Consider the following 908,151-nt stretch of genomic DNA (forward strand, 5'->3'; position numbering starts at 1 on the left):
GATCGGCGTCTCCGACCGCCGAATGAGATAGGCCTCGTTGGCGCGGGTCCTCCCGGAACCGAATGCCGTGGGCCAGCATGCGCGCGTGCTGCTGCTCGAAATCATCGGTCTCGAGAGAGAACGCGACGTCGCCAGCGGCTTGGCGGCCAGCTCGCAGGGGTTCCCGCACCATGCCGTCATCGCACGATCAGGAGTTGCCGGGTCTCTGATCGGCAGTGCCGGTCCACTCGAACGATGCCGAATGCTGAGAGCCCCGTAGCTGATGCTGCGGGGCTCTCGTGCGCGCGGGGGGGCGGATTCCGTCGACGCTAGACCAGGCTCTTGGTGTGCTCGACGGTCTACGTGTTTCCAGGCTCGGTCAGGTCACCCGTGGCCATGCAGAGCTGCATCGCCGGAAGCACGACGTCGACGATCAGGTCAGCGATCTCGACCGCGAGCTCTCGGCGCCCCCTCCCGCTCGCATCGAGCGACCACCAACGGTCCTGGCCGTCGATGAGTTGCCCTGCTCGCACCTCCCAGAACTCTCCTATGCGCCCGTATCCGACGTTCGGCGACGGCTTCGCCGGATAGTTTCGCTCCGCGCGCACCTGGTTCCAGAAGGCTTTCGGGATCACCTGCGCGTTGATCGTCAACCTCGACCGACTGCTCGTACTCGCAGTCGACGTCTGAATACCGACCTGAGCGAACCAGTCGGCATCGGGGAACACGAACGTCCGCTCCGTACCTCGAAATCCCGCCGCCCGCAGAATCGGCGCGACATCTTCTCGCAGCATCGAACGCAGCTGCTCTTGCGCAGTAACCATCGCTGAGGTCACGACTCAAATCAGACGAGGCTCTTGGTGTGCCAGACGGTCTTGACCTCGGTGAAGGCGCCGATGCGCTCCGGAGACGCGGTGACCGCGCCGGGAGTCAGCACGCGCTTGAGCGTCTCGGCGGCGGCGATCTGCATGTCGATCCACTCGAGATCGCCGGCACCGGCCAGATCGAGCGCATTGACGTCCTGGTGCGAGGCGAGCCAGGGCGCCATCTCGGCGGGAGACCCGGTGAGCACGTTGACGACGCCCCCGGGCACATCGCTCGTGGCGAGCACCTCAGCGAGGCTGATGGCCGACAGCGGGAACCGCTCGCTCGCGATCACGACGACCGTGTTGCCTGCGACGAGCGCAGGAGCCACGACCGAGACAAGACCGAGCAGCGCGGAGTCCTGCGGTGCGACGATCGCGACCACGCCGGTCGGCTCCGGCACCGAGATGTTGAAGTACGGACCCGAGACCGGGTTCGCGTTGCCCGCGACCTGCGCGTACTTGTCGCACCAGCCGGCGTACCAGACCCAGAGGTCGATCGCCTCGTCGACCTGCGCGGCGGCGGCGGACGTGGAGACGCCCTCCTGCGCGGCGATCTCGTCGATGAACTGCGCGCGGCGACCCTCGAGGACCTCGGCGACCCGGTACAGCACCTGCCCGCGGTTGTATGCGGTGGCGCCGGACCACCCCTTCACGGCGGCACGTGCGGCCACGACGGCATCCCGTGCGTCCTTGCGCGAGCCCTGGGCGGCGTTCGCGAGGAATGCCCCCTTCGCCGACAGCACCTCGTAGGTGCGGCCGGACTCGCTGCGCGGGAAGGCGCCGCCGATCGCCAGCTTGTAAGTCTTCGGAACGGTCAATCGCTTGCTCATGCGGAGGCCCCCTTCAGGTATGCGGTGAGACCCTGACGTCCGCCTTCACGGCCGTATCCGGACTCCTTGTAGCCGCCGAACGGACTCGACGGGTCGAATCGGTTGAACGTGTTCGCCCAGATGACACCGGCACGCAGACGGTCGGCGACCGCGAGGATGCGCGAGCCCTTGTCCGACCAGATGCCGGCGGAGAGGCCGTACGGCGTGTTGTTCGCCTTGGCGATCGCCTCGGCCGGCGTACGGAACGTCAGCACCGACAGGACGGGCCCGAAGACCTCGTCGCGGGCGATGCGATGCGACGCCTCGACACCGGTGAAGATCGTCGGAGCGAACCAGAACCCCTTGTCGGGGATCGCGCAGTCCGCGGTCCAGCGCTCTGCGCCCTCGGCCTCGCCGATGTCGCTCAGCTCACGGATGCGGGCGAGCTGTGCCGCCGAGTTGATCGCGCCGATGTCGGTGTTCTTGTCGAGCGGGTCGCCGAGGCGCAGCGTCGACAGGCGGCTCTTCAGGCGATCGATGACCTCGTCATGGATCGACTCCTGCACGAGCAGTCGGCTTCCGGCGCAGCACACATGCCCCTGATTGAAGAAGATGCCGTTCACGATGCCCTCGACGGCCTGGTCGATCGGCGCGTCATCGAACACGATGTTGGCGGCCTTGCCGCCGAGCTCGAGCGTGACCTTCTTGTCGGTTCCCGCGACGGCCCGTGCGATGTCGCGGCCGACACCGGTCGAACCCGTGAAGGCGACCTTGTCGACGTCGGGGTGACGCACGAGCGTGGCCCCCGTGGAACCGGCACCCGTGATGATGTTGACGACACCGGCCGGCAGATCCGCCTGCTGCAGGATCTCTGCGAAGATCAGCGCCGTCAGCGGCGTGGTCTCCGCAGGCTTGAGCACCACGGTGTTGCCTGCCGCCAGAGCAGGAGCGAGCTTCCACGCGAGCATCAGCAGCGGGAAGTTCCAGGGGATGATCTGCCCGGCCACGCCGAGCGCACGCGGGTTGGCGCCGAGTCCGGCGTAGTCGAGCTTGTCAGCCCACCCCGCGTAGTAGAAGAACCAGGAGGCGACGAGAGGCACGTCGACATCCCGGCTCTCCTTGATCGGCTTCCCGTTGTCGAGGCTCTCGGCGACCGCGAGCTCGCGAGCCCGCTCCTGCACGAGACGTGCGATGCGGAAGAGGTACTTGCCGCGATCGCGGCCGCTCATCTTCGACCAGGTCTTCTCGTAGGCGCGACGCGCGGCGGCGACCGCCCGGTCGACGTCCGCGTCGCTCGCCGAGGCGATCTCGGCGATGTGGCTCTCGTCAGCCGGCGAGATCGTCGCGAAGCTCGAGCCCGATCCGTCGACGAACTCGCCGTCGATGAACAGTCCGTAGCTGTCCTTGAGGTTGAGTACTGCCTTCGACTCCGGTGCCGGAGCGTATTCCAGGAATGACATATGCGGGCTCCTAGTCGATCGTGACGTAGTCGGGGCCGGAGTAGTGGCCGGTGGTGAGCTTCTGGCGCTGCAGCAGCACGTCGTTCAGCAGGCTCGAGGCGCCGAAGCGGAACAGGTGCGGCTGGAGCCATTCCTCCCCCACGGTCTCGGCGACCGTCACGAGGTACTTCACCGCATCCTTCGACGCGCGGATCCCGCCGGCGGGCTTGACGCCGATGCGCTCTCCCGTACCCCGGTGCCAGTCGCGCACCGTTTCGAGCATGAGCAGCGTCGTCGGCAGCGTCGCCGCCGGCTGCACCTTCCCGGTGGAGGTCTTGATGAAGTCGCCCCCGGCGAGGATGCCGAGCCACGATGCGCGCTTGATGTTGTCGTAGGTGTTGAGCTCGCCGGTCTCGAGGATCACCTTGAGCGAGGCGTATGAACCGTCGGCACGACGGCATGCCTCTTTCACCTGGGCGATCTGGTCGTACACGAGTCCGTATCGGCCCGAGAGGAACGCTCCTCGGTCGATGACCATGTCGATCTCGTCGGCGCCGGCCGCGACCGCTTCGGCGGTGTCGGCCAGCTTGATGGCCAGCGAAGAACGTCCGCTGGGGAACGCGGTGGCGACCGCGGCGACCGAGATGAGTCCGTCGTCCGGATCGCCGTGCAGAGCTCCGAGCGCCTCGACGGCGTCGCCGACCATGTCGCCGTACACGCAGACGGCGGCGACCCGGGGGGTCGTCGGGTCGGCGGCATCCGGATTCTTCGCCTTGGCGACCAGCGAGCGCACCTTGCCCGGCGTGTCGGAGCCTTCGAGGGTGGTGAGGTCGATCAGCTTGATGATCGTGTCGAGTGCCCAGGCCTTCGACGTGGTCTTGATCGAACGCGTGCCGAGTGCGGCCGCGCGCTGCTCCAGGCCGACGGCGTCGACCCCCGGGAGTCCGTGCAGGAACCGGCGGAGCGTGGCGTCATCCGGCTCACCGCCGAGAACGTCCACCGCCGATCTGCGGCTGAGTTCTTGGGTCGTCATCGTTCCTCCAACAATGCTCGTGCTGTGGTCTCATCTGTCACCAGAACGCTGCACAGGCCGCTGGTCACGACTGTGCGCGCGATGTCATGCTTGGCGTCACCGGCGGTGACGAAGATCGAGCGCTTCGCGGCGCGCAGGCGCCCGAGGTCGACTCCGACCGTCCGGGCGTCGAGCTGCGGGTCGACGATGTTGCCGTCGGCGTCGATGTACCGTCCGAGGACGTCGCCCACGGCACCACGGCGCGCGAGCTCTTCGACATCGGATGCCGAGAGGTAGCCGTTCTCGACATGCGCGGAGGTCGCATCGCAGGGCCCCGCGGTGAACAGGAACGCCTGCGCTTCGGCCGCTTCGACGAGGACGGCCGCGACGGTGCGGTCGGCTTCGATCGCCTGCTTGGTCTCGACGCGTTCGAGGATCGCCGGGCTCGGCAGGAGGGACACGTGTCCGGATGCACGCTGGGCGATGGTGACGGCGAGGCCCGCGGCTCCGCCCGAACGGCGGTTGAGGCTCACTCCCCCGTTGAGCTGCACGACGGTGACGCCGGTCGCCCATCCTTCGGGCAGCGACTCTGCGACGGCGCGCAGCGTACGCCCCCAGCTGACGCCGAGCGTGCGGGGCACCGGCCGCATCGCAGTGAGGTAGTCGGCCGCGGCCTGGGCGACCCGCTCGAGGGTCCCGTCATCGCCGTCCGGGGAGGGAACGACGACGGCAGCCGTGAGGCCATGGCGTTCGACGAGCTGGCGCTCGAGTCCGAGTCGGCGCGCACGCGGGTGCACGATCTCGATGCGGACGATGCCACGCTCTCTGGCCTGTGTGAGAAGGCGCCCCACCTTCCAGCGGGACAGCTTGAGGAGGGCGCCGATCTCGTCCTGCGTCTTGTCCTCGTCGTAGTACAGCTCGGCGACGCGGACCATGATCAGTTCTTCTTCCATGGCATCCTCCTTCCGTCTCCAGCATACGTCCGTGGCACCGTTCGCGCACCTTGATGCTCATATGAGCATTGACGCTTCCAGTGGTCGCACATTCGCCGGAGACGACGAAAGGACGCCGACCCTGAAGGGCCGACGTCCTCTCACCATGGAGATGCGATCACATGCGCTTGCGCGAGGTGAGCACCTGGTCGACGATGCCGTAGTCCAGCGCCTCAGCGGCGGACAGGATCTTGTCACGGTCGATGTCGCGGTTGACCTGCTCGACCGACTTGCCCGTGTGACGAGCCATGGTCTCCTCGAGCCAGGTGCGCATGCGCAGGATCTCGGCCGCCTGGATCTCGATGTCGGATGCCTGGCCGTGCCCCGCCTCGCCCATCGCCGGCTGGTGCATGAGCACACGGGCGTTGGGCAGAGCCAGGCGCTTGCCGGGGTGACCGCCTGCGAGCAGCACCGATGCGGCCGAAGCCGCCTGGCCGAGCACCACGGTCTGGATCTGCGGCGCGACGTACTGCATCGTGTCGTAGATCGCCGTCATCGCGGTGAACGAACCACCGGGCGAGTTGATGTACATGGTGATGTCACGCTCGGAGTCCTGGCTCTCGAGAACGAGCAGCTGCGCCATCACGTCGTCGGCCGACGCATCGTCGACCTGGACGCCGAGGAAGATCACTCGATCTTCGAACAGCTTGTTGTAGGGGTCCTGGCGCTTGAAGCCGTATGCCGTGCGCTCCTCGAACTGAGGAAGCACGTAGCGGCTGGAGGGCAGATCGCCGGCAGAGCGGAAGGTGGGTGCGTACATGAGAGTCCTTTCGCTTTCCGTTACTTGATGTCCTGGTCGGTTCCGCCGCCACCGATGACGTCGGTGGCCGAGTCGCGGATGTGATCGACGAAGCCGTACTCGAGCGCCTCGTCGGCGGTGAACCAGCGGTCGCGGTCACCGTCTTCGTTGATCTGCTCGACCGACTTGCCGGTCTGCGCCGCGGTGATCTCGGCGAGGCGGTTCTTCATCGAGGTGATCAGCTGCGCCTGCGTCTGGATGTCGCTCGACGTTCCGCCGAAGCCACCGTGCGGCTGGTGCAGCAGCACGCGGGCGTTGGGCGTGATGTAGCGCTTGCCCTTCGTGCCCGCGGTCAGCAGCAGCTGACCCATCGATGCGGCCATGCCGATGCCCACGGTGACGATGTCGTTCGGGACGAACTGCATCGTGTCGTAGATCGCCATGCCCGCGGTGATCGATCCACCGGGCGAGTTGATGTAGAGGTAGATGTCCTTCTCGGAGTCCTCTGCGGCGAGAAGGAGGATCTTCGCGCAGATCTCGTTCGCATTGTCGTCGCGCACCTCCGATCCCAGCCAGATGATGCGGTCTTTCAACAGTCGGTCGAAGACGCTCGTAGCGAGGAGGGGTTCTGCAGCCATGTCAGCTCCTGATTCCGTGTTTCAGTGATTCGAATCTACCGGCGACAACGCAGCGCTCAGGCCGTGTTCGCCGTCGGCATATCAGGCGTCGAGTTCCGCGATCTCGTGTGCGTACGCGGTCATCGAGCGGTGGTACCGCGGCAGGTGCGGCACGAGTGCGAGGAGAGCGACCGACAGGCCCCGCGCCGGGCGTCCGGAACTCGCCAGGATCAGCGCGTGGACCGTCGCCACGGCATCCCGGTAGGGGCCGTCCGCCGAGAGCTCCTCCTCCGCACGGATGACGGCGAGGGCATCGTCGTACTCGCCCAGATTGCGCAGTGAACTCGCCAGCTGGATCACGCACTGCGGGCGGTGCTCGTCGTCGAGACCCAGTGCGAGCGCACGCCGGTAGAGTTCGACTGCCTCGGCGGGGCGGCCGGCCGAATCACGTGCCCCGGCGCGCTCGAACTCCGCGCGGGCGTCATCGACGCCGCGCTCGGCGGCCAGCGCGTCGATCCGGGCGATCGTCTGGTCTCCGACCTCTTCGCCGGACGCGTCGTCCCACACCTCGTCGATGCGTTCGTCCCAGGTCTTCATGGTCTCCTCGTTCATCTGCTCTCCCCGCTGACGCGAAAGGGGCGGATGCCGCAGCATCCGCCCCTCATGAGATCGTGTCCGATCACTCCGCCTTGTCGGCAGCCTTCTTGGCCGGAGCCTTCTTGGCTGCGGGCTTCTTCGCGGCGGGCTTCTCAGCGGCCTCCGCGTCGTCGGCCTTCTTCGCGGGCGCCTTCTTCGCAGCGGGCTTCTTCGCGGCCGGCTTCTCAGCGGCGTCGGCGTCGTCGGCCTTCTTCGCGGCAGCCTTCTTCGCGGGAGCCTTCTTGGCCGGCTTCTCGTCGGCAGCCGTCTCGGACTCGGCCTCGTCGTCGGTCACGACGAAGTCGGACAGATCGACGGGCTTGCCGTTCGTGTCGACGACCTTGACCTTGCCCAGGGCGATCGCGAGGGCCTTGTTGCGGGCGACCTCTCCGACGAGCGCCGGAAGCTGGTTCGACGACTGCAGAGCCTCGACGAACTCCTGGGGAGCCATGCCGTACTGCGAGGCGGACTGGATGAGGTACTGCGAGAGCTCCTCCTGCGAGACCTGCACGTCAGCCTGCTCGGCGATCGTGTCGAGCAGAACCTGCGTGCGGAACTGCTTCTCGCTGGCCTCGGTGACCTCGGCGCGGTGCACGTCGTCCTCGAGGCGGTTCTCACCCTCGAGGTGGTTGTGCACCTCGTCCTCGATGAGCTTCGGCGGCACGGGGATCTCGATCTGCTCGAGCAGCGTCTCGACGAGCTTGTCGCGAGCCGCGGAACCCTGAGTGAATACGCCCTGCTGCGAGACGCGCTCGGCGAGGCTCGCGCGGAGCTCGGCGATCGTGTCGAACTCGCTCGCGATCTGCGCGAAGTCGTCATCGGCCTCGGGGAGCTCGCGCTCCTTGACCGCCTTGACGGTGACGGAGACCTCAGCCTCGGAGCCGGCGTGGTCGCCGCCCACGAGCGCAGAGCGGAACGTGGTGTCCTCACCGGCGGTGAGGGATTCGATCGCGTCGTCGATGCCCTCGAGCAGCTCACCCGAGCCGACCTCGTAGGAGACGCCCTCGGCGCGGTCGATCTCCGCACCGTCGATCGTGGCGACCAGGTCGAGCTCGACGAAGTCGCCCTTCGCGGCGGGACGGTCGACGGGAACGAGCGTTCCGAAGCGCGCGCGCAGGTTCTCGAGCTCTGCGTCGAGCGCGGCGTCATCGGCCTCGACAGCGTCGACCGTCAGGGTGATGCCGTCGAATGCCGGGACCTCGATCTCGGGACGCACGTCCACCTCGATGTCGACCAAGAGGTCGCCCGAGAAGTCCTTCTCGTTCGGCCACTGGGTGATGTCGGCGGCCGGACGTCCGACGACGCGGAGCTTGTGCTCGACGGTCGCGTCGCGGAAGAACTTGTCGAGGCCCTCGTTGACCGCGTGCTCGATGACCGCGCCACGACCGATGCGCTGATCGATGATCGGAGCGGGGACCTTGCCCTTGCGGAAGCCGGGGATCTGGACGTCCTGAGCGATGTGCTCGTAGGCGTGCGCGATGCTGGGCTTGAGGTCGTCAGGGGTGACCGTGATGCTGAGCTTGACCCGGGTCGGGGTCAGCTTCTCGACGGTGCTGTTCGCCATTCTGGTGTGCTCTCCTTGTGATTTCCGCGCTGAATCGCGGCTGTCAGGCCGTTGAAGCCATGTCGGGGCGACAGGAGTTGAACCTGCGACCTCCCGCTCCCAAAGCGGGCGCTCTACCAAACTGAGCTACGCCCCGGGGAATCCGCATGCAGATTCAGCCCCACCGAGTCTAACGGACACGAGCACCTCCGTCAGTCCGCTATGATCGATGAGTCGGCACAGTCCTCCCGGATGCAGCTGACAACGGGGCTGTAGCTTAGTGGTAAAGCCTCTGTCTTCCAAACAGATGATGCGAGTTCGATTCTCGTCAGCCCCTCCACTCGAGAAAGGCCCCCGCGATGCGGGGGCCTTTCTCGTCCCCGGGGGTTCTCGCACCGGACGGCTCACTGATTAGAGTCATCATGAGCCGGTTCCCCACGGAGGTCCCCCCGCATGACTGCATCCGTCGACGTGGCCACCTCCCCCGCCGGAGGCCACGCACTCCCCCCGCACTTCGCCAGCACCGACGACGCAGCGCCGAAGCGCCGAGGACGGCGCATCGGGTTCATGCTGGGCGCTGCGGGAGTCCTGGTCGCGGCGGCCGTCGGCGTGCTCCAGGTCACCGCCAGCCTCGGATACGACGGGGCACGCGCCGAGTTCGACGCAGCGGCGGCCTCGGCTCGCGACAGCGCGACGACGGTCCAGCAGGAGCTCGACACGCTCACATCCGTCACCGATGTCGCTGATCTGCTGAAGACGGCCGATACCGGCGTGCTCACCGTGCCCTCCGCGAGGGACGCGCTCACGACGGCGTCGACGGATGCCGATGAAGCCGCCGGCCCGGCGAAGGAACTGCTCACCGAACCCCTGCCTTCGGCGGATTCCAAGCCGTCGGCGTTCTGGGAGCTCTTCGCAGCATCCGATCAGCTCGCCGTCGACGCCGGCGACCTGGACGACCTGGCTGCCGACCTCGACGCGGCGACACCTGCGATGACCGCCGCCAGTGCCGAAGTGACCGAGGCCGGCGTGGCCCTCCTGCGCTCGGCGGCCGACGCAGCCCCGGCTTTCGAGTCGGCACACCTCTCGGCCAAGAACGACGCCGTCATCGCCCTGCGCGATGCGGCGTCGCGAGTACCCGACACCATGCTCCTCGATGTGACGACGGTCGAATCACTGGTGTCCATGCAGGACGCCGCAGGACAGGTCGTGGCGACCGAACAGGCCGAACTCGCCGAGAAGGCGGGACCGCTGCAGGGCGATCGCCTCGAGATCGAGGCGTTCGCCCGGTCGCTCGCACCCGGGGTGCTGCTCGAGTTCGACTGGAACCAGATCGTCAACAACGCCGGTTCCAACGGCAGCATGGGAGGCCTCACGACCTGGTGGTGGGACGATCCCGACCGCGCCGTCATCGAGCTGTCGAACTCGGTCGCCGAGCAGTGGCCGGCGGACCGGAGCAAGGCTCTCATCGCCCACGAGGTCGGCCACGCGATCAGCGTGAAGTGCGAGGACATGTACGACTCGTCGACGCAGGACAGCATCGAGAAGTGGGCCACGGCCTGGGCGATCAGCATGGGCTTCACCGACGATGCCAACGGCGTCTGGGCGTACGGCTACCCGCCTCAGTCCTACATCGACGCCGCGTACGGGTGCCGGTGAGCACGTCCGCCTGGTACGAGAGAAGCCGCCGCGATCGGATCGCGGCGGCTTCTGTCAGGAGATCAGATCGAGGTCACTGACCCCGACGCTCACGCAGCTGGGTGAGCGCATCTTCGAGAAGCTGGACGGCTTCTGCGTCGGTGCGACGCTCCTTCACATACGCGAGATGCGTCTTGTAGGGCTCCGGCTTCGCGAGGGCAGGCGGGTTGGCCTTGTCGCGACCCGCCGGAAGACCGGACTGCGGGTGGTCGATCGTCTCGGGGATCTCCTCTTCAGGGAGCCCCGCGGCGAAGTAGCGGACCGTCTCGTTGCCGAGACCGTCCCAGTACGAGACCGCGATGCGGTCGGCGTGGTAGCCGTGGTCCTGCTCGCCCATGGGGCCGGAACCCACTCGGGTCCCTCGGATCGCGTTGCCGCCGGTAGCCATCAGATCACCTCGAACTTCGTGATGAGACCGAGCGCCACGATCGACACGAACCACGCCAGAGCGAGGATGACCGTGAAGCGATTGAGATTGCGCTCAGCGAGACCCGACGAGCCGACAGCTGACGTCATGCCTCCACCGAACATGTCGGAGAGGCCGCCACCGCGACCCTTGTGGAGGAGGATGAGGAGAGTCAGCAGGACGCTGGTTATGCCCAGCACCACCTGCAGGACGAACTCGAGAATTTCCACGAGGAAGAGCCTTTCGCTGGGGCAGGATTGCCCCGGTAACGGTCAAGTATACGGTGCGGCGGGGCCGGAGCCCCGCCACACTCACACGCCGACGTGCTTCTCGAAGCGGATGATCGCCGCGAACTCGTCGACCACGAGGCTCGCGCCTCCGACGAGTGCGCCATCGACATCAGGCTCGCGCATGAAGCTGGCGATGTTGGCCGCCTTGACCGATCCGCCGTACAGGATCCGGGTGCGCGCCGCAGCGTCGTCACCGAGAACCTTGGCGATCACCGTGCGCAGCGCAGCGCAGACATCCTGCGCCTGCTGCGGCGTCGCCGCCTGTCCGGAGCCGATGGCCCAGACCGGCTCGTACGCCACGACGATGTCCGCATCCTTCGACAGACCCTGGAGAGCGGCCTCGAGCTGCCCCGCGGGCACTGCGCTGGCCCCGAACTTCTCGAGGTCCTCAGCCGTCTCCCCGACGCAGATGACGGGCGACAGACCGTGCTTCAGCGCGGCCTTCGTCTTGGCCGCGACGACGTCATCGGACTCCGCGTGGTATTCACGGCGCTCCGAGTGACCGATGATCACGTACTTCGCATCGAGCTTCGCCAGGAAGGCTCCCGAGATCTCCCCGGTGTAGGCGCCGGAGTCGTGAGCCGAGAGGTCCTGCGCGCCGAGGGCGAACGGGATCTTGTCGGCGTCGATGAGCGTCTGCACGCTGCGGATGTCGGTGAAGGGCGGGAAGACCGCAACCTCGACCGAGCCGTCCTCGTGCTTGGCGTCCTTGAGCGTCCAGTGCAGCTTCTGCACGAAGGCGACCGCCTGCAGGTGGTCGAGATTCATCTTCCAGTTTCCCGCGATCAGCGGGGTACGGGTGTTCACACCCATCCGAGCACCTCCAGGCCGGGTAGTTTCTTGCCCTCGAGGAACTCGAGGCTTGCGCCGCCGCCGGTCGAGATGTGACCGAACTGGTCGTCGGTGAAGCCGAGCTGACGCACGGCCGCGGCCGAGTCTCCGCCGCCTACGACGCTGAGGCCGTCGACCTCGGTGAGCGCATGCGCAACGGCCTTGGTGCCGCCGGCGAAGGCCGGGAACTCGAACACGCCCATCGGGCCGTTCCAGAACACCGTCTTCGACCCACGGATGACCTCCGCGAACCGCGCAGCCGTCTCCGGGCCGATGTCCAGGCCGATGCCGGAGGAGCCGAACGCGGTGCTCTCGATGGCGTCGGCGGCGGTGACCTCGTGCTCCGCATCAGCGGAGAACGAGGATGCGACGACGACATCGGTCGGGAGCACCAGCTCCACACCGCGCTTCTCAGCCTCGGCGATGTAGCCGCGGACCGTCTCGAGCTGGTCCTCTTCGAGGAGGCTGGACGCCACCGCGTGGCCCTGCGCCTTCAGGAAGGTGAACAGCATGCCGCCGCCCACGAGGATGCGATCCACGCGCGGCAGCAGGTGCGAGATGACTCCGAGCTTGTCGCTGACCTTCGACCCGCCGAGGACGACCGCGTACGGGCGCTCGGGGTTCTCGGTGAGACGGTCGAGCACGTCCAGCTCGGCTGCGATGAGCAGACCGGCGGCCGACGGCAGCAGCTCGGCGAGGTCGTAGACGCTCGCCTGCTTGCGGTGCACGACACCGAAGCCGTCGGAGACGAGGACGTCTCCGAGCTCTGCCAGCTGAGCCGCGAAGGCGCCGCGCTCGGCGTCGTCCTTCGAGGTCTCCCCCGGGTTGAACCGCAGGTTTTCGATGACGACGATGCCGCCGTCCTCGAGCGAGGCCACGGCCTCCTGCGCCGACTCGCCGACGGTGTCGCGAGCGAACGCCACCGGCTTGCCGAGCAGCTCGGACAGCCGCTGGGCGACCGGCGCGAGACTGTACTGCGGGTCGGGCGCACCGTCGGGGCGGCCGAGGTGCGAGCACACGATGACGCGGGCGCCCGCGTTGATAAGTGCGTTGAGGGTAGGCAACGAGGCGCGGACACGGCCATCGTCCGTGATGATCCCATCCCGCAGGGGGACGTTGAGATCACAACGGACGATGACGCGCTTGCCCTCGAGCGAACCCAGTGAATCCAGGGTGCGCAGAGTCATGGGAGATGTCTCAGAGACGCTCTGCCACGTACTCGGTCAGGTCGACGAGACGGTTGGAGTAACCCCACTCGTTGTCGTACCAGCTGGAGACCTTGACCAGGTTGCCGCTGACGTTGGTCAGCGTGGCGTCGAAGATCGACGAGTGCGGGTTGTGCACGATGTCGCTCGACACGATCTGGTCTTCGTTGTACTGCAGGAAACCGGCGAGGCGTCCGTCGGCAGCAGCCTTCTTGTACGCCTCGTTGACCTCTTCGACCGTGAGGTTCTCGCGGTCGGTGATCAGCGTGAGGTCGACGATCGAGCCGGTGGGAACCGGAACGCGGTACGACGAGCCGCTCAGCTTGCCCTGGAGCTCGGGCAGAACCTCGCCGATCGCCTTCGCGGCACCGGTCGACGCCGGGGTGATGTTGATCGCTGCGGCGCGTGCGCGACGCAGGTCGCTGTGCGGACCGTCCTGCAGGTTCTGGTCTGCCGTGTAGGCGTGAGCCGTCATCATGAAGCCACGGTCGATGCCGAAGGCGTCGTTGAAGACCTGGGCCAGCGGGGCGAGGCAGTTGGTCGTGCAGGAGGCGTTGGAGATGATGTGATCCGTCTCCGGGTTGTACGTGTCCTCGTTCACGCCCATGACGAACGTGCCGTCGACGCCGGTGCCGGGAGCCGAGATGAGGACCTTCTTGGCCCCTGCCTCGATGTGCTTCTTGGCCAGCTCGGCCTTGGTGAAGAAGCCGGTCGACTCGATGACGATGTCGACGCCCAGCTCGCCCCACGGGAGGCCGGCGGGGTCGCGCTCGGCGAACGCCTTGATGGCCTTGCCGTTGACCGTGATGCTCTCGTCGTCGTAGCTGATGTCAGCATCGAGGACGCCGCCCACGGAGTCGTACTTCAGAAGGTGGGCAAGGGTCTTGTTGTCGGTGAGGTCGTTGACAGCGACGATCTCGATGTCCGCTCCCTGCGCGAGAGCCGCGCGGAAGTAGTTGCGTCCGATACGGCCGAAGCCGTTGATACCGATCTTGACAGACACTCAGGTCTCCCTGTTTCTCGTGCGCTGTGCGCAGCAATCGTGCGTGCGCGGTGCGCGGGGGTTTTTGGCTGAGATGGCGTCCCGACGAGACTTGGCCCGTCGGGACGCGACCCGATTACGACAGTACCAGCAGGCCGTTCGTCTTCTCGCGGGCGACCTCGAAGCGCTGGGCGACGTTCTCCCAGTTGGCGATGTTCCACGCGGCCTTCACGTAGTCGGCCTTGACGTTGAGGTAGTCGAGGTAGAAGGCGTGCTCCCACATGTCGAGCTGGAACAGCGGCACGGTGCCCTGTGCCGTGTTCGACTGCTGGTCGAACAGCTGCTGGATGATCAGGCGCTGGCCGATCGAGTCCCAGCTGAGGACGGACCATCCGGAGCCCTGGATTCCGAGGGCGTTCGCGGTGAAGTGCGCCTGGAACTTCTCGAAGGAACCGAAGAACTCGTCGATGGCTGCCTTGAGCTCGCCCTCGGGCTGTCCGCCGCCGGTCGGCGAGAGGTTGGTCCAGAAGATGGAGTGGTTGACGTGACCGCCGAGGTTGAACGCGAGGTCCTTCTCGAGCTTGTTCACGTTCGCCAGGTTGCCGCTGTCGCGCGCCTCGGCGAGCTGCTCGAGGGCGGTGTTGGCGCCGGCGACGTAGGTCGCGTGGTGCTTGTCATGGTGCAGCTCCATGATCTTGCCGCTGATGTGCGGCTCGAGGGCTGCGAAGTCGTAGGGAAGGTCGGGGAGCGTGTAGGTCGCCATGTCGCTTTCATCCAATCCGCGCCGCGCCGCGGCGCTTGCCGATCCTCTGCGCCGCCGATGTGCGACGTAGAGCGGACGTAACTCATCCTAGTGACGACAACGCGTCGCCGACCCTGATCCTTCCCCCATATGACGAAGCGAGGCGACCCCTTGACAGGGATCGCCTCGCTGATGTCGTTCGCTGTGGTCAGACGTCGAGACCCGCGGGCACGGCTGCTTCCGTTCCCGGGATGCCCTCCTGCTGGGCACGCTTGTCCGCCATCGCCAGAAGACGGCGGATGCGGCCGGCGACGGCGTCCTTGGTCATGGGCGGATCAGCGTGGTGACCCAGCTCGTCGAGGCTCGCGTCGCGGTGCGCGAGACGCAGCTCGCCCGCGACCTTGAGGTGGTCGGGCACCTCGTCGGCGAGGATCTCCAGGGCCCGCTCGACGCGCGCGCAGGCGGCGACGGCGGCCTGCGCGGAGCGACGGAGGTTGGCATCGTCGAAGTTGACGAGACGGTTGACGCCCGCACGCACCTCGCGACGCTGGCGCATCTCCTCCCAGGCGACCGCGGTCTTCTGAGCACCCATCTCGCTGAGGATGGTGCGGATCGCCTCGCCCTCACGCACGACGACGCGCGGCATGCCTCTCACCTCGCGCGCCTTGGCGGCGACACCCAGGCGATGCGCCGCGCCCACGAGTGCCATGGCGGCCTCGGATGACGGGCATGCGACCTCGAGCATGGCCGATCGGCCGGGTTCGCTCAGCGTTCCCGCGGCGAGGAACGCACCCCGCCAGAGACCGGCCACTTCAGCGCGAGAGCCAGTGGTGAGACGGTTGGGGAGTCCGCGGACCGGACGCCGACGCTGGTCGAGCAGACCGGTCTGGCGTGCGAGGGTCTCCCCCGAGGCGATGACCCGGACAGCCCATCGCGCGCCGTCATTCGCCGTGCTCGACTGCACCTGTGCGATCTCCGGTCGGACTCCGTAGATCTCGGCAAGGTCGCGCGCGACACGCTGCGCGAGGATCTCGGCATCCACCTCCGCCTCGACGGCGACCCGCCCGGCGATGGAGTGCAGTCCGCCGGCGAACCGGAGGATCGAGGTGACCTCCGCGACACGCACCGTCGGGGGTGCATTACGGATGCTGACCAGCTCAGCCTTGACGTCGGTCGTTAGTGCCACGACACTCCTCTACGCTCACGCGCCGGATCGCGGCGCAAACCTCCAGCCTACTCTGACGGAGGCTCTTGCTATTCCCTGCCGAGGTCCCGGTGACGCACGTTGACGGCCACTCCCGGCACGGAGGCGAGCCGACGGGCCAGCTCCTCCGCCATGGCCACGGAGCGGTGCTTTCCGCCGGTGCAGCCGATCGCGACGGTCGAATGGCTCTTGTTCTCGCGCTGATACCCCTCGAGCACCGGAGTGAGTGCCGCCGAATACGAATCGAGGAACTCGGCGGCGCCCTCGCGTGACAGCACGTAGTCCCTGACGGACTCGTCCTGACCGGTCAGGCCCCGCAGCTCTTCGTTCCAGAACGGGTTCGGGAGGAAGCGCATATCCGCGACCAGGTCGACGTCGGTCGGGAGACCGTACTTGAAACCGAAGCTCATGAGCGTCACACGATGCCTCGCTGCGCCCGCTTCCGAGAAGAGGTCGGAGACCTGGGTGGCGAGCTGATGGATGTTGAGTGCGGAGGTGTCGACCACGAGATCGGCCGATTCGCGGATCGGCGCCAGTCGCTGGCGCTCGACGCGGATGCCGTCGAGCAGAGTGCCGTCCCCCTGCAGCGGGTGGGGTCGGCGAACCGCCTCGAACCGACGCACGAGCACATCGTCCGACGCGTCCAGGAACAGCACGCGGACGGAACCACGCGATCTCAGCGCCCTCGCGACGCCCGGGAAGTCGTCGAAGAGGTTGCGCCCGCGAACGTCGACCACCGCTGCGACCTTCGGCAGAGCGTCACCGCCCATGTCCGTGAGGTCGAGCAGCGGTCGGAGGATCTGCGGCGGCAGGTTGTCGACCACGTACCAGCCGAGGTCCTCGAGTGCGTTGGCTACCGTCGTGCGCCCTGCGCCCGACATGCCCGTGACGATGAGGAACTCGCCTTTGTCCCCGTCAGTCATGGTTACTCCTTCTCCCCCGCTGGCTCCAGCCTAGCGAGTGGAGAGATGCGTATGGATGTTCTGTGCGAGGACAGGACCGATCCCCTGCACCTCCTGGATCGCCTCCAGAGGCGCGGAGCGCAGCGCGGTGACGGAGCCGAAGTGCTTCAGGAGGACCTTGATCCTCGAGGAGCCGAGGCCTGGCACCTCGGCCAGGATCGACGTGATGTCATTCTTGCGTCGTTTGCGCTGGTGCGTGATCGCGAACCGGTGGGCCTCGTCTCTCAGCCGCTGCAGCAGGTAGAGCGACTCGCTGGTGCGCGGCAGGATCACCGGGAAGTCCTCCCCCGGGAGCCAGATCTCCTCGAGCCGTTTGGCGATGCCGCACACGGCGATCTCGGTGTGCCCGGCGTCTCGCAGTGCACGTGCCGCCGCTTCGACCTGGGGCTGTCCACCGTCGACCAGCAGCAGCTGAGGCGGATAGGCGAAGCGCGGTTTGCGCTTGACCTCCACGACGACGTCCTCGGACTCGTCTCCCGCCTCCACGGGGACCGCTGCGGATGCGGGCTCATCGATCTCTTCCGGACGATCGAGATAGGCGAGTCGACGACGCAGCACCTGGTACATCGAGTCCGTATCGTCGGTGGTCTCGGCGATGTTGAACGACCGGTACTGGTCTTTGCGGGGAAGCCCGTCTTCGAAGACCACCATCGAGGCGACGACGTTCGTGCCACCGAGGTGCGAGATGTCGAAGCACTCGATGCGAAGCGGCGCCTCCGACATCCCCAACGCCTCCTGCAGATCGGTCAGAGCCTGGGTTCGTGCGACGTAGTCGCTCGTACGACGGGTCTTGTACCTGATCAGGGCCTGCTGCGCGTTGAGGGTCGCCGTGCGCATGAGATCAGCGCGTTGCCCCCGTTGGGCGATGGCGATCTCGACCTTCTTGCCTCGCCGCTCGCGCAGCCAGACCTCAAGCTCGGCCGCGTCGTCGGGAAGGGTCGGCACGATGATCCGCCGGGGCACATCCTGCGCATCGCCGTACGCGCGCTGCAGCACCTGGTCGACGAGATCGGCTGTCGAGATGTCGATCTCCTTCTCGATCGTCATCGCGCGAACACCGCGGACGCGCCCGCCGCGGATCACGAAGTGCTGCACGGCGGCAGCCAGCTCGTCTTCCGCGATGCCGAAGAGGTCGGCATCCTCGTCGGTCGCGAGCACGAGCGCGCTCTTGCCGAGCACGGCCTCGATCGCGGTGAGCTTGTCACGGTATCTGGCGGCGGCCTCGTAATCCATCGCGGCCGACGCCGCCAGCATCCGCTTGGTCAGCTCTCGGGTGAAGCGCTCATCGCCGCCCGCCATGAAGGCGACGAAGTCGTCGACCATGGCACGGTGCTCCTCGATCGTCACCGTCATCGAGCACGGCCCGCCGCACTTGCCGATCTGCCCGGGAAAGCACGGCCGGCCGGTCTGCATCGCGCGTTTGTAGCTGGAGTCGCTGCAGGTGCGGATCGGGAATGCCTTGACCATCAGGTCGATCGTCTCGTGCACCGCCCAGACCTTGGGATAAGGACCGAAGTATCGGGCACCGGGAATCTTGCGGTTCCTGGTCACGATCACGCGCGGCGCCTCATCACCCAGGGTCACGGCCATGAACGGGTAGGACTTGTCGTCCTTGTAGCGGACGTTGAAGGGCGGATCGAACTCCTTGATCCACATGTACTCCAGCTGAAGCGAGTCCACGTCCGTCGAGACGACGGTCCACTCGACGGACGACGCCGTGGTGACCATCCGCCGCGTGCGTTCGTGGAGCGTGCGCAGCGGAGCGAAGTAGTTCGACAGTCGCTGGCGCAGGTTCTTGGCCTTGCCGACGTACAGCACGCGTCCATCAGCATCGCGGAAGCGGTACACGCCGGGGTTGGTGGGGATCTCACCAGCCCGCGGCTTGTACGGCAGGACGTCGGCCATCAGCTGGCCTTCCGCGCAGAGCGCCCCTCACCCAGGATCTCGGCGAGGAACTGACCCGTGTGGCTGTCCTCGACTCGCGCGATCTGCTCGGGAGTGCCGGTCGCCAGGATCTCGCCGCCGCCCGAGCCGCCCTCGGGCCCGAGGTCGATCACCCAGTCCGCGGACTTGATCACATCGAGGTTGTGCTCGATGACGATCACCGTGTTGCCCTTGTCGACGAGTCCGTTCAGTACCTCGAGGAGCTTGCGCACGTCCTCGAAGTGCAGACCGGTGGTCGGCTCGTCGAGGACGTAGATGCTGCGACCGTTGCTGCGCCGCTGGAGCTCGGTGGCCAACTTGACGCGCTGAGCCTCGCCGCCGGAGAGAGTCGTCGCCGACTGACCGAGGCGCACATACCCGAGCCCGACGTCGACGAGGGTCTTCATGTAGCGGTGGATCGCCTGAATGGGCTCGAAGAACTCGGCCGCTTCCGCGATCGGCATCTCGAGGACCTCGGCGATGTTCTTGCCCTTGTAGTGCACCGACAGCGTGTCGCGGTTGTAGCGCTTGCCGTGGCAGACCTCGCAGTCGACGTACACGTCGGGCAGGAAGTTCATCTCGATCTTGATCGTGCCGTCGCCCGAGCACGCCTCGCAGCGACCGCCCTTGACGTTGAAGCTGAATCGCCCTGGCTGATAGCCACGGACCTTCGCCTCGGGGGTCTCGCTGAACAGCGAGCGGATGCGGTCGAACACGCCGGTGTAGGTGGCCGGGTTGGACCGCGGCGTGCGGCCGATCGGTGCCTGATCGACGTGCACGACCTTGTCGAGGTTGTCGAGCCCTGACACACGCGTGTGCTTTCCGGGAACCGTGCGGGCGCCGTTGAGCCGCGAGGCCAGCACCTGGTACAGGATGTCGTTGACGAGCGACGACTTGCCCGAACCCGACACGCCGGTCACCGCCGTGAGAACGCCCAGCGGGAAGTTCACGCTGACGTTCTTGAGGTTGTTCTCGCGGGCGCCGACCACGCTCAGCATGCGTTTCTTGTCGAGCTTGCGACGCTTCGCCGGAGTGGGGATCTCGCGCGCACCCGAGAGGTATTCGCCCGTCATCGAGTTCGGCTCGTTCAACAGAGCCGAATACGGACCGGAATGCACGACCTCTCCACCGTTCACGCCGGCACCCGGTCCGATGTCCACGACCCAGTCAGCGGCTTCGATCGTCTCTTCGTCGTGCTCGACGACGATGAGCGTGTTCCCGAGGTCGCGAAGTTTCAGAAGGGTGTCGATCAGACGACGGTTGTCACGCTGGTGCAGACCGATCGACGGCTCGTCGAGGACGTAGAGGACGCCGGTGAGCCCGGAGCCGATCTGCGTCGCCAGCCGGATGCGCTGCGCTTCTCCACCGGAGAGCGACCCGGCGGACCGGCTGAGGTTGAGGTAGGAGAGCCCGACCTGCAGGAGGAAGTCGAGTCGCAGGCGGATCTCACGCAGCACCTGAGCCGCGATCTTCGCCTCACGATCGGTGAGGGTGAGGGTCTCCATGAACGACCGCGCGTCGGCAAGGCTCAGGTGCGACACCTCGGCGATCGAATGCCCGTGCACCTGCACCGCGAGCACCTCGGGCTTGAGTCGGTTGCCGTCGCACACCGGGCAGGGGACCTCGCGGAGGTACTCGCCCCAGCGCGAGCGCTGCGTGTCGGACTCGGCCTGGGCGTACTGCCGCTCGATGTACGGCACGACGCCTTCGAACCCCGATGCATAGCGCATCTCGCGCCCATAGCGGTTCTTGAACTTGACGGTGACCTTGTAGTTGTCGCCGCGCAGGATCGCGTCCTGAACGTCGACGCGCAGATCCTGCCACGGGGTGTCGAGAGAGAAGTTGAGGTCGTCGGCCAATCCCTCGAGCAGCCGCTCGTAGTACTGGAAGAGTCCCTTGCCCTGAGTGGTCCACGGGATGATCGCGCCCTCGCGGATGGAGAGCTCCTCGTCGCCGAGCATCAGGTCGATGTCGACGGACATGCGGGTGCCGAGACCCGAGCAGGCCGGACAGGCACCGAAGGGCGCGTTGAACGAGAACGTGCGTGGTTCGATCTCGGTGAGGGTGAGCGCGTGGCCGTTCGGGCAGGCGAGCTTCTCGGAGAAGGACTGCCACGCGTCGTCGCCCTCTGCGTCGACGTAGTTGATCTGCACCACGCCGCCGGCGAGCCCGAGCGCGGTCTCGACCGAGTCCGTGACTCGACCGAGGATGTCGTCTGCCGCGACGAGGCGGTCGACGACGACGGCGATGTCATGCTTGTAGCTCTTCTTGAGCGTGGGCGGCTCGGCGAGCTGGATGAGGTCGCCGTCGACGATCGCGCGCGAGTAGCCCTTGGCCCCCAGCTCGCGGAACAGGTCGACGAACTCGCCCTTCTTCTGCGAGACGATGGGCGCGACGATCTGGTAGCGGGTGCGCTCGGGCAGCTCCATGAGCTGGTCGGCGATCTGCTGGACGGTCTGACGTTGGATGCGCGCACCGCACTCGGGGCAGTGCGGAATCCCGATCCGCGCCCACAGCAGACGCATGTAGTCGTAGATCTCGGTGATGGTTCCGACCGTGGACCGCGGGTTGCGGTTGGTCGACTTCTGGTCGATCGACACCGCAGGGCTGAGGCCCTCGATGAAGTCGACGTCCGGTCGGTCGACCTGACCGAGGAACTGACGCGCGTAGGCGCTCAGCGACTCGACGTAGCGACGCTGTCCTTCAGCGAAGATCGTGTCGAAGGCCAGACTGGACTTTCCCGATCCGGACAGGCCGGTGAACACGACGAGGGAGTCGCGTGGGATGTCGATGTCGACGTTCTTGAGATTGTGTACGCGGGCACCGCGGACACTGAGTTTTCCTGGGGTTGCAACCGGGACGATAGGCACTGATCAAGTCTACGAGTGGCCACCGACATTGGCTCCGTGAGGGCTCACAGGGAAGCGATCAGTGCTCTCGAGTACCGCGGTTCGCCCGCGTGAGCAGGGTCGCGACGAGTGCGACCACGGCTCCGGCCCCGGCGACAGCGGCCCAGGGCACTGTCGACAGCGACGCGGGGGTGTCGATGCGCATGACCACCATGACGGCCACGGTGATCGGCTGGGCGATCGCCTGCACGACGATCAGCCTCACCAGGCTCGGACGGAGGGCGGTCACGATCACGCGGGAGCCGGCCGGGATCACGAGGGAGAGCGACATGAGGACATGGATCACCTGCACCGCGAGCACAGCGATCATCGCGCGCCCGACGTCGGGCTCCGAGATCAGCATCCCGATCACGAGGCATCCGATCGACCCCCAGGCCGCGAAAGTCTGCGGAAGAGCGGCGGCGATGATCGCCAGGACGACTGCCGCCACCTGCCATCCGAGCAACGGGCACAGCATGGCAGCACCCGCGGCGACGGCGACGACGAGCGCGCCCCTCACGACGAGTCCCGGGACGGAAGGACCCGTCCGTAGCGTGTCGTTCGCTCTCATCGCCTGGCCCTCGCGATCGCACGCATCGCCGAGGACGGGTCCGAGGCCCACGAGACCACGTCGACTCCGGCGCCGTGGAGATCCGCGAACACGTTCCCCCTCTCTGCGAGCACGGTGCGCAAGCCGATCAGCTGCGCACGGGTGAGCCGAGCACGGTCGAGCGGAGGGAGGACATCGACGGCGACGACTCTGTGGCCGCTGGCCCTCCACATCAGCGCGGTCCGAGCGGCGGCGCCCTCGAAGAAGGTCGACAGCACGAAGACCACCGAGCCGTGCGGCACGGGAGGAGTGCGACGGAAAGTCGCGTCGTCTCTCGCCTGGCCCGTCGCGGCGATGGCCGCCACGACCCGTGCCAGGTGCCTCGAGCCGCCGCCGCTCCTCAACGACCGGCCGCCGTGCACGAGCACGTGAAGTGCGACGCGGTCGCCCTCGCCTATGGCCGAGTCGGCGATGGCTCGCGCAGCCTCCCTCGCGAGGTCGAGGGAGGTCACGCCGCTGCGTTCGCGGTCGCCGCTCCCCCACGAGGCGACGACCTCACCCAGATCCTCAGACGTGTCCATGGCGACCACGACCGACGAGTCGCTGAGCGTATTGGTCCGACGGACCAGCAGATCGCCTGGCCGGCGGGACATCCGCGCCGTCGCCCGCCAGTCCACGCGGCGGAGTTCGTCGCCGGGCGCGAAGGGGTGGATGTCCCGGAAGTCGCCGCCCTGACCCGCCCGGCGCCCCTCGTGCGCGCCGTGCGACCCCGTCAGTCGTCGCGGCAGCGGGAGCGCGTCGAGTGATCGGCGGGGCGGGGCCACCTGACGCCTGATGGCGGCGAGGTCCGACGTCGACGAGAGCGCCGCTCCCTCGAAGGAGAACCCCCTCGCTGCCGCCTGGACCGGGATCGTCGGACCGGAGTGCAGGACCTTGCTCCGCGCAGTGAATGTGAAGCCACCGCCGGGCACGATCACGCGTCTGCTGCGACGCTCCGACTGCACGACCACCACCTCGACGGCATCCGCATCGCTGTCCACCGCGATCGATGTGAGCAGCTCGCCATCGCGCCCGGGCACCGGGTCGATCGCGATCTTCGCCACCGCGCCGGATGTGCCCCGCGCGATCGCGAGACCGCTCCAGATGGCCAGAGGAAGCCCCATCGCCACCACGTCGGGTCTTCCCGCGAGAAGGCCGACCGCGGCGAGCAGGACAGCGCCTCCGATCGCCACGGACAACACAGGACCGCGACGCCCCGCGTCGGGCCCGTCCGTCATCCGAGCACTCCGACGGTCGGCGGAACAGCCACCTGTCCGACGACCGAGCGCACCACATCGGATGCCGACGCGCCCTGGGCCCACGCCTGAGGTGTGAGCGTGAGACGATGCGCCAGCACGGGCACGGCGATCCGCTTGATGTCGTCCGGACGGACGAAGTCGCGGCCATCCAGAGCCGCGAGCGCTCGTCCCAGCAGCAGCAGCCCCAGAGAACCGCGCGGCGACGCACCGACCTCGACGTTGGCCGCGGTCCGGGTGGCGCGTGCGATCTCGACGCAGTAGCGCGAGATGTCCGGGTCGACGTGGATGGCCTCGACGGCCTCCTGCAGGGAGATGAGCTGAGCGGCGTCGATGACCGGAGCGATGTGAGCAGCCTCCTGGCGCCTGCTCACGCGGTTCTCCAGGATGCGGGCCTCGCTCTCCGCCGCCGGATAGCCGACGGACAGCCGCACCATGAACCTGTCGAGCTGTGCCTCGGGCAGCGCGTACGTGCCCTCGTACTCGATCGGATTCGACGTCGCGATCACATGGAACGGCGCGGGCAGCGCGAAGCTGTTGCCCTCGACGGTCACCTGGCGCTCCGCCATCGCCTCGAGCATCGCGGACTGCGTCTTCGGCGTGGTTCTGTTGATCTCGTCGGCGAGCAGCAGTCCGGTGAAGATCGGCCCCGGCCGGAAGACGAAGTCCCCCGAGTCCGGTGCGTAGACGTACGACCCCGTGACATCGCCGGGCAGCATGTCCGGAGTGCACTGCAAGCGCCGGAACGACAGCCCCAGCGCCGAGGCGAGGCTGCGCGCGGCGAGCGTCTTCCCCAGGCCCGGCACATCCTCGAACAGCACGTGACCGCCGGCGAGGATCGAGGCCAGAGCGATCTCGACCGGGTCGTCCATGCCCACGACGACTGTTCGCACGGCAGCCAGGATCCGGGCTCCGGTGGCGGCGATCTCTGCGGGGCTCGTCATGGCATCTCCTTCATCGACGCGGCGGCGAGGGCCGCCCGTGGTCGGGGGTCGGTACGTGCAACCGGGGTGACGGTTCGTCCGGCGAGGTGGGATCCAGTCGATCGATCGCGTCCAGCGCCCTCTCGACGTCGACGATCGTCGTCTCCGGTCCCGTCAGGCGCTCCCAGACTCCCGGGTCGATCAGCCGCGGGAGTCGGTCGCGGTGGGCAGGGTCATCCGGATCCACTCCGTGGCGCATCAGCCGCTGACGCAGGATCACCCCGACACGGCGCGTGATCTGCGCTCCCGCGATGCCGGTGTGTGTGTTCAGTGCCCACGCCATGCGAGAGATCTCGGTAGGTCGTCGATCCGGCTCCACGTCTATGCGCGGCGCGTCGAACCCCGGCTCGAGCGGCATCGCGAGCTGCGCGAGCAGACCGACCGCACCGATCAGGAGACCCCATGCGATCACGAACGGCCAGGTGAAGCCGAAGCCGAGGAGCGCCAGAGCGACGAGGACCGCCGCCCCCGCTGCGACCAGCGTTCTGCGGACAGTCACCGCCACACCTCCTCGATGCGTCGCAGGGCCTCTCTCGCCGAGGCCCGGTCGCCCTCGTCGGCCGACCCGGCTCCGAATCGGACGCTCTCGTAGAGACGCAGCAGCGACGCGGCGTCCCCGGCCACCCCGGGCCGCAGAGTGATGATCCGCACCACGAACTCGCCGGGAGTCTCGGTCGCCGCTCGCTTCACCCCTGCGTCTGCGGCACTCTCTTCGAGGCCGATCCACGCGGCGACGATGGCATCAGACGCTCGGGCGCGCTCGTCTATCTGCATGAGCGCCCCGGCGATCCCGCGCTGCATCACAGCGACGGCGATCTCGGGTTCCGGCGCCGAGGTGAGGTGATCGACCTCGGATGCGACCGCCGCCGCGTCACGACGGCCCAGCGGGCGATCCCGCCACGCTCGCAGCAGGGCTCTCGCGGCGATCACGAGGAGCGCGATGAGCCCCGCAGCGACCAGCGCCATGAGGATCACGGCGAGCGTCTGAACGACCGCGGCGGCGGTGGAGTCGATCTCCATCGGCTCGGGAACCCCGGTAGCACCCGGATCACTGGACGGCAGCGGCTCCGCTGTCCCCCGAGGAATCGGCGCGGCGGGGCGGAACGTCGGCGCGCCCTGGATCGCCGCAGCGATCATGGCCACGACGAAGAGTCCCACGACGAGAGTCGAGAGGACCATGCGATCGACGCTCCGGCGCGCAAGACGCGTCTGGGGTTCGCTCGGCATGCCCACACCCTACGGTGCGGTCACTCCATGGCGGGGCGGCGACCCGCGAATGCCGACAACCCGTCGCGCAGTGTGGCTACCTGCTCGAGATCCATCCCCACGGCGGCCATCACCTGTCGAGGAACGTCGAGAGCGCGATCTCGCAGAGCTCGACCCGTGTCCGTGAGGGTGATGTCGAGACGGCGCTCGTCCTCGACGCTGCGTTGTCTGGCGACCAGCCCGTCGGCTTCCAGACGCTTCACCAGGGGAGACGCCGTCGCCGGCTCGAGAGCGAGGTCAGCCGCAAGATCGTTCAAGGGACGCGGAGCACGCTCCCAGAGCGCCAGCATCACGAGATACTGCGGATGCGTGAGCCCGAGCGGATCGAGGATCGGCCGGTAGATCGCCACGACGTTGCGCGCTGCGGTCACCAGGGCGAAGCAGAGCTGATTGTCGAGTTTGAGCAGGTCGTCCGATGCGGTCACGGCTTCGAATATACATTGACCCTAATAGTTAGTACACTAAGCAACATGGCCAGTTCTGACGATCGACCTCCGCTCCGCACTCGGATTCGCGAGGCCGGAGGACTGTACGCGTGGATCAACTCGAATCTGATCCGCTTCGCGGGCCCCGCCTCCGTCGGCCCTTACGAAAAGACCCCCCCGCCGAGCCCGTCCGAGCGGGCGGAGCGCGCCTGCCCGTTGTGCGGTGCGCCGATGAGCGAGCACGAGATCGACCGTTCAGGTCCGAAGACCCTCGTTCACTGCCCCTGACAGGGGATCTCACCCGTCGGCTGAGACTCGTTCTCGCGCGTCAGCTGAGACTCTCGCTCTCAGTCGTCGCGCTGCGCGTCTTGGCGTGCGACGTCGAGCCACGAGGCGAGATCATCGTCGTCGACGAGCACGCTCGGCGACACATCGAGCCAGCTGGTGCCCATCGTCCGCGCGCCCATGACCGCGACCGCCACCCCGGGGCGGGTGATCAGCGAGTCACCGTGCTCGCCATCGACCCGGACGAGCAGAACCCCGCCCGCGCGCGCTCCGACGAGGATGTGCCCATCGAGGAGGAAGGCGCGCGTGCCGAACATGCGCTTCTCCTCGACGTCCTCATCGAGTGTGAGGAGCGCTCGCACTCGATCGGCGAGCTCCTCGCCCGCTGCATCCATCCTGGTGCCTCCGAGCTTCTCAGGCGTGGCCGGCCTTCTCCATCGCGCGCAGTTCCTTCTTCATGTCCTGCACCTCGTCGCGCAACCGCCCGGCGAGCTCGAACTTGAGCTCGGCGGCAGCCGCGAGCATCTGATCCGAGAGGTCCTGGATCACCGCTTCGAGCTGCTGAGCTCCTTCTGCGGCGATGCCGGTGCGCCGCAGGTTCGGCGTCGGCGACTTGCCCTTGCCGGTCGCTCTCCCGCGCCCGGACATCATCTCAGCGGTGTCGGCGCCCTCACGCGCGAGCACCTCGGTGATGTCGGCGATCCGTTTACGCAGCGGCTGAGGGTCGATACCTTTCTCGAGGTTGTACGCGACCTGCTTCTCGCGGCGGCGATCGGTCTCTTCGATCGCCTTCGCCATCGAGTCGGTGATCTTGTCGGCGTACATGTGCACTTCGCCGGAGACGTTTCGCGCCGCGCGACCGATCGTCTGGATGAGCGAGGTGCCTGACCGGAGGAAGCCTTCCTTGTCGGCGTCGAGGATCGCGACGAGGGACACCTCAGGCAGGTCGAGCCCCTCTCGGAGCAGGTTGATTCCCACGAGGACGTCGTACACCCCGGCACGCAGTTCACTGAGCAGCTCGACCCGTCGCAGAGTGTCCACGTCCGAGTGCAGGTATCGCACGCGTACGCCGTGCTCGCCGAGGAAGTCCGTGAGCTCCTCGGACATCTTCTTCGTGAGTGTCGTGACGAGCACACGCTCGTCGCGTTCGACCCGAAGCCGGATCTCCTCGAGGAGGTCGTCGATCTGCCCCTTCGACGGCTTCACGATGATGTGCGGGTCGACGAGTCCGGTCGGGCGGATGATCTGCTCGACCACGCCGTCGGCGATCCCCATCTCGTACTTGCCCGGTGTCGCAGAGAGATAGACGGTCTGTCCGATTCGGTTCTTGAACTCGTCCCAGCGCAGCGGCCGGTTGTCCATCGCGCTCGGAAGCCGGAAGCCGTGCTCGACGAGCGTGCGCTTGCGGGAGGCGTCGCCCTCGTACATCGCACCGATCTGCGGCACCGTCACGTGCGACTCGTCGATCACGAGCATGAAGTCGTCAGGGAAGAAGTCGAGCAGCGTGTGCGGCGGCTCGCCGGGCTGGCGCCCGTCCATGTGCCGGGAGTAGTTCTCGATGCCCGAGCAGAACCCGAGCTGCTGCAGCATCTCGAGGTCGAACGTGGTGCGCATCCTCAGGCGCTGGGCCTCGAGGAGCTTTCCCTGACGCTCGAACTCCTTGAGCCGCTCTTCGAGCTCGTGCTCGATCGTGCCGATGGAGCGCTGGATCACGTCGGTGCCGGCGACGTAGTGCGAGGCGGGGAAGATCGGCACGGAGTCGAGCTTCTCGATCACCTCTCCGGTGAGCGGATGCAGCGAATAGAGCGCTTCGATCTCATCGCCGAACAGCTCGATGCGGATCGCGTGCTCCTCGTATACGGGGATGATCTCGATGGTGTCTCCCCGCACGCGGAAGTTGCCTCGGGAGAAGTCGACGTCATTTCGGTTGTACTGCATCGAGATGAACTGTCGGATCAGCGCGTCCCGGTCGTAGCGCTCCCCCACCTGGAGCGCGACCATCGCCCGGAGGTACTCCTCCGGCGCACCGAGACCGTAGATGCAGGAGACCGTCGAGACCACGATCACATCCCGACGGCTCAGCAGCGAGTTGGTCGTCGAGTGGCGGAGACGCTCGACCTCGGAGTTGATCGACGAGTCCTTCTCGATGAAGGTGTCCGTCTGCGGGACGTACGCCTCCGGCTGGTAGTAGTCGTAGTAGGAGACGAAGTACTCGACGGCGTTGTTCGGCATCAGCTCGCGGAACTCGTTGGCGAGCTGCGCGGCGAGAGTCTTGTTGTGCGCGAGGACGAGCGTCGGACGCTGCACCTGCTCGACCAGCCAGGCGGTCGTCGCGGACTTTCCGGTACCCGTGGCACCGAGCAGGACGATGTCTGTCTCGCCGGCATTGATGCGCGACGCGAGCTCGGCGATGGCCTTCGGCTGGTCGCCGGCGGGCGCGTATTCGCTGATGACCTCGAAAGGACGGACGCTGCGCGTGGTTTGCATACCTCCAGCGTATGCCGGGCCACCGACATCGGGGCCACGAGAGCCCCCAGCGGAATCCCTGCCCGTCAGTCAGTCGACCGCGTCCACACGTAGGGAGTGGTGGTCGTGACCGTGACGAGCCCGGCCCGCTCGAGGATCGGCCGCGAGAACTCCGTGGAATCCGAGTGCAGATACACCTTGCCGAGGGCGAGGGCGGATCGCGCCCGCTGGGCCGTCAGAGCCCGATAGACGCCGCGGCCCAGCCACTCGGGCAGCGTCGCACCTCCCCACAGACCGGCGAATCGCGTGCCCGTGACCGGTTCGAGCCGTCCAGCGCTGATCACCTCGTCTCCGGCGACGGCGGTCCACAGCTCCACCGTGTCGTCCTCGCGGATGCGCTGCAGCGTCGTCTCCACCCGCACCCGCCACCGGGGATCGCCGAACACCCTGCCCTGCATCTCCTCCATCGCGAACACCTCGGTCTCCGTTCGCGCGCGCCGAAGCTCGACTCCGGCGGGGAGCGACACCGGCTGGGCGAGCAGCTCCGCCTCGCCGATCATCACCGACTCCGTCTCCTCCGGCACGAAGCCTCGGCTTTCGAGAGTCCCGCCGAGCCCCGGTGCCCGGTCATGCCCGCGCGTCTTCCACTCGATCGAGTCGATCTCGCTCCGCCTCCCGAAGTGCGCGAGCGCGGCATCGACGAGCGCCTCGATGCCGCTCTGATCGACCCCGCCGAGATCGGCGTAGGACACGAACCCGCGCCCGCCCGGAAAGACGGCGAGACGCAGCGGTCCGTGAATCGCCACATCGAGGGCATGCACCACTTCCGCATCCGTGCGCAGCTCGTGGTCGTACGCTGCAAGATGCCTCATGCGCATGGTGCTGGTCCTTCGGGTCGGTCGCGCCGACGAGCGGCTGCGCGGCGGTGCCGCCTCGCGATCATATGCGTCCAGTCGGCGACGACCGGAGCGCGCGCGCCGCGAGTGCCGCCGACACCGCGCACATCGTAATGATCGCGCCCACGAACCACGCCCAGTCCGCCCTGCCGAACACGATGCCCAGCGCCCATCCGAACAGGCTCGAGCCCGCGTAGTAGCCGAAGTAGTAGAGCGACGATGCCTGCGCACGACTGTCCGGCGTGGCAGCGGCCGGAGCCCACCCCGACGCAACCGCATGTGCGCCGAAGAAGCCGCCCGTGAAGAGCAGCAGCCCGAGGACCACCGGCAGCGCGGCCTGGCTGAGCATGGCGAACGCTCCGATCCCCATCACCGCGATCGAGCACAGCAGCACCGGGTACCGACCGAAGCGAGATGCGAGAGCACCGGCGGTCGGTGACGAGACGGTGCCCGCGAGGTAGGCGAGGAAGAGCAGGGTCACCAGCCAGCTCGGAAGAGAGAACGGCGCGTCGATGAGGTGGAATCCGAGGTAGTTGTACACCGCGACGAACGCTCCCATGAGAAGGAAGCCCTGCGCGTAGAGGGCGAGTTGCGGTGCGGAGCGCATCGGCGACACGAGACGCGCGAGCATCCCGCTTGTCGCACCCTCGCGAAGCCGACCGGGCACGAACCCCCGAGCCTTCGGCGTCAGCCAGAGGAAGAGAGCGGCCGCCATCGCGCAGACACCGGCCACGACCCAGATTCCCGCACGCCACCCCCACTGCTCTCCCGCCAATCCGGACACGACGCGACCGAGCAGACCACCCACGGTCGTCCCGGCGATGTAGCTCCCCGCGGCCGCCGCGGCATGACGCGCACTCACCTCCTCGCTGAGGTACGCGAGCGCTACGGCCGGCACGGCGCCCAGTGCGATGCCCTCGAGCAGGCGCAGCGCCAGCAGCATCTCCATGCCGGTGCTGAGCGGAGCGACCAGACCCAGAACGGTAGCGGCGAGGATGCCGGTCCCCATCGCCGGCACTCGGCCGATGCGATCCGCGACCATCGACCACGGGATCACCGCCGCCGCGAGACCGAGCGTCGCGGCCGATACAGCGAGTGCCGCGGTGGCAGGCGTGATCCCGAGATCGGACGAGAGCTGCGGCAGAACGGCCTGCGGCGAATAGAGCTGGGCGAATGTCGCGATGCCGGCGAAGAAGAGCCCGACGATGAGACGCCGATAGGCAGGGGATCCGGGTGAGTGACCGGTGAAGGTCACGACGAGCGGATCCGCTTCCACAAGGCATCGGTCTGCAGCATCGTCTGCTCCAGGGATCCGGATGTGTCGACGACCTCATCGGCGATCGCCAGCCGACGCTCGTCCGAGACCTGCGCATCGATCCGCTCCTGCGCAGCCTGTTCCGCCATGCCGCGCAACTCCACGAGCCTCCGTCTGCGCTCCTGGGCAGGCGCATGGGCGACGACGATCAGGTCCCAGGGGTCATCGACGCGCGCCTCGACCAGAAGGGGCACGTCGTACACGACCACACCGCCCGGTTCGGCGGCCGCTGCCGCCTCGAATCGTCGCTGCGACTCGGCACGGACGGCTGGATGCACGATCGCGTTCAGTCGTGCCAGCTGCTCCGGATCGGCGAAGACCTTGGCCCCCAGGGCGGCGCGGTCGAGTGCGCCGTCCGCCGAGATGACGTCGGCGCCGAAGGCATCCTCGATCCGAGCCAGAACCTCGGAGCCGGGCGACTGCACGTCGCGGACGATCTGATCGGCGTCGACGACCACCGCGCCGAGCTCTGCGAGTCGTCGTGCGATGGTCGACTTGCCCGAGGCGATGCCGCCGGTGAGCGCGATGAGAGGCATCTCGCCAGTCTAAACGGGGCTGAGATCGTGGATCAGCGGGCCAGCAGCTGCCGTCGCGAGCTGATGACGCCGGTGTCGAAACCGGCCAGGTGGAGGCCTCCGTGGAACCGGGCGTGCTCGATCTTGATGCAGCGATCCATCACCACGGAGAGCCCTGCGCCCTCGGCGATCGCCGCGGCATCCTCGTTCCACGATCCCAGCTGCAGCCACAGGGTCTGCGCCCCGGCTTCGATCGCCTCCTGGGCGACGCCGGGCAGGTCGTCATGGCGGCGGAAGACGTCGACGACGTCCGGGACCACCGGCAGGTCGGACAGCGAGGCGTAGACCGGCTGACCGAGGATCTCCGATTCCCGCGGGTTGACGAGATAGACGTCGTATGCGGTGCTGGAGAGCAGGTACGTCGCGACGAAATACGAGGCGCGCGCGGGATTGTTCGACGCGCCGACGATGGCGACCGACTTCGCGCGTCGCAGTATGCCGAAGCGCTGCTGCTGGCTGGGGCCCTCCCAGGTCCGATCCGGGTGCGCCGGCGCGGATGCGGGCAGGGCGCAGGCCACAGAATCCTGGGCGGTCGGCAGCGCGCAGGCGTCGGCGCCGGTGGTCTCGATTCCGCTCATCGAGTGGCTCCTGTCGCTGTCGTGAGGGCCTGGTCAAGATCCCAGATGATGTCTTCTGCGTCCTCGAGGCCCACCGAGATGCGGATGAGGTCCGGTCGCACGCCCGCCGCGACGAGCTGCGATTCCGTGAGCTGACGGTGGGTCGTCGATGCCGGGTGGATGACGAGCGTGCGCGCGTCCCCGATGTTCGCGAGGTGCGATGCCAGCTGAAGATTCTCGATGAGCGTCTCGCCCGCCGAGCGACCGTCGTCGGCCTTGACCCCGAACGCGAACACCGAACCAGGACCGAACGGCAGATACTTCGCTGCGCGCTCGTGGTGCGGGTGATGCTCGAGACCCGCCCACGTCACATACTCCACCCGGGGGTCGGAGTCGAGCCATTCGGCCACGATCCGCGCGTTCGCAAGGTGCGCATCGATCCGCTGCGGCAGCGTCTCGACTCCCTGGAGGAGGTTGAACGCCGACTGCGCGCTCAGCGCCGGACCGATGTCACGTAGCTGCTCGGTGCGGAGCTTGGTGAGGAAGCCGTATTCGCCGAAGTTGTCCCACCACTTGATGCCGCCGTACGACTCGACCGGCTCTGTCATCTGCGGGAAGCGGCCGTTGCCCCAGTCGAAGGTGCCCTTCTCGATGACGACGCCGCCGAGCGTCGTCCCGTGTCCGCCCAGGAACTTGGTGACCGAATGGATGACGATGTCCGCGCCGTGCTCCAGAGGGCGCGCGAGGTACGGGGTGGCGAGCGTGGCATCCACGACCAGCGGCACACCTGCGGCATGAGCGACCTCGGCCAGGCCCTCGATGTCGGCGATCTCACCCGAGGGATTGCCGATCATCTCCACGTAGACGACCTTGGTCTCCGGACGGATGGCGGCGGCGTAGTCGGCGGGATCGGTCGACGCGACGAACGTCGTCTCCACGCCGAAACGACGCAGGGTCACGTCGAGCTGGGTCACCGTGCCCCCGTACAGCTGCGCCGCGGCGACCACATGGTCGCCCGCTCCGACGAGCGCCGCGAACGTGATGAACTCCGCGCTCATCCCCGAGGCGGTCGCGACCGCGCCGATGCCGCCCTCGAGCGAGGCCAGACGTTCCTCGAGCGCGGCGACGGTGGGGTTGCCGATGCGCGAGTAGATGTTCCCGTACTTCTGGAGGGCGAAGAGGTTGCCGGCGTCCGCCGCGTCGTCGAACACGAACGACGTCGTCTGGTAGATCGGCACGGCCCTGGCGCCGGTCGCTGCGTCGGGAGTCCCGCCGGCATGCAGCGCCCTCGTGCGAAACCCGAAGCGATGTTCTTCCGTCATGATGTCCTCAGTTCAGCGTTCTCGAGCACGGCGGCGATCTCGAAGACGGCCCACGGATTCTGCAGCGATGTCGTGTCTCCCAGCGGAGCTGGGGCTCGTCCCGAGCGACGATCCTGCTCGGCCTCCCACAGCTGGGCGAGAAGTCGGCGCATGATCTTTCCCGAGCGGGTCTTCGGCAGGTCGGCGACCACGACGATGTGCTTCGGCTTGGCGACAGGACCGATGGCAGCCGCCACCTGCGACCGCAGCGCGGCGACCGACACCTCGGATCGTCCGGAGGGAGTCACGAAGGCGACCACCGCCTGGCCTGTGATGGGGTCTGCGACGCCGGCCGTTCCCGCTTCGCCCACCGTCTCGTGCGCCACCAGCGCCGACTCGATCTCGATCGTGGACAGCCGGTGGCCCGACACGTTCACCACGTCATCGAGCCGCCCCAGGATCCAGATGTAGCCGTCGGCGTCTCTCGTCGCACCGTCGCCCGCCACGTAGTAGCCGCCGTGTTCGCCGTGCCCGGCGTAGGCGGACCAATACGCATCGCGGTAGCGCTGAGGGTCGCCCCACACCGTCCTCGCCATACCCGGCCACGGGCGGCGCACCACGAGCGTGCCCGACCGGCCGGGAGCGACCTCGTGGCCGTCCGCGTCGACGACCGTCGCATCGATGCCGGGCAGCGGCACGGACGCGGACCCCGGCTTGAGGGTCGTGACTCCGGGCAGCGGCGCGATCATCGCCGCCCCGGTCTCGGATTGCCACCAGGTGTCGATGACCGGCAGCTCATCGCGTCCGAAGTTCCGGCGGAACCAGATCCAGGCCTCCGGATTGATCGCCTCGCCGACGGTCCCGAGCAGACGGAGGGTCGAGAGATCGTGACCCGACGGGAGTTCGGGCCCGAACCAGGTCATGAAGGTGCGGATCAGCGTCGGCGCCGTGTAGTACACCGTCACGCCGTACCGCTCGATGATCTCGAGATGACGTTCGCGATCGGGGGTGTCCGGCGTTCCCTCGTAGATCACCTGGGTCAGCCCGTTGGAGAGAGGCCCGTAGATCTCGTAGGTGTGAGCGGTCACCCACGCGAGATCCGCCGTGCACCAGTGCACGTCGTCGGGCTTCGCGTCGAAGTGCGCCCAGTGTGCCCAGCTCGCATGCGTCAGGTAGCCACCGGAGGTGTGCACGAGGCCCTTGGGCTTTCCGGTGGTCCCCGATGTGTAGATGATGAACAGCGGATGCTCGGAGTCGAACGCCTGCGCGATGTGGTCGGACGAGGCTGTGCCGACCGTGTCGTGCCACCAGACGTCTCTGCCGTCGGTCCACGGCACGTCCTGGCCGGTGCGCCGCAGGACCAGCACATGCTCGAGGTCCGGCAGATCCGCTGCGGCGATGTCGGCCGTCGACTTCACCTCGGTCGCGGTGCCGCGGCGGAACTGCCCGTCGCTCGTGACGAGCAGCTTGGCGCCGGTGTCGATCAGACGGAAGCGCACCGCTTCGGCCGAGAAGCCGCCGAACACCAGTGAGTGCACGGCGCCGATCCGTGCGCATGCGAGCGTGATCACGACCGTCTCGATCAGCACGGGCAGGTAGACGACCACCCGGTCGCCCGGTTCGATGCCGAGCGCGGTCAGCGCGTTCGCCGCCTGCGAGACGCGACGCTGGAGGTCCGCGTACGTGACCGAAGCCCTGTCCCCCGGCTCTCCTTCGAAGTGGAGGGCGATCTTGTCCCCGCGCCCGGCGTCGACATGACGCTCGACGCAGTTGTACGCCACGTTGAGGCGCCCGCCCACGAACCAGCGCGCCGCCGGGACGGCATCGCCCGCAGGCGGATCCCACTCGTGGGCCGTGTGCCAGTGCTCTGCCCAGTCGAGTCGGGACGCGGCCTGCTCCCAGAAGGCCGTGGGATCCGCGGCGGCCCTCGCATACGCCTCATCGGCGACGTTCGCCTGAGCGGCGAACGCAGCAGGGGCCGGGTACGCACGGGTCTCGTGCAGGCGCGCCTCGGTCATCGTCACATCCACCGACGGAGCAGGTACTTCTCGACCACCACGAGGATCGCGTTGGTGATCGTGCCGAGCAGCGCCAGCAGGACGATCGAGAGGATGATCCGATCGACGCGGCCGCTGTTCTGCGAGTCGGTCAGCAGGAAGCCGAGTCCCATCGACGACGCGATCAGCTCGGCGGCGACGAGGAACAGCCACGCCTGCGCGAGCGCCAGCCGGAGCCCCGCGGCGACCGACGGCACGACGGCCGGCAGCTGCACCGTGCGGAAGAGGGACCATCCGCGAAGACTGAACGAGCGTCCCGCCTCTACCAGCTGCGGGTCGACGTGGCGGAGTGCGGACGCGACAGTCGTGTAGACCGGGAAGAACGCGCCGATGGCGATCAGCGTCACCTTGGACTCCTCGCCGATCTGCATCCACAGGATCAGCAGCGGCACCCAGGCGAGCGACGGCACCGCTCGGATCGCGGAGAGCGTCGGACTGAGCAGCACGTCGCCGACCCGTGACAGACCGACGATGCCGGCCACCGCGAGTCCGATGACAGAACCGACCGCGAACCCGAGCAGGACCCGTTGCACCGAGATGGCGACGTGCGTCCACAGCGTGCCGCGCTCGGCCAGCTCGACCCCCGCGGTGAAGACGGATGCCGGCGAAGGGAGCAGGTAGGGCGCGACGAGCCCGGTGGTCGTGACCAGCTGCCAGGCACCGACGATGATGAGCGGAAGCAGCAGTCCGCCGACGAGACGCACCGCGGGTCGATCCCAGGCATGACGGGCACCGGCCTCGTCACGACGCCGGACTCCGCGCGCCGCGTCGATCGCGTCCTGCGCATCCGCGGGCACCACCACGCGCTGGTCGGGAGTGATCACTCGCCGCCGACCGCCTTCTCGGCGAAGGTGGCGTTGATGAGGGAGTCGAGAGCCTTCTCGACCGAAGCCTCGCCACCCTGGACATCTCCGGATTCGACCAGCACCGGCGCGATCTTCTCGAGCACGGCGATCTGCGCCTCACCGGGGATGCCGCTGACGTCGAGGTTCGACCGCTCCTCGATGACGGTCGTCGCGACCGCGGGGTCGATCCCTGCGACCTCGGCGAGCAGCGCCGCGGTCTCGTCGGGGTTCTCGAGGGCCCACTCGCGCGCCTGCTCGTATGCGTCGACGACCGCCTGCGCGAGGTCCGCGTGGTTCTCGATGAAGTCCTCGGTGGCGTTGAGGAAGCCGTAGGTGTTGAAGTCCACGTTGCGGTAGATGAGCTCATCGCCCGATTCCACCTCGGCCGCGGCCATGATGGGATCGAGGCCCGCCCAGGCGTCTACCGAGCCGCTGTCGAGAGCGGCACGGCCGTCGGCGTGCTGGAGGTTCTGGACCTCGACGTCGTCGACCGAGAGGCCTGCTTCCTCAAGAGACTGGAGCAGGAAGAAATAGGGGTCCGTTCCCTTCGTCGCCGCGACCGACTTGCCCGCGAGGTCCTCGACCGAGGTGATGTCGCTGTCGGGGCCGACGACGATCGCCGACCATTCGGGCTGCGAGAAGATGTCGATGACCTGGATCGGTGAGCCGTTCGATCGGGCGAACAGTGCCGCCGAGCCGGCCGTGGAGCCGACGTCGATCGAGCCGGAGCGCAGCAGCTCGTTCGCCTTGTTGGATCCCGCGGACTGCACCCACTCGACCTCGACGTCGTCGCCGAGGATCTCCTCGAGGATCCCCTGGTCGCGGATCACGAGGCTGAGCGGGTTGTAGGTCGCGAAGTCGATGGACAGAGTGTCCGCCGACCACTCCCCCGAGGCTGCCGCGTCGTCGGACGACGAGTCCGAGGCGGTGGCGTTCTCACCGGCGACGCAGCCGGTGGCGACGAGCATCATCGTCCCTGCGATCGTGATCGCGGGGATGATTCGTCGGGTGATGGTGCTCATCGGGTCTCCTCGGTGGCGGTGCGGTGGTGGGTGTCCACGCCGAGTCCTTCGAGGAGCTCTGCGCGGAGGTCGGCGAGACCGCGATCGGCGCGGTCCCGGGGTCGGATGCCGGGGACGGTGATCGCGCGCACGATGGACGGCGCTTCCGTGTCGGCGTCGCCGAGCGTGCGCAGCAGCAGCACACGATCGGCGAGATAGAGGGCTTCTTCGACATCGTGCGTGACGAGGAGCACGGTGGTCGGCTCAGCCGCATGGATCTTGAGGAGCAGATCGTGCATCCGCAGGCGGGTGAGCGCATCGAGCGCACCGAACGGCTCGTCGAGCAGCAGCACGCCGGGATTGCGAGCGAGGGCGCGTGCGAGCGAGGCGCGCTGGGCCATGCCACCCGACACTTCGCGTGGCCGCTGATCAGCGGCCTTCTCGAGGCCGACGAGCTCGATGAGCTCCCGCACACGTTCCCGGCCTTCGCGGCGCGCGGTGCCACGGGGCAGACCGAGTTCGATGTTCTGGGCGATGGTCCGCCATGGCAGCAGGCGGGGCTCCTGGAACGCGACGGCGGTGCGCTCGTCGACGTCGGCCACGCGCGTGTCCTGGATGCGGATGCTGCCGCCGGTCGGCGCATCCAGTCCCCCGACGAGCCGCAGCAACGTCGACTTGCCGCACCCGGAGGGACCGACGATGGCGACGATCTCACCGGCGGCGACGTCGACGTCGACCGCGCGGAGGACGTCGCGCCGGCCGCGGGAGAGTGTGAAGCTGCGCTCCACCCCCTGCAGGCGCACCGGCTGTGCGGTGCCGGCGATCGCCGACGCGCCGGCCGTCGAGGGCGCCGAGAGCAGAGAGGTCATGTCCCCATGCTGTCCAACCCGCCGGAATGTGACGAATGCGAGCGTAATGATCGGTCATGGAGATCCGAGGACGCGTCGAGACGCAGAACGGGCCGCCATCCCGAAGGATGACGGCCCGTTCAGAGCGTGATGCTTAAGCGTTGCCGCCCGAGAGCTTCTCGCGGAGAGCCGCGAGAGCCTCGTCATCCGCGAGCGTGCCCGCGCCTGCGGCCTCGCTCGAGAAGACCTGACCACCGAAGTCGTCGCCAGCGGCCGCCTCGGCCTCGGCTGCCTTGGCAACCTGAGCCTTGTGCGCCTCCCAGCGAGCCTGGGCTGCAGCGTACTCCTGCTCCCATGCCTCGCGCTGGGTGTCGAAGCCTTCCTTCCACGCACCGGTCTCGGGGTCGAAGCCCTCCGGGTACTTGTACTCGCCGGCCTCGTCGTACTCGGCGAGCATTCCGTAGAGCGCCGGGTCGAACTCGGTGCCGTTGACGTCGACTGCCTCGTTCGCCTGCTTCAGCGAGAGCGAGATGCGACGACGCTCGAGGTCGATGTCGATGACCTTGACGAAGACCTCTTCGCCGACCGACACGACCTGCTCGGCCAGCTCGACGTGCTTGCTGGAGAGCTCGGAGATGTGGACGAGGCCCTCGATGCCGTCTGCGACGCGAACGAACGCACCGAACGGAACGAGCTTGGTGACCTTACCCGGCGTGACCTGTCCGATCGCGTGGGTACGGGCGAAGACCTGCCACGGGTCCTCCTGCGTAGCCTTCAGCGACAGGGAGACGCGCTCGCGGTCGAGGTCGACCTCGAGGATCTCGACGGTGACCTCCTGGCCAACCTCGACGACCTCGGAGGCGTGCTCGATGTGCTTCCAGGACAGCTCGGAGACGTGCACGAGGCCGTCCACGCCGCCCAGGTCGACGAATGCACCGAAGTTGACGATCGACGACACGACACCCTTGCGGACCTGACCCTTGTGCAGGTTGTTCAGGAACGTGGTGCGCGACTCCGACTGCGTCTGCTCGAGCAGCGCACGGCGGCTGAGCACGACGTTGTTGCGGTTCTTGTCGAGCTCGAGGATCTTGGCCTCGATCTCCTGGCCGAGGTACGGCGTGAGGTCGCGGACGCGGCGCAGCTCGATGAGCGAGGCCGGCAGGAAGCCGCGGAGGCCGATGTCGACGATGAGTCCACCCTTGACGACCTCGATGACCGTACCGGTGACGACGCCGTCGTTCTCCTTGATCTTCTCGACGTCTCCCCAGGCACGCTCGTACTGAGCACGCTTCTTGGAGAGGATCAGACGGCCTTCCTTGTCCTCCTTCTGGAGAACCAGGGCCTCGACCTCGTCGCCGACCTTGACGACCTCGTTCGGGTCGACGTCGTGCTTGATCGAGAGCTCGCGCGAGGGGATGACGCCCTCGGTCTTGTATCCGACATCGAGGAGGACCTCATCGCGGTCGATCTTGACGATCGTGCCTTCGATGATGTCGCCGTCGTTGAAGAACTTCAGGGTCTTCTCGACCGCGGCCAGGAAGTCCTCAGCAGATCCGATGTCGTTGATGGCGACCTGCTTGGTGGCCGGGGCGGTCGTTGCGGTAGTCATGTAGTGGGTTGTCCTTGTGAATGGAGACTCGGGCTGAGGGCTCCGGCCGCGCACGGCCGATCATGAGCTCTGCAGCGATTGATTGGTTTCTGCCTCCCGGGCATGCATAGGCACGCCACGAGTGACAGTCAAGGTTATCAGATCCCGAGACGATATGACGGACTCGATACCATCCGCGTTCGGCGCGCTGACAGACTGTCTGCATGCCCCGCGCCGACAAGCTCCTCCTGCTCGACACCGCAAGCCTCTACTTCCGTGCGTTCTACGGGGTGCCCGACAAAGTCACGGCGCCGGACGGCTCCCCGATCAACGCCGCACGAGGACTCCTCGACATCATCGCGAAGCTGGTGACGCTGTACGAGCCGACCCATGTGGTCGCGTGTTGGGACGACGACTGGCGACCCCAGTGGCGAGTCGACCTGATCCCCAGCTACAAGGCGCACCGTGTCGTCGAGGTCGTGCCCGCGGGGCCCGACGTCGAGGAGGTCCCCGACCCCCTCGAGGCGCAGATCCCCCTCATCCGCGAGACTCTCGCCCTGCTCGGCATCCCGATCATCGGCGTCGCGGAGCACGAAGCGGACGACGTGATCGGCACGCTGGCGACGCACGCCACCATGCCGGTCGACATCGTCACGGGCGATAGAGACCTGTTCCAGCTCGTCGACGACGCGAGGAACGTGCGCGTCATCTATACCGCACGAGGCATGAGCAATCTCGAGATCGTCACGGATGCCGTGGTCGTCGCGAAGTACGGCGTGCTGCCGAGCCAGTACGCCGACTTCGCGACGATGCGCGGCGACGCATCGGACGGACTTCCCGGCGTGGCCGGCGTCGGCGAGAAGACCGCGGCCACGCTCCTGCAGGCCCATGGCGATCTCGCCGGCATCCGCGCGGCTGCCGAGGCGGGTGAGGGGATGAGCGCCGGGGTCCGGGCGAAGGTGCTCGCCGCCGCGACGTACCTCGAGGTCGCCCCCACCGTCGTCGCCGTCGCGACCGACCTCCCGATCACCTCGCCGAGCGACCCGCTGCGTCCGCTCGACCCGTGCGAGGCTGATGCTGCGACCGCACTGGCTGAACGGTGGAACCTGGGCGGCTCGATGACCAGGGCCGTCGCCGCGATCGCGACGATCGACGCCTGACTCAGCTCGCCCAGGCCAGCAGTCGGTCGAGACCCCAGGTCGTGATGATGCGGGAGGCAGGCACCCCCGCCTTCTCGGCACGCTCGGCACCGTGATCGAGGAGCGAGAGCTGACCCGGTGCGTGCGCATCCGAGTCGATCGAGAAGAGGCAGCCGGCCTCGAGGGCGATCGCGATCAGGTCGTCGGGCGGGTCCTGACGCTCCGGCCGGGAGTTGATCTCGACCGCGACGCCGTTCTCGGCGCATGCGGAGAAGACTGCACGGGCATCGAACTGCGATTCCGGACGAGTGCCTCGGTCCCCCTGCACCAGCCGTCCGGTGCAATGCCCGAGCACGTTCACGCGCGGGTGGCTCACGGCGGCGATCATCCGTGCGGTCATGGGCCGGGCGTCCATCCGCAGCTTCGAATGGACGGATGCGACCACGATGTCGAGCTCCCCGAGGAGGGCGTCCTCCTGATCCAGCGCGCCGTCTTCGAGGATGTCGACCTCGATCCCCGCCAGCAGCGTGAACCCGTCACCCGATTCCGCCCTCACGAGCGGCATCTGCTCGCGCAGCCGCTCCGCGGAGAGTCCGCGGGCGACCCGCAGACGCGGGGAATGATCTGTGATCGCCTGATACTCGTGACCGAGAGCCCGCGCCGCTGACGCCATCACGCCGATAGGCGTGGTTCCGTCCGACCAGTCGGTGTGCGCGTGCAGGTCCCCTCGGAGCTTCGCTCTCAGGGCCGACACGCGCTCGGGCTCCACGTCGCCTCGGAGCTCCACGAGATAGTCGGGAACCTCTCCGCTCTGCGCCTGTCGGATGACTCCGAAGGTCGATTCGCCGATCCCTTTCGCCGCGCGCAGCCTCGTCGGATCCGAGCGCACGTCCTCCGGCAGGTGCTGCAGGGTCGCAGCTGCCTGACGGAAGGCCTTCGCCCGGTACCGCGACGCGCGTTCCCGCTCCAGCAGCGAGGCGATCTCGAGCAGGGCGGCGATCGGGTCCATCACATCTCCTATGCGGATGCCAGCTCGCGGCTGACGCCGATCCATTCGTCGAGCTTCGCTATGGCGCGACCGTCGTCGACCGCCGCGGCTGCCCGCTCGTAGCCCTCGCGGAGACGCTCGAGGATCGGTCGCTGCACCTGAGTCGCGTCCTGGGACAGCTCGAAGGCGACGATCCCGGCCGCCGCGTTGAGGAGCACGATGTCTCGCACCGCGCCCGTCTCCCCCTCGAGCGTCCGGCGCAGCACCGCCGCGTTGTGGTCGGGCGTTCCGCCGATCAGATCCGCGAGGTCCGCGATCGGGATCCCGAGATCTCGAGGATCGAGATCGTGCTCGTGGATGTCACCGCGCGTGACCTCCCAGATGCGGCTGTGCCCCGTGGTCGTCAGCTCGTCGAGGCCGTCGTCTCCGCGGAACACCAGGGCCGTGGCGCCCCGCGTCCGGAACACTCCCGTGATGAGGGGGACGCGCTCGAGCTGCGCCACCCCGACGGCGTTCGCCTCGGCCCGAGCCGGGTTGCAGAGGGGGCCGAGCATGTTGAAGACGGTGGGGACGCCGAGTTCGGCACGGACGGCGCCCGCGTGCTTGAACCCGGGGTGGAAGGCGCCCGCCCAGGCGAACGTGATGCCCGTGCGGTCGAGGATCGACGACACCGCCGCGGGATCGAGGGTGAGCTCCAGCCCGAGCGCGCTCAGCACGTCGGATGAGCCGGAGGCGGAGCTGGCTGCGCGGTTGCCGTGCTTGACCACCGGGATGCCGGTCGCCCCGATGATGACCGCCGCGGTGGTCGACACGTTGACCGTGCCGACACGGTCACCGCCGGTGCCGACGATGTCGAGGACGTCGGGCGACACGGGCAGCGGGACCGCCGCCTCGAGGATCGCATCACGGAATCCGACGATCTCATCGATCGTCTCTCCCTTGGCGCGGAGGGCGACGAGGAAACCGGCGAGCTGCGCCTGTGTGACGTCGCCGCGCATGATCTGACGCATCGCCCACGTCGATTCCCAGACGCTGAGGTCGCGACGCTCCAGAAGAGTGGTGAGCACGTCGGACCAGGTCAGGGAATCAGCCATGTGTGCGATCCTATCGGCGCAGGGAAAACGTGCAGACTCTTGCAGAACGGGCGCCGGGCGTCGATCATCCCTCGTTTCCCGCGTATTCACCGAGGATTCGCAGCGTTTTCTTAGGGTCCCCTAAGTCGTTCGCGGGCGAAACGAGGGCCTCCGGTGCGAGAATCACGCCCGGAGATCGGCCATAATGGAATGGTGACGACCTCAGCGACGTATGCCCCGGCGGCAAGAACGATCAAGCGCCCCAACCCGGTAGCTGTCGGCACCATTGTGTGGCTCGGCAGCGAGGTGATGTTCTTCGCGGGACTCTTCGCGATCTACTTCACGCTCCGCAGCACCTCCCCCGAGCTCTGGGCCGACCGCACCGAACTGCTGAACGTCCCGTTCGCGTTCGTGAACACGGCGATCCTCGTGCTCTCCTCGTTCACGTGCCAGATGGGCGTGTTCGCGGCCGAGGACCTGCAGCCGTACCGCATCGCCAAGGGACGGAAGAACGGCGCCGGCCGCCGTCGCCTGTTCGGCTGGGGCATGGTCGAGTGGTTCTTCCTCACCTTCGCCCTCGGCGCGATCTTCGTCTCCGGGCAGGTCTGGGAGTACGCGCAGCTCGTCGCAGAAGGCATGCCGATCAGCGCTGACTCCTACGCATCCGCGTTCTACCTGACGACCGGCTTCCACGCCCTGCACGTCACCGGCGGTCTGATCGCCTTCCTCCTCGTCATCGGCCGTGCGTACGCCGTCAAGAATTTCCGGCACAAGGAGGCGACCTCCTCGATCGTGGTGTCCTACTACTGGCACTTCGTCGACGTCGTCTGGATCGTGCTGTTCGTCGTCATTTACTTCCTGAAATAAGAGCGGAGCTGATCCCCGAGATGGCACGAGAGAAGAAGCGCCGTTCGAATGGCCGTCGCAGTCCCCTGGCTGCGGCAGCCCTCATCGGAGCAGGCCTCATGATCACCGGCGCCGTGTACGCCGGAACGTCCGCAGCCTTCGCTGCGACCGACACCCAGACCACCGCGGCGAGCACGCTCACCGTCGAGGACGGCGAGAAGCTGTTCACGGCCAACTGCGCCACCTGCCACGGTCTCGATCTGCAGGGCACGGCGAACGGACCGAGCCTCTACGGCGTCGGCGAGCTCGCGGTCGAGTTCCAGATGTCGACCGGCCGCATGCCGCTGCAGATGCAGGGGCCCCAGGCGCCGCAGAAGGAGCCGCAGTTCACCGAGGAGCAGATCCTCGCGATCTCCTCCTTCGTGCAGGAGTCGGCTCCCGGCCCCACCTTCCCCGAGGACCACATCCTCGACGGCGAAGGCGACGTCGCCAACGGCGCGGAGCTGTTCCGCGTCAACTGCGCGATGTGCCACAACGTGGCGGCCGCCGGAGGAGCACTCACCGAGGGCAAGTACGCCCCCGCACTGACCGAGACCAGCGCGCTGCACATGTACGCGGCCATGGTCACCGGCCCCCAGAACATGCCCGTCTTCGGCGACATGAACCTGTCGGACGAAGACAAGCGCGACATCATCTCGGCTCTGCTCTACCAGCAGCAGTCCGTGCAGATCGGCGGTTTCTCGCTCGGTTCGCTCGGTCCCGTCTCCGAGGGCCTGTTCGTCTGGATCTTCGGCATCGGCGCGCTCGTCGCCATCACCGTGTGGATCACGGCGAAGTCCAACTGACGCTTATTCATCGAAGAGGAACGTACGAGGAGCACCATGGCACACGACGACGACTCGCAGGCTCTTGACAGGGCCTACCAGCCCTCTCCGGGGCTGGGTGTCGCAGTCAGCGATCCCGTGCAGAACCCGGGGCTGCCGCCGCACCGCGCGCGGATGACCGACAAGGACCCGCGCGCTGAGAAGGCTGCAGAGCGCACGGTCTACACGCTGTTCTATCTCTCGCTGGCAGGAAGCATCTGGGCGGTCGCCGCCTACATGCTCTTCCCCATCGAGAGCGGCGCGCTCATCGACATCCGTCAGAACAACCTCTTCATCGGTCTGGGCATCGCACTCGCGCTGCTCTCGATCGGCATCGGCGCGATCCACTGGTCCAAGGCGCTGATGAGCGACAAGGAGCACATCGAGCACCGTCACCCCACCCGGGGCAAGGACTCGACGCGAGAGGCCGTCGTCGAGGCGTTCGCCACGGCCAACGAGGAGTCCGGTTTCGGACGACGGACGATGATCCGCAACTCGCTGTTCGCGGCGATCGTGGCCTCGATCATCCCCGGTGTCACGCTCTTCCGCGGTCTCGCTCCGCACAGCACACCCGACGACCCCACCGCGGGCGATCCGGTCACGCTGCTGAAGCACACCATGTGGGAGAAGGGCCAGCGTCTCGTGCGCGACCCCGACGGCACCCCGATCCGCGCAGCGGATGTGACCCTCGGATCCGCATTCCACGTGATCCCCGAGGATCTCGCAGAGCTCAGCCACCACGACGGCTACCTCGAGGAGAAGGCCAAGGCCATCGTGCTGATGATGCGCCTGCGCCCCGAGCAGCTCATCGAGGCCGAAGACCGCAAGGACTGGTCGTACGACGGCATCGTCGCGTACTCGAAGGTCTGCACGCACGTCGGATGCCCGGTGGCACTCTACGAGCAGCAGACGCACCACCTCCTCTGCCCCTGCCACCAGTCGCAGTTCGACGTCACGGATCACGCCAAGGTCATCTTCGGACCTGCCGCGCGTCCGCTGCCGCAGCTGCCCATCACCGTCGACGACGAGGGCTACCTCGTCGCACGCAGTGACTTCACCGAGCCCGTCGGCCCGAGCTTCTGGGAGCGCCATTGAGCACCGCAACGCTGTCCAAAGAGGACAAGGACAACAAGGCGCCTCTCGGCGGCCGATTCGTCGGCGCCGCGTCGAACTACATCGATGAGCGCACCAGCATCTCCGGCTTCGTCAAGGAGCTCGGCCGCAAGATCTTCCCCGACCACTGGTCGTTCATGCTCGGCGAGATCGCGCTGTGGAGCTTCGTGGTCGTGTTCCTGTCCGGAACCTTCCTGACGTTCTTCTTCCAGGCCTCCATGGTCGAGACGCACTACACGGGCGCCTATGCTCCGATGCGCGGCATCGAGATGTCGGCGGCACTCGAGTCGTCGCTGCACATCTCGTTCGACCTCCGCGGTGGTCTCCTGGTTCGCCAGATCCACCACTGGGCCGCACTCGTCTTCGTCGCGGGAATCGGCGTGCACATGCTGCGCGTGTTCTTCACCGGCGCGTTCCGCAAGCCCCGCGAGCTCAACTGGGTGATCGGCTTCGTGCTGTTCGTCCTGGCGATGGCCGAGGGCTTCACCGGATACTCGCTTCCCGACGACCTGCTCTCGGGCAACGGCCTCCGCATCATCGACGGCATGATCAAGGGCATCCCGCTGATCGGCACCTGGACCTCGTTCCTCCTCTTCGGCGGCGAGTTCCCGGGTACGGACATCGTCGGACGCCTGTACACGCTGCACATCCTGCTGCTGCCGTTGCTGGTGATCGGTCTCATCGCCGTGCACCTCATGCTGATGATCGTCAACAAGCACACGCAGTTCGCCGGCCCCGGCCGTACGAACGACAACGTCGTCGGCTACCCGATGATGCCGGTGTACATGTCGAAGATGGGCGGCTACCTGTTCATCGTCTTCGGCACGATCGTGCTGATCGCGACGTTCTTCCAGATCAACCCGATCTGGAACTACGGCCCGTACGACCCCTCCCCCGTCTCCGCCGGTACTCAGCCTGACTGGTACATCGGATTCGCGGACGGCGCCCTGCGCCTCGCTCCGTCCAACCTCGACGTGGTCTTCCTCGATCGCACCTGGTCGTTCGGAATCCTGCTGCCGCTGGTCGTCCTCGGGCTCTTCATCGTGCTCGTCGCGATCTACCCCTTCATCGAGGCGTGGATCACGGGAGACAAGCGCGAGCACCACATCGCTCAGCGTCCGCGCAACGCGGCGACCCGCACCGCGATCGGCGTCGCCGGCGTGATCTTCTACGCCGTCCTGTGGGCTGCAGCGTCCTCCGACCTCATCGCGACGCACTTCATGCTGACCATGGAGGGCGTGATCCACGCGCTCCAGGCGCTGCTGTTCGTCGGACCGGTCCTCGGCTACTTCATCGCCAAGCGGATCGCCCTCGCGCTGCAGAAGAAGGACCGCGAGATCGTGCTGCACGGTTTCGAGTCCGGACGCATCGTCCGCCTTCCCGGCGGCGAGTTCATCGAGGTGCACCAGCCGGTCGACACGTACGACCGCTGGAAGCTCATCGATGTGGACAACTACGAGCCTCTGGTCGTGCGTCCGAACGCGAAGGGACGAATCTCGTGGACGGAGAACCTCCGTTCTTCCATCTCACGGTGGTTCTTCGAGGACCGGCTCGCGCCGCTCACGCAGGCGGAGATCGAAGCTGCGGACGCTCACCAGCACCACGTCACGGCTCAGAACGATGAGACCGAGGCGGCGGAGATCCAGGGCGCCCATGAGCGCGCCGGCGTCCCCGACGCTCCGATCACCGTCAGCGAGACGCACGTCGACGAGACGGCGAACACTCCCAGCACGGTCATCGCGACCGAGCCGGTGAAGAAGCCTCGCAAGAAGAAGTCCGAGGACGACGAGTAACATCGCCGCTCCCCCGCAAGAAGGCCCTGTCCGTTCCGGACAGGGCCTTCTTCATGTCCGGGAGGCTCTCAAGTGAACGTGGAAGGATCGTGCCATGAGCTCCGCAGTCCAACTCATCCGATCCGCCGATCTCGCTGCCGCCCCCTATGCCTACGCCGCCACTGCTCCGGCGGGCTCCCGACTCATCTTCCTCGCGGGCGCCTGCCCGCTCGAGGACGACGGAACCACCACGGCCCCCGGCGACTACGCCGCGCAAGCGTCACGTTGCCTGGAGACCCTCGATCTCGCGCTGCGCGCCAGTGGCGCCACGATCGCCGACGTCATCAGCACGCGGGTCCTCGTGGCGTCGTCGTCTCAGGCTGATCTGGTCACGGCATGGAACGTCGTTCACGAGGCCTTCGCGGAGCACGACGTACCGAGCACCCTCATGGGCGTCACCGTGCTGGGGTACGACGACCAGCTGGTGGAGATCGAAGCGGTCGCTGCGATCGCGGAGACGAACCGATGAGCTCTGCGATCAGGCCCGCCACGTCCGAGGATGCGGAGCTCCTGACCGCCATCGAGGCCCAGGCTGACGCTCTCCTGATCGACAGTCTGGGGGCGCCAGTATGGCCTCCCGCTGCGAACGGTGCCGAACGCCTCGCCGAGCCGGGATTCGTTCTCGTTCTGGAAGAGTCAGAGGGCTCCTCCCCTGTGGGTTTCGTCCATGTCCTGGACTCCGACGGTCATGCGCACCTCGAACAGCTGTCTGTCCTCCCCACCGTGGGACGACAGGGATTCGGACGCCGCCTTGTGAGCGCTGCACTCGATGAGGCGCGGGATCGCGGCTACACGCGCATGACCTTGCGGACCTATGCCGAGATCCCGTGGAACGCGCCCTTCTACGCGTCGTGCGGGTTCCTCGAGAGCATCCCCGAGACGCCGTTCCAGCGCGGCCTGGTGGAGACCGAGGCCGCCCTCGGCCTCGACCGATACGGACGCCGCGTCCAGATGACAGCGGAGCTCTGAGCCTGCACTCCACATTGGCGGAATCCAGTGCGCCGCCGTCCGGATGATGACGGCGGGACCTCGCGCCGTTGCCTAGGCTGAGCGCATGATCGATCGCGCTGACTACTACGCCGCCAAGCTCGCCTACGAGACCGATGCGAGCGATGTGTATGCCGCTCTTCGCTCCGAAGACGACATCGTCATCATCGATGTCCGCTCAGAGGAAGCGTGGGCGCAGGGACGCGTCGCTGGAGCGACACAGATGCACTACAGCGAGATCGCGAGCCGCGCTCCTGCCGAGATCCCCCTCGACGCCGCCGTCGTCGTCTACTGCTGGAGCCCGGGGTGCAACGCCGGCGCGAAGGGCGCTCTGGAGTTCGCGAAGCTCGGCTACGCCGTTCGCGAGATGATCGGCGGGTTCGAGTATTGGGTCAGGGAGGGCTATCCCGTGGAGGACGCCGACGGCGTCCACCGTCGGCCTGTCGACCCGCTGACGGGCATCGCCCGTGTCCGCAGCCGCGCGTAGCGACAGGACATGCAGAAAGCCCCTGGGATGGAGATCCCAGGGGCTTTCTGCATGCAGATCAGCGGGCGAAGTTCCCGCGGTAGTACTCGTAGACCCAGCCGACGATCGCGACGACGAAGATCGCCAGGCCGATCGGAAGCAGGAAGTGTCCGACGGCCAGTCCCACGACGAAGACGGCAGCGGAACCCGCGAGGACGATCGGCCACCAGGACCAGGGGCTGAACTCGCCGAGCTCGGGGTCTCCGTCGTCGATGTCGCTCGTGAGGATGTCCTCAGGCAATTCGCCGTTCTGAGCCTTGTGCGTGCGGTCGAGGTAGAACGCGATCATCGCGCCCATGAACGCGGCGAAGAACAGCGCCACGGTGCCGACCCATTCGATCCGCGCGGCGAAGTTGTCCGACGGCGTGGCGAGGATGTGCCAGCCGGTGTAGACGACGCCGACCAGGGCGAAGAAGGCGGTCAGGACCCACCAGAGGATGACATTGTCGCGCATGGCTCAGTGGCCCTCTCGCTCGCCGGGCGCAGCGGGCGTGAACTCCGCAGCCTCGGGATGGTTCAGGTCGAACGCGGGACGCTCACTGCGGATACGCGGGATCGACGTGAAGTTGTGACGCGGCGGCGGGCAGGACGTCGCCCACTCGAGCGAAGCGCCGTAGCCCCACGGGTCGTTCACCGTGACCTTCGGAGCCTTGCGAGCCGTGATCCACACGTTCAGGAAGAAGGGCAGCATCGAGGCACCGAGGATGATCGCGCCGATCGTCGAGACCTGGTTGCCCCACGTCCATCCGTCTTCCGGCGAGTAGTCGGCGTAGCGACGCACCATGCCGTCGACGCCCAGCCAGTGCTGGATGAGGAACGTCATGTGGAAGCCGATGAACAGCATCCAGAAGTGCACGTAGCCCAGGCGCTCGTTGAGCATGCGTCCGGTCCACTTCGGCCACCAGAAGTAGAACCCGGCGAACATCGCGAACACGACGGTGCCGAAGACGACGTAGTGGAAGTGCGCGACCACGAAGTACGAGTCGGACAGGTGGAAGTCCAGCGGCGGAGCCGCGAGGATGACACCGGTCAGGCCACCGAAGACGAACGACACCAGGAAGCCGAGTGCGAACACCATCGGGGTCTCGAAGGTCACCGATCCACGCCACAGCGTGCCGATCCAGTTGAAGATCTTCACACCCGTCGGCACTGCGATGAGCATCGTCATGAGGGCGAAGAACGGCAGCAGCACAGAGCCGGTCACGTACATGTGGTGAGCCCACACGGCGACGGACAGTGCGGCGATCGCGATCGTCGCGTACACGAGCGTCTTGTATCCGAAGATCGGCTTGCGGCTGAAGACCGGGAAGATCTCGGAGACGATGCCGAAGAACGGCAGAGCGATGATGTAGACCTCAGGGTGACCGAAGAACCAGAACAGGTGCTGCCAGAGCAGGACACCGCCGTTGGCCGGGTCGTAGATGTGAGCGCCGAGCACGCGGTCCGCACCTGCGGCGAAGATCGCGGCGGCGAGCACCGGGAAGGCCATCAGGATGAGGAGGCTCGTGATGAGCGTGTTCCACGAGAAGATCGGCATGCGCCACATCGTCATACCCGGTGCGCGCATCGTGATCACCGTGGTGATGAAGTTCACGGCGCCGAGGATGGTTCCGAAGCCCGAGATGCCGAGACCCAGCATCCAGAGGTTTCCACCGGCACCCGGAGAGAAGGACGCACTGGCGAGCGGCTGATAGGCGAACCATCCGAACGAGGCCGCACCCTGGGGGGTGAGGAAGCCGGCGACGGCGATCGTCGAGCCGAAGAGGAACAGCCAGAACGCGAACGCGTTCAGACGCGGGAAGGCGACGTCCGGGGCGCCGAGCTGCAGCGGCAGGATCGCGTTGGCGAATCCGGCGAACAGCGGTGTCGCGAACATCAGCAGCATGATCGTGCCGTGCATCGTGAAGAGCTGGTTGTACTGCTCCTTGGTCGGGATGATCTGCATTCCCGGAGCGAAGAGCTCTGCACGGATGACGAGTGCCATCACGCCGCCGAGGAGGAAGAACAGCACCGAGGCGATGAGGTACATGTACCCGATCGTCTTGTGGTCGGTGGAGGTGATCCACTTGACGACGATGTTGCCCTTCTGCTCGACACGCGACGAGCTCATGAGAGCAGCCTGACGTGCGGGCAGGGTGGTGGGTCGAGAGCGAGGGGCCTCGTCGGTGCGGGGGGCTTCAGTGGTCGACATGGCTTACTCCTCTCCTTCCTCGGAGGTCGGGGCGGTGGTCCCCGGGTAGTTCGACAGACGGTCGTACGCGTCCGTGATGTCTCCCGTGTTGCCTTCCTCCTCGAGAGTCTGGAGGTAGGCGTCGTACTCGTCCTGCTCGACGACCTTGACGTTGAAGAGCATCATCGAGTGGTACTCGCCGCAGAGCTCGGCGCACTTGCCGGCGTACTCGCCGACTCGGGTCGGGATGAAGGACCAGGAGTTGTCCTTCCCGATGTACATGTCCTTCTTGTACAGGAAGTCGATGATCCAGAACGAGTGGATGACATCGCGGGACTGCAGGTTGATCGTGACCTTCTGGTCGACCGGCAGCACCAGCGTCGGGAGCTGCGCCTGATCGATGGTGCCGTCCGCGTCCGGCTGGGCCTGGATTCCCATCGTCCAGACGGCGTCGGAGTTGTCCTCTTCTTCACCGTCGTACTGGAAGTCCCACGCCCACTGCTTGGCGATGGCCGTGATCTCGACGTCGGGTTCGTCCCACTTCGTCTCGATCGCCGACTGGTCACGCGCGGTGAAGAAGAACATGCCCAGCACGAGGATCAGCGGCACGACCGTGTAGAAGATCTCGATCGGCATGTTGTACCGCATCTGCACGGGCAGTCCGGTCTGACCCTTCCGGCGACGGTAGGCGATCGCGGCCCAGGCCATCAGGCCCCAGGTGATCACGCCGACGGCGAGGAGGACGATCCAGGAGTTGACCCAGAGCGACGAGACGCGCTCGGTCTGGTTGGTGGCCGCAGGCTCACCCTCCACGAAGCCCGGGAGGTAACCGTTCAGCTCAGTGGCAGTACATCCCGCCAGGGCCACGGCTGCCGCTACTCCCAGGGGGAGAGCGGCCCAACGAAGGCGGCGTTTCGAGGGCACGATGCACCTTTCAGATTGCGGACAGGGCACACCCAAGTCTAGGGCAACCTCACACCTGATTCATGCCAACCACGCAGGTTGGCGGAGGGGTTCGGATCAGTGGAAGCTGTCTCCGCAGGCGCAGCTGCCTGCGGCGTTGGGGTTGTCGATCGTGAAGCCCTGCTCCGAGATCGTGTCCTTGAAGTCGATGGAGGCGCCGTCGAGGTACGGGACGCTCATGTTGTCGATGATGACCTCGACGCCGTCGAAGTCGACGGTCTCGTCGCCCTCGAGGAATCGCTCGTCGAAGTACAGCTGGTAGATCAGGCCGGAGCATCCGCCGGGCTGAACGGCTACGCGCAGACGCAGGTCATCGCGGCCCTCCTGCTCGAGAAGGTTCTTGACCTTTGTGGCCGCGGCATCGGTCAGCTTCACGCCGTGCGCCTGGGTGGTCTCTGCCGAAGTCAGTGTGGTGTCGCTCATGTCGCTCCTTGTGACGGGCCGCGCTCGCACGGCTGGTATCTCGATTTTACCCTCAGGCTCGCGGATGCGGCTCAGATGATGATGTCGTTCATGCGCGAGAGCAGCAGAGCCTCGGTCGCGACCGCATGGCGGAACGTGTCGAGGTGCAGCGATTCATTCGGGCTGTGGGCACGCGAGTGCGGGTCCTCGACGCCGGTCACGAGAATCTGCGCATCGGGGAACTCCCGCACCAGATCTGCGATGAACGGGATCGAACCGCCGACGCCGAGGTCGACCGGCGGCACACCGTACCCGTCGCGCATCGCATCGCGGGTGAGGGCGACCGCCCAGCCGCTGGTGTCGACGAGGAAGCCGTTTCCCAGGTCGACGTCGGTGAAGGTCAGCTCCGCACCGAACGGCGCGTTCGCGCGCAGATGCGCCTCGAGGGCGGCATACGCCTCCTCCCCCGTCTGACCTGGCGCGACGCGCGCGCTCACGACCACCGTCACCTCGGGAAGGAGGGTGTTCGACGCCGCGGCGACGCTCGTCGCATCGATCCCGATGACCGTGACCGCCGGCTTGTTCCAGATCCGGCTGAGAATGCTGCCGCCGCCGACCGGAGACGTGCCAGGAAGAAGACCCGCTTCATCGCGGAGCGTGTCCTCGGTGTACTCCGGCGTCGGCGCGTCGCGCTCGGTCATCCCCTCGACGGCGACGGAGCCGTCCTCGTTCCAGAGCGTGGCGAGCATCCTCACCGTGGCCATCATGGCGTCCGGAACCGCTCCGCCGAACATGCCCGAGTGGGACGCGTGGTCGAGGGTGCGCACGCGCACGGTGAAGCGCGCATTGCCACGGAGCGAGACGGTGAGGCCGGGGGTGACCGAATCCCAGTTGCCCGAGTCGGCGACCACGATCGCATCCGCCCGGAGCGCTTCCTTGTTGTCCGCGAGGAATTGAGCGAAGGAGCGCGATCCGTACTCCTCCTCCCCCTCGATGAACATCGCGATCCCGAGCTCGAGATCGTCGCCCACGACCTCGGCCACAGCGCGGATCGCGGCGATGTGCGCCATGATGCCCGCTTTGTCATCGGCGGCTCCGCGCCCGTACAGGCGTCCGTCGCGCACCGTTGGTTCGAACGGCGGCGTCTCCCACAGCGCGTCGTCTCCCGGAGGCTGCACGTCGTGGTGCGCGTAGAGCAGGATCGTCGGCTTGCCGTTGCGCGCAGCACGCGTCGCGAGCACGGCAGGCTGCCCGTGCTCGTCGGTGCCGGGGATCGCGGCGCGCAGCACCCGCACGTCGTCGAAGACCCCCGTCGCCGTCGCGAGCGCGGCGACCGCCTCCGAGCTGCGTTCGAGTTGCGTCTGGTCGAACGCGGGCCAGGCCATGCCGGGGATGCGGACGAGTGCGCCCAGGTCGCTCAGCGCGGCCGGGAACCCTGTGGCTGCGGCCTCGAGGACGGCCGGCTCGCGTTCGCTGGACAGATTCTGGTCACCGGGCTGGGCAGGAGATGTCATGCGAGTAATCTTAAGGTGATCCGCCTTCACTGAACCGAGGAACCTCGTGGCCACTACCCCTGTCCCCCCTTCGACGAACGACGACGCCGCCGAGACGACCGCGTCGGGCAAGGGACGCGCGACGCCGACCCGGGCCGAGCAGGAAGCGGCCCGCCGCCGTCCTCTGGTCGCGAACACCAAGGAGGCCAAGGCCGCAGCGCGCGCCGAGCTCAGCGAGCGACGCAACCGCGCGCAGGCCGGTCTGGCGGCCGGCGAGGAGAAGTACCTCCCGGCTCGCGACAAGGGCCCGCAGCGCCGCTGGGTCCGCGACTACGTGGACGCCGGATGGCACCCCGCCGAGTTCGTGATGGGCGTCATGGTGCTCGTCATCCTCATCTCGCTCCTTCCGGCCAACCTCGCCATCGGCGGCTTCGCGATCGCCGGCTGGGCGTACCTGGTCATGATGGCGTACCTGATCCTCGCGATCGGCGGCATGATCCTGCTGGGGATGCGCGTCAAGCGCAAGGTCGCCGCGAAGTTCGGCAAGGACCGCATGGAGCGCGGTCTCGGCTGGTACGCCGCGATGCGGTCGCTGCAGATGCGGTTCATGCGTCTGCCCAAGCCGCAGGTCAAGCGCGGCGACCGCCCCGCCTGATCCCCTGAATCATCGAGAGAGGCGCCTCGTGCTCTAGGAGCACGAGGCGCCTCTCTTGTTCGTACGCGCAGCTTCTCAGCGTGCGACGAGGCCCCGGTTGATCTCGCGTCCCCAGAACGGACCGCGGTACAGGAACGCCGTGTAGCCCTGCACGAGCGTCGCGCCCGCTTCGAGTCGCTCCTGAACGTCCGTGGGCGTCTCCACTCCCCCGACGGCGATGACGCAGAACTCTGCGGGCACGGTCGAGCGAACCAGACGCAGCACCTGAAGCGAGCGCTCCTTGAGGGGCGCGCCGGAGAGGCCGCCCGCTCCGATGGCCGCGACCGTCGCCGCGTCCGTCGTGAGTCCATCCCTGCTGATCGTGGTGTTGTGCGCGATGATGCCGGCGAGGCCCTCGTCGACGGCGAGCTTCGCGATCGCGGCGATCTCGTCGTCAGCCAGATCGGGGGCGATCTTGACGAGCAGCGGAGTCTTTCCGGATGCCGCGCGCACCGCCCTGAGCAGCGGAGCCAGCGTCTCCACCGCCTGCAGTCCCCGAAGACCCGGGGTGTTCGGGGACGAGACGTTGACGGCCAGGTAGTCGGCCAGCGGGGCCAGCCGCGTCGCCGAAGCGACGTAGTCGGCGGTGGCGTCCTCGACGTCGACGACACGGCTCTTGCCGATGTTGACTCCGATGACCGTGTCAGGGGCGCCGCGACGCAACCGCGCGAGGCGCCGGGCCGCAGCATCCGCGCCCTCGTTGTTGAATCCCATGCGGTTGATGACCGCACGATCGGCGATCAGCCGGAACAGTCGGGGCTTCGGGTTGCCCTCCTGCGGGATCGCGGTGACGGTTCCGACCTCGACGTGGCCGAAGCCGAGCGCTGCAAGACCGCGGACACCGATCGCGTTCTTGTCGAACCCGGCGGCGATGCCGAAGGGCGAGGAGAAGCTCAGTCCGAGTGCGTCCACCCGCAGCGACGGGTCCGGCTTCGTCAGTGCCCGCGTCGCCCAGGAGAGCGGAGGCACTCCGAGCACGCGGATCACCGCCATACCGGCGTGGTGGGCGAACTCGGGGTCGAAGCGCGACAGGACAGCGCGAAAGAGCAGCGGATACATCACTGCCAGATTACCGGTCGGCAGGCTCCGGCTTGACGTGGTCGGCGCGCAGATCCGTGATCGCGCTCTCGAAATCCTCGAGCGAATCGAAAGCCTGATACACGCTCGCGAACCGCAGGTATGCGACCTCATCGAGGTCGCGGAGGGGTCCGAGGATGGCCAAGCCGATCTCGTTCGTATCGAGCTGCGAGACACCTGTCTGCCGCACGGCCTCCTCGACACGCTGAGCGAGGACCGCCAGATCGGCCTCGGTCACGGGGCGCCCCTGACACGCCTTGCGCACGCCGGAGATCACCTTCTCGCGACTGAACGGCTCCATGACGCCCGAACGCTTGATGACGTTGAGGCTGGCCGTCTCGGTGGTCGTGAAACGCCCGCCGCACTCAGGGCACTGACGACGGCGCCTGATCGAGAGACCGTCGTCGCTGGTGCGGGAATCGATGACGCGAGAGTCCGAGTGACGGCAGAAGGGGCAGTGCATCTGACCGATCCTACGCGGTGAAACGCGCCTCGATCGCCTCGCCGTGCGCGGGGAGCACTTCGGTCTCGGCGAGGGCGACGACCCCCTCACGGACCTCGGCCAGGGCGGCCCGATCGTAGGAGATCACCTGCTGCGGACGAAGGAACGTGTAGGCGCCGAGTCCCGGCGCATAGCGCGCCTGTCCCCCGGTCGGCAGAACGTGGTTGCTGCCCGCCATGTAGTCGCCCAGACTCACCGGCGTGTGGTCGCCGACGAACACCGCACCTGCGCTCGTGAAGCTGTCGGCGGCGTCCTCGGCATCCTCGAGGTGAAGTTCGAGGTGCTCGGGAGCGTAGGCATTGCTGAACGCCGTGGCCATGGCACGGTCGTCGACGAGCACGATCGCGGACTGCGGTCCGTCGAGAGCTGCGGCCACCCGGGTCGTGTGACGGGTCGCGCCGGCCTGCTGCGCCACCTCTTCGGCGACACGATAGGCGAGCTGAGGCGAGTCGGTGACGAGGACGGCCGAAGCCTGCTCGTCGTGCTCGGCCTGACTGACGAGGTCGGCGGCGATGAGACGCGGGTCCGCGGCGGCATCTGCGACGACGAGGATCTCGGTGGCCCCCGCCTCGGAGTCCGTGCCGACGACCCCGGCCACCGCCCGCTTGGCGGAGGCGACGTAGTTGTTGCCGGGCCCTGACAGCACGTCGACCGGGTCGAGTCCGATGCCGGCGACGCCGTGCGCGAAGGAACCGATGGCGCCGGCGCCGCCGATGGCGTACACCTCCGTGATGCCGAGGAGGCCTGCCGCGGCGAGGATCGTGGGGTGGACGCGACCTCCCTGGTCCGCCTGGGGCGGTGAAGCGAGCGCGATCTGCTCGACGCCCGCGACCTGGGCGGGGACGACGTTCATGATGACGCTGGACGGATACACCGCCTTGCCGCCGGGGATGTACACGCCCGCGCGGTGCACAGGCTGCCAGCGTTGGGTGATCGTCGCGCCGGCGCCGATCCGGGTGATCCGACGTTCGGGAACCTGGGCTTCGGAGGCGATGCGCACCCGGCGAATCGCCTCGTCGAGGGCATCGCGGACAGCAGGCGCGAGGGTCTCGAGAGCATCGGCGATGTGCTGCGCGGGCACGCGGATCTCATGACCCGTGACACGATCGAAGCGTTCAGCCTGCTCGCGCAGCGCCTCTTCGCCGCGCTCGCGCACGTCCTCGACGATGCGCGTGGCGGTGTCGAGAGCCTCGGCCCGTGCCTGGGTGGCTCGCGGCACGGCCGCGAGCATGTCAGCCGGCGAGAGCGTGCGCCCTCGCAGATCGATCGTGCGCAAGATCAGCCCTTCGTGATGTCTGAGATGTCGTGCAGGTAGCCGATGCGACCGTCGTCGTGTCGGATGACATAGGCGCCACCGCGGTCCTCGATGACGAGCGCCCACGCATTCGGTCCGATTCGGAAGATGACCTCGCCGCGTTCGTCATGCACGTCCCGCTCGGTCGGCGCGAGGATCCAGAAGGGCTGCGGGGTCGAGTAGGCGTCCTGAGGGCTCGTCGCGGCGAAGTCCGAGTCGTGTTCGACGGCGGGGAACGCGGTCGTCTCGGGCGACGAGACATCGCGCGCGGTCGCACCGAGAAGCGACTCGATGCTTCCGGTGTCGGACACGATCTCGGGTTCCTGGCCGCGCGACCGGCGCGAGTACGCCGGGGTGTACTCCTCATCGGATGTCGTCTCCTCGGTCCCGGTCCCCCCGCCCGACGCGTGGGAGGACAGCGGCACCTGCTCGGCGACATCGAGACGGGCGACCTCATCGGTCGCCTGCTCACGGGACAGTTCGACGTCGATCCCCTCCGCCGAGGGTGTCGTGTAGGCGGTCGGGGCAGCGTCCGTCGCGTAGGCCGTCGGTGCGGCGTCCGTCCCGTAGGCCGTCGGCGCGGCGTCCGTCCCGTAGGCGTCCGTCACGTAGGCCGTCGGTGCAGCGTCCGTCGCGTAGGCCGTCGGCGCGGCATCCGTCGCGGCGGTGTGGGCCTCAGGAGCGACATCGCTCGACGAGGCGGGCGATGCGTACGACGCAGGTCGCAGGTCCGTGTCGGCCGAAGTATCGGCCTCGACGGCGACGGGAGCGTCGGCGCCCGGGGCGGCAGGCTCGGGGCGAGGACGCGCGATGACCGGTCGGACCGGATTGGCGTTGCGGTGCGCGAGTGTGACGAGTCGGCCCTGGAAGTCTTCCTTGAGGCCGGGCACCAGCGGAGCGAAGACCGTGAGGACGACGAGCGCGAGCGCTGCGAGCAGCTGAACGACGCCGTTCCAGGGCAGCCCGAAGACACCGAACTCGATCGCGAACGCGACGGCGTTCCAGAGTGCGCCTAGCCAGAAGACCGCTGAGACGGAGAACGCCACGGAAGCGAACTGGTCGATCCCCAGCGAGCCGACCCGGCGGATGCCGTCGGGTGAGAAACGGCGGAGGACCAGCAGGAACACGGCGACCGTCGGCACGCCGATCGGGAGGACCCACTGGATTCCGGCACCCCAGATGGACGAGTCTCCGACGTACGGGAAGAACGACGCGATGAAGGCGATCAGCCACACGCCGACGATGAGCAGCTCCCGCAAGGTGAATCCGAGGATGCCGTACTCCGGCGTCACCTCATCGTCATAGAGCACGCCGTCGTCATCGGAGAAGTCCTCGTCGAGAGGTGACTCGTCTGACGCCGACGACCGGTCTGCAGCTGAGTCGTCACTGTTCAGGAAGGGTGATTCCGTGCTCATGGGGAGGGTCCTTTCGCCACGGTGCAGAGCCTTAGTCGTCGTGCACCCGAACGCGTCCCGATACTACCCGGTGCGTCCGTGAGGACCCATCGAGCGGCAGCGTCCGCTGGTGCTCAGCCCAGGCAGGTCGGCCCGAGCAGCGATTTGAGATCTCCGAACAGATCGGCCGAGACCTTGACCGGCATCGGCACGTCGAAGACCTTCGCCGTGCCGCCGCGGTGCACCCGCAGCACGACCTCGGTGTCCCCGTTGTGACGGCGCAGCACGTCGGCGAGCTCGTGCATCACCCGCTCCGTCGCCCTCTGCTCGGCGAGCACGAGCGAGAGCGGACCCGCGGCGTCGAAGGAACCGACATCCGGCGCGAACGCCGACTGCGCATGCAGGTTGAGTCCGTCATCACGCTTCGACACCCGGCCGCGCACGGCGAGGATCGAGTCCTGCTGCAGGATGTGCTGGAACTCGGTGTACGTCTTGCCCATGAACATGACCGTCACCTCGCCGTTGAAGTCCTCGACGGTGATCATTCCGTACGGATTGCCACTGGCCTTCGCGACGCGATGCTGCACGCTCGTGACGAGACCGGCGACGGTGACCTGCTCACCGTCCTGCATGTCCTCCGAGTTGATGAGGTTGTGGATCGAGATCGACGCGTGCTTCGCCAGAGGCACCTCGAGCCCGGCCAGGGGGTGGTCCGACACGTAGAGCCCGAGCATCTCGCGCTCGAAAGCGAGCTTGTCCTTCTTGATCCATTCGGGGCGGGCGGGCACCTTGGCAGGCGGCGCCTCTTCCATTCCGTCGTACAGACTGTCGAAGTCGAAGCCGATCGCACCCTGTGCTTCGTTCCGCTTGCGATCCACAGCCGCCTCGACGGCATCCTCGTGGACTTCGAGCAGCGCACGGCGCGAGTCGCCCATCGAGTCGAACGCGCCGGCCTTGATCAGAGACTCGACCGTGCGCTTGTTCGAGACGTGCAGCGGGACCTTCTCGAGGAAGTGATGGAACGAGGAGAATCGCTCATCCTTGCGGGCCGCGATGATGCCCTCGACCACGTTGCTGCCGACGTTGCGGACGGCACCGAGCCCGAATCGGATGTCGTCGCCGACAGCGGCGAAGTACTTGATCGACTCTGAGACATCGGGCGGCAGCACCTTGATGCCCATTCGACGGCACTCGTTGAGATAGAGCGCCATCTTGTCTTTCGAGTCGCCGACGCTGGTGAGCAGCGCGGCCATGTACTCGGCGGGATAGTGCGCCTTGAGGTAGGCGGTCCAGTACGAGACGACCCCGTATGCCGCCGAGTGCGCTTTGTTGAAGGCGTAGTCCGAGAACGGGAGGAGGATCTCCCAGATCGCGTTGACGGCACCGTCGGAGTACCCGTTCGCGTGCATGCCGGCTTGGAAGCCCTCGAACTGCTTGTCGAGCTCGGACTTCTTCTTCTTGCCCATCGCTCGGCGCAGGATGTCGGCCTGGCCGAGCGAGAACCCGGCCACGCGCTGGGCGATGGCCATCACCTGCTCCTGGTAGATGATCAGGCCGTAGGACTCGTCGAGGATGTCGGCGAGCGATTCGGTGAACTCCGGGTGGATCGGTGTGATCGGCTGCTGGCCGTTCTTGCGCAGCGCATAGTTCGTGTGCGAGTTCGCACCCATCGGACCCGGGCGGTACAGCGCGATGAGCGCGGAGATGTCGCCGAAGTTGTCCGGACGCATCAGGCGCATCAGCGATCGCATCGGCCCGCCGTCGAGCTGGAAGACGCCGAGCGATTCGCCGCGACCGAGCAGCTCGTAGGCGCCGCGGTCATCCAGGGCGAGGTGTTCGAGGTCGAGCTCCTCCCCGCGGTTGGTGCGGATGTTGTCGAGAGCGTCCGAGATGATCGTGAGGTTGCGGAGCCCCAGGAAGTCCATCTTGATCAGCCCGAGCGACTCGCAGGACGGGTAGTCGAACTGGGTGACGATCTGGCCGTCCTGCTCGCGGCGCATGATCGGGATGATGTCGAGCAGGGGCTCGGACGACATGATCACACCGGCGGCGTGCACGCCCCACTGGCGCTTCAGACCTTCGAGACCGAGGGCGCGGTCGAAGACCGTCTTCGCCTCGGGATCGGTCTCGATGAGCGCACGGAACTCGCTCGCCTCCTTGTAGCGGGGGTGCGCCGAGTCGAACATGCCGTCGAGAGGCATGTCCTTGCCCATGACGGGCGGCGGCATCGCCTTCGTCAGCCGCTCGCCCATGCTGAACGGGAATCCCAGCACACGCCCCGCATCCTTCAGAGCCTGCTTCGACTTGATCGTGCCGTAGGTGACGATCTGAGCGACGCGCTCGGAGCCGTACTTCCTCGTCACGTAGTCGATGACCTCGCCGCGGCGACGGTCATCGAAGTCGACGTCGAAGTCGGGCATCGAGACGCGGTCGGGGTTGAGGAAGCGCTCGAAGATGAGACCGTGCTCGAGCGGGTCGAGGTCGGTGATCTTCATGGCGTAGGCGACCATCGACCCGGCGCCCGAGCCACGGCCCGGACCGACGCGGATTCCGTTGTCCTTCGCCCAGTTGATGAAGTCGGCGACGACGAGGAAGTAGCCGGGGAACCCCATCTGCAGGATGATGCCGGTCTCGTACTCGGCCTGCTTGCGCACCTTGTCGGGGATGCCGCTCGGGTATCGGTAGTGGAGGCCCGCTTCGACCTCCTTGATGAGCCAGCTGTCCTCCGTCTCGCCTTCCGGCACGGGGAAGCGCGGCATGTAGTTGGCCGCGGTGTTGAATTCGACTTCGCACCGCTCGGCGATGAGCAGCGTGTTGTCGCAGGCCTCGGGGTGGTCGCGGAACAGCTGACGCATCTCTGCGGCGGTCTTGATGTAGTACCCGTCGCCGTCGAACTTGAACCGGTTGGGATCGTCGAGCGTCGAACCGGACTGCACGCACAGCAGCGCCTCATGGGCATCGGCCTCATGCTGGTGCGTGTAGTGCGAGTCGTTGGTGCCGACGAGCGGGATGTTCAGATCCTTGGCGAGCCGGATCAGATCGGTCATCACCCTGCGCTCGATGGAGAGACCGTGATCCATGATCTCGGCGAAGTAGTTCTCCTTGCCGAACAGGTCCTGGAACTCGGCGGCCGCCGCACGTGCGGCGTCGTACTGGCCGAGGCGCAGTCGCGTCTGGATCTCACCCGAGGGGCATCCTGTGGTGGCGATCAGGCCCTTGCCGTATGTCTGCAGGAGCTCCCGGTCCATGCGGGGCTTGAAGTAGTAGCCCTCCATGCTCGACAGCGAGCTGAGACGGAACAGGTTGTGCATCCCCTGCGTGCTCTCGCTCCACATCGTCATGTGGGTGTAGGCACCGGAGCCGGAGACATCGTCGCTCTTCTGATCCGGGGAGCCCCATTGCACACGCGTCTTGTCGCTGCGATGCGTGCCGGGAGTCACATAGGCCTCGAGACCGATGATCGGCTTGACGCCCGCGGCGTTCGCCGCCTTGTAGAACTCGAACGCCGCGAAGGTGTTGCCGTGATCGGTCACGGCGATGGCCGGCATGTCGTAATCTGCCGCCGCCTGCGTCATCGCCGCGATCTTCGCCGCCCCGTCGAGCATCGAGTACTCGCTGTGCACGTGCAGGTGGACGAAGGAGTCGGATGCCATGCCTTCGAGTCTACTTTCGGCATCCGACATCGAGCGTCGCCGCACCTGCCGCTCCGGGGTCCCGCATCGCTTCAGGGGAGCGAGTCCACGATGCTCACGGTGAAGACGTGCCTCTCGTCTGCCAGGGAGGCGGGGATCAGCGAAGAGGCGACGTCGAGCACCGCGGTCGTCTCCGTGACGAGCCCCGTGGTCGTGTCGATCGTGATCGAGCGCCGCTGAACCGCTGGCTGACCCGACAGGGCCTCTGTCGACGCCGAGAACCGCAGCGTCGCCGAGGTCGCATCGGCGGACACGATCTCAGACCCGGAAAGCATGCTGAGGGCGTCGTACATCGTCGCCCGCTCAGCCCCCGACCCCATGTTGTACGACAGAAGCTCGATGAGGACCCACCCGACCTTGTAGTCCTGATCGCCCGCGACGATCCCCTGATTCTCTCGGATCCACGCGATGAGCGCAGCCGGGTCCGTGGGCATCGCCGAGAAGAACGCCACGAGCCCGTACCCGTCCGGGGTGGCCCAGGGTGCTGACGGCCCGTTCGAGAAGTACGGATCGCCGCCCGAGGCCATCGCCTCCTTGTGCGCCTGGGCGAGCGCCGCGGCGTCCGGCCCGAAGGTATCGCTCACTGTCCAGGGCTGATCGGTGGCGAAGAACCACTGCTGCGTCGGGTCGGCCGGCGCATAGGAGTTCCAGGAGGAGCTTCCGCGCCAGGCGTTCTGAGCGTTCGACCGATCCGCCTGATACTGCCCGCCGTTCGGATCGGGCTGGTGATAGACGATCTGCTCCGACTGCGTGTGCACGCGCAGGTACTGTCCCGGTGCCAACGTCAGGCCGGTGAACGACCGAGCCGCAGTCGCGGCGGCGCCGAAGGCCCCCGCAGCCGTCATCGGCTCCTGTGTCGGCGCGGGCGTCGGCGACGGCTTCAGCGTCTGTCCTGGCTCCCGCGTCGGAACGGCCTCGATCACGGGCTGCGGCTGTTCGGTGAGTCCCGTGATCACCAGCACGCCCGCCGTGGCCGCCAGTGCGGCGCCCACGAGCACGCCGGCCACGAGCCGCTTCGGTGCGGCAGGGCGAGCGGACACCGAGGTCTTCCCCGCGGCGATCTCGCTCATCAGTCGAGCGCGGGCCGAGTCGAGATGCGAGTCCGCACCATCGACATCCGGCTTGGTCTTCTGAACCTTCTCAAACACGTCCACGGACTTCTCCTTCCTGCTGCATCTCGAACGAACGGGCCTTTCGCGCCGGATCGAGTCGCGTGCGAACGCGATTCAACCGGGAGCGCACGGTGCCCACAGGCACACCGAGAGTCTCCGCGATGTCTTCGTAGCTCAGCCCCTGCCAGGCGTAGAGCAGAAGCGTCTCCCGATCCTTGGGGGACAACGCCGCGATCTTCTGCCGCAGGGCACGCACTTCGCGCTCGGCGTCCACGCGCCGCATCGCGTCATCGAGTCCACCGAGCGACGTATGGTCCTCCCCGACGACCGCGGCGAACGAGCGCCAATGCCGTGCCTCGACGGCTCTGTGCCGACGGATGAGCCGCGAGGCGATTCCGAGCAGCCAGGGAGAGGCTGAGTGCTTGCTCAGGTCGAAGTCCCCTCGACGGCGGAAGGCGACGAGAAAGGTCTCGCTGAGCACGTCCTCGGCGGCATGGGCACCCACCCGATATGTCGCGAACGCGTTCACCGCACGTGCATGTCGGTCGAACAGCTCGGCGAACGCCTCAGGCCGACTCAGCGACCGCCGGATGATCTCACTGTCTGTGCTCACACTATGTATTGCCTCTGACGTGCAGTCGGGTTCACGCTTTCTTCGATCCGTTGCGCGGATCTCGCAGATCGAGTCGCATGAGCACCCGCGGGAAGCCGTCGAGCGTCGAGCCGGTGTCGGCCGCCTTCGCGAATCCGGCACTCTCGAAGAGCCCCATCGTGCCGACGTAGGCCATCGTGAGATTCACCGTCTCGCCACGGTTGTCGACCGGATACCCCTCGATCGCGGGCGCGCCGCTCTTCTTCGCATGAGCCACCGCTCCGTCGATCAGAGCGTGCGAGATGCCCTGTTTCCGATGGCCTGGGCGGACGCGGATGCACCAGAGCGACCACACATCGAGATCGTCGACATGCGGGATCAGTCTGTTGCGCGCGAAGCTCGTCTCCCTGCGCGGATGCACCGCCGCCCAGCCCACGGGTTCGTCGTCGAGGTACGCGATCACGCCTGGAGGCGGATCCTGGTGGCAGAGTTCACGCACGCGCTCCGCTCGCTTCTCGCCTCGCAGCGCCCTGTTCTCGGCGCTGCCGATGCGGTAGCTCAGGCAGAAGCACACGTTCGACGTCGGCTTCTTGGGGCCGACGAGAGCGGCCACGTCGTCGAAGTCGGTAGCGGGTAGCACCTCGATGCTCATGGGCTCAGTCTGACCCACACCGCCGACATCGACGGCGTCGATTCACTCGCCGCGCAGGATCTCCAGGGCACGTTCGAAATCCGCGGGGTACGCCGACTCGAACTGCACCCACTCCCCCGTCGCCGGGTGGGTGAAGGCGAGCTTGTGCGCGTGCAGCCACTGTCGGGTGAGTCCGAGCCGTGCCGACAGCGTCGGATCTGCTCCGTAGAGCGGGTCGCCCGCGCACGGGTGCCTCAGGGCCGCCATGTGCACGCGGATCTGGTGCGTGCGTCCGGTCTCGAGATGGATCTCGAGCAGCGAGGCTCCCGGGAAGGCCTCGAGGGTCTCATAGTGCGTCACCGACGGTTTGCCGTCGGGAACGACGGCGAACTTCCAGGAGTGATTCGGATGCCGGCCGATCGGAGCATCGATCGTCCCCGTCAGCGGGTCGGGGTGCCCCTGGACGACGGCGTGATAGATCTTCTCCACCGTGCGCTCCTTGAACGCGTGCTTCAGCGACGAGTACGCCGTCTCGCTCTTGGCGACGACCATGAGCCCGCTGGTGCCGACATCCAGACGATGCACGATCCCCTGCCGCTCCGGAGCGCCACTCGTGGCGACCCGGAACCCCGCCGCTGCGAGAGCGCCGACGACGGTCGGCCCCTCCCATCCGAGCGAGGGATGAGCGGCGACGCCCGTGGGCTTGTCGACCACGACGATGTCGTCATCGTCGTAGACGATTCCGAGTTCCGGAACCGCGATCGGGATGATCCGCGGCTCCTCCTTCGGCTGCCACTCCACCTCGAGCCACCCTCCGCCGCGCAGGCGATCGGACTTGTCGAGCGTCACCCCGTCGACGCGCACGCCGCCCGCCGAGGCGACCTCGGCGGCGAAGGTGCGCGAGAAGCCCAGCATCTTCGCGAGTGCCGCGTCCACGCGCGTCCCGTCCAGCCCGTCAGGAACGGGGAGGGTGCGGAATTCCATGCTCAGCGTCCGTCCGCGGCGGCGGCATCCGGAGAGGCGGTACCCGGGCGAGAGGTCTCGCCTCCGGTCTCCTCGGCCAACGCGGCAGCCTCGGCTTCGTCATCGGTCTCCACAGGAGCGTGGTCACGCTCGCGGGTGCCGTCGAAGCGGAGTCCCAGCACGACGAGCAGCGCGACCGAGATCATCCCGGTGACGATGAAGATGTCGGCGACATTGAAGATCGCCGGCATCATCCACGGCATCGAGATCATGTCGACCACGTGCCCCATGGGGAAACCAGGATCGCGGAAGAGACGATCGGTGAGGTTTCCGAGCACTCCACCGAGCAGGCAGCCCAGGACGACGGCCCAGAGGCGTGACTGAAGACCCAGGGCCTTCCACACGATCACACCGGCCACCACCGCCAGAGCGATGGTGAAGATCCATGTCACATCGGATCCGAGCGAGAACGCTGCGCCGGGGTTGCGCACGTAGTACAGCTGAAGGAACTCACCGAGCACCGGCACCGGCTGCTGGAGCGGCAGGTTCTCGGTCGTGAGGTACTTCACAAACTGATCGGCGGCCAGCACGATCGCTGCGAGAACCGCAACTATCGCGCCGGCCGCCGACCGACGAAGGGGACGGCGTCCTGGCAAAAGGACGACCTACAGTCCGATCGCGGAAACCGGAGTCGAGTCCGTCGACGCCGACTTCTCGTCGAGATCGCGGAGCTGACCCTCGATGTAGCCGCGCAGCTGCGAGCGGTAATCGCGCTCGAAGTTGCGGAGCTCGGTGATCCGGGCCTCGAGGGCGTTGCGCTCGCGCTCGAGACGAGCCGACTCTTCGCGCTGCTTGGCCTCGGCCTCCGTGCGGATGCGGTTGACCTCGCCTTCGGCCTCGGCGATGAGCTGGGCGCGCTTGGCCTCACCCTCGGCGACGTGCTCGTCGTGAAGGCGCTGAGCGAGCTCGATGATGCCGGCGGTCGCAGTCGCCGAACCCGACGGAGCGGGCTCCGCGGGAGCGGCAGCAGCAGGCGCAGGAGCCTCGTCGACCACGGCGGCGGGTGCCTCTGCAGCGGCTGCGGGAGCGGCCGGGGCATCGCCGGACTCGTACGCGGCCAGCTTGGCCTTGAGTTCGACGTTCTCTTCGAGGGCCTTGCGCCACTCGATGACGATCTCGTCGAGGAAGTCGTCGACCTCGTCCGGGTCGAAGCCGTCCTTGAAGCGGACGTGCTGGAACTGCTTGGTGACGACGTCATCCGGGGTAAGTGCCATGGTGGCTCCTTCGATGAGTTCGGTTGCCAGTTTGGAATGGCGTGGTCGAGATTCGGCGCGAACCCGGGGCGCGCACCTGGGAGCCAAGCATAGTCCCCGAGCCTGTCAGTCGCGATCCCGCGACACTCCAGAGCGCCGAAGTCCCAGGGGTCTCAGATGAAGCTTCGGACGACGCTCATCAGGATCAGCACGATCAGGATGGTGATCGAGAAGCCGAAATCCAGGGAGAGCGAGCCGATTCGCAGAGGAGGGATGATCCGCCGGAAGAACCGGACGGGCGGATCGGTCACCGTGTAGACGAGCTCAGCCGCGACGAGTCCGGCGCCCTTCGGTCGCCACTCCCGATTGAACATCGGGATGTAGCTGAGAATGAGTCGGGCGAAGAGCACCAGCAGGTACAGCAGCAGAGCCAGATGTACGATGCTGGCGACGATGGAGACGACGAACCCCACGGTCTACGACTGGTCGAAGCCCGCGGACTCGGCGTCCGCGTGCGCGATTCCCCCGTGACCCGACACCGCGATGTTCTCCGGCGACAGGAGGAAGACCTTCGACGTGACCCGCTCGATGCGGCCGTACAGGCCGAGCGAGAGTCCGGAGGCGAAATCGATCAGACGGCGGGCGTCTGCGTCGCTCATCTGCGAGAGATTGATGATGACCGGCACACCTTCGCGGAAGCTCTCCGCGATGAGCTGAGCATCGCGATACTGCTTCGGGTGCACGGTGAGGATCTCGTTCACTGCCCCTCCTGCGGGCTGGCGCACGGCGACGGGGCGCCGTAGCGGGGTCACGGGCGCGGGAGCGGGCTCCTCGCGTTCGCGCTCGCGGTGCGAGCGGGCCGGGGTCGGCTCCTCCTCGTAGACCTCTTCCTCGTCAGCGAGGCCGAGATACACCATGGTCTTCTTCAGCGGGTTACCCATCGTGTCCTCCGGTTCGAACGTGTCGGGTTGGTCTGTTCACAGGTTAACCCCGGTCGGGGCGGGGTCCCGTGATTGCGGAGCCGATCCGCAGGTGTGTCGCGCCGGCCTCGATGGCCTCGACGAAATCGCCCGTCATCCCTGCGGACATCCAGGTCGCCGACGGCTCGACGGCGCGCACGCTCTCTGCGATCGAGTGCAGGCGCGCGAACGCGGAAGCGGGTTCCTCATCGAGCGGCGCGACCGCCATCACACCGCGAAGCCGCAGCGAGGGCAGCGTCATGATGTGCTCGGCGAGAGAGGCCGCCTCGGCGGGCGCGACGCCGCCGCGTCCGTGATCATCGGTGAGATTGACCTGCACGAGCACGTCGAGAAGGTCATCCCCGTCGGCCGCCCGATGCAGTGCGTCGGCCAGCCGGTCGCGGTCTACCGAGTGCACGGCATCCGCGCTGCGGCGGATCGCACCGGCCTTGTTGGTCTGCGCCTGCCCGATGAAGTGCCACCGGAGGTCGAGGTCCGTCAGCTCGGCGGTCTTCGACGAGAGCTCCTGCTGGCGGTTCTCCCCCACGTCGCGCACACCCAGCGCGTGCAGCTCGCGAACGAGCGACGACGGGTGGAACTTGGTCACGACGATGCGGGAGATCTCCGCCGGGTCCCTGCCGGCCAGGCGCGCGGCGTCGGCGATCCGATGATCGATCGCCGACAGCCGCGCTGCCAGACCGGACCCGGCCTGGCCCTGCGCCTGCGTCACTTCAGGAATTCGGGGATGTCGATGTCGTCGTCCGCGAAAGCAGGCTCGATGCTCGTCGCCGGGACGCGCTGCTGCGGCTTCTCGGGCGCGGGCGCCTCGGCAGCGGGCTTGCTCTCCTCGTCGTTCGAGAGCGCCACCTCGGGCAGCGTGCTGGCCGCGGCGGGCCGCGAGACGACCATGGGGTCGAGGCGCAGCGAAGGCTCACCGCTGTCGAAGCCGGCCGCGATCACGGTGACACGCACCTCGTCGCCGAGCGTGTCGTCGATGACCGTACCGAAGATGATGTTGGCCTCGGGGTGCGCGGCTTCCTTCACGAGATCCGCAGCGTCGTGGATCTCGAAGATGCCGAGGTTCGAACCACCCTGGATCGAGAGCAGGACTCCGTGAGCACCCTCGATGCTGGCCTCGAGGAGCGGCGACTCGACCGCGAGTTCGGCGGCCTTGATGGCACGGTCGGCACCGCGTGCCGATCCGATTCCCATCAGTGCCGAACCGGCGCCCTGCATGACCGACTTGACGTCGGCGAAGTCGAGGTTGATGAGACCGGGAGTCGTGATGAGGTCGGTGATGCCCTGGACACCGGCGAGGAGCACCTGGTCCGCGGTCGCGAAGGCCTCGATCATCGAGATGCCGCGATCGCTGATCTCGAGCAGACGGTCGTTCGGCACCACGATGAGGGTGTCGACTTCTTCCTTCAGCTTCACCACACCGGCTTCAGCCTGGCTCTGACGACGACGGCCTTCGAACGAGAAGGGCTTCGTCACGACGCCGATGGTCAGTGCACCGATCGACTTCGCGATGCGCGCGACGACGGGGGCTCCACCCGTTCCCGTTCCACCGCCCTCGCCTGCGGTCACGAAGACCATGTCGGCTCCGGTGAGCGCCTGCTCGATCTCCTCGGCGTGATCCTCGGCGGCGCGACGGCCGACCTCGGGGTCGGCGCCGGCGCCGAGTCCGCGAGTGAGCTCGCGACCGACATCGAGCTTGACGTCGGCGTCGCTCATGAGCAGCGCCTGCGCGTCGGTGTTCACTGCGATGAACTCGACTCCGCGGAGCCCGAGATCGATCATGCGGTTGACGGCGTTGACGCCGCCACCGCCGACGCCGACGACCTTGATCACGGCGAGGTAGTTCTGGTTCTGGCTCATGGCCGGCCTCCGAATAGTCGAGCCTGTCTGGGGTGAGATTCCGCGGGCCGAACCTTAAACCTCAACTAGAGGTGTAAAGTATTTCCCGGTATTGGTTTCTCTTGTTCGAAGGTAAGCGTCACGTCCCCGCGCACACGCAGCGACACGGGCGTGTCGCCCGTTTGCCGTCGAAACCTCAGCCCACGACCACCGCATGCGGCGATGTGACATCGATCGTCGACGCCTCAGGATTGCTGAGCAGCGTCTTCGTGAGCACTTCGCTCTTCATCGGGGAGTCATCCGCGCTGCCCCAGACGACCGTCAGCCCGCTGCTGAGCGTCAACGTCACGTCATCAGCTGTCGTGGCCCGCACTCCGGTGAGCAGCGCTCGCAGATCAGCGGGCACCGAGCGCACCACGAGACCCGCACTCTCGAAGGCGACCGAGTCGGTGCCGCCGTCGATGTCGAGCACCGGCTGTCCCGCCGGCTGATCGGAGGTCGTCGCCAGCGCGACGCCCGCGGCGTCGACGAGCGTATAGCCCGCATCCGAGCGGATCACGCCGACCGGCGTGCGCTCGACGATCCGCACCGTGAGATCGTGCGGCGGCTTCGCCTCGAGCGCATAGGTCTCGATCAGCGGGAATCCCAGCAGCGCGGCCTTGACCTCGCTCGAGTCGACCAGCGCCAAGGGGGTGCCCACCTGCTCGCCGAGGGCGGCCTCCACCGCCGCGGCATCCAGCGTCGTCGCGCCCACGACCGTGATCTTCTCCACGGCGAACAGCGGGCTGTACGCCGCGGCGGTGGTGCCACCGATCAGCAGGACGACAGCACCGACCGCGCTCAGCCAGATGATGCGACGCCGTCGGGAGCGCTGCGTGAACCGTCGGATCTCGGCCCGCAGCGCCTTGCGTCTCGCTCGCGCCGCCCGCCAGACGTCCCGCGTCGATGTCGGCCGCACCCCGGCATCCCCGTCGACGTCCGCACGGACGTCGGAGTCGAGGCCGACCGCCGCGGCCTGCGGACCTGTGCGTTCGTCCTGCTCGACGTCCCGCGCGCGCCCTCGCGTCGCCGGACCCTCCCGTCGCCTGGGCGTGTCCTCCGCGGTGCCCGCGGGAGGCGTGGGAAGCGGAGGCGGACGACGCATGCGTCAGACCTCGGTGGTCCGCAGAGACTCGAGCACCTGCGGGATGATCTGGTAGACGTTGCCGCAGCCGAGCGTGACGACGAAATCGCCGTCGCGAGCGACGGACGCCGTGTAATCGGCTGCCTGCTGCCAGTCGGCGACGAAGTGGACGTGCGACGGGTCGTGGAACGCCCCGCTCACGAGCTCTCCCGTGACGCCCGGGACCGGATCCTCGCGAGCACCGTAGACGTCGAGCACGACCGTGTGGTCTGCATACGTCTCCAGCACGTCCGCGAACTCGCGGAACATGTGCTGCGTTCGCGAGTAGGTGTGGGGCTGCTGGATCGCGATGATCCTGCCCGTGCCGGCGATCGATCGCATCGCCTCGAGAGCCGCCCGCACCTCGGTCGGGTGGTGGGAGTAGTCGTCGTAGACGGTGACGCCGCGCTCGACGCCGTGCTGCTCGAGGCGGCGGACCGTGCCGGCGAAGCCCTCGACGGCCTTGGCGGACTCGGTCAGGCCGAAGCCCACCGAGAGGAGGACCGCGATGGCGCCTGCCGCGTTGATGGCGTTGTGCACGCCGGGCACGGCGAGCTGGAGGCGCACGCTCTCGGCTCCGGAGCTGACGGTGGCCGAGACGGGCCCGGCCGCCACGATGTCGGTCACCCTGACATCGGCATCCTCCGCCTGCCCGAACGTCACGACGTTCGGGTGCGAGAGCCCCGCTCCCACTCGCAGGGCGCCGGCGTCGTCGCTGGAGATCACGACCGCCTCCGTGGCCGCGTCGGCGAACCGCACGAACGCGTCGTGGAACGCGTCGTCGGACCCGTAGTGGTCGAGGTGATCGGGGTCGACATTGGTGATCAGCGCGACAGCCGTGTCGTAGAGCAGGAACGTGCCGTCGGACTCATCCGCCTCGATCACGAAGAGCTCACCCGATCCGGTGGCGCTCGAGACGCCGAGCTGCTCGATCACGCCGCCGTTGACGAAGTTCGGGTCGGCTCCGAGCTGCTGCAGCGCGGTCACGATCATGCCCGTCGACGTCGTCTTGCCGTGCGCGCCGGCCACGGAGACCAGTCGACGCGATCCGATCAGCCAGTGCAAGGCCTGCGAGCGGTGGATCACGTGCAGCCCGCGCTGCTTCGCCGTGACGAACTCGGGGTTCTCCGGCCAGATCGCTCCGGTGTGGACGACCGTGTCGGCATCGCCGAGATGCGCCGCGTCGTGCCCGACGTGCACATCCGCTCCGGCGGCCGCGAGTGCGCGCAGGTTGTCGCTGTCGGCTCGATCGCTTCCCGAGACGCGGATCCCCGCGTCGAGGAACATCTTGGCGAGGCCGCTCATGCCGGATCCGCCGATGCCGATGAAGTGCGCGGAGGAGATCGACTCGGGGATCGGGAGGGAGAGGTCAGGTCTGATCATGTCGGTTTCAGTCTACTTTTCGGTGAGGACGATTCGGCGGCGAGGAGCCGTGTCGACGGTGAGATCAGGAGGACCGGAGGGCGCGATCCACGAGTGCGACGACGTTCTCCGTGCCGGTGCGGGTGCCCACCTGCTCGGCGGCGGACTGCATGGCCGTGAGCTGCTGCGGATCGTTCATGACGGGGATCACGAGGCGGCGCACCGCGTCGCCGTCGAAGGTGGCGTCGTCGAGAAGACGAGCGGCCCCGGCTGCCACGGCGGACGCCGCGTTCAGTCGCTGCTCCCCGTTGCCGACGGAGTACGGCACGTACAGCGCGGGGATCCCCAGGGCGCTGATCTCGCTCACGGTGGCTGCGCCGGAACGGGACACGATGAGGTCGGCGAGCGCGAAGCCGAGGTCCATCCGGTCGACGTATCGGCGCATGGTGTATCCCGGCACCTCGGGGTCGGCCAGATCACTGCGTTCGCCCGTGACGTGCAGCAGCTGCCAGTCGGCGGCCAGGATGTCGCCCCAGGAGTCTGCGATGGCCTCGTTCAGCCTCTGGGCCCCCAGCGACCCGCCGAAGACGAGAAGGACCGGGCGCGCCGGGTCGAGCCCGAAGTGCGCGGCGGCCTCATCGCGAGAGGCCGCGCGGTCGAGCTCGATGACCTCTCGACGCAGCGGCATGCCGACCACCTCGCCGCCGCGCAGGGGGGTTCCGGCGAATGCGACTCCCGTGGCCGCGGCGCGTCGAGCACCCAGCACGTTCGCGAGGCCCGGCTTCGCGTTGGCCTCGTGCACGACGAACGGCACGCGCTCACGGCCTGCTGCCACGTAGGCCGGGGCGGAGGCATAGCCGCCGAAGCCCACGACGACGTCGACGCGGTGAGCGCGGATGTGATCGCGCACCTGGGCGACGGCGCGGCGGAACCTGGCGGGGAACAACGCGGCCTGCTTGTCGGGCCGACGCGGGAACGGCACCTTGTCGACGATGAGGAGCTCATACCCTCGAGCCGGCACGAGTCGGGACTCGAGCCCCTCGGCCGTTCCGAGCACCAGGATCGAGGCATCGGCGTCCCTGGCGCGCAGCGCATCGGCGACGGCGAGCAGGGGGTTGACGTGACCGGCGGTTCCACCGCCGGCGAGAAGGTACGTGGTCACCGTGTGACCTTACCCCGCCCTGCTGAAGGGGTCCGTGCCGCCGAACGACCCTCGGCGACGGGGATCGTGCGCGCGAACGACAGCAGCACTCCGCACGCGATGAGGACGGCGAGGAGAGCCGTTCCTCCCTGCGACATGAACGGCAGCGGCACTCCCATGACGGGGAACAGTCCGATCACGACGCCGATGTTGAACACGGCCTGACCGGTGATCCAGACGGTGATCCCGCCGGCTGCGACCCGGATGAACGGATCGGCGGTCTTGCGGATGATGTGGAAGGCACCGATGGTGAACAGCGTGAAGAGGGCCAGCACGACGATGCAGCCGATCAGGCCGAGCTCTTCGCCGACGATGGCGAAGATGAAGTCGTTGCCGGCGGCGGGCAGCCAGCCGTACTTCTCCTGCGAGTTGCCCAGCCCCACGCCGAAGATTCCTCCCGACGCCATTCCCCAGATCCCGTGGATCGACTGGTAGCAGTCGCCGGTGTACGCCGACATGTCGGAGCACGTCGCCGTGATGCGACGCATGCGGTCAGGGCTCGTGACGGCCAGCGCGATTACGGCGACGACGCCGAGCAGCACCGGCAGGATGAACAGCCGGAGCTTCACCCCCGAGAAGAAGAGGCAGCCGAGCAGGATGATGACCAGCACCATCGCGGTGCCGAGGTCCTTGCCGGCGATCACCGTTCCGATCGCCAGGGCTCCCACGGGCACCACGGGGATGAAGACCTGATGCCAGGTGCCGAGCATGGTCTGCTTGCGCATCAGGACGTAGCCGATCCACAGCGCGAGGGCGAGCTTGAGGAACTCCGACGGCTGCAGGGTGAACCCGGCGATCATGATCCAGTTGCGGTTTCCGCCGTCCTCGATGCCGAGCGGGGTGAAGACCAGCAGCTGGAGCGCGATGGAACCGAACAGTGCCGGCCACGCCATGCGCTTGAGGAGCGTGATCGGGAGTCGGGAGATCAGGAACATCAGCGGCACGCCGAGCACGGCGAAGATGCCCTGCCGAAGCGCGCCGTCCATCGGATTCTCACCCTTCGAGACCGCGGTCGCGCTCGTCGCCGAGAGCACCATCACGAGGCCGAAGATCGTCAGCATCAGCGCCGCCGATGCGATCATCAGGAACTCGGTCGACACGGGGGTGAAACGACGCCCGAGCGACACTCTCGCCGCGAGACCGCGGGAGCCGGTGCTGCCGGGATCAGAGCGCGGGGGGCGTTCGACCTGCGTCATCGGTGCTCCCCCGGTCTATCCAGTCCCGCACCGCTTCGGCGAAGCGGTGTCCTCGATCCGCGTAACTGGAGAACTGATCGAAGGACGCGGCGGCGGGGGCCAGCAGGACTGTTCCCTCGCCATCGACGATTCCCGCGGCGATCTCCACGACGCGATTCATGACCTGACCAGTCTCGCCAGCATCCACCTCGAACACCGGAACCCCCGGCGCGTGTCGCTCGAATGCGGCGACGACGGCTGAGCGCTGGACTCCGATGACGACCGCCGCCCGGGCGGTGGTCCCGGCCGTGGCGACCAGCTCGCCGATGTCGACGCCCTTCAGGTCGCCGCCGACCACCCAGACCGCACCGGGGTATGCGCGGAGCGATGACGCGGCAGCGTGCGGGTTGGTGGCCTTGGAGTCGTCGACCCAGGTGATGCCGCGATGGCGGGCGATGACCTGGATCCGATGCTCGTCGAGACGGAACGACTGCAGAGCCGAGTGGATGGCGCGCGGCTCGACGCCCAGAGAGCGAGCGAGCGCACTCGCCGCCAGGATGTTCTGCACGATGTGCGGGGCGGCCAGGCCGGCTTCTCGCAGGTCGGCGACGGTCGTGAGCTCGAGTGCGCTGCTGGCCCGGTCGTCCAAGAACGCACGATCGACGAGCAGCCCCTCCACCACGCCGACATCGCTGGGGCCGGGGATGCCGAGATCGAATCCGATCGCGCGGGCACCCTCGACCACCTCGGCGTCCTCGACCATGAGCCTGGTCGCCTCGTCGGCCTTGTTATAGACGCAGGCGACTCTCGTGTTGCGGTACACCAGGGCCTTCGCATCGCGGTACGCCTGCGCACTGCCGTGCCACACCAGGTGGTCGTCCGCGAGGTTCAGGCACACCGAGGCGTGCGGATACAGCTCGCCTTCGGTCTCGGAGAGTCCGAGGTACCAGAGCTGGTGGCTGGAGAGCTCGACGACGAGCACGTCGAAACCGGCGGGGTCGCGGACCGCGTCGAGAACGGGCACGCCGATGTTGCCGCACGGCGCCGCACGCAGACCTCCCTCGACGAGGAGCGACGCGGTCAGCTGCGTCGTCGTCGTCTTGCCGTTGGTGCCCGTGATGAGCACCCAGTCAGCCGGGGAGCCGTCGGCGCGGGTCACCTTGTCGCGCAGACGCCAGGCGAGTTCGACATCGCCCCAGAGCGCGATGCCGGCATCTTGCGCCCAGCGGATCACGGTGTGCGAGGGAGGGAATCCCGGCGAGGCGATGATGACCTCCGGCGCGAACGCGGTCAGAGCTTCAGGGACCCGGTCCAGCGTTCCCAGCTCCAGACGAGCACCGATCACGGGCAGGAGCTTGGCATACTCCTCCTCCGCCGACTCGGTCAGCACCAGGACGTCCGCACCGAGTTCGGTGAGCGTGTCCGCCACCGAGAAGCCGGTCATGGACAGCCCGAGAACGGCGACGCGCAGGCCCGACCAGTCGGCGTTCCAGCTCGTCAGAGTCGCGAGCCTCTCGTCAGTCGACACGAGTCAGCCACTCCACGTAGAAGAGTCCGACTGCTGAGATCGCGAGCAGGCCCGCGATGATCCACATGCGGACCACGATCGTGACCTCGGACCATCCGCGCATCTCGAGATGATGGTGGAACGGACTCATCAGGAAGAGTCGCTTTCCGCGCGTGATCTTGAAGTAGGCGCGCTGCAGGATCACCGATCCGGAGGCGAGGACGAAGACGCCGGCGATCACGAACAGCAGCAGCTCGGTGCGGGTGAGGATCGCCATCGCGGTGATGACGCCTCCGATCGCCATCGAGCCGACATCGCCCATGAAGACCTTCGCCTTGGGAGCGTTCCACCACAGGAAGCCGATCAGGCTCGAGGCGAAGGAGGCCGCGATGATCGCCAGGCTGAACGGGTCGCGGACCTCGTAGCATCCGCCGAGCGCGGCGGTCTCGACACCCTCGCCCACGCACGACTGCTTGAACTGCCAGAACGCGATCAGGCTGTACGCCCCCACGACGATGACCCCGGCGCCAGCTGCGAGACCGTCGAGCCCGTCGGTGAGGTTGACGCTGTTCGAGGTCGCGACGCCGATGATCGAGATCCACAGCAGATAGAGCGCCCAGCCGAGGATCGCGGTGAACGCGAACAGGTTCAACCACGGGATGTCGCGGAAGAGCGAGATCGAGCCGGATGCCGGAGTCTGATCGAAGGCGTTCGGGAAGTTCAGCGCGACGATGCCGAACGGGATCATCACGACGAGCTGCCCGATGATCTTGCGCCACCCCGAGAGCCCGAGGCTGCGCTGACTGCGCACCTTCATGTAGTCGTCGATGAAGCCCACTGCGCCGAAACCGACCATGAGCCAGATCACGAGAAGCGCGGACAGCGCGGGAGTCCCGCCTCCGACGTACGTGGCCGTGAAGTAGCCGACCATCGTGCCGACGATGAAGATGACGCCGCCCATGGTCGGCGTGCCGCGTTTGGCTTCGTGGTTCGGGTTCTCGATGGCCTCCGGGGTGCGGATGACCTGGCCCCAGCCCCACTTCCGGAAGAGCCGGAGGAAGACGGGAGTAAGAAAAAGAGTGAAGGCGAGCGATATGGCCGCCGCCATGATGAGAGATCTCACGAGAACAATTCTCCCAGACGATCGCCGAGGTGCCGGAGCCCTACGGAATTGGAGGACTTCACGAGCACCCGGTCGCCGTCGCGGAGTTCGGAGCGCAGGTACTCGAACGCGGCATCCTGGTCAGCGAAGAACACGGCCTCGCTGTCCCAGGATCCTTCGCCGATCGCGGAGATGAAGAGGCGGCGGGCCTCGGGGCCGACGACGACGATGCGCTGGATGTTCAGACGCACGGCGAGCAGACCGATCCGGTCGTGCTCCTCGCCCGCGGTCTCGCCGAGCTCGCTCATGGCGCCGAGCACGGCGACCGTCCGCTCGTCGGGACCGGTGATCTGCGCGAGAGTCCGCAGCGCTGCGGCCATCGAGTCCGGGCTGGCGTTGTAGGCGTCGTTGATGATGCGCACGCGGTCGCTGCCCATGGGCTGCATACGCCAGCGCTCCGCGATCTCGACCGTCTCGAGACGGTCGATCGCGTCGGCCGTCGACACCCCGAGAACGCCGGCGGCGGCGATGGCCGCCAGGGCGTTGCCGACGTGGTGGGCGCCGAGCACCTGCAGGCGGAGCGGAAGACGCTCCCCCGCCGCGTGGATGACACACGAGGTGCCGGATGCCGTGACCTCGAGGTCGTGCGCCTGGACATCGGCCGCGTCGCTCTGACCGAAGCCGACGACCCGCATCCCGCGGGACGTCGCGAGCGCGCCCATCGCCGCGACGCGTGAGTCGTCGACGTTGAGCACCGCCGTTCCCGTGGGCCTCGCGGCGGCGACGAGCTCGGACTTGGCCTTGGCCGTCGCCTCGATACCGCCGAAGCCGCCCGCGTGCGCCATGCCGACCATCAGCACCACAGCGACGTCCGGCTCGACGAGTCCGGCGAGGCGGGCGATGCTGCCGGGCCCGTCGGCTCCGAACTCGCTGACGAGGAACCGCGTGCCGTGCGTGATGCGCAGCATGGTGACGGGCGCGCCCACCTCGTTGTTGTACGAGTTGATGGGGGCGATCGTCTCGCCTTCGTCGGAGAGGATGCGGGCGAGGAAGTTCTTCGTCGTCGTCTTGCCGTTCGACCCCGTGATCCCGACGATCTTGAGGTCTCCGGCTGCGCGAACGCGGGCGACGACCTCGCGGGCGAGATCGGCGAGGGCGACGATGACGTCAGGGACGACGATCTGGGTGATCTCCTCGTCGACCGGGTGCTCGACGATCGCGAGCGCTGCCCCCGCAGCGAGCGCAGCGCCGACGAACCGGTGTCCGTCCGTCTCCGCGCCCGGCTTCGCGACGAACACGGAGCCGGGGGCCATGGTGCGCGAGTCCGTGTCCACGACACCGTCGATGACGGTGTCGGCGGTGGCAGAACCGGCGAGGCGGAGATCACCCCCGAGGACGGCGGCGATCTCAGCAAGCGACAGGGCGATCATGACGTCTCCAGGCGCGGCGGGGCGCCGTCTATTCGAACTTCGGAAGCAGTGCGTCCATCGGGCTGGAGGACGGCATCACGCGGTAGGTCTTCATGGTCTGGGTCATCGCCTTCTGGAAGGCAGAAGCGGTAGCAGCAGACGATGTAACTCTAGTCGGCTCGTCGAGAGTCACCACCACGACGTACTGCGGATCGTCGACCGGCGCGAAGCCCACCATGCTCGTGTAGTAGACGCCCGACTTGTAGCCGCCCTTGCCGTCCGGGATCTGCGCGGTACCCGTCTTGCTGGTCACCCGGTAGCCGGGAACCTGGATGCGGTCGGCGTTGCCGCCCTGGACGGCCACGTTCTCGAGCATCCGCGTGAGGTCGGCCGCGGTCTGGGGCTTGATGATCTGCTCGGGCTCGGGAGCACCCGGCGTGACCACCGTGCCGTCAGCGGCCGTGCAGGACTCGATCAGCGAGAGACCGATCTTCTCGCCGCCGTTGGCGATCGCCTGGTAGGCGCCGGCGAGCTGCGGCGCCGTGACCGTGAAGTACTGACCGAACGTGGTGGTGTAGAGCGACTGGTTGTCCCACTCGCTCGTGGGGTGGATCTCCCCCGAGGTCTCACTGGGGAAGCCGATCGTCGTCTCGCCGACGCCGAAGCGCTCGAGGTAGTCGTGACGGACATCCGGGCTCACCATCGTGCCGAACTTCGACAGCGCGACGTTCGATGAATCGATGAGCGCGCCGGCGAGGGTGTACTGGAAGGTCGGGTGCACGAACGCGTCGTTGATCACGGCGCCGTTGTCGAACTTCTCGTGCGAGGAGGCCGACACCGTGGGACTCGTCATCGTCACACCGCCGTTCTCCATCACCGCAGCGGCCGTCACGGCCTTGAACGTCGATCCCGGCTCGAACGGGTAGGTGAAGAGCTTGCTCACCCACGTCTCGGGCGCTGAGGCGTCGAGATCGTTCGGGTCCATGGTGGGCCATTCGGCCGCGGCGCGGATCTTTCCGGTGCCCACCTCGACGACGGTGACGGTGCCGCCCTTGGCGCCCTGGGCCTGCGCCTCTTCGGCGATCATCTGCTGCATGTACCACTGCAGGTCGCTGTTGATCGTGAGCTGCACGGTGCCGCCGTCGACCGCGTCCACCCTGCTCTCACTGCCGGGGATGACAACGGAGTTCTTGCCGGTGCGGTACGACTCCTCGCCGTCCGTGGGGGCGAGGCACTTCTCGTCCATCTTCTCGATGCCGGCCTGCGCAGTGCCGGTCCCGTCGAGGTATCCGAGCAGGTTTCCCGCCACGGCGCCGTTCGGGTAGACCCTGACCTCGCGCGGCTTCATCACGAGATACGAGCCGACCTTGAGGTCGCGCAGCTCGATGTACTTCTCGGTGCTGAGGCCCTTGACCAGCGGCAGGTACTGCGAATCGGGGTTCTCGGCGAGGGCAGCGGCGACATCGGCACGCAGCTCGTCCCCATCCAGCCCCATGATCTCGGCGATGCGCGTCGACGCCTCAGCCCAGGGCAGTGGCGGCGGGTTCTTCTCGTCCTCCTCCAGGAGGCGGATGACCTGGGGGCTGAGCTGCGCGTCGTAGACCATGACGCTCTCGGCCAGCACGGATCCGTTGCTGTCGACCACCGAGCCGCGTTCACCGGGAATCGCGGTGCGGTGCGCGATGAACTCGAGCGACTGTGCGACGTGCTCGTCGGCCTTCACCACCTGGATGTCGACGAGCCGCACGACGAAGGCGGCCAGGATCGCCAGGATCACCGCGAGAGCGACGACCGTGCGTCGCCGGGGTGTCCGGGTGGCTCGTGTCGTCATGGACTCTCTCCGTCAGGTCTCGATGGTGGGTGTGGTCGTCTAGCGAGTGCTGGGGCTCGGGAGTCCGTCGGTGATCGCCGGCGGAAGCTCCTGCGCAGACTGCCCGGCCGCTCCGTCGGGCGCGGGGTCGTCTGCCGTGGAGGCGTTCACCGGCACGTCGTTCAGCAGGGAGTTGCTCACCGCGCCGGCGCCGTTCGGATCGATGGTCGACGAGCCGGTCGCGCCGGTTCCCTGGCCGAAGACGGCTCCATCGCTCAGGCGGAGGTAGGACGGGGCCCCTGCCACGACCATGCCCAGGGATGCGGCACTGGCGGCGAGCGACTGGGGTGAGCTCATCCCGGTGAGATCCTCCTGCAGGGCGTTCGTCCGCAGATCCAGTTCGTGCTGCTGCGACGTGAGCCCTGCCAGCACGAAGGAGTCCTGGGTGATCGCCAGCGAGAGGCCGATCTGCACGCCTCCGATGGCCATGGCTCCTGCGAGCGCCACCAGCGCGTAGGCGAGCTTCGGCTTGCGGCGGACGGGGGTTCCCGTCACCGGCTCGAGACGCCGACGAGGTGCGCGTTCGGGTGCCTCGGGGAGCGCCCTCGGTCTCGGCGCTGCGACGTTCAGACTCATGAGCTCTCACGCACTTTCTCTGCGGCACGCAGTCGGACGGGGATGGCGCGGGGGTTGCGAGCGCGTTCGGCGTCGTCGGCGAGCTCCGCACCCTTGGTGATGATGCGGAAACGCGGCGCGTGCTCCGGCAGCTCGACGGGGAGTCCCCGCGGTGCGGTGGAGGCCGCACCGGCGGCGAAGGCCTGCTTCACGAGTCGGTCCTCGAGAGACTGGTACGACATCACCACGATGCGTCCGCCGACCGCGAGCGCATCCATGGCTGCGGGAATCGCATCCGCGAGTACGTTGAGCTCGGTGTTCACTTCGATCCGCAGAGCCTGGAAGACGCGCTTGGCCGGGTGCCCGGCCCGCTGAGCAGCTGCGGGCGTCGCCGCCTGGAGGATCTCGACGAGTTCGCCGGAGCGCGTGATCGGCTTCTTCTCGCGTGCGGCGATGATGAAGCGCGCATAGCGTCCCGCGAGCTTCTCCTCGCCATAGCGCTCGAAGATGCGACGCAGGTTGCCTTCGGTGTAGGTCGCGATCACCTCGGCGGCCGTCACGCCCTTCGTCTGATCCATCCGCATGTCCAGCGGCGCATCCTTCGAGTAGGCGAAGCCGCGTTCGGCTTCATCGAGCTGCAGGGACGAGACGCCCAGGTCGAAGAGGATGCCCGATGCGCCCTGAGCGTGCAGTCCGATCTCGTCATAGACCGTGTGCACCAGCGTCACCCGGTCACGGAAACGAGCGAGACGCTCCCCCGCGATGCGCAGAGCGTCGGTGTCCCGATCGAGGCCGACGAGGCGGATGTTCGGGAACCGCTCGAGCAGCGCTTCGGAGTGACCGCCCATGCCGAGGGTGGCATCGACGAGCACCGCTCCGTCCGCCTGCAGCGCAGGGGCGAGAAGCTCGACGCAGCGTTCGAGGAGTACGGGGGTGTGGATGTCGCGGAGGTTCATGATCTTTCTCGGGTGATCTCTGTATCTCGGTGACCAGGGCCCTGATCCCCCTCCGCTTCACGACCCGGCACCGGGGAAGTGTGTCGGGGCAGGAGCGGCGGGGCATCACAGCCGTGGTCAGAAGAGGCCCGGAATCACCTCCTGCTCGAGATCTGCGTAGGTCTCCTCGCCTGCTGCGAGGTAGGTGTTCCAGCTCTCCGCATCCCAGATCTCGGCGTGGGCGCCGACTCCGGTGACGATGAGCTCCTTCTGCAGCCCCGCGTATTGACGGAGGTGCACGGGGATGGTGATGCGGTTCTGACTGTCGGGCATCTCCGCACTCGCACCGGAGAGGAACAGGCGCATGAAGTCACGCGCCTGCTTGTTCGCGAGCGGCGCCTGGCGGATCCGCTCGTGCATCGTCTCGAACTCGGCCGTGCTGAAGACGTAGAGGCAGCGTTCCTGCCCTCGGGTGACGACGATGCCGCCACCGAGGTCTTCGCGGAACTTCGCAGGAAGGATGACCCGTCCTTTGTCGTCCAACTTCGGAGAATGCGTTCCCAGCAACATCAGCCATCACCCCCTCTCCGTCCGGCCAACTCGAGGTGCGCCCCACTTTACTCCACTTTCCTCCACAAACCTACGGTCAATCCCTGTCCAGACCGCTCCTGTGAGTGCGCGTACGACAAAGAGCCGCGGATTTCCGCGGCTCAAGGGCGGTGGAGGACGGTGGAGCGTGAGTGGAGGACGGAGCCCGGCATCACGACGCAGCCCCGGGCCGGCATACGGGTCCGAACGCACGAAGGCCCGGATGCTCAGAGCATCCGGGCCTTCGTGAAGGTGTGTGGGTCAGTTGCCGTCTTGGCGGCGGTCCCATCGATCGTTCATGCGATCCATGAAGGACGCTGAGCTCTGCTGCTTCGCCGCGCGTTCGCGGGGTGCAGCGGAGAGGGGCTTGCGGACGGGGGTCACAGCGATCATGACGCCGCCGAGCATGGCGGCGAATCCGATCACTCCGACCACGACTCCCCAGACGTCCCCGAGGACGACTCCGACGATCAACCCACCCACACCGGCGAGGAGCAGAAGGGCTCCGTACACGAGGTTGCGGTAGCTGAGAGCGCGGTCACCAGACGGCGCAGTGACGACATCGGCGTCGTTGTGGAGGAGATGGCGTTCCATCTCGTCGAGCAGACGCTGCTCCTGTTCGGAGAGTGGCATTTCGTCCCCCTCGGGTATTCGTCCGTCCATTCTACGCGCGGTATGCCGCTGCGGGCTAGCTTCAAGGGCCTCCGTTGGCTTTACGTATGCTGGGAGTCGTGCCGTCCCCCTCATTTGTCTCCGACGCCGTCGCCGCACGCCTGCGCCTCTTCCTCGACCGGATGCGAGGCGAGTCGGCCGAATACGGCCCGGATGCCGAAGGCCTGATCGACTCGGCAGCCGACACCCTGGTGGGTGGCAAGCGCCTGCGGGCCCGTTTCTGCCACGCGGGATGGCAGTCGGTCGCACGTTTCCGCGACCGCGACGCCGAAGAATCGACGGGCCTCTGGGATGTCTGTGCGGCTCTGGAGATCTTCCAGTCGGCCGCACTGGTGCACGACGACCTGATCGACAACTCCGACACGAGGCGGGGACGTCCGGCGGCCCACCGCGCGCTCGAAGGCGCGCACGTCGCAGCCGGATGGCGAGGCGACCCCGCCGCCTTCGGCCGCTCGTCGGCGATCCTGCTCGGTGACCTGCTGGTGGCCTGGAGCGACGACCTCCTCGAGGAGGCGATCGAGCCGCTCCCCCATGCCTCGGCGGTCCGCCGCGAATACGGACGGATGCGCCGGGACGTCACCGTGGGCCAATTCCTCGACATCGCGGAGGAGTCCGCCTGGAGCGTCCACGCCACGGACTCGCACGTCGAGCGTGCGCTTCGCGTCGTCTCCCTCAAATCCGCGAGGTACAGCATCGAGCAGCCCCTCGTGCTCGGTGCAGCGATCGCGGATGCCGACGAGGACCAGCTTCTGGCGCTTCGCGAGTTCGGCCATCCGGTCGGGATGGCCTTCCAACTGCGCGACGACCTGCTCGGCGTCTACGGCGACGCCGCCGTGACCGGCAAACCTGCCGGTGACGACCTGCGCGAGGGCAAGCGCACCGTGCTGGTCGCTCTGACGAGGCAGACTCTCGACGCGTCCGCTCGCACCCTGTTCGATGAGATGCTCGGCGATCCCGACCTCACCAGCGAGCAGGTCGCATTCCTTCAGGCGACGATCACGGCCTCCGGCGCCCTGGAGCGCGTGGAGCGGATGATCGACGACTATGCGCGGGAAGCCGATCGCGCTCTCTCCGGAGCGCGGCTCGACACCACCGCTGTCGGAGACCTGCGCGATCTCGCACGCGCTGCGACGGTGCGCTCGGCCTGAGCGCGAACCGCTTCAGAGAGCTCGGTTCAGGCGAGGGTGCGGGCGACCCTGCGGACAGCACTCTTGTGTCCGGCCAGAAGCGCGTCGATCGGCGAGCGACCCAGTTCCTCCTCGGGAGCGAGGAGCCAGTCGATGACCTCGTCGTCGGAGAAGCCCGCATCCTGCAGCACGATGATCGTGCCTCGCAGCGAGGGCAGCGGGTGGTTGTCGACGATGAACACCGACGGAACCGCGAACACGCCGGAGCGGCGCGAGCCGACGAGGTAGTGCTCGTCGATGAGCCTGCGCACACGACCGAGGGCCTCGTCGAGGACCTCCACGAGGTCGGGCATCGTGAGCCACTCGGTGGCGGTGACGCCGGCGGCGCTCACGGCGTTCGCGGACGCAGCCTCGGGCTGCGAGGTTTCAGACGGGTTGCTTTCAGACGGCACAGACACGTTGCAACTATCTCACCTCTGAGCGCCGATCGCACTTTCCGCATCGGGGCTTCGGTTCACATCGGCACCATCCGCACCATCCGTCACTCCTGTTGACATCCGTTTACATCCGTGTCAGCGTGGGCGGACGCCGAACAAGGGGGATCCCCGTGAGAACGCCTGCCGTCGCGCGACGAACGCGCACTCTTCAGCTCGGGGTGCCCGCCGCCCTCTTGGGCACGCTGTCTGCGGGGATCGCTGCCACCCCCGCATCCGCCGACGCGGTCTCGTCCCCGATCGAACGACTGCAGGCGACGCCGACGCGGATCGCGCCGACGGAGGCGCCTCCTGCCGTGTACACGGTGCGGCCGGGCGACACGATCTCGTCGATCGCGAACCGGTTCGGTCTGCGCACCGTCGAGGTCCTGGCTTGGAACGGACTCAGTTGGCGTTCGGTGATCTACCCGGGGCAGACGCTGTCGTTGGCAGGAGCGAGTGCCCCCTCGCCGGCCCCGGCCCCGGTCCAGGCGGCTCCGACGGCGAAGCACACCGTCGTCGCCGGCGAGACCGTGTTCGGCATCGCGCAGAAGCACGGGACGAGCGTCGACGCTGTTCTCGCCGCGAACGGCCTTGACCGGTCGTCCGTGATCTACCCCGGCCAGCAGCTCGCGCTCAGCGGCGAGTCAGCTCCGTCGGCCGCACCACCGGCATCCCCCGCGCAGACAGCCGCCCCCGCTCCGACCGCGACCGGTGGCCAGGCGCACGCTGTGGCCGCAGGAGACACCCTGTTCGCCATCGCGAAGAAGTACGGCACGACCGTCGCGCAGCTCCTCGCGCTGAACGGCCTGGGTTCCGGAGCCATCATCTACCCCGGCCAGTCGCTGACCGTCGCGGCGGCGCCAGCGCCGGCTCCGGCTCCGACGCCCGCCCCGGCGGCGGCCACGCCCCCTCCCCAGCTGTTCGCGAACCTCGACGCCGAACAGGCCGCGAACGCCTCGCTCATCATCCGCGTCGGACGCGAGCTCGGCGCGCCCGACCGCGCCATCGCGATCGCTCTCGCCACCGCCATGGTCGAATCCAGCATGCGCAATCTGTCATGGGGTGACCGCGACTCCCTCGGCCTCTTCCAGCAGCGCCCCAGCATGGGCTGGGGTTCGCCCGAGCAGGCGGTCGACGCCGACCGGAGCACCCGTGTCTTCTTCGGCGGCTCGTCGGATCCGAACGGGCAGGCCTCGCGGGGGCTCTTCGACATCTCAGGCTGGGAGAGCATGTCATTCACGGATGCCGCGCAGGCCGTCCAGATCTCCGCGTATCCCGATCGCTACGGCCAGTGGGAGACCCAGGCCCACCAGTGGCTCGGTGTCCACGGGTGACGCGCTTCCGGGCAAACCCGCAGGTGCAAGGGGCGAGCCGCTCCCGGGGCTTTCAGGCAGTTCTCCATAGAATCTTGACGTGACGACCAATCAGCAGGCCGACCCCCTCATCGGGCGGCTTGTCGACGGTCGGTACCGCGTGCGCGCCCGAATCGCCCGTGGAGGCATGGCGACCGTCTATGTCGCCACCGATCTCCGCCTCGAGCGGCGCATCGCTCTGAAGGTCATGCACGCGCACCTGAGCGACGACTCCGCCTTCCAGAGCCGGTTCATCCAAGAGGCACGTGCTGCCGCGCGGCTGGCCGATCCCCACGTCGTCAACGTGTTCGACCAGGGCCAGGACGGCGAACTCGCATACCTGGTGATGGAGTACCTTCCCGGCATCACGCTGCGCGAACTGCTGCGCGAGCAGAAGCGGCTCACGATCCCGCAGACGATCACCATCATGGATGCCGTCCTCGCCGGCCTCTCCGCAGCGCACCGCGCCGGGATCGTGCACCGTGACGTGAAGCCCGAGAACGTGCTGCTGGCCGAAGACGGACGCATCAAGATCGGCGACTTCGGTCTCGCCCGTGCGACCACCGCGAACACGGCCACCGGACAGCAGCTGCTCGGAACCATCGCCTATCTCGCACCCGAGCTCGTCACTCGCGGCACTGCCGACGCCAGAAGCGACATCTACGCGCTGGGCATCATGCTGTACGAGATGCTCGTCGGCGAACAGCCGTACAAGGGCGAGCAGCCCATGCAGATCGCCTTCCAGCACGCCACCGAGTCCGTGCCGCGCCCGAGCGTGCGCAATCCCGGCGTGCCGGAGGAGCTCGACGAACTCGTGCTCTGGGCCACGGAGAAATCGCCGGATGAGCGTCCCGACGATGCGCAGCAGATGCTGGAGCGACTGCGCGAGATCGAGCGCGGGCTCGGGATCGCACCCGCCGTCGCCGCTGCGACGACATCGCAGCGCTCGCAGGCCGACTCCGCGGACCTCACCAAGGTCATGCCGAGCACGATGGTCATCGCCGACCCGACCGCCCCGGTCACGGCCGCCGTCGACAACGCGACGCTCCTGCGTCGCCGCTCATCACGACGTCGCGCGCGCGGAGCGTTCCTTCTGACGCTGGTGCTGCTTCTCGCGACCGTCGCCGGTGGTGTCGGCTGGTGGTTCGGGTCCGGTCCTGGTTCACTCGTCGCCGTCCCGGGGGTGGCCGGTCTGTCGTACGACGACGCCGCATCGGCGTTGACCGCAGAGGGCTTCGTGCCGGTGCGCGGCGAGGAGAGCTCCATCGACATCGCCGCCGGTGAGACGATCCGTACGGACCCCGGCGAGGGCGAACGCCTCGACAAGGGCACCGAGATCACCGTCTTCGTGTCCTCGGGTCCGGCATCGCACACGGTGGAGACCCTCAACGGCAAGACCGAGCAGGAAGCTCGCGACTACCTCGCGGACATCAGGATCAACGTCACAGAGACCTCCCTGCAGCTCTTCTCCGACGCCGAGGCCGGGCGCGTGATCAACGCCTTCGTGACGCCTCGCGACGGCGGCGAGGTCTATGCGTGCGCCGAGGGCTGCGAGCTGCGCGAGGACGACACGGTCGAGCTGTACGTCTCCGCCGGCGCGTTCCCCGATGTCGCGGGAATGAGCGTCGATCAGGCGACGAATACGCTGCGCGACAAGGGCGTCGAGGTCAACCCGGACTCGCAGTTCGTCTTCAGCGACTCGGTCGCGAAGGATGTCGTCATCGGCGTCACCGACCGCGCCGAAGAGGGCAATCGGCGCCCCGGCGATACTGTTCAGCTGATCGTCTCGAAAGGACCCGAACTGTTCCCCGTGCCCGAGGTCGAGGGGATGAGCCGCGACGAGGCCGCCCAGGTGATCCGGGACGCCGGTTTCGAACCGACCTGGAACGGCATCTGGAACGCGTTCCCCAACGACTTCACCGAGGTCAGCGGGTCCGATCCGGGTGCCGGCGCGCAGCGCCCGAAGGGCACCGAGATCACTCTCCAGATCCGCAGCAGCGCGTTCTAGGAGGCGGGCGGTCCCCGCGCTTATCGCCCGCGGCCGCACGCCGTCGGCCGCCTGTCGCAGCCGCCACACAGAAAGGGTCCTCTCCGACTACGGAGAGGACCCTTCTGTCTGATGGATCGTGGTCAGCGCTTCTCGAGCTCTTCGGCCACGAGGAAGGCGAGCTCGAGCGACTGCATGTGGTTGAGACGCGGGTCGCACAGGCTCTCGTAGCGGGTCGCGAGGGCGGCCTCGTCGATGTGCTCGGATCCGCCCAGGCACTCGGTGACGTCGTCACCGGTGAGCTCGACGTGGATGCCGCCGGGGAACGTGCCCACGGCCCGGTGCGCCTCGAAGAAGCCGCGGACCTCGTCGACGACATCATCGAAGCGACGCGTCTTGTACCCCGTGGGCGTCGTGATGCCGTTGCCGTGCATGGGGTCGGTGACCCACAGCGGCTGCGCGCCCGAGTCGCGGACGGCCTCGAGCAGCGGCGGCAGCGCGTCGCGGATCTTGCCAGCGCCCATGCGCGTGATGAACGTCAGACGGCCCGGCTCGCGGTCAGGGTCGAGCTTGTCGATCAGCGCGAGCGCCGTCTCGGGTGACGTGGTCGGACCGAGCTTCACGCCGATGGGGTTGCGGATCTTCGAGAAGTAGTCGACGTGCGCACCGTCGAGCTCGCGCGTGCGCTCCCCGATCCACAGGAAGTGCGCCGAGGTGTTGAACGGCGTGTCCGTACGGGAGTCGATGCGGGTCATCGGGCGCTCGTAGTCCATCAGCAGGCCCTCGTGCCCGGTGAAGAACTCGACGCGGGTGAGCTCGTCGAAGTCGGCGCCGGCCGCCTCCATGAACTTGATGGCCCGGTCGATCTCGGCCGCCATGCGCTCGTAGCGCTGGTTCGCCGGGTTCTGCGCGAAGCCCTTGTTCCACGAGTGCACCTCGCGCAGATCGGCGAAGCCACCCTGCGTGAACGCGCGGATGAGGTTCAGCGTCGACGCGGCCGTGTGGTATCCCTGCAGCAGGCGGCCGGGATCGGCACGGCGGGACGCCTCGGTGAAGTCGTAGCCGTTCACGATGTCGCCGCGGTAGGCGGGAAGCGTGACATCGCCACGGGTCTCGGTGTCGCTCGACCGCGGCTTGGCGAACTGGCCGGCCATGCGACCCATCTTCACCACGGGCATCGATGCGCCGTACGTCAGCACCACGGCCATCTGCAGGACCGTCTTGATCCTGTTGCGGATCTGGTCGGCGGTGGCACCCGCGAAGGTCTCTGCGCAGTCGCCGCCCTGCAGCAGGAACGCCTTGCCGGACGCTGCTCGCGCAAGACGATCGCGGAGGTTGTCGACCTCGCCGGCGAACACCAGGGGCGGGAGCGTCGAGATCTGCGTGGAGACCTCGGAGACACGCTCTGCGTCGAGCCACTGAGGCTGCTGTTTGATCGGGAGCGAGCGCCACGCATCAAGCGCGTCGATGTGGTGCTGGAGCATGTGTCCAGCCTAGTGCTCGTGACGAAGCCGGGATGCCTCAGGAGCGCTGTGTGACGCGCGCCGGGAGCCGGTCCTTCACGGTCGATGCGTACACGTCGTCGTACTGCTGTTCACCCAGTCGCTGGAGGGCGACCATGATCTCGTCAGTGACCGAGCGGAGGATGTAGCGATCGTTCTCCATGCCCGCGTAGCGGGAGAAGTCCAGGGGCTCGCCGATGACGATCCCGACCCGCACCACGCGCGGCAGGCGCTGCCCGATGGGCATCGCGGTGTCGGTGTCGACCATGATCACCGGGATCACCGGGACCTTCGCCTCCATCGCCATCCGGGCGATCCCGGTGCGGCCACGGTAGAGCCGGCCGTCGGGGCTCCGCGTGCCCTCCGGATAGATGCCGAGCAGGTCGCCGCGTCCGAGTACCTGCAGGCCGGTGTTGAGAGAGGCTTCGGACGCCTTGCCGCCGGAGCGGTCGATCGGGATCTGCCCCGTCGCCTTCATGAAGAACTTGGTGGCCCAGCCCTTGATCCCGCGCCCGGTGAAGTAGTCACTCTTGGCGAGGAACGACATCGGTCGGTCGATCATCAGCGGCAGGAAGATGGAATCGGCGAAGGAGAGGTGGTTGCTGGCGAGGATCGCCGCGCCGTTCGCCGGGATGTTCGCGCGCCCGACCACCCATGGTCGGAATATCGCTTTGACCACGGGACCGATCGCCACGTACTTCATCAGCCAGTAGAACATCGAGGTGAAGTCTAGCGTCGTGCTCGGCATCCGCCACAGCCGCGGTCTCGCGAGACCCGATCGGCGACTGAGTGTCACCTGATATGCGACCGAGTGTCATGCTCTAGACTCGTGTGCAACCCAGTGCCCGACCGGTACCGAAGGAGCTGCCGTGGTCCAGTTTGAAGTCCCCGCCGTCGTCCCCGCCGACCCAGACGCGAACATCGCCGACCTGCTGGCGAAGCGCGTCCAAGCGACTCCCGATCGCCCCCTCTTCGCAGTGCCCGATGGCGACGGATGGCGCGACATCACCGCAGCCGACTTCGAGACTGCGGTCATCGCGCTGGCCAAGGGCTTCGTCGCCGCGGGCATCCAGCCGGGTGAGAAGGTGGGCTTCCTCGCACGCACGACCTACGAGTGGACTCTCGTCGACTTCGCGCTGTTCTACGCCGGCGCCGTGATGGTCCCGATCTACGAGACCAGCTCTCCGTCGCAGATCCAGTGGATCCTCGAGGATTCCGGTGCCATCGCCCTCGTGGTCGAGTCACCGGAGCACTTCGCTCGGCTCGATGAGGTGCGCGGCGACCTCCCGCTGCTCCGCGAGGTGTGGCAGCTGCACCTCGGAGCGATCGATTCGCTGACCGCCCAGGGCGCATCCGTCACCGATGCCGAGATCGAGCGTCTCCGCAACATCGCCGTCGGTTCTGACATCGCCACCCTCATCTACACCTCGGGGTCGACCGGCCGCCCCAAGGGCTGCGTCCTCACACACAGCAACTTCGTCGAGCTGTGCCGCAATTCCGCGACGGCACTCGACGCAGTGGTTCAGACACCGGGTTCCTCCACGCTGCTCTTCATCACGACAGCGCACGTGTTCGCGCGCTTCATCTCGATCCTCAACATCCACGCCGGCGTGCGCACCGGACACCAGCCCGACACTCGACAGCTGCTGCCGGCGCTCGGGTCGTTCAAGCCGACCTACCTTCTCGCCGTGCCGCGCGTCTTCGAGAAGGTCTACAACTCCGCCGAGCAGAAGGCCGAGGCCGGTGGGAAGGGGAAGATCTTCCGCGCCGCCGCGGACGTCGCCATCCAGCACTCGAAGCTCGTCGAGGAGGGCAAGAGCATCCCGATCGGGACGAAGCTCAAGTTCGCACTCTTCAACAAGCTCGTCTACAGCAAGCTGCGTGAAGCCATGGGCGGCAGAGTCGTCTACGCGGTGTCGGGCTCCGCTCCCCTCGGTTCGCGTCTGGGCCACTTCTTCCACAGCCTCGGCGTCGTGATCCTCGAGGGATACGGTCTCACCGAGACGACTGCTCCGGCGACCGTGAACCTGGCCGACAAGTCGAAGATCGGCACCGTCGGCCCCGCGCTCCCCGGTGTGGGTGTGCGACTCGCGGACGACGGTGAGATCCAGGTCCGCGGCATCAACGTCTTCAAGGAGTACTGGAACAACCCCGAGGCGACCGCAGAGGCGTTCAGCGACGGCGGCTGGTTCCACACGGGCGACATCGGCAGCTTCGACTCCGAGGGCTTCCTGACCATCACCGGTCGCAAGAAGGAGATCATCGTCACGGCCGGCGGAAAGAACGTCGCGCCGGCCGCGCTGGAAGACCCGATCCGCGCGAATCCGATCATCGGACAGGTCGTCGTCGTCGGCGACCAGCGTCCGTTCATCTCCGCGCTCATCACGCTGGATCCTGAGATGCTCCCGACTTGGCTCGGCAACGCCGGCCTCCCGAAGGAGATGTCGCTCGCCGAGGCCGCCACGAACGATGCCGTCCGTGCCGAGATCCAGAAGGCGGTCGATGCCGCCAACGCGCGCGTGTCGCGCGCGGAGTCCATCCGCAAGTTCACCGTTCTCGACAGCGAATGGACCGAGGCCTCCGGTCACCTCACTCCGAAGCTGTCGATCAAGCGCAACGTGATCATGAGCGACTTCGCCGACGAGATCGCTGCCATCTACGACGAACCCGTCTCGACGACCAACGTCGCGATCGGCGGCTGAGGCTCGCGAGACAGCAGAAAGGCCCCGCTCCGGCGGGGCCTTTCTCAGTGTCCGGGGATCAGAACCAGGCGCTCTCTCTGACCTCGCGCATCGCACGCTTGCGGGTCTCGGCATCCAGCCTCGTGAGGTAGAGCTTCCCATCGAGGTGATCGGTCTCGTGCTGGAGCGCCTGCGCCAGCAGACCGCTTCCTTCGAGCACCACCGGCTCGCCGTCGAGGTCGATGCCCTCGACGCGGGCCCACGGGTGTCGCAGGGCGTCGTGCCACAGGCCGGGAACCGACAGGCAGCCCTCCCCCGTGGGCACCGGCTCACCCCGGACCTCGGTCAGGACGGGATTGAGCACGTAACCGATGTCACCGTCGATGTTGTAACTGAAGGCGCGGAGCGCGACGCCGATCTGCGGAGCCGCGACACCGGCACGGCCAGGCAGCTCGACGGTGTCGATCAGATCGGCGACGAGCGCGCGCACCCCCTCGTCGATACGGTCGATCGGTGCGCAGACGGTGCGAAGCACGGGGTCTCCGAAGACCCGGATCTCACGGACCGCCATCAGGCGCCCTTCGCCCGCAGACCTTCGACGAGCAGCGCAGCCAGCTCCCGTGCCGCCACCCGTGTCTCAGGCTGGAGATTGGCGAAGACGATGGTCCCGCCCCCGGCGATCTGCGAGTCGTACGGCATCCGCACCACATGCTTCGCCCTCGTGCCGAAATGCGCTTCGAGCTCGTTGAGGCGCACCAGCGGGGCGCCGGGCGTCGACTGGTTCAGCACCACGACCGCCTCGCGGGCCTGCTCGGCGTACCCGTTGCTCTCGAGCCACGTCAGGGTCTCCGACGCCAGCCGCGCCTCGTCGACGCTCAGCCCCGACACGATCACGATCTGATCGGCCAGATCGAGCGTGGCCGACATGACCGAGTGCACGATGCCGGTTCCGGTGTCCGTGAGCACGAGCGAGTAGTAGTGCGCGGCGACGCCTGCCACGTCGCGATAGTCGCTGTCGCTGAACGCCTCGGCGATCCGAGGATCCGAGTCGGACGCGAGCACGTCGAGGCGGGTGGCATCTCGCGCGACGATCGCAGAGATGTCGTGATACCCCCTGACCTCGTCATGGATGCGGACGAGGTCGCGCACCGACTTGTTGTGGTGCGGCCGCACCACGCGCTCGGCGAGGGTGCCGCGGTCGGGGTTGGCGTCGACCGCGATGACGCGATCGTCCCTGGCGTCGGCGAGGGCCATGCCCAGCAGAGCGGTGATCGTCGTCTTGCCGACTCCGCCCTTCCGCGACAGCACGGGGACGAACCGGGCTCCCCCGACGATCGGAGCGGCGATCCGCGCGCTCAGAGCCTTCCGCTCGCGGGCGCGGCGTCCGTCACCGATGTTGATCCGACGCCCCGAGATGGCGTAGAGGAAGTGACTCCACGCCCCTTCGGGTTCGGGCTTGGTGAGACGGTGCGGATCGAGCAGTCGGTCGGCGGTGAGGAGGTCGGCGCTCTCGCGAGAGGAGTCGCCGAGGTCGTCCAGACGCTTCGACGAGAGCTGCACGTCGGCCCGGGTCGATCGAGTCGCGGGTGCCACGGCGTTCCTGGGCTTCTGTGCGTCCATTGCCGAAGTCTCCTTCTTGGCGAGAGATGATGCCGCCGACGCTCTCCTCGAGGTCGGCGCGGCGTCGAAGTCCGCCTTCGCCTTGGCGATGAACGCTGCGGCGGCAGCGGCCTCCTCCGCGGCGACGGCATCAGCAGGCACTGCAGCCGGCTTCGCGGACGGAATGGCGCCGGCATCCGTGGCTGATGCAGTCACCGGAGTGCGCTCACGTGTGCGCGGGGGCTCGGGCTGAGCGTCCTGTTCCGTTTCCGACTGCGATTCGGTCGCGGGAGCGACCGCGGGCTCGGGCTCGGGCTCGGGCTCGGGCTCGATTTCACGCTCGACCTCAGACTCAGACTCGACCTCAGATTCAGGCTCGGACTCGACCTCAGGCTCAGGCTCGGGCTCGGGCTCGACCTCAGGCTCAGGCTCGGGCTCGACCTCAGGCTCAACTTCGAGCTCAGGCTCAGGCTCAGGCTCAGGCTCAAGCTCGACTGCGGACTCAGGCTCGACCTCAGACTCAGGCTCTACCGCAGGCTCAGGCTCCGCCTGGGGCTCTGCTTCCGCCTCGACTTCGGGTCGCTGGATCTCTTTCTTCGCGGGCTCCGGCGGCAGCTCGATGATCATCGGCGCCGCACCGAGCGGTGCCGGTGCGATCTCCGCCGCAGCCTTCGCCGCGGCGACGGGCTCGTCGACGATCAGATCCGCGACGACCTCGCCCTCGATGACGCCGTCGTCTTCCAGGTCGTCGTCATCGTCCGTCGGCAACACCACGCTCACCTGCGCGGTGCCGAGGATCCCGATCGCCGAGGTGTCCAACGACGTCGCGTCGTCGAGGACCCCTCTGGACTCATCGTCCGGGTTGTCTGCCACGTTCTTCGGGGTCACTGTGTCACTCCAAGCTTGTGCGGGCCTCGGGTGCGTTGCGTCGAACGCGGCCTCGCCCGCACAAGATTAGTGCGCCGGGCGGATCACGACCAAAAGATCGCCGGCCTCGACCTGTTGCGTCGCACCGATCGCGAGGCGCTCGACCACACCGTCGACGGGGGCCGTGATGGCGGCCTCCATCTTCATCGCCTCGATGGATGCGACCGGTTCACCGGCGCGCACCGAGTCACCGACTTCCGATTTGAGCGTCACGACGCCCGAGAACGGTGCGGCCACCTGACCGGGCACCGAGGTGTCGGCCTTCTCGATCTCGTGCACGTCCACTGCCACCGATCTGTCGCGCACGAACACCGGTCGCAGCTGACCGTTGAGCGTCGTCATGACGGTGCGCATGCCCTTGTCGTCCGCATCGCCGATGGCTTCGAGCCCCACGTACAGCTGGACGCCGCGATCGATCTCGACGACGTGCTCCTGCCCCTGGACGAGACCGTAGAGGTAGTCGGCCGTGTCGAGCACCGAGAGATCGCCGAACACGTCGCGTCGCTCGGTGAACTCGCGCATCGGCGCGGGGAACAGCAGCGTGTTCAGTCTCGCCCGACGGGTCGCACCGTCACCTGCGAGGGCCGCCTCATCGTCGGCCGAGATCTCCGTCATGCCTGTGCGCACCGACCGTCCCGCCAGAACCTTGGTGCGGAAGGGCTCGGGCCATCCGCCCGGGAGGTCGCCGAGTTCACCCGCCATGAACCCGACGACGGAGTCGGGCACGTCGTACTTCTCGGGGTTCGCCTCGAAATCGGCGGGGTCCGCCTTCACCGCTGCCAGGTGCAGCGCGAGATCGCCGACCACCTTCGACGAGGGGGTCACCTTGGGAACCCGGCCGAGGATCCGATCGGCGGCGGCGTACATGTCCTCGATCAGCTCGAAGTCCTCTGCGAGGCCGAGCGCCTTCGCCTGCTGACGCAGGTTCGACAGCTGACCGCCCGGGATCTCGTGGTGGTAGACCCGGCCTGTGGGGCCCGGAAGTCCGGATTCGAACGGCGCGTACATCCGGCGGACCGCCTCCCAGTACGGCTCGAGGTTCGAGACGCTGTCGAGAGAGATGCCGCTGTCCCGATCCGTGTGCGCGAGCGCGGCGACGAGAGAAGAGAGCGAGGGCTGGCTGGTCGTGCCGGAAAGCGGAGCGGATGCCGCGTCGACCGCATCCACACCCGCCGCGCTGGCGGCGAGCAGGGTGGCGAGCTGTCCGCCGGGGGTGTCGTGCGTGTGCAGATGCACGGGCAGATCGAAGCGCTCGCGCAGCGCGGTGACGAGTTTCGCCGCCGCCGCAGGACGCAGAAGGCCCGCCATGTCCTTGATCGCCAGGATGTGCGCGCCGGCCCCGACGATCTGCTCGGCGAGATTCAGGTAGTAGTCGAGGGTGTACAGGTCCTCGGCCGGGTTCAGCAGGTCGCCGGTGTAGCAGAGCGCCACCTCGGCTATGGCCGTACCCGTGTTCCGCACCGCGTCGATCGCTGGGCGCATCTGCTCGATGTCGTTGAGGGCATCGAAGATCCGGAAGATGTCGACGCCGCTCGCCGCCGCCTCCTTCACGAACGCTTCGGTGACCGCCGTCGGGTAGGGCGTGTAGCCCACGGTGTTGCGTCCCCGGAGAAGCATCTGGATCGCGACGTTCGGAAGGGCGGCCCGCAGCTTGTCGAGACGCTCCCAGGGGTCTTCGCCCAGGAAGCGCAGAGCGACGTCGTAGGTGGCACCTCCCCAGGCCTCGACCGAGAACAGCTCCGGCGTCAGCCTGGCGATGTGCGGTGCGACCGCGACGAGATCCCTCGTGCGCACCCGGGTGGCCAGGAGCGACTGGTGCGCATCACGGAAGGTCGTGTCCGTGATGGCGAGGGCACTCTGCGCGCGGAGGCTCTTCGCGAAGCCCTCCGGTCCCAACTCGAGCAGGCGCTGCCGTGAACCGGATGCCGGGGTGGCGGACAGGTCTACGGCCGGAAGCTTGGCCCGCGGATCCAACGAGCCGGGGTGGATGCCGTGGGGCTTGTTGACCGTCACGTCCACCAGCCAGTTCAGGATCCGGGTACCGCGATCCTTCGACTCGCGTCCGCGCAGCAGGTCGGGACGCTCGTCGATGAAGGACGTGCTCACGTCGCCGGCGATGAACGCGTCATCCTCGAGCAGCGCCTGCAGGAACGGGATGTTCGTCGAGACGCCGCGGATGCGGAACTCCGCCAGCGCGCGCCGCGCGCGCGCCACCGCAGCAGGGTAGTCGCGACCACGGCAGGTCAGCTTCGCGAGCATCGAGTCGAAGTGCGGGCTGATCTGCGCGCCCTGATGGACGGTGCCGCCGTCGAGCCGGATCCCTGCGCCACCCGGTGAGCGGTATGTGGTGATCTTGCCGGTGTCCGGACGGAACCCCTGAGTGGGATCCTCCGTCGTGATGCGGCACTGCAGCGCAGCTCCCCGCACATGGAGATCCTTCTGCTCGAGGCCGAGCTCCGCGAGCGTCTGTCCGGCCGCGATGCGCATCTGGCTCTGCACGAGATCGACGTCGGTCACCTCCTCGGTGACCGTGTGCTCGACCTGGATGCGCGGATTCATCTCGATGAAGACAACCTCGCCGGTGCGCTCCCCCGCCGTCTCGAGCAGGAACTCGACCGTTCCCGCGTTCTCGTATCCGATGGAACGGGCGAACGCGACGGCGTAGCCGTGCAGCGCGGTGCGGATGCCGTCGTCGAGGTTCGGCGCCGGGGCGATCTCCACCACCTTCTGGTGACGGCGCTGCACGGAGCAGTCCCGCTCGAAGAGGTGCACGGTCTCGCCCGTCTTGTCGGCGAGGATCTGCACTTCGATGTGCCGAGGACGAAGGACCGCCTGCTCGAGGAACATCCTCGGATCGCCGAACGCGCTGGCGGCCTCGCGCATGGCCTCTGCGAGTGCCGGAGCGAGCTCACCAGCGGACTCGACGCGTCGCATGCCGCGTCCGCCACCGCCGGCGACGGCCTTCGCGAACAGCGGGAAGCCGATCTCGGCGGCCTGGGCGACGAGTGCATCGATGTCATCGGACGCCTCCGTCGAACGGAGCACCGGAACGCCGGCCTCGATGGCATGACGCTTGGCCTCGACCTTGTTGCCAGCCATCTCGAGGACCTTCGCAGGGGGCCCGATGAAGACGATGCCGTTGGCGGCGGCCTTCTCGGCCAGCTCCGGGTTCTCCGAGAGGAAGCCGTATCCGGGGTAGATCGCATCTGCTCCGGCATCCTTCGCGACGCGGATGATCTCATCGACGTCGAGATAGGCGCGCACCGGATGACCGCGTTCGCCGATCTCGTAGGCCTCGTCGGCCTTGAGCCGATGGACCGAACCACGGTCCTCGTGCGGGAACACCGCCACAGTCCTGGCCCCGACTTCGAAAGCCGCACGGAAGGCACGGATCGCGATCTCGCCGCGGTTCGCCACAAGGATCTTCTGGAACATGCACACCTCTGGGAGCTCGATACGCATCGGGATACGGCGCGCATGGGGCGGGGCTGAGTGTGCACCCAGCCTAGGGGAAGGTAACGTGGTGTTCGTGCACGTACTCAGCGTCAGCTCTCTCAAGGGAGGCGTCGGCAAGACGACCGTGACACTCGGCCTGGCCTCAGCAGCCTTCGCCCGTGGTGTCCGAACGCTCGTCGTCGACCTCGACCCACAGTCCGATGTGTCCACCGGGATGGACATCCAGGTGGCAGGTCGGCTCAACATCGCCGATGTCCTGGCGAACCCGAAGGAGAAGGTCGTCCGTCAGGCGATCACCTCGAGCGGCTGGGCAAAGGTGCACCCCGGGACCATCGACGTGCTGATCGGCAGTCCGTCCGCGATCAACTTCGACGGCCCGCACCCGAGCGTGCGCGACGTCTGGAAGCTCGAAGAGGCGCTCGCTGCCGTCGAGGCCGATTACGACCTCGTCCTCATCGACTGCGCCCCGTCGCTGAACGCCCTCACCCGCACCGCGTGGGCAGCGAGCGACCGGGTGATGGTCGTCACAGAGCCCGGGCTCTTCTCCGTGGCTGCGGCCGACCGCGCGCTGCGCGCGATCGAAGAGATCCGTCGCGGCCTCTCCCCCCGACTCCAGCCTCTCGGCATCGTCGTGAACCGGGTGCGCCCCCAGTCGATCGAGCACCAGTTCCGCATCAAGGAGCTGCGCGACATGTTCGGTCCGCTCGTGCTCTCCCCCCAGCTTCCCGAGCGCACCTCGTTGCAGCAGGCTCAGGGCGCAGCCAAGCCGCTCCACATCTGGCCGGGCGACTCGGCCCAGGAGCTCGCTTCCGACTTCGATCAGCTGCTCGACCGGATCATCCGCACCGGCCGGATCCAGGTCGCCGACTCGGGCGTGCAGGCCTGACTCACCCCGGACAGCAGAACGGCCATCCTCTCGCGAGGGTGGCCGTTTCTTCGTGTCGCGCGACTCTGCTCGCGGGACTTCGGTGGCGAATGCTCAGGCGGAACGCTTCGAGCGCCGTGCCGACAGCTCGTCGACCGGGTCGGGCACTGTCGCATCGAACTCGACGAGCGTCGACTCGACCTCGCGGAGGACCTTGCCTACAGCGATGCCGAACACTCCCTGACCGCGACTGACCAGGTCGATGACCTCGTCGTTCGAGGTGCACAGGTAGACGGAGGCTCCGTCGCTCATCAGCGTCGTTCCTGCGAGATCGCGGATGCCGGCGCGGCGGAGTTCATCGACCGCCGTGCGGATCTGCTGCAGCGAGATGCCGGTGTCGAGAAGGCTCTTCACGAGCTTGAGCACGAGGATGTCGCGGAAGCCGTAGAGACGCTGCGACCCGGAACCGCTGGCGCCGCGCACCGTGGGCTCCACCAGCTCGGTGCGAGCCCAGTAGTCCAGCTGCCGGTAGGTGATGCCGGCCGCCCGCGCCGCTACCGCACCGCGGTAGCCGACCTCGTCGTCCATCGCCGGCAGACCGTCGGTGAAGAGGAGTTCCGGCACGAACCGCGGGTCGCCTGCACGCTCATCCGCATTCATTTGAAATCCTCCCTGGAGCTGTTACCTCCACGCTAGAGCAGGCCTCCGGCACCGGCAATGACATCCGTGGGACACCGAAGGTGTGTCGCAATCAGTTCGTTACGAAAGCAACCTGGTGAGCGCGTCCTTGACGAAGAGCGAGCGCACCTCGTCGATCTTCGAGGCGAGGCTCGGCGCCATCTCGCTCGCCTTCGCCCTCGACGCGGCGTCCGTACGACGCAGCAGAGAGGACATCGCAGACTCGATCAGTGCGACCTCTCGCTCGGCACCCTGCCTCAGCGAGCGCAGGTGGCGGGGCTCGATACCGTGGCGATCGAGGGCGACCAGGCCGCGAAGCAGCGTGACGGTCGACTCGGGATAGCTCTCCTGCGCGACGATCACGCCGGTGCTGATCGCGTCGTTGAGAAGCTGGGGACCCGCGCCTGCTGCCGACAGCAGCTCTCCTCGGCGGTAGCGCCGGGGAGTGGGCGCGATCGAGGGCGGCGGAGCCAGGGTCGCGGATTCACCGTTCGCCTCTGCCTCGTCGAGCTGCTCGCGGATGATGCTGAGCGGCAGGTAGTGGTCGCGCTGCAGCGTGAGACCGAGACGCAGTCGCTCGATGTCGGCCTGCGAGAACTTGCGGTAGCCGGACTCCGTGCGCGACGGGCTGACGATCCCCTGCACCTCGAGGAAACGGAGCTTGCTGGAGGTGAGCTCGGGAAACTCGGGCGTGAGCCGGGCCAGCACCTGCCCGATGCTCAGAAGGCCCGCGGACGCTGAGCGTTCGCGGGCGGGGGAAGCCGCCATCAGTCGATCGCCGCGACGCGATCGACGGGAGAGGCGAAGAAGTTCAACCGGAACTTGCCGACGCGAAGCTCGGTGCCGTCGACCAGCGGACTGCGGTCGACGCGCTCACCGTTCACATACGTGCCGTTGAGCGAACGCTGGTCGATGATCTCGAACGTCGATCCGTTGCGAGTCACTTCCGCATGGCGGCGCGAGACGGTCACGTCATCGAAGAAGATGTCGGCTTCGGGGTGGCGGCCCACGGTCGTCACATCGGTGTCGAGAAGGTAGCGGGCCCCCGCGAGAGCTCCGGAGCGCACGAGAAGCAGTGCGGAACCGGAGGGAAGGGCCGCGATGGCGCCCTGCTCCACGTCGGTGAGCTCCACGCCGAAAGGCACGAAGGAGAGGTCCGAGTCATGCCCGAACGTCTGCGTCACGTCGTGCCTCTGCTCGCCGGGACGGTGGATCGCGGCGTCTCCGCCCGATCGATTCTGGCTGTCTGTCACTATGCCCTCCTAGTCCTCCAGACTAACTGATCGGACGGCGCTCGCGGGAGCTCGCGTCACTATCAGGCACCGCATACCGACACTTCATAGGCTGAGCACGTGAAAACCACAGCCCGTCGCCTCCCCGCAGCTCCGATCGCCCTTGCGGCCGCCCTCCTGACCGCATTCCTCGTGCTGTTCGCACCTCTCTCCGCCTCGGCCCACGACAGCCTGCTCGCCTCCTCCCCCGAGGCCGACAGCACGGTCGACACGCTTCCCACCGAATTGACGCTCACCTTCAGCGCGAAGCTCATCGACGAGACCGGCGCGACCGAGGTCGTCGTGACGGATCCGTCCGGCAACTCGGTCACCGACGGAACCGCCACGGTCGAGGGGGCGATCGTCACTCAGCCGCTCGCCGCCGAGGCCCCAGCCGGCGGCTATCACGTGATCTGGAAGGTCGTGTCGAGCGACGGCCATCCGACCTCGGGAGAGTTCGACTTCACGGTCACGAACAGCACGGAGGTCGCACCCACCTCAGAGCCCGGCTCCGAGCCCACTGCCAGCGCCACCGCAGCACCCGAGCCGGCTGCGACCGCGGGGCCCGGGACGGACGCCACCCCGGCCCCCGAGAGCGACGACTCAGCGGCGCCGACGACGATGATCTGGGTGCTCTCGATCGTCGGCGTCCTCGTGATCGTCGGCATCGTCGTCTGGCTCGTCGTCCACGGTCGTCGCGACCCGGCATCCGCCGATTCCGACCTCTCCTCGGAGCGATAGGCTTAAGGCATGCCACATTACGATGTCGTCATCCTCGGTGCAGGTCCTGGCGGATACGTCGCTGCGGTTCGCAGCGCGCAGCTCGGTCTGTCCACCGCCATCATCGAAGAGAAGTACTGGGGCGGTGTGTGCCTCAACGTGGGCTGCATCCCCTCCAAGGCTCTTCTGAAGAACGCGGAGCTCGCGCACACGCTCAACCACAAGGCCGACTTCTTCGGCATCTCGGGTGAGTTCACGATCGACTACGGCAAGGCGTTCGACCGCAGCCGCGTCGTCGCCGACGGTCGCGTCAAGGGCATCCACTTCCTGATGAAGAAGAACAAGGTGACCGAGTACGACGGTCGCGGCACCTTCACGGGCCCGAAGGCGATCTCGGTCGCGAAGTCCGACGGCTCGACCGAAGAGGTCACCTTCGACAACGCGATCATCGCCACGGGCTCGAAGGTCCGACTTCTTCCGGGCGTCCAGCTCAGCGACAACGTCGTGACGTACGAAGAGCAGATCCTCTCGCGCGAGCTGCCGAAGTCCATCGTCATCGTGGGCGCCGGCGCCATCGGCATGGAGTTCGCGTATGTGATGACGAACTATGGCGTCAAGGTCACCATCATCGAGTTCCTCGACCGTGCCCTCCCCAACGAGGATGCCGACGTGTCGAAGGAGATCGCCAAGCAGTACAAGAACTACGGCGTCGACATCCTGACCTCCACCAAGGTCGAGTCCGTCGTGGACAACGGCTCGTCCGTCACCGTCTCCTACACCGGCAAGGACGGTCAGCAGAGTTCGATCGAGGCCGACAAGGTGCTCATGTCGGTCGGCTTCGCCCCCAACATCGAAGGCTTCGGTCTCGAGGCCACCGGCGTGAAGCTCACCGAGCGCGGCGCGATCGACATCGACGACCACATGCGCACGAACGTCGAGGGCATCTACGCGATCGGCGACGTCACCGCCAAGCTGCAGCTCGCCCATGTGGCCGAGGCGCAGGGGGTCGTGGCCGCAGAGACCATCGGCGGCGCGGAGACGCAGACGCTGGGCGACTACCGCATGATGCCGCGCGCGACGTTCTGCTCGCCGCAGGTCGCCTCGTTCGGCCTCACCGAGCAGCAGGCGAAGGACGAGGGACGCGAGATCAAGGTCGCGACGTTCCCGTTCATGGCCAACGGCAAGGCGCACGGACTCGGCGAGCCCGTCGGATTCGTCAAGCTGATCGCCGACGCCGAGCACCTCGAGCTCATCGGCGCCCACATGATCGGCCCCGACGTGTCGGAACTCCTGCCCGAGCTGACGCTGGCCCAGAAGTGGGACCTCACGGCCCTCGAGCTGGCTCGCAACGTGCACACGCACCCGACGCTCTCGGAGGCGCTGCAGGAGGGCTTCCACGGCCTCGCAGGTCACATGATCAACTTCTGATCACCGCGATCGACTCGAAGGCCCGGCACGCTCACGCGTGGCCGGGCCTTCGTGCGTCATGAGACCGCGTCGGCTCGCCTGCGCAGCTCCAGCCGCGAGGGGAGTCCGAAGTGCACGGTCCATCCGGACGGCACGAGCGCGGCGAGTTCTCCCCTCGTGTACGAGCGACGGATGCTGATGAGGCCGTCCTCTCGGATGAACGAGCCCCGGAACAGCGTGCCCGCGAGGATCCGCGTCGCGACGTCGTACAGCACGTAGGCGAGTCGAGTGCGGGCGATGTCGCGGTGCACCACGACACCGCCGCTGCCGACGAGCGCCTCGGAGTCCCGCAGCAGGCCGTCGAGCTCCGCCCCGGTGAGGTGGTGCAGCACGTGATTCGAGAAGACCACGTCGAACTGCTCGCCCTCCGCCACGAGGTCTGACGAGAAGGCGCAGCGATATGCGATGCCGGCTCCTCCATCGTGCTCCGCCGCCCAGCGGATCGCCCGCTCGTCGGCGTCCAGCGCCGTGATCTCCACCTCGAGACCCGCTCGCCGCGCTCGCGCCGCGATCATCCGGCATACGTCTCCGCCACCCGCGCCGATGTCGAGGATGCGGATCGGGCCACGGCGGGCGCGCGGCAGGATGTCCTGGCGATAGAGCAGTCGGGGTCGGGAGACGAGCGCGTTCACGAGACGGAAGCGCCGGTAGGTGCGCTCCAGCATCCCGATGTCCGCATGCGGGTCGTCCATGAGCTCGCGCGCCTCGGTGGCGCGTGTCGAGAGGTCGTGTCTCACGAGATGCCGGTGGTGACCGTCATCAGTGCGCTCTCGGCGGTCAGCCCAGGGCCGAAGGCCATCGCGGCGACGCGCGACCCGTCCCCCGCGCCGGCGTCGAGGATCCGCTTGATGACGAAGAGCACAGTGGCGCTCGACATGTTGCCGTTCTCGCGCAGCGTCTCCCGGGCCGGGAAGAGCTGATCGTCGCTGAGATTCAGTCGCTCCTGCACGCGGTCGAGGATGCTGCGTCCACCGGGGTGGATGGCCCAGTGCTCCACCCGCTCCCCCACACGCCCCTCGTCGAACGCGGCTGCGAGCTCGCCCTCGCGCGCGTACAGCGGACGGATCGCACCGATGATGGTCTCCCCGATGATCTGCGGCACCTTCGTCGACAGGATCATCTCGAAGCCGTGGTCGCCGATGGTCCAGGCCATGTCCTTCTCGCCCTCCGCGGCTATCGCCGTGTGGAAGCCGTCGAGACGCACCGCAGGAACAGGAGTGGCGAGGTCGCGTGCGGTGACGATGCCGGCGGCCGCCCCGTCGGCGAAGAGCGAGTTGGCGACGATGAGATCCGGGTCCTCCGACGAGCGAAGGTGCACGGTGCACAGCTCGACGCTGACCACGAGCACCACGGCCGTGGGGTCGGCTGCGCAGAACTGGCTCGCCGCACGGAGCGCCGGCAGCGAGGCGTAGCAGCCCATGAATCCGAGGTGATAACGCTGCACGCTGTCGGACAGCCCCAGCCCGCGCACGATCTCGTACTCGGGGCCCGGCGCGTGGAAGCCCGTGCAGGATGCGGTGATGACGTGCGTGACGTCTGCGGCGACGATGTCGGGGTCTGCGTCCAAGGCGCTGCGCGCCACCTCCACGAAGAGACGCGACGCCTCGCGCGTATAGAGGTCGTTGCGGGCTGCGGTGCCCGGCGACTGCAGGCGGCCCGTCTCACGGTCGAAGAACATCTTGTCGTCCGTGCCGGCCGCGGGCGAGAGCTCTCGGATGACGGTGTGGCGGGTGTCGATGCCCGAGCCGTTGAACGACGCCCCGATGATCCGCTGGGCGAGGCGTCCGACATCGGGCTGCGAGGCGAAGATGTCGCGCACCTCGTGCTGCTCGATGACGGTGTCGGGAACGATCGTCCGCAATGAGCGGAGCACGGCAGCGCGGGTCATGTCTGTCACTCAAGCATGACCGCGCGCCAGCACGGAAGGGGCTTGCATCGGGCGTCAGAAACCCAGAGCACGCGCGAGCTTCGAGCCGGATGACGCGTCGCGACCCCCGGCATCGGAGACGACCCGCTCCACGGCGTCGAAGAGGGCTGCTCGCCCCGCCGCATCGACAGGCGCGGCGGGGCCGAGCTCGAACTCCCACTCCCGCCATTCCCGCTGCACGTCGTGTCGGAGATCGGTCGCGCGAACGCGGTCATCGACGAACTCGGCGACGACTCCGGCCGTCCCGGTGAGCAGGTACGCCGTGCGGGTGTTCTCGATCCGCGCGAGGGGTGTGAGCGGCGCCGTCGCCCATCGCGAGATGGTCTCGGTCACGGCATCCGGGATGCTGTCGTCTTCGCCCAGGGGCCAGCCGATCTCGAGGCGACCGTCACCTTCTCGCGGTCCCTTGATGTGCCATCCGGCATCGGGGCCGCCGGTGCGGCGACGAAGGGCTATCCCTGCACGGGAGAGCCGAGCATCGACGGTGTCGAAGTAGCGAGCGTCGAGCTCGCGCACCTCTCCGGACGACACGGCATCCACTCCGGGGATCCCCACCCACACCGGAAGGGGCGTGGAGTCATCGACGTCGTACTTGCGCTCGACCTCGACGACCCTGGAGGGCTCGGAGCCAGACGGCGACTCGCTGGGGTGCTCAGTCATCCGACGGGCTGATGTCCTCGAGGGATTCGTCGTACCAGTAGTCGATCTCGGTGGGACCGTCGGTGTCGCCGGTGTTCTGCGCGTCACCGCGCCGGTTGTACACCACCTGGGTCTCGCTGTAGGGGACGATCAGCTTGTCGTCCGCGTCGCCGAGAGGAATGATCTGCCCGTCGAGCGGGCCGCCGTGAAGTCGTGCGAGTGCCATGTCCTCACCCTATCGCCGACGGCACCCTGCACGGCGCCTCACTCCATCAGGATGCCGAGGAGCGCGCCGATGATCATCCACGGTCCGAAGGCGATCCGCGTGGAGCCGTCCGCCCTGCGGAGCATCATCAGCGAGAGGGAGAACACGGCGCCGAGCACGAAGGCGGATGCTGCTCCCACGGCGAGCGCCTGCCAGCTGTGCCATCCGAGGACCAGACCGATGACGGCGGCGAGCTTGACATCGCCTCCGCCCATGCCGTCCCGGCTGAGCAGACGGAGCGCCGCGTAGAAGCCGCCGAGGATCAGCAACCCGGATACGGCCCTGACCAATGAGGCGCTCTGGCCGACCGTGATGGCGTCGACGACTCCGAGCACGATGAGCGCCGCGAGGGTGGGGAGCACGATCCGGTTCGGCAGCCGATGCGTGCGGATGTCGACGGCGACGAGTCGGCAGGCGATCGCGAACAGGGCCAGATGAACGGTCACGACGGCCACAGTACGGAGATCCATGCCCGCAGGTTAGGAGAACTCGGACGGCGGCGATGACCGCGTGTGGATAACGTCACGCCGCGATGTCGGAGGTTCGAACTATCGTCATCTACTCCAGTTGCTTTATTAGTACATATCTTCGAGGATGGATTCATGGGGATCGGGCTCGATGCGGTGACCGCGCTCTCTCCGGCTGGCGACTCCCGCGCCGGAGAGGTTCTTCGGCTGCGCCGGGAGATCAGCCGCATGCAGCGCAGACGCAGCGAGCACCCGCTTCTCCCTCTCGATCCGGCCTTCTCCTCGCTGCTCCCCGAAGAGGGGCTGCAGACGGGGGCGACGTACACCGTCTCTCCCTCCCCCAGTCTCGTCCTCGCACTGCTCGCCGCGGCCTCGGGCAAGGGCCACTGGTGCGCGGTCGTGGGCATGCCCACACTGGGTGTCGAAGCCGCAGCGGCGTTCGGAATCGCGCTTCCTCGCCTGATCCTCGTCCCCGAACCAGGAGACCGCTGGCTCGCCGTGGCCTCTGCGCTCGCCGAGGTGGTTCCGCTGATCGCCGTGCAGCCCGGAGGCAGGGCCCGCGATGCGGATGTGTCCCGACTGAGCGCACGACTGCGAGACCGCGGGAGCACCCTGCTCGTCACCGAGTCCGCGGAGTCCGGCGCCTGGCCGCAGAGCGAGGGGTCCATCCGGCTGCACGACCAGCACTGGCTCGGCATCGGCGAGGGGTGGGGGCTCATCGAAGGCTCCACGGCGACGGTGTCGGCGCGGACGAGGCACAGTCCGCTGACGTCGAGCGTGCGCGTGCGTCTTCCCGGCTCCCACGGCGCAGTGGAAGAGCTGCCGGCGGAGCACGTCGCCACCGAGACCATGGCCGAGATCACAGGGCTGACCGGCCTGCGCGGCGGCGAGGCCGCTCCGCTCGAGTACCCGCGTCTGGCGGTGGCCGGATGACCGCCGCTCCACTTCGCGTCCTCGTCCTGTGGCTTCCCGATTGGCCGCTGAGAGCAGCTCTCGGCGGGCCACCGCCTCATCCGCCGACCGCTCTGGTGCATGCGAACACCGTCGTGGCGTGCACCGCATCGGCGAGGGAGCACGGCGTGCGCGCCGGCCAACGTCGCCGCGTCGCTCAGGGCCATATCTCTTCACTGCGCGTGATGCCCCACGACCCCGCCCGCGATGAGAGAGCGTTCCTCCCCGTGCTGCAACTCATCGAGAAGCACGCGCCCGGTGCGGCACTGCTGCGTCCAGGGCTGGCGGCGGTGCGGGCACGGGGCATCGCGCGCTATTACGACGGCGAGGCCGAGGCGGGGCGTGCCCTGATCGACATCCTCACCGACGCCGGGTTCCCCGAGGTGCGCGTGGGCATCGCCGACGGCCCCTTCACCGCCGAGCTCGCCGCGCGAGGGAGCGCACCGTGCACCGTCGTACCTGCAGGCCTCGCGAAGGACTTCCTCGCCCCACTCCCGGTGAACGTTCTGAGAGACGAGCAGCTCACCGGTCTGCTCGTCCGGCTCGGTGTGCGCACGCTCGGCGACTTCGCGGCCCTCGACGAGATCGAGGTGCGCGATCGCTTCGGCGAGCGCGGCGCGCGTCTGCACGCCCTCGCCGCCGGCGCCGATTCCCGCGCGGTGGTGGCACGACCTCCTGACCCCGAGCTCGTTCGCTCCATCGAGTTCGACTCGCCACTCGCCGGAGCCGATCAGGTGGCCTTCGCCGTGCGGCAGACGGCCGATGCGGTCATGCTCGCCCTCGGTGAGGCCTCGGTGGTGTGCACCGAGGTCCGCATCGACCTCACCGACGACGACGGCAAGGTGTTCTCGCGCCCCTGGCTGCATCCCACCTGCTTCGATGCCGCTGATCTCGTCGACCGGGTGCGCTGGCAGCTCGAAGCACTGGGAGCCGAATCCGCGAAGGAGCCGGTCGATGAGGCTCGTGCCTTCGGCGGAATCTCTCTGGTGCGGATCGTCCCCGTGGCGGTCGACGATGCCGCCCATCACCAGCCCGGCCTTTTCGGGTCCGGCACTGATGAACGCCTGCATCACGCCATCTCGCGCGTGCAGACGATGCTCGGCCACGAGGGCGTCGTCACCGCTGCCCTCTCCGGCGGGCGCTGGCTCGCCGATCGTCAGGTGCTCACTCCGTGGGGCGAACGCTCCGTCGCCCCCAGAGACCCAGCGCAGCCCTGGCCGGGGAGCCTTCCCGACCCTCTCCCCGCCGAGGTGTTCCGCCCTCCTCGCCCCATCGGAGTGCTCTCCCCTGACGGCGAGACAGTCCTCGTCGACGAACGGGGTGCGCTCTCGGCGGCGCCCGCTCGCATCGACGGCGACGACGTTCAGGCGTGGGCCGGTCCGTGGCCGATCCATGAACGCCGATGGGAGGACTCCGGCGGCAAGAGAGGGCACCGCCTGCAGATCGTCGACGATCATGATCGAGCCTGGCTCGTCTTCTGCACCGGAGGCCGGTGGTGGGCTGAGGGGAGGTACCGCTGATGGGCTGGCACAACCCTCCCCTGTCCTGGAACGAGCTGGAGCGCACTCTCAGCGGCGAGGAATCGCCATACCCGACGGGAGGCATCCCGCCCGGCAGCCGACCCGACCCCGGCCCCGTCAGCACCAAGCGCACACGGAACCCACCGACGTCCGTCAGCAGGCCAGAGGACGCCGTCCCGTACGCCGAGCTGCATGCGCATTCGTCCTATTCCTTCCTCGACGGCGCCTCCTCACCGGAGGATCTGCTCGCCGAGGCCGAGCGTCTCGGACTCACTGCACTGGCGCTCACCGACCACGACGGCTTCTACGGTGCTGCCCGCTTCGCCGAGGTCGCAGAGCTGATGGATGTGAGCGTCCAGACCGTGTTCGGCGCAGAGCTCTCGCTCGGCCTCGACGCACCGCAGCGGGGCGCCCCCGATCCCGTCGGCGACCATCTGCTGGTGCTCGCCGACGGGCTGGAGGGCTACCACCGTCTCTCCGGCGCGATGACGGCCGCCCACCTGCGCGGTGGCGAGAAGGGCCGCCCCGTCTACGACCTCGAGGAGCTGGCAGCCGCCTCAGACGGGCACTGGACGATCCTCACCGGATGCCGGAAGGGCGGGGTCCGCCGTGGCCTAGAGGCGGGAGATGCTCAGACGCCGCTGCGCCGACTGGTGGATCTGTTCGGCCAGGATCACGTCGCCGTCGAGCTCTTTGACCACGGCGACCCGCTGGACACACGACGCAACGACGCTCTCGCCGATCTCGCCAGACGGATGCGACTGCCGGTGGTGGCGACGAACAACGTGCACTATGCAGCGCCCGAGCGTGCATCACTGGCCGAAGCGGTCGCCGCCGTGCGCGCCGTGCGCAGCATGGACGAGCTCGACGGGTGGCTTCCGACTCACGGAGGAGCGCATCTGCGCAGCGGCGCGGAGATGGCAGCGCGCTTCCGGCGCCACCCCGGTGCGATCTCCTACGGCCTCGAACTCGCCGCAGCGTCGGCCTTCTCCCTCCGCCGTGCACGACCTGCCCTCCCGAAGCAGGAGGTCCCTGACGGACACACGCCGATGAGCTGGCTGCGCCACCTGGTGTGGGAGGCCGTGCCGACGAAGTATCCGCGCCTGGATGCCGACGGCCGTCGCAGGATCGGACGCGAGCTCGATGTGATCGAGGAGAAGGACTTCCCCGGCTACTTCCTCATCGTGCACGGCATCGTCGCCGAGGCGCGCCGTCGCGGCATCCTGTGCCAGGGGCGCGGCTCGGCCGCGGCGAGCGCCGTCTGCTATCTGCTCGGCATCACCGCCGTCGACCCGATCCTCTACCGTCTGCCCTTCGAGCGCTTCCTCGCGACGACCCGACAGGAAGAACCGGACATCGATGTCGATTTCGACTCGGATCGCCGCGAGGAGATCATCCAGTGGGTGTACCGCGAGTACGGACGCGAACGTGCGGCACAGGTGGCGAACGTCATCCAGTACCGTCCGAAGAACGCGGTGCGCGACATGGCGAGAGCTCTCGGCTACTCCCCGGGACAGCAGGATGCCTGGTCCCGGCAGGTCGATGGGTGGAGCGCCGGGCTCGAGGTGGCCGACGAGCACGACATCCCGGCGAACGTGCTCGACTACGCGGGCGAACTGCTGAAGGCTCCCCGGCATCTCGGCATCCACTCCGGCGGCATGGTGCTCACCGCGCGCCCTGTCGGCGAGGTCGTTCCCGTCGAGCATGCACGCATGGAGAACCGCACGGTGATCCAGTGGGACAAAGACGACGCGGCCTGGATGGGGCTGGTGAAGTTCGATCTCCTCGGGCTCGGGATGCTGGCTGCGCTCCAGCACTGCTTCGACCTGATCCACGACGCCACGGGTGAGCGGTGGACGCTCGAGACCCTTCCGAAAGAAGAGCCGGCCGTCTACGACATGCTCTGCCGCGCCGACTCGATCGGGGTGTTCCAGGTCGAATCCCGTGCGCAGATCGGCCTTCTCCCCCGCCTGCAGCCTCGGGCCTTCTACGACCTCGCCATCCAGATCGCGCTGATCCGCCCCGGACCCATCCAGGGCGGGGCCGTGCATCCCTTCGTCCGCCGCAAGATGGCGAAGGATGCGCTCGACGAGGAGAATCTCGCCAGAGCCGCCCGTGGCGAAGAGCCCGTGGTGCTCGAGATCCCGTATCCGCACGATGACCTCAAGCCGATCCTCGAGCGGACACTGGGCATCCCGATCTTCCAGGAGCAGCTGATCCAGATGGCGACGGCCATCGGCGACTGCACCGCCGACGAGGCCGATCTGCTCAGACGCGCGATGGGGTCCAAGCGCGGGCTCGAGAAGATCGACAAGGTGCGAGACAAGCTCTACGCGGGGATGACCAGACGCGGACTCTCCGCCGAGCAGTCGGATCGCATCTACGCGCAGATCCAGGCCTTCGCGAACTTCGGATTCGCAGAGTCCCACTCGTTGTCCTTCGCGCTCCTGGTCTATGCGAGCTCCTGGCTCAAGCTGCACTATCCCGCGGCGTTCCTCGCGGGGCTCCTCCGGTCGCAGCCGATGGGCTTCTACTCCGCGTCGACACTCACCGCGGATGCACGACGACACGGGGTCGAGGTGCGTCGACCCGATCTGCACGCCTCGGGGGCCACCGAGACTCTCGAACCCCTCGAGGGCTCACCGCTGCGGATGCCGACGGGGCGGGACACCTGCAGCGACCCTCTGCAGCCCCGGGTGCCGCGCTTCGATCGCTCCTCACCGGACGAGTCGGCGGCACACCGTCGAGATGGCGCCTATGCGGTGCGCATGGGTCTCAGCGGTGTGCGCGGCATCGGCACTCAACTGGCGGAGAAGATCGTCGCCGAGCGCGAGGCGGCCGGACCTTTCCGCGATCTGAACGATCTGGTGAGGCGCACGGATGCCACCGCTGCGCAGCTGGAGTCCCTGGCGACCGCCGGCGCGTTCGAGTGCCTCGGCCTCCAGCGCAGAGAGGCGATCTGGCTGTCCGGGGCAGCCGCTGAAGACCGATCCCGGTTCCTTCCCGGCACGACGATCGCCGTGCAACCGCCGCTGTTCAGCGATCAGTCCAGCTATGAGCGGCTCTCCGCAGATCTCTGGGCGACCGGCGTCTCGACCGACGACCATCCGATGGCGCATTTCCGCGGGCTCCTGCGCGAACGGGGCGTGCTCACCTCAGCAGATCTGCAGAGCCACGAGACGGGGCGACGCATCGAGGTCGCCGGTCTTGTGACCCACCGTCAACGTCCGGCGACCGCAGCCGGTGTCACCTTCCTCAACCTCGAGGATGAGACCGGTCTCGTCAACGTCATCTGCTCGACTGGGGTGTGGGGTCGTTACCACCGGGTGGCGCGCGATTCTCCTGCGCTGATCATCCGCGGCATCCTCGAGCGTTCAGCGGAGGGCGTCGTGAACGTCCTCGCCGACGCGTTCGAAGATCTCCGAACGGGGGTGACGCATCGTTCGAGGGACTTCCGGTGAGCGGCTCACCAGAAGCGTTCGGGCTCGGGCTCGGGGACGCGGTCTCCGCCGCCCCAGCGATCGGCTTCAGCCTTCGCGGCGTCGACCGCCGCATCCGCCCCGTTCAGAGCAGCCCTGGCGCTCGTCGCCCCTGATCCGTCTCTGTCGGCGTCGACGGTGAGAGTCGTCTGCGAGGAGTGGCCGCCGATGGTCACGGTGCAGTCGACGACACGGCCGAGCCACCGGAGGAACTCACCCCGCGGCTCTTCGACGCGGCGATACCAGATGCCCGTGTCGAGGTCTCTGACCGACAGGATCAGCGACTCTCCGGTCAGCTCGTCGATGCGCTCCGTCACCTCGACGCGGTGCCCGTGGGCGATGGCGAGGTGCGCGTTCAGCACGAGCTTTCTGTCCATGAACCCACTCTATGAGTGCACGTTCTCGCGGCAAGCCCCAGTCTTGGAAGAAACATTCGTAGATTTCTTTGTCCCCCAAATGGCGGACAGAGCTATTAAGCGATATTCTGCAAGGAGTAGCGGGGGCTACCGGCTGAACATCTGGGGATATCAGTCGAGAGAGCAGCGAAAATCTTCGCCGCCTCCCCTACCGTCCGGGAAGGACGGTGAGCCCTCTCGAGTGATCCAAATGGGGTTGGACGACTCGAGAGGGCAACCAGTCCTCGCACCACGCGCGATCCTCGTCTTCACGTACAGCCGAGCGAGAGAGCACGCCGCTACCAACGTGGCCCACGGGCGTCAACCCCGCTCCCCATCTGCGGCATCGCACCTATCGTCGCCTCACGCCGCCCGAATCACGGCGGCAGCGGAGGAGGATCAGTCGATGACCGCCGCACGCGCTGCGCAGGTGAGGATAGGCGTGTCGGGCTGGCGGTACGCCAGCTGGCGGGGTGACTTCTATCCCCGGGGTCTGCCTCAACGCCGGGAGCTCGAGCACATCGGACAGCACTTCCCCACCGTCGAGCTCAACGGATCGTTCTACTCGCTGCAACGCCCGGATAGCTACCGTCGCTGGCGCAGCGAGGTGCCTGACGACTTCAGCTTCGCCATCAAGGGATCCCGCTATGTGACGCACATGCTGCGGCTCCGCGACACGGAACAGGCACTCGCCAACTTCTTCGCCTCCGGCATCCTCGCCCTCGGAACCCAACTCGGACCGATCCTCTGGCAGCTGCCGGAGCGTGAGAAGTTCGACGCCGAAGTCCTGGAACGATTCCTCGATTCACTCCCCCGCACGACGGGCGATGCTCAGAAGCTGGCGATGACGCACGACTCGCGTCTCGACGGACGAGCCTGGACGGAGCTGGAGAGCGACCAGCCGATCCGTTACGCGATCGAGCCGAGGTCGCAGACATTCGACGATCCTGAGGCACTGCGCATCCTCAGTCACCACGGCGCTTCGCTCGTCATCGCCGACACCGCCGGCAGATGGCCGCGTTTCGACGCCCTGACGAGCGAGGTCGTCTATGTCCGGCTTCATGGCGCACAGATGCTCTATCACAGCGCCTACACCGCCGCCGAGCTCGACGAATGGGCCGACCTGCTCTGCGCCTGGTCGGACGGCACGGGCGCCGGCGACGGCCGACCGCGCGACGTGTACGTCTACTTCGACAACGACGCGCGCGGGCACGCACCGCACGATGCGGCAGCGCTCCAGGCGCTCGTCGCCGCACGCACCGGATCCTGAGCAGTCACCGCCGCTCCACCGGCTCCCGGGTCATCGGGTGAGGCGAGCACGGAGCGAATCGACCAGCAACCCGACGCCGAGTTCGAAGGTCCGATCCGCGCGGGCTGTCCCGCGCTCCGCGCCCTCCATCACGCGCCCGAGCGTCCGCGTCCCCTCCCCGGGCTCCCAGACCTCGTCCGGCGATGCCAGATCGAGGCCGAACCCGATCGCGAATGCGTCAATGATCGCGATCACCGTGAGCACCTCGTCCTCGGGGAAACCGCCGTCGACGAGAGCGGTCGCCAGGTCGTCGTAGGCGGCGATGACCGCCGGATGAGTGATCGTCTTACCGATCAGCAGCGGTACGAGCTGCGGGTGATCGGCATACATCTGGCGCTGCTGTCTGAGCAGATCGACCAGGAAGTCGTCCCACTGCTTCTCCTCGGGCCTCACCCGGTAGTCCTCGACCAGACGGCCGCGCATCAGCTCGATGATGCCGTCCATGCCGTCGACGTGGTTGTACAGCGAAGAGGGCCGGACACCGAGCCTGCGCGCGATCGCGTTCACCCCGAACGGCTCTCCGGCCCTCGACAGCGCGAGGCCTGCCGCGCCGATGATGTCGGGGGACAGCAGGGGGCTCGACGGCCTGGGCATCGCATCCTCGCTCTCTGTGACGGGCGACGAAGGAATCTCTTCCCTCCGGCATCCCTCCTGTGCATAATAGTGAACACCATTCGTTGACGAACACCATTCGTTTATGAGATCCGCGCCCCACCCGATGCGCGTCGTCATCACCTCGCGCACACCGCCGTGCCCTCTCAGTGGGAGAACCATGACCGCCATCGACCTCAGCACCCGGGTTCCGCTCCGGTTGCCCACCGCCACCGCCACGTTCGCGATCGGAATCGCCGGCTACCTGGGCGTGAACCTGTCGCCCTACATGATCACCGCCGCTCAGACGGGTCTCGGCATGGACGTGCTCGCGGCCAGCTGGCTCGTCACAGCGACTCTTCTGCTCACGGCTGTCACCGGGCTGGCCATCGCCCCCCTCTGCGCCGGCAGTCATCGGCGGGCCGTAGCCAGAACCGGACTCGCCATCGCCGCGGTCGGCTTCGCCACCGCCGCTGCGGTCCCCGCTCTCATCCTTCCGGGGCTGCTCGTCGGCGGTGCGGGAGCCGGTGGGGCCGTCGCCGCCTCGGGCGCCGCTCTCGCCGCGTTCCGCAACCCCGACAGGGTCGCCGGATTCAACGGTCTCGCGAATCGCGGCGTGATCACGATCGTGCTGGCCGTGATCCCCCTCATCGGGCTCGCCCCGATCGATGTCTTCGGGGCGCTGGCGCTCTTCAGCATCGTGGGCCTGCTCGTCTCGGCCTGGTTGCCCGCGGCGCCTGTGCTCGACCCGCAGGCCGGCGCCGCCGTCGCCGAGGCGATGCCGATCGATGTGCCGCCGACCGGCACGGTGCGGCTCTCCCCCGCGCGCTCGCGGACCGTCACCATCGCCGGTTTCGGTCTTCTCGTCGTGTTCGCGCTGTGGGCGGCGAGCGAGGACTCGCTCTGGGCCATGGCAGGCGTCATGGGTGCTGAGCAGACCGGGCTGACCCCCGAAGGCCTGGGCCTCGCGCTCAGCGGCGCGACGGCGGGCGGCTTGATCGGATCGGTGCTGCTCATGGTCGTCGGATCTCGGCTCGGAAGAGCACTGCCGCTCGCGGTGCTGCTGGTGGCCGGAGGCGTCCTGAAGATCGTCGAGGGGTTCACCTCAGATCCGACCGCGTTCATCATCGTGTTCATCGCGTGGAACACCGTCTACGCGATCGCCTTCATGTACTTCGTCTCGACCTCAGCCGCCCTCGATGCCGACGGCCGCTGGTCGGGCCCCCTCCTGGCCGTCTACCTCGTCGGCTCGGCACTCACACCGGTGATCGGTGCGGCATTGGTCGGCGTGCTCGGCTTCGAGGGATTCGCCGTCGCACTGGGTATCGCCAGCTTCGTTCTCGCCGTGCCCGCAAGCGCGATCGCCCTGCTCTCGACACGCCTCGAGCGTGCCGCCGCCCATGAGGAGACGCTCCGATGACCCGCACCCTGTATCGCAACGCCCGGTTCTTCACAGCCGACGACACCGCCTGGGCCGACGCGGTCGTCGTCGACGGCGCGGAGTTCGTCTTCGTGGGGACCGACTCCGACGCCCCTTCCTCGGACTCGGTGGTCGATCTCGAGGGACGGGTCGTCCTTCCCGGCTTCATCGACGCGCACACGCACCTGCTCATGATGGGCGAGGCGCTCGGTCAGATCGGTCTCACCGATGCCGGGTCGCTCGACGAGATCCAGCGCAGAGTGACAGCGGCACGCGAGACCTCTGCCGGCGTCGTCCGCGGACGCGGATGGCTCTTCGATGCGATCCCCGGCGGCGCGCCGACGGCGGCGATGATCGACGCCGTCGTCGCTGACGTCCCCGTCTACCTCGATGCGAACGACTACCACTCGTGCTGGGTGAACTCCGCGGCGCTCGGCGAGCTCGGCATCACCCGCGACACCCCTGACCCGATCGGCGGTCGGATCGAGAGGGATGCCGACGGCGAGCCGACCGGGATGCTCTACGAGACGGCCGCGCAGCAGTTCGCGTGGGCGCACCGCGATGCCACCACCACCGACGAGCAGCGGGATGCGGCGGTGCAGCGCGTCGTCGAGGCGTACCTCGCGGCCGGTGTGACCGGCGCCGTCGACATGGCGTTCGACGCGCTCGCGCTCGAAGCGCTCGAGCGCGCGGAGCGACGTGGCGCGCTGCCGTTGCGGATCGCCGCGCACTGGTTCGTCGCCAACACGGGTGACGATGCCCAGAACCTGGCTCAGGTCGCCGAGGCGGCTGAGCGTGCCGTCGCCGACTCCGGCACCGTTCGCGTGATCGGGATCAAGCTCGTGCTCGACGGCACGATCGACGCGTGCACGGCGGCGATGCGCGCACCGTATGCGGATGGCTCCCACGCCGCGCCGATCTGGCCCGCTGATCGGCTGCTCCCTGTGGTAGCGGCCGCGGATGCCGCCGGACTGCAGGTCGCGCTGCATGCCATCGGCGACGAGGCGAGCACCCTCGCGCTGGATGCCATCGAGCACGCCATCACCGTCAATGGCGATCGCCCCCGTCGCCACCGGATCGAGCATCTCGAGTACGCGGCACCCGGCACGGCCGAGCGCATGGCACGGCTCGGCGTGACGGCCTCCATGCAGCCGGTTCACGCCGACCCCGCCATCTTCGCCAACTGGGCAGCACAGCTGGGCGACGATCGTGCGGATCGGGCCTTCGCGTGGCCCGAGTATGAGGATGCCGGTGCACTGCTCGCCTTCTCGACCGACGCCCCCACCGCACCGCACGCGGCGCTCGCGAACATGTACGTCGCCACAACGCGGGCGTCCGCTCTCGACCCGGATGTGCCGGCGGTGCATCCGCAGTTCGCTCTTCCCCTCGAACGCGCGGTCGTGCATGCGACTCGTGACGCTGCGGTCTCGATCGGCGATGGCGACTGGCGGGGCCGGATCGCGGTGGGCCAGGTCGCAGACTTCGCTGTGCTCGACGTCGATTCGTTCTCGGAGGGCAACGCGTCGCTGCTCACAGCGCGAGTCCTGCGCACCGTGATCGCCGGGAAGACCGCGCACGAAGCCTGAGGCGCGCTGTCCGCCGCATCCCTCACGGCTCACTTGAGCGATATACCGGTGAGTTCTTATAATTCTGGTGAACTCTGGCGGGCAGAGGGCGCCCGTCGACCAGGCGGTGGTGTCTTCCCGCCCGGGCGCGGAGCGCTCCCTCTGTCAGCCGATGGTGACAACGACTGATTGGAGTGTTGAGATGTCCGCGATGCCCGATCCGAGGTTCGAGCTCCGAAGGGTCACGGAGACCGAGTGGCTGATCGTCGACCACAGGTACGAGCCGCACGATGCGCGCCAGACTGTCGCCTGCATCTATCAGGTCGACGCCGTCGAGGTCGATGTGCTCTGGCTGCGCAACCTTCCCCTGGCGAGCTCGTACATGTCGGCGGAAGAGGTGCTCAGCGACCTGCAGCGGTTCCACAACCCGCCGAGCCGATCGACGTCGCCGGTCACGATCCCGCACCTTCCTCCGCTCGCGACGACGGTCAGTTGATGCGCTGCGCGGAGCGGTACGTCGAATCCCAAGGACCGCGCCATAGGCTGGCCTGATGCTCATCGCTCTGATTCGTCCCATCGAGACCAGCACTGCAGACGTCATCGGCACGACGCTGGCCGAGGTGCTCGTCGAGCTCGAACAGCACCGCAAGCCGGGCTTCTATCTGACGTCGGCGCCCGTGCGGATGCTGAAGGGCGAAGCGAAGATGGAGGCGACGGGCACGTTCACCCGTGTCGACGGCGTGCGCGAGATCGAGGCCGACGACATGGCGTCGCTCGAGGCGAAGGTGCCCGAGGGGTGGCGCATGCTGACGGTGCGCACGGCCTAGGTGCAGCGACCCGCCGACGACGAAGACCCCCACAGGACTCAGCGCCGGTGGGGGTCTTCTCTGTGTGGACGTCGTCGGGGTCAGCCGCCGGACGGGTTCTCGAGGGGCGCACCGTCTTCGTCGGTGGTCTCGTCCTCGATGATCTCGTCGGTGCTCTTCGACGACGACTCCTCGGGCGCACCGCCCGAGGCGGTGTCCGCCTCTTCGTCGCCACCGGGAGTTCCGTGCGTGTTCTGCAGATCGCTCATTGCATCTCCTCTGTCGGTTGAGGCGACGGTATGCGGTCGACCACGCACACGAGGAGGGGGTTGACGTGAGGAGGAATCGGACGGAAGGACGACGGATCGCACAGCGGAGGGACTCTCTCTCCGGATCACGAGTGATCATGTGAAGGAAGAGTCCCTCGACCGGAGCGACCCCGCCGGGGTCCCCAGACCGTGGTCGGGGCAGGCTCTCGAGCGAAGGATACGCCCGATAAGAGCCACGTCATATGGCGTGGTGGACGACGGCGTGCGGGCGTACGCTGTTCTGCACGAAACGCGACTGGGCCTCGGCATCTCGATGCCGCCGCACATGAACGGAGATCCGCCGACCGCCGTTCACAGGATCGGACTGAGGCGCATCCGCAACCACTAGATACAGCGCTGCATTGGGGTTACGTTGGCCGTGGCCACACAGACGCGGCCCCGAGCCGGTGGAGTTCCCCAGCGAAGCCGGCTAGGTGTCCCGATAGGTACCCCAGAACCGGTCGGGGCACCGTACTGCCCGCCCAGATGCCTGTGGCCGCCTCCTCGTGCGTGGAGTCTTGACGCCGCCGGATTCCGGTCCACGACGAGCGAGCCCCACAATCGGCAGCGCGAATGAGTGCAGACAAAATCGACCGGGTCCGCCATCGCCGGGAACTCGGCATCAGCATCGAGCGTCTCCTGTTCATGGCGGACGACGCCGATTCTTCCGGTCACCGCCAGTTCTACGGAATTGGCGGCAGGCCCGGAATCATCAGTTGACGGAGAGACCGCCTCCCCCGCATCGACATTCGTCACTTCTGGTCACCTGCCCATGCCCCGACTGACAGCCTCTTGCGCAGTCGCGACTCGTTCGGGCGTCATGGGCGACTCATACGGGACAACTTCCTCCAGCCGCGACGCGAGGTCCGTCAGCGCCTGCTTGACTGCCTTGTGCTCTGACGGAACTTCGTCGAAGTCGACCGTCTCCAGCCAGTCCATCAGCACGATCGCGTCCTCAGTCCAGAGTGCGATCTCCACGGTTGGGTATGTCCTCATGCGGGGAGGCTATCGCGCCAGCGCGGCGCGCGTTCGTCTCGCGCTCGTACTTGATCGCGCGACGCATGATCGGCACGAAGGCGAAGGCACACATCGCCCAGAAGCCGAGCCCCCCGACGAACGGCATTGGCTCACCGATAACGATGCCCACCACGACGGCGATCCCGCCGAATACTGCGGACATGACGACATTCACGATCGAGCCGACCTTGCCATACGGACTCATGGGCCCGTGAGGGTCAGCGATGTTCATGTGCTCAGTATGCAGGAATCGCGATGAACGCCGTGCTGTACCTCCGTGTCAGCACCGCCACTCACTCCATGGACGGCTTCGGTCTCGATGTTCAACCGAGGGCCTGCCGGGCCTAAGCCAAGGCGCAGACCCGGCAGGCCGTCGCCACCCTCCGTGATGAGGGCGTGTCTGGCACACTCGACGCCGCCCAGCGTGACGGCCTTACGCCTGCTGCCCTCGGACTGTCCCGGACATGCAGAAGGCCCGGAGACTCTTGCGAGTTTCCGGGCCTTTCTCGGTCGGGCTGACAGGATTTGAACCTGCGACCCCTTGACCCCCAGTCAAGTGCGCTACCAAGCTGCGCCACAGCCCGTTGTTCTGCACTCTCGCGCAGGCAACTCCCCTATCTTAGCCCCACTCGACGGAACTCCGCGAACCGGGTGAGCGCCGGGCGTTGCGAGGTGTCGGAGCCCCGGCGTACGGTCGCATCCATGGTGACGATCACGACCGAGGTGGCGACCAGCGCCCGATGGGATGACGTTCAGCATGCACTGACGGGCGGCGGCGACGGTGCCAGCTGCCAGTGCATCTGGCCGATGCTGAGCAACAAGGAGTGGAATGAGACCACCACGCCGCAACGCATAGAGATGTTGCACGATGAGATCCAGGCGGGCCCTCCACCTGGTCTGATCGCATACATCGACGGCGAGGCCGCGGGGTGGATCAGGATCGGTCCGCGAACCCTGCAGCAGCGGGTGCCGCGCACGCGCATGATCGCGGCGGCATCAACCGAACCCTTCGATGACGAGTCCGTATGGGCCGTGACATGTTTCGTGGTCCGTCGCGAACACCGCGGCTTGGGCATCACCCTCGAGCTGCTGCGCGCCGCCGTCGATCTCGCTCGACGCTCCGGCGCCGGACTGGTCGAGGGGTACCCCGTCGACACCCGTGGCGAGAAGAAGCGCACCAACGATCTGTTCCACGGCACGCTCGCCACGTTCCTGGCGGCGGGATTCGAAGAACGCGCGGAGATGAAGCCCGGCCGAACCCTGGTCGCACTGGATCTGTCGTCATGAACGAAGAGACGGACCTACCGGCGTCCATGGGCAAGGTCGCACGACGAGGGCTCGCGCTCCACGGGTTCACACGTCTCGACCAGTTCGACGACGCGTCCGAGGCGGCGCTGCTCGCCATCCACGGAGTCGGGCCGAAGGCCATTCGCATCCTGCGCGAGCACCTCGAGTCCCGCGGCTCGACTCTCGGGCCGTGAGCGAGCGCTAGCGTGGTGACATGAGCGACGAGAACCCGACCATCGAAGATCCCGAACTGGGCACCCTCACGCGCGCCACGACCGAGCTGTCCGACGGAACGGTACTGACCCATGACTGGTATGCAGGCGGCACGGTCGTCGCCGCCGCCCCTCTCGATCTCATGATCGAGGGCACCGATGCCGGTGAGGCTGCCGCACTGCTCCCCCATGTGCATCAGACCATAGCCGCCCTCGGCGTCCTACGACGACTGGCGACGGATGCGGTCGTCGCCGCCTTCAGCAATGCGGCCCCGGAGCAGCACGAGCTCGACGACGCGGCGACCGACCTCACCCTCGAGACGCTCGAAGCCTCGTCCGATGGCACGGTCGTGCTCCATTTCATCGACACCTGCGGCCAGCACTTCCCCGAGGGCTACTGGCCCGCCGTGCACCTCGGTGCCGACGGTCAGATCACCCAGGTGACGGTCGAATCCTGAGCGAGGCTGAGCGCGTTCGATCCCGCCCTACGATGGTGAGATGCAGCGACGCCGTCGGTCCGACCCGCTTCTCTGGGCCTTTCTGCCCTATGCGGCGGCATCGGCGGCTCACGTGGCGCTGCTGAGCGTCGGCAGCCCCGCAGCCGGGCCGACGAAGCTCCTGCTCATGCCCTTGCTCGCCGTGCCCGTGTTCGTGTCAGTGGGTCGCGCCGCGGAACGCTCGGCGCTGGCGTTGACCATCGCGGCACTCCTGTTCTCGTGGCTCGGCGACAGCGCAGGGGTGTTCTTCCCGGCGGCGCCAGAAGTGCCTCTGATGCTCCTGTTCTTCGGCATCGCGCATCTGGCATACATCGCGCTCTTCATGCGCCATCTCGCCGCGCGGCGGATGCCGTGGTGGGCGCTCGTCTACGCCGCGTGGTGGGTGGTGATGCTGGTGTTCATCGGTCCGCACGCCGGCGGGCTGCTGATCGCGGTGGCTGTCTACGGTCTCGTCCTCGCGAGCACAGCGGCCGCCGCCACTCGATGCTCTGCGCTCGTGTCGATCGGCGGCGCCTTCTTCCTCGCCAGCGACACTCTCTTGGCTCTTCGGCTCTTCCTGCCCGGTTCCCTGCCGGACTGGAGCAGCCCCGCCATCATGGCCACCTACACGCTCGGGCAGGGTCTGATCATCGCCGGCACCCTGATCGCACTGAGAAAGCGAGACATCTGATGGCGGATGCAGCACGGGTCGACAGCTGGCTCTGGGCGATCCGCGTCTACAAGACGCGCTCGGCCGCCACCACTGCATGCCGTGCGGGGCATGTGCGCATGAACGGCGACAAAGTGAAGGCTGCTCAGCACATCCGCGTCGGCGACGAACTGCGCATCCGGATCGCCGGATTCGATCGGATTCTCATCGTGCGTCAGCTGCTCGTCAAGCGCGTCGGTGCCCCTCTCGCTGCGCTGGCGTATGAGGATCGCACACCGGAGCGCGAACCGCAGGCGGCTCTCGGACTGCGTGATCGGGGGGCGGGGCGACCCACGAAACGCGAGCGTCGCGACATCGACAAGCTGCGCGGGCGAGGATACGAGGATGACGGCATATTCCAGGGTTGAGCCTGGATGCGGTCGAACATAGGTTCTAATGTGGACCTATGACCCGGCGTACCGACTTCGACCTCGATCTCGAGGAGCGCTGCCGCCTGCTCGACGAATGGGTCGCCACGCGCCGCCAGATCGCTGCGCTCGAGGCCGAGTCCTACGCGCTGCTGGTCGAGCGGATCGGCATGCACGACAGCGACGTCTCGGAGAGCCCGCACCATCGCGAGGCGATCTACCGCTCGATGGTCGCAGAGTACTCCGCGGCCGGTCACATCCCGAAAGGTTCGGTCGAGTACGCCTTCACCGATGCACGCACTCTGACGCGCACGCTCCCGGCCGTGCAGGCCGCCTTCTCTGTCGGGTCGATCGGCGAGCGTCATGTCCGTGAGATCGTGCGAGCGAGCGAGATCGTCGACGACGCCATCCGCGATGGGCGGGTGGACGCCGAGACGATGAGCGTCTACGAGGCTGCCGTTCTGGTGGTCGCTGAGAACGACACGGCACCGAGAACGAAGACCCATGCACGTCAGGTGGCGGCAGCTCTCGTCGGCGAGACCGTCGTCGAGCAGCATCGCCGAGCGGCCGCGGAACGGTGTGTCACCGTCAAGTCCGTCGGCGACGGGCTTGCTGCCCTCACGGCGATCCTGCCCGAGTGGGTCGCGGTGGCGATCTCCGATCGACTCACGCAGATGGCCCGGCACATCACTCGCACCCGCAACGAGCAGGAGCCTATCCTCGAGCCGCTGGACGAACCGGAGGGCTCGCTCTACCTCGACGACCTCTCGCCCGATGATCCCCGATACGAGTCCTACTTCGACACAGCGGTGATCGCTGCCGACGGCACGTTCGTCACCGACCCGCTTGCCGGACTGATCGACCCGATGGCCGACCCCTCGAGCCCTGACATCGAGCACCTCTCCGGCGACGCTCGCACATTCGACCAGATGCGCGCCGATGTGCTGGCTGATCTGCTCCTCACTGCCGATCCGAGCGAAGCGACAGGCACAGGGCTGGAGAACATCTCCGCCCGCATCCAGGTCACCGTCGCTGCAAGCACTCTCGCCGGGGAGGACGATCGTCCCGCTGAACTCGACGGACACGGGCCGCTCGATCCCGACGTCGCGCGGGGACTCGCAGGACATCGCACCGGGTGGGCGCGTCTGTTCCTCGACGCGCAGGGACTGGTCACGGAGACCGACTCCTACTCCCCGACAGAGCAGATGCGGCGGTTCCTCAGAGCGCGCGATCAGCACTGCAGGTTTCCCGGATGCAGGATGCCGGTGCATCGTTGCGAGATCGACCACAACCACGACCACGCCCGTGGTGGACGCACGCGCGTCGACAATCTCAGCCACTTCTGCACGACGCACCACTCGCTCAAGCATCCGGACATCCATGAGCGGCATCGGTGGACGGCGCGCCAGACCTCTGACGGGTCGCTCACGTGGACGAGTCCGCTCGGCCGCGAGTATGTCGACCCACCGCGACGAAGAGTGATGTTCGTCTGAGCGCAGCACACGTCACGCTGAGTGCGGCACCCTCACGCTGAGCGCAGCATCCTCACGCTGAGCGCAGCACGCGTCACGCTGAGCGCAACACCCCTCAGGCTGAGCGCAGCCACCGTCGGACGAGGGGGCGCACAGCCAAGACGAAGCGGAGCGCGCGCTGAGACGAAAGCGGAGCACGCACTGAGACGAAAGCGGCCCCGACTATTGCGGGAGCACGCTCAACAGCCAGCCCGCCGAGCGCACTTGCGCCGCGCCCGCTACGTCGACGCGGTTCTGCAGCTCGCGGTCGCTCGAGATGACCACGACATGCTGCCCGGCACGCGTTCGACGTTCCACCTCGGCCACAATCGCTTCGTCTCCGGCCCCCTCGGCGCGGACGATCGAGACGCCACCTGCGGGAAGCAGCTCGGGCACCTCCGCATCGGCGTCCGACGACGGAGTCACGATCCCGCGCGCCTGTCCCTCGACGACGAGAGCGATCTCCGGGAACCAGGTCGCTCCCCCGACCCCGAGGTCGGCCGCGGGCACAGCGAGTCCGTCGAGGCGCGAGGCAAGACGAGCCGTCGCACCGGCACGATCTCTCCACCATCCGTTCGGCACAGAGCCGACCACGTTGGCGGCGTCGACGACGAGCGACAGGCGCACATCGAGCAGGGTGCGCAGAGCAGGCCAGGCGCTACCGAAACCGGGGTGCAACGGCCGTGCGTCCACCTCATCGACGGGCACCCACTCGAGAGCCACGCTCTCGGGGTCACTGATCACGGGGTCGAACGGACGCACCACATCGGCGATGACGGTCGTGTACGACCACACGTCCAGATCGAGCACGCTGGTGAACCGGGGTCGCACGGCCGCATCCGGAACCCCGGCCTCTTCCTGCGCCTCGCGCACTGCGCCCACGATCGCGCTCTCGCCCTCGTGCATGGCGCCGCCAGGCAACCCCCATGTCCCACCGAAGTGCGACCAGGACACCCGGTGCTGAAGAAGGATCCCGCGTTCCGGATCGACGGCGAGCAGTCCAGCCGCGCCGAAGCGCCCCCAGTACTTCTCCCCCGAGGGGGCGATCACCCAGGCGTCGCCCGGGTTTCGCGGCCCATCTGGGCGGCGGGGTTCACCTGCGGCGGGAGGTACGACAGTCACCCCTTCAGCCTGTCACAGCATCCGGCTGTCGGCATCCGCCGGGGTCATACGCGGGAACAGCTGTGCCCGCGCGGATTCGCGCGGGCACAGCTGTCGAATCGGGTGCGATCAGCGCTGGCGCTTCTCGCGGACCCTCATGTTGATGACGATCGGAGTTCCGTCGAATTCGTAGAGCTCGCGCAGACGACGCTGAATGAAGCGGCGGTAGCCCGGGTCGAGGAATCCCGTCGTGAACAGCACGAACGTCGGCGGACGCGTCGATGCCTGCGTGCCGAACAGGATGCGCGGCTGCTTTCCGCCACGCAGCGGGTGCGGGTGCTCGGCGACGAGCTCTGCGAGGAAGGCGTTGAACTTGCCCGTCGGGATGCGACGGTCCCAGTTCTCCAGCGCCGTCTCGAGCGCCGGCACGAGCTTGTCGAGGTGACGACCGGTCTTGGCCGAGATGTTCACGCGGGGTGCCCAGGCGACGTGCGCCAGGTCCTGCTCGATCTCACGCTCGAGGTACCGACGTCGATCGGCGTTCTCGAGGTCGTCGTCGTTCAGACGATCCCACTTGTTGAATGCCAGCACGAGAGAGCGGCCCGACTCGAGCACGAGATCGATGATGCGGACGTCCTGCTCGCTGATCGTCTCGGACACATCGAGGACGACGACCGCGACCTCCGCCTTCTCGAGAGCAGCGGACGTGCGCAGCGACGCGTAGAAGTCAGCACCCTGCGCCATGTGCACCCGGCGGCGGATGCCGGCGGTGTCGACGAGGCGCCAGAGCTTGCCACCGAGCTCGACGATCTCATCGACCGGGTCACGGGTGGTTCCCGCGAGGTCGTTCACGACCACGCGCTCTTCGCCGGCCGCCTTGTTGAGCAGCGAGGACTTGCCGACGTTCGGTCGACCGAGGATCGCGACGCGCCGCGGCCCGCCGATCTCGGCCTTCGCGACCGCGGAGACATCCGGCAGCTTCTTCAGCAGCTGGTCGAGCAGATCGGCGACGCCACGACCGTGGATCGCCGACACCGGGTAGGGCTCGCCGAGGCCGAGGTTCCAGAGAGCCGCAGCCTCAGGTTCCTGACGAGCGTCGTCGATCTTGTTGGCGACGAGGAAGACCGGCTTGCCGCTCTTGCGCAGCAGCTTCACGACGTGCTCATCGGTCGACGTGGCGCCGACCATGGCGTCGACGACGAACAGCACGATGTCGGCGAGGTCGATCGCGACCTCCGCCTGCGCGGCGACCGAGCGGTCGATGCCGCGGGCGTCGGGCTCCCAGCCGCCCGTGTCGACGAGCGAGAAGCGACGGTCGGCCCACTCGGCCTTGTACGTCACGCGGTCGCGGGTCACGCCGGGGGTGTCCTCGACGACCGCCTCACGACGACCGAGGATGCGGTTAACGAGAGCCGACTTGCCGACGTTCGGTCGACCGACGATCGCGACGACCGGCAGGGCCGGGAAGAACTGGATCCCGTCCTCGCCCATCGTGATGCCGGCGAGAAGGGCGGCATCTTCATCGTCCAGGTCGTAGTCGGCGAGGCCGGCGCGCAGGGTCTCGGCGCGCGCCTCCGCGAGCTGCTCGTCGAGCGACTCCATCTTCTCGGCGAGCTGGTCGGGGCCGCCTTCGTATTCGTCGTCAGCCATGGTGTACTCCTCGGATTCGTTCGATCACCGCGAGGACGGCGTCGATGGTCTGTGTGAAATCGAGCTCCGTCGAATCGACGACCTCGACGCCGTCTGCGGCGTTCAGGAAGTCGACGACGGCGCTGTCTGATGCGTCGCGCTTGTGCAGTGCGGCCGCGACGGCCTCGGCGTTCTCGCCGGCGAGCTCGCCGGCACGTCGTGCGGCGCGCACCTCGGGCGCAGCCGTGAGGAGGATGCGCACCGGGGCGTCGGGAGCCACCACGGTGGTGATGTCCCGCCCCTCGACGACGACCGCCGGGTACGGCGCCTCGGCGACGAGGGTGCGGAAGAGACGATTGACCCGGTCCCGCACCTCGGGCACACGGGCGACGCCGCTCACCGCGCTCGAGACCGATGGTTCGCGGATCGCGTCCGTGACGTCGACCTCTCCGACGAGCACGGTGCGATCGTCGGGGTCGAGGCCGAGGCGCACAGGGAAGTGGGAGACGGCGTCGAGCACCGCCGCGGCATCCGCCGTGTCGGCGCCTCGATCCAGCACATGCCAGGCGAGAGCGCGGTACGCGGAGCCGGTGTCGAGGTAGCCGAAGCCCAGAGCCCGAGCGACCGCCTTGGACACGCTGGACTTGCCGGAGCCGGCGGGCCCGTCGATCGCGATGAAATCAGTCATTGGTGGTACCTGCAATCCGCCAGCCGCGTTCCTGAAGTCCGGTGATCGCCCCGTGCAGCGCAGCAGGGTCGACGCTGATCTCGGCCAGGCCGAACTGCGCGCCCGGCGAGTGCTCGAGACGGAGGTCCTCGACGTTGACGCCGAGCTCTCCGAGTTCGCCGAACAGTCGACCGAGCTGGCCGGCGGTGTCGTCGACCATCACGACCAGGGACTCGAATCGCTGGTTCTGCCCGTGCTTTCCGGGAAGACGTTCGACGCCGTCGTTGCCCTGCCGGATCGTCTCGGCGACCACACGCCGAGCACCGGGGGCCTCGGGCGCTCGCAGAGCGTCCGACACTTCGCGGAGATCGGATGCCAGAGCGTCGAGGATCTCGACCACGGGCCCGGCGTTCGCTCCGAGGATCTGCACCCAGAGTTCGGGTGCGGATGCCGCGATACGCGTCGTGTCGCGGACGCCCTGGCCGGAGAGGCGCAGCGCACCCTCGTCGGCGGTGGCGAGACGGCCGGCGAGCAGGCTCGCGACGACCTGAGGAACGTGGGAGGTGAGAGCGACCGAGCGGTCGTGCTCCTCGGGAGTCATCTCGAGCGGCATCGCTCCGACATCGAGGGCGAGCGCTTCGACGAGCGCGAGATCGGTGGCGGTCGTGTCGGCATCCCGGCACACCACCCAGGGGCGGCCCACGAAGAGGTCGGCGCGCGCAGAGATCGCTCCGCCGCGCTCGCGTCCGGCGAGGGGGTGCGAGCCGATGTAGCGGGTGAGGTCGACGCCACGGTGCTGCAGGCTGTGCAGGGGCTCGAGCTTGACGCTCGCCACGTCGGTGACGACAGCATGAGGGAAACGACTCAGCTCCGACTCGATGACATCCGCGGTGACGTCCGGCGGCACGGCGACCACGACCAGCACCGGCGAATCGTCCTCGGCGGCCGAGCGGCCCGCCCCGTAGTCGATCGCGAGACGCAGCTGGGCGGGCGAGGTGTCGGCGAGCACCACGTCGACACCCTTCGCACGAAGGGCATGTCCGATGCTCGCGCCGAGCAGCCCGGCGCCGACGACGCGAACGGTTCCCGAGAGTCTGGCCGCGATTCGTGGCGCGACAGAACTCCGAGCCCCCGTGGGCGCACTCGTCGTATCGGTCACTCGTTCTCCTGTTGCTCGCCTGGCGCCTCGGCGACACCGGAATCACGGCGCGACAGAGTCAAGAGTGCGCCGAGTTCGATTTTAGTCAGTTCGCGCGTCTTCCCAACCGGGAGGGTTCCCAGGTGCAGCGGGCCGAACTGGCGGCGCACGAGTTCGGTCACCGGGTGGCCGACCGCTGCCAGCATCCGTCGGACGATGCGATTGCGCCCGGAGTGCAGTGTCAGCTCGACGAGACTCGACCCGCGAGAGGTGTCGAGCAGCCTCGCCTTGTCTGCCGCGATCGGACCGTCGTCGAGCTCGATGCCCCGGGTGAGCTTCGAGATCGTCTGCGCGGTCACTTCGCCTTCGACCTTGGCGATGTAGACCTTGGTCACGCCGAACGACGGGTGAGCGAGCACGTGAGCGAGGTCTCCGTCGTTGGTCAGCACGAGCAGCCCGCTGGTCTCCGCGTCGAGCCGCCCGACGTTGTAGAGCCGCTCCTCGTAGTCCTCGGTGAACCTGCGCAGATCGGGGCGATCGTTCTCGTCCCGCATGCTGCTGACGACCCCGGTGGGCTTGTTCAGCATCACATAGCGCTTCGACACGTCGAGCTGAACAGCGGTGCCGTCCACATCGATGAGATCGGTCTCCGGGTCGACGCGACGGCCGAGCTCGGTGACGGTCACGCCGTTGACACGGATGCGCCCTTCGACGATGTACTGCTCGATCACGCGTCGCGAGGCCACGCCTGCCGCCGACAGCACCTTCTGCAGGCGGATGCCCTCTGGTGTCTCGAAGCCGCTCATCGGATGGTCCCTTCGTTGAAACTGATTCTGCGCGTCGTGCCGTCGCGGCCGGTCGATGCCGTCAGGACGACCGAGATCATCGGATGGTCCCTTCGTCGAAGCCGTCCGCGCCGTCGTCGAGCAGAGGAGAGATGGGGGGCAGCTCGTCGAGCGAGTTGATGCCCAGGTGCTGCAGCAGCGCGTCGGTCGTGCCGTAGTTGATGGCGCCGGTCTCGGAGTCCGCGAACAGCTCGGTGATGAGACCTCGCGCGAGGAGCGTCCGCACGACGGAGTCGACGTTCACCGCGCGGATAGATGCCACCTGGCTGCGCGTGACGGGCTGCTTGTAGGCGATCACCGCGAGCGTCTCGAGCGCCGCCTGCGAGAGTCGCGCCGGCGCTTGTCCCCCGACGAACTCCGCGACGACGTCGTCGTGATCCTCCCGGACGTACAGGCGCCACCCCCCGCCGACCTCACGCAGCTCGAAACCCCGTCGCGGTCCGTGACCCTTGCCGTCGTAATCGTCGACCAGCGTCTCGATCGTCTGTCGGACGGCCGCGACCGGTGATCCGACGGCAGCGGCGAGAGCGACGAGTCCGATCGGCTCGTCGATGATCAGCAGGATCGCCTCGATACGCTCGGAGAGAGGCGTGTCACGCACGGCCGGCTCGGTCACTGCGTCAACGGTGTCATCGGTCATAGTCGGCTCCCAGGGATGCCAGTGTCTCGTCCGACCAGGAGTCGGCAGCCCAGCGCAGCGTGAGCTCGCCGAGCGGTTCCAGTTGTTCGAAGGAGAGTGCGGCGTGCCGGTAGAGCTCCAGCACGGAGATGAACCGCGCGACCACGATCCCGGGCTCGCTCACACCCGCGACCAGCTCGCGGAAGCTCACGGACTCCGCCGCGCGCAGCAGAGTGACCACGATCGCGGCCTGTTCGCGGATGCTGACGAGCGGAGCGTGCAGGTGATCGAGGCCGACATGCGGGATCTCCTTCGGCGCGAACGCGAGAAGCGCGAGCGCGGCGAAGTCATCCGCGCTGAGCGACCACACGAGCTCGGGGGTCTTTCGCCTGTGCTTCTCATCCAGCCGGACAGCACGCACGTGCCGACGGTCCTCGCGCTGCAGGCATCGGGCGAACCACGCCGAGACCTCTTTGAAGGCGCGGTACTGCAGGAGTCGCGCGAAGAGGAGGTCACGTGCTTCGAGGAGAGCGACGGCTTCGGCATCCACCAGCTCGCCCTGAGGCAGCAGTCCCGCCACCTTCATGTCGAGCAGCGTCGCTGCGACCACCAGGAACTCGGACGCCTGATCGAGCTCCTCGTCGTCGTCGAGCTCCTTGAGGTAAGCGATGAACTCGTTGGTGACGGCGCTCAGCGACACCTCGGTGATGTCCATCTCGTGCTTCGAGATGAGGTTCAGCAGAAGGTCGAACGGGCCGTCGAAGTTCGACAGGGAGACGCGGAACCCGGGATCCGCCGGCGGTGCGGTGTCAGCGATGTCTGAGCCGATGTCCGCGACGGACTGAACGGGCGAGACGGACTGAACGGGCGAGACGGACTGAGGCGAGACGGACTGAGCCGGGGTGTCTGGCGGCTCGAGCTCAGGCGACAGCGCCACGGGCGACCAGCTCCCGCGCCAGTCGCAGGTACGCCTGCGCGGCAGCGTGCTCCGGAGCGAACTCGGTGATCGGCACACCGGACACCGATGCATCGGGGAACTTGACGGTTCGACCGATCACGGTCTCCAGGACGTCGTCCCCGAACGCCTCGACCACACGCTCGAGAACCTCACGCGAGTGCAGGGTGCGCGGGTCGTACATGGTGGCGAGGAGGCCGTCCATGGTGATCGACGGGTTCAGCCGGTCGCGCACCTTGTCGATCGTCTCGATCAGCAGCGCCACACCGCGAAGCGCGAAGAACTCGCACTCGAGCGGGATGATGACGCCGTGAGCGGCGGTCAGCGCGTTGACCGTCAGCAGACCGAGCGAGGGCTGGCAGTCGATGAGGATGACGTCGTACTCCCCCGCGACCTGGCGGAGGACACGGGCGAGGATCGTCTCGCGGGCGACCTCGTTCACGAGGTGCACCTCAGCGGCCGACAGGTCGATGTTCGCCGGCATGACGTCGAGGCCTTCGACACCCGAGTGCACGATCGCATCATGTGCGTCGCGCTTGGTGTCGAGCAGCAGATCGTAGATCGTCGGCACATCGTGCGTCTGAATCCCGAGACCAGCCGACAGTGCGCCCTGCGGGTCGAAGTCGACCGCGAGGACCTTCCGGCCATATTCGGCGAGAGCCGCAGCGAGGTTGATCGAGGTCGTCGTCTTGCCGACGCCGCCCTTCTGATTGCAGAGGGCGATGATGCGGGCGGGACCATGCGAGGCGAGAGGAGCAGGGGTCGCGAAGCCGTGATAGGGACGCCCGGTGGGTCCCATGGGGGTGTCGTCGGTCTTCGACGTCTTCGCCCTGGACTTCGCCGCGTTCTCAGCCACCGATTCTCCTGCTCGTTTCGTGCTTGATCGAGTCTACCGATCGCCCGGAGGGTTCCACGCCTCGGCCGCGGCGATCCCGCGTTTTGGCCGCAGCTCGGCTCACCGGGCGCGAGGGTGCGACGTCGCGTAGATGTCGCGCAGCGTGTCGACAGACACGTGCGTGTAGATCTGGGTCGTCGCGACCGAGGCGTGTCCGAGCAGCTCCTGCACGACGCGCACGTCTGCGCCGCCCTGCAGCAGGTGCGTGGCGAACGAGTGCCGCAGCGTGTGCGGTGAGACCTCGGCGGTGATGTGCGCGTTCTCCGCGGCCGCGCGGATGACCAGCCAGGCGCTCTGGCGTGACAGGGGCGCACCGCGCGCGCCGAGGAACAGCCGCGCCGACGCCCGACCCTTCACTGCGAGCCCGGGACGGACCCGGGTGAGGTACGCGTCCACCGCTGCGCGGGCGAACGAGCCGATCGGCACGATACGTTCCTTCGACCCCTTGCCACGGAGGCGCAGGACATCGCCATGAGCGAGGTCGTCGACGTCGAGCCCGACGGCCTCCGACACACGAGCGCCGGTCGCGTAGAGCAGCTCGAGCAGGGCCCGGTCACGGATGCCCAGCGGATCCTCCGCGCTGGGGGCGCCGAGGAGGCTCTCGACCTGGTCGATCGTCAGCGCCTTCGGCAGACGCCGCGGGGCCTTGGGCGGACGGAGACGCCCGCTCGGGTCATCCGGTTCGATCCCTTCACGCGCCAGGAACCGGTGCCATCCGCGCACCGACGACTGCAGGCGGGCGAGGCTCGTCGCCGCAGGAGCCGGATCGGCCCCGGAGCGATCGGCGATGAAGCGTCCGACGACCGCCGGGCTGATCTCAGCGGTGTCCGTCACCCCCTCGGACACGAGCCACTCCAGATACATGTCCAGGTCGCGTCGATACGCGGAGATAGTGTGCTCGCTGAGACCGCGCTCGATCGTGACGTGGCGCAGATACGTGTCCAACGCTCGGTCGAGCTGCATGCTCAGCTCCGGTCGCGCAGCCTCTGCGCGGCCGCGAGGACGCCGATGCTGAGGATGCCGTTGCGCATCCGCCCATCGAGCACCGCGGCGACCGCGGCATCGAGCGGCACCCACTCCACACGGATGTCAGCCTCTTCGTCCACGCGCGCGTGCGCTTCGTTCGCCGTCGACACACCACTCGCGAGGAAGACGTGGATGACCTCGTCGTTGCCACCCGGGGTCGTCCACGACGATACGAGCGGCTCCCAGTGCGCGGCGACGAGATCGGCCTCCTCCGCCAGCTCGCGCTGAGCTGCCGCGAGGGGCTCCTCCCCCGGCATGTCGAGCAGACCTGCCGGCAGCTCCCAGTCGCGGTGACGGATCGGGTGCCGGTACTGCTGGATCAGCAGTACGCGACCCTGGTCATCGAGCGCGAGGATCGCTACGGCGCCGGTGTGCGCGACATACTGACGGCGGATCTCCCCGTCGCCGTAACGCACACGGTCGTCGCGCACATTCCATACGGCACCCTCGTAGACGAGGTCGCTCTGCAGAACCTCCGGCTGGAAGGGCTCGTCTCTCAGCTCATCGAACTCAGACATGGGCTTCGCCACGCTCAGGCGACTGCTTCGCCGAACTCGGCATCGGCCTCGACGTCGAAGAGCTCGCTCGAGCGGTGACGCTCGATCGCAGCCCCGACCAGGCCACGGAACAGCGGGTGCGGGTCGGTCGGGCGCGAGCGGAGCTCCGGGTGCGCCTGGGTGGCGATGTAGTACGGGTGGACGTCCCGCGGGAGCTCGACGTACTCGACCAGGTCGAGCTCGGGGTTGAGACCCGAGAAGACCAGACCGGCCTCGGAGAGACGCGCACGGTAGGCGTTGTTGACCTCGTAGCGGTGGCGGTGACGCTCCGACGCCTCGGGGCCGCCGTACAGCTCGCTCGCCAGGGAGCCCTCCGCCAGCGCCGCCTTGTAGAGGCCGAGCCGCATCGTGCCACCCAGGTCTCCACCGTCGAGGATCTCGATCTGCTCCGCCATCGTGGCGATGACCGGCTCGGTCGTCTCGGGGTCGAACTCGCTCGACGACGCGCCCTCGATGCCGGCGACATCACGGGCGTATTCGATGACCATGCACTGGAGGCCGAGGCACAGGCCGAGGGTCGGAATTCCCTGCTCGCGCGCGAACTTCAGCGCACCGAGCTTGCCCTCGATCCCACGGATGCCGAAGCCACCGGGAACGCAGATGCCGTCGAGTGCGGCGAGCTGCTCGCGCGCGCCCTCGGGGGTCTCGCAGCGGTCCGACGGGATCCAGCGGATGTTGACCTTGGTCTCCTGTGCGAAACCGCCGGCCTTCAGCGCTTCGGTCACCGAGAGGTAGGCGTCCGGCAGGTCGATGTACTTGCCGACCAGGCCGATGGTGACCTCGTGCTTCGGGTTGTGCACGGCGTGGAGGACCTTGCTCCAGCGCGACCAGTCCACCTCGTCGGCAGCCTTCTGGTCGAGTCCGAGGCGGCGCACGATGTACGAGTCGAGCCCCTGGTCGTTGAGCGTCGAAGGGATGTCGTAGATGCTCGGCAGATCGACCGTGTTGATGACGCCCTCGGCGTCGACGTCGCACATGAGTGCGATCTTGTTGCGGTTGCTCTCGCTCACAGGCCGGTCGCTGCGGAGCACGAGGGCATCGGGCTGGATGCCGACCTGACGGAGGGCCGCCACCGAGTGCTGGGTCGGCTTCGTCTTCTGCTCACCGGATGCGCCCATGAACGGAACCAGCGAGACGTGCACGAAGAACACGCTGTCGCGTCCGAGCTCGTGACGCAGCTGACGAGCGGCCTCGAGGAACGGCTGCGACTCGATGTCGCCGACCGTTCCGCCGACCTCGGTGATGATCACGTCGGGGCGAGGATCCTCGGTCGCCTGCAGACGCATGCGGCGCTTGATCTCATCGGTGATGTGCGGGATGACCTGCACGGTGTCGCCGAGGTACTCGCCGCGACGCTCGCGGGCGATGACCTGCGAGTAGATCTGACCGGTCGTGACGTTCGCCGCCTGCGACAGGTTGATGTCGAGGAAGCGCTCGTAGTGGCCGATGTCGAGGTCGGTCTCGGCACCGTCATCCGTGACGAAGACCTCACCGTGCTGGAACGGGTTCATCGTGCCCGGATCGACGTTGAGATACGGGTCGAGCTTCTGCATCACGACGCGGAGTCCGCGTGCGGTGAGGAGGTTGCCGAGGCTTGCGGCAGTGAGCCCCTTACCCAAAGACGAAACGACACCACCCGTCACAAAGATGTGCTTGGTCGTGTCGTTCTTGGGCCCCGCAGAAGAAGAGTTCATCACGGGCTTCGATCCTATCAGGAGGTGAGGGCGCCGAGGCTGAGAAGTTCTCGGGCGTGGGTGATCGCGGCATCCGAATCGGTCAATCCGGACAGCAGTCGGGCCATCTCGGCCTCGCGCTCCTGGCCTTCGAGACGGCGGACACTCGATGCGGTGACTGCTCCGTCGTGGGATTTCACGACGGAGAGGTGGTTGTTGGCGAACGCGGCGACCTGAGCCAGATGAGTCACGGCGATCACCTGCGACTTCTCTGCGAGTCGGGCGAGTCGTCGGCCGACCTCGATCGCCGCCGCACCGCCGATCCCGGCATCGACCTCGTCGAAGACGAAGGTCGGCACGGGGTCGGTGCCGGCGATCACGACCTCGATGGCGAGCATCACGCGCGACAGCTCACCGCCGGATGCCCCCTTCGAGACGGAGCGGGGTTCGGCACCGGGGTGGGGCGCGAGCAGGATGGCGACGTCGTCGCGGCCGTGAGCGCTCTCCGCCCCGGGCGTGACCGCGACCTCGAGAGTCGCGTCCGGCATGGCGAGCTCGTGCAGCTCATCGCTCACGGCGACGCCCAGGCGTGCTGCGGCTGCGGTGCGCTCCGCGGTCAGTGCCTCGGCCCGGGAATCCAGTTCTGCACGAGCGGCGTCCCGTTCGGCCTCGAGGCGTGCGAGCCGCTCGCCGTCGTCTTCGAGTTCGGCGAGCCGGGTCGATCCGGTCTGCCACAGCTCGAGAGTCTCGTCCAGCGAACCGTGCGCACGGATGAGCGTGCTCAGTGCCGCGCGCCGCTCTTCGACCGCCGCGAGCTCGTGCGGTCCCGATTCGTCGAGATCGGCGAGGTAGGCGGAGAGCTGTCCGGCGATGTCGGCGATCCGGTAGCCGATGTCGGCGAGGCCTGCGGATATCTCGGTGAGCGCGGCGTCGGAGACCCGTTCGAGCGCGCGACGCGCCTCGGCGATCAACGCGGATGCGTCGGGCTCGCCCTCTTCGTTCGAGAGCGCGCCGTGGGCCAGCGAGGCCGCGAGGCGCAGCTCCTCGGCGTTCGCCAGGCGCTCGGCCCGTGCCGACAGCTCGACGTCCTCGCCCGGTTCGGGGGCGGCAGCCTCGATGAGAGCAAGTGCCTCCCGAAGCCGGGAGGCCTCGTCGGCTCGACGATCACGGTTCTCGGTGATGTCCGCGATTTCGGAATCCAGCTCGCGCCACCGGGTGAACGACGATGCGTAGGCGTCGAGCGCCCGGGCGATCGGCGCTCCTCCGAAGCGATCGAGCGCATCGCGCTGCGCAGCGGCAGAGCGCAGCCTGAGCTGCTCGGACTGACCGTGCACGACGACCAGCTCCTCGGCCAGGGCCGACAGCACACCCGCCGGCGCCGCGCGTCCTCCGACGCTCGCACGGCTGCGTCCCTCGGCGCTCAGCGTGCGTGAGACGTACAGCTCTGCGGCACCGGAACCGGCGGGTTCCAGCTCGCCGCCGGCGTCTGCCACGATGTCCGCGACGTCGCCGGTCTCGGGGACGATCCACACACCCGCGACCGAGGCCTGGGTGGCACCGGCACGCACCGCTCCGGAATCGGCGCGCTGACCGAGCAGCAGCCCGAGGCCGGTCACGACCATCGTCTTGCCGGCACCGGTCTCACCTGTGATCGCGGTGAATCCGGGCCCGAGAGGCAGCACGGCGTCGGCGATCACGCCGAGTCCCTGCATCCGCATCTCCTCGATCATGAGGCTGCCCCCTGCCCGCGCCATCCCGCGACCGGCAACTGGAACTTGCGCACCAGACGATCGGTGAACGCGGTCGGGTGCAGACGCGCGAGGCGCACGGGGCGCGATGATCGCCGCACGACGACTCGGGCCCCCGGCGGCAGGTCGTGGGACCGTCGCCCGTCGCACCAGAGGATGCCGGCGCCGGACGTGCCTTCGAGCATCTCGATGGCCACGGCGGCATCGGGGCTGACCACCAGCGGCTTGGCGAAGAGCGCGTGCGCCGAGAGCGGCACCACCGCGATGGCTTCGACGCTCGGCCAGATGACCGGACCGCCCGCGGAGAAGTTGTAGGCCGTGGACCCGGTCGGAGTGGACACGACCATTCCGTCGCATCCGAAGCTCGAGAGGGGGCGTCCGTCGATCTCGAGCACGACCTCGATCATGCGCTCCCGACTCGCCTTCTCGACCGTCGCCTCGTTGAGGGCGAACGTCTCGTAGACCACCTCGCCGTCGACGTCCTTGACCCGGACCGACAGCGCGAGACGCTCTTCGACCTCGTAGTCGCGGTCGATGACGCGGCGCATGGCGGCATCCATGTCGTCACGATCGATCTCCGCGAGGAATCCGACGTGGCCCATGTTGATCCCGAGCACGGGCGCCGCGCAGCCGCGCACCAGCTCGGCGGCTCGCAGGATCGTGCCGTCGCCGCCCAGGACGATCGCGAGCTCGAGCTGCTCCTGCTGCACCGTCTCGCCGAGCACGTCGACATCCGCGAAGCGGGCATCGACGGCACGCAGGTCGAGGCTGTCGTCGGCGGCGAGCACGGGGCGCGCCCCCGCGCCACGCAGCGCATCGACCACGCGGAGGGCCGCTTCGACCGTGTCTTCCCTGCCGGCATGGGCGACGACCAGGATGTTGCGCTCGTTCATCGTCTCCCTGTCAGTTCGTTGATGCGGTCCGACCATTCTGACGGATCACTGCCGCGGCCCGGTGCGAGGTGCAGAAGGTATTCCGTGTTCCCGTGGGTCCCGAGAATCGGGGAGGACAGGATGCCGAGCATGCCGAGCCCCGCATCCCAAGCGCTCCACGCCGTCCGCGCGACGGCGTCGGCGCGCGTGGCGGGATCTGTCACCAGTCCCCCGCGCACGGCCGTTCGACCGACCTCGAACTGGGGTTTGACCAGCAGCACGATGTCGGATCCCGCCGCTGCCACGCTCGCGACGGCCGGCAGGACATGCTCGAGCGAGATGAACGAGAGGTCGCCCACGATGAGGTCGGGGGCTGCGTCCTCCCCGGTCACGTCCCTCAGGTTCTCTGGGGTCATGTATCGGACGTTGTACCCCTCGACGCGCACCACACCGGGATCGGATGCCACGGCAGCGGCCATCTGATCGTGTCCGACGTCGACGGCCAGCACACGGCGCGCTCCGCGCTCACGCAGCACCTGGGTGAAGCCACCGGTGGAGGCGCCCATGTCGAGCGCCAGGCGCCCTTCGGCAGAGATGCCGAAGCCGGCGAGCGCGGCGACCAGCTTGTGCGCGCCGCGACCGACATAGTGGTCGGCGCCCGCGACGGAGATCTCGGCCTCATCGCTGACAGGCGTCGACGCCTTCACGACCGGTCGGCCGTCGACGCTCACCAGACCGTCGGCGATCAGGGTTGCGGCGTGGGTGCGTGAGCGGGCGAGTCCTCGCGCGGCGAGGGCAGCGTCGAGTCGCGTCATCGGGCGCCTGGCGCATCGCGCTGATCGAGTCTCGCGCCGCTGTCGAGGCGGCGGGACAGCTCGTCATGCAGCCCGGAGTACGCGTCTGCTCTGGCAGCGAGAGGCTGCCCCTCGATCAGGCGCAGGCGACTCCACAGACCATCGGTCGGTGCGTTCGTCGTCTCTTCGCTCACGCTTCTACTGTACGCGGCAGGGCCGACACGTCGGCGGAGCCACGGCGAGGGCCCGGCTGCCCGTCAGGGCCGGTGGAAGGGGTCGTCGTAGAGGCGCTCAGGGACGCGAAGCACGAACACCGGTGTCCCGGAAGCCCAGATCGCGGCTGCCCCGGCGCGCAGCAGATCGATCTGCGCCTCGCCCTCGGCGATGATCTCGACATCCGCACCGCTGACGCGGACAGACGCGCCGTTGACCGAATAGACGCCGTCCTTGGACGTGAGCTCCGGGTACGGCTGGTGCAGTTCCCGCAGATCGCTCAGGATGTACGTCGGACGGGATCCTTCCGGTGCCGCGAGCACATGCTTCGGCCGGTCGATGCCCGTGAGCACCAGCGCGGAGTCGATACCCGCCCTCACCGCCCCGAGAATGTCGGTGTCGAGACGGTCGCCGATGAACAGCGGCTTCGTCGCGCCGAAGCGCGACGTGGCCTCCTCGAAGATCGGAGTCTCCGGTTTGCCTGCCACTGTCGCGAGCCGACCGATCGCCGTGTGCACGGCGGACACGAGCGTCCCGTTGCCCGGGGCGACGCCGCGTTCGCGCGGGATCGTCCAGTCGGTGTTGGTGGCGATCCACGGGATGCCGCCCTCATCTTCGGGGAGCTTCAGGGCGAATGCCGCTTCTGCGAGGTCCGTCCAGGCGACCTCAGGGGCGAAGCCCTGCACGACCGCATCCGGAGCATCCTCAGCACTGCGAGTCACCGTGTAACCGGCCTTCTCGGCCTCGTCCACGAGCCCGGCTCCCCCGACGATCAGCAACGTCGCCGGAGGGGGCACGATCCCGGCGAGCAGCCGCATGGCGGCCTGCGGGCTGGTGATGACATCAGCCGGGGCGACGTCGAGACCCAGGCTGCTGAGGTGCTCGGCGACCGACGCGTCGGTGCGCGACGCGTTGTTCGTGATGTAACCGAGTCTCGCGGTCTCACCGGCCGCGTTGAGGCTCTCCACCGCGTAGGGCAGCGCGCCAGGGCCCGCATAGACGACGCCATCCAGGTCAGCGAGCACGGCGTCGACGCCGTCGAGCGGCGTGCGCAGTGCGGGCTTCTTGGAGAACAGCCCCACTACGCCTCCTCAGAGGGCTCGGATGCTGTGCGCTTCGCGTCGGTGTCGGCGAGGTCGCCGTCCTCGTCCTCGTCCTCGCCGAGAAGCTCACGCACCTCGTCGTCGATCGACGGTTCCGACTCGATATCGGACTCGGTGTCCGCCTCTTCAGCACCTGCAGCCGCGATGGTCTCGTCGGACTCGGCGGGCTCCAGGTCGGACTCAGAATCGTCAGAGCCAGAATCGTCGGACTCCGAGTCGTCGGACTCAGAATCGTCGGACTCAGAATCGGACCGGCCGTCTTCAGCATGGTCGTCATCGAAGTCACCTTCGATGAGACCGTCTTCGATGATGATCTCCTCATCACCGGCTTCGTCGACGCCCAGCGCTTCCGCAGCGACCTCGGCGCGATGCGCCCAGAACTCTGCCTCGTCGGTGCGCCCCAGGTCCTCGAGCACGGCGGCGCGCGCAGCGAAGAGTGCGGGGCTCCACTCGAATGCGCGGTCGGGGTCGAGCTCAGGGATCTCGAGTTCGCCGAGCGCGAGTTCGAGGTCGCCCTGATCCAGACGTGCACCCGACATGGCGATCGCCAGCGAGACACGGACGGGCGTGGTCAGAGCGGTCCGGTCGACAGCGCGACCGGTCTCGAGCGCACGGTCGGGGCGGCCGATGCCCCGCTCGCTGTCGACCATCAGGGCGATCTGATCGTCCTTGCCGGAGATGCGGCGGTACGTGCGCAGCTCACGCAGCGCAAGAGCGAAGTCCTCGGTCGCATAGGCGGTGATCCCGAGGGTCTCGCGGACGATCGCGATGCGGCCGGCACGGCGGGATGCTGCGAGAGCGTGCTCATGAGCGAGAGCGGGATCCTCGTCGATGAGACGCGACGCCATCGCGAGGTGACGAGCGACGAGGTCGGCGTTCTCCTTGCTAAGGGTCTTCAGCTCATTGCGCGCCGACGTGTGTAGGTCACGGGCCGTGACGTCATCGGGGATGTGCGGGTCGTTGAAGCGAGGACGATCGCCCGATGCCTGCACCGGACGCTCACGGTCCACTCCCCCACGCTGCGGGTACGAGCGCGACGAGTCGCGGTCCTGCCGCGGCGCGCGGTCATCGCGGTTGTAGCCACCCGTGCGGGGCCCGCCATCGCGGTTGTCGCGGTTGTAGCCGCCGGTACGGGGGGCGCCACCGTCACGGTTGTCGCGGTTGTAGCCACCGGTACGGGGAGCGCCACCGTCACGGTTGTCGCGGTTGTAGCCACCGGTACGGGGAGCGCCACCGTCACGGTTGTCGCGGTTGTAGCCACCGGTACGAGGTGCGCCACCGTCACGGTTGTCGCGGTTGTAGCCACCGGTACGAGGTGCGCCACCATCACGGTTGTCGCGGTTGTAGCCACCGGTACGGGGAGCACCACCGTCACGGCTGTCACGGTTGTACCCACCAGTGCGAGGAGCACCACCGTCACGGCTGTCACGGTTGTACCCACCAGTGCGAGGAGCACCACCGTCACGGCTGTCACGGTTGTACCCACCAGTGCGAGGAGCACCACCATCGCGATTGTCGCGGTTGTACCCACCAGAACGCGGAGCACCACCATCACGGCTGTCACGGTTGTACCCACCCGAACGGGGAGCCCCACCGTCGCGGTTGTAACCGCCAGTGCGCGGGGCACCACCATCGCGGTTGTAACCGCCAGTGCGCGGGGCACCACCATCGCGGTTGAAACCGCCAGTGCGCGGGGCACCACCATCGCGGTTATAGCCGCCCGAACGGGGAGCGCCACCATCACGGTTATCGCGGTTGTACCCACCAGAACGGGGGGCACCACCATCGCGGTTATAGCCGCCCGAACGGGGAGCGCCACCATCACGGTTGTCGCGGTTGTAGCCGCCCGAACGAGAAGCGCCACCATCACGGTTATCGCGGTTGTACCCACCAGAACGGGGGGCACCACCATCGCGGCTGTAGCCGCCCGAACGGGGAGCGCCACCATCGCGGTTGTCGCGGTTGTACCCACCAGAACGGGGGGCTCCTCCGTCACGACTGTAACCGCCCTCGCGGCGGGGTGCGTCGTCGCGACGCGGACCGCTGCTGCGATTCTGTTCCGAGCGTCCTCCGGAAGGTCGGTTACTGCGCGATCCCTGGTCGTCGTTGCGACGCGGACGGCGCTCTTCCTCTTCCGGCATGATGCTCCCTGTTCTAGATGTTGTTAACGCAAAATGGCCACCCAACGATGGGTGGCCATTTGCTTAAAAGAAGTCCGGCGGTGTCCTACTCTCCCACAGGGTCCCCCCTGCAGTACCATCGGCGCTGTGAGGCTTAGCTTCCGGGTTCGGAATGTAAACCGGGCGTTTCCCTCACGCTATGGCCGCCGAAACACTATTGATGTTTCAATCAAACCTATAGACAAATCATTGTTGTCTGTAGGGTTCTCGACCGTACATCGAGAACCACTCAGTGGACGCGTAGCACCAACAAACGGTGTGTTATCAAGTCATCGGCTTATTAGTACCAGTCAGCTGCATGCATTACTGCACTTCCACATCTGGCCTATCAACCCAGTAGTCTGGCTGGGAGCCTCTCACCCGAAGGTATGGAAATCTCATCTTGAGGCCGGCTTCCCGCTTAGATGCTTTCAGCGGTTATCCATCCCGAACGTAGCTAATCAGCGGTGCTCCTGGCGGAACAACTGACACACCAGAGGTTCGTCCAACCCGGTCCTCTCGTACTAGGGTCAGATCCTCTCAAATTTCCTACGCGCGCAGCGGATAGGGACCGAACTGTCTCACGACGTTCTAAACCCAGCTCGCGTACCGCTTTAATGGGCGAACAGCCCAACCCTTGGGACCTACTCCAGCCCCAGGATGCGACGAGCCGACATCGAGGTGCCAAACCATGCCGTCGATATGGACTCTTGGGCAAGATCAGCCTGTTATCCCCGAGGTACCTTTTATCCGTTGAGCGACAGCGCTTCCACAAGCCACTGCCGGATCACTAGTCCCGACTTTCGTCCCTGCTCGACCTGTCAGTCTCACAGTCAAGCTCCCTTGTGCACTTACACTCGACACCTGATTGCCAACCAGGTTGAGGGAACCTTTGGGCGCCTCCGTTACTTTTTGGGAGGCAACCGCCCCAGTTAAACTACCCACCAGGCACTGTCCCTGAACCGGATTACGGTTCGAAGTTAGATATCCAGAGTGACCAGAGTGGTATTTCAACAATGACTCCACATGAACTGGCGTCCATGCTTCACAGTCTCCCACCTATCCTACACAAGCCACACCGAACACCAATACCAAGCTGTAGTAAAGGTCACGGGGTCTTTCCGTCCTGCTGCGCGTAACGAGCATCTTTACTCGTAATGCAATTTCGCCGAGTTCGCGGTTGAGACAGTTGGGAAGTCGTTACGCCATTCGTGCAGGTCGGAACTTACCCGACAAGGAATTTCGCTACCTTAGGATGGTTATAGTTACCACCGCCGTTTACTGGGGCTTAAATTCTCAGCTTCGCCTTGCGGCTAACCGGTCCTCTTAACCTTCCAGCACCGGGCAGGCGTCAGTCCGTATACATCGTCTTGCGACTTGGCACGGACCTGTGTTTTTAGTAAACAGTCGCTACCCACTAGTCTCTGCGGCCTCCAAACGCTTTCGGAGCAAGTCCTAATACGTCGAAGGCCCCCCTTCTCCCGAAGTTACGGGGGCATTTTGCCGAGTTCCTTAACCACGATTCTCTCGATCTCCTTGGTATTCTCTACCTGACCACCTGAGTCGGTTTGGGGTACGGGCGGCTAGAACCTCGCGTCGATGCTTTTCTTGGCAGCATAGGATCATCCACTTTTTATCCGCATCGTGTCTCAGCCTATGTGAGAGACGGATTTGCCTATCTCTCGGCCTACGCACTTGCACCAGGACAACCATCGCCTGGCTTGGACTACCTTCCTGCGTCACACCTGTTAATACGCTAACCGCACCAGAATGGGGTCGTGCGCTAGGCCCAACGCGTCACCCCGAAGGGATCAGTCACTGGGATTCAGACACTTAGCACTACTGGATTAGCTTGGGCGGTTCTTCGCCGGTACGGGAATATCAACCCGTTGTCCATCGACTACGCCTGTCGGCCTCGCCTTAGGTCCCGACTTACCCAGGGAAGATTAGCTTGACCCTGGAACCCTTGGTCTTTCGGAGGACGTGTTTCTCACACGTCTTTCGCTACTCATGCCTGCATTCTCACTCGTGTAGCCTCCACGGCTGGTTTACACCGCCGCTTCGCTGGCCACACGACGCTCTCCTACCCATCAACACGGCTGGACCACGAAGGCCTACCAATAATGTCAATGCCACAACTTCGGTGGCGTGCTTGAGCCCCGTTACATTGTCGGCGCGGAATCACTTGACCAGTGAGCTATTACGCACTCTTTCAAGGGTGGCTGCTTCTAAGCCAACCTCCTGGTTGTCAAGGCAACTCCACATCCTTTCCCACTTAGCACGCGCTTTGGGACCTTAGTTGGTGGTCTGGGTTGTTTCCCTCTCGACTATGAAGCTTATCCCCCACAGTCTCACTGCTGCGCTCTCACTTACCGGCATTCGGAGTTTGGCTGACGTCAGTAACCTTGTAGGGCCCATCGGCCATCCAGTAGCTCTACCTCCGGCAAGAAACACGCAACGCTGCACCTAAATGCATTTCGGAGAGAACCAGCTATCACGAAGTTTGATTGGCCTTTCACCCCTATCCACAGCTCATCCCCTCAGTTTTCAACCTAAGTGGGTTCGGTCCTCCACGACGTCTTACCGTCGCTTCAACCTGGCCATGGATAGATCACTTCGCTTCGGGTCTAGGACATGCGACTGAATCGCCCTATTCAGACTCGCTTTCGCTACGGCTACCCCTCAACGGGTTAACCTCGCCACATATCGCTAACTCGCAGGCTCATTCTTCAAAAGGCACGCTGTCACAGCTACTAAGGCTGCTCCAACGGTTTGTAAGCAAACGGTTTCAGGTACTATTTCACTCCCCTCCCGGGGTACTTTTCACCTTTCCCTCACGGTACTTGTCCGCTATCGGTCATCTGGGAGTATTTAGGCTTATCAGGTGGTCCTGACAGATTCACACGGGATTTCACGGGCCCCGTGCTACTTGGGATACTCTTCGCGCCACGGTTGGCATTTCGACTACGGGGTTGGCACCCTCTATGACCGGCCTTTCAAGACCGTTCGTCTATACCATCGTGTAACGCCGCCATCTCGGCAGAGATGACTGAAAAGTCCCACAACCCCCAACGTGCAACGCCTGCCGGCTATCACACACGCTAGGTTTAGCCTGTTCCGGTTTCGCTCGCCACTACTAACGGAATCGCGGTTGCTTTCTCTTCCTGTGGGTACTGAGATGTTTCACTTCCCCACGTTCCCTCTACCCGCCCTATATATTCAGGCGGGAGTCACTAGGTCGGCACGCCGCCCAGCGGGGTTTCCCCATTCGGACACCCTCGGATCAAAACTTGCTTATCAGTTCCCCGAGGCTTATCGCAGATTGCTACGTCCTTCTTCGGCTCCAGATGCCAAGGCATCCACCGTTTGCTCTTAAAGACTTGAAATCACATGAGTTTGAATCAGAATCGACACCAGACCCGAAGGTCTGGCATGAAATTGACTAATGATCTTTAAGATCATCTTGTGCAACCGACCGAAGCCGGCTGCAAGATGCTCGCGTCCACTGTGTAGTTCTCAAAGTACGGGCGGTACCCCTTCTCGCCACCCCCACAGGGGAAACAACAAGAGGCCCAGAGGTACAGAAACGATCCGAAGATCGCATCCGGTCCCTCAGGACCCAACAGCGTGCAGACACCTCGCTCACGAAGCCCCACTTTCCAACCAACCCGAAGGTCAGCGTACTCACGAGACTCAGCTGCGCTGATGTCATGTCAAATGTTCCACCCATGAGCTCCCAGCGAAGAACGAACGTCTTCGATCTGGGTTCTGGACTCCGAAGAGTCAGATGCTCCTTAGAAAGGAGGTGATCCAGCCGCACCTTCCGGTACGGCTACCTTGTTACGACTTAGTCCTAATTACCGATCCCACCTTCGACGGCTCCCTCCACAAGGGTTAGGCCACCGGCTTCAGGTGTTACCGACTTTCATGACTTGACGGGCGGTGTGTACAAGACCCGGGAACGTATTCACCGCAGCGTTGCTGATCTGCGATTACTAGCGACTCCGACTTCATGAGGTCGAGTTGCAGACCTCAATCCGAACTGGGACCGGCTTTTTGGGATTCGCTCCACCTCGCGGTATTGCAGCCCTTTGTACCGGCCATTGTAGCATGCGTGAAGCCCAAGACATAAGGGGCATGATGATTTGACGTCATCCCCACCTTCCTCCGAGTTGACCCCGGCAGTATCCCATGAGTTCCCACCATTACGTGCTGGCAACATAGAACGAGGGTTGCGCTCGTTGCGGGACTTAACCCAACATCTCACGACACGAGCTGACGACAACCATGCACCACCTGTTTACGAGTGTCCAAAGAGTTGACCATTTCTGGCCCGTTCTCGTATATGTCAAGCCTTGGTAAGGTTCTTCGCGTTGCATCGAATTAATCCGCATGCTCCGCCGCTTGTGCGGGTCCCCGTCAATTCCTTTGAGTTTTAGCCTTGCGGCCGTACTCCCCAGGCGGGGAACTTAATGCGTTAGCTGCGTCACGGAATCCGTGGAATGGACCCCACAACTAGTTCCCAACGTTTACGGGGTGGACTACCAGGGTATCTAAGCCTGTTTGCTCCCCACCCTTTCGCTCCTCAGCGTCAGTTACGGCCCAGAGATCTGCCTTCGCCATCGGTGTTCCTCCTGATATCTGCGCATTCCACCGCTACACCAGGAATTCCAATCTCCCCTACCGCACTCTAGTCTGCCCGTACCCACTGCAGGCCGGAGGTTGAGCCTCCGGATTTCACAGCAGACGCGACAAACCGCCTACGAGCTCTTTACGCCCAATAATTCCGGATAACGCTTGCGCCCTACGTATTACCGCGGCTGCTGGCACGTAGTTAGCCGGCGCTTTTTCTGCAGGTACCGTCACTTTCGCTTCTTCCCTGCTAAAAGAGGTTTACAACCCGAAGGCCGTCATCCCTCACGCGGCGTTGCTGCATCAGGCTTGCGCCCATTGTGCAATATTCCCCACTGCTGCCTCCCGTAGGAGTCTGGGCCGTGTCTCAGTCCCAGTGTGGCCGGTCACCCTCTCAGGCCGGCTACCCGTCGACGCCTTGGTGAGCCATTACCTCACCAACAAGCTGATAGGCCGCGAGCCCATCCCCAACCAATAAATCTTTCCAGTAACTGACCATGCGGTCGCTACTCGTATCCAGTATTAGACGCCGTTTCCAGCGCTTATCCCAGAGTCAGGGGCAGGTTGCTCACGTGTTACTCACCCGTTCGCCACTGATCCCACAGAGCAAGCTCCGTGTTCACCGTTCGACTTGCATGTGTTAAGCACGCCGCCAGCGTTCATCCTGAGCCAGGATCAAACTCTCCGTAAAAAAGAAATGCATACGACACCGGGAAAACGGTGACGCAGCGAGTTTGATGCTGACCAAAGAGACAAATCATTGCTGACTTTATCCGTTGCCAACCCCACAAGGAGGTTGGTCTTTGATCCAAAGGAATCTCATCCAGCCGAAGCTGAATCGAGGTTATTTGGCATTTGACAAGTGCACGCTGTTGAGTTCTCAAGGATCGGATGCTCCCACGACCCAGTCATCACAACCAGGCCCGAAGGGCAACTTCTCTATCTTAGCCATCCCGTCCCGCTTGTCAAATCAGCGCGCCGCGCGGATCTTGGATCCGCTGCGCAGCTCTTGACAGCCGCAGATGGGGTGGATCTCCCATCCTAGACGCAGGCGTCTGTTCTCACAAGTGAGTGGATCGGGAGGTGGTTCTCCGCTTGAGGGGGGTGAAGCTCTCGGCTCCTCCGCTTCCCTGTGGGGCGAACAAGTAATAAGTTACGTGGGTTCTGGGGTTCTGGCAAATCGGGCCACCACCCCCGGGCGTGTCGCCGCACCAGGTGGCAACACTTTTCCCAGTCCAGCGCCGGTATTCCGCCGAGATCGCCGCCACGAGTACGATCGCAGCGTGACCCAGCTGCCGAATCGAGCCCCCTCCGCTGCTCTGTTGGACCGCGTGTGGTCCGCCCTCGGGCTCGCGCCGGTGGAGGTCGATTCCGGCGCCCCCTTCGTTCACGCCGTGCCTCTCGAGTCGCGCCTCGCGACGGCGGATCTGGCCTGGGCGAGCGTTCGGGCCGTGTGTCTGGCGGCCGGCGTCGACTCCCTCCCCGACCCCGATCGCATCGCCGTCGCGTACCGGAGCGATCGGGTGCTCACCGTCGACGGACGCGCCCCCGATGTCTGGTCCCCGTACTCGGGATTCTTCCGGGCGTCCGACGGGTGGATCCGCACCCATGGCAACTACCCCCACCACGCGATTCGCCTTCTGACCGGTCTCGGGCTCGGAATCGACGCAGCGGGCGAAGACGTCCGAGCGGCCATCCTGACTCAGTCGGCCGCCGACGCTGTCGATCGGATCGTCGATGCGGGCGGACTCGCCGTGCCCGTGCTGCCGGAGAACCCCATCCACGACGCTCAGCTGCGGTCCGCTCCCCTGCTCCAGGTCGATCGGATGCCCTCCCCGAGCGGCGAGGAGCCGCGCCGGCGAGACGGCGACGATCGTCGTGCACCACTCACCGGCACCCGCGTGCTCGATCTCACCCGGGTGATCGCCGGTCCCGTCTGCACCCGCACGCTCGCACTGCTGGGAGCAGACGTGCTGCGCGTCGATCCCCCGCAGCTGCCCGAGCCCGAGTGGCAGCACTTCGACACCGGTCACGGGAAGCGATCGACGCTGCTCGACGCCGGAACCGAGCGTTTCGACCAGCTGCTCGCCGAGGCTGACGTCGTCGTCCTCGGGTACCGACCGGCAGCCCTCGCGCGACTCGGCCTCTCCGCATCCGCCCTGATCGAGCGGCACCCGAGTCTGGTGATCGCCGAGCTCAGTGCGTGGGGCGACGACCACCCCTCTCGCGCAGGGTTCGACAGTCTGGTGCAAGCGGAGTCCGGGATCGCCATGATCGAGACGCCGGACGGCGACCGCCCGGGGGTCCTCCCCGCGCAGGCCCTCGATCACAGTGCCGGGTACCTGCTCGCAGCCTCGATCATCTCGCTGCTCGAGCGGCGCCGTCGAGAAGGTGGTGGCTGGGTGGTGCGCACTTCGCTGCGTCGAGTGGCCGCCGAGCTTCTCGGAATGCCACGGTCCTCGGGATCGCGATCGGTATCGGGGTCGGAGCGGGAAAGGGTACTGGACCTCACCGCCCACACCGCGACGTTCGACGTCGCAGGGCAGACGATCACCACGGCGCGATCGGCGCTTCCCGGCCTCGAGCTCGCCGCCCCCCATCGCTGGGGATCCGATCAGCCGCGCTGGTGAATGCGTCGGAACACCGGCAGCGACAGACAGAGCACGAGAGTGAGCACGCCCCACAGAGCGCACGCCGGCGGCAGCATCCGGTAGGCCAGATGCTGGTAGGTGAACTCCTCGGTGAACGGCCCGTAGCCGGCGTAGCCGAGGGCCCACGCCGTGATCAGCACCACGGGAAGTGACAGCCACCAGGCGATTCGGACGCCCGAAGGCAGCACGCGGTCGACTCGTTCGAGGGGAACAGCGCGGTTCACCCGGAGAATCCCCCAGATCCCGATGACGAGCAGGCCGATCACGCTCGAGCCGTACTGCAGCCACTTGTATCCGGTGAACGGCCCCCACACATCGTCGAGCGCGGGAAGCACATCGACGCCCCAACGCCCCTCGTGCGTGAAGAGATCCCAGACGATGTGCGACAGCACTCCCAGCACCAGCGATGCCGCGAGCATCGCCGGGTACAGCCGATCTCGAGCACCGACGCCGACGGCGGCTCGGGCCGCTTCGACGCCGGACTGCGACCAGTCGGCAGGGACCCGGCGAGCCAGCCAGAGCGGAGAGAGCTCACCGACGGCCGGACGCAGCACGACGCGCCACAGCAGGAACAGCACGAAAGCGACCAGCGCGGTCCACACGACGTTGCCGAATGAGTGGGTGAACGAGTACGGGAGGCCGACCCCGCGGATGAACAGCGGAAGGTCGGGCGTCATGGCGCCGATCGCGATCGCGGCGGGCACGAGCGGCGTGCGGATGAACGGGAGGGCGACCACTGCATGACTCGGCGTGAACGGCATCGGCAGGCTCCTGTCGAGTGTGAACGGTGGAAGCGTGACGGCGGCCGTCCGAGGACTCTCAGACGACCGCCGTCAGGCGATCAGGGTCGGATGTTCACGCGAGGAAGACACCTGCGAGGGTCTTCTTGCCGCGGCGGAGCACGGACACCCCACCGGGCAGAGATCCCTTGACGGTGGCTGCATCGTCTTCCACACGCGATCCGTCGAGCGACACTCCACCCTGGCTGATCGCGCGTCGCGCTTCGGACGAGCTGGAGACCAATCCCGTGGCGACGAGCGCATCGACCACCGATGACCCGGAATCGACCGTCGCGTTCGGCAGCTCTTCGAGCGCCGTGCGCAAGGTCGACGCGTCGAGGGCAGTCAGGTCGCCCTGTCCGAACAGGGCCTCGGATGCCGCGATCACCGCAGCGGCCGCATCGATGCCGTGCACGGTGGCGACGACCTCGAGCGCGAGACGCTTCTGTGCGGCGCGACGGAAGGGCTCGGACTCGACCAGCGCCTCGTACTCCTCGATCTCGGCGCGGGTGAGGAAGGTGAAGACCTTCAGCCTGCCGATCACGTCGGCATCCGCGGTGCTCAGCCAGAACTGGTACATCCGGTACGGACTGCACATCTCGGGGTCGAGCCAGATGGCGTTCCCCTCGCTCTTGCCGAACTTGGTCCCGTCGCTGTTCGTGATCAGCGGTGTGCCGATCGCGTGCGCCGACGCACCCTCGGCACGACGGATGAGGTCGGTGCCGCTGGTCAGGTTCCCCCATTGGTCGGAGCCGCCGGTCTGCAGGACGCAGTCGTACTGACGGTAGAGCTCGAGGAAGTCCATCCCCTGCAGGATCTGGTAGCTGAACTCCGTGTAGCTGATGCCCTCGTCGGAGTTCAGTCGCGCGGCGACCGCATCCTTCTTGAGCATGGTCCCGACGCGGTAGTGCTTGCCGATCTCCCGCAGGAAGTCGATCGCCGACAGCGGCGCCGTCCAATCGAGATTGTTGACGATGCGGGCGGCGTTCTCGCCCTCGAAGCTCAGGTAGCGCTCGACCTGCGTCCGCAGGCGTCCCACCCACTCCTCGACGGTCTCGCGAGTGTTGAGCGTGCGCTCGGCCGTGGGGCGCGGGTCGCCGATCAGACCGGTGGAGCCGCCGACGAGACCGAGCGGCTTGTGGCCGGCGAGCTGGATGCGACGCAACGTCAGCAGCTGCACCAGGTTGCCCAGATGCAGGCTGGGAGCAGTCGGATCGAAGCCGCAGTAATACGTGATCGGGTCCCCGGCGAGAAGGGCGCGCAGCGCCTCCTGGTCAGTGGACACGTGGACGAGGCCGCGCCACAGCAGTTCGTCCCACACGTTCTCGAACGTGGGGTCGATCGCCGGCGGGGCGGTCGTCAGAGCGGTATTCGACACGCGCCCCAGGCTATCAGCGGTGAGGGTCGGTGAATCGCCGGGCCGCCGTGGATCAGGTGTGCGCCGCCCACCACACGAGGAACGCCGCGCCCAACCCGATGACCCAGCTGACGAGACTGCCGACGAGGAAGTACTCGGCCCTGGCACCTGTCTCACCGTCGCGGGAGATCTCAGGGAAGCGCACGATCCCCTTCGCCGCCAGCATCGCGGCGAGGATCGGATACGCCGCAGCCAGGGTGAGCAGCATCACCAGGATGCGCTCGAGCGGGCCGATCAGTCGACCGCCCTTGAATCCCGCGCGCGGGTCGCGCAGAGCCGTGGCTTCATCCGGTCGGCCCGGCTTGTCCGCCATCGTGGCGTCGGTCGACTCCCTGCCGCCGATCGCGTCGCCGGGCGTGGTGGCCTCGGGCGCCGCAGGTTCCGCGTCGACCTCGTCGCGCATCGCCGATCGACGCAGTTCAGCCGGTCGCCAGGTGTGCTCACCGTCGAGCGCTGCGCGCACCACGAGGTTCGCCGACTCGAGGAGGAAGACCCCGGTGCCGAGCGTCAGGATCGCAAGATCGAACGGGACGTCGCCGAACGGTGAACGGAGGTTCCACACGGTGCCGATCAGGCCGGGATCAGTGCGCGCCCCCAGCCATACGACCGATCCGATACTCAGGAGACCGAGCAGCACCGCGGGCCAGAACCCGAGCGGTGCGCGGCGCTCCGACGGCATGCACCAGACCCAGAGCGCTCCGACCACGAGCCCTGCGAGCATGGGCAGCAGCGCGTCGCTCACGCTGCCGAGCAGCAGGAACATCACGGCCACCGTCAGGTACCCGGCCCATCGATGCGGAGCGAACTGGCGGACGAGATCGGCGGATCCGACCGCGAGCAGGATGAATCCGGCGACGATCATGCGCTCGCTCCCCTCAGCGCGACCGCACCTTCGATGAGTGCGGCGCTGCCAGCGTTGCGCAACGACTTCGAGACGCTGGGCTGCGAGATGCCCTCTTCGGCGGCGAGGTCGTGCTGCGATCTGCCGACCATCCGTCCGTAGGTGAGGCGGCGCTCGCGCTCGTTCATGGCGCCGACCAGCTCGTCGCGGACGAGGAGGTAGGCGTTCGATGCTGCGATCACGCTCTCCATGACCTCATCCTGCCCCGGGGCTCCGACAATCCAGATCCGGGTGCGCGGCACGGTGCGTGCCTCTCTCGCGTGGACGGTCTCGATCGCCGCGCGCGCCGCATACCACCCCGGCCCGTCGGCGAGCTCGCCGTGGACGGAGTCGACGGTGCGCACCTCGCCGATCCCGATGCCGAAACGGAAGGCGATGCCGTCGGGAAGAGCGAGCTGGATCATGAGAAGCGACACCAGAGCGTCTTCGAGCCGAAGATAGACACCCTGCTGCTCATCCCCCACCGTGGGGGTGAGCGGGTGATGTGCCAGAGGCAGGTCGGCCTCCACCCGAGCGATCGTGTCATCGAGCACGCGCTGCGCCGCGGTGCGATCGTCGAGCTTGCGCGATCCCACGATGTCGGCGAGTACGGCGATGACCATGTGATAACCGTATCACGAATAACTGTTGCTTATGCCCTATTAGGTTATATGCTCGGAACATGCCTGAATCAGACATCATCCGGTGGGACGAAGGTTCCTGGACCCACCCGCCCGCCGCACTCACCACGATCTCCGCCGACGGGGTCGAGCACCTGGACGTGACCGCCGCGGAAGGCAGCGACGCCTGGCGACACACGGCGTACGGATTCGTCCACGACACCGAGCACGCGCTGCTGGCTCCCCTGGCCGTGGGCGAGGCGATGGACGTCTCATTCCGCGCGCCATGGGACGGCCAGTTCGACCAGGCAGGAGTCTTCGTGCGCATCGACGACGAGCACTGGATCAAAGCGGGCATCGAGTACGCCGACGAGCACCTCGGACTCGGCGCCGTCGTCACCGACATCCGCTCCGACTGGTCCGTCGGATACGTCGACGACTGGCACGGCCGAGAGATCACCGTCCGCGTGAGCCGGTGGCCGGACGCGGTGATCGTGCGTGCACGCGCGGACGACGAGGACTGGCGACTGGTTCGCGTCGCTCCGTTCACCGGCGACGCCGCTGCATCCGCCGGCCCGTTCCTCGCCGGTCCGACGCACGCGGGACTCGTCGTGCGCTTCACCCGGTGGACGAGGTCGACCGCCGACGTCGCGCTGCACTGAGGAGCCCCGCCGGTCGCCGCACATCGCGTCGACCGGCGGTGCACAACCGACTACAGGCCCAAGGCGTGCGCCGCGGCCTGCGCTCTGGCGACGAGCTCGGCACGCTGCTCGGCGACTCGGACGGGAGCCGTTCCCCCGGCTCCGGTGCGCGATGCCACGGAACCCTCGATCGTGAGAACCTCACGTACCTCGGGGACCAGATGCGGAGAGACCGAGAGCAGCAGCTCGTCGGAAGCGTCCTCGAGACCGATCCCCTGTTCTTCGCAGGCCCGCACGAGCGCGCCGGAGATCTCGTGCGCGTCGCGGAACGGCACCCGGCGCTTCACGAGCCACTCGGCGACATCGGTCGCGAGCGAGAATCCCTGGGGGGCGAGGGCCGCCATCCGCTCGGTGTCGAAGCGCAGCGTCGCGATCATGCCGGCGAACGCGGGAAGCACGACCTCGAGGGTCTGGACCGAATCGAAGACCGGCTCCTTGTCCTCCTGCAGGTCGCGGTTATAGGCCAACGGGAGGCCCTTGAGCGTCGCCATGAGCCCCGACAGATTGCCGATCAGGCGCCCCGACTTTCCGCGAGCGAGCTCCGCGATGTCGGGGTTCTTCTTCTGCGGCATGATGCTCGACCCCGTCGAGTATCCGTCGTGCAGCGTGACGAAGCCGAACTCACGTGTGTTCCAGAGGATGATCTCCTCGCTCAGACGCGAGATGTCGACACCCGTCATCGCCGCGATGAAGGCGAACTCGGCGACGACGTCGCGTGCTGCGGTGCCGTCGAGCGAGTTCTCCGCCGGTCGATCGAGTCCGAGTTCCGATGCGACCAGCGCAGGATCGAGTCCGAGGGTCGAGCCCGCGAGCGCTCCCCCGCCATACGGCGAGACGCCTGCGCGACGACGCCAGTCGACGAGACGCTCGAGCTCGCGCACGAGCGGCCAGCCATGGGCCTGGAGGTGGTGCGCGAGGAGCACCGGCTGCGCGTGCTGCAGATGCGTGCGGCCGGGGAGGATCGCGTCGGGGTGGGCCTCGGCCTGCGCGACGAGCGCGTCGATGACACGGAGGATGTCGCGCGCGATCACTCGAGCGTGATCGATCAGGTACATGCGCACGAGAGTGGCGATCTGATCGTTGCGGCTGCGTCCGGCGCGTAGGCGTCCGCCCAGTTCGGGACCGAGCTCGGCGATCAGCGCCTGCTCGAGCGCACCGTGCACGTCCTCATCGGAGGGGACGGGCTGCAGCGTGCCGTCGGCGACCTTGCGCGCCACGGCATCGAGCCCCTCATGCATCCTGGCCGCCTCAGCAGGTTCGAGGTAGCCGGCAGCCGCGAGCGCCGTCGCGTGCGCATGCGAGCCCGCGATGTCGTACGGAGCGAGGATCCAGTCGAAATGCGTCGATCTGCTGAGCTCGACGAGCTCGGGCGACGGCCCGCTCGCGAAGCGGGCGCCCCACAGTGCGCCTTCGTTCGTGCCTTCGTTCTTCGAGTCGATCATCACGCGTCCTTCTTGCCGAGCAGCCAGACGAGCAGGGCCTTCTGCGCGTGGAGACGGTTCTCGGCCTCATCCCAGACGACGCTCTGCGGTCCGTCGATGACCTCGGAGTCCACCTCGTAGCCGCGGTCGGCGGGAAGGCAGTGGATGAAGATGGCCTCGGAATCGGCGATCTCCATCGTCTCGGGGGTCACCTTGTAGCCGCCGAGATCGCGGATGCGCGCGAGCTTCTCCTCCTCCTTGCCCATCGACACCCAGGTGTCGGTGACCACGACGTCGGCGCCGGCCGCAGCCTCGACCGCATCCGTGAACAGCGTGATCGAGCCGCCGGTCTCCGCAGCCCGGCGGTCCGCCGCCTCGACGACGTCGGCGCGCGGGGCGTACTCCGCAGGTGACGCGATGCGCACATGCATGCCGGCAGTGACACCGGCCAGTGCGTAGGAATGCGCCATGTTGCTCTGCCCGTCGCCGAAGAACGTCAGGGTCAGCCCCTTGAGCTCACCCTTGTGCTCTCGGATCGTGAGCAGGTCGGCGAGCAGCTGGCACGGGTGGAAGTCGTCCGAGAGGGCGTTGACGACTGGCACCGTGGTGCCGGCGGCCATCTCCTCGAGCCCCGCCTGCGCATAGGTGCGCCAGACGATCGCCGCGACCTGGCGCTCGAGAACCCGCGCGGTGTCGGACGGCGTCTCCTTGCCGCCGAGCTGGCTGCTCGCGGTCGAGATGATCAGCGGCGTGCCGCCGAGGTCGGCGATGCCCACCGCGAAGGAGACGCGGGTGCGGGTGGACGACTTGTCGAAGATCACCGCGACCGTCTGGGGACCGGCGAGAGCCTTGTTCGCCCAGCGGTCCTTCTTCAGCTCGATGGCGAGATCGAGGATCTCCGCCTGCTCGGCGGGGGTCAGATCGTCGTCACGCAGCAGGTGGCGGGTCATGCGAGGGCCTTTCCGGATTCGGCGAGGGATGTCTGTACGTCAGCGAGCGAATCGGCGAAGAGCTTGCGGAACTCGGCGAGTTCAGCGTCTCCGATCGTGAGAGCCGGGGCGATGCGCACCGTCTCGGGGTTGGCCGCGTTCACGATGAGGCCGCGCTCCTGAGCGGCGGCGACCACGTCGTTCGCGACGGGGGCGCCGAGTGCCACTCCGATGAGGAGCCCTCGGCCACGCACTCCCGTGACGAGGGGCGAATCGATGTCCGCGATGATCTGTCGGATCTCCTCGCCGCGACGCGCAGCGTTCTCGACGAGTCCGGCGTTCTCGATCTCGGTGAGCACGGCGTCGGCCACGGCGGTGGCCAGCGGGTTGCCGCCGAACGTCGATCCGTGCGAACCCGGCGTGAAGAGCGAGCTCGCCGCACCGTAGGTGACGAGAGCGCCGATCGGGAAGCCTCCCCCGATGCCCTTCGCGAGCGTGATCGCGTCGGGAGTGATGCCCTCGTGGCTGAAGCCGAACCAGGCCCCCGTGCGTCCGGCACCCGTCTGGATCTCATCGACGATGAGCAGCGCCCCGTGCTTCAGCGTGAGCGAACGGGCGGCCTGCAGATAGCCGTCCGGAAGCTCGACCACGCCGGCCTCGCCCTGGATCGGCTCCACGATGACGGCGGCGACCCGGTCGTCGATCGCGGCTTCCAGAGCCTCGACGGTCGCCGGAATGTGCTCCACTCCTCCGGGCATCGGCTCGAACGGCGCGCGCATCGCGGCCTTGGCCGTCAGCGCGAGTGACCCCATGGTGCGCCCGTGGAATCCGTTCTCGAGCGCGAGGATGCGCGGCTTGTCGGTTCCCCCGTGGAGTCGGGCGAGCTTGAATGCCGCTTCGTTCGCCTCGGCGCCGGAGTTCGAGAAGAACACGCGGCCGTCGATCCCGGCGCCCGCAAGGCGCTTCAGCCGTGCGGCGAGCGCGAGCTGCCAGGGCGTCGCGAAGTAGTTCGACACGTGCGCGAGAGTCGCGGCCTGTCTCGACACGGCCTCGACGAACACCGGATGCGCGTGACCGAGCGAGGTCACCGCGATGCCGGCGAGGAAATCGAGGTGGCGCTTGCCCTCGGAGTCCCAGAGGTAGGACCCCTCGCCTCGTGTGAGCATCGCCAGGCGCGGGCCCGCGTTGAGGACCAGATCGCTCGCTGCGTCATCCTGCCAGTTGCTCATGCGTTCATCCCTGCGCTTCCCAAGACCACTTCAGTTCCGATCCCCTTGCTGGTGAAGAGTTCGACGAGCACCGAGTGCGGCACGCGTCCGTCGATGATCGCGGCGGCATCAACGCCGCCTTCGATCGCATCCAGGCAGGCCTTCATCTTCGGGATCATGCCGGATTCGAGTGTCGGCAGCATCTCGATGAGAGCCTCCGAGGTGAGGTGCGACACGAGCGAGTCGCGGTTGGGCCAGTCGGCATAGAGCCCCGGCACGTCGGTGAGGATGACGAGCTTGCGAGCGTTGAGCGCCACGGCGAGGGCTGCCGCCGCGGCATCCGCGTTCACGTTGAGCGACTGGCCGGGGTGATCGAGGTCGGGCGCGATGCTCGAGACGACAGGCACGCGTCCCGCCGCGAGGTGATCGAGCACGGGCGTCGGGTCGACCTCCACGACGTCGCCGACGCGTCCGAGGTCGATCTCCTCGCCGTCGATCACGACACCGCGACGACGACCGCCGAACAGGCCGGCGTCCTCCCCGCTCAGCCCGGTGGCGATCGGACCGTGCGAGTTGATCTTCGAGACGAGCTGCGGGTTCACCTGGCCGGTGAGGACCATGCGCACGACGCTGATCGCCTCGGTGTTGGTGACCCGGTAGCCGCCCTTGAACTCGCTCGGGATCTCGAGTCGCTGGAGCATGTCGGAGATCTGCGGTCCGCCGCCGTGCACGACGACCGGCAGCACGCCGACGTAGCGCAGGTACGCGATGTCCTGTGCGAACGCCTCCTGCAGCTCGTCGGAGACCATCGCATTGCCGCCGTACTTGACGACGACGATCTGGTCGCGGAACTTCTTCAGCCACGGGAGCGACTCGATGAGCGTCGCGGCCTTCACGGCGGCGACGTCCGGGGTGGTGTCCTGAATGTCGGTCATGAGGCGTAGGCGCTGTTCTCGTGTACGTAATCGTGGGTGAGGTCGTTCGTGAGGATCGTCGCGGTGGCATCGCCGACCTTGAGATCGATCACGAGATGCGTGGCACGTGGAGTGAGGTCTACCTCCTCGCGCGGACGGTCGGGGCCGCCCTCGCTGCACACCCGGACGCCGTTCATCCAGACGTCGACGTCGTACGGGTCGAACTGGGCGTTCGTGGTGCCGATCGCTGCGAGCACCCGCCCCCAGTTGGGGTCGTTGCCGAAGATGGCGGCCTTGAAGAGATTGTTGCGCGCGACGGAGCGGCCGACCTCGACCGCCTCCGCCTCGGTCGCGGCGTGCTGCACCTCGATGGTGATGTCGTGGCTGGCCCCCTCGGCATCGCCCTGCAGCTTGACCGCGAGCTCCTGGCACAGCTCTGCCAGCGCGGCGGAGAAGTCCTTGAGGTCGGGCACCACCTCGGAAGCGCCGTTCGCGAGCAGTGTGACCTGATCGTTGGTCGACATGCATCCGTCCGAATCGAGGCGGTCGAACGTCGTGCCGGTGGCGAATCGCAGCGCCGCATCCGCCTCGAGAGGCTCGAGCACGGCATCCGTCGTGATGACGACGAGCATCGTGGCGAGCCCGGGAGCGAGCATGCCCGCTCCCTTGGCCATGCCGCCGATGGTCCAGCCGTCTCGGCTGACCACGGCGGTCTTCGACACGCTGTCGGTGGTCATGATGGCCTCGGCCGCGACATCGCCGCCGTCTGTCGACAGCTCGGCGATCGCCTGTTCGGTGCCCGAGAGGACCTTCGCGCGGAAGATTTCGTCTCCGACTCCGATGAGGCCGGTCGAGCACACGAGCACGTCGCCGGCGCCGACGCCGAGCAGCTCGGCCGCCTTCTCTGCGGTCTGGTGCGTCGTTTGGAAGCCGAAGCTGCCGGTGAAGCAGTTCGCGCCTCCGGAGTTCAGCACGACGGCCTCGACCACGCGATCGGCGACGGCCTGCTGCGACCAGATGATGGGGTTCGCCTTGGCGCGGTTGCTGGTGAACACGGCCGCACCGACCTTGCGCGGGCCGCGATTGACCACGACGGCGACATCGGGCTTTCCGGTCGATTTGAGACCTGCGGCGACTCCGGCCGCTTCGAATCCTGCGGGGGCGGTGACGCTCACGGCGCGACTCCGTTCACTGAGAGGGCGCGGGACTCGGGCAGCCCCAGCGCGAGGTTCATGGATTGGACGGCAGCGCCGGCGGTGCCCTTGACGAGGTTGTCGACCGCGGTGACCACCGTCACGCGGTTCGCCGCGCGATCGATCGCGAGACCGATCAGGGCGGTGTTCGCACCGAGGACATCGGCCGTGCGCGGGAACTGACCGGCGGGCAGCAACTGCACGAAGGTCTCGTCGCCGTAGGCGTCCTCCCAGGCGGCGCGGATCTCCGCATCGCTGACATCGCCGACGATCGTCGCGGTCGAGGTGGCGAGGATGCCCCGCGACATCGGAACCAGCACAGGCGTGAACGAGATGCGGATGCCGTCGGCTGGGGAGCCGGATGCCGCGGCGAGCGCCTGGCGGATCTCCGGGATGTGCCGGTGCGTGCCCCCGACCGCGTAGGGATTGGCTGTGCCGAGGATCTCGCCGGCGAGCAGGTTGGTCTTGAGGCTCTTCCCCGCTCCGGACGGGCCGACGGCGAGCACCGAGACGATGTCCCCCGCGTCGATCACCCCTGCGGCGACCCCGGGGGCCAGGCTCAGGCTCACGGTCGAGGCGTTGCAGCCGGGAGCGGCGATGCGCTTCGCCTCGCGCAGCGTCTCGCGCTGCTTGACACCGCCGACGAGCAGCTCGGGAACGCCGTAGGCCCACGGTTCGTGGAAGTCGCCGCCGTAGAACGCGTCCCAGGAATCCTGCGACGTCAGTCGGTGGTCCGCTCCCGCGTCGATCACGAGCGGGGTGTCGCCGAGCGCGTCGGTGTACTGCCCGGACTGCCCGTGCGGCAGAGCGAGGAAGACGATGTCGTGCCCGGCGAGCGTCTCGGGCGTGGTGTCCTGCAGGGCGAGGTGTGCGAGCGACCGCAGGTGCGGCTGATGCTGCACGAGCGGTTGACCGGCGTTCGAGTGCGCTGTCACCGTGCGGATCTCGATGTCGGGATGAGACGCGAGGAGGCGCAGGATCTCGCCGCCCGCGTAGCCGGATGCGCCGGAGACGGCGACGGAGTACGTCATTCTTCTACCTTAACGGTCGGACCCCTCGGCGAACGCGGGGTGCAGTGTCGGGAACCGGGGCGGCGACACCGGCACTCGACCGCCGTGCGTACGCAGGCAGAAGCGCAGGGTCGCCTAGAGTCGGCGGCCGCTGCTGCGTCGGCGCACGGCGATGACGCTCGGAACGAGCGTCAGAGGAGCGGTGGCGGCCGAAGGCATGCCGCGACGATAGCGCGCTCGTCGCGGCATGCGCAAATCCGGTCCGTCATCCGCCGGACGCGTGGAGTGCCGGCGCCGCGAAGAAGGCGAGTTCGTGCGCGCTGGAGACCTCGAAAGCGCGGAGCATCCGTCGCCGCCCCGCGGCATCCGACTCCGTCGCCGCATGCATCACATGGTCGATCGCCTGCTCCGTCGCCTTCTCGAACGCGGGATCGGCATACGTCGCGAGCCACGTCGCGTAGGGATGCTGCGGGTCTCGGGCGTACGCGTCGAACTCCCCCGCGTGCAGGCGGGTTCCGAGATCGGTGTACAGCCAGAAGCACGGCAGCACGGCCGCGATGAGCTCGGCGTAGTCGCCGCCGAAGGCCACGGAGCGCAGGTGGTCGAGGTACGCGACGGTCGCAGGCGCCGGATCGACGGCGAAGGTCGCCGCTTCCACTCCCGCGCCCGGGGCCAGCCACGATGCATGGAGCTCGAGCTCTCCGGTGATCGCCCCCTGGGCCGACTGAGCCCAGAACGCCTGCTCGTGCGGTGTGGGCGCGATCCGCGCGGCCGCTGCGAGCACTCGGGCGTACTCCCGGAGATAGAGGGCGTCCTGTCGGAGGTAGAAGAGGAACCGTTCGCGGTCGAGAGTCCCGTCGGCCAGAGCGCGGATGAAGGACAGCTCGTCGATGTCGGCCCGCACGTGCGCGATCCGGTCCCACCACCGATCGCGGAGGTCGGCACGCTCGGGTGCGGCCTCGAGTCCCCCTCGTCGCCAGAGGCCGCCGAAGTGGTTCACCGGTCCGTGACCGCTCCCGATGTCGAGCGCATCGCTCTGCCTCAGGGATTCCCGCAGCCAGGTCCTCGCCGATTTCACCGCGTCGACAGGGGACTCCCCTCCGGCGAGGCGGGTGGCGAGGGCCGACGACAGGGAGCATCCGGTGCCGTGCGTGTTGTGTGTCATGATGCGCGACCCGGGATAGCCGTGTCTGACGCCTCCGGCGACATCGATCAACGCGTCCGGAACGTCGTCGCCGTCGCGGTGCCCTCCCTTGACGAGCACCGCCCCGCCGATGCGGGCGGAGAGCTCGGCCCCGGCCTCGAGCGCGTCGTCCCACCCCGTGATCGGACGATCGGAGAGCGCGGCGAGCTCGGCGAGGTTGGGCGTCACGACATGAGCGCGCTCGAGGAGCCCGCGGAGTGCGCGCTCGGCATCCTCATCGAGCAGGCGATCACCGCTGGTCGCGACCATGACCGGGTCGAGCACGACGATCGGCGGACGGACGGCGTCGAGCCAGGCGGCGACGGTGGCGATCACCTCCGTGTTCGCCAGCATCCCGATCTTCACCGCGTCGATGACGATGTCGTCCGAGATGGCATCGAGCTGCTGCCGGAGGAACTCGGCAGGAGGCACGTGCACCGCTCGGACTCCCCTGGTGTTCTGCGCCGTGAGCGCCGTGACAGCCGCCATGCCATAGCCCCCGTTCGCGGCGATCGACTTGAGATCGGCCTGGATCCCCGCCCCGCCCGACGGGTCGCTCCCCGCGATGCTGAGCACGCGAGGTGTGCCCGAAGCCCTCCATCGGCTGAGGAATGCCCGGGCCGTCCTCGTCGGATCGACGGCGGCGCAGATGGCGGAGACGACGGCGAGCCCCGCCGCACCCGCATCCCGAAGGCGCTCGATGTCGTCGATTCCCACGCCGCCGATGGCGACGCATGGCAGTGCGGTCCTCGCGGCGAGCGCACCGAAGCCGTGGATTCCCAGGGCCGGCGGGTGATCCGGCTTGGTGGCGGTGGGACGGATCACGCCGACGCCGAGATAGTCGACCGTTCCTGCCGGCAGGGCGGCCACGGCGTCGAGATGCTCCGGCGTGTTCGCCGTCAACCCGATGATCGCCTCGGGTCCCAGCCGCTCGCGTGCCCGCAGCACCGATACGTCGCCCTGGCCGAGGTGCACGCCGTCGACCCGCGCTCCCCTGGCGCGAGCGATCAGCGCCGCCTCGACGCGGTCGTTCACCACGAGCAGTGCACGGCCGTCGATCACCCGAGAGAGCTCGATCAACTGATCGGCGGTCTCGGCATCCGTCGCGCCCTTGTCGCGCAGCTGGACGATGCGCACGCCCCCGTCGACGGCGAGTCGCACCGTCTCCGCGACGCCCCGCGCGCCGCAGAGGGTGGGATCCGTGACGAGATAGAGGGAGAGGTCCGCGATCACAGCGCGTGCTCCTGCACACGCGCGGCGAGGGCGAGGTCCTCCGGCTGCACGGCGGCGAGCGCGTCGAGCAGTGCGACGGCGAAGCTGCCGGGGCCCGGGGCCCGCGCCGCGGCGCGCTCGGCGGCGATCGTGTACACGAGGCTCGCCGCCGAGACGGCGGTGAGCGGATCCGCAGCGGTCGAGCGCGCCGCACCGAGGAACGCCGCCATGACGGCACCCAGCGCGCATCCGCCGCCGGTGACACGGGTGAGCAGTTCATGACCGTTCGCGATGCGGAGCAATCGTGCTCCATCCGTCACCAGGTCGACCGGTCCCGACACCGCGACCACCGCGCCGTGCCGCGAAGCGAGTGCGAGTGCCGCTTCGGCCGCGGCATCGGTCGTGTCCGTCGCATCGACGCCGCGCCCCCCGGCGCTGAGCCCCGCGAGGGCGAGGATCTCCGAGGCGTTCCCCCTGATCGCCGTGGGGCGTGCGTCGGCCAGCTCGTGCGCGAGTGCCGTGCGCACCGGCAGCGCGCCGATCGCGACGGGATCCAGCACCCACGGAGTACCTGCGGCGAGGGCTCCTGCCGCGGCTTCACGGCTCGCCGCACGCTGCTCCGGAGTCGGCGTACCGAGGTTGATCAGCACCCCGGAGGCCACCCCGGCGAACATCCCCGCCTCACCGACGATGTCGACCATCGCCGGCGCCGCGCCGAGGGCGAGCAGCACGTTCGCGGTGAAGCCCGTGACGACGCTGTTGGTGATGCAATGGGTCAAGGGTGGGCTGTCGCGCAGCCCTGTCAGGAGCTCAGCCGCCGAGGTGGCCAAGGTCGATTCGGAATCAGGACGCAGACGATCGCTCAACGCGACATCCCTTCGCTAGTACGAACTAGATCAGGTTCGACGGGTCTGTTCTCAGCCGCGGATGCGGCACCCCGTGTCACTGATCGCAGTCTAGCGAGGCCCCGATCAGTCGATCAGCTGCAACAGCGCGAGTTCGTCGGCGCGAGTGAGCCCTGCCCGCCGGTCCCGATCGACGCCGCGCGCCTGCTCGTCATCGACCACGGCGGCGATCGTCTCGTCGAGCGGACGAAGCCGACCTCCTGCCGCGCGGTAGCGGGCGTTCGACCTGGTCATGAATCCGGTCATCTCGCTCGGCAGCCACAGCGGCAGCGACCGCTCCCCCGCCCAATACGCCACACCGTGCTCGACGAGCCAGGCGTCAGATGCCGCGACCGTGTCTCCCCGGTGCCCCGCACGTCTGCGCACGGCGTCGAGGACCTCGCTCAGCCGATGCCGATCGCCGATCGTGTTGATCACGCCGGTGGCCCCCGTGGTGGCGACGAACTCGGACAGGTCGTCGACGTCGATCACCTGCACGTCGCGCTCCTCGACAGGCGGAAGCAGCACCGGGCCGTCCTCGGCACGCAGAAAAGCGGCAGCCCAATACCCGAAACGATCACTCGGGTCGTCCGCCCCGACGATCAATCCCGGGCGCACGATCAGGGTGCGGTCGCCGAGTGCACGGACAGCGTCCTCGGCGGCCACCTTCTGCCGGCCGTACTCGTCGTCTCCCCTCTCAGCCGGCGGATGCAGCGTCGCCGACTCGTCTGCACCGACCGTCTCCTCGTCGGAGTATGCCGACATCGACGAGACGTACGTCCAGCGGCCCGCTCGCTCACCGAGTGCCGCGACCGCAGCGGAGACGTGGGCCGCGTTCGACGAGACGTCGATCACGTGATCCCACTCCCGACCGGACACCGCATCGTAGGCGTCCCTGGCGTCACGATCGGCCAGCACCAGGCTCGCGCCCTCCGGAGACGGTCGTCCTCCGCGCGCCAGGCACATCACCGTCGCCCCGCTCAGGAGCAGCCGTCTGGCGATGCGGCCGGACAGCCAGCCGGTGCCGCCGAGGATCAGAACATCCGTCATGACCCCATGCCACCATCTTCGCCGCGCGAGGGGAAGGGTCTTCCGCTCAGGGCGGATGCCGGTCAGCTCGTGCGAAGATCCGACAGGCCGGACAGTTCCGGGACCGTCCACGAGGGATCCGGGCGCCAGTCGCGCCATTCGGCGTCGAACGGCCAGTCACCGTGATGGAAGGACTCGATCGCCGCGTCCGCGTGTCGTTCGATCTGCGCGGCCTGCTCAGAGGTGAGACGTCCCTGCTCGACGGCCGCGATCACCTCGTCCTCGTCCTTGAGGTGCACCTGACCGTCCGCCTGGATCTCCACGTCGAGGATGTGATCCGACGAATACGTGTCGCGGTCGGTGCGCAGATGCGCGTTCTCGAGATTCACGTACCACCCGGCGAACTCCCACTCGGGACCGCTCACATCGCTCCAGAACAGCCACACCGACCACGCCACACCGGCCGGAGCGATGCGGAGGATGCCGTTGCCCCACCACTCCTCCACGATCCGGGTACGCGGATCGAGCCACCGACGCTCGAGCGGAACGGTCCGGATGCGCTCGCCCGCCGGAGTGCCCTGCCCCTCCTGAAGCGTGCCCGGAGCGAGCCATGCCACCAGACCGCGTTCATCGTCGCGGACCACCCGCATGGGCGTGATGGTCGACGCATCGCCGGGCTGCCAGCCGGGCTTGCGGTAGTGCCAGGAGATCTGGTCGCCGGGTTCGAGGAACGGCGCTTCACCCATCGGTCGGACACCATCAGGAACCGCCGCGGGAGTGCTGTGGGGCAGGATGCTCATCCCGACACGGTACCTCGCAGGTCCACCGCGCTCAGGTCGGCTCGGCGGCGTCGGCAGCATCTTGAGAGCACACGCGCACGCGGACCGCACCGTTCGAGTGCGGTCCGCGTGCGGGTCGGTTCAGGCGGAGCTTCAGTCGCGCAGGGTCGCGTCGAAGCGCTCAGCTGCGACAGAGACACCCGCGAGCTTCGCCTCTGTCGCCTCGGCTGCGGTGAGCGTGCGGTCGTCCGCGCGGAAGCGCAGCGCGAAGGTGAGACTCTTCTGACCATCCGCGACGCCGTCCCCCCGGTAGTCGTCGACGAGGCGGATCGACTCGAGAAGCGCACCGGCGCCCTCGGTGAGCGCAGCGCGTACGTCGCCCGCCGGCACATCAGCGCCGACCACCAGCGACACGTCCTGTGTCGCAGCGGGGAAGGTCGACAACGAGGCGGCGACCGCACGGTTCCCGCCGAGCGCGATGACCTCGTCGAGGTCGAGCTCGAGCACGATGGCACGACCGGGAAGGTCTGCTCCGGCGGCGACCTCGGGGTGGAGCTCGCCGACGTATCCGATCTCGACGTCGCCGACGGAGAGCACGCCGGTGCGTCCGGGGTGCAGCGCCGCGCGCTGCCCCTGCACCACATCGAGGTCGACTCCGGCTGCAGCCGCGATGACTCTGGCGGCGTCGAGCGCCTCGGAGAGCCCGTAGGGCTCCACGGCGCGTCCCGGCTGCTTGGTCACGACGTTGCCCGTGAACAGCGCCGCGACATGGCGGTGCTGCGGTGGGATCGACGCGTTCAGTTCGGCGAGCGTGTCGTCCGACGGACGCTCGCCGAGCGGCGGCACCTCGTCCGTGCCGTACTCGACACCCGGCTCGGGCAGGAACACGACTCCGGTCTCGAACAGCGCGAGGTCCGTGAGGCCGCGCGAGATGTTGCGGTGCGCGGTCTGCAGAAGCCCGGGGATCAGCGATCGACGCAGGAACGGAGCGGAGCCGTCGAGCGGGTTCGCGAGCCGGATGCTGGGCAGATGCTCTCCCGACGCCGAGCCGTGCAGGTCGTTCTCCGCCTCCGTCGTGAAGGGGAATGAGGGCGTCTCGACGAGACCGGCAGCCGCCAGCGCGTCGGCGACGCGGCGACGACCCTGCTGGTGTGCGGTGAGCCCGCGGCCGGACGGCGGCGTCGGCAGCACCGACGGGATGCGGTCGAGACCGTGGATGCGAGCGACCTCTTCGGCGAGAGACCACTTGTCGGTGAGGTCGGGACGCCAGGTCGGCGGGATCACGGTCCACCCGGCATCCGACCCGGAGACCTCTGCGCCGATGGTCGTGAGCGCGCCGGCGATCTCGTCGTCGGAGTAGTCGACGCCGATGAGCCCCTGCACGAATCCGCGCGGGAGGTCGATGTCCGCGACGAAGACCTCGGCGAACAGAGCGCCACCCTCGTCGGTGAGCGCGCCGCCGGCGAATTCGACCATCAGGTCGGCTGCACGGCGGGCGGCCACGAACGGCACGAGCGGGTCGACACCGCGCTCGAACCGCTTGGATGCCTCGCTGGGCAGCTTGTGACGGCGTGCGGTGCGGGCGATCGTCACGGGGTCGAAGGTCGCGGCCTCGATGAGCACGTTGTGCGTCGTGTCGCTCATCTCGGTCGTGCCGCCGCCCATGACTCCGGCGAGACCGATGGGACCCGATTCGTCGGTGATCAGGAGGTCCTCGACGTGGAGCTTCCGTTCCTGGCCGTCGAGGGTCGTCATCGTCTCACCGGCCGTCGCACGACGCACGGTGATGCCACCGGAGAGCCTGTCGAGGTCGTACCCGTGCAGCGGCTGCCCCAATTCGAGCATCACGTAGTTGGTGATGTCGATCAGGATGCCGAGCGAGCGCATGCCGGCGAGCGACAGCCGCGCGATCATCCACGGCGGGGTCGGCCGCGCGGGGTCGACGTCTCGGACGACGCGCGTGACGAACTCGCTGGCGCCGACGCGGCCGCGTACGGGGGCTGCATCGTCGACGATCGCCGTGTGACCGGCGCCCGGCTGGAGCTCGGTGAAGTCGCGCTCGGCCGGGTCGCGGAACGGTGCTCCGGTCGCGTGGGAGTACTCACGGGCGACACCGCGCAGCGAGAACGCGTACCCGCGGTCGGGCGTGACGTTGATCTCGACCGCGACATCGTCGAGTCCGAGCAGGCTGATGGCGTCTGTGCCGACGGGTGCATCGATACCGAGGTCCGCGAGGACGAGGATGCCGTTGTGTTCGTCGCCGAGCCCCAGCTCACGCGCAGAGGCGATCATGCCGTCGGACACGTGCCCGTAGGTCTTGCGGGCGGCGATCGGGAACGGCCCCGGCAGCACTGCACCGGGAAGCGTCACGACGACCTTGTCACCCGCGACGAAGTTGTGCGCGCCACAGACGATTCCGCGGATTCCGCCGTTCGCCTCACCGACATCGACCTGGCACCAGTTGATCGTCTTGCCGTTGGACTGCGGCTCGGCCTCGAGCGAGACGACCTGTCCGACGACGACGGGACCCGAGATCTCGAAGCGGTGGACGTCCTCCTCCTCGAATCCGACGGTCACGAGCGCTGCGAGGACGTCTTCCGGTGTCGTATCCGCTGCCAGATCGACGTACTCACGCAGCCACGAAAGCGGGACGCGCATCACACCACCATCCCGTACTGCTCGCTGAAACGGACATCGCCCTCTGCCATGTCCCGCATGTCCTGCACATCGCTGCGGAACATGAGTCCCCGCTCGACGCCCATTCCGAACGCGAAGCCGCTGTAGACGTCGGGATCGATCCCCGCCGCGCGGAGCACGTTCGGGTTGATCATGCCGCAGCCGCCCCACTCGATCCAACGGGCGCCGCCCTTGAAGGTGGGGTGCCAGAGGTCGAGCTCGGCCGACGGCTCGGTGAAGGGGAAGAAGTTCGTGCGGAAGCGCGTCTTGGCCTCGGGGCCGAAGAGCTGACGCGCGACGTGGTCGAGCGTTCCCTTGAGATGCGCCATCGAGATGCCCTTGTCGACGACGAGTCCTTCGAACTGGGTGAAGACGGGGAGGTGCGTCGCGTCGAACTCGTCGGTGCGGTACACACGGCCGGGGCAGAGCACGTAGATCGGCACCTCGCGATCGAGCATCGAGCGCACCTGCACGGGGCTCGTGTGCGTGCGCATGACGAGATGGCGCGACGGCGGGTCGACGTAGAAGGTGTCCTGTTCCTGACGGGCGGGGTGGTCGACGTCGAAGTTCAGAGCGTCGAAGTTGAACCACTCGTGCTCGAGCTCGGGTCCTTCCGCGATCTCCCAGCCCATGCCCACGAAGATGTCCGAGATCTGCTCACTCAGCAGGGTCAGCGGGTGCCGGGCGCCGACGCGCGTGCGCGAGGGGATCGCCGTGATGTCCAGCCGCTCGGCCTCGAGGCGCTCAGCGACCTCCGCGGCGGCGAGCTCCTCCTCCTTGGCGGCGAGCGCCTTGGAGACCTGACCGCGGCCCTGTCCGACGAGCTTGCCGAAGGCGGCCTTGTTCTCGGGGGCGACCTGACGCATCGAGGCGTTCAGGACGGCGAGCGGCGATCCGTCGGCGACGTGCGCGGCGCGAGCGGCTTTCAGTTCGGTCGTATCGGCGGCTGCGGCGATCGCTTCGAGCGCGGCCGCCACGGCGGCTTCGACCGCTTCCGGGGTGATTTCGGGAGACTCAGACACGAGACAGGAGTCTACCGGCGCGAGGCGGTCGCCCCGCGCCGGTGGACATCACTTCGGATCGGAGCTGTCCAGCCCGCCTACACCACCGGTGCCGCCGAAGCCGCTGCCCCCGCGCTGCAGCGTGATGAGCTCGGTGTCGGTGCCGTCGCCGTGCTGGCGGGGATCCTCTGCCGCGTGGATCGCCTTCACCTTCGGCGAGCGACGGGTCTGGATCTCGACCCACTTCGCGATGCCCGACAGGATGAGGCACATGACGATGTAGATGCCGCCGATGACGAAGGCCGACTGCAGGATCGGGCGACCCTGCTGCGACGTCAGCTGCTTCGCGTAGTACAGCAGCTCGGGGTAGGTGATGATGAAGCCCAGAGCGGTGTCCTTCATCGTGACGACCAGCTGCGCGACGATCACCGGGAGCATCGCCCGGATCGCCTGCGGCAGGAGGATGAGACGCATCACGCCGCTCTTGCGGAGTCCGATCGCGTAGCCCGCCTCTTTCTGCCCCCGAGGCAGGGACTCGATGCCGGCCCTCAGAACCTCGGCGAGCACGGAGCCGTTGTAGGCCATCAGTGCGATCACGACGGCCCAGTAGGGATCCATCTTGATTCCGACCACGGGGAGCCCGTAGTAGAGCAGCATCATGAACACCAGCACCGGAACGGCACGGAAGAGCTCGGTGACGGCTGTCACGGGGATCCGCACCCACGCGTGCTCGGAGAGCCGCCCGATGGCCAGCACGAAGCCGAGGACGACGCTGAGGACGGCGGCGAGCGCGAAGGCTGCGAGCGTGTTGCCCAGGGCCTTGAAGATACCCATCCACACGTTGGAGAACGTGAACACGTACCACTTCTCCGCCGAGAACTGGCCTGTCTCCACCATGCGGAGCACGATGAAGCCGATGGCGGCCAGGACGAGGACGACGGTGGCGACCGCGATGATCCGGTTGCGGGCGATCGCCCGGGGTCCGGGGACGTCGTACAGTACAGAGCTCATCGCGCGATCCTCCAACGGTTCTCGAGATATCGCTGCAGCCAGCTCAACAGCAGCACCAGGGCGACGAACACGACGGCGACCCAGAGGAGGACCTCCATCGGGTTGCCCGGACGGTCGGCCGAATCGTTGATGGTCGACCGGAGAGCCGCGAGCTCGGCGACCGAGAACCCGGCTGCGACGGTCGTGTTCTTCAGGAGCGCGATGAAGACGCTCATCATCGGCGGGACGACCGAGCGGAACGCCTGCGGCAGGATCACGAGACCCATCACCTGTCCGAAGGGAAGTCCGATGGCCCGCGCGGCCTCGGCCTGACCGACGGGCACCGTGTTGATACCCGCCCTCAGGACCTCGGCCACATAGGTCGCCGTGTAGATGCCGATGGCGAGGATGCCGAGCACGAGGTTCGACAGTTCGGGCAACCCGAGTTGCGGGTACCCGAAGATGAAGAAGAAGAACACGAGGGTGAGCGGGGTGTTGCGCACGGTGTTCACGTACACCGTGCCGACGCCGCGGGCGATGGGCACCGGGGAGACACGCATGGCCCCGACGATCAGACCCAGGATCAGTGCGATGATCCCGCCCGCGAAGAACACGATCAGCGTGTTACTGATCGCCTGTCCCCACAGGTCGAGGTTGCCGAAGATGACGTCCACGCCACCCTCCCTTCTTCAGAGTGAATGGGCGGCCCCCCTGAGGGGGCCGCCCATGTCGATCAGTAAGCGTCGACCTCGGGCTGTTCGACCTCGATGCCGCTGGAACCGAGGTTCGCGTCGAAGATCGCCTGCCAGATGTCGCCACCGTCGGTGAAGAGCTCGTTGATGTGCGTGCGCAGCGCGTCGTCGCCCTTCGTGAGGCCGACACCGTAGCGCTCCTCGGTGAAGAGGCCGCCGGTCACCTTGACGTCATCCGGGTACTGGGCCGCGTAGCCGATCAGGATCGCCTGGTCGGTGGTCACGGCGTCGACCTTGCCGTCGATGAGGTCCTGGACGCAGGCGGAGTACAGGTCGTACTCCTGCGTCTTGATCTCGGGGAAGTTCGCCTTGATGTTCTGGATCGGCGTCGAGCCGGTCGCCGAGCAGACGGTCTTGCCGTTGAAGTCCTCGAGAGCCTCGGCGTCGTCCGCGTCGGCGGCGACCAGGAGTCCCTGACCGGTGATGAAGTAGGGACCCGCGAAGTCGATGAGCTCCTTGCGCTTGTCGTTGATCGAGTAGGTGCCGACGTAGTAGTCGATGTCACCGTTGGTGATCGCCTGCTCGCGGTTCGCCGAAGCGATCGGCTTGAACTCGATCTTGTCCTCGTCGTAGCCCAGGGATGCGGCGATCCACCGTGCGATGTCGACGTCGAAGCCGGTGCGCTCTCCGGTCGTGACATCGAGGTAGCCGAGCCCGGGCTGGTCCTCCTTGACGCCGACGATCACCTTGTCGCGCTCCTGGATGGCGTCGAACGTCGGGCTGCCCTCGAGCTGGACGTCGTCAGCGACCTCGAACCAGGTGGAGTCCTCGCTCTCTTCGCCGCCGGTTCCGGCGCCGGGGCTGGACGGGCTGCCGCTGTTGCAGGCCGTCAGCGCGAACAGTGCAACCGTCGCGATCCCGATTCCTGCCAGTGTCCGTGTGCGTCGCATGTGCGTCTCCTTCGTGTGCTGTGTGTGCAAAGGTCTGTGAGGCTCGTCAGTGCGTGAGGAGCTTGGAGAGGAAGTCCTTGGCGCGGTCGCTCTTCGGGTTCGTGAAGAACTCCTCAGGCGTCGCCTCCTCGACGATCTTGCCGTCGGCCATGAACACGACCCGGTTGGCGGCCTTGCGAGCGAAGCCCATCTCGTGGGTCACGACGATCATCGTCATGCCGTCACGGGCGAGCTCCACCATGACGTCGAGGACCTCGTTGATCATCTCGGGGTCGAGCGCGCTGGTCGGCTCGTCGAAGAGCATGACCTTGGGCTGCATGGCGAGAGCGCGGGCGATCGCGACGCGCTGCTGCTGTCCGCCGGAGAGCTGTGCGGGAAGCTTCGAGGCCTGCTGGGCGACGCCGACGCGCTCGAGAAGCATCATCGCCTCCTTGTCGGCATCGGCCTTCTTCATGCCGCGGACCTTGATCGGGCCGAGCGTCACGTTCTCGAGGATCGTGAGGTGCGCGAAGAGGTTGAACGACTGGAACACCATGCCGACGTCTGCGCGCAGATGCGCGAGGCCCTTTCCCTCAGCGGGGAGCGCCTTGCCGTCGATGCTGATCGTGCCGCTCGTGATCGTCTCGAGGCGGTTGATCGTGCGACACAGTGTCGACTTGCCCGAGCCTGAGGGACCGATCACCACGACGACCTCGCCGGCGTTCACCGTGAGGTCGATATCCGTGAGCGCCTGGAAGTCGCCGTAGTGCTTCTGGACGTTGTCGACAACGACGAGGGGCTTACCTGTGGTCATCATTTCTCCAAACTAGCCAGGTCGCTCACGTGGCTCCACAGTGATGCGTCGACATTTACACGTTCGTAACCACGCGATGGGGCCGATCCCGCCCGATAACCGGAGTGCCCCACGGTCCGCCCCCGCGGACCGTGGGGGCGTCCCTGCTGCTCCGTTCCTCCCCCGAGTAGAACGTGGCAGCAAGCCTCCGACCGGATCCGATCGCAGGACGACTCCGGAGAATGGCCGAGTCCGCGCCTCAATGAGGGGCGTGGGCTCTGTGGCATCTGAATTCTCCGTTGAATCGAGCGCGATCGACCCCCACATTGGCAGAGTGACATGCCGGTATGAGACTTCTTGAGGATTTCTTGAGGCCTCAGTCCCGCTGGTCCCGGTAGTACTCGACGGCCCCCGGATGCAGGTCGACCGGCCCCGTGAAGATCGCCTGCCTGCGGTCGAGCAGGGACGCGACCGGAACCCGCTGCGCGATATCGGTGCGGACCGTGAAGAGGCTCGTGAGGACGTCCCGTACGACGCCGTCCGGAGTGTCGGACGAGGTGACCAGATAGTTCGGCACCGCCATCGTGGGCGCGGACTCGTCGAGTCCATAGAGCCCGACGGGGAAGTCGGACGGCCGATACGCCTCGGAGTATCGAGCGTTGATCGCGGTGACCCATGTCTGCTCGATCGGCACCAGCCGCACGGGCGTCGTCGTCGCGAGCTCCGCGATGCCCGGTGTCGGGATGCCGCCGACCCAGAAGAATCCGTCGATCTCGGATCTCTCGAGCGCGCTGATCGACTCACCGAGATCGAGCCGGGGATCCGTGATCGTCGCGATGTCGACGTCGGCGGCGTCGAGTGCTCGCGCCGCGATCACATTGACGCCGGAATTCTCGGCCCCGAGCGACACCGTCCTGCCCGCAAGGTCGCCGAGGGCGGCGATGTCCGAATCCGCGCGTACGACCACGTGGAGGTACTCGTCGTACAGGCGAGCGACAGCCTGCACCGGCATGGGCTCGTCGAACGCTCCCACTCCGGCGACGGCGTCGGCAGCGGCATCCCCTTGCGCGAAGCCGAGGAGGGCCTCCCCCGAGCTCACCCGCAGGAGGTTGTCGACGGACCCGGCGGTCTCGGCTGCCGACACGCGGATGCCCAAGGACTCCGACAGCTCCCGAGCGAGTTCGTCGCCGTAGGCGTAATAGACCCCGTTGGATCCCCCGCCGGCGATCTCGTAGGCAGAGTCGTTCCACTCCGTCGATCGAGCGCTGCACGCGCTGCTCGTGGCGGCGAGCAGCAGCACGAGTGCCGTCGCCACCCCTCTGCGCCACCATGCGCGGCGGCTAGCCCGCGCGCTCATCCCTCAGCTCCGTCCGGCAGCATCAGCGACACCAGCAGCCCGCCGTCGTCCGGCGTATCGACCCGCAGCTCGCCGCCGATCGATTCCAAGAGGTCGGTCGCTATCGCGAGGCCGAGCCCTGACCCCGGAACTCCGCCGCTGTCGTCGCTGCGCCAGAATCGGTCGGCGGCGTTCGCGGCCTGCTCTCGCGTCAGCCCGGGGCCGTGGTCGCGGACTGTCAGCACGCAGAGTCCACCGCTGCGGTGCGCGTCGACCTCGACGGCCGACTCGGCGGGCGAGAACTTCACCGCATTGTCGATGACGGCGTCGAGCGCGCTCTCGACGATCGTGCGGTCGGTGATGCTCATCACCGGGCCCACTCCTGTCGAGAGCATCCGGACGCGTCGCTGTGACGCGACCTCGCTCCAGGCGTCTGCGCGGCGGGTGGCGAGCGTCGTCAGATCGACGGCTGAGATCGTCGTGTCGGCGCGTCCGCCGCGCGCGAGTCCGAGGAGCGTCTCGAGGATGCGAGCCATCCGGCGCCCTTCCTCCCTCGTCTCCTCGACGTCGTCCTTCCAGTCGGCTCCGAGACCGGTCGAGAGGTGCTCGACACGCAGCAGCAGCGCGTTGAGGGGATTGCGGAGCTCGTGCGAGGCGTTCAGGGCGAACTCCTGCTGACGCGTCATGACGCGCTCGATCTCATCCGCCATGCCGTTGAACACGCGCGTCATCCGGCGTAGCTCAGGAGGCCCCGTGTCCTCCGCGACCCTCGCATCCATCTCGCCGCGTTCGATCGCGATCATCGCCTCATCGAGACGTCGGACCGGAGAGAGCACCCACCGCGCGAGTTGGAAGACGAGGAGCACGCCGAGTCCGATCGAGACGATCGACACGACCGTCAGCACGAGAATCTGCTGCAGGATCTGGGTCCGTGGCGCCTCGACGTCCGCGGAGAGCATCACGGCGCCGATCACGTCTCCGTCGTCGAAGACCGGCTCGACGAGCGAGGACTCTGCCGCGATCCAGGGGAACACCGGCTCGGGCGCCTCGGCGCGGCGCCCCGAGAGCGCGAGGCCGACCCGTGCGGCATCGTCCTCTGACAGGACTTCGCCGCCGCCGTCGCGCGCTGACCACACCCCACCGGAAAGATCGAAGACGATCACATCGATCCCGTACACCTCGTGGAAGCGGGCGACCTCCGCATCGATCACCGTCGCGCTGCCCGACCGCAGCGCCTGCCGCGCGCTGGTCACGAAATACCCGAGGTCACCGAGCTGCTCGGTGTAGAAGGCCTGCTGGATGCTGCGGGTCGCGCTCCACGCCGTGGCGCCGCCCAACGACAGCAGGATGGCGACGAGCGGCACCAGGAAGACGACGACGAGACGTCTGCGCATCGAACGCTACCCGGCCAACCGATAGCCGACACCGCGCACGGTCTCGATCAGATGCCGCTGACCCGCCTTCTTGCGGATCGCGCCGACGTGCACCTCGAGCGAGTGCCCGAAGCCCCGCCAGTCGGTGTTCCAGACCTCGCGGATGAGTCTCTCCTTCGGCACGGCGACGCCGGGGTACCGGGCGAGCACCGCCACGATGTCGAATTCCTTGCGAGTGAGTTCGATGGGAGCGCGTGCGATGATCACCTGCCTGGCGACGAGGTCGATCTCGATCTCGCCATCCTGCAGCCGTACGCGCGCCTCGGATTCCGGCCGCACGGGTCGAGAGCGTCGTGTGACCGCCTCGATCCGGGCGAGGAGCTCGTGGACGTCGTAGGGCTTGACGACGAAATCGTCAGCGCCGGCACGCAACCCTCTGATGCGCTCCGTGACCTGGTTGCGTGCGGTGACGATCACGATCGGCACCTCGGAGCGTGCGCGGATCCGACGGCAGAGATCGATGCCGTCGACATCGGGCAGACCGAGGTCGAGGAGCACCACCTCGGTGTCCGCACCCAGCTGCTGCAGCGCGGAGGCTCCGTCTGCGGCTCGCACGGTGGCGTACCCGGATCGCGCGAGGAAGGCCTCGAGTGCAGCGGCGACACGCTCGTCGTCCTCCACGATCAGAATCTGCATCGACCCTGGGTCCCCTTCTCCGCTCGAGCAGGGACAAACCTACCAGCAGGACGGGCGGCCGCTCGTCCGCCGGAGATCAGGCCGAGGATGCCGCCCGCTGCGCGAACGCGCTCTCGTACAGGCAGACGCTCGCTGCCGTGGCGAGGTTCAAGGATTCGGCGCGGCCGAAGATCGGCAGCTTCAGCACCTGGTCGGCCTGCGCGAGCGCCTCGTCCTCGAGACCGCGCGCCTCATTGCCGAACAGCCACGCCGTGGGCTCGGCGAGCACTCCGTCCGCCCGCGCATGAAGAAGATCCTCGCCCTTGACGTCCGCGGCCAGAATCCGGAGTCCGGCGGCGTGAGCCTTCTCGACCACATCCGAGAGCTCTGCGCCCACGGACACGGGCAGATGGAACAGCGAACCTGTCGTGGCGCGCACGACCTTCGGGTTGTAGGGGTCGACCGTGCGGCCCGTCAGCACGACGGCGTCGGCTCCCGCCGCATCGGCGGCCCTGATGATCGTGCCGAGGTTTCCCGGGTCCCTGATCTCCTCGCAGATCGCCACCAGACGGGGGGATGCCGCGAAGATGTCCCGCACCGACGTGGGCGCCTGCCGGACGACGGCCACCAGCCCCTGCGGAGTGACCGTGTCGGCCATCGCGTTCAGCACGTACTCCGTGACGTACTCCACCTCGATGCCGGCGTCCGATGCCTTCGCGCGGATGTCCGGATGCTTCTCCCAGCCGGTCGGGGTCGCGAACAGCTCCACGATCGCCTCAGGACTGTAGGTCAGCGCCTCGCGAACCGCCTGGGGACCTTCGAGGAGGTAGAGCCCTGTCTCTGCGCGCGCGCTGCGCTTGGTCAGCTTGGCGACGGCACGGACTCGGGGCGAACGGGGGTTCTCCAGCACGTTCACAGTCTAGAGAACGGCAGGACCGTTCCTGCGCAAACGCCGGGCGAACGACAGAGGACGCCCTCCCGAAGGAGAGCGTCCTCTGTGGTGAAGAGCTGCTTATGCAGCCGACTTCGGAGCGTTGACGTCGGAAGGCAGAGCCTTCTTCGCCGTCTCGACCAGCGTCGTGAAGGTCGCTGCGTCGTTGACCGCGAGGTCGGCGAGCATGCGACGGTCGACGGTGACACCCGCGAGACCGAGGCCCTGGATGAAGCGGTTGTACGTGATGCCGTTCTGGCGTGCAGCGGCGTTGATGCGCTGGATCCAGAGACGACGGAAGTCGCCCTTGCGCTTGCGACGGTCACGGTACGAGTAGACCAGCGAGTGGATGACCTGCTCTTTGGCCTTGCGGTAGAGGCGCGAACGCTGACCGCGGTAGCCGGAGGCGCGCTCGAGGATGACCCGACGCTTCTTGTGGGCGTTTACCGCCCGCTTGACTCTTGCCATTTTCCTGTGTTCCTATCGTGCGTTCGGGCGCGTCAGCGACCGAGAAGCTTCTTCGCGACCTTGGTGTCAGCCTTCGACAGCACCTGGTCCTGGTTGAGGCGGCGGGTGCGACGGCTCGACTTGTGCTCGAGGTTGTGGCGCATTCCGGCCTGCTGCTTCTTCAGCTTGCCGCTGCCGGTGATCTTGAAGCGCTTCTTAGCACCCGAGTGGGTCTTCTGCTTCGGCATCTTCTCTTCCTTCGTATGGCGCCTTCTCAGGCGACGGTGTCAACCCGCGGTGCGGGAGTCTGGGGGCGGGAGTTACTCCGCTGCGGCCTCGGCCGGCTCGTCGGCGTCGGTCTTGGCTTCGCGGGCGGCCTGCTTGTTCGCTGCGCGCTGGGCGTCGCGAACCGCATTCTGCTCCTGCTTCGCCTCGGACTTGCTCTTGAGCGGAGCCACGATCATGACCATGTTGCGGCCGTCGATGGTCGGGTTCGACTCGACGGTTCCGAGTTCGGCGACATCCTCGGCGAACTTGCGGAGGAGACGGACGCCCTGCTCGGGACGCGACTGTTCGCGACCACGGAACAGGATCATGGCCTTCACCTTGTCGCCGGCCTTGAGGAAGCCCTCGGCGCGCTTGAGCTTCGTCGTGTAGTCGTGCGCCTCGATCTTCAGGCGGAAGCGGACCTCTTTGAGGATGGTGTTCGCCTGGTTGCGGCGAGCTTCCTTCTCCTTCTGGGCGGCTTCGTACTTGAACTTGCCGTAGTCCATGATCTTGACCACGGGCGGCTTCGAGTTGGGCGCGACCTCGACGAGGTCGAGATCTGCTTCCTGCGCAAGGCGCAGCGCCGCCTCGATGCGGACGACGCCGATCTGCTCACCCGCGGGACCGACGAGGCGGACCTCGGGGACGCGGATGCGCTCATTGGTGCGGGGATCGCTGATGCGTAGCTCCTTAGACGATGGGATTCGGCCACCAGGATGCTGTCAGCACCCCGGGCGAAATCAGAATCGTCCCACCCACCGGCATTCAGACGCCGGCTCCGCACCCTGCCTGCCGGACCCCGTCTGACGACGCGATCCGGTGGAGTGCAAGACCCGGTAGCCTGGAACGGCAAGCGCGGGTGGGAAGTGAATCCTCTTTCGTACCGGAGCATGACGCTCCGGAGCCCGACAAAGTCTAACAGAAGGCAAGGCGAAGTGACGAACCAGGCATCGGATGAGGCTGCACGCGAGCGCGAAGAGCGCTGGGCACGGCAGGAGGAGGCGGCGTCCTCCGCCACGCGGGACATCGCCGATGTGCCGGCGGTCGAGGTCATCACGACCGCAGCCGTCCACCTCATGAGTGCCGCGGCGGTCAAGCTCGGCCTCGCCGACGACCCGCACGCGGCGGAGCAGCTCGACCTCGATGAGGCGCGCAAGCTCATCAACGCCCTCGCCGGGCTGATCACCGCCGGCGCACCGGAGATCAGCGACATGCACGCGCGGTCCCTCCGAGACGGGCTGCGCTCGCTGCAGCTCGCGTTCCGCGAGGCGTCGACCATTCCCGACCCGATCGGCAAGGGTCCGGGCGAGAAGTGGACAGGCCCGGTCAACTAGGGACTGCCGGCCGCTGCGGCTGACCGGTCGGTGGCAGCACCGAGCCGGTCAGGCCGAGCGACGCAGCTTCACGGTGAGAGAGTCGGCGAGCACCGCGATACGATCATCCGCCGCCCACCGCTGCGCCAGGCGCGCGAGCACGGCGTCGAGCACCTCGCGCTCGAGCCCGTCGACCAGCTCGAGGATGACGATCAGTTCTGGTCCGCGCAGACGGGCGTCCGGGTCTCCGGCCGCGACGGCGACGTCGATCACGGCGAGTTCATGCGCGACACTCTCCTGCAGAGCAGTGAAGACCTCGGGCGAGAGGAAGCTCGGCTCCCACCGATGACCCTGCGCGACCGCCCACACCGCGGGACGACGGAGGACGAACTCGGTGTCCGACGTCGGGTCGAGAACGATCAGATCCGTCTCCTCCGCCGACGCTGCGAGAGCGGCGCGCACGGCTTCCACCGGGATCGGACGGGCCGTCGCGTCCCAGCGCTGCATCGCCTCGACCGACGAGAACACCGGCTGCACGCGACGACCGTCGGGAGCCGCGACCGTCACGATCGAGAGCTCCTGAGTCTTGTCGACAGCGAGACCGCTCGGCGCCACGCCCTCCTCGCCCTTCTCGGCGATGAGCGGGATCAGGACCCGCGCCGAACGGAACGCGTCGACGACCTCGGTCTGAGCACCGTCGCCCGCCCGAAAACGCAGCAGCGCGTCGAGCAGAACCGGGTCGGCCGATCCGTCGTCGGCGGCATGAGGGTTCGACTGGAAGCTGCGGCCTTCCCAGGGCACACCGGCCGAGTCGCCCCGATCGCTGGACGGGTGCTCGTGCGACCCATGACGGTCGTGGGGACCGTGGTCCCCGGCGTCGTCAGTCCCCTGCGACATCCAGCGCCTCGGCCAGCGTGAACGCGCCGGCGTAGAGTGCCTTGCCGACGATGGCGCCTTCGACGCCCAGCGGCACCAGTTCGCGGAGCGCCACGATGTCATCGAGGTTCGAGATGCCTCCGGATGCCACGACGGGCTTCGGGGTGCGGGCTGTGACCTCGCGCAACAGCTCGAGGTTCGGCCCCTTGAGGGTCCCGTCCTTGGTGACGTCGGTCACGACGTAACGGCTGCAACCGGCATCCTCGAGGCGCTCGAGCACCTCCCAGAGGTCGCCGCCCTCCTTCGTCCACCCGCGAGCGGCCAGCGTCGTACCGCGGACGTCGAGCCCGACAGCGATCGCTTCGCCGTAACGGCTGATCACGTCGGCGGCCCACTCGGGGTTCTCCAGCGCGGCCGTGCCGAGGTTGATGCGGGTCGCACCGCTCTCGAGAGCCGCCTCGAGCGTCGCGTCGTCACGGATGCCGCCGGACAGCTCGACGTTGACGTTCTTGAACTGCTTGATGACCTTGCGGAGGATCGGTGCGTTGCTGCCGCGTCCGAAAGCGGCATCGAGGTCGACGAGATGGATCCACTTCGCCCCCTGTGCGACCCACTCCCCCGCGGCGTCGAGCGGGTCGCCGTAGCTGGTCTCGGTGCCGGCCTCACCCTGAGTGAGGCGGACGGCCTTGCCCCCGGCGACATCGACGGCGGGAAGAAGGGTGAGAGCGGGAGACTGCGCGAAGTCGTTCATGACGTCCTCAGGTGAGATGGAGAGACCGATTCGTCGGCACGAGAATCGACACTAGCCCGCGTATCGGCCCGCTCCAAAACGATGACAGCAGAGAACCTCCCGTGCCACGCGGTAGCCTCGATGACGCCCCTGTTTCGGTGTGTGAGGAGATGTTCCATGGTGCGCGATGCGGAAGCGCGAGGAGGCGGACCCCTGCGACGCGGGAATGCGCTGCCTCCCGAGACTCCGGATGAGCGCGCTCAGATGCCGGCTGGACCCGACGCGGAGCCCACAGCCCCGCACCCCCGACCGGCACCCCAGCCCGCCCCCGCGCCGGGGACACGAGCCGCAGCGGCATGGGCAGCAGCCTCCGCCGCAACTCCTCCTTCCGATGATGCGCGACCGGCCACGCCCGCTGTACCGATCTCCGCACCGCCTTCGGTCCCCGCTGCGCCACCCGCCGCCCCTGCAGTACCGCCCGCGCCCTCAGCCGCATCGCCCGCAGCCCCTGCGGCACCGACGACGCCGGCACCTTCCGGTGCGCCCGCTGCGACCGGATCGCTTTCGACCGCGTGGTCGGAACAGCAGAGCTCTTCGACTCAGGACAGCACCGCGCGGCCCGCCGTTCCGGCGGCCACGGCACCGCGCCCCCAGTCTTCCGACGTACCCCCCGCTCCGCCGCTGCCCGTGCCCGCCTCGGCCCCGTCCGCGCCCAACGCCGCCGCTGCAGAGTCGGCGTCCTCGGCATCCTCGCGTCGTCAGCAGCGCGAGCAGGGAGTGGGGCGTCGCTCGTTCCTTCAGGAGGAGCGCCGTGAGGAGCCAGCGCGTCAGGGCGGACGCGGGCTGCTCAACCGCGTCGGGTTCACCCTCGGCCCGAGCGCTCGCGAACGCGCCGTCCGCGACGACGAGCACGCGGTGAGCCGCCATTGGCCGGGCCCCCGCACCGTCGCTGTCGTCAACGGGAAGGGCGGGGCGGGAAAGACACCGGCCACCGTGCTGCTGTCGGCGGTCTTCGCGCAGTACGGCGGCGCCGGGGTTCTCGCGTGGGACAACAACCAGACCCGCGGCACCCTCGGCTGGCGCACCGAGACGGGGGCGCACGATCGCACACTGCTCGAACTGCTTCCGCAGACCCAGCGCCTGCTCGGAGCCCAGGGACAGTCAGCCGACCTCGCGCACTTCGTGCATCACCAGCCGCAGGAGAAGTACGACGTCCTGCGGTCGAAGCCCGTCCGACTGGCCCACGAGAATCGGCTCCGGCCGAGTGACGTCGACTCCATCCACGCGATCGCGGCCAAGTTCTACCGTCTGATCATCATCGACTCCGGCAACGACGAGTCCGATCCGATGTGGCTGCGGATGATCGACCTCGCCGACCAGATCGTCGTGGCGACGACGACACGTGACGACCATGCCGAGGCCGGGGCGCTGCTGCTCGAGGCACTCGAAGACCGCGACGAGCGATCCGCACGGTTGGCTCGCGAGTCAGTGGTCGTCGTCAGCCAGGCGGACCCGAAGGCATCCCCCGCCGAAGTCGCAGACGTCATCGCCGGATATCAGCCGCTCGCGCGCGAAGTCGTCGGCATCCCCTTCGATCGGGAGATGGTCGACGGCCACCTCCGTCTTCGCGCACTCGCGGCGCCGACGCAGCGGTCGTGGCTCTCTGCCGCGGCCGCCGTCGCCCGAGGCTTCTGAGCCGTTCGGCAGTGGACCCGGCGGATCGGTCGTCCGAGGTTCGGATCGACGGCGGCTCAGCGGGCTGCCGACGCGTCAGGACCGAAGGCTGTCGACCCAGTTGCGGAGCAGCTGGATTCCGGCCTCGCCGGACTTCTCAGGATGGAACTGCGTCGCGGAGAGCGGCCCGTTCTCGACCGCAGCGAGGAACGGATCGCCGTACGTCGACCACGTGAGCACCGGCTGAGGGAACGGCGGGATGACATCGAGCTCCCACGACTGCGCGGCGTAGGAATGCACGAAGTAGAAGCGTTCGTTCTCGATGCCCTTGAACAGCACCGATTCGGCGCCCGGCTCGACCGTGTTCCACCCCATGTGCGGCAGCACCGGCGCGTTGAGCTCCGTGACCGCTCCCGGCCATTCGCCGAGACCCTCGGAATCGTGCCCGCGCTCGACACCGTGCGCGAACAGAACCTGCATGCCGACGCAGATGCCGAGCACCGGGCGCCCGCCTGCGAGCCGGCGATCGATGATCTCGTCGCCGCCGTGCGCGTAGAGCGCATCGCGCACGGCCTGGAACGCGCCGACCCCCGGCACCACGAGACCGTCTGCCTCGAGCGCTTCCGTGCGGTCGCGCGTCAGCACCGCATCAGCACCGGCGGCGATGAGCGCCTTGACAGCCGAGTGGATGTTGCCGGATTCGTAATCGAAGACGGCGACCCGGGGAGCCCTGCTCACAGTGCGCCCTTCGTCGACGGGATGCCGTCGACCAGAGGGTCGAGGGCCTTGGCCTGGCGGAACGCCCGAGCGAATGCCTTGTACTCGGCTTCGGCGATGTGGTGGGGGTCGCGGCCCCCGAGAACGCGCACGTGCACCGTGAGTCCCGCGTTGAAGGTGATGGCCTCGAACGTGTGGCGCACGAGCGAACCGGTGAAGTGGCCGCCGATGAGGTGGTGCTCGAAACCGGCAGGCTCCCCCGTGTGAACGAGATAGGGACGCCCCGAGATGTCCACGACAGCCTGAGCGAGCGCCTCGTCGAGCGGCACGAGAGCGTCGCCGTATCGCGAGATGCCTGACTTGTCGCCCAGCGCCTCACGGATGGCCTGACCGAGAACGATCGAGATGTCCTCCACGGTGTGGTGTGCGTCGATCTGCGTGTCCCCCGAGGCGCGCACCGTGAGGTCCGTGAGCGAGTGCTTCGCGAAAGCCGTCAGCATGTGATCGAAGAACGGCACCGACGTGTCGATACGGCTCGCACCGGTGCCGTCGAGGTTCAGCTCGAGCTCGACGGTGGACTCCGACGTGCTGCGCACACGCGTGGCGGTGCGCGGGGTCTGGGCGGGGCTGCTCATGAAGCCGATCCTATCGAGGCGAGGGCATCGAGGAATGCCGTGGTCTCCGCCTCGGTGCCCGCGGTGACGCGGAGGTGCCCGGGGATCCCGACGTCGCGGATGAGAACACCCTGCTCGTAGAGCTGCTGCCAGACCTTCTGGGGCTCTGCGACGCCCCCGAACAGGACGAAGTTCGACCAGGACTCATGCGGGGTGTACCCCAGCGCCTCGAGTGTCGCGGAGATGCGATCCCGCTGCTCGACGATCTCCTCGACCATGCCGAGCATCACGTCGGAGTTGCGCAGAGCGGCGACGGCTGCGGCCTGCGTGAGAGCGCTGAGGTGGTACGGCAGGCGCACGAGCCGCAGAGCGTCGATGAAGGCAGGATCCGCGGCGAGGTACCCCACGCGGGCACCCGCGAAGGCGAAGGCCTTGCTCATCGTGCGGGAGACGGCGAGCCGCGGTCGTCCCTCGAGAAGGGTCAGAGCCGATGCCGCGTCGTGCGGCGCGAACTCCTGGTACGCCTCGTCGACGACGACGATTCCGTTCGACGCCTCGTACACGGCTTCGACGACGTCGAGGCCCAGCGGCGTGCCTGTCGGATTGTTCGGAGAGCACAGCAGGATGACGTCAGGATCGACATCTCGCACCTGCGATGCCGCCTCTTCGGGGGTGATCGTGTAGTCGGGCTGCCTGGTGCCGGCGACCCAGCGCGCTCCGGTGCCCTTCGAGATCAGCGGATACATCGAGTAGGTCGGGGCGAAGCTGAACGCCGTGCGGCCCGGCCCGCCGAACGCCTGCAGAATGTGCTGAAGGACCTCGTTCGACCCGTTGCCCGCCCAGATCTGAGCCGGTTCGAGACCATGACCGAGGTACTCCGCGAACCCTTCCCGGAGCGTGGTGAACTCGCGATCCGGGTAGCGGTTGACATCGCGGAGCGCGACCGCGATGTCGTCCAGGATGTCACTGGCGACCGCGTCGGGAACTGGATGCGTGTTCTCGTTGACGTTGAGTGCGATCGGAAGAGGCGCTTGCGGCGCTCCATAGGGCGTGAGCCCTCGGAGGTCGTCGCGAAGAGGGAGGTCGGCGAGTGATGCAGTCACCCTTCCCATGGTAGGCCGCCTTCGCTACACAGACGCTCGTGGTGACGGAGTGTGAACGCGCTTCCGCGCCGCACCGCTCGATCGAACGGCCCTCACGGGTTCATTCCGAATACTGCGCCGGAATCGCCAGCTCCTGGCCGATCTGCAGCTCGCCGCCGCGCAGCAGGTTCAGACGCGTGATGTCGCCGATCACGTCGCGCGGATCCGCGCCGGGGGCCACGCTCTCAGCGATCGACCACAGCGTGTCGCCGGGCATCACCGTCACCGTCGCGAACGATGCCGTGGCAGTCTGCTCGCCTGAGGCCATCGCACTGCCGCCGCTGAGTGCGGCGAATGCGATCCCGGCTGCGAGCGGCACGGCCGCGACAGCGAGAACGACACGTCGACCGCGCGCCGTCAGCTTGAGCCGCGTCGCCGGACGAGCCGGAAGGACTGCTGCACTGCTGAAGGTGATGGTGCTCATGTCGTGCTCCTCTGCATCTACCGCGTGGGCGGTGAAGTTGGCGTAGCGTTCGCATTCGCGCCTCGGCCGGGAGCCGTGAATGCGAAGCTACGTTCCGAAGTTATCTTCGAATTCGAACATCTGTCAAGCGTTCTTCGAAACAGAAGTCCGGGAATCGGCCGACACGCTCGAACAGATCTTCCACTTCGGCGCGATTCTCGGATACGGTTTCGATGTCAACACCCCACCACGGGCCTCCGACATTCGAACTGAGACGCCGGAATCGCACACCTGAGGAGCACCATGAGCGACATCTCCGCCCCCGACGCCGACGTCCCGCGCACCCGTCGCCGCAAGAGCCTGAGTCCCAAGCAGATGGCGATCCTCGAGGTCATCCAGACGTCGATCAGCCGTCACGGGTACCCGCCGAGCATGAGAGAGATCGGCGACGCCGTGGGCCTCAAGTCGCTGTCCAGCGTGACCCATCAGCTCGGCCAGCTCGAGCTGAGCGGATATCTGCGACGCGACCCCGGCAAGACCCGTGCCATGGAAGTGCTCATCGACCTCCCCGGCACCAGCGGAGAGAATCCCGCCGATGTGGCGACCCCCGTGGGCGATGCGGCGCTCGTGCCGCTCGTCGGCCGCATCGCCGCAGGTGTCCCGATCACTGCCGACCAGCAGGTCGAGGAGATCTTCCCGCTCCCCCGGCAGCTCGTCGGCAAGGGCGACCTGTTCATGCTCAAGGTGTCCGGCGAATCGATGATCGATGCGGCGATCTGCGACGGCGACTGGGTCGTGGTGCGGTCGCAGAGCAGCGCCGAGAACGGCGAGATCGTCGCCGCCATGCTCGACGGCGAGGCGACGGTGAAGGTTCTCCGTCGACGCGACGGCCACACCTGGCTGCTGCCTCGCAACTCCGCATTCGAGCCGATCCTCGGCGACGAGTCCGTCATCCTCGGCAAGATCGTCGCCGTGCTCCGCGCGGTCTGACTCCCCCCCCCGCCCTGCGGTGACGGCGGGCGTCGACGCACCATAGGCTCGAACCATGTCGTCGCCGTTCGGTACCTGGACCTCTCCGTTCACCCCCGACCGGATCGCCGCGTCGTCTCCGCGGATCGATGGCAGCGCCTTCGTGGCCGACGAGATCTGGTGGGGTGAGTCGATCCCTGCCGAAGGCGGTCGCCTGACCGTGCGAAGTTCGACGGGTGCCGAGATCCTTCCCGCGCCATGGAGTGCTCGGTCTCGCGTCCACGAGTACGGCGGCGGGGCGTGGACCGCGGATGCCGACGGCACGCTGTACTTCGTCGATGCCGAGGATCAGCGCGTGCACCGCATGCCCCGCGGCGGTGTCCCCGTTCCTCTGACACCCCCGGGCCCGGCGCACGGCGGTCTGCGTCTGCAGAGCGGCCGCCTGTTCGCCGTGCGGGAGGATCTGTCCGTCTCCCCTCACCGACGCGCCATCATCGAGATCCCGACCGACGGGTCGGCATCCGACCGGCCTGCGCTGTTGAAGACCCTCGTTGAAGGCGAGTCGTTCTACGCTCATCCGGCACTGTCTCCCGACGGTTCTCGTGCAGCGTGGGTCGAGTGGTCCGGCGATCGGATGCCGTGGCAGCGAGCGTCGTTGGTGATCTCGGACGGCACCGCGCGCACAGAGCTGTCCACTCGCGCCGCGCTGCAGCCCGAGTGGACGGCTGACGACGAGATCGTGTACTCCGACGATCCCTCGGGCCGCTGGGCTCTGCACCGACAGCGTGTCAGCGGAGCCCAGGCGGTCGGCACGGCGGAGCAGATCATCGACGACGACGCCGACACGGGATACGGCCTCTGGGTGCTCGGCAATCGCTGGTACCGCCCGCTCGCCGACGGTCGCGTCGTGGCTGTGCGCACGAACGGTCGCGACCGGGTCGTCGTCATCGACCCCGACGGCAGCGCCCACCGCATTCCCCTCCCCGCAGACGGCCACGTGAGTGTCGACGATGTCGCGGGCTCCCGCGTGCTGCTCTCCGGAAACAGCTCGACGACAGAACCCGGGGTCTGGTGCGTCGACGTCGACACGGGTCGCGTCGAGGCCGTCGCGGGAGCTGCGCCGACCGATCCTGCGTGGATGCCGCCCGCATCCGAGGTCCTGGTCGACGGCTCGCACGGGCCCGTCCATGCCTTCGCGTACCCGCCGACGAATCCCTCGGCCCACGCTCCGGCCGCGGATGACGAGCTCCCGCCCTACATCGTGCTCGTCCACGGCGGCCCGACCGCGCATGTGACCGGCGCGGCGTCCGCCGCCGTCGCGTTCTGGACGAGCCGCGGCATCGGCGTGCTCGACGTCAACTACGGCGGATCGACGGGCTACGGCCGTGCGTACCGCGAACGGCTGGACGGCGGATGGGGCGTGGTCGACGTCGACGACGTGATCGCAGCGGCCCGCGGCCTCGCCGATGCCGGGCTCGCGGATCCCGCCCGCATCGCGATCAGAGGCGGCTCGGCGGGCGGTTGGACAGTGCTCTCGTCGCTGGTGCGGGGAGGGACGTTCGCCGCGGGGATCAGCCGATACGGAGTGGTCGACCTGCAGATGCTGAGCGCGCACTCCCACGACTTCGAGGCGCACTACATCGAGGGGCTGGTGGGTCCGCTGCCCGAGGCGGAGGCACTCTACGTCGCGCGTTCGCCCCTGACACACGCCGACCGGATCGACGTGCCGGTGCTGCTGATGCAGGGTGCGGACGACCGTGTCGTGCCACCGGCACAGTCCGAGGCGATCCGCGATGCGCTGGCGACGAGTGGTGTGGAGCACGAGTACGTGCTGTACCCGGGTCAGGGCCATGGCTTCCGGTCGAGCGAGACGATCATCGACGCCCTCGAGAGGGAGCTCGCTTTCCTCGGACGCGTGTTCGGATTCACGCCCGCGCGCTGATCACTCCCCCACGCGGTTGCGCAGGCGCATCGCGCGCTCGGCTTCGCGGGTGTCCTGACGCTCGCGGAGGGTCTGGCGCTTGTCGAACTCGCGCTTTCCCTTGGCGAGAGCGATCTCGACCTTGGCGCGACCGTCGGAGAAGTACAGCTTCAGCGGGATCAGCGTGTAGCCGCCGGCGGAGACCGCGTGCTGCAGCTTCGCGATCTCCTCACGGTGCAGCAGCAGCTTGCGGACGCGCTTCGCCGAATGGTTGGTCCAGTGGCCCTGCGAGTACTCCGGGATGTGCACCGAGTCGAGAAAGACCTCGTTCCCCTTGACGAACGCATATCCGTCGCTCAGGTTCGCGCGCCCCTGGCGCAGTGACTTCACCTCGGTGCCGGTGAGCACCATCCCCGCCTCGTACGACTTCTCGATGTTGTAGTCGTGACGTGCGCGACGATTGGTCGCGACGACCTTCTCCCCGCGTTCCCTGGGCATGATTCTCTCCTGATCCGCGTCGCGCAATGGTTCCGGTGCCCGTCACGGGCGCACGACAGCCTGTCAGTCTATACCGGCGCGCGGGTCAGGTGCGAAGCCAGCGACGGATCGCGAAACCTGCCGACAGCGCGGCGAGCACGACGCCGATGCCGATCAGCACCGGGACGACGACGGCAGCGTCCTGCATCGACACCCAGGTCGTGATGAACGGCACGCGTCCTCGGAGGTAGCCGTCGACGCCGAAGTGGACGCCGGCGACGACGGCCGCGCTTGCGAGGGCCGAGCCGAGGAAGGCAGCGAAGACGCCCTCCAGGACGAACGGCGTCTGGATGAAGCGGTTGGACGCCCCCACCAGGCGCATGATCCCGATCTCCTTGCGTCTGGCGTACGCGGAGAGCCTGATGGTCGTGCCGATCAAGAGGATGGCGGCGATCAGCATGAGCGCTGCGATACCGACCGCGATGTAGGTCGCGACCGTCAAGGCGGAGAACAGGGGTTCGAGGTACTGGAGCTGATCCTGGACCTGCTCCACCCCCGCGACACCGTTGAACGCCTCGGAGATGACCTGCGACTGGCCGGGATCCTTCATGGTGACGAAGAAGACCTCGAACGCCTGCTCGGGCGAGATCACGCTCGCCTGGTCCTCGCCGAGCTGATCGACGAGCTTGGCGTAGGTGTCTTCCTTGGAATCGAAGCTGACCTCGCTGATGAGAGGAGCGAGCGCCTCGCCGTCGAGCTGTGCTCGCACGGCGTCGACCTGCTCCTCCGAGGCGCCGCCGTCGACGCAGGTGTCCTGCTCCGAGATGTCGGAGCACATGTAGACGGCGACCTGCGCCCGCTCGGTCCAATAGCCGCGCATCGTGCCGATCTGCGCCTGCATCAGGATCGCGGCGCCGACGAAGGTCAGCGAGACGAATGTCACGAGCACGACGGAGATGACCATCGAGATGTTGCGACGAAGCCCTCCGAGGGCCTCCGCGAGGATGAGTCCGATTCTCACGACGTCGGCCCCACTTCTTCCGTGCCGTCGTCGGACAGACCGAGTCGATCGGCCACCCCGAGCTCGGCGACGTCGACCTGCGGCAGCACGATGGGATGCGTCCGCGCCGCGAGGGCGACCGCCGGCTGCTCGTCTATCACCGGCGGCTCGATCGGCGCCGCCTGAGCCTCGGGAGTCTCGGATGCGGTCGGGACGGCGTCTGCGGACGCCGATTCCGCCTTGCGCTGCGCGCTGAGCTCCTCAGCGAGCGCGGCGCGGACCAGCGAGAGGTCGGCGGTCTGGCGCTGCACCTCCTGCACAGCAGTGAGTGCAGCGGCCGCGGCGGCACCGCGCACCTCCTCGGGAACCAGACGCGGGATGTTCGACGTGTCTCCGTAGCCGCCATGCACCTCGTCTCGCACCATCTCGCCATCGCGAAGTTCGATGACCCGACGCTGCATCTGGTCGACGAAGCCCGCCTCGTGTGTCGCCATCAGCACGGTGGTGCCTCCGGCATTGATCCTGGCGAGGAGCTGCATGATGTCGACCGACGTCGCCGGGTCGAGGTTTCCGGTCGGCTCGTCCGCGAGCAGGACCTGGGGGCGATTCACGAGCGCCCGTGCGATCGCGACGCGCTGCTGCTCGCCGCCGGAGAGCTCGTGCGGCATCCGCTTCTGCTTCCCGTCGAGTCCGACCAGCGCGAGCGCCTCGGGCACGGCCTGCTGGATGAAGCCGCGCGACGAGCCCGTCACCTGCAGAGTGAAGGCGACGTTCTGGTAGACGGTCTTCGACGGCAGCAGTCGGAAGTCCTGGAACACGGATCCGATGTGGCGGCGGAAGTACGGCACCTTCCGGTTCGCAAGCGAACGCAGATCGCGGCCGAGCACGGCGACTCGACCCGTCGTCGGCACGTCCTCGCGGAGGATGAGTCGCAGACAGGACGACTTGCCCGACCCCGACGCGCCGACGAGGAAGACGAACTCCCCGCGCTGCACTTCGAAGTCGACATCGGACAGAGCGGGCCGCGAGGTCCCGCGATAGCGTTTCGTGACGTTCTCGAACCGAATCATGGCGGTTCGAGCCTAAGCGCGCACCCTCGTCTGCCTGCGAGCGACACCCCGCTCGACCCCCCTGCGTGTCGCACTCCACTGCTATACATGGAGGTGCCGATCCGTGCCGTCAGCATGGACGATACTCCGAGGGGGAACTATGACGACGCCTGCAGGCTGGTATGACGACGGATCCGGGCGTCAGCGGTGGTGGGACGGCACCCAGTGGACCGAGCACTTCGCCCCCATCGTGGAATCCGCCCCGTCTGCAGCAGGCGAGTCGGCCGGCGGTCTGACCGGCGAAGCGACCACGGACCGGGGTTCCGAGTCGGCTGACGTATCGGGCCACTCCTCGTCCGACGCGATTCCCGATTCGGCAGCAGCCGCGGAGACGGCCGCTGCGATCGAGTCGGTCGCCGCGGTCGAGAGCCAGTCGTGGAACACGCCCGCACCCTCCGACTCCCGCGCCGACGCGGAGACTCCGGCCGAGCCGTCCGCCCACCAGGACGCGGGCGCCGCGCCCTCATACGGCGCGCCCGTGACCGATGCCCTTGTCGACGAGGCCGGCACCACGCATGAGCAGGGTTCCACCTCTCCGGAGTCCCCGACGCCGACCGACGACATCGTGCCCCCGTATGCGAACACCGCGGGTCCCTCCGAAGGTGGTGCACCCTCCTACCCGGGCACCGCAGCCCCCTCGTATCCCCAGGAGTACCCGGTCGCGCCCGCATACCCGGGTTCGGCGGCACCCTCACCCTCGTACCCCGGCGCCGCCGCGTACGCTCCCGCCGGACAGCAGTATGGTGCGCCCGCCGGATACCCGCCCGCATACGGCGCCACGACCCCGGTGGCTCCGGCCCGCCCGTCGGTCCTCGGGCTCGTCGGGCTCGGACTCGCGGCGCTCGGAACGATCCTGTCGTGCATCCCGGTGATCTTCTGGCTCGGATGGCTACTGCTCGGCGTGGGCTTCATCGTCTCGCTCATCTCGCTCTTCCTCAAGGGCAGGAAGTGGCCCGGCATCTCCGGACTCATCCTCTCGATCATCGGCGCGATCATCGCGGTCGTCATGTTCTTCGTCATCGTCTTCGCGACGGTGTCCGAGGCCGTGCGCGATCTGCCGTCCGCGCCGCCGTCGAGCGATTCCGACACCGGAATCGACGACGGCACGACCGACGACGGCACGGGGTCCGCGCAGGTCGAAGAGGGCACGATCGGCGACACCGTCGCACTCACCTTCCTGGGCGGGAGCGGCGAGATCACTGTCACCGAGGCGCGCTGGGCGACCAGCGACGGCTCGAGCGTCCCCTCGACCAACGGCGGTTACGTGACCCTCGAGACGACGTGGACCGGTGTCGAGGGCACGACGGCCGCGAACCCGCTGTTCACCTCTCTGGAGACGGCAGAGGGAGTCGAGGGTCAGGTCGACTTCTTCGTGACGGGCGCACCGAACGAGCTCCTCGACCCGGGGCAGACGGTCAGCGGCCCGATCACCTTCGACATCGCCCAGAGCGAGTCCTACGTCTTCGTCGTCACTGACGAGGCCGGACGCGACATCGCGCGCATCGACGTCGCTCCGTCGGCCGGCTGAGACCCGAGCGGAACGGCGATCATGACGGTCCCGGCAGGGTGGTACGACGACGGAGCGGGCCGACAGCGCTGGTGGGACGGCGCAGTCTGGACTGAGCACACCGTGACCACCGAGACGTCGTCCGTGGCGAACACGCCACAGGGGCACGGCCAGCATGCCACGGAGGAGCCCACGGTCGCCGCATCGGCGGACCCGATCTTCGAACCGCCCTATGCCTGGCAGTCGTCGAATCCCTCCCCCGGGGCCTCCGCAGAAGTGCCGCAGTACGGGCGCGCGTCGATGCCCGCGACCTCGGCAGGCGTCGTCGCCTCCCACGATGCGACGGCAGGGTTCGGGTCGTACGGCCCTGTGCCCCCGAAGGCGAACACGAAGGTCTCTGTGCTCGGCATCATCGGTCTCGGCATGGCCGCGCTCGGCGTGGTCCTCTCGTGCATCCCGCCGATCTCGATGGCTGGTGGGGTTCTGCTCGGGATCGGATTCGTGCTCTCGCTGATCTCCCTGTTCCTCCGGGGTGCGAAGTGGCCGGGAGCGGTGGGCATCGCGGTGGCCGTGCTGGGTGGTGTCGTCGCGATCGCCATGATGCTGCTGACCCTGGGCGCCTCGGGGCTGTCGTCGATCGTGCCGACGTCCACCTCGACCCCTCAGGCGACCCAGAGCACAGAACCCGACGACACCGCCGAAGGCTCTCCCGGCAGCGCGGGAACCGAGACCGTGACGGTCAACGAACTCGAGGTCGGTCACTGCATTCCGCTCATCGAATGGGAGGAAGAGGTGTACGAGCTTCCGATCGTTCCGTGTGACGCGCCGCACACCGACGAGGTCTATTTCATCTTCGATGTGCCAGAGGGCGAATTCCCCGGGGACGACGAACTGCAGACCATCGCCGCCGAGAAGTGCGACGTCGCTTTCGAGGAGTTCGTCGGCATCCCCTATGCCGATTCGGAGCTCGACAACTATTGGTTCGTACCGACTGAGTCGTCATGGAAGCGGATGAACGACCGCGCAGTCCAGTGCATCGTGATCAGCTACGACGAGATCACGGGCACCCTCGAAGGCGCCGACCGCTGAGACGAGCGTCGCTCAGTCCTCGTCTTTGCGCTTGCGCCAGCGGATGCCGGCCGAGATGAACCCGTCGAGATCGCCGTCGAACACGGCAGCCGGGTTGCCCGACTCGTGTCCGGTGCGGAGGTCCTTCACGAGCTGCTGACCGTAGAGGAAGTACGAGCGCATCTGGTCGCCCCAGCTCGCCGTGATGTTTCCGGCGAGCTCCTTCTTCTTCGCGGCTTCCTCCTCCTTCTGCAGCAGTAGGAGTCGGGTCTGAAGCACGCGCATCGCGGCAGCACGGTTCTGGATCTGCGACTTCTCGTTCTGCATCGAGACGACGATGCCGGTCGGGAGGTGAGTCAGGCGCACGGCGGAGTCGGTGGTGTTGACGGACTGCCCGCCGGGACCCGACGAGCGGAAGACGTCGACTCGGATGTCGTTCTCGGGGATGTCGACCTCGGTCGCCTCCTCCATGAGAGGGATGACCTCGACAGCGGCGAAGGACGTCTGCCGCTTGTCCGCCGAGCCGAACGGGCTGATGCGGGCGAGGCGATGCGTCCCTGCCTCGACCGACACCGTTCCGAACGCGTAGGGAGCGTCGATCTCGAACGTCGCCGACTTGATGCCGGCACCCTCGGCGTACGAGGTGTCGAGAACCTTGACGGGATACTTGTGGCGCTCGGCCCAACGCAGGTACATGCGCATGAGCATCTCGGCGAAGTCGGTGGCGTCGTCGCCGCCTGCACCCGAGCGGATGGTGATGATGGCGGAGCGCTCGTCGTACTCGCCGTCCATCAGCGTCTGCACCTCGAGCTGATTGATGATCTCGGTGAGCGCGTTGAGCTCGGCGCGCGCTTCGACGGCGGAGTCCTCATCGCCCATCTCGTTCGCCAGGTCGACGAGAACCTCGAGATCGTCGAGTCGACGACCGATGCCCTCGACTCTGGCGAGCGCCGACTGGCGGTGGCTCAGAGCACTGGTCACCTTCTGGGCGCGTTCGGGGTCGTCCCAGAGGTCCGGCACGCCGGCTTCCTCGCTGAGGCGCGCGATGTCGGAGCGGAGGGTCTCGACATCGATGACCTCGCGGATGTCACCGTAGGTGAGTCGGAGGGCCTGGATGTCGGCGGAGAGATCGAGTTCGAGCATGTCGCGTCCAGCCTAACGTGCCGCCCCTGCGGGCGGGGACGGCGTTCGAACGGGAGTAGCGTGAATCGGGTGAGCAGCGCATCCACGGTCCTCAGGCGATTCGGACCGATGGTGTACCTCCCGACCGTGCTGTTCTCGCTCGGTGAAGGCGCGGTGATCCCTCTGATCCCGGTGATCGCTGCGCGGATGGGCGCCGACGTCGCCTTCGCCGCCCTGGTGGCATCCGCCCTCGTCGTGGGTCAGCTGTGCGGCAACCTTCCTGCGGGCTGGGCCGTCGCGCGCATCGGCGAGCGCTTCACGATGGTGATCGCGGGTGCGATAGCGATCCTCGCCGGCGTCGGAATGGTGTTCGCCCCCTCGCTGGGCGTGCTGGCCGCCTCCGTGTTCCTCCTGGGGTTCTGCGCGGCCGCCTTCGGCCTGGCGCGTCATGCGTTCATGACGACGAGGGTTCCCCTCGCGTTCCGTGCTCGCGCGCTCTCGCTGCTCGGTGGCAGCTTCCGCCTCGGAATCTTCATCGGGCCGTTCGTCGCCGCTGGGCTCCTGCAGCTGTTCGGTTCGGAATCAGCCGCGATCTGGTTCTTCCTGGGCTGTCTCGTCGTGATGGTGCTGCTCGTGCTGCTGGGCCCCGATCCCGAGAAGACGATCGCCCCGACGACCCCTGTGCGCACCGCCGCACTCGCGGATGATTCCGGCGAACCGGTCACGGGCTCGATTCCGACGACCGCGCGCGCGGGCATCTTCCGCACGATGTGGCAACAGCGCAGCGTGCTCGGACGACTGGGACTCGCCGCCGCGTCGCTGTCCGCGGTGCGATCGGCACGTCAGGTCGTGCTTCCCCTGTGGGGACTCTCACTCGGACTCGACGCCTCGACCATCGCCCTCGTCGTCGGAATCTCGGGAGCGATCGACTTCGCCCTGTTCTACGCCAGCGGCCAGGTGATGGACAGGTTCGGGCGTCTGTGGGCGGCTATGCCGGCGATGGTGCTGATGGGCGCGGGGTTCCTCGCCCTCTCCTTCACGCACGACCTGGAAGCCGCGGTCCTGTGGTTCGGCATGTTCGCCGCCGTGCTCGGGGTGGGCAACGGGCTCTCGAGCGGCATTCTGCTCACACTCGGCGCCGATGTCGCGCCGAAGGAGGAGCCCGCCGCGTTCCTCGGCTCGTGGCGCACGCTGACGGATGCCGGCGGAGCGGCCGCTCCGCTGCTGGTGTCGGCGATCGTCGCGATCGCGTCACTGCCGATCGCCGCAGCGGCGATGGGTGCGATCGGCCTGATCGGCGCGGGTGGATTCATCCGCTGGATCCCGCGTTTCGTTCCGCGCAGCACACAGGAGGAGTCATGACCGCTGCCCTCCGCGCAGACGTGCGCCGGCTGGTCGTCGCGGCTCCGTCGTCGACGGATCACGATCGCGATGTCGCGGCCGACTTCGCGACGTTCTTCGCCGACGATCATGGGCCGGTCTCCCGCGACGACGGTCCCGATCACGCGACCGCTTCGGCGCTCGTGTTCGACCGCTCACTCACTCGCACGCTGCTCGTCTTCCACGCCAAGGGGCAGTTCTGGGTGCAGCCAGGCGGACATCTCGAACCCGACGACACCTCTGTGGCGGATGCCGCTCTGCGCGAGCTGCGGGAGGAGACCGGTGTGGACGTCTCCGCCAGCGCGGAACCGCTCGTGTACGACCTCGATCATCACGCGCTGTCCTCGGCGTTCGGTCGGTGCGCATCCCATCTCGACATCGGGATCGGCGTCGTCATCAGCGACGATGCCGACCTGATCGTGAGCGACGAGTCGGAGGACGTGCGCTGGTGGGCGATCGACGCGCTGCCGTCGCAGGTGCCGCAGGGCTTCGCCGGGCGGGTGCGACGACTGCGCGATCGTCTGGTGAGCTGACGTCGCATCCGGCGGAGGTCGCCCTCGTGCAGGTCGACCCGAGCGAACGATCACCCCAGAGCGGTGCGACTCGTCCCCGTCGCCTCGAGGCGCACCCCGTCGGTCACGAACAGTGACACGAGCGGCGGATGCCACAGGGTCGAGACGGTCACGCGTGCTGAGTGCCCGTCGGGGCTCGACGCTGAATCGAGTCCCACGGGTGACGGCAGCGCGGCGAGCAGTGCGTCGACCTGCTCTCTGACCCCCTGATCGGTGAGGTTCGCCCGTGCCGTCGTTCCGTCCACAGCCAGGGTGAAGCCGTCCGCTCCGGCGAGCGCTGCGGCGTCAGCGATCGCGTCCAGCCGCTTCTGCGAGATGTGCACGCGTCTTCCGACGCCTTCAGCGTGTCTCCCGCACCCGCACCTGCTCTGCGCTCTCGATAGCAAGGATCGCGCATCCGTTCTAACCTCGATTCTGGGACGCTTCGCCATCGGAGACCGCGAACTACATCGACCGGAGCCGCCGGATGCACGTCTTCGGGCGTCGGTGACGCCAGAAATCCGCTCGGAACCGGGAGTCACCGAGGACAGGTGCCTAGCCGAGAGGTATCGCCGCGCAGTCGCCCCTGACGTCTGCAAGACTCGACACGTGGATACGAATCTTTCCTGGCATGAGCCACAGATTGTCACGCGCGGCGGAAGACGCCAACGCGACTTCGATGCTGAGATGGATGAGTTCTACACCGAACAAATGTGGACATCGAACACCAGTTTCGGTGACGTTCCTCACCAGTGGCGTGCCTACTCTGCCGGTGGCGAAGAGGTGGCGCGAGTCCTGCTCAGCCTCCGATACGACAGTCATCTGCGCGGCGCTCTTCCCGCCGTGATGATCTGGAACTTCGAGGTTCGTGAAGACCTCCGCAGGCGAGGGCTCTACCTCGGTTCGATGATCGTGTCCGACCTCCTCAGCGACCATGCCGACCGCGAGGTGTATGCAGGTCCCGCCTCAGGGTCGGAAGGGTTCTGGAAACGAACCCGACTACAACGATGCGAGTGCGCCAGGTGCGCCGGCACAGACCATTTCGTGTATCGCCCGTAGCCGGATTGTCAGCCGCGACACGAAAATCCCGTGCAAGAGCATCTGGCCTTTTCTTCTGGCCGATCGGGGCGGGTTGGTCGGGTGTCAGGTCTCGTCGGCGCCGCTTCTTGTGATCACGTCGACCTGCTCCGGGTTGAGGTAGCGGAAGCTCTGCGGCGGTTCGACGCCCAGGAGCGCGCGCAACACCTCGAGGGGCACGGGACGAACCCAGGGCCGAGGATCCTCTACCTCGAGAAGGGTGGAGGCGTCCGCGCCCTCGAGGTATTGTCCGAGCGCCTCTTCAGCGATATCGATGGCCTCGGAGTGCAGCGCCCAAACCCGATCGGGAGCCATCCTGCTGGTGTGCTTCAAACGGACAGTGCCGACGATCGCACGCTCGGGAGAGCTGGAGTACAGGACGACCGTCGTTCCTGGCGGGACGGTCGGGAACCGTCGCCGCACCTCGACCGTTTTGCGACCCTCGAGGATAGCTCGTGCGTAGCGGGGCTTGATGGATATGAACAGGGCCCTCGTCATCTGTTCTCCCACCCGGGCTGTGTGCGAAGGACATCGTCGAACAGACTCGGCGATCCTGCCCGGGTTGTCATGAGCGAAGTTGTGATCCCGTGCTCACGGAGCAGGGCGTGGAAGGCTCTTTTCCCCAGAGGCATATCCAGCATGTGTGTGTCCTCGAACCGCAGCACCAGTACCTTTCCGTCATCCGCGTGCCCTTCGATATCCCCGCCACGCAGAACGCCCAACGTTCGATACTGCTCGACAGCTTCCTGGGCGTCTATGACTTGCGCGTCGATTACACGCGAGTGGGCGACGACCGCCCTGACGGCGCTGCTCTCGCGGGCTTTGGGGTCTTTGGTGACGTACCAAAGCACCCGCGTGGGGATCTCCCAGTGTTTCATCTTCGGTTTGGCGAAGTACACGAACTCGCGGGCAAAGCCAAGCGCGGGTTGGTCCCGCGTCTGGATCAAAGTGTCGTTGAATCCGAGTAGATCGCGGGCATATCGCGGCTGTATCGGGACGATGCGTACGGGAACGTTCTTGTCGAGGAGCACTTGCGGCCAGTTCTTGCGTTCGTAGTCCGCGACGTCATTAGACAACAGTATCGAGGATGTCTCGGCCGGGTCCGGGTGGTGCGCCAATCGCACTGTGAGCGGTGCTCCTTCGAAACCGTCAGCGCCGAGCGCGGCCCGGAGAACAGGGTCGAGGGCGTCGTCTGCGACCTGCACTTCACTCGCTCCCCGCTCGAGCGCAAGGGAGCGGATGTACCGGGTCAGTTGAAACGCGATGGTGCCGCCGAGCGAGCCACGAGCGACACGACCGACGCAAATCTGCATGGTGTCGCCGCGGAGTTCCGTCGCAAGTAGCGCCCACCGTCGCCCCTGCTCGTCAGTCAGCAGTTCGAGCCTGACTGTTGCGGGGTGGGCGAGGGCAGCGTGCAGCAACTTTCGGAAGTTCCTGCCTTTCTCCCCGTTCGGCACGTCAGTAAACGCATCTTCGAGGTCGGGAGATGCCGTAGTCACCTGCGTCCAGCGCAGTCCTACCGATTCGAGTTGCCCCGAGCGGAATTCTGTAGGTGCAGAGGGTGGAATGAACGTTCTGAGCAGGTCCACCGGCCGGAGGACCGTGACGGCGTACGCGTCCTGCGACCACTCTGCGGTAGCCGCCAGGAAACTCTCGTCGCGGGTCACGAAATAGTCGGCGCCGGCGAGGATCGCGTCCGCGAGGTGTTTGGCGTCATTGACTAGGCTGCGGTCTCGTGAGGTTGCGCTGGGCGGCATCCTCGCGATGATCGCCTCGGCGAGAGTTCTCATGTCGGCGTGTCGGCGCAGCGCGACCAGCGCGCCGAGGCTGTGTTGCACTCTTTGCCTCTCCGAGGCCGGCAGATGATTGATCTCGATCGACACTTCCGGCGATACAGCAAGCTCGACGACGTCTACGAGCCAGTCCGCGGTGAGCCCTTTCGATTCCTCACGATCTGGGCGGTTCATGTGCGTCGACGCGAACAGGTCAATGACCACGTTGGAGTCCAGCACGGCAATAGGGCGGGACGATTCGTAGAGAGCGTTCTCCATCAGATCGAATTGTCCGATCCTGCGGGTCCAGATCGTCAGCGTCGATCCCTTCGCGGCTCTCCCGGGTCGCTCCCCAGTGGGTGACATGTCCAGCGATCGCCAGAAGCCGTCCATGTCATAGTCGGTGCGGCAGTGTGCAGTAACGATCGAGCGCTGCGGGTGAGCGTCGATGGCCGCATCAACCATCGCTTTCGCGAGCCCGGACCCCCGGGCGGCCAGGGCTACGCATACGTGGACCAGCTTGACGGTCTGTTGGCGGGGCGTGCTGTACAGCACGTATCCCTGGACTGTGCCCTCGATCGCGCCGAGAATGAGACGGCCGTGGGTACCTGCCTCTTGGAAAGCAGCGAACGGGAGATGTCCGAGCGTTGCACGGTTGTCGCGATGCAGATCCAGCACGCGCTCGTACTCAACCGCCGCTCGGGGGCCCCCAGGGCTCCAACGATAGATCTCGACGTCCGCCATAGCGCCAAGCGTAGGGGGCGCCGACACGCGTCCCGTCGAGCGCCACGAGCTTCCCTCCCTGCCGCTTGTGATGGAGGCGGCGGCGAATCGTGTCCGCACCCCTTACGCCACCGGCGCAGACCGCTTCTGATGCGGTTCCACGCTCTTTTGGGATCCCCTAGTTGTAACCGAGAGCGATGTGCGTCTCGGTTGCTTTGTTTGACGGTTCCGCCGTGAGCATTCCCACCCAGTTAGGGCCGCCGGCGCTGCAAGGAATCGCAGACGGTGCGCGAAGAGCATGTCAGCCACGTAGGCAGTACACAGTTGCAACACCACAAACCTTATGCAGATTTGCATAATCGGGGTTACTGTGGGGTGTGAGGAGGTGACGTGATGGCATGGACGCGAGTAAGTGTCGACACCGAGCGCGAGCTTGAGGAGCTAGCGCGGTTGAGTCATCGCAGCGAGGTCATGGAGCGGCAGATCGCATTGCGCGCCCTGTGGATGAACAAGTATCTCAAGATCAATCAGCACGATCTGGCAGTGAAGCTCGGCTGGAGTCAGCCCTCGGTCTCCCGAATGCTTCGTGACATCGCGAAGACCGATGAAGCGGCAAAGATCCTGCAAAGCGAAACGGCTCCGGTCGCGACCGCGATGGAACTGATCCGTCGCGCCGGCCGCGGCGAGATCGATCACGACGACCTTGTGCGTCGCCTCAAGGAGTGGGAATTCGACGCGCCGTCTGTCACGCACAGCCTCCTTGATGAGTGGGAACTGGACGAGAACAGCACGAGCACTCTCCTCACCGCGTATCTGGACCATCTCATCACGGAGGACGAGTACGAAGAACTCGCGGCTGCCGCGAAGGCCGCCTGAGGCGTGAATGCTGCCGAGAAAGCGCGGCATGTCGCTGCCCTGCGTGATCTGACCGTCGAAGGCGGCCCGATAGACACGACGGGCCCCACCGCAACGGAGAACAACCCGCAGTACTTCATCCGCACAGGCTTGCCGACCGGGAAACGGGCACGCCTCCACGATGAGATCATCGAGGAGTTCTTCGCTGAAAAGCCCTACGTGACCTGCGACCGGCAGGCGATCATCATGGCCGGCCCGCCCGGCGCCGGGAAGAGTTCCGTGTTGCGCGAACGCATCCCGGCGTCCGAGGCGCCACACTGGCGAGTCATCGACGCGGACGATTTCAAGAAACGACTGCTGAAGAAGATGGCAGCAAACGGACAGTACGAAGATCTGATCCCCACCGTTGTCCAGGAACGTATCTCCGCCGGTGAACCGTTCTTCCCAGGAGAGTTCGCGGCGCTTGTCCACGAAGAATCGACCATACTCGCCGCCCAAGCGGCCCGCCGGGCGCTCCGGCTCGGGGAGCGGGTTGTTCTCGACGGCGTAAACGGAACCACGAGCAGGCTTCGGCGACGGGTCATCGAGCTTAGCCGAAACGCGTACGTCACGGCCGACATCATCGTTGTGGATGGTCCCCGAGATGTCACCCGGGCCCGCGTCGAACACCGACACCTAACCCACTACAACGCAGCATTGGGTGGCGACGCGGAGGCCGCTTACGATGCACGCTTCGTGCCCGGGTACGTCACCGACGCGCTGTACGCGACTGACGCCACGCATTCGTCCTGTACGACCGCCGCCGCCGAGACCGTGAACGCAGGAACGATCGACGGCATCACCTTCACCGCCTACTTCTACGAGGTCGACGACGCTGCCGGGAGCCCCCAACTCCGGAAAAATGTCGGTCACGGGTGGGGTCACATCGTCACCATCAATTTCGCTGCCACACCGACACCCTGACTACGGACGCAACACGCTCGGAACGCAGAGGCGGGTGAGCTCCGGGCCTCAACAACAATCGGTTCGTCCGCGGAACGGGGCACCAATCGTGTCGAACTGGGTGGACTCGAACGCCGGCGCGACAGACCGGGCACATGCGCGGCCAGAGTATTGGGACTTATAGGGCCGTATAGCGATTCGCTATACGGCCCTATAAGTCCCTATGTTTCGGGTTTCCGAGGGCTCGGGCCTGGACACCGGAGTTGTGCCCGGGATCCGATTCCGTAGATGTTGCGGCGCTGGGAGCTGCGATCGCGACGTCGGTGGGGTGTGGTTTCGTGGAGGTATGCGTGATTCTGACGAGACTCTCCCCGACGATGGCGCGGTGCCGATCGATACATCCATTGAGTCGGAGACCGGGGACGCCGGAGATCTCGTCGGCCCTGAGGGCAACATCGGACTCAGGGCGGTGCTCGAGGAGGCTGAGTCGACGAGGAAGGTCTTCTCGCCCGAGTTTGTGAAGATGGTCGGGGAACTGTTTCCCGAGAAAGGCGCGCAGTTCGGTGTCCCGGCGGGGATGATGTCGATGATCGGCGAGGTGGTCTCCACGAAGGACTGGGGGCTCGGCGTGTCGGCGGAGGCGATGTCGATGTTCCGCGATGTTGCGAAGATGCCGGACTGGTTGGGTGAGAGCCTCCGGGCAGGGGCATCGATCTCGGATGCACTGTCGGATGCAACGACGTTCGCGGAGATGTTGGCGGGCCCGCCCACTTGGATGGCTCCCGCGTTCCGGGTCACGGACCATATCGACGGCTTCCTGGCCGATTCGGCGTGGAGCTCCGCGTCGATACGCGCGGTGTGGAACGAGAGCCTCGCCGCGCACGCGTCCACGAATAGCGCAGTGGGCTTTTCCTCGAGCGTGCTGCGACCGTTCTTGGAGGACTTTTCTGCCCCGGCCTGGCTCGGCCCAGTGATAGATGCGGCCGCATGGAAGCCCGCGTTCGACATTGCCACCTTGGGCCCGGGTGGAGGCCTCCCGCCGGGGATCCTGGAGCTGTTCAACCAGTTGCCGTTCCCCGATCTGGGCTTGTTCACGTTGCGGCTTCCGCCGAACTGGCGCCACGTGGACGCGACGCCGGAGGAGATCGAAGAGAAGGTCAAGGGGATCCTCGAGGACGCGATCCCGCTGGGATGGGTGCCATCGGCACGGGTAATCGAGCTGCTGCTCGCGGCACCTGATCGGTCCGCGCGTCGCCGGGTGATCATCAACAACTATCGCGGGATTTTGACCGACTGCGAAGACATCCTGAGCGGCCTGTCAGCGCCGGGAGCGCTCGGGTACGCAGACTCGATCCGCCGGGCCGTCCGCGCCATGCGCGGCGGGCATGCCGATGCCGCGCAGGCCCTCGCCTCGAACGTCCTCGAGACGATCGTCAGTCACTACACCGCGAAGGCGGCGACACTTGCAATGCCCCCGAGCGTGCTCACCAACGCCAGTTCTTACAAGCGTCAGCGGAAGCTCGGGTGGAGGATCTTTCTGTCCCTTTACCCGCTGACCGCGATCATGGGCGGCACGCACACCCCGTTCACCCCGACGATGGACTACCGGCGTAACGCGACCGTCCACGCCGTCACCCGCCAGCAGTACACCCGAACGAACGCGGTCCTTGCGGTCATGAATGCCACCGCGGTCCTTGCCTGTTACGTCCGCGACACGGAAGCGTTCGACTAATCACGATCAGCCGGGCAGTGCGTTCTCTCACGCGGCGGTGCCGACGCGTCCACCGACGCAGACACGAGAGGCCGTCAGTCGCGTGGATGCGGTGCGAGGGAGGTTCAGGTCTTGTCTCGACGACGGTGCGGGAGTACCATCCCAGCTATGTGAGCCCGGCGCACCGGGCCCCGACCCCGCCAGGAGGCGGCTATGCGTATTCTCCCTTGGGTTCAGCCCACCCCGGAGCAGTTGACAATTCTGCTCGAGAACCGGCCTGGGGTGTTTGTGGTGAATGGGGCCGCAGGTAGCGGCAAGACGACCACGGCGCTTCTGCGGCTCACAGCCTTGTGTGGGAGGTGGCTGAGTCGCAAACGGCGGCACGACCTTGTCGATCCTGTGAGGGTTTTGGTGCTGACGTTCAACACCACCCTCGAGGGTTACATTCGTGAGCTCGCGAAGGCACAGGTCGCGGGGAACGCGTCCCTCGCGACAGCTGTCCGCGATGGCGATCTGATCCTCGATGTGAAGACCTTCGCCAAGTGGTCGCTGGATCTCTTGCCGCCCGGCTCATCACCCGACGCCGACGACGCGAAGACGCTCCTGTGGCGGTTCGCTGATGTGTTCGGCCTGTCGTCGCGCTTCGTTCGTGACGAAGCCGAATACGTTCTCGGTCGATTCCCTATCGACGATCTGGAGGACTACATCTCCTGCACGCGCGATGGGCGCGGCGCAGCCCCTCGGATGGATGCGGCAACCCGCCGGCGTCTGCTGGACGAAGTGATCTATCCCTATCTCGCGGAGAAGGAGGTCGCGGGTGTGCGGGACTGGCACGATGTGACCGCGGAGGCCGCGAGGGTCGATACCGGGCTGTGGGACATCGTGATCGTCGACGAGGCACAGGATTTCGCGGCGAACCAGATCCGCACCCTCGTCAAGCACGTGGCCGAAGACCACAGTGTCACGTTCGTGATGGACACTGCGCAGCGTATTTACCCGCGTTCGTTCACCTGGAGGGAAGCAGGAGTCACGGTGGCGGCTTCACGGAGGCTGGAGCGGAACTACCGCAATACCGCGCAGATCGCGGCGTTCGCGCGTTCTCTCTTGGATGGGATGTCGGTCGGGGACGATGGCACGCTTCCCGACTTCACTCACGCAGCAGCGACCGGGCCGAAGCCGCGGCTTCTCGTCGGCCGGTTCAGCGACCAACTGGGTTGGGCCCTCGAGAACGTGGTCGGTGCGGCGAACCTTCGGGAAGAGTCTGTCGCGTTCCTTCACCCCCTCGGGGGCGGTTGGTTCAGCTTCGTGAAGACGGGGCTTGCGACGGCGGGGGTGCCGTTCATTCAACTCACTCGCGCGAGCACCTGGCCTGCCGGTGAGGAGACTGTGGCCTTGTCGACGATCCATTCCGCGAAGGGGCTTGAGTTCGACCACGTCATCATCCTGGGGCTGAATCAGCAGGTCACCCCGCACGGCGATGAGGAAGGCGACGCCCAACTGGAGTACCTCCGGCGACTTCTGGCGATGGGGATCGGCCGAGCCCGGCGGACCGTGACGCTCGGTGTGAAGAGCGGCGAGGAGTCGAACCTGATTTCTTTGCTTGACCCGGCGACCTTCAAGCGGGTGGAGTTGTGATGACGATCGAAGACTTCGTCGCGGAGCGTGAGATCACCGAGGTGCTTCACTTCACGACCAACCATGGACTGATCGGTACGGTCGCTGCGCGGGCGCTCCTGAGCCGCGACGAACTGAACACGGAGGATCTTCTCAGTAGCGTCAAACTTCTCAATTGCGATACCCGCAAAGACCCGGAGTGGACGGGCCACGTGAGCCTGTCTATCTCGGCAGTCAACAACGACTTTTTCGGCTTCTCGAAGGGATGGCATCCACCCCGGGACGGGCTGTATTGGGTGGTGCTGTCGTTCGATCCTCGGCTGCTGTCCGATGCGGGAGTGGTGTTCACGACAACGAACAACACATACGAGGCAACCGTGAAACGGGGAGAGGGTCCTGAGGGACTCGCATCCCTTTACGCTCCCGCCGTCCCGTACGGGTATTACGGCAGCGTCGCTCGACGATACCCGTCCACACCGAAGAACCAGCCAACGCACGTGCAGGCCGAAGTCTTGTACCCGGGGCGCGTTGATCTCACCGCCCTACAGGCAATCTACGTTCCGGTCGACGATCATATCGACGACGTTCGGGGTGTGCTGATGTCGTTGAACTGGGCGCCGGATGTCCCCGTCGAGGTGCGCCCGGAGGTGTTCCGGTGAGCCTTCGACGCGATCGCACCCGGTCGTCAATGCTGTGGGCAGCGTGGGCCGACGCCCTCGGATTCATATCCGAACTGACATCGCCCGAGAATTTTCGGCGGCGCACCGGCGGCCGCGATCTGACCTTCCCGATGGCGTGGAGTCGTATCATAGGCGGCCGAATGGGTGTACGCGTCAACCTTCCCGAAGGGTGCTACTCCGACGACACGCAGTTGCGTCTTTCAACGTCGAGGGCGATCAGCAACCATGGGTTCGATGTGGAGGCATTCGCACGCGTTGAACTCCCGGTCTGGTCAAGCTATGCCCTCGGCGGTGGCCGCGCGAGCAAGGCCGCCGCGACCGCGATGGCGAAACAGCAGGCGAACTGGGCCGCAAACTTCTTCGACGGGTGGGAACGCGCCGGAGGCAACGGTGCAGCGATGCGCATCCAACCTCACGTGTACGCCGCCGCGAACCTACGCTCCGACGCATACCTGGACGATGTCATCCGCAACACGATTGTCACGCACGGGCACCCCCGCGCGATCGTTGGCGCCGTTTTTCATGCAGTGTCCCTTGGGTTCGCTCTCGACCACGGCGTAGTACCGGATCCGTCGGTATTCTCTGAACTCCTAGAAACGACCAGCCGCTCCTTCGTCGCCTTCGACCGTCAACCGGAGCTGTCGGCGTACTGGAGGCCGCAGTGGGAAAGAAAAACACAGTCGTCCCTCGAGCACGCCTGGGACGCGACTGTCGCCGAGCTCGCTGACATCCTCCGCACAGCGATGCCCGTCTGGGAAGCGCTCCACGATGCGGACGGGAACCGCGACCTCGCGATCATCCGCTACGAGGAGCTCGTGCAGCTATTGAGCCTCGACGACGAGAAAGTGCGCGGCAGCGGAACTCTGACCGCAGCGGCCGCGGTCCTCCTGGCCGCCGCTTTTCCGCAGCACCCCGCCCAGTCCGCGCAGATCGCCGCAGCGAGACTCAACACAGATACGGACACAATCGGGACGATGGCTGCCGCTATCGTCGGTGCCGCTGCACCGAAGAAGCTGCTCAGTCCCGTCCTCGACGCGGACTATTTGATCGTGGAAGCGGACCGGCTCTACGACATCTCCCGCGACCGTCGCGTCGACGCATTCCCCTACCCCGACCTTCTTCACTGGCAGCCTCCGAAGACTGCCGTGGACGCGGTCGGGCTCGCCGACGGGCACGTCGTCCTCGCCGGGCTCAGCGCACTAAGAATGACCGGCACGCCCATTCGCAGCAAGGACAGTGTCTGGGTGTGGGCCCAGACCGACTTCGGCCAGTCGGTCCTTGTGAAGAGTCGAGCCGAGCTGCGCGACGTGCCCCTGGGTAACCACCCCGCGCGGGACGGTGCCTCGCAGTCGGAGTCTGCGTCAGATCTCGCTGTACTTCCTGGGTTGACGCTGGCCCGCGAAGAGCCTTCCCGCCCGAGCGAGGCGACGTTCGTGCCCGAGTTGTTGTTCAGCGAGGTCCTCGATGTGTCACGGTCGACGGTCGCGGACTTGATCGAGGAGATGCGCGAGAAGCGTTACAGCGATGCGTCCATCGGGCGCGCGCTGATGTCAGTGTTGCATCACGGGACCGCTGAAGATCTCGACCAGTTCCTCTCGCACCTCGCGTTGCGTTGAACGTCGACCGTGGCCTCGGGCGCACCGCGAGTCAGGCGCTTTTTTCAGCGGAATGAGTCGCGCACAGCGTCCATGTCCATAGCTGGATCGTGTACTGCCGCGCGGGCGCCCCGCACAACTCGCACGTTACGATGCTCTTCCACTCCGCAGCAAGGATCGCCGCGTTGAATTCTTCGCTGTACTCCTCTGGGTTCGTGGACGAGGCTGCAAAGAAACTCAATGCTCCGAACTTCGATTTCACCTGGTGCACCACGTAGTCGGGTGCGAGGGCCGCAAGGTGGTGTTCGAGACTTTCGAGGAGCGGATACCAGCCGGGACTCACCTCGACCGTCGCGGGCCAAGGATCCGTGATGCGGGCCACGATTCGTTGCACACCTGCCGGGTACTCCTCCGTCATGCTCACTCCGTCCGGGCTAGTTGACGCTGCCGGGAATGCGCTCGGAATTCTCGCCCTACGCGCAGGCTCGGCGTGACTCCCCGGTCGAAGCTGATCATCCCGCGCCGTCGCCACTCGATCGCCGCAAGCCCTCGAAAAGCAGCGACAATCCGGCGCCTCTGCACGAACTCGAGGTCGTCTGGTAGTCGGCCGGGGATCCCGTTGGTGTCTGGCATCAGATGCATGAACAGCTCCGCAAACGTGGGGCCAGAACCTGTACGACGCCGGGTCTGCGCGATGAAGATGGCGGAGGCAAGTGCCCACTGTTCTGCGGTTTCGTCGCCGCTGAGTTCTTCGAACGTGTAGATCCATTCGACGGGCGGTGGTACCTCGATGTCTTTCCACCAAAGCGGATACGACGCCTGCATTCTTGATGGCCGTCACCTTCGCGGTCGCATGCACGGGCCGCCCCGCGGCGCGACCGCCTGACATCGGGATGGGCAGCACACGTGCAGGGAAGAGCGGAGCAGTCCGACAAGGAAAATGATTGTTTCGTATGGCCTCCCGAATTATGCCATACCGATTAGGCTATACGAGATGCGTTCCGTCACGAACCTGGATGAGTGCCCCGATGGACGGAACGTATCGGCGCAGAGTGGAGCGCTTACTCACAGCGTCTCGCGACCTCTCTGCGCTTGGCACGGGCGCAGGCAGGCCTGAGTCAAGAAGACGTTGCCTACCGCGCTGGCCTGACTCGTTACACCTATCAGAAGTATGAAAAGGGCGAGTCGCGGCCCGGTGCGCCAGCGAACCCGACTCTGCGAACGCTGCTCGCCCTCTCCCAGGTCCTCGGAATGCCGGTTGCCGATCTGATTCCCGCCGACCCACCAGACCTTCGCATCCGTTGAGTAGCTCGGTGGATCTGCGACGTCGGTGACGAGTGGTGGCGCGCGTCGGGCTGGTCAGTTTCGTCCACGCGGGAATCCGCGGCGTTTCCTGAGGACGGAGTCGGGCGCGAGCCAGTCGAAGAAGATCTCGCTGTAAAAGGGCACGGGTTCACGTACGTTGTTCAGTCGGCCGATCGTGCGGGCGAGGAAGCGGAGCGGCCGCACCGCGAGAAGTACGCCTTGGACGCCGACCCATTCGTCCTCATGGGCCTGAATGGTGGCACTTTCGAGACTGTTGATGCGGTCGCCGCTCATTGCGGCGAAGTTCACCTGGATCGCGAGCCTGGCGTCGAGTCTGCTGGCCACTTCCCGTTGCTCTTCCTCGACGCGGCGAATCTTCCGCGGTGACGGGGCATGGCGTTTCACGAGCGCGACCCATCGAGACAGAGGATCGTCGATGACAGAAGCGTCGCCCTGTGAGAGCCGGTTGAGATTGAAGTAACGGTCGGTCAACGCGAAACGGGTGAGGAAGGTAATGACCGACTCGGAACCTTCATCGCGAGAAGGCGACGAGTCGCCGGCAACGTTCCAGGATTCTGACACCTTTTCCACGTGCCTTACCAGTTCGGTGAGGTCGTGACCGAAAGCTTTGAGTTGCTTCGGGCCTGGGAACGAACCGGTGTTTGCGTAGTGGTCCGTGACGAGAATGAGTTTCGCCGTGCGTTCGATGCCGTTCGCAAGGCCAAAGAAGCCCTCGAATGCGCGCCCCTGATTCTCGAACGACAGTCGCCGAATCGACGTCATTCCGCCCTCGAGAAGCGATTGCGCCAGGTATGCCTCTTGCATGAGCGCCCGGGAGATCGCGGTCTGCTGGCGGCGCGCAGGGGGGAAGGGGTTGCGATCAGTCACGAGCTCAAACTATCGGCAGGCGTCAGCGTTCGCTCCGATCCCGGGGGTCCGGCCGTGCTGCGTGGAGGCAGAGGCATGTGGAGTTTCCAACGAACGCCCAGGGCCATCCCACTCTCGTGAACGGGTCGAGCTTCATCGCCGACCTAGCGGTGTCTGCCGGCGGCGCACGGTCCACGACGCTGCGCTCACGATCGCGCTCCCTCGCGCGGATCGAGGATGCCTGCCGCCCAACTGGGACATTGAGAGGTGGCAGAGACGCCCACCCGCTGAATAGTGCACTTCACAACACGCGACTCCGCCAGTATCCGCGATCGCGACATGCAGTCTCGACCCGTCGGGAAGAGACGCATCCACGAACGGCTGACTGATGTCGACACGGCGCCCTGTCGACTGCAGCATCCGCTCGATGAGATCGCGCAACGACGATTCCGTGAGACGCATCTCGATCCGCTCGGCGACCCCTCCGCGTGCGACGTGGATGCTCTCGGGGCCGTTGAGCCAGATCTCCTCGATCTCAGGGTCGTCGAGGAGCGACTGCAACGGACCGAAGCCGCTGACCGCCGCGAGCACGTCACTCACGCATGCAGCTTCGTCGTCGATCACCGCCGCGCCTCGCGCCAGCGCCAGATCGTTGAACTTGCGCACCTCGGCGAGCGACCGAGCGCGCTGCCGAGGAATCGAACGTCGGATCCGTTCCTTCGGCGCGGAGCCGCTGACGAACGCGCTCGGCGACGAGGACGGAGGGCTGGATCACCCGAGCATCCTCGCAAGGATCGGGTGACACGCGCCGGAGTTATCCACAGCGGCGGCGGTGCTCCTGCGGGCGGATCCCCAGCAACGCACGATCCCCCGATCAGTAGACTTATCCCAGCGCGCGGGAGTGGTGAAATTGGCAGACACGCAGGATTTAGGTTCCTGTGCCCTAGGGCGTGTGGGTTCAAGTCCCACCTTCCGCACCGATCTGTCGCACCCCCTGCGATCGACGACTTGACCGCCGCACAGCGCACGACGACGGGAAATCCATGCATCACGCCGCTCTCATCCCCTGGCTCGACCCCGCCACGATCATCGGCTCGGCCGGCCCCTGGGCGCTTCTCGTGGTGTGCTTCATCGTCTTCGCGGAGACGGGCCTTCTGGTCGGGTTCCTGCTTCCTGGCGACACGCTGCTCGTGATCTCAGGACTCCTGTCGCACCCGATCGCGGGCTCGGAGCACGGGGTGTTCGGCATCAACGTGTGGATCGTCGCGCTGCTCATCGGGCTCTCGGCGTTCGTCGGCGGTGAGGTCGGCTACCTCATCGGCCACAAGGGCGGACCCGCAGTCTTCGAACGCAAGGAATCGGGCCTGTTCAGCAAGAAGAACGTCGAGCGGACGAACGCCTTCTTCGAGCGTTTCGGCGGCATCACCGTCATCCTCGCCCGCTTCGTGCCGATCGTGCGCACCTTCGCCCCGGTCGCCGCCGGCGTGGGTCATATGCCGTGGCGCCGCTACACGCTGTACAACCTCATCGGTGCGATCCTCTGGGGCTTCGGTCTGACGATGTTCGGGTACGCCATCGGCTTCATCCCGCCGGTCGCGCACTTCGTCGAGAGCTACATCGACCTGATCCTGCTCGCTGCCGTCGGCGGCACGGCACTCATCACGCTCTGGCACTACCTGTCCGAGCGTCACAAGGCGAAGAAGGAAGCCGCGGCCGGCGAGGGTGAGACAGACGCCACCGAGGCCGAAGGACTCGCCCTCGACCCCGAGGTCTTCGACCGTGCTCCGGACTTCGACGGAGACGGCAAGCACTGATCTCGGTGCAGAAGAAGGCGGGCTGTCTCAGCCCGCCTTCTTCTTGCTCGGGCTCTTCTTCGTGCTCGCCTTGTCGCCGGTCGACTCCGACCGAGCGGCCTTGGTGCGAGCCACACTGGCGCGCAGCGCCTCCATCAGGTCGATGACCTCACCACTCTTGGCATCGCCCTCGGCCTCGCCGAAGGTGTCCGCGACATCGAACGTGTCGCCCGCCTCGATCTTCGCATCGATCAGAGTGCGCAACTCCTTCTGGTACTCGTCGACGAACGACTCAGGATCGAAGTCAGCCGAATAGCTGTCTACGAGGGATGCCGAGAGCTCGAGCTCCTTCTTCGAAATCCTCACATCCTCGTCGAGCACCGGGAACGCCGCCTCACGCACCTCGTCGGCCCACAGCAGCGTCTGCAGCACGAGCACCTTGCCACGCACGCGGAGTGCGGCCAGTCGGGTCTTCTGTCGCAGCGTGAAGCGCACGATCGCCGTGCGGTCGGTCTGTTCGAGCGTCTTGCGCAGCAGCACGTACGCCTTCGGTGACTTGGAGTCCGGTTCGAGGTAGTACGGCTTGTCGAGGGTCAGCAAATCGACCTGGTCGGAGGGCACGAACTCGACGACGTCGATCTCGCGGCTCTTCTCCGCCGGCAGCGCCGCCAGATCGTCCTTCGTGAGCACGACCGTCTGCCCTTCCTCGACGTAGGCGCGATCGATGTCGGCGTAGGCGACGGTCTCGCCGCACACCTCACAGGTGCGCTGGTACCGGATCCGGCCGCCGTCCTTCTCGTGCACCTGGTGCAGCGGCACATCATGGTCCTCGGTGGCGGAATACACCTTGACGGGCACGTTCACGAGGCCGAAGGTGAGCGCACCTTTCCAGATCGTTCTCATGACCCCAGTGAACACCAGCCGCGCGGCTCACGGCCAGTACCTTGACTACGCTGGCGTCATGGTCGCAGAGGCGCAGAACGTGCAGATCGATGGCCGCCGGCTGCGCATCACCAACCTCGACAAGGTCGTCTACCCCGAGACCGGCACCACGAAGGGCGAGATCATCGCCTACTACACGGCGATCGCGCCGCACCTCCTCCCTCTGCTCGCGGGCCGCCCCGTGACCCGCAAGCGCTGGGTGGAAGGGGTGGGGACCGCGGATGCTCCCGCCGACGCGTTCTTCACGAAGCAGCTCGAGCCGGGAGCTCCGGAATGGATCCCCCGACAGCCGATCCGGCACTCGGACGGCCCCAAGGAGTATCCCCTCGTCCAGGACGTTCCCACGCTGGTCTGGCTCGCGCAGGTCGCCGCGATCGAGCTGCACGTGCCGCAGTGGCGCTTCGCCTCCGACGGCATGCCGGGAAAGCCGGATCGGCTCGTCCTGGATCTCGACCCGGGCCCGGGGGTCGGGCTCGCCCAGTGCGCCGAGGTCGCACGGATCGCACGCAGCCTGCTCAGCGACATCGGACTCGATCCGGTGCCCGTGACCAGCGGAAGCAAAGGGATCCACCTCTACGCCGCCCTCCCCGGGCAGCAGACGAGCGCAGAGATATCCGCGGTCGTGAAGGAGATCGCCCGTCTGATCGAGACCGAGCATCCGGATCTCGCCACGAGCACGATGGCCAAGGCCGCGCGCGGCGGCAAGGTCTTTCTCGACTGGAGCCAGAACAACGGCAAGAAGACGACGATCTCGCCGTACTCGATGCGTGGTCGCGCGCACCCCTGGGTGGCGGCTCCGCGCACCTGGGACGAACTCGACGACCCCGACCTCGCGCAGCTCGACTTCGCGACGGTGCTCGAGCGTGCGGGTTCCGGGCAGGACCCCATCGCTCCGCTTCTCGCCGCCCAGGAGGGCCCCCCGGACACCACCTCTGCGCCGGGCCCCCGCGTCGACGCACACGGCGCGAACTCGCATGCGAGCCGCCACCGCCCGCGGACGACCGGTGCGGCACCACTGGCCTCGTCGTCTCCCCCCTCCGTCTCCCCCATGCTGGCCGAGAACGGCACGCCGGCGATCGCCCGCACTCTGAGCTCTCCGTCGTGGGTGGAGGTGAAGTGGGACGGCATCAGGGCCATCGGAACCTGGGCGGACGGACGGATGCTGCTGCATGCCCGCAGCGGCACCGACATCACGGCCCGCTACCCCGAGCTGACTGCCGACGGCGCGCCGTTCCTGCCCGTGTCCGATGCGATCATCGATGGCGAGATCGTCGCCTTCGATGCGCAGGGCAGGCCGAGCTTCTCGATGCTGCAGAACCGCATGCACCTGACCCGGCCCCGCGAGATCGAACGCGAGGTCGTGCGCACGCCCATCGTCTACATGGCTTTCGATCTGCTCCGACTGAACGGTCACGACCTCAGCACCATGGCGCTGTCGGAGCGACGGACCCTCCTCGAGGAGGTCGTCGCCGACCTCGATGCGCCGGTGCAGGTCCCGCCCGTGTTCGACGATCTCGACGCCGCTCTCGCGGCGAGCGACGAGTTCGGCCTCGAGGGCGTCGTCGTCAAGGATCCGTCCTCGCGGTACCGTCCGGGCCAGCGCTCACCGGCCTGGCTGAAGATCAAGCACACCCGCATGCAGGAGGTCGTGATCGTCGGTATCCGCCCCGGCAAGGGCGACCGGGAGGGCACGTTCGGCTCCCTGCTGCTCGCGGTCCCCGAGTCCGGACGGCTGCGCTATGTCGGTCGCGTCGGCACGGGATTCACCGACCGGATGCTGCGCGACCTGCTGAGCCGGCTCGCTCCCCTGCGCACCGACTCCGCGCCCCTCGAGGACGTGCCCGCGCTCGATGCGTCGGATGCGCTCTGGGTCCGACCTGAGCTCGTCGGCGAGGTCGAGTTCGCGAACTGGACCCCGGACGGCGTTCTGCGTCACTCCCGTTGGCGGGGACTCCGGCCGGATAAGACTCCCGACGAGGTGATCGTCGAGTCCTGACCGTCAGGCGTGGTGCGGTTGGCAGTCGGACTGCTCCGCGGGCTCGATCTGGAAGGTCGAGTGAGCGACGTCGAAGTGGTGCGACAGACACGACTGGAGGTCGCTCAGCAGCTTCGCCGAACGTCCATCGGCGAGGAGAGCCGGGTCGACGCTGACGTGCGCACTGAACACCGGAGCACCGCGAGTGAGCTGCCAGACGTGCACGTCATGCACGCCGACGACTCCGTCGTAGTCGAGGAGGTGCTGTCGGATCTCGCTGACCGCAGTGCCCTGGGGCGCTGATTCGGAGAGCACCGAGAACACCTCGCGGAGCAGCGCGATGGCTCGCGGGATGATGAGCACGGCGATCATGATCGACGCGAGCGCGTCGGCGGGCATCCATCCGGTCGTGACGATCACGATCGCTGCGATGATCACCATCGCCGACCCGATCAGGTCGCCCATCACCTCGAGGTAGGCGCCGCGGACGTTCATGCTGGTGCGCTGCGCGCGGCTCAGCAGCCACATCGAGATGGCGTTCGCGACAAGACCCACGACGGCGACGATGAGCATCAGCCCGCCGACCACCTCGGTCTCCCCCGGGTTGATCAGACGACCGATGGCCTCCACCCCCACCCACCCGGCGAGGAGGATCAGGATGATCGCGTTGATGAGCGCCCCGAACACCTCGGCGCGCTGGTATCCGAACGTGCGGCGGTCGTCGGCAGGTCGGGCGGCGACGGCCGCCGCGATGAGCGCGATCACCAGAGCCGAGGCGTCTGTGAACATGTGAGCCGCATCCGCCAGCAGCGCGAGAGAACCGGTCAGCAGTGCACCCACGATCTGCACCACCATGATCGTCGCGGTCAGTGTCAGCGAGATCGCCAGAAGACGGCGATGGTTCGCGGAGCGGATGCCGCCCGCGGCGGGCGCATGATCGTGCATGTCTCCAGGCTAGACCGGCTCGCACACCCGCCGGCGGGTCTCAGCCCAGTCGGGAATGGTGATGATTCTCAGTAACCGCGGGGCCGTCAGCGCTGGCGAGAGTACTCGAGCACGACGCACCCGTTGTCGAACGAGCGCACCTCGTCGAGACGGAACTGGGTCGGGGCGAAGGGGTGGCTCGCCATCGGGATGCCGGACCCCGCGATCGTCGGGTACTTCTTGACGATGAGGCGATCGATCTCGTCGAGGAGCACCCCGGCGAGTCCGGCCCCACCCGCGAGGTAGATGCCGAGGCCGGGTTCCGCCTTGAGCGCGCGGACCCGCGCGACAGGATCCGTGCGCACGATCTCGACGTTGGCTTCGCCCGGATCGTTCAGCGAGCGACTGAACACGACGGTCCGCAACTGCGAGTACGGGTCTGTGATGCCGACCTGCAGTGCGGGTTCGTAGGTGCGACGCCCCATCACGACGGTGTCGAAGCGGGTGACCGCTGCGCTCGCGCCGCCCCGCGCCGCGCGCACATGCGCAGGCTGGATGTCGGGGAGTTCCGTGCCGAGAGCGTCGGCGAACGCAGCGGTCACGGGGAAGAAATCGACCTCGTCGTCCGGGCCGGCGATGAATCCGTCGAGCGTGACGCCGACGTAGTAGGTGAGTTCTCGCATGTCGTCAGAGTAACCACTACGCATGAAGTACGTCAACCGTAGTGAATGCCGCCGACTCAGAGAGCGGCGAGCAACGGCAGCAGTTCCGCGAACGCGCGCGCACGGTGCGACTGCGCCTGCTTCTCGCCGGCAGTGAGATCGCCGACCGTGCGCTCCGCCCCCTCGGGCTGTCCGTCCGGGACGAAGATGGGGTCGTAACCGAATCCGCCGCCTCCGGATGCTTCGCGCGCGAGACGTCCCGGCCAGTTCCCGACGACCACGTGCTCGGCTCCGTCCGGAGTCACGAGCGCGATCGTCGAGTTGAAGTGAGCAGCGCGGTGAGGATCCGCGATGTCGCGCAGCTGGTCGAGCAGCAGCTCGAGGTTCGCCGCGGCATCCTTCTTCTGCCCCGCCCAATAGGCCGAGAAGACACCGGGCGACCCGCCCAGCACGTCGACGCAGATGCCGGAGTCGTCGGCGAGCGCCGCGAGTCCCGTGTGCGCCGACGCGGCGCGAGCCTTGATCAGCGCGTTCTCCGCGAACGTGACGCCGTCCTCGACGGGCTCCGGTCCGTCATACGCGATGATCTCGAGATCAGGGCGAGCGGATGCCACGATCTGTTGGAACTCCGCGACCTTGTGCGGATTGTGCGTGGCGAGGACGACCTTCATCAGCCCGCGAGCGCCTTCAGCTGGTGATCCTTCAGGTCGGCGCAGCCCGCGACGCCCAGGTCGAGCAGGGCGTCGAGCTCGCGCTTGTCGAACGGCGCTCCTTCAGCCGTGCCCTGCACCTCGACGAAGAGCCCGCGGCCCGTGACCACGATGTTCATGTCGGTCTCGGCGCGGACGTCCTCGACATATGCCAGATCCAGCATGGGCTCGCCGTCGATGATCCCGACCGAGATCGCAGCCACGGAGTCGAGCAACGGCGTCGCGTTCTTGCCGATGAACTTCTTCTCGCGCCCCCACTCGATCGCATCTGCGAGGGCGACGTACGCGCCGGTGATCGCGGCGGTGCGGGTGCCTCCGTCGGCCTGCAGCACGTCGCAGTCGATCACGATCGTGTTCTCACCCAGCGCCTTGGTGTCGACCACTGCGCGCAGCGCACGGCCGATCAGTCGCGAGATCTCGTGCGTGCGCCCGCCGATGCGCCCCTTGACGCTCTCCCGGTCGTTGCGGCTGTTGGTCGCACGCGGAAGCATCGAGTACTCCGCCGTCACCCACCCCTTGCCCTTGCCGGTCAGCCAGCGAGGAACGCCATTCGTGAACGATGCCGTGCACAGCACCTTGGTTCCGCCGAAGCTGATCAGAGCCGAGCCCTCGGCATGGCTGCTCCACCCGCGCTCGATCGTGATCTCGCGGAGCTGGTCGGTGGAACGGCCGTCGGCGCGGACGATGCTGGTCATGGGATTCCTTCGGTGGAGGCGGATGAAGCGGATGCTGCGGTCGGGCTACTGTCCGGGGACAGGCTCCGGAAGCGTGATGACACCGGTCTGCACGAGCTGCACGTCGCGCACCTCCCGGCCCATCAGGCGGTTGGCGAGGGCGGTGAACTCGGTCGTCGAGTCCCCCGTCGCCTCGTAGACGTACGTGGCCGTGGCGTCGGGAGACGCGAGAAGATCGCCTCGCACGAGCTGGCGATAGACATCCCCGGCGGTCTCGTCATCACTCGAGACGAGGGTCACCCCCTCCCCCATCACGTAGCTGATCGCGCCACGCAGGAAGGGGTAATGGGTGCAGCCGAGAACGAGTGTGTCGACATCCGCCTCGCGGAGCGGCGCGAGGTACTCCTCGGCGGTGGCGAGCACTTCAGGCGTGCCGGTGATGCCCCCCTCGACGAACTCGACGAAGCGCGGGCACGCCGCAGTGAAGACCTCGAGCCGTTCGTTCACCTCGAGCATGTCCTGGTAGGCGCGGGAGCCGATCGTCCCCACGGTGCCGATGACCCCGACGCGGCCGTTGCGAGTCGTCGACACGGCTCGTCGCACTGCCGGGCCGATCACCTCGACGACCGGAATGTCGTAGCGCTCTCTGGCGTCGCGCAGCATGGCCGCCGATGCCGTGTTGCAGGCGATCACGAGCATCTTGACGCCCTGGTCGACCAGGGAATCGAGCACTTCGAGGCTGTAGCGCCGCACGTCCGCGATCGGCTTGGGGCCATAGGGCGAGTGAGCCGTGTCGCCGATGTAGACGAACGATTCCCGGGGCAGCTGGGCTCGGATGGCCCGGGCCACCGTGAGTCCGCCGACACCGGAGTCGAAGATTCCGATCGGGGCGTCGTTCATGACTACCCAGCCTACCCGCGTGCGGCGCGCGTCACGCTCAGCGACCCGGACGGCTCCCCTCACTAAGCTGAGCGGATGACGACGTCCACGGCGCTTCTGACCGATCGTTACGAACTGACCATGCTCGCCGCCGCACTGCGCGACGGCACCGCATCACGGCCGAGCGTGTTCGAACTGTTCTCACGCAGGTTGTCGGGAGGACGACGTTTCGGAGTCGTCGCCGGTACCGGTCGGCTCCTCACGCTGCTGCGACAGTTCCGCTTCGAGGATGACGAACTGCGATTCCTGCGTGACAACCAGGTGGTGGATGCCGAGTCCCTGACCTACCTCGAGAACTACCGCTTCACCGGCTCCATCCGTGGCTACCGCGAGGGCGAGCTGTACTTCCCCGGCTCCCCCATCCTCACGGTCGAGGGCAGCTTCGCCGACGCTGTCGTGCTCGAGACCCTGGCTCTCAGCGTGCTCAACCACGACTCCGCCGTCGCCACCGCCGCCTCCCGCATGAGCATCGCGGCGGGCGAGCGTCCGCTGGCCGAGATGGGCTCTCGGCGTGCCGCAGAGCAGTCCGCCGTCGCAGCCGCGCGAGCGGCCTACATCGCCGGTTTCCGGGCCACGAGCAACCTCGAGGCCGGACGACGCTGGGGTATCCCCACCATGGGCACGGCCGCGCACTCCTGGACCCTGCTGCACGAGACCGAAGAGGAGGCGTTCCGCTCGCAGATCGACTCCCTGGGAACCGACACCACCCTGCTCGTCGACACCTACGACATCCGCGCCGGGGTCGAGACGGCCATCCGCGTCGCAGGTACGGGACTCGGAGGCGTGCGGATCGACTCGGGCGACCTGCCGATCGTCGCCGCCGAGGTGCGGGCCCAGCTCGACGAGCTCGGTGCGACCGGGACACGCATCACGGTCACGAGCGATCTCGACGAGTATGCGATCGCCGCGCTGGCCGCGTCGCCCGTCGACGCTTACGGCGTGGGCACGTCGGTGGTCACGGGATCCGGATACCCCACTGCGAGCATGGTCTACAAGCTCGTGGCGCGGCAGGACTCGGACGGCGCATGGATCGGCGTCGCGAAGGCGTCGACCGACAAGGCATCTCACGGCGGGCGCAAAGCAGCGTTCCGCACCCTCGTCGACGGGGTGGCGGAGGCAGAGACCGTCGTCGTCTCCGACGGATTCGAGGAACTCGACACCCCGGCCGAGCATTCGGACGGGCGGGCGCTGCAGACGACCTTCGTCGAGAACGGCGAGATCGACGACTCGTTCGAAGGACCCGAGGGAACGGCCTCCGCCCGAGCGCACCATCTGCGGGTGCGGGAGGAGCTTCCGGTCAGAGCGCTCGCCCTGAGCAAGTCCGACCCGGCGATCCCCACCCGCTACGTCGACGCGAGCTGACGCGGCCGAGGCGGTTCAGTTCAGCCGACCATCGATTCGTAGATCTCCTTGCACGTGGGGCAGATCGGGAACTTCTCCGGATCACGGCCCGGCGTCCACTTCTTGCCGCACAGCGCACGCACCGGCTTACCGGTGATCGCCGATTCGAGGATCTTGTCCTTCTTGACGTAATGGGAGAAGCGCTCGTGGTCGCCCGGCTCGACATTCTCCTCGCGGAGGAGTTCTTCCAGTTCGCGATCAAGCGTTGCCACGCCGCCCTGATCGGGGCTGTCCAGCGGAGTACTCATGCCGAGAGTCTAGCCTCGGACGCACCCGGTTGGGCGGTCGTCACGCGGTCTCGACGAACTCCATCAGTCGCTCGCCCTCATGCTCGAAGATCCGCCCGCCGACGCCGACACCGATCGCGAAGAGCGCCACCCCTGTCGCGAGTCCGGCCCAGAACGTCGCGGGGGCGAACTGCGATCCCTCGAGCATCGTGAGCACGAGCAGCCAGATGGTCGGCACGCTCACGAGGATCGCTCCGAGGAACGCCGCAGCAGGACCGTACGCGCCACGCGACGTCGGCCGCTGAGGCTGCTGGAACGGGCTGTCTCCGGGACGCGACACGGCGTACGGCGCGATGACAGAGACGATGCTCGAGAAGCCGAGCGCCGACAGCAGCAGGCTGGCCCCGAGGCCGGTGAGGGGCAGAAGGAGACGCCAGTCATCGATCCAGAGCATCGTGAGAGGCACAGCGATCGCGAGCACGGGAACGGCCACGAGCATCACCGGGACGAGTCGGCCCAGACGATCGGGGATGCCGCGCACGCCGCTCGCCACGTGCGTCCACAGTGCGGTGGAGTCGTAGGCGACATCGTTGTGCGGCAGCCAGCCGAAGAACAGGGCCATCACCGGAACGGGCACGAGAGCGGCGATCTCGAGCGGCACGCCCGCGACGAGGAGTGGCAGGACGGACAGCACGCCGGCGATCGGGACCACGATGAGATTCATGATGTAGCGGCGGTCACGCAGCCAGTAGACGAGGCTGCGAGACGCGATCGCACCGAAGGCGTTCGACGGAAGCAGGCCGAACCAGCCGAGACCGGAGCGCTCGCGAGAGGCCACAGGACGCTCGGTCGTGGTGAGCAGTCTGCGAACCAGCCACGACCACACCGCCCAGAGCACCACCGCGGTGAGGAGGGCCACGATCCCGCTGATCCAGTTGCCGGCATCGCCATCCGTCGCGAACGAGAACAGGAACCTCGACGATGCGGCGAAAGGGGTGAACCCGATCGTCGCCGTCAGTGCCCCCACTGCGGCGGGGACCTGCCCGTCCCACTTGAGCGAGGCGAGGAACACGGCCACGGGGAATGCGATCACGATCACGGCCAGCGCGAAGAGGGCGGTGAGCTCGCGCGATCGACGCTCCGGCAGCAGCAGCGCGTTCACCGCCATGCCGATACGCGCCGCAAGCACCGTCGAGAACAGGCAGACGACGCTCATCAGCACCGCGATGAACCACGGCGCTCCGAGCCTGATCGCCACGATGCACACGCTGATGTTCACAGCGATGAGAGCCAGGCTGGGAACGCTGACCAGTGAGGCGAGCGCGAGGATCCATGGCATCTGCCGCTCGTCGACCCCGAACACGGCGAATCTGCGGGGATCCAGCTGATCCACGGCACCCACGAGGATGGGACCCACCAGGAATCCCAGGAGCAGTGCCGCGCTGCCGAGGACGATGACCGTGCGCGCGACAGCGACGGGTGCGTCGTCGAGGCTGAGGATCGCCGCGCAGACCACACCCGTGAGAATCGCCACGACGGCGAGCATGATGAGCGTCCGTACCCGACGTTCGCCGCGGAGCGATCCGATCAGGAGCGCGGCTCTCAGTCGGAGAACGTGTGCAGCCACTCGAGCCCCTCCACCTCGCCGATGCCACCGGACAGCTCGACGAACCGCGCTTCGAGCGTCTGGCCTGCGCGGACCTCGTCGATGGTGCCCTCGGCGAGCACTTCTCCCCCGACGATGATCGCGACGCGCGAGCAGACCCGCTCGACGAGATCCATCCCGTGGCTCGAGAGCACCACCGTTCCGCCGTGCGCGACATAGGCGCGCAGAATGTCGAGGATGACCGCGGAGGACACCGGATCGACGGCCTCGAACGGCTCATCGAGCACCAGGACCCTCGGCGAGTGGATCATGGCTCCCGCGAGCATGATCTTCTTGGTCATACCGGCCGAATAGTCGGAGACGACGCGATTGAGCGCCTCTCCGAGATCGAATGCGCGCGCGAGATCGGCGACGCGCTTCTCGATGACCGCCGAGGCGAGCCCCCGCAGGAGCCCGTAGTAGTAGAGCAGCTGCCGCCCGGTGAGTCGATCGAACGTGCGGAGCCGGTCGGGCAGCACACCCATCATGCGTTTCGCGGCAAGAGGCTTCGCCGACTGATCGATGCCGCAGATCACGATGTCGCCTGCATCGGCGCGCAGCAGCCCGGCGACGATCGACAGGGTCGTCGTCTTGCCGGCGCCGTTGGGACCGACGATGCCGTAGAACGAACCTGCAGGCACCGTCAGGTCGATGCCGTTGACCGCGGTGTGATCCCCGAAGTTCTTGACGAGGCCCCGAATGCGGATGGCCTCCGCACCGGAGGCCGCCTCGACTCCGGTGACAGCCTCCTCGGTCGCGTCCGCATCGGACACCGGCTCGGAGATCTCGGATGTCGTGCTCTCGTCGGCGGATGCCGTTTCTGCAGACGCGGTGGCGTCGGCGACGTCCGCCGTCGCGTCGTCGACCGGCGTGGCGTCGTCGACCGGCGTGGCGTCGTCGACCGGCGTGGCGTCGTCGACCGGCGTGGCGTCGACAACCGGTGCGACGTCGTTCATAGGAGTCTCCTCCGCCGGAGCAGGCAGATCTGTCTTCGCCCCCTCGGCTGCAGCCTCAGGCTCGTCTCCCTGAACGTGGGCAGGAGCCGGCATCTCGATCTCGATCGCCGCTTCGCTCTCGACCTGAGCGTCCGCCTCTGCCTCGGCCTCGGCCTTGGCCTTGGCCGCAGCAGCCTTCGCGGCAGCTGTCTTCGCCGCAGCGGCCTTCGCGGCCGCGGCCTTGGCCGCCGTGGTCTTCGCCGCGGAAGTGCGTGCTGCGGACTTCGCCGACGCGCTCTTCTCCACCGCAGCCTTGGCGGCGACCGTCTTCGCCGCGGCCGCCCTGGCTGCCGGAGTGGATCCCTGCGCGGCTGAGGTCTTCGCAGCAGCGGTCTTGGCCGCAGCCGTCTTCGCGGCGGTGGTCCTCGCAGCGGTGGTCTTGGCAGCAGCGGATCGCGCCGATGACGTCTTCGCCGCAGCCGCGCGAGTGGTCGTGTCGCGGGTCGCGTTCTTGGCGGCAGTCGTGCGAGCGGCGGTGGTCTTTTTCGATGCCGCCGATCGCGGAGCGCCGCTCTCGGTGGTCCGGTCGATCTTCAGCGCCGGTTCTGCGACCACCTCGACGGTGACCGCGGCCTTGTCCGCCGCAGCTTTGGAGGGAACGCGGGCTCCACTCGTCTTCTTGGCAGGCGTCGTGCGAGCGGAAGTCTTCTTCGGGGCGGCGGGCGTGGCGTCGACCGCCTGAGCAGCGGGATCGTCGGGGGAAGAAGCAGTCACCGTCCTACGGTATCAACGGGGGCAGGATTTCTTCGGGTCACCGCAACATTTCGCCGACCTGGTGAACCCGTTGGACATTTCACTCAGGATCTGGACGAATCTGAGTGTTGGGTGTGTACTGGATCACGAATTGGCCACAGCGATGTCAACCCCCGCGGGTTCTCAGGCGGGATCGCTAGCATGGCTCTCGGCACGACGAAGTGTCCGGTCGGTGAACCGACCATGAACACATACTTCATTTAGGAGCACTCGTGACTCTTCAGACCGTCATCCTCGCAGCAGGCATGGGCTCACGCCTCGGCCGCGCGCTGCCGAAGCCGCTCACGGAGTTGAGCGACGGCCGCACGATCATGCGCCAGCAGCACGACAACATCCGCGCCGCCTTCGGATCGGACGCCCGCATCACCGCCGTCGTCGGGTACCGCGCAGAGACCATCATCGAGGCGTTCCCGAACGTCAATTACGTGCACAACGAGCGCTACGACGAGACCAACACGTCGAAGAGCCTGTTGCGCGCTCTCGGCGCCACCGGCAAGTCGGGCGTGCTCTGGATGAACGGCGACGTGGTGTTCGACCCGATGATCCTGGGCCGCGCTGCGGCGTACATCGAGCGCGACCAGTCCTTCGTCACGGTGAACACCTCCAAAGTCAGCGACGAGGAGGTGAAGTACACGGTCACGGCCGAGGGCTTCATCAACGAGCTGTCGAAGACCGTCAAGGGCGGTCTCGGTGAGGCTGTGGGCATCAACTACATCTCCTCCGCAGACAAGAAGGCGTTCATGCGCCAGTTGCAGCGCGTCGAAGACCAGGACTACTTCGAGCGCGGCCTCGAGCTCGCGATCGCCGAAGACGGCCTGCTCCTCGAGCCGATGGACGTCTCCGATCTCTACGCGGTCGAGGTCGACTTCGCCGAGGACCTCGAGCGGGCGAACCTGTTCGTCTGATCGCCTTCCACGAAAGCCCGGCCCCGTCAAGGGAGCCGGGCTTTCGGCTTTTTCGCGGCCTGGCTTCCTAGGATCGATCCATGGCCCCCAAGGTGCACAAGATCCACTCCCTCCCCGACGACGCCGCGTGGGACAGGGGGGTGCCGCCCGTCGGCTCGGCCGAGCATCCGCTGATGGTTCGCGGGCTGGACCGCGTTCTCGCAATCCAGCGCCCGCTCGTGCTGGCGCACATCCGCAGCATCCGCCTGCGCAACCCGCACGCTTCGCCCGAGCAGATCATCCGCATCCTCGAGCGGCGCTATCTCGCGGCGGTGACCACGGGCGGCGCGGCGGTCGGAGCGACCGCCGTCGTGCCGGGGATCGGCACCGGCATCACGCTCGCCCTCTCCGGAGTCGAGACGGTGGGCTTCGTCGAATCGACGGCGCTCTTCGCGCAGTCCGTCGCAGAGGTCCATGGCATCGCGGTGTCGAACCCCGACCGGGCCCGCGCGCTGGTGATGACCCTCATGCTCGGCAAGGAGGGCGTGGCCCTCGTCGGACAGCTGGCAGGCGAGGCCACCGGCCGCGGCGGCTCGAGGTCGTCGTACTGGGGCGAGATGGTGACGAAGTCGTTGCCGCGCGCTGCCGTCGGCCCCCTCGTGGATCGACTGAAGAGCATGTTCGTGAAGCAGTTCGCGGCGAAGGGCGGTGCCTCGTTCATCGGGAAGGCACTGCCGTTCGGCGTCGGCGCGGCCGTCGGAGGCGCGGGCAACCACATTCTCGGACGCCGCGTGCTGACGACGTCGCACCACGCATTCGGAGCGGCACCTCTGGACATGCCGCTCGAGCTGGAGCCCGTCGCCGGCGCAGAGAAGATGGAGCTGCGAATGCTGCACGGTGCCCAGTTCGTCGGGGGCGCCGTGGCCGGAGCGGCCGGATCGGCGGTCCGCGGCGTCGGCTGGGCGGGACGCAAGATCGCGTCGGTCGGACGTGGCCGCAACAAGGACGTCGGCGAGATCGAGCAGGCCGGCACCCACGACCTGCCGGGCACGCTCGGTGCCGAACACCGCGAGTGACGGCCGCCCTCGGGACACGCGGGGTTCACGAGAGCCGCCAAAGGATCTGACGACCCGTTGTAGCGAGCATCCAACGGACGGGGCCACCGCGACGATAGGGTGGAATCCGTGACGGACAAGCCCGAACTCTCGACCACCGCCGGCAGAATCGCAGACCTCCGCGCTCGCTACAACGAAGCCGTTGTCGACGCCGAGAAGGTCGCGCAGGAGAAGCAGCACGCCAAGGGCAAGATGACCGCCCGCGAGCGCATCGAACTGCTCGTCGACCCCGGAAGCTTCGTCGAGTTCGACGAGTACGTGCGCCATCGCACCACCGCGTTCGGCATGGATCGCAACCGGCCCTTCGGCGATTCCGTCGTGACGGGTGTGGGCACGATCCACGGCCGCACGGTCGCGGTGTACTCGCAGGACTTCACCACGTTCGGCGGATCTCTCGGCGAGGTCTCCGGCGACAAGATCATCAAGATCATGGAGTTCGCGCTGTCGGGCGGTATGCCGATCATCGGCATCCTCGACTCCGGCGGAGCCCGGATCCAGGAGGGCGTGCTCGCCCTCAGCAAGTACGGCGAGATCTTCCGCCTGAACACTCGGTCGTCGGGGGTCATCCCGCAGATCTCGATCATCATGGGTCCCGCCGCCGGTGGAGCCGTCTACGGCCCCGCTCTGACGGACTTCGTGATCATGGTCGACAAGACCAGCCAGATGTTCGTGACCGGTCCGGACGTCATCAAGACGGTCACCGGCGAGGACGTCGGCATGGAGGAGCTCGGAGGAGCCCTCACGCACAACACTCGCTCGGGTGTCGCGCACTACCTCGCCGAGGACGAGGACGACGCGATCGACTACGCCCGCACGCTCCTCGGCTTCCTCCCCGACAACAACATGGCGGAGATCCCCGCGTACGAGAGCGGCTTCGAGTGGGAGACCACGGATGCCGATCGCTCTCTGAACACGATCATCCCCGACTCCCCCAATCAGCCGTACGACATCCACACGGTCATCGAGCACGTCGTCGACGCGGGAGACTTCATCGAGGTCCAGCCGCTTTTCGCGCCGAACATCGTGATCGGCTTCGGCCGGGTCGAAGGGCGCTCGGTCGGGATCATCGCCAATCAGCCGTCCCAGATGGCCGGAACGCTCAACATCGAGGCGGGCGAGAAGGCCAGCCGATTCGTGCGGTTCTGCGACGCGTTCTCGATCCCGATCGTCACGCTCGTCGACGTGCCCGGGTACCTCCCCGGTACCGATCAGGAGTGGACCGGCGTGATCCGCCGCGGCGCCAAGCTCATCTACGCCTACGCGGAAGCGACCGTGCCGCTGGTCACGGTCATCCTGCGCAAGGCCTACGGCGGCGCCTACATCGTGATGGGATCGAAGCAGCTGGGCGCCGATGTCAACCTCGCCTGGCCGACGGCGGAGATCGCCGTGATGGGCGGCCAGGGTGCGGTCAACATCCTCTACCGCGGCGAGATCAAGCGTGCCGAAGAGGCCGGCGAGGACGTCGCCGCCGTGCGCACGCGGCTCGCGAACGAATACACCTACAGCGTGACCTCGCCGTTCCTCGCCGCCGAACGCGGCGAGATCGACGGCATCATCGAACCGGCGAACACCCGAGTCTCGATCGCCAAGGCGCTCCGAGCCCTCCGCGGGAAGCGCGCCGAGCTGCCCCCCAAGAAGCACGGGAACATCCCGCTGTGACCGAGCCCGCGACGTCGGACGAGCGCCAGCTCCCGACGATGGAGATCACCCGGGGCGTTGCGACCGAGGAGGAGCTCGCCGCTCTCATCGCCGTGGTGAGCGACGCCTACTCGCAGGAGGCGGCGGATGCCGTGGCCGAGGAGCCTCGCGTATCGGCGTGGGCCCGCACCCAGCGACCGCTGCGACGCGCACTGCGACGAGACATCCCGTGGGGCCGCTTCGCACGCTGACGCCCTCGCATCGGAGAGTCTGCGAGACCCGGAGCCCCCCAGCTACCGGGCCACGCAGACGACCCTCCGATTGATGCGGGGCCGTCGCCCCTGGCACCTGTAAACCCCAGACGGCGCATCTCTTCGATAATACATCGACTGGAGTAATCACTGAGTGCGCTCCAACCGATATACCGGTATGCGAATTGATGGCTCCGTTCAATCCTCGAGGTAGAGGTCGGATGCTCGAGGCGTGAGCACCGCGTCGAGCACGACGCAGGCGGCCCCCACGGCACCGACATCCTCTCCCACCACCGCGCTGTCGACGCGCAAGGCCCGAACCGACCTCGTCGCACTGCGACGGTTCAGCTGCTCTGGGATCTCGCGCAGATAGACCTCGGACAGAGGGGCGCAGAACGGCCCGCCGAGCACCACACGATCGACATCGAGGATGTTCGTGAGCACCGAGATCAGCACTGCCAGATGTTCGGCAGAGCGACGCAGAACGCCCAGCGCGCGGATCTCGCCCGCGGAAGCGAGCTCGCACAGACGGGCGAACCGCTCCTCCACTCCGCGCGCACCTCCGTCGTCCGGCTCATCGCGGAACACCCCGGCCGCCTCCGCCTGCTCGACGATCGCCTGCGGGGTGCATACCACTTCGACGCATCCTCGCGAGCCGCACGCGCAGGGCGGCCCGTCTGGGTCGACCATGATGTGGCCGATCTCGCCGAAGTTGTGGGTGCTGCCTGTGACCACAACCCCCTCACGCGCTGCGGCGGCCCCGAGCCCCGTGCCGAGGTAGACGAACAGGAACGAGTCCTCGGCTGTCGCGGAGCCGGTCCACAGCTCCCCCACTGCGGCGGCAGTGGTGTCCTTCTCCAGCGTGACTTCGAAGCCCGTCGCTTCTGCGAGAACGGAACGCAGCGGCACCCGATGCCATCCGTCGAGCTTCGGGGGGTCCACCACCGTGCCCTTCGCCGCGTCGAGCGGCCCGGGGGCAGCGACGCCGACCCCGGCGACGAGTGCGCGATCGATGCCGGCCTCGTCGACGAGGCCATCGATCGTCTGCGCCATCGTCTCGACGATGCGGTGCGGGTCCCGGTCGTGCGTGCGCACGACTCGTCGTGCGATCACCGCACCGGACATGTTCAGCAGCACGAAGGTGATCACCGACGGGTCGAGATGCACCCCCACCGAGAAACGACTCTCCGCGACCAGGCGCAGCGTGACTCGCGGCTTGCCGGGCCCGTTGATGGTCCGCCCTGCTTCGGTGATCAGCCCCTCGTCGAGAAGGCGACGGGTGATGTTCGTGATCGTCTGCGCCGAGAGGCCGGTCGCATCGACGAGCTCGATCCGGCTGAGTCCCTCTCCGGACCGGCGGATGGCCTCGAGGATCACGGACTGGTTGAAGTCACCCATGCGGGGGAGATTGGTTCCGCGACGCATTCCCATGCCTCATCATCTCGCACCGGCGTCGATTCCGTGTCCCCCAAAATACCTACAGACAACGACTTGACTAACCATGAGACTGAGTAAGACGCTTCGCGTTCGGCTGGTCTCTCTGTCCCAGGGTAGATAGACGCAGACCGGCCACCAGCGGACGGTTTTCGGGTAACTGGTCCGCATGGCGAGGGGCTGGCGGATTCGCCGCCCCTCGCCCACTCTGTCTGACCTCGACTCTGACCCCCTCCCCCGGCCAGAGCCGAGGACAGGGGCCTCACTGGCGTGGAGCGTCTCTCGGGATCTCGTGCCACACGTCGACGGCATCGTCGTCGCTCTGCCCGCCGGCGCCGGCCCGGCCGACCACCGTCACGGCCGTGTGAGCATCCCTGGCCGCTCGGATGATCCACCGCTCCGCATCCGCATCGCGCAGCACCCGGGCGAGCTCGTCGCGGATCATCGCGCGTCGTCCCTCATCGACGTCGTCCAAGCCGCCCTCGTCGAAGACGGTGACGACGGCACCGCGGCGACGCGCGTCCTCGATCGCATCCCGCACCGCATCGTTGAGCAGATCGGCTCCCCGGAGCTCGTCGCGCAGGCGACCTTCCGCCAGACGCGCCTGCAGTCGCTCCTCCTCGCTCAGCGCGCCACGCGATGCGACGGTGCGACTGAGCACCGGCCCCGCGACCGCCAGCGCGAACTGCGTGCGCAGACGACGTTCCTTCTGGCGCACCTGCTGGGTCGCGTGCCAGGCGGACACCGCCTGCTGGATGCCGGCGAGGCGCTCGGTGTCGCGGACGGCTCTGTCCCAGAAGATCACCAGGAGGTGAGCGATCGCGACCCACACGAGCGAGCCCACCAGGCCGAGGGACAGCGCCACGAAGACACCCAGATACACCGACGATGTGGCGACGAGGACGAGCACCACCAGCCAGCCGATCACGAAGCGGCGCCGGACGATGCACACCACGCCCATCAGACCGAGCGCACCGATGTACCAGGTGGCGAACGGCGCCGTGCGTGTCAGCGGATCGAGTGACAGCGTCACGAGAATCGGAATGAGGACGCTCGAGACCAGCGTCAGCAGCGCCGCCCAGAGCGGCATCCGCACCGAGATCGCCGAGTCCCAGAGGATCGCGACGTTGACGACGACGAGGTACAGCGCAATCGCCGCGACCATCAGCAGCGGCGCGGAGGGCTGCTCGATCCACCACACCCCTCTCGCGGCGAAGTACATCGCGAAGCCCACCGCGAGTGACGTCGCGACACTGCGCACCGTGCGATTCATGGCCGCTCCCAGCCCAGCGTCACGGTGGTGCCGCACTCTCTCGAATCGATCTCGGCGGTGCCCGCCACCCCGGCCATCCGTGCGAAGATCGACGCTCTGATCCCGAGGCGGTCGGCGCCGATCGCCCCGATATCGAATCCTGGGCCGGTGTCCGTGATCGTCACCGTGATCCCCTCGTCACCGCGGCCCTCGACGAGGATGTGCAGCCCGCGCCCACCCGCATGGGTGACCGCGTTGCCGAGCGCCTGTCTGGCGGCGAGCACAAGTGCTCTCGCGGCGCGCCCGGGGATCAGGCCGATCCCTCCCCGTTCCTCGACGATCGCATCCGCCCCGAGCTCGGACAGGGCACGACGGAGCTCGACGACGATCTGAGCGGCGCCCACCGGTTCGTCGCTGCCCTCCTGGGCCACCGCGGCCTCGGTGTTCGCCAGGCGGGTGAGAGCCTCCCGGGCCATCCCCACGGCGAGGTCCTGTGCCCGATCGCCTTCGGCCCGTTCCGCGGCGATCAGCGCTGCGAGGACGCTGTCGTGCATGAGCGCCGACATCGCCGCACGCTCCTCCTCGGCTGCGGCGGCTGCCGCTGCGCCCGCGTACGACGCGACGGCTCGGGCCCGGGCCTCATCGACACCCGCGGCGACCGAGCGGAACATCCATCCCAACGCGATGATGACGCATCCGAGGATCAGGGTGAACGACACGTCGAACGCCGTCGTCACCCAGAAGTCTCGCGAGAAATCGCCTTCGACGAGGCGGACATAGCCGTAGACGAACGGCAGGCACACCGCCCAGACGAACTGCAGCCACAGAGGGAAGGCGAGCATCGCAGCCACGACGCCCACGTTGACGAGGAAGAAGATCCACGGCTGGTCGGCGGCTCTGCCCACAGGGTCGACCAGACTCGGCCAGGCGGCGAGCGCGAGTGTGTACACGATGGCGAACGCGCCGGACGCGGTCCTGACGCCACGTCCGATGACGCACGCGACGAGCATGACGATCAGCGGCACGAAGACCACGAGCAGCATCGTGATGCGCGCGGCATCCGATCCCGTCGTCGTGACCCCCGCGATCAGTGCCTGTGCGCCGAGAACACCCGATCCGATCGCGACGACCGTGGCGAGGATGCGCTCCATGCGTTTGCCGGTGAAGCGCTCGAACTCGGTCTCCACGCTGCCGGGCGAAGGGATCTTGCTCCATGCCTCCCGGATGCTGAGCGGGTCAGCGGCCACTCGGCGCCCCGTCTGCGGCGACGATCCCATCCTCCATCGCTCGCCGCAGAAGGTCGACCTTCGTCGGGGCCGGTCGCCCGACCTCCACGTACTTGACCCGGATCCGGGTGATGTTCTCCTTGGCGGTCGAGTACGCGACGCCGAGGCGCTCGGCCACGGCCTTCAGCGGCAGGCCGGTCGCATACAGCCGGAGCACCTCCCGCTCGCGTGTCGACAGCTGGGCGTCCGCGAAGTCGCGATCCCCGTCGACAGCGCTCGCCCACTCGACGTTGTTGAGGGCTTCGCCCTGCGCGACAGTGCGGATGGCGTCGAGCACGTCGTCCAGCGCAGAGGATTTGCTCACGACGCCGGCGGCACCGGCAGCGAGGGCCTCGCGCACGGCCGCCGGTCGATCGGCGACGCTGTGGATCACGACGCTCGCGCCGTCGGCGACGAGCGACCGGACGTTCTCGGTCACCGTGGTGCCGTCTCCGAGGGTGAGGTCGAGCACCACCACGTCGGCAGGCTGCGACGACGTCGTCGACCTCCACTCGAGGTAGGACACGACGGTGCTGCCGGAGAAGACGACGGTCTGCTCTCCGTCACGAGCGCACGCCGCCTCGAGACCGAGGCGGACGGATTCGTGATCGTCGATGAGTGCGACCCTGCTCATCCGCCCAGCCTACTGAGTACTCAGCCCCCGCAGATCACGATCACCGGGTGAGCAGCGCGACGACCTCGAAGTGATGCGAGTGCGGGAACAGGTCGAAACCGCGCAGCGTCCCCACGTTCCACCCGTGTTCGCGGAAGGTTCCGAGGTCCCGCGCCAACGCCACAGGGTCGCACGCGACGTAGGCGATCGCCTCGGGGGCGAGAGAGTTCAGTGCATCGACCACCGCGCGTCCGGCACCGGCACGCGGCGGATCGAGTACGACCGCTCCTGCTCGCGTGTCGGAGGGGAGACCGGCGAGATAGCGGTCGACCCGTGCTGTGACGGCGTTCACGGCGAGGGGCGCGAGGTTCTGCTGCGCGTGAGTCGTCGCCCGCCTGCTGGACTCGACGGTGACGATGTCGGTGCCACCGAGGTCTGCGAGCGATGCGGCGAAGAGCCCGACTCCTCCGTAGAGGTCGAAGTGCGTCGCCTCCGGATCGACGTGCCCGTCGAGGATGCCGTAGACGGCGCCGTCGAGCACCGAGGCGGCTCGCGGGTGCACCTGCCAGAATCCACCGGCGTCGACCTGGAACCGGCGATCGCCCACCTGCTCGTAGACGACTTCGGGCGCCGGGCGGCGGTGCTGCCCCCTGGCCGGTCGCTCGTCGAGGCGATCTCGTCGGATGACCCGCACCTGGCCGTCGCCCGGTTCGACCAGGTCGACGCTGCCCGCCTCGCCGCCCGCGAGACGGAGGGCCGCCTGTGCGACCGCCGGACGCGCGAGCGGGTGGGAGCTGACCGGGATCACCCGGTGACTGCGAGCGGCGTAGGGACCGACGCGCCCCTGGTCGTCGACGTGCAGGGTCACCCGGGAGCGCCAGCCGGTTCCGTCGGTCGAGTCCACGGCCTCGATCTCGGGAGCCTCGAGACCGGGTCCGGCGAAACGATCGAGCGCCTCGGTGAGCACCTGACGCTTGAGCACGCGCTGATGCGCGAGATCGATGTGCCCCAGGTCGGCGCCCCCCGGCCGGTCCTCGGGCGCGCGGGAGACGTCGGCCTCCGCCCAGATGTGGGGGCGACGATGCGGCGAGGCGTCCAGGACCTCGACAGTCTCGGCACGCCAGAAGCTCTTGGACTCACCCGTGGAGTCCTCGGTGAGCCGCGCGCGGACCCGCTCACCGGGGATGGCGTCGGAGACGAAGACGACCCGGCCTTCGTATCGGGCGATGAACGTGCCGCCGTGCGCGATGCCGGTGATGTCCAGATCGAGCAGGACTGGGGAGGAAGTCATCCTTCGAGGATACGGTGGTGAACATGCGCGTCTGCCTGGCCTCCACCTCTCCCGCCCGCCTCATGCTGCTGCGTCAGGCGGGTATCGAGCCTCTGACCCAGTCGCCGGGAGTGGATGAGGATGCGGTCGCCGCCGCTGCCGCGGCCGAACGGGGCGCGGAGCTGACTCCGGCGGACCTCGTGCTCCTGCTCGCTCGGGCGAAGGCGGCGGACGTCGCGCAGCGCCTCTCTGCGGACGGCGAGTTCGACGGCATCGTGATCGGCGGAGACTCGATGTTCGAACTAGGCGGGCGCGTGTACGGCAAGCCCTACACGCCCGAGGAGGCGACCAGACGCTGGCAGGAGATGCGCGGGGCCACCGGCATCCTGCACTCGGGGCACTCGGTCTTCCGTGTCTCGCCGGGCACCGACCCGGTCGAGGCCACCGCCACGGCCGAGGCTTCGGTGACCTTCGCCGATGACGTCACGGATGCCGAGATCGCCGCCTACGTCGCCTCGGGTGAGCCCCTGCTCGTCGCCGGTGCGTTCACGGTCGACAGTCTGGGCGGCGCCTTCATCACCCGCGTCGACGGCGACCCGTCGACGGTGGTCGGGATGTCGCTGTCGACCGTGCGCCGCCTCGCCGCCGATCTCGGCGTCACGTGGACCGACCTCTGGTCGTAGAGTCTCGTCGACGTTTCTGCCTCTTTCTTGTGGAGAGTCGTCAAAGCGAACGGGAGCCTTCTCGCTAGGCTGGCAAGCATGCCTGATATCGCCAAGGTGCTCATCGCCAACCGCGGCGAGATCGCCGTCCGCATCATCCGTGCCGCTCGCGACTCGGGGATCGCCTCCGTCGCCGTGTACGCCGACCAGGACCGCGACGCTCTGCACACCCGCCTCGCCGACGAGGCCTATGCCCTCGGCGGCGCCACGAGCGCCGAGACCTACCTGCAGATCGAGAAGATCCTCTCGGTCGCCCGCCGCGCCGGCGCCGACGCCGTGCACCCCGGATACGGCTTCCTCGCCGAGAACGCCGAATTCGCCCGCGCCGTCATCGGTGCGGGGATGACCTGGATCGGGCCTTCCCCCGACGCCATCGAGGCGCTCGGCGACAAGGTCACCGCCCGCCACGTCGCCGAGAAGGTCGGCGCGCCGCTCGCTCCCGGAACGCCGGGACCCGTCTCCGGGGCCGACGAGGTCGTCGCCTTCGCGAAGGAGTTCGGTCTGCCGATCGCGATCAAAGCCGCGTACGGCGGCGGCGGTCGCGGCCTGAAGGTCGCCCGCGAGCTCGACGAGGTCGCGGAGCTCTTCGAATCCGCCACCCGCGAGGCGGTCACCGCCTTCGGCCGCGGCGAGTGCTTCGTCGAGAAGTACCTCGACAAGCCGCGGCACGTCGAGACCCAGTGCCTGGCGGATGCCGAGGGCAACGTCGTCGTCATCTCGACGCGCGACTGCTCGCTGCAGCGCCGCCACCAGAAGCTCGTCGAGGAGGCACCCGCGCCGTTCCTCACGGACGAGCAGAACGACCTGCTCTATTCCGCGTCGAAGGCCATCCTCAAGGAGGTCGGCTACGTCGGCGCAGGCACCTGCGAGTTCCTGATCGGCGCCGACGGCACCGTCTCGTTCCTCGAGGTCAACACCCGTCTGCAGGTCGAGCACCCCGTCTCCGAGGAGGTCACCGGCATCGACCTGGTGCGCGAGCAGTTCCGCATCGCCGCCGGCGGCACGATCGACTACGACGACCCGAAGCCGACCGGACACTCGATCGAGTTCCGCATCAACGGCGAGGACCCCGGTCGAGGGTTCCTCCCGCAGCCGGGTCCGATCCACGTCTTCAAGACCTTCGGCGGACCCGGCATCCGCCTCGACTCCGGCGTCACCGCGGGCGACTCGGTCTCGGGCGCCTTCGACTCGCTTCTCGCGAAGATCATCGTCACCGGCAAGGACCGCGCCGAGGCCCTGGAGCGCTCGCGCCGCGCCCTCGAGGAGTTCGAGGTCGCAGGTCTGCCCACCGTGCTCCCGTTCCACCGCAAGGTCGTGAACGACCCCGCGTTCACCGCGGAGAACGGCGAGTTCGGCATCTTCACCCGCTGGATCGAGACCGAGTTCGAGAACGACATCCCCGCCTGGGACGGCGAGCTCGAGTCGCCCTCCGCCGGCGAGAACCGGCACACCGTCGTGGTCGAGGTCGGCGGCAAGCGCCTCGAGGTCAGCCTTCCCGATCGCGTCGCGGTGGCGGCCGGCACGGCAGGACGACCGGCCGCGGTTCCGCCGTCCCGCCGCAGCCACGCGACCTCGGTCAGCGCCGGCGCATCGGGAGACGCCGTCAAGTCGCCGATGCAGGCCACCGTCGTCAAGGTCGCCGTCGAAGAGGGGCAGCAGGTCGTCAAGGGCGATCTGGTCGTCGTCCTCGAGGCGATGAAGATGGAGCAGCCGCTGCAGGCTCACAAGGACGGCACGATCGGCAACATCGGCGCCGTCGCCGGTGCGACGGTCTCGGCCGGACACCAGCTGCTCACGATCAGCTGACCGCCCTCGCACACGAGAAAGGCGCCCCGCTGCTGCGGGGCGCCTTTCTCGTCTGATCCGCGGCGGATCTAGGAGATGTTCGCGTTGACGAGGTGCATCGCCCTGCTCGCGTCGGTGATGCTGCTCGACAGCGACGGGTATGCCGCGAAGACGCGAGAGACCTGGTCGACCGTCAGACGACGCTCCACGGCGACCGCGATCGGGTAGATCAGCTCGGAGGCCTTGGGCGCGACGATCACGCCGCCGATCACGGTGCCGGATCCCTTGCGTGCGATCAGCTTCACGAAACCGTCCTTGATGCCCATCATCTTGGCCCGAGGGTTCGCGGCGAGGGGCAGCTTGTAGACGAGGCCGTCCGCGACGCCGTCTTCGACGTCCTTCTCGGAATAGCCGACCGTGGCGATCTCGGGCGCCGTGAAGATGTTGGAGGTGATCTTGATCAGCTCCAGAGGGATCACGATGTCGCCCAGCGCGTGGAACACGGCCGTGCGGCCCTGCATCGACGCGACGGAGGCGAGCGGGAAGAAGTTCGTGCAGTCGCCGACGGCGTAGACGTTGGGCACAGAGGTGCGCGCGACGCGGTTCACCCGCACGTGCCCGGTCTCGTCGAGCTCGACTCCCGCGTCTTCGAGACCGATGCCAGCGGTGTTCGGGATCGAGCCGACCGCCATGAGGCAGTGGCTCCCCTCGACCGTGCGGCCGTCGGAGAGCGTCGCGCGCACGCCGTCCTCGGTGACCTCGACCTTCTCGGCGCGGGCCTTGGAGAGCACCGTCATCCCGCCGCGCTTGAAGACCTTCTCGAGCACGTGCGCGGCATCCTGGTCCTCACCCGGCAGCACCTGCTCGCGGCTGGAGATCAGCGTGACCTTGGCGCCGAGGTTCATGTAGGCGGACGCGAACTCGGCGCCCGTCACACCGGAGCCGACCACGATCAGGTGCTCGGGAAGCGCCTTCATGTCGTAGAGCTGCGTCCACGTGAGGATCCGCTTGCCGTCGGGCTTGGCCGAATCCAGCTCGCGCGGCGACGCGCCCACCGCCACGATGATCGTGTCGGCCTCGACGCGGTCGAAGTCGGTGCCCTTCTGCCCGGTCGAGACCACGATCGCCGTCGGTCCCTCCAGACGGCCGTGGCCGGACAGGATGCGCACGCCGGCCTCGAGCAGCGTCGTGCGCATGTCCTCGGACTGCTGGCCCGCGAGCGCGATCAGACGTTTGTTCACCGCGGCGAGGTTGATGGCGATCTCGGGCTTGAGCGGCTTGCCGTGCTCGCCCTTGGCGTAGAACTGCACTCCGAGGTCGGAGGCCTCCGAGATCGCGACCGCGGCATCCGCCGTGGCGATCAGGCTCTTCGAGGGGACGACATCGGTGAGCACTGCCGCTCCGCCCACGCCCACACGCTCGACCAGGGTCACCTCGGCTCCGAGCTGAGCGGCCGCGAGGGCCGCCTCATAACCGCCGGGACCGCCGCCGAGGACGGCGACGCGCTGTGTGCGCTCAAAAGGGGTGGAAGACATGATCTCCATTCTTCCGCAATCCTGGCCCCGGAGCCTGCACCTTCCTAGAGTGGATCCATGTCTGAAACACACAGCAACCCCCTCGACGACCCGAATGCGAACCCGTTCGAGGTCGCAGCCGACGCAGCCGCCGACATCGCGCGCCTGACCGGAGTCGAGAAGCACGACATCGCCCTGACCCTCGGCAGCGGCTGGGGCAAGGCCGCCGACATCATCGGCGAGACCACGGCGACCATCCCCGCCACCGAGGTCACCGGCTTCTCGAAGCCCGCTCTCGAGGGCCACGTGGGCACCCTGCGCAGCATCCGCACTCCCGATGGCAAGAACGTCCTCGTCATCGGTGCCCGCACCCACTACTACGAGGGCCACGGCGTGCGCCGTGTCGTGCACTCGGTGCGCACCGCCGCGGCCACGGGCGCCAAGATCATGGTGCTGACGAACGGCGCCGGCGGAGTGCGCGAGACGTGGACTCCCGGCCAGCCCGTGCTGATCAGCGACCACATCAATCTCACGGCCGACTCCCCTCTCGAGGGCGCGACCTTCATCGACCTCACCGACCTCTATTCGACGCGTCTGCGCGACATCGCCCGGAGCGTCGACCCCACGCTCGACGAGGGCGTGTACACGCAGTTCCGCGGCCCGCACTACGAGACGCCGGCCGAGGTGCAGATGGCCAAGCACATCGGCGGACACATCGTGGGAATGTCGACAGCGCTCGAGGCGATCGCCGCTCGCGAGGCCGGCATGGAGATCCTCGGGTTCTCGCTCATCACCAACCTCGCCGCCGGCATCCAGAAGACGCCGCTCAGCCACGCTGAGGTCATCGAGGCCGGTCGAGAGGCCGAACCGGTCATCTCGGCGCTGCTGGCCCGAGTGGTCGAGGCGCTGTGAACGACGAGCGTCTCGCGCAGGCGCGCGCGTGGATGAGACAGGACCCCGATCACGAGACCCGCGACGAGCTGGCCGTGGTCATCACGCGGGCAGCCGATGGCGACGAGTCGGCCGCCGCCGAACTCGATGATCGTTTCAGCACCCGACTCGCGTTCGGCACCGCCGGTCTCCGCGGAGCCCTGGGGGCCGGCAGCAACCGCATGAACCGCGTGCTCGTCGCGCAGGCGGCCGCCGGGTTCGCCTCATACCTGCGCGAGAAGTCGCACGGCCGCACGCCGACCGTGGTGATCGGCTATGACGGACGCCGCAACTCCCGCGTGTTCGCGACCGACTCCGCCGAGCTGTTCGCCGGAGCAGGGCTGCGCGCGATCCTGCTGCCGAGACTGCTGCCCACGCCCGTGCTCGCGTTCGCGGTGCGTCACCTGGGCGCGGATGCCGGTGTCATGGTGACCGCGTCGCACAACCCGCCGAACGACAACGGATACAAGGTCTATCTGGGCGGCGCCGATCAGGGCTCGCAGATCGTCGCACCCGCCGATGCCGAGATCGCCGCGCACATCCAGCGGGTCGCCGATGCGGACGACGTCACGTCGTTGCCTCGCTCCACCGACTATGAGACGGCCGGCGAAGCCGTGGTCGACGCGTACGTCGCCGCGACAGCGGCGGTCGCTCCCGCACCAGCCGGCGCGTCCGATCTGCGCTGGGTCTACACCGCCATGCACGGGGTCGGCTGGGAGACGCTGTCGAAGATCGTCGCGGCCGCCGGATACCCTCAGCCGATGGTCGTCGGAGAGCAGCTCGAACCCGACGCGACGTTCCGCACCGTCTCGTTCCCCAACCCGGAGGAGCCGGGGGCGATGGACCTGTCCTTCGCCCGGGCTCGCCGCGTGCAGGCGGACTTCATCATCGCCAATGATCCGGATGCCGACCGACTCGCCGTGGCGATCCCGGACGCGTCGTCGGAGGGCGGATGGCGGCGACTCACCGGCAACGAGGTCGGGCTCCTCCTGGGCGCTCGCGCCGCCAGGGCCGCCGAGGGCACGCCGGGTGCATCGCTCGCGTGCTCCCTGGTCTCATCGCCCGGCCTCGGCGCGGTCGCCGCCCATCACGGGCTCGACTTCCACGAGACGCTCACGGGCTTCAAATGGATCTCCCGCGCCCCCGGCATCGTCTTCGGCTTCGAGGAGGCACTCGGCTACCTCGTGAATCCCGAGACCGTGCGCGACAAGGACGGCATCTCGGCGACCGTGGCGATCCTCGGACTCGCCGCCGAGGCGCACGAGCGCGGACGCTCTCTCGCCGACCTGCTGTCCGAGCTCGGTGACACGTACGGTCACTTCGCCAGCGGTCAGGTGTCGGTCCGCGTGCAGGACCTCTCGGTCATCGGCACCGTGATGCTCTCGCTGCGCACGCTGCCGCCGACGCACTTCGGCAGCCACGCGATCGCCTCCGCGGAGGATCTGCTGCACGCCGACGCAGGGCAGCCCTCGGGCGACGTGCTGCGGTATCGACTCACGGACGGCTCGCGCATCATCGTCCGTCCGAGCGGCACCGAGCCGAAGCTCAAGGTCTACATCGACGCGGCCGCGGACTCCGCAGAGCGCGCCACCGCGACGGTCGCCGAGCTCGAGGCCGCGGTGCGCCTGCTCCTGGAAGAACGCTCGTAGGCCGCATGCCGAGAAGACATGTCGTGATCAGCGCGCACAACGGGGTGCACGCGCGCCCCGTCGCCGAGCTCGTGCGGCTCGTGCAGGCGCATTCGCACGCGGTGACCCTGCGGACGTCGTCGGGCGCGGTCGTGGACCTCAGCAGCGTTCTCGCGCTGATGGACCTCGCACTCGCGCCCGGCGATGCCGTGGTGCTCGAGACGGCGGACTCGGCCGGCGCCGACGCCGTGCTCGACACCCTCGCCGGCGTCCTCGACCCTCGGGGCTGACCCGGCCGTCACCCGTCGATGACGGCGACGAGCTCGTCGAGGAACGCCTCGAAGGTGGTGCCCCGGCGGAGGATGCGCTGCACGCTCTCCCGTTCGCTGAACACCTCGACGAGCTGCTCGAACACCGTCTGGAACGCGGCGCGGTCGCTCTCGCTGAAGGCGGCGAGAGCGACCACCTGCACGCGTCCCTCACCCCACGCTGCCGACCCGTCCGTCACGCCGATCGCGATCGCGGTGCGCGTGGCGGTCATCTGGAGCGCGTGCGGCACCGCGAGCGCGTCTGTGAACGCCGTCGACGACATCCGTTCGCGGAGGATGGTGTTCTCGACGTAGTCGTCACCGATCAGCCCCGCATCCACGAGGAGACCGCCCAGTCGCCGGATGATCGCCTCCTCCCCCGCATCGGGCAGCGGATAGACGAAGGCGTCGGCATCGAAGTATCGCGCGAGCTCGCCACGGAGCCTGGTGAGGCGTCGGCCTCGCCGGACGCGTGCCGCGGCCTGCTGGATCCGGTCGACATCGGCATCCGTGAGGAACGGCTGGATGCGGACGAAGCGATCGCCGGCAGCGCCCGGCTCGATCGTGCTGAGCACCAGGTCGGTGTCGAACGACGCCCAGTCCGGGTCGACCTTGGTGATGACGCTGGTCACCTCGATCGCGGACCCGAGCGAGCGGTCGACGCTCGATCGGAGCAGCTCGTGCAGCTCGTAATACCCCGGGCACACGATGGTCGCGGTGAGGATCGACTCGGCCTTGCGGCTGCGCTCGAGTCGTCCGCCGACGTGCATCGCGATGTAGGCGATCTCGTCGTCGTGGATCGGCGTGCCGAGGCGATCGTGCAGTCCGCTGGCGATCGAGACCGCGACCTCGAAGATCATCGGATACGAGGTCTTGAGCGAGCGGGTGAGCGGATTGCGGGTCAGCGCGCTCTCCTCGGCGCGACGCATCAGGTTCTGCACGTGCAGGGCGAGGCGCAGCACGAAGGTCTCGTCGACCAGGTCGACTTGGAAATCCTCCGCCGCCCTCGCGATCTCCGCACGCACGGCCGCCTCGACACCCGGGTCCACGCCGCTGCGGGCGACATCGCCCGCAGCGTCCTCCCCCGGAGCCACGATGCGCGTGAGGACGAGGGACGCGAGATGCCCGCTGTCCCCGTCGCCCAGCGCGACCGAGAAGTGCTGCTGGGCGAGCCGGGCGATCACAGCCCCGACCCGCGGGATCTCCTCCCGCGCACCGGCAGGACCGGCTTCGAGCGCGTGGCCGGCCGCAACCCTCTCGGCGGCGATCGCGATGTGCAGAAGGACATCGGAGATCGCGAGCTCGTTGACGTAGTAGCCCTGTTCTCCGAGTTCGCGCACGAGCTCGGACTTGAAAGGCCCGACGGCGTCGGCGGCGATGACTCCTCCGGCGAGCGCTCGGCGGAACGTCTCGGGGTGGAACGACGCGGCATCCATCTCGTCATGTGCGAGTCGCGACAGCAGACGACGCTGTGCCGCCTCGTTGCCTCGCAGTCGCACGATCTCGCGGTCTCTCTCGAGTGCGAGATCGGTGCCGTCGAGCAGTGTGCGGACGCGGGCGAGGTCCGCCTCGAGAGTGGCTTCGCTCACATGGAGCGCACTGGCCGTGGCGAAGACGTCGACACCTTCCGGCACATCGAGCAGGGTGCGGACGAGACCGTGCAGTCGGTCACGCGGGGCGGAGTCGCCGCTCTGACGCGTGCGCAGTGCGTCGCGAGCCCCCGACCCGGCGCGGTATCCCGCCGGGCCCGACTCGACGGCATCCGCTCCACCGGTTCTCGCGTTCAGCGCGGCGACGTACGAGCGGATGCTGCGCGGGGTGACCCCGAGCTGATCGGCGAGACTGGCGGCCGTCACCCACTCGCCCTGACGGAGCAGGGACGACAGGAGTTGATCCTGACGCTGTCGCGACATGATGCTCCCTCCTCCGTGCCGACCGCACTGTCCTGACGTGACTTCCATGATGTCAGCAAGCGGGGAGCGGTGCTCCGAAACCGAGGTTCCGCAGGGGCGGAAAGGAACCTGTTGGCGAGCACACCCCCCTTGTTCCCAGACTGTTCTCAGGAAAGGTGAGCATCGATGAAGATCCTCGTGGTGTGCGGCGCTGGCGCGTCGAGCACGTTCGTCGCGCAACGACTCCGCCGGGCGGCTTCCGAAGCCGGCCTCGACTGGGACGCCGCAGCCGGCATGGAGCAGTCCGTCGCCGGCAGCGACCACGACCTCATCCTCATCGGCCCTCATCTCGCCGATCGCCTCGAGGCGATCCGCCAGGCGGCGCCCGCTCAGGTGGCCGTGCTCCCCGACGACGTCTTCGCCGATCGGGACGGCACCCGCACGCTGGCACTCGCACAGTCGATCGTCTCCAGCGCCAGGAACACCCCGAAAGGAACATCATGACCGTCTCCCGCACCGTCCGCATCGGCTCATCCCATGGACTCCACGCCCGTCCGGCGAAGCTGTTCGCACAGGCGGCGAAGGACTCGGGGATTCCCGTGACCATCGCGAAGGACTCGGGGAAGGCGGTCAACGCGGCCAGCATCCTCGGCGTGATCGCACTGGCGATCGAGCACGGCGACTACGTCACGCTGACGGCCGACGGCGACAGCGCGGAAGGCGTGCTCGACACGCTCACCGAGCTGCTCACGACCGACCATGATCAGGACGCCGGAGTATGAGCGAACTGCGTGGAGTCGGCATCGGTCTCGGAGTCGCCCAGGGCGTCGTCGTCCGGATGACCGAGGCGCTGCCCGCCCCGGAGAACACCCCCAGCGGTCAGGGAGCCGACACGGAGCGCACACGTGTCCGCGAGGCCGTGACGGCCGTCGCACAGGAGCTGACGGCCCGCGGCGAGGCCGCCGGCGGCTCGGCCCAGGAGGTGCTCGAGGCGCAGGCGATGATCGCCGAGGACCCGACGCTGCAGGACGAGGTCGACGCACGCATCGACGACGGCGCGACGGCCGAATGGGCCGTGCATGACGCGTTCGCCGGTTTCCGGGCGACGCTCGAGGCGGTCGGGGGCTACCTCGGCGAGCGCGCCGCCGATCTCGACGACATCGCGCAGCGGGTGCTCGCCCGACTTCGCGGCGTGGATGCGCCCGGGGTCCCCGACCCCGGGCATCCGTTCGTCCTCGTCGCTCGCGACCTCGCCCCGGCCGACACCGCGCTGCTGAACCTCGATCAGGTGCTCGCCCTCGTCACCTTCGACGGCGGACCCACCTCGCACACCGCGATCCTCGCCCGCGAGAAGGGCATCGTCGCGATCGTCGGAGCGGCATCAGCCTCGGAGCTCGCGACCGGCAGCCCGGTCATCGTCGACGCCGCAGCCGGAATCGTCACCGTCGATCCGACCGACGACGAGAAGGCGCGCGCCGAGCAGCGCGCCGCCGCCCGCCGCTCGGCGGATGCCGCACCACTCACTCCCGGCGCCCTCGCCGACGGCACGCCGATCCCGCTGCTGGCGAACCTGGGGAAGCCTGCAGACGCATCCGATGCCGTCGAACGCGGGGCCGAGGGCGTCGGGCTGTTCCGCACCGAGTTCCTGTTCCTCTCGTCGGCGCAGGCGCCGACGGTGCAGCAGCAGCGAGAGTCCTATCGGGAGCTGCTCGCGGCCTTCCCCGGCAAGAAGGTCGTCGTGAGGATGCTGGATGCCGGCGCCGACAAGCCGCTGGCGTTCCTCAACGACGCGCACGAGGAGAACCCGGCCCTGGGCCTGCGGGGGCTGCGTGCTCTGCGGGCGAGCGAGGACATCCTGCGCGAGCAGCTGACGGCCCTCGCCGAAGCGGATGCCGCGACCGAGGCGGACCTCTGGGTCATGGCGCCGATGGTGGCGACCGTCGAGGAGACGCAGTACTTCACCTCGCTCGCCCGGGAGTACGGCCTGAAGACCGCCGGTGTCATGGTCGAGATCCCGTCCAGTGCGCTGCTCGCCGACCGGATCCTCGCGCACGCCGACTTCGCCTCGATCGGCACGAACGACCTCACGCAGTACACGATGGCCGCCGACCGTCTACTCGGCTCCGTCGCGGCGTTCCAGGATCCGTGGCACCCCGCCGTGCTCCGTCTCATCCGTGAGGTCGGCACGGCAGGTGCCCGGCTCGGCAAGCCGGTCGGGATCTGCGGTGAGGCCGCCGCCGATCCGATGCTCGCCGTCGTGCTCGTCGGGCTCGGCGCGACGAGCCTCTCCATGGCGCCGTCCGCCCTGGCGGACGTGCGTCACACCCTGTCGCAGCACACTCTCGACGAAGCCCGCAACTTCGCCGAACTCGCACTGGCGGCGGACGACGCCGCCGGTGCTCGCCTCGCCGTGGCTGACGCCGCGGCACCCCTCCCCCCTCACCAGAAAGAGACGACATCATGACGACGACGTCACCCGCCGCCACGAAGGCAGGCGGCCTCCGAACGGGCGTGCAGCGCTTCGGCACGTTCCTCTCGGGCATGATCATGCCCAACATCGCCGCGTTCATCGCGTGGGGATTCATCACGATGCTCTTCATCCCGGCCGGATTCTTCGGGTCCGAGAGCCCGTTCGGCTGGCACTGGGCCGGTGTCGCCGAGACCATCGGCGGCGGCGGCGATTCCGCAGTGGTCGGCTGGCAGGGCGCCATGACCGCGGTGGCCGAAGGCGCCGACGGCAACATCTTCGCGTACGTGGGCCTCGTCGGACCGATGGTCACGTACCTGCTGCCGCTCCTCATCGCCAACACCGCGGGCCGCATGGTCTACGGCGAGCGCGGTGGAGTCGTCGCGACGATCGCGACGATGGGTGTCATCGTCGGCACCAACATCCCGATGTTCCTCGGCGCGATGATCATGGGGCCGCTCGCGGCCTGGATCACCAAGCAGATGGACCGGATGTGGGACGGCAAGATCCGCCCCGGCTTCGAGATGCTGGTGAACAACTTCTCGGCCGGCATCCTGGGCATGATCCTCGCGATCGTGGGATTCTTCGCCTTCGGTCCCGTGATGCTCGGCATCAGCGCGGTTCTCGGCGGTGCCGTCGACTGGCTGGTCGCGCTGAACCTGCTGCCCCTCGTGTCGATCATCGTGGAGCCCGCGAAGGTGCTGTTCCTGAACAACGCCATCAACCACGGCGTGTTCACTCCGCTCGGCATCGAGCAGGCGGCCGAGACCGGCAAGTCGATCCTCTTCCTGATCGAGGCGAACCCCGGTCCCGGCCTCGGTCTGCTGCTCGCGTTCTCGTTCTTCGGCGTCGGTGCGGCCAAGGCGTCTGCGCCCGGAGCGGCGATCATCCAGTTCTTCGGCGGCATCCACGAGATCTACTTCCCGTACGCGCTGAGCAAGCCGACCACCATCCTCGCCCTGATCGCGGGTGGCGCGGCCGGTGTCACGACCAACATGGTGCTCGGAGGCGGCCTGGCGTTCCCGGCAGCCCCCGGCAGCATCATCGCCGTGACCGCGGCCGCCGTCGGCCCCGGCGTCCCGAACCTGCTCGTGGTCTACCTCTCGGTGATCATCGCCGCGGTCGTCACGTTCCTCATCACCGGCGTCATCCTGCGGGCATCCCGCAAGCGCGACCTCGAGGCCGAGGGCGACAGCTTCGGCGACGCGATCGCACAGACCGAGGCGAACAAGGGCAAGTCCTCCGCCGCGATGGACGCCCTTCGCGCCTCGTCGGGTACGGGAGCTGCCGGAGCAGCCGCTGCGGCTGGCACGGGCGTCGCCACGGACCGTCGCATCGAGAACATCGTGTTCGCCTGCGACGCCGGAATGGGATCGTCGGCCATGGGCGCGAGCGTGCTGCGCAACAAGTTCAAGAAGGCAGGGGTCGAGGGCGTCACCGTCACGAACCAGGCCATCGCGAACCTCGACGGCAGCGCCGACCTGGTCATCACCCAGCAGCAGCTGACCGACCGGGCGAAGGCGCAGTCGCCGAACTCGGTGCACGTGTCCGTCGACAACTTCATGAACTCTCCGAAGTACGAAGAGGTCGTCGAGATGGTGCGCGAACAGCGCGACACCGACGCGTGACAGACCAGGCGGGGCGGGTGCTGCGGCATCCGCCCCGCCTCCACATACTCAGAAAGAAGGAATCACCATGAGCGTTCTCACCCCCGATCAGGTCCGCATCCACTCCGGAAGCAGCACGCAGGAGGAAGCCCTCCAGGAGGCGACCGACATCCTCGTCGCGGCAGGCGCCGTCACCCCCGCCTATGTCGACGCGATGCGTCAGCGCGAGCAGACGGTCTCGACCTACATGGGCAACGGTCTGGCGATTCCGCACGGCACGAACGACGCCAAGGATGCGATCCTCGGATCCGCGCTGTCTGTCGTCCGCTACGACGGCGGAGTCGACTGGGACGGGGAGGCCGCGACGTTCGTCGTCGGCATCGCCGGCCGTGGCGACGAGCACCTCGAGATCCTCTCGCAGATCGCGATCCTGTTCTCCGATGAGGACGACGTCGCGAAGCTCAACGCGGCGCAGACGCCCGACGAGCTGTACGCCCTGCTCTCGGCGGTGAACGACTGATGAAGGCCGTGCACTTCGGCGCGGGCAACATCGGCCGCGGATTCGTGGGGCTGCTCCTGCACGAGGGCGGATACGAGGTCGTGTTCTCCGATGTCGCCGACGCTCTCGTCGACGCCATCAACGCCGTCGATTCGTACACGGTGCACGAGGCCGGACCCGGCGGCACCGACCACGTGGTGACCGGCTTCCGGGCGGTCAACAGCAGGACCGATCCGGATGCAGTGGCCGACGAGGTCGCGACCGCCGATGTGGTCACGACGGCGGTCGGACCGACCGTGCTGCGCTTCGTCGCCCCCACGATCGTCGCGGGCCTCGCCCTGCGCCCTGCCGGAGCCGCTCCCCTGCAGGTCATGGCCTGCGAGAACGCGATCGGGGCGACGGACACCCTCCGGGCGGAGATCGAGAAGGCGGCGGGCGCGGACGCCGAGGAGCTGCTGTCGCGTGCGGTGTTCGCGAACACCGCCGTCGACCGCATCGTCCCCGGTCAGCCCGCAGACGGCGGCGTCGACGTCACGGTCGAGCCGTACTTCGAGTGGGCGATCGAATCCCAGGCCTTCGGCGGCGCGCTGCCGAACATTCCCGGCGCTCATTTCGTCGACGATCTCGCCCCGTACATCGAGCGCAAGCTCTTCACGGTGAACACCGGCCACGCTGCCACGGCCTACTTCGGCGCACGGGCCGGCATCGAGCGCATCTCCGACGCCCTGGCCGACCCCGACATCGTCGCACGCGTCTCGGCCGCTCTCGAGGAGACCTCCGCGGTGCTGGTCGCCGAACACGGGCTCGACCCGGCCGAACTGGCCGCGTACCGAGCGACGATCCTCGAGCGGTTCCGCAATCCGGCGCTCGTCGACACCGTGCAGCGGGTCGGCCGTCAGCCGTTGCGCAAGATCTCCCGACACGAGCGCTTCATCGGACCGGCGGCGATGGCTGCCGAGAGAGGGCTCTCCACGATCGCGCTGGTCGGCGCGGTCACCGCAGCCCTCGAGTTCGAGGATCCCGATGACGAGCAGGCGGTCGAGCTGCAGCAGCTCCTGCACACGGAGGATGCGCTGGCGTTCACCTCGTCCGCAACGGGGCTCGACCCCGAGCATCCGCTGTTCCCGGCGGTCCGCGACGCAGTCGTCTCCCGTCAGACAGCACTGAACGCCTCCTGACGACGTCGCACGCCGTGTTCTGCGCCCTCTGCCGATACGATCGGCGGAGGGCGCAGTGGCGAGCACAGCGAGGTGCGGGAGCAGCATGAACAGATACGCCGTCATCGGTGCAGGTCCGTCGGGCCTCGCCGCTGCTCGGGCGCTGACGAAGCGCGGTATCGGGATCGACGGATACGAGGCCTCGACCGGCGTGGGCGGCCTGTGGGACATCGACAACCCCCGCAGCACGATGTACGAGTCTGCGCATCTGATCTCGTCGCGCACGACGACCGAGTTCGCCGAGTACCCCATGCGTTCGACCGTCGACTACCCCGGCCATCGGACGCTGCGACAGTACTTCGAGGACTATGCCGAGCACTTCGGTCTCACCGGGCTCTTCCGGTTCGAGACGACCGTCACGCGGCTCGAGCCGCGGGACGACGGCTGGGATCTCACGAGCTCGGGGCCCGACGGCGAAGAGACCCGGTGGTACGCCGGCGTCGTGCTCGCGAACGGCACGCTCGCCGAACCGAACGTGCCGACCTTCGCCGGAGAATTCAGCGGCGAGCTCATGCACACGAGCGAGTACAGGTCGGCCGCACAGCTCACCGGCCGGCGTGTGTTGCTGATCGGAGCGGGGAACTCGGGGTGCGACATCGCGGTGGATGCCGTGCACCACGCCTCCTCGGTCGACATGAGCGTCCGCCGCGGCTATTACTTCGTCCCGCGCTATCTGTTCGGCAGGCCGAGCGACACCCTGAATCAGGGCCGTCCCCTGCCCGCGCGCGTCAAGCAGGCGGTCGACAGCCGGGTGCTCCGGGCGTTCACCGGCGACCCTGCGCGCTTCGGTTTCCCGAAGCCCGACTACCGCATCCACGAGGCTCATCCGATCGTCAACACGATGATCCTCAATCACCTCGGGCAGGGGGACCTGCGTATCCGCCCCGATGTTGAGCGCCTCGACGGCACGACCGTGCGCTTCCGGGACGGGACGTCCGACGACTACGATCTGCTCCTGCTCGCGACCGGATACCGGCTCGACTACCCGTTCGTCGACCCACAGCACCTGCACTGGAGCGGCGCGGCACCACGGCTGTTCCTCCACGTCTTCCCCGCATCGTTCAACGGTCTCTTCGTGATGGGCATGATCGAGGCGTCCGGCATCGGCTGGCAGGGGCGGTACGAGCAGGCGGAGCTGCTGGCCGCATACCTGGACGCGGCGGAGAACGATCCGCCTCGGGCGGTGCGATTCCGCGATCGGGTGACCTCCGAGCCGTGGCCCGATCTGACCGGCGGCTACCGATATCTGCGCCTCGACCGCATGGCCTACTACGTGAACAAGGACGCATATCGGGGTGCGGTGCGACGCGAGCGATCAGCGCTCGAGCGGCCGCACCCCGAGCACGCTCACATCCGCACCCCGTAACGTGGGGCGAGTGCAGAAGAAGCGTGGTCGTCGTGTCCTGAAAGTGATCCTCTGGGGAGTCGTCGGCGTCCTCGTGATCGGCATCGTCGGAATACTCGCCTGGAGCCAGATCGGCGTCATGTCGGCCGAGAAGGATCCGCTCGCCAGCGTCGAGGACAACTCCGCCATCCATGTCGAGGACACCGAGCAGGGGATCGTGCTCACCCCGGCCGACGGCGAATCAGACCTCGGCCTGGTGTTCGTGCCCGGTGCGAAGGTCGATCCGTGGGCGTACGCACCGATACTGCAGAGCCTCGCCGAAGAGGGCGTCACGGTGGTGATCACCCGCCCGTGGCTGAACCTCGCGTTCTTCGATCTGCGCGGTCTCGACTCCTTCACCTCTGCGGCCCCCGACATCGATGACTGGGCGGTCGGCGGACACTCGCTGGGCGGCGTGCGCGCGTGCCAGCTCGCCGCGGATGCCGAGGCACTCGTGCTGTTCGGCTCCTACTGTGCGACGGACGTGTCGGACACCGATCTCGCCGTTCTCAGCATCTCGGGCAGCGAGGACGGACTGTCGACGCCCGAGAAGATCGCCGATGCTCGTGACCTCCTGCCGGCCGACGCCGAGATGGTCGAGATCGAGGGAGCGTCGCACGCGTCGTTCGGCGACTACGGGCCCCAGGCCGGTGACGGCGAGCCGACGATCTCGAGCGACGAGATGCACGCACAGGTCTCTGAGATCCTCGATGCCTTCATGGCGGACGTCGCCGCGCGCTGAGCAGCGTCGACTGCTCCGCTCAGCCGATGACGGGGTCGAGCAGCGGATGCAGGTGCCGTGTGCCCAGCACGGATGCCGCCGCGCGTGAGCCCGCAGCGAGGGCGTCCGGAACGCAGGCCCCCGAGAGCCGGGCATCGAGGACGCCGGCCAGGAACGCGTCGCCCGCGCCGTTGGTGTCGACGACATCGACCGGCACGGCTGCGACACGGTGTTCGGTGCCGTCTGCGTCGATCGCGACCGCCCCGTCGGCGCCCAGGGTGCACACGGCGAGCGAGGCGCCGCCAGCGACGCATGACCGGAGGAAGCGCACCGGGTCGGCCAGACGGTCGGCGTTGCAGAACACGGCCTGCGCTGCAGCGAGGAAGGGCCGGTGGAACTCGGATTCGCCGTCGTAGTCGTGCACGTCGACCCAGATCGGGCGCCCGGTCGCGACGGCCGCGGGGAGGAGTCGCAGCGGCTCGGCCGCGAGGTCGAGCACGATCACCTCAGCGCCGCTCATCGCGGTGTGCAGAGCTGAGTCATCTCTCCCGTCCGTCGCCGAGGGGGACGCGAGATACAGCGAGACTCGCTTGCCCTCGCGGGTCATGAGGTTCAGATGGCGCTCGGTGGCGTCGCCCGTTCCCCACCGCGCACGCACACCGGCATGTGCGAGCGCATCGCGCACGCGGTGTCCCGGTTCATCCGCCGCGGTGAGGGCGTACAGCAGAGCGGAGCGCCCGAGCGAGGCGAGCGTGAGGGCCTTCCCCGCGCTCGTGCCGCCGACGGTCTCCCAGGTCTCCTCGGCGAACTGCATGTGCGGCACCGGCTCAGGCAATCGATCGAGCACGACGATCGAGTTCCACGATGCCGGTCCGGCTATGAAGACGGTGGCGGTCATGAGTACATCCTGCCGTCCGAGACCCCGGTTCAGCCGATCCGCTTGATGAGCGAGTCCAACCCCATGCCGTAGTCGATCCGCACGACGGGCAGGGCGAGCTTGTCCGTGCCGATCTCGACATACCCGGGCTCGATGGTCCGCGCCATCTCGAACCCGGCCTGAGCGACGCCCTGCTTCGACGTGTCGTCGAAGTGACCGAACGGATACGCGATCACCTCGCGCACCCCGAGCACGTCGGCGGATGCGTTCAGATCGGCGGCGATCTCGTCCGCCGTCCAGTTCACCATCCGGCCCTTGCCGTTGTCGCCGGCCTGATGCATGTCGTGCGTGTGAGATCTGCGAAGGACGTACATCGACGGCGCGGGGTCCTGGCGGTCTGCGGTGATCATGAACGAGGTCGACAGCAGCCTGTGCGCATCGATCACCGGAACCGCGAGGTCGAACCAACTCTGGTCGGCGTCGTCGTCGGTGATGATCACCGAACGAGCAGGCAGCGACAGTCGACCGTCGATGAACGCGCTGAGCTCATCCCAGGTCGGCAGGTAGAAGCCCGTCGTCGCGATGTGGTTCATCTGCGCCTCGAAGTCGCCGATGTACGCGTAGTTGCCGCGGAGCCAGCCGGTCTCGCCCTCGGGGTTCGAGGTGAACTGGTGGTACATCAGGATCGGGACCTGCACGTCCGCCGCGGCATTCGCCTCGGGCGTCGTCCACGCCGCGAAGAGCTCGATCTGCTGATCGACGCACACGACGGGGTCGGCTCCGTTGATCCGCGCGGCGACCGTGCCCCCGGCGGCATCCGCTGCGGTCGAGTACCAGCCGGCGAACACCCGACCGTCCTGCGCCGGTATCGGAAGCGCCACGTACAGTGCGTCCTGCCGCTGCAGCATCGGTTCCTGCGGCGCACCGTCGCCGATGAAGCTCACCGCGCACGCGAGCGGGTCGCCGGCATCCGCGACGAGCTGCTGCGCGGGTGTCAGCGGACGCTCGATGGCGTCGCCGCCCGCTCGCGGCACGAGCACCTCGGGCACTCGGGTCGACCATGAGAAGGCCGCGACTGCACCGCCGACGACGATGACGACGGCGCTGACGATCACTGCGACGCCGATACGGCGTCGCTTCCCCCCGGAAGCCATGATCTAGATGTCGAATCCGTCGGCGATCATCTCGACAAGCTCCTCGCGCTCCTCGACGGGCAGAAAGGCTCCGGCCGCCGCGTTGAACTGGAAGGTCTCGAGATCGTCGAGATCGTACTCGAACGCCTCGACCAGGAGCGACAGCTCCCGGGTGAGCGAGGTCGCGCTCATGGTGCGGTTGTCGACGTTGACCGTCACGGCGAAGCCGAGCTGGTAGAGCAGGTCGAAGGGATGGTCGGCGAGCGTGTTGCCCCACGACGCGATCGCGCCGGTCTGCAGATTCGACGACGGGGACAGCTCGAGCGGGATCTCTCGGTCTCGCACCCAGCGGGCGAGGTCGCCGAACTGGACCTGTACCTCGTCGCCCTCCTGCGTGATGACCTGCAGGTCCTCGGCGATGCGCACGCCGTGGCCGAGTCGCAGCGCTCGCCCGTCGATGAGCGCCGAGCGGATCGAGTCCGGCCCGGCAGCCTCCCCCGCGTGGACGGTCACAGGGAAGAAGTTCTCCGCGAGGTAGTCGAAGGCGGCGCGATGGTTCGACGCCGGGAATCCGTCCTCGGGACCGGCGATGTCGAAGCCGACGACCCCTCGTCCGCGGAAGCCGACGGCGAGCTCGGCGATCTCGCGCGAGCGGTCTGTGTGGCGCATGGCGGTGATCAGCTGACCGACGCGGATGCTGTGGCCGTCGCGATCCGCGGCGTCCTCACCCTCCTCGATCCCCTGCTGCACAGCCTCGACGGTCTGCTCGAGGGTGAGCCCACGCGTGAGATGCTGCTCGGGCGCCCAGCGCACCTCGCCGTAGATCACGCCGTCGTGCGCGAGATCCTGCACGAACTCGCGAGCGACACGGGTCAGGCCCTCCTGCGTCTGCATCACAGCCGTGGTCAGCTCGAAGGTCTTGAGGTACTCCACCAGCGACCCCGAGTCGCCCTGCTTCGCGATCCACCTGCCGAGAGCGGCCGGCTTCGATTCGGGAACCTCGAGCCCGATCACATCCGCCAGCTCGATGATCGTCGAGGGTCGCACCGCGCCGTCGAGATGGTCGTGCAGCGACACCTTGGGAAGGCTGCGCAGGGATGCCCCCTGGATGGTGACATCGCCGTTCGCGTCGATCGACATGGGGATTCCTCTCGGTCGCGGATTCGCTCTGTTCAGGCTAGCGGTCGGCGGATCAGGCCGTGATGCGCTCCCGCACGATCGGCCCTGCGGCCGGAGCCTCGTCGCCGATCGCCCAGGACCCCTCGAGCGCCTCGAGAGCGCGGGGGAACCGAGCCTCGTCGGCTGCCGAGAGCGTGAACAAGGGCTGTCCGGCCGCTACTCGATCACCGGGCTTGGCGTGCAGGTCGATCCCGGCCTCGAAGATCACCGGGTCCTCAGCCCGCGCGCGCCCCGCACCGAGACGCCACGCCGCGATGCCGAACGGCAGCGCGTCCATCTGCGACACCACGCCGTCGCGGGGAGCCGTGACCACATGGGTCTCGCGGGCCGTGGGCAGCGGTGCGTCGGGGTCGCCGCCCTGAGCGCGGATCATGGCCTTCCACCCGTCCATCGCGCGTCCGTCGTCGAGAGCGGCCTCCACGTCGGCATCCGGCTGTCCTGCGAGCGAGAGCATCTCGCGCGCCAGGGCGATCGTCAGTTCGCGGACGTCGGCGGGTCCTCCTCCGGCGAGCACCTCGACGGACTCGCGAACCTCGTTCGCGTTGCCGATCGCGCGACCGAGCGGCACGTTCATGTCCGTGAGGAGGGCGGTGGTGGCGACGCCGGAGTCCGTGCCGAGTGCGACCATGGTGCGCGCGAGCTCGCGTGCCCGGTCGATGTCCTGCATGAACGCACCGGAGCCGAACTTCACGTCGAGCACGAGAGCGTCGGTGCCCTCGGCGATCTTCTTCGACATGATGCTCGAGGCGATCAGCGGGATCGCCTCGACGGTGCCGGTGACGTCGCGCAGCGCGTAGAGCTTCTTGTCGGCGGGCGCGAGGCCTGAGCCTGCCGCGCAGATCACGGCGCCCACATCGCCCTGCATCTGGGCGAACATCTCCTCGTTGCTGAGCGCGGCGCGCCAGCCGGGGATCGACTCGAGCTTGTCGAGCGTTCCGCCGGTGTGGCCGAGACCGCGACCGGAGAGCTGCGGGACCGCCACCCCGAAGACCGCGACGAGCGGAGCGAGCGGAAGAGTGATCTTGTCGCCGACGCCGCCCGTGGAGTGCTTGTCGACCGTCTTCTTGCCGAGGGTCGCGAAGCTCATCCGCTCCCCCGACGCGATCATCGCGTCGGTCAGCACGCGGATCTCGTCGCGCTCCATGCCGCGCTGGAAGATCGCCATCGCGAACGACGCCATCTGTGCGTCCGAGACGTAGCCGCGGGTGTAGGCGTCGACCATCCAGCGCAGCGCCTTCTCGGGCACCGCACCGCCGTCGCGCTTGGCACGGATCACATCGACGGCGTCGAAGGGCTCAACGCTCATCGGGCGTCCTCCAGGTCTCGGGGGCCGAAGGCGTCCGGCAGTACTTCGTCGATGGTCCGGATGCCGGAGACGGTCTCCAGCAGCATTCCGGGCATCGCGTGTTCGTAGAGCAGCTGACGGCAACGGCCGCACGGCATGATGGTCTGCCCGTCGTTGTTGACGCACACGAAGGCGACGAGCTGGCCGCCGCCCGACATGTGCAGGTCGCCCACCAGCGCGCACTCGGCGCACAGCGTCACCCCGTACGAGGCGTTCTCGACGTTGCAGCCGGCCACGATGCGGCCGTCGCCGACGAGCGCGGCGGCTCCGACCCGGTAGCGGGAGTACGGCGCATAGGCCTTGGTCATGGCGTCGGTCGCGACCTGACGGAGCTCGTCCCAGTCGATGTCTGTCATGTCTCTCCTAGGACTTGATGTACGGCTTGCCGCTGGCTGCCGGACCGCGGATCTGACCGGCGAAGCCGGCGACCGCGAGCAGCGTCACGACATACGGGAGCATCAGCATGAACTCGCCGGGGATGGGGGTCTTGAGGATCGACAGCAGGTTCTGCAGGTTCGTGGCGAAGCCGAACAGCAGCGCCGCGAGCGTCGCGCGGATCGGATCCCACCGGCCGAAGATCACCGCGGCGAGGGCGATGAAGCCGAGGCCGGCCGTCATGTCCTTGCCGAACTGCGGCACCGAGACCAGCGTGAAGTACGCTCCACCGATTCCGGCGATCGCGCCCGCGAGCAGCACATTCCAGAACCGGGTCGCATTGACCTTGATGCCGACCGTGTCTGCGGCCTGCGGGTGCTCGCCGACCGCACGCACGCGGAGTCCCCACTTGGTGCGGTAGAGCCCCCAGGCGACGATCGCGACGGTGATGAACATCAGGTACACGATGAAGGTCTGGTTGAAGAGCACCGGGCCGATGATCGGGATGTCGCTCAGCAGCGGGATCTCGATGCGGCTGAAGCGCACCGGCGTGTTGAGGGCGGCCTCGTTCGGCGCGAGCAGTGCGCCGTAGAGGAATCCGGTGAGGCCGCTGACGAGCACGTTGAGCACGACTCCGACGATGACCTGCTCGACGAGGTACTTGATCGCGAATGCGGCCAGCACCGCGGCGACGAGCACGCCGCCCAGCATCGCTCCGAGGAGTCCGATGAACGGGCTGCCCGTGACGCTCGAGAGCAGAGCGGCCGCGAACGCTCCGAGCAGGAGCTGACCCTCGATCGCGACGTTGACCACACCCGCGCGCTCGCCGATGACGCCGCCGAGCGCGCCGAACACGAGCGGGACGGAGAGCGAGACGGCTCCGAAGAGCAGGCTGCTGACGGGCACGAGTCCACCCGCGCCCGCCCAGACGAGGAACCCGAAGACGGCGAGCACGCTGAACGCGATCACCAGCCAGATCGACGGCTTGCGATACGACCACGCCCGAAGGAACGCGAGCACCGACAGCAGCGCGAGGATCACGATCACGACCCAGCTGGTCGGCCCGGTCGGCAGAGCGATATCGGGCAGTGCGAACGGCGACGACGGGTCGTTCAGCCGGAAGCTGCTGGTGCCGCTGCGAGGCACGAGCAGGAAGAGGAGCGCCAGCAGCACCGTGGCTGCGGCGAGGACGATCGGCGCCTTCAGGTGCCGCTCGCGCACGGTGGCGAGCTGCACGGTTCCGTCGGCGGCTTCGCTCTGGACGAGGGAGGTCATGCGGTCACCGCCTTCTTCGCGGCTTTGGCTCTCGCCTTGGCCGCCTTCTCCGCGTCGGTCTTGGGAAGGAAGAACACCGTGCGCAGCAGCGGCGGCGCGGCGATGAACAGCACGACGAGCGACTGCACGACGAGCACGATGTCGACCGGGATGTCCTGAGCCTGCATCGAGAACGAGCCTGCCTTCAGTGCGCCGAACAGGATGCCGGCCGCGAACGTGCCCCAGGCGCGACTGCGGCCGAGCAGTGCGACCGTGATGGCGTCGAAGCCGATGCCGGCGTCGATCGTCTCGGTGATGCCGGTCGTGACGGCGCCCTGCACCTGGTTCATGCCCGCGAGACCGGCGAGACCACCGGCGAGGAGCATGGCGTAGACGTAGACGCGCTGGACGCTGATGCCTGCCGCACGCGCGGCGTGCGGGTTCTCGCCCACGGCGCGCATCCGCATGCCGAGGGAGGAGCGCTCGATCAGCCACCAGACGAACAGGGTCGCGATGATGACGATCACGAATCCGAGGTCGAGCAGAGGGAACTGCGGGCCGAGGAGCGAGGGGAACTGCGCGCTCTCAGGAGTGGCATAGCCGAGCGCCTGGTTCGTTCCGGGCTTCTGGAGCAGTCCGGGGGTGCGGATCATCCACAGCAGCAGGTAGTACGCCACATAGTTGAGCATGATCGTGAGGATGACCTCGTGGGCGCCCGTGCGTGCCTTCAGCAGACCGGCGATCGCCCCCCACAGCGCACCACCGGCGATGCCGGCGATCAGCGTCACGGGGATGTGCAGCCAGAACGGCAGGTCGAGCTGGAAAGTGAGGAGTCCTGCCGCGGCGACGCCGATCAGCATCTGGCCGCGGGCACCGATGTTGAACAGACCGACGCGGAACGCGAGGGCGACACCGAGACCGGCGGCGATCAGCGGCGCGGCGAATCCGAGAGTATTGGTCAGCGGACGGATCTGAGCGGCGAAGTCCGCACCTCGTGCGTTGAAGATCGCTCCGCGGAACAGCGCCTCATAGCCGTTGTAGACGGCGTTCCATGCGGCGGCGATCGTGTCGGTCGGACGCGAGAAGAAGTACCCGGAGGCCTCGATCACGTCTTCGTTGGTGAAGGCGATGAGGATGCCGCCGACCACCAGCGCGAGGAAGATCGCGAGGATCGTCGTGACGGCGCTGCCGCGGAGCATCTCCTTGAGGATCACGTTGCCGCGCGGCGGCGGCGGGACGTCACCCGTGTCGCGCTGCGTCGTGGTCGTGTTCAGCGAGAGCTGGTCGCCGGACACGTCGCCCGCCGGTCCACTCCCCTGTGGCGTGATACCGCTCATGCGGCCACCTCTCCCTCGGCGGCGCCCGCCATCATCAGTCCCAGCGTCTCGCGCGGGGTGTCGCCGGGAACGATCCCGACGATGGTGCCTCTGTACATGACCGCGATGCGGTCGGCGAGAGCCGCGACCTCATCGAGCTCGGTCGAGACGACGACCACGGGGATCCCCGCATCCCTGGTCTCGATGATCCGCTTGTGGATGAACTCGATGGAGCCGACATCGACTCCGCGGGTCGGCTGCGCAGCCACGAGCAGCTTCAGCTCGCGACTCATCTCGCGGGCGATCACGACCTTCTGCTGGTTTCCGCCCGAGAGCGTGCCGGCCGGCGTGTGCGGTCCCTGGGTCCGGATGTCGTACTCGCTGATCCGCGCGCGGGCGAAGTCGTCGAGCGCGGCACGGCGGATGGTCCCACCACGGCTGAAGTCGGCGTCGCCCGTGCGGTCGAGGATCAGGTTCTCCGCCACCGAGAACCCGGCCACGAGCCCGTCCTCCGTGCGGTCCTCCGGAACGAAGCCGACACCGGCGTCGAGGATGCCCCGCACGCTCTTGCCGACCAGTTCCGCGCCGCCGAGGGTGATCGATCCCTCGACCCTCGCCGCGAGGCCGACGATGGCCTCGACCAGCTCGGTCTGACCGTTGCCCTGCACGCCGGCGACGGCGAGCACCTCGCCGGGTCGCACGGAGAAGTCGACGCCGTCGACGACGATCGCTCCCGCGGCGGTGAGCACCCGGAGCCCCGAGACCTCGAGGCCGCCTTCGCCGAGCCGCGGCGGATCCTTGTGCACCGTCAGCTCGACGGCGCGTCCGACCATGAGGGAGGCGAGCTCCGCGTTGGTCGCGGACGGCGACGCCTCGCCGACGATCTTGCCGAGGCGGACGATCGTGATGGTGTCGGCGACCTCGCGCACCTCGCGGAGCTTGTGGGTGATGAAGACGATGGCCGTGCCCTCGTCGCGGAGCTGACGCATGATGCCCATCAGCTCGTCGGTCTCCTGCGGCGTGAGCACGGCGGTGGGCTCGTCGAAGACCAGGACCTTCGCGTCGCGCGAGAGCGCCTTGATGATCTCGACCCGCTGCTGCACGCCGACGGGCAGATCGCCAACGATCGCGTCGGGGTCGATGTCGAAGCCGAAGCGGGCGGCGACGGCGCGGACGTGCTCACGCGCCTTCGTGATGTCGAGGGTGCCGAGTCCCTTGGTCTGCTCGTGGCCGAGCATCACGTTCTCGGCGACCGTGAAGACGGGGACGAGCATGAAGTGCTGGTGCACCATTCCGATGCCGGCGTTCATGGCGTCGCCGGGGCCTCGGAACCGCTGGACGACGTCGTCCAGGAGGATCTCGCCCTCGTCGGCCTGATAGAGGCCGTAGAGCACGTTCATCAGGGTGGACTTGCCCGCGCCGTTCTCACCGAGCAGCGCATGGATCTGACCCGGTTCGACCACCAGGTCGATGTGGTCGTTGGCCACCAGGGTTCCGAACCGCTTGGTGATACCGCGAAGTTCGAGCTTCATATCTGCACCTTATCCAGAAGTGTCATCCAGAGGAGTCCGAAGAATCTCCGGCGCATCGCACGGGGATCACCCGGATGCACCGTGAACAGTCGTCATGGTCCGTCCACGGCGCGGGGCGAGTGGCCACGTGCACCACTCGCCCCGCGCTGGAACTCGATGAATTACGGGGAGTTCGGGGACTCCACCGTGATGTCGCCGGCGATGATCTGCTCCTGCAGAGCCGAGATCTCGTCGAGCAGTCCGTCGGGCAGGTCACCCTCGAAGGAACCGAAGCCCGAGAGCTTCACACCCTCGTTCTCGAGCGTGCCGACGTAGGGAGCCGGGTCGAAGTCGCCCTCGGACGCGGCGATCGTCGCATCCTCGACCGCGACGTCGATGGCCTTCATGATCGAGAAGAGGGTGACGTCCGCCACGCTCTCATCGGCGACGGCGAGGTCGCTGTCGACACCGACGAGGAGCGTGTCCTTGCCGCTGTCCGCGATAGCGGCCGCAGCGCTCTGGTAGATCGGTCCGCCGACGGGAAGGATGACGTCGACGCCCTGGTCGAGCACGCCCTGAGCGGTCTGCTTGGCCGTGTCGTTGGCGTCGAAGCCACCGGTGAACGAGCCCTTCTGCGTGGCGGTGTCCCAGCCGAAGACCTCGACGGCGCCCGACTTGTCCTCGTTGTACTTCTCGACACCGAGCTGGAAGCCGTCCATGAACACGGCGACCGACGGGATCTGCATTCCGCCGAAGGTGCCGACCTTGTTCACGCCGGACTCAGCCGACCACCCGGCAGCGGCGTATCCGCCGAGGTAGGCGGCCTGAGCGGTGTCGAAGACGAGGGGCTTGATGTTCGGGGCATCGGTGGTGCCGTCGAAGTCGTTGTCCGCGTAGTCGTCGATGATCGCGTAGTTGATCTCGGGGTTCGCGAGCGCCGACTCGACGGTCGCGGCCGACAGCTTGAAGCCGACGGCGACGATGAGCGAGCAGCCTTCCGAGACGGCGGTCTCGAGGTTGGGCGCGTAGTCGTTGTCGTTGGCCGACTCGAACTCGAGCGGCTTGACGCCGAGCTCGTCAGCGGCACGATCCATGCCCTCCTTGGCGGACTGGTTGAACGACTTGTCGTTCCAGCCGCCCGCGTCCGAGACGAGGCAGGGAAGGAAGTCGGACTCAGCCTCGCCGCCGCCGGTGCCGCCCGATTCGGTCGGAGCCTGGCCGCAGCCGGCGAGTGCGAAGACGACGCCAGCGGCGATGGTTGCGCCGAGCAGCTTCTTGGTGGTGGAGATGGTCAACTCATGCCTCCTGAACGGTGCCGCGGCCCTCGCGGATCGCTCAAAGTTACCTAGTGTTTCGACTTTTGTGCACGTGCGAGGGCGAGGCGCTGACGAATGGTTACAAACCTGAAACCAAGACAGCCGATGAGCGGCGACCCCTGCTCATCAGAGCACGTCGCCCCGTCCGGTCAGCTTCAGGGACTCCACCACGCCCTTCACGCGCTGCGCGTGCTGCACCGTCGTCACGAGCAGAGCGTCCGGTGTGTCGACCACGACGATGTCCTGCACGCCCACGAGGCTGATCACCCTCGATGTCTGACTGACCAGGATGCCGCTGGCCGCGTCGGAGAGCACCCTGGCGTTCGGGCCGAGCACGGCCAGGTCGTTCTTGCGCCCGTTCGTGATGAGCTTGGTGAGGGAGGCGAAGTCCCCGACGTCGTCCCAGTCGAAGTGTCCAGGTACGACTGCGAGGCGTCCGCGACGTGCCGCCGGCTCGGCCACCGCATAGTCGATCGCGATCTTCTTCAGTCCCGGCCAGATGCGATCGACCGCAGACCCCCGACGATCGCGATCGTCCCAGGCTTCGGCGAGTTCGATCAGGCCGGCGTGGAGTTCCGGCTCGTTGGCCGCGAGTTCGTCGAGGAGGACGCTCGCCTTCGCAATGAACATGCCCGCGTTCCAGAGGTAGCCGCGATCCGCGATGTACGCCTGAGCCGTGGCGAGGTCGGGCTTCTCCACGAAGCTCTCGACGAGGGCTGCCTCGCGCGCGCCGTCGACGACCAGCTCCGGCCCCTTCTTGATGTAGCCGAAGCCGACGGCCGGCTCGGTCGGCGAGATGCCGATCGTGCAGATGTACCCCTCGCGCGCGACCTCCACGGCGTCGCGCACCGCGAACTCGAACACCCGCGTGCCGCGGATCACATGGTCGGCGCTGAAGGATCCGATGATGACGTCGGGATCACGGCGGTGCAGGATCGCCGCGGCGAGGCCGATCGCAGCGGCGGACTCCCGCGGCTCGGACTCGAGGAAGACGTTCAGATCCGGTATTCCGGGCAGTTCGGCCTCTACCGCCGCCCGGTGAGCCCGGCCGGTGACGACGGCGATGCGATCGGCGCCGGCCAGTGGCTCGAGCCGGTCCCAGGTGTCCCGGAGCAGCGAGTGCCCCGAGCCGGTCAGGTCGTGCAGGAATTTCGGCGCGTCCGCGCGGGACAGAGGCCACAGCCTGCTGCCGATGCCGCCGGCGGGAATGACGGCGTAGAAGTCCTCGATAGGTTCGCTCACAGAGTCAGGGTATCCCGACGAAACCTCTCGACATCGAGACACTTAGGCTCGCCTTCGTCGCCCGCACCCGTCACACGGGAATAGGATGGTGTCCGATCGGCCGTGCCTGACGACAGCAGGCTCACGCTTGGAAGACGCATCGCACGCGACCGAGTCACATCGATCCAGGGAGGACGACCGTGTCCACAAGCGCTCGCTTGACACCGTCGATTTCGGAAACCACTTCCAAGACGCCGCGCGGCACCCTCTACCGGGGTCGCGAGGGCATGTGGTCGTGGGTGCTTCACCGCATCACCGGAGTCGCCATCTTCTTCTTCCTGTTGGTGCATGTGCTCGACACTGCACTCATCAGGGTGTCGCCCGAGGCCTACAACGCGGTCATCGGAACCTACAAGAACCCGATCATGGCCCTCGGCGAGGTCGTGCTGGTCGCAGGCATCGTGTTCCACGCGATGAACGGCCTCCGCATCATCGCCGTCGACTTCTGGTCGAAGGGCGCGAAGTACCAGCGTCAGCTTTTCTGGGGCGTGCTCCTCGTATGGGGCATCATCATGGCCGGCTTCGTGCCGCGTCACCTGATGCTCGCGTTCGCCGGCTTCGGAGGAGGACACTGATGGCCGCTCAGACCGTCGCCGCGCCCATCCGCCGTCAGCGCGGCTTCAACCTCGAGAAGTGGGGCTGGGTGTTCATGCGCGCCTCGGGCGTCGTGCTCGTCGTGCTGATCTTCGGCCACCTCTTCATCAACCTGATGGTCGGCGAGGGCATCCATGCCCTCGACTTCGCGTTCATCGCGGGCAAGTTCGCCACGCCGTTCTGGCAGTGGTGGGACGTCCTGATGCTGTGGCTGGCACTGATCCACGGCGCCAACGGCATGCGCACGATCGTCAACGACTACGTGACGAACAACACCGCTCGCAAGGCGCTGACCTGGGCCCTCGGCCTGGCCGCGGCGCTGCTCATCATCCTCGGCACCCTGGTCGTCTTCACCTTCGACCCGTGCCTCGGCGTGACCGAGTCGAGCACACTGTGGGAACAGTGCCAGACGCTGGGCAAGTAGAAGAGAAGGCATACGAGAAGTGACTACCGAGACCCAGGATTCCGTCGTGCGCGACGGCGTGCATTACCACCAGTTCGACATCGTCATCGTGGGCGCCGGCGGCGCCGGCATGCGAGCGGCCATCGAGGCCGGCTCCGGCGCGAAGACCGCGGTCATCTCCAAGCTCTACCCCACTCGCTCGCACACGGGTGCGGCGCAGGGCGGCATGGCGGCGGCGCTGGCCAACGTCGAGGAGGACAGCTGGGAGTGGCACACCTTCGACACGGTCAAGGGCGGCGACTACCTGGTCGACCAGGATGCGGCGGAGATCCTCGCCAAGGAGGCGATCGACGCGGTCATCGACCTCGAGAACATGGGTCTCCCCTTCAACCGCACGCCCGAGGGCAAGATCGATCAGCGTCGATTCGGCGGCCACACCGCCGAGCACGGCAAGACCCCGGTGCGCCGGGCCTGCTACGCCGCTGACCGCACCGGCCACATGATCCTGCAGACGCTCTTCCAGAACTGCGTCAAGCTCGGCATCAACTTCTTCAACGAGTTCTACGTGCTCGATCTGCTCACGGTGAAGGATGCCGACGGCAAGACCCAGGTCTCAGGCGTCGTCGCCTACGACCTCTCGACGGGCGAGCTGCACGTGTTCCAGGCCAAGGCCGTGATCTTCGCGACCGGCGGCTTCGGCAAGATCTTCAAGACGACCTCCAACGCCCACACCCTGACGGGTGACGGAGTCGGCATCGTCTGGCGCAAGGGCCTCCCCCTCGAGGACCTCGAGTTCTTCCAGTTCCACCCGACAGGTCTCGCCGGCCTCGGCATCCTCCTCACCGAGGGAGCGCGAGGCGAGGGCGCGATCCTGCGCAACGCATCGGGCGAGCGCTTCATGGAGCGCTACGCTCCGACCATCAAGGACCTCGCGCCTCGTGACATCGTCGCGCGCTGCATGGTCCAGGAGGTCGCGGAGGGCCGCGGTGCCGGCCCGCACAAGGACTACGTGCTGCTCGACTGCACCCACCTCGGCGCAGAGGTCCTCGAGACCAAGCTGCCCGACATCACCGAGTTCGCACGCACGTACCTCGGCGTCGACCCGGTCGTGGAGCCGGTTCCGGTCATGCCGACCGCGCACTACGCGATGGGCGGCATCCCCACCAACAACGCCGCCGAGGTGCTCGCCGACAACACCACCGTCGTGCCCGGCCTTTACGCGGCCGGCGAATGCGCGTGCGTCTCGGTGCACGGCGCCAACCGGCTCGGAACCAACTCGCTGCTCGACATCAACGTGTTCGGCAAGCGCGCAGGACGCAACGCGGTGGAGTACGTCAAGACCGCCGAGTTCGTGCCGCTGCCCGAGAACCCCGCGGCATTCGTCTCCGACATGCTCGAGGGCCTGCGCAACAACCAGGGAACCGAGCGCATCGCCGTCCTGCGCAAGGCGCTCCAGGACGAGATGGACAAGGGCGCGCAGGTGTTCCGCACGCACGACTCGCTCGAGCACGTCCTCGGCGTGATCGCCGAGCTGCGCGATCGCTACAAGAACGTGCACGTCGACGACAAGGGCAAGCGGTTCAACACCGACCTGCTCGAGGCTGTCGAGCTCGGCTTCCTCCTCGACATCGCGGAGGTCGTCGTCTACGCGGCCCAGAACCGTGAGGAGAGCCGTGGCGGCCACATGCGCGACGACTTCCCCACGCGTGACGACGAGAAGTACATGCAGCACACGATGGCCTACCTGACGGGTGACCCGCACTCCTCCACTCCGAGCGATCACATCAAGCTCGACTGGAAGCCGGTCGTCTTCACGAAGAACGAGCAGGGCGAGTTGAACTACCCGCCGATGGAGAGGAAGTACTGAGCATGTCGAACGCCATCGCCGAAGCTCCCGCGGACACGACGGAGGAGACGGGCATCCAGTCCTTCATCGTCACGTTCAACATCCGCCGGTTCGATCCCGAGATCGACTCCGAGCCGCACTGGGTCGACTACGACGTGGAGCTCTACTCCACGGACCGCGTCCTCGACGCACTGCACAAGATCAAGTGGGAGGTCGACGGGTCGCTGACGTTCCGGCGCTCGTGCGCCCACGGCATCTGCGGCTCCGACGCCATGCGCATCAACGGCCGTAACCGCCTCGCCTGCAAGACGCTGATCAAGGATCTCGACATCTCGAAGCCGATCTACGTCGAGGCGATCAAGGGTCTGCCTCTCGAGAAGGACCTCGTCGTCGACATGGAGCCTTTCTTCGCGTCGTACCGCGAGGTGCAGCCGTTCCTCGTTGCGAACTCGGTGCCCGAGAAGGGCAAGGAACGCGTCCAGAGCATCGCCGATCGCGAGATCTTCGATGACACCACCAAGTGCATCCTGTGCGCCGCATGCACCTCGTCGTGCCCGGTCTTCTGGACCGACGGACAGTACTTCGGACCGGCGGCGATCGTGAATGCGCATCGGTTCATCTTCGACTCCCGCGATGACAATGCGGCGGTCCGTCTCGACATCCTCAACGACAAGGAGGGCGTCTGGCGCTGCCGCACGACCTTCAACTGCTCCGAGGCGTGCCCCCGCGGTATCGAGGTCACGAAGGCCATCGCCGAGGTCAAGCAGGCGGTCCTGCGCGGTCGTCCCTGACACCGTCGCCGACCTGAGAACGGGCGGGCACCTTGATGGGTGCCCGCCCGTTCTCGTCGCTTGGATAGGGTGAGGACGTGTCCGAACACCACGCCGCCCCCGAGCCCGGTCGCCTGGACGCGGCCGTGGAGAGGGCGACCGCTCTGACCCAGCGCACTCTGGGCCTGTTCCCCGTGCGTGTCTGGCGTCATTTCCTGCAGCACAACGGATTCCTTCTCGCTGCCGGGGTGAGCTATCAGGCCCTCTTCGCGATCTTCGCGGCTGTGTACCTCGCCTTCGCCATCATCGGCATCTGGCTCGGTGGCAGCACGGAGGCGGTCGACGGTCTGATCGTCATCATCAACAGCTACGTTCCCAATCTGATCCTCGATCAGGGCGGGGTGTTCACCCCGGATCAGGTGAAGGAGATCGCCGCGAGCACGGCCAGCCTCCTGGGAGTGACAGGTCTCATCGCCCTCGGCACGGTGATCTGGACCGCGATCGGGTGGGTGACCTTCTCACGTCGCGCCACGAGGGACATCTTCGGCCTCCCCCCGGACACTCGCAGCTACGTGATCCTCAAGGCTCGGGATCTTCTCGCCGCGCTGATCTTCGGCGTCTCGCTCATCGTGGGGTCGATCCTCAGCTCCGCCAGCGCGGCGATGCTGAGCTGGCTCCTGAGCCTCCTCGGCTGGGACTCGGGATCCGACGGGCTGAACCTCAGCATCCGCATCGGCACGGTCATCGTGTCGTTCGTCCTGATGTCCGCCGCTCTGGCCGCGATGGTGCGCTTCCTCACGGGGACGACGCTCCACTGGCGCACGATCTGGCCCGGCGCGATCCTCGGCGGCGCCGCGATGACGGTGCTGCAGTACGGTGCAGGATTCCTCCTCAGCTACACGCCCTCCAACCCGCTTCTGGCGACGTTCGCGATCTTCATCGGCCTGCTGCTGTGGTTCCGGGTGAACGGGGTGGTGATGCTCGTGGCATCGTCATGGATCGCCGTCGCCGCCCAGGACCGGGATCTGCCGCTGCTGGCTCAGTCGGAGGCCGAGCGTCGGATCGTCGAGCATGAGACCCTGCTCATGGCCGCCCGCATCCGCGTCCGCGACGCGCACGCGGCACGCGACACCGCACCCTGGTACGGCGTATGGGGCGCGCGTCGAGCCGTGCATGCGGCGGAGCGGGAACTGGCGGAGCTGGAGGCGTCCGCGCCCCCGCCCGTCGACACCGCGTCGCCACTCGCGCAGCGGCTGCTGGCCGAGCTGCAGCGGACACGCGATGTCGGTGGCGCTCGTTAGGCTGGAACCATGCCTCATCTGCGAATCGCCACGGTCAATGTCAACGGGATCCGAGCAGCGGCTCGCAATGGCATGAGCGCGTGGCTCGACGCGGCAGACGTCGACGTCCTCACTCTGCAGGAGGTCCGCGGCCAGGACGAGCATCTCGAAGCGGCCTTGCCCGGATGGACGTTCGTGCACGACGAGGCGACCGCCAAGGGTCGCGCCGGCGTGGCCATCGCCAGCCGGCTGCCGGCTCTCGCCTCGCGCACCGACTTCGGCGATGCCGACTTCGACTCGAAGGGTCGCTGGATCGAAGCGGACTTCCTGATCGGCGACCGCCCTCTCACGGTCGTGAGCGCTTACGTGCACAGCGGCGAGGCCGACACTCCGAAGCAGGAGGAGAAGTGGAAGTTCCTCGACGCGTTCGGTGACCGGCTGGCGGAGCTCGGCGCGGACGACGGGGCACTCGCGCTCGTCACCGGGGACCTGAACGTGGGCCACCGCGAACTCGACATCAAGAACTGGCGCGGCAACCGCAAGAAGGCGGGATTCCTGCCCCGTGAGCGGGCGTACTTCGACAGATTCCTCGGAGCGGCGGGTGAGACCGTCGAGGGCGTCGACGGCTCGACCGGCACCGGTCTCGGCTGGGTCGACGTGGGCCGGGTGTTCCACGGCGAGGTCGAGGGGCCGTACACCTGGTGGTCGATGCGCGGGCAGGCGTTCGACAACGATTCCGGGTGGCGCATCGACTACCACCTCGCCACTCCGGCTCTCGCCGAACGGGTCACTGCCTATCACGTCGCCCGCGCGGCCGCCTATGACGAGCGCTGGAGCGACCATGCTCCGGTGGTCGTCGATTACACCTACTGAACAGCAGGCGGCGCCCGGGTTCGGACGGACCCGGTTCGCGCGGTCCGGCACGACCGGCGCCGCCTAGGATTGATGTCGTGACGAAACCTCGCCTTTACTCAGGAATGCAGCCCTCCGCCGACTCGCTTCAGATCGGCAATTACATCGGAGCGCTCCTGCAGTGGCGGGATCTGCAGAGCTCGTACGACGCATACTTCTCCGTCGTCGATCTGCATGCGCTCACCGTCGCACAGGATCCCGCCGAGCTGCGCGAGAAGACCCGCCGCACCGCTGCTCAGTACATCGCCGCCGGCATCGAGCCCTCCCTCTCGACGCTCTACGTGCAGTCTCACGTCCGCGCGCACGCCGAGCTGGCCTGGATCCTGTCGACGATCACCGGTTTCGGAGAAGCCGGTCGCATGACGCAGTTCAAGGACAAGTCAGCGCGCTACGGAGCGGATGCCACCAGCGTCGGTCTCTTCACCTACCCGGTGCTGATGGCAGCTGACATCCTGCTGTATCAGACCGATGTCGTGCCGGTCGGCGACGACCAGAAGCAGCACGTCGAGCTGACCCGCGACCTCGCCGAGCGCTTCAATTCCCGTTTCGGGGACACGTTCGTCGTGCCCCGCCCCGTGATCCAGAAGGACACGGCGCGCATCTACGACCTGCAGAACCCGACGTCGAAGATGTCGAAGTCCGCCGAGAGCGATGCGGGAGTCCTCTGGATGCTCGACGACCCGGCGAAGTCGGCGAAGAAGATCATGCGGGCCGTCACAGACAACGAAGGATCGGTGCGCTTCGACCGCGACACCAAGCCCGGCGTGTCCAATCTGCTGACCATCTACGCCGCGCTGTCGGGACGTCAGGTTCCGGCGATCGAGGATGAGTACGCGGGCCGTGGTTACGGGGACTTCAAGAAGGGACTCGCCGAGGTCGTCGTGAACGAGTTCGAGCCGGTGCGTGCCCGCGCGCTCGAGCTGCTCGACGACCCTGCTGAACTCGATCGGATCCTCGCGCAGAACGCCGCACGTGCGGATGCCGTCGCCGACGCCACTCTCGGAGCGGTCTACGACCGGGTCGGACTGCTTCGTCGCGTCTGACCTGGCCAGCCATAGGATGGGGGCGTGACTGATCCGCAGCAGCCCCCGTCCGGTGCCGTCCCCCCTGTGCCTCCCGCGCCCCGATCGGCCGACGAGCAGCAGCACTTCGCTCCGCCCGTGCCGCCAGCGCCCGCTGCGTACTCGTCGACTCCCCCGGTGCCGCCCGCATACCAGAGCGCTCCCCCGGCGTATCAGGGTGCGCCGCCCGCATACCAGAGCGCTCCCCCGGCCTATCAGGGTGCTCCGCCCTCGTACCAGGGCGCTCCCGCACCGCAGGCGGCTCCTCCCGGCGCCTACCAGGTTCCGGTCGGAGGCTACGCAGCGCCCGCGGGCGCATACCAGGCACCGGTGATCGCGGAGAAGAAGTCAGGGCTGCTCGGCATCCTGGCTCTGGTCCTGGCGATCGTGGCAGCCGTGGTCACACCGATCGTCGCCGGCATCATGGGCTTCGAGATCGGACGTCGTCTTCCGGGCGGTCTCGACACGACGGCACCGGACTTCCTGTCGATCCTCTCTCCCGCGAGGGACCAAGTCCTGTGGGCGGAGATCTCGTTCTGGACGGGGACCATCCTCGGCATCGCCGCCATCGTCATCGGCATCATCGCCATTCGCAAGAAGCAGGCGCGCGGTGCGGGCATCGCCGCCCTCGTGGTCGCCGTGCTCGGCCCGATCATCTTCTGGGTCGTGCTGCTGGTGACACTGTCGACGGGAACGGCGACCGGCTTCCTGCCGTAGCCGCGGGGCACGCGACGGGTGCACCGCCCCGTGTCTCACCGTGGAGCGTGGTGCTTCTGCTGAGCGGCGAGCAGCCCGTCCTCCACGAGCAGCTCGACCGCGTCCGCCGCGTCGGACACGAGTATGGGCAAGTTCGCGCGCTCGTCTTTGCCGAACGGCGAGAGCACCCAGTCCGCGGGGTCCTGGCGCCCCACCGGTCGACCGATGCCGACCCGCACCCGCGGGAAATCCGGAGTGGTGATGGCACGGGCGATGTCTCGGACGCCGTTGTGCCCGCCGTGGCCTCCGCCGATCTTGAGCTTGACGGTGTCGAACGGGATGTCGAGCTCATCGTGGACGACGATGATCTGCTCCGGCGGCACCGAGTAGAACCGCGCCAGGGCGGCGACCGGCGTCCCGGACACGTTCATGAACGTGTTCGGCTTGGCGAGCACGAGCTTGTCGCCGCCCGGGCGCAGCCAGGTCTCGACGACGCGCGCGCCGCCCTTGTGCTCCCGAAAGTTCTCGCCGCGGCGTGATGCGAGCTCATCGACGACCATCTGGCCGATGTTGTGACGCGTATCCGCGTATCGGGGGCCGGGGTTGCCGAGTCCCACCACGAGCCAGGTGGATGCCATGTGGTCGTCCTCTCGGAATGCGGGCCCTTCGCGGTGCCCGGGTCAGAATACGACAGAGGGGGCGCGATATGCTCGCGCCCCCTCTGTGTTGCAGTCAGCTGTGCGCTGCGCCTGCGGAGATCACTCCGCGGCGGGAGCCTCCTCGGCGGCAGCCTCGTCGGCGCCGGCCTCGTCCTCTTCGAGCGACTCCTCGGCCGGGATCGAGATCGCGACGACGAGAACCTCGGGGTCGGTCAGCAGCGTCGAGCCCTTGGGGAGCTTGACCTCGGCGGCGGTGATGTGCGTGCCGTCCTCGAGACCCTCGACCGAGACCTCGACGTTCTGCGGAAGATGCGTGGCCTCGGCCTCGATCGACAGCGTGTTCGCGTCCTGGTTGACGATCGTTCCGGGAGCCGACTCTCCGGTGACGACGACGGGAACGTCGATCGTGACCTTCTCGCCCTTGCGGACGACGAGCAGGTCGATGTGCTCGATGATCTGGTGCACCGGGTCGCGCTGGACGTCCTTGACGAGGGCGAGCTGGTCCTTGCCGTCGATGTCGAGCTCGAGCAGAGCGTTCGCACGGCGGATGATCAGCGAGACCTGGTGGCCGGGCAGTGCGACGTGCACCGGGTCGGTGCCGTGGCCGTAGATCACGGCGGGGATCTTGCCTGCGGCGCGCAGACGACGGGCGAAGCCCTTGCCGAAGCTCTCGCGGAGCTCGGCCTTGACCTTGGTGTCTTCAGACATGGGGTTCTCCTTCGGGGCACGCAGCGACAGCTACGCGGTGGTCTTGGAATTGTTCTCGAACGCAGACACGTGAGGAAAGCCACCGGCTTGCTTCGCCGCGTCGATAACGGATGCCAGCGCACGCGCAGAAGCATCCCTCGCCGAGGTACTCCTCTCATCGTACCGGATGAGCCGGTAGGCTGAGAACACCGATCCCCTCTCTGCAGAACACGGAGTTCTCTCATGCTCGACGGCGTCTTCTTCTCCCACGCGATCGCCTGGCTCATCGGCGCGATGACCGTGTGCGCCGCAGGCTTCACCTTCGCGGCCCTGTTCTCCCTGGGGCGCTCGGGATACCGCAAGGACTGACCTCCTCGCGTCAGTCACCACCCGTCACACGGGAGCACCACCCCGGACGCCGCGATAATCTGGGAGCATCCCCTTCTTCTCGATCTAGGAGCCATCTGTGCCCGAAGCATCAGCGAACATCGGAGTCGTCGGACTCGCCGTCATGGGTTCGAACCTCGCCCGCAACCTCGCCAGCCGCGAGGGCAACACGGTGGCGATCTTCAACCGCAGCTACGAGAAGACCGCGACGCTCGTCTCCGATCACCCTGAGGCCGGCTTCATCCCCGCCCAGACCTACCGGGAGTTCGCCGACTCGCTGCAGAAGCCGCGCACCGCGATCATCATGGTCAAGGCCGGCGGCCCGACGGACGCCGTGATCGACTCGCTGGTCGAGGTCTTCGAGCCGGGCGACATCATCGTCGACGGCGGCAACGCGTACTTCCCCGACACGATCCGCCGCGAGAAGGCGGTCCGTGAGACCGGAATCAACTTCGTCGGCGCCGGGATCTCGGGCGGCGAGGAGGGCGCACTCACGGGCCCGTCGATCATGCCCGGCGGCTCGGACGAGTCGTGGATCACCCTCGGCCCGATCCTCAAGTCGATCGCCGCGATCGCCGAGGGCGAGCCGTGCGTCACGCACGTCGGACACGACGGTGCCGGACACTTCGTCAAGATGGTGCACAACGGCATCGAGTACGCCGACATGCAGCTCATCGCCGAGGCCTATGACCTCATCCGCCGCGGCACGGGCAAGTCGCCCGCCGAGATCGCCGAGATCTTCGCCGAATGGAACAAGGGCGAGCTCGAGTCGTACCTGATCGAGATCACCGCAGAGGTGCTGCGCCAGGTCGATGCCGAGACCGGCAAGCCGCTCGTCGACGTCATCCTCGACCAGGCCGGAGCCAAGGGCACCGGAGCGTGGACCGTCCAGACCGCGCTGTCGCTCGGCGTTCCCGTCTCCGGCATCGCCGAGGCCACGTTCGCCCGCTCGCTGTCGTCGCACCCCGAGCAGCGCGAGGTCGCCGGAGCCCTCCCGGGCCCGGACGAGGAGTTCGTCGTCGCCGACGAGGCCGCTTTCATCGAGGACGTCCGTCTCGCGCTCTACGCATCGAAGATCGTCGCGTACTCGCAGGGCTTCGACGAGATCCGCGCGGGCGCTGCCGAATACGGCTGGAACATCGACCTGGGCGCCATCAGCAAGATCTGGCGCGGCGGCTGCATCATCCGTGCGCAGTTCCTCAACCGCATCGCCGACGCATACGCGGCAGAGCCCGGTCTTCCCGTGCTGCTGACGGCTCCGTACTTCACCGAGGCGATCACGCGCGCTCAGGCGCCGTGGCGTCGCGTCGTGGTCGCGGCGGCACAGGCCGGCATCCCGGCTCCGGCGTTCTCGTCGTCGCTGTCGTACTACGACGGCATCCGCGCCGACCGCCTCCCCGCAGCCCTCGTGCAGGGCCAGCGCGACTTCTTCGGGGCGCACACCTACAAGCGCATCGACAAGCCGGGCACCTTCCACACGCAGTGGTCGGGCGACCGCACCGAGATCGAAGCCGAAGACACGCACTGAGCGCGTCGCAGACATGACGAAGGCCCCGGCGATTCCGCCGGGGCCTTCGTCATGTCTCACCGGGTGATGTCCTGCACCGTGCCCTTCGCCAGCCGAAGGCGTCTGGTGGCCCGGCGCGCCACCGCCGAGTCGTGAGTGACGACGATCATGGTGATCCCTTCCGCGCACAGCCCCTGGAGCAGCGTGAGGATCTCATCACGCATGCTCTCGTCGAGGTTGCCTGTGGGCTCGTCCGCGAGCAGCACGCGGGGTCGCTTCACGATCGCCCGCGCGATCGCCACACGCTGCTGCTGACCGCCCGACAGCTCGGTGGGCAGGTGGTCGCCGCGGTCGGCGAGCCCGACGTGAGCGAGAGCCTCGGCGACGCGAGCCGTCCGTTCGGTCCGGCTCAGGTCGGTGGGCTCGAGGGCCATGTCCACGTTCTCGGCCGCTGTCAGCGTGGGGATGAGGTTGAACCCTTGGAACACGAAGCCGATCTCTTGGGCACGGATGCGGCTGAGCTCCCTCGCGGATGCCGACGCCAGCTCGATGTCACCGAGCTTCAACGAGCCGGAGGAGGGCTTGTCGAGCGCGCCCAGCATCTGCAGGAGAGTCGACTTGCCCCCTCCGGTCGGCCCCTGGATGGTGACGAACTCACCGGGAAGGATCGTGAGGTCGACCCCCGTGAGCGCCTTCACCGTGCGTCCCTTCTGCGTGTACGTGCGAGTGACACCCTGCGCGCGGTACAGCGGCGCCGCGGCATCCGTGCCGCTCGCGGAAGGGGCGATGTCTGCGATGGTCATGTCGTATCTCCTTGTCGTGCGATGGGTGATCGAGGGTCCGTCAGGCGACGGAGCGCAGTGCCTCTGCCGGGCTGAGGCGGGCCGCGCGCCAGCCTCCGAATGCTCCTGCCACGAGACCGCCGAGCACGGCGAGGCAGACCGCGGCGACCAGCACCCACGGTGTGAACGGTGCGTGCAGCACGATGTCGGCCGCCTGTTGCGTCTGGAACATGTCGCCACCTCCGGTGGGCCCGCCGCCCATCCCGCCGGGGCCACCTTCCGCGGTGCTCGCGGCAGCAGCCGCGACGGTCGGCTTCACGAGATCGATCACAACGATGCCGGCGATGCCGAGTGCGAGCCCCACGACGCCACCGATCAGCCCCTGGACCATCGACTCGCCCGCGACCTGGCGCACGACGCGACCGTTCGACCAGCCGATCGCCTTGAGCGTGCCGAACTCGCGGGTGCGGCGCGAGACGCCGGACAGCGTCAGCAGCACCGAGAGCAGCACGGCCACGGCGAGCACGATGATCGACAGCCAGGTGCCGAGGTTCGTGATCAGCGACGTGGCACCGGACAGCGAACCGGAGACGGTCGCGGCGAGCTCGGACTGCGACGTGATCGTCGCGTCGGGCAGCTCGTCTGCGAGGGCCGCCTGCACCGCGTCGATCGACGATGCCGACTCGGCCTGCACGTACACCGTGGAGACGACGTCTCCGGCGCCGGAGAGATCCTGCGCCGTGTCGAGGGGCAGATAGACGTCGGCAGCGGTGTCGGCGGAGTCCGCGGTGGAAGCCACGATCCCCACGATCTCCACATCGGAGCCTGCGACGTCGATCGTGTCGCCGACGGCGATCTCGTTCGTGGTCGCGTAGGTCGCGTCGACGAGCGCGACGAGTGCCCCGGCGTCATCCGTGTCGAGAGCCCGGCCATCGCTGACCCCGACCGAGGCGAGCGGACCCACTGACGTCACGGCCGGGTCGATGCCGAGCACGGTGAATGAATCGACGCCGAACGAGCCGCCACCCGCGCCACCCGCTCCGCCTTGCGGCGGCGCCTGACCCTCGGTCGGCGCAGTGCTCTCTGTCGTGGCGTCCTGCTCACCGAACCCGCCGCTGGGCAGCTCGCCCGAGAAGGTCGAGTTCGTGAGGCTGAGAGCAGCGGATGCCGCCGTCACCCCATCCGTCGAGGTCACCGTGTCGAGCACGGACGCGTCGAGCGTGCCGCGCATGAAGTCCGTCATGAGAGTCGACTGGCTCAGTGTGGTCGTGTCGCCCTCGGTCGCGCCGTCCTCCGAGCCGAAGTCGAAGCGCTGCCCGCCGCCCTCCCCCGGTTCCGCCGCGGCACCAGTGACCGTGAGGTCGGTGCCCACGCCGTACACCGATTCCAGCGCCTGCGCCTGCGCATCCCGAACTCCTGCCGTGAGGGCGTTCACGATGATCACCAGGGCGATCGCGATCGCGAGTCCGATCGCGACGATCATGGTCTGCTTCTTGCGGCCCGCCAACTCGCGCCGTAGATATGTCCCGTACATGTGTCTCCTTCTGCCGCGCCGTTCGCGGGGCCGATGTCGACGCTAAAGACCGGACTTTTGCGAGATCGAGGGACCGATGATGAGAAGGCTATGGGTGCTTTCTCACAGGCGACGCATAGCGCACTCCATAGAAACCCCATAGGTGATTCCGCAGAATGTACTCATGAGCACTGATCTTCCCGAACTGCGCCGCCCCGACGGCTCCCCCCTGCGCATCCTCGCCGTCGACGACGAGCAGATGCTCACCGACCTGCTCGCGATGGCTCTGCGGATGGAGGGCTGGGAGGTGCGCACGGCGTCGTCCGGCCTCGAAGCTCTGCAGGTCGCGCGCGAGTTCGAACCCGACGCTCTCGTGCTCGACATCATGATGCCCGACCTCGACGGCATGGCCGTGCTGCGGCGCCTCCGCGAGTCGGGCAGCCTCGTGCCCGTGCTGTTCCTGACCGCGAAGGATGCCGTGGGCGACCGCGTCGCCGGCCTCACCGCCGGCGGCGACGACTATGTCACCAAGCCGTTCAGCCTCGAAGAGGTCATCGCACGTCTGCGCGCGATCATCCGTCGCACGGGACATGCGACCGCCGACGACGGTCAGTCGATCCTCCGCGTGGCCGACCTGACCCTCAATGAGGACAGCCACGAGGTCATGCGCGATGGCACCGAGATCGAGCTGACCGCGACCGAGTTCGAGCTGCTCCGCTACCTAATGCGCAACGAGCGCAGAGTGCTGTCGAAGGCGCAGATCCTCGATCGCGTATGGAGCTACGACTTCGGCGGCAAGTCCTCGGTCGTCGAGCTGTACATCTCGTACCTCCGCAAGAAGATCGACGCCGGACGCACCCCGCTGCTGCACACCGTGCGCGGTGTCGGCTACATGATCAAGGCGCCTCAGTGAGCAGCACGGGGATGGCCAGACGGCCGATGAGTCTGCAGACACGGCTGATGACAGCCGTGATCGGCTTCGTCTCGCTCATCCTCGTGATCGTCGCCGTGATCACCAGTGCGCTGCTCGGCAGCACGCTCGAACGGCAGCTCGAGGATCGCCTGCACAGCTACTCGAATCAGGTGACGCAGTGGGTCAGCCGGGTACCGGCCCAGTTCGCGAACATGGACAACATCCTCGAGATCAACGATGCGCGGGTTCCGGGACTCCTGTTGGCGGTGTCCAGCACCGAGGGCGGCACCAGCGGCGTGCTCTTCCCCGACACCAAGGACGAGTGGGGCGGCGTCCCGCAGAAGTTGACCAGCGCGGACCTCGAACGGATCGACGCGGCACTTGCCGGCCAGCCCAGCGCCACCGTCGCCCTGGACGACTTCGGTTCGTACATGGTCTTCGCGAAGCAGGCGCCCAACGGTGTGAATGTCGTCACCGGTCTCCCCCGCACCGAGATCCAGAATCAACTGGCCACACTGCTCACCGTGATCGCCCTCGCGACGATCGGCGGTCTGATCCTCCTCGCTCTCACGACGGCGATCACGATCCGCGTCGGACTGAGACCGCTGCGTGCGGTCGCCGCGACGGCGACGCGGGTGGCGAACCAGCCCCTCGACCGCGGAGAGGTGCAGATCACCGAGCGGGTGCCTGCCGCGGAGGCCGATCCGCGGACCGAGACGGGTCTCGTCGGCTCCTCCCTCAACAAGCTGCTCGACCATGTCAACGCCTCTCTCGCCTCCCGTCAGAAGAATGAAGAGCGGATGCGTCGGTTCGTCGCCGACGCGAGCCATGAACTGCGCACACCTCTGTCGTCGATCCGCGGCTACTCCGAGCTCTCTCTGCGTGCGCTGAAGCAGCAGGGCGGAGAGGCGGCCGTCGAGAGCACCACGACGTCGCTCGAGCGCATCCAGGCCCAGTCCCTGCGCATGACGCGCCTGGTGGAGGATCTGCTGCTGCTCGCCCGTCTCGACGAGGGACGGGAACTCGTCTACGGCACCGTCGATCTGACGCAGCTCGCGCTGGAGGGGCTCTCCGACGCGCGCCCGACCGCAGCCGACCACCACTGGAACATCGAGGCGCCGGACGAGCCCATCGTCATCGTCGGCGATGCGGGCCGCATGCACCAGGTCGTCGCGAACCTGCTCGCGAATGCGCGGACGCACACGCCTGCCGGTACGTCGATCACCCTCAGCGTGGCCCGCGAAGGCGACGAGGCCGTGCTGCGCGTGCACGACAACGGCCCGGGCATCGACCCCGGGGTGCGAGAGGAGCTCTTCGCACGCTTCGCCCGCGGTGACAGCTCCCGCGCCCGCCAGACCGGCGGCACGGGGCTCGGACTGGCCATCGCGAAGGCGATCGTCGAAGGACACGGCGGTCACCTCACGGTCGACAGCGAGCCCGGAGACACGACCTTCAGCGTGCGGCTCCCGATCAATCCGGCGTCCGCCTCGGACTGACCGCGCCTTCGTCTCCCCTCGGTCCCGCAGAGCCGTCTGCGGGACCGAGGCACTTCTGCAAGGCGAACCGACGACTTTGATCCTGCAACCGTGCTCTCATCCTGCAGACGGAACACGCTCCTCTCTGTGCCGGCCCTCCCCCAGGGCTGGTTGCGGGGCCGCGGCACGTTCGCAGGACGAACCGACGACCTCGGTCCTGCAACGTGCTCTCATCCTGCAGACGGAACACGCTCCCCTCTGCGCCGGCCCTCCCCCAGGGCCGGTTGCGGGGCCGCGGCACGTTCGCAGGACGAACCGACGACTTCGGTCCTGCAACCGTGCTCTCATCCTGCAGACGGAACACGCAACCGTGCTCTCATCCTCCAGACGGTGAAGCAGACGACCGCACGGACCCACGACTTCTCTTCTGCACAGGTCGGGCTATCAGCCGATACCTTCCACGACCCTCGATTCGGATCCGTCCCCCGCCTCAGAACGGGCAGGATCGATCAGATGCCGACCGCCGCACACGTCCTCTCTCACCTGGGTGATCTGGCCAGGGGTACGACTCTTCGCCAGTTCGGGCTGAGCAGACGGATGCTCTCATCAGCCGTTCGCGACGGCACGATCACTCGCGTCCGCAACGGCGTGTTCGCGACGCCATCCGCTCCCGCCGACGTTCTCACCTCTGCCGCGCACGGAGGCGCACTGACCTGCTCTCGTGCACTGCGGATGCACGGCATCTGGACGCTCGAGGACGATACGAATCCGCATGTCTGGCTCGGCACGCACGGCCGAAACCACCACATCACATGCACGTGCACCGGCCACTACTTCGGCGGACGGACGGTTCTCGGCCTCGCTCCCCTCGAGGACGCCCTTGTGCACGTCTATCTCTGCAAGGGCGATGAGTCGTTCTTCGTCTCGATCGAGTCGGCCCTGCAACTGCGCAAGATCGGAGCGGCAGGCCGCGCCCGCGTCCGATCCCGCCTGCCGGCGAAGGCTCGGTGGCTGGTCGATCTGGCTCGGACGGATGCCGACAGCGGCCTCGAGTCGCTGCTACGTCTTCGGCTTCACCTGCTCGGGATCCATCTCGAATGTCAGGTCGACATTCCTTCGGTCGGGCGCGTGGACTTCGTGCTCCATGAGCTGCTCATCCTCGAAGCCGACGGGGCGGAGAATCACGACAGCGCATCGCACCGCCATCGAGATCTGCTGCGCGATGCGGAGGCATCCAGGCAGGGATATGAGACGTTGCGCTTCGACTACGCGATGATCGTCCACGACTGGCCGGTCGTGGAAGCCGCCATCCTTGCGGCCGTCGATCGCCTTCGCGCACGCATCTGACGTACCGGTTGCAGGGCCAAGGCACGAATGCAGGATGGAATCAGGAAAACCACCCCGCAGAACGTGCCTGGGCCCTGCAGGCGGCACAGGACGACCCACCCCCGCGATCTACGGCGCGCTTCGGCGATGCACAGCCTGTACCACTTGCAGGACCGAGGCACGAATGCAGGATGGAATCAGGACAACCGGCCCGCAGAACGTGCTGGCGTCCTGCACGTGGCGCCGGGCGACACCGAACAGACCGGACTCAGTACCCGGCGAAGGCGTCTGTCGTGAGCGACCGCGCCTTCTGCAGGGCGGGAGCGAGGTCGGCGATCAGCCGCGGCGGGCCGGAGATGTAGGAATGCCTCTCGCCGATGTCCGGGACGTAGTGCTCGAGAGCCGCCGCATCGAGGCGCACACCCTGGGCCCAGGTCCAGCGCGAGGGCAGGTCGACAGGCTCGTCCCGGGTGAACACGATCACGCGCGCACCGGTCGCGGCCAGCTCGTCGCGGAACGCGAGCTCCGAGCTGTCGGATGCCACGTAGACGAGGACCACGTCACGCTGCTGCTCGGTCAGCATCAGCTGTCGCAGCTGCGACACGAACGGAGTGACGCCGATGCCCGCGGCCACCATCAGCACCGGGGTCTCGGCGCGTGGAAGCAGGAAGTCGCCCCATGTGCCGGTCACCGCGAGCGCAGCACCCGGCTCGGCGGCCGCCAGCGCACGCTTGTAGCTCGAGGGATGCTTCTGATCGCCGTCCTTGTAGGCGATGCGCAGCGTCGGGAGGTCGGCGGGCGCCGAGACGATGCTGAACTCGCGACGGGTTCCGCGCGAATCCGGGCGGGAGTGCGGCACGTCCAGCTCGAGGTACTGCCCCGGCAGGAACTTCAGCGTGCCCTTCGCATGGAACGTCAGCTCCTGAGCCGTCGGCGTGATGAACTGCCGCTTCTCGAGCACGAGACGCACGGATCCGCGCAGCGCGAAGGCGAAGGCCAGGAGGTTTCCGATGAGCAGAGCACGCTCCTGCCCGAGCGTGAAGAGGCCGCCGATCGCGATCGGCCAGCCGGCGAGCACGCCGACGAGAACTGCCACCGAGAACTGCTGCCACCGGCGCGGCGGCAGAGTCAACGGCTCCGACAGCATGAAAGCACCGAGGAACAGGAACGGAGACTGCAGGATCGCGAACGAGAGGGCGGAGCCGGCGTCGAAGTCGATCGCGAACTCCTGCGCCTGCACGGCCTGACGAAGGACCGAGACGGCGATGGCGACGACGAGGAACACGAAGACGATCCGCACCTTCTCGGTGCGCCACAGCACGGCGAGCCCGAGGATCAGGACGGGGATGAAGAGTGACGGGGTGCCCACCCACCAGGACGACGAGGTCCCGAGCCATTCGAACGCTCCGAACGACCCGAGGATCGACACGACGGCAGCGCCGAACGCCGCCGGGTTGAGGATGTGCCGACCTCGCCACGCGATCAGGTACTTGGAGAGGCTCGCGACGGCTCCGGCGATGGCGAGGCCGAGCAGGGCATTCGGCTCGATGCCGGGGCGGAGCACGAAGAGCAGGATCAGCGCGGTGACCAGCGACGACTCGATACGCCACGGAAGGCGCAGGATTCGCTGGGCCGCTGCGTCCACCAGCGAGATGACCATGGCCAGGACGACGAAGGATGCGAGGATCTCGACCGGCGTGGGTGAGACGATCACGCCGAGAGCTGAGAGCACCACAGCGATGAGCGCCAGCGTCAGCAGCGCGAACAGCACCAGGCGATACATCGAGATGCCGCCGAGCAACGCAAGGACCCGCTGCCGCAGTGCGGTGATGGAGGTGATCACAGGTCTACTCTTCCCTACTTCGTTGATTCAACGGCGGGTGGTGAACAGCTGAGCGGGGCAGCCGGTCGAGCGTTCCGCCCGCCCGTCGGTCGTCATCCGCACCCACTCCACGCCCCACGATGCGGCGATCTCTGGCCCGCCCTCGAAGAACAGCGCTGTCGCGACCGCGTCCGCTCGCATCGCGTCGGGGGCGATCGCCCACGTGGCCGCCCATGTCCGCACGGGCACGCCGGTGCGAGCGTCGAGGACGTGATGCAGTCCGTCGCCCCACGCACGGCGATTGACCGCCGAGGCGCACAGCGCGGCATCCTGCAGTTCGATCACTCCGATCGCCTTCGTCGGATCGTATGGATGCTCGAGGCCCACCCGAACGACTTCGCCGCGAACTCTCATGTCACCGCCGGCATCGACCACGAGACTCCCGGGAACGTCGGACAGCACCGCGGCGACGACGTCGACGAGGCGTCCCTTGCCGAGGGCGCCGACATCGAGGAGGGCGGGAACGGATGCCGTGGCCTCCCCCGGCGTCCAGTCCAGCAGGGACGTCCAGTCGCCGGGCGCAGGAACGGGATCGTGCGCGACGAGCGAGTACGACGAGTCGTAGCCCAGGGCCGACAGGCTGTCGGCGACGAGCGGGTTGACCGCCCCGTGGGTCGCGCGGGACAGCTCGCGGAAGGCATCGAGCATCGTTCCCGCATCAGGCGAGGAGATCGAGCCGCCGTCACGGCCGACCCGGGTGACCGAGGAGTCGTCACGGAACCGCGACCACTCTCGGTCGAACCGGTCGATTTCGGCCCCGACTCGCTCACGGTCATGCTCGTCGAGCTCGTGCGACGTCTCGATCTCCCAGGCCGTGCCGATCGCGTCGAAACGCCAGATCGCCATACGTGGTCAGGCGCCTCAGGCGGCCGCCTGCTCCTTGATCGACTCGACGGCCTCGTTGAACCCGCCGCTGGTGAGCGACGATCCGGCCACTCGACTGACCTCGATCTCGTCGAGCGACTTGCCCACGACCTCATCCGAGATCCCGTCTATGAACTGCCCCTGGTACTGCTCGCTCTCGCGTGCCTGCGGGTCACCGGTCACCTCGACCTCGGTGACCAGGCCGTCGGCGACGGTGAGGGTCACGCTGATCTTCTCGACCGTCTCGGGGGTCTGGTACGAACCGTCGGCCGTGTACGTGCCGTCGGTGTAGTCGCCGCTCGTCGATGCGCCCGAATCCGTCGACTCGGTGCTCGTGTCGGTTCCGGCGTCGGTGGACTGGTCTTCGGCATCCGCGGTGCCGGAGCAACCGGCGAGCACGAGGAGCCCGGCGACGCCGACCAGGGCGGCGCTCTTGCGAACAGAAGTCGGTACAGTCGTGCGGATCATGATGGTCCTCCCGGCCTTGATCGATGTGTTGATTCGACCGTAGGGAGCCCGTCTATGTGCAGGCTGTGCCCGATATATGAGTCGCTTACGCGTCTCCGCCGAACATGCTCGTGACGGATCCGTCTTCGAAGACCTCGTGGATCGCACGCGCGAGCATCGGGGCGATCGGGAGGACCGTCAGCTTGTCCCAGCGACGCGACTCGGTGAGCGGGATCGTGTCGGTGATCACGACCTCGTCGATCGAGGCGTCCTGCAGACGCTCGGAGGCCGGATCGCTGAAGATCGCGTGCGTCGCGGCGACGATCACGCGATGCGCGCCGTTGGCCTTGAGCGCCTGCGCGGCCTTCACGATGGTTCCACCGGTGTCGATCATGTCGTCGACGAGCAGGCAGGTGCGACCCTCGACCGCTCCGACGATCTCGTGCACCGAGACCTGGTTCGCGACCTTCGGGTCGCGTCGCTTGTGGATGATCGCCAGCGGGGCGCCGAGGCTGTCGGACCATGTGTCGGCCACGCGGACACGACCCATGTCGGGCGAGACGACCGTGAGGATCTCTCGGTCGGCGGGGCTCAGCGTGCGCTGGAAGTACTCGAGCAGCACGGGCTTGGCGAACAGGTGGTCGACGGGACCGTCGAAGAAGCCCTGGATCTGTGCGGCGTGCAGGTCGACGCTCATCACGCGGTCTGCGCCGGCGGTCTTCAGCAGGTCGGCGACGAGGCGGGCGCTGATCGGCTCACGGCCGCGGCCCTTCTTGTCCTGACGTGAATACGGATAGTACGGGGCGACGACGGTGATGCGCTTGGCGGACGCGCGCTTCGCCGCGTCGATCATGATGAGGGTCTCCATGAGCCACTCGTTGACCGGCTCACCGAAGGTCTGGATCAGGAAGAGGTCGCAGCCTCGGATCGACACCTCGAACCGGGCGTAGATCTCACCGGATGCGAAGGTGCGGTGCTCGGTCGGCACGACCTCTGTTCCGAGCGACGCGGCCACCGCCGCGGTGAGCTCGGGGTGCGATCGACCACCTGCGACCACGAGTCGCTTCTTGGTCTTGGCAACGAGACCCGGAGCGATGCCGTTGTCCCTGTCCAGATCGACCGTCTTCTTCTTGCGCGCCATCGTTCTGCCTACTCCGCCACTCGGGTTCGGGCTGCGGCGTCTGCCGCGCCCGTGCCTGCCCTGTTCTTCTCGACCCAACCCTCGATGTTGCGCTGAGGGGCGACGCTCATGGCAAGGGAGCCGGCGGGGACGTCCTTGCGGACGACAGCGCCAGCACCTGTCTTGGCGCCGGCTCCCAGCCTAACGGGCGCGACGAGGGTCGTGTGCGAGCCGGTGTGCACCTCGTCCTCGACCACCGTGCGGTGCTTGTTCACGTCGTCGTAGTTCGCGGTGATCGTGCTCGCACCGAGGTTGACGCCTCGCCCGATGGTCGCGTCTCCGACGTATGACAGGTGCGGCACCTTGCTGCCTTCGCCGATCTCGGCGTTCTTGGTCTCGACGTAGGCGCCGATCTTGCCTCTGGCCCCCAGGACGGTGCCCGGCCGCAGGAACGAGAACGGTCCGACAGTGGCCTCGGCACCGATCACCGCGAGCGTCGCATCGGTGCGGCGGACGATCGCGTCCTCTCCCACCTCGCAGTCGACGAGGGTGGTGTCCGGTCCGATGATGGCACCCTCGGCGATCGTCGTCGCCCGCAGGATGTGCGTGTTCGGGAGGATCGTGACGTCGGGCGCGAGGGTCGCGTCGTCGTCGATCCACGTCGTCGCAGGATCGATCACGGTGACGCCCTCGAGCTGCCAGCGCCGCACGATGCGGCGGTTGAGCAGACGACCGACCTCCGCGAGCTGAGCGCGGTCGTTGACGCCGTAGGTGACGGTGACGTCGGAGACGACGGATGCCGCCACACGGCTGCCATCGCGGCGGAGGAGCCCCGGCACGTCGGTCAGATACATCTCGCCCTGCGCGTTGTCGACGCCCACCGACGGCAGGTATTTGCGGAGCGTCGAGACGCGGAACACGTACATGCCTGCGTTGATCTCGCTGACGGCAGCCTCTTCGGTCGTCGCATCCTTCTGCTCGACGACGCGATCGACGCCGCCGTCGGCGTCGCGGATGACGCGGCCGTAGCCGGTCGGGTCCTCGACCACGGCTGTCATGAGGGTCGCCTCCGCCTGCGCGGCGCGGTGCGCGTCGAGGAACGAGCCCAGCGTGTCCGCATCCGCGAGAGGGCAGTCGCCCGAGAGCACGAGCACGTCGCCGTCGAAGTCGGCAGGGAGCGCGTCGACAGCCACCTGCACTGCGCGTCCGGTGCCGGGGACGTCGTCCTGATCGATGAAGACCGCGGTCGGGTAGTCCTTCTCGAGTGCGGCGACGACCTGGTCGCGTTCATGCCGCACGACGACCTCGATGTGATCGGCGCCGAGTCGCGTCGCGGTGGTCAGCACGTGGCCGACGAGCGGACGCCCGCCGATCGGGTGCAGCACCTTCGGAAGACGCGAGCGCATGCGGGTGCCCTGGCCTGCGGCGAGGACGATGATCGCGAGATTGTTCCCAGTCATGCTCCGCCGCCAGGACTCGAACCTAGACCTAACAGCTCCAAAGGCTGTCGTGCTGCCATTACACCACGGCGGACCGCGGCCCCCGAGGGCGCCGCGGATCAAGTCTGCCACGTCCACCTGCGTGCTACCGGCGATAATGGACGGATGACTGAGGCGGATGAGGTTGATCGGATCGTCGGCGCCTGGAACACCCAGCGCCCCGACCTCGACTTCTCGCCTCTCGAGGTGCTGTCGCGGATGGATCGCCTGACCAGGCTGCTCGACCGGGCTCGCAGAGATGTGTTCCGACGCAGCGACCTGGAGGCTTGGGAATGGGACGTGCTGTCGGCTCTCCGCCGCGCGGGCGCGCCCTTCCAGCTCTCCCCCAAGCAGCTGCTGCAGCAGACGCTGGTGTCGAGCGGCACCATGACCAATCGCATCGACCGTCTGGTCGGCCGATGTTTCGTGCGACGGGAGGGCGACCCGGCCGACGGCCGCAGCGTGCTCGTGACGCTCACGGACGACGGACGCATCCGGGTGGATGCCGCGATCACGCGCCTCGTCGACGTCGAGGACGACCTGCTGCAGGCGCTGTCCCGCGGTGACCGCGATCGGCTCGCTGCGTTGCTGCGCAAGCTGAGCCTGAGCTTCGACGCGTGAGGGGCTGACGGATGGGCATGCTCTCCCCTCTTCCGGTGCGCGACGGCGTCGGCGCGACACGTCTGCACGTGCCGATGAGCGGCGAATGGCCGACCGTCGGCGCGTACATGATCGAGCGCTTCTTCCACCTCGATCCCGAGGGGCTGCTCAGCCGCTTCGATCGCGGTGAGATCGTCGCCCGCGACGGCACCCCTCTCGCACGGGACACGCCCTTGGGGGTCGAGGAGTTCATCTGGTACTACCGCGACCCGCCCGTCGAGACCCGTCTCCCCGTGGAGATCGAGGTCCTCCATCAGGACGACGATCTGGTGGTCATCGACAAGCCGCATTTCCTGCCCACCATCCCCGGCGGGAAGTTCCTGCAGAACTCGGCGCTGATCCGACTGCGCAACCTGCTCGACAACGACGAGCTCGCCCCCATCCACCGCTTGGACAGGGCCACGGCAGGAGTGCTGATGTTCTCGGCGCGACCGGCCACGAGAGGGCCGTATCAGCTGCTCTTCGAGACGCGGCAGGTGCAGAAGGTGTACGAGGCCGTGTCGGCTCGTCCGGCCGATTGGGATGCCTCACGATTCCCGCTCGTCTACCGCAACCACATCGTGAAGCTCCGCAATGAGCTGAAGGTCCAGGTCGACGACGAGCGGGAGCCGAACGCCGAGACGCAGATCGATGTGATCGATGCCGACGATCGCGTCGTGCACACGCTCCTGCACCCGCACAGCGGCAAGATGCATCAGCTCCGCGTGCATCTCGCCGCGCTGGGGCTCGGCATCCTGAACGATCCGTTCTACCCCGAGTTGCGTGGCGAGAAGCCCGACGACTTCGAGAAGCCGATGCAGTTGCTCGCGCGCGAGCTGCACTTCGTCGATCCGCTGAGCGGCGCGCCGCGGGTCTTCACCACGACGCGCACGCTGCAGGAGGCTCCCGTCAGCGCCGCATGATCCTGCGCGCGAGCCACGTGCCGAGCATCTGCACGAGGTGGACGAAGACGACGATGAGGACGATCGCCGTCCACATGACGACCGGCTCGAACTGCCGGAAGCCGTAGATCTGGGCGAACGCGCCGAGGCCGCCGCCGCCGATGAGGCCTGCCATCGCGGTCATGTCGATCAGTGCCACCACGATGAACGTGTAGCCGAGGATCAGCGGTCCGAGCGACTCGGGGATCGCGACCGTGAACAGGATGCGCGCGGGACCTGCGCCCATGGCGCGCGCGGCTTCGATCACGCCGGGCGACACCGACACGAGGTGCTGCTCGACGATGCGGCCGATGGCGAACGCCGCGGCCAGACCGATCATGAACGCGCCGGCCGTGGTGCCGATGCCGGTGCCGACCACCGCGCGGGCGAACGGCTGCGCCACGGCGACGAAGAGCACGAACGGGATCGGGCGGAAGAAGTTCACCCCGAGGTTCGCGATGACCGACACGGCCCGGTTCTCGGCGAGCCCGCCCGGACGGGTGACATACAGGATGACGCCGATCGCGAGACCGAGGATGCCGCCCAGCACGAGTGCGAACGACGTCATGTACAGGGTCTCGAGGGCGGCCTTCCAGAGGTCGGGCCACAGTTCGTTCAGACGATCCATCAGCGTGCCTCCTCTTCTGCGATCTCGGTGACTTCGACGCGCTGGCCGATCTGCTCGAGCGTGCGGTCGATCACGGCGCTCTCACCCCGGATCGCGAGTGTGAGGTGGCCGAAGGCGCGCCCCCGGATGTCGTTGATCCCGCCGTACACGAGCTCGAAGTCGAGTCCGGCGCCGGCGAGGTCGAGGAAGACCTGAGCCTGCGACGAGTCGCCGTCGCGGAACGAGAACGTGACGAGGCGGCCCCGGTGGCGCTCCCGCAGCACGCCGAGCTCGGACGGCGACGGGATACCTTTCACGACCGTTCCGACGAAGCGCTGCGAGGCCGGATTCTGTGGGGCGGAGAACACGTCGAAGACATCGCCCTGCTCGATCACCCGCCCGTTCTCCATGACCGCGACCTTGGTGGCGATGGTCTGGATGACGTCCATCTCGTGGGTGATGACGACGATCGTGACGCCCTGCTCCTGGTTGACCCGCTTGAGCAGGTCGAGCACCTCGTGCGTGGTCTGCGGGTCGAGTGCGCTGGTGGCCTCGTCGGCGAGGAGGATGGCCGGGCCGGTGGCGAGGGCGCGGGCGATGCCGACGCGCTGCTTCTGGCCACCGGAGAGCTGTTCGGGGTACGCCTTCGCCTTGTCGGCCAGGCCTACGAAGCTCAGCAGCTCGGCGACCCGCTTCTCGATGTCCGGCTTCGACCATCCGGCCAGCTTGAGCGGGTAGGCGATGTTCGCCTTGACGCTGCGCGAGGAGAACAGGTTGAACTGCTGGAAGATCATCCCGATGCCGCCGCGGACCTTGCGCAGCTCGCTCTCCTTGAGAGCTGTGATGTCGACGTCGTCGACGGTGATGGTCCCGCTCGTCGCCGGCTCGAGCGCGTTGATCAGTCGTACGAGCGTGGACTTGCCTGCGCCCGAGTATCCGATGATCCCGAAGACGTCGCCCTTCTCGATCGACAGGGTCACGTCGTCCACGGCCACGACCTCGGACTCGTCGCGCGTGCGGGAGGGGTAGGTCTTCGAGACATTCGTCAGGGTGACGATCGGCATACGGTGCTCCGGTCTGTCTGCTTCGGGAACGAAGAATCGGGTGACGCACGAAGCGCCACCCGATTCTCCCTCATCGGACGGGGGTGTCAGCCACCCCGGTCGTCCTACTTGTTGGCCTCGGTGTCCTTCTGGACCTTCTCGAGCGAGGCGACGAGATCCTCGACCGGGGTCTGCAGCGGCACGGCGGTGTCACCCGACGACTCGAGCAGGCCGGCCTGGACGTCCTCATTGGTCTGGAAGATCTCGACGAGCTTGAGGTACGTCTCGTTGTCGGCGTCCTCGGCGCGGGCCGCGAAGATGTTCACGTACGGAAGCGCGTTCGGGTCTTCAGGGTCGTCCTGAGCGATCGCGTCCTCGAAGGTCAGACCCGCATCCTCGACGAAGTCGTTGTTGATGATCGCCGCCGCGACGTCGGGCAGCGACGTCGGGATCAGCGCGGCCTCGAGCGCGGTGACCTCGACCTTGGACTTGCCCGTGTCGATGTCGGAGAGGTCGGAGAAGATCGTGCCGCCGCTCTTGAGCTCGATGAGTCCGGCCGACTGCAGCACGAGCAGCGCGCGAGCCTGGTTCGATGCGTCGTCGGGAACCGCGACGGTCTCCCCCTCGGGGATGTCGTCGACATCGTCGTACTTCTGCGAGTACAGGCCCAGCGGGTAGATCGCCGTCGAGCCGACCGGCGTCAGGTCGGAGCCGGATGCCGTGTTGTACTCGGCGAGGTACACGATGTGCTGGAACTGGTTGAGGTCGATCTCACCCTCGGTCAGAGCGGGGTTCGGCTGCTCGTACGAGCCGAAGTCGACGAGCTCGACCGTGATGCCCTCGTCAGCGGCTGCCTCGATGAAAGGAGCCCACTGTGCGTCTCCCTTGCCGACGACACCGATCTTGACGGTCTCGTCCTCGGAGCCGCCGGAACCGGCGTCGGACGGTGCGGTCGCGCAGCCTGCGAGTGCGACGAAGAGCGGGACCGCGGCGAGCGCGGCGATGACGGATGTGGTCCGACGGGATGCTGTGATGGACATGAGTGTTCGGGTTCCTCTCTTGGGGGACTCGAATACGTTAGGCAGGGCGACGCGCTGCGCGACAATCGAGTGTCACAGAGCGTCACAGCTCTCAGTCGTAGTCCTCGATGCCCTGCAGCCGGACCTGTTCGAGGTCGAGTCGTGCCGAGATCCGACGGACCACGAGGTCGTCGACCGTCCCGTCTCTGCGCAGTCCGAGCAGCACCTCGCGTTTGCGGTCGATGAGCGCGAGCTTGAGGCGCGTGTGCTCCTCGTGACGCAGCAGCGGCGACCGCTGCATGACGTCGACGTCGGCCGAGGTGGCGATCATCTGCAGAGTCCTGACCTCGCCGTCCGCGAGCTCACCGTCGTCGCCGACGCGAGTCGCGTCCGGCAGTCGCAGCGCGACCGACGCCTCCGCGGCACCGGCATCCGCTCCCCCGTTCATCTGCTGGCCGCCGCCCAGCGGATCGGGCTCGTCGAGCATGACGTCGAGCGCCTGGGCCTCGGCATCGACGATCGCCTGCTCGCGCGCCAGCGCACGCGCGTTCGAGAACTCGAGCATCTGGTAGCCCTCGGCACGCACCTTGTCTCGGATCTCCTGACCGACGCCGTGCTCGACGGCGAGGTCATCGAGGGCGGCCAGTGCCGCGCCCGAGATCGTCCGCTCGGCGAGCTCGTACTCCTCGGCCTCCATGTGATCGACCGGGAAACGCGCCCAGCGAACGATCGCCGGCAGCAGCGGCCCCTGTACGAGCAGACTGAGCAGGATCACTCCCGCCGTGACGAACACGATCTCGTCGCGTCCGGCGATCTCGCCCTCGGTCGCGCTGGCGGCCGGAACCGACAGCGCGATCGCGAGCGAGACGGCACCCCGCATGCCTGCGACCGTCGACACCGCCATCGATCGCGCCTTGGCACCACGGGACGGAAGCGCCGGATTGCGTCGCTGGAAGGGCGCGTTCAGCAGCTGGAAGAGATATCTGACGACGAGCAGCGTCCCCCACACCGCGAGGGTGATGAGCACGAGCCGGCCGATCGCTGCCGCGGAGATCTCATGTGCGACGAATTGCACCTCGAGCCCGATCAGCACGAACAGCGCTCCGTTGAGCAGGAAGACACCGAACGGCCATGCGGCGTCGGCCTGCCGCCGCGACGAGGCTGTCGTCACCCGGGGCGAGACATAGGCGACGATGAGACCGGCCACGACGACGGCCAGCACGCCGGAGGCGTGCACGATCTCCGCGAGGAGGAACGCGCTGAACGGGATGAGCAGCAACGCGACGTTGATGACGATCGTCGAAGAGGTGCGACGCAGCAGCAGGTACCCGAGGCCTGCGATCACGACACCGGCCGCCACTCCTCCGACATAGGAGGTGAGCACCGACATCGTCACCGACAAGGGCGTGATGTTGCCGCCGAGAGCCAGCGAGACGGCGATCGCGTAGAGCACGAGCGCGGTTCCGTCGTTCGTGAGGCTCTCGGCCTTGAGCTTCATGAACATGCGCCGGGGCAGCAGCCTGCCGAGGGCTGCCACGGCCGTCGCATCCGGAGGGGCCACTGCGGCGCCGAGGATCAGCGCGGTCTCCCACGGCATCCCGAACAGCAGGCCGATGCCCGCGACGGCGAATGCGGATGCCACGACGAGCACCGTGCTCATCGGGAGGATGTATCGGAAGTCACGGCGGATCGATCGCAGCGAGGTCGTGAGGCTCTCCCAGAACAGCATCACCGGGAGGAACAGCAGCAGGACCGTCTCAGGGGGCAGCTGGATCTCGCGGAGCTGCGGGACGAAGCCGAGCAGGAGTCCGAAGATCACGAGGACGAGCGGCAGCGCGAGTCGAACGCGCGGCGCGATCAACGTGCCCACGAGGATCGTGAGTCCGATCAGGACGGTGACCTCGAGTCCTTCCATCTGAACCTCCCGGGTACCGCAGGATCAAGCTGTGCGATCCCGGCTGGCATCGAACCCCGCCCAGAGCACAGCGCATTCGACTGCCACCGTATTCCCGCGAGGGCGGAAGGGCCAGACCTCTCGTCAGTCGAGCTCTTCGGTCAGCTCGAACCAGCGGAGTTCGAGTTCCTCGATCTCGGCCTGCTGGTCGCTGATCGCCTTCATCTTGTCGCCGAGGCCGGCGAAGTCCGACTGGTCGTGATCCGCCAGAGCGGTCTTCGCCTTGTCGACCTGCTGCGTGAGCTTCTGGATGCGGCGCTCGAGCGACGAGACCTCTTTCTGGGCGGCGCGCAGTGCGGCACCGTCGAGGCTGGGGGCCTTCTTCTCAGTGTTGACGGCCGTCTGCGACCTGCCCGGTGCCGAGGTCTGCAACTGGCGCAGGCGCAGGTACTCGTCGACGCCGCCGGGCAGGTGCCGCAGGTGGCCGTCGAGGATCGCGAACTGCTGATCGGTGACGCGCTCGAGGAAGTACCGGTCGTGACTGACCACCAGCAGGGTCCCCGACCACGAATCGAGCAGATCCTCGATGGCCGCGAGCATGTCGGTGTCCAGGTCGTTGGTGGGCTCGTCGAGGATCAGCACGTTGGGCTGGTCGAGGAGCACGAGAAGCAGCTGCAGGCGGCGCTGCTGACCTCCGGAGAGATCCTTCACGGGGGTGGAGAGCTGCGCGGAATCGAAGCCGAGCCGCTCGAGGAGCTGGCCCGGCGTGAGCTCCTGCGCCTTCGAGCCGGATCCCATCGTGTACGAGGTGCGCAGTCGCGAGATCACGACACGCACCGGCTCGCGTCGGACGTCCTCGAGTTCGTCGAGGCGCTGCGTGAGCGTCTTCACCTTCACGGTCGTGCCGCGCTTCACACGGCCGACGGTGGGCTCGACGGTGCCCGAGATCAGCCCGAGCAGCGTCGATTTGCCGGCGCCGTTCACACCGAGGATGCCGGTGCGCTCCCCCGGCGCGATGCGCCACTCGACGTCGCGGAGGACTTCGCGGGTGCCGCCGTCGGCGGTCGGATAGGTCACTCCGACGTCGAGCAGGTCGACGACGTCCTTGCCGAGACGAGAGACGGCGAGCGACTGCAGGGAGACCTTGTCGCGGATCTCCGGCACGTCGGCGATGAGCTCGTTGGCCGCATCGATGCGGAACTTCGGCTTCGCGGTTCGCGCGGGCGCCCCTCGACGGAGCCACGCGAGCTCCTTCTTGGCGAGGTTCTGACGCTTGGCCTCGGTCGCCGCCGCCATGCGGTCGCGCTCGACGCGCTGCAGGATGTACGCCGCATAGCCGCCCTCGAAGGGCTCGACGATGCGGTCGTGCACCTCCCAGGTCTCGGTGCAGATCTCGTCGAGGAACCACCGGTCGTGAGTCACGACCATGAGCGCTCCGGAGTTCGGGCTCCACCGCTTCTTGAGGTGTCCGGCGAGCCAGGTGATGGCCTCGACGTCGAGGTGGTTGGTGGGCTCGTCGAGGGCGATGACGTCCCAGTCCCCCGTCAGCAGCTTGGCGAGTGAGACGCGTCGGCGCTGGCCTCCGCTGAGGGAGCCGATCTCCGCATCCCAGGGCAGGTCCTTCAGCAGTCCCTCTATCACGTCGCGGATGCGCGGGTCGCCGGCCCACTCGTACTCCGGGGTGTCACCGACGACCGCCGCGCTGATGGTCAGGTCGTCGCTGAGGGTGTCGGCCTGGTCCAGGACGCCGATGGTCGTGCCGCCTCGCACCGTGACGCGGCCCGAGTTCGGCTCCTTGATGCCGGCGAGCATTCCGAGGAGGCTTGACTTGCCGTCGCCGTTGCGGCCGACGATGCCGATGCGGTCACCTTCTTCGATGCCGAGGGTCACGGAGTCGAAGACGACCCTCGTCGGATATTCGAGATGAAGGGCTTCTGCCCCGAGAAGATGTGCCATGTCACTCCCCAGGGTAGTCGCGCGGTCTGGGTGGCCCGGTCAGCCTCCTGTCACGGCTGCCTCGTCATCCGGCACGCTGCGCACGAGCGCGCCGGCCGAACAGCTCCGGGAGCGACGCCGTGAACTCCCCGAAGTGGCTGTACCAGACAGTGTGCGCGGCTCCGGGGATGCTGCGCACGTCGATGCCGTTCGCCGCGAACCGGGCGACGTCGGCGGCGGTCACCCAGTCGCTCGGGTCGGCGCGGACGATGATCGACCCCGGGTCGGGAAGCCACATGTGATCGCGGCCGCAGGAGACGGATGCCATCGTCGTCGGGTCGAAGCGGCGGGCGGCGAGTGCCTCGATCTCGGCATCCTTCTCCGAGTAGAACGGACGCGAGGCACGGAGGTTCTCCGGCGACTGTCGCGCTTCGCGATCGCGGGCGTACCGCTCGATGAGATCGTCACGGTCGCTGCCGCCGGGGAGGACGAGTGCGGCATCGACATAGATGCCCGGTTCAGGTCGGAGCAACGGGGCCGCCTGTGCGAGCACGCTCGCCCCGTAGGAGTGCCCGACGGCCGCGAGCGGCCGTCCCGGGGCGAGACTTCGGACGGTCTCGACCACCGACGATGCGGCCTGCTCGATCGTCAGACGCGGGTCTCGCGGGGACAGACCGTGACCGGGGAGATCGATTGCCAGCACACGGAAGCCCTGAGCAGCGAGCACCGGCATCATACGCCACCAGCTGTCGGCCGAGCCCATCATCCCGTGGAGCAGAACCACCGTACGGGGGCCGTCGCCGACGTCGACGGCGTGAAGGAGCATGACGTCAGTGTCGCATGAGTCACCCCTCTTCCGGGATCATGTCGATTCGGGAATGTCTCGAATCTTCGTTCGGATGTCGGTGGTCCGTGATCTACTCGGAGACATGACAGCACTGCTCGACGCGACGGACACGCAGATCGCGAATCTCGCCGATCTCGTCGCCGCGTTGCAAGTCGCAGAGGCGACATTGAGCAGCATGAGCGCCGCGCGCGACGGGCTGCTGGCGATCGCCGGTCGGCTCGCGGTCGACATCGCGAAGCAGGGTGATCACCCGGACCGGGGAGACCACTCGATCAGGACCATCGCGGCCGAGATCGGAGCCGTGCAGCATGTCAGCGATCGCACCATCGAGCGGCGGATGGCGGCGGCGGAGCTGCTGGTCGATCGGTTCCCCGCCGTATGGGCCGCACAGGGAGCGGGGCGGATCAGCGCCGCGCACTCCCGCGTCATCGTCGACGCAGGTTCGGGCCTCGAGTCGCCCGATCACCGCGAGGCATATTCCGCGGTGATCCTTCCGCTGGCGGAGGTGGAATCGCCGAACCGACTGCGCGCGCTGGCACGGCGAGTCGCTGAGCGGTTCGCCCCGACGACAGTGTCGGAGCGGCATCGTCGCGCCAGGTCTCAGCGGCGAGTCTGGGTGACGGATGGCGAAGACGGGATGGCGACGCTGCACACGCACGCGCCTGCCGCGCTCGTCCACGGCATGTTCGATCGTCTCTCGCAGATGGCGCACGCACTGCGCGTCGAGAACCTTCGCGCGAAGCGGCGGGCGGCTCGCGACGGCGATGAGTTCGAGGCGGATGATCGGACGGTCGACGAGATCCGCGCCGACCTGCTCGCCGACCTCGTGCTCAGCGGCCAGCCGACCGGGCACGACAGCGAAGACGGACTGCTGGCGGCCATCAGTGCGCGCATCGAGATCACCGTTCCGGTGACGACCCTGATGGACGACGAGGCGCACGAGGGGTCGGGTGCTCCGGATACCGAGGCGGCGCCGCCCGCCGAGCTCGACGGCGTGATTCCGATCGACGTCGATACCGCGCGCCGGATGGCCGGGCAGACGAAGGGATGGGAGCGGGTGCTGACGCATCCGATCACCGGTCGCGTCCTCGCCGTCGACCGATACCGACCGAGCCGCCACCTACGCCGGCACCTACGGGCAAGAGATCAGCGATGTCGATTCCCGGCGTGCGGAGTGGCGGCGCGGAAATGCGACCTCGACCACAACCATGCTGCCTCGACGGGTGGCGCGACCTGCGAATCGAATCTGGCATCGTTCTGTCGCCGACATCACGTTCTGAAACATCACACACCATGGCACGTCGAGCAGAAGCCCGGCGGGGTCATGGAGTGGACGAGTCCCATCGGGCGGACGTACATCGACACTCCCCCTGCACCGAACACGGTGACCTTCACCGAATCGGATGCCGTGCGCGCGCCGTTCTGAGCGGAGACGTTCGCGCTGGCGCGGACCTGTGGAGAAACGCGACGCGACCCTGGCCGATTTCACTACGGTGGCGCGGTGACTCCTCCTCCGTTGCGCCCCTTGTCCGTTCTTGCGATTCGTCACGGCAGAGGCGGTGGTGCGGCAGTTCCACGGTTGGGCGCGCGCATAGTTGCTGTCGCCGTAGTGGCGTTGGGGGTTGGCGCTCTCGCGGGATGCACCACTGAACCCGAGCCCGCCCCTACGCCCACCGCGGCCTTCGCGAACGAGGAGGAGGCGTTCGCTGCAGCGGAGGCTGTGTACCGGGCGTACAACGAGGCGGGTAATGCCAGGCGGACGGGGTCACCAGATGCCGACCCTCAGCAATTCCTAGTTGGAGCTGCCCTCGAAAGCGACATTGACACCCAAAACCTGCTGATGGCGGATGGCCTGTCTACCGCCGGAAGGGCAACGATTATTTCAATCAACGGCAAGGTCAGCGAACCCGCTGGGAGCGTATCGACCGTAACCATGACTGTATGTACTGATGTGTCCGCCCTATTGCTACTAGATGATGCCGGCGCGGATATCACTCCTGCGGACCGCGGTGAGGTGGTCGCGCTAGAGGTTGTCATAGTGGGCGACCGTCAGTCTCTATTGATCTCCGATGCATCGCCGACAAGTGGCAACCCATGCTGATCATCAAGCTCGCAGCCTGCGCGATCGCCGCGTCAGCTCTCGGCTTCATCACGTCACCCACCGCATTCGCTACTACTGGCTGCTCACCAGAGACCCTTCTGATGGGACTCTGCGGCTCGACGGATGGTTCCTCCCTCACCATCTCCGGCACCCAGCAGCAGCCGAGCACTGATCCCGGCACCGACTCGAATTGGAGTGATGGCGGTCCGGGCGACGATACGGGTCCGGGTGAACCGTCGGGTCCGAGCCAGGAGGCGATCGACCTCGCGGCATGCATGGACGACTCGGGCACCACGCGCTGTGCGCCGCGCCCGAACCGGCCCGCTCCCCCGGCCTCCGCTCCGTCGACGCCCGGCGCGCCGACCATCACCATCTCCGACCTGGCGCGATTCGCACCGGCATCAATCCGTGCGACCGCCGAACCCGGCAACGTCGGGATCGCCGGGATGCCGACGAACTTCACGGCCGCAGCATCCACGCAGATCCAAGACGGCGAGCTGTTCGGCGTGCCACTGCGCGTGCGGTTTGTCCCGGCCGGATACGACTACACGTACGGCGACGGCAGCTCCGCGACCGTGACTACGCCGGGTCAGACGTGGGAGGCGCTCGGTCAGGCGCAGTTCACGCCGACCCCGACCAGCCACGTCTACCGCGAACCCGGCGTGTACCCGGCCCGCGTGGACATCCGATTCACCGCGCAGGTGGACCTCGGCGGCGGATGGATCGACATTCCCGGGCAGCTCACGACCAGCGGCGCCACGCAGGAGATCCGCATCCTCGAGGCCCGCACCGCGCTCGTCGCCCACACCTGCCACGAGAACCCGGCCGGCGTCGGCTGCTGAAGAACGCACCACAGCAGCACGACAACAAGAAAGAGCCGCCGGCCCCGAAGGTCCGAGCGGCCCTCTTCTGCCCGATGGCTGATCGCTTTCTCGTACGACCCGACGATCTCAAGGAGGCTCGGCCTTCCGAGAGCGACTTCGCCTACGGCGCTCTGCTCCTCCAGAGGCAGCCGCCGACCGATCTCCTCCGGCTTAAACTAGACAGGTGCCATGGAGTCGCCGGGTGTTCTCGCTCTCACTAGCCGACCGCAAGGCAAAGCTGGTGCAGTCGAGAAGGCGACCCGGTCGCTTCGAGCTCAGCGTGGATGGAATTGCGCAGTCCGTCGTCTCGATGACCGAGCCGACCGACCTCGAGTACAGCTACACCCAACACATCGCCCGCGCAATGGATGCCGCCGCCGAGCCTGGTGCGCCGCTGTTCACCGTGCATCTGGGGGCCGGAGCACTCACGCTGGCACGCTACGTCCAGGCGACGCGCGCCGGATCACCTCAGCTGGTGGTGGAGTTCGAACCCGCGCTCTACGCCGCCGTCATCGACGCGCTGCCGTTGCCTCCCGGGTCTGACATACGAGTCATCCTCGGTGACGCTCGAACGGTCGCGGACGCCGCTTTTCCGAATGAGAAGACATCGCCGGTGCAGTCATCTCCGTCCCCCGGACTTGACGACGCCGCGAGTTATCGCACCGCAATCGACACCGATTGGGTGGAGGCGTGCTTCACCGTCGTCGATCTCTGGGATGCCGCCGTCATCCGGCATCGTGTGGCCAGCCAGGAGTTCTATCGCCAGGTCGCCGCGCGCTCCGCAGCAGCGGGCGTGGTCGCCGTGAACCTGCTCGACGGGCATCCGTTCGAATACTCACGACGACAGGCCGCGACCCTGAGCACCGTGTTCGATCACGTCGCTGTCGTGCTCGACGCAGAGCCGGAAGATGCGGAAGGACCACTCGGCAACGTCGTCATTTTCGCGAGCGATGAGCCGCTGGACAAGGTCACCGCCTACGTTTTGCTCGACACACCGCGGCCTCATCTCCTCCGCGATGGCCCTCTGACGTCGTGGATCGCTGAAGCGCGCATCATGACAGATGCCGACGGCACAGACTCTCCCGATCCCGACGACCCCGTCTGGGGCTAGCGCCGTGTGCGGACGTCCTCCGACAGGACGTCCGCTTCCGGCCAGCGGCTCGTCCGCGCGCGGTGTGAAAAGTCGACCCGACATGGCGAAGAGCCGCCCGGACCCGAAGGTCCGGACGGCTCGTCTGCGGTGAGTGCGATGTCGCTTACTGGTACGACTTCACGATCTCGAGGAGGCTCGGCACGTTGGCGTACGCCTCAGCAGCGTTCTCCTTGGTGACGATGATCGGGTCGAGCAGGTACGCCGGAACGACCTTGGCGCCGTTGTCGTACGACTCCTCGTCGTTGACATCGACGGTCTCGCCCTTCTGCAGCTGGCCGACCATCTTGATCGACTGCTCGACGAGCAGTGCGGTGTCCTTGTTGATCGTGGAGTACTGGATGCCCTCCATGATCGACTTCACCGACTCGACCTCGGAGTCCTGACCCGTGACGACCGGAACCGGCTTGCCGGCCTGCTGCACCGAGGTGATGATGGCGCGAGCAAGGGTGTCGTTCGGCGACAGCACGCCGTCGACCACGGTGTCACCGCTGTACGACGAGGTGAGCAGCGTGTCCATACGGTTCTGCGCGTTCTCCGGAAGCCATCCCTCGGTCGCGGTCTGCGCGATCTCGGTCTGCTTCGACACGACCACCAGGTTGCCGTTGTCGATCTCCGGCTGGAGCACGTCCATGGCGCCGTCGAAGAAGACCTTCGAGTTGGCGTCATCCGGCGAGCCGGAGAAGAGCTCGATGTTGTACGGAGCCTCGTGGCCCGCACGCTCGGCGAGACCGTCGAGCAGGGCCTGGCCCTGCAGCTGGCCGACCTTGAAGTTGTCGAACGCGACGTAGTAGTCGACTGCCTCGGTGTTCTCGATGAGACGGTCGTACGCGATCACGTATGCGCCGGCATCCTTGGCCGCCTGCACCTGGGTGGCGAGCTGCTTGCCATCCTTCGCGCCGATGATGATGACCTTGGCGCCGTTGGTGACCATGGCCTGGATCTGGTTCTGCTGCTCGGCGACCGTGTTGCTCGCCGGAGCGTACTGCACGTCTGCCTTGAAGCCGGCCTCTTCCAGGCCGTCCGTGAAGAGCTGACCCGCGAGGACCCAGTTCTCACTGGTCTTGTCGGGAAGGGCGACACCGATCGAGGAGTCGGCGGCGAAGCCTGCTTCGGCCTCTTCGCCGGATCCCGTGTCGGTTCCGCCGCCGCGCTCACCGGAGCAGCCCGTGAGTGCGAAGGCAGCCGTCGCGACGAGCGCTGTCGCTGTGACGATGATCTTCTTCATGTGATCTCTTTCTGTGTGATGTGACGGATTCTGCGTGCGAGCACTGCGCGGAGAGTCCGCTTACTCGGCCCTCGTCTTGTCGACGGGAGGGGCTTGGTAAGTCCTGTTGGGCTCGAAGGTCGCGGTGGCCTCCGGGTCGCTCCTGCGGCCCGACCGGCGGGTCAGGAGACCGATGAGCGACGGACGGCCCTGCTGCTTGTTCCAGACGTCGATGCCGACCGCGAGCAGCAGCACGAGGCCCTTGATCATCGAGACGACGTCGGCACCCTGGCCGAGCAGAGCGAGACCGTTGTTGAGGAACGCCATGACCAGACCACCGATGATCGAGCCGATCACGGTACCGATACCACCGGCGACCGCAGCACCACCGATGAACACCGACGCGATCGCGTCGAGCTCCCAGCCGGTGCCGTCGTTCGGTCCGGATGCCTGCGAACGGGCGACGAAGATCATGCCGGCGAGTGCGGCCATCATCGACATGTTCATCATGACGAAGAAGTCGACCCAGCGGTCCTTCACGCCGGAGAGGCGTGCGGCCTGGCGGTTGCCACCCACGGCGTAGATGTGGCGACCGAAGACGGTGTTCCGCGTGATGAACGAGTAGATGATCACGAGGGCGAGCAGGATCAGACCCGGAACCGGGAAGCTCGTGCCCGGGCGACCCGTCGCGAACATCCACGCAGCGGCGAGCACGACGACCGAGAGCAGCACGACCTTGACGACGCTGACCCACAGGGGCGCACTGTCGGAGCCCATCTTGTGCTGCTGGCGACGGGTGCGGATCTCCCAGAAGACCAGCCACGCCACCGCGACCAGTGCGAGGATCATGGTCGGCACGTTGAAGTCCAGCGGGAGCCCGACCTCAGGAAGGTAGCCGGTGCCGATCACCTGGAAGCCCTTGGGCACCGGGATCGTCTGAGCGTCACCGATCCACTGCTGCGCGCCACGGAAGAAGAGCATGCCGGCGAGCGTCACGATGAACGCGGGCACCCCGACGTAGGCGACCCAGAACCCCTGCCAGGCGCCCACCAGGGCACCGACGCCGAGGCCGAGCAGGATCGCCAGCGGCCAAGGGAGGTTCCAGTCGGCCATCGACTTCGCGACGATGATGCCGGTGAAGGCCGCCACGGAACCGACCGACAGGTCGATGTGCCCCATGATGATGACCATCACCATGCCGATCGCGAGGATCAGGATGAACGAGTACTGGTTGATGACGTTGATCAGGTTGCCCGACGTCAGCGTCGCGCCGTTCGGTCCGTTGCGCAGCAGCGTCAGCACCTCGAAGAGGACGATGATGACGATGAGGCTGCCCAGGATGCCGAACTGGCGCAGTGACGAGGTGCCGTTGCTTCCGAACATCTTGCGGATGTCGCCGAAGTGGAAGCCGCGCTTCGTTGTCGTGAGGTCGGTGGTCATGCGGATGCTTTCTGAGTCGCGGAGGTCATGCTGCGCATGAGAGCCTCGGGTGTCGCCTGGTCGGCCGGGATGCAGTCGGTGACCCGACCTTCGAAGACTGTGTAGATGCGGTCCGAGATGCCGAGCAGCTCGGGCAGCTCGCTGGAGATGACGATGACGCCCTTGCCCTGGGAGGCGAGCTCGTTGATGATCGCGTAGATCTCGTACTTCGCTCCGACGTCGATGCCGCGCGTGGGCTCATCGAGGATCAGCAGGTCGGGGTCCGTGAACATCCACCGGGCCAGCACGACCTTCTGCTGGTTTCCTCCCGAGAGCTTGCCGACGCCCTCTTCGACGCTGGGTGTCTTGATGCGCAGCGCCGTGCGGTAGCGCTCGGCGACCGAGTACTCCTCGCGCTCGTCGACGACGCCGCGCTTCGAGATCTTCGACAGCTTCGCCGCGACGACAGACCGCTTGATGGTGTCGAGCAGGTTGAGGCCCAGCACCTTGCGGTCCTCGCTGACGTACGCGAGTCCGTGCTTGATCGCCGAGGAGACGTCGGGGATGGTGATCTCCTGGCCGTCCTTGACGATCTGTCCGCCGAGGAACGTGCCGTAGGAGCGACCGAAGATGCTCATCATGAACTCGGTGCGACCCGCGCCCATCAGACCGGCGATGCCGACGACCTCGCCACGACGCACGTTGAGGTTCGACCCCTTGACGACCATCCGCTCAGACACGGTCGGGTGCTGCACCCACCAGTCCTTGACCTCGAAGAACACGTCGCCGATCTCGGGGGTGCGGTCGGGGTAGCGGCTCTCGAGCGAGCGGCCGACCATGCCGCGGATGATGCGGTCCTCGTTGATCTCGCCGCGCGAGATGTCGAGCGTCTCGACCGTGCGACCGTCGCGGATGATCGTGATCTCGTCGGCGATCTGCTCGATCTCGTTGAGCTTGTGGCTGATCATGATCGACGCGATGCCCTTGGCCTTCAGACCCAGGATCAGGTCGAGGAGGTGCTGCGAGTCGTTCTCGTTCAGTGCCGCGGTGGGCTCGTCGAGGATGAGGAGCTTGACGTCCTTATTGAGGGCCTTCGCGATCTCGATCAGCTGCTGCTTTCCGACACCGAGCGTCTTGATGGCGACGTCGGGGTCTTCGCGCAGGCCGACGCGGGCCAGCAGCTCGACCGTGCGCTGACGCTGGGCGCGCCAGTCGATCGCGCCGAAGTGGCGGATCTCGTTGCCGAGGAAGATGTTCTCGGTGATCGAGAGCTCAGGGATCAGCGCGAGCTCCTGGTGGATGATCGCGATCCCGGCCTGCTCGCTCGCCGCGATGTCGCGGTAGCGCTGCTCCTCGCCGTAGAGCAGGATCTCCCCCTCGTACGTGCCGTAGGGGTACACGCCGGAGAGGACCTTCATCAGGGTCGACTTCCCGGCGCCGTTCTCGCCGCAGATCGCATGGATCTCTCCGGCCCGGACGGTGATGGACACGTCGGACAGCGCCTTGACACCCGGGAACTCCTTGGTGATGCTGCGCATCTCCAGGATGGGGCCTGACACGACCGGCAACGTTGCTGTGGTGCTCACAAGATCTTCCTCGCGACGGGCGGTCACCTTCGATGTGACCGTTCACATTGGATTACATAGTCTACGCTCGCTGAGACGGTGTCAAGACCACTCGCGAAAATGTGGCCTTATCGAGGCGCGGACGATTCCCGCGTTCGAAGGGTCGTCTGCAGGGGCCCGAACTGCGGCACCTGCTCACCACGGATCTGCGCGAGCAGGATGCGCACGGCGCGGCGACCCAGCTCGGGGAAGTCCTGATGCACCGTGCTCAGCGTCGGTGCGACATGCGCCGCGACCGGGATGTCGTCGAACCCGACGACGCTCACGTCCTCGGGCACGCGGATGCCGGCATCCCTGAACCCGTGCAGCAGCCCGATCGCCATCTGGTCGTTCGCGACGAACACGGCCGTGAAGTCACGCCGTCGGGCGAGCTCCTGCCCCGCGAAATAGCCGAAGTCGGCCGTCCAGTCTCCGCGGATCGGCGGGAAGGTGGGCAGATCGGCCTCCCGCAGAGCATCGAGGTATCCGCGCATGCGCGACTCGGCCTCGATCCAGTCCTGCGGCCCGGCGATGTGGATGATGTCGCTGTGTCCGAGCCCGATCAGATGCTCGGTGGCGGTGCGCGCGCCCGCGACCTGGTCGGCCGACAGGGTCACCCCGTCGGAGCCGGAGGCCGTCTGCAGCGAGACGAACGGCATCTCGACCGCCATGCCCTTCAGCACATGGAACGCCCGGACCTGCGGGGCGAGCACCACGATGCCGTCGACCTGCTCGCGTGCCAGCTGCCGCAGGGCGTTGCCGATCGCCTCGGGCGTCGTGGCCGAGAGGTTCAGGGTCGAGACCGAGTACCCCTCCTCGCGAGCGGCGTCCTCGATGCCGACGATCGACGACGTCGGTCCGAACTCCCCCACCGTGGCCGAGAGGATGCCGAGCATGTTGGACTTGCTCGTCACGAGCGCCCGCGCCGCGAGGTTGGGGCGGTAGTCCAGCACGGCGATGGCGTCGAGGACCTTCGCCTTCGTCTCGGGACGGATGCTGGGGTGGTCGTTCAGCACCCGCGACACGGTCTGGTGCGACACCCCCGCGAGTCTCGCGACGTCGCGGATGCTCGGCATCCGGGCACGCTCGGAGGCAGTCGACATCACAGACCTCCTTGTATGTGCACGGTCACATCGTCTCTTCATTATGTATGCCAGGCGCGCGGAGCGCACCTCGCCGAGGCGAGGATGCGGGCGGGCCGGGTCAGGCGAGGATGCGCGCGCCGGGCACCGGCCCGTGCACGTGCAGCGACTCGAGTCCGTGCTCACGCAGCAGCGACTGGACCTCCTGCGCACCCTCGGGGCTCGGGCAGAGGAGAGCGACGGTGGGTCCCGAACCCGACACGATGCCCTGCAGAGCACCGGCGTGGATGCCGCGCAGGATCGTGGTCTCCAGCTCGGGCCGCTCGTACAGGGCGGCCTCCTGCAGGTCGTTGTAGATGCTCTCGGACAGCAGCTCGGGATCGCCGGAACGCAGCGCCTGCAGCACGGGAGCCGGCACCTCGAGCGACAGCGGCGGATCGTCGGCGAGCGAGCCCTCAGCGTCTCGCAGCGCATCGAGTCGCGCATACACGACGGGCGTGGACAGCCCGTCATCGCTCGGGACGAGCACCCAGTCGAACCGCCCCCTCGCCAGCGCGGGATTCAGCTGATCTCCTCGGCCGGTTCCGACGGCGGTGCCGCCGTGCAACGCGAACGGGACGTCCGCGCCGAGCCGGGCGGCCAGCTCATGCAGGCGGGCGGTCGAGAACCCGGTGCCCCACAGTGCGTCGCACGCGACGAGAGCGGCCGCGGCATCCGCCGACCCGCCGCCCATGCCTCCGGCGACAGGCACGCTCTTGCGGATCTCCAGCGCCACCCCGCCGTCGTACTCGGCCGCGGTCGCGAGCAGCTTGGCGGCGCGCATCGCGAGGTTGCGATCGTCCAGCGGCACGGTGTCGGGGTCGTCGACGCCCGAGACGGTGATCGAGAAGTCGTCGGCGTGCCGGGCGATCACGTCCTCATAGAGCGAGACCGCCTGGAACACGGTGGCCAGCGCGTGATACCCGTCGTCGTGGCGGCCGCCCACACCGAGATAGACGTTGATCTTGCCGGGCGCGCGCACGTGCACGGAGTCGACGGGGGCGGCGAAGCTCATGTCGGTGTTCCCGTCACAGCTCCGTCGACGTCGCCCACAGGTCGACGTCGATGGCACCGGCCGCCTCGTCGATGCGGCCGAGCTCGTCGTCGGTGAATGCCGGACCGTTGACGGCGGCGATGTTCTCGTCGAGCTGCTCGGGACGCGATGCCCCGACCAGCGCGGAGGCGACGACCGGGTTGCGCAGCGTCCATTGGATCGCCATCTGCGCCAGGGACTGCCCGCGCTGCTCGGCGATGGCGTTGAGCGAGCGGAGGGTCTGAACGGCGGCATCCGACAGCGGCGCATCCGGCAGCGAACCGCGCTTCTGCGCACGGGCGGCCGTGCCGTCGCCGAGGTACTTGTCGGTGAGGAGCCCCTGCGCGAGAGGTGTGAACGCGATCGCGCCGACGCCGGACTGCTCGAGGGTGTCGGTGAGGCCGTCTTCGACCCAGCGGTTGAGGATCGAGTAGGCGGGCTGGTGGATGACGAGCGGGGTACCGAGGTCGGTGGCGACGGCGACGGCCTCGGCCGTGCGCTCGGCGCTGTACGACGAGATGCCGACGTAGAGAGCCTTGCCCTGGCGCACGAGCGTGTCGAGCGCCCCGATGGTCTCGGCGACCGGCGTCACGGGATCGGCGCGGTGCGAGTAGAAGATGTCGACGTGGTCGAGGCCCATGCGGGTCAGCGACTGCTCGGCGCTCGCGAGGATGTACTTGCGGCTGCCGAAGTCGCCGTACGGACCTGGCCACATGTCCCAGCCCGCCTTCGACGAGATGATCAGCTCGTCGCGGTAGGGGCGGAAGTCCTCGGCGAAGATGCGACCGAAGTTCTTCTCGGCCGAGCCGTAGGGCGGGCCGTAGTTGTTCGCGAGATCGAAGTGCGTGATGCCGCGGTCGAAGGCGTGACGCAGCAGCGCGCGCTGGTTGTCGAGCGGGATGTTGTCGCCGAAGTTCCACCACAGGCCCAGCGAGATGGGCGGCAGGAACAGCCCCGAGGTGCCGACCTGGCGGTACTCGAACTGCTGGTAGCGGCTCTCATCGGCGGCGTACGGCCGGTGGAGCTCAGGGACGTTCGGACGGAAGCGGGGGGACTCGGTCACCGTGCCAGATTAGCCGGTGACGGCGGCGTCTTCGATCTGCGCGACATGCTGAGCGACACGATGGTAGTCCTCGACCGTGAGATCCTCCCCGCGAGCGGTGGGGGCGACTCCGGCCGCGATCAGCACTTCGGATGCCGCGGCGGAGCTGCCGAAGAGCTCGGACAGCGCCTGTCGCAGCATCTTGCGGCGCTGGTTGAAGGCGGCATCCACGATCTTGAAGGTGAGTCGGCGTTCGTCCTCTGTGCCGCGCTCGCCCTCCGACCGGTCGAAGCCGACGAGGAGGCTGTCGACGTTGGGCACCGGCCAGAAGACCTGACGGGACACGGTGCCCGACAGCTTCCACTCGCCGTACCAGGCGGCCTTGACACTCGGGGTGCCGTAGATCTTGGAGCCCGGCTTGGCCGCGATGCGCTCGGCGACCTCGGCCTGCACCATCACGACACCGCGCTTCAGGTAGGAGAAGTTCTCGAGGAAGTGCAGCAGCACGGGGACCGAGACGTTGTAGGGCAGGTTCGCGACCAGCACGGTCGGCTCGCCCGGCAGCTCCGTGATGCGCAGCGCGTCGGCGTCGACGACCGTGAGCATGTCGGCGGGAACGCCGTGCTCCTCGGCGGTCTGGGCGAGCCGGGCGGCGAGCCGGTGATCGATCTCGACAGCGGTGACGGATGCGCCGGCCTCGAGGATCGCGAGGGTGAGGGAGCCGAGCCCCGGGCCCACCTCGACGACCCGCTCCCCCGGCTGGACGCGGGCGGCGTGCACGATCTTGCGCACGGTGTTCGCGTCGACGACGAAGTTCTGTCCGAGCTTCTTGGTCGGGGTGACATCGAGCTCAGCGGCGAGGCGGCGGATCTCGGTGGCGCCGAGCAGGGTGACTGTCATTGCTCCATTGTCCCCCACCCCCGCCGGTATCCGAGCCGCCCAGTAGTCTGCTGTGATGCCCTCCCTCGGTGAACTGATCGCACCACGGCGCATGGGCAGGGATTTCCGCTGGCTGCTCGCATCGTCGTGGACGAGCAACGTCGGAGACGGCGTCGCCCTCGCGGCCGCTCCCCTGCTCATCGCGTCGATGACGTCGTCGCCCATCCTCGTCGCGTCCGGGGCGATCCTGCAGTTCCTCCCGTGGCTGCTGTTCGGGCTGCACGCCGGAGCCATCGCCGACCGGTTCGACCGTCGGCGCCTCGTGATGTTCGCCAACGCGGCACGGGCCGTGGTGCTCGCGGGGCTCTGTGCGTTCCTGCTCACCGGCACCGCGAACATCTGGATCGTGCTCGCCGTGGCCTTCCTCTACGGCACGGCGGAGGTCTTCGTCGACACCGCCGGCAGCACGCTGCTGCCGATGCTCGTGAAGCCGGCCGACCTCGGCATCGGCAACGCTCGACTGCAGGCCGGGTATCTCGTCGCGAACCAGTTCGCCGGGCCGCCGCTCGGCGCGTTCCTCTTCGCCGCCGGCGCGGCGTGGCCGTTCCTGCTCGAGATCCTCTGCGTCCTCCTCGCGGTCGTGCTGATCTCGCGCATGGCCCGCACCCCCGTGCCGCCCCGGTCAACGGGAGACGGCGTGAAGTCGCACGTGCACACCGACATCGGCGAAGGACTCCGCTGGCTGTGGCAGAACCCGCCGGTGCGGATGCTGGTGCTGATCATCCTCGTCTTCAACGTCACCTGGGCGGCCCCGTGGGGCGTGCTCGTGCTCTATGCCACGGAGTATCTCAACATGGGCGCGGTCGGCTACGGCGCCCTGACGACCGCCTCGGCGGCCGGAGGAATCCTCGCCACCCTCTGCTTCGGCTGGCTCGAACGCCACGTGTCGTTCGCGACGCTGATGCGCGTCGTCCTCTCGCTCGAGGTGCTGATGCACCTCGCGTTCGCACTCACCACCGCGGGCTGGGTGGCGCTCGTGATCATGTTCGTGTTCGGCGCCTACGCGTTCGTGTGGGGCACGATCTCGACGACCGTCCGTCAGCGTCTGGTCCCCGCCGAGCTGCAGGGCCGCGTGGCCTCGGTCAACATGGTCGGCGTGTTCGGCGGAATGGTCATCGGCCAGGCCCTCGGCGGGGTGATCGCCCAGGTCTGGGGTCTCACGGCGCCGTGGTGGTTCGCCTTCGTGGGCGCCGCGCTGACCCTTGTCCTGGTCTGGAAGCCGATCTCGCAGATCGTCAGTGCCGCACCGGCGGATCAGTCGGTGAACGAGCCGTAGACCCGCAGGGTGTTCGCGGCGAGCCGGGTCGACAGCTCGTCGACCTCGATGCCGAGCTCCGCCGCCATGAACCGCACCGTGATCGGCACGAGATAGGGGGCGTTCGGTCGACCGCGCAGCGGCGTCGGGGTGAGGAACGGCGCATCGGTCTCGACGAGGATGCGGTCCAGGGGCGTCACCTTCAGCGCGTCGCGCAGGTTCTGCGCGTTCTTGAACGTGACGTTGCCGGCGAAGGACAGGTGGTAACCCGCATCCGCGCAGATCCTCGCCATCGCATCGTCGCCGGAGAAGCAGTGGAAGACCGTCCGTTCGGGCGCCCCGACGCGACTCAGCGTCTCGAGCACCGCGTCATGCGCGTCACGGTCGTGGATCTGCATCGCGATGCCGTGCTTCTTCGCCAGCGCGATGTGCGCCTCGAACGACTCGAACTGCGGCGCTCGGCGCTCGGGCTCGGTGCGGAAGAAGTCGAGACCCGTCTCGCCGATCGCCCGCGTTCGCGGGTGCGCCGCGAGCTCGTCGATCACCGCGATGGCCTCATCGAGACGACCCTCCTCGGCGTAGGCGGGCGCGTCATTCGGGTGGATCGCGACAGCCGCGAGCACGCGCGAGTCCGACTCGGCGGCCTCGACCGCCCACCGGGACGACTCGATGTCACCCGATGCCTGCACCACCCCGGCGATGCCCACGGCCGCCGCACGATCGAGCTGCTCGGTCAGCGACAACGGCTCATCGCCGTCGAGGATCTCGAGATGCGCGTGATTGTCGTAGACGGGCACGGCAAGGGGCTCCGGAGCCGCGGGGTACCGGAGATCCTTGCGCCCGTCGCCGTCTCGCTGCTGCACGTACGTCATGCTCAGGCGGTGGACTCCACGCGCGGGAACAGCGGGGTGAGACCGTTGACGCTGGTGCCGGGACGCAGCACGCCCCAGGCTCCGGCCTCGCGGATCGGCTGGTCCTGCAGACGTCCGAGGCTCTCTGCGGCGCCGAGGGCGACCCAGAGCTTCTCCGTCGACTGCGGCATCACGGGCGAGAGCAGCACGGCGAGCGCGCGAAGTCCCTCGGCGCACGTGTAGAGAACGGTGCCGAGACGGCCGCGCTGAGACTCGTCGCGTGCCAGTGCCCACGGCTCGTTCTCCGTGATGTAGCCGTTGAGAGCGTCGACGATCGTCCAGATCGACGAGATGGCCTCGTCGATACGGAACTGCTCGATCGCGGCATCTGCATTCGAGGCGGCATCCGCGACGATCCTCTGGATCTCGAGATCCTTCTCGGTGTAGTCGGCGGGCGGAGGCACGATGCCCTCGAAGTACTTCTCGATCATCGCCGTGGTGCGCGAGGCGAGGTTGCCGAAGCCGTTGGCGAGCTCCGCCTGGTAGCGGGCCGAGAGGTCCTCCCACGAGAACGAGCCGTCCTGGCCGAACGCGATCGCCGAGAGGAAGTAGTAGCGGTAGGCGTCGGATCCGAAGACGTCGGTGATCTCGGTCGGCGCGATGCCGGTGAGCTTCGACTTCGACATCTTCTCGCCGCCGACGAGCAGCCAGCCGTGCGCGAACACGCCCTTGGGCACATCGAGCCCTGCGGCCATCAGCAGAGCCGGCCAGATCACCGCGTGGAAGCGCAGGATGTCTTTTCCGACCACGTGATAGGCGGGCCAGCGGCGGTCGAAGGTCTCCTGATCGGAGCCGTAGCCGACGGCGGTGGCGTAGTTGAGCAGCGCATCGACCCACACGTAGATGACGTGCGACTCGTCCCACGGCAGCGGGATGCCCCAGTCGAACGTCGAGCGCGAGATCGAGAGGTCCTTGAGACCCTGACTGACGAAGGAGACGACCTCGTTGCGCGCCGAATCGGGGCGCACGAAGTCGGGCTGGGTCTTGTAGAGCTCGAGCAGACGGTCCTGGAACTCGCTCAGCTTGAAGAAGTAGTTCTTCTCCTGCAGCAGCTCGAGCGGCTTCGAGTGGATGGCGCAGACCTTGAGGCCCTCGAACGGACCGGTGCCGTCGACGATCTCGGACTCGGGTTTGAACTCCTCACAGCCCACGCAGTACAGCGCCTCGTACTCGCCCGCATAGATGTAGCCACGGTCGTAGAGACGCTGGAAGAACGTCTGCACGTTGGCCTCGTGGCGCTCCTGCGTCGTGCGGATGAAGTCGTCGTTCGCGACGTCGAGCGTCTCGAGCAGGGGGAACCACGCCTCGGTGACGAGCTTGTCGACCCACTCCTGCGGAGTGACGTTGTTCGCGGCCGCGGCACGGAGCATCTTCTGGCCGTGCTCGTCGGTGCCCGTCAGCATCCAGGTGTCATCGCCGCCCTGCCGGTGCCAGCGCGCGAGCGCGTCGACCGCCACCGAGGTGTACCCATGACCGATGTGGGGCACATCGGAGGGGTAGTAGATGGGCGTGGTGATGTAGAACGATTCGCCTGCGGGCATGGGGACAATTCTAGGTGGGATGCAGGGGGTCGTTACGCTCAGGCGACAGACACCTCGATGCGGTGCCACCCCTGGGCGCCGTCGGGCACGACATCGGCCGGATCCGAGGTCTGCGTCTCCCCGTCGGCGCTGATCGCGCGACACTCGATCGTGTGCGTTCCACTCTCGGCCGCCCAGTCGAGACGCCACTGCACCCAGGTGTCGTCGGAGATCGCGGCGCCGAGCTCGGCGCGACGCCACTCACCGTCGTCGATCCGCACCTCCACACCCTCGACGCCCACGTGCTGCTGCCACGCCATGCCCGCGATGACGGCGTCGCCGGCCTCGATCCTGGTCCCCCGCCGGGGCACGTCGATGCGCGACTGCAGCTTCACCGGTCCGCGCTCCGACCATCCGCGGTCGGTCCAATAGGCGGTCGTCCGGTCGAATCGGGTGACCTCGAGGTCCGTCACCCATTTGGTCGCCGACACATAGCCGTAGAGGCCCGGCACCACCATGCGCACCGGGAAGCCGTGTTCGAGAGGCAGCGCATCGCCGTTCATGCCGACCGCGAGCAGGGCATCGCGCTCGTCGGTGAGCGCCTCGATCGGCGTCGAGGCCGTGAACCCGTCGGATGAGGTCGACAGCACCATGTCGGCGTCGGGATCGACTCCCGCTCTCGCGAGCAGATCGCGCACCGGATGCCCGAGCCAGAGGGCGTTGCCGATCAGGTCCCCGCCGACCTGGTTCGACACGCAGGCGAGGGTGACGTGCGACGCCTGCATCGGCAGCGCGACCAGTTCGTCCCACGTGATCACGATCTCGCGATCGACCATCCCGTGGATGCGCAGCGACCAGTCGGCCGGGTCGATGCGCGGCACGATCAGTGCGGTGTCGATGCGGTAGAAGTCGGCGTTGGGGGTCACGACAGGAGCCAGGCCGGGGATGTCGAGCTCTGCACCGGCCGGCACCATCGGCGCGGGGGCGGCAGCCTTCGGCAGCCGCAACGTCGATCGGATCGCCTCGATCGACCTCGTCGCGCCGCGGGCTGCGCCGCCGATGACGAGCGCCACGACGCCGGTCGCGGCGACGCCGGCGGTCCACAGCAGGAACTGGCGGCGTTCCTCATGCTCGGCGCGGAGATAGGGGATCGGATGCACCTTGCGCATGAGCAGCCGCAGCGCGACGACCGCGGTCGCGCCGGCGACGAGACCGGGGAGCCAGGCGAAGGGGCCCGCGCCCGGACGGATCATCGCGGCCACCAGCGCCAGCACGCCGAGAGCGGCGAGGATCGCGGATCCCACGCCCGCGCGGCGGGATTCCAGGATGCCGGCGAGCGCGGCGACCCCGACGAGGACCACCGCTATCCCGGTGATCAGCGCCACCTTGTCGCCGGTGCCGAACAGTGCGATCGCCGCATCCTTCGCCCAGCTGGGGGCGAGATCGATGAGACCGCTGCCGATCACGGCGAAGGGGCTCGCGCTCGGCTCGACGATCGCTGCGACCAGCTCTGCCAGGCCGACCGCGACGACGGCCGCGCTCAAGCCGGCGGCCGCCGATCGAAGCCTGTCTCCGCGCTTCGCGCGGACTGCGTGGGTCATGATCAGAGCGTAACCCCGGGGCTGGGCCCCGGGGTCGTGCGGCTCAGAGCCCGTTGCGACGTGCGACCTCTCCGAGCCAGGCGAGCGAGGGCTTCGGCGAACGCTCGAACGTCTCGTGATCGAAGCCGATCAGGCCGAAGGTCGGGCGGAATCCGCTCGCCCACTCGTAGTTGTCGAGTGCGCTCCAGTGCTGGTAAGCCTTGACCTCGATGCCGTCGGAGATGGCACGGTGGAGTCCCTCGAGAGCACCCTGGGTATAGGCGATGCGCCGCGTGTCGTCGCCGGTCGCGATGCCGTTCTCCGTGACGAGCACCGGCACGCCGCCGCTGCGCTCCCACGCGCTGCGCACGCCCATCTCGAGCGCCTCGGGGAAGAACTCCCAGCCGGTGAGCGTGGTCTCGACGTCGTCGGCGACCGGACGCGGACCCTCGGGGCCGATGAAGGTGCGGGTGTAGGCCTGCACGCCGACGAAGTCGTCACCGGCCGACTGATCGAGGTACCAGTGGTCGCGGGGGTCGCCGTACTCGGCCAGCATCTCGTCCGCCCCCGGCTCACCGGTGGAGTGGAAGGCCTGCGTCGCGATCGTCCATCCGGCCTGCACGCCCGAGACGGAATGCAGGATCTCGGAGGCCCGGTGGTGCGCGTCGAGCAGCGTGTCCGCGACGGCGAGGTCGGGGTTCGGCAGTCCGAAGGCGACGAGGTTCGAGGCATCCTCTCCCCCGGCGAGCATCGCCGCGATGTTCGGCTCGTTGATCGTGCAGACGTAGGTCACGCCCTCGAGGATCGGCAGCACGGTCTCGACGTAGCGGGAGAACAGGTCGACCGCGTCGTCCGCACGCCAGAAGCCGTCCTTCTGGAACCACTGCGGCACCGTGAAGTGCATCAGCGTCACCGTCGGGTCCAGACCGTTCTCCCGGGCCGTGTCGATCATGCGGCGGTAGTGATCCAGCATCGCCCGCGACACGAAGCCGCGCTCGGGCTCGATGCGCGCCCACTCCATCGAGAAGCGGTACGAGTTCAGACCGGCATCCGCCAGCAGCCGCATGTCCTCCGGGTACCGGTGGAAGTGGTCGGCGGCATCGCCCGAGGGCTCCACCATCGTCGAGCCCGGAGCATGCTCCATGGCCCACCAGTTGCTGGTCGTGTTGTTCCCCTCCACCTGATGGGCTGCGGTCGCAGCGCCCCAGAGAAAGCCGTCAGGGAATGTGAGCACGAGTGCTCCTCTCTATTTCGAGATTCGGGATGGGTTGGGCACGGCGTCGAGCAGCTGCACCGTGTACGGGTCCTCCGGATGCTGGAGGACCTGAGAGGTCTCACCGCGCTCGACGACGCGACCGCCGTTGAGCACGAGGATGTTCTCGGTGACGAGCCGCGCGCTGAGCAGGTCGTGCGTGATGTAGAGCATGCTGATGCCCCACCTCTCGCGCAGGTCTTCGAGCAGCGCGAGCACTCCGGCACGCAGCGACACGTCGAGCATCGACACCGGCTCGTCGGCGATCAGCACCTGCGGATCGCTCGCGAGCGCCCGGGCGATGACCACGCGCTGACGCTGACCGCCTGAGAGCTGATGCGGCAGCTTGGCCGCGAACTGCTCGACAGGTGTCAGGCCCACGGTCTCGAGGAGCTCGAGCACGCGGGCTCTCGCCTCGTCACCGCGCAACGGCGTGTAGTTGCGGATCGGTCGGCTCAGCGCGTACTCCACCGTGTGCAGCGGGTTGAGCGCGGCATACGGATCCTGGAACACCATCTGCACGTCCTTGCGCAGGTCGCGCAGGCCCGCACGGCGCAGGGCCGCGACGTCGACATCGCCGAAGCGCACCGTGCCCTCGGTCGGCTTCTCGACACCGGTGATCAGCTTCGCGATCGTCGACTTGCCCGAGCCGGAGGCGCCGACGAGTGCCAGGGCCTCGCCGGGTTCGAGTCGGAACGACACATCGTCGACCGCGGTGACGGGCTGCTCGCCCCGACGCGGAGCCGGATACCGCTTCGACACGCCCTCGACCACGATCGCGGCGTCCGCCCGGCGCGTGTCGCGCTGCGACACGGTGGGCAGGGTCTCGGTCAGGTCGGTGCGTGAGCGCCCCTCGCGACGGCGCGTGCCGAGGTCGACGAACCCGGGGATCGAGATCGACTCGGCCCGAGGATCGGCGTAGTGGCTCAGCAGCATCCGCGTGTACTCGTCCTGAGGACGCTGCAGGATGTCGAGGCTCGGCGCGTCTTCGACGATCCGACCCTCATGCATGACCATCACCCGATCGGTCGCCTCGAGCACGATGCCCAGGTCGTGGCTGATGAGGATCGCGGTGAAGTGCTCGGTGCGCTGGAGATCCTTGATGGTGTCCATGACGGCGTGCTGCACGAGCACGTCGAGCGCCGTGGTCGGCTCATCGAACACCATCAGCTGCGGCTCGAGCGACAGTGCCAGCGCGATCGAGGTGCGCTGCCGCATGCCGCCCGAGAGCTCGCTCGGGTATCTGGCCAGCACTGCGGGGTCGAGACCGACCTTGCCGATCAGCTCGCGCGCCCTCGCATCCCGATCGTCGCGGGCCACGTGTCCGTGCGCGGCGAAGATGTCGCGGAAGTGGTTGCCGATCGTGCGCACCGGGTTCAGCGCGTTCATGCCCGACTGCAGCACCATCGCGAACCCGCCCTGGCGCTGACGGCGCAGCTCCTCGGCGTCGAGCTCGCGGATGTCGCGCCCGTCGAACAGGATGCGCCCGCCGCTGATGCGCGCCGGCGGCTTCTGGAGCCGTGTCAGCGCGAAGCCGAGCGTCGACTTGCCCGAGCCGGACTCGCCGACGAGACCGACGAACTCGCCGCGACGCAGCGTGAACGAGACGTCCTCGACGGCGGTGACCGGCGTGGTGCCGGGCGAGGCGTACTCGACCGACAGGCCCTGGACATCGAGCAGCACGTCATCCGTGGGGATGTTCGCTTCCATGGCGCTCATCGGCCCTTCCCCTCTCGCAGGCGCGGATTGGAGATCCCATCCACGCCGAAGTTGATCAGTGTCAGGCTCAGGGCGAGCAGGGCGATGCAGAGACCAGGGGCGAACAACAGCAGCCACTGCCCGGTGAGCAGCGAGTTGGAGTTCTGCGCCCAGTAGAGCATGGTGCCCCAGCTGACGATGCTCGAGTCGCCGAGCCCGAGGAACTCGAGGCCCGCCTCTGCGAGGATCGCCGCGGTCGCCGCTCCGAAGAGCGTGCCCGCGATGATCGAGGTCATGTTCGGCAGGATCTCGCGGAACACGATGCGCGCCCTGCTGTCACCCGAGAACTGCGCCGAGGTGACGAAGTCGTTGCCTCGCAGCGACTGCGTCTGGCTGCGCAGCACGCGCGCACCCCAGGCCCAGCCGGTGACGACGATCACCGCGATGATCATCAGGATGCCGCCGTTCTGCAGGTACGCGGCGATCACGATCATCAGCGGCAGACCGGGGATCACCAGGAAGAGGTTGACGATGAAGCCGACCACCTCGCCCAGGAATCCGCGCATGTAGCCCCAGCTGAGCCCGATCAGCACTGCGACGATCGTCGAGAGGATGCCGGCGGCCATGCCGACCAGGAGGCTGATCTGCGAGCCGTAGATCAGCTGACTCAGGACGTCTTCGCCGGCGGCGGTGGTGCCGAGCCAGTGCGCGGCCGACGCGTCGGCGTTGCGCTCGAAGGTGTTCTCCTTCGGTCCGTACGGGGCGAGCAGCGGAGCGAACACCGCCACCAGCACGAACAGACCGAGGATGATGAGGCCCAGACGGGCCTTGCCGTTGGACCAAAGGGTGCCCACCATCCGGGCGAACGAGCGCCACGGGCTGGGAGCCGCGATCCGGTCGGAGGGAACCTTGACATTCATGGTGGAGGTCATCGGCGGGTCCTTGGATCCAGCACGCCGTACAGGATGTCGACGAGGAAGTTGGCGACGAGCACGCTGACGGTGATCATCAGGAAGAGCGCCTGCATGAGCGGGTAGTCCTGCCCGATCACGGCGTTGAAGAGGAGGTATCCGATGCCGGGATAGCCGAACACCTGCTCCACGAGGATCGATCCGCCGACCACGCCGCCGAGCGTGAGCCCGAAGCCGGTGAGGTTCGGCAGGATCGCGTTTCGTGCGGCATAGCGGAGGGCGATGGTGCGACCGTGCAGGCCGTTCGCCTCGGCGAACGTCACGTAGTCGTCACCCAGGGTGTTGATCATCGCGTTGCGCATGCCGATGATCCATCCGCCGAGAGAGGTCAACAGGATCGTCACCGCCGGGAGGATCGCATGCTGCACGAGATCGATGAAGAAGTCCCAAGTGAAGCCCGGCGTGGTCGTCGCCGAATACGCGCCGGTGGTCGGGAACCAGTGCAGCACGTACCCGAAGAAGAACAGCAGCAGCAGCGCTGTCCAGAAGTAGGGGAAGGTGCTGAGGAAGGAGCCGGTCAGCGTCGGCAGCGAGTCCAGCCACGTGCCGCGGCGCCAGGCGGCGGCGGTGCCGATCAGGGTGCCGATCACGAACGCGAGGATCGTGACGATGCCGACGAGGCCGATCGTGTACGGCAGCGCGGTCGAGACCATGCTCGACACGGTCTGAGGGTAGAACGTGTACGAGACACCGAAGTCGAGTCGTGCGACCTGACCGAGGTAGGCGACGTACTGATCCCAGATCGAGCCGGTCGGCACACCGAGCTGCGCCTCGATCGCGGCTCGCGTCGCATCGGACACCGGGCCGTTCTGCGAGAGCTTGGCGATGGCGGCGTCGGCAGGCGAGCCGGGCATCAGCCGCGGAAGGAAGAAGTTCAGGGTGATGGCCGCCCACAGCGTGAGGACGAACAGCCCGATCTTCTGGAAGACGTACTTCATCGGTCGTCCTCCTTCACGCGCTCGAGCCGGGTGAAGATGCCCAGCGGTGCCGAGTCGTAGTTCTGCGGGATCATGTACGGGTCATCCTCTGAGGGCCAGCCGGTGAACTTGGAGTCGTTGAACAGGCCCCAGATGCCGCCGTAGTAGAGGCCGATGACCGGCATCTCCTCGTAGACGATGGCCTGCAGCTCCTGCACGATCTCGGTCTGGCGGGCGGGGTCGACCGTCTCGCGATACTCGGCGAGCAGCGCGTCGGCCTCATCCGACCGGTACCGCTCGAAGTTGTTCGCGGTCGTCTCGCCGGACGGCACGTAGAACTCGCTCGAGAGCAGGTTGTTGTATGCCTGGTAGACGTCGCCGTTGCCCATGCCGCCGATCGCCATCTCGAAGTCGCCGTTGCTGATGGCGCTCTGGTATCCGGCCGGCTGCGGGAGCTTGAGCGTCACCTTGACGCCGACGTCGGCAAGCTGGCTCTGCACGGTCTGCGCCGCACGGGTCCAGTCGGAGAATCCGTTGGCCGTCGTGAGCGCGAACTCGAGCTGCTCGCCGTCTGCACTCACCAGCCGGTCGCCGTCGAGGGTGTACCCCGCCTCGGCGAAGGCCGCGAGTGCGGCATCCCTGTCCTGCGTGATCATGCCCTGATCGGGGATGCCGGGGTCGAGGAACTCCTCCTGGTTCGGGAGCACGAGGCCGGTCTGCCCTGCGGGCTCCATGTAGCCCTCGGAGGCGGTCTCGGCGATCTCCTCGCGGTCGAGCGAGAGGGCGATGCCGCGGCGCACGTTCACGTCGTCGAACGGCGCGACCTCGAGGTTCGGCATCAGCGCGATCACGCCTCCCGGCGGGAACCACCAGTCGTTGTTCTCACTGGCCGCACCCCACGTGCCCTCGACGTCGGAGATGAACGAGTACGCCCAGTCGTAGCCGCGGGTGACGGTGTCGAGCTGCGAGTTCGTCGACGGCAGGATGATGTGCTCGATCTCGATCTTGTCGGCCTGCCAGTAGTCGGGGTTCTTGTCCATCGAGTACTGCTGGTCGTTGTAGTTGCCCAGCACGAACGGGCCGGTGCCGACCGGGTTCTCATTGCGGTACGTGCCCGGGTCCTTCACGTCCGACCAGAGGTGCTCCGGCACGATCATGGTCTGGCCGAGGATCGGCAGCGAGGGCGCGTCATCGGTCTGCAGGTGCATGATGACGTCGTCGCCGTCGACCTCGACGGTCTCGAGGTGCTGCCAGGCGCCCTTGATGTCGAGGGAGGGGTTGTCCTTCAGCAGCTGGAACGTGAACGCCACGTCGTCGGGCGTCAGCTTCTCGCCGTCGCTCCACTCGACGTCATCGCGGATCGTCATCACGACCGTCCGGGCATCGGGCTGCGACCATTCGCTCGCGAGCCACGGGTTCTCGGTTCCGTCGAGCGGGTTCACCAGGATCAGGGGCTCATAGATCCACCGCGACGCGGTGCGCGTGTTGGTGAGGTACGGGTTGAAGTTCCGCGTGAAGAACGGGTTCCCCTTGTCCGCGTTGATGAGCATCGTGTCGTCGCCGATCGATGGATCGGGCTGCGAACTGATCTGGATGCTGCAACCGCTGAGCACGACGGCCGCTGCCGCCAGTCCCACGATCGCGGCTCTCCGCCAGCGCCGGAGCATGTGCGTCTTCGCCACACTGCCACCTCATGTCGTCTGTGTCATGAAGGGGGTCCCACGGGTCGGGGCACCCCGCGGCCGAAGCCGCATCAGCAATTGTAAGCGCATACATTTGGCCGCTGCAACCCCCTCGCATGACGCCGAAAGCCCCCACTCCCCGGCGACGACCGGCGTGGGAGCGGTATCAAATCCCGTCTCAGTCGGGGCGCTGGGAGCTCTCGCGGACGAGGATCTGCACGGGCAGGCGCACCGTCATCGGCTCGCCGTCCGGGTTCTCGAGACGTCGCGAGAGCAGCTGCACGGCGGCCCGCCCGAGATCGATCATCGGCTGGCGGACGGTGGTGAGGGCGGGACGCGACAGCGCCGCCGCCTCGATGCCGTCGAAGCCCGTGACCCGGACATCGTGGGGCACGCGGATGCCGGCCGATCGGAACGCGTCGATCGCCCCGAGGGCCATCTGGTCGTTCGCGGCGATGAGTGCGGCGGGGACGCCGTCGGCGATCAGCTGTTCGGCCGCCCGCCGCCCGGATGCGCGGGTGAAGTCGCCGCGCAGCACCGTCACGGCATCCGTCGCGATGCCCGCCTCGGCGACCGCCGCGGCGAAACCCTCCCAGCGCTGGGCGCCGTCGGGCGAGTCCTCGGGGCCGGCGAGAAAAGCGAGCGTCCCCTGATCGGCCTGCGCGAGCACCAGTCTGGTCAGCTCCGACATCGCCTCGGCGTTGCTGACGGTCACGTGGTCGTAACTGTCGCCGCGGGCCGGCCCTGAGAGCACCACCACGGGGATCCGCTGAGCGAGCCGGGCGAGCACGTCGTCGGGCACGCTCTGGGCCAGCACCATCAGCCCGTCGACGCGTCCGGCGATGTCCCGCACGGTCTCGCGCGTCGGATCGTCGCGGCCGACGCCGATCATGAGCACGAAACCCTGCTTCCAGGCTTCGAGCTCCGCTCCCCGCAGCACCTCGTCGAGGAACAGCATGGTCGGATGCGGTGCGCCCGCGTCGGCGGACGCCTGCTCGACCGTGAACGGCGGCGCCTCGCCCTGGTCATCGGCCAGCACGTCGAGGACGGGCGCGTCCTCCGAGGCATCGAAACCGGGGAAGTACAGCCCGAGCACGCCGGTGCGGCGCTCGGCCAGACCGCGCGCGCTGCCGCTGGGCACGTAGCCGAGCGCCGAGACGGAGTCGAGCACGCGCTCCCGCGTGGCGGGGCGCACGGCATCCGGCTGCCGCAGCACGCGGGAGACCGTCGCGATCGACACTCCGGCGCGGTCTGCGACGTCGTAGACGGTCGCCCTCTTGCTCACGCTCGGTCCTCCTCCGCTTGCGTGTGCACCAGGCTACCCGGCGAGCGAGTCACCGCCTGCGTGCTTCGAGTGAGCCGTGAGGGCGGGCGCTGATCTCGCCGGGTTCGCGGCCCCGGGTGTCACTCGTCACGACCTCGAAGCCCGCGTCGGCGAGAAGCCCGGCGAGCGCGTCGGCAGACCAGAAGTACGCCGGAGCGACGGCATGCGCGAACGGCTCGCGCGGCTCGCCGTCGAAGAAGCCGATCAGGATGCTGCCTCCGGGAGCCAGCACGCGGGCGAACTCTTCGAGGATCCCGGGGATGTCAGCCGGCGAGGTGTGGATCAGTGAGTACCAGGCGAGGATGCCTCCGACCGACCCCGCCGCGAACGGCAGGTCGCGGAACGAGCCGACGTCGAAGGAGATGCCCGGATGCCGTTTCCTCGCCGTCGCGATGAACTCCTCCGACAGGTCGATCCCCTGCGCCACGCGTTCGCCGAGACTCAGGAACTGGGTCCAGTGCCCGGGCCCGCAGCCGGCATCCAGCAGCAGGCCGGAGGCCGTGTCACGCCAGGCCTCGATGACCGCAGCATCCCGGGCATCCATCTGCTCGATCGCACCGGCGAGTTCCACGTACTCCGCGGCCCGCTCGTCGTAGGCAGCGGCGACGCCCGCGTCCGAGGTGCCTTCCATCAGCTGCGCGCGGCGAGCGCTGCCTGATACAGGTCGCGCGACGACAGGCCCGTCGCCGCGGCGACCTCGGCGCAGGCTTCCTTGAGACGCACGCCGGATGCCACGAGTCGCTGCACCTGCGCGAGAGCGTCTTCCGCCGACGCCTCACGAGGCACTGCACCCTCGACCACCACGACGATCTCACCCTTGACGCCCGCCGTCGCCCACTCGACGAGCTCGGCGGAGGTGCCGCGGCGCACCTCTTCGTAGAACTTGGTCAGCTCGCGGCAGACGGCGATGCGGCGGTCGTCGCCGAAGGCTGCGCCCATATCGGCGAGCGACGACGCCAGGCGGGCGGGAGATTCGAAGAAGACCATGGTGCGTGGCTCTGCGGCGAGCGCCCGCAGCGTCGAGCGCCGATCCCCGGGCTTGCGCGGCAGGAACCCCTCGAACGTGAAGCGGTCGGTAGGCAGTCCCGAGATGGAGAGCGCCATCAGCACGGCGCTCGGCCCCGGGATCGCCGTCACCGTCACTCCCTGAGCGACCGCCTCGGCGACGAGCCCGTACCCGGGGTCGCTGATGGCCGGCATCCCCGCGTCGCTCACGACGACGACATCCGTCTCGACCGCGAGTGCGGCGAGCTCCGCCGCTCTCTGCTTCTCGTTGTGATCATGCAGTGCGATCAGCCGGGGGCGGTTCGAGATCTGCAGAGCCTGCATGAGCCGCTGCGTGGTGCGCGTGTCCTCCGCGACGACGACCTCGGCGTTCTCCAGCACCTCGACGAGGCGACGCGAGACATCCCCGAGGTTTCCGATCGGTGTTGCGGCGAGGATGATCACCCGCCCAGCTTAGGCGGCGCCCATCGGCGGAGTGTCTAGGCTGGTGCGGTGACCGCGCCCCTGCCTCTGCTGCCTCCGCCCGAGCAGCGACTGACGCGCTACGAGCGACTGCGCGACCGCGTGCTGCAGGACCCCGACTGGGGGCGCATGGTGCGCTGGTTCGCGCCGCTCGTGGTGACGGCCCTGGCCGCCGTGCTGCGCCTGGTCAACCTCGGCCATCCGCACCAGCTCGCCTTCGACGAGACCTACTACGTCAAGGACGCCTGGTCGCTGTGGACTCTCGGATACGAAGGCACCTGGGGCAAGGATGCGAACGAGGCGTTCATCACACTGCGGCAGCTGCCGCTGTCGGATGCCGGGTCGTTCGTCGTGCATCCGCCCCTGGGCAAATGGCTGATCGCCCTGGGGATGGCCATCGGAGGACCCGACAACACGGTGGGCTGGCGCATCGCGACGGCACTGCTGGGCGCCGCCACCGTGCTGCTCGTCTATCTGGTCGCCCGCCGCCTGACCGGCTCGATCGTGGTGGCGACGGTCGCCGGCACCCTGCTGGCGATCGACGGCCTCAGCATCGTGATGAGTCGCACGGCCCTGCTCGACGGCCCTCTGACGTTCTTCCTCATGCTCGGCGCGCTCTTCATCCTGATCGACCGCGACCGGGTGATCCCCGTGCTGGAACGCGCAGACCCCGATACCGACCCCGACTCCCCCGCGCCGATGTGGGGTCCTGTGCTCTGGCGGCGTCCGTGGCTGATCGCCGCAGGTGTCGCGCTCGGCGCCGCCTGCGCCGTGAAGTGGTCGGGGCTCTATGCGCTCGCGGCCTTCGGCCTGTACGTCGTGGTGACGGATGCCCTGGCACGACGCCGCGCGGGCGTCGTGCTCTGGCCCACCGCGGCGGCCTTCCGTCAGGGACCGGTCTCCTTCGTGCTGCTCGTGCTGCCGGCGCTCGCCACCTACCTCGCCAGCTGGACGGGGTGGCTCGTCACCGCCGGGGGCTATGCGCGGCAGAGCGATCCGAATCCGCTGATCGCGCTGTGGAACTACCACGAGGCGATCCTGAACTTCCACGTCGGTCTCAGCAAGGGCCACCCGTACGCGAGCCCCGCGTGGGAGTGGCCTCTGCTGCTGCGCCCCACAGCCGTCTGGGTGGGCAGCGACCCCGGGCCCTGCGGCGTCGATCACTGCATCGCGGTGATCTCGACGATCCCCAACCCGCTGATCTGGTACGCCGGTGTCGCCGCGGCTCTCTACCTGCTCTACCGCCTCGTGCGCGGGTGGGCCGAACGTCGCCCCGTCGGTCCAGCCCTCACGTTCCCCCTGGTCGGGCTCGCGGCGACGTACGTGCCCTGGCTGCTGTTCCCTGAGCGGACGATCTTCCAGTTCTACACGGTCGCGATGGCGCCGTTCCTCGTGCTCGCACTCGCGGTCGTTCTCCGTCAGATCGCGGGACGCCGGGAGGATCCGCTGCACCGCCGGCAGTCGGGCGAGCGCACCGTGATCGTCTTCCTCGCCGTCGTGGTGCTGGTCTCCGCGTTCTTCTACCCGGTGTGGACCGGCATGAGCGTGCCCTACCAGTTCTGGCTCCTGCACAACTGGCTGCCCGGCTGGATCTGACCCGACCAGCGGCAGCACGTGCGCGCGGTCAGCCCTCGACCACTCCGTCGCGCTCGCCGGCCACCCCCGGGCGAGAGACACCGCGTGTCAGGCGGGCGACGACCAGCAGCACCGCAGTGAGGCCGATCGTGAGCAGCAGCTGCACACGCGCAGCCTCGTCGATCATGGTGAGCGCGATCACTCCGGCGAGCAGCGCCAGGCACAGCCACGACAGCCAGGGGAAGCCCCACATGCGCATCGGCATCGCCGCACCCTCACGATCGGCACGGCGGCGGAGGATGATCTGCGAGACCGCCGTCGCCGTCCAGATGATGAGCAGCGTCGATCCGACCACGTTGAGCAGCGCCGGCAGCACCACATCGGGGAACGCCCAGTTCAGCCCGACCGTGATGAAGCCGAACGCGACGGAGGCGAGCACGGCCACGACCGGCACGCCCGTCGACGTCGTTCGCGTCGCCGCGAGCGGTGCGAGCCCGCGCTCACCGAGCGAGTAGGCCATTCGCGACGCGCCGTAGATGTTCGCGTTCATCGCCGACAGCAGCGCGATCACGACGATGAGGTCCATCACGAGGCCGACGCCCGGCAGCTGCAGAGTGTCGAGCACTGCGGAGAAGGGACCGTCCTTGACGGCGGGATCGTTCCACGGGAGCACCGACACGATCACGAAGATCGAGCCGACGTAGAAGATCAGGATGCGCACGAGGACCTCGCGCACGATCCGGCGGATGTTGCGTGCGGGGTCATCGGACTCCGCCGCCGCGATCGCGACGACCTCGGTGCCGCCGAACGCGAAGACCACGATGAGGAGCGCCGCCGCGATGCCCGTGAGGCCGTTCGGGGCGAAGCCGCCGTTGTCGACGAGATTGCCGATGCCGGTCGCGGGCACGCCGGGGATGAAGCCCAGGATCGCGCACACGCCGACCACGAGGAACACGATGATCGCCGCGACCTTGATCGCCGCGAACCAGAACTCGAACGTGCCATAGTTGCGCACCCCGAAGAGGTTGACCGCGGTCAGGGCGACGACGAAGACGAGCACCCATACCCAGGCCGGGATGCCGGGGATCCAGGCCGCGATGATCCCGGCGGCGCCGGTGGCCTCGGCGGCGATCACGACGACGAGCTGGATCCAGTAGAGCCAGCCGACCGCGCTGCCGGCGCTGCGGCCCATCGCCTTCTGCGCGTATGAGCTGAAGGCTCCTGAGCTCGGGCGGGCGGCGACCATCTCGGCGAGCATCGCCATGATCAGCACGACGATGCCGCCGGCGACGAGGTACGAGATGAGCACGGCAGGACCGGCGATGCTGATCGCCTGTCCCGACCCGACGAACAGCCCGGCGCCGATCGCCCCGCCGAGCCCCATCATCGAGATCTGCCGACGGGTCAGCCCGGGGTGCAGACCCTTGGTCGTGGTCGTCGTGGTGGGAACCTCGGTCATGCGCGTGCCTCCTGCGTGCGATGAGCAGACTGCTCAGCCTACGCGGCTCCGCCCGCCGTCCAGGATCGCAGCTGAGCTCACCGCGCGAGCGGGAGGTCTGCGGGGTCGCGCACCGGGAGCCGGCACACGAACGAGCGGCAGTCGAACGCCTGCTCCATCGCGTCGCCCTTGCCGTCGAACAGCTCGAAGCCGGCATCCGCGAATGCCTGGGCCTGCTCCGGGGTGACGATCGCGACGACGTCCGCGTCGGCCCTGCGGGCTGCCGAGGCGAGTGCGCCCTCGGGTGTCTCGGTGACGACGACGAGCTGCCTCGGCGCATCGACGAGACCCGCTGCCACGCGCAGCAGGCTGCCGTGCGCGAACGGCTGTGCGATGGCGGGCGCGGCATGCTCGCGCACGCGTTCCGCGGCTGCCTCGCGATACCGATCCCCCGCGCCGAGACGCCAGGCGGTGAGGGATGCCGCAGCCACGGCCGCCGCATCCGACGGCAGATCGCCGTCGGTCTGATCGGGCGCTGCGGCGATGCCGTGCTCGGCGAGCAGCGGGTCGCCCTCGAAGCCCTCGATCGCCGCGTCGAGCAGTGTGCGTGCCTCCACCGCCCACGCCGCCTCGCCCGTGGCCGCGGCGAGCGCGAACAGCCCGTCGGCCAGGAGAGCGACATCGGCCGCGGTGGCGACCGCACCCGAGGCGACCCCGTCGAGCGAGGCCCGCACGAGAGCCCCGGTCGCATCCCTGTTGACTCGCAGCACGTACTCGGCAGCCTCGGCCGCGGCCCGCACCCAGGACCCTTCCGCCAGAGAAGCTCCCGCGCGGGCGAGACCGGTGATGGCCAGACCGTTCCATCCCGTGATGACCTTGCCGTCGACGGCAGGGAGCTCGAGACCGGTCCTCTCGGAGGGCGGTCGCACGTAGTAGCCGCCCTCGCTGCGTTCGCCGTCGATCCACGACTCCGAGTCCTGAGCCGCGCCGAACCCGCCGCCCGCCCTGCGCAGCGTGCCCAGGAGGAAGTCGGCGATGCCGCGTGCGGTCGCGTCGTCACCCGCGTCGAGCGCCACGTCGAGCAGCTGCGCGTTGTCGGTCAGCATCCGCTCGTAGTGCGGCACGCTCCAGTCGCGTCGGGTCGCGTAGCGGAAGAACCCCCCATCGGCATCGCGCAGATCGGAGGCGGCCATCGCGGCGAGCGCCCGGTCGGCCGACTCGGCGGCATCCGGGGCCTCTCTGCGCACGAGCGGTGTCTGCAGCATCCTCAGGGTCGTCGCGACCGGGAACTTCGGCGCATCGCCGTAACCGCCGAAGCGGCGATCCTCCCGAGCCGCGATCGTCCGCGCCGCGCCGGCGAGAGCATCGGCGTCCGGAAGATCGGAGGGGGTCGAGGCGCCTGCGCGGGCGAGGGCGTCCGTGACGGCATCCGCAGAGTCCTCGGCTTGGGCACGGCGCTGGGTCCACGCCTCCTGCACCGCGGCGAGCACGTCCCGGAACGCGGGCATCGGCTGTCGCGCCTCGGGCGGCCAGTAGGTTCCGGCGTAGAACGTGCGGCCCCGCGGCGTCGTGAAGACGGTGAGGGGCCAACCGAGATTCTGCGTGAACGCCGAGGCAGCCGCCATGTAGGCGCCGTCGACGTCGGGATGCTCCTCGCGGTCGACCTTCACCGCGACGAAGTCGCGATTGATCAGCACAGCCGTGTCGGGGTCGGCGAACGACTCCCTGGCCATCACATGACACCAGTGGCAGGTCGAATACCCGATCGAGATCAGCAGCGGCACATCGCGGCGCTGCGCCTCGGCGAAGGCCTCCGGGCCCCAGGGATACCAGTCGACAGGATTGTCGGCGTGGGCGCGGAGGTACGGGCTGAGCGTGTCGGCGAGCCGGTTCGTCATACGTCCACGCTACGCCGATCGGCGTCTGACGAGACGGTCAGGAGACGAGCAGCTCCGCCGGCCGGGATGCCGCATAGCCGACGAGCGGCAGCGCACGCTCGGCCGCGAGGGCGATGCGCGCGTGGAGCACGTCGGAGGCGATCACGTAGCCGTCGAAGTCGGTGTCGCTGGCGTAGACACCCAGGGGCAGCGTCAGCGCCTGGAAGAACGCGAACAGCGGCCGCAGCTGGTGCTCGATGATGAGCGCGTGGCGTTCGCCGCCGCCGGTCGCCGCGAGCAGCACCGGCTTGCCGACGAGCTCGTACTGACCCACGAAGTCGAACAGGTGCTTGAAGAGGCCGGTGAAGGATGCGCGGTAGACGGGGCTGCCCACGATCAGCAGGTCTGCCGCCTCGATCGCCACCAGCTTCTCCTCGACGCGCGCCGGAAGCTGGTCGCGACGCAGCGCTCCTGCGAGCGACGGGCCGATGTCGGTGAGCTCGATGACCTCGATCTCGACCTCGGCGCGCTCGGCGATCGCCCCGGCGATCGCACGGATGAGCGCCGTGGTCTTGCTGGGCTCGTGCAGAGATCCGGAGACGGCGACGACGCGGTAGGGAGCTGTCATGCGGACGACGCTACTCACGACGACGCCCCGTGTCGCGGGAAGCGACACGGGGCGTCATCTGTCGACACGGAGCGTGTCAGTTCACGTCGTCGGGGTGCGATCCGACCCGACCAGAGCCGTCGAGCGGGTCGAGGGCGTCGATCGCCGCGACCTCGGCGTCGGTGAGCTCGAACCCGAACACGTCGAGGTTCTCGCGCAGGCGCTCGGCGCGCACCGACTTCGGGAAGACGATGAACCCGCGCTGCAGGTGCCAGCGCAGCACCGCCTGCGCGGGGGTGACGCCGTGCGCCGCCGCCGCCTCGGCCACCGCCGGCGTGCCGAACAGGTCGTACTTGCCCTGGCCGAGCGGGCCCCACGACTCGATGCGGATGCCGTGCTCGGTCGCCCAGTCGACGACGTCGCGCTGCTGGTAGGCCGGGTGCAGCTCGATCTGGTTGACCGCCGGCGTCACGCCGGTCTCGGCCACCACGCGCTCGAGGTGCGGAACGAGGAAGTTCGAGACGCCGATGCTGCGTGTCAGTCCTGCCTCGCGCAGCTCGATGAGCCGGGCGAAGGCGTGCACGTAGTCGTCCTTCGCCGGAGTGGGCCAGTGCACGAGGTAGAGGTCGACGACATCCAGCCCGAGCTTCTCGAGGCTCTCGCCGATCGCCGCACGCGGCTCGTCGTCGTGGTGGCGGTCGTTCCAGAGCTTGGTCGTGATGAACAGCTCGTCGCGCGGGATGCCCGAAGAGGCGATCGCCGCTCCGACGCCCTCTTCGTTGCCGTAGATGGCGGCCGTGTCGATGTGGCGGTAGCCGATCTCGAGCGCCTCGCTCACGGCTCGCTCGGTCTCGTCGGCCGGAACCTTGAACACCCCGTAGCCGAGCTGCGGGATGGAATGGCCGTCGTTCAGTTCGAGTGCAGGAATCGTCATGAATCCACCCTACGACCTGTGATGACAGGTCGACCAGGAGGAACCGCCGCCATCCTCGAGGCGACCCAGCCGACCAGTCTCTCGAGCGGGCCCCTCCCGAACAGGACCGACCACAGCGTGGTCGCGAGAAGCAGCGCGACGGCCGTCGCCAACCAGAAGGCGTTGCTCGAGAAGAAGCCGCCGGGTCCTGCCACGAGCGCGACCGAGACGACGTGCACGCTGTAGGCCGACAGGGGCATCGACCCCAACGCCCCGAGCGGAAGGAGCACCGCACGCAACGGCCCGCTGAGCAGCACGCACAGCGCGATGACCGACAGCGCGAACCCGCCCGAGCCGAGGATCTCGGCCGTTCCACCGGAGTGCGGTTCGACGGCGAAGATCGCTCGGACGACGGCCCCTGCCGGATCCGCTGCGGCCAGCGCGTCGGAGTAGGTGCTCCACCCCGCGGCGGGCTCGCCGCCGAAGATCGCCGAGCCGGAGCCGAGGCGGGTGACTCCTCCGACGAGGCCCAGTCCGTAGCCGATGACCATGAGTCCGACGCCCGCGCCCAGCGTGATCGCCGCGGTCTCGAGCTTCTCGACACGCAGGCGCCCGAGCGCCATGCCGGCGAAGACGAACGCGAGCCACGCGGTGATCGGATACGAGCCGTAGAGGACGAGGCTGACGCCCGCGCCGGTGGGGTTCAGGGTGAGTGCGGCGAGCAACGCGAGCAGCGCCGGTGCCGCGAGTGCCAGGATGCCGGCGGCGATCAGCAGCTTCCACGGCTGCCACCGGAGGAACGGGATGACGGCGACGTAGAGCAGTCCGTAGAGCGTGAGGATCACCGCGATCGGCGTGTTCAGCATCTCCAGCGCCAGACCGATCAGGAGGATGACCGCTCCGCGACCGATCAGCTGCAGGCGGAGGCTCGGCATCCGCTCGGGGTCGGGCAGCACGCTGCGGCCGGTCATCAGGGCGATCGAGATGCCGGCGAGCACGGCGAACAGGATCGACGATCGCCCGTGCACCAGGTCGGTCCAGGTCGACAGGTCGAAGGGATCGAACGCCTCGGTCTCGCCGATGTGCGCTCCGGCCATGCCGAGGATCGCCAGCCCTCGGGCGACGTCGAGTCCGAGGATGCGCGGAGCCCGTCCGAACTCGTGGAACCACCGCGATGCGGGAGGAGGCTTCGACACAGTGCTCACGGATGAATCGTACGATGGGAGTTCTATGCCTTCCCCCGTGATCTTCTATCCTCCCGAGCTGCCGGTCAGCGCTGCGCGGGAGGAGATCGCCGACGCCATCCGCGACAACCAGGTCGTCATCGTGGCCGGAGCGACGGGCTCGGGGAAGACGACGCAGCTGCCGAAGATCTGCCTCGATCTCGGGCGCGAGCGCATCGCGCACACGCAGCCCCGACGACTCGCCGCCCGCACGATCGCCGAGCGCGTCGCCGAGGAGCTGCAGGTCGAGCTCGGCGGCCTCGTCGGATACAAGGTGCGCTTCACCGACAAGGTGTCCGACGACACGCGCATCGCGCTGATGACCGACGGCATCCTGCTCAATGAGATCCACCGCGACCGGCTGCTGCGCCGCTACGACACGATCATCATCGACGAGGCGCACGAGCGCTCGCTCAACGTCGACTTCCTGCTGGGATACCTCGTGCGGATCCTTCCCGAACGACCTGACCTCAAGGTGATCATCACGTCGGCGACGATCGATCCCGAGAGCTTCGCCAGACACTTCGCGACGCCCGAGGGTGTGCCCGCGCCGGTGATCGAGGTGTCCGGCCGCACCTTCCCCGTCGAGATCCGCTACCGCGAGCAGACGGAGGAGACCGAGGAGTCCGACGAGGTGACCGCCATCGTCGCGTCCCTCCGCGAACTCGACCGCGAGGAGCCGGGCGACGTGCTGGTGTTCCTGCCGGGCGAAGCCGAGATCAGGGATGCCGCCGATGCCGTGCGCGGCGCGTACGCGAAGGACCGCTCCCCCACCGAGGTGCTGCCCCTGTACGGCCGGCTGTCGGCGGCGGAGCAGCACCGGGTGTTCGAGAAGAGCCGCGTCGCCGGTGTGCGGCGCCGGGTCGTGCTCGCCACGAACGTCGCCGAGACCAGCCTCACCGTTCCCGGCATCCGCTACGTGATCGACACCGGCACCGCGCGCATCTCGCGATACAGCAACCGCTCGAAGGTGCAGCGGCTGCCGATCGAGGCGATCTCGCAGGCCTCCGCGAACCAGCGTTCGGGCCGCGCCGGGCGCACGAGCGACGGCATCGCGATCCGCCTGTACAGCGAGGAGGACTTCGACAAGCGCGCGGAGTTCACCGAACCCGAGATCCTGCGCACCTCGCTCGCCTCGGTGATCCTGCAGATGCTGTCGCTCGGCTTCGGCGACATCACCGCCTTCCCGTTCCTCACCCCGCCCGACTCCCGGGGAGTCAAGGCCGCCGTCGACCTGCTCACCGAGCTGGGCGCCGTCACCGGCAGCGGAGACGCTCCTCGACTCACCCGCATCGGTCGCGACATCTCCCGAATCCCGATCGACCCCCGCTTCGCCCGCATGCTGATCGAGGCCGGACGCCCCGGCGGCGCCGACGTCACCCGTGACGTGCTCGCGATCGTCGCCGGAATGTCGATCCAGGACGTGCGCGAGCGGCCGTCGCAGGAGGCGCCGCAGAGCGTGCGCGACGAAGCCGACCGCATGCATGCGCGCTTCACCGACCCGACGAGCGACTTCCTGTCGATCCTGAACCTGTGGAACCACCTCCGGGAGCAGCAGCGCGAGCTCGGTTCGAGCGCCTTCCGTCGCCTGTGCCGTTCGGAGCATCTCAACTACGTCCGGGTGCGTGAATGGTTCGACGTGCACCGTCAGCTGCGGTCGCTCGTGCGGGAGAAGGACTCCTCGCGCGGGGGGACCGCGGATCCGGATGCGATCCATCGGGCTCTGCTCGCCGGACTCCTGTCCCAGATCGGCATCCTCGACGAGCGCAACACCGGCAAGGGCCTCGATCCGAAGAAGAAGAGGATGGCGGAATACCGTGGCGCCCGCGGCATCCGCTTCTCGATCTTCCCCGGATCCGCCCTGCGCAAGAAGGCCCCGCAGGCGGTCATGGCCGCCGAGATCGTCGAGACCTCACGCACCTACGCCCGCACGGTCGCCGCGATCGACCCCGCCTGGGCGGAGGCGCTCGCGGGCGATCTCGCGAAGCGCCAGGTCACCGAGCCGCACTGGTCGAAGGATGCCGGCGCGGCGGTCGCGTACGAGAAGGTGACGCTGTTCGGGGTCGAGATCATCCCCCGTCGCCGTGTGCAGTTCGCGCGCATCGACCGGGCGGCGTCGCGTGAGATGTTCGTGCGGCACGCCCTCGTCGAGGGCGAATGGGATCCGACGCGCATCGACAAGCGGGTCAGCGCTTTCTGGCGCAGCAACGCCGAACTGCGCAAGCGCCTCGAGAAGCTCGAGGAACGTGAGAGGCGTCGCGACATCCTCGCCGGCGACGAAGCGGTGTTCCGCTTCTACGACGAGCGGATCCCGACCGACGTCTTCGACGTGCGCTCGTTCGAGAAATGGTGGCGCGACGCGCTGGCCGCGACCCCGAAGCTGCTCGTGATGCGCGAGGCCGACCTGCTCGACGACGAGAGCAGGGCCGATCAGAGCGAGTTCCCCACCCGGTGGACGCAGGGCGACCAGGTGCTCGGGCTCGCGTACCGTTTCGAGCCGGGGGCGGCCGACGACGGCGTGAGCGTCGTGATCCCGTTGCCTCTGCTCGCGCAGATCGAGGACAGGGGCTTCGACTGGCAAGTGCCGGGGCTGCGCGCCGAACTCGTCACCGGCCTGCTCCGCGCACTGCCCAAGGCGATCCGACGGCACGTGGTGCCTGCGGCCGATTGGGCCGACAAGTTCGGTGCCGAGCTCGCCGGAGACGGCCCGGAGTCGCACGGCGGCCTTCCTCATCGCACGCTCAAAGAGGCGCTGGCACGCCTCATCCAGCCGCTCGCGAATCAGCTCGTCTCGGCTGCCGACTTCGAAGACGATCGCGTGCCCGCGCACCTGCGGATGAACTTCCGCGCCGTCGACGAGCGCGGGCGCGTCGCGGGATCGAACCGCGACCTCGGTGCGCTGCAGGCCGAGCTCGCCGACCGTGCGCGCAGCAGCGTGGCCCGGTCGATCGCGACCCCGCCCCGCCGCCCCGGCCCCTCGAAGGGACCGCAGCCCGCTGCCGCCGCCACCTCGATCGAGAAGGACGGCCTCACCGCCTGGACGTTCGGCGAACTGCCCGAGGTGCTCGACACCCGCGTGGCCGGCGGAGTGGTGCGCGGGTACCCGGCGATCGTCGACCAGGGGAAGACCGTCTCGGTGCGCGTCGAGTCCACGGCGGATGCCGCCGCCACCGCCACGCGGGCGGGCGTGCTGCGCCTCGTGCTGCTCGGTGTGCCCTCGCCCTCGTCGTACGTGCAGCAGCACCTCACCAGCCAGGAGAAGCTCGCACTCGCCGCGTCGCCCTACCAGTCGGCCGCCGCGCTCATCGAGGACTGCCGGGCCGCGGTCGTCCAGAGCACGATCGATCGGCTGGCGCCGGGCGGCCTCGTGCGCACCGAGGCCGAGTTCGTCCGCGTGCGCGACGCGGTGTCGGCGTCGCTCGTCGACGACCTCTTCGCCTGCGTGTCGCTCGTCGCTCGCATCCTCACGAAGACCCGCGATGTCGAGCGCGGCATCCGTTCGCAGAACTCCCTCGCACTGCTCGGGCCGCTGAACGACATCCGCACGCAGCTCGCGGGACTCCTGCACCCCGGGTTCGTCTCGGCGGCAGGCGTCGAGCGCCTCACGCACTTCCCGCGATACCTCGACGGGATGCTCGAGCGGCTGAAGACGCTCGCGAACGAGCCCGGCAAGGACCGCACCCGCATGAGCGAGTTCGAGCGCATGGCGAAGGCCTTCGAGGATGCCGGGGGCGCGATCCCGCTGCCCGCCGACGCGCCGCCGGCCCTGGTCGAGACCCGCTGGCTGCTCGAGGAGTACCGGGTGAGCGTGTTCGCGCAGCGTCTCGGCACCGCGCAGCCCGTCTCTCCGCAGCGGATCATGAAGGTGCTGTCGTCTCGGGGGTAGCCTGAATCCATGGCTCGCGCGATCGTCTACACAGAGTTCGGTTCTCCTGATGTGCTGCACCTGATCGAGATTCCCGATCCGATCGCGCTCAGCGGCGAGGCCGTGGTGCGCATCGAGGCGGCGGGTGCCAACCCGATCGACGCCAAGCTCCGCAGCGCGAAGCGCCCCTCACCGCCGATCACCGAGCCGCGTGCCGTCGGGTTCGACGGCGCCGGGGTCATCGAATCGCTCGGCGACGACGTCGACGGATTCGCGGTGGGCGACCGCGTCGCGATCCGCGACACCGTCGGCACCTACTCGAGCATGCTCGCCGTACCGGTCGATAAGCTCGTCGCGCTGCCCGATTCCGTCACCGCAGCGGAGGGTGCCGGCATCGGCATCCCCGCCGGCACCGCCTATCAGGCGCTCCGCTCGCTCGGAGTCACGGACGGCGACGTGCTGCTCGTGCACGGCGGTTCGGGCTCGGTCGGCCAGGCAGCCGTGCAGTTCGCCGTCGCCTGGGGCGCCACCGTCATCGCGACCGCCAGCCCGGCCCGACACGATCAGCTGCGTGACCTCGGTGCGATCCCGGTCGCATACGGAGACGGGCTGCTGGAGCGCGTACGCGAGGCCGCACCCGTCGGGGTGACGGTCGCGCTCGACTGCGCGGGGACCGATGAGGCCATCGAGGTGTCACTCGAGCTCGTCGCCGACCGCGAGCGCATCGCGACGATCGTCCGCGGCCCCGATGCCGCGTCGTTCGGCATCCGGGCGTTCTCGGGCGGTTCACCGGTGCCGCTCACTGAGCAGGAGCTCGCGTGGCGCGCGGAGGCCCTCGGCGCGACCGTCGACCTGCTGGCGGCGGGCGACTTCACGATCGAGCTCGGCCCGGAACTGCCGCTGAGCGAGGCGGCACGCGCTCATGAGCTCATGGAGTCCGGAGCCGCCTCGGGCAAGATCGTGCTGATCCCGTAAGCCGCTCAGGACCAGACGCGGGCAGCCGTGGACGCCGTCGCCATGGAGAGGGAATTCGCGGCGATCAGTCGGCGCGTGGCCTCGGCCAGCAACGCTCTCATGCTCTCGAGCCCGTTCGACCACTCCCGTTGGGCACGGTCATAGGCCCGTTGCGCTTCCCCGTCCCAGGTCGATTTCAGTAGCGTCGCCTCGGAATCGAGGGCGTCGAGTTCGTGCTCGATGGCTTTCACGGTGAGCGCGAGCTCCGCGACGGTCTGTGCCACGGCGTCGTGACGAACAGCGACCTTCATCGTTCCTCCGAGAGTTCCAGTGCGAGGTCGAGCTCACGCAGGACGTAGGGCGGCGAGACTGCTTCGGTGAGGTAGAACGTGTAGAAGATCTCCGCGGCTTCGTCGGCGGTGAAGATCTCGTTCGAGAACACTCGTACCGCGCGGTCGTCGCTCATAGGGATGAGAGTGGTCGTGCCGTCAGCGGTCTCGGGCCGGCCGATCGTGTACAGATGGCTCTCCCCGTCGGCGCCGAGGAGCCGCGCTTCCACCGTCATCGCATCAGCCGAGCCCGCGGCCTGCATGAAGAATTCATTCGCCTGCTCGTGGTAGCCGTCGATCCTTGTGGGGTCAGCGCCGCGCCAGATCGAGTACGTGTAGTCCTTGCGGGCGTCCAGCCACTCCAGCGTGCGTCGGAGCCGTTCGGGAATCGTGAGATGCTCGTCGGCCAGCCAGCCGGTGCGACCGTCGTTCGCGGCCTGGACGAAGGGTCCATAGAGCGTCATCGTTCCTCCGAGAGTTCGTTGGAGAGATCCAGCTCGCGAAGCACGTAGGGCTGCGAGACGGCATCGGTGAGGTAGTACGTGTAGAAGATCACTGCGGCTTCGTCGGCGGTGAAGATCTCGTTCGAGAACACGCGCACCGCGCGGTCGTCGCTGATGGGGATGAGGGTGGTCGTGCCGTCTGCGGGCTCGGGCCGTCCGACCGAGTACAGGTGCGACTCACCGTCGGGGCCGGGAAGCCGCACCTCGACAGTCATAGCGTCCGCGGAGCCTGCGGCCTGCATGAACGAATCATCTGCCGGCACGCGGAATCCGATGGTGCTCGAAGGATCGGAGCCCGGCCAGATGATGTACGTGTACTTACCGTCGCCGTCAAGATGTCCCAGCATGAGGCGCAGGTGATCGGGGATCGGGCGATAACCGTCCGTCAACCACCCCCGCATCCCGCTGGGAGACTGCTCGCCGTGCGTAAACGGTGCTCTCATGGAATGTCCTTACTGTCCACCCGTGTGGGGAGGATGTCCTCGCCGTCCATCTTTCCGTGCGCTGGTGTACCCGCGTTCACAACGTCATCGAACTGTCGCTGCGTGCTTCCTGGCCTGTTGTATGCCTCGATAGCACTGCCGGACTTCACCTCCACACCCGTATAGGTATTCGGCCCGTCGGTATTCTTCACAAGCCCGTCGTAGAAGCGCCCATTCTGCGGAGAACCCTCGTAGTCGACTTTGATCTTCGAGCGGATCACCTCGACTTCGAAGTCTTGGGCATACTCCGTGAGGCCGATCTTCTCTTTATCAACCCACAGCGGATCCTTCTGGCCATTCGCGAACGTCCCCGCGTCGTCGCGTCCATCGCCGCGGTCGAGGCCGCGGACTCGGTCGCTGACGCCGTAGCTCTCGGTGAGCCATCGGCCGGCGGCGTCGCCCATCATCGTCGCGCCTGCACCGGCCACTCCGACTCCGGCGACGACCAGTGCGGGCGAACCTGCCAGCGCACCGGCTCCGGTGACGGTGATGGCCCCGCCTCCGGCTGCCAGCGCCGCGCCGCCGAGGAAGGTGGCAGCGCCGCCCAGGAGTTCGAGGATGATGTCGGGGTGTTCCCAGAGCGTCTGCGCCGAGATCGCGAGCATGTCCATCGCGGCTCGGAACGGCTGGACGACAGCGAGGTTGACGATCACCTCGGTCGTCGCGTGCTGTGTTCGTGTCGCGGCCTCCGCGTCGGTCAGCGGAATCCGCGCCGCATCCGCGGCATCGTCCAACCGGATCGCGCAGTCGCGCGCATAGACCTCGAGAGTCGCCCGGGCGTTGAACAGGACCTCCCGCGCTTCATCGTGTGCAGGACCTGACGGATCGACGAAGGGCACGTCGGCCTCGGGGTGCCGGAGCCCTTGCCCGACGCGCAACTCCCGCACGTGTGCACGGTGGGCGGCCAGCGCCGCAGCAGCCTGTTGCTCTGCCTCGTTCCAGAGAGTGATCGCACGGTCGGCTTCGTCCTGCGCCCACTGCAACGCGTCGGCCCACGTGAACAGTGCGCTCGCACCCGCGCGGAGCGATTCGCCCGCATGCTTCCAGTGCAGCAGCTGCCGCTCGAACCGGTCGAGGTAGGCGTCGTAGGCAGCGCCTCTCCACGTGCCGTCGTCATCCAGCGTGGCGAGGTCATCGCGTACACGGGTCGCTTCAGCGCCACGAGCCTTCCACGCTTCCGCGGTCGCCCTGACCTCGGACACCGAGCCCGGCACGAGGTCCGCCGCCGACTGGGTTTGCCCCAGCTCCATCAGTCGTCCCAGATCATCGCGTCGACTTCGACCTTCGCCGCATCGGTGCCTTCGTCGAAGATCCGAGCGGTCGTGCTCAACCTGTCTGCGAAGTCTTCGGTGTCGGCCACACGGACGCAGAGCCCGTCGGACCATGCGCTGCTGAAACGCGTCGCGGCTGCGACGACCCACTCGTGTCCGGCGTCAGCAGGCTTCGCGGCATCGGACGAGCCCAGCTCGCCGACGATGCGACGTGCCTTCGACGCCATCGCACGCAGCACGTCGGTATCGACTTCGTAGAATGCTCCGCCCGCGGCTGCCATGCGTCGACGTTAGCAAGCGATACGTCGTCATATGGGGACAGCAAGAAGTATGCCGATACTCTCGCAAAAGGACACCAGCCCACCCCCGACGGTGACACGTCAGAGGTGGGCCGGTGCTGATCTCTCGACCGATCAGGCGGGCGCGACCGGCCTCCCGATCGACAGCATCAGACGGTTCGCCCAATTGAAGAACGCGGCGCCGTGGATCACGTCGGCGATCTCGAGGTCATCGAGTCCCGCCGCCCGCAGCCGGGCGATCCCGTCGGCGCCGAAGGTGCTGGGCGTGTCGGTCAGGGCGACGGAGGCCGCGACAACCGCGTTCCACCGCTCCCCGAGGTCGGCGTCGACTCCCTGATCCAGCAGGAGATCGACGTCGTCGACCCGCTTGCTGTGGTGCGCCGCGAAGCGCGAGTGCACCGAGGCGCAGAACACGCAGCCGTTGCGACGCGAAGCCGCGGTTGCCGAGAGCTCGCGCTCGGCCCGGGGAAGACCCTCCTTGGCGTTGTAGAAGATGTCCTTGTCGACGAGCGTACGCGCCTTGAGCACCTCGGGGTCGCGCGCCAGCAGCCGGAAGTAGTCGTTCTTCGCCCGAGAGGCGTCGACCAGACCGTCGTAGTGGCGCTCGGTGAGCTCCTCCTCCGCGAGCGGCGGCAGATGCGGGGTCCACCCCACCTCGGCTCGCGTGAACGCCTCGGGGTGCGGTGCGTCATCGCGCAGAAGCTCGGTCATGCTGCCTCCTCCTCGGAGTCGGATGCCGCGGCAATGCCGGCGGCGGAGAGAACCCTCAGGCCCGTGATGACGCGCTGCTGGAACGCGAGGAACGAGACGAGCTGCGAGAGGGTGACGATGCCGTCGGCCGACCACCCCGCATCCACCAGCCGCTGGATGTCGACGGCCGCGGATTCGCGCGGCCGGAACACGAGCAGGTGCGTGTGCGCGAGCGCGGCGGCGACCCGCCCGCCGAGCGCCTCTGCGATGTCGGGCGACGGCGCGTAGCGCTCGCCCTCGGTGTTCTCGTCCTGCAGTCCCGCTTCGGTGTACGAGCCGAAGGGCCCGGTCACCGCAGCGTTCGTGGCCTCGGCGATCACGACGGTGGCGCGCTGCGGGTCCACAGCCAGGGCCCGGTCTGCGTAGAACTCGGCCGTCGCATCCGCGTCGCCGGCGAGGCGCGTCGCGAACGCGGCGATCAGCTCGCGCTCGGCCTGCGACACCTCCTCCGTCGACACCGGCGCGAAGAGCGCGTCGAAGCTCGCCTGCAGCTGCTCCCTGGTGACGGGCCGACGGCGCCGCAGCGCATCGAGCTCGGGCGTCACCCCTACGATCTGATCGACGATGTCGGTGGTCATGCCTTCTCCTTGATGGTGTCGGTGAGGGTGTATCCGAGAGCGGGGGCGACGTGCTCTGCGAAGAGCTCGATCGAGCGCAGCACGTGCTCGTGCGGGGCGTCGACCGAATGCACCTGGAACGCGACCTCGGTCGCCCTGTCGAGCGTGGCGTCTGCGGCGAGGGACTCGGCGACCTCCTCCGGGGTGCCGAGGTGGGTGTCGAGGGCCACGATCAGCTCATCGAGGGTGTCGCCGGGGATCGTCTGGCCCTGTCGGCGGAACCCCTCGGCGGCACGACGCAGCCCGACCTCAGCGAAGCGCAGGGCCTCCGCGCGGTCATCCGCGACGAACACGGTGCGCGAGGCGGTGACACGCGGGGCGACGCCGTCGGGGAGAGCCTCGAGGTACGCGTCGATGATCGGATCCTGCAGCGCCGAGAGCGGGGCGTGCAGCGCGTCCGTCGACCGCGGCTGAGTGCGCGAGAGCAGGAGGCCATGCCCGTGGATGCCGGCGCGATGGCCGCCGGGGGCCGAGAAGGTCGCCTGCCAGATGCGGTCGCTGAGAGTGCCGGCATCCGGATAGAGGGTGTTGTCGGCGCCGATGTCCCGCCCCGCGAGCGCGTCGAGCAGCAGTCGCAGCTTGCGGTCGTAGGTCGGCGCCTTCTCGCGCACGTCCTCACCGAACGGCACGAAGGACGAGGGTGTTCCGCCGCTGCCGAGCCCCAGGTCGATGCGTCCGCCCGAGAGCAGGTCGGCGACCACCGCATCTTCGGCGACACGCACCGCATCTTCGAGCGGCAGCGTGACGACCCCGGTGCCGAGACGGATGCGCGAGGTCTGCGCGGCCACGTTGGCGAGATAGACGAGTGGCGAGGGCAGGCCGCCCTCCGCGGCGCGGAAGTGGTGCTGTGCGACCCAGGCGCGACCGACGCCGTGCCGTTCGGCGTGCCGGATCTGCTCGGTGGCCAGCGCGTAGCGCTCGGCGGGCGACGCGTCGTCGAGCAGCCGGGTGAAGAAGGCGATCGTGGGTGCGGTCATGCGGGCTGCTCCGTTCGTCCGGGGACGGCCGCGAGCAGCTCCCGGGTGTAGTCGTGCTGGGGGTCGTGGAAGAGCTCCTCGGTGACGCCTTCCTCGACGATCCGCCCGCGGCGCATCACCGAGACGGTGTGACTGATCCTGCGCACCACGGCGAGGTCGTGCGAGATGAAGAGGTAGGTGAGACCGAGTTCGGCCTGCAGCGAGGTGAGCAGTTCGAGGATGCGCGCCTGCACCGTGACGTCGAGGGCCGACACCGCCTCGTCGAGCACGACGATCTCGGGGTCGATCGCGAGGGCCCTGGCGATCGCGACCCGCTGTCGCTGCCCACCCGAGAGCTCACGCGGTGTGCGCTGCGCGAGGTCGCTCGGCAGCGACACCCTGTCGATCAGGGCGAGCGCCCGATCCCTGCGGTCGGAGCGGGAGCCCACCCCGAAGTTCTGCAGCGGCTCGGCGATGATGTCGACGACCTGCTGTCGCGGATCCAGCGATGCGAAGGGGTTCTGATAGACGAGCTGGATGCGCCGGCGCAGCGCGCGCAACCGCTGGCCCGACAGCCCTGTCACGTCTTCGCCGTCGATCTCAATGGCCCCGGCATCCGGTTCATGGAAGCGCGTGATGAGGCGCGCGGTGGTCGTCTTGCCCGATCCGGACTCGCCGACCAGCGCGTGCGTCGTGCCCCGGCGCACCCGGAACGACACGTCGTCGACGGCCCGGAAACGCTCACGCCCCGCGACCCTGAACTCCTTGACGAGACCGCTCGCGGTGATCGCGAACGGGTTCTCGGCCGCGACCGCTGCGGCATCCCGCAGGAAGGGCGGAACCTCCGGGCGGCGGAACCCCGTCGTGAACGCCGGGGCGTCCGCGAGGAGCTGCTTCGTGTATCCGTCCGAGGGTGCCGCGAGCACCTGGGCGCTCGCTCCCTGCTCGACGATGCGGCCGTCCTTCAGCACGACGAGCCGTTGGGCGCGATCGGCCGCGACGCCGAGGTCGTGGGTGACCAGCAGGATGCTCGTGCCCTCCTCTCGACGCAGCTCGTCGAGCAGATCGAGCACCTTGCGCTGGACGGTCGCGTCCAAAGCGCTCGTGGGCTCGTCGGCGATCAGCAGCCGTGGCCGCAGCGCGATGGCCGAGGCGATCAGCACACGCTGGCGCATACCGCCCGAGAGCTCGTGCGGGTACTGCCGCGCTCGGAGGTCCGGATCATCGATACCGACCCGGTCGAGGAGCTCGATCGCCCGCGCGCGCCGCGAGCGACGATCGCGGTGGCCGTGCAGCTTCAGCACCTCTTCGACCTGGGCGCCGATCGGGCGCACGGGATCGAGCGAGGTCACCGGGTCCTGCGGCACGAGTCCGATCTCCGGACCCCGGATGCCGCGCAGTGCGCGATCCGTCCAGCCCGAGATGTCGAGCTCGCCGAGGCGCACCGTGCCGCCGTCGACCCTGCCGCCCTCGGGCAGCAGGCCGAGCAGGGCGTGCGCGGTGGTGGACTTGCCCGATCCCGATTCGCCCACGAGCGCGAGTGCCTCTCCCTCGGCGATCTCGAAGGAGACCCCGTGCACCACCTCCCGGCGACCGGCTCTGGTGGCGTACGAGACGGCGAGGCCGTCGACGGTGAGCACGCTCATCGCGGGTTCCTTCCGATGCGGTGCGAGATGCGGTTGGCGCTGAGCACGACGACGACCACGATGAGTCCTGGCAGTGCCGTGAGCCACCAGGCGGTCGCGATGTAGTTGCGTCCCTCGGCGATCAGCAGCCCCCATTCGGGGGTGGGTGGCGGAGCACCGTAACCGAGGAATCCGAGGGTCGAGATCGCGAGGATCGCGGTGCCGAACTGCAGGGCGGCGAGCGCGACGATCGGCGTGAGCGAGTTCGGCAGGACATGGCGACGGAGCACCGTGAAGAAGGTGCCCCCGCTGCCGTACGCCGCCTCGACGTATTCGCTGCGGCGCACTCTGGCGACCTCCGACCGCATCAGGCGGGCGAAGGCGGCGACGCTGCCGAGGCCCACGGCGATCGCGGCGTTCACCGTGCCGAAGCCGAGGAGGATGATCACCGACAGCGACAGCAGCAGGCCGGGGATGGCGAGCAGCACGTCGACGACGCGCATCAGGATGTCGTCGACGACGCCGCCGATCGCGCCGGCGATCGCACCGAGGATCGTCCCGAGCGCGAGGCCCACGGTGACGGCGATGAGCGCTCCCGAGAGCGAGTGCACGGCGCCGTGGACGACGCGGCCGAACAGGTCGCGACCGAGCGTGTCGGTGCCGAAGAGATGCGCCGCGCTCGGTGGCAGCAGCTTGTCGGCGGGGGTGCCGGTGAGAGGGTCGCCGGGTGCGAAGACCCCGGGGATCAGCGCCCAGAGCACGGCGAGCGAGACGACGGCGATCGCGAGGTAGAGCCCCCACGGCAGAGCGAGCAGTCCGCGCGCGCGTCGAGGCGATCGGGTGAGCGTTGCGGCATCCTGCTGCGGTGTCTCGGGCGGGGTGTCGACGGATGCGGCCACGGCGGCGACGGTCATGCCGATGCTCCTGACTTCGAGAGCGCGCGCTGGCGCGGATCGATCAGCGGGGTGACGAGGTCGACGGCGAAGCTGATGAGCACGAAGCCGAGGGCCGACAGCAGCACGACGCCCTGCAGCACCGGGATGTCCTGGTTCGACACGGCCTGCTCGGTGAGGCGGCCGATGCCGGTGCGACCGAACACGGTCTCGGTGACCACGGCCCCTCCCACGAGCTCGCCGAACAGCACCCCGGCGATCGTGAGCGTCGGCAGGGCCGCGTTGCGCGCGACCGACCGGGTGAGCACCCACGACGGCGGCGCGCCCTTGGCCCGGACGACGGTGATGAACGGCTGCGCCTGCACCTGATCGATGGCGCGCACCAGCACCTGGGCGAGCGGAGCGGAGATCGGCACGGCGAGGGTCAGCACGGGAAGGACGAGCCCGGCGACAGGGTCGGCGCCGACGATCGGCACCCACCCGAGACCGAACGAGAAGACCTGGATCAGCAGGATGCCGAGCCAGAACACCGGCACCGCGACGAACAGCCCCGGCACCTGACGGATGCCGTCGCGCAGCCACGCGAACGGTGCGAGAGACGAGAGCCCTGCGACGAGCACGGCGATCAGCAGCGCGACCACGAGTCCCAGCGACGCGAGCAGCACGGTCGACGGCAGTGCCTCGGCGAGCATGTCCAGCACCGGGGTGCCGAACTGGGTCGAGTAGCCGAAGTCACCGGCCGCGAATCCGAGACCCGCGTGCACGTACTGCTGCCACCACGGCAGATCGGTGCCGTAGGTGGCGCGGATGCCGTCGAGCTGCTCCGGCGACAGCCCGAGGCTGGGGTCGGAGAACTTGATCAGGATCGCATCCCCCGGCAGCAGCTGCAGGAGGAAGAAGGTGGCCGTGAAGGCCGCGATCAGAACGATCGCGGCCTGCCCGGCTCGTCGGAGGACGAAGCTCATCGGTGCACCGTCTCAGTCATGCTCAGTGCTCGGCGAGCCAGACGCCCGAGAAGGTGGGGCGACCGACCGACTCGAAGTCCACACCGTGCACGTAGGTGGCGGCGCCGTAGACCTGCGGCTCCTCGAACAGCGGGATGACGTAGGCCTGCTCGGCGATGTAGTCCTGCACGGCCTGCGAGGCCGCCGCTCGCTTCTCGGTGTCCGGCTCCGAGGCGACCGCCTCGAGCAGGGCGTCGAGCTCGGCGTCGTTCGAGATCAGCGCGTCACGGTTCTTCGTGTAGTACTGGCTCTTGATCACGTCGAAGTCGGCGCGGCCGACCATCGAGTGGTAGAAGCCCGTCTTGAGCGGGTCACGGGTGTCCTCGGCATACGACCCGGCATCCGCCGGCTTGACCGTGAGCTCCACGCCGACCTTCGCGAGCTGCTGGGCGACGAGCTCGAGCGTCTGCTTCGACAGCGGCTGCGGTGCGGCCTCGTACACGGTGATCGAGAGGCGCTCGCCGTCCTTCTCGCGGATGCCGTCGGCCCCGGCCGTCCAGCCCGCCTCGTCGAGCAGCTTCTCGGCCTTGTCGGGGTCGTATGCGTAGTGCTCAGACTCGTCCTTGTATCCGAGCGCCTCCTGCGACAGCACCGAGGTCGCGACGGGGTAGTTCTCGGTGAACAGGGTGTCGACGACCTCCTGGGCGTCGACCGCGGCGACGAGCGCCTGACGCACCCTGATGTCGCTCAGCAGCGGGTTCTCGGGACGCAGCGAGATGGAGTTGTTGACGCCACGCGTCTGCGGTGCGTACAGCGTGAAGCCCGAGCTCTCGACCCGGTCCTCGTCGAAGGCCTGCACGTAGCGGACGTAGTCGGCCTGACCCGCGAGCAGCGATCCGATGCGCACGGAGTCCTCGGGGGTGACGAGCACGTGCACGGCGTCGACGTACGGACGGCCCTGGTTCTCGGCGCTCTCCGGCGCCCACGCGTAGTCCTCGCGGGCGGTGAGGGTGAACTCTGTGCCCAGCTTCTCGTCGGTGAGGGTGAAAGGCCCGGCGCCGATGATCTCCTCGGCGTTGCCCGCTCCGAAGTCCTCGATGGTGCCGTCGAGCGTCTCGGGCGAGAGCAGGCCGGAGTTGATGGTCGACGTCGCCTGCAGGAACCCGGGAGCCGGGGCCGAGAAGCGGAAGGTGACCGTGTCGTCGTCGACGACCTCGCTCGAGGCGTAGTTGTTGATCGCCTCGGAGACCGTGAGGCCGCGCTCGGGGTCGCCGAGGCCGTACGTGTCGAAGTTCTTCGCCACGGCCGCGGCGTCCAGCGGCGTCCCGTCTGAGAAGGTGACGTCGGGGCGCAGGTCGAACGTGTACTCGGTGGCGTCGTCGTTCACGGTCCAGGCCGAGGCGATCCACGGCTCGATCTCGAGCGAGTCGGGGTTCTGCCACGTCAGGCGGGCGGCGATGTTGTTGACCACGCCTCCGTTCGGGTAGAACCCGGCCTGCGGCGGGTAGAGGTTCGTGAAGGTCTGGTGCTCCAGATAGGTCAGCGTTCCCCCGGTGACGGGGTCGCCCGCGTCGGCGGAGGCGCCGCTCGGGGCCGGCGAGGACGCGCAGGCGGCGAGCCCCGCCGCGAGGACAAGCGGAAGCGCGACGGCGGCTGCGCGGATGAGACGGCGGTTCATGCGGGTCCTCCTGGACGGGATGCTGTGGTTCGGTGTGCGGGTGAACGTCACGCTAGGGACTCTCACGGTCGTGACGCGAATGGGGTCGTCATGTGCGGACCCGGCCTGTCACGAGGCGTCATGACGGGTCACCAGACGCAATCCGACGTAATGGATGACGCGGTTCAGCGGACGAGAAGCGATGATGCGGCACGCTGCTCGCTGCCGACCTCGACGCCGCCGCCGACGCCGAGACGGTCCCGCAGCGGGGTGGGCGCTCCGTCGCTGCGACCGAGCAGGCCCCGTCGACGCAGTTCGGGCGCGGCGAGGCGGGTGAAGGCCTCGAACTGTGCGGGCTGGAACGCGGAGAGCACGTTGAACCCGTCGGCTGCACCCTGGTCGCGCCAGGTCTCGAAGTGGTCCGCGATCGTCGCGGCGTCGCCGACCACGAATGCGGCAGGCACGGCATGGGCCGCGACGAGGTGGCGCCAGGTCAGCGCCGTCTCGCCGTCATCCCCGACGCGGAGTCCGGCGATGAGTCGCAGGCGCTCGATCAGCGCCTGCCCTGCCTCCCCGAGGCGTCCGGCCTGATCGCGGGTCACGACCTCGTCGAAGCCGGCGGAACGCAGCGGTTCGTCGGCGCCGACGCCCAGGGCGTCGGCCAGCGCGACGACCGATCTGTTCGCGGGGAATGCCGTGCGGGACGACTGATGCCCCTCGTCGAGCGGGACGAGCGCGAGCAGCCGTTCGACGATGCGGTGAGCGTCGGCATCCGTCGGTGCGACCACAGGAAGCACGGGCGCGATCACCGCCAGCCCCTCGGGCGAGCGGCCTGATCGGAGCGCGATCTCGCGCAGCTGCCGCCGGGTGGCGATCGCATCGGCGATGTTCGGGGCGGCGATGAGCGCGAGATCGGCCTCGGTCGCGGCGAGCGCGCGCGACCGCGGCGAGGTGCCGGCGTGCACGAGAGGGATCCGCCCCTGCGGCGGGCGGGCGACGTTCAGCGGCCCGGAGACGCGCACGTGCTCGCCCCGGAGGTCCGCACCCCGGAGCCCGTCCGGGTCGATGAGCACGCCGCGTGCGGCATCCGCGATCCAGGCGTCCTCGCTCCACGAGTCCCACAGACGGCGCAGGGCGACGACGAACTCCTCGGCGCGGTCGTATCGGCTCTCGTTGTCGGCGTGCGCATCGCGACCGTGGTTGCCCGCGGCTCGTGGCTCGGCTCCGGTGACGAGGTTGACGCCGGCTCGACCGCCTGTCAGCAGGTCGAGGGATGCGAGCGAGCGCGCCGTCGCATACGGATCGGCGTAGGTCGTGTTCACCGTCGCGATGAGGCCGATGCGAGAGGTGACCCCGGCCAGGTACAGCACGGCGCTCACCGGGTCGATCCGCGCGAGCAGGTACGGGTCGCGGAATTCGAGGTCCGGCCCGGTGGCCAGCCAATCGCCGAAGAACAGGTAGTCGAGCCCCGCGTCCTCTCCCTCTCGCGCGATGCGGCGGAGGATCTCGGCATCGGCCGAGGGGTCGCGATGCGCGCCCGGCTGACGCCAGCCGGAGGGATACGCGCCGAGAGTGCGCACCATGGCGCCGATGATGAGGGGTTCGGTCATGCACCCGAAAGTATGAGCGGGCTCGGGAGCCGGCCAATCGGCGGGGAAGCGCAGCGAAACGGAGCGCAACACGGCGACACATCCTCCCCGAGTGTGGGTGCCCGATCGGAGGATGGAACCATGACCTCGACCTCCTCCCCCGCGCTCTGAGCACCGCAGTGGTGACCGCATGACCGAGTTCGCCACGATCCGCCTGTCGGCCGGGCTGGAGGATCCGAGCGATCTGATCGCCGACCTCGACCGCGCGCTCGCGCTCGTCTGAACGCCATCCGTTCCGGCCGCCCCCGGATGCCCTGGTCTGAACACCCCGTGCTCAGCCTCCACCCCCTACGCTGAGATGATGACTGGTCTTCGTTGGGGAATCCTCGCGACCGGCGGCATCGCCGGCGCGTTCGCATCCGATCTGCGCACCGCAGGGCTCGATCTCGTGGCGGTCGGCTCGCGCTCGCAGGAATCGGCCGACGCCTTCGCCGCCCGCTTCGACATCCCGCGCGCGCATCCCTCGTACGAGGCGCTCGTCGCCGACCCCGAGGTCGACATCATCTACGTCTCGACCCCGCACCCGATGCATCACGAGAACGCCCGCCTCGCGCTCGAAGCCGGCAAGCACGTGCTGGTCGAGAAGGCGTTCACCCTCAACCGCTCGGAGGCGGAGGACCTGCAGCGTCTGGCCGCCGATCGGGGCCTGCTCGCGATGGAGGCGATGTGGACGCGCTACCTGCCGCACATGGTCCGCATTCGCGAGATCATCGCCGCCGGGACCCTCGGTGAGATGCGCGCCGTGAGCGCCGACCACACCCAGCTGCTCCCCTCCGACCCCGAGCACCGTCTCAACGCCCTCGAGCTCGGCGGCGGTGCCCTCCTCGACCTCGGGATCTACCCGATCTCCTTCGTGTGGGACATCCTCGGCGCCCCGACCGGCATCCACGCCGTCGGCCGCCTGATCGAGACCGGAGCGGATGCCGAGGTCGCCACCGTCATGACCCACGACGGCGGAGCGATCTCGACGACGCTCTCGTCGTCGCGTGCCGCGGGCCCCAACGCGGCGAGCATCATCGGCACGACGGCGCGCATCGACCTCGACCGCGTCTGGTACACCCCCACCACGTTCCGCGTCGTGCAGCCGGACGGCACGGTCGTCGAGGAGTACGTGTCCGAGGTCGACGGTCGCGGCATGCAGTACCAGGCCCTCGCGGCCGAGCGCCTCGTGGGCGACGGCGTGCTCGAGGGCGACATCCTGCCGATCGCCGAGAGCGTCGCGATCATGGGCACCCTCGACGAGATCCGCGCGCAGATCGGCGTGCGCTACCCGCGCGAAGGAGTGAACCATGGCTGAGGCCACCGACGCCCGCGTCGCCGTCTACCTGGACTTCGACAACATCGTCATCTCCTGGTACGACCGTGTGCACGGACGGAACGCCTACGGCAAGGACCGCCAGCGGATCACCGAGAACCCGACCGATCCGGAGGTCACGGAGCGGCTGTCCCGCGCCATGATCGAGGTCGGCGCGATCATCGACTACGCGGCCTCCTTCGGAACGCTCGTGCTCACCCGGGCGTACGCCGACTGGTCGTCGCCCGTGAACGCGGTCTACCGGTCGCAGCTCGTGGCCCGCGCCGTCGACCTCGTGCAGCTGTTCCCGGCCGCCGCCTACGCGAAGAACGGCGCGGACATCCGCCTCGCCGTCGACGCGGTCGAGGACATGTTCCGTCTGCCCGACCTCACGCACGTCGTGATCGTCGCCGGAGACAGCGACTACGTCCCGCTCGCACAGCGCTGCAAGCGTCTGGGTCGCTACGTCATCGGCGTCGGCGTCGCGGGGTCCACCGCGAAGTCCCTCGCCGCCGCGTGCGACGAGTTCGAGGCGTACGACTCGCTTCCCGGTGTGGTGCGCCCGAGCAAGACCGCGCCCGCGCCCGCGCCCGTCGTCACCGTTCCCGAGGTCGCCGTCGAGCCTGTGGCCGAGCCGGCCGCCGAGCCCGCCGCGAAGGCCAAGTCGCGACCGCCGACGAAGGCCGCCAAGGCGAAGGCCGCCGCAGCGGCGGCGACCGCTGCGGCACCGTCGTCGTCCGCGAAGCTCGACGAGCACGGAGAGGGCACCGAGCAGGGCGAGGCGACGGAGCTGCTGCATCGCGCGCTGCGCCTCGGGCATGACAAGGCCGATGCCGACGAGTGGCTGCACAGCTCGGCGGTGAAGACGCACATGCGTCGCATGGACCCGTCGTTCAGCGAGAAGGCCCTCGGCTACCGCTCGTTCTCGGACTTCCTCAAGTCGCGCGAGAGCATCGCGGAGCTCGAGGAGACCGGCCACGAGCGCCTGGTGAAGCTGCGCGACTCGGTCTGATCCGCGCCGCCGGTCACGTCGTCACTCCTCGAAGTCATACTCCTGGAACGCCGCGACCTCGGGCACCCAGCGTTCCGAGACGAACGCGGTGTGCGCGGGGTGCGCGTCGTAGGAGCGGTACGCATCGCGGTCGCGGAACACCATCGAGAACTGATGCTCGAGGTCGCTCTTCGGGCTCACCTGGCGACGGATCGTGAAGTCCTCGACACCGGGGATCGACGTGAGCACCGCTCTGCCCGTCGCGAGGAACTCGCGCTCCTCGGGGCTGCCCGCCTCGTGCACGAGGCGGAAGACGACGGTGTGCTGGATGGTCATGCGGGATCTCCGGTCTGCTGGCTGCTGAAGGCGGCGTCGAACGCGGCGGTGGGCGCGGGCCAGAGCAGCGACCGCACGTAGGCGAGGGCCTCCGGCGCGCCGTGCAGGCGGTCCATTCCCGCGTCCTCCCATTCGATCGAGATGGGGCCGTCGTATCCGATCGCCTCGAGGGCGCGGAACGCGTCCTCCCAGGGCACGTCGCCGTGGCCGGTCGAGACGAAGTCCCACCCGCGTCGCGGGTCGCCCCACGGCAGATGCGATCCGAGCACGCCCGCACGCCCGTTGTGCGGTCGCATCCGGGTGTCCTTGCAGTCCACGTGGTAGATCCGGTCGGCGAAGTCGACGATGAACCCGACGGGATCGATGTTCTGCCACATCATGTGCGATGGGTCCCAGTTGAATCCGAACGCCCCTCGGTGGTCGATCGCCTCCAGCGCCCGCACGGACGACCAGTAGTCGTAGGCGATCTCACCGGGGTGCACTTCGTGCGCGAACCGCACGCCCTCGCCGTCGAACACGTCGAGGATCGGCTTCCAGCGCGCGGCGAAGTCCTCGAACCCGCCTTCGATGACGGATGCCGGTACCGGCGGGAACATCGCCACATAGGGCCAGATCGATGAGCCGGTGAACCCGACGACGGTGTCGACGTCGAGCTTGCGCGCGACCCGCGCCGCCCGCTTCATGTCGTCCGCCGCACGGGCGCGCACGCCCTCGGAGTCGCCGTCGCCCCACACGTAGTCGCGCAGGATCGCCTGGTGACGGAAGTCGATGGGGGCGTCGCACACCGCCTGGCCCGCGAGATGGTTCGAGATCGCGAAGATCCGCAGACCGTGCCGGTCGAGGATCTCGCGGCGCGAGGCGACGTAGGCGTCGTCCTCGTCGGCTCGCCGCAGGTCGAGATGGTCCCCGGATGCCGCGACCTCGAGGCCGTCGTATCCCCACTCGGCCGCCAGCCGGGCGACCTCCTCGAACGGCAGATCGGCCCACTGGCCGGTGAACAGGGTGACCGGGTGCGTGGTCATGGACACTCCTTCGTATCGCGTGACGGGTCAGGTGCCGAGCGCTCTCAGCGCCTGGATGCTGCGGGCGGCGAGCTCGTCCTGGCTCGCCGCGAGTGGTCGCCAGACGGATGCGGCGACGGCTATCGTCGCGTTCTCGCCCGTGAAGCTCTCCAGCCCGAGCGGCCCTCGATAGTCCGCATCGTCGAGGGCACGGAGGATCTCCGGCCAGTCCGTGTGGTCGTCGCCCACGGCGCCCCGATCGCTGCCGCACACCTGCACGTGCGCGATCGCCGAGCCCGCCGCGCGGATGGCCTCCGCGGGCTTCTTCTCCTCGATGTTGAGGTGGTAGGTGTCGAGCGCGAGCCCGATGCCCGCACCGAGCAGGGGTGCGAGCGCGTCGAGGCTCTGCTCGACCGTGTTGAGCACGCTCGTCTCGTAGCGGTTGAGCGGTTCGACGGCCAGGGTGATCCTGGCGGAGGCGGCCTCGGCCGCGACCGGCTCGAGGTTCGTGCGCAGCTCGCGCACCACTCGCGAACGGTCCTCGACGGACATCCGCCAGGTAGCTCCGGTGGGTGCGTAGAAGGGACCGGCGACCACCGCGGAGCCGAGCGTCGCGGCCGCCGCGATGCACGAGCGCAGGTAGTCCTGTGTGGCCCCGACATCACCGGCCTGCGCGAGCAGCGAGCGCCGAGGGCCCATGGCCCCGACGACGATCGCGGCGAGGCCGAGGTCATCGAGCACGTCGCGGGCTCGTGCCGGATCCCAGTCCCCGACGCTCTCGAGCGGAAGCTCGAGCGCCTGATACCCCATCCCCGCCGCCTTCCGCGCGAGCGGCTCGAGAGTCGCGTCGGTCAGTGGAGACGTCCACACCCACGTGTTGACGGCGATCGTGCGAGGCATCCTGCTCCTTCGGGGATGACGCGAGTGCTCCCACCCTCCCATCCGCGAGGCGCAGAGGGGAAGGGTGGGAGCATCACCGCGGGTTACGGGATCTGGCGTTCCTGCCAGACGGTCGGGTAACCGGGAAGGTTCTCCCCGCCGAACTTCGCGTAGTGCCCGTCCGGCATTCCCTCGTTGGCGGCGAGGTAGTCGTCGAGCTCTGCTTCGGTGATCGGCTTCTGCGGGAGCACCCACTCCTTCGGAACCTCTTCGCCGGCGAAGATCATCTGCGCGGCGAGCAGCGGCGTGCGCCACTGGAAGTTCGAGTACACCGGGGCGAGGCCCGTGAGACCCGTGTCCTTCCACTTGCGGAGGAAGCTCATCTCGTCCTCGCCGGTCATCACCGGGTAGTCGGCGCCGGCATCTTCGAAGGCCTCGATCGCGGCGACAGCGCCGTCACCGGCATCCATCCAGATTCCCTGCACGTCGCCCTTGGCGAGCTCGTCGCTGATGATGCTCTTGATCTCCGCGGGGTCGGCGCCCGTGAAGTAGTCCACGGCCTCGATCCCCGCCTCGTCGAAGAGCTTCTCCGCAGCGGCCCACCGGTGCTCGAGCACGTCGACTCCGGGGAGGATGCGCAGCGCCACGACCTTGTCGCCCTCTTCGAGGTTGTCGATGAGGAACTCGGCCGTGTCGATGCCCCACGCGAATCCGCCGATCGGGTGGATGAACGTGACCGGGCAGTCGGTGTCGACGCCGCGGTCGAACACGATCACCGGCTTGCCGGTCTCGCATGCGCGCTCGACGGCCGGCGTCATCGCCGCAGTGCTGTTGGGCGAGATGAGGAAGACGTCGCAGCCGCCCTCGGAGATGAAGTAGTCGATGTCCGCGATCTGCGTGTCATCCGAATCCTGCGCGTCGCGGGTCTCCATCTCGCTGATCGCACCGGCCTCCTGCAGCGACTTGAGCTGCTCGTTCATCGTGATCCAGCCCGTCTGCCGCCACGGGTTCGAGATCGAGGCGTTCGCGAAGCAGGCCTTCTTGGGCCCCTCGCTGGCGAACTCCGACGTGTCGACCATCTCGGCGTTGATGTGCTGGAGATACGGCTCGGTCGCCGGCCCCTGGGGCTCGACACCCCGCTCCTCCATCTGCTTGTCGAACAGCTCCTGGTCGAACCATTCGGTGGTCTCGGCCGACTCCTCCGGGTTCTCCGACTCCGCCGGCGCCACGGACGGGTCTGTCGTACACCCGGCGAGCGCGATGAGGCCGAAGAGAGCCACCCCTGCGGTGGCGATCTTCATCGATCGTCGCATTGCTAATCTCCTCTGGTTTCTGTGTGGATGGTGCTGGTTGTTACGGGTTCTGAGGTCTCTGTGAGCGGAACGTCCGGAGACGACTGCGGGCCTCGCCGGCGCCGTGCCCGGAAGGCGACCGCGGAGTACGCCACTGCGGCGATGATGATCACGCCCTGCACGGCGTCTCGCAGCGTCGAAGGGACCCCCGCGATGTTCAGCAGCATGAAGAGGGCCTCGAGCGCGAAGGCTCCCGCCGCCGCCGCGACGATCCATCCCCGGCCTCCGCCGAGCACGACCCCGCCGAGGACGACGGCGGTGATGGCGACGAACTCGTAGCCGCGGCCGACCGAGGGATGCACCCCGGCGTACCCGACGAGCAGCACGGCGGAGAGCGTGGCCGAGAGCGACGAGATAACGAACGCCCGTGTCGTCACCCAGGCGCTGCGCGCCCCGGCGAAGTCGACCGCGGTCGAGTTGTCGCCGACCGCGATGAGGAGCTTGCCGAGCGGGCGCTTGGTGATCCAGATGCCCAGCGCGAGCCACCCGATCAGGATGAACACCGCCCAGGGGATGAACTCGAGCACCGGCACGTCACGGATGCCGCCACGGCCGATCTCGCGGAAGCTGTCAGCCGGGTTGCCCGTGGCCGCTCCCCCGGTCCACCACATGACGCCGCCGAGAAGGGCGAGCATCATGCCCAGCGTGACGATGAAGGAGGGCACCTTGAGCAGCGTGGTGATGACACCGTTCACGAGTCCGACGACCACCCCGAAGACGATCATGAGCAGCAGCACGGGCACGGTGCGGGAGTCGTCCTGCCCGACGAGGTTGCCGGCGACGATCACCTGCGCGGTGATCAGCGAGCCCTGCGACAGGTCGAACTCGCCCGCGATGATGACGAAGTACTGGCCGATCGCGACGATGGCGATCGGTGCGACGCGCTGGATGAACCTCATGAACTGCCCCGGCTCCGCGAAGCTCGGGTTGAGGATCATGACGGCGACGAGCAGGATCACCAGCAGCAGGAACACCGCGCCCCGAGGGCTCACGAGTGTGCGCAGAGTGTTCACGACCGGCCTCCTTCCGACACGGTGCTCGTATCGGCGAGTTCGGATGCTGCGGCCGCCATCTCGGACTCGGCCGCCTTGGCGGCGTCGTCTCCCCCGGTTCTCGTGCCGCCGGCGCCGAAGCGCGGACGGCGACTGACGATCGACCGACGACTGTAGACGGCCACCGCGGCGACGATCACCACGCCGCGGACGACGTCCTTCAGGAACGGGTTGACCTGCATGACGCTCATCACGTTGTCGACGACCGCGAGGATCGCGACACCGCCGATCGCACCCCAGATCGAACCGCGTCCGCCGAGCAGCAGGGTGCCTCCGAGCACGACGGCTGCGATCGACAGCAGCGCGTAGCCGCCCTGCTGCCCGACCGTGGGACTGCCGACGCCGAGACGGCTGGCGAGCAGTAGGCCGGCGAGGCCCGCGAAGACGGAGCACAGCACGTGCGCGGCGATCAGCGGCGGGCGGGTGCGCACCCCCGACAGGCGCGCGATCTCGGGGTCGCCGCCGACCGCGTACAGGTGGGCGCCGGTGCGCGTGCGGTTCAGCAGCAGCCAGACGACGACGGCGAGCGCGATCATGATGATCGTCGACACCGGCACGGGCCCGACTCCGGTGGCGCCGATGAGCTGGAACTCCCACGGCACGCTGCCCGCCGAGCCCTCGAAGTTGGTGTTCAGGATCCCCTGCAGGATCAGCCCCACGCCGAGCGTCGCGATGAACCCGTTGACCTTCAGCACGGTGACGATGAGTCCGTTGACCAGACCGATCCCGGCGCAGACGAGCAGAGTGATCGAGACCGCGGCCGGGATGTTCCCGGGGTTGCCGTTCATGATCGTCGCCGCCAGGAGGCTCGACAGACTCACGACGTAGGTCACCGACAGGTCGAGCGACGCGCCCAGCACCACGAGGGTCTGCCCGATCGCGACGAGCCCGAGGACGCTCATGCCGGTGAGGATGTCGCGGATGTTGCCGGGGCTGAAGAAGTTGCGACCGACGGTGCCGACGAGGATGGCGCCGACGATGAGCGTCAGGATGAGGATCCCGAGCACGATGACGGTCGAGTCGATCCGAAGTCTCTTCATCGTGCACCCCCGTCGACCGTCGCGCCCGTGGCTGCTCCGAGGATCTCGTGCTCCGCGGAACCCGCCGGCAGCTCGGCGACCAGCTCGCCGTCGTGCATCACGAGGATCCGATCGCTCATGCCGATCACCTCCGGCAGCTCGCTCGACACCATCAGCACCGCCTTGCCCTGTGCCGCGAGGTCGCGCATGAGCTGGTACACCGCGTACTTCGCACCGACGTCGATGCCGCGGGTCGGCTCGTCGAAGAGCACGATCTGCGGCTGTGTGAGCAGCCACTTGGCGAGCACGACCTTCTGCTGGTTGCCGCCCGAGAGGAAGCGCACCTCCTGGTCGAGACCGCGGGAGCTGATCTCCAGCGAGCTGAGCACTCCCGGCACCTCTCGACGGGACGAGGCGGTGCGAGCGGTGAAGACGCTGCGGATCACGAGCAGGGTGTTGTCGAGCACCGACTGCCCGAGCGCCAGTCCCTGGGCCTTGCGATCCTCCGAGACGAGGGCGAGTCCCGCGCGCACCGCCGCCCTGGCGCTCGTGATGCGCGTCGATGAGCCGTCGACCCGCATCGAGCCCCGCACGAACGGGTCGATGCCGAAGATCCCCTCGACCAGTTCGGTGCGTCCGGACCCCTGGAGCCCGGCGATCCCGACGATCTCCCCGGCGCGGAGGGTGAGCGAGACGCCGTCGACGAAGGCGTTGCCGCAGCCGTCGAGCTCGAGCCGCGGCTCGCCGACGACGGTGCCGGCCACGGCATCCGGGTAGTACGACTGGATGGATCGGCCGACCATTCGGCGCACGAGTTCGTCGGTCGTCAGGGCGCTCGTCTCATCGGTCGAGACCAGAGCGCCGTCTTTGAGGATCGTGATGCGGTCGCACAGGTCGAAGATCTCCTTGAGCCGGTGCGAGACGTAGATCACCGCCACCCCGCGAGACGTGAGCCGGCGGATGATCGCGTACAGCAGCTCGACCTCGCGGTCGCTCAGCGCGGCGGTGGGCTCGTCCATCGAGATGACCTGCGCCTCGAACGACAGCGCCTTGACGATCTCGACGATCTGCTGCTCGGCGACGGTCAGCGAACCGACGCGGGCCTGCGGGTCGATGAAGGAGACGCCGAGGTCGGCGAGGAGGTCGCCGGTGCGACGGATCATCGCCTTCTGATCGACGAAGCCGCCGCGTCGAGGCTCACGTCCGAGATACACGTTCTGCGCGACCGTGCGCTCGGGCAGCAGCGTGAACTCCTGGAAGACGGTCACGATGCCGTCATCCATCGCCTGCCGCGGATGTGCGTGCCGCACCTCCGCGCCGCGGTAGCGCACCACGCCGTCGTCGGCGGGCTGCACCCCGGCGATGATCTTCATGAGCGTGGACTTGCCCGCGCCGTTCTCGCCGACGAGTCCGTGCACCTCCCCCGGACGCACATCGAAGTCGATGCCCTTCAGCACCTCCACTCCGAAGAACGACTTGCGGATGCCCGAGACCTCGAGCACCGGCTGTGTGATCGTCGCGGTCATGCCGCCACCTCCGTCCATCGTCCGTCCGCGGCCGCCGAGGCGAGGACCGCCTCGGTGAGCACCGCCGAGCGGACACCGTCCTCGAACGTGGGCAGCCCGTCGGGGGTCGCGCCGCCGATCGCCGCATACACGTCGGCGATGAAGCCGTTGAACGCGTCCTGATAGCCCATGGCATGCCCCGAGGGCACCCGCTGCAGACGAGCCGAGTCGGGCGATGCGGTGGAGGGGTCCCGCAGCAGCAGCCGGGACTCCTCTCTCATGCCGATCCACAGCTCCTCCGGGCGCTCCTGCTCGAAGCGCAGGGTCTGCCTGGTCCCGTGGAGTTCGAGAGTCAGGGCGTTCTTGCGTCCGGCGGCCATCTGCGAGACGAGCAGGGTGCCCAGGGCACCGGACTCGGTCTCGACGAGGATCGCGACGATGTCCTCCGTGTCGACCGCCCGTCCGGCTCGCTCGGCGAACACCCGGCGGGTGCGGGCACTCAGCGACCGGATCCGCTGGCCCGTCACGAACTCGATGAGGTCGCAGAGGTGCGAGCCGATGTCGGCGAACGCCCGGGATGCCCCGCCGGATGCCGACCGCACCCGCCAGTCATCGTCCGTGGAGAGGAGCATCCAGTCCTGCAGGTACGAGCAGTCGAGGGTGAGGAGCTCCCCGATGCCGCCCAGAGCGACGCGGGCCCGCGCCTCCCGCACCATCGGGTGGTAGCGGTACACGAAGGGAACCGCGGTGACGCGGCCGAGAGATCCGGCGACCCGTGCGAGTTCACGGGCGTCCGCCGCGTTCGTGGCGAGGGGCTTCTCGCAGATGACATGCTTGCCGGCTTCGAGTGCGCGCAGCGCAAGGCCGGCGTGCGTGGCGTTGGGGGTGCAGATGTGGACGACGTCGATGTCATCGGCCGCGAGGAGAGCAGCGGCATCGGCCTCAGCGCGCCCGGCACCGAGTTCGCCCGCGGCCTGACGCCCGCCCGCGAGGGAGCCGGTGGCGACGGCGCGGAACTCGCCTCCCGCGTCCCTGGCCGCGGTGCGATGCACGCGAGCCATGAATCCCCCGCCGAGGATGCCGACTCGGATCGTCCCGAGACCGGTGTCTGTGACATCCGTTGTCATGGCGGTGAGTCTGACACGGCTCCTCGACTTTTGCTAGGTATTCGTCAAAAGTTCTTTGTAACGAATCGGAAGTCGACCGAGCAATGGCGCAAGTCTGTGGTTTACTGACGCAATGGTCGACGCACTCCGCACCGCCGCGGCAGCGAATCCCGGGGCGGGCGAGATCTTCCAGATCCTTCGCGACGGCACCGCCCGCACCAAAGCCGAGCTCGCGACCATCACGGGTCTCGCGCGGTCGACCGTCGCGCTGCGGGTCGATGCCCTGCTCGCCGCCGACCTCCTGCGACCGGCAGGCGAGGCGGTCTCGACGGGCGGCCGACCGCCTGCGCGACTCGCCTTCAACTCCCGTGCCGGAGTCGTGCTCGCCGTCGACCTCGGTGCCACTCACGCCACCAGTGCCGTCGCCGATCTCGCCGGCGTGATCCTCGACTCGCGCACCCGCACGATCGACATCGGCGACGGGCCCGAGAGCCTCCTCGATCTGATCCTCGACGATGCGGGCGCTCTCCTCGAGGCCTCCCGCGCTGCCGGCATCCCGTTGCTCGGGGTGGGCATCGGCGTGCCGGGTCCCGTCGAGCATTCGACCGGGCGACCGACCAACCCGCCGATCATGCCCGGCTGGGACCGCTTCGACATCCCCGCCTACGTGCAGCGCACGTTCGACGTGCCGGTGCTCGTCGACAACGACGTGAACATCCTCGCGCTCGGCGAGCAGGCCACCACGTGGCCGCACGTCGATGACCTCGTGTTCGTGAAGGTCTCGACCGGCATCGGGTCCGGCATCATCGCCGGCGGACAGCTGCAGCGCGGCGCGCAGGGATCGGCCGGCGATCTGGGGCACGTCCAGGTGCCGAGCGGCGCAGGCTCGACGAGGGAGCCCGGCGACGAGCGCGACCTCGAAGCGCTCGCGAGCGGGTCGGCGCTGGCCGCAGCTCTGCGGGAGGCCGGGCTTGCGGCGCACAGTCCCGCAGATGTGGTCGACCTCGTCCGCTCGGGCAATGCCGCTGCGATCGAGGCGACCCGTCAGGCCGGCCGAGATGTCGGCGAGGTGCTCGCGACCGTCGTCAATCTGCTCAACCCGTCGATCATCGTGCTGGGCGGCAGCATCGCCCGCGCCGGCGAGCACCTTCTCGCCGGGGTGCGCGAGGTCGTCTATCGACGATCCATCCCCCTGGCGACCCAGCACCTCGCCATCGTGCAGTCGCAGGCGGGTGACCGGGCAGCCGTGCTGGGCGCCGCGATCATGGTCGCCCGCGAGGTGCTCTCACCCGCGAACGTCGACCGCTATGTGGCGACGAAGGCGCGCTGACCGCACCGCCGCCGCCACACCGGCTGACCTCAGAGAGTCGCCTCGAAGGGATCGAAGTCGGCATCCAGCGAGCCCACCTCGTCGATCGTGCTCTCGACCTGCACGAAGCTGCGCGATTCGGCGGCCTCTTCGATCGACAGCAGCGTGTCGAGCACGTGATATCCGAATTCCCCCGTGGCGACATGCGTCCGGCCGGCGGCGATCGACCGCGCCATGTCCAGCAGACCGACGCCGCGTCCCGAGAGCACGCCCTCCTGCTCGACATCGACGACGTCCTGCACGGTCGGCTCCGGCGGCACGAACACGCGGGACAGCGGTCGCGTGATCGTGATCGGTCCGCCGAACGTGTTGGGGTCGGGGATCACGATCGTGCCCTCGGTGCCCGTGATCTCGACGATGCCCTGGCGCAGCAGAGGTGAGTCGGTGCTGTAGAGGCTCTGCGCCTGTCCGCCCTGCTCGAAGTCCATCAGCACGCTCAGCGTCGACGGGATCTCGACCGGGAACTCCTGTCCGGCGAGCTCTCCCACCTGCACCGTGCGCGTCGGAGCACCCTGGAGTCCGAGGGCTGCGACGGCCGCCACCGGACCGAACACGTGCACGAGCGCCGAGACGTAGTACGGCCCCATGTCGAGCAGCGGACCCGCACCCTTGGCATACAGGAACGCGGGGTTCGGATGGAAGATCTCCGGCCCCTGCCACTGGAACGTGGTCTGGGCGAAGAGGGGACGACCGATGTCGCCGCGGGCGATCGCGCGCTTCGCGGTCTGCACGCCGGGTCCGAGCACGGTGTCGGGGGCGACGCCGACACGGAGACCGGCGGCCTCCGCCCTCTGCAGCAGGCGCTGCGACTCGTCGCGGCTGACGCCGATCGGCTTCTCCGTCCACACGTGCTTGCCGGCGGCGAGGATCGCCTCCGACACCTCGACGTGCACGGCGGGGATCGTCAGGTTCACGACGATGTCGATCTCGGGGTCGTTCAGCACGAGCTCGACACCGCCCGCGCGAGGAACGCCGTACTTCTCGGCCTGCGCCTTCGCGCGGTCCTCGAGCAGATCGCCGACGGCGATCACGCGCACGTCGGGGAAGGTCGTGAGGTTCGACAGATACTGGTCGCTGATGTTGCCCGCGCCGATGATCCCGACGCCGACGGGTCCGTTCCCGATCGCCATCAGCCGGCGACCTTCTCGTCGAGGTAGACGCGGCTGCGCTCGACCGCATCCCAGAGGTCGCCGTCGAAGTGGTCGAACTCGACGATCGCGAGCTCGAGAGCGGGGGCGGCCGCGATGGCCTCGATGAGCGGCACGGTGCCCTCGCCGGCTGCCACCTGATCGGCGGGCGGGTAGGCGCTCAGGAGCGCGGGATCGAGCGTGCCGTCCTTGGCGTGCACCGCGATCACGCGGTCCCCGAGGCGCTGCAGCAGGGCGACCGGGTCGACCCCGCCGCGTGCGACCCAGTAGAGGTCGACCTCGAGCACGACACGCTCGTCGAGCAGGCCGGCGAGCACCTCGAGCCCGGTGACGCCGTCGAAGACGGCCTCGAGCTCATGGGCGTGGTTGTGGTAGCCGACGCGCACGTCGACGGTCGCGCCGACGGCGGCCGCCTCGTTGAGCAGGCGCGCGGTCTCCGCGATCTGCTCGATCGACTCCCAGCGCGCGGGCTCCGTGTAGGGGTCGATGACGGTGCCCATGCCGAGCACCTTCGCCGCGGCGAACACCTCGGCGGGCGACGGCACCGGAAGAGTGGTCCCGCTGCCGTCCGGATTGACGAACGACTCGGAGGCGAGGAACGCGTGGCCGGAGGGAGCGGTCAGGCCCGCCGCAGACAGGGCGTCGGCGAGCGGCTGAGCCCGGCGCACGAAGTCGTAGGGCTCGACGGCGGTGAAGCCTCTGGCGGCCACCTCTTTCAGCGAGCCTTCGAGGTCGGTCTCGAGCTGATCCTTGATCGTGAACAGCTGGATGGAAGTCTGAATCGCCACGGGGTCTCCTTCGGTCGTCGGTGACGTGCGGGCTGCCTTCACCCGTCTGTCCGAGCACGCTATCACCAAATACCTCCGCGCGGAAGTTTTCAATCTGTAGACTCGCCTCATGAGTCAGGATCAGGATCGCCCGCGGCAGCGCGGTGCCTACGCGAAGGGCATCGCCCGTCGCCAGGAGATCCTCGATCGCGCCATCGAGGTCTTCGCCGCACGCGGAGCCGACCGCACGAGCCTCCGCTCCATCGCCAGTGCCGTCGGCGTCACTCACGCGGCCCTCACCCACTACTTCGGGTCGCTGGAGGAGCTGCTCGTCGCGGTCTACCAGGAGAGCACGGCGCCCGGTCGCCAGCAGCCCGACGCCCTCCCGGCCGATGCGACCCCGGTCGAGCGGATGATCGAGTCCGCGCGCACCAACCGCGAGGTCCCCGGGCTCGTCCAGCTCTACTCGATGCTCGTCGCGACCGCACTCGAAGAAGGACACCCGGCTGCCCGCGAGTTCGCGACGACGCGCTTCGCGCGGTTGCGCACGGACATGGCCGCGCTCGTGCGAGAGCAGCAGGACACGGGTCTCATACGCGAGGACGTGGATGCCGAGGCCGTCGCCGCCCTGGTCGTGGCCGCCTCCGACGGCCTGCAGACGCAGTGGCTCCTCGACGACACCGCGCCGCAGCATGAGGCGCTCGCCCTGCTCGATCGACTGCTGCGTCCGACCTCTCGCTAGGGTGAGGGTGTGACAGCACCCGGCACTGATCGACGGTCGCCCTACGAGCGCGCGCTCGGCGAGCGCATCTCAGAACTCCACCCGAAGACCGCCTGGTATTTCCGCACCATCCCCGACGGGCATGTCGGAGTCGGCACGGGTGTGTTCACGAGCGCGGGCTCGCGCCATCGCTGGTTGTGGCCGGTGTTCCGCATCGCGGAATCCCTCGGAGTCGCGTTCGCCGGATGGGAGCACGACGTCCCGTTCCGCATCGAGAACCGCACGGTCGCGGGCGAGGCGCTGGCAGTCAGGCACTTCGATCTCCCAGGACGCACCTGGGTCATGCCCGACGTCGTCTCCCTCGGCGCGAACCGCATCCTCCGCAACGAGATCGGCCCCCGTCGCACGGTCGTCACGACCTTCGACATCGACGTGCGTGACGGTGCCGTCGTGCTGACCATCCGCCGGGTCGGGATGCGGTTCGGGCGGCTGCGCATCACCGCTCCGCGCTTCCTGAGTCCGCGCATCGGTCTCGTCGAGCGCTGGGACGAACAGCGCGAGCGGCACCACGTGAACATGACCATCGACGCCCCGCTGCTCGGCCGCGTCTACGAGTACACGGGATTCTTCGAGTACGCGATCGAGAGCGAGACCCCGTGACGGATCCGATGCCCCGCTCCGCAGGACCCGTCGTGATCGGCGGATCGACCGGCTTCATGGGGCAGTACCTGATCCCCCGTCTGCGGTCAGCGGGGCGGGAGGTGATCACCGTCTCGCGATCCGGCGCCGACATCTCCTGGGGAGACCAGGCGGCGATCGATCGGGCCGTCGACGGTGCGTCGCTCGTGATCGGCCTGGCGGGCAAGAGCGTGAACTGCCGCTATACGCCCAAGAACCGCGCCGCGATCTTCCGCTCGCGGCTCGACACGACCTCGTCGCTGAGCTCCGCCATCGCGAAGGCCGCGAATCCTCCCCCACTGTGGGTCAACTCCTCGACGGCGACCATCTACCGTCATGCCGAAGAGCGTCCGATGACCGAGTCGTCGGGCGAGATCGGCACGGGGTTCTCCGTCGAGGTGGCCAAGGCGTGGGAGCGCGCGCTGTTCGCGGACGACCTCCCCCGGACGCGGCGGGTGGCCCTGCGCAGTGCGATCGTGCTCGGCCACGGCGGCGTGCTCGGCCCGCTGAAGAACCTGGCACGACTCGGCCTCGGAGGGGCGCAGCACGACGGGCGCTGGCCGATCAGCCGCGCACGCCGCGCCGCGGGCACGGGCCACCGCCCCGGCGCACGCCGCGGACGACAGCGGTTCAGCTGGGTGCACGTCGAGGACGTCGCCCGCATCATCGATTTCCTCGAGGTCACGCCGACCCTCGACGGGCCCGTGAACGCCGCATCTCCGAATCCGACCGACAACGCCGACTTCATGGCCACCGTGCGGCGGCTGCTGGAGGTGCGCATCGGTCCGCCGATGCCTCGGTGGATGCTCGAGCTCGGCGCCATCGGCATCCGCACCGAGACCGAGCTGATCCTCAAGAGCCGGTGGGTCATCCCCGAGAAGCTGACGCTCGCCGGGTTCGAGTTCGCGTATCCCCACCTCGAAGACGCCCTGCGGGAGTCCTTCGATCTCGAGCGCGTCGGCTAGCTCGACGTGTCCGCGGCCCCGCTCGACGACGCGTCGCCCTCGTCTCGCCGGCGCTTCTCAATCTCCTGACGCAGCCGCCACTCCTCGATCTCACGATCGAGATCCGCGATCTGCTGCTCCGTGCTGCGAGCGTCGACCGGCGGGGCCTGGCGTGGCTCGGGTCTGCGGGTCGCGGGGCGCGCAGCCGGCCGCATCCGGGGAAGCCGCAGACCCGCCTCCGAGTACTCCCTGCCGATCGCGAACCACAGCAGACCGCCGATCAGCGGCAGGAGGATCACGATGATGATCCACGCCATCTTCGGCAGGAATCTCACCTGCGCATCGTCTCGGCGGATGATGTCGACCAGCGCGCCGATCATCAGCGCGATGACGAGGAGCGAGAACAGGAACGGCATGTGTTCAGGGTAGACGACGCCCGAGTCTCGCGCGCCTGCTACGGGAGGAGGTGACCCGCCGCGCGGAAGAGCTCGTACCACTCGGCGCGCGTGAGCTCGATGTCGGCGCCAGCAGCGGCATCCTGCACCCGCTGCGGGGTCGTGGTTCCGAGCACGACCTGCATCTTCGCGGGGTGACGCGTGATCCACGCCGTCGCGATCGCGATCGGTGCGACCGCGTACGACGCAGCCAGCCGATCGATCACGGCGTTGAGCTCGGCATACTCGGGGTTGCCGAGGAACACCCCCGTGAAGAAGCCGCCCTGGAAGGGCGACCATGCCTGGATCGTGATGCCGTTGATGCGGCAGTACTCGACGATGCCTCCGCCGTCGCGGACGATGCTCTGGTCCTCGCCTGCCATGTTCGCGGCGACCGGCTGCGCGAGGATCGGCGCGTGCGTGATCGACAGCTGCAGCTGATTGGCGACCAGGGGCTGAGTGACCGCGGTGCGCAGGAGGTCGATCTGCCGCGGCGTGTGGTTCGAGACGCCGAACGAGCGGACCTTGCCTGCGGCCTCGAGCTCGTCGAACGCCCTGGCGACCTCCTCGGGCTCGACCAGCGCGTCGGGGCGGTGCAGCAGGAGAACGTCGATGTGGTCTGTGCGAAGCGCCGCGAGCGACCCCTCGACCTGGCGGACGATGTGCTCGTATGAGAAGTCGAACGTGCCCTCGGCGGGGTGGATGCCGCATTTGGTCTGCAGCACGATCTCGTCGCGCTCGGCGGCCGTGAGGTCCAGCGCATCGGCGAAGCGGCTTTCGCAGACGTGCATGCTGCCGCCGTAGATGTCGGCATGATCGAAGAAGTCGATGCCGGCGCTGCGGGCGGTGTCGTACAGTTCACGGATCTGCGCATCATCCTTGTCATCGATGCGCATCATTCCGGCGACGACGGCGGGGGCTGTGGCGGATCCGAAGGGGATGGTCTTCATACCCCCACGCTAGTGCGGTCAGGGCGTGAGCCGTGCGACCGATATGTCGAGCGCCTGCGCGATGTCGGCCAGATCGGCCACGGTGAAGTCGGCCTCACCCGCGAGCTTCCTGCGGAGCGCTGCGCGGGCGATTCCCGCTCGATCGGACAGCCAGGGTGTGTCCCGACCCCCGCGACGCAGTTCTTCTTCGATCGCATTCGCCACCGCACGTCGCACATCTGTCGTCATTCATAGACAGTATCGCCGCATACGGGGTGCGACAAGCGTTCAGCGCACCAGTATGACGGCATCCTGGCTTCATGCCGGTGCTATCGTGACTCACGTGAAGACACCGGGCGAGCAGTTCAATGCGGCGGTAGGCCGCCAGCTCCGCGCCGAGATCGCCGCCGCCGGCAGCAGCATCGCCGCGATGGCGCGCGAGGTCGGCATCGCGAGGAGCGCTCTCGACAACTACGTCACGGGCAAGCGCTCGATCCCGGTTCCCATCCTGTACGCGGTCAGCGCGGCCCTCGACATCGCACCGCACGTGGTGATCACGCGTGCCGAAGAGCGGCTCCGTTCCGAGGGCTTCCGCGGCGGCGCCACGATCACCGCCCTGCACCCCCGCACCGATGTCCGTGGTCGACGCCAGGATGAATCCGAAGTCGCGTTCGAGTCTCCTCTCGCGCACGCTGACGACACCGACGATCTCTACGACTGACGACCACCCGGCGAGGAGGATCATGGAGGCCCTCCTTCGCCTGCTCGAAGAGAACGGGCTGCACCTCATCGAACGTCGAGGTCGGCGCCCCGGCGGCTACGAACCGCACACCGCGACCATCCGGGTGACCCCCGGTCTCAGCGCGAGGGCCACATCCAGCGTGATCGCGCACGAGCTCGGGCACGCGATGCTCGGTCACACCCCCACCGCGGATTCGTCGATCCGCGCGCGACAGGAGCGCCGAGCAGATGAGTGGGCGGCCCGACTGCTGATCGACGCCGACGCGTACGCCGAGGCCGAGAGAGCGCGAGGCACCCACCCCGCCAGCCTCGCCTTCGAGCTGGGAGTGACCGTCGAGCTCGTGACCGCCTATCGACGGCTGCTGCGTCGCGTCGGGGACACCACGTACGTCGGCGCGAGGATGGGGCGGGGCCAATGGGAGCATCGCGTCCCGATCGCGTGACATGACGCCGGCGCGGCGCTGATTGAATGGCTGCATGACCTTCCGCACCGCTCCGGCCCCGATCACCCTCACCGGCCGCCTCGTCGAACTCCGACCTCTGGAGACGTCTCATCACGACGGCCTCCTCGATGCGCTGCTCGAGGGTGAGCTGTGGAAGCAGGCGTGGTACACCTCGGTGCCCTCCCCCGACGGGCTCGCCGCCGAGATCGACCGTCGCATCGGCCTGATCGAGACCGGTGGGATGATCCCGTTCACCGCGTTCGACGCCGAAGGACGGATCCTCGGCCTCACGTCCTATTACGACCTGGAGGCCGACGTCCCCCGGCTGCACATCGGCTACACCTGGAATCGCCCGTCGGCCCACGGCACCGGCACCAACGCCGAGTCGAAGCTGCTGCTGCTCCGGCACGCGTTCGAGGACCTCGGCGTGTTCCGTGTGGGCTTGACGACGCAGTGGGTCAACTTCCAGTCGCGGGCGGCGATCGAACGTCTGGGAGCGAAGCAGGACGGTGTCATGCGCGCGATGAGCCGATACCGCAACGGCGCGCTGCGCGACAGCGTCGAGTTCTCGATCATCGAGCCCGAGTGGCCCGCGGTGAAGGCCAACCTCGAGGCGAGGCTGGCCAGACGCGCCTGACTACTCGGTGGCGTTGCCCGACCAGTTGTCCTTGCGACGGGTGGCCGAGCCGCTGGCGCGCATCACGAACGCGAGCGACAGACTCACGATGAGCAGGCCGGCGATGAAGACGATCGCCTGGAAGTCCTCGAGCGACTGCGCGAGCCCCATGAGCCAGATGCCTCCGAGGAAGAGGATCATGAAGAAGATGAAGCTGAGGATCACGGGATCTCCTGTCGTAGCGGCCGTCATCCAGGATACCGCCTAGCGCACACGCGGCAGCGACGGAACCCCCTGGGCGATCGCCCGCGGGGGTGATTGCGTGCAGGGATGAGCACACGACTGACTGCCCTCGCCATCTCCTGCACCCTCAAGCCGTCTCCCGCGGAATCGAGCAGCGACCTCCTGGGGTCCCAGATCCTGCAAGCTCTCGCGGAGCACGGAGTCGCCGGCCAGCTGGTGCGCGCCGTCGATCACTCGATCAGTCCCGGCGTCGAGACCGACATGGGCGAAGGCGATGAATGGCCGACTCTGCGCGAGCAGGTGCTGGCGGCCGACATCCTCGTGTTCCTGACCCCCACCTGGATGGGCCAGCACTCGAGTGTCGCGCAGCGGGTGCTGGAACGCCTCGACGCCGAACTGAGCGAGACCGACGATGCGGGTCGACCGATCCTGTTCGACAAGGTCGCGATCGCCGGAATCGTCGGCAACGAGGATGGAGCCCACCACATCGCCGCGATCCTGTTCCAGGCGCTGAACGACGTCGGGTACTCGCTGCCCGCCCAGTCGTCGATCTACTGGAACGGCGAGGCGATGCAGACCATCGACTACAAGGATCTGTCCACGACCCCTGAGAAGGTCGCGCAGGCCACGGCGACGGCAGTGCGCAATGCCGTGCACCTGGCCCGCAGTCTCCAGGCAGACGGATACCCCGCGGAGTAGTTCAGGACTTCGGCGCGCTCCCGCTGTCAGCCTTCGGCTGCACGTAGTCGTCGATCACGAGCTCGCCCGTCGCGTTGAGAGCGCGCATCATCTCTTCGATGCGCGCCTTCTCGATGTTGTGCGGGTCCGGAGAGGTGAAGAGGAACTGCAGCGGGATCGCCGGGTGCATCCAGACGGTGAGACGGCCGGGGTCGCCGCCTTCGCGAGGATGCCAGGTCATCATGAAGCTCTCCTGGCGACGGAGCTTCGTGCCGACGATGACCTTCAGATGAGCGAGCGTCTCGTCGTCGATGAGGATCGGCTCCGAAGTGCCGTCATATCGCAGTCTTCCCATGAAGGAAACCGTACCCCGACGCGCGTGTCATCGAGTACTCGCGTGCGCGCTCTGGCGCGGCGAGAACGTCACAACCTCATCACGGCGCGAACGCTCCACGTCGAGCCCTGCGAGCTCGAGTCGTCGGAAGACCCGACGCGGAAGCACGGGCAGTTCGGCCGTGCGGCCCGACGGCGGCTTCGCGAGCCCGGTGATCAGCGAGAGATCGACGCCCGCGCCGCGCACCTCGATGCGGGCGTAGTCCGATCGCGTCCGCCAGACGAGGTGCTGCAGCTGCCGGAAGGGGATGCGGTGGGTCGCGTTTCCGGCGCGGATGCGCAGGTCGTCATTGCCGAACGCGACGCTGCAGGACAGCGTCCGTCGCCTCAGCACGGCGCGGAGCGTCAGATAGACCGGCAGTCCGACGACCGCGCCCGTGAGGATGATCGCGAGGCGGGCGCCCATGTGCATCACCGCGTCGTCGAATGCGATGAGCAGCACGGTGCCCGCGGTGCCGACGACGAGGACCACCGCCACGATGGCGACCGTCAGCGCCCGCATGCGCAGGTCGATGGCGGAGAACTGGACGTGGGATCCGTCGCCGTTCTCGTCACGCTCCCATTCGGGTGCGACAGGAGGCGGGCGCCCATGTGCATCACGCCGTCCGATGCGGTCTGTGAGGCGCGACAGAAGGCCCAGCCAGATCCATCCCGCGGCGGGACCGGCGGCGATCTGCAGCACGACGATGACTGCCCGCACGGGTTCGGGCAGGCCGGCGAGCAGCTCGCTCCCGGCGTCGATCACGACGATCATCACAGCCGTCAGCACCACGGCGACACCGAGGTGCACGGCGACGCCGGCGCGCACCGGGCGCATGTCCATCGTCGCGTTGACGAAGGAGAAGGCGATGCTCCAGCCGCCGAGCAGCATGAGCAGGAACGGGAAGAAGCTCAGGTCGTCGCCCGCGATCGTCCACACCGTCGCGGCCACCAGCAGGAGCACTCCCCACGCGAGCGGAGCCCGCACGAGCCGGCGACCGATCTCGCGCCGCAGCCTCCGCTCCGAGGTCGTCGTGGGCGCCGTGTCGGTCATCGCCCCCATCCTAGAGCGAGGCCGGACGTCATCACGGGGTCACGACGTCGCGTGCGGCAGTACCGTGGATCCATGACCGCTCCTGTTGATCCGACACTCACTCCCGCCTGGTCCGAACTCGCCGCGCTGCGCGAGTCGATCACCGCCGATCTGCGAGGCTGGTTCGCCGCCGATGCCGACCGTGCGGAGCGATTCTCGTTCCCGCTCGCAGACCTCCACGTCGACCTGTCGAAGAACCTCGTCACCGACGACGTTCTCGCAGCGCTTCTGCGCCTCGCCGAGCAGACGGGAGTCGCCGAGCGATACGCCGCGATGCTCCAGGGAAGCCACCTCAACACGTCCGAGGACCGCGCCGTGCTGCACACGGCACTGCGTCGACCGGCCGACTCCTCCCCCGCGCTCGTCGTCGACGGACAGGACGTGGATGCCGACGTGCAGGCCGTGCTCGACGCACTCAGCGCTTTCGCCAGCAGAGTTCGCTCCGGAGAGTGGCTCGGCATCACCGGAAAGCGCGTCACTCACGTCGTCAACATCGGCATCGGCGGCTCCGACCTCGGGCCCGTCATGGTCTACGAGGCGCTCAAGCCCTATGCGGATGCCGGGATCGAGGCGCGGTTCGTGTCGAACATCGATCCCACCGACCTCGCGCAGAAGACCGCGGACCTCGACCCCGAGACGACCCTCTTCATCGTCGCATCCAAGACCTTCACCACCCTCGAGACGCTCACCAACGCCCGCCTGGCGCGCGATTGGCTGTGGGCCGGACTCCAGGCCTCGGGAGCCATCTCCGACGACGAGGACGCCCGCACCGACGCCGTCGCGCACCACTTCGTGGCGGTGTCGACCGCCCTCGACAAGGTCGCGGCCTTCGGGATCGATCCGGCGAACGCCTTCGGATTCTGGGACTGGGTCGGCGGCCGCTACTCGGTCGACTCCGCGATCGGCCTGTCGCTCGCGATCGCGCTCGGACCCGATACCTTCCGCGATCTGCTGGCCGGCTTCCATGCGGTCGACGAGCACGTGCGCACCACGCCTCTCGAGCGCAACGTCCCGGTGCTGATGGGTCTGCTCAACGTCTGGTACGTCAACTTCCACGGCGCGCAGTCGCATGCGGTGCTGCCCTACGCACAGCAGCTGAGCCGGTTCCCGGCCTACCTGCAGCAGCTGACGATGGAGTCCAACGGCAAGTCGGTCCGCTGGGACGGCACCCCGGTCACCACCGACACCGGCGAGGTGTTCTGGGGAGAGCCCGGAACCAACGGCCAGCACGCGTTCTACCAGCTCATCCATCAGGGCACCCGGCTGATTCCGGCCGACTTCATCGCGTTCGTGAACCCGGCCTACCCTCTGACCGACGGCGGGCAGGACGTGCACGAGCTGTTCCTGGCGAACTTCCTCGCGCAGACGAAGGCCCTGGCCTTCGGCAAGACCGCCGCAGAGGTCGAGGCCGAGGGAACCACCGGAGCGCTCGTCGCGGCACGCACGTTCGCCGGCAACCGCCCGACGACCTCGATCTTCGCACCCGCGCTGACACCGCAGGTGCTCGGTCAGCTGATCGCCCTGTACGAGCACATCACGTTCACGCAGGGCACGATCTGGGGCATCAACTCGTTCGACCAGTGGGGCGTCGAGCTGGGTAAGCAGCTCGCGATGCAGATCGCTCCGGCCATCGGCGGGGACGAGGCGGCCATCGACGCGCAGGACGCCTCCACGAAGGCGCTGCTCTCCTACTACCGCGCGAACCGGAAGTAGGCGAGACAGCGGGAGCGGCGGATGCAGTCGGTCACACGCGGCGACGCGCACGTCAGTGCGCGTCGCCGGGCGCTGCTCGTCATCGCCGTCCTGGTGGTCGTGGCCGGTCTCGTCACACACGTCGTCGGTCGTGGTCCGATCGCGGACGCACTCGGCGACGCACTCTATGCGGTGATGATCTACGTCGTCATCGCGATCGTGCTCCCACGAGCCCCGGTCTGGATCGTGGGTGCGAGCGCCGCGGCGCTGTGCATGCTGATCGAGTGCTTCCAGCTCACCGGTCTGCCGGCGATCTGGTCCGAGGCCTTCTGGCCGGTGCGACTCGTCCTGGGCGTCGGATTCGATGCGCGCGACCTCGTCGCCTACGCGGTGGGCGCGGGTGCCGCCGCCCTCTGCGACCACGCGATCGGTCGCCGTCTCCGCGCACGCGCACAGTAGACAGAAGAAAGACCCCCGAGCGATGCTCGGCGGTCTTTCTCGTCGGTGGACCTAAGGGGATTCGAACCCCTGACCTCCTCGATGCGAACGAGGCGCGCTACCAACTGCGCCATAGGCCCTGACGTCTTCTACGCTATCACGCTCGAAGACCCTCTCGTGCCGCGAGGATCAGCCCGCTGCACGCTTCGCGAGGAGGTCGCGCACATGCGCCTCGATCTCCGCGTCGTCGACGTATCCCATCTTCGCGAACGGAGACGCGGCGGCCTGCGAGGCCGCGGGAATCTGCACGGGTGCGGCGGGCGCCATGCGCTCCGCTCGCTCACGAAGCTCGGCGAGACGAGCCGCAGCGCGGCGCTTCTCCTGCGCATCCAGCTCCGCTCTCGCCACCTGCGCGCGCGAGCCTGCGACCGACACCAGCGGCTCGGGCAGCGGACGCGGGGTCCATGTCGCCGGGCCCTGATCGTGCAGTTCGGGCTCTGCCCTCTGCACGGGCTGCTCGACGACGCGCACCGAACGCCGGGCGGCGCGTGCGGCGACAGCCGACATGCGCTGCAGGGCGAAGCCGGCGACGACGATGACCGACCCGCCGACCCAGAGCAGCAGCTGCGCCTGAAGCGCGATCAGCTGCCACACGCCGAGCCCGGTGACGACGAGACCGAGAAGCAGGGTCGAGGTGGCGACGATGCGCACACGGCGACGCGCGCGGGCCTGTCGCATGACGGGATCAGCCCTCGTGGCAGCCAGCTCTTCGCGGAGCTTCATGAGCTCCGCGGCTTCCTTCTCGGACTGCAGGCGCTTCGCGAGCTTCTGCTGCGCGAGGGCGGTCCGCGCGTTGAGTTCGAGGCGGACCTCGCCGGGGGTCTCGCTGGTCTCGGCCAGCACCCGAAGGGCCTGGTTCAGTCTGACGGCGTTGCGCTCTGCGGCGTCGTACTGGAAGCGCCCACGCCAGGAGGGCAGCAGGTAGAGCATCCACAGGAGCACAGCGACGAGGACTATCACTCCCCCGCTCAGCACCGGCCCGTCCATGTCGACAACGGTACGGGAACATCGCTGGTCACGACGCTCAGTCGGAGCGTGTGTCGCGAGGAGTTCTGAAGTCAGCGGCGTGTCAGAGCGCGAAACGGTCCGACGGCGGGATCGTCGCGGCGTCCGGAGGCACCTCGCCGTTCAGCCACCGGGCCAGCACGCCCTGCGGCACATCCTCGCGAGTGAGGGCGAACGCGTAGTGATCCCGCCAGTCGCCGTCGATGTGGATGTAACGGCGACGCAGCCCCTCGTAGCGGAAGCCGAGCTTCTGCACGACCCTCAGGCTCGCGACGTTCTCGGGCCGGATGCAGATCTCCATGCGGTGCAGCGCATACTCCGTGAAGCAGGCATCAGTCGCGAGCGCGACGGCTGTGGGCGTGATGCCCTTGCCGGCGAAGCGCTCGCTCACCCAGTACCCGATGGTCGCCGAGCACAACGACCCCCTGGCGACTCCCCACACGTTGAGCTGCCCGGCGATCTCGCCCTCGTACTCCATGACGAACGGATAGCCCGCGCCGTCGCGGTACTGCTGCAGCAGACGTCGGATGCTGAGTCGCATGTCGAACGAGACCGAGCCGTACGGGACGGTGGCCTCCCACGGCTGCAGCCAGGAGCGATTGCTCAACAGCTCGTGCTGAAGAGCCCTCGCGTCCCGAGAGCGCACGAGGCGCAGCTCGATGGGACCATGCCGCATCCCCGTCGCCTGATCCATCCGCGCGCTCCCGACGCCGCGTCGACGCCTAGAGGCGTTCCGCGAACTCCTTGAGCCACGGCCGCAGCTCGGGGCCGAGGTCGTCGCGGTCGGAGGCGAGCTGGACGATCGCCTTGATGTAGTCGACGCGGTCGCCGGTGTCGTACCGGCGTCCACGGAAGATGACGCCCACCACACCGGGGCCGTCGGCACTGGTGGCCAGCTCCTGCAGCGCGTCGGTCAGCTGGATCTCGCCGCCCTTGCCGGGTTCGGTGCGCTCGAGCACCTCGAAGATCGAGGCGGGCAGGACGTAACGGCCGATGATCGCCAGGTTCGACGGCGCGTCCTCGGGTGCGGGCTTCTCGACGAGGTCGGTGACGCGCACGGCATCCGATCCCTCGATGTCCTCGACGGCGGCGGCGCCGTACATGTGGATGCTCGCGGGGTCGACCTCCATGAGGGCGATCACCGCGGCGCCGCTGCGCTCGTGCTCGGCGATCATCTCGGTGAGCAGCTGGTCGCGCTCGTCGATGAGGTCGTCGCCGAGGAGCACGGCGAAGGAGCTGTCGCCGACGTGCGTGCGGGCACGCAGCACCGCGTGACCGAGTCCCTTGGGCTCACCCTGACGGACGAAGTGGATGTCGGCGAGGTCGCTCGAATGGATGACGCGCTCGAGACGCCCCGTGTCGCCCTTCTCCATCAGCTTGACCTCGAGCTCGGGGACCGAGTCGAAGTGGTTGGAGATCGCGTTCTTGTTGCGGCCGATGATGACGAGGATGTCATCGATCCCGGCGCTGGCGGCCTCTTCGACGACGTACTGGATCGCCGGCTTGTCGACGACCGGCAGCATCTCCTTCGGCATCGCCTTCGTCGCCGGCAGGAAACGCGTTCCCAGACCGGCAGCAGGAATGACAGCCTTCATCTTCCGTATACCCATCCACCCAGCCTAGTGGGGATGCCGCCGTAGACTCGGAGCCATGTCCCACGACGTAGAGCATGAGAAGCGCGCGCTTCGCGCCGAGCTCCGCGAACGCCGCCAGCTGCTGAGCGACTCGCAGCGGGAGGCCGCGGCATCCGCCATCACGCAGCGCCTCGATGAGCTGGTCGACGCGCTCGGCGCCCGGTCGATCTCATGCTTCCTCTCGACCACGACCGAGCCGGGCACCCGGGAGTTCGTCACCGGCGCGGTGCGCCGCGGCATCCGGGTCCTGCTTCCTGTGACACGGGCCGACGGCCTTCTCGACTGGGCCGTGGCGACCGATGACGACGACGTCGCGGAAGGCCTCTTCGGACTTCCCGAGCCGACCGGCGAGGTGCTCGGTCCGATCGCCGTCAACGATGTCGACCTGATGGTGATCCCCGCCGCGGCCGTCGACCGCACCGGGATGCGCATGGGCTGGGGGCGCGGGTACTTCGACAAGACCATCGGTTCGATGGAGAAGTGCCCTCCGGTCTACGCAGTCATCTATGATTCCGAGGTACTCGACTTCCTGCCGAGGGAGGTTCACGACCAGCCGGTCACCGGCGTCGTGACTCCCACGCAGACCCTCCACCTGTCGCCCACGCGACGCTGACCCGCGAGGATCGCAATGCCCACCTATGCCTATGCCTGCCGTTCGTGCGGTCACGCCTTCGACGCCGTGCAGAGCTTCTCCGACGACGCCCTCACCGTCTGCCCCGAATGCGGCGGCGAGCTGCGCAAGCAGTACGGATCCATCGGCGTGACGTTCAACGGATCCGGCTTCTATCGCACCGACTCGCGAGCGGGCTCCGGCTCTTCCGCATCCGCCCCGGCATCATCGAAGGCAGAGTCGGCCAAGACCACGACCCCGGCCCCCGCGTCGACCAGCACATCTTCTTCCTGACCCCATCAACTCCCCGGAGGCATCCATGCTCAAAGGTTTCAAGGACTTCATCCTCCGCGGCAACGTGATCGACCTCGCGGTCGCGGTCGTCATCGGCACCGCGTTCACGGCGATCGTCACCGCCGTGGTGAACAGCATCATCACCCCGCTCGTCTCGCTGTTCTTCAAGGCGGATGCGACGGGCAACTTCGGACCGCAGGTGCAGAGCATCTACGGAGATACCGTCACGTTCCCCATCGGCGATCTCATCTCGGCGATCATCAGCTTCCTCTCGGTCGCTCTGGTGGTGTACTTCGTCTTCGTGCTGCCGATGAACACGTTCAAGGCCCACGTCGAGGCGCGCAAGGGCACCGCGGCCGAGCAGCCGGAGGAAGAGCCGGCGGCCGCCACCGAGGCCGAGCTGCTCGTCGAGATCCGCGACCTGCTCGCCGGGAACAAGCCGCGCAGCTGACTCGCAGTCCGCACCGCGAAGCGCACGGTCCGATTCGGGCCGTGCGCTTCGTCGTCTCCCGAACACGCCTGAGCCGCCGGTGCTCAGTAGTGCGGGGGCACGTCCTGCATCAGGCGGTCGTCGTTGGGCCCCTTCGGGCCCGTCGTCCGCTGAGGTTCCCGGACGACCCGATCCGGGTCCGTGTCGGTGCCCGGCACGGGAGTCAGCCGGGCACGCCGCGATCCTGCGACCCGCACGACCTTCTGCCGCGGGGCACCGGAGTCCGGCTGATCAGTCATTCTGCGGGTCGGTGAGATCGATCGGCTGCGTGTCGTTGTCGGCTCGGGCCGCGGATGCCGAGATTCCCAAGACTCCCGCGATGCGCGTGGCCGCCGTGACGGGGTCGCTGTAGAGGTCGAAGGCGTGCACGCGCACGTAATGCCACCCGAGGCGGCGAAGCACGTTCGGGCGCAGCCGCAGGGCCTCGCGCAGTGACTCGCCACGAGACTCCGGGTCGGACTCGATGACGACGGCCTTGCCGTTGTGCTGTGCGACGAGCGGCAGCAGACCGCGGTAGTCGACGTCGACCGCTGCGCCGAGACGGCGCAGCTCTCGTGCGAGGGCGAGCGTCAGCGGGTCGGCGAGATCCTCCAGGCGTGCGTCGCGTCCCCGGGTGGCGAGGCCGCCGAGGATCGACATCAGGGTGGCGGCGCCGAACTCGAGGCGGCCGTCGTCGAACGACGAGGGGCGGATCGACGAGACGATCACCATGGACCGGCGGGCGCGGGTCATCCCGACCGTCAGCAGCCGCTCGCCATCCGGCGTGGACAGGTCGCCGAAGTCGCTGAGCACTCGGCCGTGCTTGGTCAGGCCGTAGCCGAGCGAGAAGATCACCCGGTCGCGGCTCTCGGCCACGGACTCCTCGAGGGTGAGCACCGCGAAGGGCTCGGCCGTGTCGCGACCGACGAAGTCGGCGACGTCGGAGCGCCCGGCGAATGCCGAGGTGACGGCGGCCCGCACGCGCTCGGCATGACGCCTGCTCGCGGTGACCACCATGAGCGACTCGTCCGGGCGATGCACGGCGTGCTCCACGACCAGCGTGACGACGCGTGCGACCTCTGCCTCGGGGCTCTCCACCGCACCCGACACGGGGTCGGGCGCCCCGGTGCCGCCTTCGACGTAGTCGACGGTGAGGCTGCCGCGACCCAGGTACGAGCCCGCCCAGGGCAGAGAGACGATCTCGCCGCCGTAGAACGCGTCGTTGATGAGCTCTGCGAGGTCCTCGCCGCCCGCGCGGTAGCTGCGCGTGAGGGTCATCACGGGAAGCAGTTCGGACAGGCGCTCGAACACCGACACGGAGTCGAAGGGCACCTCGTGCTCCCATTCGGGGCCGGGGTCCACGGCGACGTGGAACGCTGTCGGAAGCTGAGTGACCGGATCGCCGAAAGCGACGACCTGACGGGCACGGCGGATCGCCGGGGCCGCTTCGGCGAGGTTGATCGCGGCCGCATCGACGAGGAGCACCGTGTCGAACTCGACGGAGTCGGGGATCTGCGGCACGAGGTAGGGAGACGAGATCCATACCGGCGCGAGCACGCCGACGAGGGTGGGCGCGGAGCTCACGATCTCGGCTGTCGTCGTCGCCGGCTGCTTCAGTGCACGCCTGAGGTTCTGCGACTCCTGCGGCTCATCGACGATGGCGATCTTCCACTGGTTCGCGAGCTGCCAGGCGAGCAACGGACCGGCCATCGCGGCGTGCGCCTCGTCGACGAGACGGAAGTCCCGCTCGAGCCGGTCGACCACCGCCGTGTTCGCACCGAGCAGCGCTCGATCCTCCTGCAGAGCCCGTTCCAGCAGTGTCTGCCACCAGGCGAACTCCAGCTCGTCACCCACGCGCGACTCGGCGACGTGGCGAACGGACAGCTCCGCGAGCAGCGGCTCGAGACCGAGGTCAGCCAGCCGATCGCGCAGCTGCGCGCGCTCCACGAGGTTGTCGAAGACGTCGGACTTCGCCGCGAGACCGGCGAGAGTGCGCACGAGGCGGGCGACGGGGAGCGTCGACAGCGGTTCCCTGCGGCCGAGCGCGACATCGAGCTCGGCGAGCTCAGCCGTGACGCGCTGCCACGACGAGTGGACGTCGGCGAGCCCGAGTGGAACCTCGGGCGCAACCCCGGCTTCCACGAACCGCTGCCACTGGGTGCGCTGCGCCTGGATGCGCAGCAGCGACTCGTGCATCTCGGTGACATGGACGCCCGGGCGCACGTACTCCTTGGCGAGGCGACGCAGCCGACGCCGGTTCGCCCCGGACATCGCGGGCGCGTCGCGGCGCGATCCGTGAGCCTGGATGAGCTCGCCCAGCGGACGCTCGAAGACGGTGGGGCTGAACCGGTCGAGAGAGTCGCGGATGCCCTGCAGCAGCCGCAGGTACTCACCGAGCTCGTCGATCGTCGAGAACGGGCGCATATGCGTCTGGGCGATGAGGGCATACCCGCGCTCGAGGAGGGCCGGCACGCTGTCGGAGTGCAGACGCGCTGCCAGCTGGTGCGCCGACTTCGCCGCCTCGGTGCTCGAGAACGTGACTCCGTACCAGGGCGAGTCGTCGGGTCCGAAGCGGAACTCGCCGAGGCGCGCGGCCTGCGCGAGCGCCGCTGCCGCCGACGAGCGATCGTCAGCGAGACGGCGGAGAGTCTCGGCGCTGAGTCGCGCCGTGGTCGACGGCGGGGTGGGCAGGGAGGCGAGCCTCGTGAGATGCCTGGTGGCGTCGAGCACCGACGAGTTCGTCCCCGCGACCGGAGCGGTGAGAGCGCTGCGGTAGTCCCTGAGCACCGTGCGGAGACGCACAAGAGCGTCATCGACGTCGCTGACCTTCGGAGCCGTCGCCTTCTCGTTCCGGCCGATCGCGCGGACGAGGTCCCGACGCACGTTCGCGGGCGATACCGCCAGGCTGTCGAGGCCGATGCCCGCGAGACGGTGCCGCACGCCGTCGAGGGTCGACCGTCGCGCCGAGACGACGAGCACCCTCTTGCCGGCCCGCACGAGTTCGCCGAGCGCGTTGATCACGGTCTGTGTGCCGCCTGTGCCGGGGAGCGTCGCGACGGTCAGCGAATGTCCGGCCGCGATCCGGGCGAGGAGCGCCTCCTGCTCGGCATCCGCATCGAGCAGCAGATTGTCGGATGCCGGCGCCCGGTCGTCCGGTCCGGTGTGGTGCGGCGCGGGTCGGCGGGCCGAGACCTGCTCGCGGTCACCGACGTGACCGGCCAGAGCGTTGAGCACGACGTGGTCCAGACTCCCGCCGTCGCGGGACATGGCACCGCCGACATCGGCGAAGGTCGAGACCACGAGCCGCGGCAGCACCGTGAAGGTGTCGATCGACCGCGTCGTGGCCCGAAGGCTGTCGATCACCGGCTGCGGCTTGAAGATCCCGCCGTCGTAGGCGAGGGAGGCGAGAGCCGCGGCGTCGATCGTGATGCCGAAGTGCTCACGCGCGATGCGCACGAGCTCGGGGTTCACCTCGAACGCGCCCTGCAGCTTGAGTTCGAAGTCGGAGTGGTGCCGACGGATGGCGAGGGGGCGAAGCAGCACGGGCGCCGAGAAATCCGCCCCGCCGATGCGCCAGCCGGCGACGCCGACTGCGAGGTGCACCGCCTCGATGCCGCGAACGGTGCGCAGCTCGGTGTTCTTCGCCGTGATCCGCTCGGCGGCGAGCCTCGCAGTGCGCAGACCGACCTCGTCGCGATAGAGGTTCGACAGCAGGGTCGATTTGCCTGTGATGAACTGGGGAAGACTGCCGGGGTGGGCCTTCGAGATGTCGATGCTGGATTCGACCGTGTCGCGGAAGTTCACGAGCGGCGATGAACCGCCGAGGTCAGCAGCTTCCGCACGCAGCCGAGTGCGCTCGGCCTCTGCCGCATGCGCGATGCCGATACCGGAGACCGGCTCGTGCGATTCGCCGAGGGTCACTGCGGCATCGGTCGCTGCGTCATCCGCAGCCTTGCCTTCACGTCGCCACACACCTCACACACTAAGCGCGCCTCGCCCCGCAGGCGGTATCCCGGGCGGGTTTCACCGTATTTCCGCCCGCTCGAGGGCGGAGCGACGACCCTGCGGACTGCTTCTGCACCCGAGCGACGAGTCGGTGCGGTCTCCCCCGGTCGCGCTCGTGGGGACGCCCCCGCACCCCCGCTCCGGTCAGTATGGAGGCATGACCTTCCGCTATGACTTCGCACCGACTCCGTTCGGCGACGCCCTCGCGGTGTTCTCCGACGAGGGGCTCGTCCGATTCGACCTCTCGGAGTCGAATGATCCATCGGTTCCCTGGCTCCTCGAGAACGTCGCGAGCCAGCTCCGGGCCGTCCCGGAACCCGACCCCGGTGCGGCAGACGAGGTCACCGAACTCCTCGACGCGTACTTCGGTGGATCGCCGGTGCGATTCCACGATCACCTGGCGCTCGACTGGCGCCTCATCGACGGGTTCGCGCGCACGGCGCTGCAGACCATCACCACCATCGAATGGGGAGAGACGATCAGCTACGGGGAGGTCGCGGTGCTGGCCGGGCGCCCCGGTGCCGCGCGGGCCGTCGGCACCGCCTGCCGTCTCAGTCCCTTCTCCATCGTCGTCCCCGTCCACCGCGTGGTGCGGTCGGATGGCACGACGGGTCAGTACGGCGCGCATCCCGAGCGCAAGAGGTTCCTTCTCGACCTCGAGTCGCACGGCTGACCGCACACGGGGACCCCGACGAGTAGGCCGTCGGGGTCCCCGTTCGCGTCATCGGCCGCTCAGTGGTCGACGGCCTTCTCGGCCCCGAAACCGGTGAGCGAGCGCACTTCCATCTCGGCCGCCAGGAGCGGCGACTCCTTGGTCCGGCTCGTGACCGTCCCGAGCCAGCCGAGGAAGAAGCCGAGCGGGATCGACACGATTCCCGGATTGTTCATCGGCCACAGCACGATGTCGATCCCGGGGATCATCGAGGTCGGCGACCCGGAGAACACCGGCGACAGGATGATCAGGATGATCGCCGCGGCGAGGCCGCCGTACATGCTCCAGACCGCACCGCGGGTGTTGAACCGTCGCCAGAACAGCGAGTAGAGGATCGTCGGCAGATTCGCCGAGGCGGCGACCGCGAAGGCGAGCGCCACCAGGAAGGCGATGTTCTGCCCCTGCGCACCGATGCCGCCCGCGATCGCGAAGATGCCGATCACGACCACCGTTCGGCGTGCGACGCGCACCTCGCCGTTGGGATCCGGCTCGACGGGGTTTCCGGCCGAGTCCTTCTTCCCCTTCTGGATCACGTTCGCATAGATGTCGTGCGCGAACGAGGCTGCTGCCGTGATCGTGAGTCCGGCCACCACCGCGAGGATGGTCGCGAAGGCGACGGCCGAGATGAACCCGAGGAGGACCGGCCCGCCGAGATACAGGGCGAGCAGCGGCGCCGCCGAGTTCGGCCCGCCGGGTGCCGCCGCGATCACGTCCGCGCCGACGAGCGCGCCTGCTCCGTAGCCGAGCACCAGTGTCAGCAGGTAGAAGCCGCCGATCAGCCAGATCGCCCACACCACCGAACGACGAGCCTCCTTGGCAGTGGGGACCGTGTAGAAGCGCATCAGCACGTGCGGGAGCCCCGCTGTTCCGAGCACGAGAGCCATGCCGAGAGAGACGAAGTCCCAGGGGTTCGCTCCGTACTGCAGTCCCGGCGCGAGGATCGCGTCGCCCTTGTCGGAATTCGCCACAGCCGCCTCGAGCAGCGTGTTGAGGCTGAATCCGTTGATCGCCAGCACCCAGATCGTCATCGCGATCGCACCGCCGATGAGCAGGAACGCCTTGACGATCTGCACCCAGGTCGTGCCCTTCATGCCGCCGATGAGGACGTAGACGATCATCAGCACGCCGACGACGGCGATCACGATCGACTGACCGAGTCGGCCGTCGATTCCGAGCAGCAGGGAGACCAGCCCGCCGGCTCCCGCCATCTGGGCGAGCAGGTAGAAGAAGCACACTGCGAGCGTGGTGATCGCGGCCGCCATGCGCACTGGCCGCTGCTTCAGTCGGAACGACAGGACGTCGGCCATCGTGAACTTGCCGGTGTTGCGCATCAGCTCGGCGACGAGAAGCAGTGCGACGAGCCAGGCGACGAGGAATCCGATCGAATACAGGAATCCGTCGTAGCCGTTGATCGCGATCGCACCGCAGATTCCGAGGAAGGATGCCGCAGACAGATAGTCGCCGGCGATCGCGAAACCGTTCTGCGGCCCCGTGAACGAGCGGCCCGCGGCGTAGTAGTCCGCCGCCGTCTTGTTGTTCCGGCTCGCACGGATGACGATGAACAGTGTCACCGCCACGAAGGCGACGAAGATCGAGATGTTGAGAACAGGATTGCTCTCCACCGCGATCTCCCCCGCGGCGGCGTGAATGCGGTTCATGCGTCAGCCTGCGCCTTCTCGAGCTCTTCGCGGATCTCGGTCGCTATCGGATCGAGTCTCCGGTTCGCGAATGCGACGTACCCCATCGTGATCGCGAAGGTGGTGACGAATTGTCCCAACCCCATGAGCAGCCCGACGGTGATATCTCCCCACACTCTCTGAGACATGAATTCGGTCGCGAAGGCGGCGAGCAGGACGTAGACGAAATACCAGATGAGGAAGAATGCCGCGAGCGGGAAGATGAATGAGCGCTGCGTCTTCTTCAGCTCGCGGAATCGTGGTGATTCCTCGACAGCGATGTAGTCGATCGCTCCCGGCGAATCTGCCGTCGGATGGTCGGTCATGGGGCCTCCTTGCCTCATGTTCTGCGGCTCGCCCCGCATTGCCAGGCGAATGATAGGGTCGACGCTACGAAACGGGGACACAGCGCCGTCACCCCCGAAAGTAGGTAGTCGTGAGCACATCGACCGAGATGGAATCAGAGACCGAGCTCGTCGCCAGAGCAGTGCGCGAGCTCGCGCAGCGCACCCGGTTCCCGGTCGCCTTCGGCGGCCTGATCGACGAGGGCGTGGTCAGCGTCACCAGCATCGTCGGAAACCGCACGCACAGCCTCGACGGGTTGCGCGTCAGACCCGAACGCGGTCTCGGCGGACGGGCGATGATGGAGCTGCGCCCTCGCATGACGAGCGACTACGGGTCATCGCAGCAGATCACGCACGACTACGACGTGTTCGTGCTCGGCGAGGGCCTCAGGACTCTACTGGCCCTGCCGATCGTCGTGAGCGGCCGTCCCCGAGGAGTCCTGTACGCGGGGGCCTGGGACCGGACACCCGTCGGCGGCGTGACCACGGCGCCGGCGATGCAGGTCGCACAGTCCGTCGCAGAGGAGCTCCGAGTTCGCGACGAGGTGGAACGTCGCCTTCGCTCGGTCACGCCGTCGTCCGCATCCGTCCCCCCGCGCCATCGCGAAGAGCTGCGGGAGAGCTTCGCCGAGCTTCGCAGCATCGCGGCATCCGTCGATGATGCGGATCTTCGGGCGCGCATCGCACAGGTGGAGCAGCGCCTCGTGATGCTCGCGGACGACGCGGTCTCCACCGGCACCGGGCCGATCCCGACGGTTCATCTCTCCCGCCGCGAGACCGATGTGCTCGCCTGCGCCGCCCTCGGCGCGACGAATGCGGAGATCGGCGGGCAGCTCGGCCTTCGCGAGGGCACCGTCAAGGCGTATCTCGGCACGGCGATGTCCAAGCTCGACGCCTCGACCCGCCATGCCGCCGTGGCCAAGGCGCGGCGGGCCGGACTGCTCCCCTGAGTCACGCGCGGCGCTCCGCGGCACAGCGCTGCACAGGCCCTGCCCAGCGCTCAGGGCTATCGTGGATACTGGTCGGTGAACCCCGGCCCCGGACGAGGCAGACCAGTACCCGGTGAGCGAAAAGACTGGTCCGAAAGGACCGTCATGTCGTGGATCGTGCTTATCGTCTCCGGAGTCCTCGAAGCTGTATGGGCGACTGCGCTCGGCAAATCCGAGGGATTCACCAAGCTGTGGCCGAGCATCATATTCGCGGGCGGTCTGATCCTCTCGATGCTCGGGCTCGCATTCGCCATGCGTGATATCGCCACCGGCACCGCCTATGCGGTGTGGGTCGGCATCGGCGCGACTCTGACAGTGGTGTGGGCGATGATCACCGGCGACAGCGACATCTCCTGGCCGCGGATTCTGCTGCTCCTCGGCCTCGTCGGGTGCATCGTCGGCCTGAAATTGATCGACCCTGGTCACGAATAGCACTGCGGGCTCGGATATTCGGCAGTACTGTATTCCCATGGCAAGAAGAATTGTGCACCAGCTGGTTGACGACATCGACGGAAGCATCCTGGAAGTGGGCGAAGGCGAAACGGTCCATTTCTCGCTGAATGGCACTTCTTACGAGATCGATCTGAATTCCGCGCACGCAGAAGAACTGCGCGCGGCATTGGAACCGTATATCTCGGCTGGACGACGGGCCGGCTCGGCGGCCTCGTCTCGGTCAGCAGCACCCCGGAAGCGCGCGGGTCGCAATCCCGAGGTCGCGGCGATCCGCGCCTGGGCGAACGACAACGGCTACACGCTCTCAGAGCGGGGCCGCATTCCCGCCCCGGTCGTCGAGGCGTACAACGCCGCGCACTGACTCAGTCTGAGGTCGCGACTCCGGGTTGAGCCCACGGCTCATCCCGGAGCGTGATCTCCTGGGCCATGTCGGACAGGAACCGGATGACGACGTCACGCTCGTCCGGAGTGAGTCGCGCCGCCGAGTAGAAGCGCTTGGCCTGCTGACGACCCACCGTCTCCATGGCCGCCTGCCGCGTCTCCGGCGTGATGGTGATCGCGAGAGCGCGCCGGTCGGTCGGATGCGGCGCCCGCCGGATATGTCCGCCCTTCTCGAGGCGGTCGAGCAGCTTCGTCGTCGACGCCGTCGATATGCCGAGGTGCGTCGCGATCCCCCCGGGAGTGGCCGTGGCCCCGCGGTTCGCGCACACGATCAGGTAATGCAGTGCGCGCATGTCCGTGTCGTTCAGGCGCATGTAGCGCCGTGAGGCGAGTGACAGCTTCTGCTCCGCGTCGCGGAGCTCACCGAGGGCGCCCATGACGAGCGCGATCTGGCGCAGGTCCTCGGGGTCGACACCTGATCGATCGATCAGAGTGCTCCGCGGATCCGCCGACTCGACGTCGTAGATCGCCGCGTGCGCGAGGCCATCCGGAGAGATCGGGTCCTTGCGAGACAGCACATCGGACGCACCGCTTCCGCGGGGGGTGGCGTCCGGTCCGTCGTGCATGCCATCATGCTACACACGATTGTTTCGTGTTATGTTGATTATTAGCTAAGCTAGCGAAAATCGAGGAGGTTCCCCGTTGGATGAGGTCACCCTCCTCTCTGCAGACGGAGTCGCGATAGGCGTGTTCGCGAAAGACGCGGTACACACCACCGATACTCCTCTTCACCTGGCCTTCTCCTGCCATGTCTTCGACCGGCAGGGGCGTCTTCTCGTCACGCGGCGAGCGCTGACGAAGCGCACCTGGCCCGGCGTCTGGACCAACAGCTTCTGCGGTCACCCCCGCCCGGGTGAGGACATGACACAGGCAGTGCATCGACGCGCGCAGGACGAGCTCGGACTCCGTCTCACCGACATCTCCCTGGTGCTGCCTGACTACCGCTATCGCGCGGTCGACGCGAGCGGGATCGTCGAGAACGAGATCTGCCCCGTGCACGTCGCCATCGCAGACGGCCCCCTCTCCCCCGATCCCGACGAGGTCGCCGAGTGGGCCTGGGTCGATCCGGCCGAGTTCGCCGACGCCGTCATCGGCGCCCCCTTCGCGTACAGCCCCTGGCTCGTGGAGCAGCTGCCCCGGCTGCGCGACCTCGGGGTGGTGTGATCATGACCGCGACCGTGACGCAGACCGCGCCGCGAGAGGACATGAGCACCCGTGTCGAAGAGGTGCTCCGACAGCGCTTCGCCATTCATTGCGAGAACGCCGAGGTGTACGGAGCCGAGTTCGCCGCCCTCTGGCGCGCGACCGCCGACCACGCTCTCGGCGGCAAGCTCGTGCGCCCGCGGCTGCTGCTCGACATCCACCGCGCGCTCGTCCCGACCGCAGGCGAGGACGCGATGATCGGGGCCGTCGACATAGCGACCCATATCGAGCTCCTTCACTATGCCTTCCTCCTTCACGACGACGTCATCGACGGAGACCTGACCCGCCGCAAGCGACCCAACCTGATCGGGCAGCTCGCCGCCGGCACACCCGTCGCCTCCGAGCAGGACGCGCTGCACTGGGCCAGGTCCAGCGCGATCCTGATGGGCGATCTGATGCTCTCGGCCGCGATCATGGGCTTCGCCCGGGCGGATGTGCCGGCGCACACACGAGGACGCCTCCTCGACCTGGTCGAGCAGACGATCCTCGAGACGGTGGCCGGCGAGCACACCGACGTCGCATTGAGCCACGGGATCATCGCCTCCGACGTCGACACCGTCCTGTCGATGAGCGTCTACAAGACGGCCACCTATTCGTTCTCGCTCCCGCTGCGCGCCGCGGCGCTCCTCGCCGACTCCTCCACCTCAGCCGAGGAGACGCTGCAGGCCGTCGGCCGCCACCTGGGTCTCGCCTACCAGCTTCAGGACGACCTGCTCTGCATCTTCGGCGACCACCGGACGCACGGCAAGGACCCCTTCTCCGACCTGAGAGAGGGCAAGGAGACGGCCATCATCGCCTTCGCGCGGTCGACGAGCGCCTGGCACGACATCGAACCGCGGTTCGGTTCGGCGGACCTCAGCCTGCAGGACGCCACCTCGATGCGCGATCTGCTGCGCGAGTGCGGAGCGGAGCGATTCGTGATCGGCCTCATCGGCGATCAGCTCGACGCGGTCTACGCCCTGCTGTCCGAGGCGGAGCTCGCCGGCGAGATCAGCTCGGATGCCGCACGGTCGATCCTCGTCTCCACCTCCCGCCTCGAAGGGCGTCACGCATGACCCCGAACCCTCACGACGCATCGGGTGCGAGTCTGGGGCGGTTCAACCGCGCCGCCGACACCGCATCCACCGAGGTCATCCGCACATATTCGACATCCTTCGGACTCGCGACGCGCCTGCTCGGCGAGAGACACCGTCAGCACGTGCGCAACATCTACGCGATGGTGCGCATCGCGGACGAGATCGTCGACGGAGTCGCCGCCCAGGCGGGGCTCGACGAGTCGGCGCAGAGCGGAGCGCTCGCGTCGTACGTCTCGGAGACGCACCGGGCGATGAGCGTCGGATACAGCACGGACCTCGTCCTGCACGCCTTCGCGCGAACGGCGAGGGAGTGCGGGATCGGCGAAGATCTCACGCAGCCGTTCTTCGACTCGATGGCCGCCGACATCGCCGCGGACTTCACGTCCTACGACGCGGCGGCTCATGAGCGCTACGTCTACGGCTCTGCCGAGGTGGTCGGCTTGATGTGCCTGCGCGTCTTCCTGCGGGACGAGCGGCGCACCGACAGCGAACTCGAGACCCTGACGCACGGAGCACGGCAGCTCGGTGCGGCATTTCAGAACGTGAACTTCCTGCGCGACCTCGCGGATGACACGGATCGCCTGCAGCGCGGTTACCTCGGCGACGGCGGTCGCCTCACCGACGGCGATCGGGACGAGTGGGTGCGCACGATCACGGCGCAGCTCGATGATGCGGCGCGCTCGATCCCGCTGCTGCCCAAGGACTCTCGCGCCGCGGTCCGCAGCGCACTCGCGCTGTTCGCCGCTCTCACGCGCCGGGTCGCGAAGACTCCGGCCTCGAGTCTCTACGAGCAGCGGGTGCGCGTACCCGATCCGGTGAAGGCGATGCTGGCCGCGCGCTCGGTGCTCGTGACCGCGATGGAGCGGAGCCGATGAGCCGGGTAGCGGTCATCGGCGCAGGCGTCGCCGGTCTCGCCGTCGCCGGGCTGCTCGCCCGTGACGGCCACGATGTGACCGTCTATGAGAAGAACGGCCGTGTCGGTGGTCGTGCAGGCACCATCGAGCGCGACGGCTTCCGCTTCGACTCCGGGCCCTCGTGGTACCTCATGCCCGAGGTGTTCGATCACTTCTTCGAGATGATGGGCACCTCGACCCAGGAGCAGCTCGATCTGACCCTCCTCGATCCCGGGTATCGCGTATTCCGGGCGCCGCTCGCGGACGGGCGCACGGCGCCGTCCGTCACGGTTCCCACCGGTCGTGGCGCGGTCTCGCGCCTCTTCGAGTCACGCGAGCCCGGCGCCGCACAGGCCCTGGATGCCTACCTCGACTCGGCGCACGACGCCCGTGTGATGGCCGAGCGCTATTTCCTCTACAACCCGTTCACGAGGCTGCGCACGCTGATGACACCGGAGGTGCTGCGCGCACTCCCCCGTCTCTTCAGTCTGCTGGGCACACGCCTGCAGTCATTCGCCGCGCGGCGTTTCCGTGACCCGGTCATCCGGCAGCTGCTCGGGTACCCCGCCGTGTTCCTCGGCACGGACCCCCGCACCGCACCGGCGATGTACCACCTCATGAGCGCTCTCGACCTCGATGAGGGCGTCAGCTACCCCCAGGGCGGATTCTGGCGCGTCGTCGAGCGCATCGCGGAGCTCGCGGAGGCGGCCGGAGCCGAGATCGTGCTGGATGCCGATGTCACGGCGATCAGCACCGGCGTCCGGTCGGGTGCTCCGACCGTCACGGGCATCGAGTGGCGCGACGCCGACGGAATCGCGCACCGGGCCGAAGCGGACATCGTGGTGTCCGGCGCCGATCTTCACCACACCGAGACGGCGCTGCTGCCGCCGCACCTGCGCACCTACCCCGATTCCTGGTGGCAGCAGCGCACGAGCGGTCCCGGCGCCGTGCTGGTGATGCTCGGCATCCGTGGTTCCGTGCCCGAGCTGCCGCATCATTCCCTGTTCTTCACGGAGGACTGGGATGCGAACTTCGACGCGATCTTCGGCGACGACCCCGAGATCCCCTCACCCGCATCGATCTATGTCTGCCGCCCGAGCGCGACCGACCGCACCGTGGCCCCCGAGGGCCACGAGAACCTCTTCGTGCTCGTGCCGATCCCCGCCGACACGGCGTTGGGAGCGGGCGGCTCCGACGGTGCAGGCTCCGCGGCGATCGAGCAGGCCGCGGATGCGGCGATCGACCAGATCGCGAGCTGGGCCGGCATCCACGACCTGCGTGAGCGCATCGTGGTACGCGAGACCAAGGGCCCCGCGGACTTCCTCGAGGACTACAACTCGTGGCGCGGCGGGATGCTGGGGCCGGCGCACATCCTGTCCCAGAGCGCGATGTTCCGTGCTCAGAACGAGTCGCGCCAGGTGTCGGGCCTGTACTACGCGGGTGCCACGACCGCGCCGGGCGTGGGGGTGCCGATGTGCCTCATCAGCGCGGAGATCGTTCTCAAGCGCATCCGCGGCGACCATTCCAGCGGCCCTCTCGATGTTGCGACCCCGGCAGGGTCCACCCGCGGGGAATCCTGATGGGCTTCCTGTATCTCGCGCTCCTGCTCATCACGCTCGGCTGCATGCTGCTGCTCGACCGGCGGTTCCGGCTCTTCTTCTGGAGCGACGCGGTGACCGCGGCGATCGTCACGGCGATCGGACTCGCCTTCTTCCTCGCGTGGGACGTCGCCGGCATCGTCGGAGGGATCTTCTTCCGGGGCGAGGCCGCCGTCGCGACGGGGATCGTCCTCGCCCCCGAGCTCCCCATCGAAGAGCCTGTCTTCCTGCTCTTCCTCGTCGTCTGCACCATGGTCGTCTACACCGGGGCTGTGCGGATCCTCACCCGACTGCGCCGACGCCCGGCGGAGGTCGCATCGTGACCTACATCGAGCTCTCCGCATGGTTCGTCGGCGTCGCCGTCGTGGCGGCCGCCGTTCTCTCCGTGGTCGCTGGTCGGAACAGAGCCCATCTCGGCGCGATCGCCGCGACCGTCGTCGTGCTCTTCCTCCTCACCGCCGTCTTCGACACCGTCATGATCGCCACCGGACTGTTCCACTACTCCCCCGATCACCTCCTCGGGGTGCACATCGGTCTCGCACCGCTCGAGGACTTCGCCTATCCGCTCGCAGGGGCCGTGCTGCTGCCGACCCTGTGGGCAGCGCTGCGCGCACGTCGACGCGCGCGCGCCGGCCTCCGAGGCGCCGAGGAGGATCCCTCGTGAGCTCCTCGACCCGCGGATCCACCGGTCGCGACGCCCGGCAGATCGTCCTCTCCTCCCGCCCCATCAGCTGGATCAACACGGCATTCCCCTTCGCGGCCGCCTACCTCCTCAGCACGCGCGAGATCGACCTGACGCTGATCATCGGCACCCTCTACTTCCTCGTGCCGTACAACCTGGCCATGTACGGCATCAACGACGTGTTCGATTACGCGTCCGACCTCGCCAACCCGCGCAAGGGCGGGATCGAGGGCGCGCTTCTCGCCCCCCGCATACACCGCGCGACCCTGTGGGCGGCGGTGGTGACGAACGTCCCGTTCCTGGTCTACCTCGTGGCGGTCGGGAATCCCGCATCCTGGCTCTGGCTCGCGATCAGCGTGTTCGCGGTGATCGCCTACTCCGCACCCGGGCTCCGGTTCAAAGAGCGGCCGTTCCTGGATTCGACGACCTCGAGCCTGCACTTCGTCACTCCGGCGATCGTGGGGCTGACCCTTGCCGAGGGCGCCGTCACCTCGACAGCGGTCATCGTGCTGCTCGCGTTCTTCCTGTGGGGCATGGCCGCGCACGCCTTCGGAGCGGTGCAGGACATCGCACCCGACCGCGAAGGGGGCATCGGCTCGATCGCGACCGTGATCGGAGCACGGGCGACCGTACGGCTGTCGATCGCGCTGTGGGCACTCGCCGGCATCGCCATGCTGTTCACGTCCTGGCCGGCGCCCTTGGGCGCCGCCCTCGCGCTGCCGTACATCGTCAACGCCGCACCCTGGTGGAACGTCACCGACGACACATCGGCGGGGACCAACCGCGCGTGGCGGCGCTTCATCTTCCTCAACTACTTCGCCGGGTTCCTCGCGACGATGATCCTCATCCTCGCCTGGGTCTCCTGACGCACCCCGATCCCCTGCACCTTCCGAGAGGAATCTGATGTCCACCCCTGAGCACGCGCCCACCCCGCCGACCCGAGAGCGCACGCGTCGGCACTCCTGGGCGCGCGTCTTCATCCCCGTCGCCCTCATCCTCATCTGGCTGGTGGGCGCAGGGCTCGGCGGCCCGCTGTTCGGCAAGGTCGACGAGGTCTCATCGAACGATCAGACGAGCTACCTGCCTGAGTCGGCCGATGCGACGCAGGTGCAGAAGCTCCTCGGCGAGTTCAACGACAGCGATGCCATTCCGGCGATCGCGGTGTTCGTCGCCGATGACGAGCTGTCGGAGTCAGACCTCCAGACCATCTCGGATGCGGTGGCCGACGCGCCCTCCGTCGAGGGCGTGAGCGAAGACGTCTCTCCCGCTCTGACGTCGGACGACGGCAAGGCCGTCCAGGCGTTCATCCCGATCGAGGGCGACGCGGAACTCGCCGACGCGATCGATGCACTCGGCACTCAGCTGCGGGATGCCGCGCCTGACGGCGTCACCGTCTACATCACGGGTCCCGCAGGATTCAGCGCCGACCTCGTCGCCGGGTTCGCCGGCATCGACGGCCTCCTCCTGGGGGTGGCCCTGCTCGCGGTGCTCGTCATCCTCGTGCTGGTCTACCGCTCGTTCCTGCTGCCGATCGTCGTGCTCTCGACGAGCCTCTTCGCACTCTGCGTCGCGCTCCTCGTGGTCTGGTGGCTGGCGAAGTTCGAGGTGCTGCTGCTCAGCGGCCAGACCCAGGGCATCCTCTTCATCCTGGTCATCGGAGCGGCCACCGACTACGCGCTGCTCTTCGTGGCGCGGTTCCGCGAAGAGCTGCGCGTCACCCGGGACAAGGGGGCCGCCGTGCTGGCGGCCTGGAAGGGCTCCTTCGAGCCGATCGTGGCCTCCGGCGGGACTGTCATCGCCGGACTGCTCTGTCTGCTGCTCAGCGACCTCAAGTCGAACAGCACCCTCGGTCCGGTGGCCGCCATCGGCATCGTGTTCGCGATGCTCGCCGCGCTCACACTGCTGCCGGCTCTCCTGCTGCTGTTCGGCCGCGCGGTGTTCTGGCCCCGTCGCCCGAAGTTCGAGCCCGAGGTCGTCGCTGACGAGCACGGCATGCGCAAGACGGGCCTGTGGGCACGGCTCGCGAACCTCATCACCCGCCGCCCTCGCGTCATCTGGATCGTGACGACCCTGGTGCTGCTCGCCGGCGCTTCGGGCGTCCTGCAGCTGAACGCCGTCGGCGTGCCCCAGTCCGATCTCGTGCTCGGCGCGTCCGAGGCGCGCGACGGTCAGGTGGCTCTGGGCGAGCACTTCCCCGGCGGCTCCGGCAGTCCCGTGTACGTGGTCGTCGCGGAGGACGAGCTGCAGGATGCCGCCGACGTGCTGCTGTCCGACGATGGAATCGACGGGGTCTCTGTCACGGCCGCTGACTCGCCGAGCGGTTCGGCGCCGGTCACGGAAGACGGCCTGGTCGCCGTCGGCCCTCCCGGGACCCCGGTGCCCGAGCCCACCGTCGTCGACGGAGACGTTCTTCTTCAGGGCACTCTGACCGACGCGGCCGACTCTGACGCGGCTGCCGCGACGGTGCGGGACCTGCGCACCCAGCTGGACGAGCTCGATGCTCTGGTCGGCGGAGTGACGGCGACCGCGATCGACACGAACGACGCCTCGATCCATGACCGCAACCTGATCATCCCGGTCGTCCTGGTCGTGATCATGCTGATCCTGATGCTGCTGCTGCGGTCGATCCTCGCGCCGGTGCTGCTCATCATCACCACGGTCCTGTCGTTCGGCACGGCGATGGGCGTCTCGGCACTGGTCTTCAACGGAGTGTTCGACTTCCCGGGTGCCGATCCTGCGGTTCCGCTCTACGGATTCGTGTTCCTCGTGGCACTCGGCATCGACTACAACATCTTCCTGATGACGAGGGTGCGCGAGGAGTCGCTCGAGCACGGCACACGCGAAGGCGTGCTTCGCGGACTCTCGATCACCGGCGGCGTGATCACGTCTGCGGGTCTCGTGCTCGCAGCGACCTTCGCCGCCCTGTCGGTGATCCCGATCCTGTTCCTCGCGCAGCTCGCGTTCATCGTCGCGTTCGGAGTGCTGCTCGACACCTTCGTGGTGCGCTCGCTGCTCGTGCCGGCACTCGCCTACGACCTGGGTCGAGTGATCTGGTGGCCGTCGAAGCTGTGGCGCAACGGCCGTGACTGAGATGTGCCCTCGACTGGATTCGAACCAGCGACCTGCCCTTTAGGAGAGGGCTGCTCTATCCTGCTGAGCTACGGGGGCGAGGATTCCATTCTAGAGGAAGCCCCGCCCCCGCCTTCCGTTCACGCGGCGAGGGCCAGGTACGGCTCCCATCGCGGGTCGCTCCGCTCCGTGCCGCGGACCGTCCACGCCGTCCCGTGCGGAGGACGAGGCGCGAACCTCAGTTCCCAGCGCATCTCCTGCGGCGTGCGGTCGCTCTTGGTGTTGTTGCAGCGCAGGCAGCACGCGACGAGGTTCTCCCACGAATCAGCCCCTCCGCGCGAACGCGGCATCACGTGGTCGATGGTCGAGGCGGCCTTGCCGCAGTAGCCGCAGCGGTGGTTGTCACGGCGGAGGACCCCCCGCCGTGTGACCGGGACGCGTCTGCTGATCGGAATGCGCACATACCGCGAGAGGACGATGACGGCAGGACGGTCGTAGACGCCGTGACTGCCCCAGACGGGGTCGTCCTCGACACGTTCGATGACCGTCGCCTTGTCGTTCATGACCAGGACCAGGGCTCTCTTGAACGACACGATCGCGAGCGGTTCGTATCCTGCGTTCAGTACAAGTGTGCGCATCGTCATCCTCTCGATCCGCCGGGACGGCTTCCCGGCACTCTCGACTCACACGAAGCCGCACAGGACGGAAGCGTTCGCGGGGATGAAAAAAGGCGCTGTCTACAGACAGCGCCTCATGCGCACGGCAAGACCGTGGCGTCCCTGCGGACGATGCAGAAGGACGTGACGACCGAGGGCATCCATGGTTCGGATGTTCGGTATTCGCTCCATCAGCTTCTCCCGACTATGCGACAACGGGTTCAGGCTAACCCATCAGCAGCACAGGAGGGTCAAACTGCGGGTGAACGCACGAAGGCGTGTCCGCGAGGGAAAGATGAAGGTGCGAGCGATCAGCCCGCGTTGGCGCCGAGCCAGGCGATCGGCTCCATGAGGCCGCCGTTGACCCAGACCTCGAAGTGCAGGTGGTTGGCTGTCGAGCGTCCGGTGCTGCCGACGAAGCCGATGAGCTGTCCGGCGGCGACGGTCTGCCCCGCCTGGACCTGACGCGAACCGTAGATCATGTGACCATAGGTCGTCTGCACGCGCTGACCGCCCACGACGCTGTCGAGCATGACGGCGACGCCGTATCCGCCGATGCTCTCGGCAGAGGCACGGACGACGCCCGCAGCCGCAGCGTAGATCGGGGTGCCGGCCGGGGCGAGCATGTCGGCGCCCTGGTGAGCGCCGCCGACGGTGCGGCTGACGTTGTAGGAACCCTGAGGAAGCGGGTACCGGACCTCGCCGGAACCGGGCGACACCAGCGCGTAGCGACCGATGTCGAAGCTGGTGTTCGACGCAGAGGCGACGGAGGCTGCAGCAGCGGCCGCGCGGGCCTTCGCGGCCTCTTCGGCCTTCTTCTTCTCGATCTCGTCCGGAGTCGTGGCGCTGAAGGTACCGCGACTCAGCGGAGCGGCGGTCGCGTCGGACGCGACGACCAGAGACTGGGCGTCGACAGCAGCGAGCTGCTGGACGGTCGCCGCGGTCTCTGCCGGCTTCGATGCGGCGTAGGCGGGAAGAGCGACAGCAGCGACGAGAGCACCGACGGCCCCGAAGATGGCGATCGAACGCAAGGGCTTAACGACCTTGCGAGCGTCGACGCGGCTGCGAGAGCTGCGGGCGACTGCTCGATCTTCAGTTGTCTTCTCGGGCGATTCGATGTCTTTGGCCAAAACTTAGTCCTCCTGCGCCTGCACGCTCGGGAAGCGCTGGCTCGTCGGCACTCTGCTCTCGTGGCACGTATGTAGCTCGGGTACGTTGTGCGGTCTGACCGGGAGGTCGACGAGCCTGGAAGGCGAATCCTCTCGGGTGTCGTCAGCGGGCTTCTTCGACGACTCGTCCGAGGTTACCGGAAGATAACGATCCTGTCACCCTGCGAACCTGGCAATCCTCGGAGAGGCGGAATCACGCGGATGTCGGGCCCTTCAGCCTCGAAGTTCAGGCGGGCTCGCCGACCAGGAAGATGTGCGAGGCGAGTTCGACGGGGAGCTCCAGACCGTCTTCCTTGCCCTCCATCTGGATGAGCACGTAGCCCTCGTTGAAGCGATAGTCGCCCTTCGCACCGGGAACCACGCCTGCGTCTCGCAGCTGCTCGAGCAGCTCCGGGTCGACCTGAGCGGGCTCGGCGAGACGGCGCACGGTGCCATCGATCGGAGCGCCGGCGGCGTTCAGCTTCTGCACGAGCCCGATGACGCCCTCGTCGAACGTGCGCGCAGGCGCGTCGCCGAGCTGGTCGAGGCCCGGGATCGGGTTGCCGTACGGGGACTCGGTGGGGTGGCCGAGCAGCTCGACGAGACGACGCTCGACCTGCTCGCTCATCACGTGCTCCCAGCGGCACGCCTCTTCGTGGACGAACGCCCAGTCGAGGCCGATCACGTCGGAGAGAAGGCGCTCGGCGAGGCGGTGCTTGCGCATGACGTTGACCGCCTTGCGGCGGCCGGCGTCGGTGAGTTCGAGGGTGCGGTCTTCGGAGACGACGACGAGGCCGTCGCGCTCCATGCGCCCGACCGTCTGCGAGACCGTCGGACCCGAGTGGCCGAGCCGCTCGGAGATACGCGCACGCAGCGGCACGATGTTCTCCTCCTCGAGTTCGAGGATGGTGCGGAGGTACATCTCCGTGGTGTCGATCAAGTCCGTCATGTGGCCCTCCGGGTCTTCTTAGGCAAGCCTACATTCCCGCGCGGACATCAGGGCGTCATGCGGTGAAGGCACCGGGGGCCCACGCCGTAGAATCAACGCATGGCGATCGAGATTCCCCGTGACCTCCTGCCCGCTGACGGCCGCTTCGGCTGCGGTCCCTCGAAGGTGCGCACCGAGCAGCTCGATGCGCTGCTCGCCGCAGGTCCGACGTTGCTCGGCACCTCGCACCGACAGGCACCCGTCAAGAACCTGGTGGGCAGCGTCCGCGAGCAGCTCGCAGCACTCTTCCGCCTTCCCGAGGGATACGAGATCATCGTCGGCAACGGCGGCTCGACGGCGTTCTGGGACGCCGCCGCCTTCGGCCTGATCGAGCGCCGCAGCCAGAATCTGGTGTTCGGGGAGTTCGGCGGCAAGTTCGCCGCCGCCGCTGCCGCACCGTGGCTCGAGGCGCCGGATGTGCGCAAGTCCGAGCCGGGCTCGCGCACCGCCGCAGAGATCGTCGACGGCATCGACGTCTACGCCTGGCCGCACAACGAGACGTCGACCGGCGTCTCGGCACCCATTGAACGCGTGGTCGCCGACGGCGCTCTGACCGTCATCGACGCGACCAGCGCGGCCGGTGGCATCGACTTCGACGCCTCTCAGGCGGACGTCTACTACTTCGCGCCGCAGAAGAACCTCGGCTCCGACGGGGGCCTGTGGTTCGCCGCGGTGTCGCCCGCCGCCGTCGACCGCATCGAGCGCATCGCCGCTTCGGGTCGGTACATCCCGGAGTTCCTCAGCTTGAAGAACGCCGTCGACAACTCGCGACTCAACCAGACGCTGAACACTCCCGCGCTGACGACGCTGCACCTGCTCGACAGCCAGCTCAGCTGGATCCTGTCGAACGGCGGCCTCGCCTGGGCCGGCGCCCGCACGGCGGAGTCGTCCGGCATCCTCTACGACTGGGCGGCGGCTTCCACGGTGGCGACCCCGTTCGTCACGGACGCGGCGCACCGGTCACCGGTCGTCGTGACCATCGACTTCGACGACAGCATCGATGCGGCGGCGGTCGCCAAGACCCTGCGCGCCAACGGCATCGTCGACACCGAGCCGTACCGCAAGCTCGGTCGCAACCAGCTGCGCGTCGCGACCTTCGTCTCGATCGAACCGGACGACATCCGACAGCTCACCCGCTCTCTCGACTACGTCCTCGGGCAGCAGGGCGCCTGACACCCACCGACGAAGACGAAAGGGGCCGCGTGCGAACGCGGCCCCTTTTCTCATTCGTCCCGTGGACGGTCATTCCTCGTCGTCGGAGTCCTCGTCGTCGTCGGAGTCGTAATCGTCGTCGTCATCCTCGTCGTCGGAGTCGTCATCCTCGTCGGAGACGTCGTCCTCGTCGTCATCCGACTCGTCCTCGTCGTCGTCGTCCGCGTCGTCGTCGTCCGCGGCGGCGGAGTCGTCGAGCTCGTCGATGTCGACTCCGTCGAGGTCACCGGCGTGCAGCTCTCGCGGCTCCGCGGCCAGTTCGTCCTCATCGATGTCGTCATCGTCGTCGTCGTCGTCGAGTTCATCGTCGTCATCGTCGTCGAGGTCATCGCCGTCGAGATCGTCATCGGAGTCGTCGTCCTCGACCGATGCGGCATCCTCGTCGTCCGCGGCGGCCGCGGCCGCCTGCTCCGCGAGCTCCACCTGGTGGGCGCGGTACTCGGCGAGGCGTTCGGCCCACGGCACCCATTCGGGTGCGAGCAGGGCGCCGTCGCCCGGCAGCAGCTCGAGTTCGAGCACCGTCGGCTCCTCGTCATCGACGCGAGCGACCGTGACGGTCCAGAACCAGCCGGGGTATCCGGGGAGTCGGTTCTCGAAGCGCAGCGAGACCGAGCCGTCCTCCTCGGGGAGATAGTCGGCTGCGGGTCCGACGGTCGACGCCGGAGTGATCTCGTGCAGGGCGGCGAGCGCGAGATCGTGAGCGTCGATCAGACGCTGGTCCGCCTCAGGCTTCGAGGTCATCGGCTACCTTGCGCAGAACTGCCGCGATCTTGCGGCCTTGTGCAGACGAGGGGTAGCGGCCGCGACGCAGGTCGCCGCCCATTCCGTCGAGGAGCTTCACGAGATCCTCGACGATGATCGCCATGTCGTCCGCGGGCTTGCGCTTCGCCTTCGCGAGGCTCGGCGGCGCTTCGAGCACCCGGACGGACAGCGCCTGCAGGCCGCGCTTGCCGTCGGCGACACCGAACTCCACGCGTGCACCCGCCTTCACAGCGGCGCCGGCCGGCAGAGCGGAGGCGTGCAGGAAGACGTCCTGGCCGTCATCGGCGGCGATGAAGCCGAAACCCTTGTCTTCGTCGTAGAACCTGACCTTGCCGGTGGGCATGGAAGAAACCTCGCTGAGTCGGTGTGGAGCTGGATGGGACGCACGTGTGCGGCCACCCCCCAGCCTACCGGTCGCCGGGCACGGAATCCGTAGGTCACGATGCGGAACCGTGCCACCCCGCAACGACTAGGCTGAGACGGATGAGCACCAAGAGTCCCGAACCTGAGGTTCCCGTTCGCCGCATCGATCGCATTCTGGCGTTCACGGCACTCGGACTCGCTGCGGCGTCCATCATCTGCTTCTTCGCGATCATCATCGGCACAGCGGTCGGCATGCAGCAGAAGGACTTCGGTTCAGGCGCATGGCCGTTCATCGCCGCGATCCCCTACTGGGGGCTCCCCGCCGCCTTCGTCATGATCATCGTGCTCCTCGCCATGAGCTTCATCCGCAAGGGGCGCGCGGCATCGCGGCCCTGAGGTATCCGGCATGAGCACGCACGCCCGACCGCTGGCCGAATGGCTGTCCGCGGCGAGCGACGAGCAGCTCAGCACCCTCTTCACGGCACGGCGCGTGCGCCCGGACGTCAACTGGCAGGACTTCTTCGACGTCGCCGAAGCGCTTCTCGATTCCGCGTCGCTCGCTCGGGTCCTCCCCACCCTGACGCGCGACGAGGCCGCAGCCCTTCTCGCGTTCGCAGCGAGTCCCGCGTCGGAACACTCCGCGCAGCGCGAGACCCTCGAAAGCCTCGCGCTGCTGCGCCCGGACGGGGCGCCCTTCCCGCCGGTGGTCACCGCCGTCGCAGATCGGGCGGAGCCGAGCGCGCCCAGCGACACCGTGCCGGAGCCCACGACCGACACCGAGACGGCCCACGCTGCCGAGCGCGCCTTCACCACCGTCTCGGCCCTGGCCGATCTGCTCCTACTCGCCCGCGAGAAGCCCTTCACCCTGCTGGCCGGCGGCAACGTCAGCGCCGGCGAGAAGCGACAGCTCGGCGAGTCGGGCGTCGTGGCCGAATCGATCGACGCGCTGATCGCCATCGCCGTCGACTCGCGCCTCGTCGCACCGGACGCGCGCAGACTGCGCACGACGCCACAGACCGAGGAATGGCTGCGATCGTCCGTGGCCGATCGGTGGAGCACCCTGGTCGAAGGCTTCCGCGACGCTCTCCCCCGCGGTCTGCGCACCACGGAGGGCGGGTGGATCCCCCCGAGCGACTGGGCCGACGCTCACCCCTGGGACCCTGCCTGGGCAGAGCAGAGCACGGCTCTGCTGGAGCGCGCCCGTCTGCTCGGGCTCATCGCCGACGAGGGCCGTGAGCCCGCATGGGCGGCGGCGATCCGGCGCGGCGCGAGCGTCGACGCCACTCCCCTCACGGCACTCCTCCCGAGCGAGGTCGATCGCATCTTCCTCCAGAACGATCTGAGCGCGATCTCCCCTGGCCCGCTGGCCCCCGGTCTGGACGTGCGGCTGCGCACGATCGCCGCGCGCGAGTCCGCCGCTCAGGCCTCCACCTATCGGTTCACTCCCGAATCGATCGCCCACGCACTCGTCGCCGGCGAGACGGAGCAGTCGATCCTCGAGTTCCTCGAGTCGCTCTCGCTCACCGGCATCCCCCAGCCGCTCCGGTATCTCGTCACCCAGACAGCCCAACGGCACGGCCTGGTGCGGGTGTCGACAGACGCCGAGACCGGGCGAACGCGCATCGAGAGCAGCGACCAGCATCTGATCGAGGCCATGTCCGTCGACCAGGGGCTGCGGCCGCTCGCCCTCACGAAGCACGTCGCCTCGCTCACGACCCGCGTCGGGCGCGACACCGTGTACTGGGCGCTCACGGATGCCCGCTACCCGGCGACGCTCGTCGACGAAGACGGACACGCGGTGGCCGGCGAACGGAACCCGGTCTCCGAGGCGACGCCCGACCCGGCGCCGGACTACTCGGGCCTCATCGCCGCGCTGCGCTCGCGCCAGGGTCCCGACGCCGACGCGGCCTGGCTCGACCGCGAGCTCGAGGCCGCCGTGCGCGCGAAGGCCGTGCTGCGGGTCAGCGTGGGCATGCCGGACGGATCGACCAGGGAGCTGATCCTCGAGGCGACCGGGCTGGGCGGAGGCCGGCTGCGCGGGCGCGACCGGGCAGCCGACGTCGAGCGCACGCTTCCGGTGTCGAGCATCCGCGCCGCCACCGTGATCGCACAGTAAACTGGACAGCTATGTCTGATGGCCCCCTGATCGTCCAGAGCGATCGCACCGTGCTGCTCGAAGTCGCTCACGCCGATGCCGAGAGCGCCCGCCACGAGCTGGCGATCTTCGCGGAGCTCGAACGCGCGCCGGAGCACATCCACACCTACCGGATCACGCGGCTCGGCCTGTGGAACGCCCGCGCCGCCGGGCACACCGCCGAGGACATGCTCGACACGCTGGACCGCTGGTCCCGGTTCCCCGTGCCTCCGTCGGTGGCCGTCGACCTGCGCGAGACCGTGAACCGCTATGGGCGCCTCGTCATCGAACGCGACGACGAGGGCACCCTGATCCTGCGTTCGACCGACCCCGCCGTGCTCGCACAGGTGGCGAACAACAAGCGCATCCAGCCGCTGCTGATCGGCCACCCGGCTCCCGACACGTTCGTCGTCGATGCCTGGGCGCGCGGTCAGATCAAGCAGGAGCTCCTGAAGATCGGCTGGCCTGCAGAAGACCTCGCCGGTTACACCCCCGGCACCCCGCACGAGATCGAACTGGCAGAGGACGGATGGGCGATCCGCCCCTACCAGCAGGATGCCGTCGACGCCTTCTCGAAGGACGGCTCGGGCGTCGTCGTCCTCCCCTGCGGCGCCGGCAAGACGATCGTCGGCGCCGGCGCGATGGCCGCGACGAAGACCACGACCCTCATCCTCGTCACCAACACGGTCTCGGCTCGGCAGTGGCGCGACGAACTGCTCAAGCGCACGAGCCTCACGCCCGAGGAGATCGGCGAGTACTCGGGGCAGGCCAAAGAGGTCAAGCCGGTGACGATCGCGACCTACCAGATCCTCACGGCCAAGAGGAAGGGCGAGTACGCCCACCTCGCCCTGCTGGATGCTCTCGACTGGGGCCTCATCGTCTACGACGAGGTCCATCTGCTCCCCGCACCGGTGTTCAAGCTGACCGCCGACCTCCAGGCGCGTCGCCGGATCGGCCTCACCGCCACGCTGGTCCGCGAGGACGGACGCGAGGGAGACGTGTTCAGCCTGATCGGGCCCAAGCGGTTCGACGCCCCGTGGAAGCAGATCGAGGCGCAGGGCTTCATCTCCCCCGCCGTCTGCTACGAAGTTCGGGTCGACCTCCCGCCGGACGACCGGCTCGAATACGCCGCCGCGACCGACGACGAGCGCTACCGCCTCGCCGCCTCCGCCCCGGCGAAGATCGACGCCGTGCGCGAGCTCATCGCGAAGCACAAGGACGAGCGGATCCTCGTGATCGGTCAGTACCTCGACCAGCTGGACTCTCTGTCGCAGTCGTTGAACGCGCCGCAGATCACCGGCGCGACGCCCATCGACGAGCGTGAGGAGCTCTACCGCGCGTTCCGCGAGGGCGAGATCTCGCTGCTCGTGGTGTCGAAGGTCGCGAACTTCTCGATCGACCTCCCCGAGGCGTCCGTCGCCATTCAGGTGTCGGGTTCGTTCGGTTCCCGCCAGGAGGAGGCTCAGCGCCTCGGCAGGCTCCTGCGCCCCAAGCAGTCGGGCCGCACGGCGAGCTTCTACACGCTCGTCGCACGCGACACGATCGACCAGGACTACGCCCAGAATCGCCAGCGGTTCCTCGCCGAACAGGGATACAGCTACACGATCATGGATGCCGACGCGATCGCGGCCTGACCGTCTTCACTCCCTCGGAACAGCGCCGCTACGCGGAGGGCGAAAGCGCCGCTCCGAAGGATAGTCAGCATCCGCATGGCCGAAGTCACCATAATGGGGACATGACTGATGCGCGCATCCTGGTCGTCGACGACGAACCCAACATCCGCGACCTGCTCTCGACGGGTCTCAGCTTCGCCGGGTTCCAGGTGAAGACCGTCGCCAACGGCGCCGCCACGATCTCGGCGGTGCTCGAGGAGGAGCCGGACCTCATCATCCTCGACGTGATGCTTCCGGACATGAACGGCTTCAGCGTGACCAAGCGTCTTCGCGGCGCCGGGTTCACTGCGCCGATCCTGTTCCTCACGGCGAAGGACGGCACGGACGACAAGATCGAGGGGCTCAACGCCGGCGGCGACGACTACGTCACCAAGCCGTTCAGCCTCGACGAGATCGTCGCCCGCGCTCAGGCCATCCTTCGCCGCACGATGCAGGCCGACGAGGAGTCGATCATCCGGGCCGGCGAGCTGTCGATGGATCAGGACACCCACGACGTGCAGGTGGGCAAGGAGTCGATCGAGCTGAGCCCGACCGAGTTCAAGCTGCTGCGCTATCTGATGCTGAACCCGAATCGCGTGCTGTCGAAGGCCCAGATCCTCGACCACGTGTGGGAGTACGACTTCAACGGCGATGCCGGCATCGTCGAGAGCTACATCTCGTACCTCCGCCGCAAGATCGACCCGCACACCGAGGAGTCGGTGATCCAGACGAAGCGCGGCTTCGGATACATGCTCAAGGTCGGCAAGTAGTCCGGCACACCGCCGCACGCTGACGCCGCACAGCATCCGTCTCCAGGGAGGTCCGCATGGCGCACAAGCCTGACGCGATCACCCGGTGGTGGCGGTCGATCAGCCTGCGCGCCAAGGTGACGGGTGTCACGGTCGCAGTGCTCGCACTGGGTCTTCTCGCCGCGGGCATCGGCACCGTGCCGATCCTGCGCAACTCGCTCATCAGCAACATCGATGCGCAGCTTCCGGCCCTGGTGTCGGCGGATCTCGCGAGCCGCTACTTCGAGGTGACGGTCGAGGACGGCGAGACCGTCTACACCCCCACCGACTCGCCGCGAGACTTCTTCGTCGCGATCTACGACGCCGAGGGCGTGCTGCAGACGACCACGGGGAACTCCGCCAACGGACAGCCGCTCTTCCCCGCGACCTATTCGCCTCTCGACGTGCAGGCGAACGAGGACACGCCGTTCACGATGGAGGGGACCGAAGGGTCGAGCTTCCGCGCCGCTGTCGCGCGGGTGCCCGGAGAGGGCGACGGATCGCTGCGTATCCAGATCGTCGCGATGCCTCTCGAGTACGCGGATCGCATCATCAGCCAGTACTTCGGCATCTACATCACGGTCGCGTTCGTCACGATCTTCCTGGCCGCTCTGCTGACCCGCGGTCTGGTGACGCTGACATTCCGTCGACTCGGGCAGGTCGAGTCGACCGCCATGTCGATCGCCGCCGGCGATTTCACCCAGCGTCTCACCGATCTCGAGCCCACGACCGAAGTCGGCCGCCTGAACAGCGCGATCAACACGATGCTCGACCGCGTCGACGCGTCGCTCGCGCAGCGAGATCGCACCGTGCAGCACATGCGGCGCTTCATCGGAGATGCCAGCCACGAGCTGCGCACTCCCCTGGTGAGCGTGCGCGGATACGCCGAGCTCTACCGCATGGGCGCGATCAAGGGCGAGGAAGACACCGCACGCGCGATGGAGCGGATCGAGAAGGAGGCGATCCGCATGGGCGTCCTGGTCGAGGACCTCCTCGCTCTTGCGCGCCTCGACGAGGAGCGGGAGCCCGAGATCGAAGCCCTCGATCTTCGACCGATCGCGCGGGACGCCGCTCTCGACCTGCGCGCGGCGGCTCCGGCGCGCACCGTGACCGTGGTCGATCGCACCGTCGAGGCTCCGCTGATCGATGTCACCACGCGCTCCACACCCGTCGTTCCCTCCGCTCCGGAGACGCCAGCACCCCGTGGGCTCTCACGCGGAACGCTCGCGCGCCTGCGCCGTCGCCCCCGGAACTCGGGTGCAGCCGTGCCGGCGATCGACTTCACCGAAGCGGCGGACATCCCCGTGCGCACGCCGCCGATCGTGCTCGGCGAGGAGAACAAGGTCCGCCAGGTCGTCACGAACCTGCTGGGCAATGCGCGACGCTTCTCGGCGGAGGAGAGTCCGATCGAGATCGTGGTCGACGCAGATCGTGTGCGAGGCACGGGGAGCATAGCCATCGTCGATCATGGTGAGGGGATCCCGCCGCAGATCCGCGAGCAGATCTTCGAGCGCTTCTGGCGCGCCGACACCTCGCGCGCTCGCGAAACGGGAGGGTCGGGCCTGGGTCTCGCGATCGTCTCGTCCATCGTGAAGGCGCTGCACGGAAGCGTCGCGGTGTCGGAGACGCCCGGCGGCGGAGCGACGTTCACCGTCACCCTCCCCCTCGCACCTTCACGCGCGACACCTGCGCATCTTCTCGAGGACACCCAGCCGATCGAGCCGCTCGACATCTGACGGCTCCTGCTGCACGGAGAATCCTCCGCGCAGGTTCTCCACAACGGCTGCGGGCGATCGCGCCGCATCGGCATCCGGCAGTCGCCCCTCCCCTACCGTCGGAGAACCGAACGAGAGGAGTTCCCATGTCCGTCATCACCGTCGACACCGAAGCAGTAGGTGCCGCCCAAGGAGCCGCACTGGCCACGATGGAGCGTCTGCAGACCGAGTCTGCGACGCTCATGTCCCAGCTGACGCAGCTGCAGGCATCGTGGGTCGGCACCGCCTCAGCCGCGTTCCAGTCATGCGCTGAAGAGTGGCGAGGAGCCCAGCTGCACGTCGAGCAGGTGCTCGAGTCCATCGGGCACTCGCTGGGCAGTGCGGCGACGCAGTACGCGGATGCCGATCAGTACTCGGCGAGCCTGTTCCGCTGACTCACGGGTTCGACCGCCCGCGAACGCAGAAACGCCCCGACCGAGGTCGGGGCGTTTCTGTTCAGCAGTGATGGATCAGAAGTCCATGCCACCAGACGGGTCACCCATCGGGGCCGGAGCCTTCTCGGGCTTGTCAGCCACGACGACCTCGGTGGTGAGGAAGAGAGCCGCGATCGATGCTGCGTTCTGCAGCGCCGAGCGGGTCACCTTCGCCGGGTCGATGATGCCCGCTGCGAACATGTCGACGTACTCACCGGTAGCCGCGTTGAGGCCCTGACCCGAGGGAAGCTCGGAGACCTTGTTCGCGACCACACCCGGCTCGAGGCCGGCGTTGAGGGCGATCTGCTTCAGCGGAGCCTCGATCGCGACGCGAACGATGTTCGCACCGGTCGCCTCGTCGCCCGAGAGCGAGAGAGCGTCGAGAGCCTTGGTGCCGGACTGGATCAGCGCGACGCCACCACCGGGGACGATGCCCTCCTCGACGGCTGCCTTCGCGTTGCGGACGGCGTCCTCGATGCGGTGCTTGCGCTCCTTGAGCTCGACCTCGGTTGCCGCGCCCGCCTTGATGACGGCGACGCCACCTGCAAGCTTGGCGAGGCGCTCCTGCAGCTTCTCGCGGTCGTAGTCGCTGTCGGTGTTCTCGATCTCGCGACGGATCTGCGTGACGCGACCCTCGATCTGGTCTGCCTCTCCGGCACCCTCGACGATCGTGGTCTCGTCCTTGGTGACGATGACCTTGCGAGCGCGACCCAGCAGGTCGAGCGTGGCGTTCTCGAGCTTCAGGCCGACCTCTTCGGTGATGACCTGACCACCGGTGAGGATCGCGATGTCCTGCAGCTGCGCCTTGCGGCGGTCGCCGAAGCCGGGTGCCTTGACGGCGACCGACTTGAAGATGCCCTTGAGCTTGTTGAGCACGAGAGTCGCGAGAGCCTCGCCCTCGACGTCCTCGGCGATGATGACGAGCTCCTTGCCGTCCTGGATCACCTTGTCGACGATGGGCAGAAGGTCCTTGATGTTCGAGATCTTCTGGTTCGCGATGAGGATGTAGGCGTCTTCGAAGACAGCCTCCTGGCGCTCCGGGTCCGTCACGAAGTACGGGTTCAGGTAGCCCTTGTCGAACCGCATGCCCTCGGTGAGCTCGAGCTCGGTGCCGAAGGTCTGCGACTCCTCGACGGTGACGACGCCCTCCTTGCCGACCTTGTCGATCGCCTCGGCGATGAGCTCGCCGATGGCGGGGTCAGCAGCCGAGATCGAAGCGGTCGCAGCGATCTGCTCCTTGGAGTCGATCTCCTTCGCGCTGGCGAGGAGCTCCTCGGTGATGGCCGCGACGGCCTTCTCGATGCCGCGCTTCAGCGAGATCGGGTCTGCGCCGGCTGCGACGTTGCGCAGACCCTCGCGGACCAGAGCCTGGGCGAGCACCGTGGCGGTGGTGGTTCCGTCACCGGCGACGTCGTCGGTCTTCTTGGCGACCTCCTTGACGAGCTCCGCACCGATCTTCTCGTACGGGTCGTCGAGCTCGATCTCCTTGGCGATGGAGACGCCGTCGTTCGTGATCGTGGGGGCGCCCCACTTCTTCTCCAGCACGACGTTGCGACCGCGCGGGCCGAGCGTCACCTTGACGGCGTCGGCGAGAATGTTGAGGCCGCGCTCGAGGCCGCGGCGGGCCTCCTCATCGAAAGCGATGATCTTTGCCATGAGTTTTGTCGTCCCTCCTGGACGTAGACGTTGGGTTTAGCACTCAGAGTGAGAGAGTGCTAACGCCATTCTGGCACTCGACCCCATCGAGTGCAAGCTGCGGGGAGGGACCGCGCGGCGCTCTACGGGGCAGGGGTGTCTGCGGGAGTCTCGGGAGCGGTGGTCGCGCGATCGAGTCCGATGACCACCGTGAGCTGCTTCGCGCCGGTGTCGTTCAGATCGGTGTAGAAATCGCTCTGCTCCACCTGTGCTCCGCCGATGAGGTTCGCGAGGCCGATGGCCGCGAGCTCGTCCTCGTCGGCGACGTAGTAGACCGTCGTCGTCGAGAAGTCCTGGCTCGCGCTGTCGGTCGCGAACACGACGTCCGCTGCCCAGCCGTTGTTGATCAGGACGTCGCGCATCTGCTCGTCGAGCCCCTCGTCCGGGGATGCGTTGAGGATCATCACCGAGTAGGTGACGTCGACGACTCCGGTCTCGACGGGTGCAGGACTGGCCGTGGGGACGGCCTCCGGGAAGAGGCTGATGCGCCCCATCACCACCAGCGAGCCGAAGATGCCGCCGATGATGAGCACCAGAGCGGCCACGAAAGACCAGAGGAGCACGACCCAGCCGTTCATCCCCGGGGCTTCGGCGCGATGCGCTCCGACGCGTCCGGATGATCGGGGGACGTCGTCGAATCGATCTCGGCTGGGCTTTGACACCCCTCGATGCTAACGGCACCGACCTCTGTATCCGCATCGAGCGCCGTCGGCGCGTGGCGGACGCGCGAGTCAGCCGACGAAACCGGGCGTGCGAGCGGCTCTCTGGAATGATCTCGAGTCGCGGATGCGCCGCAGCCGACGCACCAGCATCGGGTCGTACTCGAGGGCGGCCTCCGACTCGATCAGACGTCCGAGGAGCTGGTAGTAGCGCGCGGCGCTCATACCCAGCTGGGCGCGGATGGTCTCCTCCTTCGCGCCGCCGTGCCGCGGCCACGCGGTCTCCAGCGCGAGGATCGCACGATCGCGCTCGCTCAGCTCTCCCAGCATGAGATCAGATTAGGTCGCCGCCCCGCCGATTCCGGCACGCCACTCCCACCATCGCCCGAGTGGGTCGGCGGCTGCGCGCACCTGCCCGTCGAGCGCCACGACGAAACCGGGCCACTCCGCGGCGACGACGGGCGGATCCCAGGCGTCGAGGAGCGCGGGAGGGTCGATGGTCAGCCAGCGCGCGCCGAGCCCCCGGATGCGGTCGACGAGGGCTTCACGGGCCTCCCGGGGAATGTGCACCAGCACGCCGGGAGTCGTGACGACGAGGGCGGCGTCGCGGGGCGCCTCGGCGGCGAGCTCGTCGATCTGCTCGAGCGCGTCGCCTGCGACGAGGTGGGGAGGGGCGGATGCCGCGATGTCGAGCGCCGCCGACACCCGTTGCTCACGCCCCTCCTCCCCCGGCCACACCAGACCCAGCAGCCAGCGCCGGTCACGCTCGTCTCGCGCGTCGAGCGGCGCGAGGTCGATGCCGGCTCGCCACACCACATCGGGCATCCGCATCGGCGGAAGGGCTCCGTCGACACGGCTCTCGAGGATCACGGTGGAGGGGCCGTCCGCGGGGTCGAGCGACGCGCGCAGCCGCCCGTCCGCGCCCACGAAGCGATACGAGTACCTGTCCGGATAGAGGCACAGTCCTGCGGAGGCTCCGACCTCGAGCAGCGCGATCGGGCCGTCGATCTCCGACAGCGCGGGCAGAAGCGGCGCGAGACGCAGAGGTTCGTTCGTCTGCAGGCGCCGGCCGCTGCACTCGGCCACGATCTCATCGGCGCGCGCGATCACGAACGACCGCCAGGCGCCGTAGCCGACGAGGCCGGCGCCCAGCATCCGTGTCACCGCGAACACGAGCGGGGGCTGCCGTCTGTTCTCCGGAATCCGCGCGAGCACGCCCTGGACCTCGGAGTCGGCGGCGACACCGTCGGCCCACTCGACATACAGGTCGCTGCGCCCCGGCGCCTCCTGCTCGGCGAAACGCGCGTAGCGCTGCTGCACGGCATCCGTCATGGATCCATTGTCTCGTGGCGCCGAGCGCCTCTGAACGCGAGAGAATGGATCAGACCCCCAGGAGGACCGATGTCGTACAGCGTGGACAAGACCGAAGAAGAGTGGCGCGAGGAGCTCGGCGAGGAGCAGTACGCCGTGCTGCGCGAAGCCGCCACCGAGCGCGCCTGGACGGGCGAGCTTCTCGACGAGGGCCGAGCGGGCCTCTACACCTGCGGCGCCTGCGGTGCCGAGCTGTTCAAGAGCGGCACGAAGTTCGACTCCGGATGCGGCTGGCCGAGCTTCTACGAGTCGATCCGCCCCGACGCGGTGCAGCTCATCGAGGACACGACGCTCGGCATGGTGCGCACCGAGGTGCGCTGCGCGACCTGCGGCTCTCACCTGGGCCACGTCTTCCCCGACGGATTCGGCACGCCCACCGGCGACCGCTACTGCATGAACTCGATCGCCCTGAACTTCACACCCGAAGAGTCGTGAACGCCCTCGAGGCGGTCCGCGCACGGCAGTCCTGGTCGAAGGTCACCGACGACGCGCCGTCGCGCGATGAGCTGCTGACGCTCGTCGCCGCAGCGGGTCGTGTGGCCGATCATTCGTCGCTGCGCCCGTGGCGTCTCATCGAGCTCCGCGGGTCCGACCGCGAGGTGCTCGGCGCGGCGATCGCGAAGGCGGAGGGTGACAAGTCCCCGTCGACCAAGCCTCTTCGCGCTCCGCTGCTGATCGCCGTGGTCGCCAGCTATCGCAAGAGCGACAAGGTTCCCCGGTGGGAGCAGGAGGCGGTCGCGTCAGGCGTCGCCCACATGCTCAGCCTGCTGCTCGACGAGGCCGGCTGGGGTGTGCTGTGGCGCACCGGTCGGTACACGCGCTCGAAGGCCATCGCGAAGGCTCACGGCATCGGCAAGAACGAAGAGCTGCTCGGCTGGCTGTATGTCGGCGGCAAGCCGCAGGGCAAGAAGCCGGGCCGCCGCAAGCCGGTCGACGCCCGGGCACTCGTGACGCGGATGCCGCAGCCGAAGAAGAAGTAGGGCGCTCAGCTGCGTCGGCGCCGCGGGAGTGCGACGACCACGGATGCCACGGCGACGATCACCATGCCGACGATCTGCCAGAGCGCCGGCCCCGCGGCCGCGGGCCAGATGAGGTCGATGATCACCGACGTGGCGAGCTGACCGAGCACCGAGCCGAGGCCCATCAGCAGCACGCCGGTATGCGCGACGATGAAGGCGCCGAGCAGGATGTACGCCGCGCCGAGGAATCCTCCGAGGTACAGCCACGGCTCGGTCGGCAGCGCATCGGGCACCCCTCGCACGGCGATGCTGATGCCCGCGGCGGCCAGCAGCGCGACGGTGCCGGCGATGAAGCTCATGAAGGTGGCCGCGAGGGGCGACCTCACGCGCTGAGCCAGCCTGCCGTTGGTCGCCGCCTGCCAGGCGATGCCGACACCCGCGGCGAACGGCAGCAGCAGCATCCAGAGCGGGGCGGTGGCCAGCACGTCCCCGCTCAGGGAGATGCCCACTGCGGCGAGCGCGAACGCGCCGCCCAGCACGCGTCCCGGCGTGATCGCGACCACTCCCGCCGGGCCGAACCCGATCCTGTCGAGGACGAGGCCGTGCAGCGTCTGTCCCGCCACCACGCCGACCGTGAACAGCGAGACGCCGAGCACGCCGGCGGTGATCCCCTGGGTCGATACGGTGAGTGCGCCGCAGGCGCCGCCGAGCAGCATCCAGAACGGGATGGTCCGATCGCGGATGCCGCCGCGCAGTCGTCCGACGCCTCGACGAGCCGAGGGAAGGCAGACGATCACGATCGCCAGGGCCGCGAGTCCCACGGAGAACGAGATGAGACCGGCCGCGATGCCGTTGTCGATCTCGACGCCCAGCACCCCGTTGATCCGCGCCTGGACAGCCGTCATGACGCCGATCGCGACCGCTCCGCCGAGCGCGAGGGGCGGGGAGAGACGACGAACCTGGGTCACCCGTCGACCCTAGCCGAGCGAGGATCCTCCTCCCGCAGCGTGCACGATGTCCGTGGCCGGGCGTACCCTGACGGCATGTGCGCGAGCTACGGACTTGACCCCCGGTTCACCGACACCGAACTCCTCGCAGCGGCCGACGAGGCCGTGCTCGACGGGCTCCGGGAGTGGGCTGAGCAGAATGCCCGCGAGACCGTTCGCCCCACCGGCAAGAACCTCCGCAATCTCAATCCGATCGTGGTCCAGCCCGACACCGCTCCGACGCTCGAGCCGGCGTGGTGGGGATTCCTGATCAACGGGGAGCCGTCGAAGTTCCCGTCGATCAACACCCGCTCCGAGCGGCTGCAGGAGCGCCCCGGCGGATTGAAGAGTCGCGCGCTCGTCCCTGCGACCAGCTGGTACGAGATGAAGAAGCCCGAGCGCGTGTGGCACGAGTTCCTCGTCGACGAGGGGGCCCTCTTCGGGATGGCCGCGGTCACCCAGAGAGGTCGCACCGCCGACGGCGAGTCCTTCACCTGCTACTCGATCGTGATGCGCCCGGCTCCTCCGCACCTCGCGGACGTGCACGACCGGATGCCGCTGCTGATCCCCGCGTCCCTGAGTGAGGAGTGGCTCACCGCCGAGCCCACGAAGGACATCATCGACGAGGCGCTGCTCGCCGCTGCGACGCTCGACGAGCGCGTGCACGCCGCGCCGCGCGCGAGCGACAAGGGCGCGGATCGGCTGTTCTGAGCTCATGGATTCGACGAATCTCGTCGCCACCGCGGCGGAGCGTGCAGAGGAGCTGCCGGGCGCGGCGCGGGAGAACCCGTTCGGTCCCGAGTGGGACGTGTACAAGGTGCGCGGACGCGTGTTCCTGCTGATCCCTCTCGACCAGACCGGGAGGGTCACGCTCAAGTCGCACCCCGACGACTCGGTCGCATTGCGCGAGACCTTCGCCGACATCGTCCCGGGGTACCACATGAACAAGAAGCACTGGATCACCCTGATGCCGGGGCCGTCACTCGACGAGGAACTCGTGTCCGAGCTGGTCACGGAGTCGTACCGTCTGGTGGTCGAGAAGCTCCCACGCGCCCAGCGGCCCGTGGATCCCGACCTGTTCGGGCGCCCCTCGTCCTGACGATTCCGCACCGGCCATCCACCGTGAGGATGACCCGCTGCCTCCGGGGAACGGTACCCAGGGAGGACGCGCGGGCTGCGGCGCCGTCGATAGCGTCGTAGACATGATCACAGCAGAAGGCCTCACGAAGAGATTCGGAGACAAGACAGCCGTCCAGGACGTGTCGTTCACGGTCAAGCCGGGCACGGTCACCGGGTTCCTCGGTCCGAACGGCGCGGGAAAATCCACCACGATGCGCATGATCGTCGGCCTCGACCGGCCGACGTCCGGCATCGCAACCGTCGCCGGCCGGGAATACCGGAAGCTTCGCGCCCCGCTCACCGAGGTGGGGGTGCTTCTCGACGCGAAGGCGGTGCACACCGGCCGCACCGCTCGCAATCATCTGCGTGCGATGGCGGCGACCCACGGCATCCCCGCGTCGCGCGTCGACGAGGTCATCGACCTGGCGGGCATCGCGCCCGTCGCCCGCAAGCGCGCCGGGAAGTTCTCACTCGGCATGGGGCAGCGGCTCGGAATCGCCTCGGCCCTGCTCGGGGATCCGCACACGCTGATCCTCGATGAGCCTGTCAACGGCCTCGACCCCGAGGGGGTGCGATGGGTGCGCCAGTTCGTGCGCCATGCGGCGTCCGAGGGGCGCACGGTCCTGCTGTCCAGCCACCTGATGAGCGAGATGGCGCAGACCGCCGATCACGTGATCGTGATGGGCCGGGGCAGAGTGCTCGCCGACGCTCCGCTCGAAGAGCTCGTCCGCGCCTGGACGACGAACACCGTGCGCGTCCGCACGCCCCGCGCAGCGGATCTGGCCACAGCGGTCGGCGGTCCGTCGGTCGAGATCGTGAGCTCGGCTCCCGACCTTCTCGACATCGTCGGCCTGCCGGCCTCCCGCATCGGCGACCTCGCCGCTCGCCACGGCATCCCCCTGCACGAGCTCACCCCGACCACCGGGTCGCTCGAAGACGCCTATCTGGCGCTCACCGGCGACTCGGTCGAGTACCGCACGAAGGAGATCTCATGACCGTCCAGGCTCCTGCCCGCACGCGCCAGCACGTCGACACCGGACACCGCCTCACGTTCGTGCGCGCGATCCGCGGCGAGTGGATCAAGCTCTCCACCCTTCGCTCCACCTGGTGGTCCATCGGCATCGCCGCAGTGCTCACCGTCGGCATCGCGGTGCTCATCGCTCAGGCGATCGACCTGCCGGGCTTCGACCCCATCCAGGCCGTGGTCATGCCGATCCAGTTCACGATGCTGCTCGCGGGCATCCTCGGTGCGATATCCGTGACGGGTGAGTACTCGACCGGAATGATCCGCTCGACGCTGGCAGCTAACCCGAAGCGCGGCTCCGTGCTCGCCGCCAAGGCCGTCGTGATCGCGGTCTTCCTGTTCGTGTCGTCTCTGGTGATCTTCTCAGCCGCAGCTGTCGCCGTCTCCGCGGTCGTCGCGTCGCGCGATCAGAGCATCGACTGGTCCGATCCGGCGGCATCGCTCCTTCCGATCGTCGTGTCGTCGCTTGCCATGTCCGTCTTCGCTCTCATCGGCGTCGCATTCGGCTTCATCCTGCGCTCGGGCGCCGGAGCCATCGCCGCGACCGTCGGCCTGCTGTTCGTCCTGCCGATCGTCGCGAGCTTCTTCACGATCGCCGGCGACGCGTGGACGTGGCTCCTCGAGACCGCGAACTACCTGCCGGTCGCCGCCGCTCAGAGTGCGATCCTTCCCGAGGGAGCCGCCCTCGAGGGCCCGGTCGCGTATCTCACGCTGGCCGGCTGGGTGGCTGCGGGCATGCTCGCCGCGTGGGGCGTGCTCCGCACCCGCGACGCGTGACCGAGAGCCGACCGATGACCGATCCGCGTAGAGTCGGCCGGTGACCACCCCGATCAGCCGCAGCACCTCAGTCCGCGAGGACGAGGGGCTGCGGCTGCCGCGTCCCCCCGGCGTCCTGCGCCGTTTCTGGGCGCGGCATCCGGTGGTCGCCGACGTCGTCATCACGATCCTGTGCCTGCTCCTCTCGCTCGTTCCCGCTGGTGCGATCACCCGCGATCTTCCGATGCCCCTCGCCATCGGCGTGGCGATCCTGGTCCCCGCCGCCGTGGTCGGCACGTGCGCGACTATGCTCTGGCGGCGCAGGCACCCGCTGGTGCCGTTCGTGGCATCTTTCGCACTCGAAGCCCTGTTCCTCTTCGCGCTTCAGCCGATCGGCGCTCCTGTCCTGCTGGTCAGCTGCTACTCGCTCGCCGTGTACCGCTCGTCGCGGGCGGCGTGGACCGGCTTCGGCATCGCGATCGCATCGCTCGCGGCGCTCGCCGGTGCGCTCACCCTCACCGGCGTCATCACTCTGCAGATCGCCGCGAACGCCGTCGTGATGTCGCTGGTCCTCGGACTCATCGGCACTTTGATCGGTGTGAATGTCGGAGAACGCAAACGCTACCTGGCTGCGGTGATCGACCGCTCCCGCCAGCTGCTCGTGGAACGCGATCAGCAGGCCCAGCTGGCCGCAGCAGGCGAACGCGCCCGCATCGCCCGCGAGATGCACGACATCGTCTCGCACTCGCTCACGGTGATCGTCGCCCTGTCCGAGGGCGCAGCCGCGACACCGGATCCCGTGCAGGCGCGAACGGCGGCGTCCTCCGCCGCCGAGACGGCTCGCAGCGCGCTCACCGAGATGCGCGCGATGCTCGGAGTCCTCCGCGCCGATGATTCACCACTCCCCCTGGCACCTCTCGAGCCGACGCCGCCGCAGGAGACGGTCGCAGTGGCGCAGCGCGCCGGTTTTCCGGTGACGCTCTCCGTCACAGGCACCGCCTCGATCTCCACCGCTCTGTCGCATGCGCTCGGCCGCATCGTGCAGGAAGGCGTCACGAACGCCATGAGGCACGCGCCGATGGCGACGTCGATCGAGGTCAGACTGATCTACGCCTCGGATTCGGTGATCGTCGAGATCGTCAACGACGGCGTCTCCGGCCCTGTCGGCACGACCGGGTTCGGCCTGCGCGGGCTCGTGGAACGTGCCGCGCACTCGGGCGGCACGATCACCTCTGAACCCGTCGAACGCGGTCGGTGGATGCTGCGCGCCGAGCTGCCTGTGTCGCCAGCCGATCCTGCTGACCTCGAACCGAAGGATGCACCATGACCGAGCCGATCAGGCTTCTCCTCGTCGACGATCAGGCTCTCATCCGCGTCGGCTTCCGGATGGTGCTCGACGCCGAGGCCGACATGGTCGTGGTCGGCGAGGCCGCGGACGGGCATGACGCGATCGTCCAGGCGTCCGGACTCCGTCCCGACCTCGTGCTGATGGACATCCGGATGCCGGGGCTCGACGGGATCGCGGCGACCGCGACCATCGTCCGCGAGAATCCCGACACCCGTGTTCTGGTACTCACGACGTTCGATCTCGACGAGTACGCCTTCGGCGCGATCCGCGCCGGCGCGAGCGGATTCCTCCTGAAGGACGCGCAGAGGCACGAGATGATCTCGGCGATCCGAGCCATCCACCGCGGTGACGCGGCCCTCTCACCGCGGGTCACGCGGATGCTGCTGGAGCATGTGACCCCGACGCTCGGCGCGACACCTGCAGCGTCCGCCACTGTGACCGAGGACCTGACGGCAGACCTCACCGACCGCGAGCGCGACGTCTTCGTCGAGATCGCGCGCGGCCTCACGAACGCGGAGATCGCTCAGGCGCTGTTCGTCAGCGAATCCACCGTGAAGACGCATGTCGGCAGGATCCTGTCGAAGCTGGGATCCCGCGACCGCATCCATCTGGTCATCCTGGCTCACAGGATGGGTCTGGTCGACGGCGGCCTGTCCTCGGGCTCTTAGCAAGGGCGGAGGACAGGCCGACAGCCTCAGGCCTTCGCCGGTGTCCACTCGGAGACGCGGTTCAGCGTCTCGATCTCGTCCTCGCGCAGTTCCAATCGCGCTCCGGCGAGAAGGTCAGGAACCTGCTCGACCGTCCGAGCACTCGCGATCGGGGCGGCGACCGTCGGCTGAGCACGCAGCCACGCCAACGAGGTCGCCGCGATCGAGGCGCCGTGGGCGTCGCCGATCTCCTCGAGAGCGTCGATGATGCGCAGCCCCGCCTCCGTCGCGTATTTGGCCGCACCGGAGGCGCGCGGCGAGGTCTGACCCTCGACGGCCGTCGAACGGTACTTGCCGGTGAGGAATCCGCTCGCGAGCGAGTAGTAGGGCACCAGGCTCAGACCGAACTCCTGCGCCACCGGGATGATCGTCTCCTCGACGTCGTTGCGGTGAACGAGGTTGTAGTGGGGCTGCACGGCGACGGGCGACGCCGATCCCGTGCGACGGGCGATCTCCACCCACTCACGGATGCGCTGCGCCGTGTAGTTCGACACCGCGACGTTGCGTACGAGGCCGTCTGAGACGAGCTCGCCGAATGCGGTGACCGTCTCCTCCAGCGGCACGGTCTCATCGTCGAAGTGCGCGTAGTAGAGATCGATGGCGTCGACGCCCAGTCGGGCGAGCGATGCCTCGGCGGCCCTGCGCACGTTCGACGCCGACAGCCCGGAGAACTCCGGGTGCTGGCTCACCTTGGTCGCCACGATGACGCCTTCGGGCTTGCGTGACGCGAGCCACTCACCGATGATCGTCTCGCTCTCGCCGCCCGAGTTGCCCGGCACCCACGAGCTGTACCCGTCTGCGGTGTCGATGAAATCGCCACCACCCGCCACGAAGGCGTCGAGCACGGCGAAGGAGGCATCACGGTCGGCTGTCCAGCCGAACACGTTGCCTCCGAGCGAGAGCGGGAAGACGTCTAGGTCACTGTTTCCGATACGAGTCATACCGGGGAGAACGTGTGCTCTGCTCGCACTATTTCCCGTGTGACGATCTGTGTCGTCGAGGGAGGCGCGGATGCGATCCGCTGGACGGTGCCGACTACAGGACTCGAACCTGCAACCCCCGTATTACAAGTACGGTGCGCTACCAATTGCGCCAAGTCGGCGGACACCACCCAGCTTAGCGATGGGCGGCGGGCACCGACGAACTACGGCGCCGGGGTCTCCGAGGGTGCGGGCTCCGTGGTCTCGGTCGGCGCGGGAGTCGGAGTCTCGGTGGCGTAGTACGCGTCGCTCGCGACCGTGAGCACGAACTGCGAGAACTCGCTCGGGTCGTCGAGGGCGCCGACGTAGGCCTCGCCGTTCACGACGATCATGGGCGCGGCAGTGAGCACGAGGTCGTCCGAACCGACGAGCGGGCCCTCCAGCGCACGGGACGTGGCTTCCTTCGCCCAGGTGACGTAGTCCTGATCCTCGATGCACGACCGGACGCTCTTGACGTTGTCCGAGCCGACCGCGCCGGCGATGTCGGCCAGCTGAGAATCGGAGAAGCCGTCGGTGTTCACCTCGGGCTGGTCATCGAGCAGGTCGTGGTTGAACGCGTAGAACTGTGCCGGCGAGTGCGTCGCGACACAGGCCGCGGCCGCCGCCGAACGCAGGGAGTACTTGGTGCCGTTCGAGCTCGCGGTGAGCAGCGCGACCGGGTGGTAGGTGACCGTCGCCGCACCCTCCGAGATCCAGTTGACGAGCTGGCGCGCGTTGGCGCGCTCGAATTCACCGGCATCCGGCGACAGGTAGTCGACGTAGATGTGGATGTCGACCGTGCTCGACGTGGTGGGCTCCGGGGTCGGCGTCGTCTCGCCACCCGCCTCGGTCTCCTCCGGGCTCGGAGGCGCGACCGTCTCGTCGGACATCGCGGACGCGCTGATGTCGGAGACGAGGATGCCGTCGTCGTTCATCCCGCCCGGGGTGAGCTGCGGCTTCGAGACCTGTGCGGAGACGGCGAGCGTGATCGCAGTGCCGATGGCGCCGACGGCGACGACGGCGATCGCCCCGAGGATGATTCGTCGCATCACGCGCGCCCTCGACTGCTGGGCATGCACCTTCTGTGCCTTCTCCCGCACGACCTCACGCGAATTGCGAGGGCTGGGGACGTTCGGCGTCTCGTCGCTCGACATCGTTCCTCTAGACAGTCTCAGGGGGGCAGGGTGGCCCCGGACGCCACTCGGGCGGCGAACGCCGCGTTAAGCGGCCGAGATCGATGTTAACCAGCCAGGCTGAGAAATACCCAGATGCACGGGCATCTGCCATACTGATCCCGACCCGATGAGGGGTCACGGCGGATCGCTCCGCCGCTCTATCACTACGGATCGTCCGGCACGTACCTGCCGGTGAAGGAGAAACACAATGGCATCTGTGACTTTCGACGAGGCCACCCGCCTCTACCCCGGCGGAACCCGCCCGGCTGTCGACAAGCTCAACCTCGAGGTCGCTGACGGCGAGTTCCTCGTTCTCGTCGGCCCCTCCGGCTGCGGAAAGTCCACCTCGCTGCGTATGCTCGCCGGCCTCGAAGAGGTCAACGCCGGCCGCATCCTCATCGGTGACCGCGACGTCACCGACGTGCCGCCGAAGGACCGCGACATCGCGATGGTGTTCCAGAACTACGCGCTGTACCCGCACATGACGGTCGCCGAGAACATGGGCTTCGCGCTCAAGATCGCCGGCGTCGGCAAGGAAGAGCGCGCCAGCCGCGTGCTCGAGGCCGCGAAGCTGCTCGACCTCGAGGAGTACCTGACCCGCAAGCCGAAGGCCCTCTCGGGTGGTCAGCGTCAGCGTGTCGCGATGGGTCGCGCGATCGTCCGTCAGCCCCAGGTCTTCCTCATGGACGAGCCGCTGTCGAACCTCGACGCCAAGCTCCGCGTCCAGACGCGCACGCAGATCGCGTCGCTGCAGCGCCGCCTCGGCGTCACCACGGTCTACGTCACGCACGACCAGACCGAGGCTCTGACCATGGGCGACCGCATCGCCGTGCTGAAGGACGGACTCCTCCAGCAGGTCGGTTCGCCACGTGACCTGTACGAGAAGCCCGAGAACGTCTTCGTCGCCGGCTTCATCGGCTCGCCCGCGATGAACCTGTTCAGCGCAGACCTGGCAGACGGCGGCGTGCGCTTCGGCACCGAGGTCGTCCCGCTCGACCGCGACACCGTGGGCCGCGCCAACGGCTCGCAGGTCACCGTCGGCGTCCGCCCGGAGGACATCACCGTCGGCCCCGCCGACGGCAAGGGCCTCTCGGTCGTCGTCGACCTCGTCGAGGAGCTCGGCGCTGACGGCTACCTCTACGGTCACACCGAGATCAACGGCAAGCGCGCCGACCTGGTCGCACGTGTCGACGGTCGCAGCCACCCCAACGCCGGTGAGACCGTCACCCTCGCGGCGAACGCGGGCCACGTGCACGCGTTCGACATCGAGTCGGGCGTTCGTCTGAACGACAAGCCGATCGTCTCCGCCTGATCGGACCCACTGACGCGGCGCGGGCTGACTTCGGTCGCCCGCGCCGCTTCTTTCTTTTCCGCCCCGACCCACTGGAGAGACATGCAGGATGCGCTGCGGATCACGGCGAGCTCGATCGACCCGGCCCTGCTCGCCCTCCCCTGGTCGACCCCCCTCGGCAAGTGGCCGTCCGAGCAGATCGTGTCGCTTCCCAAGGGGCTGTCACGGCATCTGGTGCGCTTCGCCGACCTCTCGGGCAAGGTCGTCGCGGTCAAAGAGACGACCGATGAGATGGCGAGGCGCGAGTACGAGATGCTCGGCAACCTGGCCAGGCTCGATGTGCCCTGCGTCGACCGCGTCGCCGTGATCGCGGGGCGATCGGATGCCGCCGGCGAGCCGCTCCCCGCCGCGCTCGTCACCTCGCACCTGCGCTTCTCCATGCCGTATCGCGCCCTCTTCACCCGGGTGCTGCGCCCCGACACGGCGAATCGCCTGGTCGACGCCCTCGCGGTGCTCCTGGTGCGCTTGCACAACGTCGGCTTCTACTGGGGCGACGTCTCGCTCTCGAACACGCTCTTCCGCCGGGACGCCGGCGCTTTCGCGGCCTACCTCGTCGACGCCGAGACCGGTGAACTGCACGAGGAGGGGCTCACCGACGGGCAGCGCCTCTACGACCTCGACCTCGCCCGCACCAACATCGCCGGGGAGATCATGGACCTCGCGGCCGGCGGACGGCTCGAGCACGGCGTCGACGCGGTCGCGATCGCCGACGGCATCGTCTCGTCGTACCACTCGCTGTGGGCGGAGCTGACGGTGCAGGAGTCCTTCGCCGCGGCGGAGACCTGGCGCATCACGGAGCGCGTCGAACGCCTCAACGCCCTCGGATTCGACATCGACGAGATGTCGATGTCGACGACCTCCGACGGCACGGTCGTCGAGATCCAGCCGAAGGTGGTGGATGCCGGACACCACCAGCGCCGCCTGATCCGCCTCACGGGCCTGGACGTCGAGGAGAACCAGGCCCGCCGCCTGCTCAACGATCTCGACGAGTTCCGTGCCCGTTCGACCAAGCAGTGGGTCGACGAGGAGATGTACGCGCACGAATGGCTGACCCGCGTGTTCGAGCCCGTGGTGCGTGCGATCCCCTGGGAGCTGCGCGCCAAGCTCGAACCCGCAGAGGTGTTCCACCAGGTGCTCGAGCACCGGTGGTACCTCTCTCAGGCGCAGGGACGCTCAGTCCCGCTCGCCGAGGTCCTCACGAGCTACATCAACGAGGTGCTGCGCCACCGCCGCGACGAGGCGACCATCATGGGCCCGCCCACCGAGACGATGAGCCTGCCCGTCATCACAGGCACGCACTCCGTCGCCGATGACGACGACGAGGTCGACTGGCGCGACCTCGTCTGAGGTCAGTACCCGACCGTGAAGCGTCCGCGACGGTGCACCGGGCGCTCGATCTCGTCGACCACCGCGACCGCGAAGTCCGCCCCCGAGATGAAGGACTTGCCCTCGGCGTCACGCACGAGCACATCTCCACCATCGCGATAGTGACCGGTGCGCTCACCCTCGGCCCAGGGTCCGAAGACCTCGGCCGGGTGGATGAAGAACCAGTCCAGCGACCGGTCCGTGCTCTGGAGCAGTGCGAGCGAGTCGATGCCGACCTGTGCCTCGTGCTTGTACTCCTCAGGGAAGTCGAGGTCGAAGAGGCGCGGGCCCTCCGGGGCGACCAGGCTTCCACCGGCGCCGCCGACCACGCCGAGACGGGTGCTCGTATCGGCGAGCTCCGCGATGACGTTCGTCAGCGCCTCGAGCACGCGGTCCGCCATGTCGCCACGCGGCGAGAGGGCCGAGACGACGGCATCCGCTCCGTCGAAGGCGTTCGCGAGCGACGAGGCGTCCAGCGCCGAGCCCTGCACGTACGACGCGCCGTCGACAGCATCGGTCGGCGTGCTGCGTGAGATCGCTATCACGTCATGGCCGCGGCTCACCGCCTCGGACACGATGTGGCGTCCGGCGTAGCCGGTTCCTCCGAGCACGACGATCCGAGCCATGACTTCTCCCCTACTTCTTCGCGTTGCGGATGGACGACACCTGGTAGAGCGCGACCGAGGTCGCGATGCCGGCGTTGAGCGATTCGGTCACGGCCGAGATCGGGATCGACACGATCTGATCGCAGGTCTCGGCGACCAGACGCGAGAGGCCCTTGCCCTCTGAACCGGTCACGATCACGACGGGGCGGTCGGCCAGCTGCAGCTCGGGCAGCAGGACGTCGCCGTCGCCGTCGAGGCCGAGCACGAAGACGCCCTGCTTCTTGAACTCCTTGAGCTGCGTGGTGAGGTTGGTCGCCAGCGCGACCGGCACGCGTGCCGCAGCACCGGCACTCGTCTTCCAGGCTGCCGAGTTCACACCGGCCGAACGGCGCTGCGGCAGGATGATGCCGTGTCCGCCGAACGCACCGGTCGAGCGGATGATCGCGCCGAGGTTGCGGGGGTCGGTGATGCCGTCGAGGGCGACGAACAGCGGGACCTCGCCCTTGTCGATGACGGCCTCGAGGAGGTCCTGCGGGTGCGCGTACTCGTATGGCGGCACCTTGACGGCGACGCCCTGGTGGACTCCGTCGAAGCCGGCCATGCGGTCGAGCTCCTGACGCGTGACCTCGAGCACCGGGATTCCGCGGTGGGTGGCGATCGACAGCATCTCCTTGACGCGGTCGTCCATCTCGACGCGCTGCGCGATGTAGAACGCCGACGCGGGGATCTTCGCCCGGAGAGCCTCGAGCACCGAGTTGCGGCCGGTGACGACCTCGACCTCAGTGGTGTTGTCCTTCGCGCGGGCCGAGCGGTTCGGGTTTCCGCCGGACGTCTGACGCTGCCCCGGCTTGCCCTTTCCGCCCGATGCCGCATAGCGCTCGGCCGCGGCCTTGCGCTTGCCGGCCGGGTGCCAGGCGCGGTCCTCCGCCTTCGGGGTCGGTCCGCGGCCCTCGAGGGACTTGCGTCCGAGTCCGCCGGTGCCCTTGGTGGGGCCCTTCTTCTTGCCGTTGCTTGCGCCGGGGCGCTGTGGCTTAGCCATCGATACTCCAATGAGTTCCGGCCGGAGAGTCCTCCAGCGTGATTCCTGCCGCGGCGATCGCATCACGGATGCGATCGGCCGCCGCCCAGTCCTTGTCAGCGCGCGCCTGCGCGCGCTGGGTGATCATCGTCTGCACGAGCGCGTCGAGAGCAGAGGCCTGCGCATCGCCCGTCGACGCGACACCCATGCGCTCGAATCCGAGGACGTCGAGCATCGCGAGCACCTCGCTCCTCGCCGTCCCGGCGCCGTCGGCATCACCGGCGTCGAGCGCCGCATTGCCCGCGCGCACGGTGTCGTGCAGGACTCCGAGCGCCTGCGGGATGCCGAGGTCGTCATCCATCGCGGTGGCGAACGCCCCGGGCAGCGGCGTGCGCTCCCCCCAGCCGAAGGTCTTCGGCAGCATGCGTTCAGCGCGCTCGACGAACGTGCGGACGCGGCCGAGTGCCGCCTCTGCCTCGGTCCAGGACGACTCCGAGAGGTCGAGGCTCGAGCGATAGTGCGCGGCGGCGAGTGCGTAGCGCACCACCTGCGGATCCCGCTCCGAGAGCACGTCACTCGCCAGGGTGAAGTTGCCCAGAGACTTCGACATCTTCTGTCCGCCGACCGTCACGAGGCCGTTGTGCACCCAGTAGCGTGCGAAGCCGTCTCCGGCCGCGGTCGACTGGGCGAGCTCGTTCTCATGATGCGGGAAGCGCAGGTCGAGTCCGCCGCCGTGGATGTCGAACTCTGCGCCGAGGTAGCGTTTCGCCATGGCGGAGCATTCGATGTGCCAGCCGGGGCGACCTGCGCCCCAGGGCGACTGCCACACGGCATCCGCCTGCTCGTCGGGCTTGGCACCCTTCCACAGCGCGAAGTCCTGCGGGTTGCGCTTGCCGCGAGGGTCGGCATCCTCCGCCGCCTCCATCGCGTCGACGGACTGGTTCGTCAGCGACCCGTACTCCGTCCACGAGCGGACGTCGAAGTAGACGTCTCCGGAACCGTCCGGTGCAGGGTAGGCGTGGCCGCGCTCGATGAGGATCGCGATCAGCTCCTGCATCTGCGGGACGGACGCCGTCGCGCGCGGCTCATAAGTCGGGGACAGGATGCCGATGCCGGCATACGCTGCGGTGAACTCCTGCTCCATGCGGTATGCGAGCGCCCACCACGGCTCGACGTCTGTCGCGTTGACGAGCACCTTGTCGTCGATGTCGGTGACGTTGCGCACGAACGTGACGCGGCCGTAGCGGTGAGTCAGCCAGCGCCGCAGGAGGTCGAAGCTCAGCGCCGCTCGGACGTGACCGATGTGAGGGCCGGACTGCACGGTGGCTCCACAGACGTACATCGTGATGTTCTCGGGATCGAGAGGCACGAAGTCGCGCAGCTGCTGTGCGCGGGTGTCGTAGAGGCGGAGAGTCACCGCACAAGCTTACCGGGCGGCGCAATCCGAAGACTGGGTGTGACCCCGGCCCTGCCGCCGCTCAGTCGACCGGGTAGACCTGCCCGGTCTGCACGCCGAGCACGCTCTTCGCGAAGGCCTGCCCCACGCGGTGCGACGACACGGGCACGAAGCCGGGGAACGACGAGTGATACGACGGCGCATCCGCGAGCACCGACGGGCTCACGGCGTTGATGCGGATGCCGCGGGGCAGCTCGGTCGCCGCGGCGACGACGAAGGACTCGATGGCTCCGTTCGCGAGCGACGCCGCGGCGCCGGTGGCGATCGGCTCGCGCGAGAGGATGCCGGAGGTCAGCGTGATCGAGCCGCCGTCGCGCACATACGACGTGCCGATGCGCACGACGTCGAGCTGCGACAGCACCTTGCCGCGGAAAGCCGCTTCGTAGTCGCTCCGGCTCAGCTCGTCGAGCGAGCGGAAGGGCACCTCTCCCACGGCGACGATCACGGCGTCGATCTGTCCGACCGAGGCGAAGAGGTGCTCCACCGACGCCGAGTCGGTGACATCGACGGACGGCTCGCTGCTGCGCGACGCCGAGATGACCTCGTGTCCGGCCAACGCGTCGACGGCCGTGCGGCCGACCTGTCCACTGGCTCCGATGACCAGGATCCTCATGCTGCCTCCTCCGGATCGTGCGACGATCGCACGACGTTCTCCGACAACGAGCGCGGATGCTGAGACATTCCCGCGCAATCCGCGACGCCTGTCAGACCGCATGCACCATCGCGACTGCCGTCACCGCGATCCCCTCGCCTCGCCCGGGAAACCCGAGTCCGTCGGTCGTGGTCGCCGTGACGGAGACCGGCGCGCCACCGAGCGCGGTGGACAGGACCTGCTCCGCCTCCGCGCGTCGCGTGCTGAAGCGCGGTCGATTGCCCTGGAACTGCGCCGAGACGTTGCCGATCGCGAAACCCGCCTCGGTGAGGATCTCCCGGGTGCGGGCGAGGAAGACGTCCGCGTGTGCGCCGGCGTACTCGGGGTGTGCGGTGCCGAAGTGCTCGCCGATGTCTCCGAGCCCTGCAGCGCCGAGCAGCGCGTCCACGATCGCGTGAGCGACGGCATCGCCGTCGGAGTGCCCGGAGAGCGCCGGCTCCCCCGGCCACTGCAGGCCGGCGAGCCACAGGTTCCCGTCTCCACCGAATGCATGCACGTCGGTGCCGAGGCCGACCCGGGGTCCCGTCCACGTCGGGGCGAGATCGGGTGCCGGAATGGCGACAGCCGCCAGCAGCTGGCGGGCGCGCTCGAGGTCGGCGGGCGTGGTGATCTTGAATCCGCTGGGTGAACCCGGGATCTGACGCACGAGGTGTCCGGCGGCGGCGAACAGCGCCGCATCATCGGTGTACTCGACGTCCGAGCCGCTCGCAGCATCGTAGGCGGCCTCGAGCAAGGCTCGCGGAAACCCCTGCGGCGTCTGCGCTGCCGCGAGCTCGGAGCGGTCCACCGGCGCGATGACCGCGTCTCCGTCGACCCGCTTGAGCGTGTCGACGACGGGGAGCGTCGGGATGACCCCTGCCTCGCCGTCGATCGCCCGGGCCACGGCGTCGATCACCTCCGGCGGGGTCAGCGCGCGCGCCGCGTCATGCACGAGAACTCGCGTGACGTCTCCCCACAGGGCCTTCAGACCGGCGGCGACCGACTGCTGCCTGGTCTCTCCGCCCGTCACGACCCTGCCGAGGTCGACGCGATCGCCGGCCGCAGCACGCACCTCGGTCTCCGCGTCGCCCTCGAACCCTGCGGGGGCGACCACGATGACCTGGGCGGGCCCCGCCGCGAAGACGCCGTCGAGCGCGTGGCGGAGGATCGAATGGCTGTCGATGCCGACGAACGCCTTGGGCGCTCCGGCATCCAGTCGCGTGCCGGAGCCGGCGGCGACGACGATGATCGCGGTGTCAGGGACGGGAAGCATGCTCACCAGGTTCACGTTACCGGCGCGCACGAAAAAAGGCGGATGCCGAAGCACCCGCCTTGTCTCGATCCGCTCAGGAAGCGAGGACCTCGTCGAGCAGCGCGCTCGCCTTGTCCTCGTCGGTCTTCTCCGCCAGAGCCAGCTCCGAGATGAGGATCTGACGAGCCTTCGCCAGCATCCGCTTCTCACCGGCCGACAGACCGCGGTCCTGATCCCGACGCCACAGGTCGCGGACGACCTCGCTCACCTTGATCACGTCGCCGGAGGCGAGCTTCTCGAGGTTCGCCTTGTAACGACGAGACCAGTTCGTGGGCTCTTCGGTGAACGGAGCGCGGAGCACCTCGAACACGTTGTCGAGCCCCTCCCGGCCGATGACATCGCGGACCCCGACCAGATCGACGTTCTCCGCAGGCACCTCGATGATGAGGTCCCCCTGGGTCACGTTGAGCTTCAGGTATTTCTTCGCCTCACCCTTGATGATGCGCTCCTTGACCTCGATGATGGTCGCAGCGCCATGGTGCGGATAGACGACAGTTTCGCCAACCTCAAAAAGCATAAAAACTTGTCCTTTCGGCAACCTCAAGGATACCACAGGGGACATGCGCTAAGGTTCGCGCCGCCGCGTCCTCGGGCGGTGCCCCGCATGCGCATAGAATGGGACGCGGATATCCCGTCGTACCTCAGGAGGACCCGTGAAATCGCGCCTTGTTGCGTCTGCCGCCATCAGCGCCCTCGTTCTTCTGGGCGCGACGGGCTGCACGTTCATCTCGCCGCAGGCGACGACGATCGAATACTCCGCCTCCGACGGCGTCAACGTCTCGGACTCCGACGGTCCCATCGACGTGCGCAATGCCTTCATCGTCGCGAATGAAGACGGATCGGTCGGCAACTTCATCGGCGCCGTGGTCAACCCGACCGCCGACAAGGCGACGCTCACCATGACCGTGTCGGGCTCCGATGAGCCGTTCACCGTCTCCGTGCCCGCGGGCAAGACCGTCAGCTTCGGTGCCGACGAGGAACCGCTGCGCATCGACGGACTCGACACCATGCCCGGCGCGACCATCGAGATCCACTTCCAGTCGGGCGACGGTGCCGGCACGAAGACTCAGGTTCCCGTTCTCGACGGCACTCTGCCGTACTACGCCGACCTCGTGCCCACGGAGCAGGAGTCGACACCGACGCCCGAGCCGGCCCCCACGGACACGGCTGCCCCCGCTCCGGCGGAGTGAGCCGGCGCATACGCTGACGAAGAGGCCGACACCCTGCGGGGTGCCGGCCTCTTCTCCGTCATGGGGACGGGCGTGCCGTCCGACGACTGCGTCAGCCCTCGAAGCGGTACCCGAGACCGCGAACCGTGACGAGCATGACGGGCTCCCCCGGGTTCTCCTCGATGCGGGAGCGGATCCGCTTGATGTGCACGTCGAGCGTCTTCGTGTCTCCGAAGTAGTCGCTCCCCCACACGCGGTCGATCAGCTGACCGCGCGTGAGCACTCGACCCGAATTGCGCATCAGCACCTCGAGGAGCTCGAATTCCTTCAGAGGCATGTTGATCTGCTGTCCGGCGACCGAGACGGTGTGGCGATCGATGTCGAGCGAGACGCGTCCCCCGTCGAGCACGCGCTCGTCGAGCTCGCTGTCGGCCTGCACCACGCGACGAAGGACCGCGCGCATCCGGGCGAGCAGCTCGCGGGACGAGTACGGCTTTGTGACGTAGTCGTCGGCGCCGAGCTCGAGTCCGACGACGATGTCCACCTCCGAGTCCTTGGCCGTGACCATGATGATCGGCACCGCCGAGGTCGAGCGGATCTGCCGGCACACCTCGGTGCCCGGCATGCCAGGCAGCATCAGGTCGAGGAGCACGACGTCGGCGCCGCGCTCGCGGAAGGCGGCCAGCGCCCCTGGACCGTCCTCGGCGATCTCGACCTCGTACCCCTCTCGGCGCAGGAGGTAGGCGAGCGGGTCGGCGAGGTCGGGCTCGTCTTCGACGAGAAGGATGCGGGTCATGCGTTCTCTCCGTTTCGGACGCGAGCAGCGGCCTTGGCCGCTTTGCGCTCGCGCTTCTTCTTGTTCTTCTGGTCCTTGTCGATGCTCGGGGGAGCGTCGATCCTCGGAAGCCTGATGGTGAAGGTCGAGCCTCTTCCGGGGCGCGACCAGAGGCGTACTTCGCCGCCGTGGCGCTGTGTCGCATGCTTGACGATCGAGAGTCCGAGCCCCGTTCCGCCGGTGCGGCGGGACCGCGCCTCGTCCGCCCGGTAGAAGCGCTCGAAGATCCGCTCCCGATCCGCCTCCGCGATCCCGATGCCCTGGTCCGAGACCGCCACTTCGACCACCCCTTCATCGGCCTTCACACCGATGCCGACGCGCGACCCCTTCGGGGAGTAGACGATCGCGTTCGCGATGAGGTTGCCGAAGGCCTCGATGAGGATCTGCGAGTCGCCGCGCACCCAGACTCCGCGATCGCCGCCGCGGGCGAGTTCGACCCCGGCGGAGTCGGCCTGCACGACATGCGCCTCGAGCGCGGTGGCGAGAACCTCGTCGATCGAGACGGGCCGCACATCGGACAGCGCATCGTCGGTCTGCAGTCTCGAGAGACTCATGATCCGACCGGTCAGCTGACCGAGACGTGCGGCTTCGGCCGAGATCCGGGTCGCGAAGTGGCGCACCTGAGCAGGGTCGTCGGCCGCCGATTCGATGGCCTCGGCAAGCAGAGTGACGGCTCCCACAGGGGTCTTGAGCTCGTGACTGGTGTTCGCCACGAAGTCTCGGCGCATCTGATCGAGGCGCTCCTGCTCCGTGACGTCGCGGATGATCAGCAGCGTCATGCGCGGACTGATGGCGCTCGCCCGAGCCGACACGAGCCGTGGATCGAGGCTGAGCCCGCCGCGCGTGATGCGCAGCGACTCGGTCGCCGAACTGCCCTCGATGCGTCCGCCACGCACGAGCTGACGCAGCTCGGGGTTCTCCAGGGGTGCGCCCACCTCGATGCCGAACCTGGTCGCCGCCTTCGAGACGGCGAGCACGAGTCCGGACGAGTCGACCACGCATGCCGCATCGTCCATGCTGCCGAGCACGGCGGTCACACCCTCCGGGACCACGAGCGAGGTCTCATCGGCCACGCGCGCCCGCGCACGGTATGCCCAGGCCACGAGAAGGGAGAGGCCGACGCCGATCACGAGGCCGACGGCCAACGCGAGCAGCGCGATCTGCGGCAAGGTCATAACCCCAGCGTAGAGTGCGTTCACCCGCGGATCGGCGGGTTCGCCCGCCCCTGAGCCACGGCGAGAAGTACTATTCACGTGCTGGGCACCGTTCGTTAACCTTCGGAGCAGACAATCGCTTTCGGGCCTGTGCGGGAGCGCTGTGCTCTCCTCTCGTGCGAGCGGCCCGGCCGTCTCGCGTTGACACCACAGCCGAGACCCGAACGAAAGGTTGCGCCGACATGCGCGAAGTCTTCCATCAGTCCCTCGAGGACCTGCAGTCCCAGCTCGTGGAGATCGCCGACCTCGTCACGGTCTCCATCGACAAGGCCACCCGCTCCTTCGCCACGAGCGATGTCGAGCTGGCCGAAGAGGTCATCGCCGATGACGCCAAGATCGATGCGCTGGCCGTGGCGCTCGACGAGCAGGCCATCGAGATCCTCGCCCGCCAGCAGCCGGTCGCGCGAGACCTGCGCGTCGTCGTCACCGCGCTGCGCGTGAGCGCCTCGCTCGAGCGCATGGGCGACATGTCCGAGCACATCGCCCAGCTCGCGCGCCTGCGCTTCCCCGAGCGCGCGATCCCGAAGGGCCTCAAGGGCACCTTCACGAAGATGGGCGAGCTGGACGTCGAGATCTCGCGCACGCTCTCCGAGCTGCTGCGAACCCAGGACCTGAAGCTGGCCGACACCATCCGCAACACCGACGACGACATCGACGAGCTGCACGCCAGCGTCTTCGAGAAGGTGCTCAGCGACAACTGGAAGGGCGAGGCCACTGCGACGGTCGACGCGACGCTCGCCAGCCGCTACCACGAGCGCTTCGCAGACCACGCGGTCGCGGTCGCCAAGAAGGTCATCTACCTGGCGACCGGCGACTGGCGCATCGAGGAGGAGGACATCGCCCTCGCGGTCGAGCAGCAGCAGGAGCTCGGCCACGCCTGAGCGCCGATGACACGACGAAGGGGGCGGATGCTGTCAGCATCCGCCCCCTTCGTCTGCGGTGTTACTTCTTGCCCTGCGCTGCCACGGCGGCAGCACCGGCGGCGGCGGCCTCGGGGTCGAGGTAGCGGCCGGGACCGGTGGGGACGTTGTTCTCGTCGAGCTCGTACACGAGCGGGATGCCGGTGGGGATGTTCAGCTCGGCGATGTCATCGTCGCTGATGCCCTCGAGGTGCTTCACGAGGCCGCGCAGCGAGTTGCCGTGCGCGGTGACGAGGACCGTCTTGCCTGCTTCGAGGTCGGGGACGATCGCGTCGTCCCAGTACGGCAGCAGGCGATCGATGACGAGCTTCAGCGACTCCGTCCGCGGCACCTCGCCGTCGATGCCGGCGTAGCGCACGTCATTCACCTGGCTGAACTCGCTGTCGTCGTCGAGCACGGGCGGCGGCACGTCGAACGAACGGCGCCACAGCTGGAACTGCTCCGGACCGAACTCCTCGAGCGTCTGCGCCTTGTCCTTGCCCTGCAGAGCGCCGTAGTGACGCTCGTTGAGGCGCCACGAGCGCGTGACCGGGATCCACAGACGGTCGGCCGCGTCGAGCGCGATGTTCGCGGTCTGGATCGCACGGCTGAGCAGCGAGGTGTGCAGCACGTCGGGCAGGATGCCCGCCTCGGCCAGGAGCTCGCCGCCGCGGCGGGCCTCGTTCCGGCCCTGCTCGTTCAGGCGGACGTCCACCCATCCGGTGAAGAGGTTCAGTTCGTTCCACTCGCTCCGGCCGTGACGGAGCAGGATCAGGGTGCGCTTCGAAGTCATGGCCCCAGTTTATCGGCGCAGCCGGACGCGTCCACGCCCATGCCCTGCGAGGATTGACGCATGGCGTCATCTCCCCTCGGTCGGCCGACCCGCGGCACCACCGGGACGAACAGGCTGCGCCGCAACGACCGCTGGATCGCGGTGAGCCCCGCGTTCCGCCGCGCCACGGATCCGCTCGTCATCGACCTCGGCTACGGCGCCAGCGGGGTGACCGCCTTCGAGCTCGCCACCCGACTGCAGCGCGTGCGAGCGGATGCCGAGGTGCGCGGCCTCGAGATCGATCCGGTCAGAGTCGCGACCGCGACTCTGCAGCTGGTCGAGGTGCAGGCAGGGAACACCGCCTTCTCGCCCGATCTGCGCGTCTCCTTCGCCCGCGGTGGATTCGAGGTGCCTCTGCCTGCCGGGCGGCGCCCCGCGGTGATCCGCGCGATGAACGTGCTCCGCCAGTACGACGAGTCCGATGTCGCCGCGGCCTGGAGCACGATGGCCGGGCGCCTCGCTCCCGAGGGCCTGCTCGTCGAGGGCACCTGCGACGAGATCGGTCGGGTGTCGAGCTGGGTCGACGTCGACCCGACCGGATCGCCGCTCCGGTTCACGATCTCGCTGCGTCTCGCGGATCTCGAGCATCCGAGCATCGTCGCGGAGCGGCTGCCGAAAGCGCTGATCCACCGCAACGTGCCCGGCGAGCGCGTGCACGCCCTGCTCGTCGACCTCGATCGCGAGTGGAGCCGTGCGGCGCCGTTGTCGGCCTTCGGAGCGACGCAGAGATTCCTGGGCGCGGTCGCCGCTCTGCGCGATCAGGGCTGGCCCGTGCTCGGCGTCAAGAGCCGGTGGCGACTCGGTGAGCTCACGCTCCCGTGGAGTGCGGTCGCACCGCTCCCCTGAAGGGAGCTTCTCGCCCCGCGAGTCAGCCCGCCTGGCGCGGATCCGGTGCGCTCGGGCGTCGGGACAGTCGGGTGATACGAGGGATGTCGGCCGTGGCACCGGCATCCGCCGGCACGATCACCTGCTGCGTCGCGGCGATGTCGACCCCCTCGGCGCGGACGACGAGATCGCCGACCGGCGTGCGACGCGACAGGATCGCGAGGGCGATGGGTCCGTCCTCATGGTGCCGGGCGACCGACGTGATGTGACCGACCTCGTCGTCGCCCGCGAGCACCGCATCGCCGACCGCGGGCAGCACGGCCTCGCTGCCGTCGAGGTGCAGTGCCGCGAGCCTGCGCGGCGGGTGACCCAGGTTGTGGACCTTCGCGACGGTCTCCTGTCCGCGGTAGCAGCCCTTGTTGAGGTGCACGGCGGTGCGGATCCAGTCGGACTCGTGCGGCAGCGAGCGCTCGTCGACCTCGGCCGACCACCGCGGTCGCCAGGCGGCGATGCGCAGCGCCTCGGCGGCGAGGAGTCCGGCGACCTCTTCCGGTGAGAGCGTCGCTGCCAGCGCATCTGCTGCCTCGGCGGTCGCGATGGCCACCTTCCAGGCGAGGTCTGCACCCGGGTGATCGAGGACCTCGGCGTACTGGTGACCGCCCGCGCTCACGCGCTGCCACGGATCGGTCCAGATCAGCGGTGCGCCTGCAGGAGCGGATGCCGCTGCAGTCCCACGCTCAGCCGCCGCGCCTCCGTCGACGAAGCCGAGCAGCGCGAGATCGGGACGCACCGCGACGGTGGCCTGTGTGCGGAACTTCATCCGCGTCAGCCAGGTCGCCAACGCCTCGGCGTCGCCGGCATCCGCGATGAGCCAGGTCGATGCCCCGTCGTCGAGGACGCCGGCGGCGTGCTCGACGCGCCCCTGAGGGTCGAGCACGAGCATCTCGGTGCTCTCGCCGGGCGCGAGCCGGCCGACGGACTGCGAGGTGATGGAATCCAACCAACCGAGTCGTTCCGGTCCCGCGACCTCGATGACCGTCCGGTCGTCGAGCGGCACGATCGCCCCGCCTGAGGCGAGGCGACGCTGCTCACGGAACGCGTCGCCGAAGTGGGCGATCCCGCCGTCGCCGGTCACCGCGCCGGGGATGCCGGAGAAACCGGTCATGTCAGACCTTGGCCAATCGTGCCGACGCGTGCGCCCGCATAGGAGTGCCGAGAGCCGCGATGTCCCAGGCCCAGAGCAGGTGGTTGTCGACGAGTCCGTACATGCGCGTCGCGGCGCCGTACTCCTTGGCACCCGCACCGCGGACGATCGCGTCGGAGGCGATGTCGATGCGCGGACCGTTGATCTCGCCGAGGTACAGCTCGAGCGTCCCGTCGGCGTGTGCGAGAGAGACCTCGATCGGGAATCCGCCCGATGCCGCGCGCAGTTGCTCGACGTCGTCGACGCCGCGCGTGACCGGCCCGGTCAGCGGCGGCAGCAGCCCGGGGCCGGGATCGGCGGCGGTGGCCGGACGGCTGAGTCTCCAGAAACCGGTCTCGGCGACGAGCGGGAGGGAGACCGCCTGGTCGTCGCCGGTGAACGTCGCAGTGGCCGAGTAGTTGAGGAACGGGCCGCCGTCGTGGCTGAAGCTCACGCGATGCGTGAACTCACCCTGTAGACGCTCGTCGCCGACCGGATAGTCGATGACGCCGGTTCCCTCCCAGACGCCGATGAGCCACGAGAGCGGCGCGAGGTCGGCGGGGAGATCGGTGGGGAGCTCGAGCACGATGCTCAGCGCTGGCCGCGGAAGAGGTTTCTCAGCACGACGACCGAGACGAAGGCGATCGCGAGGCTCGCCAGGCCCAGGAGGCCGATGAAGAAGAGTTCGAGCGCCATGAGGTCCATGGCCACCACTTTACCCTGCGGTAGACCCGGTGTCTCGTCTGCGGATCAGGTGAGGAGTGCGGCCAGGCCGAAGCCGACGGAGATCACGCCCATCAGCAGCAGCGCACCGATCGTGCTGGCACCCACACGGAAGATGAAGCCCTGTGTGCGCCCGTACTGCAGCTGCACGGCGAAGGAGAGGAGCACGATCGCGCCGAACGCGACGAGCAGCCACGGCACCCGCCACTCCTCGGCGACGAAGATGCCCACGCCGACAGCGGCCACCAAGGCGACGGCCCAGACGATGAGCACGCCGACGAAAGCATTACGCGGTGCGAGCGCTGGATCCGTCATGACTCCATTGTCACCCATCGGCGCCCGGTATCATTGCGGCACGGCGTACCCCGCCGTCCGGAAGGAGTGCGTGTGGCCCAGGTCCTGGTGTTGACCAATGCTCCGGTCTCGGAGCAGGTCCTGCCCGCACTCGAGCTCCTCAGCCATCGAGTGCGTCAGATCCCGGCCGAGCCCGCCCAACTCGTGAGCGCCCCCGAGTACGACATCGTGATCGTCGACGGTCGTCTCGATCTCGTCGGGGCGAAGTCCCTCTGCCGCCTGCTGCGGGCCACAGGGCAGGACGCCCCGCTGCTGCTCGTCGTCACCGAGGGCGGCATGAGCGCCCTCTCGGGCGAGTGGGGCATCGACGACGTGCTGCTGTCGACTGCGGGGCCGGCCGAGACCGACGCGCGGGTCAGGCTCGCACTCGCACGCCGTGACGAGGTCGCCGAACCGACCCGCGTACAGGCGTCGGGCGTCACGATCGACGAGCAGTCCTATTCGGCGAAGCTCCGCGGACGCCCGTTGGACCTCACCTACAAGGAGTTCCAGCTGCTGCACTTCCTCGCCACGCACCCCTCTCGCGTGTTCACCCGCGAGCAGCTGCTCAGCGAGGTGTGGGGATACGACTACTTCGGCGGCACCAGAACGGTCGACGTGCACGTCCGCCGACTGCGGGCGAAGCTGGGCGACCAGGAGCAGATCATCGGCACGGTGCGCAACGTCGGCTACCGATTCAACGTCTACGACGAGGAGCCGGTCGCCGCTGCGCGCTGACGCACGAGAGGTCAGTTCACGCGCGCGACACCTCACGGTGCTTAGATGTACCCCATGATCGATCCCGCACTCGCCGACGCAGGTCTCGGTGACGCTGAAGATGACGACTTCGATGCCATCGAGTCCCCGGACGCGCTCCTCCCCGACCACCGCTACCTCGATCGTGAGCTGAGCTGGCTCGCGTTCAACCAGCGCGTGCTCGAGCTGGCGGAGGATCCCTCGCTCCCCGAACTCGAGCGCGCGAACTTCCTCGCCATCTTCGCGAGCAACCTCGATGAGTTCTTCATGGTCCGCGTCGCCGGGCTCAAGCGTCGCATCGTGACCGGCCTGGCCGTGCCCACCAACATCGGCCGCTCCCCCGCCGACGCCCTCGCCGACATCGCTCGCGAGGCGCACGCGCTGCAGCTGCGCCACGCCGACGCGTGGAAGTCGCTGGTGCGACCGGCTCTCGCCGAATCCGGCATCGAGATCACCGAATGGTCCGAGCTCAGCGACGACGAGCGGTCCAAGCTCTCCGAGTACTTCGGCGCGCAGGTCTTCCCCGTCCTCATGCCGCTCGCGGTCGACCCCGCGCACCCCTTCCCGTACATCTCGGGACTGTCGCTCAACCTCGCCATCCGCATCCGCAACGCCCGCACCGGCCGCCAGGAGTTCGCCCGCCTCAAGGTGCCGCCCATGCTTCCCCGCTTCGTCGAGGTGCCCGGAACCGGCGAGATCAAGCGCTTCCTGACGCTCGAGGAACTGATCGCCAACCACCTCGGCGACCTCTTCCCCGGTATGGAGGTCCTCGATCACCACGCCTTCCGCCTGACCCGCAACGAGGACGTGGAGATCGAGGAGGACGAGAGCGAGAACCTCATCCAGGCGCTCGAGGCCGAGCTGCTGCGGCGCCGCTTCGGCCCGCCCATCCGCCTCGAGATCACGGACGACATGGACGAGGTCACGATGGACCTCCTCGTGCGCGAGCTCGAGATCACCGACCAGGAGATCTACCGCCTGCCCGGGCCGCTCGATCTGCGCGGCCTGTTCGACCTGTCGCGCATCGACCGACCCGATCTCCGCTACCCGCCGCATCTGCCCACCACCGCGGTCGCCTTCCAGCCCACCGGCAGCAACACGCGGGCCGACATCTTCAAGGCGATCCGCAAGTCGGACGTGCTCGTGCACCACCCGTACGAGTCGTTCACCACCAGCGTCGTGGCGTTCCTCGAGCAGGCGGCGCGCGACCCGCACGTGCTGGCCATCAAGCAGACGCTCTATCGCACCTCGGGTGACAGCCCGATCGTCGAGGCGCTGATCAACGCCGCCGAGTCCGGCAAGCAGGTGCTGGCGCTGGTCGAGGTCAAGGCCCGCTTCGACGAGGCCAACAACATCGTCTGGGCGCGCAAGCTCGAGAAGGCGGGAGTCCACGTCGTCTACGGCCTCGTCGGACTCAAGACCCACTGCAAGCTCGCCCTCGTCATCCGCGAGGAGGACGGCGTGCTGCGCCACTACTCGCACATCGGCACGGGCAACTACAACCCGAAGACCAGCCGCATCTACGAGGACTTCGGGCTGTTCACCACCGACGCCCAGGTGGGCAAGGACCTCACGCGTCTGTTCAACGAGCTCAGCGGCTACGCGATCGAGAAGAAGTTCAAGCGTCTGCTCGTGGCGCCGCTTCACCTGCGCAAGGGACTGGTGCGCCAGATCGACCACGAGCGCCGCAATGCCGAGGACGGCAAGCCCGCCGGCATCCGCATCAAGGTGAACTCGATGGTCGACGAAGAGGTCATCGACGCTCTGTACCGCGCCAGCGCCGCCGGCGTGAAGGTCGACGTGTGGGTCCGTGGGATCTGCAGCCTGCGCACCGACCTCGAGGGCATCAGCGACAACATCACCGTCCGCAGCATCCTCGGCCGGTACCTCGAGCACTCGCGCATCTTCGCATTCCACAACGACGGCGACGCCCAGGTCTACATCGGCAGCGCCGACATGATGCATCGCAACCTCGACCGCCGCGTCGAGGCGCTGGTGCGCGTCACCGACCCGGTCCACATGAAGGATCTGCTCGATTTCTTCGATCTCGCCATGGACCCGGGAACCACGTCGTGGCACCTCGGAGCCGACGGCGTCTGGACCCGCCACGCCGAGGATGCCGCAGGCAAGCCCCTCGTCGACCTGCAGGACAAGACCATGGGGTTGATCCAGCGGCGTCGTCGAGCACGGGCGGTTCGATGAGCGCGCACACGAGCACCCAGACCGCACGGTCGAAATGGACGGACAAGGCCGTGTATGCGGCCGGCGCGGTCGTGTGGAGGCTCATCGACGGCAAGCTGCGCATCCTCCTGATCCATCGCACGAAGTACCGCGACGTCACGCTCCCCAAGGGCAAGGTGGATCCCGGCGAGATGCTCGCCGAGACCGCGGTGCGCGAGGTGCATGAGGAGACCGGCATCCGCGTCTCCCTCGGCGTGCCCGTCGGCGTCAGTCGGTACCACCTGCCGTCGAGCAAGCAGAAGGTCGTGCACTACTGGGCGGCCGAGGCGACGGCCGACGCGATCCGCGCCTCGACCTTCGTGCCGAACCGCGAGATCGCCGCGCTCGAATGGGTGAGCGTCAAGAAGGCCCGCGCCCGGCTGAGCTACCCCGTCGACATCGAGATCCTCGACTTCTTCACGCAGCTCGTCGACGACGGCGTGCTGCGCACCTTCCCGATCATCGCTCTGCGTCATGCGAAGGCGCTTTCGCGCTCGGACTGGGACGGGGCGGATGCCGCACGGCCTCTGACAGACCGCGGCGAGCAGCAGGCGAAGTCGATCGTCGGTCCGCTGCGGGCCTTCGGTGTGCGCAAGATCATCACGAGCGATGCCGTGCGCTGCATGCAGACCGTGGCGCCCCTCGCGAAAGCCCTCGACCGCAAGACCGTCACCACCCCGAAGATCAGTCAGGATGCGTGGGAGGACGGCGACGACGATCTGCGTTCCGTGGTCGGCCGGCGCGTGCGCTCCGGCAAGCCCGCCGTGCTGTGCAGCCATGGCCCGGTCCTCCCTGGAATCCTGACGGAGATCGCGCTGGCGACCGGCACCGTCCGCGGCTCGTACGTGAGCAGCGCAGCCGATCTCGAACCGGCCGCCTTCTCGGTCGTCCACCTCTCGGCGTCGAATCCGGGGTCGGGGATCATCGCGATCGAGACGCACATCCCCAAGGCGTGACACCGTCCGTCTCGCGCCGCGAGCCGTGGGAAGGCCGCACCCGGTTCCGGGTGCGGCCTTTCGCATGCCCCAGAGAGACGCGTGCCGTTCACCTCCCGTTCACCTGCGCGGGAGAGTCTCGTTAACCGCCGCACATAGCGTCACTGTGTGCCCTGCACCGGGCCCCACCCATCAAAGATCGAAGGATCCACAGTGAAGATCTCCCGAATCGCACGTATCGGCGCCGTCGGCGCCGTTGCCGCTCTCGCACTCGCCGGCTGTGCCGCGAACGAAGGCGGAACCGGCGGCTCCACCGACGCCCCGAGCGAGTCCACGCTCTCCGGCACGATCGAGGCCACCGGCGCCTCCTCGCAGGAGGCCGCGCAGCAGTCCTGGGTCGCCGCATTCCAGACCGCCAACCCCGACACGACGGTGAACTACACCGCCACCGGTTCGGGCACCGGCCGCGAGAACTTCATCGCCGGCTCCTCGAACTTCATCGGCTCCGACCGCGCGTTCGACGCCGACGAGCTCGCCGCAGGCGGCTTCGGCTCCTGCACCTCCGACGACATCGTCGAGATCCCCGTCTACATCTCGCCCGTCGCCGTCGCGTTCAACCTCGAGGGCATCGACGAGCTGAACCTCGACGGCCAGACCATCGCGAAGATCTTCTCCGGCGCCATCACCAACTGGAACGACGCCGCCATCGCCTCGCAGAACGAGGGCGTGGAGCTTCCCGACCAGGCGATCGTCCCCGTGCACCGCGCAGACGCGTCGGGCACGCAGGAGACCTTCACCAAGTACCTCAGCGCCGTCGCCCCCGACGTGTGGACCTTCGAGGCCAGCGACGAGTGGCCGCTGTCGACCGGTGAGGCCGGCGACGGCACCTCGGGCGTCGTCGACGCGATCACCAACGGTGTCGGCTACATCGGCTTCGCCGACGCATCACGCACCGCTGACCTGGGCCAGGTCGCCGTCGAGGTCGAGGGCGAGTACGTCGCGTACTCCGCCGAGGCAGCCGCAGCGCTCGTCGAGGCATCCCCGCTCGAGGAGGGGCGCTCCGACCACGACCTCGCGTACGCCGTCGACCCGGCCGCAGCGCCCGCCGGCTCGTACCCGATCGCACTCGTCTCGTACCTCATCGGCTGCGTCGAGTACGACGACGCCGAGACCGCCGGTCTCGTGAAGGCGTACTTCCAGTACGTCGCATCGGCCGAGGGCCAGGACGCTGCAGCAGAGGCCGCGGGCAGCGCCCCGATCTCGGACAGCCTGCGCGAGCAGATCAACACGGCGATCGACGCGATCGTCACGGAGTGATCGACGGCTCAGCACACCGCTGAGCCCCGGTCCCGACGCCCCCGTGGTGTCGGTCGTAGGACTCGACCGACACCGCGGGGGCACCCGCATGAAAACCCCGAACGTCCCTCAGAGCCTGGAGTCGCTCCGATGACCACAACCTCAACGGGTCCCGATACCACCCGTTCCACCGGGACGCGCACCGCTCCCCGCCGCCGCGGCGACCTCGTCTTCTCGGGCACCGCGCTGGCGGCGGGAATCATCATCCTCGTCACCCTCGCCGCGGTGGCCGTCTTCCTCATCGTGCAGGCGATCCCCGCACTGTCGTCCGACACCTCCAACAACCACATCCTCGAAGGGCAGTCGTTCCTGTCGTGGGTGTGGCCGTTCGTCTTCGGAACGCTGTGGTCGAGCTTCATCGCCCTCGTCATCGCCGCCCCGATCGCCATCGGCATCGCGCTCTTCATCTCGCACTACGCCCCTCGCCGCCTCGCCGGCGTCCTCGGCTACATCATCGACCTGCTGGCCGCCGTGCCCTCGGTCGTCTTCGGCCTCTGGGGAGCGCTCACCTTCGCGCCGATGCTCGTGCCCTTCTACAAGTGGCTGAACACGAACCTCGGCTTCATCCCGCTCTTCAGCGGAACGCCCTCCGGAACCGGCAAGACGATCCTCACCGCCTCCCTGGTGCTCGCGGTGATGATCCTGCCGATCATGACCGCGATCTGCCGCGAGGTCTTCCTGCAGACGCCGAAGCTTCACGAAGAGGCGGCCCTCGCGCTGGGAGCCACGCGCTGGGAGATGGTCCGGATGGCCGTGCTCCCCTTCGCACGCAGCGGAATGGTGTCGGGCGCGATGCTCGGTCTCGGTCGCGCACTCGGCGAGACGATGGCAGTGACCCTCGTGCTCTCGCCGCTCGGCATCGTCACCTTCAACCTGATCAACCCGGAGAACCCCACGACGATCCCTGCGATCATCGCGCTGCGGTTCCCCGAGGCCCACGACGAAGGCGTCAACACGCTGATCGCCGCGGGTCTGATCCTCTTCATCGTCACCTTCGCGGTCAACTTCGTGGCCCGCTGGATCGTCTCGCGCCGCGCCGAGTTCTCGGGAGCCAACTGACATGACCGCCACTCTCACGCCCTCGCCGTCGCCCGCGTCCGTCGTCGCCCCGACGCACATCACCTCGGCCGGCCACCTGCCCAAGTGGGCCCCCTGGGCACTGCTGCTGGTCGCATTCGTCGTGTCGGCGACGATCTTCGCCTTCATGAACGTGGGCAACGACCCCGCCGACTTCAACATCGCGCTGACGCTCGTCGTCGGCCTGCTGTTCTACATGGTGCTCATCATGGTGATCTCCACCGTGGTCGAGAGCCGTCGCCACGCGATCGACCGTCTCATGACGGCGCTGGTCTCCGGCGCCTTCGTGGTCGCGCTCCTGCCCCTGATCTCGCTGCTCTACACCGTGGTCGTCAACGGCCTCATGCGGTTCGACGGAGAGTTCTTCAGCTTCTCGATGCGCAATATCGTCGGCGAGGGCGGCGGCGCGGTGCACGCCATCTGGGGCACGCTGCTCATCACCCTCGGCGCGACGATCATCTCGGTGCCGATCGGCCTGATGACCTCGATCTACCTCGTCGAGTACGGCGAAGGCCGCAAGCTCGCGCGCGGCATCACCTTCCTCGTCGACGTCATGACCGGCATCCCGTCGATCGTCGCCGGTCTCTTCATCTACTCGGTCTTCTCGATCATCGTCGGACCGGGCACGCGAATGGGCATCATGGGTTCGCTCGCGCTCTCGGTGCTGATGATCCCGGTCGTCGTGCGCGGCTCGGAAGAGCTGCTGCGCATCGTGCCGAACGAGCTCCGCGAGGCGGCCTACGCACTCGGCGTGCCGAAGTGGCTCACCATCCTCAAGGTCGTGCTGCCCACCGCGATCGCCGGAATCCTGACGAGCATCATGCTGGCCATCTCCCGAGTGATCGGCGAGACCGCCCCGCTGCTGCTCACCGTCGGAATCGTGCAGGGCATGAACCTGAACATGTTCAGCGGCCAGATGGCCACACTGCCGGTGTTCTCGTACATGCAGGCCAAATACCCCGGCATCCCCGTCGATGCCTACCTCGAGCGGGCCTGGGCAGCCGCCCTCACCCTGATCGTCATCGTGATGGTGTTGAACCTCCTGGCTCGCGTCATCGCCAAGGTGTTCGCCCCCAAGATCAACGGCCGCTGAGCCGTCATACCCGACTGAAGAAGAAGAAGGATTTCACGTGTCCAAGAGCATCGAAGTCAACGACCTCAACGTCTACTACAGCGACTTCCTCGCGGTCGAAGGCGTCAGCATCGACATCAAGCCCAACACCGTCACGGCCTTCATCGGCCCGTCGGGCTGCGGCAAGTCCACGTTCCTGCGCACCCTGAACCGCATGCATGAGGTCATCCCCGGCGCGCGCGTCGAGGGCGAGGTGCTGATCGACGGCAAGAACCTCTACGGCACCGGGGTCGACCCCGTGCTCGTGCGCCGCCAGGTCGGCATGGTCTTCCAGCGCCCGAACCCGTTCCCGACCATGTCGATCAAGGAGAATGTGCTCGCGGGCGTCAAGCTCAACAACACGCGCATGGCCAAGAGCGACCAGGATGCCCTGGTCGAGAAGTCGCTGCGTGGGGCGAACCTCTGGAACGAGGTCAAGGACCGCCTCGACCGCCCGGGCTCCGGCCTGTCCGGCGGTCAGCAGCAGCGTCTCTGCATCGCGCGTGCCATCGCCGTCTCCCCCGACGTGATCCTCATGGACGAGCCCTGCTCGGCGCTCGACCCGATCTCGACCTTCGCGATCGAGGAGCTCATCGCCGAGATCAAGACCCAGTACACGGTCGTCATCGTGACGCACAACATGCAGCAGGCGAGCCGCGTGTCCGACAAGACGGCGTTCTTCAACATCGCGGGCACCGGCAAGCCGGGCAAGCTCATCGAGTACGACGACACCCGCACGATGTTCACCACTCCGTCTGTCCAGGCCACCGAGGACTACGTCTCGGGTCGCTTCGGATAAGCATCCGCCTCAGCTTCGACCCGGGCGCCCGTTCTTCGCGGGCACAGCTTCGGAGCTGCTGGTTCGAAACGCCGTGTGACCCTCTGGTCCCACGGCGTTTCGTCGTTTTAGTCCGAATCGGTGCCCGGGGCCAGACCGCGGCACTCATCCTGCAGAGACGAGCCAGGACGAATTGCGTCCACAGATGCCGGCATCATGGTCGAGAACGAGCATCGGGATCGCGGATGCTCCTCTGATGTGCAGCTCATCATCGATCGAGATCTGGACCTGGCGCGACCTTCGGGCGAGAAGCTCACGCCGGGCTCTCGACGCTCGCGTGCGGCGCGGGCAGCTCCGTCGAATCCGACGGGGGGTCTACGCTGCCGACACGGCCTGCGCGAGCGCCGTCGAGGCTGCTGAGCATGGAGGCTCTCTGGGATGCGCCAGCGCAGCGCGGCACCTCGGCATCTGGGTTCTCGAGGATCCAGCTCTGCACGTCTGGCTTCGCGCAGACAGACACCATCACCCAGGCGTCAGCCGTGAGTGCACCTGCATCCGTCATTGGGATTCAGGCGCTTCTTCGCGAACGTTCGGGCTCCCTTCGGCACCTCGGATACTGCTGCAGATGCTCCACTGCCGCGGCGGCGAGGCGTTCTTCGTCGCGCTCGAGTCCGCGCGCCGCCTCGGCCTGATCGACGGCGATGGGCTGCGATGGCTGCGGCTGCACGTCGATACCTTTGGACGAGACCTGATCGACTTCTCCCGCGCGGATGCCGACAGCGGCCTGGAGTCACTCGTTCGGCTGCGACTCCGCAAGTACGGATGGTTCGTCCGCTGCCAAGTGCGGTTCGTCGCGAGCGGCATCGTCGATCTCATGATCGATGATTGGCTTCTCATCGAGACGGATGGCAAGGCGAATCATGAGGGACAGTCGCATCGACACCGCGATCTCACCCGGGACGCCACGGCCGCAGCGTGGGGGCACGCCACACTTCGGTTCGACTATGCGATGGTCATACATGACTGGGATCTCGTCGAGCGAGCGATTGTCGGAATGATGGCGCTCAGGCCCTGATCATTCTCGGATCAGCGCCCCATTTACGGGCACAACTTCGGATGCCGGTCGACGACGCGCCGATCCGGGTGACTGCGCGCGGCGGGTCGGTCGAGAGCTCCGAAGTTGTGCCCGTAGCGGGCGGTCGGGCCAGGCGCACGGCACCTCAGTCGCGGGGCGAGAGGAGGTAGTCGTTCAGCTCGGCCGTCAGGGCGTGATCGACCGGGATGTCGACTCCGTCGACGGCGGTGATCGGGGCGGCGAGGCGGACGCTCGAGACCAGCCATGCGGCGTCAGCCCGGGGAAGGTCGGATGCCGGCACTCGGCTGTATTCTGCGACGAGCCCCTTCCCGGCCAGGTAGTCGTAGACGCTCAGCTGCGTCGTGCCGTGCAGGATGCCGCCGTTCGGGGCCGGTGTCACGAAGCGATCCCCGACACGCAGGATCAGCGACGCGGTCGGCGCCTCGAGCACGAAGCCGTCACGCGACAGGAAGATGGCGTCGTCGGCTCCTCGTCGATGCGCCTCGCGAAGCGCCGCCATGTTCACGGCGTAGGAGAGCGTCTTGGCGCCCAGCAGCAGCCACGGTGCTTTCTCGGCCACGTCGAGGTCGTATCCGCGGTCGAGGGTGACGACGCGGATTCCCTGCTCCCGCACAGTCGAGAAGTCGGATGCCGGCGCCGCAGTGACCCAGGCCGTCGGCGTGGGGCCGTGCTCGACGCCTCGGCTGAGGATGAGCTTGATGACGTACTCGCCCTGCTCGCAGTGTGCGGCGGCCCGCTCGATCGCCTGGTGCCACTGCGCCTGGTTGGGAAGCGGCAGATCGCACAGCTGCGCCGAGTGAGTCAACCTCTCGAGATGCGGCACGACCTCCTGCGCATGACCGTCGATCACGCCGATCGACTCGAACACTCCGTCGCCGCGCTGCGTGCTCAGCTCCCCCACGCTGAGCGCCGGAGCGGCCGCATCGACGAGAGTGAAAGTCTCTGCGAAGTCGGAACGGTCGACGTCAGCCGCCGCAGGATCGATCATCAGAGCAAAGCGCCGTGTCATGATCCGAGCCTAGGGCCCCGGGAATAGCTGCAGCATGATCTTGTTACAATGGAGTGGCCGGGCCGCATAACCCCGGGCTCCAATTTTTGCCGCTGCGAGCGGCCTTCCGCCGAGAGGCGTTTTTGCGGCCCGGTCTTTTCATGCCCGGGCCAGGGTTGCGCCCGTCGCGAGTCCCGCGAGGGCGCGCACTCACCCGGACGCGTCCGCTCAGGCGAGGGCTCCGGACCGCCACAGCACAGCAGAGGCCGACAGGTCCTGCGCATAGCTGCTCAGCCGCAGGGCGCGGGTTGTGAGCTCGCTGGCGCGCGACGGCTCGGTCGGCTCGTAATCGTCCGCTGTGTGCGTCGCTCCCGAGGCCTGGACCCGGCAGAACGCCGCCGCTCGGTCGAGGGCGACCGCGAAGTCCCCCCGGAACGCGCCACGGAGGATCGTGTCGATCAGCGCGACGAGCTCATCGGGGTTCGCTGGCACCGGCGCCCCGGCGATCACGGCATCCACCGACGCCAGTTCCACCCTGCCGCGCTCGTAGAGCAGGGCAGCGGTCTGCGGGTCGCCGTGGATCGCCAGCTGCAGGATGTAGAGCCGCCAGAGGGCGCCCGGCAGGGTGCGGGACGGTGCCTTCGACCAGAGCTCGGCGATCTCGTCGATGCCGTGCTCATCGGTGAAGGCGACGAGTCTGTCAGCGCTCACACCGCTCTCGTCGGCACGGACACGGGTCAGCAGAGCGGATGCCGTCGCGTGCGCGATGCGCGTCTCCTCGGCGGGATCGTGACTGCCGACGATGTTGTCGAAGGCGCTGGTGGGCCGGCGCACCGGACGGGAGAACTGCTCAGGCATCAGTCCAGGGTACGCGCGATCCGGGAGGTCAGGCTGTCGGAATCACGACGACGGGGTCGGTCGTCGGCAGGCCGGAGGGCGAACCGCCGTCCTGCTCCACCGTGACCGCGATCACGTCGCCCGCCTGCATCTCTCCGGCGAGCACTGCCGTCGCTTCGCCGTCTTCGGCCGCGAACACGCCTGCCGGCACCGGGGTGTCGCCTCGGACGTACCAGAGCTCGTAGGTCTCCCCCTCGGCGAGCGACGGGATGCCGTCGGTCACGAGCACGGACTTGCCGAGAGACGCCGACCAGTGCGCGGTCGCAGTGCCACCGCTCTCGAGAGAGACGCTGGCCTGCTGAGCATCATCGGCCGACTGGATGTCCTCGAGAGCGACGACGCTGGCCGGACGGTTGATGTACGTGTTGATCGCGACAGCGCCCGCTCCCACACCGACGAGCAGTGCGAGGCACGCGGCGAGGGCGAAGAGGAAGCGGAGGCGGTGTGCCGGAGCCTTCGGCGCGGCTTCCCCACCGAGAGCGGTCGGAGCGGAGTCCTCCGCAGGCGCGGCATCCGACGTCTCGTCCGCCAGGGCGTCAGGGGTCGAATCGGCGAACACGATGTCGCCGTTCTGCGGTGTCTCCGCGATCCGTGCGAGCAGCGTCGCGCGGATGTCGGGCGACGGAACCACCGGAGCTGCGCCGTCGGCGAGGAATCCTGCGCTGTCGGCATCCGCATCGACGATGCTCTGCCACTCGGGATGCGCTGCGAGAGCGGCGTGATAGCGCTGCTGGTCATCGGGCGACAGCGCGTCGAGTGCCGCTCCTGCCGCGAGTTCTGCGAATTCCTGCTCGTTCATGCCGTCACCCCCATAGCTGTCCTCAGACGCGAGAGCCCATCTCGCATCCGTGTCTTGATCGTCCCCAGCGGTGCCCCGACGAGCACTGCCACTTCGTTTTGACTGTAACCGCCGTAGTAGGCCAGGACGAGAGCTTCGCGCTGAGCCTCAGGAAGGCCCGAGAGTGCGTGAACGACCTTCTCGCCCTCGATGCCCAGCTCCACCGTCTCCGCGACACTGTCGTGCGCGACTCCAATATCCCTGAACCCGGCTCGCACGTCTCGGTCCGCACTGGACTGGGACGCCCGAACCCGGTCGACCGCACGACGGTGCGCGATCGTCATCACCCAGGTTCTTCCCTGTCCCTTGTTCGGAGCGAACTTCGTAGCGGATTGCCAGATCTCCAAGAAGACTTCCTGAAGCACCTCTTCGCTCTGCGAGCGATTGACGAGAACCCTGAGGATGAGGCCGAAGACGCGAGACGACAGACTGTCGTAGAGCTCCGCGAACGCACGCTGGTCACCGTCGCCGATGCGCAGAAGCAGGTCAGCGACAGCATCCCGAGCCGTACCGTCTTCCGGTACGTCCATTCCGTCGATGACCATCTCTAACAGCATGCCGCATCCACCCCGCTTTCCCGTGCAGCCGCCACCCGAAAGTGACGGAAATGAGTCCTCTTAAGTGCGGTTCGTCGAATGATGTTCGCGGCCGACCCCCGGAACGGATTGGATTCGACGACTCGAAAAAAACTTTGCGATTTCTCCCATCCGATCCCGACGGGGCTCCGAACGACTGTCAACGCCACGGAGAGGCCGTGGCAGTGTTCTGAAGGAGCTTGAGATGTTCAGCACCAAGAAGAAGGTCACCGCAGCCATCACCCTCGGCCTTGCGAGCGCATTCCTGCTCTCCGCATGTTCCATGGGCGGCACCACCGAAGAGCCGGCAGAGTCGACGGCCCCCGAGTCGTCCGAGACGATGGCTCCCGAGACCGAGACGATGGACCCGGCCGCCAACCTGGTCGGCCCCGGCTGCGCCGCATACGCAGAGGCTGTGCCGGACGGCGCAGGCTCCGTCGAGGGCATGGCTCTCGACCCGGTCGCCACCGCCGCATCGAACAACCCGCTGCTCACCACGCTGGTGGCGGCAGTCAGCGGACAGCTGAACCCCGACGTCAACCTCGTCGACACGCTCAACGGCGACGAGTTCACCGTCTTCGCTCCGGTCGATGACGCCTTCGCGAAGATCGACCCGGCCACCATCGAGGCTCTCAAGACGGACAGCGCCACGCTGAGCTCGATTCTGACCTACCACGTGATCCCCGGACAGCTGACCCCCGATGAGATCGTCGGAACGCACGCCACCGTGCAGGGTGCAGACGTCGAGGTCACCGGCAGCGGCGACGACCTGATGGTCAACGACGCGACCGTCATCTGCGGTGGAGTCCAGACCGCGAACGCCACCGTGTACCTCGTGGACACGGTTCTGATGCCCCCGGCCGAGTAAGGCCCGGGAACGCCGAGGCGGACACTCGGTAAGCCATCTCACCTCTCGGGGGAGGTCGGTGGGATGGTGCAAGGAGCCGCTGACGACATCGTCGTCAGCGGCTCCTTCTTTGCGCCCTAGACTGGAGGGGCGGGCCTCTAGCTCAGTTGGCAGAGCATCGGACTTTTAATCCGCGGGTCGTGGGTTCGAGCCCCACGGGGCCCACCGTTATCACCGTCGGCCGGATCCGGCCACCCCCTTCACCGCATCCGCGTCCTGCGAGAGAGTCGTGGCATCCCCATCCGGGACATCCACCCCACGAAAGGACGCATCATGGCGACTCTCACCGACAGCCGAGTGGCATTCCTCGCGACAGACGGATTCGAGGACAGCGAGCTGACCAGTCCGTGGGAAGCGGTGCAGGGCGAGGGCGCGAGCGCCACGCTCATCGCACCGGACGGACAGCAGATCACCGGCAAGAACGGTCACGTGCAGCACGTCGACCTCACCTCCGAGAAGGCCACGGCCGACGAGTTCGACGCTCTCGTGCTTCCGGGCGGTGTCGTGAACGCCGACCACCTGCGGCTCGACAAGGCATCCATCGACCTCGCGCGCTCGTTCTTCGAGCAGCACAAGCCCGTCGCCGTCATCTGCCACGGCGCCTGGATCCTGATCGAGGCCGGCGTGGTCGACGGACGGACGCTGACCAGCTACCCGAGCCTCGCGACCGACCTCCGCAACGCCGGAGCCACCTGGGTCGACGAGGAGGTCGTGGTCGATGCGGGGCTCGTCTCGAGCCGCACGCCCGACGACCTTCCCGCGTTCAACGCGAAGCTGATCGAAGAGGTCGCTGAAGGCAAGCACGCCGAGCAGACCGCGTGATCTGAGCACCGGGCGGTCCGGTGTCAGGCGCCCGCGCGCGCCCGGTGACGCCGGACCGCCGCTCTGTTCGCACAGCGCACCGAACAGAACCGCTGGCGGCCGTTGCGCGTCACATCGACGACCACGTTCGTGCAGGGCGAGGCCTCGCAGCGCCCGAGTCGATCCATGCCGCGGGTGACCAGGTGCAGCGAGGTTCCGACGGCGAAGATCGCACGGAGAACGTAGGGCAGAGACTGGACGTCGTCGCGGTAGTGCAGGTGCCAGCCTTCGCCGTCGTGGTTCGTGAGGCGAGGGTAGGCCGCCGCCTGGGCCATCTGCGCGTTGAGGATCTCCGCGCGGGCGTCCGGGTCCCGTGCGTCGACGATCGTCAACCAGTCGTCGACCACTTCTCTCACGCGTGCGCGGTCGTCCGCCGCGGGTGGGAACGTCATCGTCATCCCCATTTCGAGTGTGCGCTCCTCGATGCCCGGACGGTCGGCGGGGAAGTCGTCGGCGAGGGATGCCGCGAGAAGCACCGCGTATTCTCCGTAAGGGTTGAGATGCATAAGGCCATTACATCACGCTGGAGTCATGACCTCCCTGCACACTCTGCCGATCCCTCACCAGACAGCGAGAATCCACGAGCACGCCTGGACCGCGGACTCCCGGCATCCGACCAGCGAGGGCGTCGTCGTGTACGTCCGCTGCGCTGAGTGCGGCACGCATCGCGTCGATCTCGAGACGCACCCGCAGCGGCCGGCGACGGCCCTCAGCGCCGAGTTCGTCCGGACCCGCCGAGACGAGACATCAGACCGTGACGATGTCTCCGTCGTGCGGCATCCACGGCTGCTGCCCTGACCGCTGGAAGGCCATCGGGATGCCGCGCGCATCCCGCTCCAGCGTGTCCGACACCTGGAGATGCAGGTGGGGCTCGGTGCTGTTGCCGGAGTTTCCGCAGTCGCCGATCCGATCACCCGGAACGACGAGATCGCCGACCCGCACGGTCACGCTGCCCGCACGCAGGTGCGCCAGCAGTACCAGTCCCCTGTCGCATCTGATGGCGACGTGATTGCCGGCGACAGCCCCCGCCCCCCGACGCACACGCGAGGGCTGCGTGAGGGCGTATCCGAGAAGGGCACCCACCGAACGACGCGCGACGTGGTCGACCTCGCCGTCATGGACACGGACGACCTCGCCCGACACCGGCGAGAGGATCGAGCGCCCGAAACCGACGAAACCCTCCGGGCTCTCGGTGCCGAGCAGGCTCCGGACCGTGCGCGGCGCGCTGCGCCCGTCCGCGCCCACCGGGACGAAGTCGATCGCATACGAGCTGCCGAACAGCGTGGTGCCGTGGCTCGGAACGCGGGACGCCGGGCTGTTCTGCACCAGCCATCGCCCCGTGAAGGGCAGGGACAGCACCACCGTCTCCGAGGGGGTCATTCCGTCAGCTCGATGAGCTTGCGCACGGTACGCGCATTGCGTGCCGTGCCGGCGACGCCGAGCAGCCTATCGAGCACCGCCTTGGTGAGCTTGGTGGTGTGCACGCCGCCCTCGGCGTAGTCGATCCACAGATCGTCGTCGACGAGCGCTATCCGCTCCCCCGGCACGAGCCGCTCCTGCAGGGCGTCGACCGCACCTGCCGACGCGGGGCCCTCGAGGAACATGGCGTGCAGCAGATTCTCGGATGCCCCGGGGAACGGCTGCTTCGCGTGCGACCGCACGAGCTGGTCGTGCGTGCGATGGACGACGGGCGTATCGACGCCGAACTCGGTCGCGATCATCGCGCGCACGTCGGCGCAGACCGATCGCGGGTCACTCGGCTGCTGGCAGATGATGTTGCCGCTCGCGATGTAGGTCGAGACCTCCCCCAGCTCGGGCGCGATCAGTTCGCGCAGCCGCGCCATCGGCACCCTGTTGCGGCCCGAGACGTTGACGGCTCGCAGGAGCAGGACACTGCGGGTCACGCAGCGTCGCTCGCGATGAGCTCGGCGCCTGCGTGTGCGAGCTCTGCGAGGGCTGCTGTGCTCGGCTCCGGCGCGACACCCGCGATCAGGTCGGTGAGGATCCGGACGCGAACTCCGTGTGCGATCGCATCGAGAGCGGAGGCGCGCACACAGTGGTCTGTGGCGATGCCGACGACGTCGGCCGTGATGACCCCGGCGGCGGTGAGGATCGCTCCGACCGTCTCCCCCGACTCGGTCGCACCCTCGAACATCGAGTATGCCGGGCGACCCTGCCCTTTGTGCACATGGTGCGTGACGGCATCCGTCACCAGCAGGGGATCGTAATCCGCACCCGGCGTGCCCGCGACGCAGTGCACGGGCCAGGTGTCGACGAAATCCGGAACCTCCCCGAAGTGGCCGCCGTTGTCGCCCTCGGCGTCGTGCCAATCGCGTGAGGCGACGATGACGTCGTACTCCGATGCATGCAGGGCGAGGAAGTCCGATACCGCGGATGCCACGTCGTCGCCGCCCGCCACGGCCAGCGCCCCGCCCTCGGTGAAGTCGTTCTGGACATCGACGATCAGAAGCGCTCTGCTCATGATCCGAGGGTACGCCGCCCCCGCGCGCCCGCCCAACCCCGGGAAACCAAAAGGCCCCGGGATGTTGTTCACATCACGGGGCCTGCTGGAGCCGCTTGTCAGAATCGAACTGACGACCTTTTCATTACGAGTGAAATGCTCTGCCGACTGAGCTAAAGCGGCGCGATCATCGATATTACCCGTTCCGGAGCCGCACCGCGAATCGAGCCGACATCACTCGCAGCGGACGTCGCTCTCGGGCACCACGTCGTCGAGCAGGAAGGCCTCCACAGTGCTGTCGACGCAGCTGCTGCCCTTGTTGTATCCGGTGTGCCCTTCGCCCACGCGGGTGATCAGCACGCCCTCTTCGAGCTGCTGAGCGAGCGACTCGGACCACTCGTACGGGGTCGCCGGGTCATTGGTCGTGCCGACCACGAGGATGGGGCCCGCGCCCTCGGCGTTGATCTCGCCCCGGGTGCCGGTCGGCGGATAAGGCCACACCGAGCAGGAGTCGGGTCCGTTCCAGTACGGAGCGATGGTCGGAGCTCCGTCCGCGATCTTCTTCTCGGTCGCCGCCTCGGCGGCAGGATCGTCCTCGACCGGGTAGTCCATGCAGTTGTACGCGCGGAACGCCTCGCTCGAGTTGTCGAGGTACGTGCCGTTCTCGCGACCGTTGTAGAAGTCGGCGAGGAAGAACGCCGTCGTCGGGTCGCCCTGCAGCGCCTCGTCGAGGGCCTGGGTGAGGTACTGCCAGCTGTCCGCCGAGTACAGTGCCGCGATGATGCCGGTCATCAGCGAGTCCGCGCCGAGCATGCGTCCGTCGCCGTTCTCGAGCGGAGCGGCGTCGACACTCGCCAGCAGCGCACCGAGGTCGGCCATCGCCTCGTCGACCGTGCCGGTGAACGGGCACTCCCCCGAGTCGAGGCAGTCCTGCATGTAGGCGCGAAGGGCCGACTCGAATCCGAGCGCCTGGGTCGCGCCGACATCGAGGCCCGAGACGGCAGGGTCGATCGCGCCGTCGAGCACGAGGCGGCCCGCCTTGTCGGGGTAGAGGTCGGCATACGTCGCACCGAGGAAGGTGCCGTACGAGTAGCCCAGGTAGTTGAGCTGCTTGTCGCCCAGCACCGCACGGATCAGATCCATGTCACGCGCCGCGTTGATCGTCGTCACGTACGGCAGGATGCCGCCGCTGTTCGCCTCGCACGCGTCTGCAAACTCCTTGTGCGCATCGAGGAGCTCCGCCTCCCACTCGGCGCTCCCGCGCTTGCCCGCGGGGATCGAGTAGAGGTAGTCGTCCATGCCCGCAGCATCGAAGCACGTCACGGCCGTCGATTCGCCGACGCCGCGGGGATCGAAGCCGATCACGTCGTAGTTCTCGATGAGGGCGGCTCCGACGGCGAAGTCGAGGCTGTCGCGGATGAGTTCGACTCCACTGGCGCCGGGACCGCCCGGGTTGGTCAGCAGCGAGCCCTGAGTCGTTCCCGTCGCCTGGTGGCGCACGACGGAGAGGGTGATCTCTCCCTCCCCCGGGTTCTCCCAGTCGAGCGGCGCGGTCACGTCGGTGCAGTCGAAGCCCGTGCCGCATTGGCTCCAGGTGAGCGTCTGCCCGTAGAACGGCAGCAGGTCGTCGGCGACGCCCTCCGTATCAGGAGCGTTGGTGGTCGACGGCTTCGGCTCGGCCTGCTCGGGGATCATCGAATACAGACACCCGGAGAGTGCGACCGATGCCGCGGCGAGGCCCGCGAGCACAGCGACGGCACGTCGGATGCGGGAAGTCGGTCGATTGTTCACGGTGTCCTCCCGCTCGTGACAGTCACGAGCAAGCTCTCCAGGGCGAGCAGCGGTGCGACATTGCGCTCCAGCGACTGGCGTGTGTCGGCAAGGTGGTCGAGTACGACAAGAGTACGGGTCTCGGGCCAGGCCGCCGCGAGAGCAGCCAGATCCTCACGAAGCTCACGGTTGATCAGCTCGTCGTCCCTGCCGAACTGCAGCATCACGACGTCACGGAACAGCGACTGGAGATCGGTGAGCACCCTGTCGATCCCGTCGCGCAGACTTCGGGTCGCGCGCTTCTTCTGATCGTCTTCCAGGGCTGAGATCTGCGCTCGCAGGGCGGGCGGGACAGCCTGCCCCTCGGCGATCCCGACGGTGCGGAGCAGGGAGGCGCGCTCGGCCGCATCGCGCTCGGCAGTGAGCGCCTTGGCGTCGTCCGTGGCCGCCTGGATGATGCGCCCGGCGACCTCGACGGCGTCGTTGACACCGCGAACTCCCAGCACCGACCTCAGGGTCTCGTCGCGGCGGCGACGGGCGGATTCGTCGGTGGCCAGACGCTGGGCCATGCCGATGTGACGCTGTGCGTGGCGGGCGGCCTGCTCGGCGATGGCTTCGTCGACCCCCGTGCGGAGGGTGATCAGACGTGCCACGTCTGCGACGTCGGGCTCACGCAGTCGCAGCGAGCGGACGCGGGAGCGGATCGTCGGCAGCAGGTCGGCTTCGCTCGGTGCGCAGAGGATCCAGACGGTCTGCTCGGGCGGCTCTTCGAGCGCCTTCAGGAGCACGTTGGAGGTTCGCTCGACCATGCGGTCGGCATCTTCGACCACGATCACGCGGTAGCGGCCCGCAGAGGGCGCGAAGTACGAGCGCTCGACGAGCGCACGGGCCTCCGCGATCGTGATGATGACCTTGTCGGTGCGCAGGGCCGTCACATCGGGATGCGTTCCCGCGAGGACCTGACGCATGGCCGCCTCGTCGTCCGGGTGATCCGCGACGAGCGCCGCGGCGAAGGCATGCGCGAGGGTGGATCGTCCCGACCCGGGAGGACCCGTGATCAGCCAGGCGTGCGAGAGCGCGGACGGATCGGATGCGGCATTGCGCAACGTGTCGACCGCGGCATCCTGCCCCCACACGTCGGCCCACGGGAAAGGGGCGGCGACAGTCTGGGGCATGCCCTCAGCCTAATCGGGAGCACCGACGTACGCGGCACCGCCGGGCGATGTACGCGGCACCGACCGGGTGAAGCCCTGGCCATGGCGTGGTCGGGCGCACCGCCGGGCGGATCAGCCGATGAGCGTCGAGACCCGATCGCGGATCTGCTCGGCGATGTTCTCCGGAGTCGCGGCGGCATCGAGAACCAGGAACCGCTCCGGTTCGGCCTGGGCCAGGGCGAGGTACGCGTCGCGGACGCGGGCATGGAACTCTGTCTTCTCGGCTTCGAGCCGGTCGAACGGCTTGTCGGCGGAGTCGAGTCGCACGCGCGCCGACTCGGGATCGAGGTCGAGCAGCACGGTGAGATCGGGAAGCGCTCCCTCGGCTGCCCAGAGCGACAGGTCGCGGATTTCGTCGCCGTCCAACACGCGTCCCGCGCCCTGATAGGCGACGGACGAGTCGAGGTAGCGGTCCTGCAGCACGACCTCGCCGCGGGCGAGCGCCGGTCGAACGACGGTCGCGACGTGGTGCGCGCGATCGGCCGCGTAGAGCAGAGCCTCTGCCCGCGGGGCGATGTCGCCGCGATGGTGGAGCACGATGTCGCGGATCAGCTGGCCGACCTCCGACCCACCCGGCTCACGGGTGCGCACGACCGTCCGCCCCGCATCCGTCAGCCACTGCCCGAGCAGGTTCGACTGCGTGGTCTTCCCCGATCCGTCTCCGCCTTCGAGCGTGATCCAGACTCCGGAGTCAGACGTCACGAACCGGCCTTCTTCGCGGCATTCGCGGCACGGGTGGCAGCGGCCTTCTTGGCGGCTGCGGACCGCGCGGCTGCCTTCTCCGCATCGGTCGCGGTCGCCTTCTTCGCGGGCGCCTTCTTCGCGGGCGCCTTCTTCGCGGGCGCCTTCTTGGCCGCGGGCTTCTTCGCCGCGGGCTTCTTCGCCGCGGGCTTCTTGGCCGCACCGCGTTTGGGCGCCGGCCCCTTGGCTCGCTTGTCTGCCAGCATCTGCACCGCGGTCTCGAACGTGATGTCCTCGACCTTCTGGCCCCGCGGAATCGTGACGTTGGTCTCGCCATCGGTGACGTAGGCGCCGAAGCGTCCGTCGCGGATGCGGATCGGCTTGCCGCTCACGGGATCTGCCTCGAACTCGGCGAGCGCGCTGGATGCTCGGCGGGATCCGGCACCGTACTTCGGCTGCGAATAGATCTCGAGGGCCTTCTCGAGGGTCACATCGAAGATCTGCGATTCGCTCTCGAGCGAGCGCGAGTCGGTGCCCTTCTTCAGGTAGGGCCCGAACCGGCCGTTCTGCGCGGTGATCTCCTCGCCGCTCTCCGGGTCGGCTCCCACGACGCGCGGCAGGCTGAGAAGCTGCAGCGCCGTGTCGAGATCGATCGTGTCGACCGACATCGAACGGAACAGCGAAGCGGTGCGCGGCTTCGGCGCGGCATCCTTCTTCGCCCCACGCTTGGGCTTGGGCGCCTCGACGACCTCGCCGGTGGCCTCGTCGACCGCCGCATCTTCAGAGACGGGGTCGTTCTCCTGAACGTAGGGCCCGAATCGGCCGTCCTTGACGACGACGATCTTGCCGTTGTCCGGGTTCGTGCCGAGCACGCGGTCGCCGGCGACCGGCGCATCGATGAGCTCCTGCGCCTTGGCCTCGGTCAGCTCGTCAGGAGCGAGGTCTTCGGGAACGTTGACGATGCGCGGCTTCTCGTCCGGAGCGTCGGGGTTCGCGACCTCGAGGTAGGGTCCGTACTTGCCGAATCGCAGGGTGGCGGTCTCGGTGATCGGCGTGGAGTTGAGCGCACGTGCGTCGATCTCGCCGAGGTTGTCGACGGTCTGGCGCAGTCCGACGTGCGAATCCGAGCCGTAGTAGAAGGAACGCAACCATTCGACGCGCTTCTGCTCGCCACGGGCGATCGCGTCGAGGTCGTCTTCGAGAGCTGCGGTGAAGTCGTAGTCGATCAGGTCGGCGAAGTGCTCCTCGAGCAGGCGCACGACACTGAAGGCGAGCCACGTCGGCACGAGAGCCTGGCCGCGCTTGGTGGCGTAGCCGCGATCGATCACGGTGCCGATGATGCTCGCGAACGTCGAAGGGCGGCCGATGCCGTGCTCCTCGAGCGCCTTGACGAGCGATGCCTCGGTGAAGCGCGGCTTCGGGGTCGTGCGGTGCCCCTTCGCCTCGGCATCGGACATCCGGAGGTCATCGCCGACGGCGACCGCAGGGAGCGACTGATTCTCGTCGGCGTCCTTGTCGTTGCGCTTCTCGTCGCGTCCCTCTTCGTACGCCTCGAGGAAGCCCTTGAAGGTGTAGACGGTGCCCGACGCGGTGAACTCGGCCTTCTGCCCGCCGGCGTCGACCGCGATCGTGACGGTCGTGGTCTCGTACTTCGCGTCGGCCATCTGGCTGGCGACGGTGCGTTTCCAGATGAGGTCGTAGAGGCGGTGCTCCTCGCGGTCGAGTTCGGCGGCGACCGACTTCGGGGTGCGGAAGTTCTCACCCGACGGGCGAATGGCCTCGTGCGCCTCCTGGGCGTTCTTGCTCTTCGACTTGTACACGCGCGGCTTGAGCGGCACGGCGCTGTCGCCGTACAACGCGACGGCCTGGCTGCGAGCGGCCTGCACCGCCTGCGTGCTCAGCGCCACCGAGTCGGTTCGCATATAGGTGATGTAGCCCTTTTCGTAGAGCCGCTGGGCGACGCTCATCGCCTGCTTGGCACTCATCGAGAGCTTTCGTCCGGCCTCCTGCTGCATGGTGGAGGTGGTGAACGGCGCGTATGGGCTGCGGGTGCCGGGCTTCGCCTCGACCTTGGTGACCGTGCCCGTGCCCGCGGCGTCGATCGCCAGCGCGAGGGCCGCCGCCTTGGCCTCGTCGAGGATGATGACGGCCTTCTTGAGCTTGCCGTCGTCGTCGAAGTCGGTGCCTCGGGCGAGCTGACCGCCGTCCACGCGGACCAGACGGACCTTGAATCCGGACGACGAGGACGCGAGCGCCTCGACGTCCCAGTACTCGGCGGACACGAACGCCATGCGCTCGCGCTCACGCTCGACGATCATGCGGGTGGCGGCGGACTGCACTCGGCCGGCAGACAGACCGGTCTTGACCTTGTACCAGAGCACGGGCGAGACATCCCACCCGTACAGTCGGTCGAGGATACGGCGGGTCTCCTGCGCGTCGACCAGGTCGGTGTCGAGCTCACGCGTGTTGCCGATGGCCGCTTGGATCGCGTCCTTGGTGATCTCGTGGAACACCATCCGCTTGACGGGGACCTTGGGCTTCAGCGTCTCGAGCAGGTGCCACGCGATGGCCTCGCCCTCGCGGTCCTCATCAGTGGCGAGCAGAAGCTCGTCGGCAGTCTTGAGCGCCCGCTTGAGTTCGGCGACGGTCTTCGTCTTGCGATCGGAGACCACGTAATAGGGGTCGAAGTCGTTGTCGACGTCGATCGAGTACTTTCCGTACGCCTGCTTGTCCGCGGCGGGGATGTCCTTCTTGTCTGCGAGGTCGCGAATATGGCCGACCGAGCTGAGCACCTCGTAGCCATCGCCGAGGTACCCCTGGATCGACCGCATCTTCGTCGGAGACTCGACGATGACGAGCTTCTTGCCTTCAGCCAAGGGAGCATCCTTTCTTCGAAGCACACCATACACACCGCCGTGATGGGTTGGTCACAGAGGTCGCCTGCATTTTCGCCGGAAAGTGCCTCGCGCCGCAGTCAGATCCCCTCGGGTGGCCCAGCACGGGCTCGGGAGACGGCAGCGAGTCCAGCGTACTTCGCCTTGACCTGCACGGTCGCCACGAAGCCGTCGACGGCACATTCGGTGAGTGCTGCACCGGAAGCCGCGGCGACCCGCGCGGCGAGGGTGCACGGGTCGACCGTGACGACGACTGCGCCGCTGGCAGCGTCGGCCGCTGCCAGGGCCGCGGCGTCGGCAGCTCCCGCTGCGCGCTGCGCAGTGACTGCCGCGCCGCCGACGGCGGCGAGTCCGAATGACAGAGTCGCGCCGACCACCAGCACGCCGGCCGCGAGCACCGACCCCGCCATCAGTGCTCCACCTCCACCGTCGAGAACATCAGAGTCCTCCGGCGAGCGCGCAACTCGACGCGCGCACGCCCACCCTCACGAAGCCGCCGACGGTGAAGTCGGTCTCTGCGGACACGCACACGAGATCGCCCGACGTGCTGCTCGACATCGACGCACCGGGCACTGCAGCCGACACCGCATGTGCGGCGGCCCCCTCGTCTTCTCCTCTGCCGAGGAGCCGGGCCGCGTCAGCGGTCGCATCCTGCAGTGCCACCTGACGGGAGGCTGCGCCCAGAGCGCCGGCTCCGAGTAGGAGGACGAGCACGACGGCGGGAACCGCGAGCGCGAGCTCCGCAGTCACGGAGCCGCGCTCGCCTGCACGGGCCGGAGTCATCACGACACCGTCAGTGCCCGACGCACCAGGTCCGTGAGGATGCCACGCACCTCGTCTGACCTCATGATCACGACCAGGAGGCCGGCGAAGGCGACGGCCGCCATCGTGGTGATGGCGTACTCGGCGGTGGCCGCGCCACTGTCGTCGCCGAAGAGGGTTGCCGCGCTGCGCCGGGTGAGCGAGGGGATGGTGTTCATGTGTTCCTTCTTTCTATGGGACGGATACGCGGTGCATCCGGTGGAACTCGGCCGTCACAGCGGCAGTGGAGTGGAGGCGAGCACGCTCAGCAGAAGCGGTGCGACGCCGAGCAGCAGGAAGGCCGGGAGAGTGCAGACTCCGAGCGGGATGAGCAGCGTCGTCGAGAGCTTGGCCGCGCGAAGGCGTCCGTCCACCCGTGACGCGTGTCTCTCCTGGCCGGCGGAAGCCCGAAGCAGTTCACCCGCCGGGACCCCGGCAGCATGCGACAGCTCGAGCACCGCGCCGATGCGAGCGTCGTCACCGGTAGACGATGCCGGGCTCTCGGCGACGAGGCGCAGGGCTCGTGGGATCGACGCGCCTCCTGAGAGGGCGACCGCCATGAGCTCGGCTCGCATGCCCGGTGTTCCCGGTTCGGGACGCGCCCGCGTGAGGAGTCGCCCGGTCCACGCGCGCGCCGCGGCGACGAGCAGGAGCCCGGCGACCACGCACCCGGCGCCGGCGGGCGTCCCGACGATGACGCCGACAGTGTCGAAGCCGAGGGCGAAGCCGAGGAAGAGGCCGGCGAACGGCATCCAGAGCAGGAGCTTGGCGGTTCCCGCGGGCTCGGCGAGCGCGATGCGCACGTCGTCCGCGGCGGATGACGCGTCGCGCAGCGTCTCAGCGAGCATCCTCAGCACCTCGGCGAGCGGTGCGCCGACGGTCGTCGCGATCTCCCAGGCGGCCGCGAGGTCACGCCACGCGCCACCCTCCGCTTCGATGGCCGCGATGAGCGGGACGCCGCCATCCACACGGGCGATCACGGACGCAGCGTGACGGTCGCCGATCGAGGCAAGATGGCGCCATGCGACCATCGGCACCGCGCCGGCTTGGAGAAGCACCGCGAGCGTCTGCACCGATGTCTCGGCGTCGCCCCCGGTCTCGACGACCGGACGACGCCATCCCCTCACCACGGCCGCACCTCCTCGATGCTCAGCCGATCCCCGCTCACCGCGAGCTCGCCGGCGTGCGCGATGCGTCTCCGCCCGCCAGGCGCCCTGTCGAGATGAAGGACGATCGTGAAGGCGCTCACAGCCTGGCGCGCGAGCGCCGTGGCATCCATCGCCGCGAGGGCGCCGAGCGCTTCGAGCCGGGCCGGCACGTCGCTGAGACCGCTCGCGTGGAGAGTTCCCGCTCCCCCGTCGTGTCCGGTGTTCAGAGCAGTCAGGAGTTCTCTCACCTCCTCGCCGCGGCATTCTCCGACCACGAGACGGTCGGGGCGCATGCGCAGCGACTCGCGGACCAACCGGGCGAGGCTGATGCCGCCGGCTCCCTCGAGATTCGACTGCCGTGCCTCCAGAGCGACGTGGTGGGGGTGCTGCGGGCGCAGTTCGGCGACGTCCTCGATCGTGACGATGCGCTCAGAGGCCGGGACGGCTGACAGCAATGCCGACAGCAGCGTGGTCTTGCCCGTTCCCGTCCCGCCGGTGATGAGGATGTTGGCGCGCTCGGCGACGAGCTCGAGAAGCCAGCTGTGCTGGGCCGCGTCGAAGGAGCCGAGCGCCGCCAGCGCGTCGAGATCGGCGGCGCGCACTCTGGGCACACGGATCGAGAGCACCGTCCCCGACGTCGAGATCGGCGCGAGCACGGCATGGACGCGGATGCCGGAGTCGAGCCTGACATCGACGCACGGAGCCTGGTCGTCGAGATGTCGACCGCCGAGTCCGACGAGCCCGACCGCGAGGTCGCGGACCTCCCGCTCGGACGCGCTCCACCCGAGCACGGGTTCCGCACCATGCCCTCGGTCGATGAACAGCCCGGATGCGCCGTTGACGAAGATGTCGGTGACCTCCTCGTCTGCGCAGTGCTCGGCGAGGAGGCCGAAGGCGGGATCGACCTGCAGCGGCGAAGGAGCACCCCGGACGGTTCCGTCGACGAGCGCCGCCGAGCCGCGCGGCTGAATGACGAAGGGATCAGGCATGCCCCGAAGCTAGGGCTCACGGCGGATCCGCGGGGTCGCCGCGGCGCTCCCGCGACGACCACTGTGAGCAACGTCTGGACGATGGCATCCGTGCAGAGCGGGTGTGGACGGCGTCAGATCGCGAGCCACAGGATGGGAGCGCTCCCGGCATAGAGATGGGCGGCACCTCACGGGGGGAATGAGATGCCGCCCACGGCGTCCCTCATGGGGGAATCGGGCACGCCAAGGCCAGAATGAGAATTCGGCTGTCGTCGAGTGTACGCAAGGCGACCGTCCTGACAAAACCCGTCGGACTACCGACTTTCGGCAGTAATGCGATGTCCGTGCCCGGGACTAGATTCGCCCTGACCTGATCGCGTCAGAGATGCGTTCATGCCCGCACGACCTGCCACGCCGCAAAGGAGCGCCTGCCGATGAGCAGCCAGATCGATCACCTTCTCGATGAGACCCGCCAGTTCCCGCCGTCCGAGGAGTTCGTCGCCCAGTCGGTCTCGTCTCCCCGGCTGTATGAGAGCGCGTCGACCGACCGCGAAGCCTTCTGGGCCGACCAGTCACGCGAACTGCTGGAGTGGCACAAGCCGTTCACTCGCGTGCTCGACTGGTCGACCCCGCCGTTCGCGAAGTGGTTCGACGACGGCGAGCTCAACGTCGCGTACAACTGCCTCGACCGCCACGTCGAGGCGGGCAACGGCGACCGTGTCGCTCTCCACTGGGAGGGCGAACCGGGCGACTCCCGGTCGATCACCTACGCCGAGCTGACCGAGGAGGTCAAGCGCGTCGCGAACGTGCTGGAGGGGCTCGGCATCGGCCATGGCGACCGCGTCGCGATCTACCTGCCGATGATCCCCGAAGCGGTCGCATCGATGCTCGCCGTCGCCCGCGTCGGCGCCATCCACTCGGTCGTGTTCGGCGGGTTCAGCGCCGACAGCCTCCGCTCGCGCATCGATGACGCAGGGGCGAAGCTCGTCATCACCGCCGACGGCGGCTACCGCAAGGGCCGCGTGTCCGCGCTCAAGCCGGCCGTCGACCAGGCGCTCGCCGACCGCGGCGACGGCGAGCAGCAGACGGTCGAGCACGTGCTCGTCGTCAAGCGCGGCGAGAACGAGGTCGACTGGGAGGACGGTCGCGACCTCTGGTGGCACGAGGTCGTCCCCGCGGCCTCCCCCGAGCACACTGCCGTGGCCTTCCCCGCCGAGAACCCGCTGTTCATCCTCTACACCTCCGGGACTACGGGAAAGCCCAAGGGAATCCTGCACACCTCCGGCGGGTACCTCACTCAGGCCGCCTATTCGCACAAGTACGTGTTCGACCTGCATCCCGAGACCGACGTGTACTGGTGCACCGCCGACATCGGGTGGATCACCGGACACAGCTATGTCACCTACGGTCCGCTGGCGAACGGCGCGACCCAGGTCATCTATGAGGGCACGCCTGACGCGCCGCACCCCGGGCGCTGGTGGGAGATCATCGAGAAGTACAAGGTCTCGATCTTCTACACGGCGCCCACCGCGATCCGCTCGTTCATGAAGATCGGCCGCAGCGTGCCCGCGAAGTTCGATCTGTCGTCGCTGCGCCTGCTCGGCTCGGTGGGCGAGCCCATCAACCCCGAGGCGTGGATCTGGTACCGCGACGTGATCGGTGCGGGCAAGACGCCCATCGTCGACACCTGGTGGCAGACCGAGACAGGCGCGATCATGGTCTCTGCACTGCCCGGTGTCACCGCCACCAAGCCGGGATCCGCCCAGGTGCCGCTGCCCGGAATCTCGATCGACGTCGTCGACGAGTCGGGCGCCGAGGTGGGCAACGGCAACGGCGGCCTCCTCGTCGTCACCGAACCGTGGCCGAGCATGCTCCGCGGGATCTGGGGCGACCCCGAGCGGTTCACGGAGACGTACTGGGAGAAGTTCGAGAAGCAGGGCTACTACTTCGCCGGTGACGGTGCGCGCCTCGACCAGGACGGCGACCTCTGGTTGCTCGGCCGGGTAGACGACGTCATGAACGTCTCCGGACACCGCCTCTCGACGGCCGAGATCGAGTCGTCGCTCGTCGCACACGAGGCGACGGCCGAGGCCGCGGTCGTCGGCGCGGCAGATGAGACGACCGGTCAGGCCGTCGTCGCATTCGTGATCATCAAGGAGAGCTACCTCTCGGCGCACGACCCCGCCGGACTCGCGCAGCAGCTGCGCCTCTGGGTGGGTGAGCAGATCGGCGCGATCGCACGGCCCCGCGACGTGTACATCGTGGGCGAGCTTCCGAAGACGCGCTCGGGCAAGATCATGCGGCGTCTGCTGCGCGATGTGGCTGAGGGGCGCGAGGTCGGAGACACCACCACGTTGGCCGACACCGCGGTGATGAGCATCATCTCGGCGCAGGTCAAGTAGCACGGATACAGCAAACGCCCCCTTCCGAACCGATCCGGAAGGGGGCGTTGCCGTGTGCGCGTGGTGAGGGGTGGCGACCTCAGGCCAGGATGAACGTGGCCTCGACTTCGACCGGGCTGTCGAGCGGGAGCACCGGCACACCGACGGCCGCGCGGACATGCTGCCCGGCGTCGCCGAAGATCTCGCCGAGCACCAGGCTCGCCCCGTTGATCACGCCGGGCTGGCCGGTGAAATCGGGGGTGGATGCCACGAAGCCGCCGAGCCGCAGCACTCCGGCGATCCTGTCAACGCCCCCGGCCGCAGCCGCAGCCGCCGCGAGAGCGTTCAGGGCGCAGGTGCGCGCATAGGCGTTGGCATCCTCAGCGGTGACCTCTGCCCCGACCTTGCCCGTCGCGGGCAGCGTTCCCTCGACGAAAGGCAGCTGGCCGGAGGTGTAGACGAGTCCGTCGTGCACGACCGCCGGGACGTAGGCTGCGACCGGCGCCGCGACGACGGGGAGCTCGATGCCCAGCTCGGTCAGGCGCTCAGAGACGCTCATGCCGCTCCCCCTTCGAACTGGCGGGACGCCTCGGCTGCGGCAGCGAGACCGGCGTTGCCCGAGGCATCCGCCGTCACCGGGCGCTTGAAGTAGGCGACGAGCCCACCCTCGGGGCCCTGGATGACCTGCACGAGCTCCCAGCCCTGCTTGCCCCAGTTGTTGAGGATCGCTGCGGTGTTGTGGATCAGCAACGGGGTGGTCAGGTACTCCCAGGTGGTCATGGCTCTCCTGTCTGGCGGCATCCGCGACGGCGGCTGCGTCAAAGGCGGTATTCAGGGAACTCCCCTACGATCTAGCGTATGCCTCAAAAGAATCGCACGGTGAAAGGTGCGCTCGGCGGAGTCCTCGGACTCGTCGGGCTGAGCACCGTCGCCGGTCTCCTCGTCGCGGCCAGCGTCACCCCGGTGCTCGCCATGACCGGTATCGCCGGGTCGCAGGCCCTCACCATCTTCGAGGACCTCCCCGAGAACCTCCAGGTCGGCGCTCCGATGCAGCAGTCGACCATCTATGCGACGGGTCTCGACGGCAACCCCGTCGCACTGGCGTCGTTCTACGAGCAGAAGCGCATCCCGGTCGCCTACGACCAGGTCGCGCCCGTGATGTACGACGCGATCCTCTCGAGCGAGGACAAGAACTTCTACACCCACGGCGGAATCAACCTCGGCGCGACGATCAAGGCCGCAGTCGGGAACGTCGCCGGCACGACCGATCGAGGAGCGTCCACGATCACCCAGCAGTACGTGAAGAACGTCCAGGTGCAGGAATGCGAACAGGACGTCGATCCTGGAGCCGAGGACTACTCGAAGCAGATCGAGCAGTGCTTCCTCGATGCGGCAGTCGCGAAGGGCGGCGAGGGCGTCGAGCGCAAGCTGCAGGAGATGCGCTACGCGCTGAAGATCGAGAAGGACTACTCGAAGAACGAGATCCTCCTCGGCTACCTCAACATCGCCAACTTCGGCGGCACCATCTACGGCATCGAGGCCGCAGCGAACCGGTACTTCTCCACCAGCGCGGCGAATCTCAGTCTCGCGCAGGCGGCGACGATCGCCGGCATGGTGCAGGAGCCCAACCGATTCCGCATCGACCGCCCCGAGGGAATCTGGACGGATGACGCCGGCGTGGCGCACAACGGGGACGCCGACGGCTACAAGGACACGAAGGATCGCAGAGACTACGTCCTCAATCGGATGCTCGCGGACGCGAAGATCACGCAGGCCGCGCACGACGAGGCCGTCGCCTCGCCGGTCACGCCGCTGCTGAGCGAGCCCCAGCAGGGCTGTGCGGCCGCGGGCGACAACGCGTACTTCTGCCAGTACGTGAAGGCCGTCATCGAGAACGACGAGGCGTTCGGCGCCACGGAAGAGGAGCGTCGCTCGAACCTCCGCCGCGGCGGAATGGAGATCTACACCTCCCTCGATCTGCGGGTCCAGCAGCCCGCGATCGACGCGGTCAGGGCGCAGGTCCCGCAGGCGATGCCCGGGATCCTCGTCGGTGGCACCGGAGTGTCGATCGAGGCGTCCACGGGTCGGGTACTCGCCATGGCACAGAACACCGTCTTCAACGAGACGACCGAGGCCAACCTGGCTGCGGGCGAGACCTCTCAGGTCTTCGCGGCCGACAAGGCGCATGGCGGCTCGACCTACGGGTTCGAGACGGGATCGACCTACAAGCTGTTCACGCTTCTGAGCTGGCTGGAGTCCGGCCACTCCGTGAACCAGGTCCTCGACGGTCGCCTCAAGACCTTCAGCCCCTTCACCAGGTGCGGGGACAAGGTGACGAACAGCTCCAAGATCAACAACTTCGGCAACTCCGGCGGCTCGGTGGGCAGCGTGCGACAGTTCACCGCGCAGTCCCTGAACACCGGTTTCCTCGCGATGGCGCAGCAGCTCGATCTCTGCGACATCAACGAGGTGGCGAAGCGACTCGGCGTCCACTACGGCAACGGCGACGACATCACGGTCGGCGGAACGAACGCCAACACCGCTCCGAACGATCCGTTCCCGACGGTTCTGGGCTCGAAGAGCGTGGCTCCTCTGCAGATGGCCGGCGCCTACGCCACCGTCGCCAACAACGGCGTCTACTGCGAGCCTCGCGTGATCGACCGGGTCGTCGGCGAGGACGGCGCGGAGATCACTCCTCCCGCGCAGAAGTGCTCCCAGCAGCTCACCCCCGAGGTCGCCGCGACCGCCGCGTACGCACTGCGAGGCGTCATGGAGGGCAACGGCACCGGAACGAGGGCCAACCCGTACGACGGAACCCAGCTGATCGGCAAGACCGGTACCGCCGAGAAGGAGCACACCATGCTCGTCGAGTCGAGCACCAAGGTCACGACAGCGGTGTGGGTCGGAAACGTCGACGGCCGCGTGCCGCTGAACGACTTCCGCAACGGCAACGGGACGCGACTCGGCGATATCCGCTACGGCCTCGCCAAGGCGATCCAGGGTGCCGCGGATGCCGTGTACCCCGCGGAGGACTTCCCTCGCCCCGACGACAAGCTGGTTCGTCAGGTTCTGACGAACGTTCCCGACGTGGTGGGCAAGTCCGTCGGCGAAGCGACCTCTCTCATCGAGGCTGCGGGCTTCACCGCAGCCGTCGGACCCGCCGTGGACGGTCCCGCCGGCGATGTCGTCATGGCGCAGGACCCGTCCGGACAGGCCCCGAGCGGTGCGACGATCACGATCTCGCCGAGCAACGGCCAGGGCGCGACGGTGCCCGACATCACCGGACAATCGAAGGCCGAAGCGCAGAGCGCGCTGTTCGGGGCAGGGTTCTCGTCGATCGACTTCGACGGGTCATGCAACGGTCAGAACGCCGCGGTCACGTCCACCGACCCGGCCGCGAACACACCGACGACGAAGAGCACGTCCATCAAGGTCCGCTGCAAGTGACGTCTCGCCACGCGGCGCACCCGGCCCTCATCGCGCTCGGCGCGGTGGGGGCCGCTGGTGCCGCAGCCGCCGTCTGGGGCATCGGCATCGAGCGCTACCTCTTCACGGTGCGTGAGGCGACCGCATCCGCTCTCGCCCCGGGTTCCGCACCGTTGCGCGTGCTGCACATCTCGGACGCGCACATGGCTCCGTGGCAGCACCGCAAGCAGGACTGGCTCGCGTCACTCGCGCAGCTGAAGCCCGATCTCATCGTCAACACCGGCGACAATCTCGGACACCGCGACGGTCTCGCCGGGATCAGACGTGCCTTCGAGCCGTTCGCCGGAATCCCCGGTGTCTTCGTGCACGGTTCCAACGACGTCATCGGCCCCTCGCCGCGGAATCCGATCCGCTACTTCGCCGGCCCGTCGCAGCGCCCGAGAGAGCTGAACTTCCTCGACACCGATGCGATGGACGCGTACTTCACCGACGAGCTCGGATGGACGAGCCTGAACAACGCCGCAGCGCGACTCATGGTGGCCGGCAGTCCCCTGGACCTGTTCGGCGTGAGTGATGCGCACTGCGACTGGGACCGGCTCGAGGACCTGCCGGACGCCATCGATGCTCTCGGCCCGCGGACTGCCGGCACATCCGTTCTCGGCGTCACGCACGCGCCCTATCAGCGCGTCCTGAACGGGTTCGTGGAGATGGGCGCCGACGCCATCCTCGGAGGCCACACGCACGGCGGTCAGGTGTGCCTGCCCGGTTTCGGTGCTCTCGTCGCGAACTGCGACATCCCGCTGAAGCAGGCGAAGGGTCTCAGCACGTGGACTCAGGGCGATCGCGCCGTGCCCCTCAATGTCAGCGCGGGCTGCGGACACTCGATCTACGCGCCGATACGCTTCGCGTGCCGCCCCGAGGCGACGCTGCTGACCCTGACGGCGCGCGGTTGATGCCTCGATTCGGCGCTGGGAGCATTTCGCTGTAGACTCGGAGGGTTGCAAAACGGGGTGTGGCGCAGCTTGGTAGCGCGCTTCGTTCGGGACGAAGAGGTCGCAGGTTCAAATCCTGTCACCCCGACAAGTAACACCGGAAGGCCGTCCTCACGGGCGGCCTTCTCTGTATCCGGAACGAGGAGAAAGGCACCGCATGAGTCGCTTGCTCCCCCCGCCTCGACGACTGACCCGAGGCATCGCCCTCGCTCTCGCCCTGCCGTTCTTCGGCGGCATCGCGCTGCTGACGCTCACGCCGACGCGCATCGAGCAGTCCATGCCGAACCTGCTCGATCTCGTGCTGTCCGTTTCGCACCGACTGGGGTGGGAGTCTCTTGATTTCACCCGCCTCGAGGTCATCGCCAACGTTCTGGTCTTCGTGCCCATCGGCATCCTGGCGTTCATCCTCGTCCCCCGCCGCCTCTGGCCGCTGGCGCTCGCCCTGGGCCCGGCAGTGTCCCTCTCCATCGAGGCCGCCCAGCGCCTCGCCCTGCCGAATCGCACGGCCACCGTGTCCGATGTGATCGCGAACTCCGGCGGCGCGCTGATCGGCGTAGCGCTCGCGATCCTGTGCACCCTCCTCTTCGCTCCGCGTGTCTCTCAGCACCGCCCGTCTACTCTGGAAGCATCATGACCTCGCCTGCACTCGTCGCCTTCGATCTCGACGACACCCTCGCCCCGTCGAAAGAGCCCATCGATGCTCGCATCGCCTCGTTGCTGCACGCGCTGCTGCAGCGGGTCGAGGTCGCGATCATCTCGGGCGGCAACGAGGCGCAGTTCCGCGCTCAGGTGATCGCGCGGCTCGGAACCATCGACGAGGCGGCCGCGGCGCGACTGCACCTGCTCCCCACCTGCGGCACACGGTACCTGCGCCACGACGGCACGGATTTCTCGCCGCTCTACGCCCATGACCTCACCGCGGAGCAGAAGGCCGGCGCTCTCGCCGCCCTGCGCGAGGAGGCGGAGCGTCTGGGGCTGTGGGAGTCTCAGCCCTGGGGTGAGATCCTCGAGGACCGCGGATCCCAGATCACCTTCTCTGCGCTCGGGCAGAAGGCTCCCCGCGATGCCAAGCACGAGTGGGACCCGTCCGGTGCGAAACGAGAAGCTCTTCGGGACGCCGTGGCGGCGAGACTCCCCGAGCTCGAAGTGCGATCCGGCGGTTCGACCTCCATCGACATCACTCTGGCCGGCATCGACAAGGCCTTCGGCATGAAGCAGCTCGCCGAGCACACCAGCATCCCCCTCACCTCGATGCTGTTCTACGGTGACCGACTCGATGAAGGCGGCAACGACTACCCCGTCCTGGCGATCGGAGTGCCCTCGGTCGCGGTCGAGGGGTGGGAGGACACCGCAGACAAGCTCGACGAGCTTCTCGCGACCCTCTGACCGCCCACCCCTCCCCTCGAATCCGGGGACGAGGTCAGCGGACGACGGCCTCCGACGCTGCCCGTGCGACCGGCACGAGGCGCGTGAGCTGAGTGACGTGCGACGGCTCGAGCTCCGCAAGTGAGGCGACGCCCAGAAGACGCATGGTGCGTTCGATCTCCGTCCGCAGGATCTCGATCGTGCGGTCGACGCCCGCACGGCCGCCGGCCATGAGGCCGTAGAGGTAGGCGCGGCCGATGAGGGTGAAGTCCGCTCCGAGCGCGGCCGCCGCGACGATGTCCGCGCCGTTCATGATCCCCGTGTCGACCATGACCGTGAAGTCGTCGCCCACGGCGGTCCGGACCTCCGGCAGAAGGTGGAACGGAATGGGTGCGCGGTCGAGCTGCCGCCCGCCGTGGTTGGAGAGCACGATGCCGTCGACGCCGGCGTCACGCAGGCGCACCGAATCCTCGACGTTCTGCACGCCCTTGATCACGATCTTGCCCGGCCAGATGTCACGGATCACCGCAAGGTCGTCGTAGCTGATCGTGGGGTCCATCGCCGCGTCGAGCAGCTCGCCGACCGTGCCGCCGGTGGTGCTCAGCGACGCGAACTCCAGCTTCGGGGTCGTCAGGAAGTCGTACCACCACCACGGACGCGGGATGGCGTTGATGATGGTACCGAGCGTGAGTTGCGGCGGGATGCTGAAGCCGTTGCGCTTGTCACGCAGCCGCGCTCCGGCGACCGGGGTGTCCACCGTGAACTGCAGCGTGTCGAAGCCCGCGGCGGCAGCACGGCGAGTGAGTTCGTAGGAGATCTCGCGGTCGCGCATGACATAGAGCTGGAACCAGTTGCGTCCGTGCGGGTTGGCCGCCTTCACGCCCTCGATCGACGTCGTGCCCAGGGTCGAGAGGGTGAACGGGATGCCGGCCGCCGCCGCCGCTCCCGCGCCGGCGACCTCGCCCTCTGTCTGCATGAGACGCGTGAAGCCTGTCGGCGCGATGCCGAACGGGAGCGCCGACGGGCCGCCGAGGATCTCGACCGCGGTGTCGACATCCGGAGCCGGCCGGAGGATCCCGGGGTGGAACTCCACATCCTGGAACGCCTGGCGTGCCCGCGTGAGCGACAGCTCGCCCTCGGCGGCGCCATCGGTGTAGTCGAACGCGGCCTTCGGCGTGCGCCTCTTGGCGATCGTGCGCAGGTCGTCGATCGTGAGCGCCGAGTCGAGACGGCGCTTCTTGCCGTTGAACTCGGGCTTCTTGAACTTCATCAGGTCGAGAAGCTCTGCGGGGTTGGGAACCTGGCGCTGGACCATGGCTGTCCTCTCAGTCGGTGGGTCGGACGCTGCGGGTGAGCCCCGCCGCGGTGTAGTAGCCGGTGATGTGCGCTCGGACGAGGGTCTGGGCGGTCGCCGCGTCACCCGCGGCGATGGCCTCGATGATGGCTCGGTGCTCGGCGCGCAGCAGGTCTGCCATGGCATCCCAGTCGGCGATGGATGAGGCGCCCTGCTGCACGTACGACTCGATGGAGGTGCGCAGGCCCGCCATGATCGCGGCGACGACGGTGTTGCCGCTCGATTCCGCGAGGGCGAGGTGGAGCTGGGCATCGAGGGCGAGGAACTCGTCAGGCGTCAGGGCGCCGACGTCCATCGCATCGAGCACGCTGTGCGCCGCGGTGAGATCGGGCGCGTGCTGGCTCGCGAGAGCGGCGACGACGGCGTCTTCGAGCAGCAGTCGGGTCTGCACCACGTCCGCGAGCGGAAAGCCCTGTGCGGCGACCTGGAGGCGCAGAAGCGTCGACATGCCACCGGACGGGGTCGCGATCACGATCGCGCCCGACTGCGGCCCCGAGCCGGTCGAGGTGCGGATCAGCCCCATGACCTCGAGCACGCGCAGCGCCTCTCGAACGCTCGAGCGCCCGACACCCAGGTCTGCGGCGAGCTCGCGCTCCGAGGCGAGACGATCACCGGGGCCGAGACGCCCGTCGAGCAGGTCGCTCTCGACGTGTTCGAGCACGAGCCTCCAGGCGCGGGCTGGCTGCTCCGGCATCCGCTCTCCTCATCGTGTGCATCGGCGGCATCGATCCTCGACGCGGCTGTGGTCTGACCACAGTACCGTGTGTGGTCAGACCACGCAATCGGGGTACGACGACACAGCGCCCGAGGGCGGAGCAGGACGCGAGGGCATTCAGCCCAGCCGCCCACCCGACTCTTCGAGGTAGCACGCGCCGCACAGCGACTCGTAGGTCGTGATCTCCGGCGCCAGCGATCCGTCAGCGCCCTCGTCGATGGCGACCTGGTCGCCGTCGAAGACGAACCGACCACCGATCACACGACCGTTGAAGACGGCCTTGCGCCCGCAGCGGCAGATGGTCTTCAGCTCCTCGAGGGAGTGCGCGATCGCGAGCAGACGAGCCGACCCCGGGAAGGCGTGGGTGAGGAAGTCATTGCGGATGCCGTAGGCGATCACCGGGATGCCGTCCTCGATCGCGATGCGGAAGAGGTCGTCGACCTGCTCCGCCGTGAGGAACTGCGCCTCGTCGATCAGGAGGCAGGCGACATCGATCGACCCCCCGCGGACCGGTTCATCGGCGACCGCACGGCGCACGCGATCCCGGTGCTCGTCGAAGAGCTCGCGGACGTCGGCATCGGGAGCGATGAGATAGTCGACGTGCCGCGTGACACCGAGTCGACTCGCGATCTCGGATGCACCCTTGGTGTCGATCGCCGGCTTTGCGAGCAGCACGTGCTGGCCGCGCTCCTCGTAGTTGTACGCGGCCTGGAGCAGCGAGGTGGACTTGCCCGAGTTCATCGCCCCGTAGCGGAAGTAGAGCTTCGCCACCGGCGCGCTACTCGTTGATGCCGAGCGTGGCCGCCGTCGCCGCGGTGGACTTCGCCGCCAGCTCGGGGTCCTTGTTCAGCTGCTCGCCGAATGTCGGGATGAGCTTGCGCAGTTCCGACTCCCAGCCGGGGTACTCGTCGGGGAAGCACTTCTTCAGCAGATCGAGCATGATCGGCACGGCGGTGGAGGCGCCGGGCGAGGCGCCGAGCAGACCGGCGATCGAACCGTCGGCCGCGGACACCACTTCGGTGCCGAACTGCAGGATGCCGCCCTTCTTGGGGTCCTTCTTCATGACCTGGGCGCGCTGCCCCGCGTCGATGAGCGTCCAGTCCTCGTCCTTCGCCGTCGGCATGAACGTGCGCAGGCTGTCGACCTTCTTGGCGTGGTTCTTCAGCAGCTCCCCCACCAGGTAGGTGATGAGGTCGGGATTCGCGAACGCGACGCGCAGCATCGGCCACAGATTGTGCGTGCGCACCTGCGACACGATGTCGAGCATCGAGCCGTTCTTGAGGAACTTCGGGCTGAAGGTCGCGAACGGACCGAACATCAGGGAGGCCTCGCCGTCGACCACGCGCGTGTCGAGGTGCGGGACCGACATGGGCGGGGCGCCCACCGAGGCCTGCGAGTACACCTTCGCCTTGTGCTGCGCGACGATCTTCGGGTTCGAGGTCTTGAGGAACTGCCCGCCGATCGGGAAGACACCGTAGCCCTTGATCTCGGGGATGCCCGAGCGCTGCAGCAGCTTGAGCGCCCAGCCGCCGGCGCCGACGAACACGAAACGCGCCTTGATCTGGTTCGGCGTGCGACCGATCGTCGTGCGGTAGTTGATGAGCCAGGTGCCGTCCTTCTGCTTCTTCAGGCTCTTGACCTCGTGGTTGGTGCGCAGCGCGACGCCCGACTCGGTGAGGTGGTCGAAGAGCTGGTGCGTCAGCGCACCGAAGTCGACGTCGGTTCCGGCGGGCACGCGGGTGGCCGCGAACGGCTCGCCCTTACGGCGCTGCTGCATGAGCAGCGGCGCCCACTTGTTGATGACGCGGGAATCCTCGCTGTACTCGATGCCCTCGAACAGCGGCTGCTTCTTCAGGACCTCGTAGCGGTCCTTGAGGTACTTGACGTCCTTCTCACCGCGCACGAACGTCATGTGCGGCGTCGCGTTGATGAAGGTCGACGGCGCATCGAGCACGCCGCGATCGACCAGAGACGACCAGAACTGACGACTCTGCTGGAACTGCTCGTTGATCGAGACGGCCTTGGCGGGGTCGAGCGGAGCGCCCTTCTGCTGCGGCATGTAGTTCAGCTCGCAGAGCGCCGCGTGGCCGGTGCCCGCGTTGTTCCACGGGTTCGACGATTCCTGAGCCACATCGGAGAGTCGCTCGAACGCGACGATCTTCCAATCCGGCTGCAGCTCGTGCAGAAGGGTACCCAGGGTGGCGCTCATGATGCCACCACCGATCAAGACGACATCGACGGTTTCGGTCACCACGACAGTCTAGTTCGCGGTCACGGCAGGACAGACCACGCGGGGCCGTCCGGCGAGACCGGATCCGCATGACCGCGATGCGGTCAGGCTATGGCGACCAGGCGCTCGGCGAGGATCTCGGCGATCTGCACCGCGTTCAGCGCCGCGCCCTTGCGCAGGTTGTCGTTGCTGATGAACAGCACGAGGCCCTTGTTCTCGGGAGCGGACTGGTCGGCGCGGATTCGTCCGACGAAGCTCGGGTCCTTGCCCGCGGCCTGGAGCGGCGTGGGCACCTCGTCGAGGACGACACCGGGGGCTGCGGCGAGCACCTCGGCGGCGCGCTGCGGCGTGATGTCGCGGGCGAACTCGACGTTGATCGAGAGCGAGTGGCCCGTGAAGACGGGAACCCGCACGCACGTGCCGGCGACACGGAGGTCGGGCAGCTCGAGGATCTTGCGGCTCTCGTTGCGGAGCTTCTTCTCCTCGTCCGTCTCGTTCTGACCGTCGTCGACCAGGTTGCCCGCGAACGGGATGACGTCGAACGCGATCGGAGCGACATACTTCTCGGGCTCCGGGAAGTCGATCGACGAGCCGTCGTGCACGAGGCGCAGCGTGTCGCCCTGGGCGAGGACGCCCTCGACCTGTCCGAGGAGCTCCTGCGCACCGGCGAGACCCGAACCGGAGACGGCCTGGTAGGTCGAGACGATCAGGCGCTCGAGACCCGCTTCGGCGTGCAGCGCCTTCAGAACCGGCATGGCTGCCATGGTCGTGCAGTTCGGGTTGGCGATGATGCCGCGAGGGCGGTCGTCGATCGCGTGCGGGTTGACCTCGCTGACGACCAGCGGAACCTCGGGATCGTTGCGCCAGGCGCTGGAGTTGTCGACGACGACGGCTCCGGCCTCGGCGAAGCGGGGAGCGTATGCGCGGCTGGCGGTCGCGCCGGCCGAGAAGAGGGCGATGTCGATGCCCGCGGCATCCGCCGACTCGACATCCTCGACGATGACGGTCGCGCCGCCGAACTCGATGGCCGTTCCCGCGGAACGCGACGAGGAGAACAGGCGCAGCTCACGGATCGGGAAGGACCGTTCGGCGAGAATCTCGCGCATCACGGTGCCCACCTGGCCGGTGGCGCCCACGATGGCGACGGAGAGTCCTGAGTCGGAGATGCGGGTCATGATGTTCCTTGGCGTCGTGCAGTGCTGCATACGAGGCTTCAGGCGCGACGTCGGGATGCGGATGCCGCGCCTGGCGCCGATGTCAGGGTTTCGGTGAGTCTACCGTGCCGTCCGGTGATCGAGGACCGACCGTCGGGCGGGGTGCGGGCCGGGTCAGCATCCCGAGTCAGTTTTGCGGATCGAGTCACGATTCGCGGACGGGATCAGCTGACACTTCCGCAGATAGTGCGGTCATCCGCAGATCGTGCGCGATCGGCGGAGGTCAGCGACCGGTGCCGGCGTGGACCGTGGCCTCGGCGTCGCCGTCGAGTCCGTACGCGGTGTGCACGGTGCGGGCGGCCTCGGCCAGGTCGGTGTCGCGGAGCACGACCGAGATGCGGATCTCGGACGTCGAGATCATCTCGATGTTGATGCCACCGGCCGACAGCGCCTCGAACAGCGTCGCGGAGACGCCCGAGTGCGTCCGCATACCCGCTCCGACGACCGACAGCTTGCCGATCTGGTCGTCGTGCACCAGGTTCTGGAAGCCCACTTCGGTCTGCTCCCCCGCGAGCGCCTTGAGCGCAGCCGAGGAATCGGCTTTGGGAACCGTGAACGAGATGTCGGTGCGACCCGTGGCCGACACGTTCTGCACGATCATGTCGACGTTGGCGCCGGACTTCGCGACGATCTTGAAGATCTCCGCCGCCTTGCCCGGCACGTCCGGAACGCCGGCGACGGTGATCTTGGCCTGGCCGAAATCGGTGGCGACACCGGCGACGATCGGTTCTTCCATGGCTGCTGCTCCCTCGGCTTCGCGGGGGTTCTTCATACCCTCGCCCAGAACGTATGTGCCCTCGGACGACGAGAACGTCGAACGGGCGTGGATCAGGACGCCGTGACGGCGTGCGTACTCGACAGCGCGGATGTAGAGCACCTTCGCGCCGTTGGCGGCGAGCTCGAGCATCTCCTCGCTGCCGATGTGGTCGAGCTTCTGCGCCTTCGGGATGACGCGGGGGTCGGCCGTGAAGATGCCGTCGACGTCGCTGTAGATCTCGCAGACGTCGGCGTCGAGGGCCGCGGCGAGAGCGACGGCCGTCGTGTCCGAGCCGCCGCGTCCGAGCGTGGTGATGTCGCGGGTGTCGCGGTTGAAGCCCTGGAAGCCGGCGACGATGACGATGGCCCCCTCGTCGAGCGCTTCGCGCAGACGGATCGGGGTGACATCCACGATGCGGGCGGCGCCATGCTGCGAGTCGGTGATCATGCCCGCCTGGCTGCCGGTGAACGACCGCGCCTCGAAGCCCATCGAGTGGATGGCCATGGCCAGGAGCGCCATCGAGATGCGCTCACCGCTCGAGAGCAGCATGTCGAGCTCGCGCGGAGCGGGAATCGGCGCGACCTCGTTGGCGAGGTCGAGCAGCTCGTCGGTCGTGTCGCCCATCGCGCTCACGGCGACGACGACGTCATGGCCGGCGCGACGCGTGTCGACGATGCGCTTGGCGACGCGCTTGATGCTCTCTGCGTCGGCGACTGAGGAGCCGCCGTACTTCTGCACGATGAGGGCCACGTTCACTCCCTGGGATGTCGGGCGGATCCGCCCACCCCCATTCTACGTTTGGCGCATATGCGCTTCTTCGCATGTGACGGTGGCGCCCGGGTGGGTCAGGGCGCGGGCGGCAGGGGCACTGCAGGCAGGTCGGCTCGGGCAGCGGCCTGGGGACGGAGGCGCCCGCCGGTGGCCGCGAACCAGCAGCCCGCGATGATCAGCGGGAATCCGATGAGCAGGCCCGGCGTCAGCGGCTCGGCGAGCACGATCGCACCGAGGATGATCGCCACGACCGGGTTCACGTAGGTGAACAACGGCGCGCGGACGGGGCCGACCTCGCGGATGAGAGCGAAGAATGCCAGGAAGGCGACGGCGGTGCAGATGACGGCCAGCGCGAGGAGCGCGAAGATCGAGGGAAGCGTCGGCATCTGGTGCTGCGTGAGCAGACCGATGGGCAGGTAGATCACGCCGATCATCAGCAGCGACAGCGTGATGGTGCCGAGCGAGGGGACGTCGTTCAGCTGTCGAGCGACGATGAAGGGGGCGATGGCATAGAGGATGGCGACCAGCAGCACCTCGCCGGCCGCGATCAGACTGACCTCACCACCGAACAGTCCGGGCCCGGCGACGACGATCGCGACGCCGATGAATCCCACGAGAAGACCGATCCCCCGCGCCGGGCGCAGGACTCCCCGGTCTCCCCCGCCCAGTGCGATGAGCGCCGCGAACAGCGGCACGGTCGCGACGAGCAGACCCGTCATGCCCGAGGGCAGGGTCATCTCGGCGTGGCCGAGCAGCACGAACGGACCCGCCATCTCGACGAGGCCGAACGCGAGCACCCAGGGCCAGTGCTTCCACGCCGCTCTCAGCGCACCGCCGCGAAGCGCGAACGGGAGGAGGAGCAGCGCCGCGATGAGGGTGCGCCCGGCGACGATCGCGGGGGGCGACAGGGACTCGACCGCGATGCTGATGAACAGGTACGGCACGCCCCACAGCAGCGCCATTGCCCCGAAGAGCAACCACCCGCGTCGCGAGAAGCCGCCCTGTGCGTTCACAGCACGCGCCGGCCCTCGAATGCGCGCCCGAGAGTGACCTCGTCGGCGTATTCGAGGTCGCCACCGACCGGAAGGCCGGAGGCGAGGCGGGACACGGTGATCTGCATCGTGGTGAGCAGGCGGCTGAGGTAGCTCGCAGTCGCCTCGCCCTCGAGATTGGGGTTCGTCGCGAGGATGACCTCCTGCACCGTGGCGTCGCCGAGACGCGACATCAGCTGGGCGATGCGCAGGTCGTCGGGGCCGATGCCGGCGATCGGGCTGATCGCGCCCCCGAGCACGTGGTACAGGCCACGGAACTCGCGGGTGCGTTCGATCGCGGCGACGTCCTTCGCGTCTTCGACGACGCAGATGACGGCCGGATTGCGTCGGGGGTCGCGGCAGATCGCACAGCGTTCCTGCTCTGCCACGTTGCCGCAGATCTCGCAGAAGCGCACCCGCAGCCGCACTTCCACGAGCAGCTCGGAGAGACGCGCGACGTCGAATGTCGGCGTCTGCAGGATGTGGAAAGCGATGCGCTGCGCGGACTTGGGGCCGATTCCGGGGAGTCGACCGAACTCGTCGATCAGCTCCTGGACGATGCCGTCATACATCAGGAGAACCTCGTCGGGGGCTCGTAGGGCTCTTCGCGAACGAACGTCGCGCCGAGCACCTGGCGGATCACGGCCTCGCCGTAGCGCTGGACTCCCCCGGCGGGGGCGCGCTCGGTGATCGCCGGGGCTGCGGCGGCCGAAGCCACTCTGCGCGCAGGGGCTGCCTGTGCGGTCGTCGACCGCGCGGAGGGAGCGGTCGACGGCGAGCCTCCGGCGGGCGGCGCCGCCTGCGACATCGGCTCCGGCTCGTACGACGGGTCGTAGGGCGGCTCGTCGTCGAAGTACGGCGGCTCATCGTCGATGGGCGGAGGTGCGTCGTCTCGGATCTCCGGTGAGACGTCACTCGTCGCGCGGCTCGGAGCCGCCGCCGTCTGAGGCGCCGCCGTCTGAGGCGCCGCCGTGGCAGAGGTGGCAGCAGGCACAGACGCCGCCGGCGGAGCTGTCACCGGAGCGGGCTCAGCGAGCTCGGATGCCGGGATCGACGCCACCGCCCACTCGGTGACGGGGGCCGAGGAACTCCCTGTCTGAGGAGCCGACGACCGAGCGGCCACGGTCTCCGTCTTCGGCGACTCACCACGCGGCTTCTCGGCGTGCGGGGTCTGCGATCGCGGTGACTGAGCTCGCGGTGAGTCCGCTGACGCAGGCTCCGATGCGGGCGCGTCGTCGGTCGGGCGTCCCGATGAAGGCGTCGCGGGCTGACGAGGCGCTCCCCCCGCTGGCATCGGAGCAGGGAGGTACTTGACGCGCACGCCGAGCTCCTGCTCGATGGCGCCGCGCAGATGGTCGGAGGGACCCGAACCCGGCGTCGTGCCCTTGAACTTGGCGACATCGTGCTGGCTGGCGAAGCCCAGAGTCAGCACCTCGGTCTCCGTGACGTATGCGAGCGGCTGGACGGCGGTGGCCAGCAGCCACGACGTGCGGCTGACGCTCTCGAGCCGCTTGAGGACGGCCGGCCAGGCGGCGGTGATCTGCTCGAAGGCGACCGGCCCGGAGGGCGCTGCGACCTCGGCGGCCGGTGCGGCGTCGACAGCCGGTGCCGCGTTCGACGTCGCATCGGCAGGGGTCGCTTCGGCCGTGTCGGAATCCCCGGTCTCCCCGCCGGCCGGTTCGGTCGTGGTCGCCGGTCGATCGGCCGCAGCCTGAGGAGCAGCGGCGGGAGCGGCGGGAGCAGCAGCTGCGGGAGCAGCCGACGAAGCAACGGGAGCGGCGGGAGCCGCCTGTGCAGGCGCGGACGCCCGCGGCGGGGCGGAGGCGGCAGCGGCCGGTGCGGACGGGACGGCGGCGACGGCATCCGCTCCCGCAGCGAGCACGCGAGCGACCATCAGCTCGAGGTGCAGACGGGGCGAGGTGGCGCCCGACATGTCGTCGAGGGCGGCGCTGACGATGTCGGCCGTGCGCGAGAGTCGGGCCGACCCGAAGGAATCGGCCTGCGTGCGCATGCGCGCGAGCTCGTCGTCGGCGATTCCACGGAGCACCGACGACGCTCCCGCACCCACAGCCGCGATCACGATGAGGTCGCGCAGACGCTCGAGCAGATCGTCGACGAAGCGACGCGGGTCCTGGCCGGTCTGCACCACGCGGTCGATCGCCGGGAACGCCGCTGCGGCGTCGGCGCCGGCGAGCGCATCGACGATCTCGTCGAGCAGCGCGGCGTGCGTGTAGCCGAGGAGCGCCACGGCGCGCTCGTAGGCGACGGTCACGGTCTCGGAACCTGCGGGCGAGTCGGAACCGGCGATCAGCTGGTCGAGAAGAGACAGGGTGTCTCGCGGCGAGCCTCCCCCGGCGCGGACCACCAGAGGAAGGACACCGCGCTCGGCGACCACGCCCTCTTCGCCGCACAGCTTCTCGACGTACTCGAGCATCGCCGCCGGGGGCACCAGTCGGAACGGATAGTGGTGCGTGCGCGAGCGGATCGTGCCGAGCACCTTCTCGGGCTCGGTCGTCGCGAAGATGAACTTGACGTGCTCGGGCGGCTCTTCGACGAGCTTGAGGAGAGCATTGAACCCCTGCGGCGTCACCATGTGCGCCTCGTCGAGGATGAAGATCTTGTAGCGATCGCGGCTGGGGGCGAACGTCGCCCGCTCGCGCAGATCACGTGCGTCGTCGACGCCGTTGTGGCTGGCCGCGTCGATCTCGACGACGTCGAGCGAGCCACCGCCCGCCCGCGACAGCTCGACGCAGCTCGGGCACTTTCCGCAGGGCACGTCGGTCGGGCCCTCCGCGCAGTTCAGGCAGCGGGCGAGGATGCGCGCAGACGTCGTCTTTCCGCATCCACGGGGTCCGGAGAAGAGGTAGGCGTGGCCGACACGGTCGCCGCGGAGCGCAGTCATCAGCGGTTCGGTCACCTGGGACTGCCCGATCATCTCGCCGAACGACTCGGGGCGGTAGCGGCGGTAGAGGGCTGTGGTCACCAGAACAGCCTACGGCGTGCCACGGACGTTCAGGCAGACGAGCGCCGACGATCGCGCCCGGGATCCGCGACGCGCCGCTGAGACGGCCGAGGTTCGGCGAAGGCTCACGACGACGCGGCCTCGAAGACGCCGCCGACCACCTCGACGACCCCGCCCGTCGCGTCGACCAGCTCGCCGACCGCGCTCACCAGATGCACGACGCCACCCACCGCTTCGATCACCTCGACCACGGCTCCCGCGACCTCCATCGCGCCCTCGATCCCCGCGGCGACCCGCAGGGCCTGCGACTCGGTCTGCAGCACAGCCGTCCATGACCGCTCCAGACCGAAGAGCACCGCATAGGGCAGCAGTCGCTCGTTCAGCAGGAACCTCTGCAGTCGTTCCGCCGACGCCGCCGACGAGACGTCCGCCCGCAGATCCGCCCCGTCTGTCGACTGCGAGAAGCGCAGCGGCTCCGCCTCGGCGAGGGCGATGTACTCGCGCATACCGGCGAGGTGCGCGCGCAGCGGCTGCGCCGCAGGGCGGAACCGGCGCCACGCCCGCGGAGCGACCACGATCGCCGCGACCGCCGCGACCAGGCCGACGACCAGCACGGCGTAGAGAGCCGCACCCGGCTCGCTCACCGACCAGGCGGCTATGAGCAGCAGAAGGCAGATGCCCCCCACCAGCACCGCGGCGACGCGGATCAGGAACGTGGCCCACCCGCGTCGACTCCGGTCGATGAGCCCCGCGGCCGCGAGCCGCTTCTCCGCCTCGTCGAGGACACCGCGCACCCGGCGGTGCAGAGCCCGGGCATCCGCACTGAACCGTCGCACCCGCCCCGGGGTGTGATCCGGCCCGAACAGCGCCTCGAGCACGCTGAGCTCCTCGGACGTGAACGTCGCACCGTCGACGACCTCCATGCCGACGGGTGCACGCCGTTGCGACCTGCCGGTCGTCGCCGCGTCGGCGTCGACCAGCAGCCGCACCTTGCGCTGCACGGCCAGATCGATCAGCGCGGCGGCTACGGCCTTCCGATCCGCGTTCAGCAGCAGCGCGTCGTGCAGCACGGTCGCACCCTCGGCCGGGCTGAACCGCGCACCGGGGGACGCGACGCGCTGCACCGAGCGCGCCCGCTCGACCACCGCGAGCACGAACAGGAGCAGCGCGGGCGCGAGTCCGAACAGCGCTGCGGTGATCAGCACCTCAGTCGATCGGCTCGATGATGGGGATGGCGGTCGTGATCACCGGGACGGATGCGGACAGCCGCGTGCCGTCCTCGCGCAGCGCGTCGGCGAACTGCCGCAGCGACGGGCGACCGGGGATGAGCGGTCCCTGATCCGCGAGTGGGACGACGACCTCCTGCTCGGTCGTGGCGATGTATGCCACATCGCGCACCGTGAAGGGCACCGGGTCTCCGGAGAGCACTCGCACGCGCAGCTCACCCGTCGTGAGCGTGACCTGCAGAGAGGCCCCCTGCCACTGCAGCGGGTACGACAGCGACGGCCAGTCGGCGGGCAGCCGCGGGTCGAAGCTGAGCTCGCCGGCATAGTCGCGCATACCGCCGAAACCGCAGACGAGAGCGGTCCACACGCCTCCGGCCGACGCGACGTGCACACCGTCCGCCGCGTTGTGGTGCAGGTCGTGCAGGTCGACGAACAGCGACTGCCGGAAGTACTGCAGAGCGAGATCCTGGTAGCCCACCTCGGCGGCGAGGATCGACTGCACGACGGCCGACAGCGTCGAATCGCCCGTGGTCAGCGGGTCGTAGTAGTCGAAGTCGGCCTTCTTCTCCTCGGGCGTGAAGTGGTTGCCCTGCAGGAACAGCGCGAGCACGACATCCGCCTGCTTGAGCACCTGGAACCGGTAGATGACGAGCGGGTGGAAGTGCAGCAGCAGCGGTCGCTGCTCCTTCGGCGTGTGCGCCAGATCCCAGACCTCGCGCTCGAGGAACAGCGAGTCCTGCGGGTGGATGCCGAGCCGTTCGCTGAACGGGATGAACATCGCGTCGGCGGCGCGCTCCCAGCCTTCCGCCTCGCCCTCGGCGAGTCCGGTGCGCTCGACGACCCGGGCGAACTCCTCGCCGTTGGCCTCCTGCGCCTCACGAACGACCTTCGCCGCGTAGCGCAGGTTGTAGCGCGCCATGACGTTCGTGTAGAGGTTGTCGTTGACGACGGTGGTGTACTCGTCAGGACCTGTCACACCGTGGATGTGGAAGGTCTCGATGCCGTCGTCGTCCTTCGTGTCGGCGACGAGGCGCGAGGTGCGCCAGAACCCGAGTGTCGCCCACAGTCGCGCCGTCTCGATCGCGATGTCGATGCCCTCACGCCGCAGGAAGTCGTCGTCGCCCGTCGCGCGCACGTACTTGCCGAGCGCGAAGCTGACGTCGGCGTTGATGTGGTACTGCGCCGTGCCGGCCGCGTAATAGGCGGAGGCCTCTTCGCCGTTGATCGTGCGCCACGGGAACAGCGCGCCCGCCTCGTTGAGCTGCGCGGCCCGTCGGCGAGCCGCCGGAAGCATGAGCACTCGCGCCCGGAGGGCGTTGCGCGCCCACTGCGGCGACGTGTAGGTGAGGAACGGGAGCACGTAGATCTCGGTGTCCCAGAAGTAGTGTCCGCTGTATCCCGACCCCGAGACGCCCTTCGCGGGCACGCCGGTTCCGTCGGCGCGGGCCGAGGCCTGCGCGAGCTGCAGGAGGCACCAGCGGGTCGCCTGCTGGATGTCGTCCTGTCCGCCGATCTGCACGTCGCTGCGAGCCCAGAAGGCAGCGAGCCACTCGGCCTGTCGATCGAACTGCGCCTGGACGCCCTCGACCGCGACGCGGTCGAGGGATCGACGGCAGCGGTCGACGAGCTCACGGGCCGGCACACCGCGGGAGGTGTGGTAGCTGACGAGCTTGGTGACCGTGATGGGCACGCCGGCCTTCGCCTGCACCCGGAACACGTTCTTCGAGATGTCCGCCTCGATGAGAGTGCGCGAGGTGTAGTCGTTCTCGGTCTCGATGATGTGGTCGGCGACCACTGCGACCGTCATGCCTGATGCCGCGACGCTGTAGGACAGCGCGGAGCGCAGTCCGTCCTGCCAGTACTCGCCGGGCTCGAGCACGCGCTCGGCGATCTTCTCGGCCTTGCGCGGATCGAATCCGCCCTTGGCCTGGTTCGGGGTGCCCGCGTACACGCCGGCACCGTCCTGGCGGTTGATCATCTGGCAGCTGACGGTGACCGGGGCGTCGGCGTTCTCGACGACGACCTCGAGTCGCAGCACGGCGAGGTGGCGCTCCTCGAAGCTGACGATGCGCTCATCGCGCATCCGCACGCGCTTGCCCGACGGGGTCTCCCACACCACGGTGCGCTCGAGCACGCCGGTGCGCATGTCGAGCGTGCGGCGGTACTCGCGCACGTCCGCCTCATCGAACGAGATCGGCTCGTCATCGACATAGACGCGCATGACCTTGGCGTCGGGGGCGTTGACGATCGTCTGCCCCACCTCGGCGAAGCCGTAGGCCTGCTCGGCGTGCCGGATCGGCCACGTCTCGTGCAGTCCGTTGATGAAGGTGCCGTGCTCGTGGGCGCCGCGCCCCTCGATGTGGTTGCCCCGGAGTCCGAGGTAGCCGTTGCCGACGGCGAACAGGGTCTCGGCGACCCCGTCTTCGGAGTAACGCGTCTCGATGAGGCGCCAGGGGTCTACGGGGAAGCGGTCGCGGTCGATCATGCGGTCTCCTCGTTGTCGGAGCGGGGTGCCTGAGCGGCGGAGTCGGACGGCGCGGACTCGTCGGCCGCGGGGTCGAGGAACACGGCGAGATCGTCGACGACGACCGTCGCGCCGGCGGCGCGCAGCGCGTCGGCCCCGGTGCCGCGGTCGACGCCGACGACGGTCGCGAATCCGGCTGCGGCGGCAGAGGCCGCGCCCGAGGTCGCGTCCTCGACGGCGATGCTGCGGGCCGGGTCGACGCCCAGCGCCACGGCGCCGGCGCTGAACATGTCGGCGGCGGGCTTGGAGGCGAGGTTCTCGCGCTCTGCGACGACACCGTCGACCACGATGCGGAAGAACGAGCGGATGCCGGCGGCAGCCAGCACCTCTTCGGCGTTCTTGGAGCTCGAGACGACACCGAGCGGGATGCCGGCGGCGGAGAGCTTCTCGACGAGTGCGAGCGATCCGGGGAACGGGGCGATGCCCTCGCCACGCAGGGACTCGGCGAACGCGGCGTTCTTGCGGTTGCCGATGCCGCAGATCGTCTCGGCCTCGGGCGGGTCGTCGACCGCACCCCAGGGGATCTCGACGTTGCGGCTGCGCAGCAGACTGGCCACGCCGTCATAGCGCTTCTTGCCGTCGACGTAGTCGAAGTAGTCGGCATCCGAATACGGAGGAGTGATGCCCCAGCGCTCGAACACGTCGTCGAAGACGACCTTCCACGCGCGCATGTGCACTTCGGCGGTCGGCGTCAGCACGCCGTCGAGATCGAACAGGACGCCTTCGGCGCGGAGCGGATCGGGCAGGGCTTCGGGCACAGCAGCCTCCAGGAGAAGGACGAGGGTTCCGGCACCTCTCCGTGCCACTGTGCAAGCGTAGTGCGGCTCGGCACCGAGCGGTAACCCCCGAGGGCGTATCGGTCAGAGCAGACGGAACGTCTGCCGGGCGATCTCGAGCTCTTCGTTCGTGGGCACCACGAGCACAGCGACTCTGGACGCGTCCGTCGAGATCCGCCGGACTCCGCGCTGGCGTGCGGCATTGCGCCCGTGATCGATCTCCACGCCGGCGAATCCGAGCGTCGCCATCGCTTCCGCGCGCACGGCCGCTGCGTTCTCGCCGACCCCCGCGGTGAAGGAGATCACGTCGACTCCGCCGAGCTGCGCGATGTACGACCCCGCATACGCCCTGAGCCGGTGGATGTAGACGTCGAACGCGAGCGTCGCCGCCGCATCTCCCGCTTCCCTGCCCGCGAGGATGTCGCGCATGTCGCTGCGCCCTGCGAGGCCTTTGAGCCCACTGCGCGTGTTGAGGAGCGCGTCGAGATCGTCGATCGAGTACCCGGCTCGACGCGAGAGGTGCACGAGGGCCGCAGGATCGAGATCGCCGGACCGGGTCCCCATGACGAGCCCCTCGAGCGGAGTGAGCCCCATCGAGGTCTCCACCGATCGGCCACCCTCGATCGCGGTCACCGAGGCGCCGTTGCCGAGATGGAAGACGAGCTGGCGGAGTGTGCCCAGGTCGCGCCCGAGGAACGCGGCGGCCGACTCGCTCACGAACTGGTGGCTGGTGCCGTGGAATCCGTATCGGCGCACCCGGTGCTCCGCGGCGAGCTCTGCGTCGATCGCATAGGTGTAGGCGGCCGGAGGCAGTGTCTGATGGAACGCCGTGTCGAACACGGCGACGTGCGGGACGCCGGAGAACACCGCCCTCGCCGCGACGATCCCGGCGAGGTTCGCGGGGTTGTGCAGCGGGGCGAGCACCGAGAGCTCCTCGATCTGCTCCTCGACGTTCGGTGTGACGAGGGTGGGTGCGTAGAACCGTGCCCCGCCGTGCACCACCCGGTGTCCGACGGCGACGGGCGGATGCTCGTCGAGCAGCGGACCGTGCTCGGCGAACTGGTCGAGCATCACCGTGAACGCGGCATCGTGATCGGCTACGGGCTGCTCGGAGTCGTACGAGGCATCGAGCATCGTGACGACGGCATCCCCTCCGGCATCCGGACGCACCGTGTGGCGGACGGCACTGAGGTCCTGTCCGATCCGGTCGATGAGTCCCGTCGCGAGCTCGTTCTCGTTCTCGATGTCGATCAGGCTGTACTTGAGCGACGAGGAACCGCTGTTGATGACGAGGATCGCGCTCATGCGGTCGCTCCTTCGGACTGCGCCTGGATCGCCGTGATCGCGACGGTGTTGACGATGTCGTCGACCAGCGCACCGCGCGAGAGGTCGTTGATCGGCTTGTTGAGACCCTGCAGCACGGGGCCGATCGCGACGGCACCCGCCGATCGCTGCACCGCCTTGTACGTGTTGTTGCCGGTGTTCAGGTCGGGGAAGACGAAGACGGTCGCCCGCCCTGCCACCGCCGAGTCGGGGAGCTTCGCCTTCGCCACCGCCGCGTCGGCCGCGGCGTCGTACTGGATCGGGCCTTCGACGAGCAGCTCGGGTGCACGCTCGTGCACGAGTGCGGTCGCGGCTCTGACCTTGTCGACGTCGGCACCCGAGCCGGACTCCCCCGTCGAGTACGACAGCATCGCGATGCGCGGCTCGATGCCGAACTGCTGTGCGGTCGCCGCCGACGAGATCGCGATGTCGGCCAGCTGCTCGCTCGTCGGATCCGGGATCACCGCGCAGTCGCCGTAGACGAGCACCCGGTCGGCGAGCGCCATGAGGAAGACGCTCGACACGACGGTGACGCCCGGCTTGGTCTTGATGATCTCGAACGACGGGCGGATCGTGTGCGCCGTCGTGTGGGCGGCACCCGAGACCATGCCGTCCGCGAGGCCCAGGTGGACCATCATCGTGCCGAAGTACGACACGTCGGTGACCGTGTCGGCGGCCTGGGCCAGCGTAATGCCCTTGTGCGCCCGCAGCCGCGCGTACTCGGCCGCGAAGCGCTCGACCATCTCGGGATCGTTCGGGCTGATCACCTGGGCCGCCGATATGTCGACGCCCAACTCGACCGCCCGAGCCCTGACCGCCGACTCGTCGCCGAGGATCGTGAGATCCGCGACCTCCCGGGCCAACAGAGTCGCCGCCGCTCGGAGGATGCGGTCGTCATCGCCCTCCGGCAGCACGATGCGTCGACGGTCGGAGCGTGCTCTCTCGATGAGGCCGTACTCGAACATCAGCGGAGTCACGACGCGCGACTCCGCGAGACCCAGCTGAGTGGTGAGCTCGGCGATGTCGACGTGGGTCTGGAAGAGCCCCAGCGCCCGGTCGTAGCGGCCCCGCGACTCGGGCGAGATGCGGCCACGGGCCCCCATCACGCGCACCGCGGTGTCGTAGGTGCCGAGGTCGGTCGCGATGATCGGCACGGTCGAGGTGAAGCCGTCGAGTAGCTGGACGATCGGCTCGGGAAGCGGGAAGGGGCCGTTCAGGATGATGCCGGCGACTCGGGGGAACGTGCCGGACGCATCCGCGAGCAGCGTCGCGAGCAACACCTCGGTGCGGTCGGCGGGGATCACCACGACCGACTCCTCCGTGAGCCGGGGAAGCACGTTCACCATCGACATGCCCGCGACGACGATCGTCAGCGCCTCGCGTGCGAGACGGTCTCGGTCACCCTTGATGAGCCGGCCGTCGACCGCGGCGAGGATGCCGTCGATCGACGGTGCCACCAGGGTGCGGTCCTCGGGGATCGCCCACACCGGCGTGGTCTTCTGCGGGCGCACCGCCGCGACGGCCTGTTCGATGTCGTCGAGCCGCTCGGGGTCGGCCCGGTTCACGATGATCGCGAACAGCTCCGCACGCTCGACCTCGAGTTCGGAGAGCGCGAGCGCCCCGATCTGTCCGACCGCGGCGGGAGTGCGGGCGGTGGTCGTACCCAGCTGCTCGGCCTGCCGCTGCTGATCGCGACCGCTGAGCACGAGCAGCACGGGCGCCGCCAGGTTCGCGGCGATCCGGGCGTTGTACCCCAGCTCTGCGGGGCTGGCGACATCGGTGTAGTCGCTGCCGATGATGACGACCGCGTCGCACTGGGCTTCGACCGCCTTGAACCGGGCGACGATGGTCGACAGCGCCCGGTCGGGGTCGTCTCGCACATCGTCGTAGGTCACGCCGATGCAGTCCTCGTAGTCGAGGTGCACCCCGTCGTGTGCGAGCAGCAGCTCGAGCACGTCGTCGCGCTCGGTCACCGACCGGGCGATCGGGCGGAAGACGCCGACCCGCGGGGTGACGCGCATGAGCGCGTCGAGCACGCCGAGGGCGATGGTCGACTTACCGGTATGGCCTTCGGCCGAGGTGATGTAGATGCTCTGCGCCACAGTCCCACCCTAGGTGCACGACCTCATGATCTCGCTGGGTTGACAGCCGTGCGAAACAGCTCAGCAGGGCGTCGAGAGCGCATCGACCACGGCTGCGGCGTCAGAGGCGTAGCGCGTGTAATAGGTGGGGTCGAGGTTGATCTGCACCCGGTGGATCGCGAGCGACGGATCCATCGACTGCCAGTCGGGGACTCTCGCGAGGCGCTCGTAGAACAGCGTCGCGGCGGTCGCCGGGTCCATGCGCTGCTCGGCCGAACCCCACCAGTGCTGCTGTTGGAAGAGTCCGATGCTCGTCGTCCGGCTGCCGTCGGGGTTCGTGAACCCGCTCGTCTCCCAGTCGCCGTAGTCGATGTTGTTCAGGCTGCTCTCGCCCATCGCCGTCATGACGCCCAGGATCTGCCCGTCTCGACCGAAGCCGAGCGCGGTCGCCGTCTGCATGATGGTCGCGGCGTTCTCGAGCTGCTCCCCCTGCCAGCCCGCGACACCCGCCTCCGGGAACGTGGTCGGATCGGAGATGCAGATCGCCAGCGGCTTCTCGTGGGCGAGTCCCAGCGGGATCAGCACCGCGGCGAGCGCGACCAGGATCACCGCCGCCGCAGAGAGTGCGACGCGTCGCAGCACCTTCGCCCGCCGCATCCGCCGCTGCGCTCGACGTCGCGGCGACGCGCGGTGCGTGCGTGCGCGCTGCCGACTCGCCGTCTTGCCGTCAGTCGCCTTGCGGGCGCCTGCCTTCCTGCGAGCCGCCGTCTTCCTCGTCGACGGCGTCTTCCTCGTGGTCGCGCCCCGAGAGCTCATACGCTGCGGGTCTCGCGTCCGCCTCTGCCGACGAACGCGGCGAGGCCGCCCCCGATCGCACCGAACAGATGCGCCTGCCACGAGATGCCCTCGCGAACGCCGACGACGCCGGCGAGCATCGAGCCGCCGTAGAGTCCGATCACGATGAGCGCGACGATCGCATAGAGCACGCGATGAGCGACTCGTCCCGGCGCGAAGACCCGCATCACGGTGTATCCGAAGTATCCGAAGACGAGTCCTGATGCCCCGACAGTCAATGCTCCTGGCGCGTTCACGAGCCATGTGCCGAGGCCGCCGACCACGGCGGCGAATGCGGTGACGGTCCAGAACCTGCGAGCGCCTTCGACAGCGACGAGGCTGCCGAGCACGAGAAGCGGCACGGTGTTGCCGATCAGGTGCGCCCAATCCGCGTGCAGGAGAGGCCCGACCACGATGCCCCCGAGACCCGAGAGGTCCCAGGACCGAAGACCGAAGCCCGTGAAGGACCCGGGGAGGATCGCGTCGACGAGCTGCACGAGCCACATCAGGGCGACGAGCAGCAGAGGCGCCGCGAAACGGCCGAGAGCGCTGGAGCGCGGGGAATCGGCGGTGCGGGTCACATCGGGCCTTGTCACGTCACGATCCTGTCAGGACTGCCCCGGAGGACCCTGACAAAAAGAAAGTGACCCTCCGCGCACCCAGCAGAGCCCGGTTACCCTTGCTGCGTTTCCGCCCTGGGGGAATTGGCCTGGATGCCGCCACGCGGAGAGCCGTCGACAAGTCTAGCCGATGTCTGCCCCTGCTCTTTGACAGACTGGGCAGGTCATGGATCCCGTCGCCGCCCCTCCCCTGTCGACGTGGCATTTTCCGGGCACGCTGCGCACCTACCAGGCCGAGGTCCTCGACCGGATCCCTCCGGGAGGCGCAGCCCCGCTGCACATCGTCGCTCCGCCAGGCTCCGGGAAGACGCTGCTGGGCCTGCTGCTCGCCGCACGCGAAGGCCACCGCACTCTCGTGCTGTCGCCGACGGTGACCATCCGCCATCAGTGGGTGCGCACCGCGTCCGAGCTGGCGCCGGACGCGGCGGCCGTCTCGGATGATCCCGAGCGTCTCGGCGACCTGACGGTGCTCACCTATCAGCTGCTCAGCGTGACGGGAGACGGCTCACCCTTCGACGACCTCGCCAGGGCGATCTGGACGGAGGAACTCGTCGCGAGCGGCCGCACCGAGGCGGATGCCGCGACGTGGCTCGCCGAGCTGGCGGTCGACAACCCCGCCCGCCACCGCTCCGGCATCCGCAGTCGTGCGCGCCGACTGCGTTCGCGTTTCACCCGCCAGCGCCCTTCGGAGCTCGCTCGCGTGCTGCACCCGAACGCCGTCGCGCTCATCGACCGACTCGTCGAGGCGGGGGTGCGCACGGTCGTGCTCGACGAGTGCCATCATCTGCTCGACCACTGGGCGATCGTGGTGGCCTATCTGGTCGCCCGCATCCGAGAGAGCGGCGCGGAGCCGACGCTGATCGGCCTCACCGCGACCCTGCCGTCGCCCGACGACGAGACCGAGTACGAGAACTACAGCCACCTGCTCGGCGAGGTCGACTACGAGGTGCCGACACCGGCGGTGGTCAAGGAGGGCCACCTGGCTCCGTATCGCGATCACGTGATGTTCACCGAGCCCCTGCCCGAAGAGGCCGCGTTCATCCGACGGCACGAATCGCTGCTGCACGACCTGATCACGCAGGTGCTGTCGACCCCCGACGCGCTGTCGTACCTCGAGCATCACCTCCAACCCGCAGACCCGCAGGACGCCTCTCTCGCCGAGACTCCGCTCGCCCGCCTCGACCGTGCCTTCGCGACGGACTTCGCCCTCACCCGGTCATGCGCTGTCGTGCTGCGCGAGGTCTCTCCGCAGCATCCGCTCATCGCCTCGATCCCGCCGGCCCTGCTCGACCGATGCACGACCGACGACCTGCTGACGGTCCTGTCACGGTTCGCCCAGGCCCGACTGCTCTCGGATCCCTCTGCCGTGCGCCAGTGGGAGTACGTGCGGCGCTCGCTCGCGGACTTCGGGTATGCGCTGACCGACCGGGGTATCCGACGCGGCCGCAACCCGATCGAGACCACTCTGGCGTTCTCCGCCGCCAAGGACCACGCGGCCGTCGAGATCCTCCAGCGAGAACTCGCCGGCGCCGACGGCGATCGGATCCGCGCGGTCGTCGTGACCGATTTCGTCGAGCACGGCAACAGCCGCGGTCTGGCCGGTGACGCACCCGCCGGGGCGCTCCGCACGTTCGGCCTCCTCGCCGTCGACGCTGTCACCTCCCAACTGCGCCCCGTGCTGCTGACCTCGCAGCACCTGCGTGTCCGCGCCGACGACGCCGCCGACACCGCGGTCGCGCTCGGCGAACTGCTCGGCGAGCCGGTCGGCATCGCGGAGGGCACCGGTCCCGTGCGCGACCTACAGGTGCGCGCCGCCGGAAGCGGACGAGTCGTCGCGGCCGTGTCCGAGCTGATCCGCCGAGGCGATGTGCGCCTGCTCGTCGGCACCCGGGGGCTGCTCGGCGAAGGCTGGGACTGCCCGTCGGTGAACACCCTCGTCGATCTCACGACCGTGGCCACCTCATCCGGCACCCAGCAGCTGCGGGGGCGCACCCTGAGGCTCGATCCGGCATGGCCCGAGAAGGTCGCGCACAACTGGTCGGTCGTCTGCCTGATCCCGTCGCACGTCGACCTCGACGATGCGTCCGAGTCCCTGCGACTCCGTCGTCGGCATTCGCATCTGTGGGGGCTGAGCGCCGAGGGCGACGGCCGGATCGTCAGCGGACTGGGTCATGCACTCACCGCACCCGCCGTCGAGGCGTGGACTCGTGTGCTCGACAAGGACCCGTCGACGACGATCGCGGATCTCGGCGCCCTCGTGCGCGCGCAGTGGCCCTCTCGGAGTCGGACGAGGGAGGAGTGGCGGATCGGCGAGCCGTACCGTGCCCACGAACGGGAGACGGTGTCGATCCGTCGGACGACCCGCGCCCCACTGCTTCGCGCCGCGCAGACGGCGAGGGCGGGAGCGGTCGGCGGCTTCCTCGCCGGCGCCGCGACGACAGGCGTGCTCGTCACCGTGCTCGCGCTCTTCGGGGTCTCCTTCGCCCCTGCCTTCGGGGTCGCGCTCGCGCTGATCGGGGGCGCTGTCGCTGCGACCGCATCCGCTGTGCGCATGCTCGTCCGCTCTCTGCGCGATCGCTCGAGGCCGGCCGAGATCTACCGAGCCGCGGCGGTCGCCGTCGCCCGCACGCTGGAGGAGGCAGGACGCGTCGGGCGGATCGACGAGTCAGCGATCACTGCGCGTCCGGACGACGCCGACCCCACCCGCATCCGCATCGAGCTCGGCGGCTCCGTCTCGGACGCACGCGTGATCGCCGATGCCGTCGAGGAGCTCTTCGCACCGGTGCGCACACCCCGGTTCCTGCTGCGCATCGACGCGGCCGGGCTGCCGCGGGTCCGGGTGCTCGAACGCCTCGCCGACCGCCTCTCCCCCGGACGCACGCTTCTCGCAGTGCCTCGCCTGATCGCCCGGCGGCGCGGAGACGCCGAGCGCTTCTGCGACCATTGGCGGGCCCTGATCGGCACGTGCTCACTGCACGAGCTGAGCGGGGTGCAGGGACTCGCCCTGCTGCGTGTCGCGCGCAGCGCCGACAGCCGGGTGGACCCCGCAGAACCCCGGGCTCGTGTCTGGGGCTGATCCCCGACGCCGGTTCTCACCCCAACCGTAGGCAGCCGGGTTACGATCGGTTCACGCGCACCGCAGCGCCCACGCGAGAGGGAACGCATGCCAGAGAACCCGCCCCTGATCCCGGCCGTTGTCGACGCCGAGCAGTTCGCCGCGCAGACGTCTGCCATCGTCGAGTCCGTCGGACGGGTGATCGACGGCAAGCCGGATGCCGTGCGGAGCGCGCTCGTGTGCCTGCTCGCCGAGGGACACCTGCTGATCGAGGACGTGCCAGGCGTCGGCAAGACGATGCTGGCACGCGCGCTGGCCGCGAGCGTGGATGCGACCGTCCGCCGCATCCAGTTCACTCCCGACCTCCTCCCCGGCGATGTGACGGGCGTGAGCGTCTACAACCCCGTCGATCGCGAGTTCGAGTTCAAACGCGGCGCCGTGTTCGCGCACATCGTGATCGCCGACGAGATCAACCGCTCGTCGCCGAAGACGCAGTCGGCGCTGCTCGAGGCCATGGAGGAGGGGCAGGTGACGGTCGACGGGTCGACCCACATGCTGCCCGATCCGTTCCTGGTCGTCGCGACCCAGAATCCGCTCGAGATGGAGGGGACCTATGCGCTGCCCGAAGCACAGCGCGACCGCTTCATGATGCGCATCTCGATGGGCTACCCGGATGCGGCGGCCGAGGCGCTCATGCTGCGACAGCGAGACACCGTGAACCCGCTCGCCGCGGTGCGAGCGGTCGCCGATGCGGCGTCGATCTCGGGACTGATCGCCTGGGCGCGCTCCGTGCATGTCGCGCCGGCGCTCGAGGAGTACACGGTCGCTCTGGCGCAGGCCACCCGAGCCGACCCCAATCTGCACCTGGGTGCGAGCCCGAGGGCGACTCTTCAGCTGATCCGCGCCGCGAAGGTGTGGGCGGCACTCGACGGACGCGACTTCGTGATCCCGGACGACGTGACCGCGCTGATCGTCCCGGTCTTCGCCCACCGACTCCTTCCCGCCCGCGGCGCGCACCGCGCCGGAGCCCAGCCGGTCGAGGCGGCTCTGCGGCAGATCGTCGAGCGCATGCGGGTGCCCGTGACCGCGCGCTCCTGACCCGCCGCTCGCCATGCCTCGCCGTCGAACCCTCACCCTGCGGGGAACGGGTGCGCTCCTCTCCGGTCTCGGCTGCCTGATCGCGGCGAACATGCTGGGCGCGCCGATCCTCCTCTACATCGGCATCCTCCTTCTCGTGCTCACCGTCTTCTCGGTTCTCGTCGTGCGACTGCCGCGGCGCACGGGCACCGTCACGCGGCAGGTCTCGACCGACCTGCTGACCGTGTCGGAGACCTCGCGAGTGACCCTGCGCTTCACCCTGCGGGCCCTGCGCGTTCCCCGCGGCCTCTGGCGCGACGTGCTACCGCCCGCGGTGAGCGGCGACTCGGCGGGCGAGTACCCGTCCGAGACCGGCCAGCTGACCTATCTGATCACCGGCGTCCGTCGCGGCGTGTGGCCGATCGGCCCACTGGTGGTGCGCACCGTCGACCCGTTCGGTCTCGCGCAGCGCGAGCAGGCGTTCGGCGAGACGCGCACGGTCACCGTCGTCCCTGAGGTGTTCACGCTCGCGCCGCTGACCGTCAAGGTCGGGGCCGCCGGCGGGACCGCGCACACGTCCTCGAGTCGGCTCGGGCAGGGCAGCGACAATCTCTCGCCGCGCCGCTACATCCCGGGCGACTCGATGCGCCGCATCCATTGGCGGGCGACCGCGCATCGCGGACAGCTGATGGTGCGGCAGGAAGAGGAGGAGTCCAGCCCCGACGCTCTCGTGATCCTCGACCGCAGCGCCGCACGCTGGGCGCGCCCGGGTGATGCCGAGGACCCCGCTTTCGAGACCGCGGTGTCGATGTGCGCCTCCGTCGCCGTGCACCTCGTGCAGGAGGGATACGGCGTCGATGTGATCGACAGCGGCGGGACTCTGCTGGGCACGCTGCGCGGCCACGAAGACGATCGGGACGGCCTTCTCGTCGCCCTCGCGCTGGTCGGCCCGCGCGGCGAGCCCCGCGACCTCCCGACTCTGGTCGGTGGCACACCTCCGGGTCCGCTCGTCTACATCACAGGCGAGATCGACGACGAGGATGCCGCCCTGCTGCGCCCGTCCGGAGCGGCAGCGCCGATGCTGTTCGCGACCGCACCGGGCACCGGCGTCGTCGCGGCGGCCGAGCGGAACGGCTGGCGCTTCGCGAGACTCGGCGACGACATCGCAGAGGCGTGGGAGGACGTGCTGCCCGACCGCATCGGCGGCACCACGGACCACCGGGGAGCGACCGATGTCCCGAGCTGAACGACAGGCCGAACGCGGATCCCGCCTGTCGTGGCACCGCGAGCACGAGCTGCCCGTCGGCACCGTCCTGCCGTCGGTGCTGGCTGCGGCGGCGGGGCTCGTCGCGATGTGGCCGTTCACCTCGGTCATCGAACCCGGCAGCTGGTCGTTCGCGGTCCTCGCCGTGATCGTCATCACGGCGCTCACGGGCATGACGTGTCGCACGCTGATGCGCGGCCGTCCGGCCTGGGCACGCGACCTCGTCACGATCGCCGTCCAGATCCTGGTGGTGATGGGCACCGTCATCCTGCTCGTCGCGGGCGACACCGCGGTGTTCGGCGTCGTGCCCACCGAAGCGACGTTCTACACCTTCCAGGCTCTCGCCGCCGCTGCCTGGGAGGAGATCGCGTTCGGTTCGGCCCCGCTCGCCGCATCACCGGGGCTCCAGGCGGTGATGGGCCTGGGGTTCGGCGTCGTCGCCATCCTGCTCGACCAGCTCGTCGCCCAGCGCGGCGCGATCCTCGCCAGCCTCCTCACCGCCGTCGTCGGATCCCTGCCGATGATCGCCACTCTCGGGGGTGTGAACGTCGTCTGGTTCGTGCTGCTCGGCATCCTGATCCTCGTGCTGCTGCGGTATACGGCGGCGCAGAATCCCGATTCGCCGCGGCGGACATCCGTGGCGGTCGCCGCCGGCGTCGGCGTCGCTGCGCTCGCGGCGACGGTGATCGTCGCACCGGTGCTGCCGGTCTCGGCCACTCTCACGGGCACAGGTACGGGGGTCACCGTCGATGCGTCGCTGCGCCTCGGCGATGACCTGCGACAGCCGAACCCTGTCGAGGTGCTCACGTTGGCGACGACGGCGGACACCGCGCCCTACCTGCGACTCACGACGCTGTCGTCGTTCGACGGGCGCGTGTGGGAGCCCGATCGCGGTGACCTGCAGGCGCAGAGCGAGGGATTCGGCCCCGACGAGTGGGCGGACGACATCGAGACGACCGACCAGAACACCTCCATCCGCGTGATCCGGATGTCGAGTTCATGGCTCCCCGTGCCGTACCCCGCGACCGGCGTGCAGGGACTTTCCGCCGCCTGGCGGGTGAGCCCCGAGAACCGCACTCTCGCGTCTCGCAACGGGGATGCCGTCGGCAACGACTACACGGTGCGGTCGCTCGAGGTCTCACCGACTCTCGAGCAGATCCGCGCGCTTCCCGCCGCTTCGCCGATCGTCGACCCCGATGCCGAGCCGGTCGACCTGCCGGACGTGATCGGCGAGACGGCGGCCGAGGTCACGGCGGACGCCACGAACGACTACGACCGCTTGGTCGCGCTCCAGTCGTGGTTCCGGAGCCAGTTCGCCTACTCTCTCGAGACCCCTGTCGATGAGGGCTTCGACGGCACCGGAGCCGATGCGGTCGCCGAGTTCCTCGAGGTGCGGTCGGGATACTGCATCCACTTCGCCGGGGCGTTCGCACTCATGGCGGAGAGCCTCGACATGGAGGTGCGCATCGTCGTCGGTTACCTTCCCGGTGCGCTGACCGAGACGACGCGCGGCGATGAGGCGGTGTACTCGGTCTCGAGCGACCAGCTGCACTCATGGCCCGAGGTCCTCTTCCCCGGCGTCGGCTGGGTCCCGTTCGAACCGACGGCGTCTCTCGGGGTTCCGACGGCCTTCAGCGCCGCGGCGACGACGGGCGGGGGCACGGGCGGCGCCGCGACGCCCGCTCCGACGGCGGCTCCCAGCACCGAGCAGACCTCGGGACCGGAGCTCGAGCGTGAGGATGCCGGCGACAACGCCGGCGCGACCGGGGAGCGTCGTCAGCTCGACCCCACTCCCGTCGTGCTGACGACTCTCGGGGTGTTGGTGGTGCTGCTGATGCCCGCATTCGCTCGTCTCGCGCTGCGGTTCGCGCGACGCGGGCGCGCGCGGGACGGTGACGCCGGAGCCGCGTGGGCCGAGCTGCGGGCGACCATGCAGGATCTGCGCGTACCCCTGTCGGACGCCGAGACCCCTCGCATGCGCGGCGATGACCTCGTGAGAGACAGCGGCGTGAATGCCGACGCCATCAGAGTGCTCGTCGCCGCAGTCGAGCAGGCGAGCTATGCGCGCCCCTCGGCGAGCGCGGCCCGAGATCTCGACGCCGCTCTGATCGATGTGACGGCTCAACTGCGCCGCAGCGTCGATCGCTGGACGAGGGTCCACGCGTTCCTGCTGCCGCGATCGCTCTTCGTCAGCCGCCGCACCGACGTGCCGCTGCTCGTCTGAGTAGTACCGCGACTGCCGAAGGTGGTGGCGAGGGGATCAGGCGGCGTGCAGCTCGCAGCGCACCGAGTCGCAGGATTCGCAGACGACGAACTGGGTGCGGCAGGCGGGGTCCGGGCAGTTCGCGGTGCGCTTGGTCGGCACACCGCAGCCGACGCACTCGCCGATGACGGCCGCGTGGTCGGAGAAGTCGACGGAGCCGCGCTTGTCGAACACGTAGAGCGACCCCTCCCAGAGGCCGTCGTCACCGTACTGCTCGCCATAGCGGACGATGCCGCCCTCGAGTTGGTACACCTCGCCGAACCCGCGGGCTGTCATCAGGCTCGAGAGCACCTCGCAGCGGATGCCGCCCGTGCAGTAGGTGACGACCGGCTTGCCTTTGAGGTCGTCGTAGGCACCCGAGTCGAGCAGCTGCACGAAGTCGCGAGTCGTCTCGGTGTCGGGAACGACCGCTCCCCGGAAGCGGCCGATCTGCGCCTCGAGCGCGTTGCGTCCGTCGAAGAACACGACCTCGTCGCCTCGCTCCCCCATCAGCTCGTGCAGCTCTTCCGGTGTGAGCCGAGTGCCGCCGCCGATGACGCCGTTCTCATCGACCCGCAATTCGCCCGGTGCTCCGAACGACACGATCTCGTCGCGCACCTTGACGCTGAGCTTCGGAAAGTCGACGCTACGACCATCCGCGTCGACGCCGGTGCCTTCGCTCCACTTGATGTCGGCGTTCTTGAAGGGCGCATAAGACCGGAATGACCGCGCCCATTTCTTCAGCGCCAGAAGGTCACCGCCCAACGTGCCGTTGACTCCGTCCTTCGAGATGAGGAGCCGTCCGCGCAGCCCGAGCGCTTCGCCGAGGTCGCGCTGCCACACCCGGATCGCATCCGGATCGGCGAGCGGGGTGAAGACGTAGAAGAGGACGATCTTGGGGGTTGCCACCCAGAGATCCTACGTCGCACGAGCGGGAGCCCGACGCCGCAGCGGCACCCGAGTGCCGAGAAGCCGCCCGACGTGACGATGCACCGCGGGCACGAGTCCGACGTGCTCCCCGGCGTCCGCACGTGTGAGCAGCTTCGTCATCACGTACAGCTGAGAGACGATGCCGCTCTCGGTCTCGAGGTCCCGACGGAATCGCCGCGCGATCTGATCTGCCACGTGCGGAACGGCCAGGGAGTGTCCGAGCAAGAAAGCCGGGTCATAGCCGCGCGGCGCCAGACCCCAGGACTCCCAGTCGGCGATCGCGAACGGCTCCCGGTGAAGGTTGTTCCAGTGCAGGTCGCCGTGGCTCGCCACCCAGTCGTCCTGGTCGACGTCGAGGTCGATGCCGAAGAACACGCCGATCCTGCGGCGCATGATCTCGGAATCGAGCACGGTGCGCTCCGTCGGCGTCGCCGCGACGGCGTCGAGGTTGCGTTCGAGCGCGGTCCACCACGTCTCGTCCAGCCCGGGCGTCCGCTCGAGCACGGATGTCGGAGCGCACACCCGACCGGGAAGCAGGCTCATGAGGTCGGCCCGATACACCAGCGGTCCTTCCTCCCACGCCCGCGCGTCGATCAGCCGGGGCTTCTCGACCCCGGTGATGGTCATCGCGTCCTGGTTGCCGACCCACCACGAGCTCCTCGCCCACTCGCTTCGAGCCCAGACGACTCGCAACCAGTATGAGGAGCCGGCCCGTTCGACGGCAGAGCCGATCGACCGGTCGCGCCATCCGAAGCGTGAACGGCCGATCGCATCGAGGCCGAGGTCTGCGAGAGCGCGGGAATGTGCCAGGCGCAACGCGGTGCGCACAGGAGTGCTGGCCACGGTGGGCAAAGGGTCTGTCGCCATGAACGTCCTTCCGAGACGAGTTCGCCGATCGGTGTCGGCTGCGCGGCCGGGCTCACACACCCTGGCCGTGCGCTCTTATATGACTGCATAGTGTCTACGTTCGAGGCTAGAGAGCATCGCTTCGCGGGCGCAAGGCTCGGACACATCGCATACCGGTGGAGCAGCATCCCGCCGGATGATGGCCTCCACACGAGCTGGTCATGGGCTGCCCACCCGATCGGATAGACTGTTCAGGTTGTTCCTTGGTGACGTGTCCGAGCGGCCGAAGGAGCACGCTTGGAAAGCGTGTGTTGTGCAAGCAACCGCGGGTTCGAATCCCGCCGTCACCGCCAAAAAGCATGAAGGGTCTCCGCGCCAGCGGGGGCCCTTCATGCTTTTCAACGAGCACCGTGGGATTCGGGGAGGCGCGGGCGCAGCGAGCACCGGAGTCCCGCCGCCCGGCCGAGAACTCAGTCGAACGTCACGCCGAAGCTCTGTCCGCCCGGCTCCGCAGGGAGCGGTGTCATGCCCAGCCGCTTGTAGAAGGCGGCGGCGCCCGTGTTGTCCGGGTCCATGCCCAGATGCAGCCCCCGCACTCCGCGGCGGCGCAGTTCGCTGAAGAGCGTCTCGATCAGCTGGCGCCCGAGTCCCTGACCCTGGGTCTCGGGCAGGAGGTCGATGTGCAGGTGCGCGGGGTAGTCCTCCGCGTTCGCGTCCCGGCCCGGGGCCTGCGCATAGCCGTATTCGATCATGCGATCCTCACGGGTGCTCGGCTCGTCGACCCTCGGGTACCGCTCCTGTCGCCTAGGCCACCACTCGTCGCGGAACCAGGTCGCGAAGGCATCCGTGTCGTCCGTCGCCACGATGTAGCCGATCACGCGCTCGTCGTCGGTCTCGACGACCCAGGCGAGGTCGGGGTGGCGTTCGACGTACGGCACGGCGAAGAGATCGCCCCAGAGCGAGTCGTCCGAGAAGATCCCGGTCGCGTCGGCTCCGGCATCCGCAGTCCGCACGCAGATGTCGTACAGCGCGGCACGGTCGGACGGACGATACGGACGGATGCGCGACAATGCTGCTCCTCGATGCGATGTGGACGGTGTCAGCCTACCGGCGCGACTGCAGGGTCGTCCCGCTGCGACGTCGACTGCACCCACGGCAGCAGCCAGGCCCCCAGCACGAGAACGACGCCGGCGCCGACCAGCGCACCGCCCAGCGTGTCGGTGGCCCAGTGCACCGACAGGAGAGTACGCGAGAGCGCCATCGCGACCACCCAGAGGATGCCGAGGATCGCGGTCCACACACGAGGGAAGACCAGCCACAGGACCATCGCGATCGTCGCCGCGTTGGCGGCGTGCCCCGAGGGGAACGATCCGTAGTCGCTCACGACGATCATGTCCTCCGGGCGCGCTCGTCCGAACAGGTGCTTCAGCAGCTGCACGGCGCCGGCGCTCGCGAGGAACGCCACAGCGGCGAACACGGCGGCCTGCCATCGCCGAGCCACGAGAAGAGCGGTGATCAGCAGCAGCGGAACGAGCAGGATCGCTATCCACCCGCCGCCGATGCTGTTCAGCACCAACGCAAACGACAGCATGGCGTCGGTGCGGTACGTGCTGATCGTCTCGTTCCACCAGGTGTCGAAGCCGGGAGGCTCGGTGTACCCGAACACGATCGCCGCTCCGAGGAGCGTCGCCGCGACGAGCATCCCTATTCCCCACCACAGCAGCGTTCGTGATCTCATCGAACCATTCTGCCGGTCGGAAGCTGAAAGTCAGGGAGCCAGCATGCCGACAGTCCGTGGGCGCACGATCAGCCACAGTGACAGAACCCCGATGGCCGCGCATCCCACCATCACGGAGGCCATGGTCGTGGCGGTGATCCCCGCACCCTGAGAGACCCAGCCGACGACCGGCGAGATCAGCCCTGCGACGCCGAAGTTCGTGGCTCCGATCACGGACGCCGCGGTGCCCGCCGCCTTGCCGTGCCTGTCGAGAGCGAGCACCTGCACGTTCGGGAAGGTGAAGCCGCAGGCCGTCATGAAGACGAACAGCGGGATGACCGTGCCCCACAGCCCGAGGCCGAGCTGATCGGTCACGATGATGGCGATGCCCGCGAGAAGCAGGACCGCCGTCGAGTAGGCCATGACCCACTGCGGTCCGAAGCGCGCGGCGAGTCGCGAGGCCGTCTGCACGCCGGCGACGACACCGAGCGAGTTGACCGCGAACAGGAGACCGTACTGCTGCGCGTCGAGCCCGTGCGTCTGCTGGAACAGGAACGGCGAGGCAGACAGGTACGAGAACAGACCCGAGAAGGTCATGCCCCCGATGATCAGCACGCCGATGAAGACGCGATCGGAGAACACCGAGCGGTAGCGCTGCATAACTGTCGCGCCGCCCTTCTCCTGGCGGCGTGCGATCGGCAGCGTCTCGGGGATGAAGACGATGGCCGACACGAGCATGACGACGCCGTACAGGGCCAGCACGACGAAGATGCCGCGCCACGGCATCAGCGTGAGCAGCCATGAGCCGATCAGCGGGGCGATCACCGGAGCGACGCCCGACACGAGGGCGAGCCGCGACAGCATCACCACGAGCCTGCGGCCGCCGAACAGATCGCGGACGATGGCCATGGCGACGACGCCGCCTGCGGCCGCTCCCACGCCCATCAAGACGCGGGCGCCGCTGAGCAGCGGAAGGGTGGGCGCGTACGCCGCCGCCGCACTGGCGAGCACGTGCAGCGCTGTCACGACGATCAGCGGGATACGGCGGCCCACTTTGTCACTGAGCGGCCCCACGACGAGCTGGCCGAGCGCGAAGCCGATCATCGTGCCCGTCAGGGTCAGCTGGATCGCTGCCGCCGTGGTCTCGAAGTCCTGCTCCAGCACCGGGAAGGCAGGCAGATACAGGTCGATCGTGAACGGGCCGAGCGCGGTGAGCGCGCCGAGCAGCACGATGTACAGGGCTCGGCGGCCGTTCGAGATCGAGTCGCCGGGGTGCAGCATGATCGGCGCGGTGGCCGGGTTCGAGCCGAGCGTGCGGATCGCGCCCGTCGACGACGGGATGCGGATGCTGCCCGTGGCGGTCCGCTCAGGAGCGGGGGCGGTCGGGATGGAGTCAGTGCGTGGAGCGTCGGGCACGACGGTCCTTCCGGAGTTGGAGGGGATCAGGTGAGTCGCGAGGGATCACGTCGCGAGAGCGGCCGAATCCGCGACGGAAGTCGAATCGATTCGATCCGGGCGAAGTCTCCATGCTACAGCCCGCTCGCGCCCACCTGCGTGCGCCATCGACGCCGAGGGGTCAGCCGAGGCGAGCGAGCCCCTGCTCGAGGTCGGCGATCAGGTCGTCGACGCCTTCGATGCCGACGGACAGCCGAACGACGTTCTCGGGCACGGCGAGCGCGGTGCCCCGCACCGAGGCGTGGGTCATGTCCGGCGGGTATCCGATCAGCGACTCGACACCGCCGAGGGACTCCGCGAGCTGGAACAGCTCGGTCAATTCCGCGAACGACTTGGCTGCATCGGCACCGGCGGAGAGACCGAGTGACAGCATCCCGCCGAACCCGCTCATCTGCCGCGTGGCGACGTCGTGCCCCGGGTGAGAGGCGAGCCCCGGGTAGTACACGGTCGCGAACTCCGGGCGGCCGGCTGCCCATTCGGCGATGGCCTGCGCGTTCTCGGAGTGCTGGCGCACCCGCACCGCGAGCGTCTTGATGCCGCGGGTCGTGAGCCAGGCGTCGAGAGGCGCGGAGACCGCACCCACCGCGAACTGCTGGAACTTGACCTGCTCGAAGAAACGGTCGTCGCGGAACACGACAGCACCGCCCAGCACGTCGGAGTGCCCGCCCAGGTACTTCGTGGTGGAGTGCACGACGAGATCGGCGCCGAGCGAGAGCGGCTGCTGCAGTGCCGGTGAGGCGAAGGTGTTGTCGACGACGGCGATCGCCCCGGCCGCGTGGGCGATCTCGGCGATGAGCTCGATGTCGACGATCTTCAGCAGCGGGTTGCTGGGCGTCTCGACCCAGACGATCTTCGTCTCGGGCCGGATCGCCGCGCGCAGCTCGTCGACGTCCGACAGCTCGACCGTCGTGGTCTCGATGCCCCAGGGCGCGAGCACCTTGGTGAGCAGGCGGTAGGTGCCGCCGTAGACGTCGTTTCCGAGCACGATGTGATCGCCGGGTCGGAGGATGCCGCGCAGCAGCGCATCCTCCGCAGCGAGCCCCGACGCGAACGACAGCGCGTTCGCGCCGCCTTCGAGTGCGGCGAGCTGCGTCTCGAGCGATGACCGTGTCGGGTTGCCGGCTCGGTTGTACTCGTACCCGTCTCGGAACCCGCCGATGCCGTCCTGCACATGCGTCGAGGCCTGATAGATCGGCGGGATGATCGACCCGGTGGTCGGGTCAGGCGCCTGACCTGCGTGGATGGCTCTGGTGGCGAAGGCATGCTCGGACATGTCCCTCAGCCTACGTCCGCTCCGGCGACCGCATCCGCTCCTGTTACGTCCGGCGTCCGGCGTCCGTGCGGGATCAGCGGGAGATGTACGACAGCAGGTCCTGTCGCGTGAGCACGGTGTGCGGCTTGCCGTCGAGGGTGACGAGCAGCGCGTCGACATCGGCGAGCGCCGCACGTGCCTGCGCGATCGGCGCATGGATGCCGATGAGGGGCAGCCTGTCCCCCACATGATCGCCCACGGCGTCCGCGGGCTTCGCATCGCCTCGGAACAGCAGGTCCAGCAGCCCCTTCTCGTCGACCGTGCCGACCACCTCGCCCATCATGACCGGCGGCTCGGCGCTCAGCACCACCAGCTGAGAGACGTCGTACTCGGTCATCATGCCGATGGCCTCGAGCACGGTGTCGGTCGGATGCGCGTGCACCAGATCGGGGATGCCCTCCCCCAGGCGGGCCGTGCGCGCGGCGAGCACGTCGCCGACGGTCTCGCCCTCCTCCACCTCGCTGAACCCGTACGAGCGCATCCAGCCGTCGTTGAAGATCTTGCCGAGATACCCGCGCCCGCCATCCGGAAGCAGCACCACCATCACGGCGTCCGCCGGCAGATCACGCGCCACCCGCAGCGCGCCGACCACGGCCATGCCGCTGGAGCCTCCGACGAGGATTCCCTCTTCTCGCGCGAGCCGCCGGGTCATCGCGAACGACTCGGCGTCGTCGACGGCGACGATCTCGTGCGGCACGCTCGGGTCGTAGGCGCCGGGCCAGATGTCCTCGCCGACTCCCTCGACCAGGTACGGGCGCCCGGTGCCGCCACTGTAGACGCTGCCCTCGGGGTCGATTCCGACGATGCGGACCCGATCGTCCGACACCTCCCGCAGATACCGGCCGGTTCCGGTGATCGTGCCCCCGGTGCCGACCCCGGCGACGAAGTGCGTGACGCGGCCGTCGGTGTCTCGCCAGATCTCGGGGCCGGTGGTCTCGTAGTGGCTGCGCGGCCCGTTGGGGTTCTCGTACTGGTTGGGCTTGAACGCCCCGGGGATCTCGCGGGCGAGCCGGTCGCTCACGCTGTAGTACGACTCGGGGCTGTCGGCCGCCACCGAGGTCGGAGTGACGACCACCTCGGCACCATAGGCGCGCAGCACGTCGATCTTGTCCTCGCCGACCTTGTCTGGCAGCACGAAGACGCACTTGTACCCGCGCTGCTGGGCGACCAGCGCGAGTCCGACGCCGGTGTTGCCGCTGGTCGGCTCGACGATCGTGCCGCCCGGCCGCAGGTCGCCCGAGGCCTCGGCCGCGTCGATGATGCGCGAGGCGATGCGGTCCTTCGCGGAGCCGCCGGGGTTGAGGTACTCGAGCTTCACGAGAACCGTGCACTCCACGCCCTCGGTGACGTGCTGGAGCTTCACGAGGGGCGTGTCGCCGACGAGGTCGACGATGGAGTCTGCGTACTTCATGTTCACAGCGTACGTGCGACGATGCCGCGACCGGGGCTGTGTTGCGCCCGATCGCGGCATCGTGTGCTCGACCTGTCTCCGAGAGCCGATCAGCCCTTGGTGGACCCCGCCAGGAGTCCTCGCACGAAGTACCGCTGGAGCGAGAAGAAGACGATCAGCGGGACGATGATCGACACGAAGGCTCCTGCGGTGAGCAGGTACCATCCCTCGCCGCGACCGGTGATCTCGGCGAGCACCTTCGTGATCGGCGAGGCGGCGCCGTCGGCGAACACGAGGGCGACGAGCAGGTCGTTCCACACCCACAGGAACTGGAAGATCGCCACCGACGCGATCGCCGGCATCGTCAGCGGAAGCACGATCCGGAAGAAGATCTGTCCGCGGGACGCGCCGTCGACGCGAGCCGCCTCGATGATCTCCCCCGGGATCTCCGACATAAAGTTGTGCAGCAGGTAGATCGCCAGCGGCAGCGCGAACATCGTGTGCGCGATCCACACCTGTGCGTAGCCGCCCGAGGCGTCCAGTCCCTGCGTCACCTGGACGCCGAACAGGTTGATGCCCCGCGAGAACGACGACAGCAGCGGCACGAGAGCCATCTGGATCGGCACGATCTGCAGCGCGAACACGAAGATGAACAGCGCGTTGCGTCCCTTGAAGTCGATCCAGGAGAACGCGTAGGCCGCCATCGCCGCGATCATCAGCGGGATGAGCGTGGCGGGGATCGTGATCACGATGGAGTTGAAGAACGACTCCAGGATCGTCAGCTGCGTCGTTCCGGACTGCAGCACGGCGACATAGTTGTCGAGCGTCAGCTGCGGGTTGGTGAAGACCGTCCACCAGCCGCTCGTCTCGATCGCGTCCCTCTCACGGAACGACGAGATGAACAGGCCGAGCGTCGGGATCGTCCACACCACGGCGATCACGATCGATGCGACGGTGGCCCACGGACGGCTCAGGCGCTTGCGCGCGCGGCCGGCCGAGGCTTCGAAGCGTCCGGCGGTGGTGATCGCCCTCGTGCTCTGTCCGGTGTCTGAGTTCACGGTGTCGGTCATCGGATCTCCCGCTGCTTCTTGATCTGGCGCGCGTTGTAGATCACGATCGGGAGCACCAGGATGAACAGGATGACGGAGAGCGCAGCGCTGCGTCCCGCCTCGAACTTGGAGAACTGCGTGTACATCTCGTTCGCGAGCACCGAGGTGCCGTAGTTGCCACCGGTCATCGTGCGGACGATGTCGAAGACCTTCAGCGAGGCGATCGAGATGGTGGTGAGGACGACGATCAGCGCGGGGCGGATCGACGGGATCGTCACCGAACGGAATCGCTCCCACGCGTTCGCGCCGTCGAGCTCGGCCGCTTCGAGGAGCTCTGTGGGAACTCCCTTGATCGACGCCGACAGGACGACCATCGCGAAACCGGTCTGCACCCAGATCAGCACGACGATGAGGGCGAGGTTGTTCCACGGCCCGTTGAGCAGGAACTGCTGCGGCTCTCCGCCGAACCAGACCAGGATCTGGTTGAGCAGACCGATCTGTTCGAACTCCGGACCGCGGTAGGCGTAGACGAAGCGCCAGATGATGCTCGCGCCGACGAACGAGATCGCCATCGGCATGAAGACGAGGAGCTTGTAGATCTTCTCGCCGCGGGTCTTGTCGATGAACACCGCGTAGGCCAGACCGACGATGGTCGAGAGCGTCGGGACCAGGAGCACCCAGACGATCGTGTTCACGACCGAGGTGACGCCGTCGGACTGCGTGAAGATCCAGAGGTAGTTCGAGAAGCCGACGAAGTCACTGCCGGTGGAGTTCCAGAACGACGCGTAGACCGTCTGGATGGACGGCAGGATCAGGCCCGCGAGCAGCAGCAGCATGGCCGGGGCCATGAATGCCACGAGCTGGATCAGGTACCCGGCTCCGTCGCGGGAACGGTAGTCGAGGAAGAAGAACAGGGCGCCGACGGCGACCGCTACTCCCATCGCCCAGTAATAGGAGTTGAAGAACCACATCACCGCGAACGGGATGAGCAGGCACATCGCCAGGCGGATGCCGGTGTAGAGCGCGCCCTTGCGGGGCGCGATGTCGACGAGAAGCAGGATGACGACGACGACCACCGCGAACGCGATGACGACGGCGAGAGCCTGGGCGATCGGGGGCAGAGACCCGATCCATTGGAAGAACACAGTCGCGTTCATGGATTCCCCTTCATGAGACGGAGCTGATCAGCGGTCCGCGCGGCGATGCGCGGACCGAGAGGGAGAAGGTGGGCCGCCCGACGGGGCGGCCCACCTCATCCGATCAGCTGGAGGGCCAGCCGGTCTCGATCTGGGTCAGGACCTCGTCGGTCGAGGTGCCGTTGATCCAGGCGACCATGCCCTTCCAGAAGGTTCCCGAGCCGACGGCGCCGGGCATCTGGTCGGATCCGTCGAAGCGGAACGTGACCGAGTCGTCCTGGAGCAGCTTGATCGACTCCTGCAGGATCGGGTTCTCGACGGCCTCGATGTCGACGCCCTTGTTCGCAGACGTCACGCCACCGAGCGCCAGACGGCTGTCAGCCCACTCGGGGCTCGAGAGGTACTCGAGCACCTTCTGCGTCGCCTCGTCGTCGCTGAACGCGCCGACGATCTCGCCACCACCGGTGATGAACGTCTCGTCCTCGCTCTGGCTCGGAAGCAGGAACGCCCACACGTCGCCGTCCTCGGCGATGTTCGTGCCCTCGGGGAAGAAGCCCGACAGGAACGACGCCTGGTGCGTCAGTGCGCACTCGCCGCTCGCGACCGCAGGGGCCACGTCGCCGAATGCCGTGGAGTTGACCGAGCGCACGTCGCCGAAGCCGCCGTTGACGTAGGCCGGGTTGAGCAGGATCTCGCCGGTGGCGTCGAACGCCTCCTTGATCTGCGGGTCGGTGAAGGGGATCTCGTTCTTGACCCACTGGTCGTAGACGTCGGCGCCCGCGTTGCGGAGCACGAGGTCCTCGATCCAGTCGGTGCCGGGCCAGCCGGTCGCCACACCCGACTCGAAGCCGGCGCACCAGGGTGCCTTGCCGCTCTTCTCCTGGATGGTCTGGGTCAGTGTGAGCAGCTCGTCCCAGCTCGTGGGCTCCTGGACTCCCCACTCGGCGAACTTCGTCGGCGAGTACCAGACCCAACCCTTGACGCTCGCCATGAGCGGCGCGCCGTAGAACTCGTCCTCGTAGGTGCCGAAGTCGACCCACCCCTGCGTCCAGTACTCCTTGGCGTTCGCCTCGACGGCGTCAGGGGCCGGCTTCAGGAAGTCGCGAGCCGCGTAGTCCGCGAACAGACCCGGCTGCGGGAAGATCGCGATGTCGGGCGGGTTGCCGCCCTGTGCACGGGTGCCGAGCTGAGTCTCGAAGTCCTGGCTGCCCTCGTACTTGATCGTGATGTCGTTCTCCTTCTCGAAGTCCGCCCAGGACTCTGCGAGAAGTTCTGCCTCTCCTTCGACGATCGTGCCGTAGATCGTGACGGTGTTGTCTCCGCCGCCGCCTTCTCCCCCGCCGTCCGTGCCGCCGGGAGCACCACAACCGGCGAGCGCGATGCCCGCGACTCCCAGCAGTGCGATTGGCGCGTAACGCCGGGAACGCTGTGACAGACCCATGTGAATTCTCCTCTTCGAGTTTCCCGGCTCCCACGACATTCCGCGCCGCCCCTCGGCACAGAATCGGGAACCGATTCCAGGACAACCTATCGGGGTCCGACGCCGCGGCACAATAAGCCAGGATCACAGACTGACAACCATTCGCAGCGCCCTGGCACGAACCATGGGAGCGCTCCCTCACAATTCCTGTGGAACCGGTTCCTTTTCGTCCCTGCGACCCGTTACGCTGTCATCGGCGCAGGGGTGGGGGCTCGCGTCGCAGTCATGGTCGAGGAGGACCGGATGAGCACGATCGCCGACGTCGCGGCGCGCGCTGGCGTGTCGAAGGCGACGGCGAGCCGAGCACTCAGCGGACGCGGTTACGTCTCGGAAGACACCCGCAAGCGGGTCGCCGATGCTGCCGGAGAACTCGCCTATGTCGCACACTCCTCCGCGACGAGTCTCGCCACGGGTCGCACGCAGACCGTCGGAGTCATCATGCCGCCGGTCGACCGCTGGTTCTTCTCGGAGCTGCTCGCCGGCATCCAGGAATCGCTGTTCGCCCTCGACTACGAGCTCGCGCTCTACGGCATCCGCGAAGGCAGCGAGACCCGCGAGCGCCTGTTCGACGTCGTGCTGCCCGGGCGACGGTTCGACGGGATCATCGCCGTCGGCATCCAGCCCAGCGCACAGGAGCTCGAACGTCTGCACCGCTCCGAGCGACCGCTCGTCAGCGTCGGTCCGTACAGTGAGGGATCCAGTGCCGTGTCGATCGACGACATCGCCGCCGCCCGGATCGCCACCGAGCACCTGATCGAACTCGGCCATACCGATATCGCGTTCGTCGGCGGATCCACGGATCCGGACCATCTCAGCTTCGGCGACGCCCAGCGCGTGGAGGGATATCTCGAGGCTCTCGCCGCGGCGGGACTCGAGGCGGTCGCGAGGATCGCGGACAGCCGCCCGACCATGCCCGGCGGCTACGCCGCCGCCGTCGAGCTCCTCGGTGACCGCAGAGGACGCCCCACCGCGATCGTCGGCGTCTGCGACGAGGCGGCGATCGGCGCGATGATCGCGGCACGTCGCCTCGGCATCGCCGTGCCGACCGAGCTCAGCATCGTCGGAGTCGACGACCACCAGCACGCCGAGATGTTCGCGCTCACGACCATCAGGCAGTCACCGCGCGAACAGGGCCACGAGGCAGTGCGCCTGCTGCGGCAGCAGATCGACCACCCGGATTCTCCGCGCGAGCGCACCGTGACGACATCCTCGCTGGTCGTCCGGAGCTCCACCGCCGGACGACGCTGACCGCTCCTCTGCGGATCTGCGCCCCGGACGCACGAAAGCCCCGGGCGGACCCGGGGCTTTCGTGAAGCGTTCAGACGCTTCCAGGGCGAGGCATCACGCCGCGACCTGGAACGGATTACTTGAGGGTAACCGTGGCGCCTGCCTCTTCGAGGGCAGCCTTGGCCTTCTCGGCTGCTTCCTTGTTCGCGCCCTCGAGCACGGCCTTGGGAGCACCGTCGACGACGGCCTTGGCCTCGCCGAGACCGAGCGAGGTGAGCTCGCGGACGGTCTTGATGACCTGGATCTTCTTGTCGCCGGCAGCCTCGAGGATGACGTCGAAGGAGTCCTTCTCCTCAACCTCTTCAGCAGCGCCGCCGCCTGCGCCTGCAACGGCGACGGGGGCAGCAGCGGTGACCTCGAACTTCTCCTCGAACGCCTTGACGAAGTCGTTGAGCTCGACGAGGGTCAGGCCTGCGAACTGCTCGAGCAGCTCCTCAGTGGTGAGCTTAGCCATGATGTATCTCCTAGATAGGTGGGTTTGTTGAACGAGATCGTGGGTCGCTCACGCGGCCTCAGCGGTCTCCAGCTTTTCGCGAAGAGCATCGATGGTGGCAGCTGCCTTGCCCATCGTCGCCTTCATCATGCCCGCAGCCTTCGCCAGCAGAACCTCACGGCTCTCGAGCGCGGCGTACTTGTTGACCTCGTCGGCAGAGAGGGCGTTGCCCTCGAAGATGCCGGACTTGATCACGAGAAGCGGGTTGGCCTTGGCGAAGTCACGAAGAGCCTTGGCAGTGGCGACGAAGTCGCCATGCACGAACGCGACAGCCGACGGACCCTTGAGGTCGTCGTCCAGCGCGGTGATGCCAGCCTTGTTGGCGGCGATCTTGGTCAGCGTGTTCTTCACCACGGCGTACTCAGCGTCCTGACGGATGCTGTTGCGCAGCTCCTTGAGCTGGGCAACCGTCAGACCGCGGTACTCGGTCAGCAGAACGGCAGTCGAGTTCTCGAATGACTTCGTGAGCTCGGCAACCGATGCGTCCTTCTGCGCCATGGTCACTCCTTGGTGTGTACGAGGCGCCTCACGGAGGTGAGGCGCCGACCCCTGACCGCATGCAACAGAAAAGCTCCGGCGCAAGCGCACGGAGCTCTGAAAGTTCGTGTCCTGCGCGGGCCCCTGCTGAGCAGAGCTTCGATCGCCTCGCGTTCTCACGCACGACGATGACCAGCGGTCTTCGGTTGTTCCCAGGCTACCTCATCGACCGCCGACCCTCAAATCGGACGTCAGTCCCGGTGCGCCGCGCGTCCCCGGTGCCCGGCGAGTGCGTCGGCGGCCCGGATGAGACTCAGGTGCGAGAGCGCCTGCGGAGTGTTGCCGGCCTGCCGCTGGTGTCCGACGTCGTACTCCTCCGAGAGCAGGCCGAGATCGTTCGCCATCGCCATCACTCCGGCCATGAGGGTCTGCGCGTCGCCCGTGCGCCCGCTCGCCGCATACTGCTCGACGAGCCAGAAGCTGCAGGCGATGAAGGGATGCTCCCCTCCACCGAGTCCGTCGACGCCGGACTCGGTGCGGTAGCGCCGCACGAATCCGTTCACGAGCAGGCGACTCTCGATCTCGGCGACGGTGCGCAGCATGCGCGGATCGTCGGCGGCGCAGTACCCGACCTGCGGCAGCAGCAGCAGCGAGGCATCCACGTCGCCGGATCCGTAGTGCTGGACGAAATGGCCGCCCTCCGCATCGACACCGCGGTCGTCGATCTCGCGACGCAGGCGATCGCGCACGCCCTCCCACCGCTCGGCATCGCCGGCGAGACCATGCTCCCGCACGGCACGGACTCCCCGGTCGAGCGCGGCCCACATCATGACCCGCGAGTGCGTGAACCACTGCGGCTCGCCCCTGATCTCCCAGATTCCGTTGTCGGGGCGATCGATCGACACGATCACCTGCTCGACGAGCGCGCGCTGCAAGGGCCAGGAGAAGTCCCCCTCTTCCAGACCCGCGATCCTGGCCGCCTCGAGAGCGACCAGGACCTCGCCGATCACATCACCCTGGTATTGGTCGACGGCCCCGTTGCCGATGCGCACCGGCGCTGAACCGTCATAACCGGGGAGACTGGTCAGCTCGCGCTCGAGGAGATCGCGCTCCCCGGCGATCCCGTACATGATCTGCACCTCCCGCGGTTCCCCCGCGACGGCCCGGAGCAGCCAGCGACGCCACTGATGAGCTTCGGCGAGGAAGCCATGAGCGATCAGCGCCTCGAGCGTCAGCGCGGCATCCCGCAGCCAGACGAAGCGGTAGTCCCAGTTGCGCGAGCCGCCGAAGTCCTCGGGCAGCGAGGTCGTGGCCGCGGCGACGATGCCTCCGGTGTCCTTATTGGTGAGCGCACGCAGCACCAGCAGAGAGCGGACGACGGCGTCGCGATGCGGGCCGTCGTGGCGGATCCCGCTCGCCCATCCCTGCCACCAGGCCCGCGTCCCGGCGATCGCCTCTTCGACGTCGAGCGGCTTAGGCGCGTGCTCATATGAAAGGAACCAGCTGAGCGTGAGGTCACGGATCTCGTCGGCGCCGACCGTCACCGTCGCCCGGTGCCGATGGTCCTCGGCGTGGAATCGCACGCCGCGCACGATCACCGACTCGGGCCCGGCCGTCGCATGCAGCGCCGGGTGATCCGGAGTGCCGACCTGCCGCACCCACGGCAGCCGACGGGAGTAGTCGAAGTGCAGGCGCAGCTCGGTGTCGAACTCGACGCTGCCCGAGACGCCGACGATCCGTCGGATGACCTCGGTGCGCGTCGGCTGGATCGGCATGAACTCGTGCACCTCCGCGACGCCCTCCGCCGTCTCCCACCGGGTGACCAGGATGAAGGTGTCCGAGAGGTAGAACCGCGTCGATGTCGCCCCGGCATCACTCGGGCGCAGCGTCCAGCATCCGTGACCGGGGTCGCCCAGGAGAGCGCCGAACACCGAGGACGAATCGAAACGCGGAAGGCACAGCCAGTCGATGCTGCCGTCTCGCGAGACGAGCGCGCCGGTGCGGCAGTCGCTGAGCAGGGCGTAGTCCTCGATCGGAGCGGGCATTGACCGAGTCTGGCATGTTCACCCGAGGGTCGGAGCGATTACGGTGAGAACATGACCGATGCGACGACGCTGGTGATCCTCGGTGCAGGCGGCGACCTCACCTCTCGGCTCCTCCTGCCCGCTCTGGGCCAGCTGCTGAAGAGAGAACCCGCGCGTTCGGTGCGGATCGTCGGCGCCGATCGCGAGGAGTGGACGGATGCCGAGCTGCGGGCCGTCGTCGACACGGCCTTCGCCTCGATGGACGCCGAGGACGCGGCAGCCCGTGTCGACGTCACCTACGCCCGCACCGACATCACGCGCGCCGACGATCTGCGTGCGCTGTTGGGCGGCCTCACCGGCCGCGTGGCCCTCTACTTCGCAGTGCCTCCGGCCGTGGCGGCGGCGTGCATCGCCGCACTCACGCCCGACATGCTGCCCGCGGGCGCGATGCTCGTGATGGAGAAGCCGTTCGGCACCGACGAGTCGAGCGCCCGCGAGCTGAATCGCATCCTCACCGCCCTCGTGCCCGAGACCCAGGTGTTCCGCGTCGACCACTTCCTGGGTCGCTCGACCACGCTGAACCTCCTCGGCGCACGGTTCGCGAACCGCATCCTCGAACCGCTCTGGTCTGCGGAGAGCATCGAGTCCATCGACATCGTCTACGACGAAGCGCTGGCGCTCGAGGGGCGTGCGGGTTACTACGACAAGGCCGGCGCACTGGTCGACATGATCCAGAGTCATCTGCTCCAGGTGCTCGCGGTGCTCGCGATGGAAGAGCCCGCCACCCTCGACGAGGTCGACTTCCGCGCCGCGACCGGCGCGGTGCTCCGCGCGACCGCCGTGTGGGGCGACGACCCCGCCGGGTCGTCTCGCCGCGCCCGCTACACCGCGGGAGAGATCGACGGCACCGCGAAGCCCTCGTACGTCGACGAACCCGGCGTCGACCCAGGTCGGGAGACCGAGACGCTCGCCGAGGCGACCTTCGAGGTCCGCAACGCGCGCTGGGCGGGAATCCCGTTCCGGCTCCGCTCCGGCAAGGCCCTCGGAACGCCCGCCAGAGAGATCGTCGTGCGCTTCCGTCCTGTCCGCCATCTGCCCCGCGGGCTCACCGGCACGTCCGACGGAGCGGTGCTGCGCTTCTCGCTCGGTCCCGACCGGATGTCGCTCGAGCTGAACCTGAACGCATCCGAGGACCCGCTCGAGCTGGAACGCGCGATCCTGTCCGCGGAGCTCGGCGAGGGCGCGCTCAAGGCGTACGCCGAGGTGCTGTCCGGCGTCCTCGACGGGGATCCGATGCTCGCCGTGCGGGGAGACGCCGCCGAGCAGTCGTGGCGGATCGTCGCCCCCATCCTCGAGGCGTGGCAGCGGGGCGATGTGCCGCTCGACGACTACGTCGCCGGATCCGCCGGCCCGGAGGCGTGGCCGACGCGCAGCTGAGTCCCTGCCGGGGTCGAACGCCCGAGGGAACGCCCCGGGCGGCGTGTGCGGGAGGGAGAGTCGGCGACCGGGGTTACCCTCGATAGGTGACCCCCGAACTCCAAGCTCGCATCGTCGCGGACTCCCGCGACCGCGTCGCCTGGATGCGGGCACGGTCCCGTGGGATCACCGCCACGGATGTCGCCGGACTCACGAGCGAGCGGTCCATCGCCCGCGCCGCCGACTCCAAGCTCGGCGGCGGGCCCCGGTTCGGAGGCAACGCCTACACCGATCACGGACGCCGCCGCGAGCCCGAGATCGCCGCCTGGGTGGCGGCGACGCACGGCATCCTCCCCTCCTCCGCCCTGTTCCGCGCCGAGGTCGAGCACCGCCATCTCGCGACTCCCGACGGTATCGCCGTCGACGCCGACGGTCGCGTGAAGCTCGCGGAGATCAAGACCACGAACAAGGCGTTCCGCGGCATCCCCCGCACCTACCTGCGCCAGGTGTGGTGGCAGCAGCACGTGCTGGGCGCCGAGCGCACGCTCTTCGTCTGGGAGGAGCACGTCGACTTCTCCCCCATCCATGACGAACCCCGCTGCGTCTGGATCGACCGCGACGACCGCGAGATCGCGAAGCTCGTCGGCCTCGCCACAGATCTCATCGACGAGCTCTACCGGCGCACCACCGGTCAGCAGGTGCCGACCCGCATCGCGGATGCCGCGGCGGCCGCCGCCGCCAGCCGGCGCGAGCACCTGCGCGAGCGCGATGCGTTCCGCGCTCTCGCACTCGCCGACTGAGCCGGTCCGCACCGCACGAACTCACGTGCAGGACGCGTTGAGCCCGAGCAGCGCGATCGACAGCTGGCGCGAGGTCCCGTCCGACACCCAGGACGTACCGGCCAGGAGGTTGGTCACCGTCAATGTCGTGGTGCTGCCGAGAAGGTTGGAGATGAGGCTGGCGAGCAGACTCTGAGTGAGGACGGCGGTGTGGGTGTAGAGGCCGCCGGCAGGACCTGTCGTGGTGATGTTCGCCGCCGGGACCACTGCTGTCGTCGCTCCCTGGGTGAGTGTGAGCCTGACCCCGCTGGCGGGGTACACCGACGTCCACACGAGCCGGACGTTCTGGAAGACGCCCAGACCGTTGTTCGCCACCGTGCAGGCGATGATCGTGGCGGGGGGAACGCGGAACGCCGTGATCGTGGCTCGACCGTACTCCGGGTCAGTGAATGCCGCGTCGGTGATCTGCGCCGGCGGCGCGAGGGCCACTCCGCAGAGCAGCGCCGCACCGGCGACTCCGGCCAGGACGCGCTGCCGCCGCACGATCACGACTCGCCTCGGTGAGCTCCGGTGCTGCGGCGGCGCCGGGTCGCACTCAGCGCGGCACCACCGGCCACCAGGGCCAGCGCCCCGCCGATCGCCCAGGGAGCGAAGGTCGCACCGCCCGTCGTCGCCAGCCCGCCGTCGGGTCCGACCGTCGCGGACTCTCCGGCGCCGCGTGCATGCACGCGCACCTGGGTGCTGCCGTCGTCCGCGCCGTCCAACGCGATGACGAGCCTGAGGTGGGCCACCTCTGTGTCGGCCATCTCGACGAGCGGCACCTCGAGGCCGTCACGAGGTATCGACCAGCCGGACTCGAGTGTGGTCGCGCCTCCCCGGCATCCGCTCTCATCCCACTCCTGCGCACAGCGGAGCACGTCCATCACCAGCGCCGCACCGCCGCTCGCACTGACTCCGACCGCCACGGTCCCGGGGTCCGGTGCCTCAGCGCTCACCGTCACATCCCACTGCACGGGCTGGCCCGGCAGGAGGCTCGACGCGGCATCCCAGTCGGCGACGGAGACCAGCCGCAGCACCTGTCCCTGCACGACCTCGGTCGAGGGGGCCGCCCACGCCGGACTCACCGCGACGAGCGCTGCGCAGACGACCGCACAGGCACCCGCGATGCACGCCACCCGCCGGTTCATCGGTCGACTCCCGCCGGATCGACCTGCTCGCGACTCTCCTTCCGGGAGCGCGGCCAGAACGCCCAGACGACGAGGACCGTCGCGCCGATCGTGAGTCCGCCCAGCACGTACGGATCGCCCATCGCGACGATCACGGTCGCGAAGCCGGGGATCGAGAACAGCACGATCCGAACGGTCTGCACGGTGTACGGATACGGATCGTCGGCCGCGTTCGCGTCTCCGCGCATCGTGATCACCCGTTCGTCCGCACTCGCACCGGGAGCGATCGAGGTGATGCGGTGCGTGACCGGCAGATCGCCTGCTCGATCGACGGTGACGACGTCGCCGACCTGCACCTCGGATGCCGGGACGCTCTGGACCACCGCCACGGAACCGGCGGGAATCGTCGGCGCCATCGATCCCGTGCGGAACATGATGAGGGTGATGTTCGCCGTGAAGGCGACGATCACGAGCACGATGCAGATGACCCCTGCGGCGGCGGCGAGCCAGAGGAGGACATCGGCGAGCGCCCTCCCGAGAGTGCCTCGCGAGGACGCCGCGGCGGGTGCCGGCGACGCGGACGCATCATCGACCGTCGCCTGTTCACGCAGGCTGCGCCTCGTCGGTGCACTCATGTCTCCTCCTCACGTCATCCGATGCTCTGCCCGCAGGTCAGCTCGACACTCCGGCGATCTGCCATGTCTGGATCGCCGTCAGCCCTTGCGCGCCGTTGTCGGTCGCTGCCGGCAACGTCACTGCGAAGCAGTAGTTCACGGTCGTTCCGCCGTCGGCCGCGACCGCCTGGGTGCCGGTGCCGCCGACCGACAGCAGCGAGTTGTCGGGAACGACAGCCGTCCCGGCCGTGTAGGTCGTGCTGTTGCAGGCCGTCCCCGCGATCGCCCTCACCCCGTATCGCAGGTAGGTGCCGAGCCCTGTTCCCGCCGTCGACGTCACACTGAGCTGCAGCGTGCCGGCCACTGACGGATTCGCGGTCCGCACGCTGAACAGCGCGTACGTGGTGTTGCCGGGAGCCATGGCCGAGAACGGTGCGCTGAACGACAGCGCCGCCGGCGTGCCCACCGGGTGGCTCGAGAACGTGGCACCGTCGGTCGCCCCGACGATGTCGAACCGCCCGGCGGTGAAGGTCGCATTGCCGTATTCGGAATCGTTCCAGGCGGCCAGGGTCATCGTCGCGCCGACGCCGAACACCAGCCCGCCCGCGAGCACAGCGCGTATCCGACGGGAGAGCAGTCGCTTCCCCTCCCGCATGCCTCTGCGGGTGTCGGCCATGATCAGTCCGCAGTCGAGGTGGCCGTGAACTCCCAGGTCGCGGTCGCGGCGGCGCCCTGCGTGAGACCGGCGCCCGCGGTCACCGCGAAGCACAGCTGCACAGGCGTTCCCGCCGTCCCTGCCGGTGCGCCCTCGGCGAGAGGAACCGACGTGGCTCCGGTCTGAGCGCTCAATGTGGTGCCCGTCGCGACGACGGTTCCTGCCGCCGTGGCGTCGCACACGTCGCCCGCGTCGATGGCCGTCACGGTGTATGAGAGATTGGCCTCGTTGCCCCCCGTGCCCGCGGTGATCCCCGACGGCACCAGCGTGGCGCCGTTGGTGGTCGTGCTGTCGAGACGCACCCAGAACGGTGCGTAGACGACGTCGCCCGGAGACATCGACGACGCCACGGCGGGCAGCTGGAAGACGAGCGCCGCTGCAGTGTCCCCCAGATCGACGTTGTGATCGTCGTACCCGTCGGTCGCGCTCGTCGTGGATCCCTCCAGATTGAACGAGCCTGCGGTGAAGGTGCCAGTCGCGAACTCGGAGTCGTTCCATGCCGCGAGCGTCACCCCGATACCGACGCCGAGCACCAGCCCACCGGCGAGCACTGCCAGAACCTTGCGTTGAGTGTCCTTCTCAGCCATGACATTCCCCCTCAGGAATCTCACGAGACGCAGATGGCTGGGGATGGTCGCCCTTCGCGGCCTGCATCCGGTACTCGTGTCGTTCCCGACAGCTTTGTCCACTTCCTGCGCCTGTTCAAGGCCTTCCGCGTCACGATTGCGCATTCCGACTCACGAATCGCGCAGAAACGTCTATCGATTTCTGCGACCGATCGGATGGTTGCAGTTCGTCCAGAGCTGCAGCTCAGCTCGCGAGAACACGCTGCGCCTCGACGGAGACTTCGGCCGCGATGGTGTCGAGCAGCGCGGAGCGCAGGTTCCACTGCTGCCAGTACAGCCTGACTCGCAGCGGCGGCCCGCCGAGCGGCACGAGCTCGCGCTCCTTCTGCAGGAGCGGCAGCATCCCCCATCCGAGGCCGAGCCGCACGGCGAGCGCGTAGTCGTGCGACGCGGGCACGTAGTGCCGAGGAGCCCCGTGGTGCGCGACCCCCATCCGCTCGAGCCATTCGTGCTGAAGCGTGTCTCGTCTGTCGAAGTCGACGAAGGGCGCCGCGCTCAACGCCTCTCTGGTGACACCGGAGGAGAACCAGCGATCAGCGAACGCCGGTTCTGCCATCGCGTGATACTCCAGCACGCCGAGCGGTGCGACGGAGCACCCGGCGACCGGCGCCGCCTCACTCGTGACCGCCGCCATCACCGTGCCGGACTCGAGCAGCCGAGCCGTGAAGTTCTGGTCGTCGCGGTGCAGGTCGAAGTCGAGGTCGTGGGCTGCCGAGAGCCGTGCGAGCGGAGGCAGGAACCACGTCGCCATCGAGTCCGCGTTCACGGCGAGCGGTATGCGGGTGCGGGGCGTCTCGTCGCCCTCGAGGCCGAGTTCTGCGAGGGCATCGTGCTCGAGGAGTGCCAGCTGTCGTGCGAGCCGCACGACAGCCTCGCCCGCCTCGGTGAGACGGGCAGGCTTGGTGCGCACGACGAGGACCCGTCCGAGCTGCTCCTCGAGCGTCTTGAGCCGCTGGCTCACGGCGGAAGGAGTCACACGCAGCACCCGCGACGCCGCGTCGAGGGTTCCCTCGTCGGCCACGGCGGCGACAGTGGCGGCAAGCTCCGGATCGATCTTCACATTAGCCATGCTAATGGCGCACAAGGAATCATCGCTGGTGCTCATGTCCGTGGCATCCGTACCGTGGACTCATGCTCTCCGTCTTCTCGGGTCTCGGACTCGGCCTCTCCCTGATCGTCGCCATCGGCGCGCAGAACGTGTTCGTCCTCCGTCAGGGCATCCGCAGAGAGAACGTCCTGCCGGTCGTCATCATCTGCGCCGTGTCCGACGCCCTGCTCATCGCCGCCGGCGTCGCGGGACTCGGCTTCGTCATCTCCGCAGCCCCGTGGCTCGTGGTCGTCGCGCGCTGGGCGGGGGCCCTGTTCCTCCTGGCCTACGGCATCCTCGCCGCCCGCCGCGCCTGGAGGGGCGGCGAAGAGCTGCGAGTCGACCGGACCGGTGCGGAGGGCTCGGCGCCCGGGTCGGGCGGCGGAACCACGACGGCGACCCGCACCGCGCTCGCTCCCGTGATCGCGACGGCTCTCGCCCTGACCTGGTTGAACCCGCACGTCTACCTCGACACCGTCCTGATGCTCGGGTCGATCGCCGCGACGCACGGCGACGAGCGCTGGCTGTTCGCCGCCGGAGCGATCGCCGCCAGCATCCTGTGGTTCACCGCGCTGGGGTTCGGCGCCCGCTATCTCGGCCGCTGGCTGCGCACGGAACGAGCGTGGCGCATCCTCGACGCGCTGATCGCCGTCGTCATGATCACCCTGGCTGTCAGCCTGGTGCTGCCGGTGCTCGGCGGCTGACCCTGCGTCGCAGACGTGAGCGGACGCCCGTCAGTCGCCGTCGAGGGGCCGAAGGATGCGAGTGAGGAACCTCTGGGTGCGCTCGTGCTGCGGCGCGCCGAAGGTATCGGCCGGCGCGCCCTGCTCGACGACCACACCCGCGTCCATGAAGAGCACATGATCCGCCGCCTCGCGCGCGAAGCTCAGCTCATGCGTCACCACGACCATGCTCCACCCCTCGTCGGCGAGCTCCTTGATCACGAGCAGGACCTCCCCCACGAGCTCGGGGTCGAGTGCGCTCGTCGGCTCGTCGAACAGCAGGAGGTCGGGACGCAGCGCGAGAGCGCGGACGATGCCGACCCGCTGCTGCTGACCGCCGGAGAGCTCGTGAGGTCGAGCATCGGCCTTGTCGGCGAGCCCCACGCGGGCGAGCAGGACGCGGGCCTCGGCGACCACCTCGGCCTTGGGTCTGCCCTGCACCCGCCATGGTCCCTCGATCACGTTCTCGAGCACCGAGAAGTGCGGGAAGAGGTTGTGATGCTGGAAGACCATCGCCGACCGATCGCGCAGCGCGAGACGCTTCTGCGCGCGCGTGCGCTTCGCCACCGGATCCGACGGGGCGAAGTCGATGTCAGGGCCCCCGGCCACGACGATGGTCCCGGCATCCGGCGTCTCGAGCCCGTTGAGCGCACGCAGCACCGTCGTCTTGCCCGATCCGCTCGGACCGATCAGCACGACGACCTCTCCGCGGTGCAGCGTGAGGTCGATGCCGCGGAGCACCTCGTTGTCGCCGAAGCGCTTGTGAAGGCCGCGGGCGGTGAGCAGGGCGTCGGCTGTGGACCTGGGTGAGTGCGCCGGATCAGTGAGCGACATTGCGATCGAGTCTCCTCTCGAGTGCGCTCTGGCCGAACGACAGCACCAGGCAGATCACCCAGTACACGAGCGCGGCAGCCAGGTAGACGACCATGAACTCCAGGGTCGCCGCCGCGATCTGCTGCGCCACCTTGAAGAGCTCGGTGACGAGGATCAGCGAGGCCAGCGACGTGTCCTTCACCAGCGAGATGAACGTGTTGGACAGCGGAGGCACCGAGACCCGCGCTGCCTGGGGAAGGATCACCCGCGTGAGTGTGCGCGTGCGATTCATGCCGACCGTGTACGCCGCCTCCCACTGCCCCTTCGGGACGGAGAGGATGGCGGCGCGCACCACTTCGGCTCCGTACCCGCCGACGTTCAGCGACAGTGCGATGATCGCGCTGGTCCACGGATCGAGCTTGAGTCCGATCGATCCGAGCCCGTAGAAGATCACGAACAGCTGCACGATCATCGGCGTGCCGCGGATGACCGAGATGTAGAACCTGGCGATGCCCGACAGCACGGGATTGACCGAGATCCGCATCAGCGCTGCGCCGATGGCGAGCACGAGACCCAGCGCGAAAGAGATCAGCGCGAGCGGAACCGTCACCGTCACCCCCGCGAGGGCGATCGGTCCGAGCGAGTCGAAGAACAGCTGCCAGGGATTCTCCATGGGTTACTGGGTCACGTCTTCGCCGAAGTACTTGTCGCTGATCTCGGCCAGGGTGCCGTCGGCACGCAGCTCTTCCAGAGCGCCGTCGATCGCCTCGACGAGGTCCGTCTTGTCCTTGGTGAAGACGAATGCCTGCTCACCGGCCTCGTCGGTCTCGGCGGCGATCTTCAGGCCGGACGGGCTGTTGGTGGTCTCATAGTCGAGGAAGGTCAGCTTGTCGTTGACGGTCGCATCGACGCGGCCCTGACGCAGCAGCTCGACGGCCTGCGCCCACCCCTCGACGCCTTCGACGGTGGCACCGGACTCGGTGGCCAGCTCGTACCAGTTGCTGGTGAGAGACTGCGCCGTCGTCGTGCCCTCGAGGTCGTCGAACGACGAGATCGAGTCGTCGTCCTCGGCGACGACGATGACTCCCGGCGAGACGGTGTACGGGGTGCTGAACAGGTACTTCTCCTGGCGCTCCTCGTTGATGCTCACCTGGTTGGCGATCACGTCGAAACGGCCCGCGTCGAGACCGGCGAAGATCGCATCCCACTGGGTCTCCTGGAACTCGACCTCGAGGTCGAGCTTGTCGGCGACCGCCTGGATGATCTCGACGTCGAATCCGGTCAGGTCGCCGGTTCCGCCGTCATCGTGGAAGCTGAACGGACGGTACGTGCCCTCGGTGGCGACCGTCAGCGTGCCGTCCGTGACGAGGCCGAAGCCGGATCCGCTCTCACTCGAGCTGCTGTCGGCAGGCGTGGTGCTTCCGCTGCACGCGGTGAGTGCTGCTGCGGCGACGACCAGTGCGGTGACGGCGATGATGCGACGGGACATGTGACCCTCCTGGGGTGCGGTGAGGCGCGAGTGCTGTGACGCGGAACTCATTCACAGTACGCGGCATCGGACCGGCATCCCAACATCCGATGACGTCCGATGTCGTACTGCACGCAGAAAGGCCCCCGCAGAATGCGGGGGCCTTTCCGGAATCACACTCAGATGGCGTTGACGTCCAGCGGGATGCCGGGGCCGAACGTGGTCGACACGGCGCCCTTCTGGATGTAACGGCCCTTCGAGCTCGACGGCTTGAGGCGGACGATCTCCTCGAGCGCTGCGCCGATGTTCTCGTCGAGCTGCTCGGCCGAGAACGACGACTTGCCCACGACGAAGTGCACGTTGGCGTGCTTGTCGACGCGGAACTCGATCTTTCCGCCCTTGATCTCCTCGACGGCCTTGGCCGTGTTGGGGGTCACGGTGCCGGTCTTCGGGTTCGGCATGAGTCCACGCGGACCCAGGACCTTTCCGAGACGACCGACCTGGCCCATGAGCTCCGGGGTCGAGACGGCCGCGTCGAACGCGGTCCAGCCTGCGGCGACCTTCTCGATGAGCTCGGCGCCGCCGACCTCATCTGCACCTGCGGCGATCGCTGCCTCGGCCGCGGGGCCGGTGGCGAAGACGATGACGCGGGCGGTCTTACCGGTGCCGTGGGGCAGGATGACGGTGCCGCGCACCATCTGGTCTGCCTTGCGGGGGTCGACGGCGAGCTTCAGCGCGACCTCGACGGTCGAGTCGAACTTCGACGAGCCGGTCTCCTTGGCGAGGGCGACTGCCTCGGTGGGAGTGTAGAAACGGTCTGCCTCGATCTTCTCGGCGGCAGCCTTGTAAGCCTTGGACTTCGTAGCCATGATTATTCTCCTCAGCCCTCGACCGTGATGCCCATGGAACGGGCGGTGCCGGCGATGATCTTCGAGGCAGCCTCGATGTCGTTCGCGTTCAGGTCGGCCTGCTTGGTCTCGGCGATCTGACGGACCTGGTCCTTGGTGATCTTCGCCACCTTGACCGTGTGCGGCGTCGACGAGCCCTTGGGCACGCCGGCGGCCTTCTTGATGAGCTCCGCGGCCGGCGGGGTCTTCAGGATGAACGTGAAGCTGCGGTCCTCGTAGACGGTGATCTCGACGGGGATGACGTTGCCGCGCTGCGACTCGGTCGCGGCGTTGTACGCCTTGCAGAACTCCATGATGTTGACGCCATGCTGACCGAGCGCGGGGCCGATCGGCGGCGCCGGGTTGGCTGCACCGGCGTTGATCTGAAGCTTGATCAGGCCGGTCACCTTCTTCTTCGGTGCCATATCCTCTTCCTTTCATCGAACGGATGCCGGTTGCATCCGCTCTCCCGCGAACCCGGCATCTCCGGGCTGCGGTCGTATGCGCGCACGCCGAAGCGGCACACAAACCAGACAAGTCTACCTGATGCGGAGCGGGCCCGGGAACGCGAGAACGGCCGCCCCGAATGGGACGGCCGTTATCGGAGAAGCGTAGGTCAGACCATCTTCGTGACCTGGTCGAACGACAGCTCGACCGGGGTCTCGCGCTCGAAGAGCGACACGAGCACCGTGAGCTTGCCGCTCTCGGGCTTGATCTCGCTGATCGAACCGGGAAGACCCGCGAACGAGCCCTCCTTGATCGTGATGGTCTCGCCGACCTCGAAGTCGACCTCGGCCGGAAGCGGACGAGCGACGGCGAGGCCGCCCTTCGACGCGATGTTCTTGGCGGTCGGGACGTCCTTGACCTCGACGAGCGACTTCAGCATGTTGAAGGCCTCTTCGAAGCGCAGCGGCGTCGGGTTGTGGGCGTTGCCCACGAAGCCGGTGACGCCAGGCGTGTGACGCACGACCGACCAGGTGTCCTCGGTGAGCTCCATGCGCACGAGCACGTAGCCGGGGATGCGCACGCGGGTGACCATCTTGCGCTGGCCGTTCTTGATCTCGACCACGTCTTCCATCGGGACCTCGATCTGATAGATCTCGTCCTCGACCTCGAGCGTCGACTTGCGCTGCTCGATGTTGGCCTTGACCTTGCGTTCGAATCCGGCGTAGGAGTGGATGACGTACCACTTGCCCGGAAGCATCCGCAGGTCGAGGCGGAACGCCTCATACGGGTCTTCCTCGGCGTCGTCGCCCTCTTCGGACTCATCGTCGTCGGACTCGGCCACGGCGTCATCGTCGCCGTTGATGTCGGGTCCGTCGTAAGGGGTGACCTCGTCGGCCTCAGCGGCCTCGAGCTCGGCGGTCTCTTCCGCCACAGAATCGTTCAGGACCTCAGCGGCAGCCTCAGACTCGGCCGCTTCGTCCAGGTTGAGAGCGTCGTTCACGATCGCGTCCGCCTCCGGGTCGTCGATTTCGATGTCGTTGTCGTCGTCCTGCACATCGGCGTCGGCGTCTCCGTCGACGTCCTCGATGTGGAGGGCGACATGTTCGGCCGAGGTGACCGACTGCTCTTCCGCAGCGAGCACGTTGCCCTCCTGGGCCTCGTCCTCTTCGCTGGACTGCTCAGCAGCAGTCGCCCAGTCGGCGTCGTCGGAATATCGTTCAGACACGTTGTTTCTTTCCAATCACTGCGGCCAGGGCCGCGAGGGCGTCAGGCGCCCGGGACCCCGAAGACGATGTGCGTGACCCAGGCGAACAGGGTGTCGAGTCCGTAGACGATGCCCATGACGATGAGAACGAAGACGAGCACCACTGCGGTGAACTTGACCAGTTCCTTGCGGGTCGGCGTGACGACCTTGCGCAGCTCGGCGATGACCTGACGGAAGAACAGAGCGATGCCCCCGAAGAAGCCCACGATGCCACGCTTCTTCTCGCGGGTGGCGCCGGCCGCGACGACCTCGCCGCGCGGTTCGTCCTGATCCATCCTGAATGTACCTTTCGTGTGTCAGCGTGTGCTGACGCGCAGGGCGGACAGGAATCGAACCTGCAACCTGCGGTTTTGGAGACCGCTGCTCTGCCAATTGAGCTACCGCCCTAGAGACCGGGAGGTCTCGGGGTGTCATCTCCATCCTGCCATCGTTACCCGACCGCAAGGACCGGGGCACGGCGAAAGAATGCAGACAACAACTGCTCGTCAAGCATACGGCATCCGTCGGTCAGCGCCGAACCGGGCCCGCTCTCGTCGTTGTTGTTAGGCTCGGCGGGCGGACGAAACGGGAGGGGGCGCAGTGAGCGCTGACGTGCAGCAGTTCCAGGTGGACCTGCGCGGTGTCGTCGACCTCCTGAGCCGCCACATCTACTCGAGTCCTCGCGTGTATCTGCGCGAACTGCTGCAGAACGCCCGCGATGCGATCACCGCACGCCGCGAGGTCGACGGGCAGGGCGGGAGCATCCGCATCACCGCGCTGACGGACACCACGGGCGAGTTCGTCCTGCGCGACGACGGGATCGGCCTGACCGCAGCCGAGGTAGGCGACCTGCTCGCCACGGTCGGCCGCAGCTCGAAGCGCGACATCTTCGACCTCCCGCGCAGCGACTACCTCGGTCAGTTCGGCATCGGCCTGCTGAGCTGCTTCATGGTCGCCGATTCGATCGTCATCCGCTCGCGCAGCGTCCGGGGCGGCCCGGCCGTCGAGTGGACGGGCAGCGCGGACGGGACCTTCCGCGTCGTGGAGATCGACGACGATCTGCCGATCGGCACGAGTGTGCATCTCCGCCCTCGTTTCGACGCCGACGAGCTGCTGCGCCCCGCGGCCGTGCGAGAGCTGGCCACCGCCTTCGCCGAGTTCCTCCCCGTGCGGGTGATCCTCGACTCTCCGAGCGGCGACGTCGACATCACCCGGCGCGCGCCGTTCCTCGACCCCGCCGACGACATCGACGGCGCCGTGCAGTACGGGCGCGACCTGCTCGGTGCGAGCCCGCTCGACGTGATCGAGCTCAGCGAGCCGGCCACCGGCACACGGGGACTCGCCTACGTCCTGCCCTACGCTCCCCCGCCGGGCGCCCGCCAGGCGACGCGCATGTATCTCGGCAGGATGCTCCTGGGCGAGCGGGTCGACGACGTGCTGCCCGAATGGGCGTTCTTCGTGCGCGCCGTGGTCGATTCGACCGGCCTCGCCCCGACGGCGAGCCGCGAATCGCTCGTCGACGACGCGGCCCTCGAGCGTGTGCGCGAGCAGCTCGGTGCCGGCATCCGCCGCTGGGTGCTCGAGCTGGGCCTGCGCGAACCGCACAGACTCGCCCAGTTCGTGGCGATCCACGAGGTCGGTCTGAAGTCGCTGGTGCGGCACGACGACGAGCTCGCGCAGTTCATCACGCGCTGGCTGACCCTCGAGACCACCCACGGAACGATGCGCATCGGCGACCTCGTCGAACGATACCCGCACGTGCGATTCGCGCAGTCGGTCGACGAGTTCCGCCAGGTCGCAGGGATCTCCCCCGGGTCCGAGGTGCTGGTCAACGGCGGCTACCTGTACGACGCGGACCTCGTGCGGATGCTGCCGGAGCTCTACCCGCACGTGACGATCGAACTCGTCGACGTGGCCGGGGAGCTCGATCGTCTCGACCCTCCGCCGCTGGACGACCGCGACGCCGCGCTGGCCCTCGAGGCCCGCGCCGGCGGCGTGCTGACCGCATCCGGCTGCTCCGTCACCGTGCGGTCGATCGACCAGCCCGAACTCGCAGCGCTGTACGTCGCCGACCCTGAGGTGCTGCGCAGGATCGACCGCGGCCGCACGAAGGGCATCACCGGATCGCTGTGGGGCGGGGTGCTCGACCGCATCGACTCGACCCTCTCGGCCTCCCGCGACGACGATCTCAGCGCGCGCCTGTGCCTGAACTGGTCGAACCGCGTCGTGCGCGCGCTCGTCCGCGTGCAGGACGACGCGGTGTTCGCCCGCACCGTGCAGCTGCTCTACATCCAGGCGCTGCTGGCGGGACACCATCCGCTCTCCGACGCCGATCGCGCACTCATGTCGACCGCGCTCTCGGACCTCGTCTCGCTGTCCGCCGGCATCGAAGCGGATTCGATCCCCTTCGACGACGCCCCCTGATCTCGCTCCGACCGCTCGCTCCGACCGCTCGCTCCGTTCGAAGGATCCCCCATGACCAGTCCGAAGAAGCGCTTCTCTCAGCTCATCGAGGAGATCGACCGCACGCCCTGGGGTCCGGCGGAGCAGGCGCTGGTGGCGGATGCCGTCTCGCTCGCCGTCGAGCTCGGCGACGAGCGGCTCGAGTACGAGGCGCGGATGAGGCAGACCGCCTCCGCGAACATGAACGGCGCGACCGATGTGATGCTGAACTCGTTCGCGTGGTGCCTCGCCCGACACGACTCCGACCCGCAGCGCTTCCCCGCCGACCTCGACTACGGCGGCGCCGATCTGATGTGGCAGTTCAAATGGATGGCGTCTTCTCTGCGTTCGTCGCCCGCGTTCTCGACCGAGCAGATCACCGCGGTCCTCGACGACATGGAGACGCACTATCGCAAGGCAGGGCTCGGCATGAGCGGAGTGCTCACGGCCCGATTCGAAGACGCCTGGGACGCCGGTCGACTCGACGACGCCGAGGCTCTGCGCGCGCAGCTCGAGGCCACACCCCGAGACGACCACAGCCACTGCGACGCCTGCGGACGCAGCCAGTTCGCCGGCTTCTTCGCCGAGACCGATCGAGATGCCGAGGCCATCCGACTCGTCGAGGAGATGCTCGAAGGCGGCTTCTCGTGCGGCGAAGAGCCCGAGCACGCACTGTCGCGCGTGCTCGTGCCCTACCTTCGTGCCGGGCGCTTCGACGAGGCGAGGAGCGCGCACCTGCGCAGCTACCGGCTCGCGAAGGACAACCCGGACAACCTGCGGATCGTCGCCCACAACATCGTGTTCGCCGCCCTCACCGGCAACGAGGCACGCGCGCTCGCGCAGGTCGAGCGTCACATCGGCTGGCTCGCTCACGACGGACTCAACGTCGATGCCCACTTCGCCGCGCTGGCGGCGTTCGCCTTCGCCCTCGATCGTGTGACCGCGGCGGGTCACGGCGATGCCACGGTGCGCGGTGCCGACTCCCCCGCGCTCGAGGAGTTCTTCGGCGAGCACGACGGAGCCTGGGGCGCCGCCGAACTCGCCGCCACCGCGTGGGCTGCCGCCGAGCGCATCGGCTCGGACTTCGATCTGCGGGACGGCACCGAGGGCCACGCCCGCAGCCTCACCCGCCTGCGCGCTCTCGCCGACGAGCACTACGACGTGCCCATCCGTTCGGATGCCTTCGTCACGGCTCCGGACGCGGCGACACCCGACGATCCCGACGCATGGTTCGAACGGGTCATGAACCTCGCCCAGTTCGGCGCGGAGCACGAGACGTTGCGGGCCCTGCCGCACGCGCTGAGCATCGAGGACCCCTCGAAGCTCGCCGAGCTCCTGTCGATGCGCCTCGGCATCCTGATCGCCCTCGACCGAGCAGAAGAGGCTGCCGACCTGCTGCCCGCGCGGATCGATGCCCTGCGCGCCGCAGGCCTCGACGCACAGGCCGATCTCGAACTGCGCCTCGGTCTCGCGACCTTCGGCCTGAACACCCCCGAGGCTGCGGCGGCGCTCGAGGACGAGCTCGCGAACACGGACGCTCTGCCCGCATGGTCGCGCGGAGACCTGGCGATCAGCCGCGCGTCGCTGCACCTGCACGCGGATGAACCCGGCGCCGCCCTCGACATGGCAGAGATCGCGGCTCGCGCCTTCGCCGAGGCCGAGGACGCGCGCCTCTCGAACACGACGACGCTCGTCGCCATCTCGGCCGTGCTGCAGAAGGGCGACATCGAAGCGGCATCCGCTCTGCTCGATCGCTTCTTGGCCCAGGACGATCTCAGCATCGGTCATCGCGCGCAGGCGCTGCAGACGCGCGCGAAGGTGCGCGGCGGAAGCGAGTCGTTCGCGGAGGGCGCTGCGGATGCCGACGAGGCGACCCGTCTTCTCGCCGGGCTCGGTGCGACCACGGCCCTGGCCGCCGCGCACCTGCTCGCGGGGGCGCTCTGGGAGGACGCGGGCGACCCGGAGAAGGCCGTCACCCGCTACCGGGTCACCTCGCGGCTCGTCGCGCAGGAGGGCGGCGACCAGGCGGGCGCGGAGTTCCGGCTCGCGCGCGCGATGCTCGCGGCCGGGGACGCCGAGGTGGCGGCCGAGCTGTTCGGACAGGTGCTCGAGCGCGAAGAGCAGGCCGAGGTGCCCGCCGCCTCCCGAGCGATGACGGCGTCTCTTCTCGCGCGCGCCCTCGGATCGGCCGGCGAGTTCGGACAGGCTGTCGGTGCATTCGGGTATGCGGGCGAGCTCTTCGCCGAGGCGGAGGAGCATGCGGACCAGGCGATGGCGCTGACCGAGCGCGCCAAGATCCTCGCCCGGTTCGACGAGCACGCGGAGGCGATCGCGACACTCGAATCGGCATCCGAGATCGTGCGCCGGGCCCCCGAGGCGGTCGGCGCCCTCGCTGACGTGCTGCACAACCTCGGACAGGCTTATGCGGCCACGCAGGACGACCGCGCCTTCGCCCTCTTCGACGAGGTCGCCGCGCTCGCTCAGGAGCACGAGGCGGCGTGGCTGCTCGCCGACGTCACCGACTCGCGGGGCCGGGCGCTCGCCCAGTTCGGCCGCACCGACGAGGCCGTCGCCGCTGCGCTCACCGCGGCCGACGGATTCGCGGCGATCGGGGATGCGGGCTCGGCCGGCGGCTCCGAGCTGTTCGCCGCCCGTCTGCTGGTCGGCGACGACCGGGCCGCGGACTCCGTGCCGATCTACCGCAGTGCCCTCGAGCACTCCGACGGCTACCCGCCGCTGCAGCAGGTCTCGGCGCTCGAACTCGGCAACGTGCTCGAGGCGCTCGGACGCCACGGCGAGGCGACCGAGGTGCGGGCACTCCTCGACAGCTGACTCAGAGGACCTGCTGACTCAGAGGAACTGACGCCAGTTGGCCCGCGCGAGGTCGAGCAGCTCGTCTCCCTTGCCCGACATCACCGTGCGGATCGCGTACAGAGCGAAGCCCTTGACCTGCTCGGCCTCGATCGCCGGGGGCATCGACAGCTCCTGGCGCTCGGTCACGACGTCGAGCAGCGCAGGGCCGTCATGCGCGAGCACCTCGCGGACGGCATCCGGCAGGTCCTCGCTGTTCTCGACCCGACGGGCGAAGATCCCCATGGCCTCGGCGATGGCCGCGAAGCTCGGGTTGTCGAGCGCGGTGCCGTAGTTGACGAAGCCCGCGGCCTTCATCTCGAGCTCGACGAAGTTCAGCGACGAGTTGTTCACGACGACGGTCTTCACGGGCAGCTTGTTCTGCGTGAGCGTGAGCAGTTCGCCCAGCATCATCGCGAGCCCTCCGTCGCCGGCGAGCGCGACGACCTGACGATCCGGATGCGAGACCTGCGCGCCGATGCCGTGCAGCAGCGCATTCGCCATCGACCCGTGTGTGAACGAGCCGATCAGGCGTCGGTTCTCGGTCATCGACAGATAGCGGGCGGCCCACACGGTGGGCGAGCCGACGTCGGCGGTGAAGATCGCGTCATCCGCGGCCTGCTCATCGAGCAGCCGGGCGAGGTACTGCGGATGGATGGGGCGGCCCGCCTTGGTCGGCGTCGCGAGGTCGTCGAGCTTGGCCCTGGTCTTGCGATAGTGCGCGGTGGAGTCGTCGAGGTGACCGCGGTCTTTCGTCTCGGCGAGTCGCGGCAGCAGCGCCGTGACGGTCGCGCCGACGTCGCCGACCAGGCCCAGATCGAGCGGATGCCGTCTGCCGAGCTGCGAGCCGCGGATGTCGACCTGGATCGTCGTGGCGTGCTCGGGATAGAACTGCTCGTAGGGGAAGTCGCTGCCCAGCACCAGCAGCGTGTCGGCGGCTTCCATCGCCCGGTAGCCGGAGGCGAAGCCGAGCAGCCCCGTCATGCCGACGTCGAACGGGTTGTCGTACTCGATGAACTCCTTGCCCCGGAGCGCGTGCACGATCGGCGCACCGAGTCGGTCGGCGAGTGCGATGACCTCGTCGTGAGCCCCCTCGACACCCGCGCCTGCGAGGATCGTTGTCTTCTTCGAGGCGTTGAGCAGCGTCGCGGCGCGCGCGAGCTCGTCTCCGCTCGGCACGATCACGGGGTGGGAGCGTTCGATGACCACGGCTCGGTCGTCGGCGATCTCCGAGAGCGCGACGTCGCCCGGGATCACGAGCACCGCGACCCCGCGCTGCTCGATGGCGGCGCGCATCGCGATCTCCAGCAGGCGCGGCATCTGCTTGGGGTCGGCGACGTACTCGACGTAGACGCTGCACTCGCGGAAGAGCTCCTGCGGGTGGGTCTCCTGGAAGTACCCGGTGCCGATCTCGGTGGTGGGGATGTGCGCGGCGATCGCCAGCACCGGCACCCGCGAGCGGTTCGCGTCGAAGAGTCCGTTGATCAGGTGCAGGTTGCCCGGACCGCACGAACCGGCGACCACCGCGAGCTCACCCGTGAGCGACGCATCGGCCGCCGCCGCGAATGCCGCGGACTCCTCATGCCGCACGTGCACCCAGCGGATGCCGCCGTCCTTCCGGAGGGCGTCGGTGAACCCGTTGAGGGAGTCGCCCGGGAGGCCGTAGACACGGTCGATCCCGTTGGCGCGGAGGGTCCTGACGATGTTCGCTGCGACGGTTGCCATGCTTCCAACCTACGCCCGGGTGCCGCGGAGGGATCCGGCATCCGTCGAACATCCGCTCTCCGGATGCCGCACTGCGGAGACGATGATGGGGGCGGATGCCGTGGCATCCGCCCCCATCAGGGAGAGTCGCTCAGCCGATGCGGATCAGCTTCTTGTTGACGAACTCGTCGGCGGCGAGGTGACCCAGCTCACGCGACGTGCCGCTGCGCTTGATGCCGCCGAACGGCAGCTCGGGGCTGTCGGCCAGCACCAGGTTGACGTAGACCATGCCCGCCTCGATGTTGTCGGCGACACGCTCGGCCTGCTCGGCATCGGTCGTGAAGACGTACGAGCCGAGCCCGAAGGTCGTGTCGTTCGCGAGGGCGACAGCGGCATCCTCATCGGCGACCCGGTAGACGACCGCCGCGGGGCCGAAGAGCTCCTCGCGGTAGACGTTCATGTCGGGCGTCACGTCGGCGAGCACGGTCGGGGCGAAGAACGCCCCGTCGCGGGTGCCGCCGGTCAGCAGCGTCGCTCCCTGCTCGACGGCCTGGTCGATCTGCTTCTGCAGGTTCTCCGCCGCCGTCTCCGACGAGACCGGGCCGAGCACGGTGTCGTCGAGCGTCGGGTCGGTCGCCTGCACCGATGCCATCGCGGCCGTGAACTTCTCGACGAACGAGTCGTACAGGTCGTCGACGATGATGAAACGCTTCGCGCCGTTGCACGCCTGGCCGTTGTTGTCGAGACGCGCGTCGACGCCCGCCTGCACGGTGGCGTCGAGGTCGTCGGTCGAGAGCACGATGAACGGGTCGGACCCGCCGAGCTCGAGCGCGACCTTCTTGAGGTTGCGTCCGGCGATCTCGGCGACCGCTGCGCCTGCGCGCTCCGAGCCGGTGAGCGAGACGCCCTGCACGCGCGGGTCGGCGATCATGTCGGCGATCTGCTCGTTGGTCGCGAGGACGTTCTGGTACGCGCCCGTCGGGAATCCGGCGTCGTGGTAGATCGCCTCGATCGCGGTCGACGACTCCGGGCACTGCGGAGCAGGCTTCAGCAGGATCGTGTTGCCGACGATCAGATTCGGCGCAGCGAAGCGGACGATCTGATAGGCCGGGAAGTTCCACGGCATGATGCCGACGAGCGGTCCGAGCGACGACCGGCGCACGATCGCCGAGCCCTCGCCGAGGATCGCGATCGGCTGGTCGGCCATGATGGCCTCGGCCTGGTCGGCGTAGTACTCGGCGATGTCGGCGGCGAAGTCGACCTCTCCGAGGGCGGCCTCGCGGGGCTTGCCCATCTCGCGCACGAAGACGTCGGCGAGCTCCTCGCGGCGCTCGCGGTGCAGCTCGGCGGCGCGACGGAGGAGCGCTGCGCGCTCAGCCACGGTCGAGGACCGGGACCATTCGCGGTGCGCCTCGTCGGCGGCCGCGACAGCCGCCTCGATCTGCGCATCCGTGAACGTGTCGAAGGACGCCAGCGTCTCTCCGGTGGCGGGGTTGATGACGGCGTAATCGGTCATGTTCTCTCCTCCTCTGGCCGACCGGTCAGGAGACCGGGATCAGCGTGTACTTGGTGGACAGGTACTCGTGGATGCCCTCGAGACCGCCCTCGCGGCCGACGCCGGACTGCTTGACGCCGCCGAAGGGGGCGGCGGCGTTCGACACCACGCCCACGTTGAGACCCATCATGCCGGTCTCGAGCCTGTCGATCATCCGCTGCCCGCGCTGCAGGTTCTCGGTGAACACGTACGAGACCAGCCCGTACTCGGTGTCGTTGGCGAGACGGACGGCCTCGTCCTCGTCCTCGAAGGTCGCGATCGCCAGCACCGGGCCGAAGATCTCCTCGCGGAGGATCGCCGAGCCCGCCACCACGTCGGTGAGCACGGTCGGCTCGTAGAAGGTGCCCGTGCCCTCGACGGCCTTGCCACCCGCGAGCAGGGTCGCGCCGCGCTCGACGGCGTCGTCGACGAGCTCGCCGGCCTTCGCGACGGCATCCTCGTCGATCAGCGGGCCGATGGCCACGCCCTCTTCGGTGCCGCGGCCGATCTTCATCGCGTTGACGCGCTCGGTGACCTTGCGGCCGAATTCCTCGGCGACGTCCTTGTGCACGATGAAGCGGTTGGCAGCGGTGCACGCCTGGCCGATGTTGCGGAACTTCGCGGCCAGTGCGCCGTCGACGGCCTTGTCGAGGTCGGCGTCGTCGAAGACGACGAACGGCGCGTTGCCGCCGAGCTCCATCGACACGCGCAGCACGCCCTCAGCGGCCTGGGCGATGAGCTTGCGGCCCACCTCCGTCGAACCGGTGAACGACAGCTTGCGCAGGCGCGGGTCGGCGATGATCGGGGCCGAGAGCGCCGACGACTTGGATGTCTGCACCACGTTCACGACACCGGCGGGGAGGCCGGCCTTCTCGAGCAGCGACGTGAAGAACATCGTCGTCAGCGGCGTGAGTGCCGGGGGCTTGATCACCACGGTGCAGCCGGCGGCGAGCGCCGGCGCGATCTTGCGAGTGGCCATCGCGAACGGGAAGTTCCACGGCGTCACGAAGAACGAGGGGCCGACGGGCCGCTGCGAGACGACCATGTGGCCGGTGCCCTCCGGGTTGATGCCGTAGCGACCGCTGATGCGCACGGCCTCCTCGCTGAACCAGCGGAGGAACTCGCCGCCGTAGCCGACCTCGCCGCGCGCCTCGGCGAGCGGCTTGCCCATCTCGAGGGTCATCAGCAGCGCGAGATCCTCCTTGTGCTCCTGCACGAGGTCGAATGCCCGGCGCAGGATGTCGCTGCGGGTGCGAGGTGCGGTCGCGGCCCATGCGTCCTGCGCGGCGACTGCCGCATCCAGCGCGCGGATGCCGTCACCCGGTGTCGCGTCGGCGATCGTGCGGATGACCGCACCGGTCGCGGGGTCCTTCACGTCGAACGTGCCCCCGGTCTCGCCGTCGATCCACTCTCCCCCGATGAAGAGGCCGGTGGGGATGCTGTCGAGCAGCGCCTGCTCAGTCTGAGTGCTCATGGAATCTCTTTCTGTGGGGAGGATGGGATGCCGGTGCCGCGGGATTCCGTCAGCGCCGGCGGTTGCTCGCGGGAGCATCCATGCTGAGGGTCTCGCCGCGGAAGAACGCCGGGCGCTTGATGGACTGCCAGATCATGATGACGATGCCGATCACGATGATGCCGACGCCGAGGACGAACACGAGTCCGAGGCCCCCGATGTTCGATCCGCTGCCGTACGCGGGGTCCATCGAGTCGATGAGCGTCGTGACGAACAGGACGGCGAGGATCGCACCGCCGACGAGCGGGAACAGGAACGTGAAGAAGAAGCTCCTGGCGGAGTCGAACCACTGCTTGCGGAAGTACCAGACGCACGCGAACGCGGTGAGGCCGTAGTAGAAGCAGATCATCATGCCGAGCGACAGGATGGTGTCGGTGAGGACGTTCTCGCTGACGAGGCGCATCACGGCGTAGAAGACGGATGCGACGACGGCCGACACGATCGTCGAGTAGCCCGGCGTGAAGAACCGCGGGCTGACCCGTGCGAACTTCTTGGGCAGGGCGCCGTAGTGCCCCATCGCCAGCAGCGTGCGAGCGGGTCCGACTGCGGTCGACTGCAGCGAGGCCGCCGAACTCGACAGCACCGCGAGCGAGACCAGGAACGCCAGCGGTCCGAGGATCGGATCCGAGAGCGCGAAGAACACGTTCGCCGAGATGTCCTCGTTCGCGAGCCCGTAGTCGCCCGTGCCGACGCCGGCGAACATGATGAGGCCGATGGCCAGCAGCAGGTAGAGGGCGACGACGACGACGACCGTGACCATCGCGGCGCGCCCCGGCGTCTTGGCCGGGTCCTTCGTCTCCTCGTTCATGGTGAGGACGACGTCCCAGCCCCAGAAGATGAAGATCGACAGCGAGAGCCCTGCGGCGAAGGCGCTGAAGGACGGAACCTCGAACGGGTTGAACCACGACCACGAGAAGGGGGTCGGCTCGGGAGCGTCTCCGGAGACGGCCTTGACGATCGCGACGGTGGCGAAGACCACGAGCACGAGCACCTGGAAGCCGACGAGGATGTACTGGAACTTCTGCGTCGTCTGCATGTCGCGGTACGACACGAGCGTCGCGCCGAGCATGAAGAGCAGGCACACGACGACGTTGATGATCGGGTTGAACGCCAGGTCGGCGATCTCGGGGTTTCCGCTGAGCTGGGCGATCAGCAGGAAGAGGAACTCGACCGCGATGCCGGCGAGGTTCGACAGCACGATGACGGTGGCGGCGATCAGGCCCCAGCCCGTCATCCAGCCGATCCACGGCCCGAACGCCCGCACTCCCCACGTGAACGAGGTGCCGGAGTCCGGCATCATGCGGTTGAGCTCGCGGTAGCCGAAGGCGGTCAGGAGCATCGGGATGAAGCCGACGAGCATGATCGCGGGCACCTGGGTGCCGACGACGGCGACCGTCGGGCCGAGCGATGCGGTGAGCGTGTAGGCCGGCGCGATGGTCGAGACGCCGATGACGACGGCTCCGAGCACTCCGACGGCACCCGCACTCAGCCCTTTCTGCGAGATGCCGGTCGTCACACCGGATGCGGGCTCCGTCGCCCGGTTCGTGCTGCTCATCAGCGGACTCCTGCTTCGGCGCGGGTGCGCGGGACGACGATCATGGGAACGGGCAGTTCGTGCAGCATCTTCGCTGCGGTCGAGCCCAGGAACAGGCGGCGCGGTTGCGCCAGGCGACTGGAGCCGACGAGGACGACCTCGCCGGGGAGCCACGAGAGGTTCGCGACGGCATCTTCGACGGTGTCGCCGGGGGCCTCTTCGACCTCGGCCTTCAGCTCGTCGGGCAGCAGGCTCTTGGCGACCTCGAGCACGTCGTTCGCGTGCGCGTCGCCGACCACGCGGATCGCGCCGGTGTCGAGACCGGGCGGCACGTCGAACGGCACGAGCGAGACGAGGCGCAGGCCGACACGGGACTCGGTGGCGATCGCGGCGGCCTCGTCGAGGAGGTTGTCGGCACCCGCGCGGTTGCCGACCGCGGCCGTCACGCGAGGAAGCACGTGATCGTCCTGGTCCGCGGTGCCCGCGGGGGCGAGCGCGACGGGGATGGTCGATGAGTGCAGCAGCTCCGACGCGACGCTGCCGAGGCGGTGGCGGCCGAAGATGCTGCCGCCGGCCGTGCCGATGACGATCAGCCTGGCGCCGAACTCCTCGCCGGCGGCGATCAGCCCTTCGGCGAAGGACTCGCCGAACCGCACGTGGCCCGTGCGGGTGAGCTCCTGCGGCAGTCGGACGACCGCATCCTCGAGCCATTCCTTCGCCTGGCGGCGGATGTGGTCCTCATACGCCCGCTCGGGGGGAACGGCCGCGCTGCGGGTGCCCTCCGACGGCAGCACGATCACGAGGTGCAGCACCGCGCCGAGGCTGCGGGCGAGCCGCGCGCCGAGCGCTGCGGCATCCGCTCCCGCATCCGTCGCGGTGTACCCGACGACGACCGCGCCGGTCATCAGCCGACCTCGGCGGTGTCGCCGGCGGCGCGCGTCGCTTCGACGATGTTCGAGGCGACGAGGTGCCCCATGCGGATCGCGCCGTCGACGTGCTGATATCCGGCGCCCGCCATGTCGCTGCACGCGAAGTGGATGGGGCCGACGGCCGAGCGGAGGTCGGCGCCGTAGCGGTGGAGTCCGCCCATGTCGAAGCTCGCCGCGTACGCTCCGCGGGTCCACTCCTCCGTGCCCCAGTCGCTCTCGTAGTAGACGACCGGGTTCTTCGCCTCGTCGCCGTAGTAGTGCGAGAGGGACTCGAGGATGCGCTCCTTGCGCTCCTCGGCCGACAGCGTGAACAGGTCGTCGGCGTTCTGGTCGCTGACGAAGCCGACCAGGGTGCCGCGCTCGTCGCCGTGGTTCGTGTTGTCGTACGCCTCGTGCGCGAGCTCGTACGGGCTGAACGCGGTGCCGCTGAGGCCCTGCTCGCGCCAGAACGGGCGGTCGTAGACGGCGTGCACCTTGATGACGAAGCCCATCGAGATGTGCTGGTGCATCTGGTGCTGGCGGCGGGGAAGCGGCGGGACGAAGGCGATACGGCTGTAGAGCACCGGGGCATGCGCGAGGATCGCGAAGCGGGCGCGCACGGTGGTGTCGTCGGTCGTGGCGGTCACACCGTCGACGCCCCACTCGAGCGAGCGCACCGGCTGGTTGAGGATGACGTCGTCGCCCAGGCGCTCGGCGAGCAGCAGCGGCACCTTCTGCAGACCGCCCACCACCCGCTTGTCGAGGATGAAGTCGGCGTCGACGAGGTTGGAGTACGACCCGGCGGATGCCGCCATGAGCAGCGACTGCAGCAGCGAGAACGAGTGCGTCGGCTTGGTGAGCATCGCGGAGCCGGTGGCGAAGGCGAGATTGCGCACGGCCTCGTCATCGTCGGTCTGCACACGCAGCCAGGCGTCCCAGGTGATCGAGTCCCATTCCTTCGCGAGCGGGTGCTCCCACGGACGGTCGGGGTCGATCTCGGCGACCATGGCGTCGAGGCGCTCGGTGATCTCGGCGATGACGGCCTCGGTCTCAGCGGACACCGGGAACATCTCGCCGGTGAAGCGATGCGTCTGCCCGTCCGGACCGACGTAGACGCTGTCGCCCTCGCGGTAGCGGCTGTAGGTCTCGAGCCCCAGCTCCTCGATGGTGTCCTTCAGGGCGTCCTGGTCGGGCGAGACCCACTGGCCGCCGATCTCGAGCATGGCGCCGTCGATGACGTCGGTCCACAGTCGTCCGCCGACGCGGTCACGCGCCTCGAGTACGGCGACCGACAGGCCGGCCTTGCGCAGGTCGTTCGCCGCCGTGAGCCCTGCGGCTCCGGCTCCGACGATCAGCACGTCGCGAGTGATCTCAGCCATCTGCTTCTCCTTCATTGGAAAGGTTGTGCCGGCCGCGACTCGAAATCCCCCGATCCTCGTCGCGGCCGGACGTGTGGTGGCAGTCGCGGACGAACCGCGGCTGCTGGTCTGTCAGCCCGCGGTGGCGGCGAGCGCGGCCGCGACGACGTCGAGGCCCTCGTTCAGGAGGTCGTCGCCGATCGAGAGCGGCGGGAGGAACCGGATGACGTTGCCGTAGGTGCCGCACGTCAGGACGATGACGCCCTGCGCGACGCAGGCCTTGGCGACCGCGGAGGTGAGGGCGGCGTCGGGCGCGTTGGTCTCGGGGTCGACGAACTCGGCGGCGATCATGGCGCCGTGGCCGCGGATGTCTCCGATGCGGGTGTCCTTCTCCTGCATGGCTCCGAGGCGTGCCGTGAGGATCTCGCCGATCTCGCGAGCGCGCTCGATCACGCCGTCGTTCTCGAACACATCGATCGCGGCGAGCGCCGCAGCGCAGGCGATCGGGTTTCCGCCGTAGGTGCCGCCGAGGCCGCCTGCGTGCGAGGCGTCCATGATCTCGGAGCGCCCCGTGACGGCGGCGAGGGGCAGACCGCCCGCGATGCCCTTGGCGGTCGTGATGAGGTCGGGCTCGATGCCGAAGATCTCGCTCGCGAACATGTGGCCGGTGCGGGCGAAGCCGGTCTGCACCTCGTCGGCGATGAACACGACGCCGTTCGCGCGGGACCACGAGGCGATCGCCGGGAGGAAGCCCTCCGCCGGGACGATGAAGCCGCCCTCTCCCTGGATCGGCTCGATGATGACGGCGGCGAGGTTGTCGGCGCCGATCTGCTTCTCGAGCTGCAGGATCACGCGGGCGGCGGCCTCTGCGCCGTCGAGACCGTCGCGGAACGGGTACGACATCGGCGCACGGTACACCTCGGGGGCGAACGGGCCGAAGCCGCTCTTGTACGGCATCGACTTCGCGGTCAGCGCCATGGTGAGGTTGGTGCGGCCGTGGTAGCCGTGGTCGAAGGCGACGACGGCCTGGCGACCGGTGTGCTTGCGGGCGATCTTGATCGCGTTCTCGACGGCCTCGGCGCCGGAGTTGAACAGGGCGCTCTTCTTGGCGAAGTCGCCGGGAGTGAGGCGGTTGAGCGCTTCGGCGACGCCGATGTACGACTCGTACGGCGAGATCATGAAGCAGGTGTGTGTGAACTGCGCGGCCTGCGCGGCCACGGCTGCGGCGATCTTGGGGTGCGCGTTGCCGACGGTCGTCACGGCAATGCCGGAGCCGAGGTCGATCAGCGAGTTGCCGTCGGCATCCACGACCACTCCCCCGCCGGCGGCGACGGCCGCGACGGGAACCGTGTGCCCGACGCCGGCGGCGACGGCATCGGCCTTGCGGGCGAGGATCTCGGCCGAGCGGGGGCCGGGAAGGTCGGTGACGAGACGACGCTCCTGGGGGAGGTCGGGTCCGCCGAGCGGGACTGCAACAGCTGCGGTGTCGAGGAGAGCCATGTCCGTGAGCGTACGACCGCATCCGGCGTCGGCGCATTCGCCCGGCTGTACAATCTGGGAGAGATCATCGCCCGACCGTATAAGCGCTGATCCGGATGCCGAGAGGACCGCAGCGCATGGACGACGCCGAACAGCCCACGCTGCGCGCTCTCTTCCGGCGCCGCGATCTCGGGCTCGTGCTGATCTCGGACGCGGACGGCCTTCCGGACGGCGCCCTCGATCGCCCCCTGCGGTGGGTGCACAGCTCCGACCTCGCCGACCCGACGCCGTTCCTCGCCGAGGACCTCGCACTGCTGACGACGGGCACCCAGTTCGACGTCGGCACCGATTTCGACGTCTACGTCGGGCGGCTGGCGGATCGCGGGGTGCTCGGCCTCGGATTCGGCACGGACGTGCACCGTGCCGCGATCCCCGACGAGCTGATCCTCGAGTGCGCACGCCGCGGGATCCCCCTCTTCGAAGTCCCCTATCGCACGCCCTTCATCGCCGTCGCCCGCGCGCACTCCGAAGCGATCGCGGCGCAGGCCTACGCCCGCAGGTCGTGGGCGCTCGACACCCAGCGCGCACTCGCACTGGCCGCGCTGCGCCCCCGCGGACTCGACGCGACCGTCGCAGAGCTCGGCCGCCGTCTGGATGTCTGGGCCGGAATGTACGACGCGTCCGGCGCCCTGCAGCTGTCGCACCCCCGATCGGCCGTCACTGCAGGACGACTGACCGAGCTCGGCGAACGGGTCACCGAGATCCTCACCCGTGGGCTCGAGGCCGGGCAGTCGCTCACGATCGACGATCAGACGTTCACGCTCTTCACGGTGGGGCGCGGCGGACACCTGCGCGGGGTGATCGCGTTGGCTGTCGATGCGCTCGACGCCGAGGCGCGCACGGTCGTGACGTCGGTGATCGCGATGGCCGGACTCGCGCTCGAGCAGAGCGACCAGCTCGCCCGCAGCAAGCGTCGGCTGAACTCGCAGCTGCTGAGCTCGCTGCTCGACGACGATCCGTCCCTCGCGCGGAAGGTCCTCGGCTCGATGCCCTCGGCACCCGTGGTGGTCGCGATCGCCGCGGATGCTCCGACCGGCCCGTTCGCCGACTGGTGGGATCGGCGCAGGGCCGAGCACGGCACCGCCAGCTTCCTCGCCGAATCATCCGAGGGCGTGGTGCTCTGCCTGTCCATGGCCGATGACGCACTGCTCGACGAGGTCGCAACCCGGTTCGGCATCCGCATCGGCGCGTCCGGCTCAGAGTCGTACGACGCGTTCTCCCGAGCCCACGCACAGGCGCTCGCGGCGCTCCGTCAGCAGTCCGGCGCCGGGGTGTTCCACTTCGCCGATGCCGCCGGATCCAGCATCCTCAGCGCACTGGCCACGGATGAGGCCCGACTGGTCGCCGAATCGCGGCTCGCGCCGATCCGCGACCACGACGCGCGATCCGGCGGCGACCTCGAACGGTCGCTGCGCACCTGGCTCGAGCACGATGCGAAGGCGGATCCTGCGGCGGCGGCACTCGGTGTGCACCGCCACACGCTGCGGTCGCGGATCGCCCAGGCCGGAGCGCTCCTGGGAAGCGACCTGTCGTCGTTCCCCGCCCGCGCCGAGCTGTGGACGCTGCTGCAGACCGCACGGGACTGAACCGGGGTCCTCGACCGAACGGCCGGCGGTCCCCGCCCGGCGGAGTGGGCGGATGCCGGGCCTCCGCCATCCGCGCGCCCTTCAGTCGGGCCGTCGTTCGGCGGGGTGGAGGTAGCGCCCGACGAACTCCTCGAAGAGCGGGACCATGTCGACGGAATCGTCGAGGAGCCATTGGAGCTGGATGCCGTCCATGACCGCGCTGATCAGCCGGGCCGCCCGAGCGGGGTCGATGTCCTCGCGCACCTCTCCGTCGGCCTGACCTCGCCGCAGGATCTCTTCTGCGGCCACGGCGCGCTCGCGGTATCGGGCGGCGAAGTCGGCGTGCGACGGGTGGTCGGGGTCTGTGGCCTCCGCCGAGACGATCGCGTAGAGCGCGGTGAGACCCCGCGAGGTCTGGTTGTGCGCGACGACGCGCGTGGCCTGTTCGATCAGGGTGTGCTCGGCAGGGTCGCCCGCCGCCTCCCGCACCTTCTCGTCACGCTGGTGGAGCACCTCGGCGAAGAGCTCCTCCTTGCCCGCGAAATGGTGCAGCAGGCCGGTCGGCGTCACGCCGACGCGCTTCGCGATCTCCCGCAGGGATCCACCGTGGAATCCCGTGCGGGAGAACACCGCGAGCGCTTCGTCGACGATCGCCTGCCTGCGCGCCTGGCCGGTGGCGTAGGGACCGCGAGGCCGTCGCGCCGCCATCGCCTGCTCATCCGTGCTCATGCGCCCGTCCTGTCTCTCGGCGCGAAAGCGCGGACCTCAGCCGTGGTGGCCGTTCCCTGTTCCCCACGACGAGCCGAACACCTGCTGCCGCATGGCGGGCCGCAGGCGCTGCTCCATGTCGCGATCCACGAAGTAGTCCTTGAGTGTATCTTTCGTGAGCTCGTTGCCGATCGCGGCCATGATCATCGACTGGTCGAGCGACAGGTAGCGCTCGGCGATCGTGCCGCTCTTCACCGCCACCGCGTCGAAGAACCCGCCGGGGCCGTAGGCGCCGAGGTCCGTCTCGATGCCGCGCAGGTTGTCGAGCGCGCCCGTGCGATCGTACGGAAGCGCCAGGAACGCGGCGTGCGGCGTCACGACCCCGTCACCGAACTCCGGAGCGGGATCGGTCCCCGTGGTGCATCCGGGCCTGTCGATGTCGACGTCGGTCTTCTCCGCGTCCGAGGTGTACCCGTCCGCCCGCATCCCGGCTACGTCGACCCCGTACTCCGCGTACCCGCCGAACGGGTCGCTCGCGGGCGAGAAGCCCCAATAGCCGTATCCGGCCTCGTCCAGCCCGTGCTGCTTCTGCACGGCGACGGTGATCGGGTGGTTGAGCTTCCACGAACGCGGACCCCACGTGGTCTCCGGCACGAGCAGGTCGGGCATCAGCGACTCGAACATGCTGCCGCCCCAACTCGGCACGAACGACATCCCGTCATATGCGTAGGCGCCCTCCCACACCTCGACGCCGTCATAGGTGCGGTACTCGCCCTGAGGGAGCTGCTCCTGCCACGCCCAGTCGCACCCGGGAGGCATCGTGCGATGCGTGCCGTGCAGGGCGGTAGCAGGGATCTGCCCGTTCGCGATGCCGAGGTAGGTCGCGATGCGGCTCTCGCTCACGGTCGTGTCGTAGTGGTGGCACGTGTAGAACGCGGTGTCCCCCGAGCCGTTGTACATCGGCGCCTCGACGCTGCAGTCCGGCGGAGCCGCATCCCAGAAGCCCCCGCGGTTCGTGCCTGCAGGGAGTCCTGCCGCGCCTTCGGGGTCGAAGAACGCCGCGAAGTCCATGGAGTCGTACAGCGCGTCCGCCTGCTGCGCGAGGTCGGGCTCCGCTTCGCGGACGATGCGCAGTGCGGCGGCGAGCCACCCGTTGTCGACCGTGCTGAGGAACGGGTGCACCGGGTCTCCCGAGTCGGGCCATGTCGTGAGCTTCTCGCCGGTCGTCGGCGAGTACCAGTTGTAGAACATGCCGCTGGCGTCGTTGCGCTCGAGGGTTCCGAGCGTCTCCAGCGTCGTCGACATGCGATCGCGCGCCTCCTCGTCGCTGATGACTCCGAGGTCGCGAGCCGTGACCGTCGACCACAGGTATCCGCCGATGTTCGTCGGCGAGGTGTAGGCGCTCGGCGTCTCGAGGTCGCCGCTCACGTTGTCGGCGGGAAGGCCGGTCTCCTCATCGGTCATCGCGTCGAGGGAGTGCCAGGTGTCCACCGCCCAGCGGTTCAGGTCACCGGTGCCGGGGCGTCCACCGCCGGCCGTCGCGGGCCCGGCGACCGTCAGGCCCGCAGTCACGAGTCCGATCGTCGCCAGCGTGCTCATCCATCGCTTCATCGTGTCTCCTCATCGAGAACGGCGCCGCCGAGCGCGGCGCTCCGACCTGCGAAAACCTAACACGTGTTCGTTGTTCGCTCAACCCCCTCCTCGTGACAGGAAGGCGACCGGAATCGACGGCGCGTGCGGGCGCTCAGCGCGGCGCGTACGGGCGCTCAGCGCGGCGCGTGCGCCTCGAGGAACTCGTACACATCCGTCGTGTCGACGCCCGGGAAGGCCCCGGTCGGCAGTGTGGCGAGCAGAGTGCGCGGGGTCCTGACGTTCGGCCACGAGTTCTCGCGCCACCGCCCTTCGAGGTCGGCGGGCGCCCGCCGGCAGCACACCTCGACCGAGTGCTTCGAGACTCCGCGATGCGGGGTGTCGCGCCCGACGAACCACTTCGTGTCGTCGAATCGCACGCCGACGCTGACCGAGTGCAGTCCCTCACTCGACGCCTCGACGCGGGCCGTGCACCAGTAGGTGCCGTTGCCCGTGTCCGTGTACTGGTAGTACGGGTTGAAGCGGTCGTCCTCGTCGAACACCACGCGGCTGGTCCATCGGCGGCAGCACATCTGCCCCTCGATCGATCCGAGGCGATCGGTCGGGAAGTTCACGTCGTCGTTCTCGTACGCCTTCGTGATCGTGCCCGACTCGTGCACCTTGAGGAAGTGCACGGGGATGTCGAGGTGGCGCGTCGCGAGGTTCGTGAATCGGTGCGCAGCGGTCTCGTACGACACCGAGTACGCGTCGCGCAGATCCTCGATCGAGATCGCCCTGCGCGTCTTCGCATCCTTCAGCGCCGGCACGACGTCGGCCTCCGGCACCAGCAGCGCCCCGGTGAGATAGTTCGTCTCGACGCGCTGGCGCAGGAACTCGGCATAGCTGCGCGGCTCGGAGTGACCGAGGATGCGGCTGGACAGCGCTTGCAGCACCGCGGTCCGGGCATCCCCCTTGGCCGGGACGCTGCTCGAGAGGTACAGACGTCCGTTCGCGAGGTCGGCGACGCTGCGGGTGGTCTGCGGCAGGTCCGGGGCGTAGTGCAGGGTGAATCCGAGGTACGCGGCGATCTCGGAGGCCGTCCGCTGGGTGAGGGGTCCGCCAGGGTGCCCGACCGCCGCGAGGATCTCCGCCGCCTTCGTCTCGAGATCGGCGAAGTGGTTGTCCTGCCGCCGCATGAGGTGGCGGAGCTCGACGTTCGCGCGCCTGGCCTCCTCGGGAGTGGCCGCGCGCTCATCCTTGAGTCGGTCGATCTCGCCGTGCAGTGCGAGCAGGGCCTTGAGCGCGTCCGTCGGCATGCTCTTCGCGATCCGGAAGGGCTCGATGCCGAGAGCCTGGAAGGTCTGCCCCTTCATGGCCCGTTCGAGGGCGATCTCGATCGCACTGCGTTCGTCGAGCGGCTCGCCCTCGAGCAGCGCGTCGATCGTGACGCCGAGAGCGCGCGCGATCGACTGCAGCTGCGTGAGCTTGGGCTCGCGCTTGCCCGTCTCGATCATCGACATCTGGCTGGGCGCTCGATCGACCGCCGCCGCGAGGTCGTCGAGGGTCATCCCGCGCGCCGTGCGCAGCTGACGGATGCGGCGTCCGATCGTGAGGGCGTCGGCGTCTTCTTCGACCGCTGGAGTGCTCATGCGGCCGATTCTGTCACAGAAACAGAATTTCGGGGGATCTTCACTCCCCGATCGGCCATCGAAGGGTGCGAACTTCACACACAGTGGAAACACGCCACCCGGCTTCACGGTCCGGGCATCCAACGGAGGAGACACCATGACGAACACCGCCCAGAACCACACCCCCCGCCCCGCAGGGCTGCGCGCCGGGGACCAGGTTCAGACGGCCGCCGAGCTCCGGGAGATCTGGGAGACGGATCCCCGCTGGGACGGCGTCGAGCGCACGTACACGGCAGAGGACGTCATCCGCGTCCGCGGCTCGGTCCGCGAGGACGCGACGCTCGCGCACCGCGGAGCCGAGAACCTGTGGAACCTGCTGCACACCGAGGACTACGTCCGGGCACTGGGCGCCTACACAGGCGGGCAGGCGGTGCAGCAGGTGCGGGCGGGCCTCAAGGCCATCTACCTCTCGGGCTGGCAGGTCGCGGCCGACGGCAACCTCGCCGGTCAGACCTACCCCGACCAGTCGCTGTACCCCGCCAACTCGGTGCCGGCGGTCGTGCGTCGCATCAACAACGCGCTGATCCGTCAGGACCAGCTCGAGCACGCCGAGGGCGACGTCACGCAGGACTGGCTCGCGCCGATCGTCGCCGACGCCGAGGCGGGCTTCGGAGGACCGCTCAACGCCTACGAGCTCGCGCAGTCGCTGATCCAGGCCGGTGCCGCAGCCATCCACTGGGAGGACCAGCTCGCGAGCGAGAAGAAGTGCGGCCACCTCGGCGGAAAGGTGCTCGTGCCGACGCAGCAGCACATCCGCACCCTGAACGCCGCGCGTCTCGCCGCCGACGTGGCCGGAGTCCCGACGGTGATCATCGCCAGGACGGATGCTCTCGCGGCCGACCTGCTCACCAGCGATGTCGACGAGCGCGACCAGCAGTTCACCACCGGCGAGCGCACGACCGAGGGCTTCTACCGCATCCGCCCCGGCATCGAGTCGGTCATCAGCCGAGGCCTCGCCTTCGCGCCGTACGCCGATCTGCTGTGGGTCGAGACGGGTGAACCCGACATCGAGCTGGCACGTGAGTTCGCCGCCGCGATCCATGCCGAGTTCCCGGGCAAGCTGCTCGCCTACAACTGCTCACCGAGCTTCAACTGGAAGCGCCACCTGTCGGACGCCGAGATCGCGACGTTCCAGCAGGAGCTGGCTGACCTGGGCTACAAGTTCCAGTTCATCACGCTCGCCGGCTTCCACGCCCTGAACCACTCGATGTTCGACCTCGCCCGCGGCTACGCCGATCGCGCCATGAGCGCGTACGTCGAGCTGCAGGAGGCCGAGTTCGCCGCGGAGGCGAACGGCTACACCGCCACCAAGCACCAGCGCGAGGCGGGCACCGGCTACTTCGACGTCATCTCTACCGCGCTCAACCCCGACAGCGCGACCCTCGCCCTCGCCGGCTCCACCGAAGCCGCGCAGTTCCACTGAGCCACTTGTGAAGGACACACGATCATGACCACTCCCATCGCTCCCCCGACCACCAGCCCGACCACGGCTCCGATCCAGACCACGCAGCAGGGTCCGGCGATCGCGGTCACCGGTCCGCTCCGCGACCGCTACGACGAGATCCTCACCCCCGAGGCGATCGCGTTCCTCACCGAGCTGCACCACCGGTTCGCCTCGCGCCGCCACGATCGGCTCGCCGACCGGATGCGCCGTCGGTTCGAGATCGGCAACGGCCACGACCCGCGCTTCCGCGACGACACCGCGCACATCCGCGCGGATGCCGACTGGCGGGTCGCAGGCGCGGGGCCGGGTCTCGAGGACCGCCGCGTCGAGATCACGGGGCCGACCGACCCGAAGATGACGATCAACGCACTGAACTCGGGTGCTCGCGTGTGGCTCGCCGACCAGGAGGATGCCACGAGTCCGACCTGGAAGAACGTCGTCGAGGGGCAGCTGTCGCTGCGCGACGCGATCCGCGGCGAGCTGTCCTTCCGCTCCCCCGAAGGCAAGGAGTACCACGTCACCGCCGAGCGCACACCGACGATCGTGATGCGTCCGCGTGGCTGGCATCTGCCGGAGAAGCACCTGCAGTTCACCGACCGCGCGGGGCGCCGCACGGCGGCATCCGGCTCGCTCGTCGACTTCGGCCTGTACTTCTTCCACAACGCGCAGGAGCTCATCGCGAACGGTCGGGGCCCGTACTTCTACATCGCGAAGATCGAGTCGAGCGAAGAGGCGAAGCTGTGGGACGACGTGTTCTCCTTCAGCGAGGAGTACATCGGCATCCCGCACGGCACCGTCCGCGCGACCGTGCTGATCGAGACCCTGCCCGCGGCCTTCGAGATGGACGAGATCCTCTACGAGCTGCGTGACCACTGCGCGGGTCTCAACGCCGGGCGCTGGGACTACATCTTCTCGATCATCAAGAACTACCGCGGCCGCGGCGCGCGTTTCGTGCTCCCCGACCGCAGCGAGGTCACGATGACGGTGCCGTTCATGCGGGCGTACACCGAGCTGCTCGTGCAGACCTGCCACAAGCGGGGCGCCTACGCGATCGGCGGCATGAGCGCCTTCATCCCGAACCGCCGCGACCCCGAGGTGACCGAGCGCGCGATCGAGAAGGTCTCCGCCGACAAGAAGCGCGAGGCCGGCGACGGCTTCGACGGCACGTGGGTCGCGCACCCCGATCTGATCCCCACAGCGCTGGCGGAGTTCGACGCCGTGCTCGGCGACCACCCGAACCAGGTCGGCCGCCAGCGCCCCGAGGTCATGGTGACCGCGTCGCAGCTGCTCGACCTGCACATCGGGCGGCCGATCACCGCGCAGGGTGTGCGCGACAACGTGTCGGTGGCGATCCGCTACCTCGAGGCATGGCTGCGAGGGCTCGGCGCCGTGGCGATCGACAACCTGATGGAGGATGCCGCGACGGCGGAGATCAGCCGTTCGCAGGTGTGGCAGTGGATCCACCAGGACCGCTCCACCGAGGACGGCACCGCGATCACCGCCGACTACGTCGAGAGCCTGATCGCGGAGGTCCTCGGCGAGGTCGACCGGCACGACGGCGACAGGTTCGACGATGCCGCCTCGGTGTTCCGCGACGTCGCCCTGCAGGAGGAGTTCCCGGCGTTCCTCACGCTCGGCGCCTACAGCAGGTTCCTCGTCGAGGAGGCCTGAGACTCTGACGAGGAGCCCCTCGGATGCCGCCATCGGCAGCCGAGGGGCTCCTCGTGCGTGATGCGGAGGACCGCCGGAGCCCGCCGCCGCCGGCGGGCGTAGCCTGAGAACATGAGCGACGTGTGGTCCGACATCTCGTCCGAGTTCCTTCACCTCTACCCGCGAGGGCGCCGACTGATCGCGGTCGCCGGAGCGGATGCCGAGCGCTCGCGTCGAGCGGCGGACGACCTCGCGACGGCGCTGATCGCCGCCGGGCAGCACGTCGAGCGTGCGCACAGCGCGGATGCCGATGAAGCGGCGTTGCGCGGCGACGTGATCGCTCCGTTCCGCACCGGCTCCGATCCGGCGACGGTCCTGATCGTCTCGGGCCCGGCAGCGCTGCTCAGCCCGACGGCGAGGGGCATCTGGAACTTCATCGTGTGGCAGCTCGCCGATGATGAGTCCCCGCACTCGATCGCCGGCGCGATCGTCGACGTGACGGACCCGGCGGCTCCGACGCGGCGTTTCGCCGACTACTGCGCGCTGCCTTCCTCGTTCGGCGCGTGACGCCGAGGGGGATTCGCGGGTGCCCCGGTCTCCCCTGACCGAAGCACCCGCACGTCCACCCGCGCCCTCGCGCAGGTGGTCCGTCATGCCCGACGCTTTCGCGCCTGTCCCCCGAACTTCCGGACGGGCGATCCCGCCGCGTCCGGAAGCCGTGACGGCCGATGCGCCAGGAGCGGAGCTCCGTCGCGATCTGCCGTCATGGCCCGCCTGGGGACACGGGCAGGTTCAGGTTAGGAGCGGCTCCGACGATCCGGAAGCGCCGCAGGACGTTGCGTCACCCGGTGCGCTCGGCCCGGCACGCAGAACCCGCGTTGGCACCAGATTCGCGATCATGTGTCACTCTCTGTCGGGGTCGGCGAAGCAGCCGGACAGCACACGGCAGGCCCGCGCGGGCGCGCGCGTCGGTCCGCGACGGACAGCCCCGACCGGGTCGGCCCGATGGGCCGGCCTCGGTCAGGCGGTCGGGGCGGACTGCTCGTCGCTGAGCAGCATCGCCTCGGCGAGACGCGGCGGCTGCGTGCGGGCCGCGAGGCGGAAGGCACTGGGACTGTGCCCCACGTGCCGGGAGAACTGGGCCCGAAGCGCGGACGCGTCGGCGAAACCGGAGCGGGCTGCGACCGCCGCAAGGTCCTGCGGGGGCGTCGACAGCAGCTCTTCGCGCGCCGTCACGAGACGCCGACGCAGCAAGCGGTTCGCGGGGCTCTCGTCGGCACCTTCATACAGGCGGAACAGCTGGCGACGGCTGACGTGCAGGTCGGCGGCGAGCTCTGCGATGCCGAATGCCGGATCACGATGCCGCCGCTCGATGATGCGCCCCGCCTCCGCGCGGAACTCACTCGTCCGGCTGGTCTCGCCGTCGCCGGGGAACTGTCGGAAGAGCCCTCGCACGAGCGCGATCAGCGCCGCCTCGGTGCCGGCGAGCGCCCCCTGACCCTGATCCGGATCCTGCGCCCACTCGAACAGCATCCGCGCGAGCGAGGCTCCCGCTGCCCGGGTGAGTGGGGTGTCCGGGAACATGTCGGCCCCTCGAGCGAGGACGTGCCGATAGCCGGGGAGGGCCGCCACGGGAACGACGACCCCGGTCGAGTTGGTGACCCCGAACTGCTCGACGGCCGATGGGCCCAGGCTCGACATGAAGCCGACGCGGCCGACGCCCATGGCCTGCACCCCCGCCGCGGTGTTCAGGCGCTGCCCGCCCTGCTGCACCATCCCGACGATGATGATGTCCTCGCCCTCGGCGATCGCTCGCTCGTAGCTCACGGTGTGCGCCGTCTCGAGGGTGCTGTAGAGCATGGTCGAGCCGATGGACCTGCGAAGCAGCGCCGCCTCGAACGCATCCGGGTCGTCGGCCCTCATCGCGCCGAAGTTCGACAGCTGCAGCATGCCGATTCGACCGTCGAGGCGAATGACCTGCTCGGAGAACCACGAGGGAAACGCGAACGCCTCGGCGCCTCCGATCGATGACGACCACAGTCCACCCGAAAGCCGGGCGAGCCAGCCGGCCAACTCCGCGTCGTCGATCATTCGCCCCATCGCAACCCCCAGCGGAAGCCCGCCGCGTGCGCATCGGCTGCTCCGTCCCCGCCCTCACCCTAGGTTCGCGCCAGAAGCCATGCAATATACGTTGCGTGCGGCCGCGACAGCGGCGCGCCGCCAGCCGTCTTGCGCGTCAGCGGAACGACGCAGCCACCGAGTTGCGGTGATAGTCGAACACGATGCTGGTCCTGGTCGAGGCGACGCTGCTCTGGGCCGACAGATGCTCGAGCACGAACTCCCGCATCTCCGATGAGTCGGCCACCGCGATGTGCAGCAGGAAGTCGTCATCCCCGCCGAGGAAGAAGACCTGGATCACCTGGGGCAGAGCGCGCACACGGTCGGCGAACTCGACGATGCTCTCGCGCCGAGCGCTCGGTCGAAGGCTCACTCCGATGATGGCCTGCAGGCCGGCGCCCAACTTCCGCTCGTCGACGCTGGCATGGAAGCCGCTGATGACTCCGCGTTCGACGAGTGCGCGCAGACGCGCGTGCGCGGTCGACGGCGCGACTCCGAGGTGACCCGCGAGCTCGGCGTTCGTCATCCGACCGTCCGCGCTCAGCAGCTGTACGATCCTCGCGTCGATGGCGTCGAGAGCCGGTGCCCGAAGGGTGTTCGGCTGAGGGGTTTCGGGTGACGTCTCCATGCGAACGATTATGCAGGAATCACCCCAAGCGCGAATCTTCTTCAGGCATTCTGTCGAATGATCGAAGTTTCTGCGATTCTGAAATGCACTCACGCAACCGTCACTTGGAGGATCGATGAAGATCGGCGTGCCGACCGAGGTCAAGAACAACGAGAACCGCACCGCGCTCACCCCCGCAGGCGCAGACCGTCTGGTGCACGAGGGCCACCGCGTGCTCGTGCAGTCCGGGGCGGGCGTCGGTTCGGGCATCTCCGACGAGGCCTATCGGATCGCGGGTGCCGAGATCGTCGACACCGCCGAGGAGACCTGGGGCGAGGCGGAGCTGCTCATCAAGGTCAAGGAGCCGATCGCCCAGGAGTACGGGTTCCTGCGCTCGGATCTCACCCTCTTCACCTACCTGCATCTGGCCGCCGACCGAGCGCTGACGACGGCGCTCGTCGACGCGGGCACCACCGCCGTCGCCTACGAGACGGTGCAGCTGCCCGACCGCAGCCTCCCTCTGCTCGTGCCGATGAGCGAGATCGCGGGACGCCTGTCCGTGACGATGGGGTCATACTCCCTCATGCGATCCGCAGGAGGACGGGGCGTGCTCATGGGAGGCATCGCGGGCGCCCCGCGCGCCAAGACCGTCGTGATCGGCGGCGGTGTCGCCGGTGAGCACGCGGCCGCGAACGCGCTCGGGCTCGGATCACAGGTGACCGTCATCGACATCTCGCTGCCGCGACTCCGCGAGCTCGAGCACCGCTACGGCGGTGCTCTGCAGACCCGCGCGTCGAGCCGGTACGACATCGCCGAAGAGCTCGCGACGGCCGACCTGGTCATCGGATCCGTGCTCATCCCCGGGGCTGCGGCGCCGAAGCTCGTGACCGACGACATGGTCGCGACCATGAAGCCCGGATCCGTGCTGGTCGACATCGCCATCGACCAGGGCGGATGCTTCGAAGGCTCGCGCCCCACGACGCACGACGACCCGACGTTCGCGGTGCACGACTCGATCTACTACTGCGTCGCGAACATGCCGGGCGCGGTGCCCGAGACGGCCACGCGGGCATTGACCAATGCCACACTCCCGTATGTCTCGGCCATCGCCGGCAAGGGGTGGGAGCGTGCAGCAGCCGACGACACCGCACTGGCCCAGGGCCTCAACGTCCAGGGTGGCCGCATCACCCTGGATGCCGTTGCGCGCGCGCACGGCATGCACACCGCCTGAGCGGCGAGCATCAGCACGAAAGAACCGTGATTCTTGACGACCATTCACTCGTCATCGGCGAGGTCGACCCGGGTACGCTCGTAGTCGTGACCGAACGCGCTCCTCTCTCCCGCAAGCTCTCCGCCATCGCCGAATCCGCGACCCTCAAGGTCGACGCCAAGGCCAAGGCACTCAAGGCCGAAGGCAAGCCGATCATCTCGTACGCCGCCGGCGAGCCCGATTTCGCGACCCCGCAGTTCATCGTCGACGCGGCCGCCGAGGCGCTCGCCGATCCCGCCAGCTACCGGTACACCCCGGCTCCGGGCCTGCCCGCGCTGCGCGAGGCGATCGCCGCGAAGACGCTGCGTGACTCCGGCCTCGAGGTCTCGCCGAGCCAGGTCATCGTGACCAACGGCGGCAAGCAGTCGGTCTACCAGGCGTTCCAGGCCGTGGTGAACCCGGGCGACGAGGTGCTTCTGCCTGCGCCGTACTGGACGACCTACCCCGAGGCGATCCGTCTTGCGGACGGCACGCCGGTCGAGGTCTTCGCGGGCGCCGATCAGGACTACAAGGTCACCGTCGACCAGCTCGAGGCCGCTCGCACCGAGCGCACGACCGCGCTCGTGTTCGTGTCGCCCTCCAACCCCACCGGATCGGTGTACACGGCCGAGGAGACGGCGGCGATCGGCGAGTGGGCACTCGAGCACGGCATCTGGGTCATCTCCGACGAGATCTACCAGAACCTCACCTATGAGGGCGTCAAGGCGACCTCCATCGTCGAGGCCGTGCCCGCGGTGGCGGGGCAGACGATCCTCGTCAACGGCGTCGCGAAGACCTACGCCATGACCGGCTGGCGCGTGGGCTGGATGGTCGGACCGGCGGATGCCATCAAGGTCGCCGCGAACCTGCAGTCCCACCTGTCGAGCAACGTCAACAACGTCGCACAGAAGGCGGCGATCGCTGCCCTCAACGGGCCCCAGACCGAAGCCGAGCAGTTCCGCGAGGCGTTCGACCGCCGCCGCCGCCTCATCGTGTCCGAACTGTCGAAGATCGACGGACTCGTGGTGCCGAACCCGCTGGGCGCCTTCTACGTCTACCCCGACGTGCAGGGTCTGCTCGGACGCACGTGGGGCGGCAAGACGCCGACGACCTCGCTCGAGCTCGCCGACCTCATCCTCGAGCAGGCCGAGGTGGCCGTCGTCCCGGGCGAGGCATTCGGTCCCTCCGGGTACATCCGCATGTCGTACGCGCTCGGCGACGACCAGCTCCTCGAGGGTGTGCAGCGACTGCAGCGTCTGTTCGCCTGAGGCCGGTCTGCGACGAGATCACTCCTCGTCGTGGAAGCCGATCAGCCAGCGGATGCCGTAGCGGTCGGTGACGGTGCCGTCGTAGTCGCCCCACGCGCGCTTCTGCAGGGCGTCGGTCACTCGGCCATGCTCTGACAGCCGGTCGAACCAGCTCGTCAGCGTCGACGCGTCGGCGGTGCCGAGCAGAGAGAGGAACATCCCGCTCATCTGCACGGCATCGTCGTCCGCACCGGCATCCGCTCCCGCCAGTTCGACCGGTCCTGAGAGCTGCCCGTGGGCGACCGCATCGGCCGGACCGTCTGCACGACCCGCACTGGCATAGTCGACGAGCTGAAGCTCTCCTCCGAAGACGTCACGGTAGTGCTCCAGCGCTTCGGCCGCGTTTCCGGGAAACAGCAGGTACGGGATCAGTCCGCTCATGCCGCGAGTGTACGGCGAACGGGCGACGTTGTCAGGCGGGCGCGGGCTCGCTGCGTCGCGACTCAGAGCTCGACGCCGAGCAGCACGGGCTCCGGCTGCAGCACGAGACCGAACTCCGAATGGACGCGGCTCTGGATGAATCGTGCGAGCTCCGAGACCTCGGCCGCTGTCGCCCCGCCCCGGTTGGTGAGGGCGAGCGCGTGCTTCGTCGAGACCGAGGCGCGCGAGCGCGGCAGCTTGAACCCCTTGCGGATTCCGGCCTGCTCGATCAGCCACGCTGCGCTCACCTTGACGTCGGGGGCCTCCGGCTTGGCGGGAGGGACATACCCGTCGTACGAGGCGAGCGGGATCACCGTGACGGTATCCAGATCCGGGGTCACCGGCCACCGCGGGCACTCGGGCGGCAGAGCACGGGCCACGACCTCCGGCACGATCGCATTCTGGAAGAACGAGCCGACGCCATGGGTGTCCGGATCGTTCTCGTCGAGCAGCATCCCCTTCGAGGCGCGGGTGGCGAGGATCCGCTCGCGCACCCAGGTCAGCGGCACCGGGGCGTCGGAGTCCAGACCCAGCGCCCTCCTGAGCTGCTCGCCGCGCACCACCCGCTCGTCAGCGACGAGAAGGTCGACCGTGACCGACAGGATGACGGCCCGACGCTGCGGCACGCTGCCGTAGTGATGCTTGAGCACGGAGGTGCGGAAACCGAGCCCCAGTTCGGATGCCGGCACCACCGACACCTCGCCGGTGGCCTCGTCGATCAGCTCGACCTCGACCAGGGTCTCCTGGATCTCCTGCCCGTACGCCCCGATGTTCTGCACGGGCGAGGCGCCGACGGTGCCCGGGATGCCGCTCATCGCCTCGAGACCGGCGTAACCGTGCTCGACCGCATAGGCGACGAGATCGTCCCAGCCATGCCCCGCCTGCACACGCAGCCTGATGCGTCCCGCGTGCGGCGAGGGCAGCTCCTCGATGCCGCGGGTGAGGACGCGGATGACCGTCCCCTCGAACGACTCGTCGCCGATGAACAGGTTGGATCCTCCGCCCAGCACGAACCACTCGTCGCCGCGTGACCACACATCGGTGAGCGCGTCGATCAGCTCCGCCGTGGTCGATGCCTCGAGCATGCGCTCGGGGGCGCCTCCCGTGCGCAGGGTCGTGAGAGTCGCGAGCCTCAGCGGCTCGACCTCGTGCACAGCGCCACCCATCAGGAGGCGACGCGCAGCTGCGCCTTGACGAGGACCGTCGTCTCAGCGAACGTGACTTTGAGATCGATCCGAGTCGACTCGTCGTCGACGGCACCGACGGTCGCGATGACGTGGAGGTCCGCTCCCTCGGTCGGGTGCACCACGACCGGCTTGGTGAAGCGCACGCCGTAGTCGAGGATCCGCGTTCCCGGTTCGAGGGCCGCGACGACCACCGACGACGCGATGCCCATCGTGAGCATGCCGTGCGCGAGCACTCCCGGCAGACCCACCTCGGCGGCGATGTCGTCCCGGTAGTGGATCGGATTGAAGTCACCCGATGCTCCTGCGTACCGCACGAGCGATTCGCGGGTGAGATGGACGGCGCGCTCCGCGACGACGTCTCCGACAGCGAACGGCATCACTCGGCTCCTTCTTCCGCGCCGACCAGCAGCACGCTGGTGGCGGTGACGACGTGCTCGCCGTCGGCATCCGTGATCTCGGCCGCGCTGGTGATCATGGCGTTGCCGCCCATCATGCGGATGCCGGTCACGCGCAGTCGACCTGTGAGCTCGTCACCCGCGACGATGGGGCGCGAGTACGCGAACTTCTGCTCGGCGTGGATCGTGCGCGCCAGGACGATGCCGGAGTCCGGTTCGGCGAGGAGCTGCTGAAGAGTGTGGTCCTGGATGACCATCGCGAACGTCGGGGGCGCGACGACGTCGGCGAAACCGGCTGCGCGAGCCGCCTCGACGTCGGTGTGCTGCGGTGCATCGGCGAAGACGGCACGCGCGAACTCACGCACCTTCTCACGGCCGACGAGGTAGGGGGACGTCGGCGGGAACTCCCGGCCGACCAGATCTTGGTTGACTGCCACCCCTCGATCCTACTTTCTCGGTCATGGGGCGCGGTGCCCGTAAGCCGGAACTAAGGGCGTTCAGTCCTTCTTCTTGCGCCCCTTGATCGCCTTCATCGCCATCTGCACCGCGATCACCACGAGGTATGCCGCGAACAGCATGTTGCCCACCGTGGGGTCGATCAGGGTGGCCAGCCAGGCTCCGAGCGCGGTGGTCGTGCAGGCGGAGACCCCGACGATCGCCGCGGCCACGAGATCGACGTTGTGATTGCGCAGGTTGCCGATGGTGCCCGAGATCGCGGTCGGGATCATCATGAGCAGCGACGTGCCCTTGGCCACGAGGTCGCTCGTACCGAATGCGAGCATCAGCACGGGCACCACGATCACGCCCCCGCCGACACCGATCAGACCGGCGAGGACTCCGGTGCCGACTCCGACCGCGAGCAGCGCGAGCCCGTTGAGCAGCTCCAGCTCGAACTCGGCGTCGCGCGAAGGGACCACCAGGAACAGGCTCACGATCACGATCACCAGGAAGCCGACGAAGAACCAGCGCAGCACCGTCTGCGAGATCTTCGGCAGCAGCCGCGTGCCGATCTGCGCCCCCACCACGGCGCCTGCCGCCAGGATGAGAGCGGGGATCCACGCCACCGATCCGTTGATCGCGTAGGAGATCACGCCCACCGTCGCCGTCGGGACGATCGCTGCGAGCGACGTGCCGGCGCCGAGACGCTGATTGAAATGCAGGAAGAGCACGAGCAGCGGAACGATCACCGTGCCGCCGCCGACGCCGAAGAGGCCGGAGAGGAGGCCTGCGATCAGGCCGATTCCGATGAATGCCGTATAGGCGCGAGGCCCTCTGCTCAGGGTCTCTGCATCGCTCACCGGATCAGCCTACTCTCCGCGGCGTCGGCACCTCGGTCATGTGTCCTCCATACCCCTGGGACCGGGTCTCCTCCTGTGCGACACTGGATCGCATCAGACGGCGTCGTCGATGACCCGGATCGAAGGAGATCTCATGGTGCGCAGTTCCTATCCCGATGTCGAGATCCCCGCGGTCTCGATCCACCAGTTCCTCTTCGGAGACGTCGAGGAAGACCGTCTCGACGCGGTCGCCCTCGTCGACGGAGTCAGCGGCGCCACCACGACCTACCGTCAGCTGATCGCCCAGATCGACCTCTTCGCGGGCGCGCTCGCAGCGCGAGGGGTGGACGTCGGGACGAAGGTCGGGGTCCTCTGTCCCAACATCCCGGCCTTCGCGACGGTCTTCCACGGCATCCTGCGGGCAGGAGCGACGGCGACCACGATCAACTCCCTGTACACGGCCGAGGAGATCGCGAACCAGCTGACCGATGCCGAGGCGACGTGGCTGATCACCGTCTCGCCGCTGCTGCCGGGCGCGAAGGCCGCCGCGGACGCCGTCGGACTCGCCGACGACCACGTGATCGTCCTCGACGGCGCCGAGGGGCATCCGTCGCTGCCTGCCCTGCTCGGCGAGGGTCGCCCCGCTCCCGAAGTGAGCTTCGACCCGGCGACGCATCTCGCCGTACTCCCCTACTCCTCGGGAACGACCGGCCGGCCCAAGGGCGTCATGCTGACCCACCGCAACCTGATCGCGAACGTCAGCCAGTGCCGCTCGACGATCTCTCTCGGTGACGACGACCGAGTACTCGCCGTCCTGCCGTTCTTCCACATCTACGGGATGACGGTGCTGCTGAACTTCGCGCTGCGCCAGCGCGCGGCTCTTGTCACGATGCCGAAGTTCGACCTGACGGAGTTCCTCCGGGTCGTGCAGGAGCACCGGACGAGCTGGGTCTTCATCGCGCCGCCGATCGCCGTCGCGCTCGCGAAGCATCCGCTCATCGATCAGTACGACACCTCCGCGATCAAGGTCATCTTCTCGGGGGCTGCTCCGCTCGACGGCGCTCTCGCATCCGCAGTGGCCGATCGGCTGGGGTGCACGGTCTGTCAGGGCTACGGAATGACGGAGACGAGCCCTGTCACGCACGCGATCCCGTACGACCGCCCTGACATCGACCGCTCGTCCGTCGGGATGCTGCTCGCGAACACGGAGGCGCGTCTCGTCGCGGAGGACGGCTCCGATGTCACTGCGCCGGCCGAGGGCGCCAGCGAACCGGGCGAGCTGCTGATCCGCGGTCCCCAGGTGATGGCCGGATACCTCAACCGGCCGGATGCGACGGCCGAGATGCTCGACGGCGACGGCTGGCTCCACACCGGCGACGTCGCGACGGTGACGCACGACGGCATCTTCCGGATCGTCGACCGTCTCAAGGAGCTCATCAAGTACAAGGGCTACCAGGTCGCGCCGGCCGTGCTCGAGGCGGTCCTGCTCGAGCATCCGGCCATCGCCGATGCGGCCGTGATCGGCGTGCCCGACGCGGATGGGCAGGAGGTACCCAAGGCGTTCGTGGTCGCGCAGCAGGGAGCAGACCTCGACGCGGATGCGGTGATGGCGCACGTCGCCGCCCATGTCGCGCCTCATGAGAAGGTGAGGCAGGTCGAGTTCATCGACGCCATTCCCAAGTCGGCATCCGGCAAGATCCTTCGCAAGGATCTGCGCGCACGCTGAGTCCAGACGCCGGATGCACGAAGAAGCCCGCCGTCCCTCACGGGGCGGCGGGCTTCTTCGAGTGAGCGAGGTGCTTACTCGGACTTCTTCTCGACAGCGTCCTCGGCGGCAGCCTCGGCTGCTTCGCCCTCGGCCTGCGACTCGGCGCCGGCCTCGACGGTCTCGTCTGCCGGAGCCTCCTCGACGGGAGCCTCCTCAGCGGGAGCCTCCTCGACGACCTCGGCCGGCTTCTCAGCCTTGGCAGCCTTCTTGGTGGACTTCGCCTTGGGGGTGACGGGCTCGAGAACGAGCTCGATCACTGCCATGGGGGCGTTGTCACCCTTGCGGTTGCCGACCTTCGTGATGCGGGTGTAGCCACCCTCACGGTCTGCGACCAGCGGTGCGATCTCGGCGAAGAGCGTGTGCACGACGCTCTTGTCGCCGATGACCGAGAGAACGCGACGACGAGCGTGCAGGTCTCCGCGCTTGGCGAAGGTGATCAGGCGCTCGGCGAGCGGACGCAGGCGCTTGGCCTTGGTCTCGGTCGTCTTGATCGACTTGTGGGTGTACAGAGCCGCCGCGAGGTTGGCAAGCAGCAGGCGCTCGTGTGCGGGGCCGCCTCCGAGGCGGGGACCCTTAGTGGGCTTGGGCATAATCGTCTAACTCCTGGTCAGAAAGGTCGGGTATCAGAAGGACTCGTCTTCGCTGCCGCCGTAGAAGTGGGCGCCGTCGAAACCGGGCACCGAATCCTTGAGCGACAGACCGAGCGAGATGAGCTTGTCACGCACCTCGTCGACCGACTTCTGGCCGAAATTGCGGATGTTCATGAGCTGCGTCTCCGACAGGGCGACGAGCTCGGAAACAGTGTTGATGCCCTCACGCTTCAGGCAGTTGTACGAGCGGACGGAGAGGTCGAGGTCCTCGATCGGCATCGACAGCTCGCTGGAGTTCACTGCCTCCACCGGTGCCGGGCCGATCTCGATGCCCTCAGCCTCGACGTTCAGCTCGCGGGCGAGACCGAACAGCTCGGTGAGCGTCTTCGCAGCCGAAGCGACGGCGTCGCGGGGGCTGATGGCCGACTTGGTCTCGACGTCGAGGACGAGCTTGTCGAAGTCGGTGCGCTCACCCGCACGGGTGGCGTCGACGCGGTAGCTGACCTTGAGCACCGGCGAGTAGATCGAGTCGATCGGGATCTGACCGGCCTCGGCATACTCGTTGCGGTTCTGCGTCGCCGAGACGTAGCCGCGGCCACGCTCGATCGTGAGCTCGAGCTCGAACTTCGCCGTCTCGTTGAGCGTCGCGATGACGAGCTCGGGGTTCTGGACCTCGACACCGGCCGGAGCCGAGATGTCAGCGGCGGTCACTTCGCCCGAACCGGTCTTGCGCAGGTAAGCGGTGATGGGCTCGTCGCGCTCCGACGAGACCACGAGCTGCTTGATGTTGAGGATGATCTCGGTGACATCCTCCTTCACGCCGGGGATGGTGCTGAACTCGTGCAGCACGCCGTCGATGCGAACGCTGGTGACCGCGGCGCCGGGGATCGACGACAGCAGGCTGCGACGAAGCGCGTTGCCGATCGTGTATCCGAAGCCGGGCTCCAGAGGCTCGATGATGAACCGGCTACGGTTCTCGACGATCTTTTCCTCGGTCAGTGTGGGACGCTGTGCAATAAGCACTCTGTGTTCCTTTCGATCACATGCCCGCTATATGACATGTGGTGGGGTGAGGTCTTGAGTTTTGGGAGTCGATGCCCGCGCTGGCGGGCGTCGAGCCGCTCGGACCCGAAGGACCGAGCGGCTCAACAAGCCGGATCAGACGCGGCGGCGCTTCGGCGGGCGGCAGCCGTTGTGCGCCTGCGGCGTGACGTCCTGGATCGAGCCGACCTCGAGGCCGGCGGCCGTCAGCGAACGGATCGCGGTCTCGCGACCCGAGCCCGGTCCCTTGACGAAGACGTCGACCTTCTTGACGCCGTGCTCCTGCGCCTGGCGGGCGGCCGACTCGGCAGCCATTCCAGCGGCGTAGGGCGTCGACTTGCGCGAGCCCTTGAAGCCCACGCCACCCGACGATGCCCAGCTGATGACAGCGCCGGACGGGTCGGTGATCGAGACGATCGTGTTGTTGAACGTCGACTTGATGTGGGCGTGGCCCAGCGCGATGTTCTTCTTTTCCTTGCGGCGCGGCTTGCGCGCGGCGGCCTTGGGTGCAGCCATGAAAGTGTTCTCCTAGTCCCTGGGGCCGCGCTTAGCGGGCCTTCTTCTTGCCTGCGACGGTGCGCTTCGGGCCCTTGCGGGTACGGGCGTTGGTCTTGGTGCGCTGACCACGGACCGGGAGGCCACGACGGTGGCGGATGCCCTCGTAGGAGCCGATCTCGACCTTGCGGCGGATGTCTGCGGCGACCTCGCGGCGCAGGTCACCCTCCACCTTGTAGTTGCCTTCGATGTAGTCGCGGAGGGCGATCAGCTGGTCATCGCTGAGGTCCTTCACGCGGATGCTCTCGTCGATCTCCGTAGCCTTGAGGATCTCGACCGAGCGGGTACGGCCGACGCCGTAGATGTAGGTAAGGGCGATCACCACGCGCTTATCGCGCGGGATGTCAACGCCGGCAAGACGTGCCATGCGGTTCTCCTGAGTGTTGTGGAGGTGTGGAGCAGGATCGGTGCTCGGGCCTCCGCCCCGAGGTGTCCCCCACTCGCGTGGGATCTGATCCTGCCGTTGTGTGTATTGAGTTGTGAGTCAGATCCGAAGAGTCCGTCGGCATCGCCGACGGGCGCTCAGCCCTGGCGCTGCTTGTGGCGCGGGTTGCTCTTGCAGATGACCATGACGCGGCCGTGACGGCGGATCACCTTGCAGTGATCGCACATGGGCTTGACGCTGGGGTTGACCTTCATGATGTGTCCTATTCGCTGTCTTCACCGGGCAGGCTGAGTGCCTGGGGTGTTACTTCTCGACCGATCAGCGGTAGCGGTAGACGATTCGTCCGCGGGTCAGGTCGTAGGGGCTGAGCTCCACGACCACACGGTCTTCGGGGATGATGCGGATGTAGTTCTGCCGCATCTTGCCTGAGATCGTTGCAAGGACCTTGTGTCCGTTGGAGAGCTCAACGCGGAACATCGCGTTGGGCAGAGCCTCGGAGATCACGCCCTCGATCTCGATGACACCGTCTTTCTTAGCCATAGCCTCGCTGACGCTTCTGCAGACCGGTCGATCTGCGGTGGGTGATTGGATTGCGATACCTCTGCCGATTCAGACACGCCGAATCAAGGCGCAAGGCACCAAGGATCTATGTTATCCGACAACGGGAGTTCCGGCAACCTGAGCAGAATGCCGGAACTCCCGTTGATCGGACCAGACGGGATCAGCCGAGGATCTTGGCGAACTCCGCCTCGATCTCGCTGTTCTCGATGCGGTTCCCGTTGACCTCGACGGTCGGGGTTCCGGTGATCTCATGCGCCTTCGTCTGCGAGTCGGCGAACTTGTTGTAGGTGCCGTCGGCGATGCAGTCAGCCGCGGCGCCCGCCCCGGCCTGCTCGGCGAGCGCGCTCAGCTCCTCGACGCTGAGACCGGCCGAGTTCTCCTCCGGCTGGTTCGCGAAGAGCAGGTTGAAGTAGTCGAGAGTCGAGTCGGGAGCCTCGGCGGCGACGCAGTACATCGAGCCGGCCGACAACGAGGAGTACTCCCCCGTCGTCGAGTAGCGGTTGAGGATCGACACCGGGTGGATGTTCAGCGTGATCTTGTCGTCGGCGGCTGCCGCCTGCAGCTGCTCGCCGTAGACGTCCTCGAACTGCCCGCAGACGGGGCACATGAAGTCGACGTAGGTGTCGATCTCGTCCTCGCCCGACCCGAACGAGATGGCGCCGGTCTCCTCGTTCACGATCGAGCTCTGCGGGGCCGTGCCCGGGGAGGTCGCCTGGTTGTTCAGGAACACGACGACGAAGGCCAGAACGGCCAGCACGACCACCACTGCCGCCGAGACGCCGATCACGAACCAGTTGGTGTTGCTCTTCGCGGCTGCCATTGCTTTCCGTTTCTGTCGCGGTCCGCCCATGGCGGACCCGGCTTGAAGTCCTCGGGCGCACGCGCACCCATACACCCATTGTGCCCGGAGAAACCTATGCGCACGTTGTGATCGAGCGCTGGATCGCCGATCGCGCCGTGACCGACAGCGCCGGCTTCAGGCGATCGGGGTCGGCGTCACGCCGAACGGGGCGAGACCGGCCGCTCCCCCGTCTGCCGCGGTCAGCACCCAGATCCCGTCCGCGTGCAGTGCGACGCTGTGCTCCCAGTGCGAGCCGTCGGTGCCGTCGACCGTCGAGACGGTCCAGTCGTCGTCCTCGACGAAGGTCTCGTCGCTGCCGGCAGTGACCATGGGCTCGATCGCCAGCACGAGACCGGGCTTGACCTCGGCGCCCGGGTCGGGCGTGCGGTAGTTGAAGACGCTGGGCGCCTCGTGCATCTTGCGTCCGATGCCGTGGCCGACGTACTCGCGCAGGATGCCGTACGTCTCGCCGGAGACGGCTGACGGGCCCTGTGCCTCGATGTAACCCTGGATCGCGGCTCCGATGTCACCGAGGTGCGAAGCGGACGCCATGGCGGCGATCCCCGCCCACATCGAGCCCTCCGTGACCCGCGAGAGCTCCTCGCGCCGGGCGACCAGCTCGGGGCGCGTCTCATCAGGGACGACGACGGTGATGGCGCTGTCGCCGTTCCAGCCCTGGAACTGCGCGCCGCAGTCGATCGAGACGATGTCGCCTGCCTGAAGGACCCTCTCACCCGGGATGCCGTGGACGACCTCTTCGTTCACCGAGATGCAGGTGGTGTGCCGGTATCCGCGAACGAGCTGGAAGTTCGATTCCGCGCCACGGGCGAGGATCACACGGTTCGCTTCGGCGTCGAGCTCGAGAGTCGTGACACCGGGTCGTATCAGCGGGCGCACGGCGTCGAGCGCAGCCGCCGTGATGAGACCGGGCTCCACCATCGCACGCAGCTGAGCCGCGCTCTTGTAGATCGACTTGCGGAACATCGTTCGGTGATCAGGCCGCGAGGCGCAGACCGCGTGCGGTCAGCGCCGCGAACACGCGCTCGGTGATCTCGTCGAGCGAGCCCACGCCGTCGATGCGGTCGACGATCCCACGGGGGCCGTAGACCTCGAGGATCGGGGCCGTCTCGTGCTCGTAGATGTCGAGACGGTGTGCGATCGCCTCATCCGTGTCATCCGAGCGACCCTGCTCCGCTGCACGGAGCTTGAGACGCTCGATGCTCTCTTCGCGCGGGACGTCGAGCAGGATGACGGCGTCGAGGGACTCCCCCCGGGCACCGAGGAACGCGTCGAGGTGCTCGACTTGCGCGGCATTGCGGGGGTATCCGTCGAGCAGGAAGCCCTTGGCTGCATCGTCCTGCGAGAGGCGATCGCGAACGATCTCGCTGGTGAGCTCGTCGGGAACGAGATCACCCTTGTCGAGGATCGCCGTGACCTGCTGGCCGAGCGGCGTGCCCTCCTTGATGTTCGCGCGGAAGATGTCGCCCGTCGAGACGACCGGGATGCCGTAGGACTCTGCGATGCGGACGCCCTGCGTCCCCTTCCCCGAGCCCTGCGGACCGACGATGAGGAGACGAGCTGATCGAGTCATCGGAGGAGCCCTTCGTAGTGTCGCTGCTGCAGCTGTGCGTCGATCTGCTTGACCGTCTCGAGACCGACACCCACGATGATGAGGATCGAGGCGCCGCCGAACGGGAAGTTCTGGTTGGCCCCGACGGTGGCGAGAGCGATGAGCGGGATCAGGGCGATGAGGCCGAGGTAGATCGACCCGGGCAGCGTGATGCGCGTGAGCACGTAGTCGAGGTACTCGGCAGTCGGACGACCGGCACGGATGCCGGGAATGAACCCGCCGTACTTCTTCATGTTGTCGGCGACCTCGACCGGGTTGAAGGTGATCGCGACGTAGAAGTACGTGAAGCCGATGATCAGCAGGAAGTACACGGCCATGTAGATCGGGCTGTTGCCGGTCGTGAAGTTCGCGCTGATCCAGGTGACCCACGCTGCCGGCTCGGAGCCGTCCTGCGGGGTGTTGAACTGTGCGATGAGCGCCGGGATGTACAGCAGCGACGAGGCGAAGATCACGGGGATCACACCGGCCATGTTGACCTTGATCGGAATGTACGTGTTGGTGCCGCCGTAGGTGCGGCGACCGACCATGCGCTTGGCGTACTGCACCGGGATGCGCCGCTGGGACTGTTCGACGAAGACGACGAGGCCCATGACGATGATTCCCACCAGAAGCACCAGGAGGAAGACCTCGAAGCCCTTGCTCTCCCAGATGAGCCACATGGCTCCGGGGAACGTGGCGGCGATCGAGGTGAAGATGAGCAGCGACATGCCGTTGCCGATACCGCGCTCGGTGACGAGCTCTGCGAACCACATGATGAGGCCCGTGCCGGCGGTCATCGCCATGATGATGAGCAGCTGCGCCCACCACACGTCGTTGGTGAGGAGGTTCTGGCACGCGGCGATGTCGGTGGTGCCGAAGAGCTGACCGCTGCGGGCCACCGTGACCAGCGTCGTCGACTGCAGCAGTGCGAGGGCGATGGTGAGGTAGCGCGTGTACTGGGTCAGACGGGCCTGGCCGGCCTGGCCCTCTTTGTGCAGAGCCTCGAAGTGAGGGATGACCACGCGAAGGAGCTGGGTGATGATCGTCGCGGTGATGTACGGCATCACGCCGAGGGCGAAGATCGAGAGCTGGAGGAGCGCGCCACCCGAGAACAGGTTGACGAGTCCGAGGAGTCCCTCCGTCCCGGAGTTCAGCGCGAGGCACTCCTCGACGTTCGGGAAGTTCACGAACGGAGCAGGCACATTCGAGCCAAGCCGGTAGATGGCGACGATGGCGAGGGTGAAACCGATCTTCCGACGCAGGTCGGGCGTGCGGAAGATCCGCGCGATGGCGCTAAACAAGGACGTCCTCCTGAAAGGTTGCCGATCCCTGAAGGACGGCTGAAAGAACAGGCTAACCCATAAGAGGGGCCGGAGAATCTCCGACCCCTCTCATGAAGTGGTTACTTGACGGATCCGCCAGCCGCCACGATCTTCTGCTCGGCGGAACCCGAGACCTTGTCGACCGCGACGGTGAGCTTCACGGCGATGTCGCCGTCTCCGAGAACCTTGACCTTCTCGTTCTTGCGAACGGCACCCTTGGCGACCAGGTCGCTGATGGTGACGTCGCCACCCGTGGGGTACAGCTCCGCGAGCTTCTCCAGGTTGACGACCTGGTACTCGACGCGGAACGGGTTCTTGAACCCGCGCAGCTTCGGGGTGCGCATGTGCAGAGGCATCTGCCCACCCTCGAAGCCGACGCGAACGGTGTTGCGAGCCTTGGTGCCCTTGGTACCGCGACCCGCGGTCTTACCCTTGGAGCCCTCACCGCGACCGACACGGGTCTTCGCGGTGTTGGATCCGGGGACCGGACGCAGGTGGTGCACCTTCAGCACGCCGGGGCGGGATGCCGGAGCATCCTTCTTCGGCGCAGCCTTCTTGGCAGCCGGCTTCTTGACGGCGTCGGCCTTGGCCTCGGTCGCCTTCGCCGGTGCCTTCTTGGCGGCGGGCTTCTTCTCGGCTGCGGCCTTGGGAGCGGCAGCCTTCTTCGGGGCCTTCTCGGCGCCTGCGGCTTCGTTCTTCTCAGCCATTAGTCGATCTCCTCAACCTTGACGAGGTGGGCGACGGTCTTGACGTAACCGCGCGTCTGCGCGTCGTCGGGGCGAACGGTGCTGTCACCGATTCGCTTCAGACCGAGGCTGCGCAGCGTGTCACGCTGGTTCTGCTTCTCGCTCACCTTGGACTTGACCTGCGTGACCTTCAGGCGCGCAGCCATCAGGCACCTACCTTCTGTGCGGCGATGGCGTCAGCCTCCGCACGGACGAGACGCGCGGGTGCGACCTGGTCGAACTCGAGGCCACGACGTGCGGCGACCGCACGGGGCTCCTCGAGCATCTTCAGGGCCGTCACCGTCGCGTGCACGATGTTGATCGTGTTCGACGAGCCGAGCGACTTCGACAGCACGTCGTGGATGCCGGCGCACTCGAGCACGGCGCGAACCGGACCACCGGCGATGACACCGGTACCGGCAGCGGCCGGACGAAGCAGGACGACGCCTGCTGCGGCCTCACCCTGCACGGGGTGCGGGATGGTGCTGCCGACGCGCGGAACGCGGAAGAAGTTGCGCTTGGCCTCTTCGACACCCTTCGAGATCGCCAGAGGGACCTCGCGGGCCTTGCCGTAGCCGACGCCCACCAGACCGTTGCCGTCGCCGACGACCACGAGAGCGGTGAAGCTGAAGCGACGACCACCCTTCACGACCTTCGAGACGCGGTTGATGGTGACCACGCGCTCGAGGAACTGGTTGTCCCCACGGTCGCGGGAGTTGCGGTCACGGCCACCCTGGTTGCGGTCGCTACGGCCGCCACGGCGGTTGTCGCGCTGAGACGGCTCTGCCTGCGTGGTGCCGGTGGCAGTCTCGGAAGTGGCAGCTGCCGCTTCGGTCACTTCGTTCTCCTTGTTGTCACTCACAGTGCCAGACCCCCTTCGCGGGCGCCGTCGGCGATGGCGGCGACACGACCGGCGTAGCGGTTTCCGCCACGGTCGAACACTGCCTCGGAAACGCCGGCAGACTTCGCACGCTCGGCGAGAAGCTCGCCGACCTTGCGGGCCTTGGCGGTCTTGTCACCCTCGAGCGAACGCAGGTCGGTCTCGAGCGTCGATGCCGACGCGACGGTGTGACCCTTGCTGTCGTCGACAAGCTGCACGAAGACGTGGCGAGCCGAGCGGTTGACGACGAGACGCGGACGCGCCTCGGTGCCGACGACCTTCTTGCGAAGGCGGGCATGACGACGCGCGCGGGCGTCAGACTTTGACTTGAGAGCCATGGTTACTTACCACTCTTTCCGGCCTTGCGACGCACGACCTCGCCGGCGTAACGCACGCCCTTGCCCTTGTACGGCTCGGGCTTGCGGATCTTGCGGATGTTCGCAGCTGCCTCGCCGACAGCCTGCTTGTCGATACCACTGACGGTGAGCTTGTTGGTGCCCTCGACCGTGAGCGTGATACCGGCGGGCGGGTCGATGAGGACCGGGTGCGAGAAGCCGAGGGCGAACTCGACCGAGCTGCCCTTCTGAGCGACACGGTAACCGGTTCCGACGACCTCGAGACCCTTGGTGTAGCCCTGGGTCACGCCGATGATGTTGTTGTTGATGAGCGTGCGGGTCAGGCCGTGAAGCGACCGGGACTCACGCTCGTCGTCGGGACGGGTGACGAGAACCTGGTTCTCCTCGACCGCGACCTCGATGGGCTTGGCGACCGTCAGGGTGAGCTCACCCTTGGGGCCCTTCACCGCGACCTCACGGCCGTCGACCGAGATGGTCACGCCCGCGGGAACGTCGATGGGAAGTCGTCCAATACGCGACATTTTCGATTACCACACGTAGGCGAGAACTTCTCCGCCCACGCCCTTCTGCTCTGCCTGACGGTCAGTGAGGAGACCGGAGGAGGTGGACAGGATGGCCACGCCGAGTCCGCCGAGGACCCTGGGCAGCTCGGTGGACTTCGCGTAGACGCGGAGGCCGGGCTTCGACACGCGCTTGATGCCCGCGATCGAACGCTCACGGTTGGGGCCGTACTTCAGCTGCAGGGTGAGGTTCGATCCGACGCGAGCGTCAGTCGTCTCCCATCCAGCGATGTAGCCCTCCTGCTGGAGGATCTCGGCGATGTGCGTCTTGAGCTTGCTCGACGGCAGGGTCACGGAGTCGTGATGCGCCGAGTTCGCGTTGCGCAGACGGGTCAGCAGATCTGCGACCGGGTCTGTCATTGTCATTGTTGTTTTCCTTTGTTCATGAGGTTCCGGCTGCCGTTACACGACAGACGGCCTGCGATGACACGCAATCTTCAATTGTACGGGATCGGGCGGGGCGCTGTGCGCCCCGCCCGAAACCGCTTACGCCTGGGCGTCTTCCGTACGGAAGGGGAAGCCGAGGTGACGAAGAAGCGCGCGACCTTCGTCGTCCGTCTTCGCGGTGGTGACGACGGTGATGTCGAAACCGCGAACCCGGTCGATCTTGTCCTGATCGATCTCGTGGAACACGCTCTGCTCCTGGAGACCGAAGGTGTAGTTGCCGTTTCCGTCGAACTGCTTGCCCGAGAGGCCGCGGAAGTCGCGGATACGGGGCAGAGCGAGCGAGACGAGACGGTCCAGGAACTCCCACGCACGGTCACCGCGGAGGGTGACGTGTGCGCCGATGGCCTGGCCCTCGCGCAGCTTGAACTGCGCGATCGACTTGCGAGCCTTCGTGACGAGCGGCTTCTGACCGGTGATCTTGGTGAGATCGTCGATCGCGCCGTCGATCACCTTGCTGTCGCGGGCCGCTTCACCGACACCGGTGTTCACGACGACCTTGACCAGACCGGGGATCTGCATCACGTTGGTGTAGCCGAACTCATCCTGCAGCTTCTGCTGGATCTCGGCCTTGTACTTCGCCTTCAGGCGGGGCTGGATCTTGCCAGCCACCGCAGCGTCGGTGGTTGCCATCAGAGGTCCTTACCTGACTTCTTCGCGTACCGCACACGGACGGTGCGCTTGACGCCGTCCTTGGTCTGCTCCTCGACCCGGTGGCCGACCTTGGTCGGCTTCTTGGTCGAGGGGTCGACGAGTGCGACGTTCGAGATGTGGATGGAGGCCTCGACAGTCTCGAGGCCGCCCGTCTTGGTGCCACGCTGCGTCTGTCCGACGCGCGTGTGCTTGGTGACGTAGTTCACGCCTTCGACGATGACGCGGTTCTTGTCGGACAGGATCTCGAGGACCTTGCCCTGCTTGCCGCGGTCGCCGCCACGCTCCTGCGTGGCTCCGGTGATGACCTGAACCAGGTCACCCTTCTTGATCTTCGCCATGACTTAAATAACCTCCGGCGCCAGCGAGACGATCTTCATGAACTTCTTGTCACGAAGCTCGCGACCGACCGGTCCGAAGATACGGGTGCCGCGGGGCTCCCCGTCGTTCTTCAGGATCACGGCGGCGTTCTCATCGAACTTGATGTACGAGCCGTCGGGACGACGCGTGGACTTGACCGTGCGGACGATGACGGCCTTGACCACATCGCCCTTCTTGACGTTGCCGCCGGGGATCGCGTCCTTGACGGTCGCGACGATCGTGTCACCGAGTCCGGCGTAACGACGGCGCGAGCCGCCGAGCACACGGATGGTGAGCAGTTCCTTCGCGCCGGTGTTGTCGGCGACCTTGAGGCGGGATTCCTGCTGGATCACTTGGCCTTCTCCAGAATCTCCACCAGACGCCAGCGCTTCGTGGCGCTGAGCGGGCGGGTCTCGTTGATCAGGACGAGGTCGCCGATGCCGGCGGAGTTCGCCTCATCGTGCGCCTTGACCTTCGAGGTGCGGCGGATGACCTTGCCGTAAAGCGGGTGCTTCACGCGGTCCTCGACCTCGACCACGATGGTCTTGTCCATCTTGTCGCTGATGACGTAGCCACGACGCGACTTGCGGTACCCACGGGCATCCGCATCGCGAACATCGTGCTCTGCGTGCTCAGCCTCGACGGCAGCTTCCTTCTTGGTGGCCATCACTCAGCCTCTTCCTTCACGGCGTCGTCAGCGGAGTCCGCCTTCTTCGCCTTCGACTTGGTCGCCTTCTTGGCCGGAGCCTCGACCGGAGCGGGCGTCGCACGGATGCCCAGCTCGCGTTCGCGGATCACGGTGTACAGGCGCGCGATGTCGCGCTTGACGGCGCGGATGCGGCCGTGGCTCTCCAGCTGGCCGGTGGCCGACTGGAAACGGAGGTTGAACAGCTCCTCCTTGGCCTTACGCAGCTCCTCAACGAGGCGCTGGTCTTCGAACGTGTCGAGCTCTGCCGGAGCGAGCTCCTTGGTGCCGATCGCCATTACGCGTCGCCCTCCTCGCGCTTGATGATGCGTGCCTTCAGCGGCAGCTTGTGGATTGCTCGGGTGAGGGCCTCGCGAGCGAGCTCCTCATTGACGCCTGCGACCTCGAAGAGGACGCGACCCGGCTTGACGTTGGCGACCCACCACTCGGGGGAACCCTTACCGGAACCCATGCGGGTCTCGGCAGGCTTCTTGGTGAGGGGGCGGTCGGGGTAGATGTTGATCCACACCTTTCCACCACGCTTGATGTGACGCGTCATCGCGATACGAGCGGACTCGATCTGACGGTTGGTCACGTAAGCGGGGGTGAGGGCCTGGATGCCGAAGTCGCCGAAGGAGACCTTCGTGCCACCGGTGGCCTGGCCATCACGCTTGGGGTGATGCTGCTTGCGGTACTTGACCTTGCGGGGAATAAGCATCAGGCAGACGCTCCTTCTGCGACAGGGGCCTCGTTGCGCGGCGCGCGGCGGCGGTCGCCACCACGGTCGTCACGACGGGACTTCGGGGCGTTGGCCTGCTCGCGAGCAAGCTCCTTGTTGGTCAGGTCACCCTTGTAGATCCAGACCTTCACGCCGATGCGGCCGAAGGTGGTCTTCGCCTCGTAGAAGCCGTAGTCGATGTTCGCGCGCAGCGTGTGCAGCGGCACACGACCCTCGCGGTAGAACTCCGAGCGGCTCATCTCGGCGCCGCCGAGGCGGCCGGAGACCTGGATGCGGATGCCCTTGGCGCCAGCGCGCTGCGCGCCCTGGAGACCCTTGCGCATCGCACGACGGAACGCCACGCGAGCAGACAGCTGCTCGGCGATGCCCTGTGCGACGAGCTGAGCGTCAGCCTCGGGGTTCTTGACCTCGAGGATGTTCAGCTGGATCTGCTTGCCCGAGAGCTTCTCGAGGTCGCCGCGGATGCGCTCGGCCTCGGCGCCACGACGACCGATCACGATGCCCGGACGGGCGGTGTGGATGTCGACGCGGACGCGGTCACGGGTGCGCTCGATCTCGATGTTCGAGACACCGGCGCGGTCGAGCTGCGTCTTCAGCAGGTTGCGGATCTTGATGTCCTCGGCGACGTAGTCGGCGTAACGCTGACCCGGCTTCGTCGAGTCCGAGAACCAACGCGACACGTGGTCCGTGGTGATGCCGAGGCGGAAGCCGTACGGGTTTACTTTCTGTCCCATTACTTGCTCGCCTTCTTGTTGCTGTCGCTTGCAGCGGCCGGAGCCGCCTCAGGCGTCGAGAGCACGACCGTGATGTGGCTCGTGCGCTTCTTGATCTGGAAAGCGCGACCCTGTGCACGAGGCTGGAAACGCTTGAGCGTCGTCCCCTCGTCTACGTAGGCGTTAGCCACGTACAGGTCCTGCTCGTCGAGGTACTCGCCGTCACGATCCGCCTTGACCTGTGCGTTGGCCATGGCCGACGCGACAAGCTTGTAGATCGGCTCACTGGCGCTCTGCTGTGCGAACTTCAGGATCGCCAGAGCCTCCTGGGCCTGCTTGCCCTTGATGAGCGCGACGACACGACGAGCCTTCTGAGGGGTCACGCGGATGTGTCGCACGCGTGCGATGGACTCCACCATTTCTCTCTCCTCTATCGCCACCGCGTCAGCGGCGGCGGCCCTTCTTGTCGTCCTTCTCGTGGCCGCGGAAGGTGCGGGTGGGCGCGAACTCGCCCAGTTTGTGGCCGACCATGGTCTCGGACACAAACACGGGGATGTGCTTGCGACCGTCGTGGACCGCGATCGTGTGACCCAGCATGGCCGGGATGATCATGGACCGGCGAGACCAGGTCTTGATGACGTTCTTGGTGCCGGCTTCGTTCTGCACGACCACCTTGCGAAGCAGGTGATCGTCGACGAAGGGGCCCTTCTTAAGACTGCGAGGCATCTTCTCTTACTCCTACTTACGCTTCTTGCCGGCGTTACGACGACGCACGATGTACTTGTCGCTTTCCTTGTTGGCGTGACGGGTGCGACCCTCAGCCTGGCCCCACGGGGAGACGGGGTGACGTCCACCGGACGTCTTGCCCTCACCACCACCGTGCGGGTGGTCGACCGGGTTCATCGCGACACCACGGACGGTCGGGCGGACGCCCTTCCAGCGCATGCGGCCGGCCTTGCCCCAGTTGATGTTCGACTGCTCGGCGTTGCCGACCTCGCCGATGGTCGCGCGGCAGCGCGCATCGACGTTGCGGATCTCGCCCGAGGGCAGACGCAGCTGGGCGAAGTTGCCATCCTTGGCCACGAGGCGGACGGATGCACCGGCCGAACGTGCCATCTTCGCGCCGCCACCGGGACGGAGCTCGATCGCGTGGATGACGGTACCCGTCGGGATGTTCTTCAGCGGGAGGTTGTTGCCCGGCTTGATGTCGGCACCAGCACCCGACTCGACGACGTCGCCCTGCTTCAGCTTCGCCGGCGCGAGGATGTAGCGCTTCTCGCCGTCGAAGTAGTGCAGCAGCGCGATGCGTGCCGTGCGGTTGGGGTCGTACTCGATGTGAGCGACGCGGGCGTCGACGCCGTCCTTGTCATTGCGACGGAAGTCGATGACACGGTACTGGCGCTTGTGGCCACCACCGATGTGACGGGTCGTGATGCGGCCCTGGTTGTTGCGACCACCGGTCTTCGAGAGCGGGCGCAGCAGCGACTTCTCCGGCGTCGATCGGGTGATCTCGGCGAAGTCAGCCACCGACGAGCCGCGACGGCCCGGGGTCGTGGGCTTGTACTTGCGAATAGCCATTATTGTCCTTATCCCCCGGATCAGCCGATTGCCGTGAAGATGTCGATGGTGCCCGACTTCAGGGTCACGATGGCGCGCTTGGTGTCCTTGCGCTTGCCGGTGCCGAAGCGGGTGCGACGAGCCTTGCCGACGCGGTTGAGGGTGTTGACCCCTGCGACCTTGACGCCGAAGATCTTCTCGATGGCGAGCTTGATCTCGGTCTTCGAAGCGCGCGGGTCCACGAGGAAGGTGTACTTACCCTCGTCGATGAGACCGTAGCTCTTCTCGGACACGACCGGCTTCAGGATGACGTCGCGCGGGTCCTTGTTCAGGGCCGTCTGGAGAACAGATGCCTGCTCGCTCATGCGGAGACCTCCTGGTTGGCGCCGGACTTCGAGGCGATGAAGCCCTCGATCGCGGCCTGGGTGAAGACGATGTCGTCGGAGACGAGAACGTCGTAGGCGTTGAGCTGGTCGAACGTCAGAACGTGAACGTTGCTGAGGTTGCGGATGCTCTTGAGCGCGAGCTCGTCGTTGCGCACGATGACGACCAGGACGTTCTTCGACGTGGCGACCTGCGAGAGGAAGCTCACGGCTGCCTTCGTCGAGGGGGCGCCATCGGTGCCGAACGTGTCGATCACGTGCAGACGGTCCCCGCGGAAGCGATCGCTGAGTGCACCACGGAGGGCTGCGGCGATCATCTTCTTGGGGGTGCGCTGCGAGTAGTCGCGCGGCTTGGGGCCGTGCACGATTCCACCACCGGTCATGTGCGGCGCGCGGATCGAGCCCTGACGGGCGTTACCCGTGCCCTTCTGCTTGAAGGGCTTGCGGCCTGCACCCGAGACCTCACCGCGACGCTTGGTCGAGTGGGTTCCCTGGCGAGCCGCCGCGAGCTGCGCGACGACGACCTGGTGGATGAGCGGGATGTTCGTCTTGGCGTCGAACAGTTCGGCGGGAAGCTCGATCGAGCCAGCCTTCTTGCCGTCTGCCTTGAGGACGTCAAGCGCGAGAGTGGAGTCAGCCATGATCAGGCACCCTTCACTGCGTTGCGGACGTAGACGATGCGACCACGAGCACCGGGGACGGCGCCCTTGACGAGCAGCAGACCCTTCTCGATGTCGACGGCGTGCACCGTGAGGTTGAGGACGGTCACGCGCTCGCCACCCATACGGCCGGCCATGCGCATGCCCTTGAAGACGCGGCTCGGGGTCGACGATGCGCCGATGGAGCCGGGCTTGCGGTGGTTGCGGTGCGAACCGTGCGAAGCCGAGACGCCCTTGAAGTTGTGACGCTTCATGACACCGGCGAAGCCCTTGCCCTTGCTCGTGCCGACGACGTCGACGAGCTGGCCGGCTTCGAAGGTGCCGTCGACCGTGAGCTCCTGGCCCAGCGAGTAGTCAGCGGCATCCGCGGTGCGGATCTCGGTGACGTGACGACGCGGCGTGACGCCGGCGGCCTCGAAGTGAGCGGTCAGCGGCTTGTTCACCTTGCGCGGGTCGATCTGGCCGTACGCGATCTGCACGGCGTTGTAGCCGTCCTTCTCGGGGGTACGGATCTGCGTGACCACGTTCGAGGCGAGCTCGATGACGGTGACGGGAACGAGCTTGCCGTTCTCGTTCCACACCTGGGTCATGCCGAGCTTGGTGCCGAGCATGCCCTTGGAAATCTTGGAGTTGATGTCAACCATGTCCGACCTCAGAGCTTGATCTCGATGTTGACATCGGCAGGCAGGTCGAGACGCATCAGCGAGTCGACAGCCTTCGGCGTCGGGTCGACGATGTCGATCAGACGCTTGTGGGTGCGCATCTCGAAGTGCTCGCGGCTGTCCTTGTACTTGTGGGGCGACCGGATGACGCACACGACGTTCTTCTCGGTCGGAAGGGGCACGGGGCCGACGACTGTTGCGCCCGCACGGGTCACGGTGTCGACGATCTTGCGTGCGGACGTGTCGATGACCTCGTGGTCATACGACTTCAGGCGAATGCGGATCTTCTGTCCCGCCATTGTCTGCTCTCTCTCTTTAAGCGTCTTACCGACCTGGGCCGGGTGACCCAGGGGCATTGGACGCACGTCGGCGCTGTTCGCGCCTCGGCACTCGAACGGCTCTCGCGAGTCGATCTGCTGCACCACTGTTCTGCTGTCATCCCGCACGCCTCGGCGAGCGGATGTCCGACCTCCGCCGCGCACGGCGAAGCCCTCGTGATGAAGATGTCGGGATCGTTCTGCCACCCGCGGCCTAGGTCCCTGCGCGTCTGCGCCGCCTATGCACTGTCGTGATGGTGATCCGGCTGACGCTGAGCGCGCCGGAATGTCGAACCTGTCTATTCTGCCACGGCCGATTTCACTTGTGCAAACCCGGGCGTGTCGCAGTCGCTGAGCATCCCCTGAGTGCGCACCCCAGCCGTCGGATCGGCGCCTCTGATCGACGCCGCCGACGACCCCTCAGCGCGCTGAGGAGAGCGGGGCGAGGCATCCCCATGCCTCGCCCCGCTTGGGGAGGGCGTTCAGTGCGAGGGGGCACACCGAACGCGAGGACTCCGGCGTGAAGGGACGCCGGGTTCCTCGACCGAGGGCGCGGCGAAGAGACCGCCGCGCGGGCGGGAAGACGTCTGAGCGCACAGAGTGCGCGCGTCGCACGATGATCCCCAAAATCGTTATCCCCAGTTTGACGCGGCGAACCGCGTGAATTCGGGAAGTCGAACCCCTTCGACATCCCTGATCGCAAGTTCCCCAGGCGATCGTCATCCATTCTAAGGGAACCCGGACGTGAAACGCGATACCGGCGGGCCGAATACTTGGTGCCGCACGCAGAGGAGCGGCGACTCCCCCGTGGGGGGAATCGCCGCTCTGCGTCTCAGACGCGTGGTCTCACTCGTTGCCGACGGCCTTGTCGGCGCTGTCGCGGATCTCGTCGATCTTGTCAGCGGCACCCGGTGCGATCTTCTTGGCGAAGTCGGCGACGCCGTCGAGCACCTTGTCGCTGATGTCTTCCGCCTGCTCGCTCTTCACTGCCTCGGCGATCTTGTCCTTGTTCTGCTCGTACAGATCCTTGCCCTTGTTGACAGTCTCATCGATACCCATGCGGGCCCCCTTGTGTGCGATCAGTGCGACGGATCCCCGACGCACGTTCATTCTGCACGCAACCGGTGGTCGGCGGAAGACGCATCCGGGCCGGTCTAGGACAGCCAGTAGTTCTTCTTGACGGTCACTTCCTGCACGATGATCCCGGTGTTCAGCGCGCGGATCTCAGCGAAGAGGCGCACCGGACCGGAGAGGAAGTACGGCAGCGAATACTGTCCGTAAGTCGGCGAGTTGGGGGCCTCCGCTCTGGTGACCGGGACTTCGAACGGCGGCTGCGGCGCGCTGGCGATCGGGGCTCCGCTGGAATTCAGAGTCTCGGCGACGATGCGCAGTTGGAAGCCCTTCGTCACCTTGGCCGTCGTCAGGTAGATCGCGACGTCACCGGTCTCTTTGACCGTCGCACTGCTGTGCGCCAGCCAGTACAGATCTGCGGCCACCGGGATCCTGGTCCAGAGCCCCCTCGGCACGACGGCGTTCCACTGGTAAGTGCTCGACTGATGGATGGGCACGGGGTCCTCCGATGGTGGCTTGATGGGACCGCCTTCGACATAGTTCTCGAAGTCGACCGAGTTGGTGAACCCGAGCTGGAGCGGTGTTCCGCCGATCCAGAGGGACACATGGACGTGTGGGCCGTAGCCCGTCTCGCTTCCGAAACCGGACGCACCCGAATAGGCGATCAGCTGTCCGCGCGAGACGCGTGCACCCAGCGGCACCGTGCTCGACTGCAGGTGCAGGTAGCGGATGTAGTTGCCGTCGTCCGTCCGCAACGCCAGGTAGCGCCCGGTCGCCGTCGTCGTGGAGTCCTTGCGATCGACGATGACCCCACTGGTGGCCGCGCGGATCGGCGTGCCTCGGACGACCGCGTAGTCGGTGCCCGGCTCGCCCGACGGCGGATTCCGATTCTTGTGCCCCATCCACGAGCTCGAGATCGGCACGATCCCGCATGGTCGCAGGTAGGTTCCCTCGGCGCTCGCGCGAAGGGTCGGAGAGAAGAACTCCCACCCCACCGCGGCCGCGCCGAGCACGAAACCGGTGCCGAGAAGCACTCCCCTGCGAGAGACGAACGACTGCGTCGCCTCGGTCGACGAGGGCTCGGAGTCCCCCGCGTCGCACACTAGCGATCGCCGCCTTCGTTCTCGCCGCGGATGAGGTTCTGGATCTGTTCCTCGGGCAGGGGCTCGAGAGATGCCGAGGACATGCCGAGCTGAGGCGCGGAGGCCGATCCCCCGATCGTGCATTGAGCCTGAGCCTCGAGGCCCGAGGCCTGTGCGGGGACCAGGACGAGCCATTCCGGAGACACCAGCCGGTGCTCGATGCGTGTCTTCTCGGCGGAGAAGACGACGTCGGCAGGGAACGCCGAGAGGGTCGCGTCGACACAGATCTGCGCCAGCTCCTCACCGGAGAACTCGCCGAACTCCGCCGATGACGTCGGCGTCGGAGTCGGTGTCGACGTCGGGGTCGGTGTCTCCGACCCGGTTTCGGTCGCCGACGGCGCGGGCTCTGCGCTCGATGTGGGCACGGGGCTCGACGCGCCCGGCAGCGAGGCACAGCCCGAGACGCCACCGATCAGGACGACGACAGCCAGAGCACTCGCGGCTACATGCCGGGCAAGGGGGGATCTCATGATTCTGAATGTACCGAGCGACGCCGCGCAGCCCTGGATACGACGCGGACAGTCGCCGCGAATGTCGTCGTACGGACGTCAGTGCGCACTCGCACCGGGGGCTACCACGGCACGGACGGTGCGGAAGAGAATGATGAGATCCTGGATGAGCGACCAGTTCTCGACGTAGTACAGGTCGAGTCGGATCGTCTCCTCCCACGAGAGCGACGAGCGTCCGCTCACCTGCCACAGTCCGCTCATACCGGGCTTCACCAACAGGCGACGATGGGCGAAGTCGTCGTACAGCGCGACCTCGGAAGCGCGCTGCGGGCGAGGCCCCACGAGGCTCATGTCCCCGAGGAACACGTCGATCAGCTGCGGCAGCTCGTCGATCGAGTGCTTGCGGAAGAAGCGTCCCACTCTGGTGATCCGGGGATCGTCGTTGATCTTGAACAGCGGCGTTCCACCGTCGCCCTGAAGATCGAGCAGCGTCGCCAACTGATCGTCAGCGTCGGCGACCATCGATCGGAACTTGCGCATGCCGAAGGTCTTCCCACCCCGACCGATGCGCTCCTGGTGATAGAAGATGCTTCCCGGGCCTTCGATGCGGATCGCGATGGCCGCGATGAGGAAGACCGGCGAGAGGAGGACCAGCAGCAACGAGGATCCGACGATGTCGAACGCGCGCTTGAGGAACCGCTTGGAGCCCTCCATCCGAGGGAAGTCGACGTGCACGAGGGGCAGGCCGGCAACAGGCGTCGCGTGCATGCGGGGTCCGGCGATGTCGGTCAGCACCGGAGCCATGATGAGCTGGATGTCCCGGTCGGACACCGAGTAGCCCAGCCGACGCATCGTCAGCGGATCGAGGTCGTCGGAGCCGACGATGATCAGCGCGTCGAAGCGCACCTCGTCGAGCACCTTCTCGACGTTCGCGATGTCCCCCAGCACCTCGAAGCCCGAGATGTCTGCCGCCGACGTGTTCTCGGTGATCACGCCGACGATCTCGTACCCGCTGCTCTTCGCCCGCCGGATCTCGCGCGCGACGAGGGCGACCTTCGACGGCTCGCCGATGACCACCGCCCTGTGCAGATACTGGCCGGTCTTCTGCCGCCCCCTCAACCATTGGCGACACATCCATCGCGACATGAGGAGAAGCACCAGGCCGAGCGGGAAGACGACCGCGACGAGCGCCCTCGACAGCTCCATCCCGAGGAAGAACGCGATCGCGACGGTGACGGCGAACACCGCGACCGAGGCGTTCACGATGCGACGGTATTCGTCAGCCCCGTGCCCGACCGTGTGGCGGTCGCGCGAATCCGTGACGTCGAGTGCGACCAGCCAGAGGAATCCGATCGCGCCCAGCACCACGAGATACGAGACGCGAGGGCCGCCGGGCCAGGACACACCGGTGAGCAGCCCGGGAAGGACGACTATCGAGGATACGACCAGCGTGACCAGGACCACGATCACGTCGTTGTAGAAGAGACGGCTCGCGTAGAGCCGAGTCCAGGCGACCCGCCGCGCCTTCTTCGCGCGCACCGGAGTCGTCTCCGACGGCTCGCGTGACGAGCCGGAGCCACCGTGCTCGAGCTGAACGACGACGACTCTCACCCCCCTTGACTGTGCTGACGCCAGAACGGGAGCAAGTATATCGGTCTCGGAAGCCCCGGAATCCGGGGCTTCCGAGCACGTCAGCCTGCGCAGTCGTCGGTGACCACGGGCTTCGTGCCGTTGACCATCGGGTTCGTCCGCACCGCGAGCGGGCCGTAATCACCGCTCGGTCCGACGAATGTGGCCGTCACGTCGACAGAGTCTCCCGGATCGAACCACGCTTCGAATGCGACGACGGGGCGTCCGAGATCGTCGATGTCGCGGTGGGCGATCGATACCTCGTCGCCGTTGAACGTCGCGTCGCTGAGAGTGGTCCCCGGAGGCCCGTAGACATAGATCGTGTCTCGGAAGCGGGCGCCGAAGGTCATACTCTGCACGTACCGCGGCAGAGCCTCGGCCTGGCGCTGCGTGAGTGGTAGACCGAGCGACGCAGTCGCGGTGAAGGTGGCGGTGTCGGCCTCGCAGGTGGCCGTGGCGCTCGTCGCCGTCTCGGTGAAGTAGTCGATCTTCGAGCCGTTGGTGTTGTTGAAGTAGATGCCCATGGTCGTCGTGTCGGAGTTCACGGTGGGGAGCACACCACTGATCCTGGCGCCTTCGATCGCCTCGGCGACCTGCGAGTCATCGCTCCAGACCAACACGCTGCCCTGTGACGCACTTTCCGTGATCGCCCACATCATGTCCTTGAGATCGAAGTCGCCGGCGGCGATCGCTTCGAAGACAGCGGCCGCCGTATCGGCGAAGAACCCGTCGACGAGGTCGGGCTCCTTGTACGAATCCCAGCGGCCGTAGACCTCGCTGAGAAGCAGAGAGACGGCGTTGTCCTCCGAGAGCATCTCGCCGGAGGACAGCTCGATGGGGCCGGTCGCCTTCAGGATCCGAGACAGGGCGAGGGGGTCGATCGAGATGACGCCGGCGATCTCATCGTCGGCGATGTCCCGCTGCCACCATGCGCGCATGATCTTCGCCGCCGTCGGGAAGTCAGGGCGACTCATGCTCGTGTTGATGTGATCGACCAGGTAGCTCGTGTACAGATCGATGGCACTCTGCGGGACATCGACGTCGACAGCGACGCCGTTCTGATAGTTGCCGCTGTCGCCTTGTCCCCCGATGGCGATCGAGCCGGCATCGACGCGCACGAGGGTCTGGGCCGCTGCGCTGCCTCCGAGGGCGAGGGTCTCCGCATTGTTCTGGAAGACGAGCAGGTAGTTGCGCTCCCCGTCCCCTCCGAGCAGCGTCGGGAGAGCGGCGATCATCGGCGCCGCGGACCCCATGACCTCGTCGACCTTGTCGACGCCGTCACGCACGACGGAGACGAGGAACGGCGACTTCGAGACGGAATCCAGCCCATCGGCGAGCTCAGTGATGTTCTTCGCCTGGTCGTCGGTGGCGGCGAGAAGCCGCTCGGTGATCGAGCCGGTCGAGTCCTCGTCACCCATCACGGGCAGCGCGACGTCGTTGACGAGCGTGTCGAGCGACTGTGCCGAGAGACGCACACCCTTGAGGTTGTCGCCCAGGACGGGGATCCACTCCATGACCCACCACACCGGATCGGAGGCCGCTGCTCCGGCACTGGCGGCACTTTCGGACAGGTCGGGCAGCACCGCATCGACGTCACCGCCGTCCTGGATCTCAGCGATGAGCGCCTGGCTCTCGACGAGGCCGTCCTTCACCGTGATGGCTCGCAGGCCCACCCAGCACACCGCGATGAGGAACGCGATGATGACCACGATGACGATCGCCCAGATCCGCCGTCGGCGCCGCTGGCGGCCCGAGCTCGGGTTGTCGATGACCTTCGCATCCTGACGGTCTGCGCTCATGAAGGACTTGCCTCTCGTGCTGAATTGATCTGGGGAATTGTACCTGCGGCCCCTGAGGCCGCCGTCGACTGCCTCACTCCACCGCGGAGGTGATGAACACCGGAGACGGGCCGAGAGTCAGCGTGACTTCGCCGTCCTCGGGCTCGAACGACTGCGAGAGGCCTGACATGTCCGTGACGGTCAGTGGCGCATCCGATGCGAAGGTGCGCTGGACCTCGCCCTGCGCCGCCCAGGCGATTCGGGTCTCGTCATCTCCGGCTCCGAAGACCTGGACCGTGCTCGTATCGTCGGATTCGTCGGTGGTGAATGCCTTGTCGCGAAGCTGCGTGATCATCAGCGCCTGGGCGAAAGCACCCGGCTTCGGCGCCAACGCCACCACGTTCGCGCGCGGTGCGTGCTCGTAGAGTCCGAAGTTCGCCTCGCCTGCTGCGGGATCGGGCGTGTCGTTGACCAGGTCGTACCAGAAGTACTTCTCGACCCCGTTCGCGAAGGCCAGCGCCTCATTGCGAACCATCATCTGTCCCTGCTCGAGCGCGGAGACGCCGTCGTAGTGCGTCGGGAAGCCCATCTCGGTGACCCACACCGGCCGGGTCTCCCCCGCCGCCTCCTGCATGTCGGCATACGACTGCTGCACGGTGCCGGCGATCAGATCGGCGTCGCGGTTGATCCACGACTCGTATGGGTGATAGCTCGCAGCATCGGTCACGGCCATCCCACCCGCCTGCCAGAACCCGACGAACCAGTCACGGTCGTAGAGGGCCGTGGATCCCGTGACGATCGGGAGGTCGGGGTACGCGGTGCTGACGTGGTCGCGAACGGACTGCGCGATCGGGACGTAGCACGCGGGCGCCGAACCGCAGGCCGTGTCATTCTCTCGGTGATTGAACTCGTTGAGCACCTCGAGGCCGACGAGGTCGAACCTGTCAGCGACGGCCTTCGCATAGGCGCCGTAGGCCTGGATCGCGGCCTCGTCGCCTGGGGCCTTCCTGGCGCCGTAGAGTCGGTTGCCGTACACGACGAGGCCCAGCAGCTTCACGTCGTTCGCGTGCATGCGCTCGAACTCGCGTACGTAATTCTGGTCCCACGCGTACTGGCCGGCCACCTTCTCGTTGCGCTCCCACGAGATGTCGTTGCGCACCTCGGCGAAGCCGATGGCGGCCGCGAGCGAGCCGGTGCCGACGAAGGCCTCCTTCTCGACGTGCGCGCCGACACCGAAGCGTCCGTCCTGCGCCACGGAGAAGCCGTCGGCGTCGATCACGGCGACGTCCGTCTGGACCTGGAGGCCCGCGGCGTCGCTGATCGCGACGGTGTAGTGCCCCTGCGGCACGCCTGCCAGCGGCAGCGCGGACAGCGGTCCGCTCGAGTTCGACTCGCCGGTGATCGGATCGCCGCCGGACGTCGACGTCGCGCTCCACTGCACGGCCCCCTCGGCGAGCGAGACGGCGAGCAGAGCGGATTCGTCGGTCATCACGAGGGAGTCGTTGACGATGCCCGCCGGCGTCTGCACGGCCTCGAACGAGCCGTTCGGGACGAGATTGTCGCCGCCGTCCGCCGCGATGGACACGTCGTCGATGCCGAAACCGCGCACAGCGCCCGAGAGCACGACGTCGAACGTGGATGCGGCAGCCTGGTCGGCGGTGGTCGTGAACGGGAACTCGATCGTCTCCCACTCCGCATCCAGCTCGGGAAGAGTGAAGGTCTGACCAGCCGCGGTCAGCCGGACGCCGCTCTCGACCTTCTCCTCGGCGAGGACTCGCGCAGAGACGCTGAGCGTGTAGTCGGTGCTGGGCGCGAGAGCGACGGGAGCGGATGCGGCGACGATGTCGGCATCGTCGGCCGGAGCATCCACACGCAGCGATACAGAGCCCTCTGCGGTGTCACCGACTTCGGGAAGCACCGTGCCGACGACCGTGCGGTCCGCGAGTGTCCATCCGTCGATCGACGCCCGCGCGACGTTCGTGACGGGTACCTCGGCCGGCGGATCGGACACGACCGGCGTCGGAGAGGCCACGGGCGATGCCTCTGATTGCGGCTGAGGCTGAGGCTGCTGTCCCGCGATCACCATCGCTGCGGCAGCACCGCCTCCGACCAGAAGCACGGCGACCGCGCTCGCGATGATGATCGTCTTCTTCGTCGCGCGCAGAGCCATCATGTCTTTCCCCCCAAGTGTCCGATTCCCAACATATCGGGTCGAGTCGAAACGAACCTGACAGCCGTCGCGGCCGTGTGCGCGGAACTTCCCTAGACTCGACGCATGCGTGCCGAGGCTTCGTCGAGACTCCGCGCCCCCGCGCCCCCTGGGGAGAGGGCGGCGCTGTGAGCGGCGTGCTGGTGCACGAATGGCTCGCACCGCGGGGCGGCTCCGAGAACGTCTTCGAGGCGCTGAACGAGATGTTCCCGGACGCCGCACGGTATTGCCTGTGGAACGAGAGCGACGGCCGATTCGTCGTCGACGGCGAGACCTGGCTCGCTCGCACGCCGCTGCGCGGACACAAGGCCGCGGCCGTCCCGCTGATGCCTCTCGCCTGGCGGGCCCTCCCTCGCGTGGATGCCGACTGGATCCTCACGAGTTCGCATCTCTTCGCGCACCATGCGAGGTTCGCGGGCTCTGCGCGGGATGCTCCGAAGCTCGTGTACGCGCACACTCCGGCGCGATACATCTGGAACCCCGAGCTCGATCTGCGAGGCGACACGCTCGCTGCCCGAGCCGCGGCGAAAGTGCTCAAGGGGGTCGATCGCAAGCGCGCTCAGGAACCGGTGGCGATCGCCGCCAACAGCGTGTTCGTGCAGAGGCGCATAGCCCAGGCATGGCATCGCGAGAGCACGGTGATCCACCCGCCCGTCGACGTGACAGGCTTCACCCGCCCGCCCGCGCCGGACGAACGCGATGAGCGCGTCCTCGCGGCGCTGCCTGAGACATTCCTTCTCGGCTTCTCACGGTTGATCCCCTACAAGCGGCTGGATCTGGTGATCGAGGCCGGGATCGCCGCCGACGTGCCCGTCGTGCTGGCAGGATCTGGATCGGATGAGGCTCGCCTGCGTTCGATCGCCGAGGAGCGCGCGCCCGGTCGTGTCTTCTTCGTCGCGTCACCGGGGGCGGAGCTCTATCGCGCTCTGCTGCAGAGGTGCATCGCCCTCGTGTTCCCGGCGGTGGAGGACTTCGGCATCGTCCCGGTCGAGGCCATGGCGGCAGGCAAGCCGGTGATCGCCGCGGCCGTCGGCGGCACCGCGGAGACGATCGTCGAGGGCAGCACCGGTGCGTTCGTCGAGCACTGGTCGCGCGACGAGCTGCGCAGCGCGGTCGACGTGGTGGCCGGCCTGTCAGCCGATGCCTGTCGTGCGCAGGCGCAGAGGTTCTCGGAAGCGGTCTTCGCCGACCGCATCAGAGAATGGGTGACCGAATCGGTCGACGACGCACGCCTGCCTGAGACGAGGAGCGCGTGACGCTCCTCGTCGACGACCGCTACCGCGGCACGCACGGCATCGGCCGATACGCCTCGGAAGTGCTCCCCCGGCTGACCCTGCCCTGGGAACCACTTGGCCTGGGCGGCACTCCGTTCTCGGGGGTCGACGCCTTCCGTTCGGTGGGACCGGCGGCGGCGCACGACGCTCTCGTCTATTCCCCCGGCTACGGCGCGCTCCTTCGCAGCAGACGACAGCTCCTCACGCTGCACGATCTCATCCAACTGAGCAGTCCGGGACTCGACCGCTGGAAGTTCGCCGCCTACTATTCAGGCCCGGTACGTGCCGTCGTGCGCCGGGCCGGCCTCGTGCTCACCGTGTCCGAGACGTCCGCCAGAGCCATTCGATCGTGGGTGAACGACGACGACGTCGAGATCGTCAACGCGGGCAATGGATGCTCCGAGGCCTTCCGTCCGCCAGAAGGCGCGCTGCAGCGGTCCGACCCCTACATCCTGTTCGTCGGAAACGGCCGTGCGCACAAGAATCTCGATGTGGTCCTCGACGCTCTGAGCGCCGCACGCGACGTGCGCCTCGTTGCCGTCGTCCCTGAGCGCGAGGTCGCGGAGCTGACCGCCAGGGCGACGCAACGGCACGTCGACGCCAGAGTGCGCTGGGTGAGCAACCTCGGTGACGAGGAGCTCGCCGACCTCTATCGCGGCGCCTCATCGACCGTGATGCCCTCGACGCTCGAAGGGTTCGGGCTGCCCGCCTTGGAATCGATCCGCTGCGGCACGCCGGTCGTGTACTGGGCCGGATGCGAAGCAGTCGCGGAGATCGTGGGATACCGCGGTCGTGCGGTGGCCTCCGCCGACGACGCTCACGAGTGGGCCAGCGCCCTGACGGAGGCCGTGTCCGCCGAACGCCGGGTCGATCCCCCCGAAGGCTATGACTGGGACCGTACCGCGGTGATCATCTCGGCGACCATCACCCGGCTGCTCGACTGACTAGACGCTGCGACTCGGAACCGTCCGGAGGAACTGCTCGAGCGAGTCCGTCTTGCGCTCCCACGACGCGGACGATGCGAGGGCGCCACCGGAACGGTTCGGCGACGGGTGCGCCAGCGCGCGTTCGAGCGCAGCATCCGCGTCTCCGTCATCGGTGTAGACCTCGATGCCGAGGTCGGATGATGCGCCGATGCCGGGCGTCTCGCGCGCCAGGACTGCCAGCCCGGCTGCGAGGTACTCATAGAGCTTCATCGGGCTGCGCCCCGCGTTGAGCGGGCTGTCGGAGAGCGGGAGGAGACCGACGCGCGCCGTGTGCAGCAGGCTCGGTACGTCGGCGTACGGAACGGGCCCCACGATCTCGACATTCGCCGGCAGGGCTCGGGGCGGGCGTGCATCGGGCCCCGCGATGACGAACTCGACGTCCGGCCGAGCCAGAGCCCAGCCCTCGATGCGCCCCCAATCGAATCGGTCGTCGAGCGCTCCGACATACACGCAGCGGGCGCCGCGGGGACCCGCATCAGCGCGCGGCGGCGCGAATCGAGCGGATTCCGCCCCGTTGGCCAGTATCAGCGAGGGCACGTGCAGGTCGCCGAGCCCGCGCAGCACTTCGTCGGAGGTGGCGATCACACCGTCGGCCTGGTCGAGAATTCGTCGCTGCAGGGCGTGCTTCACCCCGCCGGGGTAGAGGTCGGTCGGTCGATAGATCACGCGGCTCGAGAGCGACCGTACGGATGAGTCCCAGAGCAGCGGCTGATCGATGAGCACCGCATCGAACGCCGCATCGATGCCGTCGCGTTGCAGCATCCGAGCGACGGTCGGCACCGCCAGAGGCCTCGGCAGGACGGTGCTCGGGACGATCTGCAGCACGCCGTCCCGGTCTCGCTCGGCTCCGCGAGGGATGCCGGTGAGGCGCGATGAGTTCACCCGCCCGGTCAGCCGATGCACGAGGGAGATCGGAGTGCTCACGTGGACGACATCGACCCCGCGGTCGGACAGCACTCGGGCGTAGTGGTGGCTGCCGACCCGGAAGACCCCGAACGGATGGCTGTGCGAGAGGAAGAGGATCCGCCCGGTCGGGGTGCCGGTGCGCGCCGAGGCGTCGGTCATGCTCGCGTCCTGCGGACGCCGTCGCGGATCATCCGCTGGACGCTCTCGAGAGTCGACGCTGCCATGCGCACCCGCTCGCAGACCTCTGCCGCTCGTTCCGGCGTCGGACGGAGTGCCTCCCGCAGGCGCGGCGGGTCGCTCGCAGAGGCGTCGACGGAGAGTCCGTGCAGACCGATCGCCGCGAACGCCTTCGTGATCTTCTGCGTGGGACTGGGCACGAGCTCCACCGGAATGGCCCCGCTCAGCGCGGCGAGCACCAGAACGTGCATGCGGTCGCTGACCACGACCTGCGCGGTGTCATAGCGCTGTCGAAGGCGCTCCTCCTGTACGAGGGGATCGGTGTCTCCCCAGGCCTCGAACTCGCCGCCGAGCAGCTGCGCGAGCTCGCGCGCCCGGCTCTCGTCCTCCCGCACCTGGACGACGGTTCGGATCGAGAGGCCAGCGGACTCGGCGGCCTCACGCACCGCGCTCAGCCACGCCGCGTCCGGCAGAGGACGTGCGCCGCGGAGACTCACCAGCAGCTCGGAGCGTTCGCTCCATGGGCGCCCGTCCCGTACGCCGGCCGAGAATCCGATGTCGGGTGCGAGTGCGCCGCAGCGCGCGATCGCCAGCGTCGACTCGTCGCGCCACAGTGTCACCTGCGACAGGCGGGCTGCCGCACGATGGATGGCGAGAGCGGGCGACGACGGCGCGCGGATCCCCCGCGGCGGACGGACGACCACGCCGCCCTTGAGACGGACGACGAGGGTCTCGGCCAGGAACACCAGCTCTCTGAGTCCGTTGCCGCGGTCGAGCGGGATCTCCCCCGCTTCGAAGACCAGCACGGGGTGCCGCGGGGCGATGAGGAGAAGCCAGAGCCAGCGCGGAACTGACTTCTTCGACCGCAGGACGATGGCGTCCGCCGGCAGGTTCAGCTGCCTCAGCCACACATCGGGTGCGTCTCCCGTGTAAGCGACCAGCTGATCGCTCGTTCCCAGCGCCCAGCCGAGGGTTTCACGCCGGATCAGCGCATCTCCGATGTTGCCGGCGGGGCCGGTGAGGGACACGAACGTCCGGGTTCGCCGGGGCGCTCTGGATGAGAGAGGAACCAGGCGGCGCATGAGGTAAATCTAGTCGCTCTCAGCGCTCGGGCCGGTCAGGGATGCCGCGGAACTCGGCGGTCCCCGCGCTCAGGGGGTGGTCGTTCCGGTGCCTGGGTCGAAGACGGGAGGCTCGGTGACCGGCGGCAGTGACGGCTCGGGCGTCGGCTCGACCGGCGGAGTGGTCGGCTGCGGCTCCACCGGCGGCGCGGGTTCGCTCGGAGGAACCGGCTCGGGCTCGATCGGCTGCGACGGCTCCTGGTCGGGCCGGGAGTCCCGGTTGTCGGGCTCTTCGGTCTCCACAGGCAGTGCGCGCGTCACGGTGACGGGAGCGCTGACCCTCACACCGTCGCCGTTCTCCGCAGTGACGGTGTACACGGTGGCCTCGGAGCCGCACGCGAAGGGAACCGCTCGATCGGTGAGGTTGGCCGGCAGCGCCGCTGCGATCGGGAACTCGAGCGCATCGACCTGAGCGTCGCCTGCCGCGATCGCGACGCTCTCGGCATCGTCGATCTGCCAGCTCAGCAGCACCTGTGCTTCCGCTTCCTCTGAGGCGCATTCGACCGTCGCCGTGTTGGCGGTGAAGCTCTTGATCACGGGGTCCGCGGCGGGGGCCGGGGCCGAGGGGGTCGGACGCACCGAGGGCTCGGGGTCAGCGGGCGCCGCGACGCTGCTGAGGGTGCCGATGATCGCTCCGGCTGCGACCGCGAGCAGCAGCGCGACTCCGGAGAGGACCATCAGCAGCACGCTGCGCTTTCGCGTACGCTTCTCGGCGCGACGATGGCGCTCACGACGGGCGAGAGCGCGCGGCTCCTCAGCTCCGGACGAGAGTGCGGATGCGGCATGCGTTCCGCCTCCGGACCGACCGCTCTGCAGATGCTCGCCTGCGTCGAACCCGACGGCGACCGGCGCGTTCTTCGTCGCCGGCTTCGCGGCGGAGGCGGCTCCGACAGCACTCGACCCGGGGTTCTTGGTCCAGGCGACATACTCGGCGATGACATCGTCGGTGGGTCCGTCGGCGATGAGCTCGCCCTTGTGCACCCAGAGCACTCTCTCGCAGGTCTGCTTGAGCGAACCGGTCGAGTGGCTGACGATCATCACGAGGCCGGCGCTGTCACGCAGTTCGTTGATGCGCTTCTCGCTCTTCGCGCGGAATCGCCTGTCCCCCACGGCCAGTGCCTCATCGATGAGGAGGATCGAATGCGCCTTCGCCGATGCGATCGCGAACTTGAGTCGCGCCCCCATGCCTGACGAGTACGTGCGCATCGGGTGGTAGATGAAGTCGTTGAGCTCCGCGAAGTCGGCGATCTCGTCGACGCGCGCAGCCGCTTCCTCGGGGCTGAATCCCATCGCCAGCAGTCCGAGCCTGATGTTGTTCTCGCCCGAGAGCTCCGGGACGAGCGCAGCGTTCACACCGAGGAGCACGGGGCGGTCACGAGCGTAGATCGCGCCCTCGGAAGGCGGGATGAGTCCGGTCATCGCCCGGAACAGCGTGGACTTCCCCGAGCCGTTGTGGCCGACGACGCCGATCGACTCGCCCTCCGTCGCCGTGAAGCTCACTCCTCGCAGCGCCGGGACCGTGTGGAGGTCTCGACCGCCTCGGAAGGAGCGCAGACTCGTCAGCGATTCGCGCGTCGTCATCCGCTTGCCGGATGCGTACACGCGATAGTTGACGTGCACGTTGTCGGCCACGATCATCGGCCGTGGCGAGGTGTCGAGCGAGTTCGCTCGCGTGTCCGGGAGCAGAAGATCAGTCACTGAGGCCATACCTCGGCTCGCCCTGCCAGAAGAAGATCGTCCCCCCGACGATCGCCACCAGTGCCCAGATCGGCGCAGCGATCCATGCGAGGAGCGGCGCGGCATAGCCGTCCAGCATCACGTCGCGGGCCAGGGCGATGAATTCATACGTCGGCAGGAGGTGCGCGATCGTGAGCAGCACCGGGTACCCCCCGAGCGCGCCGTCGATGTTGAAGAAGATGCCGCTGGCGTAGAAGAGCACGCGGTTGATGATCGGGACGAGCTGCTGGATGTCACGCGTGCGCACCGAGATCCGCGCGACGATGAGAGCGATGCCCAGATTGAACACGCCCATGACCGCGAGGATCGGGATGATCAGGAGCCACGACCACGCCACCGGCTCGCCCAGGATGAGCAGCAGGATGCCGAGCAGCAGCACGACGGGCACCATTCGCATCGCCTGCTCCGCGATCACCGAGATCGGCAGGAGGATGCGCGGGAATCCGAAGCTCTGGACGAGCTTGGAGTTGCTCGTGATCGCCTTGGATCCGCTGCCGAAGCAGCCGGTGAAGAACTCGAAGACGAACACGCCGACGATGAGGTACGGCACGAAGTTCGCCGGCCGCGCGGCGCCGGCGAGGATGAAGTTGAAGATCGTGCCGTAGACGATCGCGAGGGAGAGCGGTTTGAGGACCACCCACAGCACACCGAGACGGTTCGGCAGCAGTCCCGCGATCAGACGGCTGCCAGCCAGCCGCAGGGCGAAGGTGCGAAGCTGCCAGGTGTCGGCGAGGTAGTCGCCGAAGCGAGGACGCGTCCCGACTTCGCTCAGACCGGAGGTCGCGGGCACAGCAGTCGCTCCCATACCGAATCCTCTACCTCTCTACCGCGTCGCACGATGCGCATGCACGAAGCCGGCATATCGGATCATGCTACCCCACCGGGTGAGTCCGTCGTCTGGACCCAGGCTCAGTCGCGACCGTAGATGTCGCGGGTGTAGATCTTATGGACGACGTCGTCGAGCGCATCCGTCGAGCGGTTGGCGATGATGACATCGGCCCTGGACTTGAACTCGTCGAGATCGCGAACGACCTCGGAGTGGAAGAACTCGTCCTCCTCGAGCGAGGGCTCGTACACGACGACTTCGACGCCCTTCGCCTTGATGCGCTTCATGATGCCCTGGATCGACGACGCGCGGAAGTTGTCCGACCCGGACTTCATGACGAGGCGATAGACGCCCACGGTCCGGGGCTCTCGGGCGAGGATGTCGGAGGCGACGAAGTCCTTGCGGGTGCTGTTGGCATCGACGATCGCCGCGATGAGGTTCTGCGGCACCTTCGAGTAGTTCGCCAGCAGCTGCTTGGTGTCCTTCGGCAGGCAGTATCCGCCGTAGCCGAAGGAGGGGTTGTTGTAGTGCGACCCGATGCGCGGGTCGAGTCCCACTCCCTCGATGATCTGCTTCGTGTCCAGCCCGTGCACCACTGCGTAGGTGTCGAGCTCGTTGAAGTACGCCACGCGCAATGCCAGGTAGGTGTTGGCGAAGAGCTTGATCGCCTCGGCCTCGGTCGACTCGGTGAGCAGCACGGGCACGTCGGTGGCGATCGCCCCTTCGAGCAGAAGAGCGGCGAAGGCCTCGCCGACGGGGCCGCGATCGCCGACGACGATGCGCGACGGATAGAGGTTGTCGTGCAGCGCGCGCCCCTCTCGCAGGAACTCCGGAGAGAAGACGATCGTCGCCTGTCCATGCTCCGCGTTCATGCGCGCGGTGAATCCCACCGGCACCGTCGACTTGATCACGATCGCGGCGTCCGGGTTCACGGCGAGCACGGTGTCGATGACGTTCTCGACCGACGAGGTGTCGAAGTAGTTGGTCACCTCGTCGTAGTTCGTCGGCGTGGCCACGACGACGAAGTCGGCGTCCCGGTAGGCCTCCTCGGCGTCGACGGTCGCCGTGAGATCGAGCTCGTGCGTGGCGAGATAGTCCTCGAGCTCGACGTCGGCGATGGGCGAGACGCGGCGACTGAGCAGCTCGACCTTCGCAGGGTCGATGTCGACGGCGAACACCTCGTGGTTCTGGGCGAGGATGACGGCGTTGGACAGGCCGACGTATCCGGTCCCGGCGATGGCGATCTTCATGCCCTCAGGCTATCCCGGCCCGCGGATAGACTCGTGCGCGATGACACCGCGCCCTCTGCTCTCCATCGTCATACCGGTCTCGGGTGACGACGCGACTGTCGCGACGGCTCTCGAGAGCGCCATCGCGCAGAGCCTCGTCGACATCGAGATCATCTGCGTCGATGACGCCTCGACCGACGGCACTGCCGGCGTGCTCGAGCGATTCCGGCTACGGGACCCGCGAGTGCGCGTCGTGCGCCACGAACGCAACCTGTCGGCCTTCCAGGCTCGCCGCACGGGGATCCTCGCGGCGAGCGCCGATCGCGTGATGTTCCTCGACGGCGACGACGAGCTGACCCCGGATGCCGCCGCGGTCGCGGTCGCGAAGGCCGAGGAGACGGACGTGGACATCGTCGGGTTCGGTGTCACGGTGATCGAGCGCGACGGCCGCACCGGCAGCCCGTACGAGGTGCGCCTGCAGCCGCCGCAGCATCCGCACGCCGGCGATGACGTGCTGCGCGCCCTCTTCCCGGTGGGGAAGCCTGCTCAGGGTCAGCTCTGGCGATTCCTCTTCCGCACGAGCGTGCTGCGCGAGGCGTACTCCCTCGTCCCCGACGACCTCGTGCTCCCGCGCATCAACGACCTGCCGCTTCTCTTCCTCGTGGCCATACTCGCCGAGAGCTACGCGGCGGTCCCCGACAAGCTGTACCGCTATCACTTCGGTCGCGGTGGCAGCGGGCACCGGGTCGACACCCTCGAACGGGCGCGGTTCTACACAGGGGCGATCCGCTCGGTCGACGCGATCGGATCGGCTGTCGAGGCACTCGCAACCGCACATGCCGATCCGAGCCTCGTCCGCGACACCTACGCGTCGGTGCGCTTCTCGATCATCGGATACGTGTGCTTCCAGCTGGTCGAGCACAGCGACGAGGGCATGCTCGACGGCGCTCTCGCACATCTGCACACGGTCGTCAGCGGCCCGGACATCATCCATGCCGCTGCGCGGTTCTATCCGGCGACTCTCAAGGCTCTCAGGTTCCACACGACGTGGCAGGGGCTGCCTGACCGGCCCGCACGCAGCATCCTGCTCGTCACGTCGACCCTCCGTACCGGCGGCGTGTCGGCCGTGCTCACCTCGCAGGCGCGCTATCTGCATGAGGCGGGCTACCGGGTGACCGTCGTCGCCCGCAACGGCGGCAGCGACGCGACCGTTCTTCCCGCCGGCATCCCGTTCGTCGAGCTGACCTCACGTCGACTGCCCGCCCAGCTCACGCAGTGGGCCGAGATCTGTCGCGCCCACGAGGTCGACGTGGTCATCGACCACCAACTGCTCTACACCGACACCTGGCCCGAGTTCGCGCTCGTGGCACGAGCCGAGGGCGCGGCGACGATCGGCTGGCTGCACAACTTCGTCGCTCGACCGGTCTACGACGGCAACGATCGGCTCACCCTGATCGAGCGCTGCAGTCCGACGCTCGCTCAGCTCATCACGCTGTCACCGCTCGACGTCGCCTACTTCCGCCTGCGCGGCATCGAGAACGTGGCGTACCTGCCGAACCCGCCCTCGCCGTTGATGCTCGAGTCGGCGGCTCGGACAGGTGCGAAGACGCCGCCGTCCGACCGTCTCGAGCTGGTGTGGTGGGGGCGACTCGAGCAGCGGACCAAGCAGGTGCGGGAGCTCGTCGAGGTCGGAGTGCAGCTGCGCGCCCTCGGCGTGCCTTTCACACTGCGGATCGTCGGCCCGGACTGGGATGACGTCACCGCGAAGAGGCTCAACGCCCTCGCGCGTCGTCGCGGCGTCGGAGATGCCGTCGTCGCCGTCGGGCCTCTGCGAGGGGCTGCGCTGGTCTCGGCCATCGACTCCGCGGATGCCTTCGTCTCGACCAGCATCATCGAGGGGTATCAGCTCACGATCGCCGAAGCACAGGCCCGGGGGCTCCCGGTCTTCATGTACGAGCTCCCCTGGCTCACGCTCGTGCAGGACAACCAGGGTGTCGTCGCCGTGCCCCAGGGGGACGCCCGGGGGCTCGCCGCCCGGCTCGCCGAGACGCTCGCTGATCCGGAGGGCTATCGTCAGCTGTCTCTGGCGTCGGTGGATGCCGCGAGACGGGCGCGCGACCAGGACTTCGCGCAGCTGTATCGCGAAGTGGTCACCGGCGAGCTGTCGCCGATGTACTCGCCCGAGCCGACGCTCGACGATGCCGGTCGCCTGCTCGGTCTGCTGGTGTTCTTCGCCCAGCGCGCGGACGGCCGCTCCGTCTCGTCCGCCGATTCGTCGACCTGGGGCCAGCGCGCCTGGCAGTCCGCGGCGCCACTCGGCCGCGCGACCCTGCGGCGGATCCCGGGACTCCAGCCGCTCGCGCACCGCGCGAAAGGCTGGCTCGGCGCGCGCTGAGTCTCGAAGTCGGCGTTACGCCACGGCATCCATCGCCGCGTGGATGCGCGCGGTCAGGCGGACGATGTCTTCACGGGCCGAGTGGACCGCCGGCGCGAGCGACGGCAGGTGCGACTCGAACTGCTCGGCGAACTCGCCGAGCTGTTCGTATCGACCGACGAGGTCACCGAGTCCGACGGCTGTCAGAAGGCGTGAGATCTTGTGCGGGTCGCTGCCCGAACCTATCGGGTATGCCCCCTCGGTCGCACCGATGATGAGGCCGTGCGCCCGGTCGCTGATGACGGCGAGCGACTGCCGGTACACCGCGCGCACGTAGTCGTCGAGCACGTCGTGCCGCATGCTCGAGGGCATCACGTACTCACCGCCGAGAGCCTCTGCGAGCCGAACCGCTCGAGGCGCGTCGCGCGCCACCTGGGCGACGGTGACGATCCGGGTCTGAGTCGAAGCCGCGAACGCACGGACGTCCGAGAGCCACTGCTCACCCGGCCATGCCCGGTCGAAGCGCATGGTCACCGCGATGAGCGGTCGATCGCCGGCAGCAGCCCACTCGTCGACCGCTCGCCCCTCCGAGTAGGCCCAGTCCGGCGCGAAATCGCCGAATCCCGCACCGTCACGAGAACCTCGATCGCGCCACGACATCACCGAGGCGTCGCGCATGACCGGGTCGAACACCACGCCATGCAGCGTGTCGACGTTCTTGATGCCGATGCCGGCGAAGATCAGCGCCCCGCCCGCGTCGAGCACCCGTGCGCATTCGGCCGCACGGCGTGGCACCGGGAAGTGCCCCGTACGCGGATTGATCTCCCCGGCGTTGAACGCGTGCACGGGACGAGCGGCCGCGGCCTCGGCCTGGGCCCACTCCCCTCTCGCGTCATAGAACGTGAGGTCTGACGCCGGTGTGAACCCGGCCGTGAAATCACTCGTCGCCTCACCGAGATAGACGTGCACGTGCCGCCCCGCACCTCTCAAGGCTTCGAGATAGGCGAGTCGCAGTGCGGAGTCGCCGAGGTTGTCGTCCTGCCCGCTGAGATGGGCGAACACATGCTGAGTCGGTTTCACAATCACTTCACCCCACTATATGGTGGCTCTGTGTTCTCCGTGCCCCTCCCCAGGACCGGAGCAGCGACTGAACCGGGCGCGACCGAGGCTTCCGTTCCGACGGTGCTCGTCACCTCGCGCCCGCCGCGGCATCGCGTCGACTACGTCGATGAACTCGTCGGCGACGACTCGGAGGGTCGTGCTCCGACCGGCGCCGTGCTGGAGTTCCGCACCGACCCGTTTCGGGCGCACGGCGTGGATGTGATCCACCTGACCGACATCGCGACGGTCATCGGCGGCCCCCGCACTCGCGACCGAGAGCGCACACGGCGGGCGAAGCGCTTCACGAAGATGCTCCGACGCCGAGGCATCGCCCTCGTGCGCACCGTGCGCGAGACGGAGGCGGATCGGTCGCGGTCCCGAGCGGAGGCGATCGTCGATGCGGCAGCGACGACCGTGACATCGCTCGATGCCGTGACGGCGGCGGACGGCAGAGCGACGGTCGTCATCGGCCACAGCCACCTTCGCAACCGGTTCCTCGGCTTCCCTCGGGAAGAGGCCGTCGCGGGCCGCGTGCTGATCACGGCGGTCAACACCCTGCATCCGTCGTCCCGACCGGCCGTGAGCGTCTTCGGAGTCGCTGACCTGCCCGGCTGGACGCTGCGCCTCGCAGGCAAGGTGCCGATCGACCTCGAGGACTCCTACGCGCGAACGCTTGCCGACCTCACCGACACGGTGTCGCTGCGCGACGAGCTCCTCTCCGATGCAGAATGCGTCTCGGAGATCAGCCAGGCGGAGATCGTGCTCATCACAGCGCCGACGAACCACAGGTCCCAGAGCGTCCTCATGCTCGCTCTGTCGCTGGATCGGCCCGTGCTCGTCGAGGACAGCCCGCAGACGCGGGCGCTCGCTGACGAGGTCGGCCCTTCATGGGTGCGGCGCCATGCCGGTCCGCTGACCGCCCAGACACTCGAGAACGAGCTCGCCGCATTGCGAGCAGATCCGCCCACCGGTCGCCCCCGCCTCGATGCGCGCGACCCCAACCTGATCAGCGAGCAGTACTTCGCGGTGTATCGCGCCGCCGCGGCCGCGCGCTGACGCCGGATGACTCTCATGCCGACGCCTTCGACTCCTCTCGTCTCCTTCATCGTCCCCGCCGACGCAGAAGCAGACTCCGTCGCGCGCAGCCTTCGATCGTGTCTCACCCAGTCACTCGCCCAGATCGAGATCGTCTGCGTGCTCCCCGACGGAACCGGACTCGCCTCCGCAGAGGCGACCTCGGATCCGCGTGTCGTCACCATCACCCGACCTTCCGATTCCGCCCGCTCGCAGCTCCGGCGGGCGGGGGTCGAAGCCGCGACGGCGCCGTACGTGCTGCTGCTCGAGCCGGGAGACACCGTGGCTCGCGGCGCCGCGATGCGGCTTCACCGCTGCGCCGTGGAATCGCAGGCGCAGCTCGTCGGATTCGCCGTCCAGACGTCGCCCGATGACCGCAAGGGCGAGACGCACCCGGCTGAGGCGGGGCCTCTCCACGGACCCGACATCCTCCGCGCCCTCCTCCCCCGGGACACCGTCGCAGAGCTCGTGCCCTCGCGACACCTGTTCCAGACCGACCTGCTGCGACGGGCGTATGCGACGTCCGCAACCGACTCCGGCCCGCTCATGGACGACCGGGGCGCCGTGCTGCTGGCCTACGCATCCGCGGAGTCGTATGGAGCGGTCAGCACGGTCGAGTACCTGCGCCGATCGCAGCAGCGCGACATCGCCGCTGACCCGGTGCGCCTCGAACAAGCGATGCACCACGTCAGGTCGTTGCAAGCCGTCGAGCCGGCCGTCCGGGAGAAGGCCCGACACAGCGCAGACCCCGAGCCACTGCTCGACGGGTACACCACGGGCTATCTCACCGCGATCGGGGAAGCACTCGACGCCTTCGCCGCGCTGCCGCCGGAGGCGCGGGCCCACGCGCACGAGACGCTGCGATCCTGCGTCGGTGACCTCGACCTGATCGCGGCGGCCGTGACCTTCGCGCCCGACGCGATCCCCGCGCTCGTCGCGCACGGGGAACGTCTCGAACTCGGCCGCGCGCCGGTGCGGAGCGTGCTGCTGACGACCAATGTGCTGACCACCGGCGGGGTCTCGGGTGTGCTGCTCACGCAGGCGCGGTTCCTTCTCAGAGCCGGATACCGGGTGACGATCGTCACGCATCGCCCCGGGAGCGCCGAATCGCTCGTTCCCGAAGGCGCCACGCTCGTTCAACTGACCGGCACGAGCCGACGTCAGCGCGTGACGCAGTGGGCGCAGTTCTGCCGACGCTTCGCCGTAGATGTGGTCATCGACCACCGCATCCTGTATTCGCGCGACTGGCCTTCGTTCGCGATCGCGGCCCGCTCGGCAGGGTCGGCGACCATCGGCTGGATACACAACTTCGCAGGCCGCCCCACGTACAACGGGAACGACCTCCAGACGCTGCTCCAGACCCATCTGAGCGCGCTCGCGCACCTGGTGGTGCTCTCTCCGCTCGATGTGGCGTTCTGGAAGCTCCGGGGCATCCGTCACGTGAGCTACCTCCCGAACCCGCCGTCGCCGTTCCTCCTCGCCGTCGGCGAACCGCGCAGCGCGAAGCCGGCGCCGGCGGGTCGCCGGCTGGAGCTCGTCTGGTGGGGGCGGTTGGAAGAGCACACCAAGAAGGTCACGCAGCTGGTGGAGGTGGCCGCGGCGCTCCAGCGGCTCGGAATCGACTTCCGGCTGCGGATCGTCGGTCCGGACTGGGCCGACATGAGCGCGGATCGGCTGCGGGATCTGGCCGCGACCCGAGGCGTGGCCGACCGCGTCGAGCCCACCGGTCCTCGGCATGGATCGGATCTCCTCGAGGTGATCGATTCGTCGGACATCTTCGTCAACACGAGCATCATCGAGGGGTACCCTCTCACCCTCCCCGAGGCACAGTCGCGCGGTCTTCCGATCGCGATGTACGACCTGCCGTGGCTGTCGCTCATCCAGCACAACGCCGGCGTCGTCACCACGGCGCAGCAGGATCCGGAGTCGCTCGCCCAGGCGATCGCGGATGTCGCCGCGGATCCGGCCCGGTATGAAGCGATGTCGAGAGCCTCCGTCCTGGCCGCGACTGACGCCACCTCGTTCGACTTCGCCCAGCTCTACGAGCAGCTGCTGCATGGTGGCCTTCCAGCGGAGCTCTCTCCCGAGCCCACGCTCGACGACGGACGCAAGGTGCTCGAACTGCTCGTCTTCTTCGCCGAGCGGAGCACCCCGCCGCCACGGGCGGCGCCCTCTCGGTCGACGGCGCTCGCGCCCGCAGCACTCCGCCCTCGGTCGCAGCCGCGTACGTTCGGGGAGCGTCTCGAGCGGAAGCTGACCCCCATCGGCCACCGCGTCATCGATGCTGCTCCGTGGCTTCGACCGGCGGCGAACAAAGTCAAGCGCGTATTGCTGCGCCGATAGCGAGAGACCACATGCAAGCGACTCCCCTCGTCTCGATCGTCGTCCCCGTCTTCAACGATGCCGACGTGATCGCCACCGCTCTCGACAGCTGTCTTCGGCAGACGCTGGCAGCGATCGAGGTCATCGTGGTCGACGACGCGTCGACCGACGACACCGCCGCGATCGTCGAACGCTACAGCGCTCGGGACTCGCGCGTGCGACTCATCCGCCAGCAGCAGAACGCGTCGGCGTACCAGGCTCGTCGCGTCGGGATCCTCGCGGCGAAGGCCGATCATCTGCTGTTCCTCGACGGTGACGATGAACTCGCGGAGACGGCTGCCCGGGCAGCTCTCGAGAAGGCGACGGAGACCGGCGCTGATCTCGTGCAGTTCGGAGTCGAGGTCGTGCGTCTCGATGGGCGCACCGGGGGGCCGTTCGAGTCACGCCTGCAGCCGAAGCACCCCACTCTCACAGGCAGCGATGTCCTGCGCGGCCTCTTCCCGCTGGATCGCCCTGCCCAAGGGCAGTTGTGGCGCTACCTGTTCCGTACCCGCCTCCTCGCCGATGCCTATGCGCTCATGCCCGCAGACCTGGTGCTGCCGAGGGTCAACGACCTGCCGATCTCCTTCCTCGCTGCGGCGCTGGCCGCTCGCTTCGAATCGATCCCGGACCGCCTGTACCGTTATCACTTCGGGCGAGGCGGAAGCGGCCAGAAGGTGCGTGACCTCAGCACCGCATCGTTCTACGCAGGAGCCATCCGATCCATCGATTCGATCGAGCCGGCCGTCCTGCGGGTCGCCGGCACGAGCATCGACCCTGACCTCGTGCTCTCGACCTACGCATCCGTACGACGCGCCATCATCGGATACACCACCCACTACCTGGCAGAGCACACCCGTGCGGATCTGCGCGACGCGATGTTCGCCGACCTGTACACCCGGGCGTCCGCCCACGACATCGTGCAGTCGACCGCCCTGCACTGGCCGAAGGCGATGGACACGCTCGCCGCCCACGGCGACGCGATCGAGCTCGTCGCTCGACCGGTGCACAGCATCATCCTCGCAACGAACCATCTGCGCACCGGTGGAATCTCCGGCGTCGTGATCTCTCAGGCTCGGGTGCTGCACGACTCCGGCTTCCGCGTGACGGTCGTGGCCCGCGAGCCGGGCAGTGATCTCTCGAACCTTCCGGCCGGCGTCGGCTTCGCCGAGGTGTCGGCGGACACCCTGGGCGGCTCGCTCGCCCAGTGGGCCGAGATCTGCACGCAGCACGAGGTGGATCTCGTGATCGACCACCAGTGGCAGTACTCACCGTCGTGGCAGGCCTTCGCGCTCGCGGCACGCGCTGAGGGTGTCGCCACGATCGGGTGGTCGCACAACTTCGCCGGTCGATCGCTGCTGCTCGGTCTCGATCGCCTCGAATCCGCGCCGCGATACTTCGCGCTGCTCTCGCATCTCGTCGTTCTCTCGCCACTCGACGTCGCGTTCTGGAAGCTGCGAGGGATGCCGCGTGTGTCCTACCTTCCCAATCCGCCGTCGTCTAACCTGCTCTCTGCCGGAATCGCGACCGCGCCGCGGCGCCCACCTGCGGGGCGGCGCGTCGAGCTGGTCTGGTGGGGCCGCCTGCAGCAACGCACCAAGAGGGTCAGCGAGCTGATCGACGTCGCCGAGCACCTCGAGCGGATGGGCGTCGATTTCCGGCTCCGGATCATCGGCCCCGACTGGCGCGACATGACGGCGTCACGGCTGAACGGGATGGCGAAGGCGCGACGCTTCGCGCACCGCGTCGAAGCGGTGGGACCGCTTCATGGTGCCGCCCTCAGTGCCGCCATCGACTCGTCCGATCTGTTCGTGAACACCAGCATCATCGAGGGCTACCCCCTCACGATCCCGGAGGCACAGGCGCGGGGTCTCCCGGTCGCGATGTACGACCTGCCGTGGTTGGCCGTGACCGATGGAAACGGGGGCGTCGCGAAGACGGGCTGGGGGGATGCCGAGGCTCTCGCCCGACAGATCGCCGAGGTCGTCGCCGACGCCGACGTCTACACCCGCATGTCGGCGGCGTCGCTGGCCGCAGCCGAGCGAGAGCTCTCACACGATTTCGCGGTGCTGTATCGCCGGCTGGTCGAGGGCGCGCTTCCGTCCGAGCTGTCACCCGTACCGACAGTCGACGACGTCCGGCAGCTCATCGACCTCTCCATCACCTTCGCCGAGGAGCACGCGGCGACGCGCTCGGGGCCTCAGCGCTCTCGCGGTGCGGCCGGAAGCACGCCCGGGACGCCGGCGAGGGTCGCGACGACGTGGCGGGCGCGCGCCAAACAGCGTGCCGCTCCGGCAGCGAGAAGACTCATCGAGGTCGCTCCCTGGATGGGTCCGATCGCTCGAAGGATCAAGCGCACGCTCACGTGACACCCCGTCGCGAGAGTTCGATGATCGACATCACAGCGGGTCGGTGACGGCCATCGCGCCGGGTCGGTGACGGCGGTTGCCGATCAGCCGCGCTTGCCCGTGATGCGCGACGCTCGGTGACCGACCCGCTCGACGATCGAGTCCCTCACACGGATCATGGAGCGGTTCTTGCCCGCGCTGGCCGCCGTCAGGCGCTGGAACCGACCGGGGAAGAACCGGTTGGCCGCCTCTTCGATCTTCAGGGGCGACCGGCGCATCCCGAGTGAGTCCTCATACTCGAGCTCGATCACCCACACCCCTGCCCGAGGGAAGAGCTCGGGGGAGATCTCTGCCGACCAGGTGCGATCGTCGAAGTCGAAGTGGCGGATCGGGAACCGGACTCGATCCCGGTCTCGGTACTGTCGAGCGACGAGACGCGTGACTCCCCCGGGTCGCAGTCCCGTCATCGCGCCTGACAGCGTGGTCCGCGCCCCGCTTCTCAGCGTGGCGGCGATGCCGGCGGACGGAGGACTGATCGACTGCCGGGCGAGGTCGACGTCATCTGACTCGACGATGGCACCCGCGAGCCGTTCTTCCAGACTGTGGGGAACGACAGCAAGGGGGACGTTCGGATCCAGAAGACGTCTCCGCAGCACCGGCAGGGCCGGCGAGAAGGCATCGGTCCGCCATGACGGATCACTGATGAACCGGCGCATCAGGTATTTCAGTGAGAGGCTGTCGATCGTGGCCCGAGGGATCGTCGGCAGCGCCTCGGCAGCCGACAGCGCACGGATGAGCTGGTCGGCGTTCAGCGTGGATGCCGACTTCTCGGCGCGCAGCATGATCCGCGCCTCGTTGAATCGACCGTCCGCGGCGAGCGCCCAGACGACCTGGTTCTCTGCTTTCAGTCTGCGGAGCTCGTTGCGGGGCGCACGCGAGAGCAGCTTCGCGATCTGTTCCGCGACCCGACGGTCCTCGGCGCGGTCGCCGGAGCGACGCTCGAGGAACTTGCCGATGTTCTGCCAGGCGTCGGCGTTGAGCACCATCGCCCAGTACTCGCGGGTCACCGGCGCCGACTCGCGTTGCTGGACCAGCGCGGCGCACGTCGCCTCTTCGCTGAAGTAGCTCACCGTGTAATCCGTCGAGCCCGCGCGCGAGGTCATGGAGCCCCCGCCCGGACGGTCTCTGTAGACGTACGCCGGCAGCGGGGACACCGCGATCGATCGCGCGCTCAAGAGGACGCTCGTCATCGCGACGATGTCGTTCGATCGCGGAACCCCGGGAAAGGGGAATGCGGTCTGCTGCCAGTGCTCGCGCCGGATGAGACGGTTCCACACCGCCCGGTGCCTGACCAGCTGGGGGTGGGTCTCGATCGTGACGTTCTCGAGAGGGAGCGCATAGGCCTGATTGAAGCCGGTGCCCGCGTCCCACGTCGAGGTCGTGAAGAACTTCAGATAGCTGCCGTTGATGACATCCGGATCCGACCTGCGCGCGAGCGACAGCAGGTGCGCGTACGCGCGTGGCGGGACGACGTCATCACCGTCGGCGAACGCGAGATACTTTCCGCGGGCGAGCTCGATCCCGGCGTCGCGCGCCTGGCCGCCGCCCGCCCCGGGAGACCTCACCAGACGCACCCGGGGGTCCGCGCGCTGATGCGCGAGGACTCTGTCCTGAGTCCCGTCCGTCGACCCGTCGTCGACGACGATGATCTCGATCCTGACGCCCACGGAGGCTCGGATGCTCTCGAGGAGCTCGTCCACGTAGTGGACCACGTTGTAGGTGGGGATGATGACGGAGATGTCGATGGCATCGGAGTCGGTGTCGGGTTCCCCCGATGTCGCCCCGGGTCGCGACACGAATCGCTCGATGAACGCGTCCCGGAGGTCCTCCTCCCCGCGCAGCCCGAGCGGGGCCCAGGCGTCGACGAGCAGGGGGGTCGAATCGAAGCTCGGCACGTCGTCGACCCCGATGGGGCGGCCATCGGGCCGTGCGACGTCCACCAGGGCAGCATGGCCCATCGCGATCAGCGCGAGCTGCCAGCGCTTCCAGATCGTCAGATTCGACAACGAGGTCGTCGAGAGGTCTCGCGCGAGATCGTAGACGAGAGCCTTCGCATCGGGTCGTTCCTGACCGGCGGCGAGGAGATCGAGCGCCTTCGGGTTCAGCACGTCACGGGAGATCACCTCGCGGGCATACGACTGGCGCACTGCCAGCGGAGCAGCGGCGAGCGCAGCCCAGATGCGAGATTCGTCCGTGACCCAGCGCGAGGACATCGGTGCAGCCGGGCTCTTGCTCGGACGTTCCCGGCAGAAGACGACGGAACGCGAGACGATATCGACGCGGCCCGCAGCCAGATACAGCCGGGCTACGAGAAGCTCCTCGAGCCACGGATCCTCCGCGTGCACGAGCGAACGGATCAGATCGCGCCGCATCACCTTGCCGCACAGGATGTCATCCGAGACCAGGCCGGGCCGGTCCTCCAGCAGGATGCTCGTCGCGTCCGTGTCGAGCGCGCCGTCGACTGCACGACCGATCCGGTAGCGGTGCTTGGCGATCGACTCCGCGGTTCCGACAGCCATGTCCGATCCGGACGCCTGCAGGCTGGCGACCAAGGCTCGGTAGCCGCCCCGGATCGAGAGCCCGTCGGCATCCGCGACCGTCACCCAGGAGGCTGAGCAGCGCTCGAGAGCAGCGGCGAGCGCTGCGCTTCGCCCCCGTGCGCTGTCCGCGTCGATCACGTGAACACGCGCATCAGAGCGCGCCGCCGTGCGCACGACCGACGCGACGTCCGGGCTGCTGCGCCCGTCGACGACGACGACGACGTCCAGGGTCGGGGAATCCTCTCGCAGGGTCGACCACAGGAGGTCGCTCACATGCATGGGCGATTCGGGGAAGATGACGACCACGCTCAGATCAGCGACCTCGTTCATGGCACCTCCGTGGTCTGCGTGGAAGAGTCGGTCAGGTCCTCGATGATCGACACATAGTCCCAGGCCATGTGCAGCGTCGAGTATTCGGATGCGAATCGCGTCGCCGCAGCTCGCACGTCCTCCCTCACGGGGAAGGCAGCCGCGATCGTGTCCGCCAGGGCAGACACGGGATCGCGCCGGGTGTCGTAGAAGGTCACCCACGGCTGCGCGCCGTACTCCGCGATGAGATGAGGCTCGGCGGGCAGGATGCACGGTCGCGCGAACGTCGCCGAGAGCAGGACGCTGCCGGAGTTGAGCACGCGCTCATAGGGGAAGACCAGCACGTCGCACGCCGCGAACCACGCCGAGATGTTCGCGTCGCTGATGAACGAGTGCCGTCGCACGGTCGGCACGCCCGTCGGCAGCTCCCGTTCGATCAGAGCGATCTCCTCGGGTGCCGTCTTTCCGGCGAGCACCAGAACGAGATCGTCGACGTGGGATGACGCCTTCCCCACCGCGCGCAGCAGGGTCGGGATGCCCTTGTATCCGCGGATCTGCCCGACGAATCCGACCACCGATGCGGACGACGGTATCCCGAGAAGCTCACGGGCCTGGTCCTGGGAGGGCGGGTCGGAGTAGATACCCGCATAGCTGGCGTGCCTCAGGGTGACGATCTTCTCGGGTGGGAGATCGTAGAACTCCGAGACGGCCTCGCTGGTGCTGGCGTTCAGCTGGATGATCCGATCGGCGCGCTCCGCGAGGAGGCGCGCCAGCTTGACCTCCAGGTCCGGATACGGGGTGTTGTGAGCCAGCGTGTTGTGGACGGTCCAGATGATCCGCACGCCCGCCTTGCGCAGCCTCAGGAGGATCCCCGCGAAGCGCTTGAGGGAGCGCTCTGCGATGTCACGAGTGCCGTCCGAGTTCACGATGGGACTCGTCCAGTGGATGTGGAAGATGTCGCCGTCCGTCAGGCCGGGCAGAGCGTCGACCAGCGTCTCGATGGTCTTGGACCCCTCGACGCGCCATCCTTCCGAGCGTGCCCCGACATAGAGCATGTTCAGATACGGATTCTGCGCCCAGGCGGGGAAGACGTGGATTTTTCCGCTCACGCTGTGAATGTCCCATTCTGAAGACTGATGTCGGCACCGGCTTCCCGCCACGGCACGGAGTCCGCGAGCGACGGGTACCCCACGAGGGTGCTCTGGTCCTGGGTCCCCCGCATGACGGGGATCTGCGAGGATGACCCGTCCGCGTGGGTCACGCGGACGATGACCGAATCGATCTCGACCTCCGAGCCCATGGCGACGGATGCGGTGAGGTCGATCGACCATTGGCGGTGGTACATCGCGAAGACGGGCAGGTCGGCGGTGCTCTCCCTGCCGGCGTCATCCTGACAGACCACCTCGATGGCGGACACCTCGTTGGTGGGGGTCCCCACGCGCAGGGCTATCGAGAGGACGTGCAGCCCCTCAGCCGAGCGCACAGCTCGCATCAGCGCGTGCGGCCCTTCGCGCTCGAGCCAGAGTGCGCGGAGGAATCTGTCGGGGTCCCCTCCGTCGAGCGCCGCGAGCAGGCCTGCATCGGCCGTCGACAGGTCCGTGTGCTCGAGTCCGGGCACCAGCGCGAGTCGGTATGCGTGCGCTTCCGCGAAGCTGCCGTCGAATGCACGACGAGACACGGAGCGGACCGTCCCGTCATCGCCCTCGATCAGGGCGCGGCCCGCCTCGACGACATGAGGGAACACCTCCTGCACGAAGTGGTCACGGCTCCCGGATTCGTCGGGTCCCGACGCGACACCCACGTCGGCCCACGCCGCGAGAATGACGTCGCGGTCGTCGAAGACGGCGGGTCGCGCGGACGACGATGCACGACCCCACAGGTCGTGTGGGAATGCGGAGAGCAGGGCGTCGAGGTCGACGTCCGGCGCCGTGTGTCCGCCGAGGTCGATGGCAGCGGAGATGTCCCCCGAGATCCTCGTGAGCGGCCGACCGGTTCCCGCCAGATAGTCGCGGTACTTGAGTGCTCCCTCGGCGGCGGACACCACGAAGCGGGCCGGGATGCCGAGCGAATCCGCGATCGCGATGGCGTGCAGCGAACTCCCCACGACGAAGCCGCTCCCGGCGATCGTCCGGAGCACTGCGTTCAACGGCGCTCTCGGATCGAGCACTGTGTAGCCGAGCGAGGTCGCGGTCTGCGACATCTCTTCGAAGTCGTTGAGGTTCGGGGCGATGAGCATCCCGCCCGCTCCGGTACGGCCCCAGCTTCTCAGCTCCGGCATGAACCGCGGGAGCAGAAGCGCAGGATCGCCGAACACGGCCGGCACCCTGCACCCCTTGGCCGTGATGAGACGGGCGGAGTGGGGACCCCGAACGCTGCGGATGTCGAGCGTCTCGAAGTGGGGCGGCAGCTTGGATGCGAGTTTGAAGTTCACCCCGGTGCCCCAGACGACCGCGCCCTCCGGTGCGAAGTGAAGCACCGAACCGATCGTGATCAGCACCGGTGCCTCGGAGGTCCCCGTCGAAGACGCCCTCATGCTCGGGTCACCGAGTATCCGCTCCACCAGCAGAGGTCCGAGCAGATCTCCGAAGTTGTTGACCAGACGGCCGCCGGGTTCGCCCTCGGCCGTTCGCAGCGGGTTCCACGAGAGGACGTCGATGCCTCCGAGACGGGTCAGCAGAGCTCCGCTCGTGGCTGTCACGATCCTGCCTTCATCGGGTCGCCACTCGCCGGCGATTGGCCCGGCTCACCGAGCCAATCGTAGAATCCGGTCGCGAGCGCGGCGGCGAAAGACCTGTTCATGTGGTAAAAATCTCCACGGGAATAGAACGAATCGGCTCCGGTGTCGGAGGGATCGCCCATCGCGTAGACGTTCTCGGTGAAACCGTCGGCGGTGAGAGTCGGGCCGGGCTGTGAGAACACCCGCACACCCTCGTCCTCGAGCCGACGCACCTGTCGCGCGAAGTCCGAGCGCACTCTGTTCCAGTCGCCGCTCGACGCCAGGCGCCCGTACAGTGCGAACGTCTCGCCGTCTCTCGAAGACACCCACTCCGCAGGAGCAGGTTGCGGAATCACGATCACCTGCGCGGCTCCGACGTCCACCAGCAGTCGGGTGAGGCGCGCCATGAAGATCTGGTCGAACGCCGCATCGACATACGCGTTCCAGACCGCGTCGCTGAGCGACGGCACTCCGTAGTCTCCGACGGCGTCGACGGGAGCGAAGCTCTGCCAGAGCTTGACCATCTGGACCAAGGAGAAGTTGAGGCCGACCGCGACGACGGCGTCGGCGCGTCGCACATCGATCTCCGCGCCGTATCGCGGCGGATCCTCCAGCTTGATGAAAGGGAGCTCGACCGTGCCCGAGTCGCTGACGACGACCGCATCGACAGTCCCGTACGTTCGCGAGATGAAGTGCGCGACATCTCGATCGCCTCGCGCCTTCGTCAGCGCGGGCGCGATGGTTCCCAGGTGGGAGTTCCCCACGAATTCAATCCTCATCGGCGAAAGCCTCCAGAATCGCTTCCTCGCAGAAGACGCGCTCGTCGACGGCCTCATAGTCGGCCGACTTCGGATTCCGGCCGGCGGCCTCGGGGGACGCCGGAGGGGCGACCGGGTGTTCGGCATCTGCATCCGCGTCCGCCTCGGCGCCTCGCGCCACATGCTCGGACAGGAAGTAGGCCATCACCTTCTCGACAGTCTCGGGCCGCACGTTTCGCCCGGTCTCGTCGAACGGCTCATTGCCGGGCGCGTGGGAGGTGACGATCTCGTAGGACGGGAAGTAGTCGATGTCATCGAATTCCGATGCCAGCATCCCCGCCGCTGCACGCAGTACGGCTTTGGAGTAGGTGGTGGCGACCAGGACGTTGTCGTCGGTTGCGGTCGCGGCGAGCGGGACGGGCGAAACCGTCAGCAGGAACTTGATGCCGGGGTTCACGGTCCGCACGAGGGTGCGGAACTCGGTGAAGTCCTGCACGATCTCGGAGACGGTGAAATTGTGGAACCGGTAACGGTCAGGATCGTAATCGCCCGCGATGGTGCCGGGAGCGGTCGGGTAGATCGTTCCGGATCGGACATCCTCCCATCCCTCCGTGAGCCCCAGCGTGAAGACGAGGACATCGGAGTCCGTGAGGACCGATCTCACTGCGACGATGTGCTCGGCGCGCTGTCGTTCCACGTGTGCAGCACTGGCGAGGCCCTCGGGCTCGACGGCAGGACGGAGTGCGTCGAACCAGCGATCGCCCCGCTGCCAGGCGATGTCCTCGCGCACGGAGCCGGAGAACGCCTCCTGGGCGAGCTGCAGCAGTTGCCGGACGAAGTAGATGTTGCCGTAGCGGGCGGAGTAGACGCCGTAGCCGTGCTCTCGCAGCAGTTCGACGTCGACGTTGCCGGGTCCGGGCTCGGCGTCCACGACGTTGTAGCCGGCCCCGCGCAGGTACCGGGAGATGTGCTGTGCGAAACAGCTGCCCGCGGTAGCCACGGAGGAGCTCGGATCGATCTCGAACTTCTTCGTGTAGATGCCCTGCAGGTCGGTGACATCTCGACCCGAGATGGACTTCTTCCAGAAAGTACGACCAGGCCGCCCCCGGTAGGGCGATCGCGCGACCGGTGTGCCTGACTGTGATTCGGTGCTCATCTGATATCCATCTCCCCCGATATCCTCTACTGCCATTTCGCTCGGCCCAGGGCCGACGTCGGGATGGACCCGACCTTCGATCCTGGGCCGTGCGCGCCTCATGTCACGCGGAGCCGGAGTGCTCGACTTCCTCGATCAGCTGGTCGCGGAGACGGTTCATGAAGGCCGTGGACCTCTCGCGCAGCATAGCCACCTGCTGCGGATCGATCGGAGCGGGGCCTGTCTCACCGAAGATCTCGATCAGCTTGTCGGAGTGGTGAGCCGCGACGAGCTCGCTCCGCCCGATGCGCTCCATGAACGCGCGGTTCTTGTTCGTGGGCACCAGGACGATCGACGGCACGCCGTACATGGTCGCGACGACTGTCCCGTGGAACTTCATGCTCGCGAGCACGGTGCACTCGCCGATCGCGCGGGTCAGGACGTCGAGGTCCTCGGAGTGCACGACCTCCTTGTCCTCGACCTGAAGCGCCGGAGCGTTCGCGAAGTCGCGCTCGCCCACCGAACCCGTGCCGAGGATGATGTGACGAATGCGGAATCCACGCCGCTTCGCGTGTGCGGCCAGCTCTTCGAGCTTCGTGTAGTCGTCAGGCGTGTCGACGCGCCGCTGGCGCGTGACGATTCCGAGAATGGGCTGCCCTGCGGGCTTCGTCACCTCGGGCAGGTCGAGCGAGCAGACGATGTCCGGCTCACTCGTCACCGGTGCGGTGGGCTCGAGCTTCTCGCGGATCCAGTTCGCACCGAAATCGTCGCGCATCCCGATCAGCTGAACGTTCTCGTGGCCGAAGAAGCTCCGCAGACGGTTGATGATGTGCGGCTTCTCCTTGTGCTTCTCGGAGCCGTGATAGATCGGCACTCCCACTCCGGCCACGTAGAACGGCTTCTGGAGGTAGGTGCGATCGAAGTAGCGCGGGTCGGTGTTCCACTGCTGGACGAGATCGCCGCCGCCCATCACGATGGCATCGACCTCAGCGACCTTCTCCTCCACGGGACGGCTGAAGTAGGGCTGGCGCTCGAGGTCAGGGATGATCTGGATGTCGAACGTCGGAGCGAGGAACTGCTGGAAGACATCGACGAACAGCTCATCACCGTAGTTGCCGTGACCGAAGAATCCGACGAGTCCGATCGACTTCTTGGTCGCCGAGGTCTGGGCACTGACCTGCTTCGTGGCGACAGGGGCCGGTGCGGTGACGGCCTTCGCTGTCCGCTGCTCGCTCGCTTTCGGGAGCGCGGGCGCGGCGGACGCGACCTGCTTCTCGAGAGACTCGCGCAGCGCGGCGAGCTCGCTCTGCACGCCGGCCACCTCCGACTTCACAGCTGAGAGTTCCCTCCGGCTGAGTGAGATGTCGGAGACGAGACCTCGTGCGACGTCCGCCGTCTGATCCGCTGCGGTGCGGGCCGAGCGGGAGAGCTGGCCCAGCCGGCGGATGGCGCCTCGTCGACTGGCGAACTGAAGCTGGGCGAACACGCCGATCAGTGCAGCCAGGATGGCGACCACGGCGACCGCCCAGTCGGTCAACCCCACGAGCGCGAGGGTGGCGGCGATGCTGCCCCCCACGAGGAACACGGCGGCAGACGCGATATCGCGACCCGTGTAGCGGGACATAAAACTCCTTCAGAGCCCACGGGCGCGGGCCAGCAACTTCGATCGACGGTCAGGGGGTGGCGCGGCTGCACCGGATACGGCTGTGATCAGCCTACAGTCCTGGAGAATATCGGTCAGAACGGTGACCGTCCGAGATTTCCGACGACTCGACCTGACGCCTGCTCGCGCCTCAGACAGGAATCCGCACCGTAGGAGCGTCGCCCGTCTCCCAGAAGTCCGCGTCCAAGACGCGGGTCACCGGGTCGGGCTCCTCCGCCCACACCGCAGCACGCCGTGCTCCCTCTGCCGAGCGCGCTGTGGCTCGAGCCTCATTCTGGCGCTGCAGTTCGGCCGCGGCAGCGCGACGCTCCCACAGCTCGCGTTCGATCATGGTGCGATCTCTGGCGTGGATCATCGCCCTCAGGATCATCGCGAGCAGCAGCCCCAGGTACCCGCCGACCGTGTTCGACAGCACGTCGAGAACGGTAGACACGCGCTCGTCCAGGGCGATGCCCTGCGTGAACTCGATCGCTCCGGAGAAAGCCGGCAGCAGGAAGATCGCGAGCCACCAGGCCTTGCGCGCGAGCGCGAGTCCGAGCAGGAATCCGAGCGGCACGAACATGCCGATGTTGGCGACGAACTCCAGCTCGTTGTAGCCGAACCGCTCGGGCACCCCGAGGTTGTGCAGTGCGCGGAGCACCCGCCCGGCGATGCTGTCGAATTCGAGTTGCTCGGGCTGCGGCCACATCGTCACCAGCAGCACGAAGGCGGAGTAGACGATGAGCAGCAGCGTCGAGATCCACAGCCGCGCATGGCTTCGCGGAGGCGGCGGTCCCACGTGGATCTGTGTCATGGTCGCGTTCCTCTCATGCCCGGGGCCGGGCGACGACGCCTGCGGACAGACTCGGGCCATGCTATCGATCGTCGATCGCATCTCGCCGCGAAGTCACCGAGAAACCGCCCCGAGGCCCACTGCCCCGGGTACGACACAGGGGCCGGACCCGAAGGCCCGACCCCTGTGCGAGAAAGCAGATGCTTACTTGATGATCTTCGTGACCGTACCGGCGCCGACGGTGCGTCCACCCTCACGGATGGCGAAGCCGAGGCCCTCCTCCATGGCGATCGGCTGGATCAGCTCGACCGTCACGTCGGTGGTGTCGCCGGGCATGACCATCTCGGTGCCCTCGGGCAGCGTGATGACGCCGGTGACGTCGGTGGTGCGGAAGTAGAACTGCGGGCGGTAGTTCGTGTAGAACGGGTTGTGACGCCCACCCTCATCCTTGGACAGGATGTACGCGGTACCGGCGAAGTCGGTGTGCGGCGTGACCGAACCCGGCTTGACGATGACCTGACCGCGCTCGACGTCCTCACGCTTCGTGCCACGGAGCAGGAGACCACAGTTCTCGCCGGCCCATGCCTCGTCGAGCTGCTTGTGGAACATCTCGATACCCGTGACCGTGGTCTTGACAGTCGGACGGAGTCCGACGATCTCGACCTCGGAGTTGATGGCCAGCGTGCCACGCTCGGCGCGGCCGGTGACGACGGTTCCACGACCGGTGATCGTGAAGACGTCCTCGACGGGCATGAGGAACGGCTTGTCCTTGTCGCGCACGGGGTCGGGAACGTTGTTGTCGACGGCCTCCATGAGGTCGAGGATGGACTGGGTCCACTTCTCGTCACCCTCGAGTGCCTTCAGAGCGGAGACGCGGACGACAGGAGCGTCCTCGGCGAAGCCCTGCGAGGCGAGCAGCTCGGAGACCTCGAGCTCGACGAGCTCCAGGATCTCCTCGTCGTCGACCATGTCGGCCTTGTTCAGTGCGACGAGCAGGTAGGGGACGCCGACCTGCTTGGCGAGCAGCACGTGCTCACGCGTCTGAGCCATCGGGCCGTCGGTGGCGGCGACCACGAGGATCGCGCCGTCCATCTGAGCAGCACCGGTGATCATGTTCTTGACGTAGTCGGCGTGGCCGGGAGCGTCAACGTGCGCGTAGTGGCGCTTCGGGGTCTCGTACTCGATGTGCGAGATGTTGATGGTGATTCCACGCTGGCGCTCTTCCGGCGCCGAGTCGATGGAAGCGAAGTCGCGCTGCACGTTCGTGTCGGAGGGGTACTTGTCAGCAAGCACCTTCGAGATCGCTGCGGAGAGCGTGGTCTTGCCGTGGTCGACGTGACCGATGGTTCCGATGTTGACGTGCGGCTTGGTCCGCTCGAACTTGGCCTTAGCCACTTGGTCCTCCTCAGGACGTCGTGTAGAGGTCACCGGGCACTGGATTGCGACCGGATCTCTACGGGTTAGGTTCTCAGTTTAGTAGAGAGGGAATGTGAAGTTGTAGGGGACCTGGGAGCCGGGCGTGAACCCGGCTCCCAGGAAAGTGTTACTCGCCGCCGCCCTGGTGCTTCTGGACGATCTCGTCGGCCACAGCGCGGGGAACCTCAGCGTAGCTGTTGAACTCCATCGAGTAGACGGCGCGGCCCGAGGTCTTCGAGCGCAGGTCGCCGATGTAGCCGAACATCTCGGACAGCGGGACGTGTGCACGGACGACCTTGACGCCTGCGGCGTCCTCCATCGACTGGATCTGGCCACGACGCGAGTTCAGGTCGCCGATGACGTCGCCCATGTACTCCTCGGGAGTACGCACCTCGACCGCCATGAGCGGCTCGAGCAGCGCCGGGTTCGCCCGACGAAGGGCTTCCTTCATGCCCATCGATCCTGCGATCTTGAACGCCATCTCCGAGGAGTCAACGTCGTGAGCAGCACCATCGACGATGGTCGCCTTGACACCCACGATGGGGTATCCGGCGAGCACGCCGACGTTCATCGCGTCCTGGAAGCCGGCATCGATCGAGCCGATGTACTCACGCGGGATGCGACCACCGGTGACCGCGTTGACGAACTCGTACGTCTTCTCGTCGTCGAGGTCGAGCGGCTCGATGTTGAACTGGATCTTCGCGAACTGACCCGATCCACCGGTCTGCTTCTTGTGCGTGTAGTCGTACTTCTCGACGCCCTTGCGGATCGTCTCGCGGTACGCCACCTGCGGCTTGCCGACGTTGGCCTCGACGTTGAACTCGCGCTTCATGCGATCGACGAGGATGTCGAGGTGCAGCTCGCCCATGCCCTTGATGGTCGTCTGACCGGTCTCGGGGTTGAGCTCCGTGCGGAAGGTCGGGTCCTCTTCAGCGAGCTTCTGGATGGCGACACCCAGCTTCTCCTGGTCGGCCTTGGTCTTCGGCTCGATCGCGACCTCGATGACGGGCTCGGGGAACGTCATCGACTCGAGGACGACCGGCGAGGCCGGGTCGGTGAGGGTGTCACCGGTGGTGGTGTCCTTCAGACCGATGACGGCGTAGATGTTGCCGGCGGTGACCGAGGGAACCGGGATCTCCTTGTTGGCGTGCATCTGGAAGATCTTCCCGATGCGCTCCTTCTTGCCCTTTGTCGAGTTGATGACCGCAGCGCCGGAGTCGAGCTGTCCCGAGTAGACGCGGACGTAGGTCAGGCGACCGAAGAACGGGTGCACGGCGACCTTGAACGCGAGAGCCGCGAACGGGTCCTTCGCGTCGGGGTGACGCTCGATGATCGTGTCGTAGTCCTTGGGGTCGTGCGCCTCGATCGAACCCACGTCGAGCGGGTTCGGGAGGTAGTCGACGACGGCATCCAGCATCGGCTGCACGCCACGGTTCTTGAACGCGGAACCGCAGAGGACCGGGTAGATCTCGGAAGCCACGGTGAGCTTGCGGATCGCGCCCTTGATCTCGGCGACGGTCAGCTCCTCGCCACCGAAGAACTTCTCGAGCAGCGCGTCGTCGGTCTCGGCGACGGTCTCGAGGAGCTGCTGACGGTACTCGTCGGCCTTCTCCTTGAGGTCGGCCGGGATCTCCTGGATCTCGTAGGAGGCACCCATGGTGACGTCACCCTTGGAGTCACCCGCCCAGACGAGCGCGCGCATCTCGACGAGGTCGACGACGCCGATGAAGTCGTTCTCCGCACCGATGGGCAGCTGGATGACCAGCGGCTTGGCGCCGAGGCGGTTGATGATGGTGTCGACGGTGAAGTAGAAGTCCGCGCCGAGCTTGTCCATCTTGTTGACGAAGCAGATGCGGGGGACGTTGTACTTGTCGGCCTGACGCCACACGGTCTCGGACTGGGGCTCGACGCCCTCCTTGCCGTCGAAGACGGCGACAGCACCGTCGAGGACGCGGAGCGAGCGCTCCACCTCGACCGTGAAGTCCACGTGACCGGGGGTGTCGATGATGTTGATCTGGTTCTTGTTCCAGTAGCAGGTCACGGCGGCAGACGTGATCGTGATGCCGCGCTCCTTCTCCTGCTCCATCCAGTCGGTGGTCGAGGCACCGTCGTGGGTCTCGCCGAGCTTGTGGTTGACGCCCGTGTAGAACAGGATGCGCTCGGTCGTGGTGGTCTTGCCAGCATCGATGTGAGCCATGATGCCGATGTTCCGAACCTTGCTCAGGTCGGTGAGCACGTCTTGTGCCACAGGAGTGTCCTTATCTTTTGTGCAGTCGTACTGCGAAGAGGGGGGTGCCCGCCCCTGATGTGTGATCGGGGGCGGGCGAAGCTGTTTACCAGCGGTAGTGAGCGAACGCGCGGTTCGACTCGGCCATCTTGTGCGTGTCCTCGCGGCGCTTGACCGCTGCACCGAGACCGTTCGACGCGTCGAGGATCTCGTTCTGGAGACGCTCGGTCATCGTCTTCTCACGACGACCCTTGGCGTAGCTGACGAGCCAGCGCAGCGCGAGGGTGTTCGCGCGGTGCGGCTTGACCTCGACCGGAACCTGGTAGGTCGAGCCACCGACGCGGCGGCTCTTGACCTCGAGAGTCGGGCGCACGTTGTCGAGCGCCTTCTTCAGAGTGGCGACGGCGTCCTGACCGTTCTTCGCCTCGACGCCACGGAGGGCGTTGTAGACGATCGACTCGGCGAGGGACTTCTTGCCGTCGACCAGGATCTTGTTGACCAGCTGGCTGACGATCGGAGCGCCGTATACCGGGTCGTTGACGACGGGACGCTTGGGGGCGGGACCCTTACGAGGCATTGGACTCAGCCCTTCTTTGCGCCGTAGCGGCTGCGAGCCTGCTTACGGTTCTTGACGGCCTGGGTGTCCAGGGCGCCACGGACGATCTTGTAACGGACACCGGGGAGGTCCTTGACACGGCCTCCACGGACGAGCACCAGCGAGTGCTCCTGGAGGTTGTGACCCTCACCGGGGATGTAGGCGGTGACCTCGGTGCCGTTGCGGAGCTTCACACGAGCGACCTTGCGCATCGCCGAGTTCGGCTTCTTCGGGGTGGTGGTGTAGACGCGGGTGCAGACCCCGGCCTGCTGCGGGTTCGACTTGAGTGCAGGCGCCTTGGTCTTCGAGACCTTGGGCGAGCGACCCTTGCGAACCAACTGCTGAATGGTTGGCACGTTCTCTCCTCATAGTGCTGCACGGTGACAGCGTGATGGGTTTCACATCAGTGACCCACCGGCACGCCGGAATCGACGAGCCTTTGTGGTGGTGGGTATGCCGTGGGGGCGGACCGGCATGGTGCCGACGCCCAGCGCGCACGTCGAGACGTGCACACACCTGATCAAGTGTAATGCCGCGTAACGTGGTGGTCAAATGAAGGCCGCTCAGCGGCGGTCGCTAGGCCTGGTCCGAGTCGAACGGGGAGTCGAGCGAATCGGTGAGCTCGGCGAGCAGCGCCTCGATCTGCGGCTCGACATGCTGCGAGATCGCGGCCTGGATGTAGATGCGGTGGCGCAGCAGGATGCCGCAGATCTCACGGCCGACCATGTTCGCGTACTCGTCGGCGAGGGCCACCTCCTGTCGCAGCGCCACCTTCGCCTCGTCGCTCAGCGGCGGCAACGGCGGCAGATCGTCGACCGCCTCGTCCGCCAGTCCCGCGATCGTGAAGAGGAACGGCGCACCGGGGACCGGCTCAGGATCGAGCGGGAGTCCGTCGAACTCCGGATCCAGCCCGTCGGCCGGACGGTAGCTGCGCGCCCGGTTCCGTGCGGCCTGCTGGTCGAGCTCGCGCTGGAGCATCGGGAGGTTTCTTGCGGTGTACTCGGCCACGGCATGGTCGACGATCGTCTTGATCCGGGTCGAGAGGCCGTGCTGCACGCCGTGCGGCGTGTTCGAGCCGATGCCCGCCGCCGACAGGATCGGCGAGCCCAGGCAACGCCGACAGGGCGCGACCCGACCACGATGGGTCGCCGGCTCCCAGCGCGGCACCCACCGCAACCAGGCCTCGACGGCCTGGTCGACCTGCGTCTCCAACGAGCGCTCCACACGTAGAGCGTACGGCGCGTGCACCGCTGCTGCCGAGATTTCGTCTCGACGGCGGGGCGTCATTCCTCGTCGTCGCGCTCCCAGGGCCACTGCGGCTGCTGCGCGCGCGTGCGGCGCAGCGCGATGCCGCCCCAGGCGGCGATGGCCCCGGCGGCCAACAGCACCGCGCTCGCCCCGCCACGGACGAGATCGCCCGCGACGACCGTCGCGACGATCAGGTCACCGCTCGCGACCGCGACCGCGATCCAGACGACGACCAGATGCGCGAGCGCCGTGGCCAGCGCGACGGCGGGCGCCGCGAGGAACGACGGATGCGATCGCCGCAGCGACCCCCAGAGCGACAGCGCGAACGCCACCACCGCCGCGAGCATCCCGACCGCTCCGGGCACCTGCCCCAGGCCAGGGACGGCGATGATGTCCCGGTCGGTGGCCACGCTCAGCGCGCCGAGGCCGAACACCGCCAGGGCGAAGAAGCTGATCGTGGCGAGAACCAGAGCCAGGATGGCCGAAACCCCCGGGGACGCGGGTCCACGGGGGTTCGGCGATGACATGTTCGTGATTACCTCGAGAGCGTCGGACCGGCCTCGAGCGTGCGCTCGTACTCACGCTGCGCCTCGGCGTTCAGCTCGGTCTTGCGCGCCCCGCTGCGGGCAACCCACGCGCCGAACCAGATGGTCAGCTCACGGCCGAAGACGAACGCCGCGATGGCGAGCGGGTGGAAGAGCTGGGCTCCGATGAGCTCGCTCCCCTCCCGAGCCGTGAGCAGCCAGAACGGCGCCTCGAAGAGAGCACCGAGGATGTGTCCGCCGTAGGCGATGAGCCCGACGATGATGCCGAAGACCACCCAGAGTCCCCAGCGTCCGCGGTTGATGAACGCTCCGAGAAGCCAGAAGCCGAGGAAGAACACCACGACGGGGACCCAGAAGCCCCAGGTCATCAGCGGAGCGAGAGCCGCTTCGCCGATGTTCTCGCCCGTGATGTCACCCGCGACGGCACGAAGGCCGAGCGTCGCACCCAGGTAGAGGATCGCGAAGGCGACGGTCGCGAGCAGACCGATCGCACCGGCGGTGCCGCGGTTTCCCCGCTCGCGGGGCGGCTCGGGAGCCTGGACGAAGATCGGCTGCTGCTGGACCGGCGCGATGACCGGTTCGGCGGCGGCAGGCTCGGACGGGACGATCCGGGTCTCGGTGTGGTCGGCCGACGAGTACGCGGCTCCGGCGAGAGCGGACTGCTCGTGCGCGACCGGCGGCGTGTAGGCGGGGGGTGCGTCCGCATCCGTGCCGAACGACTTCGTCGTGTCGGCATCCGTGTTCCGCGACGTCGTCGTGTCGTCTGCGTCGAGGTACTTCGGGTCGTTGAGCTCGGGCGTCGCGAAGGTGCCGGGGTGATCCTTCTCGGCGGCTTCGAACGCGGCGAGATCCGGGTCGACGGCGGGCTGGGCAGGTGTCGGAGCCGACGTGTCGTGCGCAGCGTCCGCGGGCGTGCCATGCACGCCTGCACCCGCTGCGGCGGCGGCGTCGAGTCCAGCGTTCGCGCTGTCGACGACGTCGTTGACGTCCTTCGGCCGCTCGGGCTGGGGAACCTCGGGGTCACTCATGGGGGTGCGCCTCTCATCGGATGTGTGCATTGCGAGATTACCGCCGCCCGACCGCACCCCGAGGGAGGCGTGCCGACGTGTCGTGCAGCCCGTGATCGCTAGGGAAGCGTCGAACGGAGGGTGTCGCCGACGAACGATGCGACGACCGGCACGATCGGCATCGAGAACCAGACGAGAGCGCCGATCACGCCCGCGCACAGCACTCCGGCGACCCAGCTGATCGCCACGTTCCGCCCGGCCACACGCGTCATGCCAACACGCTACGGCCGCCGTCGCACGACGGGTGATCGCAACGCCGCGAACGCTGCGACCATGATCGCGGATCAGCCCTTCGTGGCGCCCGCGGTCAGTCCGCCGACGATGTACCGCTGCAGGAACAGGAACAGGATCATCACCGGGATGGCGGCCATCACCGCGCCGGCCGAGAAGGCCGACCAGTCCGCGTATCGAGGGTTGGCGACGAGCTTGGTGAGACCGACCACCAGGGTCTGCTGCTCGACATCGACGAGCATGACGCTCGCGATCACGTACTCGTTCACCGTGCCGATGAACGACAGCAGCGCGACGACCGCGAGGATCGGCGCGACCAGCGGCAGGATCATCGTGAAGAAGATGCGCGCGTGTCCGGCGCCGTCGATGCGCGCCGCTTCATCGAGCTCCATCGGCAGGGTGTTGAAGAACCCGTACATCAAATAGGTGTTCACCCCGAGCGCGCCGCCGAGGTAGACGAGGATCAACCCCGTGTGCGTGTTCAGTCCGATCGCGGGGAACCAGTCCCCCAGCGTCGACATCAGCAGGAAGATCGCGACCACGGCGAGGAGCTGCGGGAACATCTGCACGACGACGATCGTGACGAGGCCGATGCGGCGACCCGCGAAGCGCATGCGCGAGAAGGCGTATGCCGCGAGGGCGCCGATGAACACCGTCACGGCTCCCGTGACCACGGCGATGACGAGCGTGTTCAGGAACCACAGCCCGTAGGGGTTCTGCGGGTCGCTCAGGATGCGCACGTAGCTGTCGAAGCCGAACGCCGAGAACAGCTGGTTCGATCCGGTCAGTGTTCCTCTCGGATTGAGCGAGGCCGAGACGACGTACAGCAGCGGGAACAGCGCGAAGGCGCTGACGACGATGGCGACCACATGGCGCCATCCGGTGTCGGCGAACCATGCGCCGAAGCTGCGGCGACGCGGCGCGAGGTTCTGTTCGACGGCGACGGTGCGGGCGGTGGTGCCGATGTCCGTGGTGCTCATGTCAGTTCAGCTCCTCGAGGGCCTTGGTCTTGCGGAAGCTGATGATCGAGATCGTCGCGACCACGATGAAGATCAGGATCGTGAACGCGGAGGCGAGGCCGTAGTCGCGGGACTGCCCCGTGAAAGCCACCTTGTAGACCATCGAGATCAGGATGTCGGTGTGCCCGACCGGAATGCTGACATCGTCGAACCGCGGCCCGCCCTTGGTCAGCATGTAGATCAGGTTGAAGTTGTTGAAGTTGAACGCGAACGACGAGATCAGCAGCGGCGCCACCGTGACGAGCAGCAGCGGAAGCTTGATGCGCCGGAAGACCTGCCACGGGTTGGCGCCGTCCATCACCGCGGCCTCGTTGACGTCTTCGGGGATGCCCTGGAGGGCGCCCATGCAGACGAGGAACATGTAGGGGAAGCCGAGCCAGAGGTTCACCAGCAGCACCGAGACCTTCGCGAGGTTCGGATCGGTGAGCCAGGGGATGTCCGCTCCCCCGAAGATCACCTGGTTGATGAAGCCGAAGCTCTCGTTCATCATCCCGGCCCAGACGAGCGCGGAGAGGAACGCGGGGAATGCGTACGGGAGGATCAGGATGATCCGGTACCCGTTGCGGAAGCGCATCCGTGTGTTGTTGAACACCAGCGCGAGGAGCAGGCCGAGGAAGAACGTCGTCGCCACGGAGAGCACCGCGAACACGAAGGTCCAGATCGTCACCGAGATGAGCGGGCCGCGGATGGAGTCGTCGGTGACCGCGCGCACGAAGTTGTCGAACCCGACGGTGGTCTGCCAGCCGGGGAGCAGCTCGGCGCCGTCCTCGGCGATGAACGACCCCTCCCCCGTGTCGGAGTACACCGCGCCGGTCGTGGTGTCGGTGATGGTGTCGGCATCCGCGTCGTACTCGAGCGTCGAGACGTACAGGTAGCCCTTCTGGCCGTCGGGCGCACGCAGGCTGCCGTCGTTGGGGTCGTCGCTGAACGGCACCGAGAGCTTCTCCAGCTCTTCCGAGAGCGTGAACACCTTCGCGAGGGGCAGCGTGGTCCAGCCGTCGACGGCCACAGCCTGGTCGCCGTCGAACTCGGCGTCGACCTCCTCCAGGGGCTGCTCGGCCGTGCCGAGCAGCGCGTCGCCGGAGTCGGGATCGGTCACCAGCAGGCCGTAGGTGCCGAACTGCTCGACGACCGTGACCGGGTACGTCGGGGAGTCCTCGACGCGCTCCTGGGCGGAGGCGAGGAGCGACGAGATCGCCTGGTCCTTCGTGCCGTTGTGGCCGGTGCCGTAGTTGGTGAAGCCGATGTACCCGGTGTACAGCAGCGTGAACACCTGGAAGATGATCAGGAAGATGATGCCGGGCGTGAGGTACTTCGCGGGGATGCGCTTGCGCGAGAAGTAGATGTAGTTGACGAGCACGGTGACGGCCACGACCAGGCCGAGCACCAGCCACTCCTGCTGCCCGAAGAGGACGAACGCCGCATACAGCGCGATGGCGTCGACGATCGCCAGCAGCAGGATCTTCAGGAGCATCCAGCCGATCGGCCCGGATGCGGCCTCGGCGATGCCGGCGGCCTGGCGCTGGCGCTTGGTGAGTGGAGCCGTGGGCTCGGCGGTGTCTGTCATCTCGTCCCCGTCGTCGAGCTGCCGGGGCGGACGAGGTCCGCCCCGGCAGGGATGGTGCTGGGTGTCTTACTTGATCGCTGCGGTGACGTCGTCGACGAGCTTCTGCCACGTCGACGCCGGGTCGGAGCCGTTGATGATCGCGGCCTCGGCCACGCCCCAGAACTCCCAGACCGATCCCATCGCGGGGATCGCGGGCATCGGGACGGCATCCGCACCGACGGCCTGGAAGCCGGCGATGATCGGGTCGGAGGCGGCGGAATCGGCGGCGGCCGTCAGCGCGGGGAGGATGTTGCCGGCCTCGAACAGCTCGAGCTGCACCTCTTCAGTGCCGATGTAGTTCACGAGGAAGTCATTCGCGGCGACCTTGTTCTTCGACTCGGAGCTCACGAAGAAGCCCTTGACGCCGGCGAACGGCGACGCGGTCTCACCCGTGGGGCTGGGGATCGGGTCGATCGCGACGTTGATGCCGGCGTCGACTGCGGCGCCGACGTTCCACGGGCCGGTCAGCCAGAAGGACGCGGTGCCGTCGAGGAACTGCTGCTTGGCGATCTCGCCGTCGACGTCGGTGTTCAGCGTGCCTGCGGCGCCCTGAGCGGCGAGCCAGTCGGCGAAGGCCGTTCCGCCCTCGCTGCCGAGCTGCAGATCTGCGGAGTCGTAGCTGCCCGAGTCGTCGGTGCCGAAGACCGGAGCGCCGAACGCCGTCTGGAACGGGTACAGGTGGTACGGGTTGCCCTCGGTGCCCTGCTCGACGACGAACGCGCCCTTCGAGACCATGTCGTCGAAGCTCGTCGCGGCGGCGGGCACCATGTCGGCGTTGCGCAGCACGGCGATGTTCTCGACCGCGTAGGGAAGCATGTAGACGGTTCCGTCGTAGGTCGCCGCCTGAAGGGCGACGGGCAGGTAGTCGGCCGACGAGTCGCCGAGCTCGAGCGGGGCGACCACGCCGTTGGTCGAGAGCTCTCCGAGCCAGTCGTGCGCGCCCATGACCACATCGGGGCCCTTGCCGGTCGGCACCTGCTGGATGAAGTCGTCCTTCATGTCGTCGACGGACTTGCCGACGAGCTCGACCTTGACTCCGGTCTTCTCCTCGTAGGAGTCGGCGGCGCTCTGCAGCGCGTCGACGCGCTCGGCGTCGACCCAGACGGTCAGCGTGCCGCCGTTCTCACCCTCGGATGCGTCGCCGCCGTCGGTCGCGGTCGAGCAACCGGCCAGGGAAAGAGTCGAAACGATCGCGATGACGCCGGCGGCGACGATGCCCCTCTTGTTCACCTTCATTGGTGTGTGCCTCTCTGAGTACTGGTGGCCTGCAAGGACTGCAAGCGCTTACAGTATGCATCGAGAACGACGGGAATCGCAACGCAAAAGCCCTTCGATATCAAGCTGTAACCGCGGATTGGTGCGTGAGAGTCGATGGAAGCGCTTCCAAGCGAGCGTGAAAACGGCGGTGTCGATACACTTTGCGTATGGCTGACAGTTCCTTTGACATCGTCTCGAAAGTGGATCACCAGGAGGCCGAGAACGCCCTGAACCAGGCGCGCAAGGAGATCGAGCAGCGCTACGACTTCAAGGGCACGGGCGCCTCCATCGCCTGGAGCGGCGAGCAGATCCTGATCATCGCCGGCACCGAGGAGCGCGCGAAGGCCGTTCTCGACGTCTTCCAGTCGAAGCTCATCAAGCGCGGCATCTCGCTCAAGAGCCTCGAGTCGGGCGAACCCTTCGCCAGCGGCAAGGAGTTCCGCATCGTCTCGACCCTCAAGGACGGCATCTCCTCGGAGAACGCGAAGAAGATTAACAAGCTCATCCGCGACGAGGGTCCGAAGGGCGTGAAGAGCCAGATCCAGGGCGACGAGCTGCGCGTGCAGTCGAAGAGCCGCGACGACCTCCAGTCGGTGATCGCGCTGCTCAAGGGCGCGGATCTCGATCTCGACCTGCAGTTCATCAACTACCGCTGATCCCACAACGCAGGGGACGGATGCCGCCGCATCCGTCCCCTTTTCTGTGCCCTCGGATCCCATTCCGATATATGGGTCGGAGTGACCGAGACTGGATGCAGTCGCGTCCCGATGCGACAGACGATGCGGCGATGCATGACGCGCTGCCGAACCACGGTTCCGCGCTTCGCGGATCGCGGTTCCCGCCTTGTGGGGACTGGGCGCAGTTCAGCTCCGTGCACGCCATCGTCTGTGGTCGGCGAGTGTCCCAACACTCGCCGACCACAGAATCACCCGTACTCAATCCTGCGACGACGCGCCGACGACAAGCGCCTGCGTGATCGTCGGAAAACTCGTCTGTGGATTATTGGCATCGCGATCCACTTCGTGATGTAGTGGCCGTCCGGGCACATCATGGGGAGCCCGGATCTGGAAAGCAACTGGGGGCAGTCCATGAACACCAACAACTCGATGACGAGTATTCGAGAAAGCAAGCAGCTCTTGGCGGAGGAGGTGTTTCAGCACATCGGCGCGCAGATCGTCGACGGTGTGCTGGAGCCGGGGTATCGCATCCGCGATGTCGACGTCGCCGAAGAACTGCATGTGTCACGGACTCCGGTGCGAGAGGCGTTACAGCGTCTCGAGCGTCTCGGGCTCGTGACGATGTACCCGAGCAGATACACCGAGGTCACCGCCGTCACGGCAGAGACCGTCGAGCAGACGCTCGAGTTCGCGGGGTATCAGGCGGGGATGGCCGCGCGGATGGGCGTCGCGCGGATGAGCCAGCAGGACCGCGAGAGTCTCGCCGCACTGGTCGAGGAGATGTACACGGCGCTCGATGACGACGTGCACATCTCCAACACACGGTGGGCGGTGTTCTCGTTCCTCAGCGCGCGCAGTCGTAACGCGCAGCACCAGGTGCTGATCAACGACGCGAGCATGGCTCTCTTCCGCAATCTCCGCGGCTGGAGCGTGCCCGAGAACGACCGCGAGCGCATGCTCCAGGTCTACCGGGACTTCCACGACGCGGTGCTGCGCGGCGATGCCGACGAGGCCGAGCAGCAGGCCCGTCTGATGCATTACGTCTGACCACTGGGTCGGACACTGCGCCTGATCACTGTCGGCGCGCGGCCGTCCAGCCTCTGACCCATCGGTCGAGGCGGCGATACGCTTCCTCTCTGGCCCCATGCCGCGAGAGGAAGACGTCGTGCAGGGCTCCGTCGATGCGCTCGACAGTGACAGACGGACCGAGCTTCAGCGACGCCCGCGCGATGTCGTCGACGACCAAGACCGAGTCTGCTCGGGTGAGGTCCTCCGACCATCGCGTGGGCGTCGCTGAGCGCGCGGACAGCAGCACGCACACGGGCGCGTCGATCGTCAGCCCCGCCGCGACCTTGGCGTGTCCGGTGAGTATCGCGTGGAACCACCCCGCGTGGACGGCCATCGTCTGCGCCGGACGCCAGAGGAGGTTCACCTCGACCGGATCGTCGGGGTCGGCGACCTCCTGCTGCGCGCGGGTGTAGAAACCGAGATCGACCTGCGGCGCGACCTCCCGAGGAGCCCACCTGGCCTGCAGCTCGGCGACCGGAGCGATGAGCGGGCGGGCGGAAGCGACCTGGAACTCGAGCCAGGGGCTGTTCAGGATCACGGCATCCGCCGTCTCGGGGTGCCGCGACGCCCACAGGCTCAGGGTGAGTCCGCCGGTCGAGTGGCCGAGCAGCACGAGCCGCCGGGGGGATGCCGCGGCTCCAGTCCCGTGCCCCATCGCGGACAGAGCCGCGGCGATGTCCTCGTCGTACGCGACGAGGTCGGTGATGTAGCCGGGAGTCTGCCCATCGCGCAGACTCCGGCCGTACTTGCGCAGGTCGAGCGCGAAGAAGCGCGCCCCGCGAGACGTCCAGAATCGAGCGAGCCGCTTCTGGAAGAAGTAGTCCGACCAGCCGTGCACATAGAGCACGTCGACATCGTCCAGCGGGAGGCTCTGCCCGCGCAGCCGGTCCCACCAGGGCCGGTCCCGCGGCACCGCACGCACGAGCGTGGCGACGAGCGGTCCCTCATCGTCCTCGCCGAGCTCGAGCGTGAGCTGCTCGAACTCGTCGCCGAGGACGTCCGGTATCCACTCAGGCATGCCGCCAGGCTATCGAAACGGTGTCGACTACTGGGGAGCGGTGTGTCCGCCCGTGAGGCTGCGCACGACCTGCTGCGCGAGCGGTGCCGGATCAGCGGCCCCGGCTCCGTTGTCGAAGGTCACCAGCCGGATCCAGTCCGGACCGACTCGCACGTCGACGATCTTCTCGCCGTTCGCACCCGTGCTCGCCGTGGCGGCATCGGCTCCCTCGAGTTCGACGGGTTCACCGTCGATCTTCTCGAACGCCCATGCCCCGGCGGGAAGTGTCGTGAGCATCAGATAGCTGGATCCTTCGTACTCACTCCCGGCCGACTTGAAATAGCAGATGCGCGATCCGTTGACGACCTCGTACACCTCCGCTGGGATGCCCCAGCCGCCGAAGTCCGAGAAGAGCGCGGCATCCGTCACTCCGAATTCGGCATTCACCTGCTCCGGTGTGATGAAGCGCTCGCACGGCGCACCGACGATGTCGCTCTCGACGTAGTCGACGTCGCGCAGGCTCGCAGCCGCCGAGGTGGCGATCCGACGCAGCGCCTCTTCGATCGGAGCGGTGTCATCCGCTCCCAGATCGGGGTCGACGACGGTGGCCGACAGCAGCACGTCTCCGTCGGGAAGCTCGAAGCCGCAGCGCCCGTCCTCGCAACTCGCCTGCTCACCCCAGAAGCCCTGACGCTCGGTCGCGCCGGCGATCACAGCCTGGGCATCCGGCACGATCGTGACCTCCCAGCTGCGCTCCGTGTCACCCGCGGAGCACGCGATCCCCCCTGCGCGCTGGAACATGTACTGCCCGGGGCCCGGCAGCCAGCCCATCGCAGACACCAGCGACAGCGCCGGTGCGACCGGCGTCGACGGCTCCCCCACGAGTTCGGCCATGGTGGCGGCGACGTCGTCGCACGTCACATCGAACGCCGCCGCCGGTTCGACGATGGGCGCCGGCGTCGGGGACGGTGTACCGGTCGACGACGCCGTCGCAGACGGCGACCCTGATGGCTTCGGCTCGGCGGCCGGCTCGGCAGTGCACCCTGACACCAGCAGCAGAGCGGCGGTGCCGAGGACGATCAGGGATCGCAGTCGCATCCCTTCACCCTACGGATGCCGCCCCGCAGGCGCACCGGGTGCCGGCAACGATCCGGTGTCGGTCACTCTCCGCGGGAGACGCGCACCATCTCGTCACGCGGCACGACCTTGACGCGCGCGCGCTCGTGCGGCGCACCGAGAGCGACCTCGTACTCGTCGAGCCGGTGCCAGCCTTCGAGGTCGGTCCACTTCACACCGCGCTCGAGCAGCAGGGCGGGGATCGCCTCTTCAGACGGGTCCTCCGGGTGCCACCACGAGCCCTGGTCGTTGATGATGTGCCGCACGGTCTCCATGGCATCCGACTTGGTGTGGCCGATCAGGCCCACCGGTCCGCGCTTGATCCACCCCGTCGCGTAGATGCCGGGCATCTGCTGGTTCGAGTCCTTGGCGAGCACCTGGCCCTCGCGGTTGGGGATGACGCCGTGCTTCTTGTCGAACGGAACGCCCGGAAGCGGCGAGCCGAAGTAGCCGATGGCGCGGTAGAGCGCCTGCAGCGGAACCTCGCGCATCTCGCCCGTGCCCACGGCACCGCCCTGTCCGTCGGGCTTCGTGCGCTCGTAGACGAGGGCCGCGACGCGACCGGCGTCGTCCTTGCGGACCTCGACCGGGCGGGCCCAGAAGTGCAGGTGCAGACGACGCGATGCCGTGCCTCCCGCATTGTTGACCGAGTCGCGCTTGCGCCACGACTGCAGGATGCGGTCGATCACCATGACCTGCTTGTTGCTGGCCACCGCGTCTTTCGACGCCTCGTCGTAGTCGAAGTCCTCGTCGTAGACGACCATGTCGACGTCACGCAGCTCGCCGAGCTCACGCAGCTCGAGCGGGGTGAACTTGACCTGAGCGGGTCCGCGGCGTCCGAACACGTGCACATCGGTGACGGCGCTCGCCTTGAGACCCTCGTAGACGTTCTCCGGCACCTCGGTGACGAGCAGGTCTTCGGCGTGCTTCGCCAGCATGCGGGCGACGTCGAGAGCGACGTTGCCATTGCCCAGCACACCGACGGATGCGGCGTCGAGCGGCCACTCGCGCGGCACATCGGGGTGGCCGTCGAACCAGCTCACGTAGTCTGCTGCCCCGTAGGCGCCGACCGCGTCGATACCGGGGATGTCGAGCGTCGTGTCACGGATCGCACCGGTGGCGAAGATGACCGCGTTGTAGTGCTTCTTCAGGTCGTCGAGGGTGATGTCCTCGCCGAACCGCACGTTGCCGAACAGCCGGATGTCACCGCGGTCGAGCACATCGCGCAGCGCGTTGACGATGCCCTTGATGCGCGGGTGGTCGGGTGCGACGCCGTAGCGGACCAGGCCGTAGGGGGCGGGGAGCTGCTCGAAGAGATCGATGGAGACGTCGAACTTGCGCTCGGCCTTCAGCAGGATGTCTGCTGCGTAGATGCCGGCGGGGCCCGCTCCGACGATGGCCAGTCTGAGCTTGGTCATAAGGGGTCCTTTCGTATGCCGTCACGCCCGGCGCACGCGGCCGAGGGCCGCGATGCGATCAGCTGGAGCGTTCGACGAGGGTCTCTGCGAAACGAGTGAGCGCTTCGCGCACGGTGCCACGCGGGAGCGGGGCGAGCGCGTCGATCGCATCCTGAGTCCAGGAGTGCGCGAGCGCGAGGGTCTTCTGCGTTCCGACGTGGTCGCGGAGCTCGGTCAGCGGTCCGTCGAGGATCGCGGGGTCGGCCCCTTCGGCGATGCGCGCCACCCCGTCGTCGATGCGAGCGGCGAGACCGATCGAGGCGTCATCGGCCTCGGCCTTCAGCAGCAGGTACGGCATCGTCGGAACCCCGGCCCGCAGGTCGGTGCCCGGCACCTTGCCGGTGTCCTCGGGCTTCGCCGACAGGTCGATGACGTCGTCGAGCAGCTGGAAGGCGACGCCGATCTTCTCGCCGTACACGCGCAGCGGCTCTTCGTACTCCGACGGTGCGTTGGAGAAGATCACGCCGCCCTGCGTCGCCGCGGCGATGAGAGAGCCGGTCTTGTCGGCCAGCACCTGGAGGTAGAACTCGATGGGATCATCGTCGGGCTGAGCGCCGATCGTCTCGTGCATCTGTCCGAGGACGAGGCGCTCGAAGGTGTCGGCCTGCAGCCGGATGGCCCGCTCACCCAGACGCGACATCAGCTGGCTCGCACGGGAGAAGAGGATGTCGCCGGTCAGGATCGCGATGTTGTTGCCCCACACGGTCTGCGCCGCGGGCACTCCGCGACGGCGATCCGCACCGTCCATGACGTCGTCGTGATACAGCGAGCCGAGATGGGTGATCTCGAGCGCCTTCGCGACATCGATCACCTGATCGGTGTTGCCGTCGCCGAGCTGGGCCGCGAGCAGCGTCAGCACGGGGCGGATGCGCTTGCCCCCCGCCTCGTACAGATAGCGGCTGGCGGCATCGGCGAGCGGATCGGCCACACGCACGTCGTCGGCAAGACCGGTCTCGACGAGCTCGAGCCCGTCTTCGATCGCCTGCGCGATGCGTCGACCGGCGGTGCCGATGAAGACACGGTCGCTGAAACCGAGACGGCTCGCCAGTCGCGAACCCGGGGCTACGCGGCTCGAAGTCACGGTCTCAGCCTACCGTCGTCAGCTGGGCGGGTACGCGCGTCGCATTCACGCGGGCTTGAACGCCCGGTGCAGCGCGACGATACCGAACGAGAGGTTGCGGTATTCGACCTCGGTCCACCCGGCCTCGCGGATCCACGCGGCGAGCTTCTTCTGGTCGGGCCAGTCACGGATCGACTCGTTCAGGTAGTCGTAGGCGTCGCCGTTGGTGCCGGCGACGCGAGCCACCCGAGGAAGCACCTGCGAGTTGTAGAAGCGGTACGCGGCGCGGAAGACCGAGCCCGGCGGGGTCGAGAACTCGTTGATCACCAGACGACCGCCCGGCTTCGTGACGCGCAGCAGCTCACGCAGCGCCTTCTTCGGGTCGTTGACGTTGCGCAGCGCGTACGACATGGTGACGGCGTCGAACTCGCCGTCGTCGAACGGCAGATCGGTGGCATCCGCCTGCACGAACGAGAGATTGCGGATGCTGCCGTGGCGGCGCTGCCCCTCGGCGAGCATGCCCGGCGAGAAGTCGGCGGCGACGACCTGCGCACCGCTGCGGGCGAGGGATGCCGACGAGGACGCGGTGCCCGCGCCGAGGTCGAGGATCTTCTCCCCCGGCTTCGGGGCGACGGCCCTCGTCGTGGCTGCGCGCCAGAGCGCGTCGTTGCCGACCGTCATCGCCGTATTCGTCCGGTCGTAGCCCGCGGCGACCTGGTCGAACATGCCGCTGACGCGGGCGGGGTCCTTGCCGAGATCGGCGCGGTTGGCTTCGTTCGAGGTCACACGCCCAGTCTAGGCGCGAGGTGCAGCGCGTCGAGGCGGTCGAGCCAGAGATCCGGCGTGGCATCGTCGAAAGGGGCGATGCGCTCTCGCACCCGCCGCTCGAGATCGAGGGCCAGAGCCTCGAGTCCGGCCATGATCTCGGCGGGGTATCCGTAGCTCACGCTGTGCTCGGCCCACTCGTCGCGGTCGTCGACCCATGTGCCGCGCGGACCCTCGACCCGCACGACGTCGAGGTCCATGTCGATGCCGACGGCGAGGAGCGGGTCGTCCGACCAGCGCACCTCCCATCCGATGTCGATGTAGATCCGCATGCCCTTCGGGTGGTCACGGTTCACGGTCAGGGCGAAGTCGGACCGCCTCGGCACGAGCGTGACATTGGGGGCCTCGGCGATGTAGCCCGCGCCCGGTCGAGCGCTCGACCAGCCGACGGGCTGGCCGAGCCAGTCGCCCCACTCGTCGGCGCCGAGGTACACGCACTCATGACGCCAGTGCGGAGACCCGTCCCACTTGCGCCACTGGAAGATCATCTCGGTGCCGGGTGCGGGGCGGACGTCGCTCATGCACTCAGCGTAGGCGTGGCCTGTCACATCCCGGTCGACGGGTGACGAACTAGGCTGGAGGGGTGAGCAGCAGGCTGGTCGTGGAGACCCGTGAGATCGATCCGGTCGAGGATCTCCTGGCCTACGCCGACCCGTCGCGGCCTCTCGCCTGGCTGCGCCGCGGCGACGGCATCGTCGCCGTCGGCGACGCCATCGTCGAGACGGTCCGCATCCCCGCCGGCGCAGCGGCCCTGCGATCCGCTGCGATCGCTCGGGCATGGCGAGAGCTCGCTCAGGATGCCGAGATCGACGACGAGCTCGGGCTCCCCGGCTCCGGACTGGTCGCCTTCGGTGCGCTGACCTTCGACGAGGACTCCGCCGCCGACAGCATCCTCGTCGTGCCGGCGCTCGTGATCGGTCGACACCACGGGCGCACCTGGATCACCCGCATCCGCTCGTCCTCGGCGTCGGCACCCGCGCCCGAGCCGCGGCCCACTGCAACCGAGCCGCGGCCTGAGGCGGCGACGATCGCCTACGGCCCGCACTGGGCCGGCACCGTCGGCCCCGGTGCCCAGAGCCCGCAGGGCTATCAGGACTCGGTGCGCCAAGCACTCGAACGCATCGCCGCCGGCGAGCTCAGCAAGGTCGTACTCGCACGCGACCTCACCGGCAGCATCCCGGCCGGTTCCGACCTGCGCCGGCTCGTGCGCGCGCTGTCGACCGGATACCCCGACACGTGGGCGTTCGCTGTCGACGGGCTGATCGGCGCGAGTCCCGAGACCCTCGTCACCGTGCAGCAGCGCACCGTCACCGCCCGCGTGCTCGCCGGAACGATCGGTCGCGGAGCCGACGCGGATGCCGACACCGTCGCATCCAGCCACCTGGCCTCCAGCACCAAGGACCTCGACGAGCACGAGTACGCGGTGCAGAGCGTGCTGGCCTCGCTGCGTCCGCACACCCGCGCACTGGCGGCGAGCGAGCAGCCGTTCCTGCTCAAGCTGCCGAACCTCTTCCACCTGGCGACCGACGTCGAGGGCGAGCTGGCCGATGGCGGCTCGTCACTCGACCTGGTCGGGGCCCTGCATCCGACCGCCGCCGTGGCCGGCACCCCGACGTCTGCGGCGATCGCGGCGATCCGCGAGCTCGAGCCGTTCGACCGCGGGCGGTATGCCGGTCCGGTGGGGTGGGTCGACGCGGCCGGCAACGGCGAGTGGGCCATCGCGCTGCGCTGTGCGCAGTTCACCCCCGCCGAGACCGACATCGCCGTCACCGCCTACGCGGGCGCAGGCATCGTCGCAGGCTCCGACCCCGAGTCCGAGCTGCTCGAGACCCGCGTCAAGTTCCGTCCGCTGGTCGACGCGCTCGCCTGACCCGCGCCCGGACCGCCCGCGGTCAGCTCGCCGCGAGGCGCTCCTTCTCCGCGTCGACATCGAAGTCGGCCGCCGGCCACTGCGGATCGATGCGCTGCAGCGCGTCGAGCAGCAGCTCCTGCACGGCGAGGCGGGCGAACCACTTGTGGTTCGCCGGGATCACATGCCACGGAGCCGCCTCGGTCGATGTGCGCTCGAACATGATCTGATACGCCGCCATGTAGTCGTCCCACAGCAGTCGCTCGTCGACATCGCCCGGGTTGTACTTCCAGTGCTTGTCGGGTCGCTCGAGCCGCTCCATCAGTCTCGACTTCTGCTCGTCGGGCGAGATGTGCAGCATGACCTTGACGATGCGCGTGCCCGATGCGGCGACCGCGGCCTCGAACTCGTTGATCGCGTCGTACCGGCGCTCGATCTCGTCCGCCGGGGCCAGCGAACGCACCCGACCGATCAGCACGTCCTCGTAGTGCGAGCGGTCGAAGACGCCGATGAACCCGGGCTCCGGGAGGCGCCTGGACACACGCCACAGGAAGTCGTGCTCGAGCTCTTCGTCGGTCGGCGCCTTGAACGCCGTGAGTGCGACGCCCTGCGGATCGACCCCGCCGACCACGTGGCGCACGATGCCTCCCTTGCCCGCGGAGTCCATCGCCTGCAGGATCAGCAGCACCGAGTCCTTCGCCACGCCGACGCGGCTCTCGGCGAAGAGCCGCTCCTGCAGCTGATTGAGCTCGTCGAGGCCCGCCTCGAGATCGCGCTTGCCGTCGGCTTTCGCGCCGCTGTAGCCGGGTGTGCTCTGCGGATCGAGGTCGGAGAGGCGGAATCCGTCGCCGACCTGGAGGGCCTTGGCCCACTCATGCGCTGTCATGCGTTCATCCTGCCACTGCGCATCCGCAGCGGAGGCGAAGATCCTCAGCGGGACAGCGGGACCTCGATCAGCTGACGGCCACCGGCCGGGGTGGTGAGGGCCTGGTCGAGTGCCGTGCGGGTCGTCACGCGCTGGTACTCCCATCCGTAGGCGAGTGCCAGCTGCTCGAGCCGCACGGCATGGGGCGTGTAGAACGCGCGATCGAGATCGGCCCGATCCGCCGTGCCCGCGACCTCGAGGCCGTCGAAGATCGTGCCGCCGCCGTCGTTGCCCACGATGACCTGGATGCGAGGCTCGTGCTCGTCGGGCGGGAGCAGCAGGGCGCCGACATCGTGCAGGAAAGTCAGATCGCCGAGCAGCACGCGGGTGACCCCGGGCGCTCCCCCGGCCTGACTGGCGAGCGCGATGCCCGTGGCGGTGGCGATCGTGCCGTCGATCCCCGCGAGCCCGCGGTTGGCGTGCACCGGGACCTTCTTGCCACCGAGCACCGCATCGGCCACCCGCACGAGCCGCGACGAGCCGAAGACGAGTCGATCGTGCGGCCAGGTCGCCCGCCAGACGGCGTCGGCGAGCAACTCACGGTCGAGCGGCCGGCGCACCGCCGCCAGCTCGGCCTTCACCGCGTCGCGCCGCGCCGACGGATCGGTCGACGTGAGACCGTCCTGGTCGGGCGCCCGCTCGCTGAGATCGACGGCGTGAGCCGCGGATGCCGTGAGCCACGCACCGAGCCACTCGCGGTCGGCGACGCCGGGTGCGACCGACACGGACGCCGCGGCCGTCGTGCGGCCGTTGAGATCGAGAGCCTCGCCGCCACGTCGGACGGCGATCACGTCGACATCCGGCCGCGACAGCAGGCGAGCCACCTCACGGCTGAGCGTCGGGTGCCCGAGCACGACGGCGCGCTCGATGCGACCGCCCAGCTCGTGGTCGCCCAACAGCGCGCGATAGCCGTGCACGACCTGGCGGCCGAAGCGCGCACCGCTGACGATCTCGGCGATCAACGGCCAGGATCCGGCGTGCGCGATCTCTTCGGCATCCGGTCCCGCGTCGGCGCCGGCGATGACGACCGTGCGCGGCCCCCGCTCGAGCAGGAGCGCTTCTGCCGACACCGGTCTGGGCACGTCGCCCGGCACGATGTCGACGGTCGGGACGTCGCCCGACAGCGGCTCGCGCGACGGCAGGTTCAGGTGCACGGGGCCGGCGACACCGGCCAGACCGTGGGTGGCATCCGCGCCCATCGCCGCGGCGACGGCGCGCATCGCGAGACCCGCCCAGTCACCGTCGCCCGGCACGGGGGCATCGATCTGCTCGCGTACCCAGGAGGCGAACATGCCCGGCTGGATGGTGGCCTGATTGGCTCCCACTCCGCGTAGCTCGGGCGGCCGATCGGCCGTCAGCAGCAGCAGCGGCACCCCCGAGTGGAAGGCCTCCATCGCTGCGGGAAGGAGGTTGGCGGCAGCGGTCCCCGAAGTGCAGAGCACCGCCGCGGGCACACCCGTCTCACGCGAGAGACCGAGCGCGGTGAATCCTGCGACCCTCTCGTCGATGCGCACGTGCAGACGCAGCTGCCCCTGATTCGCGGCATGCACCGCGGCGAGCGCGAGCGCCTGAGATCGAGACCCCGGCGAGAGCACGAGATCGCGCACGCCGTGGCCGATCAGGTCGGCGATCAGGGATGCCGCAGCATCCGTCGCGGGCGATGAGGTCACGGACGCGCGTCCGGCGCCGTACCGTCCGGTGCGGCTCCGTCGTCGGTCTCGTCCTCGAGACGAGCGAGCTCCTCCTCGAGACGGCGGATGCGCGCATCCTGCTCGCTCTTGCTGATGCTGCGGAGGAACTGGGGGTCGTCGTCGGGCGCGATGATCGTGATCGCTCCGCCGTTGTCGTTCGCGCGGCGTCGGCCGATCGTGAACCAGAGGATGCCCCCGATGACCGGGATGAGGATGACGATGGCGATCCAGGCGGCCTTGGGCACGCCCCGGTGTCGCGTCGGCGGCTGCACTGCGCAGTCGACGATGCTGTACACCCAGAATATGGCGGCCAGGAAGCCGCCAACGATCAACAGTCTCGCCACCCCTCCAGTGTAGGCGGGTCTGTGACGCGTGGATCTGCCTGGGCGCTCAGCGCGGGCGCCGATGCCCGATTGTTAGACTGCGCGGACCATGCCTGCCCCGTCGATGCTGCTGCGTCACCAGGGCGTCGAGCGGATGCTGATCCTCCGGGTCGGTCTCGCCCTCGGCCTCGCCCTGCTGCTCGTGATCGGCGCGTGGTCGGCGTCGCACGGCAAGGCGGATGCGCACACGACGCTGTGCCTCGCTCCGGGCGCGAGCGTCGCGTCGGTCGCGGCGCACCACGACGAGACGAGCGTGGTCGAGTCCGCTCCGTCGGACGACGCCGGGATCGTCATGGTCGCGGCGCTCTGCTGCGTCCTCCTCGTGCTGCTCTCGTTGCGCTCCGTCAGAGGCGCGCCGCTGATCGGTCGCGCTGCGGTGGTGCGCGCCTCGGCTCCGAGCCGCGCCGGTCCTCGTCTGCACGTCCCCGCACTCACCCTCGCTCAGCTCTCGGTCTCCCGCACCTGAATCAGGCACGCCGCTCGTCGGCGACCCCGGCCGCGCTCGTCGCGGCTCACTCACCCTGCCTGATCCGAACCGTTGGAGAACCCCATGAAGACCCCTGTCAAGGTGGCCCTGATCACCGTCGCCGCCGCGATCGTCCTCGCGATCGTCGGCGTCGCCTACGCCCTGTCGCAGCGCCCCGCAGAACCCCTGTCGCCCGAGGGTGAGAAGCGGCAGACCGTGCGCACCGACTCGCACGTCCTCGACGACGGAGGACCGGACGCCGTCACCGTCGTCGAGTTCCTCGACTTCGAATGCGAGGCATGCGGAGCATTCTATCCTATCGTCGAAGACCTGCGCGAGAAGTATTCGGGCGAGATCACCTACGTCGTGCGGTACTTCCCTCTGCCCGGTCACATCAACTCGACGCAGGCCGCTCTCGCCACCGAAGCCGCGGCGCAGCAGGACCGCTTCGAGGACATGTACCACCGCCTCTTCGAGACGCAGGCCCAGTGGGGCGAGAAGTCCGAGGAGACGCCCGAGGTGTTCCGGGGAATCGCGGCCGAGCTCGGACTCGACATGGCCGCCTACGATGCGGCGATCACCGACCCGGCGACGCTCGATCGCGTGCAGGCCGACAGGAGCGACGGCGAGCGGCTCGGAGTGCGCAGCACCCCCAGCTTCTTCATCGACGGCAAGCCCGTGGTGCTGGAGGCGTGGGGGGACCTCGAAGCGGCTCTGGAGAAGGCCGTGGAGCAGTAGCCCGCAGAGCCGTCGTCAGAGGAGTCCTCGGGCGAGGAGCGCCTCCTGGTACGCGCCCGCCTTCGCGCTGACGACCTGACGGCAGGCGATCAGCGTCTCGATCTGCGCGTCGAGAGAGCGCTCGTGCGCGCGCAGCAGGGCGAGACGCTCGGCCTCGTTGCCGCTGCCGGCGCGCACCAGGGCGGCGTACTCACGCAGCAGGGCGATGGGGGCGCCGGATTCGCGCAGTCGCGCCAGCAGCGCGAGCCACGCGAGCGAGTCGTGCGCGTAGACCCTCCGACCGCCGGGGGTGCGCGGCACGTCGCGAGGGAAGAGCCCTTCTGCCTCGTACCAGCGCAGCGTGTGCACGCTCACGCCGACCAGACGGGCGAGCTCGCCGATGCTGAACGTGCGCGTCGTGTCGATCACATCCTCCACGAGGACTCCTCCTTGACTTCGAGTGCACTCTAGATCGTACGGTCGGAGCATGACAGATGCACTCCCCCCTCTCGACATGATCGCCCGTCAGCAGCCCCTCGCCTCGGAGTTCGGCTACCGCTCCACTGCGGCCGAGGTGATCGCCGGGGTCGACCTCTCGGGCAAGACCGCGATCGTCTCGGGCGGGTACTCGGGACTCGGACTCGAGACGGTGCGTGCGCTCGCGAATGCCGGAGTGCACGTGATCGTGCCTGCGCGTCGTCTCGACGCCGCGCAGGAGGCGCTCGCAGGGATCGACGCGGTCGACGTCCGCAGCGCCGACCTCGGCGACCTCGACTCGGTGGCAGCGTTCACCGAGACCGTCCGTCGCGACGGACGCCCGATCGATCTCGTGCTCGATGTCGCCGGCATCATGGCCACCCCGTTCGGTCACACCGCGCAGGGCTTCGAGTCGCAGTTCGGCACCAACCACCTCGGCCACTTCGCCCTGGTCAACGGAGTGGCCGAACTGCTGCCGGAGGGCGCTCGCGTCGTCTCCTACTCCTCGGGAGGGCACTTCCGCTCCCCCGTGCGATTCGAGGACATCGACTTCGAGACGACGCCCTACGACCCGTGGGTCGCCTACGGGCAGTCGAAGACGGCGAACGCGCTGTTCGCCGTCGGGCTGGCCCGTCGTGGCGCGGCCCGCGGCATCCTCGCCTTCTCGGTGCACCCGGGCGGGATCATGACCGACCTGCAGCGGCACGTGCCCCGTGAGGAGCTGATCTCACGCGGCTGGATCGACGAGGACGGCACGCCGAACCCGCGCTTCAAGACTCCGGCAGAGGGGGCGTCGACGGGTCTCTGGGCCGCGACGGCTCCCGAGCTGGCCGATCTCAGCGGCGCGTACTGCGAGGACTGCTCGATCAAGGGCATCGTCCCGCCCGAGCACACGGACATGACGACCGGCGGCGTGAAGCACTGGGCGATCGATCCCGAGGCCGCCGAGCGGCTGTGGGCGCTCTCGGTCACCGCGACGGGAGTCGACGGCTTCGCCTGAGCGGCGGCCCGCGTCGGGCTGCTGCCGTCAGTCGGCGGCGAGACGGAGGATGCGGTCGTCGCCGGGCGAGCGGCTTCCGCGTCCGTCGGTATTGTTCGTGAGCACCCAGAGCATGCCGTCCGGTCCGGCGACGACGTCGCGCAGCCGGCCGAGCTCCCCGACGAACCGCTCGGTGCCGGAGGTCAGGTCATCGAGTGGCACGACGCGCAGCCGCTCGCCGCGGAGCGTGGCGATCACGATGTCCGCGCCGACGACAGCGATGCCGCTCGGGCTCGCCTCGTCGGGCCTCCACTGCTGCACCGGATCGATGTGCTCGTCGTCATCGGCGATCCCCTCGACCTGGGGCCAGCCGTAGTCGCCGCCGGCCTCGATGACGTTGAGCTCGTCCCAGGTGTCCTGTCCGAACTCGCTCGCATACATCGTGCCCTCGGCATCCCAGGCGATGCCCTGCGGGTTGCGGTGTCCGTAGCTGTATACGGGCGACTGATCGAACGGGTTGTCGGGGGGCACCTCACCCGCGGGAGTGAGGCGCAGGATCTTGCCCGACAGCGCGTCGAGATCCTGCGCACTGTCGCGGTCGCCGGCATCGCCCGTCGTGACGTAGAGCATCCCGTCAGGGCCGAACGCGATGCGCCCGCCGTTGTGATTTCCCGCGGCGGGGATGCCGTCGACCACAGTGGTGGCGGGTCCGAGCGACAGCGCACCGGCGTCTCCGACGATCGGCCGCCGCTCGACCCGGTTCTCGTCGTCGGCGGTGACGTACGTGTAGAGCTCGCCGTCGTGCACCGCGAGCCCGAGCAGGCCTCCCTCGCCACCCGGCGAGACCCCGTCGATCACGTCGACCTCGCGCGCCTCGCCGTCCTCGGCGATCTCGAGCACGCGGGCGGTGTCGCGCTCGCTCACCAGGGGCACGTCGCCGTGGAATGCGATCGACCAGGGGGCGTCGAGATCCTCCGTGAACGACTCCGCCCCCGACGCCGACGTCGACGTCGGCTGCGCCACACAGGCAGCGAGCAGGGCGACGCTCGCCGTGATCGACGCGATGGATGCGCGCCGACGTGTCGTCGAGGAGCGATCGGATCGGTGCGCGGACATGACTCCATCCAACGCGGAATCGACGCCGAGCGACAGCGTCGACCGGGTGTGCGTGCCGATGAACCCATTTCGGAGAGTCGGATGCAGGAGCACAATACCGATATGAACGAGGGCGCTTCCGTGGAGCAGCCCGTGCCTGCGGAGGGGCCGGCAGGGCCGCACGACGATGTCGCGCCGCCACGGACGAGCGGGGAGTCGGATGCGGTGCTGGGCCGCCGTGCGCAGCTTCTCGCCACCGAGCACTGGGGGCTTCTCGCCGCCCGCAGCACCGCGCAGAGCGAGGTGCTGTCGCGCATCACGATCTTCCTGACCCTCGTCTCCGCCGGACTCGTGACCATCGGACTGCTGGGGCAGGCGTCGGACTTCGGCGGGTGGTTCGGCGGCGCGTCGCTCGCGATCCTCGCGTTCCTCGCGGTCATCGGCTTCATGACCCAGGTGCGCGTGATGAACGTGTCGGAGGAGGACATGATGTACGTCGTCGCGATGAACCGCATCCGCGGCGCGTACGTCGACCTGGATCCGGAGGTCGCCGATGTCTTCCTCGCCTCGCCGCACGACGATGAACCGGGGATGAAGCGCACGTACTCGTTCCTCCGTCCCCGTCGCCTGAGCATCCTGCTCGGCAGCTCGGTCATGCTGCTGATCGTCGTGAACGCCTGCGTCGTGGGGATGCTCGTCGGCTCGGCCGTGATCGCGGGTGGCGGCGCTTTCGCCGGGGCGATCGCGCTCGGCATCGTCGCCGGACTGGTGCTCGCCGCCGGCTTCATGACGTTCGGCGGCGTCGGCTACCGCTGGGCATGGAGCCATCACGCGCCACGACGTTCCACTCCGGAAGGCGACGGTCGGTCGCTACGCTGAGCGCATGACCGAGGCGCGAACCCCCACATCGCATCCCGTCGCCGCCGTACTGCGGCGCATTCCTGCCACCCTCACGATGGTGGCTGTGATCCTCGCCGTCGGCGTGATCTGGCAGGGCCTGTGGACCCCGTTCGAGAAGACCGACCTGTTCGGCACCGTCGCATACGGCCTGCCCAACCTCGCGCAGGGGATGTGGTGGACGCCGCTCACCGGCACGTTCTTCGTCAACGAGCCGTGGGTGTACCTGTTCACGATCTCGGGATTCTGGGGCATGGCGTATCTCGAATACCGACGTGGCACCAGGGTCGCCCTCGCGTACTACTGGGTCGGACAGCTCTTCGCGATCCTCGCCACCGCGCTCGTCCTGTTCGTCGCCTCGCAACTTCCCTGGGCCTGGGCTCAGGAGCAGGCCCAGGCGCTCGATGTCGGCGCCTCTGGCGGCACCATGGCGTGCATCGCCGCCGCGATCGGGCTCTTCCGCCCGCCATGGCGAGTGCGCGGCTGGCTCCTGCTGCTCGGTTTCGTGTTCATCGCGATGCTGTTCTGGGGTGCGGTCGCCGATCTCGAGCACCTGCTCGCGGTGCTGCTCATCCTCGTCGTCGACCGCACCCTGCGTGTGCAGCGGACCACGGTGCGAGAGCAGCGTCTGATCGCCGTGATCTCGCTCATGGTGCTCGGAGCGGTCGAGATCATCACGACTCTCGTCGCCACCGACGGCCCGTTCGGCCCGACCGAGCCCGCGTCGGGAGGGTTCATCGACCTCGCGCTCGACCTCGTCGTCATCGTGGTGCTCGTGAACGGACTCCTGCGCGGCCGTCGCTGGGCGTGGGTTCTCGTGATGCTGCTCGGTCTCTTCAACATCCTGGTCGCAGCGCTGGTCCTCATCCTCATCACGGTGTTCTCGCAGGCGCAGATCGATCTGCGGTGGGACGGCGAGACGGAGCTCGCGCTCGCCAACGGCTTCCTCTGGGTGATCCTGCTCGTCTACCTGATCGCCGTGCGCCGCGCGTTCCGGGCGAAGCGCAAGTCTCTCCTCGGCATCCAGCCGGCTCCGACGGTCGACGACGTGAAGACCGAGCTGCGCGCGCACGGCGGGGGCACCCTGTCGTGGATGACGACCTGGGAGGGCAACAGCTACGCCCGCAGCGATGCCGGGATCGTCGCCTACCAGCGACGGGCCGGTGTGGCGCTCGCGCTCGCGGATCCGATCGGGCCGCCCGCATCCCGCGCGGTCGCCGTCACGGAGTTCATCCGCACGGCGGAGCTGGCAGGCCTCGTCCCGTGCTTCTTCAGTGCAGACGACGCCACCCGGGCCGCTGTGCCCGCCGGCTGGCGCAGCTTGGTCGTCGCCGACGACACCATCGTCGACCTGCCGGGTCTGGAGTTCACCGGCAAGCGCTGGAACTCGGTGCGCAGCTCTCTCAATCGGGCGGGGCGCGAGCAGATGACCTTCCGGATGACGCGCCTGGCGGACGAATCGTGGGGCGTACGGCAGCAGCTGCGTGCGATCTCCGAGGCATGGGTCGGTGACAAGGACCTGCCTGAGATGCGGTTCACTCTCGGCACGCTGGATGAGGCGGAGGACCGCGAGGTGCGACTCGCTCTCGCGATCGCCCCGAACGGTGACGTCGACGGCTTCCTCTCGTGGCTGCCGGTCTATGGCGAAGGCGGCGTCGTGCGCGGCTGGACGCTCGACCTGATGCGCCGCCGCGACGGCGGCTTCGCACCCGTCATGGAGTACTTGATCGGTTCGTCCGCGAAGCAGTTCTCCGAGGAGGGTGCCGAGATCATGTCGCTCTCGGGTGCTCCGCTCGCGCACGACTATCCGCCGGACGCGGGCATCATCGCCGTCCTCAGCGAACGCCTCGCCGAAGCGCTCGAGCCCGTGTACGGCTTCGGCTCGCTGCACCGCTTCAAGCAGAAGTTCCACCCACGGTACGAGACCATGTATCTGCTCTTCCGCGACGAGAGCGATCTCGCGGCGATCGGCACAGCGCTCACCCGCGCGTTCCTGCCGGATGCGACGCTGAGGCAGTTCGCGGGAGCGGGGCTGGAGCTGGTGCGCGGCAGCAAGGACTGAGGCCTCACCTTCCTGAGGTGATGATTCCGCGCTCGCCGAGACCGGCAGCGCCAGGATGAAGCCATGACCGACACCTCCGTTCCCGTCACGTTCGCGAACTTCGCCGAGATCGAGACCGCCCGCATGTTCGCCGCGATCGCGGCGTCGGCCGGCGGTTCCAACCGGTGGAACCACTATCGAGTGCCCACGCCGATCGACCAGCAGACCGTGATCAGGATGAATCGCGACACCCTCTACAGCGCTGCGATCATCGACATCTCCGAAGGGGCGACGATCACCGTGCCGGATGCCGGCGACCGGTACGTCTCGGTGATGCTGGTGAACGAGGGCCACTACATCGACCGGGTGCTGCACGACCCCGGCGTCCACTCGCTCTCGGCCGAAGACCTCGGTTCCGATTTCGTGCTCGCGGCCACTCGCATCCTGGTGGATTCCGAGGATCCTGACGATGTCTCGATCGTGAACGCCCTGCAGGACGAACTCGCTGTGAGCTCGACCGGCGCGCGGGAGTTCGCTGCGCCGGCCTACGACGAATCGAGCTTCGCCGAGACCCGCCAGGCGATCCTCACCCTCGCGAAGGGCCTCGGCGGTCTGGAGCGCTGCTTCGGTCGAGCCGAGGACGTCGACCCCGTGCGGCACCTTCTCGGGACCGCAGCCGCCTGGGGCGGTCTGCCCGAGAACGAGGCCTTCTACATCAACGTCGATCCCCGGCTCCCGGTCGGCGAGTACACGCTGCGGGTCGGCGACGTGCCGGTGGACGGCTTCTGGTCCGTCTCGCTGTACGACGCGGAAGGCTATTTCGCTCCGAACGACGCCGGTGCATACAGCGTCAACAGCGTGACGGGCGTGCGGGATCCGGACGGGTCGATCACCGTGCGCTTCGGCGGCGACCCCGCACTGCCCAACGTGCTTCCCCTCACGCAAGGGTGGAACTACCTGGTGCGTCTCTACCGACCTCGACCCGAAGTGCTGGACGGCACGTGGTCGTTCCCCGCGCTCACGGCGAGCTGATCCCGCGCCCGAGGGGTGGCGCTACGGGGTCGAGCGGAGCGGCACCGAGACGTCGCCGCCCGCTTCCTCCGTCAGTCGCTCCCCCATCTGCACGAAGGTCGGCTCGGCGATGAACCCCCCGGCGAAGAGGGCCTGACCCTGTGTGAAGGTCTGGGACCTGCGGATCGCCTCCTCCGGCGCGAAGCCGAACACCTCGGCCAGCTCCGCCAGGTCGCGCGGCGCGTTGACGCGCATCAGACCGAGGTTGTCGCACTGCGACAGCACGTTCGGATGGATCTTCGTCGGCCGCTGTGTCGACAGGAACAGCCACAGCCCGAACTTGCGACCCTCGGCGGCGATCTGCACGAGCTGCTCGGTGAGCGCCCGCTCGACCTCGGTGCGCGGGTCGGGAGGGCACAGATTGTGCGCCTCGTCGATCACGATGAGCAGGGGCTTTCGCTCCTCGCGACGAGACCACAGGTGCTCGAGCACCGCGAGGGCTGCGACCTTCGGTTCGGCGGGGTGGTCGAATCCGCCGAGGTCGAGCACCGTCACCCGCGGCCGCTGCTCGATCACGTCGACGACCGACGCCTCGCCGCGGGACCAGAGCTCCCACTCCAGCACCTGCAGGTTCTCCATGCGGTCGGCGAGTCTGTTGCGGGCGTCGTGCCCGCCGTCGCGCAGGTGGGGCACGATGCGATCCGAGCCGAGCAGCCTCGCGTTCTGATCGAGATGGAGAAGGACGTTGTACTCCTCGGCATCCTGGATCGGACTCATCCGCAGCACGGCTGCCTTGGATGCCGGCGACAGATCGATGTAGCGCACGCGCAACGGCTCGCCCTCGACGCGCCCCGAGCGGAACACCCGGATGTCGGAGTCCGCGATGCGCTGGGCGTGATGCGGGGCCGCGGACGGCCGCGTGCTCTGCAGCCGCACGAAGTCGGCGTTCGGGTCGAGGATCAGCATCGGCAGCTCGGTCTCGAGCAGGAGCTGCTCGAGCACGACGCCCAGCGCGTAGGTCTTGCCGCTGCCGCTCTGGCCGCACCAGAAGGTGTGCCGGTTGAAGCGCCGCGGATCGAGGGTGACGGTTCCGAGCCCGCTGTCGAGAGGCGTGCCGATGGTGAGTGCGGTCATGAACTCAGAGTGCCCGCAGAGGGCGGGTGGCGAAAGCGGACCTCACCTTGTCGGTGCGATGCGCGGGTCAGTCGCTCGGGCGCCTGCGCAGCTGCTTGACATCGGTGCGCCGCTGCTTCGCCTTGAGCCGCCGCTCTTTCGACCCTCGACTCGGCTTGGTCGCGCGGCGCTGCGGTGCCGGCGGACGCAGCGCCTCGGCGACGATGCTCGCGAGTCGTTCACGTGCAGCGTCACGGTTGCGCAGCTGGGCGCGGTGCTCGGATGCGGCGATGGTCAGCACGCCGTTCACGAGACGCCCGCTCAGCCGATCGAGGAGGCGATCCCGCTGGTGCGGGGTGAGCGCCGTGCTGCCCGCGGCATCCCAGAGGAGTTCGACCCGCGAGTCCGCCGTGTTCACACCCTGTCCGCCGGGGCCCGACGACCGCGAGAAACGCCATGACAGCTCGGCCTCGGGGATCGTGAGACCCGACGAGACCCGCAGACCGGGGCGATGAGGACTGGGCATGTATCCATCATCCCCCGGCTGCGGAGCCTGCGTCTCAGCTGCGGGCGTCAGTGACCGCGACCGGGACGTCCCTCGCGTCGGTCTCGACCTCGGCCCCTGCATCGTGCGTCCGCGCGTCCTTCTTCGCCGTGTTCGCGATGTGCGCACGGGACACGACGATCACGGCGACGATCATCAGCGCGACGCCGAGCCAGTAGGGAGCCGCATGGCTGACCGTGACATAGAGCGCACCGGCGATCAGAGGGGCCGCCGTGTTCATCGCGGCGTTGAGCGACTGCGTCGCTCCGCCCAGCCAGCCCTGCTCGTCGTCGCCGACCGCGTTCGACATGGCTCCGTCCATCGCCGCGGTCGAGGCGCCCTGCCCTGCGGCGAGCATCAGCGCACCGACGATGAACACCCACGGCTGCGCGAAGATCGACGCGACGACAGCGAGCCCGGCCAGTCCGATCGCCTGCGCCACGATACCGCTGATGATCACGCCCCGCTCGCCCATGCGAGGAAGCAGGATGCCGAGCAGCACGCCCTGGATGAGGATGTCGATGATGCCGACGCCTGCCGTGAGCAGACCGATCTGCGTCGGCCCCCACTGGATCGAGTCCAGCGCGAGCACGCTGAAGTTGTTGACGAAGAAGCCGAACGGGAGCGCCAGGAGGCCGAATCCGATCATCAGACCACGCAACTCCTTGCGTCCGAACGCTTCCTTGAAGACGCCGAACGGCTGGATCTCGCGCACCGAGATGCGCTCGATCCGGTTCTCGGGCGCGAGGCTCTCGGGCAGCAGGAAGATGCTGAGGATCGCGATCACGAGGGCGACGGCTGCGGTGAGGAAGACCGGCAGCTGCAGGCTGACGGCCGCGAGCAGTCCGCCGATCGCGGGTCCGATCATCATGCCGATTCCCGAGAGCGCACCGAGCAGACCGAACCGCTGAGCGCGCTTCTCGGGCGGCGTGATGTCGGCGAGGTAGGCGAAGAGGGCCGGAAGGTCGCCGGCGGTCAGTCCCTGGATGACACGCGCGAGCACGAGCACCCAGATCGCTCCCCCGATGCCGAACAGCGCCATGGCGAACGCCGCTCCGAAGGCGGCGGCGATGATCACCGGTCGTCGCCCGAAGCGGTCGGACAGGCGACCGAGGAAGGGGGCGACCAGGAAGGCGCACAGGCCGTTGATCGCTTCGAGGATGCCGACCCAGATGGCGAGGTCGCCTTCGTGCGACACGTACTGCAGCACGACGAACGGCAGGACGGGAAGCACGACGGTCATGCCGACGACGGTGAGCATCGTCAGCACGATGAGCATGGTCCAGGCGCGCTTGTCGCTGCGCGCGAGCGATGTGTTTAGTGAAGTCACTCCGAAACTGTATCAATACCAGTTTTGTTGTCAAGCCAGTTCCGGATCGGGTTCGCGATATCGTGGACACATGACGAACGCTGAGCCGATCGGTCGCCGCGAGCGCAAGAAGGCCGCGACGCGCAAGAACATCTCCGACGTCGCGACGATGATGTTCCTCGAGCGCGGGTTCGACAACGTCAGCATCCGCGAGGTCGCGGACGCAGCCGACGTCTCCCCGACGACGGTGTTCGCACACTTTCCGCAGAAGGAGGCGCTCGTCTTCGACGAGGACGACGAGCAGCGGGACCGGCTCGTCTCCGCCGTTCGCGACCGCGCCCCGGGCGTCACCATCAACCGCGCGATCCACGACTTCTACACGGCCGAGGTGCACGCGAACCTCGCCGAGCACGGCGCGGAGGTGTCGCAGGTCTTCTCGCGGTTCCTCAACGAGACACCGGCGCTGCGTGAGTACGCCGCCCGGATGTGGCTGCGACACGAGGACGCGCTCGCGGATGCGATCGCGGTCGAACTGGGACTGACCCTGGCCACCCCGGAGATCCGCGTGTACTCGCGGTTCGTGCTGCAGATGCAGCTGCTCGTCAACGAGAGCGACGACCAGCTCGGGATCCTCGCCGCCGGATTCACCGTGCTCGAGAACGGATGGGCGCCGGTCGAAGCGCGGATCACCGGCGAGGACTGACGGCGTCACCGGTGAAGTGGACGCGACGGCGGGAGTCGAACCCGCAACGCCATCAGGTATGAGCTGAGGCCCGGGACCGCCCGGATCGCCGCGATGGGAATGACGCTACCCGGCCCCGACCGGGAAGACCAGGAACGTTGCGGGGATTGACAGAGTGAGTCCGCGCATGACAAGGACCGTCGCGGGGCGTCACACGTCGGCGTCGGCCCGGCGGTGTACCGTCACGATCATGGCAGCCGCAGACGCCCCCGTCACGACCGGACAGAAGACGCATCGCTACCTGCGTCTGGCGCTGGTTCTCATCGTCGTCGCGCTGATCCTCGCTGTCGTGCTGCAGAGCGTCGTCGTGTCGTGGAACCCGTTGATCTTCGGCTGGAACCCGCTGCCCTCGATCAGCCATGCCTTCTACACACCGGTCCGCGACGTCTTCGTCGGCACCCTGATCGCGGCATCCGTGGCCCTGCTCGCGCTCTCAGGACGCAGTCGCGCGACGACCCTGCTCGACGTGTGCGCGGTGTTCGCGCCGCTCATCGCGATCGTTCCCGTGGGCATCGCCGATCCGCGCGCGGTCGACCGGATGCCGTGCCCGACGGCGCAGGAGTGCATCCCCGTCGACGCCGTCGCAAGCGCGAAAGCGGGAATCGCCGTCTACGCCGTGGTGGTCGTGGCGGTCGTGGTCACGATGGCGCTGATCCGTCGCCGCACCCGCACCCCGAATCGCTCGGCGACGCTCGTCTCGATCATCGCGCTCGTGACCGCGGTCGTGGTCGTGGCGCTCGCATTCGCTCCGGCGGTCAACGAGCACTTCCCGTTCAACTTCTGGCCGGTCAACAGCATCCACTTCGCAGCGACCCTGTTGTTCTTCGGAGTGTTCGCAGCCGTCCCGATCCTCTACGCGGGAGGGCCACTCGACCCGGACGAGACGCCACCCACGCCCCGACAGCGCACGATCTATCGGTGGATCTCGGGGCTGATGATCGCCGACCTCGTGCTGCTGGTGGTGGCTCTGCTCTTCCGTCAGGCCTTCGGTGAGACTCCGGTCGTGCTGATCGGCGAGGCCGTCGCGCTGATCCTGTTCGCCACGTTCTGGTGGGTGCAGACCTTCCAGCGGTGGAACGACCCGAACCCGCCGTCGATCGCCGCGCCTCGACCGTCCGCCGCGTGAGGGCACTCAGCCGTGCGAGGGGTCGGCAGCGCCCTCAGCGCCGGATCGAGTCGTGGAAGGGGTTCGGCTCGAGCGTGAAATCGGTCGACGCGTCGGCCCAGGTGCCGCTGCCCGCCGACGATCGACCCCGCCGCAGAGCGCCGAGCAGCGCCGTGGCGGGCACGCCGACCACGAGCGCCGCGGTTCCGCGGAGTGTGCGGTCGTTCGCCCCGAGCACACTCGCGCGATGCCACGCCTCGTGCATCGCGCCACCGCGGGCCGCCGGCACGCGCTTCGCCGGGAGTCCCCCGGCGCGGCGCAGCGCGACGAGCTGTTCGACGTGCTCCCACCAGGTCGATTCGGCCGAGGGGTGGAAGTAGTTGTCACGCAGCCAGACGGGGTGCGGATGCCGGAAGCGCCCGGCCACGACCTCGCTGCGCCCGCCCAGCAGACCGCTGCCGACGAACACTGTGTTCAACAGGCTCTTGCTCACTCCGAACGAGTCGAGGGCGATCACGGGCACCCCCTGCGCCACCGCCTCGACCGCCGCGGTGGAGCTGACCGTGACGAGTCCGGCCGCCGTCGACAGCGCCTGTGCCATGGATCCGTACGAGACGACGAGGTTCTCCGGACGCCTCGCAGGGAGCAGATCGAGGTACGCGTCGCGTTCGAGATGCGTCTCCGACTCACCGGGCCGCGACCGCAGCTTGACCACCACACGGCGGTTCGGGTCCGCTTCGGCCGCGCGCACGAGGGTGGCCGCGATCTCGGCCCGCTCCTCCCGGTCGGTGGGCACGAGGGCCTGGGCCGCGAACACGATGTCGGTCGCCGGCATCCGCACCGCCCGGGGCTCGGCCGGCCTCTCGGCGACGAGGGTTCCGGACGATCCTCCGGACTCGGCCGCGATCACCCGTGCCCGATCAGCCGCCACCATCCGCGATCGGGATCTCGCGAACGGCAGGGTCGCGAGCGCCGTCGGCACCTGCACGCCGATCCGGCGACCGAGCTCGGCGAACGCGCGCTCCTCCCGATGCGAGTGCACGACGAGCAGATCTGCGTTCCGCCGGTACTCGAGGGCACCGCGCTGTGCGGGAACGGCCATGCCCGGAAGTCCGGCGACGACGACCGGTCGCACGGTGAGCCCGTCGACGACCCGGCCCAACAGGCGAACGAACGGGCCGCGGCCGGCGAGCAGCACGACGTCAGGACGCTGCCCCTCGAGCCAGGCGCTCACGCGCGCGAAGGACAGGCGGGTCACATCGTCGGACAGCATCCCCGTGCCCGCCAGCGCACTCCGCTGCTGGTCGAGGCTGGCGGTCAGCGGCGTCTGCACGAGCAGCAGGTGCGGACGGATACCGGGCACGCTGCCGAGCAGCGACGCCGACCATTTCACGAACGAGTCGGCGTCGGCGATCGCGACGACCCGCAGCGAGCCGGATCCGCTCATGCCGGGATGCGGCGCAGCTTGGCCATCGGCGCCCGCTCGCTGTCGAACACGCGCTTGACGCCGTCGCCCAGAGCCATCTCGATCACGCGGATGTCGCGCACGAGGTGCTCGAGTCCGGTGGGTTCGAGGGATGCCGCATGGTCGGAGCCCCACATCGTGCGGTCGAGCGTGATGTGGCGTTCGACGGCCACCGCTCCGATCGCGACGGCGGCGAGCGAGATCTGCAGCCCCCGCTCGTGGCCCGAGTATCCGACCGGAACACCGGGGTAGCGGTCGCGCAGGGTGGCGATCGCGCGCAGGTTGGCCTCTTCGGGCTCGAGCGGATACGTCGAGGTGGCGTGCATCAGCACCACCCGGTCGGTGCCGAGGGTCGTGAGGGCACGATCGATCTGCTCGATCGTCGACATGCCGGTGGAGAGGATGACGGGCTTGCCGGTCTCGCGCAGCGCGACGAGCAGCTCGGTGTCGGTCAGGCTCGCGGAGGCGACCTTGTGCGCCACGACATTGAGGTCTTCGAGGAAGGCGACGCTCGGCACGTCCCACGGCGACGCGAACCAGTCGAGCCCGAGCATCGTGGCGTGATCGCCGATCGCGATGTACTCGTCACGGCCGAACTCGACGCGGCGGCGGTAGTCGAGGTAGCTCATGGTGCCCCATGGCGTCTCGCGCGGAACATCGCGCATGTGCTCGGGGGTGGAGATCTCGGGGGTGCGCTTCTGGAACTTCACGGCGTCGGCTCCCGCCTTCGCCGCGACGTCGATCAGGCGCTTGGCGAGGTCGACGTCGCCGTTGTGGTTGAGGCCGATCTCCGCGATGACATAGGCGGGGTGACCGCCGCCGATCACGCGTGAGCCGATGCTGACAGTCATGGTTCCTCCGGTCGTCGAAATGGCCTTCTCTCCTGAGTACGCGCCGGGGGTGAACGCCGAACGACAGGAGGGTTACCGGCACCGGTCAGGCGGGCAACACCCGTTCGATCAGCTCGCGGACGGCGCCGTGGCCGCCCCTGCGCGTGAGCACGACCCTGGCGGCCTCGAGCACCAGCGGATGCGCATCGGCCACCGCCACCGGCCAGCCGACGATGCGCAGCGCCGGAAGGTCGTTCACGTCGTTGCCCAGGTACGCGATGTCGGCCAGCGCGATGCCGACCTCCTCGGCCCACCCGCGCAGCGCGGACTCCTTGTCGTCGATGCCGTGCAGCACCGGAACGCGCAGCTTGTCGGCCCGAGCCCGCACCACCGCGTTGACCTCGGTGGAGAGGATCAGCATCGGGATGCCGGCCCGCCGCAGCAGCGACACCCCCATGCCGTCTTCCCGGCTCACCCGCACCCGTTCGATGCCGTCGGCGTCGACCGTCGCCGTGTCGTCGGTGTGCACGCCGTCGAAGTCGGTCACGATCGCTCGCACCGGCACCCGGTCCGGGCTCTCGTGAAGGGCGGCGAGCGCTCGGGCGATGCGGAGCTGCTGCTCGTCGTCGATCTCGATCGCCGTCCATTCGGGCACCTCGGCGATGCGGATGCGGCCGAAGAAGCGGTGCTCCGCCTCACGGAAGCCCTCAGCGCGGAAAACGTAGAACGCGCCCGTCTCGAGGTAGTGCGGCTCGCGATCCTGGCGACGCGGGCGACGCGCGGCGTCGTGGTTGAGTGCGACGGCTGCGTCGGCATCCGCGCTGCGTGCCCAGAGGAATCCGTAGGTCTCATGGGCCGCGAACACGCTGTCCGCCCGACGCTCGCTCACCTCGCGCACCGCACGAGACAGGGCCTCGCGCGGGATGAACGGCGATGTCGCCTGCAGGAAGGCCACCACGTCAGCCCGGTCTCCCCCGGCGGCGAGCTCGTCGAGAGCATGCAGGATGGCCGACTCCGACGACGTCGTGTCGCCGGAGATCGCGGTCGGACGCCGCACGACTCGCGCCCCGGCCGCCTCGCTCACCGCCGCGATCTCGTCGTCGTCGGTCGACACCACCACGAGGTCGATGCCCTCGGCCTCCAGCGCCGTGCGCACGGCGCGTTCGATGAGAGGCACACCGCCCACACGGCGCAGGTTCTTGCGCGGCACGCCCTTCGACCCGCCACGTGCCGGGATGATCGCGACGACCCTGCCGGCATCCGTCCTCTGCTGCTGCTGCTGCTGCTGCTGCTGCTGCTGCTGCTGCTCGATCATGCCGCTCGTCCCCTCGCCGTCATCGCCCGTCATCGTCCGTCATCGCCCTCTGAGCACGCGCCAGGCACGCGAGAGTCTGCGCCGCGCGGCGAGCACGGTGAGCCGCACCTGCTCGACTCGACCGATGCCGCCCACCGGGCGCAGCACGCGACGGATCGCCGTCTCGCGCGGGGCCCCGGGCAACCGCAGTTCGATCAGCCTCTCGGGCGCGAAGTAGCGATCGCGATCGGACGGGCGGATGCCGGAGAGCAGCTGCTCGGCACGCTCGCGGAGGTGTGCGGCGACGACGGGCTGCATGACGTAGCCGACCGCGTCGATCAGGAGCTGCATGCGCGCCGGATCGCGATACGGGGAGTCCGGCCTGGTCAGCGCGTCCACGATCGTCGCAGGCACCCGGTTGCTGTTCTCGTACGGGGTCAGACGTGCGAGCACGGTGTCGGTGCCCACCGCCTCGATCTCTCGACCGAACAGGGCCTGGACGGTCGGCAGCGCCGTCGAGAACCCGGCGATGACGGCCCTGGCATCGACCCGCTCCGCCAGCGCCTCTGCGGCGAGCGCGCCGCGGTAGTCGCGGAAGTCGACGCCGTGGACCGCTGCTCGGTCGCGCAGCGCGTCGCTGAGCCGAGGCGGCGCCGACGGGTGCGGCTTGAAGACGATGTGCTGTGGTCGCCGGCCGGCCGCACGATCGATCATCTCCTTCTGCAGCGCGATCTCCTCGCGCTCGCCGACCAGGCCGAGGGCGGACAGGTACTGGCCGAGAACGAGCACTGTCGGCTCTCCGTCGAGCGCGCTCTCGAGCTCCGCCGTGTCGTCGACCGCCTCGGCGGTCTCGGCGAGCACCGCCCGGAACAGATCGGGTGAGACCGGCACCGGCGTCGCGACGGGCGAACCCACCAGCGGTGTGACCCCCGGCACCACGTCGACGTGCACGACGCGGCCGATCCGAGCGGTGATCGTGTGCGGCATCCGCACCCGCATCGGCGAGTACGTCATGAGCCCGTCGCCGATGATCGTGAGACGCGCATGAGGGAAGATCTGCATCAGGACGCGCGCCGGGGCGACCTGCGGGCTCTGCACGAGCAGTTCGAGGTCGCCGGGGTCGATCCCCCATGCCCTCGTCAGCAGTCGCCGCAGCAGCGGCAGGTCGGCGGCATCCGGCTTCCAGGAGCTCGGATGCAGCGGACCGAGCAGCGCGTCGAGATCCTCGATCCGGTCGAACCGGTCGCGGAGGCTCGCGAGCGCCGGGTCGGCGACGATGCCCACGGACGTCTCGGGCACCCGCGAGGACACGAACGGCACGAGCACGCGCTCGCCATGCTCGCCGAGCAACCCGCCGTCGAGCGCGGCGGCGACGGTGGCGAGCCCATAGGCGCTGTGCACCGCGAAGAGCTGGGTCATGCCGCACGTCCGACCGCACGCAGCAGCGGGGCGAGCACTCGGCGACGCGGTCCGTCGAGGCGCGACAGCACGGCCGTCGTCTCACTCTGGGGCAGGCGGGCCAGCAGCCCGCGGAGGCCGGCGCGCATCTCGGCGCGCAGCGACGGCGTCATCCGCCTCGATCGCACCAGGTGCCGGGACGAGAGGGCCATCACGCTCCACACCGCCTTCGGGAGGAAGCGGTCGGCCTCGGCATCCGCCTCGACGATGTCGAGCACCTCGCCCATCGCCCGCACGAAGTCCAGTTGGCGGCGATCGCGCACCTGGGTCAGCGATGTCGACACCCCCCGGCGGTAGAGCAGGGCAGGAGCGTCGACCACCGCGAACGACCGGGCCTGCAGATGCAGACGCCAGATCCACGGACGATCCTCGGCGGTGAACAGGCCGGGTGTGAACCCCGCGATTCCCTCGTCGATCAGGCGACGGTGCAGGACGCCGGCCCACGCGAACGGATAGTCGACCATGGTCGGCTCGTTCTCGGGCAGGATCGCGTCGCGCGGAGAGCCGACCGCCTCGCGCCACGGGTGAGGCGCCGGCACCAGGGTGCGCACGCCGTCCTTCACCGTGACGTGATCGGTGCGGAGCATGTCGCAGCGCAGCTCATGCAGTCGGCGCACCAGCACCGAGAGCCGCCCCGGCTGCATCCAGTCGTCGCCGTCGAGAAAGCAGAATGCGTCGCCGTCGACCCGCTCGAGCCCCTGATTGCGGGCGCTCGCAAGCCCCTTCGGCCGGGCGTTGACGATGACCTCGGCGTGCGGGAAGCGCTCGGCGTAACGTCGCATGAGCATGCCGGTGTCATCACGGGAGCCGTCGTCGATCGCCACCAGCTTGAGCGCGGCGGGATCGTCGAACTGCCGTGTCAGCGTCTCGAGCGTCGTGCCGATGTAGGCGCCTGCGTCCTTGGCGGGCAGGATGACGGTCACGAGCGGTGTGCGCACAGAACTCCCCCGGGTCGACGGTGTCGGAATGCTCTCAGGCGCTCCTTGCCGGTCGGCGGCCTGCGGGTGAACGCGCGGTGACGTGATCTCGGTCGACCCCGGCGTGGCGATGCCGGATTCGCACCGCGCCCGGGGATCGGCGACGATGGGAGCATGCTCTGGCCGTTCGGAACGACGTGGCGCCCGGTGCGGCAGAAGCGCCGCAGCACGGTCGACCTGCGGTGGCTGAGCGCCCGCACCTGGACCCGCCGCTGGTACCCGCAGGGCATCGACCTGGGCCTGTGGCAGGGCCGTCGGACTCTCGCCGTGAGCTGGTTCCGGCAGCAGCTCGACGGACACCATCTGGCATCGCGGGTCGCGTTCGTCGACCTCGAGCGCTCCCGACATCTCGACGTGCTGCTCGCGATCGACGAGGACGGCGAGCTCCAGCCCGCCCGGATCCACGCCGGCGGACTCGCGTGGTTCGACGACCGCCTGTTCGTCGCAGCCACCGGCCGTGGCATCTGGGAGTTCGACCTCGCCGACATCCGGCGCGTCCGCGGCCCGGAGGCGCGACGCCTCGCCGGCGCGCGGGGACGCGGTCTGCGGGCCACCGCGCTCGTCGCGGTGCGCACCCGCGTGCACCCGCTCGACCTCCGCTGCTCGTACCTCGGCCGCGTCTACGACGACGAGGGAGTGCCCCTGCGGAGGGTGCTCATCGGCGAGTACACCCGCGACGACGAGGGACGCATCGGCGAGTTCTCCGTGCCGGACGGCGATGGCGACGAGTTCCGCGAGATCAGCCGTTTCTCGCCAGGCATCACGCACATGCAGGGCGCCGTCCGCTGGGGTGACCGGCACTTCGTCTCGCAGTCGGATCACATGCGACCCGGCGTCCTGTGGACGGGGAACCGCGATTCGCTGGCACGCGACCGGGTGCCGCTGCCCGTCGGCTGCGAGGACCTCGCGCTCGACCTCGACGAGAAGCTGCTGTGGTCGCTCGGCGAGCACCCGTGGAAGCGCGTCGTGCGCGGCATCCCGTTCCGGACGCTGGGCATCGACGGCTGACAGCTGACCCCTCAGGTCGCGAACGTAGACTGGGCAGGTGAAGAACCGTGCACCTTTCCTCGTCTACACCGTGCTGCGTCTGCTGGCCTTCCTCGTGCCGCTGGCGATCATGTGGTTCTTCTTCCCGATCTTCCGCGAGTACTGGTGGCTCGCCGCGATCTTCGCCGCGCTCATCGGCGTGAGCATCTCGATGCTGTTCCTGCGCCGGCCGCTCACCGACGCCTCGGCCCGGATCGTCGAGCGCCGCGAAGGCAAGAGCTCCGCCGCGCAGAAGGACGCCGACGTCGAAGACGACGCGATCGACGGCGCCGAGAGGGCCTGACGCACAGCGCCAGCCGGTTCGATCGGCGGCTCAGCCGGCGAGGGCCCAGAAGAACGCACCGGCATAGAGCAGTGCGGTCAGCGATGTCAGCGCCAGGGCCGTGACGAGCTCCTTCGCCTGACGATAGGTCCAGACGATCAGGATGGCCGGGAGCCCGGCGAGCAGCGCGAGCAGCCCGATCCACGCGATCGGGTACAGCAGCGCGATGAACGCGAGGATGCCGAAGGGCACGATCACGAACAGCGTGAAGAGCACCTGGGTCGCGCGCTTGCCGATCAGCACCGTCAGCGTGCGCTTGCCGACCAGGCGATCCTGATCGATGTCGCGCAGGTTGTTGGCGAGGAGCACGGCGCAGGCGAAGAGGCCCGCCGCGATCGCCCCGAGCCACGCCTGCTGGGGCAGTTCGAACGCCTGCACCCACGTCGTGCCGAGCGTCGCGACGAGGCCGAAGAAGATGAAGACGAACACCTCGCCGAGAGCGTTGTACCCGTAGGGCCTCTTGCCGCCGGTGTAGAACCACGCGGCGATGATGCACGCGGCGCCGATGGCCAGCATCCACCACTGCTCGGTGCGGACCACGATCGCGACCCCGACCGCCGCAGCGAGTGCGAAGAAGACCAACGCGGCGACGAGCACGGTGCGGGGCTTCACCCGACCGGATGCCGTCAGGCGGGCCGGGCCGACGCGCACGGCATCGGTGCCCCGGATGCCGTCGCTGTAGTCGTTCGCGAAGTTGACGCCGACCTGCAGCAGCACGGCGACCGCGAGGCACGCGAGCGCGATCACCCAGTGGAACTCCGGACCGGTGCTGCGTGCGGCGCCGGTGCCGATGACGACGGGGGCGACGGCGAGCGGCAGAGTGCGCAGCCGTGCGGCGCCGATCCAGTCGCGGACTGTGACGGGCCCGGCGTCGATGGCGGTCTGGGTCGCCGGATTGCCGCTCGCCCGCTTCGCGGGATTGCCGCTCACACGGGGCTGATTCTTCTTGCGCTTCGAGGATGCTGCCACGCAGGGAATCCTACTGGGGGCGTCGATGGACGCCCCCTCCGCGCCTCAGTCTCGGCGGAAGTTCAGATGGATGACACCGCTCTCGGCCACCTCGGAACGCAGCTCGTAGTCGTTCTCGATGCCGCGCAGTCCGTCCCAGATGCGCTGCCCGCTGCCGATCACGAGCGGGTTGACCGCAAGGTGCAGCCGGTCGACCAGGCCCCTGCGCAGGAACTGCCGCACGACGTCGATGCCGCCGCCGACGCGCACGTCCCGGTCGCCGGCCACCGCGGCAGCCCGGGCGAGCGCCTCCTCCGGGGTCGTCTCGAGGAAGTGGAAGACGGTCCCGTTGGCGAACTCGATCGGCTCGCGCCGTGCATGCGTGAGCACGAAGACCGGCACCTCGAACGGCGGCTCGTCGCCCCACCATCCGCGCCACTCGGTGTCATCGGGGTTCTGGTGCAGACCGAACATCCCGGCACCCATGATCTCGGCGCCGACGCCCTCGAAGTACTCCTGGGCGTATCTCTCGTCGACGCCGGTCGTGCCGGCACCCGACGTGTCGCCGAGCACGCGGCTGCGGAACGTCCGCGTCGCGGTGTACGCCGCGACCAGACGCGACCAGTCCTCGCCGAACGGATTCTCGGGTGATTGGTCGGTGGTCGTCGCGAATCCGTCGAGAGAGACGTTGAGATCGACGCGGACTGCCATACGGGCTCCTCGGTGCGGTGTTCTGGGTGTTCTCGGTCGTGCGGTGGCGGGCGGGATCAGCCGTCGGGGTTGGTGTCCTTGCCGTCGAGCCAGAGCGTGTCGGACGCATCGCCGTGCGCGCCGCCCTTGCCGACGTGCTTGTCGCTGATCTTCGGCCCCTTGAGTATCACGTGGACCATCGCCTGGGCATGCCCGTGCCCGAGGCCGTAGTCCTGCTTGAGCCAGTTGAGGACGACGGTGGACTTGGTCGTCTCGTCGAAGCCCTGCTCCTTCGCCAGTTCGATGAACTGCCGCGGGGTGAGGCCGGTCTGCGTCTCGACCTTGTCGAGGTATGCCTGGAAGGACATGAGTGCTCCTGGTGTGTCGTGGGTCAGTCCTCGGAGAGGAAGGTCTGGATGATCGTGGCGGACGCATGGATGCCGATGAGGCGCAGCGTTCCGCGACCGATGTTCGTGAAGGAGTGTGGCACGAAGGCCGGGCCCGTGGCCGTGTCACCGGCGGAGGCGACGATCGTGTCCGCGCCCACCGTGATGCGCGCCGTGCCTTCGAGCACCACCCACGTCTCGGGGTAGGGATGCCAGTGCAGCCCGGGCCCGTCGCCGGGCTGATTCTCGACGTAGAAGTAGGAGATGGCCGCACCGTGATCCGCGCCGACGAAGCGTCGGCTGTTCCCGGTTCCGATGCGGATGTCCGCTGCGGCGACGGCTGCGAGAGCAGATGACATGGTGTTCATGAGCCCAGTCTCGACAGGCCGTGATGAACGACCTAGAGTTTCGATGTGTATCGAAACTCTGTCGTCGCAGGTGCCGACACGCCACGAGAGGGCGTCGAGCATCCCGACCACCGCGTGGAGTTCCTTCTGAGCCCCGGAGACATCCAGGCGGTGCGATTCGGCATATCCCCCGGGCATGAGCTCGCCCACGCCGTGCGCGTGCTGCTGCGGCCGGCCCAGCATCCCCTGCAGTGGGGATGGCTGCGCGCCGTGCGCGATCGGCTGCCTCGCGAGAGCTTCCGCCTGCTCGCCGTCGTCGTCGGCGATGACGGCTATCTTCCCGACTTCTTCACGACCGCCCCCGCATGGGACATGACACCGGAGACCGAGCTGTCGGCGCTGCGCAGCGCACCCCTCGATCCACTGCGCGTCGACCTCGGCAAGATGGTCATCCGCTCGACCGGCGCTCGCCGACGCGCACTGCGCGACATGCAGCAGCAGCCCGAACGAGCGCGGGCGATGATCGCAGACGCCTGGTCGGAGATGTGGGATGCCGCACTGGCGCCGGTCTGGCCGCAGCTGGATCGGCTGCTGCGAGCCGACATCGCGGTCCGATCGCGAGTGATCGCCACGTCGGGGATCAGAGAGATGGCCGGGGGCCTCCACCCGAAGGTGACCTGGGGCGACGGGGCCGTGCGCGTCTCGCTGCGCCGCCACAGCGAGGTCGTCGACTGCCACGGGAGCGGGCTGGTGCTCGTTCCGTCGGTGATGTCGACATGGGGGTGCATGGTGCTCACCGAGCCGCCGGCGCAACCCACGCTGTTCTACCCGGCGCGCGGGGTGACCGCCGGCTGGTCGAGGGACGCCGCCGAGATCTCCGGGGCGCTGGGCGCCCTCCTCGGCCCCGCTCGCGCCGGCATCCTCCTGGGAGCCGGCACGTCCCGCACGACCTCGCAGGTCGCTCAGGACGCGGGAATCGCGGTGTCGACCGCATCCCACCACCTCACCGTGCTGCGCGACGCAGGACTGATCTCGAGCGAGCGCGACGGCGCGAGGATGCTGCATCTGCGCACGCCCCTCGGCGAGGCAATGGTCGGCGCCGCCCTGTGAGCACCGCGCGTCCGCGCTATGCGGATGCGTCCGGCGCGACCGAGATGATCGGCCGGTGCTCGTAGTAGGTCTGCAGCACGACCGTGGTGCGGGTGCTCACGTTCGCGGCCAGCCGGATGTCGCGCACGAGCTCTTCCAGCGCGCGGGGCGAGGCGACCCGCACGAACAGCATGTAGCTGGCGTCTCCCGCGATCGAGTGGCACGCCTCGATCGCGTCGAGGTGTTCGAGAAGCTCGGGGGCGTTGTCGGGCTGCGCCGGGTCGAGCGGCGTGATCTCGATGAAGGCGGACAGGGGCGTGCCGACGAGTTCGGGGTCGAGGATCGCGCGGTAGCCGGTGATGATCCCGCGCGTCTCGAGGCGACGCAGACGTGACTGCACGGCCGACACGGAGAGGCCGACAGCATCGGACAACTGGGACAGTGTCGCACGGCCGTCTCGTGAGATCTCGGCCAGGATCGCGCGGTCGACAGAGTCATCCATAGATGTAATATTATCGTCAGGATTCCGTATATGCCGGAATCTTTCCGTCAAACTCTCCGATCGGAGGTCCCGATGTCCATCATTTCTGCCCACAGCACCGCTGTTCAGGCCATCGTCGGCGAACCCGAGGTCGTCGAGGACGCATCGATCGCCGAGCAGAGCGTCGCCTGGGCTCAGCTCAAGGACGCCGCGATCGCGATCCGCGAGATGCAGATCAAGGACGGATCGATCCCGGATGCCGCGCACCACGCCGCGGCGCGCGACCTCGTCGCCGCGATCACCGCCGGCATCCGCGCACTCGCTCCCGCCTTCCCGCACGACGCCGAGTACCTCGCCGCCTCCGTCGTCGACTTCGACCGCTGGGTCTCGGAGGGCTTCGGCGTGCCGGACTTCCTCGACTCGCTCCTGGCGTTCCAGCCGCAGCAGCACCGCGTCGACGGCATCCGCCACCTGGTCGTCTTCCCGATGTACACGCAGAACGGATCGAGCGACCGACTCGTCGAGGCGCTGATCGTCGAGACGATCTGGCCCGAGTTCATCGCCGCCCTCGAGGCCGGCGACTACGGCAACAAGCTGTTCGTCTCGCTGCGTCTGGTCGACTTCACGCCCGGCTACGACACCAACTCGGCCGTGCTGTTCCCCGAGACCGTCGCGATGCGCGAGATCCCCTCGTTCACATGGGGCGCGATCTTCCAGGACCGCGAGGCCGCACGCTACCGCCGGGTCACCCGCGCCGCTGCCGCGATCACCAACCTCGACCTGCCTGAGCGCGCGAGCGCGATGCTCGACGATCAGCAGGTGGCTGAGAAGACCTTCGTCATGTGGGACATCATCCACGACCGCACCCACATGCGCGGCGACCTGCCCTTCGACCCGTTCATGATCAAGCAGCGGATGCCGTTCTTCCTCTACTCGCTCGAGGAGATGCGCTGCGACATGACGGCGTTCCGCGAGTCGGTGAACATCGAGCGCACCCTCGCGGCCCGCATCGCCGCGGGTGAGGAGCTCACCGAGACCGAGCAGGAGATGCACGACTACGCGCACCTCGTGCAGTACGCGGTGATCTTCGACCGGATCTTCCGCTTCTCGATCACCGGCACCCGCACGCGCAACTACGACGCCGTCGGCGGACAGCTGCTGTTCGCCTGGCTGCACCAGCGCGGCGTGCTGCACTGGACCGACACGGCGCTCACCTTCGACTGGGACAACGTGCCGGATGCCGTCGTGGCTCTGGGCGACGCGATCGACGACCTGTACTGGCACTCGATCGACCGCCCGAAGGTCGCGCACTGGCTCGCCGCGTACGACCTCGTGCGCGGCACGCTCACGCCGCACCCGGCATCGCAGTGGGCCCGCGGGTTGTCGGACGAGATCCTCGCCGGCGCGCCGAAGGGTTACACGGATGCCGTGATGGACGACGAGTTCCCGCTGTCGATGTTCTTCGAGACCCTCGACAAGAAGATGAAGGCGGTCATCGAGTCGACCGTCGGCATCCGGGGCACCGACGACTGACTCGAATCGCGCATTTCTGGGGTCCGATCGTGTGGTGCGACCGGACGCAGCGTCTGCGGCCATTCCTGCCCGGGGTGGCCGCAGAACTGTTTCTTCACGAGAGTTGAGCACATGAGCGTCACCGACCGCACGATCCTCCTCGCCGGAGCCACCAGCCCGTCTGGCCTCGCCCTGGCGCGAGCACTCGTCGACGCCGGGGCGCGCGTCGTCGCCACCGGCCGATCTTCAGAACGGCTGCACGCGCTCGACGCACTCGGCGCACAGGTCGAGGTGGCCGACGCGACCTCGCTGGCGTCGATGACGGAACTCGCTTCCCGCCTGCAGGCGATCGACGCCGTGATCCCGCTGGTCGGCGGCTGGCGCGGCGGAGGGGGCCTCGCCGGACAGACCGACGACGACCTGCACGCGCTTATGCCCGCGTTCGATGCGGTGCGCGCCACCAGCCGCGCCTTCGACTCCCTGCTGCGGGCCTCTGACGCCGGACGCTTCGCGATCGTCTCGTCGACAGCGGTCGGTCGCCCTCTGGCGGGAGGCGCGAACTATGCCGCCGTCAAGGCCGCGAGCGAGGCGTGGACGCGCGCGGTGGCGCAGGGCTTCGCGAAGGCAGCGCGGGATGCCGTCGAGCCCCTGCGCGCGGCATCGGTCGTCTTCCGCGCCAAGGCACTGGACCCGGACTCACTCGCGCCGCAGGTGCTCACACTGTGGGATGCGGACGCCGCCGATCTCAACGACCGGATCATCACGCTCGACTGAACGCCGCAGCCCGTTCCGCTGCCGACGCGTTCGGCTGGTGACGCCGTTCCGCTAGCGGCGCGCCTCCGGCACCTCAGGAGGGAGCCCTCGGAGGGGCGGCGGAGCATCCGCGACGCGCGCATCGACGCTGCGGTCCTCCGCGGAATCCGCTCGGCCCTCGGCCACCGCGTCCGCGTTCCACTCGGCGCCGGTGCCCGTGCCGCCGCCCGTGTTCTCGCCTGCGTCGTCCGGTGCGCCGTCGCCGTCGCCGTCGGGTTCGCCGTCGCCGGGATTCTGCTCCGGCGCGTTCGCGTAGAGCTCGGTGAGCTTGCGATACGACTTCGTGAAGAAGGCCAGCGTCGCGGCGATCACCATGATGATGCCCGCGAACAGGCAGATCAGGGCGATGCCCCGAGCCTCACCCTCACCCAGCAGCCATTCCCACTGCTGCTGCCCCTCGGGGGTTCTCATGTACGGGATGATCAGGAACTCCGCGATCGGCGCGATGAGGAATGCCGTGATCGGAGCGGCTGCGGCCTCCATCGCCGCGGCGACGCCGAACACACGCCCCTGCCTGTCATAGCGGACGACCTTCTGGATGATGGTCTGCTCGGCCGCCTCGACGGGCGGCACGAGGGCCATGTAGATCCACATGCCGACGACGTAGAGCGGCCACCATTCGCGCAGCATGAACACCGACCCCAGGATGCCCATCGCGATCACGACGAGCAGCAGGGTGCGCATGGGTTTCGCCCCGAGGCCGAACTTCGCCACGAGCCCGCCGCCGATCAGGAACCCGGTCGACGCGAACGCCAGCGCGAAGCCCCACATCTGCGCGTCGAAGAGCGTGAGACCGTACGGATCCATCAGCGCCATGTACACGCCGCCGATGAGGTTGTTGAACGTCGAGAAGATGATCAGCGCGAACAGTCCGGGGGCCAGCCGGATCGCCGCCACACTGCCGCGGAAGTCGAGGGCGCTCTTCGCATCGGGGTCTGGCTGCGGCGCCCCCTCGGGGATGCGGATGAAGAGCAGGTGCACGAAGGTCAGCACCATCGCGCCGATCGCGATCGCGAGCGTCCACCCCATGCCCAGGAAGCCGATGGACAGCCCGGAGAAGACGCTGGTCACGAGGAAGGCCAGACCCTGCACCGTGCCGACCAGGCCGTTGGCGTTGGCCCGTCGATCTTCGGGGATGAGCAGCGTGACGGTCGTCGAGAGCGCGATGTTGCGGAGCTGCTCGATCACCCCGCCGAACAGGATGATCGCCGAGAACAGCCAGAACCACGGACCGCCGAGGTCGAGCAGCGCCGCCTCCGGCTGCCAGACGTAGAGAACGCCTGCGATCAGGAAGGCGACCGCCGAGATGACGCTCGAGAGCAGCATCACCGTGTGTTTGCGATTGCGATCGACGATGGTGCCGAAGATCATCGCGAAGAAGGCGATGAACAGCATGTACGCGCCGCCGATGACGCCGGTCGCGAGCACGGACTGCGTCTCGATGTAGACCCAAAAGGTCAGCGCGAACCACAGAAAGCTCGTCGTCACGTTCGCGATGAGCGTGTTGACGAGGACGTTCGCGAAGGCGGTCTTCGCAGCGCTGCGCTCCATGAATTAGAGGGTAGGCGGGGCCTCGGACATTCGCTAGAGCGGTATGCCGGCCGGGGGACGCCGGGCTCGGCATCCGCCCGTAGGCTTGTGCGGTGACTATTCAGCATGACCCCGCGGTCCGGGGCTTCGCCAGCGACAACTATTCCGGCGTCCACCCCGAGGTCCTCGCGGCCATCGCAGCGGCGAACGGCGGCCACCAGGTCGCGTACGGCGAGGACGCCTACACCGCACGTCTGCAAGAGGTGTTCCGCGCCCACTTCGGCGAGGGCGTCCAGGCGTTCCCGGTGTTCAACGGCACGGGTGCGAACGTCACCGGCCTGCAGTCGATGCTGCCCCGCTGGGGAGCCGTCATCGCGGCATCCTCCGCGCACATCAACGTCGACGAGGGCGGAGCGCCCGAGAAGATCGGCGGATTCAAGATCCTCGCCGTCCCGACCGACGACGGCAAGCTCACGCCCGAGCTCGTCGACCGCGAGGCCTGGGGCTGGGGCGACGAGCACCGCGCGCAGCCGCTCGTGGTCTCGATCACGCAGTCGACCGAGCTCGGCACCCTCTACTCCGTCGACGAGATCCGGGCTCTCGCCGATCACGCGCACGAACGCGGCATGACCCTGCACCTCGACGGCGCGCGCATCTCGAACGCGGCCGCAGCCCTCGACGTGCCGCTGCGCGCGTTCACCCGCGACGCCGGCGTCGACGTGCTCAGCTTCGGCGGCACGAAGAACGGCGCCATGCTCGGCGAGGCCATCGTGGTGCTGAACCCCGAGGCATCGAACGGACTGCAGTACTCCCGCAAGTTCAACATGCAGCTGTCGTCGAAGATGCGCTTCGTCTCCGCCCAGCTCATCGCGCTGCTCGAAGGAGACCTGTGGCTGCGCAACGCCCAGCACGCGAACGCGATGGCGCAGCGGCTGCGCGGGGCGATCGAGGCCGGCATCGCGGCCGGTGAGATCACCGGCGTCTCGTTCACGCAGCCGACCCAGGCGAACGGCGTGTTCGCGCAGCTGCCCGATGGCATCGCCGACCAGCTGCGCGAGAAGTTCCGCTTCTACGACTGGGATGCCGCGCGCAACGAGGTGCGGTGGATGTGCGGCTTCGACACCGAGGAGTCCGACGTCGACGAGTTCGTCGCAGAGCTCGCGCGCCTCACGACACGCTGAGCTGAGCGGAACTGAGCTGAGCGGCTAGCGCAGCAGACCGAGGTTCGCGAGCGCCAGGCGGATGAGGGTGCCTCGCCCGCCCTCCATCTCGGCGGCGACGGCGTCCGATGCCGCGGCCTCGGGCGAGAACCACGTGACCTCGAGTGCATCCTGGCGCGGCTCGCACGTGCCGGTGACCGGCACCACGAATGCGAGCGAGACGGCATGCTGACGGTCATCATGGTAGGCGCTGACCCCCGGGATCGGGAAGTACTCGGCGACCGTGAAGGGCAGCGGCTGCGGCGGCAGCAGGGGGAACGCCATCGGGCCCAGATCGTTCTCGACATGGCGGAACAGCGCATCGCGGATCGTCTCGCCGAACCGCACTCGGCCCGAGACGATGGTGCGCGTCATCTCGCCCATGGGCGTCGAACGCAGCAGGATGCCGATCTCGGTCACCTGCCCGGAGCCATCGGTCCTCACCGGGATCGCCTCGACGTAGAGCATGGGCAGATGGCGTCTCGCCTCCGCCAGCTCGAAGTCGCTCAACCACCCCGGGTTGGAGTCACGCGAGGGCTGTGCGGCGCCGAAGCCCTCCATGCCGTCGTCGGGCTCGGGGTCGGGATCAGGTGTGCGGACGGCCATGTCTCCTTTCTACCAGCAGCGCCCTCCGGCGAACACCGACTTGAGGCCACGACCGGCATACGATCCGATGATCGTCTCCTGCGGGTGTCGGACGGCGCTGGCAGGATGGGACCGTGAGCGAAGAACTGATGATCGACGGGCTCCTCACGCGCTGGTCGACGGAAGATCGCGCGGGGATGCCGCTGCTGGTGCTGCTGCACGGATACGGCGCCGACGAGCACGACCTGTTCGGTCTCGTCCCTTACCTGCCGGACGGCATCGTGGTCGCGTCCGTCGCCGCCCCGCTCGCTCCCCCGTGGCCGATGCCCGGGCGCTCGTGGTACGCCATCGAGGGTCTCGACGGCCGCAGCTCGACATCCGTCACCGTCGCGGCAGAGGCGTTCCTGCGCTGGCTCGACGATGTCAGGGCCCACGCCCCTGCCGTGGCCCTTCTCGGGTTCTCGCAGGGTGCCGCCGTCGCCCTGCAGGCCATGCGACTCGCGCCCGGGAGCATCGACACCGTGGTGGCCCTCAGCGGTTACGCCGCGCCCGGCGAGCTGCCGGGCGACGATGCGCTGACCGAGGCGCGACCGCACGTCTTCTGGGGCCGAGGCACGAACGACCAGGTGATCCCCCAGGCGCTGGTCGCGCACACCGCCGAGTGGCTTCCGGCGCACTCCGAGTTGTCCGGACGCGTCTACACCGGGCTCACGCACAGCATCTCGGAGGAGGAGCTCCGAGACGTGCGCGCGTTCCTCACGAAGTGGTTGGAGCGCGCCGTCGAGGCGTGACCGCCCCCGCACGCAGCCGCGACACGCCCGGGGTTGCGAAACTCCGACACGCCCGGGTATCGTCGTTGAGTCCTGTCCGCCGTGTCTGGAAGTCCTTTGATCTGATCCGTCGCCTCCGCGCTCATCTTTCCGCGCGCTGACCCGACGATCGCCGACTCCACGGCAGACCACCGCCCGCTGTCCTTCGACAGCGACCCGCTCAGACGGGCCCATCGGGCGACCGGTGTCAGTGCACCCTCGCACTGGACAGGAGACACCATGTCAGTCCCCACTCTTCATTCATCGGTCACCCTCGATCGACTCACCTTCACCTGGCCCGACGGCACGTCAGCGCTCGACTCGGTCTCCGGATCATTCGGCTCCGGTCGCACCGGCCTCGTCGGTCGCAACGGCGCCGGCAAGTCCACGCTGCTGCGGCTGATGGCGGGCGAGCTGACCCCGACGGCCGGGCACCTCACCACCACCGGCGAGGTCGCCTACCTGCCGCAGCAGCTCACACTCGACGTCGACCGCCGGGTCGCCGATCTTCTCGGAGTGGCTCCCGCCCTCGATGCCGTCCGTGCGATCGGCGCGGGCGACGTCGATCAGGTGCACTTCGACACGGTCGGCGACGAGTGGGACATCGAAGCGCGCGCCGAGATGTCCCTGGCAGACGCCGGGCTCGCCCCCGAGTTCCTCGACCGGAGGGTCGGCGAGCTGTCGGGTGGTGAGGCCGTGCTGGTCGCGATCGCCGGCATCCGTCTCCGGCGCGCGCCGATCACCCTGCTCGACGAACCGACCAACAATCTCGACCGCGACGCCCGCGCGAGACTCGCGGCGATGGTCCGCTCGTGGAAGGGCACACTCATCGTTGTCAGCCACGACCTGTCGCTGCTCGAACTGATGGACGACACCGCCGAGCTCTACGCCCAGACGCTGAGCGTGTTCGGCGGGCCGTACTCCGAATGGCGCGCCTGGTTGGACGCCGAGCAGGATGCCGCGAGGCAGGCGGAGGTGACGGCGAAACAGGAGTTCCGCAAGGAGAAGCGCCAGCGCATCGAGGCCGAGGTCAAGCTCGCCCACCGAGCGCGCACCGCCAAGAAGGCCGAGATCGAGAAGCGCGTGCCGAAGATCGTGGCCCACGGGCGCAAGATGGCGGCCGAGGTGTCGGCGGGCAGGCTGCGCACGGAGGTCGGGGCGAAGGAGGATGCCGCCCGCACCGCGCTCGACGAGGCGGGGCGGCGCCTGAGGTCCGACGCGTCGATGAAGATCGAGCTGCCGGATCCGCAGGTGTCACGCAGTCGTCGCATCGCGACGATCGGCGACGGCGAGAGGTCGTGGATCATCCAGGGTCCCGATCGGGTCGCGCTGATCGGGCGCAACGGCGCCGGAAAGACCACGCTGCTCGAACGGCTCGTGGCCGACGTCGGCCACGACTCCGGAGAAGCGCCGCCGCTCGACGCGGATCGGCCCGATCCGTCGGGTGACGGCGCGGGTCTCCGGAGTTCCGGAGCGCGCCTCGTCGCGACAGCTCTCACCGACCGGATCGGCTACCTGCCGCAGCGCGTCGACGGGCTCGACGAGAACCGGTCGGTGTTCGAGAACATCGCGGATGCCGCACCGCAGGTGCCCGAGAAGGAGCTGCGCAATCGCCTCGCACGGTTCCTCATCCGAGGGGCCACCGCGGAGCGACATGTCGCCGCTCTGTCAGGCGGCGAGCGGTTCCGCGTGGCTCTGGCGAAACTGCTGCTCTCGGACCCCGCACCCCACCTCGTGGTGCTGGACGAGCCGACGAACAACCTCGACATCGACACGGTCGATCAGCTGGTCGAGGCGCTCCGGGCATACCGCGGGGCGGTGCTGGTCGTGAGTCATGACGATGCGTTCCTCGCGCGTCTCGACCTGGGACTCACGCTCGAGATCGACGTCGACGGCTCACTGACCGCGAGGTGAGCTCACGCCCGTCGGCTCCGCATCGCCCGGGTATGGGCGATCGCGGGGTCGGCGGCGAGCAGGGTGTAGTCCTCGGATTCTCGAGGGACGAGCGCGACCCGCCCCTCGGCGTCGTGGGCGATCCCCCACCCGTAGCGTTTTCCCAGCGGTGATGAGCGCAGGCAGGGCTGCCCCTTCGAGAAGAACGCCTCGCGTGCGGCGGAGTCGTCGGGGTCGATCCCGGCACGCAGCGCATGGGTGGTGAAGATCACGTCGTCGGAGGTGCGCGCATACGGCTCTTCCGCGATCAGTCGATAGTGCAGTGCGGCGATCGTGGGCCTCTCACCCGTCGGCGGCTCTTCGGCGTGGTCGACGGGACAGTCTTCTGCGACCTCGATGAACGTGCTCGCGTAGTTCGTGGTGTGCGTCGCCATGCCTACAGCATGCCCGCACCCTCGGACAATGCCGACCCCGATGTCGGTGGCACGGGTGATGATGGAGGGATGAGCGACGTGCTCGAACGCTTCACCCCTGCCACGCAAGACTGGTTCCGGGGTGCGTTTCCCGAACCCACGCCCGCCCAGTCGGGCGCCTGGAATGCGATCTCTGCCGGAAAGCACGCGCTCGTCGTCGCACCGACCGGCTCGGGCAAGACGCTCTCGGCCTTCCTCTGGGCGATCGACAGCGTGTTCCGCGAGCGCATCGAGCAGCCCACCCCTCCCGCGAAGCGCGCGAAGGCCGCCGACGCCTCGCGCACGCGCATCCTCTACATCTCGCCGCTGAAGGCGCTCGGCGTCGACGTGGAGCGCAACTTGCGCTCGCCCCTCATCGGCATCGGCCAGTCGGCCAGGCGACTGGGTGTGGAGGCCCCTTCGGTGACGGTCGGCGTGCGCTCGGGCGACACGACCTCGAGCGATCGCCGCAAGCTGGTCTCCGATCCGCCCGACATCCTTATCACGACCCCCGAGTCGCTGTATCTGATGCTCACCAGTCGCGCCGGCGAGACGCTGCGCGATGTGCACACGGTCATCATCGACGAGGTGCATGCGGTCGCCGCGACCAAGCGCGGAGCCCACCTCGCGGTGAGCCTCGAGCGGCTCGATGCGCTGCGTCGCACCCACGGCCACGACCAACCCGCACAGCGCATCGGACTGTCGGCCACCGTGCGTCCGATCGACGAGGTCGCGCGGTTCCTCGGCGGCGCGGCCCCTGTCGAGATCGTCGCGCCGCCGGCGTCCAAGACGTTCGAGCTGGGCGTCGTGGTGCCGATGGACGACATGACCAATCCGCCACCCCCTCCCGGCGCGCCGAAGGACGCGGGAGACGCGGCGGATGCGGAGTACACCGAGGTCACCGGCTCCGTGTGGCCCCACGTCGAGGAGGCGATCGTCGATCGCATCCTGCAGAACAAGTCGACCATCGTGTTCTCCAACTCGCGTCGCCTCGCCGAGCGCCTCACCGGGCGACTCAACGAGATCTACTCCGAGCGCATCGGCGTCGCACTGCCCGAGGCCTCCGTGCCGGCAGCCATGATGGCGCAGGCAGGTGCCACCGCCGGAGCAGACCCCGTGCTCGCCAAGGCGCACCACGGGTCGGTCTCGAAAGAGCAGCGCGCCCAGGTCGAAGAAGAGCTCAAGTCCGGTGTCCTGCGCTGCGTCGTCGCGACGAGCAGCCTCGAGCTCGGCATCGACATGGGTGCGGTCGACCTGGTGATCCAGGTCGAGGCTCCGCCGTCCGCGGCCTCCGGTCTGCAGCGCGTCGGGCGAGCAGGTCACCAGGTCGGCGAGATCAGCCGGGCCGCCCTCTTCCCGAAGCACCGCGGCGACGTGCTGCACACCGCGATCGTCACCGAGCGGATGCTGGCGGGCAAGATCGAGGCGATCCAGGTGCCCCGCAATCCACTCGACATCCTCGCGCAGCAGACGGTCGCCGCCAGCGCCCTCGGCGAGATCAGCGTCGAGGAGTGGTTCGAGACCGTGCGTCGCTCGGCTCCGTTCCAGTCGCTCCCGCGATCGGCCTACGAGGCGACGCTCGACCTGCTCGCCGGACGGTTCCCCTCCGATGAGTTCGCCGAGCTCCGCCCGCGGCTGGTGTGGGACAGAGACGCCGGCACCCTGACCGGACGTCCGGGCGCGCAGCGCATCGCCGTCACGAGCGGGGGCACGATCCCCGATCGCGGACTCTTCGGGGTCTTCGTCGCCGGCGAGTCGACCGGCGCCCGCGTCGGCGAGCTCGACGAGGAGATGGTCTACGAGTCGCGAGTGGGCGACGTCTTCACGCTCGGCACGACGAGCTGGCGGATCGCCGAGATCACCCATGACCGGGTCAACGTCATCCCCGCCTACGGCCAGCCCGGCAAGGTGCCGTTCTGGCACGGAGACGGCATCGGCCGACCGTTCGAGCTCGGCGAGGCGCTGGGGAGGTTCTCGCGAGAGGTCTCCGCCGCGACTCCCGAGAAGGCCGCCCAGCGACTGATCGAAGCCGGACTCGACGCGCAGGCGCGGATGAACCTGATGGCGCACCTGACCGAGCAGCGCGAAGCGACCGGAACGCTGCCGACCGATCGCACTCTGACGGTCGAGCGCGGGCGCGACGAGGTCGGCGACTGGCGGGTCATCCTTCATTCCCCGTACGGCATGAAGGTGCATGCACCGTGGGCGCTGGCGATCAACGCCCGCATCCGCGAGCGACTCGGAGTCGAGGGCTCTGCGGTCGCGAGCGACGACGGCATCATCGTGCGCATCCCGGATGCCGAGGCCGAGCCGCCCGGGGCCGAGCTCTTCGTGTTCGACCCGGATGAACTCGAGCAGCTCGTCACCCAGGAGGTCGGCGGCTCGGCGCTGTTCGCGTCGCGCTTCCGCGAATGCGCGGCGCGCGCGCTGCTCATGCCGCGCACCAACCCCAACCGGCGCACCCCGCTGTGGCAGCAGCGTCAGCGTTCGGCGCAGCTGCTCGAGGTGGCGCGCCGGCACCCGACGTTCCCCGTGATCCTCGAGACGCTCCGTGAGGTCCTGCAGGACGTCTACGACCTGCCCTCGCTGCGCACGCTGGCGGTGTCGATCGCCGACCGGCGCATCCGGCTCGTCGAGACGCAGCCGTCTCAGCCCTCGCCCTTCGCCCGCGACCTGCTGTTCGGCTACGTCGGCGCCTTCATGTACGAAGGGGACTCCCCCCTCGCCGAGCGCCGGGCGGCCGCCCTCTCGGTCGACCCCGCGCTGCTCGGCGAGCTGCTCGGCACAATCGAGCTCCGCGAGCTGCTCGACCCCGACGTCATCGCCCAGTTCGAGAGAGAAGCGCAGCGCCTCGACCCCGAGCGACGAGCGCGAGGTCTCGAAGGCGTCGCCGATCTGCTGCGGATGCTCGGTCCGATGGATGCCGCCGAGATCGACGCACGACTCGACCCGGAGACGGGGTCCGCGTCCGACCACCTCGACGCGCTGATCGCCGCCCGCCGCGCGATCCCCGTCACCGTCGCCGGCACCACGCGCGTCGCAGCCATCGAGGACGCCGGTCGGCTGCGTGACGCACTCGGTGTCGCGCTGCCCACCGGCATCCCCGTCGCATTCCTCGAACCGCTCGCCGATCCGCTCGGCGACCTCATCGCGCGCTATGCCCGCACGCATGGTCCCTTCACGACGGATGCCGTCGCGACGCGATTCGGGCTCGGCGCCGCCGTCGCGCGGCATACCCTGCAGCGGCTCGAGCACTCGGGCAGACTGACCAGCGGTTACTTCCTGCCCGAGGCCTCGGGCACGGGGAACGAGACCGAATGGTGCGACACCGAGGTGCTGCGCCGCCTGCGGATGCGGTCGCTCGCCGCGATCCGAGGCAGCGTCGAGCCCGTGTCACCCGAGGCGTATGCGCGCTTCCTGCCGGACTGGCAGCACCTGGGACGCCCGCTCGAGGGACTCGACGGGGTGCTCGCGGTGATCGAGCAGTTCGCCGGGGTGCCCGTGCCCGCGAGCGCGTGGGAGTCGCTCGTGCTGCCCTCTCGGGTGCGCGACTACTCCCCCGCCCTGCTCGACGAGCTCACTGCCTCGGGAGAGGTCATCTGGTCGGGCCACGGCACGCTGCCGGGGCGCGACGGCTGGGTCTCGCTGCATCCCGCAGACCTCGCGCCGTTCACGCTGCCCGAGCCCGACGACGAGATCGCCGCCGACTCGCTCGAGGCCCGAGTGCTGATCGCGCTGGATGCGGGTGGCGCGTACTTCGCCGGTCAGCTGAAGGACATGACCGGCGCCGAGAACGAGCAGTCCGTGCTCGAGGCGCTGTGGGCGCTGACGTGGGGCGGCCGGGTCACCAACGACACCTTCGCCCCGATCCGCTCGCTGCTGGCCGGTGGTTCCCAGGCGCACCGGGTCACCCGACGCGCTCCGCGCACGCGCACCTATCGGGGGATGTCGCTGGCACGGACCGCGCCCCGACCGACGTCGATCGGCGGGCGCTGGTCGCTGCTGCCCACCGTCGACACGGATGCCGCTCGTCGTGCGACCGTCACCGCAGGGCTGCTCCTCGACCGCTACGGCGTGGTCACCCGCGGAGCCGTGCAGGCCGAGGGCGTGCCGGGCGGGTTCGCGCAGACATACCGGGTCCTCGCCGGCTTCGAGGAGGCTGGGCACTGCCGCCGCGGCTATGTGATCGAGAGGCTCGGCGCGGCGCAGTTCGCGGCATCCGCCACCGTCGACCGACTTCGCACGTTCGCCGGGCTCGCCGATCCGCCGCCTCGCAATGCCGTCACGCTCGCCGCGACAGATCCCGCCAACCCCTACGGCGCGGCGCTCGGATGGCCCAAGCGCGACGAGGTCTCGCATCGCCCCGGGCGCAAGGCCGGAGGCCTGGTGGTGATCGTCGACGGATCGCTCGTCCTCTACCTCGAACGCGGGGGACGCACGGTGCTGTGCTTCACCGACGACGCCGAGGTGCTGCGCGCGGCAGCGACCGACCTCGCAGCGACCGCCCGTGCGCGGCGCCTCGACACCCTCACGGTCGAGAAGGTCAACGGCGAAGGCGTGTACGGCACCGAGCTCGCCCTCGCTCTGCAGGAGTCCGGATTCGTGGCCACCCCCCGCGGCTACACGCTGCGCAAGGCGATCTGACCGGCCCATGACCACTGCTTCTAGGCTGGACGCATGATCGGGGAGTTCATCAGCGGCGTCCGCACCCTGCTGCGCGGTTTCGGCACATGGCGGCGCCGACCGGGGCTCATGGCCCTCGGTCTCGTACCGGGCTTCATCGCCGCGCTGGTGCTGCTCGCCGGACTCGTGCCGCTCGCGCTCGCTCTCGGGCCGATCTCCGACGGTCTCACCCCCTTCGCCGACGGCTGGATCCCGGCCTGGCGCTCGGTGCTGCGCGCTGCCGTGGGCATCGTGATCTTCGCCGCGGCGCTCGCACTCGCGAGCGCCGTGTTCAGCGCCCTCGCCCTGACGATCGGCGACCCGTTCTACCAGCGCATCTGGCGCGCTGTCGAGGCCGATCTCGGCGACGCCCCGCCCTCGGACGGCGGCGGATTCTGGATGGCGGTCGGCGAGGGCCTGAGACTCGTGGTCCTCGGCATCCTGATCGCGATCGCCGTGCTGCTCCTCGGTCTCATCCCTCTCATCGGCGGATTCCTCGGTGCGGTGGGCGGCGTCGTGCTGTCGGGACGGATGCTCGCCCGCGAGCTCACCGGGCGGGCCTTCGACGCCCGCGATCTCAGCCCTGCCGACCGGGCGGTGCTGTTCCGCGGCAGCCGCGCGCGCGTGCTCGGCTTCGGTGTCGCCACGCAGCTGTGCTTTCTGATCCCCGGCGGGGCTGTCGCGGTCATGCCCGCCGCTGTCGCGGGTGCCACTGCCCTCGCGCGCACCATGCTGCAGCGCACGCCGCTGCCACAGCACACTCCGCAGCACGCTCCACAGCACACTCCTCCGCCTCCCCCGCCGGGCAGCGTCTCGGCGCCGCTGCCGCCACCCCCCGGGTCAGGGCACGCCTGATGCCCGAGGGCGATACCGTCTTCCGCACCGCCAGACGTCTCGACGAGGCGCTGGTCGGCGGCGAGGTGGCGCGCTTCGACCTTCGGGTGCCGCGATTCGCGACGCTCGATCTGACGGGTCAGCCGATCCTCTCGTCGATCGCGCGCGGCAAGCATCTGCTGCTGCGGATCGGCGACAGCACGCTGCATTCCCATCTGCGCATGGACGGCGCCTGGCTCGTCTACCGGGCGGGTGAGAAGTGGCGGCATCCGGCGTTCAAGGTCCGCGCGATCGTCGGCACGGCGCAGCGCGAGGCGGTGGGCATCGACCTCGCCGAGATCGAGGTCGTTCCGACCCGCGACGAGGACGAGCTCGTCGGCCATCTCGGCCCCGATCCGCTCGGCCCGGACTGGGATGCCGTCGAGGCCGCCAGACGCGTGAGCGCCGACACCCGCAGCATCCACGTCGCCCTTCTCGACCAGCGGAACGTCGCGGGGTTCGGCAACGAATACGCCGCGGAACTCCTGTTCCTCCGCGGAATCCTGCCGACGACCCCCGCACCGGAGGTCGACGTTCCCGCACTGCTCGACCTCGGCGTGCGCACGATCCGCGCGAACCGCGATCGTCGCCATCGCACCTTCACCGGAGTCGATCGCCCCGGTCAGGGGACGTGGGTGTACGGACGTGCCGGACGCCAGTGCCGCCGCTGCGGAACCCCCATCAGACGCGGCGAGCAGGGCGCGGATCCGACCCGCGAGAGGATCACATTCTGGTGCCCCGTGTGTCAGCGGTGACCCGCATCCATGCTCGGGAATGAATCCGGCACCCCCGTGGTTATTGATATATCCGGAGAACTCCGGAACACGGGAGGAATCGTGGGAAAGAACTACGTCGACATCGAGAACGACCAGGGCGCCACGCTGCGATACCGCAAGCACGCCAACGGTCGCGGTCTCGTCGCGCACGGCGCGAAGGTCCATCCGAAGGCGCACATCGAAGCGGGCGCCTACATCGAACCCGGCGCCCGTATCGGCGCGGGGGCGACCATCGCCCGCGGCGCATGGATCGAACCGGATGCCGTGATCGGCGAGGGTGCGCACGTCGACGCGCACGCACACATCGGCCAGGGTGCCGCCGTCGGAGACGGCGCGCACATCGGCGTCCGCACCGAGGTCGGCGCGGGAGCGCGGATCGTCCGCGGTGCGCGCATCGGCGACGACGAGACGGTCGCGGCCGGACTGACGGTCGCCACCGACCCGAAGGGGCTGTGGCTCGCGGCCTGATCGGCCGCGCTCTCAGAACGTCTCACCGCATCCGCCGGGTACCCTGGAGCACATGGCGACTCAGGGACGACGACCGGCAGGACGTGCCGGCAAGGGCTCGCCCGTGCGGCGCAACAAGGCCGCACCGGCTCAGCGGTTCCCGCCGCCCAAGCCTCCGAAGAAGACCGCCAAGGTCGTCTTCGACGCGCCGGACACCGAATCGGAGCAGCCGCGTACATTCCGTCTCGGGGTCGTCCCCGGCGCGACACCGGGCAAGTGGATCGATGCCTGGAAGCAGCGGATGCCGCATGTACCCATCGAGCTGGTGACGATCGAGGTCGCCGATCAGCGAGAGGCGATCGGCGACCTCGATGCGGCCCTCGTGCGCCTGCCGCTGTCGGATGAGAACCTGCACATCATCACGCTGTACAACGAGGTGCCGGTGGTGGTCGCATCGATCGAGTCGCACCTCCTCGCGGCCGACGAGTTGACCGTCGCCGATCTGTCGGGCGAGATCGTGATGGTCCCGACCGACGATGCGCTCGGTCCGATCGACATCCCGGGTGCCGTCGCGCCGACCTTCGCACGGCTGTCGGTCGCGGACGCCATCGTGACCGCCGCCACCGGAACGGGCATCGTGATCGTCCCCATGTCGCTCGCACGCCTGCACCACCGCAAGGATGTCGGCCACCGGTCCCTGGCCGACGGCCCCACCTCGACGGTCGCCCTGGCTTGGCGCCGCGATCACACCACCCCCGACGTCGAGACGTTCATCGGGATCGTGCGCGGCCGCACGTCAAACTCGTCCCGATGACGCGAGCGTGCCGCCACCGCGACGGCTCCGCGGCGGCTCCTTGATGTGGTCGGAGTCGGCGGCGACGTCGACCGTGTCCCGTCGTCGTTAGACTCTCGTGGTGGTCTCGCTTCTCTACGTCTGTGTGCGCCCCGAACTCGGGGCGGCGGATGCCGAGCACGCCTCGTTCCGACGGGCGCTCGGCGTCGACGTCGTCGACCGCCTCGACCTGCTCACCGAGCGCCTCGACCCCGCGCGCCTCGCGCGATACAGCGGCGTCGTCGTCGGCGGCTCACCGTTCAACGTCAGCGACGTCGAGAAGTCCGCCGTGCAGCTGAGGGTCGAAGCGGATCTCGAGCACATCGCGCGGCTGGCGATCGACTCGCAGGTCGCCGCCTTCTTCACCTGCTTCAGCATCGGCGTGGTGACGCGGATGCTCGGCGGCCAGGTCACGTCGGACACCCCCGAGTCGGCGAGCGCCACCGTGATCGAGACCACCGCCGCCGGCGCCGCGGACCCCGTCTTCGGTCCGAGCTCCCCCGCGCTCACCGTCTTCACCGCTCACAAGGAGAGCGCTGCGGCTCTGCCGGAGGGCGCGGTGCTGCTCGCCACGAACGACACCTGTCCCGTGCAGGCGTATCGGGTGGGCACCCACCTTTACACGGCGCAGTTCCATCCGGAGCCGACTCCGCGGGACTTCGCCGATCGGATGACGTTCTATCGCACCACCGGGTACTTCGACCCCGACGAGTTCGACGCCGTGCAGGGGCAGGTGCTGTCGGCATCCGTGACGGAGGGTGCGGCGCTGCTGCGCCGTTTCGCGCAGACGTTCGCGGCAGCCTGACGCCCGCGGGCTCAGCCTGACCCGCGGGCTCAGCCGGTCAGGCGTGCCCGTCGCCTCAGCCGCGCAGCAGCTCGACCCGTTCGCGGAGGTATGCCTCGAGCGGCATCCAACCGCCTGCCGTGCTCCATCGCACGGATGGCACCGTGTCGACCATCGCCAGAGGCCCGGATGCTCCGCCCGCGTCCACGACGGCGAGGTCGATCACCGACCATCCGACGTGCACGACATCGCCCTCGTCGAACCCGCCCCGCAGTGCCAGAGCACGTCGTTCTGCGCGCTCGCGCGCGGACTCCGCCGTGTAGCCGCGGCGCCCCGGATCGGCGGCCCTCAGCACCTCGGCGGTCGCCAGTGCGTGCGTCTCGGTGAGCAGCAGCACCCCGAGGTGCCACGCCTCGCCCACCCGCACGATGCGGCGTCCGCGCCACCGCGATTCGCGCTCTTCACCGAGTCCCTCCTTGGGAAGGCCGGCGAGCGCACGCAGCGCGTCGGCGACGAGCGCGGACGCGGCCGTCACAGCTCCCCCTGCGGTGTCTCGCGGACGAGCGCCGGGTCGACGAGTCGTGCCGCCTCGCCGCGGATCAGCATCCCGATCAGGGGGAACAGCAGCACCGACAGCATCCCGGCCCCGACGAGTGCTGCCGCCGTGCCGGTGTCGATCATCTTCTGATCCACCCCGATCGCCGTCACGGCGACGATGATGGGCAGCCCGGTGGCGGCCAGCAGCCCGATCGCGGTGCGGTCCCTGGCGCTCGCGCCCGTCGGCGCGGAGAGCTGCGCGGTCGTGCCGCGGAGCACGAGCAGCGCGACGAGGAACAGCGGAAGCATCAGCATCGCCGACGACGAGCCGGTGAGCGCCTGCAGGTCGAAGTTCACGCCCGTGTAGAGGAAGAAGATCGGTACGAGGAAGCCGAACGCGATGGCCTCGAGCTTCGTCTCGACCGCCTCGGCGTCCTTCTCGGGCGCGCGCGCCATGATGATGCGCCACACCGCTCCGGCGACGAATGCACCCAGCAGCATGTCGAGGTCGAGCACGACGCTGAGGCCGACCAGCGACGCGATGAGCAGCAGCACGAACCGCACGCCGAACTGGTCGGAGGTGTGCAGGGTCGCACGCACGAACGAGTGGAGGCGCCCGTGCGGCATCCTCCGAGCCATGAGCACGGCGAGCCCCGCGAGCACGACGAAGGCGAGCAGCACCGCGGTGGCGAGCGGGGTGGTGCGGGTGCTGAGGAAGAGCGAGATCGCGATCAGCGGCAGGAACTCGCCGACCGCGCCGATCACGGTGACCGCACGTCCGAACGGGGTGTCGGTCTCCTGCGCATCCCTGAGGATCGGCATCAGCGTGCCGAGTGCGGTGGAGCTGAGGGCGATCGCGATCACGACCATCCCCTCGCCCGGGGCGAGGAGGAAGCCGATCCCGATGCCCAGCACCACGCTGATGGCCCACCCGATCGAGGCGCGGACGAGGGGCCGTCCGGCGACCGCCCGGAAGTCGATCTCGGAGCCCGCGATGAAGAACAGCATCGCGAGACCGAAATCACTGAGCTTCTCGAGGATGGGCGTCGGCTCGACCCAGCCGAGCATCGCGGGCCCCGCGAGAATCCCGAGGACGAGCTCGAACACGATGATCGGCACGCGGATGAGGGGTCGGATGCCGCGCGCCAGCAGCGGCGCTGCCACGGCGAGCAGCGGGATCAGCACCAGTCCGAGATCGCCCGCGTCCACGCTCCCAGAGTAGCGACCCGTCGTCGCGATGCGTCCGATTCGCCCGGTGGTCGCATCCACGGCAGAATCGATGCACACCCCCGAGGAGCCCTCATGTCTCAGCCCGACACCGCCCGCCTGCTGATCGCCTGCGATGATCAGCCCGGCATCGTCGCCGCCGTCGCCGGCGTGCTCTCCGTCCACGGCGCGAACATCATCTCGCTCGACCAGCACTCCACCGACTCCGAGGGCGGCCGGTTCTTCCAGCGCACGGTGATCCACCTCCCCGGGCTCTCTGCGGCGCGCACGGCTCTCGAAGCCGATCTGGCTCAGGTCTCCGAGCGGTTCGGCATGGAGTGGTCGCTGCACGACACCGCGCGGCGCAAGCGGGTCGCGATCTTCGTCTCGAAGTACGACCACTGCCTGATGGAGCTGCTGTGGCGCACGCAGCGAGGCCAGCTCGACATCGACGTCACGATGGTCGTCTCGAACCACCCCGACCTCGCCGAGTCCGTACGCTCGTTCGGGGTGCCGTTCGTGCACATCCCCTCAGGCGACAAGCAGACGATGGAACAGCGTCAGCTCGAGCTCCTGCGCGGCAACGTGGATCTGGTGGTCCTCGCCCGGTACATGCAGATCCTCACCGACGACTTCATCGAGGGTCTCGGCGCCCCGATCATCAACATCCACCATTCCTTCCTCCCCGCGTTCATCGGGGCGAACCCGTATGCGAGGGCGAAGGACCGCGGTGTGAAGCTGATCGGAGCCACCGCGCACTACGCGACGGCGGATCTCGATGAGGGACCGATCATCGAGCAGGACGTCACCCGTGTCACGCACTCGGAGTCGGCCGCCGATCTGCAGCAGCGCGGCGCCGACGTCGAACGTCTCGTTCTCGCCCGCGCCGTGCAGTGGCATGCCGAGGACCGTGTGATCGTCCACGGCCGGTCCACCGTCATCCTCTGACCCGGGGCGCTCAGAGGGGTGCGACGCCTCTAGCCGATGACGTCGACGGCGAGCCCCCGGGACCTGGCCAGCTTCATAGCCCGGATCGACAACGACGCTCACCAGGCCTCCGGCACTCCCGCCAGCAGTTCGGCGAAGGCCTCGGCCGCGGTCGCATGACCGGCCAGCGCCGCGCCCTGACCCATCCAGAGCGACTGCAGCTCGCCGAGGTTCTGCTCGCCCGCTGCCGCGCGGAATCGGCCGGTGAGCCAGTTCTGCATCGGGAACGGGGCGATCGTCCCGCTCGCCTCGATCGCCCGCACCGCGCGGTTGCGGGTGCCGCGGGCGAGGCGTCCGCTCATCGCCTTCGTGAGAACGGTGCCGTCGGCGGCGGTGGAGCGGATGGCGTCGCGATGCGCCTGGTTCGCCGCCGACTCCGCCGTCGCGAGGAAGGCCGTGCCGACCTGCACGGCTGACGCTCCGAGCGCGAACGCGGCGGCGACGCCGCGCCTGTCGGCGATGCCGCCGGCCGCGATGACCGGCACATCGACGGCATCCACGACTTGCGGCACGAGTGCGAAGGTCCCGACGAGCGATTCCTCGGCCGGACGGAGGAACGACACCCGATGGCCGCCGGCCTCGAAGCCGGTCGCGACGACGGCGTCGACCCCGGCGCCCGCGAGTGCGACGGCTTCGGCGACGGTCGTCGCGGTTGCCACGACACGGATGCCGCGGCGGTGCGCCTCGTCGACGACGGCCCCGGACGGAACCCCGAAGACGGTGCTCAGCACGGGTGGTGCCGCTTCGAAGATCGCGTCGAGCTGCTCGTCGAGGGGAGGCAGGTAGCGCTCGGGGCGGGCGGGCACCTCGAGTCCGACCGCGTCGTAGAACGGCTGCAGCGCCTGCGCGAACACGGTGTGCTGCGGATTCGGCTCGACCTCGTCGCCGGTCGGCAGCCAGATGTTCACCGCGAAAGGACGCGAGGTCGCCTCCCGCAGAGACGCGATCGTCGCGCCGATGCGGTCGGCGTCGTAGCCGTAGAGCCCATAGCCGCCGAGGCCGCCGGCCTCGCTGACCGCCGCCGTGAGCCCGACGGAGGAGAGCCCGCCGAACGGACCGAGGATGATGGGGTGTTCGATGCCGAGCAGTGCGCGCAGATCACTCATGCTTCGAGGCTATCTCCGCTCCCCTGCCCCGAGGCGGGCGCGCGACCGATGCCGCACTCGGATGCCGGTGATAATCTCGGCGTGAGGGATCAGGGAGGCGCGCATGAGCGAATGGTTCGGGCAGATGCTCGGCTTCGTCGCGGCCGCGCTCGGGGTCATCGCGGTGCCGGATGCCGCGGCACTCGGTGTCGCGATCGCGCTGATCGCCCTGACGACCCTCACGATCGCCGTGGCGCTGAGCGTCGCACCGCCCTCTCCACGCAGCGCCCCGCACCCGCTGCGGGCGATCGACGTCTCGACCCTGCTCGCCCAGAGCGATCCTGACGCCGCCGGTCACCCGCGTCCTCGTGCGCCGGGAGTCGCCGTCTCCGCGTAGTCCGTCCTCGTACGGGACTGCGCGGCTTTCGCCGACCCTTCCCGACACACGAACGGACTTCCATGGACATCTTCGCCTTTCCACCCCTGACCTTCCTGCTCGACGCGGCGTACGGCGCCCTTGCCGGGCTCTCCGCACTGCTCGAACCGCTCGCCGGAGCATCCGCCGCCGCACTCGCCGTGGTGCTCGTCACGCTTCTCGTGCGCGCCCTGCTGATTCCCGTCGGCGTCTCGCAGGCGAAGGCCGAGCAGACCAGAGCGCGCCTGGCTCCTCGGCTGCGCGAACTGCAACGCCGGCACAAGAAGAATCCCGAGCGCCTGCAGAAGGAGATGCTCGAGCTCTACCGCTCCGAGAACACGTCTCCGTTCGCCGGGATGCTGCCGGTCCTCGCTCAGGCGCCGGTCGTCGGCATCCTGTACACGCTGTTCATCCGCCCCGATATCGCCGGGCACCCGAACGACCTGCTCACGCACGACCTGTTCGGTGCACCGCTGGGCACCAGTTTCGTCTCCGCCGTCTTCGGCGGCACGGCGACGCCGGAGACGCTGTGGGTCTTCGGTGCGCTGATCGCCGTGATGATCGTGGTGGCCGAGATCACACGACGGGTCTTCCGGCCGGCCGTGGTCGACGACGACTCGCCGCTGAACTCGCCGACGATGCTGCGTGTGACCAGCGCTCTGCACTATCTGACGGCCGTCTTCGCGATGTTCGTGCCGCTCGCCGCCGCGCTGTATCTCACCGTGACCGTGGTCTGGACGCTGGTGCAGCGGATGCTGCTGCGGCGCCGCTATCCGCTGCCCGTGCCTGCTGCGGTCAGCGCCTGACGGGTCGGCCGGTCATTCGGGCAGCGGGATCGGCGCGGTGAAGGGACCGGGCTCGTCGTCGCGGCGGGCGCCGTCGGGCGCGGTCCCGACCTCTCGGGCTGCGGCCGCATCGTCTCGACGACGCTGACGTCGCACGCCGAGCGTCGTGCCGACGCTCGCCGCCACCACCAGGGCGATCGCGAGCATCCGCAGCGGAGTCGCCGACTGCCCGAGGATCAGCCACCCGGCGAGCGTCGCGAATGCGGGCTCGAGGCTCAGGAGCACGCCGAACACGCGTTGCGGCAGGCGACGCAGCGCGGCGAGCTCGAAGCTGTAGGGGATCACCGACGACAGCACGGCGGTGACCGCGGCGAGTAGCAGCAGCTGCATGTCGCCCGCGACGGTGACCGCGGCCGGCACACCGACCGGGATCAGCAGGATCGCGGCCACGACCAGGCCGACCGCGAGTCCGCTGCTGCCGGGGATGATGGCACCCACCCGGGCACTCATCCGGATGTACATGGCCCAGAAGCCGGCGGCGATCAGGATGAAGACGATCCCGAGCGGATCGAGGGGCTCGGCGCCGATCAGTCCGTCGACGCCGAGCAGCACCATCCCGAGCAGCGCGACCCCCACCCAGGCGGCATCGACGAGGCGCCTGGTCAGCACGGCGGCGAGGACGAGCGGCCCGAGGAACTCGATCGCGACGGCCGGACCGAGCGGGATGCGGTCGATCGCGGCATAGAAGAAGCCGTTCATCGCGGCGAGCGAGACCCCGAACAGCACGGCGGCGAGCCACTGCGACTTCGACCACCGGAATGGTCTCGGGCGCACGATGACGACCAGCAGCAGCGCCGCGATCGCCACGCGCAGCGAGGTCACACCCCACGGGCCGAGCACCGGGAAGAGCTGGGCCGCGACCGCGGCCCCGAACGGCAGCGACAGACACGAGCAGACCACGAGCACGACGCCCACGAGCGGACGGGACGGCGTGGACTGCTTCACCCAGCCAGCCTACGGCGCGCGCGGATGCCGACGAACCGGCCCCGTCAGAGGTGCTTGCCGCCGGTGACCGCGAGCACGGCGCCGGAGGTGTACGACGACTCCGCCGACGCGAGGTACACGTAGGCGCCGGCGAGCTCTGCGGGCTGTCCGGCCCGGCCGAGAGGCGTGTCGGATCCGAAGGTCTTCACCCGTTCGTCCGACCAGCCGGTGGCCGGGATCAGCGGCGTCCAGATGGGGCCGGGAGCGACGGCGTTCACGCGGATGCCGCGCTCTCCCGCCTCCTCGGCGAGCGCCTTGACGAACGCGACCTGCGCCGCCTTGGTCATCGCGTAGTCGATGAGGTTGGGCGACGGCTCGAAGGCCTGCACGGACGACGTGACGATGATGCTGGAGCCGGACTCCAGATGCGGGTACGCGGCCCTGGCCGAGTACAGCAGGCCGAAGAGGTTGGTCTCGAACACGCGGCGGAGGCGGTCGGTCTCGAGATTCTCGAAGCCGTCGATGTCGTGCTGGTACGCGGCGTTCAGCACCAGGATGTCGAGGCCGCCGAGGGCGCTCCGCGTCTCGGTCACCACCTCGGTGGCGAAGGCCTCGTCGCGGACGTCGCCGGCGAGGCTCAGCCCCTGGCGGCCTTCCGCGCGCACGAGGTCGATGGTCTCGTCGGCATCCGCCTGCTCCTCCGGCATGTGCACGATCGCCACGTCGGCTCCCTCGCGGGCGAAGGCGATCGCGACGGCTCGGCCGATTCCGGAATCCCCGCCGGTGATCAGGGCTCGCCGCCCCTCGAGACGCCCGTGGCCCACGTACGACTCCTCGCCGTGGTCCGGAGTCGGGCGCATGTCGTCGGTCAGTCCCGGCTGGTTCTGCTGCTGACCGGGGAATTCCTCGTCGCGGTGCTGGCTGCGGGGGTCGGGGGTGCTGTCTGCCATGGTGTCTCCTCTTCCTCGCGACTCGCCATCATCGTGCGTGGCCTGAGTCGGGCGTCCAACGAGACTCGCGGCCCGTCGGCGCCCTCGGGAGGGGGTTGACAATCGACACCTCGATCGACGATCGGAGTGCGACAGGTGAATGGCTCAGGCCGCTCAGGCCCCGGGAGCGGTAGGCTCGTCGTCGGCCGGCGCGACGGGGCCGGACGTGTCCTGTGGCTCGGGAACGAGATACAGCCCGCTCGGCGCGTTCGCGGTGAAGGCGAGCGCCTCGATCCAGGCGCGGTTGATCGACGGCTGCCTGCTGCCGAAGTACTTGAAGACGAGCGAGCTGCCCGGCTGCACCCACACCGTCGTGCGGCCGCCGCCGACGCTCGCGTCTTCGCGCCAGCTGAACGGGAACGGCTCGGCGCGTCGCAGCTTGGCGGTCATCACGAGCTGCAGGTGGGTGAGGGCGCGATCCTCGATCTCGGTCTTCACGCTGCCCTCGTAGATGAACTTGCCCATTCGCCCTCTCCTCTGGTGTGCAGGTCTTCGTCATGCAGTTTATGGGACCGCAGGCCCTCGATGCGTCGGCCCGAGCGGGCTGTCCAGACGGGGTCGGAGCGGGCCGAAGTCAACCCCCTGCGTGCGGATCCCTTCGCCGATATCCTGGCAGGAACCGCGAGGAGACCCACCATGAACGCACGACACATCGACGACCGTTCCGATGAGGGCTACACCCCCACGACCACTCACGCCGAGTTCGGCGAGGGCAACCCGCGCCTGCGCGTCACGCGCGACGGCGAGCGCGCCGAGTTCGCCCTCGAGGTCGACGTGGTGCGCATCGGCTCCGCTGCCGACAACGAGCTGCGGCTCGACGGCGCCGACCCCGTGCACGCCACGATCACTCACGACGACCGTGACGAGTACGTCCTCGAACTCCACGGCGAGGGCGAGATGAACAGCAACCCCGACGCCACCGCCACCCACCCCGGCGATCGCACCCAGACGCTGCGCACCGGCGCACGCTTCACCGTCGGCGAGTGGGAGCTGGTCTACGCACGCGACGAGTTCGCCGACCACGGGCGCCCGTACGGCGGACGCCTCGGCGGCGAGTACTCCGACCAGCCGTTGCAGCCCCCGCGGCCCGACTACTCCGACGAGGCGACCATCGAGTCCGACGCCCCGACGCACGCGGACTCCGCCGAAGAGAAGTGACAGCAGAGCAGTCACCGCTGGACCGCGTCAGCGACGTCGCCGCTGAGCGCGGACTGCGCATCGCCGTGGTCGAATCCCTGACCTCGGGACGTCTGGCGAGCACGATCGGCGCGGGCGCCGACGCCGGTTCGTGGTTCGCCGGCGGCATCGTGGCCTACCTCACCGATGTGAAGGAGAGCCTGCTCGGACTCACGCCCGGAACGGATCCGTGCTCCCCCGAGTGCGCCGAGCATCTCGCCGCGAGCGCACTGCGGCTGTTCGACGCCGACGTCTGCATCTCGACAACGGGGGTCGGCGGGCCCGATCCTGAAGGCGGGCACGAGCCCGGCACCGTCTACGTCGGATGGGCCACGGCCGACGGGGTCGGTCACCGCAGGCTGGCGCTCAGCGGCGATCCGCAGGAGGTCCTCGACGAGACGGTCGACACCGCCATGCGGCTGCTCGCGTTCCATGCCGAGGGCATCCGCCCTGCGGGACCGCGGCGCTCGGGACCGGAGTCTTCGGCATCCGCGGCTGCCGAAGACGACGCCGAAGACGACGCCGAGGAAGGTGGCGCGGCAGAGCCCACGGCCTGAGCCCTGGCTCTTCTGCGCTCGACCCGTCTCCCGTCAGCGTCCGGGTACGACGCCGATGCGCAACGGCGCGCCGGGAGCGGATGCCGCGGTGATGGCCTCGTCGAGGTCGGCGAGCTGCCGCACTTCGCCGACCGCGTCCACGAACGGGTAGGCGCGTCCTCGTCCTGCGAGGAATGCGACAGCCTCGGCGAGCTCCGATCCCGTGTAGTTGTGCACGCCGGTGACGGTCACCAGCCGGCGAACGATGCTCTCGGCGTCGAGGGGCACCGGCTCGGCAGGGAAGACGCTCCCGACCAGCACGACCGTGCCCCCGGTGGCGACGCCGGTGAGCGCCTCGGCCACGGCATGCCCCGAGGCCTCGATCACGACATCCGGATCACGATCGATCGGACCGGCGCCGAAGCGTGCGGCCAGAGCCAGCCGTTCGGGTGCGGGGTCGAGCACCTCGACCGTCGCGCCGTGCTCCACCGCGATCGCCGCGGCCGAGAGCCCGACGAGTCCGGCTCCGTGGATGTGGACGGTCGCGCCGTCGAGGTCGTGATCGCGCGCAGCCCGGGCGACGGCGGCCCAGGCGGTCGCGGTCGCGCACGATGCCGGAGCGAGCACCGCGGCCGGCAGGGACTCGGGCACCCGCACGATCGCCGTGCCCGCCCGCACCTGGACGTGCGAGCCGAACGCGCCGGTGAGGTCGCCGTGCACGCCGATGCGGTCATGACCGTACTTGCCGAGCGTGCGGCACTTCTGCGGCACACCCTGGGCGCACCTGTCGCAGGTGCCGCACGAGATCGTGACCGACCAGACGATCCGATCCCCGATGCGCACGGGGACGCCGTCGACCGTCGAGGCCCCGCCGTCGCCCAGGGCGATCACACGTCCGACGCTCTCGTGTCCGAGCACCAACGGCACCGGGGCGGACCGACGTCCGTGCACGGTGTGGACGTCGGACCCGCAGATCGTCGACATCTCGACGGCGACGAGCACGTCGTGCTCACCGAGCGCGACACCGGGCACGGCGATCATCTCGTGCGGGTGGCCCTCACCGATCCACACCATCGCTGTGGCCGCGGGCCGCAGGGCCACGTCGCGACGGTGGCCGGGAGGACGGATCAGCAGAGTTCCCATGTCAGGGCCTCAGACCGTGGGCACGAGAGGGAGCAGCCCGCGCTCGGTGAGCGTGCCGCGAAGATGCGTCACGTCCTCGAGCACGACGTCGGCACCGGCGAGCTCGAGCGCGCCCGCGTCGTGGGCGCCCGTCAGGACGCCGGCGACGAGACCGGCGCCTGCGCGGCGGCCCGACTCGACGTCGCTGATCGTGTCTCCGGCGACAGCGACAGCGGCGACCGACGAGGTCTGCGTGCGGATCAGCGCCGCGAGCACGAGATCGGGTGCCGGACGCCCGCGCCCGGCGTCGACCGGCGAGAGGGCGAGGTCGATGAGCCCGCGCCAGCCCAGACCGTCGATCAGCGCATCGCGGGTGACCGGCGCGAATCCCGTCGTGAGCACGACCCTCAGACCGGCGTCCTTCAGCCCCTGGATCGCATCGGCCGCCCCGGGGATCTCGGTGACCCCCTGCTCGGCCACGATCTCGGCGTAGGCGCCTTCGAATGCGGCCGTCGCGCGCTCGGCGGCGGCACGGTCTCCTCCCGCGAGGTGCGTGAAGACCTCGATCTTGGACTGCCCCATGGTGGCGCGCACGTGCGCGAGCGCGTCGTCCCACGGCATCCGATCGGCGACGCCGGTGCGTTCGGCGGCGCGCTGGAACGCCGTCTCGACGACCCCGTCGTCGAGCACCGTCGTGCCGGCCATGTCGAGCACGATGAGTTCGAGCGCCGGTGCCGGAGCTGCGTCGAGCTGAGTGGTCATGGGGTTCCTTCCATTGCAGTTGTCCACCCGAAGGCGGCGGTGAGATTCTCTTCGGCGAGCCCCAGACCCGTGGTCATTCCGATGCCGGTGGTCGCGGCGAGCACCAGCACCCCCTCGTCGACCGTGTCGATGAGGAAGTCCTTCGACGCCTTCGCATACACGCCCTGCCAGCGCTCCAGCACCCGTGGGGTCGGCATCTCGAACAGCGCCTCCGCCTCGGCGAGGAACGCCGTGAACGCGGCCTCGGGTTGGAACGGCTCCGGCGCGGTCGATGTGGCGTGCGAGTCGCCGATGATGAGCGTGCCGTCCGGCAGCTGCGTGTACATCTGATTGAGATCGAGCGCGGCGAGGTCCGGACGCTCCGAATGCAGGCGATCGCGGAGCGCGGCGGTGGCGGCACCGTCGGCGAAGCGTCCGTAGCGGACGAGCGACCACCCGGTCAGCAGCGGGGCGGAGAGCGGATGCCGGAGACTCACCGCTGCACGCATCATGTCGAGAGCGCACCGGACGACGCCTGACCGTTCCGCCACCTCCGGCAGCAGCTGGTCGATGTCGTGATTCGCCGCGACGACGACCGCGCCTGTGGTGATCGCGCCTCTCGTCGTCTCGACGCGGCGTCCGGCGACGGAGGTCGCCGCCGTGCGGAAGCGGAAGTCGACGCCCAGTCCTGTGAGGTGCCGCACGATCGCCGCGGCGGCGGTGCGCGGATCGGTCTGCAGGTCGGTCTCGATGTGCGCTCCGCCGAGGAGTCCCCGGCGACGGAGCGGGGCGAGGCGCAGCAGCGCATCCGCATCGAGCATCCGGATGCCGCCATCGGCCGCCGCCTGCTCGAGCACGGCGATCTCGTCGGCGTGGCGGGCGGCGACCAGCGTCCCCGACTCGCGGATCCAGAACCCTGCATCCTGAGCGAGGCGCAGCCACAGGTCTCTGGACAGGTCCGCGTAGCGCCGGGCCTCCCCCGTCTGCGCGCCGATGCAGAGGTGGCCGAAGTTGCGGATCGTCGCGCCGACGGGAGCATCCGCTCTGTCGACGACGATGACGCTCAGACCCCGTCGCACCGCCGCGTACGCGGCGCCGAGGCCGATGATCCCCGAGCCGACGACCACGAGGTCGACGGAGTCGGTCGAGCCGGCGCGGCCGCTCATCGGAACACCTTGCGCATCCACATCGCGAGCCCTTCGACGACGAGCACCGTGACGAGGATCATCAGTACGATCGCCGTCACGGTCTCATAGCGCGAACCCTGGCTGGCGTTGAGCAGGTAGTACCCGACACCGCCTCCGCCGACGATGCCGAGGATGGTCGCGGCGCGGATGTTCGTGTCGAGCATGTAGAAGCTGTGCCCGATGAGGGCCTGCATGCCCTGCGGCACGGTCGCCGAGGCGTAAGTCTGCAGCCGGGTGGCGCCGACCGCCCGCAGGGCCCGCTCGGGCCCACGGTCGACCTCCTCGAGGGAATCGGCGATCAGCTTGCCGAGCAGACCGATGCCGCCGATGGCCAGCGCGATGACTCCCGCCTGGGCGCCGAGGCCGGTGATGACGACGAGTACGATCGCGAGGATCAGCTCGGGAATGCCGCGGATGCCGACGAGCAGGAAGCGCGCGATGCCCCGCGCTCCCGCTCCGGGTGCGACGTTGCTCGCGGCGAGGGAGCCGAGGATCAGCGACGGCAGCAGCGTGAGCACCGTCGCCGCGAGTGCGATCGCGACCGTGTCCCGCATGGCCGCGATCATCGCCGACGCCTCATAGCTGCCGAATGACGGCGGCCAGAACTTCGCTGCGACCTCGGGGAGCTTGGCCCAGAAGGTGAAGAAGTCCATCCAGTTGATCTGGCTGACGACGACGCTGCCGATGACGACGAGCACCGCCGTCCCGATGCCGATCGTGTTGCGCACCCGCTCCGCGGTCCACGGTCGACGCACGGCGGTCTGCGGGCTGGCCGCCCACTCCGGGCGCTCCGTCGTCGCCGCGCCCGTCGCCCCGCGCAGTCGCGGGTGGATGATGCGGTCGATCCACGACCGCGTCTGCCGCTGCTGGCCGAGCATTGCCCCGCGCACCAGGCTCGACACGATCTCCATCACGACGCACAGGACGAAGATGACCAGGGCGATGCCGAGGCCCTTGCCGTAGTTCAGCGACTTGAAGGCGTAGGACATCTCGAGTCCGAGGCCGGCCACGCCCACGTAGCCGAGCACGACGCTGCCGCGCAGGTTGATGTCGTTGCGGTGCAGCACCGTCGCGACCCAGCTCGGCAGCACCTGGGGAAGGATTCCTGAGGCGAACTCCTGCATCTTCGATCCGCCCGCGGCGCGGATCGCGAGCCGGGGGCCCTCGTCGATCTGCTCGATCGCGTCGGCGAACATCTTCGAGATCATCCCGATCGAATGGATGCCGATGGCGAGGATGCCGGGCAGGGTGCCGAGCGAGAACATGAGAACGAACGCCATCGCGAGCACGACGTCCGGCAGCGCTCGGGTGAGCACTCCCACGAACCGCGCGGCGGCACGCCATCCGTTGCCGGGGGTCGTGTTGGAGGCTGCGAGGTAGGCGATCGGCACCGACAGGGCGGCGGCGAGCAACGTGCCGACGAGCACGAGCCCGACGGTGAGGGCGATCAGCCAGGCGAGGTCGGCCGGTTCAGGGAACGAGAGGCCGCCGACTCGGGCCATGAAGTTCTCGGCGTTGCCCCAGCTCTGCACCATCGCCGGGATCGAGATGCCGACCTCGTCGACCGCGAGGATGCCGAGCACCAGGAGCGCCAGCAGCGTCAGCCCGGCGGCGATGCGCTCGGCGGAGATCGGGCGGCGAGGAGCTCGATCGGCGACACTCGTGCGTGCGGGGGTCGCGTGCCCCCGCGGCGGGTCCGAGAGGACGGTCATGAGGCCCGCGCCTTGTCGAGCTGGGCGACGTCGACCGTGATCTCGGTGAGTTCGTCCTGCACGGCGCGGATCTCTGCGGTGGTCGTGGCGACGCGGCCGTAGATCTCCATGACCTCGGCCTTGGTCAGGTCGCCGGTCGGGGTGTCGAGCACGATCTCGCCGTGGCGCAGCCCCACGATGCGGTCGGCCCACGAGATCGCGAGGTCGACCTGGTGCAGGCTGCAGACGACCGTGAGCCCCTCGTCGGCGGCGATCTCACGGATCAGCGCCATCACCTGGTCGCTGGACTCCGGGTCGAGGGATGCGACGGGCTCGTCGGCGAGCAGGATGTCGGGCTTCTGCATCAGCGCGCGGGCGATCGCCACGCGCTGCTGCTGGCCGCCGGAGAGGGTGTCGCTGCGCTGATAGGCCCGGTCGAGCAGCCCGACGCGATCGAGGTGCTCGAGGGCGCGCAGCTTCGCCGCCTTCGAGTAGCCCCAGAGGCCGAGCCGCGGGCCGCGGACCTCCGACAGAGATCCGGTGAGCACGTTCTCGAGCACCGTCAGCGAGGGCACGAGCTCGAACTGCTGGAAGATGAATCCCACCCGGCTGCGGAGGGCGCGCAGCGCCTTGCCCTTGAGCGTCGGGACCTTCGCGCCGAGCACCTCGATCTCACCCGAGGTCGGCACCTCGAGACCGTCGAGGTGGCGCAGCAGCGTCGACTTGCCCGAGCCGGAGAGCCCGAGCAGCACGACGATCTCGCCGCGTGAGACCTGCAGCGATGCGTTCTTCAGCGCGGTGGTCGAGCCGAAGGTCTTCGTCACACCGTCCAGGCGGATGAGGGCATCGGTTGCCGTGTTCATGTCAGTTCTCCAGGGTCGTGGCGTCGAGCGTGATTCTTGCGGGTGAGCGCCCCGCGCTCCGCTGCCCCGGGGTGGGAGCACACTGCGGAACGGGGGCGCTCGGCTGACGCTGCGGTCAGCGATCGGGCGTCAGCCCTGGCACTGCTCCGCTTCGGTCTCCTTGCAGATGTCGCGGATCAGGTCGTAGTACGCGTCGTCGACGGGCTTGGTGGCGTAGAACACGCTGCGGAACGCATCAGTGTCCGCGCCCTCGATGCCGGCGGCGATGATGTCGTCGATCGTGATCTCGGAGAGTCCGTCGATGAGCTCCTGCGCGACGTCGTCCGGCAGTGTCGACGAGTAGACGAGCGGCGCTCCGGGGACCATGGTCTCGTCGATGACCTTGACGGCATCCGACTTCTCGACCTCGGAGTCCTCGGCGAATCCGACCTCGCACTCGACGCCTTCGCCGACCTTCTGCACGCTCACGTCATGCTTGCCCGCGAAGACGGGCGTGATGTCGGCCTTGGGGTCGATGCCCGCCTCGAGCAGGTTGTAGGAGGGGAAGAGGTATCCCGACGTCGACGAGGGATCGACGAAGCAGACCTTCTTGCCGGCGAAGTCCTCGATGCTCGAGATGTCGCTGTCGGCAGGCACGATGGCCTGGGAGTAGTACCCGGGCTCCTGGCCCTCCTCGGTCACGATCGAGGAGATCGGGGTGAGCTTCGCGCCGTTGTTCGTGGCGGTGACGTAGGTGAAACCGGAGAACGAGGCGACATCGACCTTGCCGGCGACGGCTGCCTCGATGAGCGCCGCGTAGTCGGTGGACTCGTGGTACTCCACCGTCTTGCCGGTGATCTCGGCGATGTAGTCCATGAGCGGCTGGTAGTTCGTCTCGGTGTCGACCGAGTCGGGCACGACGCCGAAGACGAGCGTGTTCTCGTCGACGGCGAATCCGCCGGCGGCCGATGATGCGTCGGCACCGGACGCGCCGGTGGCCTCTGCGGAGCCGGAGCAGGCGGCGAGGCCGAGCGCGAGGATCGCGGCGCCGGCGAGTACGGGGAGAGCGCGGAGCTTCATGAGGACCTTTCAGAGTGGGAGGGGTGATCCACGAGCCACTCTGACAGGGCAACAGCCAAGATATGTACCTAACTTGGAAGAGTTCAAGGTCCGTTCACCCGGTCTTTCCTCGGATGAACATCGAGGGAACGCGCAACCGTTCCACCTCGGTAGCGAAGTAGTATGCCTATGTGGCCGAAGCTGTATACACCCAGATCGCAGACGACCTCCGCGCGCAGATCGCGGCGGGCACCCTGCGCCCCGGCGACGACGTGCCGACCGAGGCGGAGCTCGCCGAACGGTGGCGCACCTCGCGGGGTCCGATCAGGAACGCCCTCGCCGCCCTGCGCGGAGAGGGCCTGATCGAGACGGGGCGGGGACGCCCCGCGCGGGTCGTGTCGCGCAAGGCCAGCCAGGCGGTCGATGTGTCGGTGCCGTTCACTCGCTGGGCCCGCGATCTCGGGGTGACTCCGGGCGCGCAGACGCAGGAGTTGAGCCTTCGCAGGGCCGGTGACCGCGCAGAACTGCTCGGAGTGTCGCCCGAAGACACGATCGTCAGTGTCGTGCGACTGCGCCTGCTCGACGGCAGGCCGACGATGCTCGAGCGGCTCTTCTACACCGAGGCAGTAGGACGACGACTGCTCGACGTCGACACGGACGAGGTCTCGATCACGGAGTACCTCGGGTCGGTGGGACACCCGATCGTCGGGCTCGAGCACCAGATCGACGCCGTCGCCGCCGACGAGCAGGATGCCGCCCTGCTGCGCGTGCCGCAGGGAACGCCGATCCTTCGACTCAGCCGCATCTCCCGTGATGCGAGCGGGCGCATCTTCGAGGCGTCCGAAGATCGCTACCTCAGCGAGGTGGTGCGGTTCACGGTCGCGGCGTCGGGGATCTCGACGGACGGGCACTACATGCGTGCAGTGGGCGGCTGAGAGCCGGCCTGTCGATCGGCATCGATTCCTCGAGGTGACTCGTCGGAGGAAGCCGATCGCGAGCGCGATGGGGATCAGATTCCAAAGACCGCGCTCGCGATCACAGCGCTGGGGATGCGCTATTTCTGGGGTATACCCAATGTAAGCGCCCGGCTACACCATGGAACACGGTCTATAGTCGAGATCTACCCTGGACTTTCGTCTAGGTTTCACGGCGAAAACCCCGGAATTCCGCGGATCTGGCTCCCAGCGTACCGGAATACCGGTACGCAATCCCTGCCATTTTCAAGCCGGGATGCTGGGATGCCGGAGGCGTCAGACGATCGGCAGCAGCGCCGAGACGACCCAGCGGCCGTCGACTTCGCCGGCGCTGAATTCGCCGCTGGCACCGAGAACTCGTTCGGCCATGCGGCCGATGCCCGTGCGGCTCGAGGAGAGCTCTCGACGCGGCGTGACGGAGAGCGGACTGCTCACCGCCATCTTCGCGGCGTCGTCGTCGATGTCGAATCGGATCTCGACTTCGCCCGCGCCGGCGTACTTGAGGACGTTGGTGGCGGACTCTCGCATGATGCGCGCGAGGATGATCTCGGCGGCCCGCGGGACGCGCTCATCGGAGGGGTCGCCGATGACGGCCACGGCATGGCCGGCGGCTTCGAACTCCTGCGCGGCCTCCTCGACGGAGGCCACCAGATCACCGGAGGGCATTCCCTCGGAGCGGGGTCCGTCGTCTGCGAGGTCGATCACGAAGCGGAGGTCGGTCATCGCCTTGCGTGCGGCGATGCGAATCGCCTCCTGCGAATCTCTGCTCGTGCGATCGTCGTCGAGCATCTGCACGTGCAGCGCCACCACGGTGAGGTGGTGCGCGATGCTGTCGTGCAGCTCGCCGGCGATCCAGCGCCGCTCAGCGAGTACTGCCTGGCGTTCCTGCTCGGCCTTCTCGGCCAGTTGCATCTCGAGCGTCCGCCCTCGAGCGAATGCCAGGCGAAGCGCATAGCCGACGGCTCCGGATACTGCGGCGCCGACCAGGAAGATGCCGATGTTGAACGCATCCGTCGAATCGCCCATGGCGACCAACGCGGATGCGACGAGGAAGACTCCGACATAGGACAGGACCAGTGAGGTCCACCCCAGGCGCACGATCAAGCCGGCCGCGAAAGCGGCGACGGTCAGCACCTGGGCTTCGATGCCGGGGATGAAGGATAGGGCGAACACGACGCCGAGGGCGTATGTCGCGATGAATGGCGACCAGAGGAAGAGGCCGAGGACTGCAGTGGATGCGATCCCGATTGCCGCTGTCAGAGGTTCGAGCCCCGGAGGGAGGAACAGTCCGACGATGTCGAAGATGACGATGGTCCCGACGACCGCCAAAACGGCGATGCGTTCTATCGTGCTGAGCTTCTCGCCCCTGCCGAGTCGGGTGACGTCAGAGCGGTCACCCGTCGAAAGACTTGAAGCCATACTTCAGTATCTCCTTTTCGCCATATAGATTAGCGGTAGAAGCCGAAGAAGTGACCAACCTGGTTCCAGAAAGACATATACGTTCACCTCCTTTATTGCACTTTTGACTAGCGATGTACTCATCTTCTCGGTGATCTGCGAGCGGCACATCTGTCTCACGGCTACACCTCGATAGCCAAAGGTCTAATACCTCGCGCCGCAGGTAGACCCCGGTTAGGCTTCCTCCATGTCCCAAATCCGCGTCGTGATCGTCGATGACGATCCCCTGGTGCGCTCAGCGCTCTCTCACTTCGTCTCCCGCGACCCGGAGATCACGGTGATCGCCGAGGCGGAGTCCGGGCTCGAGGGCATCGAGGTCGTGGAACGCGAGCGTCCCGACGTCGTGATGATGGACGTGCAGATGCCGGAAATGAACGGCATCGAGGCGACGGCGGTGATCAGCGAACGCTGGCCTGAGATCAAGATCCTCGCGGTCACCACGCTGGACGGCAGCGACACCGTGCTTCCGATGCTCAGCGCAGGTGCGTCGGGCTATCTGCTGAAGGACTCGAGCGCGGCGAGCATTCTCGAGGGTGTGCGAGAGGTGTACAGCGGAGCGAGCTCGCTGTCGCCGCGGATCGCGTCGCTGCTGATCAAGCACGTGCGGGATACGGAGCCCGTCGGGGGCGACGACACCCTGGAGGCGCTCACGGATCGCGAGCAGGAGGTGCTGCAGCGACTCGCGCAGGGGATGTCCAACGCCGAGATCGCGCGCACACTGATCGTGTCGGAGGGAACCGTGAAGGCCCACCTCGGCCGCATCATGTCGAAGTGGCACGTGCGCGATCGCGTGCAGATCCTCGTCACGGCAGCGCACGCCGGGCTGGTCGACTTCCGCTGAGGCGGGACCCCTGACCGGCGAGACCGCTGACCGGCGGGATCGCTGACCGGCGGGATCGCTGACCAGCGGGATCATTGGAGTGAGACTGTTGAGGCGCGTCCATTGAGCCGGGCACGGCGAGACGGGCCCGTTGAGCCGGGCACTGTGAGTCCGGCCCGCTGGGGCTGGCTCGCTGAGTCTGGCCGGCTGTTCGGGATCAGCAGCACTTGCCGTGAGGATGCCGCCGCGTAGCACCCGGTTCGAACGAGGCACCTTCGGTCACGGTCCGCGGGGAGGCTGTGTTGTGGGGTGCGCCAGCGTTGGTCGGGGTCCCACCAGTTCGGTCCACGGACTTCGGGGAGCCCGTTGTTCATACGGATCTCCCACTGCGAGGTGCCCAGGGATCGGTGGTGCCACCAGCACAGCGGCACACCGTTGTCGGTATGGGTCGGCCCACCGCGGGCGTGTTCGGTGACGTGATGGATCTCGCACCAGGATGCGGGCACGTGACACCCGGGGATGAGGCATTCCTTGTCGCGGACGATGATCGCCCGGCGTTGATGCACGGTGAACACGCGGTCGGTGGTGCTGATCCCGATGATGCGCCCCTCGTCCAGGAGCACCCGTTGGATCGCCCCCGCACATGCGGTCTGCGCCGCGACGGACACAGGCACATGCGCACCGGATCCGGGGATCGTCGCCCACCCGCCATTGCCCGCACCACCACCCGCGCCGGCGATGCCCGCACCGAAGGCAGAACCTTCCGCATGATGGGCGAGGTCTGTCGCGTCGACGGTGACGACGAGCACCGGGGATGCACCACCGAGCGTGGGCATGTCCTTGTGACGGGCGGCTATCGCGAGAGCGGCGGCGAGAGCATCGTGGCGTTTCTGCGACGCCGTGCGATCATCGAGCACGCTGCGCTCATCCACATTGAACGGATCAACACCCGGGTCAGCACCGGTGTCTGTGTCTGTGTCTGTGTCTGTGTCTGTGTCTGTGTCTGTGTCTGTGTCTGTGTCTGTGTGACCGGTGTCACCGCTGGGGGTGAAGAACACTCCCGGCATGGGCGGGCCGTCACCCTTCGGGTTCAGCATCGCGTCCAGGATCAGCTGCAACTGGGCCGCGGCATCCGGAGTCAGATACCCCCGGATCGCATGCATCCCGTCCGTGAGACGACCGATCGTGATCCCGCGCTTGCGCCGCGCGTCCTCATCCTTCGGCTCCTCCCCGTCCGGGTCGAACATCGAGGCGAGATCCTCCGCAAGAGATTTCAAATCCTGCACCGTCGGCGCCGGACCAGAATCCGAGCCCCCGCCGATCCCGTGCCCGCGGGCGCACCCCGCCAACGCCACATCCGCCGCCAGCCGCTGATCCGAGCTCAATCGGTCCCACACCCGCTCGATCGGGCCCGTCGCCGCCAGAAACCCCGCCACACCCACCACACCATCCAACAAGGCCACGCGCATCTCCGACCACCGCGCCGGCATCCGCTCCCCCGCCAGACTCACCGGCCGGCGCACCAGATCGACGACCCTGTCGACCCGGGACGCACCCCGCACATCCACGCCCACCATCCGCTGCACCAGCTCGTTCACCCCGCGACACCCTGCCGCATGCGGAAAATCCACAGGATCCCCGGTCGCCACGGTCTCCACGATCACCGCCTCGGCCCGCCGGAACACGGCCCCCGCCGCCTGCAGCACCGCGACACGCTCCGCATCGCTCAACCCCGCCAACGCGTCATCACACAGCACCGCATCAAGGTCAGTGACGACCCGACCCAGACGCTCCACGATGCTGTTCATACCCTTGAGTCAACACGGGGCCACCGACATTCGACCCCCGAAACCAGTCCGATTTATCCCAGATCACAGCACGTATTCCAATCTCCCGGAATGCCGCACAACGCAGGCACAGGAGGAGCGGAGAGACCAGTCGACGAGGGCAGAAGAGACAAGAGGAGCGAGAAACGAGGAACGAGAAACGAGGAACAAGGAACAAGGACCCAGACACGAGGAACGAGACCCCAGACCGAGCACCCGTCACGGGGCACCCGATCAGCGCCGGAGCGGCTCGGCCTTCATGAAGACGTCGACCGCGTCTTCGCTCTCGAGCTCGAAGCCGTGCCTCTCGTACAGCCGTCGCGCCGGACTGCCCTGCAGCACATTGAGGCGGAACGGCCGGTCATCGCCCGCATGACGCGTCTCCAAGGCGTCCGCCAGCACCGCGGAGCCGAGGCCGCGGCCCTGCTGAGCGGGATCGAGGTAGAAGTGCTCGATCCACACCGCGTCGCTCTCGGGCCTCACCGCGATGAGGCCCACGTCCTGTCCGGCCACCACGATCACTCGCGTGTTCTGCGGGACGAACCCATCGAGGAACCGCTGCCGCACACGCACCGGGTCGAAGCGTCCGAGACGCTCCAGATCGGCGCGCATGACGATCGCTCGCAGCTCCGACATCCAGTGCGCATCCGACGGACTGCTCTCTCGAAGACTCCACCCGGCGCACACAGCATCCATACAATCACGCAGGCCACGCACCCGGAGCGACCACGACCACGACCACGACCACGACCACAGAACCACCGCTGCAGAACCACCGCTACAGCGCGAGCAGCACGATCCCGCCGGCGACGACCGCGGACGCGGCGAGACGCCATCCGGGCCTGCTCTCCTTCAGGGCGAAGACACCGAACAGGCTGACCAGCACGACGCTGACTTCGCGCAGCGGCGCGACCAGTGCGACCGGAGCGATCTGGATGGCCGTGAGCACCAGGATGTACGAGAGCGGCGACAGGATACTGAAAGCCACGATGCGCTTCCACTGCGTGCGGCCGAGCGCGCGAACGGCCGCCCATCGGCCTCGGACGCCGAGCGAGTAGAACGGGATCTCGAGCAGCATCGTCCCGACCATGAAGGCGACGGGCGAGAGGTTCCACGTGCGCACGGCGTTGGCGTCCCAGATCGTGTAGACCGCGATCGCGACGCCGGTGAGCAGACCGAACACGAGCCCGGGATCCAGGCGACGCGACCGGTCGGCGCGTCCTCGGTCGACGAGACCGATCGCGACGACTCCGAGGATGATCGCCGCGACGCCGGCGAGCGCGAGGGCCGACGGACGCTCCCCGAGCACCAGCACGGCGACGATCACAGAGAGGAACGGCCCGGTGCCCCGAGCCGTCGCGTAGACGGTCGAGAGGTTGCCTTCGCGATATCCGCGTTGCAGCACCGCCATGTAGGCGACGTGCAGCACACCGGAGACTCCGACGCCGAGCAGGAACGCCAGAACGTCGTCGGTGCCGAGCCCGCCGGTGAACGGCACGACCCCGATCCAGACGGCGGTTCCTCCGACGGCCCCCCACCAGAGGAACGGCGTCCCTGCGCGGCTCACGCCGTGGGCGATGATGTTCCATGCGGCGTGCGTGACGGCTGCGGCGAGGACGAGAGCGAAGGCGAGAGCGGACATCAGAGACCCTTCCGTTCTTCGCGGGCGCGACGAACAGGGTCCTCCGGGCTTTTGTCCTGTCAGATGACGGCGCTCCTGCGGAGGAGCACCGTGGCGCCGCTCGGACCAGACGGGACGAACCCCGGAACCCTAGGCGCTATCGAGATCGACCGTACCGGCCGATGGTGACGAGAAGGTGAACGACCGCCATCCGACCGTCGCGGAGATCGCGCATCGAGTCGCCGATTACGATCGAAGGACCGCCCCTGCAGGAAGGTCGCTCATGCCCGTCACCCCGGACGCTCTCGCCCACGCCGAGGATCTCGCCGACTTCGTCGCCGCCTCGCCTTCGAGCTATCACGCCGCCGCCGAGGTGGCCAGGCGCCTCGAGGATGCCGGTTTCGCGCGTCTCGAAGAGGATCAGGCCTGGGATGTCGCCCCCGGCGGACGCTACGTCGTCGTGCGAGACGGTGCCGCGATCGCGTGGACGGTTCCGGGGGACGCCACCGCGACCACGCCCGCTCACATCCTGGGTGCTCACACCGACTCCCCCGGCTTCAAGCTCAAGCCGCAGCCGACGACCGGTTCGAGGGGCTGGCTGCAGGCGGCCGTCGAGGTGTACGGCGGTCCGCTGCTGAGCTCGTGGCTCGACCGCGAGCTGCGTCTCGCCGGACGGCTGGCCCTCGCCGACGGACGCGTGGTGCTCGCCGACACGGGAGCGCTGCTGCGGCTTCCCCAGCTCGCGATCCACCTCGACCGCGAGGCGAACACGGGCCTCGCGCTCGACAAGCAGTTCCAGACGCAGCCGGTCTGGGGCCTCGGCGACCCGACCCAGGAGGACATCCTGGCCGAGCTCGCCGGTTCGGCCGGCGTCTCGGCATCCGACATCCGCGGTTACGACGTCGTGATCGCCGACACAGCGCGCGGCGCGATCTTCGGCAAGGACCGCGCGTTCTTCGCTTCCGGCCGACTCGACGACCTCGCCTCGGTGCACGCCGGCGTCGTCGCGCTCGAGAAGATCGATACGGCAGTCAGCGGACCGATCGCGATCCTCGCGGCGTTCGACCATGAAGAACTGGGCTCCAACTCCCGCTCCGGCGCGGGCGGCCCCCTGCTCGAAGACATCCTCGGCCGCGTCTACGACGCGCTCGGCGCCGACGCCTCCGAGCGTCGACGCGCGTTCTCCGCGTCGTGGTGCCTGTCGAGCGACGTGGGCCACTCGGTGCACCCGAACTACGTGCACAAGCACGACCCCGTCGTGCAGCCGGTGCTCGGCTCGGGACCGATCCTCAAGCTCAACGCCAACCAGCGCTACGCGACGGATGCCGTCGGCTCCGCCGCCTGGCGCGGCTGGTGCGACACCGCCGACGTGGTCACGCAGGAGTTCGTGTCGAACAACAACGTGCCGTGCGGCTCGACGATCGGCCCGATCACGGCCACGCGTCTCGGCATCCGCACGGTCGACGTCGGCATCCCGATCCTGTCGATGCACTCGGCGCGCGAGCTCGCCGGCGTCTCGGACCTGCACGACCTCACCCGCGTCGCCGGAGCTTTCTTCGCCGGCTGAGCCCTGCCGACGCCCTCGCGGGCCCTGCGCAGTGCCAGGATGATGGCATGACGGACATCAAGCCTGCTCTCATCGAGCGCGCGGGCATCGAGATCATCCCCGAATCCGAGCGCACCGCGAAGCCGAGCGACCTCTTCTGGCCGTGGTTCGCGGCGAACGTCTCGGTGTTCGGCATGTCGTACGGCTCGTTCGTGCTGGGCTTCGGCATCTCGTTCTGGCAGGCGACCCTCGTGTCGATCATCGGCATCGTCGTGTCGTTCCTGCTGTGCGGACTGATCGCGATCGCCGGCAAGCGCGGTTCGGCGCCCACCATGGTGCTGTCCCGTGCGGCGTTCGGCGTGCAGGGGCAGAAGGTTCCGGGCATCGTCTCGTGGCTGACGTCGATCGGCTGGGAGACGTTCCTCGCGATCATGGCCGTGCTCGCCACGGCCACCGTCATCACGCAGCTCGGCGGTGACGGCGACAGCATCGCGCTGAAGATCACCGCCACCGTGATCGTCGCCGCGCTCATCGTCGCGGCATCCGTGCTCGGCTATCACACGATCATGAAGCTGCAGTCGGTGCTCACCTGGGTCACCGGCATCGTGACGGTGCTCTACATCGTCCTCGCCGCTCCGAGCATCGACATGGCGGCCGTCCTCGCGCGTCCGGACGGCGGGATCGGCCAGGTCACCGGCGCTCTCGTCATGGTCATGACCGGCTTCGGCCTCGGCTGGATCAACATCGCCGCCGACTGGTCGCGGTACCAGAAGCGCACGGCATCCGACGGAGCGATCGTCCTGTGGAACACGATCGGCGGCTCGGTGGCTCCCGTGATCCTCGTCATCTTCGGTCTGCTGCTCGCCGGATCCGACGACGAGCTCAGCGCGGCGATCGCCGCCGACCCGATCGGCGCGCTCGCGACGATCCTGCCCATCTGGGTGCTCGTTCCTTTCCTGCTCACCGCCGTGCTGGCGCTCGTCTCCGGCGCAGTGCTCGGCATCTACTCCTCGGGCCTCACGCTGCTGAGCCTCGGCATCCGCATCCCCCGCCCGTCCGCGGCGGCGATCGACGGCGTGATCCTCACGATCGGCACGATCTACGTCGTGTTCTTCGCGACCGACTTCCTCGGTCCGTTCCAGAGCTTCCTCATCACGCTGGGCGTGCCGCTGGCGTCATGGGCCGGCATCCTGATCGCCGACATCCTGCGCCGCAAGAAGGACTACGACGACGAGGCGCTCTTCGACAGCCGCGGCCGCTACGGCGCGTGGGACTGGATCTCGATCGGCACCATGGTGATCGCGAGCGTGATCGGCTGGGGCTTCGTGCTCAACGGATTCGCGGATGCGGCGCCGTGGAACAACTGGCAGGGCTACCTGCTCGGCCTCGTCGGGGGTGTCGACGGCGACTGGGCCTATGCCAACCTCGGGGTCTTCTTCGCCCTCGTGCTGTCGTTCGTCGTGACCTGGTTCGCCCGGGCCGGAAAGATCCGCGCGCAGGAGGCTTCGGCGTGAGCGCCGGTCCCTGGCTGATCGTGATCGATCCTCAGCAGATCTTCGCGTCGCCCGGATCTGCGTGGGGATCGCCGTTCTTCGCCGACACGATGCCGCGCATCCGCGAGCTGGCCACGGCTTTCGGCGACCGCGTGATCGTCACGCGCTGGATGCCGACGGCAGACCGCTCGACCTCGTGGGGCGCCTACTTCGCCGCGTGGCCGTTCGCCGACCAGCCACCGACGGATCCGCTGTTCGACCTCGTCCCCGACGCGGCCGGGCTGTCGCCGCATCCGACTCTCGACCTGCCGACCTTCGGCAAGTGGGGCACAGAGATCGAGGCGGTCGTCGGCCGAGGGGCGCACGTCGTGCTGACGGGTGTCGCGACCGACTGCTGCGTCATCTCGACCGCACTGGCCGCAGCGGATGCCGGAGCGCACGTCACCGTGGTCGGCGATGCCTGCGCGGGATCGACGGCGGAGAATCATGCGGCCGCGATGCAGGTGATGGGTCTCTACCCGCCGCAGATCACGATCAGCGACACCGCCTCCGTGTTGTCGGGGCTCTAGCTCCCCGCGCGCACCGCGGCCGCGATGTCGGCGGGCGACCCCCGCCACGGGGCTCCGTGCCCGGGCAGCACCCATGATGCCGACACGGCAGCCAGCCTGTCGAGAGACGCGATGGCCTCGGTCGGCTCATCCGTGAATGGCGCGGGCTGAGGACCGACCTGCCCCGTCAGCACATGGCGCGTGGTGAGGGCGTCGCCGACGAACACCGCGTCCGCTGCGGGAATGTGCACCGCGATGCTGCCCGGCGAGTGTCCCGGCATCCCGATGATGACCGGAGATCCCGGCAGGTCGAGCACCTCGCCGTCGGCGACCGTCATGACGTCGGTGACATGGCGCGTGCGCAGCCCCTTCTTGCGCACGCCATAGGCGAGGAAGCCGAGCAGTGGACCGACGCGAGCGGGTCCCATCGGGGTCTTCGGCTTCTCACCCGTGCGCACGCGGTGCGCGTCGGCGCTGTGGATGAAGATCGGCACGTCTGCTTCGCTGTGCAGCCGCTCGGCGAACCCGATGTGGTCGCTGTCGCCGTGGGTCAGGACGAGACCCCGGATGTCGGAGAGCGGGCGCCCCAGTTCTGCGAGGGTGCGCTGCAGATCGTTCCAGTGGCCGGGCAGCCCGGCGTCGACGAGCGTGATCCCCTCGGGCAGATCGATGAGATATGACGCGACGATGTCGTTGCCGAGTCGATGCAGGTGCGGTGCGAGCTTCATGGCCGTTCCCTTCGCGGTGGCTTATGATGGCTAGACTACGTAGCTATCATAGCTAATGTCAATAGCCATGAAGGAGACCCGGATGCCGACCCCCGAACGAACCTCGCTGGCGGCCATCATCGACGCCGGTCGCGACATCCTCGAATCCGCCGGACCCGCGGGACTCACCATGCAGGCGGTCGCCGAGCGGGTGGGCGTCCGCGCACCTTCCCTCTACAAGCGGATCCGCGATCGTGACGCTCTGCTCTCCGCAGTGGCGGAGGCCTCGGCCGACGCGCTGACGGTCAGGCTCGACGCCGCAGGCGACGAGCTCCCCCTCCTCGCCACCGCCTACCGCACCTTCGCGCACGAGCGCCCGCACGCGTTCCGCCTGCTGTTCACCGCCTCCGCGCCCGAAGACGCCCTGCACCGGACGTCTGTTCCGGTGCTGCGCTCATGCGCCGCTCTCGTCGGGCCGGATCGGGCGCTCGATGCGGCCCGGCTCTTCACCTCCTGGGCGACCGGGTTCCTGCAGATGGAACTCGCCGGAGCCTTCCGTCTGGGCGGCGACGTCGACGAGGCGTTCGACTACGCGGTGGAGCGCATACTCGCGGGACTGAGCGCCTGAGAGGTCGGAGCACCGCGCTCGGTGGCCTGCCGATCTCGCCGCTCCGCGAGCGGCTGCGTCGAAGAGCAACCGGAATACTGCCAAGATGATGCGCGGAGAGGGGTTTCCATGATCGCGAGCGCGCACGACGACGGATCCGTCCACCCGAAGGGTCGTCGCCCCTGGCATCGCACGAAGGTGGCGGTCGGAATCGTGCTGATCGTCGTCGCCGTGGTGGCGATCATCGGCGCGCTCACCCCCTGGCCGTCCGCGATGGTCATCCGCGCGGTGTTCACCCGGGGCGGCGACGAGACTGCCGCCGAGATGGACAAGCACGTGCCCGACACCGAACTCACCGAGAAGCTCGATCTCGCGTATGCGGACGGCGGCGCCGACACCACGATGGACGTCTTCACACCGGCATCCGCCACGGGCCCGCTTCCGACCGTCGTCTGGATTCACGGCGGCGCCTGGATCTCGGGATCGAAGGAGAACGTCGACCCGTACATGCGGATCCTCGCTGCGGAGGGCTACACGACCATCGCCGTGAACTACACCATCGGACCCGAAGGGGTGTATCCGCTCGCCGTGCACCAGCTCAACGACGCGCTCGCCTACATCGACGCGCACGCCGACGAGCTGGGCGTCGACCCGACCCAGATCGTGCTCGCGGGCGACTCCGCCGGAGGTCAGCTGGCCAGTCAGATGGCGACGCTCATCACGAGCCCCGACTACGCCGACATCATGGACGTCACCCCGGCGCTCGAGGCCGAGCAGGTGGTGGCGACCGTGCTGAACTGCGGCGTCTACGACCTGGCCGCACTCGCGACGCTCGACGGCATCGCCGGCTGGGGGCTGAAGACCTCGATGTGGGCGTACTCAGGCACCAAGACCTGGGCCGAGGACTCGACCGGTGCCACGATGTCGACGATCGACTGGGTCACCGAGGACTTCCCGACGACCTACATCTCGGGCGGCAACGGCGACGGTCTCACCTGGCTGCAGTCGATCCCCATGGCCCAGCGGCTCGACGCGCTCGGCGTCGACATGACGACCCTCTTCTGGCCTGCGCCGCACGAGCCGCAGCTGCCCCACGAATACCAGTTCCATCTCGACATGCCGGATGCGCAGACGGCCCTGCAGAAGACCATCGACTTCCTGGACGCGCACACCACCCGCTGACGGGGGCGGAGTCGGCGTGGGCCGTCTTTCGTGTCCCGCTGCCTACTTCATCGTGTCGAGGATGCCGACGAGGTCGTCGAACGTGGTGAGCGGGTTGAGGATCGCGAAGCGGGTGTTCGGGCGGCCCCCGTGCGAGCTCGGCACGACGAACGCACGCTGCGAGTCGAGGAGCTCGTCGGACCACCGGTCGTAGTCGCCGCGTTCCCAGCCCTCGCGTTCGAAGACGACGACCGACAGCTGGGGGTCGCGCACGAGACGGAGCTCGGGCCGCGCGGCGATCTCGGCGGCGATCCGCTGCGTCAGAGCGAGCGTCGCGCTCACGGCCTCGCGATACGCCGTCACCCCGTACGTCGCGAGCGAGAACCAGAGCGGCAACCCCCGGGGGCGCCGGGTGAGCTGGATCGAGTAGTCCGACGGGCTGAAGTCGCCCGCGTCGGTGAGCGTGTCGAGGTATTCGGCGTGCTGGGTGTGCGCGCGACGACCCGCATCGGGGTCGCGGTAGATCAGCGCGCAGCAGTCGAAGGGCGCGAACAGCCACTTGTGCGGATCGACGATCACCGAGTCGGCTCGCTCCACCCCGGCGAAGACACCCCGAGCCTCGGGGGCCAGCATGGCGGTCAGCCCATACGCGCCGTCGATGTGCAGCCAGAAGTCGAACTCGTCCTTCAGCGCGGCGATGCCGGCGATGTCGTCGACGATGCCGAAGTTGGTCGAGCCGCCGGTGGCGACCACCGCGCAGATCTCGTCGCCGTGCTCGGCGAGTGCGTCGCGCACCGCGTCCGCCCTCAGCACGCCGTCGTCTCCGGCCGGCACGAGCAGCACGTCGGCGTCCATGACCTTCGCCGCCGACTTGTTCGAGGAGTGCGCCTCGACGCTGCACACGATCTTCCAGCGACGAGGCAGCTCCTTGCCCGCGTCGAGCAGCTTCGCCTTCGCCGCCTCGCGCGCCGCGACGAGTGCCGACAGGTTGCCGATCGTGCCGCCCTGCACGAACACCCCACCCGCGGTGTCGGGAAGGCCGAACTCGGAGGCGAGGAACGACAGCACCTCGTTCTCGGCATGCACGGCTCCTGCGCCCTCGAGCCAGCTGCCGCCATAGAGGCCGGATGCCGAGACCACGAGGTCGAACGCGATCGACGCGATGGTCGGCGCCGTCGGGATGAACGACAGATACGCCGGGTGGCTCGTCGTCAGGCAGGCGGGAGCGAGGATGTGCTCGAACACGCTGAGCGCCCGCTGCGATCCGAGACCCGCATCGGTGATCGTCGTGCCGACCAGACGGTCGAGCTCGGCGGGCGACTGGGGCTTGTCGAGCGGCACATCGGCCGCGAGCATCCGCCGGCGCGAGTAGTCGAGCACTGCATCGACGATCGCCGTCGATTCGGCCGAGGCCGCGTGCATGCGTTCTGCTCCCATGAGCTGTCCTTACCTGAGGGTTTCTGCGGGCTGTGCGGGCTGTGCGGGCTGTGCGGGCTGTGCTGCCCGTCGTGCTGCGCCGGGCTCGAGATCGTCCGACACCGGAGCGGAGGGCTCCGGAACGTCCGTCACGGGGACATCGAGCACGGCGGAGAGGGTGCGGCGAGCGAGTGCCGCCCGATCGCGCGGTGCCCAGTGCACGAGCGAGTGGGCGCTCATCCCGTCGACCATGGCGAGCAGCATCCACGCCGACGAATCGGGATCGACCCGCACTGCCGGATCTTCGGCGATCGCCCGGGCGATGAGGTCTTCGAGGGCGCTGTGCCAGAGGTCCATCTCGGTGCGCACCCGGGTGCCGAGCGCCTCGTTGCGGGCTCCGAGCGCCCACGACTGCACCCACACCATCGCCACGTCGTCGCGCGAGTCGTCGAGCAGCGTCTCGATGAGACGCAGCAGATTCGTGCGCAGGTCGACAGTCGGGTCGTAGGAGGAGATGACCTCTTCGCGCTCGGCCGCGACGATCGTCGTGAAGACCTCGGCGACGAACGACTCCATCACGGGCCGGTAGTGGGCGACGAGAGCGGGTGTGACGCCGACCCGCGCAGCGACGGCGCGCACGGTGAGGGCCTCGAGGCCGCTCTCCGAGGCGAGCGATACGGCGCCGTCGAGGATCGAGCGTTCGCGCTCCTCCGGCGGCAGCCTGCGCGGTGCGGCGGCTCTTGACGTGGTCTTCATCACGGGTTACCGTATCACTCGTTGATCGCGTGTTCAATAGTGACGGCGACTCTCGTTGCCGAGGTCGTGATCAGCAGCGAGGGAGACAACCATGGCCTGGCACATGCCCGCCGAGACCGCACCGCACGACCGCACCTGGATGGCGTTCCCCGCCGAGGGGCCGACGCTCGGCGAGACGGCGACCGAGCGCGACGAGGGCTACGAGACCTGGACCGCCGTCGCCCATGCGGTCGCCGAGTTCGAGCCGGTCACGATGATCGTCGACCCGGCGGAGATCGCCCGCGCCCGGCGGATGCTCAGCGGTGCCATCGACATCGTCGAGGCGCCGGTCGACGAGTTCTGGATGCGCGACTCCGGGCCGACGTTCGTCATCGACGACGAGCGACCCGGCGTGCTCGGCGCGGTGGACTGGATCTTCAACGGGTGGGGCGCACCGGCCTGGGCGCAGTGGCAGAAGGCGGCGCAGCACGCGCGCATCATCGCCGGGGCCGTCGACGCCGAGCTCGTGAGCTCGACCCTCGTCAACGAGGGCGGCGGAATCCACGTCGACGGCGAGGGCACCGTGCTGCTCACCGAGACCGTGCAGCTCGATCCGCGCCGCAATCCCTACGCCGACAAGGCCCGCGTCGAGGCCGAGATGGCCCGCACTCTCGGCACCTCGAAGGCCGTGTGGCTGCCCCGGGGCCTGACCCGCGACTACGACGACTTCGGCACGAACGGCCACGTCGACATCGTCGCGACGATCGTCTCCCCCGGTCGGCTGCTGCTGCACGATCAGCAGGATCCCGCGCACCCCGACCACGAGGTCACCCGCGAGCTGCGCGCGCACCTCGGCGATCAGACCGATGCCGCCGGTCGCCGCTTCGAGATCGTCGACCTGCCCGCGCCCGCGACCCTGCGCGACGGCGAGGGCTTCGTGGACTGGAGCTACGTCAACCATCTGGTCACCAACGACGGCGTCGTCGCGTGCGGGTTCGGCGACGAGAAGGCGGATGCCGCCGCGAGGGCCATCCTCGCCGACGTCTATCCCGGCCGCCGGGTCGTCACCGTCGACGCGCGCCCGCTGTTCGACCGCGGCGGCGGCATCCACTGCATCACCCAGCAGCAGCCGAGCGTGGGGGTGTCCGCATGATCGACGTGGTCGAGGCGTCGATCGCCGACCTGCGACGAGCGCTGGAGACGGGCGCTGCCACCTCCGTCGAACTGGTCGACGCCTACCTCGCGCGCATCGCCGCCTACGACGGCCCCGATACGGACACGGCTCTGAACGCGATCGTCGTCGCGAATCCCGAGGCGCGCACGGAGGCCGAGGCATCGGACGCGAGACGTGCCCGTGGCGAGACGCGGGGGCCGCTCGACGGCATCCCGTACACGGCGAAAGACAGTTATCTCGTGCGAGGGCTCACGGCGGCCGCCGGCAGCCCCGCCTTCGCCGACCTCGTCGCGCAGCGCGACGCGTTCACGATCGAGCGTCTGCGGTCGGGAGGCGCGATCTGCCTCGGGCTGACCAACATGCCGCCGATGGCGAACGGCGGCATGCAGCGGGGCGTCTACGGCCGCGCCGAGAGCCCCTACAACGCCGACTTCCTCACCGCGCCCTTCGCCTCCGGGTCGTCGAACGGCTCGGGCACGGCGACGGCGGCCAGCTTCGGCGCGTTCGGTCTGGGCGAGGAGACCTGGTCGAGCGGTCGTGGCCCGGCCACGAACAACGCCCTGTGCGCCTACACGCCCTCGCGAGGCGTCATCTCGACGCGAGGCAACTGGCCGCTCGTGCCGACGATGGATGTCGTCGTGCCGCACACCCGCACCATGGCCGATCTGCTCGAGGTGCTCGATGTGATCGTCGCCGACGACGCCGAGGTCCGCGGCGATTTCTGGCGCGCACAGCCGTGGGTGTCACTGCCGCAGTCCTCCGCGGTCCGCCCCGCGTCGTACCGCGCGCTCTCCACCGATGCGGCGGCGGCTCTCGACGGCGCTCGCATCGGAATCCCGCGCATGTACATCAACGCCGACTCCGACGCGGGCACCGCCGACGATGCGGGCATCGGCGGCCCGACCGGCCGGCGCATCGCGACGCGTCCGTCCGTGATCGACCGGTGGCAGGCGGCCCGACGGAGCCTCGAGGCGGCCGGCGCGACGGTCGTCGACGTGGACTTCCCGGTGGTGTCGAACTACGAGGGCGATCGACCCGGCGCCCCGACCATCGCCACCCGCGGGCTCGTCACGCCGGAGTACCTGCACCGCGAGATCGTCGACCTGTCGGCCTGGGCCTGGGAGGATTTCCTGCAGGCGAACGGCGACCCGCGGCTGCACACTCTCGCGGAGGTCGACGGGGCATCGATCTTCCCTCACCCTGAGGGTGCACTGCCCGACCGCTACACCGGCTTCGACGACGACATCGCCGAGTACCCGGAATGGGTGCGCGAGAACCCCGGCGTCGGGTTCGAGGACATGCCCGAGCTGCCGGACGGCCTCCGCGGACTCGAGGAGACCCGCCGGGTCGACCTCGAGCAGTGGATGGACGAGCTCGAGCTCGACGCGGTCGTCTTCCCCGCGGTGGCCGACGTCGGACCGGCTGACATGGATGCGAACGAGTCATCCGCCGACCTCGGCTGGCGCAACGGCACCTGGATCGCGAACGGCAACCTGACCATCCGTCATCTCGGCATTCCGACCGTGACGGTGCCGATGGGTCTGATGGCCGACATCGGCATGCCGATCGGCCTGACGTTCGCCGGCCGCGCCTACGACGACTCGTCACTGCTGCGACTCGCGGCCGGGTTCGAAGCCGTCGGCGCGCCCGGCGAGCGGCGTACTCCCCCGCTGCGCACGCCGAGGCTCTGACCCCGGCGGAAGCCGGTCCCACCGCGCGACATTTCACTATTGTGACGCTCGCCACGATTGTTATATGTTCTTCCTGTCCGTCACGACAGGAAGCGACCCATGAGCACCGAGAACAACGAGCGCGAGCTCGAGGCCGGCATCGTCACCGATCTGTCCGGACGCATGACGTACGGGTCGTATCTGTCGCTCGACCAGCTGCTCACCGCCCAGAATCCCGTCAGCGTCCCGGAGCACCATGATGAGCTGCTGTTCATCATCCAGCACCAGACGACCGAGCTCTGGCTCAAGCAGCTGCTGCACGAGCTGTCGTCCGCACGCCAGCTGCTCGCGAGCGACGACCTCCGTGAGGCGCTGAAGAGGGTCGCGCGGGTCAAGCGCATCCAGGACGTCATGACCCAGCAGTGGGCGATCCTCGCGACGCTCACGCCCACCGAATACGCGCAGTTCCGCGGAGCGCTCGGCAATTCCTCCGGCTTCCAGTCGGTGCAGTACCGCGCCGTCGAGTTCGCGCTGGGCAACAAGAACGAGAAGATGCTGAGTGTCTTCAGCGACCACCCCGCGAACCTCGCGCTGCTCACCGCCGAATGGCACAAGCCGACGCTCTATGACGAGTTCCTGCGCTACGCCTCGCGACGCGGCCTCCCGATCCCGACCGAGATCCTCGACCGGGACGTGCGTCTCCCCTACCGCGAGACGCCCGCACTCGTGCCGGCCATCCGCGAGATCTACCAGAACCACCAGCAGCACTGGGATCTGTATGAAGCGTGCGAAGACCTCGTCGACCTCGAGGACAACTTCCAGTTCTGGCGCTTCCGTCACCTCAAGACCGTCGCGCGCACGATCGGCATGAAGGTCGGCACCGGCGGCTCGAGCGGAGTCGGATTCCTGCAGCGCGCCCTCGACCTGACGTTCTTCCCCGAGCTCTACACCGTGCGCACCGAGATCGGCGGCTGATGCACGCGGCGACCTTCTTCGACGGCGAAGGATGGCGCGACGGCATCATCGACCGCGACGGCGAGCGGATGCGGCTCCGCGCCGAGCCTCCCGCCCGCGATCTGCCCCGTCTGGCCGGCGTGGTCATCGGTGGCTTCACCGACCACCACGTGCACCTTCAGCTCGTCGACCACACGCTGCTCGCGAGCTCGACCCTGGGCCGCGTGGTCGACCTCGGGGCGGACCCGGCCGTCATCGAACCGCTGTCCCGGCCATCGGCGCTCCACGACTCCGGAGATCTGCGCCACACCATCCCGGATTATGCGGATGTCCGCCGAGCCGACGCGGGGATTCCGGAGTTCCGGCGAACCGACGCCTCGCACCGTGTCCAGGTCGACTTCGCCGGCGCATTCCTCACTCCCGTCGGCGGGTACCCGAGTGACCGCGACTGGGCCCCCACAGGATCCTTCCGCGAGATCACGGACGCAGAGACGGCGCGCGCGGCCGTCACCGCGATGGCGGATGCCGGAGCATCCTGCATCAAGGTGGCGAGCAACGCCACCGCGGGCCCCGTCTTCGACGACGACCTGTTCCGCACGATCGTCGACGCCGCCTCGGCCCGCGGGCTGTCCGTGGTCGCCCATGCCGAGGGACCGGGCCAGGCGCAGCGCGCCGCCCGCCTCGGGGCCGCCCGTCTCGCCCATGCACCGTTCACCGAACGGCTCGCCGACGACGAGATCGCCCGACAGGCGGCATCCGTCTCGTGGATCTCGACGCTCGCGATCCACGATGCAGACAGCGACGAGCGAGCCACCGCGGTCGACAACGTCCGCCGCTTCCACGCCGCCGGCGGAATGGTGCTCTACGGCACCGACATGGGCAACGGTCCGACGCCCGTGGGCCTGAACCCCGCCGAGCTCGCAGCGCTCCGCGAGGCGAACATCGCGGGCGATGACCTCCTGCGCGCTCTCGCGCCGCTGGACCCGCTCGATTCCGCCGTTCTGCTCCTGAGACTCCCCGGCATCGACGCCGATCCGACACTCGCCCGCCCGCTGACCAGCGCCGATCTGAAGGCATGACATGACCGACTCACCCGAGACCACGACCGCCGCTCCGACCGCCGACAGCACCCTCCTCGACCTCGCGCAGGCTCTCGACGCGGCCGATCCGCTGCATTCGCATCTTTCCGCCTTCGCCGAAGCGCCCGGCGTCGGCGCCTACCTCGACGGCAACTCGCTCGGCCGGCCCCTGAAGGACACCCCCGAGAAGCTCGCCGCATTCGTGCGCGACGACTGGGGCACCCGCCTGATCCGCTCGTGGGACGAGCAGTGGATGGCCCTTCCGATGGAGCTCGGCGATCGTATCGGACGTGTCACCCTCGGCGCCGCCGCGGGTCAGACCGTGGTCGCCGACTCGACCAGCGTGCTGATCTACAAGCTGATGCGCGCGGCCGCCACCGCCGACCCCTCGCGCACCGAGCTCGTCATCGAGGCGGGCAACTTCCCGACCGACCGGTTCATGGCCGAGGGCGTCGCCGCCGAGACCGGCATGACGGTGCGGTGGATCGAGCCCGATCCCGTGCTCGGGGTGCAGATGGCCGATGTGGTCGCTGCGATCTCTGCGAAGACGGCGCTCGTGTCGCTGAGCCACGTCGACTACCGCTCCGGCGCCCTCGCCGATATGCCGGCGATCACCACCGCGGTGCACGAGGTCGGCGCGCTGATGATGTGGGATCTGTGCCACTCGGCCGGCGTGATCCCCATGCAGCTCGACGACTGGGGCGTCGACATGGCCGTCGGGTGCACCTACAAGTACCTCAACGGCGGCCCCGGCTCCCCCGCGTTCGCCTACCTGCGGCGCGAGCATCAGGGCGTGCTGCGCCAGCCGATCCAGGGGTGGTGGAGCGCCGCCGACATCTTCGCGATGGGTCCGCAGTACGAGCCGGCCGGCGACATCCGTCAGCTGCTCAGCGGCACTCCCCCGATCACCTCGATGCTCGCGATGCAGGGCATGCTCGACCTCATCGAGCAGGCGTCGGTCGAGGCGATCCGTGAGAAGTCGCTCTCGCTCACCGATTTCGCGGTCCGCGCCCACGACGAGGTGCTCGCACCTCTCGGCGTGCGCCTGCTCAGCACCCGCGACGCCGCACAGCGCGGAAGCCACGTGACCATCGGCCACCCCGACTTCCGCGCGGTGACGCAGCGACTGTGGGCCGACGGCATCATCCCCGACTTCCGCTTCCCCGACGGCATCCGTCTGGGGCTCTCCCCTCTCAGCACGTCGTATGTCGAGACGCTCACCGGCGTCCTCGCCGTGCGCGACGCACTGGAGTCGCATGACCGCTGACCGCGCAGAGGCGACCACAGGCCCCGTGCTCGATGACATCGATGCGCGCCCCGGCAGCACCGCCTCCCTCTTGCGCACTCTGGTCGGGCTGTATCTGCGACCTCTCGGCGGCTGGATCTCGACGGCCGACCTGGTCGCCCTCGCCGGCGATCTCGGGATCCCCACGGCGCAGGCGCGCACCGGCGTCACCCGTCTCAAGCAGAAGGGACTGCTGCTCGCCGAGCGCAGGCACGCGGCCGGGTATCTGCTGAATCCGGATGCCGCGACGATGCTCGAGCGCGGCGATCGGCGCATCTTCGAGATGCGCGAGATGACGGATGCCGACAGCTGGTGCCTCATCTCGTTCTCGATGCCCGAGAGCGCGCGAGCCACCCGGCACCAGCTTCGCCGTCGCCTGCAGTGGATCGGGGCGGGTGTCGTCTCGCCTGCGCTGTGGATCTGTCCGGGGCATCTGCAGGGCGAGGTGCAGGAGATCGTCGACGACCTCGAAGCGAGCGAGTGGGTGACCCTGTTCCAGGCCGGCACGCCGACGACGGCCCGCACACTGCCCGAGGCCGCCGCCGACTGGTGGGACCTCGAGTCGCTGCGCGCCGAGCACCTCGCGTTCCAGGCCTCGCTCGCGACGCTGCCCACCGCGCCGTTCGCCGCGTATGTGCAGCTGCTCGACCGCTGGCGAGTGCTGCCCTACGTCGATCCGGGGCTGCCGCCGTCGATGCTGCCGGCCGAGTGGCCCGGTCGGCGCAGCGTCGCCGAGTTCCAGAGGCTGTCGACAGAGCTGTCGGATGCCGCGTGGCGGCGTGTGCGCGACGTCACGCGACACTCCGCGGCCGGAAGCTCCGCGACCGGCGCCGAGCTCACCGCGGCGGGGCGGTCGTAGCCCGCACCACCAGCCGCGTCGGCAGGATCACGTGCATCTCGTCGACCTCCTGCCCCGCGAGCAGCGTGAACACCATGTCAGCCGCGACCGCGCCGAGTCGCCGCATCGGCTGCTGGATGGTGGTGAGCGGCAGCGCCCTTCTGGTGGCCTCCGGCACGTCGTCGAATCCGATCACCGACAGATCGTCGGGCACCCGCAGACCGAGCTCGTGGGCGACATCGATGACCGCGATCGCGGAGAGGTCGTTGGCGGCGAAGATCGCCGTGGGACGCGAGTCGCCGCTCAGCATGATGCGGGCGGATTCCCTGGTCGCGTCGAGCTCGTAGCGACCAACACCGATGAGGGACGGATCGAGGGGGATCCCCGCGTCCGACAGTGCCCTGCGATACCCGGCGTCGCGCAGCCCGGCCGAGCGCAGGTCGGGGCGACCGGCGAGGAAGCCGATGCGGCGGTGGCCCAGTTCGATGAGGTGTCTGGTCGCGACGAGCGCGCCTCCGAAGCTGTCCGACTCGACCGTGGGCAGGTCGGCACGGCCCGTGTGCGGATCGATCGCGACGACGGGGATCTCGGTGCCGGCGCTGACGACCGTGGGCGTGACCATGATCGCGGCGTCGATCAGCGTGCCGGAGAGCCTGCTCAGGGATCGGCGTTCCCATCCGTCGCCCGCGCCGAGGTGGGAACCGCTGTACGCGAGCAGATCGAAGGAGGTGTCGTGCACGGCCGAGCCGACGCCCTTCAGGATCTCGGCGCTGAAGGGTTCGAAGTCCGCCAGCAGCACGCCGATCACACCGGTGCGCCGCGCGCGCATGCTGCTCGCCACGAGGCTCGACTCGTAGCCGAGCTCCTTCACCGCGTCGAGTACGCGCTGCACCGTGGCATCCGCGATCCCGTACCGGCCGTTCACCGCCTTCGAGACGGTCGACACAGACACTCCCGCCGCTTTCGCGACGTCATGGATCGTCGTGCGTGCCCCCATGAGACGCCAGCGTAGTCTCCCGCCGATCGCGATGGAAACTGTTTTCGAAAACGTTTGACGATCGAGCGCGTCCGCCGGAGACTCATGCCACTGCGGTCTCACCAGAGTGTCCGCAGGCGCCCCGCAGTGACGCGGCGCGCAACTCGATGAGGAGAACGATCACATGAACAGCAGAAGGCTCCCCCTCGCCTCCGCAGTCACGGTCCTGACCGTCGGAGCGCTCGCGCTCTCGGGCTGCACCGCGGACTCGTCCGGCTCCGGTGACGGCGGCGACACCAGCATGACCCTGTGGCACAACTCGACGACGGGCCCCGGAGTGGAGTTCTGGGAACAGACCGTCGCGGATTTCGAGAAGGACAACCCGGGCGTCACGATCGACATCCAGTCGATCCAGAACGAGGATCTCGACGGCAAGCTGCAGACCGCCCTCAACTCGGGCGACGCCCCCGACATCTTCCTGCAGCGCGGTGGCGGCAAGATGGCGGCGATGGTCAAGGCCGGCCAGCTCAAGGACCTCACCGACGCCATCGACGGCCCGGCCGCCGACGAGATCCCCGATGCGTCGTACTCGGCGAACAGCCTTGACGGCAAGATCTACGCCATGCCCGTCGCCGTGTTGCCCGGCGGCCTCTTCTACAGCCAGGACCTCTTCGACCAGGCCGGCATCACCGAGAACCCGACGACCCTCGAGGAGCTCGAGGTCGCCACCGAGGCGCTGAAGGCGGAGGGGATCGACCCGATCGCACTCGGCGCCAAGGACGCCTGGCCCGCCGCGCACTGGTACTACTGGCTGGCGCTGCGCGAATGCAGCTCGGACACCCTCGCCGCCGCGGCGGACGAGATGGACTTTAGCGACGACTGCTGGGTGCGTGCCGGTGAGGACCTGCAGGCGTTCGCCGAGACTGAGCCCTTCAACTCCGGATTCCTGACGACTCCCGCACAGCAGGGCGCGGGCAGCTCGGCCGGCCTCATCGCGAACCACCAGGCCGCCATGGAGCTCATGGGCGCCTGGAACCCCGGCGTCATCGGCTCGCTCACCCCTGATCAGAAGCCGCTGGCCGACCTCAGCTGGTTCCCGTTCCCCGAGGTCGAGGGCGGAGACGGCGAACCCGGCTCCATGATGGGTGGCGTCGACGGCTACTCGTGCTCGGTGGATGCACCGGACGCCTGCGTCGACTTCCTGAACTACATCGGCACCTCGGACGTGCAGACCGCGTACTACAAGGCGTTCAACGCCCCGCCCGTCAACACGGTCGCTCAGGAGGCCGTCACCGAGCCCTACCTGCAGACGATCCTCGAGGCGTACAACGCTGCCCCCTACGCGACGCAGTGGCTCGACACCGTCTACGGCCAGAACGTGGGCAACGCGCTGAACGTCGCCGTGGTCGACCTGCTCGCCGGCAACAGCAGCGCGGAAGACCTCGTCAAGGCTGTGCAGGATGCCGCAGCGAAAGCGTGACATGCGTGCCCGGCTGGAAGTGATCCTTCTGGCCGGGCCCGCCCTGCTCGTGTTCCTCGCCTTCGTCATCTTCCCGGTGCTGATGGCGGCGTACTACGGGTTCTTCAGCTGGCAGGGCTACGGCCCTCCCACCGACTTCGTCGGGCTGAAGAACTACCTCACGATCCTCCAGGACCCGCTGTTCCACGACGCGCTCGCGCACAACGGGTTCATCCTGGTGTTCTCCCTCGTGCTCCAGGGCCCGATCGCCATCGTGCTGGCGCTGCTGCTCAACCGCAAGATGCGCGGCCAGTCGCTGATCCGCGTGCTGATCTTCGTCCCTTACGTGATCTCCGAGGTCGTCGTGGGCACGGGGTGGAGCCTGATGCTGCAGACCAACGGCGCGATCAACGCGATGCTGACGAACATGGGCCTCGGATTCCTCGCCACCGACTGGCTGTCGGATCCCGGCATCGCGATCTGGACGCTGATGGCCATCATCACGTGGAAGTACATCGGCTTCGCGGTCATCCTGTTCCTCGCAGGCCTGCAGGGCATCCCGGAGGAGCTGCACGAGGCGGCGGCGATCGACGGCGCGTCCTACTGGCAGATCCAGTGGCGCATCACTCTGCCGCTCCTGGCGCCGACTCTGCGCATCTGGGCATTCCTGTCGATCATCGGCTCACTGCAGCTGTTCGACCTCGTCTACATCATCTGGGGCCAGTACATCGCCTCCACCGCGGGTACGTCGACCATGGCGACCTACATGGTCTCCGAAGGCCGCAACGCCGGCAACTACGGCTACGGCAACGCGGTCGCGGTCGTCCTGTTCCTCATCTCGCTCGTGGTCGCTCTCATCTATCAGCGTGCGGTGCTGCGCAAGGACACCGACGGCGCCCTCACGGGTGCCTCGGGTCGCAAGCGCGGCTCCCGGTCGCGCGCGTCGCAGGATGCCGTCCCGCAGGATGCCGTCGCAGACGCAGACGCAGACGCCGACTCCGGTGCAGACGCCACCACACAGAAGGAGTACGTCCGATGACCGCCACCTCGGTGCTCGTCACCCAGCGACCCGCACGTCTCGGACGCCCGGGTCGAACCGCCACGCCGAAGCTCCCGTGGGCGCATCCGACCGTGTACTTCGTCGCGCTGATCGCCGTCGGACTGATGCTCGCGCCCATCGCATACATCATCACCGGCGGGTTCCGCACGAACGCGCAGATCACGACCGACCCGTCGGGGTTCCCGTCTCCCTGGGTGGTGTCGAACTACCTCGACGTCCTCACCGGCGACGTGTTCTGGCGGCTCGTGGGCAACTCGACGATCGTCGCCCTCGCGACCACCGTGGGCACCGTCGCTCTCGCGCTGATGGCGGCATACGTGCTCGCTCGATACCGGTTCGCCGGTCGCGGCGTGCTCTACGCCTTCTTCGCCGCGGGCCTGATGTTCCCGCTGACCGTGGCGATCACGCCGCTGTACATCGTGGTGCGCAGTCTCGGGCTGATGAACTCGCTCGGCGGAGTGATCCTGCCGCAGATCGCCTTCGCCCTGCCGACGACCATCATCATCCTCGTGCCGTTCCTCCGGGCGATCCCCGATGAGATCGAGGAGGCCGCGTTCATCGACGGATGCAGCCGCATCGGGTTCTTCTGGCGGATGGTGCTGCCGCTCTCCCTGCCGGGAGTGATCACGACCGGCATCCTGGCGTTCATCGGCAGCTGGAACGGCTATCTGCTGCCGCTGTTCATCCTCAACGACGCCTCGGCGTTCACCTTGCCGCTCGGCGTGCAGTCATTCGCCTCGCAGTACTCGGTCGACACCGCGAAAGTGCTGGCATTCACCTCCCTGTCGATGATCCCTGCGCTGATCTTCTTCAGCCTGTTCGAACGGCGGATCGTGGGAGGGCTGACCGGTGCTGTCAAGGGCTGACACGGTCGCCGTCGCGACCCCGCACGTCGACGAGAACGAGAAAGAGAACACGATGTCGCAGTACGCAGGCGCCGCGCCGCGCTCCCCCCGCGTCGAGGAGCTCCTCGCCCGGATGATCCTTGAAGAGAAGCAGGCGCAGCTCGTCGGCTTCTGGGTGGACCAGGGCGTCGAGGTCGTCGCGCCGATGTCGGGCGAGAAGAAGAGCTCGACCCGCTACGAGGACGCCTCGGAGCACGGGATCGGTCACCTCACCCGGGTGTACGGCACGCGTCCGGTCGACCCTGTGGAACGCGCCGAGTGGCTGTGGGCCGAGCAGCGCCGCCTGAAGCAGCAGACCAGACTCGGCATCCCCGCCATCGTGCATGAGGAGTGCCTGACCGGTCTCGCCGCCTGGAAGGCAGCGACCTTCCCGACGCCGCTCGCCTGGGGCGCCGCGTTCGACCCCGAGCTCGTCGAGGAGGTGGGCCGAGCGGTCGGATCATCGATGCGCGCACTCGGGATCCATCAGGGCCTCGCTCCCGTGCTCGACGTCATCCGCGACCCCCGCTGGGGCCGGGTCGACGAGTGCATCGCCGAGGACCCGCTGGTCGTCGGCCGGGTGGGCACGGCGTATGTCCGCGGCCTCCAGTCCGAGGGCGTGCACGCGACCCTGAAGCACTTCATCGGATACTCCGCTTCGAAGGCCGGACGCAATCACGCGCCCGTGAGCGCGGGCGTGCGAGAGATCGAGGACGTGCTGCTCCCGCCGTTCGAGATGGCGATCCACGAGGGCGGCGCCCGCAGCGTGATGAACTCCTACGTCGACATCGACGGCGTTCCCGTCACGGCAGACGCGCACTACCTGACCGGCATCCTTCGCGATCGCTGGGGGTTCGACGGAGTGGTCGTGTCGGACTACTTCGCGGTCGACTTCCTCTACAGCATGCACCGCGCAGCCGCGGACTCAGCGGACGCCGCCAGGCTCGCGCTCACAGCGGGAATCGATGTCGAGCTGCCCTCGCCCGACGCCTTCGTCACGCTCGCCGATCAGGTGCGGGACGGTCGGCTCCCGGTCGAGATCCTCGACAGGGCCGTGGGCCGGGTGCTCGCGCAGAAGGAGGAGCTCGGGCTGCTGGATGCCGACTTCGACACCCCTCCGACCGCGATCGACCTGGATCCGGCAGAGCACCGTGCGCTCGCGCGCCGTCTCGCCGAGGAGTCGATCGTGCTGCTGAGCAGCGACGGATCCCTGCCGCTCGCGCCCTCGACCACCGCGAGGATCGCCGTGATCGGGCCGAACGCCGACAGCGCCGAAGCGCTGATGGGGTGTTACTCGTTCGTCAACCATGTGCTCGCGCATCACCCCGACACCCCCGCAGGCATCGATCTGCCGACGGTCGCCGGCTCGCTGCGCGACGAGTTCCCCGCCGCCGAGATCGTCTCGGCGATCGGATGCGATGTCGAGGGCTCCGATCGCTCCGGCATCCCCGCCGCGGTCGACGCCGCCTCCGCTGCCGACGTCGCCGTCGTCGTGGTGGGCGATCGCGCCGGCCTCTTCGGACGAGGCACCGTGGGCGAGGGCAACGACGTCGAGGACCTCGAGCTCCCCGGCGTCCAGCGCGAGCTGGTCGAGGCCGTCGTCGCGACCGGCACTCCTGTGATCCTCATCGCGATGACCGGACGTCCGTACGTCCTCGACTGGGCGCTGCCGACCCGTGCGGGCGCCGCCGGGACCATGACCGGCCTCGGAGCAGTCGACGGCTCGGCCGTGGCGAACGAGGCAGCCGCGGGCATCCCCGCGGCTGTGCTGCAGACGTTCTTCCCCGGCGAGGAGGGCGGCCCCGCGATCGCGCGGCTGCTGAGCGGTCGCGTCGCTCCGTCGGGTCGGCTGCCGGTATCGCTGCCGCGTTCGGCGGGAGCGCAGCCGTACTCGTATCTGCACCCCGTGCTGGGCGGGCTCACGGATGTCACGAGCGCCGACTCCACGCCCGTGCGGCCCTTCGGCTTCGGTCTCAGCTACACGACCTTCGCCCACGATCAGCTCACCGCACCCGCATCGGTCACCTCGGGGGAGAACTTCCGGGCGACGGTGCGCGTGCGCAACACCGGCGAGATCGCCGCGACGGACGTCGTGCAGCTCTACGCGCACGACGAGGTCGCGAGCGTGACCCGTCCGGTCGCCCAGCTGCTGGACTTCCGGCGGGTCGCGCTCGCGCCCGGCGCCGAGCAGATCGTCGAGTTCGACGTGCCCATCGACCGGCTGGCCTTCACCGGGCTCGACGGCGTCAAGCGGGTCGAAGCAGGAGCCGTACGCCTGTGGGTCGGCAGCGCCTGTGACGAGGAGGAGACGGTCGCCCGGCTCGAGATCGTGTGAGGCGTCAGCCCTTCACACCCGCGATGAACGCGCTCACGTGCTCCTGGAGCTTCAGGATGCGCATCTCGCGGGCGAGTTCGCGGTCGTACCCCTCGTACGCGAGCGGCGGCAGCACGCGCACGTTCTGCGAGCATCCGAACTCCGCGCAGACGAGAGTGCCGATGCTGTCGCCCTTGCGGCCGGCCGGACCCGCCTTGCGGGCGACGTACAGCTGCACGTCGTTGCGCAGGGTGACGTCCTCGCACCAGGAACACTGGGCTCTGGCTGTGACGCGCTGCTCGGCGCGCTGCAGGATCACGCCGGTGAGGACGTCATCGACCCAGGCGACGACATACGAACGTCGAGGGAGCTTGGGGTCGACCCAGCCGAGGTAGTCGAGCCTCTCGACGTCGAGGTCGGCGAAGCCGGCGGGCAGGGTGAGATCGGAGACCTCCTTGCGGGAGGCGTTGATGAAGGAGGCGCGCAGGGTGCGCTCGTCGATGGGACGCATGGGTCGGTGCTTTCGTGTGGGCCGCAGAGGGCGGCGGAAGAGGAATGGAGGACGGCATCCGCACGAATGCCGGGCACGACGTGGTTCCGGGGACGGGATGTTCCGCCTCCGGCCGATCGTCAGCCTCTGTCCGTGGCGCTGAACGCGCCCACGGCTCCATTCCGCGCTCGATCCGGAATCCGGTGAGCGCTCTTCGACAACAGCACCCCGAGAGTCTACGCCCGTTTGTTTCGGAGCATGTCGGCTCGGGTTTCCTCGCTGCCACAGCCGACCTACTCTTGCCGGAACGTCCGCTCATGAAGGAGACCACCGTGTCCACGCCGCTGAACCGCCTTTCGCCCCTCTCGGTGCGTGAGCGTTCTGCGTGCATGTGCCGCCACGGCTTCGCATGCTCCTCGTTCGAGGCGGGTCACGCGCTGCACCTGATCCAGGCGCGCATCGCATCGGCGACCCCGACCGAGTGGGCCGACGCGATCGTCGAGCACGCCGATGCGGCGACCGGCGAGCTGACCGTGCGCACCCTCGACGGGGCGACTCACGCACTGTGGAACAGCGGCGGCGCAGCGCTCGAGGCTCCCGCGGGCACGCCGATCGCGCTGCACGTGCGCTACGGCGTGCTGGCCGTCGGTCGCACGCAGTTCAACGTCGCGCTCTCCTGAGGGCGCCGTGCGACTCGCTGCCGCTCAGGCGGTCGCCATCATCATGTCCTTGACGGCCATGCACGCGTCCATGCAGTCCTTGCAGGTCTGAGCGCACATCTTGCACACCTCGCTGTGGTCGGCGTGCGCCATGCACTCGTCCATGCACGTCTGACACATCGCGATGCAGGCGTCGAGCATCGCCATCATCGACGCAGGGGTCATGCCCTGCATCCGCATCATCGACCGCATCATGGTGTTGCACATGTCCGCGCAGTTCATGCATGCCGGCGAGCAGTCCATCATCTGCGTCGAGCACACCGTGCACGCCTGCTCACAGGCCGAGCACGCGTCCATGCAGGCCTGCATGACCGACATGTCCATGGTCGCCATGTCGGGCATCGACATCATGTTCGAGCGCATGGCGCCCATCATCATCGAGTCCATGTTCTACCGCTTCCTTCGTCGACCGCAGCCGAGGTGAGAGCGGGCAGGACCACCCGCCTGGGGCCAGGCTAGTCGTCGCCGACGTCCGCGTCGACGGGGAGGTGGCGCTGTCACGCCCGACCGCGGTTGTCAATCCCGTGTGCAGGATTCTCGGTCCGTGCGACGGTGGACATCCATTGATCGACTGATGAAAGGAATCGCGCCATGAGTGGAGCAGACGACATCAAGAACGCAGCGGAGAAGGCCGGCGGAAAGATCAAGGAGGGCGTCGGAAAGGCGACCGACAACGAGAGCCTCGAAGCCGAGGGTCGCGCCGACCAGACGAAGGCTTCGGTCAAGCAGGCCGGAGAGAACGTCAAGGACGCCGCACACAACGTCGGCGACGGTCTGCGGGACGCTTCCCGGGACTGATCCCTGAAACGGAGTGAGGCCCGCCGAAGCGGGCCTCACTGCGTGGATCAGCGGGTGCGGCTGCCGGAGATCGCTCGGATCAACCAGGCGATGACCGCGATGGCCAGCAGCACCAGGCCGACCCACAGGAGGAACTGCAGGGACTGCACGAGCCCGCCGGTGATCGCCAGGATGATGGCGACCACGATGATGATGATCAGCAGGATGTTCATCGGTCTTTCCCTTCTTGGGGGCGCGGGGGAGTGCGCCCATCGGTCACTCAACCTAGACCCCCGGGGCCTGTCACCGGAGGGCCTTGACGCGGGGCTTCCCGCCGTGCGAGAGGAGCAGACGACATGCCAGGACGCAGGAACAACTCACTGAAGGATCCGGAGCTGTACGAAGAGCTCCGCGATGACGGCGCCTCGAAGGAGAAGGCCGCCAGGATCTCGAACGCCGCAGCCAGAGACGGCCGCAGCACGGTCGGGCGCCGAGGCGGCGAGCACGGCGACTACGAGGACTGGACCGTCGACGAACTGCGCAAACGCGCCAAGGAGATCGGCCTCACCGATTACAGCGGCAAGCGCAAGGCCGAGCTCATCTCGGCGCTGCGCGATCATTAGGTCCGCGTCTGTGGCCCGGTTCGGTGTCGAGGAGGAGTTCGTCCTCCTCGACGAGCAGACACTCGTGCCGTCAGCCATGACTCCCGAGACGCGCGAGCGCATCCTCGACGCGGCGGGCTCCGGTCTCACCCCTGAGTATCTGACCTGCCAGCTCGAGTCGGCGACCCAGCCGTGCGTCACGCGAGCGGATGCCGAGGGGCAGCTGCGTCGCACGAGAGGGATTCTCGGCGAGGTCGCTGCGAAGCAGGGATCGATCGTGGCCGCCTCCGGCACCCCCTTCATCTCGCCCAACCGCCTCGTGGTCTCGTCGTCGCCCCACTACGACGCGGTGTCCGCCCAGCTCGTCGAGATCACGCGTGAGCACGAGGTCAACGGCCTGCACATCCACGTCGAGGTGCCGGACGAGGAGGAGCGCGTCCGCGTGGTCAACCGCGTGCGGGCCTGGTTGCCTCCGTTGCTCGCCATCACCGGCAATGCGCCGTTCGCGCACGGGCGGGATTCGGGCTACGCGAGTTGGCGCAGCATCCTGATCCGTCGACTTCCTGCCTCGTGGAGTCCTCCTCTCTTCCACGATATGAGCGACTACCGCTCGCACGTTGATCAGCTGGTCTCGATGGGGGCCATCGCCGAAGCCAGCTCGCTGTCATGGACCGTCCGCCTGTCCGAGAGGTTCCCCACCGTCGAGGTGCGCGTCTTCGATGCGCAGCTGACGGTCGACGACACGCTGCTCGCCGTGGCCCTGACTCGCGCGCTGCTGGTGAGCGACGCCCTCGACGACTGTCACGGTCTGAGCCTCGACGCGATCGACGCCTCGCTGTGGACCGCGGCCAGATACGGCACGGATGCTCGCCTCGTCGACCCGGTGGACGAATCGATCGAACCGGCCTGGACGATCGCCGACCGGCTGCTCGAACGGCTGCGCCCGGCGCTCGCCCAGCTCGGCGACGACGATTTCGTGGTCGACGGCCTCGCCCGCCTCCGATCCGAGGGCACCGGCGCCCAGCGCCAGCACCGCGCCTACGCGGATGACGGCGCCGCCGGACTCCGCGAGCTGTATCGGACGAGCACCGCGACCCGCTGACCGCCCCGGAGGTCTCCCGGCGGCAGTAGTGTCGCCGTGTGGCATCCTCTCGCTTCGCGCCGCTGCAGCGGCTCGTGATATCCGTCGCCGTCCTCGCGTCCTTCGTGACCTTCCTCGACGGCACCGTGGTGACCGTCGCCCTGCCCGCGATCAGCCGAGAGCTCGGCGGCGGCATCACCACTCAGCAGTGGGTGGTCGACGCGTACCTCATCACTCTCAGCGCGCTGATCCTGCTCGCGGGGTCGCTGTCGGACGCCTACGGCCGGGTGCTCGTCATGCGCATCGGCCTGATCGCCTTCGGCGTGGCATCCGTCGCGGTGGCCGCCGCACCCGATCCCCTCATCCTGATCATCGCGCGCGCGGCGCAGGGCGCAGCGGGTGCGCTGCTCGTGCCCAGCTCGCTCGCGCTGATCACGGCGACCATGCGCGCCGACGTGCAGTCGCGGGCGATCGGCGTCTGGACCGCGTTCACGACGGCGGCACAGCTGGTCGGCCCCCTGCTGGGCGGGCTCTTCGTCGACTTCCTCTCGTGGAGATTCGTCTTCCTCATCAACGTGGTGCCGATCGCCGTCACGCTCGTGCTGCTCTCGCGCCTGAAGCTGAAGGAGCACCCCAGCGGTGTGCGGGTCGACTGGCTCAGCGGTGCGCTGTGCGCGATCGGTCTGGGCGCTGTGGTCTTCGCGCTGATCGAGCAGCCGAACCTCGGGTGGCAGTCCCCTGCGATCTGGATGCCCGGCGTCGCCGGAGCGGCGCTGTTCGCCTGGTTCCTCGTACGCCAGCAGCGCTCGGCCTCGCCGCTGATGCCGCTGTCGCTGTTCCGGGTGCGCGACTTCGCCTGGGGCAACCTCGCCACCCTCTTCGTCTACGCCGCACTGTCGCTCAACGGCTTCGTCGTCGGCGTCTACCTGCAGCAGGGCGCAGGTCTCAGTGCCACGGCGGCCGGCCTCGCGAGCCTGCCGATGACGATCCTGATGATCCTCGTCAGCTCGCGCGCCGGATCCTGGGCCGGTCGTTTCGGGCCCCGCATCTTCATGACCGTCGGTCCGCTCATCATGGCGGTCGGCGCGCTGATGCTGCTGCTCGTCCGCGAGGACTTCGACTACTGGTGGCAGGTATTGCCGGCGATGATCGTGCTCGGCCTCGGGCTCTCGCTCACCGTGGCTCCGCTCACCTCGGCGATCCTCGGCGCCATCGACGAATCCCGCTCGGGCATCGCCTCCGCGGTCAACAACGCGGTCTCCCGCGTCGCCGGGCTGCTCGTCGTCGCGATGCTGTCGACCATCATCGGCGGCACGCTCGATCTCGCGGGCTTCCACAACGCGGCCTGGGTCACCGCCGCGCTGCTCGTGCTCGGCGGTGTGGTGTCGTGGATCGGCATCCGCCGCAATCCGGCCGAGGAGGCCGAGGCTCCGGCCGTCGACGGGGCACCCTCGCCGATCGGTTGACGATGTCGGTGGTCGGGCGCACACTGGGGGCATCGTCCTACCGAGCACCCGGAGGTCCACCGTGAGCACGCCCCAGACGCCCCTTCCGCCCGTCGTCGACGTTGACACGTGGCGTCGCGAGCTCGACGCACTGCGCGTGCGTGAGAAGGCGGCGACGCGAGAACTCGATGCGATCGCGGCACAACGACGACGACTGCCGATGGTCGAGCTGCCCGACTACACGCTCGTCGGCGAAGACGGGCCGGTGCGGCTGCCCGAGATCTTCGGCGAGCACCGCCAGCTCATCGTCTACAACCACATGTGGACCGACGGCAATGAGTGGCAATGCCCCGGCTGCACCGGCTTCACGTCGCAGTTCACCCGCCTCGACTTCCTCGAGCGCTACTACGACGCCCGCTTCGTGATCGTGACGAACGGACCGATCGATGAGGCACTGGCCTACCGCGACAGGGTGGGCAACCGCATGACCTGGTATTCGAGCGCCGACAGCACCTTCGGTGCCGACATGGACGCCGGTCCGAACGAGGGCTTCGGCGTGAACGTGCTGCTCCGCGACGGCGACACGGTCTATCGCACGTGGCACACGAACGGCCGTGGCACCGAGCGCATGAGCCAGCTGCAGGGTCTCGTCGATCTGCTGCCCTTCGGCCGACAGGAGGAGTGGGAGGACTCCCCCGCCGGCTGGCCCCAGCATGAGACGTATTCTCAAGGGATGGGTTCGAAAGAGATCGCCGCACTGTACGGGGCCGGCAGCTGAGGCGCGCCACGGTCGAGGTCGCCGCCATCGCCGTGCTGGTCCTCACGCTCACAGGGTGCGTCACGACCATCTCCGACCCTCCGGCGCAGTTCGCCCTTCCCCCCGCGGGAGCGACCCCCGACTATCAGCTCGGCGGCGGCTACGACCCCGCCGACGGAGTCGGCATCGTCGGCCGGGACCGCTCGGATGTGCCCGCCGACGGGCTGTACTCGGTCTGCTATGTGAACGGATTCCAGACCCAGCCGGGCGAGCTCGACACCTGGCCCGACGACCTCGTGCTGCAAAGCGACGGCGAGCCGGTGTTCGACCCCGATTGGCCCGATGAGGCTCTGCTCGACACGTCGACGGACGAGCGCCGCGAGCGCATCGCCGAGATCGCCGGACCGTGGATCGAGGGGTGCGCCGAGTCGGGATTCGACGCGGTCGAGTTCGACAACCTCGACTCGTACACCCGCTCGGACGACGCGCTCACTCTCGACGACAACCTCGCCCTCGCGGCGCTGCTGGTCGACGTCGCCCACGACTCCGGACTCGCAGCCGGGCAGAAGAACGCCGCCGAAGACGCACCGGTGCTGCGCGAGCGCGCAGGATTCGACTTCGCCGTCGTCGAGGAGTGCAGCGTCTTCGACGAGTGCGGGGCGTTCACCGACGTCTACGGAGACGCCGTGATCGACATCGAGTACTCCGACGAGCTGCCGCGGTCGTTCGACGAGATGTGCGCCGACGACGACGCCCCCTCGTCGATGGTGCTGCGAGACCGCGACCTCGTCACGCCGTCAGACGACGGGTACGTGTTCGAGACCTGCGATCGCTGACCGTCGCCTCAGCAATGCACATCGATATGCTGGCCCCGTGAGCATGACGGGGGATCACGGTGGCGCCACGCCTGCGGCCTCGCGCCCGGCGCCCGCGCAGGTCGTGCGGCACGCTGCCTCCCGGTGGACGCGCGGGATCGCCGAGCTGCCCCGATGGATCTGGTTCGCCGCAGTCGCGGTCGCCGCCGTGGCCATCGTCGTCGCGGCGATGGGCGGGTTCGCCCGTGCAGAGGCTTCGCCGACGCTGCGCGGCGCGGATGAGGAGGTGCGCACCTCGCAGTACGCGATCACCGTGCTCGACGCCGAGTTCGTCACCGAGGTCGAGTCGGAGTATCTCGAGGCGGAGCCCGGCGAGAAGCTGCTCGTGATGAGCACGCGTATGGAGAATCTCTCGGATGCTCCGATCGGAGTCGGCACCACCGTCGACCGCATAAGCACCGGGTTCGTGAACACCGGCCGTCCGCTTCTCGACCTCGCAGGCGTCCCCGCGAGTGACTCGGTGGCGGTCTGGCGAGCGGACGGGTCATCCGGCCAGGTCATCCTGCAGCCGGGCGTCCCCAGCCAGGTGACCTTCGCCTGGACCATACCCGAGGACGCGTTCCTCGACGGTTCCGTCGCGCTCGACGTGCACGAGGTGCAGATCCAGCGTGGAGCGGTGATCCTCTCCTCACGAGCGGTCACGTGGCGCCCTGCCGCCCTCAGCGCACGCATCTCGGTCACCGCCCAGGAGACACGATGAGACGCGCGACCCCCTGGCTGGTCGGCGCTGCGCTGGTGGTCGCGGCCGGCGTGCTGACCGCCGTCACCCCGACCGATGACGACGTCATCGGTCCGACCGTCGTGCGTGGCGCCTTCGGCGACCCCGTCGAATCCCGCACTCTGATCGCGGCAGCGACGGACGCGACGTTCGCGGACCAGGTGGCGGTGTCCGGTGGCGACTGGAGCGCGGAGGGGAACTGGCTCGTCGTGACGGTGATCGCCTCGGCGCCCCGCACGGAGGTGGATGCCGCCATCCAGCTCGCGACGCTGACGATCGACGATCGCGTGTTCCAGGCCAGCGAGCGACCCGACGCGACGCTGATGTCGACCCCGCTGCGACTCGGCATCGACACGGTCGGGACGCTGGCCTTCGAGCTGCCACCGGATCTGACATCGGGGCAGGCGGACCTGCGTCTCATCTCCTCGTACTTCACCGCCGAGCTCGACGACGTGATCGCGATCGCGGTCGAACTGGACGACCTTCCTCGCACGCCGAGTCTCGAGCTCGATGACCCCGAACTGCGGATCCCATGAGCTGGTGGCGGACGCAGCGGACCGGGCTGATCGCGGTGGCGATCGCGGCCGTCGCGATGGTCAGCGCCACGGCATGGCTCGACATCGCGCCGAGCATCCGGCCGACGGATCGGGTGATCGACGCCGACACGACGGTCGACATCGCCGGACAGACCCTCACGCTCGGGCCCACGGAATGGGCGGAGTTCGAGGCGCCTGCGGGGACCCGCACCCTCAGCGTCCGACTGTCGTCGAGCGGCGGATCCGCGGCATCGCTCTGCGGACAGACGACGCTCACAGAGATCGACGCCGATCGCACCTGGCTCAGCTCTCGCGCAGACCTCGATGTGCCCTACGACGAGGGCGAGAGCTCATGCATCGCCGAGCCGGCGTCGTACCGCATCCTGCTGACCTTCCTGCTTCCCGACGACGCCGATGGCCCGTTCCTGCTCGACATCGAGGGCAGTGACGACGACCTCGCCCGCTTCCGTATCGAGCCCTGACGGGCGGGTGTCGAGGCCAGACCGGGGGCGGCCGATGACGGCGTCATAGGCCGTGGCGACGATCGCCACCCTGAGCGGTTCGGCGACGGCACCGATGGCGACGGTGACGAGCGGGAAGAACCCCGCCCAGAACGACGATTCGTGGCCCCCGATCAGCAGCAGGACTCCCCGGGTGCCCGCCTGCTCGGCGAAGCCCCACGCGGCGTAGGCCAGTGCGTAGACGCCGAAGAGCAATGGCCCGCCACGCCAGATCACCGCGACGGCAGCCCAGAGGCCTTCGAGTCGCATCACCAGCGTGCGCGCGATGCTCAGGGCCGCCCCTCGCGCCGCTCCCCCGCCGACGCGTGCGAACGGCGGAGTCGAGTCGAAGGTCGTGCCGAAGATCACACCGGCGACCGTGAGCCAGGCCGCGGGGACGAGGAGTGCGGCGACGAGGATTCCGGCCAGCCAGGTCGCCCCTTCCCATACGGCGGCGATGGGTTCGATGTTCACCGAGAACCAGTCGCCGAGGCTCTGCAGCCACCCGGCCGCCTCTCGTTCACCGAACCAGTCCAGGACGCTGACCCACCACCGTGCGACGAGTGTGAAGAGCATGAAGGTCCACAGCACCTCGGCATAGGTGGCCAGGATGATCGTCCACCGCGGCAGCCGGTCGGCGAAGCGCGTGAAGAGCAGTCGTGCGATCAACGCGATCACGAGCACCGTCACCGGCAGCACGCCGACCGCGATGACACCACCGCGATCGCCCATCTGGACGAGGTCGTACCCGGAATCGGCCAGCGCGATCGCGCTCGCGATCTGGAAGAACTCGATCTGGTCGGCATCGAGCAGACCCCACGCGGTGTAGAAGGCGAAGAACGGCAGGATCGCGGCGAGAGTCGCGGAGGCGAACTCGCGGAGGCCGCCGGCATCCTCCCTCCGGCTGTGCGGCAAGGAGGGGCGCACAGTGAGATACATCGCGACGTACGCGACGAGTCGGGCGGCGACCGCCAGCGGCAGCAGCAGCAGGCCCCCGAGCGTGGTGTGACCGCCGACGAAGCCGGCGAGCTCGATCAGTACGCGATGCAGCGCCTCGCCCCCGAGATACCAGGCCATGAGCGCAGGCCAGTGTCGGGCGAGGATGCGCCCGAACGTGCGGAGGGCCTGTGACATGTGCCCTACCGTACCGGTGGATCACCGTCGTCGAGCGGCATGAGGACACCGACCTCGGCTCACGCCAGCGGCATACTCCGCGGCACATCGAGCGTCAACCCGGTTCCCGCCCGCCGCCCTGCGGGGGCACCATGGCGTCGTGAACGCATCGACGTGGACTCCCCGCCGCGCGGTCTCGGCCGCGGTGGCGCTGCTGCTCGCCGCCGCACTCTCGGGCTGCGGCCTGACCATCCCGGCCGACCCGGACGGCACTCTCGCGTCGGCGACCGGCGCTGACCTGAGGGTCGGCGTCTCGGCCGATCCCGGGCTGGTCGACACCGATCGGGACACCCCCACAGGAAGCATCCCCGACCTCGTGACAGGCTTCGCCGACAGCATCGACGCCGACATCGACTGGACCTACGGGTCGGAGGAGACGCTGGTCGGGATGCTGGAGCGCGGCGACCTCGATCTCGTGGCGGGCGGCTTCACCTCTGACACCCCCTGGATCGACAAGGCCGGGGTCACCCGCGGCTATCCCGAGATCGACGGGGCCGACGGTCGCGAGATCGTGATGCTCGTGCCGCTCGGCGAGAACGCGTTCCTCAGCGCTCTCGAACGTCACCTCGACGAGGCGGTGGGGTCGCGATGACCGTGCAGCGGATCGGCCGCACCGAGCTGCCGGACGAGCAGCGCGCAGCGCTCCGCCGAGCGATCGGGTGGGAATGGTTCACCATCGCCTACACGTCGGTGACGATCGCGGTGATCGCCCTGGTCGTCGGCAACTCGCAGGCGATGCGCACCGCGTGGATCGAGGACATGCTGTCGCTGATCCCGCAGATCGCCTTCCTCGTCGCGCTGATCTTCATCCGCAAGCGCCCCTCGGTCAAGCATCCCTACGGCCTGCACCGCGTGATGGGAATCGGACACCTCGTGGCGGGCGTCGCCCTGCTGGCGGTCGGACTCAATCTGGCGGTCGAAGCGGTGACCGGGCTCATCGCCCGCGAGCACCCGACCATCGGCACGGTGCAGCTGTTCGGGCAGACGATCTGGCTCGGCTGGCTGATGGTCGCCGTGATGGCCGTGGTCATCGTCGGCCCGGTGTTCTTCTACGGACCGGCGAAGGCGAAGCTCGCGCCCGTGCTTCACAACAAGCTGCTCTTCGCCGACGCCGACATGGCCAAGGCCGACTGGCAGACCACGGTCGCCTCGATCGTCGGCGTGCTCGGTGTGGGTGCCGGCGTGTGGTGGCTCGACGGCGCTGCGGCTCTCGTGATCTCGCTCGGGATCGTGTGGGACGGCTGGCGCAACACCAAGACCGCCGTGATCGATCTCATGGACCAGCGCGCCAGGACGTACGACAGCAAGCACCCGCATCCGCTCGCCGGTGACGTGATCTCGACCATGCGCTCCCGCCCCTGGGTCACGGAGGCGGGAGTGCGGATGCGGGATCAGGGGCAGGTCTTCCACATCGAGGCGTTCGTCGTGCCGCATCGCGGAAAGGTGTCGATGGGCGACGTCACCGACCTCGCGACGCGCATCACCGACCTCGACTGGAAGGTGCAGGATGTGGTCGTCGTCCCGGTGGAGGAGCTCCCCCAGGGCGTCGACACCTCGGGCCGTGACTGACCTCGCTCGGAGCGAGACCCCGGACGGCAGGACGCCCACCGCACCAGTTAGGGGGAGTCCGTGCGGCGGGCGCCGTAGCCGGTCGCTCGGGGCGACCGGCCGCTCTCGGCAGGCGTCAGATGTCGTCCTCGTCGTCGCCGTCCTCCGAGCCCGCGGCGTCCGGATCGTTCGGGACCGGGTCCTCGGACTGCTGACGCGGCGCGAGCTCGTCGGGGATCATCGGCGTCTCGTCCGCCTCGGATCGCCCGCCGTCGGGGGTGGATTCGATGTCTGACATAGTGCTCCCTTCGTCGGTGTGCGCAGTCCGGTCAGCATGCCGAGGCGGAACAGCCGATGCGCGCCCCTTGACAGAACGCGCTCACCCACTCAGTGGAAGGGGCACCCACGGGACGCGGGTGCCGATGGCGATGCCGATACGGATGCCGCCGAGCGCACCGCACCGCCGGACCGCGGCTTGGTGGGCAGCCGACGCCGGTCGACGTCGAGCCCTTCGTCGAGGATCCGCAGGTCGGGGTCGCTGAGCACCGTGATCGCCGCGGCCAGCCCTGCGATCGCGAGCTTCTCGCCCGGGCAGCGGTGACCCGTCGGGACGTCGGCGCCACCATGAGGAACGAATGCGGCGAGCGCTTCGTAGTCCTCGATGTCGCGGAAGCGCTCGGGGTCGAACCGCTGGGGGCGCGCCCAGAAGCGGTCGTCCGTGTTGGTGCCCTGCAGGTCGAGGACGACGCGTCCTCCGGCATCCACCGTCTGACCGTCGATCTCGATGTCCGCGGTGGCCCAACCGGGAAGCATCGGCACGAAGGGAGAGGTGCGACGGATCTCCTGCGCGAACATGATCGACAGCGGTCCGCCGACGACCGACCCGCGCTCGACGGCCTCGGCCGCGATGCGCTCGCGCCAGTCGGGACGCTCGTGCAGCTCCTTCGCGGCGAAGGCCACGAACCGGGCGACTGCGATCATCGGACGGATGCTGTTCTGCAGCTCGACACCGGCGACGCGCGCCGGGAGCAGCTCGCCGTCCTCGTCGCGGTGATGCGCCCACACCTCGAGCGCCGTGCCCGATACGGCGCGCAGCGAGCCGTGCCGCACCGCCTCGATGAGCCGAGCGGAATGACGGTCCGACCACCACCGGTTCGCCAGGGCGGCGATGTACACCGGCGAGTACGGCGAGCCGAAGCCGTCGACGATCTGGGCGAGCCGCGCCGCCCATCGGGTCTGGGCCGCCGGCGTGCCCGGCACACCCGCCCAGCCCATGATCGCCCGGCCCAGCGCGCCGACGGCCGCGTCGTAGGCGCTGCGGGTGCCGCCGTCGAGCCACGCCCGGCGCTCGCTCTGCCATTCGCGCTCGAGCCAGGGCGTGAGTCGTGCGACCTGCTCGTCCTCATAGAGGGCGCCGACGAAGGCTGCTTTGCGGTGCCGGTGGGCTGTGCCGTCGAGGCTGTGCACGGAGCCGTGCCCGAACAGGCTCTCCTGCACGATCGCGGGCATGGCTCCGGAGCGCGCGATGCGGGTCTCGTCGTAGAAGAGCTCGACCCCCTCCACTCCCCTGACGAAGACCGCGTCACTGCCGAGCAGCCGCATCGGCGCCGATCTCGCACCCGGCGGCACCCGTCGCCAGATCCGCGCCCCGAACCCGTAGCCGCGGGTCAGCAGGGTGGGAGCGTCGTCCTGTGCCAGTGCGCCGAGCTTTCGCGCCGCACGCGCGGGGATGTCGATGAGTGCCATGCTGCGACGCTCGCAGAGACGTGGTCGCCGAACCAGGGGGAGGCGCGAGCGGGGCCTCTGTGCTAGTGCCCCACTCGTGCCGCGCGACCCGCACTCCGCCACGCGCGGTCGTCAACCCCCTGTCTGCGAATCGGAAGCCACGCGATCATCGTCACGACGCGAGAGGAGTTCCGACATGGCGAAGAACGTGCGCACGATGGACTGTCAGCCCGACGATGTCTTCCGGGTGCTGGGCAACGGTTGGCTGTACCCGGCGTGGGTCGTGGGCGCCTCGCGCATGCGCGACGTCGATGAGTCGTGGCCGCAGCCGGGCGCTGAGCTGCATCACTCGGTCGGCGTCTGGCCCGCTCTGCTCGACGACACGACCGTGGTGGAGGAATGGTCGCCGCCGAACCGCATGGTCATGCGCGCGAAGGGTTGGCCGATCGGCGAGGCCCGCGTCACTCTGCGGGTGCGGTCGTATGACGGCGGCACGATGGTGCGCATCGACGAGGAACCCGTGAACGGCCCCGCCACGCTGCTGCCCGGTCTGGTGACCGCTCCCCTGCTGCGCTGGCGCAATTCCGAGACCCTGCACCGCCTCGCCTACCTCGCAGAGGGGCGTGCGTCCTGACCCGCTCCTGCCCATATATTGGGTCGTGAGCCGCGACCTCCGCGGATGCGGAGGGATGCACGATGACCGATGTGACGCAGTCCGCCTGGCGACGCTTCTGGGAACAGGGCGGCTGGTGGCGGGCCGTCATCCTCGTGGTCGTCTACTTCGTGCTCTACAACGGGCTGTCGCTGCTGTTGACCCCGTTCGCGGCTCAGATCGAGGATCCGCAGAGCGCGGCGGGGATCCTCGTGTTCTACGCGATCCCGGTTCTCGTCGGCTGCCTGCTGCTCATCGGCTTCGCGGCATCCGTCGGCTGGCTGGGTGAGATCTTCCGTCCGCAGCCGATCCGCGGACGCGGATGGATGTGGATCGCGGTCGCCGTCGTGCTCCTCTTCAACGTGCTCCACCTGTTCGCCATCGACTACGGAGCGGCCGGATTCGAGGTCGTCGCGACCTGGCTCCTCGCCGGACTGTTCATCGGCTTCGCCGAGGAGGTGCTGACGCGCGGCCTCGTGGTGAACCTGCTGCGCAAGGCGGGTCAGCGTGAGCTCGTCGTCGCGGTGATCTCCTCGGCCCTGTTCGCCCTGCTCCACGCCGGCAATCTGCTCACCGGCCAGTCCCTGTTCGCGACCCTCATCCAGCTGGCCTACACCTTCGCGTTCGGCATCTGCATGTACCTCGCGATGCGCGTGACCGGGACCATCGTCGCGCCGATCCTGCTGCACGCCAGCACCGACCCGAGCATCTTCCTGCACACGGCGTACCCGGCGGAGAGCGCGTTCGGCTCAATCGCGAACCTCGGCAACATCGTGGTGATCGTCGTCGGCGTGATCTGCCTGTTCTTCATCCGCGGTCGCGTCGAGCAGACGCAGGCGGCGGCCCCGGGTGTCGGGGCCGCCGCCTGACCCTCACGCGGCAGACGGTCGCAGCACGACCTTGATGCAGCCGTCCTCCTTGCGCTGGAAGGTGCGATAGAGCTCCGGCGCATCCTCGAGCGGGGCATCGTGGGTCATCAGATCCATCACGCCGAGGGGGTCGGAGAGGTCTTCGACGAGCGGCATCAGATCGTCGGTCCAGCGCTTCACGTTGCACTGGCCCATACGGATGCCGATCTGCTTGTCGAACAGGGTCTTCATCGGCAGGATGTCGGCATCGCCCGCGTAGACGCCGCTGAGCGACACCATGCCACCCCGGCGCACGACGTCGATCGCGGCGTACACGGCGGCGAGTCGGTCGATCCCGGCCTTGTCGAACACGGCGCGGGCGGCCGGATCCGGCAGCAGTCCGACGGCCTTCTGCACGAGGGCGACGCCGGCGTTGCCGTGCGCCTCCATGCCTACGGCGTCGACCACGGAATCCGCGCCGCGTCCGTCGGTGAGGTCGCGCAGCTCGGCCACGACGTCATCCGTGAGGTCGAAGACCTCGACTCCGTGGCGTGCCGCCATCTCCCGGCGTTCCGCGACCGGGTCCACGGCCAGCACCCGGTATCCGCGGTGCGCTCCGATGCGGGCTGCGAACTGCCCGACGGGGCCGAGCCCCATCACCGCGAGCGTCCCGCCCTCCGGCACGTTCGCGTACTCCACACCCTGCCAGGCCGTCGGCAGGATGTCGCTGAGGTACAGGTACCGCTCATCGGGGAGATCGGACGCGATCTTGATGTGGTTGTAGTCGGCGAGCGGGACGCGCAGGTATTCGGCCTGCCCGCCCGGCACCTGGCCGTAGAGCTTGGTGTAGCCGAACAGCGCGGCGCCGCTGCCGTACTCCTTCACCTGCGTCGTCTCGCACTGCGACTGCAGGCCGCGCAGGCAGAAGAAGCAGTGCCCGCACGAGATGTTGAAGGGGATGACGATGCGATCGCCGACCGCGAGGTCGCGCACACCGCTGCCCACCTCCACCACGACCCCCATCGGCTCGTGGCCGAGGATGTCGCCCTTGTCGAGGAACGGTCCGAGCAGTTCGTAGAGGTGCAGGTCGGAACCGCAGATCGCCGAGGAGGTGATCCGGACGATCGCATCGGTGGCGTGCTCGATGGTCGGATCCGGTACCTCCTCGACCGCCACGTTGCGCGTTCCCTGCCAGGTGAGTGCCTTCATCGTCATCCTCCTCGTTACGTGTCGAAGGGCCACCTTCCATCGACGGCGCGCGAAGGGACAGAGGGTTGACAGGCGGTTCCTGAACGTACGCCAGGCGCGCTGCACATCGGAATATGGGAAACTGGATCCACCATCGGTGATCACTCGATACGCCTCGTCTCGCGGGCACTGTGGCGTACTGGGGAGATCATCATGGGCAAATTCATCTACGAGGGCACCGTCAAATCGGACATCGAGGACAGGGCGCTCACGCACCTGCAGCTCGTGATGACGGCGAAGCTCAGGAGAGGCGAGCCCTTCTCGTTCTCCTGGCGCGAGGACATGACTGTCGGCGGCGGTCGGACGACTGTCTGGGTGCACGCCGGCAGCTCCCTCGTCTTCAAGTACAGCGGGAGCCGTCAGCCGCAGATCAACCGCGCGTGGATCGAAGCGCTGGCGTTCACGGCGAACGCCCCCGGCGGTCTGCGCCTGGTGAGCGAGCCGGCCGAAGGCACGGCGCCGCCGGTCGAGCGCGTCGAGGTTCCGGCGCAGGCCTGACGGATCTTCTCCTCCCCAGTCCTCGCGGCGTCGGATGCACCGGTCGCGAGGAGGAAGAATGGGATCGTGTCCCCGAATCCCCAGCGGCGACTGCTCGCCTCCGTGCGCAGGATCCTGCACACCGATCCCTCGTCCGTCGCCCACACCGAGGCGATGCCGATCATCGACGAACGCACCGTGCCGCGTGTGCTCGACCTCGCGACCCGCATCGGCGAATCGATGTTCGGGGTCGGCGCCTCGGCGCACGAGGTCACGCTCGCCATCACCCGCATCTGCGCCGCGTACGGCATGCGGGACGTGCAGGTCGATGTCACCTACAACTCGATCACGGTCTCGTTCCACCTGAGCGGCGAGGTCTGGCCCGAGACGCTCGTGCGGGTCGTGCGCGTCGCCGCCCCCGACCACGCCAAGCTGCAGAGAGTGCAGGCCCTGGTCGCCGACATCGACGACGGACTGGATCTCGAATCGGCCCGCTCGACGTTCCGCGCCCTGCGGCGCGTGCCCTTCGGCTACCAGCAGCCGGTGGTCATCGTGGCACGAGCGCTGCTCGCCGTCGGAGTGAGCATCATGCTCGGGGCCTCGCCGCTCATCGTCGGGCTCACGTTCATCGCGGCGCTCTGCGCGGCGTTGACCCAGGCCGGCCTCGCGCGCGTGCGCGTTCCGCTGTTCTTCAGTCAGATCGCCGGAGGGTTCGTCACCACGGTCGTCGCGGTCGCCGTCTCGGCCCTCGGGGCCGCCGGCATCGAGCCCTTCGTCGGCATCCGACCATCGATCATCGTCGCGTCGGGAATCGTGCTCATGCTCGCCGGACTCACCGTGGTGGGGGCCGCGCAGGATGCGATCGACGGATTCGCGCTCACCGCAGGCGGACGCATCCTCGATCTGACGATGCAGACGCTCGGAGTCGTGATCGGCATCCTCGTCGGCCTCGAACTCGGCAGCGTGCTCGGCTTCACGATGGGTCTGCCCGATGACCCGGCCCCGTTCGGTCCGCTCCTGAACCAGTTCGCGGGGGCGATCATCATCGCGATCGCCGTCGCCGTCTTCAACGGCGCGGGTCTTCGGATCATCCTCGTCAGCGCGCTGCTCAGCGCCGTCACCATCGCCGGCTATTCGACGATGGTCGGTCTGAACCTGCATCCGGCTGCGGCGAGCGCGATCGGCGCCCTGCTCGCGAGCTTCATCGGGATGCTGATCGCGGTGAAGCTGCACGTCCCGTCGGTCGCGGTCACCACGGCCGCGATCGTGCCGCTCGTGCCCGGTGTCGCGGTGTTCCAGGGCCTGCTCGAGATGATCCACGCGGCAGGGTCGGCATCCGGGGTCGTCGGCATCGGCGGCTCTCTGGTCGATGCCGCGGTGATCGGAATCGCACTGGCTTCGGGCGCATCGCTCGGCCTGTATCTGGGAACGCCCGTGCGCGCCACCCTCAGCAGCGTCGCGAAGAACCGGGCGCGGGTCGTCCGGCGCTGAGCCGAACGACGCGAGCGCCTCAGACCTGGGGTCCGAGCGCGCCGCCGCCGGGCTCCCCCGCGGCGTCGCCCTTCAACTCGACGAGGATGGTGTGCGTCGACGTCGCCCCCGTGTTCTCTCCCCAGTGGCGTTGGGCCGGCAGCCAGACGGCCTGACCCGCGGTCAACGACGTGTCGAAGGTGCGCTCCCCCGCTGACAGACGGCGCGAGAAATCGCTGAGGGTCACCATCACGCTGTTCGGATGATCGTGAGGAGTCGTGCGGTCGCCCGGCTCATCCGTGTACTCGAGCACGCGCACGAGATCGTTCTCCCAGAGCGTGCGGTAGTGATCGGGGTTGGTGACAGTGGGATCGTCGGTGACCATGCGGTCACAGTACGCCCCGATATTCCGCGCCGACAGGGGTACTTCGCGCAGCCGCGCGCGTCAGGCGTCGGCGCGCACGGTCTCGAGCGACGGGTAGTCCGTGTATCCCTCGGCCGTGCGTCCGTAGAACAGCGCAGGGCGCGGCTCGTTGAGCTCGGCGTCCTGACGCCAGCGCTCGACGAGGTCGGGGTTCGCGATCACCGGACGACCTGCTGCCACGGCGTCGGCCCATCCCTCCGAGACGAGCATCTCGGCCTCGTCGCGGGTGGTCTGCGCGGCGAATCCGGAGTTGACGATCAGCGGGGCACCCGCCGTGCGGCGGATGCGCTGCACGAGCTCGCTGGTCGGCACGGCACTGAGCACGTCGATGAATGCGAGGCCGAGCGGTGCGAGGCCCTCGGCGACGGCGAGGTAGGTGGCGAGTGCGTCGGCGTCGTCCTCCTCGAGGACGCCCTGGATGTTGTGCTGCGGCGACAGACGGATGCCGGTGCGGTCGGCCCCGACCGCCTCAGCCACCGCCGACGTGACCTCGATCGCGAACCGCGCGCGGTTCTCGGGCGATCCGCCGTACTGATCGTCACGGATGTTCGACACCGGCGAGAGGAACTCCTGCACGAGGTAGCCGTTCGCGCCGTGCACCTCGACGCCGTCGAAGCCCGCGGCGATCGCGTTGCGTGCGGCCTGCACGAACTGCTCGACGACCATCGGGATCTCGTCGAGCGTGAGAGCGTGAGCGACCGGCATGTCGACCTTGCCGACCGGGGTGTGCGTCTGGCCGGGGGCGGCGAGCGCGCTCGGGCCCACGACACGCGGCTCACCGGAGATCTCGGGGTGCGAGACGCGGCCGCCGTGCATCAGCTGCATGACGATCGTGCCGCCGGCCTCGTGCACGGCGTCGGCGATCCGCCGCCATCCGTCGATCTGCGCGGGAGTGACGATGCCGGGCTGCCCGGAGTACGACTTGCCCTCGGCGGCCGGCCACGTGCCCTCGGAGATGATGAGACCCTGGCCCGCGCGCTGGCGGTAGTACTCCACCATCGTCTCGGTGGGCACACCGTCGTCGTCCGCACGGGTGCGGGTGAGCGGCGCCATGACGACGCGGTTGGACAGCGGGAGGGCGCCGAAGACGGCCGATTCGAAGAGGGTCACGCTCAGGGACAAGCGCCCTGGGGTGCCGAGTATTCCCCTGCGGAGATATGCAGACCGGATGCTCAGTCGGCGACGCGGCCGTACATCTCCCCCACGGGCACCGCGACCTCGAGCACATTGCCCGGCTGGGCGAGCGGGCAGGCCCACGCCGGGTCGTAGGCGCACGAGGGGTTGTAGGCGAAGTTGAAGTCGAGCACGATCGTGCCGCGCTCGGCATCCGACCCGAGGTCGGCGCCCTTGATCGTGTCGATCAGATAGCGGCCGCCTCCGTAGGTTCCTCCCGGACGACCGGCGAGAGCGTCGCGCACGGGGATGAAGATCCCGCCGCCGTAGGTCGTCAGACGCCACACGTCGAGCGACCCGGTGTCGGGGACCTCGACCCTGCCGATGCGCTCGAAGGGAACCACGCCGTCGGTGCCGGTCGCGAACTCGAAGCCCCCGGGCTCGGCCTCGAGGATCGGCAGCTCGAAGCGCCACTGCGGATCGTACGACGCGATCGGGAGCCCTTCGAACAGCGGTCGATCGTCGGCCATCAGCGGGGTCGCCGCATGGTGCAGCAGCAGGTCGTCGCGCTCGATGCGCCAGAGCTCGTGCGCGTCTTCGGCGGAGTCCGCCCGACGCACGGCGTCGTAGAGGGCGAAGACACGGCGTCGCCAGTCGACGACCTCTGCGGCGGTGCGGGCTTTCGTGAGCGTCATGTGGTTCAGGCTACGCGGCTCGCGCCCCCGGGTTCACACGTCGGTGTCGCGCGGCAGCACCGTGAGCACGCGTTCGATGTGGTCTCGGAACTCGACCAGGTAGTCGCGGAGGAAGGTCGCGGTGCCCGCGTTGTGGACCGTCCCGTCATCGGCGAAGGTGTCGGGCGAGAACTGGATGTAGGCCTCGGGCGCCGTCATCTGACGGGCGTTGCAGAAGCTCAGCACCCCGCGCAGGCTCTGCTGGGCGACCGCCGTGCCGATCGCGCCCACCGAGGCGCCGATCACCGCGGCGGGGATGTGGTCGAAGGAGTTCTGCCCCCACGGCCGCGACGCCCAGTCGATCGCGTTCTTGAGGCCGCCGGGGATCGAGCGGTTGTACTCGGGCGTCACGAAGAGCACCGCATCAGCCGAGGCGATGGACTCCTTCAGATCGACGGCCACCGCGGGGTAGTCGGCGTCATAGTCCTGGCTGTAGAGGGGGAGGTCTCGGATCGGGATCTCGAAGAACTCGAGATCATCCGGCGCCAGCCTGATCAGCGCCGTCGCGAGGATGCGGTTGATCGAGGTGGACGAGAGGCTTCCGACGAAGTATCCGACCCTGTATGCCATGACTGTTCCTCATTCCCGTAGTCGTGAGATCAGTCTCGTCCGGGCTCGCGTCTGCGTCCAGCCCCCGTGGCGAACGGGCCGCCGCGCTTCGGCTCAGTCGCCGAAGGCGGCGAGCAGCTCCGCGAAGTGGTCGAGATCCTCGGCCGTCCAGCGGCGCAGCCTCTCGCCGAGGCGCTCTTCGTACCGAGCGCGGGCGAGGGCCACTCGCTCCTGCGCCAGCTCCGTGGCGACGAGCACCCGCGCGCGGCGATCGTCCGGGTCGGGGACGCTCTCGACGAGACCGAGCTGCTCGAGTTGGCGCACGTGCCGACTGACGGCCGACTTGTCGGTCTGCAGGCGCTCGATGATCGCGCCGGCCGAGGTCGCCTTGCCGGTGGCGATCGACGTGAGCACCTGGTATCCGAGAGGCTGCAGGTCGGGGTGCACGGTGGTCGCGGCTTCGCGCCAGCTCACCCGGATGCGGGCGAAGAGCCTGCCCAGCTCGTGCTCGACCCTCGAGATCGCCTGATCGAGGTCAGGGGTTGCGGCGCCGTCTATCGGGGCGACTTCGTCGGACGAGGCACTCATGCTCGCCAGCTTACGATGAAGCCCCGCCGGCGCTGTGCCGGCGGGGCTTCGATCAGATCACCGACTCGCGATCCGTTCGCACGATCACTTGTCGAGCAGACCTGCGGTGGTGAGCCATTCTTCCGCCGCGGTCGCGGCCGACGCCTTCTCGTCGCCCTCGACCCGTTCGCGCAGATCGATCAGGTCGTCGGTGGTGAGCTTCGCGGAGATCGCATTGAGCACCTCGGCGAGCTTGTCGGTGTAGATGTCCTTCGAGAGCAGCGGGATGACGTTCTGCGCCGAGATCATGTTCTCCGGGTCCTCGAGGACGACGAGGTCCTCCGACTTGATCGCCGGCGACGTCGTGTAGATGTCGGCCACCTGCACCGTGCCGTCGACGAGCGCCTGCACCGTGTCGGGACCGCCGAAGTCCTCGTACGGGACGAACGTGACCTGTCCCGCTTCGACGCCCACGCCGTAGACGTCGCGCAGCCCCGGGATCCCGTAGCCGAGTTCGCCGAACTGCGGGTTCGACGCCAGGGAGAACGGCTCGAGAGCCTTCAGGTCGCCGATGGCCGTCAGGTCGTTGTCCTCGGCGGTCTTCTTCGTCACCACGTAGGCGTCCTTGTCCTCGGCCTCGGCCGAGTCGAGCACCTGCAGGTCGTCCGCGCCCACCGCATCCGGCAGCGCCGCATCGACGTCCTCGGTCGTCCGCTCCTCGTACGCCGTGTCGTAGTACGCCAGCAGGTTGCCGTTGTACTCCGGGATGAGGTTGATGGACCCGTCCTGCAGCGCGGGGATCGTCTGCTGGCGCGGACCGATGTTGAACTTGGTCGAGACGTCGAAGCCCTCGGCCTCGAGCGCCTGCGCGTAGATCTCGCCGAGGATCTCGCTCTCGGGGAAGGCGAAGGAGCCGACGACGATCGCGTCGCCCTCGGCGGCGTCACCGCCCGAGGACGTCGGGTCGGCGGTCGCGCAGCCGGCGAGCGCGACGGTGGTGCTGACGGCGAGCAGGCAGGCCGTCAGCCAGGTCTTACGGGCTCGAGAGGTCATGCGGGGGTCCTTTCGTCGACGATCGGCGCCACAGCGGCCTCCGACCTGTTTCGCTGCACACTGCGGAGGGGACGGCTCGTCTGCCCCCGAGTACGGGTGAGGCGCTGGAGGAGCGCGAAGACGCCGTCGACGCTCAGCGCGAGAACGGTCACCAGGAGCGCCCCGCCGAGGATCACGGTGTAGTCGTTGAGGCCGATGCCCGACGAGATGATCCGCCCGAGGCCGCCGAGTCCGACGTACGACGCGATCGTCACGGTCGCGATGACCTGCAGCGTGGCCGAGCGGATCCCGCCGATGATCACCGGCAGCCCGAGTGGGATCTCGACCTTGCGGAGGATCTGCATCTCGGTCATCCCGATCGCGCGCGCCGCATCGATCGACTCGCGGCTGACGCTCTCGAGGCCGGCGTAGGCACCGGCGAGCAGCGACGGGATCGCCAGCAGCACGAAAGCGACGACGGAGCCGACGAGCACGGCCGGAGTGGTGCTGAGACCGGAGCGCAGCACCATCGTGAGGAAGAACAGGAGCCCGAGCGTCGGGAGAGCGCGCATCGCACCGGTGAAGCCGATCACGAACTGGCGACCGTGCCCGGTGTGCCCGATGTAGAAGCCGAGCGGCAGAGCGATCAGCATCGCGATGACGAGCGAGACGCCCGAGTAGATGAGGTGCTCGACGAGTCGGTCGCCGATGGGCAGCGGGCTCTGCGAGCCCGGCACCCAGTTGGCGGGGTCGAGGATCCAGGCGATGGCGTCGAGGAAGAAGTTCATCGGACACCGGCCCCCGGGGGCTCGAGCACTCGACGGGTGCTGACACTGTCGGTCGCGGGGTCGGGGTCGGTCGGTGCGCCGCTCGTGCCGCGCACGCCGGCGGCGCGGCTCCAGGGCATGAGGACCCGCCCGATCGCCACGAGGATCAGGTCGAAGACGAGAGCGATGAGCAGGCTCATGACGATCCCGACGACGACCTCCTCGAGGATGCCGCGCTGCTTGCCGTTCTGGAAGAGGTAGCCGAGATTCTCCGAGCCGATGATCACGCCCACCGAGACGAGGGCGATGGTCGACACGGAGACCACGCGGAGGCCGGCGATCAGCACGGGCCCGGCGAGAGGGAACTCGACGCGCCAGAACCGGCCGCTGCGCGAGAAGCCGATGGCCTTCGCCGACTCGATGATCGACCGATCGACCGATCCGAAGGCGTCGGTCGCCGAGCGCAGCATGATCGCGACCGCGTAGATCGTCAGCGCCACGACCAGGTTCGTGTCATCGAGGATCCGGGTGCCGAGGATGACCGGCAGGATGACGAAGAGCGGCAGGGACGGGATCGTGTAGAGCAGGCTGCCCGTCGTGATGATGAACGTCCGGGCGACGCGATTGCGGCTGGCCACCCAGCCCAGCGGCACCGCGATCAGGAAGCCGAGGATGATCGGAATGATCGCCAGACGCACGTGATTGATCGTCAGATCGACGATCAATCCGAGGTTGGAGGCGATCCAGTTCATCCGAAGTACCGTTCTTTACGGTCTTGGGACGCCGAATCGCGAAGTCAAGACATTCGACTGAACCACAGAATATCGCTCTCGACAACCCGGGCCGACACGTCGCGTGATCGGCCCGGGCTCTCGGTCAGACCTCTGAGAGCAGACGGAACACCTTGGATGCCGCGTGGATCTCGTCCTGCGTGAGCTCGGCCACGACCGTGCGCAGGCGCGAGGCGTGGTCGCTGCGCAGCTCGGTGAGGGCGGAGCAGGCCGACGGCGTCGCCGTCAGGACCCGCAGCCGGCCGTCACGCTCGTCCGGCCTCGACTCGATCAGGCCCAGCTCCTCGAGCATCCGCACCTGGCGACTGATGACGGACTTGTCCATCTCGAAGCGCTCGGCGAGCTCGTGAGCGCTGGCGGAGCCCGCCCGATCGATGAAGGTCAGCAGCTTGTAGCCGCCCACCTGCAGCTCGGGGTCGATGCGCGCCGCCGACTCCCTCCAGAGCGTCCGAGTCCTCGCGAAGATGAGGTTCAGATGCGTCTGGAGGTCGCCGAGGGCGGTGTCGACGTCGGCGGGCGCCGCCGCTTCGGAGGTGACCATGTCAGCGCCCCGACTCCCGCTCGTCGCGCTCGAGCACGGTCGTCACCGAGCCGGTCGAGGGTGAGGCGGACTCGGTGCCCGAGATGCGGATGGCTCCGGTCGACATGGTGGCGCCGACCTCGGCCTCGGAGACCTCGAGAACGGACTCCTCGGCCTGCTCGCGCAGCTGCTCGGCGGCGTTCTTCGTCGACAGCGGCTTGTTCTTGATGAACGCGATCGCGATGATGGCGATCACTGCGAGCGGAATGGCGATGATGAACGCATCCGCGATGCCGTGGCCGTAGGCTCCCTCGACGATCGTGCGGATCGTGTCGGGCAGCTGCGTGACCTTGGGCACATCGCCAGAGGCGAGGTGCTTCAGCGCGTCGATCTCATCGGGCGTCGTGGGAGTGAATCCCTCGAGCGCGTCGGAGATGTAGTTGCCGACGCTGGTCGAGAGCGAGGCGCCCATGACCGTCACGCCGATGGTGCCGGCGATCGTGCGGAAGAAGTTGACGTTCGACGAGGCGGCGCCCAGCTGCTGCGGCGCGGTGTCGTTCTGCACGATGAGCGTGAGGTTCTGCATGACCATGCCGAGACCTGCGCCGAGCACGAACATGTAGGTCGCGACCAGCGGGAACGGGGTGTCGTAGCGCAGGGTCGCCATCAGGCTGACGCCGATCGTGGTCAGCACGGAGCCCGTGAGCATCCATCCCTTCCACTTGCCGAAGCGGCTGACGAGCTGGCCGATGATGATCGACGCACCCATCTGTCCGACGATCATCGGGATCGTCATGAGGCCGGACTCGGTCGGTGTGGCACCGCGGGCGAGCTGGAAGTACTGGGCGAGGAACACCGAGGTCGCGAACATCGAGACGCCGATGGCGATCGACGCGATGACCGACAGCGTGAAGGTGCGGTTGCGGAACAGCGACATCGGCACGATCGGTTCCTTGACGAAGAACTCGACGGTGATGAACGCGGCGATCGCGACACCCGCGGTGACGGCGAGCATGATGCTGGTCGAGGAGTCCCAGTCGAACTGGCTGCCGCCCATCGAGACCCAGATGAGCAGGGTCGAGACGCCGACCGCGAGCAGCACGATGCCGAAGTAGTCGATCGACACCTTGCGGTCGCGCTGGGGCTTGGGCAGGTGCAGGGTGAACTGCAGCAGCAGGAGGGCGAGGATGGCGAAGGGCACGCCGACGAAGAAGTTGGAGCGCCAGCCCCAGACGTCGGTGAGGAGTCCGCCGAGCAGCGGGCCGCCGATGGTGCCGAGGGCCATGATTCCGCCGACCACGCCCATGTACTTGCCGCGCTCGCGCGGCGAGATGATGAGGGCGACCGCGATCATCACGAGCGACATCAGTCCGCCGACGCCGATGCCCTGGATCACGCGGACCGCGATGAGCATGTTGGTGTCGGTCGAGAAGCCGGCGATCACGGTGCCGACCGTGAAGATGATCAGCGACAGCTGCACGAGGATCTTGCGATCGACGAGGTCGGCGAGCTTGCCCCAGATGGGGGTCGAGACGGCGGTCGCGAGGAGGCTGGCGGTGATGACCCAGGTGTACTGCGACTGGGTGCCGCCGAGGTCGGCGATGATGACCGGCATGGAGGTCGACACCACGGTGCCCGAGAGCACGGCGACGAACATGCCGACGACGAGGCCCGAGATCGCGGTGAAGACCTCGCGAGGCGAGCGCACCGCGTCGCCTGAGGAGGTGGGTGAGATGTGTGTCACAGTGGAGAGCTCCTGTGTAGAAAGTTGATAAGAGTCAACTATACGCCTATTGGTTGCGAAAGTGCAACTGTAGACCGGAGGCAACCATCTGTCGATGGAGTGGGACGCTAGCCGCGGCTCTCGTCCCTGGTCGGCTCGACGACGCGCTGGTCCAGAGACCACGACGCGAGCAGCGCGAGACGCTCGGCCGAGGGCGAGCCCGGCTCGGCCGAGTAGATCAGCAGCACGTTGCCCGGCTCGGCGGTGATCGCGAGCTCCTCATACGCCAGGGTCAGCTCGCCGACGAGCGGATGCCGGAACCGCTTCGTGCCCGCGCCGTGGATGCGCACATCGTGCGCCGCCCACAGCCGGCGGAACGTCTCGCTGCGCGTCGACAGCTCGCCGACGAGATCCTGCAGACCCTTGTCGTGCGGATCCCGCCCGGCTTCGGCTCGCATGATCGCGACGCACATCTCGGCGAAGAGATCCCAGTCGGGATAGAAGTCGTGCGCTGCCGGGTCCAGGAACTGGAAGCGCGCGAGATTCGGGGTGCGGCCGCCGTCGCCGATCACCGGCGAATAGAAGGCTCGGGCGAGATCGTTCGTGGCGACCAGGTTCTGGTGGGGGTCGCGGACGAACGCGATCGCATCGGTGATCGACGACAGCGCCCACTGCAGGCTGGGTCGTGCAGCCCCGGGCTTCGCCGACCGGCGACGCGAGCGGCCGCTCGACGGGATGCCGTCGGCGGCGCGGGCGAGATCGAGCAGATGCGCGCGCTCGGCGTCGTCGAGTCGAAGGGCTGACGCGAGCGCGTCGAGCACCGCGGCGGAGGCGCCGGCGATCGCGCCGCGCTCGAGCTTCGCGTAGTACTCGACGCTGACTCCGGCGAGCGCTGCGGCCTCACTGCGCCGCAGGCCGGCGACACGTCGGTTCCCGCCGGCCGGGATGCCGACCGACTCGGGCGCGACGCGCGCGCGGCGGGTCATCAGGAACTCGCGGACCTCGGATCTGTTGTCCATGCTCAGGACGCTACCCCCGACCGTGCTTCGCAGGGAGGTTCTCGCAGTACACCCCTCGACAGGGACTCCCTCGGAGCACCCGACAGGCGCAGAGTGGACAGCATGACATCCGCAGCCCGCCCCTCCGTCGACCGGGTGCTCCCCGCCCTGCTGCTTCTGCTGACCGTCTTCGGGCCGATCTCGATGGACCTCTATCTGCCCGCTCTTCCGGCCCTCACGGCAGCGCTGGGCGCCGCCACGTCGGTCGCGCAGCTCACCGTGACCGCCTGCCTCATCGGTCTGGCGGCCGGTCAGCTCATCGCCGGGCCGGTGTCGGATCGATACGGCCGCCGCGGCGTCCTGCTCATCGGCATCGTGGCGTACATCGTCACGTCGATGCTGTGCGCGATCAGTCCGACGGTCGAGCTGCTGATCGCCGCCCGATTCGTGCAGGGACTCGCCGGCGGCGTCGGCATCGTGATCGCCCAGGCGGCCGGGCGTGACGTCTTCTCCGGCGGGACGCTGATCCGCTTCTACGCGCGGCTCACCGTCGTCGGCGGCTTCGCGGCGATCGTCGGCCCGCTGCTCGGGGGCCTCCTCAACACGATCATCGACTGGCGGGGACTCTTCGTCTTCCTCGCCGTCATCGGCGCCGCCATCCTGATCATCGCGCTCGCGCGGTTCGGGGAGACCCTGCCGATCGAGGCCCGGACGACCGGCGGTCTGACCCGCACCCTGAGCGACTATCGGACGCTCCTGCGAGACCGCGTCTTCGTCGGCGCCGTCCTGAATCAGGGGCTGATGTACGCCGCGCTCTTCGCCTACCTGTCCGGCGCGACGTTCGTGCTGCAGGACATCTACGGCCTGTCGCCCCTCGGCTACGCCCTCGCGTTCGGCGCGAACTCCGCGGGATTCATGGTCTTCGGCCACCTGGCCGGCCGATTCTCCGAACGAGGGCACGTGCACGCCGTCCTCGCCGCCGGTGTCGTGGTCGCGACCGCCGGTGCTCTCGGCCTGCTCGCCGCCGGACTCACGACGATGCCGCTGTGGGTCGTGCTCGCGTCGCTGTTCGCCCTCGCCGCGGGCGTCTCCATCTCGTCTCCCCCGGCCACGACCCTCGCTCTGGTCGGATACCCGCAGATCGCCGGCACCGCCTCGTCGCTTCTCGGGATGGTGCGGTTCGGCTTCGGGGGCATCGCCGCCCCGCTCGTCGGCGTCGCCGGGGCCCTGAGCATCCTGCCGCTCGGCGTGGTCACCGTCTCCGCGACCGTGCTCGCGGCCGTCACCCTGGTGCTGATCGGCACCGCACGCGGGCGCACGCCACGGCACTCGCCGCACACGACCTCATCCGCCGCCCTCACCCACTGAAGGAGAACATCATGAGCACAGACACCGTCAGCACCCGCACCATGCGCGCCGTCGTCATGCACGCCCCCGGAGACGTCCGCGTCGAGGAGGTCCCCCGCGCTTCCGTCGTCGAGCCGACGGATGCGGTCATCCGCGTCACCGCCGCCTGCATCTGCGGCTCGGACCTCTGGCCCTACCGCGGCATCGAGCCGGTGGACCACCCCACACCGATGGGTCACGAGTACATCGGCGTCGTCGAGGAGGTCGGCGACGAGGTCCGTGACATCGCGGTCGGCGACTTCGTCGTGGGATCGTTCGTCGCGTCCGACAACACGTGCGAGATCTGCCAGGCGGGATTCCAGTCGCGCTGCATCCACCAGGTCATGATGGGCGGCGTCGGCACCCAGTCCGACTACGCCCGCATCCCTCTCGCCGACGGCACTCTCGTCGCCGTCGAGGGCGATCCGACCCCCGCGCAGACGCGCAGCCTGCTCGCGGCATCCGACGTCTTGGGCACCGGATGGTTCGCCGCCGTGGCCGCCGAGGCGGGGCCGGGCAAGACCGTCGCCGTGGTCGGCGACGGAGCCGTCGGCCTGCTCGCGATCCTCGCGGCCAGGCAGCTCGGAGCCGAGCGGGTCATCGCGATGTCCCGCCACGCCGACCGTCAGGCTCTGGCGACGAAGTTCGGGGCCACCGACATCGTCGAGGAGCGCGGCGACGCAGGCGTCGCGAAGATCAAGGAGCTCACCGGAGGGTACGGCGCCCACTCCACCGTCGAGGCGGTCGGCACCCAGGAGTCGATGATGCAGGCGATCCACGCCACGCGTCCGGGTGGACACGTGGGGTACGTCGGCGTGAGCCACGGCGTCGAGCTCGACGGCCTGGACCTGTTCTTCTCGACCGTCAGCCTTCTGGGCGGGCCGGCGCCGGTGCGCCGCTTCCTGCCCCAGCTGATCGACCTCATCATGACCGATCAGATCGATCCGGGGGCCGTCTTCGATCTGACGCTGCCGATCGAGCAGGCGGCCGAGGGCTACAGGGCCATGGACGAGCGCCGCGCCACCAAGGTGCTGCTCACCACCGACTGATCAGAACCTCCGACGGCGGCGGGCGCCTTTCTCGTGCCCTCCGCCGTCGGCGAAGGAACCTCGCGGTCAGCGTGCCGCCGCGGCCGAGCCGTCGAGGTCGAGGTCCACATCGACGTACCAGTCGCTGTGGCCGCCGTGCTCTCCCGAGTCCGGAGAATCGGGGTAGAGGCGGTGCGCCTGCAGCTTCGCCGCGTGCTCGCTGAAGTCGGGCTCGTCGTCATCGAACTCGTGCGGCCCGACCAGCAGGTCGTTGCCCACGCCGATCACGAGGTCGGCGCAGTCCTCGCGCCCGCCGACGAGGATGGGGATCTCGACGGCGTCGGCCTCCCCCTCTTTGGCGACGGCTGCGGCGAGAGTCACGAGAGAGTCCGCCACGTCATCCGTGGTCACCAGCTGCTGGCCTGCGTACGAGACGATCTTCATGGATCCATCCTGGCCGACTCGGCCGATCCGCGGTGCAGGGTTGCGCGGCGGCGCACGGTTCGATATGCGGGCGGGGTCAGCTCACATCCGGGCGTAGCGGGCGCGGGCGAAGCAGAACAGGCCGTACAGAGCGAGGCCGGCACCGACCACCCACAGGATGACGGCGCCGAACGGGAGTCCGGCCAGAGCGCGCAGCGCCGAGTCCAGGCCGCCGGCGGTCTCGGGGTCATGCGTGAGCGCCGCGATGACGAACAGCACACCCGCGACGCCGACCGCGATGCCCTTGGCGACATAGCCGGCCGTTCCGAAGGCGGCGATGCCGGATCGCGCTTTTCCGGACGGCACGGACAGATGCTCCATGAACGCGCGCGTGATGCCCCGGACGACGAAGGCGACGCCGACGGCCGCCACTCCGAGTCCGACGAGCACGAGGAGCACGACGCCGGCCGGCACCGCGAGCAGCTTCGCGCTGAACGACTGGGAGGATTCGGACGACTGCGACTGGCCCCCGAGCGCATAGACCAGAGCCGTCGCGCCGATCGCGAGATAGGCGACAGCCGTGCCGAGGAACTTCGCCCGGTGCGCCCACTTCTTCTTCGCGTCGGGATCGCGCTCGACGACCGCCTCGGCGATCTGCCAGATCGCGAGAGCGAGCAGGCCGAGCACGATCAGCCACAGCAGGAACACGCCGGCGGGAGACTCCTGGATCTGCTGCATGGCACCGCCCTGATCGGCGTTCTCGCCGCCACCGCCGGTCGCGATCGAGATCGCGATGCCCCCGATGAGGATGTGCAGGATGCCGAGCACGACGTAGCCGACGCGCGCGAGGACGCGGAAGGCGGTCGAGTCCTGGGCGGCTCTCGCGGTGGAGGCGGCCGAGTCGCGAGTGTTCATGGATTCACGGTGCTTTCGATCGGTTCTTCGGAGGTGTCGGGAGTGGGGGTCGCAGACGCGAGGCGCCGCGCACGGATCGCCTCCATGCAGGCCCAGACGAATGTCGCGACGGCGACGCCCTCGAGCATTCCCGCGACGACGTCGCTGAGCCAGTGGGCATGCAGGTAGGTGCGGCTCCACATCATGAGGAGCACCCACACGATGCCCACGACCCAGACCCATCGACGACGGAGCACGAGTGCGAGGACGACCACGACGGTCGTGGCGACAGCCGTGTGCCCGGATGGGAAGGACGTCGCGACGCTCTCGGCGAGCGAGTCCGCCGGTCGCGTGCGCCCGATCACTGCCGCCATGGTCGCGCCGATCGCCACGACGGCGACCATGGCGATCGCCAGCGTCGCGGCATCCCACCTCCGACCGCGCCAGATGAGCGCAGCGATCAGCAGCGCTCCGACGACGATCATGCCGATGGTGCCGCCGACCACCGCCGGGACCCAGGCGACGACGACCCAGATGTCGCTGGTCAGCGCGACCATGAGGTCGTGCCACCAGACGTCGATCGCGAGCGGCTCGTGACCGCCGAGGGCGACCACCGCCCGCAGCACGACGAAGGCGAGGGTCGCCGCGACACCGACGACGATCGCGCCGGTGCCGCGCTGCACCTCGGTCACGCCGACATCAGGCGAGGGGCTCGTTGTCGCGCATGCTGCGACGGGTCACGCGGTCGCCGGTCGCCGGGTCGACGGCGGTGCGGTCGACGGTCTCGGTGCGACGGCTGCGCATCGTGAGGATGAGGCTGATCAGGAAGACGACGACTCCTGCGCCCATGAGGATGTAGCCGATCAGATCGAGATCGACGTAGCCGCCGGTGTCGATGTTGAGTGCGAAGACCAGGATCGCTCCGATGACGAAGAGCGCGATGCCGCTGCCGATGCCCATATGTCCATTCCTCTCCGAGACCGCGTCCGCGGTCTCGCGACGACCAGAATATGGTCAACACCGATTGAGTCAATACCCGTGGACACGTCCATCATCCCGTGATATGGATGGGAACGATGACTGATCTCGAACGCCGCGTGGCGATCTTCGCCGCACTCGCCGATCAGACGCGCCTGCGCATCGTCGACCTGCTCACCCTCGGCGACCTCTCGTCGTCGGAGATCGGCACGACGCTCGACCTGAGATCGAACCTGATCGCCCACCATCTCGGCGTCCTCGAGTCCGCGCGCATCATCACGCGCACGCGCTCGGAGTTCGACAGGCGGCGCAGCTACATCGGGCTCCGCCCCGAGGTGTTCGACACGCTCGCACCGCCGAGCGTCGCTCCCCCGCGCCGGGTGCTGTTCGTGTGCACCGCGAACTCGGCACGATCGCAGCTCGCCGAGGTCATCTGGCGCGACATGAGCGCGATCGACGTGGCCTCCGCCGGCACCCAGCCCGCCTCCGCGGTGAACCCCCAGGCGCTGGCGACAGCCGAACGCCACGGGCTGATCATCGACCCGGCCCGGCCACCCCGCCACGTCGACGAGGTGCGCACCGACGACGACCTGGTGATCACGGTGTGCGACGACGCGCACGAGCGGATGCTCACGGGCGACGACCTGCACTGGTCCGTGCGGGATCCTGCCAGGGTCGGCACGGCCGCCGCCTTCGAGAGCGCCTTCGACACGCTCTGCAAGAGGATCCGCGCGCTGTCGTCGCGGCTGATCGCGGCCTGACAGCCCCGGCCCGGATGTCCCCGGCCCGTGCGACGATCTGCACGTCGACGGGAGAACACGATGCGGGGCGAAGCCACCGTGCTGCACGCCGATCTCGACGCGTTCTACGCCTCGGTCGAGCAGCGCGATGCGCCTGCTCTGCGCGGCCGGCCCGTCATCGTCGGCGGCGGCGTGGTGCTGGCGGCGAGCTATGAGGCCAAGGCCCGAGGGGTGCGCACTGCGATGGGCGGTCGCCAGGCGCTCGAGCTCTGCCCGGATGCCGTCGTCGTCCCGCCGCGCATGGAGGCGTACTCGGCGGCGAGCAAGGACGTGTTCGCGATCTTCCGCGACACGACCCCGCTCGTGGAGGGCCTCTCGATCGACGAGGCCTTTCTCGAGGTCGGTGGGCTGAGGCGCATCGTCGGCACCCCCGAAGAGGTCGCAGTGCGGCTGCGGAATCGGGTGCGCACAGAGGTCGGCCTCGCCATCTCGGTGGGCGTGGCGCGCACCAAGTTCCTCGCCAAGGTCGCCAGCGCGGTCAGCAAACCCGATGGGCTGCTCGTGGTCGAACCCGACCGGGAAGAGCAGTTCCTGCTGCCGCTGCCGGTCGAGCGCCTGTGGGGCGTCGGGGCGGTGACGGCCGAGAAGCTGCACCGCTACGGGGTGCACACGGTCGGTCAGCTGGCGGAGCTCGAAGCGGCGACGGCCGAGCGGGTGCTGGGCACAGCTGCGGGCTCGCACCTGCACGCCCTCGCCCGCCTGCGCGACCCGCGCCCGGTCGACACGACCCGGCGCCGCGGCTCGATCGGCTCGCAGCGCGCCCTCGGCTCGCGCGCCCGCACAGCGGACGAGCTCGACCTCTTCCTCACGCAGATCATCGACCGGCTCGCCCGCCGGCTCCGCGACGGCGAGCGCGTCTGCCGCACGGTCGTGCTGCGCCTTCGCTACGGGGACTTCGCCAAGGCGACCCGATCACGCTCTCTCCGGGCGCCGACCGATCGCACCGCGATCCTGCTCGACGTCGCGCGGACCCTGCTCGCCGCGGCCTGGCCCGAGATCGAGGCGCGGGGCATCACCCTCATCGGGATCTCGCTGTCGCAGCTCGACCGCGCCGAGAACGCGCCACCCGAACTGCCGATCGACTGGGGCGACGACGAACGGCTCGACACGGTGCTCGACACCCTGCGCGGTCGCTTCGGCGCGGCATCCGTCTCGCGCGCCGCTCAGCTGGGGCGCGACCCGGGGTGGTCGAGTCCGATCCTCCCCGAGCACGAGTGAGCGCTCGACGTCAGAGCTGGTCGAGCACCAGTTCGCCGCGCGAGTTCAGCTGATCCATCATGTGGGCGACCCGTTTGGGGTCGATCGCGGGCATCGTCGGGTCATCGAACTCGAGCACCAACGGGATACTGGGGTGCACCCAGATGGTCATGCGGCCGGACGATGCCTCGGGCTTCGAGAGCCAGGTCATCATGAAGCTCTCATTGCGGCGCAGCTTCGTGCCGATCACGATCTTCACGTGCGCCAGAGTGGCGTCCTCGATCTCGATCGCGGGCCGCGAGCTGTTGTACTCCAATTTCCCCATGATGAGAACTGTACGCTCAGCGGAACCGATCGGGACCGCCCCACCCTCCGACCCATGCCTCCACGTGCGGGTTCGAGCGCAGCAGATGCACGCCTTCCGCACGGACGGTCAGGGTCTCGAATCCCTCTGCCGTGCCCCATCGCGCGGCTCGCCGCAGCGCTCGTCGCGAGTGCAGCACACCGGCGGACGAGCCGGCGGAGTCGACGAGATCGACGGTGCCGACGTCACCCGCACCGAGGCCCGCGACGAGCTCGGCGATCCCTGCCGACTCGAGGACCACGACCGGGCGGTCGAGCTCCCAGAGCACCCTGGCCTCGGGCTCGTCGCCGTCGATCACGATGCGCGGGTCGTCGATGTCGAGTCCGGACGTCGCATCGAGCATCACGCGCGACCGCGGGAACGCGGTGAGGATCGAGTCCACCGCGATGAACAGCGCCTCCCGGGTGTGCGTGCCGCGCAGCCGGACGACGAGATCCGGGACCGCCGACAGCAGTCCCCGCGGAGCCGAGCCGTCGACCGGGATCGACGAGACGAGTGTCATGGTCTGGGCGTTCGCGCGCTCGAGCCCGGAATCCGTGCGCTCGGCCCACTCGGGCCCGTCGTGCCAGGCCACGGCCGTCGGCACGTGCGCCAGCACGGCGCCGGCCTGCCACATCCGATGCGCCCACTCCCAGTCCTCCCCGCCGTAGGTCGAGAACGACTCGTCGAAGCCGCCGGTCTCCTCGAACAGGCGACGCGAGCAGGCGATCACCGCGCCGATGACGAACCGGTACGAGCGGTCGTCGGCGTCGAGCAGGTCACGGCTGCGTGCGTACTCCTCGGCGAGCCAGGCCGGCTCCGGGAGCTCCCGGCCGATCACCGCCCCGGTCACGGGAGTCTCCGCATCGATGCCCGAGAAGTCGGCGTGGCGACGCCGTCCGACCGTGACCGCCTCGGGAAGCAGCGCCGGAAGACGGGTGAGCGCCCGCACGTACCCGGGTTCCGGGGCGGTGTCGGCATCCAGGAAGCAGAGCACGTCCCCGGTGCTCGCTCGTGCGCCGAGATTGCGTGCAGCGGCGAGGCGGAAGCCCCGGTCTTCCTGCCGCACGAGGGTGACCCCCGGCGGCACGAGGACATCCCCGGCGGAGCCGTCGTCGGCGACGACGATCTCGAGGAGTTCGCGCGGATAGTCCTGCGTCGACAGCGCCGACAGCGTGCGGGCGAGCTCCCCGGGCTGCTCGTAGTGGGCGACGATCACCGACACTTTCGGCAGCGTCTGCGGCCGGACCCCGTCGAGCGAGTCCCACCTGTTGCCGACGACCCACGGGCGCCGTGTCACCACGCCAGCCCGCCCCACCAGCGCACGTAGGCCTCCGCCGCGTCCGGCCACGACATCGGCAGCCGAGTGAGTCCGTGCCAGGTCCTCTCGGGTCGTTCGAACGCCGCCCGCACCGCGGTGGCGAGCTCTGATCCGTCGACGGTCTGCACGGTTCCCGGACGCAGCGCCGCCATCTCGTCCATGTAGCGATTGCGCACGGCGACGGGACGGCGCCCCCAGCCGATCCACGATGCGAGGGACCCCGACGCCGACACATGGCGATGGGCGATCACCGGCACCGACACCACGCGTCCCCGCCGGGCGATCTCCTCGTCGTCGAGCCAGCCCGTCACGTCGACCTCGACCCCGAGGGCGCCCGCGCGACGGACGAACTCCTCGAGCTCCGCGGCGTGGCCGTCGGACGCCCGGCCGAGAACCGTCATCCTCGTGATGCCCGCGGACGCGGCTGCGCGGGCCGCCTCGTCGTGTCCCTTGCCCGGGTAGAAGTAGCCGAGCACTCCGATCGACGCGTCAGCCGGCGTCCGCGGCACCTCGGGCCGCAGCTCGACGGGCAGCGGGATGCTCACCGCCGGGCCCGTCCACACCCGCTCCTCGCGCAGCAGCGCACGCTCGTGGTCGCTGTTCACCGCCACTCCACGCGCCGCCGCCGCCACCGCCGCGTACGCGGCCCGCCGCCGTGGCAGGTTGCGCTCGCCGTCCGACGCCTGCGGCACATCGTGCAGGGTGACGCTGATCGCGCGCCCGGCGGCGAGGTCTCCGAACGCCTGCGCCGCCTCCTCGGGAGAGCGCCCCCAGAGCCGGTCGGTGAAGTGCACGTGCAACGGGGCGCGGTCGTCGTCCGCATCCAGGCCGTGCGGTTCCACGGTGCGGATCGACGGGTCCGCGACGCGGACCGCATCGGCCATCTGCCGTCCGTACATGGCGACGCCGTGCGTCCCAGGGTGGACGAGCAGCAGCGGGGTGACGCTCATCGTGCTCGCCAGACGTCGAGAAGGGGCGCGAGACGGGTCACGGCGGCGTCGACGAACTCCGGGTGCGTGGCGTACCACTCGCGGTGAGCGGCACGCACCTCGGCGTCGTCGACCGCAACGCCGTCGACGATCCAGTGCGCGCGCGGCTCGTCCGCCAGCCCCCACGCGTCGACGACCTCCGGCTCCAACGGCGCGCGCACCGAGTTCAGCAGCGGGCGCCCGGGGTCGGTCGGGCCGCCCGTATGGCCGAGCATCTCGAGCATGCGGGCACCCAACGGCATCCACACCGCATCGCCCGGATGATTGACCGTGCGCATGTGATCGGCCGTGACGGAGTCGAAGAGGTCGGAGACCGCCACGTCGGCGGTCTGCTCGCGCAGGCGCAGCGTGTCGATCGACGTCTGTCCCACGGCCCGCACCTCAGCGGGCGCGAGCGCGGCGACGACGGGGATGCCCGCGGCGGCGGCGAGAGTGCGCACGTCGTGGTACGCCACGACGGGCGGATCTCCTTCGACGCCGGGAACCCGGAAGGCGGATTGAAACGGATGCAGTCCGGCGAAGCGCACCGGGGGCACGGTCATGACCCGGGCATCGGTCACCGCGGCGATCTGCTGCGTCCCCAGCGGCAGATCGCGATAGTCGTCGCGGATCGGCTGGCTCACCACGACGTCGGCGAGGCCGGCGATCTCGTGCAGGCGCGCGGCGTCGGCGGCGGTCATCTCGTGCACGGCGGGGACGCGCACGAATCGGTGCTCCGGCGCATCCATCACCACGCGCAGCGACTCGGCCTGGCAGTTGCCGAGGACGACGCCGAATCGTTCGGGAAGCGGGGTGAGCCCGTAGAACTCCGAGTAGTGCCTCTGACGCGCTAGCACCACGGAGCCGGTCGGCGCAACGCCCGTGCGCGGTTCGGGATCGTGGCTCATGATTCGAACGTACCCCCTTCGATCGCATCAGTCGTGCGCCCCCTTTGCTATGCGGTCACCCCCGTCATCGCGACCCCGCACGTCGATGCTCTGCCCGCCCACGGAGAACCACATCGTCACCGAACCCGCCCTCATCCGCGTCGCCTCGATCCCGGCCACCCATCCTTACGTGCGCGCCATCGCCGACACGGAGCGAGTGAAGGTCCTCCCCGATCCGCCCGTTCCCGGCGCAGCTGCGGGCGTCTGGTGGCCTCCGGTGGCTCTCACCCCGCAGTGGCTGGTGTCGCACGCAGATGAGTTCGATGTGCTGCACGTGCACTTCGGCCTCGAATCCTTCTCGCCCGACGAGCTGCGCGAGGCGCTCGAGACCGCGCACCGGCTCGGCCGCCCGGTCGTGTACACCGTGCACGACCTCGAGAACCCGCAGCTGGTCGACCAGGCGCCGTACCGAGAGCTGCTCGATGTGATCATCCCGTCGGCCGATCACCTGGTCACGCTCACCGCGACGGCGGCGGCCGAGATCGAACGACGGTGGCACCGCAGCAGCGAGGTGTTGGCGCACCCCACCCTGCTCGACGATGCGCCTGTGATCGGGCGCTCGGATGACGCGACCGTGCGGGTCGGCATCCACCTGCGCGACCTGCGTCCCAACATCGACGCGGAGCGTGCGGTCCGCACGGCTGTCGACGCGGCCGGGCAGCTCGCCGAGGCGGGTCGCGCCGTCGACTTCGAGATCCTGCTGAACGAGCGCACGCGGGATGGCGAGGCGGCAGCCCGCGTGGTCGCCGCCGCGGCCGACCACCCGTCGGTGCACGTGCGGCGCACCCCGCGGCTGAGCGACGCGGACATCGCCGAGTGGATCGGCGGCCTCGACCTCTTCGTCCTGCCATACCTGCACGGAACCCACTCGGGATGGGTCGAGCTCTGCCACGACCTGGGGGTCCCCGTGGCCGGGACCGAGGTGGGGCACATCGGATGGCAGCATCCCGACGACTTCTTCATCATCGGGCTCGACGACGCGCGGACGCTGGCCGAGGCCGTGTCGCGCGCGTCGGACGCGCCGCCCCGGCCGCCGATGGACACGCGCAGGTCCGAGAGGCTGGCCGAGCGGCAGGCGGTGCGCACCGCCCATGCGCGGCTGTACGCCGAGGCATGTGCGCGCGTCACCGAGGGGGTCCGCGCATGATCGGTCGCGAGCAGCTGCGGGTGCTGGTCGTGGCGCCCGAACGTCATCCTCTTCGCCAACCGCACGCGGGCGGGCTGGAGGCCGTGGTCTGGAACCGCGTGCGCTGGCTGCGCAGCCGCGGCCACCATGTGGAGCTGTGCGCGGCGGAGGGATCGGACTTCCTCGACGCCGACACCGACCTGCACCTGCCGAGTCCGCGGTGGCACCGGGCGCGGGATGCGTCCGACACCGACTTCCCCGAGGGGCACCGCCGTCTCATGACCGACGCCTTCGCGCGGGTACGCGATCGGCTCGACGCGCCGGAGACTCGCGTCGATGTCGTCGACAATCACAGCCTCCACGGCGATCCGATCCTGTGGAGCCGCGAGATCGGGGTTCCGGTCGTCACCACGCTGCATACCCCGCCCCTCGCCGACATGGTGATCGCGTCGAATGCTCTCGACGGCTCGTCGCCGCACAGGTTCCTCGCGGTCAGCCAGTACACGGCGCGCGCGTGGTCGGCCGAGGGCGTCGAGGCGTTCGTCTTCACCAACGGCGTCGACACCGCACAGTGGAGTCTGGGATCGGGCGGAGGGGACTGGGTGTGGTTCGGCCGGATCGTGCCCGAGAAGGCACCCCATCTCGCCATCGATGCCGCTCGACGCGCCGGCGCACGCCTGAAGCTCGCGGGCCGCGTCGGCGACGCCGCCTATTTCGACCGCGAGGTGCGCCCGCGTCTCGGCCGGGGCATCGACTACGTCGGCGCGCTGCGACAGCCCGAGCTCGCCGCGCTCGTCGGGGCCTCATCGGTCGCCCTCGTGACACCGGTGTGGTCGGAGCCCTTCGGGCTGGTGATGGCCGAGGCGCTCATGACCGGCACGCCCGTCGCCGCGTTCGACTCGGGAGGCACCAGTGAGGTGCTCGCCGGAATCCCCGGCACCGCCGTGGTGCCGTCCGCCGACACCGAGGCGCTCGCGCGCGCCGCGACGAACCTGGTCGCGCAGTCGCGCAGCGGACTGCGCCGACGGGATGTGCGCGACGCCGCCTCCGCGCGGCATTCGCTCGACCATCGGCATCGCGAGATCGAACGGGTCCTCACCGTCGCCGCTCAGAGCGCGATGCCCGCCCACGAGTTCGTGGAGGCGGTCGGAGCATGATCGCCTGGTACGTGCACCATCACGGGTGGGGCCACCTGACGCGGATGCAGGCGATCCGCCCGCACCTCGCCGACGAGGTCACGGTGTTCTCGAGCCTGCCTGAGCCCGAGTCCCTGGCACCGCGGACGACATGGGTTCAGCTGCCCTCCGACTCCGACCCGGTCGTCGGGGCCGACGGAGTGCGCCGAGAGGCGCACGAGCTCGGCGATGTCACCGCGAACGGCAGCCTGCACTGGGCACCCCTCGGGCATCCCGGGCATCAGGCTCGCCTCTCGGTGATCGCCGACTGGGTGGCCGTCCACCCGACCGCGGCCTTCGTCGTCGACGTCAGCGTCGAGATCACGATGCTCGCCCGCCTGATGGGCGTGCCGACGATCGTCTTCGCTCAACCGGGCGAGCGCACCGACGCCCCGCACCGGCTCGGATACGACCTCGCCGACCTCATCCTGACGCCCTGGCCGCAGGGAACCATCGAGGCGACGGCGCTCGTCGGCCGCGAGCGCGTGCGAGCGGTCGGCGGCGTGTCTCGCTATGACGGCCGAGCCCGCGTCGACACCGGCGATGAGCACCCCCGTCGCGTGCTGTTCCTCGGCCGCGCTCTCGACCGTGACGGGCTCTCCGAGACCGTCGAGCTGCTCAGAGCGGACGGGTGGGACGTCGAGAGCGCCGGCGCGAACGACGACGATCGGGTCGACGACGTCTGGCCCCTGCTGTGCCGCGCCACGGTCGTGGTGAGCGCGGCGGGCCAGAACAGCATCGCCGACCTCGCCGCCGCCGATGCCCGCGCCGTCGTGATCGCCCAGGAGAGGCCCTTCGGCGAGCAGGAGGACATGGCCCGCGTGCTCGCCGCACAGGGCTTCGCCCAGAGTCTTCCGGTCGATGCGGAGCCCTCCCAGGTCGTGGACGGCATCCGCCGAGCTGCCGAGACCGCTCCCCGGTGGCACGCGTGGCAGGTGAACGGGGCTGCCGCCCGCGCCGCGAGCGCGATCGAGGAGGTGGCGCGATGAGCGTCCGCGTCGCCGTCATCACGCCGGCTTCGGTCAACCGTCTCGACCATCTGCAGCGTCAGCGGCGGTTCCTCGACGAGGTCAGCACGCCCGGCGTCGAGATCGTCCGCATCGAGGCGTGGCTGGATGCGGACGCGCCGCCGTCACCGCCCGCAGCCCGGTTCGTGCATGTGCCGCCGGGCGACCACGGCATGCGCGTCGGCGCGGCGCGGAACGCGGCGGCCTCGCTCGCGCTCGCTCAGGACGTCGACCTGCTGGTGTTCCTCGATGTCGACTGCCTGCCGGGACCGGGACTCGTCGAGCGATATATCGGTGCCGCGCGAACGCACCCGCAGGACCTCCTCTGCGGCCCGGTGACCTATCTCCACAGTGTGCAGCGCCCGTCGACACCGCACGATCTCGGCATCCTGACCCGTCCGCACCCCGCTCGCCCGCTGCCCGCGGGCGACGCCGTCGTGGCGGCGACCGATGACGAGTTCGACCTGTTCTGGTCGCTCTCGTTCGCGGTGACCCCCGAGACCTGGACGCGTCTCGGCGGATTCGACGAGGTGTACGAGGGCTATGGCGCCGAAGACACCGACCTGGGTCGACGCGCACGGGCGCGTGGCATCGGGCTGCGCTGGGTCGGCGGCGCGCATGCCTACCACCAGTGGCATCCGGCCGGCTCTCCGCCCTGGCGCCACCTCGACGACATCCTGCGCAACGGCGCTCTGTTCGCCGAGCGATGGGGCGAGTGGCCGATGCGCGGCTGGATAGACAGCTTCATCGAGGGCGGTGCCGTGGAACCTCACGGCGACGGCTTCCGCCGCGTCGATCGCGCGAGCGCATCCCGTCGCTGAACCGCTCGACGGGAGGTTCGGATGCCGGGGAATCCGCACTACGCTCGGCAGCATGACGGCGTCTTCCCCCGATGAGCACCCGCTGCTTCGCGCGCACCGCACCCTGCGTCCGGGATTCGGCACCGAAGCGGCGGTCTACGGAACGATCCTCGTGAGCGGACTGATCGCCGTCTCGTCCGCACACGGAGAGACGTCTGCCGCGGTGCTCCTGTCGGTCGGAGTGACCGTCACCGTCTTCTGGGCGGCGCATGTCTACGCGGGTGCCGTCGCCCGGCTCGGCCGAGACGATCCCGAGCAGATGGGCGTGCGCACGGCCATCGGCCGCTCGGTGCGCCATTCACTCGGGATGCTGAGCTCGGCCGGGATCCCCGCGCTCATCCTCGTCGCCGGCACGACGCGGGTCATTCCCGACGATGCCGCGAACGACGTCGCCCTGTGGTCAGGAACCGTCATCCTGGCCTTCCTCGGCTACGTGGCCTTCCTCCGTCGGGGCAGCTCCATCCCCGTCCGCATCCTCGGGGCGCTGAGCACAGCGCTGTTCGGGGTGGCCTTCGTCGTGCTGAAGGCGTTCGTGCACTGACGTCCGGTCAGGCCGGCAGGATCACTCTGATCTGCGCGGCGACCTCGTCGACGATCTGCTCGACCGAGTGAGCGATGTTGATCGTGGCGGACATGGTCAGGAACATGACGGCCGAGACGATGCGGGCGAGCGCCGCGGCCTCGTCGGCCGAGACCCGCGTATCACGGGCGATGACGTCGGCGACCAGCTGCTCGGTCTGCCCGGTGAGGGCGAGCGCCTCACCGTGATGCGGTTCTTCGGGGTCGCCGAACACGATCTCACGCAGGTAGGTGCGGCCGTTGTCGATCTGGGTGCGGTTGCATTCGATGACCGGCCGGATCACCGCCAGCACACCCTCGAGAACACCGTCCGCGTCGGCGGCGGCGGCGCGTCCGCGCTCGAGCGCCTCGGCGTACATCGAGTTCTGCACGAGCAGCAGCAGCTCGCCCTTGGTCTTGGCGTAGAGGAAGAGCGTTCCCGTGCCGATGTCGGCGCGATCGGCGATCTCCTGCGTCGTGACGTCGTCCACCCCTCGTTCGGCGAAGAGCTCGCCGGCAGCGGTCGTGATGCGCTCGAGCTTGTCGAGCTTGTTGCGCTCACGTCGACCGAGAGGGCGGGAGTCGACAGTCATGGCGTCCTTCGGAATAAATAATGATCACGCTCAGTTCTGATCATAGTCACCAGGGCGTGGGCTCGGTCCGCCCATTCTCCCACGAGCGCCTCACCGATCCACGGTGAAGCCGTGACGGCATCCGTTCGATCCCTCCCACAGAAAGCCCACCCTCATGCCTTCTCTCTCTGGAGCAGTAGTCCTCGTCACCGGCGCGAACGGAGGGATCGGCACGCACTTCGTCCGCGAAGCCCTCGCGCGCGGCGCCTCGAAGGTCTACGCCTCCGCACGCACGCCCCGCGAGTGGGATGACGAGCGCATCGTGCCGCTCGCCCTCGACGTCACCGATCCGGCATCGATCACCGCAGCCGTCGCGGCCGCACCCGACGTCACGGTGCTCATCAACAACGCCGGCGCTTCGCCCTCGAGCCCCGGCATCCTCTCGCACAGCGACGAGGAGATCCGCGCGAACGTCGAGACCAACTTCCTCGGCCCGCTGTTCCTCGCTCGCGCCTTCGCGCCGATCCTCTCGGCCCAGCCGCAGTCGGCGCTCATCGACATCCACTCGGCCTTGAGCTGGTACGCCGTCGCCGGCATCTACAGCGCGACCAAGGCGGCGCTGTGGTCGGCGACGAACTCGCTGCGCCTCGAGCTCGCCCCGGCCGGAGTGCACGTCGTCGGGGTGCACGTCGGATACGTCGACACGGCCATGGCGGCGAACGTCACCGACCCGAAGCTCGACCCGGCCGTGCTCGTGACCAAGGTGCTGGATGCCACGGAGGCGGGCGAGTACGAGGTGCTCGCCGACGACACCTCGGTGCAGGTCAGGGCCGCCCTGAGCGCCCCGCTCCAGGCGCTCTACCCGCAGCTGGCGCGCGCCTCGGAGCAGTAGTCCACACGGCGAAGGCCCCGGGAGCGATCGGATCGCTCCCGGGGCCTTCGTGCGTCCGGATGCTCTGCAGCGATCAGGACTCAGGCTCCCCTGATCACGACCTTGCCGCGGATTCCGCCCCGGGTCAGCGACGCGATGCCGTCGGCGGCCTCCTCGAACGGGAGCACGCGACCGACGATCGGGCGGATGGCTCCCGCGTCGACGAGTTCTGCGATCTGGCGCAGCTGTTCGCCGCTCGCCCGCATGAAGAGGAACGTGTAGGCGACGCCCAGGCGCTTCGCCTGGGCCCGGACCTTGCGGCTGAGCACGGCCATGGCCAGTCGGAGCAGTGGATTGAGGCCGGCTGCGCGGGCGAACTCGGGTGTGGGCGGACCCGAGATCCCGACCGCCCTGCCTCCCGGCCGCAGGATGCGCAGCGACTTCTCGAGGTTCTCGCCGCCGAGGCTGTCGAGCACGACGTCGTATCCAGTGAGGACCTCCTCGAAGTCCTCAGACCGGTAGTCGACGACATGGTCGGCGCCGAGCATCCTCACGAAGTCGGCGTTCGCGCCGCTCGCGGTCGTCGCCACCTCCGCACCCAGGTGCTTCGCGAGCTGGATCGCGATCGATCCGACGCCGCCGGCTCCCGCATGGATCAGCACCTTGTGGCCCGGCCGCACCTCGCCGATCTCGACCAGGGCCTGCCAGGCCGTCAGCGCGACGAGCGGCAGCGACCCCGCCTCGTCCATCGTGATCGACGCGGGCTTCAGCGCCACGTCGCTCTCGTCGACCGCGATCCGCTCGGCGAAGGTCCCGATGCGACGATCGCGCGGACGCGCGTAGACCTCGTCGCCGATCGCGAAACGGCTCACGCCGGCGCCGACGCGGATGACCGTGCCCGCGACGTCATGCCCGAGGACGATCGGCAGACGGTACGGCAGGATCGCTCTGAACTCGCCGGCGCGGATCTTCTCATCCAGCTGGTTGACACCCGCCGCCTGCACGCGGACGAGCACGTCGTGCTCGCCCACGGAGGGCTCGGGCACGTCGGCCGCGTGCACGGCGGTGTCGTACTTCGAGAGGACGAAAGCTCTCATGGGTGATCTCCGGAATCCGTTGCAGAATAACGACTGAACTCTATTATGAGCGCACTCAGTTTTATTGTCAACGGTGAGATGCTCTCAGTCGAGTCGAGAGGACAGCTCCTCGATGATCTGCGCGACCTCGCGTCGCGCATCCGCCAACCGTTCGATCTCCGCGTCGAGGCCGGCGAGCGCGGTGTCGGACGATCCGTGACGGCGTGCGATCTGCAGGTTCGCCCGGATGTTCAGCGACGCCCCCGACAATCCGGCGCCCAGGGCCTCTGCGGCGACGGCGAGATCAACGGCGATGTGCGGGTTGCCCGCCTCGACGAGCACCCGCACGTCGCGCAGCATCCGCACGCCGATGCCACCGACCTGCGCCGCGGACTCGGCCGCCTCGACGGCCGCCTCGCGGACGCGCTCGTCGCGGGACGGGTCGTCGCTCGGCAGTGCGAGGGCAGCCCCGAAGCGTGCCGAGACGACGCCGTCCGCCTCGACCGCCCGCAGCGCCTCGACGCGTCGCCCGGCGAGCGGATCGAGGCGCTCCGACGCTCGAGGGTCGTCATCGGAATACCCGCCCACCATGCTCATCAGCGAGGCGGCGATCGCGAGCATCACTCCCGACGCGGCGCCTCCCCCGGGAGAACCGGTCGGACGACTCAGCGCGTCGAACCAGTCGTCCATCGGGGTGGATGCGGGGATGTCGGCGGAGTCCTCCATGACCGTCACCCTACGAGCTACGACCAGAGCAGCGGGAGCAGCGACACCACGAGACCCACGAACCCGACGCCGGCGAACACGATCCCGAGGGTGAGGACGACGCGGCGTGCGTGCGGGGGCTCCCCCACCCGTGCGTGGGAGGGGTTGTTCGCGCTGACCACTCCGTCGGCCCAGCCTGCCTCCGCCGTCGCCGATTCCTGCCGGCTCAGCGGTCGCTCGTGGAAATCTCCGCCGGCGAACCAGCGGGCGAGCAACGCCCCGTCGCGCTCGATGACGGCGATCTCTGCGGGCAGCCACGGCCCCTCGATCGTCCGGATGAGGACGCCGATCAGCAGCATCGGCAGACCGAGCCCGAGGCCGACCCACGACAGCACCTCGCCGACGAGCGCGAGGGTGTCGAGCATCTGCATGATCTCATCGTAGAGAGTTCGGTTAACCCTCGTCGGCCTCTGACGCAAGGCCCTCGGCACACTCGCTTCGATCGCATAGCGTCGGCCACACGAGAGGGAGGAGCGCACAATGAGCACGAACATCGAGATCGACGGCCGGAATTTCGTGCTGCGTGACGATCGCCCTCTGAGGCAGGTGATGGACGAGATCGAGGCCGCCGCATCCGCAGCGCCGACCTTCATCACCCTGTCGGGCGACGACCGCAGCATCAGCGTGCTCATCCGCCCCACGACGCGCGTGGTGATCTCGGTCGAGAAGGCCGCGCACGTCGATACGACCGGACGCATCGAACCGGACCACGCCTCCTGGGACCTCCCGTTCGAAGACTGGGAGATGTGACGTGCAGGAGCTGTGGCTCGTCAGGCACGGAGAGAGCGTCGGCAACGTCGCCGCGACAGCCGCGGAGACCGCCCGCGCCGAGGTGATCGACCTCGCGACCCGAGACGCCGATGTGCCGTTGTCGACCACCGGTGCCGAGCAGGCGCGAGCGCTGGCGGCCGCGTTGCACGGCGGCCCTGTCACGCCCCAGGTCGCCTGGTTGTCGCCGTACGTGCGGGCCCAGCAGACGTTCGCGCTCAGCATGGAGGGCGTGGAGGGCGTCGCCGGCGTCGAGCGGGTGCTCACCGACGAACGGCTGCGCGACAGAGAGCTCGGCATCCTCGATCTGCTGACCCGGTGGGGCGTCGCCGCCCGGCATCCCGAAGAGGCCGACCGTCGGGCGCGACTGGGCAAGTACTACCACCGGCCGCCCGGAGGAGAGTCGTGGGCCGATGTGTCCCTGCGCCTGCGGTCGTTCCTGCGAGACGCACTGGCCGACGACGCCCGCGTCGGTCTCGTCGTCGCGCATGACGCGGTCGTGATGCTGCTGGTCGCACTGCTGACCGGGATGGACGAGACGCGCCTCATGCAGTTCGCCTCGACGAACCCGGTGCTCAACGCCTCGGTGACGCGGCTGCGCCTGGACGGCCGGCAGTGGCAGCTCGAGGACTTCTCCGACGTGCGCCACCTCGCGCAGCTGGGCGCCGACATCACCGTGCACCCGGGAAGCCCCGATGTCGGCCCGGGATGAGCCGACGCGGGTGACGCCGCAGCTGCTGCAGGAGTGGGGTCTGCCCGACCCCGGCGACTCGAAGAAGTCCCGCGGCACGGCGGTGATCATCGGCGGCTCGTCTCTCTCGGCCGGCGCGGTCGTGCTGGGCGGGGAGGCCATGCTGCGCGTCGGAGCGGGCAAGGTCGCGGTCACGACCGACGCCTCGGTCGCGGATGTCGTGCGGATCGCGTTCCCCGAGGCCGGGGTCTACGAATCGCCCGGTCCGGGCGAACCGATGACCGACGACCTGCGCAGCGCCTGCGAAGGAGCGGATGCGGTGCTGGTCGGGCCCGGGCTGGACGACCCCGAGGATGCCCTCGGGTGGCTGCGGCGGCTGGCGGGCCACGACATCTCCTGCCTCGTGGTCGACGCCTTCGCCGTCGGTGCACTGCGCGACGTGCCGCGCTCGGATCTTCCGGCGTGCCTGATCGTCAACGCCAATCTCGACGAGGCCGAGCTCCTGCTGGGCCGCCCCGTCGACGACCTCTTCTCGGAGCTGCCGGGACTCGCTCAGGAGCTCGACGCCGTGATCCACTGCTACTCCGCCGTGGTCTCACCCTCGGGCACCGCATGGCGACTCGACGACGGCGGCCCCGGCCTCGGCACGGCCGGATCGGGCGACGTCGTCGCGGGCGCCATCACCGGCTTCGCCGCCCGAGGACTCACCCCGGAACGCGCCGCCGTCTGGGGAGCATGGGCGCACGCCCGCGCAGGAGACCGACTCGCCGAGCGGATGGGTCTCGGCTACCTCGCCCGCGAGCTGGTGCGCGAACTCCCCGCCGCCGTGCTCGACGCCGACGGGGCTCGAGGCGGCGTCGACTGACGGCGTCACCACGGCTGGGTCCCGTCGACCGGATGCTCAGGCGAGAAGACCGCTCATCTGCTTCGCGATCATCCTCGTCGCGAACTTCGGGTTGAGGCGTGAGAGGCGGTCCATCGCGGCGGCATCCGAACCGATCGTGGCGCGGAACCGATCCTTCACTATCGCGTCGACGATCACGCGGCCCGCCTCCTGCGGCGTCGTCGTCTTGTAGGCGCTGCTCTCCGCCGTCGCGTCCCCTCCGAGATCGACTCCGGAATTCGCAGCGATGCCGGTGCTGATCGCGCCGGGGAAGATCACCGTGACATGCACGTTCGTCTCGAGCAGCTCGGCATAGAGCGCCTCGGTAAGGAGCTTCACCGCGGCCTTGGATGCCCCGTAGACCGCCTGACCGGGCACCGGGGCGTACGAACCCATGCTCGCGACATTCAGGAGGGACGCCTCAGGCCGGGCGAGCAGGTGCGGAAGGAAAGCCTTGCAGACGTTCATGACGCCCCAGAAGTTCACATTCATGACCTTCTCGATCTCCGAGAACGGCAGTTCGTTCACCGTGACGAACTTCTGGATCACCCCCGCGATGTTCGCGACGCCGTCGACCTGTCCGTGAGCCGCGATCACAGCGTCGGGAAGCGCGTCGATCGCATTCCGGTCGGTGATGTTCACCGCGTGCTGAGTGAATCGCGTGCCGACAGCCGCGAGTGCTGCGGTCGCTTCGAGGCCTGCGGCGTTCAGGTCGACGCCGGCGACCGAGGCGCCACCGGCAAGCAGACGCAGCGTCACCTCGCGTCCGATGCCGTTTCCTGCGCCCGTGACGACGAAGACCTTGCCTGAGATGTCCATGGTTTCCTTCTGGGTGGGTCGGGCCGCGATCAGCGCGACTCGGAGGAGATGTCCGCAAGGATGCGATCGAGGGTACGGGTGATCGAGATCGTCGTCGCCGCGTCATGCCAGGGATGCTCACGCAGACCGGATGCGATCGCCGCGGTCACTGCCTCGAGCATCGGGCCGTAGCCGTTGCCGACCCGCGGATGCCGCAGCTGCTCCGGCTCGCGGAAGATACGCTCCGCCGACCCTGCATGAACTCGGGCGTCGCTGCCCGCCCAGAACATGGGATCGAGCGTGAGCCAGCCGCGCTCGCCGCTGATCGCCGCCGAGAGATCAAGGAAGTCCACTCCTGACCATGCGAGCTGCGCGAAGGCGCCGTCGGCGCGCTCGAGCGTGGCATGCCCCGCGAGATCCACCCCCTCAGAGAGGACTCCTCGCGCCTGCACTACGTCGGGCGCACCGAGGAACCAATGGGCCAGCGTGACCGGGTAGATCCCCCTGTCGCGCAGGATGCTGCCGCCGTCCTCGGGCCGGACCTTGCCCGGGCGAGGGAAGAAGGGCGTGCCGAAGCCGGCCCTGACGTTGCGGACAGCGCCGAGCTCTCCCCCGGTGATGCGTTCGATGACCTCGACGTGCAGCGGGTTGAACCGCATCCACATCGCTTCCATGAGGAAGACATCGGCCGCCGAGGCGCGCGCGAAGAGCATCTCCGCGTCGACGGCCGAGGTCGCGATCGGCTTCTCGACGAGCACATGCCTACCCGCGTCGAGGGCCTCGAGCGTGATCGCAGTATGCGTGACGGCAGGGGTGGCGATGTAGACGATGTCGACGTCGTCGCGAGCGAACAGCGCTGCCCGATCGTCGGTCGACGACGGGATGCCGTGCCGCGTCGCGAAGTCCGCCGCGCGGTCTGTGGTTCGCCCCCAGACAGCGGTGATCTCCCCGCCGATGGCGAGCAGATCGGAGACGAGGCGATCGGAGATGTCCCCGGTGCCGACGATGCCCCACCTAGGCATCGACGGCCTTCCGCTCGCGGATCGGTGCCACCGTGAGGGTCGCGAGGGCGACGAGCACGAGCGCGGCTCCCCAGACGAGCTGATAGCCGCCGGTCGCCGAGACGACGATCGCGGCGAGCGCCGGCGCCAGCGCCTGTCCGAGGTTCATGGCGACGATGGCGAGCCCGAGATCTCGGCCCGCGCGCGCGGGATCCGGGAGCACGTCGATGAACATCGCGTTGTCGACCGGCAGGTAGATGCCGAAGGCGAGTCCCGTGATGATCACCTGGGCGAAGAGCGCGGGAAGCGTGGGCGAGATCAGCGGGACCGCCATGGACACCGCCATGAGCATGGACGCGACGACGATGAAGGGCTTGCGACGACCGACGCGATCGGAGAGTCGACCTGAGATCGCCACGGCGATGAGCGTAAAGGGGATGCCCGCGAGCCCGAGGATCGGGACCATCGCCGATGCCTCGGCGGCACTGAGCGCCGGGGAGATGTAGCTCTGCAGCATGTAGAGGTTGAGGACCGTCGACGTGCTGTAGCCGAAGAAGAAGAGCACCCGGGAGATCCACAGCCACCGGTAATTGCGGGCCCTGAGAGCGCTCGCGTAGCCGAGCAGGAAGGGCTTCCAGGCGAAGGACTCGCGCTCGACATCGACGGACGATGCGTCACGGTTCCGCGTGACGAAGAGAACCGTCGCGATCGCCACGAGCAGACCGAGGATCAGATAGAAGTCCAGGCCGACGAGTCCGAACAGCGCGCCGGCGCCGATGCCGCCGAGGATGCCGCCGATGATCGCCCCCATGCTGGTCCATGACGTCACGCGGCCGCGTCGGTCGCGCGGCACTCTGTCGGCGACCGTGGCCTGCAGCGGGTTGCCAGCGACGTTCAACGCGAGCTCGGTGGCAGACCACAGCACGACGAGCACGACGAGCGAAGGCGCGTAGCGGACGGCGACGAGCAGGACGGCGCCGATCAGTCCGGCGTAGAGGATCCAGGGAGCCCGGCGCCCCAGTCGGGAGCGCGTGCGATCGGACAGCACCCCGATGACCGGCTGCAGGATCATCACGATGATGGCGCTGGTCGTCGTGACCAACGCGAGCCCGTTCGCTCGGGCCGCCTCGAAGTCCGAGAGCAGAGCGAGCTGTCGTGCCTGGTCCGCGTCAGGCGTGATGTCGCCGGCGGCCACGGCTCGCCCGAGTTCGGTGAGGGCCTGCAGATCGACGCCGGCGTCTGCCCCGCTGAAGAAGGACCCGAACTCGATCATCTGGATCTGGTTCGGCATGAGGATGCCGTTGGTCGCCGCCCACACCGCCGAGACCGCGAGCGAGAGCAGCAGATACCACCGGATGTAGCGGGACAGCGGCTTCTTCGCGTCGTAGTGCACGCCGATGTTCGAGGTCCACCGCGCTTCTTCGCCGGTGGGATGGGTCATCTGCTCGCTCATACCCGCAGCCTCTGTGCATTCTTCATCGAAGGACTCCAGACCGCCTCGCTCTCGAGACGGTTCCATCAAAGCAGGATTCTGCCGATTCGGCAACCGATTGCCACTACGGGATGCAGAATCGTTGCAGTCAGCGGCGTCCGCTCAGGTTCGCGCCGCGTGGCCCGTGCTCTCCCGCACCACCAGCGTCGTCGCCAGCGGGTCGTCGCTCACCGGCTCGCTCGCGTCGCCGAGGGCTTGGAGCACCTTGCCGACCGCGCGCTCGCCCGCGAGCTGCAGCTGGGCCCGCACTGTCGTCAGCGCGGGGACGATGAGCTCGCTGCCGAAGATGTCGTCGAAGCCCGCGATGCTCAGGTCGTCGGGCACGACGATGCCAGCGGCCGCGGAGGCCTGGATCAGACCGATCGCCATGAGGTCGTTGAAGGCGATCACCGCGGTCGCCCGCGACGCCTGCACGCGCCGCAGAGCCTCGCGACCACCCTCGATCGTGGGCATGAGCGGCCCGATCTCGACGACGGCGATGCCGCGGGCCTCGGCCGCATCGAGCATCGACTCCCACCGCCTGCGACTGATCCACGACGTCTCGGGGCCCGAGAGGTAGGCGATCGAGCGGTGTCCGAGGTCGGCGAGATGGGCGACGAGGTCGGAGACGCCCTGCTCCACCGCGGGAAGCACGCCGACGACGCCGTCGACCTGCCGGTTGATGAGGATGACCGGCTTGCGCTCGGAGATCCGGCTGATCCGGTCGTCTGAGAGACGCGTGGTGGCCAGGATCAGCCCGTCGACGCTCGGCAGCAGCCGTGAGACCGCCTCGGCCTCCGCTTCACCGGACTCCTGCGACTCGGCGATCACGAGCGTGTACCCGGCGGCGGCTGCCGTGTGCTCCGCACCTCGGACGATGCCGAAGATCACGGGGTTGGTGATGTCCGCGACCATCAGCCCGATGGTGTGGCTGCGCCCGGTCGGCAGCGCGCGCGCCATCGGATTGAACTGGAAGTCCAGGCGGTCGGCGGCGAGACGGATCCGCTCCTCCGTCTTCTTGCTGATCCGCCCGGGCTTGCTGAGCGCACGCGACACCGTCGACGGATTCACGCCGGCGAGCTCCGCGATGTCGTAGATGGTCGCGGCGCCGCCGCGCCGCCTGATGCGCTCCGCGAGTTCGCCGGGCAGATCGTCGTCCATGGTTCCTCCCAGCTCCCAGCGTGTCATGTCGGGCGCGATTCGAGCCATTCGACGGCGGCGCGGGCGAGTTCCGTGGGGTGTCGACCGACATCGACGACCATCCCGACCTCGTCCGCGTCGAGCATCTCGAGGGTGTCGAGCTGAGATCGGAGGAGCGAAGGAGGCATGAAGTGATCGGTCCGGCCCGCCGCGCGCTCCGCGAGCAGCGCATCACTGCCGTGCAGGTGCACGAACACGACGCCCGGCACTCGCCCGCGTATCCGATCCCGATAGACGCGCCGAAGCGCCGAGCACGCGATCACCGCTCCCGTTGCCGATCGCGCGGCGAGCTCGTCGCTCACACGGTCGAGCCACGGCATCCGGTCATCGTCCGTCAGCGGCATGCCGGCAGTCATCTTGGCCCGATTGGATGCGGGATGCAGGTCGTCCGCATCGAGGAACTCGGCGCCCAGGTTCGTCGCGATCAGCCGCCCCACGGTCGACTTGCCCGCGGCAGACACCCCCATCACCACGATCGGGGGCGATGCGTGTGCGCTCACCAGTCGTGGACGGTGCCGTCGAGCAGCCGGTTGTAGGGCAGGTAGGCCTGCTCGTACGGGTACTTGCCCGCCTCGTCGACGTCGAGGTCGACACCCAGACCGGGCTTGTCGCCGGGGTGCAGGTAGCCGTCGGTCCAGGTGAACGACTGCTGGAACACCTGGTCGGTGCGCGACCCGTGCTGCATGTACTCCTGGATGCCGAAGTTGTGGATCGCGAGACCGAGGTGCATCGCCGCCGCCATGCCCACCGGCGAGATGTCGGTCGGCCCGTGCATGCCCGACTTGATCTGGTACATCGCCGCGTAGTCGAGAGTCTTCTTCAGGGCGCTGATGCCACCCATGTGGGTGACGGCTCCACGCACGTAGTCGATGAGCTGATCGCGGATGATGTCCTTGAAATCCCAGACCGTGTTGAAGATCTCGCCGATCGCCAGCGGCGTCGTGGTGTGCTGGCGCACGAGGCGCAGCGCCTCCTGGTTCTCGGCCGGAGTGCAGTCCTCGAGCCAGAACAGGTCGTAGGGCTCGAGGTCCTTGCCGAGGCGTGCGGCCTGGATCGGCGTCATCCGGTGGTGGCCGTCGTGCAGCAGCGGGATGTCAGGGCCGAACTCGTTGCGCACGGCTTCGAAGACACCCGGCAGGTGATTCAGGTAGGCGCGCGTGTCCCAGTCCTCCTCTACGGGCTTCGCGCCTCGACGCGCCGGCTCGTGGTCGTACCGGACGCTGGCATCGCCGACGTCCGCACCTTGCGCGGCGATGCCGTAGATCGCCTTGAGGGTCGGCACCCCGGTCTGCACCCGGATCGCCTTATATCCCTGTGCCTGATGCGCGCGGATCGAGTCGAACAGCTCGGGCAGCTCCTTGCCGGACGCGTGACCGTAGGCCATCAAGCCCTTCCGACTGGCTCCGCCGAGCAGCTGGTACACGGGAAGCCCGGCAACCTTGCCCTTGATGTCCCACAGCGCCATGTCGACGGCTGCGATGGCCGCCATCGTCACGGGTCCGCGACGCCAATATGCGCTGCGGTACAGGAACTGCCAGGTGTCTTCGATGCGAGACTCGTCGGCGCCGATCAGCAACGGCACCACGTGCTCGGTGAGGTAGGCGACGACCGCGAGCTCACGCCCGTTCAGCGTCGCATCACCGAGTCCGGTCACGCCGTCTGCGGTCGTGATCTTGAGCGTGACGAAGTTGCGGTCGGGACTCGTGACGATGACGTCGGCCCTGTCGATGGTCATGTGCTTCTCCTCTGCGTGAAGGCGGTAGGTCAGGCGTCCGCGCCGGGCTTGCGTCCGTCGAGCCCACGCCAGCGCTGGCGCAGAGCGAATGCGGCGGACTTCGGCCGGCGCTCGCGGGTGAAGATGCCCTTCTTGTTGCCACCGACGCGGTGCAGGCCGTTGGTCGTGGCGAAGTCGGCGAAGTTCCAGATCTGCTCACCGACGAACTGCGGGAAGCGATCGAAGACACGGTGGTACATCGCGAGCAGGTCGGTCTGGTACTCCTCGGTCCACACCTGGTCCCACACCGAATGCAGGCCCGGCATCGTGTCGGCGCCGTACTCGAGCATCATGATCGGCTTGCCCGTGCGGTCGATCCAGCCCTGGATGTCGCCCTGCAGATACATCTCGGCCGTCGCGAGGTCGCCCGCGTTGATGTACCACCCGTAGTAGCGGTTGAGGCTCACGACGTCGAACAGGTCGATGATCTGGTCGTTCTTGAAGGTCGCGAACATGACCATCGAATAGGTGATCGGGCGCGTCGGGTCGAGCTCGCGCACCAGGTCCACCAGCGGCTCGAAGTACTCGCGTGCACCGTCTTCGTTCGAGGCGGGCTCGTTGGCGATGCACCACAGCACGACGGACGGGTGGTTCTTGTCGCGTCCGATCAGCTCACGCAGGTGCTGCGCGTGCGCCGCGTGCGTCTCCGCCCCGGCATACTGCTCCGAGAAGGTGGGGAACGGCGGGGTGCCGCTCAGTCCGCCCACGACACCCATGTTGAGCCCCACGGCCGCGGTCTCGTCGATGACCAGGATGCCGTGGCGGTCGGCGAAGTCCAGCACGTCCTCGGCGTAGGGGTAGTGCGAGGTGCGGAACGAGTTGGCGCCCGTCCACTCCATCAGCTGGAAGTCGTGCACCATGTAGGCGTCATCGTGACCCTTGCCACGGACGAACGTGTCTTCGTGCTTGCCGAATCCGGTGAAGTAGAACGGCTCGCCGTTCACGAGGAACTCCTCGCCTCGCACCGCGACCGTTCGCACACCGACTGCCACGGAGTACGTGTCGAGCACGTCGTCTCCGTCGACGGCCTCGACCGTCAGCTCGTAGAGGTACGCGGCGCCCGGCTTCCAGAGCACGACGTCGGCGATCTCGAGACGGCCCTCCGGGCCGGACGACGTCGCCACGACACTGCCCGCGGCATCCGCCAGGCTCACCCGCACGGCGGCATCGCCGACGGTCTCGACGCGGTAGTCGACGAATCCGGTCGAGCCCTCGAACGTCGTCACGACCGTGACGTCGTCGACGTGCACCTGCGGCAGCGAGTACAGCGACACCGACCGGGCGAGGCCCGCGTAGTTGTAGAAGTCGTGGAAGTAGGTCTGGGTCTTGGCACCGGTCATGCCGACCTCGATCTTGCCCGGCGGGATCGTGGTGTTGCTGAGGTCGGGGCTGACCGCGACCGTGAGCCGGAACGCGGTGCCCGGCTTCACGACATCGGTGACGTCGATGTCGAACGGCGTGTACCCGCCGACGTGTCCACCGACGAGCTGGTCGTCGACGTATACCTTCGCCGAGTGCGTGGCGGCGTCGAAACGCAGGAGGATCCGCTCCCCCGCCCAGCCGCGCGGCACCTGCACCGACCGCTGGTAGTAGACCCAGCCAACGTGGTCGCGGATCGCCGGATCGGTGAAGAGGTCGTTGTAGCTCGCCGGAACGGCTGCTTCGAGAGGCGTGTCGAGAGTGGCGAGCCAGGGCTCCTCCGGGAGGCGGGAGTCGATCCCGAACTTCCAGACTCCGTCGAGCTTGACGAGGTCACGGGTCGCGGTGGCGATGGGCTTGAGCATCAAGGGCCTTTCGTGCGCTTCTTTGCGTTCTTGGTTTCAGTACAGCAGAGTTCGGAAGAAATGGCAACCGATTGCCATTCAGATGGTCTCTCCGGCGTCCGCAAGCAGCGTGCTGCCGGTCATCACCACCGACAGGTCACTGGCGCAGAACAGCACCACCCGCGCGATGTCGTCGGGCGTGCCCTGACGACCGATCAGACTCTGCGACATCGCCGAGGGCATGGTCGAGGGGTCGATGCCGGCTGCTGCCATCTGCTCCATCGCCGCAGCTGCCATCGCCATGTTCCCCTCGGTCGGCACGTAACTGGGAGCGACACCGAGAACGCGGATCCCCTGGGGCGCGAGCTCCAGAGCGAGCTGCTTCGTGAGCCCCCGCACCGCGTGCTTCGACGACACATAGGCCGACAGACCGGGCGCAGTCCCCCGGAAGCCTGCGGTCGAGACGATATTGACGATCACGCCGCCCTGCGGCATCCGACGGGCCGCCTCGCGAGCACCGTTGCGCACACCTCGGGTGTTGACGGCGAACACCTGCTCCCAGGTCTCGTCGCTCATCTCGAGAAGGGACTGGCTGGGGAAGATTCCGGCATTGTTCACCCAGACATCCGGGGCACCGACCTCAGCCGCCGCGGCGTCGGTCGCCGCAGCCACCGACGCCGAGTCGGTCACATCCATGCGCACGCCCACCGTCCGCACCGAGAAGCGCTCGCCGATCTCGTCTGCCGCCGCTCGCGAACGGCCCTCGTCGAGGTCGGCGATCACGATGCTCGCACCGGCCTCGGCGAGCCGATCCGCGATGGCACGGCCGAGGCCCTGAGCGCCTCCCGTGATGAGCGCGGTGCGTCCTGTCAGATCGATCAGCGAGCCGAGGGGGGTCGACGAGACGTCGGGGAAGGGAAAGGACATCATTGCTCCGTTTCGAATGGGTGATGCTCAGCGGACGCTGCGCACCGAGAGGGTGATGAGGAGACCGCCGGCGAAGGCGAGCGCGGCAGCGAGGAGATACAGCGCGGTGAAGTTCTCGGCGCCGGCACCGATGGCCAGCACCGCCCCGCCGAGCACCGGCGCGAAGACGCCGGGTATCTTCTGCGCGAACAGGGCGATGGCCATGTAGCGACCCGCTTCCCTCTCGCGATCGGGCAGCACGTCGAGCAGAAGGGCTTGAGCCACAGCCGAGAAGGTGGCGATGCCGAGGGAGTTCAGCAGGGTGCCCACCATGAGCGTCGGCAGGTCGTGGGCGAACGCCGAGACGCTGCATCCCGCCGCGAAGAGAGCGGCACCCGCGAGGATGAACGGCTTGCGCCTGCCTACCCGGTCACTCAGCCATCCGCCCCCGAGGGAGCCGACGGTGGCCGTCACGATGCTCGACGCCGAGACGATCGCGAGCACTCCGGCGACATCGGGCACGCGCAGCTCGAGGCGCTGGGCGACGAAGAACACGGTGAAGCTGGTGGTGAGGGTCAGCCCGGAGAAGAAGATGAAGCGCCCGAGCCAGTTCCATGCGAAGTCCGGGGCTTCACGCGGATCGAAGCCGTAGCTCCGCAGCAGTCCGCCGACGGTCAGCCGCCGCTCGATCAGCATCCCCCTGCTGTCGGGGTCGTGCACCACCGCGAGGAATGCGATCACCAGTACGACACCGATCGCCGCAGGGAGCGCGAACACGAGGATGACCTGATCGCGGAAGAGTCCGACGAGGATGATCCCGACAACGGGCGCGACCTGCATCGTGACACCCGTGAGGCCCGATACACGACCGCGCTGGTGCGGCGGCAGACGATCCGCCTGCCAGTTTCCGAGTGACGCAGCCGCCGTTCCCCACCCCACAGTCGAGAGCGTCCACCCGATCGTGAGAACGCTGAGATCCGGGGCGAGGGCCATGACCGGCACAGAGGCCGCACCGATCAGCAGACCGATCACGGTGAACGGACGCCGCCGCCCCCAGCGGCTGCGCAGGCGATCACTGAGGATGCCGGTGAGCGGCGCGAGCACGAGCGTGGCCGCCGAGCCGACCGCGAGGACGATGCCGAGGGCTTCGGTGCGCCCGGGTGCCAGTTGGTCGAGCCGCACCGCCAGCGAGTATGCCATCGGCACGATCATCGCCATGCCGGCGCCGAAGGTCGCGGCGACGAGCAGGGCGATCGACCACCCCGAGACGGACGCCTGCCCGGTCCCCGCGCGATCGTCGGGCGCGGGGACCAGGGAGGAAGGCTGCGGGAGCGCGAGGTTTCCCTCGGGAACGCGCCCCGCAGCCTCCGCAGGGCCTTCGCCCTGGGGATCGTCGACGTCGACGGTCATCTGCTCGGCCTCTGTACGCGGCTTCGGTCAGGCCAGACCGTTGCGCTTCGCGACCTCGCCCAGCCAGCCGAGGCTCGGCTTGGGCGTGCGCACGAACGTCTCCCGATCCACGGCGATCAGGCCGAAGGTCGGAGCCCAGTGACCCCACTCGAAGTTGTCGAGCAGCGTCCAGTGCAGGTAGCCGCGCACGTCGATGCCCTCGTCGATCGTGTCGGCGAGTCCGCGCAGCGCGGCATCCGTGTAGCGGATCCGCTGGGTGTCGTCGGCCGTGGCGATGCCGTTCTCGGTCACGATCACGGTGACGCCCTCGGAGACCTCCCATGCGTGGCGCACGGCCATGGCGAGCGAGTCGGGGCGGAAGGCGGTGCCGACGAGCGTGTTGTCGGGGTGCGGCGGATGCGGCACAAGACCGTCGGCATCGACCTCCTGCGACGAGTACGCCTGCACACCGACGAAGTCGTCGCCGCGGGACCCCTCCCAGTAGACGTCTTCCTTGCCGTAGCGGATCTGCTTCAGCTTCTCCTCGCCACCGGGGGCCGCGGTGAGCGCGCCTGCGGCGATGGTCCAGCCGACCTTGGCGTTCGTCTTGGCGCGCACGATCTCCCGGGCGGCATGGTGGATCTCGACGAACGCGCGGCCGATCTCGGGGTCTGCGTCCTGCAGGAAGGAGCCGTGCTGCTTCTTCTCCTCCTTCTGCTCCGCGGGTGCCTCGCTCTCGACCGCGTCCGCCTCGACCGTGGGGCTCGTCCACTGTCCGCCCTGAGCGGCCATGAGACGCATCGCCGTCATGATGGCCGCCTGCATGTTCGGCTCATTCATGGTCGCGACCCACTCGACACCGTCGAGGATCGTGGTGGCCTGGGTCACGAAGCTGAGGAAGCGGTCCTTGGCCTTGGGCGACGTCCAGCCGCCGTCGTTCGCGAACCATCGCGGCGTCGTGAAGTGCTGCAGCGTGACGAAGGGAGTGACATCGCGCGAGAGGCAGTAGTCGATCACTCGACGGTAGTGCGCGAGCTCTGCGCGAGAGAACTGCCCCTCGATCGGCTCGATGCGCGACCATTCCAGGCTGAAGCGGTAGGTGTCGAGGCCGGCATCGGCGAGCAGGTCGATGTCCTCGCGGAAGCGGTGGTAGCTGTCGACGGCGTCGCCCGAGGGCTCCATGCCGGGCATGGTCAGCTCCCGCTCCCACCAGTCGCTGTTGACGTTGTTGCCTTCGATCTGGTGTCCGGCAGTGGCGGCCCCCCAGAGGAAGCCGGTGGGGAAGTTCGTCATTGAGGGATCCTCTCGATCGGAGCAATCGTGACAACCGATTGCCAGCTAACGGTAACATAAAATAGTAAGTCCTCACTATTTTTATCGCCGGAGGTATCGATGGTCCAATACGCCAAGACCGCAGCCGTCCGCCGCGGCATCCTGGACGCCTGCCTCACGATCTTCGGCGAGTCCGGCTTCCACGGAGCCTCGATGGCCGAGATCGCTCGTCGTGCAGGCATCAGCCACACCGGGCTCCTGCATCACTTCCCCCGCAAGGAGGACCTGCTCATGGCGGTCCTCACCCTGCAGGACGAGCGCAGCGCCGACTACCTCGCACGCAACGAGGTCTTGAGCGCCGGAGCAGATCCGCTCGACGTGCTCCGCGGCATGGCCACGACGTTGATCGAACGCGACCAGCGGGTCGGCCTGGTCGAGCTGAGCGCCGTGCTCACCGGCGAGGCCACGGCGCCCGCTCACCCGGCGCACGACTACTTCGAGACGCGATACCGCAACATCCGCTCGTTCATGACTCGCCTGTTCACCCGGCTCCGAGACGAGGGGCGCCTGTCGACCGACCTGCCCCCGTCACACCTCGCAGCGATCACGATCGGCGCGATGGACGGGCTGCACACGCAGTGGCTCTTCGACCGTTCGGCGATCGACGTAGATGCCTGTGTCACGTCGCTGATGTCGACCTTCGTGCCGGAGCTGCGGTCCCGCCCGCGGGACTGATCACTCCGCAGCGGCACCCGATTCGTACTCGAACCGACTGACGACGACCTGGTCTCCGAGAGCCTCGACACCGATGACCCTGCCTGTGAATCCACCGGCGACCTCAGTCGACAGATAGCGGCCGTCGAGCGTGGCGAGCTCGACGAAGCCCTCCGCCGAGACCAGGCCGGCGCGCAGCAGGTCTGGTCCACGACGCGCACCGCGCTCGGCTTCGAACTCCGTGGCTCTGATCTCGAGCGCGGCGTCCTCGGCAGCATCCGTACGTGCCACGACGTCGCTCAACGGTCCGATGACGATGCGCGCGCACACCTCTGCACCGACGCGCTCGACAATCAGCTGGTGCGCGTCGTCCATCCGGACCGAGAGCGCGACGTCGCCCGTCGCATACAGGCGCGCCGTCCAGAGTTCGTCTTCGGCGCGCACCGCGAGCAGCCGCTCGGCAGTCGCGGCGAGCGCATCCCGCCCCCGTTCGAGGTGCAGCCCATCCGCACTCGTGCGGGCGAACGACGACGGCGGGGTTCCCGGCGAGATCCACCGCGGATGCAGTTCCTCACCTCTGAAGTCCTCGACGAACGAGGTGTTCGCAAGCGGGACGTCGTAACGTTCTTCGTCGATGACGGGCCACCCGTCGGCCCAGTCCACCCCCGCGAGGAACGTCTCGCGCCCGTTGGTGTGCCAGCGCGGGAAGGTGCCGCGTGGCCGCGTCGCGAGGAAGACCAGTGCCCAGGATCCGTCGGCGAGCTCGACCAGATCGGAGTGCCCTGTCGACTGCACGGCCACGCTCGTGCTGCGATGGGTGAGGATCGGATTCGTCGGTGCCGGCTCGAAGGGTCCGCTGATGCTCGAGGATCGCGCGATCGTCACCATATGGCCGGGCCCCGTACCGCCCTCGGCGACGAGCAGGTACCACCACTCCCCGCGGCGGATCAGGTGAGGCCCTTCGGCGTGCGCACCACCGGTTCCCGCCCACAGCGACCGCGGTTCCGACAGCACGTCACCGGTCAGCGGATCGATGACGGCCTGTGAGATGCCGCCGCGCATCACGTCGCTCCAGGTCACGAAGCAGGTGTCGTCGTCATCCCAGGCGATGTCAGGGTCGATGCCGATAAGACCGGTGACGTAGACGGGTTCGCTCCACGGGCCGGTCGGGTTCTCTGCATGCACGAGGATGTGTCCGCGCCCGACCTCGTGGATGTTCGTCGTGATCATCCAGAACCGGCCGTCGTGATGCCTCAGTGTCGGGGCGTAGATCCCCCCGCTGGCGCCCGCGAGCCCGGTGCGCACGTCGAGGTGCTCCGGTCGATCGAGGACGTTGCCGACCTGGGTCCACGAGATCAGGTCACGGGAGTGGAACAGCGGGACTCCCGGCGAGTACTCGAAGCTCGAGTTCGCGAGGTAGTAGTCGTCGCCCACGCGGCAGATCGACGGATCCGGGTGGTAGCCGGGGATGATCGGATTCTGGGTCATGATGCCTCCATGATGCGGCGGCGCTCGAGTCGCCGCTCGCGCTGACGGGCGGGATCGGCGACCGGGGCCGCGAGCAGCAGCTTCTGCGTGTAGGGATGGTCGGGGGTCGAGGTCACATGCTCGGCCGATCCGGTCTCGACGAGGTCACCCCGGTACAGAACGGCCACCCGGTGACTGATGTGGCGGACGACCGAGAGATCGTGCGACACGAAGAGGTAGGCGACCCCGGTCGCCCTCTGGATCTCGACGAACAGATCGAGCACGCGTGCCTGGGTCGAGAGGTCCAGAGCAGACACCGGCTCATCGCACACGATCAGGCGAGGCTCAGGAGCCAGCGCGCGCGCGATGGCTACACGCTGACGCTGACCGCCCGAGAACTCTCGGGGCAGTCGCTCGACGGCATCCGAAGGCAACCCGACCTGGTCGAGCAGGGTCTTGACCCGCGAGCGTGCATCCTTCGCCGTCGCGCCCTGGATCACCAGCGGCTCGGCGAGGATGTCGCCGATGGTCATCGACGGGTTGAGCGACGTGTACGGGTCTTGGAACACCACCTGGATGTCACGAGACAGGCGACGACGATCGCGAGGTGAGATTCCGGCGATCGACGTCCCGTCGAACCGGATGTCGCCGCCGGACGGCTTCACCAGGCCCAGCACCGCGCGTCCGATCGTGGTCTTGCCCGATCCGGATTCGCCGACAAGCCCCAGGGTCTCCCCCGGCGCGACGCTGAGCGAGACGCCGTGCAGCACCTCGACCGGCTTGGCCCGCCATCCCCGTCCGGGGAAGGCGACACGAAGCTCATCGACCTCGAGAAGGCTCATCGGTCTGTCCTTTCATCGGAGGCCGCGACGGGCGGATCGGTGCGGACCGTGCTCTCGTCGAGGATCGCACCGAGCAGCATCTTCGTGTACTCGTGCGTCGGGTGCGAGAACACCTCCGCAGCGGTGCCGGACTCGACGATCACGCCATTCTGCATGACCGCGATGCGGTCGCACAGGTCGGCGACGACACCGAAGTTGTGCGTGACCAGGAGGATCGCCATGTCGAGCTCGGACTGCAGGTCTCGCAGCAGGTCGAGGATCTCGGCCTGCACCGTGACGTCCAGTGCCGTCGTCGGCTCGTCGGCGATCAGCAGCTTCGGCCGGCTCGCGACGGCGCCCGCGATCAGCACACGCTGCGCCATGCCGCCCGAGATCTGATGGGGGTAGGAGTCGAAGGTGCGCTTCGGGTCCGCGATGCCGACCCTCTCGAGCAGCGCGAGCACCCGGGCGGATGCCTCGGCACGCGTCACGCCGAGGGCCGACCGCACGCCCTCGACGAGCTGTGCGCCGACCTTGTAGGACGGATCGAGGTTCGACATGGGTTCCTGCGGGATGTACGCGATCTCCTTGCCGCGCAGCTGACGCATCTGCGCATCCGTGAGGCCGACGAGCTCGCGCCCGTCGAAGCGGATCGACCCGCGGGTGATCACCGCCTCGTTGGGCAGCACCCCCAGCGATGCGAACGCGGTCTGCGACTTCCCCGACCCGGATTCGCCGACCAACCCGACGATCTGTCCGCGGGCGATCGACAGATCGACGCCGCGCACGACCTCGTTCAGGCCGCCGCTCGGACGCGGGTAGGCGATGGCCAGGTCATTGATCTCGAGCAGCCCGGTCCTCGCGGCCGTCGCCTCTCCGGCGCTGTCGAGCACGCGCTGACCGCGTCCGACCTTCGCCGGTTTCGGCATGGAGCCCTCCAGGATGTCGCGCAGAGCGTTGCCGAGCAGCACGAGCGATGCCGTGATGACGCCGAGCAGCAGACTCGGCCACAGGAACTGCGTGGGGGCGATGTAGAGGTTGCGGAAGCCCGAGGAGATCATCGAGCCGAAGCTCGGGATCTGCAGCGAACCGACGCCGAGGAAGGCGAGACCCGACTGCACGGCGATCGCAGAGCCCGCCATGAAGGCCGCGGCGATGATGATCGGCCCTCTCACGACGAAGAGCACGTGGCGACCGAGGATACGCAGGTTGCCGAGCCCCGACACTCGGGCGGCATCGACATAGAGCTCGTTCTTCACCCCGAGCACGAGGTTGCGAACGATGCGGTAGATGCCGGGCGACAGCAGCACGCCGAAGATCAGCATCGTGAAGCGGTAGTCGCCCCCGGTGACCGGCATCAGGATGATCAGCAGCAGGATGCCGGGGAAGGTCATGATGAGGTTGAACAGCCACTCGGTGGTGGCTCGCGTCACGGTTCCGAAGTAGCCGCCGATGAGGCCGGCGACCACTCCGACGAGCAGGGCGACACCGGCTCCGATCAGAGCCGAGATCGCTGCCGTGTTGATCGAGTGCAGCAGCCGCGACAGGATGTCGCGCCCGGCCTCGTCGGCACCGAGCAGGTACCCGGGGGTGCCGACCGGCGCGTTGATCATCGCAAGATCGGCGTCGTTCGGACCGTGCGGCGCGAGCCACGGTGTGAGCAGCCCGAGCAGGAAGATCACGGCGAGAAGCCCGAGCGTCACGACGGCCTGCGGGTCGCGCAGAATGCGGCGCCAGGTCGACGTGCGGGTCTTCGCTGCGTTCTCGAGGGTGACGAGCAGCTCGGTGCTGGGAGGTGTCACGGTGCCGGTGGTGGTCTGGGGTGGGCGTTCGTCGCTCAATGGACTCTCGCTTTCGGGTTCAGCCAACCGTTGGCCAGGTCGGTGAGGAGGTTGACGACGGTGACGAGCAGCACGCCGAAGGCGGTGATGCCCATGATCACGGGGATGTCGCCCTGCAGGGAGGCGTTGAACGCGAAGCTTCCGTAGCCCGGGAGCGCGAACACGTTCTCGATGATGAGTGCGCCGCCGAACATCTGGATGAACTCCAGCGACATCACCGTGAGCGCGGGGCTCGCGGCGTTGCGCAGAGCGTGCTTGATGACGATCGAGGTGGTCGACGATCCCCGCGTGCGCAGGGTTCGGATGTAGTCGCGACGGAGCTCGTCGATCATCCTGCCTCGCACCTGGGCCGCCATGTTGGCGACGCCGCCGATGGTCAGCACGATCACCGGGATGGTGATGCTGCGCACCCATGCCCCCGGGTCCTCGGCGAACGGCGTGAACCCGGTGGCCGGAAGCCACTTGAGCTGCACCGCGAACACGACGACGAGGACGATCGCCAGGAGGAGACCGGGAACGATGTAGCCGATGAGCGAGATCCCCTGGGCGATGCGGTCGACGATCCCGCCGCGCGATGCCGCCCAGACGCCGAGGAAGACGGAGAGGATGACCGTCAGGATCAGTGCTGGGACGATGATCGAGAGCGTGACCGCGAGCCGCTGGAGAACCGAGGGTCCGACCGGCAGCGATGTGTACACCGAGACGCCGAAGTCACCCTGCACGGCGTGGATCAGCCAGTCGAAGTACTGCACGATGACAGGGCGATCCCACCCCTTCGCTGCGATCAGATCATCGACCACATCGGGCGTCGCCGACGTGCCGAGGATGGCCTGAGCGACGTCGTTGAACGAAGTGCTGAGGAGAAGGAAGGTGATGAGGGTGACCAGAATCGCGAGCACGACGCCGGCGCCGAGTCGGCGGAGGATATAGCTGAGCATCAAGAGACTCCCGGTGTGTGGTGGGGATGCGGCGCGCCGCATCCCCACCCGTCACTCACTCGGTGACGTCGAACTGTCGGATGGTTGCGAGGGTGTTCGCCTTGCCGACGTAGGTGATCCCGTCAGCGGTCGCCCACGTCGCGCCGATATAGGCGATCGGGGCGACGAGCGCCTGATCCACGACGTACTCGTTCAGCTCCTTGTAGACCGGGAGAGCATCCGCGAAGTCGACGGTGTTGTTGATCTCGTCGAAGTAGCCATCGAGCGTCGGATCGGTGTACCCGGTCGGGTTGCCGAAGCCGGCGGCGCCGATCGTGGTGGCGAGATCGGCGGAGTCCGAGTTGAATCCGAGGATCTGGTAGTACAGCCCGTAGTCACCGGAGCGAGCAGCTGCCTGCGCCTGCTGCGGCGGCACGGTCACCCACTCGAGTGTCAGACCGATGTCGGCGAACGCCTGCGTCAGCACGGGCTCGATCGTGGTGCTGAGGAAGGTGCTCGGGATCTGGAAGCTCTCTCCGGCGTAGCCTGCCTCTTCGACGAGCTCCTTGCCCTTCTCGGGGTCGTACTCATACTCGTCGTTGAGCTTCTCGTCGTAGATCTCGCCGAACGGGCTGACCAGCTGCGTCGTGGCGATACCCACTCCGCTGAAGATCCCCTTGAGCACGCCCTCGCGGTCGATCGCCATGTTGATCGCCTGACGCACCTTCACGTCACCGAGCGCCGGGAACTTCTCGCCGGCGCGATCGAGGATGTTGAGGTACCCCACGGCCACCGCGTCGTTCACCGTGATGGTGAACTTGTTCGCGTCGAGCTGCGAGACGACCTGCGACTGCACGGTCGCCGCGTTGAGCTCGCCCGCCTGCAGTGCGTTGAGGGATGCCGTCGGGTCCTGCAGCACCTTGACGGTGAGCGTCTTGAACGGCACATTGTCGGCGTCCCAGTACTCATCGCGCTTGACGAGGACGTAGCTGCTGCCCGGGACGGTCTTGTCGACGTCGAGAGTGAACGGGCCGGATCCGATCGGGTCGGTGGCCGTGCGCTCTTCATCCATGGTCGCGGGATCGCCGATGGCACCAGGGCCCTGGGCGAGGTTGTCGAGGAACTGGGGGTCGAATGCCGAGAAGCTGATGACGACGGTCTTGTCGTCCTCTGCCACGACGTCCGCGACCGCGGCGAGGCGGCTCTGTACGGCTCCGGGCGTGGCCTTCGAACGCAGCAGGGTCGCAGCGACCGCGGCAGCATCCACCGGGTCTCCCGAGCTGAACGTCATGCCGTCGCGCAGCGTGAGGGTCAGCTGAGTGCCGTCTTCGTTGTACTCCCACTTCTCGGCCGCGCCTGGAAGCAGCTCGCCAGTCTCCGGGTCCTTGCGCAGCAAGGTGTCGAGGATCGACGACCAGACGAACATCTGCTGACCGTCGACGATCTGAGCGGGATCGAGCGAGTTGGGGGCAGACACCGCGGCGACTGCGAGGTCCTTCTCCACGACGGCCGACGACGAGTCGTCCGGCGCGGGCTCGCTGCCTGCGGCGCAGCCTGTCGCTACGAGCGCGGTGATGAGCAGCGCGGCGGGTAGAGCCACGCGGCGACGATGCTTACGGGTATTCCACATTGTTCATACTCCTTTGGATGAAACGACTTGATGCGCAACCGCTTGTCACTGAGGGTGAAGCGGACGAAGACAGCGGCGTCTGTTGTCAGTAAAGCAGGGTTCCAGCAAGATGACAACCGATTGCCAAGATGTTACCGAAGCGTGAGATCCCCCAGAGACCGGCGACCTGCGAGCACCGCATCGACGAACACCTCATCGGCACCGAGCGCAGGGCTGAGGTCGGCGACCGCGCGTTCCGCCCCTGCATGATCCGATGCCCCGCCGTCGATTGCCAGCCACGCAGCGACGACCGCCACGCACGCAGCAGCGGTGCGGCCCGCCGCGCGTTCACGCTCGGCCACCGGAGCGATGCGCACTCGCATCTTGGTGTCTGCGTCGAGTGCGATCTGCGCGAGAAGGTGCCGGATGCGGGGGTTCCGGAACCGCTCGAGCAGCGCCGCACGGTATTCGGGCAGCTCGAGCTCTGCCGGAAGATGCCGGCAGGCCTCATCCCAGTACGCGTCGACGGCACCGAGACACTCTGCGTCGGCTATCGCCTCGGAGACGGTGAGATGTCCCCGAAGCCGACCGAGCGACGCGAGCAGGGTATGAGCACCGTTCAGCAGCCAGAGCTTTCGTGCCTCCCACGGTTCGAGGTCGCCGGTGAAGCGGGCCCCCGCCGACTCCCACTGCGGTCTGCCGGCGGGGAACTCCCCGGCGATGACCCAGTCAGAGAACGGTTCTGCGACGACAGGCACACGATCCCCATAACGCTGCGAGAGCTCGGTCGTCTCCTCGTCCGAGAGCCGAGGGGTGATCCGATCCACCGAGCTCGACACGAACGACACGTGCGCATCGATCCAGTCGACGAGCCCCGGCACCTCGGTCGCGACCGAGTGGACCGCCTGGCGCAGAACGCCACCGTTCTCGGGCAGGTTGTCGCAGGACACCAGCGCAAGCGCGCCCGACCCCGCGCGGCGGCGCGCCTCGAGACCGAGCACCAGACGACCGATAGCGGTGGACGGACGGGTGTCGGAGAGATCGGTGTCCTTCGAATCTGAGAGGAGCGTCCGATCGAGGGGCAGCGCCTGATCTGCGTACGCGGCCTCGGTGATCGTGAGGCTGACGACTGCCGTCGCTGGAGCGGCGACGTCAGTCAGGAACCCGGAGATGTCGGTGCCAGGATGCGCGCGGACGATGCTGCCGATTCGCTCGGCCTCGTCCCCTGCCGTCGAGCGCACGACCAGCGTGTACAGACCGTCCTGCGCCGAGAGATCCTCTGCGAGTCCGGCGCTTCGCCCGGTGTACGCCGCGATCCCCCATTCAGACGCGTCCGACGCATGGGCCGTGTACCAGGCCAGATGAGAGCGATGGAAGGCACCGAGACCCACGTGCACGATCCGCACGGGCGGTGCCGGGGACGTACGCACCCCGAGTGTCCCCCCGCTCACAGCTTGAACACCCGCTTCGGCTGCGGGCCGACGATGTCGTCGATGATCGCGGCGGCCGATTCCTCGTCCACACGTCCTTCGACCACCAGCCGCGCGAGGAACGCGGCATCCGCTCGGCGAGCAGTGTCGTGCCGCGCGGGGATCGACAGGAACGCTCGGGTGTCGTCGATGAAACCCGACCCGCGTGAGAACCCCGCTGTCTCGGTCACCGCAGAGCGGAACCGCGCCATCGCATCGGGAGCGTCGAGGAACCACCAGGGCGCGCCGATATAGACGCTCGGATAGAAGCCGGCCAGCGGAGCGATCTCCCGCGAGTAGACGGTCTCGTCGACCGCGAACAGCACGAGGTGCAGATCGCGCTCGAGCCCGAACCGCTCGAGCAGGGGCCGCAACCCCCCGACGAAGTCTGTTCGTCGGGGGATGTCATGCCCGGTGTCGGCGCCGAAGCGTCGGAACGTCTCGCTGCTGTGATTGCGCACCACACCCGCATGCACCGTCATGACCAAGCCGTCATCGACGCTCATCCTGGCCATCTGCAGCAGCATGTGCGCCCGGAACGCCTGACGATCTGCGGCATCCGCCTGTCCCGACATGACCCGGGCGAAAAGCGTCTGTCCGTCAGCGTCGTCGAGATCGAGGGTGTCGGGCACCTCGACGCCATGGTCGGCCGATACGGCCCCGTGCTCGATGAAGTACCGCCTCCGCTGTTCGAGCGCTGCGAGGTAGCCGGCGAACGTGCTCGGCTTGCCCGTCACGTCGAGAAGGCGCCGCAGGTTCTCGGCGAACCCCGCCGCGTCCGGATCGAGATAGCGATCGGGACGGAACGTGGGAACGACTCTGCCGACCGCGCCCTCGGCGGCGAGCGCAGCGTGCCCCGCGAGATCATCGAGCGGATCGTCGGTCGTCGCGAGAACCTCGATGCCGAAGCTCTCGAAGAGCGCACGCGGGCGCATGCTGGGATCGACGAGCTTCGCGGCGATGTGATCGTAGGCATCGTCCGCAGTCGCGGCAGTGAGCGGCGTCCGCAGGTCGAGCACGTTCTCGAGCGACTCGCTCAGCCAGTACCCCGACGCGGTGCCGGCGAACAGCGGCCACCGTTCGGCGAACAGCCGCCACACCTCGCGCGGGTCCGCCACCGAGCCACCCACGCCGAGCGCATCGAGCCCGACACCCGACGCATGCAGCAGCCGGGTCACGTAGTGGTCGTGCGTGATCAGCAACGATGCCGGGTCGGCGAAAGGCCGATCCTCGACGAGCCATTCGACGGGCACGTGGCCGTGCGGCGAGATGATCGGAGCAGAGGACACGCGCTCGTACAGGGATCGTGCGACGGAGCGCGTCGCCGGGTCGGCAGGAAGCAGGCGGTCGCGGTCGCGGCGTTGCGGCTGGAGCATTCTTCTATCAGATCGGTTCTCATCGATTTTGTCAATCGGTTGCCAAAGCCGTTCGACCCGCTGTGCGCCTGCACGAAGCGACTCCTGCCCTACGATCGAGGAACCGGATGCCGGTCGCCACGATGGAGGGGAAGACACTCGATGTCGCCAGACGAGACACACGCATCCCCTGAGCTTCCGAATGACGAGGAGCGCTCGGCTCGCCGACCCACCATCTACGACATCGCGCAGCGGGTCGGGCTCAACCCCTCGACCGTCTCCCGCGCCCTCAACAAGCCGGGTCGCACGAACGCGGCGACCGAGGAGAAGATCCGCGCGGCGGCCGCGGAGCTCGGCTACCGGGCCAACCCGATGGCGAGAGCACTTCCCACCGGCCGGTCGGGCACCTTCGCGATCGTGCTCCCCGACATCACGAACCCGGTGCACTTCGAGCTGATCCGCGGCGCGGAGCAGGTCGCCCGCGCCGGCGGCTTCACCCTCGTCGTGTCGGAGACCGAAGCCGCAGCCGACATCGAACGGGAGACCATCGAGGCTCTGCAGTCGTCTGTCGACGGCCTGCTCGTCGTCGCCTCGCGCCTCGACGATGCAGCCCTCGCAGACCTCGCTCGCGTGAAGCCGATCGTGGCGGCGAATCACTCGGCACCGTCCCTGCCGAGCGTGATCCCCGATCTTGCGATGGGACTGACCGCTGCTATCGACCATCTGCGAGATCTCGGGCATCGGTCGGTCGCATACCTCGGCCTGGGCGGCCTGCAGATCAACCGCTCCCGGTGGGAGCTCACGCTCGACCGTTCGATGTCGCGTGACATCTCCCTGGTGGAGATCGCCGTGGACTCCCCCACCGTCGACGCAGGTGCGGATGCGCTCCGGCGCGTGCGCGCCAGCGGCGTGACCGCCGTTCTCGCCTACAACGACCTGGTCGCTCATGGACTGCTCCGAGCGGCTCGAGGCGCCGGCCTCACGCTGCCCGAGGCATTCAGCGTGATCGGGTTCGACGACATCTTCAGCGCCGAGCTCGCCGTGCCGGCACTGACGACGCTCCACTCGCCGCTGCGTGAGATCGGCACGCGGGCCATGGAGACACTCATCGACCCCGAGCGGAATCGCGTCCCGTCGAAGGTCGTCCTCCCGCTCGATCTCGTCGTGCGCGAGTCGACCGCGCGACCCGTCGGGTGACCTCGACAGGGAAGAAGCGTCCTGTCCATCAGCAATGGACGCGACCTTCGCAGCGGATTCACCCGCCGTTCGACTGACGGATGCCCTCCCCGTAGGCCTCGAAGGTGTGCACGAAGCCGCCCGCTGGGCCGCTGACGACGAGATATCCGTCGGTCGTCCCCGGTGCGATGGCGATGTTCGTCGCCGACTCGAGCCCCTCGCCCGGCACGCGGATCCTGCCGATCTGCTCACCGGTCTTCGCGAACACCACGATCTCGGCCTTCTCGTGGAACATCTGATAGATGTTGCCCTCGGCGTCGACCGCGGTCGAGTCGATGCGTCCGATCCCGCCGTCGACATGGATGGCGGGGTGGGCCGAGACGACGCGGGTGCGCGTCTCGTCGAGAGCGAAGTAGTCGATCCGGTTCGCGTTGTACTGCGCAACCCAGAGTCCCGCATCCGCCTCGTCGAAGACGATGCCGTTCGGAGAGGGCAGGTCGCCCGCGAGGGTCGACGCCTGCCCGTCGGTGCCGATTCTCACCACACGCCCCGGCGTCTCCCACCCTGGACCGTCCATGCCGCGGGTGTCGGTCACGAACATGGTGCCGTCGGGATGGAACGCGATGTCGTCCGGCAGCATCGCGACGCCGTCGACGTCACCCGAGAAGTGCACCTGCGGGTCCTCTCCCTCGGCCGTGATGCTCATGACACCCCCACCGATGAAGTCGGTGAGGTACAGGCGACCGTCACTCGGGTGGAACTGCGCCGAGGTGAACGCGCTCGTCTCGTCGGTGAAGACCTGCTCGACCGTGCGCTCCTCCACGTCGACGCTCAGCACCTTCGCCTCCCCGGCCGGCGCCATCACGTCGACCAGAAAGAGCGACCCGTCTTCGTGGAAGGTCGGCCCTTCGAGCAGCGTCCCTCCGGTGAGCTCGTGAGGCTCCGTCGCCTGGAGCAGCTGTTCCGAGATCTGCTGCGCAGGGGGCCCGTCGGACGGAGCATCGGTCTGCGCCACATCCGGATCGGCGGGCGAACACCCCACCAAGAGAGCCAGCACCCCGACCGCGCACACCGCGGTCGCCGGCGCCGCCCTCATGCCGAGACTCCGATCTCGGCCGACTCGCGCACACGTTCGTCCGCACCGTCGATGACGAGCAGCTCAGCCATGTCTCCGTCACGCCACTCGCGCAGCAGACGATGGAAGGCGACCGGTCCCGGGGAGTACGTGAGGCCGCCGATCGTGCGCGAACCCTCTCCGTTGTAGTAGCCCGGCGTGCACTGCGCCTGGAACTCCGACACATCTCTCGAGGTCTCCACGACCGTGCGGCACCAGGCATCCTCGGCCTCAGCGGTCGGCTCGATGCGGCGCGCACCGACCTGCTGCGCCCGAGCGATCACGGCGGTGATGTGCAGCGCCTGCTCTTGCAGGATGTGCACGAAGTTCACCGAGTTCGCGTTCTGCATCGGGCCGAGCTGGAACAGATTGGGGAACCCGTGAGTGGTGAATCCGTGCAGCGTCCGCGGGCCCATCCCCCAGGCCTCGAGAAGAGCTCGGCCTCCGCGCCCTGCCACGGGCAGAGTGCCCGACACCACACCCGAGACTCCGACATCGAATCCGGTGGCGAAGATGAGGCAGTCCACCTCGTACTCCCTCTCGCCGACGACGACCGATGTCTCGGTGAGTGCGGTGATGCCGTGGGTGTCGGCCGTGTCGACGAGGGTCACATTCGGGCGGTTGAACGACTGCAGATAGAGGTCGCTGAACCCCGGCCGCTTGCACATGTACCGGTACCAGGGCTTGAGCGCGGCCGCGGTCGACGGGTCGTCGACGATCTCGTCGACCCGAGCCCGAAGCGCATCCATCTTCACGGCGTCGTCGAGCTCCTCCTGCAGCAGCCGATCCTCCTCCGACACGGACCCGTCGATGCTTCCCGAGAGGATGCTCCGCTGCAGCCGGTGAGTCGACGTCCACCCGTCCTGCACGAGTGATTCGACGGGCTCGCCGGCCAGCACCTCGAGGAAGTTGTCCATCCGCTCGCGCTGCCACCCGGAAGAGAGCGTCGCCACCCACTCCGGATCCGTGGGCCGGTTGTCGCGCACATCGACGGTCGAGGGCGTGCGCTGGAAGACGAGCAGCTCGCGCGCGTGCTCGGCCAGGTGCGGGATCACCTGCAGCCCGGTCGCGCCGGTGCCGACGACTGCGACGCGCTTGTCGGTCAGCTTCGCGAGATCCCCGTCGGCGGACCCGCCGGTGTAGGCGTAGTCCCACCGGCTGGTGTGGAAGGTATGCCCCGCGAAACGCTCGATACCGGGGATGCCGGGGAGCTTCGGCTGCGTCAGGGTGCCCGAGGAGGTGATCACATACCGCGCGCGGAACACATCGCCTCGGTCGGTCTCGACGACCCACTCCGCGGCCTCCTCGTCCCACGTGAGACCGGTCGCGCGGGTGTGGCCGACGAAGTCGCGGTAGAGGTCGTAGTGCTCCGCGATCCGCACGGCGTGCTGACGGATCTCCTCGCCCGGTGCATACCTCGTGCTCGGGATGTATCCGGTCTCTTCGAGGAGCGGCATGTAGACGTACGATTCGATGTCGCAGTGGATGCCGGGATAGCGGTTCCAGTACCAGGTGCCGCCGACGTCGCCCGCCTCATCCATCAGCCGCACGGACTCGATTCCCGCGTCGCGCAGCCCCGCACCGGCGAGCAGCCCGCCGAAGCCTGCCCCGATCACGAGCGCTTCGACGCGGTCACGCATCGGCTCCCGGTCGACCCGCGGCGTGTACGGGTCCTTGGCGTAGTAGCCGTACTCGCCGAGAGCCGATCGATACTGGGTCGCTCCATCGGGGCGGACCCGCCGTTCGCGCTCCTGTGCGTACTTCTCTCGCAGCTCCCGGAGTTTCGCGATCTGCTCATCAGTGCTTCGTGCGTCGTTCGTCATGGTTCCGCCCTCCTGTCGCCCGGGCGCCGGGCGCAGGTCGACGCGAACTGGGGACGGCGTGCACCTGAACCCGACACGACCCCGGATCGGTTCCTTCTCAGAAGGTTAGCCTGAAGCTAAGCAAATGTCGCTGGGAATAGCCCCAGAGCGCGTTACGGTACTGAGGTGAGCAACAACCGGAGGCGTGCGGAGGCACTGGAGAACATCGATGCCCTCACCCTGGCCGTGTCGGTGCGCTCGCTCCCCCGCATGATCGGCTCCCTGTTGAGCACGCAGCTGACGATCCAGCAGCTCAAGGTGCTCACCTCGATCGTGGTCGCGGACCGCAACACCACCAGCGATCTCGCGTCGTCCTTCGATGTGTCCCTCGCCACGATGTCAAAGCTCGTCGAGCGGCTCGTCGACCAGGGGCTCGCCGAACGTCTGACGGATGCTGCGGATCAGCGCGTCCGACGCCTGCTCCCCACGCCTCTCGGGCGGGACGTCATCGGGAAGATCATGGCGGCCCGCCCTGAGATGGGTGCCGACATCCTCGACGGTCTCACGATCGAGGAGTTGGAGTCGCTCGCCGTCGGCCTGCGGGCGATCAACCGAGAGCTGCAGGCCGCGGGTCACGACGGCTGATCCGATGCTCAGCGGGCGACGGCGAGGTCGCCTGATCCGGTGAATGCTCCGGGCCTGGCGACCCGCGTCGTCCCGTCGGGGAACACGATCGTCGCTCGAGTCCCCGTCGGGATATCGGCCTCGATGACGAGCCGATCCCGCTCGATCCGCCACTCGACTCGGATGCGCCCCTGCGGGGAGTCGAGGTGTCCCTTCGCCCAGGTGACCCCGCCGCCGGGGAGCGGCGCGATCGTGAACGACTCCCAGGCGATCGACTCCGGATCCTGACGGAGACCGAGCGTATGGGTGTGCAGGAAGCGGATCACCGCACCCTTGCTGTAGTGATTCAGCGACTCGTGAGCGATGCCCTCGTCATCGATGCCTTCCCAGTCCTCCCAGACCGTGGTCGCACCCCTGTCGATCATGTACATCCACGAGGGGGCGCTCCGTTGGAGGAGCAGGTCGTAGGCGACATCGGCATGGCCGCTGTCGGCCAAGATCGGCAGCAGGTCCCCCGTCGACAGGAAGCCCGTGCCGAGGTGCGTGCCGGCGTCGCGGATGAGCTCGACGAGTCGCCGCGCCGCCGCAGGGCGAAGAGACTCGGGCATGAGGCCGAACGAGAGAGCGCGCACGTAGGCGGCCTGGGTGTCCTGGACGGTTCGCCCCTCGCCGACGACGAACTCGGTGCGCCACGCGTCGAGCACGCGGTCGGCGATCGCGGCATACTTTGCGGATTCATCTACGCGGCCGAGCACGGCCGCGGCATCGGCGAGGATTCGGCTCGAACGGTACAGGTAGGCCGTGCCCACCTCTCCCTTGTCCGCCATGAACCAGGCCATCGGGTTGGTCTTGATCGGGTCGAGACGAGACCCGTCCTCGGCTTTGGCGACCGGCTCCGTCCACTCGCCCCAATGGAACGTGCCGTCCCACACGTATTCCTCGTGCGGCATCGGCTCGGCAGAACGCTCGATGCGAGAGTGATGCCGGTTCGCACGCGCGGCGCCGAGAACCCACTCGACCCACCGCACCATCGCATCCCAGTTCTCCTGCAGAACCTGAGCGTCGCCATATGCCTCGTACATCTCCCACGGGACGAAGGTGATCGCGTCGCCCCACCCCGACGAGCCCGTCATCATCGCGAACTGGTCGTCGAGCTTGAGCTTGATGCGTCGGCCGTCGGGCGAGAAGTTCGCGACACGACCGTCGTCCAACTGATCGTCACGCACCGACCGCAGCCACTTGCGGGTGAACCCGAGCACGTCGTACAAGCGGGCGGCGGTGGGCGCGAAGACCTGGTAGTCGCCTGTCCAGGCGAGACGCTCGCGCGTCGGACAGTCGGTGGGGACGTCGACCGCGTTGCCGCGGAAGCTCCAGTCGGCGATCTCGTGCAGCCGGTTGAGGTCGGGATCGCTCGACTCGAAGGATGCCGTGCGGCGCAGGTCTGTCTGCACGACGCGCATCTGCGCCGTCGCCGGGTCGAAGGGAGCTGCTTCGCGGCGCACTCGCGCGTACTGGAAGCCGTGAACGGTATGACGCGGTTCGAAGACCTCGACCCCTCCCGCCGAGACGACCTCGTCATGCTGCACGAACACGACGTCGGGCTCCCCGGGCTTTGTCGAATCGAGATGAGCAGTGCTCAGGTCGCCCCCGGGCGAGACGTACTCGCCGTAGTCGATCACGGTGCGCGTTCCCGCAGGACCGAGATCGGTGAGGCGCACCCAGCCCGAGGCGTTCTGGCCGAAATCGAGAACCCAGGTGTCGTCGTCGACCCGGTTCGCACTCACGACGTCGCGTGTCTCCACGACGCGCATCGGCGGGGCGGGCGACCACGAGATCGAGGGACCGTCGACTGCGCCGACGATCACGGGCTCCGCCCGCCGCTCGGCCGCGCGGAAGTCAGTCGTCTGGCCGTCCATCAGGTCGGCCCGCACGATGGCCGAGGGAGTGCTCGTCCACTCCCCGTCGGTGCGGATCACCCGCCGCGTTCCGTCGGAGAGCTCGAGGTGGAGCTCTGCGCGCGCGGCGAGCGTCGTGCCCCACCCCGCCGGAAGACGGAATGCCCCCACCTGTCCTCGGTACCACCCGTCGGAGAGCTCGATCTCGAGCGAGTTCGATCCGTCGACGAGGAGCCTGGTCACATCGGCGGCCTGGGCGTACAACGTGCGGTCGTACGACGTGGAACCGGGCGACAGTTCGACGGTGCCGACACGCTCGCCGTTCAGTCGAGCTTCGTAGAGGCCGAGAGCGGTCGAATACAGCCGTGCCGACGTGATGTCGCGGGCCTCGAATCGCCGGCCCAGTGTGTGAGCGGGGCGCGCACCGTATCCGGGATCGTCGTGCTCGACGGGGCTGATCCACTCAGCGCTCCAGTCCGCATCGAGCAGACCGCTCTCGAAGGAACACCACTCCGACCAGTCCGACAGACGGTCTGCGTTCAGCGCGCGAGCGCGCCACTGCACCCGCTGACCGCTCGAGAGCGGAACCCATGGCCAGTCGATGAAGAGGTGCGCGCCGGGTGCGAGCGGCACCCGAGCCCGGCGCTCGCCGTCGACGATGGCCTCGAGCTCGAACCCGGTCCACGCCGTCGCGCCGGCGGGGACCGTGAACGACAGCCGCGGAGCAGCCTCGGAGACGACGAGCTCGTCTCCTCCGCTGTCGATCCGCAGATCGTAGGGCGCTGTGGGCGCGGGAGCCGGGTTCGATGCGAGCGTCATCTCAGCGCACTCCCTTGACCTTGAACATGATGATGAGACCGCCGACGAGCGCGAACACCGCGCCGATCAGATACAGCAGCGTGTAGTTCTTCTCGGCTCCGACCGCACCGATCGTGATGATCAGCGGCGCGATCAGCGGAGCGATCGCACTGGGGATCTTCTGGGCGAACGCCACGACTGCCATGTATCGACCGGATTCGGCGCGGTCAGGGATGATGGCGTAGACGATCGCCTGGTCGACCGTGGCGAACACGGCGATCGCGAGCTGCATGAGCACGGCGCCGATGATGAGCTGCGGCAGCGACCAGGCGAACGCCTCGGCGAGCGCACCTCCGATGAAGATGAAGGCTGCGATGAGCACGAAGAGTCGACGTCGCTTGAGCTTGTCCGAGAGGAAACCTCCCAGCAGTGCTCCGCCCGCGGCCGCCACCACTCCGAGCATCCCGACTGTGGCGACCACGCCTGCGACCTCGCGCACCGGGAGGTCGAGACGCTGGGCATAGAAGAACGTGCCGAAGGTGGTGTTGAAGTAGAGCCCGATGAAGAACACCATGCGTCCGACCCAGTTCCAGGCGAAGTCGGGGTATTTGCGAGCGTTGAAGCCGTAGCCCGAGATGACCTTCTTGAGAGTCACCGACGAGTCGACGACCAGGTCCTTCGAGCTGCCTTCCTTCTTGAAGGTGGGAAGGAGCACGAGCAGTACGACGCCGATGACGGCGGGCACGAAGAAGACGAGGAACGTACTGGACGACACCGCGTAGGCGATGCCGATGCCGAGGACAGGCGCGACCTGCGTCATCAGACCGGTGAGTGCCGAGACCTTGCCGCGCTGCTCTTCGGGGAGCTTGTCGGCCTGCAGGGTCTGGATCGCCGCTCCGGCGGTCGACCATCCGGTCATCGCGACGACCCAGCCGGCGCCGACGAGGAGCAGGTTCGGCGCGAAGCCGATGATGACCGCGCCGACGAGTCCGAGGGCAGCGCCGAGGAACAGGAACGGCGTGCGGCGGCCGAAGCGAGAGCGCGTCCGGTCGCTCCAGATGCCGATCATCGGGCTGAGCACGAGGAAGATCAGCTGAGCGGTGCCGGTGACGTATCCGAGCACCTCCTCGTGCCCGGGAGCGAGCTCGGTGATGCGCAGCGCGAGGCCGTAGGCCAGCGGCACCATCATCGCGATCGAGGCGCCGAAGTTCGCGAGCATCAGCCAGAAGATGTAGCCACCGCTCACTCGAGCGGTCGGCTCAGCACCCACGGCAGCGCCCTCGACGGGCGTGCTGTCTGGCGTGTTGCCGCCCACCGGCTGAGCCGCAGCGATCGAGTCGATCGTGTCGCTGCGGTCGAATTCACTCTTGGTCACCTGGACTCCTTCATCGTTCAGTGATCCGCGGCGCCCTCCACTGGGCGTCCTTCGCGAGATGTGATCGAAATCCGTATGGCAACCGATTGCGACCCCGAAGCGATAGTAACCACTTTGGTAACAGAAGGCAAAAATGAGAGGGTGGGAACATGACCTCACCGCCGACCGCAGAGACTTCCCCCCGCCGGCGTGGTCAGAGCGCCACCACCCCGGCGAGGCGTGCACAGATCGCCGAGGCCGCGTTGGCGAGCTTCGCCGAGCACGGCTACGAGCGGGCGTCTCTCCGTGACATCGCGGGTCGAGCAGGTATGACGCACGCCGCGCTTCTTCGGCACTTCTCCGGCAAGGAGGAATTGCTTCCCGCCGCCCTCGCCCAGCGGGAAGAGCACGAAGAAGACCTCGCCGCACGGATCATGACCGCGCACGTGCCGGGTGAGCAGATCCTCAGCGCCGTGCTCTCCGACGAGTTCGCGCACCCCGACTTCCAGCGCAACTGGCTGGCTCTCGCCATCGCCGCGACGAACCCCGAGCATCCGGCCCACGAGTTCTTCCTCGGCCGCCGTGAACGCATGCGATCCCGTTTCAGCGACGGGCCGCTGCCGACGAGCGACAGCGAGCTGCTGACAGCCGACGAGAAGATCACGCTCGTGCTCGCCATGGTCGACGGGCTGCGGATTCAGGCCCTCCTCGACCCGTCGCGCGATGCGCTCGGCCTGCTGACGATCTTCATGAAGCTCATCGCGGCACAGCCGCCCACCGACTGAGCCTCAGGTCACGCGTCCGTCGCCCGGTCGCGAGACCCGGAGCCAGCGGTAGCCGTACGCCGGCACCTCCAGTTCGACCTCGCCGTCCGGCCCCAGCGCGATCTGGGCGGGATCGAGCAGATCGACGAGCCTCGTGCCCTCAGGCTCGTCCTCCACCCGGAACGAAGTCGTGACCGGCACCTCGGCGAAGTTGTGGAGGGCGATCATCCTGCCCACGTCCGCGGCGAGCGAGTGCGCGAGAAGCGAGGCGGCCGGCTGGTCGATGATCTCGAGCGTTCCCCAGCCGAGTTCCGGCGAGATCCGGTACGCCGAGGTGAGCGCCCGCACGAAATACAGCATCGACTCGCGGTCACCCAGCTGCGCGGCCACGTTCACGTGCTCCGGCGCGTACCCGTCGGACGGTGGCCGAGCGACGAGCCGGCTGGGCGCGGCATCCGAGAATCCCCCGTTCTTGTCGACCGACCACTGCATCGGCGTCCGCACCGCTTCGCGGCCGGGGATCTCGATGTTCTCCCCCATGCCGATCTCCTCGCCGTAGAACAGCACCGGGGTGCCGGGCAGGGTGAAGAGCAGGCTGTAGGCCATGCGGATGCGACGAGGGTCGCCCTCGAGCATCGGAGGAAGGCGGCGGGTGATGCCCCGCCCGAACACGCGCTGGCGCTCATCGGGCGCGAAGGCGTCGAACACCTCCTGACGCTCGCTGTCGCTGAGCTTGTCGAGGGTCAGCTCGTCGTGGTTGCGCAGGAAGTTCGCCCACTGCACCTCGGATCCGAGCACGGGTCGAGCCCGCAGCGCCTCGATCAGCGGAGCGGGGTCCTTGCGGGCGAACGACAGGTACAGCGACTGCATCCCGACGAAGTCGAACTGCATGGTGAGCTCTTCCTCATCATCACCGCCGAAGTACTGCACCTGCTGGTCGTAGGGCAGGTTGACCTCGCCGAGCAGGATCGCCTCGCTCGACCGGCGCTGCAGGAAGCGGCGGATGTCGCGCAGCAGATCGTGGGGCTCGGGGATGCCGGAGCCCTCGGGGATCTCGAGCAGGAAGGGCACCGCATCGACGCGGAAGCCGGAGATGCCCAGCTGCAACCAGAAGCCGATGACCTTCGCGATCTCGTCACGCACCCGAGGGTTGGCGATGTTCAGGTCGGGCTGGTGCTCGTAGAAGCTGTGCTGGTACCACTGCCCCGACTTCTCGTCCTTGCCCCAGATGCCGTTCGCCTGCCCGGGGAAGACGGCGTTCTTCTGTCCCTTCGGAGGTGCGTCGTCACGCCACACGTAGTAGTCGCGATACGGCGAATCCACACTCCGTTTCGCGGCGAGGAACCACGGATGCCGGTCGGAGGTGTGGTTGATGACCAGGTCGACGATCACCCGCATCCCGCGGTCCCGTGCAGTGCGGATGACCTCGACGAAGTCGCCGTGGGTGCCGAGTCGCGAGTCGATCCCGTAGAAGTCGCTGACGTCGTAGCCGTCGTCGCGGTCGGGCGTCGGATAGAACGGCATCAGCCACAGGCAGGTGACGCCGAGCTGCGAGAGGTAGTCGATGCGCTGGGAAAGGCCCTGCAGATCGCCGACGCCGTCGCCGTTCGAGTCGAGGAACGTCTCGACGTCGAGGCAGTAGATGACTGCGGTCTTCCACCAGAGGTCGCTCGTGTCGGTGATCTTCACAGTCGCTCCTTCAAGGCGGGGATGAGCTCGGATGCTGCGGCGTCGAGGTATCGGGACTGCTCGGAGCCGACGTGATGCAGGTAGACGCGGTCGAACCCGATCTGAACCAGATCCGCGATGCGGTCGGCCAGTGCGGTCGCGTCGTGGTCGATGAGGACGGCCTTGCGGAGCCCCTCCTCATCGATCCCGACCAGCGCCGCCTCGAAGTCCTCCGGCTGCTCGAGATCCCAGGTGACCGGAGGCGCGAGCAGACCGTTCCGCCACTGCTCGCGCGCGATCCCGAACGCCGCGTCGTCGCTCTCGGCCAGGCTGAGATGCACCTGCAGGATGCAGGGACCCGTGCCTCCTGCACCCCGGTAGGCATCGACGACGCGCTGCAGTGCGGCCGGTTCCTGCGCGACCGTCGCGAGGCCCTGCGCCCACGAGGCCGCCCACTCCGCCGTCTCGGCGCTCACAGCGGTCGCGAACAGCGGCGGCGGTTCAGCCGGTCGGCTCCAGACCCGCGCGCGATGCACCCGCACCAGACCGTCGTGGTCCACCTCCTCTCCCCCGATCAGCCGGCGGATCACATCGACGCTCTCGCGCAGTCGGTCGTTGCGGATGCTCTTGTCGGGCCATCCGTCGCCCGTCACGTGCTCGTTGACCGCTTCGCCGCTGCCCATCGCCGCCCAGAAGCGGCCGGGGAACATCTCCTCCAGCGTCGCGAACGCCTGCGCGATCATCACCGGGTGATACCGCTGACCCGGAGCATTGACCATGCCGATCGAGAAGCGGGTGCGGGCGAGCGCGGCGGCGATCCAGCTCAGGGCGAAACCCGACTCGCCCTGAGTCGTGGTCCACGGTGCGAGGTGGTCGGAGCACATCGCCCCGTCGAACCCTGCGCGCTCCGCCTCGACCACGGCCTCGAGCAGGGCGCTCGGGGGGATCTGCTCGTGCGATGCATGAAAACCGATGAACACCATGCGCCGAGTCTGGCAACGAACAGCGCGCGGCGGCAGTGGTGGACACTCCGGAACGAGTCTGGCAAGATGCGACGCCCGGACCGGCCCGCGGTCTCAGCTGCCCGGGCTCACGATTCCGAGCTCGTAGGCCAGGATCACCGCCTGGACGCGACTGGGCAGATCGAGCTTCACCAGGATGCGGCCGAAATGCGCCTTGACCGTCGACTCGCTCAGATGCAGCGTCTGCGCGATCTCGCTGTTGGCGAGGCCGCGCGCGACCTGCAGGAAGACGTCACGTTCCCGCTCGGTCAGCGCCGAGAGCGCGCCCTCCCGGGCCCCGGCGTCCGGCGGCGCGAGGTGCGGCAGGGCGACCTCGATGAGCTTCGCGGTGATGCGGGGTGCGACCACCGCATCACCGGTGGCGACCGTGCGGATCGCGGCGACGAGCTCGGCCGGTCTCGTGTTCTTGAGCAGGAATCCGGCGGCCCCGGCCTGCAGGGCTCCGAAGGCGAACTCGTCGAGATCGTACGTGGTCAGCACCAGCACCCTGGTCCGCGGCAGACGCGCGGCCAGGTCCTGCGTGGCCCGGATTCCGTCGATCCCCGGCATCCGCACATCCATCAGGATGACGTCGGGGGTCAGCGCGATCGCGGCCTCGACGGCGGAGGCGCCGTCGGCCGCTTCGCCGACCACGTGCACGTCGTCCTCCGCCTCGAGCACGAGACGGAGGCCGTAGCGGACGAGCTCCTGGTCGTCGGCGATCAGCACGCGGATCCGATCGGTGGGTGCGTCCGGGGTCATCCCGCTGCCTTCGTCTGAAGTCGCACGAACACGCGCCAGCCGCCGCCCGGTCGGGGCCCCGCCTCGACGTGTCCGTCATAGAACGCGGCGCGCTCGCGGATGCCGACGAGGCCGCGGCCCGGATCGATGATCGGCACCGCCGGCGCGGATCGATCCTCCACGAGGATCGACAGTCGCTCGTCGGCGACGCTGATCCTCACCAGCACGTCCTGCACCTCGCGCGCGTGCCGGAGAACGTTGGTCAGCGCTTCCTGCACGACGCGGTACACCGTGAGCCCGACCATGGCATCGAGGTCGATGGCACCGACCTGCTCGAACCTGACCGGCAGTCCTGCGCTGCGCGATTCGGCGACGAGGGCGGGGATGCGCTCCATGCTGGCCTGCACCCGCTGGCGGTCGACGGCGTCGGACTCACCGCGGACGGAGGTGAGCAGGCGACGCATCTCGACGAGGGTGCGGCGCCCGGTCTCGGCGACACGTCCGATCGCACGACGCGATTCCTCGGGGCGCGATTCCGCGGATGCCTGCGCACCGTCGGCGACGGCGATCATCACGGCGAGGCTGTGGGCGATCACGTCATGCATCTCCCGCGAGATCCTCTCGCGCTCGAGGACGGCGGCGATGTGCGCCTCCTGGTCCCGCTCTCGGCGCATCTGCTCCGCGCGCTCCGCGAGTGCCTGCAGCTCGCGACGCCGATGGCCGACGTCGAGTCCGACGAGGGTGGCGATCAATGCGACGGCGATCACGACCGCGCTGATCCCGAGCCAGTCCAGTGGCCAAGCGTCCACGTCGACCCGCGGCGCCAGCCCGAGCAGGGGCGGACCGACGCGCACCCGGATCGCGAGCACCAGTGCAGCGATCGTTCCGGTCGCCGCCGCGGCGGCGAATGCCAGCCACGCCCGCTGCGGGCGGGCGACGACGCCGCTGCGGTACAGCGCGCCGACGACCAGCACCGCTTCGGCACCGGAGCCGCCGGCGAACGACAGGGGCAGGAGCACGAGCACGACGATGAAGGCCGCCAGCGGATGCCGTCGCGACACGAGAACCGCTGCGACGCCGGCGACGAAGAGCGCCACCAGCGCCCACGCCGGAGTCGTCAGCGAGGACTCCACAGACAGATAGCCGAGCACCAGCGACACGGCCGCGTAGACCCCGAGCATCGCGAGGTCTGATCTCCGCCCACTCATACGTCTCTCGTGCGCAGAGCGAGCGCACCCGCGGCGAGCGCGACCGCTGCCCAGATCGACGCGATGAGCCAGCCAGCGCCGACGCTGATGTGTCCGGCCCACAGATCGAGGAACGGTCCGCCCTCCGCGCCGACACGACTCATCGCGTCGCCCGCGTTGCCCAGCTGTCCGATCCGCAGGATGCGGGAGATCAGGCCGTAGGGAAGCAGCGACGTGAGCACGGGAAGCAGCAGAGTGGCGAGGAAGACGATGATCGCGCCTGCGGTCGTCGACCGCACCAGTGCCCCGATTCCCACACCGAACAGAGCGCAGAGTCCGAGGTACGCGGCCGAGCTGAGCAGGGCGAGCACGACTCCCGGCGCGGCGAGCGGTGCCGCGAGGCCGAACTGCGCGTAGATCGGTGTGGTGAGCGCCCACGCGCTGAACACCGTGATCAGGGCGACAGCCGTGACAGCGGTGGATGCGACGAGCGCTTTCGCGCGCAGTATCCGCAGCCGGTCGGGCACGGCGACGAAGGTGGGCTGAATGGAGCCCGATGCGTATTCGGCCCCGATCAGCATGACTCCGAGGATACCGGCGATGATCTGCCCCAGAACGACGGTCGGCACGGTGACGTCGGCCATGGTGCGTTCGATCGACGGCACCGACGGCGCCCCCGACGATTCCAGCGTCACGCCGAGGAAGAGGCTGCCGCCGATGCCGATCAGGAAGATCCCGATCAGGGCGAGCGCGGCGGAGGGAAGACTGAACAGCTTGATCCACTCCGAGCGCAGCACGTGTCGGAACGCGGGGCGGCGAGTGCGGGCATCCGCTCGTCGGGGACTCGTCGTGATGGTCATCGTCGTGCTCCTTCTTCGGTGCGCTGCGCCCCCGCGCGGTATTCGGTGTCGGTTGCGGTGAGGGCGAGGTAGGCGTCCTCGAGCGACCCCTCGATGGTGGCGATCTCATGCAGCACGATCCCCGCGTCGGCTGCCCTGCGGGCGATGTCCTCCGCGGCGAGGTTCTCGATCTCGAGCGCGCCGTCGACCTGCGACGCGACCGTCGCCTCCGGCCCCGTCAGGAGGGCCGCCAGTCGGTCCGCCTCCCGCGTCCGGACGCGCACCACAGAGCGCGTCGCACCGGCGACCACCTCGTGCAGAGGTCCGTCGGCGAGGATCGATCCTCGCCCGATCACGAGCAGATGGTCTGCCGTCTGGGTCATCTCGCTCATCAGATGCGACGACAGCAGCACCGTCTTCCCCTCCCCCGCCAGCTGCCGCAGCAGAGCCCTGATCCACAGGATGCCGTCGGGGTCGAGACCGTTCACCGGCTCGTCGAGGATGATCGTCTGCGGATCCCCCAGCAGGGCGGCGGCGATGCCCAGCCGCTGGTTCATGCCGAGCGAGAATCCCCCGACTCGCCTGTCGGCCACGGCATCCAGACCCGCGATCCCGATCACCTCCCGCACTCGGGCCGCACCGATCGCGTGCGTGGCGGCGATCGCGAGCAGATGCTTGTAGGCGGTACGGCGTCTGTGGGCCGACCGGGCGTCGAGCAGGACGCCCACCTCGCGCAGCGGCGCAGGCAGATCGGCATAGGGGCGACCGTTCACCTCCGCCGTGCCGGCCGTCGGCCTGTCCAGACCCACGATCATTCGCATGGTGGTGGACTTGCCGGCCCCGTTCGGCCCCAGGAATCCGGTGACCGTGCCCGGTTCGACCGTGAAGTCGACTCCGTTCACCGCCACCCGCTCGCCATAGTGCTTGGTCAGAGACTGAACTCGGATCATGTCGCGCCTTTCGTCATCTTCGACGCTACGAACGGCCGCGCACGGGCACATCGGGCTGCGGTCCTGAACAGGGCGAGCGGGCAGTACCTGGGTCTACAGAGGGATGCCACCGGTGATCCCGCCCGAATCGGCCTCACCCGCTTCGGATGAGCCCATCGCTCATTCTCTGGCCGACCGGTGCGCGCACTGCGATACTGAGCGCAGAATCTCGATGACCGTCTTCTCACGTGCCGGTTCCACCCGAGATGAGGAGCGAGATGGCGAAGACCCGTTCGTCCGACGCACCGGGAGCACCTGCAGCACCGCACCCGGTCGCACCTGATTTCGTCCTGCGGCGCAGCCGAGGACGGGATGCCCGGATCCGCGCCCCCAGATCGGGCCAGGGGCCGTGGATCACACCGACGGATCGCGCCGATCCGATCGGGCTGCTGGAGGGCCAGGCGGCCTCACGGGTCGAAGAGCTCGTGCCTGTGCGGCACTCGCGGATGGCGGCTTCTCCGTTCGCCTTCTTCCGCGGCAGCGCGCTGCTCATGGCCGCGGATCTCTCGACGACACCTCACAGCGGTGTGATCGCACAGATCTGCGGTGACGCGCACCTGTCGAACTTCGGGCTGTTCGGCACGCCGGAGCGCCAGCTCATCTTCGACATGAACGATTTCGACGAGACGCTGCCCGGGCCGTTCGAGTGGGACATCAAGCGACTGGCGACGAGCTTCGCCGTGGCCGGACGCCAACGGCGCTTCACCGCCGCGCAGATCCACGACTGCGTCGAAGCCGCGGTGCGCGGATATCGGATCGCCATGAGCCGCGCTGCCGACGCTTCGGTCCTCGACGCCTGGTACGACCGATTCGACGCGGACCGCGCGCAGCGGCGCATCCGTTCCGCGAGGCGGAAGGGGCGGTCCGACGACGAGACGGTCGATCGGCTCGACGCCGCACTCGCCAGAGCGCGGAAGCGCGATCACGCGAAGTCGTTCTCGAAGCTCGTGGACCGCGAGGACGGCCAGCTGCGGATCCGAGGGAATCCGCCCCTGATCGTGCCCGTGGACGAGCTCGCCGCAGGCTACGACGGATTCGACGACGTGAGCGCGATGCGGGAACTGCTCGAGGAGTACCGACGGACTCTGCCCGGCGGTCGCCATCCCCTCTCCGAGTACCGCTACCGGCATATGGCGCGCAAGGTGGTCGGGGTGGGCAGCGTGGGCACCCGCGCGTGGGTGATCCTCCTCAGCGGACGCGACGACGACGATCCGCTGCTCCTGCAGGCGAAAGAGGCGCAGCCGTCGGTGCTGGAGCAGTTCCTCGGTCCCAGCGAATTCGATCACGCCGGCGAACGAGTCGTTCGCGGGCAGCGACTGATGCAGGCGGCCTCGGACATCTTCCTCGGATGGCAGCGCGTCACCAGCCTCGACGGCGTCACCAGGGACTTCTACATCCGCCAGCTCCAGGACTGGAAGGGCGGGATCGATCCCGAGGCGATGACTCCCGGAGGCGCCGCGCTCTACGCACGGGTGTGCGGTGAGACCCTCGCCCGGGCCCACGCCCGCAGTGGCGACCGCCTCGAGATCGCCGGATATCTCGGGCGCGGCCGAGGATTCGAGAGCGCCATCATCGCGTTCGCCGACACCTACGCCGACCAGAACGAACGGGACTTCGCCTCGTTCCGCGCCGCGTTGGATTCCGGGCGACTCGCCGCCGCCGATCTCGAACGACCCGCGCCATGAGCGCTCCGCTTCAGACGAGGCGCCCGGTCGCCGCGCATGCCGCGGGACGCAGAGCCCTGCGCGGCAGGCACGGCGTCCCCGGCTACGTGGCCGCCCTCGTGCTGCTGACCCTCTCCTACTGGCTCTGCGCCGTCCAGCGCACCACGAACCCGAGTCCGTCCGCCTTCCTGCTCATCCTCGCCACGGTCGCCGTCGTCTTCCACATCACCGCCGTGCGAGCCGTCATCCAGCACGTCGCGTGGATCGTGCTGGCCACCGCCGGCATCGCGACGATCGTCGCCACGCTCGTCGGGGCGGAAGGGCGGATCCTGGACGTCATGTTCTCGGCCGCATCCATCGCCGCTCTTCTGGTCGCTCCGGCCGCGATCGTGGCTCACCAGGCGCGGCGGCGTGGATTCAATCTCGAAGCGCTGATGGCGACGATCACCGCCTACCTCCTCGTCGGCATGCTGTTCACCTTCGTCTTCAACCTCGTGTCGCTCGTGTCGAGCGCTCCGATGTTCGGCGACGGGAGCGAGGACTCGCTGTCGAATCAGCTCTTCTTCTCCTTCACGACGCTGACGACGACGGGATACGGCAACCTCGCACCGGTGACATCGGGCAGCCAGGCGGTCGCCGTCGCCGAGGCGATCACGGGCCAGCTGTTCCTCATCACCGCGGTCGCGCGCATCATGCGCGGCAGCAGTCTTCGACCGGCCACCCGGCCCGACTCTCGCCAGGAGGCGTCATGAAGAGGTGGAACGTCGTCATCGTGCTCGGCAGCGCGCAGTTCGTGATGGTGCTCGACGGCACCGTCATGAACGTGTCGATCTCGACGGTCGTGGACGACCTCGACACCACCGTGGCCGCGATGCAGGGCGCGATCACGTTCTACACGCTGACGATGGCGGCCTTCATGCTGCTCGGAGCGAAGCTCGGCGATGTGTGGGGTCGGCGGCGAGCCTTCGTGATCGGATCCTGCGTGTACGCGGTCGGCTCGCTGGTCACGGCGGTGAGCCCGAACGTGCAGACCCTGTTCCTCGGCTGGTCGGTCATCGAGGGGCTCGGCGCCGTGCTGGTGATACCCGCCATCGCCGCGCTCGTCGCCGACAACTATCAGGGACGCGAACGGGTCACCGCGTTCGCCGTCATCGGCGCGGTCTCGGGGGCCGCGGTGGCCGCCGGTCCGCTCATCGGGGGCTTCGTCACGACGTACTTCGACTGGCGCTACGTGTTCGCTGCAGAGGTGGTGATCATGATCGGGGTGGTGCTGTGCGCCCGGATCATCACCGACGCCACCGAGCGGGTCCGCATCCGCATCGACCTCCTGAGCGTCGCGCTGTCGTCAGCGGGCCTCGTCGCTGTCGTCTTCGGGATGCTGCAGAGCAAGGTGTGGGGATGGATCGTGCCCCTGCGCATCCCCGTCATCGGGGGCGTGCCGGTCGCGCCGCTCGGCATCTCGCTCGCGGCGTGGCTCATCGTCGTCGGCGTGCTGCTCGTCGCGCTGTTCATCGCCAGGCAGCGGATGCTCGTGCGCGTCGGGCGTCAGCCCCTCGTCACCGTCGAGGTGTTCCGGATCAGCTCTCTTCGCAGCGGCCTCTCGGTGCTCGGCGCGCAGTACGCCGTGACGGCGGGACTCTTCTTCATGGTGCCGGTGTACCTGCAGATGACGCTCGGGCTGGATGCCCTTCAGACCGGCATCAGGATCTTCCCGCTCTCGGTGGCCCTGGTGCTGTTCTCCATCGTCGGCACCGCCCTCACGAAGCGGATGTCCCCTCGCACCATCGTGCGGATCGGTCAGCTCCTTCTGGTCTTCAGCGCGCTGGTGCTGCTCGGATCGGCGACGAGCGACCTGCGCAGCGGCCTCTTCGCCGTCGGCATGTTCCTTTCGGGTGCGGCCCTCGGGCTGCTCGCCTCGCAGCTGGGCAACGTCAACATGTCGAGCGTGAGCGCGAAGGAGACGAGCGAGGTGGGCGGTCTGCAGGGGGTCTTCCAGAATCTGGGATCATCACTCGGCACCGCACTCATCGGGTCGATCCTGATCGGGGCCCTGTCGACCTCGTTCGCCTCCGGAGTGGCCGCGAGCGACCTCTCCGCGACGACCCGAGCCTCGGTGGCCGCGTCGACCGAGCACGGCGTCACGATCGTTCCCGCGTCGGCCGTTCCCGCGATCGCCGAGGAGGCGAGGCTCAGCGCCGACGACGCAGAAGCACTGGCCGAGATCTACCGCGAATCGCAGCTCTCCTCGCTGCGTGTCGCGTTCTTCGGACTCATCCTCATCAGCCTCCTGGCGCTGTTCTTCTCGCGCGGCATCCCTCGGGAGATCGAGGTCCGTCGACGACGCGAAGACAGGGTCGTCGACGGATGACCGGGTCTGATCATTCCGCGGCGAGCGCCGCCCGCCGGATCAGGCGGTGTCCGCGTGCGGCAGTGCCAGCTCCACGAGGCTCACGACGAACTTCCCCGGCTCCTCGAGCATGCAGAGGTGGGCGGAGTTCTCGAACCAGACGACGTGCGTCGACGGAGTGGACACGCGTTCGATCCACCGTTCGACGGGTGGCGTGGGAGTCGTCCAGTCATGGCGTCCGAGGAACTGGAGCATCGGCACGTCGAACGCGGTCCTGTCGCTCGCGTCGAACGACAGCAGAGCGGGCAGCACCTGCGGCATGGTCACCTGCTGCCCGACGCTGATGAGTTCCACCTCGTCCTCCGTGTAGTACGGCGAGAGTGCTTCGGAGTCCGTGAAGTACGCGGACTCCGACCGATAGGCAGACAGCCCGCCGTAGTGCTGCGCCCACCTCCTGCATGTCACGATGCGCTCCAGCGTGAGCGGCTGCGCTCCGGGATACTCGCCGAGCGACTCGAGTTCGGCGACGGCGTCGTCGTTCTGATCGGCGATCGCACTGCGCATCGCGAACGCGAAGCTCTCGGCCTCGTTCTCGGGGCCGGAGATCACCTGCCCGACCCCGATGTAGGCCCAGAGCAGATCGGGTCGCCGCTCAGCCACCGTGATGCCGATGATCGTCCCCCAGCTATGGCCGAGGACCCCCACCCTGCGCACGCCCAGTTCGCGCTGGAGCCACGTGATCAGCTCCACGAGATCGTCGACGTACCGCGCGACGCTCAGGTCCATCCCGTCATGCGCGCCGACCGCAGACCTGCCGCTGGCGCGCTGGTCGTAGTTGACGACGGTGAAGTAGTCCTCGACAGCGCGCTGCCAGATCCACGACGACGGCAGAGCGGGAAGCGCCGGTCCGCCGTGGCAGACGACGAGGACCGGGTTGCGGGCATCCCGACCTCGGATCGAGACGAACTGCGCGACACCTCCCAGCTCGACGTACGCGGTGCGATCGATCGCGTCGGGGTTGGGGATGCGGCACAGATCCGCGATGACGGCTCGGCCGGTGTCGTCGGTCATGGTAGCCAGCGCAGCCGTCGCCTTCTCGCCCGGACGAGGAGCAGAACCCCGCCCCCGAGCACGGCGATGCCCGCGCCGATCGCAAGCCATGCGTCCCGCGCGTCGAGTCCCGTGGAGGGAAGAGGTGCGATGAACGTGTTCGTGAAGACGAGGCCGATGGTCTGATCGGAGACCGTGACCGTGGTCGATGTTCCGGGAACCTCTTCACCGTCGACCGTGATCCTCGTCTCGGTCGCCCCGCCCGTGTCCGTCTCGGTGACCACGCAATCGCTGCCCGAGGGCACTCCCTCGATCTGCGCCGTCGCTCGGTCCGGTCCACCGATCTCGTACGACGAGTCGAGGACGACGAGGCCGGGTTCCGGGTGGGACGAATCGATGAGCACGCATGTCACCTGCACCGGGAAGAGCCGGGAGACGGCGTCCGCACCCGATCCGTCGACGATCTTCGTGATGCGGAGATCACCGGTGGTGAACACGTTGGTGATCGCCACAGACGTCTGATCCGAGGAGTCCACATCCGGGAGCGGTGCGAGCTCCGCTGTGGTTCCGGCGACGGCGTCGCCTGCCTGTCCGCCCTCGGTCACGACCAGGGTGGTGTAGTCGGCATCCGCCGGATCGGTCTCCGTGACTCCGCACTCGGCGCCCTGCGGAAGCTCGGTCCACGTGATCGTCTCTCCATCGGCGATCGTCCGGGTCATGGGCTCCAGCGCCTGCACCTGCTGCTCGTCCCAGACGCATTCGAGGGTCACCTCGAAGGGTCCGTATGCGACGGGTTCGCCGTCCGCGGCCACGGCTCCGCCGCCATCGACCGTCTTCGACACAGAGACCTGTGCGAGGTCGAAGGTGTTCTGCACGTCCAGTCCTGGCTGTGGCTGGTCGTCGACGCTCAGGATCGACGGGTCCGTCTGCACCGTGAACGCGTAGCTCTCGCCATCACCGGCGACGACCTCTCCTGCGGAGTTCAGGATCGCCGTCGAGCTGGCACCGCCGTCATCGACCTCGGTGAGGCGGCAGGCGGACCCGGTCGGAAGCTCCTCCCACAGTGCCGTCGGAGAGTCGGCGCTGACGACCCGCACTGCCCCGTCGGGGATGCCGACGACCTCTCCGTCACGGACGCACGTGAGCCGCAGCTCATACGCGGCGTTGCCGAACTTCTCGACGCCGTCGCCCGCGAACGTCTTCGTCACCTCGAGCGAGCCGGTGAGATACCAGTTCGTCGCGGTCACGGTGACGAGGCCGCCGGTCACCGGCACCACGCCGATGCCGACAGAGGTGTCCGCACCGTCATTGGGCTCGATCACCACGGCATCCGCCCCGTTGAGGTCGTCCTCGGTCACGGTGCATTCGGATCCCGGAACGACATCCGTCAGCGGCGTCGACCATCCGTTCGCCGCATTCAGCTCGACAGAGGTCGACAGCACCGTCTCGCCGGCGAGCACGCAGACGACGGTGAAGGTGAAGGTCTCGTCGGATCCGAACTGCTCGGCACCCGCACCCTCGAGATCCTTCACCAGCAGCAGCGCCGTTGCGTCGTACAGGTTCGTGTAGGTGACGGTGTTGACGGTGGTGTCGGTGCCCGGCTGCAGCTCGGGGATCACCACCGTGCGGCTCTCCTGGTCGATCTGCGGTGCCAGCTCGCCGTCTGCTCCGACGACCTCGGCCGCGGTGATCGTGTCGTCGGCCCCCCGGTCGTCCGTCTCGGTGACGGTGCACTCCGAGCGTGCGGGGATGGGCGAGATCACCTCGGTCTGGCCGGCATCGAGCGTGAACGTGTCGTCCACCACGACCTCTCCGCGGAAGGTGCACAGGACTTCGAACTCGAAACCGGTGGGCACGAACGGGCTGTCGGATTCGACGATCTTGCCGACCTCGAGCGCCGCCCACTCGTAGGAGTTCTCGACGGTGAGCGCGAACACCTGATCCGCTGCCGTCACGGTGACGGCCTCGGGAGTGACGACGGCGGCCGTCTGACCGGCGTCGTCCTCGGCGACCGTGCAGACCGAGCCGACCGGAACGTCGGGGATGACGACCGGGGCTGCGCCCGGGACGAGCGTGACGACCCCGTCATCGACCAGAGGCACCTCGGCACCGAACCAGTCGCACGACACCGTCGCGGTGTACTCCGCAGGCACGGGGAACCCGTCGGGAGCCTCCACGGTCTTCTCGACCGACACCGAGCCGTTGTCGAACTCGTTCGTGACGGACACCTCCACGGGCGTCACGTCGTCGCCGATGATGACCGGCTGGGCCGGACTGATCGTCGTGCCGGTGGCGTGCCCCGCCTCGGGCTCCGAGACCGTGCATGCGGCTCCGGTCGGCAGGCCCTGATAGAGCGCGCTGCCCGCACCGACGATGATGCGGGTGGGTCCGCCGGGAATCTCGATGTCGGTGATGACGCCGTTGACGTCCCGTGTGCAGGCGAGGCTGATCAGGTACTCGTCCTGGATCGCCGGATCCAGCTCCGCGGCCGGCGCGCCGACGAGCTCCTTCTGCACCTGGAGGGCGCCGACCGTGAACGTGTTGGTCACATCTGCCTCGACGGGAGTCGCCGGGTCGTCCCCGACCACGACGGTGACGGGACCCGTGCTCGAATTGGCGCTGCCGTCAGCCGTCTCCGTCACCGTGCACTCGGCACCGGTGGGAAGATCCTCGACCAGCCAGGTGGGGTCGTCTCGACTGAGAGTGGCGGAGTCCGAGTACACCGGATCCGGGGTCGCACCCTCGAGCGTGCACACCATCTCGACGGTGAAGGTCGCACCGCCCCACTCATCTCCCCCGGCGCCCGCGATCGACTTCGTGACCTCGACGGCACCGGTGGTGAACGCGTTCTCGACGCCGACGACGGTCAGCGCCGCCGACGGTCCGTCTGCATACGGGAGGATCGTGAAGGAGGTCTCGTCGGCGACGACCTCATCGCCCACCACCCCGTCCTCCGTGACGACGATGGTGGTCTGCGCCGCGCCGCCCGCGTCGGTCTCGGAGACCGAGCACTCGGATCCGGCAGGGAGGTCGGCGAAGGTCCGGATGTCGCCGTCCTGCAGCGTGAACTGCCGGTCGGCCTCGGGGATCGCCTCCTGCCCGAGATAGCTGCAGGTCGCCTCGAAGGAATACGTGCGCGTGTAGGCGACGGGCTCACCGTTCTCGTCGGAGGCACCGCCGTTGTCGACGCTCTTCGCGACGGAGAACCCACCGGCGGCGAAGTCGTTGATGACGGTGATCGCCGCCTGCTCGGGGTCACCGCTGTAGGGGTCCCAGATCGACGGCTCTTCACTCCAGTCCCGATCGGCGGTCACTCCGGTCTCGGGATCCACGGTCACCGTCACCCCCGGGAGCACCGGGTCTTCGGCCACGGTGCAGGTCGAGAAGAGGGGCAGGTTCACGGGTCCGGTCTCGCTGTTGTACTGGAGCACGGTGCCGTCGGCGTCGACCGACGGACGGCTCGCGTCGCTGCCGTCTGCACGCAGCAGGGTGACGGCCTCGCCGCCGGAGGTGCAGGTCACGAGAAGCGGGTAGCTCGCCGGCAGCTCGATGTCGGTGGAGAACTCCGGCGCCTGCACGTCCTTGGCGAGGAGCAGCTGGCCGGTGGCCGCCGCGACGCCCACCTTCTGCGGTTCGACCACGAGAGAGGGCCGCTCGGGCTGCGAGACGGTGGCGTTGGAGCGGGATGCGGTGGCGAAGGAGTTGTAGGCGACGGGAAGACCCGACGGCACGGCCGACGCCGCCGGCAGCACGAACGGCGTCTGCGTCTCGTAGGTGAGTCGCAGCGTCTCGCCCGGACGAAGTCCTGGTGCCGGCGAGAGGGCGTCGGGGTTGTCGTACTCGAGCACGAGGAGCACGCTGCGCGCGGCGGCCAGCGTCTCGGGCGGCGTGGCATCGCTCGCCAGCTCCCATTGGAAGTCGCAGGCGGGGTCGACGGCGGCATCCTCGGTGAACACCTTGATCGCGTTGTCGTTGCAGGACTGGCTGAGCTGAGCCGGAGAGAGATAGATGCCGTACGTGGCATACGCGCTGTCCTGGAGGGAGGCGAAGTTCGCAGCGAGGGTGCCCGACAGCGTCACCGGGAACTGAGACCCTCGGTCCGCGGCGACGATCACGCCCTGGTCGCCGACCGTGGGCAGCGTGTCGACCGCCGCCACCACTCTGGCACTCGTGTTGCCGTTGTTGGTGAAGTCGATGCGCCACGACTCCTCGCCTCCCGGGCGGGTGACAGGGGCGCACGGGAACGAGTGGTAGCCGTCGTCCACGACGCCCGGCAGCGACGGGTCGCACGCCGCCGCGTCGCCGCTGACGTTGAGCACGCCCAGATCGTCGTCGGCTGTGGCGGGGTCGCCCGCGCCCGTTCCCTTGACGTACTTCTTCGCCGAGATCGCCGCACTGGCGAGCGGCGTGACCTCCGTGTCGGCCGCGCAGGTCGCGACACCGGACTCGGGACTCTTCGGCGCGAGATCGGTACCGTCGATCACCGTCGTGCCCTGGCAGGTCTCGAAGAGGCGGTCGGAGCTGACGGTCACCGTGTTGCCGACGGTCGTGTCCGGGGTGAGGTCGTCGCGGAACCGCAGCGGCGCGGTCACCGTCAGCGTCCAGCCGGCCTCGAACACGAAGTCGTCGGGCGCAGTGATGGTGAGCAGACCGGTGGCCTCATCCAGCTCGGCGCTGAAGCCAGGGTCCTCGGTGGGGGCACCGGAGCCGCTGAGCGCGAAGGCATACGCCGGCGGAGTGGGTTCGACGAGCAGCGAGCCCTCGGCATCCGTCTCGATCTGGTCGACCACCTCGAAGCCGGTCATGTCCCACTGCCCGGTGTTGGCGACGGTGATGACATAGGGGATCGTGCCGGAGGCGCTCACGAGCGCCGACGATCCGCGGGTCTTCGTGACCTCGACCGTGTTCGGGCGATGCAGCACCACGGTCGAATCGGATGCCTGGCCTTCCTGCTCGAAGACCTGATCAGGACCGAACTGCGCCGTGCTGTACGACTGCACGTCGTCGCTGATCACGCCCAGCTCCGTCTGGCCGGGGTTCGGCTGCAGATCGGGCCGGGTGGTCGAGACGAGGACATCGGGGTCGCTGCGCAGGAACTCCCGACGCTCGGTGGTCACTGCGAACGTGAGCTGCGGGTTGAAGGGACGCTCCCACTGCAGGATCTCGCCGTCCGCGTCCACCTGACGCGCGCTGAAGCGCACGCCCACGATCGTGTCCGCGTCGACACCCGCCGGTGGGTCGAGCTGAACGGTCGACGGCGTGGGCGATGCGATCCACTCGCCGGTCTCCCAGCACGGCGAGGCGTCCGTCACCGGTGCGCCGTTGCAGGTGGCGACGAGATCGCCGGCGACCTCGTCGTACTCGACGTCGCGCCCGGCGTCGTCATCGACGAGCACATCCATCGCCACTTCGTTCACCGGGGCGGGGACCGCGATCTGCGCGCCCACAAAGTCCATCGTGTTCCAGAACGTCGGCGTGCTGTCGGTGAGCTCGAAGGACGTGGTGCGCGCGGTCCCGTTCGGTCGTCCGCCGAGCTCGGTGACGTACGTGGTCGATTCGTCCTCATAGACGGATTCGGGACTGATCGTCTTGGTCGTCTCGATCGCATAACTCGCCGCGACGATCGCGAACTCATCAGCGGCATCCGCGATGCCCGTGCCGCACTGGTTGTCGGCGCATCCCTCCAGCACCGGGCTCTCGAGCTGCACATGGGCGTCGTTGACGATCGATTCGCCCGCGGGGGTCACGGTGACGGGTTGTGCCGGGTCCGACCTCAGCACGTCTCGCAGTTGCCAGGTCAGCAGGACTCGTCCCGACGCGCCGGTCGGGATCGCCGGGGTCCCGTCGTCCGAGCGGAACGCGACGGAGAGTCCCGTCACGTCGGCGAGGTCGGTGGCGTCGAGCTCGAGGGCCTCGGCATACGAGTACTCCGTCGAACTCGCACCGCGGGCGAGAGTGACGGCGGTCTCTTCTTCGGAGATGCCCGCGGGCAGCTCGATCGCGTCGATGTCATGAAGATCGAGGGTGTCGAACGCGGTGTCCGCAAGCGCCTCCCCTGCGGTCGGGTCGTCGATGACCATGCCGGACACCCGGGCGGCAGAGATGTTCGTGGCCACGAGGGTCGCGCTGATGAGCGGATACTCGGACGGGTCCGCAGGCGGATCCACGGCCGGCAGCCCCAGCTGATCCTGATCGAAGGTCTTGGTGAGCGTGGCGTTGATGGGCTGATCGACGATCAGGATCGTGTCGTCCGCGCCGTCGAGGCTGTCGACTCCTGTCGCTGCGTTGACGCCGCGGGCGCTGGCGGTGTTGTCGACGAGTCCCGGCTCACCCGTGTTGTACGTGTAGTCGTGGAAGTTGCCCAGCACCGCCTGCGAGGGAACGCTCCGCAGCGTGTCGCGCACCTGGAACTGCAGATCCAGGGGACGGCGTTCGTACGACGACCCGACGCCCTCGCCGTCCGTCCCCTCCGAGATCACGATCCGGACCGCGAGAGCGTCGGCGCTCTGCGCCTCGGTGAGCGTGTAGCCGCCGAACTCCCCGTCGCATCCTGCCGCGCATGCCTGCGCGGTGATGTCGGTCCATCCCGCCCCGTCCAGGTACAGCGCGACCTCGGAGACGACGTCTCCCGCGATCAGGGGGTCGGTCGTCGTCGTGATCGGATCGATGGCGACGAGGTTCCACGCGTCGTAGACCGATCCCGCCGTATCGGCCGGGTCCGCCGTCTCGGAGATGTCGGTGAGGGTCATGCTGCTGATGTTCAGCCCCTCCGTCGACCAGAGGAGCCGGGCGGTGCGGCGTTCGCCCGACAGCGCGGGAACGTCGTCCTGCAACCACTGCTTGTCGAGGAAGTCCGGTCCGACCCCGCCGTCGATGGGCAGCACGTCGACGTCATCCGATGCGTCCGCGGTCTTCTCCCCCCCGGCATCGGGGTTGTCGACGAGCGACTGCGCGGTGTTGGCGAAGGTCGCCTCCTCGTCCTGCGCGTCGGTCAGGTCGACGCCGATGTGCGTGGCGACCGTGAACCCGGGCGGGAGCAGAACCGGACAGCCGTCCGCATCCAGCGGCAGGTATTCGAGCTGGATGCCGCCGATGTCGTCCTGGAGATCCGCGGGGATCTCGTACGACCACAGCGACTCCGGGCCCGGCACCTCCGTCGCGTCCGGGAAGTCGGTCCACGGCCCGTCCGGTTCCTGCCAGTAGCGGACGGTGAGAGTCGTGCATGCCGGGATGTCCGTGTTCGTGATCTCCGTGGCCGTGAAGGCATCCCAGAACGCCGTGTCGGCCTGCGGGTCCGCCGGGTCGGAGATGACGAGGCGCTCGGATCCCGTCGTGGATTCCGGCGTGACGTTGCCCGTCAGCGTGACATCCGCGTCGGTTCCCGGCACTCCCCAGATCGTGTCCGGAGCGATGGACTTGGTCACGGAGGTGTCGAGCGTGAGGGGGTCGATCGTGAACGGGGCGGACGCGTCATCGATGCCGATCTGGCCGGCGCTGTTCTCGGCGGCGGTGTCTACCGCGTTGGTGCTCGCCACCGCGTCGTCGGTCGGCAGCGCCGTGATGTCGATGGGGATCGCCGCGTAGGAACCGGCGACGATCGCATCCCCCTCGGCCGAGTAGACGATGGTGAATCCCTCGACCGTGCAGCCGTCGGTGGGCTCGGGCAGCGTATCGGGAGTGGTCGTCGATTCCGTGCTGGCTGCGCAGTCGCTGTACTGATAGGTGATCTCGGCAGCGGTCGCGGCGACGGGCCATTCCACATCGCCGAATCCGTCGAACCGCAGCCCCTGCTCGGTGAAGGTCGCGGCGCCCGCAGTCGGCTCGGTGACGGTGAGCGTCTGGACGTTCTGGGATCCGACGGTGGCGACGATGCCGGCGGTGGCGCTCTGGCCGCTGACGAGCGTGTTGTCGCTGAACGACTTCTCGATCGTGACGTCGGGGAGGCGCTGGGCGATCACGACGGACGCCGAGTCCGTCGTGGGGTCGCTGGATTCTCCGGCGCGGGCGACCGTCGACGACGCATCGTTGACGACCGTCACGTCGGTGTCATCCGGAATCGATGTGACGGCGTCGTTCGTGACCGTGTGGACGACGACCTCTCCCGTGGCCCCGGGCGCGAAGGTTCCGGTGAAGGTCACACGGACACCGCCGGACTCGCTGATCGGATCCGGGGCTGTCGTCGTCCAGGTGCCGTCGACGAAGTACTCCGTCGTCGTCGACTCCGTTCCGTCCGGAGGCGTGATGTCGTAGCCGGTCACATCGAGGTAGCCGCCGAACTCTCCCGGGGGTGTCACCGGGTCCTGGATGACGATCGTGTCGACGTTCTGGTTCGAGGCGTTCCCGGGAGTGACCGTCCAGTCGACCACCTCACCGGGTACCGCCGGAAGGGTGCTCGTCGGCGCGACCGTCTTGTCGATGCTCGACTCGAGCGTCGTGTCCACGGCGAGCACGACGTCCGCGGTCGCCGGCGTGGCCGGCGCGTTGTCGGCGACCGCCGTGGCCGTGTTCGTCACCGTCGCACCGTCCCACGTGCCATCGGCCGCAGGGTCGACGATCGCGTTGACGGTCACCGTCATGCTGTATCCCGCGGGCCAGATGACCGGGTCTGCGGTGAGATCCAGCCCAGGGGTGATGGCGAAGCTGTTCTCCGCCGTGTCCACGTCGAGGTCGTAGTCGCCGGCGGGCTGTCCGGCTGGCGGGTTGATCTGCACCGTGACCGGATTCGCGATCGCCGGGTTGAACAGGAGCGGATCCGGGAGCTCGTCGCTGATGACGGTGTTGAGGCAGCCGGGGTCGTTCACCGACGAGCAGTTGACGGTGATCTGATAGGTCACCGTGTCGCCGGGTCCGAAGGGGCCCGCCTCGACTGCGGACTTCTGGATCGAGAACGCCGCCACCGCGAAGGCCGGCGCCGCTCCGAAGGCCAAGGATGCCGCGGCGAGCGCGAGCACGGTGAGTCCTGCGAGAAACCGTCGTCGCCGTTCCATGTCGATGACCCCCCTGAGCCTGCGTGGATCAGGCCAGCGTAGGAAGGTCCCGAAGAGACCGACAGGACGCCCTCACCCTGCCGGGGTGACACCGGGTGGTGGCGCGGCGAGCGTGCTCATCCGCCTCAGATGACGGCTAGCGCGACCGGGCTTCGCTCTCGACGGGCTGCCGACTGGCCGACTCACGCACTCGGAACCACAGCGTCAGCTCCATGATCGCGCGACCGATCATGTCGTGATCGCCCATGCGGAGATCGTCGAACGAGTCGCGATATCCCGAGGCCGTTCCAGGCTCGGGAGCGAGGAGGGACTGATATCCCATCGTCCAGTCCCGGAAGCGCCGTTCGTGCAGCGGCTCTTCGATCAGCACGCGGACATCCGTGTGGCGCGGGTCGCGGCCGATCCTCTCCATCAACGCTTCGACGTCAGACCTGGGCCCTTCGAGGATCTGCACGAACTCTCCGCCGCGGTAGAGCAGCATGCCGGTGATGTCGCGGTCGCTGTTGCGGGCGCGACTCACTGCCAGCAGTTCACCGAGCTCGTGTTCGCCGAACGGCTGCGTGGCGCTGCTGCAGTAGACGAGCGAGACGAGCGGATTCTGTTCAGTCATTCCGCACCCCGTCCCCGCCGTGGTGAGCCGACCGATGCGCGCCGACCTCGACGGTGGCCGTCACCGCCGCCATTGCTCGATGGTGGTCTGCGAAGTCGCCGATGGAGCGCGAGGCCGCATCGAATGCGCGCCAGACGCCGTCGGACAGACGGTCGACGTAGCCGAGGAAGGAGCCGTCCTGGCTGCCCACGTAGAAGCCGTCTGCCACGCTCGCCCAGAGCGGGCGAACAGGCGTCGGCGATTGATCACCCATGCTCTCAGCGTACCTTCGAGATTCCGGGCGGGCTCCGGATCATCCTCCAGGCGGAGTGACGATCGGAACGCGCGGTCCGGCTCTGGCAGGATCAAGGACATGATCACGGTTCACCTGCGCTACGAGATCGACCCCGACAAGCTCGACGACTTCACTGAGTACGGCAGGGCATGGATCCGTCTGGTGGCGAAGCACGGCGGGACCCACCACGGCTACTTCATGCCGAGCGAAGGCGATAGCGATGAGGCGTTCGCGCTGTTCACGTTCCCTTCGTTGGCCGAGTACGAGGTCTACCGCACGGCATCGAAGACCGACCCCGAGTGCATCGAGGCCTTCGAGTTCGCGCGCAGAACCCAATGCATCCGCCGCTACGAGCGCCGCTTCCTCAGCCCCGTCTTCTCGGCCGACGCCGACTGAGGAGGATGTTCCCGCCCGGTGCGTCAAGGGGGGTTCGACGGTGCCGCTCTCCGTCCTAGCGTCTGCGCATGGCTATCGAACTGAATCACCCCGCCCTCCGACACGCCCGCTCGCTGGTCCGCGACGGCAAGGTCGTCCGCGACGAGCGCGACGACTGGTCGGAGGCCGCGCCCAGCGCTGACGACGAGAACCGCTTCATCGAGCAGCACGGATGGACCGAGTTCTCCCACTGGCACCTGGGCATCGACAAGAGCGAGAACCCCGAGACGAAGGAGGCGTACTCCTTCCCCTTCGGGGATCTCCGCTCGGTACGCCGCTCGGGAGTCATCTCCGGTGAGAGCCGTGCCGGGCAGTACGACCACACCGAGATCCGCGACGAGCTGCGCAAACTCCTCGAGCTGATCGACGCCGACCGCGACTAGCTCGGACTCCGGATACCTCAGTCCGAAAGCGACCGTTTGCCGGGATGTTCGGCCCCGGCCGTGGCCACGGACCGCGACATCTTGATCTCGATCCGTCCGTCGGGAAACGTCTCGCTCGCCCCATCTGGCGTGAATCCCAGGCGCGTGTACGCCGCGATCCCCCGGGGGTTGCTCTCCATCACACCGAGATGGATCGTGTCCGCTCCACGGGAGGAGACATAGTCCACGCAGGCGACCATCAGCGCGTCGACGGCTCCCTGACCCCGGTGATCCGGTGCGACCCAGACCCCGTTGACCACCCAGCGGCCACTCATGTCGTAGACGCCGCCGATGCCGACGTCCTCGCCATCGATGCTCGCGATGAATGCTCCGGGATGAGTCGAACGGCTCCGCCAGACATCGTCGCCGAACGCGGACTCCCGCTGCAGCGTCGACCCGAACATCTCCGGGGACTCTGCGAGCGCGGCCAGCCGAAGGTCTCGGTAGCGTTCCCACGTCGCAGAGGGCGCCGGAGTGATCGTCACATGCATGCCAGAAGCCTGCCAGAGCGCGGGACGCGACGTGAGATCCGTCGCTGCCTAGACCCCCGTGCCGTCGCTGAGCGCGTTGCGCTTGTCGCGTCGGCTCTCCCGAATGACGCTGATGACGCTGATCGCCAGCAGGATCAGAAGCAGGCTCTCCACGTACCCGAGCGCTCCGGTCCCCGAGTCGTCCGCAGGCGAATGCTGCACGGGGACCGATGCGGACGGAAGCCCGACGTCGGACCCGACGTAGAGGACCCAGTCGGTGAGAGCGTGAATGAGCATGGCGACCCAGATGCGTCCGGTGACGCGACGGATCCAGTAGTAGGTGGCGCCGGCTGACATCAGGGCGATCACATTGAAGGCGATGATGAAGAGCGGCAGACCGCTGAACAGGTAACCCGGAATATGGGCGAGCGCGAACACGAAGCACGTGAGGAGGAACACGGCGAACTCGCCGAAGCGCGCGCGGACCGCTGTGAGCAAGACGCCCCGGATCACCAGCTCCTCACCGAAGCCGACCATCAGCGTTCCCAGCGCCACGACGGCCAGGAAGCCGAGCGAGCGCTCAGCCCAGGGCACGTCGAACAGCTCGACTACCGGCACGGCGAACGCGAGCACGGGAATCGAGATCAGCCACCACCGGCGAGGGGTGAGGGTCGGGGTCGGTCGCTCCCTCCACACCTCGGCACCCCAGCCTGCCCACCGCAGGAACAGCAGAACGCCGCCGATGCCCACGGCGAGGGGGATGAAGTGACCGAGGGAGAAGTCCGCCAACGAGCCGTCGTCGCCGACCAGCCCGCTGAGGAGGTTGCCGAGCCCCCACGCGCAGAGAACGTAGAAGACCACGACCCCGAGTGCGAGCCAGATGCTGCGGGGACGTCCGATTGCGGTCTTCATCCTGAGGCTCCCCTGATCCGGCGGGCGGCGCCCCGTCGACGCCGCATGAGAGCGAGCTACCGGTCTCCTAGGCAATCCTAGGGTTCCGGAACATCCGCTCGTCGTTCGCCGACTGACGCAGAGAGGTCGCTCACCCCTTCGGAGCGAACGAGCCCAGAGCCGACCGATACTGCGCGCTGTCGCTGCGCACCTCATCGGTGACCAACAGCGCGTGAGGGCCGATCTGTCGCACGTGCAACTCGCGGCACGGGATGGTCACGACCTTCAGGAGGCCGCGACGCCAGGCATCCACGAGCGCCTCGACGTCTCGATGCTCGGGACTCTCGGCGAGCGTCGTCGGTCGTGTCTCGACGTGAGAATCGAAGCCGCGGCGCTCCCAGTCCCGATATGCCTCATCGTCGAAGACATCGCCGCCGAACTCGTCTCGCCATGCCGGCCCGACGAGCTCGCGCAGAAGGCGCTCCCGCTCCGTCGAGCTCAGGTCTGAGCTGAACACCGCATCGAGCAACCCTCGGTCGGGTTCGACGGCGGCGTGAGCGAGCACGTCCTCCCAGATCCGCGACCAGGCTGCCGACCATCGGTCGCGGGTGACGGCATCCACCGGGTTCGCCGCAGCCGCGGGCGTCTCGATCAGCCTCGGCGGCAGCGTCTCGCCGACGGGACGCAGATCGTGCGCCTCTCGAATCCAGAGCAACTCGAGCAGGAGCTGTGGTCTGTCCTCCACGGTGATGGACATGTCGTGCGGCCAGGGGTTGCCCGGCATCGGAGTCGTCGATCGCATCCCGTCAGTCCATCGGATCGCCGTTCGGCTTTCAACCGGTTGCTGTCCCCCGAACGGCGGATACCGGAGGATGCCGGCATACGAGAGGATGGCCTTTTCTGCGGAATGCGAGCGACGGGTGGACGCGATGAGGGGCTCTCGATGACGGCACCCGGGCAGCCGGTGGATGGGCTGTCCGACTTCGCGGAGCTCATGGCGCATGAGCAGGAGTTCAGCGGTGATCAGGGCGACCCCGCGGTGCGCAGAAGACGCAGGCGACGAGGACTCATCATCACCGCCGTCTGCGTGGTCCTGCTGCTGGCCGTGACCGGAGGGTACGTCGGGTGGGCGCTCACGGCTCCGGTGGATCCGCCGGCCGTGACCGCACGCGCACCGCAGGTCCCGGTCGGCGACGCGGCTGCCGTCACCACGCATACGGCTGCGGCATCGGCGATCAGCGTGTCCGGCGCCGACGCGTACCTGGGCGAGGGGGCGAGCGGCACCTGGTCGGCGACGGGGACGGGCGAGCCGCTCCCGATCGCGAGCATCACCAAGCTCATCACCGCCCTCGTCATCCTCGACGCGTCACCGCTCGCCTCCGCAGACGACCCTGGACCGACCATCACGTTCGGCAAGGCCGATCACGACCTCTACGACCAGTACTACGTGCAGGGCGCGACCATCGCTCCGATGCCCACCGGCACCTCGATGTCGTTGCACGATGCCCTGGCCGTCATGCTCATCCCCTCCGCGAGCAACTACGCCGACGCGCTGTCCTCCCGGATCTTCGGGTCGCAGAGCGCTTTCCTCAGTGCGACGCGCGCCTGGCTCGCATCCCACGGCCTCACCGGAACGACGGTCACCGAGCCCACCGGCATCAGTCCGCGCAACACGAGCACGCCTGCCGATCTGCTGGCCGTCGCGAAGCTCGCCGCCGCGCATCCGGCGATCGCTCGGATCGTCGCGACCCCCTCGGTCTCGATCCCCGGCGCCGGTCAGCTGATCAACACGAACGCCCTCCTCGGCACCGCCGGGATCACGGGACTGAAGACCGGCAACCTCGGCGAGGGCACGCACAGCCTGCTGTACACGGCGACCCTCGACGTGGGCGCGGCCGATCCGCTCGCGATCACCGGCGTCGTCCTCGGCGGATCATCGCGCGAGTCGGTGAATGCCACCGTGATCGCCGAGCTCGAGAGCATCCGCTCCGGCTTCCATCAGGTGCCCGTCGCGAGCGAGGGCCAGGAGATCGGAACGATCTCGACACCCTGGGGGTCCACCGCCACCCTGGTCATCGGCGAGGACGCATCGATCTTCACCTGGTCGGACACGCCGATCGAGCTGACGATGGACATCGACACTCCTCCCACCTACCGCGACGGCACGGCCGTGGGGACCGTCACCTGGACTGCCGGACCGAACACCGTCACTGCCCCGGTGACCATCGCAGGGACCATCGATCCGCCCACCGAGTGGTGGCGGCTCACCCACCCGTCCGAGCTCGGCTCCGCGACGGATGCCGAGGGCTGAGGCCGCTCGACCGCGCATAGGAACGCTGCGTGCCGACCTTCGGACGAAAGTCGAAAGATCGACCGATCGACCTCCGCCTGCGTTCTCCGGCTATACGATCTGCATCGAGGCGCCAGGCTCGATGTGCTCTGCGGAAGGACAGCCGGATATGTCAGCAGACCCGATGACCTCTCGACCTGTGGCACCGAGATCCGCCGCCGTCTCCGCCTGGGCGCCGCTGGCCATCCCGGCATTCCGGGTGCTGTGGTTCGCGCAGCTGGGCAGCAACATCGGCACCTGGATGCAGACCGTCGGCGCGCAGTGGTATCTCGTCGACGCCGCGGCCGGAGCGACGATCATCGCGCTCGTGCAGACGGCGAGTCTGGCCCCGGCCCTGCTGTTCTCCCTCCCCGCGGGGGTGCTCGCCGACTCCCTCGACCGCCGCAGACTGCTGATCTGGGGGTCGGTGGCGAGCGCCGTGATCGCCGCGGCGCTGACCGTCATCGCCGCCCTGAACGAGCTCACTCCGTGGACGATCCTCGGCTTCACGTTCCTGCTCGGGATCACCTCCACGCTGACGTCCCCGGCCTGGCACGCGATCCAACCGGAACTCGTGCCCCGCCCGCTCATCGGCGCGTCCTCCGCGCTCGGCGGCGTCACGGTGAACGGTGCCCGCGCCGTCGGCCCCGCGCTCGCGGGGGTTCTGCTGTCGCTGTTCGGCGCGCCCGTCGTCTTCGGCATCAACGCGCTCAGCTTCATCGGAGCAGTCGTCGCCCTTCTGTGGTGGCGACGGCCGCCGCAGAGCGGACTCGACGACAGGGAACCGTTCACGGCCGCGCTGCGCGCAGGAGTCCGGTACGTCTCATCCGCCCACCTCGTGCGCCGCATCCTTCTGAGGTCCGCGCTCTTCGCCCTGCCCGCCAGCGCACTGTGGGCGCTGCTTCCCGTGACCGCCAAACGGCTCGACCTCACAGCGAGCGGATACGGCTTCCTGCTCGGAGCGCTCGGCGCCGGGGCCGTGCTCGGCATCTTCGTTCTGCCCATCGCCCGGAAGAGGTTCTCGGACAACGCGGTGATCGCGGTGAGCGCTGTGCTGTTCGCCGCCGGCACGCTCGCCGCGGCATGGCTGCCGTTCGTCCCCATGCTGCTGCTGCTCGTTCTCGCCGGGGTCGCCTGGATCGGCACGCTCACCGTGCTGAACGCCGCACTGCAATTGACCCTCCCGCAGTGGGTGCGATCGCGAGGAGCATCGATCTACATCCTCGTCTTCATGGGAACGATGGCCGTCGGGTCGTTCGGCTGGGGTGCCCTGGCCGGAGCAGTCGGCACGGCGACGTCGCTGGCCGTGGCCGCGGCGCTGCTCGTCGTCATCGCAGCCAGTGTGATGTGGCTGCCCCTTCTGCCGGGCACCAGCACCGTCGACCGGACCGTCTCGATGTCATGGCCCACCCCGACTCTCGTCCTCGACCCCCAGCCGACGGACGGTCCCGTTCTCGTGCAGATCACCTACACCGTGCGACCCGACAGCATCGACGCGTTCCGAGAATCCATGCGACTGGTGGAGAGTTCGCGGCGGCGAACCGGCGGGTACCGATGGACTCTCCTCCGCAGCGGCGAAGAGCAGGACCTGCTGCTCGAGTCCTTCATGGTCCCCTCCTGGGGAGAGTACCGACGACAGCAGACCCAGAGACTGACCGGTCGCGACCGTGAGATCCAGGCGACCGCGCGGGCGCACACCGAAGGCGAACCCCGTGAGAAGCACTACTTCCCCGAGCCCACGCCGCCCCGCAGGAGACCCGGACCTCAGCGCTGAACGGGCTCAGGGGGACAGAAGAAGGAATCCGCCTTCGGATGCCGAGGCATCTGGGAATCCCGTGAGAATCGACGGGCTGGTCACGACCGCGCCGATAGCGTCGAAGCATGGATATCGACACCAGACGACCCCAGGTTCGCCGTGCACGCGTCCTCTCGCCCCTGTTCGGGATGGCGGTCACGGCTGCGCTGCTGGCCGGATGCGCAGCCCCCGCGTCCCCCACCCCGACGGTCACGCAGACGGTGACGGCATCCGCTGATCCTGCGGCGAGTCCGTCGCCCAGCGCATCCTCCACGCCGACCGCGGGCGTCAGCCCATCGGGCATCGGAGACGTGGAACTCGGCGCGCCCTACGACGAAGCCGTGGCGGCGGCGGGTGCCGCTCCGGTTGACGCCTGCCCGTGGCTCGCGTCCACGGAGGCCGACGGATACATGCTCACCGTTCAGCGCCCCGAGGTCTCGGAACAGGACTCCGCGGTGGTCGACCTCGTGCAGGTGTCCGCCTCACCCGTCGACCTCGAAGGCAAGCCGGCCGTCGGCCCGCTGACCGCTGAGGGGATCGGTCTCGGTTCTCGGCTCGACCAGGCGCTGGCCGTCTACCCCGACGCGGTCGAAGTCGAGAGCGTCGGCGATCGCCGCTATCTCGCGATCGAGTCGGAAGCCGGCACCGGTTCGGTCTTCCTGACCTACACCGCCGGAACCGACATCATCTGGGGAGTGACGGCGACGACCCTCGACGAGCCGCCGTACGAATCCTGCGCGTGAGCGCGGGCGTGAGGCGGGAGCATCCGGAGTCGAGCGTCAGGCGAAGGGTGAGTCGGCCTCGTCTCGAACTCGCTCACGCTCGGGTGCGAGAGTAGCGACTGACCCAGAGGCCGGGAATCGGCTCGGCATCCGACTGGTGCACGAAGCCGAGGGACTCGTACAACGCTCGAGCTGGCGCATTGTCGCGCCCGGTCGCGACGACCGTCTGGGGCGCGAGCGACATGACCTGCCCCACCAACGCGGCGCCCAGGCCTTTCCGGTGATGGGTGGGGTCGATCATGAGACGGTCGAGGTCGACGACGTCATTCTCGATCACGTATCCCACCGCGCCGGCGATCTGGTGATTCTCGTCGACGCAGACCAGCCACTCCAAGCCAGCCGAAAGCAGGTCGGACGCCGTCTCATGAAGCGGCGGAATGCGGTCGTCACCGATCAGCCGAGCCTCGACAGCGTACGCCTCGTGCTGAAGCTCAAGGAGGCGCGGCGCGTGACTGCGCACTTCATCTGCGGTCAATCTTCGCGTCAGCACAGTCCGCCGCTCCTTCACCCGATCGAGCCGGTAGACCCGGCCTTGGCCTTTGTGTCTCCACAGAGACCACATCAGTTTGGCGCGACGACGGAGAGTCGGGGCCGGCCCAGCTCTTCTTCGATCGAGCGCCGCCTCTCGGCCCGTAGTCTCAGATCCATTTCATGTGCGAGGCGCCCCGAGTGACGCCGATGCCCGCCGGAGTCACTCCGGCCAGATGATCGCCCCCCGGCGCCATCCGGCAGATTCAGGATCCCCGCTCGGGTCCGTTCCCACAAGACGTAGCTAGGCGTCGAGTGACGCGAGGTACTCCGCGTTACCGCGCATCGCAGGCTTGTACCGCTCGAGCTCACAGACATGCACGTGGTCCACGAGCAGCGTGAGCAGACTGCCCAACGCTGCACTCATCTGCCCCTGCGCATGCAGCGTCAGCGCTTCGAATGCACCCAGCGCCACGTCGCCAGGGAACTGTTCGCGAGCCGTCCTGAACACCTCCGCGGACTTCTCCAGATCGCCGAGGTTGCGCAGCGTGGACCCGTACTGCAGGTAGCACCGGCGGCGGATGTCGCCGTGGAGTCCGTTCTCGAGGGCGCGCCGGTAGTAACCCTTCGCCATGACCTCTTCGCCGGCGGTGTCGAACGCGCCGCCGACTTCGTAGAGGACACGCGGATCGTGTGGGTGCTTCTCCAGGATCGGGCGAAGCGCCGCGATCGTCGGCGCCATGTTCTCGCGGTCTCGCTCCCCGAATATTCGATCCAGCTCAGCGTTCAGCTTGTCCGTTGCCATCGTGGCCCCCCGGTGCACGGCGGTGGAACCGTACTCGGTCACGCTATCCGAAGCACACGCCTCAGAGCGCGACGTCGACGGGCCGTCGGTCTCCTCGCGTGTTCGGGGTGCTGATCACGAGGAACCGCGTCTCCGTCTCCCCAGGGTTGAAGAACCGGTGCGCGAGCCCAGGCGGGACCTCGACTCCCTGCCTGGCCTCGAGGTCGACGGCGCCCTCGGGACTCGCTCTTCGATCACGGAAAGTCCTGGGTTGTCGAGCAGTCGCCACCCGTCGGAGACCTCGCCCCACACGTAGCGATCAGCGTTGCTGACATCGACAGCTTCAGGCACTCTTCGATCCTCGCAGACGTCTGGCTCTGCTCACCGCCTCGCTGCTGCTATCGAACCGCCGGGGGGTCAGAACACACCTTCCAGGCGCAGCATCAAATCCGCGTGTCGTCGCGAGACCCGCGTCAGCACTGGAAACGCGCTTTCACCTGCTCAGTCGCTCTTGCTTTCCTGGCTGGCCCGTTTACCGACAATGAGACCACTTATCGCAAAGACCCGCCTCGAACCCATTTTCCGCCTTAACCGACCGCCTGAGAGAGTTCGTCGAACTCCGCGTCATCGAGCTCGATGGTCGCTGCGCGAAGGTTGTCTTCGAGATGAGCGACCCTCGAGGTGCCTGGGATGGGGAGGACGACGGGGCTCCTTTTCAAGAGCCAGGCGAGCGCCAGCTGTGCGGGCGATGCATCATGTCTCAGTGCGAGCCTCGTGAGGGGGCTGTCGTCGCCGGTGAGCCCGCCGGTCGCCAACGGGAACCAGGGAATGAACCCGATGTTCCTTTCCGTGGCCCAGTCGAGCAGCGGCTCGGCGTTGCGCTGCGAAAGGTTGTAGAGGTTCTGTACGGACACGATGGGCGCGACCTCCATGGCTGCCTCCGTCTCGGATATGGTGACCTCGCTGAGGCCGATGTGTCGGATCTTCCCTTCGTCCTGAAGGAGCCTCAGCGTGCCGATCTGATCCTCGAGTGCAACGGTGGGATCGATGCGGTGCAGCTGGAGCAGATCGATCCGGTCGACATCGAGGTGTCGGAGCTCGCGCTCGACCTGCTCGCGCAGATGAGCGGGCGTGCCGTTCGGGCGCCACTGGTCAGGACCTTGGCGTGTCTGCCCCACCTTGGTCGCGATGACGATGTCTTCGGCATAGGGGTAGAGGGCGTCGCGGAGGATGCCGCTGGTGACATCGGGTCCGTAGGCATCCGCGCTGTCGAAGAACGTCACACCGAGCTCCGCCGCCCGGCGGATCACTCGGATGGCGTTGTCGCGGTCTGCGGGTTGCCCCCACGTTCCTGGACCGGTGAGCTGCATGGTGCCGAAACCGAGTCGCGAGACGGCGAGGTCTCCGCCTAGGAGGAAGGAGGTGGAGGGGTTGTCGGGGAAGGGGTTCTGGTCGATCATCATGACCTTTCCTTTGAGGCGTTTACCGGGGGGGTATGGGAACGGCGGCTGCTACGGGGTGGAGGTGTCGTCGTTCATGCCGTACTGATAGGGCACGCCGAGGTGTTCGCGGAGGGTGTCCCCCTCATAGTCCAGGTGGAACAGTCCTCGCTGCTGGAGCAGCGGCACGACTCCGTCGACGAACGCGTCGATGCCGTCCTCGTAGACATCGGGGTTGAGCCAGAAACCGTCGCAAGCGCCGGCGTCGAACCACTCCTGCATGTGATCGGCGGTGAGCTGTGGAGGACCGACGGGCGCGGGGTGGTAGTCGATGACGCCGTGGTAGAGGATGTCGCGGACACTCCATCCTTCGCGAGCGATTCCCAGCGCCGTGGCGGATCGTGGATCTGACGGAGCGACTCGAGCCGCTGCGAGCTCAGCTTCGCTCAGGGACCTGTCCAGGTCGGTCATGGACAGTGCGACGCCCAGCATCATGCCCAGGTAGCCGACCTGCTGGTGTATCTGCGGTTCGACGAAGAGACCACGTCGGTCGAGCGCCTCCCTCTTCGTGGCTGCGATGGTCGGGCTGATTCCTGCGAAGTACTTGACGTCGTCGGGGTTGCGGCCCGCTTGCTCCGCCGCCCGCCGAACGTTCGTTCTCTGTCGGATCGAGTCCGCGATCGAATGGGTGTTCCCGATCACGCCGTTCGCGAAGCGGCCCGCCAGCGCGAGGCTGTGAGGGCTCTGGCCGGCGTGGAAGACGACGGGCTGCCCCTGCCTGGATGGGGGGACCTCGAGCGGGCCGCGGGAGGCGACGTAGCGACCCTGGAGATTGATGGGCTGGATCTTCGTCAGGTCGGCGAAGACTCCCGATCCCTGATCGGCGATCCAGGCATCCTCCGGCCAGCTGCCCCACAGTGCCTGGACGATCTGAATGACTTCCTGAGCACGGCCGTAGCGCTCATCACGGCCCGCGATCGACGCTCCGAAGTTCGCGGCAGAGACCTCGTCGGACGTGGTGATGGCATTCCATCCGATCCGGCCGCCGCTGATGACATCGAGTGTCTTCAACTGGCGAGCCAGGTTGTACGGCTCGTGGAACGTCGTCGAGGCCGTGGACACGAATCCGATCTTCTGGGTTTCCCGGGCAATCACGGCCATGGTGATGAACGGGTCCATCGTCAGCATCGGCGAGTCCTGATCGGAACGCTGGCTCTGAGAGAGGAAATCGGGCAAGAACAGGAACTGGAACTTGCCTCGCTCCGCTGCCTGCGCGTACCTCACGTACGCGTCGAGATTCGTGTAGTTGCGCGGGTCGACCTGGGGAGCACGCCACGCAAGGGTCGGGGCGCCATAGCCGTTGCCCAACTGCATGCTGATGAGCATCTTCTTCTCAGCGGTCATCTCGATCTCCTTTCCGAGCGGTGTGTTCGTCAGCGAAGACTCTCGGCCGTGTCATGACTGATCTGCGCGGCGGGCAGCGGGAAAAGCGTGCCGCCGCCCGGCGGCGACGATGACGAGAACGAGCAGGAGCAGGGCGAATGTCGCGAAGGGCAGTGCGCCGGCCCCGAAGCCCGTCAGGACCAGTCCGCCCAGGACTCCGCCCACCGCGATACCGAGGTTCAGCCCGGTGACGAGGACCGACTGCGCCGCGTCGACGGCCGTGCCGGACGCGTCGGTCAGAGCGGTCTGCTGAAGACTGCCCGACCCGCCGAACGCAGCCCCCCACGCGACGATGCTGATGATGATCGCGATGGGCGAATTCGTGGCCAGTCCGAGTACCAGAACCGCGAGTGCGAGCACAGCCGTGCTGACCAGCATGAGCAACCGCAGGTGCCGATCGATCAGAAGCCCCGTCACCCAGAGACCGGCGAGAGCCGATACTCCGAAGACGAGGAGCACCATGCTCACCGCGTCGCCCATGCCTGCGAGGGCGAGGAACGGTGCGATGTACGTATAGAGCAGAGCGTGCCCTGAGAAGAAGAGCAGAGCGACGGCGATGATCGGAAGAACCCCCGGGATACGGAGAGCCTGCGGTGCGCTCGTGCGCTCATGCCTTTCCTGTCCCGGGATGGGAGGAACCACTGCCAGTACCCAGACCACCACGCCTGCGGTGACGACGGCCATGGTCACGAAGGTGAGCCGCCATCCGACTGCCGACGCCAGCAGGGTCCCCGCAGGTGTGCCGAATGCCAGGGCGATCGGAGTACCGGAGAGTCCGATCGTCAGAGCGCGGCCTCGTTGTGATGGATCGACGATGCGACCGACGTATCCCGCCAGGATCCCCCAGAGGACTCCTGCGAAGACGCCCGCGATGAACCTCGCCGCCAACGTCACCGCGAATATCGGCGACACCGCGACGATCAGGCTGGTGAGGACGTAGCCACTCAACGCGATCACGAGCAGACGACGACGGGGCCATCCCATCGTCGCGCCGATGATCGGGATCGCACCCAGAAGTGCCCCGAGCGCATAAAGCGTGACCGTCTGCCCGGCAGTCGCCTCCTCGACGCCCAGGTCACGACTCAAGGCGGGCAGGACGCCTGCGGGCAGCGTCTCGAGCATGACGGTCAGGAATCCGCTCGTGGCGAGCGCCAACAGGGCACCGAGCGGAAGCCGCGCGGGCGCGGACGAGCGTGTGACGGGTGTTGAGATCTTCGACATCCTGCGATTCTCCAACCTTGTCACTAGTGTCAAGGTCAAATCGCGCAGTGCGCGCACATCGAGACTGCTCGCGCGATGGCCTGTCCGCTGACGCGAATGACTCGACCACGCGAGCGGCTGCTCACACCGAAGGAGCGCCGAGCATCTCGTCGATGGAAGCGATGTACCGATCGATCGCCACGCGGTTCTCGGACAGCACGCGAATGTTCTCGGACATGCGCTCGCGCTGCCTCACCAGTGTCTCTCGGAGCCGCGGGTCGGGGTCGACGGGAGTCGCTGAGGAGGGGGCATCAAAGCAGGGCAGAATCTCGCCGATGACCCGAGTGGGGATCCCGGCATCGAGGAGTCCGCGGATCCTGAGGACTCGATCGATGAGGTAGTCGCCATAGTCGCGGTAGCCGTTGTGCAGGCGCACAGGCTGGATGAGGCCCTTGGTTTCGTAGTACCGAAGCATCCGAGCAGGCACCCCGGTTCGAGCGGCGAGCTCACCGATCTTCATACAGCACTCCCGTTGACCCTGACATTGATGTCAGGGTCAACGCTACCAGGAGCAGGCGAGCACGCAGCGCGTCCTCGAGGTCGACCTGGCTGGGCTCCGCACTACGACGTGCGACGCAGGATCATGCCGCCATGATGCAGGACCCCGTCGACGAAGTCACCGTCCGCCGTGAATCCCGTGTCATCCACGTACTCGATGTGCTCGCCGGTGACGACGTAGCGGCCGGTGTAGGCACGTTCGCGCGTCCCGCGGGCCTCCACATAGCGCCCGTCGGGCAGCAGCTCGTGGCGGACGTGCCCGTCCGCGGTCTGCCACATGCCGACGTAGGCATGGGTGGTGGGCTCGGTCATGTTCTCGCTCCTCTCGACGTCAGCGGCGGTTGAGGATGTACGGCCCGTGGTGGAGGACCCCATCGACGAACTCACCGAAAGCCCAGAAGCCCAGATCGTCGAGATAATCAATGCCGTCACCTTCGATCCAATAAGCACCCTGAAACGCGCGCGGCCGACCCCCGCGAGTCTCGTCGTAACGCCCATCTGCCGTGAGCTCCTGGTGCAGAAAGTCGGTCTCGTCGATCCACATCCCCACATACGGGCTGGCGGACGGAGACACCTCTCCCACGCGGCCCTTGTCGAGCTGCGCCGGCGCATTCGAGGTGCGCTCACCGTTCCAGAGCACCACCTTGCCGTCGATGACGATTGCGGCGACGGACTCCGGGCGAGCGAGAACGGTCGCGACAGCCGTCGCGGCGTCGGTCGCCAGCTCGGCATCGACGACCGCGAAGCTTCCCGTGTTCCCCGGCCACAACGTGCCCGCATCGGACGACCGGTCGGGGTTGAGACCGAGCGCGGCGCGGGCGTCGACCACCACGGGCACGATGACCATGCCGGCGCAGTCGATCACCAGCGCATTGTCGTCTCCCGCTGCCGTCACGATCCCGGGCCCGGTGCCCACGATGAATCCTTCACCGAGAAGGATGTCGGCATCCTCCATCACGTCGACCAGGGAGTCGAACAGGTGGACTCGGGCTCCGACGAACAGCAGCGGCTGTTCGTAGTCGGCCTGGTTGTCGATGATCCGGCCTAGCAGCTCCGGCGTGAATGCGTCGTTCATGATTCCTCCTCGACCTCCCGGGTGGAGGCACTGATCCCAGCCTGGAGAGCCGCCGGCAGAGCAGGCAGACCGCGATGCACCTAGGCAGCGCGCGCCCAGCCTGCGCCGCGCGTTCCCTCATCCAGGGTGCGCCAGGGCCTGCCTGTCCCGCCCCGAGACGGGCAAGCTGTATGCATGGCGACCAACGATCTCGGGCTCCACCTCAGCGCCAGGCGCGCAGCGGTCAGTCCCTCCGATGCCGGCATCCGCTGGAGCGGCGTGCGCCGCGTACCCGGGCTCCGACGCGAAGAGGTCTCGATGCTCGCCGGCCTCAGTGTGGACTACTACACGCGGCTCGAGCAGGGACGCGAGAAGAACCCGTCGACCTCGATCCTCAACGCCCTCAGCCGGGCGCTCGACCTGACGCCGGATGCCCGCGAGCACCTGTTCCGGCTGGCCGGCGCCTCGCCCGCGGCATCCTCCGCGACCGCCGTCGAGCATGTGGATCCGTCGCTCCAGCGCCTGATGGATGCCTGGCCGGACACTCCCGCGGTCGTTCTCGGTCGACGTCTCGACATCCTCGCGCTGAACCCTCTCGCCGCGGCGCTCTACTCGGCGTTCGACGACACCCGCAACCTCGCTCGCATGGTCTTCCTCGATCCGGCAGGCGCGACCTTCTTCGACGATTGGGAGCGCTCCGCGCAGGCGAGCGTGGCCAATCTCCGACTGGCGCTCGGCTACGACGTGCACGATGCGGCCACGCTGGCGCTCGTCGAGGAGCTGCGGGACGGAAGTCCGCGCTTCGCGGCGCTCTGGGAGAAGAACGATGCGCGCGGCAAGACTCACGAGGCCAAGGTCTTCGTCCACCCGGATGTCGGACGGCTCACCCTTGAGTTCAACGCGTTCGACGTGCGCGGGGCCACCGGCCAGCAGCTCATCGTCTACCGGGCGGAGCCGGGCTCATCGAGCGACCACGCCCTCCGGCTGCTCGCGACGATCGCGGCGACCCGCGTCGCGTCGATGAGCACGGTCGACGCGGAGGGCGGCAGACGGGAGCGCTCAGCAGGCTGAACCAGGTCGCACCGCACCCAGGATCACAGCGACCTGGCGGCTCCTTCGCCAGGGCTTCAGGGGGAAGTCAGGACAACCGCGCCCCCCAACGGTGGGCGTCACGCCCCATCGACGTATTCTCGCCGTTCGCTTCCGGCGGCGCCTTCGCGTTGGCGAGCCCGGTCGGCGTGGTGTTCCTGATCTACGCAACAGGGATCCTCATCCCCGCGCTTGCCCTGACCTGGCGGCGGCTCCATGACATCGATCGCAGCGGCGCATGGTTCTTCATCGCCTTCGTACCGCTCTTGGGCGCCATCGTGCTCCTCGTCTTCACCCTGCTGAGCGCACGACCCGCGGGTGCCCGCTTCGACGAGTAGCACCAACTGCCGAGCACCCAAGAGGAGACACCGCGACCGACCCAGAAGACCCGGCCCGTCTCGCACGTCTCCAGGAGATCCGAGTCGCTTCGGATCGAGGCTCTCGCCGAACGTGGAGGTAGAACCTTCACGACCGAAGAGACGCTCGCGTTCATCCGGCGACATGATCTCGCCGCAGACAGCCCCTCGCGCCAGACGCGGGTTGATTCACGCTCTGCCAACACCTAGGTACATAAGTGTTGGTATGATGATGTGATGTCCACGTCTTCGCACAGCACACGCATCCCCATCGATGCCGTCTCCAGCGAGACCCTCGACTGGGCGCCGCGCGCACCGGAGATGTTCTCACGGGCCGAGGTTGTGCGTCAGACCGGGCCGTATGAGGCGACGGTCACAGCACCGATTGCCGAGTGGAGCCCGCAGGTTCCCAGCGAAGACGCCGCTGACGTCGAAGACGCCACGCGCCAGCTGGTCGCGTTCGACGAGCATGCGCGGCGCACGTTGGGCACCGACAACCCGGCCCTGGGCCCGATGACCGCGATCCTGCTGCGCACAGAGTCCGCGTCCAGCTCACAGATCGAGCAGCTGACGACGTCGGCGAAGCAGCTCGCTCTCGCCGAGATCGATGAAGGCGACAAGGCCAACGCGCTCACCGTCATCGGGAACGTCCGCGCCATGGAGGCAGCCCTCGCGCTCTCGGACGAGATCTCCGAGGATTCCATCCTGCAGATGCACCACGCTCTGCTGCGCCACCAATCAGGCCTCGAGCAGGAAGCCGGTGTCTACCGCCAAGATCAGGTCTGGATCGGCCCCGGCAACGCCGGCCCCCGCCACGCGGAGTTCATAGCTCCCCACCCCGACCGGATTCCCGGTGCGATCGGTGACCTGGTCAGATTCGTGCAGCGCCAGGACATCTCCGTGCTTGTTCAGGTCGCTGTCGCGCACGCCCAGTTCGAGACCATCCACCCGTTCGTCGACGGCAACGGCCGCACCGGCCGCGCGCTCGCGCAGTCGATCCTGCGCAACAAGGGTCTCGTCAGCTCCACCGCCGTGCCGATCTCTGCAGGACTGCTCGTGAACACCGGGCGCTACTTCCAGGCGCTGACCGCTTTCCGAGCCGGCGACGCTGCCCCGATCATCCGCGAGTTCGCCATGGCGAGTCGCATCGCCGCGTCCACGGGGACGCAGCTGGTCGACGATCTCGTCGCGCAGCTGGACGAGTCCCGCGCTCTACTCCAGGGCGTCCGCTCCGACGCTGCGGTCTGGAAGGTCCTTCCCGCGCTCGTGGGCCAGCCGGCTGTGAACACGAAGTACCTCATGAGCGCGCTCGGACTCGGCGAGATGGCGGCGCTGCGCGCGCTGGACACACTCACCGATCGCGGGGTGCTCACCGAGACGACCGGCCAAGGACGCAACCGCGTCTGGCAGCACCGCGGGATCTTCGACGTCCTCGACGGATACGCCGAGCAGATCCGCCGGATGACCGCTCGAGGCTAGCCGCGCGCCAGCGCGGGGTCATAAGCCCCGGCGGGTCGCCACTGCTTATGACCCCCGATTCGACTTCCGCGGAATCTCGGGGATTTCGTGCGCTCCCGTGCGCTCGGTTGCTGGAGCACTTCGACAGAGACCCCCAGTAATCGAGCGCATCCGAGCGGCGCGATCCGCCCTCGGTCGCGCGCACCAACCTCAGAAACCTCACTATGCGGAGTCCTCGTCGATCCGCGTGATTCCGGGGGTTTCGTGTCTCCGACCTCACAAACCTCAGTAGACGAGCGATCGCGTGGTCACGAGTTCGAAAGCCAGGCTGTCCAGTCCCTGTCCGGGGAGACGTGCGCCGCAACGTCCCCTTACGGTTCGGTGGCGGCCACAGTCGCGCCCACCGCAACGTGAAGCCGTCCTCACTCTGATGGGGTGAGGGCGAGTCACGGGATCGGTACTGAGCGCCTACTCTCAGCGCAGAGCCGTCCGCGGAGTCGGCCGAAACGATCGGAGCGAGATTGTGTCGGAGACGAGTGCTGTAACGACGACGGGTGCTGTCACGGAGTGGACCGAGAAGTATCTCGAGACGGTCGCCAGGAACGCGTACGTGTGGGCGTGGCCTCTGGTCAGCATGATGAACCGCCGAACAGCAGTTACCTCTGTTGACGAGCCGGGACTGCGTGGTGGCGTGTTGCCGAACGCCCCGTCCGGTCAGGTGTGCATGATGACGGACTACGTCGCAGCGAATCAACGGTTCGTGACCTGCAGCAACCAGGACGTCGTCTACGGTCTGGGGTTCGCTGCCCTCGACGTCGAGCCCGTGGTGGTGCAGGTCCCCGACTTCGGGGACCGGTTCTGGGTGACGGCCGTCTGGGATGCCCGCACCGACAGCTTTGCCAATCTGGGGGCGCAGTACGGCACCGCGCCCGGGTTTTACCTCATCGTCGGCCCGGACTGGGACGGAGAAGAGCCCGCAGGAATCACCCGAGTGATTCGGTCATCCACTGATCTTGTGGCCTACTGCCCGCGCGTCTTCCTCAACGACACCGCCGAGGATCGTGCAGCGATTCAGCCCGTGCTGAACCAGACGATGATCTACCCCCTCAGCCACTACGACGGAACGGTGAAGACGAAGGACTGGAGCTCGGTGCCGAGCTTCCCCGCGCCGCCGATCGGTGACGATGAGATCCGATGGGTGGACCCGGAGAAAGTATTCGCGCAGCTGCCCACCATCTTGGAGACGGTCCCGCCGCTGCCCGGCGAAGAAGGGCTGTACGAGACGTTCCGGACGATGCTGCGCGTCGCAGAACCCGCAACTCTCAACGCCATCGCCGTCTCGGCAGAACAGGAACTGATCGCCCCGCTGTTCCATTGGCGTTTCAACGGACCACCCGCCGGCAACGGCTGGTACTCCCCGACGAACAGCGCCCAGTTCGGCTTCGACTACGCCACGAGAGCCGCAGTTGCACGATCGAGCATGTTCCAGAACACCCCCAGCGAGTCGAAGTACGTGTTCACCGAGACGGACTCCGACGGCGTCGACCTGGACGGCACACAGTCCTACGCCATCACCTTCGCCCCCGGTCAGACCCCACCCGTGGAGGGATTCTGGTCGGTCACCCTCTACAACTCTCACCACTTCTACAACGCGAACCCGCTCGAGCGATACTCACTCGGAACCAAGAACCAGACACTCGTCTACGAGGACGATGGCTCGTTGGTCCTCTACGCCGGGCCCGAAGCCCCCGTCGCCGGAAGAGAGTCGAACTGGCTCCCGGCATCGGCCGACAACTTCACGCTCCTCATCCGCGGATACTGGCCCGAACGCACCATGTTGGACACCACCTGGACCCCACCCACCGTCACGCGGATCAACTGAGATCGATCGAAGCGTCCGAAGAGGCGCTGATCTGAGTGTTCCGCTAGCCGTGCGACTCGCTCAGACGGTGCCGTCCGCGGGGCATCGGTCACCTCGCGTGTTGGGAGTGCTGATCACGAGGAACCGGGTCTCCGTATCCCCAGGATTGAAGAACCGGTGCGCCAGTCCGGGCAAGATCTCGACGCCCTGTCTGGCCGCGAGGTCGAACGCGCCCGCAGCGGTCTGCATCTGTGCGACCCCCTCGAGCACGTAGAAGAACTGGGTTGCCGTGTCGTGCACGTGCCACTCTTCACCGGCGCCGGCCGGCACTCGCTCCTCGATCACAGACAGCCCTGGGCTGTCTAGCAGCCGCCACCCATCCGAGACCTCGCCCCACACGTAGTGATCGGCGTTCGTGGCATCGACAGGTTCGTGCATTCTTCGATCCTCGCAGACGCATCTACTTTGCAGACGCTCGAACCCTCGCGATCCCGCTCGAGCACTGCTCAGACGCCAGATACCTACTCAGCGCCATCTCACTTCAACGTCTGGCCCATTGGCCACGATAAGACCAGTTATCCCGACTATCGATGCGGCGGTTGCCGCACGAGAGGCAGTCGAGACGCGAGGCGGTTTCGTGCGACACAGGTGCACGACCGATGCCAGACGGGTCGTGGCGCACGATGCGGTCCGACGAATCAGTTGCAAATCGTACTAGACACTTTGTATAGTAGCGGCACTCAGTGTAGAGACCGGAGGACCGTGTGACCGAACCGTTGACCCGTGCGCGCATCACCGCACCGATCTCCTCCGCTGTAGCTTGGCGCATCGTGGCGCTACTGACCGTCGCCAACTTCTTGAACTTCTACGACCGCACTCTCCCTGCTGTCTTGGCAGAGGAACTCAAGGCTGAGTTCGGGCTCACGGACACCGCCATCGGGTTGATCGGCGCCTCGAGCATCATGATCTACGCCGTAGCCGGGATCTTTCTCGGACGCCTGGCAGACAGAAGACCGAGGCGGTTGATCATAGGTATCGGTCTGATCGTATGGAGCCTGCTGACCGCCGCGAGCGGCGGTGTGTGGAGCTTTGCTTCAATCCTGGTCGTACGCATCGGCGTGGGAATCGGCGAGGCGTCCTTCGCCCCAGCCGCGAACTCTCTCCTCGCAGACCTGTTCCCGCCGAGCAAGCGGTCTCGAGCGGTGTCGATCATGCAGCTTGGACTTCCGATCGGCGCGACGGCAGCGTTCCTCACAACTGGGCTGCTGGCGACCGCGTATGGCTGGCGGACGGTGTTCCTGATCGCAGCCGTTCCCGGGCTGATCGTGGGAGCGATGATGCTGTTCATCAGAGAACCCGAAAGAGGCGCATCGGACCGCATCGCAGGCGCGTCGGGACGTGTCGACCGGCCCTTTTCTCGCGTGCTCCGGCCACGGACCATGTGGTGGCTCATCGTGTGTGGCATCGGCATCCAGATTGCAGGGAACGGAGTGGCCACGTTCATGGTTCCGCTGCTGCAACGCTATTTCGACCTGCCTCTGACACTGGCGGGTGTGTTCGCAGGGATTCCCATCGGCATCATGGGAGTTGTGGCCCTCCTCGTGGCGGGCCGGGCCGCAGACCGATCCCGCCGTCGTTCTCCCGGAAACCGCCTGCGCACTGGCGCGATCTGGATCGGAGCGTCCGCCCCTCTCATCGCTGCTGCGTTCCTTTGGACATCTGGCGGCGTGGGTTGGTTCCTGGTGCTGTTCTCCGCCGGCTGGTTCCTGCAGTTCGCTTTCCACGTCACGGCACTGCCGGCTATCTCTGACTTCATCGAACCCCGATTGCGGGCGACCGCGATCGCGGTACTGTTCGCGGCGTTCTACATCTTCGGCGGAGGGCTCGGCCCGGTGCTGGTCGGCTTCCTGTCGGAGACCTTCGCCGCTGGGGCCGACTCGGCCGCCGACCCCGCTGCCGAGGGTCTCTATACGTCGCTGGCACTGGTGACTCCGCTCGCGCTGCTACTCAGCGCAGTGGCGATGTGGGGAGCTTCCCGCACCATCAACGGCGATCACGCCGCTGTCACAGCCCTGACCAACACCGAGGGTTCGGCTCCCTCATAGCCAAAGCGGGGAGCACACGCTCCTCACCCCAACGGAAGGAATCTGATGGCTGCCTGGCGCATTCGCGACTACCACGCCGATGATGTCGACGGGATCCTGCGGTTGTGGGAACAGGTCACAGCAGCAGACGCCGAGCCCGTCTATAACCTCCCCGAGGTACTCGCCTCGTGTGCGAAGGACCACGCCGTGGTCGCTGTGGTCGGTGATCGGGTGGTCGGCGCTGCTATCGGTCGAACAGCACACGCCCAGGGGTGGGTCGTGTTTCTCGCCACCGCATCAGATGCGCGCGGGCAGGGGATCGGATCATCTCTACTGGCTGCGCTCGAAGCACGAATGGCGCCGCACGGAATATCGAAGCTCTCGGCGCTGATGCCCGCCGCCGAGACGAGGATCGGAGCCTTCTTGCGGCAGGGGTTCGTACTCAAGCAAGATCTTCACTACTTCGAGCGCTATGTGCCCGTGCAACGGGAGGAGTTGAAAGTTCTCGCCGAGCTTGGGGGGCGAGTCATGGCCAGGGGCCTCTGGGACGCGGTAGGCGGAATGGCCGCCGAAAAGGATCTGCTCGAAAGGCGGGTCGTCATGCCGCTCGCCCAATCCGAACTCGCGGATCGGTTCGGAGTCGTCCCCCCACGCGCGATCGTGCTGTTCGGTCCGCCAGGCACCGGCAAGACCACCTTCGCCAAAGCCATCGCTTCCCGCCTCGAATGGTCATTCGTTGAAGTGTTCCCGTCGCGTTTGGCAACCCATCCGGGCGGTCTTGCCGGAGCTCTACGCGAGACATTCACAAGAATCGCAGAACTCGAGCACGCCGTGGTTTTCATCGACGAAGTCGAAGAGATCGCCTCCCGCCGGCAGGGCGAGCCCCCCTCTCCCACCCAGGGTGTGACGAACGAGCTGCTAAAAATCATCCCAGCGTTCAGGGAACAGCCTGGGCGTCTGCTCATCTGCGCCACCAACTTCATCCGCGCGCTGGACGATGCCTTCCTCCGGCATGGTCGCTTTGACTACGTCATCCCTATCGGGTTGCCCGACCCGGAGGCCCGAACCGCGATCTGGCAGAGGTATATTCCTCCTGCTGCGGCGGGGCTCGATCTCTCCGCGCTGGTATCGATGACCGAAGGATTCTCACCCGCCGACATCGAGTACGCGGCCCGCAAAGCGTCTCAAGCGGCCCTCGAGAACGCTGTCTACACGGGCGATGTGGACCCGGTCGGCCCATCGATGCAGGACTACGCCTCGGCGATCAGCACGACCAGGGCGACCGTGTCCCACGAGGTGGCGGCGGAGTTCTTGGAGGACATCGACGCGGTCGGTCGGATGTGACTCTGAGCCACGCCCGCCGTCATGACCGCCTCTCCGAGCCGGTTCAGATGCTACTTCCTCCGACCGACTGAGACGAGCCGCTCGAGCGCTCGGAAGAGCTTGCCGTTTCGTTTGGGAATGGGTGCCAGCTGCTCGGTGATGTCCAGGATGTTCACGATGATCCGGCCGTAGCTCATTCGCTCTGTCTCGAGGTCTACTTCGTAGAAGCTGGCGAACTCGTACATGACGGTGGCCCCTGTGCTGCGCCGGCGGCTGGCGCGCGTGCTGGTTCCACGAACCAACAGCCCCATCGATCTGCCGTCACTGCCGAGGAATGGATCGCGCAGGAGCTCGAAGTGCACCCCAGGGAAGGTGGCGAACATCGTCTCCAGGAAGGTCCTGGCTCCTGCGTGTCCGAGGACGACGTCCGCAGAACCGTCGTCTTCGAGCCGCAGGTCGGGCGTATAGACCTCGGGCACGATATCCGGGTCATGAGAGTTGAGCTTGGCGTAATAGCGCTCTGCGATGCGGCGGGCGTGCTCGGGAGTCAGGCGGTCGATCAATGTGTCCTCCGTAGAAGTGGATGGCCGGACCACAGTCGATCCGGCGGTTGTCGGGGCGTTCAGCCCCGGATGATCGGAAGTGCGTCTAGTGGGATGCGGAGAATGGCTGGCGCGCGGAACGATGAGACGAGAAGATCGTCGCCGATCATGATCGCGCTGGTAGCACCACCGAAGGTCTTGGATCGTGGGATCTCGACCAACCGTTCAGCCGTGAGTGTCTCGGAGTCGAGCTGTGCCACGGCACTCGTCGCAGGACAGACTTCAATCGATGTCCCGTTGCAGAGGCCCGCAATGAGCAGCGGAGAGGTTTGCTGTCCGGCGGCGAGAATGGTCCCGTCGGGCGCGAAGCGCAGATTGTCGGGCAGAAAGCCCAGATCAGCGGACTCGGTCGGTGCGGTACTTCCGTCGATCGACGCTTTCGTCACTCTTTGGGAGGACCATTCAGCGATGTAGACAGTCCGCTCATCTGGCGAGACCAGGATGCCGTTGTTCCCGTCGAACTCCAAAGCGTCGATGCGATCCCACCCGGTCGTCGGCGCCCACGCGTAGACCGCTCCGGTGGTGAGCCCGGCATCCTGCGGCACGGTCGCGAGGAACCGGTCGTCTCCATATGCTGCAACGGAGTTTGCGACCTTTCCGCCCGGTAGTTCGGCGCAGCCCTTCCACCCAAGGCTCGGCACGCTGCCGGTCATATCAACGTCGAACACCTCGACGGACTCGCGACCTCCGTGATTCACGGCGAGGAGGGTCATTTTGCCGTCGCGCTCCTGCACGGAGAGCCCGTGCGAAGAGAAGGCCGCGACCTCAGGTGGGCCAGGGCAGTCAGCGTAGGGATCTTGCAGTGGCGTCGTGAAGTCGATCGCGACATCGATCACGCTTCCGGTATCCGAGTTGTAGGCGGACATTCCTCCTTGCTGCCAGTCCTGATCGCCGAGGTTGCTCGTCAGTGCCCATGGCGACGTGCCGATTCGCACGATGTCTTCGGGATTGTTGAATCCGCAGATCACCTCTACTCCCGGTTGCTGTTCACACTGAGCCGCAGGTTCGAAGTACTCCGAGTGAAGCCAGAGGCCGGCGCCGCAGAGGACCAGACCGACCGCGGCGAGCGTAGAGATCCAGACTCGGCGACGCCGACGCGCTGATGGTCTGGTCGCGGGCGCGGAAGTGGTGAGTACGGGGCCGGTCATGACTGTGGTCTCTCGCGTCGAAGGTCGGAAGGGTCTGAATCAGAGGGCGACAGTCGCGCGGTTATGCACAGTGGCCCAGAGCGGCGAGACTCGTACGAACGATGTCCGCGCGCCATGCCGTGACTTCATCGAGTTGGTGGGCATTCAGTGCCAACACGCTGAGCGCGGCGAGTGCACCCACCACCTCGATATAGCGCGTCGGACTTGAAGACTCCGGAGTGACGCCGAAGGCACGGAACAACGGATCGGTGATGGCGGCGAAGACCGGCGTCCCGTTGTCGGCCCCGAGCGGAGTGCTGCCGCTGACGATGAGTGTGACCAGACCAGGCCGCGTGAGTGCGAGATCGACAAGAAGTTCGATGGCATATCGATCTCGCTCGTCACCCTGGGCGACGGGCAGGACGCGATCGATGATGCGCCCGAGCTCGCCGCGGCATTCGTCGACGGTCGCATCGAATATCGCTTGCTTGCTGGCGAAGTGGTGGATCAGTCCAGCTTTCGAGTACCCGGTTGCGTCGGCGATCGACTGCAACGACGTGCGGGCGAGACCGTGTCGAGCGAACACTGATGCCGCGGCGTCGATGACCATCGCCCTCGAGTGGCGGTTGCCCGCGCTTTTGACGGGCTCGGTCTGTGAGAAGTCCATACCGTCAGTATACCTACCATTTTGGTAGGCAAAGCTACCGGCTTGGTCGGTAGCGTTCTCAGAGATCTCCATTGCTTATGCGGACGTGAAGGCTCGCCGATCTTCACGCGCGGGCTGGCACTCAGTCACCTCGTCTCGGCTTAGCGTTGCATCATGACGACCACGACGGCCGATGTCTATGACGAACAGGGGCACGCCCTCGACTCACTCACCCTTCAGTTGCAGGGCTGCGGCGGAGTTGCAGCGTTCGACGGCCCCATCCGCACCATCCAATGCTTCCGAGACAACGCGCTCGTCAGACGAGTGCTCGCGACTCCGGGTGATGGATCGGTGCTCGTCATCGATGGAGGGGGTTCTCTCGAATCAGCTTTGGTGGGAGACGTGATAGCTGCATCAGCCGTCGCTCACGGATGGGGTGGTCTCGTCATCAATGGTGCGATCCGCGATCGCGCCATCATCGGAACCCTCTCGATCGGCGTGAAGGCCCTCGGCACCAACCCCGTTCGAAGCTCCAAGGAAGGTACGGGCGAGATCGATCTGCCCGTCACGTTCGGTGGCGTTCGCTTCATGCCCGGCGCCCACCTGTGGGCGGACGGCGACGGCGTACTCGTCGAGCGAATCGCAGGCGAGCGGCCCACCGCAGCGTGAGTCGGCCGTCCCGGGACGAGGTTCGCCCGACTGCACCCGACCAGGGACTAGCTCTGGGCAGGCTCTTCCACTCTTGGACTGTCAGCGATAGCCGCTTCAGCGAGACGGAAAGCCTCGAGCGCTGCAGGCATCCCCACATAGACAGCCGTTTGGAGCAGCACTTCCTGGATCTCTGAGACGGTCACGCCGTTCCGGAGAGCGCCACGAACATGCCCCTGCAATTCGTGACCACGGTTGAGTGCAGTCAGCATCGCGATGTTGATGAGGCTACGTTCGCGCCTGGCGAGCCCGGGGCGCGACCAGACCTCGCCCCACGCGTATTCGGTCACGAGCTCTTGGATGGGTCGCGCGAATTCGGACGCATCATCGAGCGAGCGCTGCACGTGTGCGTCGCCGAGCACTTCCCGGCGGATTCTGAGGCCGACGTCGTAGGTGTCGCGATGGCTGCTGTCGTTCGTCATCACTGGTCTCCGGACAGTTGGGCAGACGGCGCGGTCTATCGCGCTTCAGTGAGCGGGGCTATGCCGTGGAGGATGAAGTCGCGGTAGTGGCTGACGACAGTGGCACGCGGTACGTCCGGGTGATTGAGCCACCAGCGACCGAGCTGTTCACCCACGCCGCTGATCATGTAGGCGACGGCCTCGATCTGCTCTGACGAGACCGAGGACTGCATGTGCTCACCGATGTCCGCGATCCGCATGATCGTGGCCCGTCGCAGCGCCGTGAAGTGATCCGCCGTGCGCCCAGGGCCGGCGAGTGCGGGCGCGAACATGAGCGCCCACCGGCTCGGGGTGTTCTCCAACAGACTGAAGAAGATGTCTCCACCGCGCTCGAGGATCTCAGGCAGTGGGAGCCCGGCAGCGGCGGGCGCCGTGAGGTCGGTCAGCCGCGCCTCGAGTTCCGCCTGCGCGCGTTCCACCCCGCTCCGCAGGACCTGCTCCTTGCTGTCGAAGTGCGCGTAGACGACGGCGCGCGTCACACCGGCTGCGCGGGCGATGTCCTCCATCGTCGTCGGCTCGTACCCGACCTCCGAGAAGAGAGATTCCGCAGTGTCGAGCAGCTGGCCGCGGCGCTGCTCCTTGGTCAGACGACGACGAGGTGTGGACACGCCTGCCATGCTACGGGCACTTGTGATCGGCATATGGCAACTATACAGTGTGTGTAGTAACCTCGCTAGGTTCCTAGTCAACGATGCAGAGGAGTTCCGGTGAAGATCGGCATGGATGATGGTGCTCTCGTGGCCTTCGACGAGGCGGACGAAGAGTGGGTGCGCATCGGCACGTCTTGGGGTGATGACCTGCTCGCCTTCCTCGGCGACGGCGAGCCCGCAGTGAAGCGGGCACGGGAGATTCTTGCCGCAGACGATCGCGTGATCGGTGCGGCGCCGTCGGGCCTGCCGTTCCGGCCGGGCTCGCTGCGGGCGTTCGCGCTCTGGGAAAAGCACATGGTCGGTGGCGGGCACGGGATGATCGAACGTTTCGGCACACCGCTCGAGCGCAATGCCGTTCGCGTCTACGAGAAGCTCACCCGGAAGGTCTTCCCCGCCTTGCGGATGCCGGCGAACTACTTCAAGTACCCGCAGTACTACATGAGCAATCACCGCTCAGTACTGCCCGACCAGGCGGAGGTGCCCTGGCCGCGGCATGCCCGGGTGGTGGACTTCGAGCTGGAGATCGGCATCGTCGTCGGACAGGAAGTGCGTAACTGCACGCCTGCCGAAGGTGCTGCGGCCATTGCAGGCTTCACTGTCATGAACGACCTCAGTCTGCGTGACACGCAGTGGAGCGATACTCGCCAGGGGACATTCGGAGGAATCGTCAAATCGAAGACCTGGGCCGGCGCGATGGGAGCGATCATCGTCACGCCGGAGGAGATCCTCCCGCGCTGGGACCGTCTGACCGGCTCAGTCCGTGTCAATGGCGACCTGTGGGTCCGCGGTTCCACCGCAGGTTCGCAATGGGGTCCCGGCGATGCGCTCGCCTACGCGTCACGTGACGAGACCCTCTTCCCGGGCGACGTCCTCTCCACTGGCACCCTCCCCGGATGCTGTGGCCTGGAGCTTCGCCGCTTCCCCCGACCCGGTGATCGTGTCGATCTTGAGATCGAGAACATCGGCACGTTGACGACATTCCTCGGACAGAAAGAAGTTGCACGGTGATGGCACGAACCAGACGCCGCCCCCTTGTCGTAGTCACAGGCTGCGACTCCGGAATCGGCAAAGCCCTTGCGCTGGAGTTCAACAAGCGCGGCGCATCGGTGATCGCGACCGGGTTGGATACGGCAGCGATGAGCGACCTCGAACAGCAGGGCATGCGGGTCGTCCGACTCGACATCACCGATGACACGGAGATCGCCGGGCTGATGCGGTTGCTCGATGACGAGAAGCTGCACGTCGATTTCCTGGTCAACAACGCCGGCTACGGCGCCATGGGACCCACCCTCGAGATGCCGCCCGCTGACGTGCGTGCACAGTTCGGGGTGAACGTGTTCGGCACACTCGCGGTGACCCAGGCGATCGCAAACCGGATGGTGGAGCGTCGGTCGGGGCGCATCGTGACCATCGGCAGCACCGCCGGTGTGATGACGACTCCGTTCGCGGGGATCTACTGTGCGACCAAGACAGCCATCCATGCCGTCAACGACGCGCTGCGGATGGAGTTGTCTCCGTTCGGGATCGACGTGATCCGCATCGAGCCCAACCAGATTCGAACGGGGTTCGGTGACACCGCCGCCAAGGCCCTGGAGCGACGACTCGATTCAGGCTCCCGATACGAGAAGGTCCGTGATGCCGCCGTCGGCCGGGCCCGCGCCTCGCAGCATGAGGGCTCGATGCCTGCGGAGGATTTCGCGCGTATCGTCGTGCATGGCGTCACCCGCAAGAAGGCTCCGGTACGCCTGCGCGTCGGGAAGGAACTTTGGCCCTATCCGCTGTTCAAGCCGTTCCTGCCTTCCCGATTCATGGACCGCGTCCTGAGCGGCCGGTTCCAGCTGGATCGGCTCGCCTCATGAGCCGCTTCCCACTCGCGCAGCCGGACGCTGCCGCAGTCATCACCGGCGGAGCATCCGGGATCGGCGCCGCTACGGCCCTCGAGCTCGCCCGACGCGGCAGCCACATCGCATTGCTGGACCGTGACGAGCAGGGCCTGCAGCGGGTTGCTGAGCAGGTTCGTGCGCTCGGCGTCACGGCTTCGACGCATGTCGTAGATCTGTCCGACCCCGACAGCGTCACCCCTGTCCCTAATCAAGTCGCAGCAGAGCATGGCGGCGCGCACATCCTGGTCAACTGCGCCGGGGTGTCTCTGCTGGGCACGTTCGCTCAGCTCACGCTGGACGAGTTCGACTGGCTGCTGCGGGTCAACCTCTGGGGAACGATCGTCACGACGAAGCTCTTCCTTCCACACCTCTCCGCTCGGCGCGCGGCGCACATCTCGAACCTGTCCAGTGGGTACGGTCTTCTGGCCCCTCCCGGACGCGCCCCGTACGCCACTTCGAAGTTCGGGGTTCGCGGGTTCACGGAGTCGCTCCGCAACGAGATGGCTGGCGGCCCCGTGTCCGTCTCCGTCGTGCACCCCGGCGGTATCAAGACTCAGATCGCGATGAAGGCCCGGGTGGCGGCAGCCGTCGATCCAGCAGTGGCGAAGAAGGCCGCCGAGGCGCAGACGAATGCGTATCGGACCACGCCCGAAGATGCCGCTATCGCTATCGTGGCCGGAATCGAGAAACGACGAGGCCGTGTGCTGATCGGATCCGACGTTCGGGTTCTGGACGCGGTCGCTCGCCTGACTCCCGCCCATTACTGGCGCCTCATCGGTTCCAGCCTTTCCGCCGCCACACGCACATGAGCACCGAGAACTCTGTGACGTACCATCAGTCCACGCTGTTCCAACTGTGGTTTAGGCGAGACATCGACGAGGAGACCGCGCGAGCACACTGGCTGGGCACGCACGCGCAGCTGGTCGCGGTCACTCCCGGACTGTGGGAGTACAGACAGCACCACTTCGATTCCGGACCGGGCATCTGGCCAGCGGTCGAGGGTGTCGAGACCGAGATCCCTGAGTCGGAGCGAATGGATGGGTCGCCGGAGGCGACACTCGCCCACGCGCTGTCTCCCGTCCTGTCTGCATCGCAGAACCGGCGGGTCGCCGCAGACGAGGCGAACGCATTCCGCCGCACCGTGATGAACATCACAGCTCTTCGGGGCACCCAATGGATTCGCACCGGAGCAGGTATCGGCGCCAGAACTGTGATCTACCTGCGCAGCAGGTCCGGCGCTGCGGACCGTGGATTCGCCACGTTCGTCAACGACGTTCTCGCACCAGCGCTGGAAGCCGAGACCGGACTGCTCGAGATCCGCGTCGCGACTTACCAGCCGTGGAAGGAAGCGCTGTGGAACACACCGAATGTCGATCATTCGAATCCGCCAGGGCAGCAGTTCCACGGTTCACTCATTCTCGGAGCGGCAGACCGCGACGCTCTCTCATCAGCGTTGGTGAGGGTTTCGGCAGAACTGGGAGATGAGCTGCGAAGCCATCTGGCAGCGGTGCACGCGTACCCGGTGAGCAGGACCCACGTGTTCCGACAGGACGGCCGGATCACTCTGCCACGCGACAACATCTCGCCGCCTCGTCGTAAACAACGACTACGCCCGGAACGACTGACTCTCCCGCCCATCCCGCCCCGCAGCAGCGCGCGCACCGGCAGCACCCCGATGGGTCGTGGCCGGCTGCTGCCCCTTCCCGGCTCGGGACCCGAGCACGTGATCGCCACGCCCGATGGGCACCTGATCACAGGCTTGAAGGACGGGCGCATCGTTCTGGTCGATCCGGTCACCACGGCGACGTCGATCGTGGCGGACACGGGCGGCAGGCCGCTCGGCGTCACGCTGCTCGATTCGGAGACGTTGCTTGTGTGCGACGCTCACCGCGGGCTGCTCAGCATCTCTCTGGCTGACTCGCGGGTCACGGTGCTCGTCGAGGACATCGATGGCGTGCCGCTGCGGTTCTGCAGCAATGCCGCGACTGCCCCGGACGGATCGATCTGGTTTACTGAATCCACTCACCGATACGACTACGAGCAGTACCTCGGCGCGTTCTTCGAACGTGCCCCTACCGGCCGGGTCTTCCGTCGCGATGCCGACGGGTCCGTGGAGCTGGTCGCCGACCGGATGTACTTCCCCAACGGGATCGCCCTCACCCCGGACGGGTCGGCCATGCTCGTTGCTGAGACATCCGCAGCCCGGATCCAGCGCATTCCCGTGACCGGTGCCCGCGCCGGCGTGCCATCGATCGTCGCCGGAAACCTGCCGGGATATCCCGACAACCTCTCGGCGTTCGTGGACGGCCGGTCGTGGGTCGCGCTGGTCACACCGAGGAGTGCCACTCTGGAGCGTCTCGGATCCACGCCCGGCATCGTCCCGCGCACCCTCTGGAAGCTCCCTGACCGCCTGAGCGCCTCGGGCCCGACCAGCGCATGGATGTGGGCCATCGATGAGGAGGGAACGATGGTGCACGATATGCAGTCCTACGATGCCGGAGTCACGGACATCACCGGCGTCGCCGAACTCGATGGCACACTGTACGGTGTCAGCCCCGACAATGCAGCGATCTTCGCAGTCCGTGGGCCGAAGGAGGGCCGGGAATCATGACGTTCTTGATGCGCGCGGCAGGGAATCTTCTCGCCCTGCAGCCGAACCGGCTCCGAGACGCTGCGACGGCCAGTCGAATCGGACAGGCGGAGCGCAGAGACGCCCCGATTCCGAAACGTCTGGTCAGACAGCTCGAGATCGACGATCGAATCATCGCCGGACTGCGGGTTCGTATCCTTCGACCCCTCGCAGGCGGACACAACGCGACGATCATCTACCTGCACGGCGGCGCGTATGTCAATGCGATCGCAACCGCGCACTGGCACATCATCCGCGAACTCGTCGACCGTACCGGAGCCACCGTATGGGTGCCGTCGTATGAACTCGCGCCTGAAAGCCATGCGCAGGAGGCGTACCCGCCCCTCGAAGCGATCATCGCGGAAGCGTCTCATGCGGAGCACCCGCTGTACCTGGCGGGCGACTCTGCCGGGGGCGGACTCGCACTCGGGCTCGCCATCGCCGCCAGAGACCGCCCCGGGCCCCCGATCGCCGGAGTGTTCCTGTTCTCGCCCTGGGTGGATGTCACGATGGAAAATCCTGCTGCGCGTGTACTCGAGCGCGCCGATGTGATGCTGGGGGTCGACGGCCTGGCGTACTGGGGATCCCGATGGGCGGGCGCCTGGGGAGTCCAGCATCCCCTGGTCAGCCCCATCTTCGATCACCTGGGGGACCTGCCCCCCACACGCATCTACCAGGGCGAACGAGACCTGTTCCTCCCGGACGCCCAACGCCTCCATGACAAAGCCACCGCAGCGGGCAGTCCTTCTGTCCTCAAGACCTACCGGGACGGATTCCACGTGTTCGTAGGATTGACAGTCGCCCGCGAATCGCAAGACGTCTTCGCGGACATCGCCCGGACGATGCGACTCACGGGAGAGACGAGATCGCCGTCCTGATCGTGAGCTGTCGGGAACTGGCTAGGAGCCGAACGAATGAGCACTGAACCCCACGCGAACTCACGCCCGCGCCCACGCGGACGTCGCTTTCTGGATTCACTCCCCCGCCCCTCTCTTTCCCTCCTGGTCGCTGTCACGGCTGTCGTCGCTCTTACTGCGGCCGTGGGGATGCTCGCAGGTCTGAGCGATGTCACCATTTACATGGGGCTGGTCGCGCTGTACGTCGCCATGGGTGCGTTCGGCGGCACGCTCAAGGTGGACCTGTCCGTGGCCGCCTTGTTCTTCGTCGCGCTCGTTCTTTTCGTCGCCCTGCCTCTGCTGGTCTCGACCGTCTCGTTGTCTGCGGCGGCAGTGATGCTCATCATCGCCGTCGGGGTCTGCGGCATCCTCCCCGCGCTCGGCCGTCGCTACAACTCCGTGCGGCTCGGAATCGGCCTCATCACGGTGTACGCCTACGGTTATCACGCCACCCAGGGAATTAATTCCGTCGACATCATTCTGGGCACCTTCATCGCGTTCTTCATCGTCTTCGTCATCCGCCTCATCGCTGCTGTGCTGGATCGGGATGCCCCATTGCGGAACGCTGTGGCACGAGTGCTCACGGATCCGTCTCGGGGTGCTCTGGAAGATGCGGCCTTTGCTTGGCTCGCCGGGCCGTCCACGGTTTGGACCGGTGAGAGTCTCATCGGAGCAGTGCAGTATCGCGCCGCCATGTGGGCACTCGTCGAGCAGTCCGACGCGAGCTCACCCGACACCACGCACTCCCGAGCCCGCTTCATCGCCGAAGCGGCTCCCGTCGCGTCGATGCTCGCGGACACGATCCGTTCACGCAAGGATCTCGCGGCGCGGATCGCCGACGTACGTGCCCGGTTGAACGAACTCGACCAGCACGTGGACCTGGAGGGCATCGATCGCGGGACCGCGGAGGTCGCCGTCGCCGGACTCCGCCGCAGCGCAAACGCCTCTTTGGCGCGGGACGGGAGCAGCGTCCGCGCGGCCGGCCAGATCAGGCGCAGGGCCGCTCGAGCCTCAGTTCGCGCAGCTCTCTCCTTTCGATCCGACTACCTCCGCCAGGCGTTGCGGGCCATGATCGCAGTCGCTCTTGCCCTTCTGATCGTGACGTTCGCTGGACACCCCGTGTTCGCGCTGCCCATTCTGATGGGTGCCTACGGTGTGCTGCAGCCCACGTTCGTCGGCGGACTGGCCGAAGCTGGCCGACGTATCATCGGAGTCGTCGTCGGCGCAGCCGTCGCCACGCTGATCGTCCTCACCGCACCGCCGGCCATCGCGACCGCGATATCGATCCTCGCGCTGATCATCGCCTTCGCTTTCATCGCGTCCAGCATCGCGATCTTCATGGGCAGCCTTGTCGTGACCTTGACGATCGCCGTCGCTCCCCTCGTGCACGTCGACTCCGTCACTTACGCCATCGGCTACGCCATCGCCGTGCTCGTGGGCGCGCTGCTTGCAGCGACGGTCGGCTTTCTCTCTGTTCCTCATCGAACGTTGAAGACTCGTGGAAAAGCACTCACAGAGGCCCTGAATGCGACCGCCGATGTCCTCGACGCAGTCGGCCGACCGCCAGCCTCTGACATCCAGGAGCGTCTACTCGAGGCTTTCCGTACGCAACAGAACACCGCTGCGGCAGCGCCCCCAGCGGTCTGGCACGCAGACGACGAAGCATCCCAGGCGGTGACCGGATTGAACCTCCTCGCCCTCGCCATGGTGCTCGGCTTCGCGCCGCACTCCCGCACCGCCGAGAACACCGCGCGCAGCGTGACGCCCCTTCTGCGCGACGGCGCACGACAGCCCCTTCGCGCGGCGGCCGCCGAATCGCTGTCCGACGATGCACTCAACCAGTTGCTGACCGCAGAGTACGGGCGGCTTCATCATGCCGTACTCGCCCGCGCCGATCGCTCTCGGTGAACTGCCGACCCTCCTGAGAAGCGTTGACCGAATTGTGTCAGTCGTCGGCTCGAAGGACCGCAGCAGCGTTTCGGGTTCGCGTCGGGCGCAGACGTGCGAGCACCCGCAGGTTGCTGACCGGGAGCAGGCGCGCCACTACATCGGGAAGTTTCGCGGAGAAAGCTATCAACAGGCGCGGCCGGCGATGGCGGATCGCCCGCACGATATCGCGAGCCGCACTCTGCACGGGGTACGTCAGATTGCGGGCGTAGGTTTCGCGGGCGGCCGCGACGGCGTCGGCCGGGATAGCCGCAGCAACTCGAGCATTGGCGGCAATCTTGGTGCGCACCCCACCGGGAAAGATGGTCGTCACCGTCACACCGCTACCGGCCAGTTCGGCTCGTAGGACTTCAGAAAACCCGCGCAGGGCGAACTTGCTGGACACGTATGCGACGTGGCCGGGGGGCGCGATCAGTCCGTACACGCTCGACACGTTCGCGATGTGTCCGCCAGGCTTGCGCAACAGCGGGAGGAGCCCACGGCACAATGCGACGGGTGCAGCGAAGTTCACCCGCATCACCCAATCGAATTCCTGCTCGGTCAGGTCACTGAACGATCCTCCGATGGCGACGCCGGCGACGTTTACCAGCAGGTCTACAGAGGACGTGCGCGCCCGCACCTGTTCCAGGATCGTGGGCACACCGTCGTCACTGGCCAGATCGGCAGTGATGGTGTGCAACTTCTGGCCTGGACTGGAGCCCAGTTGCTGCGCGAGCACCGCCAACCCCTCAGAATCACGGTCGATGAGGAACAGGGTGCTACCCAGAGCCCACAAATCCCGCGCCACCTGCTCGGCCATGCCGCTGGCTGCGCCGGTGATGACGACGATGGCGCCCCCGAATTCGAACGGTGCAAGTTTCATGATCTCCCTCGATCATCTCAGTACTATACATAAAGTATAGTACTGAGACCGCGATCGTTCGCTCAAGCAACTGGCGACCGGCGCACCGCACTCCCGAGTACAACGTCGTAGCCAAGGAGAAGTATGAGCGCTGTCATCACCCCCTCGCTGAAGTCTCACCGCCAGGTGGGGATGGTACGGATCGGCCTCGGTCTGCTCCTCGGGACCATCGCCTACACCGCACCCATCAGCGCCGGAATATCCGTCCTGTTGCCCGCCCGCATCGCGCAGATGTTCCCGGACGATAAAGTCCAGATGCTCGCACTGCTGACGATCATCGCTTCCATCGTCTCGCTGGTCACCGTGGTCGCATTCGGAACGTTCTCCGACCTCACCCGCTCCCGGTTCGGCTCCCGCACCCCGTGGATCGTCGGAGGGGCCCTCGCGTCGGCGATCTTCGTGATCCCGGTCGCGCTCGTCGACGGCTACGCTGCCATGACATTCTGGTGGTGCCTCGTCGTCGCAGGCGTGAGTGCGACAGCTGCTGCTGTGGCCACGATTCTCCCTGAGCGCGTCCCGGTGTCGAAGCGGGCAACGCTCTCAGCCGTGGTCGGCGTCGCCGTCCTCGTCGGGACCGCCCTGGGCACGATAGTCGGGTCGCTGTTCGTCACCGACATGCAGGCGGGCTTCATCATCATCTGCGCCTCCGGACTCGTCATGGCCCTCGCATCGGCCGTCGTCGCGCCCGATACTCCCAACACCGGAGCCACCCGAGCTCGACCCCGCGTGCGAGTGATCCTGTCCACGATCCGCTTTCCCCGTCGCGCGCCCGACTTCTACTGGGCTCTCTGGGGCCGCCTCGCGCTCGTGATCGGCTACTTCATGGTGAACGGCTTCCAGTTCTACATCTTCACCGACTACCTGCACGTCAGCGAAGAAGCGGCAGCAGCTGCGCTCGGGCTGAACTCGATCATCTTCCTCGCCACCGCCCTCGTCGGTGCAGCAGTCACAGGCCCGGTCTCCGACCACTTCGGTCGGCGCAAGGCATTCGTGATCCTCGCCTCGGTGCTCGCCATCATCGCCGTAGCGATCCCCGCGATCATCCCCACGCAAGCCGGCATGATCGGGTTCGCGATCGTGGGCGGACTCGCGTTCGGCTCCTACTACGCCGTCGACGCAGCTCTCACATCCGAAGTGCTGCCAGACGTCGACACCCAGGGCCGAGACCTCGCGCTCCTGAACACTGCCAACACTGGCGGTCAAGCCATCGCCCCTGCCGCCAGCGCAGCACTCGTCGCCATCGGCATCGGATTCTTCCCCGTCTTCATCGGAGCCATCGTCTTCATGGGGATCGCCATCGCCTGCGTACCCCCGATCAAGTCGGTCCGATAGCAGTCAGGGCCAAGAACCGGGACGAGATCGCGCGGCTTCAGCGCGGGTGACCGGCGATGCGGGTGCCGACGAGCGTCAAGAGCTCCCGCGAGAGGGCCGAAGCAGAGCGGGTGTCGGCATCCGACATCGCGACCAGCGCGTGGACCTCACGAATGCCCAGGCGCTCGATTTCCTCGTCAGAGAGCTCGCTGCGACCTACTACCGCGATCACCGGGCGGCCATGTGCGCGGCGGGCGACAGCAGCGATCAGTTTCCCTTGGCCGGTCTGCGCGTCGAGGGAGCCCTCGCCCGTGACGATGACGTCGTTCTCTCTGACCAAGGCGTCGTAGTCGAGAAGGTCGAGGAAGAGATCTGCGCCCGAAACGAGCTCGCCGCCCAGAAGAGCGAGTGCGAACGCGATGCCTCCCGCACTGCCGGCACCGTCAGCGCCTGCGAGGTCCGCAGCATCAGGGCGGCCTGCCGCGCTCAGCAAGCCGACCAGGTGTGAGAGGTTGCGCTCGAGCATATCCACCTCAGCTTCGTCGGCACCCTTCTGCGGCGCGAAGACGGCCGCAGCTCCGACCGGCCCGAGAAGCGGATTGCGGACGTCGCAGGCTGCGACCAGTTCGACGTTGTGCAACGGGATGAGTCCGGTGACATCGAGGTGATCCACATCCCCGAGATTTCCGCCAGTGGGGGCGACCGGGACCCCGTCGCGGGTAAGGAACCGCACCCCGAGAGCCGACAGCATGCCCGCTCCGCCGTCTGTGGTGGCGCTGCCGCCAAGGGCGATGATGATGCGTGTCGCCCCCACGTCCAGCGCACTACGGATGGCGTCACCAACCCCACGGCTCGTGGTCCCGATCGCGTCTCGTCGGTCACCGAGCATCGCGAGCCCGCTCACCGCGGCCACCTCGACCACGGCCGTGGAGCCGTCGAACGCAATGACAGCGGCAACCTGCTGCCCATCAGGCCCGGTGACTTCGACCGGGATCGCGGTGAAGCCCGCGCGGATCGCGGCCGAGACGCTGCCGTCGCCTCCATCGGCGAGCGGCAGCGTCTGAACCCGCGGGGCGTCTGGAGCGCCGGATCCGCCAGGGGCGATGGCGATTCCCTCCGCGATCGCATCCGCGACCTCGGCCGCGGTGAGACAGCCCTTGAACTTATCCGGTGCGACGAGGACGCGCACCTGGTTCACCGGACGAGCGCCGGCCGGAGCGCCTCGACGATCGCATCGGTGATCTCATCGGTCGTCGCGGTCCCGCCGATGTCCCGCGTCAGGTGACCCGCGCCGGTCGTCGCCTCGATTGCGGACTCGACCTGTCGGGCCTGCTCATGAAGCCCGAAGTGATCGAGCATGAGCGCCGCACTGGCGATGGCACCGATCGGGTTCGAGATGCCGAGTCCGGCGATGTCGGGGGCGGAACCGTGCACGGGCTCGAACATGCTCGGGAATCGGCGCTCAGGGTTGAGATTCGCGCTGGCTGCCAGCCCCAGGCTTCCCGCCAGCGCGGAGCCCAGGTCGGAGAGGATGTCGGCGTTCAGATTCGAGGCAACGACGACCGACAGATCTTCGGGGCGGAGGACGAACTTGGCGCTCATGGCATCCACGAGCACGCTCTCGGTCTCGACGTCCGGGTAGTCCACCGCGACGCGCTTGAACACGTCGTCCCACAGGACCATTCCGAACTGTTGTGCGTTCGACTTGGTGACGCTGGACACCTTCTTGACCGCGCGCGTACGCGCCAGATCGAAGGCGAAGCGCATGATCCGCTCGCAACCCTTCTCGGTGAAGAGGGCCGTCTGGAGCGCGACCTCGTTGCCGGGCCCGCGTCCGCTCAGGTTGCGCCCGCCGAGCCCCGCGTACTCGCCTTCGCTGTTCTCACGGACAACGACCCAATCAAGGTCGGTCGTATCGGCCTTGCGGAGCGGACTCGTGACGCCGGGAAGGAACTTCACGGGGCGGACGTTCGCCCACTGGTCGAAGTTCTGGGTGATGTTCAGGCGCAGCCCCCACAGGCTGATGTGGTCCGGCACGTTCTCCCAGCCCACGGCGCCGAAGTAGATGGCGTCGAAGTCCTTGAGCTGGTCCAGACCATCGTCGGCCATCATCTTGCCGGTCTCGGCATAGTAGGCGCTTCCCCAGGGGAATTCGGTCCATTCGAACGTGAAGGCGCCGTCGGATGCGGCGGCGAGCGTGTCGAGCACTCGGCGCCCGGCGGCCACGACATCCTTGCCGACGCCGTCGGCGGGGATGGACGCGATTCTGAAGGTCTTCTCGGCAGCCATGGCTTCTCCTCGGTGAGAGTTCGGGACCGCGTCCTGCATCGCGCGGCCTCTTCATCCATTAGGGCGCACGGGCACTGATTAGTCCAAGACCGGGACTCTATTGCCCGGATAGGTTCAGCCTATGAGTCGCGGGCAGCAACATACTCCTGCGCGATCTCGAGGAATGCCGCGGCGGCTGGCGTCGGCGGCTCGGACCGCGCGACGGCGGCCACGTGCAACATCGAGACCGGCTCGATCGTGAGCGTGCGAAGCCCCGACAGTGCGGCCGAGCTCGCCCACGACGACGGCATGACGGCATGGCCAACGCCGCTGAGAACGAGTGGCAGGATCGATGTTCGATGTGCGACCTCGACGACCACAGCGACATCGACCCCCATAGCGAGGGTGTCATCCACCATCGACCGCATCAGCGAGCCACGGGGCGAGGCGATCAGGCGTGAGCCGTCCAACTCGGATGCGTCGACCGTCTGCCCTTCGGAGAAGTGATCGTCGGCGGGATTGACGATGAGAATGAGAGGCTGTTGCTCCAGCGGGATGGAGATGAGTCCCGGTGTCAGGGTTGGCGTGGACGTACCGACAAGCCCGATCTCGGCCGTGCCGCTGCGGACGGCGTCGATCACCTCCTCGGCGGCGAACGCGCCGTCTACATGAACCGTGAGCTCGGGATAGCGGCTACAGAACGCGGCGACCATGGACGTGAGCGGTTCTATCCCCGGGGACGGCATCGAACTGATGTCGACGTGACCGCTGCGTAGTCCTCGCACGGCACTCATGGCCGCGCCTGCGCTGTCCAACTCGCGGATGACCCGGCGCGCCGGTCCCACGAGTTTCTCGCCGGCCGGGCTCAGACGGGTCCTGCGACCCGACCGGTGGAACAACGTGACACCAAGCTCGCGCTCAAGCGCAGCAATCGACTGGGACAGAGACGGCTGCGCCACATGGACATGCTCGGCCGCCTTGCCGAACCCGCCGTGATCAACGATGGCGAGGAAGTATCCGAGCTGTCGCGCGTCCATAGTCGCCTTCCTTCACCTGGCAGACGACACTCGATGGTGGCAGCTATTCATAGGCGAAACCTATCAGGGCCAACGCATCTGCGTCTTGGACGTAGCCTTCGAGCGTGGGCAGAGTGGGCACGGACAACGACCGAAGGAGCTCGTTATGACATCCGTCAAAGATCCCGCAACTTCCCCGCGACCCGATCATTCACGCCCCCGCACTGATGTCAACAAGGTGCTGATGTCGGGCAAGACCTACCGCAGCCTGGGCCAGCAGACTCTCACTCCCGGCGAGCTGCGCTTCGAGCGAGGGCGACAGACGCTTGGCCTCTTCCTCGCGCCGGCGGTCGCCATCGTGATGTGGTTCGTTCCGCTCGGGATCGACCGCACACAGCAGGAGCTCGCCGCCGTGCTGCTGGCTGTGATCGTGCTGTGGCTGTGCGAGTCCGTACCGATTCCGGTCGCCGGACTGATGGGCATCGCCGGCATCGCGCTGACAGGCGTGGCTCCCGCCTCCGAGGTACTGGCGCCGCTGGGCTCGACGACGGTCCTCACTTTCATCGGTGCGTTCATCCTTGCCCAGGCAATGCTGAAGCACGGCGTCGCACGACGGCTCGCCTTCTTCGTCCTCTCGCTCCCCGGGGTGGGTAAATCGACGACCCGCATCATCATCGCCTTCGGTGTCATCACCTGCATCCTGTCAGCGTTCGTGTCGAACACTGCGACTGTCGCGATGCTGATGCCGACAGCACTCGGCATCCTCGCCGTGATCTCCGGGCTGATGCAGGAACGGGGGATCGTGAAATCCGACTTCGACCCCCTTCGACTACGCGTGGGAGCCGCGCTCATGCTCATGCTCGCCTATTCAGCGAGTGTCGGCGGGCTCATGACGCCGATCGGCGCACCGCCGAACCTCATCGGACGAGGCCTGATCGAGGAACTCACGGGCACCACCATCACCTTCGCGCAGTGGGCCATGGCCGCCGTGCCGATCACCTTCGGCATGTTCGTCGTGCTCGTCGTCGTCCTCCTCCTCCTGAATCGTCCCGAAGTGCGACGTATCGAAGGTGTCGAGGACTACGTCAAGCAGCAGCGTCTCGAACACGGACCCATCAGCCGCGCCGAATGGAACACCATCATCGCGTTCGCCCTGACGGTGATCCTGTGGTTCCTCCCCTCCCTGGTCGGGCTCTTCGCCGGCACCGAGTCGGAGGTCTACCTGTTCCTCGACGAGCGTTTGAACGAGGGCATCGTTGCGGTCGTCGGTGCAGCACTCCTGTTCGTGCTGCCGACGAACTGGCGTAAACGGAAGGCGACTCTGACCTGGTCAGACGCGGCCAGAATCGACTGGGGAACCATCCTCCTCTTCGGCACCGGAATCATCTTCGGTGCGATGCTCAGCGCCAGCGGACTTGCCGAAACCATCGGCGAAGGGCTGTTCAACACCTTCGGGGTCACGAGCGCACTCGCGCTGACAGCACTCGCTGTGGGCCTGGCGATCCTGATCTCGGAGACAACCAGCAATACGGCATCTGCTGCGGTCGTCGTGCCCATCGTCGTTCCACTCGCTGCTGCCGCAGGCGTTGATCCCGTTGTCCCTGCGCTCGCGGCGACATTCGCGGCCTCGTTCGGATTCATGCTCCCGGTCTCCACTCCGCAGAACGCAATCGTCTACGGCTCAGGTTGCGTCCCCATCACCAGGATGCTGCGCAGCGGCATCTCGTTCGACATCCTCGGAGGTCTGCTGATCGTCCTCCTGCTGCCGCTCACTGCCGCATGGGCAGGCATCGGATGACGACGTCGAGTGCGTTCGGAGTCTGCTTCATCGACGGCGCGCCTGCCCGCGATCAGATGGTGAGCGCGGTGATCGCCGGGGCAAGCTGCACCGAGCGTCACGCGAGGGCGCAGCAAGCGGGTCCGCATGGCGAGAGACCGCCATACGGACCCGCGGAGAGACCCTCAGTTCAGCTGTAGCGCGTCAGATGATCGCGGCGCGAAGCTCCGCGGCAGCGGCACCCACGTCGGGTGCACTGTAGATCGCGCTACCCGCAACGGCGATCTGAGCGCCGGGCTTCTGCACGGCCCCGATGCTCGCCGCGTTGACGCCGCCGGCGACGGAGAAGGGCACACCAGAGGCTTCGCCATCGCGCAGAAGCGTGTCGAAGGTGAAGCCGTCCTCGGCCTGCTCGTCGAGACCGGCGTGCATCTCGACGAATTCTGCACCCAGCTCGACGACCTCCTTCGCCCGTGCGGGCTTGTCCTTGACCCCGATGAGGTCGACGACGATTCCCTTGCCGTGCGCCTTCGCTGCCTTGACAGCTCCCGCGATGGTGCTGTCACCCGCGGTCCCGAGAACGGGCACGAGATCTGCACCGGCCGCGAAGGCGATGTCGGCCTCGAGCTCGCCGGCATCCATCGTCTTCAGGTCGGCGAAGACGATCTTGTCCGGGTGGGCGTCCTTGATCGCGGTCACCGCACTGAGACCTGAAGAAGACCGGTTGCCGATCTCGAGGCGAACTGGCTTCGCTCGCCCGCTGACTCCGGACCACACCGAGAGCGGGCGGCCCGAAGATCACCCACTCTCAGCGCAGCGACTCAGCATCAACCCTCGGATGAGCCATCGACCCCTCGGCGGTCACATCCGCCGAGCCGCAGCGGTCTGGCGGGCGCCGCGTGGCGCCGCCTGAAGTGAATGTACGGCGCGCAACTCCGCTGAGCCAACGAAGTGTTTCTGCCTATTCGGTCAAGTTCTCCTGCTGTGCGGGTCTCCACTGCTGGATATGGATGGTCTCGACCGCGAAGTCCACGAGCGCGCGGGCCCGGTCAGTTAGTCTCATCTGCCGCGGCCAGATGATCACAGCGGCTTCTGCGGAGAGTTCCGGGTGGATCGGCTTGGCGACGACCCGGCGACCTTCATAACTCACGTCGATGCTGGGTTTCTGGATCAGCAAGCTGTATCCGAACCCTCTGCCGACGAGAGACCGAACCAGTTCGAAGTTCGGGGTTCGATGTGCGATCTCCGGTTGCACACCTGCTCGAGTCAGCATGTCGAGCGTGTGGTCACCGCTCGGTGGGACGTCGAGAAGTATCAGTCGGTCTTCGCGAAGATCGTCGAGCGACACCGATTCATTCGCTGCCAGAGGATGCGCCGCCGGCAACAACACGTGAACCGACGTCTCATAGAGCAGCGCTTCGCTGATGTCTCCGGGCATATTGATGCGGTAAGCGATGATCACGTCCAGCTCGCCCGCTCGCAACCGAGGAAGCAGGTCTTTCATGGTTCCATCGACGATGCTGAGATCGACCTCCGGATGCCGCTCCGCGAAGCCCTGCATGAGCGATGGCAAGACCGTTGCGGCGAGGGTCGAGTAGCAACCGATCGCCACCGGTCCGCGCAGAACCCCCTCCCCATCACTGTCGCCGATACTGTGCTGCAGCTCGTTCGCGTCTCGCAGGAGCTCACCCGCTCGCTCGCGAAGGCGGAGTCCCGCCGGGGTCAGTGTGATCCCCCGTGCGCGATGGCGTACGCAGAGATGCGCATCGAGAGATGCCTCCAGCTCGCCGACGGCCAGCGACACAGCGTTGGACGTGACGTACATGGCTTCCGCAGCTCGAGCAAACGAGCCGTGATCAGCCGCCGCGCAGAACAACTCGAGTTGACGGAGGGTGATGCGAGTCCCGGCTCTCATGCGCAGCTCCAATGCGTTTTGCACGAACAAATGCTCAGTTGCGTTGAGCCTATCCGGGTTCGACAGTAGACGTATCAGCGACGAAGGAGTGCTCTGATGCCAATGAAGGCACCGACCGCGGACTGGATCGACACCGCACAGCTACTGGACGACCCCTACCCGGCGTACGCCCGGCTTCGGGCGGAGTCTCCCGTGGCCTATGTGCCGCGCCTCAACCGCTATTTCATCTCGGGGTATCGCGACTGTTTCGACATCGAGATGGATCAGGACACGTTCAGTTCGTACGAGCGGGCGGAGACGTCGACCATGTTGAGAACCATGGGCCGCCCCCTGCTCCGCAAGGACGACCCTCAGCACAAAGCGGAACGCAACGCGATGGCTCCCGCACTGCGACCCATCGCGGTGAAGAAGCACTGGAACAGCGCCTTCGAAGCCAACGCTCGTCGCCACCTGGACTCGCTGCGCGCCGCAGGGCCGGGCGCAGACCTCTTCCGACTGTTCGCGGTTCCGTATGCGGCAGACAACCTCAGCGCTGTCATCGGGCTCCACGACATCACACCCGAGCAGATGATGGATTGGTCTCACACCCTGATCCGTGGTATCGGCAACGTCACCGGCGATCCAGAGGTGTGGGCAGAGACCACACGCGTCTGTGCGGAGATCGACGGCGCCATCGACGCCGCTCTGTCCTCGTCGAGAGACACGGATGCGCTGACGCTCATCTCGCAGATGACGCAGGCGGGCACCTCCGACGAGGATCTGCGAGCGAACGTGAGACTGACCGTCTCCGGCGGAATGAACGAGCCGAGCCACGTCATCGCGAGCGCCGTCTGGTGTCTGAGCGCCTTCCCCGCTCAACGTGAGCTCGTCGAATCGGGGCAAAGCACCTGGCGCGATGTGTTCGAGGAGACGGCTCGCTTCCACTCCCCGGTCGGGATGTATCCTCGCCGCGTCACGCGCGACACGTCCGTCGGTGGCGTCGCGATCCCCCGAGATGCGACGGTCGCCGTGATTGTGGCGTCAGCGAATCGGGATTCCGCGCAGTTCGAGAATGCGGATCAGTTCGATCTGACCCGCGACGCCACTTCACATCTCGCTTTCGGCAACGGCACTCACATCTGTGCAGGCAATTGGGTCGCCCGGTCGATGATCGGCGACATCGCTCTTCCCCTTCTCTACGACGAGCTCCCCGATCTTCGAGCCATCGATCCCGACACGACCGACTACCACGGCTGGGTCTTCCGCGGAGCACGATCTCTGCCCGTGACCTGGACCCCCTGACGACGAAGGAGTCATCATGATCATCCATGTTCTTTTCGGAACGGAGAGCGGCAACGCTGAACTCGTCGCGAGCGACATCGCGGACGCTCTGCAGGACGAGCACGATGTTCACGTCGACGATCTGACGGATGCCGTGGACGACATCGGATCCGCCGACCTCACGCTCATCGTGTGCTCCACGCACGGCGAGGGCGATCTTCCGCAGAGCGCAGTGCCTTTCGTGGATGCGCTGCACGCTGATCGCCCGGACCTCACCGGCCTCACCTTCGCGATCCTCGGCCTCGGCGACAGTTCGTACCCCAATTACAGCAAGGGCAGCGAGCACGTCGAGGTGCTGCTCCGCGAGCTCGGGGCGAGCCGAATCGGCGAATACGGGCGACACGACGCCAATGGTCGATCGGACCCGTCTGATGTCGGTGTCGAGTGGGCCCGATCAGTGATCGAGACCCGGGCGCTCGTGAACAAGCACACCTGACTCTCGCGTGCTCATCGGAGGACATCATGTTGCTCGACACCGTCTTGACGTGGGGATTCAGAACGTCGTTCATTCGATATGTAGAACGAGATCCCCAGGGACGGATTCATCTGGACAACGGAGCGACCAGAGCAGGAGATCGCTTCACTTTTCCTGGAGCTTCGTCGCTCCGAGGTGGCGAAGAGCTGCGTTTCGCCGGCACCGTCGCGTTCGTCGCTCACTACGGGATGCTCTCGTTGCGCTTCGAAGACCCGCTGATCTCGCGCTCGGGAAGCTCCGCGTCGCTGTCCGTGACGGACACGGAGATCTCGACAGGGCGCCGCACCATCCTGGCACTCGAGGGGTCGCGCACCAGCGATGATGTGATCACCTTCGAATCCGCAGTTCTGACAGCTGATGGCGCCGAGCTCTTCCTTGACAGCTATCCGGCCGGCACACCCTTCGAGGTTCCGACGGTCACACGAGCCCCCGTTCGATCGGAGCGGGTGTCGTGATCCACGACGAACCGCGAATGCGGATAGCCATCGTCGGCTCCGGTCCGTCCGGATGCTACAGCGCTCAGGCGCTCCGACGCGCATACCCGACGGCCGAGATCTGCGTCTTCGATGCGCTCAAGACGCCGTACGGTCTCATCAGATACGGGGTGGCCGCCGACCATCAGGGCACCAAGGCGATCGTCCGACAGTTCGCCCGGCAGTTCGAGAGGGAGGACGTCAGATTCTTCGGCGGCATAGAGGTGGGCACGCACGTCTCTCTCGACCAGCTTCGCGCGGCTTTCGACATCGTCGTGCTCGCTCACGGCCTGCACGGCGACACACCGCTCGAGACCCCTGGAGCACGCGACGGCTCGGTCTATGGCGCTGGGCAAATCACCCGGCTCCTCAATGGGCATCCCGAGGAGTCCGGTCCCTCTCCCACGCTGGGCGCGTCACTCGCGATCATCGGTCACGGCAACGTCGCGATGGATCTGGGCCGCCTCCTCCTGAAGAGAGGAGAGGATTTCACGGGGACCGATATCGACGACGAGGCACATCATGCTCTCTCGTGCCATCTCGACACCATTCATCTCATCGGGCGCTCAGCGCCGACTGAGGCGAAGTTCGACATCAAGATGGCGAGTGAGATCCTCGACCTGCCCGGCGTCACGCACTCCTATCACGGGATCGGGGAAGACGACGGCGGCCCGAATTCGCCGCGACGGGAGCTGTTCTCCGCCGCTCCGCGCGACGTCGACAGACCGCGAGCACACGTGCACTGGTGGTTCCGCACGTCACCGGTGAGCGTCGAAAGAGAGGGAACGCAGATTGCCCTCGCCCTACGCACAGGCGAAGTCCAGAAGTCGACTGTCAGCGTCGACTCCATCATCTCGGCGATCGGCTTCTCGGCAGATGCGCGCCAACAGCTGTACCCCATCGATCCTGCAGCTCGAGAATCCGGCCGACTCGAACGCGGTCTGTACGTTGCGGGCTGGGCGCGTCGTGGGCCGCGCGGGACGATTCCCGACCAGCGAGCAGATGCTCGATCCCTCGCCGCTCTCATCTCCTCTGAACTCCCTCATCCCGCGGGTATGCCCGGGATCGAGGCACTCGCAGACGAGGTCGCGAACGCAAGCGATTATGCGGCCTGGCTTGAAATAGACAGGCTGGAGAGGGAGACGGCGATGCCGGGTCGAATCCGGAGCAAGAGTCGACGGGGCTGACTGCCACCGTCACACAGGCAGCGCCACTCCGTTCAGAGCCCCTGTCATGAGCTGGCGCAGCGTCTCCTCGTCGAGGGGACCGACGGCGAAGAGCAGCCGAAAATACAACGGGGAGTACAGCAGTTCGGCGATGACCTCCGGGTCGATATCGCGCCGCAATGCGCCCTCATCGACCGCGCGCTCGATCAGCGCCCGTGTGGCTGCTGCGCGCGACCGCCAGAATCGATCCTTGAACACTTCCATCGTGCTGCTGTCGTATTGGCACTCCGCCACCAGCTGAGCGATCAGCCTGCCCTCGTGACCGGAGTACACCTGAGCAAGAGACTCGATATGAACTCGCAGAGCATCGAGCGCCGGAATGTCCTCCCGAATGGGGGTGCGAGCGATGTGATTCTCGAGGAAGGTATCGATGATCACAGCTGCCTTGCTCGGCCACCATCGGTAGATCGTGGTCTTGCTCACGCCGGCCTCCCTCGCGATGCGCTCGATCGAGAGCTTCTGCACCGTGAGGGAGTCCGGGTGGTCGGCGTCCAACATCCGCATGGTCGCGTCGAGGATCGCCTGATGACTCTGTTCGCTTCGTATCGCCACGACAGAACTCTACGTGTTAGGCAATGCGATACGAGACGTATGCAACGCGCGCCGCGCGATCAGGTCGACGATCCGACCGATCGTCGGGAGGCGAACGCCTCGAACTCGTCGAGAAGCGTGGGATCGTCGACTGCTCCGCGATCGACGACATCCCTCAGCGCCGCACCTTGCAGAAGGCGCTTGATCGGAACCTCCAGCTTCTTGCCGGTGCGTGTGTGGGGGATCGCACGCACAGAGACGATGTCATCAGGCAGATACCTCACCGAGAGGCTCGACCGGATCGCGTCTTTGATCAGCTCTCGGGCATCCTCTTCCACGACATCCGGTGCCAGCTGAACGAAAAGTGGCATGTAGTAGCCCTCCGCGCCGATCTCCGCGCCGATCACGAGTGCCTCGACGACCTGGGGCAGCGCTTCCACCGCCGCGTAGATGTCTGCGGGTCCCAGCCGCAATCCGTTTCGGTTCAGGGTGGAGTCGGATCTCCCGTGGATCAGGATTCCGGCAGAGGTGAACTCGACGAAGTCCCCGTGCCGCCATACCCCGGGGAAGGCATCGAAGTAGCTCGCACGATAACGGGAGCCATCCGCATCTCCCCACAGGCGCAGAGGCATCGACGGCATCGGCGCGGTGACGACGAGCTCACCCTTGCCGCGGACAGGATCCCCCTCATCGTCCCAGGATTCGGTTCGCACCCCCAGGGCTGGCGCCTGAATGTATCCGACTCGCACAGGGAGCGTCGGCACGCCGCCGACGAAGATCGACGCGATGTCGGTACCGCCGCTCATGGAGGTCAGCCACACGTCCCCGACTCGGGAGTACACCCATCGGAACCCATCTGCCGAGAGAGGGGATCCCGTCACCTGGACACAGCGCAAGGTGGAGAGGTCGTGGTCTCGCGCGGGCAACAGCTCGGTCTTCGCGCAGGAGTGGATGAAACCGGCACTCACTCCGAGCACGGCGACGCGCGCACTCTCGACCACCTCCCAGACCCGGTCGAGGCTGGGATAGGCGGGATTTCCGTCGACGAGCACAGCTGTCGCTCCGACCGCGAGCGCCGACACCAAGGAGTTCCACAGCACCCAGCTGGTCGAGGCGACGTTGAAGTACCGGTCTCCCGGCCGCAGATCACCGTGAATGCGGAGAAGCTTCAGCTCCTCCAGGAGCGCGCCACCGTGACCGTGGACGATCCCCTTCGGGATACCCGTCGTCCCCGACGAGAACAGCACCCAGAGCGGGTGGCTGAACTCCACGTCATCGAAGCGGAGATCAGCCGGCACAGCGACGGCGTCCGACCACTCGACGCTGGGGACCGAGGACGACGGCGCGTCGACACCGGAGTGCGACGTGACCCAGATGACCTGCTGAAGCGACTGCAGTTCGGTCAAGATCTCTACGAACTCTTCGCTCCTGTCGCGATCCCGCCCCCCGAGCCGATATCCGGGCGCGATGAGCGCCACCTTCGGTTCGAGCTGCGCGAACCGAGACACGATCGCTCCAGGCCCGAACTCGGGGGCGCATACAGACCAGATAGCCCCGATTGATGCGGTGGCGAGGAGGCCGACGACCGCTTCACGAACATTCGGAAGGATGCCCACGACACGGTCGCCACTGACCACGCCGACTGCCCGGAGATGGCCGGCGAGCGCCGCGACCTCGTCGCGGAGCGCGCTCCACGACGTCTCGGTGGTCGTGCCGTCCTCGTCGATTGACAGCAGGGCGACGCCCTCATGCCGCTCCAGGAGGTGTCGAGCGAAGTTGACGGTGCGGCCCGGGAACCATCGGGTGTCCGGCATCCGGTCGCCTGTCACGACGGGACCCCCGTGCCCGCCGAACTCGACATCGGAGAAGTCCGCGAACGACTGCCAGAAGAGATCCGGCCTGTCCACGCTCCACTGCCAGAGCTCGTCGTACGACTCCCCGATCGCGACACCGTGCCGCCGGAGATGGTCGGCGAAACACGCCACCCCGGTCTCCGGGATCGATGACGGGTCGGGCTGCCAGATCACCTCGCCGTCGCGGGCGTCGGCGTCGACGATCATGTCGAGATCACCGGATCCTTCCTGCTCACGCGGGCCGCCGCGATCTCCGCCGGCGACTGCGATGCAGTTCCGATGAGCACGAAGAGAACTCGCGCCGTCGTGTCAGTGCGATTCGACCAGGAGTGGCTCGTCGCACGCTGGACGGCCACATCTCCTGCTCGAAGGGTCGCCTCACCGTCGTCTACGAGAAGCGTGATCTCGCCGTCGAGGACGACGGCGTAGTCGAGCGAATCGGTCCTGTGGAACCAGAAGTGCGCTCCGCCACCATCCGCACCTGCCGCGGCCTCGCGATGCCCGTCGATCTCGGTGAAGATGACCGAGTTCGCTTCGTCGGGGTACACCGAGTCCGGAGGAAAATCCGCAATGCGGAGTATCGTCTCACCGACCGCGGGAAACGATGGGATCACCGACTCGGCGGAGGCACGATCGACGTCCGAGACATGATCGATCGGACCTGCAGAGGTCATCCACGGGACTGTCGCCCCGAAACCGGGGATCGAATCGGATTCGAACGCGTGAGGGGCGGCACCGTCGAACAGGATGATCGCGCGGCCCTGGTCGTCATGTCCGGTCACGACGCGGCGGACAGGGGGACGAGCCATGTTCACTCCTGACCTTCGAAGGGGTAGGGGCGCGGCTCCGGCCACCATGCCGGCACCTCCTTCTCGTGGGCGATGGGGTTCCGGAGCGTCCCGACCGATTCCAGTTCGAGCTCCACGACGTCTCCGGGCTTGAGGAAGCGGTTCAGCTCGACGCCCGCGCCGAAGCCCATCGTCCCCGAACCGATGAGGTCGCCGGGCTGCAGCCCGTCGAAGATGGACACATACGCGACGAGCTCCTCGGGCGTGTAGACGAAGTTCTCCACACGCGTGTCGGACCACACCTCTCCGTTCACACGGACCTGCCCCTTGAGGCCTTCGATGGAGGAGATCTCATCGAGAGTCGTGATCCACGGGCCGATGCCGTAGGCGAAGTCCTTGGAGTGCTGCGCACCCATACCGATGGGGCCCTCCAGCGCCTGGACGTCGCGCAGACTCCAGTCGTTGAAGATGGTGATGCCGAAGACATGGTCCATCGCCTCGTCGGGCGTCAGATTGCGCCCGGGACGACCGATGATGTATCCGATCTCGAGTTCGTAATCGAGCTTGTCCGAGATGTCCGGATACGGGATCGTCTGGCCCGAACCGTACGTCGTGGCGGTCGATCCCTTGAAGTAGCCCGGCCGCTCGTACACGGCACGGACGGGGTCCGACTTGACGACATTCTTGAAGTAGTTCTCGATGTGCGTCCCGAACGTGAGACCGTCGCGGATCACCGGGGGCTCGACTGCAGCACGGAAGCTCACGCTCTCCAGGTCGAGCGACGCGTCATCGGCAGCTGCCAGCGCGACGTGAGCCGCGTCGAGGAAGGCATCGCCGCCGGCGATCCCCCGTGTCAGGTCGCCGAAGATCACCTCGGCGATCGCCCGTGAACTTCTGACCGTGGCATGACGCCGCTGAAGAGCCAGCGCGTAGGCCTTGCGGAGATCGACCACGCGACCGGCCTCGGGTTCGACGGCCACTACCCGGATCTCCTCCCCATCGGGACCGGAGACTGCGATACGACTGAGCTTCATTGCTTGTTCCTTCCGTGCGTTATTCCATACGATACGGCCTGTATCGAACGGGATCAAGAGCGGATCCGGCACCGACGCGCGCGGGTGCCGGATCCGCGGCGATCAGGATGCGGGATTCGTGAAGAACTGGTCGAGCCGCTCCGTGGGCTCGTAGTCATCCGGCGAGCCCGCGAGATCGGCACCGTCGGTGATCTTCCAGGACTCCTCCGCATAGTCCGCGAGGTTGTCCTGCGTGACGATCACGGACGGCTGAACGATCTGATTGATCTTCGGCCCTTCCCCCTTGAGTGTCCGGAGCGCCACCTCTGCGACGACTTCGCCCGTCCTGACGGATGGCGTCGTCGTGCCGAAGTACGGATAGTCGGGATTCTGCAGAGCCCACGCGGAGAACCCCTGCGTGGCTCCGTCATCGGCGATCGGCGGGGCCTCGAGCCCCGATTCGACGAACGCGTTGTAGATTCCCAACCCCATGGTTCCGGACTGGAGGACGGCGTCCACTCCGGCAGGGTTGGTGGAGAGGAACTTCAGCACCTCCGCCTGCGCCGTCGCCGGCTGGAAGAACCCTGTCACCTCGCCGACGACCTTCACCTCAGGGCAGGTGTCCAGGATCGCGTCGGTACCGAGATCAGCGAACGTGGTGTTCGGGATCCCCGGGATTCCCTGCACCCGCAGCACGGAGCCTTTACCGCCGATCGCGCCGAGAGTACCGGCCGTGACCTCTGCGACGGCCAGGGGCACGTTGCGCGTGACGCTGATCGCATATTCGGAGTCGATCGGCACCTGCGCGGCGATCACCGGGATTCCCGCGTCGAACGCCTGCTTGACGAGATCGATCGACGGCTCCGGCGCGATGGGAGTGTAGATGATCACGTCGGGCTTCAGTGCGAGCGCCTCGTTGAACTGCTGCAACTGCAAGGGCACGTTCGACGGGTCATCGGGAGCGAAGTCGGCGACGATCTCGACGCCCTCAGCTTCGAGACTCGACCGGATCGCCTCAGTCATGGTCGCGATGAACGGGCTCGCAGGCGGCATCCCCACGAGCGCCGCCGTGTACCCCTCGGTCTTCTCGGAGGCGTAGTCCGCCCACGCCGACTTCCGGATCTCATACGGCCACAGGTTGAAGCCGTTCACGATGTCTTCGGGGAACTCGGCGAGCAGTCCCGACGGATCGCTCACCGGGGTCGTCGGGACGACTCCGCACCCCTCCGCCGAGGTGCCGCTCGACGCGGACGGCGCGCCAGAACCGGAAGGGGCGCACCCGGCCACCACGAGGCCGGACACGGACAGAAGGACGATGGCTAAGCCCGCGCGAGCGGGTAGGGCAGAACTGTGCATTCGGGACTCCTCTTTGAGTTGAAAACGCATCTGTGCGTTCCCAAAGGAAAGCACAAGCGATACGATCCGTCTAGTTCAGCATTTTCAGGAACAACTGACGACTCGATGAGGAGTGGTAAGTGGAGACCGAACCCGACCGCCTGGACGCGGCACGAATCAGCAAGAGATTCGGCGGAACGAAGGCGCTCGTCGACGCCGACCTGCAGGTGCGTCCCGGCGAGGTGCATACGCTGCTGGGCGAGAACGGCTCAGGCAAGAGCACACTGGTGAAGATCATCGGCGGCGTACATCGCCCGGACACCGGTTCCGTCTCTCTCGACGGAGTCGCGATGAGCGCTCGAAGTCCCCGCCACGCGTCGGGCCAGGGAGTGGCCACCGTCTTTCAGGAGGTGCTGACCGCGAGCAGCCAGTCGGTCCTCGACAACGTGTGGCTCGGATCGGACGGGGTGTTCGCCCGACGCGTCAGTCGCGCGGATCAACGCATCATAGCGGCGGAGGTGCTCGAACGACTCGTCGGTGATCTTCCGCTCGATGCATCTGCCGGAGACCTGTCCCTCTCCGAACGGCAGGCTGTCTGCATCGCCAGAGCTCTCGTCAGGAGACCGCGCCTCCTGATCCTCGACGAGTCCACCGCCGCGCTGGACGTCCGCACCCGGGATCGCCTGTTCGGCGAGATGCGGCGTCTCACCTCGGAAGGGAGCAGCGTCCTCTTCATCTCGCATCGGATGGACGAGGTTGCCGAGATATCGGACCGGGTGACCGTGCTGCGATCCGGACGCACCATCTCGACCACCGATCGATCCGAGCTGTCCGTACAGAGACTGATCGGCGATATGACCGGCACATCCGGCCACCACGAGAGAGTCGACTCGGAACGAGACCTCGGAGCAGTGACGCTTCGGGCCGACGCGATCCGGCTCGCCCCCGAAGCCGACCCCATCGACCTCACCGTCCGCGCCGGACAACTGGTCGGGCTGGCTGGACTCGAGGGACAGGGGCAGGATCTCTTCATCAAGCGTCTCGCCGGCCTCGCCTCAGGTCCCGGCGCCGTGCTCCGCCCCTCCGAGCATGACGAGAAAGAGGTGCGCGCGCGGCGCGCGGGCGCCCTCGGTGTCGCGTACCTCCCACGGGAGCGCCGCGGAGAATCGCTCTTCGAATCCATGTCGATCAGTGAGAACTTCGCACTCCCGACGATGGCCCAGGATCGCCGCGGGCTCCTGTTGAGCCCATCACGTCTCGCACGCAGATTCGACGAATTCATACGGTCACTCAGCATCCGTCTCGGATCGCCGAAGGATCCGATCTCCAGTCTGTCCGGCGGAAGCCAGCAGAAGGTGCTCCTTGCACGGTGGCTCGCGACCGGGCCGACCGTTCTGCTCCTCAACGACCCGACCCGAGGTGTCGACATCATGACCAAGCGCGAGATCTATTCGCAGCTCGACCAGCTCTGCTCGCAGGGCATGAGCGTCGTGATGCTCTCGAGCGAAGTCGAGGAGCTGGTCGAGCTGGTCGACCGCGTTCTGGTCTTCCGCGATCAGACGGTGTTCGCCGACATCCCCAGGGAGAGCCTCACCACGCAGGCCGTCGTCTCGGCCTACTTCGGACAGCGGAAGGAAGCTTCCGCATGAACGCCGCACTCGCTTTTCTCCGCCGTCGACCCTTCGCCTTCGCACTGATGCTGTCGATCGTGCTGCTGGTCCTCAATCTGATCGTCTCGCCCAGCTTCCTCTCACCGGAGCGCCTGCCCGGCACTCTGGCCACGTTGGCGCCGTTCGTGCTCGTGGGCTTCGCGTCGACCCCGGCCATTCTCTCCGGTGGCATCGACGTGTCCGTAGGACCGCTCGCGACCTTCATCAACTGCCTCTTCGTGGCCGTACTCATCCCCTTCGGGCTGGGCGACTGGCCCGTAGCCGTACCTGTGCTTCTCGTGGTGGCCAGTGCGCTCGGCGCCGTGAACGGAGTGCTGGTCGCGGTCCTCAGACTGCACCCCGTCGTCGCGACGACCGGGATGCTCTTCCTGCTCATCGGGCTGTCGCTGACCATCGCGCCGACACCGATCGCGGCGCCTGACAACTGGAGCGAGTCGTTCGCCGGGGCGATCGGACCAGTACCGGGGGCTCTCCTGCTGATCGCTTTCGCGGGACTCATCTGGTTCGGCCTTCGTCGCACGGCCTACAACCGCAACCTCCTCGCTCTCGGCGACAGCGACATCTCGGCCTACGGCTCGGGGGTGCGTGTGACGACGGTTCGCGTCCTCGCCTATGCCCTCGGCGGCCTGTTCGCCGGAGTCGCGGGGATCGCGCTGTCCGCGCTTCTGCAATCCTCGCAGTCCTCACTCGCGTCCACCTACGCGCTTCTCGGCCTCGCCGCGGCAGTGCTCGGCGGCACAAGTCTGGGCGGAGGACGCGGAGGACTGCTCGGCACGTTCTTCGGAGCGCTCACCATCTACCTTCTGCAGCAGGTGCTCACCGCCTCCGGCGTGGCTCCCAGCTTCATCCAGCTCGCGTACGGTCTTGTTCTCGTCGCGGGCGTCATCCTCGGAGCGACCCTGCTCCTTCCCCGCTCGAGAGGATCACGCGCATGACCGATGTCGGCGAATCTCACACCGCCTCACTCACGACTCCCGCATCCAGCCCCACGAGGCTGGTCGCCGCACGGCGATGGATGTTCGAGGTGCCCGCTCTCCAAGTGCTCGTGCTGGTGCTCCTCGTGGCCTGGCTTCTCATGATTCAGCCGGCGTTCTTCGCGCCACGGCCGATCACCGCCATCCTCGTGATCGCATCGCTTCTCGCCGTCGCAGCGCTGGGTCAGACGCTCGTGGTGCTGCTCGGAGGACTGGATCTCAGCGCTCCCGGCTACATTCTCTTCGGCGCCTTCGTCGCTTCGAACGTCGCCGGAGCGGCAGGCATCCCGCTCGTCTGGAGTGTTCTGCTCGTCGTCGGATTCTGCGGCCTCGTGGGAGCGCTGATCGGGTGGATCTGTCACCGCTACCGCGTCCAGCCGCTGGTCGTGACCCTCGGAGCCGGCGCTGCACTGGCCGGGATGACCCTGCTTCTCGCCGACGGGAACTACTCCTCCGCACCACCGGACGAGCTGCGGCGGATCGCCAGCCTGACGGGCACGACGTTCGGACTCCCGATCCCGCCGATCATCCCGATCGTGCTCGTCGTCACCGTGCTGACCTGGGTCTTCCTCAACCGCACCGGCGCGGGCCGCAAGCTGTATGCCACCGGCATCAACCCACGCGCAGCCGACCTCACCGGAGTACGGACCTCCGTCGTGTGGACGTCCGTCTTCGCCGCATCAGGGATCTGCGCCGGTCTCGCCGGAATGCTGATCGCCGCGTTCGGTTCGGGATGGTCGCAGACCGTGGGAGACCCCTACCTCTTCTCCGGGCTGGCAGCGGTTCTCGTCGGAGGAACGACGTTCGGATCGATACGCGGCAGCTTCACCCGAACGGTTCTGGGCGCGCTGATACTCACCGTGCTGTCCACCATCATCGTGGGCAGCGGGATGACCGAGGCGCAGAGCAGAATCATCTACGGTCTGATCATCCTCGCCGTGGTGTTCGTCTACGGACGTGAGCGCCACGTGCGGGACCGCTTCTGAGAACCGGGGTGACGGGGCGCGGGCGCGCACCGTCACCCCGTCGGTTCACCGGAGCGTGATAGGCGTGGTGAGGAAGGCCGTGGAGAACTCTGTGTTCGTGAACATGGGTTCGTCCGGGGCGACGACGTCCCGATAGTGGGCGCTCGCGAACTCGGCCTCGAGAGCATCCGCCGACCGGAAGGTGATCGTGCCGACCCCGTCGTACCCTGTGCTCGCGAAGCGCGATGACACAGGAGCCGGCGCCGGAGTGTCCTCCAGCCGAAGCAGACGCGAGGCCGTATCCGGGCCGGAGGTCGCGAGTTGCGCGTGCGAGCCGGTCCAGTAGTCGGCGAACTCGCTGAAGCGGAGCCGGTACTGCGCGACCGGAAGCACGATGACCTTCACCGGCTCGGATGCGGCTGAGCCGTCGGGCGATGCCTCCCAGATGACCTGCGGCACTCCCCCGACAGCTGCGAGCCCGTTCTGGAGGGTGCCGCTGCGCAGCCCCGCCCAGTTCGTGAACTCTCGCGAACCGACCCAGTCGGCGGCGTCATTCTTCCGCGCCCACCACGTCTCCACCGCCGCGTCGTAGGGCGACGTCGATGTACCGGCGATGGGCGCGGGCCCGTCGAGCGGCCGATTGAAGACGTGCGAAAGGAGTCCCGCAGCATCCAGCGGATGCTGCGCTTCGAGTTCCAGCCATTCGTCAGCGAAAGCCCCGGAGGACACCCCCTGTCGACTCTTCAACAGGATCACGAGCTTGTAGGCGGCCTCGGTCATCTCACTTGCCTTTCCTTAGGGCGACGAGGGAGTCGGCGACCCCCATGAGCAGCTTCGATCCGGCTGCGGCCACGAGGATCTCCTGAGGGAGGTGCGTGCGAGCGGCAGAGGCGCCTGCCTCACGCCCCATCTCCCGGTTCTTGTGGCAGCGAACCGGCACGTTGAGGATGAGACGTCGCAGACAGGAGTTCTCGTGGTCACACCAGACCACCTCTCCCAACCGGTCCTCCATGACCTTGCGGGGAAAATCCGGGTCGGCGAGCAGTTGGCGGGCGAGCATGATGCCATCCGCATGACCGGCGAGGATCGCTTGGGCGCCCTGCACAGGGTCGTATGTGCTGCTGAGCATGAGCGCGACGTCGGGCATCGCCTCGCGAAAAGTCTGGGGCTCGCCGTGCGCGAGGATGCTGCCGGATGCCGACTGCACATTCTGGTCCATGGATTCGTAGTTGCCGTCGCTCAAGGCGATGTACCCGAGCCCCTCCCGCGCGACGACCGCAGCGACCTGGGCGAAGCCCTCCGGCCCCTGACCGTCCGGAAGATGGTCGTTCGAACTCATCCGCAAACCCACCGGATAGTCCGGGCCGACGATCCGTCGAATCGCGCGAACGGTGTCCACGAGGATCCGGGCGCGGTTCTCGACGCTTCCGCCGTAGTCATCGGTTCGGAAGTTGGTACGAGGTGAGAGGAATGAGGAGTACAGGTACCGCATGTGAGCTCCGAGTTCGACGCCGTCGAACCCTGCTTTCTGCGCACGGATCACCGCGGCCACCACCTGCTCCTGCACTTCCGCGATCTCGGCGATCGAGATCTCCACGGGAGACGGGGTCGTGCGGCCCCCGGGAATATGAAGTCCCGGCGGCAGGTGCGGAGCCGCCATCCTGACTCCCACGGGGCTCGCCGCGCGCGTGGGACGATCCGGGCCCGGCACACCCATCGCGCCGAAGCTGGGGAAGATCTGGGCGAAGATCGGTACGTCATGGGCGTGGACGGCGTCCACCATCCGGGCGAGGTGCGGGATGAAGTGATCATCGTCGAACCGCATCAGCGGCTTGAACGGTCCCTCTTGATATCCCCTGTCCGTGGAGACTCCGCCGCCGACGATCACGAGTCCGACTCCGCCCACGGCACGGCGGGTCAGAAAGGCGATCGTCTGTTCACTCGGCCGGCCGTCAGCAGTCGGCTGCAGCACGGCCATGGGACTCAGGACGAATCGATTCTTCACGGTCAGACCGTCGATTCTCCATGACGAAGCGAGAGTCTCAAAAGCAGTCGGGGCGGCAGAAAGCGTCATTGCATCTCCTTGTGGGCGTCGGTCTGAGACGACTCATTCGGCAGATCGAGACAGACTTCCTGAATGAGGTCGAGGCGACCGGATGCACCGCCGGGCATGAGGCCGAGATCAGAGCGCAGCGTTTCCAAGACCTTCAGTCCCTCCGGATCCACACGCAAGGATGCAGGCCGCGACTCCCAGAGCGCCTCCGCAGACCCCCTCGGGACTCCGGACTGCGTGATCAGCTCGGCCCCCGACCCGCGTTCCATGGCGTCGGCGACAGAGACCGCCTCCGTGAGCGCTCGCAGATAGGCCCGCAGTTCCTCGTCCTCACTCGGTGTCCGCTGCGCCCTCACGAGGATCCCCTGCCCTGGATAGCTCGGGAGAACAGTGTCGACGGACGCAATCCGAGTCACCCCTGCGGCGTCCGCCATGGCATCGAAGGGCGGCCCCAGAAGGGTCGCATCCACGCGTCCGTCCAGCAGCGCATCCAGCCTTTCCGTGACCCCGCCGATCTGCACGAAGTCGGCTGTCACCCCCGCCTCTGACAGCACCCATCGCGCGATGATCGCAAACCCGTTCGAGAGGGCGTCTACAGCGAAGCGCGCACCGTGCAGATCTGCCAGAGAACGCCGTTCCCCCGCGGCATAGACCGAGAGGCCCGTCGACCGCTCGACCTGACCGATGATTCGAACGTCAGCCCCATGCTCATTCCAGACGAAGGCGTTGTCCATGGCGGTCACCGCGATGTCGGCCTCGCCGGACATGAGCGCCGCCATCTGCTCCGCGCTCGAGGTCGTGCGTCGCGCCTGCAGAGACACCCCCTCTCTTGCGAGCAAACCCTGCGCCTCGGCGACGAGCAGGAGAACCGGGGGAACGAAATGCAGCTGTCGCAGCGTCATATCGAGACAGCGACCGGACGACTCGCCTGCCACGGAGGAAGATGACCGGTAGGGCCGCGAACCGCATTCCGTTGGAAGCCGAGCCCGGTGATGGACCCTTCCATCACGTCACCGTCGCGCAGGAATCGTTTCCAATGCGATCCGTTGCCTGCCGGAGACCCGGTGATCAGAAGATCGCCCGCGCGAAGCTGAGCGACGGAGGACGCATACGAGAGCAAGCTCGGCACGTCGAAGGCCAGGCCCCCGGTCGTCGCGTCCTGCATGACATCTCCGTTGAGACGCAACTCGAGTCGCAGTGAGCCCGGGTCTGTAACGAATCGAGAAGGCATCAGCACCGGGCCGGTGGGGAAGAAAGTGGGCTGATTCTTCGAGCGGAACCAGTCCGTCCCGATCTTCGCCATGTCCGGGCGTGGGACCAGCGATCGCGCCGTGAGGTCGTTCACGATCGTGAATCCGGCGATGTGATCCCACGCATCCTCCGCCGCGATGCGATAGGCATCGCGACGCAGGACGACGCCCAGTTCGAGCTCCCAGTCCACATCTTCGCCCACATCAGGCAGCTGAACGTCGTCGTACGCCCCGACCACGGCCGACGGGATACCCGTCCAGATATAGGGGTCGCCTGCACGCACCCGCTCATCGATCTCGTGGGCTGCCTCAGCACGAAGCTCGTCGTCGGACGCATCGTCCCGCCCCAGGCGATGCGCGACGCTCATCTCGATGATGTGCTCGCGATAGTTCGCTCCGGCCGCGATGACAGGACCCACCGGCTGCACAGGGGGCAGCACGCGGAGACGTGCATCGACCAATCCGTGATCGAGCACTATTCCCTGAGTCGATGCTGCCCGCAGGTGGTCATCGATACGATCGAGGTTGCGGTCCCAATCCTCGAACAGCTGACTCGTCACAGAGAGACCGGGAATCACGTCGCGCAGGTCGAAGAGCTTTGACCCCCGCACCGCGGCCGGGATCGTGGCGCCGTCGACCTCGAACGTACCGATTCCGAACGGCCCGGCCTTCACCTCGTCCAGGCTCATGACGTCACACCGGTGGCGCCACGAACAGGCTGTCGTGGTCGGAGTCGTTGAACATCTCCTTGGTGATGAACTCGTTCATGTCGCCGCCGGTTCCCCACTGATCGGACGTCTCCGGCTGCTGCACGTCGAAGATGTGCGGGTGCCAGGTGTCCTCGTCGATCATCTCGAGCTCGGTGGTCATCTCCATCGTGTTTCCGTTGGGATCGACGAAGTAGGTGAACGTGTTCTCCCCGGCTGCGTGCCGCCCCGGACCCCAGATCTTCCGGTAACCGGCACGGATCACGCGACCGCTCCCCCGCATGTACTCGTCGAGACCGCGAAGCTCGAAGGACGCATGCTGCAAGGATGCATGCGGTCCGCGTGCGATCGCCATCGAGTGGTGCTGCGAGCTGCAGCGCATGAAGTAGAACAGGTCGCCGGCATGCGGATGGTTCAACGTGTCGGAGAGGCGGAATCCGAGGTACTTCTCGTACCACGACCGCATCGCCTCCGGCTGGTTGGAGTTGAGCACGACGTGGGAGAGGCGAACCGGGATGGACTCCTTCTCCTCGATCTTCCGGTGCTGCCGGACCTCCACATCGGCGGACACCTCGATCGTGCGGCCTTCCAGGTCGAAGAACCTGAACCCGTATCCCCCACCGAGCGTGTCGAGGGCTCCGGGTTCGCTGACCAGCTTCACACCCGCCGTGGCCAGGCTCGCCGCGAGTTCGTCGACCGCTGCAGGATCGGCGGCACCGAAAGCGACGAGGTCGAGCCGCTTGTCATCGGATCGGCGCACTCTAGTCACGTACTGCTCTGGGGATCCCTCGGCCGCGAAGTAGACCACATTTCCATCGTCGTGCTGAACGGTGAGTCCCCAATGATTCTTGTAGAACTCGATCTGCTTGTCGAAGTCGGGCACAGCGATGTCGAAGTGCCGGATGTGCGTGATCGGGCTGAATGACATTTTCTTCTCCTTTGTTCTCAGCCGGCGACGGGCACAGGCGAGGTGACCGAGATCGACGGGATGTCCCGGATGAGTTGTTCGAGGTCTTCGGCCGAGTCGGCGACGCCGAGGATGTAGCGGTCCGGCCGGATCACCAGAGCTTCGGCCCGAACCGAGTCGAGCAGCTGCTGGATCTTGGCGGGGTCCAGCAGCGTGACGATGTCGCCGTCGGCATCGAGGGCCTCTCTCACTTCGGGCGGAAGCGCCTGATACACCTCGCGGGTCGCCGCGACGACGAAGTGCGCGCCGACCATGTCATCGAGACGGGTTCCATCGGCGAGCATCGGCTGGATGCTGAGGGCCCCCGCCCGCTCATCCCGCTCACCGCGGTGCAGCCCCGGCCCGAGCCGTGGCGGAACGGGTGCAGCAGCCTCCGGATGCTCGCGCAGGAACGCATCCCGCTGTGCGGCGACGCCCGCGTCGGTGGTCTGAACGAAACCGGCGGCGTTGGCCGCCTGTTCGACCCAGAACTGGGCGTGCGGCTTCCGCTCCGACTCGTAGGTGTCCAGAAGCGCGTCATCCGCTGCTCCTCGCTTGACGAGGTCGAGTTTCCAGCACAGATTCGCGATGTCGCGAATTCCCGCGCACAGACCTTGTCCGAACAGCGGCGGTGCCTGGTGCGCCGCGTCGCCGGCGAGGAAGATCCCGCCGTCGCGCCAGCGCTGTGCGATTCGCCCCCGGAACGTGTAGACAGCCTGCCGATCGGGTGTGAACTTGTCGACGGGGAGAACACCATGGCTGATCCGCTCGATGGCATCAGCGGTCACGATCTCCTCCAGATCGTCTCCGGGCATCACCATGAACTCCATGCGGACTCGTGTGCCGGGGAGGCGCACCCAGAGCGCAGGGCGGGTGTGATGCCCGAGGAAGATCATGTCGTCAGCGAGCCCAGGGCTGTCCACGAGAAGACCGTCTACGACGATCCACTGCGCGTCCTCTCCGAATCGGTCGGTGTCGATGCCCAGGGATTGACGTACCGCCGAGCGAGCTCCGTCAGCGGCGATGACCCACCGCGCCCTGAGGACGCTCTGCTGGCCCTCGTCATCGAGGGTCGTCACAGCCACTCCGCCGTCGACGTTCTCGACCCCACTCGCGGTGATGCCGCAGCGCAGCTCCACGCCCGGCAGCTCGGCGATGATGTCGCGCAGAGTCGCCTCGAGATCGGGTTGGTGGAAGTTCAGGTCGTCGTGCCAGGCCTGCGACCCGAACCGGCCGGTCGGGACCGAGACGAGCACCTCTCCCGCTTCGTTCTGGATATGCATGGAGGCCATGGGGATCGTCACCTGAGAGAACCTCTCGGTCGCTCCCAGCGTCTGCAGCGTTCGGAACGTCTCACCGTCGAAATGAACGGCCCGTGCTGCCGGCCACACGCTCGGGGCCTTCTCGAGGCCGATCGCGGTGAGGCCGGTGCGCCCGAGAACGGCCAGAGCGGTCGATCCCACGGGACCTGCTCCGATAACGATGACATCGGCGTCAAATTCGGTCTGCATTTCACTCCCTTGTGTGCAGTACGTTCCGTACCGTTTGAACCCTACTCCGGGTCAGACGCGAGGACAATCACTCTGTGTTCGCGCTAGCGCATCATCGGAGAAGCACAGCGTGAGCCGAGATCGGCGTTGCCCTGACCACCAGGATCACCCACGCCGATGGTGACGGCTAGGCGGTATCGGCTATGTCACTGATTGCGATCCGCAATGTCGTTCGCCACCTCTGCGAGAACCGACCGGAACCACCGATGCCCCGCGTCGTCGTCGCGGTCGGGATGCCACCAGAAGGCGTCGCGGATGGGGTCGAGGGCGACCTGTGGCGCGAAGGCGAGAAGGCCGCTCATACCGGCCATGTCTGCTGCGAGGCTCGCCGGCAGGAGCGCCACCCGATCGGTCCCTCGGACGAACGACGGGACCACCTTGAAGAACGGCGCGACGACCGCGACCTTCACATCGACGCCACGAACTCGCAGCTGCTGGCGCGCAAGGCTCATCCCGTCCTTCGGGCCCAGCGTATGCACCCACGGGCGTGCCAGGAGCTCCTCCCAGGCCGAGCTCGCATCGATCCCTGAGCTCGCATCGACCACGCACATCCAGGACTCCGTCCACAGGTCGAGGTGCGGCTGCTGCGCGAGATACCCGTGCGGGAAGATCGCCCCGTCGACGGAGCGCAGCGACGCGGGGGCATTGTTGACCAATCGGGCGTCGGCTGCGGGAAACTCGAGTCGGATCGATGGGGCCTCCGCCGCGATCGCTCGACTCAAGGGCGGCCCCACGCGCTCGATCATGTGATCCACACCCGCGACGCTGAAGACGCGAGTGCTCGTCGCGGGCACGAACCCCGCCTGCAGATGGAAGACTCGCTCCACCTCGCGCATCAGTTCGGGGAGCACCTCGAGCAGGTGGGTCGCGAGTGGTGTGAGCTCGCTCACGTTGCTCTTGCGCTCGAGCAGCGGGTCACCGAAGTGTGCCCGCAACCGGCGCAGCGCGATCGACATCGTCGGCTGCGCGACCCCCAGGCGCGCCGCTGCGCGAGTGACGCTGCGCTCCTCCAGCAGCGCGAGCAGCGGCCTGAGAAGGTTGTAGTCGACGGAGCTGATGAGCATGGCGCACCCGTTCGCCGCGTCGCCGGTCAGGCCCGCCAGACCGTCTTCAGATTGCAGAACTCACGGATGCCCACAGCCGCGAGTTCACGACCGAAGCCGGACCGCTTGATGCCCCCGAACGGCAGTTCCTGATACGAGACGGTCATGCCGTTGATGAAGACAGCACCGGCCTCGAGGCCCGAGACGAAGAACTCCTCTTCGTCGGGGTCGGTCGTCCAGACGGCGCTCGAGAGACCGAAGGTCGTCTGGTTCGCGATACGCAGAGCGTCGTCGTTGTCGTGCGCCCGATAGAGCGATGCCACAGGCCCGAAGGCCTCCTCCTGGATGAGACGTGCATCCTCCGGCAGATCCGCGATCACCGTGGGGGCATAGAACCAACCCCGTAGGTCGGGGGCAAAGCCGCCGGCGAGAACGCTCGCGCCCTTCGCACGTGCATCCTCGACCAGCTCAGCCAGCTCGTCACGGCCCGCGCTGGTGGCCACTGGTCCGACCTGTGTCTCGGGTAGCAGCGGATTGCCGACCACCAGCTCACTCATCAGGCGGGCGAACTCAGCGGCGAACTCGTCGTACACGTCGGTATGGACGATGAATCTCTTGCCCGCGATGCAGGACTGCCCGTTGTTGCTGATCCGTGCCCGCACGGCCGTCTCCGCTGCCCGACCCACCTCGGCACTCGCGAGCACGATGAAGGGATCCGATCCGCCGAGCTCGAGGACGGACTTCTTCACATGGTCTCCCGCGATCGCCGCCACAGACCTCCCCGCCGGCTCGGACCCCGTGAGCGTCACCGCCTTCACCCTCTCATCCGCGAGCACTGACTCCACCTCGGATCCACCGATCAGGAGAGCGCGGAACGACCCCTGAGGAAAACCTCCCCTCTCGAAGAGCGTGTCGAGGAACAGCGCAGCCTGCGGAACGTTCGAGGCGTGCTTGAGCAATCCCGCGTTCCCCGCCATCAGCGCCGGAGCGGCGAAGCGCACCACCTGCCAGAGCGGGTAGTTCCACGGCATCACGGCAAGCACCACCCCGAGCGGTTCGTATCGGGTCCATGCGCGGGTCGCCCCGACGGTGGACGGATCCGACAACGCCTCATCGGCGAGGAACTGCTGCGCGTGCTCCGCATAGAAGCGCATCGCCTTCGCCGACTTGTGCACCTCTGCGACCGACTGTGCGATGGGTTTTCCCATCTCGACAGTGATGAGCTCTCCGAGTCCCTCCGCCTGATCCGCGAGGATGTCCGCCGCCGCGTTCATCCACTCTGCCCGCTGCGCGAAGCTCGTGTCTCGGAGAGCGCGAGCGGCCGCGTGCGCCTGAGCGATCCGTTCCTGCACTTCGTCGGCCGAGTGCGGCTCGATCAGCATCTCCATCGTGCCACTGGTCGGATTCACGGTCGCAATTGCCATGTCAGCTTCTCCTCGTCGAGATCGGTGTCTTGTGACTATATTAGGTACGGACCGTTTCGAATGCGATGTTGCACGGGGAATTCCGCCCGCAGCAGCTCGCGCACAAAGGAGTGACGTGAGTACCGAAAGCACCCCGCCCAGACGACTTCCCCTCTTTCTGACAGACGAGGACGTCGCTCGGCTCGCCGACCTCCCTGCGGCGATCACCGCGATCCGCGCGGCGTACCGGACGCCGGCCGACGACAAGCGCAATCCGGGGCGGATCTTCGCCGACAGCGGCCGCGAGTGGATGCGGGTGATGCCCTCCGTCCCGCCGAGCGGTGCGCTGTTCGGGGCGAAATCGATCAACGGCTCCTTCGGAGACGGCCTGCAGGTGAGCTACCTGATCTCCCTCTTCGACAAGGAGACCGCGGATCTCGTCGCGCTGGTCGACGGAAACCGTGTCACGGGCCTGCGCACAGCGGCGACGACCGCGGTCGGCATCGAGACGATCGCTCCGCGACGACCACTGTCGGTGGGTGTGATCGGCTCAGGGTTCGAGGCACGCTCGCACCTGGCCGCGCTCGCACTCGTGGCCGACATCGCCACCGTCAGGGTCTTCAGCCCGACGTCCGCCAACCGGGAGGCGTTCGCGGACCACTTCTCCCGCGAGCTCTCCGCGCCCGTGACCGCGGTCGACTCCGCGGAGGACGCCGTCCGGGACGCGGACCTCATCCTGTGCGCTGCCCGGTCGCGTGACGAGAACCCCACCCTCGAGGCGGACTGGGTCGGAGACGACGCGACCGTCGTCTCGATCGGATCCACCACTCCCGCCCAACGCGAGCTGCCCGATGCGCTGATCGCCCGTGCAGCGCTCGTGGTCGCCGACACCCTCGAGGAGGTCCTCCACGGCAGCGGAGACATGATCGCGGCGCGAGCTGCGGGCGTCGACGTCGAGACACTGACGACATCACTCAACTCCGTGGTGCTCGGTGCCCGTCACGTCGACCGTGACCATGGCATCCGTATCTACAAATCGACGGGGGCCGGCCTGCAGGACATCGTCGTCGCAGAGGCTCTCGTGGATCTCGCACGTCAACACGGAATCGGAACACAACTCCCCGTCGGCATCGTCACCACCCGGAAGTAAAGACAACTCAGGAGGCAATCATGGTGGATTACACCGCAACCGAGGCACGCGCCTGGGCGAAGCAGAACTTCGTCGGCACGATCGCCGTCACCCACCCCTCATTCACACCGGACTTCTCGAGACTGAACGAGAATGCGATCCGGCACGATGTGCTGAAGCTCAAGGAGCTCGGGTTCGCCGGCACGCTTCTCGTCGCAGAGGTGAACATCACCCCTGAGGAGAACGCGCGAATCGCCGCCATCGCGAGGGAGGCCGCGGGGCCGGACTTCGCGATCTTCTTCCATGCGATCTATGGGACGCTAGAGGAGAACATCCACGCCGCGAACCTCACAGCGAAGGCTGGAGCCGATCGCGCACTGCTCGCGTACCCTGCAGCCTTCTGGCCGACGTCGTACGACGAGGTCTTCGACTACACGAAGACCTTCTGCGACGCCACCGGCCTCGCGACCATGCTCTTCCCGCTACCGGCCTGGGGTTTCGAACGCATCCATCCCGCGGGCATGAGCGTCGAGTTCGTGCAGCGCGTGATCGATGCGGTGCCCAACATCGTCGCGATCAAGGCCGAGCAGGCCTATCCCGGCATCCCCGGAGTGTTGGAGATGTATCACCACTTCCGCGATGAGGTGATCATCTCGTGCCCGATCGAAGCGGAGACGATCCCGCTGATGTCCGTCCTCGATTTCCAGTTCTCCGGCACCAGCAACACCAACTGGATGAGCGACTACTACCCGCGCGCGTTCGACCTTGCCCGCACCGGCAAGTGGGAGGAGGCCATGAAGCTGTACTGGCAGGTGCATCCGGCGCGCCAGGCGAACTCCGCGGTATCGGCGACCTCCACCCCGGGCACGAGCATGATCAACCGGACGCAGTGGAAGTACCAGGAGTGGCTTGCGGGATTCAACGGCGGTGCCCTGCGAGCACCGGCGCCGAAGCTGCCCGACCGATTCATGAAGCAGTTGCGCGGCGCTCTCGTGGCGTCGGGGCTGCCGGTCACGGACTCGCCCGACGAGGAGTTCGTGCGCGGTCGCGTGTCCGTCTGACGAACGAAGGAGGGGGTGGCTACCGAATCGGCAGCCACCCCCTCCTTCGTCTCCGCTCCCTAGGACGCGGAAACGTCGGAGTCGGCGTTCCGCGGCAGATCCAGGTACGGGAACGGGCCGACGACAGCGCGCACCTGTTTGATACGACCGCCGTGATCGCCCCAATGCACGACCAGTTCCGCCCCGATGTCGGAATGCTCCAGACCCACCGTCGCCTGCGAGATCAGCTCGCGGTAGTAGTAGCTGTAGACGACTGCGGAGGAGACGCCCACAGCGACTCCCTCGTGCGTGACGAGGTCGGCGTGCCCACCCGCCGGCTGCTGTGGAGAGACGGGGAACTCGATGAACTTGTACGGCTCACCGGGCCGCAGATAGGAGGCGAAGATGTCAGTCACGTCATCGGGATTCCAACGCAGGATCACCGTCTTTCGCCGAGGCGCGGCGGACTCGGCATCGAACGCCTCCCTGCCGATGAACTCGTGGTTCGACTTGCCCATCCATTCCCAGTTCACCTCATGGGGCGTGCGGGTCCTCGCACGGGTGTCCGCCGGGTCGATGCTGCCGGTGTACTCCGCTGCCAGAAGTGCACCCACGGAGCTGCGCTGAACGGCGGGATCCAGCAGCATCGAGGCGAGCCAGGTCACTCCTGATTGAGGGAAGCCGCCCTCGGTGTGGTTCACCGCGTAGGTCCTCCAGCCGAGCCTGACGATCCCCAGCGGGAGCCCCGCTCGGTATACGGCGTCGTAGACCGCGGGGCCTGCCGCCAGTGGTCCGCGGACCTCGTACCCCAGGTTTCCAGACATGCTGATACGTGACAGTTCGATCTCCGCCTCGCCGTCGACGCCGGGGACGGTGACGGGCTCGGCCGCGAGGAAGGCGAGGTCGCGGATGCCCCCGCCGAACAGCTTCTCCAGCACTTCCGCCGACTTGGGTCCGGCCACCTGGAGGATGAAGATCTCGTTGACCTCGATCGTGACGTCGAGGTTCAGTCTCTTCACCTGGAAGAGCGGCCAGGGCGGCCCCGCCAGCATCCGGAAACGTGCCTCGCCGTCACGCACCGTCAGGGCGTGGCTCGCGATGAGCCCCTGATCGTCCAGCATCACGAGGTGTTTCGAGCGTCCGATCGGCCATTTCCAGACATCGTTGATGCTGAGACGCGACAGAAAATCCTGCGCTTCCGCACCGGAGATGACATATTCGATGGGTCCGACGAGATTGGCCGCAAGGTAGACGCCGTCCTTCCAGGACATCGACTCCCGTTGCCACCCGTCTCCCTCCCAGACACGCATATGGCCCCAGATCGGCGCCAGACTCTTGATGTCCGGGTAGTTCGGCACGCCACTGCCGCCGGGAGCAGGGGGAAGGAGCGCGCTCATGCGTCACCCGCCGTGACTCGCATCGGACGACCCGATCCTCGGAAGACAGCCACGATGCGCGTTCCCGCCCGGACGATCACGTCGACAACGACCCTGCGCTCGTCGAGCAGATAGACCTCCGCCTCCGCGACGAGCTCGTCGCCTGCCCTCGCGGGCGACAGGTAGGAAATCGACGCCTCAGCGGTCGCAGTCCGCTCGGCGACGGAGTTCGCCGCGCACGCGAACGCCTGATCGGCGAGGGCGAAGACGAACCCGCCCTGAGCGAGGTGCAGGCCGTTGGTCATGTCGTCCGCCACCGTCATACGGGCGGTGGCTCGGCCCTCTCCTGCGGAGTCGACTCGGATGCCCAATCTCGGACCACTCTGGTCCGTGCGCAACATCTCTTCAACATATTTCACGATAGGCACGTGCACCCCTCTTCGATCAGCGTTCTGTTCACAGTCGTTCGACCACCATGGCCATACCCTGCCCGCCGCCCACACAGAGCGTTGCGAGCCCGAGGTGCCCGTCCGCTTCGCGCAGCCCGTGCAAGAGGGTGCCCACCAGGCGCACCCCGGTCGCACCGAACGGGTGCCCGAGAGCGATCGCGCCGCCGTGAGGATTCACGCGCTCCGGTTCGACGCCGAGACGGCGGACCACCGGAACGACCTGAGCAGCAAAGGCCTCATTCAGTTCCACCAGGTCGATGTCGTCGACCGTCAGACCGAGTCGGGACAGCAGCTTCTCAGAGGCGTCGGCCGGAGCGAGCCCCATGATCTCCGGGGACAGCGCGCTGGACGTGGTGCCCACTATTCGGCCGAGCGGAGTGATCCCGAGCTCCTGAGCTCTGCGTGCGCTCATCACCACCGCGGCAGAGGCGCCGTCGTTGAGAGGGCTCGAGTTGCCTGCCGTCACTGTCCCTGACGGATGGAATGCGGGCGCGAGAGCCGCGAGGCCGCTTCGCGTCGTGGACGGTCGCGGGCCGTCATCCACCTCGATCACCTGACCGTCCCGTCTGACGTAGGGGACGATCTCTGCCGACAGGTAGCCCGCGCTCTGCGCGTGGGTCGCTCGTTGCTGGCTCCACAGCGCCCACTCATCCTGCGCTTCTCTGGTCGTCCCGGTGAGACCGGCGACGAACTCAGCGGTCTTCCCCATGGAGATGTAGATGTCGGGGTCCTGGCCACCTCGCCGTGGGTCGGTCCAGGCCGCCCCACTCTCGAACACTCGGTCGGCACGTTCGGCTGCCACTTCCCAACCGGGATACTGATTGGAGGATACGGGCGGCTGGGACGAGGTGGATTCGACACCACCCACGAGATACGCGGCTCCGTCGCCGGACTGGATCGCTCGCGCAGCCGCTGCGATCGCCTCGAGCGAAGACGCGCAGAAGCGACTGATGGTGGCGCCGGGAAGAGAGTCGAAGCCGGCGAGAACTGCGACGCGACGCGCAAGGTTGTCACCTTGAGCGCCCTGAGGGACCCCCGTCCCCAGATAGAAGTCCTCGAGATCGTGCGGTGCGAGCTGAGGCACATCGCCGAGTGCCGCCGAGACAGCTGCGTGGGCGAGGTCCTCCGGGCGCTCCTCAGCGAAAGACCCTTTGCGGGCGCGGCCGATCGCTGTCCTCTTGTAAGCGACGATGACGGCGTCGTGCGGTCGAAGCGAGTCCGTTCGCGCTGATCGCTGAATGCGTGTCGAAGCCGTCATATGCCCTCCTTTGGGCGATTCTTCCGATAAAGCTGTACGAATCGTATCGTATTTGTTTTAATCTCACTACCGGCACATGTCGGCTTGCCAGACCCTTCCATCTGCCACCGAGGCCCGAACACCCCAGCGGTGGCGGCCTCGTGGGGCAACTCTCGAACCGGAGCCTCCGATGACGCTGAACCCGATCACCGCGAACGACCATGCGTGCCTCGTGGTGCACGGTCCCGATCAGCCGGGTCTCGTCGCTGCGGTGTCAGCGCTCATCGCAAGGAACGACGCGAACATCGTCACGCTCGATCAGTACTCGGACAACCCGGAAGGCGGCGCGTTCTTCCAGCGGGTCGTGTTCCATCGCAGGGACCTGAGCGCGGCACTCCCCCAATTGGAAGCCGATCTCGCCGCAACGCTGGAACCTCTCGGGATGCAGTGGCGCCTCGCCGACCGGTCGACGCCGAAACGGATGGCGATCCTTGCCTCCACATCCGATCACTGCCTTCTCGAGCTGCTGTGGCGCCATCGCCGGGGAGAGCTGAACGTCACGATCCCGATGGTGATCTCCAATCACACCAACATCGCTGAAGATGTCAGGTCGTTCGGCATCCCCTTCTTCCACGTACCTTCGGGTGGACCCGACAAGTCGTCCGCCGAGGCCGAGATCGTGAAGCTCCTCGCCGGAAATGTCGACTTCATCGTGCTCGCTCGTTACATGCAGATCCTCTCGGACGGATTCCTCGAAGATGTGGGCGCGCCGGTCATCAACATCCATCACTCCTTCCTCCCTGCGTTCATCGGTGCCGGCCCGTACCGGAAGGCGAAAGAGCGAGGGGTCAAGCTCATCGGCGCGACAAGCCATTACGTCACAGCAGATCTGGACGAGGGGCCGATCATCGAGCAGGACATCGCACGCGTGGATCACGCCATGACAGCGGCCGATCTGCAAGCCCGCGGCGCGTATGTCGAGCGCGCGGTACTCGCCCGCGCGGTCCAGTGGCATGCAGATGACCGCGTGATCCGTCATGGCAATCACACGATCGTCTTCAGCTGATCACGAAACGCTCTCGAAGAGGTCGATCCGCGATCTGGCGCATCCACATTGCGTTCGATACGATCTGTATCGAATACACACGACTCGCTGCGCTGTGGCTGCGAGAGGAACAGAGAGGTTCCCGATCATGAGCACGACCACCACTGCGTCTGCGCGCACCATCGACGAGGTCACCGAGGCTGCAGGCATGACCTGGCGCCATTGGCTGTCGTTCGCGCTCATCGCACTCATCATGCTGACGGACGGCATGGACGTCACCATCGTCAGCCACACTTTCCCGTCACTCGTCAAGGAGTGGGGAGTCTCGATCGGTGGGGGAATCACATTCGTCGTCACCGCAGGATTCATCTCCATGGGTCTGGGCGCGCTCATCGCGGGTCGACTCTCAGACCTGCTGGGACGCAAGGCGGTGCTCGTGGCGACGACCACGCTGTTCGCCAGCGCCACGGCGCTCGGAGCAACCTCCCCGGACTTCATGGCCTTCACCGCCTGGCGGCTCCTCGCGTGTCTGGGGATGGGAGCGGCGATGGCGACGAGCAGCACCCTCGTGGCCGATCTTGTTCCGCCCAGGCGTCGAGCGGCGCTGCTCGCGACTGCATATGCCGCGGTGGGGCTGGGAACGACTCTCGGCGCCGCACTCGCCGGACTGCTCCTCCCGCTGGGTGGATGGCGAGCCCTGCTGGTGGCCGGTGGTGTCATCCCCCTCGTGATCGTGCTGGTCCTGGCGGCGGTCGTACCCGAATCGCCCGCCTTCTACGCTGCGCGGGGCGATCTCGTGCGGGCGCGCCGCGCTCTCGCCAGGCTGATACCGACGACGCTGACCGAATCCGTGACCTTCTCGACTCCGAAGGCGGCGGACCGCACACACGTCGTCCGCCAGCTCATCTCGCGCCGCTTCCGGATCACGACGGCACTTCTGTGGGTCTTCGGATTTCTTTCGCTGGGAACTCAGCTGATGATCGTCCAATATCTGCCGACGCTGCTGCAGCAGCCGACACCCGGCCTGGACTCGGTGCAGAGCAGCACAGTAGTCGGACTGTACGGACTGACCAGCGTGGCCGGGACGCTGGTCATCGGTGCGGTGCTCACGAAGGTCTCCCGTTTCGTCGCCATCGGTTCGGCCCTCATCCTTTCAGCAGCCGCTGCAGTGCTGGTCGGCGTCACACCCGACCTCAGTTACGGCCAGCTGCTTCTGCTCCTCGGCATTGCCGGGTTCGTCCTGCCTGCGGCGTTCGGTCCGACTCGCTCGGTGCTCGCTGCAGCCGCGTACCCCACCCGTATCCGCGGCACGGGTGTGGGTTCGACGGAGTTCAGCGCTCGGATCGGCTCGGCCGTGGGAGGCGCGGTCGGCGGCACTCTGATCGGTGCAGGCCTGGGCCTGACGGGGCTCTTCCTGACGCTCCTGGCGCCGATCGCCGTACTGACCGCGACAGTGTTCGGCCTGGCGATGGATGCCCGTCGCCGCGGGGACGCGTCGTCGGCCGACTCGACCACGACTGCGGGATCGCGGGGAGTAGAGTCAGCCGACACGGTCGACGCGGATCGTCCTCAGCCGACTGCGGGGAAGTGATCGAGAGCGCCACGCACGGACATCAATCGCCCTGCGTGGCGCTCCCGTCGAGTCTCGGATCGGGAAGCTCGTGCCGCAGCCAACGGTCACGCTACGTCGATCGAGTTCCGCATGATCATCCGGCGGATCGTCGCCCGCAGATCCAGATAGTCAGATCGCGACTTCGTCGTGATCTGGTCGCGACCTCGTCCGAGAGGAATATCGACCGAAGCCTCGACCGAAGCGGGCCGTCCTGACAGAACGATGACCTTGTCGCCCAGGTAGACGGCTTCATCGATGTCGTGGGTAACGAGGATGATCGTCACGCCGAGTCGATCTCGGATGTCGAGCATGAGGTCTTCGAGATCGGCCCTGGTCTGGGCGTCGACCGAGGCGAACGGCTCGTCCATGATCAGCACTTCCGGACGGTACGCGAGCGACCTGGCGATGGCCGCCCGCTGCTGCATGCCGCCGGACATCTCCCACGGGTAGAGCCGCTCGGCGTGAGGGAGACCAACCTCAGCCAGCGCCTGGCGGACCCGCTCCTTCCGGTCGGACGAAGACATCCCGTACCGCCTGAGGGGCAGCTCGACGTTCTGAGCGATGCGCATCCACGGCATCAGTGACCTGCTGTAATCCTGGAAGACCACGGAGACCTCAGCGGGTGGACGCGTAACCGGCTGGCCATTGATCCGGACCTCACCGGAATCCGCGGGACCGAGAGCCGCGAGGGTGCGCAGAAGCGTCGTCTTCCCCGTACCGGAGGGACCGACGATGCACACGAATTCGCCGCGCGCCGCTTCGAACGACACACCTGCGAGCACTTGATTGCTGCCGAATGACTTCGTGACGGCGACTGCCTCCAGTGCCGGGATTCGAGATTCGTCCATGGTGGGCTCTCCTGAGATCATGTGCGGGATTTGCGGTGCCAAGCGAGCACGTGATGCTCGATCACCATGAGGATGAGGTTGAGGGCGTAGCCGATGATTCCCAGAAGCAGCATCCCCGACCACATCTCCGGGATGGAGAACTGACGCTGGGCTTGCAGGATGAAGTAGCCGATTCCCCGGGAAGCCCCGAGAAGTTCGCTGGCGAACATCAAGATGACCGACACGGCGAGGCTCGCGCGGATGCCCGCGAAGATCTGGGGGCCGGCGTTCGGGAGCACGATCCTGAAGATCCAGTCGACGGTGCGCACGCGGTTCGACCTGGCCACGTCCACGAACGCAGGAGGTGTCCCGCGCACCCCATCGATCGTGTTGAGGAGGATGGGCCAGAGCGCGCCGAGCACGATGATCGTGATGCGCATGTCCTGGCCGATGCCGATCAACTGGATCGCGAGAGGCAGCAGAGCCACGGCGGGCAGGTATCTCAGAAACTGAAGGACCGGGCCGACGGCGGTCGCGACGTAATCACTCAGACCGATCACCACCCCGAGGGCGATTCCGAGTACGACGGAGATCCCGAGCCCGGCGAGGATCGCTTGCAGGCTCGGCACGACATGTTCGGGCACGAGCGCGAACAGCCACAACTCTCGGAACCGCCGCAGGATTGTTTCCAACGGGGGGAAGTAGAACGAGGTGCTCCCGGCGCTGGCGAACCACCAGATCGCGATCAGCGCGATCGGCACCAGAGCGGGGAGCGCGATCCGCGCGGCTCGTGCATTCACGCGATCACCGTCCGATGCGCCGGGTGCCAGCTGAGCAACGCCTTCTCCATCCGGGCGAACCCTGCGTTCACCCCGACGCCGAGCAGGCCGCAGAAGACGATGTAGGAATACATCGTCGGGATGTCTCCTCCGAGCTGGCTGGTCAGGATGCTCTCACCCAGGCCCCCGGCGGGGATGACGATCTGCGCACTGATCGTGACGAGCAGGCAGATCGCGGCAGCGAGCCGGATGCCGGTTGCGATGTAAGGCAGCGCCGTGGGAACGAGCAGGAAGAGCAGTGTGTCGCCGCGGCGTATGCGAAACGATCGGAAGGTGTCTCGCGCCACTTTGTCGACATCGTGCGCACCGTAGATCGTCTGCATGATGACCGCCCAGACAGCTGCGAAGAAGGCCAGCAGAATGGTGCTCTCCAGGCCCGATCCATACAGAAGCACCACCAGGGGTACGAGCACGAGCGCCGGGATCGTGCGGAGGAAGTCGAGGGTGAACACCGACATCCGGTACGCGATCCGGCTCGCGCCGAGCGGAAAGCCAACGGCGACGCCGACCACAACGGCCAGAATCAAGCTCACTCCCCAGCTTGCGAGCGTCGCGCCGAGCGGGCCCCAGAGAGAACCCTCGACGACCGCGGTGATCGCGGCTGCGCCGACAGCGACCGGCGTCGGGACGGCGCCCAGATCCCCGATGGTCGCGAACAGCTGCCACGCGACGAGGACCGCCACGACGACGACGATCTGGGCGACTCGGGAGGAAGGTAGACGCACCCGCCGCCGACCCTGGGTGCGAGACGCCGACTTCGTCGACATCCGGGACGCGACGTCAATCGCCATCGGTCTTCCACAGAAGGTCGGACGGGTCGTAACCGGCCTCGATGAAGCCCTCCCGTTCCATCAGCTCGACGTAGTTCTCGACGTCCGCCTCGGACAGCGAGGAGTCATAGAGGGGAATGACCGAGTTCTCGATCGCCTCCGGCGAGAGAGAGGTGAACGTGGGAAGAACGGCCCGCACTGCCTCCGGGTTCTCGTTGGCGTACTCGGCCGCTCGCTGGATCGCGGTAGTGAATTTGGTGATGGTCTCGGGGTTTGCGTTCGCAAACTGTTCTCCCGCAACCCAGGTGAGCGCGGTCATGCCGCCGAGCCCCTCGGTGAAGGGCTGAGAGATCGGGACGAGCCCGGCGGCTTCGGCTTCCGAGAGGAACGGGTCGACGACGAACGCCGCATCCACTCGATCGGACTGCAACGCCGAGACCATGTCGGGATAGGCGATCTCGACGATCTCGACATCGGCAGGATCGACTCCCGCCTCTTCCAGCACCACGCGCAGAGCGAGCTCGGGCGCGGACTTCAGACCCACAACGGCGACTGTCTTGTCAGCGAGGTCTTCCACCGACGAGACTCCACTGTCGGGAGCGGCGATGAGCGCGGTCGTGTCGCCGACCCCGTCGACTGGATATCGGTCGTTGCCGGAGGCAACGACGACCGGGAGCCCTTTCGATGCGGCAGTGATCACCGGGACGGACGTCATCAGCGCCAGCTGAAGTTCGTCATTCAGCAGCGAAGGGATCGCGGTCGCAGCCGTTTGGATGACCGAAGGAGTCACGACGAGGCCTTCGTCGTCGAAGTAGCCCTGGTCGATCGCGATGTAGAGGTTGGCAGCGTTCGCGATCGGGGTTATGCCGACGGTGAGCTCGGTCACCTGATCGTCAGATTGTGCGGAAGAGCCCGCGCCCGCGCCCCCTTCTCCCGTGCATCCGCTCAGTACGATCATCGCGGCTGCCAGACCGGCGATAGCGATGCTTGCTTTGCTGGAAGCCGCAGACACGGCGGCGTGCAGAGGTCTCTTCATTCGTCGACTCCTCGTTGAGTTGGCTCGCGCTGGGATGCGCGGAACGCGACTAAGAGGACACTACGGCGATTAGGTTCGATCCGTCCAGTATCGAATAATGAGCTGAGTACTTGAAGTGCGCAGCAGGCGCGCGCTCGCGCAACGGCACCGTGGGAACACCGCGCCGATCGTGTCGCCACGTGTAGTGGCACCGGGGCGGTTCTGCTCCCGTTACTGCTGCGTTACCGCAACCGCCGTTCAGACATGACGAAGGCCCCGCATCCCAGTGTTTCCAAGGGAGTCGGGGCCTTCGTGGTGGCGGTGACGGTGGGATTTGAACCCACGGTAGGGGGTTACCCTACACAACTTTTCGAGAGTTGCACCTTCGGCCGCTCGGACACGTCACCGCGGACTAGCTTACGACAACCCGCGCCACGGCGCGAATCGAGTGGGTCAGCACCGGATCACCAGGCGGCGGCGACCTCAGCGTGCGTGCGCAGGATGCCGTCGGTCGTTCCCTCGGGGGCCCGGCCGATGCCGCACTCCGTCGCGACGCCGAACTGCGGAGCGAAGCGCTGGGCCACGGCGATCCGCCGCTCTGCTCCCTCCGCGCCGTCTTCCCGATGAACGAGCCCCAGGTACAGCTCACCGTCGTACGCGAGGTCGGCGAGGGGCGCGAAGTACGCCTCGTCATCGCGTTCGATCGGCACGGGCAGGTGCAGCCAGGTCAGCGGGCGGGCCGATGCGGCGATCACGGCGTTCGCGTAGCGGACGAGGTTCGCCGCATCCGTCGGCTCGAAGAAGTGCTTCTCGGCGACGTCTCCGTAGCAGAGGTGCACTCCGACCTCGACATCGGCCGGCACGGCGTCGATCAGTGCCGCGAGGCGCGAGACGAGACCGGGCAACGGGTCGCCCTCCCACCACACGTCCATGACCCGCCCGAACGCCGGCGCGGCCTCGATGATCCCCATCTCGCTCGCCACGTCCCACTGGATCGCGAGGTCGCCGTGCGGGATCGCCGCGAGGATGCTGTCGACCTCGCGCAGCAGCGCGGCGGTGTAGACCGGGTCGATGGCGGCGCGGTCATCGCCGAAGAAGAATGACGAGACGACCGCGACCGTCGTCGGAAGTGAGACCTGGAAGCGGGTCGCGGCAGGTACGACGCCCTCGTCTCGCAGGCGCGAGAAGATCGCATACGACTCGATCGCGGCATCCGCATATCCCAGCGGCGGGAGCTGGATGCTCGCCGCATCCACCCCGTCGGCGATGCGCAGCGGTCGAGCGTCGATGCCGGCCCTGAACGGGATGGGCTCGTCGCCGATGCGCTCGATGCCGTCGGCTTCGCCGAGCACGTCGGGCTGGAACATGATCCAGTGGAATCGCTTGCCGACCTCACCGTCGGGGATGCGGCGGAGTCGCGGACCCAGCAGTTCGGCGGCGATGCGCATCGTGGTCTCGGCGTCGTCGAAGTTCACACTGCCCACGAGGAGGGCACCCTGCGGCTGAGTCATGCATCCAGGGTATCGGCGCGTGTTTTCTCCGGCACCCTCTCGGGCGAACGCCGCGCCTCCAAGTTAGGCTGTCCTAAAGGCATCCGTCGCAGGGTGCGCCGCGGAGTCGAGGCACGGAGGGGACGCAATGGGCTTCATCACATCGGAGGCGCTGGCAGAGACCGGCTACGTCGTGCTCGACGACCACGATCAGGCGTCCGATCCCGCGGAGTGGCTCGATCTCGAGTACATCGGCTGGCGCTCGTCGGGCGTCACCCGCTTCGCCCCGCTCGCCAGCTACGCCGGCGCGATCGAATGCAACGGCTTCTGGAACCAGACCCCTCCCCGCACCGACAAGGACGGCGTGTGGGTCGAGTCGCAGGTCGCGATCGCCCCGACCCTGCAGCGACGCGCCCTCGAGCCGGGCGCCGGAGTCGGCCGCTGCCGCGTCATCGAACTGCAGCCCAACGACTACGCGGACGCCGTCTACAACCTGCACCAGGACGACAACAACCGCCTCAACGAAGACGGCACCGGCTGGGTCGTGCGCGGCTACTACAACCTGTCCGATGACACGGATTCGCTGCTTCTCCTGCGCTCCGACCGCTTCGACCCGGCGACCGAGATCCGCCTGCCGTTGCGCGAGGGATCCCGCATCATCGTCGACACCCAGCGCTTCTGGCACGCGGTCTGGCATCGCGGCACGACCCCGCGGTACGCCCTCATCACCTCGTGGACGTCGGGTCCCGAGCTCGACGCCTACATCGAGGCGAACCACGGAAACCCGCACCCGGCGACCGTCGACCTCGACCCGCAGCTCGTCGACGACGCACAGGTCGAACTCCACCGTCGCATCGAAGAGCGCCGCCGCGTCTTCGAGGCGCAGGGCATCGTGATGGAACCGCGCGCCGACCTCAACGTCGGACCCCCGCGCTTCCTCGGTCGGGCATGACGACGGAGACCCGCCCCGATAGGTCCGGCATCTGAACTCGGCCGGGCTGGCGTCCGTCTGCAGGACCCATGCACGTATGCAGGACCAGAACGCGGTTCTGAACCGACATCGGTGCTTCCGTCCTGCACACGGTCGCCGACACGACACCGGGCGGGCCTGTCATTCCCGAACCCCGGCACGACGTCGGACTCCACCCCCGACACACCGAACGGACGAACGGATGCCAGGGCACGCCGCCCTAGACGTCCGACACTGTGCCCGGGGCTAGCGGCGAGAAGTCGCCCCTGAACCCCGACAGCCGCCGGACTACTCCGCGACCGTGCGCCCGTCGTCCAACCGCACGACCCGGTCGACGGCGCCCGCGGGCGGGGCGACGTGCGAGATCAGCAGCACCGACTGCTCCCCCGCCGCGTGCAGCAGGTCGCGCAGCAACGCATCGGATGCATCGGGCTCGACACCCGCGGTCGGCTCGTCGAGCACCAAGACCGGGAAGCCCCTGAGCAGCGCGCGAGCCAGAGCGATCCGCTGCGCCTGCCCGCCGGACACGAGTCCGCCGCGGTCGCCGACCCGCGCATCCAGTCCGCCCCGCTCGCGCACCCAGGCGCCGAGGCCGACGCGGTCGAGCACCGCGAGCAGCTCATCGTCGGTCGCGGAGTCTCGGGCGAACAGCAGGTTCTGGCGGATGTCTTCGTCGAACAGCTGCGGACTCTGCTCGCACAGCCCGATCGTGCGGCGTAGCGCAGGACCCGAGAGCGCCGATGCATCCATGCCGCCGACGGAATACTCACCCTCGACCCGCAGGAATCCGACGAGCGCTGCGGCCAGCGAGCTCTTCCCCGCACCGCTCGGTCCCGACACGAGCACACGCTCGCCCGGATGCAGGTCCAGGTCGACTCCTCGGAGAGCCGGCGTCCCCCCGGGCCACCACGCGCGCACATCACGGAGTCGCAGCGCGGGAACTCCGACGATCTCCACATCCTCGCCGTCGTCCGACCTCAGCTCGGCCGGCATCTCCGCCGGCAGCACGTCGACGATGCGCTCGGCGCTCGAACGCACGCTGCGCCAGGATGCCGCGGCGATCGGCACGGCGCCGAAGACCTCGAACACGACCATGGGAACGAGCACGGCCACGGCGAGCCAGGGTCCGTCGATCGCCCCGGTCGTCAGCCCGGGAGCCGCGACAGCCAGCGCCCAGACCGACGCCGCGCCCGCGACCGCCGACACGACGCCGGCTGCGATCGCCTGCGCCAGGGATGCCGTGCTCACGGCGCGGCGCAGCTCGGCATCCGCCTGCCGCACCCGCTCGCGGGCCTGCGGCTCAGCTCCATAGGCGAGCAGCACATCGAGCGTGCCGAAGTAGTCGGTCAGCGCGGCGGAGAGGTCGCCGCGACGGCGGGAGACGGCGGCCTCGGCCCGAGAGCCGAACACCCACCCCAGTCCGATCGCCGCAGCGGCCGCTACCACGAGGCATGCGGAGAGAGTGAGTGCGGCCGGCAGCGACACGAACGCCAGGAATCCGACGGCGCCGAGGGCGACGAGCCCCGAGACTGCGAGCGGCTGCACGACCCGCAGCGGCAGGTTCTGCAGGTTCTCGACATCGTCGACGAGGGCCGAGAGCACGCGACCGTGGTCGGTTCGTCCGAGTCCGGCAGGCGACAGCGGAGTGAGGCGCCGCACCATGTCGGCGCGTGTCGAGGCGAGCTGACGCAGCGCCGCATCGTGGCCGCTCAGCCGTTCCAGATACCGGGTCACCGCACGAGACACCGCGAAGAACCTCACCCCGACCACCGCGATCGACAGCGGCACGAGAGAGTCGACGATCGATGCGCTGACGATCAGCCAGCCGCTCACCGCGAGCAGGCTCACCGCGGCGCCCGCCGACAGGAAACCCCAGATCGCGCCGGGGAGGAAGCGGCGCATCGGCGGCTGCGCGAGACGCAGGATGCCGCGCACACGCACGGCGGAGCTGGCGCCGCTCACACGCCCACCCCCAGTTCGACGACCTGATCGGCCACGTCCCGTGCCGACCGGCGGTGCGAGACGAGCAGCACCGTCGCCCCGGCATCCGCCCTCGCACGCAGTGAGTTCCACAGACGCTGCTCGGTCTCCGGGTCCAAGGCACTGGACGGTTCATCGAGCGCCAGCACGGCGTCGGGGCGCTGCGCCTGGCGATACAGCGCCCGCGCGACCGCGACCCGCTGCGCCTGTCCGCCCGAGAGCCCGCTGCCCTGCACACCCAGCTCGAGCGCAGGGTCGAGGTCGTTCGCGCACGCCTCATCCAGGGCACGGCGGATGCCGTCGGCATCCGGTGCCGGATCCCCCAGCGCCACATTCGCGGCGATCGTGCCGCGACTCAGCTGAGGGCGCTGTCCGCTCCAGGCCAGCCACTCCGACGGCGCGCGACCTCGCACATCGACTCCGGCGACCGCAGCCGAGCCTTCGAACTCGACGGCACCGCGCAGAGCCGCGAGCAGACTCGACTTGCCTGCGCCGCTCGGCCCCTCGATCAGCGTGATGGTTCCCGGCTCGGCTGTGAACGAGACCGGCGGCAGATCGCGCACGCGCAGACCGGAGACGACGAGGTCTCGCGCGTCGCCCGTTCGCAATTCAGCATGAACACGGCCAAAACCAGCGCTCAGCTCTTCTCCCGACACCGTGCCACGGTTCCGTGCTGAATTGTGAACGCCGACCTCCCGAGCCCCGGCCGCGTCGAGCACCTCGAACACATCCTCGGTCGCCGCAACCCCCTCGGCTGCCGCATGGAACTGCACTCCGACCTGGCGGATCGGCAGGAACGCCTCGGGCGCGAGCAGCAGCACGAACAGTCCGACCTCGAGCGACAGGTCGCCCGAGAGCAGCCGGAATCCGACCGCCACCGCGATCAGAGCCACCGCGATCGAAGCCAGCAACTCCATCGAGAAGCCCGAGAGGAACGAGAACCTCAACACCTTCATGGTCTCGCGGCGGTAGTCGTCGGCCGTCTGCTCGATCTGCGCAGCGGCGCGGCGCTCGCGCCCGAACAGCCGCAGCGTCGAGAGCCCCTGCACGGTGTCGGCGAACCGCGCCGCGAGGCGCTGCAGCGTCTGCCACTGCGTGCGCTGCACCGTGCGGGTCGCGATGCCGATCAGGATCAGGAAGAGCGGGATGAGCGGCAGCGTGATGATCGCGGTGAGCCCGCTCGGCCAGTCCTGCCACCACATCACGGCCACCAGAACCGGCGTCGCGATGACCGTCAGCACCAGCTGCGGGATGTAGCGGGCGAAGTACGAGTCGAGAGCTTCGAGCCCGTGTCCCGCGGTGACGGCGAGCTCCGCCTGATTGCGCTGCGCGAGCCAGCTCGGCCCGAGGCGACCGACGGCGCCGATCAACGCGGCGCGCAACTGCATCCCCGTCTTCGCCGCGGCACGGGTTCCGGCGGCATCCGAGGCGGCGATCAGCACCCCACGCAGTGCCGCGAGCCCGAGCAGCCACAGCAGCGATGCCGTGACGTCGCGGCCGGCGAGCGCGCCGGTGACGGCATCCGTCAGCATCCAGGCGAAGGCGATCGTGACCGCCGTCTGCAGAACGCCGATCACACCCGACAGCAGCAGGAATCCGCGCGCCGCACTCGCGTACCGGAGCAACCGGATGTCGACCGGCTTCACCGCGCCACCCCCTCAGCCGTGGTCAGACAGGTCACTCCGGTCGCAGTTCGTGCCGCTCCCCGATCAGAGAGGCGGCGCGAACTCCGACCGGAGCAGAAGTCGTGTCTCACGCGTGCGCCGGAGCCCCCTCGATCGAGCTGCGGGTGACGCGCTTGCGGAAGATCCAGTACGTCCAGGTCTGGTACGCGAGCACCAGCGGCAGGGCGATCAGGGCGGTCCAGCTCATGATCGTCAGCGTATACGGCGTGCTCGAGGCGTTCTCGATCGTGAGGCTGAAGGCCGGGTCGATCGTCGACGGCATCACGTAGGGGAACAGCGCCGCGAACAGCATCACGACAGCGGATGCCACGGTGACGGCGCCCGCCGTGAAGGCCCGACCGTCACGTCCGCGCATCGAGAAGAGCACCGACGCGATCAAAGCGAGCGCGGCGACGAGACCGCATCCGATGACCATCAGCATGAGCGGAGACTCGCGATCCCAGGCGATGCCGATCGTCCAGAGCACGGTGCCAGCGGCGGCGAGCACCGTCGGCCCGGCGGCGAGCTTGACCAGACGACGAGCGTCTGAGTGCACCTGTCCGTCGGTCTTGAGCGAGACGAACAGCACGCCGTGCAGGAAGAACAGCAGCAGCGTCGTGACGCCGACGAGCAGCGAATAGGGGTTCAGCAGTGCGAAGAACCCGCCCACGTAGATGTGGTTCTCGTCGATCGCCACGCCCTGCACGATGTTGCCGAACGCGACACCCCACAGCAGCGCGGGCACGGCGGAGCCGATCACGATCATCCGGTCGAAGCCGCGCTTCCACTGCGCGCCCTCACGCTGGTGCCGGTACTCGAACGACACCCCGCGCAGGATCAGCGCGAGCAGGATCAGCAGCAGCGGCAGGTAGAACCCGCTGAACAGCGTCGCGTACCACTCGGGAAACGACGCGAACAGGCAGGCGCCGGCGACGATCACCCAGGTCTCGTTGAGATCCCAGATGGGGCCGATCGTGTTGATGACCTGGCGACGCGAGACGTCGTTCTTGCCGAGGAACGGCAGCGACATGCCCACGCCGAAGTCGAACCCGTCGAGCACGAAGTAGCCGACGAAGAGGAAGGCGACGATCCAGAACCACATGTATTCCATGACTGATCCCTTTCTCAGTACACGACGGACGGCAGCTGGGCCGTCTCCTCGTGGGGCTGCTCTTCGGTGTCCGGACCCTTCTGGGCCGCACGGATGATGAGGCGGATCTCGACCACGGCGAGCGCGGCGTAGATCGCGGTGAAGGCGATCAGCGAGATCAGCACCTCGACGCCACTGACGCCCGGCGAGACGCCGTCCTGCGTGGTCATGAGTCCGAAGACGATCCAGGGCTGCCTGCCCATCTCGGTGAAGACCCAGCCCATGATGTTGGCGACGAGCGCGAGCGGGAACGACCAGATCGCGAGCTTCCACATCCACGGCGCCGGCGGGTTCTTGGCGCCCTTGCGGGTGACCCAGAGGCCGACCACGGCGACGAGGGCGGCGGCCATGCCGAGGCCGATCATCCAGCGGAACGCCCAGTACGTGACCCAGAGGATCGGGGCGAACTCGGTGAGTCCGGTGTCGGCGAAGGTGGTGGCGTACTCGGCGTTGAGGTCGTTGATGCCGTGCACGCACGCGTCGAACGTGTGGGTCGACAGCAGCGACAGCAGGTACGGCACGCGGATCGAGAACAGCTCGGAGCTGCCGTCGGGGGTGCCGAGCGTGAAGAGGCTGAAGGAGGCGTCCGGCCCGCACACCGTGTTGAAGGTCGCCTCGGCGGCCGCCATCTTCATCGGCTGAGCGGCATACATCGCGAGGCCCAGCTGGTCACCCGTGAGCACGACCCCGGCGGTCGAGAAGATCATCGCCCACAGGCCGAACTTCAGCGAGATGCGCATGGTGTCGAAGTGCTGTCCGCGTGCCAGGTGCCAGGCCGAGACCGAGATCACGACGCCGGCGGCGAACATCAGTGCGCCGAAGATGGTGTGCGGGAAGGCGGCGAGCGCGACCGGGTTGGTCAGCAGCGCCCAGAAGTCGGTGAGCTCGGCGCGGTTGGTCTCGGGGTTGAAGACGTATCCGACCGGGTTCTGCATGAAGGCGTTCGCGGCGATGATGAAGTACGCCGACAGGATGCTGCCGATCGAGACGCACCAGATCGTGGCGAGGTGCAGCTTCTGCGGTAGCTTGTCCCATCCGAAGATCCAGAGGCCGATGAACGTGGCCTCGAAGAAGAAGGCGAGCAGCCCCTCGAACGCGAGCGGGGCGCCGAAGACGTCGCCGACGAAGCGCGAGTAGTCCGACCAGTTCATGCCGAACTGGAACTCCTGCACGATGCCCGTCACGACGCCCATGGCGAAGTTGATGAGGAAGATCTTGCCGAAGAACCGGGTGAGGTGCAGGTACTGCACCTTGCCGGTGCGCACCCACGCGGTCTGGAAGATCGCGGCGACGAGCGCCATGCCGATCGTCAGCGGCACGAACAGGTAGTGATAGACGGTCGTGAGACCGAACTGCCATCGAGACAGGACCAGCGGGTCCAACCATTCCATGAGCCACTCCTTCTTCCGTGCCCTGGGTGCCACGCTAACGACGGGCCTGCCGCCCCCGATGGGCCGCCGACCGTGAATAAGGCAGATGCGCGCCTAGGCGGCGGACATCTCCGTCAGACGCAGCTGCACGGTGCAGTCCGCCGGCAGGGCGGAGGTGCGAACGGCCTCGGCGGCGAGCGGCCCACCGGCTTCGGTGAGCACCCCCTGCATGAGGCCGAGGTGCACGGAGCACAGCATCGGACGGTCTTCGGCGCGACCCGCGGCATGGGGGCACGGGCTGAGATCGACGGTGAGCTGCTCGTCATCGACGACGGGCTCGAAGCCGCTCTCCTCCAAGTGTTCGATCAGGGCGTCCAGCTGGTAGGTCGCATCGCGACCGAGAGAGGATGCCGACGCAGGCAGGACCCGACGCAGCAGATCGCCGCGGACGGCGGCCGCCTTCGCCTTGTCGCGGGCTATGGGACTCGAGGCATCCGCCGCACCGGTCACTGCGCTGTACAGCGTGCGCGGACGACCGCGAGTGGTGCGGCGCTCACTGGCCTGGATGACGTAGCCGCCTTCGATGAGGCGCTGCAGGTGCTCGCGAACCGTGTTGGGATGCAGGCCGGTGGCCTCGCACAGCTCGCCGATCGTGCGCTCCCCGCGGGTCCGCACGGGTCCGCCGTCGTGCTCGGCGTCGCCATCGATGCGGGGGCCGCCTTCGAACAGCGCGTGCAGGATCTGCACTCGCGAGAAGGTCGAGATCGGCCCGCAGACGGGCCCGCCGTTGGCCATGGATCCAGTATCCCGCGGGGGCTCGGCGCCATGGGGTGGTTCGGCCGTGAATAATGCCCCAGGCGATAGGGATGTCTGATCTCGGCGATAGCCTGGCTGCATGGCCACCCGAAAACCCGCCCCTCCTGCGTACGTCTGCACCGAATGCGGGTGGACGACCGCCAAGTGGGTGGGTCGCTGCGCCGAGTGCCAGCAGTGGGGAACCGTGCAGGAGCAGGGCACCCAGACGGGCATCCTGAGCCGGATCACGCCGCTCGCGCCGACCGCGGCGAAGGCCGCGCGACCCATCACGCAGATCACCACCGAAGACGCTCCACGTCGCACGAGCGGGGTCGGCGAGTTCGACCGCGTGCTCGGCGGGGGCATCGTTCCCGGCGCGGCGATCCTGCTCAGCGGAGAACCCGGTGTGGGCAAGTCGACGCTGCTGCTCGAGGTCGCCGCTCAAGCCGCCCGCTCCGGCCGTCGGGTGCTCTATGCGAGCGCCGAGGAGTCTCCGGCGCAGGTGCGCCTGCGCGCCGAGCGCACAGGCGCGCTGCACGACGAGCTCTACCTGGCGAGCGAGACCGACCTCGCGACGATCCTCGGCCACATCGACGAGGTCGCCCCGCAGCTCGTGATCGTCGACTCGGTGCAGACCGTCTCGTCGTCGCTCATCGACGGCGCGGCCGGTCAGCCGAGCCAGGTCCGAGAAGTGGCGGCCACGCTGATCCGCGTCGCGAAGGACCGCGGGCTGCCCGTCATCCTCGTCGGGCACGTGACGAAAGACGGCACCGTCGCCGGGCCGCGCGTGCTCGAGCATCTCGTCGACGTCGTCTGCCACTTCGAGGGCGACCGTCAGACATCGCTGCGTTTCATCCGCGCGCTGAAGAACCGCTTCGGTCCCACCGACGAGGTCGGCTGCTTCGAGATGACGGGTGCGGGCATCTCCGAGGTGCCCGACCCGTCCGGTCTCTTCCTCTCGCAGGGTGCCACCGAGCCGGGAACCTGCGTCGCGATCTCGCTCGAGGGCCGCAGGGCGCTGCCGGTCGAGGTGCAGGCGCTGACGATCACCACCACCGCGCCGAATCCCCGTCGAGTGGTGCACGGACTCGACTCGTCGCGTGTGGCGATGGTGCTCGCGATCCTCGAACGCCGCGCCGGCATCAAGACGAGCAACCTCGACGTCTACGTCTCGACCGTCGGCGGGGTGCGTTTCACCGAGCCTGCGGCCGACCTCGCGATCGCGATCGCCGTGGCGGGGTCGATCCAGCAGATCTCGGTGCCTCGCACGGTCGCCGCCGTCGGAGAGCTCAGCCTCGCCGGCGAGATCCGCCCCGTCACCCAGTCGGCGCAGCGTCGGTCCGAGGCGTCGCGGCTCGGCTACGACCAGGTGGTCGACGACCGCTCGAAGACGCTGCGTGCGGCGCTCAACGACGTGCGTGCGCGGAACACGAGCAGGCGCAGCGAAGCCGACATCCCTCCGTTCTGAGCCGGCGGCGATGAGCGCCTGTCCCGCGCTCAGCCGGGTCGAACACCGTCAAGCAGGGCCACTTCCGCACCGCACCGCAAGCGGGGCCAGTTCCGCACCGCACCGTCAAGCGGGGCCACTTCCGCACCGCACCGCACCGCACCGCGGGGCCATTTCCCCACCGCACCGTCAAGCGGGGCCACTTCCGCACCACACCGCCAAGCGGGGCCACTTCCGCACCACACCACCAAGCGGGGCCACTTCCGCACCCCAAACGGGCGATCAGCATGCGAAAGCGACCCCGCAGAGATCATCCAGGGCGAAAGTCACCCCGCACAGATCATCCGATGCGAAAGTGACCCGGCACGGACCGCGGGGCCTGCGCCGGTCGCGAGAGCACGCGAGCTCGCACCGGTACTCAGGCGTCGAGGGCCTTGAGCAGCTCTTCGGGCGAGGCCTGCATCGGGTGCGGTCCCGCGATGTCGAGGAACACCGTGGTGATCGGGTGCGCGCCGAGGAACTTCCGCAGCCACTCAGCGCTGTAGATGCCGACCCCCGGCGGGAGGTTCGCCGGCTTGTTCTTGGCATCGCTGAACAGCAGCAGCGCCAGATCGCCCGAGTTGGGGTCGCGATAGGTCCAGACCTCGCCACTGTCGAGAGGATTGTCGCGGGCGCCGGGCTTCACGAGCGGCACGACGGTGGTGCCGTGGCGCAGTGCGAGAGCGACCGCCGCGATGTCCTGCTTCTCCAACGCCTGGGCGAGGGCATCCGACCGGAAATCCTCAGGTGCGGGCTTGCTCTTCGCGGATTTCGACTTCTTCGCTGCCATGCATCCAGCATATTCAGCGGATGCCGCAGCGCGGTCCGAAACCGAGCCGGGAGAAGAAAGGGGCCCTCTCGAGTCATCCATTGGGGACTGGGGTACTCGAGAGGGCCCACGGACCCTCGGGCGGCATGTCGAAGCGCTGGGGACGCTGTGCTCGACGCCACTGGGGATGGCATGCGCCGCAAGTCTGCGAGGGTCACTCCAATGGTATCCCAAAGAAACAGCAGTGTCACCCGAAACTGAGTGCAGGACTGTATTCAAGACCTTTGGCTAGTTTTTACCTCAATAGAGGAGGATCTGCTTCGTCGTCGTGCCCTTGAAGCCGCCGATCTCGACAGCGACGTGATACGACGCTCCGCCGCCGGGAGCTCGCGGCCGATTCTCGTCCGCGCAGGTCTCGACGCTCGACCGCGTGCGGTCCCAGGTGACCGGCACCTTGCTCGTCACGGTCGCGCCGGCGGTGAGCGTGGCGACCATGCTGCTCGGGTTCTCCTGGCAGTCGGTCGACGTCCACCAGACATCGGTGCCGCTCGAAACCGTCATCCGCTGAGTCGTTGACCCCACATCGATCGCGCAGTCGGTCGACCCGCGGTTCGTCAGCGATATCGACAGCTGCGGCAGCACCCCGGGATCGTACGAATCGGCATCCGTCACGGCAGCCACCTCGACGTCCGTGGCCTCGCACGCGACGATCCCGGGCGTCTCATCGGCCGACGGCTCAGGAGACGGCGACTCGGCTGCGGGTGGCTCGGAGGTCGTGGCATCCGGCGACGGGGATCCCGAGGCCGAGGCACTCGGCGAGGGCGTCGCCTCGGCGGCGCTGGCCCACGGGCGTGCCAGGAGCAGCCACACCGCGGCACCGATGACGGCGACGAGCAGGATCGCCGCGACGAGGGTCACCAATCGTCGGCGACGATAGACGGCGGCGGAGTGGCGAGGCATTGATTCAGGTTAGTTGAGGCTCTTCAGCATCCTGGTGTTGCCGAGCGTGTTCGGCTTGACATGCGCGAGATCGAGGAACTCCTCGACACCTGCGTCGCCGCTGCGCAGCAGCTGAGAGTAGACGTCGGGGTCGACGACCTGTTCGCCGATGATCGAGTATCCGCGGCGACCGAAGAAGTCGACCTCGAAGGTCAGGCAGAACAGTCGGCTGAGCCCGAGCTCGCGAGCCTGCTCTTCGAGCGCGCCGACGATCGCGCCGCCGACGCCGTGGTGCAGCCAGTCCCCGCGGACCATGAGGGTGCGCACCTCGCCGAGGTCCTCCCAGAAGACGTGCAGCGCACCGCATCCGATCAGCTCGCCGTCGGCTTCGGCCACGACGAACTCCTGCACGGCGCCGTAGAGCACAGCGAGATCCTTGCCGAGCAGGATGCGCTGCTCGACCATCGGCTGCAGGAGGTTCCGGATGCCGATGATGTCGGCGCTGCGCGCAGGCCGGACGATGTACTCGCTCACACCGTCAAGCCTAGAACCCCTCCCCTCCCCAGACCCTGAGCGAGCCCGGAATGCCGGAGTGCTGGAGTCCCCCGTACACGCAGAAGGGGCGGATGCCGCAGCATCCGCCCCTTCTGTGATCAGGTCACTCCCCGCTGGCGACCGCCAGGTCGGGGGTGCCGGAGATCGCTCCACCGGTGTTGACGCCGACCGCGACCTTCTCGCCACGGGGACCGTGCTCGAAGAGGAACTCGCCGTCCTTGGCGTCGACCTTCACGTGGTCGCCGGGGTTCAGCTCGCCGTGCAGGATCTTCTCGGACAGACGGTCCTCGACCTCGTGCTGCATCGCGCGACGCAGCGGACGGGCACCGAGCGCCGGGTCGAACCCGATCTCGATGAGACGCTCCTTGGCGGCCTGCGAGAGCTCGATCGTCATGTCGCGGTCGAGCAGACGCTCGCCGAGGCGCTTCGTGAACAGATCGACGATCTGCACCAGCTCTTCCTTCGACAGCTGCGGGAACACGATGATGTCGTCGACACGGTTGAGGAACTCGGGCTTGAAGTTGCGCTTGAGCTCTTCGTTGACCTTGCCCTTCATCCGCTCGTAGTTCGTCGAGTTGACGCCCTCGATCTGGAATCCGACCGGACCACCGGCGATGTCACGCGCACCGAGGTTGGTGGTCATGATGATGACGGTGTTCTTGAAGTCGATCACGCGGCCCTGACCATCGGTCAGGCGACCCTCTTCGAGGATCTGCAGCAGCGAGTTGAAGATGTCCGGGTGGGCCTTCTCGATCTCGTCGAACAGCACCACGCTGAACGGCTTGCGGCGCACCTTCTCGGTGAGCTGGCCACCCTCTTCGAATCCGACGAACCCGGGAGGGGCACCGAACAGACGCGAGACGGTGTGCTTCTCACCGAACTCGCTCATGTCGAGCGAGATGAGAGCCGCTTCGTCGTCGAACAGGAACTCGGCGAGCGCCTTGGCGAGCTCGGTCTTTCCGACACCCGTGGGGCCGGCGAAGATGAACGAGCCCGAGGGACGCTTCGGGTCCTTGAGGCCGGCGCGCTGACGGCGGATCGTCTTGGAGAGCGCCGCGATGGCCTCTTCCTGACCGATGACGCGCTGGTGCAGCGCCTTCTCCATGAAGACGAGTCGCGAGGACTCCTCTTCCGTCAGCTTGAAGACCGGGATGCCGGTGGCCTGTGCGAGCACCTCGGCGATCAGACCCTCGTCGACGACCGCAGCGGTCGCGACGTCACCCGAACGCCACTGCTTCTCGAGGCGCAGGCGCTCGGCGAGGAGGCTCTTCTCCTCGTCGCGCAGCGATGCGGCCTTCTCGAAGTCCTGGTCCTCGGACGCGACTTCCTTCTGCTCGCGGACCTTGGCGATCTTCTCGTCGAATTCGCGCAGCTCGGGCGGGCTCGACAGGATGCTGAGGCGCAGGCGTGCGCCGGCCTCGTCGATCAGGTCGATGGCCTTGTCGGGCAGGAAGCGGTCCGACACGTAGCGGTCGGCGAGGTTCGATGCCGCGACGATCGCGCCGTCGGTGATCTGCACCTTGTGGTGCGCCTCGTACCGGTCGCGCAGCCCCTTGAGGATGTTGATCGTGTGAGGGAGGCTCGGCTCGTTCACCTGGATCGACTGGAAGCGGCGCTCGAGAGCGGCATCCTTCTCGAAGTGCTTGCGGTACTCGTCGAGGGTGGTGGCGCCGATGGTCTGGAGCTCGCCACGAGCGAGGAGCGGCTTGAGGATGCTGGCCGCGTCGATCGCGCCCTCGGCGGCACCCGCACCCACGAGGGTGTGGATCTCGTCGATGAAGACGATGATGTCGCCGCGCGTGCGGATCTCCTTGGTGACCTTCTTGAGACGCTCTTCGAAGTCACCGCGGTAGCGGGAACCGGCGATGAGCGAGCCGAGGTCGAGCGAGTAGAGCTGCTTGTCCTTCAGCGTCTCGGGCACATCGCCCTTGACGATCGCCTGAGCGAGGCCCTCGACGACGGCGGTCTTGCCGACGCCGGGCTCGCCGATCAGGACGGGGTTGTTCTTGGAGCGGCGAGACAGGATCTGCATGACCCGCTCGATCTCCTTCTCGCGCCCGATGACCGGGTCGAGCTTGTTGTCGCGCGCGGCCTGCGTGAGGTTGCGGCCGAACTGGTCGAGCACCTGCGAGCCGCCCTGGGCGCTCGGAGTGTCGTTCGACTGCGCGCCGACGGCTGCCGGCTCGCGTCCGGGGGCACCCGAGAGCAGCTGGATGACCTGCTGGCGGACCTTGTTCAGGTCGGCGCCGAGCTTGACGAGGACCTGGGCTGCGACACCCTCGCCCTCGCGGATGAGGCCGAGCAGGATGTGCTCGGTTCCGATGTAGTTGTGACCGAGCTGCAGGGCCTCGCGGAGGCTGAGCTCGAGCACCTTCTTGGCGCGCGGCGTGAACGGGATGTGACCGGTGGGCTGCTGCTGGCCCTGACCGATGATGTCCTGCACCTGCTCGCGGACGGCGTCAAGGGAGATGCCGAGGCTTTCGAGCGCCTTGGCTGCGACACCCTCACCCTCGTGGATGAGGCCGAGCAGGATGTGCTCAGTGCCGATGTAGTTGTGGTTGAGCATCTTCGCCTCTTCTTGGGCGAGGACGACCACTCGACGGGCTCGGTCCGTGAATCTCTCGAACATGCTGTGACTCCTTATTCGCACGTGTTGTTCGACACTGGCGAAGACGCGTGAAGCGCTTGTACATCGAGAGTAACCACCGTGCGCAGGCAGTATGCCCGTGTTCGCCGTCGGCATAGTGCCGTGACCGCCGGTGACGCGTCTCCTGGACCACCGGGGTTGACGGACTTATCGACAGTCGTTATGTTAACGATTATCGGTAATAACGACTCTCGATAAGGAGTGGACGATGACCTCGACGAAGGACCGCACGATCTCTCGCGGCGATTCCGGAGCCCTGATCGGCTTCTGCATCGCAGGAGCACTGATCGCCGCCTACATCACGGTGTTCTCGATCATCCGCATCATCGAACTGGCTCGCGGGGTCGACGTGCCCGTGCTGGTCGAGTTCGTCGGCTCGACGGCGCCTGTCGAGCTGCCCCTCAGCACCGGCGACTCCATCACGGTCGGTCTCGACAGTGCGATCATCACCGCCCCGCAGCTTCCGGCGATCGCCGCCGTGCCCGGCATCATCGGGCAGGTCGCGCAGATCCTCACGATCGTCCTCGTCATCGGATGCCTGATCCTGCTGGCGCGGAGCGTGCTGACCGGCCGCGTCTTCAGCCGCCGCAACACCGCTCTCGTCGCGACCGCCGGGATCGCCGGCCTGGTCGGGTTCGCCACCGTG

General features: G+C 67.9%; 869 protein-coding genes, 15 tRNA genes, 3 rRNA genes, 1 other RNA gene, 2 pseudogenes and 2 riboswitches (1 of these 892 only partly in view). Of the genes and pseudogenes, 302 read left to right on the plus strand and 588 right to left on the minus strand.

Features of this window, described 5'->3' with window-relative positions; genetic code table 11:
- Positions 1–338: 338 nt before the first annotated feature.
- The 10 genes from BMW26_RS10275 to BMW26_RS10320 form a co-directional block, all read right to left on the minus strand.
- On the minus strand, positions 339–815 hold the full coding sequence (locus tag BMW26_RS10275) for a DUF4304 domain-containing protein (protein WP_157557424.1): 477 nt from the start codon (positions 813–815) through the stop codon (positions 339–341).
- A gap of 8 nt (positions 816–823) precedes the next feature.
- Positions 824–1,675: an aldehyde dehydrogenase family protein gene (locus BMW26_RS10280; protein WP_053096636.1), complete on the minus strand. Its 852-nt coding sequence runs from the start codon at positions 1,673–1,675 to the stop codon at positions 824–826.
- Entirely contained in the window at positions 1,672–3,114 is a 1,443-nt protein-coding gene (locus tag BMW26_RS10285) for an aldehyde dehydrogenase family protein (protein WP_053096638.1), read from the minus strand. Before BMW26_RS10285 ends, BMW26_RS10280 begins: the two co-directional genes overlap by 4 nt.
- Positions 3,115–3,124: 10 nt before the next feature.
- Entirely contained in the window at positions 3,125–4,126 is a 1,002-nt protein-coding gene (deoC, locus tag BMW26_RS10290; RefSeq protein ID WP_072591429.1) for a deoxyribose-phosphate aldolase, read from the minus strand.
- Complete coding sequence (locus BMW26_RS10295; protein WP_056278928.1) at positions 4,123–5,058, minus strand: sugar-binding transcriptional regulator; 936 nt, start codon at positions 5,056–5,058, stop codon at positions 4,123–4,125. Before BMW26_RS10295 ends, deoC begins: the two co-directional genes overlap by 4 nt.
- Positions 5,059–5,215: 157 nt before the next feature.
- Complete coding sequence (locus tag BMW26_RS10300) at positions 5,216–5,857, minus strand: ATP-dependent Clp protease proteolytic subunit (protein ID WP_042540774.1); 642 nt, start codon at positions 5,855–5,857, stop codon at positions 5,216–5,218.
- 20 nt (positions 5,858–5,877) lie between these two features.
- Complete coding sequence (locus BMW26_RS10305; protein ID WP_053096644.1) at positions 5,878–6,474, minus strand: ATP-dependent Clp protease proteolytic subunit; 597 nt, start codon at positions 6,472–6,474, stop codon at positions 5,878–5,880.
- An 81-nt stretch (positions 6,475–6,555) separates the two neighbouring features.
- The gene (locus BMW26_RS10310; RefSeq protein ID WP_315985294.1) at positions 6,556–7,065 is read right to left on the minus strand and encodes a tetratricopeptide repeat protein; all 510 of its coding nucleotides are present in this window, start codon (positions 7,063–7,065) and stop codon (positions 6,556–6,558) included.
- A gap of 67 nt (positions 7,066–7,132) precedes the next feature.
- Positions 7,133–8,653, minus strand: coding sequence for a trigger factor (gene tig, locus BMW26_RS10315; RefSeq protein ID WP_056278929.1), 1,521 nt, complete (start codon positions 8,651–8,653; stop codon positions 7,133–7,135).
- Between the two features lie 62 nt (positions 8,654–8,715).
- A tRNA-Pro gene (locus tag BMW26_RS10320) sits at positions 8,716–8,789 on the minus strand.
- 109 nt (positions 8,790–8,898) lie between these two features.
- Between BMW26_RS10320 and BMW26_RS10325 the strand changes: the two genes are divergently transcribed.
- Positions 8,899–8,972 (plus strand) — tRNA-Gly (locus tag BMW26_RS10325).
- Between the two features lie 113 nt (positions 8,973–9,085).
- Positions 9,086–10,288, plus strand: a complete 1,203-nt coding sequence (locus tag BMW26_RS10330) for a hypothetical protein (protein ID WP_072591430.1) — start codon at positions 9,086–9,088, stop codon at positions 10,286–10,288.
- A 73-nt stretch (positions 10,289–10,361) separates the two neighbouring features.
- On the opposite strand, the gene BMW26_RS10335 is transcribed toward BMW26_RS10330, so the two are convergent.
- From BMW26_RS10335 to BMW26_RS10410, 16 genes are all read right to left on the minus strand, one after another.
- Positions 10,362–10,715, minus strand: coding sequence for an RNA polymerase-binding protein RbpA (locus BMW26_RS10335; protein ID WP_042540778.1), 354 nt, complete (start codon positions 10,713–10,715; stop codon positions 10,362–10,364).
- Positions 10,715–10,963: a preprotein translocase subunit SecG gene (secG, locus tag BMW26_RS10340; protein ID WP_053096652.1), complete on the minus strand. Its 249-nt coding sequence runs from the start codon at positions 10,961–10,963 to the stop codon at positions 10,715–10,717. The genes BMW26_RS10335 and secG overlap by 1 nt, the downstream gene beginning before the upstream one ends.
- 81 nt (positions 10,964–11,044) lie before the next feature.
- Entirely contained in the window at positions 11,045–11,836 is a 792-nt protein-coding gene (tpiA, locus tag BMW26_RS10345) for a triose-phosphate isomerase (protein WP_053096653.1), read from the minus strand.
- The gene (locus BMW26_RS10350; protein WP_072591431.1) at positions 11,827–13,041 is read right to left on the minus strand and encodes a phosphoglycerate kinase; all 1,215 of its coding nucleotides are present in this window, start codon (positions 13,039–13,041) and stop codon (positions 11,827–11,829) included. The genes tpiA and BMW26_RS10350 overlap by 10 nt, the downstream gene beginning before the upstream one ends.
- A 10-nt stretch (positions 13,042–13,051) precedes the next feature.
- Complete coding sequence (gene gap, locus BMW26_RS10355) at positions 13,052–14,062, minus strand: type I glyceraldehyde-3-phosphate dehydrogenase (RefSeq protein ID WP_053096657.1); 1,011 nt, start codon at positions 14,060–14,062, stop codon at positions 13,052–13,054.
- 115 nt (positions 14,063–14,177) lie between these two features.
- Positions 14,178–14,804, minus strand: a complete 627-nt coding sequence (locus BMW26_RS10360) for a superoxide dismutase (RefSeq protein WP_042540783.1) — start codon at positions 14,802–14,804, stop codon at positions 14,178–14,180.
- 187 nt (positions 14,805–14,991) lie between these two features.
- Entirely contained in the window at positions 14,992–15,969 is a 978-nt protein-coding gene (gene whiA / locus BMW26_RS10365; protein WP_042540784.1) for a DNA-binding protein WhiA, read from the minus strand.
- 68 nt (positions 15,970–16,037) lie between these two features.
- Positions 16,038–16,910, minus strand: coding sequence for an RNase adapter RapZ (gene rapZ, locus BMW26_RS10370; RefSeq protein ID WP_053096659.1), 873 nt, complete (start codon positions 16,908–16,910; stop codon positions 16,038–16,040).
- Between the two features lie 30 nt (positions 16,911–16,940).
- Positions 16,941–18,854 (minus strand): excinuclease ABC subunit UvrC, encoded by a 1,914-nt coding sequence (uvrC, locus tag BMW26_RS10375; RefSeq protein WP_053096661.1) that lies wholly within the window; start codon positions 18,852–18,854, stop codon positions 16,941–16,943.
- Positions 18,854–21,742, minus strand: a complete 2,889-nt coding sequence (uvrA, locus tag BMW26_RS10380) for an excinuclease ABC subunit UvrA (RefSeq protein ID WP_053096663.1) — start codon at positions 21,740–21,742, stop codon at positions 18,854–18,856. The genes uvrC and uvrA overlap by 1 nt, the downstream gene beginning before the upstream one ends.
- A 58-nt stretch (positions 21,743–21,800) precedes the next feature.
- Positions 21,801–22,280 carry a hypothetical protein gene (locus BMW26_RS10385; protein WP_232224449.1) on the minus strand — a complete coding sequence of 160 codons (480 nt, stop codon included), beginning with the start codon at positions 22,278–22,280 and terminating at the stop codon, positions 21,801–21,803.
- Positions 22,281–22,327: 47 nt separating this feature from the next.
- Entirely contained in the window at positions 22,328–23,587 is a 1,260-nt protein-coding gene (locus BMW26_RS10390) for a DUF58 domain-containing protein (RefSeq protein ID WP_072591433.1), read from the minus strand.
- Positions 23,584–24,549: an AAA family ATPase gene (locus BMW26_RS10395; protein ID WP_056278936.1), complete on the minus strand. Its 966-nt coding sequence runs from the start codon at positions 24,547–24,549 to the stop codon at positions 23,584–23,586. The genes BMW26_RS10390 and BMW26_RS10395 overlap by 4 nt, the downstream gene beginning before the upstream one ends.
- Before the next feature lie 10 nt (positions 24,550–24,559).
- A complete protein-coding gene (locus BMW26_RS10400; RefSeq protein WP_157538214.1) occupies positions 24,560–25,087 on the minus strand; it encodes a hypothetical protein in 528 nt (175 codons plus the stop codon).
- Complete coding sequence (locus BMW26_RS10405; RefSeq protein WP_072591434.1) at positions 25,084–25,815, minus strand: DUF4129 domain-containing protein; 732 nt, start codon at positions 25,813–25,815, stop codon at positions 25,084–25,086. Before BMW26_RS10405 ends, BMW26_RS10400 begins: the two co-directional genes overlap by 4 nt.
- Positions 25,816–25,835: 20 nt before the next feature.
- A complete protein-coding gene (locus BMW26_RS10410) occupies positions 25,836–26,279 on the minus strand; it encodes a MarR family winged helix-turn-helix transcriptional regulator (protein ID WP_072591435.1) in 444 nt (147 codons plus the stop codon).
- 45 nt (positions 26,280–26,324) lie between these two features.
- On the opposite strand from BMW26_RS10410, the gene BMW26_RS17915 reads away from it, so the two are divergent.
- The gene (locus BMW26_RS17915; RefSeq protein WP_053096676.1) at positions 26,325–26,567 is read left to right on the plus strand and encodes a hypothetical protein; all 243 of its coding nucleotides are present in this window, start codon (positions 26,325–26,327) and stop codon (positions 26,565–26,567) included.
- A gap of 59 nt (positions 26,568–26,626) precedes the next feature.
- Here BMW26_RS17915 and BMW26_RS10420 read toward each other — a convergent pair whose 3' ends face one another.
- The 12 genes from BMW26_RS10420 to rpsA form a co-directional block, all read right to left on the minus strand.
- A complete protein-coding gene (locus BMW26_RS10420; protein ID WP_072591436.1) occupies positions 26,627–26,959 on the minus strand; it encodes a TfoX/Sxy family protein in 333 nt (110 codons plus the stop codon).
- A 19-nt stretch (positions 26,960–26,978) separates the two neighbouring features.
- Positions 26,979–29,051, minus strand: a complete 2,073-nt coding sequence (gene uvrB / locus BMW26_RS10425; protein ID WP_072591437.1) for an excinuclease ABC subunit UvrB — start codon at positions 29,049–29,051, stop codon at positions 26,979–26,981.
- Between the two features lie 65 nt (positions 29,052–29,116).
- Positions 29,117–29,902: a GNAT family N-acetyltransferase gene (locus tag BMW26_RS10430; protein WP_072592309.1), complete on the minus strand. Its 786-nt coding sequence runs from the start codon at positions 29,900–29,902 to the stop codon at positions 29,117–29,119.
- 67 nt (positions 29,903–29,969) lie between these two features.
- Positions 29,970–31,181, minus strand: coding sequence for an MFS transporter (locus BMW26_RS10435; protein ID WP_083569453.1), 1,212 nt, complete (start codon positions 31,179–31,181; stop codon positions 29,970–29,972).
- Positions 31,178–31,777, minus strand: a complete 600-nt coding sequence (gene coaE / locus BMW26_RS10440) for a dephospho-CoA kinase (protein WP_072591439.1) — start codon at positions 31,775–31,777, stop codon at positions 31,178–31,180. The genes BMW26_RS10435 and coaE overlap by 4 nt, the downstream gene beginning before the upstream one ends.
- A 32-nt stretch (positions 31,778–31,809) precedes the next feature.
- Positions 31,810–32,394, minus strand: a complete 585-nt coding sequence (locus BMW26_RS10445; RefSeq protein ID WP_083569349.1) for a CoA-binding protein — start codon at positions 32,392–32,394, stop codon at positions 31,810–31,812.
- The gene (locus BMW26_RS10450) at positions 32,391–33,695 is read right to left on the minus strand and encodes an O-acetylhomoserine aminocarboxypropyltransferase/cysteine synthase family protein (RefSeq protein ID WP_072591440.1); all 1,305 of its coding nucleotides are present in this window, start codon (positions 33,693–33,695) and stop codon (positions 32,391–32,393) included. Before BMW26_RS10450 ends, BMW26_RS10445 begins: the two co-directional genes overlap by 4 nt.
- A complete protein-coding gene (gene acs, locus BMW26_RS10455; protein WP_072591441.1) occupies positions 33,692–35,692 on the minus strand; it encodes an acetate--CoA ligase in 2,001 nt (666 codons plus the stop codon). Before acs (BMW26_RS10455) ends, BMW26_RS10450 begins: the two co-directional genes overlap by 4 nt.
- Before the next feature lie 2 nt (positions 35,693–35,694).
- The gene (locus BMW26_RS10460; RefSeq protein ID WP_150115086.1) at positions 35,695–36,555 is read right to left on the minus strand and encodes an ABC transporter permease; all 861 of its coding nucleotides are present in this window, start codon (positions 36,553–36,555) and stop codon (positions 35,695–35,697) included.
- Positions 36,552–37,598, minus strand: a complete 1,047-nt coding sequence (locus tag BMW26_RS10465; RefSeq protein ID WP_056278943.1) for an aliphatic sulfonate ABC transporter substrate-binding protein — start codon at positions 37,596–37,598, stop codon at positions 36,552–36,554. The genes BMW26_RS10460 and BMW26_RS10465 overlap by 4 nt, the downstream gene beginning before the upstream one ends.
- Positions 37,595–38,446, minus strand: coding sequence for an ABC transporter ATP-binding protein (locus BMW26_RS10470; RefSeq protein WP_053096690.1), 852 nt, complete (start codon positions 38,444–38,446; stop codon positions 37,595–37,597). Before BMW26_RS10470 ends, BMW26_RS10465 begins: the two co-directional genes overlap by 4 nt.
- A 133-nt stretch (positions 38,447–38,579) precedes the next feature.
- Positions 38,580–40,034: a 30S ribosomal protein S1 gene (gene rpsA / locus BMW26_RS10475; RefSeq protein ID WP_053096692.1), complete on the minus strand. Its 1,455-nt coding sequence runs from the start codon at positions 40,032–40,034 to the stop codon at positions 38,580–38,582.
- A 203-nt stretch (positions 40,035–40,237) separates the two neighbouring features.
- Here rpsA and BMW26_RS10480 point away from each other — a divergent pair, with 203 nt between their 5' ends.
- On the plus strand, positions 40,238–41,173 hold the full coding sequence (locus BMW26_RS10480) for a 5'-3' exonuclease (RefSeq protein ID WP_072591442.1): 936 nt from the start codon (positions 40,238–40,240) through the stop codon (positions 41,171–41,173).
- A 1-nt stretch (position 41,174) separates the two neighbouring features.
- Here BMW26_RS10480 and BMW26_RS10485 read toward each other — a convergent pair whose 3' ends face one another.
- Complete coding sequence (locus BMW26_RS10485) at positions 41,175–42,161, minus strand: PHP domain-containing protein (protein ID WP_072591443.1); 987 nt, start codon at positions 42,159–42,161, stop codon at positions 41,175–41,177.
- Positions 42,162–42,169: 8 nt separating this feature from the next.
- Positions 42,170–43,234 carry an anthranilate phosphoribosyltransferase gene (gene trpD / locus BMW26_RS10490; RefSeq protein WP_053096699.1) on the minus strand — a complete coding sequence of 355 codons (1,065 nt, stop codon included), beginning with the start codon at positions 43,232–43,234 and terminating at the stop codon, positions 42,170–42,172.
- A 189-nt stretch (positions 43,235–43,423) separates the two neighbouring features.
- On the opposite strand from trpD, the gene ctaE reads away from it, so the two are divergent.
- From ctaE to BMW26_RS10525, 7 genes are all read left to right on the plus strand, one after another.
- Positions 43,424–44,080, plus strand: coding sequence for an aa3-type cytochrome oxidase subunit III (ctaE, locus tag BMW26_RS10495; RefSeq protein WP_072591444.1), 657 nt, complete (start codon positions 43,424–43,426; stop codon positions 44,078–44,080).
- 20 nt (positions 44,081–44,100) lie between these two features.
- Complete coding sequence (qcrC, locus tag BMW26_RS10500; protein WP_053096702.1) at positions 44,101–44,904, plus strand: cytochrome bc1 complex diheme cytochrome c subunit; 804 nt, start codon at positions 44,101–44,103, stop codon at positions 44,902–44,904.
- A gap of 36 nt (positions 44,905–44,940) precedes the next feature.
- Positions 44,941–46,017 carry a cytochrome bc1 complex Rieske iron-sulfur subunit gene (gene qcrA, locus BMW26_RS10505; RefSeq protein WP_042538395.1) on the plus strand — a complete coding sequence of 359 codons (1,077 nt, stop codon included), beginning with the start codon at positions 44,941–44,943 and terminating at the stop codon, positions 46,015–46,017.
- A complete protein-coding gene (qcrB, locus tag BMW26_RS10510) occupies positions 46,014–47,828 on the plus strand; it encodes a cytochrome bc1 complex cytochrome b subunit (RefSeq protein WP_053096706.1) in 1,815 nt (604 codons plus the stop codon). Before qcrA ends, qcrB begins: the two co-directional genes overlap by 4 nt.
- 94 nt (positions 47,829–47,922) lie before the next feature.
- Positions 47,923–48,336 (plus strand): RidA family protein, encoded by a 414-nt coding sequence (locus tag BMW26_RS10515; protein ID WP_053096708.1) that lies wholly within the window; start codon positions 47,923–47,925, stop codon positions 48,334–48,336.
- A complete protein-coding gene (locus BMW26_RS10520; protein ID WP_072591445.1) occupies positions 48,333–48,836 on the plus strand; it encodes a GNAT family N-acetyltransferase in 504 nt (167 codons plus the stop codon). The genes BMW26_RS10515 and BMW26_RS10520 overlap by 4 nt, the downstream gene beginning before the upstream one ends.
- Before the next feature lie 85 nt (positions 48,837–48,921).
- A complete protein-coding gene (locus BMW26_RS10525) occupies positions 48,922–49,341 on the plus strand; it encodes a rhodanese-like domain-containing protein (RefSeq protein WP_072591446.1) in 420 nt (139 codons plus the stop codon).
- A 58-nt stretch (positions 49,342–49,399) separates the two neighbouring features.
- On the opposite strand, the gene BMW26_RS10530 is transcribed toward BMW26_RS10525, so the two are convergent.
- The 5 genes from BMW26_RS10530 to BMW26_RS10550 form a co-directional block, all read right to left on the minus strand.
- Positions 49,400–49,834 (minus strand): cytochrome c oxidase subunit 4, encoded by a 435-nt coding sequence (locus BMW26_RS10530; protein ID WP_053096714.1) that lies wholly within the window; start codon positions 49,832–49,834, stop codon positions 49,400–49,402.
- A gap of 3 nt (positions 49,835–49,837) precedes the next feature.
- Positions 49,838–51,571, minus strand: coding sequence for an aa3-type cytochrome oxidase subunit I (ctaD, locus tag BMW26_RS10535; protein ID WP_053096716.1), 1,734 nt, complete (start codon positions 51,569–51,571; stop codon positions 49,838–49,840).
- A 3-nt stretch (positions 51,572–51,574) separates the two neighbouring features.
- Positions 51,575–52,474 (minus strand): aa3-type cytochrome oxidase subunit II, encoded by a 900-nt coding sequence (gene ctaC / locus BMW26_RS10540; RefSeq protein ID WP_053096718.1) that lies wholly within the window; start codon positions 52,472–52,474, stop codon positions 51,575–51,577.
- Positions 52,475–52,570: 96 nt separating this feature from the next.
- Positions 52,571–52,936, minus strand: a complete 366-nt coding sequence (erpA, locus tag BMW26_RS10545; RefSeq protein ID WP_053096720.1) for an iron-sulfur cluster insertion protein ErpA — start codon at positions 52,934–52,936, stop codon at positions 52,571–52,573.
- 71 nt (positions 52,937–53,007) lie between these two features.
- On the minus strand, positions 53,008–54,429 hold the full coding sequence (locus tag BMW26_RS10550) for a dipeptidase (RefSeq protein ID WP_072591447.1): 1,422 nt from the start codon (positions 54,427–54,429) through the stop codon (positions 53,008–53,010).
- Positions 54,430–54,475: 46 nt separating this feature from the next.
- Between BMW26_RS10550 and BMW26_RS10555 the strand changes: the two genes are divergently transcribed.
- A complete protein-coding gene (locus BMW26_RS10555) occupies positions 54,476–55,063 on the plus strand; it encodes a DUF3043 domain-containing protein (RefSeq protein ID WP_053096724.1) in 588 nt (195 codons plus the stop codon).
- Positions 55,064–55,138: 75 nt separating this feature from the next.
- On the opposite strand, the gene BMW26_RS10560 is transcribed toward BMW26_RS10555, so the two are convergent.
- The 27 genes from BMW26_RS10560 to BMW26_RS10690 form a co-directional block, all read right to left on the minus strand.
- Entirely contained in the window at positions 55,139–56,161 is a 1,023-nt protein-coding gene (locus BMW26_RS10560; protein WP_072591448.1) for a quinone-dependent dihydroorotate dehydrogenase, read from the minus strand.
- Positions 56,162–56,171: 10 nt separating this feature from the next.
- Complete coding sequence (gene nrdR, locus BMW26_RS10565) at positions 56,172–56,642, minus strand: transcriptional regulator NrdR (protein ID WP_053096729.1); 471 nt, start codon at positions 56,640–56,642, stop codon at positions 56,172–56,174.
- 10 nt (positions 56,643–56,652) lie between these two features.
- Complete coding sequence (gene hisD, locus BMW26_RS10570; RefSeq protein ID WP_072592311.1) at positions 56,653–57,960, minus strand: histidinol dehydrogenase; 1,308 nt, start codon at positions 57,958–57,960, stop codon at positions 56,653–56,655.
- Positions 57,960–59,390, minus strand: coding sequence for a hypothetical protein (locus tag BMW26_RS10575; protein WP_230100720.1), 1,431 nt, complete (start codon positions 59,388–59,390; stop codon positions 57,960–57,962). Before BMW26_RS10575 ends, hisD begins: the two co-directional genes overlap by 1 nt.
- A gap of 113 nt (positions 59,391–59,503) precedes the next feature.
- Positions 59,504–63,022, minus strand: coding sequence for a DNA polymerase III subunit alpha (gene dnaE, locus BMW26_RS10580; protein WP_072591449.1), 3,519 nt, complete (start codon positions 63,020–63,022; stop codon positions 59,504–59,506).
- Positions 63,023–63,093: 71 nt separating this feature from the next.
- The gene (locus BMW26_RS10585; RefSeq protein ID WP_072591450.1) at positions 63,094–64,215 is read right to left on the minus strand and encodes a hypothetical protein; all 1,122 of its coding nucleotides are present in this window, start codon (positions 64,213–64,215) and stop codon (positions 63,094–63,096) included.
- Positions 64,202–64,786 (minus strand): RNA polymerase sigma factor, encoded by a 585-nt coding sequence (locus tag BMW26_RS10590; protein WP_072591451.1) that lies wholly within the window; start codon positions 64,784–64,786, stop codon positions 64,202–64,204. Before BMW26_RS10590 ends, BMW26_RS10585 begins: the two co-directional genes overlap by 14 nt.
- 31 nt (positions 64,787–64,817) lie before the next feature.
- The gene (locus BMW26_RS10595) at positions 64,818–65,417 is read right to left on the minus strand and encodes a GNAT family N-acetyltransferase (protein ID WP_072591452.1); all 600 of its coding nucleotides are present in this window, start codon (positions 65,415–65,417) and stop codon (positions 64,818–64,820) included.
- 42 nt (positions 65,418–65,459) lie between these two features.
- Positions 65,460–66,380 carry an RluA family pseudouridine synthase gene (locus BMW26_RS10600; protein ID WP_072591453.1) on the minus strand — a complete coding sequence of 307 codons (921 nt, stop codon included), beginning with the start codon at positions 66,378–66,380 and terminating at the stop codon, positions 65,460–65,462.
- A gap of 2 nt (positions 66,381–66,382) precedes the next feature.
- Entirely contained in the window at positions 66,383–66,973 is a 591-nt protein-coding gene (gene lspA, locus BMW26_RS10605; RefSeq protein WP_072592313.1) for a signal peptidase II, read from the minus strand.
- Between the two features lie 51 nt (positions 66,974–67,024).
- The gene (locus tag BMW26_RS10610; protein WP_072591454.1) at positions 67,025–67,633 is read right to left on the minus strand and encodes a DivIVA domain-containing protein; all 609 of its coding nucleotides are present in this window, start codon (positions 67,631–67,633) and stop codon (positions 67,025–67,027) included.
- A gap of 152 nt (positions 67,634–67,785) precedes the next feature.
- The gene (locus tag BMW26_RS10615; RefSeq protein ID WP_053096749.1) at positions 67,786–68,085 is read right to left on the minus strand and encodes a YggT family protein; all 300 of its coding nucleotides are present in this window, start codon (positions 68,083–68,085) and stop codon (positions 67,786–67,788) included.
- 3 nt (positions 68,086–68,088) lie between these two features.
- The gene (locus BMW26_RS10620) at positions 68,089–68,553 is read right to left on the minus strand and encodes a cell division protein SepF (RefSeq protein WP_053096751.1); all 465 of its coding nucleotides are present in this window, start codon (positions 68,551–68,553) and stop codon (positions 68,089–68,091) included.
- Positions 68,554–68,596: 43 nt separating this feature from the next.
- Positions 68,597–69,301: a YggS family pyridoxal phosphate-dependent enzyme gene (locus BMW26_RS10625; protein WP_056278955.1), complete on the minus strand. Its 705-nt coding sequence runs from the start codon at positions 69,299–69,301 to the stop codon at positions 68,597–68,599.
- Complete coding sequence (gene ftsZ / locus BMW26_RS10630) at positions 69,298–70,449, minus strand: cell division protein FtsZ (protein WP_053096755.1); 1,152 nt, start codon at positions 70,447–70,449, stop codon at positions 69,298–69,300. The genes BMW26_RS10625 and ftsZ overlap by 4 nt, the downstream gene beginning before the upstream one ends.
- Before the next feature lie 175 nt (positions 70,450–70,624).
- Positions 70,625–71,572, minus strand: a complete 948-nt coding sequence (locus BMW26_RS10635) for an FtsQ-type POTRA domain-containing protein (protein ID WP_072591455.1) — start codon at positions 71,570–71,572, stop codon at positions 70,625–70,627.
- A gap of 3 nt (positions 71,573–71,575) precedes the next feature.
- Positions 71,576–72,973, minus strand: a complete 1,398-nt coding sequence (gene murC / locus BMW26_RS10640; protein ID WP_053096759.1) for a UDP-N-acetylmuramate--L-alanine ligase — start codon at positions 72,971–72,973, stop codon at positions 71,576–71,578.
- Between the two features lie 64 nt (positions 72,974–73,037).
- Complete coding sequence (locus BMW26_RS10645) at positions 73,038–74,114, minus strand: UDP-N-acetylglucosamine--N-acetylmuramyl-(pentapeptide) pyrophosphoryl-undecaprenol N-acetylglucosamine transferase (protein WP_072591456.1); 1,077 nt, start codon at positions 74,112–74,114, stop codon at positions 73,038–73,040.
- On the minus strand, positions 74,111–75,349 hold the full coding sequence (gene ftsW / locus BMW26_RS10650) for a putative lipid II flippase FtsW (protein WP_072591457.1): 1,239 nt from the start codon (positions 75,347–75,349) through the stop codon (positions 74,111–74,113). The genes BMW26_RS10645 and ftsW overlap by 4 nt, the downstream gene beginning before the upstream one ends.
- Positions 75,318–76,856: a UDP-N-acetylmuramoyl-L-alanine--D-glutamate ligase gene (gene murD / locus BMW26_RS10655; protein ID WP_072591458.1), complete on the minus strand. Its 1,539-nt coding sequence runs from the start codon at positions 76,854–76,856 to the stop codon at positions 75,318–75,320. Before murD ends, ftsW begins: the two co-directional genes overlap by 32 nt.
- Positions 76,846–77,958 carry a phospho-N-acetylmuramoyl-pentapeptide-transferase gene (gene mraY / locus BMW26_RS10660; RefSeq protein WP_053096767.1) on the minus strand — a complete coding sequence of 371 codons (1,113 nt, stop codon included), beginning with the start codon at positions 77,956–77,958 and terminating at the stop codon, positions 76,846–76,848. The genes murD and mraY overlap by 11 nt, the downstream gene beginning before the upstream one ends.
- Positions 77,955–79,367, minus strand: coding sequence for a UDP-N-acetylmuramoyl-tripeptide--D-alanyl-D-alanine ligase (locus BMW26_RS10665; protein WP_072591459.1), 1,413 nt, complete (start codon positions 79,365–79,367; stop codon positions 77,955–77,957). The genes mraY and BMW26_RS10665 overlap by 4 nt, the downstream gene beginning before the upstream one ends.
- 28 nt (positions 79,368–79,395) lie before the next feature.
- Positions 79,396–81,177 carry a peptidoglycan D,D-transpeptidase FtsI family protein gene (locus BMW26_RS10670; protein ID WP_072591460.1) on the minus strand — a complete coding sequence of 594 codons (1,782 nt, stop codon included), beginning with the start codon at positions 81,175–81,177 and terminating at the stop codon, positions 79,396–79,398.
- A gap of 39 nt (positions 81,178–81,216) precedes the next feature.
- Positions 81,217–81,792, minus strand: coding sequence for a hypothetical protein (locus BMW26_RS10675; RefSeq protein ID WP_072591461.1), 576 nt, complete (start codon positions 81,790–81,792; stop codon positions 81,217–81,219).
- Entirely contained in the window at positions 81,789–82,727 is a 939-nt protein-coding gene (gene rsmH / locus BMW26_RS10680; RefSeq protein ID WP_053096775.1) for a 16S rRNA (cytosine(1402)-N(4))-methyltransferase RsmH, read from the minus strand. The genes BMW26_RS10675 and rsmH overlap by 4 nt, the downstream gene beginning before the upstream one ends.
- Before the next feature lie 117 nt (positions 82,728–82,844).
- On the minus strand, positions 82,845–83,276 hold the full coding sequence (mraZ, locus tag BMW26_RS10685; protein ID WP_053096776.1) for a division/cell wall cluster transcriptional repressor MraZ: 432 nt from the start codon (positions 83,274–83,276) through the stop codon (positions 82,845–82,847).
- 279 nt (positions 83,277–83,555) lie between these two features.
- Entirely contained in the window at positions 83,556–83,927 is a 372-nt protein-coding gene (locus tag BMW26_RS10690; protein WP_053096778.1) for a DUF3040 domain-containing protein, read from the minus strand.
- A gap of 86 nt (positions 83,928–84,013) precedes the next feature.
- Here BMW26_RS10690 and BMW26_RS10695 point away from each other — a divergent pair, with 86 nt between their 5' ends.
- Positions 84,014–85,114, plus strand: coding sequence for a polyprenyl synthetase family protein (locus BMW26_RS10695; RefSeq protein WP_072591462.1), 1,101 nt, complete (start codon positions 84,014–84,016; stop codon positions 85,112–85,114).
- A 26-nt stretch (positions 85,115–85,140) separates the two neighbouring features.
- On the opposite strand, the gene BMW26_RS10700 is transcribed toward BMW26_RS10695, so the two are convergent.
- The gene (locus BMW26_RS10700; protein ID WP_332257703.1) at positions 85,141–85,485 is read right to left on the minus strand and encodes an Rv2175c family DNA-binding protein; all 345 of its coding nucleotides are present in this window, start codon (positions 85,483–85,485) and stop codon (positions 85,141–85,143) included.
- Positions 85,486–85,700: 215 nt separating this feature from the next.
- Here BMW26_RS10700 and BMW26_RS10705 point away from each other — a divergent pair, with 215 nt between their 5' ends.
- Positions 85,701–86,903: a LysM peptidoglycan-binding domain-containing protein gene (locus BMW26_RS10705; RefSeq protein WP_072591463.1), complete on the plus strand. Its 1,203-nt coding sequence runs from the start codon at positions 85,701–85,703 to the stop codon at positions 86,901–86,903.
- Between the two features lie 79 nt (positions 86,904–86,982).
- Positions 86,983–88,929: a Stk1 family PASTA domain-containing Ser/Thr kinase gene (pknB, locus tag BMW26_RS10710; protein WP_072591464.1), complete on the plus strand. Its 1,947-nt coding sequence runs from the start codon at positions 86,983–86,985 to the stop codon at positions 88,927–88,929.
- Positions 88,930–89,051: 122 nt separating this feature from the next.
- On the opposite strand, the gene BMW26_RS10715 is transcribed toward pknB, so the two are convergent.
- Positions 89,052–90,392, minus strand: a complete 1,341-nt coding sequence (locus tag BMW26_RS10715; protein ID WP_056278966.1) for a class II 3-deoxy-7-phosphoheptulonate synthase — start codon at positions 90,390–90,392, stop codon at positions 89,052–89,054.
- Positions 90,393–90,429: 37 nt separating this feature from the next.
- Positions 90,430–91,128, minus strand: a complete 699-nt coding sequence (locus BMW26_RS10720) for a lysophospholipid acyltransferase family protein (RefSeq protein WP_053099163.1) — start codon at positions 91,126–91,128, stop codon at positions 90,430–90,432.
- A 151-nt stretch (positions 91,129–91,279) separates the two neighbouring features.
- On the opposite strand from BMW26_RS10720, the gene BMW26_RS10725 reads away from it, so the two are divergent.
- On the plus strand, positions 91,280–93,112 hold the full coding sequence (locus BMW26_RS10725; RefSeq protein ID WP_056278967.1) for an AMP-dependent synthetase/ligase: 1,833 nt from the start codon (positions 91,280–91,282) through the stop codon (positions 93,110–93,112).
- 58 nt (positions 93,113–93,170) lie between these two features.
- Here BMW26_RS10725 and def read toward each other — a convergent pair whose 3' ends face one another.
- The 3 genes from def to BMW26_RS10740 all read right to left on the minus strand — a co-directional run bounded on the left by def (position 93,171) and on the right by BMW26_RS10740 (position 99,052).
- Positions 93,171–93,662: a peptide deformylase gene (gene def / locus BMW26_RS10730; protein ID WP_072591465.1), complete on the minus strand. Its 492-nt coding sequence runs from the start codon at positions 93,660–93,662 to the stop codon at positions 93,171–93,173.
- Positions 93,662–95,578, minus strand: a complete 1,917-nt coding sequence (locus BMW26_RS17470; protein WP_157557427.1) for a MinD/ParA family ATP-binding protein — start codon at positions 95,576–95,578, stop codon at positions 93,662–93,664. Before BMW26_RS17470 ends, def begins: the two co-directional genes overlap by 1 nt.
- A 66-nt stretch (positions 95,579–95,644) precedes the next feature.
- Positions 95,645–99,052, minus strand: coding sequence for a pyruvate carboxylase (locus BMW26_RS10740; protein WP_072591466.1), 3,408 nt, complete (start codon positions 99,050–99,052; stop codon positions 95,645–95,647).
- Between the two features lie 94 nt (positions 99,053–99,146).
- Between BMW26_RS10740 and BMW26_RS10745 the strand changes: the two genes are divergently transcribed.
- Entirely contained in the window at positions 99,147–99,959 is an 813-nt protein-coding gene (locus tag BMW26_RS10745; protein ID WP_053099164.1) for a ParA family protein, read from the plus strand.
- 93 nt (positions 99,960–100,052) lie between these two features.
- Here BMW26_RS10745 and BMW26_RS10750 read toward each other — a convergent pair whose 3' ends face one another.
- The 3 genes from BMW26_RS10750 to BMW26_RS10760 form a co-directional block, all read right to left on the minus strand.
- The gene (locus BMW26_RS10750; RefSeq protein WP_053096796.1) at positions 100,053–100,598 is read right to left on the minus strand and encodes a MerR family transcriptional regulator; all 546 of its coding nucleotides are present in this window, start codon (positions 100,596–100,598) and stop codon (positions 100,053–100,055) included.
- Between the two features lie 99 nt (positions 100,599–100,697).
- Positions 100,698–101,384 carry a transcriptional regulator FtsR gene (gene ftsR / locus BMW26_RS10755; RefSeq protein WP_056278971.1) on the minus strand — a complete coding sequence of 229 codons (687 nt, stop codon included), beginning with the start codon at positions 101,382–101,384 and terminating at the stop codon, positions 100,698–100,700.
- Complete coding sequence (locus tag BMW26_RS10760; protein ID WP_150115087.1) at positions 101,384–101,869, minus strand: FHA domain-containing protein; 486 nt, start codon at positions 101,867–101,869, stop codon at positions 101,384–101,386. The genes ftsR and BMW26_RS10760 overlap by 1 nt, the downstream gene beginning before the upstream one ends.
- Before the next feature lie 99 nt (positions 101,870–101,968).
- On the opposite strand from BMW26_RS10760, the gene BMW26_RS10765 reads away from it, so the two are divergent.
- Both BMW26_RS10765 and lpdA read left to right on the plus strand, forming a co-directional pair.
- Entirely contained in the window at positions 101,969–102,628 is a 660-nt protein-coding gene (locus BMW26_RS10765; protein ID WP_072591467.1) for a copper resistance CopC family protein, read from the plus strand.
- Between the two features lie 9 nt (positions 102,629–102,637).
- On the plus strand, positions 102,638–104,035 hold the full coding sequence (lpdA, locus tag BMW26_RS10770; RefSeq protein ID WP_053096802.1) for a dihydrolipoyl dehydrogenase: 1,398 nt from the start codon (positions 102,638–102,640) through the stop codon (positions 104,033–104,035).
- 56 nt (positions 104,036–104,091) lie between these two features.
- On the opposite strand, the gene BMW26_RS10775 is transcribed toward lpdA, so the two are convergent.
- Genes BMW26_RS10775 through BMW26_RS10795 form a run of 5 tightly spaced genes read right to left on the minus strand, consistent with a single transcriptional unit; the run spans position 104,092 to position 107,375 of the window.
- Positions 104,092–104,811, minus strand: a complete 720-nt coding sequence (locus BMW26_RS10775) for a methyltransferase domain-containing protein (protein WP_072591468.1) — start codon at positions 104,809–104,811, stop codon at positions 104,092–104,094.
- Positions 104,808–105,962 (minus strand): type III polyketide synthase, encoded by a 1,155-nt coding sequence (locus tag BMW26_RS10780; protein ID WP_232224451.1) that lies wholly within the window; start codon positions 105,960–105,962, stop codon positions 104,808–104,810. Before BMW26_RS10780 ends, BMW26_RS10775 begins: the two co-directional genes overlap by 4 nt.
- A 54-nt stretch (positions 105,963–106,016) precedes the next feature.
- Positions 106,017–106,661 (minus strand): CYTH domain-containing protein, encoded by a 645-nt coding sequence (locus BMW26_RS10785; protein ID WP_072591469.1) that lies wholly within the window; start codon positions 106,659–106,661, stop codon positions 106,017–106,019.
- Positions 106,654–106,866: a hypothetical protein gene (locus tag BMW26_RS10790; RefSeq protein WP_042538484.1), complete on the minus strand. Its 213-nt coding sequence runs from the start codon at positions 106,864–106,866 to the stop codon at positions 106,654–106,656. Before BMW26_RS10790 ends, BMW26_RS10785 begins: the two co-directional genes overlap by 8 nt.
- Positions 106,867–106,904: 38 nt before the next feature.
- Positions 106,905–107,375 carry a prepilin peptidase gene (locus BMW26_RS10795; RefSeq protein WP_072591470.1) on the minus strand — a complete coding sequence of 157 codons (471 nt, stop codon included), beginning with the start codon at positions 107,373–107,375 and terminating at the stop codon, positions 106,905–106,907.
- Positions 107,376–107,507: 132 nt separating this feature from the next.
- On the opposite strand from BMW26_RS10795, the gene BMW26_RS10800 reads away from it, so the two are divergent.
- Genes BMW26_RS10800 through BMW26_RS10810 form a run of 3 tightly spaced genes read left to right on the plus strand, consistent with a single transcriptional unit; the run spans position 107,508 to position 113,304 of the window.
- Complete coding sequence (locus BMW26_RS10800; RefSeq protein WP_056278977.1) at positions 107,508–108,305, plus strand: hypothetical protein; 798 nt, start codon at positions 107,508–107,510, stop codon at positions 108,303–108,305.
- On the plus strand, positions 108,302–109,843 hold the full coding sequence (locus BMW26_RS10805; protein WP_072591471.1) for a DNA polymerase Y family protein: 1,542 nt from the start codon (positions 108,302–108,304) through the stop codon (positions 109,841–109,843). Before BMW26_RS10800 ends, BMW26_RS10805 begins: the two co-directional genes overlap by 4 nt.
- The gene (locus BMW26_RS10810; RefSeq protein ID WP_053096815.1) at positions 109,843–113,304 is read left to right on the plus strand and encodes an error-prone DNA polymerase; all 3,462 of its coding nucleotides are present in this window, start codon (positions 109,843–109,845) and stop codon (positions 113,302–113,304) included. Before BMW26_RS10805 ends, BMW26_RS10810 begins: the two co-directional genes overlap by 1 nt.
- Before the next feature lie 5 nt (positions 113,305–113,309).
- Here BMW26_RS10810 and BMW26_RS10815 read toward each other — a convergent pair whose 3' ends face one another.
- On the minus strand, positions 113,310–113,699 hold the full coding sequence (locus BMW26_RS10815; protein ID WP_072591472.1) for a hypothetical protein: 390 nt from the start codon (positions 113,697–113,699) through the stop codon (positions 113,310–113,312).
- Between the two features lie 424 nt (positions 113,700–114,123).
- On the opposite strand from BMW26_RS10815, the gene BMW26_RS10820 reads away from it, so the two are divergent.
- A complete protein-coding gene (locus tag BMW26_RS10820) occupies positions 114,124–114,987 on the plus strand; it encodes a DUF72 domain-containing protein (protein ID WP_072591473.1) in 864 nt (287 codons plus the stop codon).
- A 30-nt stretch (positions 114,988–115,017) separates the two neighbouring features.
- Here the strand turns inward: BMW26_RS10820 and BMW26_RS10825 are convergent, their stop codons facing one another.
- Positions 115,018–115,620, minus strand: a complete 603-nt coding sequence (locus BMW26_RS10825) for a TetR/AcrR family transcriptional regulator (protein WP_072591474.1) — start codon at positions 115,618–115,620, stop codon at positions 115,018–115,020.
- A gap of 178 nt (positions 115,621–115,798) precedes the next feature.
- On the opposite strand from BMW26_RS10825, the gene BMW26_RS10830 reads away from it, so the two are divergent.
- The 4 genes from BMW26_RS10830 (at position 115,799) to BMW26_RS10845 (ending at position 119,429) form a co-directional block, all read left to right on the plus strand.
- On the plus strand, positions 115,799–117,037 hold the full coding sequence (locus tag BMW26_RS10830) for an MFS transporter (protein WP_072591475.1): 1,239 nt from the start codon (positions 115,799–115,801) through the stop codon (positions 117,035–117,037).
- Positions 117,034–118,623 carry an amidohydrolase gene (locus BMW26_RS10835; RefSeq protein ID WP_072591476.1) on the plus strand — a complete coding sequence of 530 codons (1,590 nt, stop codon included), beginning with the start codon at positions 117,034–117,036 and terminating at the stop codon, positions 118,621–118,623. Before BMW26_RS10830 ends, BMW26_RS10835 begins: the two co-directional genes overlap by 4 nt.
- Positions 118,624–118,813: 190 nt before the next feature.
- Entirely contained in the window at positions 118,814–119,098 is a 285-nt protein-coding gene (locus tag BMW26_RS10840) for a hypothetical protein (RefSeq protein WP_232224452.1), read from the plus strand.
- 55 nt (positions 119,099–119,153) lie between these two features.
- Positions 119,154–119,429, plus strand: a complete 276-nt coding sequence (locus BMW26_RS10845; protein ID WP_053096828.1) for a hypothetical protein — start codon at positions 119,154–119,156, stop codon at positions 119,427–119,429.
- Between the two features lie 80 nt (positions 119,430–119,509).
- On the opposite strand, the gene BMW26_RS17760 is transcribed toward BMW26_RS10845, so the two are convergent.
- The gene (locus BMW26_RS17760; protein WP_198032317.1) at positions 119,510–119,677 is read right to left on the minus strand and encodes a hypothetical protein; all 168 of its coding nucleotides are present in this window, start codon (positions 119,675–119,677) and stop codon (positions 119,510–119,512) included.
- Between the two features lie 612 nt (positions 119,678–120,289).
- Here BMW26_RS17760 and BMW26_RS17620 point away from each other — a divergent pair.
- Positions 120,290–120,436, plus strand: a complete 147-nt coding sequence (locus tag BMW26_RS17620) for a hypothetical protein (protein WP_157557428.1) — start codon at positions 120,290–120,292, stop codon at positions 120,434–120,436.
- Between the two features lie 42 nt (positions 120,437–120,478).
- On the opposite strand, the gene BMW26_RS10850 is transcribed toward BMW26_RS17620, so the two are convergent.
- The 3 genes from BMW26_RS10850 to BMW26_RS10860 all read right to left on the minus strand — a co-directional run bounded on the left by BMW26_RS10850 (position 120,479) and on the right by BMW26_RS10860 (position 121,317).
- A complete protein-coding gene (locus BMW26_RS10850) occupies positions 120,479–120,694 on the minus strand; it encodes a hypothetical protein (RefSeq protein ID WP_198032318.1) in 216 nt (71 codons plus the stop codon).
- Positions 120,672–120,965, minus strand: coding sequence for a hypothetical protein (locus BMW26_RS10855; protein WP_056278985.1), 294 nt, complete (start codon positions 120,963–120,965; stop codon positions 120,672–120,674). The genes BMW26_RS10850 and BMW26_RS10855 overlap by 23 nt, the downstream gene beginning before the upstream one ends.
- A gap of 278 nt (positions 120,966–121,243) precedes the next feature.
- Positions 121,244–121,317, minus strand: a tRNA-Pro gene (locus BMW26_RS10860).
- Between the two features lie 118 nt (positions 121,318–121,435).
- Here BMW26_RS10860 and BMW26_RS10865 point away from each other — a divergent pair.
- The 6 genes from BMW26_RS10865 to BMW26_RS10890 are packed head-to-tail and all read left to right on the plus strand — an operon-like array spanning position 121,436 to position 125,278.
- Positions 121,436–122,020: a GNAT family N-acetyltransferase gene (locus tag BMW26_RS10865; protein WP_072591479.1), complete on the plus strand. Its 585-nt coding sequence runs from the start codon at positions 121,436–121,438 to the stop codon at positions 122,018–122,020.
- A complete protein-coding gene (locus BMW26_RS10870) occupies positions 122,017–122,214 on the plus strand; it encodes a hypothetical protein (RefSeq protein WP_072591480.1) in 198 nt (65 codons plus the stop codon). Before BMW26_RS10865 ends, BMW26_RS10870 begins: the two co-directional genes overlap by 4 nt.
- 20 nt (positions 122,215–122,234) lie before the next feature.
- Positions 122,235–122,690 carry a hypothetical protein gene (locus BMW26_RS10875; protein WP_056278988.1) on the plus strand — a complete coding sequence of 152 codons (456 nt, stop codon included), beginning with the start codon at positions 122,235–122,237 and terminating at the stop codon, positions 122,688–122,690.
- Between the two features lie 40 nt (positions 122,691–122,730).
- Entirely contained in the window at positions 122,731–123,399 is a 669-nt protein-coding gene (locus tag BMW26_RS10880) for a lysoplasmalogenase family protein (protein WP_072591481.1), read from the plus strand.
- Positions 123,399–123,785, plus strand: a complete 387-nt coding sequence (locus BMW26_RS10885; RefSeq protein ID WP_072591482.1) for an RNA-binding S4 domain-containing protein — start codon at positions 123,399–123,401, stop codon at positions 123,783–123,785. The genes BMW26_RS10880 and BMW26_RS10885 overlap by 1 nt, the downstream gene beginning before the upstream one ends.
- A gap of 38 nt (positions 123,786–123,823) precedes the next feature.
- Positions 123,824–125,278 carry an HNH endonuclease signature motif containing protein gene (locus BMW26_RS10890; protein WP_072591483.1) on the plus strand — a complete coding sequence of 485 codons (1,455 nt, stop codon included), beginning with the start codon at positions 123,824–123,826 and terminating at the stop codon, positions 125,276–125,278.
- 201 nt (positions 125,279–125,479) lie between these two features.
- On the opposite strand, the gene BMW26_RS10895 is transcribed toward BMW26_RS10890, so the two are convergent.
- The 20 genes from BMW26_RS10895 to BMW26_RS10990 form a co-directional block, all read right to left on the minus strand.
- Positions 125,480–126,418 (minus strand): NUDIX domain-containing protein, encoded by a 939-nt coding sequence (locus BMW26_RS10895; protein ID WP_072591484.1) that lies wholly within the window; start codon positions 126,416–126,418, stop codon positions 125,480–125,482.
- Between the two features lie 108 nt (positions 126,419–126,526).
- Complete coding sequence (gene der / locus BMW26_RS10900) at positions 126,527–128,047, minus strand: ribosome biogenesis GTPase Der (protein ID WP_053096842.1); 1,521 nt, start codon at positions 128,045–128,047, stop codon at positions 126,527–126,529.
- Positions 128,040–128,714: a (d)CMP kinase gene (gene cmk / locus BMW26_RS10905; protein WP_072591485.1), complete on the minus strand. Its 675-nt coding sequence runs from the start codon at positions 128,712–128,714 to the stop codon at positions 128,040–128,042. The genes der and cmk overlap by 8 nt, the downstream gene beginning before the upstream one ends.
- Positions 128,707–129,852, minus strand: coding sequence for a prephenate dehydrogenase (locus tag BMW26_RS10910; protein ID WP_083569352.1), 1,146 nt, complete (start codon positions 129,850–129,852; stop codon positions 128,707–128,709). The genes cmk and BMW26_RS10910 overlap by 8 nt, the downstream gene beginning before the upstream one ends.
- Complete coding sequence (locus tag BMW26_RS10915) at positions 129,849–130,637, minus strand: pseudouridine synthase (RefSeq protein ID WP_056278993.1); 789 nt, start codon at positions 130,635–130,637, stop codon at positions 129,849–129,851. Before BMW26_RS10915 ends, BMW26_RS10910 begins: the two co-directional genes overlap by 4 nt.
- Positions 130,638–130,713: 76 nt before the next feature.
- Positions 130,714–131,316, minus strand: coding sequence for an SMC-Scp complex subunit ScpB (gene scpB / locus BMW26_RS10920; protein ID WP_072591486.1), 603 nt, complete (start codon positions 131,314–131,316; stop codon positions 130,714–130,716).
- Positions 131,306–132,124 (minus strand): segregation and condensation protein A, encoded by an 819-nt coding sequence (locus BMW26_RS10925; protein WP_072592317.1) that lies wholly within the window; start codon positions 132,122–132,124, stop codon positions 131,306–131,308. The genes scpB and BMW26_RS10925 overlap by 11 nt, the downstream gene beginning before the upstream one ends.
- 91 nt (positions 132,125–132,215) lie before the next feature.
- Positions 132,216–133,049, minus strand: coding sequence for a ParA family protein (locus tag BMW26_RS10930; RefSeq protein WP_053099169.1), 834 nt, complete (start codon positions 133,047–133,049; stop codon positions 132,216–132,218).
- 156 nt (positions 133,050–133,205) lie between these two features.
- On the minus strand, positions 133,206–134,108 hold the full coding sequence (gene xerD / locus BMW26_RS10935; protein ID WP_072591487.1) for a site-specific tyrosine recombinase XerD: 903 nt from the start codon (positions 134,106–134,108) through the stop codon (positions 133,206–133,208).
- A 2-nt stretch (positions 134,109–134,110) separates the two neighbouring features.
- Entirely contained in the window at positions 134,111–134,689 is a 579-nt protein-coding gene (locus BMW26_RS10940; RefSeq protein WP_053099170.1) for an NUDIX domain-containing protein, read from the minus strand.
- A 14-nt stretch (positions 134,690–134,703) separates the two neighbouring features.
- Positions 134,704–136,422, minus strand: coding sequence for a CTP synthase (locus tag BMW26_RS10945; protein ID WP_053096852.1), 1,719 nt, complete (start codon positions 136,420–136,422; stop codon positions 134,704–134,706).
- 17 nt (positions 136,423–136,439) lie between these two features.
- Entirely contained in the window at positions 136,440–138,131 is a 1,692-nt protein-coding gene (gene recN, locus BMW26_RS10950) for a DNA repair protein RecN (protein ID WP_072591488.1), read from the minus strand.
- Positions 138,128–139,042: an NAD kinase gene (locus BMW26_RS10955; protein WP_053096854.1), complete on the minus strand. Its 915-nt coding sequence runs from the start codon at positions 139,040–139,042 to the stop codon at positions 138,128–138,130. Before BMW26_RS10955 ends, recN begins: the two co-directional genes overlap by 4 nt.
- Positions 139,039–139,836 carry a TlyA family RNA methyltransferase gene (locus BMW26_RS10960; protein WP_072591489.1) on the minus strand — a complete coding sequence of 266 codons (798 nt, stop codon included), beginning with the start codon at positions 139,834–139,836 and terminating at the stop codon, positions 139,039–139,041. The genes BMW26_RS10955 and BMW26_RS10960 overlap by 4 nt, the downstream gene beginning before the upstream one ends.
- Positions 139,833–140,009: a hypothetical protein gene (locus BMW26_RS17765; protein WP_171821925.1), complete on the minus strand. Its 177-nt coding sequence runs from the start codon at positions 140,007–140,009 to the stop codon at positions 139,833–139,835. The genes BMW26_RS10960 and BMW26_RS17765 overlap by 4 nt, the downstream gene beginning before the upstream one ends.
- Before the next feature lie 63 nt (positions 140,010–140,072).
- Positions 140,073–141,110: an HAD-IIA family hydrolase gene (locus tag BMW26_RS10965; protein WP_072591490.1), complete on the minus strand. Its 1,038-nt coding sequence runs from the start codon at positions 141,108–141,110 to the stop codon at positions 140,073–140,075.
- Positions 141,110–142,141: a hypothetical protein gene (locus tag BMW26_RS10970; protein WP_232224453.1), complete on the minus strand. Its 1,032-nt coding sequence runs from the start codon at positions 142,139–142,141 to the stop codon at positions 141,110–141,112. Before BMW26_RS10970 ends, BMW26_RS10965 begins: the two co-directional genes overlap by 1 nt.
- Before the next feature lie 1,203 nt (positions 142,142–143,344).
- Positions 143,345–143,462, minus strand: a 5S ribosomal RNA gene (gene rrf / locus BMW26_RS10980).
- A gap of 109 nt (positions 143,463–143,571) precedes the next feature.
- Positions 143,572–146,676, minus strand: a 23S ribosomal RNA gene (locus BMW26_RS10985).
- A gap of 412 nt (positions 146,677–147,088) precedes the next feature.
- Positions 147,089–148,613: ribosomal RNA gene (locus tag BMW26_RS10990) — 16S ribosomal RNA — on the minus strand.
- The 16S, 23S and 5S rRNA genes sit together here, the layout of an rRNA operon.
- Before the next feature lie 592 nt (positions 148,614–149,205).
- On the opposite strand from BMW26_RS10990, the gene BMW26_RS10995 reads away from it, so the two are divergent.
- A complete protein-coding gene (locus tag BMW26_RS10995) occupies positions 149,206–150,552 on the plus strand; it encodes a CoA transferase (protein WP_232224454.1) in 1,347 nt (448 codons plus the stop codon).
- On the opposite strand, the gene BMW26_RS11000 is transcribed toward BMW26_RS10995, so the two are convergent.
- From BMW26_RS11000 to BMW26_RS11015, 4 genes are all read right to left on the minus strand, one after another.
- Positions 150,537–151,334: a DUF4184 family protein gene (locus tag BMW26_RS11000; protein WP_072591493.1), complete on the minus strand. Its 798-nt coding sequence runs from the start codon at positions 151,332–151,334 to the stop codon at positions 150,537–150,539. The two genes, BMW26_RS10995 and BMW26_RS11000, sit on opposite strands and share 16 nt — an antisense overlap.
- A gap of 94 nt (positions 151,335–151,428) precedes the next feature.
- The gene (gene tyrS, locus BMW26_RS11005; RefSeq protein WP_157557429.1) at positions 151,429–152,730 is read right to left on the minus strand and encodes a tyrosine--tRNA ligase; all 1,302 of its coding nucleotides are present in this window, start codon (positions 152,728–152,730) and stop codon (positions 151,429–151,431) included.
- Between the two features lie 52 nt (positions 152,731–152,782).
- Positions 152,783–153,631, minus strand: coding sequence for a hypothetical protein (locus tag BMW26_RS11010; RefSeq protein WP_072591494.1), 849 nt, complete (start codon positions 153,629–153,631; stop codon positions 152,783–152,785).
- Positions 153,628–154,272, minus strand: coding sequence for a SatD family protein (locus BMW26_RS11015; protein WP_053096866.1), 645 nt, complete (start codon positions 154,270–154,272; stop codon positions 153,628–153,630). Before BMW26_RS11015 ends, BMW26_RS11010 begins: the two co-directional genes overlap by 4 nt.
- Before the next feature lie 59 nt (positions 154,273–154,331).
- Here BMW26_RS11015 and BMW26_RS11020 point away from each other — a divergent pair, with 59 nt between their 5' ends.
- On the plus strand, positions 154,332–154,931 hold the full coding sequence (locus BMW26_RS11020) for a DUF1349 domain-containing protein (RefSeq protein WP_072591495.1): 600 nt from the start codon (positions 154,332–154,334) through the stop codon (positions 154,929–154,931).
- A 50-nt stretch (positions 154,932–154,981) separates the two neighbouring features.
- Here BMW26_RS11020 and argH read toward each other — a convergent pair whose 3' ends face one another.
- The 23 genes from argH to infC form a co-directional block, all read right to left on the minus strand.
- Positions 154,982–156,412, minus strand: coding sequence for an argininosuccinate lyase (gene argH, locus BMW26_RS11025; RefSeq protein ID WP_072591496.1), 1,431 nt, complete (start codon positions 156,410–156,412; stop codon positions 154,982–154,984).
- Positions 156,412–157,341: an ornithine carbamoyltransferase gene (argF, locus tag BMW26_RS11030; protein WP_056280178.1), complete on the minus strand. Its 930-nt coding sequence runs from the start codon at positions 157,339–157,341 to the stop codon at positions 156,412–156,414. The genes argH and argF overlap by 1 nt, the downstream gene beginning before the upstream one ends.
- Positions 157,338–158,549, minus strand: coding sequence for an acetylornithine transaminase (locus BMW26_RS11035; protein WP_053096873.1), 1,212 nt, complete (start codon positions 158,547–158,549; stop codon positions 157,338–157,340). Before BMW26_RS11035 ends, argF begins: the two co-directional genes overlap by 4 nt.
- Positions 158,546–159,463 carry an acetylglutamate kinase gene (gene argB / locus BMW26_RS11040; RefSeq protein ID WP_053096875.1) on the minus strand — a complete coding sequence of 306 codons (918 nt, stop codon included), beginning with the start codon at positions 159,461–159,463 and terminating at the stop codon, positions 158,546–158,548. The genes BMW26_RS11035 and argB overlap by 4 nt, the downstream gene beginning before the upstream one ends.
- Positions 159,460–160,617: a bifunctional glutamate N-acetyltransferase/amino-acid acetyltransferase ArgJ gene (gene argJ / locus BMW26_RS11045; protein WP_072591497.1), complete on the minus strand. Its 1,158-nt coding sequence runs from the start codon at positions 160,615–160,617 to the stop codon at positions 159,460–159,462. The genes argB and argJ overlap by 4 nt, the downstream gene beginning before the upstream one ends.
- Positions 160,614–161,666, minus strand: coding sequence for an N-acetyl-gamma-glutamyl-phosphate reductase (gene argC / locus BMW26_RS11050; RefSeq protein ID WP_072591498.1), 1,053 nt, complete (start codon positions 161,664–161,666; stop codon positions 160,614–160,616). The genes argJ and argC overlap by 4 nt, the downstream gene beginning before the upstream one ends.
- 244 nt (positions 161,667–161,910) lie before the next feature.
- Positions 161,911–164,061 (minus strand): bifunctional hydroxymethylpyrimidine kinase/phosphomethylpyrimidine kinase, encoded by a 2,151-nt coding sequence (thiD, locus tag BMW26_RS11055; protein WP_072591499.1) that lies wholly within the window; start codon positions 164,059–164,061, stop codon positions 161,911–161,913.
- Positions 164,058–164,906, minus strand: a complete 849-nt coding sequence (thiM, locus tag BMW26_RS11060) for a hydroxyethylthiazole kinase (protein ID WP_072592320.1) — start codon at positions 164,904–164,906, stop codon at positions 164,058–164,060. Before thiM ends, thiD begins: the two co-directional genes overlap by 4 nt.
- Positions 164,897–164,990, minus strand: a riboswitch (TPP riboswitch). Its footprint overlaps the gene before it by 10 nt.
- Before the next feature lie 21 nt (positions 164,991–165,011).
- Positions 165,012–165,974 carry an NAD-dependent epimerase/dehydratase family protein gene (locus BMW26_RS11065; RefSeq protein WP_072591500.1) on the minus strand — a complete coding sequence of 321 codons (963 nt, stop codon included), beginning with the start codon at positions 165,972–165,974 and terminating at the stop codon, positions 165,012–165,014.
- Positions 165,975–166,036: 62 nt separating this feature from the next.
- Entirely contained in the window at positions 166,037–166,753 is a 717-nt protein-coding gene (locus BMW26_RS11070) for a DUF402 domain-containing protein (RefSeq protein WP_198032319.1), read from the minus strand.
- 132 nt (positions 166,754–166,885) lie between these two features.
- Positions 166,886–169,390, minus strand: a complete 2,505-nt coding sequence (gene pheT, locus BMW26_RS11075; RefSeq protein WP_072591502.1) for a phenylalanine--tRNA ligase subunit beta — start codon at positions 169,388–169,390, stop codon at positions 166,886–166,888.
- A complete protein-coding gene (gene pheS / locus BMW26_RS11080) occupies positions 169,390–170,430 on the minus strand; it encodes a phenylalanine--tRNA ligase subunit alpha (protein ID WP_072591503.1) in 1,041 nt (346 codons plus the stop codon). Before pheS ends, pheT begins: the two co-directional genes overlap by 1 nt.
- Before the next feature lie 48 nt (positions 170,431–170,478).
- Positions 170,479–171,420: an amino acid ABC transporter permease gene (locus BMW26_RS11085; protein WP_053096895.1), complete on the minus strand. Its 942-nt coding sequence runs from the start codon at positions 171,418–171,420 to the stop codon at positions 170,479–170,481.
- Complete coding sequence (locus BMW26_RS11090) at positions 171,417–172,073, minus strand: amino acid ABC transporter permease (protein WP_053096897.1); 657 nt, start codon at positions 172,071–172,073, stop codon at positions 171,417–171,419. Before BMW26_RS11090 ends, BMW26_RS11085 begins: the two co-directional genes overlap by 4 nt.
- A gap of 59 nt (positions 172,074–172,132) precedes the next feature.
- Positions 172,133–173,041, minus strand: a complete 909-nt coding sequence (locus BMW26_RS11095) for a glutamate ABC transporter substrate-binding protein (protein ID WP_053096898.1) — start codon at positions 173,039–173,041, stop codon at positions 172,133–172,135.
- A gap of 46 nt (positions 173,042–173,087) precedes the next feature.
- Positions 173,088–173,837, minus strand: a complete 750-nt coding sequence (locus BMW26_RS11100; RefSeq protein ID WP_372984152.1) for an amino acid ABC transporter ATP-binding protein — start codon at positions 173,835–173,837, stop codon at positions 173,088–173,090.
- A gap of 352 nt (positions 173,838–174,189) precedes the next feature.
- The gene (locus BMW26_RS11105) at positions 174,190–175,170 is read right to left on the minus strand and encodes a TAXI family TRAP transporter solute-binding subunit (protein WP_072591504.1); all 981 of its coding nucleotides are present in this window, start codon (positions 175,168–175,170) and stop codon (positions 174,190–174,192) included.
- Positions 175,167–176,543, minus strand: coding sequence for a sensor histidine kinase (locus BMW26_RS11110; protein WP_056280153.1), 1,377 nt, complete (start codon positions 176,541–176,543; stop codon positions 175,167–175,169). Before BMW26_RS11110 ends, BMW26_RS11105 begins: the two co-directional genes overlap by 4 nt.
- A 6-nt stretch (positions 176,544–176,549) precedes the next feature.
- A complete protein-coding gene (locus tag BMW26_RS11115; RefSeq protein ID WP_072591505.1) occupies positions 176,550–177,218 on the minus strand; it encodes a response regulator transcription factor in 669 nt (222 codons plus the stop codon).
- Between the two features lie 76 nt (positions 177,219–177,294).
- Entirely contained in the window at positions 177,295–178,107 is an 813-nt protein-coding gene (locus BMW26_RS11120; protein ID WP_072592321.1) for a TrmH family RNA methyltransferase, read from the minus strand.
- Positions 178,108–178,209: 102 nt separating this feature from the next.
- Positions 178,210–178,596, minus strand: coding sequence for a 50S ribosomal protein L20 (gene rplT, locus BMW26_RS11125; RefSeq protein ID WP_045252681.1), 387 nt, complete (start codon positions 178,594–178,596; stop codon positions 178,210–178,212).
- Positions 178,597–178,628: 32 nt separating this feature from the next.
- Entirely contained in the window at positions 178,629–178,823 is a 195-nt protein-coding gene (gene rpmI / locus BMW26_RS11130; protein ID WP_017828564.1) for a 50S ribosomal protein L35, read from the minus strand.
- Between the two features lie 72 nt (positions 178,824–178,895).
- Entirely contained in the window at positions 178,896–179,546 is a 651-nt protein-coding gene (gene infC, locus BMW26_RS11135; protein WP_072591506.1) for a translation initiation factor IF-3, read from the minus strand.
- A 231-nt stretch (positions 179,547–179,777) separates the two neighbouring features.
- Here infC and BMW26_RS11140 point away from each other — a divergent pair, with 231 nt between their 5' ends.
- Entirely contained in the window at positions 179,778–180,176 is a 399-nt protein-coding gene (locus tag BMW26_RS11140) for a DUF1844 domain-containing protein (RefSeq protein WP_053096908.1), read from the plus strand.
- Positions 180,177–180,224: 48 nt separating this feature from the next.
- Here BMW26_RS11140 and BMW26_RS11145 read toward each other — a convergent pair whose 3' ends face one another.
- On the minus strand, positions 180,225–181,052 hold the full coding sequence (locus tag BMW26_RS11145; protein WP_053096910.1) for an SseB family protein: 828 nt from the start codon (positions 181,050–181,052) through the stop codon (positions 180,225–180,227).
- Positions 181,036–181,782, minus strand: coding sequence for a bifunctional 1-(5-phosphoribosyl)-5-((5-phosphoribosylamino)methylideneamino)imidazole-4-carboxamide isomerase/phosphoribosylanthranilate isomerase PriA (gene priA, locus BMW26_RS11150; protein WP_053096912.1), 747 nt, complete (start codon positions 181,780–181,782; stop codon positions 181,036–181,038). Before priA ends, BMW26_RS11145 begins: the two co-directional genes overlap by 17 nt.
- 666 nt (positions 181,783–182,448) lie before the next feature.
- Here priA and BMW26_RS11155 point away from each other — a divergent pair.
- Positions 182,449–183,456 (plus strand): MinD/ParA family ATP-binding protein, encoded by a 1,008-nt coding sequence (locus BMW26_RS11155; RefSeq protein WP_053096914.1) that lies wholly within the window; start codon positions 182,449–182,451, stop codon positions 183,454–183,456.
- Between the two features lie 75 nt (positions 183,457–183,531).
- On the opposite strand, the gene hisH is transcribed toward BMW26_RS11155, so the two are convergent.
- The 4 genes from hisH to BMW26_RS11175 all read right to left on the minus strand — a co-directional run bounded on the left by hisH (position 183,532) and on the right by BMW26_RS11175 (position 186,332).
- Positions 183,532–184,173, minus strand: a complete 642-nt coding sequence (gene hisH, locus BMW26_RS11160; RefSeq protein ID WP_072591507.1) for an imidazole glycerol phosphate synthase subunit HisH — start codon at positions 184,171–184,173, stop codon at positions 183,532–183,534.
- Positions 184,170–184,787, minus strand: a complete 618-nt coding sequence (hisB, locus tag BMW26_RS11165; RefSeq protein WP_053096918.1) for an imidazoleglycerol-phosphate dehydratase HisB — start codon at positions 184,785–184,787, stop codon at positions 184,170–184,172. Before hisB ends, hisH begins: the two co-directional genes overlap by 4 nt.
- Positions 184,784–185,878, minus strand: coding sequence for a histidinol-phosphate transaminase (locus BMW26_RS11170; protein WP_198032320.1), 1,095 nt, complete (start codon positions 185,876–185,878; stop codon positions 184,784–184,786). Before BMW26_RS11170 ends, hisB begins: the two co-directional genes overlap by 4 nt.
- Before the next feature lie 91 nt (positions 185,879–185,969).
- Positions 185,970–186,332, minus strand: coding sequence for a LysM peptidoglycan-binding domain-containing protein (locus BMW26_RS11175; RefSeq protein WP_053096921.1), 363 nt, complete (start codon positions 186,330–186,332; stop codon positions 185,970–185,972).
- 282 nt (positions 186,333–186,614) lie between these two features.
- Here BMW26_RS11175 and lexA point away from each other — a divergent pair, with 282 nt between their 5' ends.
- Together lexA and BMW26_RS11185 are read left to right on the plus strand one after the other, a co-directional pair.
- Positions 186,615–187,301: a transcriptional repressor LexA gene (lexA, locus tag BMW26_RS11180; RefSeq protein WP_056280140.1), complete on the plus strand. Its 687-nt coding sequence runs from the start codon at positions 186,615–186,617 to the stop codon at positions 187,299–187,301.
- Positions 187,302–187,356: 55 nt separating this feature from the next.
- Positions 187,357–189,222, plus strand: a complete 1,866-nt coding sequence (locus BMW26_RS11185; RefSeq protein ID WP_072591508.1) for a prolyl oligopeptidase family serine peptidase — start codon at positions 187,357–187,359, stop codon at positions 189,220–189,222.
- Here BMW26_RS11185 and smpB read toward each other — a convergent pair whose 3' ends face one another.
- The 3 genes from smpB to ftsE form a co-directional block, all read right to left on the minus strand.
- Positions 189,223–189,699 (minus strand): SsrA-binding protein SmpB, encoded by a 477-nt coding sequence (smpB, locus tag BMW26_RS11190; RefSeq protein ID WP_053096927.1) that lies wholly within the window; start codon positions 189,697–189,699, stop codon positions 189,223–189,225.
- A gap of 85 nt (positions 189,700–189,784) precedes the next feature.
- Complete coding sequence (gene ftsX / locus BMW26_RS11195; RefSeq protein ID WP_056280135.1) at positions 189,785–190,699, minus strand: permease-like cell division protein FtsX; 915 nt, start codon at positions 190,697–190,699, stop codon at positions 189,785–189,787.
- Positions 190,696–191,748 carry a cell division ATP-binding protein FtsE gene (ftsE, locus tag BMW26_RS11200; protein ID WP_053096931.1) on the minus strand — a complete coding sequence of 351 codons (1,053 nt, stop codon included), beginning with the start codon at positions 191,746–191,748 and terminating at the stop codon, positions 190,696–190,698. The genes ftsX and ftsE overlap by 4 nt, the downstream gene beginning before the upstream one ends.
- Before the next feature lie 139 nt (positions 191,749–191,887).
- On the opposite strand from ftsE, the gene BMW26_RS17920 reads away from it, so the two are divergent.
- Complete coding sequence (locus BMW26_RS17920; RefSeq protein ID WP_056280132.1) at positions 191,888–193,315, plus strand: DUF2510 domain-containing protein; 1,428 nt, start codon at positions 191,888–191,890, stop codon at positions 193,313–193,315.
- 21 nt (positions 193,316–193,336) lie between these two features.
- Positions 193,337–194,383, plus strand: a complete 1,047-nt coding sequence (locus BMW26_RS11210) for a DUF2510 domain-containing protein (RefSeq protein WP_056280128.1) — start codon at positions 193,337–193,339, stop codon at positions 194,381–194,383.
- A 12-nt stretch (positions 194,384–194,395) separates the two neighbouring features.
- On the opposite strand, the gene prfB is transcribed toward BMW26_RS11210, so the two are convergent.
- On the minus strand, positions 194,396–195,505 hold the full coding sequence (gene prfB / locus BMW26_RS11215; RefSeq protein WP_053096937.1) for a peptide chain release factor 2: 1,110 nt from the start codon (positions 195,503–195,505) through the stop codon (positions 194,396–194,398).
- Between the two features lie 108 nt (positions 195,506–195,613).
- Between prfB and BMW26_RS11220 the strand changes: the two genes are divergently transcribed.
- Both BMW26_RS11220 and BMW26_RS11225 read left to right on the plus strand, forming a co-directional pair.
- Entirely contained in the window at positions 195,614–196,846 is a 1,233-nt protein-coding gene (locus tag BMW26_RS11220; RefSeq protein WP_056280127.1) for an MFS transporter, read from the plus strand.
- A complete protein-coding gene (locus tag BMW26_RS11225; protein WP_053096941.1) occupies positions 196,843–197,397 on the plus strand; it encodes an NUDIX hydrolase in 555 nt (184 codons plus the stop codon). Before BMW26_RS11220 ends, BMW26_RS11225 begins: the two co-directional genes overlap by 4 nt.
- A 50-nt stretch (positions 197,398–197,447) precedes the next feature.
- On the opposite strand, the gene BMW26_RS11230 is transcribed toward BMW26_RS11225, so the two are convergent.
- A complete protein-coding gene (locus BMW26_RS11230; protein WP_072591509.1) occupies positions 197,448–197,759 on the minus strand; it encodes a hypothetical protein in 312 nt (103 codons plus the stop codon).
- 265 nt (positions 197,760–198,024) lie between these two features.
- On the opposite strand from BMW26_RS11230, the gene BMW26_RS11235 reads away from it, so the two are divergent.
- Positions 198,025–198,474 carry a hypothetical protein gene (locus BMW26_RS11235; RefSeq protein WP_157557430.1) on the plus strand — a complete coding sequence of 150 codons (450 nt, stop codon included), beginning with the start codon at positions 198,025–198,027 and terminating at the stop codon, positions 198,472–198,474.
- Between the two features lie 84 nt (positions 198,475–198,558).
- On the opposite strand, the gene BMW26_RS11240 is transcribed toward BMW26_RS11235, so the two are convergent.
- Together BMW26_RS11240 and BMW26_RS11245 are read right to left on the minus strand one after the other, a co-directional pair.
- Positions 198,559–198,990, minus strand: coding sequence for an ASCH domain-containing protein (locus BMW26_RS11240; RefSeq protein WP_072591511.1), 432 nt, complete (start codon positions 198,988–198,990; stop codon positions 198,559–198,561).
- Complete coding sequence (locus BMW26_RS11245; protein ID WP_072591512.1) at positions 198,987–201,008, minus strand: GNAT family N-acetyltransferase; 2,022 nt, start codon at positions 201,006–201,008, stop codon at positions 198,987–198,989. The genes BMW26_RS11240 and BMW26_RS11245 overlap by 4 nt, the downstream gene beginning before the upstream one ends.
- A 369-nt stretch (positions 201,009–201,377) precedes the next feature.
- On the opposite strand from BMW26_RS11245, the gene BMW26_RS11250 reads away from it, so the two are divergent.
- The 6 genes from BMW26_RS11250 to BMW26_RS11275 all read left to right on the plus strand — a co-directional run bounded on the left by BMW26_RS11250 (position 201,378) and on the right by BMW26_RS11275 (position 208,405).
- A complete protein-coding gene (locus BMW26_RS11250; RefSeq protein WP_232224455.1) occupies positions 201,378–201,863 on the plus strand; it encodes a hypothetical protein in 486 nt (161 codons plus the stop codon).
- A 3-nt stretch (positions 201,864–201,866) separates the two neighbouring features.
- A complete protein-coding gene (locus BMW26_RS11255) occupies positions 201,867–202,805 on the plus strand; it encodes an AAA family ATPase (protein WP_072591514.1) in 939 nt (312 codons plus the stop codon).
- 325 nt (positions 202,806–203,130) lie between these two features.
- Positions 203,131–204,516, plus strand: coding sequence for a hypothetical protein (locus BMW26_RS11260; RefSeq protein WP_072591515.1), 1,386 nt, complete (start codon positions 203,131–203,133; stop codon positions 204,514–204,516).
- A gap of 192 nt (positions 204,517–204,708) precedes the next feature.
- Positions 204,709–206,130 carry a 3'-5' exonuclease gene (locus BMW26_RS11265; RefSeq protein ID WP_072591516.1) on the plus strand — a complete coding sequence of 474 codons (1,422 nt, stop codon included), beginning with the start codon at positions 204,709–204,711 and terminating at the stop codon, positions 206,128–206,130.
- Complete coding sequence (locus tag BMW26_RS11270) at positions 206,130–206,768, plus strand: DarT ssDNA thymidine ADP-ribosyltransferase family protein (RefSeq protein ID WP_072591517.1); 639 nt, start codon at positions 206,130–206,132, stop codon at positions 206,766–206,768. The genes BMW26_RS11265 and BMW26_RS11270 overlap by 1 nt, the downstream gene beginning before the upstream one ends.
- Positions 206,769–206,797: 29 nt before the next feature.
- A complete protein-coding gene (locus BMW26_RS11275) occupies positions 206,798–208,405 on the plus strand; it encodes an ADP-ribosylglycohydrolase family protein (protein ID WP_072591518.1) in 1,608 nt (535 codons plus the stop codon).
- Between the two features lie 31 nt (positions 208,406–208,436).
- Here the strand turns inward: BMW26_RS11275 and BMW26_RS11280 are convergent, their stop codons facing one another.
- On the minus strand, positions 208,437–208,802 hold the full coding sequence (locus BMW26_RS11280) for a hypothetical protein (protein WP_072591519.1): 366 nt from the start codon (positions 208,800–208,802) through the stop codon (positions 208,437–208,439).
- A 2-nt stretch (positions 208,803–208,804) separates the two neighbouring features.
- A complete protein-coding gene (locus tag BMW26_RS11285; protein ID WP_072591520.1) occupies positions 208,805–209,209 on the minus strand; it encodes a hypothetical protein in 405 nt (134 codons plus the stop codon).
- Positions 209,210–209,404: 195 nt separating this feature from the next.
- Here BMW26_RS11285 and BMW26_RS11290 point away from each other — a divergent pair, with 195 nt between their 5' ends.
- Entirely contained in the window at positions 209,405–209,689 is a 285-nt protein-coding gene (locus BMW26_RS11290; protein ID WP_072591521.1) for a helix-turn-helix transcriptional regulator, read from the plus strand.
- Between the two features lie 54 nt (positions 209,690–209,743).
- Here the strand turns inward: BMW26_RS11290 and BMW26_RS11295 are convergent, their stop codons facing one another.
- Together BMW26_RS11295 and BMW26_RS11300 are read right to left on the minus strand one after the other, a co-directional pair.
- Positions 209,744–210,577: a hypothetical protein gene (locus BMW26_RS11295; RefSeq protein WP_072591522.1), complete on the minus strand. Its 834-nt coding sequence runs from the start codon at positions 210,575–210,577 to the stop codon at positions 209,744–209,746.
- Positions 210,578–210,709: 132 nt separating this feature from the next.
- Positions 210,710–211,156, minus strand: a complete 447-nt coding sequence (locus BMW26_RS11300; protein WP_232224456.1) for an ATPase, T2SS/T4P/T4SS family — start codon at positions 211,154–211,156, stop codon at positions 210,710–210,712.
- A gap of 295 nt (positions 211,157–211,451) precedes the next feature.
- Here BMW26_RS11300 and BMW26_RS11305 point away from each other — a divergent pair.
- A tRNA-Leu gene (locus BMW26_RS11305) sits at positions 211,452–211,533 on the plus strand.
- Positions 211,534–211,599: 66 nt separating this feature from the next.
- Positions 211,600–212,370, plus strand: coding sequence for a DedA family protein (locus BMW26_RS11310; protein WP_053096952.1), 771 nt, complete (start codon positions 211,600–211,602; stop codon positions 212,368–212,370).
- Positions 212,371–212,397: 27 nt separating this feature from the next.
- Here the strand turns inward: BMW26_RS11310 and ku are convergent, their stop codons facing one another.
- The gene (gene ku, locus BMW26_RS11315; protein ID WP_072591524.1) at positions 212,398–213,252 is read right to left on the minus strand and encodes a non-homologous end joining protein Ku; all 855 of its coding nucleotides are present in this window, start codon (positions 213,250–213,252) and stop codon (positions 212,398–212,400) included.
- Between the two features lie 58 nt (positions 213,253–213,310).
- Between ku and ligD the strand changes: the two genes are divergently transcribed.
- A complete protein-coding gene (gene ligD / locus BMW26_RS11320; RefSeq protein ID WP_056280332.1) occupies positions 213,311–215,287 on the plus strand; it encodes a non-homologous end-joining DNA ligase in 1,977 nt (658 codons plus the stop codon).
- A gap of 3 nt (positions 215,288–215,290) precedes the next feature.
- On the opposite strand, the gene BMW26_RS11325 is transcribed toward ligD, so the two are convergent.
- The 5 genes from BMW26_RS11325 to murI all read right to left on the minus strand — a co-directional run bounded on the left by BMW26_RS11325 (position 215,291) and on the right by murI (position 219,136).
- Positions 215,291–216,211, minus strand: a complete 921-nt coding sequence (locus BMW26_RS11325; RefSeq protein WP_053096956.1) for a cation diffusion facilitator family transporter — start codon at positions 216,209–216,211, stop codon at positions 215,291–215,293.
- A gap of 86 nt (positions 216,212–216,297) precedes the next feature.
- The gene (locus tag BMW26_RS11330) at positions 216,298–216,873 is read right to left on the minus strand and encodes a dihydrofolate reductase family protein (protein ID WP_072591525.1); all 576 of its coding nucleotides are present in this window, start codon (positions 216,871–216,873) and stop codon (positions 216,298–216,300) included.
- Between the two features lie 56 nt (positions 216,874–216,929).
- Positions 216,930–217,523 carry an RdgB/HAM1 family non-canonical purine NTP pyrophosphatase gene (gene rdgB / locus BMW26_RS11335; RefSeq protein ID WP_072591526.1) on the minus strand — a complete coding sequence of 198 codons (594 nt, stop codon included), beginning with the start codon at positions 217,521–217,523 and terminating at the stop codon, positions 216,930–216,932.
- Positions 217,523–218,257: a ribonuclease PH gene (rph, locus tag BMW26_RS11340; RefSeq protein WP_042536503.1), complete on the minus strand. Its 735-nt coding sequence runs from the start codon at positions 218,255–218,257 to the stop codon at positions 217,523–217,525. The genes rdgB and rph overlap by 1 nt, the downstream gene beginning before the upstream one ends.
- 45 nt (positions 218,258–218,302) lie before the next feature.
- Complete coding sequence (murI, locus tag BMW26_RS11345; protein ID WP_053096961.1) at positions 218,303–219,136, minus strand: glutamate racemase; 834 nt, start codon at positions 219,134–219,136, stop codon at positions 218,303–218,305.
- A 75-nt stretch (positions 219,137–219,211) separates the two neighbouring features.
- On the opposite strand from murI, the gene BMW26_RS11350 reads away from it, so the two are divergent.
- Positions 219,212–220,537, plus strand: coding sequence for a nicotinate phosphoribosyltransferase (locus BMW26_RS11350; RefSeq protein WP_072591527.1), 1,326 nt, complete (start codon positions 219,212–219,214; stop codon positions 220,535–220,537).
- A 20-nt stretch (positions 220,538–220,557) separates the two neighbouring features.
- Here BMW26_RS11350 and BMW26_RS11355 read toward each other — a convergent pair whose 3' ends face one another.
- From BMW26_RS11355 to BMW26_RS18075, 3 genes are read right to left on the minus strand one after another with little or no spacing between them, the layout of a single operon-like run.
- Positions 220,558–220,824 (minus strand): DUF3039 domain-containing protein, encoded by a 267-nt coding sequence (locus tag BMW26_RS11355; RefSeq protein WP_053096965.1) that lies wholly within the window; start codon positions 220,822–220,824, stop codon positions 220,558–220,560.
- Positions 220,825–220,864: 40 nt separating this feature from the next.
- Positions 220,865–222,430, minus strand: a complete 1,566-nt coding sequence (locus BMW26_RS11360) for a hypothetical protein (RefSeq protein WP_072591528.1) — start codon at positions 222,428–222,430, stop codon at positions 220,865–220,867.
- Positions 222,406–224,157 (minus strand): ABC transporter ATP-binding protein, encoded by a 1,752-nt coding sequence (locus tag BMW26_RS18075; protein WP_332257616.1) that lies wholly within the window; start codon positions 224,155–224,157, stop codon positions 222,406–222,408. The genes BMW26_RS11360 and BMW26_RS18075 overlap by 25 nt, the downstream gene beginning before the upstream one ends.
- Before the next feature lie 251 nt (positions 224,158–224,408).
- On the opposite strand from BMW26_RS18075, the gene BMW26_RS11370 reads away from it, so the two are divergent.
- From BMW26_RS11370 to BMW26_RS11385, 4 genes are all read left to right on the plus strand, one after another.
- A complete protein-coding gene (locus BMW26_RS11370) occupies positions 224,409–225,101 on the plus strand; it encodes a phosphocholine cytidylyltransferase family protein (protein WP_053096968.1) in 693 nt (230 codons plus the stop codon).
- Positions 225,102–225,181: 80 nt separating this feature from the next.
- On the plus strand, positions 225,182–226,156 hold the full coding sequence (locus tag BMW26_RS11375; RefSeq protein ID WP_056280098.1) for a hypothetical protein: 975 nt from the start codon (positions 225,182–225,184) through the stop codon (positions 226,154–226,156).
- Between the two features lie 108 nt (positions 226,157–226,264).
- Positions 226,265–227,854: an acyl-CoA carboxylase subunit beta gene (locus BMW26_RS11380; protein ID WP_442922967.1), complete on the plus strand. Its 1,590-nt coding sequence runs from the start codon at positions 226,265–226,267 to the stop codon at positions 227,852–227,854.
- Positions 227,851–228,084, plus strand: a complete 234-nt coding sequence (locus BMW26_RS11385) for an acyl-CoA carboxylase subunit epsilon (protein ID WP_308418038.1) — start codon at positions 227,851–227,853, stop codon at positions 228,082–228,084. Before BMW26_RS11380 ends, BMW26_RS11385 begins: the two co-directional genes overlap by 4 nt.
- A gap of 198 nt (positions 228,085–228,282) precedes the next feature.
- Here BMW26_RS11385 and BMW26_RS11390 read toward each other — a convergent pair whose 3' ends face one another.
- The 5 genes from BMW26_RS11390 to BMW26_RS11410 form a co-directional block, all read right to left on the minus strand.
- Positions 228,283–229,482: an ROK family transcriptional regulator gene (locus BMW26_RS11390; RefSeq protein ID WP_053096975.1), complete on the minus strand. Its 1,200-nt coding sequence runs from the start codon at positions 229,480–229,482 to the stop codon at positions 228,283–228,285.
- 298 nt (positions 229,483–229,780) lie between these two features.
- Complete coding sequence (locus BMW26_RS11395) at positions 229,781–230,791, minus strand: hypothetical protein (protein ID WP_053096976.1); 1,011 nt, start codon at positions 230,789–230,791, stop codon at positions 229,781–229,783.
- On the minus strand, positions 230,788–232,017 hold the full coding sequence (locus BMW26_RS11400) for an ATP-binding protein (RefSeq protein ID WP_056280093.1): 1,230 nt from the start codon (positions 232,015–232,017) through the stop codon (positions 230,788–230,790). Before BMW26_RS11400 ends, BMW26_RS11395 begins: the two co-directional genes overlap by 4 nt.
- Positions 232,007–232,669, minus strand: coding sequence for a response regulator transcription factor (locus tag BMW26_RS11405; RefSeq protein ID WP_053096978.1), 663 nt, complete (start codon positions 232,667–232,669; stop codon positions 232,007–232,009). Before BMW26_RS11405 ends, BMW26_RS11400 begins: the two co-directional genes overlap by 11 nt.
- A 40-nt stretch (positions 232,670–232,709) precedes the next feature.
- A complete protein-coding gene (locus BMW26_RS11410; RefSeq protein ID WP_072591530.1) occupies positions 232,710–233,939 on the minus strand; it encodes a class I SAM-dependent RNA methyltransferase in 1,230 nt (409 codons plus the stop codon).
- 23 nt (positions 233,940–233,962) lie between these two features.
- On the opposite strand from BMW26_RS11410, the gene BMW26_RS11415 reads away from it, so the two are divergent.
- Together BMW26_RS11415 and BMW26_RS11420 are read left to right on the plus strand one after the other, a co-directional pair.
- Positions 233,963–234,601 (plus strand): Maf family protein, encoded by a 639-nt coding sequence (locus tag BMW26_RS11415; protein ID WP_053099183.1) that lies wholly within the window; start codon positions 233,963–233,965, stop codon positions 234,599–234,601.
- Positions 234,602–234,679: 78 nt separating this feature from the next.
- Positions 234,680–236,446, plus strand: coding sequence for an acetyl/propionyl/methylcrotonyl-CoA carboxylase subunit alpha (locus BMW26_RS11420; RefSeq protein ID WP_056280083.1), 1,767 nt, complete (start codon positions 234,680–234,682; stop codon positions 236,444–236,446).
- Positions 236,447–236,514: 68 nt separating this feature from the next.
- Here BMW26_RS11420 and BMW26_RS11425 read toward each other — a convergent pair whose 3' ends face one another.
- Complete coding sequence (locus BMW26_RS11425; protein WP_171821928.1) at positions 236,515–237,969, minus strand: NAD(P)H-quinone dehydrogenase; 1,455 nt, start codon at positions 237,967–237,969, stop codon at positions 236,515–236,517.
- Between the two features lie 48 nt (positions 237,970–238,017).
- On the opposite strand from BMW26_RS11425, the gene BMW26_RS11430 reads away from it, so the two are divergent.
- Genes BMW26_RS11430 through BMW26_RS11440 form a run of 3 tightly spaced genes read left to right on the plus strand, consistent with a single transcriptional unit; the run spans position 238,018 to position 240,787 of the window.
- A complete protein-coding gene (locus tag BMW26_RS11430; RefSeq protein WP_053096984.1) occupies positions 238,018–238,851 on the plus strand; it encodes a purine-nucleoside phosphorylase in 834 nt (277 codons plus the stop codon).
- Positions 238,848–240,518, plus strand: a complete 1,671-nt coding sequence (locus BMW26_RS11435) for a phospho-sugar mutase (protein WP_072591531.1) — start codon at positions 238,848–238,850, stop codon at positions 240,516–240,518. The genes BMW26_RS11430 and BMW26_RS11435 overlap by 4 nt, the downstream gene beginning before the upstream one ends.
- 5 nt (positions 240,519–240,523) lie before the next feature.
- Entirely contained in the window at positions 240,524–240,787 is a 264-nt protein-coding gene (locus BMW26_RS11440) for an HPr family phosphocarrier protein (RefSeq protein WP_072591532.1), read from the plus strand.
- A gap of 8 nt (positions 240,788–240,795) precedes the next feature.
- Here the strand turns inward: BMW26_RS11440 and BMW26_RS11445 are convergent, their stop codons facing one another.
- The gene (locus tag BMW26_RS11445; RefSeq protein ID WP_056280070.1) at positions 240,796–242,718 is read right to left on the minus strand and encodes a BglG family transcription antiterminator; all 1,923 of its coding nucleotides are present in this window, start codon (positions 242,716–242,718) and stop codon (positions 240,796–240,798) included.
- A 165-nt stretch (positions 242,719–242,883) separates the two neighbouring features.
- Between BMW26_RS11445 and BMW26_RS11450 the strand changes: the two genes are divergently transcribed.
- The 8 genes from BMW26_RS11450 (at position 242,884) to BMW26_RS11485 (ending at position 250,613) form a co-directional block, all read left to right on the plus strand.
- Positions 242,884–243,201, plus strand: coding sequence for a PTS sugar transporter subunit IIB (locus BMW26_RS11450; RefSeq protein ID WP_053096993.1), 318 nt, complete (start codon positions 242,884–242,886; stop codon positions 243,199–243,201).
- Positions 243,198–243,479, plus strand: a complete 282-nt coding sequence (locus BMW26_RS11455) for an HPr family phosphocarrier protein (protein ID WP_053096995.1) — start codon at positions 243,198–243,200, stop codon at positions 243,477–243,479. The genes BMW26_RS11450 and BMW26_RS11455 overlap by 4 nt, the downstream gene beginning before the upstream one ends.
- Positions 243,476–245,161, plus strand: coding sequence for a phosphoenolpyruvate--protein phosphotransferase (gene ptsP / locus BMW26_RS11460; protein WP_072591533.1), 1,686 nt, complete (start codon positions 243,476–243,478; stop codon positions 245,159–245,161). Before BMW26_RS11455 ends, ptsP begins: the two co-directional genes overlap by 4 nt.
- Entirely contained in the window at positions 245,158–246,792 is a 1,635-nt protein-coding gene (locus BMW26_RS11465; protein WP_053096997.1) for a PTS mannitol transporter subunit IICB, read from the plus strand. Before ptsP ends, BMW26_RS11465 begins: the two co-directional genes overlap by 4 nt.
- A 67-nt stretch (positions 246,793–246,859) precedes the next feature.
- Positions 246,860–247,291 carry a PTS sugar transporter subunit IIA gene (locus BMW26_RS11470; protein ID WP_072591534.1) on the plus strand — a complete coding sequence of 144 codons (432 nt, stop codon included), beginning with the start codon at positions 246,860–246,862 and terminating at the stop codon, positions 247,289–247,291.
- Positions 247,291–248,448 (plus strand): mannitol-1-phosphate 5-dehydrogenase, encoded by a 1,158-nt coding sequence (locus BMW26_RS11475; RefSeq protein WP_072591535.1) that lies wholly within the window; start codon positions 247,291–247,293, stop codon positions 248,446–248,448. The genes BMW26_RS11470 and BMW26_RS11475 overlap by 1 nt, the downstream gene beginning before the upstream one ends.
- A gap of 85 nt (positions 248,449–248,533) precedes the next feature.
- Positions 248,534–249,853, plus strand: a complete 1,320-nt coding sequence (locus BMW26_RS11480; protein WP_072591536.1) for a flavin-containing monooxygenase — start codon at positions 248,534–248,536, stop codon at positions 249,851–249,853.
- A gap of 10 nt (positions 249,854–249,863) precedes the next feature.
- Positions 249,864–250,613, plus strand: a complete 750-nt coding sequence (locus tag BMW26_RS11485; RefSeq protein ID WP_082297854.1) for an alpha/beta hydrolase — start codon at positions 249,864–249,866, stop codon at positions 250,611–250,613.
- Positions 250,614–250,632: 19 nt separating this feature from the next.
- On the opposite strand, the gene BMW26_RS11490 is transcribed toward BMW26_RS11485, so the two are convergent.
- The 10 genes from BMW26_RS11490 to BMW26_RS11535 form a co-directional block, all read right to left on the minus strand.
- Positions 250,633–251,490 (minus strand): carbohydrate kinase family protein, encoded by an 858-nt coding sequence (locus BMW26_RS11490; protein WP_053097007.1) that lies wholly within the window; start codon positions 251,488–251,490, stop codon positions 250,633–250,635.
- 29 nt (positions 251,491–251,519) lie between these two features.
- Positions 251,520–252,623: a polysaccharide deacetylase family protein gene (locus BMW26_RS11495; RefSeq protein ID WP_072591537.1), complete on the minus strand. Its 1,104-nt coding sequence runs from the start codon at positions 252,621–252,623 to the stop codon at positions 251,520–251,522.
- Positions 252,624–252,626: 3 nt separating this feature from the next.
- On the minus strand, positions 252,627–253,742 hold the full coding sequence (locus tag BMW26_RS11500; RefSeq protein WP_072591538.1) for an adenosine deaminase: 1,116 nt from the start codon (positions 253,740–253,742) through the stop codon (positions 252,627–252,629).
- 52 nt (positions 253,743–253,794) lie between these two features.
- Complete coding sequence (locus BMW26_RS11505; RefSeq protein ID WP_056280056.1) at positions 253,795–255,087, minus strand: thymidine phosphorylase; 1,293 nt, start codon at positions 255,085–255,087, stop codon at positions 253,795–253,797.
- A complete protein-coding gene (locus tag BMW26_RS11510; protein ID WP_042536471.1) occupies positions 255,084–255,482 on the minus strand; it encodes a cytidine deaminase in 399 nt (132 codons plus the stop codon). Before BMW26_RS11510 ends, BMW26_RS11505 begins: the two co-directional genes overlap by 4 nt.
- A 7-nt stretch (positions 255,483–255,489) precedes the next feature.
- Positions 255,490–256,776, minus strand: coding sequence for an ABC transporter permease (locus tag BMW26_RS11515; RefSeq protein ID WP_053097015.1), 1,287 nt, complete (start codon positions 256,774–256,776; stop codon positions 255,490–255,492).
- Complete coding sequence (locus BMW26_RS11520) at positions 256,773–258,092, minus strand: ABC transporter permease (protein WP_053097017.1); 1,320 nt, start codon at positions 258,090–258,092, stop codon at positions 256,773–256,775. Before BMW26_RS11520 ends, BMW26_RS11515 begins: the two co-directional genes overlap by 4 nt.
- Positions 258,089–259,603 carry an ABC transporter ATP-binding protein gene (locus tag BMW26_RS11525; protein ID WP_053097019.1) on the minus strand — a complete coding sequence of 505 codons (1,515 nt, stop codon included), beginning with the start codon at positions 259,601–259,603 and terminating at the stop codon, positions 258,089–258,091. The genes BMW26_RS11520 and BMW26_RS11525 overlap by 4 nt, the downstream gene beginning before the upstream one ends.
- 161 nt (positions 259,604–259,764) lie before the next feature.
- Entirely contained in the window at positions 259,765–260,877 is a 1,113-nt protein-coding gene (locus BMW26_RS11530; RefSeq protein WP_053097021.1) for a BMP family lipoprotein, read from the minus strand.
- 147 nt (positions 260,878–261,024) lie between these two features.
- Entirely contained in the window at positions 261,025–262,140 is a 1,116-nt protein-coding gene (locus tag BMW26_RS11535; RefSeq protein ID WP_053097023.1) for a mannose-1-phosphate guanylyltransferase, read from the minus strand.
- A 179-nt stretch (positions 262,141–262,319) separates the two neighbouring features.
- Between BMW26_RS11535 and sdhC the strand changes: the two genes are divergently transcribed.
- The 8 genes from sdhC to BMW26_RS17480 all read left to right on the plus strand — a co-directional run bounded on the left by sdhC (position 262,320) and on the right by BMW26_RS17480 (position 269,762).
- Positions 262,320–262,754 carry a succinate dehydrogenase, cytochrome b556 subunit gene (sdhC, locus tag BMW26_RS11540; protein WP_072591539.1) on the plus strand — a complete coding sequence of 145 codons (435 nt, stop codon included), beginning with the start codon at positions 262,320–262,322 and terminating at the stop codon, positions 262,752–262,754.
- Entirely contained in the window at positions 262,754–263,197 is a 444-nt protein-coding gene (locus tag BMW26_RS11545) for a succinate dehydrogenase hydrophobic membrane anchor subunit (RefSeq protein ID WP_053097025.1), read from the plus strand. Before sdhC ends, BMW26_RS11545 begins: the two co-directional genes overlap by 1 nt.
- A 19-nt stretch (positions 263,198–263,216) precedes the next feature.
- A complete protein-coding gene (gene sdhA, locus BMW26_RS11550) occupies positions 263,217–265,043 on the plus strand; it encodes a succinate dehydrogenase flavoprotein subunit (RefSeq protein ID WP_053097027.1) in 1,827 nt (608 codons plus the stop codon).
- Between the two features lie 2 nt (positions 265,044–265,045).
- Positions 265,046–265,813, plus strand: coding sequence for a succinate dehydrogenase iron-sulfur subunit (locus BMW26_RS11555; protein ID WP_053097029.1), 768 nt, complete (start codon positions 265,046–265,048; stop codon positions 265,811–265,813).
- Between the two features lie 77 nt (positions 265,814–265,890).
- Positions 265,891–267,093 (plus strand): YihY/virulence factor BrkB family protein, encoded by a 1,203-nt coding sequence (locus BMW26_RS11560; protein WP_053097031.1) that lies wholly within the window; start codon positions 265,891–265,893, stop codon positions 267,091–267,093.
- A 9-nt stretch (positions 267,094–267,102) separates the two neighbouring features.
- Entirely contained in the window at positions 267,103–267,945 is an 843-nt protein-coding gene (locus tag BMW26_RS11565; protein WP_072591540.1) for an exodeoxyribonuclease III, read from the plus strand.
- A 77-nt stretch (positions 267,946–268,022) separates the two neighbouring features.
- Positions 268,023–269,027 (plus strand): tryptophan--tRNA ligase, encoded by a 1,005-nt coding sequence (gene trpS, locus BMW26_RS11570; RefSeq protein WP_072591541.1) that lies wholly within the window; start codon positions 268,023–268,025, stop codon positions 269,025–269,027.
- Between the two features lie 24 nt (positions 269,028–269,051).
- Positions 269,052–269,762 carry a hypothetical protein gene (locus tag BMW26_RS17480; protein WP_232224457.1) on the plus strand — a complete coding sequence of 237 codons (711 nt, stop codon included), beginning with the start codon at positions 269,052–269,054 and terminating at the stop codon, positions 269,760–269,762.
- A 35-nt stretch (positions 269,763–269,797) separates the two neighbouring features.
- On the opposite strand, the gene pth is transcribed toward BMW26_RS17480, so the two are convergent.
- A complete protein-coding gene (gene pth / locus BMW26_RS11580) occupies positions 269,798–270,379 on the minus strand; it encodes an aminoacyl-tRNA hydrolase (protein WP_072591542.1) in 582 nt (193 codons plus the stop codon).
- 120 nt (positions 270,380–270,499) lie between these two features.
- A complete protein-coding gene (locus BMW26_RS11585; RefSeq protein ID WP_053097039.1) occupies positions 270,500–271,108 on the minus strand; it encodes a 50S ribosomal protein L25/general stress protein Ctc in 609 nt (202 codons plus the stop codon).
- 222 nt (positions 271,109–271,330) lie between these two features.
- Here BMW26_RS11585 and BMW26_RS18045 point away from each other — a divergent pair, with 222 nt between their 5' ends.
- Together BMW26_RS18045 and gndA are read left to right on the plus strand one after the other, a co-directional pair.
- Positions 271,331–271,456, plus strand: a complete 126-nt coding sequence (locus tag BMW26_RS18045; protein ID WP_256381367.1) for a hypothetical protein — start codon at positions 271,331–271,333, stop codon at positions 271,454–271,456.
- A 97-nt stretch (positions 271,457–271,553) separates the two neighbouring features.
- The gene (gene gndA / locus BMW26_RS11590) at positions 271,554–273,002 is read left to right on the plus strand and encodes an NADP-dependent phosphogluconate dehydrogenase (protein WP_072591543.1); all 1,449 of its coding nucleotides are present in this window, start codon (positions 271,554–271,556) and stop codon (positions 273,000–273,002) included.
- Positions 273,003–273,058: 56 nt separating this feature from the next.
- Here gndA and BMW26_RS11595 read toward each other — a convergent pair whose 3' ends face one another.
- Together BMW26_RS11595 and BMW26_RS11600 are read right to left on the minus strand one after the other, a co-directional pair.
- Positions 273,059–273,784, minus strand: a complete 726-nt coding sequence (locus tag BMW26_RS11595) for an ABC transporter ATP-binding protein (protein ID WP_082586682.1) — start codon at positions 273,782–273,784, stop codon at positions 273,059–273,061.
- A 40-nt stretch (positions 273,785–273,824) separates the two neighbouring features.
- Positions 273,825–275,297 (minus strand): ABC transporter permease, encoded by a 1,473-nt coding sequence (locus BMW26_RS11600; protein WP_072591544.1) that lies wholly within the window; start codon positions 275,295–275,297, stop codon positions 273,825–273,827.
- A gap of 163 nt (positions 275,298–275,460) precedes the next feature.
- Between BMW26_RS11600 and BMW26_RS11605 the strand changes: the two genes are divergently transcribed.
- From BMW26_RS11605 to BMW26_RS11615, 3 genes are all read left to right on the plus strand, one after another.
- Complete coding sequence (locus tag BMW26_RS11605; protein ID WP_056280043.1) at positions 275,461–276,189, plus strand: response regulator transcription factor; 729 nt, start codon at positions 275,461–275,463, stop codon at positions 276,187–276,189.
- Positions 276,190–276,215: 26 nt separating this feature from the next.
- Positions 276,216–277,685, plus strand: coding sequence for a sensor histidine kinase (locus tag BMW26_RS11610; RefSeq protein ID WP_053097046.1), 1,470 nt, complete (start codon positions 276,216–276,218; stop codon positions 277,683–277,685).
- Between the two features lie 492 nt (positions 277,686–278,177).
- The gene (locus BMW26_RS11615; RefSeq protein ID WP_083569354.1) at positions 278,178–279,011 is read left to right on the plus strand and encodes a type IV toxin-antitoxin system AbiEi family antitoxin domain-containing protein; all 834 of its coding nucleotides are present in this window, start codon (positions 278,178–278,180) and stop codon (positions 279,009–279,011) included.
- A 247-nt stretch (positions 279,012–279,258) separates the two neighbouring features.
- On the opposite strand, the gene BMW26_RS11620 is transcribed toward BMW26_RS11615, so the two are convergent.
- From BMW26_RS11620 to BMW26_RS11645, 6 genes are all read right to left on the minus strand, one after another.
- Positions 279,259–280,833: an O-antigen ligase family protein gene (locus BMW26_RS11620; protein ID WP_072591545.1), complete on the minus strand. Its 1,575-nt coding sequence runs from the start codon at positions 280,831–280,833 to the stop codon at positions 279,259–279,261.
- Positions 280,834–280,860: 27 nt separating this feature from the next.
- Positions 280,861–281,718 (minus strand): FAD:protein FMN transferase, encoded by an 858-nt coding sequence (locus BMW26_RS11625; RefSeq protein ID WP_072591546.1) that lies wholly within the window; start codon positions 281,716–281,718, stop codon positions 280,861–280,863.
- Positions 281,719–281,733: 15 nt separating this feature from the next.
- Positions 281,734–282,204 (minus strand): FMN-binding protein, encoded by a 471-nt coding sequence (locus BMW26_RS11630; RefSeq protein WP_053097053.1) that lies wholly within the window; start codon positions 282,202–282,204, stop codon positions 281,734–281,736.
- Positions 282,205–282,289: 85 nt separating this feature from the next.
- Positions 282,290–283,324 carry a ribose-phosphate diphosphokinase gene (locus BMW26_RS11635; protein ID WP_053097056.1) on the minus strand — a complete coding sequence of 345 codons (1,035 nt, stop codon included), beginning with the start codon at positions 283,322–283,324 and terminating at the stop codon, positions 282,290–282,292.
- Between the two features lie 8 nt (positions 283,325–283,332).
- On the minus strand, positions 283,333–284,763 hold the full coding sequence (gene glmU / locus BMW26_RS11640; protein ID WP_072591547.1) for a bifunctional UDP-N-acetylglucosamine diphosphorylase/glucosamine-1-phosphate N-acetyltransferase GlmU: 1,431 nt from the start codon (positions 284,761–284,763) through the stop codon (positions 283,333–283,335).
- A 1-nt stretch (position 284,764) separates the two neighbouring features.
- A tRNA-Gln gene (locus BMW26_RS11645) sits at positions 284,765–284,836 on the minus strand.
- Positions 284,837–284,907: 71 nt separating this feature from the next.
- On the opposite strand from BMW26_RS11645, the gene BMW26_RS11650 reads away from it, so the two are divergent.
- Together BMW26_RS11650 and BMW26_RS11655 are read left to right on the plus strand one after the other, a co-directional pair.
- A complete protein-coding gene (locus tag BMW26_RS11650) occupies positions 284,908–285,402 on the plus strand; it encodes a MarR family winged helix-turn-helix transcriptional regulator (RefSeq protein ID WP_072591548.1) in 495 nt (164 codons plus the stop codon).
- A 17-nt stretch (positions 285,403–285,419) separates the two neighbouring features.
- Positions 285,420–286,343, plus strand: a complete 924-nt coding sequence (locus BMW26_RS11655; protein ID WP_198032322.1) for a pseudouridine synthase — start codon at positions 285,420–285,422, stop codon at positions 286,341–286,343.
- Here the strand turns inward: BMW26_RS11655 and BMW26_RS11660 are convergent.
- From BMW26_RS11660 to BMW26_RS11685, 6 genes are all read right to left on the minus strand, one after another.
- Entirely contained in the window at positions 286,330–286,989 is a 660-nt protein-coding gene (locus BMW26_RS11660) for a methionine ABC transporter permease (RefSeq protein WP_053097064.1), read from the minus strand. The genes BMW26_RS11655 and BMW26_RS11660 overlap by 14 nt on opposite strands.
- Entirely contained in the window at positions 286,989–288,032 is a 1,044-nt protein-coding gene (locus tag BMW26_RS11665; protein ID WP_053097066.1) for a methionine ABC transporter ATP-binding protein, read from the minus strand. Before BMW26_RS11665 ends, BMW26_RS11660 begins: the two co-directional genes overlap by 1 nt.
- Positions 288,033–288,136: 104 nt before the next feature.
- Positions 288,137–289,051, minus strand: coding sequence for a MetQ/NlpA family ABC transporter substrate-binding protein (locus BMW26_RS11670; protein ID WP_072591549.1), 915 nt, complete (start codon positions 289,049–289,051; stop codon positions 288,137–288,139).
- 91 nt (positions 289,052–289,142) lie between these two features.
- Positions 289,143–290,945, minus strand: a complete 1,803-nt coding sequence (locus tag BMW26_RS11675) for a Na+/H+ antiporter (protein WP_072591550.1) — start codon at positions 290,943–290,945, stop codon at positions 289,143–289,145.
- A gap of 123 nt (positions 290,946–291,068) precedes the next feature.
- Positions 291,069–292,880 (minus strand): ABC-F family ATP-binding cassette domain-containing protein, encoded by a 1,812-nt coding sequence (locus BMW26_RS11680; protein WP_056280025.1) that lies wholly within the window; start codon positions 292,878–292,880, stop codon positions 291,069–291,071.
- A gap of 64 nt (positions 292,881–292,944) precedes the next feature.
- A complete protein-coding gene (locus tag BMW26_RS11685; protein ID WP_072591551.1) occupies positions 292,945–293,685 on the minus strand; it encodes an alpha/beta fold hydrolase in 741 nt (246 codons plus the stop codon).
- Positions 293,686–293,788: 103 nt separating this feature from the next.
- On the opposite strand from BMW26_RS11685, the gene BMW26_RS11690 reads away from it, so the two are divergent.
- From BMW26_RS11690 to BMW26_RS11705, 3 genes are all read left to right on the plus strand, one after another.
- Positions 293,789–295,132 carry an HNH endonuclease signature motif containing protein gene (locus BMW26_RS11690; protein ID WP_072592325.1) on the plus strand — a complete coding sequence of 448 codons (1,344 nt, stop codon included), beginning with the start codon at positions 293,789–293,791 and terminating at the stop codon, positions 295,130–295,132.
- 668 nt (positions 295,133–295,800) lie between these two features.
- Complete coding sequence (locus BMW26_RS11700) at positions 295,801–296,649, plus strand: hypothetical protein (protein ID WP_083569355.1); 849 nt, start codon at positions 295,801–295,803, stop codon at positions 296,647–296,649.
- Positions 296,650–296,854: 205 nt separating this feature from the next.
- A complete protein-coding gene (locus BMW26_RS11705) occupies positions 296,855–297,781 on the plus strand; it encodes a spermidine synthase (RefSeq protein ID WP_157557433.1) in 927 nt (308 codons plus the stop codon).
- A gap of 145 nt (positions 297,782–297,926) precedes the next feature.
- Here the strand turns inward: BMW26_RS11705 and BMW26_RS11710 are convergent, their stop codons facing one another.
- From BMW26_RS11710 to rsmA, 7 genes are all read right to left on the minus strand, one after another.
- Positions 297,927–299,048 carry a substrate-binding domain-containing protein gene (locus BMW26_RS11710; protein WP_053097082.1) on the minus strand — a complete coding sequence of 374 codons (1,122 nt, stop codon included), beginning with the start codon at positions 299,046–299,048 and terminating at the stop codon, positions 297,927–297,929.
- A 60-nt stretch (positions 299,049–299,108) separates the two neighbouring features.
- The gene (gene mmsB / locus BMW26_RS11715; RefSeq protein WP_053097084.1) at positions 299,109–300,467 is read right to left on the minus strand and encodes a multiple monosaccharide ABC transporter permease; all 1,359 of its coding nucleotides are present in this window, start codon (positions 300,465–300,467) and stop codon (positions 299,109–299,111) included.
- Positions 300,464–301,984 (minus strand): multiple monosaccharide ABC transporter ATP-binding protein, encoded by a 1,521-nt coding sequence (gene mmsA, locus BMW26_RS11720; RefSeq protein ID WP_072591553.1) that lies wholly within the window; start codon positions 301,982–301,984, stop codon positions 300,464–300,466. Before mmsA ends, mmsB begins: the two co-directional genes overlap by 4 nt.
- A gap of 155 nt (positions 301,985–302,139) precedes the next feature.
- Positions 302,140–303,153, minus strand: a complete 1,014-nt coding sequence (locus tag BMW26_RS11725; protein ID WP_053097086.1) for a LacI family DNA-binding transcriptional regulator — start codon at positions 303,151–303,153, stop codon at positions 302,140–302,142.
- A gap of 100 nt (positions 303,154–303,253) precedes the next feature.
- Positions 303,254–304,186 (minus strand): 4-(cytidine 5'-diphospho)-2-C-methyl-D-erythritol kinase, encoded by a 933-nt coding sequence (locus BMW26_RS11730; RefSeq protein ID WP_056280016.1) that lies wholly within the window; start codon positions 304,184–304,186, stop codon positions 303,254–303,256.
- A gap of 13 nt (positions 304,187–304,199) precedes the next feature.
- Entirely contained in the window at positions 304,200–305,267 is a 1,068-nt protein-coding gene (gene mgrA / locus BMW26_RS11735; RefSeq protein ID WP_072591554.1) for an L-glyceraldehyde 3-phosphate reductase, read from the minus strand.
- 9 nt (positions 305,268–305,276) lie between these two features.
- On the minus strand, positions 305,277–306,146 hold the full coding sequence (gene rsmA / locus BMW26_RS11740; protein WP_072591555.1) for a 16S rRNA (adenine(1518)-N(6)/adenine(1519)-N(6))-dimethyltransferase RsmA: 870 nt from the start codon (positions 306,144–306,146) through the stop codon (positions 305,277–305,279).
- 55 nt (positions 306,147–306,201) lie between these two features.
- Here rsmA and BMW26_RS11745 point away from each other — a divergent pair, with 55 nt between their 5' ends.
- Positions 306,202–307,461, plus strand: a complete 1,260-nt coding sequence (locus BMW26_RS11745) for an MFS transporter (RefSeq protein ID WP_072591556.1) — start codon at positions 306,202–306,204, stop codon at positions 307,459–307,461.
- Here BMW26_RS11745 and BMW26_RS11750 read toward each other — a convergent pair.
- From BMW26_RS11750 to rsmI, 11 genes are all read right to left on the minus strand, one after another.
- Entirely contained in the window at positions 307,440–308,312 is an 873-nt protein-coding gene (locus BMW26_RS11750) for a TatD family hydrolase (RefSeq protein ID WP_072591557.1), read from the minus strand. The genes BMW26_RS11745 and BMW26_RS11750 overlap by 22 nt on opposite strands.
- A 2-nt stretch (positions 308,313–308,314) precedes the next feature.
- A complete protein-coding gene (gene metG / locus BMW26_RS11755; protein ID WP_072591558.1) occupies positions 308,315–309,892 on the minus strand; it encodes a methionine--tRNA ligase in 1,578 nt (525 codons plus the stop codon).
- A gap of 38 nt (positions 309,893–309,930) precedes the next feature.
- Entirely contained in the window at positions 309,931–311,472 is a 1,542-nt protein-coding gene (locus BMW26_RS11760) for a molybdopterin-dependent oxidoreductase (RefSeq protein WP_072591559.1), read from the minus strand.
- A gap of 43 nt (positions 311,473–311,515) precedes the next feature.
- Complete coding sequence (locus BMW26_RS11765; protein WP_053097102.1) at positions 311,516–312,685, minus strand: glycoside hydrolase family 1 protein; 1,170 nt, start codon at positions 312,683–312,685, stop codon at positions 311,516–311,518.
- A 12-nt stretch (positions 312,686–312,697) separates the two neighbouring features.
- On the minus strand, positions 312,698–314,422 hold the full coding sequence (locus BMW26_RS11770) for an ABC transporter ATP-binding protein (protein ID WP_083569357.1): 1,725 nt from the start codon (positions 314,420–314,422) through the stop codon (positions 312,698–312,700).
- Positions 314,419–315,333, minus strand: a complete 915-nt coding sequence (locus tag BMW26_RS11775; protein WP_053097105.1) for an ABC transporter permease — start codon at positions 315,331–315,333, stop codon at positions 314,419–314,421. The genes BMW26_RS11770 and BMW26_RS11775 overlap by 4 nt, the downstream gene beginning before the upstream one ends.
- A complete protein-coding gene (locus BMW26_RS11780) occupies positions 315,330–316,310 on the minus strand; it encodes an ABC transporter permease (protein ID WP_056280002.1) in 981 nt (326 codons plus the stop codon). The genes BMW26_RS11775 and BMW26_RS11780 overlap by 4 nt, the downstream gene beginning before the upstream one ends.
- Positions 316,307–317,971: an ABC transporter substrate-binding protein gene (locus BMW26_RS11785; RefSeq protein ID WP_232224459.1), complete on the minus strand. Its 1,665-nt coding sequence runs from the start codon at positions 317,969–317,971 to the stop codon at positions 316,307–316,309. Before BMW26_RS11785 ends, BMW26_RS11780 begins: the two co-directional genes overlap by 4 nt.
- A 178-nt stretch (positions 317,972–318,149) precedes the next feature.
- A complete protein-coding gene (locus BMW26_RS11790; protein WP_072591560.1) occupies positions 318,150–319,256 on the minus strand; it encodes a LacI family DNA-binding transcriptional regulator in 1,107 nt (368 codons plus the stop codon).
- Between the two features lie 49 nt (positions 319,257–319,305).
- Positions 319,306–319,926, minus strand: a complete 621-nt coding sequence (locus BMW26_RS11795) for a class I SAM-dependent methyltransferase (RefSeq protein ID WP_072591561.1) — start codon at positions 319,924–319,926, stop codon at positions 319,306–319,308.
- A complete protein-coding gene (gene rsmI, locus BMW26_RS11800) occupies positions 319,926–320,744 on the minus strand; it encodes a 16S rRNA (cytidine(1402)-2'-O)-methyltransferase (protein WP_072591562.1) in 819 nt (272 codons plus the stop codon). Before rsmI ends, BMW26_RS11795 begins: the two co-directional genes overlap by 1 nt.
- Positions 320,745–320,792: 48 nt before the next feature.
- Between rsmI and BMW26_RS11805 the strand changes: the two genes are divergently transcribed.
- The gene (locus BMW26_RS11805) at positions 320,793–322,358 is read left to right on the plus strand and encodes a dolichyl-phosphate-mannose--protein mannosyltransferase (RefSeq protein WP_072591563.1); all 1,566 of its coding nucleotides are present in this window, start codon (positions 320,793–320,795) and stop codon (positions 322,356–322,358) included.
- 28 nt (positions 322,359–322,386) lie between these two features.
- On the opposite strand, the gene BMW26_RS11810 is transcribed toward BMW26_RS11805, so the two are convergent.
- From BMW26_RS11810 to BMW26_RS11830, 5 genes are all read right to left on the minus strand, one after another.
- The gene (locus BMW26_RS11810; RefSeq protein WP_053097123.1) at positions 322,387–323,796 is read right to left on the minus strand and encodes an amino acid permease; all 1,410 of its coding nucleotides are present in this window, start codon (positions 323,794–323,796) and stop codon (positions 322,387–322,389) included.
- Between the two features lie 77 nt (positions 323,797–323,873).
- Positions 323,874–325,673 carry a thioredoxin domain-containing protein gene (locus BMW26_RS11815; protein ID WP_072591564.1) on the minus strand — a complete coding sequence of 600 codons (1,800 nt, stop codon included), beginning with the start codon at positions 325,671–325,673 and terminating at the stop codon, positions 323,874–323,876.
- A gap of 37 nt (positions 325,674–325,710) precedes the next feature.
- On the minus strand, positions 325,711–326,280 hold the full coding sequence (gene msuE, locus BMW26_RS11820) for an FMN reductase (RefSeq protein ID WP_053099190.1): 570 nt from the start codon (positions 326,278–326,280) through the stop codon (positions 325,711–325,713).
- A 76-nt stretch (positions 326,281–326,356) separates the two neighbouring features.
- Positions 326,357–327,193 (minus strand): aldo/keto reductase, encoded by an 837-nt coding sequence (locus tag BMW26_RS11825; RefSeq protein WP_053097128.1) that lies wholly within the window; start codon positions 327,191–327,193, stop codon positions 326,357–326,359.
- Complete coding sequence (locus tag BMW26_RS11830) at positions 327,190–328,377, minus strand: heparan-alpha-glucosaminide N-acetyltransferase domain-containing protein (protein WP_232224460.1); 1,188 nt, start codon at positions 328,375–328,377, stop codon at positions 327,190–327,192. The genes BMW26_RS11825 and BMW26_RS11830 overlap by 4 nt, the downstream gene beginning before the upstream one ends.
- A 25-nt stretch (positions 328,378–328,402) precedes the next feature.
- Between BMW26_RS11830 and hrpA the strand changes: the two genes are divergently transcribed.
- A complete protein-coding gene (gene hrpA, locus BMW26_RS11835; RefSeq protein ID WP_072591565.1) occupies positions 328,403–332,281 on the plus strand; it encodes an ATP-dependent RNA helicase HrpA in 3,879 nt (1,292 codons plus the stop codon).
- Positions 332,282–332,290: 9 nt separating this feature from the next.
- Positions 332,291–333,235 (plus strand): quinone oxidoreductase family protein, encoded by a 945-nt coding sequence (locus BMW26_RS11840; protein ID WP_072591566.1) that lies wholly within the window; start codon positions 332,291–332,293, stop codon positions 333,233–333,235.
- A gap of 5 nt (positions 333,236–333,240) precedes the next feature.
- On the opposite strand, the gene BMW26_RS11845 is transcribed toward BMW26_RS11840, so the two are convergent.
- From BMW26_RS11845 to BMW26_RS11905, 13 genes are all read right to left on the minus strand, one after another.
- On the minus strand, positions 333,241–333,525 hold the full coding sequence (locus BMW26_RS11845) for a WXG100 family type VII secretion target (protein ID WP_072591567.1): 285 nt from the start codon (positions 333,523–333,525) through the stop codon (positions 333,241–333,243).
- Positions 333,522–334,007 (minus strand): hypothetical protein, encoded by a 486-nt coding sequence (locus BMW26_RS11850; protein WP_072591568.1) that lies wholly within the window; start codon positions 334,005–334,007, stop codon positions 333,522–333,524. Before BMW26_RS11850 ends, BMW26_RS11845 begins: the two co-directional genes overlap by 4 nt.
- A complete protein-coding gene (locus tag BMW26_RS11855; protein ID WP_157557434.1) occupies positions 334,004–334,489 on the minus strand; it encodes a hypothetical protein in 486 nt (161 codons plus the stop codon). The genes BMW26_RS11850 and BMW26_RS11855 overlap by 4 nt, the downstream gene beginning before the upstream one ends.
- Complete coding sequence (locus BMW26_RS11860; protein ID WP_072591570.1) at positions 334,486–335,778, minus strand: putative T7SS-secreted protein; 1,293 nt, start codon at positions 335,776–335,778, stop codon at positions 334,486–334,488. Before BMW26_RS11860 ends, BMW26_RS11855 begins: the two co-directional genes overlap by 4 nt.
- On the minus strand, positions 335,778–336,080 hold the full coding sequence (locus BMW26_RS11865) for a hypothetical protein (RefSeq protein ID WP_072591571.1): 303 nt from the start codon (positions 336,078–336,080) through the stop codon (positions 335,778–335,780). Before BMW26_RS11865 ends, BMW26_RS11860 begins: the two co-directional genes overlap by 1 nt.
- Before the next feature lie 132 nt (positions 336,081–336,212).
- Positions 336,213–336,809: an alkylhydroperoxidase domain protein gene (locus BMW26_RS11870; protein ID WP_072591572.1), complete on the minus strand. Its 597-nt coding sequence runs from the start codon at positions 336,807–336,809 to the stop codon at positions 336,213–336,215.
- Positions 336,806–337,426 carry a CMD domain protein gene (locus BMW26_RS11875; RefSeq protein ID WP_072591573.1) on the minus strand — a complete coding sequence of 207 codons (621 nt, stop codon included), beginning with the start codon at positions 337,424–337,426 and terminating at the stop codon, positions 336,806–336,808. The genes BMW26_RS11870 and BMW26_RS11875 overlap by 4 nt, the downstream gene beginning before the upstream one ends.
- Positions 337,423–338,442: a putative FMN-dependent luciferase-like monooxygenase gene (locus BMW26_RS11880; RefSeq protein WP_072591574.1), complete on the minus strand. Its 1,020-nt coding sequence runs from the start codon at positions 338,440–338,442 to the stop codon at positions 337,423–337,425. Before BMW26_RS11880 ends, BMW26_RS11875 begins: the two co-directional genes overlap by 4 nt.
- Complete coding sequence (locus tag BMW26_RS11885) at positions 338,439–340,067, minus strand: dipeptide ABC transporter ATP-binding protein (protein ID WP_072591575.1); 1,629 nt, start codon at positions 340,065–340,067, stop codon at positions 338,439–338,441. The genes BMW26_RS11880 and BMW26_RS11885 overlap by 4 nt, the downstream gene beginning before the upstream one ends.
- The gene (locus BMW26_RS11890) at positions 340,064–340,960 is read right to left on the minus strand and encodes an ABC transporter permease (RefSeq protein ID WP_072591576.1); all 897 of its coding nucleotides are present in this window, start codon (positions 340,958–340,960) and stop codon (positions 340,064–340,066) included. Before BMW26_RS11890 ends, BMW26_RS11885 begins: the two co-directional genes overlap by 4 nt.
- Positions 340,957–341,904 (minus strand): ABC transporter permease, encoded by a 948-nt coding sequence (locus BMW26_RS11895; RefSeq protein WP_072591577.1) that lies wholly within the window; start codon positions 341,902–341,904, stop codon positions 340,957–340,959. The genes BMW26_RS11890 and BMW26_RS11895 overlap by 4 nt, the downstream gene beginning before the upstream one ends.
- Positions 341,905–341,926: 22 nt before the next feature.
- The gene (locus BMW26_RS11900) at positions 341,927–343,561 is read right to left on the minus strand and encodes a TIGR04028 family ABC transporter substrate-binding protein (protein ID WP_072591578.1); all 1,635 of its coding nucleotides are present in this window, start codon (positions 343,559–343,561) and stop codon (positions 341,927–341,929) included.
- Between the two features lie 164 nt (positions 343,562–343,725).
- Positions 343,726–345,150 (minus strand): NtaA/DmoA family FMN-dependent monooxygenase, encoded by a 1,425-nt coding sequence (locus BMW26_RS11905; protein ID WP_072591579.1) that lies wholly within the window; start codon positions 345,148–345,150, stop codon positions 343,726–343,728.
- A 340-nt stretch (positions 345,151–345,490) separates the two neighbouring features.
- Between BMW26_RS11905 and BMW26_RS11910 the strand changes: the two genes are divergently transcribed.
- Both BMW26_RS11910 and BMW26_RS11915 read left to right on the plus strand, forming a co-directional pair.
- Entirely contained in the window at positions 345,491–346,486 is a 996-nt protein-coding gene (locus tag BMW26_RS11910; protein WP_072592330.1) for a Gfo/Idh/MocA family protein, read from the plus strand.
- Positions 346,479–347,495, plus strand: coding sequence for an NYN domain-containing protein (locus tag BMW26_RS11915; RefSeq protein ID WP_072591580.1), 1,017 nt, complete (start codon positions 346,479–346,481; stop codon positions 347,493–347,495). Before BMW26_RS11910 ends, BMW26_RS11915 begins: the two co-directional genes overlap by 8 nt.
- 21 nt (positions 347,496–347,516) lie before the next feature.
- Here BMW26_RS11915 and BMW26_RS11920 read toward each other — a convergent pair whose 3' ends face one another.
- The 8 genes from BMW26_RS11920 to BMW26_RS11955 all read right to left on the minus strand — a co-directional run bounded on the left by BMW26_RS11920 (position 347,517) and on the right by BMW26_RS11955 (position 355,745).
- Positions 347,517–347,810 (minus strand): Dabb family protein, encoded by a 294-nt coding sequence (locus tag BMW26_RS11920; protein WP_053097158.1) that lies wholly within the window; start codon positions 347,808–347,810, stop codon positions 347,517–347,519.
- Entirely contained in the window at positions 347,807–348,832 is a 1,026-nt protein-coding gene (locus BMW26_RS11925; RefSeq protein WP_072591581.1) for a sugar phosphate isomerase/epimerase family protein, read from the minus strand. The genes BMW26_RS11920 and BMW26_RS11925 overlap by 4 nt, the downstream gene beginning before the upstream one ends.
- Before the next feature lie 27 nt (positions 348,833–348,859).
- Positions 348,860–349,711 (minus strand): sugar phosphate isomerase/epimerase family protein, encoded by an 852-nt coding sequence (locus BMW26_RS11930; RefSeq protein WP_072591582.1) that lies wholly within the window; start codon positions 349,709–349,711, stop codon positions 348,860–348,862.
- Between the two features lie 83 nt (positions 349,712–349,794).
- Positions 349,795–350,991 carry a substrate-binding domain-containing protein gene (locus BMW26_RS11935; RefSeq protein WP_400341970.1) on the minus strand — a complete coding sequence of 399 codons (1,197 nt, stop codon included), beginning with the start codon at positions 350,989–350,991 and terminating at the stop codon, positions 349,795–349,797.
- A 14-nt stretch (positions 350,992–351,005) separates the two neighbouring features.
- Entirely contained in the window at positions 351,006–352,055 is a 1,050-nt protein-coding gene (locus tag BMW26_RS11940; protein ID WP_072591583.1) for an ABC transporter permease, read from the minus strand.
- Entirely contained in the window at positions 352,052–353,134 is a 1,083-nt protein-coding gene (locus BMW26_RS11945; protein ID WP_072591584.1) for an ABC transporter permease, read from the minus strand. Before BMW26_RS11945 ends, BMW26_RS11940 begins: the two co-directional genes overlap by 4 nt.
- Complete coding sequence (locus BMW26_RS11950; protein ID WP_072592331.1) at positions 353,131–354,639, minus strand: sugar ABC transporter ATP-binding protein; 1,509 nt, start codon at positions 354,637–354,639, stop codon at positions 353,131–353,133. The genes BMW26_RS11945 and BMW26_RS11950 overlap by 4 nt, the downstream gene beginning before the upstream one ends.
- Positions 354,636–355,745, minus strand: a complete 1,110-nt coding sequence (locus BMW26_RS11955) for a Gfo/Idh/MocA family protein (protein ID WP_072591585.1) — start codon at positions 355,743–355,745, stop codon at positions 354,636–354,638. The genes BMW26_RS11950 and BMW26_RS11955 overlap by 4 nt, the downstream gene beginning before the upstream one ends.
- A 112-nt stretch (positions 355,746–355,857) precedes the next feature.
- Between BMW26_RS11955 and BMW26_RS11960 the strand changes: the two genes are divergently transcribed.
- Positions 355,858–357,054: an ROK family transcriptional regulator gene (locus BMW26_RS11960; RefSeq protein ID WP_056279954.1), complete on the plus strand. Its 1,197-nt coding sequence runs from the start codon at positions 355,858–355,860 to the stop codon at positions 357,052–357,054.
- A 29-nt stretch (positions 357,055–357,083) separates the two neighbouring features.
- Here the strand turns inward: BMW26_RS11960 and BMW26_RS11965 are convergent, their stop codons facing one another.
- Together BMW26_RS11965 and BMW26_RS11970 are read right to left on the minus strand one after the other, a co-directional pair.
- Positions 357,084–358,223, minus strand: coding sequence for a Gfo/Idh/MocA family protein (locus tag BMW26_RS11965; protein ID WP_053097175.1), 1,140 nt, complete (start codon positions 358,221–358,223; stop codon positions 357,084–357,086).
- Positions 358,223–359,029 (minus strand): sugar phosphate isomerase/epimerase family protein, encoded by an 807-nt coding sequence (locus BMW26_RS11970; RefSeq protein ID WP_072591586.1) that lies wholly within the window; start codon positions 359,027–359,029, stop codon positions 358,223–358,225. Before BMW26_RS11970 ends, BMW26_RS11965 begins: the two co-directional genes overlap by 1 nt.
- 109 nt (positions 359,030–359,138) lie before the next feature.
- Between BMW26_RS11970 and BMW26_RS11975 the strand changes: the two genes are divergently transcribed.
- From BMW26_RS11975 to BMW26_RS11985, 3 genes are read left to right on the plus strand one after another with little or no spacing between them, the layout of a single operon-like run.
- Entirely contained in the window at positions 359,139–359,750 is a 612-nt protein-coding gene (locus BMW26_RS11975) for a TetR/AcrR family transcriptional regulator (RefSeq protein ID WP_072591587.1), read from the plus strand.
- Between the two features lie 9 nt (positions 359,751–359,759).
- On the plus strand, positions 359,760–360,389 hold the full coding sequence (locus BMW26_RS11980) for a DUF4166 domain-containing protein (protein ID WP_053097179.1): 630 nt from the start codon (positions 359,760–359,762) through the stop codon (positions 360,387–360,389).
- Positions 360,390–360,397: 8 nt separating this feature from the next.
- On the plus strand, positions 360,398–361,372 hold the full coding sequence (locus BMW26_RS11985; RefSeq protein WP_072592332.1) for an epimerase: 975 nt from the start codon (positions 360,398–360,400) through the stop codon (positions 361,370–361,372).
- On the opposite strand, the gene BMW26_RS11990 is transcribed toward BMW26_RS11985, so the two are convergent.
- From BMW26_RS11990 to BMW26_RS12000, 3 genes are read right to left on the minus strand one after another with little or no spacing between them, the layout of a single operon-like run.
- On the minus strand, positions 361,369–361,767 hold the full coding sequence (locus BMW26_RS11990; protein ID WP_053097181.1) for a PLDc N-terminal domain-containing protein: 399 nt from the start codon (positions 361,765–361,767) through the stop codon (positions 361,369–361,371). The genes BMW26_RS11985 and BMW26_RS11990 overlap by 4 nt on opposite strands.
- A 38-nt stretch (positions 361,768–361,805) precedes the next feature.
- Positions 361,806–362,735, minus strand: coding sequence for an aldo/keto reductase (locus BMW26_RS11995; RefSeq protein WP_072591588.1), 930 nt, complete (start codon positions 362,733–362,735; stop codon positions 361,806–361,808).
- A gap of 18 nt (positions 362,736–362,753) precedes the next feature.
- The gene (locus BMW26_RS12000) at positions 362,754–362,963 is read right to left on the minus strand and encodes a helix-turn-helix domain-containing protein (protein WP_053097185.1); all 210 of its coding nucleotides are present in this window, start codon (positions 362,961–362,963) and stop codon (positions 362,754–362,756) included.
- A 94-nt stretch (positions 362,964–363,057) separates the two neighbouring features.
- On the opposite strand from BMW26_RS12000, the gene BMW26_RS12005 reads away from it, so the two are divergent.
- Genes BMW26_RS12005 through BMW26_RS12015 form a run of 3 tightly spaced genes read left to right on the plus strand, consistent with a single transcriptional unit; the run spans position 363,058 to position 364,535 of the window.
- Complete coding sequence (locus BMW26_RS12005) at positions 363,058–363,435, plus strand: helix-turn-helix domain-containing protein (protein ID WP_232224461.1); 378 nt, start codon at positions 363,058–363,060, stop codon at positions 363,433–363,435.
- A 22-nt stretch (positions 363,436–363,457) separates the two neighbouring features.
- A complete protein-coding gene (locus BMW26_RS12010) occupies positions 363,458–363,898 on the plus strand; it encodes an ImmA/IrrE family metallo-endopeptidase (protein ID WP_072591589.1) in 441 nt (146 codons plus the stop codon).
- A gap of 34 nt (positions 363,899–363,932) precedes the next feature.
- A complete protein-coding gene (locus BMW26_RS12015) occupies positions 363,933–364,535 on the plus strand; it encodes a GNAT family N-acetyltransferase (RefSeq protein ID WP_053097187.1) in 603 nt (200 codons plus the stop codon).
- Here the strand turns inward: BMW26_RS12015 and BMW26_RS12020 are convergent, their stop codons facing one another.
- Positions 364,536–364,739: a hypothetical protein gene (locus BMW26_RS12020; protein WP_053097189.1), complete on the minus strand. Its 204-nt coding sequence runs from the start codon at positions 364,737–364,739 to the stop codon at positions 364,536–364,538.
- A gap of 105 nt (positions 364,740–364,844) precedes the next feature.
- On the opposite strand from BMW26_RS12020, the gene BMW26_RS12025 reads away from it, so the two are divergent.
- Positions 364,845–365,456, plus strand: a complete 612-nt coding sequence (locus BMW26_RS12025; RefSeq protein WP_056279938.1) for a flavodoxin family protein — start codon at positions 364,845–364,847, stop codon at positions 365,454–365,456.
- Between the two features lies 1 nt (position 365,457).
- Here BMW26_RS12025 and BMW26_RS12030 read toward each other — a convergent pair whose 3' ends face one another.
- Entirely contained in the window at positions 365,458–365,790 is a 333-nt protein-coding gene (locus BMW26_RS12030; RefSeq protein ID WP_053097194.1) for a DUF7882 family protein, read from the minus strand.
- A 27-nt stretch (positions 365,791–365,817) separates the two neighbouring features.
- Positions 365,818–366,861 carry a hypothetical protein gene (locus BMW26_RS12035; protein WP_072591590.1) on the minus strand — a complete coding sequence of 348 codons (1,044 nt, stop codon included), beginning with the start codon at positions 366,859–366,861 and terminating at the stop codon, positions 365,818–365,820.
- Between the two features lie 72 nt (positions 366,862–366,933).
- Here BMW26_RS12035 and pgi point away from each other — a divergent pair, with 72 nt between their 5' ends.
- Both pgi and BMW26_RS12045 read left to right on the plus strand, forming a co-directional pair.
- Positions 366,934–368,613, plus strand: coding sequence for a glucose-6-phosphate isomerase (gene pgi, locus BMW26_RS12040; RefSeq protein WP_072591591.1), 1,680 nt, complete (start codon positions 366,934–366,936; stop codon positions 368,611–368,613).
- Positions 368,614–368,634: 21 nt separating this feature from the next.
- Positions 368,635–369,051 (plus strand): ribosomal maturation YjgA family protein, encoded by a 417-nt coding sequence (locus BMW26_RS12045; RefSeq protein ID WP_072591592.1) that lies wholly within the window; start codon positions 368,635–368,637, stop codon positions 369,049–369,051.
- Positions 369,052–369,097: 46 nt separating this feature from the next.
- Here the strand turns inward: BMW26_RS12045 and BMW26_RS12050 are convergent.
- From BMW26_RS12050 to galU, 4 genes are all read right to left on the minus strand, one after another.
- A tRNA-Ala gene (locus BMW26_RS12050) sits at positions 369,098–369,170 on the minus strand.
- A 49-nt stretch (positions 369,171–369,219) separates the two neighbouring features.
- On the minus strand, positions 369,220–370,077 hold the full coding sequence (locus BMW26_RS12055) for a hypothetical protein (RefSeq protein ID WP_072591593.1): 858 nt from the start codon (positions 370,075–370,077) through the stop codon (positions 369,220–369,222).
- A gap of 82 nt (positions 370,078–370,159) precedes the next feature.
- Positions 370,160–370,771, minus strand: a complete 612-nt coding sequence (locus BMW26_RS12060) for a GNAT family N-acetyltransferase (RefSeq protein ID WP_053099195.1) — start codon at positions 370,769–370,771, stop codon at positions 370,160–370,162.
- A 46-nt stretch (positions 370,772–370,817) separates the two neighbouring features.
- The gene (gene galU / locus BMW26_RS12065; RefSeq protein ID WP_053097201.1) at positions 370,818–371,705 is read right to left on the minus strand and encodes a UTP--glucose-1-phosphate uridylyltransferase GalU; all 888 of its coding nucleotides are present in this window, start codon (positions 371,703–371,705) and stop codon (positions 370,818–370,820) included.
- Between the two features lie 40 nt (positions 371,706–371,745).
- Here galU and BMW26_RS12070 point away from each other — a divergent pair, with 40 nt between their 5' ends.
- The 3 genes from BMW26_RS12070 to mscL are packed head-to-tail and all read left to right on the plus strand — an operon-like array spanning position 371,746 to position 373,084.
- On the plus strand, positions 371,746–372,342 hold the full coding sequence (locus BMW26_RS12070) for a 5-formyltetrahydrofolate cyclo-ligase (protein WP_053097203.1): 597 nt from the start codon (positions 371,746–371,748) through the stop codon (positions 372,340–372,342).
- Between the two features lie 15 nt (positions 372,343–372,357).
- Positions 372,358–372,633, plus strand: coding sequence for an FmdB family zinc ribbon protein (locus BMW26_RS12075; protein ID WP_072591594.1), 276 nt, complete (start codon positions 372,358–372,360; stop codon positions 372,631–372,633).
- A 25-nt stretch (positions 372,634–372,658) separates the two neighbouring features.
- Positions 372,659–373,084 carry a large conductance mechanosensitive channel protein MscL gene (gene mscL / locus BMW26_RS12080; protein WP_053097207.1) on the plus strand — a complete coding sequence of 142 codons (426 nt, stop codon included), beginning with the start codon at positions 372,659–372,661 and terminating at the stop codon, positions 373,082–373,084.
- Positions 373,085–373,354: 270 nt separating this feature from the next.
- Here mscL and BMW26_RS12090 read toward each other — a convergent pair whose 3' ends face one another.
- On the minus strand, positions 373,355–377,074 hold the full coding sequence (locus BMW26_RS12090) for an ATP-binding protein (RefSeq protein ID WP_056279930.1): 3,720 nt from the start codon (positions 377,072–377,074) through the stop codon (positions 373,355–373,357).
- A gap of 190 nt (positions 377,075–377,264) precedes the next feature.
- On the opposite strand from BMW26_RS12090, the gene BMW26_RS12095 reads away from it, so the two are divergent.
- On the plus strand, positions 377,265–377,780 hold the full coding sequence (locus BMW26_RS12095) for a methylated-DNA--[protein]-cysteine S-methyltransferase (protein ID WP_053097213.1): 516 nt from the start codon (positions 377,265–377,267) through the stop codon (positions 377,778–377,780).
- A gap of 59 nt (positions 377,781–377,839) precedes the next feature.
- Here BMW26_RS12095 and BMW26_RS12100 read toward each other — a convergent pair whose 3' ends face one another.
- Complete coding sequence (locus BMW26_RS12100; RefSeq protein ID WP_072591595.1) at positions 377,840–379,477, minus strand: solute symporter family protein; 1,638 nt, start codon at positions 379,475–379,477, stop codon at positions 377,840–377,842.
- A complete protein-coding gene (locus tag BMW26_RS12105) occupies positions 379,474–379,821 on the minus strand; it encodes a DUF485 domain-containing protein (RefSeq protein WP_053097216.1) in 348 nt (115 codons plus the stop codon). Before BMW26_RS12105 ends, BMW26_RS12100 begins: the two co-directional genes overlap by 4 nt.
- A 110-nt stretch (positions 379,822–379,931) precedes the next feature.
- Here BMW26_RS12105 and BMW26_RS12110 point away from each other — a divergent pair, with 110 nt between their 5' ends.
- The 3 genes from BMW26_RS12110 to BMW26_RS12120 all read left to right on the plus strand — a co-directional run bounded on the left by BMW26_RS12110 (position 379,932) and on the right by BMW26_RS12120 (position 381,642).
- Positions 379,932–380,789, plus strand: coding sequence for a LuxR C-terminal-related transcriptional regulator (locus BMW26_RS12110; RefSeq protein ID WP_053097217.1), 858 nt, complete (start codon positions 379,932–379,934; stop codon positions 380,787–380,789).
- 66 nt (positions 380,790–380,855) lie between these two features.
- Positions 380,856–380,923: riboswitch (guanidine-III (ykkC-III) riboswitch) on the plus strand.
- 10 nt (positions 380,924–380,933) lie between these two features.
- On the plus strand, positions 380,934–381,260 hold the full coding sequence (locus BMW26_RS12115) for a DMT family transporter (RefSeq protein ID WP_053097219.1): 327 nt from the start codon (positions 380,934–380,936) through the stop codon (positions 381,258–381,260).
- Between the two features lie 37 nt (positions 381,261–381,297).
- Positions 381,298–381,642, plus strand: coding sequence for a histone-like nucleoid-structuring protein Lsr2 (locus tag BMW26_RS12120; protein ID WP_053097221.1), 345 nt, complete (start codon positions 381,298–381,300; stop codon positions 381,640–381,642).
- Between the two features lies 1 nt (position 381,643).
- On the opposite strand, the gene BMW26_RS12125 is transcribed toward BMW26_RS12120, so the two are convergent.
- Positions 381,644–382,288, minus strand: a complete 645-nt coding sequence (locus BMW26_RS12125) for a MarR family winged helix-turn-helix transcriptional regulator (protein WP_082297860.1) — start codon at positions 382,286–382,288, stop codon at positions 381,644–381,646.
- A 76-nt stretch (positions 382,289–382,364) separates the two neighbouring features.
- On the opposite strand from BMW26_RS12125, the gene idi reads away from it, so the two are divergent.
- The 8 genes from idi to BMW26_RS12165 are packed head-to-tail and all read left to right on the plus strand — an operon-like array spanning position 382,365 to position 390,264.
- The gene (idi, locus tag BMW26_RS12130) at positions 382,365–382,886 is read left to right on the plus strand and encodes an isopentenyl-diphosphate Delta-isomerase (RefSeq protein ID WP_056279923.1); all 522 of its coding nucleotides are present in this window, start codon (positions 382,365–382,367) and stop codon (positions 382,884–382,886) included.
- Positions 382,887–382,888: 2 nt separating this feature from the next.
- On the plus strand, positions 382,889–383,980 hold the full coding sequence (locus BMW26_RS12135) for a polyprenyl synthetase family protein (protein ID WP_157557435.1): 1,092 nt from the start codon (positions 382,889–382,891) through the stop codon (positions 383,978–383,980).
- Positions 383,977–384,876 carry a phytoene/squalene synthase family protein gene (locus tag BMW26_RS12140; RefSeq protein WP_072591596.1) on the plus strand — a complete coding sequence of 300 codons (900 nt, stop codon included), beginning with the start codon at positions 383,977–383,979 and terminating at the stop codon, positions 384,874–384,876. Before BMW26_RS12135 ends, BMW26_RS12140 begins: the two co-directional genes overlap by 4 nt.
- Positions 384,873–386,474 carry a phytoene desaturase family protein gene (crtI, locus tag BMW26_RS12145; protein WP_072591597.1) on the plus strand — a complete coding sequence of 534 codons (1,602 nt, stop codon included), beginning with the start codon at positions 384,873–384,875 and terminating at the stop codon, positions 386,472–386,474. Before BMW26_RS12140 ends, crtI begins: the two co-directional genes overlap by 4 nt.
- Positions 386,474–386,815, plus strand: coding sequence for a lycopene cyclase domain-containing protein (locus BMW26_RS12150; protein WP_072591598.1), 342 nt, complete (start codon positions 386,474–386,476; stop codon positions 386,813–386,815). The genes crtI and BMW26_RS12150 overlap by 1 nt, the downstream gene beginning before the upstream one ends.
- A complete protein-coding gene (locus BMW26_RS12155) occupies positions 386,812–387,156 on the plus strand; it encodes a lycopene cyclase domain-containing protein (RefSeq protein ID WP_053097231.1) in 345 nt (114 codons plus the stop codon). The genes BMW26_RS12150 and BMW26_RS12155 overlap by 4 nt, the downstream gene beginning before the upstream one ends.
- Positions 387,153–388,040, plus strand: a complete 888-nt coding sequence (locus BMW26_RS12160) for a prenyltransferase (protein ID WP_056279918.1) — start codon at positions 387,153–387,155, stop codon at positions 388,038–388,040. The genes BMW26_RS12155 and BMW26_RS12160 overlap by 4 nt, the downstream gene beginning before the upstream one ends.
- Positions 388,041–388,077: 37 nt before the next feature.
- Positions 388,078–390,264 carry an MMPL family transporter gene (locus BMW26_RS12165; RefSeq protein WP_072591599.1) on the plus strand — a complete coding sequence of 729 codons (2,187 nt, stop codon included), beginning with the start codon at positions 388,078–388,080 and terminating at the stop codon, positions 390,262–390,264.
- Positions 390,265–390,268: 4 nt separating this feature from the next.
- Here BMW26_RS12165 and BMW26_RS12170 read toward each other — a convergent pair.
- From BMW26_RS12170 to BMW26_RS12185, 4 genes are all read right to left on the minus strand, one after another.
- Positions 390,269–390,342 (minus strand) — tRNA-Arg (locus tag BMW26_RS12170).
- A gap of 41 nt (positions 390,343–390,383) precedes the next feature.
- Positions 390,384–390,881: an HNH endonuclease gene (locus BMW26_RS12175; RefSeq protein WP_053099198.1), complete on the minus strand. Its 498-nt coding sequence runs from the start codon at positions 390,879–390,881 to the stop codon at positions 390,384–390,386.
- A 329-nt stretch (positions 390,882–391,210) separates the two neighbouring features.
- Positions 391,211–392,029, minus strand: coding sequence for a M23 family metallopeptidase (locus BMW26_RS12180; RefSeq protein ID WP_082297861.1), 819 nt, complete (start codon positions 392,027–392,029; stop codon positions 391,211–391,213).
- Positions 392,030–392,294: 265 nt separating this feature from the next.
- Positions 392,295–392,996, minus strand: a complete 702-nt coding sequence (locus BMW26_RS12185; protein WP_053097237.1) for a metal-dependent transcriptional regulator — start codon at positions 392,994–392,996, stop codon at positions 392,295–392,297.
- 99 nt (positions 392,997–393,095) lie between these two features.
- On the opposite strand from BMW26_RS12185, the gene serC reads away from it, so the two are divergent.
- Positions 393,096–394,208 (plus strand): phosphoserine transaminase, encoded by a 1,113-nt coding sequence (serC, locus tag BMW26_RS12190; protein ID WP_072591600.1) that lies wholly within the window; start codon positions 393,096–393,098, stop codon positions 394,206–394,208.
- Positions 394,209–394,277: 69 nt separating this feature from the next.
- On the opposite strand, the gene BMW26_RS12195 is transcribed toward serC, so the two are convergent.
- Positions 394,278–394,988 carry a DUF3027 domain-containing protein gene (locus BMW26_RS12195; RefSeq protein WP_072591601.1) on the minus strand — a complete coding sequence of 237 codons (711 nt, stop codon included), beginning with the start codon at positions 394,986–394,988 and terminating at the stop codon, positions 394,278–394,280.
- Positions 394,972–395,352 (minus strand): cold-shock protein, encoded by a 381-nt coding sequence (locus BMW26_RS12200; protein ID WP_053097241.1) that lies wholly within the window; start codon positions 395,350–395,352, stop codon positions 394,972–394,974. The genes BMW26_RS12195 and BMW26_RS12200 overlap by 17 nt, the downstream gene beginning before the upstream one ends.
- Before the next feature lie 140 nt (positions 395,353–395,492).
- Here BMW26_RS12200 and BMW26_RS12205 point away from each other — a divergent pair, with 140 nt between their 5' ends.
- The 6 genes from BMW26_RS12205 (at position 395,493) to BMW26_RS12230 (ending at position 402,095) form a co-directional block, all read left to right on the plus strand.
- Positions 395,493–395,768, plus strand: coding sequence for a multidrug ABC transporter ATPase (locus BMW26_RS12205; protein WP_072591602.1), 276 nt, complete (start codon positions 395,493–395,495; stop codon positions 395,766–395,768).
- A gap of 10 nt (positions 395,769–395,778) precedes the next feature.
- Complete coding sequence (locus tag BMW26_RS12210; protein ID WP_072591603.1) at positions 395,779–397,488, plus strand: helicase-associated domain-containing protein; 1,710 nt, start codon at positions 395,779–395,781, stop codon at positions 397,486–397,488.
- 11 nt (positions 397,489–397,499) lie between these two features.
- A complete protein-coding gene (locus BMW26_RS12215; protein ID WP_056279908.1) occupies positions 397,500–399,140 on the plus strand; it encodes a DNA repair helicase XPB in 1,641 nt (546 codons plus the stop codon).
- A gap of 101 nt (positions 399,141–399,241) precedes the next feature.
- Positions 399,242–399,928 carry a response regulator transcription factor gene (locus tag BMW26_RS12220; RefSeq protein WP_053097249.1) on the plus strand — a complete coding sequence of 229 codons (687 nt, stop codon included), beginning with the start codon at positions 399,242–399,244 and terminating at the stop codon, positions 399,926–399,928.
- A gap of 56 nt (positions 399,929–399,984) precedes the next feature.
- Positions 399,985–401,682 (plus strand): sensor histidine kinase, encoded by a 1,698-nt coding sequence (locus BMW26_RS12225; RefSeq protein ID WP_072591604.1) that lies wholly within the window; start codon positions 399,985–399,987, stop codon positions 401,680–401,682.
- A gap of 125 nt (positions 401,683–401,807) precedes the next feature.
- Complete coding sequence (locus BMW26_RS12230; protein ID WP_056279906.1) at positions 401,808–402,095, plus strand: WXG100 family type VII secretion target; 288 nt, start codon at positions 401,808–401,810, stop codon at positions 402,093–402,095.
- Positions 402,096–402,170: 75 nt separating this feature from the next.
- On the opposite strand, the gene groL is transcribed toward BMW26_RS12230, so the two are convergent.
- From groL to BMW26_RS12250, 4 genes are all read right to left on the minus strand, one after another.
- A complete protein-coding gene (groL, locus tag BMW26_RS12235) occupies positions 402,171–403,790 on the minus strand; it encodes a chaperonin GroEL (RefSeq protein ID WP_053097253.1) in 1,620 nt (539 codons plus the stop codon).
- Positions 403,791–403,912: 122 nt separating this feature from the next.
- Positions 403,913–404,491, minus strand: coding sequence for a LytR C-terminal domain-containing protein (locus BMW26_RS12240; RefSeq protein ID WP_230100374.1), 579 nt, complete (start codon positions 404,489–404,491; stop codon positions 403,913–403,915).
- Between the two features lie 69 nt (positions 404,492–404,560).
- A complete protein-coding gene (locus tag BMW26_RS12245) occupies positions 404,561–404,818 on the minus strand; it encodes a DUF3263 domain-containing protein (protein WP_053097256.1) in 258 nt (85 codons plus the stop codon).
- A gap of 9 nt (positions 404,819–404,827) precedes the next feature.
- Complete coding sequence (locus tag BMW26_RS12250; protein WP_053097259.1) at positions 404,828–405,820, minus strand: DUF2332 domain-containing protein; 993 nt, start codon at positions 405,818–405,820, stop codon at positions 404,828–404,830.
- A gap of 69 nt (positions 405,821–405,889) precedes the next feature.
- Here BMW26_RS12250 and msrB point away from each other — a divergent pair, with 69 nt between their 5' ends.
- A complete protein-coding gene (gene msrB, locus BMW26_RS12255; RefSeq protein WP_072591605.1) occupies positions 405,890–406,294 on the plus strand; it encodes a peptide-methionine (R)-S-oxide reductase MsrB in 405 nt (134 codons plus the stop codon).
- Positions 406,291–406,839: a nitroreductase family protein gene (locus tag BMW26_RS12260; protein ID WP_053097263.1), complete on the plus strand. Its 549-nt coding sequence runs from the start codon at positions 406,291–406,293 to the stop codon at positions 406,837–406,839. Before msrB ends, BMW26_RS12260 begins: the two co-directional genes overlap by 4 nt.
- Positions 406,840–406,844: 5 nt before the next feature.
- Here BMW26_RS12260 and BMW26_RS12265 read toward each other — a convergent pair whose 3' ends face one another.
- A complete protein-coding gene (locus BMW26_RS12265; RefSeq protein ID WP_056279900.1) occupies positions 406,845–407,786 on the minus strand; it encodes a DMT family transporter in 942 nt (313 codons plus the stop codon).
- A 75-nt stretch (positions 407,787–407,861) separates the two neighbouring features.
- Here BMW26_RS12265 and BMW26_RS12270 point away from each other — a divergent pair, with 75 nt between their 5' ends.
- The 6 genes from BMW26_RS12270 to BMW26_RS12295 all read left to right on the plus strand — a co-directional run bounded on the left by BMW26_RS12270 (position 407,862) and on the right by BMW26_RS12295 (position 412,719).
- A complete protein-coding gene (locus tag BMW26_RS12270; protein WP_056279898.1) occupies positions 407,862–408,515 on the plus strand; it encodes an SOS response-associated peptidase family protein in 654 nt (217 codons plus the stop codon).
- A 4-nt stretch (positions 408,516–408,519) separates the two neighbouring features.
- Positions 408,520–408,903 carry an MmcQ/YjbR family DNA-binding protein gene (locus tag BMW26_RS12275; RefSeq protein ID WP_056279896.1) on the plus strand — a complete coding sequence of 128 codons (384 nt, stop codon included), beginning with the start codon at positions 408,520–408,522 and terminating at the stop codon, positions 408,901–408,903.
- A 103-nt stretch (positions 408,904–409,006) separates the two neighbouring features.
- On the plus strand, positions 409,007–409,918 hold the full coding sequence (locus BMW26_RS12280; protein WP_053097271.1) for an ABC transporter ATP-binding protein: 912 nt from the start codon (positions 409,007–409,009) through the stop codon (positions 409,916–409,918).
- Entirely contained in the window at positions 409,915–410,724 is an 810-nt protein-coding gene (locus BMW26_RS12285) for an ABC transporter permease (protein WP_053097273.1), read from the plus strand. Before BMW26_RS12280 ends, BMW26_RS12285 begins: the two co-directional genes overlap by 4 nt.
- Before the next feature lie 40 nt (positions 410,725–410,764).
- The gene (locus BMW26_RS12290; RefSeq protein WP_072591606.1) at positions 410,765–412,030 is read left to right on the plus strand and encodes a sensor histidine kinase; all 1,266 of its coding nucleotides are present in this window, start codon (positions 410,765–410,767) and stop codon (positions 412,028–412,030) included.
- Positions 412,027–412,719, plus strand: a complete 693-nt coding sequence (locus BMW26_RS12295; RefSeq protein WP_072591607.1) for a response regulator — start codon at positions 412,027–412,029, stop codon at positions 412,717–412,719. The genes BMW26_RS12290 and BMW26_RS12295 overlap by 4 nt, the downstream gene beginning before the upstream one ends.
- A 26-nt stretch (positions 412,720–412,745) precedes the next feature.
- On the opposite strand, the gene BMW26_RS12300 is transcribed toward BMW26_RS12295, so the two are convergent.
- From BMW26_RS12300 to BMW26_RS12310, 3 genes are all read right to left on the minus strand, one after another.
- Positions 412,746–413,699: an aldo/keto reductase gene (locus tag BMW26_RS12300; protein ID WP_056279890.1), complete on the minus strand. Its 954-nt coding sequence runs from the start codon at positions 413,697–413,699 to the stop codon at positions 412,746–412,748.
- An 88-nt stretch (positions 413,700–413,787) separates the two neighbouring features.
- Positions 413,788–413,860: transfer RNA gene (locus BMW26_RS12305), tRNA-Thr, on the minus strand.
- Between the two features lie 42 nt (positions 413,861–413,902).
- Positions 413,903–414,871: a DsbA family protein gene (locus tag BMW26_RS12310; RefSeq protein WP_053097290.1), complete on the minus strand. Its 969-nt coding sequence runs from the start codon at positions 414,869–414,871 to the stop codon at positions 413,903–413,905.
- 229 nt (positions 414,872–415,100) lie between these two features.
- Here BMW26_RS12310 and BMW26_RS12315 point away from each other — a divergent pair, with 229 nt between their 5' ends.
- Together BMW26_RS12315 and BMW26_RS12320 are read left to right on the plus strand one after the other, a co-directional pair.
- On the plus strand, positions 415,101–416,204 hold the full coding sequence (locus tag BMW26_RS12315) for an ABC transporter ATP-binding protein (protein WP_053097292.1): 1,104 nt from the start codon (positions 415,101–415,103) through the stop codon (positions 416,202–416,204).
- Between the two features lie 81 nt (positions 416,205–416,285).
- Positions 416,286–417,590 carry a DUF4032 domain-containing protein gene (locus BMW26_RS12320; protein WP_053097294.1) on the plus strand — a complete coding sequence of 435 codons (1,305 nt, stop codon included), beginning with the start codon at positions 416,286–416,288 and terminating at the stop codon, positions 417,588–417,590.
- Between the two features lie 2 nt (positions 417,591–417,592).
- Here BMW26_RS12320 and BMW26_RS12325 read toward each other — a convergent pair whose 3' ends face one another.
- The 6 genes from BMW26_RS12325 to BMW26_RS12350 form a co-directional block, all read right to left on the minus strand.
- Positions 417,593–418,234, minus strand: coding sequence for an NAD(P)-dependent oxidoreductase (locus BMW26_RS12325; RefSeq protein ID WP_072591608.1), 642 nt, complete (start codon positions 418,232–418,234; stop codon positions 417,593–417,595).
- 10 nt (positions 418,235–418,244) lie between these two features.
- Positions 418,245–419,252: a 23S rRNA (guanosine(2251)-2'-O)-methyltransferase RlmB gene (gene rlmB, locus BMW26_RS12330; protein ID WP_053097298.1), complete on the minus strand. Its 1,008-nt coding sequence runs from the start codon at positions 419,250–419,252 to the stop codon at positions 418,245–418,247.
- Complete coding sequence (gene cysS / locus BMW26_RS12335) at positions 419,245–420,648, minus strand: cysteine--tRNA ligase (protein WP_072591609.1); 1,404 nt, start codon at positions 420,646–420,648, stop codon at positions 419,245–419,247. Before cysS ends, rlmB begins: the two co-directional genes overlap by 8 nt.
- A 61-nt stretch (positions 420,649–420,709) precedes the next feature.
- The gene (locus tag BMW26_RS12340) at positions 420,710–421,300 is read right to left on the minus strand and encodes a short chain dehydrogenase (RefSeq protein ID WP_056279884.1); all 591 of its coding nucleotides are present in this window, start codon (positions 421,298–421,300) and stop codon (positions 420,710–420,712) included.
- A 91-nt stretch (positions 421,301–421,391) separates the two neighbouring features.
- The gene (gene ispD, locus BMW26_RS12345) at positions 421,392–422,591 is read right to left on the minus strand and encodes a 2-C-methyl-D-erythritol 4-phosphate cytidylyltransferase (protein WP_442923000.1); all 1,200 of its coding nucleotides are present in this window, start codon (positions 422,589–422,591) and stop codon (positions 421,392–421,394) included.
- 73 nt (positions 422,592–422,664) lie between these two features.
- Complete coding sequence (locus BMW26_RS12350; RefSeq protein WP_053097304.1) at positions 422,665–423,147, minus strand: CarD family transcriptional regulator; 483 nt, start codon at positions 423,145–423,147, stop codon at positions 422,665–422,667.
- Positions 423,148–423,283: 136 nt separating this feature from the next.
- Here BMW26_RS12350 and BMW26_RS12355 point away from each other — a divergent pair, with 136 nt between their 5' ends.
- Positions 423,284–423,820, plus strand: a complete 537-nt coding sequence (locus BMW26_RS12355) for a DNA modification methylase (protein ID WP_083569359.1) — start codon at positions 423,284–423,286, stop codon at positions 423,818–423,820.
- A gap of 91 nt (positions 423,821–423,911) precedes the next feature.
- On the opposite strand, the gene BMW26_RS12360 is transcribed toward BMW26_RS12355, so the two are convergent.
- Complete coding sequence (locus BMW26_RS12360; protein ID WP_053097307.1) at positions 423,912–424,595, minus strand: response regulator transcription factor; 684 nt, start codon at positions 424,593–424,595, stop codon at positions 423,912–423,914.
- Complete coding sequence (locus BMW26_RS12365) at positions 424,592–425,809, minus strand: sensor histidine kinase (RefSeq protein ID WP_072591611.1); 1,218 nt, start codon at positions 425,807–425,809, stop codon at positions 424,592–424,594. Before BMW26_RS12365 ends, BMW26_RS12360 begins: the two co-directional genes overlap by 4 nt.
- Before the next feature lie 221 nt (positions 425,810–426,030).
- On the opposite strand from BMW26_RS12365, the gene phoU reads away from it, so the two are divergent.
- Positions 426,031–426,729, plus strand: a complete 699-nt coding sequence (gene phoU, locus BMW26_RS12370; RefSeq protein WP_053097311.1) for a phosphate signaling complex protein PhoU — start codon at positions 426,031–426,033, stop codon at positions 426,727–426,729.
- 61 nt (positions 426,730–426,790) lie between these two features.
- Here the strand turns inward: phoU and BMW26_RS12375 are convergent, their stop codons facing one another.
- Entirely contained in the window at positions 426,791–427,540 is a 750-nt protein-coding gene (locus BMW26_RS12375; protein ID WP_053097313.1) for a phosphoglyceromutase, read from the minus strand.
- A gap of 60 nt (positions 427,541–427,600) precedes the next feature.
- Between BMW26_RS12375 and BMW26_RS12380 the strand changes: the two genes are divergently transcribed.
- Positions 427,601–428,425, plus strand: a complete 825-nt coding sequence (locus BMW26_RS12380) for a class I SAM-dependent methyltransferase (protein ID WP_072591612.1) — start codon at positions 427,601–427,603, stop codon at positions 428,423–428,425.
- Between the two features lie 22 nt (positions 428,426–428,447).
- Here the strand turns inward: BMW26_RS12380 and ygfZ are convergent, their stop codons facing one another.
- The 3 genes from ygfZ to BMW26_RS12395 form a co-directional block, all read right to left on the minus strand.
- Positions 428,448–429,569: a CAF17-like 4Fe-4S cluster assembly/insertion protein YgfZ gene (gene ygfZ / locus BMW26_RS12385; protein WP_056279879.1), complete on the minus strand. Its 1,122-nt coding sequence runs from the start codon at positions 429,567–429,569 to the stop codon at positions 428,448–428,450.
- A 1-nt stretch (position 429,570) separates the two neighbouring features.
- On the minus strand, positions 429,571–430,173 hold the full coding sequence (locus BMW26_RS12390; RefSeq protein ID WP_072591613.1) for an FABP family protein: 603 nt from the start codon (positions 430,171–430,173) through the stop codon (positions 429,571–429,573).
- Between the two features lie 164 nt (positions 430,174–430,337).
- A complete protein-coding gene (locus BMW26_RS12395; protein WP_053099202.1) occupies positions 430,338–430,625 on the minus strand; it encodes a hypothetical protein in 288 nt (95 codons plus the stop codon).
- A 72-nt stretch (positions 430,626–430,697) separates the two neighbouring features.
- Between BMW26_RS12395 and BMW26_RS12400 the strand changes: the two genes are divergently transcribed.
- The 8 genes from BMW26_RS12400 to BMW26_RS17925 all read left to right on the plus strand — a co-directional run bounded on the left by BMW26_RS12400 (position 430,698) and on the right by BMW26_RS17925 (position 439,951).
- Positions 430,698–431,381 carry a winged helix-turn-helix transcriptional regulator gene (locus BMW26_RS12400; RefSeq protein ID WP_053097321.1) on the plus strand — a complete coding sequence of 228 codons (684 nt, stop codon included), beginning with the start codon at positions 430,698–430,700 and terminating at the stop codon, positions 431,379–431,381.
- Positions 431,382–431,435: 54 nt separating this feature from the next.
- Positions 431,436–433,601, plus strand: coding sequence for an RNA degradosome polyphosphate kinase (locus tag BMW26_RS12405; protein WP_053097323.1), 2,166 nt, complete (start codon positions 431,436–431,438; stop codon positions 433,599–433,601).
- Entirely contained in the window at positions 433,598–434,575 is a 978-nt protein-coding gene (locus tag BMW26_RS12410) for an NUDIX hydrolase (RefSeq protein ID WP_053097325.1), read from the plus strand. Before BMW26_RS12405 ends, BMW26_RS12410 begins: the two co-directional genes overlap by 4 nt.
- Positions 434,576–434,767: 192 nt before the next feature.
- Positions 434,768–435,871, plus strand: a complete 1,104-nt coding sequence (pstS, locus tag BMW26_RS12415; protein ID WP_072591614.1) for a phosphate ABC transporter substrate-binding protein PstS — start codon at positions 434,768–434,770, stop codon at positions 435,869–435,871.
- 129 nt (positions 435,872–436,000) lie between these two features.
- Entirely contained in the window at positions 436,001–436,969 is a 969-nt protein-coding gene (pstC, locus tag BMW26_RS12420; protein WP_053097329.1) for a phosphate ABC transporter permease subunit PstC, read from the plus strand.
- 1 nt (position 436,970) lies between these two features.
- Positions 436,971–438,080, plus strand: coding sequence for a phosphate ABC transporter permease PstA (gene pstA, locus BMW26_RS12425; protein ID WP_053097332.1), 1,110 nt, complete (start codon positions 436,971–436,973; stop codon positions 438,078–438,080).
- A gap of 37 nt (positions 438,081–438,117) precedes the next feature.
- On the plus strand, positions 438,118–438,897 hold the full coding sequence (gene pstB, locus BMW26_RS12430) for a phosphate ABC transporter ATP-binding protein PstB (protein WP_045254296.1): 780 nt from the start codon (positions 438,118–438,120) through the stop codon (positions 438,895–438,897).
- A 604-nt stretch (positions 438,898–439,501) separates the two neighbouring features.
- Positions 439,502–439,951, plus strand: a complete 450-nt coding sequence (locus tag BMW26_RS17925; RefSeq protein WP_230100380.1) for a DUF559 domain-containing protein — start codon at positions 439,502–439,504, stop codon at positions 439,949–439,951.
- A gap of 145 nt (positions 439,952–440,096) precedes the next feature.
- On the opposite strand, the gene BMW26_RS12440 is transcribed toward BMW26_RS17925, so the two are convergent.
- The 4 genes from BMW26_RS12440 to sigK all read right to left on the minus strand — a co-directional run bounded on the left by BMW26_RS12440 (position 440,097) and on the right by sigK (position 443,252).
- A complete protein-coding gene (locus tag BMW26_RS12440; RefSeq protein WP_072591615.1) occupies positions 440,097–440,981 on the minus strand; it encodes an aminodeoxychorismate lyase in 885 nt (294 codons plus the stop codon).
- 207 nt (positions 440,982–441,188) lie between these two features.
- The gene (locus BMW26_RS12445) at positions 441,189–441,818 is read right to left on the minus strand and encodes a hypothetical protein (RefSeq protein ID WP_053097335.1); all 630 of its coding nucleotides are present in this window, start codon (positions 441,816–441,818) and stop codon (positions 441,189–441,191) included.
- A gap of 28 nt (positions 441,819–441,846) precedes the next feature.
- Positions 441,847–442,656 (minus strand): anti-sigma factor, encoded by an 810-nt coding sequence (locus BMW26_RS12450; protein WP_072591616.1) that lies wholly within the window; start codon positions 442,654–442,656, stop codon positions 441,847–441,849.
- Positions 442,653–443,252 carry an ECF RNA polymerase sigma factor SigK gene (sigK, locus tag BMW26_RS12455; protein ID WP_171821930.1) on the minus strand — a complete coding sequence of 200 codons (600 nt, stop codon included), beginning with the start codon at positions 443,250–443,252 and terminating at the stop codon, positions 442,653–442,655. The genes BMW26_RS12450 and sigK overlap by 4 nt, the downstream gene beginning before the upstream one ends.
- A gap of 223 nt (positions 443,253–443,475) precedes the next feature.
- Here sigK and BMW26_RS12460 point away from each other — a divergent pair, with 223 nt between their 5' ends.
- The 3 genes from BMW26_RS12460 (at position 443,476) to BMW26_RS12470 (ending at position 444,999) form a co-directional block, all read left to right on the plus strand.
- Entirely contained in the window at positions 443,476–444,138 is a 663-nt protein-coding gene (locus BMW26_RS12460) for a fasciclin domain-containing protein (protein WP_053097339.1), read from the plus strand.
- Between the two features lie 131 nt (positions 444,139–444,269).
- A tRNA-Lys gene (locus tag BMW26_RS12465) sits at positions 444,270–444,342 on the plus strand.
- A 108-nt stretch (positions 444,343–444,450) separates the two neighbouring features.
- Positions 444,451–444,999 carry a type 1 glutamine amidotransferase domain-containing protein gene (locus BMW26_RS12470; protein ID WP_053097341.1) on the plus strand — a complete coding sequence of 183 codons (549 nt, stop codon included), beginning with the start codon at positions 444,451–444,453 and terminating at the stop codon, positions 444,997–444,999.
- Positions 445,000–445,022: 23 nt separating this feature from the next.
- Here BMW26_RS12470 and BMW26_RS12475 read toward each other — a convergent pair whose 3' ends face one another.
- Positions 445,023–445,544 (minus strand): CGNR zinc finger domain-containing protein, encoded by a 522-nt coding sequence (locus tag BMW26_RS12475; protein ID WP_056279871.1) that lies wholly within the window; start codon positions 445,542–445,544, stop codon positions 445,023–445,025.
- 25 nt (positions 445,545–445,569) lie between these two features.
- Here BMW26_RS12475 and BMW26_RS12480 point away from each other — a divergent pair, with 25 nt between their 5' ends.
- A complete protein-coding gene (locus BMW26_RS12480) occupies positions 445,570–445,836 on the plus strand; it encodes a hypothetical protein (protein WP_072591617.1) in 267 nt (88 codons plus the stop codon).
- Here the strand turns inward: BMW26_RS12480 and BMW26_RS12485 are convergent.
- The 13 genes from BMW26_RS12485 to BMW26_RS12545 form a co-directional block, all read right to left on the minus strand.
- Complete coding sequence (locus tag BMW26_RS12485; protein WP_072591618.1) at positions 445,786–446,418, minus strand: M23 family metallopeptidase; 633 nt, start codon at positions 446,416–446,418, stop codon at positions 445,786–445,788. The genes BMW26_RS12480 and BMW26_RS12485 overlap by 51 nt on opposite strands.
- The gene (locus BMW26_RS12490) at positions 446,415–446,942 is read right to left on the minus strand and encodes a DUF1697 domain-containing protein (RefSeq protein ID WP_072591619.1); all 528 of its coding nucleotides are present in this window, start codon (positions 446,940–446,942) and stop codon (positions 446,415–446,417) included. The genes BMW26_RS12485 and BMW26_RS12490 overlap by 4 nt, the downstream gene beginning before the upstream one ends.
- Entirely contained in the window at positions 446,939–447,520 is a 582-nt protein-coding gene (locus tag BMW26_RS12495; protein WP_072591620.1) for an isochorismatase family protein, read from the minus strand. Before BMW26_RS12495 ends, BMW26_RS12490 begins: the two co-directional genes overlap by 4 nt.
- An 86-nt stretch (positions 447,521–447,606) precedes the next feature.
- Positions 447,607–447,682: transfer RNA gene (locus BMW26_RS12500), tRNA-Thr, on the minus strand.
- A gap of 51 nt (positions 447,683–447,733) precedes the next feature.
- Entirely contained in the window at positions 447,734–449,290 is a 1,557-nt protein-coding gene (locus BMW26_RS12505) for an alpha/beta hydrolase (protein ID WP_072591621.1), read from the minus strand.
- The gene (locus tag BMW26_RS12510) at positions 449,287–450,444 is read right to left on the minus strand and encodes a DNA polymerase III subunit delta' (RefSeq protein WP_053097355.1); all 1,158 of its coding nucleotides are present in this window, start codon (positions 450,442–450,444) and stop codon (positions 449,287–449,289) included. The genes BMW26_RS12505 and BMW26_RS12510 overlap by 4 nt, the downstream gene beginning before the upstream one ends.
- 111 nt (positions 450,445–450,555) lie before the next feature.
- Positions 450,556–451,185 (minus strand): dTMP kinase, encoded by a 630-nt coding sequence (tmk, locus tag BMW26_RS12515; RefSeq protein WP_056279859.1) that lies wholly within the window; start codon positions 451,183–451,185, stop codon positions 450,556–450,558.
- The gene (topA, locus tag BMW26_RS12520; protein WP_072591622.1) at positions 451,182–454,040 is read right to left on the minus strand and encodes a type I DNA topoisomerase; all 2,859 of its coding nucleotides are present in this window, start codon (positions 454,038–454,040) and stop codon (positions 451,182–451,184) included. The genes tmk and topA overlap by 4 nt, the downstream gene beginning before the upstream one ends.
- Positions 454,041–454,138: 98 nt before the next feature.
- Positions 454,139–454,468 (minus strand): Rv3654c family TadE-like protein, encoded by a 330-nt coding sequence (locus BMW26_RS12525; protein WP_056279855.1) that lies wholly within the window; start codon positions 454,466–454,468, stop codon positions 454,139–454,141.
- Between the two features lie 28 nt (positions 454,469–454,496).
- Entirely contained in the window at positions 454,497–454,841 is a 345-nt protein-coding gene (locus tag BMW26_RS12530) for a TadE family type IV pilus minor pilin (RefSeq protein WP_072591623.1), read from the minus strand.
- Positions 454,841–455,038 carry a DUF4244 domain-containing protein gene (locus BMW26_RS12535; protein ID WP_053097366.1) on the minus strand — a complete coding sequence of 66 codons (198 nt, stop codon included), beginning with the start codon at positions 455,036–455,038 and terminating at the stop codon, positions 454,841–454,843. Before BMW26_RS12535 ends, BMW26_RS12530 begins: the two co-directional genes overlap by 1 nt.
- 54 nt (positions 455,039–455,092) lie before the next feature.
- Positions 455,093–455,989 carry a type II secretion system F family protein gene (locus tag BMW26_RS12540; protein ID WP_083569360.1) on the minus strand — a complete coding sequence of 299 codons (897 nt, stop codon included), beginning with the start codon at positions 455,987–455,989 and terminating at the stop codon, positions 455,093–455,095.
- Complete coding sequence (locus BMW26_RS12545; protein WP_072591624.1) at positions 455,983–456,996, minus strand: TadA family conjugal transfer-associated ATPase; 1,014 nt, start codon at positions 456,994–456,996, stop codon at positions 455,983–455,985. Before BMW26_RS12545 ends, BMW26_RS12540 begins: the two co-directional genes overlap by 7 nt.
- Before the next feature lie 413 nt (positions 456,997–457,409).
- Here BMW26_RS12545 and acs (BMW26_RS12550) point away from each other — a divergent pair, with 413 nt between their 5' ends.
- Entirely contained in the window at positions 457,410–459,377 is a 1,968-nt protein-coding gene (acs, locus tag BMW26_RS12550) for an acetate--CoA ligase (protein WP_072591625.1), read from the plus strand.
- 79 nt (positions 459,378–459,456) lie between these two features.
- Here acs (BMW26_RS12550) and BMW26_RS12555 read toward each other — a convergent pair whose 3' ends face one another.
- Positions 459,457–459,915, minus strand: coding sequence for a RidA family protein (locus BMW26_RS12555; RefSeq protein ID WP_072591626.1), 459 nt, complete (start codon positions 459,913–459,915; stop codon positions 459,457–459,459).
- Positions 459,912–460,136, minus strand: coding sequence for a DUF4177 domain-containing protein (locus tag BMW26_RS12560; protein WP_053097373.1), 225 nt, complete (start codon positions 460,134–460,136; stop codon positions 459,912–459,914). Before BMW26_RS12560 ends, BMW26_RS12555 begins: the two co-directional genes overlap by 4 nt.
- Positions 460,137–460,214: 78 nt before the next feature.
- Here BMW26_RS12560 and BMW26_RS12565 point away from each other — a divergent pair, with 78 nt between their 5' ends.
- The 5 genes from BMW26_RS12565 (at position 460,215) to BMW26_RS12585 (ending at position 465,160) form a co-directional block, all read left to right on the plus strand.
- The gene (locus BMW26_RS12565) at positions 460,215–462,803 is read left to right on the plus strand and encodes a transglycosylase domain-containing protein (protein ID WP_072591627.1); all 2,589 of its coding nucleotides are present in this window, start codon (positions 460,215–460,217) and stop codon (positions 462,801–462,803) included.
- Positions 462,800–463,735: a metallophosphoesterase gene (locus BMW26_RS12570; protein WP_072591628.1), complete on the plus strand. Its 936-nt coding sequence runs from the start codon at positions 462,800–462,802 to the stop codon at positions 463,733–463,735. The genes BMW26_RS12565 and BMW26_RS12570 overlap by 4 nt, the downstream gene beginning before the upstream one ends.
- Positions 463,736–463,788: 53 nt before the next feature.
- Positions 463,789–463,862, plus strand: a tRNA-Pro gene (locus BMW26_RS12575).
- A gap of 69 nt (positions 463,863–463,931) precedes the next feature.
- On the plus strand, positions 463,932–464,408 hold the full coding sequence (locus BMW26_RS12580; protein WP_072591629.1) for a VanZ family protein: 477 nt from the start codon (positions 463,932–463,934) through the stop codon (positions 464,406–464,408).
- Complete coding sequence (locus BMW26_RS12585) at positions 464,405–465,160, plus strand: HAD-IIB family hydrolase (protein WP_072591630.1); 756 nt, start codon at positions 464,405–464,407, stop codon at positions 465,158–465,160. Before BMW26_RS12580 ends, BMW26_RS12585 begins: the two co-directional genes overlap by 4 nt.
- A gap of 34 nt (positions 465,161–465,194) precedes the next feature.
- On the opposite strand, the gene BMW26_RS12590 is transcribed toward BMW26_RS12585, so the two are convergent.
- The 17 genes from BMW26_RS12590 to ffs all read right to left on the minus strand — a co-directional run bounded on the left by BMW26_RS12590 (position 465,195) and on the right by ffs (position 485,673).
- Positions 465,195–466,454 carry an alpha-hydroxy acid oxidase gene (locus tag BMW26_RS12590; RefSeq protein WP_072591631.1) on the minus strand — a complete coding sequence of 420 codons (1,260 nt, stop codon included), beginning with the start codon at positions 466,452–466,454 and terminating at the stop codon, positions 465,195–465,197.
- A gap of 10 nt (positions 466,455–466,464) precedes the next feature.
- Complete coding sequence (locus BMW26_RS12595; protein ID WP_072591632.1) at positions 466,465–467,187, minus strand: FadR/GntR family transcriptional regulator; 723 nt, start codon at positions 467,185–467,187, stop codon at positions 466,465–466,467.
- 138 nt (positions 467,188–467,325) lie between these two features.
- Positions 467,326–467,979, minus strand: coding sequence for a thymidine kinase (locus BMW26_RS12600; RefSeq protein WP_056279839.1), 654 nt, complete (start codon positions 467,977–467,979; stop codon positions 467,326–467,328).
- Between the two features lie 7 nt (positions 467,980–467,986).
- Positions 467,987–469,459 carry a malate:quinone oxidoreductase gene (locus BMW26_RS12605; protein WP_072592336.1) on the minus strand — a complete coding sequence of 491 codons (1,473 nt, stop codon included), beginning with the start codon at positions 469,457–469,459 and terminating at the stop codon, positions 467,987–467,989.
- 83 nt (positions 469,460–469,542) lie between these two features.
- Positions 469,543–470,613 carry an aspartate-semialdehyde dehydrogenase gene (locus BMW26_RS12610; protein WP_072591633.1) on the minus strand — a complete coding sequence of 357 codons (1,071 nt, stop codon included), beginning with the start codon at positions 470,611–470,613 and terminating at the stop codon, positions 469,543–469,545.
- Between the two features lie 262 nt (positions 470,614–470,875).
- Positions 470,876–472,159, minus strand: a complete 1,284-nt coding sequence (locus BMW26_RS12615; protein WP_053099207.1) for an aspartate kinase — start codon at positions 472,157–472,159, stop codon at positions 470,876–470,878.
- A 95-nt stretch (positions 472,160–472,254) separates the two neighbouring features.
- On the minus strand, positions 472,255–473,193 hold the full coding sequence (locus BMW26_RS12620) for a DMT family transporter (protein WP_072591634.1): 939 nt from the start codon (positions 473,191–473,193) through the stop codon (positions 472,255–472,257).
- The gene (recR, locus tag BMW26_RS12625; protein ID WP_053097391.1) at positions 473,190–473,783 is read right to left on the minus strand and encodes a recombination mediator RecR; all 594 of its coding nucleotides are present in this window, start codon (positions 473,781–473,783) and stop codon (positions 473,190–473,192) included. The genes BMW26_RS12620 and recR overlap by 4 nt, the downstream gene beginning before the upstream one ends.
- A complete protein-coding gene (locus BMW26_RS12630) occupies positions 473,783–476,194 on the minus strand; it encodes a DNA polymerase III subunit gamma and tau (protein ID WP_198032323.1) in 2,412 nt (803 codons plus the stop codon). The genes recR and BMW26_RS12630 overlap by 1 nt, the downstream gene beginning before the upstream one ends.
- Positions 476,195–476,298: 104 nt before the next feature.
- A complete protein-coding gene (locus BMW26_RS12635; protein ID WP_072591636.1) occupies positions 476,299–477,378 on the minus strand; it encodes a DUF2207 family protein in 1,080 nt (359 codons plus the stop codon).
- A gap of 1 nt (position 477,379) precedes the next feature.
- Entirely contained in the window at positions 477,380–479,884 is a 2,505-nt protein-coding gene (locus BMW26_RS12640; protein ID WP_056279834.1) for a glycoside hydrolase family 65 protein, read from the minus strand.
- Positions 479,881–480,729 (minus strand): HAD-IA family hydrolase, encoded by an 849-nt coding sequence (locus tag BMW26_RS12645; RefSeq protein WP_442922968.1) that lies wholly within the window; start codon positions 480,727–480,729, stop codon positions 479,881–479,883. The genes BMW26_RS12640 and BMW26_RS12645 overlap by 4 nt, the downstream gene beginning before the upstream one ends.
- Before the next feature lie 54 nt (positions 480,730–480,783).
- Positions 480,784–482,004, minus strand: coding sequence for an acetate/propionate family kinase (locus tag BMW26_RS12650; protein WP_072591638.1), 1,221 nt, complete (start codon positions 482,002–482,004; stop codon positions 480,784–480,786).
- Complete coding sequence (gene pta, locus BMW26_RS12655; protein WP_072591639.1) at positions 482,001–484,124, minus strand: phosphate acetyltransferase; 2,124 nt, start codon at positions 484,122–484,124, stop codon at positions 482,001–482,003. Before pta ends, BMW26_RS12650 begins: the two co-directional genes overlap by 4 nt.
- Before the next feature lie 60 nt (positions 484,125–484,184).
- Entirely contained in the window at positions 484,185–484,919 is a 735-nt protein-coding gene (locus tag BMW26_RS12660) for a hypothetical protein (protein WP_072591640.1), read from the minus strand.
- Positions 484,916–485,533, minus strand: a complete 618-nt coding sequence (locus BMW26_RS12665) for a rhomboid family intramembrane serine protease (RefSeq protein ID WP_232224462.1) — start codon at positions 485,531–485,533, stop codon at positions 484,916–484,918. Before BMW26_RS12665 ends, BMW26_RS12660 begins: the two co-directional genes overlap by 4 nt.
- A 43-nt stretch (positions 485,534–485,576) precedes the next feature.
- Positions 485,577–485,673: signal recognition particle sRNA small type (ffs, locus tag BMW26_RS12670), an RNA gene on the minus strand.
- 50 nt (positions 485,674–485,723) lie between these two features.
- On the opposite strand from ffs, the gene BMW26_RS12675 reads away from it, so the two are divergent.
- The 4 genes from BMW26_RS12675 (at position 485,724) to BMW26_RS12690 (ending at position 493,177) form a co-directional block, all read left to right on the plus strand.
- Complete coding sequence (locus BMW26_RS12675; protein ID WP_072591641.1) at positions 485,724–488,633, plus strand: DEAD/DEAH box helicase family protein; 2,910 nt, start codon at positions 485,724–485,726, stop codon at positions 488,631–488,633.
- Between the two features lie 87 nt (positions 488,634–488,720).
- Entirely contained in the window at positions 488,721–489,710 is a 990-nt protein-coding gene (locus BMW26_RS12680) for an AAA family ATPase (RefSeq protein WP_072591642.1), read from the plus strand.
- 13 nt (positions 489,711–489,723) lie between these two features.
- Positions 489,724–490,935, plus strand: a complete 1,212-nt coding sequence (locus tag BMW26_RS12685; protein ID WP_072591643.1) for a DUF58 domain-containing protein — start codon at positions 489,724–489,726, stop codon at positions 490,933–490,935.
- Positions 490,922–493,177, plus strand: coding sequence for a transglutaminase family protein (locus BMW26_RS12690; RefSeq protein ID WP_072591644.1), 2,256 nt, complete (start codon positions 490,922–490,924; stop codon positions 493,175–493,177). Before BMW26_RS12685 ends, BMW26_RS12690 begins: the two co-directional genes overlap by 14 nt.
- 36 nt (positions 493,178–493,213) lie before the next feature.
- On the opposite strand, the gene trhO is transcribed toward BMW26_RS12690, so the two are convergent.
- Both trhO and BMW26_RS12700 read right to left on the minus strand, forming a co-directional pair.
- Positions 493,214–494,104 carry an oxygen-dependent tRNA uridine(34) hydroxylase TrhO gene (gene trhO, locus BMW26_RS12695; protein ID WP_072591645.1) on the minus strand — a complete coding sequence of 297 codons (891 nt, stop codon included), beginning with the start codon at positions 494,102–494,104 and terminating at the stop codon, positions 493,214–493,216.
- Between the two features lie 9 nt (positions 494,105–494,113).
- Positions 494,114–494,992, minus strand: coding sequence for an aminoglycoside phosphotransferase (locus tag BMW26_RS12700; protein WP_157538284.1), 879 nt, complete (start codon positions 494,990–494,992; stop codon positions 494,114–494,116).
- 244 nt (positions 494,993–495,236) lie between these two features.
- Between BMW26_RS12700 and BMW26_RS12705 the strand changes: the two genes are divergently transcribed.
- Positions 495,237–495,324: transfer RNA gene (locus tag BMW26_RS12705), tRNA-Ser, on the plus strand.
- Positions 495,325–495,441: 117 nt separating this feature from the next.
- Here BMW26_RS12705 and BMW26_RS12710 read toward each other — a convergent pair.
- From BMW26_RS12710 to BMW26_RS12745, 8 genes are all read right to left on the minus strand, one after another.
- Positions 495,442–496,041, minus strand: a complete 600-nt coding sequence (locus BMW26_RS12710) for a GNAT family N-acetyltransferase (RefSeq protein ID WP_072591646.1) — start codon at positions 496,039–496,041, stop codon at positions 495,442–495,444.
- A 29-nt stretch (positions 496,042–496,070) separates the two neighbouring features.
- A complete protein-coding gene (locus tag BMW26_RS12715; RefSeq protein ID WP_072591647.1) occupies positions 496,071–496,709 on the minus strand; it encodes a phosphatase PAP2 family protein in 639 nt (212 codons plus the stop codon).
- Between the two features lie 30 nt (positions 496,710–496,739).
- Complete coding sequence (locus BMW26_RS12720; protein ID WP_394194683.1) at positions 496,740–498,104, minus strand: multidrug effflux MFS transporter; 1,365 nt, start codon at positions 498,102–498,104, stop codon at positions 496,740–496,742.
- A 160-nt stretch (positions 498,105–498,264) separates the two neighbouring features.
- Complete coding sequence (locus tag BMW26_RS12725) at positions 498,265–499,416, minus strand: cystathionine gamma-synthase (protein ID WP_072591648.1); 1,152 nt, start codon at positions 499,414–499,416, stop codon at positions 498,265–498,267.
- Positions 499,417–499,489: 73 nt separating this feature from the next.
- Complete coding sequence (locus tag BMW26_RS12730; protein WP_056279809.1) at positions 499,490–500,866, minus strand: cystathionine beta-synthase; 1,377 nt, start codon at positions 500,864–500,866, stop codon at positions 499,490–499,492.
- A gap of 89 nt (positions 500,867–500,955) precedes the next feature.
- Positions 500,956–501,915, minus strand: coding sequence for a carbohydrate ABC transporter permease (locus tag BMW26_RS12735; RefSeq protein WP_053097424.1), 960 nt, complete (start codon positions 501,913–501,915; stop codon positions 500,956–500,958).
- Entirely contained in the window at positions 501,912–503,051 is a 1,140-nt protein-coding gene (locus BMW26_RS12740) for a carbohydrate ABC transporter permease (protein ID WP_053097425.1), read from the minus strand. The genes BMW26_RS12735 and BMW26_RS12740 overlap by 4 nt, the downstream gene beginning before the upstream one ends.
- Before the next feature lie 103 nt (positions 503,052–503,154).
- The gene (locus BMW26_RS12745) at positions 503,155–504,471 is read right to left on the minus strand and encodes an ABC transporter substrate-binding protein (RefSeq protein WP_053097426.1); all 1,317 of its coding nucleotides are present in this window, start codon (positions 504,469–504,471) and stop codon (positions 503,155–503,157) included.
- A gap of 282 nt (positions 504,472–504,753) precedes the next feature.
- Between BMW26_RS12745 and BMW26_RS12750 the strand changes: the two genes are divergently transcribed.
- Positions 504,754–505,758: a LacI family DNA-binding transcriptional regulator gene (locus BMW26_RS12750; RefSeq protein ID WP_053097427.1), complete on the plus strand. Its 1,005-nt coding sequence runs from the start codon at positions 504,754–504,756 to the stop codon at positions 505,756–505,758.
- Between the two features lie 115 nt (positions 505,759–505,873).
- Here the strand turns inward: BMW26_RS12750 and rplL are convergent, their stop codons facing one another.
- The 3 genes from rplL to BMW26_RS12765 all read right to left on the minus strand — a co-directional run bounded on the left by rplL (position 505,874) and on the right by BMW26_RS12765 (position 508,812).
- Positions 505,874–506,251: a 50S ribosomal protein L7/L12 gene (gene rplL, locus BMW26_RS12755; RefSeq protein WP_042539579.1), complete on the minus strand. Its 378-nt coding sequence runs from the start codon at positions 506,249–506,251 to the stop codon at positions 505,874–505,876.
- A gap of 48 nt (positions 506,252–506,299) precedes the next feature.
- Entirely contained in the window at positions 506,300–506,788 is a 489-nt protein-coding gene (gene rplJ, locus BMW26_RS12760) for a 50S ribosomal protein L10 (protein WP_053097428.1), read from the minus strand.
- A 230-nt stretch (positions 506,789–507,018) separates the two neighbouring features.
- Entirely contained in the window at positions 507,019–508,812 is a 1,794-nt protein-coding gene (locus tag BMW26_RS12765) for a glycoside hydrolase family 15 protein (protein WP_072591649.1), read from the minus strand.
- Between the two features lie 51 nt (positions 508,813–508,863).
- On the opposite strand from BMW26_RS12765, the gene BMW26_RS12770 reads away from it, so the two are divergent.
- Positions 508,864–510,228 carry a glucose-6-phosphate dehydrogenase gene (locus BMW26_RS12770; RefSeq protein ID WP_072591650.1) on the plus strand — a complete coding sequence of 455 codons (1,365 nt, stop codon included), beginning with the start codon at positions 508,864–508,866 and terminating at the stop codon, positions 510,226–510,228.
- 86 nt (positions 510,229–510,314) lie between these two features.
- Complete coding sequence (locus BMW26_RS12775) at positions 510,315–511,007, plus strand: YqaJ viral recombinase family protein (RefSeq protein ID WP_053097431.1); 693 nt, start codon at positions 510,315–510,317, stop codon at positions 511,005–511,007.
- A gap of 21 nt (positions 511,008–511,028) precedes the next feature.
- Here BMW26_RS12775 and BMW26_RS12780 read toward each other — a convergent pair whose 3' ends face one another.
- From BMW26_RS12780 to BMW26_RS12805, 6 genes are all read right to left on the minus strand, one after another.
- Positions 511,029–511,535, minus strand: a complete 507-nt coding sequence (locus tag BMW26_RS12780; RefSeq protein ID WP_072591651.1) for a hypothetical protein — start codon at positions 511,533–511,535, stop codon at positions 511,029–511,031.
- Entirely contained in the window at positions 511,532–512,173 is a 642-nt protein-coding gene (locus tag BMW26_RS12785; RefSeq protein ID WP_072591652.1) for a hypothetical protein, read from the minus strand. Before BMW26_RS12785 ends, BMW26_RS12780 begins: the two co-directional genes overlap by 4 nt.
- On the minus strand, positions 512,170–512,787 hold the full coding sequence (locus tag BMW26_RS12790; protein ID WP_072591653.1) for a signal peptidase I: 618 nt from the start codon (positions 512,785–512,787) through the stop codon (positions 512,170–512,172). The genes BMW26_RS12785 and BMW26_RS12790 overlap by 4 nt, the downstream gene beginning before the upstream one ends.
- A 37-nt stretch (positions 512,788–512,824) precedes the next feature.
- Positions 512,825–513,442, minus strand: a complete 618-nt coding sequence (locus BMW26_RS12795; protein ID WP_072591654.1) for a SipW-dependent-type signal peptide-containing protein — start codon at positions 513,440–513,442, stop codon at positions 512,825–512,827.
- A gap of 2 nt (positions 513,443–513,444) precedes the next feature.
- The gene (locus BMW26_RS12800) at positions 513,445–514,068 is read right to left on the minus strand and encodes a SipW-dependent-type signal peptide-containing protein (RefSeq protein WP_053097436.1); all 624 of its coding nucleotides are present in this window, start codon (positions 514,066–514,068) and stop codon (positions 513,445–513,447) included.
- Positions 514,069–514,291: 223 nt separating this feature from the next.
- On the minus strand, positions 514,292–515,167 hold the full coding sequence (locus BMW26_RS12805; protein ID WP_198032324.1) for a LysR family transcriptional regulator ArgP: 876 nt from the start codon (positions 515,165–515,167) through the stop codon (positions 514,292–514,294).
- A gap of 71 nt (positions 515,168–515,238) precedes the next feature.
- Here BMW26_RS12805 and lysE point away from each other — a divergent pair, with 71 nt between their 5' ends.
- The gene (lysE, locus tag BMW26_RS12810) at positions 515,239–515,898 is read left to right on the plus strand and encodes an L-lysine exporter (RefSeq protein ID WP_072591656.1); all 660 of its coding nucleotides are present in this window, start codon (positions 515,239–515,241) and stop codon (positions 515,896–515,898) included.
- Positions 515,899–515,928: 30 nt separating this feature from the next.
- On the opposite strand, the gene BMW26_RS12815 is transcribed toward lysE, so the two are convergent.
- The 8 genes from BMW26_RS12815 to BMW26_RS12850 all read right to left on the minus strand — a co-directional run bounded on the left by BMW26_RS12815 (position 515,929) and on the right by BMW26_RS12850 (position 521,182).
- Complete coding sequence (locus tag BMW26_RS12815) at positions 515,929–516,750, minus strand: amino acid ABC transporter ATP-binding protein (RefSeq protein WP_072591657.1); 822 nt, start codon at positions 516,748–516,750, stop codon at positions 515,929–515,931.
- Positions 516,737–517,402 (minus strand): amino acid ABC transporter permease, encoded by a 666-nt coding sequence (locus BMW26_RS12820; protein ID WP_053097440.1) that lies wholly within the window; start codon positions 517,400–517,402, stop codon positions 516,737–516,739. The genes BMW26_RS12815 and BMW26_RS12820 overlap by 14 nt, the downstream gene beginning before the upstream one ends.
- A gap of 3 nt (positions 517,403–517,405) precedes the next feature.
- Complete coding sequence (locus BMW26_RS12825; RefSeq protein WP_072591658.1) at positions 517,406–518,218, minus strand: amino acid ABC transporter substrate-binding protein; 813 nt, start codon at positions 518,216–518,218, stop codon at positions 517,406–517,408.
- A gap of 158 nt (positions 518,219–518,376) precedes the next feature.
- Positions 518,377–519,066 carry a 50S ribosomal protein L1 gene (gene rplA, locus BMW26_RS12830; RefSeq protein ID WP_053097442.1) on the minus strand — a complete coding sequence of 230 codons (690 nt, stop codon included), beginning with the start codon at positions 519,064–519,066 and terminating at the stop codon, positions 518,377–518,379.
- 11 nt (positions 519,067–519,077) lie between these two features.
- Positions 519,078–519,509: a 50S ribosomal protein L11 gene (gene rplK / locus BMW26_RS12835; RefSeq protein WP_053097443.1), complete on the minus strand. Its 432-nt coding sequence runs from the start codon at positions 519,507–519,509 to the stop codon at positions 519,078–519,080.
- Between the two features lie 191 nt (positions 519,510–519,700).
- On the minus strand, positions 519,701–520,756 hold the full coding sequence (nusG, locus tag BMW26_RS12840) for a transcription termination/antitermination protein NusG (protein ID WP_056279788.1): 1,056 nt from the start codon (positions 520,754–520,756) through the stop codon (positions 519,701–519,703).
- Positions 520,757–520,797: 41 nt separating this feature from the next.
- On the minus strand, positions 520,798–521,070 hold the full coding sequence (secE, locus tag BMW26_RS12845; RefSeq protein ID WP_053097445.1) for a preprotein translocase subunit SecE: 273 nt from the start codon (positions 521,068–521,070) through the stop codon (positions 520,798–520,800).
- A gap of 39 nt (positions 521,071–521,109) precedes the next feature.
- A tRNA-Trp gene (locus BMW26_RS12850) sits at positions 521,110–521,182 on the minus strand.
- Positions 521,183–521,374: 192 nt separating this feature from the next.
- Here BMW26_RS12850 and BMW26_RS12855 point away from each other — a divergent pair.
- Positions 521,375–523,198, plus strand: a complete 1,824-nt coding sequence (locus BMW26_RS12855; protein WP_056279786.1) for an HSP90 family protein — start codon at positions 521,375–521,377, stop codon at positions 523,196–523,198.
- A gap of 51 nt (positions 523,199–523,249) precedes the next feature.
- Positions 523,250–526,048, plus strand: a complete 2,799-nt coding sequence (locus BMW26_RS12860) for a hypothetical protein (protein ID WP_072591659.1) — start codon at positions 523,250–523,252, stop codon at positions 526,046–526,048.
- A gap of 18 nt (positions 526,049–526,066) precedes the next feature.
- Here the strand turns inward: BMW26_RS12860 and poxB are convergent, their stop codons facing one another.
- The 7 genes from poxB to gabT form a co-directional block, all read right to left on the minus strand.
- Complete coding sequence (gene poxB, locus BMW26_RS12865; RefSeq protein WP_072591660.1) at positions 526,067–527,791, minus strand: ubiquinone-dependent pyruvate dehydrogenase; 1,725 nt, start codon at positions 527,789–527,791, stop codon at positions 526,067–526,069.
- Positions 527,792–527,921: 130 nt separating this feature from the next.
- Positions 527,922–529,286, minus strand: coding sequence for an NAD-dependent succinate-semialdehyde dehydrogenase (locus BMW26_RS12870; protein WP_056279780.1), 1,365 nt, complete (start codon positions 529,284–529,286; stop codon positions 527,922–527,924).
- A 25-nt stretch (positions 529,287–529,311) separates the two neighbouring features.
- A complete protein-coding gene (locus tag BMW26_RS12875; protein WP_053097450.1) occupies positions 529,312–530,778 on the minus strand; it encodes an NAD-dependent succinate-semialdehyde dehydrogenase in 1,467 nt (488 codons plus the stop codon).
- Between the two features lie 49 nt (positions 530,779–530,827).
- Positions 530,828–532,372, minus strand: a complete 1,545-nt coding sequence (locus BMW26_RS12880; RefSeq protein ID WP_056279777.1) for an APC family permease — start codon at positions 532,370–532,372, stop codon at positions 530,828–530,830.
- Positions 532,372–533,256 carry a universal stress protein gene (locus tag BMW26_RS12885; protein ID WP_053097452.1) on the minus strand — a complete coding sequence of 295 codons (885 nt, stop codon included), beginning with the start codon at positions 533,254–533,256 and terminating at the stop codon, positions 532,372–532,374. The genes BMW26_RS12880 and BMW26_RS12885 overlap by 1 nt, the downstream gene beginning before the upstream one ends.
- Positions 533,256–534,638 carry a flavin monoamine oxidase family protein gene (locus BMW26_RS12890; RefSeq protein ID WP_053097453.1) on the minus strand — a complete coding sequence of 461 codons (1,383 nt, stop codon included), beginning with the start codon at positions 534,636–534,638 and terminating at the stop codon, positions 533,256–533,258. The genes BMW26_RS12885 and BMW26_RS12890 overlap by 1 nt, the downstream gene beginning before the upstream one ends.
- A 111-nt stretch (positions 534,639–534,749) precedes the next feature.
- Positions 534,750–536,117 (minus strand): 4-aminobutyrate--2-oxoglutarate transaminase, encoded by a 1,368-nt coding sequence (gene gabT, locus BMW26_RS12895; protein ID WP_053097454.1) that lies wholly within the window; start codon positions 536,115–536,117, stop codon positions 534,750–534,752.
- Between the two features lie 116 nt (positions 536,118–536,233).
- On the opposite strand from gabT, the gene BMW26_RS12900 reads away from it, so the two are divergent.
- Positions 536,234–537,742 carry a PucR family transcriptional regulator gene (locus tag BMW26_RS12900; RefSeq protein ID WP_072591661.1) on the plus strand — a complete coding sequence of 503 codons (1,509 nt, stop codon included), beginning with the start codon at positions 536,234–536,236 and terminating at the stop codon, positions 537,740–537,742.
- A gap of 81 nt (positions 537,743–537,823) precedes the next feature.
- Here BMW26_RS12900 and BMW26_RS12905 read toward each other — a convergent pair whose 3' ends face one another.
- The 3 genes from BMW26_RS12905 to BMW26_RS12915 all read right to left on the minus strand — a co-directional run bounded on the left by BMW26_RS12905 (position 537,824) and on the right by BMW26_RS12915 (position 541,647).
- A complete protein-coding gene (locus BMW26_RS12905) occupies positions 537,824–538,450 on the minus strand; it encodes a TetR/AcrR family transcriptional regulator (protein WP_072591662.1) in 627 nt (208 codons plus the stop codon).
- A 36-nt stretch (positions 538,451–538,486) separates the two neighbouring features.
- Positions 538,487–540,040, minus strand: a complete 1,554-nt coding sequence (locus BMW26_RS12910) for a glucoamylase family protein (RefSeq protein WP_072591663.1) — start codon at positions 540,038–540,040, stop codon at positions 538,487–538,489.
- Positions 540,041–540,195: 155 nt separating this feature from the next.
- A complete protein-coding gene (locus BMW26_RS12915; protein WP_072591664.1) occupies positions 540,196–541,647 on the minus strand; it encodes a helix-turn-helix domain-containing protein in 1,452 nt (483 codons plus the stop codon).
- Between the two features lie 136 nt (positions 541,648–541,783).
- Here BMW26_RS12915 and aceA point away from each other — a divergent pair, with 136 nt between their 5' ends.
- From aceA to BMW26_RS12930, 3 genes are all read left to right on the plus strand, one after another.
- Positions 541,784–543,109, plus strand: a complete 1,326-nt coding sequence (gene aceA, locus BMW26_RS12920) for an isocitrate lyase (protein WP_053097459.1) — start codon at positions 541,784–541,786, stop codon at positions 543,107–543,109.
- 24 nt (positions 543,110–543,133) lie between these two features.
- Positions 543,134–544,801, plus strand: coding sequence for a malate synthase A (gene aceB / locus BMW26_RS12925; protein ID WP_230100389.1), 1,668 nt, complete (start codon positions 543,134–543,136; stop codon positions 544,799–544,801).
- A gap of 111 nt (positions 544,802–544,912) precedes the next feature.
- Positions 544,913–545,347: a hypothetical protein gene (locus tag BMW26_RS12930; protein ID WP_053097460.1), complete on the plus strand. Its 435-nt coding sequence runs from the start codon at positions 544,913–544,915 to the stop codon at positions 545,345–545,347.
- Between the two features lie 453 nt (positions 545,348–545,800).
- Here the strand turns inward: BMW26_RS12930 and BMW26_RS12935 are convergent, their stop codons facing one another.
- Positions 545,801–546,871: an AraC family transcriptional regulator gene (locus tag BMW26_RS12935; protein ID WP_072591665.1), complete on the minus strand. Its 1,071-nt coding sequence runs from the start codon at positions 546,869–546,871 to the stop codon at positions 545,801–545,803.
- A 145-nt stretch (positions 546,872–547,016) separates the two neighbouring features.
- The gene (locus BMW26_RS12940) at positions 547,017–547,526 is read right to left on the minus strand and encodes an Lrp/AsnC family transcriptional regulator (protein ID WP_053097462.1); all 510 of its coding nucleotides are present in this window, start codon (positions 547,524–547,526) and stop codon (positions 547,017–547,019) included.
- Between the two features lie 115 nt (positions 547,527–547,641).
- Between BMW26_RS12940 and ald the strand changes: the two genes are divergently transcribed.
- Together ald and BMW26_RS12950 are read left to right on the plus strand one after the other, a co-directional pair.
- Entirely contained in the window at positions 547,642–548,736 is a 1,095-nt protein-coding gene (gene ald, locus BMW26_RS12945; RefSeq protein ID WP_072591666.1) for an alanine dehydrogenase, read from the plus strand.
- An 86-nt stretch (positions 548,737–548,822) separates the two neighbouring features.
- Positions 548,823–550,022, plus strand: a complete 1,200-nt coding sequence (locus BMW26_RS12950; RefSeq protein WP_053099212.1) for a pyridoxal phosphate-dependent aminotransferase — start codon at positions 548,823–548,825, stop codon at positions 550,020–550,022.
- 18 nt (positions 550,023–550,040) lie between these two features.
- Here the strand turns inward: BMW26_RS12950 and BMW26_RS12955 are convergent, their stop codons facing one another.
- From BMW26_RS12955 to BMW26_RS12975, 5 genes are all read right to left on the minus strand, one after another.
- Positions 550,041–550,442 carry a VOC family protein gene (locus BMW26_RS12955; RefSeq protein ID WP_072591667.1) on the minus strand — a complete coding sequence of 134 codons (402 nt, stop codon included), beginning with the start codon at positions 550,440–550,442 and terminating at the stop codon, positions 550,041–550,043.
- 62 nt (positions 550,443–550,504) lie between these two features.
- Positions 550,505–551,635, minus strand: coding sequence for a UDP-N-acetylmuramate dehydrogenase (locus tag BMW26_RS12960; protein ID WP_053097465.1), 1,131 nt, complete (start codon positions 551,633–551,635; stop codon positions 550,505–550,507).
- An 11-nt stretch (positions 551,636–551,646) separates the two neighbouring features.
- Positions 551,647–552,045 carry a MaoC/PaaZ C-terminal domain-containing protein gene (locus BMW26_RS12965; protein WP_072591668.1) on the minus strand — a complete coding sequence of 133 codons (399 nt, stop codon included), beginning with the start codon at positions 552,043–552,045 and terminating at the stop codon, positions 551,647–551,649.
- Positions 552,045–552,500 (minus strand): FAS1-like dehydratase domain-containing protein, encoded by a 456-nt coding sequence (locus BMW26_RS12970; RefSeq protein ID WP_056279753.1) that lies wholly within the window; start codon positions 552,498–552,500, stop codon positions 552,045–552,047. Before BMW26_RS12970 ends, BMW26_RS12965 begins: the two co-directional genes overlap by 1 nt.
- A 60-nt stretch (positions 552,501–552,560) precedes the next feature.
- Positions 552,561–553,361 carry a sulfite exporter TauE/SafE family protein gene (locus BMW26_RS12975; protein ID WP_053097468.1) on the minus strand — a complete coding sequence of 267 codons (801 nt, stop codon included), beginning with the start codon at positions 553,359–553,361 and terminating at the stop codon, positions 552,561–552,563.
- Between the two features lie 133 nt (positions 553,362–553,494).
- Between BMW26_RS12975 and BMW26_RS12980 the strand changes: the two genes are divergently transcribed.
- Positions 553,495–555,066, plus strand: coding sequence for an AMP-binding protein (locus tag BMW26_RS12980; protein WP_072592338.1), 1,572 nt, complete (start codon positions 553,495–553,497; stop codon positions 555,064–555,066).
- A gap of 74 nt (positions 555,067–555,140) precedes the next feature.
- Here the strand turns inward: BMW26_RS12980 and rplQ are convergent, their stop codons facing one another.
- The 36 genes from rplQ to BMW26_RS13160 form a co-directional block, all read right to left on the minus strand.
- A complete protein-coding gene (gene rplQ / locus BMW26_RS12985) occupies positions 555,141–555,698 on the minus strand; it encodes a 50S ribosomal protein L17 (protein WP_053097470.1) in 558 nt (185 codons plus the stop codon).
- Between the two features lie 33 nt (positions 555,699–555,731).
- Positions 555,732–556,721: a DNA-directed RNA polymerase subunit alpha gene (locus tag BMW26_RS12990; protein WP_042538798.1), complete on the minus strand. Its 990-nt coding sequence runs from the start codon at positions 556,719–556,721 to the stop codon at positions 555,732–555,734.
- Positions 556,722–556,856: 135 nt separating this feature from the next.
- Positions 556,857–557,255: a 30S ribosomal protein S11 gene (rpsK, locus tag BMW26_RS12995; RefSeq protein WP_045253826.1), complete on the minus strand. Its 399-nt coding sequence runs from the start codon at positions 557,253–557,255 to the stop codon at positions 556,857–556,859.
- 31 nt (positions 557,256–557,286) lie between these two features.
- Positions 557,287–557,661, minus strand: coding sequence for a 30S ribosomal protein S13 (rpsM, locus tag BMW26_RS13000; RefSeq protein ID WP_047524098.1), 375 nt, complete (start codon positions 557,659–557,661; stop codon positions 557,287–557,289).
- A gap of 155 nt (positions 557,662–557,816) precedes the next feature.
- Complete coding sequence (rpmJ, locus tag BMW26_RS13005; RefSeq protein ID WP_033106073.1) at positions 557,817–557,933, minus strand: 50S ribosomal protein L36; 117 nt, start codon at positions 557,931–557,933, stop codon at positions 557,817–557,819.
- Between the two features lie 64 nt (positions 557,934–557,997).
- Positions 557,998–558,219 carry a translation initiation factor IF-1 gene (gene infA / locus BMW26_RS13010; protein ID WP_017201569.1) on the minus strand — a complete coding sequence of 74 codons (222 nt, stop codon included), beginning with the start codon at positions 558,217–558,219 and terminating at the stop codon, positions 557,998–558,000.
- Between the two features lie 181 nt (positions 558,220–558,400).
- Positions 558,401–559,060, minus strand: coding sequence for a DsbA family protein (locus tag BMW26_RS13015; protein WP_053097471.1), 660 nt, complete (start codon positions 559,058–559,060; stop codon positions 558,401–558,403).
- 156 nt (positions 559,061–559,216) lie between these two features.
- Positions 559,217–560,065 (minus strand): type I methionyl aminopeptidase, encoded by an 849-nt coding sequence (gene map / locus BMW26_RS13020; RefSeq protein WP_072591669.1) that lies wholly within the window; start codon positions 560,063–560,065, stop codon positions 559,217–559,219.
- A 10-nt stretch (positions 560,066–560,075) separates the two neighbouring features.
- On the minus strand, positions 560,076–560,672 hold the full coding sequence (locus tag BMW26_RS13025) for an adenylate kinase (RefSeq protein ID WP_053097473.1): 597 nt from the start codon (positions 560,670–560,672) through the stop codon (positions 560,076–560,078).
- Positions 560,669–561,991 (minus strand): preprotein translocase subunit SecY, encoded by a 1,323-nt coding sequence (gene secY, locus BMW26_RS13030; RefSeq protein WP_053097474.1) that lies wholly within the window; start codon positions 561,989–561,991, stop codon positions 560,669–560,671. The genes BMW26_RS13025 and secY overlap by 4 nt, the downstream gene beginning before the upstream one ends.
- Before the next feature lie 101 nt (positions 561,992–562,092).
- The gene (gene rplO, locus BMW26_RS13035) at positions 562,093–562,719 is read right to left on the minus strand and encodes a 50S ribosomal protein L15 (protein ID WP_072591670.1); all 627 of its coding nucleotides are present in this window, start codon (positions 562,717–562,719) and stop codon (positions 562,093–562,095) included.
- Positions 562,719–562,904: a 50S ribosomal protein L30 gene (gene rpmD / locus BMW26_RS13040; RefSeq protein WP_042538783.1), complete on the minus strand. Its 186-nt coding sequence runs from the start codon at positions 562,902–562,904 to the stop codon at positions 562,719–562,721. Before rpmD ends, rplO begins: the two co-directional genes overlap by 1 nt.
- Positions 562,904–563,599, minus strand: a complete 696-nt coding sequence (gene rpsE / locus BMW26_RS13045) for a 30S ribosomal protein S5 (RefSeq protein WP_072591671.1) — start codon at positions 563,597–563,599, stop codon at positions 562,904–562,906. The genes rpmD and rpsE overlap by 1 nt, the downstream gene beginning before the upstream one ends.
- Positions 563,596–563,955: a 50S ribosomal protein L18 gene (gene rplR / locus BMW26_RS13050; protein WP_053097476.1), complete on the minus strand. Its 360-nt coding sequence runs from the start codon at positions 563,953–563,955 to the stop codon at positions 563,596–563,598. Before rplR ends, rpsE begins: the two co-directional genes overlap by 4 nt.
- Positions 563,956–563,957: 2 nt before the next feature.
- Positions 563,958–564,494: a 50S ribosomal protein L6 gene (rplF, locus tag BMW26_RS13055; RefSeq protein WP_053097477.1), complete on the minus strand. Its 537-nt coding sequence runs from the start codon at positions 564,492–564,494 to the stop codon at positions 563,958–563,960.
- Between the two features lie 6 nt (positions 564,495–564,500).
- Positions 564,501–564,899 carry a 30S ribosomal protein S8 gene (gene rpsH / locus BMW26_RS13060; protein WP_045253835.1) on the minus strand — a complete coding sequence of 133 codons (399 nt, stop codon included), beginning with the start codon at positions 564,897–564,899 and terminating at the stop codon, positions 564,501–564,503.
- A 120-nt stretch (positions 564,900–565,019) separates the two neighbouring features.
- Positions 565,020–565,610 carry a 50S ribosomal protein L5 gene (rplE, locus tag BMW26_RS13065; protein ID WP_053097478.1) on the minus strand — a complete coding sequence of 197 codons (591 nt, stop codon included), beginning with the start codon at positions 565,608–565,610 and terminating at the stop codon, positions 565,020–565,022.
- Positions 565,610–565,969 (minus strand): 50S ribosomal protein L24, encoded by a 360-nt coding sequence (gene rplX, locus BMW26_RS13070; RefSeq protein WP_045253837.1) that lies wholly within the window; start codon positions 565,967–565,969, stop codon positions 565,610–565,612. Before rplX ends, rplE begins: the two co-directional genes overlap by 1 nt.
- A gap of 3 nt (positions 565,970–565,972) precedes the next feature.
- Positions 565,973–566,341 carry a 50S ribosomal protein L14 gene (gene rplN, locus BMW26_RS13075; RefSeq protein WP_053097479.1) on the minus strand — a complete coding sequence of 123 codons (369 nt, stop codon included), beginning with the start codon at positions 566,339–566,341 and terminating at the stop codon, positions 565,973–565,975.
- Entirely contained in the window at positions 566,338–566,655 is a 318-nt protein-coding gene (gene rpsQ, locus BMW26_RS13080) for a 30S ribosomal protein S17 (protein WP_053097480.1), read from the minus strand. Before rpsQ ends, rplN begins: the two co-directional genes overlap by 4 nt.
- The gene (gene rpmC / locus BMW26_RS18050; RefSeq protein WP_017829202.1) at positions 566,655–566,972 is read right to left on the minus strand and encodes a 50S ribosomal protein L29; all 318 of its coding nucleotides are present in this window, start codon (positions 566,970–566,972) and stop codon (positions 566,655–566,657) included. The genes rpsQ and rpmC overlap by 1 nt, the downstream gene beginning before the upstream one ends.
- Complete coding sequence (gene rplP / locus BMW26_RS13090) at positions 566,972–567,391, minus strand: 50S ribosomal protein L16 (RefSeq protein WP_053097481.1); 420 nt, start codon at positions 567,389–567,391, stop codon at positions 566,972–566,974. Before rplP ends, rpmC begins: the two co-directional genes overlap by 1 nt.
- Positions 567,391–568,146 carry a 30S ribosomal protein S3 gene (rpsC, locus tag BMW26_RS13095; RefSeq protein ID WP_042538759.1) on the minus strand — a complete coding sequence of 252 codons (756 nt, stop codon included), beginning with the start codon at positions 568,144–568,146 and terminating at the stop codon, positions 567,391–567,393. Before rpsC ends, rplP begins: the two co-directional genes overlap by 1 nt.
- Positions 568,146–568,544 carry a 50S ribosomal protein L22 gene (gene rplV / locus BMW26_RS13100; protein WP_053097482.1) on the minus strand — a complete coding sequence of 133 codons (399 nt, stop codon included), beginning with the start codon at positions 568,542–568,544 and terminating at the stop codon, positions 568,146–568,148. Before rplV ends, rpsC begins: the two co-directional genes overlap by 1 nt.
- 25 nt (positions 568,545–568,569) lie before the next feature.
- Positions 568,570–568,851 (minus strand): 30S ribosomal protein S19, encoded by a 282-nt coding sequence (gene rpsS / locus BMW26_RS13105; RefSeq protein WP_017829205.1) that lies wholly within the window; start codon positions 568,849–568,851, stop codon positions 568,570–568,572.
- A 12-nt stretch (positions 568,852–568,863) separates the two neighbouring features.
- Positions 568,864–569,703, minus strand: a complete 840-nt coding sequence (gene rplB / locus BMW26_RS13110; RefSeq protein ID WP_053097483.1) for a 50S ribosomal protein L2 — start codon at positions 569,701–569,703, stop codon at positions 568,864–568,866.
- A gap of 20 nt (positions 569,704–569,723) precedes the next feature.
- Positions 569,724–570,047 (minus strand): 50S ribosomal protein L23, encoded by a 324-nt coding sequence (gene rplW / locus BMW26_RS13115; protein ID WP_053097484.1) that lies wholly within the window; start codon positions 570,045–570,047, stop codon positions 569,724–569,726.
- On the minus strand, positions 570,044–570,706 hold the full coding sequence (gene rplD, locus BMW26_RS13120; RefSeq protein ID WP_053097485.1) for a 50S ribosomal protein L4: 663 nt from the start codon (positions 570,704–570,706) through the stop codon (positions 570,044–570,046). The genes rplW and rplD overlap by 4 nt, the downstream gene beginning before the upstream one ends.
- Before the next feature lie 2 nt (positions 570,707–570,708).
- Positions 570,709–571,368 (minus strand): 50S ribosomal protein L3, encoded by a 660-nt coding sequence (gene rplC / locus BMW26_RS13125; protein WP_053097486.1) that lies wholly within the window; start codon positions 571,366–571,368, stop codon positions 570,709–570,711.
- A gap of 8 nt (positions 571,369–571,376) precedes the next feature.
- On the minus strand, positions 571,377–571,685 hold the full coding sequence (gene rpsJ, locus BMW26_RS13130; protein ID WP_017201594.1) for a 30S ribosomal protein S10: 309 nt from the start codon (positions 571,683–571,685) through the stop codon (positions 571,377–571,379).
- 864 nt (positions 571,686–572,549) lie between these two features.
- Positions 572,550–572,762 carry a hypothetical protein gene (locus BMW26_RS13135; RefSeq protein WP_053099214.1) on the minus strand — a complete coding sequence of 71 codons (213 nt, stop codon included), beginning with the start codon at positions 572,760–572,762 and terminating at the stop codon, positions 572,550–572,552.
- Positions 572,763–572,857: 95 nt separating this feature from the next.
- On the minus strand, positions 572,858–573,877 hold the full coding sequence (locus tag BMW26_RS13140) for a M23 family metallopeptidase (RefSeq protein WP_072591672.1): 1,020 nt from the start codon (positions 573,875–573,877) through the stop codon (positions 572,858–572,860).
- Positions 573,877–574,386 carry a hypothetical protein gene (locus BMW26_RS17935; RefSeq protein WP_187250329.1) on the minus strand — a complete coding sequence of 170 codons (510 nt, stop codon included), beginning with the start codon at positions 574,384–574,386 and terminating at the stop codon, positions 573,877–573,879. Before BMW26_RS17935 ends, BMW26_RS13140 begins: the two co-directional genes overlap by 1 nt.
- Before the next feature lie 78 nt (positions 574,387–574,464).
- Complete coding sequence (locus tag BMW26_RS13150) at positions 574,465–575,976, minus strand: sugar transferase (RefSeq protein WP_232224464.1); 1,512 nt, start codon at positions 575,974–575,976, stop codon at positions 574,465–574,467.
- Between the two features lie 80 nt (positions 575,977–576,056).
- Positions 576,057–577,793 (minus strand): DUF4012 domain-containing protein, encoded by a 1,737-nt coding sequence (locus BMW26_RS13155; protein ID WP_056279744.1) that lies wholly within the window; start codon positions 577,791–577,793, stop codon positions 576,057–576,059.
- A gap of 73 nt (positions 577,794–577,866) precedes the next feature.
- Positions 577,867–579,945 carry a carbohydrate binding domain-containing protein gene (locus BMW26_RS13160; protein WP_157557437.1) on the minus strand — a complete coding sequence of 693 codons (2,079 nt, stop codon included), beginning with the start codon at positions 579,943–579,945 and terminating at the stop codon, positions 577,867–577,869.
- 164 nt (positions 579,946–580,109) lie between these two features.
- On the opposite strand from BMW26_RS13160, the gene BMW26_RS13165 reads away from it, so the two are divergent.
- Together BMW26_RS13165 and BMW26_RS13170 are read left to right on the plus strand one after the other, a co-directional pair.
- Complete coding sequence (locus BMW26_RS13165) at positions 580,110–581,237, plus strand: glycosyltransferase (protein ID WP_072591676.1); 1,128 nt, start codon at positions 580,110–580,112, stop codon at positions 581,235–581,237.
- Positions 581,234–582,199 carry a glycosyltransferase family 4 protein gene (locus BMW26_RS13170; RefSeq protein WP_072591677.1) on the plus strand — a complete coding sequence of 322 codons (966 nt, stop codon included), beginning with the start codon at positions 581,234–581,236 and terminating at the stop codon, positions 582,197–582,199. Before BMW26_RS13165 ends, BMW26_RS13170 begins: the two co-directional genes overlap by 4 nt.
- On the opposite strand, the gene BMW26_RS13175 is transcribed toward BMW26_RS13170, so the two are convergent.
- The 5 genes from BMW26_RS13175 to BMW26_RS13195 form a co-directional block, all read right to left on the minus strand.
- A complete protein-coding gene (locus BMW26_RS13175) occupies positions 582,200–583,306 on the minus strand; it encodes a glycosyltransferase (protein ID WP_072591678.1) in 1,107 nt (368 codons plus the stop codon).
- Positions 583,303–584,352, minus strand: coding sequence for a polysaccharide pyruvyl transferase family protein (locus tag BMW26_RS13180; RefSeq protein ID WP_072591679.1), 1,050 nt, complete (start codon positions 584,350–584,352; stop codon positions 583,303–583,305). Before BMW26_RS13180 ends, BMW26_RS13175 begins: the two co-directional genes overlap by 4 nt.
- 123 nt (positions 584,353–584,475) lie before the next feature.
- Positions 584,476–586,143: an ABC transporter ATP-binding protein gene (locus BMW26_RS17770; protein WP_230100393.1), complete on the minus strand. Its 1,668-nt coding sequence runs from the start codon at positions 586,141–586,143 to the stop codon at positions 584,476–584,478.
- The gene (locus BMW26_RS13190; RefSeq protein WP_056279731.1) at positions 586,136–586,987 is read right to left on the minus strand and encodes an ABC transporter permease; all 852 of its coding nucleotides are present in this window, start codon (positions 586,985–586,987) and stop codon (positions 586,136–586,138) included. Before BMW26_RS13190 ends, BMW26_RS17770 begins: the two co-directional genes overlap by 8 nt.
- A gap of 104 nt (positions 586,988–587,091) precedes the next feature.
- Positions 587,092–588,258, minus strand: coding sequence for a nucleotide sugar dehydrogenase (locus BMW26_RS13195; RefSeq protein ID WP_072591681.1), 1,167 nt, complete (start codon positions 588,256–588,258; stop codon positions 587,092–587,094).
- Positions 588,259–588,298: 40 nt separating this feature from the next.
- Here BMW26_RS13195 and BMW26_RS13200 point away from each other — a divergent pair, with 40 nt between their 5' ends.
- Positions 588,299–590,632 (plus strand): glycosyltransferase, encoded by a 2,334-nt coding sequence (locus BMW26_RS13200; RefSeq protein ID WP_072591682.1) that lies wholly within the window; start codon positions 588,299–588,301, stop codon positions 590,630–590,632.
- Between the two features lie 15 nt (positions 590,633–590,647).
- Here BMW26_RS13200 and BMW26_RS13205 read toward each other — a convergent pair whose 3' ends face one another.
- Positions 590,648–591,691, minus strand: coding sequence for a hypothetical protein (locus BMW26_RS13205; protein WP_232224465.1), 1,044 nt, complete (start codon positions 591,689–591,691; stop codon positions 590,648–590,650).
- Between the two features lie 30 nt (positions 591,692–591,721).
- Between BMW26_RS13205 and BMW26_RS13210 the strand changes: the two genes are divergently transcribed.
- The 3 genes from BMW26_RS13210 to BMW26_RS13220 are packed head-to-tail and all read left to right on the plus strand — an operon-like array spanning position 591,722 to position 597,516.
- Complete coding sequence (locus BMW26_RS13210; RefSeq protein WP_072591684.1) at positions 591,722–592,768, plus strand: hypothetical protein; 1,047 nt, start codon at positions 591,722–591,724, stop codon at positions 592,766–592,768.
- A 15-nt stretch (positions 592,769–592,783) separates the two neighbouring features.
- Entirely contained in the window at positions 592,784–595,129 is a 2,346-nt protein-coding gene (locus tag BMW26_RS13215; RefSeq protein ID WP_072591685.1) for a glycosyltransferase, read from the plus strand.
- Positions 595,130–595,140: 11 nt separating this feature from the next.
- A complete protein-coding gene (locus BMW26_RS13220; RefSeq protein ID WP_072591686.1) occupies positions 595,141–597,516 on the plus strand; it encodes a glycosyltransferase in 2,376 nt (791 codons plus the stop codon).
- Positions 597,517–597,599: 83 nt separating this feature from the next.
- On the opposite strand, the gene BMW26_RS13225 is transcribed toward BMW26_RS13220, so the two are convergent.
- From BMW26_RS13225 to BMW26_RS13245, 5 genes are read right to left on the minus strand one after another with little or no spacing between them, the layout of a single operon-like run.
- Positions 597,600–600,425, minus strand: coding sequence for a glycosyltransferase family 2 protein (locus BMW26_RS13225; RefSeq protein ID WP_072591687.1), 2,826 nt, complete (start codon positions 600,423–600,425; stop codon positions 597,600–597,602).
- On the minus strand, positions 600,422–601,513 hold the full coding sequence (locus tag BMW26_RS13230) for a glycosyltransferase family 4 protein (RefSeq protein WP_056279715.1): 1,092 nt from the start codon (positions 601,511–601,513) through the stop codon (positions 600,422–600,424). Before BMW26_RS13230 ends, BMW26_RS13225 begins: the two co-directional genes overlap by 4 nt.
- Positions 601,510–603,102 carry a polysaccharide pyruvyl transferase family protein gene (locus BMW26_RS13235; protein WP_072591689.1) on the minus strand — a complete coding sequence of 531 codons (1,593 nt, stop codon included), beginning with the start codon at positions 603,100–603,102 and terminating at the stop codon, positions 601,510–601,512. Before BMW26_RS13235 ends, BMW26_RS13230 begins: the two co-directional genes overlap by 4 nt.
- A complete protein-coding gene (locus BMW26_RS13240; RefSeq protein WP_072591690.1) occupies positions 603,099–603,884 on the minus strand; it encodes a hypothetical protein in 786 nt (261 codons plus the stop codon). Before BMW26_RS13240 ends, BMW26_RS13235 begins: the two co-directional genes overlap by 4 nt.
- Positions 603,885–603,888: 4 nt before the next feature.
- Positions 603,889–605,034, minus strand: coding sequence for a GSCFA domain-containing protein (locus BMW26_RS13245; protein WP_056279710.1), 1,146 nt, complete (start codon positions 605,032–605,034; stop codon positions 603,889–603,891).
- A gap of 158 nt (positions 605,035–605,192) precedes the next feature.
- On the opposite strand from BMW26_RS13245, the gene BMW26_RS18090 reads away from it, so the two are divergent.
- On the plus strand, positions 605,193–605,294 hold the full coding sequence (locus tag BMW26_RS18090) for a hypothetical protein (protein ID WP_350223955.1): 102 nt from the start codon (positions 605,193–605,195) through the stop codon (positions 605,292–605,294).
- Positions 605,295–605,365: 71 nt separating this feature from the next.
- Here BMW26_RS18090 and BMW26_RS13250 read toward each other — a convergent pair.
- From BMW26_RS13250 to BMW26_RS13305, 13 genes and pseudogenes are all read right to left on the minus strand, one after another.
- A pseudogene (locus BMW26_RS13250) lies at positions 605,366–606,637 on the minus strand (polysaccharide pyruvyl transferase family protein); the annotation flags it as partial.
- 169 nt (positions 606,638–606,806) lie between these two features.
- Positions 606,807–607,469: a VanZ family protein gene (locus tag BMW26_RS13255; RefSeq protein ID WP_072591692.1), complete on the minus strand. Its 663-nt coding sequence runs from the start codon at positions 607,467–607,469 to the stop codon at positions 606,807–606,809.
- Positions 607,470–607,652: 183 nt separating this feature from the next.
- Positions 607,653–608,843: an elongation factor Tu gene (tuf, locus tag BMW26_RS13260; protein ID WP_053097508.1), complete on the minus strand. Its 1,191-nt coding sequence runs from the start codon at positions 608,841–608,843 to the stop codon at positions 607,653–607,655.
- Between the two features lie 148 nt (positions 608,844–608,991).
- Entirely contained in the window at positions 608,992–611,112 is a 2,121-nt protein-coding gene (gene fusA, locus BMW26_RS13265; protein WP_053097509.1) for an elongation factor G, read from the minus strand.
- Between the two features lie 85 nt (positions 611,113–611,197).
- On the minus strand, positions 611,198–611,668 hold the full coding sequence (gene rpsG, locus BMW26_RS13270) for a 30S ribosomal protein S7 (RefSeq protein WP_050722490.1): 471 nt from the start codon (positions 611,666–611,668) through the stop codon (positions 611,198–611,200).
- Between the two features lie 5 nt (positions 611,669–611,673).
- A complete protein-coding gene (gene rpsL / locus BMW26_RS13275; protein ID WP_013584051.1) occupies positions 611,674–612,042 on the minus strand; it encodes a 30S ribosomal protein S12 in 369 nt (122 codons plus the stop codon).
- 220 nt (positions 612,043–612,262) lie between these two features.
- Positions 612,263–612,910, minus strand: coding sequence for a hypothetical protein (locus tag BMW26_RS13280; RefSeq protein WP_053099216.1), 648 nt, complete (start codon positions 612,908–612,910; stop codon positions 612,263–612,265).
- A gap of 59 nt (positions 612,911–612,969) precedes the next feature.
- Positions 612,970–613,461 carry a hypothetical protein gene (locus BMW26_RS13285; RefSeq protein WP_072591693.1) on the minus strand — a complete coding sequence of 164 codons (492 nt, stop codon included), beginning with the start codon at positions 613,459–613,461 and terminating at the stop codon, positions 612,970–612,972.
- Between the two features lie 8 nt (positions 613,462–613,469).
- On the minus strand, positions 613,470–614,507 hold the full coding sequence (locus tag BMW26_RS13290; RefSeq protein WP_053097511.1) for a hypothetical protein: 1,038 nt from the start codon (positions 614,505–614,507) through the stop codon (positions 613,470–613,472).
- A gap of 98 nt (positions 614,508–614,605) precedes the next feature.
- The gene (locus tag BMW26_RS17775; RefSeq protein WP_171821933.1) at positions 614,606–614,758 is read right to left on the minus strand and encodes a hypothetical protein; all 153 of its coding nucleotides are present in this window, start codon (positions 614,756–614,758) and stop codon (positions 614,606–614,608) included.
- Between the two features lie 72 nt (positions 614,759–614,830).
- Positions 614,831–615,757, minus strand: a complete 927-nt coding sequence (locus BMW26_RS13295) for a sugar ABC transporter permease (RefSeq protein WP_053097512.1) — start codon at positions 615,755–615,757, stop codon at positions 614,831–614,833.
- Between the two features lies 1 nt (position 615,758).
- Complete coding sequence (locus BMW26_RS13300; protein WP_056279698.1) at positions 615,759–617,363, minus strand: ABC transporter permease subunit; 1,605 nt, start codon at positions 617,361–617,363, stop codon at positions 615,759–615,761.
- Between the two features lie 66 nt (positions 617,364–617,429).
- Positions 617,430–618,638, minus strand: a complete 1,209-nt coding sequence (locus tag BMW26_RS13305; protein WP_053097514.1) for a sugar ABC transporter substrate-binding protein — start codon at positions 618,636–618,638, stop codon at positions 617,430–617,432.
- A gap of 188 nt (positions 618,639–618,826) precedes the next feature.
- Here BMW26_RS13305 and BMW26_RS13310 point away from each other — a divergent pair, with 188 nt between their 5' ends.
- Both BMW26_RS13310 and BMW26_RS13315 read left to right on the plus strand, forming a co-directional pair.
- A complete protein-coding gene (locus BMW26_RS13310) occupies positions 618,827–619,315 on the plus strand; it encodes a YajQ family cyclic di-GMP-binding protein (RefSeq protein ID WP_053097515.1) in 489 nt (162 codons plus the stop codon).
- A 432-nt stretch (positions 619,316–619,747) separates the two neighbouring features.
- Positions 619,748–620,383, plus strand: coding sequence for a GntR family transcriptional regulator (locus tag BMW26_RS13315; protein ID WP_053097531.1), 636 nt, complete (start codon positions 619,748–619,750; stop codon positions 620,381–620,383).
- Between the two features lie 25 nt (positions 620,384–620,408).
- On the opposite strand, the gene BMW26_RS13320 is transcribed toward BMW26_RS13315, so the two are convergent.
- From BMW26_RS13320 to BMW26_RS13345, 6 genes are all read right to left on the minus strand, one after another.
- Positions 620,409–621,422, minus strand: coding sequence for an alpha/beta hydrolase (locus tag BMW26_RS13320; protein ID WP_053097532.1), 1,014 nt, complete (start codon positions 621,420–621,422; stop codon positions 620,409–620,411).
- 27 nt (positions 621,423–621,449) lie between these two features.
- Positions 621,450–622,499, minus strand: a complete 1,050-nt coding sequence (locus BMW26_RS13325; protein ID WP_072591694.1) for a hypothetical protein — start codon at positions 622,497–622,499, stop codon at positions 621,450–621,452.
- Between the two features lie 62 nt (positions 622,500–622,561).
- On the minus strand, positions 622,562–623,935 hold the full coding sequence (locus BMW26_RS13330) for an FAD-dependent oxidoreductase (RefSeq protein ID WP_072591695.1): 1,374 nt from the start codon (positions 623,933–623,935) through the stop codon (positions 622,562–622,564).
- 58 nt (positions 623,936–623,993) lie between these two features.
- On the minus strand, positions 623,994–625,055 hold the full coding sequence (locus BMW26_RS13335; protein ID WP_053097535.1) for a polyprenyl synthetase family protein: 1,062 nt from the start codon (positions 625,053–625,055) through the stop codon (positions 623,994–623,996).
- Positions 625,056–625,100: 45 nt separating this feature from the next.
- A complete protein-coding gene (locus BMW26_RS13340; protein WP_222839434.1) occupies positions 625,101–625,760 on the minus strand; it encodes a ubiquinone/menaquinone biosynthesis methyltransferase in 660 nt (219 codons plus the stop codon).
- A 56-nt stretch (positions 625,761–625,816) separates the two neighbouring features.
- Positions 625,817–626,380, minus strand: coding sequence for a hypothetical protein (locus tag BMW26_RS13345; RefSeq protein ID WP_053097537.1), 564 nt, complete (start codon positions 626,378–626,380; stop codon positions 625,817–625,819).
- A 62-nt stretch (positions 626,381–626,442) separates the two neighbouring features.
- Here BMW26_RS13345 and BMW26_RS13350 point away from each other — a divergent pair, with 62 nt between their 5' ends.
- A complete protein-coding gene (locus tag BMW26_RS13350; RefSeq protein ID WP_072591696.1) occupies positions 626,443–627,729 on the plus strand; it encodes an isochorismate synthase in 1,287 nt (428 codons plus the stop codon).
- A 22-nt stretch (positions 627,730–627,751) separates the two neighbouring features.
- Here the strand turns inward: BMW26_RS13350 and BMW26_RS13355 are convergent, their stop codons facing one another.
- The 3 genes from BMW26_RS13355 to BMW26_RS13365 are packed head-to-tail and all read right to left on the minus strand — an operon-like array spanning position 627,752 to position 630,668.
- Positions 627,752–628,594, minus strand: coding sequence for a polyphosphate kinase 2 family protein (locus BMW26_RS13355; protein ID WP_053097539.1), 843 nt, complete (start codon positions 628,592–628,594; stop codon positions 627,752–627,754).
- 44 nt (positions 628,595–628,638) lie between these two features.
- Positions 628,639–630,303, minus strand: a complete 1,665-nt coding sequence (menD, locus tag BMW26_RS13360; protein WP_072591697.1) for a 2-succinyl-5-enolpyruvyl-6-hydroxy-3-cyclohexene-1-carboxylic-acid synthase — start codon at positions 630,301–630,303, stop codon at positions 628,639–628,641.
- A complete protein-coding gene (locus tag BMW26_RS13365; RefSeq protein ID WP_053097541.1) occupies positions 630,300–630,668 on the minus strand; it encodes a PLD nuclease N-terminal domain-containing protein in 369 nt (122 codons plus the stop codon). The genes menD and BMW26_RS13365 overlap by 4 nt, the downstream gene beginning before the upstream one ends.
- An 88-nt stretch (positions 630,669–630,756) precedes the next feature.
- Here BMW26_RS13365 and BMW26_RS13370 point away from each other — a divergent pair, with 88 nt between their 5' ends.
- Together BMW26_RS13370 and BMW26_RS13375 are read left to right on the plus strand one after the other, a co-directional pair.
- Positions 630,757–631,173, plus strand: coding sequence for a hypothetical protein (locus BMW26_RS13370; protein WP_230100397.1), 417 nt, complete (start codon positions 630,757–630,759; stop codon positions 631,171–631,173).
- Between the two features lie 84 nt (positions 631,174–631,257).
- Entirely contained in the window at positions 631,258–631,911 is a 654-nt protein-coding gene (locus tag BMW26_RS13375) for a DsbA family protein (RefSeq protein ID WP_072591698.1), read from the plus strand.
- A gap of 15 nt (positions 631,912–631,926) precedes the next feature.
- On the opposite strand, the gene BMW26_RS13380 is transcribed toward BMW26_RS13375, so the two are convergent.
- Complete coding sequence (locus BMW26_RS13380) at positions 631,927–632,328, minus strand: MerR family transcriptional regulator (protein WP_072591699.1); 402 nt, start codon at positions 632,326–632,328, stop codon at positions 631,927–631,929.
- Positions 632,329–632,377: 49 nt separating this feature from the next.
- On the opposite strand from BMW26_RS13380, the gene BMW26_RS13385 reads away from it, so the two are divergent.
- On the plus strand, positions 632,378–633,367 hold the full coding sequence (locus tag BMW26_RS13385) for an oxidoreductase (RefSeq protein ID WP_157557438.1): 990 nt from the start codon (positions 632,378–632,380) through the stop codon (positions 633,365–633,367).
- 27 nt (positions 633,368–633,394) lie between these two features.
- On the opposite strand, the gene BMW26_RS13390 is transcribed toward BMW26_RS13385, so the two are convergent.
- Positions 633,395–634,462, minus strand: coding sequence for a PQQ-dependent sugar dehydrogenase (locus BMW26_RS13390; RefSeq protein ID WP_083569457.1), 1,068 nt, complete (start codon positions 634,460–634,462; stop codon positions 633,395–633,397).
- Positions 634,463–634,564: 102 nt separating this feature from the next.
- Here BMW26_RS13390 and BMW26_RS13395 point away from each other — a divergent pair, with 102 nt between their 5' ends.
- The 3 genes from BMW26_RS13395 (at position 634,565) to BMW26_RS13405 (ending at position 638,411) form a co-directional block, all read left to right on the plus strand.
- The gene (locus BMW26_RS13395) at positions 634,565–635,320 is read left to right on the plus strand and encodes a hypothetical protein (RefSeq protein WP_150115106.1); all 756 of its coding nucleotides are present in this window, start codon (positions 634,565–634,567) and stop codon (positions 635,318–635,320) included.
- A 4-nt stretch (positions 635,321–635,324) separates the two neighbouring features.
- Positions 635,325–637,400: a bifunctional lysylphosphatidylglycerol flippase/synthetase MprF gene (locus BMW26_RS13400; protein WP_072591700.1), complete on the plus strand. Its 2,076-nt coding sequence runs from the start codon at positions 635,325–635,327 to the stop codon at positions 637,398–637,400.
- A gap of 63 nt (positions 637,401–637,463) precedes the next feature.
- A complete protein-coding gene (locus BMW26_RS13405; protein WP_072591701.1) occupies positions 637,464–638,411 on the plus strand; it encodes a DUF1214 domain-containing protein in 948 nt (315 codons plus the stop codon).
- Between the two features lie 21 nt (positions 638,412–638,432).
- Here the strand turns inward: BMW26_RS13405 and BMW26_RS13410 are convergent, their stop codons facing one another.
- The 3 genes from BMW26_RS13410 to BMW26_RS13420 all read right to left on the minus strand — a co-directional run bounded on the left by BMW26_RS13410 (position 638,433) and on the right by BMW26_RS13420 (position 641,377).
- Positions 638,433–639,524 carry an ATP-binding protein gene (locus BMW26_RS13410; RefSeq protein ID WP_072591702.1) on the minus strand — a complete coding sequence of 364 codons (1,092 nt, stop codon included), beginning with the start codon at positions 639,522–639,524 and terminating at the stop codon, positions 638,433–638,435.
- A 67-nt stretch (positions 639,525–639,591) separates the two neighbouring features.
- Positions 639,592–640,029 (minus strand): alternative ribosome rescue aminoacyl-tRNA hydrolase ArfB, encoded by a 438-nt coding sequence (gene arfB, locus BMW26_RS13415; protein WP_072591703.1) that lies wholly within the window; start codon positions 640,027–640,029, stop codon positions 639,592–639,594.
- Positions 640,030–640,063: 34 nt separating this feature from the next.
- Positions 640,064–641,377 (minus strand): MFS transporter, encoded by a 1,314-nt coding sequence (locus tag BMW26_RS13420; protein ID WP_232224466.1) that lies wholly within the window; start codon positions 641,375–641,377, stop codon positions 640,064–640,066.
- Between the two features lie 70 nt (positions 641,378–641,447).
- Here BMW26_RS13420 and BMW26_RS13425 point away from each other — a divergent pair, with 70 nt between their 5' ends.
- Positions 641,448–642,059 (plus strand): TetR/AcrR family transcriptional regulator, encoded by a 612-nt coding sequence (locus BMW26_RS13425; RefSeq protein ID WP_056279668.1) that lies wholly within the window; start codon positions 641,448–641,450, stop codon positions 642,057–642,059.
- Positions 642,060–642,076: 17 nt separating this feature from the next.
- On the opposite strand, the gene BMW26_RS17640 is transcribed toward BMW26_RS13425, so the two are convergent.
- Positions 642,077–642,152, minus strand: a tRNA-Met gene (locus BMW26_RS17640).
- Between the two features lie 136 nt (positions 642,153–642,288).
- On the opposite strand from BMW26_RS17640, the gene BMW26_RS13430 reads away from it, so the two are divergent.
- Positions 642,289–643,224 carry a hypothetical protein gene (locus BMW26_RS13430; RefSeq protein ID WP_072591705.1) on the plus strand — a complete coding sequence of 312 codons (936 nt, stop codon included), beginning with the start codon at positions 642,289–642,291 and terminating at the stop codon, positions 643,222–643,224.
- Between the two features lie 34 nt (positions 643,225–643,258).
- Here BMW26_RS13430 and BMW26_RS13435 read toward each other — a convergent pair whose 3' ends face one another.
- The 5 genes from BMW26_RS13435 to BMW26_RS13455 form a co-directional block, all read right to left on the minus strand.
- Positions 643,259–644,650: a DUF6716 putative glycosyltransferase gene (locus BMW26_RS13435; RefSeq protein ID WP_072591706.1), complete on the minus strand. Its 1,392-nt coding sequence runs from the start codon at positions 644,648–644,650 to the stop codon at positions 643,259–643,261.
- Positions 644,647–645,519: an N-acetylneuraminate synthase family protein gene (locus tag BMW26_RS13440; protein WP_056279662.1), complete on the minus strand. Its 873-nt coding sequence runs from the start codon at positions 645,517–645,519 to the stop codon at positions 644,647–644,649. Before BMW26_RS13440 ends, BMW26_RS13435 begins: the two co-directional genes overlap by 4 nt.
- 85 nt (positions 645,520–645,604) lie before the next feature.
- On the minus strand, positions 645,605–646,846 hold the full coding sequence (locus tag BMW26_RS13445; protein ID WP_232224467.1) for an acylneuraminate cytidylyltransferase: 1,242 nt from the start codon (positions 646,844–646,846) through the stop codon (positions 645,605–645,607).
- 6 nt (positions 646,847–646,852) lie between these two features.
- Positions 646,853–648,211, minus strand: coding sequence for a polysialyltransferase family glycosyltransferase (locus BMW26_RS13450; protein ID WP_072591707.1), 1,359 nt, complete (start codon positions 648,209–648,211; stop codon positions 646,853–646,855).
- Positions 648,208–649,188, minus strand: coding sequence for a glycosyltransferase family 2 protein (locus tag BMW26_RS13455; RefSeq protein ID WP_072591708.1), 981 nt, complete (start codon positions 649,186–649,188; stop codon positions 648,208–648,210). The genes BMW26_RS13450 and BMW26_RS13455 overlap by 4 nt, the downstream gene beginning before the upstream one ends.
- Positions 649,189–649,341: 153 nt before the next feature.
- Between BMW26_RS13455 and BMW26_RS13460 the strand changes: the two genes are divergently transcribed.
- A complete protein-coding gene (locus tag BMW26_RS13460) occupies positions 649,342–650,235 on the plus strand; it encodes a hypothetical protein (RefSeq protein WP_056279657.1) in 894 nt (297 codons plus the stop codon).
- Positions 650,236–650,272: 37 nt separating this feature from the next.
- Positions 650,273–650,557 carry a DUF4229 domain-containing protein gene (locus BMW26_RS13465; RefSeq protein WP_053097557.1) on the plus strand — a complete coding sequence of 95 codons (285 nt, stop codon included), beginning with the start codon at positions 650,273–650,275 and terminating at the stop codon, positions 650,555–650,557.
- Positions 650,558–650,587: 30 nt separating this feature from the next.
- Here BMW26_RS13465 and BMW26_RS13470 read toward each other — a convergent pair whose 3' ends face one another.
- From BMW26_RS13470 to BMW26_RS13485, 4 genes are read right to left on the minus strand one after another with little or no spacing between them, the layout of a single operon-like run.
- On the minus strand, positions 650,588–651,565 hold the full coding sequence (locus BMW26_RS13470; protein ID WP_053097558.1) for a 1,4-dihydroxy-2-naphthoate polyprenyltransferase: 978 nt from the start codon (positions 651,563–651,565) through the stop codon (positions 650,588–650,590).
- A gap of 45 nt (positions 651,566–651,610) precedes the next feature.
- The gene (locus tag BMW26_RS13475) at positions 651,611–652,255 is read right to left on the minus strand and encodes a dihydrofolate reductase family protein (protein WP_072591709.1); all 645 of its coding nucleotides are present in this window, start codon (positions 652,253–652,255) and stop codon (positions 651,611–651,613) included.
- Between the two features lie 56 nt (positions 652,256–652,311).
- The gene (locus BMW26_RS13480) at positions 652,312–652,602 is read right to left on the minus strand and encodes a DUF4287 domain-containing protein (protein ID WP_053097560.1); all 291 of its coding nucleotides are present in this window, start codon (positions 652,600–652,602) and stop codon (positions 652,312–652,314) included.
- A gap of 23 nt (positions 652,603–652,625) precedes the next feature.
- Entirely contained in the window at positions 652,626–652,988 is a 363-nt protein-coding gene (locus BMW26_RS13485; protein WP_083569367.1) for a cupin domain-containing protein, read from the minus strand.
- Between the two features lie 45 nt (positions 652,989–653,033).
- On the opposite strand from BMW26_RS13485, the gene BMW26_RS13490 reads away from it, so the two are divergent.
- A complete protein-coding gene (locus tag BMW26_RS13490; RefSeq protein ID WP_232224468.1) occupies positions 653,034–654,077 on the plus strand; it encodes an ArsR/SmtB family transcription factor in 1,044 nt (347 codons plus the stop codon).
- Between the two features lie 16 nt (positions 654,078–654,093).
- Here the strand turns inward: BMW26_RS13490 and BMW26_RS13495 are convergent, their stop codons facing one another.
- On the minus strand, positions 654,094–654,558 hold the full coding sequence (locus BMW26_RS13495; RefSeq protein ID WP_053097561.1) for an Lrp/AsnC family transcriptional regulator: 465 nt from the start codon (positions 654,556–654,558) through the stop codon (positions 654,094–654,096).
- A 72-nt stretch (positions 654,559–654,630) separates the two neighbouring features.
- On the opposite strand from BMW26_RS13495, the gene BMW26_RS13500 reads away from it, so the two are divergent.
- Together BMW26_RS13500 and BMW26_RS13505 are read left to right on the plus strand one after the other, a co-directional pair.
- Entirely contained in the window at positions 654,631–656,070 is a 1,440-nt protein-coding gene (locus BMW26_RS13500) for a DUF6421 family protein (protein WP_053097562.1), read from the plus strand.
- A gap of 111 nt (positions 656,071–656,181) precedes the next feature.
- Entirely contained in the window at positions 656,182–656,823 is a 642-nt protein-coding gene (locus BMW26_RS13505; protein ID WP_072591710.1) for an SDR family NAD(P)-dependent oxidoreductase, read from the plus strand.
- A gap of 51 nt (positions 656,824–656,874) precedes the next feature.
- Here BMW26_RS13505 and BMW26_RS13510 read toward each other — a convergent pair whose 3' ends face one another.
- Entirely contained in the window at positions 656,875–658,413 is a 1,539-nt protein-coding gene (locus tag BMW26_RS13510) for an MFS transporter (RefSeq protein ID WP_072591711.1), read from the minus strand.
- A gap of 92 nt (positions 658,414–658,505) precedes the next feature.
- Here BMW26_RS13510 and BMW26_RS13515 point away from each other — a divergent pair, with 92 nt between their 5' ends.
- Positions 658,506–659,573, plus strand: a complete 1,068-nt coding sequence (locus tag BMW26_RS13515) for a threonine aldolase family protein (protein ID WP_053097565.1) — start codon at positions 658,506–658,508, stop codon at positions 659,571–659,573.
- 24 nt (positions 659,574–659,597) lie between these two features.
- Here BMW26_RS13515 and BMW26_RS13520 read toward each other — a convergent pair whose 3' ends face one another.
- Entirely contained in the window at positions 659,598–660,197 is a 600-nt protein-coding gene (locus BMW26_RS13520) for a DUF4916 domain-containing protein (RefSeq protein ID WP_053097566.1), read from the minus strand.
- Between the two features lie 113 nt (positions 660,198–660,310).
- Here BMW26_RS13520 and BMW26_RS13525 point away from each other — a divergent pair, with 113 nt between their 5' ends.
- Positions 660,311–660,967 carry an alpha/beta hydrolase gene (locus tag BMW26_RS13525; RefSeq protein ID WP_232224469.1) on the plus strand — a complete coding sequence of 219 codons (657 nt, stop codon included), beginning with the start codon at positions 660,311–660,313 and terminating at the stop codon, positions 660,965–660,967.
- Positions 660,968–661,225: 258 nt separating this feature from the next.
- Positions 661,226–662,899 (plus strand): ABC-F family ATP-binding cassette domain-containing protein, encoded by a 1,674-nt coding sequence (locus BMW26_RS13530; RefSeq protein ID WP_072591712.1) that lies wholly within the window; start codon positions 661,226–661,228, stop codon positions 662,897–662,899.
- 2 nt (positions 662,900–662,901) lie between these two features.
- Here BMW26_RS13530 and BMW26_RS13535 read toward each other — a convergent pair whose 3' ends face one another.
- Positions 662,902–663,312, minus strand: a complete 411-nt coding sequence (locus BMW26_RS13535; RefSeq protein ID WP_072591713.1) for a DUF6157 family protein — start codon at positions 663,310–663,312, stop codon at positions 662,902–662,904.
- 69 nt (positions 663,313–663,381) lie between these two features.
- On the opposite strand from BMW26_RS13535, the gene BMW26_RS13540 reads away from it, so the two are divergent.
- From BMW26_RS13540 to BMW26_RS13565, 6 genes are all read left to right on the plus strand, one after another.
- Positions 663,382–667,974 carry an ATP-dependent helicase gene (locus BMW26_RS13540; RefSeq protein ID WP_072591714.1) on the plus strand — a complete coding sequence of 1,531 codons (4,593 nt, stop codon included), beginning with the start codon at positions 663,382–663,384 and terminating at the stop codon, positions 667,972–667,974.
- A 33-nt stretch (positions 667,975–668,007) separates the two neighbouring features.
- Complete coding sequence (locus tag BMW26_RS13545; RefSeq protein WP_072591715.1) at positions 668,008–668,847, plus strand: EI24 domain-containing protein; 840 nt, start codon at positions 668,008–668,010, stop codon at positions 668,845–668,847.
- Positions 668,847–669,620 carry a DNA-formamidopyrimidine glycosylase family protein gene (locus BMW26_RS13550; RefSeq protein WP_056280260.1) on the plus strand — a complete coding sequence of 258 codons (774 nt, stop codon included), beginning with the start codon at positions 668,847–668,849 and terminating at the stop codon, positions 669,618–669,620. The genes BMW26_RS13545 and BMW26_RS13550 overlap by 1 nt, the downstream gene beginning before the upstream one ends.
- Positions 669,621–669,701: 81 nt before the next feature.
- Positions 669,702–670,109, plus strand: coding sequence for a DapH/DapD/GlmU-related protein (locus tag BMW26_RS13555; protein ID WP_053097570.1), 408 nt, complete (start codon positions 669,702–669,704; stop codon positions 670,107–670,109).
- Positions 670,110–670,161: 52 nt separating this feature from the next.
- A complete protein-coding gene (locus BMW26_RS13560; protein ID WP_072591716.1) occupies positions 670,162–670,902 on the plus strand; it encodes a LysR substrate-binding domain-containing protein in 741 nt (246 codons plus the stop codon).
- A 100-nt stretch (positions 670,903–671,002) separates the two neighbouring features.
- The gene (locus tag BMW26_RS13565) at positions 671,003–671,725 is read left to right on the plus strand and encodes a glutamine amidotransferase-related protein (protein ID WP_053099224.1); all 723 of its coding nucleotides are present in this window, start codon (positions 671,003–671,005) and stop codon (positions 671,723–671,725) included.
- A gap of 55 nt (positions 671,726–671,780) precedes the next feature.
- Here the strand turns inward: BMW26_RS13565 and BMW26_RS13570 are convergent, their stop codons facing one another.
- A complete protein-coding gene (locus BMW26_RS13570; RefSeq protein ID WP_072591717.1) occupies positions 671,781–672,239 on the minus strand; it encodes a glutaminase in 459 nt (152 codons plus the stop codon).
- Entirely contained in the window at positions 672,236–673,450 is a 1,215-nt protein-coding gene (locus BMW26_RS13575; RefSeq protein ID WP_072592346.1) for a cation:proton antiporter, read from the minus strand. Before BMW26_RS13575 ends, BMW26_RS13570 begins: the two co-directional genes overlap by 4 nt.
- Before the next feature lie 93 nt (positions 673,451–673,543).
- Between BMW26_RS13575 and purU (BMW26_RS13580) the strand changes: the two genes are divergently transcribed.
- Complete coding sequence (gene purU / locus BMW26_RS13580) at positions 673,544–674,395, plus strand: formyltetrahydrofolate deformylase (RefSeq protein WP_072591718.1); 852 nt, start codon at positions 673,544–673,546, stop codon at positions 674,393–674,395.
- Positions 674,396–674,493: 98 nt separating this feature from the next.
- Here the strand turns inward: purU (BMW26_RS13580) and BMW26_RS13585 are convergent, their stop codons facing one another.
- Positions 674,494–675,540 (minus strand): NAD(P)H-dependent flavin oxidoreductase, encoded by a 1,047-nt coding sequence (locus BMW26_RS13585; RefSeq protein WP_072591719.1) that lies wholly within the window; start codon positions 675,538–675,540, stop codon positions 674,494–674,496.
- Between the two features lie 103 nt (positions 675,541–675,643).
- Here BMW26_RS13585 and BMW26_RS13590 point away from each other — a divergent pair, with 103 nt between their 5' ends.
- The gene (locus tag BMW26_RS13590) at positions 675,644–675,916 is read left to right on the plus strand and encodes a DUF6412 domain-containing protein (RefSeq protein ID WP_053097575.1); all 273 of its coding nucleotides are present in this window, start codon (positions 675,644–675,646) and stop codon (positions 675,914–675,916) included.
- 62 nt (positions 675,917–675,978) lie between these two features.
- Positions 675,979–676,740, plus strand: coding sequence for a YidC/Oxa1 family membrane protein insertase (locus BMW26_RS13595; protein ID WP_072591720.1), 762 nt, complete (start codon positions 675,979–675,981; stop codon positions 676,738–676,740).
- Between the two features lie 12 nt (positions 676,741–676,752).
- On the opposite strand, the gene BMW26_RS13600 is transcribed toward BMW26_RS13595, so the two are convergent.
- The 3 genes from BMW26_RS13600 to BMW26_RS13610 form a co-directional block, all read right to left on the minus strand.
- Positions 676,753–677,724 carry an EamA family transporter gene (locus tag BMW26_RS13600; protein ID WP_072591721.1) on the minus strand — a complete coding sequence of 324 codons (972 nt, stop codon included), beginning with the start codon at positions 677,722–677,724 and terminating at the stop codon, positions 676,753–676,755.
- A gap of 44 nt (positions 677,725–677,768) precedes the next feature.
- Positions 677,769–678,653, minus strand: coding sequence for an SDR family oxidoreductase (locus BMW26_RS13605; RefSeq protein WP_056279629.1), 885 nt, complete (start codon positions 678,651–678,653; stop codon positions 677,769–677,771).
- A gap of 153 nt (positions 678,654–678,806) precedes the next feature.
- On the minus strand, positions 678,807–679,157 hold the full coding sequence (locus BMW26_RS13610) for a DUF7882 family protein (protein ID WP_072591722.1): 351 nt from the start codon (positions 679,155–679,157) through the stop codon (positions 678,807–678,809).
- Positions 679,158–679,328: 171 nt separating this feature from the next.
- Between BMW26_RS13610 and BMW26_RS13615 the strand changes: the two genes are divergently transcribed.
- Both BMW26_RS13615 and BMW26_RS13620 read left to right on the plus strand, forming a co-directional pair.
- Positions 679,329–679,850, plus strand: coding sequence for an FHA domain-containing protein (locus BMW26_RS13615; RefSeq protein ID WP_053097580.1), 522 nt, complete (start codon positions 679,329–679,331; stop codon positions 679,848–679,850).
- Positions 679,847–680,425 (plus strand): CinA family protein, encoded by a 579-nt coding sequence (locus tag BMW26_RS13620; protein WP_072591723.1) that lies wholly within the window; start codon positions 679,847–679,849, stop codon positions 680,423–680,425. The genes BMW26_RS13615 and BMW26_RS13620 overlap by 4 nt, the downstream gene beginning before the upstream one ends.
- A 33-nt stretch (positions 680,426–680,458) precedes the next feature.
- Here the strand turns inward: BMW26_RS13620 and BMW26_RS13625 are convergent, their stop codons facing one another.
- From BMW26_RS13625 to BMW26_RS13650, 6 genes are all read right to left on the minus strand, one after another.
- Positions 680,459–681,547: an alcohol dehydrogenase catalytic domain-containing protein gene (locus BMW26_RS13625; protein WP_072591724.1), complete on the minus strand. Its 1,089-nt coding sequence runs from the start codon at positions 681,545–681,547 to the stop codon at positions 680,459–680,461.
- Between the two features lie 9 nt (positions 681,548–681,556).
- Positions 681,557–682,288, minus strand: coding sequence for an HAD family hydrolase (locus tag BMW26_RS13630; RefSeq protein WP_072591725.1), 732 nt, complete (start codon positions 682,286–682,288; stop codon positions 681,557–681,559).
- Positions 682,285–683,433, minus strand: a complete 1,149-nt coding sequence (locus BMW26_RS13635) for a TIGR03364 family FAD-dependent oxidoreductase (protein ID WP_072591726.1) — start codon at positions 683,431–683,433, stop codon at positions 682,285–682,287. Before BMW26_RS13635 ends, BMW26_RS13630 begins: the two co-directional genes overlap by 4 nt.
- Positions 683,430–685,166: a PhnE/PtxC family ABC transporter permease gene (locus tag BMW26_RS13640; RefSeq protein ID WP_072591727.1), complete on the minus strand. Its 1,737-nt coding sequence runs from the start codon at positions 685,164–685,166 to the stop codon at positions 683,430–683,432. Before BMW26_RS13640 ends, BMW26_RS13635 begins: the two co-directional genes overlap by 4 nt.
- Positions 685,163–686,008: a phosphonate ABC transporter ATP-binding protein gene (phnC, locus tag BMW26_RS13645; protein ID WP_053097586.1), complete on the minus strand. Its 846-nt coding sequence runs from the start codon at positions 686,006–686,008 to the stop codon at positions 685,163–685,165. Before phnC ends, BMW26_RS13640 begins: the two co-directional genes overlap by 4 nt.
- 129 nt (positions 686,009–686,137) lie before the next feature.
- Entirely contained in the window at positions 686,138–687,067 is a 930-nt protein-coding gene (locus BMW26_RS13650; protein ID WP_072591728.1) for a phosphate/phosphite/phosphonate ABC transporter substrate-binding protein, read from the minus strand.
- A gap of 170 nt (positions 687,068–687,237) precedes the next feature.
- Here BMW26_RS13650 and BMW26_RS13655 point away from each other — a divergent pair, with 170 nt between their 5' ends.
- Positions 687,238–687,981 (plus strand): GntR family transcriptional regulator, encoded by a 744-nt coding sequence (locus BMW26_RS13655; protein WP_056279618.1) that lies wholly within the window; start codon positions 687,238–687,240, stop codon positions 687,979–687,981.
- A 315-nt stretch (positions 687,982–688,296) separates the two neighbouring features.
- Here BMW26_RS13655 and BMW26_RS13660 read toward each other — a convergent pair whose 3' ends face one another.
- Entirely contained in the window at positions 688,297–689,439 is a 1,143-nt protein-coding gene (locus tag BMW26_RS13660; protein ID WP_072591729.1) for a sensor histidine kinase, read from the minus strand.
- Between the two features lie 226 nt (positions 689,440–689,665).
- On the opposite strand from BMW26_RS13660, the gene BMW26_RS13665 reads away from it, so the two are divergent.
- A complete protein-coding gene (locus BMW26_RS13665) occupies positions 689,666–690,319 on the plus strand; it encodes a response regulator (RefSeq protein ID WP_222839407.1) in 654 nt (217 codons plus the stop codon).
- Positions 690,320–690,390: 71 nt separating this feature from the next.
- On the opposite strand, the gene BMW26_RS13670 is transcribed toward BMW26_RS13665, so the two are convergent.
- From BMW26_RS13670 to BMW26_RS13680, 3 genes are all read right to left on the minus strand, one after another.
- Entirely contained in the window at positions 690,391–692,106 is a 1,716-nt protein-coding gene (locus BMW26_RS13670) for an HNH endonuclease signature motif containing protein (protein ID WP_072591730.1), read from the minus strand.
- A 252-nt stretch (positions 692,107–692,358) separates the two neighbouring features.
- Positions 692,359–692,760, minus strand: coding sequence for a GNAT family N-acetyltransferase (locus tag BMW26_RS13675; protein ID WP_261987849.1), 402 nt, complete (start codon positions 692,758–692,760; stop codon positions 692,359–692,361).
- Between the two features lie 142 nt (positions 692,761–692,902).
- Positions 692,903–693,766: an EamA family transporter gene (locus BMW26_RS13680; RefSeq protein ID WP_072591732.1), complete on the minus strand. Its 864-nt coding sequence runs from the start codon at positions 693,764–693,766 to the stop codon at positions 692,903–692,905.
- Between the two features lie 262 nt (positions 693,767–694,028).
- Here BMW26_RS13680 and BMW26_RS13685 point away from each other — a divergent pair, with 262 nt between their 5' ends.
- Genes BMW26_RS13685 through BMW26_RS13695 form a run of 3 tightly spaced genes read left to right on the plus strand, consistent with a single transcriptional unit; the run spans position 694,029 to position 697,353 of the window.
- Positions 694,029–695,312, plus strand: a complete 1,284-nt coding sequence (locus BMW26_RS13685) for a M18 family aminopeptidase (RefSeq protein ID WP_072592347.1) — start codon at positions 694,029–694,031, stop codon at positions 695,310–695,312.
- Positions 695,313–695,359: 47 nt separating this feature from the next.
- Positions 695,360–696,805 carry a purine-cytosine permease family protein gene (locus BMW26_RS13690; RefSeq protein ID WP_056279607.1) on the plus strand — a complete coding sequence of 482 codons (1,446 nt, stop codon included), beginning with the start codon at positions 695,360–695,362 and terminating at the stop codon, positions 696,803–696,805.
- On the plus strand, positions 696,802–697,353 hold the full coding sequence (locus BMW26_RS13695) for a cysteine hydrolase family protein (protein ID WP_232224470.1): 552 nt from the start codon (positions 696,802–696,804) through the stop codon (positions 697,351–697,353). The genes BMW26_RS13690 and BMW26_RS13695 overlap by 4 nt, the downstream gene beginning before the upstream one ends.
- Here the strand turns inward: BMW26_RS13695 and BMW26_RS13700 are convergent.
- Positions 697,350–698,060, minus strand: coding sequence for an MBL fold metallo-hydrolase (locus tag BMW26_RS13700; RefSeq protein ID WP_072591733.1), 711 nt, complete (start codon positions 698,058–698,060; stop codon positions 697,350–697,352). The genes BMW26_RS13695 and BMW26_RS13700 overlap by 4 nt on opposite strands.
- A gap of 82 nt (positions 698,061–698,142) precedes the next feature.
- On the opposite strand from BMW26_RS13700, the gene BMW26_RS13705 reads away from it, so the two are divergent.
- The gene (locus BMW26_RS13705) at positions 698,143–698,667 is read left to right on the plus strand and encodes a TetR/AcrR family transcriptional regulator (RefSeq protein WP_072591734.1); all 525 of its coding nucleotides are present in this window, start codon (positions 698,143–698,145) and stop codon (positions 698,665–698,667) included.
- Positions 698,668–698,775: 108 nt separating this feature from the next.
- The gene (locus BMW26_RS13710) at positions 698,776–699,828 is read left to right on the plus strand and encodes an alpha/beta hydrolase (RefSeq protein WP_072591735.1); all 1,053 of its coding nucleotides are present in this window, start codon (positions 698,776–698,778) and stop codon (positions 699,826–699,828) included.
- Positions 699,829–699,870: 42 nt separating this feature from the next.
- Here BMW26_RS13710 and BMW26_RS13715 read toward each other — a convergent pair whose 3' ends face one another.
- Both BMW26_RS13715 and BMW26_RS13720 read right to left on the minus strand, forming a co-directional pair.
- The gene (locus tag BMW26_RS13715) at positions 699,871–701,244 is read right to left on the minus strand and encodes a pyridoxal phosphate-dependent decarboxylase family protein (protein ID WP_053097599.1); all 1,374 of its coding nucleotides are present in this window, start codon (positions 701,242–701,244) and stop codon (positions 699,871–699,873) included.
- A gap of 9 nt (positions 701,245–701,253) precedes the next feature.
- A complete protein-coding gene (locus BMW26_RS13720; protein WP_072591736.1) occupies positions 701,254–701,979 on the minus strand; it encodes a TetR/AcrR family transcriptional regulator in 726 nt (241 codons plus the stop codon).
- Positions 701,980–702,070: 91 nt separating this feature from the next.
- On the opposite strand from BMW26_RS13720, the gene BMW26_RS13725 reads away from it, so the two are divergent.
- The 6 genes from BMW26_RS13725 to BMW26_RS13750 all read left to right on the plus strand — a co-directional run bounded on the left by BMW26_RS13725 (position 702,071) and on the right by BMW26_RS13750 (position 708,979).
- The gene (locus tag BMW26_RS13725) at positions 702,071–703,111 is read left to right on the plus strand and encodes an agmatine deiminase family protein (protein ID WP_072591737.1); all 1,041 of its coding nucleotides are present in this window, start codon (positions 702,071–702,073) and stop codon (positions 703,109–703,111) included.
- Positions 703,108–704,823, plus strand: a complete 1,716-nt coding sequence (locus BMW26_RS13730) for an amidase (RefSeq protein ID WP_072591738.1) — start codon at positions 703,108–703,110, stop codon at positions 704,821–704,823. The genes BMW26_RS13725 and BMW26_RS13730 overlap by 4 nt, the downstream gene beginning before the upstream one ends.
- 99 nt (positions 704,824–704,922) lie before the next feature.
- Positions 704,923–705,777, plus strand: coding sequence for a tryptophan 2,3-dioxygenase (locus BMW26_RS13735; RefSeq protein ID WP_053097603.1), 855 nt, complete (start codon positions 704,923–704,925; stop codon positions 705,775–705,777).
- Entirely contained in the window at positions 705,777–706,835 is a 1,059-nt protein-coding gene (locus BMW26_RS13740; protein WP_072591739.1) for a hypothetical protein, read from the plus strand. The genes BMW26_RS13735 and BMW26_RS13740 overlap by 1 nt, the downstream gene beginning before the upstream one ends.
- A 1-nt stretch (position 706,836) precedes the next feature.
- The gene (locus BMW26_RS13745) at positions 706,837–708,102 is read left to right on the plus strand and encodes a kynureninase (protein ID WP_072591740.1); all 1,266 of its coding nucleotides are present in this window, start codon (positions 706,837–706,839) and stop codon (positions 708,100–708,102) included.
- Positions 708,092–708,979, plus strand: coding sequence for a PaaX family transcriptional regulator (locus tag BMW26_RS13750; RefSeq protein ID WP_072591741.1), 888 nt, complete (start codon positions 708,092–708,094; stop codon positions 708,977–708,979). Before BMW26_RS13745 ends, BMW26_RS13750 begins: the two co-directional genes overlap by 11 nt.
- Here the strand turns inward: BMW26_RS13750 and BMW26_RS13755 are convergent.
- Positions 708,957–709,955 (minus strand): LacI family DNA-binding transcriptional regulator, encoded by a 999-nt coding sequence (locus BMW26_RS13755; protein WP_053097606.1) that lies wholly within the window; start codon positions 709,953–709,955, stop codon positions 708,957–708,959. The genes BMW26_RS13750 and BMW26_RS13755 overlap by 23 nt on opposite strands.
- Before the next feature lie 163 nt (positions 709,956–710,118).
- Here BMW26_RS13755 and BMW26_RS13760 point away from each other — a divergent pair, with 163 nt between their 5' ends.
- From BMW26_RS13760 to BMW26_RS13775, 4 genes are read left to right on the plus strand one after another with little or no spacing between them, the layout of a single operon-like run.
- Positions 710,119–711,414 (plus strand): ABC transporter substrate-binding protein, encoded by a 1,296-nt coding sequence (locus BMW26_RS13760; RefSeq protein ID WP_072591742.1) that lies wholly within the window; start codon positions 710,119–710,121, stop codon positions 711,412–711,414.
- The gene (locus BMW26_RS13765) at positions 711,395–712,432 is read left to right on the plus strand and encodes a carbohydrate ABC transporter permease (RefSeq protein WP_083569369.1); all 1,038 of its coding nucleotides are present in this window, start codon (positions 711,395–711,397) and stop codon (positions 712,430–712,432) included. Before BMW26_RS13760 ends, BMW26_RS13765 begins: the two co-directional genes overlap by 20 nt.
- Complete coding sequence (locus BMW26_RS13770; protein ID WP_056279587.1) at positions 712,429–713,319, plus strand: carbohydrate ABC transporter permease; 891 nt, start codon at positions 712,429–712,431, stop codon at positions 713,317–713,319. Before BMW26_RS13765 ends, BMW26_RS13770 begins: the two co-directional genes overlap by 4 nt.
- A 52-nt stretch (positions 713,320–713,371) precedes the next feature.
- Entirely contained in the window at positions 713,372–715,672 is a 2,301-nt protein-coding gene (locus BMW26_RS13775; protein WP_232224563.1) for a beta-glucosidase family protein, read from the plus strand.
- Positions 715,673–715,676: 4 nt separating this feature from the next.
- On the opposite strand, the gene BMW26_RS13780 is transcribed toward BMW26_RS13775, so the two are convergent.
- Positions 715,677–716,162: an FBP domain-containing protein gene (locus tag BMW26_RS13780; protein WP_072591743.1), complete on the minus strand. Its 486-nt coding sequence runs from the start codon at positions 716,160–716,162 to the stop codon at positions 715,677–715,679.
- A 296-nt stretch (positions 716,163–716,458) separates the two neighbouring features.
- Here BMW26_RS13780 and BMW26_RS13785 point away from each other — a divergent pair, with 296 nt between their 5' ends.
- Positions 716,459–716,821: a hypothetical protein gene (locus BMW26_RS13785; RefSeq protein WP_232224471.1), complete on the plus strand. Its 363-nt coding sequence runs from the start codon at positions 716,459–716,461 to the stop codon at positions 716,819–716,821.
- Positions 716,822–716,845: 24 nt separating this feature from the next.
- On the opposite strand, the gene BMW26_RS17940 is transcribed toward BMW26_RS13785, so the two are convergent.
- A complete protein-coding gene (locus BMW26_RS17940) occupies positions 716,846–717,025 on the minus strand; it encodes a hypothetical protein (RefSeq protein ID WP_232224472.1) in 180 nt (59 codons plus the stop codon).
- On the opposite strand from BMW26_RS17940, the gene BMW26_RS17945 reads away from it, so the two are divergent.
- Positions 717,024–717,284, plus strand: a complete 261-nt coding sequence (locus tag BMW26_RS17945) for a hypothetical protein (RefSeq protein ID WP_232224473.1) — start codon at positions 717,024–717,026, stop codon at positions 717,282–717,284. The two genes, BMW26_RS17940 and BMW26_RS17945, sit on opposite strands and share 2 nt — an antisense overlap.
- 167 nt (positions 717,285–717,451) lie before the next feature.
- Positions 717,452–717,658: a CsbD family protein gene (locus BMW26_RS13795; RefSeq protein ID WP_053097611.1), complete on the plus strand. Its 207-nt coding sequence runs from the start codon at positions 717,452–717,454 to the stop codon at positions 717,656–717,658.
- A gap of 47 nt (positions 717,659–717,705) precedes the next feature.
- Here BMW26_RS13795 and BMW26_RS17780 read toward each other — a convergent pair whose 3' ends face one another.
- Positions 717,706–717,870 carry a hypothetical protein gene (locus tag BMW26_RS17780; RefSeq protein ID WP_167347464.1) on the minus strand — a complete coding sequence of 55 codons (165 nt, stop codon included), beginning with the start codon at positions 717,868–717,870 and terminating at the stop codon, positions 717,706–717,708.
- A gap of 123 nt (positions 717,871–717,993) precedes the next feature.
- Here BMW26_RS17780 and BMW26_RS17785 point away from each other — a divergent pair, with 123 nt between their 5' ends.
- The 7 genes from BMW26_RS17785 (at position 717,994) to BMW26_RS13830 (ending at position 723,651) form a co-directional block, all read left to right on the plus strand.
- Positions 717,994–718,260: a DUF7218 family protein gene (locus tag BMW26_RS17785; RefSeq protein ID WP_072591745.1), complete on the plus strand. Its 267-nt coding sequence runs from the start codon at positions 717,994–717,996 to the stop codon at positions 718,258–718,260.
- 10 nt (positions 718,261–718,270) lie between these two features.
- The gene (locus BMW26_RS13805; RefSeq protein ID WP_072591746.1) at positions 718,271–719,341 is read left to right on the plus strand and encodes a carboxylate-amine ligase; all 1,071 of its coding nucleotides are present in this window, start codon (positions 718,271–718,273) and stop codon (positions 719,339–719,341) included.
- 38 nt (positions 719,342–719,379) lie between these two features.
- Positions 719,380–720,786: an MFS transporter gene (locus BMW26_RS13810; RefSeq protein ID WP_072591747.1), complete on the plus strand. Its 1,407-nt coding sequence runs from the start codon at positions 719,380–719,382 to the stop codon at positions 720,784–720,786.
- A gap of 61 nt (positions 720,787–720,847) precedes the next feature.
- Positions 720,848–721,543 carry a DUF899 family protein gene (locus BMW26_RS13815; protein WP_072591748.1) on the plus strand — a complete coding sequence of 232 codons (696 nt, stop codon included), beginning with the start codon at positions 720,848–720,850 and terminating at the stop codon, positions 721,541–721,543.
- A gap of 32 nt (positions 721,544–721,575) precedes the next feature.
- Positions 721,576–722,358, plus strand: a complete 783-nt coding sequence (locus BMW26_RS13820) for an endo alpha-1,4 polygalactosaminidase (protein WP_442922969.1) — start codon at positions 721,576–721,578, stop codon at positions 722,356–722,358.
- Between the two features lie 37 nt (positions 722,359–722,395).
- The gene (locus BMW26_RS13825; protein ID WP_072591750.1) at positions 722,396–723,097 is read left to right on the plus strand and encodes a hypothetical protein; all 702 of its coding nucleotides are present in this window, start codon (positions 722,396–722,398) and stop codon (positions 723,095–723,097) included.
- The gene (locus tag BMW26_RS13830; protein WP_072591751.1) at positions 723,094–723,651 is read left to right on the plus strand and encodes a hypothetical protein; all 558 of its coding nucleotides are present in this window, start codon (positions 723,094–723,096) and stop codon (positions 723,649–723,651) included. Before BMW26_RS13825 ends, BMW26_RS13830 begins: the two co-directional genes overlap by 4 nt.
- A gap of 350 nt (positions 723,652–724,001) precedes the next feature.
- Here BMW26_RS13830 and BMW26_RS13835 read toward each other — a convergent pair whose 3' ends face one another.
- On the minus strand, positions 724,002–725,285 hold the full coding sequence (locus BMW26_RS13835) for a hypothetical protein (RefSeq protein WP_053097619.1): 1,284 nt from the start codon (positions 725,283–725,285) through the stop codon (positions 724,002–724,004).
- Positions 725,286–725,424: 139 nt separating this feature from the next.
- Between BMW26_RS13835 and BMW26_RS13840 the strand changes: the two genes are divergently transcribed.
- Both BMW26_RS13840 and BMW26_RS13845 read left to right on the plus strand, forming a co-directional pair.
- A complete protein-coding gene (locus BMW26_RS13840; protein ID WP_072591752.1) occupies positions 725,425–725,916 on the plus strand; it encodes a hypothetical protein in 492 nt (163 codons plus the stop codon).
- Positions 725,913–726,893 carry a cation transporter gene (locus tag BMW26_RS13845; protein ID WP_072591753.1) on the plus strand — a complete coding sequence of 327 codons (981 nt, stop codon included), beginning with the start codon at positions 725,913–725,915 and terminating at the stop codon, positions 726,891–726,893. The genes BMW26_RS13840 and BMW26_RS13845 overlap by 4 nt, the downstream gene beginning before the upstream one ends.
- Before the next feature lie 115 nt (positions 726,894–727,008).
- On the opposite strand, the gene BMW26_RS17645 is transcribed toward BMW26_RS13845, so the two are convergent.
- Both BMW26_RS17645 and BMW26_RS13850 read right to left on the minus strand, forming a co-directional pair.
- Positions 727,009–727,170 carry a hypothetical protein gene (locus tag BMW26_RS17645; RefSeq protein WP_157557439.1) on the minus strand — a complete coding sequence of 54 codons (162 nt, stop codon included), beginning with the start codon at positions 727,168–727,170 and terminating at the stop codon, positions 727,009–727,011.
- An 89-nt stretch (positions 727,171–727,259) separates the two neighbouring features.
- Positions 727,260–728,618 (minus strand): cytochrome P450, encoded by a 1,359-nt coding sequence (locus BMW26_RS13850; protein ID WP_072591754.1) that lies wholly within the window; start codon positions 728,616–728,618, stop codon positions 727,260–727,262.
- A 175-nt stretch (positions 728,619–728,793) separates the two neighbouring features.
- Between BMW26_RS13850 and BMW26_RS13855 the strand changes: the two genes are divergently transcribed.
- Positions 728,794–729,231 (plus strand): SRPBCC family protein, encoded by a 438-nt coding sequence (locus tag BMW26_RS13855; RefSeq protein ID WP_072591755.1) that lies wholly within the window; start codon positions 728,794–728,796, stop codon positions 729,229–729,231.
- Between the two features lie 62 nt (positions 729,232–729,293).
- Positions 729,294–730,118, plus strand: coding sequence for a CPBP family intramembrane glutamic endopeptidase (locus tag BMW26_RS13860; protein WP_072591756.1), 825 nt, complete (start codon positions 729,294–729,296; stop codon positions 730,116–730,118).
- A 3-nt stretch (positions 730,119–730,121) separates the two neighbouring features.
- Here the strand turns inward: BMW26_RS13860 and BMW26_RS13865 are convergent, their stop codons facing one another.
- On the minus strand, positions 730,122–731,306 hold the full coding sequence (locus BMW26_RS13865; protein WP_072592351.1) for an alcohol dehydrogenase catalytic domain-containing protein: 1,185 nt from the start codon (positions 731,304–731,306) through the stop codon (positions 730,122–730,124).
- Positions 731,307–731,498: 192 nt separating this feature from the next.
- Between BMW26_RS13865 and BMW26_RS13870 the strand changes: the two genes are divergently transcribed.
- On the plus strand, positions 731,499–731,843 hold the full coding sequence (locus tag BMW26_RS13870; RefSeq protein WP_056279560.1) for a DUF7882 family protein: 345 nt from the start codon (positions 731,499–731,501) through the stop codon (positions 731,841–731,843).
- Positions 731,844–731,909: 66 nt separating this feature from the next.
- Positions 731,910–733,313 (plus strand): threonine/serine ThrE exporter family protein, encoded by a 1,404-nt coding sequence (locus BMW26_RS13875; RefSeq protein ID WP_053097625.1) that lies wholly within the window; start codon positions 731,910–731,912, stop codon positions 733,311–733,313.
- A gap of 19 nt (positions 733,314–733,332) precedes the next feature.
- Here the strand turns inward: BMW26_RS13875 and BMW26_RS13880 are convergent, their stop codons facing one another.
- The 11 genes from BMW26_RS13880 to BMW26_RS13930 form a co-directional block, all read right to left on the minus strand.
- Positions 733,333–733,677 carry a cupin domain-containing protein gene (locus tag BMW26_RS13880; RefSeq protein ID WP_053097626.1) on the minus strand — a complete coding sequence of 115 codons (345 nt, stop codon included), beginning with the start codon at positions 733,675–733,677 and terminating at the stop codon, positions 733,333–733,335.
- 60 nt (positions 733,678–733,737) lie between these two features.
- Complete coding sequence (locus BMW26_RS13885) at positions 733,738–734,826, minus strand: alkene reductase (RefSeq protein WP_082297876.1); 1,089 nt, start codon at positions 734,824–734,826, stop codon at positions 733,738–733,740.
- A gap of 62 nt (positions 734,827–734,888) precedes the next feature.
- On the minus strand, positions 734,889–735,524 hold the full coding sequence (locus BMW26_RS13890) for a DUF1684 domain-containing protein (RefSeq protein ID WP_056279558.1): 636 nt from the start codon (positions 735,522–735,524) through the stop codon (positions 734,889–734,891).
- Positions 735,525–735,557: 33 nt separating this feature from the next.
- Positions 735,558–736,133: an NADPH-dependent FMN reductase gene (locus BMW26_RS13895; protein ID WP_072591757.1), complete on the minus strand. Its 576-nt coding sequence runs from the start codon at positions 736,131–736,133 to the stop codon at positions 735,558–735,560.
- Between the two features lie 93 nt (positions 736,134–736,226).
- Entirely contained in the window at positions 736,227–736,700 is a 474-nt protein-coding gene (locus BMW26_RS13900) for a MarR family winged helix-turn-helix transcriptional regulator (RefSeq protein ID WP_072591758.1), read from the minus strand.
- Between the two features lie 84 nt (positions 736,701–736,784).
- Positions 736,785–737,732 (minus strand): ABC transporter substrate-binding protein, encoded by a 948-nt coding sequence (locus tag BMW26_RS13905; protein WP_053097631.1) that lies wholly within the window; start codon positions 737,730–737,732, stop codon positions 736,785–736,787.
- Positions 737,729–738,499, minus strand: a complete 771-nt coding sequence (locus BMW26_RS13910; protein ID WP_072591759.1) for an ABC transporter permease — start codon at positions 738,497–738,499, stop codon at positions 737,729–737,731. The genes BMW26_RS13905 and BMW26_RS13910 overlap by 4 nt, the downstream gene beginning before the upstream one ends.
- Positions 738,496–739,230, minus strand: a complete 735-nt coding sequence (locus BMW26_RS13915; RefSeq protein ID WP_072591760.1) for an ABC transporter permease — start codon at positions 739,228–739,230, stop codon at positions 738,496–738,498. The genes BMW26_RS13910 and BMW26_RS13915 overlap by 4 nt, the downstream gene beginning before the upstream one ends.
- Positions 739,231–739,354: 124 nt before the next feature.
- Positions 739,355–739,810, minus strand: coding sequence for a MarR family winged helix-turn-helix transcriptional regulator (locus BMW26_RS13920; protein WP_053097635.1), 456 nt, complete (start codon positions 739,808–739,810; stop codon positions 739,355–739,357).
- Position 739,811: 1 nt separating this feature from the next.
- Positions 739,812–741,533 (minus strand): DHA2 family efflux MFS transporter permease subunit, encoded by a 1,722-nt coding sequence (locus BMW26_RS13925; RefSeq protein ID WP_072591761.1) that lies wholly within the window; start codon positions 741,531–741,533, stop codon positions 739,812–739,814.
- Positions 741,534–741,640: 107 nt separating this feature from the next.
- Positions 741,641–742,531 carry a helix-turn-helix transcriptional regulator gene (locus BMW26_RS13930; protein WP_072591762.1) on the minus strand — a complete coding sequence of 297 codons (891 nt, stop codon included), beginning with the start codon at positions 742,529–742,531 and terminating at the stop codon, positions 741,641–741,643.
- 102 nt (positions 742,532–742,633) lie between these two features.
- On the opposite strand from BMW26_RS13930, the gene BMW26_RS13935 reads away from it, so the two are divergent.
- Both BMW26_RS13935 and BMW26_RS13940 read left to right on the plus strand, forming a co-directional pair.
- Positions 742,634–743,878, plus strand: a complete 1,245-nt coding sequence (locus BMW26_RS13935; RefSeq protein ID WP_072591763.1) for a multidrug effflux MFS transporter — start codon at positions 742,634–742,636, stop codon at positions 743,876–743,878.
- A 41-nt stretch (positions 743,879–743,919) separates the two neighbouring features.
- Complete coding sequence (locus BMW26_RS13940; RefSeq protein ID WP_056280243.1) at positions 743,920–744,945, plus strand: zinc-dependent alcohol dehydrogenase family protein; 1,026 nt, start codon at positions 743,920–743,922, stop codon at positions 744,943–744,945.
- Positions 744,946–745,011: 66 nt separating this feature from the next.
- Here BMW26_RS13940 and BMW26_RS13945 read toward each other — a convergent pair whose 3' ends face one another.
- The 4 genes from BMW26_RS13945 to BMW26_RS13960 all read right to left on the minus strand — a co-directional run bounded on the left by BMW26_RS13945 (position 745,012) and on the right by BMW26_RS13960 (position 747,201).
- The gene (locus BMW26_RS13945) at positions 745,012–745,368 is read right to left on the minus strand and encodes a hypothetical protein (RefSeq protein WP_053097638.1); all 357 of its coding nucleotides are present in this window, start codon (positions 745,366–745,368) and stop codon (positions 745,012–745,014) included.
- 81 nt (positions 745,369–745,449) lie between these two features.
- On the minus strand, positions 745,450–746,262 hold the full coding sequence (locus tag BMW26_RS13950; RefSeq protein WP_053097639.1) for a DUF1206 domain-containing protein: 813 nt from the start codon (positions 746,260–746,262) through the stop codon (positions 745,450–745,452).
- Positions 746,259–746,933, minus strand: coding sequence for a phosphatase PAP2 family protein (locus BMW26_RS13955; RefSeq protein ID WP_072591764.1), 675 nt, complete (start codon positions 746,931–746,933; stop codon positions 746,259–746,261). Before BMW26_RS13955 ends, BMW26_RS13950 begins: the two co-directional genes overlap by 4 nt.
- 7 nt (positions 746,934–746,940) lie before the next feature.
- A complete protein-coding gene (locus BMW26_RS13960; protein WP_053097641.1) occupies positions 746,941–747,201 on the minus strand; it encodes a DUF6458 family protein in 261 nt (86 codons plus the stop codon).
- 116 nt (positions 747,202–747,317) lie between these two features.
- Here BMW26_RS13960 and BMW26_RS13965 point away from each other — a divergent pair, with 116 nt between their 5' ends.
- A complete protein-coding gene (locus tag BMW26_RS13965) occupies positions 747,318–747,980 on the plus strand; it encodes an arsenate reductase/protein-tyrosine-phosphatase family protein (RefSeq protein WP_332257619.1) in 663 nt (220 codons plus the stop codon).
- A 60-nt stretch (positions 747,981–748,040) separates the two neighbouring features.
- Positions 748,041–749,237 carry a DNA polymerase IV gene (gene dinB / locus BMW26_RS13970; protein WP_072591766.1) on the plus strand — a complete coding sequence of 399 codons (1,197 nt, stop codon included), beginning with the start codon at positions 748,041–748,043 and terminating at the stop codon, positions 749,235–749,237.
- Between the two features lie 10 nt (positions 749,238–749,247).
- Here the strand turns inward: dinB and BMW26_RS13975 are convergent, their stop codons facing one another.
- The 4 genes from BMW26_RS13975 to BMW26_RS13990 are packed head-to-tail and all read right to left on the minus strand — an operon-like array spanning position 749,248 to position 752,756.
- On the minus strand, positions 749,248–749,541 hold the full coding sequence (locus BMW26_RS13975) for a DUF7882 family protein (protein ID WP_053097644.1): 294 nt from the start codon (positions 749,539–749,541) through the stop codon (positions 749,248–749,250).
- Between the two features lie 16 nt (positions 749,542–749,557).
- Positions 749,558–750,862: a glycosyltransferase family 2 protein gene (locus BMW26_RS13980; protein ID WP_072591767.1), complete on the minus strand. Its 1,305-nt coding sequence runs from the start codon at positions 750,860–750,862 to the stop codon at positions 749,558–749,560.
- A complete protein-coding gene (locus BMW26_RS13985) occupies positions 750,856–751,830 on the minus strand; it encodes a hypothetical protein (protein WP_072591768.1) in 975 nt (324 codons plus the stop codon). The genes BMW26_RS13980 and BMW26_RS13985 overlap by 7 nt, the downstream gene beginning before the upstream one ends.
- Positions 751,827–752,756: a WcbI family polysaccharide biosynthesis putative acetyltransferase gene (locus BMW26_RS13990; RefSeq protein WP_072591769.1), complete on the minus strand. Its 930-nt coding sequence runs from the start codon at positions 752,754–752,756 to the stop codon at positions 751,827–751,829. The genes BMW26_RS13985 and BMW26_RS13990 overlap by 4 nt, the downstream gene beginning before the upstream one ends.
- 85 nt (positions 752,757–752,841) lie before the next feature.
- Between BMW26_RS13990 and BMW26_RS13995 the strand changes: the two genes are divergently transcribed.
- From BMW26_RS13995 to BMW26_RS14015, 5 genes are read left to right on the plus strand one after another with little or no spacing between them, the layout of a single operon-like run.
- Positions 752,842–753,942 carry a glycosyltransferase gene (locus tag BMW26_RS13995; RefSeq protein WP_072591770.1) on the plus strand — a complete coding sequence of 367 codons (1,101 nt, stop codon included), beginning with the start codon at positions 752,842–752,844 and terminating at the stop codon, positions 753,940–753,942.
- Positions 753,939–755,078 (plus strand): glycosyltransferase, encoded by a 1,140-nt coding sequence (locus BMW26_RS14000; protein WP_072591771.1) that lies wholly within the window; start codon positions 753,939–753,941, stop codon positions 755,076–755,078. The genes BMW26_RS13995 and BMW26_RS14000 overlap by 4 nt, the downstream gene beginning before the upstream one ends.
- Positions 755,075–756,085, plus strand: coding sequence for a glycosyltransferase (locus tag BMW26_RS14005; protein WP_072591772.1), 1,011 nt, complete (start codon positions 755,075–755,077; stop codon positions 756,083–756,085). Before BMW26_RS14000 ends, BMW26_RS14005 begins: the two co-directional genes overlap by 4 nt.
- Complete coding sequence (locus BMW26_RS14010) at positions 756,082–756,924, plus strand: galactosyltransferase-related protein (RefSeq protein WP_056279528.1); 843 nt, start codon at positions 756,082–756,084, stop codon at positions 756,922–756,924. Before BMW26_RS14005 ends, BMW26_RS14010 begins: the two co-directional genes overlap by 4 nt.
- Positions 756,925–756,976: 52 nt before the next feature.
- A complete protein-coding gene (locus tag BMW26_RS14015; protein ID WP_083569462.1) occupies positions 756,977–757,504 on the plus strand; it encodes a hypothetical protein in 528 nt (175 codons plus the stop codon).
- Between the two features lie 7 nt (positions 757,505–757,511).
- Here the strand turns inward: BMW26_RS14015 and BMW26_RS14020 are convergent, their stop codons facing one another.
- Positions 757,512–758,114, minus strand: coding sequence for a TetR/AcrR family transcriptional regulator (locus BMW26_RS14020; RefSeq protein WP_053097652.1), 603 nt, complete (start codon positions 758,112–758,114; stop codon positions 757,512–757,514).
- Positions 758,115–758,268: 154 nt separating this feature from the next.
- Between BMW26_RS14020 and BMW26_RS14025 the strand changes: the two genes are divergently transcribed.
- Complete coding sequence (locus BMW26_RS14025) at positions 758,269–758,985, plus strand: SDR family oxidoreductase (protein WP_072591773.1); 717 nt, start codon at positions 758,269–758,271, stop codon at positions 758,983–758,985.
- An 80-nt stretch (positions 758,986–759,065) separates the two neighbouring features.
- Here the strand turns inward: BMW26_RS14025 and BMW26_RS14030 are convergent, their stop codons facing one another.
- The 3 genes from BMW26_RS14030 to BMW26_RS14040 all read right to left on the minus strand — a co-directional run bounded on the left by BMW26_RS14030 (position 759,066) and on the right by BMW26_RS14040 (position 761,176).
- On the minus strand, positions 759,066–760,061 hold the full coding sequence (locus BMW26_RS14030; RefSeq protein WP_072591774.1) for an NADP-dependent oxidoreductase: 996 nt from the start codon (positions 760,059–760,061) through the stop codon (positions 759,066–759,068).
- 84 nt (positions 760,062–760,145) lie between these two features.
- On the minus strand, positions 760,146–760,766 hold the full coding sequence (locus BMW26_RS14035) for a cyclodeaminase/cyclohydrolase family protein (RefSeq protein ID WP_072591775.1): 621 nt from the start codon (positions 760,764–760,766) through the stop codon (positions 760,146–760,148).
- Between the two features lie 17 nt (positions 760,767–760,783).
- Positions 760,784–761,176 carry a hypothetical protein gene (locus BMW26_RS14040; RefSeq protein WP_053097656.1) on the minus strand — a complete coding sequence of 131 codons (393 nt, stop codon included), beginning with the start codon at positions 761,174–761,176 and terminating at the stop codon, positions 760,784–760,786.
- A gap of 109 nt (positions 761,177–761,285) precedes the next feature.
- On the opposite strand from BMW26_RS14040, the gene BMW26_RS14045 reads away from it, so the two are divergent.
- The 3 genes from BMW26_RS14045 to BMW26_RS14055 are packed head-to-tail and all read left to right on the plus strand — an operon-like array spanning position 761,286 to position 763,129.
- Entirely contained in the window at positions 761,286–761,555 is a 270-nt protein-coding gene (locus BMW26_RS14045) for a hypothetical protein (protein WP_053097657.1), read from the plus strand.
- Position 761,556: 1 nt separating this feature from the next.
- Positions 761,557–762,285, plus strand: a complete 729-nt coding sequence (locus BMW26_RS14050) for a histidine phosphatase family protein (RefSeq protein ID WP_072591776.1) — start codon at positions 761,557–761,559, stop codon at positions 762,283–762,285.
- Positions 762,269–763,129 (plus strand): ADP-dependent NAD(P)H-hydrate dehydratase, encoded by an 861-nt coding sequence (locus tag BMW26_RS14055; RefSeq protein WP_072591777.1) that lies wholly within the window; start codon positions 762,269–762,271, stop codon positions 763,127–763,129. The genes BMW26_RS14050 and BMW26_RS14055 overlap by 17 nt, the downstream gene beginning before the upstream one ends.
- A gap of 36 nt (positions 763,130–763,165) precedes the next feature.
- Here BMW26_RS14055 and BMW26_RS14060 read toward each other — a convergent pair whose 3' ends face one another.
- From BMW26_RS14060 to BMW26_RS14105, 10 genes are all read right to left on the minus strand, one after another.
- Positions 763,166–763,966 carry an SDR family NAD(P)-dependent oxidoreductase gene (locus BMW26_RS14060; protein WP_072591778.1) on the minus strand — a complete coding sequence of 267 codons (801 nt, stop codon included), beginning with the start codon at positions 763,964–763,966 and terminating at the stop codon, positions 763,166–763,168.
- Positions 763,967–763,995: 29 nt separating this feature from the next.
- Positions 763,996–764,967, minus strand: a complete 972-nt coding sequence (locus BMW26_RS14065; RefSeq protein WP_072591779.1) for a Gfo/Idh/MocA family protein — start codon at positions 764,965–764,967, stop codon at positions 763,996–763,998.
- On the minus strand, positions 764,960–766,399 hold the full coding sequence (locus BMW26_RS14070) for an MFS transporter (RefSeq protein WP_198032326.1): 1,440 nt from the start codon (positions 766,397–766,399) through the stop codon (positions 764,960–764,962). Before BMW26_RS14070 ends, BMW26_RS14065 begins: the two co-directional genes overlap by 8 nt.
- A gap of 141 nt (positions 766,400–766,540) precedes the next feature.
- Positions 766,541–767,605, minus strand: a complete 1,065-nt coding sequence (locus BMW26_RS14075; protein WP_083569463.1) for a LacI family DNA-binding transcriptional regulator — start codon at positions 767,603–767,605, stop codon at positions 766,541–766,543.
- Complete coding sequence (locus tag BMW26_RS14080; RefSeq protein ID WP_232224474.1) at positions 767,602–768,117, minus strand: gluconokinase; 516 nt, start codon at positions 768,115–768,117, stop codon at positions 767,602–767,604. The genes BMW26_RS14075 and BMW26_RS14080 overlap by 4 nt, the downstream gene beginning before the upstream one ends.
- Positions 768,114–769,352 (minus strand): D-mannonate dehydratase ManD, encoded by a 1,239-nt coding sequence (gene manD / locus BMW26_RS14085; protein WP_072591781.1) that lies wholly within the window; start codon positions 769,350–769,352, stop codon positions 768,114–768,116. The genes BMW26_RS14080 and manD overlap by 4 nt, the downstream gene beginning before the upstream one ends.
- A gap of 29 nt (positions 769,353–769,381) precedes the next feature.
- Positions 769,382–771,175: a beta-glucuronidase gene (gene uidA / locus BMW26_RS14090; RefSeq protein ID WP_072591782.1), complete on the minus strand. Its 1,794-nt coding sequence runs from the start codon at positions 771,173–771,175 to the stop codon at positions 769,382–769,384.
- Between the two features lie 78 nt (positions 771,176–771,253).
- Positions 771,254–772,084 (minus strand): SDR family NAD(P)-dependent oxidoreductase, encoded by an 831-nt coding sequence (locus tag BMW26_RS14095; protein WP_232224475.1) that lies wholly within the window; start codon positions 772,082–772,084, stop codon positions 771,254–771,256.
- A gap of 24 nt (positions 772,085–772,108) precedes the next feature.
- Complete coding sequence (locus tag BMW26_RS14100; RefSeq protein ID WP_083569375.1) at positions 772,109–773,470, minus strand: MFS transporter; 1,362 nt, start codon at positions 773,468–773,470, stop codon at positions 772,109–772,111.
- 27 nt (positions 773,471–773,497) lie between these two features.
- Positions 773,498–774,742, minus strand: coding sequence for a glycoside hydrolase family 1 protein (locus BMW26_RS14105; protein ID WP_072591783.1), 1,245 nt, complete (start codon positions 774,740–774,742; stop codon positions 773,498–773,500).
- 99 nt (positions 774,743–774,841) lie between these two features.
- Here BMW26_RS14105 and BMW26_RS14110 point away from each other — a divergent pair, with 99 nt between their 5' ends.
- A complete protein-coding gene (locus BMW26_RS14110) occupies positions 774,842–775,456 on the plus strand; it encodes a TetR/AcrR family transcriptional regulator (protein WP_072591784.1) in 615 nt (204 codons plus the stop codon).
- Here the strand turns inward: BMW26_RS14110 and BMW26_RS14115 are convergent, their stop codons facing one another.
- The 7 genes from BMW26_RS14115 to uxaC all read right to left on the minus strand — a co-directional run bounded on the left by BMW26_RS14115 (position 775,457) and on the right by uxaC (position 784,935).
- Positions 775,457–776,923 (minus strand): glycoside hydrolase family 43 protein, encoded by a 1,467-nt coding sequence (locus BMW26_RS14115; RefSeq protein WP_072591785.1) that lies wholly within the window; start codon positions 776,921–776,923, stop codon positions 775,457–775,459.
- The gene (locus tag BMW26_RS14120) at positions 776,920–777,744 is read right to left on the minus strand and encodes an ATP-binding cassette domain-containing protein (protein ID WP_072591786.1); all 825 of its coding nucleotides are present in this window, start codon (positions 777,742–777,744) and stop codon (positions 776,920–776,922) included. Before BMW26_RS14120 ends, BMW26_RS14115 begins: the two co-directional genes overlap by 4 nt.
- Positions 777,741–779,564, minus strand: coding sequence for a dipeptide/oligopeptide/nickel ABC transporter permease/ATP-binding protein (locus BMW26_RS14125; RefSeq protein WP_232224476.1), 1,824 nt, complete (start codon positions 779,562–779,564; stop codon positions 777,741–777,743). Before BMW26_RS14125 ends, BMW26_RS14120 begins: the two co-directional genes overlap by 4 nt.
- Positions 779,561–780,502, minus strand: coding sequence for an ABC transporter permease (locus tag BMW26_RS14130; RefSeq protein WP_072591787.1), 942 nt, complete (start codon positions 780,500–780,502; stop codon positions 779,561–779,563). The genes BMW26_RS14125 and BMW26_RS14130 overlap by 4 nt, the downstream gene beginning before the upstream one ends.
- Before the next feature lie 55 nt (positions 780,503–780,557).
- On the minus strand, positions 780,558–782,081 hold the full coding sequence (locus tag BMW26_RS14135; protein ID WP_198032328.1) for an ABC transporter substrate-binding protein: 1,524 nt from the start codon (positions 782,079–782,081) through the stop codon (positions 780,558–780,560).
- Positions 782,082–782,242: 161 nt separating this feature from the next.
- On the minus strand, positions 782,243–783,520 hold the full coding sequence (locus BMW26_RS14140; protein WP_198032329.1) for a mannitol dehydrogenase family protein: 1,278 nt from the start codon (positions 783,518–783,520) through the stop codon (positions 782,243–782,245).
- 17 nt (positions 783,521–783,537) lie between these two features.
- Positions 783,538–784,935, minus strand: coding sequence for a glucuronate isomerase (uxaC, locus tag BMW26_RS14145; protein ID WP_072591789.1), 1,398 nt, complete (start codon positions 784,933–784,935; stop codon positions 783,538–783,540).
- A 141-nt stretch (positions 784,936–785,076) separates the two neighbouring features.
- Here uxaC and BMW26_RS14150 point away from each other — a divergent pair, with 141 nt between their 5' ends.
- Positions 785,077–786,111: a LacI family DNA-binding transcriptional regulator gene (locus tag BMW26_RS14150; protein WP_072591790.1), complete on the plus strand. Its 1,035-nt coding sequence runs from the start codon at positions 785,077–785,079 to the stop codon at positions 786,109–786,111.
- 58 nt (positions 786,112–786,169) lie between these two features.
- Here BMW26_RS14150 and BMW26_RS14155 read toward each other — a convergent pair whose 3' ends face one another.
- Both BMW26_RS14155 and BMW26_RS14160 read right to left on the minus strand, forming a co-directional pair.
- A complete protein-coding gene (locus BMW26_RS14155; protein ID WP_072591791.1) occupies positions 786,170–787,186 on the minus strand; it encodes an SMP-30/gluconolactonase/LRE family protein in 1,017 nt (338 codons plus the stop codon).
- Positions 787,183–789,027, minus strand: coding sequence for a flavin-containing monooxygenase (locus BMW26_RS14160; RefSeq protein WP_072591792.1), 1,845 nt, complete (start codon positions 789,025–789,027; stop codon positions 787,183–787,185). The genes BMW26_RS14155 and BMW26_RS14160 overlap by 4 nt, the downstream gene beginning before the upstream one ends.
- Positions 789,028–789,192: 165 nt before the next feature.
- Here BMW26_RS14160 and BMW26_RS14165 point away from each other — a divergent pair, with 165 nt between their 5' ends.
- Positions 789,193–789,651, plus strand: coding sequence for a MarR family transcriptional regulator (locus tag BMW26_RS14165; protein ID WP_072591793.1), 459 nt, complete (start codon positions 789,193–789,195; stop codon positions 789,649–789,651).
- A gap of 8 nt (positions 789,652–789,659) precedes the next feature.
- Here BMW26_RS14165 and BMW26_RS14170 read toward each other — a convergent pair whose 3' ends face one another.
- Both BMW26_RS14170 and BMW26_RS14175 read right to left on the minus strand, forming a co-directional pair.
- Positions 789,660–792,344 (minus strand): family 78 glycoside hydrolase catalytic domain, encoded by a 2,685-nt coding sequence (locus BMW26_RS14170; protein ID WP_072591794.1) that lies wholly within the window; start codon positions 792,342–792,344, stop codon positions 789,660–789,662.
- A gap of 1 nt (position 792,345) precedes the next feature.
- Entirely contained in the window at positions 792,346–793,698 is a 1,353-nt protein-coding gene (locus BMW26_RS14175) for an MFS transporter (protein ID WP_072591795.1), read from the minus strand.
- Between the two features lie 149 nt (positions 793,699–793,847).
- On the opposite strand from BMW26_RS14175, the gene BMW26_RS14180 reads away from it, so the two are divergent.
- Positions 793,848–794,462: a TetR/AcrR family transcriptional regulator gene (locus tag BMW26_RS14180; protein WP_072591796.1), complete on the plus strand. Its 615-nt coding sequence runs from the start codon at positions 793,848–793,850 to the stop codon at positions 794,460–794,462.
- A 3-nt stretch (positions 794,463–794,465) separates the two neighbouring features.
- Here the strand turns inward: BMW26_RS14180 and BMW26_RS14185 are convergent, their stop codons facing one another.
- The 6 genes from BMW26_RS14185 to BMW26_RS14210 form a co-directional block, all read right to left on the minus strand.
- Positions 794,466–796,130, minus strand: coding sequence for an alpha-amylase family protein (locus tag BMW26_RS14185; RefSeq protein WP_072591797.1), 1,665 nt, complete (start codon positions 796,128–796,130; stop codon positions 794,466–794,468).
- Positions 796,127–797,092 carry a TIGR03885 family FMN-dependent LLM class oxidoreductase gene (locus tag BMW26_RS14190; protein WP_072591798.1) on the minus strand — a complete coding sequence of 322 codons (966 nt, stop codon included), beginning with the start codon at positions 797,090–797,092 and terminating at the stop codon, positions 796,127–796,129. The genes BMW26_RS14185 and BMW26_RS14190 overlap by 4 nt, the downstream gene beginning before the upstream one ends.
- A gap of 93 nt (positions 797,093–797,185) precedes the next feature.
- Positions 797,186–797,872: a response regulator gene (locus BMW26_RS14195; protein WP_072591799.1), complete on the minus strand. Its 687-nt coding sequence runs from the start codon at positions 797,870–797,872 to the stop codon at positions 797,186–797,188.
- Positions 797,869–799,059 (minus strand): sensor histidine kinase, encoded by a 1,191-nt coding sequence (locus BMW26_RS17790; RefSeq protein ID WP_072591800.1) that lies wholly within the window; start codon positions 799,057–799,059, stop codon positions 797,869–797,871. The genes BMW26_RS14195 and BMW26_RS17790 overlap by 4 nt, the downstream gene beginning before the upstream one ends.
- Positions 799,056–799,898, minus strand: a complete 843-nt coding sequence (locus BMW26_RS17795) for a hypothetical protein (protein WP_072591801.1) — start codon at positions 799,896–799,898, stop codon at positions 799,056–799,058. Before BMW26_RS17795 ends, BMW26_RS17790 begins: the two co-directional genes overlap by 4 nt.
- Complete coding sequence (locus BMW26_RS14210; protein WP_072591802.1) at positions 799,895–800,827, minus strand: ATP-binding cassette domain-containing protein; 933 nt, start codon at positions 800,825–800,827, stop codon at positions 799,895–799,897. The genes BMW26_RS17795 and BMW26_RS14210 overlap by 4 nt, the downstream gene beginning before the upstream one ends.
- 257 nt (positions 800,828–801,084) lie before the next feature.
- On the opposite strand from BMW26_RS14210, the gene BMW26_RS14215 reads away from it, so the two are divergent.
- Genes BMW26_RS14215 through BMW26_RS14225 form a run of 3 tightly spaced genes read left to right on the plus strand, consistent with a single transcriptional unit; the run spans position 801,085 to position 804,898 of the window.
- Complete coding sequence (locus BMW26_RS14215) at positions 801,085–802,551, plus strand: DUF2252 domain-containing protein (RefSeq protein ID WP_072591803.1); 1,467 nt, start codon at positions 801,085–801,087, stop codon at positions 802,549–802,551.
- Positions 802,548–803,282, plus strand: coding sequence for an ion channel (locus BMW26_RS14220; protein ID WP_072591804.1), 735 nt, complete (start codon positions 802,548–802,550; stop codon positions 803,280–803,282). Before BMW26_RS14215 ends, BMW26_RS14220 begins: the two co-directional genes overlap by 4 nt.
- Positions 803,279–804,898 (plus strand): MFS transporter, encoded by a 1,620-nt coding sequence (locus tag BMW26_RS14225; RefSeq protein ID WP_072591805.1) that lies wholly within the window; start codon positions 803,279–803,281, stop codon positions 804,896–804,898. Before BMW26_RS14220 ends, BMW26_RS14225 begins: the two co-directional genes overlap by 4 nt.
- Before the next feature lie 39 nt (positions 804,899–804,937).
- On the opposite strand, the gene BMW26_RS14230 is transcribed toward BMW26_RS14225, so the two are convergent.
- From BMW26_RS14230 to BMW26_RS14245, 4 genes are all read right to left on the minus strand, one after another.
- Positions 804,938–805,948 (minus strand): alpha/beta fold hydrolase, encoded by a 1,011-nt coding sequence (locus tag BMW26_RS14230; RefSeq protein WP_198032330.1) that lies wholly within the window; start codon positions 805,946–805,948, stop codon positions 804,938–804,940.
- A complete protein-coding gene (locus BMW26_RS14235; protein WP_072591806.1) occupies positions 805,945–814,914 on the minus strand; it encodes a DUF5979 domain-containing protein in 8,970 nt (2,989 codons plus the stop codon). The genes BMW26_RS14230 and BMW26_RS14235 overlap by 4 nt, the downstream gene beginning before the upstream one ends.
- Positions 814,915–815,050: 136 nt before the next feature.
- Positions 815,051–815,524, minus strand: a complete 474-nt coding sequence (locus BMW26_RS14240; RefSeq protein ID WP_072591807.1) for a BLUF domain-containing protein — start codon at positions 815,522–815,524, stop codon at positions 815,051–815,053.
- Positions 815,517–815,777 (minus strand): hypothetical protein, encoded by a 261-nt coding sequence (locus tag BMW26_RS14245; protein ID WP_053097671.1) that lies wholly within the window; start codon positions 815,775–815,777, stop codon positions 815,517–815,519. The genes BMW26_RS14240 and BMW26_RS14245 overlap by 8 nt, the downstream gene beginning before the upstream one ends.
- Before the next feature lie 99 nt (positions 815,778–815,876).
- Here BMW26_RS14245 and BMW26_RS14250 point away from each other — a divergent pair, with 99 nt between their 5' ends.
- Entirely contained in the window at positions 815,877–816,194 is a 318-nt protein-coding gene (locus BMW26_RS14250) for an NIPSNAP family protein (RefSeq protein ID WP_053097674.1), read from the plus strand.
- Positions 816,195–816,262: 68 nt separating this feature from the next.
- The gene (locus BMW26_RS14255; RefSeq protein ID WP_072591808.1) at positions 816,263–816,616 is read left to right on the plus strand and encodes a hypothetical protein; all 354 of its coding nucleotides are present in this window, start codon (positions 816,263–816,265) and stop codon (positions 816,614–816,616) included.
- 17 nt (positions 816,617–816,633) lie between these two features.
- Here the strand turns inward: BMW26_RS14255 and BMW26_RS14260 are convergent, their stop codons facing one another.
- The 3 genes from BMW26_RS14260 to BMW26_RS14270 all read right to left on the minus strand — a co-directional run bounded on the left by BMW26_RS14260 (position 816,634) and on the right by BMW26_RS14270 (position 818,818).
- Positions 816,634–817,146: a GNAT family N-acetyltransferase gene (locus tag BMW26_RS14260; protein ID WP_072591809.1), complete on the minus strand. Its 513-nt coding sequence runs from the start codon at positions 817,144–817,146 to the stop codon at positions 816,634–816,636.
- Between the two features lie 48 nt (positions 817,147–817,194).
- Positions 817,195–818,037 (minus strand): CPBP family intramembrane glutamic endopeptidase, encoded by an 843-nt coding sequence (locus BMW26_RS14265; RefSeq protein ID WP_072591810.1) that lies wholly within the window; start codon positions 818,035–818,037, stop codon positions 817,195–817,197.
- Between the two features lie 130 nt (positions 818,038–818,167).
- Entirely contained in the window at positions 818,168–818,818 is a 651-nt protein-coding gene (locus BMW26_RS14270) for a hypothetical protein (protein ID WP_083569378.1), read from the minus strand.
- A 141-nt stretch (positions 818,819–818,959) separates the two neighbouring features.
- Here BMW26_RS14270 and BMW26_RS14275 point away from each other — a divergent pair, with 141 nt between their 5' ends.
- The 3 genes from BMW26_RS14275 to BMW26_RS14285 all read left to right on the plus strand — a co-directional run bounded on the left by BMW26_RS14275 (position 818,960) and on the right by BMW26_RS14285 (position 822,883).
- Positions 818,960–820,327: a D-alanyl-D-alanine carboxypeptidase family protein gene (locus BMW26_RS14275; RefSeq protein WP_072592361.1), complete on the plus strand. Its 1,368-nt coding sequence runs from the start codon at positions 818,960–818,962 to the stop codon at positions 820,325–820,327.
- A 163-nt stretch (positions 820,328–820,490) separates the two neighbouring features.
- Positions 820,491–822,119: an MFS transporter gene (locus BMW26_RS14280; protein ID WP_157557444.1), complete on the plus strand. Its 1,629-nt coding sequence runs from the start codon at positions 820,491–820,493 to the stop codon at positions 822,117–822,119.
- Positions 822,120–822,226: 107 nt separating this feature from the next.
- Complete coding sequence (locus BMW26_RS14285) at positions 822,227–822,883, plus strand: hypothetical protein (protein WP_072591812.1); 657 nt, start codon at positions 822,227–822,229, stop codon at positions 822,881–822,883.
- A gap of 73 nt (positions 822,884–822,956) precedes the next feature.
- Here BMW26_RS14285 and BMW26_RS14290 read toward each other — a convergent pair whose 3' ends face one another.
- The 8 genes from BMW26_RS14290 to BMW26_RS14325 form a co-directional block, all read right to left on the minus strand.
- Positions 822,957–823,484: a GNAT family N-acetyltransferase gene (locus BMW26_RS14290; RefSeq protein WP_083569379.1), complete on the minus strand. Its 528-nt coding sequence runs from the start codon at positions 823,482–823,484 to the stop codon at positions 822,957–822,959.
- Between the two features lie 210 nt (positions 823,485–823,694).
- Positions 823,695–824,237: a tetratricopeptide repeat protein gene (locus tag BMW26_RS14295; RefSeq protein WP_332257620.1), complete on the minus strand. Its 543-nt coding sequence runs from the start codon at positions 824,235–824,237 to the stop codon at positions 823,695–823,697.
- Positions 824,238–824,761: 524 nt separating this feature from the next.
- Positions 824,762–825,634 carry an aldo/keto reductase gene (locus tag BMW26_RS14300; protein WP_072592363.1) on the minus strand — a complete coding sequence of 291 codons (873 nt, stop codon included), beginning with the start codon at positions 825,632–825,634 and terminating at the stop codon, positions 824,762–824,764.
- A 51-nt stretch (positions 825,635–825,685) separates the two neighbouring features.
- The gene (locus BMW26_RS14305; protein WP_072591814.1) at positions 825,686–827,017 is read right to left on the minus strand and encodes an NtaA/DmoA family FMN-dependent monooxygenase; all 1,332 of its coding nucleotides are present in this window, start codon (positions 827,015–827,017) and stop codon (positions 825,686–825,688) included.
- 51 nt (positions 827,018–827,068) lie between these two features.
- Complete coding sequence (locus BMW26_RS14310) at positions 827,069–828,277, minus strand: MFS transporter (RefSeq protein WP_072591815.1); 1,209 nt, start codon at positions 828,275–828,277, stop codon at positions 827,069–827,071.
- A gap of 121 nt (positions 828,278–828,398) precedes the next feature.
- On the minus strand, positions 828,399–828,776 hold the full coding sequence (locus BMW26_RS14315) for a MerR family transcriptional regulator (RefSeq protein WP_072591816.1): 378 nt from the start codon (positions 828,774–828,776) through the stop codon (positions 828,399–828,401).
- Positions 828,777–828,877: 101 nt separating this feature from the next.
- On the minus strand, positions 828,878–829,126 hold the full coding sequence (locus BMW26_RS14320) for an Atu4866 domain-containing protein (protein ID WP_198032332.1): 249 nt from the start codon (positions 829,124–829,126) through the stop codon (positions 828,878–828,880).
- A 19-nt stretch (positions 829,127–829,145) separates the two neighbouring features.
- The gene (locus BMW26_RS14325; protein WP_072591818.1) at positions 829,146–829,889 is read right to left on the minus strand and encodes an Atu4866 domain-containing protein; all 744 of its coding nucleotides are present in this window, start codon (positions 829,887–829,889) and stop codon (positions 829,146–829,148) included.
- Between the two features lie 174 nt (positions 829,890–830,063).
- On the opposite strand from BMW26_RS14325, the gene BMW26_RS14330 reads away from it, so the two are divergent.
- The 4 genes from BMW26_RS14330 (at position 830,064) to BMW26_RS14345 (ending at position 834,653) form a co-directional block, all read left to right on the plus strand.
- Positions 830,064–830,939 carry a helix-turn-helix domain-containing protein gene (locus BMW26_RS14330; RefSeq protein ID WP_072591819.1) on the plus strand — a complete coding sequence of 292 codons (876 nt, stop codon included), beginning with the start codon at positions 830,064–830,066 and terminating at the stop codon, positions 830,937–830,939.
- A 149-nt stretch (positions 830,940–831,088) separates the two neighbouring features.
- The gene (locus BMW26_RS17950) at positions 831,089–831,295 is read left to right on the plus strand and encodes a DUF805 domain-containing protein (RefSeq protein WP_232224477.1); all 207 of its coding nucleotides are present in this window, start codon (positions 831,089–831,091) and stop codon (positions 831,293–831,295) included.
- 255 nt (positions 831,296–831,550) lie between these two features.
- Positions 831,551–832,792 (plus strand): Fic family protein, encoded by a 1,242-nt coding sequence (locus tag BMW26_RS14340; RefSeq protein ID WP_072591821.1) that lies wholly within the window; start codon positions 831,551–831,553, stop codon positions 832,790–832,792.
- A 706-nt stretch (positions 832,793–833,498) separates the two neighbouring features.
- On the plus strand, positions 833,499–834,653 hold the full coding sequence (locus tag BMW26_RS14345) for a DUF1254 domain-containing protein (RefSeq protein ID WP_198032333.1): 1,155 nt from the start codon (positions 833,499–833,501) through the stop codon (positions 834,651–834,653).
- A 60-nt stretch (positions 834,654–834,713) separates the two neighbouring features.
- On the opposite strand, the gene BMW26_RS14350 is transcribed toward BMW26_RS14345, so the two are convergent.
- On the minus strand, positions 834,714–835,070 hold the full coding sequence (locus BMW26_RS14350) for a cupin domain-containing protein (RefSeq protein ID WP_072591823.1): 357 nt from the start codon (positions 835,068–835,070) through the stop codon (positions 834,714–834,716).
- Positions 835,071–835,396: 326 nt separating this feature from the next.
- Between BMW26_RS14350 and BMW26_RS14355 the strand changes: the two genes are divergently transcribed.
- Both BMW26_RS14355 and BMW26_RS14360 read left to right on the plus strand, forming a co-directional pair.
- The gene (locus BMW26_RS14355; RefSeq protein ID WP_083569381.1) at positions 835,397–836,737 is read left to right on the plus strand and encodes an MFS transporter; all 1,341 of its coding nucleotides are present in this window, start codon (positions 835,397–835,399) and stop codon (positions 836,735–836,737) included.
- Positions 836,738–836,782: 45 nt separating this feature from the next.
- A complete protein-coding gene (locus tag BMW26_RS14360; protein ID WP_072591824.1) occupies positions 836,783–838,060 on the plus strand; it encodes an ATP-binding protein in 1,278 nt (425 codons plus the stop codon).
- 50 nt (positions 838,061–838,110) lie between these two features.
- Here the strand turns inward: BMW26_RS14360 and BMW26_RS14365 are convergent, their stop codons facing one another.
- The 3 genes from BMW26_RS14365 to BMW26_RS14375 form a co-directional block, all read right to left on the minus strand.
- Positions 838,111–838,602, minus strand: coding sequence for a nuclear transport factor 2 family protein (locus BMW26_RS14365; protein WP_072591825.1), 492 nt, complete (start codon positions 838,600–838,602; stop codon positions 838,111–838,113).
- A gap of 59 nt (positions 838,603–838,661) precedes the next feature.
- The gene (locus tag BMW26_RS17655; RefSeq protein WP_157557445.1) at positions 838,662–839,789 is read right to left on the minus strand and encodes an SMP-30/gluconolactonase/LRE family protein; all 1,128 of its coding nucleotides are present in this window, start codon (positions 839,787–839,789) and stop codon (positions 838,662–838,664) included.
- Between the two features lie 61 nt (positions 839,790–839,850).
- Positions 839,851–840,507 carry a TetR/AcrR family transcriptional regulator gene (locus BMW26_RS14375; protein WP_198032335.1) on the minus strand — a complete coding sequence of 219 codons (657 nt, stop codon included), beginning with the start codon at positions 840,505–840,507 and terminating at the stop codon, positions 839,851–839,853.
- 81 nt (positions 840,508–840,588) lie between these two features.
- On the opposite strand from BMW26_RS14375, the gene rraA reads away from it, so the two are divergent.
- Positions 840,589–841,083 carry a ribonuclease E activity regulator RraA gene (gene rraA, locus BMW26_RS14380; RefSeq protein WP_072591828.1) on the plus strand — a complete coding sequence of 165 codons (495 nt, stop codon included), beginning with the start codon at positions 840,589–840,591 and terminating at the stop codon, positions 841,081–841,083.
- Between the two features lie 47 nt (positions 841,084–841,130).
- On the opposite strand, the gene pcaC is transcribed toward rraA, so the two are convergent.
- Positions 841,131–841,544: a 4-carboxymuconolactone decarboxylase gene (gene pcaC, locus BMW26_RS14385; RefSeq protein ID WP_072591829.1), complete on the minus strand. Its 414-nt coding sequence runs from the start codon at positions 841,542–841,544 to the stop codon at positions 841,131–841,133.
- 35 nt (positions 841,545–841,579) lie between these two features.
- Positions 841,580–842,191 carry a TetR/AcrR family transcriptional regulator gene (locus tag BMW26_RS14390; protein ID WP_198032336.1) on the minus strand — a complete coding sequence of 204 codons (612 nt, stop codon included), beginning with the start codon at positions 842,189–842,191 and terminating at the stop codon, positions 841,580–841,582.
- A 99-nt stretch (positions 842,192–842,290) separates the two neighbouring features.
- Here BMW26_RS14390 and BMW26_RS14395 point away from each other — a divergent pair, with 99 nt between their 5' ends.
- Genes BMW26_RS14395 through BMW26_RS14420 form a run of 6 tightly spaced genes read left to right on the plus strand, consistent with a single transcriptional unit; the run spans position 842,291 to position 849,549 of the window.
- A complete protein-coding gene (locus BMW26_RS14395) occupies positions 842,291–843,241 on the plus strand; it encodes a fumarylacetoacetate hydrolase family protein (protein ID WP_072591831.1) in 951 nt (316 codons plus the stop codon).
- Positions 843,241–844,092 carry an SDR family NAD(P)-dependent oxidoreductase gene (locus tag BMW26_RS14400; RefSeq protein WP_072591832.1) on the plus strand — a complete coding sequence of 284 codons (852 nt, stop codon included), beginning with the start codon at positions 843,241–843,243 and terminating at the stop codon, positions 844,090–844,092. Before BMW26_RS14395 ends, BMW26_RS14400 begins: the two co-directional genes overlap by 1 nt.
- Positions 844,089–844,925 carry an SDR family NAD(P)-dependent oxidoreductase gene (locus BMW26_RS14405; protein WP_072591833.1) on the plus strand — a complete coding sequence of 279 codons (837 nt, stop codon included), beginning with the start codon at positions 844,089–844,091 and terminating at the stop codon, positions 844,923–844,925. The genes BMW26_RS14400 and BMW26_RS14405 overlap by 4 nt, the downstream gene beginning before the upstream one ends.
- Positions 844,922–846,727 carry an SMP-30/gluconolactonase/LRE family protein gene (locus tag BMW26_RS17490; RefSeq protein WP_083569384.1) on the plus strand — a complete coding sequence of 602 codons (1,806 nt, stop codon included), beginning with the start codon at positions 844,922–844,924 and terminating at the stop codon, positions 846,725–846,727. The genes BMW26_RS14405 and BMW26_RS17490 overlap by 4 nt, the downstream gene beginning before the upstream one ends.
- On the plus strand, positions 846,724–847,623 hold the full coding sequence (locus BMW26_RS14415; protein ID WP_072591834.1) for an alpha/beta hydrolase fold domain-containing protein: 900 nt from the start codon (positions 846,724–846,726) through the stop codon (positions 847,621–847,623). Before BMW26_RS17490 ends, BMW26_RS14415 begins: the two co-directional genes overlap by 4 nt.
- Before the next feature lie 36 nt (positions 847,624–847,659).
- Complete coding sequence (locus BMW26_RS14420) at positions 847,660–849,549, plus strand: hypothetical protein (protein WP_157557446.1); 1,890 nt, start codon at positions 847,660–847,662, stop codon at positions 849,547–849,549.
- Positions 849,550–849,586: 37 nt separating this feature from the next.
- Here the strand turns inward: BMW26_RS14420 and BMW26_RS14425 are convergent, their stop codons facing one another.
- Positions 849,587–850,450, minus strand: a complete 864-nt coding sequence (locus BMW26_RS14425) for an SDR family NAD(P)-dependent oxidoreductase (RefSeq protein WP_072591836.1) — start codon at positions 850,448–850,450, stop codon at positions 849,587–849,589.
- A gap of 123 nt (positions 850,451–850,573) precedes the next feature.
- Between BMW26_RS14425 and BMW26_RS14430 the strand changes: the two genes are divergently transcribed.
- Entirely contained in the window at positions 850,574–851,821 is a 1,248-nt protein-coding gene (locus BMW26_RS14430) for an MFS transporter (protein WP_072591837.1), read from the plus strand.
- A gap of 37 nt (positions 851,822–851,858) precedes the next feature.
- Here BMW26_RS14430 and BMW26_RS14435 read toward each other — a convergent pair whose 3' ends face one another.
- The 3 genes from BMW26_RS14435 to BMW26_RS14445 all read right to left on the minus strand — a co-directional run bounded on the left by BMW26_RS14435 (position 851,859) and on the right by BMW26_RS14445 (position 855,105).
- Positions 851,859–852,998 carry a glycerate kinase gene (locus BMW26_RS14435; protein ID WP_198032337.1) on the minus strand — a complete coding sequence of 380 codons (1,140 nt, stop codon included), beginning with the start codon at positions 852,996–852,998 and terminating at the stop codon, positions 851,859–851,861.
- On the minus strand, positions 852,995–854,089 hold the full coding sequence (locus tag BMW26_RS14440; protein WP_072591838.1) for a tartrate dehydrogenase: 1,095 nt from the start codon (positions 854,087–854,089) through the stop codon (positions 852,995–852,997). Before BMW26_RS14440 ends, BMW26_RS14435 begins: the two co-directional genes overlap by 4 nt.
- Positions 854,090–854,208: 119 nt before the next feature.
- Positions 854,209–855,105 (minus strand): LysR family transcriptional regulator, encoded by an 897-nt coding sequence (locus tag BMW26_RS14445; RefSeq protein WP_072591839.1) that lies wholly within the window; start codon positions 855,103–855,105, stop codon positions 854,209–854,211.
- Between the two features lie 145 nt (positions 855,106–855,250).
- Between BMW26_RS14445 and BMW26_RS14450 the strand changes: the two genes are divergently transcribed.
- Complete coding sequence (locus tag BMW26_RS14450) at positions 855,251–856,882, plus strand: SLC13 family permease (RefSeq protein WP_072591840.1); 1,632 nt, start codon at positions 855,251–855,253, stop codon at positions 856,880–856,882.
- A gap of 183 nt (positions 856,883–857,065) precedes the next feature.
- Here the strand turns inward: BMW26_RS14450 and BMW26_RS14455 are convergent.
- Both BMW26_RS14455 and BMW26_RS14460 read right to left on the minus strand, forming a co-directional pair.
- Positions 857,066–857,578 (minus strand): annotated as a pseudogene (locus tag BMW26_RS14455) (orotidine 5'-phosphate decarboxylase / HUMPS family protein); the annotation flags it as partial.
- Between the two features lie 244 nt (positions 857,579–857,822).
- Positions 857,823–858,800, minus strand: coding sequence for a LysR family transcriptional regulator (locus tag BMW26_RS14460; protein WP_198032338.1), 978 nt, complete (start codon positions 858,798–858,800; stop codon positions 857,823–857,825).
- Positions 858,801–858,872: 72 nt separating this feature from the next.
- On the opposite strand from BMW26_RS14460, the gene BMW26_RS14465 reads away from it, so the two are divergent.
- Genes BMW26_RS14465 through BMW26_RS14480 form a run of 4 tightly spaced genes read left to right on the plus strand, consistent with a single transcriptional unit; the run spans position 858,873 to position 862,231 of the window.
- Positions 858,873–860,057: a cytochrome P450 gene (locus BMW26_RS14465; protein WP_072591843.1), complete on the plus strand. Its 1,185-nt coding sequence runs from the start codon at positions 858,873–858,875 to the stop codon at positions 860,055–860,057.
- Positions 860,058–860,073: 16 nt separating this feature from the next.
- Positions 860,074–860,532 carry a flavodoxin domain-containing protein gene (locus BMW26_RS14470; RefSeq protein ID WP_072591844.1) on the plus strand — a complete coding sequence of 153 codons (459 nt, stop codon included), beginning with the start codon at positions 860,074–860,076 and terminating at the stop codon, positions 860,530–860,532.
- Between the two features lie 26 nt (positions 860,533–860,558).
- Positions 860,559–861,026, plus strand: coding sequence for an HtaA domain-containing protein (locus BMW26_RS14475; RefSeq protein ID WP_072591845.1), 468 nt, complete (start codon positions 860,559–860,561; stop codon positions 861,024–861,026).
- Positions 861,027–861,043: 17 nt separating this feature from the next.
- Positions 861,044–862,231 (plus strand): FAD-dependent oxidoreductase, encoded by a 1,188-nt coding sequence (locus BMW26_RS14480; RefSeq protein WP_072591846.1) that lies wholly within the window; start codon positions 861,044–861,046, stop codon positions 862,229–862,231.
- A gap of 9 nt (positions 862,232–862,240) precedes the next feature.
- On the opposite strand, the gene BMW26_RS14485 is transcribed toward BMW26_RS14480, so the two are convergent.
- From BMW26_RS14485 to BMW26_RS14505, 5 genes are all read right to left on the minus strand, one after another.
- A complete protein-coding gene (locus tag BMW26_RS14485) occupies positions 862,241–862,822 on the minus strand; it encodes a TetR/AcrR family transcriptional regulator (RefSeq protein WP_072591847.1) in 582 nt (193 codons plus the stop codon).
- 59 nt (positions 862,823–862,881) lie between these two features.
- Positions 862,882–864,861: an acetoacetate--CoA ligase gene (locus tag BMW26_RS14490; RefSeq protein WP_072591848.1), complete on the minus strand. Its 1,980-nt coding sequence runs from the start codon at positions 864,859–864,861 to the stop codon at positions 862,882–862,884.
- Positions 864,858–865,463 carry a cupin domain-containing protein gene (locus BMW26_RS14495; RefSeq protein ID WP_072591849.1) on the minus strand — a complete coding sequence of 202 codons (606 nt, stop codon included), beginning with the start codon at positions 865,461–865,463 and terminating at the stop codon, positions 864,858–864,860. Before BMW26_RS14495 ends, BMW26_RS14490 begins: the two co-directional genes overlap by 4 nt.
- A gap of 2 nt (positions 865,464–865,465) precedes the next feature.
- Complete coding sequence (locus BMW26_RS14500) at positions 865,466–866,476, minus strand: fumarylacetoacetate hydrolase family protein (RefSeq protein WP_072591850.1); 1,011 nt, start codon at positions 866,474–866,476, stop codon at positions 865,466–865,468.
- A 102-nt stretch (positions 866,477–866,578) separates the two neighbouring features.
- Positions 866,579–867,811: a substrate-binding domain-containing protein gene (locus tag BMW26_RS14505; RefSeq protein ID WP_198032339.1), complete on the minus strand. Its 1,233-nt coding sequence runs from the start codon at positions 867,809–867,811 to the stop codon at positions 866,579–866,581.
- Positions 867,812–867,930: 119 nt separating this feature from the next.
- On the opposite strand from BMW26_RS14505, the gene BMW26_RS14510 reads away from it, so the two are divergent.
- Genes BMW26_RS14510 through BMW26_RS14520 form a run of 3 tightly spaced genes read left to right on the plus strand, consistent with a single transcriptional unit; the run spans position 867,931 to position 871,420 of the window.
- A complete protein-coding gene (locus tag BMW26_RS14510; RefSeq protein ID WP_083569386.1) occupies positions 867,931–869,439 on the plus strand; it encodes a sugar ABC transporter ATP-binding protein in 1,509 nt (502 codons plus the stop codon).
- Positions 869,436–870,395, plus strand: a complete 960-nt coding sequence (locus BMW26_RS14515) for an ABC transporter permease (protein WP_072591852.1) — start codon at positions 869,436–869,438, stop codon at positions 870,393–870,395. The genes BMW26_RS14510 and BMW26_RS14515 overlap by 4 nt, the downstream gene beginning before the upstream one ends.
- Entirely contained in the window at positions 870,392–871,420 is a 1,029-nt protein-coding gene (locus BMW26_RS14520; protein WP_072591853.1) for an ABC transporter permease, read from the plus strand. Before BMW26_RS14515 ends, BMW26_RS14520 begins: the two co-directional genes overlap by 4 nt.
- A gap of 45 nt (positions 871,421–871,465) precedes the next feature.
- Here BMW26_RS14520 and BMW26_RS14525 read toward each other — a convergent pair whose 3' ends face one another.
- The 8 genes from BMW26_RS14525 to BMW26_RS14560 all read right to left on the minus strand — a co-directional run bounded on the left by BMW26_RS14525 (position 871,466) and on the right by BMW26_RS14560 (position 880,372).
- The gene (locus BMW26_RS14525) at positions 871,466–872,179 is read right to left on the minus strand and encodes an EthD domain-containing protein (protein WP_072591854.1); all 714 of its coding nucleotides are present in this window, start codon (positions 872,177–872,179) and stop codon (positions 871,466–871,468) included.
- A 1-nt stretch (position 872,180) separates the two neighbouring features.
- On the minus strand, positions 872,181–873,404 hold the full coding sequence (locus BMW26_RS14530; RefSeq protein WP_198032340.1) for an NADH:flavin oxidoreductase: 1,224 nt from the start codon (positions 873,402–873,404) through the stop codon (positions 872,181–872,183).
- Positions 873,405–873,469: 65 nt separating this feature from the next.
- Positions 873,470–874,354 (minus strand): ABC transporter substrate-binding protein, encoded by an 885-nt coding sequence (locus tag BMW26_RS14535; RefSeq protein WP_072591856.1) that lies wholly within the window; start codon positions 874,352–874,354, stop codon positions 873,470–873,472.
- The gene (locus tag BMW26_RS14540; RefSeq protein ID WP_072591857.1) at positions 874,351–875,391 is read right to left on the minus strand and encodes a fumarylacetoacetate hydrolase family protein; all 1,041 of its coding nucleotides are present in this window, start codon (positions 875,389–875,391) and stop codon (positions 874,351–874,353) included. Before BMW26_RS14540 ends, BMW26_RS14535 begins: the two co-directional genes overlap by 4 nt.
- Before the next feature lie 4 nt (positions 875,392–875,395).
- On the minus strand, positions 875,396–876,337 hold the full coding sequence (locus BMW26_RS14545; protein ID WP_072591858.1) for a VOC family protein: 942 nt from the start codon (positions 876,335–876,337) through the stop codon (positions 875,396–875,398).
- A 17-nt stretch (positions 876,338–876,354) separates the two neighbouring features.
- Positions 876,355–877,866, minus strand: a complete 1,512-nt coding sequence (locus tag BMW26_RS14550; protein WP_072591859.1) for a bifunctional 3-(3-hydroxy-phenyl)propionate/3-hydroxycinnamic acid hydroxylase — start codon at positions 877,864–877,866, stop codon at positions 876,355–876,357.
- 185 nt (positions 877,867–878,051) lie between these two features.
- Positions 878,052–878,969: a LysR family transcriptional regulator gene (locus tag BMW26_RS14555; protein WP_072591860.1), complete on the minus strand. Its 918-nt coding sequence runs from the start codon at positions 878,967–878,969 to the stop codon at positions 878,052–878,054.
- A gap of 26 nt (positions 878,970–878,995) precedes the next feature.
- Complete coding sequence (locus tag BMW26_RS14560) at positions 878,996–880,372, minus strand: aldehyde dehydrogenase family protein (protein ID WP_072591861.1); 1,377 nt, start codon at positions 880,370–880,372, stop codon at positions 878,996–878,998.
- A 115-nt stretch (positions 880,373–880,487) separates the two neighbouring features.
- On the opposite strand from BMW26_RS14560, the gene BMW26_RS14565 reads away from it, so the two are divergent.
- Both BMW26_RS14565 and BMW26_RS14570 read left to right on the plus strand, forming a co-directional pair.
- Entirely contained in the window at positions 880,488–881,501 is a 1,014-nt protein-coding gene (locus BMW26_RS14565; RefSeq protein WP_072591862.1) for an ornithine cyclodeaminase family protein, read from the plus strand.
- 20 nt (positions 881,502–881,521) lie between these two features.
- Positions 881,522–882,541: a dihydrodipicolinate synthase family protein gene (locus BMW26_RS14570; protein ID WP_072591863.1), complete on the plus strand. Its 1,020-nt coding sequence runs from the start codon at positions 881,522–881,524 to the stop codon at positions 882,539–882,541.
- A 59-nt stretch (positions 882,542–882,600) separates the two neighbouring features.
- Here the strand turns inward: BMW26_RS14570 and BMW26_RS14575 are convergent, their stop codons facing one another.
- From BMW26_RS14575 to BMW26_RS14585, 3 genes are read right to left on the minus strand one after another with little or no spacing between them, the layout of a single operon-like run.
- Complete coding sequence (locus BMW26_RS14575) at positions 882,601–883,917, minus strand: aminomethyltransferase family protein (RefSeq protein WP_072591864.1); 1,317 nt, start codon at positions 883,915–883,917, stop codon at positions 882,601–882,603.
- Positions 883,914–884,297 carry a hotdog fold thioesterase gene (locus BMW26_RS14580; protein WP_072591865.1) on the minus strand — a complete coding sequence of 128 codons (384 nt, stop codon included), beginning with the start codon at positions 884,295–884,297 and terminating at the stop codon, positions 883,914–883,916. Before BMW26_RS14580 ends, BMW26_RS14575 begins: the two co-directional genes overlap by 4 nt.
- A gap of 55 nt (positions 884,298–884,352) precedes the next feature.
- Complete coding sequence (locus tag BMW26_RS14585) at positions 884,353–885,603, minus strand: acetyl-CoA C-acyltransferase (RefSeq protein WP_072591866.1); 1,251 nt, start codon at positions 885,601–885,603, stop codon at positions 884,353–884,355.
- A 169-nt stretch (positions 885,604–885,772) separates the two neighbouring features.
- On the opposite strand from BMW26_RS14585, the gene purU (BMW26_RS14590) reads away from it, so the two are divergent.
- Positions 885,773–886,648: a formyltetrahydrofolate deformylase gene (purU, locus tag BMW26_RS14590; RefSeq protein ID WP_072591867.1), complete on the plus strand. Its 876-nt coding sequence runs from the start codon at positions 885,773–885,775 to the stop codon at positions 886,646–886,648.
- Between the two features lie 127 nt (positions 886,649–886,775).
- The gene (locus tag BMW26_RS14595; protein WP_072591868.1) at positions 886,776–888,218 is read left to right on the plus strand and encodes an MFS transporter; all 1,443 of its coding nucleotides are present in this window, start codon (positions 886,776–886,778) and stop codon (positions 888,216–888,218) included.
- Positions 888,219–888,304: 86 nt separating this feature from the next.
- On the opposite strand, the gene BMW26_RS14600 is transcribed toward BMW26_RS14595, so the two are convergent.
- The 6 genes from BMW26_RS14600 to BMW26_RS14625 form a co-directional block, all read right to left on the minus strand.
- Complete coding sequence (locus tag BMW26_RS14600) at positions 888,305–889,087, minus strand: ABC transporter ATP-binding protein (protein ID WP_232224478.1); 783 nt, start codon at positions 889,085–889,087, stop codon at positions 888,305–888,307.
- 17 nt (positions 889,088–889,104) lie between these two features.
- A complete protein-coding gene (locus tag BMW26_RS14605; RefSeq protein ID WP_072591870.1) occupies positions 889,105–889,866 on the minus strand; it encodes an ABC transporter permease in 762 nt (253 codons plus the stop codon).
- On the minus strand, positions 889,863–890,696 hold the full coding sequence (locus BMW26_RS14610) for an ABC transporter permease (RefSeq protein WP_072591871.1): 834 nt from the start codon (positions 890,694–890,696) through the stop codon (positions 889,863–889,865). Before BMW26_RS14610 ends, BMW26_RS14605 begins: the two co-directional genes overlap by 4 nt.
- Positions 890,686–891,561 carry an ABC transporter substrate-binding protein gene (locus tag BMW26_RS14615; RefSeq protein ID WP_198032342.1) on the minus strand — a complete coding sequence of 292 codons (876 nt, stop codon included), beginning with the start codon at positions 891,559–891,561 and terminating at the stop codon, positions 890,686–890,688. Before BMW26_RS14615 ends, BMW26_RS14610 begins: the two co-directional genes overlap by 11 nt.
- A gap of 445 nt (positions 891,562–892,006) precedes the next feature.
- Positions 892,007–892,097: transfer RNA gene (locus BMW26_RS14620), tRNA-Ser, on the minus strand.
- Between the two features lie 57 nt (positions 892,098–892,154).
- Positions 892,155–893,201, minus strand: a complete 1,047-nt coding sequence (locus BMW26_RS14625) for a hypothetical protein (RefSeq protein WP_072591873.1) — start codon at positions 893,199–893,201, stop codon at positions 892,155–892,157.
- Positions 893,202–893,328: 127 nt separating this feature from the next.
- Here BMW26_RS14625 and BMW26_RS14630 point away from each other — a divergent pair, with 127 nt between their 5' ends.
- On the plus strand, positions 893,329–894,132 hold the full coding sequence (locus BMW26_RS14630; RefSeq protein WP_072591874.1) for a hypothetical protein: 804 nt from the start codon (positions 893,329–893,331) through the stop codon (positions 894,130–894,132).
- 306 nt (positions 894,133–894,438) lie between these two features.
- Here BMW26_RS14630 and cydC read toward each other — a convergent pair whose 3' ends face one another.
- From cydC to BMW26_RS14655, 5 genes are all read right to left on the minus strand, one after another.
- Positions 894,439–896,112: a thiol reductant ABC exporter subunit CydC gene (gene cydC, locus BMW26_RS14635; RefSeq protein WP_072591875.1), complete on the minus strand. Its 1,674-nt coding sequence runs from the start codon at positions 896,110–896,112 to the stop codon at positions 894,439–894,441.
- A complete protein-coding gene (cydD, locus tag BMW26_RS14640; protein ID WP_072591876.1) occupies positions 896,109–897,776 on the minus strand; it encodes a thiol reductant ABC exporter subunit CydD in 1,668 nt (555 codons plus the stop codon). Before cydD ends, cydC begins: the two co-directional genes overlap by 4 nt.
- A gap of 106 nt (positions 897,777–897,882) precedes the next feature.
- Positions 897,883–898,905: a cytochrome d ubiquinol oxidase subunit II gene (cydB, locus tag BMW26_RS14645; RefSeq protein ID WP_072591877.1), complete on the minus strand. Its 1,023-nt coding sequence runs from the start codon at positions 898,903–898,905 to the stop codon at positions 897,883–897,885.
- Between the two features lie 14 nt (positions 898,906–898,919).
- Positions 898,920–900,335, minus strand: a complete 1,416-nt coding sequence (locus BMW26_RS14650) for a cytochrome ubiquinol oxidase subunit I (protein ID WP_053097727.1) — start codon at positions 900,333–900,335, stop codon at positions 898,920–898,922.
- Positions 900,336–900,428: 93 nt separating this feature from the next.
- Entirely contained in the window at positions 900,429–901,109 is a 681-nt protein-coding gene (locus tag BMW26_RS14655; protein WP_053097728.1) for an ArsR family transcriptional regulator, read from the minus strand.
- A 100-nt stretch (positions 901,110–901,209) separates the two neighbouring features.
- Between BMW26_RS14655 and radA the strand changes: the two genes are divergently transcribed.
- Entirely contained in the window at positions 901,210–902,577 is a 1,368-nt protein-coding gene (gene radA, locus BMW26_RS14660; protein WP_053097729.1) for a DNA repair protein RadA, read from the plus strand.
- Positions 902,578–902,974: 397 nt separating this feature from the next.
- Here the strand turns inward: radA and BMW26_RS14665 are convergent, their stop codons facing one another.
- From BMW26_RS14665 to BMW26_RS14680, 4 genes are all read right to left on the minus strand, one after another.
- Complete coding sequence (locus BMW26_RS14665; protein ID WP_053097730.1) at positions 902,975–903,385, minus strand: hypothetical protein; 411 nt, start codon at positions 903,383–903,385, stop codon at positions 902,975–902,977.
- Positions 903,386–903,664: 279 nt separating this feature from the next.
- Complete coding sequence (locus tag BMW26_RS14670) at positions 903,665–904,324, minus strand: hypothetical protein (protein ID WP_072591878.1); 660 nt, start codon at positions 904,322–904,324, stop codon at positions 903,665–903,667.
- Positions 904,325–904,333: 9 nt separating this feature from the next.
- Positions 904,334–904,837 carry an amino-acid N-acetyltransferase gene (locus BMW26_RS14675; RefSeq protein ID WP_042539928.1) on the minus strand — a complete coding sequence of 168 codons (504 nt, stop codon included), beginning with the start codon at positions 904,835–904,837 and terminating at the stop codon, positions 904,334–904,336.
- Between the two features lie 124 nt (positions 904,838–904,961).
- Complete coding sequence (locus BMW26_RS14680; RefSeq protein WP_053097733.1) at positions 904,962–907,487, minus strand: ATP-dependent Clp protease ATP-binding subunit; 2,526 nt, start codon at positions 907,485–907,487, stop codon at positions 904,962–904,964.
- A 226-nt stretch (positions 907,488–907,713) separates the two neighbouring features.
- Between BMW26_RS14680 and BMW26_RS14685 the strand changes: the two genes are divergently transcribed.
- A protein-coding gene (locus BMW26_RS14685; RefSeq protein ID WP_053097734.1) for a DUF2975 domain-containing protein crosses the window boundary here: on the plus strand, positions 907,714–908,151 show its 5' portion. It continues 183 nt past the right edge of the window; 438 of the gene's 621 nt are visible here — the first part of the coding sequence; it begins with the start codon at positions 907,714–907,716; its stop codon lies off the right edge, out of view.

This window comes from Microbacterium sp. 1.5R, assembly GCF_001889265.1.
Taxonomy (GTDB): Bacteria; Actinomycetota; Actinomycetes; order Actinomycetales; family Microbacteriaceae; genus Microbacterium.

What these genes read in the sequence shown, in the direction of transcription:
- dinB (WP_072591766.1), top strand. Translation starts at nt 748,041, where the DNA reads ATGCGGGGCGAAGCCACCGTGCTGCACGCCGATCTCGACGCGTTCTAC.
- BMW26_RS14340 (WP_072591821.1), top strand. Translation starts at nt 831,551, where the DNA reads ATGTCCACGTCTTCGCACAGCACACGCATCCCCATCGATGCCGTCTCC.
- scpB (WP_072591486.1), bottom strand. Translation starts at nt 131,316, where the DNA reads ATGACCGATGACACCGTTGACGCAGTGACCGAGCCGGCCGTGCGTGAC.
- BMW26_RS14540 (WP_072591857.1), bottom strand. Translation starts at nt 875,391, where the DNA reads ATGAGCCTGGACGAGGTGAAGGCCGGGCCGTTCGGAATCGGTACGTTC.
- BMW26_RS12295 (WP_072591607.1), top strand. Translation starts at nt 412,027, where the DNA reads ATGACCGAGCCGATCAGGCTTCTCCTCGTCGACGATCAGGCTCTCATC.
- BMW26_RS13940 (WP_056280243.1), top strand. Translation starts at nt 743,920, where the DNA reads ATGCGCGCCGTCGTCATGCACGCCCCCGGAGACGTCCGCGTCGAGGAG.
- BMW26_RS12175 (WP_053099198.1), bottom strand. Translation starts at nt 390,881, where the DNA reads ATGCGCACACTTGTACTGAACGCAGGATACGAACCGCTCGCGATCGTG.
- BMW26_RS11700 (WP_083569355.1), top strand. Translation starts at nt 295,801, where the DNA reads ATGCTGATCATCAAGCTCGCAGCCTGCGCGATCGCCGCGTCAGCTCTC.
- BMW26_RS10795 (WP_072591470.1), bottom strand. Translation starts at nt 107,375, where the DNA reads ATGGATCTCCGTACTGTGGCCGTCGTGACCGTTCATCTGGCCCTGTTC.
- BMW26_RS14230 (WP_198032330.1), bottom strand. Translation starts at nt 805,948, where the DNA reads ATGACCGACGACACCGGCCGAGCCGTCATCGCGGATCTGTGCCGCATC.
- BMW26_RS11375 (WP_056280098.1), top strand. Translation starts at nt 225,182, where the DNA reads ATGGCCCCCAAGGTGCACAAGATCCACTCCCTCCCCGACGACGCCGCG.
- BMW26_RS14350 (WP_072591823.1), bottom strand. Translation starts at nt 835,070, where the DNA reads ATGCACGAACCTGTCGATGCCACGAACGCCGATCACTACGTGTGGGGC.
- BMW26_RS12350 (WP_053097304.1), bottom strand. Translation starts at nt 423,147, where the DNA reads ATGCTTTTTGAGGTTGGCGAAACTGTCGTCTATCCGCACCATGGCGCT.
- BMW26_RS12095 (WP_053097213.1), top strand. Translation starts at nt 377,265, where the DNA reads ATGACCTTCCGCTATGACTTCGCACCGACTCCGTTCGGCGACGCCCTC.
- argH (WP_072591496.1), bottom strand. Translation starts at nt 156,412, where the DNA reads ATGATCGACTCGAAGAACGAAGGCACGAACGAAGGCGCACTGTGGGGC.
- BMW26_RS13845 (WP_072591753.1), top strand. Translation starts at nt 725,913, where the DNA reads ATGACCGTGCAGCGGATCGGCCGCACCGAGCTGCCGGACGAGCAGCGC.
- BMW26_RS13460 (WP_056279657.1), top strand. Translation starts at nt 649,342, where the DNA reads ATGCTCTGGCCGTTCGGAACGACGTGGCGCCCGGTGCGGCAGAAGCGC.
- BMW26_RS14120 (WP_072591786.1), bottom strand. Translation starts at nt 777,744, where the DNA reads ATGAGCCTTCTCGAGGTCGATGAGCTTCGTGTCGCCTTCCCCGGACGG.
- BMW26_RS14020 (WP_053097652.1), bottom strand. Translation starts at nt 758,114, where the DNA reads ATGACTGTCGACTCCCGCCCTCTCGGTCGACGTGAGCGCAACAAGCTC.
- BMW26_RS12650 (WP_072591638.1), bottom strand. Translation starts at nt 482,004, where the DNA reads ATGAGCGCGATCCTCGTCATCAACAGCGGTTCCTCGTCGCTCAAGTAC.
- BMW26_RS14440 (WP_072591838.1), bottom strand. Translation starts at nt 854,089, where the DNA reads ATGGCTGCCGAGAAGACCTTCAGAATCGCGTCCATCCCCGCCGACGGC.
- BMW26_RS12210 (WP_072591603.1), top strand. Translation starts at nt 395,779, where the DNA reads ATGAGCACGCACGCCCGACCGCTGGCCGAATGGCTGTCCGCGGCGAGC.
- BMW26_RS11015 (WP_053096866.1), bottom strand. Translation starts at nt 154,272, where the DNA reads ATGGTCATCGCCGTACTCGCCGACATCGTGGGATCGCGCAAGCTCGAC.
- rpsS (WP_017829205.1), bottom strand. Translation starts at nt 568,851, where the DNA reads ATGCCTCGCAGTCTTAAGAAGGGCCCCTTCGTCGACGATCACCTGCTT.
- priA (WP_053096912.1), bottom strand. Translation starts at nt 181,782, where the DNA reads ATGAACGACTTCGCGCAGTCTCCCGCTCTCACCCTTCTTCCCGCCGTC.
- BMW26_RS13385 (WP_157557438.1), top strand. Translation starts at nt 632,378, where the DNA reads ATGACAGATGCACTCCCCCCTCTCGACATGATCGCCCGTCAGCAGCCC.
- BMW26_RS12935 (WP_072591665.1), bottom strand. Translation starts at nt 546,871, where the DNA reads ATGATCGACGACGCGGAGTTGGCCGGCTGGCTCGCCCGGCTTTCGGGT.
- galU (WP_053097201.1), bottom strand. Translation starts at nt 371,705, where the DNA reads ATGGGTATACGGAAGATGAAGGCTGTCATTCCTGCTGCCGGTCTGGGA.
- BMW26_RS10840 (WP_232224452.1), top strand. Translation starts at nt 118,814, where the DNA reads ATGCCCGATCCGAGGTTCGAGCTCCGAAGGGTCACGGAGACCGAGTGG.
- BMW26_RS14610 (WP_072591871.1), bottom strand. Translation starts at nt 890,696, where the DNA reads ATGGCGATTGACGTCGCGTCCCGGATGTCGACGAAGTCGGCGTCTCGC.
- BMW26_RS13680 (WP_072591732.1), bottom strand. Translation starts at nt 693,766, where the DNA reads ATGTCCGCTCTCGCCTTCGCTCTCGTCCTCGCCGCAGCCGTCACGCAC.
- rplL (WP_042539579.1), bottom strand. Translation starts at nt 506,251, where the DNA reads ATGGCTAAGCTCACCACTGAGGAGCTGCTCGAGCAGTTCGCAGGCCTG.
- BMW26_RS14320 (WP_198032332.1), bottom strand. Translation starts at nt 829,126, where the DNA reads ATGACCGAGCCCACCACCCATGCCTACGTCGGCATGTGGCAGACCGCG.
- BMW26_RS11310 (WP_053096952.1), top strand. Translation starts at nt 211,600, where the DNA reads ATGCATCACGCCGCTCTCATCCCCTGGCTCGACCCCGCCACGATCATC.
- BMW26_RS14030 (WP_072591774.1), bottom strand. Translation starts at nt 760,061, where the DNA reads ATGAGAGCTTTCGTCCTCTCGAAGTACGACACCGCCGTGCACGCGGCC.
- BMW26_RS14060 (WP_072591778.1), bottom strand. Translation starts at nt 763,966, where the DNA reads ATGGACATCTCAGGCAAGGTCTTCGTCGTCACGGGCGCAGGAAACGGC.
- def (WP_072591465.1), bottom strand. Translation starts at nt 93,662, where the DNA reads ATGGCGGTCCGTGAGATCCGGGTCTTCGGAGACCCCGTGCTTCGCACC.
- BMW26_RS13665 (WP_222839407.1), top strand. Translation starts at nt 689,666, where the DNA reads ATGTCCCAAATCCGCGTCGTGATCGTCGATGACGATCCCCTGGTGCGC.
- murC (WP_053096759.1), bottom strand. Translation starts at nt 72,973, where the DNA reads ATGATCAGACCTGACCTCTCCCTCCCGATCCCCGAGTCGATCTCCTCC.
- BMW26_RS12410 (WP_053097325.1), top strand. Translation starts at nt 433,598, where the DNA reads ATGAGCGCGCACACGAGCACCCAGACCGCACGGTCGAAATGGACGGAC.
- BMW26_RS12060 (WP_053099195.1), bottom strand. Translation starts at nt 370,771, where the DNA reads ATGCGGCATGGTCCCATCGAGCTGCGCCTCGTGCGCTCTCGGGACGCG.
- BMW26_RS12820 (WP_053097440.1), bottom strand. Translation starts at nt 517,402, where the DNA reads ATGGAGAATCCCTGGCAGCTGTTCTTCGACTCGCTCGGACCGATCGCC.
- BMW26_RS13850 (WP_072591754.1), bottom strand. Translation starts at nt 728,618, where the DNA reads ATGGCACTCATCGACATCCCCGCGCGTGCGGCGCGAAAGCTCGGCGCA.
- BMW26_RS11690 (WP_072592325.1), top strand. Translation starts at nt 293,789, where the DNA reads ATGACAGCACTGCTCGACGCGACGGACACGCAGATCGCGAATCTCGCC.
- BMW26_RS13370 (WP_230100397.1), top strand. Translation starts at nt 630,757, where the DNA reads ATGCCTGCCCCGTCGATGCTGCTGCGTCACCAGGGCGTCGAGCGGATG.
- BMW26_RS13745 (WP_072591740.1), top strand. Translation starts at nt 706,837, where the DNA reads ATGACCGACTCACCCGAGACCACGACCGCCGCTCCGACCGCCGACAGC.
- BMW26_RS13305 (WP_053097514.1), bottom strand. Translation starts at nt 618,638, where the DNA reads ATGAAGGTGAACAAGAGGGGCATCGTCGCCGCCGGCGTCATCGCGATC.
- der (WP_053096842.1), bottom strand. Translation starts at nt 128,047, where the DNA reads ATGGCTGACGACGAATACGAAGGCGGCCCCGACCAGCTCGCCGAGAAG.
- BMW26_RS14470 (WP_072591844.1), top strand. Translation starts at nt 860,074, where the DNA reads ATGATCATCCATGTTCTTTTCGGAACGGAGAGCGGCAACGCTGAACTC.
- BMW26_RS13755 (WP_053097606.1), bottom strand. Translation starts at nt 709,955, where the DNA reads ATGGGGGCACGCACGACGATCCATGACGTCGCGAAAGCGGCGGGAGTG.
- BMW26_RS14475 (WP_072591845.1), top strand. Translation starts at nt 860,559, where the DNA reads ATGTTGCTCGACACCGTCTTGACGTGGGGATTCAGAACGTCGTTCATT.
- BMW26_RS11760 (WP_072591559.1), bottom strand. Translation starts at nt 311,472, where the DNA reads ATGACCCACGCAGTCCGCGCGAAGCGCGGAGACAGGCTTCGATCGGCG.
- BMW26_RS11950 (WP_072592331.1), bottom strand. Translation starts at nt 354,639, where the DNA reads ATGACCGCGACGATCACACAGCCGGTGCTCGAGGTCTCGGGCATCCGC.
- BMW26_RS11405 (WP_053096978.1), bottom strand. Translation starts at nt 232,669, where the DNA reads ATGAGCAGGGTCGCACTCATCGACGATCACGAATCCGTCCGCCTCGGT.
- BMW26_RS12480 (WP_072591617.1), top strand. Translation starts at nt 445,570, where the DNA reads ATGACCTCCCTGCACACTCTGCCGATCCCTCACCAGACAGCGAGAATC.
- BMW26_RS12880 (WP_056279777.1), bottom strand. Translation starts at nt 532,372, where the DNA reads ATGAGCAGCACGAACCGGGCGACGGAGCCCGCATCCGGTGTGACGACC.
- BMW26_RS14465 (WP_072591843.1), top strand. Translation starts at nt 858,873, where the DNA reads ATGCCAATGAAGGCACCGACCGCGGACTGGATCGACACCGCACAGCTA.
- BMW26_RS13440 (WP_056279662.1), bottom strand. Translation starts at nt 645,519, where the DNA reads ATGACTGTCAGCATCGGCTCACGCGTGATCGGCGGCGGTCACCCCGCC.
- mmsB (WP_053097084.1), bottom strand. Translation starts at nt 300,467, where the DNA reads ATGACCACCGACCTCACGACAACGAAGCGCGGCTTCCACTTCGGCGAC.
- qcrA (WP_042538395.1), top strand. Translation starts at nt 44,941, where the DNA reads ATGGCACACGACGACGACTCGCAGGCTCTTGACAGGGCCTACCAGCCC.
- BMW26_RS11845 (WP_072591567.1), bottom strand. Translation starts at nt 333,525, where the DNA reads ATGAAGGTCGCTGTTCGTCACGACGCCGTGGCACAGACCGTCGCGGAG.
- rplB (WP_053097483.1), bottom strand. Translation starts at nt 569,703, where the DNA reads ATGGCTATTCGCAAGTACAAGCCCACGACCCCGGGCCGTCGCGGCTCG.
- BMW26_RS14560 (WP_072591861.1), bottom strand. Translation starts at nt 880,372, where the DNA reads ATGGCAATTGCGACCGTGAATCCGACCAGTGGCACGATGGAGATGCTG.
- BMW26_RS10870 (WP_072591480.1), top strand. Translation starts at nt 122,017, where the DNA reads ATGAACGAAGAGACGGACCTACCGGCGTCCATGGGCAAGGTCGCACGA.
- rph (WP_042536503.1), bottom strand. Translation starts at nt 218,257, where the DNA reads ATGACCAGCATCGTCCGCGCCGACGGCCGTTCCACCGACCAGCTCCGC.
- BMW26_RS12105 (WP_053097216.1), bottom strand. Translation starts at nt 379,821, where the DNA reads ATGACCGACCATCCGACGGCAGATTCGCCGGGAGCGATCGACTACATC.
- BMW26_RS11465 (WP_053096997.1), top strand. Translation starts at nt 245,158, where the DNA reads ATGACGACGACGTCACCCGCCGCCACGAAGGCAGGCGGCCTCCGAACG.
- BMW26_RS11175 (WP_053096921.1), bottom strand. Translation starts at nt 186,332, where the DNA reads ATGAGCACCATCACCTTCAGCAGTGCAGCAGTCCTTCCGGCTCGTCCG.
- BMW26_RS10865 (WP_072591479.1), top strand. Translation starts at nt 121,436, where the DNA reads ATGGTGACGATCACGACCGAGGTGGCGACCAGCGCCCGATGGGATGAC.
- BMW26_RS11905 (WP_072591579.1), bottom strand. Translation starts at nt 345,150, where the DNA reads ATGACCGAACCCCTCATCATCGGCGCCATGGTGCGCACTCTCGGCGCG.
- lysE (WP_072591656.1), top strand. Translation starts at nt 515,239, where the DNA reads ATGCTCTCCGTCTTCTCGGGTCTCGGACTCGGCCTCTCCCTGATCGTC.
- BMW26_RS12610 (WP_072591633.1), bottom strand. Translation starts at nt 470,613, where the DNA reads ATGACCCGCATCTCCGACTCAGGACTCTCCGTCGCCATCGTGGGCGCC.
- BMW26_RS10295 (WP_056278928.1), bottom strand. Translation starts at nt 5,058, where the DNA reads ATGGAAGAAGAACTGATCATGGTCCGCGTCGCCGAGCTGTACTACGAC.
- BMW26_RS11410 (WP_072591530.1), bottom strand. Translation starts at nt 233,939, where the DNA reads ATGACTTCCTCCCCAGTCCTGCTCGATCTGGACATCACCGGCATCGCG.
- ftsW (WP_072591457.1), bottom strand. Translation starts at nt 75,349, where the DNA reads ATGACGCAGGTCGAACGCCCCCCGCGCTCTGATCCCGGCAGCACCGGC.
- BMW26_RS14375 (WP_198032335.1), bottom strand. Translation starts at nt 840,507, where the DNA reads ATGGAGATCTCTGAGAACGCTACCGACCAAGCCGGTAGCTTTGCCTAC.
- BMW26_RS12660 (WP_072591640.1), bottom strand. Translation starts at nt 484,919, where the DNA reads ATGAGCTCTCGGGGCGCGACCACGAGGAAGACGCCGTCGACGAGGAAG.
- BMW26_RS11115 (WP_072591505.1), bottom strand. Translation starts at nt 177,218, where the DNA reads ATGCAGATTCTGATCGTGGAGGACGACGAGCGTGTCGCCGCTGCACTC.
- BMW26_RS14105 (WP_072591783.1), bottom strand. Translation starts at nt 774,742, where the DNA reads ATGACGAACTTCCCCACCGGCTTCCTCTGGGGGGCCGCCACTGCCGGA.
- BMW26_RS13730 (WP_072591738.1), top strand. Translation starts at nt 703,108, where the DNA reads ATGATCGACGTGGTCGAGGCGTCGATCGCCGACCTGCGACGAGCGCTG.
- BMW26_RS13975 (WP_053097644.1), bottom strand. Translation starts at nt 749,541, where the DNA reads ATGGGGAAATTGGAGTACAACAGCTCGCGGCCCGCGATCGAGATCGAG.
- BMW26_RS11750 (WP_072591557.1), bottom strand. Translation starts at nt 308,312, where the DNA reads ATGACGTACGTGCAGCAGCGAGACGGCGACGGGCGCAAGGATCTCCGG.
- BMW26_RS13195 (WP_072591681.1), bottom strand. Translation starts at nt 588,258, where the DNA reads ATGAAGATCGCCATCGCCGGGACCGGATACGTCGGCCTGTCCAACGCC.
- BMW26_RS18045 (WP_256381367.1), top strand. Translation starts at nt 271,331, where the DNA reads ATGCTCGACGGCGTCTTCTTCTCCCACGCGATCGCCTGGCTCATCGGC.
- mmsA (WP_072591553.1), bottom strand. Translation starts at nt 301,984, where the DNA reads ATGCGCAGCATCACCAAGGAGTTCCCGGGTGTCAAGGCGCTGTCCGAC.
- BMW26_RS14480 (WP_072591846.1), top strand. Translation starts at nt 861,044, where the DNA reads ATGCGGATAGCCATCGTCGGCTCCGGTCCGTCCGGATGCTACAGCGCT.
- rplT (WP_045252681.1), bottom strand. Translation starts at nt 178,596, where the DNA reads ATGGCAAGAGTCAAGCGGGCGGTAAACGCCCACAAGAAGCGTCGGGTC.
- ctaE (WP_072591444.1), top strand. Translation starts at nt 43,424, where the DNA reads ATGGTGACGACCTCAGCGACGTATGCCCCGGCGGCAAGAACGATCAAG.
- BMW26_RS12560 (WP_053097373.1), bottom strand. Translation starts at nt 460,136, where the DNA reads ATGACCACCTGGGAGTACCTGACCACCCCGTTGCTGATCCACAACACC.
- BMW26_RS14630 (WP_072591874.1), top strand. Translation starts at nt 893,329, where the DNA reads ATGGGCTTCATCACATCGGAGGCGCTGGCAGAGACCGGCTACGTCGTG.
- BMW26_RS13200 (WP_072591682.1), top strand. Translation starts at nt 588,299, where the DNA reads ATGACACCGCGCCCTCTGCTCTCCATCGTCATACCGGTCTCGGGTGAC.
- BMW26_RS12735 (WP_053097424.1), bottom strand. Translation starts at nt 501,915, where the DNA reads ATGACCGACACCGTGAACTCAGACACCGGACAGAGCACGAGGGCGATC.
- BMW26_RS13835 (WP_053097619.1), bottom strand. Translation starts at nt 725,285, where the DNA reads ATGTCACAGGCCCTCCGCACGTTCGGGCGCATCCTCGCCCGACACTGG.
- BMW26_RS10690 (WP_053096778.1), bottom strand. Translation starts at nt 83,927, where the DNA reads ATGCCACTCTCCGAACAGGAGCAGCGTCTGCTCGACGAGATGGAACGC.
- BMW26_RS12715 (WP_072591647.1), bottom strand. Translation starts at nt 496,709, where the DNA reads ATGAGATCACGAACGCTGCTGTGGTGGGGAATAGGGATGCTCGTCGCG.
- pstC (WP_053097329.1), top strand. Translation starts at nt 436,001, where the DNA reads ATGACCACAACCTCAACGGGTCCCGATACCACCCGTTCCACCGGGACG.
- BMW26_RS11770 (WP_083569357.1), bottom strand. Translation starts at nt 314,422, where the DNA reads ATGAGCGCCATGGAAGCGAACATCCCCACGGATGACGTGCTGCTCGAT.
- BMW26_RS11955 (WP_072591585.1), bottom strand. Translation starts at nt 355,745, where the DNA reads ATGACAACGGATGTCACAGACACCGGTCTCGGGACGATCCGAGTCGGC.
- BMW26_RS14015 (WP_083569462.1), top strand. Translation starts at nt 756,977, where the DNA reads ATGACGGCGTCTTCCCCCGATGAGCACCCGCTGCTTCGCGCGCACCGC.
- BMW26_RS13160 (WP_157557437.1), bottom strand. Translation starts at nt 579,945, where the DNA reads ATGATGGCTCTGCGCGCGACGAAGAAGACGATCATCATCGCGAGCGCG.
- rplD (WP_053097485.1), bottom strand. Translation starts at nt 570,706, where the DNA reads ATGGCTGACTCCACTCTCGCGCTTGACGTCCTCAAGGCAGACGGCAAG.
- prfB (WP_053096937.1), bottom strand. Translation starts at nt 195,505, where the DNA reads ATGCTCGAACTCGATCTCTCCGCCGACATCCAGGCCCTCCGACTCACC.
- BMW26_RS10610 (WP_072591454.1), bottom strand. Translation starts at nt 67,633, where the DNA reads ATGGCACTTACCCCGGATGACGTCGTCACCAAGCAGTTCCAGCACGTC.
- rplV (WP_053097482.1), bottom strand. Translation starts at nt 568,544, where the DNA reads ATGGTGGAGTCCATCGCACGCGTGCGACACATCCGCGTGACCCCTCAG.
- BMW26_RS10695 (WP_072591462.1), top strand. Translation starts at nt 84,014, where the DNA reads ATGCTGGGAGTCGTGCCGTCCCCCTCATTTGTCTCCGACGCCGTCGCC.
- BMW26_RS13355 (WP_053097539.1), bottom strand. Translation starts at nt 628,594, where the DNA reads ATGACAGCGCATGAGTGGGCCAAGGCCCTCCAGGTCGGCGACGGATTC.
- BMW26_RS11685 (WP_072591551.1), bottom strand. Translation starts at nt 293,685, where the DNA reads ATGCTCCTTCACGCCGTCGACGTCGGCGACGGCCCCCGTACGGTGGTT.
- BMW26_RS11210 (WP_056280128.1), top strand. Translation starts at nt 193,337, where the DNA reads ATGACGGTCCCGGCAGGGTGGTACGACGACGGAGCGGGCCGACAGCGC.
- BMW26_RS11865 (WP_072591571.1), bottom strand. Translation starts at nt 336,080, where the DNA reads ATGGCAGCCGCGGGCGGAGCATTCTACGAAGTCGATACCGACGTGCTG.
- ku (WP_072591524.1), bottom strand. Translation starts at nt 213,252, where the DNA reads ATGAGAACGATCTGGAAAGGTGCGCTCACCTTCGGCCTCGTGAACGTG.
- BMW26_RS12220 (WP_053097249.1), top strand. Translation starts at nt 399,242, where the DNA reads ATGACTGATGCGCGCATCCTGGTCGTCGACGACGAACCCAACATCCGC.
- BMW26_RS14220 (WP_072591804.1), top strand. Translation starts at nt 802,548, where the DNA reads ATGAGCGCTCCGCTTCAGACGAGGCGCCCGGTCGCCGCGCATGCCGCG.
- rsmA (WP_072591555.1), bottom strand. Translation starts at nt 306,146, where the DNA reads ATGACAGTCACCCTGCTCGGCGCCACCGAGATCCGCCGCCTCGCCGCT.
- rpsK (WP_045253826.1), bottom strand. Translation starts at nt 557,255, where the DNA reads ATGGCTGCACCCAAGGCCGCCGCGCGCAAGCCGCGCCGCAAGGAAAAG.
- rpsH (WP_045253835.1), bottom strand. Translation starts at nt 564,899, where the DNA reads ATGACAATGACAGACCCGGTCGCAGATCTGCTGACCCGTCTGCGCAAC.
- BMW26_RS10875 (WP_056278988.1), top strand. Translation starts at nt 122,235, where the DNA reads ATGAGCGACGAGAACCCGACCATCGAAGATCCCGAACTGGGCACCCTC.
- BMW26_RS14650 (WP_053097727.1), bottom strand. Translation starts at nt 900,335, where the DNA reads ATGGAATGGTTGGACCCGCTGGTCCTGTCTCGATGGCAGTTCGGTCTC.
- BMW26_RS13700 (WP_072591733.1), bottom strand. Translation starts at nt 698,060, where the DNA reads ATGAAGCTCGCACCGCACCTGCATCGACTCGGCAACGACATCGTCGCG.
- BMW26_RS11600 (WP_072591544.1), bottom strand. Translation starts at nt 275,297, where the DNA reads ATGTACGGGACATATCTACGGCGCGAGTTGGCGGGCCGCAAGAAGCAG.
- purU (WP_072591867.1), top strand. Translation starts at nt 885,773, where the DNA reads ATGACGCTGAACCCGATCACCGCGAACGACCATGCGTGCCTCGTGGTG.
- BMW26_RS13220 (WP_072591686.1), top strand. Translation starts at nt 595,141, where the DNA reads ATGCAAGCGACTCCCCTCGTCTCGATCGTCGTCCCCGTCTTCAACGAT.
- BMW26_RS13175 (WP_072591678.1), bottom strand. Translation starts at nt 583,306, where the DNA reads ATGACCGACGCCTCGGCGCGCACCGGCACCCCGACCGGGCGGATCCTC.
- BMW26_RS11780 (WP_056280002.1), bottom strand. Translation starts at nt 316,310, where the DNA reads ATGAAGTACGTCTTCCAGAAGATCGGGCTGTTCGTCCTCACGCTGTGG.
- BMW26_RS13660 (WP_072591729.1), bottom strand. Translation starts at nt 689,439, where the DNA reads ATGGCTTCAAGTCTTTCGACGGGTGACCGCTCTGACGTCACCCGACTC.
- BMW26_RS13705 (WP_072591734.1), top strand. Translation starts at nt 698,143, where the DNA reads ATGCCGACCCCCGAACGAACCTCGCTGGCGGCCATCATCGACGCCGGT.
- rpsQ (WP_053097480.1), bottom strand. Translation starts at nt 566,655, where the DNA reads ATGGCCACCAAGAAGGAAGCTGCCGTCGAGGCTGAGCACGCAGAGCAC.
- BMW26_RS14520 (WP_072591853.1), top strand. Translation starts at nt 870,392, where the DNA reads ATGACCGATGTCGGCGAATCTCACACCGCCTCACTCACGACTCCCGCA.
- BMW26_RS12955 (WP_072591667.1), bottom strand. Translation starts at nt 550,442, where the DNA reads ATGAGCGGACTGATCCCGTACCTGCTGTTTCCCGGAAACGCGGCCGAA.
- BMW26_RS11470 (WP_072591534.1), top strand. Translation starts at nt 246,860, where the DNA reads ATGAGCGTTCTCACCCCCGATCAGGTCCGCATCCACTCCGGAAGCAGC.
- argF (WP_056280178.1), bottom strand. Translation starts at nt 157,341, where the DNA reads ATGACCCGCCACCTGCTGCGTGACGACGATCTGACCCCCGCCGAGCAG.
- BMW26_RS10845 (WP_053096828.1), top strand. Translation starts at nt 119,154, where the DNA reads ATGCTCATCGCTCTGATTCGTCCCATCGAGACCAGCACTGCAGACGTC.
- BMW26_RS11010 (WP_072591494.1), bottom strand. Translation starts at nt 153,631, where the DNA reads ATGATCGTCGCCGGATTCATCCTGCTCGCGGTCGGATCCGCCGATCTC.
- BMW26_RS12785 (WP_072591652.1), bottom strand. Translation starts at nt 512,173, where the DNA reads ATGAACCGGCGGGTGGCGTGCATCGCGGGTGCCTGTGCGGTCGTCTGC.
- BMW26_RS12685 (WP_072591643.1), top strand. Translation starts at nt 489,724, where the DNA reads ATGCCTCGCCGTCGAACCCTCACCCTGCGGGGAACGGGTGCGCTCCTC.
- BMW26_RS13945 (WP_053097638.1), bottom strand. Translation starts at nt 745,368, where the DNA reads ATGAAGATCGTCTCGTACGCAGGCCAGCAGCTGGTGACCACGGATGAC.
- infA (WP_017201569.1), bottom strand. Translation starts at nt 558,219, where the DNA reads ATGGCTAAGAAAGACGGTGTCATCGAGATCGAGGGCGTGATCTCCGAG.
- BMW26_RS17940 (WP_232224472.1), bottom strand. Translation starts at nt 717,025, where the DNA reads ATGACCCCTGCGTCGATGATGGCGATGCTCGACGCCTGCATCGCGATG.
- BMW26_RS12245 (WP_053097256.1), bottom strand. Translation starts at nt 404,818, where the DNA reads ATGCTGGGAGAGCTGAGCGAGCGCGATCGTGCGATCCTCGCGCTGGAG.
- BMW26_RS13500 (WP_053097562.1), top strand. Translation starts at nt 654,631, where the DNA reads ATGTCCATCATTTCTGCCCACAGCACCGCTGTTCAGGCCATCGTCGGC.
- BMW26_RS13520 (WP_053097566.1), bottom strand. Translation starts at nt 660,197, where the DNA reads ATGGCCGTCCGCACACCTGATCCCGACCCCGAGCCCGACGACGGCATG.
- BMW26_RS12525 (WP_056279855.1), bottom strand. Translation starts at nt 454,468, where the DNA reads ATGGCGGGGTCGGTGCTCGCGGCCGGCGTGCTGGTGGTCGGCGCGACT.
- cmk (WP_072591485.1), bottom strand. Translation starts at nt 128,714, where the DNA reads ATGACTGATTTCATCGCGATCGACGGGCCCGCCGGCTCCGGCAAGTCC.
- BMW26_RS14555 (WP_072591860.1), bottom strand. Translation starts at nt 878,969, where the DNA reads ATGCTCATCAGCTCCGTCGACTACAACCTTCTCAGGCCGCTGCTCGCG.
- BMW26_RS14570 (WP_072591863.1), top strand. Translation starts at nt 881,522, where the DNA reads ATGGTGGATTACACCGCAACCGAGGCACGCGCCTGGGCGAAGCAGAAC.
- BMW26_RS14215 (WP_072591803.1), top strand. Translation starts at nt 801,085, where the DNA reads ATGGCGAAGACCCGTTCGTCCGACGCACCGGGAGCACCTGCAGCACCG.
- BMW26_RS14600 (WP_232224478.1), bottom strand. Translation starts at nt 889,087, where the DNA reads ATGGACGAATCTCGAATCCCGGCACTGGAGGCAGTCGCCGTCACGAAG.
- gabT (WP_053097454.1), bottom strand. Translation starts at nt 536,117, where the DNA reads ATGGCTCTCCTCGACACCGCAGCTGTTGCAGTCCCGCTCGGCGGACCC.
- BMW26_RS12315 (WP_053097292.1), top strand. Translation starts at nt 415,101, where the DNA reads ATGGCATCTGTGACTTTCGACGAGGCCACCCGCCTCTACCCCGGCGGA.
- BMW26_RS13255 (WP_072591692.1), bottom strand. Translation starts at nt 607,469, where the DNA reads ATGACACAGATCCACGTGGGACCGCCGCCTCCGCGAAGCCATGCGCGG.
- BMW26_RS14070 (WP_198032326.1), bottom strand. Translation starts at nt 766,399, where the DNA reads ATGAGCGAGCAGATGACCCATCCCACCGGCGAAGAAGCGCGGTGGACC.
- BMW26_RS10420 (WP_072591436.1), bottom strand. Translation starts at nt 26,959, where the DNA reads ATGGATGCAGCGGGCGAGGAGCTCGCCGATCGAGTGCGAGCGCTCCTC.
- BMW26_RS14625 (WP_072591873.1), bottom strand. Translation starts at nt 893,201, where the DNA reads ATGACTCAGCCGCAGGGTGCCCTCCTCGTGGGCAGTGTGAACTTCGAC.
- secE (WP_053097445.1), bottom strand. Translation starts at nt 521,070, where the DNA reads ATGGATCAGGACGAACCGCGCGGCGAGGTCGTCGCGGCCGGCGCCACC.
- pstA (WP_053097332.1), top strand. Translation starts at nt 436,971, where the DNA reads ATGACCGCCACTCTCACGCCCTCGCCGTCGCCCGCGTCCGTCGTCGCC.
- phnC (WP_053097586.1), bottom strand. Translation starts at nt 686,008, where the DNA reads ATGAACACGGCAACCGATGCCCTCATCCGCCTGGACGGTGTGACGAAG.
- BMW26_RS12530 (WP_072591623.1), bottom strand. Translation starts at nt 454,841, where the DNA reads ATGACTCCGGCCCGTGCAGGCGAGCGCGGCTCCGTGACTGCGGAGCTC.
- BMW26_RS10480 (WP_072591442.1), top strand. Translation starts at nt 40,238, where the DNA reads ATGCCCCGCGCCGACAAGCTCCTCCTGCTCGACACCGCAAGCCTCTAC.
- BMW26_RS13965 (WP_332257619.1), top strand. Translation starts at nt 747,318, where the DNA reads ATGACTGATCTCGAACGCCGCGTGGCGATCTTCGCCGCACTCGCCGAT.
- BMW26_RS12470 (WP_053097341.1), top strand. Translation starts at nt 444,451, where the DNA reads ATGGCGACTCTCACCGACAGCCGAGTGGCATTCCTCGCGACAGACGGA.
- BMW26_RS14415 (WP_072591834.1), top strand. Translation starts at nt 846,724, where the DNA reads ATGACGTTCTTGATGCGCGCGGCAGGGAATCTTCTCGCCCTGCAGCCG.
- BMW26_RS14330 (WP_072591819.1), top strand. Translation starts at nt 830,064, where the DNA reads ATGGCGACCAACGATCTCGGGCTCCACCTCAGCGCCAGGCGCGCAGCG.
- BMW26_RS13290 (WP_053097511.1), bottom strand. Translation starts at nt 614,507, where the DNA reads ATGAGTGACCCCGAGGTTCCCCAGCCCGAGCGGCCGAAGGACGTCAAC.
- erpA (WP_053096720.1), bottom strand. Translation starts at nt 52,936, where the DNA reads ATGAGCGACACCACACTGACTTCGGCAGAGACCACCCAGGCGCACGGC.
- BMW26_RS10890 (WP_072591483.1), top strand. Translation starts at nt 123,824, where the DNA reads ATGACCCGGCGTACCGACTTCGACCTCGATCTCGAGGAGCGCTGCCGC.
- BMW26_RS13155 (WP_056279744.1), bottom strand. Translation starts at nt 577,793, where the DNA reads ATGAGCGCAGACCGTCAGGATGCGAAGGTCATCGACAACCCGAGCTCG.
- BMW26_RS11815 (WP_072591564.1), bottom strand. Translation starts at nt 325,673, where the DNA reads ATGACGAACCGGCTCGCCGACACGCTCAGCCCGTACCTCCGCGCCCAC.
- BMW26_RS11895 (WP_072591577.1), bottom strand. Translation starts at nt 341,904, where the DNA reads ATGAGCTTCGTCCTCCGACGAGCCGGGCAGGCCGCGATCGTTCTGATC.
- msuE (WP_053099190.1), bottom strand. Translation starts at nt 326,280, where the DNA reads ATGACAGCTCCCTACCGCGTCGTCGCCGTCTCCGGATCTCTGCACGAG.
- BMW26_RS14360 (WP_072591824.1), top strand. Translation starts at nt 836,783, where the DNA reads ATGGCTGCCTGGCGCATTCGCGACTACCACGCCGATGATGTCGACGGG.
- BMW26_RS11170 (WP_198032320.1), bottom strand. Translation starts at nt 185,878, where the DNA reads ATGGGAAGGGTGACTGCATCACTCGCCGACCTCCCTCTTCGCGACGAC.
- BMW26_RS11615 (WP_083569354.1), top strand. Translation starts at nt 278,178, where the DNA reads ATGCCGACCGCCGCACACGTCCTCTCTCACCTGGGTGATCTGGCCAGG.
- rdgB (WP_072591526.1), bottom strand. Translation starts at nt 217,523, where the DNA reads ATGAAGGTCGTCCTCGCCACGCACAATCCGCACAAGGTCGCGGAGTTC.
- BMW26_RS13720 (WP_072591736.1), bottom strand. Translation starts at nt 701,979, where the DNA reads ATGAAGACCACGTCAAGAGCCGCCGCACCGCGCAGGCTGCCGCCGGAG.
- BMW26_RS13190 (WP_056279731.1), bottom strand. Translation starts at nt 586,987, where the DNA reads ATGGGAGCGACTGCTGTGCCCGCGACCTCCGGTCTGAGCGAAGTCGGG.
- BMW26_RS13295 (WP_053097512.1), bottom strand. Translation starts at nt 615,757, where the DNA reads ATGAGCACCACGGACATCGGCACCACCGCCCGCACCGTCGCCGTCGAA.
- BMW26_RS17760 (WP_198032317.1), bottom strand. Translation starts at nt 119,677, where the DNA reads ATGAGCGATCTGCAGAACACGCACGGAACTCCCGGTGGCGACGAAGAG.
- BMW26_RS14535 (WP_072591856.1), bottom strand. Translation starts at nt 874,354, where the DNA reads ATGACGCTGCGACAGCTGCATTTCGTTCCCCCGGTTCTCCTGCTCGTC.
- BMW26_RS12395 (WP_053099202.1), bottom strand. Translation starts at nt 430,625, where the DNA reads ATGACGGATCCAGCGCTCGCACCGCGTAATGCTTTCGTCGGCGTGCTC.
- BMW26_RS10810 (WP_053096815.1), top strand. Translation starts at nt 109,843, where the DNA reads ATGGGCTGGCACAACCCTCCCCTGTCCTGGAACGAGCTGGAGCGCACT.
- BMW26_RS12440 (WP_072591615.1), bottom strand. Translation starts at nt 440,981, where the DNA reads ATGACACGGCGCTTTGCTCTGATGATCGATCCTGCGGCGGCTGACGTC.
- BMW26_RS14425 (WP_072591836.1), bottom strand. Translation starts at nt 850,450, where the DNA reads ATGAAACTTGCACCGTTCGAATTCGGGGGCGCCATCGTCGTCATCACC.
- rplE (WP_053097478.1), bottom strand. Translation starts at nt 565,610, where the DNA reads ATGGCAACCACCGACGCTGCGGTGGCTGGCAAGATCCAGCCCCGCCTG.
- BMW26_RS10310 (WP_315985294.1), bottom strand. Translation starts at nt 7,065, where the DNA reads ATGAACGAGGAGACCATGAAGACCTGGGACGAACGCATCGACGAGGTG.
- ptsP (WP_072591533.1), top strand. Translation starts at nt 243,476, where the DNA reads ATGAGCGAACTGCGTGGAGTCGGCATCGGTCTCGGAGTCGCCCAGGGC.
- BMW26_RS11355 (WP_053096965.1), bottom strand. Translation starts at nt 220,824, where the DNA reads ATGAGTACTCCGCTGGACAGCCCCGATCAGGGCGGCGTGGCAACGCTT.
- BMW26_RS14345 (WP_198032333.1), top strand. Translation starts at nt 833,499, where the DNA reads ATGACGGACTACGTCGCAGCGAATCAACGGTTCGTGACCTGCAGCAAC.
- BMW26_RS14240 (WP_072591807.1), bottom strand. Translation starts at nt 815,524, where the DNA reads ATGACTGAACAGAATCCGCTCGTCTCGCTCGTCTACTGCAGCAGCGCC.
- BMW26_RS13895 (WP_072591757.1), bottom strand. Translation starts at nt 736,133, where the DNA reads ATGGCATACAGGGTCGGATACTTCGTCGGAAGCCTCTCGTCCACCTCG.
- BMW26_RS13675 (WP_261987849.1), bottom strand. Translation starts at nt 692,760, where the DNA reads ATGTCGGAGCTGCGAGCGATCGTCATGCGCGCCGATCTGGAGCGTCTC.
- BMW26_RS13735 (WP_053097603.1), top strand. Translation starts at nt 704,923, where the DNA reads ATGAGCACCGAGAACAACGAGCGCGAGCTCGAGGCCGGCATCGTCACC.
- BMW26_RS14270 (WP_083569378.1), bottom strand. Translation starts at nt 818,818, where the DNA reads ATGCGATCGACGACTCCGATGCCGGGCAACCCCTGGCCGCACGACATG.
- BMW26_RS13435 (WP_072591706.1), bottom strand. Translation starts at nt 644,650, where the DNA reads ATGAGCGGATCCGGCTCGCTGCGGGTCGTCGCGATCGCCGACGCCGAC.
- BMW26_RS13715 (WP_053097599.1), bottom strand. Translation starts at nt 701,244, where the DNA reads ATGGGAGCAGAACGCATGCACGCGGCCTCGGCCGAATCGACGGCGATC.
- rpmD (WP_042538783.1), bottom strand. Translation starts at nt 562,904, where the DNA reads ATGGCTGCGCGCCTGAAGGTCACGCAGGTCAAGTCCAAGGTGAGCGAG.
- BMW26_RS10830 (WP_072591475.1), top strand. Translation starts at nt 115,799, where the DNA reads ATGACCGCCATCGACCTCAGCACCCGGGTTCCGCTCCGGTTGCCCACC.
- BMW26_RS12030 (WP_053097194.1), bottom strand. Translation starts at nt 365,790, where the DNA reads ATGGGAAGACTGCGATATGACGGCACTTCGGAGCCGATCCTCATCGAC.
- BMW26_RS11625 (WP_072591546.1), bottom strand. Translation starts at nt 281,718, where the DNA reads ATGGCGATCTGGCGTTTCGACGCGATCGGCACGGCCTGGGAGATCGAG.
- BMW26_RS13505 (WP_072591710.1), top strand. Translation starts at nt 656,182, where the DNA reads ATGAGCGTCACCGACCGCACGATCCTCCTCGCCGGAGCCACCAGCCCG.
- BMW26_RS10285 (WP_053096638.1), bottom strand. Translation starts at nt 3,114, where the DNA reads ATGTCATTCCTGGAATACGCTCCGGCACCGGAGTCGAAGGCAGTACTC.
- BMW26_RS11935 (WP_400341970.1), bottom strand. Translation starts at nt 350,991, where the DNA reads ATGAAGATCGCCACCGCAGGGGTGGCTCTCTTCGGCCTCATCGCGCTC.
- BMW26_RS12445 (WP_053097335.1), bottom strand. Translation starts at nt 441,818, where the DNA reads ATGCCTGAGCAGTTCTCCCGTCCGGTGCGCCGGCCCACCAGCGCCTTC.
- BMW26_RS11605 (WP_056280043.1), top strand. Translation starts at nt 275,461, where the DNA reads ATGAGCACTGATCTTCCCGAACTGCGCCGCCCCGACGGCTCCCCCCTG.
- map (WP_072591669.1), bottom strand. Translation starts at nt 560,065, where the DNA reads ATGTTCCGCAAGTCGATCTACAAGAGCGCGGCTCAGCTGCGTGCGATG.
- BMW26_RS14180 (WP_072591796.1), top strand. Translation starts at nt 793,848, where the DNA reads ATGACCTCACCGCCGACCGCAGAGACTTCCCCCCGCCGGCGTGGTCAG.
- BMW26_RS14300 (WP_072592363.1), bottom strand. Translation starts at nt 825,634, where the DNA reads ATGATCGACCAGAACCCCTTCCCCGACAACCCCTCCACCTCCTTCCTC.
- BMW26_RS12135 (WP_157557435.1), top strand. Translation starts at nt 382,889, where the DNA reads ATGACCGCGACCGTGACGCAGACCGCGCCGCGAGAGGACATGAGCACC.
- manD (WP_072591781.1), bottom strand. Translation starts at nt 769,352, where the DNA reads ATGACCATCGACAGGGCCGACGTCATCGTCACGAGTCCCGACCGCAAC.
- BMW26_RS10885 (WP_072591482.1), top strand. Translation starts at nt 123,399, where the DNA reads ATGGCGGATGCAGCACGGGTCGACAGCTGGCTCTGGGCGATCCGCGTC.
- BMW26_RS13345 (WP_053097537.1), bottom strand. Translation starts at nt 626,380, where the DNA reads ATGAGCGACGTCCGCCCCGCACCCGGCACCGAGATGATCTTCCAGTGG.
- murI (WP_053096961.1), bottom strand. Translation starts at nt 219,136, where the DNA reads ATGAACGACGCCCCGATCGGAATCTTCGACTCCGGTGTCGGCGGACTC.
- BMW26_RS12225 (WP_072591604.1), top strand. Translation starts at nt 399,985, where the DNA reads ATGGCGCACAAGCCTGACGCGATCACCCGGTGGTGGCGGTCGATCAGC.
- BMW26_RS12215 (WP_056279908.1), top strand. Translation starts at nt 397,500, where the DNA reads ATGTCTGATGGCCCCCTGATCGTCCAGAGCGATCGCACCGTGCTGCTC.
- BMW26_RS10445 (WP_083569349.1), bottom strand. Translation starts at nt 32,394, where the DNA reads ATGAGCGGAATCGAGACCACCGGCGCCGACGCCTGCGCGCTGCCGACC.
- msrB (WP_072591605.1), top strand. Translation starts at nt 405,890, where the DNA reads ATGTCGTACAGCGTGGACAAGACCGAAGAAGAGTGGCGCGAGGAGCTC.
- rpsM (WP_047524098.1), bottom strand. Translation starts at nt 557,661, where the DNA reads ATGGCACGTCTTGCCGGCGTTGACATCCCGCGCGATAAGCGCGTGGTG.
- BMW26_RS11330 (WP_072591525.1), bottom strand. Translation starts at nt 216,873, where the DNA reads ATGCGAGAACTCACCTACTACGTCGGCGTCACGCTCGACGGATTCATC.
- BMW26_RS12285 (WP_053097273.1), top strand. Translation starts at nt 409,915, where the DNA reads ATGACCGTCCAGGCTCCTGCCCGCACGCGCCAGCACGTCGACACCGGA.
- BMW26_RS12905 (WP_072591662.1), bottom strand. Translation starts at nt 538,450, where the DNA reads ATGAGCACGGATGAGCAGGCGATGGCGGCGCGACGGCCTCGCGGTCCC.
- BMW26_RS12675 (WP_072591641.1), top strand. Translation starts at nt 485,724, where the DNA reads ATGGATCCCGTCGCCGCCCCTCCCCTGTCGACGTGGCATTTTCCGGGC.
- BMW26_RS13710 (WP_072591735.1), top strand. Translation starts at nt 698,776, where the DNA reads ATGATCGCGAGCGCGCACGACGACGGATCCGTCCACCCGAAGGGTCGT.
- BMW26_RS14580 (WP_072591865.1), bottom strand. Translation starts at nt 884,297, where the DNA reads ATGTTGCGCACGGACCAGAGTGGTCCGAGATTGGGCATCCGAGTCGAC.
- uidA (WP_072591782.1), bottom strand. Translation starts at nt 771,175, where the DNA reads ATGCTCAAGCCCATCGCCACCGCGACCCGTGACCTCGTCAAGCTCGAC.
- ftsZ (WP_053096755.1), bottom strand. Translation starts at nt 70,449, where the DNA reads ATGAGCCAGAACCAGAACTACCTCGCCGTGATCAAGGTCGTCGGCGTC.
- BMW26_RS13865 (WP_072592351.1), bottom strand. Translation starts at nt 731,306, where the DNA reads ATGAAGGCACTCACCTGGCAGGGAACGCGCAACGTGGCGGTCGAGGAG.
- BMW26_RS12380 (WP_072591612.1), top strand. Translation starts at nt 427,601, where the DNA reads ATGGCGTCATCTCCCCTCGGTCGGCCGACCCGCGGCACCACCGGGACG.
- aceA (WP_053097459.1), top strand. Translation starts at nt 541,784, where the DNA reads ATGACGAACACCGCCCAGAACCACACCCCCCGCCCCGCAGGGCTGCGC.
- BMW26_RS11855 (WP_157557434.1), bottom strand. Translation starts at nt 334,489, where the DNA reads ATGAGAGCACCGTTTACGCACGGCGAGCAGTCTCCCAGCGGGATGCGG.
- BMW26_RS12930 (WP_053097460.1), top strand. Translation starts at nt 544,913, where the DNA reads ATGAGCGACGTGTGGTCCGACATCTCGTCCGAGTTCCTTCACCTCTAC.
- BMW26_RS10720 (WP_053099163.1), bottom strand. Translation starts at nt 91,128, where the DNA reads ATGTTCTACTGGCTGATGAAGTACGTGGCGATCGGTCCCGTGGTCAAA.
- BMW26_RS11070 (WP_198032319.1), bottom strand. Translation starts at nt 166,753, where the DNA reads ATGAGCATCCTGCCCCACAGCACTCCCGCGGCGGTTCCTGATGGTGTC.
- BMW26_RS14155 (WP_072591791.1), bottom strand. Translation starts at nt 787,186, where the DNA reads ATGAGGGCGGCGCCGGCGACCGCGGTGTGCGCGGTCGGGGTGCTGGCT.
- BMW26_RS13995 (WP_072591770.1), top strand. Translation starts at nt 752,842, where the DNA reads ATGCTCTGCCCGCCCACGGAGAACCACATCGTCACCGAACCCGCCCTC.
- rplK (WP_053097443.1), bottom strand. Translation starts at nt 519,509, where the DNA reads ATGGCACCGAAGAAGAAGGTGACCGGCCTGATCAAGCTTCAGATCAAC.
- trpD (WP_053096699.1), bottom strand. Translation starts at nt 43,234, where the DNA reads ATGGCTGATTCCCTGACCTGGTCCGACGTGCTCACCACTCTTCTGGAG.
- BMW26_RS10785 (WP_072591469.1), bottom strand. Translation starts at nt 106,661, where the DNA reads ATGACTGAGCACCCCAGCGAGTCGCCGTCTGGCTCCGAGCCCTCCAGG.
- BMW26_RS10835 (WP_072591476.1), top strand. Translation starts at nt 117,034, where the DNA reads ATGACCCGCACCCTGTATCGCAACGCCCGGTTCTTCACAGCCGACGAC.
- BMW26_RS10915 (WP_056278993.1), bottom strand. Translation starts at nt 130,637, where the DNA reads ATGAGCGGCTTCGAGACACCAGAGGGCATCCGCCTGCAGAAGGTGCTG.
- rapZ (WP_053096659.1), bottom strand. Translation starts at nt 16,910, where the DNA reads ATGACTGACGGGGACAAAGGCGAGTTCCTCATCGTCACGGGCATGTCG.
- BMW26_RS13530 (WP_072591712.1), top strand. Translation starts at nt 661,226, where the DNA reads ATGTCAGTCCCCACTCTTCATTCATCGGTCACCCTCGATCGACTCACC.
- BMW26_RS14065 (WP_072591779.1), bottom strand. Translation starts at nt 764,967, where the DNA reads ATGCCTAGGTGGGGCATCGTCGGCACCGGGGACATCTCCGATCGCCTC.
- BMW26_RS13545 (WP_072591715.1), top strand. Translation starts at nt 668,008, where the DNA reads ATGATCGGGGAGTTCATCAGCGGCGTCCGCACCCTGCTGCGCGGTTTC.
- BMW26_RS13485 (WP_083569367.1), bottom strand. Translation starts at nt 652,988, where the DNA reads ATGAACACCATGTCATCTGCTCTCGCAGCCGTCGCCGCAGCGGACATC.
- BMW26_RS12875 (WP_053097450.1), bottom strand. Translation starts at nt 530,778, where the DNA reads ATGAGCACTCAGACTGAGCAGGCGCTGCTCGACAGCATCCCCACCGGC.
- BMW26_RS14045 (WP_053097657.1), top strand. Translation starts at nt 761,286, where the DNA reads ATGAGCACGAACATCGAGATCGACGGCCGGAATTTCGTGCTGCGTGAC.
- BMW26_RS11825 (WP_053097128.1), bottom strand. Translation starts at nt 327,193, where the DNA reads ATGACGATTCCTGCACTCGAACTGAACGACGGCCATTCCATCCCGCAG.
- BMW26_RS12320 (WP_053097294.1), top strand. Translation starts at nt 416,286, where the DNA reads ATGCAGGATGCGCTGCGGATCACGGCGAGCTCGATCGACCCGGCCCTG.
- BMW26_RS11730 (WP_056280016.1), bottom strand. Translation starts at nt 304,186, where the DNA reads ATGAGCTTCGCCGCCCCCGTCGACTCCGTGCACGTGCGCGCGCCCGGC.
- BMW26_RS13450 (WP_072591707.1), bottom strand. Translation starts at nt 648,211, where the DNA reads ATGACCCAGCTCTTCGCGGTGCACAGCGCCTATGGGCTCGCCACCGTC.
- uvrB (WP_072591437.1), bottom strand. Translation starts at nt 29,051, where the DNA reads ATGCAAACCACGCGCAGCGTCCGTCCTTTCGAGGTCATCAGCGAATAC.
- BMW26_RS14005 (WP_072591772.1), top strand. Translation starts at nt 755,075, where the DNA reads ATGATCGCCTGGTACGTGCACCATCACGGGTGGGGCCACCTGACGCGG.
- BMW26_RS11245 (WP_072591512.1), bottom strand. Translation starts at nt 201,008, where the DNA reads ATGGCGGACGTCGAGATCTATCGTTGGAGCCCTGGGGGCCCCCGAGCG.
- BMW26_RS10955 (WP_053096854.1), bottom strand. Translation starts at nt 139,042, where the DNA reads ATGAACGAGCGCAACATCCTGGTCGTCGCCCATGCCGGCAGGGAAGAC.
- BMW26_RS13855 (WP_072591755.1), top strand. Translation starts at nt 728,794, where the DNA reads ATGGCGAAGAACGTGCGCACGATGGACTGTCAGCCCGACGATGTCTTC.
- BMW26_RS12070 (WP_053097203.1), top strand. Translation starts at nt 371,746, where the DNA reads ATGTCCCACGACGTAGAGCATGAGAAGCGCGCGCTTCGCGCCGAGCTC.
- BMW26_RS17790 (WP_072591800.1), bottom strand. Translation starts at nt 799,059, where the DNA reads ATGAGTGGGCGGAGATCAGACCTCGCGATGCTCGGGGTCTACGCGGCC.
- acs (WP_072591625.1), top strand. Translation starts at nt 457,410, where the DNA reads ATGAGCAGCCAGATCGATCACCTTCTCGATGAGACCCGCCAGTTCCCG.
- BMW26_RS12725 (WP_072591648.1), bottom strand. Translation starts at nt 499,416, where the DNA reads ATGTCCGAGCATGCCTTCGCCACCAGAGCCATCCACGCAGGTCAGGCG.
- BMW26_RS11500 (WP_072591538.1), bottom strand. Translation starts at nt 253,742, where the DNA reads ATGTCGATCGACGCGAACGGCGATGTCACCATCCAGGGGGCATCCCTG.
- BMW26_RS12195 (WP_072591601.1), bottom strand. Translation starts at nt 394,988, where the DNA reads ATGACCTCGAAGCCTGAGGCGGACCAGCGTCTGATCGACGCTCACGAT.
- BMW26_RS12310 (WP_053097290.1), bottom strand. Translation starts at nt 414,871, where the DNA reads ATGTCGAGCGACGAGACGCCGAACGTCCCCAGCCCTCGCAATTCGCGT.
- BMW26_RS17775 (WP_171821933.1), bottom strand. Translation starts at nt 614,758, where the DNA reads ATGACGCGTGTGGCCGGGCGGAACGTGGCGATCAGCTGGGTCGCCGGA.
- BMW26_RS13610 (WP_072591722.1), bottom strand. Translation starts at nt 679,157, where the DNA reads ATGGGCAAGTTCATCTACGAGGGCAGCGTGAAGACCGAGATCGAGGAT.
- BMW26_RS14310 (WP_072591815.1), bottom strand. Translation starts at nt 828,277, where the DNA reads ATGTCGAAGATCTCAACACCCGTCACACGCTCGTCCGCGCCCGCGCGG.
- coaE (WP_072591439.1), bottom strand. Translation starts at nt 31,777, where the DNA reads ATGCCTCTCATCGCGCTCACCGGCGGCATCGCCTCGGGCAAGTCGACC.
- rraA (WP_072591828.1), top strand. Translation starts at nt 840,589, where the DNA reads ATGACGACCACGACGGCCGATGTCTATGACGAACAGGGGCACGCCCTC.
- acs (WP_072591441.1), bottom strand. Translation starts at nt 35,692, where the DNA reads ATGACCGAGGCGCGCCTGCACGAGACCCGTGCGTACCCGGCCCCTGCT.
- aceB (WP_230100389.1), top strand. Translation starts at nt 543,134, where the DNA reads ATGACCACTCCCATCGCTCCCCCGACCACCAGCCCGACCACGGCTCCG.
- BMW26_RS11395 (WP_053096976.1), bottom strand. Translation starts at nt 230,791, where the DNA reads ATGAATCGCACGGTGCGCAGTGTCGCGACGTCACTCGCGGTGGGCTTC.
- BMW26_RS11880 (WP_072591574.1), bottom strand. Translation starts at nt 338,442, where the DNA reads ATGACCGCACCCACGATCGCCTTCTTCACCCGGCTGCTCGACGACGCG.
- BMW26_RS14525 (WP_072591854.1), bottom strand. Translation starts at nt 872,179, where the DNA reads ATGACCGAGGCCGCCTACAAGCTCGTGATCCTGTTGAAGAGTCGACAG.
- BMW26_RS12565 (WP_072591627.1), top strand. Translation starts at nt 460,215, where the DNA reads ATGCCTCAAAAGAATCGCACGGTGAAAGGTGCGCTCGGCGGAGTCCTC.
- BMW26_RS17490 (WP_083569384.1), top strand. Translation starts at nt 844,922, where the DNA reads ATGAGCACCGAGAACTCTGTGACGTACCATCAGTCCACGCTGTTCCAA.
- BMW26_RS12825 (WP_072591658.1), bottom strand. Translation starts at nt 518,218, where the DNA reads ATGTCCCGTCGCATCATCGCCGTCACCGCACTGGTCGTCGCCGCAGCA.
- BMW26_RS14150 (WP_072591790.1), top strand. Translation starts at nt 785,077, where the DNA reads ATGTCGCCAGACGAGACACACGCATCCCCTGAGCTTCCGAATGACGAG.
- poxB (WP_072591660.1), bottom strand. Translation starts at nt 527,791, where the DNA reads ATGGCAACCGTCGCAGCGAACATCGTCAGGACCCTCCGCGCCAACGGG.
- BMW26_RS14400 (WP_072591832.1), top strand. Translation starts at nt 843,241, where the DNA reads ATGGCACGAACCAGACGCCGCCCCCTTGTCGTAGTCACAGGCTGCGAC.
- BMW26_RS10820 (WP_072591473.1), top strand. Translation starts at nt 114,124, where the DNA reads ATGACCGCCGCACGCGCTGCGCAGGTGAGGATAGGCGTGTCGGGCTGG.
- BMW26_RS13685 (WP_072592347.1), top strand. Translation starts at nt 694,029, where the DNA reads ATGCCCGTCACCCCGGACGCTCTCGCCCACGCCGAGGATCTCGCCGAC.
- BMW26_RS13320 (WP_053097532.1), bottom strand. Translation starts at nt 621,422, where the DNA reads ATGCCTGAGTGGATACCGGACGTCCTCGGCGACGAGTTCGAGCAGCTC.
- BMW26_RS11545 (WP_053097025.1), top strand. Translation starts at nt 262,754, where the DNA reads ATGGCCGCTCAGACCGTCGCCGCGCCCATCCGCCGTCAGCGCGGCTTC.
- BMW26_RS11920 (WP_053097158.1), bottom strand. Translation starts at nt 347,810, where the DNA reads ATGACCATCCAGCACACCGTCGTCTTCCGCCTCGTGCACGAGGCGGGC.
- BMW26_RS17935 (WP_187250329.1), bottom strand. Translation starts at nt 574,386, where the DNA reads ATGAGATCCCCCCTTGCCCGGCATGTAGCCGCGAGTGCTCTGGCTGTC.
- rpsJ (WP_017201594.1), bottom strand. Translation starts at nt 571,685, where the DNA reads ATGGCGGGACAGAAGATCCGCATTCGCCTGAAGTCGTATGACCACGAG.
- BMW26_RS11265 (WP_072591516.1), top strand. Translation starts at nt 204,709, where the DNA reads ATGCGTATTCTCCCTTGGGTTCAGCCCACCCCGGAGCAGTTGACAATT.
- BMW26_RS13390 (WP_083569457.1), bottom strand. Translation starts at nt 634,462, where the DNA reads ATGTCCGCGCACCGATCCGATCGCTCCTCGACGACACGTCGGCGCGCA.
- BMW26_RS12770 (WP_072591650.1), top strand. Translation starts at nt 508,864, where the DNA reads ATGACCGATGCGACGACGCTGGTGATCCTCGGTGCAGGCGGCGACCTC.
- BMW26_RS11745 (WP_072591556.1), top strand. Translation starts at nt 306,202, where the DNA reads ATGCCCTCCCTCGGTGAACTGATCGCACCACGGCGCATGGGCAGGGAT.
- BMW26_RS13225 (WP_072591687.1), bottom strand. Translation starts at nt 600,425, where the DNA reads ATGAACGAGGTCGCTGATCTGAGCGTGGTCGTCATCTTCCCCGAATCG.
- BMW26_RS12535 (WP_053097366.1), bottom strand. Translation starts at nt 455,038, where the DNA reads ATGAACACCATCCCCTCGCTCACCCGGCGCAGCGCGGCAACCCTCTTC.
- BMW26_RS10880 (WP_072591481.1), top strand. Translation starts at nt 122,731, where the DNA reads ATGCAGCGACGCCGTCGGTCCGACCCGCTTCTCTGGGCCTTTCTGCCC.
- BMW26_RS11990 (WP_053097181.1), bottom strand. Translation starts at nt 361,767, where the DNA reads ATGCCGTTCCTGTTCTCGCTCCTCGTCATCGCGCTGATGATCGGCGCG.
- BMW26_RS10805 (WP_072591471.1), top strand. Translation starts at nt 108,302, where the DNA reads ATGACCGCCGCTCCACTTCGCGTCCTCGTCCTGTGGCTTCCCGATTGG.
- pcaC (WP_072591829.1), bottom strand. Translation starts at nt 841,544, where the DNA reads ATGACGAACGACAGCAGCCATCGCGACACCTACGACGTCGGCCTCAGA.
- BMW26_RS14315 (WP_072591816.1), bottom strand. Translation starts at nt 828,776, where the DNA reads ATGAAGATCGGTGAGCTCGCCGCTCGAACCGGGGTGCCTGCTCGGATG.
- BMW26_RS12100 (WP_072591595.1), bottom strand. Translation starts at nt 379,477, where the DNA reads ATGAACCGCATTCACGCCGCCGCGGGGGAGATCGCGGTGGAGAGCAAT.
- BMW26_RS14025 (WP_072591773.1), top strand. Translation starts at nt 758,269, where the DNA reads ATGCCTTCTCTCTCTGGAGCAGTAGTCCTCGTCACCGGCGCGAACGGA.
- BMW26_RS13930 (WP_072591762.1), bottom strand. Translation starts at nt 742,531, where the DNA reads ATGGACAACAGATCCGAGGTCCGCGAGTTCCTGATGACCCGCCGCGCG.
- BMW26_RS11680 (WP_056280025.1), bottom strand. Translation starts at nt 292,880, where the DNA reads ATGGCACATCTTCTCGGGGCAGAAGCCCTTCATCTCGAATATCCGACG.
- BMW26_RS14285 (WP_072591812.1), top strand. Translation starts at nt 822,227, where the DNA reads ATGGATATCGACACCAGACGACCCCAGGTTCGCCGTGCACGCGTCCTC.
- BMW26_RS11035 (WP_053096873.1), bottom strand. Translation starts at nt 158,549, where the DNA reads ATGAGCAACTGGCAGGATGACGCAGCGAGCGATCTGGTCCTCAACGCG.
- BMW26_RS13015 (WP_053097471.1), bottom strand. Translation starts at nt 559,060, where the DNA reads ATGGCAGCCGCGAAGAGCAACACCAACTGGTTCGTGATCGGCGTCTCG.
- BMW26_RS13605 (WP_056279629.1), bottom strand. Translation starts at nt 678,653, where the DNA reads ATGGCAGACAGCACCCCCGACCCCCGCAGCCAGCACCGCGACGAGGAA.
- BMW26_RS14110 (WP_072591784.1), top strand. Translation starts at nt 774,842, where the DNA reads ATGGTCCAATACGCCAAGACCGCAGCCGTCCGCCGCGGCATCCTGGAC.
- BMW26_RS12900 (WP_072591661.1), top strand. Translation starts at nt 536,234, where the DNA reads ATGGACGACGCCGAACAGCCCACGCTGCGCGCTCTCTTCCGGCGCCGC.
- BMW26_RS13245 (WP_056279710.1), bottom strand. Translation starts at nt 605,034, where the DNA reads ATGAGCACCGAATCACAGTCAGGCACACCGGTCGCGCGATCGCCCTAC.
- BMW26_RS11495 (WP_072591537.1), bottom strand. Translation starts at nt 252,623, where the DNA reads ATGGCTTCCGGGGGGAAGCGACGCCGTATCGGCGTCGCAGTGATCGTC.
- BMW26_RS13780 (WP_072591743.1), bottom strand. Translation starts at nt 716,162, where the DNA reads ATGCGTCCCATCGACGAGCGCACCCTGCGCGCCTCCTTCATCAACGCC.
- BMW26_RS12000 (WP_053097185.1), bottom strand. Translation starts at nt 362,963, where the DNA reads ATGACGACAGATGTGCGACGTGCGGTGGCGAATGCGATCGAAGAAGAA.
- BMW26_RS12585 (WP_072591630.1), top strand. Translation starts at nt 464,405, where the DNA reads ATGACCTCGCCTGCACTCGTCGCCTTCGATCTCGACGACACCCTCGCC.
- rsmH (WP_053096775.1), bottom strand. Translation starts at nt 82,727, where the DNA reads ATGAACCTCCGCGACATCCACACCCCCGTACTCCTCGAACGCTGCGTC.
- BMW26_RS10855 (WP_056278985.1), bottom strand. Translation starts at nt 120,965, where the DNA reads ATGAACATCGCTGACCCTCACGGGCCCATGAGTCCGTATGGCAAGGTC.
- BMW26_RS10740 (WP_072591466.1), bottom strand. Translation starts at nt 99,052, where the DNA reads ATGTTCCAGAAGATCCTTGTGGCGAACCGCGGCGAGATCGCGATCCGT.
- BMW26_RS13760 (WP_072591742.1), top strand. Translation starts at nt 710,119, where the DNA reads ATGAACAGCAGAAGGCTCCCCCTCGCCTCCGCAGTCACGGTCCTGACC.
- BMW26_RS10515 (WP_053096708.1), top strand. Translation starts at nt 47,923, where the DNA reads ATGAGCTCCGCAGTCCAACTCATCCGATCCGCCGATCTCGCTGCCGCC.
- BMW26_RS11425 (WP_171821928.1), bottom strand. Translation starts at nt 237,969, where the DNA reads ATGGAGATCATGTCTTCCACCCCTTTTGAGCGCACACAGCGCGTCGCC.
- ctaD (WP_053096716.1), bottom strand. Translation starts at nt 51,571, where the DNA reads ATGTCGACCACTGAAGCCCCCCGCACCGACGAGGCCCCTCGCTCTCGA.
- BMW26_RS12140 (WP_072591596.1), top strand. Translation starts at nt 383,977, where the DNA reads ATGACCCCGAACCCTCACGACGCATCGGGTGCGAGTCTGGGGCGGTTC.
- BMW26_RS12280 (WP_053097271.1), top strand. Translation starts at nt 409,007, where the DNA reads ATGATCACAGCAGAAGGCCTCACGAAGAGATTCGGAGACAAGACAGCC.
- BMW26_RS10670 (WP_072591460.1), bottom strand. Translation starts at nt 81,177, where the DNA reads ATGACGACACGAGCCACCCGGACACCCCGGCGACGCACGGTCGTCGCT.
- BMW26_RS13870 (WP_056279560.1), top strand. Translation starts at nt 731,499, where the DNA reads ATGGGCAAATTCATCTACGAGGGCACCGTCAAATCGGACATCGAGGAC.
- BMW26_RS10560 (WP_072591448.1), bottom strand. Translation starts at nt 56,161, where the DNA reads ATGTATCCGCTGCTCTTTCGCGCTGTCCTGTCGCGCTTCGACCCCGAG.
- BMW26_RS11065 (WP_072591500.1), bottom strand. Translation starts at nt 165,974, where the DNA reads ATGACGGATGTTCTGATCCTCGGCGGCACCGGCTGGCTGTCCGGCCGC.
- BMW26_RS10825 (WP_072591474.1), bottom strand. Translation starts at nt 115,620, where the DNA reads ATGCCCAGGCCGTCGAGCCCCCTGCTGTCCCCCGACATCATCGGCGCG.
- BMW26_RS12270 (WP_056279898.1), top strand. Translation starts at nt 407,862, where the DNA reads ATGTGCGCGAGCTACGGACTTGACCCCCGGTTCACCGACACCGAACTC.
- BMW26_RS13725 (WP_072591737.1), top strand. Translation starts at nt 702,071, where the DNA reads ATGGCCTGGCACATGCCCGCCGAGACCGCACCGCACGACCGCACCTGG.
- BMW26_RS13690 (WP_056279607.1), top strand. Translation starts at nt 695,360, where the DNA reads ATGACGGACATCAAGCCTGCTCTCATCGAGCGCGCGGGCATCGAGATC.
- BMW26_RS13960 (WP_053097641.1), bottom strand. Translation starts at nt 747,201, where the DNA reads ATGGGCATCGGCAGCGGCATCGCGCTCTTCGTCATCGGAGCGATCCTG.
- BMW26_RS11965 (WP_053097175.1), bottom strand. Translation starts at nt 358,223, where the DNA reads ATGGCGATCGGGAACGGACCCGTCGGCGTCGGGATCATCGGCGCGGGC.
- rplO (WP_072591670.1), bottom strand. Translation starts at nt 562,719, where the DNA reads ATGGCTGAGAAGAACGAAGCCGCAGGCGCCGAGAAGGCCCCGAAGAAG.
- mraZ (WP_053096776.1), bottom strand. Translation starts at nt 83,276, where the DNA reads ATGTTGCTGGGAACGCATTCTCCGAAGTTGGACGACAAAGGACGGGTC.
- BMW26_RS12580 (WP_072591629.1), top strand. Translation starts at nt 463,932, where the DNA reads ATGAGTCGCTTGCTCCCCCCGCCTCGACGACTGACCCGAGGCATCGCC.
- ispD (WP_442923000.1), bottom strand. Translation starts at nt 422,591, where the DNA reads ATGCTTCCCGTCCCTGACACCGCGATCATCGTCGTCGCCGCCGGCTCC.
- BMW26_RS13765 (WP_083569369.1), top strand. Translation starts at nt 711,395, where the DNA reads ATGCCGCAGCGAAAGCGTGACATGCGTGCCCGGCTGGAAGTGATCCTT.
- rplP (WP_053097481.1), bottom strand. Translation starts at nt 567,391, where the DNA reads ATGCTTATTCCCCGCAAGGTCAAGTACCGCAAGCAGCATCACCCCAAG.
- BMW26_RS14225 (WP_072591805.1), top strand. Translation starts at nt 803,279, where the DNA reads ATGAAGAGGTGGAACGTCGTCATCGTGCTCGGCAGCGCGCAGTTCGTG.
- dnaE (WP_072591449.1), bottom strand. Translation starts at nt 63,022, where the DNA reads ATGGCATCCGACTCCTTCGTCCACCTGCACGTGCACAGCGAGTACTCG.
- BMW26_RS11490 (WP_053097007.1), bottom strand. Translation starts at nt 251,490, where the DNA reads ATGACCGCCACCGTCTTCATAGCCGGACCGGCATCGTGGAACTCGATC.
- BMW26_RS11885 (WP_072591575.1), bottom strand. Translation starts at nt 340,067, where the DNA reads ATGAGCGTGCTCACCGTCGACGGCCTCGCCGTCTCGTACGCCACCAGA.
- BMW26_RS10620 (WP_053096751.1), bottom strand. Translation starts at nt 68,553, where the DNA reads ATGGGTAACCCGCTGAAGAAGACCATGGTGTATCTCGGCCTCGCTGAC.
- BMW26_RS11630 (WP_053097053.1), bottom strand. Translation starts at nt 282,204, where the DNA reads ATGATCCGCACGACTGTACCGACTTCTGTTCGCAAGAGCGCCGCCCTG.
- BMW26_RS10960 (WP_072591489.1), bottom strand. Translation starts at nt 139,836, where the DNA reads ATGACGCGACTCGACGCTGCCCTCGCCGCGCGAGGACTCGCCCGCTCA.
- BMW26_RS12200 (WP_053097241.1), bottom strand. Translation starts at nt 395,352, where the DNA reads ATGCCCACCGGCAAGGTCAGGTTCTACGACGAAGACAAGGGTTTCGGC.
- hrpA (WP_072591565.1), top strand. Translation starts at nt 328,403, where the DNA reads ATGCCTTCCCCCGTGATCTTCTATCCTCCCGAGCTGCCGGTCAGCGCT.
- rpsA (WP_053096692.1), bottom strand. Translation starts at nt 40,034, where the DNA reads ATGACTACCGCAACGACCGCCCCGGCCACCAAGCAGGTCGCCATCAAC.
- BMW26_RS10635 (WP_072591455.1), bottom strand. Translation starts at nt 71,572, where the DNA reads ATGCGTCGTCCGCCTCCGCTTCCCACGCCTCCCGCGGGCACCGCGGAG.
- BMW26_RS13915 (WP_072591760.1), bottom strand. Translation starts at nt 739,230, where the DNA reads ATGAACTGGATCGCCTCCAACCTCGGATTGATCGTCGATCTGACGATC.
- BMW26_RS13615 (WP_053097580.1), top strand. Translation starts at nt 679,329, where the DNA reads ATGAACGCACGACACATCGACGACCGTTCCGATGAGGGCTACACCCCC.
- BMW26_RS10350 (WP_072591431.1), bottom strand. Translation starts at nt 13,041, where the DNA reads ATGACTCTGCGCACCCTGGATTCACTGGGTTCGCTCGAGGGCAAGCGC.
- BMW26_RS14190 (WP_072591798.1), bottom strand. Translation starts at nt 797,092, where the DNA reads ATGGTGTTCATCGGTTTTCATGCATCGCACGAGCAGATCCCCCCGAGC.
- BMW26_RS11145 (WP_053096910.1), bottom strand. Translation starts at nt 181,052, where the DNA reads ATGTCGCAGGGGACTGACGACGCCGGGGACCACGGTCCCCACGACCGT.
- BMW26_RS12510 (WP_053097355.1), bottom strand. Translation starts at nt 450,444, where the DNA reads ATGCCCCAGACTGTCGCCGCCCCTTTCCCGTGGGCCGACGTGTGGGGG.
- BMW26_RS10815 (WP_072591472.1), bottom strand. Translation starts at nt 113,699, where the DNA reads ATGGACAGAAAGCTCGTGCTGAACGCGCACCTCGCCATCGCCCACGGG.
- BMW26_RS12815 (WP_072591657.1), bottom strand. Translation starts at nt 516,750, where the DNA reads ATGTCGCTCACTGATCCGGCGCACTCACCCAGGTCCACAGCCGACGCC.
- ygfZ (WP_056279879.1), bottom strand. Translation starts at nt 429,569, where the DNA reads ATGACCGGTTTCTCCGGCATCCCCGGCGCGGTGACCGGCGACGGCGGG.
- BMW26_RS10665 (WP_072591459.1), bottom strand. Translation starts at nt 79,367, where the DNA reads ATGATCGCCCTGTCGCTTGCTGAGATCGCCGCCGTCCTCGGGGGTGAT.
- BMW26_RS17945 (WP_232224473.1), top strand. Translation starts at nt 717,024, where the DNA reads ATGCCCTGCATCCGCATCATCGACCGCATCATGGTGTTGCACATGTCC.
- BMW26_RS10945 (WP_053096852.1), bottom strand. Translation starts at nt 136,422, where the DNA reads ATGAACTCTTCTTCTGCGGGGCCCAAGAACGACACGACCAAGCACATC.
- BMW26_RS12730 (WP_056279809.1), bottom strand. Translation starts at nt 500,866, where the DNA reads ATGAAGTACGCAGACTCCATCGTCGACCTCGTCGGCGACACGCCCCTC.
- BMW26_RS11350 (WP_072591527.1), top strand. Translation starts at nt 219,212, where the DNA reads ATGACGACGTCCACGGCGCTTCTGACCGATCGTTACGAACTGACCATG.
- BMW26_RS17655 (WP_157557445.1), bottom strand. Translation starts at nt 839,789, where the DNA reads ATGACCGGCCCCGTACTCACCACTTCCGCGCCCGCGACCAGACCATCA.
- BMW26_RS12325 (WP_072591608.1), bottom strand. Translation starts at nt 418,234, where the DNA reads ATGGCTCGGATCGTCGTGCTCGGAGGAACCGGCTACGCCGGACGCCAC.
- BMW26_RS12740 (WP_053097425.1), bottom strand. Translation starts at nt 503,051, where the DNA reads ATGAACGCGACTGTGTTCTTCCAATGGATCGGGTCTCTGCCCCCGATC.
- BMW26_RS13585 (WP_072591719.1), bottom strand. Translation starts at nt 675,540, where the DNA reads ATGAGTGATCTGCGCGCACTGCTCGGCATCGAACACCCCATCATCCTC.
- BMW26_RS14055 (WP_072591777.1), top strand. Translation starts at nt 762,269, where the DNA reads ATGTCGGCCCGGGATGAGCCGACGCGGGTGACGCCGCAGCTGCTGCAG.
- BMW26_RS12375 (WP_053097313.1), bottom strand. Translation starts at nt 427,540, where the DNA reads ATGACTTCGAAGCGCACCCTGATCCTGCTCCGTCACGGCCGGAGCGAG.
- rplR (WP_053097476.1), bottom strand. Translation starts at nt 563,955, where the DNA reads ATGGCTCTCAAGTCAAAGTCTGACGCCCGCGCGCGTCGTCATGCCCGC.
- BMW26_RS13635 (WP_072591726.1), bottom strand. Translation starts at nt 683,433, where the DNA reads ATGAGCGGCCGCGCCGGCTCGACCGACTCCGTCGACCTCGTGGTCGTC.
- glmU (WP_072591547.1), bottom strand. Translation starts at nt 284,763, where the DNA reads ATGACTGGGAACAATCTCGCGATCATCGTCCTCGCCGCAGGCCAGGGC.
- BMW26_RS14195 (WP_072591799.1), bottom strand. Translation starts at nt 797,872, where the DNA reads ATGACCCCGGACGCACCCACCGATCGGATCCGCGTGCTGATCGCCGAC.
- BMW26_RS14515 (WP_072591852.1), top strand. Translation starts at nt 869,436, where the DNA reads ATGAACGCCGCACTCGCTTTTCTCCGCCGTCGACCCTTCGCCTTCGCA.
- BMW26_RS14075 (WP_083569463.1), bottom strand. Translation starts at nt 767,605, where the DNA reads ATGACACGCTGGGAGCTGGGAGGAACCATGGACGACGATCTGCCCGGC.
- BMW26_RS14325 (WP_072591818.1), bottom strand. Translation starts at nt 829,889, where the DNA reads ATGAACGACGCATTCACGCCGGAGCTGCTAGGCCGGATCATCGACAAC.
- BMW26_RS12035 (WP_072591590.1), bottom strand. Translation starts at nt 366,861, where the DNA reads ATGACCGACACGGCGCCCACGACGACCTCGGAGCGGAGGCTGCGGCGC.
- BMW26_RS11280 (WP_072591519.1), bottom strand. Translation starts at nt 208,802, where the DNA reads ATGACGGAGGAGTACCCGGCAGGTGTGCAACGAATCGTGGCCCGCATC.
- BMW26_RS11240 (WP_072591511.1), bottom strand. Translation starts at nt 198,990, where the DNA reads ATGACGAGGGCCCTGTTCATATCCATCAAGCCCCGCTACGCACGAGCT.
- BMW26_RS11110 (WP_056280153.1), bottom strand. Translation starts at nt 176,543, where the DNA reads ATGCGCAGACGTCTCGTCGTCGTCTTCCTGGTGCCGCTCGTCGCCATC.
- BMW26_RS13445 (WP_232224467.1), bottom strand. Translation starts at nt 646,846, where the DNA reads ATGACGGGCGATGACGGCGAGGGGACGAGCGGCATGATCGAGCAGCAG.
- BMW26_RS10600 (WP_072591453.1), bottom strand. Translation starts at nt 66,380, where the DNA reads ATGGAATTCCGCACCCTCCCCGTTCCTGACGGGCTGGACGGGACGCGC.
- BMW26_RS14040 (WP_053097656.1), bottom strand. Translation starts at nt 761,176, where the DNA reads ATGCAGATGCTCGACACCCTCGCGCTCGTCGGCGAGGTGCTGTCGTGG.
- BMW26_RS13795 (WP_053097611.1), top strand. Translation starts at nt 717,452, where the DNA reads ATGAGTGGAGCAGACGACATCAAGAACGCAGCGGAGAAGGCCGGCGGA.
- BMW26_RS12590 (WP_072591631.1), bottom strand. Translation starts at nt 466,454, where the DNA reads ATGGTCCAGCGCCAGGTTCCCAACCCCGCAGAGCTTCTCGACCTGATG.
- BMW26_RS12340 (WP_056279884.1), bottom strand. Translation starts at nt 421,300, where the DNA reads ATGAGGATCCTGGTCATCGGAGCCAGTGGACAGGTCGGCCGCACGGCC.
- BMW26_RS12965 (WP_072591668.1), bottom strand. Translation starts at nt 552,045, where the DNA reads ATGCCGTTCGCTGTCGGAGACGTCGTCGCGGAGCGCGCCGTCCATCTC.
- BMW26_RS10530 (WP_053096714.1), bottom strand. Translation starts at nt 49,834, where the DNA reads ATGCGCGACAATGTCATCCTCTGGTGGGTCCTGACCGCCTTCTTCGCC.
- BMW26_RS11450 (WP_053096993.1), top strand. Translation starts at nt 242,884, where the DNA reads ATGAAGATCCTCGTGGTGTGCGGCGCTGGCGCGTCGAGCACGTTCGTC.
- BMW26_RS14575 (WP_072591864.1), bottom strand. Translation starts at nt 883,917, where the DNA reads ATGAGCGCGCTCCTTCCCCCTGCTCCCGGCGGCAGTGGCGTGCCGAAC.
- BMW26_RS12680 (WP_072591642.1), top strand. Translation starts at nt 488,721, where the DNA reads ATGCCAGAGAACCCGCCCCTGATCCCGGCCGTTGTCGACGCCGAGCAG.
- BMW26_RS10405 (WP_072591434.1), bottom strand. Translation starts at nt 25,815, where the DNA reads ATGCCGAGCGAACCCCAGACGCGTCTTGCGCGCCGGAGCGTCGATCGC.
- radA (WP_053097729.1), top strand. Translation starts at nt 901,210, where the DNA reads ATGGCCACCCGAAAACCCGCCCCTCCTGCGTACGTCTGCACCGAATGC.
- BMW26_RS14500 (WP_072591850.1), bottom strand. Translation starts at nt 866,476, where the DNA reads ATGAAGCTCAGTCGTATCGCAGTCTCCGGTCCCGATGGGGAGGAGATC.
- BMW26_RS14210 (WP_072591802.1), bottom strand. Translation starts at nt 800,827, where the DNA reads ATGATCCGAGTTCAGTCTCTGACCAAGCACTATGGCGAGCGGGTGGCG.
- BMW26_RS13890 (WP_056279558.1), bottom strand. Translation starts at nt 735,524, where the DNA reads ATGACGCTCACGAAAGCCCGCACCGCCGCAGAGGTCGTCGACTGGCGA.
- BMW26_RS11915 (WP_072591580.1), top strand. Translation starts at nt 346,479, where the DNA reads ATGGCTGAGGCCACCGACGCCCGCGTCGCCGTCTACCTGGACTTCGAC.
- BMW26_RS13475 (WP_072591709.1), bottom strand. Translation starts at nt 652,255, where the DNA reads ATGGCAGTCCGCGTCGATCTCAACGTCTCTCTCGACGGATTCGCGACG.
- BMW26_RS11995 (WP_072591588.1), bottom strand. Translation starts at nt 362,735, where the DNA reads ATGAAGACCATCCCCTTCGGATCCGCCACAGCCCCCGCCGTCGTCGCC.
- BMW26_RS14130 (WP_072591787.1), bottom strand. Translation starts at nt 780,502, where the DNA reads ATGCTCAGCTATATCCTCCGCCGACTCGGCGCCGGCGTCGTGCTCGCG.
- BMW26_RS13950 (WP_053097639.1), bottom strand. Translation starts at nt 746,262, where the DNA reads ATGAACACTCGCGACTCGGCCGCCTCCACCGCGAGAGCCGCCCAGGAC.
- BMW26_RS11650 (WP_072591548.1), top strand. Translation starts at nt 284,908, where the DNA reads ATGACTGAGGCGGATGAGGTTGATCGGATCGTCGGCGCCTGGAACACC.
- BMW26_RS13640 (WP_072591727.1), bottom strand. Translation starts at nt 685,166, where the DNA reads ATGACCGTCCTCTCGGACCCGCCGCGGGGGCACGCGACCCCCGCACGC.
- BMW26_RS11390 (WP_053096975.1), bottom strand. Translation starts at nt 229,482, where the DNA reads ATGGGTGACTTCAACCAGTCCGTGATCCTCGAGGCCATCCGCCGGTCC.
- BMW26_RS14305 (WP_072591814.1), bottom strand. Translation starts at nt 827,017, where the DNA reads ATGACCGCTGAGAAGAAGATGCTCATCAGCATGCAGTTGGGCAACGGC.
- uxaC (WP_072591789.1), bottom strand. Translation starts at nt 784,935, where the DNA reads ATGCTCCAGCCGCAACGCCGCGACCGCGACCGCCTGCTTCCTGCCGAC.
- BMW26_RS10525 (WP_072591446.1), top strand. Translation starts at nt 48,922, where the DNA reads ATGATCGATCGCGCTGACTACTACGCCGCCAAGCTCGCCTACGAGACC.
- BMW26_RS13540 (WP_072591714.1), top strand. Translation starts at nt 663,382, where the DNA reads ATGAGCGACGTGCTCGAACGCTTCACCCCTGCCACGCAAGACTGGTTC.
- ald (WP_072591666.1), top strand. Translation starts at nt 547,642, where the DNA reads ATGAAGATCGGCGTGCCGACCGAGGTCAAGAACAACGAGAACCGCACC.
- BMW26_RS14445 (WP_072591839.1), bottom strand. Translation starts at nt 855,105, where the DNA reads ATGGACGCGCGACAGCTCGGATACTTCCTCGCCATCGTTGATCACGGC.
- uvrC (WP_053096661.1), bottom strand. Translation starts at nt 18,854, where the DNA reads ATGGCCGACGTCCTGCCGTACAAGCCGCGGGCTGGTGAGATCCCCACC.
- BMW26_RS11960 (WP_056279954.1), top strand. Translation starts at nt 355,858, where the DNA reads ATGGTCGACGCACTCCGCACCGCCGCGGCAGCGAATCCCGGGGCGGGC.
- BMW26_RS14275 (WP_072592361.1), top strand. Translation starts at nt 818,960, where the DNA reads ATGACGGCACCCGGGCAGCCGGTGGATGGGCTGTCCGACTTCGCGGAG.
- BMW26_RS11850 (WP_072591568.1), bottom strand. Translation starts at nt 334,007, where the DNA reads ATGACGCTCTATGGACCCTTCGTCCAGGCCGCGAACGACGGTCGCACC.
- BMW26_RS11840 (WP_072591566.1), top strand. Translation starts at nt 332,291, where the DNA reads ATGGCTCGCGCGATCGTCTACACAGAGTTCGGTTCTCCTGATGTGCTG.
- BMW26_RS10430 (WP_072592309.1), bottom strand. Translation starts at nt 29,902, where the DNA reads ATGAGGCATCTTGCAGCGTACGACCACGAGCTGCGCACGGATGCGGAA.
- BMW26_RS17645 (WP_157557439.1), bottom strand. Translation starts at nt 727,170, where the DNA reads ATGTCAGACATCGAATCCACCCCCGACGGCGGGCGATCCGAGGCGGAC.
- BMW26_RS13750 (WP_072591741.1), top strand. Translation starts at nt 708,092, where the DNA reads ATGACCGCTGACCGCGCAGAGGCGACCACAGGCCCCGTGCTCGATGAC.
- BMW26_RS14585 (WP_072591866.1), bottom strand. Translation starts at nt 885,603, where the DNA reads ATGACGGCTTCGACACGCATTCAGCGATCAGCGCGAACGGACTCGCTT.
- BMW26_RS11870 (WP_072591572.1), bottom strand. Translation starts at nt 336,809, where the DNA reads ATGACCGAGCTTCTGCGCGATGACGCACCGCACCCCGAGGCGTTCACG.
- BMW26_RS10390 (WP_072591433.1), bottom strand. Translation starts at nt 23,587, where the DNA reads ATGACGGACGGGCCCGACGCGGGGCGTCGCGGTCCTGTGTTGTCCGTG.
- hisB (WP_053096918.1), bottom strand. Translation starts at nt 184,787, where the DNA reads ATGAGCAGCCCCGCCCAGACCCCGCGCACCGCCACGCGTGTGCGCAGC.
- BMW26_RS12365 (WP_072591611.1), bottom strand. Translation starts at nt 425,809, where the DNA reads ATGACCTTGCCGCAGATCGCGCTGCTCGCGTTGGCCGTCGGCCTCGTG.
- BMW26_RS12045 (WP_072591592.1), top strand. Translation starts at nt 368,635, where the DNA reads ATGCAGTCGGTCACACGCGGCGACGCGCACGTCAGTGCGCGTCGCCGG.
- BMW26_RS13375 (WP_072591698.1), top strand. Translation starts at nt 631,258, where the DNA reads ATGAAGACCCCTGTCAAGGTGGCCCTGATCACCGTCGCCGCCGCGATC.
- nrdR (WP_053096729.1), bottom strand. Translation starts at nt 56,642, where the DNA reads ATGCACTGCCCCTTCTGCCGTCACTCGGACTCTCGCGTCATCGATTCC.
- BMW26_RS12115 (WP_053097219.1), top strand. Translation starts at nt 380,934, where the DNA reads ATGTCGTGGATCGTGCTTATCGTCTCCGGAGTCCTCGAAGCTGTATGG.
- BMW26_RS13770 (WP_056279587.1), top strand. Translation starts at nt 712,429, where the DNA reads ATGACCGCCACCTCGGTGCTCGTCACCCAGCGACCCGCACGTCTCGGA.
- BMW26_RS10940 (WP_053099170.1), bottom strand. Translation starts at nt 134,689, where the DNA reads ATGTCTGAGTTCGATGAGCTGAGAGACGAGCCCTTCCAGCCGGAGGTT.
- BMW26_RS12205 (WP_072591602.1), top strand. Translation starts at nt 395,493, where the DNA reads ATGAGCACCAAGAGTCCCGAACCTGAGGTTCCCGTTCGCCGCATCGAT.
- BMW26_RS12150 (WP_072591598.1), top strand. Translation starts at nt 386,474, where the DNA reads ATGGGCTTCCTGTATCTCGCGCTCCTGCTCATCACGCTCGGCTGCATG.
- BMW26_RS17620 (WP_157557428.1), top strand. Translation starts at nt 120,290, where the DNA reads ATGAGTGCAGACAAAATCGACCGGGTCCGCCATCGCCGGGAACTCGGC.
- BMW26_RS11565 (WP_072591540.1), top strand. Translation starts at nt 267,103, where the DNA reads ATGCCTCATCTGCGAATCGCCACGGTCAATGTCAACGGGATCCGAGCA.
- BMW26_RS13300 (WP_056279698.1), bottom strand. Translation starts at nt 617,363, where the DNA reads ATGACAGACACCGCCGAGCCCACGGCTCCACTCACCAAGCGCCAGCGC.
- BMW26_RS14595 (WP_072591868.1), top strand. Translation starts at nt 886,776, where the DNA reads ATGAGCACGACCACCACTGCGTCTGCGCGCACCATCGACGAGGTCACC.
- BMW26_RS12870 (WP_056279780.1), bottom strand. Translation starts at nt 529,286, where the DNA reads ATGACCGATTACGCCGTCATCAACCCCGCCACCGGAGAGACGCTGGCG.
- BMW26_RS11635 (WP_053097056.1), bottom strand. Translation starts at nt 283,324, where the DNA reads ATGGCGCGCAAGAAGAAGACGGTCGATCTGGACAGGGACAACGGCATC.
- BMW26_RS12910 (WP_072591663.1), bottom strand. Translation starts at nt 540,040, where the DNA reads ATGAAGCGATGGATGAGCACGCTGGCGACGATCGGACTCGTGACTGCG.
- BMW26_RS14000 (WP_072591771.1), top strand. Translation starts at nt 753,939, where the DNA reads ATGATCGGTCGCGAGCAGCTGCGGGTGCTGGTCGTGGCGCCCGAACGT.
- BMW26_RS12015 (WP_053097187.1), top strand. Translation starts at nt 363,933, where the DNA reads ATGACCTTCCGCACCGCTCCGGCCCCGATCACCCTCACCGGCCGCCTC.
- BMW26_RS17780 (WP_167347464.1), bottom strand. Translation starts at nt 717,870, where the DNA reads ATGAACATCCTGCTGATCATCATCATCGTGGTCGCCATCATCCTGGCG.
- BMW26_RS13905 (WP_053097631.1), bottom strand. Translation starts at nt 737,732, where the DNA reads ATGACCTCTCGAGCCCGTAAGACCTGGCTGACGGCCTGCCTGCTCGCC.
- BMW26_RS12745 (WP_053097426.1), bottom strand. Translation starts at nt 504,471, where the DNA reads ATGGGTCTGTCACAGCGTTCCCGGCGTTACGCGCCAATCGCACTGCTG.
- BMW26_RS12700 (WP_157538284.1), bottom strand. Translation starts at nt 494,992, where the DNA reads ATGGCGACAGACCCTTTGCCCACCGTGGCCAGCACTCCTGTGCGCACC.
- BMW26_RS11655 (WP_198032322.1), top strand. Translation starts at nt 285,420, where the DNA reads ATGCTCTCCCCTCTTCCGGTGCGCGACGGCGTCGGCGCGACACGTCTG.
- BMW26_RS11985 (WP_072592332.1), top strand. Translation starts at nt 360,398, where the DNA reads ATGCCCCGCTCCGCAGGACCCGTCGTGATCGGCGGATCGACCGGCTTC.
- BMW26_RS11660 (WP_053097064.1), bottom strand. Translation starts at nt 286,989, where the DNA reads ATGGATCGTCTGAACGAACTGTGGCCCGACCTCTGGAAGGCCGCCCTC.
- BMW26_RS14115 (WP_072591785.1), bottom strand. Translation starts at nt 776,923, where the DNA reads ATGACCCAGAATCCGATCATCCCCGGCTACCACCCGGATCCGTCGATC.
- BMW26_RS14420 (WP_157557446.1), top strand. Translation starts at nt 847,660, where the DNA reads ATGAGCACTGAACCCCACGCGAACTCACGCCCGCGCCCACGCGGACGT.
- BMW26_RS11595 (WP_082586682.1), bottom strand. Translation starts at nt 273,784, where the DNA reads ATGACCATCGCAGACATCGCCCCTTCCGCGAGCGGCACGGATGCCGCG.
- rplX (WP_045253837.1), bottom strand. Translation starts at nt 565,969, where the DNA reads ATGGCGAAGATCAAGAAGGGTGACCTGGTTCAGGTCATCACCGGAGCC.
- pgi (WP_072591591.1), top strand. Translation starts at nt 366,934, where the DNA reads ATGACCGCTCCTGTTGATCCGACACTCACTCCCGCCTGGTCCGAACTC.
- BMW26_RS14655 (WP_053097728.1), bottom strand. Translation starts at nt 901,109, where the DNA reads ATGGCCAACGGCGGGCCCGTCTGCGGGCCGATCTCGACCTTCTCGCGA.
- BMW26_RS10750 (WP_053096796.1), bottom strand. Translation starts at nt 100,598, where the DNA reads ATGAATGCGGATGAGCGTGCAGGCGACCCGCGGTTCGTGCCGGAACTC.
- BMW26_RS11925 (WP_072591581.1), bottom strand. Translation starts at nt 348,832, where the DNA reads ATGACCACGCACCCGGTCACCCTGTTCACCGGCCAGTGGGCCGATCTG.
- BMW26_RS14280 (WP_157557444.1), top strand. Translation starts at nt 820,491, where the DNA reads ATGACCTCTCGACCTGTGGCACCGAGATCCGCCGCCGTCTCCGCCTGG.
- BMW26_RS11900 (WP_072591578.1), bottom strand. Translation starts at nt 343,561, where the DNA reads ATGAACCGCCGTCTCATCCGCGCAGCCGCCGTCGCGCTTCCGCTTGTC.
- ftsR (WP_056278971.1), bottom strand. Translation starts at nt 101,384, where the DNA reads ATGGCGGCTTCCCCCGCCCGCGAACGCTCAGCGTCCGCGGGCCTTCTG.
- BMW26_RS14495 (WP_072591849.1), bottom strand. Translation starts at nt 865,463, where the DNA reads ATGGCTCGTCCCCCTGTCCGCCGCGTCGTGACCGGACATGACGACCAG.
- BMW26_RS17925 (WP_230100380.1), top strand. Translation starts at nt 439,502, where the DNA reads ATGCTCCACTGCCGCGGCGGCGAGGCGTTCTTCGTCGCGCTCGAGTCC.
- BMW26_RS14680 (WP_053097733.1), bottom strand. Translation starts at nt 907,487, where the DNA reads ATGTTCGAGAGATTCACGGACCGAGCCCGTCGAGTGGTCGTCCTCGCC.
- BMW26_RS11610 (WP_053097046.1), top strand. Translation starts at nt 276,216, where the DNA reads ATGAGTCTGCAGACACGGCTGATGACAGCCGTGATCGGCTTCGTCTCG.
- rpsG (WP_050722490.1), bottom strand. Translation starts at nt 611,668, where the DNA reads ATGCCTCGTAAGGGTCCCGCCCCCAAGCGTCCCGTCGTCAACGACCCG.
- BMW26_RS12940 (WP_053097462.1), bottom strand. Translation starts at nt 547,526, where the DNA reads ATGGAGACGTCACCCGAAACCCCTCAGCCGAACACCCTTCGGGCACCG.
- BMW26_RS11430 (WP_053096984.1), top strand. Translation starts at nt 238,018, where the DNA reads ATGTCTGAAACACACAGCAACCCCCTCGACGACCCGAATGCGAACCCG.
- BMW26_RS12360 (WP_053097307.1), bottom strand. Translation starts at nt 424,595, where the DNA reads ATGACCCGCATCCTTCTCGTCGAAGACGAGCCCGACCTCGCCGACCCG.
- BMW26_RS12450 (WP_072591616.1), bottom strand. Translation starts at nt 442,656, where the DNA reads ATGAACGAGCAGGAATTCGCAGAACTCGCGGCAGGAGCGGCACTCGAC.
- BMW26_RS13025 (WP_053097473.1), bottom strand. Translation starts at nt 560,672, where the DNA reads ATGACTCGATCAGCTCGTCTCCTCATCGTCGGTCCGCAGGGCTCGGGG.
- BMW26_RS12025 (WP_056279938.1), top strand. Translation starts at nt 364,845, where the DNA reads ATGAGCACACGACTGACTGCCCTCGCCATCTCCTGCACCCTCAAGCCG.
- BMW26_RS14290 (WP_083569379.1), bottom strand. Translation starts at nt 823,484, where the DNA reads ATGTGGTCTCTGTGGAGACACAAAGGCCAAGGCCGGGTCTACCGGCTC.
- BMW26_RS13495 (WP_053097561.1), bottom strand. Translation starts at nt 654,558, where the DNA reads ATGGATGACTCTGTCGACCGCGCGATCCTGGCCGAGATCTCACGAGAC.
- BMW26_RS13935 (WP_072591763.1), top strand. Translation starts at nt 742,634, where the DNA reads ATGACATCCGCAGCCCGCCCCTCCGTCGACCGGGTGCTCCCCGCCCTG.
- metG (WP_072591558.1), bottom strand. Translation starts at nt 309,892, where the DNA reads ATGCCCGCAGGCGAATCGTTCTACATCACCACGCCCATCTACTACCCC.
- qcrC (WP_053096702.1), top strand. Translation starts at nt 44,101, where the DNA reads ATGGCACGAGAGAAGAAGCGCCGTTCGAATGGCCGTCGCAGTCCCCTG.
- BMW26_RS12555 (WP_072591626.1), bottom strand. Translation starts at nt 459,915, where the DNA reads ATGAGCGTCTCTGAGCGCCTGACCGAGCTGGGCATCGAGCTCCCCGTC.
- BMW26_RS14665 (WP_053097730.1), bottom strand. Translation starts at nt 903,385, where the DNA reads ATGGCAGCGAAGAAGTCGAAATCCGCGAAGAGCAAGCCCGCACCTGAG.
- BMW26_RS10575 (WP_230100720.1), bottom strand. Translation starts at nt 59,390, where the DNA reads ATGAGCACGGAATCACCCTTCCTGAACAGTGACGACTCAGCTGCAGAC.
- rplF (WP_053097477.1), bottom strand. Translation starts at nt 564,494, where the DNA reads ATGTCGCGTATTGGACGACTTCCCATCGACGTTCCCGCGGGCGTGACC.
- BMW26_RS13860 (WP_072591756.1), top strand. Translation starts at nt 729,294, where the DNA reads ATGACCGATGTGACGCAGTCCGCCTGGCGACGCTTCTGGGAACAGGGC.
- BMW26_RS14095 (WP_232224475.1), bottom strand. Translation starts at nt 772,084, where the DNA reads ATGATGTCCTTTCCCTTCCCCGACGTCTCGTCGACCCCCCTCGGCTCG.
- BMW26_RS13625 (WP_072591724.1), bottom strand. Translation starts at nt 681,547, where the DNA reads ATGGGAACTCTGCTGATCCGTCCTCCCGGCCACCGTCGCGACGTGGCC.
- BMW26_RS12250 (WP_053097259.1), bottom strand. Translation starts at nt 405,820, where the DNA reads ATGACGGATGCCGTGCAGCAGCGCTACGCGCGTTTCGCCGAGCAGGAG.
- BMW26_RS11670 (WP_072591549.1), bottom strand. Translation starts at nt 289,051, where the DNA reads ATGTCCATCACAGCATCCCGTCGGACCACATCCGTCATCGCCGCGCTC.
- BMW26_RS13740 (WP_072591739.1), top strand. Translation starts at nt 705,777, where the DNA reads ATGCACGCGGCGACCTTCTTCGACGGCGAAGGATGGCGCGACGGCATC.
- BMW26_RS10395 (WP_056278936.1), bottom strand. Translation starts at nt 24,549, where the DNA reads ATGACGAGCCCCGCAGAGATCGCCGCCACCGGAGCCCGGATCCTGGCT.
- BMW26_RS13285 (WP_072591693.1), bottom strand. Translation starts at nt 613,461, where the DNA reads ATGTCATCGCCGAACCCCCGTGGACCCGCGTCCCCGGGGGTTTCGGCC.
- BMW26_RS10800 (WP_056278977.1), top strand. Translation starts at nt 107,508, where the DNA reads ATGGGGATCGGGCTCGATGCGGTGACCGCGCTCTCTCCGGCTGGCGAC.
- BMW26_RS10330 (WP_072591430.1), top strand. Translation starts at nt 9,086, where the DNA reads ATGACTGCATCCGTCGACGTGGCCACCTCCCCCGCCGGAGGCCACGCA.
- BMW26_RS12915 (WP_072591664.1), bottom strand. Translation starts at nt 541,647, where the DNA reads ATGAGCACTCCAGCGGTCGAAGAAGACGCCGACGCCCTCACGATCGGA.
- BMW26_RS13330 (WP_072591695.1), bottom strand. Translation starts at nt 623,935, where the DNA reads ATGACCAAGCTCAGACTGGCCATCGTCGGAGCGGGCCCCGCCGGCATC.
- BMW26_RS12750 (WP_053097427.1), top strand. Translation starts at nt 504,754, where the DNA reads ATGAGCACGATCGCCGACGTCGCGGCGCGCGCTGGCGTGTCGAAGGCG.
- BMW26_RS13985 (WP_072591768.1), bottom strand. Translation starts at nt 751,830, where the DNA reads ATGAGCGTCACCCCGCTGCTGCTCGTCCACCCTGGGACGCACGGCGTC.
- BMW26_RS10300 (WP_042540774.1), bottom strand. Translation starts at nt 5,857, where the DNA reads ATGTACGCACCCACCTTCCGCTCTGCCGGCGATCTGCCCTCCAGCCGC.
- BMW26_RS11710 (WP_053097082.1), bottom strand. Translation starts at nt 299,048, where the DNA reads ATGAAGAAGATCATCGTCACAGCGACAGCGCTCGTCGCGACGGCTGCC.
- BMW26_RS12885 (WP_053097452.1), bottom strand. Translation starts at nt 533,256, where the DNA reads ATGACCGGCGCGGTCGTCGTCGGGTACACCGCGACGGATGCGGGAGCG.
- BMW26_RS14490 (WP_072591848.1), bottom strand. Translation starts at nt 864,861, where the DNA reads ATGATCGTCGACGCCGACGCCCGCGACGGCGAGGTGATCTGGCAGCCC.
- BMW26_RS11420 (WP_056280083.1), top strand. Translation starts at nt 234,680, where the DNA reads ATGCCTGATATCGCCAAGGTGCTCATCGCCAACCGCGGCGAGATCGCC.
- BMW26_RS10280 (WP_053096636.1), bottom strand. Translation starts at nt 1,675, where the DNA reads ATGAGCAAGCGATTGACCGTTCCGAAGACTTACAAGCTGGCGATCGGC.
- ligD (WP_056280332.1), top strand. Translation starts at nt 213,311, where the DNA reads ATGGTCGCAGAGGCGCAGAACGTGCAGATCGATGGCCGCCGGCTGCGC.
- BMW26_RS12595 (WP_072591632.1), bottom strand. Translation starts at nt 467,187, where the DNA reads ATGCCGGAGCAGCCAGCCCGCGCCTGGAGGCTCGTGCTCGAACACGTC.
- BMW26_RS14255 (WP_072591808.1), top strand. Translation starts at nt 816,263, where the DNA reads ATGGCTATCGAACTGAATCACCCCGCCCTCCGACACGCCCGCTCGCTG.
- BMW26_RS11480 (WP_072591536.1), top strand. Translation starts at nt 248,534, where the DNA reads ATGAACAGATACGCCGTCATCGGTGCAGGTCCGTCGGGCCTCGCCGCT.
- BMW26_RS11585 (WP_053097039.1), bottom strand. Translation starts at nt 271,108, where the DNA reads ATGTCTGAAGACACCAAGGTCAAGGCCGAGCTCCGCGAGAGCTTCGGC.
- rlmB (WP_053097298.1), bottom strand. Translation starts at nt 419,252, where the DNA reads ATGGCTAAGCCACAGCGCCCCGGCGCAAGCAACGGCAAGAAGAAGGGC.
- BMW26_RS13560 (WP_072591716.1), top strand. Translation starts at nt 670,162, where the DNA reads ATGGCGACTCAGGGACGACGACCGGCAGGACGTGCCGGCAAGGGCTCG.
- BMW26_RS10715 (WP_056278966.1), bottom strand. Translation starts at nt 90,392, where the DNA reads ATGCTCCAGCACCACATCGACGCGCTTGATGCGTGGCGCTCGCTCCCG.
- BMW26_RS10470 (WP_053096690.1), bottom strand. Translation starts at nt 38,446, where the DNA reads ATGACCTCTCTGCTCTCGGCGCCCTCGACGGCCGGCGCGTCGGCGATC.
- BMW26_RS14450 (WP_072591840.1), top strand. Translation starts at nt 855,251, where the DNA reads ATGACATCCGTCAAAGATCCCGCAACTTCCCCGCGACCCGATCATTCA.
- BMW26_RS12275 (WP_056279896.1), top strand. Translation starts at nt 408,520, where the DNA reads ATGGATTCGACGAATCTCGTCGCCACCGCGGCGGAGCGTGCAGAGGAG.
- BMW26_RS12055 (WP_072591593.1), bottom strand. Translation starts at nt 370,077, where the DNA reads ATGGACGGGCCGGTGCTGAGCGGGGGAGTGATAGTCCTCGTCGCTGTG.
- BMW26_RS11515 (WP_053097015.1), bottom strand. Translation starts at nt 256,776, where the DNA reads ATGACCTCCCTCGTCCAGAGCGAAGCCGCCGACGGAACCGTGCAGCTC.
- rpsC (WP_042538759.1), bottom strand. Translation starts at nt 568,146, where the DNA reads ATGGGACAGAAAGTAAACCCGTACGGCTTCCGCCTCGGCATCACCACG.
- BMW26_RS11525 (WP_053097019.1), bottom strand. Translation starts at nt 259,603, where the DNA reads ATGAAGCTCGAACTTCGCGGTATCACCAAGCGGTTCGGAACCCTGGTG.
- BMW26_RS12765 (WP_072591649.1), bottom strand. Translation starts at nt 508,812, where the DNA reads ATGCCCGCTCCGATCGAGGACTACGCCCTGCTCAGCGACTGCCGCACC.
- mscL (WP_053097207.1), top strand. Translation starts at nt 372,659, where the DNA reads ATGCTCAAAGGTTTCAAGGACTTCATCCTCCGCGGCAACGTGATCGAC.
- BMW26_RS10550 (WP_072591447.1), bottom strand. Translation starts at nt 54,429, where the DNA reads ATGACATCTCCTGCCCAGCCCGGTGACCAGAATCTGTCCAGCGAACGC.
- BMW26_RS11475 (WP_072591535.1), top strand. Translation starts at nt 247,291, where the DNA reads ATGAAGGCCGTGCACTTCGGCGCGGGCAACATCGGCCGCGGATTCGTG.
- BMW26_RS14430 (WP_072591837.1), top strand. Translation starts at nt 850,574, where the DNA reads ATGAGCGCTGTCATCACCCCCTCGCTGAAGTCTCACCGCCAGGTGGGG.
- BMW26_RS11085 (WP_053096895.1), bottom strand. Translation starts at nt 171,420, where the DNA reads ATGAGCTCTGTACTGTACGACGTCCCCGGACCCCGGGCGATCGCCCGC.
- rplJ (WP_053097428.1), bottom strand. Translation starts at nt 506,788, where the DNA reads ATGGCGCAGAAGGACGCATCGGTTGCCGAGCTCACGAAGTCATTCGAG.
- xerD (WP_072591487.1), bottom strand. Translation starts at nt 134,108, where the DNA reads ATGCAGCTCGACCGAGCGTTGGACACGTATCTGCGCCACGTCACGATC.
- BMW26_RS10520 (WP_072591445.1), top strand. Translation starts at nt 48,333, where the DNA reads ATGAGCTCTGCGATCAGGCCCGCCACGTCCGAGGATGCGGAGCTCCTG.
- BMW26_RS13630 (WP_072591725.1), bottom strand. Translation starts at nt 682,288, where the DNA reads ATGACCACTCAGCTCGACGCAGCTCCGGCACCGGCGCTCGAACTCATC.
- rpmC (WP_017829202.1), bottom strand. Translation starts at nt 566,972, where the DNA reads ATGGCGATCGGCACCAAGGAGCTCGCTCCGGCAGAGCTCGACACGTTC.
- BMW26_RS13405 (WP_072591701.1), top strand. Translation starts at nt 637,464, where the DNA reads ATGACCGACACCTCCGTTCCCGTCACGTTCGCGAACTTCGCCGAGATC.
- BMW26_RS12795 (WP_072591654.1), bottom strand. Translation starts at nt 513,442, where the DNA reads ATGGCCGACACCCGCAGAGGCATGCGGGAGGGGAAGCGACTGCTCTCC.
- BMW26_RS13430 (WP_072591705.1), top strand. Translation starts at nt 642,289, where the DNA reads ATGGCAGCCGCAGACGCCCCCGTCACGACCGGACAGAAGACGCATCGC.
- BMW26_RS13425 (WP_056279668.1), top strand. Translation starts at nt 641,448, where the DNA reads ATGACGAACGCTGAGCCGATCGGTCGCCGCGAGCGCAAGAAGGCCGCG.
- argB (WP_053096875.1), bottom strand. Translation starts at nt 159,463, where the DNA reads ATGACCGACATTCAGGACACCACCCCGGACGTCGCCGCCGTGAAGGCC.
- BMW26_RS13880 (WP_053097626.1), bottom strand. Translation starts at nt 733,677, where the DNA reads ATGGTCACCGACGATCCCACTGTCACCAACCCCGATCACTACCGCACG.
- BMW26_RS11275 (WP_072591518.1), top strand. Translation starts at nt 206,798, where the DNA reads ATGCTGTGGGCAGCGTGGGCCGACGCCCTCGGATTCATATCCGAACTG.
- BMW26_RS11665 (WP_053097066.1), bottom strand. Translation starts at nt 288,032, where the DNA reads ATGCCGATCGTCACCCTGACGAATGTCTCGAAGACCTACCCCTCCCGC.
- BMW26_RS11225 (WP_053096941.1), top strand. Translation starts at nt 196,843, where the DNA reads ATGACCGCTGCCCTCCGCGCAGACGTGCGCCGGCTGGTCGTCGCGGCT.
- BMW26_RS10360 (WP_042540783.1), bottom strand. Translation starts at nt 14,804, where the DNA reads ATGGCGACCTACACGCTCCCCGACCTTCCCTACGACTTCGCAGCCCTC.
- BMW26_RS11270 (WP_072591517.1), top strand. Translation starts at nt 206,130, where the DNA reads ATGACGATCGAAGACTTCGTCGCGGAGCGTGAGATCACCGAGGTGCTT.
- BMW26_RS11675 (WP_072591550.1), bottom strand. Translation starts at nt 290,945, where the DNA reads ATGGAAGGACTCGAGGTCACCGTCCTGATCGGACTCACGATCCTCGTG.
- BMW26_RS13590 (WP_053097575.1), top strand. Translation starts at nt 675,644, where the DNA reads ATGAGCGAATGGTTCGGGCAGATGCTCGGCTTCGTCGCGGCCGCGCTC.
- BMW26_RS11725 (WP_053097086.1), bottom strand. Translation starts at nt 303,153, where the DNA reads ATGTCGACTGCCTCCGAGCGTGCCCGGATGCCGAGCATCCGCGACGTC.
- BMW26_RS17920 (WP_056280132.1), top strand. Translation starts at nt 191,888, where the DNA reads ATGACGACGCCTGCAGGCTGGTATGACGACGGATCCGGGCGTCAGCGG.
- BMW26_RS14260 (WP_072591809.1), bottom strand. Translation starts at nt 817,146, where the DNA reads ATGCATGTGACGATCACTCCGGCGCCCTCTGCGACGTGGGAACGCTAC.
- pth (WP_072591542.1), bottom strand. Translation starts at nt 270,379, where the DNA reads ATGGCATCCACCTGGCTCGTGGTGGGACTCGGCAACCCCGGCCCCCGA.
- BMW26_RS14505 (WP_198032339.1), bottom strand. Translation starts at nt 867,811, where the DNA reads ATGCACAGTTCTGCCCTACCCGCTCGCGCGGGCTTAGCCATCGTCCTT.
- rplW (WP_053097484.1), bottom strand. Translation starts at nt 570,047, where the DNA reads ATGAGCGAGCAGGCATCTGTTCTCCAGACGGCCCTGAACAAGGACCCG.
- BMW26_RS10595 (WP_072591452.1), bottom strand. Translation starts at nt 65,417, where the DNA reads ATGAGCATCGAGGTGCTACCCGCTACCGACTTCGACGACGTGGCCGCT.
- BMW26_RS17785 (WP_072591745.1), top strand. Translation starts at nt 717,994, where the DNA reads ATGCCAGGACGCAGGAACAACTCACTGAAGGATCCGGAGCTGTACGAA.
- BMW26_RS13315 (WP_053097531.1), top strand. Translation starts at nt 619,748, where the DNA reads ATGAACACCAACAACTCGATGACGAGTATTCGAGAAAGCAAGCAGCTC.
- BMW26_RS10930 (WP_053099169.1), bottom strand. Translation starts at nt 133,049, where the DNA reads ATGGGACCCACCGGGCGTCCCTATCACGGCTTCGCGACCCCTGCTCCT.
- phoU (WP_053097311.1), top strand. Translation starts at nt 426,031, where the DNA reads ATGCGCGAAGTCTTCCATCAGTCCCTCGAGGACCTGCAGTCCCAGCTC.
- rpmJ (WP_033106073.1), bottom strand. Translation starts at nt 557,933, where the DNA reads ATGAAGGTCAACCCCAGCGTCAAGCCCATGTGCGATCACTGCAAGGTG.
- BMW26_RS13480 (WP_053097560.1), bottom strand. Translation starts at nt 652,602, where the DNA reads ATGTCCTTCCAGGCATACCTCGACAAGGTCGAGACGCAGACCGGCCTC.
- argC (WP_072591498.1), bottom strand. Translation starts at nt 161,666, where the DNA reads ATGACGTACTCCGTCGCCGTCTCCGGCGCATCCGGCTACGCGGGCGGC.
- BMW26_RS11220 (WP_056280127.1), top strand. Translation starts at nt 195,614, where the DNA reads ATGGTGTACCTCCCGACCGTGCTGTTCTCGCTCGGTGAAGGCGCGGTG.
- BMW26_RS13900 (WP_072591758.1), bottom strand. Translation starts at nt 736,700, where the DNA reads ATGAGTGCCTCGTCCGACGAAGTCGCCCCGATAGACGGCGCCGCAACC.
- tpiA (WP_053096653.1), bottom strand. Translation starts at nt 11,836, where the DNA reads ATGGGTGTGAACACCCGTACCCCGCTGATCGCGGGAAACTGGAAGATG.
- BMW26_RS13910 (WP_072591759.1), bottom strand. Translation starts at nt 738,499, where the DNA reads ATGAACTTCTTCCTCGACGCCATCGCCTGGATCCTCGACCCCGCCAAC.
- BMW26_RS13215 (WP_072591685.1), top strand. Translation starts at nt 592,784, where the DNA reads ATGCCGACGCCTTCGACTCCTCTCGTCTCCTTCATCGTCCCCGCCGAC.
- lpdA (WP_053096802.1), top strand. Translation starts at nt 102,638, where the DNA reads ATGCCACATTACGATGTCGTCATCCTCGGTGCAGGTCCTGGCGGATAC.
- BMW26_RS11415 (WP_053099183.1), top strand. Translation starts at nt 233,963, where the DNA reads ATGCGCGTCTGCCTGGCCTCCACCTCTCCCGCCCGCCTCATGCTGCTG.
- smpB (WP_053096927.1), bottom strand. Translation starts at nt 189,699, where the DNA reads ATGCCCAGGGAACGCGGGGAGAAGGTCGTCGCGACCAATCGTCGCGCA.
- BMW26_RS12495 (WP_072591620.1), bottom strand. Translation starts at nt 447,520, where the DNA reads ATGAGCAGAGCGCTTCTGATCGTCGATGTCCAGAACGACTTCACCGAG.
- BMW26_RS13510 (WP_072591711.1), bottom strand. Translation starts at nt 658,413, where the DNA reads ATGGAGCGCAGCGCTGCGAAGACCGCCTTCGCGAACGTCCTCGTCAAC.
- BMW26_RS13310 (WP_053097515.1), top strand. Translation starts at nt 618,827, where the DNA reads ATGGCTGACAGTTCCTTTGACATCGTCTCGAAAGTGGATCACCAGGAG.
- BMW26_RS12405 (WP_053097323.1), top strand. Translation starts at nt 431,436, where the DNA reads ATGATCGATCCCGCACTCGCCGACGCAGGTCTCGGTGACGCTGAAGAT.
- BMW26_RS14245 (WP_053097671.1), bottom strand. Translation starts at nt 815,777, where the DNA reads ATGGGTGATCAATCGCCGACGCCTGTTCGCCCGCTCTGGGCGAGCGTG.
- BMW26_RS12075 (WP_072591594.1), top strand. Translation starts at nt 372,358, where the DNA reads ATGCCCACCTATGCCTATGCCTGCCGTTCGTGCGGTCACGCCTTCGAC.
- BMW26_RS11325 (WP_053096956.1), bottom strand. Translation starts at nt 216,211, where the DNA reads ATGCACGATCATGCGCCCGCCGCGGGCGGCATCCGCTCCGCGAACCAT.
- BMW26_RS11455 (WP_053096995.1), top strand. Translation starts at nt 243,198, where the DNA reads ATGACCGTCTCCCGCACCGTCCGCATCGGCTCATCCCATGGACTCCAC.
- BMW26_RS13650 (WP_072591728.1), bottom strand. Translation starts at nt 687,067, where the DNA reads ATGAAGCTCCGCGCTCTCCCCGTACTCGCCGGCGCCGCGATCCTCGCG.
- BMW26_RS13325 (WP_072591694.1), bottom strand. Translation starts at nt 622,499, where the DNA reads ATGCGACTGCGATCCCTGATCGTCCTCGGCACCGCCGCTCTGCTGCTG.
- BMW26_RS12980 (WP_072592338.1), top strand. Translation starts at nt 553,495, where the DNA reads ATGGTGCGCAGTTCCTATCCCGATGTCGAGATCCCCGCGGTCTCGATC.
- BMW26_RS12860 (WP_072591659.1), top strand. Translation starts at nt 523,250, where the DNA reads ATGACCAGTCCGAAGAAGCGCTTCTCTCAGCTCATCGAGGAGATCGAC.
- BMW26_RS11555 (WP_053097029.1), top strand. Translation starts at nt 265,046, where the DNA reads ATGTCGAACGCCATCGCCGAAGCTCCCGCGGACACGACGGAGGAGACG.
- BMW26_RS12460 (WP_053097339.1), top strand. Translation starts at nt 443,476, where the DNA reads ATGTTCAGCACCAAGAAGAAGGTCACCGCAGCCATCACCCTCGGCCTT.
- BMW26_RS13535 (WP_072591713.1), bottom strand. Translation starts at nt 663,312, where the DNA reads ATGGCGACGCACACCACGAACTACGCGAGCACGTTCATCGAGGTCGCA.
- BMW26_RS12790 (WP_072591653.1), bottom strand. Translation starts at nt 512,787, where the DNA reads ATGAGTGCACCGACGAGGCGCAGCCTGCGTGAACAGGCGACGGTCGAT.
- BMW26_RS11945 (WP_072591584.1), bottom strand. Translation starts at nt 353,134, where the DNA reads ATGAAGAGACTTCGGATCGACTCGACCGTCATCGTGCTCGGGATCCTC.
- BMW26_RS13135 (WP_053099214.1), bottom strand. Translation starts at nt 572,762, where the DNA reads ATGGGTATCGATGAGACTGTCAACAAGGGCAAGGATCTGTACGAGCAG.
- BMW26_RS13550 (WP_056280260.1), top strand. Translation starts at nt 668,847, where the DNA reads ATGCCCGAGGGCGATACCGTCTTCCGCACCGCCAGACGTCTCGACGAG.
- BMW26_RS14405 (WP_072591833.1), top strand. Translation starts at nt 844,089, where the DNA reads ATGAGCCGCTTCCCACTCGCGCAGCCGGACGCTGCCGCAGTCATCACC.
- rplA (WP_053097442.1), bottom strand. Translation starts at nt 519,066, where the DNA reads ATGGCTACGAAGTCCAAGGCTTACAAGGCTGCCGCCGAGAAGATCGAG.
- BMW26_RS13595 (WP_072591720.1), top strand. Translation starts at nt 675,979, where the DNA reads ATGGACATCTTCGCCTTTCCACCCCTGACCTTCCTGCTCGACGCGGCG.
- BMW26_RS10450 (WP_072591440.1), bottom strand. Translation starts at nt 33,695, where the DNA reads ATGACGGAAGAACATCGCTTCGGGTTTCGCACGAGGGCGCTGCATGCC.
- BMW26_RS11890 (WP_072591576.1), bottom strand. Translation starts at nt 340,960, where the DNA reads ATGACCGTCGCCGCCGTGGCCGCATCCGTCGACACCCCGCCCGAGACA.
- BMW26_RS12010 (WP_072591589.1), top strand. Translation starts at nt 363,458, where the DNA reads ATGGAGGCCCTCCTTCGCCTGCTCGAAGAGAACGGGCTGCACCTCATC.
- BMW26_RS11975 (WP_072591587.1), top strand. Translation starts at nt 359,139, where the DNA reads ATGAGTCAGGATCAGGATCGCCCGCGGCAGCGCGGTGCCTACGCGAAG.
- BMW26_RS11095 (WP_053096898.1), bottom strand. Translation starts at nt 173,041, where the DNA reads ATGCGACGCACACGGACACTGGCAGGAATCGGGATCGCGACGGTTGCA.
- BMW26_RS14250 (WP_053097674.1), top strand. Translation starts at nt 815,877, where the DNA reads ATGATCACGGTTCACCTGCGCTACGAGATCGACCCCGACAAGCTCGAC.
- BMW26_RS10305 (WP_053096644.1), bottom strand. Translation starts at nt 6,474, where the DNA reads ATGGCTGCAGAACCCCTCCTCGCTACGAGCGTCTTCGACCGACTGTTG.
- BMW26_RS11185 (WP_072591508.1), top strand. Translation starts at nt 187,357, where the DNA reads ATGTCGTCGCCGTTCGGTACCTGGACCTCTCCGTTCACCCCCGACCGG.
- lexA (WP_056280140.1), top strand. Translation starts at nt 186,615, where the DNA reads ATGAGCGACATCTCCGCCCCCGACGCCGACGTCCCGCGCACCCGTCGC.
- BMW26_RS11775 (WP_053097105.1), bottom strand. Translation starts at nt 315,333, where the DNA reads ATGACCTCCACCATGAATGTCAAGGTTCCCTCCGACCGGATCGCGGCT.
- tig (WP_056278929.1), bottom strand. Translation starts at nt 8,653, where the DNA reads ATGGCGAACAGCACCGTCGAGAAGCTGACCCCGACCCGGGTCAAGCTC.
- BMW26_RS13920 (WP_053097635.1), bottom strand. Translation starts at nt 739,810, where the DNA reads ATGGTCACCTCCGAAGCGGCGGCGCCCGCCGACGTCGACACCGCCCTC.
- BMW26_RS11795 (WP_072591561.1), bottom strand. Translation starts at nt 319,926, where the DNA reads ATGGAAGGCACCTCGGACGCGGGCGTCGCCGCTGCCTACGACGAGCGG.
- BMW26_RS14160 (WP_072591792.1), bottom strand. Translation starts at nt 789,027, where the DNA reads ATGACGAACGACGCACGAAGCACTGATGAGCAGATCGCGAAACTCCGG.
- BMW26_RS17915 (WP_053096676.1), top strand. Translation starts at nt 26,325, where the DNA reads ATGGCCAGTTCTGACGATCGACCTCCGCTCCGCACTCGGATTCGCGAG.
- BMW26_RS11505 (WP_056280056.1), bottom strand. Translation starts at nt 255,087, where the DNA reads ATGAGCGTTGAGCCCTTCGACGCCGTCGATGTGATCCGTGCCAAGCGC.
- BMW26_RS11105 (WP_072591504.1), bottom strand. Translation starts at nt 175,170, where the DNA reads ATGAGCGCGCGGGCTAGCCGCCGCGCATGGTGGCGCAGAGGGGTGGCG.
- BMW26_RS18090 (WP_350223955.1), top strand. Translation starts at nt 605,193, where the DNA reads ATGAAGGCCGTGGACCTCTCGCGCAGCATAGCCACCTGCTGCGGATCG.
- BMW26_RS11000 (WP_072591493.1), bottom strand. Translation starts at nt 151,334, where the DNA reads ATGCCGTTCACGCCGAGTCATGCAGTGGTCGCCCTCCCGTTCATCCGC.
- BMW26_RS12230 (WP_056279906.1), top strand. Translation starts at nt 401,808, where the DNA reads ATGTCCGTCATCACCGTCGACACCGAAGCAGTAGGTGCCGCCCAAGGA.
- cydB (WP_072591877.1), bottom strand. Translation starts at nt 898,905, where the DNA reads ATGGAATACATGTGGTTCTGGATCGTCGCCTTCCTCTTCGTCGGCTAC.
- BMW26_RS10485 (WP_072591443.1), bottom strand. Translation starts at nt 42,161, where the DNA reads ATGGACCCGATCGCCGCCCTGCTCGAGATCGCCTCGCTGCTGGAGCGG.
- BMW26_RS13670 (WP_072591730.1), bottom strand. Translation starts at nt 692,106, where the DNA reads ATGAACAGCATCGTGGAGCGTCTGGGTCGGGTCGTCACTGACCTTGAT.
- BMW26_RS13830 (WP_072591751.1), top strand. Translation starts at nt 723,094, where the DNA reads ATGAGACGCGCGACCCCCTGGCTGGTCGGCGCTGCGCTGGTGGTCGCG.
- BMW26_RS12125 (WP_082297860.1), bottom strand. Translation starts at nt 382,288, where the DNA reads ATGCACGACGGACCGGACGCCACCCCCCGCGGAAGCGGTGCGTCCGAT.
- BMW26_RS14265 (WP_072591810.1), bottom strand. Translation starts at nt 818,037, where the DNA reads ATGAAGACCGCAATCGGACGTCCCCGCAGCATCTGGCTCGCACTCGGG.
- rpmI (WP_017828564.1), bottom strand. Translation starts at nt 178,823, where the DNA reads ATGCCGAAGCAGAAGACCCACTCGGGTGCTAAGAAGCGCTTCAAGATC.
- BMW26_RS13775 (WP_232224563.1), top strand. Translation starts at nt 713,372, where the DNA reads ATGTCGCAGTACGCAGGCGCCGCGCCGCGCTCCCCCCGCGTCGAGGAG.
- BMW26_RS11260 (WP_072591515.1), top strand. Translation starts at nt 203,131, where the DNA reads ATGCGTGATTCTGACGAGACTCTCCCCGACGATGGCGCGGTGCCGATC.
- BMW26_RS12640 (WP_056279834.1), bottom strand. Translation starts at nt 479,884, where the DNA reads ATGATCGACCGCGACCGCTTCCCCGTAGACCCCTGGCGCCTCATCGAG.
- BMW26_RS12300 (WP_056279890.1), bottom strand. Translation starts at nt 413,699, where the DNA reads ATGACTCGTATCGGAAACAGTGACCTAGACGTCTTCCCGCTCTCGCTC.
- BMW26_RS13340 (WP_222839434.1), bottom strand. Translation starts at nt 625,760, where the DNA reads ATGTTCGACCAGGTCGCCGCGGGCTACGACCGGACGAATACGGCGATG.
- BMW26_RS14100 (WP_083569375.1), bottom strand. Translation starts at nt 773,470, where the DNA reads ATGACCGTCGACGTCGACGATCCCCAGGGCGAAGGCCCTGCGGAGGCT.
- BMW26_RS11860 (WP_072591570.1), bottom strand. Translation starts at nt 335,778, where the DNA reads ATGGAGCTGGGGCAAACCCAGTCGGCGGCGGACCTCGTGCCGGGCTCG.
- recR (WP_053097391.1), bottom strand. Translation starts at nt 473,783, where the DNA reads ATGTATGACGGCATCGTCCAGGAGCTGATCGACGAGTTCGGTCGACTC.
- BMW26_RS14170 (WP_072591794.1), bottom strand. Translation starts at nt 792,344, where the DNA reads ATGACGCTCGCATCGAACCCGGCTCCCGCGCCCACAGCGCCCTACGAT.
- BMW26_RS11930 (WP_072591582.1), bottom strand. Translation starts at nt 349,711, where the DNA reads ATGCCTCGCACGATCGCCGTCAACACGTGGGTGTGGACGTCTCCACTG.
- BMW26_RS11520 (WP_053097017.1), bottom strand. Translation starts at nt 258,092, where the DNA reads ATGAGCGGTATCACGCCACAGGGGAGTGGACCGGCGGGCGACGTGTCC.
- BMW26_RS14670 (WP_072591878.1), bottom strand. Translation starts at nt 904,324, where the DNA reads ATGCCTCGCCACTCCGCCGCCGTCTATCGTCGCCGACGATTGGTGACC.
- pheT (WP_072591502.1), bottom strand. Translation starts at nt 169,390, where the DNA reads ATGCGCGTCCCGCTTTCGTGGCTGCGTGAGTACGTCGATCTGGCAGCG.
- BMW26_RS11020 (WP_072591495.1), top strand. Translation starts at nt 154,332, where the DNA reads ATGCCTGAATCAGACATCATCCGGTGGGACGAAGGTTCCTGGACCCAC.
- serC (WP_072591600.1), top strand. Translation starts at nt 393,096, where the DNA reads ATGGCGATCGAGATTCCCCGTGACCTCCTGCCCGCTGACGGCCGCTTC.
- BMW26_RS12120 (WP_053097221.1), top strand. Translation starts at nt 381,298, where the DNA reads ATGGCAAGAAGAATTGTGCACCAGCTGGTTGACGACATCGACGGAAGC.
- BMW26_RS11445 (WP_056280070.1), bottom strand. Translation starts at nt 242,718, where the DNA reads ATGTCGCGACAGCGTCAGGATCAACTCCTGTCGTCCCTGCTCCGTCAG.
- BMW26_RS12890 (WP_053097453.1), bottom strand. Translation starts at nt 534,638, where the DNA reads ATGGCTGAGATCACTCGCGACGTGCTGATCGTCGGAGCCGGAGCCGCA.
- BMW26_RS14010 (WP_056279528.1), top strand. Translation starts at nt 756,082, where the DNA reads ATGAGCGTCCGCGTCGCCGTCATCACGCCGGCTTCGGTCAACCGTCTC.
- BMW26_RS17795 (WP_072591801.1), bottom strand. Translation starts at nt 799,898, where the DNA reads ATGACCATCACGACGAGTCCCCGACGAGCGGATGCCCGCACTCGCCGC.
- deoC (WP_072591429.1), bottom strand. Translation starts at nt 4,126, where the DNA reads ATGACGACCCAAGAACTCAGCCGCAGATCGGCGGTGGACGTTCTCGGC.
- BMW26_RS10790 (WP_042538484.1), bottom strand. Translation starts at nt 106,866, where the DNA reads ATGGCACTCGCACGACTTCACGGCGGCCCGCTCGACGGGCAGATCATT.
- BMW26_RS11875 (WP_072591573.1), bottom strand. Translation starts at nt 337,426, where the DNA reads ATGACCACCGACATCGTCGATCAGATCGTAGGGGTGACGCCCGAGCTC.
- BMW26_RS11100 (WP_372984152.1), bottom strand. Translation starts at nt 173,837, where the DNA reads ATGATGACCACAGGTAAGCCCCTCGTCGTTGTCGACAACGTCCAGAAG.
- BMW26_RS13400 (WP_072591700.1), top strand. Translation starts at nt 635,325, where the DNA reads ATGACCGAGGCGCGAACCCCCACATCGCATCCCGTCGCCGCCGTACTG.
- BMW26_RS13785 (WP_232224471.1), top strand. Translation starts at nt 716,459, where the DNA reads ATGAAGGAGACCACCGTGTCCACGCCGCTGAACCGCCTTTCGCCCCTC.
- BMW26_RS14550 (WP_072591859.1), bottom strand. Translation starts at nt 877,866, where the DNA reads ATGCAGACCGAATTTGACGCCGATGTCATCGTTATCGGAGCAGGTCCC.
- BMW26_RS11440 (WP_072591532.1), top strand. Translation starts at nt 240,524, where the DNA reads ATGCCGAGAAGACATGTCGTGATCAGCGCGCACAACGGGGTGCACGCG.
- BMW26_RS12185 (WP_053097237.1), bottom strand. Translation starts at nt 392,996, where the DNA reads ATGACGGACTTGATCGACACCACGGAGATGTACCTCCGCACCATCCTC.
- BMW26_RS10335 (WP_042540778.1), bottom strand. Translation starts at nt 10,715, where the DNA reads ATGGCTACCGGCGGCAACGCGATCCGAGGGACCCGAGTGGGTTCCGGC.
- BMW26_RS10675 (WP_072591461.1), bottom strand. Translation starts at nt 81,792, where the DNA reads ATGAGTCTGAACGTCGCAGCGCCGAGACCGAGGGCGCTCCCCGAGGCA.
- recN (WP_072591488.1), bottom strand. Translation starts at nt 138,131, where the DNA reads ATGATCGAGGAGATGCGGATGCAGGGACTCGGCGTGATCGCCGACGCC.
- BMW26_RS11810 (WP_053097123.1), bottom strand. Translation starts at nt 323,796, where the DNA reads ATGACCGAGGTTCCCACCACGACGACCACGACCAAGGGTCTGCACCCC.
- crtI (WP_072591597.1), top strand. Translation starts at nt 384,873, where the DNA reads ATGAGCCGGGTAGCGGTCATCGGCGCAGGCGTCGCCGGTCTCGCCGTC.
- groL (WP_053097253.1), bottom strand. Translation starts at nt 403,790, where the DNA reads ATGGCAAAGATCATCGCTTTCGATGAGGAGGCCCGCCGCGGCCTCGAG.
- BMW26_RS13395 (WP_150115106.1), top strand. Translation starts at nt 634,565, where the DNA reads ATGAACGAGGGCGCTTCCGTGGAGCAGCCCGTGCCTGCGGAGGGGCCG.
- sigK (WP_171821930.1), bottom strand. Translation starts at nt 443,252, where the DNA reads ATGCTGTTAGAGATGGTCATCGACGGAATGGACGTACCGGAAGACGGT.
- BMW26_RS12800 (WP_053097436.1), bottom strand. Translation starts at nt 514,068, where the DNA reads ATGGCTGAGAAGGACACTCAACGCAAGGTTCTGGCAGTGCTCGCCGGT.
- BMW26_RS10465 (WP_056278943.1), bottom strand. Translation starts at nt 37,598, where the DNA reads ATGAGCACCATCACCCGACGAATCATCCCCGCGATCACGATCGCAGGG.
- arfB (WP_072591703.1), bottom strand. Translation starts at nt 640,029, where the DNA reads ATGCCCAGTCCTCATCGCCCCGGTCTGCGGGTCTCGTCGGGTCTCACG.
- purU (WP_072591718.1), top strand. Translation starts at nt 673,544, where the DNA reads ATGTCTCAGCCCGACACCGCCCGCCTGCTGATCGCCTGCGATGATCAG.
- BMW26_RS12165 (WP_072591599.1), top strand. Translation starts at nt 388,078, where the DNA reads ATGTCCACCCCTGAGCACGCGCCCACCCCGCCGACCCGAGAGCGCACG.
- BMW26_RS10780 (WP_232224451.1), bottom strand. Translation starts at nt 105,962, where the DNA reads ATGACCCGCGCTGCCGTGCTCCGCTCATTGCGGACGATCGTTCCCGAC.
- ftsE (WP_053096931.1), bottom strand. Translation starts at nt 191,748, where the DNA reads ATGATTCGGTTCGAGAACGTCACGAAACGCTATCGCGGGACCTCGCGG.
- BMW26_RS12475 (WP_056279871.1), bottom strand. Translation starts at nt 445,544, where the DNA reads ATGCATCTCAACCCTTACGGAGAATACGCGGTGCTTCTCGCGGCATCC.
- BMW26_RS13410 (WP_072591702.1), bottom strand. Translation starts at nt 639,524, where the DNA reads ATGACCGCACTCACCATCGGCACGCCTCTCGACAGCGGGCTCGGAACC.
- BMW26_RS14035 (WP_072591775.1), bottom strand. Translation starts at nt 760,766, where the DNA reads ATGGAGGACTCCGCCGACATCCCCGCATCCACCCCGATGGACGACTGG.
- BMW26_RS14545 (WP_072591858.1), bottom strand. Translation starts at nt 876,337, where the DNA reads ATGTCATTCAGCCCGATCACGCACATCCGGCACTTCGACATCGCTGTG.
- BMW26_RS11510 (WP_042536471.1), bottom strand. Translation starts at nt 255,482, where the DNA reads ATGACAGACATCGACTGGGACGAGCTCCGTCAGGTCGCGACCGACGCC.
- BMW26_RS12545 (WP_072591624.1), bottom strand. Translation starts at nt 456,996, where the DNA reads ATGCCTGATCCCTTCGTCATTCAGCCGCGCGGCTCGGCGGCGCTCGTC.
- BMW26_RS13990 (WP_072591769.1), bottom strand. Translation starts at nt 752,756, where the DNA reads ATGAGCCACGATCCCGAACCGCGCACGGGCGTTGCGCCGACCGGCTCC.
- BMW26_RS11910 (WP_072592330.1), top strand. Translation starts at nt 345,491, where the DNA reads ATGACTGGTCTTCGTTGGGGAATCCTCGCGACCGGCGGCATCGCCGGC.
- BMW26_RS12690 (WP_072591644.1), top strand. Translation starts at nt 490,922, where the DNA reads ATGTCCCGAGCTGAACGACAGGCCGAACGCGGATCCCGCCTGTCGTGG.
- BMW26_RS12485 (WP_072591618.1), bottom strand. Translation starts at nt 446,418, where the DNA reads ATGACCCCCTCGGAGACGGTGGTGCTGTCCCTGCCCTTCACGGGGCGA.
- rplC (WP_053097486.1), bottom strand. Translation starts at nt 571,368, where the DNA reads ATGGTTGACATCAACTCCAAGATTTCCAAGGGCATGCTCGGCACCAAG.
- BMW26_RS14235 (WP_072591806.1), bottom strand. Translation starts at nt 814,914, where the DNA reads ATGGAACGGCGACGACGGTTTCTCGCAGGACTCACCGTGCTCGCGCTC.
- rplQ (WP_053097470.1), bottom strand. Translation starts at nt 555,698, where the DNA reads ATGCCCAAGCCCACTAAGGGTCCCCGCCTCGGAGGCGGCCCCGCACAC.
- BMW26_RS11285 (WP_072591520.1), bottom strand. Translation starts at nt 209,209, where the DNA reads ATGCAGGCGTCGTATCCGCTTTGGTGGAAAGACATCGAGGTACCACCG.